The sequence below is a fragment of the Pseudomonas putida genome (assembly GCF_001976065.1).
GTDB lineage: Bacteria > Pseudomonadota > Gammaproteobacteria > Pseudomonadales > Pseudomonadaceae > Aquipseudomonas > Aquipseudomonas serbica.
In genome coordinates this window covers 1-922,746 of record NZ_MNAH01000002.1, presented here as the reverse complement: position 1 = coordinate 922,746, position 922,746 = coordinate 1, and the positions used below count along the sequence as shown (strand labels likewise).

The 922,746-nt window shown below is 60.3% G+C and carries 765 protein-coding genes, 6 tRNA genes, 27 pseudogenes and 2 riboswitches (1 of these 800 only partly in view); of the genes and pseudogenes, 409 read left to right on the top strand and 389 right to left on the bottom strand.

Going from position 1 to position 922,746, the window contains the following annotated elements:
• On the bottom strand, positions 1 to 264 hold the 5' portion of the coding sequence (locus tag BKX96_RS10580) for a TetR/AcrR family transcriptional regulator (RefSeq protein WP_077183793.1). It extends 396 nt beyond the left edge of the window; 264 of the gene's 660 nt are visible here — the first part of the coding sequence; the start codon lies at positions 262 to 264; its stop codon lies off the left edge, out of view.
• Between the two features lie 56 nt (positions 265 to 320).
• Here BKX96_RS10580 and BKX96_RS10575 point away from each other — a divergent pair, with 56 nt between their 5' ends.
• Positions 321 to 1,424: a DUF2855 family protein gene (locus tag BKX96_RS10575; protein ID WP_046818061.1), complete on the top strand. Its 1,104-nt coding sequence runs from the start codon at positions 321 to 323 to the stop codon at positions 1,422 to 1,424.
• Positions 1,425 to 1,527: 103 nt separating this feature from the next.
• Here the strand turns inward: BKX96_RS10575 and BKX96_RS10570 are convergent, their stop codons facing one another.
• The gene (locus BKX96_RS10570; RefSeq protein ID WP_046818062.1) at positions 1,528 to 2,478 is read right to left on the bottom strand and encodes a DUF1853 family protein; all 951 of its coding nucleotides are present in this window, start codon (positions 2,476 to 2,478) and stop codon (positions 1,528 to 1,530) included.
• A gap of 111 nt (positions 2,479 to 2,589) precedes the next feature.
• Between BKX96_RS10570 and BKX96_RS10565 the strand changes: the two genes are divergently transcribed.
• The 8 genes from BKX96_RS10565 (at position 2,590) to BKX96_RS10530 (ending at position 13,003) form a co-directional block, all read left to right on the top strand.
• Positions 2,590 to 3,480, top strand: a complete 891-nt coding sequence (locus tag BKX96_RS10565) for an NAD(+) kinase (RefSeq protein WP_027923400.1) — start codon at positions 2,590 to 2,592, stop codon at positions 3,478 to 3,480.
• A complete protein-coding gene (locus BKX96_RS10560; RefSeq protein ID WP_410454527.1) occupies positions 3,477 to 4,451 on the top strand; it encodes a metallophosphoesterase in 975 nt (324 codons plus the stop codon). Before BKX96_RS10565 ends, BKX96_RS10560 begins: the two co-directional genes overlap by 4 nt.
• A complete protein-coding gene (locus BKX96_RS10555) occupies positions 4,448 to 5,317 on the top strand; it encodes a rhomboid family intramembrane serine protease (protein ID WP_046818064.1) in 870 nt (289 codons plus the stop codon). The genes BKX96_RS10560 and BKX96_RS10555 overlap by 4 nt, the downstream gene beginning before the upstream one ends.
• A gap of 34 nt (positions 5,318 to 5,351) precedes the next feature.
• Positions 5,352 to 5,612: a YeaC family protein gene (locus BKX96_RS10550; RefSeq protein WP_020799300.1), complete on the top strand. Its 261-nt coding sequence runs from the start codon at positions 5,352 to 5,354 to the stop codon at positions 5,610 to 5,612.
• The gene (locus BKX96_RS10545) at positions 5,609 to 6,439 is read left to right on the top strand and encodes a DUF2797 domain-containing protein (RefSeq protein WP_077183792.1); all 831 of its coding nucleotides are present in this window, start codon (positions 5,609 to 5,611) and stop codon (positions 6,437 to 6,439) included. The genes BKX96_RS10550 and BKX96_RS10545 overlap by 4 nt, the downstream gene beginning before the upstream one ends.
• A 10-nt stretch (positions 6,440 to 6,449) precedes the next feature.
• Positions 6,450 to 9,107, top strand: coding sequence for an aminopeptidase N (pepN, locus tag BKX96_RS10540; protein WP_077183791.1), 2,658 nt, complete (start codon positions 6,450 to 6,452; stop codon positions 9,105 to 9,107).
• Positions 9,108 to 9,537: 430 nt separating this feature from the next.
• Positions 9,538 to 10,590 carry a YCF48-related protein gene (locus tag BKX96_RS10535; protein ID WP_077183790.1) on the top strand — a complete coding sequence of 351 codons (1,053 nt, stop codon included), beginning with the start codon at positions 9,538 to 9,540 and terminating at the stop codon, positions 10,588 to 10,590.
• Between the two features lie 28 nt (positions 10,591 to 10,618).
• Positions 10,619 to 13,003, top strand: a complete 2,385-nt coding sequence (locus BKX96_RS10530) for an efflux RND transporter permease subunit (RefSeq protein WP_046818068.1) — start codon at positions 10,619 to 10,621, stop codon at positions 13,001 to 13,003.
• Between the two features lie 110 nt (positions 13,004 to 13,113).
• Here BKX96_RS10530 and BKX96_RS10525 read toward each other — a convergent pair whose 3' ends face one another.
• Together BKX96_RS10525 and BKX96_RS10520 are read right to left on the bottom strand one after the other, a co-directional pair.
• On the bottom strand, positions 13,114 to 13,833 hold the full coding sequence (locus tag BKX96_RS10525) for a FadR/GntR family transcriptional regulator (protein WP_179092142.1): 720 nt from the start codon (positions 13,831 to 13,833) through the stop codon (positions 13,114 to 13,116).
• A gap of 184 nt (positions 13,834 to 14,017) precedes the next feature.
• Complete coding sequence (locus BKX96_RS10520) at positions 14,018 to 15,754, bottom strand: IlvD/Edd family dehydratase (protein ID WP_046818070.1); 1,737 nt, start codon at positions 15,752 to 15,754, stop codon at positions 14,018 to 14,020.
• Between the two features lie 193 nt (positions 15,755 to 15,947).
• Between BKX96_RS10520 and BKX96_RS10515 the strand changes: the two genes are divergently transcribed.
• The 9 genes from BKX96_RS10515 to BKX96_RS10480 all read left to right on the top strand — a co-directional run bounded on the left by BKX96_RS10515 (position 15,948) and on the right by BKX96_RS10480 (position 22,877).
• A complete protein-coding gene (locus BKX96_RS10515; protein ID WP_046818071.1) occupies positions 15,948 to 17,270 on the top strand; it encodes an MFS transporter in 1,323 nt (440 codons plus the stop codon).
• 156 nt (positions 17,271 to 17,426) lie between these two features.
• A complete protein-coding gene (gene araD1 / locus BKX96_RS10510; protein ID WP_077183787.1) occupies positions 17,427 to 18,419 on the top strand; it encodes an AraD1 family protein in 993 nt (330 codons plus the stop codon).
• A 10-nt stretch (positions 18,420 to 18,429) separates the two neighbouring features.
• Complete coding sequence (locus BKX96_RS10505) at positions 18,430 to 20,010, top strand: aldehyde dehydrogenase (NADP(+)) (protein WP_077183786.1); 1,581 nt, start codon at positions 18,430 to 18,432, stop codon at positions 20,008 to 20,010.
• A 122-nt stretch (positions 20,011 to 20,132) separates the two neighbouring features.
• Positions 20,133 to 20,471, top strand: coding sequence for a DUF5629 family protein (locus BKX96_RS10500; protein ID WP_077183785.1), 339 nt, complete (start codon positions 20,133 to 20,135; stop codon positions 20,469 to 20,471).
• On the top strand, positions 20,464 to 21,633 hold the full coding sequence (locus BKX96_RS10495; protein ID WP_077183783.1) for a lactonase family protein: 1,170 nt from the start codon (positions 20,464 to 20,466) through the stop codon (positions 21,631 to 21,633). The genes BKX96_RS10500 and BKX96_RS10495 overlap by 8 nt, the downstream gene beginning before the upstream one ends.
• Before the next feature lie 156 nt (positions 21,634 to 21,789).
• Positions 21,790 to 21,969 carry a hypothetical protein gene (locus BKX96_RS10490; protein WP_007941320.1) on the top strand — a complete coding sequence of 60 codons (180 nt, stop codon included), beginning with the start codon at positions 21,790 to 21,792 and terminating at the stop codon, positions 21,967 to 21,969.
• Between the two features lie 200 nt (positions 21,970 to 22,169).
• Positions 22,170 to 22,295, top strand: a complete 126-nt coding sequence (locus BKX96_RS33185; protein WP_256721465.1) for a hypothetical protein — start codon at positions 22,170 to 22,172, stop codon at positions 22,293 to 22,295.
• Between the two features lie 115 nt (positions 22,296 to 22,410).
• Positions 22,411 to 22,623, top strand: coding sequence for a hypothetical protein (locus BKX96_RS10485; protein WP_046818075.1), 213 nt, complete (start codon positions 22,411 to 22,413; stop codon positions 22,621 to 22,623).
• Positions 22,620 to 22,877, top strand: coding sequence for a hypothetical protein (locus BKX96_RS10480; protein ID WP_077183782.1), 258 nt, complete (start codon positions 22,620 to 22,622; stop codon positions 22,875 to 22,877). Before BKX96_RS10485 ends, BKX96_RS10480 begins: the two co-directional genes overlap by 4 nt.
• 36 nt (positions 22,878 to 22,913) lie before the next feature.
• On the opposite strand, the gene BKX96_RS10475 is transcribed toward BKX96_RS10480, so the two are convergent.
• The 10 genes from BKX96_RS10475 to BKX96_RS10430 form a co-directional block, all read right to left on the bottom strand.
• Positions 22,914 to 23,510, bottom strand: a complete 597-nt coding sequence (locus BKX96_RS10475) for a glutathione S-transferase (protein WP_046818077.1) — start codon at positions 23,508 to 23,510, stop codon at positions 22,914 to 22,916.
• Positions 23,507 to 27,148 carry an AAA family ATPase gene (locus BKX96_RS10470; protein WP_077183781.1) on the bottom strand — a complete coding sequence of 1,214 codons (3,642 nt, stop codon included), beginning with the start codon at positions 27,146 to 27,148 and terminating at the stop codon, positions 23,507 to 23,509. The genes BKX96_RS10475 and BKX96_RS10470 overlap by 4 nt, the downstream gene beginning before the upstream one ends.
• Positions 27,145 to 28,389 (bottom strand): exonuclease SbcCD subunit D C-terminal domain-containing protein, encoded by a 1,245-nt coding sequence (locus BKX96_RS10465; RefSeq protein WP_077183893.1) that lies wholly within the window; start codon positions 28,387 to 28,389, stop codon positions 27,145 to 27,147. The genes BKX96_RS10470 and BKX96_RS10465 overlap by 4 nt, the downstream gene beginning before the upstream one ends.
• Positions 28,390 to 28,861: 472 nt before the next feature.
• Complete coding sequence (locus BKX96_RS10460) at positions 28,862 to 30,514, bottom strand: BatD family protein (RefSeq protein ID WP_046818080.1); 1,653 nt, start codon at positions 30,512 to 30,514, stop codon at positions 28,862 to 28,864.
• Positions 30,511 to 32,244, bottom strand: coding sequence for a tetratricopeptide repeat protein (locus BKX96_RS10455; protein WP_077183780.1), 1,734 nt, complete (start codon positions 32,242 to 32,244; stop codon positions 30,511 to 30,513). The genes BKX96_RS10460 and BKX96_RS10455 overlap by 4 nt, the downstream gene beginning before the upstream one ends.
• Positions 32,241 to 33,320, bottom strand: coding sequence for a vWA domain-containing protein (locus tag BKX96_RS10450; protein WP_077183779.1), 1,080 nt, complete (start codon positions 33,318 to 33,320; stop codon positions 32,241 to 32,243). The genes BKX96_RS10455 and BKX96_RS10450 overlap by 4 nt, the downstream gene beginning before the upstream one ends.
• Positions 33,313 to 33,807, bottom strand: a complete 495-nt coding sequence (locus BKX96_RS10445) for a DUF4381 domain-containing protein (protein ID WP_046818083.1) — start codon at positions 33,805 to 33,807, stop codon at positions 33,313 to 33,315. Before BKX96_RS10445 ends, BKX96_RS10450 begins: the two co-directional genes overlap by 8 nt.
• Positions 33,804 to 34,748, bottom strand: a complete 945-nt coding sequence (locus BKX96_RS10440) for a DUF58 domain-containing protein (RefSeq protein WP_046818084.1) — start codon at positions 34,746 to 34,748, stop codon at positions 33,804 to 33,806. Before BKX96_RS10440 ends, BKX96_RS10445 begins: the two co-directional genes overlap by 4 nt.
• Before the next feature lie 5 nt (positions 34,749 to 34,753).
• Positions 34,754 to 35,713: an AAA family ATPase gene (locus tag BKX96_RS10435; protein WP_020800601.1), complete on the bottom strand. Its 960-nt coding sequence runs from the start codon at positions 35,711 to 35,713 to the stop codon at positions 34,754 to 34,756.
• A 319-nt stretch (positions 35,714 to 36,032) separates the two neighbouring features.
• A complete protein-coding gene (locus BKX96_RS10430) occupies positions 36,033 to 36,386 on the bottom strand; it encodes a hypothetical protein (RefSeq protein ID WP_046818085.1) in 354 nt (117 codons plus the stop codon).
• A gap of 357 nt (positions 36,387 to 36,743) precedes the next feature.
• Between BKX96_RS10430 and BKX96_RS10425 the strand changes: the two genes are divergently transcribed.
• Together BKX96_RS10425 and BKX96_RS10420 are read left to right on the top strand one after the other, a co-directional pair.
• The gene (locus BKX96_RS10425; RefSeq protein WP_077183778.1) at positions 36,744 to 38,138 is read left to right on the top strand and encodes a hypothetical protein; all 1,395 of its coding nucleotides are present in this window, start codon (positions 36,744 to 36,746) and stop codon (positions 38,136 to 38,138) included.
• Between the two features lie 488 nt (positions 38,139 to 38,626).
• Positions 38,627 to 43,516 (top strand): NAD-glutamate dehydrogenase, encoded by a 4,890-nt coding sequence (locus BKX96_RS10420; RefSeq protein ID WP_046818087.1) that lies wholly within the window; start codon positions 38,627 to 38,629, stop codon positions 43,514 to 43,516.
• Between the two features lie 114 nt (positions 43,517 to 43,630).
• Here BKX96_RS10420 and BKX96_RS10415 read toward each other — a convergent pair whose 3' ends face one another.
• From BKX96_RS10415 to pdxR (BKX96_RS10400), 4 genes are all read right to left on the bottom strand, one after another.
• On the bottom strand, positions 43,631 to 44,341 hold the full coding sequence (locus BKX96_RS10415; protein ID WP_077183777.1) for an ATPase: 711 nt from the start codon (positions 44,339 to 44,341) through the stop codon (positions 43,631 to 43,633).
• 220 nt (positions 44,342 to 44,561) lie between these two features.
• Positions 44,562 to 44,981, bottom strand: coding sequence for a cupin domain-containing protein (locus tag BKX96_RS10410; RefSeq protein ID WP_077183776.1), 420 nt, complete (start codon positions 44,979 to 44,981; stop codon positions 44,562 to 44,564).
• 196 nt (positions 44,982 to 45,177) lie between these two features.
• Positions 45,178 to 45,471, bottom strand: a complete 294-nt coding sequence (locus BKX96_RS10405; protein ID WP_077183774.1) for a putative quinol monooxygenase — start codon at positions 45,469 to 45,471, stop codon at positions 45,178 to 45,180.
• A gap of 124 nt (positions 45,472 to 45,595) precedes the next feature.
• The gene (gene pdxR, locus BKX96_RS10400; protein ID WP_046818090.1) at positions 45,596 to 47,029 is read right to left on the bottom strand and encodes a MocR-like pyridoxine biosynthesis transcription factor PdxR; all 1,434 of its coding nucleotides are present in this window, start codon (positions 47,027 to 47,029) and stop codon (positions 45,596 to 45,598) included.
• A 205-nt stretch (positions 47,030 to 47,234) separates the two neighbouring features.
• Between pdxR (BKX96_RS10400) and BKX96_RS10395 the strand changes: the two genes are divergently transcribed.
• The 4 genes from BKX96_RS10395 (at position 47,235) to BKX96_RS10380 (ending at position 49,934) form a co-directional block, all read left to right on the top strand.
• On the top strand, positions 47,235 to 47,675 hold the full coding sequence (locus tag BKX96_RS10395) for a carboxymuconolactone decarboxylase family protein (protein WP_077183773.1): 441 nt from the start codon (positions 47,235 to 47,237) through the stop codon (positions 47,673 to 47,675).
• 73 nt (positions 47,676 to 47,748) lie between these two features.
• Positions 47,749 to 48,726, top strand: a complete 978-nt coding sequence (locus BKX96_RS10390) for a LysR substrate-binding domain-containing protein (RefSeq protein ID WP_077183771.1) — start codon at positions 47,749 to 47,751, stop codon at positions 48,724 to 48,726.
• Between the two features lie 81 nt (positions 48,727 to 48,807).
• Positions 48,808 to 49,329 (top strand): GNAT family N-acetyltransferase, encoded by a 522-nt coding sequence (locus tag BKX96_RS10385; RefSeq protein WP_077183770.1) that lies wholly within the window; start codon positions 48,808 to 48,810, stop codon positions 49,327 to 49,329.
• 110 nt (positions 49,330 to 49,439) lie between these two features.
• On the top strand, positions 49,440 to 49,934 hold the full coding sequence (locus tag BKX96_RS10380; RefSeq protein WP_046818094.1) for a hypothetical protein: 495 nt from the start codon (positions 49,440 to 49,442) through the stop codon (positions 49,932 to 49,934).
• A gap of 70 nt (positions 49,935 to 50,004) precedes the next feature.
• Here the strand turns inward: BKX96_RS10380 and BKX96_RS10375 are convergent, their stop codons facing one another.
• From BKX96_RS10375 to BKX96_RS10310, 14 genes are all read right to left on the bottom strand, one after another.
• Positions 50,005 to 52,365 carry a tetratricopeptide repeat protein gene (locus BKX96_RS10375; protein WP_077183769.1) on the bottom strand — a complete coding sequence of 787 codons (2,361 nt, stop codon included), beginning with the start codon at positions 52,363 to 52,365 and terminating at the stop codon, positions 50,005 to 50,007.
• A 167-nt stretch (positions 52,366 to 52,532) separates the two neighbouring features.
• On the bottom strand, positions 52,533 to 55,046 hold the full coding sequence (locus BKX96_RS10370) for a fused MFS/spermidine synthase (protein WP_046818096.1): 2,514 nt from the start codon (positions 55,044 to 55,046) through the stop codon (positions 52,533 to 52,535).
• A gap of 184 nt (positions 55,047 to 55,230) precedes the next feature.
• Positions 55,231 to 56,811, bottom strand: coding sequence for an arylsulfatase (locus BKX96_RS10365; RefSeq protein WP_046818097.1), 1,581 nt, complete (start codon positions 56,809 to 56,811; stop codon positions 55,231 to 55,233).
• A gap of 75 nt (positions 56,812 to 56,886) precedes the next feature.
• Positions 56,887 to 57,915 carry an HAD family hydrolase gene (locus tag BKX96_RS10360; RefSeq protein WP_046818098.1) on the bottom strand — a complete coding sequence of 343 codons (1,029 nt, stop codon included), beginning with the start codon at positions 57,913 to 57,915 and terminating at the stop codon, positions 56,887 to 56,889.
• Entirely contained in the window at positions 57,912 to 59,288 is a 1,377-nt protein-coding gene (locus tag BKX96_RS10355; RefSeq protein WP_077183768.1) for a BatD family protein, read from the bottom strand. The genes BKX96_RS10360 and BKX96_RS10355 overlap by 4 nt, the downstream gene beginning before the upstream one ends.
• On the bottom strand, positions 59,285 to 60,865 hold the full coding sequence (locus BKX96_RS10350; RefSeq protein ID WP_077183767.1) for a VWA domain-containing protein: 1,581 nt from the start codon (positions 60,863 to 60,865) through the stop codon (positions 59,285 to 59,287). Before BKX96_RS10350 ends, BKX96_RS10355 begins: the two co-directional genes overlap by 4 nt.
• Position 60,866: 1 nt before the next feature.
• Positions 60,867 to 61,859, bottom strand: a complete 993-nt coding sequence (locus BKX96_RS10345; RefSeq protein WP_077183766.1) for a vWA domain-containing protein — start codon at positions 61,857 to 61,859, stop codon at positions 60,867 to 60,869.
• Positions 61,846 to 62,421, bottom strand: coding sequence for a DUF4381 domain-containing protein (locus tag BKX96_RS10340; protein WP_077183765.1), 576 nt, complete (start codon positions 62,419 to 62,421; stop codon positions 61,846 to 61,848). The genes BKX96_RS10345 and BKX96_RS10340 overlap by 14 nt, the downstream gene beginning before the upstream one ends.
• Positions 62,418 to 63,353 (bottom strand): DUF58 domain-containing protein, encoded by a 936-nt coding sequence (locus BKX96_RS10335; protein WP_046818103.1) that lies wholly within the window; start codon positions 63,351 to 63,353, stop codon positions 62,418 to 62,420. Before BKX96_RS10335 ends, BKX96_RS10340 begins: the two co-directional genes overlap by 4 nt.
• A complete protein-coding gene (locus BKX96_RS10330; RefSeq protein ID WP_046818104.1) occupies positions 63,350 to 64,330 on the bottom strand; it encodes an AAA family ATPase in 981 nt (326 codons plus the stop codon). Before BKX96_RS10330 ends, BKX96_RS10335 begins: the two co-directional genes overlap by 4 nt.
• A gap of 8 nt (positions 64,331 to 64,338) precedes the next feature.
• Positions 64,339 to 65,286, bottom strand: coding sequence for a SphA family protein (locus BKX96_RS10325; protein WP_077183764.1), 948 nt, complete (start codon positions 65,284 to 65,286; stop codon positions 64,339 to 64,341).
• Between the two features lie 146 nt (positions 65,287 to 65,432).
• The gene (locus BKX96_RS10320) at positions 65,433 to 66,884 is read right to left on the bottom strand and encodes a DUF1254 domain-containing protein (RefSeq protein ID WP_077183763.1); all 1,452 of its coding nucleotides are present in this window, start codon (positions 66,882 to 66,884) and stop codon (positions 65,433 to 65,435) included.
• Positions 66,885 to 66,894: 10 nt separating this feature from the next.
• A complete protein-coding gene (locus BKX96_RS10315; RefSeq protein ID WP_077183762.1) occupies positions 66,895 to 67,686 on the bottom strand; it encodes a hypothetical protein in 792 nt (263 codons plus the stop codon).
• A 315-nt stretch (positions 67,687 to 68,001) separates the two neighbouring features.
• Complete coding sequence (locus tag BKX96_RS10310; RefSeq protein WP_046818108.1) at positions 68,002 to 68,427, bottom strand: YciI family protein; 426 nt, start codon at positions 68,425 to 68,427, stop codon at positions 68,002 to 68,004.
• Positions 68,428 to 68,648: 221 nt separating this feature from the next.
• On the opposite strand from BKX96_RS10310, the gene tpx reads away from it, so the two are divergent.
• The 7 genes from tpx (at position 68,649) to BKX96_RS10275 (ending at position 81,535) form a co-directional block, all read left to right on the top strand.
• Positions 68,649 to 69,149, top strand: a complete 501-nt coding sequence (tpx, locus tag BKX96_RS10305; RefSeq protein ID WP_046032182.1) for a thiol peroxidase — start codon at positions 68,649 to 68,651, stop codon at positions 69,147 to 69,149.
• 177 nt (positions 69,150 to 69,326) lie between these two features.
• Positions 69,327 to 70,643: an MdtA/MuxA family multidrug efflux RND transporter periplasmic adaptor subunit gene (locus tag BKX96_RS10300; RefSeq protein WP_077183760.1), complete on the top strand. Its 1,317-nt coding sequence runs from the start codon at positions 69,327 to 69,329 to the stop codon at positions 70,641 to 70,643.
• On the top strand, positions 70,640 to 73,744 hold the full coding sequence (locus BKX96_RS10295; protein WP_077183759.1) for an MdtB/MuxB family multidrug efflux RND transporter permease subunit: 3,105 nt from the start codon (positions 70,640 to 70,642) through the stop codon (positions 73,742 to 73,744). The genes BKX96_RS10300 and BKX96_RS10295 overlap by 4 nt, the downstream gene beginning before the upstream one ends.
• A complete protein-coding gene (locus BKX96_RS10290; RefSeq protein WP_077183758.1) occupies positions 73,741 to 76,848 on the top strand; it encodes an efflux RND transporter permease subunit in 3,108 nt (1,035 codons plus the stop codon). Before BKX96_RS10295 ends, BKX96_RS10290 begins: the two co-directional genes overlap by 4 nt.
• Positions 76,845 to 78,326, top strand: coding sequence for an efflux transporter outer membrane subunit (locus BKX96_RS10285; RefSeq protein ID WP_077183757.1), 1,482 nt, complete (start codon positions 76,845 to 76,847; stop codon positions 78,324 to 78,326). Before BKX96_RS10290 ends, BKX96_RS10285 begins: the two co-directional genes overlap by 4 nt.
• Before the next feature lie 289 nt (positions 78,327 to 78,615).
• Entirely contained in the window at positions 78,616 to 80,697 is a 2,082-nt protein-coding gene (locus BKX96_RS10280; protein ID WP_046818113.1) for a putative bifunctional diguanylate cyclase/phosphodiesterase, read from the top strand.
• 91 nt (positions 80,698 to 80,788) lie between these two features.
• Positions 80,789 to 81,535 (top strand): SDR family oxidoreductase, encoded by a 747-nt coding sequence (locus tag BKX96_RS10275; protein WP_046818114.1) that lies wholly within the window; start codon positions 80,789 to 80,791, stop codon positions 81,533 to 81,535.
• Between the two features lie 63 nt (positions 81,536 to 81,598).
• Here the strand turns inward: BKX96_RS10275 and mapR are convergent, their stop codons facing one another.
• From mapR to BKX96_RS10260, 3 genes are all read right to left on the bottom strand, one after another.
• On the bottom strand, positions 81,599 to 83,008 hold the full coding sequence (mapR, locus tag BKX96_RS10270; protein WP_077183756.1) for a GntR family transcriptional regulator MpaR: 1,410 nt from the start codon (positions 83,006 to 83,008) through the stop codon (positions 81,599 to 81,601).
• 131 nt (positions 83,009 to 83,139) lie between these two features.
• Positions 83,140 to 84,570, bottom strand: a complete 1,431-nt coding sequence (gene ccoG, locus BKX96_RS10265) for a cytochrome c oxidase accessory protein CcoG (RefSeq protein ID WP_077183755.1) — start codon at positions 84,568 to 84,570, stop codon at positions 83,140 to 83,142.
• Positions 84,571 to 84,765: 195 nt separating this feature from the next.
• Positions 84,766 to 84,999 carry a DUF3203 family protein gene (locus BKX96_RS10260; protein ID WP_077183754.1) on the bottom strand — a complete coding sequence of 78 codons (234 nt, stop codon included), beginning with the start codon at positions 84,997 to 84,999 and terminating at the stop codon, positions 84,766 to 84,768.
• Positions 85,000 to 85,126: 127 nt separating this feature from the next.
• Here BKX96_RS10260 and BKX96_RS10255 point away from each other — a divergent pair, with 127 nt between their 5' ends.
• A complete protein-coding gene (locus BKX96_RS10255) occupies positions 85,127 to 85,630 on the top strand; it encodes an MgtC/SapB family protein (protein ID WP_077183753.1) in 504 nt (167 codons plus the stop codon).
• Positions 85,631 to 86,185: 555 nt separating this feature from the next.
• Here the strand turns inward: BKX96_RS10255 and BKX96_RS32845 are convergent.
• The gene (locus BKX96_RS32845; protein WP_162837839.1) at positions 86,186 to 86,353 is read right to left on the bottom strand and encodes a hypothetical protein; all 168 of its coding nucleotides are present in this window, start codon (positions 86,351 to 86,353) and stop codon (positions 86,186 to 86,188) included.
• Positions 86,354 to 86,565: 212 nt separating this feature from the next.
• Between BKX96_RS32845 and BKX96_RS10245 the strand changes: the two genes are divergently transcribed.
• The 3 genes from BKX96_RS10245 to glgB all read left to right on the top strand — a co-directional run bounded on the left by BKX96_RS10245 (position 86,566) and on the right by glgB (position 94,294).
• Complete coding sequence (locus BKX96_RS10245; protein WP_077183750.1) at positions 86,566 to 88,560, top strand: alpha-1,4-glucan--maltose-1-phosphate maltosyltransferase; 1,995 nt, start codon at positions 86,566 to 86,568, stop codon at positions 88,558 to 88,560.
• Between the two features lie 155 nt (positions 88,561 to 88,715).
• On the top strand, positions 88,716 to 92,057 hold the full coding sequence (treS, locus tag BKX96_RS10240; protein WP_077183749.1) for a maltose alpha-D-glucosyltransferase: 3,342 nt from the start codon (positions 88,716 to 88,718) through the stop codon (positions 92,055 to 92,057).
• Positions 92,058 to 92,059: 2 nt separating this feature from the next.
• Positions 92,060 to 94,294, top strand: coding sequence for a 1,4-alpha-glucan branching protein GlgB (glgB, locus tag BKX96_RS10235; RefSeq protein ID WP_077183748.1), 2,235 nt, complete (start codon positions 92,060 to 92,062; stop codon positions 94,292 to 94,294).
• A 79-nt stretch (positions 94,295 to 94,373) separates the two neighbouring features.
• Here the strand turns inward: glgB and BKX96_RS10230 are convergent, their stop codons facing one another.
• The 10 genes from BKX96_RS10230 to glgA all read right to left on the bottom strand — a co-directional run bounded on the left by BKX96_RS10230 (position 94,374) and on the right by glgA (position 111,803).
• The gene (locus tag BKX96_RS10230; protein WP_077183747.1) at positions 94,374 to 95,441 is read right to left on the bottom strand and encodes an autotransporter domain-containing protein; all 1,068 of its coding nucleotides are present in this window, start codon (positions 95,439 to 95,441) and stop codon (positions 94,374 to 94,376) included.
• 311 nt (positions 95,442 to 95,752) lie between these two features.
• On the bottom strand, positions 95,753 to 98,332 hold the full coding sequence (locus tag BKX96_RS10225) for an autotransporter family protein (protein ID WP_077183746.1): 2,580 nt from the start codon (positions 98,330 to 98,332) through the stop codon (positions 95,753 to 95,755).
• A gap of 228 nt (positions 98,333 to 98,560) precedes the next feature.
• The gene (locus BKX96_RS10220) at positions 98,561 to 99,403 is read right to left on the bottom strand and encodes an endonuclease/exonuclease/phosphatase family protein (protein ID WP_410454523.1); all 843 of its coding nucleotides are present in this window, start codon (positions 99,401 to 99,403) and stop codon (positions 98,561 to 98,563) included.
• A gap of 576 nt (positions 99,404 to 99,979) precedes the next feature.
• Entirely contained in the window at positions 99,980 to 100,738 is a 759-nt protein-coding gene (locus tag BKX96_RS10210) for a PIG-L deacetylase family protein (protein WP_046818127.1), read from the bottom strand.
• A gap of 204 nt (positions 100,739 to 100,942) precedes the next feature.
• Complete coding sequence (gene glgX, locus BKX96_RS10205) at positions 100,943 to 103,102, bottom strand: glycogen debranching protein GlgX (protein ID WP_046818128.1); 2,160 nt, start codon at positions 103,100 to 103,102, stop codon at positions 100,943 to 100,945.
• 114 nt (positions 103,103 to 103,216) lie between these two features.
• The gene (locus BKX96_RS10200; protein WP_046818129.1) at positions 103,217 to 103,540 is read right to left on the bottom strand and encodes a DUF2934 domain-containing protein; all 324 of its coding nucleotides are present in this window, start codon (positions 103,538 to 103,540) and stop codon (positions 103,217 to 103,219) included.
• Between the two features lie 21 nt (positions 103,541 to 103,561).
• Positions 103,562 to 106,336: a malto-oligosyltrehalose synthase gene (locus BKX96_RS10195; RefSeq protein WP_077183744.1), complete on the bottom strand. Its 2,775-nt coding sequence runs from the start codon at positions 106,334 to 106,336 to the stop codon at positions 103,562 to 103,564.
• Entirely contained in the window at positions 106,333 to 108,411 is a 2,079-nt protein-coding gene (gene malQ / locus BKX96_RS10190; protein WP_046818131.1) for a 4-alpha-glucanotransferase, read from the bottom strand. Before malQ ends, BKX96_RS10195 begins: the two co-directional genes overlap by 4 nt.
• Positions 108,408 to 110,204 (bottom strand): malto-oligosyltrehalose trehalohydrolase, encoded by a 1,797-nt coding sequence (gene treZ, locus BKX96_RS10185; RefSeq protein WP_077183742.1) that lies wholly within the window; start codon positions 110,202 to 110,204, stop codon positions 108,408 to 108,410. Before treZ ends, malQ begins: the two co-directional genes overlap by 4 nt.
• A gap of 12 nt (positions 110,205 to 110,216) precedes the next feature.
• Positions 110,217 to 111,803: a glycogen synthase GlgA gene (gene glgA / locus BKX96_RS10180; protein ID WP_046818133.1), complete on the bottom strand. Its 1,587-nt coding sequence runs from the start codon at positions 111,801 to 111,803 to the stop codon at positions 110,217 to 110,219.
• A 556-nt stretch (positions 111,804 to 112,359) separates the two neighbouring features.
• Between glgA and BKX96_RS10175 the strand changes: the two genes are divergently transcribed.
• Both BKX96_RS10175 and nudC read left to right on the top strand, forming a co-directional pair.
• Positions 112,360 to 113,172, top strand: a complete 813-nt coding sequence (locus tag BKX96_RS10175; RefSeq protein ID WP_046818134.1) for a crotonase/enoyl-CoA hydratase family protein — start codon at positions 112,360 to 112,362, stop codon at positions 113,170 to 113,172.
• 7 nt (positions 113,173 to 113,179) lie between these two features.
• Positions 113,180 to 114,010: an NAD(+) diphosphatase gene (gene nudC, locus BKX96_RS10170; protein ID WP_046818135.1), complete on the top strand. Its 831-nt coding sequence runs from the start codon at positions 113,180 to 113,182 to the stop codon at positions 114,008 to 114,010.
• Here the strand turns inward: nudC and BKX96_RS10165 are convergent.
• The 3 genes from BKX96_RS10165 to BKX96_RS10155 all read right to left on the bottom strand — a co-directional run bounded on the left by BKX96_RS10165 (position 113,978) and on the right by BKX96_RS10155 (position 116,124).
• Positions 113,978 to 114,757 (bottom strand): TSUP family transporter, encoded by a 780-nt coding sequence (locus BKX96_RS10165; protein ID WP_077183740.1) that lies wholly within the window; start codon positions 114,755 to 114,757, stop codon positions 113,978 to 113,980. The genes nudC and BKX96_RS10165 overlap by 33 nt on opposite strands.
• A 269-nt stretch (positions 114,758 to 115,026) precedes the next feature.
• A complete protein-coding gene (locus tag BKX96_RS10160; protein WP_046818137.1) occupies positions 115,027 to 115,503 on the bottom strand; it encodes a nuclear transport factor 2 family protein in 477 nt (158 codons plus the stop codon).
• A gap of 57 nt (positions 115,504 to 115,560) precedes the next feature.
• Positions 115,561 to 116,124: a TetR/AcrR family transcriptional regulator gene (locus BKX96_RS10155; protein ID WP_077183739.1), complete on the bottom strand. Its 564-nt coding sequence runs from the start codon at positions 116,122 to 116,124 to the stop codon at positions 115,561 to 115,563.
• 217 nt (positions 116,125 to 116,341) lie between these two features.
• On the opposite strand from BKX96_RS10155, the gene pssA reads away from it, so the two are divergent.
• Positions 116,342 to 117,685, top strand: coding sequence for a CDP-diacylglycerol--serine O-phosphatidyltransferase (gene pssA, locus BKX96_RS10150; protein ID WP_077183738.1), 1,344 nt, complete (start codon positions 116,342 to 116,344; stop codon positions 117,683 to 117,685).
• Between the two features lie 128 nt (positions 117,686 to 117,813).
• Here pssA and efeO (BKX96_RS10145) read toward each other — a convergent pair whose 3' ends face one another.
• From efeO (BKX96_RS10145) to BKX96_RS10125, 5 genes are all read right to left on the bottom strand, one after another.
• Positions 117,814 to 118,638, bottom strand: coding sequence for an iron uptake system protein EfeO (gene efeO / locus BKX96_RS10145; RefSeq protein WP_077183737.1), 825 nt, complete (start codon positions 118,636 to 118,638; stop codon positions 117,814 to 117,816).
• Positions 118,639 to 118,665: 27 nt separating this feature from the next.
• A complete protein-coding gene (gene efeB / locus BKX96_RS10140; protein ID WP_077183736.1) occupies positions 118,666 to 119,964 on the bottom strand; it encodes an iron uptake transporter deferrochelatase/peroxidase subunit in 1,299 nt (432 codons plus the stop codon).
• 18 nt (positions 119,965 to 119,982) lie between these two features.
• Positions 119,983 to 121,188, bottom strand: a complete 1,206-nt coding sequence (efeO, locus tag BKX96_RS10135; RefSeq protein ID WP_077183735.1) for an iron uptake system protein EfeO — start codon at positions 121,186 to 121,188, stop codon at positions 119,983 to 119,985.
• 8 nt (positions 121,189 to 121,196) lie between these two features.
• On the bottom strand, positions 121,197 to 122,036 hold the full coding sequence (gene efeU, locus BKX96_RS10130; RefSeq protein WP_077183734.1) for an iron uptake transporter permease EfeU: 840 nt from the start codon (positions 122,034 to 122,036) through the stop codon (positions 121,197 to 121,199).
• 275 nt (positions 122,037 to 122,311) lie between these two features.
• Entirely contained in the window at positions 122,312 to 123,466 is a 1,155-nt protein-coding gene (locus BKX96_RS10125) for a MalY/PatB family protein (RefSeq protein ID WP_077183733.1), read from the bottom strand.
• Positions 123,467 to 123,708: 242 nt separating this feature from the next.
• Between BKX96_RS10125 and fdnG the strand changes: the two genes are divergently transcribed.
• From fdnG to BKX96_RS10085, 7 genes are all read left to right on the top strand, one after another.
• On the top strand, positions 123,709 to 126,774 hold the full coding sequence (gene fdnG, locus BKX96_RS10115) for a formate dehydrogenase-N subunit alpha (protein WP_143512410.1): 3,066 nt from the start codon (positions 123,709 to 123,711) through the stop codon (positions 126,772 to 126,774).
• Positions 126,775 to 127,710 (top strand): formate dehydrogenase subunit beta, encoded by a 936-nt coding sequence (fdxH, locus tag BKX96_RS10110; protein ID WP_046818147.1) that lies wholly within the window; start codon positions 126,775 to 126,777, stop codon positions 127,708 to 127,710.
• Positions 127,707 to 128,366 carry a formate dehydrogenase subunit gamma gene (locus BKX96_RS10105; RefSeq protein WP_077183731.1) on the top strand — a complete coding sequence of 220 codons (660 nt, stop codon included), beginning with the start codon at positions 127,707 to 127,709 and terminating at the stop codon, positions 128,364 to 128,366. The genes fdxH and BKX96_RS10105 overlap by 4 nt, the downstream gene beginning before the upstream one ends.
• A 4-nt stretch (positions 128,367 to 128,370) precedes the next feature.
• Entirely contained in the window at positions 128,371 to 129,297 is a 927-nt protein-coding gene (gene fdhE, locus BKX96_RS10100; RefSeq protein ID WP_077183730.1) for a formate dehydrogenase accessory protein FdhE, read from the top strand.
• 45 nt (positions 129,298 to 129,342) lie between these two features.
• Positions 129,343 to 130,773, top strand: a complete 1,431-nt coding sequence (selA, locus tag BKX96_RS10095) for an L-seryl-tRNA(Sec) selenium transferase (protein WP_077183729.1) — start codon at positions 129,343 to 129,345, stop codon at positions 130,771 to 130,773.
• Entirely contained in the window at positions 130,770 to 132,677 is a 1,908-nt protein-coding gene (gene selB / locus BKX96_RS10090; protein WP_077183728.1) for a selenocysteine-specific translation elongation factor, read from the top strand. Before selA ends, selB begins: the two co-directional genes overlap by 4 nt.
• A gap of 7 nt (positions 132,678 to 132,684) precedes the next feature.
• Positions 132,685 to 132,780: transfer RNA gene (locus tag BKX96_RS10085), tRNA-Sec, on the top strand.
• A gap of 1,137 nt (positions 132,781 to 133,917) precedes the next feature.
• Here BKX96_RS10085 and BKX96_RS10080 read toward each other — a convergent pair.
• From BKX96_RS10080 to BKX96_RS10065, 4 genes are all read right to left on the bottom strand, one after another.
• On the bottom strand, positions 133,918 to 135,339 hold the full coding sequence (locus BKX96_RS10080) for an efflux transporter outer membrane subunit (RefSeq protein ID WP_046819072.1): 1,422 nt from the start codon (positions 135,337 to 135,339) through the stop codon (positions 133,918 to 133,920).
• Positions 135,339 to 138,518: an efflux RND transporter permease subunit gene (locus BKX96_RS10075; RefSeq protein ID WP_077183727.1), complete on the bottom strand. Its 3,180-nt coding sequence runs from the start codon at positions 138,516 to 138,518 to the stop codon at positions 135,339 to 135,341. The genes BKX96_RS10080 and BKX96_RS10075 overlap by 1 nt, the downstream gene beginning before the upstream one ends.
• Positions 138,519 to 138,533: 15 nt before the next feature.
• Positions 138,534 to 139,787 (bottom strand): multidrug efflux RND transporter periplasmic adaptor subunit MexE, encoded by a 1,254-nt coding sequence (mexE, locus tag BKX96_RS10070; RefSeq protein ID WP_077183725.1) that lies wholly within the window; start codon positions 139,785 to 139,787, stop codon positions 138,534 to 138,536.
• Between the two features lie 324 nt (positions 139,788 to 140,111).
• A complete protein-coding gene (locus BKX96_RS10065; RefSeq protein WP_034146545.1) occupies positions 140,112 to 141,029 on the bottom strand; it encodes a LysR family transcriptional regulator in 918 nt (305 codons plus the stop codon).
• A 269-nt stretch (positions 141,030 to 141,298) separates the two neighbouring features.
• On the opposite strand from BKX96_RS10065, the gene BKX96_RS10060 reads away from it, so the two are divergent.
• From BKX96_RS10060 to pgm, 4 genes are all read left to right on the top strand, one after another.
• Positions 141,299 to 142,321, top strand: coding sequence for a zinc-dependent alcohol dehydrogenase family protein (locus BKX96_RS10060; protein ID WP_046819075.1), 1,023 nt, complete (start codon positions 141,299 to 141,301; stop codon positions 142,319 to 142,321).
• Positions 142,322 to 142,912: 591 nt separating this feature from the next.
• Positions 142,913 to 144,391, top strand: a complete 1,479-nt coding sequence (locus tag BKX96_RS10055) for a hypothetical protein (RefSeq protein ID WP_077183724.1) — start codon at positions 142,913 to 142,915, stop codon at positions 144,389 to 144,391.
• A 67-nt stretch (positions 144,392 to 144,458) separates the two neighbouring features.
• Complete coding sequence (locus BKX96_RS10050) at positions 144,459 to 145,859, top strand: aminotransferase-like domain-containing protein (RefSeq protein ID WP_077183723.1); 1,401 nt, start codon at positions 144,459 to 144,461, stop codon at positions 145,857 to 145,859.
• Positions 145,860 to 145,958: 99 nt separating this feature from the next.
• A complete protein-coding gene (gene pgm / locus BKX96_RS10045) occupies positions 145,959 to 147,605 on the top strand; it encodes a phosphoglucomutase (alpha-D-glucose-1,6-bisphosphate-dependent) (RefSeq protein WP_046819078.1) in 1,647 nt (548 codons plus the stop codon).
• Between the two features lie 157 nt (positions 147,606 to 147,762).
• Here the strand turns inward: pgm and BKX96_RS10040 are convergent, their stop codons facing one another.
• A complete protein-coding gene (locus tag BKX96_RS10040) occupies positions 147,763 to 148,458 on the bottom strand; it encodes a pirin family protein (protein ID WP_046819079.1) in 696 nt (231 codons plus the stop codon).
• A gap of 278 nt (positions 148,459 to 148,736) precedes the next feature.
• Here BKX96_RS10040 and BKX96_RS10035 point away from each other — a divergent pair, with 278 nt between their 5' ends.
• Positions 148,737 to 151,211, top strand: coding sequence for a UvrD-helicase domain-containing protein (locus tag BKX96_RS10035; RefSeq protein WP_077183722.1), 2,475 nt, complete (start codon positions 148,737 to 148,739; stop codon positions 151,209 to 151,211).
• A gap of 160 nt (positions 151,212 to 151,371) precedes the next feature.
• Here BKX96_RS10035 and BKX96_RS10030 read toward each other — a convergent pair whose 3' ends face one another.
• Both BKX96_RS10030 and BKX96_RS10025 read right to left on the bottom strand, forming a co-directional pair.
• A complete protein-coding gene (locus BKX96_RS10030; RefSeq protein ID WP_077183721.1) occupies positions 151,372 to 151,593 on the bottom strand; it encodes a DUF1652 domain-containing protein in 222 nt (73 codons plus the stop codon).
• A 353-nt stretch (positions 151,594 to 151,946) separates the two neighbouring features.
• On the bottom strand, positions 151,947 to 152,219 hold the full coding sequence (locus BKX96_RS10025) for a DUF1652 domain-containing protein (RefSeq protein ID WP_077183892.1): 273 nt from the start codon (positions 152,217 to 152,219) through the stop codon (positions 151,947 to 151,949).
• Positions 152,220 to 152,479: 260 nt separating this feature from the next.
• Here BKX96_RS10025 and BKX96_RS10020 point away from each other — a divergent pair, with 260 nt between their 5' ends.
• From BKX96_RS10020 to BKX96_RS10005, 4 genes are all read left to right on the top strand, one after another.
• Positions 152,480 to 153,295, top strand: coding sequence for a helix-turn-helix domain-containing protein (locus BKX96_RS10020; protein WP_046819082.1), 816 nt, complete (start codon positions 152,480 to 152,482; stop codon positions 153,293 to 153,295).
• Between the two features lie 50 nt (positions 153,296 to 153,345).
• Complete coding sequence (locus BKX96_RS10015; protein WP_077183720.1) at positions 153,346 to 154,752, top strand: NAD(P)/FAD-dependent oxidoreductase; 1,407 nt, start codon at positions 153,346 to 153,348, stop codon at positions 154,750 to 154,752.
• Positions 154,753 to 154,782: 30 nt separating this feature from the next.
• A complete protein-coding gene (locus BKX96_RS10010) occupies positions 154,783 to 155,124 on the top strand; it encodes a cupin domain-containing protein (protein WP_077183718.1) in 342 nt (113 codons plus the stop codon).
• A 63-nt stretch (positions 155,125 to 155,187) separates the two neighbouring features.
• The gene (locus BKX96_RS10005) at positions 155,188 to 156,273 is read left to right on the top strand and encodes a polyamine ABC transporter substrate-binding protein (RefSeq protein WP_077183717.1); all 1,086 of its coding nucleotides are present in this window, start codon (positions 155,188 to 155,190) and stop codon (positions 156,271 to 156,273) included.
• A gap of 46 nt (positions 156,274 to 156,319) precedes the next feature.
• Here BKX96_RS10005 and BKX96_RS10000 read toward each other — a convergent pair whose 3' ends face one another.
• Together BKX96_RS10000 and BKX96_RS09995 are read right to left on the bottom strand one after the other, a co-directional pair.
• Positions 156,320 to 156,976, bottom strand: a complete 657-nt coding sequence (locus tag BKX96_RS10000) for an MliC family protein (protein ID WP_046819086.1) — start codon at positions 156,974 to 156,976, stop codon at positions 156,320 to 156,322.
• A gap of 173 nt (positions 156,977 to 157,149) precedes the next feature.
• Positions 157,150 to 157,374, bottom strand: a complete 225-nt coding sequence (locus tag BKX96_RS09995; RefSeq protein ID WP_077183891.1) for a YgdI/YgdR family lipoprotein — start codon at positions 157,372 to 157,374, stop codon at positions 157,150 to 157,152.
• A 214-nt stretch (positions 157,375 to 157,588) separates the two neighbouring features.
• Between BKX96_RS09995 and BKX96_RS09990 the strand changes: the two genes are divergently transcribed.
• The 4 genes and pseudogenes from BKX96_RS09990 to BKX96_RS33180 form a co-directional block, all read left to right on the top strand.
• Positions 157,589 to 159,241 (top strand): VRR-NUC domain-containing protein, encoded by a 1,653-nt coding sequence (locus tag BKX96_RS09990; RefSeq protein ID WP_077183890.1) that lies wholly within the window; start codon positions 157,589 to 157,591, stop codon positions 159,239 to 159,241.
• A complete protein-coding gene (locus BKX96_RS09985) occupies positions 159,238 to 161,550 on the top strand; it encodes an ATP-dependent DNA helicase (RefSeq protein WP_077183889.1) in 2,313 nt (770 codons plus the stop codon). The genes BKX96_RS09990 and BKX96_RS09985 overlap by 4 nt, the downstream gene beginning before the upstream one ends.
• Before the next feature lie 7 nt (positions 161,551 to 161,557).
• On the top strand, positions 161,558 to 163,477 hold the full coding sequence (locus tag BKX96_RS09980; RefSeq protein ID WP_077183716.1) for a hybrid sensor histidine kinase/response regulator: 1,920 nt from the start codon (positions 161,558 to 161,560) through the stop codon (positions 163,475 to 163,477).
• A gap of 23 nt (positions 163,478 to 163,500) precedes the next feature.
• Positions 163,501 to 163,587, top strand: a pseudogene (locus BKX96_RS33180) (outer membrane lipoprotein carrier protein LolA); the annotation flags it as partial.
• A gap of 58 nt (positions 163,588 to 163,645) precedes the next feature.
• On the opposite strand, the gene BKX96_RS09975 reads toward BKX96_RS33180, so the two are convergent.
• From BKX96_RS09975 to BKX96_RS09960, 4 genes are all read right to left on the bottom strand, one after another.
• Complete coding sequence (locus BKX96_RS09975; RefSeq protein WP_077183715.1) at positions 163,646 to 164,122, bottom strand: PA2171 family ribosome-binding persister protein; 477 nt, start codon at positions 164,120 to 164,122, stop codon at positions 163,646 to 163,648.
• A 203-nt stretch (positions 164,123 to 164,325) separates the two neighbouring features.
• Positions 164,326 to 165,675: a cation:proton antiporter gene (locus BKX96_RS09970; protein WP_077183714.1), complete on the bottom strand. Its 1,350-nt coding sequence runs from the start codon at positions 165,673 to 165,675 to the stop codon at positions 164,326 to 164,328.
• Between the two features lie 10 nt (positions 165,676 to 165,685).
• Positions 165,686 to 166,300, bottom strand: coding sequence for a Yip1 family protein (locus BKX96_RS09965; RefSeq protein WP_046819091.1), 615 nt, complete (start codon positions 166,298 to 166,300; stop codon positions 165,686 to 165,688).
• A gap of 96 nt (positions 166,301 to 166,396) precedes the next feature.
• A complete protein-coding gene (locus BKX96_RS09960; RefSeq protein WP_077183713.1) occupies positions 166,397 to 167,254 on the bottom strand; it encodes an SDR family oxidoreductase in 858 nt (285 codons plus the stop codon).
• Between the two features lie 250 nt (positions 167,255 to 167,504).
• Here BKX96_RS09960 and BKX96_RS09955 point away from each other — a divergent pair, with 250 nt between their 5' ends.
• From BKX96_RS09955 to BKX96_RS09930, 6 genes are all read left to right on the top strand, one after another.
• A complete protein-coding gene (locus BKX96_RS09955; protein ID WP_077183711.1) occupies positions 167,505 to 168,527 on the top strand; it encodes an AraC family transcriptional regulator in 1,023 nt (340 codons plus the stop codon).
• Positions 168,528 to 168,769: 242 nt separating this feature from the next.
• On the top strand, positions 168,770 to 170,434 hold the full coding sequence (locus tag BKX96_RS09950) for an AMP-binding protein (protein WP_077183710.1): 1,665 nt from the start codon (positions 168,770 to 168,772) through the stop codon (positions 170,432 to 170,434).
• Between the two features lie 16 nt (positions 170,435 to 170,450).
• Complete coding sequence (locus tag BKX96_RS09945) at positions 170,451 to 171,212, top strand: SDR family NAD(P)-dependent oxidoreductase (RefSeq protein ID WP_046819095.1); 762 nt, start codon at positions 170,451 to 170,453, stop codon at positions 171,210 to 171,212.
• A gap of 12 nt (positions 171,213 to 171,224) precedes the next feature.
• A complete protein-coding gene (locus BKX96_RS09940; RefSeq protein ID WP_077183708.1) occupies positions 171,225 to 172,418 on the top strand; it encodes an acetyl-CoA C-acyltransferase in 1,194 nt (397 codons plus the stop codon).
• 133 nt (positions 172,419 to 172,551) lie between these two features.
• Positions 172,552 to 173,679 carry an acyl-CoA dehydrogenase gene (locus BKX96_RS09935; protein ID WP_046819097.1) on the top strand — a complete coding sequence of 376 codons (1,128 nt, stop codon included), beginning with the start codon at positions 172,552 to 172,554 and terminating at the stop codon, positions 173,677 to 173,679.
• Between the two features lie 14 nt (positions 173,680 to 173,693).
• Positions 173,694 to 174,467 (top strand): enoyl-CoA hydratase, encoded by a 774-nt coding sequence (locus BKX96_RS09930; RefSeq protein WP_046819098.1) that lies wholly within the window; start codon positions 173,694 to 173,696, stop codon positions 174,465 to 174,467.
• Positions 174,468 to 174,574: 107 nt separating this feature from the next.
• On the opposite strand, the gene BKX96_RS09925 is transcribed toward BKX96_RS09930, so the two are convergent.
• From BKX96_RS09925 to BKX96_RS09890, 8 genes are all read right to left on the bottom strand, one after another.
• Positions 174,575 to 175,726 carry an acyl-CoA dehydrogenase family protein gene (locus BKX96_RS09925; RefSeq protein WP_077183707.1) on the bottom strand — a complete coding sequence of 384 codons (1,152 nt, stop codon included), beginning with the start codon at positions 175,724 to 175,726 and terminating at the stop codon, positions 174,575 to 174,577.
• Between the two features lie 3 nt (positions 175,727 to 175,729).
• Positions 175,730 to 176,836, bottom strand: coding sequence for an enoyl-CoA hydratase/isomerase family protein (locus BKX96_RS09920; protein ID WP_077183706.1), 1,107 nt, complete (start codon positions 176,834 to 176,836; stop codon positions 175,730 to 175,732).
• A 202-nt stretch (positions 176,837 to 177,038) separates the two neighbouring features.
• Entirely contained in the window at positions 177,039 to 177,824 is a 786-nt protein-coding gene (locus BKX96_RS09915) for an alpha/beta hydrolase (RefSeq protein ID WP_256721448.1), read from the bottom strand.
• 82 nt (positions 177,825 to 177,906) lie between these two features.
• Positions 177,907 to 178,314, bottom strand: a complete 408-nt coding sequence (locus tag BKX96_RS09910; protein ID WP_046819102.1) for a RidA family protein — start codon at positions 178,312 to 178,314, stop codon at positions 177,907 to 177,909.
• On the bottom strand, positions 178,311 to 179,543 hold the full coding sequence (locus tag BKX96_RS09905) for a cytochrome P450 (protein WP_077183704.1): 1,233 nt from the start codon (positions 179,541 to 179,543) through the stop codon (positions 178,311 to 178,313). The genes BKX96_RS09910 and BKX96_RS09905 overlap by 4 nt, the downstream gene beginning before the upstream one ends.
• A 2-nt stretch (positions 179,544 to 179,545) precedes the next feature.
• Positions 179,546 to 181,168, bottom strand: a complete 1,623-nt coding sequence (locus tag BKX96_RS09900) for an acyl-CoA dehydrogenase family protein (protein ID WP_046819104.1) — start codon at positions 181,166 to 181,168, stop codon at positions 179,546 to 179,548.
• Positions 181,169 to 181,518: 350 nt separating this feature from the next.
• On the bottom strand, positions 181,519 to 182,232 hold the full coding sequence (locus tag BKX96_RS09895) for an HPP family protein (RefSeq protein WP_077183888.1): 714 nt from the start codon (positions 182,230 to 182,232) through the stop codon (positions 181,519 to 181,521).
• Positions 182,233 to 182,443: 211 nt separating this feature from the next.
• Positions 182,444 to 183,823 carry a UDP-glucose dehydrogenase family protein gene (locus BKX96_RS09890; RefSeq protein WP_077183703.1) on the bottom strand — a complete coding sequence of 460 codons (1,380 nt, stop codon included), beginning with the start codon at positions 183,821 to 183,823 and terminating at the stop codon, positions 182,444 to 182,446.
• Between the two features lie 184 nt (positions 183,824 to 184,007).
• On the opposite strand from BKX96_RS09890, the gene BKX96_RS09885 reads away from it, so the two are divergent.
• On the top strand, positions 184,008 to 184,946 hold the full coding sequence (locus BKX96_RS09885; RefSeq protein WP_077183702.1) for a site-specific integrase: 939 nt from the start codon (positions 184,008 to 184,010) through the stop codon (positions 184,944 to 184,946).
• A gap of 24 nt (positions 184,947 to 184,970) precedes the next feature.
• Here the strand turns inward: BKX96_RS09885 and BKX96_RS09880 are convergent, their stop codons facing one another.
• The 10 genes from BKX96_RS09880 to BKX96_RS09835 all read right to left on the bottom strand — a co-directional run bounded on the left by BKX96_RS09880 (position 184,971) and on the right by BKX96_RS09835 (position 196,516).
• Positions 184,971 to 186,041, bottom strand: coding sequence for an ABC transporter ATP-binding protein (locus BKX96_RS09880; protein ID WP_077183701.1), 1,071 nt, complete (start codon positions 186,039 to 186,041; stop codon positions 184,971 to 184,973).
• The gene (locus BKX96_RS09875) at positions 186,038 to 187,636 is read right to left on the bottom strand and encodes an ABC transporter permease (protein WP_077183887.1); all 1,599 of its coding nucleotides are present in this window, start codon (positions 187,634 to 187,636) and stop codon (positions 186,038 to 186,040) included. Before BKX96_RS09875 ends, BKX96_RS09880 begins: the two co-directional genes overlap by 4 nt.
• Positions 187,637 to 187,639: 3 nt before the next feature.
• The gene (locus BKX96_RS09870) at positions 187,640 to 188,653 is read right to left on the bottom strand and encodes an iron ABC transporter substrate-binding protein (protein WP_077183699.1); all 1,014 of its coding nucleotides are present in this window, start codon (positions 188,651 to 188,653) and stop codon (positions 187,640 to 187,642) included.
• Between the two features lie 268 nt (positions 188,654 to 188,921).
• Positions 188,922 to 189,488 (bottom strand): PqiC family protein, encoded by a 567-nt coding sequence (locus BKX96_RS09865; protein WP_077183698.1) that lies wholly within the window; start codon positions 189,486 to 189,488, stop codon positions 188,922 to 188,924.
• 17 nt (positions 189,489 to 189,505) lie between these two features.
• Positions 189,506 to 191,161, bottom strand: a complete 1,656-nt coding sequence (locus tag BKX96_RS09860) for a PqiB family protein (RefSeq protein WP_077183697.1) — start codon at positions 191,159 to 191,161, stop codon at positions 189,506 to 189,508.
• Positions 191,142 to 191,798 carry a paraquat-inducible protein A gene (locus BKX96_RS09855; protein WP_046819112.1) on the bottom strand — a complete coding sequence of 219 codons (657 nt, stop codon included), beginning with the start codon at positions 191,796 to 191,798 and terminating at the stop codon, positions 191,142 to 191,144. The genes BKX96_RS09860 and BKX96_RS09855 overlap by 20 nt, the downstream gene beginning before the upstream one ends.
• Positions 191,795 to 192,391, bottom strand: coding sequence for a paraquat-inducible protein A (locus BKX96_RS09850; protein ID WP_046819113.1), 597 nt, complete (start codon positions 192,389 to 192,391; stop codon positions 191,795 to 191,797). Before BKX96_RS09850 ends, BKX96_RS09855 begins: the two co-directional genes overlap by 4 nt.
• A 207-nt stretch (positions 192,392 to 192,598) precedes the next feature.
• Positions 192,599 to 193,900 carry an NAD(P)/FAD-dependent oxidoreductase gene (locus BKX96_RS09845; RefSeq protein ID WP_077183696.1) on the bottom strand — a complete coding sequence of 434 codons (1,302 nt, stop codon included), beginning with the start codon at positions 193,898 to 193,900 and terminating at the stop codon, positions 192,599 to 192,601.
• Positions 193,897 to 194,985, bottom strand: coding sequence for a polyamine ABC transporter substrate-binding protein (locus tag BKX96_RS09840; protein ID WP_046819115.1), 1,089 nt, complete (start codon positions 194,983 to 194,985; stop codon positions 193,897 to 193,899). Before BKX96_RS09840 ends, BKX96_RS09845 begins: the two co-directional genes overlap by 4 nt.
• A gap of 172 nt (positions 194,986 to 195,157) precedes the next feature.
• A complete protein-coding gene (locus BKX96_RS09835) occupies positions 195,158 to 196,516 on the bottom strand; it encodes a glutamine synthetase family protein (RefSeq protein ID WP_077183695.1) in 1,359 nt (452 codons plus the stop codon).
• 162 nt (positions 196,517 to 196,678) lie between these two features.
• Here BKX96_RS09835 and BKX96_RS09830 point away from each other — a divergent pair, with 162 nt between their 5' ends.
• Positions 196,679 to 197,611, top strand: a complete 933-nt coding sequence (locus tag BKX96_RS09830; protein WP_077183693.1) for a helix-turn-helix domain-containing protein — start codon at positions 196,679 to 196,681, stop codon at positions 197,609 to 197,611.
• Here BKX96_RS09830 and BKX96_RS09825 read toward each other — a convergent pair.
• Both BKX96_RS09825 and BKX96_RS09820 read right to left on the bottom strand, forming a co-directional pair.
• Entirely contained in the window at positions 197,608 to 198,189 is a 582-nt protein-coding gene (locus BKX96_RS09825; RefSeq protein WP_046819118.1) for a helix-turn-helix domain-containing protein, read from the bottom strand. The genes BKX96_RS09830 and BKX96_RS09825 overlap by 4 nt on opposite strands.
• Positions 198,190 to 198,250: 61 nt before the next feature.
• On the bottom strand, positions 198,251 to 200,212 hold the full coding sequence (locus tag BKX96_RS09820) for an oxidoreductase (RefSeq protein ID WP_077183691.1): 1,962 nt from the start codon (positions 200,210 to 200,212) through the stop codon (positions 198,251 to 198,253).
• A 234-nt stretch (positions 200,213 to 200,446) separates the two neighbouring features.
• On the opposite strand from BKX96_RS09820, the gene BKX96_RS09815 reads away from it, so the two are divergent.
• The 31 genes from BKX96_RS09815 to BKX96_RS09665 all read left to right on the top strand — a co-directional run bounded on the left by BKX96_RS09815 (position 200,447) and on the right by BKX96_RS09665 (position 234,751).
• Positions 200,447 to 201,496: an ABC transporter substrate-binding protein gene (locus BKX96_RS09815; protein WP_077183690.1), complete on the top strand. Its 1,050-nt coding sequence runs from the start codon at positions 200,447 to 200,449 to the stop codon at positions 201,494 to 201,496.
• Between the two features lie 77 nt (positions 201,497 to 201,573).
• Complete coding sequence (locus BKX96_RS09810) at positions 201,574 to 202,365, top strand: class II aldolase/adducin family protein (protein ID WP_077183689.1); 792 nt, start codon at positions 201,574 to 201,576, stop codon at positions 202,363 to 202,365.
• A 147-nt stretch (positions 202,366 to 202,512) separates the two neighbouring features.
• Positions 202,513 to 203,160 carry a TetR family transcriptional regulator C-terminal domain-containing protein gene (locus tag BKX96_RS09805; protein WP_046819122.1) on the top strand — a complete coding sequence of 216 codons (648 nt, stop codon included), beginning with the start codon at positions 202,513 to 202,515 and terminating at the stop codon, positions 203,158 to 203,160.
• A gap of 74 nt (positions 203,161 to 203,234) precedes the next feature.
• The gene (locus BKX96_RS09800) at positions 203,235 to 203,951 is read left to right on the top strand and encodes a response regulator (protein ID WP_077183688.1); all 717 of its coding nucleotides are present in this window, start codon (positions 203,235 to 203,237) and stop codon (positions 203,949 to 203,951) included.
• A gap of 35 nt (positions 203,952 to 203,986) precedes the next feature.
• A complete protein-coding gene (locus BKX96_RS09795) occupies positions 203,987 to 204,742 on the top strand; it encodes a substrate-binding periplasmic protein (RefSeq protein WP_046819124.1) in 756 nt (251 codons plus the stop codon).
• Entirely contained in the window at positions 204,739 to 206,994 is a 2,256-nt protein-coding gene (locus BKX96_RS09790; RefSeq protein WP_077183686.1) for an ATP-binding protein, read from the top strand. The genes BKX96_RS09795 and BKX96_RS09790 overlap by 4 nt, the downstream gene beginning before the upstream one ends.
• 207 nt (positions 206,995 to 207,201) lie before the next feature.
• Positions 207,202 to 208,614 (top strand): amino acid permease, encoded by a 1,413-nt coding sequence (locus BKX96_RS09785; protein ID WP_077183684.1) that lies wholly within the window; start codon positions 207,202 to 207,204, stop codon positions 208,612 to 208,614.
• Between the two features lie 335 nt (positions 208,615 to 208,949).
• Positions 208,950 to 209,741 carry an enoyl-CoA hydratase/isomerase family protein gene (locus tag BKX96_RS09780; protein ID WP_077183682.1) on the top strand — a complete coding sequence of 264 codons (792 nt, stop codon included), beginning with the start codon at positions 208,950 to 208,952 and terminating at the stop codon, positions 209,739 to 209,741.
• A 44-nt stretch (positions 209,742 to 209,785) separates the two neighbouring features.
• Positions 209,786 to 210,946, top strand: a complete 1,161-nt coding sequence (locus BKX96_RS09775) for an acyl-CoA dehydrogenase family protein (RefSeq protein ID WP_077183680.1) — start codon at positions 209,786 to 209,788, stop codon at positions 210,944 to 210,946.
• Positions 210,947 to 210,964: 18 nt separating this feature from the next.
• Positions 210,965 to 213,064 carry an acetate--CoA ligase family protein gene (locus BKX96_RS09770; protein WP_077183678.1) on the top strand — a complete coding sequence of 700 codons (2,100 nt, stop codon included), beginning with the start codon at positions 210,965 to 210,967 and terminating at the stop codon, positions 213,062 to 213,064.
• Positions 213,057 to 214,682, top strand: coding sequence for a 5-guanidino-2-oxopentanoate decarboxylase (locus tag BKX96_RS09765; RefSeq protein WP_410454522.1), 1,626 nt, complete (start codon positions 213,057 to 213,059; stop codon positions 214,680 to 214,682). Before BKX96_RS09770 ends, BKX96_RS09765 begins: the two co-directional genes overlap by 8 nt.
• A gap of 28 nt (positions 214,683 to 214,710) precedes the next feature.
• Positions 214,711 to 215,901, top strand: coding sequence for a pyridoxal phosphate-dependent aminotransferase (locus BKX96_RS09760; protein ID WP_077183677.1), 1,191 nt, complete (start codon positions 214,711 to 214,713; stop codon positions 215,899 to 215,901).
• The gene (locus BKX96_RS09755) at positions 215,894 to 217,309 is read left to right on the top strand and encodes an aldehyde dehydrogenase family protein (RefSeq protein WP_077183676.1); all 1,416 of its coding nucleotides are present in this window, start codon (positions 215,894 to 215,896) and stop codon (positions 217,307 to 217,309) included. Before BKX96_RS09760 ends, BKX96_RS09755 begins: the two co-directional genes overlap by 8 nt.
• A 98-nt stretch (positions 217,310 to 217,407) precedes the next feature.
• Complete coding sequence (locus tag BKX96_RS09750) at positions 217,408 to 219,009, top strand: ABC transporter substrate-binding protein (RefSeq protein ID WP_077183675.1); 1,602 nt, start codon at positions 217,408 to 217,410, stop codon at positions 219,007 to 219,009.
• A 158-nt stretch (positions 219,010 to 219,167) separates the two neighbouring features.
• Complete coding sequence (locus BKX96_RS09745) at positions 219,168 to 220,127, top strand: ABC transporter permease (protein ID WP_046819133.1); 960 nt, start codon at positions 219,168 to 219,170, stop codon at positions 220,125 to 220,127.
• Positions 220,128 to 220,130: 3 nt separating this feature from the next.
• Positions 220,131 to 220,958, top strand: a complete 828-nt coding sequence (locus BKX96_RS09740; RefSeq protein WP_077183674.1) for an ABC transporter permease — start codon at positions 220,131 to 220,133, stop codon at positions 220,956 to 220,958.
• Between the two features lie 2 nt (positions 220,959 to 220,960).
• Complete coding sequence (locus tag BKX96_RS09735; RefSeq protein ID WP_143512408.1) at positions 220,961 to 222,607, top strand: ABC transporter ATP-binding protein; 1,647 nt, start codon at positions 220,961 to 220,963, stop codon at positions 222,605 to 222,607.
• Positions 222,608 to 222,616: 9 nt separating this feature from the next.
• Positions 222,617 to 223,321 carry an NAD(P)H-dependent oxidoreductase gene (locus tag BKX96_RS09730; protein WP_046819136.1) on the top strand — a complete coding sequence of 235 codons (705 nt, stop codon included), beginning with the start codon at positions 222,617 to 222,619 and terminating at the stop codon, positions 223,319 to 223,321.
• 322 nt (positions 223,322 to 223,643) lie between these two features.
• On the top strand, positions 223,644 to 224,555 hold the full coding sequence (locus tag BKX96_RS09725; RefSeq protein ID WP_077183672.1) for a transporter: 912 nt from the start codon (positions 223,644 to 223,646) through the stop codon (positions 224,553 to 224,555).
• 58 nt (positions 224,556 to 224,613) lie between these two features.
• A complete protein-coding gene (locus BKX96_RS09720; RefSeq protein ID WP_046819138.1) occupies positions 224,614 to 226,341 on the top strand; it encodes an FAD-dependent oxidoreductase in 1,728 nt (575 codons plus the stop codon).
• 36 nt (positions 226,342 to 226,377) lie between these two features.
• A complete protein-coding gene (locus tag BKX96_RS09715; RefSeq protein ID WP_077183671.1) occupies positions 226,378 to 226,773 on the top strand; it encodes a c-type cytochrome in 396 nt (131 codons plus the stop codon).
• 30 nt (positions 226,774 to 226,803) lie between these two features.
• Entirely contained in the window at positions 226,804 to 227,265 is a 462-nt protein-coding gene (locus tag BKX96_RS09710; RefSeq protein ID WP_046819139.1) for a nuclear transport factor 2 family protein, read from the top strand.
• A gap of 64 nt (positions 227,266 to 227,329) precedes the next feature.
• On the top strand, positions 227,330 to 228,259 hold the full coding sequence (locus tag BKX96_RS09705) for a LysR family transcriptional regulator (protein ID WP_046819140.1): 930 nt from the start codon (positions 227,330 to 227,332) through the stop codon (positions 228,257 to 228,259).
• A 229-nt stretch (positions 228,260 to 228,488) separates the two neighbouring features.
• A complete protein-coding gene (locus BKX96_RS09700; protein WP_077183670.1) occupies positions 228,489 to 228,983 on the top strand; it encodes a cupin domain-containing protein in 495 nt (164 codons plus the stop codon).
• 45 nt (positions 228,984 to 229,028) lie between these two features.
• Complete coding sequence (locus BKX96_RS09695; protein WP_077183669.1) at positions 229,029 to 230,048, top strand: hydroxyquinol 1,2-dioxygenase; 1,020 nt, start codon at positions 229,029 to 229,031, stop codon at positions 230,046 to 230,048.
• 90 nt (positions 230,049 to 230,138) lie between these two features.
• Positions 230,139 to 231,602 (top strand): aldehyde dehydrogenase family protein, encoded by a 1,464-nt coding sequence (locus tag BKX96_RS09690; RefSeq protein WP_077183668.1) that lies wholly within the window; start codon positions 230,139 to 230,141, stop codon positions 231,600 to 231,602.
• An 8-nt stretch (positions 231,603 to 231,610) separates the two neighbouring features.
• Entirely contained in the window at positions 231,611 to 232,678 is a 1,068-nt protein-coding gene (locus BKX96_RS09685; RefSeq protein ID WP_077183667.1) for a maleylacetate reductase, read from the top strand.
• Positions 232,679 to 232,716: 38 nt separating this feature from the next.
• Positions 232,717 to 233,589 carry a dioxygenase family protein gene (locus BKX96_RS09680; protein ID WP_046819145.1) on the top strand — a complete coding sequence of 291 codons (873 nt, stop codon included), beginning with the start codon at positions 232,717 to 232,719 and terminating at the stop codon, positions 233,587 to 233,589.
• A gap of 3 nt (positions 233,590 to 233,592) precedes the next feature.
• A complete protein-coding gene (locus BKX96_RS09675; RefSeq protein WP_077183666.1) occupies positions 233,593 to 233,904 on the top strand; it encodes a YciI family protein in 312 nt (103 codons plus the stop codon).
• 2 nt (positions 233,905 to 233,906) lie between these two features.
• Positions 233,907 to 234,254, top strand: a complete 348-nt coding sequence (locus BKX96_RS09670; protein WP_077183665.1) for a Rieske (2Fe-2S) protein — start codon at positions 233,907 to 233,909, stop codon at positions 234,252 to 234,254.
• A 44-nt stretch (positions 234,255 to 234,298) separates the two neighbouring features.
• On the top strand, positions 234,299 to 234,751 hold the full coding sequence (locus BKX96_RS09665) for a YMGG-like glycine zipper-containing protein (RefSeq protein WP_077183664.1): 453 nt from the start codon (positions 234,299 to 234,301) through the stop codon (positions 234,749 to 234,751).
• Here the strand turns inward: BKX96_RS09665 and BKX96_RS09660 are convergent, their stop codons facing one another.
• The 3 genes from BKX96_RS09660 to BKX96_RS09650 are packed head-to-tail and all read right to left on the bottom strand — an operon-like array spanning position 234,752 to position 238,447.
• A complete protein-coding gene (locus tag BKX96_RS09660; protein ID WP_077183663.1) occupies positions 234,752 to 235,786 on the bottom strand; it encodes a DUF2955 domain-containing protein in 1,035 nt (344 codons plus the stop codon).
• The gene (locus BKX96_RS09655; protein WP_077183662.1) at positions 235,776 to 236,897 is read right to left on the bottom strand and encodes an HlyD family secretion protein; all 1,122 of its coding nucleotides are present in this window, start codon (positions 236,895 to 236,897) and stop codon (positions 235,776 to 235,778) included. The genes BKX96_RS09660 and BKX96_RS09655 overlap by 11 nt, the downstream gene beginning before the upstream one ends.
• Positions 236,894 to 238,447, bottom strand: coding sequence for an efflux transporter outer membrane subunit (locus BKX96_RS09650; protein WP_077183661.1), 1,554 nt, complete (start codon positions 238,445 to 238,447; stop codon positions 236,894 to 236,896). The genes BKX96_RS09655 and BKX96_RS09650 overlap by 4 nt, the downstream gene beginning before the upstream one ends.
• A 238-nt stretch (positions 238,448 to 238,685) precedes the next feature.
• Between BKX96_RS09650 and BKX96_RS33405 the strand changes: the two genes are divergently transcribed.
• The 7 genes from BKX96_RS33405 to BKX96_RS09615 all read left to right on the top strand — a co-directional run bounded on the left by BKX96_RS33405 (position 238,686) and on the right by BKX96_RS09615 (position 246,317).
• The gene (locus tag BKX96_RS33405; protein ID WP_077183660.1) at positions 238,686 to 240,239 is read left to right on the top strand and encodes an aminotransferase class I/II-fold pyridoxal phosphate-dependent enzyme; all 1,554 of its coding nucleotides are present in this window, start codon (positions 238,686 to 238,688) and stop codon (positions 240,237 to 240,239) included.
• A gap of 26 nt (positions 240,240 to 240,265) precedes the next feature.
• Positions 240,266 to 241,048, top strand: coding sequence for a transporter substrate-binding domain-containing protein (locus BKX96_RS09640; RefSeq protein ID WP_046819152.1), 783 nt, complete (start codon positions 240,266 to 240,268; stop codon positions 241,046 to 241,048).
• 128 nt (positions 241,049 to 241,176) lie between these two features.
• Positions 241,177 to 241,890 (top strand): ABC transporter permease, encoded by a 714-nt coding sequence (locus tag BKX96_RS09635; RefSeq protein ID WP_046819153.1) that lies wholly within the window; start codon positions 241,177 to 241,179, stop codon positions 241,888 to 241,890.
• 18 nt (positions 241,891 to 241,908) lie between these two features.
• Positions 241,909 to 242,607: an ABC transporter permease gene (locus tag BKX96_RS09630; RefSeq protein WP_077183659.1), complete on the top strand. Its 699-nt coding sequence runs from the start codon at positions 241,909 to 241,911 to the stop codon at positions 242,605 to 242,607.
• Positions 242,604 to 243,578 carry a DMT family transporter gene (locus BKX96_RS09625; RefSeq protein WP_077183657.1) on the top strand — a complete coding sequence of 325 codons (975 nt, stop codon included), beginning with the start codon at positions 242,604 to 242,606 and terminating at the stop codon, positions 243,576 to 243,578. The genes BKX96_RS09630 and BKX96_RS09625 overlap by 4 nt, the downstream gene beginning before the upstream one ends.
• A 15-nt stretch (positions 243,579 to 243,593) precedes the next feature.
• Positions 243,594 to 244,610, top strand: a complete 1,017-nt coding sequence (locus tag BKX96_RS09620; RefSeq protein WP_046819156.1) for a M14 family metallopeptidase — start codon at positions 243,594 to 243,596, stop codon at positions 244,608 to 244,610.
• A gap of 87 nt (positions 244,611 to 244,697) precedes the next feature.
• Positions 244,698 to 246,317 carry a mechanosensitive ion channel family protein gene (locus BKX96_RS09615; protein WP_077183656.1) on the top strand — a complete coding sequence of 540 codons (1,620 nt, stop codon included), beginning with the start codon at positions 244,698 to 244,700 and terminating at the stop codon, positions 246,315 to 246,317.
• A 60-nt stretch (positions 246,318 to 246,377) separates the two neighbouring features.
• On the opposite strand, the gene BKX96_RS09610 is transcribed toward BKX96_RS09615, so the two are convergent.
• Positions 246,378 to 246,677 (bottom strand): hypothetical protein, encoded by a 300-nt coding sequence (locus BKX96_RS09610; RefSeq protein WP_077183654.1) that lies wholly within the window; start codon positions 246,675 to 246,677, stop codon positions 246,378 to 246,380.
• A 198-nt stretch (positions 246,678 to 246,875) separates the two neighbouring features.
• Between BKX96_RS09610 and BKX96_RS09605 the strand changes: the two genes are divergently transcribed.
• Positions 246,876 to 247,571 (top strand): tRNA (adenine(22)-N(1))-methyltransferase, encoded by a 696-nt coding sequence (locus BKX96_RS09605; RefSeq protein WP_281431220.1) that lies wholly within the window; start codon positions 246,876 to 246,878, stop codon positions 247,569 to 247,571.
• On the opposite strand, the gene BKX96_RS09600 is transcribed toward BKX96_RS09605, so the two are convergent.
• Positions 247,552 to 248,397, bottom strand: a complete 846-nt coding sequence (locus BKX96_RS09600) for a helix-turn-helix transcriptional regulator (protein WP_077183649.1) — start codon at positions 248,395 to 248,397, stop codon at positions 247,552 to 247,554. The genes BKX96_RS09605 and BKX96_RS09600 overlap by 20 nt on opposite strands.
• A 96-nt stretch (positions 248,398 to 248,493) precedes the next feature.
• On the opposite strand from BKX96_RS09600, the gene BKX96_RS09595 reads away from it, so the two are divergent.
• Positions 248,494 to 249,450, top strand: a complete 957-nt coding sequence (locus BKX96_RS09595) for a threonine dehydratase (protein ID WP_077183646.1) — start codon at positions 248,494 to 248,496, stop codon at positions 249,448 to 249,450.
• A gap of 364 nt (positions 249,451 to 249,814) precedes the next feature.
• Here BKX96_RS09595 and glgX (BKX96_RS09590) read toward each other — a convergent pair whose 3' ends face one another.
• Entirely contained in the window at positions 249,815 to 251,989 is a 2,175-nt protein-coding gene (gene glgX, locus BKX96_RS09590) for a glycogen debranching protein GlgX (RefSeq protein WP_046819161.1), read from the bottom strand.
• Positions 251,990 to 252,219: 230 nt separating this feature from the next.
• Between glgX (BKX96_RS09590) and BKX96_RS09585 the strand changes: the two genes are divergently transcribed.
• From BKX96_RS09585 to BKX96_RS09560, 6 genes are all read left to right on the top strand, one after another.
• The gene (locus BKX96_RS09585; RefSeq protein ID WP_046819162.1) at positions 252,220 to 252,873 is read left to right on the top strand and encodes a hypothetical protein; all 654 of its coding nucleotides are present in this window, start codon (positions 252,220 to 252,222) and stop codon (positions 252,871 to 252,873) included.
• A complete protein-coding gene (locus tag BKX96_RS09580; RefSeq protein WP_046819163.1) occupies positions 252,873 to 253,304 on the top strand; it encodes a phage holin family protein in 432 nt (143 codons plus the stop codon). Before BKX96_RS09585 ends, BKX96_RS09580 begins: the two co-directional genes overlap by 1 nt.
• On the top strand, positions 253,301 to 254,122 hold the full coding sequence (locus BKX96_RS09575; protein WP_077183644.1) for a DUF3618 domain-containing protein: 822 nt from the start codon (positions 253,301 to 253,303) through the stop codon (positions 254,120 to 254,122). The genes BKX96_RS09580 and BKX96_RS09575 overlap by 4 nt, the downstream gene beginning before the upstream one ends.
• Before the next feature lie 130 nt (positions 254,123 to 254,252).
• The gene (locus BKX96_RS09570) at positions 254,253 to 254,501 is read left to right on the top strand and encodes a hypothetical protein (protein ID WP_077183642.1); all 249 of its coding nucleotides are present in this window, start codon (positions 254,253 to 254,255) and stop codon (positions 254,499 to 254,501) included.
• Positions 254,502 to 254,524: 23 nt separating this feature from the next.
• Positions 254,525 to 255,691: a carboxylate-amine ligase gene (locus BKX96_RS09565; protein ID WP_077183640.1), complete on the top strand. Its 1,167-nt coding sequence runs from the start codon at positions 254,525 to 254,527 to the stop codon at positions 255,689 to 255,691.
• Positions 255,688 to 255,894 (top strand): hypothetical protein, encoded by a 207-nt coding sequence (locus BKX96_RS09560; RefSeq protein ID WP_179092139.1) that lies wholly within the window; start codon positions 255,688 to 255,690, stop codon positions 255,892 to 255,894. Before BKX96_RS09565 ends, BKX96_RS09560 begins: the two co-directional genes overlap by 4 nt.
• Positions 255,895 to 255,981: 87 nt before the next feature.
• On the opposite strand, the gene BKX96_RS09555 is transcribed toward BKX96_RS09560, so the two are convergent.
• Entirely contained in the window at positions 255,982 to 256,416 is a 435-nt protein-coding gene (locus tag BKX96_RS09555) for a hypothetical protein (RefSeq protein WP_046819168.1), read from the bottom strand.
• A 143-nt stretch (positions 256,417 to 256,559) separates the two neighbouring features.
• Here BKX96_RS09555 and BKX96_RS09550 point away from each other — a divergent pair, with 143 nt between their 5' ends.
• Positions 256,560 to 258,107, top strand: a complete 1,548-nt coding sequence (locus BKX96_RS09550) for a phospholipase D family protein (protein ID WP_077183638.1) — start codon at positions 256,560 to 256,562, stop codon at positions 258,105 to 258,107.
• A 145-nt stretch (positions 258,108 to 258,252) separates the two neighbouring features.
• Positions 258,253 to 258,519: a hypothetical protein gene (locus BKX96_RS09545; RefSeq protein ID WP_077183636.1), complete on the top strand. Its 267-nt coding sequence runs from the start codon at positions 258,253 to 258,255 to the stop codon at positions 258,517 to 258,519.
• A 149-nt stretch (positions 258,520 to 258,668) separates the two neighbouring features.
• On the opposite strand, the gene BKX96_RS09540 is transcribed toward BKX96_RS09545, so the two are convergent.
• The 3 genes and pseudogenes from BKX96_RS09540 to BKX96_RS33510 form a co-directional block, all read right to left on the bottom strand.
• Positions 258,669 to 259,346: a class I SAM-dependent methyltransferase gene (locus BKX96_RS09540; RefSeq protein WP_077183634.1), complete on the bottom strand. Its 678-nt coding sequence runs from the start codon at positions 259,344 to 259,346 to the stop codon at positions 258,669 to 258,671.
• A gap of 310 nt (positions 259,347 to 259,656) precedes the next feature.
• Positions 259,657 to 260,799, bottom strand: coding sequence for a methyl-accepting chemotaxis protein (locus BKX96_RS09535; RefSeq protein ID WP_410454526.1), 1,143 nt, complete (start codon positions 260,797 to 260,799; stop codon positions 259,657 to 259,659).
• A 114-nt stretch (positions 260,800 to 260,913) separates the two neighbouring features.
• A pseudogene (locus tag BKX96_RS33510) lies at positions 260,914 to 261,222 on the bottom strand (PAS domain-containing protein); the annotation flags it as partial.
• Between the two features lie 516 nt (positions 261,223 to 261,738).
• Between BKX96_RS33510 and BKX96_RS09530 the strand changes: the two are divergent.
• The 4 genes and pseudogenes from BKX96_RS09530 to BKX96_RS33165 form a co-directional block, all read left to right on the top strand.
• Positions 261,739 to 263,880, top strand: coding sequence for a methyl-accepting chemotaxis protein (locus BKX96_RS09530; protein WP_077183618.1), 2,142 nt, complete (start codon positions 261,739 to 261,741; stop codon positions 263,878 to 263,880).
• Between the two features lie 267 nt (positions 263,881 to 264,147).
• Entirely contained in the window at positions 264,148 to 264,624 is a 477-nt protein-coding gene (locus BKX96_RS09520) for an Xre family toxin-antitoxin system antitoxin (protein WP_077183616.1), read from the top strand.
• A complete protein-coding gene (locus BKX96_RS09515; protein WP_077183614.1) occupies positions 264,624 to 265,082 on the top strand; it encodes an RES family NAD+ phosphorylase in 459 nt (152 codons plus the stop codon). The genes BKX96_RS09520 and BKX96_RS09515 overlap by 1 nt, the downstream gene beginning before the upstream one ends.
• A gap of 115 nt (positions 265,083 to 265,197) precedes the next feature.
• Positions 265,198 to 265,332: pseudogene (locus tag BKX96_RS33165) on the top strand (DNA/RNA non-specific endonuclease); the annotation flags it as partial.
• 351 nt (positions 265,333 to 265,683) lie between these two features.
• Here the strand turns inward: BKX96_RS33165 and BKX96_RS09505 are convergent.
• From BKX96_RS09505 to BKX96_RS09475, 7 genes are all read right to left on the bottom strand, one after another.
• Positions 265,684 to 266,529, bottom strand: coding sequence for a LysR family transcriptional regulator (locus BKX96_RS09505; RefSeq protein ID WP_077183610.1), 846 nt, complete (start codon positions 266,527 to 266,529; stop codon positions 265,684 to 265,686).
• A 95-nt stretch (positions 266,530 to 266,624) separates the two neighbouring features.
• Positions 266,625 to 266,888: a DUF2790 domain-containing protein gene (locus BKX96_RS09500; RefSeq protein ID WP_077183608.1), complete on the bottom strand. Its 264-nt coding sequence runs from the start codon at positions 266,886 to 266,888 to the stop codon at positions 266,625 to 266,627.
• A 171-nt stretch (positions 266,889 to 267,059) separates the two neighbouring features.
• Positions 267,060 to 268,346: an SLC13 family permease gene (locus tag BKX96_RS09495; RefSeq protein ID WP_077183606.1), complete on the bottom strand. Its 1,287-nt coding sequence runs from the start codon at positions 268,344 to 268,346 to the stop codon at positions 267,060 to 267,062.
• Positions 268,347 to 268,415: 69 nt separating this feature from the next.
• The gene (locus tag BKX96_RS09490; protein WP_256721440.1) at positions 268,416 to 269,369 is read right to left on the bottom strand and encodes a D-2-hydroxyacid dehydrogenase family protein; all 954 of its coding nucleotides are present in this window, start codon (positions 269,367 to 269,369) and stop codon (positions 268,416 to 268,418) included.
• Between the two features lie 463 nt (positions 269,370 to 269,832).
• On the bottom strand, positions 269,833 to 271,983 hold the full coding sequence (gene scpA / locus BKX96_RS09485; RefSeq protein ID WP_082240477.1) for a methylmalonyl-CoA mutase: 2,151 nt from the start codon (positions 271,981 to 271,983) through the stop codon (positions 269,833 to 269,835).
• Positions 271,980 to 272,840 carry a Pnap_2097 family protein gene (locus tag BKX96_RS09480; protein ID WP_077183602.1) on the bottom strand — a complete coding sequence of 287 codons (861 nt, stop codon included), beginning with the start codon at positions 272,838 to 272,840 and terminating at the stop codon, positions 271,980 to 271,982. Before BKX96_RS09480 ends, scpA begins: the two co-directional genes overlap by 4 nt.
• A gap of 262 nt (positions 272,841 to 273,102) precedes the next feature.
• Complete coding sequence (locus BKX96_RS09475; protein WP_077183600.1) at positions 273,103 to 275,004, bottom strand: sigma 54-interacting transcriptional regulator; 1,902 nt, start codon at positions 275,002 to 275,004, stop codon at positions 273,103 to 273,105.
• 242 nt (positions 275,005 to 275,246) lie between these two features.
• Between BKX96_RS09475 and BKX96_RS09470 the strand changes: the two genes are divergently transcribed.
• The 7 genes from BKX96_RS09470 to BKX96_RS09440 all read left to right on the top strand — a co-directional run bounded on the left by BKX96_RS09470 (position 275,247) and on the right by BKX96_RS09440 (position 281,187).
• Entirely contained in the window at positions 275,247 to 275,729 is a 483-nt protein-coding gene (locus BKX96_RS09470) for an MSMEG_0572/Sll0783 family nitrogen starvation response protein (protein WP_007969977.1), read from the top strand.
• A gap of 126 nt (positions 275,730 to 275,855) precedes the next feature.
• Complete coding sequence (locus BKX96_RS09465; protein ID WP_077183598.1) at positions 275,856 to 276,833, top strand: Nit6803 family nitrilase; 978 nt, start codon at positions 275,856 to 275,858, stop codon at positions 276,831 to 276,833.
• The gene (locus BKX96_RS09460; protein WP_077183596.1) at positions 276,820 to 277,902 is read left to right on the top strand and encodes an MSMEG_0568 family radical SAM protein; all 1,083 of its coding nucleotides are present in this window, start codon (positions 276,820 to 276,822) and stop codon (positions 277,900 to 277,902) included. Before BKX96_RS09465 ends, BKX96_RS09460 begins: the two co-directional genes overlap by 14 nt.
• Before the next feature lie 12 nt (positions 277,903 to 277,914).
• Positions 277,915 to 278,475 carry an MSMEG_0567/Sll0786 family nitrogen starvation N-acetyltransferase gene (locus tag BKX96_RS09455; RefSeq protein WP_077183594.1) on the top strand — a complete coding sequence of 187 codons (561 nt, stop codon included), beginning with the start codon at positions 277,915 to 277,917 and terminating at the stop codon, positions 278,473 to 278,475.
• Positions 278,468 to 279,499: a sll0787 family AIR synthase-like protein gene (locus BKX96_RS09450; RefSeq protein WP_077183592.1), complete on the top strand. Its 1,032-nt coding sequence runs from the start codon at positions 278,468 to 278,470 to the stop codon at positions 279,497 to 279,499. Before BKX96_RS09455 ends, BKX96_RS09450 begins: the two co-directional genes overlap by 8 nt.
• Before the next feature lies 1 nt (position 279,500).
• Positions 279,501 to 279,836 carry an MSMEG_0570 family nitrogen starvation response protein gene (locus tag BKX96_RS09445; protein ID WP_077183590.1) on the top strand — a complete coding sequence of 112 codons (336 nt, stop codon included), beginning with the start codon at positions 279,501 to 279,503 and terminating at the stop codon, positions 279,834 to 279,836.
• A gap of 49 nt (positions 279,837 to 279,885) precedes the next feature.
• Positions 279,886 to 281,187, top strand: a complete 1,302-nt coding sequence (locus tag BKX96_RS09440) for an MSMEG_0569 family flavin-dependent oxidoreductase (protein ID WP_077183588.1) — start codon at positions 279,886 to 279,888, stop codon at positions 281,185 to 281,187.
• A 310-nt stretch (positions 281,188 to 281,497) separates the two neighbouring features.
• Here BKX96_RS09440 and BKX96_RS09435 read toward each other — a convergent pair whose 3' ends face one another.
• The 12 genes from BKX96_RS09435 to BKX96_RS09380 form a co-directional block, all read right to left on the bottom strand.
• Complete coding sequence (locus tag BKX96_RS09435) at positions 281,498 to 282,358, bottom strand: isocitrate lyase/PEP mutase family protein (RefSeq protein ID WP_077183586.1); 861 nt, start codon at positions 282,356 to 282,358, stop codon at positions 281,498 to 281,500.
• A 26-nt stretch (positions 282,359 to 282,384) separates the two neighbouring features.
• On the bottom strand, positions 282,385 to 282,897 hold the full coding sequence (locus BKX96_RS09430) for a 3-isopropylmalate dehydratase small subunit (protein WP_077183584.1): 513 nt from the start codon (positions 282,895 to 282,897) through the stop codon (positions 282,385 to 282,387).
• 9 nt (positions 282,898 to 282,906) lie between these two features.
• On the bottom strand, positions 282,907 to 284,163 hold the full coding sequence (locus tag BKX96_RS09425) for a 3-isopropylmalate dehydratase large subunit (protein ID WP_077183582.1): 1,257 nt from the start codon (positions 284,161 to 284,163) through the stop codon (positions 282,907 to 282,909).
• Between the two features lie 190 nt (positions 284,164 to 284,353).
• Positions 284,354 to 285,661: an MFS transporter gene (locus tag BKX96_RS09420; RefSeq protein WP_077183580.1), complete on the bottom strand. Its 1,308-nt coding sequence runs from the start codon at positions 285,659 to 285,661 to the stop codon at positions 284,354 to 284,356.
• A 230-nt stretch (positions 285,662 to 285,891) separates the two neighbouring features.
• Entirely contained in the window at positions 285,892 to 286,653 is a 762-nt protein-coding gene (locus BKX96_RS09415) for an SDR family NAD(P)-dependent oxidoreductase (RefSeq protein ID WP_077183578.1), read from the bottom strand.
• A 20-nt stretch (positions 286,654 to 286,673) separates the two neighbouring features.
• Positions 286,674 to 287,387 carry a nitroreductase gene (locus BKX96_RS09410; protein WP_077183576.1) on the bottom strand — a complete coding sequence of 238 codons (714 nt, stop codon included), beginning with the start codon at positions 287,385 to 287,387 and terminating at the stop codon, positions 286,674 to 286,676.
• Positions 287,388 to 287,394: 7 nt separating this feature from the next.
• Positions 287,395 to 288,132 (bottom strand): FadR/GntR family transcriptional regulator, encoded by a 738-nt coding sequence (locus BKX96_RS09405; protein ID WP_077183574.1) that lies wholly within the window; start codon positions 288,130 to 288,132, stop codon positions 287,395 to 287,397.
• A complete protein-coding gene (locus BKX96_RS09400) occupies positions 288,116 to 289,762 on the bottom strand; it encodes an acetate--CoA ligase (protein ID WP_077183572.1) in 1,647 nt (548 codons plus the stop codon). The genes BKX96_RS09405 and BKX96_RS09400 overlap by 17 nt, the downstream gene beginning before the upstream one ends.
• Before the next feature lie 53 nt (positions 289,763 to 289,815).
• A complete protein-coding gene (locus BKX96_RS09395; protein ID WP_077183570.1) occupies positions 289,816 to 291,003 on the bottom strand; it encodes a CaiB/BaiF CoA transferase family protein in 1,188 nt (395 codons plus the stop codon).
• A gap of 14 nt (positions 291,004 to 291,017) precedes the next feature.
• The gene (locus BKX96_RS09390) at positions 291,018 to 291,806 is read right to left on the bottom strand and encodes an SDR family NAD(P)-dependent oxidoreductase (protein ID WP_077183569.1); all 789 of its coding nucleotides are present in this window, start codon (positions 291,804 to 291,806) and stop codon (positions 291,018 to 291,020) included.
• Positions 291,803 to 292,978 (bottom strand): acyl-CoA dehydrogenase family protein, encoded by a 1,176-nt coding sequence (locus BKX96_RS09385; protein WP_077183567.1) that lies wholly within the window; start codon positions 292,976 to 292,978, stop codon positions 291,803 to 291,805. Before BKX96_RS09385 ends, BKX96_RS09390 begins: the two co-directional genes overlap by 4 nt.
• Positions 292,979 to 292,988: 10 nt before the next feature.
• Entirely contained in the window at positions 292,989 to 294,158 is a 1,170-nt protein-coding gene (locus BKX96_RS09380; RefSeq protein WP_256721434.1) for a phosphotransferase family protein, read from the bottom strand.
• Positions 294,159 to 294,242: 84 nt separating this feature from the next.
• Between BKX96_RS09380 and BKX96_RS09375 the strand changes: the two genes are divergently transcribed.
• The 3 genes from BKX96_RS09375 to BKX96_RS09365 all read left to right on the top strand — a co-directional run bounded on the left by BKX96_RS09375 (position 294,243) and on the right by BKX96_RS09365 (position 297,654).
• Positions 294,243 to 295,412, top strand: coding sequence for an acetyl-CoA acetyltransferase (locus tag BKX96_RS09375; protein WP_077183565.1), 1,170 nt, complete (start codon positions 294,243 to 294,245; stop codon positions 295,410 to 295,412).
• Positions 295,413 to 295,449: 37 nt separating this feature from the next.
• Positions 295,450 to 296,244 carry an enoyl-CoA hydratase-related protein gene (locus BKX96_RS09370; RefSeq protein WP_077183563.1) on the top strand — a complete coding sequence of 265 codons (795 nt, stop codon included), beginning with the start codon at positions 295,450 to 295,452 and terminating at the stop codon, positions 296,242 to 296,244.
• Between the two features lie 132 nt (positions 296,245 to 296,376).
• Complete coding sequence (locus tag BKX96_RS09365; RefSeq protein WP_077183561.1) at positions 296,377 to 297,654, top strand: OprD family porin; 1,278 nt, start codon at positions 296,377 to 296,379, stop codon at positions 297,652 to 297,654.
• 63 nt (positions 297,655 to 297,717) lie between these two features.
• On the opposite strand, the gene BKX96_RS09360 is transcribed toward BKX96_RS09365, so the two are convergent.
• Together BKX96_RS09360 and BKX96_RS09355 are read right to left on the bottom strand one after the other, a co-directional pair.
• Positions 297,718 to 298,614 (bottom strand): N-acyl homoserine lactonase family protein, encoded by an 897-nt coding sequence (locus tag BKX96_RS09360; RefSeq protein WP_077183559.1) that lies wholly within the window; start codon positions 298,612 to 298,614, stop codon positions 297,718 to 297,720.
• Between the two features lie 37 nt (positions 298,615 to 298,651).
• On the bottom strand, positions 298,652 to 299,221 hold the full coding sequence (locus tag BKX96_RS09355; protein ID WP_077183557.1) for a hypothetical protein: 570 nt from the start codon (positions 299,219 to 299,221) through the stop codon (positions 298,652 to 298,654).
• 264 nt (positions 299,222 to 299,485) lie between these two features.
• Between BKX96_RS09355 and BKX96_RS09350 the strand changes: the two genes are divergently transcribed.
• The 3 genes from BKX96_RS09350 to BKX96_RS09340 all read left to right on the top strand — a co-directional run bounded on the left by BKX96_RS09350 (position 299,486) and on the right by BKX96_RS09340 (position 302,666).
• Positions 299,486 to 300,373, top strand: a complete 888-nt coding sequence (locus BKX96_RS09350; RefSeq protein WP_077183555.1) for a LysR family transcriptional regulator — start codon at positions 299,486 to 299,488, stop codon at positions 300,371 to 300,373.
• Between the two features lie 160 nt (positions 300,374 to 300,533).
• Entirely contained in the window at positions 300,534 to 301,100 is a 567-nt protein-coding gene (locus tag BKX96_RS09345) for a 2,4'-dihydroxyacetophenone dioxygenase family protein (RefSeq protein ID WP_256721432.1), read from the top strand.
• A gap of 228 nt (positions 301,101 to 301,328) precedes the next feature.
• The gene (locus tag BKX96_RS09340) at positions 301,329 to 302,666 is read left to right on the top strand and encodes an MFS transporter (RefSeq protein ID WP_077183551.1); all 1,338 of its coding nucleotides are present in this window, start codon (positions 301,329 to 301,331) and stop codon (positions 302,664 to 302,666) included.
• A gap of 188 nt (positions 302,667 to 302,854) precedes the next feature.
• On the opposite strand, the gene BKX96_RS09335 is transcribed toward BKX96_RS09340, so the two are convergent.
• Together BKX96_RS09335 and BKX96_RS09330 are read right to left on the bottom strand one after the other, a co-directional pair.
• Entirely contained in the window at positions 302,855 to 303,136 is a 282-nt protein-coding gene (locus tag BKX96_RS09335) for a DUF2790 domain-containing protein (protein WP_082240474.1), read from the bottom strand.
• 69 nt (positions 303,137 to 303,205) lie between these two features.
• A complete protein-coding gene (locus BKX96_RS09330; RefSeq protein WP_008018018.1) occupies positions 303,206 to 303,619 on the bottom strand; it encodes an ester cyclase in 414 nt (137 codons plus the stop codon).
• 162 nt (positions 303,620 to 303,781) lie between these two features.
• On the opposite strand from BKX96_RS09330, the gene BKX96_RS09325 reads away from it, so the two are divergent.
• Positions 303,782 to 304,660 carry a LysR substrate-binding domain-containing protein gene (locus tag BKX96_RS09325; protein ID WP_077183549.1) on the top strand — a complete coding sequence of 293 codons (879 nt, stop codon included), beginning with the start codon at positions 303,782 to 303,784 and terminating at the stop codon, positions 304,658 to 304,660.
• 45 nt (positions 304,661 to 304,705) lie between these two features.
• On the opposite strand, the gene BKX96_RS09320 is transcribed toward BKX96_RS09325, so the two are convergent.
• Positions 304,706 to 305,593 carry a LysR family transcriptional regulator gene (locus BKX96_RS09320; protein WP_008018016.1) on the bottom strand — a complete coding sequence of 296 codons (888 nt, stop codon included), beginning with the start codon at positions 305,591 to 305,593 and terminating at the stop codon, positions 304,706 to 304,708.
• Between the two features lie 131 nt (positions 305,594 to 305,724).
• Here BKX96_RS09320 and BKX96_RS09315 point away from each other — a divergent pair, with 131 nt between their 5' ends.
• Genes BKX96_RS09315 through BKX96_RS09295 form a run of 5 tightly spaced genes read left to right on the top strand, consistent with a single transcriptional unit; the run spans position 305,725 to position 311,148 of the window.
• Positions 305,725 to 306,552 (top strand): HTD2 family dehydratase, encoded by an 828-nt coding sequence (locus BKX96_RS09315; RefSeq protein ID WP_077183547.1) that lies wholly within the window; start codon positions 305,725 to 305,727, stop codon positions 306,550 to 306,552.
• A 40-nt stretch (positions 306,553 to 306,592) separates the two neighbouring features.
• The gene (locus BKX96_RS09310) at positions 306,593 to 307,753 is read left to right on the top strand and encodes an acyl-CoA dehydrogenase family protein (RefSeq protein ID WP_077183545.1); all 1,161 of its coding nucleotides are present in this window, start codon (positions 306,593 to 306,595) and stop codon (positions 307,751 to 307,753) included.
• Positions 307,754 to 307,765: 12 nt separating this feature from the next.
• Positions 307,766 to 309,118 (top strand): MmgE/PrpD family protein, encoded by a 1,353-nt coding sequence (locus tag BKX96_RS09305; RefSeq protein WP_077183543.1) that lies wholly within the window; start codon positions 307,766 to 307,768, stop codon positions 309,116 to 309,118.
• Positions 309,119 to 309,124: 6 nt separating this feature from the next.
• On the top strand, positions 309,125 to 310,330 hold the full coding sequence (locus BKX96_RS09300) for a CaiB/BaiF CoA transferase family protein (protein ID WP_077183541.1): 1,206 nt from the start codon (positions 309,125 to 309,127) through the stop codon (positions 310,328 to 310,330).
• Positions 310,327 to 311,148, top strand: coding sequence for an HpcH/HpaI aldolase/citrate lyase family protein (locus tag BKX96_RS09295; RefSeq protein ID WP_077183539.1), 822 nt, complete (start codon positions 310,327 to 310,329; stop codon positions 311,146 to 311,148). Before BKX96_RS09300 ends, BKX96_RS09295 begins: the two co-directional genes overlap by 4 nt.
• 274 nt (positions 311,149 to 311,422) lie before the next feature.
• Here BKX96_RS09295 and BKX96_RS32165 read toward each other — a convergent pair whose 3' ends face one another.
• From BKX96_RS32165 to BKX96_RS32840, 3 genes are all read right to left on the bottom strand, one after another.
• Positions 311,423 to 311,551, bottom strand: a complete 129-nt coding sequence (locus tag BKX96_RS32165) for a c-type cytochrome (RefSeq protein ID WP_256721430.1) — start codon at positions 311,549 to 311,551, stop codon at positions 311,423 to 311,425.
• 319 nt (positions 311,552 to 311,870) lie between these two features.
• Positions 311,871 to 312,149 (bottom strand): muconolactone Delta-isomerase family protein, encoded by a 279-nt coding sequence (locus tag BKX96_RS09290; RefSeq protein WP_077183537.1) that lies wholly within the window; start codon positions 312,147 to 312,149, stop codon positions 311,871 to 311,873.
• A gap of 141 nt (positions 312,150 to 312,290) precedes the next feature.
• Positions 312,291 to 312,464 (bottom strand): hypothetical protein, encoded by a 174-nt coding sequence (locus BKX96_RS32840; RefSeq protein WP_179092138.1) that lies wholly within the window; start codon positions 312,462 to 312,464, stop codon positions 312,291 to 312,293.
• Positions 312,465 to 312,582: 118 nt separating this feature from the next.
• On the opposite strand from BKX96_RS32840, the gene BKX96_RS09285 reads away from it, so the two are divergent.
• A complete protein-coding gene (locus tag BKX96_RS09285; RefSeq protein ID WP_077183534.1) occupies positions 312,583 to 313,764 on the top strand; it encodes an MFS transporter in 1,182 nt (393 codons plus the stop codon).
• A 374-nt stretch (positions 313,765 to 314,138) separates the two neighbouring features.
• On the opposite strand, the gene BKX96_RS09280 is transcribed toward BKX96_RS09285, so the two are convergent.
• Positions 314,139 to 315,266 carry an alkene reductase gene (locus tag BKX96_RS09280; protein WP_077183532.1) on the bottom strand — a complete coding sequence of 376 codons (1,128 nt, stop codon included), beginning with the start codon at positions 315,264 to 315,266 and terminating at the stop codon, positions 314,139 to 314,141.
• 93 nt (positions 315,267 to 315,359) lie between these two features.
• On the opposite strand from BKX96_RS09280, the gene BKX96_RS09275 reads away from it, so the two are divergent.
• The 3 genes and pseudogenes from BKX96_RS09275 (at position 315,360) to BKX96_RS09265 (ending at position 316,712) form a co-directional block, all read left to right on the top strand.
• The gene (locus tag BKX96_RS09275) at positions 315,360 to 315,743 is read left to right on the top strand and encodes a winged helix-turn-helix transcriptional regulator (RefSeq protein ID WP_077183530.1); all 384 of its coding nucleotides are present in this window, start codon (positions 315,360 to 315,362) and stop codon (positions 315,741 to 315,743) included.
• Between the two features lie 73 nt (positions 315,744 to 315,816).
• Positions 315,817 to 315,921: pseudogene (locus BKX96_RS09270) on the top strand (muconolactone Delta-isomerase family protein); the annotation flags it as partial.
• Positions 315,922 to 315,956: 35 nt separating this feature from the next.
• Positions 315,957 to 316,712, top strand: a complete 756-nt coding sequence (locus tag BKX96_RS09265) for an SDR family oxidoreductase (RefSeq protein WP_077183528.1) — start codon at positions 315,957 to 315,959, stop codon at positions 316,710 to 316,712.
• A gap of 86 nt (positions 316,713 to 316,798) precedes the next feature.
• Here the strand turns inward: BKX96_RS09265 and BKX96_RS09260 are convergent, their stop codons facing one another.
• Positions 316,799 to 317,974: an MFS transporter gene (locus tag BKX96_RS09260; RefSeq protein WP_410454525.1), complete on the bottom strand. Its 1,176-nt coding sequence runs from the start codon at positions 317,972 to 317,974 to the stop codon at positions 316,799 to 316,801.
• Between the two features lie 544 nt (positions 317,975 to 318,518).
• Between BKX96_RS09260 and nirA the strand changes: the two genes are divergently transcribed.
• Complete coding sequence (nirA, locus tag BKX96_RS09255) at positions 318,519 to 320,192, top strand: nitrite reductase NirA (protein ID WP_077183524.1); 1,674 nt, start codon at positions 318,519 to 318,521, stop codon at positions 320,190 to 320,192.
• On the top strand, positions 320,189 to 320,692 hold the full coding sequence (locus tag BKX96_RS09250) for a DUF934 domain-containing protein (protein ID WP_077183522.1): 504 nt from the start codon (positions 320,189 to 320,191) through the stop codon (positions 320,690 to 320,692). Before nirA ends, BKX96_RS09250 begins: the two co-directional genes overlap by 4 nt.
• A gap of 61 nt (positions 320,693 to 320,753) precedes the next feature.
• Here the strand turns inward: BKX96_RS09250 and BKX96_RS09245 are convergent, their stop codons facing one another.
• From BKX96_RS09245 to gcvA, 9 genes are all read right to left on the bottom strand, one after another.
• Positions 320,754 to 321,122, bottom strand: a complete 369-nt coding sequence (locus tag BKX96_RS09245) for a cobalamin-dependent protein (protein WP_077183520.1) — start codon at positions 321,120 to 321,122, stop codon at positions 320,754 to 320,756.
• A gap of 127 nt (positions 321,123 to 321,249) precedes the next feature.
• A complete protein-coding gene (locus tag BKX96_RS09240) occupies positions 321,250 to 322,455 on the bottom strand; it encodes a CaiB/BaiF CoA transferase family protein (protein WP_077183518.1) in 1,206 nt (401 codons plus the stop codon).
• On the bottom strand, positions 322,445 to 322,855 hold the full coding sequence (locus BKX96_RS09235; RefSeq protein WP_077183516.1) for a PaaI family thioesterase: 411 nt from the start codon (positions 322,853 to 322,855) through the stop codon (positions 322,445 to 322,447). The genes BKX96_RS09240 and BKX96_RS09235 overlap by 11 nt, the downstream gene beginning before the upstream one ends.
• An 18-nt stretch (positions 322,856 to 322,873) precedes the next feature.
• Positions 322,874 to 323,680, bottom strand: a complete 807-nt coding sequence (locus BKX96_RS09230) for an enoyl-CoA hydratase/isomerase family protein (protein WP_077183514.1) — start codon at positions 323,678 to 323,680, stop codon at positions 322,874 to 322,876.
• Positions 323,681 to 323,690: 10 nt separating this feature from the next.
• Entirely contained in the window at positions 323,691 to 324,455 is a 765-nt protein-coding gene (locus tag BKX96_RS09225; protein ID WP_077183512.1) for an SDR family NAD(P)-dependent oxidoreductase, read from the bottom strand.
• 1 nt (position 324,456) lies between these two features.
• A complete protein-coding gene (locus tag BKX96_RS09220; RefSeq protein WP_077183510.1) occupies positions 324,457 to 325,602 on the bottom strand; it encodes a thiolase family protein in 1,146 nt (381 codons plus the stop codon).
• Positions 325,599 to 325,958, bottom strand: coding sequence for a Zn-ribbon domain-containing OB-fold protein (locus tag BKX96_RS09215; RefSeq protein ID WP_077183508.1), 360 nt, complete (start codon positions 325,956 to 325,958; stop codon positions 325,599 to 325,601). Before BKX96_RS09215 ends, BKX96_RS09220 begins: the two co-directional genes overlap by 4 nt.
• Before the next feature lie 245 nt (positions 325,959 to 326,203).
• Positions 326,204 to 327,142, bottom strand: a complete 939-nt coding sequence (locus BKX96_RS09210) for an NAD(P)-dependent oxidoreductase (protein ID WP_077183506.1) — start codon at positions 327,140 to 327,142, stop codon at positions 326,204 to 326,206.
• 94 nt (positions 327,143 to 327,236) lie between these two features.
• A complete protein-coding gene (gene gcvA, locus BKX96_RS09205) occupies positions 327,237 to 328,142 on the bottom strand; it encodes a transcriptional regulator GcvA (RefSeq protein WP_077183504.1) in 906 nt (301 codons plus the stop codon).
• 224 nt (positions 328,143 to 328,366) lie between these two features.
• Between gcvA and BKX96_RS09200 the strand changes: the two genes are divergently transcribed.
• Complete coding sequence (locus BKX96_RS09200) at positions 328,367 to 329,647, top strand: OprD family porin (protein WP_077183502.1); 1,281 nt, start codon at positions 328,367 to 328,369, stop codon at positions 329,645 to 329,647.
• A gap of 62 nt (positions 329,648 to 329,709) precedes the next feature.
• Here the strand turns inward: BKX96_RS09200 and BKX96_RS09195 are convergent, their stop codons facing one another.
• On the bottom strand, positions 329,710 to 331,143 hold the full coding sequence (locus BKX96_RS09195) for an aldehyde dehydrogenase family protein (protein WP_077183500.1): 1,434 nt from the start codon (positions 331,141 to 331,143) through the stop codon (positions 329,710 to 329,712).
• 300 nt (positions 331,144 to 331,443) lie between these two features.
• On the opposite strand from BKX96_RS09195, the gene BKX96_RS09190 reads away from it, so the two are divergent.
• On the top strand, positions 331,444 to 332,784 hold the full coding sequence (locus tag BKX96_RS09190) for an MFS transporter (RefSeq protein WP_082240472.1): 1,341 nt from the start codon (positions 331,444 to 331,446) through the stop codon (positions 332,782 to 332,784).
• Positions 332,785 to 332,996: 212 nt separating this feature from the next.
• Here the strand turns inward: BKX96_RS09190 and BKX96_RS09185 are convergent, their stop codons facing one another.
• Positions 332,997 to 333,602, bottom strand: a complete 606-nt coding sequence (locus BKX96_RS09185; protein ID WP_077183496.1) for a class I SAM-dependent DNA methyltransferase — start codon at positions 333,600 to 333,602, stop codon at positions 332,997 to 332,999.
• 253 nt (positions 333,603 to 333,855) lie between these two features.
• Here BKX96_RS09185 and BKX96_RS09180 point away from each other — a divergent pair, with 253 nt between their 5' ends.
• Together BKX96_RS09180 and BKX96_RS09175 are read left to right on the top strand one after the other, a co-directional pair.
• Complete coding sequence (locus tag BKX96_RS09180) at positions 333,856 to 335,109, top strand: tyrosine-type recombinase/integrase (RefSeq protein WP_077183494.1); 1,254 nt, start codon at positions 333,856 to 333,858, stop codon at positions 335,107 to 335,109.
• Between the two features lie 11 nt (positions 335,110 to 335,120).
• Positions 335,121 to 336,200, top strand: coding sequence for a tyrosine-type recombinase/integrase (locus BKX96_RS09175; protein WP_256721427.1), 1,080 nt, complete (start codon positions 335,121 to 335,123; stop codon positions 336,198 to 336,200).
• Between the two features lie 191 nt (positions 336,201 to 336,391).
• Here the strand turns inward: BKX96_RS09175 and BKX96_RS09165 are convergent, their stop codons facing one another.
• Positions 336,392 to 337,990 carry an ATP-dependent nuclease gene (locus tag BKX96_RS09165; protein WP_077183491.1) on the bottom strand — a complete coding sequence of 533 codons (1,599 nt, stop codon included), beginning with the start codon at positions 337,988 to 337,990 and terminating at the stop codon, positions 336,392 to 336,394.
• Between the two features lie 172 nt (positions 337,991 to 338,162).
• Between BKX96_RS09165 and BKX96_RS33505 the strand changes: the two genes are divergently transcribed.
• The 3 genes from BKX96_RS33505 to BKX96_RS32160 all read left to right on the top strand — a co-directional run bounded on the left by BKX96_RS33505 (position 338,163) and on the right by BKX96_RS32160 (position 340,786).
• Positions 338,163 to 338,360 (top strand): ribonuclease H1 domain-containing protein, encoded by a 198-nt coding sequence (locus tag BKX96_RS33505; protein ID WP_077183489.1) that lies wholly within the window; start codon positions 338,163 to 338,165, stop codon positions 338,358 to 338,360.
• Positions 338,361 to 338,740: 380 nt separating this feature from the next.
• On the top strand, positions 338,741 to 339,859 hold the full coding sequence (locus tag BKX96_RS09155) for a hypothetical protein (RefSeq protein ID WP_346266463.1): 1,119 nt from the start codon (positions 338,741 to 338,743) through the stop codon (positions 339,857 to 339,859).
• A gap of 333 nt (positions 339,860 to 340,192) precedes the next feature.
• Positions 340,193 to 340,786: an HNH endonuclease gene (locus tag BKX96_RS32160; RefSeq protein WP_143512405.1), complete on the top strand. Its 594-nt coding sequence runs from the start codon at positions 340,193 to 340,195 to the stop codon at positions 340,784 to 340,786.
• 429 nt (positions 340,787 to 341,215) lie between these two features.
• Here the strand turns inward: BKX96_RS32160 and istB are convergent.
• The 4 genes and pseudogenes from istB to BKX96_RS09125 form a co-directional block, all read right to left on the bottom strand.
• A pseudogene (istB, locus tag BKX96_RS09145) lies at positions 341,216 to 342,019 on the bottom strand (IS21-like element helper ATPase IstB).
• Positions 342,012 to 343,511, bottom strand: a complete 1,500-nt coding sequence (gene istA / locus BKX96_RS09140; protein WP_143512416.1) for an IS21 family transposase — start codon at positions 343,509 to 343,511, stop codon at positions 342,012 to 342,014. The pseudogene istB and the gene istA overlap by 8 nt, the downstream one beginning before the upstream one ends.
• A 339-nt stretch (positions 343,512 to 343,850) precedes the next feature.
• The gene (locus BKX96_RS09130) at positions 343,851 to 351,356 is read right to left on the bottom strand and encodes a hypothetical protein (RefSeq protein WP_077183479.1); all 7,506 of its coding nucleotides are present in this window, start codon (positions 351,354 to 351,356) and stop codon (positions 343,851 to 343,853) included.
• Positions 351,353 to 363,436: a hypothetical protein gene (locus BKX96_RS09125; RefSeq protein WP_077183477.1), complete on the bottom strand. Its 12,084-nt coding sequence runs from the start codon at positions 363,434 to 363,436 to the stop codon at positions 351,353 to 351,355. The genes BKX96_RS09130 and BKX96_RS09125 overlap by 4 nt, the downstream gene beginning before the upstream one ends.
• A 376-nt stretch (positions 363,437 to 363,812) precedes the next feature.
• Between BKX96_RS09125 and BKX96_RS09120 the strand changes: the two genes are divergently transcribed.
• The 7 genes and pseudogenes from BKX96_RS09120 (at position 363,813) to BKX96_RS33400 (ending at position 370,592) form a co-directional block, all read left to right on the top strand.
• Positions 363,813 to 364,391 carry a hypothetical protein gene (locus BKX96_RS09120; protein ID WP_077183474.1) on the top strand — a complete coding sequence of 193 codons (579 nt, stop codon included), beginning with the start codon at positions 363,813 to 363,815 and terminating at the stop codon, positions 364,389 to 364,391.
• Between the two features lie 80 nt (positions 364,392 to 364,471).
• On the top strand, positions 364,472 to 364,774 hold the full coding sequence (locus BKX96_RS32150) for a hypothetical protein (RefSeq protein ID WP_143512403.1): 303 nt from the start codon (positions 364,472 to 364,474) through the stop codon (positions 364,772 to 364,774).
• A gap of 241 nt (positions 364,775 to 365,015) precedes the next feature.
• Positions 365,016 to 366,293, top strand: coding sequence for a hypothetical protein (locus tag BKX96_RS32145; protein WP_143512402.1), 1,278 nt, complete (start codon positions 365,016 to 365,018; stop codon positions 366,291 to 366,293).
• A 179-nt stretch (positions 366,294 to 366,472) separates the two neighbouring features.
• Positions 366,473 to 367,933, top strand: a complete 1,461-nt coding sequence (locus tag BKX96_RS09115; protein ID WP_143512401.1) for an AAA family ATPase — start codon at positions 366,473 to 366,475, stop codon at positions 367,931 to 367,933.
• Positions 367,934 to 367,960: 27 nt separating this feature from the next.
• Positions 367,961 to 368,161 (top strand): hypothetical protein, encoded by a 201-nt coding sequence (locus BKX96_RS09110; protein WP_077183470.1) that lies wholly within the window; start codon positions 367,961 to 367,963, stop codon positions 368,159 to 368,161.
• Entirely contained in the window at positions 368,158 to 368,985 is an 828-nt protein-coding gene (locus tag BKX96_RS09105) for an HNH endonuclease (protein WP_077183467.1), read from the top strand. The genes BKX96_RS09110 and BKX96_RS09105 overlap by 4 nt, the downstream gene beginning before the upstream one ends.
• Before the next feature lie 352 nt (positions 368,986 to 369,337).
• Positions 369,338 to 370,592, top strand: a pseudogene (locus tag BKX96_RS33400) (tyrosine-type recombinase/integrase).
• Positions 370,593 to 371,509: 917 nt separating this feature from the next.
• Here BKX96_RS33400 and BKX96_RS09090 read toward each other — a convergent pair.
• Positions 371,510 to 372,427, bottom strand: coding sequence for a LysR substrate-binding domain-containing protein (locus tag BKX96_RS09090; RefSeq protein ID WP_046819177.1), 918 nt, complete (start codon positions 372,425 to 372,427; stop codon positions 371,510 to 371,512).
• Between the two features lie 193 nt (positions 372,428 to 372,620).
• Here BKX96_RS09090 and BKX96_RS09085 point away from each other — a divergent pair, with 193 nt between their 5' ends.
• From BKX96_RS09085 to BKX96_RS32140, 15 genes and pseudogenes are all read left to right on the top strand, one after another.
• Entirely contained in the window at positions 372,621 to 373,370 is a 750-nt protein-coding gene (locus BKX96_RS09085; RefSeq protein WP_046819178.1) for an SDR family NAD(P)-dependent oxidoreductase, read from the top strand.
• 99 nt (positions 373,371 to 373,469) lie between these two features.
• Positions 373,470 to 374,768, top strand: a complete 1,299-nt coding sequence (locus BKX96_RS09080; protein ID WP_046819179.1) for an MFS transporter — start codon at positions 373,470 to 373,472, stop codon at positions 374,766 to 374,768.
• Between the two features lie 17 nt (positions 374,769 to 374,785).
• The gene (locus BKX96_RS09075) at positions 374,786 to 375,634 is read left to right on the top strand and encodes a transketolase (protein WP_077183465.1); all 849 of its coding nucleotides are present in this window, start codon (positions 374,786 to 374,788) and stop codon (positions 375,632 to 375,634) included.
• Positions 375,631 to 376,647 (top strand): transketolase family protein, encoded by a 1,017-nt coding sequence (locus BKX96_RS09070; RefSeq protein ID WP_046819181.1) that lies wholly within the window; start codon positions 375,631 to 375,633, stop codon positions 376,645 to 376,647. Before BKX96_RS09075 ends, BKX96_RS09070 begins: the two co-directional genes overlap by 4 nt.
• Positions 376,648 to 376,727: 80 nt before the next feature.
• The gene (locus tag BKX96_RS09065) at positions 376,728 to 377,672 is read left to right on the top strand and encodes an alpha/beta hydrolase (RefSeq protein ID WP_077183462.1); all 945 of its coding nucleotides are present in this window, start codon (positions 376,728 to 376,730) and stop codon (positions 377,670 to 377,672) included.
• A 745-nt stretch (positions 377,673 to 378,417) separates the two neighbouring features.
• Positions 378,418 to 378,813, top strand: coding sequence for a hypothetical protein (locus BKX96_RS09060; protein WP_077183460.1), 396 nt, complete (start codon positions 378,418 to 378,420; stop codon positions 378,811 to 378,813).
• A 100-nt stretch (positions 378,814 to 378,913) separates the two neighbouring features.
• A complete protein-coding gene (locus BKX96_RS09055) occupies positions 378,914 to 379,339 on the top strand; it encodes a hypothetical protein (protein ID WP_046819184.1) in 426 nt (141 codons plus the stop codon).
• A gap of 171 nt (positions 379,340 to 379,510) precedes the next feature.
• Positions 379,511 to 379,762 (top strand): DUF2933 domain-containing protein, encoded by a 252-nt coding sequence (locus BKX96_RS09050; protein WP_077183458.1) that lies wholly within the window; start codon positions 379,511 to 379,513, stop codon positions 379,760 to 379,762.
• A 3-nt stretch (positions 379,763 to 379,765) separates the two neighbouring features.
• Positions 379,766 to 382,126, top strand: coding sequence for a heavy metal translocating P-type ATPase (locus BKX96_RS09045; RefSeq protein WP_256721422.1), 2,361 nt, complete (start codon positions 379,766 to 379,768; stop codon positions 382,124 to 382,126).
• A gap of 112 nt (positions 382,127 to 382,238) precedes the next feature.
• A complete protein-coding gene (locus tag BKX96_RS09040; RefSeq protein WP_077183456.1) occupies positions 382,239 to 382,538 on the top strand; it encodes a heavy-metal-associated domain-containing protein in 300 nt (99 codons plus the stop codon).
• Positions 382,539 to 382,675: 137 nt separating this feature from the next.
• Complete coding sequence (locus tag BKX96_RS09035) at positions 382,676 to 384,535, top strand: copper resistance system multicopper oxidase (protein ID WP_046819187.1); 1,860 nt, start codon at positions 382,676 to 382,678, stop codon at positions 384,533 to 384,535.
• 63 nt (positions 384,536 to 384,598) lie between these two features.
• The gene (locus tag BKX96_RS09030) at positions 384,599 to 385,453 is read left to right on the top strand and encodes a copper resistance protein B (RefSeq protein WP_077183882.1); all 855 of its coding nucleotides are present in this window, start codon (positions 384,599 to 384,601) and stop codon (positions 385,451 to 385,453) included.
• A 75-nt stretch (positions 385,454 to 385,528) separates the two neighbouring features.
• Complete coding sequence (copC, locus tag BKX96_RS09025) at positions 385,529 to 385,915, top strand: copper homeostasis periplasmic binding protein CopC (RefSeq protein ID WP_077183454.1); 387 nt, start codon at positions 385,529 to 385,531, stop codon at positions 385,913 to 385,915.
• 3 nt (positions 385,916 to 385,918) lie between these two features.
• Positions 385,919 to 386,869 carry a copper homeostasis membrane protein CopD gene (gene copD / locus BKX96_RS09020; protein ID WP_077183452.1) on the top strand — a complete coding sequence of 317 codons (951 nt, stop codon included), beginning with the start codon at positions 385,919 to 385,921 and terminating at the stop codon, positions 386,867 to 386,869.
• Positions 386,870 to 387,034: 165 nt separating this feature from the next.
• Positions 387,035 to 387,163 (top strand): annotated as a pseudogene (locus BKX96_RS32140) (response regulator); the annotation flags it as partial.
• 12 nt (positions 387,164 to 387,175) lie between these two features.
• Here the strand turns inward: BKX96_RS32140 and BKX96_RS09015 are convergent.
• Complete coding sequence (locus BKX96_RS09015) at positions 387,176 to 387,943, bottom strand: SDR family oxidoreductase (RefSeq protein ID WP_077183450.1); 768 nt, start codon at positions 387,941 to 387,943, stop codon at positions 387,176 to 387,178.
• Between the two features lie 16 nt (positions 387,944 to 387,959).
• Positions 387,960 to 388,697, bottom strand: a complete 738-nt coding sequence (locus BKX96_RS09010) for a sulfite exporter TauE/SafE family protein (protein ID WP_077183448.1) — start codon at positions 388,695 to 388,697, stop codon at positions 387,960 to 387,962.
• 196 nt (positions 388,698 to 388,893) lie between these two features.
• On the opposite strand from BKX96_RS09010, the gene aptA reads away from it, so the two are divergent.
• Positions 388,894 to 390,204 (top strand): omega-aminotransferase AptA, encoded by a 1,311-nt coding sequence (aptA, locus tag BKX96_RS09005; protein WP_077183446.1) that lies wholly within the window; start codon positions 388,894 to 388,896, stop codon positions 390,202 to 390,204.
• On the opposite strand, the gene pdxR (BKX96_RS09000) is transcribed toward aptA, so the two are convergent.
• On the bottom strand, positions 390,201 to 391,694 hold the full coding sequence (pdxR, locus tag BKX96_RS09000; RefSeq protein ID WP_077183444.1) for a MocR-like pyridoxine biosynthesis transcription factor PdxR: 1,494 nt from the start codon (positions 391,692 to 391,694) through the stop codon (positions 390,201 to 390,203). The genes aptA and pdxR (BKX96_RS09000) overlap by 4 nt on opposite strands.
• Positions 391,695 to 391,877: 183 nt before the next feature.
• On the opposite strand from pdxR (BKX96_RS09000), the gene tauA reads away from it, so the two are divergent.
• The 3 genes from tauA to BKX96_RS08985 are packed head-to-tail and all read left to right on the top strand — an operon-like array spanning position 391,878 to position 394,646.
• Complete coding sequence (gene tauA / locus BKX96_RS08995) at positions 391,878 to 392,894, top strand: taurine ABC transporter substrate-binding protein (protein ID WP_046819194.1); 1,017 nt, start codon at positions 391,878 to 391,880, stop codon at positions 392,892 to 392,894.
• Between the two features lie 46 nt (positions 392,895 to 392,940).
• A complete protein-coding gene (locus tag BKX96_RS08990; protein WP_080957067.1) occupies positions 392,941 to 393,780 on the top strand; it encodes a taurine ABC transporter ATP-binding protein in 840 nt (279 codons plus the stop codon).
• A gap of 32 nt (positions 393,781 to 393,812) precedes the next feature.
• Positions 393,813 to 394,646: an ABC transporter permease subunit gene (locus BKX96_RS08985; protein ID WP_410454524.1), complete on the top strand. Its 834-nt coding sequence runs from the start codon at positions 393,813 to 393,815 to the stop codon at positions 394,644 to 394,646.
• 87 nt (positions 394,647 to 394,733) lie between these two features.
• Here the strand turns inward: BKX96_RS08985 and BKX96_RS08980 are convergent, their stop codons facing one another.
• The 3 genes from BKX96_RS08980 to BKX96_RS08970 form a co-directional block, all read right to left on the bottom strand.
• Positions 394,734 to 395,195, bottom strand: coding sequence for a hypothetical protein (locus tag BKX96_RS08980; RefSeq protein ID WP_077183442.1), 462 nt, complete (start codon positions 395,193 to 395,195; stop codon positions 394,734 to 394,736).
• Between the two features lie 104 nt (positions 395,196 to 395,299).
• Positions 395,300 to 395,686 (bottom strand): cation transporting ATPase C-terminal domain-containing protein, encoded by a 387-nt coding sequence (locus BKX96_RS08975; RefSeq protein WP_256721417.1) that lies wholly within the window; start codon positions 395,684 to 395,686, stop codon positions 395,300 to 395,302.
• Positions 395,687 to 395,804: 118 nt separating this feature from the next.
• The gene (locus BKX96_RS08970) at positions 395,805 to 396,056 is read right to left on the bottom strand and encodes an Lpp/OprI family alanine-zipper lipoprotein (RefSeq protein ID WP_052760658.1); all 252 of its coding nucleotides are present in this window, start codon (positions 396,054 to 396,056) and stop codon (positions 395,805 to 395,807) included.
• A 224-nt stretch (positions 396,057 to 396,280) separates the two neighbouring features.
• On the opposite strand from BKX96_RS08970, the gene BKX96_RS08965 reads away from it, so the two are divergent.
• From BKX96_RS08965 to BKX96_RS08955, 3 genes are all read left to right on the top strand, one after another.
• Positions 396,281 to 396,928, top strand: coding sequence for a BON domain-containing protein (locus BKX96_RS08965; RefSeq protein WP_077183440.1), 648 nt, complete (start codon positions 396,281 to 396,283; stop codon positions 396,926 to 396,928).
• Positions 396,929 to 397,013: 85 nt separating this feature from the next.
• The gene (gene ftsH, locus BKX96_RS08960) at positions 397,014 to 398,861 is read left to right on the top strand and encodes an ATP-dependent zinc metalloprotease FtsH (RefSeq protein WP_077183438.1); all 1,848 of its coding nucleotides are present in this window, start codon (positions 397,014 to 397,016) and stop codon (positions 398,859 to 398,861) included.
• Positions 398,862 to 399,080: 219 nt separating this feature from the next.
• A complete protein-coding gene (locus BKX96_RS08955) occupies positions 399,081 to 399,599 on the top strand; it encodes a GNAT family N-acetyltransferase (protein ID WP_077183436.1) in 519 nt (172 codons plus the stop codon).
• 49 nt (positions 399,600 to 399,648) lie between these two features.
• Here the strand turns inward: BKX96_RS08955 and BKX96_RS08950 are convergent, their stop codons facing one another.
• Genes BKX96_RS08950 through BKX96_RS08940 form a run of 3 tightly spaced genes read right to left on the bottom strand, consistent with a single transcriptional unit; the run spans position 399,649 to position 401,949 of the window.
• Positions 399,649 to 400,302 (bottom strand): dienelactone hydrolase family protein, encoded by a 654-nt coding sequence (locus BKX96_RS08950; RefSeq protein WP_077183434.1) that lies wholly within the window; start codon positions 400,300 to 400,302, stop codon positions 399,649 to 399,651.
• A complete protein-coding gene (locus tag BKX96_RS08945; RefSeq protein ID WP_077183432.1) occupies positions 400,295 to 400,999 on the bottom strand; it encodes a phosphoribosyltransferase in 705 nt (234 codons plus the stop codon). Before BKX96_RS08945 ends, BKX96_RS08950 begins: the two co-directional genes overlap by 8 nt.
• A gap of 59 nt (positions 401,000 to 401,058) precedes the next feature.
• Positions 401,059 to 401,949 (bottom strand): universal stress protein, encoded by an 891-nt coding sequence (locus tag BKX96_RS08940; protein ID WP_046819203.1) that lies wholly within the window; start codon positions 401,947 to 401,949, stop codon positions 401,059 to 401,061.
• Positions 401,950 to 402,271: 322 nt separating this feature from the next.
• On the opposite strand from BKX96_RS08940, the gene BKX96_RS08935 reads away from it, so the two are divergent.
• Both BKX96_RS08935 and BKX96_RS08930 read left to right on the top strand, forming a co-directional pair.
• Positions 402,272 to 402,838, top strand: coding sequence for a phosphoribosyltransferase family protein (locus BKX96_RS08935; protein ID WP_046819204.1), 567 nt, complete (start codon positions 402,272 to 402,274; stop codon positions 402,836 to 402,838).
• A 40-nt stretch (positions 402,839 to 402,878) separates the two neighbouring features.
• Complete coding sequence (locus tag BKX96_RS08930; protein ID WP_077183430.1) at positions 402,879 to 403,859, top strand: ribose-phosphate diphosphokinase; 981 nt, start codon at positions 402,879 to 402,881, stop codon at positions 403,857 to 403,859.
• Positions 403,860 to 404,075: 216 nt separating this feature from the next.
• Here the strand turns inward: BKX96_RS08930 and groL are convergent, their stop codons facing one another.
• From groL to BKX96_RS33145, 3 genes and pseudogenes are all read right to left on the bottom strand, one after another.
• Positions 404,076 to 405,692, bottom strand: coding sequence for a chaperonin GroEL (gene groL / locus BKX96_RS08925; RefSeq protein ID WP_077183427.1), 1,617 nt, complete (start codon positions 405,690 to 405,692; stop codon positions 404,076 to 404,078).
• A gap of 449 nt (positions 405,693 to 406,141) precedes the next feature.
• A complete protein-coding gene (locus BKX96_RS33150) occupies positions 406,142 to 406,537 on the bottom strand; it encodes a helix-turn-helix transcriptional regulator (protein ID WP_256721490.1) in 396 nt (131 codons plus the stop codon).
• Positions 406,538 to 406,567: 30 nt separating this feature from the next.
• Positions 406,568 to 406,924, bottom strand: a pseudogene (locus tag BKX96_RS33145) (AraC family transcriptional regulator ligand-binding domain-containing protein); the annotation flags it as partial.
• Positions 406,925 to 407,149: 225 nt separating this feature from the next.
• Here BKX96_RS33145 and BKX96_RS08910 point away from each other — a divergent pair.
• Together BKX96_RS08910 and BKX96_RS08905 are read left to right on the top strand one after the other, a co-directional pair.
• Positions 407,150 to 407,953, top strand: a complete 804-nt coding sequence (locus BKX96_RS08910; protein WP_077183423.1) for an enoyl-CoA hydratase-related protein — start codon at positions 407,150 to 407,152, stop codon at positions 407,951 to 407,953.
• Positions 407,954 to 407,997: 44 nt separating this feature from the next.
• Positions 407,998 to 408,981 (top strand): NAD(P)H-dependent flavin oxidoreductase, encoded by a 984-nt coding sequence (locus BKX96_RS08905; protein WP_256721414.1) that lies wholly within the window; start codon positions 407,998 to 408,000, stop codon positions 408,979 to 408,981.
• Between the two features lie 84 nt (positions 408,982 to 409,065).
• Here BKX96_RS08905 and BKX96_RS08900 read toward each other — a convergent pair whose 3' ends face one another.
• The 5 genes and pseudogenes from BKX96_RS08900 to BKX96_RS08880 all read right to left on the bottom strand — a co-directional run bounded on the left by BKX96_RS08900 (position 409,066) and on the right by BKX96_RS08880 (position 413,830).
• Positions 409,066 to 409,878, bottom strand: coding sequence for an HpcH/HpaI aldolase/citrate lyase family protein (locus BKX96_RS08900; protein WP_077183421.1), 813 nt, complete (start codon positions 409,876 to 409,878; stop codon positions 409,066 to 409,068).
• A gap of 13 nt (positions 409,879 to 409,891) precedes the next feature.
• Positions 409,892 to 411,106, bottom strand: coding sequence for a CaiB/BaiF CoA transferase family protein (locus BKX96_RS08895; RefSeq protein WP_077183419.1), 1,215 nt, complete (start codon positions 411,104 to 411,106; stop codon positions 409,892 to 409,894).
• Between the two features lie 157 nt (positions 411,107 to 411,263).
• Positions 411,264 to 411,783, bottom strand: a pseudogene (locus BKX96_RS08890) (MmgE/PrpD family protein); the annotation flags it as partial.
• 10 nt (positions 411,784 to 411,793) lie between these two features.
• Complete coding sequence (locus tag BKX96_RS08885; RefSeq protein ID WP_046819216.1) at positions 411,794 to 412,954, bottom strand: acyl-CoA dehydrogenase family protein; 1,161 nt, start codon at positions 412,952 to 412,954, stop codon at positions 411,794 to 411,796.
• Positions 412,955 to 413,002: 48 nt separating this feature from the next.
• On the bottom strand, positions 413,003 to 413,830 hold the full coding sequence (locus BKX96_RS08880) for an HTD2 family dehydratase (RefSeq protein WP_077183879.1): 828 nt from the start codon (positions 413,828 to 413,830) through the stop codon (positions 413,003 to 413,005).
• Positions 413,831 to 414,115: 285 nt separating this feature from the next.
• Between BKX96_RS08880 and BKX96_RS08875 the strand changes: the two genes are divergently transcribed.
• A complete protein-coding gene (locus BKX96_RS08875; protein ID WP_077183417.1) occupies positions 414,116 to 415,084 on the top strand; it encodes a LuxR C-terminal-related transcriptional regulator in 969 nt (322 codons plus the stop codon).
• 64 nt (positions 415,085 to 415,148) lie between these two features.
• Here the strand turns inward: BKX96_RS08875 and BKX96_RS08870 are convergent, their stop codons facing one another.
• Both BKX96_RS08870 and BKX96_RS08865 read right to left on the bottom strand, forming a co-directional pair.
• The gene (locus BKX96_RS08870) at positions 415,149 to 416,516 is read right to left on the bottom strand and encodes a DUF1329 domain-containing protein (RefSeq protein WP_046819217.1); all 1,368 of its coding nucleotides are present in this window, start codon (positions 416,514 to 416,516) and stop codon (positions 415,149 to 415,151) included.
• Positions 416,517 to 416,542: 26 nt separating this feature from the next.
• Complete coding sequence (locus BKX96_RS08865) at positions 416,543 to 418,450, bottom strand: DUF1302 domain-containing protein (protein WP_077183415.1); 1,908 nt, start codon at positions 418,448 to 418,450, stop codon at positions 416,543 to 416,545.
• Between the two features lie 302 nt (positions 418,451 to 418,752).
• Here BKX96_RS08865 and BKX96_RS08860 point away from each other — a divergent pair, with 302 nt between their 5' ends.
• Positions 418,753 to 421,260 (top strand): LuxR C-terminal-related transcriptional regulator, encoded by a 2,508-nt coding sequence (locus BKX96_RS08860; protein WP_077183413.1) that lies wholly within the window; start codon positions 418,753 to 418,755, stop codon positions 421,258 to 421,260.
• A 54-nt stretch (positions 421,261 to 421,314) separates the two neighbouring features.
• Here BKX96_RS08860 and BKX96_RS32835 read toward each other — a convergent pair.
• Positions 421,315 to 422,394 (bottom strand): annotated as a pseudogene (locus tag BKX96_RS32835) (LuxR C-terminal-related transcriptional regulator); the annotation flags it as partial.
• Positions 422,395 to 422,436: 42 nt separating this feature from the next.
• Entirely contained in the window at positions 422,437 to 423,552 is a 1,116-nt protein-coding gene (locus tag BKX96_RS08850) for a CaiB/BaiF CoA transferase family protein (protein ID WP_077183409.1), read from the bottom strand.
• Between the two features lie 204 nt (positions 423,553 to 423,756).
• On the opposite strand from BKX96_RS08850, the gene BKX96_RS08845 reads away from it, so the two are divergent.
• Positions 423,757 to 425,469 (top strand): hypothetical protein, encoded by a 1,713-nt coding sequence (locus BKX96_RS08845; protein WP_052760662.1) that lies wholly within the window; start codon positions 423,757 to 423,759, stop codon positions 425,467 to 425,469.
• Positions 425,470 to 425,741: 272 nt separating this feature from the next.
• On the opposite strand, the gene BKX96_RS08840 is transcribed toward BKX96_RS08845, so the two are convergent.
• The 9 genes from BKX96_RS08840 to BKX96_RS08800 all read right to left on the bottom strand — a co-directional run bounded on the left by BKX96_RS08840 (position 425,742) and on the right by BKX96_RS08800 (position 436,197).
• The gene (locus BKX96_RS08840) at positions 425,742 to 426,929 is read right to left on the bottom strand and encodes a lipid-transfer protein (protein ID WP_077183408.1); all 1,188 of its coding nucleotides are present in this window, start codon (positions 426,927 to 426,929) and stop codon (positions 425,742 to 425,744) included.
• Between the two features lie 83 nt (positions 426,930 to 427,012).
• Entirely contained in the window at positions 427,013 to 428,380 is a 1,368-nt protein-coding gene (locus tag BKX96_RS08835; protein WP_077183407.1) for a DUF1329 domain-containing protein, read from the bottom strand.
• 25 nt (positions 428,381 to 428,405) lie between these two features.
• A complete protein-coding gene (locus tag BKX96_RS08830; protein ID WP_046819224.1) occupies positions 428,406 to 430,226 on the bottom strand; it encodes a DUF1302 domain-containing protein in 1,821 nt (606 codons plus the stop codon).
• 110 nt (positions 430,227 to 430,336) lie between these two features.
• Entirely contained in the window at positions 430,337 to 431,899 is a 1,563-nt protein-coding gene (locus BKX96_RS08825; protein ID WP_046819225.1) for a long-chain-fatty-acid--CoA ligase, read from the bottom strand.
• A gap of 90 nt (positions 431,900 to 431,989) precedes the next feature.
• Positions 431,990 to 433,132, bottom strand: coding sequence for an acyl-CoA dehydrogenase family protein (locus tag BKX96_RS08820; protein ID WP_046819226.1), 1,143 nt, complete (start codon positions 433,130 to 433,132; stop codon positions 431,990 to 431,992).
• A 97-nt stretch (positions 433,133 to 433,229) separates the two neighbouring features.
• Positions 433,230 to 434,063, bottom strand: coding sequence for an SDR family NAD(P)-dependent oxidoreductase (locus tag BKX96_RS08815; protein ID WP_046819227.1), 834 nt, complete (start codon positions 434,061 to 434,063; stop codon positions 433,230 to 433,232).
• 34 nt (positions 434,064 to 434,097) lie between these two features.
• Positions 434,098 to 434,532 (bottom strand): MaoC family dehydratase, encoded by a 435-nt coding sequence (locus BKX96_RS08810; RefSeq protein WP_143512399.1) that lies wholly within the window; start codon positions 434,530 to 434,532, stop codon positions 434,098 to 434,100.
• 10 nt (positions 434,533 to 434,542) lie between these two features.
• Positions 434,543 to 434,980: a MaoC family dehydratase N-terminal domain-containing protein gene (locus BKX96_RS08805; protein WP_077183406.1), complete on the bottom strand. Its 438-nt coding sequence runs from the start codon at positions 434,978 to 434,980 to the stop codon at positions 434,543 to 434,545.
• A gap of 32 nt (positions 434,981 to 435,012) precedes the next feature.
• Positions 435,013 to 436,197, bottom strand: a complete 1,185-nt coding sequence (locus BKX96_RS08800) for a lipid-transfer protein (protein ID WP_046819230.1) — start codon at positions 436,195 to 436,197, stop codon at positions 435,013 to 435,015.
• A gap of 457 nt (positions 436,198 to 436,654) precedes the next feature.
• On the opposite strand from BKX96_RS08800, the gene BKX96_RS08795 reads away from it, so the two are divergent.
• Positions 436,655 to 437,803: an acyl-CoA dehydrogenase family protein gene (locus BKX96_RS08795; protein ID WP_046819231.1), complete on the top strand. Its 1,149-nt coding sequence runs from the start codon at positions 436,655 to 436,657 to the stop codon at positions 437,801 to 437,803.
• 189 nt (positions 437,804 to 437,992) lie between these two features.
• Positions 437,993 to 438,457 (top strand): PaaI family thioesterase, encoded by a 465-nt coding sequence (locus BKX96_RS08790; protein WP_052760663.1) that lies wholly within the window; start codon positions 437,993 to 437,995, stop codon positions 438,455 to 438,457.
• Here the strand turns inward: BKX96_RS08790 and BKX96_RS08785 are convergent, their stop codons facing one another.
• The 4 genes from BKX96_RS08785 to BKX96_RS08770 form a co-directional block, all read right to left on the bottom strand.
• Positions 438,458 to 441,211: a winged helix-turn-helix domain-containing protein gene (locus tag BKX96_RS08785; RefSeq protein ID WP_077183405.1), complete on the bottom strand. Its 2,754-nt coding sequence runs from the start codon at positions 441,209 to 441,211 to the stop codon at positions 438,458 to 438,460.
• A gap of 206 nt (positions 441,212 to 441,417) precedes the next feature.
• Positions 441,418 to 441,990, bottom strand: coding sequence for a DUF2889 domain-containing protein (locus BKX96_RS08780; protein ID WP_077183404.1), 573 nt, complete (start codon positions 441,988 to 441,990; stop codon positions 441,418 to 441,420).
• A gap of 109 nt (positions 441,991 to 442,099) precedes the next feature.
• On the bottom strand, positions 442,100 to 443,287 hold the full coding sequence (locus tag BKX96_RS08775) for a lipid-transfer protein (RefSeq protein ID WP_077183403.1): 1,188 nt from the start codon (positions 443,285 to 443,287) through the stop codon (positions 442,100 to 442,102).
• A gap of 28 nt (positions 443,288 to 443,315) precedes the next feature.
• Positions 443,316 to 444,422 (bottom strand): acyl-CoA dehydrogenase family protein, encoded by a 1,107-nt coding sequence (locus BKX96_RS08770; RefSeq protein ID WP_077183402.1) that lies wholly within the window; start codon positions 444,420 to 444,422, stop codon positions 443,316 to 443,318.
• A gap of 450 nt (positions 444,423 to 444,872) precedes the next feature.
• Between BKX96_RS08770 and BKX96_RS08765 the strand changes: the two genes are divergently transcribed.
• On the top strand, positions 444,873 to 447,479 hold the full coding sequence (locus BKX96_RS08765) for a winged helix-turn-helix domain-containing protein (protein ID WP_256721412.1): 2,607 nt from the start codon (positions 444,873 to 444,875) through the stop codon (positions 447,477 to 447,479).
• Between the two features lie 50 nt (positions 447,480 to 447,529).
• Here BKX96_RS08765 and BKX96_RS08760 read toward each other — a convergent pair whose 3' ends face one another.
• The 8 genes from BKX96_RS08760 to BKX96_RS08725 form a co-directional block, all read right to left on the bottom strand.
• A complete protein-coding gene (locus BKX96_RS08760) occupies positions 447,530 to 448,864 on the bottom strand; it encodes an MFS transporter (protein WP_077183401.1) in 1,335 nt (444 codons plus the stop codon).
• 152 nt (positions 448,865 to 449,016) lie between these two features.
• Entirely contained in the window at positions 449,017 to 449,958 is a 942-nt protein-coding gene (locus BKX96_RS08755) for an electron transfer flavoprotein subunit alpha/FixB family protein (protein WP_077183400.1), read from the bottom strand.
• Complete coding sequence (locus BKX96_RS08750; protein WP_077183399.1) at positions 449,958 to 450,707, bottom strand: electron transfer flavoprotein subunit beta/FixA family protein; 750 nt, start codon at positions 450,705 to 450,707, stop codon at positions 449,958 to 449,960. The genes BKX96_RS08755 and BKX96_RS08750 overlap by 1 nt, the downstream gene beginning before the upstream one ends.
• 147 nt (positions 450,708 to 450,854) lie before the next feature.
• A complete protein-coding gene (locus tag BKX96_RS08745) occupies positions 450,855 to 452,432 on the bottom strand; it encodes an arylsulfatase (RefSeq protein ID WP_256721406.1) in 1,578 nt (525 codons plus the stop codon).
• 69 nt (positions 452,433 to 452,501) lie between these two features.
• Positions 452,502 to 453,644 (bottom strand): acyl-CoA dehydrogenase family protein, encoded by a 1,143-nt coding sequence (locus BKX96_RS08740; protein ID WP_077183398.1) that lies wholly within the window; start codon positions 453,642 to 453,644, stop codon positions 452,502 to 452,504.
• 10 nt (positions 453,645 to 453,654) lie between these two features.
• The gene (locus tag BKX96_RS08735; protein WP_077183397.1) at positions 453,655 to 454,851 is read right to left on the bottom strand and encodes an acyl-CoA dehydrogenase family protein; all 1,197 of its coding nucleotides are present in this window, start codon (positions 454,849 to 454,851) and stop codon (positions 453,655 to 453,657) included.
• A 104-nt stretch (positions 454,852 to 454,955) separates the two neighbouring features.
• Positions 454,956 to 456,041, bottom strand: coding sequence for a Zn-dependent alcohol dehydrogenase (locus BKX96_RS08730; protein ID WP_046819323.1), 1,086 nt, complete (start codon positions 456,039 to 456,041; stop codon positions 454,956 to 454,958).
• Positions 456,042 to 456,111: 70 nt separating this feature from the next.
• On the bottom strand, positions 456,112 to 457,524 hold the full coding sequence (locus tag BKX96_RS08725) for a coniferyl aldehyde dehydrogenase (protein ID WP_077183396.1): 1,413 nt from the start codon (positions 457,522 to 457,524) through the stop codon (positions 456,112 to 456,114).
• 158 nt (positions 457,525 to 457,682) lie between these two features.
• Between BKX96_RS08725 and BKX96_RS08720 the strand changes: the two genes are divergently transcribed.
• Positions 457,683 to 460,370, top strand: a complete 2,688-nt coding sequence (locus tag BKX96_RS08720) for a winged helix-turn-helix domain-containing protein (protein ID WP_077183395.1) — start codon at positions 457,683 to 457,685, stop codon at positions 460,368 to 460,370.
• Between the two features lie 6 nt (positions 460,371 to 460,376).
• Here the strand turns inward: BKX96_RS08720 and BKX96_RS08715 are convergent, their stop codons facing one another.
• Both BKX96_RS08715 and BKX96_RS08710 read right to left on the bottom strand, forming a co-directional pair.
• Positions 460,377 to 461,027, bottom strand: a complete 651-nt coding sequence (locus tag BKX96_RS08715) for a TetR/AcrR family transcriptional regulator (RefSeq protein ID WP_077183394.1) — start codon at positions 461,025 to 461,027, stop codon at positions 460,377 to 460,379.
• 11 nt (positions 461,028 to 461,038) lie between these two features.
• Positions 461,039 to 461,824 (bottom strand): enoyl-CoA hydratase/isomerase family protein, encoded by a 786-nt coding sequence (locus BKX96_RS08710; RefSeq protein WP_046819245.1) that lies wholly within the window; start codon positions 461,822 to 461,824, stop codon positions 461,039 to 461,041.
• Between the two features lie 142 nt (positions 461,825 to 461,966).
• Between BKX96_RS08710 and BKX96_RS08705 the strand changes: the two genes are divergently transcribed.
• Positions 461,967 to 463,109, top strand: a complete 1,143-nt coding sequence (locus BKX96_RS08705) for an acyl-CoA dehydrogenase family protein (RefSeq protein WP_046819246.1) — start codon at positions 461,967 to 461,969, stop codon at positions 463,107 to 463,109.
• Entirely contained in the window at positions 463,106 to 464,227 is a 1,122-nt protein-coding gene (locus tag BKX96_RS08700) for an acyl-CoA dehydrogenase family protein (RefSeq protein ID WP_077183393.1), read from the top strand. The genes BKX96_RS08705 and BKX96_RS08700 overlap by 4 nt, the downstream gene beginning before the upstream one ends.
• Positions 464,228 to 464,354: 127 nt before the next feature.
• On the opposite strand, the gene BKX96_RS08695 is transcribed toward BKX96_RS08700, so the two are convergent.
• On the bottom strand, positions 464,355 to 465,569 hold the full coding sequence (locus BKX96_RS08695; protein ID WP_077183392.1) for an aldose 1-epimerase family protein: 1,215 nt from the start codon (positions 465,567 to 465,569) through the stop codon (positions 464,355 to 464,357).
• A 206-nt stretch (positions 465,570 to 465,775) separates the two neighbouring features.
• Here BKX96_RS08695 and BKX96_RS08690 point away from each other — a divergent pair, with 206 nt between their 5' ends.
• Positions 465,776 to 466,681, top strand: coding sequence for a LysR family transcriptional regulator (locus BKX96_RS08690; RefSeq protein ID WP_077183391.1), 906 nt, complete (start codon positions 465,776 to 465,778; stop codon positions 466,679 to 466,681).
• On the opposite strand, the gene BKX96_RS08685 is transcribed toward BKX96_RS08690, so the two are convergent.
• Together BKX96_RS08685 and BKX96_RS08680 are read right to left on the bottom strand one after the other, a co-directional pair.
• Positions 466,671 to 467,447: a substrate-binding domain-containing protein gene (locus BKX96_RS08685; RefSeq protein ID WP_046819250.1), complete on the bottom strand. Its 777-nt coding sequence runs from the start codon at positions 467,445 to 467,447 to the stop codon at positions 466,671 to 466,673. The two genes, BKX96_RS08690 and BKX96_RS08685, sit on opposite strands and share 11 nt — an antisense overlap.
• 25 nt (positions 467,448 to 467,472) lie before the next feature.
• On the bottom strand, positions 467,473 to 468,765 hold the full coding sequence (locus tag BKX96_RS08680; RefSeq protein ID WP_046819251.1) for an MFS transporter: 1,293 nt from the start codon (positions 468,763 to 468,765) through the stop codon (positions 467,473 to 467,475).
• A 273-nt stretch (positions 468,766 to 469,038) separates the two neighbouring features.
• On the opposite strand from BKX96_RS08680, the gene BKX96_RS08675 reads away from it, so the two are divergent.
• Positions 469,039 to 471,444: a glucose/quinate/shikimate family membrane-bound PQQ-dependent dehydrogenase gene (locus BKX96_RS08675; RefSeq protein WP_077183390.1), complete on the top strand. Its 2,406-nt coding sequence runs from the start codon at positions 469,039 to 469,041 to the stop codon at positions 471,442 to 471,444.
• Between the two features lie 103 nt (positions 471,445 to 471,547).
• The gene (locus BKX96_RS08670; RefSeq protein ID WP_077183389.1) at positions 471,548 to 472,840 is read left to right on the top strand and encodes a carbohydrate porin; all 1,293 of its coding nucleotides are present in this window, start codon (positions 471,548 to 471,550) and stop codon (positions 472,838 to 472,840) included.
• Here the strand turns inward: BKX96_RS08670 and BKX96_RS08665 are convergent.
• Positions 472,830 to 473,504 carry a dTMP kinase gene (locus tag BKX96_RS08665; protein WP_256721405.1) on the bottom strand — a complete coding sequence of 225 codons (675 nt, stop codon included), beginning with the start codon at positions 473,502 to 473,504 and terminating at the stop codon, positions 472,830 to 472,832. The two genes, BKX96_RS08670 and BKX96_RS08665, sit on opposite strands and share 11 nt — an antisense overlap.
• Positions 473,505 to 473,733: 229 nt before the next feature.
• The gene (locus tag BKX96_RS08660) at positions 473,734 to 475,626 is read right to left on the bottom strand and encodes a sigma-54-dependent Fis family transcriptional regulator (protein ID WP_046819255.1); all 1,893 of its coding nucleotides are present in this window, start codon (positions 475,624 to 475,626) and stop codon (positions 473,734 to 473,736) included.
• A 244-nt stretch (positions 475,627 to 475,870) separates the two neighbouring features.
• On the opposite strand from BKX96_RS08660, the gene BKX96_RS08655 reads away from it, so the two are divergent.
• Together BKX96_RS08655 and BKX96_RS08650 are read left to right on the top strand one after the other, a co-directional pair.
• On the top strand, positions 475,871 to 477,694 hold the full coding sequence (locus tag BKX96_RS08655; RefSeq protein WP_077183388.1) for an NAD(P)/FAD-dependent oxidoreductase: 1,824 nt from the start codon (positions 475,871 to 475,873) through the stop codon (positions 477,692 to 477,694).
• A 121-nt stretch (positions 477,695 to 477,815) separates the two neighbouring features.
• Positions 477,816 to 478,775: an endonuclease gene (locus BKX96_RS08650; protein ID WP_077183387.1), complete on the top strand. Its 960-nt coding sequence runs from the start codon at positions 477,816 to 477,818 to the stop codon at positions 478,773 to 478,775.
• A 69-nt stretch (positions 478,776 to 478,844) separates the two neighbouring features.
• On the opposite strand, the pseudogene BKX96_RS33140 reads toward BKX96_RS08650, so the two are convergent.
• Positions 478,845 to 479,020: pseudogene (locus BKX96_RS33140) on the bottom strand (RHS repeat-associated core domain-containing protein); the annotation flags it as partial.
• A gap of 427 nt (positions 479,021 to 479,447) precedes the next feature.
• Here BKX96_RS33140 and BKX96_RS08640 point away from each other — a divergent pair.
• The 4 genes and pseudogenes from BKX96_RS08640 to BKX96_RS08625 all read left to right on the top strand — a co-directional run bounded on the left by BKX96_RS08640 (position 479,448) and on the right by BKX96_RS08625 (position 481,666).
• Positions 479,448 to 480,140, top strand: a complete 693-nt coding sequence (locus BKX96_RS08640; RefSeq protein WP_046819258.1) for a 3-oxoacid CoA-transferase subunit A — start codon at positions 479,448 to 479,450, stop codon at positions 480,138 to 480,140.
• An 8-nt stretch (positions 480,141 to 480,148) separates the two neighbouring features.
• Entirely contained in the window at positions 480,149 to 480,790 is a 642-nt protein-coding gene (locus BKX96_RS08635; RefSeq protein ID WP_046819259.1) for a 3-oxoacid CoA-transferase subunit B, read from the top strand.
• 157 nt (positions 480,791 to 480,947) lie between these two features.
• Positions 480,948 to 481,280, top strand: a pseudogene (locus tag BKX96_RS33500) (hypothetical protein); the annotation flags it as partial.
• Positions 481,163 to 481,666: a helix-turn-helix domain-containing protein gene (locus BKX96_RS08625; RefSeq protein WP_082240469.1), complete on the top strand. Its 504-nt coding sequence runs from the start codon at positions 481,163 to 481,165 to the stop codon at positions 481,664 to 481,666. The pseudogene BKX96_RS33500 and the gene BKX96_RS08625, both read left to right, overlap by 118 nt.
• Before the next feature lie 44 nt (positions 481,667 to 481,710).
• On the opposite strand, the gene BKX96_RS08620 is transcribed toward BKX96_RS08625, so the two are convergent.
• The 5 genes from BKX96_RS08620 to BKX96_RS08600 form a co-directional block, all read right to left on the bottom strand.
• Positions 481,711 to 482,331 (bottom strand): hypothetical protein, encoded by a 621-nt coding sequence (locus BKX96_RS08620; RefSeq protein ID WP_077183384.1) that lies wholly within the window; start codon positions 482,329 to 482,331, stop codon positions 481,711 to 481,713.
• A 21-nt stretch (positions 482,332 to 482,352) separates the two neighbouring features.
• The gene (locus BKX96_RS08615) at positions 482,353 to 483,150 is read right to left on the bottom strand and encodes a hypothetical protein (protein WP_077183383.1); all 798 of its coding nucleotides are present in this window, start codon (positions 483,148 to 483,150) and stop codon (positions 482,353 to 482,355) included.
• A 33-nt stretch (positions 483,151 to 483,183) separates the two neighbouring features.
• Positions 483,184 to 484,299 carry an HBL/NHE enterotoxin family protein gene (locus BKX96_RS08610; RefSeq protein ID WP_077183382.1) on the bottom strand — a complete coding sequence of 372 codons (1,116 nt, stop codon included), beginning with the start codon at positions 484,297 to 484,299 and terminating at the stop codon, positions 483,184 to 483,186.
• Positions 484,296 to 485,468: a hypothetical protein gene (locus BKX96_RS08605; protein WP_077183381.1), complete on the bottom strand. Its 1,173-nt coding sequence runs from the start codon at positions 485,466 to 485,468 to the stop codon at positions 484,296 to 484,298. The genes BKX96_RS08610 and BKX96_RS08605 overlap by 4 nt, the downstream gene beginning before the upstream one ends.
• Before the next feature lie 203 nt (positions 485,469 to 485,671).
• Positions 485,672 to 486,574, bottom strand: a complete 903-nt coding sequence (locus BKX96_RS08600; RefSeq protein WP_077183380.1) for a LysR family transcriptional regulator — start codon at positions 486,572 to 486,574, stop codon at positions 485,672 to 485,674.
• A gap of 126 nt (positions 486,575 to 486,700) precedes the next feature.
• On the opposite strand from BKX96_RS08600, the gene BKX96_RS08595 reads away from it, so the two are divergent.
• The 5 genes and pseudogenes from BKX96_RS08595 to BKX96_RS08575 all read left to right on the top strand — a co-directional run.
• Positions 486,701 to 486,898, top strand: a complete 198-nt coding sequence (locus BKX96_RS08595; RefSeq protein WP_077183379.1) for a tautomerase family protein — start codon at positions 486,701 to 486,703, stop codon at positions 486,896 to 486,898.
• An 83-nt stretch (positions 486,899 to 486,981) separates the two neighbouring features.
• Positions 486,982 to 487,344: a putative quinol monooxygenase gene (locus BKX96_RS08590; protein WP_077183378.1), complete on the top strand. Its 363-nt coding sequence runs from the start codon at positions 486,982 to 486,984 to the stop codon at positions 487,342 to 487,344.
• Positions 487,345 to 487,372: 28 nt separating this feature from the next.
• On the top strand, positions 487,373 to 487,987 hold the full coding sequence (locus BKX96_RS08585) for a nitroreductase family protein (protein ID WP_077183377.1): 615 nt from the start codon (positions 487,373 to 487,375) through the stop codon (positions 487,985 to 487,987).
• 141 nt (positions 487,988 to 488,128) lie between these two features.
• Complete coding sequence (locus tag BKX96_RS08580) at positions 488,129 to 489,457, top strand: MFS transporter (protein WP_077183376.1); 1,329 nt, start codon at positions 488,129 to 488,131, stop codon at positions 489,455 to 489,457.
• A gap of 39 nt (positions 489,458 to 489,496) precedes the next feature.
• Positions 489,497 to 489,781: pseudogene (locus BKX96_RS08575) on the top strand (alpha/beta fold hydrolase); the annotation flags it as partial.
• Between the two features lie 146 nt (positions 489,782 to 489,927).
• On the opposite strand, the gene BKX96_RS08570 reads toward BKX96_RS08575, so the two are convergent.
• The 6 genes from BKX96_RS08570 to BKX96_RS08545 all read right to left on the bottom strand — a co-directional run bounded on the left by BKX96_RS08570 (position 489,928) and on the right by BKX96_RS08545 (position 497,165).
• The gene (locus BKX96_RS08570) at positions 489,928 to 491,379 is read right to left on the bottom strand and encodes an aldehyde dehydrogenase (protein ID WP_077183375.1); all 1,452 of its coding nucleotides are present in this window, start codon (positions 491,377 to 491,379) and stop codon (positions 489,928 to 489,930) included.
• A gap of 26 nt (positions 491,380 to 491,405) precedes the next feature.
• Complete coding sequence (locus BKX96_RS08565) at positions 491,406 to 492,551, bottom strand: NAD(P)-dependent alcohol dehydrogenase (RefSeq protein WP_077183374.1); 1,146 nt, start codon at positions 492,549 to 492,551, stop codon at positions 491,406 to 491,408.
• Between the two features lie 47 nt (positions 492,552 to 492,598).
• Entirely contained in the window at positions 492,599 to 493,537 is a 939-nt protein-coding gene (catA, locus tag BKX96_RS08560) for a catechol 1,2-dioxygenase (RefSeq protein WP_077183373.1), read from the bottom strand.
• A 91-nt stretch (positions 493,538 to 493,628) separates the two neighbouring features.
• Complete coding sequence (gene salA, locus BKX96_RS08555; protein ID WP_077183372.1) at positions 493,629 to 494,912, bottom strand: salicylate 1-monooxygenase; 1,284 nt, start codon at positions 494,910 to 494,912, stop codon at positions 493,629 to 493,631.
• Between the two features lie 166 nt (positions 494,913 to 495,078).
• Positions 495,079 to 496,419 (bottom strand): MFS transporter, encoded by a 1,341-nt coding sequence (locus BKX96_RS08550; protein ID WP_077183371.1) that lies wholly within the window; start codon positions 496,417 to 496,419, stop codon positions 495,079 to 495,081.
• A gap of 179 nt (positions 496,420 to 496,598) precedes the next feature.
• On the bottom strand, positions 496,599 to 497,165 hold the full coding sequence (locus tag BKX96_RS08545) for an SUMF1/EgtB/PvdO family nonheme iron enzyme (protein ID WP_256721401.1): 567 nt from the start codon (positions 497,163 to 497,165) through the stop codon (positions 496,599 to 496,601).
• A 276-nt stretch (positions 497,166 to 497,441) separates the two neighbouring features.
• Here BKX96_RS08545 and BKX96_RS08540 point away from each other — a divergent pair, with 276 nt between their 5' ends.
• The 5 genes from BKX96_RS08540 (at position 497,442) to BKX96_RS08520 (ending at position 503,602) form a co-directional block, all read left to right on the top strand.
• Entirely contained in the window at positions 497,442 to 498,344 is a 903-nt protein-coding gene (locus tag BKX96_RS08540; protein WP_077183370.1) for a LysR family transcriptional regulator, read from the top strand.
• A 131-nt stretch (positions 498,345 to 498,475) separates the two neighbouring features.
• The gene (locus tag BKX96_RS08535; protein ID WP_077183369.1) at positions 498,476 to 500,371 is read left to right on the top strand and encodes an oxidoreductase; all 1,896 of its coding nucleotides are present in this window, start codon (positions 498,476 to 498,478) and stop codon (positions 500,369 to 500,371) included.
• Positions 500,368 to 500,910 (top strand): VOC family protein, encoded by a 543-nt coding sequence (locus BKX96_RS08530; protein WP_077183368.1) that lies wholly within the window; start codon positions 500,368 to 500,370, stop codon positions 500,908 to 500,910. The genes BKX96_RS08535 and BKX96_RS08530 overlap by 4 nt, the downstream gene beginning before the upstream one ends.
• A 156-nt stretch (positions 500,911 to 501,066) precedes the next feature.
• Entirely contained in the window at positions 501,067 to 501,993 is a 927-nt protein-coding gene (locus tag BKX96_RS08525) for a helix-turn-helix transcriptional regulator (protein ID WP_077183367.1), read from the top strand.
• Between the two features lie 319 nt (positions 501,994 to 502,312).
• A complete protein-coding gene (locus tag BKX96_RS08520) occupies positions 502,313 to 503,602 on the top strand; it encodes an OprD family porin (protein WP_256721486.1) in 1,290 nt (429 codons plus the stop codon).
• 9 nt (positions 503,603 to 503,611) lie between these two features.
• Here the strand turns inward: BKX96_RS08520 and BKX96_RS08515 are convergent, their stop codons facing one another.
• The 7 genes from BKX96_RS08515 to BKX96_RS08485 form a co-directional block, all read right to left on the bottom strand.
• Entirely contained in the window at positions 503,612 to 504,574 is a 963-nt protein-coding gene (locus tag BKX96_RS08515) for a Csu type fimbrial protein (RefSeq protein WP_077183365.1), read from the bottom strand.
• Positions 504,571 to 506,928, bottom strand: coding sequence for a fimbria/pilus outer membrane usher protein (locus BKX96_RS08510; protein ID WP_077183364.1), 2,358 nt, complete (start codon positions 506,926 to 506,928; stop codon positions 504,571 to 504,573). The genes BKX96_RS08515 and BKX96_RS08510 overlap by 4 nt, the downstream gene beginning before the upstream one ends.
• Before the next feature lie 104 nt (positions 506,929 to 507,032).
• Positions 507,033 to 507,821, bottom strand: a complete 789-nt coding sequence (locus tag BKX96_RS08505) for a fimbrial biogenesis chaperone (RefSeq protein ID WP_077183363.1) — start codon at positions 507,819 to 507,821, stop codon at positions 507,033 to 507,035.
• A 44-nt stretch (positions 507,822 to 507,865) separates the two neighbouring features.
• Complete coding sequence (locus BKX96_RS08500; RefSeq protein WP_077183362.1) at positions 507,866 to 508,366, bottom strand: Csu type fimbrial protein; 501 nt, start codon at positions 508,364 to 508,366, stop codon at positions 507,866 to 507,868.
• 4 nt (positions 508,367 to 508,370) lie between these two features.
• Positions 508,371 to 508,907: a Csu type fimbrial protein gene (locus tag BKX96_RS08495; RefSeq protein ID WP_046819264.1), complete on the bottom strand. Its 537-nt coding sequence runs from the start codon at positions 508,905 to 508,907 to the stop codon at positions 508,371 to 508,373.
• A gap of 19 nt (positions 508,908 to 508,926) precedes the next feature.
• Entirely contained in the window at positions 508,927 to 509,457 is a 531-nt protein-coding gene (locus BKX96_RS08490; protein WP_077183875.1) for a Csu type fimbrial protein, read from the bottom strand.
• 106 nt (positions 509,458 to 509,563) lie between these two features.
• Positions 509,564 to 510,091, bottom strand: coding sequence for a Csu type fimbrial protein (locus BKX96_RS08485; RefSeq protein WP_077183361.1), 528 nt, complete (start codon positions 510,089 to 510,091; stop codon positions 509,564 to 509,566).
• A gap of 187 nt (positions 510,092 to 510,278) precedes the next feature.
• Between BKX96_RS08485 and BKX96_RS08480 the strand changes: the two genes are divergently transcribed.
• The 4 genes from BKX96_RS08480 to BKX96_RS08465 all read left to right on the top strand — a co-directional run bounded on the left by BKX96_RS08480 (position 510,279) and on the right by BKX96_RS08465 (position 515,513).
• Positions 510,279 to 511,202 (top strand): LysR family transcriptional regulator, encoded by a 924-nt coding sequence (locus BKX96_RS08480; protein ID WP_046819266.1) that lies wholly within the window; start codon positions 510,279 to 510,281, stop codon positions 511,200 to 511,202.
• 329 nt (positions 511,203 to 511,531) lie between these two features.
• Positions 511,532 to 512,821: an MFS transporter gene (locus BKX96_RS08475; protein ID WP_077183360.1), complete on the top strand. Its 1,290-nt coding sequence runs from the start codon at positions 511,532 to 511,534 to the stop codon at positions 512,819 to 512,821.
• Between the two features lie 4 nt (positions 512,822 to 512,825).
• On the top strand, positions 512,826 to 514,022 hold the full coding sequence (locus BKX96_RS08470) for a M20 aminoacylase family protein (RefSeq protein ID WP_077183359.1): 1,197 nt from the start codon (positions 512,826 to 512,828) through the stop codon (positions 514,020 to 514,022).
• A 150-nt stretch (positions 514,023 to 514,172) separates the two neighbouring features.
• Entirely contained in the window at positions 514,173 to 515,513 is a 1,341-nt protein-coding gene (locus tag BKX96_RS08465; protein WP_077183358.1) for an OprD family outer membrane porin, read from the top strand.
• 144 nt (positions 515,514 to 515,657) lie between these two features.
• Here the strand turns inward: BKX96_RS08465 and BKX96_RS08460 are convergent, their stop codons facing one another.
• Positions 515,658 to 516,731, bottom strand: a complete 1,074-nt coding sequence (locus BKX96_RS08460; protein ID WP_077183357.1) for an NAD(P)-dependent alcohol dehydrogenase — start codon at positions 516,729 to 516,731, stop codon at positions 515,658 to 515,660.
• A gap of 334 nt (positions 516,732 to 517,065) precedes the next feature.
• On the opposite strand from BKX96_RS08460, the gene BKX96_RS08455 reads away from it, so the two are divergent.
• The 3 genes from BKX96_RS08455 to BKX96_RS08445 are packed head-to-tail and all read left to right on the top strand — an operon-like array spanning position 517,066 to position 521,220.
• A complete protein-coding gene (locus BKX96_RS08455; RefSeq protein WP_046819271.1) occupies positions 517,066 to 518,541 on the top strand; it encodes an APC family permease in 1,476 nt (491 codons plus the stop codon).
• Positions 518,542 to 518,596: 55 nt separating this feature from the next.
• A complete protein-coding gene (locus BKX96_RS08450; protein ID WP_256721485.1) occupies positions 518,597 to 519,790 on the top strand; it encodes an iron-containing alcohol dehydrogenase in 1,194 nt (397 codons plus the stop codon).
• Positions 519,787 to 521,220 carry an aldehyde dehydrogenase family protein gene (locus tag BKX96_RS08445; protein ID WP_077183355.1) on the top strand — a complete coding sequence of 478 codons (1,434 nt, stop codon included), beginning with the start codon at positions 519,787 to 519,789 and terminating at the stop codon, positions 521,218 to 521,220. The genes BKX96_RS08450 and BKX96_RS08445 overlap by 4 nt, the downstream gene beginning before the upstream one ends.
• Here the strand turns inward: BKX96_RS08445 and BKX96_RS08440 are convergent.
• From BKX96_RS08440 to BKX96_RS08415, 6 genes are all read right to left on the bottom strand, one after another.
• The gene (locus BKX96_RS08440) at positions 521,201 to 522,121 is read right to left on the bottom strand and encodes a LysR family transcriptional regulator (protein ID WP_077183354.1); all 921 of its coding nucleotides are present in this window, start codon (positions 522,119 to 522,121) and stop codon (positions 521,201 to 521,203) included. The genes BKX96_RS08445 and BKX96_RS08440 overlap by 20 nt on opposite strands.
• A gap of 131 nt (positions 522,122 to 522,252) precedes the next feature.
• Positions 522,253 to 522,933 (bottom strand): nitroreductase, encoded by a 681-nt coding sequence (locus tag BKX96_RS08435; RefSeq protein ID WP_046819275.1) that lies wholly within the window; start codon positions 522,931 to 522,933, stop codon positions 522,253 to 522,255.
• Between the two features lie 133 nt (positions 522,934 to 523,066).
• Positions 523,067 to 523,915, bottom strand: coding sequence for an ureidoglycolate lyase (locus BKX96_RS08430; RefSeq protein ID WP_077183353.1), 849 nt, complete (start codon positions 523,913 to 523,915; stop codon positions 523,067 to 523,069).
• A gap of 38 nt (positions 523,916 to 523,953) precedes the next feature.
• Positions 523,954 to 524,694 (bottom strand): SDR family oxidoreductase, encoded by a 741-nt coding sequence (locus BKX96_RS08425; RefSeq protein ID WP_077183352.1) that lies wholly within the window; start codon positions 524,692 to 524,694, stop codon positions 523,954 to 523,956.
• Entirely contained in the window at positions 524,691 to 526,073 is a 1,383-nt protein-coding gene (locus tag BKX96_RS08420) for an MFS transporter (RefSeq protein WP_077183351.1), read from the bottom strand. Before BKX96_RS08420 ends, BKX96_RS08425 begins: the two co-directional genes overlap by 4 nt.
• 146 nt (positions 526,074 to 526,219) lie before the next feature.
• Complete coding sequence (locus BKX96_RS08415; protein ID WP_046819279.1) at positions 526,220 to 527,170, bottom strand: LysR family transcriptional regulator; 951 nt, start codon at positions 527,168 to 527,170, stop codon at positions 526,220 to 526,222.
• A gap of 112 nt (positions 527,171 to 527,282) precedes the next feature.
• On the opposite strand from BKX96_RS08415, the gene BKX96_RS08410 reads away from it, so the two are divergent.
• Positions 527,283 to 528,464 (top strand): fumarylacetoacetate hydrolase family protein, encoded by a 1,182-nt coding sequence (locus tag BKX96_RS08410; RefSeq protein WP_046819280.1) that lies wholly within the window; start codon positions 527,283 to 527,285, stop codon positions 528,462 to 528,464.
• A gap of 47 nt (positions 528,465 to 528,511) precedes the next feature.
• Entirely contained in the window at positions 528,512 to 530,299 is a 1,788-nt protein-coding gene (locus BKX96_RS08405; RefSeq protein WP_077183350.1) for an IlvD/Edd family dehydratase, read from the top strand.
• A 112-nt stretch (positions 530,300 to 530,411) separates the two neighbouring features.
• On the opposite strand, the gene BKX96_RS08400 is transcribed toward BKX96_RS08405, so the two are convergent.
• Positions 530,412 to 531,233 carry an SDR family oxidoreductase gene (locus BKX96_RS08400; protein WP_077183349.1) on the bottom strand — a complete coding sequence of 274 codons (822 nt, stop codon included), beginning with the start codon at positions 531,231 to 531,233 and terminating at the stop codon, positions 530,412 to 530,414.
• Between the two features lie 150 nt (positions 531,234 to 531,383).
• Positions 531,384 to 531,743 (bottom strand): DUF6124 family protein, encoded by a 360-nt coding sequence (locus tag BKX96_RS08395; RefSeq protein WP_046819283.1) that lies wholly within the window; start codon positions 531,741 to 531,743, stop codon positions 531,384 to 531,386.
• Between the two features lie 556 nt (positions 531,744 to 532,299).
• Between BKX96_RS08395 and BKX96_RS08390 the strand changes: the two genes are divergently transcribed.
• The 3 genes from BKX96_RS08390 to BKX96_RS08380 all read left to right on the top strand — a co-directional run bounded on the left by BKX96_RS08390 (position 532,300) and on the right by BKX96_RS08380 (position 536,543).
• Complete coding sequence (locus BKX96_RS08390; RefSeq protein ID WP_046819284.1) at positions 532,300 to 532,740, top strand: VOC family protein; 441 nt, start codon at positions 532,300 to 532,302, stop codon at positions 532,738 to 532,740.
• 93 nt (positions 532,741 to 532,833) lie between these two features.
• Positions 532,834 to 534,990 carry an ATP-binding protein gene (locus BKX96_RS08385; RefSeq protein ID WP_046819285.1) on the top strand — a complete coding sequence of 719 codons (2,157 nt, stop codon included), beginning with the start codon at positions 532,834 to 532,836 and terminating at the stop codon, positions 534,988 to 534,990.
• Between the two features lie 230 nt (positions 534,991 to 535,220).
• On the top strand, positions 535,221 to 536,543 hold the full coding sequence (locus BKX96_RS08380; RefSeq protein WP_077183348.1) for a DUF1329 domain-containing protein: 1,323 nt from the start codon (positions 535,221 to 535,223) through the stop codon (positions 536,541 to 536,543).
• A gap of 106 nt (positions 536,544 to 536,649) precedes the next feature.
• Here BKX96_RS08380 and BKX96_RS33130 read toward each other — a convergent pair.
• Positions 536,650 to 536,841 (bottom strand): annotated as a pseudogene (locus BKX96_RS33130) (hypothetical protein); the annotation flags it as partial.
• Between the two features lie 251 nt (positions 536,842 to 537,092).
• Here BKX96_RS33130 and yghU point away from each other — a divergent pair.
• On the top strand, positions 537,093 to 537,932 hold the full coding sequence (gene yghU / locus BKX96_RS08370) for a glutathione-dependent disulfide-bond oxidoreductase (protein WP_077183347.1): 840 nt from the start codon (positions 537,093 to 537,095) through the stop codon (positions 537,930 to 537,932).
• 23 nt (positions 537,933 to 537,955) lie between these two features.
• On the opposite strand, the gene BKX96_RS08365 is transcribed toward yghU, so the two are convergent.
• The 3 genes from BKX96_RS08365 to BKX96_RS08355 are packed head-to-tail and all read right to left on the bottom strand — an operon-like array spanning position 537,956 to position 541,307.
• Entirely contained in the window at positions 537,956 to 539,716 is a 1,761-nt protein-coding gene (locus BKX96_RS08365) for a SulP family inorganic anion transporter (protein ID WP_046819288.1), read from the bottom strand.
• A gap of 50 nt (positions 539,717 to 539,766) precedes the next feature.
• Positions 539,767 to 540,588: a polyphosphate kinase 2 gene (gene ppk2 / locus BKX96_RS08360; protein WP_046819289.1), complete on the bottom strand. Its 822-nt coding sequence runs from the start codon at positions 540,586 to 540,588 to the stop codon at positions 539,767 to 539,769.
• A 56-nt stretch (positions 540,589 to 540,644) separates the two neighbouring features.
• Complete coding sequence (locus tag BKX96_RS08355) at positions 540,645 to 541,307, bottom strand: VIT1/CCC1 transporter family protein (RefSeq protein ID WP_077183346.1); 663 nt, start codon at positions 541,305 to 541,307, stop codon at positions 540,645 to 540,647.
• 189 nt (positions 541,308 to 541,496) lie between these two features.
• On the opposite strand from BKX96_RS08355, the gene BKX96_RS32830 reads away from it, so the two are divergent.
• Positions 541,497 to 541,652, top strand: a complete 156-nt coding sequence (locus tag BKX96_RS32830; protein WP_179092133.1) for a hypothetical protein — start codon at positions 541,497 to 541,499, stop codon at positions 541,650 to 541,652.
• A gap of 12 nt (positions 541,653 to 541,664) precedes the next feature.
• Here the strand turns inward: BKX96_RS32830 and BKX96_RS08350 are convergent, their stop codons facing one another.
• From BKX96_RS08350 to BKX96_RS08340, 3 genes are all read right to left on the bottom strand, one after another.
• Positions 541,665 to 542,660, bottom strand: a complete 996-nt coding sequence (locus BKX96_RS08350; protein WP_082240467.1) for a membrane dipeptidase — start codon at positions 542,658 to 542,660, stop codon at positions 541,665 to 541,667.
• 192 nt (positions 542,661 to 542,852) lie between these two features.
• Positions 542,853 to 544,070, bottom strand: a complete 1,218-nt coding sequence (locus BKX96_RS08345; RefSeq protein ID WP_077183345.1) for a DUF3422 domain-containing protein — start codon at positions 544,068 to 544,070, stop codon at positions 542,853 to 542,855.
• A 115-nt stretch (positions 544,071 to 544,185) separates the two neighbouring features.
• Positions 544,186 to 544,785, bottom strand: coding sequence for an eCIS core domain-containing protein (locus tag BKX96_RS08340; protein WP_046819292.1), 600 nt, complete (start codon positions 544,783 to 544,785; stop codon positions 544,186 to 544,188).
• A gap of 298 nt (positions 544,786 to 545,083) precedes the next feature.
• On the opposite strand from BKX96_RS08340, the gene BKX96_RS08335 reads away from it, so the two are divergent.
• The 4 genes from BKX96_RS08335 to BKX96_RS08320 all read left to right on the top strand — a co-directional run bounded on the left by BKX96_RS08335 (position 545,084) and on the right by BKX96_RS08320 (position 548,602).
• Entirely contained in the window at positions 545,084 to 545,521 is a 438-nt protein-coding gene (locus BKX96_RS08335; protein ID WP_077183344.1) for a potassium channel family protein, read from the top strand.
• A 197-nt stretch (positions 545,522 to 545,718) separates the two neighbouring features.
• Positions 545,719 to 547,299: a sensor domain-containing diguanylate cyclase gene (locus BKX96_RS08330; protein ID WP_077183343.1), complete on the top strand. Its 1,581-nt coding sequence runs from the start codon at positions 545,719 to 545,721 to the stop codon at positions 547,297 to 547,299.
• 142 nt (positions 547,300 to 547,441) lie between these two features.
• The gene (locus BKX96_RS08325) at positions 547,442 to 547,885 is read left to right on the top strand and encodes a hypothetical protein (RefSeq protein WP_080957073.1); all 444 of its coding nucleotides are present in this window, start codon (positions 547,442 to 547,444) and stop codon (positions 547,883 to 547,885) included.
• A gap of 132 nt (positions 547,886 to 548,017) precedes the next feature.
• Complete coding sequence (locus BKX96_RS08320) at positions 548,018 to 548,602, top strand: hypothetical protein (RefSeq protein WP_046819295.1); 585 nt, start codon at positions 548,018 to 548,020, stop codon at positions 548,600 to 548,602.
• A 44-nt stretch (positions 548,603 to 548,646) separates the two neighbouring features.
• Here the strand turns inward: BKX96_RS08320 and BKX96_RS08315 are convergent, their stop codons facing one another.
• The 3 genes from BKX96_RS08315 to BKX96_RS08305 form a co-directional block, all read right to left on the bottom strand.
• Positions 548,647 to 549,738 (bottom strand): AI-2E family transporter, encoded by a 1,092-nt coding sequence (locus BKX96_RS08315; protein ID WP_046819296.1) that lies wholly within the window; start codon positions 549,736 to 549,738, stop codon positions 548,647 to 548,649.
• Between the two features lie 75 nt (positions 549,739 to 549,813).
• A complete protein-coding gene (locus tag BKX96_RS08310) occupies positions 549,814 to 550,449 on the bottom strand; it encodes a response regulator transcription factor (RefSeq protein ID WP_046819297.1) in 636 nt (211 codons plus the stop codon).
• A 4-nt stretch (positions 550,450 to 550,453) separates the two neighbouring features.
• On the bottom strand, positions 550,454 to 552,730 hold the full coding sequence (locus tag BKX96_RS08305; protein WP_077183342.1) for a PAS domain-containing sensor histidine kinase: 2,277 nt from the start codon (positions 552,728 to 552,730) through the stop codon (positions 550,454 to 550,456).
• A 231-nt stretch (positions 552,731 to 552,961) separates the two neighbouring features.
• Between BKX96_RS08305 and BKX96_RS08300 the strand changes: the two genes are divergently transcribed.
• From BKX96_RS08300 to BKX96_RS08280, 5 genes are all read left to right on the top strand, one after another.
• Entirely contained in the window at positions 552,962 to 554,584 is a 1,623-nt protein-coding gene (locus BKX96_RS08300) for an acyl-CoA synthetase (RefSeq protein ID WP_077183341.1), read from the top strand.
• Positions 554,585 to 554,704: 120 nt separating this feature from the next.
• Positions 554,705 to 555,031 carry a DUF485 domain-containing protein gene (locus BKX96_RS08295; protein WP_077183340.1) on the top strand — a complete coding sequence of 109 codons (327 nt, stop codon included), beginning with the start codon at positions 554,705 to 554,707 and terminating at the stop codon, positions 555,029 to 555,031.
• Entirely contained in the window at positions 555,031 to 556,701 is a 1,671-nt protein-coding gene (locus tag BKX96_RS08290; RefSeq protein ID WP_077183339.1) for a cation acetate symporter, read from the top strand. Before BKX96_RS08295 ends, BKX96_RS08290 begins: the two co-directional genes overlap by 1 nt.
• Before the next feature lie 67 nt (positions 556,702 to 556,768).
• Complete coding sequence (locus tag BKX96_RS08285) at positions 556,769 to 558,541, top strand: acyl-CoA dehydrogenase C-terminal domain-containing protein (protein WP_077183338.1); 1,773 nt, start codon at positions 556,769 to 556,771, stop codon at positions 558,539 to 558,541.
• A gap of 126 nt (positions 558,542 to 558,667) precedes the next feature.
• Complete coding sequence (locus BKX96_RS08280; protein WP_077183337.1) at positions 558,668 to 559,936, top strand: OprD family porin; 1,269 nt, start codon at positions 558,668 to 558,670, stop codon at positions 559,934 to 559,936.
• Positions 559,937 to 561,341: 1,405 nt separating this feature from the next.
• Here BKX96_RS08280 and BKX96_RS08275 read toward each other — a convergent pair.
• The 3 genes from BKX96_RS08275 to BKX96_RS08265 are packed head-to-tail and all read right to left on the bottom strand — an operon-like array spanning position 561,342 to position 564,619.
• Positions 561,342 to 562,289: an HlyD family secretion protein gene (locus BKX96_RS08275; protein WP_046819973.1), complete on the bottom strand. Its 948-nt coding sequence runs from the start codon at positions 562,287 to 562,289 to the stop codon at positions 561,342 to 561,344.
• Between the two features lie 4 nt (positions 562,290 to 562,293).
• Positions 562,294 to 562,494, bottom strand: a complete 201-nt coding sequence (locus BKX96_RS08270) for a DUF1656 domain-containing protein (RefSeq protein WP_046819974.1) — start codon at positions 562,492 to 562,494, stop codon at positions 562,294 to 562,296.
• The gene (locus tag BKX96_RS08265) at positions 562,484 to 564,619 is read right to left on the bottom strand and encodes an FUSC family protein (RefSeq protein ID WP_077183336.1); all 2,136 of its coding nucleotides are present in this window, start codon (positions 564,617 to 564,619) and stop codon (positions 562,484 to 562,486) included. Before BKX96_RS08265 ends, BKX96_RS08270 begins: the two co-directional genes overlap by 11 nt.
• A gap of 141 nt (positions 564,620 to 564,760) precedes the next feature.
• On the opposite strand from BKX96_RS08265, the gene BKX96_RS08260 reads away from it, so the two are divergent.
• The 3 genes from BKX96_RS08260 (at position 564,761) to BKX96_RS08250 (ending at position 569,226) form a co-directional block, all read left to right on the top strand.
• Positions 564,761 to 565,816: a tetratricopeptide repeat protein gene (locus BKX96_RS08260; protein WP_046819976.1), complete on the top strand. Its 1,056-nt coding sequence runs from the start codon at positions 564,761 to 564,763 to the stop codon at positions 565,814 to 565,816.
• Between the two features lie 240 nt (positions 565,817 to 566,056).
• Positions 566,057 to 567,559: an ATPase domain-containing protein gene (locus tag BKX96_RS08255; RefSeq protein ID WP_077183335.1), complete on the top strand. Its 1,503-nt coding sequence runs from the start codon at positions 566,057 to 566,059 to the stop codon at positions 567,557 to 567,559.
• A complete protein-coding gene (locus BKX96_RS08250) occupies positions 567,556 to 569,226 on the top strand; it encodes an ATP-binding protein (RefSeq protein WP_077183334.1) in 1,671 nt (556 codons plus the stop codon). Before BKX96_RS08255 ends, BKX96_RS08250 begins: the two co-directional genes overlap by 4 nt.
• A gap of 97 nt (positions 569,227 to 569,323) precedes the next feature.
• Here BKX96_RS08250 and BKX96_RS08245 read toward each other — a convergent pair whose 3' ends face one another.
• The 6 genes and pseudogenes from BKX96_RS08245 to BKX96_RS33490 all read right to left on the bottom strand — a co-directional run.
• On the bottom strand, positions 569,324 to 569,701 hold the full coding sequence (locus BKX96_RS08245; RefSeq protein WP_046819979.1) for a response regulator: 378 nt from the start codon (positions 569,699 to 569,701) through the stop codon (positions 569,324 to 569,326).
• Positions 569,702 to 569,778: 77 nt separating this feature from the next.
• Entirely contained in the window at positions 569,779 to 570,960 is a 1,182-nt protein-coding gene (locus BKX96_RS08240; RefSeq protein ID WP_077183333.1) for a hybrid sensor histidine kinase/response regulator, read from the bottom strand.
• Positions 570,954 to 571,547: a chemotaxis protein CheB gene (locus tag BKX96_RS08235; protein WP_046819981.1), complete on the bottom strand. Its 594-nt coding sequence runs from the start codon at positions 571,545 to 571,547 to the stop codon at positions 570,954 to 570,956. The genes BKX96_RS08240 and BKX96_RS08235 overlap by 7 nt, the downstream gene beginning before the upstream one ends.
• Positions 571,544 to 572,377 (bottom strand): CheR family methyltransferase, encoded by an 834-nt coding sequence (locus tag BKX96_RS08230; RefSeq protein ID WP_046819982.1) that lies wholly within the window; start codon positions 572,375 to 572,377, stop codon positions 571,544 to 571,546. Before BKX96_RS08230 ends, BKX96_RS08235 begins: the two co-directional genes overlap by 4 nt.
• Positions 572,378 to 573,604, bottom strand: a pseudogene (locus BKX96_RS33495) (response regulator); the annotation flags it as partial.
• Between the two features lie 65 nt (positions 573,605 to 573,669).
• A pseudogene (locus BKX96_RS33490) lies at positions 573,670 to 575,866 on the bottom strand (CHASE3 domain-containing protein); the annotation flags it as partial.
• A gap of 260 nt (positions 575,867 to 576,126) precedes the next feature.
• On the opposite strand from BKX96_RS33490, the gene BKX96_RS08220 reads away from it, so the two are divergent.
• The 10 genes from BKX96_RS08220 (at position 576,127) to BKX96_RS08175 (ending at position 587,592) form a co-directional block, all read left to right on the top strand.
• Complete coding sequence (locus BKX96_RS08220) at positions 576,127 to 576,492, top strand: response regulator (protein WP_077183331.1); 366 nt, start codon at positions 576,127 to 576,129, stop codon at positions 576,490 to 576,492.
• A 72-nt stretch (positions 576,493 to 576,564) separates the two neighbouring features.
• Positions 576,565 to 577,866 carry a glycosyltransferase gene (locus BKX96_RS08215; protein ID WP_077183330.1) on the top strand — a complete coding sequence of 434 codons (1,302 nt, stop codon included), beginning with the start codon at positions 576,565 to 576,567 and terminating at the stop codon, positions 577,864 to 577,866.
• A gap of 86 nt (positions 577,867 to 577,952) precedes the next feature.
• Entirely contained in the window at positions 577,953 to 578,858 is a 906-nt protein-coding gene (locus tag BKX96_RS08210; RefSeq protein WP_046819986.1) for an AraC family transcriptional regulator, read from the top strand.
• Between the two features lie 246 nt (positions 578,859 to 579,104).
• Complete coding sequence (locus tag BKX96_RS08205; protein WP_077183329.1) at positions 579,105 to 580,415, top strand: ABC transporter substrate-binding protein; 1,311 nt, start codon at positions 579,105 to 579,107, stop codon at positions 580,413 to 580,415.
• Positions 580,416 to 580,583: 168 nt separating this feature from the next.
• Positions 580,584 to 581,483 carry a carbohydrate ABC transporter permease gene (locus tag BKX96_RS08200; protein ID WP_235431896.1) on the top strand — a complete coding sequence of 300 codons (900 nt, stop codon included), beginning with the start codon at positions 580,584 to 580,586 and terminating at the stop codon, positions 581,481 to 581,483.
• A 10-nt stretch (positions 581,484 to 581,493) separates the two neighbouring features.
• Positions 581,494 to 582,324, top strand: coding sequence for a carbohydrate ABC transporter permease (locus BKX96_RS08195; RefSeq protein ID WP_077183328.1), 831 nt, complete (start codon positions 581,494 to 581,496; stop codon positions 582,322 to 582,324).
• A gap of 65 nt (positions 582,325 to 582,389) precedes the next feature.
• Positions 582,390 to 583,493, top strand: a complete 1,104-nt coding sequence (locus BKX96_RS08190; protein WP_077183874.1) for an ABC transporter ATP-binding protein — start codon at positions 582,390 to 582,392, stop codon at positions 583,491 to 583,493.
• Positions 583,494 to 583,508: 15 nt separating this feature from the next.
• Positions 583,509 to 584,981: a mannitol dehydrogenase family protein gene (locus BKX96_RS08185; RefSeq protein ID WP_077183327.1), complete on the top strand. Its 1,473-nt coding sequence runs from the start codon at positions 583,509 to 583,511 to the stop codon at positions 584,979 to 584,981.
• 156 nt (positions 584,982 to 585,137) lie between these two features.
• Entirely contained in the window at positions 585,138 to 586,634 is a 1,497-nt protein-coding gene (xylB, locus tag BKX96_RS08180) for a xylulokinase (protein ID WP_077183326.1), read from the top strand.
• Positions 586,635 to 586,647: 13 nt separating this feature from the next.
• Positions 586,648 to 587,592 carry a carbohydrate kinase family protein gene (locus tag BKX96_RS08175; RefSeq protein WP_077183325.1) on the top strand — a complete coding sequence of 315 codons (945 nt, stop codon included), beginning with the start codon at positions 586,648 to 586,650 and terminating at the stop codon, positions 587,590 to 587,592.
• 45 nt (positions 587,593 to 587,637) lie between these two features.
• On the opposite strand, the gene BKX96_RS08170 is transcribed toward BKX96_RS08175, so the two are convergent.
• Positions 587,638 to 588,939 (bottom strand): OprD family porin, encoded by a 1,302-nt coding sequence (locus tag BKX96_RS08170; RefSeq protein ID WP_077183324.1) that lies wholly within the window; start codon positions 588,937 to 588,939, stop codon positions 587,638 to 587,640.
• A 343-nt stretch (positions 588,940 to 589,282) separates the two neighbouring features.
• Between BKX96_RS08170 and BKX96_RS08165 the strand changes: the two genes are divergently transcribed.
• The gene (locus BKX96_RS08165; RefSeq protein ID WP_046819994.1) at positions 589,283 to 589,555 is read left to right on the top strand and encodes a DUF2790 domain-containing protein; all 273 of its coding nucleotides are present in this window, start codon (positions 589,283 to 589,285) and stop codon (positions 589,553 to 589,555) included.
• 105 nt (positions 589,556 to 589,660) lie between these two features.
• Here BKX96_RS08165 and BKX96_RS08160 read toward each other — a convergent pair whose 3' ends face one another.
• Positions 589,661 to 589,933, bottom strand: coding sequence for a DUF1652 domain-containing protein (locus BKX96_RS08160; RefSeq protein ID WP_046819995.1), 273 nt, complete (start codon positions 589,931 to 589,933; stop codon positions 589,661 to 589,663).
• A gap of 302 nt (positions 589,934 to 590,235) precedes the next feature.
• Here BKX96_RS08160 and eco point away from each other — a divergent pair, with 302 nt between their 5' ends.
• Positions 590,236 to 590,718 carry a serine protease inhibitor ecotin gene (eco, locus tag BKX96_RS08155; protein ID WP_077183323.1) on the top strand — a complete coding sequence of 161 codons (483 nt, stop codon included), beginning with the start codon at positions 590,236 to 590,238 and terminating at the stop codon, positions 590,716 to 590,718.
• 43 nt (positions 590,719 to 590,761) lie between these two features.
• Here the strand turns inward: eco and ilvA are convergent, their stop codons facing one another.
• From ilvA to BKX96_RS08140, 3 genes are all read right to left on the bottom strand, one after another.
• Entirely contained in the window at positions 590,762 to 591,775 is a 1,014-nt protein-coding gene (gene ilvA / locus BKX96_RS08150; protein ID WP_077183322.1) for a threonine ammonia-lyase, biosynthetic, read from the bottom strand.
• A 259-nt stretch (positions 591,776 to 592,034) separates the two neighbouring features.
• Complete coding sequence (locus BKX96_RS08145; protein WP_046819997.1) at positions 592,035 to 593,183, bottom strand: PQQ-dependent sugar dehydrogenase; 1,149 nt, start codon at positions 593,181 to 593,183, stop codon at positions 592,035 to 592,037.
• Between the two features lie 45 nt (positions 593,184 to 593,228).
• Positions 593,229 to 593,555, bottom strand: coding sequence for a hypothetical protein (locus BKX96_RS08140; protein WP_046819998.1), 327 nt, complete (start codon positions 593,553 to 593,555; stop codon positions 593,229 to 593,231).
• A 197-nt stretch (positions 593,556 to 593,752) separates the two neighbouring features.
• Between BKX96_RS08140 and ku the strand changes: the two genes are divergently transcribed.
• Positions 593,753 to 594,613: a non-homologous end joining protein Ku gene (gene ku, locus BKX96_RS08135; protein WP_077183321.1), complete on the top strand. Its 861-nt coding sequence runs from the start codon at positions 593,753 to 593,755 to the stop codon at positions 594,611 to 594,613.
• 90 nt (positions 594,614 to 594,703) lie between these two features.
• On the opposite strand, the gene lpxO is transcribed toward ku, so the two are convergent.
• A complete protein-coding gene (gene lpxO / locus BKX96_RS08130) occupies positions 594,704 to 595,603 on the bottom strand; it encodes a lipid A hydroxylase LpxO (RefSeq protein WP_046820000.1) in 900 nt (299 codons plus the stop codon).
• 491 nt (positions 595,604 to 596,094) lie between these two features.
• Between lpxO and BKX96_RS08125 the strand changes: the two genes are divergently transcribed.
• Both BKX96_RS08125 and BKX96_RS08115 read left to right on the top strand, forming a co-directional pair.
• On the top strand, positions 596,095 to 597,681 hold the full coding sequence (locus tag BKX96_RS08125; protein ID WP_077183320.1) for an ABC-F family ATPase: 1,587 nt from the start codon (positions 596,095 to 596,097) through the stop codon (positions 597,679 to 597,681).
• 279 nt (positions 597,682 to 597,960) lie between these two features.
• Positions 597,961 to 599,148 (top strand): MFS transporter, encoded by a 1,188-nt coding sequence (locus BKX96_RS08115; protein ID WP_046820002.1) that lies wholly within the window; start codon positions 597,961 to 597,963, stop codon positions 599,146 to 599,148.
• A 24-nt stretch (positions 599,149 to 599,172) separates the two neighbouring features.
• Here the strand turns inward: BKX96_RS08115 and BKX96_RS08110 are convergent, their stop codons facing one another.
• The gene (locus BKX96_RS08110; protein ID WP_077183318.1) at positions 599,173 to 600,210 is read right to left on the bottom strand and encodes an alpha/beta hydrolase family protein; all 1,038 of its coding nucleotides are present in this window, start codon (positions 600,208 to 600,210) and stop codon (positions 599,173 to 599,175) included.
• 181 nt (positions 600,211 to 600,391) lie between these two features.
• Positions 600,392 to 601,003, bottom strand: coding sequence for an FMN-dependent NADH-azoreductase (locus BKX96_RS08105; RefSeq protein ID WP_077183317.1), 612 nt, complete (start codon positions 601,001 to 601,003; stop codon positions 600,392 to 600,394).
• 129 nt (positions 601,004 to 601,132) lie between these two features.
• Here BKX96_RS08105 and BKX96_RS08100 point away from each other — a divergent pair, with 129 nt between their 5' ends.
• Complete coding sequence (locus BKX96_RS08100) at positions 601,133 to 602,041, top strand: LysR substrate-binding domain-containing protein (RefSeq protein ID WP_046820005.1); 909 nt, start codon at positions 601,133 to 601,135, stop codon at positions 602,039 to 602,041.
• Complete coding sequence (locus BKX96_RS08095; protein ID WP_046820006.1) at positions 602,038 to 602,397, top strand: MmcQ/YjbR family DNA-binding protein; 360 nt, start codon at positions 602,038 to 602,040, stop codon at positions 602,395 to 602,397. The genes BKX96_RS08100 and BKX96_RS08095 overlap by 4 nt, the downstream gene beginning before the upstream one ends.
• On the opposite strand, the gene BKX96_RS08090 is transcribed toward BKX96_RS08095, so the two are convergent.
• Positions 602,398 to 602,826: a DUF1294 domain-containing protein gene (locus BKX96_RS08090; RefSeq protein ID WP_077183316.1), complete on the bottom strand. Its 429-nt coding sequence runs from the start codon at positions 602,824 to 602,826 to the stop codon at positions 602,398 to 602,400.
• Positions 602,823 to 603,653 carry an undecaprenyl-diphosphate phosphatase gene (locus BKX96_RS08085; protein ID WP_046820008.1) on the bottom strand — a complete coding sequence of 277 codons (831 nt, stop codon included), beginning with the start codon at positions 603,651 to 603,653 and terminating at the stop codon, positions 602,823 to 602,825. The genes BKX96_RS08090 and BKX96_RS08085 overlap by 4 nt, the downstream gene beginning before the upstream one ends.
• Positions 603,654 to 603,929: 276 nt before the next feature.
• Between BKX96_RS08085 and pnuC the strand changes: the two genes are divergently transcribed.
• The 8 genes from pnuC to fapF all read left to right on the top strand — a co-directional run bounded on the left by pnuC (position 603,930) and on the right by fapF (position 610,788).
• Positions 603,930 to 604,493 (top strand): nicotinamide riboside transporter PnuC, encoded by a 564-nt coding sequence (gene pnuC, locus BKX96_RS08080; protein ID WP_046820009.1) that lies wholly within the window; start codon positions 603,930 to 603,932, stop codon positions 604,491 to 604,493.
• Complete coding sequence (locus tag BKX96_RS08075; RefSeq protein WP_046820010.1) at positions 604,490 to 605,014, top strand: AAA family ATPase; 525 nt, start codon at positions 604,490 to 604,492, stop codon at positions 605,012 to 605,014. Before pnuC ends, BKX96_RS08075 begins: the two co-directional genes overlap by 4 nt.
• A 332-nt stretch (positions 605,015 to 605,346) precedes the next feature.
• Positions 605,347 to 605,784 (top strand): functional amyloid chaperone FapA, encoded by a 438-nt coding sequence (fapA, locus tag BKX96_RS08070; RefSeq protein ID WP_077183315.1) that lies wholly within the window; start codon positions 605,347 to 605,349, stop codon positions 605,782 to 605,784.
• Position 605,785: 1 nt separating this feature from the next.
• Complete coding sequence (gene fapB, locus BKX96_RS08065) at positions 605,786 to 606,358, top strand: fibril amyloid subunit FapB (protein ID WP_077183314.1); 573 nt, start codon at positions 605,786 to 605,788, stop codon at positions 606,356 to 606,358.
• A gap of 51 nt (positions 606,359 to 606,409) precedes the next feature.
• Complete coding sequence (gene fapC / locus BKX96_RS08060) at positions 606,410 to 607,924, top strand: amyloid-like fimbrin subunit FapC (protein ID WP_077183313.1); 1,515 nt, start codon at positions 606,410 to 606,412, stop codon at positions 607,922 to 607,924.
• A 61-nt stretch (positions 607,925 to 607,985) separates the two neighbouring features.
• Entirely contained in the window at positions 607,986 to 608,666 is a 681-nt protein-coding gene (fapD, locus tag BKX96_RS08055) for a fibril amyloid maturation endopeptidase FapD (RefSeq protein ID WP_046820014.1), read from the top strand.
• Between the two features lie 48 nt (positions 608,667 to 608,714).
• Positions 608,715 to 609,461 carry a fibril amyloid subunit FapE gene (gene fapE / locus BKX96_RS08050; RefSeq protein ID WP_077183312.1) on the top strand — a complete coding sequence of 249 codons (747 nt, stop codon included), beginning with the start codon at positions 608,715 to 608,717 and terminating at the stop codon, positions 609,459 to 609,461.
• 46 nt (positions 609,462 to 609,507) lie between these two features.
• Complete coding sequence (fapF, locus tag BKX96_RS08045; protein ID WP_077183311.1) at positions 609,508 to 610,788, top strand: fibril amyloid transporter FapF; 1,281 nt, start codon at positions 609,508 to 609,510, stop codon at positions 610,786 to 610,788.
• Between the two features lie 57 nt (positions 610,789 to 610,845).
• Here the strand turns inward: fapF and BKX96_RS08040 are convergent, their stop codons facing one another.
• On the bottom strand, positions 610,846 to 612,171 hold the full coding sequence (locus BKX96_RS08040) for a sigma-54 dependent transcriptional regulator (RefSeq protein WP_046820017.1): 1,326 nt from the start codon (positions 612,169 to 612,171) through the stop codon (positions 610,846 to 610,848).
• A 342-nt stretch (positions 612,172 to 612,513) separates the two neighbouring features.
• On the opposite strand from BKX96_RS08040, the gene BKX96_RS08035 reads away from it, so the two are divergent.
• From BKX96_RS08035 to nhaB, 3 genes are all read left to right on the top strand, one after another.
• Positions 612,514 to 612,780, top strand: coding sequence for a hypothetical protein (locus BKX96_RS08035; protein WP_046820018.1), 267 nt, complete (start codon positions 612,514 to 612,516; stop codon positions 612,778 to 612,780).
• A 282-nt stretch (positions 612,781 to 613,062) separates the two neighbouring features.
• The gene (locus BKX96_RS08030) at positions 613,063 to 614,352 is read left to right on the top strand and encodes a hypothetical protein (RefSeq protein WP_077183310.1); all 1,290 of its coding nucleotides are present in this window, start codon (positions 613,063 to 613,065) and stop codon (positions 614,350 to 614,352) included.
• Between the two features lie 78 nt (positions 614,353 to 614,430).
• Positions 614,431 to 615,933 (top strand): sodium/proton antiporter NhaB, encoded by a 1,503-nt coding sequence (gene nhaB / locus BKX96_RS08025; RefSeq protein ID WP_077183309.1) that lies wholly within the window; start codon positions 614,431 to 614,433, stop codon positions 615,931 to 615,933.
• 119 nt (positions 615,934 to 616,052) lie between these two features.
• Here nhaB and zwf read toward each other — a convergent pair whose 3' ends face one another.
• Both zwf and gnd read right to left on the bottom strand, forming a co-directional pair.
• Complete coding sequence (gene zwf / locus BKX96_RS08020) at positions 616,053 to 617,576, bottom strand: glucose-6-phosphate dehydrogenase (RefSeq protein WP_046820021.1); 1,524 nt, start codon at positions 617,574 to 617,576, stop codon at positions 616,053 to 616,055.
• Complete coding sequence (gnd, locus tag BKX96_RS08015) at positions 617,573 to 618,553, bottom strand: phosphogluconate dehydrogenase (NAD(+)-dependent, decarboxylating) (protein ID WP_077183308.1); 981 nt, start codon at positions 618,551 to 618,553, stop codon at positions 617,573 to 617,575. Before gnd ends, zwf begins: the two co-directional genes overlap by 4 nt.
• 274 nt (positions 618,554 to 618,827) lie before the next feature.
• On the opposite strand from gnd, the gene BKX96_RS32825 reads away from it, so the two are divergent.
• The 4 genes from BKX96_RS32825 (at position 618,828) to BKX96_RS08000 (ending at position 623,736) form a co-directional block, all read left to right on the top strand.
• Positions 618,828 to 619,004 (top strand): DUF6026 family protein, encoded by a 177-nt coding sequence (locus tag BKX96_RS32825; protein WP_162837848.1) that lies wholly within the window; start codon positions 618,828 to 618,830, stop codon positions 619,002 to 619,004.
• 199 nt (positions 619,005 to 619,203) lie between these two features.
• The gene (locus BKX96_RS08010) at positions 619,204 to 620,949 is read left to right on the top strand and encodes a phosphoethanolamine transferase CptA (RefSeq protein ID WP_077183307.1); all 1,746 of its coding nucleotides are present in this window, start codon (positions 619,204 to 619,206) and stop codon (positions 620,947 to 620,949) included.
• A gap of 221 nt (positions 620,950 to 621,170) precedes the next feature.
• Positions 621,171 to 623,411 carry a TonB-dependent siderophore receptor gene (locus tag BKX96_RS08005; protein WP_077183306.1) on the top strand — a complete coding sequence of 747 codons (2,241 nt, stop codon included), beginning with the start codon at positions 621,171 to 621,173 and terminating at the stop codon, positions 623,409 to 623,411.
• A 106-nt stretch (positions 623,412 to 623,517) separates the two neighbouring features.
• On the top strand, positions 623,518 to 623,736 hold the full coding sequence (locus BKX96_RS08000; RefSeq protein ID WP_046820025.1) for a hypothetical protein: 219 nt from the start codon (positions 623,518 to 623,520) through the stop codon (positions 623,734 to 623,736).
• A gap of 144 nt (positions 623,737 to 623,880) precedes the next feature.
• On the opposite strand, the gene BKX96_RS07995 is transcribed toward BKX96_RS08000, so the two are convergent.
• The 3 genes from BKX96_RS07995 to zapE all read right to left on the bottom strand — a co-directional run bounded on the left by BKX96_RS07995 (position 623,881) and on the right by zapE (position 626,235).
• Complete coding sequence (locus BKX96_RS07995) at positions 623,881 to 624,372, bottom strand: GNAT family N-acetyltransferase (protein WP_046820026.1); 492 nt, start codon at positions 624,370 to 624,372, stop codon at positions 623,881 to 623,883.
• 144 nt (positions 624,373 to 624,516) lie between these two features.
• The gene (locus BKX96_RS07990) at positions 624,517 to 625,098 is read right to left on the bottom strand and encodes a DinB family protein (protein WP_077183305.1); all 582 of its coding nucleotides are present in this window, start codon (positions 625,096 to 625,098) and stop codon (positions 624,517 to 624,519) included.
• A gap of 18 nt (positions 625,099 to 625,116) precedes the next feature.
• The gene (gene zapE / locus BKX96_RS07985; RefSeq protein WP_077183304.1) at positions 625,117 to 626,235 is read right to left on the bottom strand and encodes a cell division protein ZapE; all 1,119 of its coding nucleotides are present in this window, start codon (positions 626,233 to 626,235) and stop codon (positions 625,117 to 625,119) included.
• A gap of 168 nt (positions 626,236 to 626,403) precedes the next feature.
• Here zapE and BKX96_RS07980 point away from each other — a divergent pair, with 168 nt between their 5' ends.
• Positions 626,404 to 627,456 (top strand): aldo/keto reductase, encoded by a 1,053-nt coding sequence (locus BKX96_RS07980; protein ID WP_046820029.1) that lies wholly within the window; start codon positions 626,404 to 626,406, stop codon positions 627,454 to 627,456.
• A 110-nt stretch (positions 627,457 to 627,566) separates the two neighbouring features.
• Here the strand turns inward: BKX96_RS07980 and speB are convergent, their stop codons facing one another.
• Positions 627,567 to 628,526: an agmatinase gene (gene speB / locus BKX96_RS07975; protein WP_077183303.1), complete on the bottom strand. Its 960-nt coding sequence runs from the start codon at positions 628,524 to 628,526 to the stop codon at positions 627,567 to 627,569.
• Positions 628,527 to 628,539: 13 nt separating this feature from the next.
• A complete protein-coding gene (locus BKX96_RS07970) occupies positions 628,540 to 629,631 on the bottom strand; it encodes an extracellular solute-binding protein (RefSeq protein WP_077183302.1) in 1,092 nt (363 codons plus the stop codon).
• 101 nt (positions 629,632 to 629,732) lie between these two features.
• Here BKX96_RS07970 and BKX96_RS07965 point away from each other — a divergent pair, with 101 nt between their 5' ends.
• Both BKX96_RS07965 and BKX96_RS07960 read left to right on the top strand, forming a co-directional pair.
• Positions 629,733 to 630,626, top strand: coding sequence for a LysR family transcriptional regulator (locus tag BKX96_RS07965; protein ID WP_046820032.1), 894 nt, complete (start codon positions 629,733 to 629,735; stop codon positions 630,624 to 630,626).
• Between the two features lie 92 nt (positions 630,627 to 630,718).
• Complete coding sequence (locus BKX96_RS07960; RefSeq protein WP_046820033.1) at positions 630,719 to 632,176, top strand: nucleobase:cation symporter-2 family protein; 1,458 nt, start codon at positions 630,719 to 630,721, stop codon at positions 632,174 to 632,176.
• Positions 632,177 to 632,256: 80 nt separating this feature from the next.
• On the opposite strand, the gene BKX96_RS07955 is transcribed toward BKX96_RS07960, so the two are convergent.
• A complete protein-coding gene (locus BKX96_RS07955) occupies positions 632,257 to 633,180 on the bottom strand; it encodes a carbon-nitrogen hydrolase family protein (RefSeq protein ID WP_077183301.1) in 924 nt (307 codons plus the stop codon).
• An 84-nt stretch (positions 633,181 to 633,264) separates the two neighbouring features.
• Here BKX96_RS07955 and BKX96_RS07950 point away from each other — a divergent pair, with 84 nt between their 5' ends.
• Entirely contained in the window at positions 633,265 to 634,173 is a 909-nt protein-coding gene (locus tag BKX96_RS07950; protein ID WP_046820035.1) for a LysR family transcriptional regulator, read from the top strand.
• Between the two features lie 182 nt (positions 634,174 to 634,355).
• Here BKX96_RS07950 and BKX96_RS07945 read toward each other — a convergent pair whose 3' ends face one another.
• Entirely contained in the window at positions 634,356 to 634,607 is a 252-nt protein-coding gene (locus tag BKX96_RS07945) for a hypothetical protein (protein WP_008061409.1), read from the bottom strand.
• Positions 634,608 to 634,770: 163 nt separating this feature from the next.
• On the opposite strand from BKX96_RS07945, the gene BKX96_RS07940 reads away from it, so the two are divergent.
• Positions 634,771 to 635,088, top strand: a complete 318-nt coding sequence (locus BKX96_RS07940; RefSeq protein ID WP_046820036.1) for an ElaB/YgaM/YqjD family protein — start codon at positions 634,771 to 634,773, stop codon at positions 635,086 to 635,088.
• Between the two features lie 57 nt (positions 635,089 to 635,145).
• Here BKX96_RS07940 and BKX96_RS07935 read toward each other — a convergent pair whose 3' ends face one another.
• Positions 635,146 to 636,186, bottom strand: coding sequence for an Ldh family oxidoreductase (locus BKX96_RS07935; protein WP_046820037.1), 1,041 nt, complete (start codon positions 636,184 to 636,186; stop codon positions 635,146 to 635,148).
• Positions 636,187 to 636,383: 197 nt separating this feature from the next.
• Between BKX96_RS07935 and BKX96_RS07930 the strand changes: the two genes are divergently transcribed.
• Together BKX96_RS07930 and BKX96_RS07925 are read left to right on the top strand one after the other, a co-directional pair.
• Positions 636,384 to 641,219 (top strand): M35 family metalloendopeptidase, encoded by a 4,836-nt coding sequence (locus BKX96_RS07930; protein ID WP_077183300.1) that lies wholly within the window; start codon positions 636,384 to 636,386, stop codon positions 641,217 to 641,219.
• Between the two features lie 96 nt (positions 641,220 to 641,315).
• The gene (locus tag BKX96_RS07925) at positions 641,316 to 642,317 is read left to right on the top strand and encodes a FecR family protein (protein WP_046820039.1); all 1,002 of its coding nucleotides are present in this window, start codon (positions 641,316 to 641,318) and stop codon (positions 642,315 to 642,317) included.
• Between the two features lie 55 nt (positions 642,318 to 642,372).
• Here BKX96_RS07925 and pvdQ read toward each other — a convergent pair whose 3' ends face one another.
• On the bottom strand, positions 642,373 to 644,718 hold the full coding sequence (gene pvdQ / locus BKX96_RS07920; protein WP_077183299.1) for a bifunctional acylase PvdQ: 2,346 nt from the start codon (positions 644,716 to 644,718) through the stop codon (positions 642,373 to 642,375).
• Between the two features lie 263 nt (positions 644,719 to 644,981).
• Here pvdQ and BKX96_RS07915 point away from each other — a divergent pair, with 263 nt between their 5' ends.
• A complete protein-coding gene (locus BKX96_RS07915) occupies positions 644,982 to 645,353 on the top strand; it encodes a fe2+ zn2+ uptake regulation protein (RefSeq protein ID WP_077183298.1) in 372 nt (123 codons plus the stop codon).
• 22 nt (positions 645,354 to 645,375) lie between these two features.
• Here the strand turns inward: BKX96_RS07915 and BKX96_RS07910 are convergent, their stop codons facing one another.
• Positions 645,376 to 645,564 carry a hypothetical protein gene (locus BKX96_RS07910; protein WP_046820042.1) on the bottom strand — a complete coding sequence of 63 codons (189 nt, stop codon included), beginning with the start codon at positions 645,562 to 645,564 and terminating at the stop codon, positions 645,376 to 645,378.
• A 156-nt stretch (positions 645,565 to 645,720) separates the two neighbouring features.
• Between BKX96_RS07910 and BKX96_RS32820 the strand changes: the two genes are divergently transcribed.
• From BKX96_RS32820 to BKX96_RS07875, 8 genes are all read left to right on the top strand, one after another.
• Entirely contained in the window at positions 645,721 to 645,858 is a 138-nt protein-coding gene (locus BKX96_RS32820) for a hypothetical protein (RefSeq protein ID WP_179092136.1), read from the top strand.
• Positions 645,859 to 646,070: 212 nt separating this feature from the next.
• Positions 646,071 to 646,517 (top strand): DUF411 domain-containing protein, encoded by a 447-nt coding sequence (locus BKX96_RS07905; protein ID WP_046820043.1) that lies wholly within the window; start codon positions 646,071 to 646,073, stop codon positions 646,515 to 646,517.
• Positions 646,517 to 646,951 (top strand): YqaA family protein, encoded by a 435-nt coding sequence (locus BKX96_RS07900; RefSeq protein ID WP_046820267.1) that lies wholly within the window; start codon positions 646,517 to 646,519, stop codon positions 646,949 to 646,951. The genes BKX96_RS07905 and BKX96_RS07900 overlap by 1 nt, the downstream gene beginning before the upstream one ends.
• Before the next feature lie 82 nt (positions 646,952 to 647,033).
• Positions 647,034 to 648,056, top strand: a complete 1,023-nt coding sequence (locus BKX96_RS07895) for an alpha/beta fold hydrolase (RefSeq protein ID WP_077183297.1) — start codon at positions 647,034 to 647,036, stop codon at positions 648,054 to 648,056.
• Between the two features lie 13 nt (positions 648,057 to 648,069).
• Positions 648,070 to 649,023 (top strand): D-2-hydroxyacid dehydrogenase family protein, encoded by a 954-nt coding sequence (locus tag BKX96_RS07890; RefSeq protein WP_077183873.1) that lies wholly within the window; start codon positions 648,070 to 648,072, stop codon positions 649,021 to 649,023.
• Positions 649,024 to 649,183: 160 nt separating this feature from the next.
• Positions 649,184 to 649,717 carry a tetratricopeptide repeat protein gene (locus BKX96_RS07885; protein WP_077183296.1) on the top strand — a complete coding sequence of 178 codons (534 nt, stop codon included), beginning with the start codon at positions 649,184 to 649,186 and terminating at the stop codon, positions 649,715 to 649,717.
• A gap of 65 nt (positions 649,718 to 649,782) precedes the next feature.
• Positions 649,783 to 650,268, top strand: coding sequence for an RNA polymerase sigma factor (locus BKX96_RS07880; protein ID WP_077183871.1), 486 nt, complete (start codon positions 649,783 to 649,785; stop codon positions 650,266 to 650,268).
• Entirely contained in the window at positions 650,265 to 651,026 is a 762-nt protein-coding gene (locus BKX96_RS07875; protein WP_077183295.1) for an anti-sigma factor family protein, read from the top strand. Before BKX96_RS07880 ends, BKX96_RS07875 begins: the two co-directional genes overlap by 4 nt.
• A gap of 14 nt (positions 651,027 to 651,040) precedes the next feature.
• Here BKX96_RS07875 and BKX96_RS07870 read toward each other — a convergent pair whose 3' ends face one another.
• Together BKX96_RS07870 and BKX96_RS07865 are read right to left on the bottom strand one after the other, a co-directional pair.
• Complete coding sequence (locus BKX96_RS07870) at positions 651,041 to 651,319, bottom strand: hypothetical protein (protein WP_046820047.1); 279 nt, start codon at positions 651,317 to 651,319, stop codon at positions 651,041 to 651,043.
• Between the two features lie 111 nt (positions 651,320 to 651,430).
• Positions 651,431 to 651,586: pseudogene (locus BKX96_RS07865) on the bottom strand (ATP-binding protein); the annotation flags it as partial.
• Between the two features lie 13 nt (positions 651,587 to 651,599).
• Here BKX96_RS07865 and BKX96_RS07860 point away from each other — a divergent pair.
• Positions 651,600 to 651,800 (top strand): annotated as a pseudogene (locus BKX96_RS07860) (transcriptional regulator); the annotation flags it as partial.
• A 56-nt stretch (positions 651,801 to 651,856) separates the two neighbouring features.
• Here BKX96_RS07860 and BKX96_RS07855 read toward each other — a convergent pair.
• The 3 genes from BKX96_RS07855 to BKX96_RS07845 all read right to left on the bottom strand — a co-directional run bounded on the left by BKX96_RS07855 (position 651,857) and on the right by BKX96_RS07845 (position 655,611).
• Complete coding sequence (locus BKX96_RS07855) at positions 651,857 to 653,410, bottom strand: trypsin-like serine peptidase (protein ID WP_077183294.1); 1,554 nt, start codon at positions 653,408 to 653,410, stop codon at positions 651,857 to 651,859.
• Positions 653,411 to 653,606: 196 nt separating this feature from the next.
• Complete coding sequence (locus tag BKX96_RS07850) at positions 653,607 to 654,905, bottom strand: ATP-binding protein (RefSeq protein WP_077183293.1); 1,299 nt, start codon at positions 654,903 to 654,905, stop codon at positions 653,607 to 653,609.
• 4 nt (positions 654,906 to 654,909) lie between these two features.
• Positions 654,910 to 655,611, bottom strand: a complete 702-nt coding sequence (locus BKX96_RS07845) for a response regulator (RefSeq protein ID WP_046820048.1) — start codon at positions 655,609 to 655,611, stop codon at positions 654,910 to 654,912.
• A gap of 292 nt (positions 655,612 to 655,903) precedes the next feature.
• Between BKX96_RS07845 and BKX96_RS07840 the strand changes: the two genes are divergently transcribed.
• The 10 genes from BKX96_RS07840 to BKX96_RS07795 all read left to right on the top strand — a co-directional run bounded on the left by BKX96_RS07840 (position 655,904) and on the right by BKX96_RS07795 (position 668,089).
• Entirely contained in the window at positions 655,904 to 657,061 is a 1,158-nt protein-coding gene (locus tag BKX96_RS07840) for an efflux RND transporter periplasmic adaptor subunit (protein WP_077183292.1), read from the top strand.
• Between the two features lie 14 nt (positions 657,062 to 657,075).
• Positions 657,076 to 660,174, top strand: coding sequence for a multidrug efflux RND transporter permease subunit (locus tag BKX96_RS07835; RefSeq protein ID WP_046820051.1), 3,099 nt, complete (start codon positions 657,076 to 657,078; stop codon positions 660,172 to 660,174).
• Positions 660,175 to 660,234: 60 nt separating this feature from the next.
• Positions 660,235 to 660,876 carry a DUF1345 domain-containing protein gene (locus tag BKX96_RS07830; protein ID WP_077183291.1) on the top strand — a complete coding sequence of 214 codons (642 nt, stop codon included), beginning with the start codon at positions 660,235 to 660,237 and terminating at the stop codon, positions 660,874 to 660,876.
• A gap of 248 nt (positions 660,877 to 661,124) precedes the next feature.
• Positions 661,125 to 661,964, top strand: a complete 840-nt coding sequence (locus BKX96_RS07825) for an AraC family transcriptional regulator (protein ID WP_046820053.1) — start codon at positions 661,125 to 661,127, stop codon at positions 661,962 to 661,964.
• Positions 661,965 to 662,016: 52 nt separating this feature from the next.
• Complete coding sequence (locus BKX96_RS07820) at positions 662,017 to 662,625, top strand: LysE family translocator (RefSeq protein WP_046820054.1); 609 nt, start codon at positions 662,017 to 662,019, stop codon at positions 662,623 to 662,625.
• A gap of 122 nt (positions 662,626 to 662,747) precedes the next feature.
• Complete coding sequence (locus tag BKX96_RS07815; RefSeq protein WP_046820055.1) at positions 662,748 to 663,776, top strand: LacI family DNA-binding transcriptional regulator; 1,029 nt, start codon at positions 662,748 to 662,750, stop codon at positions 663,774 to 663,776.
• Between the two features lie 168 nt (positions 663,777 to 663,944).
• Positions 663,945 to 664,727 (top strand): sugar phosphate isomerase/epimerase family protein, encoded by a 783-nt coding sequence (locus BKX96_RS07810; RefSeq protein WP_077183290.1) that lies wholly within the window; start codon positions 663,945 to 663,947, stop codon positions 664,725 to 664,727.
• Positions 664,720 to 665,706, top strand: coding sequence for a sugar kinase (locus BKX96_RS07805; protein ID WP_077183289.1), 987 nt, complete (start codon positions 664,720 to 664,722; stop codon positions 665,704 to 665,706). Before BKX96_RS07810 ends, BKX96_RS07805 begins: the two co-directional genes overlap by 8 nt.
• 96 nt (positions 665,707 to 665,802) lie before the next feature.
• A complete protein-coding gene (locus BKX96_RS07800; protein ID WP_077183288.1) occupies positions 665,803 to 667,098 on the top strand; it encodes an MFS transporter in 1,296 nt (431 codons plus the stop codon).
• Positions 667,099 to 667,111: 13 nt separating this feature from the next.
• Positions 667,112 to 668,089: an NAD(P)-dependent oxidoreductase gene (locus BKX96_RS07795; RefSeq protein WP_077183287.1), complete on the top strand. Its 978-nt coding sequence runs from the start codon at positions 667,112 to 667,114 to the stop codon at positions 668,087 to 668,089.
• Between the two features lie 127 nt (positions 668,090 to 668,216).
• Here BKX96_RS07795 and BKX96_RS07790 read toward each other — a convergent pair whose 3' ends face one another.
• Complete coding sequence (locus BKX96_RS07790; RefSeq protein WP_046820060.1) at positions 668,217 to 669,404, bottom strand: pyridoxal phosphate-dependent aminotransferase; 1,188 nt, start codon at positions 669,402 to 669,404, stop codon at positions 668,217 to 668,219.
• Positions 669,405 to 669,673: 269 nt separating this feature from the next.
• Between BKX96_RS07790 and BKX96_RS07785 the strand changes: the two genes are divergently transcribed.
• Positions 669,674 to 669,958, top strand: coding sequence for a response regulator transcription factor (locus BKX96_RS07785; RefSeq protein ID WP_077183286.1), 285 nt, complete (start codon positions 669,674 to 669,676; stop codon positions 669,956 to 669,958).
• A gap of 79 nt (positions 669,959 to 670,037) precedes the next feature.
• On the opposite strand, the gene BKX96_RS07780 is transcribed toward BKX96_RS07785, so the two are convergent.
• From BKX96_RS07780 to BKX96_RS07770, 3 genes are all read right to left on the bottom strand, one after another.
• Positions 670,038 to 671,279 (bottom strand): RHS repeat-associated core domain-containing protein, encoded by a 1,242-nt coding sequence (locus tag BKX96_RS07780; protein ID WP_077183285.1) that lies wholly within the window; start codon positions 671,277 to 671,279, stop codon positions 670,038 to 670,040.
• On the bottom strand, positions 671,276 to 672,253 hold the full coding sequence (locus BKX96_RS07775) for a right-handed parallel beta-helix repeat-containing protein (RefSeq protein ID WP_077183284.1): 978 nt from the start codon (positions 672,251 to 672,253) through the stop codon (positions 671,276 to 671,278). The genes BKX96_RS07780 and BKX96_RS07775 overlap by 4 nt, the downstream gene beginning before the upstream one ends.
• A 221-nt stretch (positions 672,254 to 672,474) precedes the next feature.
• Positions 672,475 to 674,451, bottom strand: a complete 1,977-nt coding sequence (locus BKX96_RS07770) for a hypothetical protein (protein ID WP_077183283.1) — start codon at positions 674,449 to 674,451, stop codon at positions 672,475 to 672,477.
• A 403-nt stretch (positions 674,452 to 674,854) separates the two neighbouring features.
• Here BKX96_RS07770 and BKX96_RS07765 point away from each other — a divergent pair.
• Positions 674,855 to 675,093 (top strand): annotated as a pseudogene (locus BKX96_RS07765) (DUF6124 family protein); the annotation flags it as partial.
• On the opposite strand, the gene BKX96_RS07760 reads toward BKX96_RS07765, so the two are convergent.
• On the bottom strand, positions 675,073 to 676,233 hold the full coding sequence (locus tag BKX96_RS07760; protein WP_077183282.1) for a glycerate kinase: 1,161 nt from the start codon (positions 676,231 to 676,233) through the stop codon (positions 675,073 to 675,075). The pseudogene BKX96_RS07765 and the gene BKX96_RS07760 sit on opposite strands and share 21 nt — an antisense overlap.
• Positions 676,234 to 676,505: 272 nt before the next feature.
• On the opposite strand from BKX96_RS07760, the gene BKX96_RS07755 reads away from it, so the two are divergent.
• Together BKX96_RS07755 and rarD are read left to right on the top strand one after the other, a co-directional pair.
• Positions 676,506 to 677,525, top strand: coding sequence for an aldo/keto reductase (locus BKX96_RS07755; RefSeq protein ID WP_077183281.1), 1,020 nt, complete (start codon positions 676,506 to 676,508; stop codon positions 677,523 to 677,525).
• 82 nt (positions 677,526 to 677,607) lie between these two features.
• Positions 677,608 to 678,489 carry an EamA family transporter RarD gene (rarD, locus tag BKX96_RS07750; RefSeq protein ID WP_077183280.1) on the top strand — a complete coding sequence of 294 codons (882 nt, stop codon included), beginning with the start codon at positions 677,608 to 677,610 and terminating at the stop codon, positions 678,487 to 678,489.
• Positions 678,490 to 678,614: 125 nt separating this feature from the next.
• On the opposite strand, the gene hppD is transcribed toward rarD, so the two are convergent.
• Entirely contained in the window at positions 678,615 to 679,691 is a 1,077-nt protein-coding gene (gene hppD, locus BKX96_RS07745; protein WP_046820065.1) for a 4-hydroxyphenylpyruvate dioxygenase, read from the bottom strand.
• A 426-nt stretch (positions 679,692 to 680,117) separates the two neighbouring features.
• Between hppD and BKX96_RS07740 the strand changes: the two genes are divergently transcribed.
• Positions 680,118 to 681,650: an EAL domain-containing protein gene (locus BKX96_RS07740; RefSeq protein ID WP_046820066.1), complete on the top strand. Its 1,533-nt coding sequence runs from the start codon at positions 680,118 to 680,120 to the stop codon at positions 681,648 to 681,650.
• 226 nt (positions 681,651 to 681,876) lie between these two features.
• Positions 681,877 to 682,239 (top strand): histone-like nucleoid-structuring protein, MvaT/MvaU family, encoded by a 363-nt coding sequence (locus tag BKX96_RS07735; protein ID WP_008065377.1) that lies wholly within the window; start codon positions 681,877 to 681,879, stop codon positions 682,237 to 682,239.
• 180 nt (positions 682,240 to 682,419) lie between these two features.
• Here BKX96_RS07735 and BKX96_RS07730 read toward each other — a convergent pair whose 3' ends face one another.
• Entirely contained in the window at positions 682,420 to 682,944 is a 525-nt protein-coding gene (locus BKX96_RS07730) for a DUF4946 domain-containing protein (RefSeq protein WP_077183279.1), read from the bottom strand.
• A 145-nt stretch (positions 682,945 to 683,089) separates the two neighbouring features.
• Between BKX96_RS07730 and gloA the strand changes: the two genes are divergently transcribed.
• The 4 genes and pseudogenes from gloA to BKX96_RS32095 all read left to right on the top strand — a co-directional run.
• Positions 683,090 to 683,611: a lactoylglutathione lyase gene (gene gloA / locus BKX96_RS07725; RefSeq protein WP_046820069.1), complete on the top strand. Its 522-nt coding sequence runs from the start codon at positions 683,090 to 683,092 to the stop codon at positions 683,609 to 683,611.
• Between the two features lie 40 nt (positions 683,612 to 683,651).
• Positions 683,652 to 683,738, top strand: a pseudogene (locus tag BKX96_RS32110) (lactoylglutathione lyase); the annotation flags it as partial.
• 308 nt (positions 683,739 to 684,046) lie between these two features.
• Positions 684,047 to 684,127 (top strand): annotated as a pseudogene (locus tag BKX96_RS32100) (lactoylglutathione lyase); the annotation flags it as partial.
• A 103-nt stretch (positions 684,128 to 684,230) separates the two neighbouring features.
• Positions 684,231 to 684,323 (top strand): annotated as a pseudogene (locus BKX96_RS32095) (lactoylglutathione lyase); the annotation flags it as partial.
• Positions 684,324 to 684,424: 101 nt separating this feature from the next.
• Here BKX96_RS32095 and ahpF read toward each other — a convergent pair.
• From ahpF to BKX96_RS07705, 3 genes are all read right to left on the bottom strand, one after another.
• Complete coding sequence (gene ahpF, locus BKX96_RS07715; protein ID WP_077183277.1) at positions 684,425 to 685,987, bottom strand: alkyl hydroperoxide reductase subunit F; 1,563 nt, start codon at positions 685,985 to 685,987, stop codon at positions 684,425 to 684,427.
• A 140-nt stretch (positions 685,988 to 686,127) separates the two neighbouring features.
• On the bottom strand, positions 686,128 to 686,691 hold the full coding sequence (ahpC, locus tag BKX96_RS07710; protein ID WP_007975937.1) for an alkyl hydroperoxide reductase subunit C: 564 nt from the start codon (positions 686,689 to 686,691) through the stop codon (positions 686,128 to 686,130).
• A 138-nt stretch (positions 686,692 to 686,829) separates the two neighbouring features.
• On the bottom strand, positions 686,830 to 687,768 hold the full coding sequence (locus tag BKX96_RS07705; RefSeq protein WP_077183276.1) for a site-specific integrase: 939 nt from the start codon (positions 687,766 to 687,768) through the stop codon (positions 686,830 to 686,832).
• Between the two features lie 178 nt (positions 687,769 to 687,946).
• On the opposite strand from BKX96_RS07705, the gene BKX96_RS07700 reads away from it, so the two are divergent.
• Positions 687,947 to 688,960 (top strand): DNA-binding protein, encoded by a 1,014-nt coding sequence (locus BKX96_RS07700; protein ID WP_046820072.1) that lies wholly within the window; start codon positions 687,947 to 687,949, stop codon positions 688,958 to 688,960.
• On the opposite strand, the gene gorA is transcribed toward BKX96_RS07700, so the two are convergent.
• The gene (gene gorA / locus BKX96_RS07695; protein WP_046820073.1) at positions 688,957 to 690,315 is read right to left on the bottom strand and encodes a glutathione-disulfide reductase; all 1,359 of its coding nucleotides are present in this window, start codon (positions 690,313 to 690,315) and stop codon (positions 688,957 to 688,959) included. The genes BKX96_RS07700 and gorA overlap by 4 nt on opposite strands.
• Before the next feature lie 410 nt (positions 690,316 to 690,725).
• Positions 690,726 to 691,565, bottom strand: a complete 840-nt coding sequence (gene galU, locus BKX96_RS07690; RefSeq protein WP_008065368.1) for a UTP--glucose-1-phosphate uridylyltransferase GalU — start codon at positions 691,563 to 691,565, stop codon at positions 690,726 to 690,728.
• Positions 691,566 to 691,857: 292 nt separating this feature from the next.
• On the opposite strand from galU, the gene BKX96_RS07685 reads away from it, so the two are divergent.
• On the top strand, positions 691,858 to 692,043 hold the full coding sequence (locus BKX96_RS07685) for a hypothetical protein (protein ID WP_046820081.1): 186 nt from the start codon (positions 691,858 to 691,860) through the stop codon (positions 692,041 to 692,043).
• Positions 692,044 to 692,173: 130 nt separating this feature from the next.
• A complete protein-coding gene (locus tag BKX96_RS07680) occupies positions 692,174 to 692,455 on the top strand; it encodes a lipoprotein (RefSeq protein ID WP_046820082.1) in 282 nt (93 codons plus the stop codon).
• Positions 692,456 to 692,467: 12 nt separating this feature from the next.
• Here the strand turns inward: BKX96_RS07680 and BKX96_RS07675 are convergent, their stop codons facing one another.
• Together BKX96_RS07675 and BKX96_RS07670 are read right to left on the bottom strand one after the other, a co-directional pair.
• Positions 692,468 to 692,698 (bottom strand): hypothetical protein, encoded by a 231-nt coding sequence (locus tag BKX96_RS07675; protein WP_046820083.1) that lies wholly within the window; start codon positions 692,696 to 692,698, stop codon positions 692,468 to 692,470.
• Positions 692,699 to 692,770: 72 nt separating this feature from the next.
• Positions 692,771 to 693,127: a hypothetical protein gene (locus BKX96_RS07670; RefSeq protein WP_077183275.1), complete on the bottom strand. Its 357-nt coding sequence runs from the start codon at positions 693,125 to 693,127 to the stop codon at positions 692,771 to 692,773.
• Between the two features lie 212 nt (positions 693,128 to 693,339).
• On the opposite strand from BKX96_RS07670, the gene BKX96_RS07665 reads away from it, so the two are divergent.
• The 5 genes from BKX96_RS07665 (at position 693,340) to ada (ending at position 696,494) form a co-directional block, all read left to right on the top strand.
• Positions 693,340 to 693,642, top strand: a complete 303-nt coding sequence (locus BKX96_RS07665; protein ID WP_008065357.1) for a DUF1883 domain-containing protein — start codon at positions 693,340 to 693,342, stop codon at positions 693,640 to 693,642.
• 35 nt (positions 693,643 to 693,677) lie between these two features.
• Positions 693,678 to 693,848: a hypothetical protein gene (locus tag BKX96_RS32815; protein WP_162837850.1), complete on the top strand. Its 171-nt coding sequence runs from the start codon at positions 693,678 to 693,680 to the stop codon at positions 693,846 to 693,848.
• Positions 693,849 to 693,966: 118 nt separating this feature from the next.
• Positions 693,967 to 694,671 (top strand): 2OG-Fe(II) oxygenase, encoded by a 705-nt coding sequence (locus tag BKX96_RS07660; RefSeq protein ID WP_046820085.1) that lies wholly within the window; start codon positions 693,967 to 693,969, stop codon positions 694,669 to 694,671.
• 5 nt (positions 694,672 to 694,676) lie between these two features.
• Positions 694,677 to 695,342 (top strand): DNA oxidative demethylase AlkB, encoded by a 666-nt coding sequence (alkB, locus tag BKX96_RS07655; RefSeq protein ID WP_046820086.1) that lies wholly within the window; start codon positions 694,677 to 694,679, stop codon positions 695,340 to 695,342.
• An 87-nt stretch (positions 695,343 to 695,429) separates the two neighbouring features.
• On the top strand, positions 695,430 to 696,494 hold the full coding sequence (ada, locus tag BKX96_RS07650) for a bifunctional DNA-binding transcriptional regulator/O6-methylguanine-DNA methyltransferase Ada (RefSeq protein ID WP_077183274.1): 1,065 nt from the start codon (positions 695,430 to 695,432) through the stop codon (positions 696,492 to 696,494).
• Positions 696,495 to 696,531: 37 nt separating this feature from the next.
• Here the strand turns inward: ada and acuI are convergent, their stop codons facing one another.
• Positions 696,532 to 697,515, bottom strand: a complete 984-nt coding sequence (gene acuI / locus BKX96_RS07645) for an acrylyl-CoA reductase (NADPH) (protein ID WP_077183273.1) — start codon at positions 697,513 to 697,515, stop codon at positions 696,532 to 696,534.
• Positions 697,516 to 697,635: 120 nt separating this feature from the next.
• On the opposite strand from acuI, the gene BKX96_RS07640 reads away from it, so the two are divergent.
• From BKX96_RS07640 to BKX96_RS07600, 9 genes and pseudogenes are all read left to right on the top strand, one after another.
• Complete coding sequence (locus BKX96_RS07640; protein WP_077183272.1) at positions 697,636 to 698,700, top strand: NAD(P)H-dependent flavin oxidoreductase; 1,065 nt, start codon at positions 697,636 to 697,638, stop codon at positions 698,698 to 698,700.
• A 132-nt stretch (positions 698,701 to 698,832) separates the two neighbouring features.
• Entirely contained in the window at positions 698,833 to 699,597 is a 765-nt protein-coding gene (gene modA / locus BKX96_RS07635; protein WP_077183271.1) for a molybdate ABC transporter substrate-binding protein, read from the top strand.
• Positions 699,598 to 700,278 (top strand): molybdate ABC transporter permease subunit, encoded by a 681-nt coding sequence (modB, locus tag BKX96_RS07630; protein WP_077183270.1) that lies wholly within the window; start codon positions 699,598 to 699,600, stop codon positions 700,276 to 700,278.
• Positions 700,279 to 700,281: 3 nt separating this feature from the next.
• Positions 700,282 to 701,361 (top strand): molybdenum ABC transporter ATP-binding protein, encoded by a 1,080-nt coding sequence (modC, locus tag BKX96_RS07625; protein WP_046820092.1) that lies wholly within the window; start codon positions 700,282 to 700,284, stop codon positions 701,359 to 701,361.
• 83 nt (positions 701,362 to 701,444) lie between these two features.
• Positions 701,445 to 702,464 (top strand): DNA topoisomerase IB, encoded by a 1,020-nt coding sequence (locus tag BKX96_RS07620; protein ID WP_046820093.1) that lies wholly within the window; start codon positions 701,445 to 701,447, stop codon positions 702,462 to 702,464.
• Between the two features lie 72 nt (positions 702,465 to 702,536).
• A complete protein-coding gene (locus BKX96_RS07615; RefSeq protein ID WP_077183269.1) occupies positions 702,537 to 702,758 on the top strand; it encodes a hypothetical protein in 222 nt (73 codons plus the stop codon).
• A 129-nt stretch (positions 702,759 to 702,887) separates the two neighbouring features.
• Positions 702,888 to 703,118, top strand: a complete 231-nt coding sequence (locus tag BKX96_RS07610; protein WP_046820095.1) for a hypothetical protein — start codon at positions 702,888 to 702,890, stop codon at positions 703,116 to 703,118.
• A gap of 206 nt (positions 703,119 to 703,324) precedes the next feature.
• Positions 703,325 to 703,609: pseudogene (locus BKX96_RS07605) on the top strand (hypothetical protein).
• 280 nt (positions 703,610 to 703,889) lie between these two features.
• The gene (locus tag BKX96_RS07600; RefSeq protein ID WP_046820097.1) at positions 703,890 to 704,099 is read left to right on the top strand and encodes a hypothetical protein; all 210 of its coding nucleotides are present in this window, start codon (positions 703,890 to 703,892) and stop codon (positions 704,097 to 704,099) included.
• 80 nt (positions 704,100 to 704,179) lie between these two features.
• Here BKX96_RS07600 and BKX96_RS07595 read toward each other — a convergent pair.
• From BKX96_RS07595 to BKX96_RS07585, 3 genes and pseudogenes are all read right to left on the bottom strand, one after another.
• Positions 704,180 to 704,264, bottom strand: a tRNA-Leu gene (locus tag BKX96_RS07595).
• A 275-nt stretch (positions 704,265 to 704,539) separates the two neighbouring features.
• Positions 704,540 to 704,875: pseudogene (locus BKX96_RS07590) on the bottom strand (GNAT family N-acetyltransferase); the annotation flags it as partial.
• Positions 704,876 to 704,997: 122 nt separating this feature from the next.
• Positions 704,998 to 706,158 (bottom strand): cytochrome P450, encoded by a 1,161-nt coding sequence (locus BKX96_RS07585; RefSeq protein WP_077183267.1) that lies wholly within the window; start codon positions 706,156 to 706,158, stop codon positions 704,998 to 705,000.
• 73 nt (positions 706,159 to 706,231) lie between these two features.
• On the opposite strand from BKX96_RS07585, the gene BKX96_RS07580 reads away from it, so the two are divergent.
• From BKX96_RS07580 to BKX96_RS07565, 4 genes are all read left to right on the top strand, one after another.
• Positions 706,232 to 706,978, top strand: coding sequence for an ArsR/SmtB family transcription factor (locus BKX96_RS07580; protein ID WP_077183266.1), 747 nt, complete (start codon positions 706,232 to 706,234; stop codon positions 706,976 to 706,978).
• A gap of 204 nt (positions 706,979 to 707,182) precedes the next feature.
• Positions 707,183 to 708,019 (top strand): AraC family transcriptional regulator, encoded by an 837-nt coding sequence (locus BKX96_RS07575; protein WP_077183265.1) that lies wholly within the window; start codon positions 707,183 to 707,185, stop codon positions 708,017 to 708,019.
• Positions 708,020 to 708,118: 99 nt separating this feature from the next.
• Positions 708,119 to 708,646, top strand: coding sequence for a helix-turn-helix domain-containing protein (locus BKX96_RS07570; RefSeq protein WP_077183264.1), 528 nt, complete (start codon positions 708,119 to 708,121; stop codon positions 708,644 to 708,646).
• A 259-nt stretch (positions 708,647 to 708,905) separates the two neighbouring features.
• Positions 708,906 to 709,211 (top strand): hypothetical protein, encoded by a 306-nt coding sequence (locus tag BKX96_RS07565; RefSeq protein WP_077183263.1) that lies wholly within the window; start codon positions 708,906 to 708,908, stop codon positions 709,209 to 709,211.
• Positions 709,212 to 709,567: 356 nt separating this feature from the next.
• Here the strand turns inward: BKX96_RS07565 and BKX96_RS07560 are convergent, their stop codons facing one another.
• Together BKX96_RS07560 and BKX96_RS07555 are read right to left on the bottom strand one after the other, a co-directional pair.
• On the bottom strand, positions 709,568 to 710,497 hold the full coding sequence (locus BKX96_RS07560; protein WP_077183262.1) for a ZIP family metal transporter: 930 nt from the start codon (positions 710,495 to 710,497) through the stop codon (positions 709,568 to 709,570).
• A 324-nt stretch (positions 710,498 to 710,821) separates the two neighbouring features.
• Positions 710,822 to 711,046: pseudogene (locus BKX96_RS07555) on the bottom strand (PLD nuclease N-terminal domain-containing protein); the annotation flags it as partial.
• 243 nt (positions 711,047 to 711,289) lie between these two features.
• Between BKX96_RS07555 and BKX96_RS07550 the strand changes: the two are divergent.
• Positions 711,290 to 711,745: an Hsp20 family protein gene (locus BKX96_RS07550; RefSeq protein WP_046820107.1), complete on the top strand. Its 456-nt coding sequence runs from the start codon at positions 711,290 to 711,292 to the stop codon at positions 711,743 to 711,745.
• Positions 711,746 to 711,929: 184 nt separating this feature from the next.
• Here BKX96_RS07550 and BKX96_RS07545 read toward each other — a convergent pair whose 3' ends face one another.
• The 5 genes from BKX96_RS07545 to BKX96_RS07520 all read right to left on the bottom strand — a co-directional run bounded on the left by BKX96_RS07545 (position 711,930) and on the right by BKX96_RS07520 (position 717,167).
• A complete protein-coding gene (locus BKX96_RS07545; RefSeq protein ID WP_046820108.1) occupies positions 711,930 to 712,427 on the bottom strand; it encodes a CinA family protein in 498 nt (165 codons plus the stop codon).
• 210 nt (positions 712,428 to 712,637) lie between these two features.
• Positions 712,638 to 713,915: a translesion error-prone DNA polymerase V subunit UmuC gene (umuC, locus tag BKX96_RS07535; protein ID WP_046820110.1), complete on the bottom strand. Its 1,278-nt coding sequence runs from the start codon at positions 713,913 to 713,915 to the stop codon at positions 712,638 to 712,640.
• On the bottom strand, positions 713,908 to 714,333 hold the full coding sequence (locus BKX96_RS07530) for a LexA family protein (protein WP_046820111.1): 426 nt from the start codon (positions 714,331 to 714,333) through the stop codon (positions 713,908 to 713,910). The genes umuC and BKX96_RS07530 overlap by 8 nt, the downstream gene beginning before the upstream one ends.
• Before the next feature lie 209 nt (positions 714,334 to 714,542).
• Positions 714,543 to 714,616, bottom strand: a tRNA-Cys gene (locus BKX96_RS07525).
• Positions 714,617 to 714,884: 268 nt separating this feature from the next.
• A complete protein-coding gene (locus tag BKX96_RS07520) occupies positions 714,885 to 717,167 on the bottom strand; it encodes a heavy metal translocating P-type ATPase (RefSeq protein WP_077183261.1) in 2,283 nt (760 codons plus the stop codon).
• A 178-nt stretch (positions 717,168 to 717,345) separates the two neighbouring features.
• Between BKX96_RS07520 and BKX96_RS07515 the strand changes: the two genes are divergently transcribed.
• Positions 717,346 to 717,888 carry an Hsp20/alpha crystallin family protein gene (locus BKX96_RS07515; RefSeq protein ID WP_046820113.1) on the top strand — a complete coding sequence of 181 codons (543 nt, stop codon included), beginning with the start codon at positions 717,346 to 717,348 and terminating at the stop codon, positions 717,886 to 717,888.
• A 76-nt stretch (positions 717,889 to 717,964) separates the two neighbouring features.
• Here BKX96_RS07515 and BKX96_RS07510 read toward each other — a convergent pair whose 3' ends face one another.
• Positions 717,965 to 720,337, bottom strand: coding sequence for a phosphoketolase family protein (locus BKX96_RS07510; RefSeq protein ID WP_077183260.1), 2,373 nt, complete (start codon positions 720,335 to 720,337; stop codon positions 717,965 to 717,967).
• 225 nt (positions 720,338 to 720,562) lie between these two features.
• Between BKX96_RS07510 and BKX96_RS07505 the strand changes: the two genes are divergently transcribed.
• The 3 genes from BKX96_RS07505 to BKX96_RS07495 all read left to right on the top strand — a co-directional run bounded on the left by BKX96_RS07505 (position 720,563) and on the right by BKX96_RS07495 (position 723,895).
• Positions 720,563 to 721,309 carry a helix-turn-helix domain-containing protein gene (locus BKX96_RS07505; protein WP_077183259.1) on the top strand — a complete coding sequence of 249 codons (747 nt, stop codon included), beginning with the start codon at positions 720,563 to 720,565 and terminating at the stop codon, positions 721,307 to 721,309.
• Positions 721,310 to 721,330: 21 nt separating this feature from the next.
• The gene (locus tag BKX96_RS07500; RefSeq protein ID WP_077183258.1) at positions 721,331 to 722,314 is read left to right on the top strand and encodes a zinc-dependent alcohol dehydrogenase family protein; all 984 of its coding nucleotides are present in this window, start codon (positions 721,331 to 721,333) and stop codon (positions 722,312 to 722,314) included.
• A 213-nt stretch (positions 722,315 to 722,527) separates the two neighbouring features.
• Complete coding sequence (locus tag BKX96_RS07495; RefSeq protein ID WP_077183869.1) at positions 722,528 to 723,895, top strand: erythromycin esterase family protein; 1,368 nt, start codon at positions 722,528 to 722,530, stop codon at positions 723,893 to 723,895.
• Positions 723,896 to 724,041: 146 nt separating this feature from the next.
• Here the strand turns inward: BKX96_RS07495 and BKX96_RS07490 are convergent, their stop codons facing one another.
• Together BKX96_RS07490 and BKX96_RS07485 are read right to left on the bottom strand one after the other, a co-directional pair.
• Complete coding sequence (locus tag BKX96_RS07490; RefSeq protein WP_046820117.1) at positions 724,042 to 724,494, bottom strand: hypothetical protein; 453 nt, start codon at positions 724,492 to 724,494, stop codon at positions 724,042 to 724,044.
• 127 nt (positions 724,495 to 724,621) lie between these two features.
• Positions 724,622 to 726,010, bottom strand: coding sequence for an MBL fold metallo-hydrolase RNA specificity domain-containing protein (locus BKX96_RS07485; RefSeq protein WP_235431894.1), 1,389 nt, complete (start codon positions 726,008 to 726,010; stop codon positions 724,622 to 724,624).
• A gap of 314 nt (positions 726,011 to 726,324) precedes the next feature.
• Between BKX96_RS07485 and BKX96_RS07480 the strand changes: the two genes are divergently transcribed.
• Positions 726,325 to 726,810, top strand: a complete 486-nt coding sequence (locus BKX96_RS07480; protein ID WP_046820119.1) for a hypothetical protein — start codon at positions 726,325 to 726,327, stop codon at positions 726,808 to 726,810.
• Between the two features lie 189 nt (positions 726,811 to 726,999).
• Here BKX96_RS07480 and BKX96_RS07475 read toward each other — a convergent pair.
• The 4 genes from BKX96_RS07475 to gacA form a co-directional block, all read right to left on the bottom strand.
• Positions 727,000 to 727,075: transfer RNA gene (locus tag BKX96_RS07475), tRNA-Gly, on the bottom strand.
• Between the two features lie 63 nt (positions 727,076 to 727,138).
• Entirely contained in the window at positions 727,139 to 727,699 is a 561-nt protein-coding gene (pgsA, locus tag BKX96_RS07470) for a CDP-diacylglycerol--glycerol-3-phosphate 3-phosphatidyltransferase (protein ID WP_046820120.1), read from the bottom strand.
• A 33-nt stretch (positions 727,700 to 727,732) separates the two neighbouring features.
• On the bottom strand, positions 727,733 to 729,556 hold the full coding sequence (uvrC, locus tag BKX96_RS07465; protein WP_046820121.1) for an excinuclease ABC subunit UvrC: 1,824 nt from the start codon (positions 729,554 to 729,556) through the stop codon (positions 727,733 to 727,735).
• Between the two features lie 2 nt (positions 729,557 to 729,558).
• Positions 729,559 to 730,200 carry a response regulator transcription factor GacA gene (gene gacA / locus BKX96_RS07460; RefSeq protein WP_008015884.1) on the bottom strand — a complete coding sequence of 214 codons (642 nt, stop codon included), beginning with the start codon at positions 730,198 to 730,200 and terminating at the stop codon, positions 729,559 to 729,561.
• Positions 730,201 to 730,890: 690 nt separating this feature from the next.
• Here gacA and BKX96_RS07455 point away from each other — a divergent pair.
• The 13 genes from BKX96_RS07455 to BKX96_RS07395 all read left to right on the top strand — a co-directional run bounded on the left by BKX96_RS07455 (position 730,891) and on the right by BKX96_RS07395 (position 748,250).
• A complete protein-coding gene (locus BKX96_RS07455; RefSeq protein WP_077183257.1) occupies positions 730,891 to 731,967 on the top strand; it encodes a 3-deoxy-7-phosphoheptulonate synthase in 1,077 nt (358 codons plus the stop codon).
• Positions 731,968 to 732,242: 275 nt separating this feature from the next.
• Entirely contained in the window at positions 732,243 to 733,124 is an 882-nt protein-coding gene (locus BKX96_RS07450; protein ID WP_077183256.1) for an esterase/lipase family protein, read from the top strand.
• Positions 733,125 to 733,230: 106 nt separating this feature from the next.
• Positions 733,231 to 733,512 (top strand): peptidylprolyl isomerase, encoded by a 282-nt coding sequence (locus BKX96_RS07445; RefSeq protein ID WP_017339136.1) that lies wholly within the window; start codon positions 733,231 to 733,233, stop codon positions 733,510 to 733,512.
• Between the two features lie 134 nt (positions 733,513 to 733,646).
• The gene (locus BKX96_RS07440) at positions 733,647 to 735,515 is read left to right on the top strand and encodes an extracellular solute-binding protein (RefSeq protein ID WP_077183255.1); all 1,869 of its coding nucleotides are present in this window, start codon (positions 733,647 to 733,649) and stop codon (positions 735,513 to 735,515) included.
• Complete coding sequence (locus BKX96_RS07435) at positions 735,515 to 736,573, top strand: microcin C ABC transporter permease YejB (protein ID WP_077183254.1); 1,059 nt, start codon at positions 735,515 to 735,517, stop codon at positions 736,571 to 736,573. The genes BKX96_RS07440 and BKX96_RS07435 overlap by 1 nt, the downstream gene beginning before the upstream one ends.
• Complete coding sequence (locus BKX96_RS07430) at positions 736,573 to 737,595, top strand: ABC transporter permease (RefSeq protein WP_046820126.1); 1,023 nt, start codon at positions 736,573 to 736,575, stop codon at positions 737,593 to 737,595. The genes BKX96_RS07435 and BKX96_RS07430 overlap by 1 nt, the downstream gene beginning before the upstream one ends.
• Positions 737,596 to 737,609: 14 nt before the next feature.
• Positions 737,610 to 739,187, top strand: coding sequence for an ABC transporter ATP-binding protein (locus BKX96_RS07425; RefSeq protein ID WP_077183253.1), 1,578 nt, complete (start codon positions 737,610 to 737,612; stop codon positions 739,185 to 739,187).
• Positions 739,188 to 739,323: 136 nt separating this feature from the next.
• Entirely contained in the window at positions 739,324 to 740,739 is a 1,416-nt protein-coding gene (locus BKX96_RS07420) for a sigma-54 interaction domain-containing protein (protein WP_046820128.1), read from the top strand.
• Positions 740,740 to 741,028: 289 nt separating this feature from the next.
• Positions 741,029 to 742,420, top strand: a complete 1,392-nt coding sequence (locus tag BKX96_RS07415) for a GntP family permease (RefSeq protein ID WP_077183252.1) — start codon at positions 741,029 to 741,031, stop codon at positions 742,418 to 742,420.
• Positions 742,421 to 742,427: 7 nt separating this feature from the next.
• Positions 742,428 to 743,201, top strand: a complete 774-nt coding sequence (gene hbdH / locus BKX96_RS07410) for a 3-hydroxybutyrate dehydrogenase (RefSeq protein ID WP_077183251.1) — start codon at positions 742,428 to 742,430, stop codon at positions 743,199 to 743,201.
• Between the two features lie 68 nt (positions 743,202 to 743,269).
• Positions 743,270 to 745,225, top strand: coding sequence for an acetoacetate--CoA ligase (locus tag BKX96_RS07405; RefSeq protein WP_077183250.1), 1,956 nt, complete (start codon positions 743,270 to 743,272; stop codon positions 745,223 to 745,225).
• Positions 745,226 to 745,382: 157 nt separating this feature from the next.
• Positions 745,383 to 747,920: a PAS domain-containing hybrid sensor histidine kinase/response regulator gene (locus tag BKX96_RS07400; protein WP_077183249.1), complete on the top strand. Its 2,538-nt coding sequence runs from the start codon at positions 745,383 to 745,385 to the stop codon at positions 747,918 to 747,920.
• Positions 747,921 to 747,974: 54 nt separating this feature from the next.
• Positions 747,975 to 748,250: a peptidylprolyl isomerase gene (locus tag BKX96_RS07395; RefSeq protein ID WP_007933743.1), complete on the top strand. Its 276-nt coding sequence runs from the start codon at positions 747,975 to 747,977 to the stop codon at positions 748,248 to 748,250.
• 93 nt (positions 748,251 to 748,343) lie between these two features.
• On the opposite strand, the gene BKX96_RS07390 is transcribed toward BKX96_RS07395, so the two are convergent.
• The 10 genes from BKX96_RS07390 to BKX96_RS07345 form a co-directional block, all read right to left on the bottom strand.
• Positions 748,344 to 749,261 carry a sugar kinase gene (locus BKX96_RS07390; RefSeq protein ID WP_077183248.1) on the bottom strand — a complete coding sequence of 306 codons (918 nt, stop codon included), beginning with the start codon at positions 749,259 to 749,261 and terminating at the stop codon, positions 748,344 to 748,346.
• Between the two features lie 128 nt (positions 749,262 to 749,389).
• A complete protein-coding gene (locus BKX96_RS07385; RefSeq protein WP_046820134.1) occupies positions 749,390 to 750,607 on the bottom strand; it encodes an amino acid deaminase in 1,218 nt (405 codons plus the stop codon).
• Between the two features lie 39 nt (positions 750,608 to 750,646).
• Positions 750,647 to 751,411 (bottom strand): IclR family transcriptional regulator, encoded by a 765-nt coding sequence (locus BKX96_RS07380; RefSeq protein ID WP_046820135.1) that lies wholly within the window; start codon positions 751,409 to 751,411, stop codon positions 750,647 to 750,649.
• A 145-nt stretch (positions 751,412 to 751,556) separates the two neighbouring features.
• Positions 751,557 to 751,946 carry a RidA family protein gene (locus BKX96_RS07375; RefSeq protein WP_046820136.1) on the bottom strand — a complete coding sequence of 130 codons (390 nt, stop codon included), beginning with the start codon at positions 751,944 to 751,946 and terminating at the stop codon, positions 751,557 to 751,559.
• Positions 751,947 to 751,976: 30 nt separating this feature from the next.
• Positions 751,977 to 752,771 (bottom strand): amino acid ABC transporter ATP-binding protein, encoded by a 795-nt coding sequence (locus BKX96_RS07370; RefSeq protein WP_077183247.1) that lies wholly within the window; start codon positions 752,769 to 752,771, stop codon positions 751,977 to 751,979.
• A complete protein-coding gene (locus BKX96_RS07365; protein WP_077183246.1) occupies positions 752,768 to 753,430 on the bottom strand; it encodes an amino acid ABC transporter permease in 663 nt (220 codons plus the stop codon). The genes BKX96_RS07370 and BKX96_RS07365 overlap by 4 nt, the downstream gene beginning before the upstream one ends.
• Before the next feature lie 8 nt (positions 753,431 to 753,438).
• Positions 753,439 to 754,101: an amino acid ABC transporter permease gene (locus BKX96_RS07360; protein ID WP_007941741.1), complete on the bottom strand. Its 663-nt coding sequence runs from the start codon at positions 754,099 to 754,101 to the stop codon at positions 753,439 to 753,441.
• 47 nt (positions 754,102 to 754,148) lie between these two features.
• A complete protein-coding gene (locus BKX96_RS07355) occupies positions 754,149 to 754,997 on the bottom strand; it encodes a transporter substrate-binding protein (RefSeq protein ID WP_046820139.1) in 849 nt (282 codons plus the stop codon).
• A gap of 366 nt (positions 754,998 to 755,363) precedes the next feature.
• Positions 755,364 to 756,923: a TerC family protein gene (locus tag BKX96_RS07350; RefSeq protein WP_077183245.1), complete on the bottom strand. Its 1,560-nt coding sequence runs from the start codon at positions 756,921 to 756,923 to the stop codon at positions 755,364 to 755,366.
• A 281-nt stretch (positions 756,924 to 757,204) separates the two neighbouring features.
• On the bottom strand, positions 757,205 to 758,074 hold the full coding sequence (locus BKX96_RS07345; RefSeq protein WP_077183244.1) for a LysR family transcriptional regulator: 870 nt from the start codon (positions 758,072 to 758,074) through the stop codon (positions 757,205 to 757,207).
• Between the two features lie 103 nt (positions 758,075 to 758,177).
• On the opposite strand from BKX96_RS07345, the gene BKX96_RS07340 reads away from it, so the two are divergent.
• Complete coding sequence (locus BKX96_RS07340; RefSeq protein ID WP_077183243.1) at positions 758,178 to 759,722, top strand: MFS transporter; 1,545 nt, start codon at positions 758,178 to 758,180, stop codon at positions 759,720 to 759,722.
• Between the two features lie 64 nt (positions 759,723 to 759,786).
• On the opposite strand, the gene BKX96_RS07335 is transcribed toward BKX96_RS07340, so the two are convergent.
• From BKX96_RS07335 to cobW, 4 genes are all read right to left on the bottom strand, one after another.
• On the bottom strand, positions 759,787 to 760,350 hold the full coding sequence (locus tag BKX96_RS07335) for a vWA domain-containing protein (RefSeq protein WP_046820143.1): 564 nt from the start codon (positions 760,348 to 760,350) through the stop codon (positions 759,787 to 759,789).
• A 101-nt stretch (positions 760,351 to 760,451) separates the two neighbouring features.
• Entirely contained in the window at positions 760,452 to 761,450 is a 999-nt protein-coding gene (locus BKX96_RS07330; RefSeq protein ID WP_077183241.1) for a magnesium chelatase ATPase subunit I, read from the bottom strand.
• A 65-nt stretch (positions 761,451 to 761,515) separates the two neighbouring features.
• A complete protein-coding gene (cobN, locus tag BKX96_RS07325; protein WP_077183240.1) occupies positions 761,516 to 765,358 on the bottom strand; it encodes a cobaltochelatase subunit CobN in 3,843 nt (1,280 codons plus the stop codon).
• Between the two features lie 3 nt (positions 765,359 to 765,361).
• A complete protein-coding gene (gene cobW, locus BKX96_RS07320) occupies positions 765,362 to 766,429 on the bottom strand; it encodes a cobalamin biosynthesis protein CobW (RefSeq protein ID WP_077183239.1) in 1,068 nt (355 codons plus the stop codon).
• Positions 766,430 to 766,528: 99 nt separating this feature from the next.
• Positions 766,529 to 766,740: riboswitch (cobalamin riboswitch) on the bottom strand.
• 177 nt (positions 766,741 to 766,917) lie between these two features.
• A riboswitch (cobalamin riboswitch) is annotated at positions 766,918 to 767,143 on the top strand.
• A gap of 120 nt (positions 767,144 to 767,263) precedes the next feature.
• Between cobW and BKX96_RS07315 the strand changes: the two genes are divergently transcribed.
• The 4 genes from BKX96_RS07315 (at position 767,264) to cobM (ending at position 769,413) form a co-directional block, all read left to right on the top strand.
• Positions 767,264 to 767,458, top strand: coding sequence for a CbtB domain-containing protein (locus tag BKX96_RS07315; RefSeq protein WP_046820147.1), 195 nt, complete (start codon positions 767,264 to 767,266; stop codon positions 767,456 to 767,458).
• A gap of 11 nt (positions 767,459 to 767,469) precedes the next feature.
• Positions 767,470 to 768,174, top strand: coding sequence for a CbtA family protein (locus tag BKX96_RS07310; protein ID WP_077183238.1), 705 nt, complete (start codon positions 767,470 to 767,472; stop codon positions 768,172 to 768,174).
• Positions 768,171 to 768,584 carry a cobalamin biosynthesis protein gene (locus tag BKX96_RS07305; protein ID WP_046820149.1) on the top strand — a complete coding sequence of 138 codons (414 nt, stop codon included), beginning with the start codon at positions 768,171 to 768,173 and terminating at the stop codon, positions 768,582 to 768,584. The genes BKX96_RS07310 and BKX96_RS07305 overlap by 4 nt, the downstream gene beginning before the upstream one ends.
• Positions 768,585 to 768,666: 82 nt before the next feature.
• Positions 768,667 to 769,413: a precorrin-4 C(11)-methyltransferase gene (gene cobM, locus BKX96_RS07300; protein ID WP_077183237.1), complete on the top strand. Its 747-nt coding sequence runs from the start codon at positions 768,667 to 768,669 to the stop codon at positions 769,411 to 769,413.
• Positions 769,414 to 769,557: 144 nt separating this feature from the next.
• On the opposite strand, the gene nfuA is transcribed toward cobM, so the two are convergent.
• Together nfuA and BKX96_RS07290 are read right to left on the bottom strand one after the other, a co-directional pair.
• Positions 769,558 to 770,142 carry a Fe-S biogenesis protein NfuA gene (gene nfuA / locus BKX96_RS07295; RefSeq protein ID WP_007912592.1) on the bottom strand — a complete coding sequence of 195 codons (585 nt, stop codon included), beginning with the start codon at positions 770,140 to 770,142 and terminating at the stop codon, positions 769,558 to 769,560.
• A gap of 110 nt (positions 770,143 to 770,252) precedes the next feature.
• Positions 770,253 to 772,550 (bottom strand): fatty acid cis/trans isomerase, encoded by a 2,298-nt coding sequence (locus tag BKX96_RS07290; protein WP_077183236.1) that lies wholly within the window; start codon positions 772,548 to 772,550, stop codon positions 770,253 to 770,255.
• 156 nt (positions 772,551 to 772,706) lie between these two features.
• Here BKX96_RS07290 and metH point away from each other — a divergent pair, with 156 nt between their 5' ends.
• Positions 772,707 to 776,417, top strand: coding sequence for a methionine synthase (gene metH, locus BKX96_RS07285; protein ID WP_077183235.1), 3,711 nt, complete (start codon positions 772,707 to 772,709; stop codon positions 776,415 to 776,417).
• 63 nt (positions 776,418 to 776,480) lie between these two features.
• On the opposite strand, the gene BKX96_RS07280 is transcribed toward metH, so the two are convergent.
• Complete coding sequence (locus BKX96_RS07280) at positions 776,481 to 783,467, bottom strand: NEL-type E3 ubiquitin ligase domain-containing protein (protein ID WP_077183234.1); 6,987 nt, start codon at positions 783,465 to 783,467, stop codon at positions 776,481 to 776,483.
• A 165-nt stretch (positions 783,468 to 783,632) separates the two neighbouring features.
• Between BKX96_RS07280 and BKX96_RS07275 the strand changes: the two genes are divergently transcribed.
• Complete coding sequence (locus BKX96_RS07275; protein ID WP_046820154.1) at positions 783,633 to 783,851, top strand: DUF2970 domain-containing protein; 219 nt, start codon at positions 783,633 to 783,635, stop codon at positions 783,849 to 783,851.
• Here BKX96_RS07275 and BKX96_RS07270 read toward each other — a convergent pair.
• On the bottom strand, positions 783,848 to 784,921 hold the full coding sequence (locus BKX96_RS07270) for an ABC transporter substrate-binding protein (protein ID WP_046820155.1): 1,074 nt from the start codon (positions 784,919 to 784,921) through the stop codon (positions 783,848 to 783,850). The genes BKX96_RS07275 and BKX96_RS07270 overlap by 4 nt on opposite strands.
• A 523-nt stretch (positions 784,922 to 785,444) precedes the next feature.
• Between BKX96_RS07270 and BKX96_RS07265 the strand changes: the two genes are divergently transcribed.
• Positions 785,445 to 787,103 (top strand): nitrite/sulfite reductase, encoded by a 1,659-nt coding sequence (locus tag BKX96_RS07265; protein ID WP_077183233.1) that lies wholly within the window; start codon positions 785,445 to 785,447, stop codon positions 787,101 to 787,103.
• Complete coding sequence (locus BKX96_RS07260) at positions 787,087 to 787,581, top strand: DUF934 domain-containing protein (protein ID WP_046820157.1); 495 nt, start codon at positions 787,087 to 787,089, stop codon at positions 787,579 to 787,581. The genes BKX96_RS07265 and BKX96_RS07260 overlap by 17 nt, the downstream gene beginning before the upstream one ends.
• A gap of 61 nt (positions 787,582 to 787,642) precedes the next feature.
• Here the strand turns inward: BKX96_RS07260 and BKX96_RS07255 are convergent, their stop codons facing one another.
• The 3 genes from BKX96_RS07255 to sohB form a co-directional block, all read right to left on the bottom strand.
• Positions 787,643 to 787,948, bottom strand: a complete 306-nt coding sequence (locus tag BKX96_RS07255) for a hypothetical protein (protein ID WP_046820158.1) — start codon at positions 787,946 to 787,948, stop codon at positions 787,643 to 787,645.
• Positions 787,949 to 788,064: 116 nt separating this feature from the next.
• The gene (locus tag BKX96_RS07250; RefSeq protein ID WP_077183232.1) at positions 788,065 to 791,916 is read right to left on the bottom strand and encodes a dermonecrotic toxin domain-containing protein; all 3,852 of its coding nucleotides are present in this window, start codon (positions 791,914 to 791,916) and stop codon (positions 788,065 to 788,067) included.
• Positions 791,917 to 792,095: 179 nt separating this feature from the next.
• Entirely contained in the window at positions 792,096 to 793,118 is a 1,023-nt protein-coding gene (sohB, locus tag BKX96_RS07245; protein WP_046820160.1) for a protease SohB, read from the bottom strand.
• A 200-nt stretch (positions 793,119 to 793,318) separates the two neighbouring features.
• Here sohB and BKX96_RS07240 point away from each other — a divergent pair, with 200 nt between their 5' ends.
• The 6 genes from BKX96_RS07240 to BKX96_RS07215 all read left to right on the top strand — a co-directional run bounded on the left by BKX96_RS07240 (position 793,319) and on the right by BKX96_RS07215 (position 800,128).
• On the top strand, positions 793,319 to 794,029 hold the full coding sequence (locus tag BKX96_RS07240; protein WP_077183231.1) for a histidine phosphatase family protein: 711 nt from the start codon (positions 793,319 to 793,321) through the stop codon (positions 794,027 to 794,029).
• A 72-nt stretch (positions 794,030 to 794,101) separates the two neighbouring features.
• Positions 794,102 to 794,416, top strand: a complete 315-nt coding sequence (locus tag BKX96_RS07235; protein ID WP_046820162.1) for an SCP2 sterol-binding domain-containing protein — start codon at positions 794,102 to 794,104, stop codon at positions 794,414 to 794,416.
• Between the two features lie 293 nt (positions 794,417 to 794,709).
• A complete protein-coding gene (locus tag BKX96_RS07230; RefSeq protein ID WP_162488927.1) occupies positions 794,710 to 796,557 on the top strand; it encodes an amidohydrolase in 1,848 nt (615 codons plus the stop codon).
• A gap of 221 nt (positions 796,558 to 796,778) precedes the next feature.
• The gene (locus BKX96_RS07225; RefSeq protein ID WP_077183230.1) at positions 796,779 to 797,642 is read left to right on the top strand and encodes a LysR family transcriptional regulator; all 864 of its coding nucleotides are present in this window, start codon (positions 796,779 to 796,781) and stop codon (positions 797,640 to 797,642) included.
• A gap of 249 nt (positions 797,643 to 797,891) precedes the next feature.
• Complete coding sequence (locus tag BKX96_RS07220) at positions 797,892 to 799,043, top strand: sterol desaturase/SRPBCC family protein (RefSeq protein ID WP_077183229.1); 1,152 nt, start codon at positions 797,892 to 797,894, stop codon at positions 799,041 to 799,043.
• Positions 799,040 to 800,128, top strand: a complete 1,089-nt coding sequence (locus BKX96_RS07215; protein ID WP_077183228.1) for an SMP-30/gluconolactonase/LRE family protein — start codon at positions 799,040 to 799,042, stop codon at positions 800,126 to 800,128. Before BKX96_RS07220 ends, BKX96_RS07215 begins: the two co-directional genes overlap by 4 nt.
• 35 nt (positions 800,129 to 800,163) lie before the next feature.
• On the opposite strand, the gene BKX96_RS07210 is transcribed toward BKX96_RS07215, so the two are convergent.
• Together BKX96_RS07210 and BKX96_RS07205 are read right to left on the bottom strand one after the other, a co-directional pair.
• The gene (locus tag BKX96_RS07210) at positions 800,164 to 800,394 is read right to left on the bottom strand and encodes a hypothetical protein (RefSeq protein ID WP_046820166.1); all 231 of its coding nucleotides are present in this window, start codon (positions 800,392 to 800,394) and stop codon (positions 800,164 to 800,166) included.
• Positions 800,395 to 800,491: 97 nt separating this feature from the next.
• Positions 800,492 to 800,722: a DUF465 domain-containing protein gene (locus BKX96_RS07205; protein WP_046820167.1), complete on the bottom strand. Its 231-nt coding sequence runs from the start codon at positions 800,720 to 800,722 to the stop codon at positions 800,492 to 800,494.
• 218 nt (positions 800,723 to 800,940) lie between these two features.
• Here BKX96_RS07205 and BKX96_RS07200 point away from each other — a divergent pair, with 218 nt between their 5' ends.
• Positions 800,941 to 801,462, top strand: coding sequence for a DUF4142 domain-containing protein (locus tag BKX96_RS07200; RefSeq protein ID WP_046820168.1), 522 nt, complete (start codon positions 800,941 to 800,943; stop codon positions 801,460 to 801,462).
• Between the two features lie 59 nt (positions 801,463 to 801,521).
• On the opposite strand, the gene BKX96_RS07195 is transcribed toward BKX96_RS07200, so the two are convergent.
• Positions 801,522 to 801,710: a hypothetical protein gene (locus BKX96_RS07195; RefSeq protein ID WP_046820169.1), complete on the bottom strand. Its 189-nt coding sequence runs from the start codon at positions 801,708 to 801,710 to the stop codon at positions 801,522 to 801,524.
• Between the two features lie 218 nt (positions 801,711 to 801,928).
• Here BKX96_RS07195 and BKX96_RS07190 point away from each other — a divergent pair, with 218 nt between their 5' ends.
• Genes BKX96_RS07190 through BKX96_RS07165 form a run of 6 tightly spaced genes read left to right on the top strand, consistent with a single transcriptional unit; the run spans position 801,929 to position 807,356 of the window.
• Positions 801,929 to 802,780, top strand: a complete 852-nt coding sequence (locus BKX96_RS07190; protein WP_046820170.1) for an STAS domain-containing protein — start codon at positions 801,929 to 801,931, stop codon at positions 802,778 to 802,780.
• 4 nt (positions 802,781 to 802,784) lie between these two features.
• On the top strand, positions 802,785 to 803,147 hold the full coding sequence (locus BKX96_RS07185; protein WP_046820171.1) for an STAS domain-containing protein: 363 nt from the start codon (positions 802,785 to 802,787) through the stop codon (positions 803,145 to 803,147).
• Positions 803,144 to 803,548 carry an anti-sigma regulatory factor gene (locus BKX96_RS07180; protein WP_046820172.1) on the top strand — a complete coding sequence of 135 codons (405 nt, stop codon included), beginning with the start codon at positions 803,144 to 803,146 and terminating at the stop codon, positions 803,546 to 803,548. The genes BKX96_RS07185 and BKX96_RS07180 overlap by 4 nt, the downstream gene beginning before the upstream one ends.
• On the top strand, positions 803,545 to 804,555 hold the full coding sequence (locus BKX96_RS07175; RefSeq protein WP_046820274.1) for an ATP-binding protein: 1,011 nt from the start codon (positions 803,545 to 803,547) through the stop codon (positions 804,553 to 804,555). The genes BKX96_RS07180 and BKX96_RS07175 overlap by 4 nt, the downstream gene beginning before the upstream one ends.
• Complete coding sequence (locus BKX96_RS07170; RefSeq protein WP_046820173.1) at positions 804,548 to 805,423, top strand: sensor histidine kinase; 876 nt, start codon at positions 804,548 to 804,550, stop codon at positions 805,421 to 805,423. Before BKX96_RS07175 ends, BKX96_RS07170 begins: the two co-directional genes overlap by 8 nt.
• Complete coding sequence (locus tag BKX96_RS07165; RefSeq protein WP_077183227.1) at positions 805,413 to 807,356, top strand: PAS domain-containing hybrid sensor histidine kinase/response regulator; 1,944 nt, start codon at positions 805,413 to 805,415, stop codon at positions 807,354 to 807,356. The genes BKX96_RS07170 and BKX96_RS07165 overlap by 11 nt, the downstream gene beginning before the upstream one ends.
• Before the next feature lie 88 nt (positions 807,357 to 807,444).
• On the opposite strand, the gene BKX96_RS07160 is transcribed toward BKX96_RS07165, so the two are convergent.
• The 3 genes from BKX96_RS07160 to BKX96_RS07150 all read right to left on the bottom strand — a co-directional run bounded on the left by BKX96_RS07160 (position 807,445) and on the right by BKX96_RS07150 (position 813,125).
• Complete coding sequence (locus BKX96_RS07160) at positions 807,445 to 810,087, bottom strand: excinuclease ABC subunit UvrA (RefSeq protein WP_077183226.1); 2,643 nt, start codon at positions 810,085 to 810,087, stop codon at positions 807,445 to 807,447.
• A 127-nt stretch (positions 810,088 to 810,214) separates the two neighbouring features.
• Positions 810,215 to 812,326, bottom strand: coding sequence for a hybrid sensor histidine kinase/response regulator (locus BKX96_RS07155; RefSeq protein ID WP_077183225.1), 2,112 nt, complete (start codon positions 812,324 to 812,326; stop codon positions 810,215 to 810,217).
• Positions 812,327 to 812,435: 109 nt separating this feature from the next.
• On the bottom strand, positions 812,436 to 813,125 hold the full coding sequence (locus tag BKX96_RS07150) for a GntR family transcriptional regulator (RefSeq protein WP_046820177.1): 690 nt from the start codon (positions 813,123 to 813,125) through the stop codon (positions 812,436 to 812,438).
• Between the two features lie 140 nt (positions 813,126 to 813,265).
• Here BKX96_RS07150 and BKX96_RS07145 point away from each other — a divergent pair, with 140 nt between their 5' ends.
• From BKX96_RS07145 to BKX96_RS07115, 7 genes are all read left to right on the top strand, one after another.
• Complete coding sequence (locus BKX96_RS07145; RefSeq protein ID WP_046820178.1) at positions 813,266 to 814,351, top strand: ABC transporter ATP-binding protein; 1,086 nt, start codon at positions 813,266 to 813,268, stop codon at positions 814,349 to 814,351.
• Position 814,352: 1 nt separating this feature from the next.
• The gene (locus BKX96_RS07140; RefSeq protein ID WP_077183224.1) at positions 814,353 to 815,270 is read left to right on the top strand and encodes an ABC transporter permease; all 918 of its coding nucleotides are present in this window, start codon (positions 814,353 to 814,355) and stop codon (positions 815,268 to 815,270) included.
• Positions 815,267 to 816,055, top strand: a complete 789-nt coding sequence (locus BKX96_RS07135) for an ABC transporter permease (RefSeq protein WP_046820180.1) — start codon at positions 815,267 to 815,269, stop codon at positions 816,053 to 816,055. The genes BKX96_RS07140 and BKX96_RS07135 overlap by 4 nt, the downstream gene beginning before the upstream one ends.
• A 17-nt stretch (positions 816,056 to 816,072) precedes the next feature.
• Positions 816,073 to 817,125 (top strand): extracellular solute-binding protein, encoded by a 1,053-nt coding sequence (locus BKX96_RS07130; protein WP_077183223.1) that lies wholly within the window; start codon positions 816,073 to 816,075, stop codon positions 817,123 to 817,125.
• 140 nt (positions 817,126 to 817,265) lie between these two features.
• Positions 817,266 to 818,462, top strand: a complete 1,197-nt coding sequence (locus tag BKX96_RS07125) for an amidohydrolase family protein (RefSeq protein ID WP_077183222.1) — start codon at positions 817,266 to 817,268, stop codon at positions 818,460 to 818,462.
• Positions 818,459 to 819,946, top strand: a complete 1,488-nt coding sequence (locus tag BKX96_RS07120) for an amidohydrolase family protein (protein ID WP_077183221.1) — start codon at positions 818,459 to 818,461, stop codon at positions 819,944 to 819,946. The genes BKX96_RS07125 and BKX96_RS07120 overlap by 4 nt, the downstream gene beginning before the upstream one ends.
• Before the next feature lie 12 nt (positions 819,947 to 819,958).
• Positions 819,959 to 820,621: a flavin reductase family protein gene (locus BKX96_RS07115; RefSeq protein WP_046820184.1), complete on the top strand. Its 663-nt coding sequence runs from the start codon at positions 819,959 to 819,961 to the stop codon at positions 820,619 to 820,621.
• 158 nt (positions 820,622 to 820,779) lie between these two features.
• Here the strand turns inward: BKX96_RS07115 and BKX96_RS07110 are convergent, their stop codons facing one another.
• The 5 genes from BKX96_RS07110 to BKX96_RS07090 all read right to left on the bottom strand — a co-directional run bounded on the left by BKX96_RS07110 (position 820,780) and on the right by BKX96_RS07090 (position 827,538).
• The gene (locus tag BKX96_RS07110; RefSeq protein ID WP_179092135.1) at positions 820,780 to 823,878 is read right to left on the bottom strand and encodes an error-prone DNA polymerase; all 3,099 of its coding nucleotides are present in this window, start codon (positions 823,876 to 823,878) and stop codon (positions 820,780 to 820,782) included.
• Positions 823,854 to 825,269 (bottom strand): Y-family DNA polymerase, encoded by a 1,416-nt coding sequence (locus tag BKX96_RS07105; RefSeq protein WP_077183219.1) that lies wholly within the window; start codon positions 825,267 to 825,269, stop codon positions 823,854 to 823,856. Before BKX96_RS07105 ends, BKX96_RS07110 begins: the two co-directional genes overlap by 25 nt.
• A gap of 7 nt (positions 825,270 to 825,276) precedes the next feature.
• A complete protein-coding gene (imuA, locus tag BKX96_RS07100) occupies positions 825,277 to 825,894 on the bottom strand; it encodes a translesion DNA synthesis-associated protein ImuA (RefSeq protein ID WP_077183218.1) in 618 nt (205 codons plus the stop codon).
• A complete protein-coding gene (lexA, locus tag BKX96_RS07095; RefSeq protein WP_046820188.1) occupies positions 825,894 to 826,511 on the bottom strand; it encodes a transcriptional repressor LexA in 618 nt (205 codons plus the stop codon). Before lexA ends, imuA begins: the two co-directional genes overlap by 1 nt.
• A 100-nt stretch (positions 826,512 to 826,611) precedes the next feature.
• Positions 826,612 to 827,538, bottom strand: coding sequence for a LysR family transcriptional regulator (locus BKX96_RS07090; RefSeq protein WP_077183217.1), 927 nt, complete (start codon positions 827,536 to 827,538; stop codon positions 826,612 to 826,614).
• A gap of 103 nt (positions 827,539 to 827,641) precedes the next feature.
• On the opposite strand from BKX96_RS07090, the gene BKX96_RS07085 reads away from it, so the two are divergent.
• Complete coding sequence (locus BKX96_RS07085; protein WP_077183216.1) at positions 827,642 to 829,384, top strand: amidohydrolase; 1,743 nt, start codon at positions 827,642 to 827,644, stop codon at positions 829,382 to 829,384.
• Positions 829,385 to 829,493: 109 nt separating this feature from the next.
• Positions 829,494 to 830,231 carry a TorF family putative porin gene (locus BKX96_RS07080; protein WP_046820191.1) on the top strand — a complete coding sequence of 246 codons (738 nt, stop codon included), beginning with the start codon at positions 829,494 to 829,496 and terminating at the stop codon, positions 830,229 to 830,231.
• Positions 830,232 to 830,385: 154 nt separating this feature from the next.
• Here the strand turns inward: BKX96_RS07080 and BKX96_RS07075 are convergent, their stop codons facing one another.
• The 9 genes from BKX96_RS07075 to BKX96_RS07035 all read right to left on the bottom strand — a co-directional run bounded on the left by BKX96_RS07075 (position 830,386) and on the right by BKX96_RS07035 (position 838,692).
• Positions 830,386 to 830,664 carry a DUF971 domain-containing protein gene (locus BKX96_RS07075; protein ID WP_077183215.1) on the bottom strand — a complete coding sequence of 93 codons (279 nt, stop codon included), beginning with the start codon at positions 830,662 to 830,664 and terminating at the stop codon, positions 830,386 to 830,388.
• A complete protein-coding gene (locus BKX96_RS07070) occupies positions 830,661 to 831,623 on the bottom strand; it encodes a HEAT repeat domain-containing protein (RefSeq protein ID WP_046820193.1) in 963 nt (320 codons plus the stop codon). Before BKX96_RS07070 ends, BKX96_RS07075 begins: the two co-directional genes overlap by 4 nt.
• Positions 831,620 to 832,468: an ABC transporter ATP-binding protein gene (locus BKX96_RS07065; RefSeq protein ID WP_077183214.1), complete on the bottom strand. Its 849-nt coding sequence runs from the start codon at positions 832,466 to 832,468 to the stop codon at positions 831,620 to 831,622. The genes BKX96_RS07070 and BKX96_RS07065 overlap by 4 nt, the downstream gene beginning before the upstream one ends.
• Positions 832,468 to 833,241 carry an ABC transporter permease gene (locus tag BKX96_RS07060; protein ID WP_077183213.1) on the bottom strand — a complete coding sequence of 258 codons (774 nt, stop codon included), beginning with the start codon at positions 833,239 to 833,241 and terminating at the stop codon, positions 832,468 to 832,470. The genes BKX96_RS07065 and BKX96_RS07060 overlap by 1 nt, the downstream gene beginning before the upstream one ends.
• Before the next feature lie 14 nt (positions 833,242 to 833,255).
• Complete coding sequence (locus tag BKX96_RS07055) at positions 833,256 to 834,662, bottom strand: ABC transporter substrate-binding protein (RefSeq protein ID WP_046820196.1); 1,407 nt, start codon at positions 834,660 to 834,662, stop codon at positions 833,256 to 833,258.
• A 211-nt stretch (positions 834,663 to 834,873) separates the two neighbouring features.
• On the bottom strand, positions 834,874 to 835,119 hold the full coding sequence (locus tag BKX96_RS07050) for a 4Fe-4S dicluster domain-containing protein (protein WP_008060065.1): 246 nt from the start codon (positions 835,117 to 835,119) through the stop codon (positions 834,874 to 834,876).
• A gap of 26 nt (positions 835,120 to 835,145) precedes the next feature.
• On the bottom strand, positions 835,146 to 836,876 hold the full coding sequence (locus BKX96_RS07045; RefSeq protein ID WP_077183212.1) for a fumarate reductase/succinate dehydrogenase flavoprotein subunit: 1,731 nt from the start codon (positions 836,874 to 836,876) through the stop codon (positions 835,146 to 835,148).
• Entirely contained in the window at positions 836,873 to 837,625 is a 753-nt protein-coding gene (locus BKX96_RS07040) for a GntR family transcriptional regulator (RefSeq protein ID WP_077183211.1), read from the bottom strand. The genes BKX96_RS07045 and BKX96_RS07040 overlap by 4 nt, the downstream gene beginning before the upstream one ends.
• A gap of 179 nt (positions 837,626 to 837,804) precedes the next feature.
• Positions 837,805 to 838,692: a Dyp-type peroxidase gene (locus BKX96_RS07035; protein ID WP_077183210.1), complete on the bottom strand. Its 888-nt coding sequence runs from the start codon at positions 838,690 to 838,692 to the stop codon at positions 837,805 to 837,807.
• 257 nt (positions 838,693 to 838,949) lie between these two features.
• Here BKX96_RS07035 and BKX96_RS07030 point away from each other — a divergent pair, with 257 nt between their 5' ends.
• Together BKX96_RS07030 and BKX96_RS07025 are read left to right on the top strand one after the other, a co-directional pair.
• A complete protein-coding gene (locus tag BKX96_RS07030; RefSeq protein ID WP_046820200.1) occupies positions 838,950 to 840,572 on the top strand; it encodes an NADP-dependent glyceraldehyde-3-phosphate dehydrogenase in 1,623 nt (540 codons plus the stop codon).
• 104 nt (positions 840,573 to 840,676) lie between these two features.
• Positions 840,677 to 841,639 (top strand): FUSC family protein, encoded by a 963-nt coding sequence (locus tag BKX96_RS07025; RefSeq protein ID WP_077183209.1) that lies wholly within the window; start codon positions 840,677 to 840,679, stop codon positions 841,637 to 841,639.
• Between the two features lie 6 nt (positions 841,640 to 841,645).
• Here BKX96_RS07025 and BKX96_RS07020 read toward each other — a convergent pair whose 3' ends face one another.
• Positions 841,646 to 842,539 carry a DMT family transporter gene (locus BKX96_RS07020; RefSeq protein ID WP_077183208.1) on the bottom strand — a complete coding sequence of 298 codons (894 nt, stop codon included), beginning with the start codon at positions 842,537 to 842,539 and terminating at the stop codon, positions 841,646 to 841,648.
• Positions 842,540 to 842,676: 137 nt separating this feature from the next.
• On the opposite strand from BKX96_RS07020, the gene BKX96_RS07015 reads away from it, so the two are divergent.
• Positions 842,677 to 843,114, top strand: coding sequence for an Lrp/AsnC family transcriptional regulator (locus BKX96_RS07015; RefSeq protein ID WP_046820203.1), 438 nt, complete (start codon positions 842,677 to 842,679; stop codon positions 843,112 to 843,114).
• Positions 843,115 to 843,181: 67 nt separating this feature from the next.
• Here the strand turns inward: BKX96_RS07015 and BKX96_RS07010 are convergent, their stop codons facing one another.
• The gene (locus BKX96_RS07010; protein WP_034147218.1) at positions 843,182 to 843,853 is read right to left on the bottom strand and encodes a Bax inhibitor-1/YccA family protein; all 672 of its coding nucleotides are present in this window, start codon (positions 843,851 to 843,853) and stop codon (positions 843,182 to 843,184) included.
• Between the two features lie 123 nt (positions 843,854 to 843,976).
• Between BKX96_RS07010 and BKX96_RS07005 the strand changes: the two genes are divergently transcribed.
• Positions 843,977 to 844,064 (top strand) — tRNA-Ser (locus BKX96_RS07005).
• A 193-nt stretch (positions 844,065 to 844,257) separates the two neighbouring features.
• On the opposite strand, the gene BKX96_RS07000 is transcribed toward BKX96_RS07005, so the two are convergent.
• Complete coding sequence (locus tag BKX96_RS07000; protein ID WP_077183207.1) at positions 844,258 to 845,475, bottom strand: MFS transporter; 1,218 nt, start codon at positions 845,473 to 845,475, stop codon at positions 844,258 to 844,260.
• A gap of 159 nt (positions 845,476 to 845,634) precedes the next feature.
• Between BKX96_RS07000 and BKX96_RS06995 the strand changes: the two genes are divergently transcribed.
• A complete protein-coding gene (locus tag BKX96_RS06995; RefSeq protein ID WP_077183206.1) occupies positions 845,635 to 846,450 on the top strand; it encodes a DUF1206 domain-containing protein in 816 nt (271 codons plus the stop codon).
• A 133-nt stretch (positions 846,451 to 846,583) separates the two neighbouring features.
• A tRNA-Phe gene (locus BKX96_RS06990) sits at positions 846,584 to 846,659 on the top strand.
• 89 nt (positions 846,660 to 846,748) lie between these two features.
• Here BKX96_RS06990 and BKX96_RS06985 read toward each other — a convergent pair.
• The 3 genes and pseudogenes from BKX96_RS06985 to BKX96_RS06975 all read right to left on the bottom strand — a co-directional run.
• Positions 846,749 to 847,285: a hypothetical protein gene (locus BKX96_RS06985; RefSeq protein WP_046820224.1), complete on the bottom strand. Its 537-nt coding sequence runs from the start codon at positions 847,283 to 847,285 to the stop codon at positions 846,749 to 846,751.
• Positions 847,286 to 847,478: 193 nt separating this feature from the next.
• A pseudogene (locus BKX96_RS06980) lies at positions 847,479 to 847,868 on the bottom strand (manganese catalase family protein); the annotation flags it as partial.
• Between the two features lies 1 nt (position 847,869).
• Positions 847,870 to 848,202, bottom strand: a pseudogene (locus tag BKX96_RS06975) (thiamine pyrophosphate-binding protein); the annotation flags it as partial.
• A gap of 191 nt (positions 848,203 to 848,393) precedes the next feature.
• Here BKX96_RS06975 and BKX96_RS06970 point away from each other — a divergent pair.
• The 4 genes from BKX96_RS06970 to BKX96_RS06955 all read left to right on the top strand — a co-directional run bounded on the left by BKX96_RS06970 (position 848,394) and on the right by BKX96_RS06955 (position 853,109).
• A complete protein-coding gene (locus BKX96_RS06970) occupies positions 848,394 to 850,253 on the top strand; it encodes an ABC transporter ATP-binding protein (protein WP_077183204.1) in 1,860 nt (619 codons plus the stop codon).
• 154 nt (positions 850,254 to 850,407) lie between these two features.
• Complete coding sequence (locus tag BKX96_RS06965) at positions 850,408 to 850,692, top strand: hypothetical protein (RefSeq protein WP_077183203.1); 285 nt, start codon at positions 850,408 to 850,410, stop codon at positions 850,690 to 850,692.
• Between the two features lie 338 nt (positions 850,693 to 851,030).
• Entirely contained in the window at positions 851,031 to 852,488 is a 1,458-nt protein-coding gene (locus tag BKX96_RS06960; protein ID WP_077183202.1) for a sensor histidine kinase, read from the top strand.
• Between the two features lie 60 nt (positions 852,489 to 852,548).
• Positions 852,549 to 853,109 carry a hypothetical protein gene (locus tag BKX96_RS06955; RefSeq protein ID WP_077183201.1) on the top strand — a complete coding sequence of 187 codons (561 nt, stop codon included), beginning with the start codon at positions 852,549 to 852,551 and terminating at the stop codon, positions 853,107 to 853,109.
• Positions 853,110 to 853,150: 41 nt separating this feature from the next.
• Here BKX96_RS06955 and BKX96_RS06950 read toward each other — a convergent pair whose 3' ends face one another.
• The 6 genes from BKX96_RS06950 to ptrR all read right to left on the bottom strand — a co-directional run bounded on the left by BKX96_RS06950 (position 853,151) and on the right by ptrR (position 859,547).
• The gene (locus BKX96_RS06950) at positions 853,151 to 854,554 is read right to left on the bottom strand and encodes an MFS transporter (protein WP_077183200.1); all 1,404 of its coding nucleotides are present in this window, start codon (positions 854,552 to 854,554) and stop codon (positions 853,151 to 853,153) included.
• Between the two features lie 125 nt (positions 854,555 to 854,679).
• The gene (locus BKX96_RS06945; RefSeq protein ID WP_077183199.1) at positions 854,680 to 856,020 is read right to left on the bottom strand and encodes an MFS transporter; all 1,341 of its coding nucleotides are present in this window, start codon (positions 856,018 to 856,020) and stop codon (positions 854,680 to 854,682) included.
• Positions 856,021 to 856,056: 36 nt separating this feature from the next.
• Entirely contained in the window at positions 856,057 to 856,989 is a 933-nt protein-coding gene (kce, locus tag BKX96_RS06940; protein WP_046820230.1) for a 3,5-dioxohexanoate:acetyl-CoA acetone transferase, read from the bottom strand.
• Between the two features lie 93 nt (positions 856,990 to 857,082).
• Positions 857,083 to 857,871 (bottom strand): SDR family oxidoreductase, encoded by a 789-nt coding sequence (locus tag BKX96_RS06935; protein ID WP_077183198.1) that lies wholly within the window; start codon positions 857,869 to 857,871, stop codon positions 857,083 to 857,085.
• A complete protein-coding gene (locus BKX96_RS06930; RefSeq protein WP_046820232.1) occupies positions 857,868 to 858,590 on the bottom strand; it encodes a GntR family transcriptional regulator in 723 nt (240 codons plus the stop codon). The genes BKX96_RS06935 and BKX96_RS06930 overlap by 4 nt, the downstream gene beginning before the upstream one ends.
• Before the next feature lie 84 nt (positions 858,591 to 858,674).
• Positions 858,675 to 859,547: a putrescine utilization regulator PtrR gene (gene ptrR / locus BKX96_RS06925; protein ID WP_046820233.1), complete on the bottom strand. Its 873-nt coding sequence runs from the start codon at positions 859,545 to 859,547 to the stop codon at positions 858,675 to 858,677.
• Positions 859,548 to 859,647: 100 nt separating this feature from the next.
• Between ptrR and BKX96_RS06920 the strand changes: the two genes are divergently transcribed.
• The gene (locus tag BKX96_RS06920) at positions 859,648 to 861,039 is read left to right on the top strand and encodes an aldehyde dehydrogenase family protein (RefSeq protein WP_077183197.1); all 1,392 of its coding nucleotides are present in this window, start codon (positions 859,648 to 859,650) and stop codon (positions 861,037 to 861,039) included.
• Positions 861,040 to 861,096: 57 nt separating this feature from the next.
• On the opposite strand, the gene BKX96_RS06915 is transcribed toward BKX96_RS06920, so the two are convergent.
• Together BKX96_RS06915 and BKX96_RS06910 are read right to left on the bottom strand one after the other, a co-directional pair.
• Complete coding sequence (locus tag BKX96_RS06915; RefSeq protein WP_046820235.1) at positions 861,097 to 862,341, bottom strand: saccharopine dehydrogenase family protein; 1,245 nt, start codon at positions 862,339 to 862,341, stop codon at positions 861,097 to 861,099.
• Positions 862,342 to 862,368: 27 nt separating this feature from the next.
• Positions 862,369 to 863,466 carry a carboxynorspermidine decarboxylase gene (locus BKX96_RS06910; protein WP_077183196.1) on the bottom strand — a complete coding sequence of 366 codons (1,098 nt, stop codon included), beginning with the start codon at positions 863,464 to 863,466 and terminating at the stop codon, positions 862,369 to 862,371.
• A gap of 270 nt (positions 863,467 to 863,736) precedes the next feature.
• On the opposite strand from BKX96_RS06910, the gene BKX96_RS06905 reads away from it, so the two are divergent.
• Positions 863,737 to 864,483 (top strand): hypothetical protein, encoded by a 747-nt coding sequence (locus tag BKX96_RS06905; RefSeq protein ID WP_077183195.1) that lies wholly within the window; start codon positions 863,737 to 863,739, stop codon positions 864,481 to 864,483.
• A 191-nt stretch (positions 864,484 to 864,674) separates the two neighbouring features.
• A complete protein-coding gene (locus BKX96_RS06900) occupies positions 864,675 to 864,881 on the top strand; it encodes a hypothetical protein (protein ID WP_046820238.1) in 207 nt (68 codons plus the stop codon).
• A gap of 129 nt (positions 864,882 to 865,010) precedes the next feature.
• On the opposite strand, the gene BKX96_RS06895 is transcribed toward BKX96_RS06900, so the two are convergent.
• The 4 genes from BKX96_RS06895 to BKX96_RS06880 all read right to left on the bottom strand — a co-directional run bounded on the left by BKX96_RS06895 (position 865,011) and on the right by BKX96_RS06880 (position 869,093).
• On the bottom strand, positions 865,011 to 865,565 hold the full coding sequence (locus tag BKX96_RS06895) for a nucleotidyltransferase family protein (protein ID WP_077183194.1): 555 nt from the start codon (positions 865,563 to 865,565) through the stop codon (positions 865,011 to 865,013).
• A 68-nt stretch (positions 865,566 to 865,633) separates the two neighbouring features.
• Positions 865,634 to 866,683, bottom strand: a complete 1,050-nt coding sequence (locus tag BKX96_RS06890; RefSeq protein ID WP_077183193.1) for an NAD(P)H-dependent flavin oxidoreductase — start codon at positions 866,681 to 866,683, stop codon at positions 865,634 to 865,636.
• 92 nt (positions 866,684 to 866,775) lie between these two features.
• Positions 866,776 to 868,293 carry a CoA-acylating methylmalonate-semialdehyde dehydrogenase gene (locus BKX96_RS06885; protein WP_077183192.1) on the bottom strand — a complete coding sequence of 506 codons (1,518 nt, stop codon included), beginning with the start codon at positions 868,291 to 868,293 and terminating at the stop codon, positions 866,776 to 866,778.
• Between the two features lie 134 nt (positions 868,294 to 868,427).
• Complete coding sequence (locus BKX96_RS06880; RefSeq protein WP_077183191.1) at positions 868,428 to 869,093, bottom strand: MOSC domain-containing protein; 666 nt, start codon at positions 869,091 to 869,093, stop codon at positions 868,428 to 868,430.
• Positions 869,094 to 869,209: 116 nt separating this feature from the next.
• Here BKX96_RS06880 and BKX96_RS06875 point away from each other — a divergent pair, with 116 nt between their 5' ends.
• Positions 869,210 to 870,115, top strand: a complete 906-nt coding sequence (locus BKX96_RS06875; protein WP_077183190.1) for a LysR family transcriptional regulator — start codon at positions 869,210 to 869,212, stop codon at positions 870,113 to 870,115.
• Positions 870,116 to 870,189: 74 nt separating this feature from the next.
• Here BKX96_RS06875 and BKX96_RS06870 read toward each other — a convergent pair whose 3' ends face one another.
• The 4 genes from BKX96_RS06870 to BKX96_RS06855 are packed head-to-tail and all read right to left on the bottom strand — an operon-like array spanning position 870,190 to position 873,765.
• On the bottom strand, positions 870,190 to 871,170 hold the full coding sequence (locus tag BKX96_RS06870; protein WP_077183189.1) for an NAD(P)H-dependent flavin oxidoreductase: 981 nt from the start codon (positions 871,168 to 871,170) through the stop codon (positions 870,190 to 870,192).
• 3 nt (positions 871,171 to 871,173) lie between these two features.
• Complete coding sequence (locus BKX96_RS06865; RefSeq protein WP_077183188.1) at positions 871,174 to 871,728, bottom strand: cytochrome b; 555 nt, start codon at positions 871,726 to 871,728, stop codon at positions 871,174 to 871,176.
• A gap of 52 nt (positions 871,729 to 871,780) precedes the next feature.
• Entirely contained in the window at positions 871,781 to 873,454 is a 1,674-nt protein-coding gene (locus BKX96_RS06860) for a cation acetate symporter (protein ID WP_077183187.1), read from the bottom strand.
• Positions 873,451 to 873,765: a DUF485 domain-containing protein gene (locus BKX96_RS06855; protein WP_046820247.1), complete on the bottom strand. Its 315-nt coding sequence runs from the start codon at positions 873,763 to 873,765 to the stop codon at positions 873,451 to 873,453. The genes BKX96_RS06860 and BKX96_RS06855 overlap by 4 nt, the downstream gene beginning before the upstream one ends.
• 259 nt (positions 873,766 to 874,024) lie before the next feature.
• On the opposite strand from BKX96_RS06855, the gene BKX96_RS06850 reads away from it, so the two are divergent.
• Positions 874,025 to 874,912, top strand: a complete 888-nt coding sequence (locus tag BKX96_RS06850) for a LysR family transcriptional regulator (protein WP_077183186.1) — start codon at positions 874,025 to 874,027, stop codon at positions 874,910 to 874,912.
• Here the strand turns inward: BKX96_RS06850 and BKX96_RS06845 are convergent.
• A complete protein-coding gene (locus BKX96_RS06845) occupies positions 874,896 to 876,131 on the bottom strand; it encodes an MFS transporter (protein ID WP_080957124.1) in 1,236 nt (411 codons plus the stop codon). The two genes, BKX96_RS06850 and BKX96_RS06845, sit on opposite strands and share 17 nt — an antisense overlap.
• A 265-nt stretch (positions 876,132 to 876,396) precedes the next feature.
• Between BKX96_RS06845 and BKX96_RS06840 the strand changes: the two genes are divergently transcribed.
• The gene (locus tag BKX96_RS06840; protein WP_077183184.1) at positions 876,397 to 877,425 is read left to right on the top strand and encodes a D-cysteine desulfhydrase family protein; all 1,029 of its coding nucleotides are present in this window, start codon (positions 876,397 to 876,399) and stop codon (positions 877,423 to 877,425) included.
• A gap of 177 nt (positions 877,426 to 877,602) precedes the next feature.
• Here the strand turns inward: BKX96_RS06840 and BKX96_RS06835 are convergent, their stop codons facing one another.
• Positions 877,603 to 878,064: an HvfA family oxazolone/thioamide-modified RiPP metallophore gene (locus BKX96_RS06835; protein WP_077183183.1), complete on the bottom strand. Its 462-nt coding sequence runs from the start codon at positions 878,062 to 878,064 to the stop codon at positions 877,603 to 877,605.
• Between the two features lie 379 nt (positions 878,065 to 878,443).
• On the opposite strand from BKX96_RS06835, the gene BKX96_RS06830 reads away from it, so the two are divergent.
• Positions 878,444 to 878,980: a glyoxalase superfamily protein gene (locus BKX96_RS06830; RefSeq protein WP_077183182.1), complete on the top strand. Its 537-nt coding sequence runs from the start codon at positions 878,444 to 878,446 to the stop codon at positions 878,978 to 878,980.
• Positions 878,981 to 879,046: 66 nt separating this feature from the next.
• Here the strand turns inward: BKX96_RS06830 and BKX96_RS06825 are convergent, their stop codons facing one another.
• From BKX96_RS06825 to BKX96_RS06780, 10 genes are all read right to left on the bottom strand, one after another.
• Positions 879,047 to 881,569, bottom strand: coding sequence for an efflux RND transporter permease subunit (locus BKX96_RS06825; protein WP_082240465.1), 2,523 nt, complete (start codon positions 881,567 to 881,569; stop codon positions 879,047 to 879,049).
• Between the two features lie 15 nt (positions 881,570 to 881,584).
• Entirely contained in the window at positions 881,585 to 882,673 is a 1,089-nt protein-coding gene (locus BKX96_RS06820) for a WD40/YVTN/BNR-like repeat-containing protein (RefSeq protein ID WP_077183181.1), read from the bottom strand.
• Positions 882,674 to 882,741: 68 nt separating this feature from the next.
• Complete coding sequence (locus BKX96_RS06815) at positions 882,742 to 884,100, bottom strand: DUF1329 domain-containing protein (RefSeq protein ID WP_077183180.1); 1,359 nt, start codon at positions 884,098 to 884,100, stop codon at positions 882,742 to 882,744.
• A 37-nt stretch (positions 884,101 to 884,137) separates the two neighbouring features.
• Positions 884,138 to 885,964 carry a DUF1302 domain-containing protein gene (locus tag BKX96_RS06810; protein ID WP_077183179.1) on the bottom strand — a complete coding sequence of 609 codons (1,827 nt, stop codon included), beginning with the start codon at positions 885,962 to 885,964 and terminating at the stop codon, positions 884,138 to 884,140.
• A gap of 185 nt (positions 885,965 to 886,149) precedes the next feature.
• Positions 886,150 to 887,151, bottom strand: coding sequence for a YeiH family protein (locus BKX96_RS06805; protein WP_077183178.1), 1,002 nt, complete (start codon positions 887,149 to 887,151; stop codon positions 886,150 to 886,152).
• A 3-nt stretch (positions 887,152 to 887,154) separates the two neighbouring features.
• Positions 887,155 to 888,429, bottom strand: coding sequence for an MFS transporter (locus tag BKX96_RS06800; protein WP_077183177.1), 1,275 nt, complete (start codon positions 888,427 to 888,429; stop codon positions 887,155 to 887,157).
• A gap of 61 nt (positions 888,430 to 888,490) precedes the next feature.
• Positions 888,491 to 890,071 carry an acyl-CoA carboxylase subunit beta gene (locus tag BKX96_RS06795; RefSeq protein WP_077183176.1) on the bottom strand — a complete coding sequence of 527 codons (1,581 nt, stop codon included), beginning with the start codon at positions 890,069 to 890,071 and terminating at the stop codon, positions 888,491 to 888,493.
• Positions 890,068 to 891,627, bottom strand: coding sequence for a class I adenylate-forming enzyme family protein (locus BKX96_RS06790; protein ID WP_082240464.1), 1,560 nt, complete (start codon positions 891,625 to 891,627; stop codon positions 890,068 to 890,070). The genes BKX96_RS06795 and BKX96_RS06790 overlap by 4 nt, the downstream gene beginning before the upstream one ends.
• A 62-nt stretch (positions 891,628 to 891,689) precedes the next feature.
• Positions 891,690 to 892,400, bottom strand: a complete 711-nt coding sequence (locus BKX96_RS06785) for a GntR family transcriptional regulator (protein WP_082240463.1) — start codon at positions 892,398 to 892,400, stop codon at positions 891,690 to 891,692.
• Between the two features lie 5 nt (positions 892,401 to 892,405).
• The gene (locus tag BKX96_RS06780) at positions 892,406 to 892,630 is read right to left on the bottom strand and encodes an acyl-CoA carboxylase biotin carboxyl carrier protein subunit (protein WP_077183173.1); all 225 of its coding nucleotides are present in this window, start codon (positions 892,628 to 892,630) and stop codon (positions 892,406 to 892,408) included.
• Positions 892,631 to 892,826: 196 nt separating this feature from the next.
• On the opposite strand from BKX96_RS06780, the gene BKX96_RS06775 reads away from it, so the two are divergent.
• The 9 genes from BKX96_RS06775 (at position 892,827) to BKX96_RS06735 (ending at position 903,094) form a co-directional block, all read left to right on the top strand.
• Positions 892,827 to 893,291, top strand: a complete 465-nt coding sequence (locus BKX96_RS06775) for an acetyl-CoA carboxylase biotin carboxyl carrier protein (RefSeq protein ID WP_077183172.1) — start codon at positions 892,827 to 892,829, stop codon at positions 893,289 to 893,291.
• Positions 893,291 to 894,700 carry an acetyl-CoA carboxylase biotin carboxylase subunit gene (gene accC, locus BKX96_RS06770; protein WP_077183171.1) on the top strand — a complete coding sequence of 470 codons (1,410 nt, stop codon included), beginning with the start codon at positions 893,291 to 893,293 and terminating at the stop codon, positions 894,698 to 894,700. Before BKX96_RS06775 ends, accC begins: the two co-directional genes overlap by 1 nt.
• Positions 894,697 to 896,094, top strand: coding sequence for an acetyl-CoA carboxylase biotin carboxylase subunit family protein (locus BKX96_RS06765; protein WP_077183170.1), 1,398 nt, complete (start codon positions 894,697 to 894,699; stop codon positions 896,092 to 896,094). Before accC ends, BKX96_RS06765 begins: the two co-directional genes overlap by 4 nt.
• 3 nt (positions 896,095 to 896,097) lie before the next feature.
• Positions 896,098 to 897,597, top strand: coding sequence for a hypothetical protein (locus tag BKX96_RS06760; protein ID WP_077183169.1), 1,500 nt, complete (start codon positions 896,098 to 896,100; stop codon positions 897,595 to 897,597).
• Positions 897,598 to 897,604: 7 nt separating this feature from the next.
• Positions 897,605 to 898,021, top strand: a complete 417-nt coding sequence (locus BKX96_RS06755) for a Zn-ribbon domain-containing OB-fold protein (protein ID WP_077183168.1) — start codon at positions 897,605 to 897,607, stop codon at positions 898,019 to 898,021.
• Between the two features lie 8 nt (positions 898,022 to 898,029).
• Positions 898,030 to 899,559, top strand: coding sequence for an AMP-binding protein (locus tag BKX96_RS06750; protein WP_077183167.1), 1,530 nt, complete (start codon positions 898,030 to 898,032; stop codon positions 899,557 to 899,559).
• Positions 899,556 to 900,740: a thiolase C-terminal domain-containing protein gene (locus BKX96_RS06745; protein ID WP_077183166.1), complete on the top strand. Its 1,185-nt coding sequence runs from the start codon at positions 899,556 to 899,558 to the stop codon at positions 900,738 to 900,740. The genes BKX96_RS06750 and BKX96_RS06745 overlap by 4 nt, the downstream gene beginning before the upstream one ends.
• A gap of 69 nt (positions 900,741 to 900,809) precedes the next feature.
• Positions 900,810 to 902,351 carry an acyl-CoA carboxylase subunit beta gene (locus BKX96_RS06740; RefSeq protein WP_077183165.1) on the top strand — a complete coding sequence of 514 codons (1,542 nt, stop codon included), beginning with the start codon at positions 900,810 to 900,812 and terminating at the stop codon, positions 902,349 to 902,351.
• A gap of 23 nt (positions 902,352 to 902,374) precedes the next feature.
• Positions 902,375 to 903,094, top strand: a complete 720-nt coding sequence (locus tag BKX96_RS06735) for an NAD(P)H-dependent oxidoreductase (RefSeq protein ID WP_077183164.1) — start codon at positions 902,375 to 902,377, stop codon at positions 903,092 to 903,094.
• Between the two features lie 45 nt (positions 903,095 to 903,139).
• On the opposite strand, the gene BKX96_RS06730 is transcribed toward BKX96_RS06735, so the two are convergent.
• The 5 genes from BKX96_RS06730 to BKX96_RS06710 all read right to left on the bottom strand — a co-directional run bounded on the left by BKX96_RS06730 (position 903,140) and on the right by BKX96_RS06710 (position 907,692).
• The gene (locus tag BKX96_RS06730) at positions 903,140 to 903,535 is read right to left on the bottom strand and encodes a hypothetical protein (RefSeq protein WP_046820253.1); all 396 of its coding nucleotides are present in this window, start codon (positions 903,533 to 903,535) and stop codon (positions 903,140 to 903,142) included.
• A gap of 21 nt (positions 903,536 to 903,556) precedes the next feature.
• Positions 903,557 to 903,955 carry a hypothetical protein gene (locus BKX96_RS06725; protein ID WP_077183163.1) on the bottom strand — a complete coding sequence of 133 codons (399 nt, stop codon included), beginning with the start codon at positions 903,953 to 903,955 and terminating at the stop codon, positions 903,557 to 903,559.
• A 202-nt stretch (positions 903,956 to 904,157) separates the two neighbouring features.
• Entirely contained in the window at positions 904,158 to 905,390 is a 1,233-nt protein-coding gene (locus BKX96_RS06720; protein WP_077183162.1) for a nucleoside permease, read from the bottom strand.
• 44 nt (positions 905,391 to 905,434) lie between these two features.
• Complete coding sequence (locus BKX96_RS06715; protein WP_077183161.1) at positions 905,435 to 906,487, bottom strand: sugar phosphate isomerase/epimerase family protein; 1,053 nt, start codon at positions 906,485 to 906,487, stop codon at positions 905,435 to 905,437.
• Between the two features lie 38 nt (positions 906,488 to 906,525).
• Positions 906,526 to 907,692 carry a Gfo/Idh/MocA family protein gene (locus BKX96_RS06710; RefSeq protein WP_046820257.1) on the bottom strand — a complete coding sequence of 389 codons (1,167 nt, stop codon included), beginning with the start codon at positions 907,690 to 907,692 and terminating at the stop codon, positions 906,526 to 906,528.
• Between the two features lie 189 nt (positions 907,693 to 907,881).
• On the opposite strand from BKX96_RS06710, the gene BKX96_RS06705 reads away from it, so the two are divergent.
• Positions 907,882 to 908,889 (top strand): LacI family DNA-binding transcriptional regulator, encoded by a 1,008-nt coding sequence (locus tag BKX96_RS06705; RefSeq protein WP_046820280.1) that lies wholly within the window; start codon positions 907,882 to 907,884, stop codon positions 908,887 to 908,889.
• 24 nt (positions 908,890 to 908,913) lie between these two features.
• Here the strand turns inward: BKX96_RS06705 and BKX96_RS06700 are convergent, their stop codons facing one another.
• Together BKX96_RS06700 and BKX96_RS06695 are read right to left on the bottom strand one after the other, a co-directional pair.
• Complete coding sequence (locus BKX96_RS06700) at positions 908,914 to 909,252, bottom strand: hypothetical protein (RefSeq protein WP_077183160.1); 339 nt, start codon at positions 909,250 to 909,252, stop codon at positions 908,914 to 908,916.
• Between the two features lie 117 nt (positions 909,253 to 909,369).
• The gene (locus BKX96_RS06695) at positions 909,370 to 909,888 is read right to left on the bottom strand and encodes a winged helix-turn-helix transcriptional regulator (protein WP_046820259.1); all 519 of its coding nucleotides are present in this window, start codon (positions 909,886 to 909,888) and stop codon (positions 909,370 to 909,372) included.
• Between the two features lie 99 nt (positions 909,889 to 909,987).
• Between BKX96_RS06695 and BKX96_RS06690 the strand changes: the two genes are divergently transcribed.
• Together BKX96_RS06690 and BKX96_RS06685 are read left to right on the top strand one after the other, a co-directional pair.
• Complete coding sequence (locus BKX96_RS06690; RefSeq protein WP_046820260.1) at positions 909,988 to 910,611, top strand: cysteine hydrolase family protein; 624 nt, start codon at positions 909,988 to 909,990, stop codon at positions 910,609 to 910,611.
• 8 nt (positions 910,612 to 910,619) lie between these two features.
• Complete coding sequence (locus BKX96_RS06685; protein WP_077183159.1) at positions 910,620 to 912,185, top strand: aldehyde dehydrogenase (NADP(+)); 1,566 nt, start codon at positions 910,620 to 910,622, stop codon at positions 912,183 to 912,185.
• 133 nt (positions 912,186 to 912,318) lie between these two features.
• On the opposite strand, the gene BKX96_RS06680 is transcribed toward BKX96_RS06685, so the two are convergent.
• The 3 genes from BKX96_RS06680 to BKX96_RS06670 all read right to left on the bottom strand — a co-directional run bounded on the left by BKX96_RS06680 (position 912,319) and on the right by BKX96_RS06670 (position 915,868).
• Positions 912,319 to 913,389 (bottom strand): GGDEF domain-containing protein, encoded by a 1,071-nt coding sequence (locus BKX96_RS06680; RefSeq protein WP_248686468.1) that lies wholly within the window; start codon positions 913,387 to 913,389, stop codon positions 912,319 to 912,321.
• Positions 913,390 to 913,610: 221 nt separating this feature from the next.
• Positions 913,611 to 913,808, bottom strand: a complete 198-nt coding sequence (locus tag BKX96_RS06675; RefSeq protein ID WP_046820263.1) for a YbdD/YjiX family protein — start codon at positions 913,806 to 913,808, stop codon at positions 913,611 to 913,613.
• Between the two features lie 2 nt (positions 913,809 to 913,810).
• Positions 913,811 to 915,868: a carbon starvation CstA family protein gene (locus tag BKX96_RS06670; protein WP_077183157.1), complete on the bottom strand. Its 2,058-nt coding sequence runs from the start codon at positions 915,866 to 915,868 to the stop codon at positions 913,811 to 913,813.
• Positions 915,869 to 916,224: 356 nt separating this feature from the next.
• Between BKX96_RS06670 and BKX96_RS06665 the strand changes: the two genes are divergently transcribed.
• The 3 genes from BKX96_RS06665 to BKX96_RS06655 all read left to right on the top strand — a co-directional run bounded on the left by BKX96_RS06665 (position 916,225) and on the right by BKX96_RS06655 (position 918,822).
• Positions 916,225 to 917,595: a cache domain-containing protein gene (locus BKX96_RS06665; RefSeq protein ID WP_046820283.1), complete on the top strand. Its 1,371-nt coding sequence runs from the start codon at positions 916,225 to 916,227 to the stop codon at positions 917,593 to 917,595.
• 7 nt (positions 917,596 to 917,602) lie between these two features.
• Positions 917,603 to 918,235, top strand: coding sequence for a response regulator (locus BKX96_RS06660; protein ID WP_077183156.1), 633 nt, complete (start codon positions 917,603 to 917,605; stop codon positions 918,233 to 918,235).
• 224 nt (positions 918,236 to 918,459) lie between these two features.
• Entirely contained in the window at positions 918,460 to 918,822 is a 363-nt protein-coding gene (locus tag BKX96_RS06655; protein ID WP_077183155.1) for a hypothetical protein, read from the top strand.
• A 79-nt stretch (positions 918,823 to 918,901) separates the two neighbouring features.
• Here BKX96_RS06655 and BKX96_RS06650 read toward each other — a convergent pair whose 3' ends face one another.
• From BKX96_RS06650 to BKX96_RS06630, 5 genes are all read right to left on the bottom strand, one after another.
• Positions 918,902 to 919,789, bottom strand: coding sequence for a hypothetical protein (locus BKX96_RS06650; RefSeq protein WP_077183154.1), 888 nt, complete (start codon positions 919,787 to 919,789; stop codon positions 918,902 to 918,904).
• A 308-nt stretch (positions 919,790 to 920,097) separates the two neighbouring features.
• On the bottom strand, positions 920,098 to 920,310 hold the full coding sequence (locus BKX96_RS06645; protein ID WP_077183153.1) for a hypothetical protein: 213 nt from the start codon (positions 920,308 to 920,310) through the stop codon (positions 920,098 to 920,100).
• A gap of 88 nt (positions 920,311 to 920,398) precedes the next feature.
• Positions 920,399 to 921,085 (bottom strand): DUF3829 domain-containing protein, encoded by a 687-nt coding sequence (locus BKX96_RS06640; protein WP_256721481.1) that lies wholly within the window; start codon positions 921,083 to 921,085, stop codon positions 920,399 to 920,401.
• 189 nt (positions 921,086 to 921,274) lie between these two features.
• Positions 921,275 to 921,754 (bottom strand): hypothetical protein, encoded by a 480-nt coding sequence (locus BKX96_RS06635; RefSeq protein ID WP_077183152.1) that lies wholly within the window; start codon positions 921,752 to 921,754, stop codon positions 921,275 to 921,277.
• Positions 921,748 to 922,746: RHS repeat domain-containing protein (locus tag BKX96_RS06630; RefSeq protein ID WP_143512392.1), on the bottom strand; the 999-nt coding region annotated here is incomplete at its 5' end. The genes BKX96_RS06635 and BKX96_RS06630, both read right to left, overlap by 7 nt.

Here is a 922,746-nt window from a genome sequence, read left to right as displayed (position 1 = left end):
CAGTTGATGCCGTATGTAACCGGACAGCAAAGCCTCCTTGCTCGGGAAATAGTCATACAGCGTGCCAATCGCTACGCCAGCTTCCAGGGCCACCTCCCGGGTGGTCAAGCCGGACCAGCCATTTCTCTGCCAAATCCGAACAAAAGCCTGGTAAATCGCTTCGACGGTGAAAATCGCCCGGGCCTGGCTCGGCCGTTTCAGCGGTTTTGCCCGGGGATTGACGGTGGGCTCGCCGCCCTTGGAGTTTCCGAACCCGCTCTTCATCGGCTGCCATTACTCTGGTGCTACCCGCCACACTTGCGCAGCAGGAGACTGGAAAGATGCAAAGTTCAAGTACGGTAACACGGCTGATAACCCGTAAAAACGCCCTTGACCAAAGCCGGATCGAACGAGTGCAACGAAGCCTGATCCCGGCAGTCGGCGAGGTGATTCTGAAGATTGACCGTTGCGCGCTGACGACCAACAACATTACCTACGCCGCCTATGGCCATTCGATGAACTACTGGGGATTTTTTCCTACAGGTTTGCCGGACTGGGGGCATGTCCCAGCCTGGGGCTTTGCCGACGTCGTGGCCTCTGAGGTGACGGGCATCAAGGTCGGGGAGCGCTTCTACGGGTACTTTCCGCTAGCCAGTCATCTTTGGATGCGCCCCGAGCGGGTCACCGAGCGTGGTTTCTACGACGGTGCCGAGCATCGACTCGGGTTGACCTCGGCATACAACCAATACACCCGTTGCAGCTGGGATTCGTACTACAGCCCGGCAACCGAAAACCTGCAGATTTTGCTCAAGCCGCTGTTCCTGACCTCTTCAATGCTCGCAGACTTTTTGCAGGACAAGCAGTTCTTCGGCGCAACCCGACTGGTGTTCTCCAGCGCTTCGAGCAAAACCGCCTACGGCAGCGCAGCCTGTCTGGGTGATCATCCCGAGCTGGAACGGGTAGCACTGACCTCGGCCGGCAATAAAGCCTTTGTCGAGGCCCTCGGTTGTTACCAGCGAGTGGTGTCTTACGCGGAGCTGGCGAGCCTGCCCAATGACCGTCCTACGCTGTATGTGGATTTTTCCGGCGACCTGGATCTGCGTGACCGGGTGCACCGGCATTTTGCCGGGCGGTTGGTCTACAGCTGCTTTGCCGGCTCGGCACAGAGCACCGATGAGGCCCGGTTGACGGCTATCGAGGGGCCGCAACCGGTGTTCTTCTTTGCGCCAATCCAGATCCGTAAACGCAATGCCGATTGGGGGCCGGAAGGTGTCAGTCAGCACATCGGTGAGGGGTTGCTGGCGTTTTTCCAGAAGGTGACGGCCGGAGAATCGCCGTTGCTGGAGGTGGTGGAGAGTCAGGGTTACGAGGCGGCCCAGGCGGTTATTTCCCGTTTGTTTCATGGAGAGGTCGCGCCGGTGGTGGGGCATGTGATTCGGTTGTAACCGAGACGGCCCCTTCGCGAGCAGGCTCGCTCCCACAGTTCAAATGCAGTCCCTTGTGGGAGCGAGCCTGCTCGCGAAGAGGCCAGTTCAGACGCCAAGAAACTCAACCTTGCCCCGGCACATTCGGCCAAAGATCCGCCACCAGAAACAACCGCTCGGCTTCCTCCCAATCGCCCAGGGCATTTTCCGTCAGGCGCACCAGCAGTTGCGCTGGCGCCAGCGGCTCCAGATCGCTCAGCCAGGCATTCAGTTGTTCCTCGTCCCACGTCTGCTCCGCCGGGTAGTGCGCCGGTGCCAGCCAGGCATGGCGGGGCAAGGGTTGCCAGCGGCCGGGCGGACTCTGGGCGAAAAACGCCGACCAGTCCTTCTGATGCAGCCAGCGACCGCGCAAGTGCTGCGGGTGCGCGCCACTGGGTGATGCGGCCTGCCCCGGCCACGGGTAGAGCAAATAACCGCCCAGCCACAAATGCGCGTTGAACTGCCGGATGTCCAGCGCCGCCAACACTTCGCGACTCTCCGGGCGCGCGGAGATCGGCAGTTGATGCTGGCTCAGGTGCGCCAGTTTGCGATCCAGCCGATCGTGGCAACCCGGGCCGAGCCATTGCGCAGTGTCGTGCCCGTCGCCATTTTGCGGGCCGAGATACAGTTTGATCGCCAGTTCCAGGTGATGCACGCCATCGCGATCGCGCAGCAGCATGTCCAACTCGCCCAGGGTGTGACCTTCGCGGCGGATCGGCATATTGGCGGCAATCAACTCGATACCCGGCGCATGCTGCACGGCGAACTGCCAGAGACGCTCATAGTACAGGCCCAGGCGTCGGGTACGTGCCTGGGCCAGCCAGTGCAGCAAACCGTAACTGTCTCGATCCAGTTTTCGCAGCCAGCTTTCGAGGTGTTCCGGGGCCTGCACCCAGTCGCTGCCGGCCAGCGGATGACGTTGCGGCCACGGCGTGGCGCTGAGCATCGGCGGGGCGAGGATGACCCACGCCAGGTCGCGCACTTCGGGGTGGCGCAACTGGTGGGGTAACTGCAGCAAATCTGGAAATAGGATCATCTTGCGAGCATAGCCCGAATCGTGGGTACACCTTGAGGCTGAAAGGATTTTGTCTATGCCGCGCTTTCGCCCATAATCGTGCTTTTCGCCGTCGCAGAGCTTAGGGGCCCCATGGAGCAATTTCGCAATATCGGCATCATCGGTCGCCTGGGCAGTTCCCAGGTGCTGGATACCGTACGCCGACTGAAACGTTTTCTGCTCGATCGTCACCTGCACGTGATCCTCGAAGACACCATTGCCGAAGTCCTGCCGGGCCACGGTTTGCAAACCTCGTCGCGCAAGATGCTGGGTGAGGTCTGTGACATGGTCATCGTGGTGGGCGGTGATGGCAGTCTGCTGGGGGCGGCCCGAGCCCTGGCCAAGCACAATATCCCGGTGCTCGGCATCAACCGTGGCAGCCTGGGCTTTCTCACCGACATCCGCCCCGATGAGCTGGAAGTCAAGGTCGCCGAAGTGCTTGACGGCCACTATCTGGTAGAAAACCGCTTCCTGCTGCAGGCCGAAGTTCGCCGTCATGCCGAAGCCATTGGCCAGGGCGATGCGCTGAACGATGTGGTGCTGCACCCCGGCAAATCGACGCGCATGATCGAATTCGAACTGTACATCGATGGCCAGTTCGTCTGCAGTCAGAAAGCCGACGGCCTGATCGTCGCCACACCCACCGGCTCCACGGCCTATGCGCTCTCTGCCGGTGGCCCGATCATGCATCCCAAGCTCGACGCTATTGTGATTGTGCCGATGTACCCCCATACCTTGTCAGGCAGGCCGATTGTGGTCGATGGCAACAGTGAGCTGAAAATCGTCGTGTCCAAGGATATGCAGATCTACCCGCAAGTCTCGTGTGACGGGCAGAACCACTTTACCTGTGCGCCCGGCGACACCATCACCATCAGCAAGAAAGCCCAGAAGTTGCGGCTGATCCACCCGCTCGACCACAACTACTATGAAGTGTGCCGGACCAAGCTCGGCTGGGGCAGCCGGTTGGGTGGTGGAGGCGACTGATGCTCGATCCCGCGCGTAGCTACGACCTGATCGGTGACGTGCACGGTTGCGCTCTGACCCTTGAGCACTTGCTCGACCGGCTCGGTTACCACAAGCAAGCGGGCGTCTGGCGCCATGCCTCGCGCATGGCGGTGTTCGTCGGCGATATCATCGACCGCGGACCGCGGATTCGCGAGGCCTTGCACATCGTCCACGATATGGTCGAAGCTGGCCAGGCGCTGTGCATCATGGGCAACCACGAGTTCAACGCCCTGGGCTGGGTCACCCCGGCACTGCCTGGCAGCGGCAAGCAGTTCGTGCGCGAGCACACCCCGCGCCATGCGCGCCTGCTGCACGAGACCCTGACCCAGTTCGAAAACCATCCGGCGGACTGGCATGACTTCCAGCAGTGGTTCTATGAACTGCCGCTGTTCGTCGATGCCGGGCGCTTCCGGGTGGTGCATGCCTGTTGGGACGCCGGCTTGATCGAGCCGCTGCGGGCCTTGTTCCCCGATGGCTGCGTCGACGAGCATTTCCTCCAGGCCTCGGCCATCCCCGGCAGTTTCGCCTGCACCGTGTTCGACCGCCTGTTGCGTGGTACCGACATGCGCCTGCCCCATGGCCTGACCATGACCAGTGGCGACGGCCTGACACGCTCGTTCTTTCGGACCAAATTCTGGGAAGACGATCCGCAAACCTACGGAGACATCGTGTTCCAGCCTGACGCATTACCCGACCCGGTGGCCCGAACCCCGCTGTCGTCAACGGAAAAAAACAACCTGCTGCGCTACGGCGCCGACGAGCCGTTGCTGTTCGTCGGCCATTACTGGCGCAGCGGCAAACCGGCGCCGATTCGTCCGAACCTGGCGTGCCTGGACTACAGTGCGGTGCTCTACGGAAAGCTGGTGGCCTATCGCCTGGACCAGGAAAGCCGGCTCGACCCGCACAAATTCGTCTGGGTCGATGTCGAGCGACCGGAGGTGTTGCAATGAGCACCATCGCAGTCTTGCGCCTGCCGCTGGCGGTCGATCTGAGTGGTTTCGTCCAGTTGCTGCAACGCATGCAGGTACCGCATCGGGTCAGCGAGGAAGCGGGGGAGCAGGTGCTGTGGGTGCCGGCGAACATCAGCGACGACGTGCGGGTGTTGTACGAACGTTATCCGCAGGGCGATCCGGAGCAGAAACTCGACATTCCGGTGGCACAGTCGACTCGTCGACCGAACTTCGCCTCGCAGCTCCGCCATGGCAAAGCCACCGCGACGGTGCTGCTGCTGAGCCTGGTCGTCGGCGCGCTGACGTTGCTTGGCGATAACCTGACCACCTTGCGCTGGCTGACGTTTCTCGATTTTCGCGTGGTCGGCGAGTACATCCATTTCGTGCCATTGGCGGACAGCCTGGCAGCGGGGCAATGGTGGCGCCTGGTGACGCCGATGCTGATCCACTTCGGCATCCTGCACCTGGCCATGAACGGCATGTGGTACTGGGAGCTGGGGCGGCGCATCGAATCGCGCCAGGGCAGTGTCAACCTCATCGGCCTGACCTTGTTGTTCAGCCTCGTGTCCAACTATGCCCAGTATCTCTTCAGCGGCCCGACCCTGTTTGGCGGCTTGTCCGGGGTGCTGTACGGCCTGCTCGGGCACTGCTGGATCTTTCAGGTTCTGTCGCCGAACAGCGCCTATCGTCTGCCCCGTGGGGTGTTGGCGATGATGCTGATATGGCTGCTGCTGTGCCTGTCCGGGCTGGTCTCGATGATCGGCTTCGGCGAAATTGCCAACGCGGCCCACGTTGGCGGGTTGCTCGTCGGATGCTTGACCGGCTTGTTGGGTGGTTTGTACAACCGCCGTAAACTGGCCGCCTAAAACTGTTATGTGATTCAAAGAGCACGGAGACCCAATGTCCTCTTTTAACGAAATGATCAAGAACATCACCCCGGACATCTACCAGAGCCTGAAGCTGGCGGTGGAAATCGGAAAATGGTCCGATGGTGGCAAGCTCACCGCCGAACAACGCGAACTGTCGTTGCAGGCGATGATCGCCTGGGAAATCAAGAACCTGCCTGAAGAAGAACGTACTGGCTACATGGGCCCGCAGGAATGTAGCTCCAAGTCGATTCAAGTGCCCAATATCCTGTTCAAGTCGGATGCCATCCATTGATCGAGATTGGCCGCGGTGCAATCAGTAAAATGTCGGCGCGCCTGGACGGGCCGAACGTGCAATACGCATTTCGCCTGGGCGACGTCGAGGTTCCGGTCAATCCGTTGATCGGCACCACGGTGCGCCTGGAATACCTGGGGTCGATCCACTGCACCCATTGCGGACGCAAGACCAAGACCAGTTTCAGCCAGGGTTACTGCTACCCGTGCATGACCAAGCTGGCCCAGTGCGACGTGTGCATCATGAGCCCGGAACGCTGCCATTTCGACGCCGGCACCTGCCGGGAGCCGGAGTGGGGCCAGACGTTCTGCATGACCGATCACATCGTTTACCTGTCGAATTCCTCAGGGGTCAAGGTCGGGATCACCCGCGCCACCCAGTTGCCGACCCGCTGGATCGACCAGGGCGCCAGTCAGGCGTTGCCGATCATGCGCGTTGCGACCCGCCAGCAATCAGGCTTCGTCGAAGACCTGTTCCGCAGCCAGGTCGCCGACAAGACCAACTGGCGTGCCTTGCTCAAGGGCGATGCGGTGTCGGTGGATCTGCCGCAGATCCGTGACCAGTTGTTCGACAGCTGCGCCGAGGGCCTGCAAGGCTTGCAGGAACGATTCGGCCTGCAGGCGATCCAGACGATTGCCGACGTTGAACCGCTCGAGATCCGCTTTCCGGTCGAGCAGTACCCGGCGAAGATCGTCAGCTTCAACCTGGACAAGAACCCGATTGCCGAGGGCACGCTGATGGGAATCAAGGGCCAATACCTGATTTTCGATACCGGCGTGATCAACATTCGTAAATACACGGCTTATCAGCTCGCCGTGCATCGTTAAGGACTCCAGCATGCGCACCGAACAACCGAAGATGATCTACCTCAAGGACTATCAGGCGCCCGAGTACCTGATCGACGAAACGCACCTGACCTTCGAGTTGTTCGAGGACCACAGCCTGGTCCATGCGCAACTGGTGATGCGCCGCAACCCCGAGCGTGGCCCGGGCCTGCCGCCGCTGGTGCTGGATGGTCAACAGCTGGAACTGCTGGCGGTCACTCTGGCCGACCAGGAACTTTGCGCAGGCCAGTACCAGCTGACCGAAAATCACCTGACCCTGCACCCGACCAGCACCAACTTCACGGTCGACACCAGCGTCAAGATCCACCCGGAAACCAACACCGCGCTGGAAGGCCTGTACAAGTCCGGCACGATGTTCTGCACCCAATGCGAGGCCGAAGGCTTCCGCAAGATCACCTATTACCTCGACCGCCCGGACGTGATGAGCACGTTCACCACCACGGTGGTCGCCGAGCAGCACAGCTATCCGGTGCTGCTGTCCAACGGCAACCCGATTGCCTCGGGTCCGGGCGAAGACGGCCGGCACTGGGCGACCTGGGAAGATCCGTTCAAGAAACCGGCTTATCTGTTTGCCCTGGTGGCCGGTGATTTGTGGTGCGTCGAAGACAGCTTCACCACCATGAGCGAGCGCACCGTGGCCCTGCGCATCTATGTCGAGCCGGAAAACATCGACAAGTGCCAGCACGCCATGAACAGCCTGAAAAAATCCATGCGCTGGGACGAAGAGGTTTACGGTCGCGAGTACGATCTGGACATTTTCATGATCGTCGCGGTGAATGACTTCAACATGGGCGCCATGGAGAACAAGGGGCTCAACATTTTCAACTCCAGCGCCGTGCTGGCCAAGGCCGAGACCGCCACCGACGCCGCGCACCAGCGGGTCGAGGCCATCGTGGCCCACGAATACTTCCACAACTGGTCAGGCAACCGCGTAACCTGCCGCGACTGGTTCCAGTTGTCGCTCAAGGAAGGCTTCACCGTGTTCCGCGATTCCGGCTTCTCCGCGGACATGAACTCGGCGACGGTCAAGCGCATCCAGGACGTCGCTTACCTGCGTACCCACCAGTTCGCCGAAGACGCAGGTCCCATGGCCCACGCGGTGCGCCCGGACAGCTTCATCGAGATCTCCAACTTCTACACCCTGACCGTGTACGAAAAGGGCTCGGAAGTGGTCGGCATGATCCACACCCTGCTGGGCGCCGAAGGCTTCCGTAAGGGCAGTGACCTGTATTTCGAACGCCATGACGGCCAGGCCGTGACCTGCGATGACTTCATCAAGGCCATGGAAGATGCCAACGGCGTCGACCTGACCCAGTTCAAGCGCTGGTACAGCCAGGCTGGCACACCTCGTTTGGCGGTGAGCGAGTCCTATGACGCCGCGGCGAAAACCTACAGCCTGACCTTCCGCCAGAGCTGCCCGCCAACGCCGGACAAGGTGGAAAAACTGCCGTTCGTGATTCCGGTCGAACTCGGCCTGCTGGATAGCCAGGGCGGTGAAATGGCTCTGCGCCTTGCCGGTGAGGCGGCGGCGCAAGGCACTTCCCGCGTCATCTCGGTAACCGAAGCCGAGCAGACGTTCACTTTCGTCGACATCGCCGAACAGCCGCTGCCTTCGCTGCTGCGGGGCTTCTCGGCACCGGTGAAACTGAGCTTCCCGTATAACCGTGACCAACTGATGTTCCTGATGCAGCACGACAGCGACGGCTTCAATCGCTGGGATGCCGGTCAACAATTGTCGGTGCAGGTACTGCAGGAACTGATCGCCCAACAGCAGAAGGGTGAAGCGCTGGTGCTGGATCAGCGTCTGGTTGCGGCCTTGCGGACCGTTCTGTCGGATGAGTCGCTGGACCAGGCGATGGTCGCCGAAATGCTGTCGCTGCCAAGCGAAGCCTATCTCACCGAAATCAGTGAAGTCGCTGATGTCGAAGCCATCCACATCGCCCGCGAGTTTGCCCGCAAACAACTGGCCGATGCGTTGTTCGAAGGGCTGTGGCTGCGTTACCAGGCCAACCGCGACCTGTCCAAGCAGACTCCGTACGTGGCCGAAGCCGAGCATTTCGCCCGTCGCGCATTGCAGAACATTGCGCTGTCGTACCTGATGCTCAGCGGCAAGCCTGAAGTGCTGGCAGCGACGCTGGAACAGTTCGAGGCGTGCGACAACATGACCGAACGCCTGACCGCGCTCGCCGTGCTGGTCAACTCGCCGTTCGAAGAGCAGAAAGCCAAGGCCCTGGCCAGCTTCGCAGAGCACTTCAAGGACAACCCGCTGGTCATGGATCAGTGGTTCAGCGTCCAGGCCGGTAGTGTGCTGCCCGGTGGCCTGGATCGGGTCAAGGCATTGATGCAGCACCCGGCGTTCAACATCAAGAACCCGAACAAGGTACGGGCGCTGATCGGCGCATTCGCCGGGCAGAACCTGATCAACTTCCATGCGGCGGATGGTTCCGGGTATCGCTTCCTGGCGGACCTGGTGATCGAGTTGAACGGCTTCAATCCGCAGATTGCTTCGCGGCAGTTGGCGCCTTTGACGCGGTGGCGCAAATACGATGATGCTCGCCAGGCACTGATGAAGGGTGAGCTGGAGCGGATTCGGGCTTCGGGTCAGCTGTCCAGTGATGTGTTTGAAGTGGTCAGCAAAAGCCTGGCTTGAGGTTGGTGTTGTTCCCGCAGGGTTCACTCGGACCCTGCGGGGGCATATCTCCCACAGGTGTACACCGATCAACCTGTAGTAGCCGGCTTGCTGGCGATGGCGGCCAGACAGCCGACCTGTTTTTATTGACTGTGTACAGATCCGTTATGTAGGTAACGGATATGTACACGAACCCAAAACCTAAATCCTGAAGACAGCAATCACCCCACCTGATACCCAATCATTCAGAAATCCCCCATCCCCCTGCGGTTAACAAAACATAACGTGCCGTCGATTGTCAGCCCTTCAAAAACACCGATAGGATAAGCCAGCTTCCGAAGGGGCTCTGGATTGCGGGTTTCAAGACTATGTGAAACAGGTCAACCCGCGAATACCCCTTACGGCGCCCTGAAAGGTTGAATGACCTAACAATAATAATGGGGGAAGGTCTATGAGTGAGCCTGTCATGGGTGTGGGTACCTGCCGCCCGCCGGCATTGCGCAAGTTCGCGTTGCTGGCTACAGCGCTCTCGCTGTTGGGCTGTGCCGTGTGGTCGGCACCGGTGCTGGCCGCTGACGCGCCGGCACCCGACGTTGTTTATTCCGTTGAATCGGCCAAGGCCAGCAAAAGCCTGGTGCTCGATGTCGCGCACGCCGGCAAGCGCCTGGTGGCGGTCGGGGATCGCGGGCACATTCTGTATTCCGATGACCAGGGCGCGACCTGGACACAGGCCAAGGTGCCAACCCGGCAGCTGCTGACCTCGGTGTTCTTTGTCGATGACAAGCACGGCTGGGCCGTCGGGCATGACGCGCAGATCCTCGCCAGCGAGGACGGCGGTATCACCTGGACCAAGCAATTCGAAGACCTGAAACGCGAATCGCCACTGCTCGACGTCTGGTTCCAGGACGCCAGCAGCGGCTTTGCCGTGGGCGCCTATGGGGCGTTGATGGCCACCACCGACGGCGGGAAAAACTGGGAAGACGTCAGCGATCGCCTGGACAACGAAGACCAGTTCCACCTCAACGCCATCACTTCTGTGAAGGATGCCGGCCTGTTCATCGTGGGCGAGCAGGGCAGTATGTTCCGCTCGGCCGATTGGGGCCAGACCTGGGAAAAGCTCGAAGGCCCGTATGAGGGTTCGCTGTTCGGTGTGATCGGCACCGCGCAACCCAATACGCTGTTGGCGTATGGTCTGCGCGGCAACCTCTACCGCTCCACGGATTTCGGCAGCAACTGGGAAAAAGTCGAACTCAAGGCTGAACGCGGTAATCTGGAATTCGGCCTGTCCGGCGCTACATTGCTTGACGATGGGTCGATCGTGATCGTTGGCAACGGCGGTTCCGTGATCAGTAGCAGCGACAACGGCGAAAGCTTCAGCGTCTTTAACCGTCGGGATCGTATCTCGCTCTCGTCGGTGGTCGCCGCAGGCAATGGCAATCTGATTCTGGTTGGACAGGGCGGCGTTCGCGCCACTTCGCCGAACGGCGCAGAGCTGGGCAAATGAGCCGGGTTAATAATAAGAAGGCGCAGCGATGACTTCCTTAAGCACACATCATCAGGACAAGGCGACGTTCCTCGAGCGCCTGATCTTCAACAACCGCCCGGCAGTGATTACGATCTGCTTGCTGGTGAGTATTTTCCTGTTCTGGCAGGCGACGCTGATCCGGCCGTCCACCAGCTTCGAAAAAATGATCCCGCTCGAGCATCCCTTCATCCAAAAGATGATGGAGCACCGTAACGATCTGGCGAACCTGGGCAACACCGTGCGCATTTCGGTGGAAGCCACCGATGGCGACATCTTCTCCAAGGAATACATGGAGACCCTGCGCCAGATCAACGACGAGGTGTTCTATATCTCCGGTGTCGATCGCTCCGGCCTCAAGTCGCTGTGGAGCCCGAGCATTCGCTGGACGGAAGTGACCGAAGAGGGCTTCGCGGGCGGTGAAGTGATTCCGCAGAGCTACAACGGCTCCCAGCAAAGCCTCGACTTGCTGCGCAACAACGTGCTCAAGTCAGGGCAGGTCGGGCGGCTGGTGGCCAACGACTTCAAGTCGAGTATCGTCGACATCCCGCTGCTGGAGTCCTACCCGGACCCGCAGGACCAGGGCAAGTTGCTGGCGCTGGACTATCGCAAGTTCTCCCACGAGCTCGAAGACAAGATCCGCAACAAGTTCGAAGCACAGAACCCGAACGTGAAGATCCACATCGTCGGTTTCGCCAAGAAAGTCGGTGACTTGATCGACGGCCTGGTGATGGTCGTGATGTTCTTCGGCATCGCCTTCGTCATCACCCTGATTCTCCTGCTGTGGTTCACCAACTGCCTGCGCAGTACCGTCGCCGTGTTGAGCACAACGCTGGTGGCCGTGATCTGGCAGCTGGGCTTGATGCACTTCTTCGGCTTCGGGCTGGATCCGTACTCGATGCTGGTGCCGTTCCTGATCTTCGCCATCGGTATTTCCCACGGTGTGCAGAAGATCAACGGTATCGCCCTGCAATCGAGCGAAGCGGAAAACGCCCTGACGGCCGCGCGACGCACATTCCGCCAGCTGTTCCTGCCGGGGATGATCGCGATTCTCGCCGATGCCGTGGGCTTCATCACGCTGCTGATCATCGATATTGGTGTCATCCGTGAGCTGGCCATCGGCGCTTCCATCGGTGTGGCGGTAATCGTATTCACCAACCTGATCCTGTTGCCGGTGGCGATTTCCTATGTCGGCATCAGCAAGCGTGCCGTCGAGCGCAGCAAGAAAGACGCGGTGCGTGAACATCCGTTCTGGCGCCTGCTGGCGAACTTTGCCAGCGCGAAAGTGGCCCCGGTTTCCATTCTGCTGGCACTGATCGCCTTTGGCGGCGGCCTCTGGTACAGCCAGAACCTGAAAATCGGTGACCTCGACCAGGGCGCGCCGGAACTGCGCCCGGACTCGCGTTACAACAAGGACAACAACTTCATCATCAGCAACTACTCCACCAGTTCCGATGTGTTGGTGGTGATGGTCAAGACCAAGGCCGAAGGCTGCTCGCGCTACGAAGCCATGGCGCCAATCGACGAGCTGATGTGGAAGATGCAGAACACCGAGGGCGTGCAGTCGGCGATTTCCCTGGTCACCGTGTCCAAGCAGATGATCAAGGGCATGAACGAGGGCAACCTGAAATGGGAAACCCTGTCGCGTAACCCGGACGTGCTGAACAACTCCATCGCCCGTGCCGATGGCCTGTACAACAACAGCTGTTCATTGGCGCCGGTACTGGTGTTCCTCAACGATCACAAGGCCGAAACCCTGGATCGTGCGGTGCATGCGGTGCAGGAGTTCGCCAAGGCGAACAATACCGAGAACCTGGAGTTCATCCTGGCGGCCGGTAACGCGGGAATCGAGGCAGCCACCAACGAAGTGATCAAGAAGTCCGAACTGACCATCTTGATCCTGGTGTACATCTGCGTCGCGGTCATGTGCATGATCACCTTCCGCTCCTGGGCGGCGACCCTGTGCATCGTGCTGCCACTGGTGCTGACCTCGGTACTCGGCAACGCGCTGATGGCCTTCATGGGCATCGGCGTGAAAGTCGCGACCCTGCCGGTCGTGGCGCTCGGGGTGGGGATTGGCGTGGACTACGGCATCTACATCTACAGCCGACTGGAAAGCTTCCTGCGTGCTGGCCTGCCGTTGCAGGAGGCGTACTACCAGACGCTGAAATCCACCGGCAAGGCGGTACTGTTTACCGGTTTGTGCCTGGCGATCGGCGTGTGCACCTGGATCTTCTCGGCCATCAAGTTCCAGGCCGACATGGGCCTGATGCTGACCTTCATGTTGCTGTGGAACATGTTCGGCGCCCTGTGGCTGCTGCCGGCGCTGGCGCGGTTCCTGATCAAGCCGGAGAAACTGGCGGGGCAGAAGGGCAATTCGTTGTTTGCTCACTGATCCACGCTGAAATGAAAAAGCCGCAACCCTGGTTGCGGCTTTTTTGCATCTCGAATTCACAACCAACCCTTGTAGGAGCTGGCTTGCCAGCTCCTACAGGGGATCGTGTTTTATGAAGGATCGCTGCCAAGCACCACATTCAACGCACTGCGCGCATCATCCAGCTGCACCAGCGTGGCATGGCGCGCACCCAGCGCATCGCGATTTTCGATGGCCGTGAGAATCGCCTTGTGCCGTGGCAGGGCCAGCTCATGCAGGTTCGGCCGCTGGTTGGAATGCTTCAACGCCTCGGCAATCGCTACCGAGAGCATGTTGCACAGGTTCGCCAGCAAGTCGTTGTGGGTCGCATCGGCAATACGGCTGTGGAAATCCAGGTCCGGTTGCAGCAAGGCTTCCGGCGTCGGCGCAGCTTCCATGCGTTGGTAGGCTTCACCGATGGCGGCGATATCCGCGTCGGTGGCGAACTGCGCGGCGAGTGCGGCGGCGGCCGGTTCGATGATGCTGCGCACACTGGTCAGCAGGTCAAAGAACTGGTTTTGCGGGCTGCTTTGCATCAGCCAATGCAGGACGTCCGGGTCAAGCATGTGCCATTCCTTGCGCGGCTTGACCACCGTGCCGACCCGTGGACGGGAATACACCAGGCCCTTGGCGACCAGCACACGGGTGGCTTCGCGCAAGACGGGCCGGCTTACCGCGTACTCCTCGCACAGCAAGGCTTCGGCAGGCAGCTTGTCATCGGGCTCGAAGCGTCCGGAAACGATCTGCATGCCCAGTTCCTGGACGATGCGCGAGTGCATGCTTTTGCGGTCGGAGGGTTTGCGGTAATCCATGGGGAACGGCGCGGTCCTGGGCGGTGGAGATGCGGGCATGATAACAGGCACGGCACATTCCTGAGGCGGGCATGGAGCAAATGTGGGAGCGAGCCTGCTCGCGAAGGCGGTTTATCATTCAACACTTGTATTGACTGACACTACGCTTTCGCGAGCAGGCTCGCTCCCACAGGGTTTTGTGTAATCAGTGAGAATGACGCGGCACTTCGGCCCCACGGCAGCCGACCAGGAAGTCGAAGTCGCACCCTTGATCCGCCTGCAGCACATGGTCGATGTACAGCTGGCGATAGCCGCCCACCAGCAATTGCTGCGGTGGTTGCAGGTCCGCCATGCGGGCCGCCAGTTCGGCATCCGGGATGTCCAGGTGCAACCGGCCGCTGGCGCAGTCCAGCTCAATCCAGTCGCCTTCCTTCACCGCCGCCAAAGGCCCACCGGCCGCCGCTTCCGGTGCCACGTGCAGCACCACGGTGCCATACGCCGTACCGCTCATGCGCGCATCGGAAATGCGCACCATGTCGGTCACGCCCTGGGCCAGCAGCTTGGCCGGCAAGCCCATGTTGCCAACTTCGGCCATGCCCGGATAACCCTTGGGTCCGCAGTTCTTCATGACCAGGATCGAGTTGGCGTCCACGTCGAGTTCCGGATCGTTGATCCGCGCCTTGTACATGTCGAAGTTTTCGAACACCACCGCACGTCCACGGTGTTGCATCAGCTCTGCGCTGGCGGCGGAGGGCTTGAGCACCGCACCCAGCGGCGCCAGGTTGCCGCGCAACACGCAGATCCCGCCATCGGCGCGGATCGGGTTGTCGAGGGTACGGATCACTTCGTCTTCGCCATAGATCGGCGCATCCTTGGTGTTCTCGCCGATGGATTTGCCGTTGACGGTCAAGGCGTTCGGGTTCGGGATCAGATTGGCTTCGCCGAGGCGGCGTAATACCGCTGGCAGACCGCCGGCGTAGTAGAACTCTTCCATCAGGAAACGACCGGACGGTTGCAGGTCGACGATGGTCGGCATGCCGCGACCGATGCGCGTCCAGTCGTCCAGGTCCAACTCCACGCCGATGCGGCCGGCGATGGCCTTGAGGTGAATCACGGCGTTGGTCGAACCGCCGATGGCGGCGTTGACCCGGATCGCGTTCTCAAAGGCTTCCTTGGTCAGGATCTTTGACAGCTTCAGGTCTTCACGAACCATTTCCACCGCACGCATGCCGGACATGTGTGCCAATACATAGCGACGCGCGTCAACGGCGGGAATCGCCGCGTTGTGGGGCAGGGAGGTGCCCAGTGCTTCGGCCATGCAAGCCATGGTCGAGGCGGTGCCCATGGTGTTGCAGGTACCGGCCGAGCGGGACATGCCGCCCTCGGCCGCGAGGAAGTCATCGATAGTGATAGTGCCGGCCTTGACCTGTTCGCTGAGCTGCCAGACCACGGTGCCCGAGCCAATGTCCTTGCCCTTGTGCTTGCCGTTGAGCATCGGCCCGCCAGTGACGACGATCGCTGGCACGTCGCAACTGGCCGCGCCCATCAGCAATGCCGGGGTGGTCTTGTCACAACCGGTCAGCAGCACCACGCCATCGATGGGGTTGCCGCGAATCGCTTCTTCGACGTCCATGCTCGCCAGGTTGCGGGTCAGCATGGCGGTTGGGCGCAGGTTGGATTCACCGTTGGAGAACACCGGAAATTCCACCGGGAAGCCCCCGGCCTCGATCACGCCGCGCTTGACGTGTTCCGCAATCTGGCGGAAATGCGCGTTGCACGGGGTCAGTTCCGACCAGGTATTGCAAATGCCGATGATCGGCTTGCCATGGAACTGGTGGTCGGCGATGCCCTGATTCTTCATCCAGCTGCGGTACATGAAGCCGTTTTTATCGGCGGTGCCAAACCATTGGGCGGAGCGCAGGGTGGGTTTCTTATCAGACATGATCGCTTCTCTTATTGTATGACTATATTGTTCGAGCTGAAGCGTAACATAAGCGCAAATTCGTCTCTTTGGAAGTGTTGTTGGTTAAATAGTATTACTATATAGTCGTTTTCAGCGGAGGGATGGCCCTGACGGTTTGCCGTGAGAGGCGTCCCCCGAGGTTCTATAAAAACAACAATCGGAGACCGATCTCATGAGCCAGGAACTGCGGCTGATACGTCGCATCACGCTGAAACTGATTCCCTTCCTGATCCTGCTGTACCTGATCGCCTATGTGGATCGCTCCGCGGTAGGGTTCGCCAAATTGCACATGGGCGCCGACATCGGTCTGGGTGACGCGGCGTACGGGCTGGGCGCGGGGCTGTTCTTCATTGGCTATTTCCTCCTCGAAATCCCCAGCAACCTGATGCTTGACCGTTTTGGCGCGCGGCGCTGGTTCGCGCGGATCATGGTCACCTGGGGCGCCATCACCATCGGCATGGCCTTCGTCCAGGGGCCGAACAGCTTTTACCTGATGCGCTTTCTGCTCGGTGCAGCGGAAGCCGGATTCTTTCCAGGCGTTCTCTACTACATCACCCAGTGGTTCCCGGTGCGCCATCGCGGCAAGATCCTGGGGCTGTTCATCCTCTCCCAACCTATCGCGATGATGATCACCGGGCCCGTGTCCGGCGGTCTGCTGGGCATGGAAGGCATTCTTGGCCTGCATGGCTGGCAGTGGCTGTTCATCGTCATCGGCACCCCGGCGATCCTGCTGACCTGGCCGGTGCTGCGCTGGTTGCCGGATGGCCCGCAACAGGTGAAATGGATGGACCAGGCGGAAAAGGACTGGCTCAGTGGCGAGCTGAAAAAGGACCTGGAACTGTACGGCCAGACCCGTCACGGCAACCCGCTGCACGCCCTCAAGGACAAACGCGTGTTGCTGCTGGCGCTGTTCTACCTGCCGGTGACACTGAGCATCTATGGCCTGGGCCTATGGCTGCCGACCCTGATCAAGCAGTTTGGCGGCACCGACCTGGTGACCGGGTTTGTCTCATCGGTGCCGTACATCTTCGGGATTATTGGTCTGCTGATCATCCCGCGCAGCTCCGATCGATTGAATGATCGTTACGGCCATCTGGCGGTGCTGTACGTGTTGGGTGCCATCGGCTTGTTCTTCAGCGCGTGGCTCTCGGTGCCGGTGTTGCAATTGGCGGCGTTGTGCCTGGTGGCGTTCTCGCTGTTTTCCTGCACGGCGATTTTCTGGACCTTGCCCGGTCGCTTTTTTGCCGGCGCGAGTGCGGCGGCGGGGATTGCATTGATCAACTCGGTGGGCAACCTGGGCGGCTACATCGGTCCGTTTGTGATTGGCGCACTCAAGGAATACACCGGCAACCTGGCGTCGGGGCTGTATTTCCTGTCCTGCGTGATGCTGTTCGGCCTGGTGTTGACCGGTGTGGTGTATCGCCTGTTGGAGCGCAAGCATGTGTTGCCGGCGGATGAGTTTGCCGCCAGTGCCCGTGGCGCGACCCGCACCTGACCCAGACATCTGGCAATCACCATCACCCCTGTGGGAGCGGGCTTGCTCGCGAATGCGCAGTGTCAGTCACCTGTGACGTTGGATGTGACGACCTCTTCGCGAGCAAGCCCGCTCCCACAGTTGGATCTGTAGCGTTTTCGATAATGGAGAAAATTCATGCGTTTGGTTCAGTTCGAATTGAGTAACGGCGAACGCCGCGTAGGCGTGGTCGAGGAAGGATTGGTCCGTGAAGTCCAAGACGCCCGCACGGTGCGCGACCTGGCGCTGGCGGCCATCGAGGCGGGGGTCAATCTTGAGCAGCAGGTGCGCAGCCTCGGGCTGGGCATCAGCCATGACTACGCCGAGCTGCTGGCGCAGCTGCGCATCCTGCCACCGCTGGATCACCCGGACCCGGCGCACATGCTGGTCAGTGGCACCGGCCTGACCCACCTGGGCAGCGCGTCGGCCCGGGACAAGATGCACCAGCAGGCCGGTGATGAAGCTTTGATGACCGACACCATGCGCATCTTCAAGTGGGGCGTGGAGGGCGGCAAACCCGCGACGGGCCAGGCGGGTGTGCAGCCGGAATGGTTCTACAAGGGCGACGGCAGCATCGTCGTACGCCCTGGCCAGCCGTTCCCGCTGCCACCCTTTGCCGAAGACGCCGGAGAAGAGCCCGAACTCAGCGGCCTGTACGTCATAGGTCACGACGGCAAGCCGTACCGCCTCGGTTTTGCCGTCGGCAACGAGTTTTCCGATCACGTCATGGAGCGCAAGAACTACCTGTACCTGGCCCACTCGAAGCTGCGCAGTTGCAGCTATGGACCAGAGCTGCGGGTCGGCGAACTGCCGCAACACCTGGTTGGTACCAGCCGCATCCTGCGCGACGGCCAGGTGCTGTGGCAGGACGAGTTTCTCAGCGGCGAGGCGAACATGTGCCACAGCCTGGCGAACCTTGAGTACCACCACTTCAAGTACAGCCAGTTCCTGCGTCCGGGTGATGTTCACATTCACTTCTTCGGCACCGCGACCCTGTCCTTTGCCGATGGCATTCGCACGCAACCTGGCGATGTGTTCGAGATCAGCCAGGGTGAATTCGGCGCGCCATTGATCAATGGCATCGCTCCTGTCGATGCGGCTTTCGCACCCGGCACCGTCGGCACTCTTTAAGGAGGTACCTATGACCCCAATTCTTGGCCACAACTACATCGGCGGCCAGCGCAGCGCGTTGGGCAGCGTGACTTTGCACAGCGTCGACGCCGAAACCGGTGAGGCATTGCCCTACGCCTTCATTCAGGCGACGCCCGACGAAGTCGATGCCGCCGCCAGGGCCGCCGCCGCGGCGTATCCGGCTTACCGCCGCTTGAGTGCCGAGCGTCGTGCACAATTTCTCGATGCGATCGCCGATGAACTGGATGCGCTGGGGGATGAGTTCGTATCCCTGGTGTGCCGCGAAACCGCGCTGCCTGCCGCACGGATCATCGGCGAGCGTGGCCGCACCAGCGGGCAGATGCGCCTGTTCGCCAAGGTGCTGCGGCGTGGCGATTTCTATGGCGCGCGCATCGACCGGGCCTTGCCTGAGCGTCAGCCATTGCCGCGTCCCGACCTGCGCCAATACCGTATCGGGCTGGGGCCGGTGGCAGTATTCGGGGCGAGTAATTTTCCGCTGGCATTTTCCACGGCCGGGGGCGACACCGCGTCGGCTCTGGCCGCCGGCTGCCCGGTGGTGTTCAAGGCCCATGGCGGCCACATGGCCACGGCCGAGCAGGTAGCCGATGCGATGATTCGCGCGGCGGAAAAAACCGCCATGCCGGCCGGCGTGTTCAATATGATCTATGGCGGCGGGGTGGGCGAAGCACTGGTCAAGCATCCGGCCATCCAGGCAGTGGGCTTTACCGGTTCGCTAAAAGGCGGTCGAGCCTTGTGCGACATGGCTGCGGCTCGCCCGCAACCGATCCCGGTATTCGCCGAGATGTCGAGCATCAACCCAGTGATCGTGCTGCCCCAGGCGCTGCTGGCGCGCACGGAAACCATCGCCCGTGGCCTGTCGGCTTCGGTGGTCCAGGGTTGCGGTCAGTTCTGCACCAACCCCGGCCTGGTGATCGGCATCCGCTCGCCGCAGTTCACGGCCTTCCTCCAGTTACTGGCCGACATGATGGCCGATGAACCGGCGCAGACCATGCTCAACGCCGGGACGCTGGGCAGCTATGCGAATGGCTTGCAAGCGCTCCTCGATCATCCTCGTATCGAGCACCTGGCGGGCCATCCGCAACAAGGGCGGCAGGCGCAGCCGCAACTGTTCAAAGCTGATGTCAGCCTGCTGATCGAGGGTGATGAAGTCCTGCAAGCGGAAGTGTTCGGCCCGACCACCGTGGTGGTCGAAGTGGCGGACCAGGCACAACTGAGCGCCGCGCTGAACGGTTTGCACGGCCAATTGACCGCGACCATCCTCGGCGAGCAAGCGGACTTCGAGCAGTTCAGCGAGCTGACCGGGTTGCTGGAGCAGAAGGTCGGGCGAATCCTGCTCAATGGTTACCCAACCGGCGTGGAGGTCTGCGATTCGATGGTCCATGGCGGGCCGTATCCGGCGACGTCGGATGCCCGCGGCACGTCGGTGGGCACCCTGGCCATCGACCGCTTCCTGCGCCCCGTATGTTTCCAGAACTGTCCGGATAGCCTGCTGCCGGATGCGCTGAAAAACAGCAATCCACTGCGCATTCAGCGATTGGTGGATGGCCAACCGTCTCGTGAAGCGATCTAACAGCCAAATACGATTCCTTGTGGGAGCGGGCTTGCTCGCGAAGGAGGCCGACCAATCAATAGGGATGTCCCTGACCCATCGCTTTCGCGAGCAAGCCCGCTCCCACATTGGTATGAGGCGCAATGAGCTATCATTGCGTTTTTCCCATTCAAAGATTGACTGCCATGACTGCCGTTACAGACACCTTGCTAAATGACCTCGAACACTGCGGGATGGTGGAAATCGATGGGCTGCATGCCTTCGAATTCGCCCTCGATGAAGACGATAACCTGCATATTGAATGCATGGATGGTCGAAATGCCCTGCACTGGGAGTTCACCCCTGCGCAAATTCAGGCGGCAACGTTCGATGCGACCCTGCAAAGCTGGCTGATCAACGACAACGATGGCGAACACCGCCTGGTCTGCCTCGGCGATGTCATCAGCGGCGACAACGACGACGATGACCAACAGGATGCGTAACCTCTGGCCGCTGTTGATCGCTGGCAGCATCGGTGCAATGGGCGTCCAGGTGGCCGCCGCCGACGACTATCAATTGCTCGTGGGTTCCTACACGGCCGGCCAGAGCCAGGGCATTTATCGCCTGGCCTTCGACAGTGCCACCGGACAGATCGACCCCAAGCCACTGCAGGTGGTCAAGAGCGAAAACCCGTCCTGGCTGACCCTGTCCAAGGACCAGCAGCGCCTGTTCGTGGTCAATGAAAACGGCCCGGGCCAGGCCGATCCGGTCGGGCGCGTGAGCAGTTTCGCCATCGATCCCAAGACTCATGCCCTTAGCCTGATCAACCAGGTGCAAACCCTGGGCAACGAGCCGACGCATTCGAGCCTGAGCAGTGATGCGAGCCATTTGTTCGTCAGCAACTACTCGGTGGCTGAAGACCCGGGCGGCACTCTCGCGGTGATACCGGTAGCGGCCGATGGCACGCTTAAATCGGTGGTGCAGTTGAGCAGCCATACGGCCAGCCGGGTCAACCCCGAGCGTCAGATGTCGGCGCATGTGCATTCGACGGTCTCGTCGCCGGACGGAAAATACTTGTTTTCCAACGACTTGGGGGCAGACAAGGTGTTCGCCTACCGCTTCGACCCCAAGGCCAATCCTGACTTGCCGTTGACCCCGGCCACTCCTGCATTCGTCCAGCTGCCACCCGGTAGCGGGCCGCGCCATTTGCTGTTCAGTGCCGATGGCAAACATGCCTGGCTGACCATGGAAATGAGCGCGCAAGTGGCGGTGTTCGATTACCGTGACGGCAAGCTCGAGCAAACCCAGAGGGTCGATCTGGCTGCCGGCCAACCGGTTTCGGACAAGGCCGCCGCGGCATTGCATGCATCGAAGGACGGCAAGTTTCTGTATGTCAGCAACCGTGGCACCGCCAACCAGTTGCTGGTGTTCGCCATCGACCCGGCGACCGGCCATCTCAAGGAACTGCAACGTCGCGCGGTTGAGGGCGATCATCCAAGGGAGTTCAGCCTTGATCCAAGTGGCAAGTTCCTGCTGATCGCCAACCAGAAAAGCAACCAGATTATCGTCGTCGAACGCGATGCCACGACCGGCTTGCTGCGCAAAACCGTGCAAAAGCTGCCGATGGATGCGCCCAGCGACTTGAAATTCCTGGTGCGTCAATAGGCCGCAGGCCTCGTGTGGTGGGGCCTGCATCCTTCTATCAATGCGGGTGATATGTGGAAGTGCTACAAAGCATTTCAAGCTGCTAAGCCTCGAAGGTTAAGTTTGCTTCACGGCCCCACCGGGCACGCAAGCCAACTGACTTCGAGGTACACCCGCATGAACTTCAATCTCTTCTCCGTAATCGCCGCTTCCGCCATTTCCGCCACCGTTGCGCTGCCTGCCAGTGCTAACGTTGAAATCAGCGACAAGAAATCCCACACCCAGAGCTACACCCAGAAATACCTGCAACAGAGTGCCAACTTCTACGCCGCGCTGGATCACAAAGCCCAGCACTGAAATTCCAGTCCTGCCGCCTTTATGCAGGAGCGAAGTCACTTGCCGTTCGAAGCCCAGGCCGCGAAAGGCGTTGAAGTGATGTCGCTCCTGCATAACGCGTTTGCGACAAGCCATCCTGTAATGCTTGATATCAGGAGGCCATGTCTCTAAATTTGACGCTGATTTTTTGACTCCTCCTTCTTCAGAAAAGGATTGCCAAAATGACCCTGCGTCTCGCCGTTGTGCTGTTGTTCCTCTACTCGACCCCAATCCTGTCCGCTGCGGTACCCGTTCCCGGCGAACTCGACGCTGCCCGCGAGCGCATGATGAGTTTTATTGAAGACTGAGATAGTCTGGATCAATGATCAACGAAGTTGATATTTGCTATGCATCAGACTCGTTGGTTACCAGTGCTTTTTTGATTGATTCTGTGGACTCTGAAACATGTCCACGGAGCTCATCATGGCCAGCACCCTCATCACCTCAGCCAAACACGGCGCCTATGTGGCTATCGGTCTTTACCTGGTCATGGTGCTGGTTGTCAGTCTTTCGCCGCAGTCGCAGCAAAGTATCGAACCACCGATTCATGTCGCGCACCCTGGCATCCAGTTCGAACATCGCGCGCAACAGGCGATGGTCGATCCGGCAGAACTGGCGGGAGTGGGCGGAGCATGAACCGTTGCAAACTTTTGGTCATCGCATTCCTGGCCTTCATCACCAACGGATTTTCCTTGCTGGGGATAGGGCAAGGTTCGATAGGCGGGGTAGCCCGGGCCATCGAGGCCAACCACAACATCGCGCGCAACATCGAAACGGCAAAGGCCATGGGCATGCTGGCCGGCAATCCGCCGATCAAATCCGATGAAGGTTTTTTCGGACCGTTTCACGTCGATTGCTCGGCGATAGGCATGTGCGAAGTATTAGCCTGAGAACGGCACCACCCCTGTAGGGGCTGGCGCAGGGGCTTATTTCTTCATGATTGATGTGAACAAATCGGACTCCAGAAACCGCTGCAGCCACGCTTGCAAACGTCGATAGGGCGTTTGCGCGAACCACTCGCGATCGACATGGGCGAATTGCCGTACGAACGGCATCAGCGCCACGTCGGCCAGGCTTGGGTGATCCGTAAGCAAGTAGTCGCGTCCTTCCAGTAACTCATCCAGCTTGCGCAAGAACACCTCGCCTTCGGCGCGATAGAACGCCATCGGTTGTTCGGGATAGCGCTCGGCATACTTGTAGCGGTTCAGATGCACCTTGAAGCGTTGATCGTTCTCCTCGATCAACGCCGCAATGGCCAGTTGGCCTTGCGAATCCTCCTTGAGCCACCAGTCCTGCGGGTCATGGTGCGCCAGGGCCCAGCGCATGATGTCCAGGCTTTCATCGATGACCTGGCCGTCCACGTTCAGCACCGGCACCGTGCCTTTGCTCGACAGTGCGAGCATCTCGGCGGGTTTGGCCTTCAGGCTGACTTCGACAATGTCCACGGCCACTTCGCAGTAGCGCAGCGCCATGCGTGCCCGCATGGCGTAGGGGCAGCGGCGAAACGAGTAGAGCGTGATCATTTCACCTCCAGAGTGCTCAGGCCGTTGCCCTGGCGACGGACCTGGATCTGCACCGGAATCCGTTCATGCATTTCCTGCACATGGGAAATCACCGCGACCTTGCGCCCCTGGGCTTGCAGGCCGTCGAGGGCGTCCATCGCCAGTTGCAGGGATTCCGGGTCGAGGCTGCCGAAACCTTCGTCGATGAACAGCGATTCGATTTTCAGCGTACTCGAGGCCATCGATGCCAGGCCCAACGCCAGGGCCAGCGACACCAGGAAGGTCTCGCCGCCGGACAGCGAATGAACCGAACGCAGTTCATCGCCCATCTCGGTGTCCATCACCAGCAAACCCAGCATGCTGCCGCCGCGTTTCAGACGGTAGCGCCGCACCAGTTGGCGCAATTGCACGTTGGCGTGGTGCACCAGCAGGTCGAGGTTGTAGGCCTGGGCGATCTTGCGGAAGGTGTCTCCGGTGGCCGAACCGATCAACGCGTTCAGGCGTGCCCAGCGCTGGTATTCGGCATAGGCGTCGGCGATCTGTTGCGCGAGGGCCTGATTGGCGTTCTGCCGGCGCTGGTCCTCGGCCTGTTCGGCACGCAGTTGCGCGCAGAGCTGTTCGCTGACGTCGAACTGGGTTTGCAACTCGCTGAGCGCGCTGGCGAGCTGTTCGGCATCCAGGTTGCCGTTGTGCTGTGCCTGATGTTCGAGCAGGCGCTTGTCGCGCTCCTGTAGCAGGACAGTGGCTTGTTCGATGGCTTTTTCGCTGTGCTGCAAGCGTTGACGCAGTTCGCTGACATGGGCGTCGTCGACCCGCAGGAGGTCTTCGAGGCCCGCGTCATCCAGTTCCGGGTGACGGGCGCGCCAGTCAGCGATTTTGTCGCCGAGTTCGCGCTGCTCGCTTTCCAGGATGTGCAAACGCTCTTGCTGCGCCTTGAGTTCAGCAGCGATTCGCACCCGTTGCGTGAGTACGTTTTGCAGTTCCGCGGCCGTGCTGGTTTCGGCGTTGCGCGCCTGTTCCACGTCCTGCTCCAGCTGCTGCTGCCACTGTTCGGCACTGGCGTGGGAGGCGAGCAATTGTCCGAGCGCCTGCTGGCTGGCCTGTTGTTGCGCGGCCAGTGCAGTGAACTGCAGCTCGGCGGTTTGCAGTTGCTGTACGCGGGTCTGCTGGCGATCCTGTTCCTTCTCCAGGTGTTGCTGGCGCTGTTGCTGCTCGGCCAGCTCTTCCTTTTGCTGATCGAGTTGCGCCAGGCGCTCGACGATCTGCCGATCCAGCTGCATGAAGGTCGCGGCAGGCTCGCTGCGCAGCGCTTGTAGGGTTGTGGCGGGCAGCAGGTTGGCGAACGCGCCGAGCTCTTCGTCGAGGCGTTGGCGGTCATTGCCCAGTTCACGCTGCTGATTGTCCAGATGCTGGGCCGCTTGCTGGTGCGCGATTTCAGCGTGGCGCAGTTGCTGGGTCAGGCGCGCGGCGTCCTGTTGCAGGGTGAGCAGGGCGGTTTGCCGTTGTTCGTCCTGGGTGATGCTCTGGTTCAACTGGGCATTTTGCTGGTTGAGCCAGGCGCCACGCTTGGCGTAGTCCTGATTGAGCAGTGGGGTGGCCAGCGGATGCGCTTCAAGGCTTGGCGTCAGGGCTTGCTGCTGGGTGGCCAGTCGTTCCTGCTGTTGCAGCAGTTCTTTTTGCTGGGCGATCAGTCCGCCCACTTCCCCACGCAGTTCGGTGAGCTTTTCCTTGAGCAGATCGACTGCTTTTTGTGCCGTGGCCTGTTCGCTTTCATCAAAGCGACCCAGGCTTTGCAGCAGGGCTTCGGGCTGATGATAGGGATGCTCGTTACTGCCGCAGACCGGGCAGGGCTGGTCGTCCTGCAACTGCGCGCGCAGCTCCTCGACACTGGCGCTGCGGGCCAGGCGCTGGCGCTCCAGCAGCTCGCGGGTGACGGTCAGGGTCTGCTCGGCGACGACGAGCTCAGCCTTGGCCTTTACCCCGTCCTGGGTCAGGCGCTCGCGTTCCTGTTGCGCAGCCACCTGGCGTTGTTGCAACTCGGCGCCGCGCTTGTCCAGGTCCTGCTGGCTGTCCCACAGCCGCGTCAGGTCTTCGATGGCACGCAGTTGCTTGCGGTTGTCCTGCAACAGGCTGGCGAGGATGCCGATCTGTTCGGCGACGGCATCCGGCTCGGCGCCGGCCTCCTTGAACAGCACCTCAAGCTGCTGTTTCTGCGCAGTGAACGCCTGCGCGGTGCGCAGGGCATTCTGTTCGAGGCTGGCCAGTTCGGCCTGTCCCTTGTTCAGTCGATTGCCGATCAGCATCAGCTGTTGCAGGCGATCGCGGTAGGCATTCCAGGCTTCGCTCAACGGCGCCAGGTGAGCGCTATGCTCAAGTTGCGCAGCCATGCGCTGCAGGTGTTCGGCAGCCCGGGCCTGTTGCTCGTGCAAGGTTTGAATCGCGCCTTGGCCCTGAGTGCAGGCCTGCTCGGCGGTCTGCCTGGCTTCGGCGCTGAGTGCCGCATCCTTGGCCAGGCGGGCGAGGGTGCTTTGTTCCTCGAACGCCTGACGCAATAGTGGAGCACAGTCAGTTTGCCGTTGCTGCGCTTCGCTCAACGCGATCCGGCTTGCCCCGAGTTGCTGTTCCAGCAGCGCCTGACGCTCACCGAGTTCGCCATGCTGGCGGGTATGTTGGGCGATTTGCTCGGCCAGGGGCGTGAGTAACGCATCGACCTCGGCCTTGCGGGCGAACTGGTGCCGCTGCGGGGCGAGCTGTTCGAGGCGCGTCAGCTGCAAGCGCTCGCCGGCCAGGCTTTCCCAGGTTTGGCGGGCACTGTGCAGTTGTTCGGCAGCAGCCAATTGCACGTCATGCAAACGGCGCAGCTCCAGGAGCCAGGCATGCTGCAACTCAAGTTGCTTGAGCTGCGCCTGCTGATGTCTAAGCTGCTGTTGCGCGGCGTTGAAGCGCTCATCGAGCTCGGCACGGGCCTCAGGCGCCAGTGGCGTGACGCCGCTGGCCTGGTCCTGCAGCTGTTTGTGGGCCTCACGGGCTTCCTTGGTCTTGTCGAAGGCCCGACGGCCCAAGCGGGTGTAGAGCGCGGTGTCGGTGAGTTTTTCCAGCAGTTCGCTGCGGTCGTTGTCATCGGCCTTGAGGAAGGCACTGAACTCGCTCTGCGCCAACAGCACGGCGCGGGTGAACTGTTCAAAATTCAGGCCCAGTGCGGCCTCGAGTTGGGTCTTGTATTCACCTTTCTGGCTGGCCAGCAGTTGATCCTGATCGAGGTCGCGCAGGCTCTGGCGACTGGCTTGCAGCTTGCCACCGGCCTTTTCCCGGGCGCGATTGGCTTCCCAGCGTGCGCGATAACGACGGCCATCGACACCGACGAAATCCACTTCGGCATAACCTTCGCCGGTGCCGCGGCGCAACAGGGTGCGGGGGTCGCCGGTGCCGATTTCGCCATCGGCGTCCGGCACCTTGGCGTCACGCCCGGTGTTGTTCAGGCGCGGGACTGCGCCGAACAGGGCCAGGCACAAGGCGTCGAGCAGGGTGCTCTTGCCCGCGCCGGTGGGGCCGGTGATGGCGAACAGTCCGGCGCTGGCCAGCGGTTCGGCGGTGAAGTCGATTTCAAACGGCCCGGCCAGGGAGGCGAGGTTTTTCAGGCGGATGGCGAGGATCTTCATGGCTGTCCGTCCTCCATCTGCACGTCCTGCAGCAGCTCGGCAAAGTCCTTGAGGGTCTGCTCGTCGACCTCGCTGCCGTAGTTGTCCTGCCAGGCGCGGCTGAACAGTTCATGGGGCGTGAGCTGGTCCAGTTCGATCAACGCGCCAGACTCGTCGGCGCCTTCGCGGTTGCCGTTGCCCGCATATTCGGCGGCGATGCGCACCAGGCGCACGGCCTTGCCCAGCAGGGCGCTTTCCACTTGATGGCGCAAGTCCGGTTGCGGCTCGTCGAGGCGCACCCGCACTTCCAGCCAGGGCTGGCGCTGGTAGTCGGCCAACAGGTCGATGATCGGCAGGTCGGCCAGTTGCACGAGGATATCGGCCAAGGGCGCAGGGCCGATACGTTGCAGGTTCACTGAGCGGGGGATCAGTTTCGCTTCGACGCGGACCAGGGTTTCGCCGTCGAGCGTGACATCGAGAATCTGATGCTGGTAGCCGATCTCGGAGAATGACAACGGAATGGGCGAGCCGCTATAGCGAATGCGCTCCTCGCCATTGACCTTCTGTGGCTTGTGCAAATGTCCCAGGGCGACGTAGCTGATGGAGGCGCCGAACAGGCTGGCGGGCAGTGCTTCAGCGTTGCCGATGATCAGGCTGCGTTCGGAGTCTTCCGACACCGAACCGCCGGCCATGTGCGCGTGGCTGATGGCGATCAGCGCCTGACCGGGTTGACGCTTGGCATTGGCCGCTGCGATCAGCCATTCGTGAACCTGGCCGATGCCGCGCAGATAGTTATCGCCCAGATGCGCACCGGTGACTTCGGCCGGGCGCAGGAACGGCAGCGCCAGGCACCAGGCGGCAATTTCGCCTCGGGCATCGGGCAGCGGCAGCAACAGGCGCTCGGCATCCAGTTGCCCGTCATCGAGCCACAGCACGCGGCCCAGGGCGTGGGTGCGCAAGCGGCGCATCAAGGGGGCGGGCAGTTCGATCCGCGAACCGGAATCATGGTTGCCGGCAATCATGACGATGGTCAGCAGTGGTTGTTGCTCATGGGCGCTGACGATGAAGTCGTAAAGGCGTTCCTGGGCTTTGACCGGCGGGTTGACCGTGTCGAAGATGTCGCCGGCGATCAGCAGCACATCCGGCTGATCCAGTTTGAGCTGGCGCAGCAGCCACTCGAGAAAACAGCCGTGCTCGAAATCGCGATCCTGGCCGTGCAGGTTCTGCCCGAGGTGCCAGTCGGAGGTGTGGAACAGACGCAAGGCGAACTCCGCTACAAAAAAGGTGATGGCCGCCAAAAGACACATGACAGCGGCTAAAGGGCTGAGAGTTTACTGGCAAAAGACTGTTGTTGCTGAACACCTTTAAGGGCGAGACGTCGACACCCGGGGAAGAACACCGACGACCGTCTGTCCCCACTGTCACATCTGTCAGTAGCCTCTATTCACGAGCCAGGTATCCAATGGGTTGGAGCATGGAGCCTAATAGTTCAACCGACAGGGTGTGCCTTTCAATTTCAAGTGCACACCTTGCCAGAAGGTGGAGAGGGGCCTACCGCACCGACGAACCTGCACAGCATGGGTCAGACCGCACAAAGCGTCACCCTGATGTGGGGGCAGCTACCGGCACGGGGTCGTCTTGAATCGCTGAAAGGCGTTAAAGATCGCAGCCTGCGGCAGCGCCTTGCACGGCGGATAACCTGCAGGAGCTACCGCAGCTTGCGATCTTTAGATCTTATTTCGGATACAGCGGCGGCAACCCACTGTCGCCAACCGGATCCTGAACCCGTTCGGCGATCGGGATCGTCCGGATAGCCCGCCATAAGTCTTCCCCTTGCCAATGCTGGCCGGTTTCGCTGTAGAGCGCGCCGTTCAAACCGTCGAGGGCGTCGGACAGGGGGACGAAGCGGGCGGCCATGTCGGCCAGGGTCTCCGGCTGCTGGCGGGCCCAGGCGTCGAGCGCCTGGCGGGTGGCGTGGGAATCGTTGGCCTGGCAGGCACGCTTGAGGTCATCGAGCACCGTGCGGGGGCTGGGGCCGGTTTGCGCTGCACGCAGGATCGCCGGTTGCCAGCGTGCCCGCCACCACAGGCCGAATCCCAACAGGGTGGTGCAGGCCAGGATCAGGGTGCTGAGTTTCCAGCGCCAGAGGGTTTCGCTGCTCGTATTGCTCTCGAGCGCCGAGGTACTGGCCGGTGTGTCGACCATCAGGCTTGGATTGGCCGCCACCTGCAGGGTCCGGGCGGGCAGGCTGCTGTGCTCCAGATGGTCTTCGAAGGTGTTCCACCAGACCACCTCGACCGAAGGCAACTCAATGGCGCCGCTGCGCGAAGGCACCAGGGCTTCGCGATCCTCGCGACTGCCTACCAGGCCTCGCTCGCTGTTCTGGTTGCCCAGCACCGGTTGATCGGGATAGCGCCGCAGGCCACTCACCTCGGTACCGGGCAGAGGGGGCAGTTGCGAACTGGCCAGGCCCTCGGCCTTGATTGTCAGGCTACGGGTGAGCGAATCACCGACCTGGACGTGCTCCGGCTCCGGATTCCAGCTTTCGCTCAGCGTCAGGTCGCGCGCCGGTAGCCAGGGCAGGTCGGCAGGATAGGTGACGGGCTTGGCTTTGACCGTCAGGAGGATTTCACTGGAGCTGACGCGCATCAATTTGCCGGATTTCGGCGTCTGGGAGCTGGCGTCCTGGACGGGTTGCGCGTCCACCAGCGCGGCATTGAATATTTGCCCTGGAATGATCAATTCACCGCTGTGTTGCGGGTAGATCGCGTAGCGCATTTCGATGACACCGTGGCGTATGCCGTTGATGTCTTTCTCGTAGGTGCGTGACTCGCCCAGCTGTTCGATGCGGGCGTCGGGAATCTGCAAGGGCGGCAGGCTGCTGTCGTCGTACAGCGACACCGAATGGTAGATGCGCAAGGTCAGGATCGCCTGGGCCTGCACATACACACTCGTTTGATCGAGGCTGGCTTCGATGAACACCGGTGCCTGCTTGACAGGGCTGGCCTGGGTGTCGCTTTCGACCACCTGCACGGTGATCGGCTGGCTCTGGACGTCGCCCAGCTTGAGCGGGGGGATTTCCACGGTGCCGTTGTGCAATGGCAGCAGCGTGACGATCCAGCGGGTCGTGGCCTGGTTGTCGCCATTGAGCGTGTTCAACTGGTTGACCTGGCGGGTGCCACGCACTTCGAACAGTGGCTCCAGTGGCGTCAGGTCCGGCTTGCCGAATTGAGTCACATCGTTCGATTCCAGGGTCAGTTCGATCGTCTCGCCGGAGTTCAGGCGAGCCCGGTCGACACTGGCGACCAGCTCGGCTGCCTGGGCCTGGGCGGCACAAAGTAGCAAGGCGGGCAGCGGGGCAAGCAGGAAGGCGGTGAAGCGGGTCATCGAGTTTTTCCCTGATCCTGATGTTGTTGCTGTTCGTACCAGAATTTGCGTCTGAGCAATTCACCCGGATCATCCGGGATCTGCCTTAGCCATTGCTCCAGCGCCTGTTGCTGCTCGGCGTCGAGACTGGCACTGGCCGGGGGCATGGGGGCAATGGTGTGCTGTTCGTCGCCCAGTTCGCTGCCCGGGACCTCGTTGGTGCCGGGACGAGGCGGTGTCGTGGCGGGTGGCTCGGTGGCGCTTTGCGTCTGTTCGCCAGCGGCTTCGGGTTCTGCGGATGTCGACGGCTGCGCAGCGGCACTCGGTGGTGATGGCTGCTCCGAATCGCTGCTCGCCTCCTCGGCGGCTTTCTCCGGCGCGGGCGGGCTGGCCTTCTGCTTGAGCAGGCTTTCCACCAAGGCCTTGTTGGTCAGTGCCGGACGCAGATCCGGTTGCCGTTCGAGGGCCTGCTCATAGGCATCCACTGCTGCCTCCAGTTCGCCGCTCTTGGCCAGGGCGTTGCCACGATTGTAGTGGGCATGGGCGTCGTTGCCCTCGGCGAACCGCTGGGCGGCGCCGCTGTAGTCGCCGGCTTCGTAGAGGGCCACGCCTTGCCACCGGTGATCTTCGAAGTGCCGGGCGGCCTCGGCCGGGCGTTTCTGCTTGAGTAATTGCAGGCCCTGCTGGTCGGGGCGTAGCCACAGGTCCTGGAAGTCGAAGGCATGGCTCGGTTGCGGCAGCATCAACAACAGCGGCAGGCAGAACAACCAGCCGCGACGACCGGCGCAGGCGGCCAGCAACAGCAGCGGCAACAGCAGCCAATAGCCCTGGTCGGCCCAGGTGTCGAGGCGCAGGGTCTGGCCGTCGTTACGCAGGTTGCGCGGACCGTCGAGCAGGCCGAGGGCGCGCAGATCGGCGTCGCTCAGGCGCGCGTGGCGGTAGTGTCCGTCCAGATCGTTGACGAAGGACTTCAGGCCGGGTTCATCCAGCCGGGACACCAGAATTGCCCCCTGTTCGTCCTTGAGGAAACTGCCATCTTCCTGGGTGATGGGGGCGCCTTCGGCGGTGCCGATACCGAGCATCAGAAATTGCGTCGACTTGCCGCTCAAGGCGCGGCTGATGCCCAGGCGCTCCGGCTCACTCAACGAGGAGCCGATCAACAGGATCCGGCCATCGCCCAGTGCGGCCTGTTCCAGCAAGGCCAGGGCCTTGACCACCGCCAGGTCGGCACGCTGGCCGACTTCGGGCATCAACGACGGCTTGAGTGCATCGAGCAGGTTGCGGCTGGTGGACAGGTCGTCCGATAGCGGCACCAGGGTGTGGGCGCTGCCGGCGTAGACGACGATTGCAGTCTGCGCGTCGTTGCGGCTTTGCAGCAGGTCGAAGAGTTTGCGCCGGGCCTGTTCAAGGCGGTTCGGCTGAACGTCGGTGGCGAGCATTTGCGGGGTCAGCTCAAGGATCACCACCAGCGGATCGGCGGGTTTCTGGCTGATCTGTTCGACGCGGGCAAAGCTCGGTCCCACCAAGGCGACCACGGCGATGAACCAGGCCGCGCCCAGGGCCACCCACGGCAATTTGCTTTCGCGCCCACTGCCGCCACTGAGCAATGCGGCGTGAAACGCCGGTGGCAGGATCATCTGCCAGCGCCCGGCGCGCTTCTGCCGATGCCACAGTTGCCAAAGCAACCAGCCTAGCAGCGGCAGCGACAGCAGCCACCACGGGCGGAAAAAATACGGCCAGAAGGCGCTCATCGGCGCCTCCGCAGGCGCAGGCGTTTGAGGCGCTGGCGCCAGTCAGGCAATGGCGATTGCAAGAACAGGTCCTTGTTGAAAATTCGTTGCAGCGGGTTATCCGGCCACAGCTCGCGCACCACCAGCAGCATGCTCAGCCACAACGCCAGCGCCAGCGGCCAGTGATACAACGCCTTGGCCGCACGGGCCTGGGTCGGTTGCTGGGTCACAGGCTCCAGTTGGTCGAGGGTGTCCTTGATCGATTGCAGTTCCTGGCCATCGCGAGCGCGAAAGTACTGGCCGCCGGTGGCGTCGGCGATCGCCTTCAAGGTGGGTTCGTCCAGATCCAGGCTCGGATTGATCCCCAGGAACCCCGGGGTGCCGCTTTGTTCCGGGTCGGCGCCGATGCCGATCGGGTAGATTTTCACCCCTTCCTTGGCTGCCAGGCGCGCGGCGGTAAGCGGATCGATTTCGCCACCGTTGTTGGCGCCATCGGTGACCAGGATCAGCACGCGACTTTGCGCCGGGCGTTGCCGCAGGCGCTTGAGGGCCAGGCCGATGGCGTCACCGATGGCCGTGTTCTTGCCGGCGATGCCGATTCGCGCTTCGTCGAGCCAGACGCGCACGGTATGGCGGTCGAACGTCAGGGGCGCCTGCACGTAGGCCCGGCTGCCGAACAGGATCAGCCCAACTCGGTCGCCGTCGCGACTTTCGAGGAAGTCGCCAAGCAAATGCTGAACCAGGGTGAGGCGGCTGACGTCATCGTCCTGCCACTGCATATCGGGAAAGTCCATCGAGCCGGACACGTCCACCGCCACCAGCAGATCGCGGCCACTGGCGGCAATCGGCAGCGGCTCACCGAGCCATTGCGGGCGCGCGGCGGCGCTCAACAACAGCAACCAGAGCAGCAGGAACGGCGCCTGTTGGCGCCAGGCCGGCAAGTTGGCCCGGGCGCGGCGCTTGGCCAGGCCTTCGAGGTCTGCGAGGAAACTGACCTTGAGTGCCGGTTCGCCACTGTCGGCCACCGGCAACAGCATACGCATCAGCCAGGGCAGCGGCAGCAGGGCGAAGATCCACGGCCAGGCGAACTCAAACATGTTTGCGAATCCATGTATCGACCGCCTGGGTCAGGCCGGCGATGGCCTTGTCGTCGAGCTTGCATTCGGGCTTGTAGGCGCCTTCGACCAGCACCATCCAGCGGGTCAGGCCGGCGGCGGGGCAACGGTTGTCGAGAAAGGCCAGCCATTTGCGGCCATTGAGGGTATGGCTCTGGCTGTAGGGGTAATGGTTGCGGCACAGTCGCTTGAGCAGGCCATTGAGCTGCTGCAGCCAGGCACCGGCGGGCGCGCCATCGTAAGGCTTGGGCAGGCGCGCCAGTTCCGCCAGCGCGGCCACACGCACCGGGTCCAGCGGTTGTTCGACAGGGGCGACCGGTTGTTTGCGGGCAAACAGGTGCCGCAGCTTCCATAGGCCAAAGCCGATGGCCGGCAGCAACAACAGCAGCAACCACCAACCCGGCGCCGGCGGCCAGAAATCCACCGGGGGCGGGGTAATCAGGGGTTGCAGTTGCTCGAGACCGCTCATCGACCTTTCCCCGGTTTCTGTGGGTTGAGGTACTCGCGCAGCTGCTCGACCATTTCACTTTGCGTGCTCAGCGGCATCAGCAACACCCGCAATTTTTGCGCCAGCAACTCCCAGCGGGCGATGCGCGTTTCGGCCTGGGCGCGGTACGCCTGGCGCAGGTCGAAATTGAGGGTGTCGAGTTCCAGTTGCGCGCCACGTTCGGCGAAGCGCAACAGGCCAGCGGCGGGCAGGGCGTGATCCAAAGGGTCGGACAGCGGCAGCAACAACAGGTCGCAATGGCGCGACAACAGGCTCAGCTGTTGTTCGGCGCTTTCGGACAAGGCGCGCTCGTCGCAGATCACGATCGCCAGGCTGCCGGGCCGCAATACCTCCCGCGCGCGACGCAAGGCAATGCCGAACGCATCGCGATCAGGCTCGCTTTCGGTGTGCAGCGACTGGTTGACCCGCACCAGGCGGTTGAGCAATTGCAGCAGGCTTTGTTTGCTGCGCCTCGGCTTGATTTCGTAATGCTCGTTGTCGCCGAACACCAGGCCGCCGACCCGGTCGTTATGCCCCAGCGCGGCCCAGCCGATCAGGCTCGCGGCCTGGGCGGCGAGCACCGACTTGAACATCAGGCCCGAGCCGAAAAACAGACGACGGCTCTGCTCGACCATGATGAAAATTGGCCGCTCACGTTCTTCGTGAAACAGCTTGGTGTGGGGTTCCTGGGTACGCGCGGTCACGCGCCAGTCGATGGTGCGCACATCGTCGCCGGCCTGGTAGACCCGCACCTGGTCGAAATCCACCCCACGGCCGCGCAGCTTGGAATGGTGCAGGCCGATCAGCGGGCTGCGCTGGCTCGGCGTGGAAAACAGCTGCACTTCGCGCACGCGGTGACGCATCTCGATCAGCTCGGCGAGCGTGACGCGGATGCCCGGTTGGGGCGGCAGGAGGGCGTTCATCGGGCTCAAGCGACAGCAACGACGTCGAGAATGCGCTGGACCACCCGGTCCTGGTCGATCCCGGCAGCCTCGGCTTCAAAGGACAGGATTATGCGGTGGCGCAAGACGTCGAACAGTACCGCCTGGATGTCCTCGGGGCTGACAAAGTCGCGCCCGGCCAGCCAGGCGTGGGCCCGGGCGCAGCGATCGAGGGCGATCGAGCCACGGGGACTGGCGCCGTAGGCAATCCACTCGGCCATTTCCGGGTCGAACTTGCCCGGGGTGCGGGTGGCCATGACCAGTTGCACCAGGTATTCCTCCACGGCATCGGCCATGTACAGGCCGAGGATTTCCTTGCGCGCGGCGAAGATCGCCTGCTGGCTGACCCGGCGTTCAGGCTTGGTTTCGCCATTGAGGGCTTCACCGCGGGCTTGCTGCAGGATCCGCCGTTCGACGGCGGCATCGGGGAAGCCAATTTTCACGTGCATCAGGAAGCGGTCGAGCTGGGCTTCCGGCAGCGGGTAGGTGCCTTCCTGCTCGATGGGGTTCTGCGTGGCCATTACCAGGAACAGCGGCGACAGTTCATAGGTACTGCGCCCGACACTGACCTGGCGCTCGGCCATGGCTTCGAGCAATGCCGATTGAACCTTGGCCGGGGCGCGGTTGATTTCGTCCGCCAGCACCAGGTTATGGAAGATCGGGCCTTGCTGGAACACGAAGCTGCCGGTTTCCGGGCGATAGATCTCGGTACCGGTGATATCGGCAGGCAACAGGTCGGGGGTGAACTGGATGCGATGGAACTGTGCTTCGATGCCTTCTGCCAATTCCTTGATGGCCTTGGTCTTGGCCAGGCCAGGAGCGCCCTCGACCAGCATGTGGCCGTCGGCAAGCAGGGCGATGAGCAAGCGCTCGATGAGTTTTTCCTGGCCGAGAATCTGCGTTGAAAGAAAGGTTCGCAGCGCTAGCAGCGCTTCACGATGTTCCATCGATGACTGTTCCTGCAAAAGGGTGGCCGAGGACGTTCGGAAATACGCCAGGGCTGGGGGCGTTACTTTAATCCATCGCGGGGGGCGGCGACTAACGGCATTTTGTGCAAACTGCGGGAAATGGTGGGGATTTGCGGGATTTTCGCAGGGCGATGCTCTTGGGGTAACTGTCAGGGCCTCATCGCTGGCAAGCCAGCTCCTACAGCTATTGGTGGTGTGCAAGCAATCTGTGCAGCCCGAAAGCCAACCCATCTCTCGCGACCGAACGCGATCTACTGCAGGAGCTGGCTTGCCAGCGATAGGGCCGGTACAGGCACCCTCAAATCTGGCTGACGAACGTCCCGGTACCGTCAAGAATGTTCTTCAGGGTTTCCTGGACTTCCGCCAGATCCACCATGTCCGGGTTGAAGGTAATCTCCAGCACATCATCCCCATTCAACGCATCGGCATCCGCCGCGGCGATTTCGATCTTCAGCAGGGTAGGGCTGAGGGTCACCTTCACGCCATCGAGGGTCGAAGGCTCGCCATCGAGGGTGATTTCCAGCTCATCCTCATCCGGGTACCGGCTCATGAGGAACATCTCACCCTTTTCGCTATGGCAGCACAGCATCGCCATGTCGTCTTCTTCTTCATCGCAAGGGTTGACGATCAAGAGGGCGGTGGTCATTTGCATGGGGAATTCCTGGCTCGGCGAGCGTGATGAACGTTACGAAAAAGCAATTCTGCCAGCCCGCAGACATTTGTGCTGCCTCAGGTTGCTGGAGCGGCGGAAAAAGACCGATTTTCATTATTGACCTGATGTATGAAAAAGCATTTGAAGTTTGACTCTGTGAATGGTGAAAGGTGTTTCTCACAGACTTTTCCTCCCTTCCCATAGGAAATTTCCTTTGCCCTTGCAGGAGGTTTGCGAGGGCTAAAAATAACGTCCGGACGCAGGTTTTTTACTTGTATTGGCCCATTTCAATCCCTTAGCGTGAACGCCCAGACGCAAAGGAGTGCGCAGTCAATCACGAAAAAAGGACCTCTTTCGATGAGTCAGTATTTCGAACGGGCGGATGAGATCAAGCACCTGTCCGGGGAACAAATCGAGCAACTGTATCAGCGCTACCTGGACGGTGAAAAAAGTGCCGACCTGAAAATCGAGTTCAACATTGCGCCTGAAGTCCGCAGTTTGTTGAAAATATTGCCCCCCATCATCAGCAAGGACCTGACCTGCCCCTACTGCGACCTGCCCATGTGGGTGCGTCGGCACGCAAAGGGCACCCCAGTTTCAATTCGTAAGCCTTTCAAGTGCGTAGGTTGCGAGCACTATCACCATGAGCCCGGCCAGCAGGGGCGAATGAAGCGCTGTACCTGCCATGAGTGCTACAAGCTGCGCCAGCAGGAAATCGCCGACCAGGCGCAGCGCGATCGTCTCGAGCTGGCCAAACGCTACGCCATACCACGTCCGTCGGTGCCTTTTGCAGCGCTGGGCTTCGTACAGAAACTGGCTCTGCTCGCCTTGCTGGACGATGGCCAGGTTGACGGCGTCGAGCGCATTGCCTCGCTCGCCACCGGGCTCAGGAGCGAACCACTGGCACCCACTGACGAGGCCAGTGAAGCGCTGGTGAGGAACCTGTACGAGAGCGGCGCGTTGGAGGTCGATCTGGAGGGCGACATCAAGGCCTTCGATCGAGCGTCCGGCTACTTGATCAAAGACTTTTCTTCCGTGCGCTGGCTACCCAATATCGCGCTTGAGCCCGGCATACGCAGCACTCGCGACGCACTGTACCGGGCTTTGTATCAAGAGCTGTCCGGCAATGTTTTGCCCGCCTGGAAAAGCGAACTGTACGCGTTGATGTTGAGCCTGGCCCGGGACGAATCGATTCAGTACATCCAGGTATTGGCCAGTGAAGTGAGTTTCGTGTTCAGTGCCCAGGGGCGCGCCCAAACTGTCGTCGGCCAGCTTCTGCAGGACTTCTCGGTAAGCCATATCTACTACTTTGCCCGGTTGGCGGTGAAGAATGCCGCGCATTTTTACGCCACCGGCAATTCAAAAGGGCGCAACCACGCCTGCAACACCATCCCCGGCAGCATGTTGGGCACGGCGCAGGATGCCAAGGCGCGAAACTGGCGCAAAACCGCCTATCGCGATTCGCGGGTGCCGCAGTCGGCCTTACACCGAATCCTGTACGACGTGGTGCTCAAGGACAGCGGAGCCGGTTTCTCCAAGTCTCCGGGCCTCTACTGGCGTGACGAGCTGGTGCCGCGGTTTTTCTCCGGCAATGCCTGCGGGGCGGACCTGGCCGGGCACCTGCAGCTGTTCTGCCGCGAGTGTGAATCAACCAACGTCGATGCGAGCATGGACAGGATGACGGTTCAAATGCTCTGTTACGACTGCGCGACAGTGAGCAAATTTCAGGCGATTGAAGACTTGACCGACTGAATCGGTCGCGGTTTCTACAAACAGCCCCCATAGCGTCCATGCTCGGCCCAGCAATCATGGACGCTGTCAATTTTTGGTTGGGGCGGGGCAGACGCGTCCCGACCCTTGGTTTTGGTACGGATGTCCCGCAAAAACCGTGCAATCAGCCCCGAAATCTTCTTCGGCTGCTAGTGTTGATCAATGCGCGCCTGCACAGCAGCGTACCGTTGACCGAATATGTCGCAGCACCGCAAGCATGGGCCTTGCCGCACTCGTTAAGCTGCGCAACGGATGAGCACCCGTAAAGGCATTGCGCTGCACGCAGCCCAGTCGCTTTTGCAGATGCCCATTCACGGAAGGTGAATGTGACCCGAGTGTCTCGTTTAGCTTCACCCACCTGTCACCCTGTTTCCTCTGCCCGAGAATCAGGAGCAGGGTGACGGGTAGCCCCAAAAGGGGTTTTGCACGCGACGCTTTCATCAATAACAAGCCCAAGCGGAGTACCACAGATGGCGTTCTTCACCGCAGCCAGCAAAGCCGACTTCCAGCACCAACTGCAAGCGGCACTGGCGCAGCACATCAGTGAACAGGCACTGCCACAAGTGGCGCTGTTCGCTGAACAATTCTTCGGCATCATTTCCCTGGATGAACTGACCCAACGTCGGTTGTCTGACCTCGCTGGCTGTACTCTTTCTGCGTGGCGCCTGCTTGAGCGCTTCGATCACGCGCAACCACAAGTGCGCGTCTACAACCCCGATTACGAACGTCACGGCTGGCAGTCGACCCACACCGCGGTCGAAGTCTTGCACCACGACCTGCCGTTCCTGGTGGACTCGGTGCGTACCGAGCTGAACCGTCGCGGCTACAGCATTCACACCCTGCAAACCACGGTGCTGAGCGTACGCCGTGGCAGCAAGGGCGAGCTGCTGGAAATCCTGCCCAAAGGCACCCAGGGCGACGACGTGCTGCAAGAGTCGTTGATGTACCTGGAAATCGACCGTTGCGCCAACAACGCCGAACTGAACGTGCTGGCCAAAGAGCTGGAGCAAGTGCTCGCTGAAGTGCGCGTGGCGGTGGGCGATTTCGAGCCGATGAAAGCCAAGGTCCAGGAAATCCTCACCAACCTGGACAACAGCCGGTTCGCCGTCGATGCCGACGAAAAGAGCGAAATCAAGAGTTTCCTGGAATGGCTGGTGGGCAACCACTTCACCTTCCTCGGCTACGAAGAGTTCGTGGTCAGCGATGAAGCCGATGGCGGCCACATCGTCTATGACAAGGACTCCTTCCTCGGCCTGACCAAACTGCTGCGCGCCGGCCTGAGCTACGATGACCTGCGCATCGAAGACTACGCCGTGAATTACCTGCGCGAACCGACCCTGCTGTCGTTCGCCAAGGCGGCGCACCCAAGCCGTGTGCACCGTCCGGCCTACCCGGACTACGTGTCGATTCGCGAAATCGATGCCGACGGCAAGGTCATCAAGGAATGCCGCTTCATGGGCCTGTACACCTCCTCGGTGTATGGCGAGAGCGTGCGAGTCATCCCGTACATCCGCCGCAAGGTCGCGGAAATCGAACGCCGTTCGGGCTTCCAGGCCAAGGCTCACCTGGGCAAGGAACTGGCCCAGGTGCTCGAAGTACTGCCGCGCGACGATCTGTTCCAGACCCCGGTGGACGAGCTGTTCAGCACCGTGATGTCGATCGTGCAGATCCAGGAACGCAACAAGATCCGCGTGTTCCTGCGCAAGGACCCATACGGTCGTTTCTGCTACTGCCTGGCCTACGTGCCGCGTGATATCTACTCCACCGAAGTACGACAGAAGATCCAGCAAGTGCTGATGGATCGCCTGAAAGCCTCGGATTGCGAGTTCTGGACCTTCTTCTCCGAGTCCGTGCTGGCCCGTGTGCAACTGATCCTGCGCGTCGACCCGAAAAACCGCATCGACATCGACCCGCAGCAACTGGAAAACGAAGTGATCCAGGCCTGCCGCAGCTGGCAGGACGATTACTCGGCGCTGACTGTCGAAAGCTTCGGCGAAGCCCAGGGCACCAACGTGCTGGCCGACTTCCCGAAAGGCTTCCCGGCCGGTTACCGCGAGCGTTTCGCCGCGCATTCGGCTGTGGTCGACATGCAGCACCTGCTGAGCCTCAACGACAAGAACCCGCTGGTGATGAGCTTCTATCAGCCGCTGGGCCAGGTCGGTCAGCGTGAGCTGCATTGCAAGCTGTACCACGCCGATACCCCGTTGGCCTTGTCCGACGTCCTGCCGATCCTGGAAAACCTCGGCCTGCGCGTGCTGGGCGAATTCCCGTACCGCCTGCGCCACACCAATGGCCGCGAGTTCTGGATCCACGATTTCGCCTTCACCGCCGCCGAAGGCCTGGACCTCGACATCCAGCAACTCAACGACACGCTGCAGGACGCGTTCGTCCACATCGTGCGCGGCGATGCCGAGAATGATGCGTTCAACCGCCTGGTACTGACCGCCGGCCTGCCATGGCGTGACGTGGCGCTGCTGCGTGCCTACGCCCGTTACCTCAAGCAGATCCGCCTGGGCTTCGACCTCGGCTACATCGCCAGCACCCTGAACAACCACACCGACATCGCTCGCGAGCTGACCCGGTTGTTCAAGACCCGCTTCTACCTGGCACGCAAGCTGAGCAGTGACGACCTCGAGCAACGTCTGGAGCATGCGATCCTGACCGCACTGGACGATGTGCAGGTACTGAACGAAGACCGCATCCTGCGTCGCTACCTGGACCTGATCAAGGCCACCCTGCGGACCAACTTCTACCAGACCGACGCCAACGGCCAAAACAAGTCGTACTTCAGCTTCAAGTTCAATCCACACTTGATCCCCGAGCTGCCCAAGCCGGTGCCGAAGTTCGAGATTTTCGTCTACTCGCCACGCGTCGAAGGCGTGCACCTGCGCTTCGGCAACGTTGCCCGTGGCGGCCTGCGCTGGTCCGACCGTGAAGAAGACTTCCGTACCGAAGTCCTGGGCCTGGTAAAAGCCCAGCAAGTGAAGAACTCGGTGATCGTGCCGGTGGGTGCCAAGGGCGGCTTCCTGCCGCGTCGCCTGCCACTGGGTGGCAGCCGTGACGAGATCGCGGCCGAGGGCATCGCCTGCTACCGCATCTTCATTTCGGGCCTGTTGGACATCACCGACAACCTGAAAGACGGCGCCCTGGTGCCGCCGGCCAATGTCGTGCGTCATGACGACGATGACCCGTACCTGGTGGTTGCCGCGGACAAGGGCACCGCGACCTTCTCCGACATCGCCAACGGCATCGCCATCGACTACGGCTTCTGGCTGGGTGACGCGTTCGCGTCCGGTGGTTCGGCCGGTTACGACCACAAGAAAATGGGCATCACCGCCAAGGGCGCGTGGGTTGGCGTACAACGCCACTTCCGCGAGCGCGGCATCAATGTCCAGGAAGACAGCATCACTGTAGTGGGCGTCGGCGACATGGCCGGTGACGTGTTCGGTAACGGCTTGCTGATGTCCGACAAGCTGCAACTGGTCGCAGCGTTCAACCACCTGCACATCTTCATCGACCCGAACCCGAACCCGGCGACCAGCTTCGCCGAGCGTCAGCGCCTGTTCGACCTGCCACGTTCGGCCTGGTCGGATTACGACACCAGCATCATGTCCGAAGGCGGCGGTATCTTCTCCCGTAGCGCCAAGAGCATCGCGATTTCCCCGCAGATGCAGGAACGCTTCGACATCCAGGCCGACAAGCTGACCCCGACCGAACTGCTCAATGCCTTGCTCAAGGCACCGGTGGACCTGTTGTGGAACGGCGGTATCGGTACCTACGTCAAGGCCAGCAGCGAAAGCCACGCCGATGTGGGTGACAAGGCCAACGATGCACTGCGCGTGAACGGCAACGAGCTGCGCTGCAAAGTGGTGGGCGAGGGCGGTAACCTCGGCATGACCCAACTGGGTCGCGTGGAGTTTGGCCTCAATGGCGGCGGTTCCAACACCGACTTCATCGACAACGCCGGTGGTGTGGACTGCTCCGACCACGAAGTGAACATCAAGATCCTGCTGAACGAAGTGGTTCAGGCTGGCGACATGACCGACAAGCAACGTAACCAGTTGCTGGCGAGCATGACCGACGAAGTCGGTGGCCTGGTACTGGGCAACAACTACAAGCAGACCCAGGCCCTGTCCCTGGCAGCCCGTCGCGCCTTGCCACGGATTGCCGAATACAAGCGCCTGATGAACGATCTGGAAGGTCGCGGCAAGCTGGATCGCGCCATCGAGTTCCTGCCCAACGAAGAAGCGCTCAACGAGCGCATCGCCGAAGGCCATGGCCTGACCCGTGCCGAGCTGTCGGTGCTGATCTCCTACAGCAAGATCGACCTCAAGGAGCAGCTGCTGGGTTCCCTGGTGCCGGACGACGACTACCTGACCCGCGACATGGAAACCGCTTTCCCGCCAACGCTGGTAAGCAAGTTCTCCGCAGCCATGCGTCGTCACCGTCTGAAGCGCGAAATCGTCAGCACCCAGATCGCCAACGACCTGGTCAACCACATGGGCATCACCTTCGTTCAGCGACTCAAGGAGTCGACCGGCATGAGCCCGGCGAATGTCGCCGGCGCCTATGTGATCGTGCGTGACATTTTCCACCTCCCGCACTGGTTCCGTCAGATCGAAGCCCTGGACTACCAGGTTTCCGCCGACGTGCAACTGGAGCTGATGGACGAGCTGATGCGCCTGGGCCGTCGCGCCACGCGCTGGTTCCTGCGTGCCCGTCGCAACGAGCAGAACGCTGCCCGTGACGTCGCGCACTTCGGTCCGCACCTGAAGGAGCTGGGTCTCAAGCTCGACGAACTGCTCAGTGGCGAGATCCGCGAAAACTGGCAATCGCGCTATCAGGCGTACGTCCAGGCCGGTGTGCCGGAGTTGCTGGCGCGTATGGTTGCGGGCACCTCGCACCTGTACACCCTGCTGCCGATTATCGAGGCCTCCGACGTGACCGGCCAGAACCCTGCGGACGTGGCCAAGGCCTACTTCGCGGTGGGTAGCGCGCTGGATATCACCTGGTACCTGCAACAGATCAGTGCCCTGCCGGTTGAAAACAACTGGCAGGCCCTGGCCCGTGAAGCGTTCCGCGATGACGTCGACTGGCAGCAACGTGCGATCACCATCTCGGTCCTGCAACAGGGCGACGGCACCCAGGACGTGGAAACACGCCTGTCGCTGTGGATGGCGCAGCACGGCAGCATGATCGAACGCTGGCGCGCCATGCTGGTGGAAATCCGTGCCGCCAGCGGCACGGACTACGCCATGTACGCAGTGGCCAACCGTGAACTGCTGGACCTGGCGTTGAGCGGGCAAGCGGTGGTGACAGCCCCTGCAACTGCCAGCGCAGAGCTGGAACCGGCGGCCTGATCAGCCGTTGAATGAAAAAGCCCCGCATTGAGAGATGCGGGGCTTTTTTTGGCCTGGGTTTTTATAGCGACAATTCCGGCCCCTTCGTCGGAGCGCCGCCCGGGGCCCTATCTTTCAATACAACTTATGACCTTGTTTGCTATCAATCATCGACACTTTATCTGTCGGCCTGGTCAATAAATTACTGAGCGACTGGTCAAACTTCTGCAGTGCCCTTACTTGCACATTCTGCTGTTCGTTAATATCGGCGACGATCTCTTCACTGCGTTTAAAGTCTGCCCACACCGGGCTCAGTGCTACGGCGTCATGACCTTTTGCAGTGCCAATGTAGTTAAAGTTGCGATCATAGAAATCGGCACTGACATGGGCCTCGACGTCCGAACTGCGCGAGGTGATCAACTGGCTGCGGCTGTCGACGATGGCGACCACGTCCGGTTGCGCCGCCCTGAGGCTCTGCATGTCCGGGTAGACCGTGACCGAACCGAACTGGCGTTGCAGCGAGGCCTTGACCCAGTCCACGGCCAGATCAGGCTTGGACGTGGCGACATAGGCGTCGTGGATCGGTTGAACCAGCAGGCTCTGGCCGAAACCGGTGCCGGCATTGGCTTGGTAGTCCTGCAGATAGGCGCGATTTTCCTGGGTGTTGCGGCTGTACACCACGCCCAGGGAAACATGGTTACCGTTGGGAATAAGGGTTGTACTGCTGCGACCCACCGGTTCGGTGAAGATACCGTCCAGCGATGAAACCGCGGACGGAGCAGTGGGAATCGAGCAGCCGGCTAATAGCGCTGCCATCGTCAACGTACTGACCAGTACAAGTTTCATGGTGTTTCTCCGGTGAAACAATATCAAAGTCGGAAAGTTAATGGCCGGGCAGTAACCGGCGCTGTCTCCAGACTAAACCGGTCGTGTAATAATCAAACAGCCCTAATCAACGGGTGGATAGTTTTGTTTGATTTAAAGAGAGTTGGTTAATTGCTGGGAGAAATAAAAAGTCCCGAATCGGCTGATTCGGGATTTATAGTTATGGCTGTTCGTTCAGCGATCAGTTTTTCAAGGGTACAAGTACTTTTTCGTCCGGCGACAACACCATGAATACCAGCAATTTTGCAGGCTCGGTCGCGCTGGCGTTTTTCGACACCAGGTGTTCGGAGCCGGCGGCTTCGTACCAGTATTCGCCGGCCTTGTAGGACACCGCTTTCTCGCCCCTTACCTGAGAAACAATGGACCCCGAGAGGACGTACGCCATGGCGGTACCGTCGTGTTTGTGGGCGATGGATGATTGGCCGGGCTCATAGTCGACCTCGATCATCAGCGCCTTCTTGCCCGGTACGTTTTTCAGCATCTGGTCCTGCAATACCGTGACTTTTTCCGAAGGGTCGCCGGCTTCATGGGCGAAGGCCGAAGAGGACAGGATCAGGGCGAGGGCAGCAAGGGGAGCGGCACAGAAACGCAAGACGTTCATGGTTCATTAACCTGCAGTGGTGAGTTGTCAGGGACCAATCTATTGCGTCAGGGGAGGCAAACAAACAGCCAATTTTCGCGAAGGCGAGGGGACCAATATGCGACGCGGAACGAAAAAGATCGCAGTCCCCGACAACGTTTGCAGAGGTACCCATACTCTGCAAGCGCGGCCAAGGGCTGCGATCTTTAATCGGGTCTTATCTGATCGGAAAGCTGTTGAAGTCGACGGCATTGGCCAGTTGGCAATCGATCAGGTCGATGAAGCCTTGCACCTGGGGACTGTTGAAGTGTGATTGCATGGCCGTTTCCGATTGCCAGTGGGCGCTGACAGTCCAGCGATTACTGTCCTCAGGGCAGCGGTCGACCATATAGGATTCACAGCCCGGTAGTTCGCGCAGGGTGTCGACAATCTTTTGCAATTGCTGACCCAGTTCATCCGAGCGGCCGGCGACGGCCTGAACCTTTACGGTATTGATTACGTTGTGGGACATTGGCACTCACTCCTGAATCAGGCCGGACGTATCCTGCTCATTGAGGGATAACGCCTATGCAGGATAGGCCTGCTCCCCCGGACCACCAATAGCCAATCGCTGAATAAAGGCGCAGACCAATGCGTCAGGCAACCTGCTGCAGAATGTCCCGAAAACGATCCAGGGCGATGTCGATGTCCAGGGTCTCGATGGCGCCAAACCCCAAGTAAAACCCGTCCTGGGGCGCTTGCTGGTAGAAAAAGCTGTCGATGGCATAGAGCCCGACTTCAACCTTTTTCGCCAGTTCGATCACCAGCGCCACATCGATCGGTACCTTGCACAGCACCACCATGTGAAAACCCGCGGTGGTTGGCACTGCCTCAAGCCAGGGCGAGAGATCACCGGCCATGCGCGCCAGGATCCGCTCACGCCGGCCCGCGTAGATCGTATGGCAACGACGAATGTGCTTGAGCAGGCAGCCTTCAGCGATGAATTTGGCCAGCGCCCACTGGGGCAAGGTGGAGGTATGCAGGTCGGTCAGTTGTTTGGCGCGCACCACCGCCTCGAGGATGGCGGGCGGCAGGATCGCGTAACCCAGGCGCAGCTCCGGCAGCAGGGTTTTCGAGAAGGTCCCGACGTAGGCGACGATCCCGCGATCATCCATGCTTTGCAGCGAGTCTGTGGGGCGGCCTTCGTAGCGGAACTCGCTGTCGTAGTCGTCCTCGATGATGATCGCGCCCAGTTCATGGGCCTTGGCCAGCAATGCGACTCGTCGCTCCTGGCTCATGGGCATGCCCAAGGGGAATTGGTGCGAGGGGGTGACGTAGATCAGCCGCGTGCCGAGAGGGATCTTGTCCACCACAATGCCTTCGGCGTCCACCGGCACGCCAATCACCGTGGCGCCGTGAGTGCCGAACAGCAGGCGTGCCGGCGGATACCCGGGGTCTTCCATGGCCACGATGCTGCCCGGGCGCGTCAATACTCGGGAAATCAGGTCCAGCGCCTGTTGTGCGCCATTGCACACCACCACGTCCTCATCCTGGCAATTGACCCCGCGAGAAAAAGCGATGTGCTGCGCGATGGCATTGCGCAGCGCAGGCAGGCCTTCGGGTAGGCTGTAGAAACCCTTGGACCCGGCAATCTGGCGCAACGCATGGGAGGTGCAGCGCCGCCAGTCGTCCTGGGGAAACTGGCCCTTGCTGGTGGCGCCGCCAATGAAGTCGTAACGCAGCGAGCCTTCGAGCGTCGGGTGACGCAGGAACACCGGCAGCTTGCGCCATGATTCGATCACCTCGAACCCGGCGAGCTCGTTATGGCTCTGCTTGCGCTGAACTTTCGAGGCCCGCGCGTTGACGTAGGTGCCTTTGCCGATCACCCCGGTGAGAAAGTTCTCATAGGTCAACTGCGCATAGGTATCGGAAATGGTCTTGCGCGAGATGCCCAGTTGCTCGGCCAGCAGGCGACTTGGCGGCAGTTGTGTCCCGGCTGCCAGGCGGCCCGATTCGATAGCGCCGCGCAGTTGCTTGTACAACTGGCCCGCCAGGTCCTTGCGGCCGTTGATGACGACATGTAGTTCCATACCGGCAAGGCTCCAGGGCAATTGAGTCGCGTGTGCATCGCGCCAGATTAACCTCAACCGGTGTTCATGCAGTAGTTGCGTGGTGGAAAAACCGCCAATTGGTCTGCGGCCCGGTGGTCCACGGAAAATTCGCATAATTGGATGTGTAACGCAGCGTTATCAACGACTACCTTGAGGACACACCGTCGCTACCCGAGGTCGCGCCATGAACCCCCGCCTGGATTACTACAGCGCCTCGCCCAAGGCGATGAAAGCGATGATCGCCATGGAAGCCCTGACCAGCCACCTGAGCATCGAGCCGTCGCTGCTGCACCTGGTCAAGATCCGTGCCTCGCAGCTCAACGGCTGTGCGTTCTGCACCGACATGCACTCGGTGGATGCCCGGCGTCTGGGTGAAACCGACCGCCGCCTGTATTGCATCGTGGTCTGGCGCGACAGCAATTTCTTCAACCCGCGCGAGAGGGCAGCCCTGGCCTGGACCGAGGCGGTGACGCTGCTTTCGCAAAGCCATGTGCCGGACGACGTCTACGAGCAGGCGCGAGGGGAATTCAGCGAAGGCGAACTGGTGGACCTGACCATCGCTGTCACCACCATCAACAGTTGGAACCGCCTGGCCGTGAGCTTTCGACAGGCGCCCAGCGCCTGAACCGCTGTCACACATCGTTCATGCACGATGCTCAAAATGGAGCTCCCACTGATAGATCGACAGGGAGTCATCGATGTCATTCATGGAAACCAGCGACGACCCGCTTTTAGCGCAATATCCCGCCTCTCTCGATAAAACCCCTTCCTGGCGCAACCGTGCGGCGCAAATCGATCCGCAACAGGCACGGTGCTTCAGCATTACTGCCCGTTGCGGCTGCTTCATGCAGGCCGCCCGGCGCCTCAATATCAAGGCAACCCTGTTGCGCAAGCACTTGGCTCAGCTTGAAAAGCAGTTGCAGTGTTCGTTGTTTGGCCCTTCGGAGAACGGTCTGGTGCTCAGTCGTGACGGCCTGCAACTGCACAGGCAGTTGACAGCGCTGGCCCATGAACGGGAGCTGCCGGTGATCGAGCAGCCGCGGGTGCGACTTGCGGTCGCCGAGACCATCCTGCACGACATCCTCGGTCGCGATCTGGTGGCGTTGCTGCGACGCAATGCCAGTGCTCGCCTGGACATCATCAGCCTCGACAGCGAATTGTCCCTGCAGGCCGTCAGCGCCGATGTCGTGGTGTGGCTGGCGGGTACCGACTCGCCGCTGCCGGGCCCGAGTTTCGCCGTCAGCGATCCCCGTTGCCTGGCGCGACTCGACTACATGCCTCATATCGCCAAGCGTTATTCGCGGGTCGCCGCGCGCCCGGACGGCCTCGATGACCTCGCCGATTTCATGCTCGTGCAATGGCAGCACGATCGGCAGATCGACAGTTTTCGGCCCTGGAACGACCTGGTCGACCAGCGCCTGGCCGGGGTCGTGCAGTCGCATTCCTATGAGCTGATGCTGGAGATGGTCCGTTGCAGCGCCTGCATCGGCCTGTTGCCCGCCTACATGCGCCACTTCGACCGTGGCTTGATCGGCTTGCCGGGGCTGTTCAGCCCGTCGATGCAGCGCCAGGTGTGGATGGCGGTGAATGTCGAGTCAGAGGGCGAGGTGCAGGTGCAGGCGATTGTCGAGTTGATCCTCAGTACCTTCGAAGAGCGACGGGAGTGGTTTTTGTAGTCGCTCGCTCCTGCAGGGTCTTTGCCATCAATGATGCGTTAGAGTAGGCAGACCCTGTCTGCCATCAAGGATGAATCCCCCATGACCGCCACCGACGCCGTCATCACCCTGGAACGCCTCAACGATTCCCACGTTGCAGGCATTACCGAGCTTTACCGCGACCCGCTTGTCGCACGTCAAACGTTGCAAATGCCGTTCCCGTCCACCGAGACCTGGCACAAACGCATGGCGACGGACAACGAGCGGGTCATTCAACTGGTGGCCCTGCACCAAGGGACGGTGATCGGCAGCCTCACCCTGGAACAATTTTCCCGTATCCGTCGAAGCCATGTCGGTAATTTCGGCATGGGCGTTGCGCCCGCGTGGCAGGGCAAGGGCGTGGGCTCGAAACTGTTGGCGGCGGCGCTGGATATCGCGGACAACTGGATGAACCTGCGGCGGGTCGAGCTGAGCGTGTATGCCGACAACGCAGCCGCCATCGGCCTGTACCGCAAGTTCGGCTTCGAAGACGAAGGGCTGTTTCGCGACTATGCGGTGCGCGACGGCGCCTACGTCGATACCTTGAGCATGGCGCGCCTGCGGCGCATGCCCAAGGCTGATTGATCGCACGTCCTGAGGTAAATGCCACCGCTCGTGCTTTTAGTCGTACGCCGGTGGCACGCATCTGCCATGCTCAATGTCCGCAGCACCGCTCCAATCAAAGGAACACCGCAATGGACGATGTACAGCAACTGGGCGAGATGCTTCGCCACTACGCAGAAAGCGAAGCGCACAAGAAACAGTTGTTCGAGGCGCAATCGAGCGAGTGGGCGAGGCGCATTGATGAGTTGTTCGATCAGATCCAGCAGTGGCTGGAGCCGGTCAAGGCCCCCCATTTGCTGGAAGTGAGCCGCGAGGCGTATGTCGCGTCGGGGCCCAGTGTTCCGGTGGAGACATCCACCTTCAAGACGCAAAAGCTCAGCATCCTGATCGCCGGCAAGCCGGTGGAGTTCGTGCCCGATGTGATGGGTGTCGGCGGCCAGATTTCACTGGCGGTGATGGGGTTTACTGCGGCGCGTTATGGCAGCGTCTCGCTGGTGTGCCTGCCACCGTCCACGAACTGGCAGTGGCGCAAGACCAATGGCCTGAAAGACCCGGACACCTTTGCCTTCGATGCGAACTTCCTGGCCCAGCAGTTGCAGAGCCTGATTCCCCGCGAGCGCGGCTGATCCTGCAAGGCGGGCACAACCCCTGTACGAGCGGGCTTGCCCGCGAAGGGGCCTTCGGATCAGCCGTCGATCACTTCAGCGCCGGATCCCCCATGTTCATCTTCTTCCAACCCTGCAACAGCACCTGGGCCTTGGGTTCCTGGCCGTTATCCAGGTAGTACTGGATCAACGACAAACGGGCATTGCGGTTGGCCGGCTGCACTTTCAACAGCCTTTCCAACTCCTCGCACGCGGCATCGACCTTGCCACTGTCATGCAGGGCCACGGCCAGTACGTAGCCGTACTGCGCACTCTGCGGTTCCAGTTGCGCGGCCTTGCGCAGGAAGGGCATGGCCTGTTCGGCTTTGCCGGCACGCACCAGCGACAAGCCCTGGGTGTGTTGCAGCAGCGCAGCGTCGGGATGTGCCTTGAGGCTAAGCGCCATCAGTGCCTGGGCTTCCTGACTGCGGCCGTTGGCTTCCAGCCACTGCACCAGGGTCACCAGCGCCGGGTAGAAGTTCGGGTCGCGCTGCAGTGATGTGCGCAACAAACCTTCGACTTCGCCACCGCGGCCGCTGGCCTGGTACAACATGGCCAGGTTGAGGTTGGCTTCGGCGCGTTCGGCCAGGCTTTTTTGCACAGCCTCGTATTCGCCGATAGCAACCTCCCAGTTGCCCTGGGCGCTGCCCAGGCCGTTGCGGGCCACGCTGAGCAAGTCGCGGGCAGCGGCGATGCGCACGGCCTTCACCGGATCGCTCAGCAAGGGCGACAGCAGCGCTGCACGCTCGGGCGGCGGCAGGAAGGCGCTGATGGCACGGATGGCGCTTTCACGCACTTGCGGGGCCGGGTTGCCCAGGTCCTTGGTCGCCAGTTTCAGCGCCTGTTCACTGGGATACAGCGGCAACTCGGCCAACAGCGTCGCCCGTTGAATCGCCGGCAGGTTGCTGCGTTGCAGCTGCTCGTACAAGGCTTGCGCCGCGCCGGGCTGGCCGTTGCGGATCAGCCACAGGCTTTCGTCGTAGCGCGGGGCCTGCGCGGCGCTGGCGTTGGCGGTGTTCCATAGCTTGAACTGCTCGGTGACCTTGTCGCCGGCCTTGCCCTGATGGCAGGTCAGGCAGGCGTCCGGTGTGCCGAGTTTCTTCGCACGCTCGGGGTTGGGGATGCTGAAGCTGTGGTCATGCCGCAAGTCATTGCCCATGTAGTACTTGCCGGGCATGTGGCAATCCACGCACTGTGAACCCGGCTGGCCCATGGTGTGGCGGGTGTGTTCGATGGAATCGTAGTTCTTCGCTTGCAGGCCTTTGCCATCGACGGTGTCCACCGGTGTCTTGCCAGCGGTGTTGTGGCATTGCAGGCAGACGCCATTGCCCGGTGCCTTGAGTTGCGTGCTGTGGGGGTTGTGGCAATTGCTGCAGCGCACACCCTTGTCGGACATTTTGCTCTGGGCGAAGGAGCCGTGCTCGAACACTTCGTCCTTGATCTTGCCGTCCAGGGCGTACAGCTCGCGGGTCAGGGCGCTGGGCAGGTAATCGTCCATCAGGCGCTTGCCGACGGTGAAGCCATCACCCAGCGGCGCGCGGCGCGAGTGGCAGCGGGCGCAGGTTTCGATTTCGACGGTGGCGTTCTTGTCCTTGAGGTCGACGGCAAAACCCGCGTGGATCAGGCCGGTCTTTTTCGCCGTCCATTCCAAGTGATTGGAGGCCGGGCCGTGACAGGCCTGGCAACCGACGCCGAGGCTGTTCCACTCGCCGTCGAAGGTGTTTTTCGCGGCATCGAAATTGCGCTTGTAGCCGGTGGTGTGGCACTCCACGCACATGAAGTTGGCGTTCTGGCTGGGTTGGCTCCAGTGCAGCGGGTCCTTGAAGGTCACGCCCTGGCCCGGGTAGAGATGAAACCAGCGGTGCTTCTCGGTATCCCAGGCGATGCCCAGGGCTTGCAGGCGACCGTCGCCCACCTCGATCAGGTACTGCTGCAACGGTGCGATGCCGAAGGTGTAGGCGACCTTGAAGTCGGCGTTCTTGCCGTCGATGCCGGGGGTGTTGACCCAGAATCCGTCGTCCTTTCGCGAGAACCGGGTGGTTTCGTTCTCGGCCTTGAAGGTGACGTTGTTGAAGTCGCCGAGCATCGTCTCGGCATTGGCTGGCTGCATCGCCAACTGATGATGGGAACCTTGCCAGTCCTTGACCTGGGCGCTGTGGCAGCCTTGGCATTGTTGTTCGTCGACCATGTTCGCCGGCGCCATGGCAACGGGTTGTGGCTTGGCGGGCTGGACGACAGGGGCGCTGACTGGCGCAGGGGGCACGGGGGCCGGTTGGCTGCTGAACAGGAACCAGCCGATGCCCGCGACCGCCAGCAGCAGGACGCCGATGGTGACGGGAAACAGGTAGCGATTGATCAGGGTCGGTGGCGAATCAGGGTTTGGGCTTGCTGCTTTATTTTTATGTGTCGGCATTACGACTTCCGTAGTCCAGGTGCGTTTGCCGTCAGGCGCGCGTTGATGCTCGAGGCAGCTTTGCCGCAAGGGCGGCGTGTGTCAATTGGTGATTGTGATGAAGCGGATGGCCCCATCGCTGGCAAGCCAGCTCCTGCAGGAGCGAGCCTGCTCGCGAAAGCGATCTGTCATTCCCCGACAAACCAGCGGAAATACGGATTCCCCCCATCCCCGCGCATCACCTCGCGCACATCCCTGGCCCAGGCATCCCGATCACCGTCGTAGGCGTGCAGGCTTGCCCGGTAGAACTGCATCAGGCGTTGCCGGTGAGCATCCATTCGCTCGTTGAACCCGGCTTCGGCATTCACCAGCGGCGGCGCGACGTGCAATTCCAGCAGGGCCGGCAGCACGCGGCTGATTTCCCTGGCCCGCACCCAAGGCGCGTATTCGATGCGCGGCTGATCGTCCGTCACCGCCGGTGCATCGGCGGCGAAACGTTCCAGGCCGGCGCGATCGGTCACCCAGGTCGCGAGCAGCGCGGCGGCCGAGCCGATGCCGACGTCCTGCAAGGTGCTGCGCACGCTGTCCTGCTGGAAGCGTTGGCTGATTTTCGCCGCATCCAGTTCGATCGGCTCCATTGAGCCCACCAGCAGCATCTCGTGGAACTCGCTGGTCCACAGCGTGGCGTAGGGGAAGACATCGAGGAAGCTACGCACCAGGGAACGCGAGTCGTCGATGTTTTGCGTGGGCAATGGCAGCCATTGGGCGACCAGGCCCTGTTTGTGCAGGCGACTGGCGGCCAGTTGATAGAAGTCCCGGGAATACAGGTTGACCACGCCGGCCGCGGAGGGCGGTGGCGGTTCCAGGGTTATCAGGTCATAGGGTTGCGGGTTGCGCAGCAGTTCCTGGCGACCGTCGCGCAGGCGCACGTCGACACTCGGGTCGGCCGCGGCATCGAAATTGCCCTTGAACAAGGGCGCCGCCTTGACCACCGATGGCAGCAGTTCGGCGACCACCCGATGCTCAAGGCCCGGATAGCGGGTCAGGGCGCCCGCGGTGATGCCCGTGCCGAAACCGATCACCAGCGCCGAGCGTGGTTCGCCGTTGTGGATCACCAGCGGCAATAGCGCCTGAATGCGCATGTAGCGCAGCGAAGGCATGGCATCGCCGGTATTGGATACGCCCTGGATGTACAAGCGCTGGAACGCCCGCTGGCCCTTGCCCTGGGTAACCACGGCAACGGTGCCGCCGCGTCCTTCCTCGTAGAACGCCAAGGTGCCGTTGCGCGCGCCGGGTAAAAGGCTGGCCAATTTGTCCACTGGGGTCAGCAGCGCCAGCGCCAGCGAGACCAGGCCGACCGCGATCACGCCCTGGCGCCGACCTTTCTTCACGCCGTGACCCTTGCGCACCGCGAAGTAGCCAATCGCGGCGGCGATGATCGCCAGCAATCCGAGGGTACGCACCAGCCCAAGCAGCGGGATCAGCACAAAACCACAGAGCATCACCCCGACGATTCCACCGAGGGTGTTGAACGCCACCACCTCACCGACATTACGCCCGACATGTTCGCGCCCGACACTCAAGCGCAGCGCCACGGGAAACGCCGCGCCGAGCAGCACGGTCGGCACGAACACGATGCACAGTGCGGCCACCGCAAAGCGTACGCTCATGCCCAGCAATTCACTGGCACCCAATGACAGCACCCAGGCTTCGGATGCGCTCTGCGCGAGCACCAGCCAGCGCCCCAGCAGGGCAATCTCCAGCAATGCGACCAAGCCGGCACCGGCGATCAGCAGGCCGAACACGCCCCAGGGATCGCGCAGGCGATCAACCCTACGGGCGAGCAGGGCGCTGCCCAGGAACAGCCCGGTGAGGTAGGTCGCCAATACCACGGCAAAAGCGTAGGTGCGGGTACTCATGAACTGCACGATGGATTGCGACCAGACCACTTCGTAACCCAGGGCCACGCCGCCGGCGATCGAGTAGAGCCAAAGAGCCAGGCGATCCGGAGCTTTTTCGGCATGCTGTTTGACCGGTGCCTGAACGACTGGCGAGCGCTGGCGCTGGAACCACAGGGCGCCAGCGGCGGCCAGCAGATTGAGCATCGCGGCGGCCAGGGCACTGCCACGCACGCCGAGGGTGGCGATCAGCACGAACGCGGCGAGCAGGGTGCCGGCGATGGCGCCGGCGGTGTTGGCCGCGTACAGGTGGCCGCCGGCCTTGCCCAGTTGCTGCGGGTCGCTGGCCAGGGAGCGAACAAGGACCGGCAGGGTGCCGCCCATCAGCAGCGCCGGAGCGCCCACCAGCGCAAACGGTAACACCCAGGCCAGCAGGCCGATGTGCTGCTCCAGCCAGGCAAACGGGCTGGCCGCGACGCTCATGGCGAACGTCGCACCGACCCCCAGCAGCGCCACCAACACTTCCAGCCCGGCATACAGCAGTACTGGCTGCTGCAGGCGATCCGCCCAGCGCCCGAACAGCAAGCCGCCCAAGGCCAATCCTGCAAAAAATGCACTGATCCCGGTGGTGATGGCGTACACCTCGACGCCCACCACCAGCGACAGCTGCTTGATCCACAGCACCTGGTACACCAGCGCCGCAGCACCGGAGACGAACAGCAACAGGGCGGGGATCAACAGCGCCGGGGAGGCGACGTGAGGGGCAGGTATGGCCGACGACTTGCTGGCGACACGTGAGGACATTGCGGATTGCCTTGTTCCGGTTCAAGAACACCTGTGACTGTGCCGTCCCTTTCGCGAGCATGCCCGCTCCCACATTTGGAACGCGGTCCCCTGTGGGAGCGGGCTTGCTCGCGAAGGGGCCGATGCGGTCCCAAGCCAAAAATAAGTCCGCTCGCCGGTGAAGGCGAGCGGCGGTCGAGCAGTCCTACTGTGCAGCTTTCATTTTTTCTTCGATCTTGGCGTCCACCGCCTGACGAATCTGGTCGATGCTAAAGCTCGCCGGCCGTTGGCTTGGCGGGTAGTCGACGAAGGTCTGCAGGAACGCTGCCGATTTCATCACGGCTATTTCGGTCAGGTAGACGTTCTTGGTCATCCAGTCAGCGTACTGATCGGAAACCACGTCAGCACGTTCATACGGGTCCATGCGCAGGTTGAAGATTTTCGGTACCCGCAGGCAAACGAAGGGTTCGCTCCAGACTTTGAATCCACCGGGTTCGCGCTGTTCGCAGAACACCACCTTCCAGTTGTCGTAACGCATGGAAACCAGTACGCCATCATCGTTGAAGTAGTAGAACTCCTTGCGATCGCTTTTAGGTTGTTGGCCGGTCAGGTAAGGCAGTTGGTTGTAGCCGTCCAGGTGCACCTTGAAGTTGGTGCCGCCGGAAGTGGGTGCCCAGCCTTTGAGCAGCTTGTTTTTTACGTCGGGCTCACCCACGGCAGCCAGCAAGGTCGGGAACCAGTCCAGGCCCGAGAACATCTCGTTGGACACTTCACCGGCCTTGATCTTGCCCGGCCAGCGAACCATCGCCGGAACGCGATAGGCGCCTTCCCAGTTGGAGTTTTTCTCATTGCGGAACGCCGTGGTCGCCGCGTCCGGCCAGGAGAACTGGTTAGGACCGTTGTCGGTGGTGTAGACGACGATGGTGTTGTCGGCGATTTTCAGGTCGTCGAGGGTTTTCAGCAATTTGCCGACGTCACCGTCATGCTCGATCATGCCATCGGCATAGTCGTTGCCGGCCATGCCGCTTTGGCCCTTCATCGACTCGCGCACGTGGGTGAAAAGGTGCATGCGCGTGGTGTTCATCCAGACGAAAAACGGCTTGTCCGCCTTGGCTTGTTTTTCGATGAACGCCTGGGCCGCCGCGGTGGTTTCGTCGTCGATGGTTTCCATGCGCTTGGTGGTCAGCGCACCGGTGTCCTCGATCTTGCCGTCAGCAAAACTATGAATCACACCGCGGGGCGTGAAGGCCTTGGTGAACTCAGGATTGTCCTTGGGCCAGTTGGGACGTTCCGGCTCTTCTTCGGCGTTGAGGTGGTACAGGTTGCCGAAGAACTCGTCGAAACCGTGGTTGGTCGGCAGGTATTCATCGCGGTCGCCGAGGTGGTTCTTGCCGAACTGGCCAGTGGCGTAGCCCTGCGACTTGAGCGCCTGAGCGATGGTGATGTCACGTTTTTGCAGGCCCACTGTCGCGCCTGGCAGACCGACCTTCGCCAATCCAGTGCGCAGCACGGTCTGCCCGGTAATGAAGGACGATCGTCCTGCCGTGCAACTGTTCTCCGCGTAATAGTCGGTGAACATCATGCCTTCCTTGGCGATGCGGTCGATGTTCGGCGTCTTGTAGCCGACCACCCCCATGGAATAGGCACTGATGTTGGTCTGGCCGATGTCGTCGCCAAAAATCACGAGAATGTTGGGTTTATCGGCAGCCCCGGCCGTTGCCGAAATTGCCATCACCGACGTCGCGACCAAGGCGAGTTTCGGTAGCCACTTGCGTATGCGAGTCATAAGACTTGCTCCTTTTTGCTCATTGGCGTCGTTTGAATACGACAAACGTTTATTGCAGTCCTGCGTCACGCTTTCTTATTGCACTTGCCCGGTTGTGGCGGCATCGAACGGATAGATCCGGCGCCATTCGGCGGCCATGTCGACGACTGTCCAGCCACGTTTGTTTGCTTCGTCCAGCGCCTTGTCCAGGCGGCCGATCTGCGACTGGCGGTCATAGGCCCATTCGCGCTTGGCGTCGGTGTGATGCACCAGCCCCATGAATCGTTTGCCCGACCCTGCGGCCGTCCACTGCAGCATCTGCAGGTCGCCATCGGAGTTGCCGAAGGCGAGAATCGGTCGACGGCCGATCACCGCGTCGATGCTCACCGGCTTGCCCGGCCCGTCATCGTTGTGCGCCAGTTTCGGGGTGCGCAGGATCGACGCCTGGCCATCCTTGTATTCAAAGGTGGTGACGAATGTAGTACCGATCACCTGTTCGGGCGGGATGCCGTAGACCTTTTCGGCGAAGGCGCGCATGAAGGCGGTGTCGCCACCGGAAACGATGTAAGTCTTGAAGTTCTGGCTGCGCAGGTAGTCGAGCATTTCCAGCATCGGCTGGAAGATCATCTCGGTGTAGGGCTTGCCGGTTTTCGGGTGGCGAGCCTGGGTCAGCCAGGTCTTGGCGTAGTCGTCGAAGGCTTCGGTGGTCATGCCGGTGTGGGTCGCACCGAAGATTTTCATCATGCCGTCGAGGCCGCTGGCGGCCAGGGCCTTGTGATCGTTTTCCAACACGGCCTGGAACGGCTGGGTGGTTTTCCATTCCGGGTGCTGCGCGGCGGTGCGCTTGACCTCTTCCAGGGCGAACAGCAGTTCGAAATACATCGGCTGCTCGCTCCACAGGGTGCCGTCGTTATCGAACACGGCGATGCGGTCCTCGGGTTTGACGAAGTCCTTGCTGCCTTGATCGGTCACCGCCTGGACGAACTCGATGATGTTCTTTTTCGACGGACCGTCGTTCCACGACGGCAGTGGCTCGGCGGCCTGCACCAGCAAAGGCAGGCTCAGGGCCAGGGCAAACAGCAGTTTTAACCCGTGGAACTGGCGGCGCGCTATCGGGTTTGTCATGGGAAATCCTTCTCGTGAACTGGGTTGAGTGGGCGCAGTGCGGTAGCGAGTGATTCCTGTTCGTGCCCGGCCTGACTATGCAGCGTAGTCAAGGATTCCTTGAGTTGGTGCAACGCCTGATCTTTGGTTGGCTGACGGCCGTAGCACGCGCGCAGGAAAGCTTGCAGGCGCGGGCCGAAACCGGTCAGCTTCAGGCCGTTGCGGCTGCGTCGGGTCCACAGGTACAGGGCGCCCAGTTGTGGCGGCTGGCCATCCAGTTGCGCCGGGATCTGCCGCCAGGCGTAGTCGGGCGATTGCAGCCACGCCGCGTGGCGGGCACGGCGCCGGGCCTGCCAGGCGAGGTGCGCGCGGTGCACATACGGGCGGGCAAACCAGGCGAGTAAAACCACGGCTGACAGCAGTGCCAGCAGGCTCAGGGCGAAACCCGAGAGGTGCAGGCGATGGCTCTGGCCGAGTTTTTTCAGGTCTTCGCTGATCGAGAACACGGGCTTGTAGGCGCTGTTGGCGGCGGCGTCGAAGCTCACGGCCGGGACCTGGGCGGTGCGGGTCTGCTGGCTGCTGGCGTCCCACCATTTCAGCTCGATGGCCGGCAGGCTGTGCTGGCCTTGGGTGTCGATGCGGTAGGTCACGCTGTCGATGCGCTGGCCGCCGGTGAAGTGGCCGCGCCCATCGTCCAGATTGCTGATTTGCGGGCTTTTCGGGTAGCGGCTCAGACCGCTGACGTCGCCCAGGGACGGCGTGGGCAGCGACATGGCCAGGGCGCCGTCAGCCTGAAGCGTAACCTCTCGGGTGAGGCTGTCGCCGACTTTCAGCGGCGAGGACGAATTGACGATCTTCTGGCTGAACCGCAGTTTTTGCGCGACCAGCACCGGCTCGCCAGGCTGGAAACCCGGCGGTTGCGTCGCGGTGAAGTGCAGCGGTTGGCTTTGTGCACTGAGTTCCGTGGTGGCTTGGCCCGGGGTCACTCGTACCGTCAGCGGCGGGATGTCGAACGCCTGGGCCAGGTTTGGCGTGATCAGGTAGGTGTAGCGCATGCCGTTGAAGGATTTGCCGTCGAGCGTCTGGTTCAGGTGTTCGGCGTGGCCGTCGGACGGCATTACCAGCGCGCCGGGCAGTTTGAGGCCGGGCAGGGTGGGGGCGCTGGTGAACCAGGTGTCGGTGAGCACGTCCAGGTGCAATTCGACGAGGCTGCCGACCATGGCGGTGTCGGCGGGCTGCAGGCTGGCCTGGATGCGCAGGTCGGGTTCGGCGGCGAGGGTGGTGGTGCTGATCAGCAAGGTGAGCAAGAGACAAGGGAGCAGGGTGCGGCGCATATCTCCTGTAGGAGCTGGCTTGCCAGCGAAGGGAGCGACACGGTCTTTCAGACTGATCATGGCCTGGCCCCCGCCTGATCCTGCAAACTGAACTTCTGTTTCAGGAACTTCGCCGGCGATGTCGTCAGGTTCTGCAGCCACTGGGCATCCGACGCCGCCTGTTCGGTCTGCACCTGTTTGCTCTGGCCCTTGCCCGGTGCCTTGTCCATCTTGATTTCGTCCGGCTTGACCTCAGGGGCGTTTTTCTCCGCGTCTTCGGTGTCTTTCTGCAGGGCGATGGCCAGGGCCAGGTTGGCCGTGGCTTCAGGAAACTGTGGTTGCAGCTTCAGCGCCTGGGTGTAAGCCGCAATGGCCTGGTCGAACTTGAAGCGGCGCACGTAGATGTTGCCCAGATAGAAATACGCCTGGGGTGTTTCCAGCCGCGCGAAGCTGGCCAGGGCCAGGTCGAAATCGGCGGCGTTGTAGGCGGCGATGCCTTTCCAGTACGGGTCGACAAAATGCGTGGCGGCCTGGGGGAAGTGTTCGTGCTCGAAGGCCCAGCGACCTTGCTGGTCGGGGGTGAAAAATGCGTCGGTCAAGGCGTTGGCCTGTGCCGGGGCGGGCTGCAAGCCGACACCGATGGCCAGTAAAAGACCGGCCATCCAATTCACGCTCCATCCCTTGCGCACACTGAAAAACGCCAGCAACAGCAGCGGCCAGCACAACCAGTAACCGGCATCCTTCCAGTGCAACTCTCGCTGTTCATCGCTGGCACTCTGGAAATGCTGCTGGGCGTGGAGATCGATCCAATCCAGGTCGTCGTTGTTGGGCGTCAGGCTGCCCAGCGGCGCGTCCAGGGCTGAGGCCAGTTGCTTGAGGGCAGCCTGATCGAAACTGCCCAGCGCCGGGCGACCATTGCTGTCGGTGCGCGGCTGGCCGTTGGCATCGTGGATGATCCCGCCGTCTTCGCTGCCGACCGCGAGAATCAGCGCTTGCAGCGCGCCGTCGGCCAGTTGTTTGTCGAGGCCGGCCAGGGCCGAGGTGTCGGCGCCGTCGGTGATCAGCAACAGGGTGCCTGGGGTTTTTTCCGCCGCCAGCAGGCGCTTGGCCTGGTCGATCACCGCGCCGACGTTTTTCCCCGGTTTGCCGATCAGCTCGGTGCCCAGCGCCTGGATGAAGGTGTCGAGCAAGACCGGGTCGTCCGTCGGTGGCAATACCAGGTGCGCGCTACCGGCGTAGGCGATCAGCGCATTGCGCGCGCCGGCGCGCCGCTGGATCAGGTCATGCAGCTTGTGCTTGGCCGCTTCCAGGCGACTGGGTTGCACGTCGTTGGCGTCCATGGACGGCGACAGGTCAATGGCGATGATCAGCGGCGCACGGTTCTCCAGGAAATCCGGGCGATCCTGTTCCCAGGTCGGCCCGGCAGCGGCAACCGCGCCGAGCATCAACAGCGCACAGACCAGGTGCACCGGGCGCAACCATTGCTGATCCTGGGGGGTAATCAGCAAATGCGGCAGCAGGTGTTCGGCGATGTTGCCGCGCAGACGCCGCTGCAAGTCGCGGCTACGGCGCCACAGCAGTGGCAACAACGCGGCAAAAGGCAACAGCAACAGCCAAAGTGGGCGCAGGAAGTGGAAGTCGCTGAGATTGATCTCCATTTCAGGCCTCCTGCCGCTGACGTGCGATGGACAGGCGTGGACGCAGCAGGGCGAACAGGTGATAGAGCGCGAGCAGGGCGATCGCCACCCCGAGTGGCCACCAGAACAGATCGTGTTTGGGTTGATGGCTGAGGGTTTTCACCTGATGCGGGGTGAGCTGGTCGAGGGTGCTGTAGACCTGGTCCAGGGCGTTGCGGTCTTCGGCACGGAAGAACTTGCCACCGGTGGTCGTGGCGATCTGCTGCAAGCCCTGCAAGTTGACCTTGGCTTCACCGGAAGCCGTGGGGTCGCCGATGCCGATGGTGTGGATCACCACGCCTTTGGCCGCGGCCATCTCTGCGGCGTGATCCGGGGTGATGGCGCTGCTGGTGTCATTGCCGTCTGTAAGCAAAATCAGGACTTTTTCCTGCTCATGGGCCTGGTCGAGCAGTTTCAGGCTCAGGCCGATGGCATCGCCGATCGCCGTGTTGGGGCCGGCCATGCCAATACCGGTGTCGTCCAGCAACAGCGACAGGCTGGCGTGATCGAGGGTCAATGGCGCCTGCGGGTAGGCGCCGCTGCCGAACACGATCAGGCCCAGGCGATCCTCTTTGCGTTTGTCGATAAAGCCATGCACCACGTCCTTGACCGCCGCCAGGCGATTGATCTGCTGGCCGTTGGCGTCGGTGAAATCGGTGGTTTCCATGGACTGGGAAATGTCGATGGCCAGCATCAGGTCGCGTACCGGTTGCTGGCGCTCGATGGGTTTTTCCACGTACACCGGCCGTGACGCGGCCAGCAGCAACAGCGCCCACACCAACAGGTTGAGCAGCATTTGCCAGTGATTGGTGCGCGTGCCGGCCTGGCTCGGCGCCTGGCCGACCGCGCGGCTCATGGCGGCGAAAAACGGCACCCGCACCGCGCTGCGCGCCTCTCGATAATCGGGCAGGTAGCGATAACCCAGCCACGGCAAGGGCAGCAGCACCAATAGCCAGGGGTAATCAAGCTGCCACATGATGATGCTCCACCCAGTGTTTGCAGGTGTTGAACAGTTGCTGGCGCTGCTCGTTGGGCATGGCGCGCAATACGGCATCGGGTGCGTAGGCCAGTTGGGCCAGCTGTTGGCTGAAGTCGGCGGGCAAGGCGGCTTTACTGTGCCGTTGCAGGAAGGCCTGCCAATCCCCACTCCCAAGCGCACCGGGACCCTGCAGGAGCTGGCTTGCCAGCGATGAGGCCCTTGAGTCGTGTGGTGTTCTGGCGGCCGCCTTCGCTGGCAAGCCAGCTCCTACAAGGGTTTTGTTCGGCATGGAGATGGCGGTGCGCTTGAGCAATTCTGGAAGCTCGCGCAGCGCATTCAGATCATCACTGCGCTTTTGCAACTGCGCCAAGCGCACCAGCGCCTCACGCCGATAGCGATCCCGCCGCCATTGCCAGTAACGCCTCGCGCTCAACAGCACAATTGCAACCACAAACACTGCCAACAACACCCACCAACCCCAGGTCTGCGGCGCGTAGCTGACCGGCGCGGGCAGGGCGATCTCCTTGAGTTGCTCGATGCTCGGGATATCAGGGTTCATCGCCGGGCTCCCGCGCGCTTGCCCAGCTCGGCGCGCAGTTGCTCATGCGCTTCGGTGGCGGTGCTGAACATCATCAACGGCACCTGGCTGCGCCGCAGCAGGGTGGCCACGTCCTTGAGCCGACCGCTGAGGAAATCACCCAACGGCTGGTGCACTTGACGACGCTCCACTGCCAGTTCCACCTGCATCTGGCCCTGGGTGATCAGCAGGCGGCCATTCCTGGGCAGGTTCAGCGCCAGCGGATCGTAGACCTGCATGGCGATCACATCGTTATGCGTCGCCAGCTGGCGCATCAGCTGCAAGGTGCGCTCGCCCGCGCCGGCAAAGTCGCTGACGATGCAGATCAGATGATCATGCCCGGCCAGCGCCAGGCACTGCTGCAGGACCTTGTCCAGCTGGTCTTCGCCCTCGGCGTCGGCGTTGGCCGCATTGAGTTCCTGGTTCTGTTGGGCGATGCGGCTGCACAGCGCTTCGATGCGCTTGCGGCTGCGCAGGGGCGCGATGCTGTCGATTCGCTGGTCGTTGAACACCAGCCCGCCGACCCGATCCCCCGCGTTGAACACCATCCATGCCGCCAGGGCGCCGAGTTCAGCGGCGAGCGCGGATTTGAAGCTGCGTTGCGAGCCGAAAAACATCGACATGCGCAGGTCTACGACAATCAACGCCGGACGGTCGCGCTCTTCGGTAAAGGTGCGCACCACCGGTTTGCCGGTGCGCAGCGAGGCGCGCCAGTCGAGGTGACGCAAGTCGTCTCCCGGTTGATAGCGGCGCAATTCATCGAAATTCAGCCCACGGCCACGCAAGCGCGACGCATGGTTGCCGGCGAGAATGCTGCCTTGGGGTTGGCGGGCAGCAAAACTCAGGTCGCGCGCCTTGAACTCCAGCGCCATCAATTGCGCCAGAGAGACGTAGACCAGCCCATCAATGTTCATGCGGGAATCGCAACTTTGTCGAGCAAGCGGTCGAGCACCTGATCGGCCGTCACGCCGTCGGCCACAGCGTCGTAGCTCAGTTGCAGGCGATGGCGCAGCACCGGGTGCACCACGGCGCGCACGTTGTCCGGTGAGACGAAGTCCTGGCCCTGCAGCCACGCGTCGGCGCGGGCGCAGCGATCCAGGCCGATGCCGCCGCGCGGGCTGGCGCCGATGTTGATCCAGCGCCCGAGGTCGGCGTCGTAATCGGCCGGGTGGCGAGTGGCATTGATGATGTCGATCAGGTAGCGGTCGATGGCGGGGGATACATGCACCGCACTGACTTCCCGGCGGGCGGCGAAGATCACCTCCTGGGACAGCTCGAAGCCTTGCACCGGCGCAGTCCTCGCACCCAACGCCACTTCTTCCTCGCGCAACAGGCGCAGCACCTGGCCCTCGTTTTGCGCGCTCGGGTAATCCAGCAGCACCTTCATCAGGAAGCGGTCCATCTGCGCCTCCGGCAGCGGGTAGGTGCCTTCCTGTTCGATCGGGTTCTGCGTCGCCACCACGATGAACAGTTCCGGCAGCGCATGGCTGTTGCCGGCCACGGTGATCTGCCGTTCTTCCATGGCTTCGAGCAGCGCGGCCTGGACCTTGGCCGGCGCGCGGTTGATTTCGTCGGCCAGGATCAGGTTGCCGAACAACGGTCCCGGCTGGAAGCGGATCTCGTTCTTGCCCTCGACCTGGTGCAGCACTTCGGCGCCGGTAATGTCCGACGGCAGCAGGTCCGGGGTGAACTGGATGCGACTCATCTTCGCGTCCAGGTGCTTGGCCAGCGCCTTCACCGTCCGGGTCTTGGCCAGCCCCGGCAGGCTTTCCAGCAGCAGGTGCCCATTGGCCAGCAGGCCGACGAGAATCTGCCGGATCACCTGGTCCTGGCCGAGCACCGCTTCGGCGATGCTCGCTTGCAGGGCGTTGAGGTCGTTGAGTGCGCTCATGTTGGCTCCTAGAAAAATGCCAGGGTCATGTTGGCGGCGATGCCGTTGCCTTCAGGCCGGTTCTTGGTGTCGAACTCCGGCACCCAGCGCAGGCTGAAGTTGGCCTGGGCATCGGCGAACTTGCCGGTCCAGCCAATCGCCGGGCCGGCACCGACCGAACGCCCGCGAAAGCCGCTGCTGGCGCCCGACCCGGAGTCATCGTTGATCTGCTGGATGTAACCCGCCGCCATGCCGGCCGCCCAGCCGTTGCCGAAACCGTGGGTCCACAGCAAATCGAAGGTGAAGAGGTCGCCGTTCTGGTAGTCCGTGTCGTCGTTCTCGGTATAGAACTCCAGCCCGCTGGAAAGCGTGAACTCGCCACCCTTGCCGTCGAGATGGGTGAAGGCCACGGTGGGCATGAAGGTATAGGTGTTCTGCCCGGCGTTGGCCAGGCGATTGACGTTGTAGGCGCCGGTGGGCACGTAGATCGGCAGCGAGAACGAGATGTGGTTGACCTCGTCGAAGTGATAACCGGCGGCGATCGGCGTCACCAGCATGTCGGCGAACTGGGTGGCCTTGTCCTCGGTGCCCAGGGTGCGGCCACGGGGGCCGGTGATGCTCGCGGTGACGTCGGTGTACTGCACCGGCACGCCGATGGCCGAGGCGTAGTTCCAGCGCCCCTTGCCGGTATCCCAGACATGGGTGAAGTTGGCCATGGTGTAGGACACCTTCATGTCCAGATCGGAACTGATCGCACCACCTATCGGTATCTGAGAGTTGCCCTTGAGGTCACCGTCGTACCAGATGCTGGTCAGGGACATCACCCAACCCGGTTCCGGTGGCACGATCCCGGCGTTGGAAAACACTTGTTGCCCGGTGATCGGCCGGCCAACGCCACCCTCGGCTGCCAGTAACAGCGGACAACTGCCGACCAGGCACAGCGCCAACAACGGGCGCACTACGTAACGCTTGATCATGACTTGCTCCGCTTATTGATTGTGTGGGTTAACAGGGGTCATCAACGGCATCTGCCATTGGCCGTGGTGGCTTGCGGTTTTGGCAGATACAAGGGCGGATAACAGAATGCGGTTATTCATGACTCTTCCTTATTGAACACTCGGCGTCATTCCACGGCCGTGATGTCGTCGAGTTTCCAGCTCTTGTCGAAATAGGCCAGGGTCGGGGCATACAGGCGGAAATAGCTGAACCAGTGTTTGCCCGGCAGGGTCTGCACCCAGTTGCTTTCGAAACCTTCTGGCGCGGTGGGGCCGAAGTACAGGTCCACTGAGCCATCGGCGTTCTTTTTCAGGTCCTGGCGCGATGACAGGTCGGCCTTGCGCTGCGGGTTGTCGATCAGGCAGCGGCTGTCGATGTCATAAACCGTCATCGACCAGAACTGCTTGGCCGGCGGATTGGCGTCGACGTGCAGGCGATAGCTCTTGGCGCCGTCGAGCCAGTTGCCCTTGGCGTCGGTATAGGCGCCGAGGTAGGTCTGGCCCAGCCCCGGGGTTTTCGACACCATGCCTTTGGTGTTGGTGACCGCCTCGTAGAACCAGGCGCTGCGCTCCCACAGTTGGTCGTAGTAAGCGACGCGCTGGGACGGATCGCTGATGTTCAACACCGTGTCCCACTGCCGGTCCGGCCAGTATCGGGCGCCGGGAAAGCGTTTGGCGAAGGTGTTGGCCTTGGCGATCAGTTCGCCGATTTGTGCACCCTGTTCCAGGGCCTTGCGCTGGGCATCGGTCGGGTTGAACGGTTTGTGCTTTTCGATGCCCAGGCTGGCGAGCATGGCCATGTAGAAGCGATCCCGCTCGTTGACCGGTTCTTTCTGGATGACCTGGTGCAAGCGTTCCCAGTACGCCATGCCCCTTGGCTGGGTGCCGGACCAGGCTTTGCCGCCGGGGGAGAGCAGTTTGGTCTGGCCGGGCTCGCTACGTTTGGCGTAGGGGTACATCCGGAATTGCTCGACCAGCGCCTTGCCCTTGGCGGGGTCGGGGTCGAGCACGCGAAAACCCACCAGCACATTCATGGTTTGCGACTTGGCCAGGTAATACTTGCCCGCATCGGCCGGTGGCTCGGTGCCCGGGGGCAGCACCAGGTATTTGCCGCCCTTGCCTTCGTCCGGGCCGGTCTGGCCCATGTCGATGATTGCCCGTTGCCAGAAATCGCCAATACCGCCTGCGGTGGGGCCAGGGGGTAACTCGATCACCAGCGGGCCGGTTTCATTGAGATCGACAAAACCCAGGATGTAGGGCGTGGTGGCGTTGGCGGTGATGACCCCGAGCTTGTCCTCGTAACTGTCGAGCACCATCAGGTCACCGCTGCGGGCGCCCAGTTTGTCGCGGAACTCTTCCTGCCATTGCGCGTAGGACACCAGCGGCAAGGCCCACAGGTAACTCTGGGTGGCCTGCTGGAAATCCAGTTCGGCGTAGAGTTTGGCGATGGCGTCATGGGCCGGCAAATCACCCTCCATGGCGATCTTGCCGATCCGGGTGTCCAGTTCCTGGGCACCGACCCCGCAACTGACGAACATCGTCATCAGGCTGAAACCGGCTGCGCGAAGGGCAACGTGCATTGGGGATTCCTTATTGACCGAACGTGGCGTTGAGGCCGACGAACAAGGTGAATTGCGGCATGCCATCGCCTTTTTTCTCGACGGTCCATTGCGGTTCAACAAAGGCGTTGACGATATTAGGCCCGTCTTTCCACACTTTGCCGCCACCCAAACCGAGTGGGATGTAGTGGGTGTCGTTCTTCAGGTCGTAGGTCCAGATGCCGGTGGAGCGCAGGTACCAGCCTTTTTCCAGGTTATGGATGATGAAGGGCTGCATCGTTGCGCTTTCGACGTTGGGCCGGTCGTGGTCGCCAGCGAACGAGCTCTGGTACTGAACCAGGGCGCCCAACAGGCCGCGGGGTGAAGCGTCGATCGCCACCGCGGCCAGGCCGCCTTGCCATTTGCCGGTGCCGAGCTCGTCCTGGTCGGCGGTGGGGGCGGTGATCATCGGCCCGATACCCAACTGCACGCCTTCGGTCTTCACCAGGAAAATATCGAACAGGTTCAGGTCGCCTTCGCCGGTGCTGTAGCCACTGCTCGGGTCCGGGTGGGTACTGATCGGCGCCGTGGCGCGTATCAGTTGCGGCACAGCGATGTAATCGTTGGGCGCAATCGGCAGCGTGCCGCGTATTAGCAGGTCATTGGTATGGATATTGGAGTCGTAGTACCTGGGGGTGTAGTAATCCTGAGCGCTCATGCCTGGCGCGAAGTTCAGCGGATTGTTGCTTTTATTGGCGGTGTCCGCGTTCTCCGCCTGGGCGCAAACAACAGGCGCAAGCAAGGTCGCCAAAAAAAAGGCGTAGGTCCCCATTTTGTTCAGCATGATTCCCCGATTCCTTGGTGGCTCATTTGGATAACTCGGCACTTGGCGGCCGTTACTACGTAAGCTCTTTCCTATCAGCCTGTAGGACATGTCTGTAGACGCTAGCAGCTAACCACTAAATCGCTAGTCGAAAGGGTTAATTCCTTGGTTTTGTCTACGCGTTCGCAATAATTTTGTGTACTAAAAAGTTAATACGAATCAGAGGGTTGTGGGGATGGTTGGTAACTGGTGGGTTTGGATGCGCTCTGATGGCAAGTGTCGCACCTACAAGAGGTTGGCTTGCAGGTGCGAGGCTTGGGGTGTTTGCTGCAACCTTCAGTTCTTGTTTCCCTGCCCGAACGCGCGCTCTTCCTGCTCGCGCAACTCCGGGGTCAACTCCGCGCCGAAATCATCCAGTTCGAACACCTGGCGGATCTCGATCTCGGCTTCGGTGCCCGGCATCGGGTTGGGGCAGCGCTTGACCCACTCGATGGCTTCTTCTTTCGACTTGACTTGCCACAGCCAGAAACCGGCGATCAGCTCCTTGGTTTCAGCGAAGGGGCCGTCGATGACCGTGCGTTTATCGCCGGAAAAGCGCACACGGGCGCCTTTGCTGCTCGGTTGCAGGCCTTCGCCGGCGAGAAGGATGCCGGCCTTGGCCAGCTCCTCGTTGTAGTTGCCCATGGCAGTCAGCAGTTCGGTGCTGGGCATGATGCCGGCTTCGGAGTCCTGGCTGGCCTTGATGATGATCATGAAACGCATGGTGTTGTCTCCGTTGGATTTGGGTTGTTCACTTATAGTCGAACGATCGCCGGCCGAATCGACAACGGTGTCGCAACAAATTCCTGTGGCCAAGGGTTGTATGCAATCCTGTGGGTCGACACATGACAATTTATGTTTGGCCATAGGTCGTCGGACAATTTCGTGGTTAACTTCTGCCTCTTCAAAATTCTCCACCACCAACGTTCAGAAGGACTCCGTTCATGGCTCAAGTCACTCTTAAAGGCAACCCGGTTCAAGTCAACGGCCAACTGCCTCAAGCCGGTTCCAAGGCGCCAGCCTTTTCCCTGGTTGCCGGCAATCTGTCTGACGTCACCCTGAAAGACTTTGCCGGCAAGCGCAAAGTGCTGAACATCTTCCCAAGCGTCGACACCCCGACCTGCGCCACTTCGGTGCGCAAGTTCAACGCCCAGGCCAACGATGTCGCCAACACCGTGGTGCTGTGCATCTCCGCTGACCTGCCATTCGCCCAGGCTCGCTTCTGCGGCGCCGAAGGCCTGGAAAACGTACAGAACCTGTCGACCCTGCGCGGTGCCGAGTTCATCGAGAACTACGGCGTGGCCATCGCCGACGGCCCGCTCAAAGGCCTGACCGCCCGTGCCGTGGTGGTACTGGACGAGAACGACAACGTGCTGCACAGCGAGCTGGTCAAGGAAATCGCTGAAGAACCGAACTACGAAGCGGCCCTTGCCGTTCTGAAATAAGTCAGGTTTTACAATTGTTAACGGCCTGGCCCTGTCCAGGCCGTTTTCATTTGTGTTTCAGTATCTTGGATATCTCTCCTGTTACGTAAGCCGAAGGTAAATTGCCGGTAAAGGCGCTTTGCTTATCACCCACCAGTGCTTATCGTTCAGCCTCATGTAAAACAAGCCCACGCCCCAATGGTTGATCACTCAATGCAATCCTCCGTTTCCCGTAGTCCCCGTCGCTGGCTGTTTGGCCTGCTGGTCCTGTTGGTCATCGCCGTCCTGTGCTGGAAATTCTGGCCGGGCAGCGCTGTGCCGAAAGAGGGCGCAGGGCAAAAAGCCGTGTCCGGGCACACCGGCAGGTCAGGCGGGATGCGCCCGGGGTTCGGCGGTGCTGCAGGGCCGGTGCCGGTGCGTGTGGCGCCGGCGGTCACCGGTGACTTCCCGCTGTATTACAAGGCCCTGGGCACGGTGACGGCGCTGAACACCATCAACGTGCGCAGCCGCGTCGGCGGTGAGCTGGTCAAGATCCATTTCGAGGAAGGGCAGATGGTCAAGGCTGGCGACCTGCTGGCAGAAATCGACCCGCGTCCTTACCAGAACGCCTTGCTCCAGGCAGAGGGCACCTTGCTGCAGAACCAGGCGCAGTTGAAGAACGCCCAGGTGGATGTCGAGCGTTATACCGGCCTGTACCGCGAGGACAGCATCGCCAAGCAGACCCTGGACACCGCCGTGGCGCTGGTCGGTCAGTACCAGGGCACGGTCAAGACCAACCAGGCGGCGGTCAACGACGCCAAGCTCAATCTCGAATTCACCCGGATCCGCGCACCGATCGCCGGTCGCGTCGGCCTGCGCCAGCTGGACGTCGGCAACCTGGTGGCGGCCAACGACACCACCGCGCTGGCAATCATCACCCAGACCCAGCCCATCAGCGTGGCCTTCACCTTGCCGGAAAACAGCCTCGACGTGGTGCTGGCGCGCTATCGCAGCGGTGCCAAGTTGCCGGCCGAGGCCTGGGATCGCGGCGACACCAGGCTGCAGGCCACCGGCGTGCTGCAGAGCCTGGACAACCAGATCGACGTCACCACCGGCACCCTGAAATTCAAGGCGCGCTATGAGAACCGCGACCAGTCGCTGTTCCCCAACCAGTTCGTCAACGTGCGCCTGCTGGCGGACACCCTCAAGGGCGTGGTACTTGCGCCATCCGCGGCGATCCAGTTCGGCACCAACGGCACCTTCGTCTATGCCCTGGACGGCGACAAGAAGGTCAAGATCCGCCAATTGAAAATCGGCGCCAGCGACGGCGAGAACACCGTGGTCACTGAAGGCCTGTCTGCGGGTGAAAGGGTGGTGCTGGAGGGCACCGATCGCCTCAAGGACGGCAGCGAGGTGGAAGTGGTCAACGACCCGCAGCAAGTGCCGACCAACCCGGCCGGCCACCTGCAGGGCAAATCGGCGGCCACCACGACTGAACCGGCACCTGCCGACAAGGCGAAAAAGGGCGGCGCATGAATCTCTCGCGGCTGTTCATCCTTCGCCCGGTAGCGACCACCCTGAGCATGCTGGCCATTATCCTGGCCGGCGTGATCGCCTATCGCCTGTTGCCGGTGTCGGCCTTGCCCCAGGTCGATTACCCGACCATTCGCGTCATGACCCTGTACCCCGGCGCGAGCCCGGATGTCATGACCAGCGCCGTGACCGCACCGCTCGAGCGCCAGTTCGGGCAGATGCCCGGCCTGACCCAGATGGCGTCCACCAGCTCCGGCGGCGCCTCGGTGCTGACCCTGCGGTTCAGCCTCGACATCAACATGGATGTCGCCGAGCAACAGGTGCAGGCGGCGATCAACGCCGCGACCAACCTGTTGCCCAAGGATTTGCCGGCACCGCCGGTGTACAACAAGGTCAACCCGGCCGATACCCCGGTACTGACCCTGGCCATCACCTCCAAGACCATGCTGTTGCCCAAGCTCAATGACCTGGTCGACACCCGCATGGCGCAGAAGATCGCCCAGATCAGCGGCGTCGGCATGGTCAGCATTGCCGGTGGCCAGCGCCAGGCGGTGCGGATCAAGGTCAACCCTGAGGCCCTGGCGGCCAACGGCCTGAACCTGTCGGACGTGCGCACCCTGATCGGCGCCTCCAACGTCAACCAGCCCAAGGGCAACTTCGACGGCCCGACCCGGGTGTCGATGCTCGATGCCAACGATCAACTGACCTCGCCCAAGGACTACGCCAACCTGATCCTGGCCTACGCCAATGGCGCGCCGTTGCGGCTCAAGGACGTGGCGGAAATCGTCGACGGCGCGGAAAACGAACGCCTGGCGGCCTGGGCCAATGAAAACCAGGCGGTGCTGCTGAACATCCAGCGCCAGCCCGGGGCCAACGTGATTGAAGTGGTGGACCGGATCAAGGCCTTGCTGCCGAGCATCACCGACAACCTGCCGGCCGGCCTCGATGTCACCGTGCTGACCGACCGCACCCAGACCATTCGCGCCTCGGTCACCGACGTTCAACACGAATTGCTGATCGCCATCGCCCTGGTGGTGATGGTCACCTTCCTGTTCCTGCGCCGGGCCAGTGCGACGATCATTCCGTCGGTGGCCGTGCCGCTGTCGCTGATCGGCACCTTCGGCGTGATGTACCTGGCCGGTTTCTCGGTCAACAACCTGACCCTGATGGCCCTGACCATTGCCACTGGTTTCGTGGTGGACGATGCGATCGTGATGCTGGAGAACATTTCCCGGTTCATCGAAGAGGGCGACAGCCCATTGAATGCAGCGCTCAAGGGCGCCAAGCAGATCGGCTTCACCCTGATTTCCCTGACCCTGTCGCTGATCGCCGTGCTGATCCCGCTGCTGTTCATGGCCGATGTGGTGGGGCGGCTGTTCCGCGAATTCGCCATCACCCTGGCGGTGGCAATCCTGATTTCCCTGGTGGTGTCCCTGACCCTGACACCGATGATGTGCGCGCGGTTGCTCAAACGCGAACCGAAGGAAGAAGAGCAGGGCCGTTTCTACCGCGCCAGTGGCGCAACCATTGATTGGATGATCGCGGCTTACGGGCGAAAGTTAAAGTGGGTTCTCAAGCATCAACCCCTGACCCTGATGGTGGCCATCGGCACGCTGGCGCTGACGGTGTTCCTGTACATGGTGGTGCCCAAGGGCTTTTTCCCGGTGCAGGACACCGGGGTGATCCAGGGCATTTCCGAAGCGCCGCAGTCGATTTCCTTCGCTTTGATGAGCGAGCGCCAGCAGGAACTGGCCAAGGTGATCCTGGCGGATCCGGCAGTCGAGAGCCTGTCGTCCTACATCGGTGTCGACGGCGACAACTCGACGCTCAATAGCGGTCGGTTGCTGATCAACCTCAAGTCCCACAGCAACCGCGACCTGAGCGCCACTGAGGTGATCGCGCGCTTGCAACCGGAGCTGGACAAACTGGTAGGCATTCGACTGTACATGCAACCGGTGCAGGACCTGACCATCGAAGACCGGGTCAGTCGCACGCAGTATCAGTTCAGCATGTCGTCGCCGGATGCCGAACTGCTCAGTCTGTGGAGCGGGCGCCTGGTCGAGGCCCTGGCCCAACGGCCGGAGCTGACCGACGTCGCCAGTGACTTGCAGGACAAAGGCTTGCAGGTCTACCTGGTGATCGACCGCGACGCCGCGTCGCGGGTCGGGGTGTCGGTGTCGAACATCACCGATGCCCTGTACGACGCCTTCGGTCAGCGGCAGATTTCCACGATCTACACCCAGGCCAGCCAATACCGCGTGGTGTTGCAATCGCAGTCCGGGGAGAAGATCGGCCCGCAGGCGCTGGAGCAGATCCACGTCAAGACCACCGATGGCGGGCAGGTGCGCCTGTCCAGCCTGGCGCACATCGAAGAGCGCCAGGCGCAACTGGCGATCACCCACATCGGCCAGTTCCCGGCGGTGATGATGTCGTTCAACCTGGCCCCCGGCGTGGCGCTGGGGCATGCGGTGGAGATCATCGAGCAGGTACAGCAGGACATCGGCATGCCGATTGGCGTGCAGACCCAGTTCCAGGGCGCGGCCGAAGCCTTCCAGGCGTCGCTGTCGAGCACCTTGCTGCTGATCCTCGCGGCGGTGGTGACCATGTACATCGTGCTGGGCGTGCTCTACGAGAGCTACATCCATCCCATCACCATTCTTTCGACCTTGCCCTCGGCGGCGGTCGGCGCCTTGCTGGCATTGATCCTCAGCGGCAATGACCTGGGCATGATCGCGATCATCGGTATCATCCTGCTGATCGGTATCGTCAAGAAGAACGCGATCATGATGATCGACTTCGCCCTCGACGCCGAACGCAACCAGGGCATGGACCCGGAGACGGCGATCTATCAGGCGGCGCTGCTGCGTTTCCGGCCGATCCTGATGACCACCCTGGCGGCCCTGTTTGGTGCGGTACCGTTGATGTTGGCCACCGGTTCCGGCGCGGAATTGCGTCAACCGTTGGGTCTGGTGATGGTCGGCGGCTTGCTCTTGAGCCAGGTCCTGACCCTGTTCACCACGCCGGTGATCTACCTGTATTTCGACCGTCTCGGTCGGCGCTGGGGTCGCAAGCCTGAAGCCGTGGAAGCGGTAGAGCAGCCATGAACCTCTCCGGTCCTTTCATCAAGCGCCCGGTGGCAACCATGTTGCTCAGCCTGGCGATCATGCTGTTGGGCGGGGTAAGTTTCGGCCTGCTGCCGGTCTCACCGTTGCCGCAGATGGACTTCCCGGTGATCGTGGTCCAGGCCAGCCTGCCTGGCGCCAGCCCCGAGGTCATGGCCTCAACCGTGGCCACGCCGCTGGAACGTTCCTTCGGCGCCATCGCCGGGGTCAACACCATGAGCAGCCGTTCCAGCCAGGGCTCGACCCGGGTCATCCTGCAATTCGACCTGGACCGCGACATCAACGGTGCGGCGCGGGAAGTGCAGGCGGCGATCAACGCCTCGCGCAACCTGCTGCCCAGCGGCATGCGCAGCATGCCGACCTACAAGAAGGTCAACCCGTCCCAGGCGCCGATCATGGTGCTGTCGCTGACCTCGGACGTGCTGGAAAAAGGCCAGCTCTATGACCTGGCGTCGACCATCCTGTCCCAGAGCCTGTCGCAAGTGCAGGGCGTCGGCGAAGTGCAGATCGGCGGCAGCTCCCTGCCGGCGGTGCGCATCGAACTCGAACCCCAGGCGCTGAACCAGTACGGTGTAGCCCTGGACGATGTGCGCAACACCATCGCCAACGCCAACGTGCGCCGACCCAAGGGCTCGGTGGAGGATGACCAGCGGTTGTGGCAGGTGCAAGCCAACGACCAGCTGGAAAAGGCCAAGGACTACGAGTCGCTGATCATCCACTACGCGGACGGCGCAGCCCTGCGCCTGAAGGACGTGGCCAAGGTCAGCGACGGTGTCGAGGACCGCTACAACAGCGGCTTCTTCAATAACGATTCGGCGGTGCTGCTGGTGATCAACCGCCAGGCCGGTGCCAACATTATCGAGACCGTCAACGAGATCAAGGCCCAGTTACCGGCGTTGCAGGCCGTACTGCCGGCCAGCGTCAAGCTGAACCTGGCCATGGACCGCTCGCCGGTGATCAAGGCCACGCTGCACGAAGCGGAAATGACCTTGCTGATCGCCGTGGCCCTGGTGATCCTGGTGGTGTTCCTGTTTCTCGGCAGCTTCCGCGCCTCGCTGATCCCGACGCTGGCGGTCCCAGTATCGCTGGTCGGCACGTTTGCCGTGATGTACCTCTACGGTTTCTCACTGAACAACCTGTCGCTGATGGCGTTGATCCTGGCCACCGGGCTGGTGGTAGACGATGCCATCGTGGTGCTGGAGAACATCTCCCGGCACATCGACGCGGGTGTGCGGCCGATGAAGGCGGCGTACCTCGGCGCCCAGGAAGTCGGCTTCACCTTGCTGTCGATGAACGTGTCGCTGGTGGCGGTGTTCCTGTCGATCCTGTTCATGGGCGGGATCATCGAGAGCCTGTTCCGCGAATTCTCCATCACCCTGGCGGCAGCGATCGTGGTGTCGCTGGTGGTCTCGCTGACACTGACGCCCATGCTCTGCGCGCGCTGGCTCAAGCCGCACACACCGGGCCAGGAGAACCGCCTGCAGCGCTGGAGCCAGCGGGCCAACGACTGGATGGTCGGCAAATACGCCACCAGCCTCGATTGGGTGTTGCGTCACCGGCGCCTGACTTTGCTTAGTCTGTTTTTGACAATTGGCGTTAACATTGCACTGTATATCGTTGTTCCTAAAACATTTTTACCGCAGCAAGACACCGGCCAACTGATCGGTTTCGTGCGTGGTGACGATGGCCTGTCGTTCAGCGTAATGCAGCCGAAAATGGAGACCTTCCGCCGCGCCGTGCTCAAGGACGACGCGGTGGAAAGCGTCGCCGGGTTCATCGGTGGCACCAACGGCACCAACAACGCCTTCATGTTGGTGCGCCTGAAACCGATCAAGGAGCGCAGTATTTCCGCGCAAAAGGTCATCGAGCGCCTGCGCAAGGAAATGCCCAAGGTCGCCGGCGCGCAACTGATGCTGATGGCCGACCAGGACCTGCAGTTTGGCGGTGGTCGCGAACAGACCTCGTCGCAGTATTCCTACATCCTGCAAAGCGGTGACCTGGGCGCGTTGCGCGAGTGGTACCCGAAAGTGGTGACCGCACTCAAGGCGCTGCCGGAACTGACAGCGATCGATGCCCGCGAAGGCCGAGGCGCCCAGCAGGTGACGCTGATCGTCGACCGCGACCAGGCCAAGCGCCTGGGCGTGGACATGGACATGGTCACGGCGGTGCTCAACAACGCCTACAGCCAGCGGCAGATCTCGACCATCTACGACAGCCTCAACCAGTATCAGGTGGTGATGGAGGTCAATCCGAAGTATGCCCAGGACCCGATCACGCTCAAGCAGGTGCAGGTGATCACGGCGGACGGCGCGCGGATTCCGCTGTCGACCATCGCCCATTACGAGAACAGCCTGGCCGACGATCGGGTCAGCCATGAAGGCCAGTTCGCCTCGGAAAGCATCGCCTTCGACATGGCCGAAGGCGTGACCGTGGAGCAGGGCAGTGCCGCCATCGAGCGGGCGATTGCCGCGGTGGGCCTTCCGGAGGACGTCATCGCGAAAATGGCCGGCACCACCGATGCCTTTGCCGCGACCCAGAAGAGCCAGCCGTGGATGATCCTCGGCGCGCTGGTGGCGGTGTACCTGGTGCTGGGCGTGCTGTATGAGAGCTACATTCATCCGCTGACCATTCTCTCGACCTTGCCTTCGGCGGGTGTCGGCGCGCTGCTGTCGATCTATGCCCTGGGCGGCGAGTTCAGCCTGATTTCGTTGCTCGGCCTGTTCCTGCTGATCGGTGTGGTGAAGAAAAACGCCATCCTGATGATCGACCTGGCATTGCAGCTTGAGCGCCATCAGGGCATGGCACCGCTGGAGTCGATTCGCAATGCCTGCCTGCAACGTTTGCGGCCGATCCTGATGACCACCCTGGCTGCGATCCTCGGCGCGTTGCCGCTGTTGCTGAGCCGCGCGGAAGGGGCGGAAATGCGCCAGCCGCTGGGCCTGACCATTATCGGCGGGTTGATCTTCAGCCAGGTGCTGACCCTCTACACCACCCCGGTGGTTTACCTCTATCTCGACAAACTGCGCCATCGCTTCAACCACTGGCGTGGGGTGCGTACCGATGCTGCCCTGGAAACTCCGCTATGACTGACCGTTCGCTGTTTAACCTGGCTGCACCGCTGATCACTGTCCGCGGCTCGCGCTTGCTGAGCCTGACGCTGTGCGTGGCGATGCTTAGCGCCTGCGCCGTGGGACCGGATTACCAGCGCCCGCAAACCGCGGAACCGGCGCAGTACAAGGAAGCGGCCGGCTGGCGCCAGGCCAATCCGAGTGATTCCCTGGCCCGGGGTGCGTGGTGGGAGCTGTACGGCGATCAGCAACTCAATGGCTTGATCGAAAAACTCAACAGCGCCAACCAGACCGTTGCCCAGTCCGAAGCCCAGTACCGCCAGGCCCAGGCCTTGGTACGCAGCGCCCGGGGCGCGTTTTTTCCGACGGTGGACCTGACCTTGGGGAAAAACCGTTCCAGCCAGGGCACCGGCAGCAGCAGTTCCAGCCTGACCAGTTCGTCCAGCGGTATTCGCGACACCTACACGGCCCAGGCCGGGGTCAGTTGGGAAGCCGATGTCTGGGGCAAATTGCGCCGCGGTCTTGAGGCCGACACCGCCAATGCCCAGGCGAGTTTCGCCGACCTGGCGGCAATGCGCCTGAGCCAGCAGTCGGAGCTGGTGCAGAACTACCTGCAACTGCGGGTGATGGACGAGCAGAAGCGCTTGCTTCAAGCAACCGTCGCGGCCTACCAGCGCTCACTGAAAATGACCGAAAACCAGTACCGTGCCGGGGTCTCCGGCAAGGACGCGGTGGCTCAGGCGCAGACGCAACTCAAGGGCACCGAGGCGGACATGGTCGACCTGATCTGGCAACGTGCCCAGCTGGAAAACGCCATCGCCGTGCTGATCGGCTTGCCACCGGCCCAATTCAGTTTGGCGGAAACCCAAACCATCCCCGCCCTGCCAGCGGTGCCACTGAGCTTGCCTTCACAACTGCTGGAGCGCCGCCCAGACATTGCCTCGGCCGAGCGCTCGGTGATTGCCGCCAACGCCAACATCGGCGTGGCCAAGGCCGCTTATTACCCGGACCTGACCCTGAGCTTGAACGGCGGCTACAGCAGCAGCACGTCGAAAGACCTGTTCAGCCTGCCGAATCGTTTCTGGTCGGTCGGCCCGCAACTGGCCATGACCTTGTTCGACGGTGGACAGCGTTCTGCGGAAGTGGATCGCAGTGAGGCGGCTTACGACGAAACCGTGGCCAAGTACCGTCAGACCGTCCTCGACGGCTTCCGCGAGGTGGAGAACTATCTGGTCCAGCTCAAGGTGCTGCAGGACGAAGCCGTGGTACGCCAGCAGGCGCTGGACGCAGCACGTGAATCGCTGCGCCTGACCGAGAACCAGTACAAGGCGGGGGTGATCGCCTATCTGGATGTGGTGGTGGTCCAGGCCGCGGCCTTGAACAATGAACGCAGCACCCTGGACCTGCTGCAGAACCGCCTGATCGCCAGTGTGCAGTTGATTGCGGCGCTGGGGGGTGGATGGGATGGGCAGCTTGAGGTGAGTGATACCCCCTGATCGCCGACCCATCTCCCACGGCCGTACCCGATCCCTGTAGGAGCTGGCTTGCCAGCGAAGGCGTTTGAAAGACTGGCGCAAGGTTCGAGGACGCCTTCGCCGGCAAGCCAGCTCCTACAGGGGGCACGCGTGCGGACGGAGTTAATGTAAAACCTTAAAACAAGCGTTTCATCGGGCTGATGGCCTTTTGCTCATTTTCTGAGTGTCGTTCTCATTTGGAATCAGTACAATCGCCGCATTTACACCTCCGAGAACGGAAGCAGTACGGGGGTGATTACGAGACACTTCCATGCTCATCGGTAGTTATTCCCCAACGCTGGTCATCATTTCGCTCTGTGTGGCAATCCTCGCCTCATACACCGCACTGGACCTGACCGGGCGTATTGCCACGGCCAAGGGCCGGGCTGTGCATTGGTGGACGGCGGGCGGGGCGTTTGCCATGGGCGTCGGTGTGTGGTCGATGCATTTCATCGGCATGCTCGCCTTCAAGTTGCCCATCGACCTGGGGTACGACCTCTCCATCACCATGCTGTCGCTGCTGATCGGCATCCTGTCCTGCGGCTTCGCCCTGTGGCTGGTGAGTCAGGCGCAGCTGCCGATCTGGCAGCTGGGGTTCGGTGCGCTGGTCATGGGGGCCGGGATCAGTGCCATGCATTACACGGGCATGGCGGCCATGCGCATGCAGCCTGGCATCGATTACGACCCTGCGCTGTTCAGCGCGTCATTGTGCATAGCGGTTGGTGCCTCGGGCGCTGCACTCTGGATTGCCTTCCGCCTGCGCCAGCACACGCCTCATGTGCGCCTGATCCGTGGTGGCGCGGCGGTGATCATGGGCATTGCCATCGTCGGCATGCACTACACCGGCATGGCCGCCGCGCAGTTCCCCGCCGGCAGCTTTTGCGGCGCAACCGTCAATGGCCTGCAAGGCAACGGCCTCGACAACCTGGTCCTGATCACCACCCTGGCGGTATTGAGCATTGCCTTGCTGACCTCGATCCTCGATGCGCGCCTGGAAGCCCGGACCGCCAACCTTGCGCAGTCGCTGACCGAAGCCAATCGCGAACTGACCCAACTGGCCCTGCACGACACGCTGACCGGCCTGCCCAATCGGGTGTTGCTGGCCGACCGCATCGATCAGGGGATGTCCAGGGTCGACAACGAGGGGGGATGCCTGGCGTTGATGTTCATCGATCTTGATGGCTTCAAGCCGGTCAATGACGCTTTCGGCCACCATATGGGCGACCAGTTGCTGCGTGAAGTCAGCCTGCGCCTGCGTGAAGATCTACGTGGCCAGGACACCTTGGCGCGCATCGGCGGCGATGAGTTCGTGCTGCTGGTGCAATTGAGCGAGCCGGACGACGCGATGAACCTCGCGGCCCGCCAGGTCAGCCTGATCGGTCGCGCCTTCCGGGTGGCCGAACATGACTTGCAGATCTCCGCCAGCGTCGGCATCGCCCTGTACCCGGGCAATGGTCAGACCGCTCACGAACTGTTGATGAACGCCGACGCGGCGATGTATCACGCCAAGGGGACGGGCAAGAACGGCTACAGCTTCTTCGATGCCTCGATGAACAACAACGCGCGCAAGCAGCTGCAATTGCTGCAAGACCTGCGCAATGCCGTGGAGCAGAAAGAGTTCAGCCTGCACTACCAGCCAAAATTCGATGCCAACAATGGCCTTCCTGTCGGCGCCGAAGCGTTGTTGCGCTGGCAGCATCCGACCCAGGGCATGCTGCTGCCGGACAAATTCATCGAGCTGGCGGAGAAGACCGGGCTGATCATTCCCATCGGCGAATGGGTCCTCAACGAAGCCTGCCGCCAGATGCGCGAATGGTATGTGCTCGGTTACACCGACTGGCGCATCGCGGTGAACCTCTCGGCCTTGCAGTTCTGCCATGCAGGCCTGGTGCAGAGCGTCGCCAGGGCGCTGGCCACGCACCATTTGCCGGCCAACAGCCTGACCCTGGAAATCACTGAAACCACGGCCATGAGCGATGCCGATGCGAGCATGACGGTACTGCAGGAGCTGTCGGACATGGGCGTCGACCTGTCCATTGACGACTTTGGCACCGGCTACTCGAGCTTGATGTACCTCAAGCGCCTGCCGGCCAACGAGCTGAAAATCGACCGCGGTTTTGTCCGCGACCTGGAACGTGACAGCGATGACGCCGCCATCGTTTCGGCCATCGTCGCCCTCGGTCAGGCACTGGGCTTGCGGATCGTCGCCGAAGGTGTGGAAACGGGCTCGCAGCAGGACTTCCTGACTCAGCTCGGTTGCGACTCTTTGCAAGGCTATCTACTGGGGCACCCGTTGCCGGCCGAACGCTTCATGAAGGAAATCCACCGTTCCGAGCAATTGGCCCTGGCTTGATCTGCCGGGACCCATTACGGTTTCATGCAAAATCCGCCAATGGCGGTTATTCTTCCCCCGACTGCAAAGGCTTTAATTGGGGAAAGTGTGCATGGACAAAGTCATCGTCATCACCGGCGGAAGTCGCGGTATTGGTGCGGCAACAGCGCTGTTGGCCGCCAAACAAGGCTATCGGATCTGCATCAACTACCAGTCCGATGAACAGGCGGCGCAAACGGTACTGGACCAGGTCCGGGCGTTAGGCGCCCAAGCCATCGCAGTGCGCGCCGACGTCAGCATCGAAGATGAAGTCGTCGCCTTGTTCAACCGGGTGGACAGCGAGTTGGGCCGAGTCACGGCGCTGGTGAACAACGCCGGCACTGTCGGGCAAAAGTCCCGGGTTGACGAAATGTCCGAATTCCGCATCCTCAAGATCCTCAAGACCAACGTGCTGGCACCAGTACTCTGCGCCAAGCACGCCATCCTGCGCATGTCGCCCAAGCACGGCGGGCAGGGCGGCAGCATCGTCAACGTCTCCTCAGTTGCCGCGCGCCTGGGGGCACCCAACGAGTACGTCGACTATGCAGCCTCCAAGGGCGCGCTCGACACCTTCACCATTGGCCTGTCCAAGGAAGTGGCGGGCGAGGGGATTCGGGTCAATGCGGTACGGCCGGGCTATATCTATACCGATTTCCATGCGCTGAGCGGCGATCCGGATCGGGTCAGCAAGCTGGAGTCGGCGATTCCGATGGCCCGTGGCGGGCGACCGGACGAAGTGGCGGAGGCGATTGTATGGTTGCTGTCGGACAAGGCGTCCTACGCGACGGGGACCTTTGTCGATTTGGGTGGCGGTCGGTAAGTATTCAGGATCAACAGATCGCAGCCAGCCTGTAGGCGCTGCCGCAGGCTGCGATCTTTGCTTTTAGAAGGATCTGACAATCCGCCCCAGCGTCTCCATCGCCTTTTCCGCCGCCTCATCCCAAGGGCTCCCATAATTCAACCGAATGCAGTTGCTGAACCGCTGCGTCGGCGAAAAAATCGGCCCCGGCGCAATGCTGATGCCCTGTGCCAATGCCATCTGGAACAACTTCAATGAATCCATCTGCTCGGGCAGTTCCAGCCAGAGGAAATAGCCGCCCGCCGGCTGGCTGACGCGGGTTTGCGCCGGGAAATAGCGGGCAATGGCCGACAGCATGGCGCTTTGCTGTTCCTCCAGGGCGTACCGCAGCCTGCGCAAATGCCGGTCATAGCCGCCGTGCTGCAGGTAATCGGCGATGGCGGCCTGGGCCGGCATCGAAGCACAGAGCGAGGTCATGAGCTTGAGCCGTTCGATTTTCTGCGCATAACGCCCGGCAGCGACCCAGCCGATGCGGTAACCCGGTGCCAGGCTCTTGGCGAACGAGCCGCAATGCATCACCAGGCCTTCGGTATCAAACGCCTTGGCCGGTTTGGGCGCCTGTTGGCCGTAATAGAGTTCGGCGTAGACGTCGTCCTCGATCAGCGGCACCTGATGGCTGCGCAGCAATTCCACCAGTTCGCGTTTTTTCACTTCGGGCATGGTCGCGCCCATGGGGTTCTGGAAACTGGTCATGCACCAGCAGGCCTTGATCGGATGCCGTTCCAGGGTTTGCGCCAGCACTTTGAGGTCGATGCCGTCGCGCGGATGTACGGGGATTTCCACGGCCTTGAGTTTCAAACGCTCCAGCACTTGCAGGCAGGCGTAGAACGCCGGGGCTTCGATGGCCACCAGGTCGCCGGGTTGCGTCACCGCTTGCAGGCACAGGTTCAGCGCTTCCAGGGCGCCGTTGGTGATCAGCAGTTCCTCCATCGGCAGCATCAGGCCGCCGACCATGTAGCGCAGGGCGATCTGCCGGCGCAGTTGCGGGTTGCCCGGCGACATGTCGGTGACCACCATGCGCGGGTCCATCTCGCGGCTGGCGCTGGCCAGCGAGCGTGACAACCGTTGCAGCGGAAACAGGGTCGGGCTGGGGAATGCCGAGCCGAAGGCTACGGTGTTCGGGTCCTTGATCGAGTCGAGGACCGAAAACACCAGTTCGCTGACGTCGACTTCCGTGGATTCAGTGACCTGGCTGCTGATCTGCGGCTCGGAAAACGGCCGTGGCGCGTGGGCGTTGACGAAGTAGCCGGAACGCGGGCGGGCGCGAATCAGGCCGCGGCGCTCGAGCAGGTAATACGCCTGGAACACCGTGGATGGGCTGACCCCGTAGGTCTGGCTGGCATAGCGCACCGACGGCACGCGCTGGCCCGGCCCGAGGACACCGGTGCGGATCAGTTCAGCGATATCATCGGCGAATTTTTCGTAGCGTTTCATCCTAAGCCCGGATTGGTGTCATTCAGAAAAAATGAGGTGAGTTTTTCGCGAGCAAGCCCGCTCCCACAAGAACGAGGCAGTACCTGTGGGAGCGAGCCTGCTCGCGAATGGCAGCACCGCAGTCTAAGGGATCAACGGTTCATCGGTGCAACAAACCGGCTCTTCGCCTCGCTGAAGACGCCTGGCTCATCGCTGTCGACGACCTTGAAGCTGATGCCCTGCGAGCTGCTGCCCGGCCGCTGCGTAGTCATTGCCACCGATACCGGCACATCGACAATCTCGCCCGGCGCCAGGCTCAGCTCGGTCTTGCCATGCAACTGGAAGCCGTCGCCGTCGACCAGGGCCAGTAGGTAGTCTTGGCGTTGCTGGGTTTTGTTGATGACCTTCAGGCTATAGATGTTCTCGATCTGCCCCTGACTGTTCTCGCGGAACAGGCCGCGGTCCTTGCTGACGTCCAGCGACACCATCGGCCGCTCCATCAGCGCGACGACCAGGGCAACGATCATCACCAGCAGCACGGCGGTGTAACCGATCAAACGTGGCCGCAACAGGTGAGTCTTGCCGCCTTGCAACTGATGCTCCGAGGTATAGCTGATCAGGCCGCGTTCGTAGCCCATCTTGTCCATGATCGAATCACAGGCGTCGATGCACGCCGCGCAGCCGATGCACTCCATTTGCAAGCCGTCGCGAATGTCGATGCCGGTCGGGCACACCTGCACGCACAGCTGGCAATCGATGCAATCACCCAGGCCGGCCTCGGCCGGCTTGGCCTCGCGCTTGCGCGGGCCACGGTTCTCGCCGCGGGCCACGTCGTAGGAAATGGTCAGGGTGTCCTTGTCGAACATCACGCTCTGGAATCGCGCATATGGGCACATGTGCATGCACACCGCTTCGCGCAGCCAGCCGGCATTGATGTAGGTGGCGCCGGTAAAGAACAGCACCCAGAACAGGCTGACGCCGCCCATGTGCAGGGTCAGCATCTCTTCGGCCAGTGGGCGGATCGGGGTGAAATAGCCGACGAAGGTCAGGCCGGTCAACAGGCTGATCGCCAGCCACAAGCTGTGCTTGGCCGAACGGCGCATCAATTTGTTCAGCCCCCAAGGTGCCGTTTGCAGCTTGATGCGCTGGTTTCGCTCACCTTCGGTGATTTTCTCGCACCACATGAAGATCCAGGTCCAGGAGCTCTGTGGGCAGGTGTATCCGCACCAGACGCGGCCGGCGAACACGGTGATCGCGAACAGGCCGAATGCGGCAATGATCAACAGTGCCGAGAGCAGGATGAAATCCTGCGGCCAGAACGTCGCGCCAAAAATGTGGAATTTGCTTTGCGAAAGGTCCCAGAGCACCGCCTGGCGACCGCCCCAGTCCAGCCACACGGTACCGAAGAACAACAGGAACAGAACACCCGCGCCGCTGATGCGCAGGCTACGGAACAGACCGGTGAAGCTGCGGGTATGGATCAGGTTGTCGCTGGACTTGGCCTTCATCTTTGTACGCGAAGGCTCAAAAGTCTTGACTGGGGCGGCACTCTCAAGGGTTCGGACGGGGATTCTATCGCTCATGGTCTTTCGCTCATCAGCCTCCATCAGGCATGAGCACTATGAGCGGCGATCTGTTTTCATAACAGACTCAGGTATTGCATTAAAAACCGGATCAGATGCGCGCGTACAGTCCTTCTGCGACAAGTTGAAGCACCTGTCGCAGCTGGTCGCAGACGTTTATGTCAGGCACTTGCGGTTTAGGTTGATCTGCGTCAGTCAAATCACCGAATCACTGCCGGTGGCCTTCAAATGCCGGCGACCGTCCACCGCACCTGCAACGGTCAAAGCGTCGGCTTCTGCTTCGGTGATGTAGATCCGCTGGCCGTTAAGGTCAACCGCCGACATGGCTTTGGCCCCATCGGTAACAATGGTCACATCGGGGCACAGGCGAATTTCCTCGCCGTTTTCGGTGGTAAAGAAGCAGGTCTCGTTTTCGATGCGTACGGTCATGACGTGATCCTTGTTTTTACGACTGATGCATCATTAGGCTACCTGCGCCGAGCATCGTTCTGTGCAACTGATTAATGGTTGCTGCGGTCCATGCTCCATGACCATTGCTGTTATCAAGGAAAGTGCGATGAACGCCTGGTGGCATGAAGTCTGGGTGACCCTGCAAGCCGAGTTCGCCGACATCGGCGATGCCGCGCAATTGACCCGCATCACCGTGCGCCTGCTGATGGCCGCGGTGCTGGGCGGTATTCTCGGTTTCGAGCGCGAACACAAGGGCAAGGCCGCGGGAGTGCGCACCCATATGCTGGTGGCGCTGGGTGCGGCGTTGTTCGTGCTGGTACCGCAAATGTCCGGCTCCCAGGCCGACGCGATGAGCCGGGTGGTGCAAGGCGTGATCGCCGGGATCGGCTTCCTTGGCGCCGGCACCATCTTGAAAAACCAGGAAGGTGACGAAGGCCATGTCAAGGGCCTGACCACTGCCGCCGGCCTGTGGATGACCGCCGCCATTGGCGTGTCCGCCGGGTTGGGGCGGGAGGCGACGGCGGTGCTCAGTACGTTGTTGGCATTGTTGATTCTTGGCGTGATGCCGAGGATCGTGAAGCTGATCGATAAAGACAAAGACCCTGTGTAGGAGCTCAAGCCCCGATCGCCAGCAAGCCGGCTCCTACAGATTGGCGCAGTGTCCATCAATTAACGTCCACCGACGAACCTGTAGGAGCTGGCTTGCCAGCGAAGGCGGCCGCCGGGTACTCCGCGCAGCGCTGCTCATTCGATAGCTCATGCTGGCTATAGTCGAACTCACCAAGAAGCAGATGATCGTCCAACTCCTTGAGTATCGAGCTTCTAGCGTCCTCTCGTAGATTGCGCTCGGTATGGAAGCAGAGAAATTCGTAGTTGAAGATTTTCAATGTGAGGCCAGCCATCGATCAAGGGTTCACGGATAAGCGCGTTTTCCTTTGCGCTTGCTCGTTCTGTGAATCTGCCGACGTTAAAAAAGATCATGCTTATGGCTGGCCGTACTCAAGGTGGGTGGCGTCGTCAGTATGTCGCTCGATAAGCGCAATATAACCGCCTTACCGGCAGATAAAATTCACTTCAGGACCGGTACTACGCACCCGTAGGCAACGTCCTTCGGCTTAGTCCTGCAATCGATCCCCCGGTGCGCCAGGGGAGCGATCAACTGTCTTCATTCAGGGGTCACAATCACCGGTGGCATGGTCGTCGGTGGTTCTTCCCTGGGTGGCGGGTTGCTGCCGGGCGGTTCCTGCTCGGGCACAGGCTGCGGATCGCTGGGTGGAATCACCGGGTTATCGATGTTCGGATCAGGGGTTTCGGCCGGAAATGGATTGTTCATCGTTGATGTCTCCAGTGGCACATGGCGTGAGTCGTGCTTAAGTTGGTTGACCACTGTGTGCAGGATTTGATTCCCGGTAGATCCCGCTGAACTTTTCCCGGCGGCCGGCGTTCGGAACCTAAGTGAGTTCATTCCAGGGTGAATTACTCGGCGGGATGGCAACCAGACACCAGACACAAGAGCGTCCATGGGGCGTAAAGGAGTGATGCTCGATGACTGCTGAAAAACCGACTGAACTGAGCTACAACCCGCACATGCCGCTTTCACAGGCGTTGTTGCTGCCGCGAATCGTGATCGAAAATACCCTGCCGACCCTGGAGGGCGGGCAGTTTGCGGTCAAGGCCGTGGTCGGCGAGGACGTGGTGGTGACCAGCAAGGTGTTCGCCGACGGTCACGACAAGCTGGCCGTGCGGGTACGCTGGCGGGCCGAGGGCGACGAGATCTGGCAAAGCGAGGTCATGGCCGAGCTGGGCAATAACGGTTGGCAAGGCCGATTTCGGGTAGAGAGTCAGGGCCGGTATGTGTTCTGCATCGAAGCCTGGATCGATCAATTCGCCAGTTTTCGCTACGAACTGGAAAAAAAGCACACCGCTGGCGTGCCCGTCAGTCTGGAGTTGCAGGAAGGCCGCCTGCATGTGCAGCAAGCCGCCGAACGCGCCGAAGGACCGCTCAGCGAGGCGTTGGCAGCCTTGCACCATGAGTTGTCGGGCCTGCTCGAAACCGAGCAGGTGGCACTGTTCCTGCACCAGCGTAGCGCCGAGTTGATGGCTCAGGCCGATCATCGTGCCTACCTGAGCCTCAGCCCGGAATACCCGGTCGACGTCGAGCGACAGCTGGCGCAGTTTGCCAGTTGGTACGAACTGTTCCCGCGCTCGATTACCGACGATCCCAAGCGCCATGGCACTTTCAACGATGTGCATTCACGGCTGCCGATGATCCAGGACATGGGCTTCGACGTGCTGTATTTCCCGCCAATCCACCCGATCGGTCGCAGTTATCGCAAGGGCCCCAACAACTCGTTGACCGCCGGACCTGACGATCCGGGCAGCCCCTATGCGATCGGCAGTGAAGAGGGCGGGCATGAGGCGATTCATTCGCAGCTGGGTAGTCGCGAAGATTTTCGTCGACTGGTGGCGGCGGCTGCAGACCATGGATTGGAGATCGCCCTCGATTTCGCCATCCAGTGCTCCCAGGACCATCCATGGCTCAAGCAGCACCCTGGCTGGTTCAACTGGCGGCCCGATGGCACGATCAAATACGCCGAAAACCCACCGAAAAAATACCAGGACATCGTCAACGTCGACTTCTATGCCGTCGAGGCAATCCCAAGCCTGTGGATCGAACTGCGTGACATCGTCGTAGGCTGGGTGCAGGAGGGCGTGAAGATCTTTCGCGTCGACAACCCGCACACCAAACCGCTGCCGTTCTGGCAATGGCTGATCGCCGACGTTCGTGCGCTATACCCGGAGGTGATTTTCCTGGCCGAAGCCTTTACCACCCCTGCAATGATGGCGCGACTGGGCAAGGTCGGTTATTCCCAGAGCTACACCTATTTCACCTGGCGCAACACCAAGGCGGAGTTGGCGACCTATTTCACCGAGCTCAACGAATCGCCGTGGCGCGAATGCTACCGGCCGAATTTCTTCGTCAATACACCGGACATCAACCCGGCGTTCCTGCACGAATCGGGGCGCTCCGGTTTTCTCATTCGTGCGGCGCTGGCGACCATGGGCTCGGGGCTGTGGGGCATGTATTCGGGGTTCGAGCTGTGCGAGTCGGCGCCGGTGCCGGGCAAGGAGGAATATCTCGACTCGGAGAAGTACGAGATCCGCCCCAGGGACTTCAACGCGCCCGGCAACATCATTGCCGAAATCGCCCAACTCAACCGCATCCGTCGACAAAACCCGGCACTGCATACGCATCTGGGCCTTAAGGTCTACAACGCCTGGAACGACAACATCCTTTACTTCGGCAAGCGCAGCGCCGACGGCAGTAATTTCATTCTGGTCGCGGTGAACCTGGACCCCCATAACCCGCAAGAAGCGAATTTCGAGCTGCCACTGTGGGAAATGGGCTTGCCCGATGACGCCAGCACTCAAGGCGAAGACTTGATGAATGGCCATCGCTGGACCTGGCACGGCAAGTACCAGTTCATGCGCCTGGACCCGGCGTATCAGCCGTTCGGTATCTGGAGAATTACTGTTTAGTCCATGATCGTTCCCACGCTCTGCGTGGGGATGTCGCCCCTGGACGCTCTGCGTCCACCGCTGTGACGCAGAGCGTCACGGGATGCATTCCCACGCAGAGCGTGGGAACGATCTCGGTGAGAAGGGTGCTCTTTCGAATTCAACAGGAGTTTCAAATGGCGAAGAAACCCAAGGCAGCCACGTTCATCAAGGATCCGCTCTGGTACAAGGACGCGGTCATCTATCAAGTCCACGTCAAATCCTATTTCGATTCAAATAACGACGGAATCGGTGATTTTCCCGGTCTGATCGCCAAACTCGACTACATTGCCGACCTGGGCGTCAATACCATCTGGTTGCTGCCGTTCTATCCCTCGCCACGCCGCGACGACGGCTATGACATCGCCGAGTACCGGGGCGTCCATAGCGACTACGGCACCATGGCCGACGCAAAACGCTTTATTGCCGAGGCGCACAAGCGCGGTTTGCGGGTGATTACCGAACTGGTCATCAACCATACCTCGGACCAGCACTCGTGGTTCCAGCGCGCACGCAAGGCGAAAAAAGGCTCCGCAGCCCGAGACTTCTACGTGTGGTCCGATGACGACCAAAAATATGACGGCACCCGCATCATCTTTCTCGACACCGAAAAATCCAACTGGACCTGGGATCCGGTGGCCGGCCAATACTTCTGGCACCGCTTCTACTCCCACCAGCCAGACCTGAATTTCGACAACCCGCAGGTCATGAAAGCCGTGCTGTCGGTGATGCGCTACTGGCTCGACATGGGCATCGACGGCTTGCGCCTCGACGCCATCCCGTACCTGATCGAGCGCGACGGCACCAACAACGAAAACCTGCCTGAAACCCACGACGTACTTAAGCAGATCCGCGCCGAAATCGACGCCCATTACCCGGACCGCATGCTGCTGGCCGAGGCAAACCAATGGCCGGAAGACACTCAACTGTATTTCGGCGACACCGATAAGTCCGGCCTGAACGGTGACGAATGCCACATGGCGTTTCACTTCCCGCTGATGCCGCGCATGTACATGGCACTGGCCCAGGAAGATCGTTTTCCGATCACCGACATCTTGCGCCAGACCCCGGAGATTCCGGCCAATTGCCAGTGGGCAATCTTCTTGCGCAACCACGATGAGCTCACCCTGGAGATGGTCACCGACAAGGAACGTGACTACCTGTGGAATTACTACGCAGCCGACCGTCGGGCGCGGATCAACCTGGGTATTCGCCGGCGCCTGGCGCCGCTGATGGAGCGTGATCGCCGGCGCGTGGAGCTGCTCAACAGTCTATTGCTGTCGATGCCTGGCACGCCGACCTTGTACTACGGTGATGAAATCGGCATGGGCGACAACATCTACCTCGGCGATCGCGACGGCGTGCGCACGCCGATGCAGTGGTCGATCGACCGCAATGGCGGGTTCTCCCGGGCTGATCCCGCCAGCCTGGTACTGCCACCGATCATGGACCCGCAATACGGCTACCTGTCGGTGAATGTCGAGACCCAGGCCGGCGATCCGCATTCGCTGTTGAACTGGACCCGGCGCATGCTCACGGTGCGCAAGCAGTCCAAGGCCTTCGGTCGGGGCACCTTGAAAATGCTTTCACCGGCCAACCGCCGGGTGCTGGCCTATACCCGCGAATACACCGGCCCTGACGGCAAGCACGAAATCATCCTGTGTGTGGCCAACGTTTCGCGCAGCGCCCAAGCGGTGGAACTGGACCTGTCCGCATACGTCGGCATGGTGCCGGTGGAGATGCTCGGCGGTAACGCCTTTCCACCGATCGGCCAATTGAGTTTCCTCCTGACCCTGGCGCCCTACGGTTTCTACTGGTTCGGCCTCGCCGCGGAAAACCAGATGCCGAGCTGGCACGTGGAGCCGGCGCAAAGCCTGCCGGACTTCACCACGCTGGTGCTGAAAAAACGCATGGAAGAACTGCTCGAGGCCCCATCGCGCGCGACGCTGGAGCAGGGCATCCTGCCAAACTGGCTGCAGAACCGCCGCTGGTTCGCCGGCAAGGATGCGGCTATCGAACAGGTTCACCTGGCCTACGGCGTGCGTTTTGGCGATGCCCAGCATCCGGTATTGTTGAGTGAAATCGAAGTCACCAGCGCAGGCCAGACCAGCCGCTATCAGCTGCCGTTCGGCTTCATTGCCGAGGACCAGGTCGGCACCGCATTGCCCCAGCAGCTGGCCCTGTCGCGGGTGCGCCGTGGTCCGCAGGTTGGCTTGATCACCGATGCCTTCAGTCTGGAAAACTTTGTCCGCACGGTGCTGCAAGGCATGCACGACAACAGGGTGTTGCCGTCGGACGGCGGCGAAATCCGTTTCGAACCCACCGCCGAACTGGCCAAACTGGGCCTGACGGCGGAGTCGGATGTGCGTTACCTGTCGGCCGAGCAATCCAACAGTTCAGTGGTGGTCGGCAACAGCCTGGTACTGAAGCTGATCCGCAAGGTCGCGTCGGGTGTGCACCCGGAACTGGAAATGAGCGCGTACCTGACCGCGGCCGGCTTCGCCAATATCTCGCCGTTGCTGGGGTCGGTGGTGCGTCGGGATGCGGCGGGCGAAGACAACCTGCTGATGATTGCCCAGGGTTACCTGAGCAACCAGGGCGATGCCTGGGAGTGGACCCAGAACAACCTGGAGCGGGCGCTGCGCGACGAGCTCGCCGATGCAATGTCCGAACAGGAGCAACACTACAACGCCCTCGGGGAATTGAAGGATTTCGCCGCCATGCTCGGCCAGCGCCTGGGTGAAATGCATCAGGTACTGGCGGCGCCGAGCGACAACCCTGACTTTGCCCCGTACACCACCACCCAAAAGGATGCGCTGGCGACGGGCAAGGATGTTGTGGCACAAATCGAGCATGCGTTGAAGCTGCTCAAGCAACATCAAAATGAACTGAACCCGGCGGACAAAACCCTGGTCAGCCGTTTACTGGACAATAAAAAGGTCATCCTCAGCCATGTCCAGGAGCTGGCCAAGAAAACCGCCGGTGGCCTGCGGATCCGCGTGCATGGCGACTTGCACCTGGGGCAGGTGCTGGTGATCAAGGGCGATGCCTACCTGATCGACTTCGAAGGCGAGCCGGCGCGACCGCTGCCGGAACGACGGGGCAAACATAGCCCGTACAAGGATGTCAGCGGCGTGCTGCGTTCCTTCGATTACGCGGCGGCCATGACCATCAACGTGCACAACGTTGATAACACCGACCAGGCCCAGGCGGCTCGCCAGCGGGTCGGCGATCGGTATTTAAGTGAGGCAAGACAGGCATTTATCCACGCTTATCGGCTGGCGGCAGCTACGCTAGGCCATGCGTGGCAAGATCCTGAAGGCGAAGATGCCGCGTTGGCATTGTTCGGTCTGGAGAAGGCAGCTTATGAAGTGGCCTACGAGGCGGAAAATCGCCCCGCTTGGCTGCCCGTGCCATTGCACGGTTTATATGGATTAATGAGTGGGCTTAAACCCTTTTCCGATCTTGGTGGAGAGTAGTCATGAGTTTCTCGAACAAGGAAACGGGTCAACATCACAGTGAAGCGCTGCTACCCAAGGCGCGGGATATCGATGCGCTGGTGCGTGCCGAGCATCGCGATCCCTTTGCCATTCTCGGCCCCCACGGCGATGGTGCCGGCGGACAATTCATCCGGGCTTATCTGCCGGGGGCCTTGAGCGTGCAGGTGGTGGACAAGGCATCCGGCGACGAGTTGGGCAATCTTGAAGCGACCCAGACCCCCGGGTTGTTCGTCGGGCATTTCCCGCGGGCTCAGCCGTACTTGTTGCGAACCCGCTGGGCCGGGGGCGAGCAGATTTCCGAAGACCCCTATAGTTTTGGACCGTTGCTGGGCGAGATGGATTTGTACCTGTTCGCCGAGGGCAATCACCGCGACCTGAGCAGCGCCCTGGGCGCGCAATTGAAGACCGTGGACGGGGTCGATGGCGTGCGTTTCGCCGTGTGGGCACCGAACGCCCGGAGGGTGTCAGTGGTGGGGGATTTCAACGTCTGGGACGGCCGTCGCCATCCTATGCGCCTGCGCCACCCTACCGGCGTCTGGGAACTGTTCATTCCACGCCTGCAGGCGGGGGAGGCTTATAAGTACGAAATCCTCGGCAAGGACGGGATCCTGCCACTCAAGGCCGACCCCATGGCGCTGGCCACCAGCCTGCCGCCGGACACCGCTTCGAAGGTCGCACCGCCGCTACGGATCGACTGGCAGGATCAGGACTGGATGCAGACCCGCGGGGAGCGCCAGCGCCCGACGGCACCGTTGTCGATCTACGAACTGCACGCCGGTTCCTGGCAATGCGAGCTGGACGACCTGGGCGAAGTATCCCGCCAGTACACTTGGCCGGAGCTGGGCGAGCGGCTGATTCCGTATGTGAAGGACCTGGGGTTCACCCACATCGAACTGATGCCGATCATGGAACACCCGTTCGGCGGCTCCTGGGGCTATCAGCTGCTTTCGCAGTTCGCCACCAGCGCCCGGTACGGGACGGGCGATGAGTTCGCTGCCTTCGTCAATGCCTGCCACCTGGCGGGCATCGGCGTGATCCTCGACTGGGTGCCGGCGCATTTCCCTACCGACACCCACGGCCTGGCCCAGTTCGATGGCACCGCGCTGTACGAGTATGGAAACCCACAGGAAGGCTTTCACCAGGACTGGGACACCCTGATCTACAACCTGGGCCGCACCGAAGTGCACGGCTACATGCTGGCGTCGGCGTTGCACTGGCTCAAGCATTTCCACGTTGACGGCTTGCGGGTCGATGCAGTGGCGTCGATGTTGTACCGAGATTACTCGCGCAAGGCCGGCGAGTGGGTACCCAACCGCCATGGCGGCCGGGAGAACCTCGAGGCCATCGACTTCCTGCGTCACCTCAACGACGTCGTCGCGCTGGAAGCACCGGGGGCGCTGGTGATTGCCGAAGAGTCCACGGCCTGGCCTGGGGTCAGCCAGAGCACGCAACAGGGCGGCCTGGGCTTTGCCTACAAATGGAACATGGGCTGGATGCACGATTCGCTGCATTACATTCAGCAAGACCCGGTGTACCGCGCTCATCATCACAACGAACTGAGCTTCGGCCTGGTGTACGCCTGGTCGGAGCGCTTCATTCTGCCGATTTCCCACGATGAAGTGGTGCACGGCAAGCACTCGCTGATCGACAAGATGCCCGGCGACCGCTGGCAGAAATTCGCCAACCTGCGGGCCTACCTGAGCTTCATGTGGACCCACCCGGGCAAGAAACTGTTGTTCATGGGCTGCGAATTCGGCCAATGGCGCGAGTGGAACCACGACCAGCAGCTTGATTGGTACCTGTTGCAGTACTCCGAACACAAAGGCGTACAGAAGCTGGTGAGTGACCTCAACCGGTTGTATCGCGAAGAGCCGGCGCTGCACGAGCAGGACGACGTGCCGCAGGGCTTCCAGTGGCTGATTGGCGATGACGCGATCAACAGCGTCTATGCCTGGATGCGCTGGAGCAAGGACGGTCAGCCGATACTGGTGGTGGCCAACTTCACGCCGGTGCCGCGCGAGGCTTATCGCGTTGGCGTACCGTTTGCCGGGCATTGGAGCGAGGTGTTCAACAGCGATTCGTCGATCTATGCCGGATCCAACTATGGCAACAGTGGCGGGGCAACGGCCGAGGAAACGCCGAGCCATGGGCAGGCGTTGTCGCTGGTGTTGAATTTGCCGCCGTTGGCGGTGTTGATGTTGCGCCCGCAAGGCTGATCAGGCGCCGTCTTCGCGGGCAATCCGACTGGCCCGCGAAGAGCCTGCGTTGGGAACTGTCAGGTCCTGGCAGTTCCGCTCACCAACGCATCCGTACCCCGAGGCTGCCAATCAGCCCGTTCAAATCATTGTCATCCACATCACTGCTGTAGTCCGCACTGACGTACAGGCTCACGGTGGGTGTCATTCTGGCGACCAGTCCCAAGCCCAGTTCGACCGTCGAGGAGTTGCGGCTGCTGCTGATCTTGTCGACCTGGTCGAGGGTCACGGTATTGCCGGTGTACACCGTGTGCCACAAGTTGGTTCGCACATAGGGTTCGACGGGAAGGCCGTTGATGTCGTAGCTGCCTTTCAACTTGGCACCGACCCTGCCGCTCCACGAGGTGAGGTCACTGGAGGAGGCATTGCTCGAACCGGCATAAGGCGTGTCCAGGGTGATCCGCTGATTGATCAATTGCGCCTGGGGTTCTACTACCCAGTTTTCGCTGATGCCAATCGGAAAACCGCCTTCTACCGAAAGCGTCACCGCGCTGCCTTCGGTGATTTGTCGGGCGCCTTGTTCATTGCGACTGTAGCCATTGACCCGACCACCGCTGGCGGACAAATCGACGTGCCAACCCTGTGGGCCAGTCAGGCTCCAGTAGGCGCCGAGGCTCTGCCCTTGCAGGTTGAGAGTGTCGTTGCGCGGGTCCGACTGTGCGCGGTTGGTCATCAAGCCGTTGCCGTTGCCACGGAACTCGGCGGTGCCGCCAATCAGGCCGACCCGTTGGGTATGACCGCTATTGCTTTGCAGGGTCACCAGCGCCGGGCTTTTGTGTTCGCCGGAGCCAGGGATGGAAAAACCCTGGGCCAGGGCGTCGGTCTGTGCCTGGCGCGAGGCGTGGCCATAGAGTTGATCCCAGGCCCCGGGCGCGGCGTCCTCGACGGTCAGGCTGGAACTTCGGGTATCGGCAATCGGGCTGAAATGGCCCGGATAGTGGCTGGCGGGTGCGGGCAAGGTGAGGGCGGGAATATCCTGGCGGTACCAGGGTGTCGTTTCTTCGTCGGCGGGGGAGGCCTGCACTTCCATGGATGAACACAGCAGGAGCGTACTGGAGACAGTGCAAAAACTAATCCGGATCTCTTGTGAGGTGAATGAGGTTTTCATGGAGGTCTACCTTGCAATCGCATGCGGTATCTCGCTTTGGCGTCTCTCCTACCCCGAGTGAGGGGCGACCGAAGGAATTAGGACAAGCCGGGCCTCCTGCCCGTTTTCACGGGCGGCGGCGGTTGGTCCTGATGGTGATTCCGGGGTAGTAACGTGAAGTCAAGAGGACCTCAGGCATTGCGTCAAGAAAGTGGCCGATAAATGGTAGCTGTATTTTAGATCATATAAGTGACTGATTTACGACGCATCCATAAGCTCTTGTTTATTGGAAGGAACGTCAAAAAACTCGCGAGATAGAGCCTTTACTCAGACTACCAACTCAACCTTATTCCCAGGTTTGCGCTCATTGCACGCAACGGGTTGCTGTCGATATTGCTGCTGTAATCGGCATTGGCATACAGGCTGACAGCAGGTGCCAGTGTGAGGACGGCACCGATGCCGAGATCGGCCGAGGACGTGCGTTGTTCGGTCTTGATCTCGGTGCTGTCGTCGAATGTCACCGTGTCGGTTCCCGACAATGTGTGCCACAGGTTGACGCGCAGATAGGGTTCCAGGGGCAGCCCGGCGACGTCATAGCGCCCCTTGAGGCGGGCGCCGAGGCGGCCGGTCCAGGCCGGGTCGGCATCGAACGACACCCTGGAAATACCATCATCCTGGCTCTTCAGGTCAACCTGTTGATTGATGACCTGCACTTGGGGTTCGACCACCCAGTTGTCCGCCACTGCAACGGGGTAGCCGGCCTCCACCGAGAGGGTCATGGCGTGGCCGTCGTTGTCGATTTCCAGGCCTCGGTCGGAGTGGCTGTCGCCGTTCAGCCAGGTGTACATGGCCACGGTATCGACATACCAGCCCTTGGGATCGGTCAGGGTCCAGTAGAGCCCGAGGTTGTCACCTTGCAGCTCGACCTTGCCGGCGCGCATGTCCTGGAAACCCTGGTTGAATCCGTCGACATCACCCTTCAAGCGGCTATGCCCGACGAAAAAGCCGGTGCGCTGGGTTTGTCCGGCAGACGTTTGCGAGGCGAACAGATCGTTGCCGACCTGAAATCCATTCAACGAACCGTCGAGCCGTGGCGTGACGGTGCCGGCCCAGGTCTGGTCGAAGTTTTTCCCGTAGACCCGACCCCAGCCCGCGCCAAAGGCCCCGGTTTCGTTCAGCAGGCGTTGATCACCCTGGCGATCATGGAAGGTGCCCAGCGCCGTCAGGGCCAATTGCGCTGCCGCCGGTGGCAACACCGACCAGACCGGGACTTCCTGGCGGTACAGGGGAATGGGTGCGGCGCCAGCCACGGGCGCCGGCAAAGGCGGGGTGCCGACAGCTGCCACCGGTAGTGGTACCAACGGCACCAACACGGGCGGTAATGCTGGGTCGGGATTGGGATTTGGAACAGGCTCCGGATCGGGTACCGCTGTGGCCACCAACGGAGGCGCAACGACGGACGAACGCAGGTACCAGCTGTTTTCGCTGCCGACAGTGACGCCACCCTTGAACAGGTGGTAATCGAAAGCCCCGGCCGATAACGGCGCCTTGAGCGTGAAGGCGCCACTGTCGCTGATGGCCGTGCCCTGGGCCTGGACAACCTGAATGCCGTTTTGCAGGGTTGCCGCGCCCGTGCCCCCCAGATTGTTGACGGTAATCGAGGTGGTGCCGGTCAAGGTGCCGTCATTGACCACCAGTCTGTCACTGGGGGAGCTGTCATCGCCGAGCGTACTTTGTACCCGGAGCTGGCCGCCGCTGCCGGCATAGTTGCCCTGCACCGTCAGGGTGTCGCTGGTGCGGGTATTGCCGCTGCTCAGGTCGATGACCCCGGCGTTGTTCAGCGTCGCACGCTGGCCTGCGGTGAATGGGGTAAGGCTGCCTTGGGTCGAAGTCACGACACTGCTGCCGTCGATGTTGAACACGCCGCTGCCAGTGGAACTGTCACCCAGGACAAAGTTGCCATCCAAGTCCAATCGCGAGCCATTGCCGAGGTTGACGGTTTCCCAGTTGGCGTAACGAGCGGCTCCGTGGGTGGTGGTGTTATCGAAGGTCAGCAGATCACTGCCGTTGCCACCGTTGAGGAGCGGCGTCTGGGCCAGGATGCTGTCATTGAGATTGCGCAGGGTTGCCCGGTCATTGCCGTCTTCCATCAGGATCGCCGAGCGGATGATCCCGCCGCCATCCCAGGTCAGGGTGTCGTTGCCCACGCTGGCACGAATCTCGCCGACGATTTCGCCTCCGGTCACCGTGATGCTGTCGTTGCCGCCGCTGACACTGATGTTGCCGCCGATCCTGCCACCGGAAACGATGATGGTGTCGGTGCCAAACCCGGTGACCAGATTGCCAAGAATCTGCCCTCCAGACAGATCGAACAGATTGTTGTCGAGCTTCATGTCGACCCGGCCGATGCTGCCACCGGTCATCCTGGCGGTGTCACCGTCCTCGAAGGCGCCGGTGATCGTGCCCGCGCTCATCTCGAAAAAGTCACGACTGTCGCCCTGGGCAAGCGACTGGATGGTCCCGCCGCTCATCACGAAGGTATCGACGCCATTGCCCTGGTTAACAGCGCCGGCGACCTGGCCGGCACTGATGCTGAACGTGTCGGCCCCGTCCCCCTGATTGACGCTTCCGGAGATGATGCCGGAGTTCATGCCCAGGGCGTCGTTTCCGGCGCCGAACGTCACATTGCCTGTGATGGTGCCAGTGCCATTGGTGGGAAAGGTCAGGGTGTTGTTACCCGCCAGGTCAGTCAGCGGCCCGCTATTGCCGCTGTCACACACGAAGTTGTCGTTGCCGGGGGAGGGCGTGAGGGTACAGGCGGCGTGGCTGGGCAGTGACCAGCCCATGCAGAGCCAGATGGAAATGGCGCAGGCGCTGTAACGGCAGTTGGGCAGTTCTTTACAAAGGTTCATGCTCGTCTCCGCGTAAGAATCGCACCGATGCCTTGCAGGTAAAGCAAGTCATCAAGTGCATCGGCAGCGCGAGTTGCGAGACATCATCAGGAAGGCATAAACCCTTCGGGCAACGACGGCTACGGGGCCAGTCCGCACGCCTCAGTCGAAACGGACGGGAGCACCGTAGCAGGTGTTTTTCAGGGCATCTACTGTCACAAATGACAGGTGGAGATCAGATCCGTAGCCTTACAGGTGCACTTCAACCGCCAACGGCAGGTGATCTGACAGGTGCGTCCAGGGCTTGTGGCCGAGGATTCTCGGTTCATGGCTGCTGGCGTTGCGCAGGTAGATCCGGTCCAGGCGCAGCAGAGGGAAGCGCGCCGGATAGGTTTTCGCCGGACGGCCATGGTGGCGTTCGAAGGCTTCGTGCAAGTAGTCACGACGTGAGAGGGCGACGTTGCCCTGCAACTGCCAGTCGTTGAAGTCGCCGGCGATGATGACGGGCGCCTCATCAGGCAAGGATTCGAGCAATTGGCAAAGCAACTGCAGCTGCAACTGGCGATGACTTTCCAGCAGGCTCAGGTGCACGCAAATCGCATGGACCTCGGCGTGACCCGGCACGTCCAGCACGCAGTGCAACAGGCCACGGCGCTCGGGGCCGGTGATGGAGACGTCGAGGTTGCGGTATTCGCGGATAGGGTATTTGGACAGCAGCGCATTGCCGTGGTGACCGTCGGGGTAGACCGCATTGCGACCGTAGGCGAAATCGCTCCACATGCTGTCGGCCAGGAACTCGTACTGCGACATTTGCGGCCAGTTGTTGTAGCGCGAAGAATGGCGCTCGTGTTCACCGACAACTTCCTGCAGGAACACCAGGTCGGCGGATGTACTGCGGACCGCGTCGCGCAATTCCGGGAGGATGAAGCGCCGGTTGAGTGCGGTGAACCCTTTGTGGGTGTTGACCGTCAGTACGCGCAATCGATGGATGACCGTCGGGGTGTCCAACGGCACTGAGTCTGCTGCCTGCCGATTAGAGTGGCTGCTCACTTTCACTCCTCTGAATGCGGGTTGCTTATGTATGCGACTCATGGAGGCGCGTGCAGTTCAGCTCTTTTGCGTACATATCCATTTCTGTGGTTTTTGCGGTTGTACCCGATTTACTGTAGGCGCTGGTTTGTCGGGCCGCCGCATCGCAGCGAAGGCGGCCTTATAGCCGACCTATTATTTGTTGATGGAGTACATATCCATTCCTGCGGTAACGGCCGCCTATGGTTTCGCCCTTACGGCGAGTCCCTTTTGTCAAACGCCACAAAAGGAACCAAAAAGTCTTGCCCCACCATTCGGTGCCTCGCTGAGGCTCGGCATGCCCTCACTCCGGCATTGCTCCGTGGGCCCGCCGCCATCGGCCATCCATGGCCGAGGGCGGCTATCCCGGCATCCATGCCGGGATGCCCACTGCGCAACGCCTGCGTTCGGCCTCTGGAAATGGGGCAGGTAGATCAAGATCAAAAGCCAAAGCCAGAGCAAAAGCCAAGCAACAGCAAGATCAAAAGATCAAAAGATCAAGATCAATAGATCGCAGCCTTCGGCAGCTCCAGGGGGGCATGCTGAGCCTTGGCGAGGCACCGAACGTCAGGGGCAAGAGCCCTTGGTGCAAGTCGGCTATCAGACAAAGACAATCTCATAAGGCAACCGCATCCGCTCCAGCAGAACCCTTGGCAACCGTGGCGCAACCCCAATGGCCGGCTCGCCATCGAGCTGACTGGCGTAGGCATGGGTCGCGTGGCTCTTGCGCGCCACCGTCCAGGTGTCCAGGCGAACTTTGCGCGCCCGGTGCCAGGGGATCAGGGCGCTATCGCGGGTAGGCCAGTGCCAGGCCCAGACCGGTATCTCAGTGAAGACAGCGCCGGCGCCGCTGGCGGCGTTGGCGCTGGCGCGGCCGACGGCGTCGTGGTCGCTGTTGCCGTCCTCGCACCAGGTGCTGAACACCACGTCGCCCGGTCGTAGATAACGGGCGATGAACTGCGTGAGCGCCTGCTCATGCTCCGCCAGGGTGTTGTCGGTGAAGCCACCGCGTATCCATTTCAGGCTGTGCATCGGCAACCCGAGCCGGCGCAGGGCCTCGACGCTTTCCTGGGAGCGATACACGCTCAGGCGTTTCTCCGACCACTGTTGAGACCCTCGATGGCTGGCGCTGCCGTCAGTCACCGAGATCAGTTGCAAGGGGTGTCCCGTGGCACTGAGCAACTGCAGCAGGCCGCCGCAGGTCAGCACCTCGTCGCCGGGATGGGGAGCGATCACCACGGCACGGGCACCGGGGGGAAGAAGGGACTGGGTACCAATGACCGGAATATTGGCCAGCTGCGGAGCGCTGTTCCAGATTTGTTCTGCAAGGCTGCTGTCACTGATGGACACAGATTTCATGGCGTTACGTCCTTGTTCCGTTCGCCTTCAGTCGAGCGCTACGCAAACGCAGCAGTCATGAGGGCGGGTTGATAGCGAGGCGCGGCCCTCCGAACCCTGGACAGCCGCGCATCGAGTATTGCTCATGTATCGGTATTCGTCGCGCTGGATGTGTGCGCACGCACATTTTTCCGACGCGCCGGCTTCATTCAACGAACGCTGTTTCTACTCCTCTTCGTCACGTTGCAGTTCGAACAACAGCAACGAACGTCCGGTGACCGAGTACTCACGACCGAAGTCGAAGCGCTCCTGGCCGCGTATGGAGGGTTGATTGGTGTCGATCAGGCAGGTCCAGAAGCTGCCATCGGGTACTTCCGGCAGCAAGAAATTGACGATGTCGTGATGGGCGTTGACCACCAGCAACAGGGTGGCGTCCGCCCCTTTGCGGCGGATGCCGGTTTCCTGGGCGCGGCCGTCGAGCAACATGCCCAGGCAGCGGTTGTGCGCATCGTGCCAGTGGTCGGTGGTCATTTCGCTGCCATCGGGCGCCAGCCAGGTGACATCCTTGACGCCGATGTCCTCGTTGTAATTGCCGACCAGGAAGCGTCCACGGCGCAGGATCGGGTAGGTCAGGCGCAACTTGATCAGGCGCTTGACGAACTTGAGCAGGGCTTTGCCATCTTCGCTCAGGTTCCAGTTGACCCAGCCGATCTCGCTGTCCTGGCAATAGGCGTTGTTGTTGCCCTCCTGTGTCCGCGCGAATTCATCGCCGGCCACCAGCATCGGCGTACCCTGGGCGAGCAGCAAGGTGGCAAAGAAATTGCGCATCTGTCGCTGGCGCAGCGCGTTGATTTCCGGGTCGTCGGTGGGGCCTTCGACGCCATGGTTCCAGGACAGGTTGTTGTTGCTGCCGTCCTCGTTGTTCTCGTCGTTGGCTTCGTTGTGCTTGTCGTTGTACGACACCAGGTCGTTGAGGGTGAAACCGTCGTGGGCGGTGATGAAGTTCAGCGATGAATAAGGCCGTCGGCCGCGCTGGTTGAACATTTCGCCGGACGCGGTCATGCGGCTGGCGAAGTCCGCCAGCTGGCCATCGTCACCTTTCCAGAAGGAGCGCACGGTGTCGCGAAACTTGTCGTTCCATTCCACCCAGCCGGGAGGAAAGCGCCCGACCTGATAACCCCCAGGCCCGCAATCCCATGGCTCGGAGATCAGCTTGACCTGACGCAGGACCGGGTCCTGGCGGCAAGCTACGAGAAAACTGTGACGCTCATCGAAGCCGTCGTGATAACGCCCGAGGATGGTCGCCAAGTCGAAGCGGAAGCCGTCCACATGCATTTCCGAAGCCCAGTAGCGCAGGGAGTCGGTAACCATCTGCAGTACGCACGGGTGGCTCAGGTCCAGGGTGTTGCCGGTGCCGGAGTCATTAATGTAGAAGCGTTTGTCCTCTGGCATCAAACGGTAGTACGACGCGTTGTCGATGCCGCGCATGGACAGGGTCGGGCCTTGTTCATTGCCCTCGGCGGTGTGGTTGTAGACCACATCGAGGATCACTTCCAGGTTGGCTTCGTGCAGATGCGCGACCATTTCCTTGAACTCGGCGATCTTGCCGCTGGCCAGGTAGCGCGGGTCGGGAGCAAAGAACGCAATGCTGTTGTAGCCCCAGTAATTGGTCATGCCTTTGTGCAGCAGGTGCTGATCGTTGACGAAGGCGTGGATCGGCAACAGTTCGACGGTCGACACGCCCAACTTGCGGATGTGCTCCAGCACTTCATCGACCATCAGCCCGGCGAAGGTCCCTTGCAGGTGCTCGGGGACGGCGGGGTGACGCATGCTGAAGCCGCGCACGTGGGTTTCATAGATGATCGTTTTGTCCCAGGGCACGCTGACCCGATGATCGTGACCCCAGGTGTGCGCCGGATCGATCACCTTGCATTTGGGCACGAAGGGCGCGCTGTCGCGTTCGTCGAAGCTGAGGTCGCGGTCCGGATGGCCGATGGTGTAGCCGAACAAGGCCTCGGACCATTTCAGGCGCCCGACCAGTTGTTTGGCGTAGGGGTCGATCAACAGTTTGTTGGGGTTGAAGCGATGGCCGTTAGCCGGGTCGTACGGACCGTATACGCGGTAGCCGTAGATCAGGCCCGGATGGGCGTCGGGCAAGTAGCCGTGGTAAATCTCGTCGGTGTATTCCGGCAGTTCGATGCGTTCGAGTTCCACTTCGCCGGCATCATCGAAAATGCACAGTTCGACCCGGGTGGCGTTGGCCGAGAACAAGGCGAAATTGACCCCCAGGCCATCCCAGGTCGCACCGAGCGGAAAGGGCAGGCCTTCACGGATGCGCGAGGGTTCGGCACGGGGAGGCGGCGTTTCTTTCTTCGGACGGGTCATATTGGCTCCAGCAACGGCAGACAGTAACGGGGCTCAGTATTTTTTTCGCGGGCGAGCACACCCCCCGGTGGCGAGTGAACTCGCCACTGAATGATTCAATGCGACGGCAGAAGCTTAGACGGCTGGCGGTTTTCGCGCAGCGCGGGGTTTTTTCTCGGTGGCTTTTTCCCCAGGCGGTATCACCGCAGAGGCAGCCGCCGGCTTGGCCTTGGCCTTGGGTTTTGGTGCGGCGGCCTTGCCATTGAGTTTGCTTTCGCCTTCTTTAGTCGCGGCTGTCTTGCTCGCCGCCGCTTTTGCCGGCTTTTTCGGCGCCAGTTTTTCGGCTTCGGCCAGTTTGCGCGCCATCTCCCAGTGACGTGCCTCCTGGCCCTCTGGTTTGCCTTCAGATTCCCAGATCTGATAGGCAAACTCGCGGATACGCTTATCGTCGCTACTCATCGCATTGCTCCTGAACTGAACTCAAGTGTGGGTCGTTTGGATAAAGAGATTGACCGGGACATCCCCCAGCGCGGCGCTGATCATCAGCTCCCTGTTTTTTGTGACTGCGACGCTGGAAAAAAGTCCCTTCAGATTTTCCTCGGCATTTGTGAATGGCAAACTGACCCGGGTATCGCCCCACTGCAGCGCGTCCACCTGAGGCACGGCACTGTTTTCCAGCAGTGCCGAACAACGGATCGGCACGATGACGATGGCGCGCTTTCCCTCCCATTCGCGAACAAATCCCAGCACCCGGCTTGCCTGACTGCCGGTGACTTCAAGGGCCTGGTAAGTCCCGCGTCTAAACAAATCGGCGTGCTCGGCACGCAGGTTCAACGTCTGTGCAATCAAGGCTTGTTTGATGCGCCCGTCGCGCCAATGCACCAACAGTTCAGGCAGGTCCACGGGTTGCTGCAGGGCCTGTTGGCGGCTGGCGTAATCCACTGGCCGGCGGTTATCCGGATCGACCAGGGTGAAGTCCCAGTAGTCGTTGCCCTGATACAGGTCCGGTACGCCGGGCACGGTCATGCGCAGCAAGGTTTGCGCCAATCCGTTGAGGGCGCCGGGCAAGGCGATCGTGCGGGCTACCTTGCCGAGAGCGGTGCGTAGCAGATCTCCTTCCGGGCTCAGCAGCAGGCGCTGGGTAAAGCGTTCGGTGGCGTGTTCATAGACATCGTTCGGTGCACTCCAGCTGCTCTGTAGCTTGGCTTCGCGCAGGGCTTTGCGCTGCCATTGGCTGATACGCTGGGCGTATTCCTCCAAGGCCCGATGGTCGTCGAGACGCAGGTCCAGCGGCCAGCTGCTGAGGAGTGCCTGATAGAGGATCAACTCATCGCCGCCAGACGGTATCTGGTCATGGTCGCGCAACGGGCGGGCGAGGGCGCGCCACAGGCCGACCTGTTCGACGTACCATTGACTGCGTTCACTCAAGACGGCCAGGCGTGCGCGCGTATCCTCGCCGCGCTTGTGATCGTGGGTCGCGGTGGCGAGCAGGTTGTCCGCAAACTCCGTCAGACGCTGGGCACAGGCCCCATGAAAATCGGCGATCGGGGCGCTGAATTGCTCAGTGCTGAAGCCGACGTCATTGCGCGACAGCAACACCGCCGAGCGATAGAACGCGGTGTCTTCCACGGCCTTCGCGGCGGCAGGTGATGTCAGCTGTTGAAACCGCACGCAGGCGTGCTTGAGCCGTTTGCGCAGGCGGCCAGCCGGGCGTTTTCGCCAGGGCTCGCCACCCAGCCAACCCGCGAGGCACTCAAGCACCGGCCAGTCGGCTTCGCCAAGGGTCTGTCGGGCGCCCTCCATGGCTTGCTGGAAAAACACCTCGTCCTGAGTCGAACGCCCCAAGGCGCTGATGTAGGTGCGATACACCGAGAAATGCACGATCAGTTCCTGCAAGGCTCGACGGATGGCACCCAGCGTCAGGTCGCGCGTCATCAGGTCATCCCGGGCCACTTGCAACAAAGCCTGGGCCACACTTTCGAAATCGCCGGCGAGCGAACCGTTGAGAATCTGCTGGCGCGCCAGTTGCGCTTCCTGACGGAAGTCGGCCGGGCGATCGCTGTAGCGGTGCCAGAGTTCGCCCAGTGTTTGTTGACCCTCGGGATCGTGTTGCAGCAACGACAACTGGTTCATGAATTCGTAGCCGGTGGTGCCATCCACTGACCAGTCGCGGCGCAGGGTTTCGCCTTCGCCAAGGATTTTTTCCACATAGATCGGCAGGTGCCGGCCCGGTGCCAGGCTGTCGACGCGCCGGCGCAGTTTGCGGCAGTAGCCCCGTGGGTCGGCGAGGCCGTCGATGTGGTCGATGCGCAACCCGTCGATCAGCCCCTCAGCCACCAACTGGAAAATCTTTGCGTGGGTCGCCTCGAACACTGCAGGCCGCTCTACACGCAAACCGCCCAGCTCGTTGACATCGAAAAAACGCCGCCAGTTGATATCGTCCGCGGCGGTGCGCCAGCTGGCGAGGCGGTAGCTTTGGCGTTCCAGCAAGTTGTGCAGGCGCTGGAAACCTTCGCTGGTCTTGGAGTCGTAGGCCTGCAGATTCAGTTCAATGGCTTGCAGCATCGCTGGATCGCCAGCCAGTTCGCGCAATTGGTCTTTCAACGGAGTCGCCAGGCCGTGGGCGTCTGTCTGATAACTCAAGGTGCTGAACCGATCTGCCAGTGATTTGAGCGGTTCGGCATCGCCCTTGAGCAGTTCACCGTAATCGCTGGGGCAAATCGGAAAGTGATGATCATAATGCTCGACGTAGAACGCGCCGCGCTGCGCATTGAAACGCAGCGCCAGGGTGCCGTCCTGCAAGGCGACACCGTAGTCGCTGCCAAGGAACGGCAACAGCAACTGGCCTTCCATCAAGGGATCGGGTGAGTGCCACTGGATATCGAAGAACTCGCCGTACGGGCTCAGGCGACCCCACTCCAATAAGTCCAGCCACCAGGGATTGTCGTTTCCGCCGACCGCCATGTGGTTGGAGACGATATCGAGGATCAACCCCATGTCCTGGGCGCGCAGCGCGCTGACCAGGCGGCGCAATGCCGCTTCACCGCCCAGTTCCGGGTTGACGGTGGTCGGGTCCACCACGTCATAGCCGTGCATGGAACCGGCGCGGGCGCTCAGCAGCGGTGAGGCATAGACATGACTGATGCCCAGGCGAGAAAAGTAGGGCACCAGCGGCACGGCATCGTCGAGGGTGAAGCCTTTATGGAATTGCAACCGCAGGGTAGCCCGGAGCGGCTTGATAGAAAGTTGATTCATTGGTCACGCTCGGCCGCCTGAAGTCGCGCGCAGGCGAGCAGTTCCAGGCGCCGGGCGGCGTCGGGATCATCGAGCAGGGCTTCGCTGTATCCGGGCAGCCGTCGCGACCAATTGGGGTGCGTATCGATGGTGCCAGGCAGGTTGGCCTGCTGTTCGATACCCAGCGCATCCTCCAGCGGCAGCAGCACCAGCGGTGCGCGGGTATGGCCGAGGAAACGCACACTGGCGTCGAGCACCTGGTCGGTCTCATGGGACTCTTCGCGAAAGTTCTGCGGGTCCTGGCTCAGGGTACGGCGCAGCCCTTCGCGCTCGCGCTCGCGGTGTTGGCGCCACTCGATTTCAGCGCTGGCATCGACCAGGCCGAGACGGGCGTTCCAGTCGATATCGCGGCCATGCCACCAGCCATTGAGGGTGGGCAGGTCGTGGGTACTGGTGGTGGCCAGGGCGTTGTCCGGCCAGTCGAGGATCGGCTTGAAGTGCGTGTTGTCCTGTTCGAACAGCAACACCCGCATGCCGAGCATAGCGCGGGCGCTGAGTTTTTCCCGTAAGCCGTCCGGCACCGTGCCCAGGTCTTCACCAAGCACGATGGCCTGGTGGCGATGGGATTCCAGGGTCAACAGGCGCAGCAGGTCGTCCACCGGGTAATACAGGTAGGCGCCATCGGCTGGCGACGCGCCATTGGGGATCACCCACAGGCGTTGCAGGCCCATGACATGGTCTATCCGCAAGCCGCCGGCGTGGGCGAAGTTGGCCCGCAGCATTTCGATAAATGCACGGAAGCCGTTGCGTACCAGGCCTTCGGGGGAAAACGCGGAAATCCCCCAACCCTGGCCCGTGCGGTTGAGAATATCCGGGGGCGCGCCAACGGTGAGGGAGGCGAGCAGTTCATCCTGGCGACTCCAGGCCTGGCTGCCACCGCCATCGGCACCGACGGCCAGGTCGGCAATCAGGCCAATGCCCATCCCGCTGCTGCGGGCGGCGGCTTGGGCGCGCTCCAGACAACGGGTGATCAGCCACTGACAGAAAGCGAAGAAGCCGATGCGCCCGGCATTCTCTTCGGCGAATTCAGCCAGGGCAGCGCTGCGCGGGTTGCGCCACTGCTGTGGCCATTCACGCCAATCGAGGCTTTCGCCCCGGGCGGCGCGGGCCTCTTGAATGGCCTCGAAGCGGCAATGATTTTCCAGTGCTTCACCCCCGGCATGGCGATAGCTGCTGAAGTCGGCGTGCAGCGGATGTTCGCCTTGCACAAAGCCTTCGTACAGCGATTGCAACAGCCGATGCTTGGCTTCGGCGGCGGTCGGCCAGTCGATCAAAGGCAGATCTTCCAGGTGCTTGAGTTCGTCGGCCAGGCCAGTGGCGTCGATTGCGGCGCGCATCGCGCGCTCGCCAAGAATCGCCCCCGGCGCGCAATACAGGCTGTTGAGAAACAAGCGGCTGGAAGGCGAGTACGGGCTATAGCGGTTCGTGTCATTGGCGAACATGGCATGCAATGGACTGATCGCCAACGCTTCGGCGCCACGTTCGCCTGCTACTCGGGCCAGGTCTTCCAACGCCTGGGTGTCGCCAAAACCGCCATCGCCGGCTCGGCGCAAGGCATACAGCTGCACGCTCAAGCCCCAGGCTCGCGGGATCGGGCTGTCCACGGCATCGCCCACGCTGTAGCAGCGCTCGGGGGCCACGGCCAGGGTGAAGCTTTGCCCGTCGATGTCGACGTGCTGGTAACCGACCGGAATCAACCCCGGCAGAACGGCCTCGGCATCCAGTTTGAGACTGAGTCGCGAGCCATCTTCAAGATGGACCTCACAGGGTGTCAGCGGCTCGAAAAAATGCGCCAGGTTGAGCCCGACGCCAAAATCGGCAGTGATCAGCGGTGGCAGGTGGCGGGTTTGCTGCACCTGTTGCAATTCGAGCAGGCTGGCGTCGATTTCCTGGGCGCTGCCGGCCGGGTGGCCGAGGCCGGTGAGGACGTTGCGCAGCACCGAAGGTGCGACTTTTTGCGGGCGCCCGTTGGCGTCGATCCAGTCGACCGCCAGGCCGGCCCGTGTGGCCAGGATTTCCAGTTGCGCATCACTCATTGGCGCTCTCCATCAAGGGGTAGCAAGGGGGCCGCGGCCGTGAGGCTGACAAGCGCGCAATACGGGGGCAAGGTGCCTTGATCCAGCTGTTGGCCAGACCCAGGCGGCTGTTCGAACAATAAAGTAGCCACAGCCGGCGGCGTGTGGCTCACCGGCCTGGCGCTGAGGTTGAGGTCGATGCGCAGTTCGCTGCCATTGCCCAGGCGCCAGGACGCGCTCACCGCACCGGTGCCCAGCACCTCGGCATCCAGCGCCTGGGTGCCGGGCAGGTGAGGGATGATGTGCCGATGACGTACCTGCAACAGTTGACGATAGAGTTCATGCGTCGCCGATGGCTCGGTGGAGGTCAGGGCAGGGCGCGACGCTTCGAAGGTCTGCGCGGCGTTCGGATCGGGAATCCGTTCACGTTTATCCGGGTCGGCAAAGGCGCTGAACGCGGCAAATTCATTGCGCCGTCCTTCGCGCACCAGCCGCGCCAGCTCGCCGTGGTGGCTGGTGAAAAACAGGAAGGGTTGTTCGGCGGCGAATTCGTCGCCCATGAACATCAGGGGAATCATCGGCGACAGCAGCAACAACACTGTCGCCGCTTTCAACGCTTCGGGGTTGGCCAATTGATGCAGGCGCTCGCCAAAGGCGCGATTGCCGATCTGGTCGTGATTCTGCAGGAACAATACGAATGCGCTGGGTGGCAAATGTCCACTGGGCTCGCCGCGTTGCTCACCATGGCGGTTGATGTGACCCTGGAACACGAAACCCTGGCTCAGGCAACGGGCCAGTTGTTCGGTGGGGTTGTGTGCATAGTCGGCGTAATAGGCATCGGTCTCGCCAGTGAGCAGCACATGCAAGGCGTTGTGGCCGTCATCGTTCCACTGCGCGTCGTAGCCCTGTTCGAGCAGGCTGGCCTGGTTGTGTTCGTTTTCCACCATCAGCCACACATGGCGCGACGGATCAGCCTGCTGACGCACGCGCTGGGCCAGTTCCTGGAGAAAATCCGGGTCTTCGATGGCATGCACCGCATCCAGGCGCAAACCGTCGAAACGGTATTCCAGCAGCCACATCAAGGCATTGTCGATGAAGAAGTCCCGCACCTCGCGCTGACGGAAATCGATGGCCGCCCCCCAAGGCGTGTGCCGGTCTTCACGGAAGAAGCCCTTGGCATACCGGTGCAGATAATTGCCATCCGGGCCGAAGTGGTTGTAGACCACGTCGAGGATCACCGCCAGGCCAAGGCCATGGGCGGTGTCGATCAGATGCTTGAGCTGTTCGGGGGTACCATAGGAGGCTTGGGGCGCATAGAGCAGCACCCCGTCGTAGCCCCAATTGCGCTCGCCGGGAAACTGCGCGATCGGCATCAACTCGATCGCGGTGACACCTAGCTCGACCAAGTGTGCCAGGTGTTGCTCGACGGCAAGGAAACCGCCGAGGGCACCTACGTGCAGCTCGTAGATCACCGCTTCGTTCCAGGGACGCCCCTGCCAGGTCATGTGGCGCCATTGGTAGGCCAACGGGTCGACTACCACGCTGTGCTGGTCGATGTCCCCGGCCTGGGCGCGGGAGGCCGGGTCGGGCACCTCCAGTTCGCCATCGATGTTGTAGCGGTAGCGCGTACCCGCCGGGCACGGGGTGTTGATCACGAACCAGCCGTCGGCCTGGGGCAACAACGGCAAGGACTGTCCATTTTCCAGCTCGACACTGACGTAGAACGCATCTGGAGCCCACAACGCGAATCGTGTGTTTTTCGGGTCCAGTTTGATTGCGCCGTGGGGCCAGGTCTCAAGGGTCCGTAACGGCATCTCTAAAGCCTCTTACTGTTTGTGCGATTTCCCCAAAGCTTTGGCCACAAGCTGTTCGTAGAGTTCGGCGTATGGTTCGACCGCCTTGCACCAGTTGAACGGTGCGGCCATGGCGCGGCAGCGCATGGCGTGCAGCAGGTCGGGGAAGGCGAAGACCTTGAACGCGCGGCTCAGGGCTTGCTGATAACTTTCCACGGTGGATTCATCGAACAGAAAGCCGGTCACGCCGTCTTCGATGGTGTCCGCCAGGCCACCGGTATTGCGTGCCACCGGCAACGAGCCAAAGCGCTGGGCGTACATCTGGCTCAGGCCGCAAGGTTCATAGCGCGACGGCATCAACAGGAAATCGCTGCCGGCAAACATCCGCCGGGCGTCGGTTTCGTTGAAGCCGATGCGCACGCCGATCTGCCCGGGAAAACGCAGGGCCAGTTCGCGCATGGCCTGTTCTTCTTCCGGCTCGCCGCGGCCGATGATCGCGATCTGGCCACCGGATTTGACGATGTATTCGGAGACCGCTTCGGTCAGGTCCAGGCCCTTCTGGTAAACCAGGCGCGAGACCACGGCGAACAGTGGACCTTCACTGTCCTGCAGGCCGAACAACTGGCGGACATGGGCCGCGTTGACCGCTTTGCCGTCCCAGTCGCCGATGTTGAAGGGGCAGAACAGGTGCGGATCGGTGGCCGCATCCCAGCTTTCGTCGATGCCGTTGGGAATGCCGCTGAGCAGGCCCTGCTGGGTCTTGGCGGCCAGAAAACCGTCGAGACCGCAGCCGAAGTCCGGCGTGGTGATTTCCTGGGCGTAGGTGGCGCTGACGGTGGTGATGTGGCTCGAATAGGCCATGCCGGCCTTGAGGAACGACATCTTGCCGTAGAACTCCATGCCTTCCTGTTGCAAGGCGTGGTGCGGAATGCCCAGTTCGGGGCAAGACCCCAGGCTCGTCACGCCCTGGTAAGCCAGGTTATGGATGGTGAACAGGGTCGGCGTGCGCTGCCCACGCCAGTGCATATAGGCAGGCGCCAGGCCCGCGGGCCAGTCGTGGGCGTGCACCAGGTCCGGGCACCAGTGGATTTGCGCGAGGTTGGCGGCGATATCGGCGGCCGCCAGGCCCAGGCGGGCGAAACGGATATGGTTGTCCGGCCAGTCGCGGCCATTGTTGGCGCCATAGGGCGAACCTTCGCGCTCGTAGAGCTCGGGGCAGATCAACACGTAAATGACCAGACCGTCAGGCATGTCCATGCGCCCGATCTTGCACGGCGGGAGCGCCGCATGACCTCCGAGTTCGCCGATGATGTGAATCGGGTTTTCACTGTGCAGCACCTGCGGATAACCGGGAATCAGCACACGCACATCGTGCAGGTGCGCCATGGCCCGAGGCAGCGCAGCGGAAACGTCGCCCAGACCGCCGGTTTTCACCAGGTCGGCAATCTCGGAGGTGACGAACAACACTTTCTTCTTGTTGGGGTTCTGGCTGGCTACAGGTGCCAACGTCCGGGTCCCGGTAACGCTGATCGCTTGCGCACTGGGAGCACTGACGGCGCTCGATTCGCCGACCTGTTGATGAGCCAGCTCTCCCTGAACATCCAAAGCCGCACTAATCATATGAATCTCCCGTGTTGTTGATCTAATTCTTAGGTCTGGCAAACGGTGTTTCGTGGCCGATTCCTGCAGCCGGGCGCAAAAGCGCTACGCATCGGGAGCAAGCGCTGCCCAAATGCGCTGAAGCAGAATGGGTGAATAAGCCATTGCAAGGATTGCACCAGTCGCAACGCACCTACCTTCTACTCGACCGACCTTGTGCGGCAAAAGTTTCGACTTTTTTTCCACTTTATGACCGACCGGTCTTCCCCCGAGAAACCCAGTCTAGGCCAGAACTTAGAGCGGTAAAGCGCTGATGGCAAAATTGTTCGACAATCGGTTTGTTTAGGTACGGACGTGCCGGATAGCGGTGCAAGCGCACCGACGAAGGGCAGTTTTTTTTGCGATTCAGCTGCTTTTGGTCACTTGGCAGTCACAGAACTGTGCGCAGTGTCGCGACGGTCTTGCACTGTTGTGGTGCGCTTGAGGTCCCGCTTTTGGCCGAACCACTGCCTTACAGCCAGCCGGGCTGCCTTGTTATAGTTCGGGCTCTTTTTTTGCCCGCTGAAGGATCACTAGCATGTCTCAATACACAGCGTTCAACGTCGAACTGGTGGATAAAATTGCTCATGTGCAAATCAACCGCCCGGAAAAAGTCAACTCGATGAACGCTGCCTTCTGGACCGAGATCATCGAGATCTTCCAGTGGATCGACGACACCGATGAAGTTCGTGCGGTGGTGATCAGTGGCGCAGGAAAGCATTTCTCCTCCGGCATCGACCTGATGATGCTGGCCGGCGTGGCCAATGAGCTGGGCAAGGACGTCGGACGCAATGCGCGCTTGCTGCGCCGCAAGATCCTCACCCTGCAGGCCTCCTTCAATGCGGTCGACCAATGCCGCAAACCGGTGCTCGCGGCCATCCAGGGTTATTGCCTGGGCGGGGCCATCGACCTGATCGCCGCTTGCGACATGCGCTATGCCGCCGAAGACGCGCAATTCTCGATCAAGGAAATCGACATTGGCATGGCCGCCGACGTCGGTACGCTGCAACGCTTGCCGCGGATCATCGGGGACGGCATGCTGCGTGAGCTGGCTTACACTGGTCGCACTTTCGGCGCCATCGATGCGCGGGACATGGGCCTGGTCAATCGCGTCTACAGCGATAGTGCCAGCCTGCTCGATGGCGTCATGGGCATCGCCCGGGAGATTGCGAGCAAGTCGCCGATTGCCATAACCGGCACCAAGGAGATGATCAGCTACATGCGTGATCATCGCATCGACGACGGCCTGGAATACGTTGCCACCTGGAACGCCGCCATGCTGCAATCGACCGATCTGCGCGTGGCCATGGCCGCCCATATGAGCAAACAGAAACCCGAATTTCTGGATTGATTGAAAAATGACTCAACGCTGGACCACGGCAGTACTGGACACCGACCAGCCCGGCGGCTGGGCGGTAGCGCGCAGCCCCGAAGGCTTTTTGTTCGATGACAACGGCGCACTGTTCCCGCGCGAATGGCTCAAGCGCCAGGACTTGGCGATTCTCGCCGAGCATGGCATCGGCCACCTCGATGGCGAGCCGGTGTACCTGCTGGAGCTGCGCAGTCACAGCGAAGTGCCGGGCTGCAACTGGAAAGGCTTGCGGGCGTTCATGCTCGAGGGCGATCACACGGTGTTCAAGGTCCTGGGTTATGCCGCGCAGATCGGCACCTGGGCCCGGGAGCACCGCTTTTGCGGCAACTGCGGCCAGGCCATGGCCCAGGTGCCGCGTGAACGGGCGATGTATTGCCAGCCCTGTGATTTGCGCAGCTATCCGCGGATTTCCCCCAGCATGATCGTGCTGGTGACCCGTGGTGATGAGGTTCTGCTGGCACGCTCGCCACGTTTTGTCGCCGGGGTCTACAGCACGCTGGCGGGGTTTGCCGAGCCTGGCGAATCGGCGGAGGATTGCCTGATTCGCGAGGTGCGTGAAGAAGTGCGGATCGAAGTGAAGAACATCCAGTACATGGGCAGCCAGTGCTGGCCATTCCCGCACTCGATGATGCTCGGCTTCCATGCCGAATACGCCGGTGGCGAGATCGTCTGCCAGGAGGACGAGATCGAGGACGCCCAGTGGTTCAACGTCCACGCGCTGCCGCCGTTGCCGGCGTCACGTTCGATTGCCCGTTACCTGATCGATGCCTATGTGGCGCAGCGCTTAGGCCACGCTGAACCAGTGCTGCCAGGCTAGGCGTACGGTCAGGCCCAGCACCACGGTGATGAACACCGGACGGATGAACTTCGCGCCGCCACTGATGGCGGTGCGAGCGCCGAAGAAAGCCCCGACCATCACCGACAGGCCCATGCTCAGGCCGATGATCCAGTCCACTTGCCCGGAAAACACGAACACCGACAGCGCCGCAATGTTGCTGACGAAGTTCATGCTGCGCGCCACGCCGCTGGCCTTGACCAGATCGATCGGGTACATCAGCAGGCTGCTGACGGTCCAGAACGCGCCGGTGCCGGGACCGGCCACGCCATCGTAGAAGCCCAGGGTGAAGCCTTGGGTCGACTGCCACTTTTTCCTGATCGGTGCTTCGCTGTCCAGCGGCGCTTTCGGCGTGCCGCCAAACAACAGGTAAAGGCCGCAGGCAAACACGATCACCGGCAGCATCTTGTTCAGCCATTCCGCCGGCAGGTAATGGGCGACCACGGCGCCGGTCAGTGCGCCGACCAGGGTGCCGACGATGGCGTGCATCCATTGCCGGGGGTGGAACAACTTGCGGCGGTAAAAGGTGAAGCTGGCGGTGGCCGAGCCAAAGGTCGAACTGAGTTTGTTGGTGCCCAGTACCAGGTGCGGTGGCAGGCCAGCGGTCAGCAGGGCCGGGGTGGTCAACAGCCCGCCGCCGCCGGCGATGGCGTCGATGAAACCGGCAATGAAAGCGACAAAGGCGAGGATCGCCAGGGTGGTAAGGTCAACGCTGAGTTCGAAAGGCATGGAATCGGCTTAATCGGCGGGGGCAGCAAAGGGCTGCGGGGAAGGGCCGGTATCTTACCTTTATCCAACTCTGGCTGCGACCTGTCTGGCCGCTCGTCGTTAGAACTGTTGCTGTGCCAAGTGTGCAACAGCGAATTGCTCCTGAAACACCAACGAACCTTGTAGGAACCGGCTTGCCGGCGAAGGCTCCCTGAGCCTGGCGCTGGTCTCGTGGGCCCTTTCGCTGCGATGCGGCGACCCGACGAGCCAGCTCCTACAGGGTGTGGGGGTTACAGGCCCAAATCAGACAGGCTTGGATGATCGTCAGGACGACGCCCCAGCGGCCAGTGGAATTTGCGCTCGCTTTCCTTGATCGGCATGTCGTTGATGCAGGCGAAACGGCGCGCCATCAGGCCGTGTTCGTTGAACTCCCAGTTTTCATTGCCGTAGGAGCGGAACCAGTTGCCAGAATCGTCGTGCCATTCATAGGCATAACGCACGGCGATGCGGTTATCGGTAAACGCCCAGAGTTCCTTGATCAGGCGATAGTCCAGTTCCTTGGCCCATTTGCGCGTCAGGAAGGCCTTGGCTTCTTCACGGCTATTGGCGAACTCGGCGCGGTTGCGCCATTTCGTGTCCAGGGTGTAGGCCAGCGATACCCGTTCCGGATCGCGGGAGTTCCAGCCATCTTCGGCCAGGCGAACTTTTTCGATGGCCGATTCACGGGTGAATGGCGGCAATGGCGGACGAACTTCGGCATTAGACATTTCAGGTCTTCCTATAAGATTGACGTTCAAACAAGTTGTCACTACTTGATCCAGTACTTACAGGTCCAATAACTTTCGCGCCATGCATTGCGCATTATCGGCGGCACTGTAGTCACCCATGACAAGTGCGACGGTGATGGCTCCGTCGATCAGGATCAGCAGCTGCTTGGCCAGCGTTTGCGGATCCTCGGCGCCATGTTCGGTACACAGCTCGCACACGTAGTCGAGCAGCTTCTGTTTGTGCTCTTTGGCGACCAGGCGAACCGGGTCCTGCGGGTCGCCGGTTTCGCCGCTGGTGTTGATGAAGGCGCAGCCGCGAAAGTCTTCGCGGACGAACCAGGACTTGAGCACGGTAAACAGGTTGAGCAGACGGTCGGCCGGGGTTTGTGCCTGGTCGACTTCGCTCCTGTACCAGTGCATCCAGCGTTGGTCGCGGCGTTGCAGGGCGGCGACGGTCAACTCCTCCTTGTTGGCGAAGTAGCGATAGATGCTTTTTCTGGAGACGCCGGCGGTTTTCACCAGGAGATCCATTCCAGTGGCGGCAATGCCACTTTTGTAGATCAACTTTTCGGTGACGTCCAGGATGATGTCGCGGGTGTCGTTGCTATTGATTTCGTTCATGTGGCTAACAGTAGAACGATCGTTCTCCTTGGTCAAATGTTATTTTTGCGGCGTTCATTAAAAAGCCTTCGCTGGCAAGCCAGCTCCTACAGGGGAGTGCGATCAAACTGTAGGAGCTGGCTTGCCAGCGAAGGCGTCCGATCAGACACCAACAAGACCCAAACCGAACGATGGTGTAAGCTCTCAAACTCTTCGGATTCGACCCATTGCGAGCCCTATGCCGTCGCTTTTCAAACGCTCCCTGCTGCCCAAACTGCGCAGTTTCCCGCTGACCGCCGATGCCGTCACCATCCTCTGCGGCGCCGCCGAGTTCCGTCGTTGCCTGCTGGAAAAAATCGCCAGCGCCACCCAGCGCATTTATATCGTCGCGCTGTACCTGCAACAGGACGAGGCCGGCCAGGAAATTCTCGATGCCTTGCACGCGGCCAAACTGGCGCGTCCGGAACTGGACGTGGTGGTGGTCGTTGACTGGCTGCGTGCCCAGCGCGGGTTGATCGGTGCCGGCAAGCAGCCGGGCAACTCGGCCTGGTATCAGGAAATGACCCGCACCCACGAAAGCGTCGTGCCGGTGTATGGCGTGCCGGTGCAAACCCGTGAGCTGTTCGGCGTGCTGCACCTGAAGGGCTTTGTCATCGATGACTGCGTGATCTACAGCGGGGCAAGCCTGAACAACGTCTACCTGCATCAGTTCGACAAGTACCGATACGATCGTTATCACCTGCTGCACAACCGCGCCCTGGCCGACTCGATGCATCACCTGGTGCAGCACGGCCTGGTGGCCTCCAAGGCGGTGCATCGCCTGGACCTGCCGAACCTGCCGACTACCCGCAGCCTGCGCAACGACATCGGCGACTTGCGCAGCCGTCTCAAGCACGCGGCCTACGACACCACCCAGGGCACCACGGACAAAAGTGGATTGTCGGTCAGCCCGTTACTGGGCGTGGGCAAGAACAACCCGTTAAGCCGGGTGATCATCGAGTTGATTGCCAGCGCCCGGCATCAGCTGACCATCTGCACGCCGTATTTCAACCTGCCATTGGCGGTGACCCGAGAGATCAACCGGGCGCTGGCCAGGGGGGTGAAGATCGACATCGTGGTCGGTGACAAGACCGCCAACGATTTCTACATCCCACCGAGCGAACCGTTCAAGGTGATCTCGGCGCTGCCGTATCTCTATGAGATCAGCCTGCGCCGCTTTGCCAAGCGGCATCAGCGCAACATCGACAGCGGCCAGTTGAACCTGCACCTGTGGAAGGACGGCGACAACACCTATCACCTCAAGGGCATGTGGGTCGATCAGCGCTACACCTTGCTGACGGGCAACAACCTCAACCCGCGGGCGTTTCGTCTCGACCTGGAAAACGCCTTGCTGATCGACGATCCGCAAGATGAACTGCTGGAACCGCGGCGTACCGAGCTTGCACAGATTTTCCAGCACACCCGGCGCATCGAGCGCTACCAGGACCTGCAAACCCTGCCGGATTACCCGGCGGGGGTGGCGAAGTTTCTCAAGCGGGTGAGCAGGGTGAGGGTTGAGCGGCTGCTTTACCGCATTCTGTAAGGCCGAAAAAGCATCGCTGGCAAGCCAGCCCCTACAGGTTCAACGTCGATCACATAATTACGTGATCGACCTAAAACCCTGTAGGAGCTGGCTTGCCAGCGAAAGCGTCCGCCCAGACGCTACAAAACTCAGTTCAACCCCAACTTTCCCCGCAACGTCGACAAATCCTCAGCCAGCGTATTCACCGGCCCAACCAACGCCTTGCGATCGTTTTCCTTCACCTTGTCATAAGTCTCGAAGCCGCCATCCTGCGTCTTGTACTTGGCCAGGATCTTGTCCACCGTGGCGAAGTTCTTATCGACCTTGGCGACGAACGCCGCGTCCTGTTTCTCGATCTGCGCACGGAACAGGTCGACGATTTTCTTCGCCCCGTCGATGTTGCCCTGGAAGTCGTACAGGTCGGTGTGGCTGTAACGGTCTTCCTCACCGGAGATCTTGGTTGCGGCGACCTCTTCCAGCAGCGCCGCGGCGCCGCCGACGACTTTTTCCGGCGGGAAGGTCAGGCCGGCGACGCTGGTTTGCAGGTCGGTGACGTCCTTGTTCAAGCGATCGGCGAGCTCATCCAGGCCCTGGGTGCTGTTTTGCGCGAACAGCGAGTACTCGATGCGGTGGAAACCGGTGAAGTCTTCGGCCGTCACGCCTTTTTCGTGGTCATCGACCCGGGAGTCAATGGAGGCGTCCAGGTCGCTGAACAATTCGGCGATCGGCTCGATCGACTCGTAGTAGACGCGAGTCGGGGCGTAGAGTTTTTTCGCGGTCGCCAGGTCGCCTTTTTTCACCGCGTCGGTGAACTGCCGAGTGTGACTGGCCAGTTCATCCAGTTGCTCGGTGACGTAGATCTTGTAGTCGGAAATCGGCTGCACCAACTCCAGCGGCGCCGTTGCCGCGAATGACGCAATCGGGGTGTTGAGCAAGCCAAGGGCCAGCAGTAATGCGAGTGGCGACTTATTCATGGGGCGGCTCCGTCGATGTTGTGGTGGTCAGACTGTTGTTTTGGGTTGTGCGGCTTCAAGCAGCGAACGGCCAAGGAAGTCCTGGTCGCCGGTGACACCTGGCAGGGTGAAGAAGTACCCGCCGCCGACCGGCTTGAGGTATTCCTCCAGCGGCTCGCCGTTGAGTCGGGTTTGCACGGTGATGAAGCCTTTTTCCAGGTCGGCCTGGTAACAGATGAAGAGCAAACCCATGTCGAGCTGGCCGTTCCTGTTCACACCGTTGGAGTAGTTGAACGGCCGGCGCAAGATCAGGTTGGCCTGGGTCGCGGCGGTGCGTGGGTTGGCCAGGCGGATATGCGCGTCGAGCCGGGTTTGCTTGCCGTGCGGGTCCTCGGCATAGTTCGGGACTTGCGATTCATGCTGGCCGCCCATGGGCGCACCGCTGGCCTTGACGCGACCCAGAATGCTTTCCTGTTCCTGCAGCGGCGTGCGGTCCCAGCGTTCAACGAAGTTGCGGATGATCCGCACCGCCTGATAGCTGCCATTGGCCGCCCAGGTCGGTTCGTCGCTGCCGGGCTGAACCCAGACAAGGCTGTCCATTGCGTGGGCATTGTTGGAATCGGGGTTGGCCGAACCGTCGCGAAAACCCAGGAAGTTGCGCGCGCTCTGTGCCGGCATGTCCGGCTGGGCCGGGGCCTGGGGCGGCACACTGCCTTCCTGCTTCCAGCGCACCAGGAGCAAGTCCGGCAGGTTCTTCACGATGTCGCGCAGGGCGTGGATGTTGGTATCGGCGGTGTTGGCGCAGAACTGGATGCTCAAGTCGCCGTGGCAGCAATCGGCTTCCAGCGCATCGTTGGGGAAACCGACCATTCGGATCAAGCGCTTGGGTTTGACGTCGCTCAGGCCGAAACGCTCGTCGAACAATGATTCGCCGACCGACACGGTGATGGTCAGGTTATCCGGCGTGACCACAGGCCCGAGAATCCCTGAATCCACGGGGGGCAGTTTCGGATCGACCTGAGTCACCGGGCCGCCCTTCATCAAAAACGCGATGCGTTCGTTCAGGGTGCGAAACAGCCGCTCCAGGTCCTGTCGATCGCTGGCCAGCACGTCGAAAGCCACCAGCATGCCGGACGCCGGGCGTGGCGTGACGATTCCACTCTGGTGTTTGCCAAGGAAATCATGACGGTCCTGGGTGCGCTCGCTGCTCGGTGCCTCGGTCACTTGCGCGGGGCTGGCGGCCATGGCCGGGCAGCTCAAGGCTACACCTGCCAGTGCGACACCGGCGGCGCCCATGCCCATCAGTACCCGGCGGCGCTGATGGTTGAATTGCTCTGGATCATTCATCTGAAAGTCGTCTTCTGCTTACAGGCCGGAAAGGCCGAGGGCGGGGTCTATTGCATCGAGTGCGGCGGCCAGTGCCTTGGCCTTGTCGGCGATCTGTTGGCGTTGCGCGGGGCTGACGCTGTCGTAGCTGGCATAACCGCCGTCGACCTTGAACCCGTCGAGTTCGGCAGCGAAATCGGCCAATGCCGTGTCGATGTTTGTCAGCAGTGGCGCATCGGATTTGCCCAGCAATGGGCGCAGCAGCTCGACGACCTTGCGGCTGGCGTCCAGGTTGCCGGCGAAGCCGTTGAGGTCGCTGTGGCTGTAACGCTCCTCTTCGCCCGAGTGGGCGCGCACCTGGGCGATGTTGTCGAGATTGCGCACCACGATGCTCACCAGTTGCTCCGGCGCCAGGGACTGGGCCAGCAACTGTTGCTTGAGCGACGTGACGTCCGTCAGCAGGCGCTGGGCAAGCGGTGCAAGGCGGTCGAGGTTGCGTTGCTCGAACAACGCATATTCGAGGCGATGGAAGCCCACGAATCCCGGATCCTGTTCGCGCTTTTCGAAGTAGTCCGCACGGGCGTTGATCGCGTTGTTCAATTGCCCCAGGCGTTGCGCGGCGGGCGCCAGTCTCTGATATGCAGCGCGCGCCGGCAGGTACAGGGCCTGCGCCTGGCCGAGGTCTGCGGCTGCGATGGCTTGCTCCAGGGCCGTGACCGCCTTGATCAGCGCCGAGCCCTGGCGGCTCAGGAACACCCGGTACTCCGACAGCGGCCCGACAAATGCCAGCAGGGCAGGCCCGGCCTTGGCGGCGGCTTGCGACGCCGCCGTCGGGGTGACGTGCAGCGTGCCGCGGGGGTTGCTCAGCAGGCCGCAGGTGATGGTGTAATCGCCGGGCAACAGGTTGGCGTTGATCACCTGGCTCAGCCCGGGCGCGATGTTTTCCCGTTCCTCGACCACCAGCACGCCGTCCAGGATTTCCCATTCGACGGCGCGATCGGAGCGGTTGACGATGCGAAAACTGGCGCGCCCGGCCGGCACCGTCAGGGCGTTCGGCTCGCAGCTGTGGCCGGCAATGGTCACCAGCACCTGGTCATGGTTGGCCTGGCGTTCGCGCTTGGCCGTGGCCAATTGCGCGGCGTAGTAGAACAGCCCGCCGGCGGCGATCATCACGATTGCCGAACCGGCCACCGCCCAGCGCAAGGCTCGGGGTGGGGAGGCTTGGGGTGGAGTTTGATCTGGCATGGTTGCCCTTACTGACTGGAAGCCGAAGAAGATTGTTTGCCGGGAGCGGCGGCGGGCATGAAGAACATCGCCAGCGCCACCAGCAGATAAATCAGATAGGCGCCGAGGGTGCTGATAGTCGGGGTGTCCTGGTAGCCGAACATTCCGGCCAGCACCGAACCCAGCGGGCCGTCCATGGGCAGCGTGGCGCTGAAGTCGAAGAGCACGGCCTGCCAGTGATTCCAGACCCCGGCTTCGTGCAGCGCCTGCACCGAGTTGGCCAGGATGCCCGCCGCCACCACCAGGATGAACAGACCGGTCCAGCGGAAAAACGCGCCGAGATTGAGGCGCATGCTGCCGCTGTAGATCAGGAAACCGACGACGATGGCCAGTATCAAGCCGAGCAGGGCACCTATCGGCGCCGCCGGGCCTTCGCTTTGCTGGAACACTGCGAGCAGGAAAAACACCGTCTCCAGGCCTTCGCGGGCCACGGCGAAAAACACCATGGCAATCAGCGCGAACACCTGGTGCCGGGAATTGTTCAACGCATGATCGAGGGAAACGTGCAGCGAGTGCTTGATCGACCGCGCCACCTTACGCATCCAGAACACCATGGAACTGAGAATACCGACCGCGACCAGGCCGACCAGACCCTCAAACAGCTCCTGCTGCTTCTGCGGAAACTCGGCGCTGACCAGCTCCAGGCCACCGCCTACCAATAGCGAAAGAGCGGCGGCGAGAAACACCCCGACCCACACCGCGGGTATCCATTGGCCACGTCCGGTCTGCTGGAGGTAACTGGCGATAATGCCAACGATCAACGCGGCTTCAATGCCTTCGCGCAGCATGATCAGGAAAGGAACGAGCATTCAGCACCGTGGGGAATTAGATAGGGTGCTAAGTTGTAACATAATGACACTCATTCCCATATGGGAGTGATTGACAATTAGCTGAACGTAAGCTGAACGATTCTCAAGATGTGATTCAGCTTCAGGACGCCTTCGCTGGCAAGCCAGCTCCTACAGGATTTGTGTAGGGGTGGGGATCTGTAGGAGCCGGCTTGCTGGCGATGGGGCCGTTGGATATTGCATCCGGCTTTGGGGCGCCATCGCTGCGCGGACAAGTCAGCTCCTACATAGGGCGATCAAGCGTTACGATGCCGCAAACTACGCTCCATCCGCGCAATCCCTTCCTCCAGCAATGACCGCGGGCAGCCGAAGTTCAGGCGTACGAACTGTTGGCAGTCATCGCCGAAATCAAGGCCCGGGCTCAGGCCCACTTTGGCTTGTTCGAGGAAGAACTGTTGCGGGTTGTCCAGCCCCAGCGCCGAGCAATCGAGCCAGGCCAGGTAGGTGCTTTGCGGCACGTTCAGGGTGATGCCTGGCAAACGGCGGCGCACGGCGTCGACCAGGTAATCGCGGTTGCCCTGCAGGTAGTCTTTCAACGCGGCCAGCCACGGCGCGGCTTCGCTGTAGGCGATGCGGGTGGCTTCCATGCCCAGCGGGTTGACGCTGTCGACCATGCCGCAGCGGGCATGGTTGACCTTCTCGCGCAGGTGGCGGTCCTGGATGATCATGAACGAGGTTTTCAGGCCGGCGATGTTGTAGGCCTTGCTGGCCGACATCAGGGTGATGGTGCGCTGGGCGATTTGCGGGCTCAGGGACGCCATCGGCAGGTGTTGGCGGCCGTCGAAGCACAGTTCGGCGTGGATCTCGTCGGAAATGATCCAGGCCTCGTTGGCCAGGCAGATGTCGGCAATGGCCAGCAGTTCTTCGCGGCCGAAGGCTTTGCCCAACGGGTTGTGCGGGTTGCTCAACAGCAGCGCGCCGCCACCTTGCAGGGATTCGTTCAAGGTTGCCAGTGGCGTGGTGTAGGTGCCGTCGGGCTGCGGGTCGAAGTTCAGCTCGACCTTGTTCAGTCCCCAATGACCCGGCGCGTGACGCAGGGGCGGGTAGTTCGGGACCTGCACCACCACATTCTGCGCCGGCTGGACCAGCGCCTTGAGCGCCATGTTGAAGCCCGACTCGACGCCTGGCAGGAAGATCAGCTCCTGGGGCTCGACGCGCCAGGCGTACTTGTTCCACAGATCGGCCACGATGGCTTCGCGCAAATCGTCCTTGGCCGTGCTGTAGCCGAGCAGCGGATGTTCCAGGCGTTTTTGCAGGGCCTGGACGATCATCGAAGGCGCGGCGAAATCCATGTCGGCGACCCACATCGGCAGCACGTCGGCCGGGTAGCGGCTCCACTTGGTGCTGCCAGTGCCGTGGCGGTCGAACACCTGATCAAAATCGAAAGTCATGCGCAAATCTCATAAAGGCCGGGTTAAACATGGCTGCAATGATAAGCGCCAATCCCTGTATTGAACACAATCGCTATGGGAGCGGCGGTGTGTGCCGCTCGATGATGGGCCGACGGTCGGTTCTCATGGTGAATTCGACAGCCTTGTCTAAAATTCAAGAGTCGGCAGCCAGACTGCCGCCACCGTGAATGTCCAGAAAAATCCGCCAAAGCAGCGGATTTCCACCTGATCAGGAGTGCACGATGGACCTCAGCCGTCGTCAGTTCTTCAAGGTCGCCGGCATCGGCCTTGCAGGCTCGAGCCTGGGCGCGTTGGGCATGGCCCCGACTGCCGCTTTCGCCGAGCAGGTGCGTCACTTCAAGCTCGCCCACACCCATGAAACCCGTAACACCTGTCCGTATTGCTCGGTCGGCTGTGGGTTGATCATGTACAGCCAGGGCGATGCCGCCAAGAATGTCGCGCAAAATATAATCCACATCGAAGGTGACGCCGACCACCCGGTCAACCGCGGCACCCTGTGCCCCAAAGGTGCAGGCCTGCTCGATTTCATTCACAGCCCCGGACGCCTGCAGTACCCGCAGATGCGCAAGCCCGGCAGCAGCGAGTGGACGCGCATCTCCTGGGATGAAGCGCTCGATCGCGTCGCCGACCTGATGAAGGCCGACCGCGACGCCAACTTCATCGAGAAAAACGCCCAGGGCCAGACGGTGAATCGCTGGCTGACCACCGGTTTCCTCGCGGCATCGGCGGCGTCCAATGAAGCAGGCTATATCACCCACAAGGTGGTTCGCAGTCTCGGCATGCTGGGGTTCGATAACCAGGCGCGTGTCTGACACGGTCCGACGGTGGCAAGTCTTGCCCCGACGTACGGCCGTGGAGCCATGACCAACCATTGGACCGATATCGCCAACGCGAACCTGGTCCTGGTGATGGGCGGTAACGCAGCAGAGGCGCATCCGTGCGGCTTCAAGTGGGTGACCGAAGCCAAGGCGCACAACAAGGCGCGGCTGATCGTGGTCGACCCACGATTCACCCGGACCGCTTCGGTGGCCGACTATTACGCGCCGATTCGCACTGGCACCGACATCGCCTTCATGGGCGGGCTGATCAATTACCTGCTGACCGAGGACAAGATCCAGCACGACTACGTGCGCAACTACACCGACGTGTCGTTCATCGTCAAAGCCGGGTATGGCTTCGAGGACGGGATTTTCAGCGGCTATGACGCGGCCAAGCGGACCTACACCGACAAGTCCGGCTGGGGCTATGAACTCGGTGAAGACGGTTTTGCCAAAGTCGACCCGACCCTGCAGGACCCGCGCTGCGTCTATCAACTGATGAAGCAGCATTACAGCCGCTACAACATTGAACTGGCGAGCCAGATCTGCGGCATGCCGGTCGACGCCATGCAGAAAATCTGGGAGGAAATCGCCACTTGCTCGCAACCGGGCAAGACCATGACCATCCTTTACGCCCTGGGCTGGACCCAGCACTCGATCGGCGCGCAGATCATCCGCAGCGCGGCGATGGTGCAACTGTTGCTGGGCAACGTCGGCATGCCGGGTGGGGGCGTGAACGCCCTGCGTGGGCACTCCAATATCCAGGGCCTGACCGACCTGGGCCTGCTGTCCAACGCGCTGCCGGGCTACCTCACGCTACCGGGCGATGCCGAGCAGGATTACAACGCCTACATCCTCAAGCGCACGCAGAAACCGCTGCGGCCGGGGCAACTGTCCTACTGGCAGAACTACAGCAAATTCCACGTCAGCCTGATGAAAGCCTGGTACGGCGCCAATGCCACGTTGGAAAACAACTGGGCCTACGACTATCTGCCGAAACTGGACATCCCCAACTACGACATCCTCAAGGTGTTCGACCTGATGGGCCAGGGCAAAGTCAACGGCTACATGTGCCAGGGCTTCAACCCCATTGCCGCGTTGCCGGACAAAAACCGTGTGATGGCCGCGCTCGCCAAGTTGAAATGGCTGGTGGTGATGGATCCCCTGGCCACCGAAACCTCGGAGTTCTGGCAAAAGGTCGGGCCGTATAACGACGTCAACAGCGCCGACATCCAGACCGAAGTGATCCGCCTGCCCACCACCTGCTTTGCCGAGGAAGACGGCTCGCTGGTCAACAGCAGTCGCTGGTTGCAATGGCACTGGAAGGGGGCCGACGGCCCAGGGGAGGCGTACACCGACATCCGCATCATGAGCGAGCTGTTCCTGCGCCTGCGCCAACGCTATCAGGCCGACGGCGGCGCCTATCCCGACCCGCTGCTGAAACTGTCGTGGCCGTACAAGGTCGCGGACGAACCGTCACCGGAAGAACTGGCCAAGGAGGTGAACGGCTACGCCGTCAGCGATTTCACCGACGCCACCGGGGCGCTGATCAAGGGCAATACGCAACTGGCCGGTTTCGGTCAACTCAAGGATGACGGCGGCACGGCATCCGGTTGCTGGATCTTCTGTGGCAGCTGGACCGAAACCGGCAACCAGATGGCCCGGCGCGACAACAACGACCCCTATGGCATGCACCAGCACCAGGGCTGGGCCTGGGCTTGGCCGGCGAACCGGCGGATTCTCTACAACCGCGCCTCTGCCGACCTGCAAGGCAAGCCGTGGGACGAGAAAAAGCGCCTGGTGTGGTGGAACGGCAAGGCCTGGGCCGGCACCGATGTGCCGGACTACAAGGCTGACGTGGCGCCGGAAGCGGGGATGAATCCGTTCATCATGAACCCCGAAGGCGTGGCGCGGTTCTTCGCCGTCGACAAGATGAACGAGGGACCATTCCCCGAGCACTACGAGCCGTTCGAGACGCCGATCGGCATCAACCCGCTGCACCCGCAGAACAAGAAGGCCACGAGCAACCCGGCGGCGCGGATCTTCGACTCGGTGTGGGATACCCTCGGCGTGGCCAAGGATTACCCGTACGCCGCCACCAGCTACCGGCTGACTGAGCATTTCCACTTTTGGAGCAAGCACTGCAAGCTCAACGCGATCACCCAGCCCGAGCAGTTCGTCGAGATCGGCGAAGTGCTGGCCAGGGAAAAAGGCATCGTCGCCGGCGACCGGGTGCGGGTCAGCAGCAAGCGTGGCTTCATTGAAGCGGTGGCAGTGGTGACCAAGCGGATTCGTCCGCTGCAGGTCAACAACCAGGTGGTGCACCAGATCGGTATCCCGCTGCACTGGGGTTTCACCGGGCTCACGCGCCACGGCTACCTGACCAACACCCTGGTGCCGTTCCTCGGCGATGGCAACACCCAGACCCCGGAATCCAAGTCATTCCTGGTCAATGTGGAGAAAGTCTAAATGGCCAGCCAAGACATCATTGCCCGCTCGGCCACCACCACTGTGCCCTCATCGGTACGCAACCTGGAGGAAGTCGCCAAGCTGATCGACACCACCAAGTGCATTGGCTGCAAGGCTTGCCAGGTCGCCTGTTCGGAATGGAACGAACTGCGCGACGAGGTCGGCCACAACCTCGGCACCTACGACAATCCCCAGGACCTGACTGCAGAAACCTGGACCCTGATGCGCTTCACCGAGCACGAAACCGACGCCGGCAACCTGGAGTGGCTGATCCGCAAGGACGGTTGCATGCACTGCGCCGAACCTGGTTGCCTGGCCGCGTGCCCCAGTCCCGGGGCAATCATCAAGCACGCCAACGGCATCGTTGATTTCAACCAGGACCACTGCATCGGCTGTGGCTACTGCATCACCGGTTGCCCGTTCAACATTCCGCGTATCTCGCAGAAAGACCACAAGGCCTACAAATGCACCCTGTGCTCGGATCGCGTGGCGGTGGGGCTCGAACCGGCCTGCGTGAAAACCTGCCCGACCGGCGCCATCGTGTTCGGCTCCAAGCAGGACATGAAGGAGCATGCCGCCGAACGCATCGTCGACCTCAAGAGTCGCGGCTTTGACAACGCCGGCCTGTACGACCCCGCCGGTGTTGGCGGCACGCACGTGATGTATGTGTTGCACCACGCCGACACGCCCAGGCTGTATGCCGGCCTGCCGAGCGACCCGGTGATCAGCCCGCTGGTGAGCCTGTGGAAGGGGGTCAGTAAACCCCTGGGCCTGTTGGCCATGGGATTGGCGGTTCTGGCCGGATTTTTCCACTACGTGCGGGTCGGTCCACAAGTGGTCGAGGAAGATGAACTGCCGCCGCCCATCGATCCTGCGGTACATGAAGTCGATCCATCGGTGCACACCTACGATCCGAAGCGGGAGGACAGGCCATGATCCGCAAACAGATCCTTCGCTATACCGCCAACCAGCGCACTAACCACTGGCTGGTGGCGATCCTGTTTTTCATGGCGGGGCTGTCCGGGCTGGCGCTGTTTCATCCGGCGCTGTTCTGGCTGAACAACCTGTTCGGTGGCGGGCCCTGGACACGCATCCTGCACCCGTTCATGGGCGTGGTGATGTTCGTGTTTTTTCTCGGGTTGGTGGTGCAGTTCTGGCGCGCCAACTACTTCATCGACAACGATCGCCTGTGGCTGCGGCGCATCGACCGGGTGATGAAAAACGAAGAGGAGGGCGTGCCCGCCATCGGCAAGTACAACCCAGGGCAAAAGCTGCTGTTCTGGACTTTACTGCTGTGCATGGTGGCACTGCTGTTCACCGGTCTGGTGATCTGGCGCGCGTACTTCAGCGAGTACTTCGGCATCACCACGATTCGCTGGGCGATGCTGCTGCACGCGCTGGCCGGTTTCGTGCTGATCCTGAGCATCATCGTGCACATCTACGCCGGTATCTGGATCAAGGGCTCGGTCAATGCCATGCTGCATGGCTGGGTCAGCCGCGCCTGGGCGAAGAAACACCACGAACTCTGGTGCCGCGAGGTGACCCGAGAAGAGCGTCCGCGTTCCGACCCACCGCTGAGCAAAAAAGGATAACGACTTGGCCACTATCCTGGAGCCGGGACAGATCGAAGCGGCGGCGACATCGCCGCCATTTCTGCACCTTCCACCGCCCAACCTGTTTGCCTTGCGTGCGCTGCGCCTGGAGCGCCTTGCCGAAGGGCATCCGCTGGCCGAGTACCTGCGCCTGGTCGCGGGGCTGTGCCAGGCGCAGCAGCGGCTGATGGACGATCCACCCGAGTTGGCATTGCCAGACCCGCAGCGCATCCGCCTGTGCCTGGATCATGGCCTGCCGCCGTTTGCCGCCGACAGCCTGGTGCGCGAGGACGCGTGGCTGGCGTATCTGCTTGGGCTGTTGCAGCACTATCAACCGCCGGCACAACCGGCGGTGGTAAACGCCGTGGCAAGCTTGCGCGAGGCCAGCGTCGGGCAACTCAAGGCGTGGGCCATTGCCTTGGTCAGCGGGCAGTTCGCCTTGGTGCCAGCGGCGCTGGTGCCCTTTCTGGGTGCGGCCTTGCAAGTCGCGTGGAGCCATTGGTTGCTGAGTACCCCGGACCTCAGGTTGAAACCCGGCAACAGCCTCAACCAGTGCCCGGCTTGCGGCTCACCGGCCATGGCTGGGGTGATCCGCCATCGCGGCAAATACAACGGCTTGCGCTACCTGGTGTGCTCGCTGTGTGCCTGCGAATGGCATGTGGTGCGGGTCAAGTGCGTGTATTGCGAACAGAGCAAAGGCTTGCAATACGTCAGCCTCGACAGCGACCGCCACGCCGCGGACAAGGCGCCGCTGCGCGCGGAAACCTGCCCGGGGTGTCACAGTTACCTGAAGCAGCTGTACCTGGAATGCGACGCCGAAGCCGAAGCGTTGTCCGCCGACCTGAGCAGCCTGGTCCTCGACATGCGCCTGGAACAGGAAGGCTTTGCGCGGCCTGCGCCCAATCTGCTGCTGGCACCCGGGGGCGACTGAAGCGAGCGTCTACACTCAGGCGGTCAACGTTTGCCGGAGCGCCTGATGTCCGCCCGATCTATCAGCCAAGTCTTGCGATTACCTTCGATCGACAGCCTGCTACGCCATCCGGCCTGCCAGCCTCTGGCCGAGCGTTATGGGCGCGACGCCTTGCTCGCCAGCCTGCGCCAGTTGCTCGATGACTTGCGCGAACCGGTCCTGGCAGGGCAGCTCAATGAGGTCGAACTCACCCCGCAGGTACTGGCGGGCAGGGTGGGCGAGCGCCTGGCCAGCCAGCACCGCAGCCATGTACGCCGGGTGTTCAACCTCACCGGCACGGTCCTGCACACCAATCTGGGCCGAGCCTTGTTGCCAGAGGAAGCCATCGACGCGGTGCAAATGGCGGCACGTTTTCCGCTCAACCTCGAATTCGACCTGCACAGCGGCAAGCGCGGCGACCGCGACGATCTGATCGAGGGCCTGATCCGCGAGCTGACCGGCGCCGAGGCGGTGACCGTGGTCAACAACAATGCTGCCGCGGTGCTGCTGACCCTCAACAGCCTCGGCGCACGTAAGGAAGGCATCATCTCCCGGGGCGAGCTGATCGAAATCGGCGGTGCCTTCCGTATTCCCGACATCATGGCCCGCGCCGGCGTCAAACTGGTCGAGGTCGGCACCACCAACCGCACCCACGCCCGCGACTACGAGGCCGCCATTGGCCCGCGCAGCGGCTTGATCATGCGGGTGCATGCAAGCAACTACAGCATCGAGGGGTTCACCACCCGAGTATCGACCGCCGAGTTGGCGCAGCTGGCGCAGCAACATGGCTTGCCGTTGCTCGAAGACCTCGGCAGCGGCAGCTTGCTGGACCTGACCCGTTGGGGCTTGCCGGCCGAACCGACGGTGCGCCAGGCCCTGCTCGATGGCGCGGACATCGTCACCTTCAGCGGCGACAAATTGCTCGGCGGCCCGCAAGCCGGGTTGATTGTCGGGCGCAAGGACCTGATCGCGCGGATCAAGAAGAACCCACTCAAACGTGCGTTGCGGGTCGACAAGCTGACCTTGGCGGCGCTCGAAGCGGTGCTGGGCCTGTACCGCAACCCGGATCGGCTGGCTGAACGCCTGCCCAGCCTGCGCCTGCTCACCCGAACGCGAACCGACATCCTGGCACAAGCCGAGCGCCTGCAACCGTTCCTGGCCAACCGCCTGGGTGCGGGCTGGAGTGTCGCCGCGATGCCGGCGCTGGGGATGATCGGCAGCGGCAGCCAGCCGGTGGCACGCTTGCCCAGTGCCGCGCTGTGCCTGCGACCTTTAACCTCGAAACGGCTGCGTGGACGAAGCCTGCATGGGCTCGAAGAGGCCCTCCGGACCTTGCCGATACCGGTGCTCGGGCGTATCGATGACGACGCGTTGTGGCTCGACTTGCGGCAACTGGACGACGAGCCAGCATGGCTGGCGCAACTCGAGCAACTGCAGGTGGAGGGCCGGGCAGGGTGATCGTCGGCACGGCAGGGCATATCGACCATGGCAAGACGGCACTGCTTGAGGCGCTGACCGGGCAGGCCGGGGATCGGCGCCGCGAGGAGCGCGAACGCGGCATGACCATCGACCTCGGCTACCTGTACGCCGCCCTGGAGCCGGGCGCGGTCCTCACCGGTTTTATCGACGTGCCAGGTCATGAGCGCTTCACCCACAACATGCTCGCCGGCGCACAGGGCATCGACCTGGTGTTGCTGGTGGTGGCCGCCGACGACGGCGTGATGCCACAGACCCGGGAACACCTGGCCATCGTCGAACTGTTGGGTATTCCCCGCGCGCTCGTGGCGATCAGCAAATGCGACCGGGTCGAAGCATCCCGGGTGCAAGAGGTGCGCGAGCAGATCGAATCCTTGCTGGCACCCGGACCCTATGCCGATGCGCCGTTGATCACGCTGTCGAGCGTGACCGGGCAGGGCATCGACAGCCTGCGCCAGGCCTTGCTGGCTGCGCAGCGTGAAGTGCAGCAACGCAGCCTCGGTGGTGGCTTTCGCCTGGCGATCGATCGGGCCTTCAGCGTCGCGGGCGCGGGGATCGTGGTCACCGGCACGGCGCTGTCCGGCCAGGTGGCAGTGGGCGATACGCTGCTGCTCGGCCCCCTCGGCAAACCGGTGCGGGTGCGCGGCCTGCACGCGCAAAATCAGGCCGCCGAACGCGCGACTGCAGGACAGCGCGTGGCGTTGAACCTGAGCGCGGGGCGCCTGGCGCTGGAACAGATTCATCGTGGACAGTGGCTGTCGGCGCCGTGGCTGTACGCTGCGACCCAGCGTCTGGATATTGACCTGAGGTTGTTGCCCGGCGAGTCTCGCGCCTTCGAGCATTTTCAACCGGTGCATGTTCACATCGGCACCCAGGACGTGACCGGGCGCGTGGCCCTGCTGGAGGGCTCCAGCCTGGCGCCGGGTGAGCGGATGTTTGCGCAGATCCTGCTCAATGTGCCGGTGCAGGCGGTGAAGGGCGATCCGCTGATCTTGCGTGACCAAAGCGCGCAACGGACCCTCGGCGGCGGTCGAGTGCTCGATCCGTTCGCACCGACCCGTCACCGTCGCAGTCCCGAGCGATTGACGCAGTTACAGGCGCTGCTGGCGACTACTGGCCTGGAAGATGTCATGCCGATGCTGCTGGCCAACAGTGACAGCGGGCTTGATCTGCAACGTCTGGAGCGCCAGTTCAACCATCCGCGCGCGAATTGGGTGTTGCCGGATGACGTGCGGTTGATCGAAACCCGGCAGGGGCCGCTGCTGTTCAGCGACGAGCGCTGGCAGGCCTTGAAAGCGCAGGTGCTCGAACATCTGGCGCGCTTTCACCCACTGGAGCCGGACCAGATGGGGCCGGACCGCGATCGCCTGCGTCGATTCTGCGGGACGGCACTCGATCGCTCGACCTTCATCAGCCTGCTTGACGAGTTGCTGGTCGATGGCACCATCACCAGCAGCGGACCATGGCTGCATTTGCCCGGCCATCAAGTGCGTCTGAGCGAAGAGGACGAAGCCCTGTGGCAACAGTTGCAGCCACGGTTCGACGCGGCCGGGTTTGATCCGCCGTGGGTGCGCGAACTGGGTCACGATGAAACCAGGGTGCGCTTGCTACTGCGCAAAATGGCCCGGCTGGGGCTGCTGCATCAAGTGGTCCGCGACCTGTTCTACACCGATGCGATGATCCGGCGAATGGCGGCTATGCTGATGCAACTGGCCGAGGCTGACGCGGTCATCCAGGTGTCGGCGTTTCGTGATGCGGTGGGATTGGGGCGCAAGCGCAGTATCCAGATCCTCGAATACTTCGACCGGCTCGGCCTGACCCGGCGTTTTGGCGACAGGCGCCATATTCGCCCGGACAATGCCCTGGCCAGGCACACGGATCACTGATTTTCAAGGAAGGTAATCGCGCCCGGTGGCGCGGCCGGGCTTCAAACCCGGTTGGGGACGGCATCCGTTCCCGGGCAGGTTCGACTCCGGCTACCTTCCGCCATATACCTCGCACCAGCCCGGCTTGCCAGCGAAAGCGGTCTGACAGCCGCCATTGCTGTCGACTGACCCGGCGCCTTCGCTGGCAAGCCAGCGCCTACAGTTAATCGGCGTCGTACACAAAATCCGTGCCTGGCAAAGACCCCTGTAGGAGCTGGCTTGCCAGCGAAAGCGGTCTAACAGCCGCCATTGCTGTCGACTGCCCCGGCGCCTTCGCTGGCAAGCCAGCGCCTACAGTTTATCGGCCTCATACACAAAATCCGTGCCTGGCAAAGATCCTCTGTAGGAGCTGGCTTGCCAGCGAAAGCGGTCTAACAGCCGCCATTGCTGTCGACTGCCCCGGCGCCTTCGCTGGCAAGTCAGCGCCTACAGTTAATCGGCGTCGTACACCAAATCCGTGCCTAACAAAGACCCCCTGTAGGAGCTGGCTTGCCAGCGAAAGCGGTCTAACAGTCGATGCCGACTGCCCCGGCGCCTTCGCTGGCAAGCCAGCTCCTACAGTTAATCGGCGTCGTACACAAAATCCGTGCCTGGCAAAGACCCCTGTAGGAGCTGGCTTGCCAGCGAAAGCGCTCTAACAGCCGCCATTGCTGCCGACTGACCCACCGCATTCGCTGGCAAGCCAGCGCCTACAGTTAATCGGCGTCGTACACCAAATCCGTGCCTGGCAAAGCCCCCCTGTAGGAGCTGGCTTGCCAGCGAAAGCGGTCTGACAGTCGCCATCGATGCCGACTGCCCCGGCGCCTTCGCTGGCAAGCCAGCTCCTACAGTTAATCGGCGTCGTACACAAAATCCGTGCCTGGCAAAGCCCCCCTGCAGGCGCTGGCTTGCCAGCGAAAGCGGTCTAACAGCCGCCATTACTGTCGACTGCCTCGGCGCCTTCGCTGGCAAGCCAGCTCCTACAGTTAATCGGTGTCGTACACAAAATCGGTGCCTGGCAAAGCCCCTCTGTAGGAGCTGGCTTGCCAGCGAAAACGGTCTAACAGCCGCCATTGCTGTCGACTGCCCCGGCGCCTTCGCTGGCAAGCCAGCGCCTACAGGGGAGGTGTTTTTTTGGCAAAAAAAAGCCCCGCGACCGAATGAGGCGCAGGGCTAAAAAATTGGTTGGTTGCGGCCAACCAAAGGAGCTCTTTAAAGACGCTTACTTGCTGGCCACCGTCTCCGGTTGCCAGCCACCACCGAGGGCCTTGTAGATCGCGACGATGCCGCGATACAGGTCGACTTCGGCCTGGGCCTGGGTGTCTTCGGCGGCCAGGCGCTCACGCTGGGCATCGAGCAGCACGAGGAAGTCGGCGGTGCCTTCGCGGTAGCGGATCTCGGCGAGGTCGGCGGCGGAGCGGCTCGATTCGCTCTGGCGAATCAGCGAAATCAGCCGCTGCTGGCGCTTGCCATAGTCGCTGAAGGCGTTCTCCGATTCTTCCAGAGCCAGTAATACTTGCTGCTCATAAGTGGCAAGGGCGCCTTCGGCATCGGCATCGGCGCCGCGCAAACGGGCGCGTACGCTGCCCAGGTCAAAGGCCGCCCAGGTGATGCTCGGGCCCAGTGCCCAGGCATTGGCCGCCGAGGAACCGATCTGCGAACCACGCCCGGCGGTGAAGCCCAGGAAGCCGCTGAGGCTGACGCGCGGAAACAGATCGGCCTTGGCTACGCCGATACGCGCCGTGGCCGACGCGAGCTGGCGTTCGGCGCTGCGAATGTCCGGACGGCGTTGCAGCAGTTCGCCCGGATCGCCAATCGGCAGGGCCTTGGCAATGGCCGGCAAGTTTTTCGGGCTCAGGTCCACGGTCAACTTGTCCGGACGTTCGCCCAGCAGGGTGGCGATACGGTTTTTCTGCCGGACCTGCTCGGCCTGCAATTGCGGCACGCTGGCTTCGACCGAGGCCAGGCGTGCGTCGGCGCGTTCCACATCAAGCTGATCGCCGACGCCGGCATCGCGCAGGCTGATGGTGATCTTGCGTGACTCCTGCTGGTTTTCAAGGTTGGCCAGGGCGATTTTCTCGCGCAGCTGCGCACCTCGCAGTTGGCCGTAGGCGTCCACCAGTTCGGCGATCATGGTCACTTGCAGTTGGTACAGGTCGGCTTCAAACGCCTGCTGCTCGGCGTTGGCCGATTCCAGGTTGCGCTGGATGCGGCCGAACAGGTCGATCTCCCAGGCCATGTCCAGGCCCAGGTCGTAGCGCTCCTGATTGACCCGGTCGGTGGTCTCGCCCGGTATCTGCCCTTTGCCAAGGTCACTGCTGACCCGGCTGGTGATGGTCGGCATGGCGTCATTGCTGACGTCATCACGGATCGCCCGGGCCGCCTTCCAGCGGGCGAACGCGACGCGCAGGTCGCGGTTGCCCTTGAGGGACTCGGTCACCAACTGGTTGAGCGTCGGGTCTTCGAACTGCTGCCACCAGATGCCTTCGAAACGCGAGCGGTCAAAGTTCTTCTGGCCGGCAGCGCCGTCGGTGGCCGTGGTGATATTCGCCGGTTCAGTGACCGGGGTCTTGTAGTCGGGGCCCACGGCACAGGCGCTTAGCGCCAATGCCAGCAGGCTCGGCAGGAAAGCTTTCAAACTCATCAGTGCGACTCCAGCTTCAGGGCGGCCTTGTTGGCTTTGCGCGCTTGGCCGCGCTCGACAAAGTTGCGAATCAGTACATAGAACACCGGCGTCAGCAGCAGACCGAAGAAGGTCACCCCGAGCATCCCGGAGAACACCGCCACACCCATGGCGTGACGCATCTCGGCACCGGCACCGCTGGAGAACACCAGTGGCACCACACCCATGATGAACGCGAAGGAGGTCATCAGGATGGGTCGCAGACGCAGGCGGCAGGCTTCCAGGACCGCGGCCAGCGGATTCATGCCTTCGAGCTGTTTGTCCTTGGCGAACTCGACGATCAGGATCGCGTTCTTGCAGGCAAGCCCCACCAGTACGATCAAGCCGATCTGGGTGAAGATGTTGTTGTCGCCTCCCGAAGCAATCACACCGGTAATGGCCGAGAGCAGGGTCATCGGCACGATCAGGATCACCGCCAGCGGCAGGCTCCAGCTTTCGTACTGCGCTGCGAGCACCAGGAACGCCAGCAGTACGCAGAGCGGGAAGACGAACAGCGCGGTGTTGCCGGACAGGATCTGCTGGTAGGTCAGGTCGGTCCATTCGTAGGTCATGCCGTTGGGAAGTTCTTCCTTGAGCAGTTTCTCGATGGCTTTTTCCGCTTGGCCGGAGCTATAGCCGGGAGCTGCGGCACCGTTGATTTCCGCAGTGACGAAACCGTTGTAATGGGAGACGCGATCGGGGCCCGAGGTGTCGCTGACCTTGATGAAGGTCGCCAGCGGGATCATCTCGCCTTTGTTGTTACGCACTTTGAGCTGACCGATCTGGTCGGACTCCAGACGGAACTGCTGCTCCGCCTGGACGTTGACCTGATAGGTGCGGCCGAAACGGTTGAAGTCGTTGGCATACAGCGAACCCAGGTAGATCTGCAGGGTGTCGAAGATGTCGCTGACGGCCACGCCGTGGGTCTTGGCTTTTTCCCGGTCGATGGCTGCATCGACCTGCGGCACGTTCACCGTGTAGCTGGTGAACAGGCCTGCCAGTTCCGGAACGCTGTGGCTCTTGGCGATGATGTTCATGGTTTCCTTGTACAGCTCTTCGTAGCCCAGGTTGCCCCGGTCTTCGATCTGCAGGCGGAAACCACCGATGGTGCCCAGGCCTTGTACCGGCGGCGGTGGGAAAATCGCCATGTAGGCTTCCTGGATGTCCGCGTACTGGCCATTCAAGGCACCGGCAATCGCACCGGCGGACATGCTCGGGTCCTTGCGCTCTTCGAAGGGTTTCAAGGTCACGAACACGATGCCGGCGTTCGGGCTGTTGGTGAAGCCGTTGATCGACAGGCCAGGGAAGGCCACCGCGCTTTCCACGCCAGGCTGTTTCAGGGCCAGGTCGGACATGCGCTTGATCACGTCTTCGGTGCGGTCCAGGCTCGAGGCATCCGGCAACTGGGCGAAGGCCACCAGGTATTGCTTGTCCTGGCCGGGCACGAAACCGGTCGGGGTGCTGGAGAAACCGAAGAACGTCAGCACCATGAGGCCTGCGTACAGCAGCAGGGCGATGCCGCTTGAGCGGATCACGCGGGCAACGGTGCCGACATAACCGTGGCTGGCCTTTTCGAAGAAGCGGTTGAACGGACGGAACAACCAGCCGCCGAACATCGTGTCCAGGACCTTGGAGAAACGGTCCTTGGGTGCGTCATGACCTTTGAGCAGCACGGCCGCCAGTGCCGGCGACAGGGTCAGGGAGTTGAAGGCCGAGATCACCGTCGAAATGGCAATGGTCAGGGCGAACTGCTTGTAGAACTGCCCGGTCAACCCGGAGATGAAGGCTGCCGGTACGAACACCGCACAGAGCACCAGGGCCGTGGCGATGATCGGGCCGGTCACTTCACGCATGGCGCGCTTGGTGGCTTCGACCGGGGTGAGCCCCAGTTCGATGTTCCGTTCGACGTTCTCCACCACCACGATCGCATCGTCCACCACGATACCGATCGCCAGTACCAGGCCGAACAGCGACAGGGCGTTCAACGAGAAGCCGAACAGGTGCATCACGGCAAAGGTACCGATCAGCGATACCGGCACCGCCACCAACGGAATGATCGAGGCACGCCAGGTCTGCAGGAACAGGATCACCACAAGGACCACGAGGATCAGCGCTTCGAACAGGGTGTGAACCACCGCTTCGATGGAGCCGCGCACGAAGATCGTCGGGTCATAGACGATGCTGAAGTCCATGCCTTCGGGGAAACTCTTCTTAAGTTCGGCCATTTTTGCCCGGACTTCGTTGGAGATCTCGATGGCGTTGGAGCCCGGGCGCTGGAAGATCGGGATTGCCACTGCCGGCTGGTTGTTCAGCAGCGAGCGCAATGCGTACTGGCTGGAGCCCAGCTCGACGCGGGCGATGTCCTTGAGGCGGGTGATCTCACCATTGTCGCCAGAGCGAATGATGATGTTCTCGAATTCCTCCTCGCTGACCAAGCGGCCCTGGGTGTTGACGGACAGCTGGAAGCTTTGCGCATTCGGGGCAGGGGGAGCGCCCAATGCACCGGCGGCCACCTGGCGGTTCTGCTCGCGAATGGCGGTGACAACGTCAGTGGCGGTGAGGTTGCGCGACGCGGTCTTGTTCGGATCGAGCCAGACACGCAGCGAGTAGTCGCCCATGCCAAACAGCTGCACATCACCGACACCGCCCAGGCGCGCCAACTCATCCTTGATGTTGAGGATCGCGTAGTTGGACAGATACAGCATGTCGTAGCGTTTGTCTGGCGAGGTCAGGTGCACCACCATCGTCAGGTCGGGCGACGCCTTGTCCACGGTGATACCGATGCGCGTCACTTCCTCGGGCAGTTTTGGCTCGGTCCGGGTCACGCGGTTCTGCACCTGCACCTGGGCGTTGTCCAGGTCAGTGCCCAGGGCGAAGGTGATGGTCAGGGTGATCTTGCCGTCGGCGGTCGACTGCGAGGACATGTACAGCATGTTCTCGACGCCGGTAATGGCTTGCTCCAGGGGAGCCGCCACGGTTTCACCGATGACTTTCGGGTTGGCACCGGGGAAGTTGGCGCGCACCACAACGGTCGGTGGCACCACTTCCGGGTATTCGCTGATCGGCAGCTGGAACAGCGAGATCGCGCCGGCGATCAGGATCAGCAGCGACAGCACTGCGGCGAAGATCGGCCGTGAAATGAAGAATTGGGAAAAATTCATCGGAGTCGTTATCCCTTAACCGCGTGGAGTCGCAGCAGCCACTTTCACAACCACACCCGGTGCGACCTTGGCGGGCGCGACTTGAGGCAGGTTGCTGGCTTCCAGCGCTTGTCGTTGTTGGGCCAGGGCCGCGAGGGTTTGCTCGCTGGCCATCGGGATGACTTCAGGGGTGACGGGCGAACCTGGACGTACTCGCTGCAGCCCCTTGACGATGATGGTGTCGTCCTTGTTCAGGCCGTTACGCACGATGCGCAGGCCTTCGATTTTCGGACCCAGCTCGACGGCGCGATACGCGGTCTTGTTGTCGGCATCCATCACCAGCACGAATTTCTTGCCCAGGTCCGTACCCACGGCCTCATCGTTGATCAACATGGCGTTGTAGGTGCCGCTGCCCACCAGTTTCAGGCGCGCATAAAGGCCCGGGGTATAGCTGCCGTCGCTGTTGTCGAACACGGCGCGACCGCGGATGGTGCCGGTTTTCGGATTGACCTGGTTGTCGACGAAGTTCATCTGGCCCTGGTGCGGGTTGCCGTCTTCGTTGGACAGGCCCATGTACACCGGGGTGGTGGCGCCGCGTTTGCCCTGGCGAGCGAGCTGGGTGTACTTGAGGAACACACGCTCATCGGCATCGAAGTAGGCGTAGACCTTGTCGGTGGAGACCACACTGGTCAACGGGGTGGTATCGGCGGTCACCAGGTTGCCGGCGGTGATCTCCGCACGGCTGACGCGACCGCTGATGGGCGCGGTGACACGGGTGAAGCTCAGGTTCAATTTGGCCAGGTCAAGCTGCGCCTGCAGGGCGCCGACGGCGGCGCGGGCTTCCTGGGCAGCGCTGGTGCGCGAGTCAGCCAGTTCGGCAGAAATCGCATTGCTGGTGCGCAGGCGTTCGCCGCGCTGGGCTTCGTTTTCGCTGCGGGTGGCATTGGCGCGGGACTGGGCGACCAGTGCTTCGAGGCGACGGACCTCAGCCTGGAATGGACGCGGGTCGATCTGGAACAGCAGGTCGCCTTTCTTGACCAGGGCGCCTTCGGTGAAGGCCACCTCATCGATCTGGCCCGAGACCCGTGGACGAATCTCGACGGTTTCCGGCGCTTCCAGGCGCCCGGTGAACTCGTCCCACTCGTTGACCGGTTGTTCCAGCACCTTGGCGACGCTGACCTTGGCTGCGGGCAGGGTGGCGGCAGACTCTGGTGCCTTGCCGCAGGCGCTCATCACCACTACGGCCAACATGGCCAACGGCAAGCGCAAATGTTTGAGTGACTGTTCCATGGATGCATCCGCCAATGTATTAAGATTGGCGAATGATGCTCGGCAGGGTTGTATCGCACGAATCGAATGGGGCGAAGGTAACTATCATTCGGAATGATAGGAGAGGCCTGGGCAGCTCTCTAGCCTGCGCCTTGCGTCAGCAGGCGATCAACTCGGTTGATGGCAATTGTGTGTTTCCGGATTTGCAATGGTCTGGGCTTGAGGCCGCGTCACGGCCATCGCTGGCAAGCCAGCTCCTACAGGTTCGCGATTTGTGCACGACAAGGTCATTGTAGGAGCTGGCTTGCCAGCGATGAGGCCATCAGCCTCAATACACCCTTCAGATCAAGCCAGGCTATCCGGATCGCCGAAGAACATCTGTATCCGCGAACGCAACCAACGTTCCCCCGGATCATTATCCTGTGACCCCCGCCACGCCATGTGCAATTCAAAGCTGCGCACCGGCAAGGGTGGGTCTTCCGCTCGCACGCCGCCAGCCGCCGTCAGCGCGTCAGCCGTGTAGTCCGGCACGGTGGCGACGATATCGGTGCCGCTCAACAGCGTGCTCAGCCCGTTGAACTGCGGCACCGCCAGCACCACATGCCGCTTGCGCCCGAGTTTTTCCAGCTCTTCATCGATAAAGCCACTGAGGTCACCGGCAAACGACACCAGCGCATGGGGACGCGCGCAGAAGTCATCCAGGCTCAATGGACCCGGCACGGTGTCGGCGCGCAGCAGTTTTGGCGAGCTGCGGCGCAACACTTTGCGCTTGGCATTGGCGGGCAGATCGGTGGTGTAGCTGACGCCGATGGAAATTTCGCCGGAAGCCAGTAAGCCGGGCATCAGGATGTAGTTGACTCGCCGCACCACCAGGACGATGCCTGGCGATTCGGCACGCAGCCGCTTGAGCAGCATGGGCAGCAGGGCGAATTCGACGTCGTCCGACAGCCCGATGCGAAATACCGCGGTGCTGGTGGCCGGGTCGAATTCGGCGGCACGGCTGACGGCGGTGGAAATCGAATCCAGCGCGGGGGAGAGCAGGGCGAAGATCTCGACCGCCCGCGCGGACGGTTCCATGCTGCGACCGGTACGCACGAACAATGGGTCGTCGAACAACCCGCGCAAACGTGAAAGCGCCGCGCTGATGGCGGGCTGGCCGAGGAACAGTTTCTCCGCGGCACGGGTCACGCTGCGTTCGTGCATCAAGGTTTCGAATACGATCAACAGGTTCAGGTCGACACGACGCAGGTCATTACGATTCATCTTGAGTCCTGGCAGAGTCAGCAAACTTGACGTGAGCGGCCATATGGGAACAATGGCCAGCAGGAATATTAAGGGTAAAGGCTGGTACTCTGCACCGAGTAATTCAGTTTTCCCACAAAGGCGGCTTCGGTTTCTAGCGACATTTGACGATGTCGCCGCAGCTGCGGAATCAATGACAGGCATGTCGACTATTAATAGCCACTGATAGTGTTGGGTTGAAAGCCCAGCTAGAGTTCAAGGCATTAGAGGTTCAATTGGCGAGGTTTGCGATGTCCCGCACGATCCGTTTTCACAAGTTTGGTTCAGCCGAGGTGCTCAAATGCGAAGAGCATGCGGCTGCTCTGCCTGCACCGGGCGAAGTGCAGGTGCGCGTCGAAGCCATTGGCATCAGCTGGTACGACACTCTCTGGCGCCAGAACCTGGCGTCGTCACACGCCCGTCTGCCTGCGGGTATTGGCCAGGAGATGGCCGGTATCGTCACCGCTGTCGGTGAGGGTGTCGATGACCTGGCAGTCGGTGACAAGGTTGCCAGTTTCCCGGCCCAGAGCCCAAACGATTATCCGGTCTACGGGGAGCTGATTGTGCTGCCGCGCTCGTCGCTGACCCGATACCCTGATGTACTCAGCCCGATCGAAGCCAGCGTGCATTACACGCCGTTGTTGATTGCCTACTTTGGCTATGTCGATTTGGCACGGGTCAAGCCCGGCCAATTTGCCTTGGTTACCGACGCCAGTCACTGCGCCGGCCCTTCCTTCGTGCAATTGGGCAAGGCCCTGGGCGTACGAGTGATCGCCGCGACCAAGTCCGCGGACGAGCGTGAATACCTGCTGTCGCTGGGTGCCGAGAAAGTCATCGTCACCGAGGAAGAAGATCTGCTGATGCGGATCAACAAGATCACCGACAACCGCGGCGTGGATGTGGTGTTCGATGGTTTGGGTGGCCCGCAGATGTCCTTGCTCGGCGACGTACTGGCGCCTCGCGGCAGCCTGGTCTTGTACGGCCTGCAAGGTGGTAACCAGACCCCATTCCCGGCGTGTGCGGCGTTCCAGAAGAACATTCAGTTCTTCGTCCACTGCATCGGCAACTTCACCGGCAAGCCGGAACTGGGCATCATCCAGGACCAGGTCGCACTGCAACGTGCCTTGCGCGATATCAACCAGCTGACCGCCGATCGCGTGCTGCTACCGCTCAAGACCCGGGTCTTCCCGTTTACCGAGTTTGTCGAAGCACACCGCTACATGGACGAATGCCCATGTCGCGAAAGGGTTGCCCTGCAAGTCGAACCTGCCTGACCCCCTCAAAGAGTCCGCGCCTGCGCGGACTCTTGCGTTTTGAGCGTTCACCCCAGCGCTTGCCCCCAGCACTTCCCCCGACATGAGACGTCCCACCAGCCAGAAGGTGGGTCGGTTCAGCAACTGAACCGGTTTTTGCTCTCGATCTGTAGCTTCTAATCAACATCCAAGTACTGATAATTGCATGATTACTTTCATCTCAAGGAATGAGTCATGGCCAGGTATCTAGCCGATACTTTTCAATGCCCGTCGATGACATATGTTCGACAACTAGCGGTTTGTTGTGCGCTCGTCACATTATTACGAGAAGCTACTTTCCTCATTTTTTGTATTAAATGTCTGTGGGACTCTGTCAGACATTTCCTAGGACGCCGAAGGCCATCGCAACAAGCCCCCGTGCAGGGCCTGTGCGCAGGGTCGCGCGTGTCTGTTTCGCTTGTCACGATCAATTATTTCAAATGATGACCAAAAACTTAAGTGTTAGCATTTGGTAATAAAGTCCAGATAATTAATCTCCATTCAGGCATCCCTTTGCGCTGTGCGTGCAGTTGTTTGCGCTGTGTCGAACTTACGAATATCAGGTAAATAGAAATGACCCATATCCATGATCAGGCGATGAACTATGTCTATCAACAAGTGCTGCAACGACTGCTGAGCTTTTTTTCACGCGCCGAACGCACCGCATTGCAGTTGTTGATACAGCGCCTGGGGGTCGCCGCCGGGGGCATGGATCGAATTGGTGACTACAAGGTATTGGCCGTTCAGTGTGGGTCGCGAGACAGTTGCTACACCTTGGCCTTGTTGCGAGCCGCTCAGTTGACCATCGCCAGTCGGGCACCCGCGACCTTCCAGTTGCGGGTCGCTACCCTGCGACTCAATGGCATGAGCCAACTGGCGCTGGATAACATCCATCGCAGCTACAGCGCCTTGTTCGTCTACGACGATCCCCGTGTCGAAGTGCTGATGGTCGATAACCGGGAGGTGCTGCCGTTCGATCACCAGGCACCGGTTTCCAGTGCCGGGCGAGAAGCCAATCGGACGAACATGCTGATGATCGGCCATCGTCGTGCCGTGGATGGTCCGCTTGACCTGTGGGACGACGGGTATCTGGCCACAGCCGAGTTCCATGGACAAATTGCCCGCTGGAACAATGGCGTCGATGCCTGGGTCAGCGGTGACTCACCTCGCCGGCAGAAGCGCTTCATCGAAGGGCTCAAGCGTGCCGCCGCCAAGGCTGGCTTCGAGACGTCGAACCGTTACGAGGCGGATTATGGCGGGTTGTTCATGTTGCTCGATGAGTTGGGCTGCGATTGTTACCAGGCGTTCTATGCCGACTACGGCCAGGAGACCTGGCGTCCGGCTGACCAATTTGAAGCCTGCCGTCGTACCACCTACATCGATATTCACGACGTGCTGGTCAGCCACCTTGAAGAACGCTGGCCGCTGCTGACCGAGTTTCTGGGATTCAAGGCCGATGAACTGGCGGCTCATCTGGGTGAAAACCAGCAGGTCAGCGTGGCTGTCTCGGCGTATCTGCGCGGATTGCATGCTTGCTATATCCAGGGTGGCACCTACGAAACCGGTGTTGCCCACTATCTGCAGCGCGCCCTGGTGTTGATGCGTCGTAACCAGCTGCCGGAATGCTTGTATGAACGGGCGGAGGAGGTGTATGGCAACCCGGCGAACCTGGCCGGGCAGCGCGCAAGGGCCGCCGAGGAGGCGCAGCAGTGTTTTGGCCTGAACGAGACGCAATGGGTGTGCCTGCTGTTCGCGCCTTTTGTCGAGCAGGGTGCCGCATTGGAGCGCTTCCTGCGCCAATGTCATCCGGGCATGCTGGTGGCCCTGCCCGAGTTGCATCGCGCCATGCAGGGGCATCCGGTCGCGGAGCAGATCCTGCAGTGGATGGTCGATGTCAGCGGTTTGCCGGTCAGTCTGATCGGTACGCTGTATCGCATGGGGCCGTCTGTGGCGCAGAGCCACTCGATGAACCCACCCGACAGCGATGCCTCAATGCCCGTGCAAGCAAGCGACGAAATGCCTGTGTGCCGTGAATGGTCGGCAGGGCGTTGAACGTGCTCATGTTGTCGACACCTTCGACTGTGCACGATGGCCACCGCCATGGGTGTGGTTGCCTGTCATGAAAGGACACCGTGAAACCGATTTCGCCTATCAGGCGGTTTACCGTTACCTGACCAGCCTGATCAGCGAACCTGTGAGCGACAGCCGTGTCCGCCTGCCGTCCTTGCGTGAACTGTCCGAGCGCCTGGGCGTTTCGATCTCGACCATCCAGTACGCATACTCGCTGCTGGAAAAGGAGGGGCGGGTCTATTCGGTGGCCAAATCCGGTTATTACGCGCTACCGGTCGCTCCCAACAGCACGCTCTATGACGGCAGTGACCTGCTTGAGAGTGTCTATGTCAACGCCCGTCTTCCCGCCATGCTGGTCCTCAGCGCGGATGAACCGGCCTTGCTGCAACCCCTCGACAGCCCGCTTTTGCTGCTGGAAAGAGAGTTGCTGCGCCAATACCCACGCCAGCCGCAACCGTCTGCGCAACCTTGTGGCGAGCTGGAACTGCGCACCGCATTGGCGGCCCGCTACACCACTTCGCCGGTGCGCTGCTGGCATGCCGATGACATCTACATCGGCGCCGACCTTCGCGGCGTACTGGAAATACTGATCGTCGTGTTGGCTCTCAAGGACGCCACGGTGGTGGTCGAGGCGCCCTGTGATTGGGCGATCCTGCGCCTGTTTCAGGCTGCCAGCGTGAAGGTCGTCGAATGGCCGCTGCTGGGCGACGGCAGTCTGGATTGCAAGCGCCTCAAGGACCTCCTGGAAGCGGAGCCGGTGCGATTGGTGATGGTATCGTCCGGGCTGAACATGCCCCGGGGCAGCAAGGCGCCCGATGACAACCGGCAAGCGATCGCACAAATACTGCAAAAGCATGGCGCTTGGGTGCTGGAAAACGATTGTTATGGCGAGCTCGGGTTTGAGCCCGATCAGCTGCGATTTCGCGACCTGTTGGCTCCGGAGCGCCTGATGGTGTTTTCCACCTTCGAAAAGATCATCGGCCCGGAAGCCCCTTACGGCTATCTGCTCTCGCGGCATATGAGCAGCGAACTGCAACGGCAATTTCTATTACGCGCCTTTCGCCTGTCGCCTATCCGCCAGAAAGCCATCGCGCGCCTGTACAGCAACGGACGAATCGATCAGCACCTGCAGGTACTGCGCCGGCGCTTGAAGGACGGCAAGGAGCAAATGACCCGGCTGCTTCAGGAGCGATTGGGCGATGCCTTGCAGTACGTCGAGCCCCAGGGCGGCGCGACGATATGGCTGCGCTCGCTGCGCCGTGTCGATATGAGCAGGGTATTCCAGCGTTTGCTCAGACAACAGGTGTTGGTTGCGCCCGGGGAGCTGTTCAGTCTTCAAGGCCTGCATGCGCAACATTTGCGCTTGAGCCATGGCTTTGGCAGCGACCAGGACCTGGCCGCCGCGCTGGGCTTGCTGGGGGATGCGTTGCGCCTGGAAGCCATCGATTGAGCCAGGCCAGGTGAGGCCAATGGATCGATTCCATCGCGCTAAGGTCAAACTGCCAGTAAACTCCGATCCTACCCCCGAACTCCATTCCAGAGGTTTTGCATGACACTCAGTCCTTTTGCGGGCAAACCGGCACCGGCAGAATTGTTGGTAGACATCCCGCGACTGGTAACGGCCTATTACACCGGCCAGCCCGATGCCGCCATTTCGACCCAGCGAGTGGCCTTTGGCACGTCCGGGCACCGAGGCAGCTCGTTCGACTTGAGTTTCAACGAATGGCATGTTCTGGCGATCAGCCAGGCCATCTGCCTGTATCGCGAGGCCCAAGGCATCGATGGCCCGTTGTTCGTCGGCATCGACACCCACGCATTGTCCACACCGGCCGGCGCCAGCGCCCTGGAAGTGCTGGCCGCCAATGGCGTGACGGTGATGATCGCCGAAGGTGACGAATACACGCCGACCCCAGCCATATCCCATGCCATCCTGTGCTACAACCGCGGGCGTACCTCGGGCCTGGCGGACGGCATCGTCATCACCCCGTCCCACAACCCGCCGCAAAGCGGGGGGTACAAATACAACCCGACCAATGGCGGCCCGGCCGATACCCATATCACCAAGTGGATCGAAGCCAAGGCCAATGAGTTGTTGGCGAACAAGCTCGCCGGGGTCAAGCGCATCAGCTACGAGCAGGCGCTGAAGGCCAGCACCACCCATCGTCACGATTACCTCAACACCTATGTCGCCGACCTGATCAATGTGATCGATTTCGACGCCATCCGTGATGCCAAGCTGCGCCTTGGCGTCGATCCGCTGGGTGGCGCAGGCGTGCGCTACTGGTCGGCGATTGCCGAGCACTACCGCCTGGACCTGGACGTGGTGAACAAGCAGGTCGACTCTACCTTCCGTTTCATGACCGTGGACTGGGACGGCCAGATTCGCATGGACCCATCGTCCACTCATGCGATGCAGGGACTGATCGGTCTGAAAGAACGCTTCGACGTGGCGTTCGCCTGCGACCCGGATCACGACCGTCATGGCATCGTGACCCCCTCTGGCGGCCTGCTGGCGCCGAACAACTACCTGGCCGTGTCGATCGATTATCTGTTCCAGAACCGGCCCCACTGGCGAGCCGATGCCGCGGTGGGTAAAACCGTGGTCAGCAGCGGCTTGATCGACCGTGTGGCCAAACGCCTGGGGCGCCGCCTCTACGAAGTGCCGGTCGGTTTCAAGTGGTTTGCCGATGGCCTGTTCGATGGCTCGCTGGGTTTTGGTGGCGAAGAAAGCGCGGGGGCTTCGTTCCTGCGCAAGGACGGCAGCGTCTGGTGCACCGACAAGGACGGGCTGATCCCGGCCTTGCTGGCCGCTGAAATGACCGCCCGTACCGGTCGCGATCCAAGCCAGGCTTATCGTGCCCTGACCGATGAACTGGGCGAGCCGTTCTCGGTGCGGGTCGATGCCAAGGCCAACCCGGAACAAAAAGCCCTGCTGAGCAAGTTGTCGCCCGACCAAGTCACCTCGACTGAACTGGCGGGCGAGCCGATCCAGAGCATCCTCAGCCACGCACCGGGTAACGACCAGGCTATTGGCGGTCTGAAGGTCATGACTGAAAACGGCTGGTTTGCGGCGCGTCCGTCGGGCACCGAAGACATCTACAAGATCTATGCGGAAAGCTTTGTCAGCGACGACCACCTCAAGCAGTTGGTGGCCGAGGCGCAGACGCTGGTGGATGGCGCAATTTCCGCGAAGTGATCGAGGGCCTCATCGCTGGCAGGCCAGCTCCTGCAAAGGTTGCATGAATCCTGCAGGAGCTGGCTTGCCAGCGAAGACGGCAGCCCGGGCACCAGCAATGTTCGAACCCAAAAAAGGGCGACCCTCACGGTCGCCCTTTTTTTCGGCATTCAATGAATCAAGCCAGGTCCACCAGCACGATTTCGCTGTCCTCAATGGCCGTCACCCGCAACACCTGCTCTTGGGCAACCGCGACACCGTCTCGAGCTTGTGCACGCAAGCCATTGACTTCAATGACTCCAGTGGCCGGCACAAGATAAGCACGACGGCCGCTGTCCAAGTGATACTCAGCGGTTTCCCCGGCCTTCAGGTTCGCCGCCACCAGTCGCGCATTGGCGCGGATACGCAGGCTTTGATCGTCACCGGCCTTGCCGCTGGCCAGGGTTACGAAGCCTTCGCGCTGGCCTTTCGGAAACGGCTTGGCACCCCAGGAAGGTGCCAGGCCGGTTTCGTCGGGAATGATCCAGATCTGGAAGATCCGGGTCGGTGCCGCTTCAAGGTTGTATTCGCTGTGGGCGATCCCGGTGCCGGCGCTCATGACCTGAACATCACCGGCTTCGGTGCGACCCTTGTTGCCCAGGTTGTCCTGATGGGTAATGGCACCTTCACGGACATAGGTGATGATTTCCATGTCCCGGTGCGGGTGCTGTGGGAAACCGGTGCCTGGGGCGATCACGTCATCGTTCCATACCCGCAGGTTGCCCCAGTTCATGCGCTTGGGGTCATGGTATTCGGCGAACGAAAAGTGGTGATGGGCATCCAACCAGCCATGATGGGCGCCGCCCAGCGAGTTGAAAGGTCTGAGTTCAAGCATGATCGTCTCCTGAAAGGCTCGACATGGGGCGTAATCGCCTGGCCACGAATCGAGACCGGTGGTTGATGACGGGCATCATCCAACAGGTACCAATCGATAAAAAGCGTAAAAAGTGCCTCATAATTATCGAACGGATTGATATAAATATGCTTCGAATTTGTGTTATCCAGCCTTCAATACCGCACATAAGTCGATGAGTCATAAGCAATTCACTAGAACTGAAGGGCAAATACAGACACCATAGCCCCCAACAGCCTCACACCCTGGAGTCCGTCCGCGTGCCGCAACACACCCCCGATCTTCCGCCTGAACTTCGCCCCCTGGCCGAGATGCCACTGCTCAAACGCCTGGCAGCGCGCTTCTTTGGTCATGGCCTGACACGCCTTCGCGCACAGCACCGCGCGTCCTGGTTGCACGGTCAGGCAGACGGTTTTCGCAGCGGGCATAGCGCCGGAGTGGACTACGGATACAAGGAAGGCAAGCTCGAAGGGCTGGAAGAGGGCCGGCAAGTCCTGCTGATTCGTGACTCGCGTTGCACCGAGCATCGGCCACCGAACATCGATGATCATCTGTTCGACGACTGGCGCCTGCCATTGAGCGCCGAATTGAAGAAGCGCATGAAGGTCGACGTTGCCCGGCTGCTGCCGGCACATGCCCAGCCCAGCGCCGCGCAATGGAAGATGATCTTCAGTGGCACGCCGTCGACGTCGGTGATTGCCGGGGCGGGCGCTGGGAAGTCGACGACGCTGGTCCTGCGGATTCTGCTGTTGAGCCACTACCTGGGGTTCGAGTTGGGATCGATGACGGTGGTGACCTTCACCCGCGAGTCGCGCAAGGACTTCATCAATAAACTGATCGAGCTGTTCGCGTTGTGGGGGCGGGCTGTCAGTCTCAAGGAAGCGCGTGATCTTGTGCGCACCTTCCATTCGCGGATACTGCCGATGGTCCGCAGCCTGCCGGGCTTCGAGCGTCTGCAAGCCTTCGAAAACCTCAGTCACCGAGCGCAAGGTGCCGATGAGGAGGCGGACAGCAACCCGTTCGACCTGCGCATCAATGAGGCTCAGCGTCAGCAACTCAACGCCTGTTATCACGCCTTGCATAGCCGCGATGAACGTTTTCGCGAGCTGATCCAGCCGTTGTCGCGCCACGCCTTGCAACTCAAGGAGCTGGAGCGGGATCACCCCGATGTACAGAAGCGCGTGGCTGTCACCGAGCTGGCCGCCAAGCGCGATGAAGAACTCTGCGACCTGGTGGAAGACTTGTGGTTTCGCGCCGGTGCCTGGCCAATCAAGGGTATTGAGCCCAATCGCCAGGCGTTTGATATCAATGGCAGCGCCTTTCATTGCCACGGTTACATCCCCTCACTCGACGCCTGGGTGGTCTTGGGTTTCGACCCAGGGGAAAATCCGCAACTGACCCGGCCCAACGCCAAGCTGACGCTGCGAGCGGAAAGCGCGGTGAAACGCACCCTGTTTCAAGCTTTCTGTCGTAAGCCATTGATATGGCTCGATAGTTACGAGTCATCCAAGCGCGTGTTGGCGTCCCTTGCTGGCGATGCCAGCGCCGGACCAGGCTTCGATTACAAGGTCAAGGGTGAGCTGGCGTCTGCGCCATTGCTGGACTGTTTTGTCGCCGCCGCCGGGTTCATTGAAAACCTCGGCCTGGATGTGCCGACGGCGGTGGGCCAGATGAGCTTTGCCAAGGACGACCCGGACCGGTTTTTCTTCGAGGCATTGAGTCTGTTCTGGCGAGCCCTGGAGGATCATTTGCTCGACCAGAAGCCGCCGGTCATGACCTATAACCGCATGTTCGCGTTGTTCAGCGAACATTCCCCGGAAAACCTGAAACTGCTCAGCGACGAGCTGTTGCGGCCGCTGTCGCACTTGATGATCGACGAGTTCCAGGATGTTTCGCCGCAAATCGTCTCGTGGATCCGCGCCAGCCTGGCCGAGATCCGCAGCCGCGGTCCGGCCATGCACACAGGGCGCGGCGCCCAGCACTCGTCTTTGCTGTGCGTGGGGGATGACTGGCAGTCGATCTACGGATGGCGCGGCAGTTCGCCGAGCTATTTCATGGAGTTCAACAAAACGTTCTCGTCGCCGAGTACCACCAAGGTCATGCTCAGCGACAACTACCGCAGCCACCAGTACATCATCGACGCCGCCGAACACATCGTGCGGGCCGCGCCTGCGATTGCAGGAAAGAAGGCCAAGGCCAGCGGTGAGCCAAAGGCGTTGCTGCCGGTCAATGTGCTGGACCGGGATGACCAGGGCATGGCCCAGCGCCTGATTGAACACTACCGCAAGGGCGATTCAATCTTGATGCTTTATCGAAAAAGTAGCGATAAATTATTGATAGAACAGCATATTCAATCCGTAGTTAATGTTGATTCTAGATTGCCCTACGAAGACCGGCGCCTCAAGCAACTGACTTATCACAGCGCCAAGGGGCTTCAGGCGGACGCGGTATTCCTGCTCGGCGATTGCCAGCATCTGACCCGTTCGCCGTACAAGAACCAGGTGTACCGCATGGCGGGGCTGGGCAAGGCTGGTGACAGCGAACCTTATGACAATGCGCAGAAAGACGAGATCCTGCGCCTGGCGTACGTGGGAATTACCCGGGCCGTGAGTCATTGCTATTGGTACGTCGACGCGCAGGAGGCCCAGGCGGTGAACATGCCCAAGGCGTCGGACCGTATCGGTCAGGGCAAGGCGTTCTTTGCCGATCATCGACAGGCCAAGACAACGGCGTGAGCCCTCTAGGAGCCGGCTTGCCGGCGAAGGCGGCCTTGAATTTTGTATTGGACTGGCGGGCCTCTTCGCTGGCAAGCCAGCTCCTACAGGAGATCGGTGTACGACCAGAAAACAAAAAGCCCACCTGATCGTGGGCTTTTGGATGGGCGCWGGCCTRCTTTCAGGCGTAACTCCTGARGGCCACCGGAGGAATGAAGGCTTCAAGCTCATCCTCCACGGCTTCGATTATTCGCTCGACGTCAGCGGCGTTCATGACCGTCGAACACGGRATACCGGCGATGGCGATCATGGTCTCGCCACTGGCCCGATCAAACAGACGGGCGATCATGCTGCCCGGGGCGTCCATGCTTGCCTCAAAACCCATGGGATGGAAATGGTTCATTTGGGCTGGGCCGGCCTCCGGCGTTTGCCAAAGGGACTCGCCGTAAGGGCGAAACCATAGATGGCCGTTACCCCGGCAATGGATATGTACGCGGTCAACAGGTAATAGGTCGTCTGTCAGGCCGCCATCGCTGGCAAGCCAGCTCCTACACATACAGCATGGTATTGCACCGGACCCTCGTGGCATTGCACGGGACCTGTAGGAGCCGGCTTGCCGGCGAAGGCGGTCTTGAATTYTGTATTGGACTGGCGGGCCTCTTCGCTGGCAAGCCAGCTCCTACAGGAGATCGGTGTACRACCAGAAAACAAAAAGCCCACCKGATCGTGGGCTTTTGGATRGGCGCAGGCCTGCTTTCAGGCGTAACTCCTGAAGGCCACCGGAGGAATGAAGGCTTCAAGCTCATCCTCCACGGCTTCGATTATTCGCTCGACGTCAGCGGCGTTCATGACCGTCGAGCACGGAATACCGGCGATGGCGATCATGGTCTCGCCACTGGCCCGATCAAACAGACGGGCGATCATGCTGCCCGGGGCGTCCATGCTTGCCTCAAAACCCATGGGATGGAAATGCCAGCGCATCAGCTGGCAGGCATTTGGAAAAGTAACCTTGCTGAACCCTCTATTCATGTGTTGCCCGCCTTCTTCATCGAGCGCTTCCATTAGCTCACGTTAGGAGGGAAGAGCCTTCAATGGCTCAACCAGTGACAGTCTTTAAAAGTAGCACCTGGATGTGAAATAAATGTGGAATTTTCAGGCCGTTTGGCAATTGCTGCGATTTTTTTGATGCAGGTCACGTACGCCAACGTTTGCGCAACAGGCAGGCGCCGTCAGCCATTGAAGACGCGGGCAAATTTGGGCAAGCTCGGCACTTTTCTTCGAGACCTGCCATGCACGCCGCAGATGATGGCCCGCTGCAAACCCAGGCCACGGGCGAGACGGTCATGCAGTACCACTTGCGCTGGAAACACCGCGATCTGGACGGGGTCATGGCGCTGTATCATCCCGAAGTCCAATACAACGATTTTTTCCAGAACCGGGTAATGGGGTTGGCTGAGCTACGTGACTATGTGCACAGCAGCATGCCCCGTGAACCGGACGAAGCCCTGGAACACACGGACCGCATACGCCTGGACGGCAACACCGCGTTCATCCAGTACCGCATCACCCTGCGTGGTGGCGAGGGGCTGGTGTCGTTTCGCGCCAGTGAAGCGATCACCGTGAAGGACGGTTTGATCTGGCGAGTCAACGAATACGCATCACTGGTGCGCGAGCAGCCTACCCGCAAAACCACTGGCGCCCAACGCCCGGCGGCCAGTCGACTGGGCCTGTCGCCGCGTCAGCTGAGCTTCATGGCCGACGACCTGCAGCAATATTTTCAACGCCAGCAACCTTATCTCGACCCGGAGCTCGACCTGCAACGGGTGGCGCAGGAGTGCGGGTACAGTCGCAATCAGATTTCCTATCTGCTCAACCAGGTGCTTGGGCAGAGCTTCTATCGCTACGTCAACCAGGCACGCCTGCAGCATCTGCTCAACGCGCTGGACAGTGCCACGCTACCGGTGCGTACCGACGAGCTGGCGTTTGCCGCCGGCTTCAACTCATTGTCGGCGTTCTACAGCTGTTTCCGCCAGCACACCGGCCTGTCGCCCAAGGCCTACGTCAAACAAATTTCTTTGCGTGCACGCGCGCAAGACGGCGTCTGAGCCTACCCACTAGGATCAACGCCATCGAAGTCTGAGTGGCGGAGTCTTGCATGGCGGCGTGGCGCACTATCAGTTTATGGATGGATCAACTCGACGAGCCTCTGGTGGCGCGTGCGGCGCTGGAACAGGATCTGGACGTTGACGTCGCCATTATTGGCGCGGGGTACACCGGGCTATGGACCGCGTACTACCTCAAGCGCCAGGCGCCTGACCTGAACATCGTCATCTTAGAGGCGCAAACCGCCGGTTTTGGAGCGTCGGGGCGTAACGGCGGGTGGTTGATGGGCAATCTGCTGGGCGAAGACCGGATGCTCGCCGCCTCGTCTCCCGAGCAGCGTCGTGCCTCTTACGATTTGCTCCATGGCATTCCCGATGAAGTGAAAAACGTCATCGATCGTGAAGACATCGACTGCGATTATCGCAAAGGTGGCGCCCTCTACTGTGCCGCCCGCTACCCCGAGCAGGAAGCCAGCCTGCGCCAGTACCTGGACAAGCTGTACAGCCAGGGCCTCAACGAAAGCGACTACCGCTGGTTGAGCCCGGAGCAGTTGGCGCAGCAGATCCGCGTGGCCAAGCCTTATGGCGCAATCTATGCGCCTCACGTCGCGACCCTGCATCCGGCCAAGCTGGTGCGGGGACTGGCGCGCGCAGTCGAGCGCCTGGGCGTCAGGATTTACGAGAACAGCCCGGTGAACCATTGGCAGTCCGGTAGCCTGCGCACAGCACGGGCCTCGGTGCGCAGCCGCTGGGTGGTACCGGCGGTCGAAGGCTATTCGGTGACCTTGCCGCCGCTGGGGCGGTATCAGTTACCGGTGCAAAGCTTGATCGTGGCCACCGAACCGCTGTCGGCCGCCACCTGGGACGAGATCGGCCTGAGTCACGGCCAAGCGTTCAGCGAAAGCAGTCGCCAAGTGACCTATGGCCAACGCACGGCCGATAACCGATTGATCTTCGGCGCCCGCGGCGGCTATCGGTTTGCCGGCAAGCTGCGCCATGACTTCGACCTGACGCGCAGCGAAATCGAGTTGCGGCAGTATCTGTTCGGCGAACTCTTCCCACAGCTTCGCAATGTGCAGATTACCCATGGCTGGGGCGGCAACCTGGGCATGTCGCGGCATTTCAAGCCACACATGTTGTGTGACCAGGCCAGCGGCATCGCCTTGTCCGGCGGTTATGGCGGGGAGGGGGTCGGTGCCAGCAACCTGGGTGGCAGGACCCTTGCCGACCTGATCCTGCAACGCGACACCGAGCGGGTCCGCCAACCGTGGGTGGTTCCCCGAGGTGGCCTGGATGCGCTCAAGGCCTGGGAGCCCGAACCCTGCCGCTGGCTTGGCTACAACGCGATCATCCGCAGCTTCGTCCACGAAGACCGGACCCTGGCCAACCCGGCCAGCGCGCCCTGGCGGCGCAAGCTCGCCAGCGGGGTCGCGGGGTTCATGGAAGGATTCATGCACTAAACAGCGTTTTCTTCACTGAAAGGTACTCCCATGCGTATCACCCAATTCAAGAACACCGCCACCCTGCAACTGCAAGAGTCGAACCCGGTCGCCGTACCTTTGGGCATGCCGGTGGCGGTGGCTTCGACCACCAGCGTCGAACGCGATGACGGCGTCGAGACCGGCGTCTGGGAATGCACCCCCGGTCGCTGGCGGCGGCAGATCGTTGCCCAGGAATTCTGTCACTTCATCCAGGGGCGTTGCACCTTTACCCCGGACGAGGGGGAGACCCTGCACATCGAAGCGGGCGATGCCCTGATGTTGCCGGCCAACAGCCTCGGCGTCTGGGACATCGAGGAAACCGTGCGCAAGACCTACGTGCTGATTTTCTGAACGCAGGTCCCCTGATTGCCTGCCGCTCTCCAACAACAAAAACAGCCCCACAGGAATCGACCCATGACCCCGAAGACACTGCTCCTGGCGCCGCTGATGCTGGTGGCCGCCATCAGCCAGGCGGCCGACACCGTCAAGATCTACAACTGGTCGGACTACATCGCGCCGGACACCACGAAGAACTTCCAGAAAGAAAGCGGCATCGGCTTCACCTATGACGTCTACGACAGCAACGAAACCCTCGACGGCAAGTTGATGACCGGTAAATCCGGCTACGACGTGGTGTTCCCGTCCAACCACTTCATGGCCCGGCAAATCGAAGGCGGCGCCCTGAAAAAGCTCGACAAGGCGCAGTTGCCCAACTGGAAGAACCTCAACCCGGTGCTGCTCCAGGCCTTGCAGGGCAACGATCCGGGCAACGAACACGGCTTCCCGTACCTGTGGGGCAGTACCGGCATCGGTTACAACGTTGCCAAGGTCAAGGCGGTGCTGGGCGAGAACGCGCCCGTGGATTCCTGGGACCTGATCTTCAAGCCCGAGAACATGCAGAAGCTGCAAAAGTGCGGCGTGGCGATCCTCGACAATGGCCCGGAACTGCTCCCGGCCGCGCTGAACTACCTGGGCCTGCCCCATCACAGCAAGAACCCGCAAGACTACAAGAAGGCCGAAGCGCTGCTGTTGAAAGTGCGGCCTTATGTCAGCTATTTCCACTCGTCCAAGTACACCAGTGACCTGGCCAACGGTGATGTGTGCGTGGCGGTCGGTTTCTCCGGCGACATCCTGCAGGCGGAAAACCGTGCCAGGGAGGCGAACAACGGCATAGAGATCGGCTACTCGATTCCCAGGGAAGGCGCCGCCATCTGGTTCGACATGGTCGCCATGCCCGTGGACGCCCCGGATGAGAAGGCCGGTTATGCCTTCATGAACTACCTGCTGCGCCCAGAGGTCATGGCCGGTATCAGCAACTACGTGCACTACGCCAATGGCAACGAACAGGCCGACAGCCTGATCGACCCGGCCATCAAGAACGACACCAAGGTGTATCCGAGCCCGGACATGATGGGAAAACTGTTTGCGCTCGAAGCCATGCCGTTGAACATCGACCGGATTCGTACGCGGGTCTGGAACAAGATTCGTACCGGCAGTTGAAGCGCCTGGCAGGCCATCCGGACAAGATGTGCAAGCGCTTCGGCGCTCACGCAGCCGGATCGACCGTACAGCTCATGGCTCCCGCGCCGGGCATTTGCAGCAGGGTCTCGCTGCCGTTCTGCCAGAAGCTGTAGTCGCCTCGAAAGTCCTTGCCCTTGTATTGGCTGCCGGAGTAGTTCGGCACCTGGTCGAGGACGACTGAGGCGTTCGCCCATTTCAGGTAGACGATGCCCGGCTCCGCATTGAAAAAACTCGCAGTGATGACTCCGTTGAAGCCGGTGCAACGATAGGCGATGGGGCCTTCAGTGAGTCTGCTGGGATCTTTGGTCCGGGCGATCGCGGATCCTTGACGCAACTGGTGCGCACGCTCGGCATAGCTGCGGATCGCGCATGCCTTGGCTTGCGCCCCGGCACACTGATTACGGGCGTGAATCCAGAACTGTTGATCAGTCTCGACTTTGTCCGGGCGCGGTACCGAATGTTCATCCGTGAGTGCCAGCAGATAAAGGCGTTGCACTTCCCTGTCCATTTGCGCCAGTTGGGCATCGCGACAAATCAGCTTTTCGACCGACTCCCGGGCCTGGGCGCAGTCGAAGCTGGTTTTGAAGATGGGCGCGGGCGTCCTGGTACTTGCATGGAGGCTCGCTGTCGCGCACAGGGTGGTGGCGAGGAGAGAGGTCAAAAGGGGCGTGACCATTTTCATGCTGGCTTCACCAGGATCAATGCGTGAGCTTGTGGTGCAATGGAACCCATCGACCCCGTTCAAGGTCGTTCGGGCGCATGGGCTGTATCGCAGTTTAAGCCAGTGCGCAGAACCTGCCACACCCAGAGTGCGTGAGTGTCGGAAATGAGCAGCGCGCCAGAGCCTGTTGTTGCTTAATCTTCCTGGCGAATCGTGGCCACATCATCAGCCTTGACCTTCACCTTCGCCCCGGAAATGTCCTCGAACTCGAAGAAACCATCCTTGGTCTTGGTTTTTGGCATGTCCTTGGTCAGGTACTGGGTGCCGTTCTGCAGCGTAACCACCGTGGGCGTCGAGCAGCCGGCCAGGGCAAAAAAGGCCGCTACCGCCAGGGGTAAACCCAGAGTCTTGATGTTCATAGTCACCTCTTGTTGTTGAAAAAAAAACATGGCGGTTGCCGCCAAGCGAGTGCAGCTCCATGGCGATTGGTGCCATGGAACGGCGGAAAGTTCGATGCCCGGTGGCAAAAAACCCTTACAGGACCGCCGCTTATCCTTTTCCGTTTGCACAGGGCAGGGCGTTGCTGGTATCTGTATGCATAACCAGTGCTCGCTCAAAGTGGCCTTTTTCTCCGTGACTGTAAAACCTCTCGACGATCCGTTCTACTACCTCAACAACTTCATGCAAGTGCTTGATTGGCTTGAACATCGCTATGTCGACGTGTTGAGCGACGAAGAGCATCGTTTCATCCGTGAATTCAATGTATTGCCCCGTGAGTCCCGGGCACTGCTGGTCAGGCTGGTCATGCGCAAGGGCGTTCATTTCCGGGCCAGCAAGCTGCATTACGCCGAGATCGGTGACATCTGCAGCGCGGCCCAGCCGTTGCTGGCGCAGGGTTGGGTCGATGACTGCCAGCCGTTAGCGGTCGAGGCGCTATTTGAAGTGTTGCTCAAGGCGGAAATTCTTCAATGCCTGGGCAACGCGATTGTTCAACCCAAGGGTAAAAAGATCGACTGGCTGCCGGCACTCTGTGAGCAGTTTCCTCAAGCACAGGCCTTCAACGACTGGTGTCCGACGCTGAACGACCGCTTGTTCAGCCTGACAATCATGAACCTGTGCGATCGCCTGCGCTTGATGTTCTTCGGCAATCTTTACCAGGACTGGTCCGAATTCGTTTTGGCGGACCTGGGCATCTTCACCTATGAAAAGGTCGAGTTCAGTGACGATTCCCGAGGCTTGCGCAGCCGCGAGGACGTCGATGCCTGCATGTTCCTCTACCAGTGCCAGCAACTGTTCGAGGCCGGCGAGGCGGTGGCGGGCATCGTCGCGCAAATCAACGGCCTGGCGCTGAGCAATCACTGGCTGCAACGGCGCCGCGACAAGCTGTTGTTCCAGATGGGCCAGGAGTGCGAGCGCGGCGGTGATTTCTGCGCCGCATTGACTCTGTACCGTGACTGCGCCTACCCCGGCGCGCGCGTGCGCATGATCCGGGTGCTGGAGCGTTGCGGTGAGTACGAGTTGGCCCTGGAGCTGGCGTGCCAGGCCGAGCAAACGCCGCAAAATGCCGCGGAGCAGCAGCACCTGCTACGAGTACTGCCCAGGCTGAGGCGCAAGCTGGGCGGGCCGGTGGTCAAGCGCGCAGCCCCGCGGGAGATGCTGCGCCTGGACCTGCAACTGTGCAGGACCGACCCTTTGTTGTCGGTGGAGGACCATGTACAGGCGCACCTGGGCGAAGCGTCGGCACCGGTGCATTACGTCGAAAACAGCCTGGTCAACTCGCTGTTCGGCCTGCTGTGCTGGCCGGCGATTTTCGCACCGCTGCCGGGGGCGTTTTTCCATCCGTTCCAGCGCGGTCCGGTGGACCTGTTGAGCGAAGACTTCCATAGCCGTCGGGCCGAGCTGTTCCAGGCCTGCCTCGGAGAACTTGACGACGGCCGGTACCGTGAAACCATTCGCGCGCGCTATGCCGAAAAGTGGGGTGTGCAGTCACCCTTCGTGTTCTGGGGCGCACTCAGTGAAGCGTTACTGGAACAGGCTCTGGACTGCCTGCCCGCCGAACACCTCAGGCACTGGTTCACCCGGTTGTTGCTCGACATCAAGGCCAATCGCGCGGGCATGCCGGACCTGATCCAATTCTGGCCGCAGGAAAAAACCTACCGCATGATCGAAGTCAAGGGGCCGGGGGATCGCCTGCAAGACAACCAGCTGCGCTGGCTGGAGTTCTGTCATGAGCACCGCATGCCGATTGCCGTGTGTTATGTGCAATGGGCGGAGCAGGGCGCTTGAACTACAGCATCACAGTGCGGGCGCTGTGTGAGTTCACCGCCAAGGTGGGCGACCTCGACTTGCGTTTCACCCCGTCGCCGACCGCGCTGGAAGGCATCGTCGGGCACCGCACGGTGGCGTCGCGGCGCAGTGACGGCTATCAGAGTGAAGTCGCCCTTGAGGGTTCGTATCAGGGGTTGACGGTCAAGGGCAGGGCGGATGGCTTCGATCCTGCGCAAAACTGCCTGGAAGAGGTCAAGACCTACCGAGGCGACCTGAGCAAGCAACCGGCCAACCACCGTCAACTGCACTGGGCGCAGGCCAAAATCTATGGCTGGCTGATGTGCCGAAAACTCAATCTTGTGCAGATCAACCTGGCGCTGGTGTATTTCGATGTCGTCAGCGAAAAGGAAACCTGTCTGGTCGAGGGGTTTGACGCCGCCGAACTCGGGCAGTTCTTCAATCACCATTGCGGCTTGTTCCTGCACTGGGCCGAACAGGAAACCGTCCATCGCCAGGGGCGTAACCAGGCGGCGCAGCAGCTGGGGTTTCCCCATGCCGATTTTCGTCCGGGGCAGCGTCACTTGGCGGAATCGGTGTTCAAGGCCGTCAGCACCGGACGCTGCCTGATGGCCCAGGCGCCCACGGGGATTGGCAAGACGGTGGGCACCTTGTTTCCGCTGCTCAAGGCCCTGGCGCCGCAGCAACTGGACAAGGTGTACTTCCTCACGGCGAAAACCCCGGGCCGCAAGCTGGCCCTGGACGCCGCGCAGGTGATCCTGGAGCGCGCCGACGCGCCGCCCCTGCGGGTGTTGGAGATGATCGCCCGGGACAAGGCCTGCGAACACCCGGACAAAGCCTGCCACGGTGAATCCTGCCCGCTGGCCCAGGGGTTCTATGATCGCTTGCCTGCTGCGCGCGAGGCTGCCAGCCAGTTGAACATGCTGGATCAGAGCGCACTGCGCCAGGTCGCCCTGGCGCATGAGGTTTGCCCCTATTACCTGAGCCAGGAAATGGCGCGGTGGGCCGATGTGGTGGTTGCCGATTACAACTATTACTTCGATTTCAGTGCGCTGTTGTTCGGCCTGGCCCAGGCCAACACCTGGAAAGTCGCGGTGTTGGTCGATGAGGCCCATAACCTGGTGGAGCGTGGTCGGCAGATGTACAGCGCCAGTCTCGATCAATCGACCCTCGATGGCGTGCGCAAAACCGCCCCCGAGGTGTTGAAGAAGCCGCTGCAACGGGTCAACCGCGAATGGAACGCCTTGCATAACCAGCAACTCGGTGCCTACCAGGCCTACGACAAGCCGCCGGAAAAACTGCTCCAGGCCCTGTCGTCGTGCAGCGCCAGCATCGTTGATTACCTCAACGATCATCCGCAGGGACTGGACAGTGCATTGCAAAGCTTTTATTTCGACGTACTGCAGTTCTGTCGGGTGGGCGAACTCTTCGACCAGCAGTACCTGTTCGACATCAGCAAGCGCGACCTCGAACGCAAGCGCAACCTCTCGCAACTGTGCCTGCGCAACGTGGTGCCAGCCGGCTTCATCGGCCCGCGCCTGAGCGCTGCACGCAGCACCGTGCTGTTCTCGGCGACGCTAAGCCCCCGGCACTATTACGCCGATTTGCTGGGTACCCCGGCGAACACCGTGTGCATCGACGTCGAGTCACCCTTTCATGCCGATCAGTTGCACGTGCAGATCGTCAACCGCATCTCCACGCGTTTTGTTCATCGCCAGGCATCCCTGGCGCCGATCGTCGAGCTGATCGCCCGACAGTTCGGCCAGCGCCCCGGCAATTACCTGGCGTTCTTCAGCAGCTTCGATTACCTGCAGCAAGTGGCGCAGTTACTGGCCGAAAAACATCCAGGGATCAACCTGTGGTCACAGTCCCGAGGCATGGCGGAGGCGCAACGCCAGGAATTCCTCGACCGCTTCACCGCCGAAGGCCAAGGCGTGGGCTTCGCGGTACTGGGCGGGGCGTTTGGCGAAGGCATCGATTTGCCAGGCGCACGCTTGATCGGCGCGTTCATCGCCACCCTGGGGCTGGCGCAGCTCAACCCGGTCAACGAGCAGTTCAAGCGGCGCATGGCGGCCCTGTTCGGCGCAGGTTATGACTACACCTACCTGTACCCCGGTGTGCAAAAAGTCGTGCAGGCCGCCGGCCGGGTCATTCGTACACAGCAGGACCAGGGTGTGGTGATGTTGATCGATGACCGCTTTGGCGAGAGCAAGGTCAGGCAATTGCTGCCGCACTGGTGGTCAATCGCGCCGGCGGCTGTTCAAATGGATGGTTTATCGCATACTTCAGACAAACAGCAGTCGATGTGAGGGATCAATGAGCGAAGTTCGAACCCAGGCCGAGATCAATGAAGACAGGCGCCTGCGCCTGCTGATCGATGCGGTGGTTGACTATGCGATCTACATGATTGATCCCGATGGCATCATTACCAGCTGGAACGCGGGCGCCAGGCGTTTCAAGGGTTATGAGGAAGCCGAGATTCTCGGCCAGCATTTCTCGCGCTTCTACACCGATGACGATCGTCGTGCCGGCCTGCCCCAACGGGCGCTGGACACGGCCATCGGCGAGGGGCGTTTCGAAGGCGAAGGCTGGCGCGTGCGCAAGGACGGTACGCATTTCTGGTCCCACGTGGTGATCGATCCGATCTACGACTCGACGGGCACGCTCCTGGGATTTGCCAAGATCACCCGCGACCTGACCGATCGCAAGATGGCCGAAGAGACCCTCAAGCAAAGCGAGCAACAGTTTCGCTTGCTGGTGCAAAGCGTCACCGACTATGCCATCTACATGCTGGCCCCGGATGGCCGTGTGACCAACTGGAACCTGGGGGCCCAGCGCATCAAGGGCTATTTGCCCGAAGAAGTCATCGGCCGGCATTTTTCCATGTTCTACACCCCTGAAGACCAGGCTGCAGGATTGCCCGCCTGGGCGCTGGAGATTGCGACCCGTGAGGGACGCTTCGAGAACAAGGGCTGGCGGGTGCGCAAGGATGGCACCAGGTTCCTCGCCCATGTGGTGGTCGACCCGATCCGGGGCGACACCGGTACCTTGCTCGGCTTTGCCAAGATCACCCGCGACATCACCGAGGCGACCCAGGCGCAGCAGGCGCTTGAGCAAACTCGCGAAGCGCTGTTCCAGGCGCAGAAAATGCAGGCCATCGGCCAGCTCAGTGGGGGGATTGCCCACGACTTCAATAATTTGCTGACCGTCATTCTCGGCAACCTGGAGATTGTACGCAAACGCCTGGCCGACGACCCGAAAATAGTCCGTTTGCTCGACAACGCCACCCAGGGTGCATTGCGCGGCGTCTCCCTGACCCAGCGCATGCTGGCCTTTGCCCGCAAGCAGGAGCTCAAGTCCGAACCTGTGGATCTGGCCGACCTGGTGCAAGGGATTTCCGGGCTTCTACGCAGTTCACTTGGGCCTTCGGTGGCCCTGGAAGCCCGTTTTCCAGCGCAGATCGAGCCGGTCATGGCCGATGTCAATCAGCTCGAACTGGCGGTGCTGAACCTGGCCACCAATGCTCGCGATGCCATGCCCAATGGAGGCAGTATCGTCATCAGTGCCCACGCCGAGACGCTTGCCGATCAACCCCAATCCTCCTCAACGGCGGGACGTTATGTGTGCCTGAGCATCACCGACACTGGCGAGGGAATGGATGAAGCAACGCTGGCCTCGGCGATGGATCCGTTTTTCACCACCAAAGGGCTGGGAAAAGGCACGGGCCTGGGATTGTCGATGGTCCACGGCTACATCGAGCAATTGGGTGGGCGATTCATTCTCAAGAGCCGAAAAAACCTGGGTACGACTGCAGAACTCTGGTTGCCCGTGGCTTCGGCAGGCTCGGTACCGGCTGTTATTGTCGACGAGCCGGCAGGGCCGGAAGTCCCACGCCTGTGCATATTGGTGGTGGATGACGACAGCCTGGTATTAACCAGCACTTGCCTGTTGCTTGAAGACCTCGGACACCGCGTGATCACCGCGACGTCCGGTGACCAGGGCCTGGAACTGTTCGAGAAAAATCCGGCCATCGACCTTGTCATCACCGACATGGCCATGCCGCACATGAGTGGGGCGCAACTGGCAGATGCCATCCGCACGCGCAAACCCGGCATGCCGATTATCCTGGCAACCGGTTATGCCGATCGCCTGGAAGGCTTTGCATCCAGGCTGCCGCGCTTATCCAAGCCGTTTACCCAATTGAATCTGGTGGAGATCATTTCGTCTGCAATGTAGATGCCGCGCCTGTTGGGGCAATCTTGCTCGCGTTGCAGATCAACGATGACGCGGGGAGCCTGGCCCCCCGCGGTGCTCTCAGGTTTTTCGCAAGCAAGCTCGCTCCTACAGGTGACCGTATTCCCCTGTAGCTGCTGCAGGCTGCGATCTTTTGATCCTGGTGTTCCATCAAGCAGCCATATGCGACGCCGCCATTTCCTTTTTCAGGCGGGCCTTCAAAGCCTCCATTTGTTCCCCAAGCTCATCCAGAGTGGCTTTGCCCAGCAGCTTTTTAGCCTGGGGAAACATCTCGGTCTCTTCCTCTTCAATGTGGTGTTCGAGCAGTTCCTTGACCACTTTGACGCGGCCGGCGAACTCCGGCGTGGACGGGTCGGTGGCTTTCAGGTCCGGCAGTACCAGCGAATCCACGGTGCGGTGTTCTTCCTTGGCTTCGTAATACATGATGTCCTGCTCCTTGCCGCCGACTTCCTTGTAGGCCGGGTACAGGATGTCTTCTTCCAGGCGGGTATGGATCGAGATTTCCATTTCCAGCTTTTCAAGGAGATCGGTGCGCTTTTTCAGGCCGCGCTCGGTGGATTCGCTCAGTTGGTTGAGGATGCCTTTTACGCGTTCATGGTCGGCTTTCAACAGGTCTATGGCATTCATGGTCAAGTCTCTCAAGTTGAGGTCAGCGCGAACGGTTTTTACCGCAGGTCACTCATCGTTAAAGAGCATTAGTCGTGCCGTATTTTCTGTTGCCGTAAAGCGTTTCAAAAACAATGTCTTACGCGTGATAATGGCCAAATGGGGCCATGCAGGCTGCATGAGTCCGGGCTATTGGCTCATGCAGTTCGCCACGGCAAGCTCATTCAAGCCGGTGGTTTCTTGCGCCGTTCATAATGGGCGAGGATCGGTTGGGTACTGACCCCGTGAATCAGAATGCTCAACGCAACCACGCAGAGGGTAAGGTCGGTGCACAAGGTGGCCATTGAAGGCGCGAGATCGTGATTCAAGGCGTAGAACAGGTAATAGAAGCTACCGATGCCGCGGATTCCAAACCAGCCGATCAACAGCCGTTGCTTGCCGTCAAGCAGGTTGCCCCAAGGGACCAGGCAGACAATCAGCGGCCGAATCACGCAGAACAGCACCAGCGCAATTGCCAACGCGCGCCAGTCCCAATGCCCCACCAGCACCACCCCGAGCAGGGTCACCAGAAATACTTCCATGGCCCGTTCGACCAGGCTGCCGAAGGACAGCATGTCGCCCATCATGATGCCGGCCGCCACCTGCGCTTCCTCCAGGTTCGTCACATCGCCATGTACGGCAGCATCGGGCTCGACGTTCTGATGACCGACCACCGGTTGCACCAAGTGCTCGGCGGGCGTCAGTGAATGCCCCATCGATTTGACCTCGGCCCGACGCAAGCCCAGGGCGGCCGCGAACACCGACAGAAAACCGTAGCCGTGCACCGCTTCGGCGGCGACATACGCCAGGGCGATCAGGGCAAAAGTCAGGTAGTCGTTGGGCGACAGCGTGCTGTCGGCATTCCTGATGCGCATGGACAACGTCAGTCGGCCAATTACCCGGCCCATGGTGTAGCCGACGAGCAATCCGGCGGGCACCGCCCACAGCAGGCGTTTGAGCGCCCAGTCATCGAGCCAGGTGGCGGAATCACCGCCGCCTTGCTGGATAAACAGCAACCCAAGGATAACGAAGGGAAACGCAATGCCGTCGTTGAGTCCGGCCTCACCGGAAAGGCCGAAGCGCACGGCGTCGTCATCCTTGGCATCGTTGACCTGCACCAGCGAGGCCAGCACCGGGTCGGTAGGTGCCAGGATCGCGCCGATCAGCAAAGACGGGCCCCACGGCAGGTCGAAAGCATAATGCAGCAACAGGCAGACACCGATGATGGTCAGGACCATCACCGGCCCCGCCAGCCCAAAAGCCACGCGCCATTTGCGGTCCCTCAGCGGCAAGCGCAACTTGAGGCCACAGACGAACAGCGAAAAGAGCACCGCGACTTCCGTCAGGTGCTCCATCCAGTAGGCGGCATCCTTGATATCCAGCCTGAGCCAGCCCAGGCCCGCTGGCCCGATGACCACCCCCAGCGCCAGGCACACGGCGGAGGTGGTCACCGGCATCCAGCGCAGGAACGATGAGGTCAGTGCCAGCGTCAGCAGTACGGCACCCAGCACCGCGACCCAGGCAATGAAACTCATGGCCGGGGGGTCATTGACTGACGGTAGCGCGCAAGTACTCCGGCGTCAGCACGTTGAACCACAGCAGGATCATGCTCACCAGAATGGTGACCAGCACCAGCAACCCGACGCCCCAGACGCAGGCGGCATTGAGCACGCCTTGCTCCTTGCGCTCATGCATGAAGGTCGGCAAACCGACAAACAGCAGGAATGTCGAGTAAATCGAGGCGGCGCCCAGTACCAGGATCGCCAGCCAGCGACTCGGGTACAGGCCGGCAATACCCGCCAGGAAAAACGGCGTGACGGTGTACGCGGCAAAACCGATGCACTGGTTGAGCGTAGGGCGAGCCTCGAAAGTGCGAGACATCCAACGGATGAATCCTCCCATGATGGCGACGCCGGCGAGGGTGCACAGATACAGCAGGGCGCAAAGTTGCAGGGCGCTGCGGGGGCTGAGGTGGACCGTTTCGTTTTCCGCCAGGCTCCAGCCAACGTAGGTGGTGCCAATGTACAGGCAGACGGCGGGGATCAGGGCCAACAGGATCAAATGGGCGAGATAGTGGCGTGGGTGCGCTTCCTCTTCCTTGCGAATATCCGTCCACGCGTAGTTCGGCTGAGTGAACAGTTTGACGATAGGTGCGGACATGACAACCTCCAGGTATCGAAAGGCCCCCAGGGAGGGCCTATGAAGTGTTGAGCGCTGGAGACTCGCCGGGTTCCATTTTTCCGGCGCATGGCGCCATCACAGGATCGGTTTACCCCCGGTCACCCCGAAACGCTGGCCGGTGATGTAGCTGCCTTCATCCGACGCCAGTAATACATAGATCGGCGCGACTTCCACCGGCTGGCCCGGACGGCCGAGCGGGGTGTTGGCGCCAAAGTTCTGTACCTTGTCCTCGGGCATGGTCGAGACGATCAGCGGCGTCCAGATCGGACCGGGTGCCACGCTGTTGACCCGGATATTCTTCGGCCCGAGCATTTGCGCCAGGCCGGCGGTGAAGTTGGCAATCGCGCCCTTGGTCGTGGCATACGCCAGCAGGGTGGGGTTGGGCATGTCGGAGTTGACCGAACTGGTGTTGATGATCGAACTGCCGGGCTGCATGTGCTTGAGTGCCGCCTGGCAGACCCGGAAAATGGCGGTGATGTTGACGTCGAAGGTCATCACCCATTCTTCGTCGGGGATGTCCTCGAGGTTTTCGTGGGTCATCTGGAACGCGGCGTTGTTGACCAGGATGTCGATGCGGCCGAAACGTTCGACCGTCTTTTCCACCAGTGCCCGGCAATGCACCTTGTGCGCCAGGTCCCCCGGCAGCAGCAGGCATTGGCGGCCGGCCTGTTCAACCCAGCGCGCGGTTTCCTGCGCATCTTGCTCCTCATCCAGATACGCCACGGCTACGTCGGCACCTTCACGGGCAAAGGCGATGGCCACCGCCCGGCCAATGCCGCTGTCGCCCCCGGTGATCAGGGCGATCTTGCCATTCAGGCGACCCGAACCTTTGTAGCTCTGCTCACCGCAGTCTGGATAGGGATCCATTTTGCGCTGGGAGCCGGGGACGGGTTGCTGTTGTTTGGGGAAGGGTGGTTTGGGGTAGTGGTTCATTGTCGATCTCCGGTTTCAAGGTGAGGGAGTCAAAGGGTTGACCCTGGCCTTTCGTGCGGAGTTCGGTTGGATGAGGACCTGATGGCGCTGAAAAACTGTAGGAGCTGGCTTGCCAGCGAAAGCGCCCGAAAGACCAACGCAATGTTCAAGGACGCCTTCGCTGGCAAGCCAGCTCACAGGGTTCTGCGCCGACCGGGCGGCTGCGCTAATATGCCCGCCACTCAAACAAGAACAGGGCTCCCTTCGCGCAATGTCGGAAAAAGACACCATTTCCATTCAACTGGTGCGAGAAGCGCTGTTGCAAAGTTGCGCCCCGGGCGCGGCCACCGATGAGGTGCTGGACAAGGTCGGTATCGATCCGGGGTTGCTTGGCAGCAGCGACGCCCGGGTTCCCGCCAGCGCTTATGCGCGTCTGTGGCGCTTGCTGGCCCGACGAGGCGATGACGAGTTCTTTGGCATGGACCCGCGCAAGCTCAAATCCGGCAGCCTCGAATTCCTCTGTCGCTGTGCCATGGTCCAGCCGAGCCTGGCGGCAGGACTGACCAGTGGCCTGGGCTTTCTGTCGTTGATGCTCGAGCGCATGCCTGCGCAGCTGGTTCATCAGCAGAGCCTGGCGGAAATCGTGTTGCTCGAAGACGACCATGAGCCGCGCCGGGCCTTCACTTACTTCACCTACTGGATGATCGTGCACGGGGTGGCCTGTTGGCTGGCTGGACGTCGAATTCCGATCCTGGCGATCGAGCTGCGCTGTGCACAGCCGGATTACTGCGATGACTACCAGGTGATGTTCTCCGAGAACCTGCGCTTCGACCGCCCGCGCACGCGAATGATCTTTTCCGCTGACTGCCTGGATTTGCCGATCAAGCGCAGTGTCGAAGAGCTGCGGCGCTTCCTCGCCCATGCGCCGGCCAACATCCTGGTCAAGTACCGCGATCCACAGAGCCTGGCCAGCCGGATCAAGCAGGATTTGCGGCAGCTGCCCGCCGAGCACTGGCCGGAGACCGAAGCCCTGGCGCAACGCCTGTGCATGTCCGCCTCGACCCTGCGTCGGCGCCTGGCCGAGGAAGGCCAGACGTACCAGGGGCTCAAGGACAGCGTGCGCAAGGAGCTGGCCATCTCCTGGCTGGCGGAACCGACCATCAGCTTCACCGAAATCGCCACCCGGCTGGGATTTGCCGATGCGAGCTCGTTCTACAAGGCGTTTCGCAAATGGTCGGGGTCCAATCCCGGGCATTACCGCAGTTTGATCTTGAATGAGCGAGGTCATCCATAGGCTGTTGCGTCTGGACTGACGTCTTCGCTGGCAAGCCAGCTCCTGCAGGGGAATGCGATCAACCCGTAGGAGCTGGCTTGCCAGCGAGAGGCCCGTTCAAGCGCCGCCTGTCTCAGCTCCTTGGCCAAACCAGTCAAGCAACTTGATAACTTTGACCATTGCCCGACACCCCGCGCAGAGCGAGTATTTCCCTGTTGGTTACGGTTCCCCCACCTAACAAGAAATACAGAGGGATTCTGGCAATGCGCGATTACTTGTCTGCCGTTTCACAGTTCAATTATCAGCACACCGTCGATGCCGCACTCGCAGGCAATCTGACTGCCCTCAACGCCTGCATCGAATGTTGCGACCGGCATGCGCTGCCGGGACGTATTGCACTGTTCTGGGAAGGCCGTGACGGCACCAGCGCGACCTATACCTTCAACGAGCTGCAGGACAAGGCCGCGCGTTTTGCCAACTTCCTCTTGGCCCAGGGCGTGAAGAAAGGCGACAAGGTTGCCGGTCTCCTGCCGCGCAACATCGAATTGTTGATCACCGTGTTCGCCACCTGGCGCATCGGCGCTGTCTATCAACCCTTGTTTACCGCCTTCGGGCCCAAGGCCATCGAGCATCGCCTGGGCAGTTCCGGGGCCAAAGTAGTCGTCACCGACGCGGTCAATCGCTCGAAGCTCGCCGAAGTCGCCGACTGCCCGACCATCGTCACCGTCGCCGGCGCCAAGGGGCAGGGCATTGTCCGTGGCGACTATAGCTTCTGGGCCGAGCTGGCCAACTACTCCAATCTCTGCGAACCGGTGCTGCTGACGGGTGAAGACCCGTTCCTGCTGATGTTCACCTCAGGCACCACCGGTCCGTCAAAAGCGCTGTCCGTGCCGCTCAAGGCCATTGTCGCCTTCCAGAGCTACACCCGTGACGCGGTGGACCTGCGCCCCGAAGACGCGTTCTGGAACGTGGCCGATCCGGGCTGGGCCTACGGCATCTATTTTGGCGTCACAGGTCCCATGGCCATGGGGCATCCGATCACCTTCTACGATGGCCCGTTCACCCTGGAAAGCACCTGCCGGGTGATCAACAAGTACGGGATAACCAACCTCACCGGCTCGCCGACCGCGTATCGCCTGTTGATCGCAGGCGGCGACGAATTCGCCAAATCGATCAAAGGCAAGCTGCGCATTGTCAGCAGCGCCGGCGAGCCGCTGAACCCGGAAGTGATCCGCTGGTTCGCCGACACTCTGGACGTGGTCATCCATGACCATTACGGCCAGACCGAACTGGGCATGGTGCTGTGTAACCACCATGGCCTGGAGCACCCGATCCACATGGGCGCCGCTGGTTTTACCTCGCCTGGCCACCGCATCGTGGTGCTGGACGAGGACAACCAGGAACTGGGCGTCGGTCAACCGGGCATCCTGGCCATCGACCGCAGCCAGTCGCCAATGTGCTGGTTCGCCGGATACGAAGGCGCACCGACCAAGGCCTTCGTCGGCAATTACTACTTGAGCGGCGATACGGTCGAGTGGAATCCGGACGGCAGTATCAGCTTCGTCGGCCGTAGCGACGATGTGATCACCACCTCCGGCTACCGCGTCGGCCCGTTCGATGTGGAAAGCGCCTTGATCGAGCATCCGGCGGTGGTGGAAGCGGCGGTGGTCGGTAAACCCGATCCGGAGCGTACTGAACTGGTGAAAGCGTTCGTAGTGCTCAGCGAGCAATACCGCGCCACGCCGGAGCTGGCCGAAGAGTTGCGCCAACACGTGCGCAAGCGTCTGGCGGCTCACTCCTATCCCCGTGAAATCGAATTTGTCAGCGAATTGCCGAAAACCCCAAGCGGCAAATTGCAGCGCTTTATCTTGCGCAACCAGGAAATCGCCAAGGCTCAAGAGGCCGCGGCGAAGAACGTTCCAGCTTGAATCGAAGGACTCAATGATGCAGATCGAAAACAAGGTTTTTCTCGTCACCGGCGGTGCCTCCGGCCTCGGTGCGGCCACCGCTGAAATGCTCGTGGCGGCCGGTGCCAAGGTAATGCTGGTGGACATGAATGCCGAAGCCGTCGCGGCCCAGGCCCAACGTCTTGGCGCGCAAAGCGTAGTGGCGGACATCAGCAGCGAAGCAGCGGCCGAAGCCGCTGTGCAGGCGACGGTCAAGGCCTTCGGTGGCCTTAATGGCCTGGTCAACTGCGCCGGCATCGTGCGTGGCGAGAAGATCCTCGGCAAGAACGGTCCGCACGCGCTGGCAAGCTTCAGCCAGGTGATCAACGTCAACCTGATCGGCAGCTTCAACATGCTGCGCCTGGCGTCGGCGGCGATTGCCGAAACCCAGGCCGACGCCGATGGCGAGCGCGGCGTGATCATCAATACCGCCTCGGCGGCGGCCTACGACGGCCAGATCGGTCAGGCGGCCTACGCCGCGTCGAAAGGCGCCATCGTCAGCCTGACCTTGCCTGCCGCCCGCGAACTGGCGCGCTTCGGCATCCGCGTGATGACCATCGCCCCGGGCATTTTCGAAACGCCGATGATGGCCGGCATGACCCAGGAAGTCCGTGATTCCCTGGCCGCCGGCGTGCCGTTTCCGCCGCGCCTGGGCAAACCGGCCGAGTATGCCCAGCTGGTACGGCATATCATTGAAAACAGCATGCTCAATGGCGAGGTGATCCGTCTCGACGGGGCCTTGCGCATGGCGGCCAAATAAGGAGGATTTGTCATGACCCTATCCAACGATCCGATTGTTATCGTCAGCGCCGTCCGCACCCCGATGGGCGGTTTCCAGGGCGAACTGAAAAGCCTCACCGCACCGCAACTGGGTGCCGCCGCGATCAAGGCCGCGGTGGAACGTGCCGGCGTTGCCAGCAATGCCGTCGACGAAGTGCTGTTCGGCTGCGTACTGCCTGCCGGCCAGGGCCAGGCCCCTGCGCGCCAGGCGGCGCTGGGTGCCGGGCTGGATAAATCGACCCGTTGCACCACCCTCAACAAGATGTGCGGCTCGGGCATGGAAGCGGCCATCCTGGCCCACGACATGCTGGTGGCTGGCAGCGCCGAGGTGGTAGTCGCCGGTGGCATGGAAAGCATGTCCAACGCGCCGTACCTGCTGGACCGCGCCCGTAGCGGCTACCGCATGGGACACGGCCGGGTGCTGGATTCGATGTTCCTCGATGGCCTGGAAGACGCCTACGACAAGGGCCGCCTGATGGGCACCTTCGCCGAAGACTGCGCCGAAACCCACGGCTTCAGTCGCGAGGCCCAGGATGCGTTCGCGGTGGCATCGACCACCCGCGCCCAGCAGGCCATCAAGGACGGCAGTTTCAAGGACGAAATCGTGCCCTTGACTGTCACCGTCGGCAAAGAGCAGGTGACCATCAGCAACGATGAGCAGCCACCCAAAGCCCGACTGGACAAGATCGCCTCGTTGAAACCGGCGTTCCGTGATGGCGGCACCGTGACGGCGGCCAACTCCAGTTCGATCTCCGACGGCGCGGCGGCACTGGTGCTGATGCGCCGTTCCGAAGCCGACAAGCGCGGCCTCAAGCCGTTGGCGGTGATCCATGGTCACGCGGCCTTCGCCGACACCCCGAGCCTGTTCCCGGTGGCGCCGGTGGGCGCGATCGAGAAGCTGATGAAGAAAACCGGCTGGTCGCTGAACGACGTCGACCTGGTGGAAGTCAACGAAGCCTTCGCCGTGGTCAGCCTGGTGACCATGACCAAGCTGGAAATCCCTCACGAAAAACTCAATGTGCACGGCGGTGCTTGCGCCCTTGGCCACCCGATCGGTGCGTCTGGCGCGCGGATCCTCGTGACCTTGCTCTCGGCCCTGCGCCAGAAAGGCCTCAAGCGTGGTGTTGCAGCGATCTGCATCGGTGGCGGCGAAGCGACGGCCATGGCCGTGGAATGCCTCTACTAACGCGGCGCAGACCTTGTAGGAGCGAGCTTGCTCGCGAAGAGGCCGTGTCAGTCGACATCATCGTTGGATGACATACCGCATTCGCGGGCAAGCCCGCTCCTACAGGGGGACAATTACAAATCAAGGATTCACCATGATCCCCAATGACGAACAACAGCAGATACGCGACGCGGCACGGGATTTTGCCCAGGAACGCCTGAAACCCTTCGCCGCCGAGTGGGACCGTGAACACCGCTTCCCCAAGGAAGCCATCGCCGAAATGGGCGAGCTGGGCTTCTTCGGCATGCTGGTACCGGAGCAGTGGGGCGGTTGTGAGACCGGTTACCTGGCCTATGCCATGGCCCTGGAAGAAATCGCCGCGGGCGACGGTGCCTGCTCGACGATCATGAGCGTGCACAACTCGGTGGGCTGTGTGCCCATCCTCAATTACGGCAATGACGAGCAGAAGGAGCGTTTTCTCAAGCCCCTGGCCAGCGGCGCCATGCTCGGTGCTTTCGCCTTGACCGAACCCCAGGCCGGTTCCGATGCCAGCGGATTGAAAACCCGTGCGCGGCGGGAGGGTGATCACTACGTTCTCAACGGCTGCAAGCAATTCATCACGTCCGGGCAAAACGCCGGGATCGTGATCGTGTTCGCCGTGACCGACCCGGCTGCCGGCAAACGCGGCATCACGGCGTTCATCGTGCCCACCGATTCGCCGGGCTACAAGGTGGCCCGGGTCGAGGACAAGCTCGGCCAGCACGCCTCGGACACTTGCCAGATACTGTTCGAAGACGTGAAAGTACCAGTGGCCAATCGCTTGGGCGAAGAGGGCGAAGGCTACAAGATCGCCCTGGCCAACCTTGAGGGCGGGCGTGTCGGCATCGCCTCGCAGTCAGTGGGCATGGCCCGCGCCGCGTTCGAAGCGGCCCGCGACTATGCCCGCGAGCGCGAGAGCTTCGGCAAGCCGATCATCGAGCACCAGGCCGTGGCGTTCCGCCTGGCGGACATGGCGACCCAGATCGCCGTGGCGCGGCAAATGGTGCATTACGCGGCGGCATTGAGAGACAGCGGCAAACCGGCGCTGGTGGAAGCGTCGATGGCCAAGCTGTTCGCCTCGGAAATGGCCGAGAAGGTATGCTCCTCGGCGCTGCAAACCCTTGGCGGTTACGGTTACCTGAACGACTTCCCGCTGGAGCGGATTTACCGCGACGTGCGGGTCTGCCAGATCTACGAAGGCACCAGCGATATTCAACGCATGGTCATTTCACGCAATCTTTGAAAAGGAACCCGCTTGTGAACTACGAAACGATTTTGCTGGAAACCCATGGCCGCGTTGGCCTGATCACCCTCAACCGCCCGCAGGCGCTGAACGCGTTGAACGCGCAGATCGTCAGCGAACTGAACCAGGCCCTCGACGGCTACGAGGCGGACTCGAACATCGGCTGCATCGTCCTGACCGGTTCGAAAAAGGCCTTTGCCGCCGGTGCCGACATCAAGGAAATGGCCGAGCTGACCTATCCGCAGATCTATATCGACGACCTGTTCAGCGACAGCGACCGCGTGGCCAACCGCCGCAAGCCAATCATCGCCGCGGTCAACGGTTTTGCCCTGGGCGGCGGCTGTGAGCTGGCGCTGATGTGCGATTTCATCCTGGCCGGCGACAACGCCAAATTCGGCCAGCCGGAAATCAACCTCGGCGTGCTGCCGGGCATGGGCGGCACCCAGCGCCTGACCCGCGCCGTGGGCAAGGCCAAGGCCATGGAAATGTGCCTGAGCGGGCGCTTGATCGACGCCGTGGAAGCGGAGCGTTGCGGTATCGTGGCGCGTATCGTGCCGAGCGATGAGCTGCTGGACGAAGCGCTCAAAGTCGCAACGCTGATCGCCAGCAAGTCCTTGCCGATTGCGATGATGGTCAAGGAAAGCGTCAACCGTGCCTTTGAAGTGAGCCTGTCGGAAGGTGTCCGCTTTGAGCGTCGGGTGTTCCACGCGGCGTTTGCGACGCAGGATCAGAAAGAAGGGATGGCGGCGTTCATTGCCAAGCGTGAGGCCCAGTTCCAGGGCAAGTGATGTAGCGTTTCTGCGGGCCTCTTCGCGAGCAGGCTCGCTCCCACAAGGGATCTCAATAACGCTGAGATCCAATGTGGGAGCGAGCCTGCTCGCGAAGATTTCAAGCGTTAAAGCTGGTAGTTTTTCAACTCGCGGGCAATCACCATCCGCTGAATCTCGCTCGACCCTTCATAGATCTGCGTGATCCGCGCATCCCGGTAATACTTCTCGACCGGGTAATCCTCCAGATACCCATACCCGCCATGAATCTGAATCGCTGACGAGCAGACTTTCTCGGCCATTTCCGAGGCAAACAGCTTGGCTTGCGAGGCCTCCGACAGACATGGCTTGCCCGCCGTGCGCAGGCGTGCCGCGTGAAGAATCATCAACCGCGCAGCGTTCAACTGCATGTGCATGTCGGCCAGCAGATTGGCGATGCTCTGGTGTTCATTGATGGTTTTGCCGAACTGCACGCGATCACGGGAGTAGGCCAGGGCCGCCTCGAATGCTGCGCGGGCAATGCCCAACGCCTGGGCGGCGATGCCGATGCGGCCGCCTTCGAGGTTGGACAAGGCAATGGCCAGGCCTTTGCCGCGCTCGCCGAGCAAATTGGCCTCGGGGATTGTGCAATTGTTCAAGGTGACCGCACAGGTATCGGAGGCGCGGATGCCCATCTTGTGTTCGGTGCGGTCGACGATGAAGCCTGGGGTGTCGGTTGGTACCAGGAACGCCGAGATGCCGCGCTTGCCCAGGTCCGGGTCGGTCACGGCAAACACGATCGCCAGCTTGGCCCGCTTGCCGTTGCTGACAAACTGCTTGGCGCCGTTGATCACCCATTGGCCGTCGCGCAGTTCGGCGCGGGTACGCAGGTTGTGCGCCTCGGAACCGGCCTGTGGTTCGGTCAGGCAGAAGCACCCAATGGCCTGGCCGCTGGCCAGGTCCGCCAGCCAGGTCTGTTTCTGTTCTTCGCTGCCGTAGTTGAGCACCGGCCCACAACCCACCGAGTTGTGGATGCTCATGAACGCGCCAGTAGCGCCGTCGCCGGCGGAGATCTCTTCTACTGCCAATGCATAGGCGACGTAGTCGACATAAGTGCCGCCCCATTCCTCGGGCACCACCATGCCCAGCAGGCCCAGCTCACCCATTTTCGCCACCAGGGCGTCGTCGATCCAGCCGGCCTTTTCCCAGGCCTGGGCATGGGGGGCGATTTCGCCGCGGGCAAAGTCCCGGGCCATGTCGCGGATCATGACTTGTTCTTCGGTCAGTTCGAGATCGTGCATGGTTCAGCTCCCGCTCTCATCGAAACCGTTGAAGAAGCTCGCTACGTGCTCGGCGTCCAGCGCCTGCAGGGTTGGCGGGTTCCAGCGCGGGTTCTTGTCTTTGTCGATCAGCAAGGCGCGCACGCCTTCGATCAGGTCGCCGCGCTCGAACCACTGGCGGTCCAGGTGCAGCTCAAGGGCGAAACATTGTTCAAGGCTCAGTTGCCGGCCGCGCCGGAGCATTTCCAGGGTCACGCCCATGGCCAGGGGCGAGCGGGTCTGCAGCAGGTCAGCGGTAGCCGTGGCCCACTCATGGCTGTCGGCGACCGTTACTTCCCGTAGTTGCTCCACGATACTCGGCACATCCGCCAAGGCGAAGAAATGGTCGATAGCCGGGCGCAGGGCGGCCAGGGGGGCATCGGGCAACTGTTGCACGGCGAGTTTCGCCAACACGCCCTGAAGGTCTTTCAGAGGCGTGTCATGCCACTGCAGCTGGTCGAGCTTTTCATCCAGCGTGGCCAGTTTGCCGCTGTCCAGGTACCAGTCGGCCAGCCCGCAGTACAGCGCATCGGCCGCACGGATCTGCACACCGCTGACGCCCAGGTAAATCCCCAGTTCGCCGGGGATGCGCGGCAGGAAGTAGCTGCCGCCAACGTCCGGGAAGTAACCGATGCCGACTTCAGGCATCGCCAGGCGGCTTTTCTCGGTGACCACCCGCAAGTCGGCGCCTTGCACAAGGCCCATGCCGCCGCCCAGGACAAAGCCGTCCATCAAGGCCAGCACCGGTTTGCGGTAACGATGGATTGCGAGGTCGAGGGCGTACTCCTCGATGAAGAAATCTTCGTGCAGCGTATCGCCGCTTTTGAAGCTGTCGTACAACGAGCGAATGTCGCCACCGGCACAGAAGGCTTTTTCCCCGGCGCCGCGCAGCACCACTGCATGCACCTGGTCATCCTGTGCCCAGGCATCGAGCTGACGTTGCAGATTGCGCACCATCTCGAGGGTGATGGCGTTAAGGCCAGCGGGGCGGTTGAGGGTCAGGTGACCGATGTGGTTGCGAACCTCGGCCAGCACTTCGTTTTGCGTGGCATCCATTGACGAAGTCGCTGGAGAAGAAACCTGAGCAGTCATCACTAACTCCCTGCTTTTATTGTTCTTTGTTAAGAAGCTCGCGCGCGAGCGATGCTGGATCGTACCAGTGCAAATTTGCCTTGTACAACCGGGATAAGTGCAGGTCGTGTGTGCATTTTTGCAGAAAGGGCGCCGCTATCGGCGGCTGGAGTTGCCTGGCGCACGCGCAGAGCCCGGACGGGTGCCCGGGCTCTGCGCGCATTCAATCGTGAAACTGTGCTTGCAAGTACTGAGCGCACAAGAGCAGCGCCCGTTTGGCCTCATCCTGAGCCGCCGGCCAGTTGATGAAGCCATGGAGCATGCCGGCATACTCCCGATGCTGGACCTGAACGCCGGCCCCCATGAGTCGCCGGGCATATTCGCGGCCTTCGTCACGCAGCACATCCCGTTCGCTGGTGATGATCAACGCCGGTGGCAATCCGTGCAGGTGTTTTTGATTCAGCGGGGAAAGCCTGGGATCGGCGCGATCCATACCGGGTGGCACGTAGTGCTCGATGTACCACTCGAGCATGGCTGCGCAGAGCCCATGTCCATCGGCGAACTCCTGGTGGGAGGGGTGTCGGTTCAAGCAGTCGAGCAACGGGTACAGCAGCATCTGCAACACGATCTTCGGCGCGCCGCGCTCCCGGGCCCATTGGCACACGACTGCCGCCAGCCCACCGCCGGAGCCGCCACCGGCGACCCCGATTCGCGACGGATCGAGCCCTGAGGCCAGCCCCTGTTCGACGACCCATTGCGTAGCTGCGCAGCAATCCTGCACCGCAGCGGGGAATAGGTGCTCCGGTGGCCGGGCGTAATCCACGGCTACCACGGCACAACCTGCCCAGTCACACATCAGCCGGCAAAAGCTGTCGTGGGTGTCCAGATCGCCTGTGACCCATCCACCGCCATGGAAATACATCAGGACTGCGAACGGCCCTTGTCCGGGCGGGGTGTAGAGCCGCAGTGACAGGGGTCGTCCATGGCTGTCGATCGACAGGTCACGCACGCGAACCACCATCAAGTCGCGAAAGGCTGTTCGCGCGCTTTCTACCGTCAAGGGAGTAGCTGATTGTCCAGTCGTCGCGCGCTCAGGCTTCATTGTCTTTCCCCTTGTGCGCATAGGCCTGGATTTCGATCTCGATCACGTATTCAGGCAGGATCAGTTTTCCGACTTCCAGGCACATCGTGGTGGGCGGATGGCCCTCGAAAAACGCCTTGTGCGCCCTGGCGATAGCGGGCCAGAAAGCCATGTCGGTGGTGTACATGCGGGTGGCGATGATACTGCGGCGGTCTTCTCCCAGTTGCTTGATCGACGCCTCAATGATTTCCAGGCAACGCAGCGTCTGGGCATAGGCATCACCCGGGGCGAAGGGCTCTCCCTTGTCATCGAAGGCGACGGTACCGCCCATCACGATCAGGTTATCGACCTTCAATGCACGGCAGTAACAGGCTTCGGTTTCCCATTTTGCCGCGGAAAAAACGCGTTCGAATTTCATTGCAGCGCTCCTTGGCCCAGATCAATGGGCAGTGATTTGAGTCCACGAAACTGCAGATTGTTGGTCCGCCATATCGCCGGTCTGTCCGCAATCAGTTGCAGGTCCGGGAATCGCTTGAATAACGAGGTGAACACCACCTCGGCCTCCAGGCGGAATAACGCGGTGCCCATGCAGAAATGCTCACCCCGGCCGAACGCCAGGTGATCGTTGTGCGTGCGGTGGATATCGAAGCGGTCAGGGTTTTCGAACTTCGCCGGGTCACGATTGGCGGCGGCGCGCATCAGGTAGACCAGGTCGCCTTTTTTCATCGTGACACCGTCTATTTCGACGTCTTCATTGAGCACGCGATGACTGAAAGACCCCGCGGAATCAAAGCGCAGCATCTCTTCGATGGCCGGTTTTACCAGGCTCAGGTCAGCCACCAGTGCCCGGTGCTGCTGGGGATGCTCAAGCAAATGCAGCAAGCCGATGCACAGCTGATCGGCGCTGGTGGTGTAGCCGGCAACCAGGATGAAGACGATCTGTGCCAACACCTCTTCATTGCTCGACGCGCTGCCCTGGCTGGCCTCCAGTACCCGGCTGACCAGATCATCCTGCGGCTGTTTGCGGCGCTGTTCGATGACGTCCGCAAAATACCCGTACATCTCTTCCACGCCTTTGAGCGCTTGCGCCGGTCCATAGTCGGGGTCGAGACTGCCGACCAGGAAAATCAGGATGTCATCGGTCCAGCGCCGCAGCTTCAACGCGTCCTCGCGCGCGATGCCGTAGAGCCTGGCCAGGATCAGCGCCGGTACGCGGTTGAACAGGTTGGCCATCAAATCGGTTTGCCGTTCGAGGCCGGATAACTCTTCATCGGTGATGTCCTGAATGGTTTGCCTCAAGGATTCGATAGCACGGGGCGTAAAGGCCCTGCCCAACAGGTGGCGGCTGACCTTGTGTGGTTCACCGTCCTGGGAGTACATCCAGTCGGAGGCGAGCTTGACGAAAGTCGCCAGTTGCGCGCGCTTTTGCGCGGGTACCTGCGCATCGACCAGCTGTTGCATGCGGTTCGAGGAAAAACGCCTGGCGTCACCTTGAGCGGCAAAGACATCGCGGTAGCGGGTCAGGAACCAGGCCTTGAAGTGCGGACACCAATAGACCGGATGGTGCTCACGCAGGTAGCGATAAGCCGGGTAGGGGACGCGCACCGTTTCGCGATGGGTAAAGTCGAGCAGCGCTTGAACATCCATGATTACTGCTCCCCGTACAGTGCAGCGGTGAACTGGCGGATGTAGTCCGGTTTATCGATGGGCGCACTGACCAATTCCGCCGGCGGCGCCAGCAAGGCAGCCAGCATCGCCAGCTGTTCTTCGGTGGCATGGCTGTTCAGGTCGGTGCTGTTGGCGACGAGGCCGCCTTCGCTCAACGGCGGCGCAAACACATCGATCAGGTCGTGCAGCGTCTGGGGCGAGACCAGAGGCGTGTTCTCGGCTTCCCCGATGATCAGGTCCAGGGCACGGGCGTAAGTCAGGGCAACGGCCTGTCGGTGGGAGACTTCACCCGGATTTCTACAGCGTTCGACAAGGGTCTTTTCAATACGCTGTGCAACATTGGCGGTGGGGCGTGAGGCAAAACGCGGCCGGGTGATTGCATCCCTGGCCACCTGATAGGCCATGACACTGTTGTCCCCGGCAAACGTCACGCTGATCTCGCAGTCCATGCGCAATGTGACGATCTGGTTGTAATGGTGAAAACCCTGAGAGCCACAGATTTCCCGGCACATGCCCATGACATCCAGCGCCGTCCAGGTGCCGATGCTTTTGGCAATGGCAGCGAGGATGTGCAGCTCCTTGCGCTTGTGCAGTTGATCCCATTGCGCTTCGAAGCTCGACACGATTGCCTGCTCCAGCAGCTTCAGCGCCAGTGCCTTGAGTTGTTCGGTATAGAGCCGTTGGCGAATCAACGGTTTGTGCAACAAGGGTAGGCGCGTGGTGCCGGCTTGCACCTGGCGATGGCCGGCGAAACGATAGGCCAGATGAGCGCACAGGCTCGCGCCATTGCTCGCTGCGGCCAGGAGCAACAACCGCTCCTGGATGAAGGTTTCCATGGCGCAGGTCAGGCGTTCGCTCCTGGGCACGTTACTGCTGAATGCACCGTTCTTGTCGAATTGTGCGTGGCGTTGCATCAACGCATCCAGCGACAGCTTCATCCGGTCGAAGCGAATGCCGGCCACCTGGTTCGCGTGAATTCCGCCCTTGGGATCGCAGGCCATGGCCTTGACGCCGGGTAACAACGGGCCGTTTTCCTGTTCGCGAATCGGCACGCGAAACCAGTGGAGCCCTTCGTCCTCACCGTCGACGATCAAGCGTGCCAGCACCATGACCACCTGGGCGGCATGCAGGGCATTGCCGATCCAGAACTTGCAGGCCGCCGGGGCAGGCGTATGCAGGATCAGGCACTGGCCTTGGCGTTCAAAGGTGACCTGGGTTTGCAGGTTGCGCACATCCGAGCCGCTGTTGATCTCGGTACAGCCAAAGGCATAGACCGCGCCCATCTCGATCACTTCCTGGCGGTAACGCGCGACTTGCACCGCGCTTGCCTGGGCGAACAGTGCGTTGCCGGCGATCATGTGGTCAACGATCGACGAGAACAGCGCATAGTCATAAGCGCCGACCAGCCCCGTACGTTCGTACATCTGTCGAAAGTCTGACTGGCGGGGCTGCCCCAGCCACATGTCGTTGGTGATCAGGCCATCACGCACAATCGTGCGCATGCGCTCGATCGTCAGGTCCATGTAGTCGCGCAACGGCAGATGGTGACGTTTTCCGGGGTCGAACAGCGGCGTGCCCAGCCGTTGCAGGAGTGAGGTGCTCATTGGATGTTCCTCTCGTAGATTTCGAAAAAAGTTTCGAAACCACCAGAGCCAGAGAGCTGGCGGAACTTGAAGCACGCGAATCACTTGCTATAGCGCCAAGCGCCATTTTTTGCGGACAGCAGGTTACGCGAGGGAATCGCGGTGTTTCACAAGGAGGCGCGGTTCTGTTAAAGCGCAAAGCCAGCATCGCCACCCAACAAGGTTGAGTATTTCTCCATAGCCAGACTTCCTGTGTCATCGCTACTGGACTATTACGGCGAGCCAGACTTCGTAGTGAAAGGCAGACAACTCTGTGCGGTACGTTTTTACTTTAGCCGCTGGACACTTCAGGGCAAGGCGCAAATCGACCACTAGTCGGACGTTGTACGGCTCAGCACTTCCCCGATACTGCGCCGCCTGGCGTACAACTCACTGGCATGGACCAGTTGTTCGAGGTCTTCGGGGGTGACGTCGAAGAAGGCCTCCATGTCCGCCAGGGCCAGTTTGAGGTCCTGGGCGGTGATCGCCTGGGAGTCCACGGGCGGGTGGTCGGCCGGGACCACGGCCACCGGCTCGCTGGCACGCTTGGGATATCGGATGCGCGTCAGGTTGTTGTAGGCCAGGGCGCTGAACAGCATGGTCGAAGCGGCGAGCATCACCGGGCCAAGGGCTTTCCAGTCCATGGCAATGGTCGCAGGGTCCGCCAGCACCAACAGCAATGCCAGTGCCCCGGCCGGTGGGTGCAGGCAACGCAGCCAGCACATCAGGATCAGCGCCATGCCCGCCGCCAGGCAGGCGCTGCCCAGGGTCCGGCCGAGCACATGGGCCACCAGCAGCGATACCACAGCAGCGCTCAAGTAACCGCCGAGTATCGACCAGGGCTGGGCGAGCGCGCCGGAAGATACCGCGAACAACAGCACCGCCGAGGCACCCAGCGGCCCGACCAGGTGCTGAGCGACTTGCATGCCGAATACCTGGCCGCATAGCCAGACGCTGAACAGGGTGCCGAGCGACATGCCGATGGCGGCGCGACTCCATTCCGTAGGGCGGGTATTGACAGCGGCGGGCAACCAGCGAGCTAGCATGATGTACATCGTTCCATTGAAAAACCGAGGAAAAAAAAAGGCTTGTCTGGGAAACCCAGAAAGCCCTTGAAGTTGTTCCAACTATTGGGGGAGGAACGGTGACAGTGTGCCGTTCATTTCCGATGCTGACAAATTCATATTAATGAAGGTTGAGTTCATTAATTCTGATGTAAGGCCTGGCACCGACAACCACCGCTTAGCCCTGTTGTTGTCAGGCGACTACTTGTGCCGCAGGCCATTGCTGATACGGAATCGGCAAGTTGCGCGAATCACCGCGGCCCATCGGAAAGTACATGAAACCATTGCGCGCCAGGCGCTCGGCGTCGTACAGGTTACGGCCGTCGAAGATCACCGGTGCATTGAGGCGCTGGCGGATCAGGTCAAAATCCGGCGCCTTGAATTGTTGCCACTCGGTGCAGATGATCAGCGCGTCCGCACCGTTGAGCACCGATTCCGGGGTGCCCATGAGCATCAACCTGGATTCATCGGGATACAACTGCTGGGTTTGTTGCATGGCTTCGGGGTCGAATGCACGGACATTCGCCCCGGCGGCCCATAGCGATTCGAGCAGTAGGCGGCTCGGCGCATCGCGCATGTCGTCGGTGTTGGGCTTGAAGGCCAGGCCCCAGACCGCGAAGGTCTTGCCCCGCAGTTCGCCTTTGTAGAATGCCTTGAGGCGCTCGAACAGCTTGTGTTTCTGCCGCTGGTTGATGGCTTCCACCGCTTGCAAAAGGTCGCTGGAGCAATGGGCCTCTTCGGCGCTGCGGATCAGGGCGCGCATGTCCTTGGGGAAGCAGGAACCGCCATAACCGCAGCCGGGGTAGATGAAGTGGTAGCCGATGCGCGAGTCGGCGCCGATGCCCAGGCGCACCGATTCGATGTCGGCACCCAGGTGTTCGGCCAGCTCGGCGATCTGGTTGATGAAGCTGATCTTGGTCGCCAGCATGCAGTTGGCGGCGTATTTGGTCAGCTCGGCACTGCGCAAATCCATGAACATGATGCGTTCATGGTTGCGGTTGAACGGCGCGTAGAGGTCACGCATCACGTCACGCACGTCTTCACGCTCACAACCCACGACGATACGGTCCGGACGCCGGCAATCGGCAACGGCCGAGCCTTCCTTGAGAAATTCGGGGTTGGAGACGATATCGAATTGCAACAGACGCCCGACCTTGATCAGGCACCTGTCGATATGCGCGCGCAGGGCATCGCCGGTACCCACCGGCACGGTGGATTTCTCCACCAGGATCACCGCTTGTTCACGGTGCCGAGCCACCGCTTCGCCCACCGCCATCACATGGCTCAGGTCGGCCGAGCCATCGTCCCGGGACGGTGTGCCGACTGCGATGAACAACACCTGGCCATGTTGCACCGCAAGTTTTTCATCGCTGGTGAACTGCAGCCGACGGGCGTCCAGGCCTTCGCGTACCAGGCTGGCCAGCCCCGGTTCGAAAATGCTCACGTGGCCCTGTTGCAGCCCCTCGACCTTTTTCTCGTCGACGTCCATGCAGACCACGTCGTGGCCGACTTCAGCCAATACCGCCGCTTGTACCAGGCCAACATAGCCGCTACCAAATACACTGATTCTCATGGATTGCTCCTGCCCCGATCGAGTCCGGTCAAGGTTTAGCAGCGCCATGTTTCAATTCGTCTATCGTGATCCTCCGTGGCCGTTGTCGGCACAACATTGACTTTCCCGGCCATGACCGGCAGCGTAGCGGCCATCCCTGTCGCCATGGCGTTTTCTGTTTACTCTTTATCCAAGGCCGTTTCGTTTGACTGACTTACCCGCAACTGATCCAAGTGCCCTCAGACCCAATCCGCTCACCCTGTACCTGGCGCGACTGGCGCCCTCCAGCCAACTGACCATGCGTTATGTCCTGCAGGACGCCGCCGACCGCCTGGGCTTCGAAGAGGTGAACATCGAGGACATTGCCTGGCACAACCTGCAGCCCGAAGATGTCATCGCCCTGGTCGCCGCCTTGCGCACCGACGGCTATGCGCCCAATACGTCGTCGCTGTACGTCAATGCGGTGCGTGGGGTGATGAACGAAGCGTGGCGCATGAGCCTGATCAGCCAGGAACACCTGCTGAAAATGCGCTCGGTCAAGGGCATTGCTGGCACGCGCCTGTCCCAGGGGCGCAACCTGCGGCGTTCATTGATCCAGGAACTGATGGAAGTCTGTGCCGCCGATCCTCGGCCACAAGGCCGGCGTGACGCCGCCATCATCGCGATTCTGTACGGTTCGGGCATGCGCAAATCGGAGTCGGTGAACCTGGACCTCAATCAGCTCGACTTCAATGAGCGCAGCCTGCGCGTCACGGCCAAGGGCAACAAACAGTTGATCAAGTACGCCCCGGCCTGGGCATTCGCCAAACTCGACGCCTGGCTGGAACTACGCCGCTCGACGCTCAAGGAAGGCGAAGAAGACGACCCGTTTCTGTTCAATCGCATTCGTCGCGGCAGCCACATCACCCGCGAGCGCATCACCAAACACGCGATCTATTACATCGCCCGACAGCGTGGCGCACAGGTGGGGGCGAAAATCATGCCGCATGATTTTCGCCGCTCGTTCATCACCCGGGTGATCGAAGAGCACGACCTGTCCATCGCGCAAAAACTGGCGCACCACAGCAACATCCAGACCACCGCCAACTACGATGTGCGCGACGACAACGAGCGCCGCCGCGCAGTGGATCGCTTCGACCTTTGACGGCCATGCGCCAAGGCTCAGGGATCAAGGCTCGCCCAGCACGTGCGCGTGGCCGATGGTCGAGACCTGGACGGCGCTGCCGGCAGGCGGCGCATACATGCCGGAACTGCGTACCAGCAACGATCGGCCGACGGACTGGTCGGGGGCGCGTGATTGAAGCTCCACGGTCAAGGTGCAGGTGTTGCCGCTGAAATCCCGGTCCACCACCTTGGCACGGCAGCCCGTGACATCCGTGGCGTCGGGCAGGACGCTGGCCAGTTGCAATTGTTCGGGGCGGAGCATGATCTGCGCCGAGTGGTTGTTGCGGTGGTTGTTGACCGGGATCCGGCCCAGGTCGCAATGCGCCCAGCCAGCCTCGATCCGGGCCGGCATGACCACGGCGTCGCCGAGAAACAGTGCGGTCTGCTCATCTTCGGGGTAGCGATAGAGGTCCAGCGGATGGCCTGACTGTACCAGCCGGCCATGGCGCATCACCGCCAGTTGATCGGCGAACGACAAGGCTTCGCTCTGATCATGGGTGACCAGGATGGTAGTGACGCCCGCGTCTTCCAGCAGGCGCGCGACCATTTTGCGCATGACCGCGCGCAGCCCTGTATCAAGTGCCGAGAACGGCTCGTCCAGCAGCATCAGTCGTGGCTGCTGCGCCAGCGCCCGCGCCAGGGCCACGCGCTGCTGCTGGCCCCCGGACAGCTCGTGGGGCCAGCGCGCGGCCATGTTCGAATCCAGTGCCACACTGTCCATCAATTGCGCGACACGCGCCTGCTTTTCGCGGCCTTTGCTCGCCAAGCCGAAGCCGATGTTGTCGGCCACGGTCATGTGCGGGAACAACGCGCCGTCCTGGGGGACGTAGCCAATCAGGCGTTGGTGCGCCGGCACTTCATGGGTGCTGTCGACCAGGGTCTGGCCATTGAGCGACAGGCGGCCTGAGTCGGGGAACTCGAAGCCGGCAATCATCCGCAACAAGGTGGTCTTGCCTGAGCCCGAGGGGCCGACGATGACCGTTCGGCTGCCGCTGGGCACCGACAGGCTGACGTTATCCAGGGCTCGCTGGGAGCCATAGAATTTGTTCAATGAATGCAGTTCTAGTGTGCTCATCGGCCAGCCGCTTTTTTCGATTGGTGATACAGGAGCCCGGTCAAGGGCAGCGACAACAGGATCATCAGCAGGGCATAGGGTGCGGCCGCGACATAGTCGATTTCGCTGGTCATGGCCCAGAAGCCGGTCGCCAGGGTCCGTGTGCCATTGGGTGCGAGCAACAGGGTGGCGGTCAGTTCATTGGTGATCGCCAGGAACACCAGCGCAGCACCGGCAGCGGCTCCTGGCGCGGCCAGGCGCAGGGTGATCAGCCACAGCGCACGGGTAGGGGAGCGGCCAAGGCTGCGGGCGATGTTTTCCAGTTCCACGGGCGCCTGGGCGATGCCAGCGCGCAAGCTCACCAGGGCCCGGGGCAAGAACATCAGCAGGTACGCCAGCAGCACGGTGATGGTGGTCTGGTAGATCGGCCGGGCGAAATGAATGGTGACCGTCACCAGGGCCAACGCCACGACGATGCCCGGCAACGAACTGGTGATGTAATTGCAGCTTTCCAGTAGCCGTTGCAGGCGCCCCGGATGGCGAATCGACAGCCAGGCAATCGGAATCGCGGCGCAGGTGGTCAGGGCCGCGCCCGCCACACCCAGCAGCAGGGTTTGTTGCAGCGCTGGCAGCAGCTCGTCCAGGTCCCAGGCCTGCACGCCTCCGGCGATCAACCAGCTGCCGAGGGTGATCAGGGGCACACCCAGCGCCAGGGCGCAGGTGGCGCACTGCAACAGCAGTGCGAGTACCCTGGCCGGGGTTTTCAGGCCTATGATCCGTTGCTCGCGGGCGCTACCGGAACCCACCCGGGCGTAGCGCGCATGGCCCCGTGCAGCGGACTCCACGGTCAGCAGCACCAGGCAACACAGGGCAAGCACGCTGGCCAGCATATGGGCGGCAGGCCCGTTGAAGGTGGATTTGAACTGATCGAAGATCGCGGTGGTGAAGGTGTCGAAGCGGATCATCGCGTACAGGCCATACTCGGCCAGCAGATGCAGGCCGACCAGCAATGCACCCCCGCAAATGGCCAGGCGCAACTGTGGCAGCACCACGCGAAAAAACACCGCCCAGGGCTTGAGTCCCAAGGATTCGGCGACATCTTCAATGGCCGGGTCCAGGCGCCGCAGCGTCGCGGCAATCGGCAGGTACAGGAACGGGAAGTACGCAATGACCGACACCAGCACGCCGGCGAACAAGCCGTGGATCGGCGGCACCAGGCTGACCCAGGCATAGCTGTGGACGAAGGCCGGCACCGCCAGGGGCGCCGTCGCCAGCAATGACCACCAACGCCGCCCGGGCAAGTCCGTGCGCTCGGTCAGCCAGGCCAGCGTCACCCCCAGCGCGACACACAGGGGAATTGTCAGCACCACCAGCAACACGGTGTTGACCAACAATTCGCCCACCCGTGGCCGGAACACCAGGGTCAGCACCGTGGACCAGCCTGTCTGCAGGGACACGCCGATGACGTAGGCAATCGGCAGCAGCGCCAGCAACGACACCAGCACCGACAAACCGACCACCCACGCGCCACCGCGGCTCGCGAACACGCCGCGCGATCGTCTACGCAAATTGGCGGGTAGCGCTTGGGCGGTACCCGCGGGCAGGATTTCGGGCATCAATTAAAGCAGTCCTGCCTGAGTCATCAGCTCCACGGCTTTTTTGCTGTCGAGTTTCGAGGCGTCGACAGATGGCGCGTCTAGCTGCTGCAAAGGCACCAGTTTCGGATTGGATTGGGCGTTCTTGCCCACGGCGTATTCAAACGACTTGCCGTCCTTGAGGATGGCCTGGCCGTCCTTGCCGGTGATCCACTTGAGGAACGCCTGGGCTTGTTCCTTGTGTTTGCTGGAGGCCAGCACGCCGCCGCCGGAAATGCTCACGAAAGCCCCCGGGTCCTTGTGCTTGAAGTAGTGCAGGGCGGTGTTCTTGCTGTTCTCGCCGGTCTTGGCCTGATCGACGAAGCTGTAATAGTGGTAGATCACGCCGCTGTCGATCTGTCCGGCATTCACCGCCTTGAGCACCGAGCTGTTGCCCCGGTAGGCCGTGAAGTTGGTTTTCATTGCCTTGAGCCAGTCAAGGGTCGCCGCTTCGCCTTTCTGTTCGAGCATGGCGGCGACGATGGCCTGGAAGTCGGCGCCACCGGGCGAGGCGGCCCAGCGGCCTTTCCATTCTGGAGCGGCGAGGTCCATGATCGACTTGGGCAACTGCGCTTGCGGCAGTTTGCTTGGGTTGTAGACGAACACCGTCGAACGCGCAGCGATCCCCAGCCATTTGCCGTGGGCTGGGCGGTAGGCCGGGTCGACCTGCTCCAGGGTGGTTTTGTCCACGGGCGCAAACAAGCCGGCGTTGTCGACCAGGACCATCGCCGGGGAGTTTTCGGTGAGGAACACATCGGCCGGCGAGTCGGCCCCTTCCTGTACGATCTGGTTGCCCATCTCGGTGTCATCGCCGTTACGCAAGGTCACCGCAATGCCGGTTTCCTGGGTAAACCCTTCGACCCAGGATTTGGTCAGGCTTTCATGCTGGGCGTTGTAGACCACGATGCCGACGCTGTCGGCGGCGTACACCTGACCGGCGCTCACGAGGGCGGTGACCAGCAGGGCCTTTTTAAGGAATGAAGGGATAGGGGACTTCATGCGGCGTCAGCTCCTGTTATTTTTGTCTTGCAGGCTGATTCAAGCGAATCGACAAAGGAATGTCGTCAATTATTCTAGATCAATACGAATCATTTGCAGATTCGAGGCGCGCTAATGTAAAGCCGCGAATGAGAAAAAATCGTCAAAAAGGACACTGAACGACCCTGTGGGAGCGGGCTTGCCCGCGAATGCGGTCTAGCATTCAACAGTGATGCAAGCTGACCCACCGCTTTCGCGAGCAAGCCCGCTCCCACAGGTGGGATTTGTATTAATGGCTGGCATTTGTCGAAGGGCAGCTTTTCTGCGTACCCGCCGCTGCCTGGCTGATTAGCGCGGCCAGGCGTTTGACATTGTTCTGCTGCGCCGCCACCAGCTCATCGATGGACGGTCCTGACGGTGTCTGCAGGGTGCTGCGGCAGATGTCCATGAGGTTTTCGGTACCATTGCTGGTACGCAGGCGCCATTTCACGTCGAGCAGTCCGTATTGACCGGGAATCGAATCGAATCGCTGCACCTCCAGGCGAACCGATACCTTGCGTTGCGCATTGTTGTTGATCATCTGGTCGGTCAAGGCACTGCTCAACTCATCCACCAGGCTCGCCCCCCACCACTCGGTTTCCAGGATCGCCATGCCGGTATTGCCCTGGCGCACGACGATCTGTGGGCGATCGACCTGGGGCGGCACCGTGAGCATTTCAATCTGGATGCCGGCGCTACTGCGTGAATTGCCTGCCGGCTGGGCCGGCGTCAGGGTGTGAAACTGGATCGGATCACTGCGGCAGGCAGCGAGCAAGGCCAACGCGGCAACCAACGTGATTTTCAGCGGAGAAGCCATGGATGTTGCTCCTGTGGTCATTTGCTCGGCGGCCGTTGCATATCCATCGGTGCGGCGTTGTCCGGACGACCGCGAATCAGTGATTCGGGGTGCCGGCCCAGGTAATCCGCCAGGTCACGCAGCGAACGCGATGTGCGCCCGAGTTCGTCCAGGGTCTGCCCGAGTTTTTCCCGCTGCGGCGAGTCGTCGGCCAGCGTCGAGTTGGCCGATTGCAGGGTCTTGCTCATATCGGTCAAGGTGGTTGACACGCCAGGCAGGGTCTTGGCATTGAATTGCACCAGGCCTTTGCGCAATTCGACGAGGTTGCTGTCCAGATTGGCGGCAATGCGCTCGACCGGTAGCTGGTTGATCTTGTTGACCATGGCCTCGAGTTTTTCCTGCAATTGTTCGAGGCTCCCTGGAACGGTCGGAATACTGACTGGACGAGCGGAGGGATCAAACGCGACTTTTTCGGCTTTAGGGTAGAAATCCAGGGAAATGTACAGCTGGCCTGTCAGCAGGTTGCCGGTGCGAGCCTGGGCACGCAGGCCGTTGTCGATAAAGGTACCGATCACGCGAACGGCGGCGGCTTCATTGTTCGGATCGTGATTGAGTGTCTGGAGCATTTTCGTGTGCGCGCGGCCCAGGCGTTGCGGATAAATCATGATGCCGACGTTGACCGGGAAGGTGCGTTTTGCCGTGTCGAAATCCAGATTGACCGACACCACCTTGCCGATTTCGATGCCGAGGAATTCTACTGGGGCATCGACCTTGAGGCCGCGCAAGGCCTGGTCGAATCGCAGGGTCATGTACTGCCCCTTGCCACTTGGCGGGGCGAGGGCGGTTTGCTGGTCCTCGAACAGTTCGTAGGCATATTCCTCCGCGGCCGGTTTGTCGTCGGGGCTGTATTCCGGCGCACGGAACGCGACGCCGCCCACCAGCAGGGCCGACAAGGACTCGGTCTTGACCGCAAAACCATTGGCACCGACGCTCACGTCAACACCGCTGGCGTTCCAGAACCGGGTGTTCTCGGTGACGTACTGGTCATTGGGTGCGTGGATGAACAGTTCGATGTTTACCCCTTTGCCATCGGGATCCAGCGCATAGGCCACGACCTGGCCGACCGGAATCTTGCGGTAGTAGACCGGCGAGCCGATATCCAGTGAGCCCAGGTCCTGGGTATGCAAGGTGAAGCGCTTGCCCGGCTCGCCATAGGTAATGGCTGGCGGGTTTTCCAGGCCGGTGAAGTGCTTCGCCCGGGCATTGTCCTGGCCGATATCGGCACCGATGTAATCCCCTGATAGCAGCGTATCGATACCCGACACCCCGCCAGCGCCGATCCGCGGCCTTACCACCCAGTATTGAGAGTCTTTGCGGGTAAAACTTTCCGCCTGTTTGTCCAGCTTGATCGTCGCATTGACGCTCTTCTGGTCGTTGCTCAAAGCCACGTCCGACACATGGCCGATCACTACGTTGCGGTACTTCACCTCGGTCTTGTTGGCGGTCAGGCCGCTGCCGGTCTTGAAGGTGATCGTGATGGTCGGCCCCTCCTGCAAGATGCTGTGTACCACCAGCGATATACCCACCAGCACCGCAACAATCGGCACGATCCACACCAGCGAAAAGCTGAAGCGGCGGGTCTTGATCGGCGCCTGCCCGGGGACCAGTGGTCCGTCAGTGGCTTGTGACTTCATCCGTGACCTCCTCATTTAATGGTTTTTGCCGCTCTTTATCCCAGATCAGCCGCGGATCGAAACTCATCGCCGAGAGCATGGTGAACACCACCACCAGACCAAAGAACAGGATGCCCGGGCGCGGCTCGATATCGGCCAGCGCCTGGAACTTCACCAGTGACGCCACCAGGGCGACCACTATGACGTCGAGCATCGACCAGTAACCGATGAGCTCGACGAACCGGTACATTTGCGAGCGCTGCCTGAGCGCCCATTGGCTGTTGCGTTGAACGGTCACCAGCAGCAGCGTCAAGGCGACGAACTTGACGCCCGGTACTGCGATGCTGGCGATGAAAATGATCAGGGCGATATCCCAGGCACCGTGCTGCCAGAACTCGATCACGCCGCTCATGATCGTGCTGTCAGCACCGCTACCGACCATCTTGGTGTTCATCACCGGCAACAGGTTGGCCGGAACGTAAAACACCAGGGCGGTGATCATGTAGGCCCAGGTTCGGGTCAACGAGTTGGTCTTACGTCGATGCAGCGGGGCGCCACAGCGCTCGCATTCGTGGGGTTCGGCGGTCATGTCACAGGCCAGGCCGCAGGTGTGGCACAGGCACAGGTTGAGTTCGCTGGCAACGGGCGGCATTGTCATACGATGTCCCACAGTTCACGGATATCGCGGCCGGCGATGCGGATCATCATCAGGCTGAGGACCGCCAGGGCAAACAGGCCGATGCCGGGCAGCACATCCAGCAATCCGGCGAGCTTGATCACCGCGACCATCGCGCCCAGCAGGCAGACCTCAAGCATGCTCCAGGGCCTCAGGGTTTCCAGCCAGCGCATGCAGAACCTGAAGCCGGGTGCGCGCCGCGAGCTAAGGGCGAAGCTGAGGACCCAGATCAGCAATAACAACTGGAAAATCGGCGCGATGATCATGGCGACTGCCGCCACCAGGGCGATAAACGTAATGGGCCCCAGGCTCAGCGCCAACACCGAATCCCATAGGGTCGCGCTGTTTTTCAGGCCTTTCAGGCTGATGCTCATGACCGGATAGAAATTAGCGAAAATCCACAGCATCAACGCGGTGAAGGTCAACGCCAGGCGTTGCTCCACGGTCAGGCCGTTATAACGCTGAAGCACGCCACCGCAGCGTTCGCACAGGGTTTTCTGGTATTTGGCGAGCGTCACTTTTTCGTACACGCTGTCGCAGTGCTCGCAGATGATCAGCTGATCGGTCGTTGCCATAGGCCAAGCTCAACAGGAGGCAGGAAGTTCAGAGCACCCCCTCAATATAGAAGTGACTCGCAATTGAGCAAATCGAAAGGCTAAACAAAGAGATGGGAAATGATCGGTAACTCTGTAGGAGCTGGCTTGCCAGCGATGGCGGCCTTGAACATTGTGTTGTTCTTTCGGTCGACATCGCTGGCAAGCCAGCTCCTACAGGGGGCGGTGTCAGCCCAGTACTTCGCGCATGCGATACCAGAGCATGCCCAGGGCCAACAGTGGCGAACGCAGGACGCGGCCGCCCGGGAAGGTCATGTGCGGCACGGCGCTGAACACGTCGAAGCCCTTGCTGTGGCCGGCATGGACCGCTTCGCCCAACAATTTCGCGCACCAGTGGGTGACGTTCAGGCCATGGCCCGAGTAGCCCTGGGCGTAGAACACGTTAGGGTGCTGGCTCAAGCGCCCGACCTGGGGGAAGCGGTTGGCGGTGATACCGATCTTCCCGCCCCATTGATAGTCGATGCGCACATTCGCCAGTTGCGCGAAGACCTTGAGCATTTGCGGGCGCATGTAGGCGCTGATATCCGCTGGATCACGCCCGGAGTAATGGCAGGCCCCGCCGAACAACAGGCGCCGGTCCGCCGAGAGCCGGTAGTAATCCAGGCCGACTTTCTGGTCGCACAGCGCCAGGTTGTGCGGGATCAACTGCGCGGCAACGTCCGCCGGCAAGGGTTCGGTGGCGATGATGTAGCTGCCCGCCGGGAGCACCTTGCCGCTCAGTTTCGGTTCGAGTTCTTCCAGATGCGCGTTGCAACCCAGGACCAGGGTGCCGGCGCGTACCGTGCCACCGGCGCATCGAACCTGCACGGTGCTGCCGTGGACCAGCTCCAGCACCGGGCTTTGCTCGAAAATTCGTACGCCGAGGGATGACGCGAGCTGCGCTTCGCCAAGGACCAGGTTCAGCGGATGCAAGTGCCCCGAGCCCATGTCGACCAGCCCGCCGGCGTACACACCGCTATTCACGACCTGCTCACGGATCTGCGCGGCTTCGACCAGGCGGGTTTCATGGGCGTAACCCGATTCCTTGAGCGCAGCGTGTTCGGCTTTCAACCCGGCGAACTGTGCCGGGGTGTTGGCCAGTTCGCAGAAACCCCAGCGCAGGTCGCAATCGATGCCGTGCTCACGGATACGATCGCCCACCAACCGCACCGATTCAGTCCCGGCCTGTTCCAGGTAGCGCACCCCCTCAGCACCGACATGCCTGGCGAAACCGCTGACGTCATGGCCGATGCCGCGAATCAACTGCCCGCCGTTGCGCCCGCTGGCACCCCAGCCGATCCGCCGGCCTTCGAGCAGGATCACCGAGAGCCCGCGCTGGGCCAGTTCGATGGCCGTGTTGACGCCGGTAAACCCGCCGCCAATCACGCAGACATCGGCCACCAGGTCTTCGGCCAGCGTGGGGTATGGCGCCATACCGTTGGCCGACGCGGCGTAATAGGAATGGGCGTGTTCGTGGGTGTACTGGTTCATTGGTTGGACTTCACTTTGCTCCAGGAGCGGGTCATCAAGCGCATGATCGACTGCGGCGGGGTGGTCGAGATGTAGAGCTTGTCGAGCACTGCCTGAGGCGGATAAACCTCAGGGTTATTCACCAGTTCCGGGTCCATGTACTGCTTGGCGGCGGGGTTAGGGTTGGCATAGCCCACCGAGGCACTGACCTTGGCGATCACTTGCGGGTCGAGCAGGTAGTTGATGAAGGCGTGGGCTTCCTTCGGATTGCCAGCGTCCGCCGGGATGGCCAGCAAGTCAAACCACAGGTTCGCGCCTTCCTTGGGGATGGCATAGGCGATGTTCACGTTGTTCTTGGCTTCCTTGGCGCGGTTGGCGGCCTGGAACACGTCACCGGAGTAACCGAACGCCACGCAGATGTCGCCGTTGGCCAGGTCCGAGACATACTTGGAAGAGTGGAAATAGGTGATGTACGGACGGATGCTCAGCAGCTTGGCTTCGGCTTTCTTGAAGTCTTCCGGATTCTCGCTGCGCGGGTCCATGCCCATGTAGTTGAGCACCGCGGGGAACACTTCATCCGCCGAGTCCATCATCGATACGCCGCAGGCGCTGAGTTTCTTGATGTTTTCCGGTTCGAACAGCACGGCCCAGGAATCGATGTGGTCGATGCCCAACACCTGCTTGACCTTGTCGACGTTGTAGCCGATGCCATTGGTGCCCCACAGGTACGGCACCGAGTGCGCGTTACCCGGGTCGTTTTTCTCCAGCAAGGCCAGCAGTTTCGGGTCGAGGTTCTTGAAGTTCGGCAGTTGCTCGCGGTCCAGCTTGAGGAACGCGCCGGCCTTCACCTGGCGGGCGAGGAAGTGGTTGGACGGCACCACCACGTCATACCCGGTACGCCCGGCAAGCAGTTTGCCTTCCAGGGTTTCATTGGAGTCGAAAACGTCGTAGATCACCTTGATCCCGGTTTTGCCCTGGAAGTCGGCGAGGGTGGTCTCGCCGATGTAGTCGGTCCAGTTGTAGACGCTGACCTGTGGCTGCGCCTGGGTTACGGCGCTGAACAAGACCGCGAGCGCGGCCGGGACCATGGATTTCAACAGACGCATATCAATACCTTCTTGGAGTTATTGGATTCTTCAGGTGAAGACGTTCCCCATGTGGGAGCGGGCTTGCTCGCGAAGGCAGTGTGTCATTCAACATAAAGGGTGACCGACCTGGCCCCTTCGCGAGCAAGCCCGCTCCCACAGGGGGACGCGGACTCATGCAGGAAGTTGTTCGTCAGACGCTCAGCAGCAGAAACTCGCGCTCCCAGGAGCTGATCACGCGCTTGAAGTTCTCGTGCTCGGCGCGCTTGACCGCGACGTAGCCACGCACGAACTTGTCGCCCAGGTAGCGGCCCACGGTTTCGCACTCTTCCATCTGCGTCAGCGCATCTTCGATGGTGATCGGCAGGCGCAGGTTGCGCCGCTCATAGGCCCGGCCCTGCACCGCGGCGCTCGGTTCAATGTGCTCGACCATGCCCAGGTAGCCGCACAGCAGGCTGGCGGCGATGGCCAGATAAGGGTTGGCATCGGCCCCCGGCAAGCGGTTTTCCACGCGCATGGCGTCCGGGCTTGAGGTCGGCACGCGCAGGCCGACGGTACGGTTCTCTTCGCCCCATTCGACGTTTACCGGTGCCGAGGTGTCCGGCAGGAAGCGGCGGAACGAGTTGACGTTCGGCGCGAACATCGGCAGCACTTTGGGGATGTACTTCTGCAAGCCGCCGATGTGGTGCAGGAACAACCCGCTCATGTTGCCGTCGGCATCGGCAAAGATCGGCTGGCCGGTGGCAATGTCCACCACGCTCTGGTGGATGTGCATGGCGCTGCCTGGCTCATCGCCGACCGGCTTGGCCATGAAGGTGGCCGCGACATTGTGCTTGAGGGCGGCCTCGCGCATGGTGCGCTTGAACACGGTGATCTGGTCGGCCAGGTCCAGGGCATCGCCATGGCGGAAATTGATTTCCATCTGCGCCGGACCGTCTTCGTGGATCAGCGTGTCGAGGTCCAGGCCCTGGAGTTCGCACCAGTCATAGACGTCTTCGAACAACGGGTCGAATTCGTTGGCGGCGTCGATGGAGAACGACTGGCGACCGCTTTCTGCGCGACCGGAGCGGCCCATCGGGGCCTTGAGTGGCAAGTCCGGGTCTTCGCAGCGCTGGGTCAGGTAAAACTCCATTTCCGGCGCGACAATCGGTCGCCAGCCTTTGTCGGTATACAGCTGCAGGACTTTCTTGAGCACGTTGCGCGGCGACAATTCGATCGGATTGCCGAACTTGTCAAAGGTGTCGTGGATCACGATGGCGGTCGGCTCGATCGCCCATGGCACGACGTATACCGCGTCGGACACCGGTTTGCAGACCATGTCGATATCGGCAGGATCGAGCAGGTCGTAGTAGATGTCGTCGTCGACAAAGTCCCCGGTTACCGTCTGCAACAGCACACTTTCCGGCAGGCGCATGCCTCGCTCATGCAGGAACTTGTTGGTGGGTGCGATTTTGCCGCGTGCAATGCCGGTCAGGTCGCTGACGACACACTCGACTTCGGTAATCTTGTGATCTTTCAGCCAAGTGAACAGCTGATCGAAAGGGGCATTCATAAAGACCTCGTTATTGGTTTTGTTAACGCGGGAGAAAGTCGATTTCATCTGCAGGACGCTTCCCCTGTAGCGCGTTGACGTCTATCTTGGGCGAGCCTTGCAGTTCCATCTATCCACTTTAAGCAGCACAAAGCGCACCAAAAGAGTGCGTAAGGTCGCCCAATGTCAACGTGCAACTCACTACAGGTTCAAGCATTCAGTACCTTCGAAGTCGCCGAGCAAATCCGCGCTACGCCTGGTTGGGTCCAGCATTACCAACAGATGTCGCCGGGACATTTCGCCGGCCTGGTGCGTTATCTGGATCTACAGGGCGTGGAGATCTACGAGGAGCACATGAACACCCGGGTCGAGCAGAATTTCAGCGCGCCACAAGGTTCGCTGGCGTTCTGTTTCGACCGCAGCGACAACGCGCTGTACGTGTTGAATGGTGAAAGTCGCAACATCTGGATCACCCCGGAGAACTACCAGGAAATCGCCGTGGTGTTCGGCCCGGAGTTCGTCAAGCGCCATGGGCTGGATGTCGCGCGGTTGGAGGGGCTGTTCATGGCGCCGCTCAATTGCCAGCAAAACGGGTTGTTCAGTCGCTGGCTCAGCGCAACCCTGACCCAATTGTCGCAAACCTACGATCCGCCAAGCCGCGAAGCCTTGACCCAGCAGCTGCTGGACGATTGCCTGTTCATCCTCGATAACGCCTGTGTCAGTCTCGACCAGGGCGCACTGCAGCGCCGGGCCGGGGACCGGGCGATCATGAAGCGGGTAGGGGAATGGGCGGCGGACAGCCCGGAAGAACACCTCAATCTGCTGGCATTGTCCCAGGTTGCCGGGGTTTCGCTACGCCAGTTGCAACACACGTTCAAGACCTATACCGGTATGGCGCCAACCCAATGGTTGCGCCTGCGCCGCCTGAACAGCGCCCGGCGCGAACTGCTCAGCCGCACTCACCTGCAAACCACCGTGGCCGAAGTGGCCATGCACTGGTCGTTCTGGCATTTGGGGCGGTTTTCCAGCAGCTATCGTGCGTTGTTCAAGGAACTGCCGAGCGACACCCTCAAGCGTGCCGGTGTTGCTCAAGCAATCGGGCGCGGCCGGCGTTAGAAGGTCGGCGGGGTGATCACCCAGATCACCACCGCATCCACCTCACCCGGGTTGCCGTAGCGGTGCGGTTGCTGGCTGGAAAAACTGAAACTGTCGCCTTCGTTGAGCTGAAAGTAGCGCTCGCCGACCCACAACTCGAAGCTGCCCGACAGTAGATAGCCGGCTTCTTCGCCGTCGTGGCTGTAGCTTTGCTGGCTGTAAGTGCCCGGCGGAAAACGCGAGTGGAGCATTTCGAGCTGGCGGTTGGCTTGCGGGGTCAATAACTGGTCGACGATGCCGTCTTCGTAATGCACGTTCAGGCGACTGTGCTTGCGCACGACAATGCCTTCGTCTTCGGGAGCGGTGACGGCTTCGCTGGCGAAGAACCACTGGATGGTCACGCCGAGGCTGCGGGCAATGTTGAACAGCGCCGGGATCGACGGGTAGGCGAGGTTGCGTTCCAGCTGGCTGATGTAGCCGGCGGTCAGTTCGCTTTGTTGCGCCAACTGCGCCAGGGTCATGCCCCGGCGTTTGCGCAGGCCGCGAATCCGCGTGCCGAGGAAATGCGGTTCGGCCTGGGTCTTGCTGTCATTGCTCATACGAAGTTCCAAACCCCTACAGATAGGGGTCAGTCATTAAAGCCCCGGAGTATAAACAGGCTTAAAGCTCCCACGCGACTTTCAACCCTTCATAAATCGCTTCTTCGGCGGTACGCGGCGCCAGGCAGTCACCGATGCGGCGAAATTCCACCAGGCCTTGCAACGCTGCCCCGAGCGTATCCACCGGTTGATGGCCCTGGCACAGCACCAGCGTATCGATATTTTCCATCAGCATCGGTTCGCCGCTGGCGGTGTGTTGCAAGTAGACCGTGTTGTCGTCGCACCCGTACAAGCGCGCATAAGGCGTAATGGGAACCCCCAGTTTGTGCAACTCGCCAGCCAGTTGATCGCGCACGTACAGCGGCAGGTTCTCCCCGCAGTGGGTGCCGTTGACCGCCAGTTGCACCTGATGACCGGAACGGGTCAGGCGCTCGGCAATGCCGGGGCCGATCCAGTCGCAGCGCCAGTCGACCACCACCACCGAACGGCCGATTTGCACTTCTTCACGCAGCACTTGCCAGGCATCCACCACCTGCAATTCGCCACCGCGTTCGAAGAGCGGCCAATAGGGTTCGGCACCCGTGGCGACGATCACCATGTCCGGTTTTTCCTGCTCCACCAGCGCACGGTCGACCCGCGTATTGCGCACCACGCGTACCCCGGCCAGTTCCATTTCCCGCTGCAGGTTGGTGCTGGCACCGCCGAATTCGCTACGCCGTGGCAGCAGTTGCGCGAGTAACACCTGACCACCCAGTTGCGCGCTGGCTTCGTACAGCGTCACGTCATGGCCGCGTTGGGCGGCGACGGCGGCGGCCTTCATGCCGGCCGGCCCACCGCCGGCGATCATGATGCGTTTGCGTGATTTCGTTGCCTGCCTGTGACCAAAGATCAATTCGCGTCCCGTTTCCGGGTGCTGGATGCAGGAAATCGGCAAGCCCTTGTGGAAGTGCCCGATGCACGCCTGATTGCAGGCAATGCAGGCGCGCACATCTTCGACGTGGCCGGTGTCGGTCTTGTTGGGCATTTGCGGGTCGCAGATCAACGCCCGGGTCATGCCGCACACATCGGCCTGACCCCGGGCCAGAATCAACTCGGCCTCCTGGGGCTGGTTGATGCGCCCGGTGACGAACAAGGGAATGTTCAGGCCAGCCTTGAAGGTCCCGGCCTCCTTGGCCAGGTACGCCGCTTCGATCGCCATCGGCGGCACAATGTGCACGGCACCACCGTGGGATGCCGAAGTACCGGCGACGATGTGCACGTAATCCAGCTGCCCTTGCAGCGATTGTACGGCGGTCAATGATTCGTCTTCGGTCAGCCCTTCAGGATCGCGCTCATCGGCGGAGATACGCAGCCCGATGATGAATTGCTCATCAGTCGCCGCACGCACGGCTTCGATGACTTCACGCAGGAAGCGCAAACGCTGTTCCAGTTCACCGTTGTAGCCATCGGTACGGCGGTTGACCCGAGGGTTGATGAATTGCGCCGGCAGGTAACCGTGACTGGCGACCACTTCCACGCCATCGATGCCGGCCTGGTGCAGGCGTCGGGCAGCAGCGGCATAACCGGCGACGATCTCGTCGATCATCGCCTGGTCCAGCGCCCGCGGCATGACCCGGAAACGCTCGTTGGGCACCGCCGACGCCGAGTAGGCCACTGCCAGCAGGCCATCGCTGGACTCCATGATTTCCCGCCCCGGATGAAACACTTGCGACAGCACCACAGTGCCGTGGGCATGGCAGGTTTGCGCGAGTTTGCGGTAGCCCTCGATGCATTCATCGTCGGTGGCCATCAGCACGTGGGAGGTGTAGCGCGCACTGTCATGCACCCCGGCCACTTGCAGCACGATCAGCCCGACACCGCCTTCGGCGCGCGCCCGGTGATAGGCGATCAGCTGCTCGTTGACCAGGTTGTCGGTGGGCATCGAGGTGTCGTGTCCGCTGGACATGATGCGGTTCTTCAGGCGCTTGCCACGGATCTGCAAGGGTTCGAACAGGTGCGCGAAGGCAGGGGTCGGGCTCGACATGGTGCGGTTACTCCGGGCGGGCTGGCCTGTAGGTGCGAGCTCGCGCCTACAGAGGCATCAACTTTCGTTTTTGTTTGCTCTATAGAAATTTACCGGCAGTAAAAAATCAACTTGTTTTTTTACTATGCCTTGAGTAGTTTCGTGTCGAGCCCGCTCCTGGGGCGAACCTCACCAACAATAAAAAAGGGCCATGCCGACCCCGTAGTCGCCTGGTACCTGCACGAGGAACCATTGATGAAATCGAATACGCTAAAGCACGGTTTTTATCCCTTGGCGTTGATCCTGGCCCTGGGTTTGGGCAGCGCACAGGCAGCATCGGACATGGTGGTGGTCGGTTACGGCGGCGCCGGACAAAAAGCCCAGGACGTGGCGTTCTTCCAGCCTTTTGCCGCCGTGGATCAAAGCAAAGTGATCCAGAGCGAATACAACGGCGAGATGGCGAAGATCAAGGTCATGGTCGACACCGGCAACGTCGACTGGGACGTGGTGCAAATCGAAGGTCCGGACCTGATGCGCGGCTGCGAAGAGGGCATGTATGAACGACTGGACTGGACTCGCCTGGGGCGCACCGAGCAGTTGATCCCCGAGGCTGCGCAGGAATGCGGCTCCGCCGCGCTGGTGTGGAGCGTGGCGATCGCCTACGACACCGACAAACTCGCCCAGCCCCCGACGTCATGGGCGGACTTCTGGGACGTGCAGAAAATCCCTGGCAAGCGCGGTCTGCGCAAGCGCGCGGTGTACAACCTGGAGTTCGCCCTGCTGGCCGACGGGGTCAAGGTCGATGACGTGTACAAGGTGCTCAACACCCCGCAGGGCGTGGATCGGGCGTTTGCCAAACTCACTGAACTCAAGCCCTACATCCAGTGGTGGGAAGCCGGCGCACAACCGCCGCAATGGTTGACCGCCGGCGATGTGGTGATGACTTCGACCTACAGCGGGCGCATTGCCGACGCCGCGCAGAAAGGCAGCCATCTGGCGCTGGTCTGGCCCGGCAGCCTGTACGGCATGGACTACTGGGCGATCATCAAGGGCTCCAGGCACGTCGACCAGGCCAAGCGCTTCATCGCTTTCGCCAACCAGCCGGATGCCCAGGTGAAATACGTCGAGCAGATCCCCTACGGCCCGACCAACATCCAGGCCGCCGCACGGCTCGATGACAAACTGGCGCAGTGGGTGCCCACGGCGCCGCAGAACCTCAAGGGTGCTTTGTCGATGGACGTAGGTTTCTGGGTCGACCATGGCGAAGAACTGGAAGAGCGCTTCAACGCCTGGGCCAGCAAATAAATAGCGAGGATGGCTGGACGTGCCAAAGCGTCCAGTCTTACTGTCTGCCCAGCCGAACAGCCTGGAGAGTCCGAACAATGAACAACATCGCCACTGCGCTGACTGCCCCTGAGCGCAGCGCCACCGAACAGCGGCTGCGTGAAGAACTGGCGGCCTGTTATCGCCTGATTGCGCATTTTCGCATGACCGACCTGATCTTCACCCATATCTCAGTGCGTATTCCGGGGCCCGAGCATCACTTCCTGATCAACCCCTACGGGCTGATGTTCGACGAAATCACCGCGTCCAACCTGGTCAAGATCGATCTCGATGGCCGCGCCGTCGAGCCATCGCCATACCCGGTGAATCCCGCCGGCTTTGTCATTCACAGCGCCATTCATGGCGCGCGTGAAGACGCGCAGTGCGTGCTGCACACCCACACCAAGTCCGGTTGCGCGGTGGCCGCGCTCAAGTGCGGGTTGTTGCCGGTGAATCAGATCTCCATGGAGTTCTACGGTCGCGTTGCCTACCACGACTACGAAGGCGTGGCGCTGGACATGAGCGAGCAGCAACGGCTGGTAGCGGACATCGGCGACAAACCCGTGCTGATGCTGCGCAACCATGGCCTGCTGACCGTCGGCGAAACCGTGAGCCAGGCATTCTTGCGCATGTATTACCTGGAAAAGGCTTGCGAAATCCAGCTGGCGGCGCAAGCGGCTGGCGAGCTGGTGTTGCCGCCGGCCGAGGTGTGCGCGCACACCGAGCGCCAGTTCAACGAACCGGAGCGGGCGCTGGGAGAGGGGGAGCTGAATGATCCGGATGCGATGCAACTGGCGTGGGCGGCGTTGCTGAGATTGCTGGAGCGGGTGGCGCCGGATTATCGGGATTGATCTGGAACCTCGGTTGTTCGGGCTGGCCTCATCGCTGGCAAGCCCGCGATGGGCGCGCTACTGTCCATCTGACAAACGCCTGACTGGAGCCATGCCACCTTCTTGCTGTACAGTCGTTCAACGATCGACAAACCAGGAGCGTCGCCCATGAACCAGGAAGCCCGTTTTTCCCGCATGGAACCGGAGTTGCGCAAGGCCAATCTGATCGAGGCGACGCTGGTGTGCCTCAAGCGCCATGGTTTCCAGGGAGCGTCGATTCGCAAGATTTCTGCTGAGGCCGGAGTGTCGGTGGGGCTGATCAGCCATCACTATTCGGGCAAGGACGAACTGGTGGCCGAGGCGTACATGGCGATCACCGGGCGCGTCATGACCCTGCTGCGCGATGCCATGGAGCAGGCGGCACCCAATGCCCGCGAACGCCTGTCGGCGTTTTTCCGCGGATCGTTCTCCGCCGAATTGCTCGACCCGCAATTGATCGACGCCTGGCTTGCCTTCTGGGGCGCGGTAAAAACCGCCGAGGCGATCAACCAGGCCCACGATCATTCCTATGGCGAGTACCGCGCGATCCTCGGCAAGGTGCTCCGGGAGTTGGCGCAGGAGGAGGGCTGGGAGCACTTCGATGCCGACCTGGCGGCGATCAGCCTCAGCGCACTGCTCGATGGCTTGTGGCTCGAGTCCGGGCTCAATCCGGGGACTTTTACCCCCGAACAGGGCATGCAGATCTGCGAGGCCTGGGTCGACGGTTTGCAGGCCGGTGGCCGCCAGCGGTTTTGCCAGCAGACGAGCAGCTGTTGATCACCCGTTCAGCAGTGGCTACTCTCTGCCGCTGATGCAGTCCCTCTAATAAGAAACAAGCAGGACACCCAGCAATGACTCCTCGGGTACTGATCGTCGATGACGATCCGCTGATTCGCGAACTGTTGCATGCCTACCTGTCCCGGGAAGGCTACGACGTGCATTGCGCCGCCACGGCGGAACTGGCCGAAACCTTCCTGGCCAGCCAGGCGGTCGACCTGGTCATGCTCGATATCCGCCTGCCGGGTAAAGACGGCCTGACCCTGACCCGCGAACTGCGGGTGCGATCGGAAGTCGGCATCATTCTGATCACCGGGCGCAACGACGAAATCGACCGCATCGTCGGGCTTGAATGCGGCGCCGACGATTACGTGATCAAACCCCTCAACCCGCGGGAACTGGTGTCCCGGGCGAAAAACCTGATTCGCCGGGTCCGCCATGCGCAGGCACCACAACCGGTTGCCGCCGTCGCCAAACCGGTCAAACAGTTCGCCGACTGGGCGCTGGACACCGACCGCCGGCGGCTGATCGACCCGGCCGGCAGCGAGACCTTGCTGACCCACGGCGAATACCAGTTGCTCAGCGTGTTCTTGCGCAACAGCGGCCACACCCTCAGCCGCGACCAGTTGATGGACCAGATCCGCAACCGCGAATGGGTGCCCAACGACCGCTCGATCGACGTGCTGGTCGGGCGCCTGCGCCGCAAGTTGCACGACGATCCCGCCGAACCGCAGCTGATCATCACCATCCATGGCGCCGGCTACCTCTTCACTGCCAGCCTGGCGGCGTGACGGCGGTGGGGCGCAGGTTCTGGTGGGTGCTGGTAATGTGGCTGGCTCTGTCGACGACCAGCGCGCAGGCGGCGGAAAAAATCCGCTACTGCGATTACCCGGTGTACCCGCCGATTTCCTGGAGCGACGGCAAACAAGTCCGCGGCCTGGCGCCGAGCGTGGTCAAGCAGTTGTTCGGCCAGCTCGGCTATGAGGTCGAGACCGTGGTGTTGGGCAACTGGAAACGCTGTCTGCTGGACGCCGCCGAAGGCCGTGTCGATGTGGTGCTGGCCTACAGCACTGCGCAACGGGAACAGAGCATGCTGTTTTCCACCGTGCCGGTGCTGCGCGAAGAGGTGGCGTTGTTCGTCAATCGCCAACATCCGGTGAAGTTCGAACACTTGCAGGACCTGGCGCATTACCGTGGCGGCTTGCTGTTTGGCGAAAGCTACGGCGTGGCGTTCGATCGCATGGTCGCGCAGCACAACAACATCGAATGGGTCGCCAGCAGCGGCCAGAACTTCGGCAAGCTGATTCGCGGGCGCATCGATTTCATCACCCAGGAGCGCCGCACCGGCGAGTTGTACGTGGCCAACCTGCCCGGCGCCCAAGACATCGTGGCCTTGCCCAGGGCCCTGAGCGTGGATTACCTGCGGGTCGCCGTTTCCCGCCGTTCGCCGTTGTCCGCGCGCATGCCGCAGATTGATGCGCAATTGCAGCGCATGGTGGAGGCCGGTGATGTCGAACGCCTGCTCAATGAAAGCGAAGTCACCTACCGCGACATGATCAGCCTGCCGGCGGACGCGCAATGATTCGCGCGCGTCCCGGTGGTCTTTTGCGGCGCCTGCTGCTGTTCATCCTGTTGTTCAGCCTGTGCTTTACCGTGTTGGCCAGCAGTGTCCAGTTGTACATCGAGTATCGCCGGGAGATGCGCGAGATCGACTCGCGCATGGAGCTGATCCGCGCCGGTTACCTGGCCAGCCTGGAGCGCAGCCTCTGGGATCTGAACCAGGAGCAGTTGAACGTGCAACTACGTGGCCTGGTGGATTTCTCCGACGTCGCCAGGGTGCATTTGACCGGTCCTGATTTCGACCTGGTGCAAGGCAGTCCCGTACCGGCAGGGCCGTTGCGCATCGAGCGTTTTGCCCTGGATTACCAACCGCCCTCCGGACCGTTGCGCCATCTTGGCGAACTGGAAGTCAGCACCGACCTGGGGGCGGTGTATCAACGCCTGTACGCCACCGGCTTGACCAACCTGTTGTGGATGGCGGTGTTTTTCTGCGGCCTGGCGGTGGCACTGTCGGGCCTTTTTTATCGACTGGTGACCCGCCACCTGAAAGTCATGGCCGAATTTGCCCGGCGTATTGCCGCCGGGCAATGGCACGAGCCGTTGCGCCTGGACAAGCGGCGCAGCGCGCAGAGTGACGAGATCGACACCGTGGCCCATGCCCTCGACGACATGCGCCGGGCGATCCTCAGTGACATCGACCGCCGGGAAACCGACCGCCTGGCCCTGCAGGACAACCGCGATGAATTGCTGCGCAGGGTCGAACGCCGTACCGCCAGCCTGATGCGCGCCAAGGACGAAGCCGAAGCGGCCAACCTCGCCAAATCACGCTTCCTGGCGACCATGAGCCACGAACTGCGTACGCCGCTCAATGGCATTCTGGGCATGGCCGAGTTGCTGCGCGGTGCGCGTCTGGCCCCCCAGGACGGCAAGCGCCTGGATGCGCTGCACAAGGCCGGCGAGGGGCTGCTGACCATCCTCAATGAAGTGCTGTATTTCGCCAAGCTGGAGGAGGGTACCAGCCCCCCTGAGCCAGTGAACTTCTCCATTCGCCAGTTACTCGACGAAGTCCTCACGCTGCTGGAACCCAAGGCCCTGGACAACGACACGATTCTCGAATGCCGGGTGGATCAGCGGGTGGCTGACCATCATCATGGCGCCGAACAATATTTGCGGCAGGTGTTGAGTAACCTGTTGGCCAACGCGATCAAGTTCACGCAAGGCGCAGACGTCAGTGTCGACGTGGCGTTGCTCGCGCAGGCACAAGGTCAAGAAGGACAACACCTGCGGGTGAGTGTCACTGACAACGGCATTGGTATTGCCCCGGTGATGCAGGCGAAGATCTTCGAGCGGTTCACCCAGGCCAGCGAAGAAGTCGCGCAGCGTTATGGCGGCACGGGATTGGGCCTGGCCATCTGTAAACACCTGGTGGAGAAAATGGGCGGCTGCATTGGCGTCAGCAGCGAAGTCGGGCGCGGCAGTTGTTTCTGGTTCGAATTGACGCTGCAGCCGGCCATCGGCGCCGTTGCCCCGGTGCCTACCTCTGTGCCGGGGCCGGCACTCGACATCCTGGTGGTCGAGGATGTGGCGCTCAACCGCGAAGTGGCCGAGGGCCTGCTGCAACGGGATGGGCATCGAGTGTGGCTGGCCATCGATGCGGAACAGGCGTTGGTGTCATGCGCGGCGCGGACCTTCGATCTGATCTTGCTGGATGTGCACCTGCCGGGGATGAGTGGCGTGCAGTTGTGCCAACAGATCCGCGGCAACGACGGACTGAACCGCCAGACGCGCATCCTGGCCCTGACCGCCAGCGTGCAGCCAGCGCTGGTAAGCGGTTATCTGGATGCCGGCATGGACGGCGTACTGGCCAAACCCTTGAAGCTGGAAAACCTGCGGCAGGTGCTGGCGGGGCAGGCCGTCGAGTCGCCGGCAGGTGACGAATCGATGGACTGGCCACTGCTGCAAACCCATCGCACCTTGCTCGGCGAACAGAAAGTACAGGGATTGCTGGCCGTGCTGCACGATTCGATCCTGCAACATCGCGAGGCACTGAACGAGGCCATCGAGGCCGACGATTGCACCGAGGTTGCACAGCTTGCCCACCGTTTGGCTGGCAGCGGCGATTCCCTTGGGTTTCGTGCATTGGCCCAGGTGTTGCGCGCGTTGGAGGTGGCGGCGCTGGGCAATGACCAAACGGCAATTCGTGCACTGGTGCCCACTGTCGAAGCGCAACTGCAATGTTCGATGCAGACCCTCAACGGCCTGTTGCAGCGCTGACGTACATATTTGTTACGACTTTCTACAACTTCGATCTTTACGTACAACGCGACCTTACATGGCTTTCCAATAATCGACGCAACCGCCGCAGCGCGGTCTTCGAAGCTTATTGGAGATAATAATAATGAATTGCCGTAAAGCGCCTTCCTCCCTGCGTCGTGACGTCCTGTCCTGCGATGCCCGTGCCACCGACTCGAGGTGCCGGGCATGAGCGAAACCACTGATCGTAAAGGCATCCAGCTGACCCGCGCGCTGAAAAGCCGGCACATTTTCATGCTGTCCCTGGGCGGCGTGATCGGCACTGGGCTGTTCATGGGCTCCGGCGTGACCATCAACCAGGGCGGGCCGGTGGGCGCGATCCTGGCCTACCTGGTCGCCGGTTTCCTGATGTACCTGGTGATGGTCTGCCTCGGTGAACTGTCGGTGCAGATGCCGGTGTCCGGTTCGTTCCAGACCCATGCCACCCAATTCATCGGCCCGGCCACCGGATTCATGATCGGCTGGGTGTACTGGATGAGCTGGGCCACCACCGTGGGCCTGGAATTCACCGCCGCCGGGATGCTGATGACCCGCTGGTTCCCGACGGTGCCGATCTGGTACTGGTCGGCGCTGTTCGTGGTGGTGCTGTTCGGCCTCAACGCGCTGGCGACCCGTGCCTTCGGTGAAGCGGAATACTGGTTCTCCGGGATCAAGGTGGCGGCGATTCTTGGTTTCATCGTGGTCGGCGTGCTGGTGATCTTCGGCGTGATGCCGCTGAGCAACGGCGCACCGGCACCGATGATGGACAACCTGATCGGTGATTCGCTGTTCCCCAATGGTTTGTCTGCGGTGTTCGCGGTAATGATGACTGTGGTCTATGCCTTCCAGGGCTGCGAGATCATGGGCGTGGCGGCAGGCGAAACCGATCAGCCGGAAAAAAGCATTCCCCGCGCCGTGCGCAACGTGGTGTTTCGCGTGTTGATCTTCTACGTGCTGGCCATCGTCGTCTTGTCGGCCATCGTGCCGTGGCAGCAGGCGGGGTTGATGGAAAGTCCGTTCGTGCAGGTGTTCGACATGGTCGGCATTCCCTACGCCGCCGACCTGATGAACTTCGTGATCCTCACGGCCATCCTGTCGGTGGGCAACTCCGGCCTGTATGCCTCGACGCGCATCCTCTGGGCCATGTCGAAAACCGGCATGGCGCCGAAAAGTCTTTCGTCCTTGAGCAAGCGAGGCGTGCCGTTGCGCGCCCTGTGCATCACCCTGTGTTTTGCCCTGGTGTCGCTGATGACCAGCTTCGTCGCCGCCGACACTTTGTTCATGGTGCTGATGGCAGTGAGCGGGATGTCGGGCACCGTGACCTGGATTGTCATCGCCCTGGCCCAGTACAAGTTCCGCAAGGCCTACCTGCGCGACGGCGGCCAACTCAGCGACCTCAAATACCGCGCGCCGTGGTTCCCGGTGTTGCCGCTGATGTGCATCACGCTGTGCTGCTCGCTGTTCGTGTTCCTGGCACTGGATGAAACCCAGCGGCCGTCGCTGTACTGGGGCTTTGGCTTCATTGCGTTGTGTTATGGCGCGTACTTCCTGATCCATCGCAAGCGCGGGGCGGTGCTGGCGCCGAGCCTGCCGACTACCTGATCCCTTGAATTAATAAACATTTCCTGTGGGAGCGAGCCTGCTCGCGAAAGCGGTGTATCAGTCAACAGAGATGTTGAATGGGACGCCCTCTTCGCGAGCAGGCTCGCTCCCACCGTTGTTTCTGCGGTGTGCGTGTAGGCAGTTGTTCGAAGTTGTAACAACGGCATCGGCCCAATCCCGCCAATCACTAAATAAGCTAGTAAAAACAATATGTTAAGTACTTTTCAGGCCTGTTACAGCTTACTACGCCAGCAATTGCCGCCTTACTGAACACTCGTTTAGTATGACCTCAAGTCGCATCACCTCAGACCAATCACAATAATTCGAGGACTCGCATGACTACTCACGATTCTCTGCTCAGTCAGGTCGAAGCCGGCGTTGCCCGGATCACCCTCAATCGCACGGCCCAGCGCAATGCGCTGGACATTCCGACCCTGAAAAACCTGCACACCTTGCTCGACACCTTCAATGCCGATCCCGCGGTGCGTGTGGTGGTATTGACCGGCAGCGGTCGCAGTTTCTGCGCCGGCGCCGACCTGGCGGAATGGGCCGAAGCCGAAGCCCGTGGTGCACTGGAAACCTACGGCTGGACTGAAACCGCCCACGCCCTGATGACCCGCCTGCACAGCCTGGAAAAACCGACCATTGCCGCCATCAACGGCACTGCAGTCGGGGCCGGGATGGACCTGACCCTGTGCTGCGACCTGCGCATCGCCGGGCAATCGGCACGCTTCAAGGCCGGCTACACCAGCATGGCCTATTCCCCGGACGCCGGCGCCAGTTGGCACCTGCCACGGCTGATCGGCACTGAACAAGCCAAGCGCCTGCTGTTCCTCGACGAATTGTGGGGGGCTGACCGCGCCCTGGCCGCTGGCCTGGTGGGTGAAGTCTGCGCCGACGATCAACTGCAGGGCGTCGCCGGCGAGCTCGCCGCACGCCTGGCCGCCGGGCCGACCTTTGCCTTTGCCCAAACCAAAAAACTCATGCGCGAAGGCGCCGAGCGCAGCCTGCCTGCGCAACTGCAGGCGGAGCTGGCCGCCGGCCTGTTGTGCGGGCGCAGCGAAGACGGCACCGAAGCCCTGCGCGCCGCCATGGAAAAACGCCCGGCACGCTTTATCGGTCGCTAATCCTCGGCACACCTCTCATTGCACACGAACAACAGGTAGCACCCATGAATTTCCAACTGACCCAAGAACAAGAAATGTTGGTGGACTCGGTACGCAGCTTCGTCGAGAAGGAACTGCTGCCCTATGAAACCGAGGTCGACCGCGCCGACGAAGTCTCCCCGGAGCTGGCCGCGCAGATCCGCGGCAAGGCGATCGCCGCCGGTTTCTACGCCTTCAATATGCCAGAGGAGGTGGGCGGTGGTGGCCTGGACTACCTGTCCCAGGCCCTGATCGAACGGGAGCTGTCCAAGGTCTCCTGGGCGCTGCACGTGTTTGTCGCGCGGCCGTCGAAAATTCTCATGGCCTGCACTGGCGAGCAGATCAACGACTACCTGTTGCCGTGCATCCAGGGCGAGAAAATCGACTGCTTCGCCCTGACCGAACCGGGCGCCGGCTCCGACGCCAACGCAATCAAGACCCGCGCCGTGCGCGAGGGCGACGACTTCGTACTGAACGGCAGCAAGCACTTCATCAGCCACGCCGGCCACGCCGATTTCGCCATCGTCTTCGCCGTCACCGACACCTACGAACACAACGGTAAAAAGCGTAACGCCGTGACCTCGTTCCTGGTCGACCGCAACACCCCGGGCATGACCATCCGCCGCGGTCCCAAGTGCGTGAGCAACCGCGGTTACCACACCTTCGAAATGTTCTTCGACGACTGCCGTGTGCCGGCCAATAAAGTGCTCGGCGAAGTCGGCAAGGGTTGGGACGTGGCCAACGCCTGGCTCACCGCCGGCCGGGTCATGGTCGCCGCCAATTGCGTGGGCCAGGCGCAACGGGCGCTGGACGTGTCGCTGCAGTGGGCGGCGGACCGCAAACAGTTCGGCCAGGCCATCGGCAATTTCCAGGGTGTGTCGTTCAAGCTGGCCGACATGGCCACGCAAATCCGCGCCGCCGAACTGCTGACTTTGCACACCGCCTGGAAAATGGACCAGGGCACCATGACCGACGGCGAGGCCGGCATGGCCAAGCTGTTCGCCAGTGAAGTGCTCGGTCGCGCGGCCGACGAGGCGGTGCAGATTTTTGGTGGCATGGGCCTGATGGACGAAAGCCCGGTGGAGCGCATTTGGCGCAATGCGCGGATCGAACGGGTCTGGGAAGGCACCTCGGAAATCCAGCGGCACATCATTTCCCGCGAACTGCTGCGGCCGCTGTTGCGCTGATCGCCCCGGAGAATACCCATGTCCCAGACGATACGTGACAACCTCAAGCGCATGCTCGCGCCCCGGCATGTAGCCTTTGTCGGTGGCCGCAGCATGGCCCGCGCCCTCAAGCGCTGCGCCGAGGGCGGCTACCCAGGCCAGATGTGGCTGGTCAACCCGCAGCATGACAGCCTCGAAGGCGTGCCTTGCGTGCGCAACATTGCCGACCTGCCGTGCGGGCCTGATGCGGTGTTCATTGCGACCAACCGCGACCTGACCCTGGCCTGCGTGGCCGAACTCGCCGCCATCGGTACCGGCGGCGCGATCTGCTACGCCTCCGGTTTCGCCGAAACCGGCGCCGAAGGCCAGGCTCTGCAACAGCGACTGCTGGAAGCGGCGGGCGACATGGCCTTGCTCGGCCCCAACTGCTACGGCCTGCTCGACTACCTGCACAGCAGCGCGCTGTGGCCGGTGGCCCACGGTGGCAAAGCGGTGGAGAAGGGCGTCGCGGTGCTGACCCAAAGCGGCAACTTCGCCTACAACCTGTCCATGAGCGACCGCTCGCTGCCGGTGGCCTACATGGCCTCGGTCGGCAATCAGGCGCAACTGGGCGTGGCGGAACTGATGGACGTGCTGCTCGATGAGCCACGCGTCACCGCCATCGGCCTGCATCTGGAAGGCCTGAAGAACGTCCCGGGATTCGCCCGCGCCGCGCACAAGGCGCTGGAGAAGGGCATTCCAGTGATCGCCCTGAAAACCGGCGTGTCGCAGATCGGTGCCGAACTGGCCCTCAGTCACACCAGTTCACTGTCCGGTTCCGATGCGCTGTACGACGCGCTGTTCGATCGCCTCGGGGTGATCCGGGTCAGCGGCCCGGTGAGCTTTGTCGAAACCCTCAAAGCGGCAGCCTGCGGCAACCTGCCGGCGGGCAACAGCCTGATCGCACTGGCCTGTTCGGGCGGCGATGCCGGCCTGATCGCCGACTACGCCGAGCGCAATGATTTGAGTCTGCCCAAGCTCGACGCCGGCCAAGTCGGCGAATTGGCCAAGGTGCTGCCGAGCTACGCCAACCTGGTCAACCCGTTGGATTTCACCACCGCCATCTGGGGCGACGGCGAAGCCTTGAACCGTATGCTCGACAGCGCGCTGCGCACCGAAGCCGATGCGGCGATGCTGGTACTGGATTATCCGGCTGAGTTTACCGGCGAGCGCAAGGAGTGCGACCTGCTGCTGGACCTGTACTGCAAGGCGCTGGCGCGGCACGGCAAGACCGGCTTTGTCACCTCGGCATTCCCGGAGTTGTTGCCGGCCCACGCCCGCGAGCACTTGCATGCCCAAGGAGTGGCGGCATTGCAAGGCGTGGAAGATGGCCTGGCTGCCTGGGGCCGCATCGCCGCTTATCAGCGCAACCGTCAGGCGTTGCTCGCGCTGGGCGAATCGGCCCTGGTGCCGTTCTGCCCGCAGGCGCTGGAAGGCGAAGGTCGGTTGCTCAATGAATGGGATTCGAAACAGGCGTTGCGCATGTTTGGTCTACCGACACCCAATGGAGTATTGAGCAGCCCGGATAACGCGCTCAAGGAAGCCCAAGCACTGGGTTTTCCGCTGGTATTGAAAGCCGTGAGCGAACAGTTGCCGCACAAGACCGAAGCCGGTGCCGTGGCCCTGAACCTCAAGGACGGCGCCGCACTGAGCGCTGCCCTGGACAATATGCGGGCGAACATTGCCGCCTACGCGCCGGGCGTGCCATTCGATCAGGTGCTGCTGGAGCCGATGGCCAAGCCGCCGCTGGCGGAGCTGATCGTCGGCATCAAGCGCGAAAACGATTTTGGCCTGGCGCTGGTGATTGGCGCGGGCGGGATCCTGGTGGAGTTGCTCAAGGACAGCCGCAGCCTGTTGCTGCCGACCACCGACGGCGCGATTCGCCAAGCGGTGCTGAGCCTGCGCAGCGCGCCGTTGCTGCAAGGTTTTCGCGGGCGCGAGGTGGCAGACCTGGACGCGCTGGTGGCGGCCATCCGCGCCGTGGCCGACTACGCCTGCGAAAACGCCGCGCAGTTGCTCGAACTCGATGTGAACCCATTGTTGGTCGGCGCCCTTGGCACGACCGCGGTCGATGCGTTGATTCGCATCGCTCATGCGTGAGGACCTGAACATGCAAGACCAACCCTTGACCGGTGGCCAGGCGCTGGTGCGCCTGCTGGCCAACTACGGCGTCGACACCGTGTTCGGCATTCCCGGCGTGCACACCCTTGAGCTGTATCGCGGCCTGCCCGGCAGCGGCATCCGCCACGTGCTGACCCGTCATGAGCAGGGCGCCAGTTTCATGGCCGACGGCTATGCCCGGGTCAGTGGCAAACCCGGGGTGTGCTTCGTCATCACCGGCCCCGGCGTGACCAACGCCGCCACCGGTATCGGCCAGGCTTACGCCGACTCGATTCCGATGCTGGTGATTTCCAGCGTCAACCAGACGGCCAGCCTCGGCAAGGGCTGGGGCATCCTCCACGAGTGCCAGGACCAGCGCGCCATGACCGCGCCGATCACCGCGTTCTCTGCCGTCGCATTGACCGCTGAAGACCTGCCGGAACTGATTGCCCGCGCCTATGCGGTGTTCGACAGCGAGCGTCCTCGCCCGGTGCACATTTCGGTGCCGCTGGACGTGCTGTCGGCGCCGGTCGCTCGCGACTGGAGCAATGAGGTGGTGCGTCGTCCGGGGCGTGGTCCTGCATCCGCCGCTGCACTGGATCAAGCCGTGGCCAGGCTCAACGGCGCAAAACGTCCGATGATCATCGCCGGTGGTGGCGCATTGAATGCGGCGAAAGAACTCAATGAACTGAGCACCCGACTGGCGGCGCCGCTGTTCACCAGCGTCGCCGGCAAGGGGCTGCTGCCACCCGAGGCGCCGCTCAATGCCGGTTCATCCCTGTGCGTAGAACCGGGCTGGAACCTGATCGCCGAAGCCGACGTGGTGCTGGCAGTGGGTACCGAAATGGCCGACACCGACTACTGGCGCGAACGCCTGCCGCTCAACGCCGAGCTGCTGCGGGTGGATATTGATTCGCGCAAATTCAACGATTTCTACCCCTGTGCGGTAGCTCTGCAAGGTGACGCACAGCAAACCCTCAGGGGGATCGTGGAGCGTCTGCCGAACGATATACGCGATGCCAGCGCTGCAGTTGCCTCGGTCGCCGCATTGCGCGAAGCGGTCAAGGCCAGCCACGGCGCTTTGCAGTCGATCCATCAAGCCATCCTTGATCGCATCGCTGCCGAACTGCCGCCAAACGCGTTCATCAGCACCGACATGACCCAGCTGGCCTACACCGGCAACTACGCCTTCGACAGCGCCGCCACCCGCAGTTGGTTGCACCCGACCGGCTACGGCACCTTGGGCTACGGCTTGCCGGCCGGCATCGGCGCCAAGTTCGGCGCGCCGCAACGGCCGGGCCTGGTGCTGGTGGGCGATGGCGGGTTCCTCTACACCGCGCAGGAACTGGCCACCGCGGTCGAGGAATTGGACAGCCCCCTGGTGGTGCTGCTGTGGAACAACGATGCCCTGGGGCAGATCCGTGACGACATGCTCGGCCTGGACATCGAGCCGATCGGCGTGCTGCCGCGCAATCCGGATTTCGCCGCCCTTGGCCGAGCCTTCGGTTGCACCGTGACTCAGCCGCAGAACCTCGCCGAACTGCAAACCGACCTGCGCCTGGGCTTCAAGCGCAACGGCGTCACCCTGATCGAACTCAAGCACGCCTGCGTTCGCTGAGGTTCAACTTTTTAGAGGGAGTAGGGCCATGCGCTTTTCCGATCTGACCCAACGTATCGCCGGTGACGGTGCCGCCGCCTGGGATATTCACTACCGCGCACTGGCGATGCGAGAGCAGGGCGAAGACATCCTGCTGCTGTCCGTGGGCGACCCCGATTTCGACACGCCACAACCCATCGTCCAAGGCGCCATCGACAGCCTCCTGGCCGGCAACACCCATTACGCCGAGGTGCGCGGCAAGCGCGCCTTGCGCGAAGCCATCGCCCGGCGCCATCAGCAACGCAGCGGCCAGGTCGTTTCGGCCGATGAGGTCACGGTGCTTGCCGGGGCGCAGTGCGCGCTGTTCTGCGTGGCCCAGTGCGTGCTCAATCCGGGCGATGAAGTGATAGTCGCCGAGCCGATGTACGTCACCTACGAGGCGGTGTTCGGCGCATGTGGCGCCAAGGTGGTGCCGGTGCCGGTGCGTTCCGAGAACGGTTTTCGGGTACTGCCCGAAGACGTCGCCGCGCGCATCACCCCGCGTACCCGCGCACTGGCGCTGAACAGTCCGCACAACCCGTCAGGTGCAAGCCTGCCGCGCAGCACCTGGCATGCCCTGGCGGAACTGTGCATCGCCCATGACCTGTGGCTGATTTCCGACGAGGTCTACAGCGAGCTGCTGTTCGAGGGCGAGCACGTCAGCCCGGCGAGCCTGCCGGGCATGGCCGAGCGCACCGCGACCCTCAACAGCCTGTCGAAATCCCATGCCATGACCGGTTGGCGTGTCGGTTGGGTGGTGGCGTCGCCGTCCCTGACCGCGCACCTGGAAAACCTCGCGCTGTGCATGCTCTACGGCTCCCCGGACTTCATCCAGGACGCCGCGGTGGTGGCGCTGCAAAGCAACCTGCCGGAACTGGAGGCCATGCGCGAAGCCTATCGCCAGCGCCGCGACCTGGTGTGCGAGAGCCTGGCCGATTGTCCCGGCGTGCGCGCCCTGAAACCCGACGGCGGGATGTTCGTGATGGTCGATATCCGCGAAACCGGGCTCAGCGCCCAGGCATTCGCCGATCGCCTGCTCGATCGCCACGGTGTGTCGGTGCTGGCCGGTGAAGCTTTCGGACCGAGTGCGGCCGGGCACATTCGCCTCGGCCTGGTGGTTGGCGCTGAACCGCTTCGCGATGCCTGCCAGCGCATCGCCCGTTGTGCCCATGAACTGATGGAGGCTCAGCCGCATGCTTAACCACAAGGCACTGTTTATCGATGGACGCTGGTCAACCCCATCGGGCCAGGGCATCGCCGAGGTGATCAACCCGGCCACCGAGGAAGTGGCCGGCAGCGTGCCGCTGGGCGATGAACGCGATGTCGACAAGGCCGTGGCCGCTGCCCGCAGGGCCTTTGGCCCGTGGTCGCGGACGCCGTCGAGCGTGCGTGCCGGCTACATCCGCGCACTGGCCGAACAACTGCGCGCCCGCGCCGATGAAATGGCCGCGGTGATCACCACTGAACTGGGGATGCCGGTGCAGTGGTGCCGCTCGGTGCAGGTGGACGGGCCGATCATTGGCCTTGAGCAGTACGTCGAACTCGCCGGCCTGATGGACGAAGTGCGCGAGGTCGGCAACTCGCTGGTGATTCGCGAGGCGGTGGGCGTCTGTGCGTTCATCAATCCGTGGAATTACCCGCTGCACCAGTTGATCGGCAAACTCGCGCCGGCCCTGGCCGCCGGGTGCACGGTGGTGGTCAAGCCAAGCCAGGAAACGCCGCTGCACGCCTTTTTACTGGCGCAGATGATCGAGGCCATCGGCCTGCCGGCCGGGGTGTTCAACCTGGTCAGCGGACCCGGTTCGAAAGTCGGCGAAGCGTTGGCCAAACACCCGGACGTGGACATGGTGTCGTTCACCGGTTCCACCGGCGCCGGGGTGCGGGTCGCGCAAGCGGCGGCGCCTTCGGTCAAGCGCGTGTGCCTGGAACTGGGCGGAAAGTCGCCGCTGCTGATCGCCGAGGACGCCGACCTGGCCGCTGCGGTGCGTTATGGCGTGCAGGACGTGATGATCAACTCCGGCCAGACCTGCACGGCGCTGACCCGCATGCTGCTGCCGGCCAGCCGCTATGCCGAAGCGGTGGAACTGGCGCTGGCCGAAACCCTGGGCCTGAAGCTGGGCGACCCCCTCGACCCGCAAAGTTTCCTCGGGCCCATGTGTTCGGCCGGGCAGCGCCGCACCGTGCTCGATTACATCAAGGTCGGCCAGCAGGAAGGCGCACGGTTGCTGTGCGGTGGCGATTCGGCCGCGGCGTTCGAACGGGGTTATTACGTCAGCCCGACGCTGTTTGCCGACGTCGACAACCGCATGCGCATCGCCCAGGAAGAAATCTTCGGCCCGGTGTTGTGCCTGATCCCCTATGTCGATGAGGCGCAGGCGATCCAGCTGGCCAATGACTCACCGTTCGGCCTGTCCAGCGGCGTCTGGGCCGGCAATGCCGAGCGCGCCCTGCAATTGGGCCGACAACTGCGGGCGGGCCAGTGTTTTGTAAACGGCGCGGCATTCAATTACCAGGTGCCGTTCGGCGGCTACAAACAATCGGGCAACGGACGTGAATGGGGGGAAGAGGGGCTCAATGAGTTCGTCGAAGTGAAGGCGATCCAGGTGTGACTGTTGGCGATTCAAAGGTTGTGCGCACCGGGCCCTGGCCCGGTGTCTTGCGTGGTTTTGAACCGGTATTCCATTAGCTTTTGATCAGGGGCAATGCAATGAGCGATAACAAAAACAAGATTACTCAGGCGAACCATGAATTCAGCTTCCCGCGTCGGGACTTCCTCAAATACAGCGCAGCAGCGGCGGCGCTGGCCGGGGCGTTTTCCATGGGCCTGCCATTAGGCGCCATGGCGGCGGAATCGACGCCAAAAGCCGGTGGCGTGCTGCGCCTGGGCCTGGCCGGAGGCAGCACCACCGACTCCAAGGATCCGGGGTCGTGGAGCGATACCTTTACCTTCGTCGGCTTCTCGGCGGTCTATAACACCCTGACTGAAATTGCCGTGGACGGCTCGGCGATCCCTGAGCTGGCCGAAAGCTGGACCTCAACCCCCGACGCGCGTGTCTGGACCTTCAAATTGCGCCAGGGCGTGACCTTCCACAACGGCAAGAGCCTCACCGCCGACGACGTGGTGGCCTCGATCCAGCATCATCTGGGCGAGAAATCCACCTCGGCGGCCAAGACCGTGCTGGGTGACGTGGCCAAGGTCAGTGCCAATGGCGGCGACAGCGTGGTGTTCGAGCTCCACTCGGGCAACGCCGATTTTTCCTATGTGGTCGCCGATTATCACCTGGTGATCATGCCGAGCAAGGACGGCACCCCGGACTGGCAGTCAGGCGTCGGCACCGGCGGTTATCGTCTCAAGGACTTCGAGCCGGGCGTGCGCATGAACCTGGAACGCAGCCCGGACTACTGGAAAGCAGGGCGCGCTCACTTCGCCAGCGCCGAGTTGATCGCCATTGCCGATGGCGCGGCACGGGTCAATGCGCTGGTCACCGGGCAAGTGGACGTGATCAACAAGGTCGACCTCAAGACCGTGGCGCTGCTCAAGCGCAACCCGAACCTGGTCATCGAGGAAACCAAGGGCGCCCAGCACTACACCTTCCCGATGCTCACCGACAGCCAGGTGTTCCAGAACAACGACGTGCGCCTGGCGATGAAGCACGCGATCAACCGCGAAACCCTGCTGGCGTCGGTGCTGTACGGCTATGGCCTGGTGGGCAACGATCACCCGATCCAGCCCGGCAGCCGCTTCATCAATACGGCGCTGGAACAACGCACCTACGACCCGGACAAGGCGCGCTTTCACCTCAAGCAGGCCGGCCTGGATTCGCTCAAGGTCCGCCTGCAGGCCTCCGACGCGGCGTACACCGGGGCAGTGGATGCCTCGGTGCTGTTCAAGGAGCAGGCGCGTGCGGCGGGGATCGACATCGACGTGGTGCGCGAGCCCGCCGACGGCTTTTTCTCCAATGTCTGGATGAAGCAACCCTTCACCACCTCGTTCTGGTACAGCAGCCTGACCGCCGACCGCATGTTCAGCATCGGCTACGCCAAGGGCGCGGCGTGGAACGAAACCCATTGGGACAACCCGCGTTTCAACCAGCTGCTCAACGCTGCCCGGGGCGAAATGAACGAGCCGCTGCGCCGCGAGATGTACAACGAAATGCAGGCGCTGTGCCGCGATGACGGCGGGGCGATCGTGCCGCTGTTCGCCAGCTCGGTGGCGGCGCGTTCCAACAAGGTCGCTCACGGCGGACAGACCGCGCCGTACGGCGAACTCGACGGCTTGCGCGTCATCGAGCGCTGGTGGCAGGCGTAACCCCCCTGAGACGCTGAAGATCCTCTGTAGGAGCCGGCTTGCCGGCGAAGGCGTCTGAATTGCCGATGCAAGGCTCAAGGTCGCCTTCGCCGGCAAGCCGGCTCCTACAGGTGCGGTTCGCAGCCGCCACTGACGTGTCCATTTCAAGGAATTGCACGATGAGAAGTATTTTCAAGCTGTTAGGGCAGCGCCTGGCATTGGGCCTGTTATCGCTATTCGCCGTTTCAGTGATCATCTTCCTCGCCGTCGGGCTGCTCCCGGGCGATATCGCCCAGGCCATGCTCGGCCAGTCCGCCACCCCGGAAACCGTGGCGGCCTACCGCGCCCAACTGGGCCTGGACCTGCCGCCCCTGACCCGTTTCGGCCACTGGATCTGGCAATTGCTGCACGGCGACCTGGGCGTGTCGCTGGCCAACCAGCGGCCGATCGCCGATCTGGTCGGCAGTCGCCTGGGCAACACCTTCAGCCTGGCCTTGCTGGCAGCCATGGTCTCGGTACCGCTGGCGTTATTGCTGGGGATGCTCGCGGCGCTGTACCGCAACAGCTGGTTCGACCGTCTGCTCAACACCTCGGCCCTCAGCGCGGTATCGTTCCCCGAGTTCTTCGTCGCCTACATCCTGATCCTGGTGTTCGCGGTGAAGCTCAACTGGTTCCCGAGCATTTCCAATCTCTCGCCGAACGCCTCGCTGGGTGAGGTACTGGAGCGCTCGGTGCTGCCGGTAGCGACCCTGAGCCTGGTGGTAATCGCGCAGATGATGCGCATGACCCGCGCCTCCCTGATCAACCTGCTGGCCAGCCCCTACATTGAAATGGCCCGGCTCAAGGGCATCAGCCAGTCGCGGATCATTTTCCGCCATGCCTTGCCCAACGCCCTGGCGCCGATCGTCAACGTGGTGGCGCTGAACCTGGCGTACCTGGTGGTCGGCGTGGTGGTGGTCGAGGTGGTGTTCGTCTATCCGGGCCTGGGCCAGTTGTTGGTGGACTCGGTGGCCAAGCGTGACATCCCGGTGGTGCAGGCCTGCAGCCTGATCTTTGCCGCCACCTACATCCTGCTCAATACCAGCGCCGACGTGCTGTCGATTGCCAGCAACCCACGCCTGATGCATCCAAAGGGGTAGATCATGAGCCTGCTTAAAACTTTGCTCCGGGCACCGCTGAGTGCGCAGTTCGGCATGCTGGTGATCATTGTGTACATCCTTGTGGCGCTGTTCGCCGAGGTATTGGCGCCGTTCGGCGAAACCCAGGTGGTGGGCGAGGGCTTCGCACCCTGGGGCGGGCAGTTCCTGTTGGGCACCGATAACCTGGGCCGCGACATGTTCAGCCGCCTGGTCTATGGCGCGCGCAACACCCTGGGCATTGCCTTCCTGACCACGGTGCTGGCGTTCCTGCTCGGTGGTACCTGCGGGCTGGTCGCAGCGATCAAGGGCGGTGCCATTGACCAGGGCCTGTCGCGGGTGGTGGACATCCTGATGGCCATTCCACAACTGATCTTCGCCTTGCTGATTCTCAGTGTGGTTGGTACCAATGCGACGTCGCTGGTACTGGTGATCGCGCTGCTGGATGCGACCCGGGTGTTTCGCCTGTCCCGGGCGGTGGCGATGAACGTGGTGGTGCAGGACTTCGTCGAAGCCGCGCGCCTGCGCGGTGAAGGCCTGTGCTGGCTGGTGACCCGCGAGGTACTGCCCAACGCTGCGGCGCCGCTGATTGCCGAATTCGGCCTGCGTTTCTGCTTCGTGTTCCTGTTCATCAGTGCGCTGTCGTTCCTCGGCCTGGGCATCCAGCCGCCCACCGCCGACTGGGGCAGCATGGTGCGCGACAACGCCGTACTGATTACCTTTGGCGACATCAGTCCATTACTGCCCGCCCTGGCCGTGGCCTTGATCACGGTCAGCGTCAACTTCGTCGTCGACTGGATGCTGCACAAATCCAGCGGCCTCAAGGAATGCTGAACATGACGACATCCCAACCTTTGCTGGAAATCCGCAACCTGCACATCGAAGGCCATTACGAAGACGCCTGGCATCCATTGATCAAGGGCATCGACCTGACCCTGCAGCGCGGCGAGGTACTGGGGCTGATCGGTGAGTCCGGGGCGGGCAAGTCGACCCTCGGCCTGTCCGCCATGGGTTATACCCGCGACGGCTGCAAGATTACCGGTGGCACCGTGCATTTCGACGGCATCGACCTGCTCAAGGCCAAACCCGAAGCCCTGCGCAAGTTGCGCGGTTTACGCATCGCCTACGTCGCACAAAGTGCGGCAGCCTCGTTCAACCCGGCCCATCGCCTGATCGATCAACATGTCGAGACGGCGGTGAAAAACGGTGGTATCAGCCGTGAACAGGCCATGCGCGAGGCGGTGGAGTTGTATCGCGTGCTGCGCTTGCCCAACCCCGAACAGATCGGCCAGCGTTACCCGCACCAGGTCTCCGGCGGCCAGTTGCAGCGAGTCATGACCGCCATGGCGATGGCCTGTCATCCGGACCTGATCATCTTCGACGAACCGACCACCGCCCTCGACGTCACGACCCAGATCGAGGTGCTGGCAGCGATTCGCGATGCGGTGAAGACCTACGGCAGTGCGGCGATCTACATCAGCCACGACCTCGCGGTGGTGGCGCAGATGGCCGACCGCATCATGGTGCTGCGCCACGGTAAACTGGTAGAGGAGGCCGAAACCCGCAAGATGCTCGGCGATCCGCAGGAGGACTACACCAAGTCGCTGTGGGCGGTGCGCAGTTTCCGCACCGAACCCAAGGCATTGCCGCAGCAGGAGAAGCCGCTGCTGGAATTGCGCAACGCTTGCGCCAGCTACGGCCATCAACCGGTGCTGCACGACGTTTCGTTGAAGTTGTACCGTGGCCAGACCCTGGCGGTGATCGGCGAATCCGGCAGTGGCAAAAGCTCCACCGCGCGCCTGATTACCGGCTTGCTACCGCCCACTTACGGCGAGGTGCTGTATGACGGCCAACCGCTGCCAGCGGACTTCCGCCAACGCAGCAAGGAGCAACTGCGGCGCATCCAGATGATTTATCAGATCCCCGACACGGCGCTGAACCCACGCCAGCGCATCGTCGACATCATCGGCCGGCCGCTGACCTTCTATCTAGGGCTCAAGGGCAAGGCCATGCGTGCACGGGTGGCCGAGCTGTTGGAGATGATCGAACTGGATCCTGCGACCTTCATGGAGCGCCAGCCCCGTGAATTGTCCGGTGGGCAGAAACAGCGGATCTGCATCGCCCGGGCACTGGCCGCCGATCCGCAGCTGATCATCTGTGACGAAGTCACCTCGGCCCTCGACCAGCTGGTAGCCGAAGGCGTGCTCAAGCTGCTCAACCGCATTCAGCAACAGCTCGGTGTGGCCTACCTGTTCATCACCCATGATGTCGCCACTGTGCGGGCGATCGCCGACGAAGTGCTGGTGATGCAACGGGGCAGGGTGGTGGATCATGGCTCGCGCAGTGCTATTTTCACCCCGCCGCACCAGGACTACACCGGACTGCTGTTTTCCTCCGAACCACAAATGGACCCCGACTGGCTCGACCGCCTGCTGGCCAGCCGCGCCACCCCGAATTCAAACCCTACGCTGGAAAAAGTCTAAGGAATCCTCATGAAAGTACTGATCGTCCACGCTCACCCGGAGCCACAATCGTTCACCGCCGCCTTGCGCGACCAGGCCATTGCCACCCTTGAAGCCCAAGGCCACGAAGTGCAGGTCAGCGACCTGTACAAGATGAACTGGAACCCGGTGGCCAGCGCCGATGACTTCTCCTCGCGGGAAAACCCCGAGTACCTGGTCTATGCCCTGGAACAACGCCTGGGCGTGAAAAGCCAGTCCCTGGCGGCGGACATCCAGGGCGAACTGGACAAGCTGCTGTGGGCGGACCTGCTGATCCTCAACTTCCCGATCTTCTGGTTCTCCACCCCGGCGATGCTCAAGGGCTGGATTGATCGGGTGCTGGTGTCCGGGATTTGCTATGGCGGCAAGCGTTTCTATGACCAGGGTGGCTTGGCCGGCAAGAAGGCGTTGGTCACCGTAACCTTGGGTGGCCGCGAGCACATGTTCGGAGAAGAGGCGATCCACGGTCCGTTGGAGGACATGCTGCGGCCGCTTTTGCGTGGCACCCTGGCTTACGTCGGATTCGACGTGCTGGAACCGTTTGTAGCGTGGCATGTGCCGTACATCAGCGATGAGGCGCGCAAAGAATTCCTTGCCGACTACCACCAGCGCCTGCAACACCTGAGCGACGACCAACCCTTGCTGTTTCCTAAACTGTCACAGTTCGACGAACAGCTTTACCCGCTGACTAAATGACCCCACAAAACCTGTAGGAGCTGGCTCGCCAGCGAAGGGACCGGCACATGCTACATCGATGCTGGCTGACCTGACGCCTTCGCCGGCAAGCCGGCTCCTACAGTTCAACCCCCGCAGCATTGTTCTGAATACGCAAACACTGAAGTCGCCGAGAATGGAATTGTTGGTGCAGTGGCGGGCTTGTAGCCTCCATCTCGCCGAACACCAGGATCGGCCAACGATCCGGTGGAGCTCCAGCCAGGGCTCATCAAGACGTCATACCTTGCTTTCGGCCTTACGCCCCTTCGGGGGATTGGCTCCTATAACAATAAGGAAGGCAGGTATGAGTATTCGTGCATGGGGTTGCGCTGCGACCCTGTTCGCTCCCGTTCTGGGGGCTGGCATTTTGTTTCCCGCCACGGCGCAAGCCTCGGGCATTCCTTATGCCAGCAACCGGCCGCAAAGCTTCCAGTTCAGTTCGGATTTCACCGAGCCTTACAACTCCGTGGGCCAGGAGTTTGAATACAACGATGACCGTAAACGCTTTGACGATCACGGCAACAAGGTCGCCGGCAGCAACACCGAGACCTACGTTGGCCTGACGTCGTTGTTGCACTACTGGAAGATGGACGGCCTGCCCAATACCGGCTTCATCGCCAGCATCACCCTCCCGGAGATTGCGGTTCGCGGCAACGGCACGCGGGTCAGCGGGTTGGGCGATCCCTTGGTCGGCGGCCTGGTCTGGTACAACCCGACGCCGCTGCGCACCATCGGCGCGCAAGCCTACGTGCAACTGCCGACTGGCGCGGACTCAGTCAGCAGCGACACCTACGCCTTGTGGCCTTCGCTGTTCTACAACGAGTGGCTGGGCAAGGTGAACATCGACCTGCTGGTAGGCGCGATCCTGCGTGGCGATGGCCCGCACCACACCGAACCTGGCGACACCGGCCACGCCAACCTGCGCCTGGGCTACAACATCGTCGATCGCCCGACCTACCAGGTCACGCCCTTCGTCAGTGTCGACTACCAGAAAACCTTCAGCTCCGATGATCGCAACAACGACGCCATCGCGTTCTCTGAATCCAACGAAACCGCGCTCGGCGCCGGTGTGCTGTTCCAGCTCAAGCCGGGCGTACAGAAAGTGTTCGCCCAGAAAATGTGGGACCAGGTGTCCATCCACTATTCCAAGGGCGTGAAAGGACGCAACACCACCGTCACCGACGGCTTGTTTGTGCAGCTCTGGCATTACTGGTGAGTCACGCAACGTGCGCTGACTGGCCTGTGTCGCCGCTACTCAATCCGGAGAATAAAAATTGAACGAAGAACAGCAAAAACTTGCACTGTCGCGCCGCAACTTCATCAAGGCCGGCGCCGCCGGTACGGCTGTCGCCGCCTTGTCCGGCGTCGCGGCACGGGCCATGGCCAGCGACGAACTGCCCTTTGACCGGGAACACGACATCGTCGTGGTCGGTGGTGGCGGCAGCGGTTTGCCGACCGCGTTGTTCTCGCGCTGGCTGGGCAACGATGTGGTCATTCTGGAAAAGGCCGGCAGCCCCGGCGGCACCGCGGCGAAAGCGGCGTTCTGGTACTGGGTGCCGAACAACAAGCCGATGCGTGACGCGGGCATCGTCGACGATAAAGCCGACTACCTGCGTTATGTCGCGCGCCTGACTCGCCCGCAATCCTACGACGCCTCGTTGCCCAAACTCGGTCTGTCGGATTGGGAATACGAGATGTGCGAAGCCATCTACGAGAGCGCTTCGCCAGCGGCCGAACTGCTGGCCGAACGCGACGCGTTGCCATACCGCCATTGCCCGGACGTGCCGGACTATTGGGCCGAGTTGCCCGAAGACAAGGCCAAGAAAGGCCGGGTACTGGTGCCCAAGGAAGCCCGGCCAAGCATGTCGGACGGCGGTCGCGTGGCGATTCGTACGCTGACCGCTGCCGCCAAGCGCGACGGTGTGCAAATCCGAACCGGCGAACGGGTAGTGAAAGTGATCCTCAACGGTAAAGGTGAAGCGGTCGGTGTCGAAGTCGAAACCGAAGAGGGCACGCTGCAGCGGGTCAAGGCGCGCAAGGCGGTGATCTTCGCCACGGGCGGTTTCACCCACGATGCGGAGCTGCGGCGCAACTTCCTCAACGCCCCGGTCTACGGCGGTTGCGCGGCGCTGACCAACGAAGGTGATTTCATCCGCATCTCCAGTGAGCTGGGGGTGCAGTTGCGCAACATGAACTACGCCTGGTCGTGTCCGATCCTGCTGGAAAAAGCCCTGGCCAAGGACGGTTCGATGTCCGGCATCTTCACCATGAACGGCGATTCGATGCTGATGGTGAACAAGTACGGCAAACGCGTCGTCAACGAAAAGACCGTCTACAACGAGCTGGTCCCGACCTTCTTCCAGTGGGACGGCGACAAGGCCGAATACCCGAACCTGGTGATGTTCTCGATCTGGGACCAGCGCGCCCAGGACTTCTGCAGCAGCGACGAATACGGCTCGCCGATCGTGCCCAAGGGCGGTAACGACCGCCATGTGGTCAAGGGCGAAACCCTGGAAGAGCTGGCGAAGAACATCGCCGAACGTCTGGATAAGCACGCCGCCGATATTGGCGGGATGAAGCTCAGCGCGGATTTCAACCTGAACCTGAAAGCCACGCTCAAGCGTTTCAACGAGTTGGCGAAGACGGGCAAGGACCTCGATTTCCATCGCGGCGAGCTGGTGATCCAGGGCGTGTTCACCGGCCCGGTCAAACCCGACCGCAGCGGCAACCTGACGATGTATCCGCTGGCCGCGAAAGGTCCTTACTACGCGGCGTTGATCACCGGCGGCAACCTCGACACCAAGGGCGGGCCGAAAACCAACTCGGTCGGCCAAGTCTTGAACAACGCCAATGCACCGATCCCGGGTTTGTATGGCGTCGGCAACTGCGTGGCGTCGGCTTCCGGTCGCGCCTACTGGGCCGGTGGCTCGACGCTGGGACCGATCATCGCCTTTGCCTATCGCGCGGCAAACCAGGCGCACAAGGAACCGAGCCGCAGCTGATGACGGCTTAACCCTCGACTGCACGAGAACGACGATATGACGCACTTCAACTTTTTCCTGCGAGCCCCGGCGCTATGGGTGTTGGCGGCAGGCCTTGGCCTCATCGGCAGCGCTTTGGCCGATGACCTGGCAGCGGCACAGAAACTGGCGACCAACCACTGCGCGGTCTGCCACACCTTCGACAAGGGCGGACCGCCAGGGCAGGGGCCGAACCTGTTCGGGCTGCTGGGGCGCAAGGCAGCCAGCGAGAGCAACTTCACCTACAGCGATGGGTATACCAAAGCCATGTCCGGCAAGGTCTGGGATGAGCAAACGCTCGACGCCTGGCTGACCGATGCCCAGAGCGTGGCGCCGGGCAGTGCCATGGTCTATTCCCAGGACGACCCGGCCAAGCGGCAGAAGATCATCACCTACATCAAGTCGCTGCACTGACAGCCACCCTAAAGTACCGCGGAGACAACCATGATCAGTACCCTGACAATGACCGACGAACAACGCAAATCAGTCGCCCTGGAATACCTCAAGGCCTTCGACAACGGCGGCGTTACCTCCACCGGCGGGAGCATTCTCGAGCTGTTCGCCGAGGATGCCCAGGTTCTGTTTCCCAAGTGGGGACTGGCCACCGGGCGGGACCAGATCGGCCAAATGTTCGGGGATCTGGGCAGCCGCTTGAAGTCGATCACCCACGACTACGCACACTTCAACTGGATTCTCACCGGCACCGACACGCTGGTCTGCGAAGGCACCAGTTATGGTGAACACGTCGATGGCCATTGGCGTGCGGGCGTGCCGTCAGCGGCGGGCGCGGGCTACTGGGCCGATGTGTTCGAGATCCGTGATTTCAAGATCCAGCGCTGCTTCATCTACCTGGACCCTGATTATGGCAGCCAGGACACAGCGCGTTATCCCTGGCTCAATCGCTGATCATCGCCAGCAAGCCGGTTCCTACAGGTTCTACAATGAATGGCACTCCCCAGGAACCTGCCCCATGGATCGTTTACTCAGTGTCGAAGCCTTCGTGCGGGTTGCCGAAACCGGCAACTTCGCCAGGGCGGCCCAGCAACTGGGCGTGACCCGCTCGGTCATCACCCACCGCATCCAGCAGCTGGAGCAGTTCATCAATGCGCCGCTGTTCCATCGCAGCACCCGCCATGTACGGCTCTCCGAGGTCGGAGAGACGTACTACAAGGAATGCGCGGACATGGTCGCGAGTTTCAACTCGTTGACCGAACACATGCGCGAACTGCGCGCCAAACCCACCGGCAAGCTGCGGGTGCAGATGCTGCCCGGATTTGCCATCGGCCATTTCGGCCGCATGCTGGCCGAGTTCACGCGGCTGTACCCGGACATTGAGGTGGACGTCATCGTCAATGACCGGGTGGTGGACCCGATCGAGGAAGGCTTTGATGTGGCGTTCCAGATGTTCCCGCCGATGGCGGAAACCCTGATCGAACGCAAATTGTTCAGCGTTCGCCGGCTGTTCTGCATGTCGCCCGATTACGCCAGCGAGTTCGGCGTGCCGACCCATCCCCAGCAATTGCTGCAACACAAGATCGCCCTGTATGAGGGCTATCCGTCGCGCAACCGCTGGCTGTTCAACGGCGAAGAGGAGCAGGTGGAACTGAGCCTGCCCGGTCAGGTGCGCTCAAACTCTGTGCATCTGCTGCGCGATTACGCGCAGACGGGCGTGTGCATTGTCTGCCTGCCGACGCTGGTGGCCAGTGACGACCTGCTCAGCGGCCGGTTGATTCCAGTGTTGCCCGAGTACGCGTTGTCTTCCTTCAATTTCTCCGCGGTGTATCCCGCCACCCAGCGCCGGGCCTTGAAAGTCCGTACGTTGATCGACTTCCTGGTGGAAAACTTTGGCGATGAGCCATGCTGGGACAAGCCCTTGCTCGAGCGCGGCTGGGTGCGCTGAGTCAACACACAAAAACCTGTGGCAGCGAGCCTGCTCGCGAATGGGTTTTTTCATTCGACGGGAATGTTGGCTGACCTGCTTCGCGAGCAGGCTCGCTCCTACAAAGATTGCAGTGACCCCGGTGTTTGCGTTTCGCGAACACTGTTGTCGCCGACTCTCTAATTGTTCCAGCAAGGGCACAGACGTACTGTTGCCCCACTGTTACTACAACAACAAAACGGTGAAAACCATGAGTAGCGCGGCAATCGAAACGGTCTTCGGCTCGTTGGAGAACTACACCAAGGGCTCGGTCGAGATCATCAGCGGCCAGGCCAGTCACTACGCGTTTTCCAACGTGTTCGAGGTGGCCGAACAATCCCGGCCTTATGAAAAAGTCGTGGTGGGCCTCAACCTCGGCTACGTCATCGAAACCCTGCGCGCCGAAGGCCAGTCGCCCTGGTACACGGCCGCGCACGACGAGTTCGCCATCGTCATGGACGGTGAAGTGCGGGTGGATTTCCTCAAGCTCGATGCGCCATTGATGGCAGGCGAGGGCACGCAACTGGCCGGTGACGTGCCGGCGGGCAAACCCATGGGTTACGTCCTGCTCAAGCGCGGCCACCAGTGCCTGCTGCCAGTGGGCACGGCCTATCGCTTCGAAGCCAGTCGCCCGGGCGTGATCCTGCAGCAGACGATCAAGGGCCCGTTGTCGGTCGAGAAGTGGGCCGACATCTGCCTGAAGTGATCTGCCCAGCCGTCCCCCGCCCACAAAAACAAGAGGAACCCCGCCATGGCCATGCTTGAAACCACTGTCCCAACTCCACTGTTTGCCGATGAAGACGTCCAGGCCGGTGCTGCCCATCCCGTGACCGGCTATCGCGCCTTCAAACTTGGCGCGTTCGAACTGTCGCGCGACGAGTATTTTGCCCGTATCACCTGGCCCGCCAAAGGCCAGACCCGTTCGCACTTGATTCCGGTGGATGCGTTCCTGCGGGCCTTGATGCGCGACGTGGCCTGGGGCTTTTTCTACGGTTGGGTCAACTTCGACCACGTCATCGGCACCCGCAACTACTACGGCAAGGTCGACCTGTACGCTGGCACCTTCAATGGCACGCTAAAGGCGGCAGGCGTCAACTACACGGAAAACTTCGAAACGCCGCTGATCATGGCGACGTTCAAGGCGATCCTGCGCGACTGGACCAACGCCACTTTCGACCCCTTTGCCGCCCCTGAAGAAACCGGCAGCGCCTTCGGTCGCAAGAACGGCAACAACATCGAAGCCATCGAGCGCTTTCGCATCGCCACCAAGCGCATGCCCGGCCTGCCGGACGATTCGCCGCTGCGCAACGATCTGCCGGTCAACCGCCAGTTCATCGATGTGCCCCAGGACGAGCCGGAGATCCACGCGGCGGAAGGTTTCGAAGGCCAGTTGCATGCCTTCAACCTGCACAAGTACCTGTCGCGCTCCGACGTGACCTGGAACCCGTCGGTGACCTCGGTGTGCAAGGCCAGCCTGTTCTGCCCGACCACCGAAGAATTCATCCTGCCGGTGTTCCATGGCAATGACCGCATCGAGTGGTTCCTGCAGCTGTCGGACGAGATCATCTGGGATGTCGGCGACAAGGACGACGGCAACCCCCGTGCGCGTATCACCATGCGTGCCGGCGACATCTGCGCCATGCCCGCCGACATTCGCCACCAGGGCTATTCGACCAAGCGCTCGATGCTGCTGGTCTGGGAAAACGCCACGCCGAACCTGCCGCAACGCTATGAAAGCGGCGAGCTCACGCCGTACCCGATCGAATTCTAAGCCCTCGTGCCTGGCCCGGCATCGCGTCGGGCCACGCACTCAGCCATCCAGTCAGACACTGCGCCTAAGGCGCGGTGCGAGGAAACCATTATGCAAAATCAGCTCTATATCGATGGCCGCTTCATCGACGCGCTCGCCGGCGGCACCATCGACGTCGTGTCGCCCCACGACGGCTCATTGATCACCCGCATCGCCGCCGCCGAAGCCGCTGACATCGACCTCGCGGTGGCCGCCGCCAAACGGGCGTTTCCGGCCTGGTCGGCGCTGGGTGCTGCCGAGCGCGGACGCCTGTTACTCAAGCTGGCGGACAAGATTGAAGAATGCAGCGAAGAACTGGCGCAGCTCGAATCCCTCGACACCGGGCACCCGATCCGCGACTCCCGTGGCCTCGATGTCCCGCGCACCGCCGCCTGTTTCCGCTATTTCGGCGGCATGGCCGACAAGATCGAAGGCGCGGTGATCCCTGTTGAAGCCGGCTTCCTCAATTACGTGCAGCGCAAGCCGATCGGTGTGGTCGGGCAGATCGTGCCGTGGAATTTCCCGCTGATGTTCACCAGCTGGAAAATGGGCCCGGCCCTGGCAGCAGGGAACACCGTCGTCATCAAGCCCTCGGAAATCACCCCGCTGTCGACCTTGCGCATTGTCGAGCTGATGACCGAAGTCGGCTTCCCCAAGGGCGTGGTCAACGTGGTGCCGGGCTACGGCCATACCGCGGGCCAGGCGCTGGCGGAACACCTCGACGTCGGCAAGATTGCCTTTACCGGCTCGACCGCCACCGGCCGGCGGATTGTCGAAGCCTCGAAAGGCAACCTCAAGCGCATCCAGTTGGAGCTGGGTGGCAAAGGGGCGAACATCGTGTTTGAGGACGCCAACCTGGAAGCGGCGGCCAACGGCGCTGCCTGGGCGATCTTCCACAACCAGGGTCAGGCGTGCATTGCCGGCTCGCGGCTGATTCTGCATGAAGACATTGCCGAGCAGTTCCTCGAACGTTTCATCGCCCTGGCCAAATCGATCCGCCTCGGTGACCCGATGGACCCGCAAACCGAGATGGGCCCGCTGACCTCGGCCCTGCACCGCGACCGCGTCCTGGCCTACATCGACATCGCCATCGAGCAGGGCGGCAAGGTCCTCGCCGGCGGCAAGGCACCCGACGACCCGGCGCTGGCCAGGGGTTTTTATGTCGAACCCACCGTGGTCGAGGCCAAGCCGGGTGACCGGGTCTGCCAGGAAGAAGTCTTCGGTCCCTTCGTCACCGTCGTGCGCTTTCGCACCGACGAAGAAGCGCTGGCCATCGCCAACAGCACTGAGTACGGCCTGGGCAGCGGCCTGTGGACGCAGAACCTGAGCCGGGCGCACAAAATGGCCGACGCCATCCATGCCGGCATGTGCTGGATCAACTGCTACAAACGCGTCAGTCCGGGCAGCCCGTTCGGCGGCGTCGGTCAATCCGGTTATGGCCGGGAAATGGGTTTCGAAGCGATCCACGACTACACCGAAGCACGCTCGGTGTGGGTCAACGTCGACGCGACAATCGCGCCACATTTCAAGCGCTGAGGCCGGTCATGAATCCTTTTGTCTACCAAAGCCTGCCGACCCGCGTGGTGTTCGGCTGGGGCAAGCTCTCGGCACTGGCCGAAGAAATCGAGCGTCTGGGCGCTCGCCGGGCGCTGATCCTCACCACCCCGGAACAACACGGCCTGGGCGAACGCGTCGCGGCGTTGCTCGGCGATCGCGCCGCAGGCGTGTACCCGCACGCGGTGATGCATGTGCCGCTGGAAGTGGCACAAGCGGCGCGCGTCGAAGCGGCGCACCTGGATGCCGATTGCTGCGTGGCTATCGGCGGTGGTTCGACCATTGGCCTGGGCAAGGCGATTGCCATGGAGTCGGGGTTGCCGATCGTGGCGGTGCCGACCACTTACGCCGGCTCCGAGATGACGCCGATCTACGGGCTGACCGAAAATCGCCTGAAGAAAACCGGGCGTGATCCACGGGTGTTGCCGAAAACCGTCATCTACGACCCGCAATTGACCTTGACCCTGCCGGCGCAGATCTCCGCCTGTTCGGGCATGAACGCCATGGCCCACGCGGTGGAAGCGCTGTACGCCGAGGACGCCAACCCGATCATCGGCTTCATGGCCGAGGAATCGATTCGCTCGCTGGCCCAGGCCTTGCCGGGGGTGGTCAATGACCCCAACGATGCGCAGGCTCGCAGCCAGGCGTTGTACGGCGCGTGGCTGGCGGGCATTTGCCTGGGCTCGGTGGGCATGGCCTTGCACCACAAGCTTTGCCACACCCTGGGCGGCACCTTCAATCTGCCCCACGCCCAGGCCCACGCCATCGTGTTGCCCCATGCCGCGCATTACAACCGCGAAGCCGCCGCCGAGCCGTTGCAACGCGCCGCACGCGCCTTGGGTGGTAGCCAGGCCAGCGAGGTGGGCCCATTGTTGTATGCACTCAACCAGAAGCTGGGTATTCCATTGGCCCTGGCGGACATCGGCCTGCCGCCAAACGGGCCGGCCGAGGCGGCAAAAATCGCCTGTGCCAGCCCTTATTACAATCCACGGCCGTTTGAACAAGGCCCGATCGAAGCACTGCTGACCCGTGCCATGAATGGCCAGGCGCCAGCCTGACCCGAGCAGCGCAGCCAGCCCATGTCGGAACAAGAACAATGACCGATCAAGACAAAACCATCGAAAAGCTCATCTCCGAGCAGGCGGTGAACAGCTTCGCCGACGCGCCGGATGCGCGCTACAAACAGATCATGCAAAGCCTGGTCCGGCACCTGCACGCTTTCGTCAGTGAGGTTGAGTTGACCGAACAGGAGTGGCTCGAAGGCATCCGCTTCCTGACCGACACCGGCCACACGTGCGATGGCCTGGTACGCCAGGAGTTCATCCTGCTCTCGGACACCCTGGGCGTGTCGATGCTGGTCGACGCGATCAACCATCGACACAGCGCAACCGCCACCGAAACCACGGTGTTCGGGCCGTTCTATATCGAAGGCATGCCCGAGCGCGCGTTCGGCGAGAACATGGCCTTCACCCCGGGCGAGACGGCGCTGGTGCGCGGACGGGTGGTCGATACCCAGGGCAATGCCTTGGCCGGCGCGGTGCTGGACGTCTGGCAGACCGCCGAAAACGGCATGTATTCCGGCCAGGACAGCGAACAGCCGTTCGGCAACCTGCGCGGTCGATATCGCACCGACGCCGACGGTTGCTTTGCAATCCGCACGATTGTCCCGGTGGCCTATCCGATCCCCACCGATGGCCCGGTGGGACGCATGCTCGACGCCGCCAACCGGCATGCCTGGCGGCCGGCGCACCTGCATTTCATGATCGAAGTGCCGGGGTACCGCAAACTGGTGACCCACCTGTTCAATCACGACGATCCGTACCTGGGGTCCGACGCGGTGTTCGGTGTGAAGCAATCGTTGCAGGTGATCTATGAAGACCGCGCCGCTCACGATGAAGTGTCCGCACGGCTGGGCATGCCGTTGCCATTCAAGCGGGCGTGTTACGAATTCGTCATGGAAGCCGGGTGAACCATGGGCCAGTTCTTTGCGGTATTCGCCACCGACCACCCGCAGTCCCAGGCCTTGCGCCAGCGCCTGCGGCCCAGCCACCAGGCGCATCTGCGGGCAACCGATACCCACCGGGTGGTGGTACGCCTGGGTGGCCCAACCCTCGATGACGCCGGCGCGGCGATGAACGGCACGCTGCTGGTCATCGAAGCCGGCAGCCTGGCGGAAGTAGAAGCCTTCATCGAGGACGATCCCTACGTCCAGGCCGGGCTGTTCTCGAGCATCCAGATACGCCCCTGGCACTGGAGCCTCGGCAACCCGGAACTGCGTGGCTGACCATGACCCTCATCACCTTGTGCCAACGCGAAGACATCGCCGACGGCGGCGCCCTGGGCCTGCCGCAGCATCAACAGTTGCATCCCGCCGGCCTGGTTGCGGTGCGCCAGGGCGAGCAGGTGTGGGTGTATATCAACCGCTGTCCGCACTTTTCCGTGCCGCTGGACTATCACCCCCAGGAATTCTGCACCTATCGCGGCCAGGTGCTGATGTGCGCACATCACAGCGCGATGTTTCGATTTGAAGACGGGCACTGTATCGACGGGCCGTGTAAAGGTGCGAGGCTGGAGGCTGTGCCGGTGCGCTGGATCGACAACCGTCTGGTCATCGAGGTAGGCGAGGAGGGCTGAACTACACTCTTTGAGGGTGAAATCACGCCCATCAGGAGATCATCATGAAAAGGTTGTCACCCATCGGCCTGTGCCTCGCATTGTCGTTGTTCAGCGCCCAGGGCTGGGCCCAGACGGTAGTACCGCTGAAGGGCCAGACTTCGCAACAGACTCAACTGGATATCAACGAATGCAACAGCATTGCCGCCAGCAGTGCCTCGACCACCTCGACACCCTCGGGTGGGCGGGTCAAGGGCGCCGCCGTGGGGGCTGCGGCCGGTGCGGCCGGGGCCCAGGTGCGCGGGCGTCAGCATGACGAGTTCTATGACAATGTCGATGACGACAGGAAGCAGGACTACCGGCAGGACCGCGCCAAGGAAACGGCCGCGGCCGGTGTCGTGGTCGGCGGCTCGCGCCAGCGCCAGGATCGCCGTGAGCAGGAGAAGACCAACGCCGCGACCACTTCGACGGCCTATACCAGTTGCCTGCAGGGCAAGGGGTATCAGGTTAATCCTTGATCATGATGGACCAGTAGCTGCGAGGCTGGCGTTTTGCCGCTGATCCAGCAAATGCACCATCAGGCAGGCATACAACGTCACGGCGATGAACAGCCCCATCCTCACCGCAAACGCGGTGTAGACGTCCTTGCCTGCCAGGCTGTCCTGCACCGATTGCCCCAGCAGGATAATCAGGGTGACCAAGGTGTTAAGCCAGAAGCCGGGACTCAACCGGCCCGGGCTCAGGCCATAGAGCTTGCGCGCCAGGATCAGGGCGAACAGCAGCATCCACAGGAAGAACATCCACAGGTGCACAAAGACCGTCAGCGCGCTCCAGAACGCAATCGCCAACAGGCCGCCGAGCAAGGTCGAGCCAATCAGCTCGCGGGCGGCGTCGCGGGCGTTGGTGGTGGAGCTCTGCTGGCCCAGGCTTACGGCCTTGAGCACGATGGGCATGTAGCTGGCGGGGTCGATCAGGGCCAGTAAAAACGTTGGCATCACGATCAAGGTTGCCCGCAGAGCCACCCGATCGACATCACTCGCCGACAACGTCGGGGCGGGCGGGGGTGGCGGGGCATCGACGGGTTCGGGAAACAGCCAGTGACTGACCCGGCCGATCAGCACCGCCAGGAGCAGGCCACTGGTCAACGCCTTGATCACGGTTGCCGCCAGGCCGAAGTCGGCAACCCCGGCGGCGGGGATCATGGTCAGGCCGATCACCAGGAAGGTGACTACCAGGTTGTTGCCGCCACGTTGGCCGTAGCGAAAGACCATCAGCAGGCACAGGCCGATCAGCAGCACGCCGCTGAGCGCGTAGTAACGCAGCAGCGGGATCAACAGCAGGCCGATGCCGGTGGTCAGCATGGCGGTCAGTGCCAGCACCAGGGTGGCCTTGAAGGGCAGCGGACGATTGATGCTGACCAAGAGCAATGCCCCCAGCACCGGCGCCAGAAACGGGATGGGCATCCCCAGGCCAAAACTCACCGCCAGGCACAGTGCCGTGCCACTGGCCAGGCGCAGCGCGCGCTGCACCCTCGGCGTGCGTTTAGTAGGCATACGACAGCCAGCTCATCAGCCACAGGAACAACCGGCCCAGCGGGTTCAGTACGTTGCCTTCGGCAGGGAAGGCCATGACTTCAGCCTGGCCACCGGAACGGATGGCGCGGTTGTCCTTGAGCATCGACAGGGATTCGGCCGAGAACTCGATGATCACCGGAAAACGCTGGGCCGGGCGCAGCCAGTCGCGGCTGTTCTGCACCGTGGGCAGGCTGCCGGGCGCAGCCGGAGTGCCGACGCTGACGCCGTAGCCGACGCTGCGCACCCGGCCCTGGAAGACTTCGCCGGGCAACGCATCGAGGGCAATGGACACCGGGGTCTCGGGCCTGACCAGGGCGAGGTTGTTCTCGGTCATGTCGGCGCTGATCCAGACATCGTGGATCGCGATCAGGGTCATGACCGGGTTACCGGCCGCGGCAAATTGGCCGACGTCGGTGCGCAGGTCGGTGATCAACCCGGCCGAACGGGCGCGAATCTGCGTGTTGGACAGATCCAGTTCGGCTTTCGACAGGGCGGTGGCGGCACTGCGCAGCAGGGCGTTGTCTTCCTCTTTGCCGCCTTCCTGTTCCTTCGCGCGCTGGACTTCGGCGCGGGCCGCGGCGACCTGGCTGGTGGCCGCGTCGCGGCTGGCGCGGGAAACCTCCAGCAAGCGCACGGAAACGGTCCCGGGGTCTTCACGGTACAAGCCTTCCAGCCGCTGGTTATCCTGCTTCGCCTTGAGCTCGTTGGCTTGTGCCGCGCGCAGACTGGCTTGCGCCGAGGCGATACCGGCGGTGCTGGCGCCGATCTGTCGGCGGGTCGATTCCAGGTCGGCTCGTGCCCGGTCAACGGCGATCTGGTAGGGCTGCGGGTCGACCTCGAAAATCACCTCACCGGCCTTCACGTCCTGGTTATTGCGCACGTTGACGCGGATTACCCGGCCCGCCACTTCCGCCGCCACTGGAATCACGAACGCACCTACCCGCGCTTGTTGGGTGTATGGCGTGAAACGATCAGCCAACAAATACCAGGCCAGGCTGAAAACGATCAGCAGTAACACCCACTTGATGCCTTTTTTTGCAGGGTCGGCGGCAGGCTGCGCTGGCTGGGGGGAGGGCGCGGCTTCAGTCATGGTTTTTTCACCTGAGTGGGCAAGGGGGAGGCGGGCTGCTCAGCGGTCGGGTCTTTGAGCAGGTCGCCCCAGTCAGTGCGTTGTTCCATTTGCTGGCGCGTGGCGGAATCGACCTTGGGCTGGTCGCTGTACCAACCGCCGCCCAACGCCTTGTACAGGGCAATCACATTGCTCACCGCATCGCCACGGCTGACCAGGTAATTGTCCTGGAGTTCGAGCAGCGCGCGCTGGGCATCCAGCACCCGCTGGAAGTCCGAATACCCTTCGCGGTACAGCGTGTTGGCCAGGGCCAGCGAGCGTTGCGCGGCGCTTTCGGCCTCGCGCAGGATGCGTTCGCGTTGCAGGGAACGGGTCAGACCGTTGGCGGCGTCATCCGCCTCGCGCGCGGCCTGGCGCACCTTGTCGCGATAGGCTTCGATCAATTGCTGCAAACGCGCATCCTGCACGCGCACGTTATTGCTGATGCGGCCATAGTCGAACACGTTCCAGCGCAGGCTCGGCCCACCAATCAGGTCGAGGCTGCGCGAGGTTCCGCTCAAGGAGTCGGTGGACCAGACGATGCTGCCCAGCAACGTCAGGGCCGGGTAGTAATCGGTTTCGGCCACCCCGACCAGCGCCCCCTGCGCCGCCACATTCAGCTCCGCGGCGCGCACATCCGGGCGGCGCAGCAGCAGGTTGGCCGGGACATCCTGCAGGACGGCACGATCGACCAGCGGGATCAACTGGGTATTGTCGACCACCAGTGGCAGCGCACCGGGTGGCTGGCCGATCAGCACAGCCAACGCATTGCGGGTGCGATAGAGCTGATCTTCCAGCAGGGGGATGGTGCTCAACGTGCCCAGGTATTGGGTCTTGGCTTGTTGCAGATCGAGTTCGGCGGTCTGGCCGCTGTTGAACAGTTTTTCGGTGATCTCATAGTTGCGATATTGCTGCTTGGCGTTGGCATTGGCCACGCGCAGGCGTGCCTCGGTGGTGCGCAGGAAAAAATAGCTGTCGGCGACTTGCGCCCGCAGCAGGACCAGCACGTCGTCGTAGTTGGCTTCAGACGCGAAATAGCTGGCATCGGCGGCCTCGATGGCACGGCTGAAGCGCCCCCAGAAATCCAGTTCCCACCCGACATCGAACCCCGCGCTGTGCTGCCACAAGTGGCTGTCCACCGGGTTGTCGCCGCCGGATTGATGACGATCGATGTAAACGCTGTCTGCGGTGACCTGTTGCAGCTGCGGGTAGCGCCCGCTTTCGGCGATGCCCAACTGCGCGCGGGCTTCCATCACGCGCAGGCCGGCGATCTTCAAGCTGGAATTGTGCGCGTCCGATTCGGCAATCAAACGGTCGAGCACCGGGTCGGCGAAGATCTGCCACCACTGGCGGATATCCGGGTATTGCGCACGTTGGCTGGCGTGTTCAAGGGCCGGGGTGTTCCAGCGGTCGACCCACGGCTCGGCGGGCGGCTGGAAGTCCGGACCCAGCCGAACGCAACCGCCGAGGGCCGCTACGCCTAACACCAGTAGTCGGCAATACCGCATCCGTGTGGATGTACCTGATTGCATTGGGCGTTTTCCAACCAAAGGACATTACAGCAGCATAGACGTCCGGATGCCTTCTGCATGGCCTGGCTGGCCGAATCGCAAAAACGTCGTGACTGTCGCAAAAACGACCTGTTTACGCTGAACGCGAACCTTCGACAGTTTTCTGTTGAACGAGTGTTCAGCTTGGACTATGTTCGTTCCACCTACTCCCCCGGCTGGTTGCGGGCTTGCGTTTCTTCATATTGAACGAGGCACTGGCATGCGGTTTTCACCCTTTGTTGAGCGGACGCCCCATGTCGGCACCGCGGATTTTCCCGCCGCCGATTTCATCACCGACGCCGATCTTGATGTGCCAGCTGAAGGTGACACCCACAACCGCGAATCGACCGAACGACTGGCCTTGCGCGAGGCACTTGCCGAGCACTACGGCAAACTGCTGGACCGTGAACTGAACGCCGCGAACGTGATCACGCTGGCCGGGGCACAGGATGCCTTGTTCGTCGCGTCGATGTGCCTGCTCGCTGCAGGCGACGAGATGATCGTCCTCGATTCGATGCACCCAACCAGCGAGGCGTCGCTCAAGGCCTGCGGCGCCACGCTGGTGCCGGTGGTCTCGGCAGATGGCGCAGCACTGGCCAAGGCAATGACCTCGCGTACGCGGGCGATTTTCCTGTCCGGCCCGAAGCGCAACGTTGAAGCATTGAAAACCATCGCCACACTCGCCATCGCCCATGAGTTGCGGGTGGTGATCGACGAGGCCCATGACGACCTGACGCTGGAGCACCCGCACCTGGGTCTCTTGGCAGTGCCGGGCATGGCCGAGCGTTGCATGGTGATCGGTAGCCTGGCGAAATCCCAGCCGATGGCCGACTGGCCCATGGCTTGGATCGTCGCTGATCCTGACCTGGTCGCGCATGCCCAATCCCTGCTGTTGGCCAAGACCTCCCAGCGTATCCGCGATTTTGTCCAGGCGTTGAAAGCGCCAGCACCCAAGCCTGTGATCAGCCGTGTGTCGAGCGAACCGGTCAGGGAGCCGGTCACTGCGCGAACCATGATCGAAGTCGATCGCCTGCACAAACGCTTCGGCAACATCGAGGTGCTCAAGGGCGTGTCCCTGACGGCCCGCGAAGGCGAGGTGATCTCGCTGATCGGCGCCAGCGGCTCGGGCAAAAGCACCTTGCTGCGCTGCATCAACATGCTCGAAGTGCCGGACCAGGGGCGCATCCTGGTGGACGGCGAAAGCATTCACCTGAACCACACCCGCCCCGGCGCACCGCTGGTAGCCGACGCCAAACAACTGGTGCGCATCCGCTCGAGCCTGGGCATGGTGTTCCAGAACTTCAACCTCTGGCCCCATCGCACGGTGCTGGAAAACCTGATCGAAGCGCCGACCCAAGTCCTTCGCGAGAGCAAAGCGGAGGCCACCGAACGTGCCGAAGCCTTGCTCGAACGGGTGGGCCTTGCGGCCAAGCGCAACGAATACCCGGCGTTTCTCTCCGGGGGACAGCAACAACGGGTGGCCATCGCCCGGGCCCTGGCCATGCGGCCCAAGGTCATGCTGTTCGATGAACCCACCTCGGCACTCGACCCGGAACTGGTCGGGGAAGTGCTGCGGGTGATCCGCTCTCTCGCCGAAGAAGGCCGGACCATGATCCTGGTGACCCATGAAATGGCCTTCGCCCGCGATGTCTCATCCAAGGTCGCTTTCTTGCATCAAGGCCTGATCGAGGAAACCGGTTCGCCGGACGAAGTGTTCGTACACCCACGCAGCGAGCGTTGCCGGCAATTCGTCAACGCTCATCAAACTCGCTAACACCAATAAAAAGACGGGAAAACAACATGGGAAATCGACGTTTTGCACACTGGTTGACCGGCGCAGCCTGCGTATTGCTGGCTGGCATGAGCGCGGCCCAAGCGCAGCCGATCCGCTTCGCGGTCGCGGCCGAACCCTATCCGCCGTACACCGAGAAACAGGCCAACGGCGAATGGAAAGGCTTTGAAGTGGACCTGATCCACAAGCTGTGCAGCGAAATGAAAGCCGAGTGCGAGATCAAGGAAGTGGCCTGGGACGGGATCATTCCGTCGTTGCTGGCAAAGAAGATCGACGTGATTTTTTCCTCGATGTCGGTGACCCAGGAGCGGGAAAAACAGATTGCCTTCAGCAAGGCGTACTACGACTCGGCGATCGCCGTGGTCGGGCCCAAGGACACTTCGGTGAAAAAATACCCGGATGACCTCAAGGGGAAGACCATCGGCGTGCAGAACTCCACGGTCAGCGCCAGCTACCTGAAGACCTACTACGAAAAAATCGCTGACGTGAAGTACTACGACACCCAGGACTCGGCCAACGCCGACCTGATTGCTGGTCGCCTCGACCTGATGATGGCCGACGGCACCGCCATGGCGGCCTTCGTCAAGACCCCCGATGCCAAGGACCTGGCCTACCTCGGCACCGTTCCCTACGACCCGATCTTCGGCAAGGGCGTAGGCGCCGGGCTGCGCAAGGACGATACCGAGCTCAAGGCCAAGCTCGACAAGGCGATCCAGGAACTGCTGGCGAGCAAGGACTATGACGAGCTGTCCCAGAGCTACTTCGGGACCAGCGTGAAGCCGGCGTTCTGACCCCGGCACAAATCCTGTAGGAGCCGGCTTGCCGGCGAAGGGGCCCTTGAGGCCGCCAGAAGCTTCGCTGGCAAGCCAGCTCCTACAAGGGTTTGGCAGTATTTTCATGGTCGTTGATGGAGTGTGAAATGCCAGCAATGTTCGATTTGATCAATTTCAGCGAGCAAGGATGGGGCACGGCGTTGCTGAAAGGGCTCTTGATGACCCTGCAGATTTCCGCCGGGGCCTTCGTGGTCGGGCTGGGCATCGGCCTGGTGGTGGCCTGCCTCAAGTTGGGCGGGCCAAGACCGGTCGCGGCGCTGGCTCGCGGCTACACCACCCTGTTTCGCGCGGTGCCGGAGCTGCTGCTGATCCTGTTGCTGTACTACGTCGGCTCCATGTTGCTCAACTCGCTGATGGCAACCCTGGGTTACGACGCGGTGAACGTCAGCGGTCCGCTGGCGGCGATCGTGGTGCTGGGCCTGGTGCAGGGCGCGTACGCCTCGGAGATTTTCCGGGCGGCGATCCAGGCTATTCCCTTCGGCCAGATCGAAGCGGCGAAAGCCTTCGGCCTGCACGGTTTCGGCCTGTTCCGCCGCGTCACGCTGCCGATCATGGCGCCGTATGCGATGGCGGGGATGGCCAACCTGTGGATCAACCTGATCAAGGACAGCGCGCTGATCAGCGTGGTCGGCACCAACGAACTGCTGTACACCGCCCGGCAAGGGGCGGGCTCGACGCGTCATTACCTGTTGTTCTACCTCACGGCCGCGGCGCTGTATTACGCGGTGACCCTGGCGTCCAACTACCTGTCGGGCCGGCTCGAGCGACGCATTCGTCGCTGGATGCCCCTTGCTGACTGAACCGGCAGAGAGAACGAAATGATTCCAGCGTGGATAGTTGAATACGCATCGCTGTTACTCCGGGGGCTGCAGACGACCCTTGCGATCCTGGTGATTGCCAGTGTGTTTGGTTTTGTCCTGGCGGTGCTGGTGGCACTGGCGCGCATCTCGAAGAACAAGGTCATCGCCAAGGTCAGCCTGTTCTACACCAGCGTCACCCGCGGTACCCCCTTGCTGATCCAGATCTACATTTTCTACTACGGCCTGGGCAGTCTGTTTGCGCAGTTCCCGCTGATTCGCGGCAGCTTCCTCTGGCCTTACCTGCGTGACGGCTACTGGTACATCGTGTTCGCCCTGGTGGTGTCGGTGGGGGCCTATGTCGGCGAAGTGATCCGTGGCGGCCTGTTGGCGGTGCCCAAAGGTGAAATGGAAGCGGCATCGGCGTTTGGCATGACCCCGCGCCAGGCCCTGTTGCGGGTGCGATTGCCCCGGGCGCTGCGCCTACTGTTGCCGACCCTGGCCGGAGAAACCGTGATGCTGCTCAAATCCACGGCCCTGGCCTCGACCATCGCAGTGATCGACCTGTTGGGCGCGGCCAACGTGGTGCGCGCGCAAACCCTGCAAGTGTACGAGCCGTTGCTGCTGGTGGCCGGTGTCTACGTGTGCCTGACGTTCCTGATCGAGGCGCTGTTCGCCTTCGCCGAACGCCGTGGCACCCCGGTGCGCAGGTCTGCATGATGAACAACAGGCCATTGGTTGACCGCTCCTTGCAAGGCATTGGCCTGTGCACCCTGGGCTATGCGTTCCTGTCCTTGCAGGATGCCGGCATCAAGTGGCTGGTGGCCGATTATTCGGTGTTCACCATCCTGTTCTGGCGCGCCCTGGTGGTGGTGCTCGCCTGTTTGCTGATCGGCCGCCTGCAACTGGTGCGTCGCGCCTGGCGCTCGTCCAGTCGGCGGCTGCTGGTGGTGCGCGGCCTGCTGTCGATCGCGGCGTGGCTGCTGTACTACACGGCAGCCCGCGACCTGACCCTGGCGGAGATGACCACCCTGTATTTCTCGGCACCGATCATGGTCACGGTACTGGCGACGGCGATTCTCAAGGAACGCGTCAACGGCTGGCAGTGGTTCACCCTGATCGTCGGTTTCATCGGCGTGGTGATTGCCTGTCGCCCCAGCGACATGGCCGATCCGTTGCCGATCGTACTGACCCTGCTGGCCGCCATGTGCTGGGCCTTCACCTATATCCAGTTGCGCCAGGTGGACGAGCAGACCTCGGTGCTGGAACAGATGCTGATCACCAATGTAGTGTTTGTCATTTGCATGGCGCTGGCATTGCCCTGGACCCACACCCCGGCACCCGTTCCGGCCTGGCTGGGCATGCTCGGCGCCGGGCTGATGGGCGGCATCGGCCAGTTCCTGCTGTTCGCCAGTTTCCAGCGCGCCACTGCAACCGTGCTGGCGCCGTTCGAGTACACCGGGCTGATCTGGGCGTTCCTGCTGTCGAGCCTGATCTGGGGCACGCTGATGGATGTGTCGTTGATGATCGGCGCCGGCTTGATTGCGGTCAGCGGCACCCTGGCGATGATCTTCGGTCGTCACCCGGAACAGGACGTGGTCGGCGCCGAATGCTCCGTGTCGCAGCCTCTTTATCCCGAAGGGGACGAGAGCAAACCCGATCGTGGCCACGCGGGTGCCGCGGATCAATAACAGGAGGACAAGCGGGTGGCGCAGGATATTTCGTTCAACGTCAGCAACAACAATGGCGATCCGGTACAGGTCGGCGCCTGGCGCTTCGAGGGCGCCCAGGATGGGCCCAAGGTGCACTTGCAGGCCGGGGTGCATGCCGATGAAATCGCCGGCATGCTGGTGCTGCACCTGTTGATGCAACGCCTTGCAGTCGCTCAATCCCAGGGCCGGCTCAAAGGCAGTATCACTGTGGTGCCGCAGGCCAACCCGCTGGGCATCGGCCAGTTTCGCCAGGGGCGGATCCTCGGGCGCTATCACGATGCGACTGGGCATAATTTCAACCGTGGCTTCGATCAGTCGGCGGCAATGGAGCGACCTTCGACCGCCGTGCAGGCGTGGCAACAAAAACTGGTGCAACTGGCGGCGCCAGCGGATGTGGTGCTGGACCTGCACACCGACGATGAGGCGCTGCCCTACCTTTATATGCACCGCAGTTTCTGGCCCCGCGGCCGGGCACTGGCGGCGGCGCTGCGCATGGACGTGGCGATCATCTGGGATGACGGCGACGATGGCTCCTTCGAAGAAACCATCATCGCGCCCTGGCTGCGCGAGGGCACGACCGCGCATCGCATGGCCGCGACCCTGGAGTTGCGCGGGCAGGGCGACGTCAGCGACCGTTTCGCCGAACAGGATGCCCAGGGGCTGTACGCCTGGCTCTGCGCCTGTGGGGTCATCGACGATGGGATGGTACCCGTCGATTGGCCGGTGGAGGCGGTGGAGATGGGCCACATGGAAACCATCCTTGCGCCACAGCCCGGGGTGCTGATTTTCGAGAAGGAACTGGGCGATCTGGTCGACCAAGGCCAGCGTTTCGCGCGCATCCTGCGCCGCCCCGGTGATCCCTCCTCTGAAGTGGTGCTGTATGCCGAGCAGACCGGGCGCCTGGTCACTCGTTATCGCGATCGCCTGATTTCCCAGGGCATGGGGGTGGCGAAGTTCACCGGCACCCGCCGGTCGCGCAACTGGAGCGGGGGTTTGCTCGACCCCAACTGAGTGGCCGATATCTGACAACCGTTCATCGCTGGACTAGGCTGCGATACGTAACCTGTCCAGAACCTTGTGACGTAAGGAAAACGATGCATGCGGAGCAGGCTGCTCACCCCACTGATGGTCATGTTCGCGATGTGCTGGTCGGTGCTGCTATGGGCCGAAGATGCGGCGAAACCGCTGGAGCCGCAACCGGCACCGGCGGAACTGAAAATCGCCAATCGCAGCATCATGGAGTTTCGCGCCACGCTGCTCGGTGAAACGCCGCAGACCCGGGTCAAACGGGCCAGGACAGCGATCAACGAAGCGCTGGATGACGTGGACGAACTGCGGGTCACCCTCGATCCCATCCAGGACAGTTATCTGGTGCTGCTGGGCGCCAAGCGCGCCTTTATCGTGTCGCCCAAGGATGTCGATGCCAGCGAGTTCGAATCGGTCAGGCAAGCGGCAGAAAGTGCCGCCGACAAATTGCGCCAGGTGGTGGCCGAAACCGGGGAAGCGCGCAGCCTGCATCTGATTCTTCGGTCACTGGCGGGCGCAGCGCTGGCCACCGGTATCTATCTGGCCTTGCTCTGGGGCATGGCCTACCTGCGCCGGCGCTTGCTGAAAAAACTGCCGGACCTGATGCACCGGCACACCCAGGCCCTGAAAGTCGGGCGGGTGCAGGTGATCGATGCCAACTACCTGTACCCGCTGGTCAGCCGTTTGCTGGCGGTGTTGCGCTGGCTGGTCGTGTTGTTGCTGACCTACGAGTGGTTGGGTTTTGTCCTGTCGCGGTTTCCCTACACCCGGCCCTGGGGCGAGAGCCTCAACAACTACCTGCTGGAACTCGCCGGTTACTTGTTCGAGGGCATCGTCGGCGCCATACCGGGACTCGGCGTGGCCCTGGCGATTTTCTTCATTGCCCGGGGCACCACGGCGTTTGCCCGGCGGATCCTGCGGCGCATGGCCATGCCCGGCACCTTCAGCTGGTTGAACCAGGAAACCTTGCAGCCGACCCAGCGCCTGACGTCGCTGGCGATCTGGCTGTTTGCCCTGGCCATGGCTTATCCCTACCTGCCGGGCGCCGGTACCGATGCGTTCAAGGGCTTGTCGGTGCTGATCGGCCTGATGATTTCCTTGGGCGCCACCAGCGTTGTCGGGCAGGCGGCGGCCGGTTTGATCCTGACCTATACCCGCACCTTGCGCCCCGGTGAATTCGTGCGCATTGGCGAATATGAAGGCACGGTGACTGAACTGGGCATGTTCACCACGCGCATCCGCACCGGCCTTGGGGAAGTGCTGACGCTGCCCAATTCGATGATCACCGCCACCGTCACCAAGAACTATTCGCGCACCGTGCAAGGCCCCGGTTACGTGGTCGATACCGTGGTGACCATTGGCTACGACACGCCGTGGCGACAGGTCGAAGCGATGCTCCTGGAAGCGGCCAGGCGCACCCCCGGTGTTCTTGAGGAACCGCCAGCGCAGGTGTTCCAGACAGCCCTGTCGGATTTCTACCCCGAGTACCGCCTCGTGGCCCAGGCCATCCCCAGCCAGCCACGGCCGCGCGCGGTGTTGTTGAGCATGTTGCACGCCAACATCCAGGATGTGTTCAACGAGTACGAGGTGCAGATCATGTCGCCGCACTATCTGGGCGACCCGGAGTTTGAGAAGCGGGTGCCCCGGGACCAGTGGTATGCCGCCCCGGCGCACAAAGACGGGCAGCGCTGAGGTGCGCCGCTGCAGGATCGGTCGACCTCCATCGCGAGCAAGCTCCTCCTGCAGGAGAAATCAATGCCTGCACTGCGACAACACCACCTGGCAGGTACTCGGCGTACCCCCCGAGCGGCCGGCGTAGCGAATGCAATTATTCAAAGATTTCTGCCGCGCGATGCTCAAGGTGTTGCCCCAGGCGAGGCCGCCCTCGCCGGAAGTGGGCAGTGCCTTGGCATAGCAGCTTGAACCCATGTTCGAGGCCGAGTAGCGAGCCGTGGCGGACTTGCCTGAACATCCCGCTGTCAGCACCAGGTTGATGGCGATAAGAGAGGGCAGGACCCATGCCGAGCATTGGCGCACTGTTATCGTGGTCATCCCGTTTCCCCTGGATTTAGCGGCTGGCAACCGGTGTTGGCCTGTTCAGTCTAGACGGCCTGGGCCCTGGCGAGCGTGCGTCCGATCAACTGCCATGGTGTCCTTGTCGCATAAATTTGAAATGCAGGGCATTACTCGACAGAATCGCCCCCGATTCGGCCAAAGGTGCCGGACGTTCGCGGTGAAAAGGGGCTGCAGTTGAACGAACAGACATTGTCCATGCGCCTGGAGCGAGTAGCGGCGCATGTGCCCGCCGGTGCGCGCCTGGCTGATATTGGCTCGGATCACGGCTACCTGCCGGTGGCGTTGATGCGCCGGGGCGTCATCGCGGCGGCGGTGGCCGGGGAGGTGGCGTTGACGCCGTTCCGGGCGGCCGAACGCACCGTGCGCGAGAGCGGCCAGGCGCCAGGGATTACGGTGCGCCTGGCCGACGGCCTGGCGGCGATCGAGCCGCACGACCGGATCACGGCGATCAGCCTCTGCGGCATGGGCGGCGAGACGATCCGCGACATCCTCGACAGCGGCAAGGCGCGCCTGAGCGGCCAGGAGCGTCTGATCCTGCAACCCAACGGCGGGGAACAGCCCCTTCGGCAATGGCTGATGGACAATGGCTACCGCATCCTTTGCGAGGAAGTGCTGCGGGAAAATCGCTTCGACTACGAAATCATCGTCGCCGAGCGAACGGGACCTGTGGTGTACAGCGCCGAGGAACTGTACTTCGGCCCGCTGCAAATGCAGGTCCGCAGCCCGGCGTTCCTGGTCAAGTGGCAACGAATGCTGCGCCTCAAGCAAAAGACCCTGGGCCATTTCGCCCGGGCGCGGCAGGCGGTGCCCGAGGACAAGGTGCAGGAGATTGCCCGGCAGACCCGGTGGATCACCGAGCTGCTGGCTTGAGCCTCGCCAGCGCTACCGCAAGCCCACGCAACTGCGCCGGGCTCACGCCAAGGCGTTGCTTGAACGCGGTCGTCATGTGCGCCTGTGAGTTGAAGCCGCAGGCGTGGGCAATCTCTGCCAGTCGCGAAGTCGAGTCACACATCAAGGTACGCGCCTTGGCGAGGCGGCGGTCGATCAGGTAACTGTGCGGGCTTCTGCCGGTCGCGTGCTTGAATGCCCGCATGAAATACCCCTCGGACAGCCCGAGCAACTGCGCCATCGCCTGTACACCCAGCGGACGATCGAGGCCGGCGTCGATGAACTCATCGAGCAAGCGCATCCGGCTGGCGGTTATCGAGCCTCGCAGCGGTGTCTGCAGCGCATCGTTACCCTGGGCCCGTTCAGCCAAGGCGAGGGCCCAGGCCTCCCAATCGTCCGTCACCCTGGCCTGCAACAACGCGCTGCGCATTCGCAAGGCGAGGGTGGTCGCATGCGGATCGATGCGATTGTTGAAGGCGCGATCCCCCGGCAGCGCTATACCATCGGTGCGTATCACCCGCAGGTACTCACCGCCCTCGGGCGATTCGGACAAGACGTCACACCCCATGGGGACGAACGCCAGGCCGTTGGGCATGGCAAGGAAGGGCTGCACCCGGTCGCTGCCGATGGCGTGCTGGCCACGCTGGCTGTCGAAAGCAAAGCCAATCGCCGCCTGGGTCGCCACATACCGGGCCGCGTAGGCGCTGCCAGGTAGCAGTTCGATTGCCCAGGGGCCGGCCTCGATACGGCGGATCGGCTCAGACGGCAATGCGGGTTGCAGGCGTTTGTGAAGGCTCATGAACAGCATAGTAGTGAAAAGGGCAGCCAAAAGTCAGGTCGGTTTTCTGAAAGCCGGCGCGTGGCACCTGTGACTAGACTGGGCAACACCTCAAGGAGACCACTCATGCACAAACTGACTCGCGACGACATCGAACAAGCTGCCGGCCTGGTTTACCAGGTGATGCCTGCCACCGCGCAGTACGCCTGGCCCTTGCTGGCTGAGCGGTTGGGCTGCACGGTGTGGGTCAAGCACGAAAACCATACGCCTACCGGTGCATTCAAGGTGCGTGGCGGCATTACCTTCATGCACTGGCTCAAGCGCACCCATCCGGACGCGCGTGGCATTGTCACCGCTACCCGCGGCAACCACGGCCAGAGCCTGGCGCTGGCGGCGACCGCGCTGGATTTGCGCTCGCTGATAGTCGTGCCGCAAGCAAATTCGCTGGAAAAGAACAACGCCATGCGCGGCTTTGGCGGTGAAGTGGTCGAGTCTGGTCGCGATTTCGACGAGGCCCGTGAAGAGGCCGCACGCCTGGCGAGCGTCCATGACCTGTACCTGGTGCCGCCGTTCCACACCGAACTGGTCAAGGGCGTGGCCACCTATGCGCTCGAACTGTTCAAGGCCGCGCCGGACCTGGATACCGTCTATGTGCCGATAGGCTGTGGATCGGGGATCTGCGCGGTCATCGCCGCTCGCGATGCGCTGGGCTTGAACACCCGGGTAGTGGGCGTGGTTTCCACTGAAGCGGCGGCTGCGAAGCTGTCATTTGAAGCGGGCGTTATACGCGAAACCGCGTCGGCCGATACCTTTGCCGACGGCCTCGCAGTGCGCAAGCCCATTGCTGAGGCCTTTGCCGTGTACGCGCAAGGCGCAGCGCGGATCGTGTCGGTTACAGACGAGCAGATTGCCGAGGCCATGCGCGTGTATTACACCGACACCCACAATCTCGCCGAAGGGGCAGGCGCGGCCGCCCTGGCGGCACTGATTCAGGAGCGGGAAATGATGCGGGGCAAAAGGGTGGGGGTGATTCTGTCCGGGGGGAATATCGACAGGTCGGTGTATGCGCGGGTGATCGGGTGACGGCACCAACAAGATCCCCTGTGGCGCTGGCTTGCCAGCGATAGCGGTCTAACATCCAGCCGCGATGTCGACTGACCCGCCGCCATTGCTCTGGTGAAGATCCCCTGTAGGTGCGAGCCTGCTCGCGATAGCGGTCTGAGATCCGGCATCTATGGTGACTGACCCGACGCCATCGCTGGCAAGCCAGCGCCTACAGTTAACCGGCATAGTGCAAGATCCCACGCTCAAACCATGCTGGCCGTTATGCGAGCCCTCGGCATCGACATGACCACTCGACCGCACGTATCCCCGCTGTCACTGTTCCTGAAGACAAAAAACCGCCGATCAGGCGGTTTTTTATCAGTAGCGCTTGCGACTCGACCCTCTATTTGCGTTTTTTCGTCGAAGGTTTCTTCAGCTCGAACATCAGCATCGAGCGTCCGGTGACCTGATACTCGTCGCCAAAGGAAAAGGATTCGCCGGGGTCGGGCTCCGTCTGGTTGGTGTCCAGCTGCAGAATCCACTGCTGACCCTTCGGTACTTCCGGCAAGGTGAAATTCACTACGTCGTGATGGGCGTTGACGATGATCAGCAGCGATTTATCGACGCCTTCGCGGCGAATGCCGCTGGTCTGCGTGCGGCCATCGAGCAAGATGCCCATGCAGCGGTTATTGCCGTCATGCCACTGCTCCACACCCATTTCCTCACCCCCCGGCTGCAGCCAGGTCACATCCTTGACGCCCAGGCTTTCGTCATACTCGCCCGTGAAGAAGCGATTGCGGCGCAGCAATGGGTGGCGGTTGCGCAGTTCGATGAGGTAACGGACAAATTCTTGCAGCTCACTGCTTTGTTCACTGACATTCCAGTCTATCCAGCCGATCTCGCTGTCCTGGCAGTAGGCATTGTTGTTGCCACCCTGGGTCCGGGCAAACTCGTCTCCCGCCAGCAGCATGGGCGTGCCCTGGGCAAGGAACAGCGTGGCGAGAAGATTGCGCATCTGCCGATAGCGCAAGTCGATGATCTCAGGGTCTTCGGTAGGCCCTTCGACACCGCAGTTCCACGACCTGTTATCAGAGTGGCCATCACGGTTGTCTTCGCCGTTGGCCTCGTTGTGCTTGTCGTTGTAGGAAACCAGGTCGTTAAGGGTAAAACCGTCATGCGCGGTGATGAAGTTGACCGATGAAGCCGGCTTGCGGCCACGTCGATTGAACTGCTCACCCGAGCCGAGAAAGATCTTGGCGAAGTCGCCCAGCATGTCATCGTCGCCTTTCCAGAAGGCACGGCAGACATCCCTGAACTTGTCGTTCCACTCCATCCAGCCCGGTGGGAAGTTACCAACCTGATAACCACCGGGGCCACAGTCCCAAGGCTCGGCGACCAGCTTGACCTTGGCCAGGACCGGGTCCTGGCGACAGGCATCGAGAAAACCGCCGCCCTCGCTAAAGCCCTCAGGCTCACGACCCAGGATGGTCGCCAGGTCGAACCTGAACCCGTCCACGCCCATCTCCGAGCTCCAGTACCGCAAGGAATCGGTCACCATCTGCAAGACGCAAGGGTGACTCATGTTGAGTGTGTTACCGGTTCCCGTGTCGTTGATGTAATAGCGCGCATCGTCGGGCATCAGTCGATAGTAACTGGCGTTGTCGATGCCTTTGAGCGATAGGGTCGGCCCCATCTCATTGCCTTCAGCGGTGTGGTTGTAGACCACATCGAGGATCACCTCCAGCCCGGCCTTGTGAAAGCGCGAGACCATGACCTTGAACTCGCCGATGGACTGTCCTGCCATGTAGCGCGCATGCGGGGCGAAAAAGCCCAGGGTGTTGTAGCCCCAGAAATTGCGCAGGCCTTTTTCCAGGAGGTGGTTGTCATCGAGGAAGTAATGCACGGGCATCAGTTCCACGGAGGTCACGCCGAGTGAGCGGATGTATTCGACCACATCGTTCTGGTGGAAGGCGGCAAAGGTGCCACGTTCGGACTCTGGCACCGAAGGATGAAGTTTGCTGAAGCCGCGCACATGGGTTTCGTAGAAAACCGTGTTCTCCCAAGGGACGTTGGGCTTGGCGGTATTGCCCCAGGTGAAGGCCGGGTCGATGACCCGGCAGCGCGGCATGAACGGAGCGCTGTCGCGTTCATCGAACGACAAGTCGCCGTCTGCATGGCCGACGGTGTAGCCAAACAGCGCATCGTCCCATTGCAACTCACCTGAAATCTGCTTGGCGTAGGGGTCAATCAGCAATTTGTTGGGGTTGAAGCGATGACCGTTTGCCGGATCATAGGGCCCATGCACTCGATAGCCATACAGCGTTCCCGGCCGGGCGTCGGGAAGGTAGCCATGCCAGATCTCGTTGGTGAATTCCGGCAGGGCGATGCGCTCGATTTCTTCCTGGCCATCGGCGTTGAACAGGCACAGTTCGACCTTCGTGGCATTGGCGGAAAAAATTGCGAAGTTGACGCCCGAGCCGTCCCACGTCGCACCTAACGGATAGGGCAGGCCCTCACTGACGCGGCTGGCGGGTCTTTCCTGGCTTGATGCACTGTCGCTCACTGGTTGATCAGTCATGATCAAGCGCTCCGAAGTATGTTCTGGGATGTATGACCAATGCGGTCTTTCGATAGAAGCCCACGGCGCGCAACAGTTCAGGAAATTTGCTGCCCTCTTGCGATGTACTCATCACTCATCATTTTGTTGGAACTCCCCATGACGCTGCTCCGTCATCAGCAATAGGGGGGCTGCGGCTGTTTCGTGGCGAACCCTGCTAACGCTTTTTCACTCCGAAGGCGAGGGACGACATGAACACTACAGACAGCACGACCGGGAGCCAGCCAGGCAACCCCGTCTCATCAGGACCAGGACAGCCAGACCCAGGCCAGGACTTTCAACACATCAAGGAAAACGTGACTGAGGCCCTTGGCGGTGCAAGGCAGCAGGCGGATGAGCAGTTCGGCCAATACCGTGACACAGCAGCAGACCAGATCGAGGCGCTGGCCGAAGGAGCAAAATCCTTTGTGTCGCAAATTCAAGACCAGGACAGGCTTGGCATGTCCGATTACCTCGCCGACATGGCGGAGTCCATGAGCGGGCTGGCGGGGAACCTGCGCGGCAAAAGTGCGGAACAACTGCTGCATGACGGCGCCGAGTTGGCGCGCAATAACCCGGCATTGTTCATTGCGGGCAGCATTGCATTGGGCTTTGGCCTGTCACGCTTTCTCAAGGCTGGGGCCGCGCCGGCGGCGACACAAGGCGATGCCGGCGATCCGGCAGCAGGGCATTCAGTGCCTCCGTCGGGCGGCTTCGGTGCGCAACGCCCCTACGAAACTTCGGTTCCATCGCGCACCGATCACAATCCTGGCCTGGCCACCGGCATAACGCCGGCTTCGCCCAATGAACAGGATCATCCATCGGACTTCGCGACCCATTCCACATCCTTCAAAGGAGCGCTGTGATGAACAGAGAAGATCAAGACTTACCGGGCGTTAGACCGGTACCCACGCCTGAGCCTGACGCTACGGTCGTCGGCCTGCTACGTCAGTTGACCCGCGAAGTGCCTTCGCTGTTTAGCAAGGAACTGGCCTTGGCCAAGGCCGAGTTGCAAGCCAGTCTCACGACGCTCAAGGCCGGCATAGCCGGTGTTGCCGGAGGTGCGATTGTGCTGCTGGCGGGGTTCATCATCCTGTTGATGTCTGCGGTCTACGCCTTGAGCATGGTCATGGCACCGTGGTTGGCGGCGCTGATCGTCGGCGTCGTGGTGATGATCGTTGGGTTCGCCATGCTGCAGTCCGGAAAAAAACAGTTCGAACCCTCCCACTTGAAACCTGATCGCACGCTGGACGCCTTGAACAAAGACCAGGAAGCGCTTCGCAGGAGAGTCTCATGAACACTGAATTCGACATTGAATCGCAGAAAAGCCCCGAGGCCATTGAGCGTGATATCGATGCACAGCGTGCAAGCATCGGCAATATCGTCGATGCGCTGGAAAGCAAATTCACCCCGGGACAGGTATTTGATCAGGCGTTGTCGTTCATGCAGAGCAACGGCACCACGTTCCTGAACAACCTTGGAACCAGTGTTCGCAACAATCCCGTTCCCGTGGTAGTGACGTCGGTGGGGCTGTTATGGCTGATGATGAGCCAAAACCGTGCGCCGACGCCTCGTCCGGTTTATCCAGTTGGCCCGGAGCGCAACAAGGTAGGGGAGTGGACCGAAGGGCTGGGTGAGGGCATCGACAGTGCGCGAGAGCATTTGCACCAGACGGCGGACACCCTGAAAGAGGGCTACCAGGCTGTCAAAGGTAAAGCCGCGCACCTGGGCGATAACCTGGGCGCTGCCAGCGAAAACATCAGCCACGCCATGCATGACGCCAGCGACCGACTGGTGCGCAGCACCCAGGTGATGAGCAATCAAGTCAGCCACTTGTTGAAGGAACAACCGCTCATGGTTGCCGCGGCGGGCATCGCATTGGGGGCCATGCTCGGTGCGGCAATTCCCTCGACAGCGACCGAGCAGCGCTACATGGGCAAGACCAGCGCAGAGCTGGCCGACAAGGTCAAGCAGCAGGCGCGGGAGGGATTTGAAACGGTGCGCGATACGGTGACCAAGACCACGGAGCATGCGCAGGTGGAGAAGCCGCAAGGGGATGGCCACGCAGCCTCCAGTCAACCGGCCGATCTGTCTCGCGGATTGGGGACCTCGTAAGGCGTCGCGGGCAAAGCGGGAGGTCGAACGCCGGCCTCCCTTTTTTGCGTCAGACACCTCTGGTCGGCACTCATGAACCGACCTCGAACCCAGTTGATCCACTCAGAAATCACTCCGGGATTGCACTGCCATGAACGCCTTCAAAAACCAGCTGACGCCGTCCCAGGAACGAAGATTGTGTGCATTGGATTGCTGGCACCGAGCGCTCGACGACATCGCGCTGCGCATGGAATCTCCCGATGCCTATCACGAAGAACTGCTACGCCAATCGGATGAGATGGACCGCTTGCGGATTGTCAGTTGGCAAGAGTGGCGCGACCTGCGAATAAAGGCGGACGAGGCGTTTCTGCGCGCGGTAGCGGGAGAGGATTATCACTGAGTGTGCACGCCGAGGGCGCATCGATGAACAGACAGCTGAGGTTCGGCATTGAAGAGGAATACTTCATCACCGACCTGGCCACCCGGCGCATGACGGAGCTGCCGCCCGAGGCTGCGATTGAGGCGTGCAAGGCGGTGGTGGGCCCGTGTTTCGCGTACGAAATGTTCCAGGGTCAGATTGAAGTGGCTTCGCCCATCTTCACCTGCATGGCTCAGGCAGAAGATTACCTGTTCGCTGCTCGCCAGAGCATTCGGCGTGCGCTCGAGCCATATGGCCTGGGATTGCTCTGCGCAGGGAGTCACCCTTTGGCTGACTGGCGCGCGCAACAGGCCACCGAGCACCATCATTTTCTCCAACTGTTTGCAGACTACCAACGCGTCGCCAGGCGCAGCCTGTTATCCGGTCTGCATGTGCACGTTGAAATTGCGAGTCACCTTGATCGTATCCAGGTCATGAACGAGATCTTGCCGTGGACGCCGTTGTTGCTCGCACTGAGCAGCTCCTCGCCATTTTGGGACGGTGCTGACAGCGGCTTCATGAGCTACCGGCAAACGGCCTGTGACGAGTGGCCGAGGATGGGCATTCCGGAGTTCTTCGAGGACGAGCCTGCCTACGACGCTTACGTCGCCTTGCTGATTCGTACCGGCTCGATCACGCAGGCCAGTGAATGCTGGTGGGGACTAAGGCCCGCATCACGGTATCCGACCCTGGAACTGCGCATGACCGATGCCTGCCCGTGCCTGGAAGATACCCTGTGCATCGCGTCGTTGTTTCGCGTGCTGGTGGCCTACGCGACTGATCAACCTCGACCAGGACTGGCCTATTCGCAAACGTCGCGCTGGATCCTCAAAGAAAACCGCTGGCGAGCGAAACGCCATGGCATCCATGCGTCGTTCATCGTTGAAGGCTACGAGCGACCCTTCTCGGCTGAGCAGTGGCTTTTCCTGGCGCAGCAGATTCTTGCCGATACGGCGCGCACGCTGGGAGTGGAAAACGTCTTTGCCCAGGCCCGCCGGATTCTGCGCAATGGAACCAGTGCAGACCGCCAGCGCAGCCTCTTCGAGCGCGCCTTGCGCAGCCAAGAGAATGCGCATGCCGCTCTGGCAGGGGTAGTGGATCAGTTGCTGATGGAAACGTCGCGAAAGCCCTGCACAAGTGAAGACGTGAAACAAACGGCGTGTGAGTCGTGAGCAAAGCCTGGCATCCGCTGATTGTCCCGCCGCAGCTGACGCTACAAGCTGCCGCCTCCAGTGCGAACAGCCAGATCTTCATGCTGGTCGGTTTTGCCGTGCTGATACCGGTAACCCTCATTTACAACACCTATGGCTTCAGCGTCTTCAGCGGGAAGGTTCGTGCATTACCGGGTGAGAAAGAAAGTGTTGGAGATGAATAGCGCTTGCCGGTCGGTTCACGAGGGGTAAGCAGGTCAAGACTTGATGATGCGTAACCTGCCCCCGTTTTTTTTCGCCCATCCCAGACGTCAGCCCAACAATAAGCCTGCAGCCCGAGCTCGTAACGCCATCACCAGATTGGCCGGCATTTTTTTGATTTCTTCAGGCCAGAGCGCCAGGTGCCCGCGAAACTCTCTCGATTCATCATCGTATTTCGAAATATCAGCCAGCACAAAGCTGTACCGGCTGAGATAGGCCGCGGACAAATCATCGGCCAACGCCCTGGCCGGTTCACCGGTTAATGCCAGGCACCATTGCGCGATTTCAATGATGCGTTCACCGGGCGTTCGCGGTTCCAGGCCATGAAGGAAGTTAAGGATGTACTGGTTATAGAGCAGGGCGCCTTGCTCGGGCTCATCCGTAGGACTCCCGGGGCAATGACGGCGTTCCCAAGGCAGGACGTAGACCATTTTGTCCATTGCAGTCTGAAGAACATAATCCGATGGTTTAACCAATCGATGCATAATCTTCTCCCCGAAAAAAAAACGGTTTAGCTAGGGTAGCTCATCCATGGGAATCGGTAGGTTGCATGAAGAAAACCAGAACTGGGCTTTACTGAAATAATCCAGAACCCCTCTCGTCGACATTGAGGACGATTCCCTTGACCATGACCCTGGTCGCCCCCGCACTGTTGCTCACACTGCTGCTGGCCGGCTGCGCCACGCCTCGCTTGCCCCACGAGAAAAGCGAGGCCATCCCCGCCGGCGAGTCGGCGTTCGGGCGTTCGATCCAGGCGGCAGCGGCCCAGCAGGAAGGGCGCTCGGGTTTTCGTCTACTGCCCAACAGCAGTGAAGCGTTCCGGGCGCGGGCCGAGTTGATCCGCAATGCGCAGAAAAGTCTCGATGTGCAGTACTACATCGTGCACAACGGCCTGAGCACCCGGGCACTGGTGCGTGAACTGCTGCTGGCGGCCGATCGCGGCGTGCGGATTCGCGTGTTGCTCGATGACACGGCCAGCGACGGCCAGGAAGAAGTCATCGCCACCCTGGCCGTGCACCCGAACATCCATGTCCGTGTCTTCAACCCATTGCATCTGGGGCGCAGCACCCTGGTGACCCGCACCATGGGTCGTCTGCTCAATCTGTCCCAACAGCACCGGCGCATGCACAACAAGCTGTGGCTGGCCGACAACAGCGCGGCGATCGTCGGCGGCCGCAACCTGGGGGATGAGTATTTCGACGCCAAGCCTGATCTCAATTTCACCGACATGGACCTGCTGTGCCTCGGCCCGGTCGCCGAGCAGTTGGGCCACAGCTTCGATCAGTACTGGAACAGTGCCCTGAGCCAGGCGATCAGCGACTTCCTGATCATCAAGCCGACCGCCGAAGACTTGCAGGAGAGCCGCCAACGCCTGGAACAATCACTGCAGGCCATGCGTATCGAGAACCAGGCCCTGTACGACCACCTCATGACTTATCGCACTCATCCGCAACTGGCGACCTGGCGCCAGCAACTGATCTGGGCCCATGGTACGGCGATGTGGGACGCCCCGAGCAAGGTCCTGGCCGACGACGAACCGGCCCGCTCGCTGTTGATGGCCACGCAACTGCGCCCTGAGCTCGATGCCGTCCACAAGGAGCTGATCCTGATCTCGGCGTATTTTGTCCCGCAAAAATCCGGCATGCGCTACCTCCTTGGACGTGCCGATGCCGGTGTCGACGTGCGCCTGTTGACCAACTCACTGGAAGCCACTGACGTGCCGGCGGTGCATGGCGGCTATGCGCCTTATCGCAAATCCCTGCTCGAACATGGCGTGAAGCTCTATGAGCTGCGGCGCCAACCGGACGACCCCAGTAGTGGTTCTTCCTTTGGTTTCAGTGGTGGTTCGGACTCCAGCCTGCACACCAAGGCCATGATCCTGGACCGGCAGAAGGTGTTCATCGGCTCCTTCAATTTCGATCCGCGTTCAGTGCTGTGGAACACTGAAGTCGGGGTGCTGGTCGACAGCCCTGAACTGGCCGGCTACATGCGCAAGCTGGCGCTTGAGGGCATGGCGCCCGCGCTCAGTTACCAGGCTCGCCTGGAAAACGGTGAGGTCGTCTGGATCGCAGAGGACGACGGTCGCCTGCATGTGTTGCGCGAGGAACCCGGCAGCACATGGCGCAGCTTCAAGGCCTGGCTCAGCGACAAGATCGGCCTGGAGAAAATGCTCTAGACCGTCCATGCCCCCGACCTTGTGGGGTCGCCTGTATCGACTATCGTTAAAACTCCCACTCCAGAGGATCTTTTGGAATACCTGTGTTTCCGGTCAATGACCGGGGAACTCCAGTGATTGAGTACTCTTGAACAGGAGAAAAATCATGCTTCGCAGGGTTTACATGACGGCATTGGCGACACTGGCCCTCGCTGCTGGCACATACGGCATAGCGTTACCGGTCCATGCGACCGACCAGGCTGACCAACGGCAGGAATCGCGCGATACCAAGCAGGAAGGGCGAGACGCCGCCCGGGAAACCAAGGAAGAATGCAAGGAGGGTGATGAAAAGAGCCGTGCTGATTGTCGCCAGGACAAGCGCGACACCAAGCAGGACACCCGCGACACGGCCCGGGACGTCAAATATCAATAGTAAGGCGGCGAGCAGGCTTGCTGGCGATGCGATGGTGGCCGTTATGCCGCCATCGCTGGCAAGCCAGCTCCTGCAGGATTTGCGGGGTATCTTGGATTTGTGGCGTGACGCGCCGGCTTGCTGGCGACGCGGTAGTGGCCGTTACGCCGTCATGCCTTCTCCCGCGACTCGGCCACCATCAGCAACGACTGCGGCACCGGGCTTTGCGGGTGCTGCGGCTCCTGTAGGCCAGCCAGGCGAAAACCGGCCATGTCCAGGGCATTGAACCAGCTGGACAAGGTCCGCATGTACCACGGCATGGGTTGCCACTGCCCACCGAATCCACTGAACGTCTCTTCCCGCCAGCCATCCTGATAATCGCCCGCAGCCGCGTTCCACGGGTGCAGCGTCTGGATCACCAGCGCGCCGCCGGGGGCGAGCAGGGTGTTCATGGCTGCGAGCAAGGGAATGATGTCCTGGTGCAGCAAGGCGAAGTTGGCGCAGATCAGGTTGAAGTCGCGGCCGATATCCACTGACGCCTGCGCCAGCTGTTCATAGCTGGCCAGGTGCACCGTTGAGGCACCCGCCACTCGTGCCGCCTCGACCAGCGTCGCATCGCCATCCACGCCGACCGCCTCGATGCCTCGTTCCGCCAATGCCCGCAACAGCCAGCCTTCGCCACAGCCGAGGTCGAGCACGCGCTCGGGCTGGCGGCCCATGATCGCCAGCAGGATGGCCTGATCCGTGACCTTCAGACGGCTTTCGATGGCGCCGCTGCGCACGGCTTCGATCCAAGCTTGAGCGTTGTGGTGCCAGCTCTGCAGGAGGGTGAGTTCGTCGGCGGGCATGTCGATGTCCGGAGTGGTGGGCTGATAGAAGCATAGCGGACCATCAGCGCTGCCATTAAGCCGCTGGGTTTGATTGGGACGATGCGCCCTGTGCGTTGTCGAATGGAGTGACAAGCGAAGGTGGATGATCTGGCAGTTGTCGCACCCTCGTTTCGCAATCCCGTTCAGATTGAGAGGTGGACTGATGAACAGCATTATCTACATCGTCGGACTGGTGGTGATCGTGGCGGTCGTCCTGTCGTTCCTTGGATTTGCATAGTCCTGTCGGGCCGCAGCGACGGTCTGTGCCCGACCGTCGCTGAGCTTGGGGTTATCGGTTGAAACGCTCGGCCAGGCTGTGCAGATACTCGGCCATTACTTCGAGGTCCTGGCTGATTGCCGCACCTTGCTTGGCCTGTCCGGCACTGTGATCGCACAGTTGCGCAATGCGCGTGATCTGCTGATTGATGTCTTCCGTCACGTGACTCTGCTCCTCTGATGCCGAGGCCATTTGCTGGCTCATTTCGGTGATCCGGCTGACGGCCTGGCTGATGCCGACCAGCGCAGTCTGTACCGCCTCGACACGCTGCATGCTTTCGCGGGAAATCTGCTCACCGCGGGTCGCCGTCGAGACAGCGCGGTCGGCACCTTCGTACAGCGACGCAATAATGCCGTGAATCTGTTCGGTCGAAGTGCGGGTGCGTTGAGCCAGGGATCGGACCTCGTCAGCCACCACGGCAAAACCACGACCTTGCTCTCCTGCCCGGGCCGCCTCGATCGCTGCATTGAGCGCGAGCAGGTTAGTCTGTTCGGCAATGGAAGTGATCACATCCACGACGCTGCCGATCGATTGCGTCTCGCTCGCCAAGGCGTTCACCGCCTGGCCAATTTCGTTGACGGCGGTGTTCATGGCCTCCATGGCGCGCAGACTTTGCCCGGCCAACTCACTGCCATCCCTCGTCAACTGGTCAGCCTCGGCAGCGGCATGCGCGGTGCTGATGACGTTCTGCGTTACTTGCTGGTTGGTGGCCGCCATCTGCGAGATGGCGGCGGCGGACTGATCGGTTTCGCTGCGCTGGCGATCCAGCGACTGTGCTTGCTTACCGGACAGCTCGGATGACTGTGCCGCCTTTGCCTTTACGCTGACGCCGGCATCGACCAGCCGGCTCAGGGCTGTCTGCAATCGGGCCTCCTCACTGAGCATGGCCATGTCCAGTTGTCCTTGGGGACCATGATTGTCGCTATAGGTGAGGGCAACCAACCGGTCGGAAAATGCCTTCGGATGCTCAGCCAGGGTGCGCTTGATGGCGCTGCGTTGACGGGACTCGATCAGGTACCAGGAAATGCCCAGGCTCACCACCAGGACCCCCTGGGCCGAGGCCTTTGGCAGCCACTGATCCGCCAGCAGCGAAACCGCGCCGGCCACCAGCAATGGCCAACCGTGCTGCAGTGGCCGGAAAATCCGCGCGCTCAACGCGACGATCGGTTTGCCGGCGCGCATCCTTGCATACAGCGCCGTTGCCCGACGGATCTGGTCGCGGGTGGGCACCGAGCGAACCGACTCGTAACCGCTCATGCGGCCGTTTTCGTAGATGGGCGTGACGTAGGCACTGACCCAATAGAAATCACCATTCTTCGCGCGATTTTTCACAATCCCCATCCAGGGCTTGCCTTGCTTGATGGTGTGCCACATGTGCACGAACACCCCAGGCGGCATGTCGGGGTGGCGGACCAGGTTATGGGTCTGGCCGACCAACTCGTCGTAGGTGAAACCGCTGATGTCGACAAAGGCGTCATTGCAGTAGGTGATGCGACTATCAAGGTCGGTGGTGGAGATCAGTCGCTGTTCGCTGGGAAATAGTCTTTCATGGTCGGTTACGGGCAAATTCACGCGCATTAAGTGCGATCCCTGGTCGGATTATTATTATGGTGTGGAACATGCAAATCGGATCGATACGCGAGCTGTTCTACGCCCATTCCGAGGTCGGCGACCGCGCATTCGGCGACACTTTCTTTTCATTTGATGACAGAGCAGAGACGCACGGCCCACCTCCATCGCTGTAGGTGGGCCGTGGTGGCCTGCCGGATTTGCCCGCCATACAGCGTCGGCCCGCTGATTTCCTTGGTCAGTGAACTGTCGCTGATTTCACGCATTGACGAACGCTCGAGTGCGGTGCTGCATTTTATCGAGGAGGCTCAGGGTTGGGGGTAGGTTCATCTTCTACAAACACCTCACCCTTACTTTGGAGCCGCCGCAGGCTGCGATCTTTTGATCTTGCCCCTACCGCGTGAGATGAAACGGCCATGGGGCAAGCATCTTCTTGCCTTACGCGATGAATTGATTAGCGTGCTTACGAATTGGCCTGGTATTTGCTATCGAATTGCCATCTCAATGTCGCAGTGGATTAAGTGGATGTCGCTATCAAGTCATTTCATGCCGTTGTCCGCAAGCGAGAAGCGCTGGCTACCCTGGTTTGGCAAGACGGGGAAACTCACGATGGGCTGGTCGTGCTGGCTCAATCGATCGGCATACCCTGTGATCGAACAAACCTTCGAAGCCATCGCTGAAACCCGGGCGCAGTTGCTGCAGAACTGGACACGGGACCAGTGGGAACACCTGGCGGAACTTGCGGAAAACCTCGGTCGTGATTTCGCCAACCTCGACAGCAGTTCGTTGATGGACAAGCTCAACCAGGCGGCAGATTTTTCCGAGTTGTTTGTCGTTGATGCCAGCGGCCAGGTTATCGTGTCGACCTGGAGCCGCCGCGGAAAAAGCCGGTTCGAGCACTCCCGCGCATTGGCCGAAGGACTGAAGGCGCCGTTCCTGCATGGTCCTTACAGCGATCCGCTGACCTTGCAAATCGGGCCTTCAACGTCGCGCTTCCACGATGAAGTCACGCTGATGTTCTATCACCCCCTGCGCGTTGACGGCAAAGCCCTAGGCTGCCTCTGCGGGCGCGTGCCCAACGATGTACTGGGCGACCTCATCCAGCGCGAGGCCGGGCACATTTTTGCCGAGTCGGGTGACAACTATCTGTTCATGGCGCAATCGCGTTTTGATCCGGCCATCGAGCCCGGAACCGCCTTGTCGCGCTCACGTTTCGAGGACGGTACCTTCACCCACGGTGAAAACCTCAAAAGCGGAGTGCACACCCCCTGGAAGACCGTGCAGATCCAACGCCACACCGAACTGGAGCTGCGCTTTACCGACCCGTCGACCCAGCAACTGCACCCCGGCGTACGCGAGACCATCCGTGCTGGCTCCAACCTGTTCGTGACGTATCCCGGTTACTCGGACTACCGGCACATTCCGGTGGTTGGCAAGGGCGTTACCTTCCAGTTGCCAGGTTCGCCTGACCGCTGGGGCATGATGTGCGAGGCCGACCTGGAGGAAGTCTATCGCCGGCGCTCGCTCAGCCATGGCCTGATGAAACCCTATATCGCGACCATGACCGGACTCTTTGCCTGCAACTTTCTGGTCCAGCATTACAGCGGTCTGGAGCAGGGCGTGATCGATATTGTCGAGGTCTTCTGCATGACATGCGCCACGTTCCTGTTCAGCCGGCTCGGGCCCAACCGTCTCGCCGCAAGGCTGAACGAATTGACGGGCGTGATCAGGACCATCGCCGAAGGCGAGGGCAACCTGCGACAGCGCCTGGACATCAAGCGCATGGCCAACGACGAGACCGGTGACATGGCGCGCTGGATCAACAGTTTCATCGACCATCTGGACTCGGTTGTCGGGCAAGTGGTGAAAGCCAGCGGCAACGTCGGCAGCACCAACCAGATGATGCTGGGCCGCAGCCAGCAAGCCGGTGTCACGTCCACCGAAGTGGCCGAAGCGGTGCATCGGATGATGATCATCGTCGAAGACCAATTGGGCGAGATCCAGCAGGCCTCTGCCAGCGCTGAACAAATGAAACAGGCCATGGACGAAGTCGTCACCCGCGCCCGCGAGCAATTTCTCGCCGTGCAGGAAGGCACGCAGTCCATTCGCGATGTGGTCGAGCGTTCTTCTTCGAGCGTGCAGTTGCTCGACAGCAGGATGACCGAGATCGGCAAGATCACCGGCCTGATCAGCGACATCACCAACCAGACCAATCTGCTGGCGCTCAATGCGGCCATCGAGGCCGCACGCGCGGGTGAACACGGGCGAGGCTTTGCCGTGGTCGCCGACGAAGTCCGCAGCCTGGCCTCACGCACATCACGTGCGGCCGATGACATTCGGCACATGGTCGAAGGCCTGCAGAACGAAACGCAAAAAGCCGTCAGCTTCATGGAGGAGGGCGTCAAGGACGTCGATAACAGCCTGCGCCTGGCCGAAGACGCCTCTTCGGAAAACGTGCAATTGCATCAAGCGGTGGAAAGCATGTTTGCGATTATCCAGCAGCTCAACAAACGCAGCCTCGACTGCGGCAAGACAATCACAAAGGTCGATCACTGCTCCACACAAATGCGCCAGACCGTGGTGGTGCTGCAGAACAGTGCGGAAACCGTGAGACTCAACGCCAATAAACTGCAGAAACTGGTGGGGCAGTTCGAGGTGAGCAGCTGACTACCAGCAAGTTGGCTTGCGTTTCGTAGGCACGATCAGCGCTGAGTAATAACTCGTGTTTGTCGTTTGTGCGATTCCACTCTCGATCATCTTGCCGAAGATCAACATCCGACTCTTGCTGCTGACCTTGTTTCTTTTCGGATTGCCCTGTGCACGTTGGCCGCGACAGTCCGCAGATCAATTGCCGCCCGATGGCAGTACCTTGAGAAGATGAGATAGCCTATAGTTCATTTGACTGAAAATATTATTCATTTGGAGGAAGTGCTGATGAGCGCTTCAACGGTTGCCGGGCGTGCGACCAAAACCAAGGAAGAACCTCGTGAAGCCGGGATTGCGGCCTTTTGGCGATTCAGTTCCGCCCGAGAGTCTCTCAAGGACTCTGAGCGGCTGAAGCAGATCAAGGAGGGGTTTCCCGCCTATCTCGTCTACGCGATCAGACAGACCTTCGACCTCCATGAGCGCAATCTGGAAACGCTGCTCAATGCATCTTTCTCAACCTTGGAAAGACGTCGGCGTGAGCACAAGAACCTGGATTCTGTTGCCTCCGAACGCCTGGATCGAATTGCCACCGTGGGCCATTTGGCCGAGGAGGTTTTTGAGAGCCAGGAGAAAGCGGCTCAATGGATGTCGTCACCGAATAAAGCTCTCGGCGGAACAGCACCGATCATGCTCTGCGAAACCGAGATAGGCGCCAGGCAGGTTCGCCGCGTCCTTCATGCCCTTGAATGGGGTGGTGCAGCCTGATGAGGGCTTGGCGAATCGCAAAGGCGAAACGTGCGATCGATCTTTCAGGTATGGGGGCTGCCATCGAAGGAGGGCGGTGGAATGATCAGGATGTACCAGCTGTGTATATGGGGCTGACGCCTGCTATCTGCTGCCTTGAGACCTTCGTCCATGCGGGGGGCGAGCCTACGTTCCCGATGAAGATCACCTGTTTTGAGCTGCCCGCCGAGGCTGCACTTTACCTGGAGCCTGATCCGAAAACCTTGCCTGAAGGTTGGGCAAGTCTTCCCGCTGACCGTCCAGGCATGGACTTCGGGACAGCCTGGCTGAAGTCGAGCGCACACCTTGGATTGATCGTTCCCTCGGCCGTATTGGTCCTGGAGCGCAATGTTGTGATCAATCCCAACCACCCAGCGGTCAGCCAGATCAAGGTGGTCGATGTGTTCGACTTCATGTACGACCCTAGAATGTTCAAATAGGGCGTCGTGACGTTGCAGCACGCCTGACATTGGCAGGGTCCGGGATCGTATTTCACGCCAGGCATGCGCAGCTCAGCACTCGTTTATCCCTCAATTCAATTCGAAGATCTGAAGCATGTACCTATGCAAAATTGCAGTTGGGCTGTCCGCCTTTGTTTTGCTCTCTACCGGGGCGCAAGCCCGCAGCGTGCTGGACCTCCCCAAGCCGCCCGCTCAGCACCAGGAGCAAGCGTCTCGCTCGGGCTCGATCGGCCATGCGCCCGTGCGCTGGCGTGCAGTGCACGCAGTGTCGTGCTTGGCGGCGGTTAAGACCCTAGCTGCTGTCTCCCTTTAGTGTGCGAACGCGCCAAAGATAAAAGCTGCGCGATGGCTGGACGGAACCAGTTGGGACCTCGCGGTACGCCGTTCCGCGAGAGATGAGCGCAGTACCACAGTTGCCACGGAGTTGATAGGGACGTGTCGGGCCCCAACCATCATTCCAATAGACACGTTCTGCAAGAGCGTTGTTGTTCCGTTTCGCCTCCAGCGGGCCGCCTGAAGGGGCTGTGTCGACCGACGCTGTTGCGCTTACCGTCGACTGGAAATATTCCCCGGCGTCAAGTTACCGGGCGAGGCACTGAGCCAAAAACGTCATGACGGCCTGTACTGATGCGGTATGACGAATGTCACTATGAGTCACCAGCCACACTTCTCGTTCTAATGCCGGTCCAGAAATGCCAGCAGGCTTCAGTGAATATTGTTCACCGAGAAAGTACGGTAGCGCTACGAGTCCAACACCTGCTTTCGCTGCCATTGCCTGAATGTTTAGATCGTTGCTGCGTAGAAGAATAGGGCGATCACCAGCCTGTTCAAGCAACCATAGCTGCTGAGTGGTTTGTTCCATGCTCTCGTCATAGGCAATGAATGTCAGTTGATCAGCAGGTGTTCGATCCAGGTATTCGGCGGAACCGTACAAGGCAAATAGAATTGTTGTGATTTTTCGCGCGACAAAATCGGGCTCTGTAGGGCGGCTCAAGCGAATGGCAATGTCTGCCTCCCGGCGATTGAGGGACGCGCTGCCCAGGTTCCCAAGCAATTGCAGAGAGAGGTGCGGATGTTGTTGGCGAAGCATTCCTAGGTGTGGAGCAATCAGTGAACAGGCTAGCGCAGGTGGCGCGCTGACTTTGACCTCTCCGACAACCCCGGACTGGCCTGCTAAAGCACTTCGCTCCACTGCAAAGGATTCGACTTCCATGCGCTTACCTAGGTTGGCAATACGCTCTCCGTCCGCAGTCAGGACGTAAGCTCTAGGGCGACGGTCCACCAACTTCAGATTCAGCGATGCTTCCAGTGCACTGATTCGCCTTGCGACAGTAGCGTGATCGACTTTCAACTTGCGCGCGGCCGCGGATAACGACTGTTCCTGAGCAAACACCGAAAAGTAGCGCAGATCTTCCCAATCAAACATCACATAAGTCCTTTGCCGAGTTATGGTGCCTGCCTGTCACGTGGCAAGTCGATGTTGCCACAGCCAGACTGCCGATGGACGGCGCACATAAACCATCAGTTCTGAGAGTTGCACGATTGAGCAAATTTCCGATAACTGATGCGATGCAGGCTACCTTCGGTCGTACTGTAGGTCATGTACGCCTCGACCACTTGGCACTCTGCTGGATCAGGTTCATCCATTGCAATCACCTCGGCAACGTCGAGATTCATCGTGTAGCTATAAGGGGTAGCTGGGGGTTGCACTCTGTCTTGATCTGCATGAGCAAAAATGCTGATCGTTGCAATTACAACGGCGCCAATGGTGTTTGTAAATTTCATGATGTTTCTCCAGAAGTCACGTTGTTAACCAACATCGCCAGCCTCATTGGGTTGGCTTGTGAACATTCTGCTGAAACCTCTCTATGCTTAAAATTCCCCAGCTACGCACACGATCTATGCATTTTCGCACAAGCGAACCGGAACCTGAGCAATCACTCTGCCTGCGATCACTCAGCCCAGCACGCTCAAGAATGCCAATGTGAATACAACCGCTACACCCAACAGCGGAACCATGAAGAGTTGGTAGAAGAGTCGACTGCGTTCGGCTTCTTCTTGAACACCTGCCAGCGCCATCGCACCCGCTGAGGAGAATGGTGAAAAACCGGTCATGATTGCGCACGAAGTAATCACAGAAAACAGCACCGTTGGACTAACACCAGTCTTTGCGGCCAAGCCTGGGACGATTGGATATAACGTTGGCATGACTACGCCGAGCGTACTTGAGAAGAAGCTCATGATCCCCGCGCAAATACCCGTGGCGTAAACCACAGAATTGAATCCGACGTGTAATCCCAGCCATTGAGATAAAGCATCGATGGTGCCGGCTCGCGTCGCGACGGAGATGAGCATCCCCATGCCACACAGCAATATGATGATCGACCACGGCACCTTAGCCAAGGCAGTGCGTTCATCTCCGATTTTGAAAAACAGCGCCAAGACTACGCCTAGCAATGAGATAAACGTTGGATCTACGGCGGTTCTGACAGTTGCGAGTAGACCCTGCCCTGGAATAATCGCTGCCAGAAGGCTCGGTACGATGACCAACCCCAGTATGACGAGTACCAAAACTACCGTTTTACGTTGTACTTCGTCTAACGGGGGGGGTGCATCCGCCACCAGGCATCGGGTCTTATAGCCTTGCAACAAAACGTAGGCTGCAACAAAAAGAACGGTCTGTACAATTAGTGAGTCCAGTAGCAGTTGATGGGTGAAGAGATCGGCAGTAGCGGTGTCGAAGCCCATTTGTTCGAATATCCCCTGAGTTACTCGACCTCCAAGACTAATGCTGTTGAATGTGGTGGCCATTCCTCCGCATACGACGATCACAGCGCCTAGTAGTCGACTCATACCAGTCTTGCTCGCAACTGCCATAACCAACGGGGAGAGAAAAACAAATACAGCATAGTGTCCCGGCCCTACGCCAGAAATCAGCATCACCAATCCATATAAGGCAAAAGGAATAGCCGCAGGGCGATTGCGTGTTGCATAGACCACACGATTTGCAATTTGCTCAAGTGTGCCGTTAGCGATGGCAAAGCCGAAGAAGAACGTGACTCCAAAAATGATTAAAAACAGTTTGGTAGGCCAAAGTGAGATCAGTTCGTTCAGGGTCGTACCGGGGGTAGTAACGCTAAGGAAATAGGCGAAAACAATCGCCAATAGCCCAGTGTTCACGTTGAGCCAGTAGCCGACACCGATGGACGCCAGGATCGCTAATAAAATCAATAGGGTCAGCATCGAAGCCACCTCTTTTTTATTCTTGTTTTAGACCAGGGCCAATCGGCCCTGGGGGGAATTGCGAAGTGATCAGTGATGAGGCAGGAAGCGTGGGACATCAATACCCTTCTTCCAACCCAGTAGTGCATCAGCTGCGGCATCAGCGAACTGTGCATACATCTCATCGGTTGGCCAGCCGAGATGGGACGTGAGAATGACGTTCGAAAGACCAGTCAAGGCGTGCCCTGCTGGCAAGGGCTCCTGATCGAACACATCCAGTGCAGCGCCTGCGATCCGACCTTCTGCAAGCGTTCGCACAAGTGCGGCTTCATCGATAATCGGACCGCGCGCAGTGTTGATGATGTAAGCAGATGGTTTCATCAGGGCCAGGCGGCGCGCGTCAATCAACCCGCGGGATTCCGGGGCCAACGTGGCATGTACCGAAACGATATCGGACTGTCTCATCAGGTCATCCAGCTCCAATGCTTGGGCTCCAACCGCCGCAGCGTCTTCCCCCGTCAGCCTCGGCCCCCACGCTACGACATTCATGCCGAATACTTGGGCAACCTGTGATACGTAACGACCGATGTTACCCATACCCACAATACCCAGCGTTTTGCCGCGCAGGACCCGAGTCATAGGCGTTGGCCATTCACCACGTTTGACGGCGCTGTCGACCCATGGGATTTCTCTCATCAAGGCCATCATCAATCCGAACGTGAACTCGCCTGCGCTGGTGCAGAATCCTCCAGTGGCCTTGGCAATCACGATACCTAGCCGCTGCGCGGCCTCAAGATCGATGTGGTAAGCGTGATTACCCGTTTGAGCGATGATGCGAAGTTCCGGTGTCTGTTCCATAAACTCGGCAGTAAACAAAGTGCGCTCGCGATTGGCGATGACCGCATCGAAGCCTTTCAGATCGCCGGGCCCACTGAGCGGGCCGGTGAAGATTTTAACCTGCGCGTGTTCACGCAGTCGACGAATGCCTGCGGTATGTTCGTAGGCATTGTGAATATCGTTAAGGACGGCGATACGCATTTTCATCTTCCTCTTATTGTTAGGAGTTAAACCGGACAGTGATCTGTCGTCCAAATTAATTGGCTTGACCAATACAGGCAACGGAGTTTTTGGCCGCTTTCGGTTGAGAAAAAATCAACAACGTAGCTTAATTACTAATGCGTTATGAACTATCGGGTCGTCGCATTATCTCGATGTGAGCTAGTCAATGAGTTGGCGATAAGAAATTGTTTATTTCTGCATTATAAAAGCGTGCGACGGTGATAACATCCATGATTTATTGTGGTGGTAATGTCAGTGATAAATATATTTATCCCGGTCGGCGCGCAGCGTCTACTTCGGGTAGTAAATTTATATCCACGATCTATTTAGCGTCGTCGGCAAATGAAGTTTCGCGATCATTAATTCACAACAGCTCTCGTTGTGTCCCCCATAGTGGCGCATTTTTTAATTGGCGGTTCCCAGTCATCGTTTACGATGAGTGAGTTAATTACCAATCGCAGTCACGTGGCGTTACTGACGGAGTAGGGCAAGTTAACGGTTCCTCAGAGTGGGGTTGATTTGATGTGCCGAGCTGCGAATGAGGAGGAACGAGCAAATCGACCATTTGTTGAATAATTTCAATCATTTCCTGTCCTGCACCGAAACAGGCCTTGACCCCCAAGTCCAGCAACTGACGCGCATCGGCTTCTGGAATGATTCCTCCCACGACCACCGATATGTCGAGCTCACGTTTTTTCAACAGGCTCAACAGTTCAGTGAGTAGTTCCTGGTGCCCCCCCGCCAGGCTCGAAATCCCGATCAGGTCCACTTGGTTTTCTTCATCCAAGGATTCCAGTAACTGAATCGGTGTTTGAAACAAGGGCAGAAGGCGCACTTCGAAGCCGGCATCGGCCAGTGCCGCAGCAATTAGCCGAATACCTCGGTCATGTCCGTCCTGGCCTAGTTTGGTCAGCAGAATCCTCGGCGGCCGAGCCTGGTGCGCGACAAAGGTCGAGAGGCGTGCACCTGCCCGCGCCCAACCCGGGTGCTGACTCACAGAGGGGCCGTAAAAATCTGCGTGAAAGCTCAGGCCCTGCCGGAAACGTGGCCATACCTTTTCCAGGGCCTGGGTGCATTCGCCGAGGGTCGCCCGTGCCCGGATGGCAGCCATGGTCACCTGCAGAAGGTTGCCCTGACCGGAGCGTGCGCACTCAGTGATCGAATCCAGAAGGGTTTCAACCCGAGCGGTGTCGCGCCTCAGGCGTAAGCGACTAAGGCGTCGGCACTGTCGGGCGCGCAGTGCCTGGCTGTCCACGGCTGACGCTGACTCTGGCGCCGCGTGCGCTTGCTCACTTGCAGCAACACGCCGTTGAATTCCGCTATCGAGTCGGACCTGGGTGGCCAGGGCCTGAAGGTGGATGGCCTGACTGATCCAACCGGACGCTATCGACTGGAACACCCCGCCCTGAGCATCAATTTCCGCCATCCGTTGGCGAACCTCCATAGCCATTTGCGCCGTCAGGGATTCCATCATGTAGGACCCCGCCCAAGGATCAACCACATCACAAAGTCCGGTTTCCTGCTGCAGGATATGCTGGGTATTGCTGGCCAACCTAGACGACGCCTCACTGGGCAAGGTCAAGGCTTCGTCCCAGGCATTGGTGTGTAGAGACTGCGTACCGCCAAATACCGCGGCCATGGCCTGGACGGTAGTGCGCGTGACATTGTTGAGCGGATCCTGAGCACAGAGCGACCAGCCTGAGGTCTGGCAGTGCATGCGCAGTGCCCGGCCTTTTTCACTCTGCACGTTCAGGGCCTGGGTAATTTCGGACCATAGCAGACGGGCCGCGCGACACTTGGCGATTTCGGTGAAAAAGTCGCTGCCGATGCCGAAAAAGAAACTGATTCGTTCACAAAAACTTTGCAGGTCCAGCCCGCTTTTTTGCACCTCCTCGGCATAGGTTCTGGCGTTGACCAAGGTCAATGCCAGCTCCAGCACCGCATCCGCACCGGCCTCCTGAAAGTGATAGCCGGACACCGAAATCGGGTTGAACCGCGGAACGTGTTCGTTCAAGTAGCCGATCACGTCCGTGGTAATGCGCATTGAGGGTTGTGGCGAAAAAATGTAGGTGTTGCGTACCGTGAACTCTTTGAGAATATCGTTCTGGATCGTGCCGCTGAGTTGAGTCGCAGCGACGCCGGATTCTTCTGCGGCAACGATGAACGCTGCCAACACCGGTAGCACTGCGCCGTTCATGGTAAGTGACACCGACACCTGGTCCAGAGCAATGCCGTCTAGCAGTTCGGCCATGTCCTCGACGCTATCGATGGCGACACCAGTCTTGCCGACATCCGCCTGCCATTGCGGATCACTTGAGTCGTAACCGCGATGAGTCGGCAGATCGAAGGCCAGTGATATACCCGTTGCGCCCTCGGACAAACGTTGCCGCAGACGCTGATTGCTGGCGTCGGCACTCGCGAATCCGGTGTACTGGCGCACGGTCCAAGGTTTTTCCGGGTACATGCTCGAATAGGGGCCGCGCACAAAAGGCGCTTTGCCGGGCAGGCTGTGCAGGTGCTCGAGACCGTCCAGGTCACTGCCGTGGTACACCGGCTTGAGTCGCAGGCCTTCGGGCCGCCAGAGAGGGGGATGGCTCATGGTCGGCTGCAATCGGAGAGGTGGATTTTCCTGGTGAAAATGTCAGCCAGCTTGAAGAGGTCGCTGCGCCGATACACTTCACACCAGTGCAACTCTCGATGACCTGACTGGCCGGTGTGCAGTCTGAGGTGCACGCTGTCGCTGATATTGAGGTTGCCGTAGAAGTGCAGCTCGCGTTGACGAATGTGGCCGGGGCGACGCAATCCCAATAGTGCCCATTCCGCACGTTCGACCAGGGCCTGAAAGTTGGCGAAGTACAGAAGGTCGGCACCGTTGAAGTCGATGTCAGGGCAGGGCGTAAAATCAAACACGCGCGCTTCGGTTGATTGACGGTCAATGCCGAAATGACTGCACCAGTCGCCGCTGCGTATTCGACGATTGTCGGCTTGCAGTGCTTGCGACGCCTCAGGTAACGGGGTCGCGCGTACTTGAGTGCCGTTCAAACATGCTTTGCTGACACTGCGATTATCACCCGGTACTTGACGGTTCACAAAGGTGGACAGCAATGCCAGTTGCCCCACAAGGCGATCACCCAGTCTAACCTCATGTTCGCTGTAATGCCGGGCCTGTCCACCGCGCCCGATCCGCGTATGAATCTGGAACGAGCGATTCTCGATGATGGCTTCCAGCTGTAAATTCCACGTTTTGACTGCGGTGAACGCGGCATAGGCGATGCGCCCTTGCTCATCGACGAAATCAGGCAGAGGCCGATCATGCAGTTGGGCCAGTGCGAGCCAATGTTGATGCCCGCACTCTTTCAATAACCAGTTTTCCGACAGGCCGGTGAAGGCCAGGTTGGGCATCGAAGCCAGGTAGGTTTCTGAACGTGAGACGGTGAAAGCAGAGGTTGTCGGCATGGTAGGCATCCTGGATCTGCTGTTATCGATGGCCCGTTTGGCTTATCGGTTGCAGCACTCAGAAGCGAAGGTCGTGCCAGCACGTTGATGGTTTCAAGATAATCGCTAACTATTTGATAATAAATATTATTTTTTAGTATCCGATACGCCTGCGCATCGCTGATGGCGTCGCAGAAATTACGTAATTGCGTGGAAATACGAATTTTCGTAGAGGCTTTTACGAGATTGCGTGGTCAAGTGCCAAACCATGCTCACGATCGAATCAGTTCTCCAACTTGATTTCCAGCCGCTTGAACCTCGACGCCAAGGTCGTGGGTTTCAGGCCCAGCAGTTCGGCTGCGCCACCTTTTCCAAACAGTTTGCCGTCGGAGGCCTTGAGCGCGGCCTGCATGTTGTTGCGCTCCAGCTCCCGAATCTGCGCGTCAGTCATGATCTGGGACGAGGGGAAAGGCTTTTGGGTGACGGTGGTTTTAGGTTCGTCGGGCAAGTCCAGGTTCAGATCCGCCCCGACGGAGGTGATCAGCGCGCGCTCAATGACGTTTTGCAGTTCGCGAATATTCCCCGGCCAGGAGTAGCTTTGCAGCCGCTCGATATCGCTGTTACGCAAGCGCCGCCCTGGCATGTTCAGGCGCTTGCCGGTCTGCTTGAGGAAGTGCGCCGCCAGGGGCGCAATATCAATCGGACGTTCACGCAGCGCCGGAGACTGGATCGGGAAAACGTTGAGCCGGAAATACAAGTCTTCACGAAAATGCTTCGCAGCGACTTCCTGGCGCAGATCGCGATTGGTCGCAGCAATGATCCGCACATCGACCTTGCGGGTGCGTTCTTCGCCGACCCGTTCGAACTGGCCTTCCTGCAAAACCCGCAGCAGTTTACTTTGCAGCTCCAGCGGGATTTCGCCGATTTCGTCGAGAAACAGCGTACCGCCATCGGCCAGTTCAAAGCGCCCGACGCGATCTCGCACAGCGCCGGTAAAGGCACCGCGAATGTGCCCGAAGAATTCGCTTTCGAACAATTCGGCAGGAATCGCCGCGCAATTGACCCGGATCAGCGGGCTGGCATTACGACGGCTGGCCTGATGGATGGCGCGAGCGATCAGTTCCTTTCCCGTACCCGACTCGCCGTTGATCAACACGCTGGCATCGGTGGGGGCGACCACGTCGATCTGTTTGATGATTTTTTTGATCGGCTCGCTCTGGCCGACGATCTCGCGGAAGTTGTGCTCGATGTGAATCTCTTCCTGCAAATAAGCGTTTTGCTCTTCGAGCCGCTCCTTGAGGACCTTGAGTTCATCCAGGGCATTTTGCAGTTGGGTTTCGGTGCTTCGCCGCTCGGTGATGTCGCGAAACACCACCACCGCACCGACGATTCGGCCGTCGGAAATCACCGGAGTGCTGGTGAATTCCACCGGAAACGAACTGCCGTCTCGGCGCCAGAACACCTCCTGACGTCCTTCGTGAACCACGCCGTCGCGCACGGCTTTGTAGATCGGACACTCTTCGACCGGGTAATGGCTGCCGTCCGCGTGAGTATGGTGGTGGATGCGATGGATGTTCTTGCCGATCATGTCCTGCGGCTCCCAGCCCAGCATGCGCGCGCCTGCCGGGTTGACGAAGGTGGCCAGGCCATCGCTGTTGATGCTGTAGATGCCGTCGCCCACGGAGCTGAGCAACAGTTGGTTATCGCGCTCGCTTTCCTGAAACAGGTTGAGAATGTTGCGCCACTCGATCAGCCCGCCGCGCATGGTGCGCTCGGTATGCGCCTGGTCGCGCTGGTACTTTTCATGACTCAACTCGCGCATCACCAGAATCAAGTGCTGCTCACCCTTGATCTGCAAGATGGTGGCGGAGATTTCCAGCTCGATGCGCTCGCCGCTTTTGCAGTTGCAACTCAACTCTTCGGTCCAGCCACGACCTTTGTCCATCACTGCCTGGGTGAACACGATCAGGTCGGCCAATTGATGGCCGAACAGCTTGCTCACCGGTAGTTCCAGCAACTCTTGACGCGGGTAGCCGAGCAACTTACAGGCAGCAATGTTCAGGTCACCCAGCCGATCAGAAAACGGGTTGAGCAGCGCGATGGCCTCGGCGCAATGCTCGAACACCATGTGCCGTGAGGAATACGCCAGATCGGCCCAGCCGTTGAGAGAGTCTATTTCAGTCATGGCTACGAAGTCTCGTGATTGGCCGCTACGAATATTCGTATTTCTACGGGAATGCGTGATTCACCGATAGCATCAGATACGCAATATAAAACCGGATCAGATTGTCATTCGTAACCTAATCAATCACTTACCACTGCACAGAAAATAATTTTATTTCCTGGCACGGCATTCGCTCTCTCTCCTATAACCCGGCAGCCAACCCAGGCTGGCGTTCAAGCACGAAGCAACTGGAGAGCGACACTATGCCAACCGTGGACATCCCCCATTACAAAGACGGCGACTTCCTGGTCAATTACGAAGAGAAAGTCTTCGAAGACATCAAGGCCGAGCCCGGCGAAAAAGTCCTGATCACCTTCCACACCATCGCCTTCGAGGGCTCCATTGGCCTGGTCAATATGCTTCAGGCCAAGCGTCTGCTGCGTAAAGGCTTCGAAACCAAAATCCTGCTCTACGGGCCAGGTGTGCAATTGGGCGTGCAGCGCGGTTTCCCGACCTTGGGGGCCGAAGCGTTCCCTGGTCATCTGGCAGTGAACAAGCAACTCATTCAGTTCATGGAAGAGGGCGGTGAGGTCTACGCCTGCCGCTTCGCCCTGCAAGCCCTGTACGGGCAGACCGAAAAAGCCCTGATCGAAGGCATCCGCCCGATCAATCCGTTGGACGTAATGGACCTGCGCCTGCTGATGCGCCGTGAGGGCGCGATGATTATCGATACCTGGACGGCCTGATATGTAGGAGCGAGCTTGTTCGCGATGGCGGTGCGTCTGATACACCGCACCGCCCGCATCGCAAGCAAGCCAGCTCCTACAGGACTGTTGTCGATCTTACAAACACTACTGACCTCAGGAACCCTCATGGCCATTATTCGCGCAGCCGCCGTACAGATCAGCCCGGTGCTTTACAGCCGCGAAGGCACCGTGGACAAGGTCTGCCAACAGATCATCGCACTCGGTCGAAAAGGCGTGCAGTTCGCCGTGTTTCCGGAAACGGTGGTGCCTTACTACCCGTACTTTTCGTTTGTGCAACCGGCGTTTGCCATGGGCGCACAGCACCTCAAATTGCTCGATCAATCGGTCACGGTGCCATCCGCCGCCACGCTGGCGATTGGCGAGGCCTGCAAGCAAGCGGGGATGGTCGTTTCCATCGGCGTCAACGAACGCGATGGCGGCACGATCTACAACGCGCAATTACTGTTCGATGCCGACGGCAGCCTGATTCAGCATCGACGCAAGATCACCCCGACCTACCACGAACGCATGGTCTGGGGTCAGGGCGATGGTTCGGGACTGCGCGCGATCGACAGTGCCGTGGGGCGCATAGGCTCGCTGGCCTGCTGGGAGCATTACAACCCGCTGGCCCGTTACGCCTTGATGGCGGACGGCGAGCAGATCCACGCTGCGATGTTTCCCGGCTCCTTGGTGGGCGATATTTTTGCCGAGCAAATCGAAGTCACCATCCGCCATCACGCCCTGGAATCCGGCTGTTTCGTGGTCAACGCCACCGCATGGTTGGATGCCGATCAGCAGGGCCAGATCATGCAGGACACCGGTTGCGGCCTCGGCCCGATTTCGGGTGGCTGCTTCACCGCCATCGTCTCTCCCGAAGGCAAATTGCTCGGAGAACCGCTGCGTTCCGGCGAAGGCGTGGTGATTGCCGACCTCGATCTGGCACTGATCGACAAGCGCAAACGCATGATGGATTCGGTCGGGCACTACAGCCGTCCGGAGTTGCTCAGCCTGTTGATCGACCGCACGCCTACGGCGCATGTCCATGAGCGCGGCGGCCCCTTTGCATCGGTTGCCGACGAGGAGTCCGATCATGCAAACCAATGAATTGCTCGCTGAACTGCAATGCCATGGCGTGCGTTGGCCGGCTGCGCAGAACGGCTTGTCCCGGCAAGGTGGCGCGGGACCGTCGGATCACAAGGCGCTGAGTTTTGGCAGCCGGACCATGATGGTGCCGATCCTCAATCAGGCCTCGCAGGATTCACCCTATCAAGCGCAACCCAGCGCCGATGGCAGCCAGGCGCTGATCTTTCGCGAAGGCCTGCAGGTCGGTCAGGTGCAGATGCCAGGCGTGCCGAAGTTCTATGGTTTGAGCACTGCCGACGGCATCCCTTATTGGAAAATAGCCACGTTGCACAGCAATGATGTACTCGCGACCACGGTGTTGCAGCACTGCATTCGCTTCAATGACCGCGGCAGTTCCTGCCAGTTCTGCGCCATCGGCCAGTCGCTGGCAGCGGGTAAGACCATTGCCCGAAAACGTCCGCAGCAACTGGCCGAAGTGGCAAAAGCTGCAGTGGAACTCGACGGCGTCAAGCACATGGTGATGACCACCGGCACTCCACAAACCCCGGACCGTGGCGCGGCGATTTTGTGTGAATCCGCCGCGGCGGTAACCGCTGTGGTCGCTCTACCGATTCAAGCCCAGTGCGAGCCGCCGGACGACGATCACTGGTTCCAACGCTTGGCCGACAGCGGCGTAGTGTCGCTCGGCATGCACCTGGAAGCGGTCACCGATGAAGTGCGCCAACGGATCATGCCGGGCAAGGCCGAAGTCCCGTTGAGCCGGTATTTCGAAGCCTTCAGTGCGGCGGTCGAAGTCTTCGGTCGGGGCCAGGTCAGCACTTACATCCTCGCCGGCCTGGGTGACAGCGAAGCAGCGATCAGTGAAATGAGCGAGCGTTTATGCGCGCTGGGTGTGTACCCGTTCGTGGTGCCGTTCGTACCCATAGATGGCACACCGTTGGCTCATCACCCGAAACCCGACAGCGCGATGATGGCCCGGCTCTATCCGCAGATCGGCGCGAGCCTGCGTCGTCACGGTCTGCACTCTGATCAGATCAACGCCGGTTGCGCAAAATGTGGCGCGTGCTCGGCCCTGAAAAGCTACGAATAAGCCGGAGAACCCATGCTGAATCTCGCCTTTGCTTTGGTCGACAGCACGTTCGAACCGTTCCGTGCCGGTGAATTGCTGGTCAAACCCGCCAGCGAACAGTGGGAGAAACAGGCCTATTTCGCCCTACGGCGCTCGGTGTTTTCCGATGAGCAACAACTGCTGGTGCAGGACAAAGACAGCCATGATTTCCAGGCGATCGCCATCGTCGCCTTGGCCGGCAATTGCGGCATCGCTGATCAGGTGGTCGGTGCGGTGCGCATCTATCAGCCAGAACCGGGTTTGTGGTACGGCGGACGCTTGTGCGTAGCGCCGGCGTATCGGCGGCACAGCATGATTGGTAGGGCGCTGGTCAATGAAGCGGTGTCTCGGGCCAAGGACCTGGGTTGCGAGGTGTTTCGCGCCACTGTACAGACGCAAAACGAAACCTACTTTCACGGCTTGAGCTGGCAAACTCTCGAACAACTGGAATTGCTCGGCCAGCCGCATTGCCTGATGCAGGCGGATTTGCCGAGCTACCCGTTGATGCCGCGCCAGGTGTCATTACGTGCGCTGAAGGTGGCTCGCCATGACTGACGTCGTTGATTTACCCGCGCTGCTCGAGACCTTGCGCAACACCCCAGCGATGCGCTCGAAACAGGCTATCCAGCAACCTGCGGCCGTTATCGGCAGCGCAACACAAGCGCTGACCCGCGAGCAACTTTACGCCCTGCCCGGCGATGACACGGCAGCGATTGCCTGTGGCGATCATTTTCAGCTTCTGGCCATCGAAGGCATGTTGCCGGCCTTCGTCGAGGCGGCACCGTGGTTTGCCGGGTGGTCGGCGGTCATGGCCAATGTCAGCGACATCACCGCCATGGGCGGTCGCGCCACGGCGTTGGTCAACGCTTATTGGCATCACGACGACGCGGCCGCGCAGCAATTGCTGGCAGGCATTCGCGCAGCGTGTGAAGCCTACGGATTGCTACTGGCCGGTGGGCACACCAGCCTCACCGCGGGTAATCCGGCTGCGCTGGCGGTGGCCATTACCGGCATCGCCCGAAAAATACTGTCGACCTTGCATGTCGGTCCCGGCCAGATCATCGCCATGGCGGTGGACCTTGAAGGGCGTTGGCATGCCGACAGCACGTACTGGAAAGCCTTCGAAGGCATACCCGCCGAACGCTTGCGCAGCAAGCTCGACGTGCTGCCGCGCCTGGCCGAAGCCGAGCGGCTGCACGCGGCCAAAGACATCAGCAACGCCGGTGTCCTCGGCAGCCTGTTGATGTTGCTGGAAACCACCGGCTGCGGGGCGACAGTCGATTTATCTGCGCTGCCCTGTCCTGCGGATGCCGACCTCGCTCGCTGGCTTCAGGTGTTTCCCAGCTATGGCTTTTTGATGACGCTGGATGAGCGTCACTGGCCGCAAGTGCAGAGCGCTTTTGCCTTTGAAGGCGTGCGCTGCGAACGCATTGGCCAGGTCAACGCCAGTGGCACGTTGCGTGTCCAGTCCGGCGCACAACACGGCGACTTCTGGAACCTGCGCGAGCAGCCGTTTACCGGCTTCAGCTATCCCCATCTCGATCTGACCGCTTTAAAACCTAATCAACAGGAGCACTGACATGCCCGCCGTCAATTTCAAAATCCGCTGGCCCAATGGCCGGGAAGCGACCGGTTATTCGCCTTCGACCGTGATCTATCAATACTTGGAGGAGGGCGCCAGTTACCCGCTGACGGACTTTCTGCAACGCATCGAAAGCGCATTGAACAATGCCTCGGAACGGGTCAAGCAGGTCAAGGGTTTCTATTGCAGTTCGGCGATGGACACCCTGAGTTCCCTCAAGGGCCAGGCCAGTTACCTGGTTGATCCAACCCTCGCCGATGGCCAGGTGGACATTCTGAGCATGCGTACCGAAGGCGCCGGCCAAGTGATCGGTGCGGGCTGGAGCTCATTCTGATTCATCGATTTTTCCCTTAACCCTTTCGTTACCAGTACCGGAGCACCCCATGACCAGCCACCTCACTTCAATCAAAACTCCACACCACAGCGTGATCGTCGTAGGCGGCGGTCAGGCCGGGTTATCCGCCAGCTACTACCTGCAACAGCAGGGCATCGATCATCTGGTCCTGGAAAAACACAGCCTGACCCACACCTGGCGCAATCAGCGCTGGGATGCCTTCAGTCTGGTGACGCCCAACTGGCAATGCGCATTGCCGGGCTACAGTTACACAGACGGCTTCAACGGCAGCGATCCTCATGGGTTCATGAAGAAGGACGAGATCAACGAATACCTGGCCGGATTCGTCAAATCGGTCAATGCTCCGGCCCGTGAAGGTGTCACGGTCCAGCGCGTGGTGCCTCGAACCCAAGGTGGTTTCGAGGTGCATACTTCGCAATGCGAATTCACCGCCGATCAGGTGATTGTCGCGTCGGGCGGTTATCACACACCGATCATTCCGCGCCTGGCCGAACGCTTGCCGGCGGGTATTCATCAGCTTCACTCCGAGCAATACCGCAATCCGCAGGCCTTGCCCATCGGCAATGTGCTGGTCGTTGGCTCCGGGCAGTCGGGTGCGCAAATCGCCGAGGACTTGCACCTGGCTGGGCGCAAAGTCTATCTGGCTGTAGGTGATGCGCCTCGTTGCGCACGTTTCTACCGGGGCAAGGACGTGGTCGATTGGCTGGCGGAAATGGGTTACTACGAGATTGGCGTTGATACCCATCCGTTGCGTGAAGGCGTGCGTGATAACACCAACCACTACGTGACCGGTCGCGATGGTGGCCGTGATATTGACCTGCGCAACTTTGCCCGCGAAGGCATGGAGCTGTTCGGTCGGCTCGACGGCTTGCAAGGTGCGCGCCTGCAATTCGCGAACAACCTGGCCGAGAATCTGGACAACGCCGATGCGGTGTACAACCGGATCAACGGCTCGATCGACAAGTACATCGAGCAACACGGGATTGATGCGCCTCCCGGCGAGCGCTACCAGCCGAGTTGGGTACCCGTGCAGGAGCGTAGCGAGCTGGACCTGGTGAGCGAGGGCATCACCAGCATCATCTGGTGTATAGGCTTCAGTCCGGATTTCACTTGGGTCGAGGCACCGGTCTTCAATGGGCGTGGCCATCCCGGGCACCAACGCGGAGTGACGGCACAGCCTGGTTTGTACTTTCTTGGATTGCCGTGGTTGTACACGTGGGGATCAGGACGTTTCTCGGGTGTAGCGCGGGACGCGGAGTACCTGGTGCAGCACATTATCGAAGGAGCGCTTGAAGGCACCTCACAGAAACGACGTTTCGTGGCGGGGTAGGCCAGCCACCAAATCCTCTGGCATGTGTGAGCAGGCCAGAGGCGTTTGCTTCTAGAATCGTGGATGGCTGAAACAAAGTTTATCGTGCATTCGGGTGCAGGGGATCTGGAGGATGACCGAAGCCCGCCCAAGGCAGGATCGTTCTCGTGTCCATCACGATTTCCGGAGGACGAGCAGCATGGGGCGGAGTCAACAATTGTAGGCAGAGTACTAGATACGCCATCGGGTTCATGAGCGCTCCGGGAGCAAAATCCAACCCTTCCGACAGTGTCGACCATCGGATGGGACTAGTTGATGGTGTGAGGGGCGATCAGCTCTTATTGCTCGTATAACGCAGGGCGCGTTTGGTGAAATCGGTATATCCCAAACGACGTTCGAAGGTTTGGAAGTCTTCGAGCAGAAGGTCCGATCGATCCGCATCCGGATCGCTCTTGTATTGTTTCAGCGCAACTTGAAGCGCCTTGGTCACTGCCAGCAGGCAGAAGCCGTAATCGATGACTAGATCCGCTGCGCCGTCCCATTCATCACGATGACGAACGCTGGGTAGATTGATCACGATGTACTTGCCGGGAACTTTTTGTTTGATTTTCCGCAGGGTCGCAGGATCTGCACCGTTGGCAAAAAAGTGGGTGATCCCGATATTGGCGAATGCTTTTAAACGTTCGACGCATTCGTCGACATCATGCGTGGCCCAGATGGCGTCAGTTCGAGCAATGATCAAGAACTCAGGGTTGCGTCGAGCATCCAAGGCTGCTTGCAGGCGCTGTAGCATCAATTCAAGCGGAACCAGTTTTTGTTCCAGATCAGTGTGTTTGCCACCGGCATGATCTTCAATGTGAATGGCCGACACGCCAGCCTCTTCAAACGCCTGTACTGTTCGCCAGATATTGGCAGGGTCGAAAAAACCGCCCTCGGCATCGGCAATCACCGGCACGCTGACGGCGTTACTGACAGACTTGGCATGACGGGCCAATTCCTCGAGCGTCAACACGCCGACGTCGGCAAGTCCGAATCCGGCTGCGGCTGTTGCATAGCTGCCAACGTAGACTGCCGGGTAACCTACCGCCTGGACGAGCATGGCGCTCAAGGCGTCATAGGCCCCAGGTATCACTAACGCCTTTGGACCGCTGAAGGCCTCGGTCAGCGGGTAAAAGCCTTTCTTTGCATGCATTTCAACTCTCCTGAAAAGGGACGGCGCTAGGGGCATTGACGTTTCAGCTTGAGGTAAGGAATGAGCCCGCCAGCCTCGAGAACCAATAAATCCGAGGCACTGAATGGCTTGAAAGTCAGTTCAGTGCCTCGACTGAGATTGATGACCCGGAGCTCTTTCCAATCCACTTCTATTTCATCCCAGCGGCTCACCAGTCGGGTGATACCCGGGCACTCGATTTGTGCGAAGCCTTCGGCCATTTCGCCCCACCAGTAACCTGGGGAAAAAGATTCTGCGATGACGGCTGTTATGCCCAGCTTGCGCATGGCTATCATTGGCGGATAGTGCGGATGGCCGTAGCCGAAATTGGCTGCGCCGACTAATAGATCACCCGGCCGCACACGCTCGGCAAAGTGCTCGTCGTAAGCGTTCATGGCCACCTTGGCCAACACCTCGGCATCGCTTATCCGGATGTTTTTGACGCCGACGATTTGATCGATATCGAAGTTTTCTTCTTCAAATACATAGGCGACGCGGCCGCGCAAATTGACCAAACTCATGACGAATCCTCAAAGGTAATGACGAGGGTCGGCAACCTTGCCTTCAATGGCGGCCGCCGCCACGGCAGCAGCGCTGCACAGATAGATTTCGGAGTCGGAGCTGCCCATCCGCCCGCGAACATTCAAGGTGCCGGTGGAGACTGCGCGTTGTCCTGCGTTCATGGTTCCGATGCGCCCGTAGCAATAATCGCAACTGGGCGAGGAGATGAATGCACCGGCCTCGACCAGTGTGGTCAGCAACCCTTCTTTAGCTGCGGTCGCCATGATCTGTTGACTGGTGGGCACCACGTAGAGTGAAAACCCGGGCGCCAGCGTTCGGCCCTTGAGAATTTGTGCAGCAATGCGCAGGTCTTCGAGACGGCCAGAAGCACAGGAACCGAGGTAGCCGACATGCACATCGAGGCCGAGATAGTCAGTCAGATCGCGGGTACCAGCGGAGCTTGGCGGAATCACTATCAAGGGTTCGATGGTGCCGAGGTCGATGGTGTGGACCGCCCGGTAGCGAGCATCCGTATCGCTGTAGACCGGTTCCAGCACTTTGCGCGACCTGGAACGGGCGTAATCGAGCCTCACGGCATCCGGTGCGACGATCGCGGAAATCGCCCCGGTGAACATGGCCAGCCCGGTGATGGTCTGCAAGCCTTCCACCGACAGGCTGGCGAGCCCACTCCCTGCCAGTTCCATTACGCAAAACTGGCACGCGCTGGGCCCCAGGGTTTTGACCAGATGGTTGAGCACATCGCGAGCCATTACGCCTGGCTGCAATTGGCCGATGAAGTCGACACGTACCGTCTCGGGCACACGCAGGGAAACGGTGTCCTGAACATAGGCTTCCAGCATGTTGCGGTGAATACCCAGGGCGAGTGTGCCGAAGGTGCCCAGTTGTGAAATATGCGGGTCGAAATGCACCGCCAATGCGCCCGGTACGGCATAGCCGACTTCCGCCGCGACCTGATGGCCGATACCTCGACGCTCGAACACTTCAACTCCATTACGAGTCGCCCAGTCGCGGGTTTCTTTGTGGAATTGTTCTTCGTCCGGCGTAATAGCGGGAATCATATGGTCGATAAAAACACCAAAGCGCGCAGGTTCTTTTACTTGTATGACCTGGAACTCGCTTTCCATTTCCCTAAAGTAGCGATCAGTGTAACCCGGGAAGTCGTATGCCAGTACGAAGTCTGGTTTCACTTGAACTTCATCACCAGCATTGACTGTTGCCCGCCCCGCAGTTCGGGCCAGTATTTTCTCTGTCATGGTGTAGCCCATCGGAATACTCCTGCACGAGCATAAAATATAAGGGATTAAATGAAGTATTTGATTTTTGGCCCAGACAGACAAACGCATAATTCTTATTGCAGCTAGTCACCGGGCTGATTGATAAATTAAAGACGGGAGTTTAAACGTGACAACTGCATCCTTCGATGCAGTTGTCTTTTCGCAGAATTCAGCGAAGGTCTCAGGCCACCACGGCGGTGATCCGCGGTTCAAGACGTACAAAACCCACCAATAACAGGGCGCCGATCAGGAGCATCGCAGCGATGACGAACAGACCGTTATCCAGGCTGCCAGTGTTCGTTTTGATTAGGCCAAGCATGTACGGACTCACCACGCCGCCGAGCAGGCCGATGGTGTTGACGAATGCGATGCCGCCCGGCGCAGCTTTGCTGGATAAATAGCACATGGGCATCGCCAATGTGATCGGCATGGCCGAAAACACCGCGGTGCTGGCGAGGGTCAACGACAACATCGTCAACAGAAAGCTGCCATGGACGAATGGTAAAAGAGCCAGCCCTACTGCTCCTAACAGAGCGCAGGCAGCCGCATGCCAACGACGCTCCATGGTTTTGTCCGAGTGTCGCGAAACGAGCACCATGCCGATGGCCGTAGCTCCGTAAGGAATGATCGACCACAGTCCGATTTCGGTTGAGGACTTGATACCGGCGTCCTGCATGAGCATCGGCATCCAGAACGACACCGAATAAATCCCGCAGATAACGGTAAACCACGCGATAGCGATGTAATAGATCACAGGATCGCGAAGCGCGTCGATAAAGCCGTGGCTTGCTTTCGATGTCGGCGTAGCAAGCCTGGCGGTGACCTGAGCTTTTTCTTCATGCGAGAGCCAGGTTGCGGCCGAAGGACGATCAGGTAACAACAACAGTGCCAACGCACCGAGCAGCACCGAAGGCACGCCTTCCATCATGAACAGCCATTGCCAGCCGTGCAGGCCGCCGGCTTCGTCCATCGCGTCGAGGATCCATCCGGAAATCGGTGCCCCAACAACGCCTGCAATGGCTGCGCCGCTGAGGAAAATAGCGGCCATTTGTGCCCGGCGGGCAGGCGGGTACCAGAGCGTCAGATACAGCAGGACCCCTGGCGCGAACCCGGCCTCGAAGATCCCGAGTAGCAATCGCACCAGGTAAAACGATGTCGAACTGGTCACCAGCATTGTGCAGCAGGACACCAGTCCCCAACAGATCATGATTCGGGCAATAGTCAAACGTGCGCCTATTTTGTTCATCAACAGATTACTGGGTATCTCACACATGAAGTAACCGACGAAGAACATTCCCGCGCCCAGGCCATATACCGCGTCTGAGAAGTTAAGGTCGGCCTTCATCTGTACGGCGGCGAATCCTATATTGACCCGGTCAAGGTAGGCAAATACGTAGCTGACAAACAGATAGGGAAGTAAGCGCCAGGTTATTTTTCGATAAGTGGCATCTAGTAGGTCGGCGTGTCCGATGGCGTTTTCAGGGTGCATTAGTTTGTCTCCGACAATTATTATTGGAAGAACGAGAGAGCATTAACGCTGGTTTAATAATGATTTAAATCAATGGCTGCTTTTTTCGGGTGTACGAACTCCCTCGCTAGTCAAAGCGTCAAACTCTCAAGTTCACGGCCTTGTGAGTGTTTAAAGGTGTCTATCGAATAACAGATTAATGCGATGTTTAAACGCCATCCGAATCGGGTGATGACGTTGCGTGCGAGAGCTTACTGCGCTTGCATGCGCAACGCGGCATCCAGCCGTATCACCGAGCCGTTCAGCATCGGATTTTCGATGATTGCCCGTACCATTGCGGAGTATTCGGAGGGCTTTCCGAAGCGATGAGGAAACGGAATGTCAGCGATGAGTCGATCTTTGATTTCTTCATCAATCGATTCAAGCATCGCCGTGCCGAACAAACCTGGGGCAATGGCCATTACACGAATGCCATATCGGGCGAGCTCCCTGGCCGCCGGGAGGGTCAGGGATACCACACCTCCTTTGGATGCGGCGTAAGCACTTTGGCCGATCTGGCCTTCGTAGGCAGCAATCGAGGCGGTATTGATGATGACGCCGCGTGCGCCGTCAGTATCGGGCATGTTGTCTTTCATGGCATCCGCCGCCAGACGTAACCAGTTAAAGGTGCCCAAGAGGTTAATGCGGATGACACGCTCAAAATCACCCAACGATGCCGGACCTTTTTTGGAAATGATCCGCGCAGACGGCGCAACACCTGCGCAATTGACCAACACCGTGGGCAGTCCCACCGTATCTATGATTCGTCGCATGGCGGCACGGGAAGCGTCGTCATCGGCCACATCACAAGCGACCGCCATGCCATCGACGGCGTGGGCCACTTGGTTCACGGCTTGTTCGTTGAGGTCCACGATCACCACTTTGGCTCCTCGTTCGGCCAAGTCCATGGCCGTGGCTTGGCCAAGGCCTGAGCCGCCACCCGCGACAATCACTACTTTATTGACGATATCCATCCACTCGCTCCCGGGTTGGTTTAGTACAAGGTGTCGACGAATTGCGTGAATGCCTGCAACGGTGCACGCTCGGCAACAAATGTGTTTTCCGCGGCAGTCAAATCGCCGTAGCCGAGCGCCATGCCGCAGACCAGTTTCTGACTGTCGGCGAGGCCCAGGCGCCGGGCGATAACGGCCTCGTATTTCACAAAGGCCTGCTGGGCGCAGGTGTCCAGCCCGTAGGCTTTTGCCGCGAGCATGATGTTCTGTAAAAACATGCCGTAATCGAGCCAGCGGTTGCTATCGAGGTCTCGATCAATGGTGAAAAACAGACCGACCGGGGCGTCGAAAAAAATGAAATTGCGCGACGTCTGCCTGAGCATTCCCTGTGTGTCATCACGGGTGATGTCGAGCGATTCGTACAGATCCCGCGCGACTTTGCGCCGCCGGGAGCGATAGGGCTCACGGACGTGATGAGTTTGTGGCTGTTCCTTTTGATCGTCGCTGCCGGCAAGTGCTAACGACTGCAGCTCAAGACCGAGATTGATTAACGGCGCATCGGTCAGCACCCACACCTGCCACGGCTGGACGTTCGAACCACTCGGTGCACGCGCGGCGAGTTCCAGCACCTGCTCGATTGTTTCCCGTCTCACCGGGGTTCGCAAAAACGCGCGCACGGAGCGACGGGACGTAATGACCTGCCGGGCACTGAGTTCCGCGTCGTGCGCCTTCAGGGGCGGCTGCTTTGTATCCATGGTGACCTCATCGTTCTGGCATCAGCACCGGGCTGGCCATGTTCAGATTCGCCAGTTCGTACCCACGCTCGAAATCCTGGATATGCTTCTCCATCCACTCCCGGGCGTTCGCTGCGTCATGGGCACGAATCGCTTGGTATATCTGCTCATGTGCGGTCAAAAGCCGCTGGCCCGCATTAAGACGTGACATCACCGCGTAAAAAGGCGGATAGAACAGGGTGCTCAACGGTGCACGGGCCATTTGAATGGCACGATTGCGAGTGGCCGTGGCGACCAGTTCGTGAAACTCGATGTCCAACTCCACCAGGCTAGCGCTGTCCTCCAACGCCTGGCGTGTCGCGGCGAGATTAGCTTCGATGGCGGCGAAGTCCTCGTCGTTGCCGCGTACCGCCGCGGCGGCTGCAGCGGCAGGCTCCAGGGCGTACATCGCTTCCCACAATTCCTCAAACGTCACCTGGTTCAGCACCATGGTCGCGGTGAGGCGCTGGGAAATATCTCCCGAATGGGGAATCGAGGTAATCAGCTTGCGTCGTCCCGGTTCCCTTTTGACGAACCCGTTCTGTTCCAGCACGCGGATGGCTTCGCGAATGGTCGAACGATTGACGCCCAGCTGTTCCGCAAGCCTGGATTCTGCCGGCAGGATGTCCCCGGGCGTAATTTCCCCGGAGATAATCCGCTGCTCGATCGTTCGAGCCACCATGCGGAAGCTGGACTCTGTCGGGTCGCTATTAACTGGACGTGCCATGGATGGACTGTTCTTCAAGGGTGAGTCTCTTTTTTTCAAGTGCCCTGAGTGCGCTGCGCTGGATCTTGCCTGTCTGGGTCTTGGGCAGCGCGTCGACGAACTCAATGGCGCGTGGATATTTATAGGGAGCGGTCATCTGTTTCACGTGTTCTTTCAGATGTCGGACCAGTTCCTCACTCGGCTTTGTACCCGGACGCAGTATTACGAAAGCCTTGACGATTTCACCCCGTTCCTCATGTGGCGTTCCAATGACGGCGCATTCAAGGACACTCAGGTGAGAGAGCAGGGCACTTTCAACTTCGGTTGGGCCGATGCGGTAACCCGCTGAATTGATGACATCATCGCGCCGGCCACTGTAGAAGAAGTATCCGTCCGCGTCTCGGCTTCCGATGTCTCCCGTGATAAACCAACGCTCGCCGTCCGCCTCGATATACGACTCTCGGGTACGCGCTTCGTCCTTGTAATAGCCAAGCATCAGTAGAGGATTGGGGACGCGCACCGCGATATCGCCTTCACTGCCCCGAGGCAGTCGTCGCCCTTGCGCGTCAATGATATCGACATCGCTGCCCGGCAAAGGCAAGCCCATCGAACCTTCACGGGTCGGAATGCAGGCATAGTTAGCCAGGGTCATGAGCGTTTCGGTCTGGCCGAACGCTTCCATGACTTGGATGCCGGTTTTTTTGTGCCACTTATCGGCCACAAAGGCGTTGAGTCGCTCGCCGGCCGATACGGTGTGGCGCAGCCGCGATAGGTCGAAGCTAGCCACATCTTCATCCACCACGCGAAACAGCTCGGTGCCGGGCGCGCAATAGACGCTGACGTTGTACTTGGCCAGTAACGCCAGGCGCTGCGCGGGATCAAACGGGCCGTCGTAGAAAAAGGTGCAGGCCCCGGCGCTCCATGGGCCGAACAGGATAGACGTACCGGCCTTGCTCCAACCGACGTCGGCGGTGCACCAGATCACATCGCTGCGATCCAGGTCGAGCCAGTATTTCGCAGCTTCGCGCCAGGCATACAGACTGCGCGCGGGGTGCAATACGCCTTTGGGCTCTCCGGTGGAGCCACTGGTGTAATACAGAATGGCAGGATCGTCCAAAGACAACGCGGCGGGTTCGAAGGCGCCGTCGGCTTCGATCATCGCGTTCTCAAAGGATTCGAAACCTGCGGCGATTCCCAGCGATAACCTGACCGGTACTTCATTTAACACATCGACAAACTTTTCCGCATGTTCGGCCCGGACCACCACGGCGCGCACCTCGGCGTGACGGACGCGGTAATTGATGTCCTTCTGGGTCAGCATTTCCACGGAAGGGATCGGGATCGCGCCCAACTTCAGGCAGCCAACCATCGCAACCTGCCAGTCCGGAATGCGCGGGAGCATGATCAACACTCGATCTCCCCGGCGTATGCCGCGTTTGGCCAGCACCGACGCGAACCTGTCGGTGAGGCGTGACATGTCGGAATAGGAAAGTTGGATTTCCTCGCCTGCAGCATTCGCCCAGATCAGTGCGGGACCATCGGCTTCACGCGCGTAGCGGTCGACAACGTCTGTACCGAAGTTAAAAGTCGATGGCAGCGCCCATTGAAAGTCCCCGTAGGTCTGGGTGTAATGAACCATATTGCGGGCCATGATTGTTCTCCTCAAGCTTCATTGTTCTTGTTCTTCAGCATCATTGAGCAGGATCAAATCACCTGCGTTCGTCGCCACTCATCAAGTTGCGCGCTGCTGTAGCCAAGCGCACCAAGTACCCGTTCATTGTGTTCACCCAGCAGTGGCGGCGGACTCCTCAGGGAGCAGGGCGTCATCGAGTATTTGACCGGAAATCCCAGCTGCGGGATCAAGCCTTCAACAGGGTGTTCAATGTGCTGGAGCATGTGTCTATGACGCGCCTGCGGTGCGTCGAGGGCTTCGGCGACATCGAGCACCGGCCCGACAGGCAGGTCGATACCCTTAAAAGTGTCTACCCAGGCATCACGAGACCGGGTGGCGAACAAAGTGGCCAGTACTTGCTTTTGCAACAAGCAGCGGTCGCCGGTTGGCCATTGTTCATCCTTGAGTTGATCCAGTTGCAGATGCTCGCAAAAACGCAGCCAGAAATGCAGCTCTATCAGCCCCAGCGCGAAATACTTGCCATCGGCACAGAGGTAGACGTTGTAGCAAGGGGCCTGGCCGATAAAAGGGCGCTCGCCACCTCTGGGTTCGATGTCAGCGAACAATAGGTCGGCCGCATGCAGGGCCAGCCAGGAAATCGCCCCATCATGCATCGACACATCCACCAGTTGGCCCTTCCCTGTACGGTGACGGGCGTGCAGTGCCGCAAGAATCCCAGTGGTGGCCATCAGTGAACCGCCGCCCACATCAGCGATCGACAACCCTGGCACGATGGGCCCTTCACCGGCCCTACCGAATAGCTGCAATGCACCGGCCTCAGCCATGTAGTTGAGATCATGCCCGGCTTTCAGATGGTCGGGACCGTCCTGGCCGTAGCCGGAAATGGCGCAATAGACCAGACGTGGATTGATTTCACTTAACGTCTCGTAGGATAGTCCCAGGCGTCGCATCACCCCGGGACGGAAACCCTCGATCAAAACGTCCGACTCGCGCACCAGGTCTAGGAGGATCTGTTTGCCCGGTTCGCTTTTCAAGTTGAGCGAGACGCTTAGCTTGTTGCGGTTGAGCAGCAGGAAGGAACCGGATTCCACTTTGTTCAGTGGCGTGAACGCACGGTTGTAATCCCCGGTCAGCGGCTGTTCGACCTTGATCACATCGGCGCCAAGATCGGCCAGCATCTGTGTGCAGAACGCTCCCGGCAACAAACGGGTCAGGTCCAGTATCTTCAACCCTTCAAGGGCCATACCTTCAGGTTTCATCGTCGATTCCTCGCTCAGCACGCCGTCCAGCCGCCATCAACGGCCAGTGAATGACCGGTGACATAGGCGGCTGCCGAAGAGGCCAGAAACAGACTGGCGCCCACAATTTCCTGTGGCTCGCCGAAACGTCCCATGGGGGTGCGATCCAACACCCGGCGCCCCAGCACCGGATGGGTGCGCAGGCCTTCAGTCAGGTCAGTGGCGAAATAGCCGGGTGCAACGGCATTCACTCGTACGCCTTTAGGTGCCCACTCCAGGGCCAATTGGCGGGTCAACATTTCGACGCCGCCCTTGGCAGCGCAATAGGCGGTGGTTTTAGCCAAGCCGACACGACCCGCCACTGAGGTGATGTTTATGATCGCACCCTGGCCTGCGTCGAGCATGAATTGCCCGACGTGCTTGCACGTAAGAAACACACCCGTGAGGTTGACGTCGAGAATCTGTCTCCACTCCTGCAGGGTGGTTTTTTCTGCCGACTTGTACCAAGGGTTGATGCCCGCGTTGTTCACCAGAACGTCGATCCTGCCGTAGGTTTCATGCACTGATTTGCTCAGGGTCGACACGCTGTCTTCATCGGCGATGTCAGCCACAAAAGCAGAGGCTTTGCCACCGGCCTCAACAATTTCGCTGGCGGCGATATTCAATTGCTCGAGATTGCGACCCACCAGAATCACAGTGGCACCCTGCTTCGCGAACCCATCGGCAATTGAGCGCCCCAGTCCGCGGCCACCGCCGGTGACGATCACCACTTTATCCGCGAGGTCTGTGAACAGGGTCGCAGGGGTAAGAAGGGCCTGGTTCATTGGGAAGTCCTCCCCAGACGACGAGCGATACTCCAGCGATGCACCTCGGACGGACCGTCATAGATCCGGAATGCGCGGACATCACGAAAGATCCGCTCAACTTCGGTATCGGCGGTGACACCCATACCACCGAGCACTTGTACGCAACGATCGACAATTCGCCAGATGGCCTCCGAAGCATGCACTTTGACCATGCTGCTTTGCGCGCTGGCGCGTTCGCCGGTATCGAGTAACCAGGCTGTGTGCCAGATGCTCAAGCGGGTGGTGTGCAAGTCGATCTCGTTATCGGCCAGCATGAAGCCGATACCCTCGTGAGCGACGATAGGATGACCAAAGGCCTCGCGTTTCTGCGCATAGGCCACAGCGATATCGTGGGCCCTTTGCGCAGCTCCCAGCCAACGCATGCAGTGGGTCAGGCGCGCCGGAACGAGGCGTACCTGTGCGTAGCGAAACCCTTCACCGATTTCGCCAAGCACGTCCGTTTTGGACACCCGCATGTTCTCCAGCCTGACTTCAGCGTGGCCGCCGGTGAACGATGAATCGAGCGTGTCCAGCGCGCGTTCGATGCGAAAACCCGGATTGGGCAGGTCAGCCAGGAACATAGTGGCACCGACATCCACGTCGTCCACGATCGTGCGGGCCATGATGATGGTGAACGCCGCACCGTCCGCACCGGTGATCAGCCATTTACGACCATTGATGACGAAATCGTCGCCGTCGTTGATTGCCGTGGTCTTGAGCAGTGTCGGATCAGAGCCAGCCCCCGGTGAAGGTTCGGTCATACAAAAGCAAGAGCGTGTTTTGCCTTCTGCCAAAGGCTTTAGCCAGAGCTCCTTTTGCTCAGTGGATGCGACCGCTTGCATCAAATGCATGTTGCCCTCATCGGGCGCGGCACAGTTCAACGCCACGGGCCCCAGCATCGAGTAACCCGCCGCTTCGAAAATCACGGCGCGGCCAATGTGCGGCAAACCAAGGCCACCCAAAGAAGTGTCAACATGGGGGCTCAGCAAGCCTGTTTCGCGGGCATGCGCGATCAGCTCACTGCGCAACTCGTCGCTGGGCCCATGGGCAGTGCGTCGCGGGTCTTTCTCGTAGGGGATGACCACTTCTCGAATGAAAGTGCGGGTCTTGTCTCGCAACTGTACGAGTGAGTCGGGCAGCGTGAAGTCCATAGCAACGTCCTCAGAGAATTTTATCGTTGGCGATAGTAAGGGTGAATTCGAAGAGGTCTTCGGCCAGTTGGCCGAAGTCGGCGTAACGCGGATCTTTGGTTTCACCGAGCAGGTGGCGGCGGTGCAATTGTTGAAACACTACGGCCAGTTTGAACATCGTCAGGACCCGGTAGGGCTTCAAGTCTTCCAGGCCGCGTCCGGTCAACGCGCTGTAGGTATTAGCGACAGCTTCGCGATTGGCAAAGCCCGGTTGCAGCGTCGGCATTTGCGCCAGACGGTGCATGCAGGAAGGATCGTCCGGTTCGCTCCAATAGCTCAGGAGCGTGGCCAGGTCGAACAACGCATCGCCCTGGGTGCCCATGTCCCAGTCAACGATGGCGCGGGGCTGCAGGGTTTTCGGGTCAATCAGAATGTTGTCTAGCTTGAAGTCGTTGTGCAGCAACACGGGATTGCCCGCTTCAGGGTCGGGGGCATCAGTCAGCCATTGCGCAAGGGTTTGGGCGGGGCAGCTCAAGCTGCCATTGGCAATCAATTGCGCGCGCTTGATCCAGCCCAGCGTATTACGCCTGAAGAAGCCTTGTGGGTGACCGAGCGCTTCCAGCCCAACACTGGCGAGGTCGACCGTATGCAATTGCGCGAGCGTTTCCACCAGCATCTTTGACAGTTGATGGCCCGTGTTTTCGGTCGCAGGCAGTGGCTGGGTGCTGTCCCCGCGCAAAGAAAGTCCGGCGCGATAGTCAATCAAAAGAAACGGCGCACCGGCGATGGCGGCATCAGAGCAAAAATGATGGCTGCGCGGAGCCAATGCGAATGTTCTCCAGAGTCGAGAAAGGATCCGGTGCTCACGCTGCATGTCGTTAGCGCCCGGCGGTAACGGACCGGCTGGAGGACGACGCAGCACCATCCAGTTGTGGTTGATGCGTACCAGGAAATTCAGGTTCGCGAGGCCGCCTGACAATTGTCGAGGGGCGACCCCGGGATCCATCTGCAAACGGTGGCCAGCGAGATAACGTTCGATGGTTGGCCAATCCAGCCCCTGGCTTGCCACCTCTGGCCGCAGTGCAGCGCCCTCGGGATATTGACGCTGGACAGTGGGAGTAAATCCTATCTCGACCATAACTGCTGTCTTCCAGATGTTGAGCTTGCGATAATTATTGTCGGACCGAAAAATGAACGTCAAGCGGAAAAATCACCTGTTGCGCATGTCTGCGATACAGATTAAGAATAATGTCGGACTGAAATGACGATCGACGGAGAAGCGAACATGCTCGGCAATATCATAGGTTGGGCTCACACCCCCTTCGGCAAGCTAGCGAACGACACGCTTGAATCGCTGATTACGCGGGTTACCGTGGATGCGTTGGCACATGCGGGTCTTGACGCTCTGGATGTGGATGAGATTGTCATCGGGCACTTCAACCAGGGGCTGGATCCTCAGGGATCTCCGGCGTCCCTGGTTCTGCAGGCCGACCCCGGCTTGCGCTACAAGCCTTCGACACGAGTGGAAAATGCCTGCGCCACGGGTTCCGCAGCGGTAAGACAGGCATCCAGCCTGATCATGTCCGGCCAGGCGAAGGTGGTTCTGGTGGTTGGTGTCGAGAAAATGACTGCGGTCGCTGAAGACGTCGTGCGCAAGGCGCTGGTTTCGGCCAGTTACGTCGCCCAGGAGGGCGGCCCCGAGGCCTCGTTCGTCGGGTTGTTCGCGGGTATCGCCCAGCAGTATTTCGCCCGCTATGGCAATCAATCCTTGGCACTTGCCCACATCGCGGCAAAAAACCATCGCAATGGCAGTCTCAATCCATTGGCTCACATGCGTAAAAACCTAGACGTGGATTTCTGTCACCAGGTGTCCACCGGCAACCCTTATGTCGTTGCTCCGTTGCGTCGCACGGACTGCTCGCTTGTGTCTGACGGGGCTGCGGCGTTGGTGCTCGTCAGCGACGACATTGCGGCACGAACAGAACGGGTGATCAGCATTCGTGCGCTGGCACAAGTCAATGATTACCTGCCGATCAGTCGCCGAGACATCACCCGCTTCGAGGGTGCTGCCAAGGCCTGGCAAGCTGCGCTGGGCATGGCCGGGCTGGCACTCGACGACCTCGATTTCGTTGAAACCCATGACTGTTTCACGATTGCCGAACTGATCGAATATGAGGCGATGGGGCTCACCCCTCCAGGTCAGGGCGCCCGGGCCATTCTGGAAGGATGGACAGAGCCGGGTGGGCGATTACCGGTGAATCTGTCCGGTGGCTTGAAAGCCAAAGGGCATCCGATCGGCGCGACCGGGGTGTCCATGCACGTCATGACCGCCATGCAGCTGGCCGGCGAATCACCGGGCCTGCAACTGGCCGATACACCGCGGCTGGGCGGAATTTTCAACATGGGCGGAGCCGCCGTGGCCAATTACGTCAGCATTCTCGAACGTACCCGATAAGCACGGCTGACGCAGCCGATCAACGCAGGAGACTGGAATGGGAGACATGGCGGCCTTAGGCCTTTTGAATTACGTGCGCGTAAAACGGAGCGAACGGGTCGGGTGGGTCACGCTCGACCGTCCCGAGGCAATGAATGCATTGAACACCCAGATGATTCTGGAAATTTCCCAGGCGCTGGATTGTTTTGAAGAAGACGAAAGCATCGGCTGCATTGTCTTGACCGGCAGCAACAAGGCTTTCGCTGCGGGGGCAGATATTCTGGAAGCGCTCGATCAGGAGTTCCCGCAAACCAGCGTCAATAATTTTCTCGGCGAATGGGACCGAATTGCCCGCTGCCGTAAGCCCATGATCGCTGCGGTGGCCGGTTATGCGCTGGGCGGAGGCTGCGAAGTGGCGATGATGTGCGACTTGATCGTGGCCGCGGACAACGCCAGTTTCGCGTTGCCGGAGATATCTCTGGGGTTGATACCCGGTGCGGGCGGAACTCAACGTCTATCGCGCTGGGTCGGTAAAGCAAAAGCCATGGATCTGTGCCTGACGGGCCGTCGGATCGGTGCTGAAGAAGCCGAGGCTATCGGACTGGTATCGAGAGTGGTGCCCACGGGGCAGTTGCTGGACGAAGTCAGTGCGATCGCGAAGAAAATTGCCGAGCGTTCATTACCGAGTTTGTTGCTCCTTAAAGAGTGTGTGAATCGAGCGTATGAAACCGGATTGAGCGAAGGGCTCGGTTTCGAACGTCGCACGTTTCACTCGTTGTTCGCGACCCAGGATCAGAAAGAAGGTGCCCGCGCATTCGTTGAGAAACGATTGCCAGTCTTTCGGCATCGCTGATAGGCAATAAGACCTCTGTTAAAGCGAACAGGCCGGATCTTCAGATCTGGCCTGACGGTTTCGCACGTCTGAAAACCGAGTGTGTTTATTCATAGACGACGTACCCATAACAATAAAACAGGTATACAAAACATGACTCCGAGAATGAATGTTGTCTGCTTGACGGGCATATTGGCCGCGGTTCCCGCCCTGGCCCAAGCCGACTTTCTCAAAGACAGCCGCTTGAATTTCAGTACTAAAAACTACTATTTCAATCGCGATTACCGAGACGGCACGGGGCCCTCCAAGGCCGAGGAGTGGGCGCAAGGTTTTGTTATGAAATACCAATCCGGTTATACCGATGGGCCGCTCGGGTTAGGACTGGACGCAATCGGCATGCTCGGCATCAAGCTTGACTCGGCGCCTGAGCGTTCGGGTACCGGCATACTGGCGCGCCAGGCTGTGTCCGATAATCCAGGCAAGCCCTACGCCAAACGCGCTGCTGATGACTATTCGAAGTTGGGATTGACGGCCAAGGCGCGCCTCTTTGACAGCAACGAACTATTCGTCGGTAGCCTCCAACCCGCAGGCATCGCGGTGATACAGCCAAACATCAGTCGTCTATTCCCCCAGACTTTTGAAGGCCAGCAACTGACCAGCAAGGCCATCGGAAACCTGACGTTGAACCTGGGCCATATCAGTCAAGTGAAGCAACGCGACTCTACCGATTTCGAAAAAATGGGAATCACCAGCCAATCCGGACAGTACTCCAGCGCGGCGCGCTCTGACGATTTCAAGTTTGCCGCGGCCGACTATCAAATCACCCGGGATCTGCTGGCGAGTTTGCATTTCGGCCGACTCCAAGACATCTACCAACAAGGTTTCGTGGGCCTCAAATACAACACGCCATTGGGCCCTGGTCGTCTATTGGGAGAGCTACGCTACTTTGACGGCAGCGACGCTGGCGCGGCACTGGGAGGCCATGTAGATAACCAGGCGCTCAGCACCAATATCGGGTATTCCATCGACGGTCATACCGTCAGTGGCGGGTATCAGAAACAATGGGGCGATACAGCCTATCCGTTGATTGACGGCACGGTCAGTTACCTGTTCACCGAGTTGCAGGTCAGTAACTTCTCCCGCGCCAGGGAACGCTCCTGGCGCGCGCGTTATGACTACAACTTTGCCGCTGCGGGAATGCCCGGGCTGACGTTCACCACGGTTTATGTGCAGGGTGACCAAGCCAGGGTGGTGAACATGAATCAGGAAGGCCAGGAGTGGGAACGCGACACCTACATAACCTATGTCGTGCAGGACGGTCCGCTGAAGAATGTCGGAGTGCAATGGCTGAACGCGACTCAGCGCTCCAATTACACGCGCAACACCGATGAAAATCGATTGATTTTCAGCTACAGCCTGGCGTTGAAATAGCGCTACACACATAAAAAAAGCCGTCTTTTTAGACGGCTTTTGTCTGTAATGGGGCCGGCGTGATCAGACGCGAGATTGTTCACCCTCTGCCAGACAGACTTGCATGATCCGCAGGTTTTTGTCCGTCACGCGAGTAGGGAAAACCTCACTCAAACGGTCTTCGTGTACAGGGATGACTCGCTTGACTTCATAGTCGACCGCTTTGAGCATGTCCTCGGTCGCCAGCACCAAGTTGGTGTTGCTGTTTTGCGCCAGGCCAACGGGACGGTAGTCTAGCGTTCCAGTGATATCACTGTTGATGATCTGCGGATTGGCCACCATGTTGTCGTAGACGTACACAAGGTCTCCGGCCAACACCCAGCTGTTTTGAGCGACCGCTGCCAGATCGTTGCGCACATGTACCCACATGCAGCCGAAGGTGTGGCTGTCGAACGCAACGCGTAGATCAATGCCAGGCGCTACATCTTCCATTTCGCCATCTACGCAAATCAGCCGTCCTTGGCGGGCCAGTTCCACTGCACGGAGAATGTCCGAGGGATCAAGACCCGTGCGCGTCCAGCTCAGTCGGTCCGGCAGGGCCATGGCCCAGATCCATTTCGACAGTTCTCGTTCCTGAAGGTAGAACCGCGCATTGGGGAAAGCATCGGTGTTACCGAAATGGTCAAAGTGAGCGTGTGTGACAAACACGGTATCGATGTCTTCGGGGGTCACATCGCACTGAGCCAGAACCTCTCGCGCGGAATGCCAGTTAGTCACGCCAAACTGCCCAGCCAGGGCCTGGCCATAGTCACGATGGTTGTAACCGACGTCCACCATAATGGTCCGGCCATTTCCCTTTATCAGCACGTAGCAGTACGGCAACTTTCGAACACCTTCGTTATGGATGCCGTATTTGATACCGCTGACTGGAAAGTCAGGGATGTGGGCGTATTCGAGAATCCAGATCGAGTAGGGGGACATGACAGCCTCTTTTATTGGTCTTTGATTGACTGTGGTTTCACTGCTGCGAACAACAAAAACAGGTGTTTTGCAGGTCCACCGGCATAAGCCCTGAGTGCGGGATGGCGATGCAGCGCAAGAGTGCGTTGGCCTTGTTGAGTTCGCTCAGCCATCCGGGGGCGCGTGTTTTGAAAACAGCAGCGTTATTGATGTTGCGATGCAAGGCCCGAGAGAGATCAAGCAGGTTTCTGGCCGCGAGTGAAAGGTGTTTGAAATGCGTTAACCCCATAGGCGGAACCTTGAGTTGGTTCAGCAAATCCAGGGTCTCTATCAGCGCCTGTTCCGGGGTTTTGGCTAATTGCGCGTAGGTGGAAAAGCCATTGCGGGCATGCCCGAGAATTAGCAAGCCAGCCATTTGCGCAATGACCCGATTGAGCTGCCCATAAGGATGTTCGATCAAGGCGACGTAACGATTGAGCTCATCGGTGACATGCACCAACGAGCGGTCTGACGGGACGGGTATAGGCTGAACCGCTTCATCGCCGAAGGGGGCCAGGCGACCCTCCATACAGTCCTGACTGAACGACAATGAGTAAGGCGAGTCTTGCGAACGCATAGCATCAAACATGTGGGGGCTCTCTTATTGTAATCCGCTTGAGTATTTGAGCGGCCCGGCCCCTTGGCAAACGCATAAAACTGATCACAGCTAATCGACTGGCTGATGGATATCCCTGGGTTTTTCCTGTGAACAAAATTCACATCCGGTGTGAATAACCGGGCGTATCCACGGATTCAGAGATGTAATAGTTTAAGCCCATGCGCTCCCAAAGCCGCCGGCACCGCCGTCGAAACTAATAAGAGAAGGAGGAGAGATCTGGACAACTATTCCCAAATGCTCGCCTTCATCCGAGCGGCCGAACATGGCAGTTTTTCCGCGGCGGCCCGTGCCGGCCATCTGACCCCCTCGGCCGTCAGCAAGCTGATTTCACGACTGGAAGATCGCTTGCAGGTGCGATTGTTTGTGCGAAGTTCTCGGGCACTGCTGCTGACGGAGGAGGGCGCGGCGTACCTCAAAAGTGCACTGGCCGTCGTCGATGCCATGAGCGAGGCGGACTCACTGGCCGAGCGATTGCCCACCAGGGTCAGTGGCATGCTGCGCGTGCATACGATGACCACGTTCGCCAAGCATCAGATAATGCCGTGGCTACCTGAATTTCTCGCCACTTACCCGCTCCTTGATCTCGACATTCAGCTGGGGCCGCAATACATCGATCTGTTCGAGCAAGGGGTGGATGTGGCGATTCACAGCGGGTTCTTGCCTGACTCTTCGCGGGTGGCGCAACGTCTGAATGACAATGAATGGATTGTGTGCGCTTCACCCGAATACCTGGCCCGTCAGGCGCCTCTGCTCCATCCGCAGGACTTACTGGAGCATCAGTGCTTCGGGTTCAGTTTCGATAGTCAGTGGAGCGCCTGGTCGTTTCGGGAAAACGGTCGCTTGATCAAGGTGCCGTTCCGCAGTCGCACGTCATTCAGCCAGGGTGACCTGTTGCGAGATCTGGCGCTGCAAGGGGCGGGCGTCGTCAAATTAGCCGGGTTTCATATTGGCGAGGATATTCGTCAAGGTCGTCTCGTCCCTGTGCTGTCCGAGTTTTATACCGGAACAAAAGAATCAGTCAGTCTGATTTACGCGAACCGTAAATACTTAAGTCCGCGAATCAAAGTATTTAATGACTTCCTCAGCAGCCGCGTCAAAGGCTTGTGCTGGACGATTACATAACACATTTTAGCAAGACCCTCTTTCGTGCCCTGTTGCTTGAGCTGCATTGATTGAAAGTGCGCTCAATCGTTATCAAGTTGCACGTTTGCTGCCGACTTGATGGTGTCTGCGATAGCGATATCGCAATCTGGTAAATGTCTGACCGTGAGGTTGAATAAAAATGACTGTACAAGAACAAAGTTTGGCAAGGCCTGTGATGACTTCTCATCGTGGTGATCGATCCAAGGTGCCCTATCAATTCGACCAGCCGGCCGGTATGCCAGCCGACTTTTTGCTGGCGGGTGCGCTTAATCTCGACTGTGATGAACGCGAGTGGGTACCCCAGGCTGAAGGTGTGTGGTTTCGGCCATTGATACTGAGCTTGAGTGGCGGCTACTTCGTCAATCTCACCCGGGTGCGGCGCTCAGGTGTGCTGTCCCGCCACCGCCATGGTGGGCCGGTGCACGCGTTTACTTTACGGGGCCACTGGCATTACCTCGAACACGAATGGGTGGCCACCGAAGGGAGCTACGCGTTTGAACCACCTGGAGAAACCCATACGCTGGTAGTGCCCGAAGAGGTCACCGAAATGATTACCTTGTTTCATGTGACCGGCAACTATGTCTATGTAGACCCCTACGGTAATGCACTGGATTACGAAGACGTTTATACGAAACTGGAAAGTGCCCGTCAGCATTATGAAAGTGTCGGGTTAGGCGCTGACTATGCCGATCGTTTCATTCGTTGACACCTGACCCGTATCAACTGTACGCCGCGAACTCTAAATGAATTTACGAATTCGCATTGTTCGCGGATACCAGTTTTTCTAACTTGCGTGAATTTTTATGCTGCTTGCGCAGCAAGCAATACTTGTTGAAATCCATGTCGCGGGGTATTAAAAGCGCGGCCCCGAGTTTGACTCGATGAAATCTTTCTTGCGCACTTCCAATAACAATATTTGCAGGAGATTCGATCCATGCAACTCCAATCCTCCGTCGCTCAAGGCGCCATGGCGTTGATCGATGACAACGATCCTGTTTATCGAAAAATTGCCTGGCGGCTCATGCCGTTTCTGTTCGTCTGTTACGTGTTCGCCTATCTGGACAGAGTGAACGTCGGGTTTGCCGCATTACATATGAAAGCCGACCTGAGTTTCTCCGACGCCGTCTACGGCCTGGGGGCGGGTATCTTTTTCTTCGGTTACGTGTGCTGCGAGATACCCAGCAATTTGTTGATGAAACGTCTGGGTGCCCGGGTCACTATCGCCCGAATCATGATCGGCTGGGGCTTTGTGTCGTGTTGCACCATGCTCGTTCATAGTCCCACCTCGTTCTATCTCATGCGCCTGTTGCTCGGCGCTTTTGAGGCAGGCTTCGCTCCGGGGGTATTGCTGTACTTGACGTTCTGGTTTCCACCGGCCCGACGGGCTCAAATGGCCGCGATTTTTCTCTGCGGGTCGGCTATCGCTGGCGTGGCAGGGGCGCCGTTGTCAGGGGTCATTCTGGATGCGTTCCATGGGATTGCCGGGCTGCAAGGCTGGCAATGGCTGTTTGTCATAGAAGGAGTTCCGTCCATCGTGCTGGGCCTCATCGCACTGGCGTTGCTCTCTGATGGCCCGAGTACCTGCAAGTGGCTCAGACCCGACGAAAAGGCCAAAGTAATACGGCATTTGGCGAGTTTCCAGCCGGCAGTCGATAGCGGTTTCCTGGCCGCTCTGCGAGAACCTCCGATCCACTTGATCGCCTTGACCTGGTTCACCATCGTTTGTGGCCACAACGCCGTCAACTTCTGGATGCCTATGATGTTGCGGGAAGCAGGCTTGACCACCGCGACGCAGATCGGCATGTGGGCCGTCGTGCCTTATACCTTCACCACGATCGGAATGATCCTGATCTCACGACATTCCGATCAGCGACTCGAGCGGCGTATTCATATTTCTGCGTGTTCATTGCTGGCGGCGGTAGGTTTTGGGATGTTGCCATTTGTTCAGGGCCATTTTGGCCTGAGTATTTTCGGGCTGACACTGGCAGCGCTCGGTGTGTTCTCTGCAATGCCGATCATCCTCGCAATGCCAATGAGCTATCTGCCGGCCGGCGCCACCGCCGGGGGGATCGCTTATGTGAACACGATCGGGATGCTGGGTGGTTTTGTCGGGCCTTACATGATGGGCGCGATCAAGACGGCTACGGGCAGTTTTGCGAACGGGTTGTTCGCCGTTACCGGACTGTTGTTGATCGGAATATTGATCATGACCTTGATGGTACGAACTCCTCGCCTGGAACCTGTGCTGGATGCGCGAGTACCTGCCGCATAAAGCGAAGAAAATAGTGTGTGACATTGCCTGCTCGCGATGTGATTCGTTAGATAATTCGTCGAGTGATTACTCGGCGATTTAACTATTTCGTTTGTACTCGCAGGGGCGGAGAGGGGCTTGCTCTTGTTTTTATAATGCAAGCGGTGAGGCGCAAGGAGCCGTAGTCGTTTGATGCGCGGGTGTAACCGTTAACCGCCGAAGGCGTCGCAATCTGTTGACAACGAAAGGTATTCAAGCCCTTTGATGTGTCCACTGGAGTCGCGGTAGATCATGGTCACGGGAGCGGCATTGCACTTATCCGCTGGGGTCGTAATCGAAATCACACTGGCGATGTCCAGGTGCATTGCGTAGCGATACGGTTCAATTTCTACATGGCGTTCATCTGTTGACTGACCTGCCATGACTGTGGAACAGAACACCAGAACTGCCAATGGAAGCAGGTTTTTCATTGCAATAACCTCGTTGATCAAGACTCCCTCCGTACGTTGCGTGGACGAAACCGAGGGAGGTAAGTCGGGTGTTGAGGCAGCGATTCGACCTTAGAGACCGATAACGTCGCGATGAACCTCAAGCGAATTGCGCTCTACCCAGTTGTGCGCCAGCAGACCGTCTGGGCGTACTTCCCAAACCGCAGTCCCGAGCATTTCGAAAGGTGTGCTACACGAGCGAGCACCTATGAAGCCCTTGTTCTTGCCGGTGAGTTTCCACCGTGAGGCCACGCGAGTACCTTCTTTGTTCTGGAAGGTCTCGATGCTGCCAAATGTGAAATCTTCGATCTTCGACAGAAAGACGCCGATCCACTCAATAAAAGCTTCACGGCCGACGACATCGACCCCGCCAGAGGTAATGACAAAGTCTTCAGCAACAAAGCGCGCGGCGGCCTGCGGATCTTTCGCCTGCCAGACTTCGCGCCAGAAGCGTTCAACAATTTCTACAGCTTTATTGTCAGGCATTTTCTATCTCCTGGAATTTGGGCTCCGCGTCCCATTCAGTGGTGACGCCGGGTTAATCGGTGAACGTCCCTGGGGGATGATCACAAGCACGATGTTCGGAGTTTGCTATCTATAATTCAAACGCATAAAGTTAATGGCATCTAGTTGATAGGCGAATTCATCATGCAAGCGGGCGACGTTGATATCGATTTGCTTCGGGCGTTTATCGCAGTCGCAGAAACGGGAAGCTTCACGGCGGCGGCTGAGGTGATTGCACGATCGCAATCAGCGGTGAGTCAGAAAATTATCCGGTTGGAAGAAGTACTTGGCATGCGCGTTTTCGAGCGCACCAGTCGTGCATTGACCCTGACCCCGGAGGGCGAACGTCTTCTGGTTGGCGCACGCAAAATGATGGTGCACTTTGACAATTTCGTCCGTGAAATCAGGGAGCCGGAGGAGGTGAATGTCCTGCGTCTGGGCATCTCTGAGAACCTGGTGCCTACCCAGTTGCCTCGACTGCTCTCCCGCTTCAGCAAGCTCTATCCGGATATCCAGCTGGAACTCACCACTGGCCTCAGCAACGACTTGTTGGCGGACCACGAAGCAGGACGGCTGGACGTGGTGATCGCTAAACGCAAGATCAGCGCCACGGCCCAGCGAGGCAGAATCATCTGGCGTGAACCACTGGTCTGGATTGCCGCAAAGGATTATGAAATTGAAGCATCGCGGCCGGTGCGCCTGGTGATGATGCGACCTCCATGCGCGTACCGCGCGATCATGATCGAGGCGATGGCTTCGGTAAGGCGCGAGTGGACTTCGGCCTGTCTGGCCAGCAATCTGATTGGCGTTCAAGCAGCCGTAGCAGGCGGATTGGGTATCACCGCCCTTGGCACTTCATTTCTGCAAGAAGGCATGAAAATCGTCGAGCCCTCGGAAAAATTGCCAACGCTGCCCACCACTGAAGTGGCGGTGATCGGAGATGATGTTCGCACTCAGCATTTAGTCCAGCCTTTGGTGTCGTTGCTGACTGAAGGACTGATGTCTGGCACTAGCCTGACCTGACATTCCAGATTTCATCCTTCTTGTTCGCGTCTGCGAAGGGCGCCTTCAATGCTGATCTTGCAATAGCGCGATCAACGCCTTCACACAGCCGGGCAATGCTTCTATGTCACGAACCAGGATGCTGCGTTCGCGAACGACCCAAGGCTCGTCCAACGATAATATGGCCAGATTCATGGTTTTACTGTTACGGATGGCGGCCGACTCCGGTATGACGCCAATGCCGACACCCGCCTCAACCATTCGGCAAACGGCCTCGAAGCTCGACAACTGAATTCGCCATACCAGGGTTTCACCCAACAACTCGGCCTGGTCGCGGACAAACGCCTGGAGCGTGCTGCCTTCTTGCAAGCCGACGTGATGGAACGCCACAGTGTCACGCAATTTTATGTGCTTGCGTTGTGTCAGCTCGTGCTCTTTGGGTACCACAAGCACCAGTCGGTCTGTACTGAAGTGCAACACTTGAAGGTTTTTCGCCGCAACAGGGCCGGCAATGATGCCGATATCCGTTGAGCCATCAAGTACCCCTCGAATGATGTCGCGCGATAGGCGCTCGCGTAAATCAACCGTCACACCAGGGCGTGCGGCGAGGAATCCTGCCAGCAGTTCCGGAAGGAACTCAGTGACAGCAGTTGTATTGGCGAAAATGCGAATGTGTCCGGAAGAATCGGTGCCGAATTCGGCGAACTCGGTTTTCAAGTAACCGACCTGACGCATGATCAATCGGGCATGCTGCAAAAGCTTCTTCCCGGCGTCCGTCAGATCGACACCCTTGCTGTCGCGATACAACAAGTGGCTGTTCAACTGCGCTTCCAGCGCCTTGATTCGCACGCTTGCAGCGGCAGGCGAGATGAAGGCTCGTCGCGCCCCCTGAGTCAGACTGGAGGCTTCTGCGATGTGTATGAACAACCGCAGATCGGTCAAATCAAAGTGCATCGGCAAAGCCCTTTTCCTACTAGCTGAAGCGTTAATTTTGTATTAACGCCGGGTTAAATAAAAGTAGATTCACAGAACGCCAGGCCACTCGCATTATCGGCCTCGACCGAATAATCGAGGACGCACATTTCATGAGTAATCAAGACCTGAGCGCTTGGCTTGGCAAGACTGAACAGGCGGTGGATGATCTGGAATCAGGACAAATCAAGCGCGTAGCGGCAACTTTTGGTGCGCAGCCGATAATGCCCGGCGCGCCGCTTCCAGCGTTGTGGCACTGGTGCTTTTTTCAGGACCCCGTGGCCGAGTCTGGCCTGGGGGCAGACGGACATCCAGCCCGCGGCGGTTTCCTGCCTCCTGCCGACAATCGCAATCGAATGTGGGCCGGCAGCCGCGTCGAATTCTTTCAATCGCTACTTGCCGGTATTGAGGCGTCCCGCCTCTCGACCGTCACGCATATCGAAGAAAAAGTCGGGCGCAGCGGCCAGTTGTTGTTCGTGACGGTAAGGCACGAGTTTTTCCAAAACGGACACCTGTGCATTCGCGAAGAACAGGACATTGTGTATCGCGAGGCCAGCGCACCGAATCTGGCACCCGGCAATGCAGTGCCGGCAGCCCAGTGGAATGAAACCGTTTCTCCTACCGCCGTACTGTTGTTCCGTTATTCGGCCATAACGTTTAACGCGCACCGTATTCATTACGACGTTCCCTATGTCGTGGACGTTGAAGGCTATCCCGAAAAAGTCGTCCACGGCCCACTCATAGCCACACTGAATCTGCATGCATTTTTACGCGCCCATCCCACTGCACAACTGCGCACCTTCAGCTTTCGTGGCGTACGCCCATTGATCGCTCCCCAACTCTTTGAAGTTGGAGGAACACTAGTTGAATCCAACCACGCGCAGTTATGGGCGAGCAATGAAGGTGGGATCGCACAGGTCGCAGATCTGATTTTTGACTGAGTGAGCCAACACACTTGCTGGCATTTTGAGAGTGATTGCAATGCAAAACAAAAATGAAGAACTCAACGCAATTCGGGAAGGTGTACAGGCATTGTGCGCGGAGTTCGACGGCGCTTACTGGCGTGAGGTCGATGAGCGCAAGGGCTTCCCGGAAGCGTTTGTCAAAGCACTGACTGACGCCGGATGGTTGGCCGCAATGATTCCTTTGGAATATGGCGGATCTGGCCTGGGGTTGGCCGAAGCCTCGGTGATTCTCGAGGAGGTCAACCGTTGTGGCGGTAACTCCGGCACCGTGCACGGGCAGATGTACAACATGTTTACGCTCCTGCGCCACGGTAGCGAAGAGCAGAAAAGTTACTACCTCCCCAAAATCGCTGCAGGTGAACTGCGGCTGCAATCCATGGGGGTCACTGAGCCCTCTACGGGGACAGACACCACGAAGATCAAAACGACGGCCGTTCGCAAGGGCGACAAGTATGTAATCAATGGGCAGAAAGTCTGGATCTCGCGCATCCAGCACTCCGACCTGATGATCCTGCTGGCGCGGACCACGCCCCTGGCGGAAGTGCAAAAGAAGTCGGAAGGCATGTCGATCTTCCTGGTCGATCTACGCGAAGCCATCGGAAACGGCCTGACTGTCCAGCCGATAGCAAACATGGTCAATCATGAAACCAACGAGTTGTTTTTCGACAATCTGGAATTGCCGCTCGACAGCTTGATTGGGGAGGAGGGCAAAGGATTCAGGTACATCCTTGACGGCCTTAATGCCGAACGGACGTTAATCGCCGCAGAGTGCATTGGAGACGGCCGCTGGTTTATTGAAAAAGCCAGTGCTTATGCCCGTGATCGCGTGGTTTTTGGGCGCCCGATCGGGCAAAACCAAGGTGTCCAGTTTCCGATTGCCGAAGCTCATATCGAAATCGAGGCGGCCGATCTCATGCGCTGGCGTGCTTGTGAAGAGTACGACAGCGGCATTAACGCCGGTGCCAGTGCCAACATGGCAAAGTACCTCGCTGCAAAAGCTTCTTGGGAAGCCGCCAATGCATGCTTGCAGACCCACGGAGGCTTCGGTTTTGCCTGTGAATATGACGTTGAACGCAAGTTCCGCGAAACACGCCTCTATCAGGTCGCCCCGATTTCCACCAACTTGATCTTGTCGTACGTAGCTGAGCACTTGCTCGAGCTGCCTCGCAGTTTTTAAGGGAGTCAGCCCGTGAGCCATACACAACTATTAGCCAATTTTCTCGCTGATCTTAATTATTCTCACATCCCCGACAACGTGTTGAACCGTACAGAGGAACTGTTTCTTGACTGGCTCGGCTCTGCGCTCGCCAGTCAGGGCGCGCACCCGATCCCGCTGTTTGAACGTTACGCAGAAACAATGGGACCGGCGCAGGGCAGGGCGACAATCGTCGTCAACGGTCGCAGCACCTCCGCGTACTTTGCAGCGTTGGTCAATGGCGCTTCATCGCATCTGGTTGAGCAGGACGATTTACACAATAGTTCGGTGCTGCATCCTGCCACCGTCGTGTTTCCGGCGGTGTTAGCCGCCGCGCAAGAGCTCGGGAAGTCAGGCAGGGACCTACTTTTGGCCTCGATTGCTGGCTATGAGGCAGGTATCCGCATTGGTGAGTTTCTGGGGCGTTCGCATTATCGTATTTTCCACACGACAGCGACCGTCGGAACCCTGGCGTCGGCGGTTGGGGTGGGCAAGTTGCTTGGATTCAACCAGGAACAATTTATAAATCTGCTGGGTACTGCCGGCACTCAAGCGGCCGGACTTTGGGAGTTTTTGCGCGATGCCGCCGACTCCAAGCAACTGCACACGGCTAAGGCCGCCGCAGATGGTTTGCTCGCGGCCTATTTAACTCAAGACGGGCTTACCGGAGCGCGCAATATTCTGGAAGGCGATCAAGGCTTGGCTGCTGGAATGTCCAGTGATGCCGAACCAGGAAAATTATCGAATGGCCTGGGCAGCCGATGGGCATTGCTTGAGACCTCGTTCAAATTCCATGCCTCATGTCGGCACACCCATCCTGCTGCTGACGCACTGCAGAATCTGATGCGCGAACATGAGCTGACCCATAAAAATATTGCCAAGGTGGTCACCCACGTCCATCAGGCTGCCATCGATGTGTTGGGGCGCGTGGTAATGCCCAAGACTGTCCATCAGGCGAAATTTTCCATGGGAACGGTCTTGGGTTTGATCGCCGTTCACGCAAAGGCAGGGTTATTCGAGTTCGATCGTCTGGCGCTGACAGATGCGGATGTCGCGAGTTTTGCAAAAAACGTCAGCATGGAACTGGATCTGGAAGTCGATCGCGCTTATCCCCAGCAGTGGCTCGGTCGGGTACAAGTCACCACAACGGATGGCCGGGTATTTCTTGGCAAATGCGATGAGCCTAAAGGTGATCCGGGTAACACGCTGTCTCGCCTCGAACTGGAAGAAAAATTTCGTAGATTGCTGGGCTTTTCTGAAGCACGAACACCCGACCAGATCAACCTGTTGATCGCACGTGTCTGGGCGCTGCAGTCCACCGACAACCTGTCGACGCTGTTGGAGTAGTCGTTAATGAATCAGAACAATAACGCAACGCGTCCGTTGGACGGGATCACGGTTGTCAGCCTCGAACACGCTATTGCAGCGCCATTTTGTACGCGCCAGCTGGCGGACATGGGCGCTCGGGTGATTAAAATTGAACGACCCGATGTTGGCGATTTTGCTCGCGGGTATGACACTCGAACCAACGGCTTGGCGTCGCATTTTGTGTGGAGCAATCGCTCAAAGGAAAGCCTCGCATTGGACGTCAAGGCAGAAGGTGCGGACCGTGTACTCGACGCTTTACTTGCCAAGGCCGACGTCCTGGTGCAGAACCTGGCACCTGGTGCGGCTGCGCGAATGGGGTTGTCGTTTGAAGCGCTGCGCGACAGGTACCCGCGGCTTATCGTCTGCGACATCTCGGGGTACGGGGAGGGCGGGCCTTACTCGGACAAGAAAGCGTATGACTTGTTGATTCAAAGCGAGAGCGGCTTCTTGTCGGTCACCGGGGGGGCCGGCGAGGATGAGATGGCCAAGGCCGGGTGTTCGATCGCCGACATCGCCGCCGGTATGTATGCCTACAGCGGCATATTATCCGCGCTGCTGTTGCGCGGGCGCACAGGGCTTGGCAGTCGGGTCGATGTCAGCATGCTAGAAAGTCTCGCTGAATGGATGGGCTTTCCAATGTATTACGCCTACGACGGTGCTCAGCCGCCACCGCGTGCCGGCGCCTCCCACGCCACCATTTACCCCTACGGACCGTTCCCGGCCGGCGACGGAGGAGCGGTGATGCTCGGTCTGCAAAATGAGCGCGAATGGGCGACTTTCTGCGACCACGTGTTGCTGATGCCGAGCCTGAAACTCGACGAGCGTTTCTCCGCCAACGTCAAGCGCTCCGCCAATCGCAAGGTTTTACGGCAGATCATCGTAGATACCTTTGCCGATCTGAAGGCAGCAGAAATTGTCGAGCGGCTGGACTGCGCGCATATTGCCAGCGCCAACGTCAACGATATGGCCGGGTTGTGGAACCATCCACAACTCAAAGCGCGCAAACGCTGGGTACAGATTGAAAGTCCCGCAGGTTTGCTTCCGGCAATGCTGCCTCCAGGCATCAACAGTGCGTTCGCTCCTCGCATGGACCCGGTCCCCGCGCTGGGTGAACACAGTGAAGCCATTCTTGAAGAGCTCGGTTATACGGTCGAATCGATTGAGCAAATGAAGCGGGAGGCAGTGATATGAGTGGACGAAACTTACCGTCGGTGATCACTGCGCTGTTTGTTCCAGGGAGTCGACCGGACCGGTTTTCAAAGGCGCTGGCTTATGGCGCGGACCGGGTGATTGTCGATTTTGAAGACGCCGTTGAGGAGTCTCTCAAACAACAGGCTCGCCACAATCTGGCAGCGTTTCTGCGTAGTCATCCGCAAACGCAAGTCATGGTGCGCATTAATGCGCCCGATCATTGTGAGCACGCCGCCGATATTGACTTCTGCGCGGAGCACCCGGGTGTTATCGGCGTGATCTTGCCCAAAGCCGAGTCAGATGCTCAGGTCGAGGCACTCCTGCGTTGTGGCAAACCCGTGTGGCCGCTGATTGAAAGTGCCAGGGGCCTGCTTGCGCTGCAGAGCATCGCAACGGCCAAAGGTGTTGAGCGCTTGAGTTTCGGGGGCCTGGACCTGGCTCTGGACTTGGGTATGAAGGGCGCTGAAGAAAGCGCAACGATCATGGATCAGGCTCGCTTTCAACTGCTGTTGCACAGCGTGAGCGCTGGCCTGGCGCCGCCGATTGATACCGTGTTTGCCAATATCGGTGATTTGCACGGGTTGTCACTGGCAGCACATCGCGCACGCGGTATGGGGTTTGATGGTTTGCTGTGCATACATCCTGCTCAGCTGACAGTGGTCGCAACGGTGTACGCCCCTGCGGCGCATGAGGTCGAGTGGGCTCGCAACGTCCTTGCTGCGGCTGAAAAGGAAGGGGGTGCGTTTCGTTTCGATGGACAGATGGTTGATGCGCCCGTGCTGCAGCGCGCTCGTCAGGTACTGGCTCATGCAAACTAATCGGAAATTTTGCTTCAAATGCCGAACGATCTTGCGCAAAGTGCTTCTCTGATTGAGCATGTTGCTTGCCTATGCATAGCAAGTGGGCATGGGCGGTGACGCATGAACTCGCGCCTTAAAGAACGGCCGGCGTTGTGCGACTTGGCAAATGCTCGAACAAGGCTACAGCACCATGTCCATGCGCACATTTACTACCATTTTCCCAGCAAATGGGAATTGCTTGAACAGGTGCTGACGTTGGTGTTGCAGGAGCGACTCGACGCGTGGCAAGCCTTCAAACCGAACCCACCTTGTGCCACGCGGAGCGCAGATAAGTAACCACGTCGGCCACGTCCTGGTCTTTCAGCACGGTGCGAAAACCGGGCATGGAGAAGGGGGGGCCTTTAAGGGTGACGTTGATCAACGAAGATGGATCCGGCTCCAGCACTCTCGCCAGGTATTCGCCGGTATTGGCAAGCGTACAGTCGGTGACTGCGAATGCAGGCGCAAGTATTCCTTATCTGGCGTTGACAAGGTCTACTCTGCGGAGTGCGCTTTAGCTGGAAATTCGGCACGGCTGCTTATGCCCTCTGCAAAAATGCCCAGGAAAGCTTTTTCCAGACGGTTGTGCGTGGGTCACACTAAACCGCGAGGATTCAGCATCCAACGCTACCAGTGCAGGGCAGCAGTGAATTCGGACTACACACCACTTGAACACAGGAACTTGAGTGGTATTTCAGCCGTCATCTTATTGCCGCCGGGTGCTTGCACAACGGTGTTATTTCGAGCGCCATGAATGGGAACAACGGCAAAGCGCTCAGGATTGCGTGAAGCTCGTCGATACTGTCGACATCGAAAACACTTACGTTTGCCCACTTTCCAGCCACACGCCATAGATGTGGCCACTTCCCTTGGTGCTGTAATTCTTGCGCTTGCTTGACCTCTAAGGCGCTGAGGTTTCGAATCGTTTCCTGATCCGCGTCATGCGGAATGTTGATCTGGATGTATACATGAAACAGCATAGGTATCTCCTGTCTGAGGGCGCATGTACGCCGATCAGCATTTGTTTACAAACCGGTCAACCTTTATCGTCGTTCCGCGGCAGACGAGGCGGGCAGGGTGGATTTCATTACAGAAGAAAGTAGAGGATGGTTCAACTGATTTTATGGCGTTGGAAGATTGAGAAAAAACCAATCGTTAGTGAGGTAACGGAACGAAAAAGAACCTGGAAACGGGCGGGGATAAGCATCTGAAACCACAATCGCGACATTATTGCCGGGGTTTTTCTTTGGAAAATCATTTAGCAGATCCACTCGCTTGGCGTCGCTGAGGTTCATTATCAACGCTCAACGCTTGTGAAAATTTGCACATGAACTCCGCGCTCGTGGGCATATGTAAATCAAAGAGCACTGTTTATGCTGCCTGCACTACGGGAATTTATGCGGAGTGTTACCGATGAGTATCGAAGTGAAAGCTGACAACACGCTGGGCGTTATGCGGGCCGCTTGGGTAATCACGGCAATATTTATACTTTCCAATGCTGCAACACCGTTATATGGAATTTGGCAGGATGAATTAGGGTTTGCGTCGGGAATACTGACTGTTATTTTCGGATGTTACATTCTCGGGTTGTTAATGACGTTAATTGTTGCTGGTCAACTTTCGGATCACTATGGGCGCAAAGCAATGTTGCTGCCATGCATTGTGATAGCCCTCGCAGCCGCAATGTTATTTGAGGCGGCTCAAAGCGTCTTCGTCCTGATGCTTGCGCGCTTCCTGACAGGCGTATCAGTGGGTATCGTTGTCTCTGCGGGTATGGCCAATGTAGTTGAACAGACCTCTTCCCATCGTAAGCATTTCGCGTCGTTAATGGCCTCTGTTGCCATGGTCGCAGGTGCGGGCTCGGGACCTTTGCTAGCGGGGGTAATAGCCCACTACTGCGCTGATCCGATTCGCCTGGTCTTCAACACTGAAATCCTGCTGTTGTTGCTCGCGCTGGTCGCCGTTCTTCGCCAACCCCATCGCAAGTTGGGTGCAGGAACGTTCCGTCCCAAGCTTCCCTCTATACCAAAGCAGAGCATCGGCATTGTCTTGCTGGGCGTGACCTTTTTCGGGCCCGGGATCACAGCTACGTCTTTTGTGCTTTCGTTGGGACCGAAGATGCTCGCGACATTTTTACATACCAATCAACCCCTCCTGAGCGGTGTGATGGCGTTTTTCATGTTTCTTACCGCGGTGTTCGTGCAATTTGCGATGAAGCCATTCAGCGTTAAAAAGATGTTTTTGCTCAGCGGGCTCTCGACGATTTCAAGCATGCTGGGTCTGTGGTTTGCACTGCACTTTGGCTCTGCGGCGTGGCTTCTGGTAGGCGCTTTGTTTGCCGGAGCGGGTCAAGGTCTGGGGCAATTGGGCGGGTTGACGCTGATTGCCGATAATGTGTCGGCCAATCGTCGAGCTGAGGCGAATGCGATATTCAATATCGGCGGTTACATACCAGCCGGCATCATTCCAGTAGCCACGGGTTTCCTCATTGAATTTTTTGGTTTGGAAATGGGAGTGACTGCCTTGGCTTGTTTTATTGCCAGCAGTGCTCTGCTGGCCCTGGGCGGCTTGGCAAAGTCTGCGAAGGTCGCTTGATCGAGTGATGTTCATTTCCACAAAAAAAAGCGGGAGGCAACTCCCGCCTTTTTTATTCAACCTGTCCCGTCCTGGATAAGGTTTAAACCTTCTTCTCTGTGATCTAACACCGACTGAACCAAAGCAGTGATTTATAACTTTGCTCGTTACCTTGCCCAAGCTCCCTAGATTCACCGGGGGATGCGAAAGCTGTGGTCTCTGCCTGCGCAATCAATCCAAAAAAATCCCAGCATTGAAAGTATTCAATGTTTGTTCACCCTGAACCCAGAATGGGTGAAACCGCTTTTGGTCTTCATTGTCTTGCTGCGACGTTCATTGGCTGAGAGATTGCTCGGTTATTCATGCAAGGTGTGATTTGGTGGACGCGTAACGACTTATTCGAAATATGGAAAGTCGGTATAGCCCTTCTCACCGTCGCGTGTATAGAAGGTGCCATGATGAGCTTCAGCGAGCGGCCAATTGTTTGACATGCGATCCACCAAATCAGGATTGGCAATGAAAGGTCTGCCGAAAGCTATCAGGTCTGCCCAGCCGTCATCCAATGCCGCCTGAGCCGCGTGTTTATCAAATCCTCCACACCAGATCAATGTTCCCTGAAAGGCTTCGCGCACCTCGCGCACCAAGTCGTCACTGAGATTGATTTCGTTAAACTCACTGTCCACCGTGTTGCCCGCAGGTAGCGGTTGGTAAACGACATGCAGATAGGCAATCTCACGGCGATTCAACTCGCTGCACAGGTACAGCAATGTTTCTTCAACGAATGGATCAGACGGCATGCTATTGAATTTTCCGAAGGGGGAGACGCGAACGCCGACCTTGCCGGCCCCTAGTTCCCGAATCGCTATATCGACCACATCCAGCAGCAGACGCGTGCGTGTTTGCGGTGTCTGCCCCCCGAACTCATCAGTGCGCGTGTTAAGGGTCGAGTTCATGAACTGATCGAAGAGATAACCATTGGCCCCGTGAATTTCCACTCCATCAAACTCGGCAGCCTTTGCGTTCCTGAAGGCGAGGGTGAACTCATCGAGCAGGCCTGCGACCTCGTCGGTCTCAATCTTGCGCGGAGTATCCGCGGGAACGAAAACCGCCTTGCCGGTACTGTCGTAGATAAATACTTCGGATTGTGCTGCCCTCTCATCGGTCGCACCACGTGGTGCCTCTCCGTTAGGTAGCATTGTGTGATGGGCCATTCTGCCGACATGCCAGATTTGCAGAAAAATCGTTCCGCCGCGCAGGTGGACTCGGTCGGTAACCAGGCGCCAACCTTGGGTCTGCTCCGCTGTATAAATGCCAGGAGTGCAAGCATAGCCCTTGCTAAACGCCGAGACATCGGTAGCTTCCGTAATGATCAGGCCAGCGCTCGCTCGTTGCGCATAATAGTCCGCCATCAGCGCATTGGGGACGTCTCCGCTGGAGGTGCGCGATCTGGTCATCGGGGCCATGACGACGCGGTTTTTCAGTTTGCGGGTACCTAGTGCATAAACCTTGAACAAGGAGGACATCTGAATTATCTCCAAAGTGGACTGGAGAACCAGATTAGTCAGCGCTTATTCTCCTATCTACACACCCTTTGGTATGCAAGATTAAATCGCCCTATGACCCTTACAAAATTGCTTCCCCGGCTACCCATCGAACGAACCCTTGGAATCATTTCAGGACGCTGGAAAGCAGTCATCATCCATGTATTGCTGGAGGGTCCCAAGCGAACGTGCGAGATAGAGGCTCAAATTACCGGCATCTCGCAGAAAGTCCTGATTCAGCAGCTCAAGGCGCTAGAAGAACACGGTATTGTTTCGCGAAAAACTTCTCTTGAAGAGCCGCAACGCGTCGATTACTCATTGACGCCATTGGGATTGAGTCTTCAACCGCTGATTTCGTCGCTTCAGGATTGGGGCCAGCAACATGCGCAAGAACTGGGGGACACCCATCGACTGATGTCGTGCGACGCGGTCGTGCGTTCGCTTGATGACCAGCGCTAGTGCGAGTCAAATATCGTTCTAAATGGAGAAAGCAGCTAGAGACCTACCGTTCATCAAACCTGAGGAGAGCATCATGCTGTTCCATGTGAAAATGACCGTGAGTTTGCCAGTCGACATGAACCCAGAACGCGCCGCCCAGCTCAAGGCCGATGAGATGGCCTTGGCCCAGCGCCCGCAGTAGCAAGGGAAGTGGTAGCACGATGAGGATCCATCATGACCAAGATTGCCATTGTTACCGGTGCAAGCCGGGGGCTCGGCCGAAACACTGCACTGAGCATCGCTCGCCACGGCAGTGACGTCATTGTTACTTATCAGAGCCGTGGTGAAGACGCTGAGGCTGTCGTCGCAGAAATCAAGGCCTTGGGGCGCAAGGCGATCGCCTTGCAACTCGATACAGGAAAAATTGCTGGTTTCGCGCCATTCGCTGAGCAGCTTCAGAAGGCATTACGCGAGATCTGGCAGCGCGAAACATTCGATCATCTGGTGAATAACGCTGGTCACGGTGATTATGCTCTGATCGAACAGACCAGTGAGGAGCAGTTCGACGGGCTGGTCAACGTCCATTTCAAGGGTGTTTTCTTTTTGACTCAGACGCTGCTGCCATTGATCGCCAATGGCGGCCGTATCATTAACCTATCCTCCGGGTTGACGCGGATTTCCTTTCCAGGCTATGCCGCTTATGCAGCCGTCAAGGGGGCGGTCGAGGTACTTTCGGTGTACATGGCCAAGGAGTTGGGTGGCCGTGGTATCGCGGTCAACACAGTGGCGCCGGGCGCAATCGAAACTGACTTTGGCGGCGGCGCCGTCCGCGACAATTCTGAGGTCAACAAATTGTTCGCGGATATGACCGCGCTCGGCCGCACCGGGCTACCGGACGATATTGGACCGATGATCGCGAGTCTGTTGTCTGAGGACAATCGCTGGGTCAACGCTCAGCGGATTGAAGTGTCCGGAGGCCAAGCGATATAAGTGGGATGATGATCGCGCTTCCCAAGAGTGGTTCATCAAGGTTCATGGGGTTGCGAAGTTGACAACCCCTCGGACCACGTCCCCCGTCAATCAGGCGCTGTATTTGCAGCGCTGGTTTCGTTCGGCTTGGGCGCTTTGCGAACCTCAATCAACAACATTTGCACGAGAACGACATTGATTAGCGCGAGGCCACCGAGGACCATCATGGTCACCGTTGCGCCGTATCGCTCCTGCAAGTACCCCCCAGCCAAAGGTGTCAATGCTTGCGCAATCAATGTGGGGCGAGCAATTCGGCCCAGTATGATCGGGTAGGTACGTGTACCGAACAGCGCTAGGGGCAAGGTGCCGCGAACGATGGAACGAATGCCACTACCAGCGCCGTAAAGCACGATGCCCAAAGCTGCCATCGGGGGTGACATGATCACGCACACCAGACCAAGCGCGACGAGAACCGAAGAACCTAACGCGCTCCAGATCGGGTGAGTTTGCCTGCCGATGAATATATCGATGGCGCGGGCACCCACTTGGCTGGGGCCGAGCAGTGCGGCAATACCCAGGGCTGCTGCGAGCGAGATGCCTTGCGCTTGTAGCACGGCGATCAGTTGGACCGAAATCGCGGTCATGATCACGGAGGCCAGGATGAAGCCTGCTGTCAGTAGCTTGAACATCCTTTCTTGCGCCACGTTCGATAAAGCTTGTTCGATGCCTGGGTGAGCCGTTGTTGTTTGTGTTGCGGGGACGTGTTTGGGAAACACAAACAGGTAGATCGGTAGTACCAGCAGCGCAAGTCCGGTGCTGTACACCAAACAGGTTTCACGCCAGCCGAAGCGCTCGATGAGGATGGCAATCAGCGGCCAGACTATGGTGGTACAGAACCCCGAAATCAGCGTGATCCGGGTGATCGCGCTGCGAGCGTTGTCTCCATAGAGTTGTCCCAGAGCGGCAAACAAAGGGTCGTAGAGTCCGACAGCCATTCCGACACCGATCACCACCCAGGCGAGAACAAAACAGGGCAGGTTGGGTGCGCTGGCGAGCAAGACCAGGCCCAGCGCGATGATGAGGCCACTACTTGCGAGGATCAGTCGACCACCGGCCCTGGCGACCCCGCGGCCGACCATCGGCGCCAGCAGCCCTGAGATCAGAATCCCTAGCGAAAGTGAACCGTACACCCATTGCTGCGACCAGCCCGTGTCCTTGACCACCGGCCCTGCCAGCATCGCCATTAAAAAGAATGAACCGCCCCAGACCATAATCTGTGCGATGGCCAATAAAACGGAAACAGCGACTGTTGGTTTTGGGTGCGGGTCTGTCACTGACATACTCGAAGGGCATAAAAAGAGTGATCGGGCATTCGATGCCGCATTCTTGTCGCAAGGCGGGCTCGCTCGCTAGCCCGAAAAAGTGCGGATACCGTCCGTAAAAATGCACATCCTTTACCGTGTACTGGCTCGGTTTTCAACGCAGGACACCACGAACTCATCACCGCCTGGACGGCCGGGGATTACGAATTTTCGTACATCTACGGGAGTGCACGGTTCATTGAAGGGATCAGATAAGCAATTAAAAGCCATCACATATTGATTTGAGTATTGGTGGGGGATGTGGCGGTTGCTCCACGTCAGAACAGACGCGCCAAGCTGTAAAAAAAACAATATCAGTTATGCCACGAGTGCCGGATGGATTGCACCAGATCTGATCCGGTTTTTTATGCGTGACCTGATTCTGTAATGAATATCAGTGCAAGCGCATATTGACCCCATCGAAGTTGCCCCGTGTGAGAGGGCAAACACTGATGAGGACCCGAGCATGTATCAATACGACGACTACGACCGTGCACTGGTGCTGGAGCGCGTAGAGCAATTTCGCGATCAGGTCGAACGCTATCAGGCGGGCGAGTTGAGCGAAGAAGAGTTTCTGCCGCTGCGTCTGCAGAACGGTCTGTATATGCAGAAGCATGCCTATATGCTGCGGGTCGCAATTCCCTACGGCACTCTGTCGGCGCGGCAGTTGCGCACCCTGGCGCGAATCGCTCGCGACTATGATCGCGGCTACGGGCATTTCACCACCCGGCAAAACCTGCAGTACAACTGGATCGAGCTGCATCAGGTACCCGAGATTCTGCAGCACCTGGCACAAGTGGACATGCATGCGATCCAGACCTCGGGAAATTGTGTGCGCAATATCACCACCGAAGCCTTTGCCGGCGTCGCGGCCGATGAATTGATGGATCCTCGACCATTGGCAGAAATCCTGCGCCAGTGGTCAACGATTAACCCGGAGTTTCTGTATCTGCCGCGCAAATTTAAGATTGCCATCTGTTCTGCAAAACAGGATCGCGCGGCGATCATGATGCACGACATCGGCCTGTACCTGTATGCCGACGAAGCAGGCCATATGCGCTTGCGAGTAATGGTCGGCGGTGGATTGGGACGAACTCCGATCTTGTCGCAGCAGATTCGGGAAGACCTGCCCTGGGAGCATTTGCTGTCTTATGTCGAAGCGGTGCTGCGGGTCTACAACCGCCACGGACGGCGTGACAACAAGTACAAGGCCCGAATCAAGATCCTGGTCAAGTCGCTGAGCATCGAAGCTTTCGCTGCTGAAGTCGAACAGGAATGGCAGCAAATCAAAGATGGTCCGGCGCAACTGACTGAAGTCGAATACCAGCGTGTTGCCCGTGCTTTTGTCGCGCCGGCGTATCAATCCCTGAGTGATACCACGCTGAGTTTTGGCAGTGAGCTGATGGCTTTTCCTAACTTTGCACGCTGGGTCTCGCGTAATACCCAGGCGCATAAAGTCCCTGGCTACGTGAGTGTCGTACTGTCGACAAAACCCGGGGCGGATACTCCGCCTGGTGACTTGACGGCAGTACAGATGGAGGCGGTAGCTGGCTGGTCGGAGCTTTTCGGTTTCGGTGAGATACGTATCGCTCATGAGCAGAACCTGATTTTACCGGACGTGCGCAAAAGCGATTTGTTCGCTTTGTGGATGCTGGCCTGCGATCACGGTCTGGGGGTGGCCAATGCTGGCTTGTTGACTGACATCATTGCCTGCCCCGGTGGCGATTTTTGCGCCTTAGCCAATGCTCGCTCGCTACCCATTACCGCTGCGATCCAGGCGCGGTTCAATGACCTGGACTTCCTGCATGACCTGGGTGATTTCAGCTTGAACATTTCTGGCTGCATAAATGCTTGCGGTCATCACCACATCGGCAATATAGGCATCCTTGGGGTCGATAAAAACGGCATGGAGTGGTACCAGATCACCCTGGGTGGCGCGCAGGGCAAAGCGGCGGCATTGGGCAAAGTGATCGGTCCGTCGTTCAGCGCCGAGCAAATACCGGATGTTATCGAGCGCATCGTCGACACCTTCGTCGACTATCGCGAAGTCGATGAAAACTTCATCGATACGTTCTCCCGCATCGGTATCGAGCCGTTCAAGGAGCGGGTTTACCCAAAATACGCGGAGGCCGTGGCATGAACAACTTGCTGATGTTGTGCGAAGGCGGTGCTCGCCATGTTCTGGATGACCAGTGGACCCTGATCCGCGACATCGATGGCGAACTCCCGGCCGGCCCGCTGATCCTGCCACTCGCGCGTTGGCGCCAGAGACAGGAGAAGGGCACGCTGCAGGCCATCAGTCTGGATGGCGTTTGGCTTGGCCCCGATGATGATTTGGAAAGCCTTGAAATGTGGCTGGATGTATTGCCGCTTATCGCCCTGGATTTCCCCAGCTTTCGCGACGGACGCGGCTACAGCCAGGCGTATCTGCTGCGCACGAGGCTGGGCTGGGAGGGCGAGTTGCGCGCAATCGGCGATGTGCTGCGCGATCAGCTCAGCCACATGCGCCAGTGCGGTTTCACCAGCTTTGCCGTGCGTGAAGACAAATCCTCTGAAGATGCCCTTAAAGGACTGGCTGGTATGAGCGTGCTGTATGGGCGTTCGGTGATTGAGCCGCGGCCGTTGTTTCGGCGTCGTTGAACCTTTCCGCATTCGGTACGCTGGCTTGAACTGATTGTTGCTCGACAAGGCTCATCAACTGTTAGGCAGCACATCGACCCCTGGACCGAAGACGGCACTGACACCCTGCTTGGTGAGTGAGGCGATGTCCCGATTGCGCAATGATCCCGCCCAGCACCACGGGGACGTCGATGCGCCGCCGACACAGATATTCGAGCAGGCCGTAGAGTATTTCGTTGTGCACGCCCGCCAGGCTGGAAAACCCGATCAGGTCGATCGGCCCGGCGCCGTCCTTGGACGCCAGCAATTCAGTGGGGCTCTGAAACAGTGGCAGCATCGTGACCCGAAATCCTGCTTCGACGAGTACTGAGTTGATCAAGCGGATCCCGCGATCATGGCCATCCAGGCCCAGCTTTCCGAGCAGTACTTGTGGCGGTCGGCCATGATGCATCGTAAACCGTGAAGAAGCCCGCGACATGTGCAGCGAGTTTCAATAACGGAGTGTTTTGCAGAAAAGAAAAACCCCGGGCCCTTTCAGCGCATCGCGAAGAAAGGGCCCGGGGTTTAGCCACTGGCGATCAGAGGGGTTCGCTACAGTGCAACGCCTGCGATGCCTCCAGCGCGGCGATCTGCGCTTCGGAAAACGCAAAGTCGCGCAGCACCGAGCGAGAATGTTCACCGTTTTGCGGGGCTGGCGCATAGGGCGTTTGCGCAGCCTGCACGCTGTTGATGGGAAACCCCGGGACGCGCACGGCGCCATGAACAGGATGGTTGAGCTCAACCAGCATGCCATTGCTGGCGAGCTGCGGATGCTTCATCAGATCGCTGTAGTCGGCCACCTTCGAGCAGAGAATGTCCGCTTCATGCAATACCTGCAGCCAATGAGCCGTTGGCTTGCTCATGAACACGTCCGTCAGTGCTGCGCACATTTCGGCGCGGTGGATGACCCGTTGCGCGGAGCTGACGAAGCGTGGGTCGGTAATCCATTCTTCGTGGTTCAGCACCTTGCACAATGTCGGCCAGCGGTTGCCGTTGTAGGCCGCAACCATCAGCCATCCATCCTCGGTCTGGAAGGCTTCGTTGGGAGCCGAGTAGGGTGCGCCGCTGCCGATGCGAGTCGGCAACTTACCATCGCTCAGATAACTGGTGATGGACGACTGTTGCAGTGCCAGCGCCGAGTTCAAAAGGCTGACATCCAGATGGCCGCCCAGCCCATCGTGCTGACGGGCGTGTAGCTTGGCCAATACGGCCATGCAGGCCATGTAGCCGGTGACTACGTCCACCACTGGAGCCTGCACTTTGCAGGGGGCCGAGCCTGGCGTGCCAATCAGGCTCATCAGTCCGGAATCCGCTTGTAGAATCCCGTCGACACCCGCCCGGTCCGAATAGGGACCTTCCTGGCCGTAGGCCGAGATTGAGCAATAGATCAGGTCAGGCTTGAGCGCGGCCAGGGTTTCATAACCCAGGCCCAGCCGGGTCATCACGCCCGGGCGCATGCTTTCGATCAGCACGTCGGCTTGCAGTACCAGCCGTTTGATGACCTCGATGCTGTCGGGATGCTTTAGGTCCAGGCCGATGCATTGCTTGCCACGGTTGAAAGCGTGGTAAAGCGCGCTGTCTTCGCCCACCCAGGCCGGCCCTAGGGTGCGCCCCAACTCTCCTTCGCGGGGTTCGACCTTGATCACCCGCGCCCCCATGTCGGCCAGCAGCATGGTCGCCGTAGGGCCTGCGGCGATCTGGGTGAAATCGAGGACGGTGAGACCGTCCAGTGCGTTACGTAACATGATTATCTCCTCGGATCGACGCCCGGGGTTTCTTGAAGGTGCCTTGGGCGGTGGCCAGAAGAACGCCGGTATCGGACAGCAGTTCGGCTTCGGCGAAGTACAGGCTCCTGCCGGCGCGGCGAACCCGGCCCAATGCGCTAACGCTGCCCTCGAATGCCGGTTGCAGGTAGGCAATGTTCAACATCGCGGTGAGTCCATGGATCTCCGCCTCGCCTTCGTCGCTGTGCAGGCCTGCATAGCCGCAAGCGGCGTCCATCAACGTGGCGATCATCCCGCCGTGCAAGGCGCCCTGGCGGTTGAGATGGTGCTCGGCGATGTGCAGCTGGAATTCGGCCTCTCCGGGCACCCAGCGGATCAACTTGACGCCCAGGCCCTGAAGGAAGGGATTGTGCAATTGCATGATCGCTCCTCGGGCCGCCTAGCGGCCCTTGTACTGCGGTACACGTTTCTCGGCAAAGGCTTGACGGCCCTCGATGCGATCTTCGGTATCGCGCAGCACCCCCCAATACAACTCGGTCAAACGCTGGGCATCGCGGTCGCTGAGGTGCGCTGTGCTGCGTGACAAGGTCTGCAGTGCCTGTATGGCCAGGGGCGCCTGCTGTGCAATGCGCTCGGCGAGTTCCATGGCGCGCGCCAGCAATGCATCGTGGCTGTCCAGCCGCTCGGAGATCAGGCCGATACTCAGTGCCTGATGGGCATCGATGCGTTGCCCGGTCAAGGCCATCTGCATGGCAGGGGCCGCCGGTATCGCCCGCATCAGCCGATGCAATCCACTGACGGCAGGGATAGAGCCCACGGCAGCCTCGGGCAGCCCGAAGGAGGCGCTGCTGCTGGCGATGCGCAGGTCGCATTGCAACGCCAGCTCAAGGCCACCGCCCAGGCAGTGACCGTTCACAGCGCCAATCAGCGGCTTGTGCAGGTCAAGGTCGGTGAGGTCCATCAAGCGGATGTACAGGCCGGCATCCGCCGCAGGTTCATTGGCCAGGAACAGCGCCTGGGCATATGAGGCGGACGAGGAACGGGTACTTTTAAGGTCTGCGCCGACGCAGAACGCCCGCTCGCCGGCGCCGGTGATGACGGCGACACGCAGCGCATGGTTGTCGCGCACATGCACCAGGTGCTCACGAAGGGCCTGGAGCGCGTCCAGGTCCAGGGCATTCAAGGCCTGCGGGCGATCAAGGGTGATCAGCGCAATCGCCCCCTGTATTTGCATAGAAACTGACATGGCGCTCACCTCAGACACTGGCTGACGACAGACTGCGTCCGCCACAGACATACAAGGTTTGTCCGGTCACATAGGAACTGGCCGGGTCGAGGAAAAACTCCACGGCGCTGGCGATGTCCTCGGGGGTACCAATGCGTTTTACCGGCACGGTTTCCTTAAGTTTTGTCTGAACGTCAGGGGCGAAGCTCTGGAACAGCGGGGTATCGACAATGCCGGGCGCGATGGCGTTGACAGTGATGCCCTTGGCGGCGAACTCGATGGCCAGGCTGCGGGTCAGGCTCACCACGCCGCCCTTGGCCGCCGAGTAGTTGGCCTGGCCAAAACCGCCTAGCCAGGCCCTGGAAGACATGTTGACGATACGGCCGAAGCCTTTTTCCAGCATCAACGGCAGGGCGGCCTTGCAGCAGAGGAATTGAGCGCGCAGGTTGGTATCGACTACCAGGTCCCAGTCCTGCTCGGTCATGCTCAGGAAACGCTTGTCCCTGACCACACCGGCGTTATTGACCAGAAAGTCGAGCGACCCGTGGGCTTCGTGGATCCGTGCAAACGCCGCAGTGACAGCCTCACCTTCGGTCAAGTCCAGCGCAATGCCAGCGACCTTCAACCCTTGCCCCGTCAAGGCATCAACGCTACCGGCCAAGGCGGCTTCGTCGCGATCCAGCAGATAGACAAACACGCCCTGGCGCGCCAATCGCTCGGCGATTGCCAAGCCGATGCCGCGAGCGGCGCCGGTGATGGCGGCGACCTGTGTGGCAGTGAAGTTTCGTGTGCTCATCTCAAACTCCCAGAATGTGGACGGCAGAGGCAGCGTGATCGACGCCGGCGATGCCTCCACCGGTGCATTGAGCCAGGCCCAGCTTCGGTGTACCGGCCTGGCGGCTGCCGGCACGCCCTTGCAATTGCCAGGTCAGCTCGACCATTTGTGCGACGCCAGTGGCGCCTAGTGGATGGCCCTTGGCAAGCAGACCGCCACTGGGGTTGACTGGTACGCGGCCGCCAAGGGCGGTGGCACCGGAGTGCAACAACGACACGGCTTCGCCCGGTGCCGCCAGGCCGAGGGCTTCGTAATAGAGCAATTCGGCGATAGTGAAGGCGTCATGCAGTTCGACCACGCCGATATCAGCGGGCGCCACACCGGCTTGCTCATAGGCCATGCGTGCCGCCCGCGCGGTGATTTCGGCATCGAGAATGTCGTCATCACCGGTTTCGCGCATGCCCGAGACAACGATCGACCCCAGCACCTTGACGGCTTTGGCCTGTGGTCCCGGCTGCGTTCCGAGCACCATTGCGGCAGCGCCATCGACTTGCGACGGGCAGCACTGCAACAGGGTCAGCGGGTCGGCGATCATCCGCGAACTCAGCACCTGTTCCAGGGTGACTTCGGTACGCTGCTGCGCATATTCATTGAGCGAACCATGGTGGCGGTTTTTCACGGCGATAGCCGCGAGGTCGGCTGGTTTGGCATCGCGCTCATGGATAAAACGGGTGGCACGCATGGCGTACACCGCAGGCAGGACCATACCGGCGGTGGCGTACAGGTCGGTCATGCGATCGTTGCGCTGCATGGGGATGGTGCCGCCGCCCAGCGCGGTCAATTGCTCGATGCCAAACACCAGTACCCGCTCGTATTGCCCGGCCAGAAGTGCATGCCGAGCCAGGTGGACCGCCGTGGCGCCGCTGGCGCAGGCGTTTTCGATGTTGTAGACCGGAATGCCCTTGAGGCCCAGGTCACGCAGGATCACCTGGCCGAGAATCATTCCGCCCAACACATTGGCGCAATAAACCGCCTGGATGTCGGCCAGGGCAATGCCGGCGTCGGCCACCGCGTCAAGAATCGCTCGCTGGGCAAGCTCCGGTGCCATCACACCAACGTGGCGGCCAAATGGCGTCATCGCCGCGCCCATTACATGCATCTGGGTCATGGACGTACCTCCAGGGATTCGAATACGTAGCCAAAAGTCTCGTCGGCAATCACACGGCATTTTTCGCCAATGAACGGACGGCCGCTGCTGCCATTGAGGCGGCCGAACAGGCGGACCGGACCGGGCAGGTCGACGTAGGCCAGAACGAAGGGGGTCAAGCCGCTCTTGGGGCTGGGGTGCATGATGGTGAAGCTATACACGCGGCCTTCCACGCTCAGGGTGGTGTCCTGGAACTGATCGGCCAGGGGCGATTCTGCAGGTACCGCGGGAAAGAAGATTTCGTCAGTGCCCAGATGTCGTGAGGCAGCAAGAGCGGGCGGTGTGGTGGATGCCCAGATGGGTGACGGACTGTTCATGTGACCTCCTGTTTTTATCGACGCTCGATAGCGAACGTCTGGAGGTATGTTCGGATACGCCTCAATGGGCGACAAACGATATAAAAACGCGGTTGAATTGAGAAAAAATCAAACCAGGAGCGGTAGAGGGGCGCGTTGAGAAACGCCCACGCAGGCGGCCTTACCGGCCCGCCTGGTATATTTTACGCCTTGAAACCCGTCAGCGAAGACAGCTTTCCTTCATCCAGAAAAGGAGGAGGGTGAGGCTATGACGAGGTACGCCCCCCGATGGTGGCGCCGGCCATTTTTTCGAGCACTTTGACTACATGGGTCATGTCGCGGGCCGGGTCACCTTCGCTCATGGCCTGATCGAAGAACTGCTTGACCACTGCGCAGGTGAAGGCCGATGTGCCGACGTTTTCCGCCTCGGCGAGGAACAGCCGTATATCCTTGCGCATCAGGTCCAGGCGAAAGCCGAAATCGAATTCGCGCTGCATCACGGTACCGGCCAGTATCTGTTCACTGCTGAAACTGCGGGCGGTACTTGCGTTGAGCATTTCCAGCATCTGCCCTGGTTCTAGCCCGGACTTGATACCGAATAGCAGTGCTTCGCTGGTGGCCACCAGAGTGGCTCCAACGATCATGTTGTTGACCAGCTTCAAGGTCTGGCCCAGGCCTGGCGTTGTGCCGATATGTTCGACTTTTTTGCCGAAACAGGCGAACACCGGCTCGCACTGTTGGAAAGCGGTCTGGTCACCCCCGACCATCACCGACAGGGTCCCATTGACTGCGCCTGTCACGCCACCGGCCAAGGGCGCGTCCAATGCCTGGATACCGCGTTTACGCAACGCCTGCTCCACGCGCCTGGCCATACTCGGACCGGTGGTGGAGTGGTCCACCAGGATTTTCACCAGTTCACCGTGGATGACCCCGTTGTCGCCCAGCACTACGTGCTCGACGATATCCGGGGTCGGCACGCAAATCAGTACGATCTGGGCGTGATCGGCGACTTCGCGGGGGCTGGCGTGGTTGCGCGCTCCGCGTGCGAGCAAGGGTGCCAATACTTGCGGGTTGGGATCGAAGAGGCTCAGGCCATAGCCGTTGTCCAGCAGGTGGTGGGCCATTTTCTGACCCATTGCGCCTAACCCGATAAAACCGATGGTTTCGTTCGATGCAGAGTCGCAATGCTTAGGAAGATTGCTCATGGCGTGTCGACCTTATTATTGGGAAGACACCATACTAGGTGCGCGGATTTCCCTGCGACAAAGGAGTTATTGGCCTGTTTTGGTTGAAAAAAACTCAAGCGCCTTCGCGGGTCAAACGTGCCTGTTCGAGGATCCACTCGCGAAAAACCCGCGTGTCATCGCTTTCTTCGCGGTGTTTTGGCGTGAGCAGATAATAGGTGTACACGCCCATGTCGACAATTTGCTCGAAAGGCCTGATCAGGGTGCCGTCCCGCAGCTCTTTCTCAACCAGGAACAACTGCGCCATGGCAATTCCCTGGCCACCGGCGGCAGCGGCATAGACCATCGAAGAACTCTGATATGACATGCCAGCAAGCGCATCGACGTCTCGGCTAACACCGCATGCCTCCAGCCAGTAGCGCCAGTCCTCGGGTCTGGCGATCGAGTGCAGCATGGTGTACTGCGCGATGTCGGCGGGTGTGTTCAGGCCCGGCCCGTGTTGCAAAAGCGAAGGGCTGCAGACAGGTGCAAGGCGGTTGTCGCTCAACACGTAACAATTGCAATTAGGCCATTCGCCGGAACCAAGACGGATCGCGGCATCGATGTCTTCCTTGTAAAAGTCGACCGGCTCGAGCGATGCAGTCAACAACACTTCGATCTTGGGATGTTCGGCGTGAAAGCTGGCCAGCCTGGGTATCAACCATTGCATGGCAAACGTGGTGTAGGCACGCACCTTGATTTGCCGACGCAAGGGCGGCGACATGAGTTTCTTCGTGGCACCGCGCAAGTCTTCGATCATCCTGGCCACCGCACGGAAATATTGTTCGCCGGAGGGGGTCAAGGTGATTTGCCGGTGCCCCCGGACAAACAGGTCGAGTCCTAGAAATTCCTCGAGCGCGCGGATCTGTCGACTGACCGCACCCGGCGTGACATTCAACTCATCGGCGGCATGGGTGATGCTCAAATGACGCGCTACGGACTCAAACGCGCGGATGGCATTCAGTGGCGGCAGTCGGTCCATGGAAGTCATCTCTTGTTGTTGGAAGTTACTGTATTGGAAAAAACGAGGACGCGGAGTGTATTTAATTGCCCGACGCATCCCAACAATAAAGTGAACGTTTGATAAAAGCTCAAGGCAGGCGCCCGTTTTAATCGATTGTCGTCCGGGGGCTGCGATTTCTACGATCGGCGCGCACGCGCCATCTGGTCGTGTTGCGGCTTCCGACAACAATAAGAGATCCATTTATGAAGATCGCTAAAACGCGCCATCGCAAGCATTTTCACCGAGCCTCAGGACTGGCATTGTGCGGCGCAGTCAGCACTGTGCATTCTCCGGCTTATGCGGACTTCATCACCGACAGCAAAGCCAGCATGGATTTACGCAACTACTACTTCAATCGCGACTTTCGCCAATCAAGTGCGGCGCAAAGCAAGGCAGAAGAGTGGGCTCAAGGTTTTGTCCTGCGTTATGAATCCGGCTTTACGCCCGGAGCGATCGGCGTTGGCCTGGATGCATTGGGCATGCTCGGCATCAAGTTGGACTCGGGCCCATCACGGACCGGCACCGGTCTGCTCGTTACCGACCGCGATGGTCACGCTCAGGATGAATACAGCAAGCTGGGGCTGACTGCCAAGGTACGCTTGGCGCAAAGCACGCTGAAAGCCGGCACCCTGATGCCCAAACTGCCTGTGGCGATGTACAACGACACGCGCTTGTTGCCGCAGACGTTTCGTGGTGCCTGGCTCAACAGTGCCGACCTGAGCAATACGACCGTCGATCTCGGGCGATTCGACCGTATCAACCTGCGCAACTCAAGCGACAATGAGCCCATGACGGTGTTCAACGGCGCTGCACGCAATATCCGGCCAGGCCGGAAGACAAGTAGTGAGCGCTTCGATTTCGCAGGGGTAACCTATCGCTGGACGCCGGCATTGAGTACGGCCTACCACTACGGCGTTCTGGACGGCATCTACCAGCAGCATTACCTGACGTTAAACCACAAGCTGGCGCTTACCGAGCGACAATCGCTCACGTCCGATATCCGCTGGGCGCGTAGCCTCGATGAGGGCGGCAGCAACGTCGAAAACTCCGCACTTGGCGCGATGTTCACCTACAGCGCGATCGGACATTCAGTAGGACTGGGGTATCAACGTATGAGCGGCGCTACCGGCTTCGCCAACCTCAATGGCACCGATGCTTATCTGATCAACCTGGTGCAAATCAATGATTTCGGCAATCAGGATGAGCGTTCCTGGCAGCTGCGCTACGACTACAACTTCACAGCACTTGGCATTCCTGGCCTGACCTTCATGACCCGCTATCTGTCGGGCGACGAGGTGAGTGTGCGCAACCGGGCTCAGGCTGGAAAAGAGTGGGAACGGGACACAGAACTGGCGTACGTCATTCAGAGTGGTGCGTTGAAAAACCTTGCCGTGAAATGGAAGAACGCCAGCACACGCAGCAACTTTGCCAGCGATATCGACGAGAACAGGTTGATTCTCAGCTACTCCCTGCCCATCTGGTAAACAAGTTAACGAAAAGGGCACAGCCAATGGCTGTGCCCTTTGTTTTTTTGTGTGGAATGGACTTAAAGGCGAATGATCACAGATTTGAGCTGGGTATAGTGGGAGAGGGCGTCGATGCCTTGCTCGCGACCGTAGCCACTTTGCTTGAAGCCACCGCAAGGCGTCTGGACGAAACCGCCGCTGTACTCGTTGACGACAATTCGGCCTGCCTCCAGCTGCGCCGCAACCCGATGCACCCGGCCGATGTCACGGCTCCAGATGCCGGCACCGAGGCCGAATTCGCTGTCGTTGGCGATCCGCAACGCATCGGCTTCATCCTTGAAGGGAATGACGCAAACGATAGGCCCAAAAATCTCCTCGCGCGCCAGGGTCATATTGTTGGTTACACCGGTGTAGACCGTCGGCTCGATATACCAGCCGTTTTCATAGCCCGCTCGCGTGGCCACCTTACCGCCGATTGCCGGCTTCAGCCCCTCGCGCTCGGCGATGGCGAAGTAGCTCTGGATCTTCTCGAACTGCGCGTGAGTGGTAATCGGCCCGGACGTCGAGTCATCCTCCGGGCCGACGCGTAGGGCACTTACTTCGGCAATCAGCTTGTCGACAAAGCGGTCATGGATGTTCTCCTGAACCAGCAACCGTGTGCCTGCCGCGCACCATTGGCCGCTGTTCCAGGTAAATGCCTTGGTCGAGCCTTTGGCGGCCGCATCGAGGTCGGCATCGTCGAACACGATATTGGCGGACTTGCCGCCCAGTTCAAGGGTTAGCGGCAGGATGCGTTCGGCGGCGATGTGTCCCAATTCCTGGCCAGCGCGCAGGCCGCCGGTAAAGGAGATCTTGCGGATGTGTGGGTTATGCGCCATGGCGGGGCCGATCACGCTGCCTTTACCCACGATGACATTGAACACGCCGGCAGGCACTCCGGCTTGCACGGCAATGCGCGCCAGTTCCACCAGCGAGGCAGAGGTGTGTTCGGAGGGTTTGGCCACCACGGTATTGCCGGTAGCGAGGGCGGGCGCGATAGCGCGCGCAGCCTGGTGGAGCGGGGCGTTCCAAGGCAGGATGACGCCAATCACGCCAAAGGGATCACGGCGAGTATAAATGTGATAGTCGGGGCCTTGGTTGATCACGTCCCCGTCCATGACGTTGACGATGCCACCATAAAACTCGAAGTACTGGGCAGTCAGGTCCATCAGCGCCGCCATCTCACTGCCGGGTTTACCGGTATCGGCCTTTTCCAGTGCGCCCAGCGTATTTTCGCTTTGACGGATGATGCGCCCGAATTCATTGAGGATGCGCCCACGTTCGGCGGGGCGCATGTCGCGCCAGCTTTGCAGCGCCGAGGCTGCCGACTCGATTGCCAGCGCCACATCCTTCGGCCCGCTGCTGGCGACTTCACTGATCTTGGCTCCGGTGCGCGGATCGATCTTGTCGACATACTGCCCGTCAGCCGGCGCCAGGGAACGGCCGTCGACGAAGCTGTTAACTTTTACAAACATTGTGTGTCTCCTCTGAAACTGCAGTGAGGGCGTCTTTACTGTTTAAAACTCCATTACGAATACCTATTACATCCAGAGGCCGCTTATTGCTCAACTGACTTTTGTGACGTTGGCGATTGAGCAAATGTCAATCGACTTCAAACAGTCTGGAATATTCAATAGACGCCTATGCATTGAGAATTAGTCAACGATACAGGGCGTAAATCTCGATTCACTTGGAGAGGTGTAAATAGCAGTATTAACCCGTAACAAGGCCGCGACTAAAGGTCAATAATAATAGCGCCCACGGGAGCCATAGAAATGAATAACGACGATAGTTTAATGAGTGCACTGACGCAGCCAGCATCAGGTGCCACTGGGAATGCTAAAGGCCGACAACTGACCTATGGCGAAAAAAAGGCCATTGTCGCCGCAACGCTTGGCACCATCGTCGAATACACCGACTGGGTTATTTACGCCACGTTTTCTTCCATCCTTGCCCGCCAGTTCTTCCCGGCCGGGGACGGTCTTACCAGCTTGCTGTCGGTGTTGGCGATCTTTGCCGTCGGCTTCATCATGCGGCCTATCGGTGGTGCGGTTCTCGGCCAGGTAGCCGATCGCTACGGTCGCAAGAAAGGTTTGACGCTTTCTATCCTGCTGATGTCGCTGGCCTCGCTGGTCATCGGCCTTTGCCCCAACTACGACAGCATTGGAATTGCCGCACCGATCATTCTGGTCTTCGCGCGCCTGGTCCAGGGGTTTTCCGCTGGTGGTGAATTCGGTTCCGCTTCGGCGTTCCTGATCGAGTCGGCACCTGCACACCGCCGCGCATTCGCCGGCTCCTGGCAATGGTTTGCGATCAATGCCGGGACAATGGTTTCGTTCCTGCTGGGCTTTGGTCTGGCATCGCTGGGCAGTGACACTGCGTTGAACGACTGGGGTTGGCGCGTTGCCTTTATCATTGCCGCCCTGATGGGAGTGATCGCGCTGTGGATCCGTCTGTCGGTGCGCGAGACTGAAATCTTCAAGGCGCGCGCCGCGAGCAACGTCAAGAAACAGCCTCTGCGTGATCTGTTTTTCAGCCACAGAAAAGATGCGATGCGGGTGATCGGCATCGCCATGGCTGGTAATTTGCTGAACTATGTATGGATGGTGAGCTATCCCTCGCAAGTCCACCTGATCACCGGTATGTCGATCCGTGACACATTGCTTGCAGGCGTGATCTCGGTAGGGGTGTCACTGGTGCTGTTGCCCTTTGTCGGGAAACTTGCCGACCGTGTCGGTCGTCGGCCGGTACTGATTGCATTCGCCATCGCATCGGTGTTGTGGGCGTGGCCAAGCTTCGGTCTTTTGCATGCAGGCATCAGCCTGACGGAAGTGACCATCCTGCAAACCATCTCCATGGTCATCATGACAGGCTTCGGCGCAGCCTCGGCAGTAACCATGGCGGAACAATTTCCGGCTGAAGTTCGCGTGACCGGTATCGCTTTGCCGTATGCGTTGTCTGTGACGTTGTTTGGTGGAACCGCGCCATATCTCATGGCCGCGATGGCCGGTTGGGGCTATGGACACCTGTTCTGGATTTACCTGGCGGTGATCAGTGCCATAAGTGCAGTTGTCTATCTGCGCATGCCAGAAACCAAGGGACTGCCGCTGCGCTGATTATTTAGTGTTGCATAGGTTTGAACCAAACGCCCGATGCACCGCATCGGGTGTTTGGTATTTCAGTGATGGATATGGAGGGTGAGGGCGGTTTTGGATGTTGCACAATGTTTTAATGCGATTAGAACCAGTCCAAACTTAACTCAACTAAATAGACGTTTAATTGAGTTATAAGATTTATCTATATAAAGGGGCAGGGCAACGGGCCAATTCTAACCGAAAACGGCGAGCCAGATCGTGTGCCCACCACAATCGGGATCTTCCGTTATTTGCTCAACGACGCTAAAACCGTGGGCGTTGAGCAGCGCAACATACTCATCGTGGTCCAGGCTGGCGTGATAAAGCGTTTCACCCTCGAAGCGGCCCAACGCAATGCCATGGGCCGTCCCGCTGGTAAACATCAGTGCGGCACCCGGTTGGGCATGAACCTGGAAAATCGGGAACATTCGACGCTGATCCTCAGGCGTCAGGTGAAAGAAACTGTCCCACGCCAGAATGCCTGCGTAACGCTGATCAAGCGCCAACTGGCGCATGTCGGCAACATGCCAATCGTGCTGCGGGAAACGCTGCTGACATAAGCTGATCATCGACATGGACGAATCAATGCCACACACGACGTGTCCTGCATTAATCAAGTAAGCCGCCATGGGTTCGGCACAGCCACAGCCGATGTCGAGGACAGGCCCAGCCGCAACTGGCATGGCCTGACGAAAACGATCGAGCCAGGATTGCTCGACGAGACGCCGCGAACGAACACGGTCCCATGTTTGAGCGTGACGTTCGTAAAGATCAATGATCTGATGAGCTGCTTCATGCATGAGGGGAAAATCCAGGGGGATGCTTGGTCGAGAGACGTGGCTGGGGTTTGAATGTACTTGGGAGATGGCCTTTGTGGAATACCTATGAGTACGCATAATGTATATTATGTTAAACGACAGGTCATGTCATAGATGTTCATGAGCTGCCTAAGCCACTGATTCGACAAAACCGCTTCTGGAGTCCACTCTCTCAACGGGCCATGTCCTTCGTGTTCATGGCGCGTCATTGAATGAGGGAATGAGGTGGCTACCAATGAAGCTGATTCAGTGCCGTTTCTCTTCAGGTCTGCGTGTACCGCTGCTTGTGCAAGCTGGTAATGCAGCGCCGTTACCCATACTCGTTCCGTTCATCTACGTACAAGTCAAACTCAGACACCGCGCATACAACACTGCCGCAGCGCACTTGCGCGCGATCCAGGCTTTCTACACCTATGCCAACAGCCGAGATCTGGATATCGATGACGCCATCTTGGCCTGTCACTTTGAGGCGATTCTGGCGTTACTGGACGGTTACGCCATCTGGCTCCAAAGCGGCCGTCAAGCCGACAACCTGGTCGCCCGAATCGGCAAAGCTGAAACGGCACCTTTTCCGCAGATCGATCCGCGTACTCGTGACCAGTACCTGCGTTTGCTGAAGCTATACCTGTCCTGGTGTGTCACCCGATACATCCCGCGCGCTCGTCAAAATTCAACCACCCTGGCTAACATCGAGGTGGTATTTGCAGATGTCGCCGACGTCATTGAGCGGCGCTTTGAGAGCCATATCATCAACGTTCGTCCCGACCACGCTCGTTACCGCAGCCTTACAGATTCGCAACTCCAGATCATTCGCACACTGATTCGCCCGGGCGCTGCGGAGAATCCGTTTCCGGAACGATTGCAGTTGCGCAATTGGCTAATGATTGAATTGCTGCTGGAGACCGGTATCCGTCGCGGAGAGCTTCTGAAGCTCTACACCACAGATATAAATCAGGGTTCTCAGCACGCCTATGTCAGCATCAATGACCGCGAACATGACCCAGGCGACCCGCGCGCTGAAGAGCCTGCGCTGAAAACACACGGACGGACAGTAAGTATCTCCGCACAGTTGTATGAGGTTTACGAGCACTATATCCAGGGCGAACGGCGCCCTCTGCGTGACGGCAAACCGATGAAATTGCCGTACCGCTATTTATTCATCTCTGACCGAGGCCGCCCGCTGTCGATTCGCGCATTGTCTAACGTCCTCGATCGGCTGTTTCTGACCCTTGAACTGGCTCATCCGGGGTTGTTGCCTACACTTTCTGCGCATGACTTTCGCCACACCTTCGCCGACCGTTTCTTGGCTTACCTGGTCGAGACGAGCGGGCATGACCTGGAGCGCGCCACGGACGAACTCCGACGAGTCTGCGGCTGGTCTGATACTTCGGCGATGCCACGCCGTTATGCAAGTCGTTATCTAGCCGAGTCGGCCAACCGCCATAACGCCCAGCGCGCCTCGGCAGCCTGGAGCCGACTTGACAGTTAAGGAGGTTCGCTGTGACTAAATCAGTTGGCCAAGATCATCCTTTACCCTCCTCCTCTTTTACGGGTTATTTGTTCCAAGGGCCGACTCAGGTTGCGATTCGAACTCGCACCAATGATCAGCCACGATACGTCGATACTCGGCTGAAGGTGTGGACGTGGTACGACGGTGGACTCGCGATGAAAATCGATTGGACTGCACTCCAACTGAATTCGGAGCTAATCGAAATAGGCAAAGGCTTTATGGCCTACGCACTTGAGAAGTATGCGCCTCGAACCGCAGTAATGTTCGCAGATACCCTACGCTTTTTATCTAGTACAAATCTCGCGGCCGGACTTCCTTGGGACTCCCATCAACTGGTCACTGCTCTCGAAGAACTCAAAAAAACGAGGACAGTACTTATAGGGTTTCGAAGGCTTTACCGTTGGGCAATGGATAGAGGAATCAATGGCTTCGATCCAATCACCTACTTAAGAATCAAGGATGTGAAATCAGATCGAGTTGACCCGTATGCGCGAATTTTTCTCTCGCAGTCTGGCTTAGACCTTGATGAGGAAGTTCGGTTGCTCAAACGCATTGAACGATACATTTCATCTGACTCTTGGGAGGAAGCCCAGTTTAATATAGTGCTTCACTTGGGTTTCGAACTCGCACCACGCTCGATTCAATTCCATTCGCTTGACATCGCGGATTTTGAGTTCATTGAAAGCGCTAGTCATGAGAGGTACTACACCCTGTGGCTACCGATGGCCAAAAAGGTCGGCCAACGCAGACCTGAGCGACGACCCCGCAAAGTCACCTCCCGGCTGGGTGAAAAAATCTCACGCCACATCTCGGAAATTCAACGCCAGTTTGGCAGCGACTGCGAACCATTATTTGTCAGTCCTAATGGAAGACGTCTGTCAGTTAACGAAATCGGTGCAGGCCTCAAACATGAACTGCGTGAAGCAGGGATAGACAAGCCTAACCAGGTAACTATCTTGCTGCGTCATCACCTCGGGCAAGGTTTGGCGGACCAGGGAACACCGGCAGACATGATTGCCGAACTGCTTGGCCACAACAGCACAGTTGCGGTCGGGCAAAATGCCGGATGAGCAGCGTGTACCACCCCATCACCTCCACATTGGTCTGCATACCAACTCTTTTCGCCAGACGCACTGAAAGCTCGTGTTGGTTCCGCTGAGTGAACGTCACCACGAGCACACGCCGAGTAGGCGCCAGTGCAGCACAGTGTTCGACTAGGCCTTGAGTTTTGCGCGGGCCTGCGACGGCCAGGGTTAGGTGGTTAGCCATGGATGAAGGCTGCCGCGGCGGCCATGTACGCGGGCGCTACGATGTTTTGTCCGCTTTCCGCGATTCGTATCGCGGCCTCTGTTTTTTCTCTGGTCATCCATACTTCGAGAACAGCGTCAACGCGAATGCCCAGAATCCCACGCAGTACTGCCTCTCCGTTGTGATGGATCAACTGAGGCTCCAATGTGCGCCCCTCTTCCACTTCGCCTATGAAGAGTTCTCTGTACTCGCCATCTAGCCATGGCTCCACGGCTTCTCGAAGTGCCGCGGGATCCTGCCCGTCGTTGTCCCTCAAAACAGCGACCCGCTTACCCAGTCGTGAGCAGAGTTCGAGGCATCGGGCTAGGGAGAGGCTGCGCATACTGAGGACATCAATGCCGCACGCCATCGGAGGCATGTCATAGAGGTCACGGAAAATCCGTTCGAAAATGATCTCGTCGGATGGCCCCTCGACGAGAACCAGCTTCTCTGCAAGCGCCATTCGAAGGGTATCGTACCCCGGAAGCTTCTTGTAATACCCCACGGTCTCAGGAGTAAGCCCCGTAATGGTTGTGACTGCATCCCGATTGATCAGCAGCAGCGAGTCTAGCCCCAGCCTATTCAGAACGTAGGTGCTGTGGGTGCTGATGAACAGCTGTTGTTCTTCGCCGGCAAGCCGCTCAATGCGGTTTAGGAGCGTGACCATGCTGGTATGGGAAAGGTGGTTCTCCGGTTCCTCGATCATTACCACCCTGGTTCGATCGGCGTGCCGGCCCATTGCCAGAGAGATTTTGATAGAAGCCTGCTGGCCTTGGCCGGCCATAGAGAACGGAACATCGTCTATGTGCGGTGAGACAGCCGACTCCCAAGATGTTCTAGAAGTCTGATCCATGGCCACCTTGAGGGGTTGCTGGTGAAGTGACGCTTCCAATTGCCCCAGTCGATCGTTAAGCGCTGCAAGGGCTCCATCCGACATAGCTGATTTCGCCTGCCGGTATTCCAGCGAGATCAAGGCTTTCTCGGAGGGCTCCAGGTGATCGTTCAAGATCTGTCTCAGGTGATAATCTACGCCGCCAAACGTTCTGATCGTGCGTGAGTCGATGATCGCAATAGAAAGGTCTCGCGGACGTCGGGTGAGCTCTGAATCACCAAAATGGCGCCACTCGATTTTGTAGTACTCCACCGGTAGCAGCATCGACGGATCCTCCGTCCACGCCTGAAGCTCTGCGTCGTACTCAGGGTTGGGTACTACGCGGAATACCACCCCTGGACAGGCCTGCGCAGGAATGGCGCTGTTATGCGCACCGCACAGGGCTTGGAGGTCGGGTCGGTTTTCGAGGAACAGTTCGATCTCAATTGTGGGCCAAGTCGCCTCTCCAATCAGGAGATCGGTCAAGAAGTCAGACACTACCGCTTTGTTGAACCAATAGGGATTGAGTTCTTCTGCTGCGGGTCTTCCCCCGATGCGCCCAGTCATCGCGAGGGCAATAGCTTCCATCAAAGATGATTTGCCCGCATCGTTCCCGCCGACAAGTAGATTGACCCTCGGATTCGGTTCCAGCTCAAAGTCTCGATGGATCCTATAACCCTTCACTTTGATCTTCGTGATCATCGTCTTTCCTTGCCAGAGGGTTGCCGTCCAGATGGTCGGCGAATGTGAAGAGTTTACAGCGGGTTGCCGATGGCGCCACTGATGGTATTCGTAGGTGACCAAGGTCATCAGATCAATGCGCTAGTGATTGCGATAGACTGCGTTTTCTCGTGAGGCTGTAAGGCAACTAGGGATGGCCAAGAGAACCCGCTACTACGCAGTCGTTTCCGGCAAACCCACCGGGATTTTCAACACATGGGACGGCAGTGCTGCGAATGCAAGGCGACCGATAAAAACCGTGTGTAGCCTGCCGGTCACCGGCAAAGGCTTCCCTAACGGTATGATCCCCAAAGAATTGTTATTTTCTTGTATTTACAACTGCACACTCTAGGAGAGAACGTGCTTACATCATTTAAAGTTAAAGGCATTACTGTTCCGCTCCTACCATCTCCGAACCTTGGCCCGGAGAGCAGCAGCTTATTCGCCGCTGACTCAATGACGCTACTCGTTGGCCCGAATGGGAGCGGAAAGACTAGGGTAATGATGGGGCTGGCATCAATATTAGCGAGGAAAGGCGCAGCCGGTAGATCTACTTCAGGCGCTTCTTGGGATAATGAGGTGGATCCAGATTCGACCTGCGCAGTCTATTACACGCCCGTGCCGTACCACATAGTCCCTCCCCGGAATGGTGATCGCTTTCGCTTCATCCAGACCAGTCTGAGCTCTACATCACGACCAATGCCTTCAGAGCACGAGGAAATCATAAGTCGATTGAAAACAGAGTTTGAGCTGGAAGCTCCAAAAATATTATCGCTTCCGGAGATCGATGAGTATGACTTTAATAAAGTACTGACACAAGTTTTAGCAGTTCGTACAGGAATATTGGATCAGTGGATTGAGCCATTTCGAGCGGCTGCAAAGGAGTTGCGGCAAGATAAGAGATTATCCGATGGCACTCTGGATTGGGGGCATATCGAGAAGAACAGAAAGAAAAGGGAAGTTTTGGCTGGTGAGTTTGCAAAACAACTCCGTGAAAAGATTGGCCCTGAATTTATACTAGCAATTCGGGCATTCGCTTATGCAAGCTCGCTGCGCGCGGTTTCAGATACTGCTAAAAGCCAGCTTCTGGGAGCTTTAGGATTTTCCCTTAGGACTCCACCAGTAAAGAAAGCGACAGTGCCAAAGAAAAATTTTGATAGCACTCTAGCTAAGCTCAGAATAGTAGCCCATATAGTTAACGATCCACAGCTATCCAAAAACACTTACCAGCTTGATAGCAAGCAAAGTGATCAATTGAATTCGTTAGAGCTAGGAAAAGTTGGCCAAGTAAGTCTCACCCAATTAAGCTCGGGCGCTGCAACGTTGATACATCAGTTTGCCAGCATTGATATGGCCTGCGGGCAGCTCTTAGCAAACCAACAGTTTACAAATCTAGTACTGATAATCGATGAGGGCGATGCATTCCTCCATCTGGCGTGGCAGCAACGATATATAGATTATCTAGATAAGACAGTCGCACGTCTGAAAAAGAAATTTAAGATTGTGCAGGTTTTAGTGGCCACCCACTCACCAGTTCTCATGTCTGATTTTCCACGCGACTGCATCTATCTCTTAGACGGTAAGAACTGGATAGAGGATTTGCTAGAAAATGCGACCCCATCGAAACCTGCTGAGTCTTTTGGCGCACCTTTGGATGCGGTAGTCCGGCATGTCGGACAGGCAGGGACAATGGGAGTGTTTTCAGCTCGCATAATTAAAGGAGTAGTAGAGGAAATCCTTGCAGGACGCTCAGTCTCCAGCGAGCGAATAGAGATGATTGGGGATCCTATTATTCGTCGGCAACTCCATAAGAAACTACAAGAGATCGGGCTGTCAGGGGTATCAATATAAAATGCAAATAAACATATCTGATATATGGTCGGACGCCACTAAAGAAATGCATAAGTCTTTCTTTTATGACATGCTATCCAGAGGATTTCCAAATCAAAACCCATTAATGAGTTTTCTTTTGTTTGGATATGGAGAGCTGCTAGCAACTTCACGCCCAGATACTCTAAGAAAAGTAGTTCAGAACATCGAGAGTACCAAGGTCGCGTTCCCTAAGGCCATTCGTCACGAATTCCACGAAGCATGTAAAAAACTGTTCGATTATGATCGCTTTGCACAAAAAAGCACAGCATCTTGGAATGCATATAAACTATGCATGACATCTAAATACACTATGTGCCCTTACTGCCAGCAAAGTCTGGCCGTAACAATTTATCGGGACAAAAAAACAAGGCCCTGCGTCCTACTCTTGATCATTTTTATCCAAAACACAAGTACCCTTATCTCGCATTGTCACTCTACAACCTGGTTCCTAGCTGCCACCCCTGCAATAGCTCCCTAAAAAGCACGGCAAATTTTTATGAAAAGGAACATCTCCATCCTTACGAAGATGCCGAGGCGATCCAGTACAGCTTAGACCTAGAGGCATATATTAAACATCGCGAACTGGGCTTAAGCACGCCTCTACCAAAAGTCACAATAAGTAAGCTAGCTAAAGCTCATTCGCTTTATGAAAAGGCTCAGCGCTCAATGCAAACCTTTGTAACAGAAGACCGTTTAGCTATATCCGAAGCAGAACTGACTAGATTTGTTGACGCCTTGATAATCTACAGCCCTGAAAAGCTTAATGAGATCAATAGTTCAGTTTTCTCGAAAACTGCATGGTTGCTTACACCTGACATTGCGCTGAGCTTCAACCGCTCGAATTATAAAAACGAATGGCTCGGCGCGATCAAACGAGACTTATATGATCTCGGCTGGAGGATCTAAGGAGACAACTTGTCAAGTTTCAGCCCTTTAGCGCCAGCCACTTATGTTGCAATGGCTGGCGCTTCGACAGAAGCGCAGGGGAACCGCCCCAATTTCATGAAGTCCATCAGTTTCCGGCGACGCGTAGGAAACAACGTCAGTGGAGCTTTCTTCACAGCCCCCCCTAACTCGCTGCTGAAAGTCAGAAACGGCTTGGAACAGACTTTTAGCGTCTAACCGTAGCCGTTTGATCTCTGAATCGGCGAGCTTTGCTGCCTGAGTGTTGGCGCTGATTGAAAACTGACCCACCCTGCCGATTGAAAATTGACCCAGGGCGGATTGCTGATTTTTGTCCCAGCAATTGTGGATAAGCTTAGCAGTAGTGTCCTGGTTGAAGACGCGTCTGGCCCCACCGCATGCAGGCATGCGGAAGGGTGTTTACGGCGCAGATCAAAACGCATCATCGTCCTCGATACCATCTTCGTCCTTGCGCTTTCGTTCACGCGATTTGATCTTTGTTTGGGCGGCCAACGTGCTGTGTTACAGACGGTAGGACTCGTTGCCCGTTTCGACGATATGGCAGTGGTGTGTCAGCCGATCCAGCAACGCTGTGGTCATCTTGGCGTCGCCAAACACACTCGACCACTCCGAGAAGCTGAGGTTGGTGGTGATGACCACGCTGGTATGCTCATACAGTTTTGAAAGCAGGTGAAATAACAGCGCGCCACCACTCTGACTGAAGGGCAAATACCCCAGCTCATCGAGTATCACCAGGTCTGTCCGAAGCAGTCCCTGGGCGATTCGGCCTGCCTTACCTTCGTACTTTTCACGCTCCAGCAGGTTGACGAGATCGACCGTGAAGAAGAACCGTACTCGTTTGTTATGAGTGGTGATTCCGGACACGGCCAAGGCACTGGCCAGGTGTGTTTTTCCGGTTCCAGGTCCACCGATGAACACGACATTTTGCGCAGTCTCCGTAAACTCAAGGCTGGATAATTCCTTGACCAGACGGGCATCAGCGCTGGAAGCGCTGAAGTCAAAGCCAGCTAAATCACGGTGCATGGGGAGCTTTGCCATGTTCATCTGATGATTCACAGAGCGCACGGCGCGATCTGCCTGCTCCTGTTGGAGCAGATGCTCAAGCAGCCATTTCGAGGATGCCGTCGAAGCTTCTCCCTGGGCCGCCAGTTCTTCCCAAGCCTGCGCCATGCCATGCAGACGCAGTTCTTTAAGTTCTGCCATCAAGTCACGCATTGCGGCTCTCCTCATCTGTTGTCCGGAGTTGGTCATATCGGGCAGTGTTGGCAACGGGAGCCACCTTGAGTTGCAGGCTGGTTTCTACGGAAGGCGGTGGTGCAGTAGCGGTGAGTCGGGCGAGAACATTTAAGATGTGATCGGCGCTCAGACTTCCCGTCTCAAGCACCAGTTCTACCGCTACCAGCACCGGGTCGAGACCGGCAATGGGCACGGCAGCGACCACCTGCGTCATGATTCGATCACCGTTGCTGTGACGTCTCAGGCCCCGTTTGAGAAGCCGCAACGGATTGGGCAGATCGGCAAACGGTGCGCCATTGCGCAGTGCACCCGGCTTGCGTTCGATGAGTGGGATGTAATGCTGCCAGTCAAAACTGACCTGATCTCGATCAAACAGGCGCTCGTGGCTGGCAATCATCGTTTCATCGGCGATGACCACGATCCGGGATGGGTAAAGACGGCTGCTGACCCACTGGCCGACTCGCTCACAAGGCACCGAATAGCGATTTCGCGCCACGCTGATCAGGCAGGTGCTGGAGACCCGTACGGTGCGCTCGACGTAGCCATCAAAGGCGGTCGGCATCGGCATCATTTCGCCCCGTTCCAGCTCCAAAACTTCCGCCACCGTCAGTCCGTTGTACTGCGGATGCAGCAGCTCGTTCCAGAGCGCACGACAGCGTTGGCCGAGCCAGGCATTCAGTTCCTCGAAGGTGTGGAGCATGCAGTTTTGAGCGTCAAGCCAAATGCGCCGTCGACTGTCTTGAACGTTCTTCTCGACAATGCCCTTTTCCCAGCCAGAGGCTACGTTGCAGAAATCCGGATCGAACAGGTAGTGCGCGCACATCACGGAAAACCGGGCATTGACCGTGCGGCCCTTGCCTTTATTAACCTTGTCGACAGCCGTTTTCATGTTGTCGTAGATGCCGCGACGCGGCACGCCACCTAACGCTCCGAACGAGCGTGTATGGGCATCGAATAGCATCTCGTGACCTTGGCTAGGGTACGCAACCAACCAGAATGCGCGACTGGCGCACAGCTTCATGTGGGAGACCTGGATGCGTCGAAACAGGCCGCCGATCAGCAGCCCCTCTTCGCTCCAGTCAAATTGAAAAGCTTCACCGAGCGCAAACGTCAGCGGTACAAAAGCGCGTAAAGACTTGCCTTGCTCACCTCGCCACGAGCGTACAAACGCCGTGAGCTGGCTGTAGCCGCCGTCATAACCCTCGGCCTTGATCTGCTCGAAAAGTGCTTTGGCGCTTCTGCGATTGTGCTTTGCCCGGAACGAGTCGGCTTTCAGCGCCTGTTCCAGCGTGTCGTGGAAAGGGCTGAGTTTGTTGAAGGTCGCGCACCGCTGGTACGCCGGCTGAGTGGCTTCGGGCGCTCTGACCCATTTTCGGATGGTGTTTCTCGACAGCCCGGTACGCTTGGCTATCTGGTGCAGCGAGAGCTTGTCGCGGAAGTACATTCGCCGGATTTTTCCCAACATTTCCATGCTGATCACCCTGTGTTCTCCTGCTCGGAAAGTGAGCAGAAGCAACTGAACACCTGGGTCAGTTTTCAGTCGGCAGAACAGCCTTTACTGGGTCAGTTTTCGGTCAGCGGCAACACGAAGACACCTCTTTGCCTTAAACTGAGGACAATTAGGAGGTGCCATGAGCAAGCCGCTTTGCCATGCTTGGAGATGACAAAGGTATGGCCTTGACTGACCAGCGATACCGTGTCCATGCGCCACATCAACCAAGAGGTCCCCAAATAGTGAAAGGATCCATCGCAAAGCAATCGCTCAGGTGTTCGCAGAGATTGGTCTACGAATAAGTTCGATGGATAGACCTCACTCCGCCGGAGGAAAATCCACATCCGGCCTCTCGGGAATCTGCCCTCCTCCCGTTCGATCTATCTTCACCAGCCCGGCTTTACGTTCTCCTGGCAGAATCGGTGTACGAGGCACAAAGGGCCATACAAAAAGCGCCCGGCGTCGAACGTGGCCGCGTACCAGATCGGCGATGAGATCCGGAAATTCAATGAGGCTCGCCTGTGGAGCACTGGCGAAAAGTACCGGCGTTGCCATCTGGCCATCGTGGGTAACCACGCCATAGATCGCCGCCGGCGGTGCAATTACTGGAAAGGCGACAATGCCCACGTCTATCGATAGCTCGAAATCCTGGGGCAAATCTTTTGGTACTAGCGGTCGAACCGAGATCGACAAACGATCGCCGGGAGCGAGTGTTGCCGGCTTACCATCTGCCTCCGCCAACGCGGCAATCGGTATCGCATAGGCCTTGCCGGAGTTGCCCTGTGCAGGTACGGCGAGTGGGAGTCCGGAGATAGTCAGCGGGCGTGTCGCCTTTCCTTTTACAGGAGCCTTCGGTGAGAGCTCAATTGTTATAAACCAAACGTCTCCAATCGATAATGGTGGTGTTTTTGATATCGGCTCCAGAAATCCGGAATTCACTTCGCCAAACGAAAAATAGATTATCTGCGACAGGTCGTACTCTGCTCGATCGAGTGCCAGAAGATATTTTTTCTCGCCTGCACCAGTTTTGCTTGTCGAGTGCGCCGGGCCCGCAAGTTCACGGTCATAGGCAGGGTCCGCGAACACTATCGTCGCCACCTCAATCGGCCGCCACGGACGGTCTGCGGGCAGAAGCAGCATGCCAAAAGTCACCGTCAGCGGGGGGCCTGGCGGGAGCTGGGAATGTTCCGCCTCTGACTGCCCGATGGTGAGCCAGTCTGTAGGGGCTGGAGCCAATGCGTCTGGATTAATTGAAGCCAGCCGAAGGTTAAGGAGTGCGCGCGTATCAGCGTCAGCACTACGGACTGCAGCACGCAATCGATCACGTTCGCCGAGCGTCATCACCAAACTTAACGTTACGTAGTCATCCACAAGCTGTGCAACCTGCAGCCTTTCAAAAGCCGCCACAACATTTCCTATTTGCAACGTCGCATAGAGGCCCGTCGACGCGAAGCCTAGTATTGCCAACGTTTGAGCGAGGTCCTTTTTCAGCTCGATGCCTTTCGGTCTGCGAACTTTGATCTGGACGTGTTCTTCCAAATCATGACCTAGCCAGCCCTTGTCCGGCGCCAGCACCGTCAGCATCAACGCAATCGTAGCGTCCGGCTTCTCATCCCACGCGCTCGGTGTGTAACGTAACACCGCCCCCGGTCCACAGAACAAAACAAAAGAAAGCAGTTCGCGAGAGACTGCATGCGTATGAATATCCTTGATATCGACGTAGTGGTTCTCCCCTACGTACGTTCGTCGGCTGTCAGTCAGCGTGCGGCCTCGAGGTAAAGCAGTGTTGCGAGGTGCACGCCCTTGTCTCCAAATCACCGGCATCCGGTCGGCAGGGCGGCCGAACCGTGAATGGTCAGGGTCGAACGCAAGGTCCTTCGTTACGCTCAGATATCCTTCGTATTCCATCGTCAATATTCCGGGACGAACGCCACTGGAAAAAATCTCGAAACGCCCCGGCGACAAGGCTGCCAATGACGGCGGATAAGCACTGTCAGTACTCCCCTGCGCGTTCAGGTTCTTACTCAGTGCAGACAAAATCTCAGCGCCTAATGGCACACGAACGCGAGACCCTGCGGGAATAAGTGCCCTGTCAGGCGGCGAAACAACGTTTGGTGCCAACTTCCCTCCCCGAGAAAACAGAGCCCGTCGACCTATGGCAAGGAAGTCAGCATGGTCGGCCACTCCCTCAGCAGGTTTTGGAGCGCATCCAATGGCGGGGCCACCGATTGTTCGCGCGCGACCCGCCCAGGCATGAGACGCATCTTGAATTACGGTTTCCTCACCCACGTTAAGTACATACGGGTCACCTTGGGGCGGGCAAGGCCAACCTAGTGCCGGTGATGCGTAGATTGAACGCTCTGCGTCACGTAGCCTGCAAAATCGCCGTAACTCGAATGATGCCGTCAGCGCAATTGATCGCACGTCCGCGTGATTGCGCTGCTCCGGTGCCCGGTCTGTCCATTCAGGATCCGATATGGTCGCGACAAACAGCGCCAAAGGCTCAGCCACTTGCGTCGAAGCAAAAGCCGTCAAGTGGTTCAAACTGTCCCCGTCGTCCTTCACACTGCCTTCTGGAACATCCATCAAACCAATATGAAAACGCCCTACGACCAGCAAATCACTGCCGCTTTTGAGTGTGTCCTGCTTATCGCATATACGTAGAGAGACCTGGACGCGAACGGTATCACCTTGATCAGGTCGTGCGAGCAACGTCTTGAACGTGGGCCTCTCAAGATTGGGGACGCTCCATAACCGCGCCAGTGCCATCAGGCTTCGCCAGTAAAGCGGTTGAGTAAACGCTGCATTGATATCCGGGTTCGGGAAGAGATTCGCCGCAAACGCCTGATTAACTACATTCCGGACTTTGGCCGCTTCGCAGCCAACGACTCGAGAAAGTGTCTGGCGTACCTCGACCCCGGAGCCCGACCCTAAGCTGACCAGAACAGGAGATAAGCCTTCGAGCGGTGTCGCAATGGCGCTCGCCAGATCGAAAGCCGCTACCGGGCCGATACTTGCAGACATTCCCAGGGCGGGGGCTTGAGCGATTTTTATCAGCGGCGCCAGCGAACCACCAAAAACCGATGTGATCCAGGGAAGCGGAAAAACAACACCGCTCAAATCGCTTTTGTCCAGAGATGCCTCTACAACAGCCCCCCCGAAAATTGCTAGGCTTTTTTCAACTCCTCCCATACTGGCCATCGAAAGAACACGATCAATGTCACGCCCAAAGAGACCAACACGACCAATACCGGCAACAATCGGTGGCGCTCCATCGGGTGTCTTGTTGTACACATACCGTGGTAAAAAACCATACTCTTTATTGATTGTGTCTATCGGATTGGCAAGCCGTTTTGCGATGTTGGCCAGGTCTACTATGGCAACATCGTCAATCGTCGTGAAAGACATGGAGCGTCCATCGCCGTTGAGCGTGTGCTCCGTGAACACCTTGGACTGCCAGACGCCTTTAAGCAGCCAGTCACCGTTGACTCTGTCTAGGAGACTGCAATCGAGTGAAAGATCTACTAGTCGTGGCTGTACATTATGCGTAAGTGCGGTGCCATTGTTGACCAGCTCCACAGTGTACAGAGCTTTCCTTTCGCCCTTATAAGGTTTAGTAGTGTTAACGAACTTCAGGGCATCATCTCCAAGTCGCCCCACTGGCCACTCCACTACGCTGTTGCCTCTATCAACAAGTAAGGGAAGCGTCACGCGGATTGCGGTCGTTGTTGATTCTTGAGCAATCCTTGTTAGCTGGATGATCTTGAGCTCTGCGCCCGCATTGGCAGCCGTGACGTCAAAGCGTGCAGTTGTGATCGACCATACCATCGGCCCTTTCTCGCCCGACGGCTGAACGACGAGGACGATAAATCCCCGGGCATATGTGTCGCTCAGTTCAATTCCGCGCACCCACTGCCCGGCACACAAGGCGCCGCGCAGCTCAACGGTCAGCACCCCCCGACGATGATCGACCTGGTTGAAAAGGTTCTTGGCATTATTGCCAGAACTGATGGTCGCCCCATACCAATCGATGACTCCACCCAGATGGACCTTTATGGCCTCTCGCAAATTCCCGGTCGGCAAATCGCCAAGCGTTGCTACCCCTAAAATTGTCAACAAACACTCAGTGGACGAGATTTCCAGGTTTATGGTTTCGATCGTCAAGAATCCTGGTGTTGGTCCCACCCCCTTGAATCCGATCTTTATACTTGTTTCCTCGATTTTTACGTCGCCCTTTGAAAACGTGACCGGCGCGCCGAAAAGCTGCATCTCTAATTCGGCGCTTTCATCGAAACCAGCAATTTTCCCGCCATCAATCCGGATCGGGAAACTCACTCTAACCAGACATGACATCGAACTTTGCAAATCAGCCCCGAGTTTGAGCTGTGCTTCAAGTTGAAGCGTGATGGTCGCTTTGTTTTTACTCTCGTCCACGATAATTTCGTGGCCATTGACCCCCGCGTTGCCAATCCGGATCGCTTGTAATTTGCCGCTATCCATTGCGAACCGTATGCACACCGAATTACCTGTTTCGTAAGGAGCCTCAGGCCCAAAGGGTTCTTTACCGTTGCCGCGTACGAATGTGTGCGGCGGCGTGATACTGAACAGCACATTGGCAAGAGTCAGACTCGCGTGACGGTCCACCTGCAGGCTCCAGAGTCGCAGTGGATGCAGTGTCAGCGCGCCGATCGAAACTTCATAAAGCGGTGCCGATGGTTGATTACCTTTACTATTAACGAACAACCGCCACTCATACACTGACTTTGGCAGGCGAGTTTTATCAAATACCGTGACGTCAGGACCGATAGCACTCTCTGGCGTATCGACCGCAGTGAAAGCCCAGCCATCGTCCACCAGAGGCTTCATCGGCAGATCGCGCACCCAAAGCTCCAGAGCGATCTGGTGAAGCTCGAGGTCGAACTGGTGAGTCGTCGTCAGCAGATCGATGCGTGTATCTGACTTCTGATCATGTGAGACCCGAAGTGCAGTCTTTCGAACACTGAGTCCAAAATATTTTTGCGGTTCTTGCACAACCTTCGCCATCACAAAACCGCGTGTATCACCCACCGCACCCGTTTTGCCTGCTGATCCCGGGCCATCAATAAAGTACTCATAGGGTGTTAGCGCGAAACCGGTAACGGCATATCTGTCACCCTGGGAGAGGGTTCCTCCCGTTTCCTTGAATATTTCCTTCAGGCCGGCCAACGCGCTTTCTCCCTTGGCCCATTTGAAATTACCTTTGGCATCTCCATACAAAGCGTAACGACCAAAAGGCAACGAGGGCGTGTCAGGCGACGTGACCTCAACTTTGAACCCGGTTGCCCATGTGAAGGGCTCGACCAGCCCCTTCGCATCCGTTGTCCCCCAACCCGTCATGCGATCCTGTTCTGTTCGAGTCAGAGCCAGACGATGTGTGGCGGCGCTCCAGACTTCCTTCAGTGCACTGATATCCAGCGCCGTTATTTGCGGCAGAGGGCGCAAGGAATCTCTAATCGGCTGCGATCTGACAAACGTTGCCTCGGCGAAGAGCTCTCCAAGAATCGGAAGATCGTAACGCAGTGAATATTCCAGTACAGGATCGGCGCGATTGGTTGTTGTTGGAACAACTTCCACACCAGGCAAGGTCAATATCGAGAACGCAACCGCTTCTTTTAGCTCATCGTCCCGCTCTGCTTGCCGCGTGATCCATTCATCATTGATTCGCGGCCAGCCAAAGCTTGGTTGCGTTGATGTCGATGTGATGCTGGCTACCGGAAGACTTTTAGAGAAGGCTTGGAGATTGATAGTCACCGTTGCCGTTTTTGAGCCTTTTGGAACCTCATGAAACACAGGAACCAGATCGCGGGTGCGTGACGGTATCGCCGCATTCGGCGCCGTGCGCGTCATATTCATTCCCGCTATCAGCGGCATCCTCATGCCGACAATCGGAGCCCAATGCACAACAGGTGCGTATTCACGTGCCTCCACGTACAAGTCCAGCTTCAGCGCTGATACTGATTGCGACGGTTCTACTGGCTCAATTGAACCGGTCCAGTCGGAATTGGTGGTGCTTGTATGACCGAAAGACAGAGCGGTCGACCTGAGAGCAATCGGCCCATTGTCCAGCATCGGAATAACTTCTTGCGCCGTGGGCGTCGCCTCGGAAAACCACAGGGCGCCGTTGATGACACCGTTCGCGTCGAGCAGGGTTATGTCACACCCCATCGGTATATCACCAGCGAACGGGACCCTGGTGCGCACAAATGAAGCACTGTCGACAATCACATCGCCGACACAGGCGGGGGCAGCGTTGCTTCCTTGAGGTGGATACTGCAGTAACCGAGTAAAAGTAAGGCCGAAGAATGCCTGGTTATCTTCGTCGAGCCCCCCGGAAGTCAGCGACTCAGCCGGCGCTTGTATCTTCGGCAAGGGTATCTGCAATACACCTCGTTCAAGTGCCACGAAAGCAAAGAGTTCCACTGGTTTATCCAACGGACTCAAGCCTTGTCGCTGGTAGCGGAGTTCAAGCTCTGCCGCCAGCCGATCACGCTCTACGAGTACCGGCAAAGCTGTAGCGGCTGCGGTCCCCTTGCGGCCGCCAAACCCGACCTGGAAAGCATTCTTGCCACGTAGCTTGACGAGATTCACCGCTGCTACCGCAAGGCTTTCGCTGGGTTGTTTGCCAGCCTCGACAACCAGCAACCTTGCTCCGGGTTTGGTACTGTCGATCATCAACCCCGGTTTTATCAGTGTGGCCGTTGTATTGAGCCTGGCACCGGTTACCGGCTCAGTCACCAGCGTTGCGCGCAAGGCACCGGGTGCAATCATAGGACGCTTGATGCCGTCACGCAGCGTGAGACGATGCTCTCCCCGCGACAGTCGCCACACTAGCGGCGCAGGACCCGGTCGTATATCAAACACAAGCGGGAGTTGCTCGCGTCGCACCGCTTCGACGAGATCATCAAGTACCGGACGTAAGCCTTTATCGCCGGAGCGTTCCTGGAGCAGCACCATGTGCTGCTCCCCTGCACCATCAGGTGCTATCCGCAACCGCACTTTTATCTGAGCCGCGGTCCCAAAGGGGTCGTCGATCAGTGCATCAAACTCCACTCCGCCGGCAGTGAGAGTGAGCACGATGCGGTCTACAGCGGCGGAATCCTTGTACGTCTTGAGTTTTGGTTTGCTGGTGATCGACTGATCGACAACGTAAGGGAATGCCCCGTGTACAACCTTGAGGTATACCGCTCCCCCGAGAATGGGCAAATAGTGTTCGCCATTGATCAGTTTCTTACTGCCGATCGCCCAATAGTCCCAGATATCGCGATCTCCACCCTCATTTCGGATAGCAACCTCGACAGTGCCAACGGTGAGTGAAAGTGAGGTCGTCTCAATGCCGGAGCCTTCTTTGGGGGGCCATACCCCATCTTTCGCCATCGTCGCGGCAGCCACCTGCGAAAAACATATTGGCGCAGCGGGAAATGCGGCCGCAGACGCTGAGATAGCGCTCGCATTGTCCCCATCGACATCAGCCGCAAAACGCAGACTACCGCCGAATTTCTTACCGTCGGTTTGCAGGAGTCCACAAACTGCCAACTGGAACATCAGCGGATCGTGGAAGGAAACGGTGTTTCTCGAACCCTCTTCAAATTTATAGGTGCGCGCCTCGGCTGTCTGAGCCAAAACCCGCAGCGAGGGATTGGGCACAAACCCACCCTGCGACTTTGACTCCAGTTGCAAGTCTGTAGACAGATCTGCAACCCAAAGATACTTCGCCGGTTTACCCACGCTCGCGGGCGCCAACTCTGGCCCCACCAGACGAACAACCCTGATGTTGGTTGTGTTCATGGCGCACGCTCCACCACTGTAACGACAGGATCTACCAGACCCTTGGAGGCCTTTAGGAATAGCCGCCGCGACCTACCGAAAAGCTGGTCGGATGCGACCTCGGCGAGGAAGTTCCTCAACGCCGGTTCGGCACCGGCACCGGCACTGACGAGGTGATGCATGTCTGCTTGTGTTGGCGGACGACGCAGGATCAATTGGCCGGGAGGTGCAAACACAACCCGTTGTGCGAGCGCCAAAAGCGCTAACAACACCGGATGATCGTCTTGCAGCGCAGAGATCGGCAGTCGAAGTTCAATCGTCACTGGCTTCGACCCATCAACGTTTAAATATTCGAACGCTGCCAGCGCTTCGAGCGCAGCAAAGAAACCCAGACCAGGATCACCTTGCACACCCGTCGAGTTCATGACTGGAGTGCATGTTCGAAGCGTTGTAAGCAGGTCTCTGAATCTGGCATTACGACCTGGACTGCTTGTGCCGCCGGGATCGGCAGCATCGCTCAGGAGGGTTACCGTAACAGCCGCCACAAACTCGAAAATCGCTTTGGGAGAAAGCTCAGTCTTATCATCGGGCGCGGAAGGCAAATCTCTGGACAGATGCTTTGCAGCCACCTGCAGTGCAGAAGGAATGGCCCGCGAAATCGGCGCAAAACCACCTTCGGGAGCAAGACTTCCGAAAGGTGCACTGTCAGCAGCCCGGATTGCATACATATCGTAGTCCCAAGCTGCCGCGATGAATTTTTTAGCGAAATCTTGAGCCTCAGGTCCTTCGAATACTGCACCCGGTGCGGTCGTCAATACGCGCCGCTGTGCACCTGCGAATGCGCGGATCGTTGCCACCCGCGCGTCGAAAGTGGTCGCCTGATCAAGAGGGAACATCCACTTCACAGGCGTAGAACACTGGAAGACGCTGCTGATACGTGTCTGCCCTCCTTCCATGCTCGAGTTGTAAATCGGCACACCTGCCGGCCACGCCATCGCCTTGATTGCCGGATTACCCGTGCTGGGGTCTGATCCCGCCAGTTCGATCCAGGCTTGTACACGGTCGCTATCGGGCAACGCTGCGATATCCAGAAAATCCCGGATGCACTGGATGATTACCGCCAATGCCTGCTGGGCAATTCCGGAGGGAGATGCAGGAAGGTAGTGCGCCAGCTCCTGTTCGACCAATGAGAGTTCCGTTGCCCACTTCGACCAGTCTGGAGGAGCCAGTGAGCTGGGTGGCTGAACAGTGATCTTCAGGTCTGACAATGGCCAAGGCGCATGAGCGGTTTGCCAACGCGAAGGACTTGCTTCGAAACCACCGAACCCCTGAAGCAGAGTCGTAAGTGCGGCATCGCGCTCTAGCACGGGCGTAGCAGCAGGTAGCATTAATGGACCGCGCAGGGATGGGTTGAGCCGCCACGGGACCAGCGTGTTCTGCAATCGCGGTGAGACATAAGTTTGTGCTTGCACCTTGAACCGTCCCCCTGCGACACGATCGAGGTAGCACGGCTTGATATTGGCTGAGTCATCCGTAGGCACCGGCATCGCCAGAAACTCGATCTCCGGCGAGAGCTCACCAGTGAACGTGGTTGAAGCCGTCAGACCTGGCACTATACGCGTGGACAACTCGTATATGACTTGCGGGTCTGGCAGCAGGAAGACTTCTGGAATGTTGTTTGATCCCGCGAGCCAGCGCTCGCGATCAACTCCCTGCATACCATCGATGTTGCGTACCAGCGGTATGTGCAGGCCAACAGTTGCCGTTCTGCTGAAATCATCACGAACCACGGTCCAGTTCGACGTCGAGTCATCGGCTCCGAACCTGCCAGGATCGCCGGTCCACGGCCAATTGAGTTCGTAGCCACTTTCCGGAATGACAGCAGCAACCGGTTTGGATACCACAACGCCGGCGGCGGCAAAGACAGCCAGATGAAGTCGATAAAAATGGGGAACAGAGTCCGTACGCAGAGCGGTTATACCGCGCCATCCATCGACGATGCGTTCCGGTAACGATGCTGGTGCGAAAGCATTTCTTACACCTGGATCATACGGCTTTGCGTCCTCCTCCAGAGTCGCCCCTTTGAATGACAGCGTCCCCGGATCGACCGCCAGGCGATTACCTATGGCCGGCAACCCGTCGATCACGACGCCGTTGTTTATCTGTTTGTACGCAAACGCCCATTGGGGCTGAGAAAACTCGCGCCAGAAGCCAAAAGCCTGATGTTCGAACTGAAGGGCATCCGCGATGTGCAGATTGGCCTCCGAGGCGATTTCGTCAGGATGGCGCGATACCAGAAACTCGAGCAGACGCCCCGGCCGTCTGTCAGCGCCCCTCCCCACATCAAGACGTGCGGCGCCAAGAACCACAGGTACGGCAAGGGGCTCGGTCCGAGGCATGACCACATCGATCGAACAGGTGGACAGCGGATCATCCTTCTCTTCTACCTTGATCATCGGCAGACTTACTGCCGCAGGTTTGATGCCCTCACGGAAACTGTCGGCGAGTAAATGTCGAGAGGCCCAGGGCAGTCGCGCCAAAGCGGCCTCGACTTCGTCAAGACCTGAAGTGGCCAAGTCCCAAGCGCTCACCAAAGCGTCATAACGACCCACCGGCCTTACTGCGTAGCGTCTTCTGCGGGCAAAGCGATCCTTGTGCAAGAACAACAGTTGCATCACGCCGTTGGTGCTGGGTATCAGACGAAGCGGTTCAGAGTGCGCAATAGTGGCAAGCGCAAAAGGTGTGTTTTTCAAGGAGGACAACGGCGCGTTCGATGCTAGCCCATACGCGAGGTAGCGTCTGATAAAGCCGGGCCATCGCTCAAGAAACGGCCGCAGTTTTGCGTCTGTCGGAAGACTGGTTGGCGACTGCCCGAAAACACGTTTCACGTACCAGACAAAATCATCAAAATTGCGTTTTACAGATTCATTGGCTTTGATCGCTTCATTTCCCTGAATGAGCGTAGCGATTGCCATCGAATCAAGAGAAGGGAACTGATCGAATGGATCGTCAATATGGCCCCATCTGTTTTCAACCTTCCAGGTATTATTTAAACCAACAACTGGCCCCCTGATTTCCGTCAAAGTGAACATCTGTCCCGGCAGAAGGAGGCCAGCCTGCTCCCGACCATCATTTTGCGTAGAAATGACGCGCAGCAATGCCACAGGAGCAGCGGACCCACAATTATTGTGCTGCGAGTCGCGCAAAAATGCGGGCACCTCTATAACCAACGAAGTCGCTACATTGCGACCGCTGCCAAAAGCCTTGGCGGCGGGTCCGTCGAGAGAGTGCGCCAGAGCAATGGGCTTGTTGCCATTCGTCCCTCCAACCAGATCGATCACGTCGACGAGCACATCTTCAGAAAGATCGGCGGTTGTAAATCGAAACTGAAGAGGTCCAATCGGCAGCTCCTGATAAGGCACCTGACCTGTCAACGCAAAGTACCGCACTGCCGTCGCCGTCCAGGCCTCCTCCACCTCACCGCGCACCATCGCCTCGGGCATCGGGCGCAGTGATATCTGCGTCAGGCATACGGCCTTGTCCGCGAGGAGTCGCTTCAAGCTACCTGCGTCTGGTACAGGAGTGCCACCATCGAAACTGGTGGTGGTCATAAGACCGTCCGTTCGAGTGAACACATCCACAAATGGCACGCCACAACCCAGCCCCGCGTAGCGTCCGCGAATCATTGCGCATGCCTGGTCTATCAGTTTCAGTGCAATACACGGCTGCTCATACGCTGCCGTTGTCATGTCAAAAAGTCGCAGCCCCTGGGCCAGGCCCAAGGTACGTAAAACGGCCCAACCGTAGGGATCGCGTTCGATCGGGCGCTCATCAATCAGTTCAGCGATGCCAGTCACTTTGGTTGGAGGCGCCGCCTCCAGTACCGGTCTGTAACGCCGGTATGGTGAGTCCGGGACTGTCCAGTCCCAACGCAGCGCATCGATCACATCAGCCAGTAGCGGATGAAGTTTTTGATCAAGGTCGACCACGACTGATGTCTGACCAGTGACGCCTCCCCCACATTTACCAGTCAACGTTAGCGACATCCCCTTGAAGCTGGCGCCGCCGGAACCTTTCACATAAGCATCGACCCAAGGCTCGCTGCTCCAATCGCTTGCAGTATTTCTGGCAAGTACCAATCCGATAATGAGCCTGCGGGCCGCACCCACAGTCCAGGACATCTGGCAACCTAGCCCTACATGCTCGGGGATGAAAGGACCCTGTACCCAGCCTATTGCTTTGCTGTCATAGCAGATCGCCGGCGCTGGAAACGACGTGCCCCGCTCTTTCGGGAATCGGGCCTCGGTCTCTGCACTCCATGCCACCTCAATCGTCCAGGGCTGTCCCTTATCGAATAGCGCAGCAATATCGACCTCGTTCATCGCTAGACCAACCGAACGACGCAATGTCGGCCTGGCCCAGGCGAGCAAGCTTTCGGCTGGCGAGTACCAGGCACGTCGCCGAGCCGCACCGCCTTCACCCTGAGGTTTACCGAGCCTGAGGGCTTCGCTGGGGTAGAACGCCTCCACAGCACCAAAGTCGTCAATACCTGCGGGATCAGCCTTGCCGATACGCGGATCAAGCAGCCGTGCCCGGGCCACGTGCCGTGCAGCGTCGATCTGTTCGGACTTATTGGTAATGCTGGTCAGGTCAATCTCGAATACGTCGTAACCGGCGATATGGTCTGGCGATTGATTTACTTGGGTTCTGGTTAAATTGCTGTACTGCGGAAATGTAGCCCAGTTCAGCTGCGTCGCAATCCGCCGCTCACCGTCACGCAGACGCAAAAGCGCCTGCGGTTGTGTATCCAGCAACTGACCTAACGAAGAGCTGGATGCTGGATAATCAACCAACAGACGCCCCGCCCGCGCATCGAGGTCCGCAAATTCCATCGGCAGATAACCCGCAATCACCGGACATTCGAATATCTCGACCGGCATTTGCACGGGGCTACCAACGGGTCGACCGAGCTCGTCGGTCTGAACCGTGCCGATGCGCAGCGCCATATCGACGGCAATCCACGGTGAGGGACAGGGCTCCACGCTCAGCGGGCCGGGTTCATCCGGGGACTTTTGACGTTGCAAGCGTTTGAGGGCCAAGCGTACCGGGCGAGGTGATTCGATTTGTCTCTCTACATGAACGCCGAGGGCGGCCTGCAGTTTTTCCATCGGGTCGCCCGACTCATCCTCTTTTTTAATGAAACTCAAGGATAGGGTATTGGCCGGGGCACCAATGGGAATGAACTCAAGTCCGTGCTTCCATCGATAGTCTTTTGACGCTTTCTGACTCCCACCAGCGCTAACGGGCCACGATAATTCAAACTCGAACACCTGATCGTCCATGTCGTCACGGGCAAACTCGGCAGGTCCCGGGCGCTGCAAAGCCTGCCCCAAGGTGTCCCCACCGAACTCGCCCAACAGGACCGCTCGCTCGTGCCGCACTTTCAGAGCGTATCGGGTACCTCTGGCAGGCAATCGTTGCGGTTGTTCCTTGTCATCTTTTTCTCGATCAAGCAGATCGTCAATTCGTAGGAAAAGCGTCGGGAACGTGGTTCCTGGCAAGCCCGGGAAACGCTCGAAGTTGACCACCAATTCCACCCGACCCAATGCGGTCTCCGGGGGTTGTGGCCGCGTGAGCGGGTACTCGATTGTGACCCCCACGCCCCGTTTTCCCGCAATGTCTACGGGTACGATGGTGTAGATGACCAAAAGCGCTCTGTCCTGGCCCTTAACCAGCCCGTTGAACGCTGCAATGATTTGCTCATAGCCCTCAGTAGAGTGTTCATTCTGCTGGCGGAACGCAGGCCGCATCGAATTTGGCAAGTCAGCAAAATCGTCGACAAACTGAGCCAGGGGACGAACACGCTGCCAGGTTACTGCACCATTTTCCACTTGCGCCATAAGCGGCGCACTGGCTTTGGTTTGCACGAAGACGGGTGCAATCTCTGAGACGACACTGCCTCCCACCTGAACGATTCGCTCGATCTCATAATGTTTAAGATGAAATTCCGGATCGTTCCAGATGCCTTTAGAGGTGCCCCAGCCGGGTTCAAGGTCCCAGTCGAGCCCCACGCCTTCGGTTCCGGCCCAAGCTTTTGGATGCACCAGACGCGGCTTGTTGCGGTCGAAAAAACGCAAGATCGGATTGAACAGGTAGACCCATTGCTCTGCTGTTTCCACCAACAGGTTCGACGCCCCGACGGCTCGAATTTTAAATTTGGACTTCGGTGGATTGGCTGAAGGTGTCGGATCAAATAATTGACCGATCTGCGCCTCAGTGACGACAAAGGTCAGCCCGAGATCTCGAGCATCCACTTGTGCCTGCGCAGTACTCGGCTGGCTGCGTGGCCAAATAATACCGCCCTTGCCGTCAACTTTTGCTTTTCGTGCAATGGCTTCTGCTGACGCGACAACCGAGGCGATCACTGAGGAGCGCCGCTCTTCTGTTGCACGCCACTCCGCTCGTTGGAGTGACAATTTCATCATGTCGCTCGAAGCGACGCGCAACGTCTCTGCAGCCTGCTGCGGCGATGCATGGGCTCCGGCATCCTTTGAATGGATTAGTTCGAAGGGTGGTTGCAGTGGTTGGTTGTCATCCTCGTCACGATGATTGAGTTGTCCCGTCTCTGCATCATAGGACGCGGCTTTGGGTACGAAACATTGTTGGAGTAACTCATGCAGTTTTAGCGTTTTTCCCTTTTCGGACGTGGCAAGGGGGCTGTTGTAGAACGCGGTGAGGTCATTCGAGACTGAACTTTGGCTTCCATCGTTCAGAAGCCTGCAAAGAGGGGTATTCGTCGTTAGTTCATACGACACTGTCTCGGTTTGCTCGGTAGCAGGACCGGGATGGGCGAAAAAGGTCGAGGCCTTGAAACCCAGTTTCAGCTCTTTCCCGATATCGGTGTGATCACGCGGAATGAGTTGCATGACATACGTGTCGGGGAATGCTGGCACCTCAAAAAGCATGGCCCAGAACTGCGGCTGTCCGACCAGATCGCCACCGATGGGGATCAGGACATTGGGCTGCACGGACGGTGGATTGTTCGCCACATCGCTCAAAACAGCATGCTTTTCGGCGTCGCTGTTCAGTGTGCCGTCATTTTTTGTCGGTGGCGCCGCTGGAGGTGGCGCCAGCCCTTGCTCAGGGTCAGGTACCGCCGCCGTGAGTCCCAATGCCAGATAACGGGCTACACGCTGGCGGGCCTCTTCAAGTCGGCCTTCGCCAAACGAAAATCCGATCGCCAGCGTCAGTGTTCGACCGAACGCCGCAAAGGAGGTACTAGCCGCTCCACGTGCAGCAATGCCTGATGCTTCGACCGCGACTTCCAGTGCAAGGGAAAGCGTACGACTGAGCGAGAGGCCTATTTCGATACGGATATCATCAAAACCAAGACTGATTTCCATCCATATCCGCACCTCGATACTCACCGTGCACGTAAAGGCAATTGAGCCGTAGAAAAGCGTGTCACGCGGTTGCTTCAAAGCTATCAGCGCAATGAATTTGGCATCGAGGGAGAAGTCCAGATTGGCCACTGCCGATGCCCCGAGTGAGCGCCCTCCTGCCTCGCCTCCGATGTGCGCGAATCCGACTGCGCGAAAGGCGATGCCATACAAAATGGACGAGTCCTCAACCCGCATCACCATCCCGCCTTCGCACGAGATACCGAATCCGTTCTCGTTGAAAGCGAACTTCAGCTCATAAGGCCAGCCAAGTTCGTAGTGGAATAGGCCTGGGCGCACATACAGCGTTGCCGACCAGGTTACGGCCCTGAATGCCTTGACCAACGGTTCCGGCAATTTTGGGTGATCGCCTATGAAGCCGTTGGGATCGGAGAGCAGCCGTGCCAGGAACTCCTGACGCGGCGCTGAAATATAGAGATAACCGCGCAACATCGGGTGGGTTGCTATGGACTCGCGTGTTTCGGTGTTCGACCAATCGGCATAGTTGACACAGAGCCAGGCTCGAACAGTCATCAGAAAGGTCAGATCCGAGCGCAGAGCTGCCGCCACATCCATCAGCAGAAGGTTGGGCAGAAGCTCTTCAGCCTCGCTGACATCACCTTCTTCCGAGGCCGAATCAATCGATAGCATGCCTCTCAATGCCAGAGTCAATCGATCGCCTGTAGCTTCTGGCTCCCAAGCCTCGAAGTGCGCCAGGTCATTTTGATATCGCGAGACATCGTCAAGGACTTCGATCAGCGCTTTCGGAGTGGTCACCGCATCCGCTCGACGCAACCCTGCGAGCGTGTAGCGGTAGCCGATACCAAAGCCCATTTCGCGCAGGTAAATCGGTTTGATGGGCGTGGGGATCTCAGTGGAGAGCTTTTCCAATTGCCCGTAGAGAAAGAACGCGTGGCGTTTATCACCTTCGGGCCCGGTGAGTTCAAGAAAGCCCATGGATGCACTCATCGGCGCCCAACTCTTGAGATTTATCCGGCCCGATGCAAGGAACCCGCGCGCCGTCATTTTCGGTGGTTGTGTGCCGTGGCTGTAAAGCGTCGGGAGATGATCATCAACGACAATCGCTGTCGCCTCCACGGAGCCAGTCTTAAGCGCCAATGAAACACTCAGGCCCTCAAACCGGACACGAGGCAGGCTCGTGCCTGATACCTGAGTTGAGATGTACATGCTGTGAAGGTCAATCTTGGCGCTGACGACATCAGAGTTGGGCGTCAATTTTGCCTGCCCGCAGATCACCAGGGCGGGATCCCCGTCGAACGCATCCGAGGATCCGAGATAGCCGATGCCTCTGAGCTCGAATGCAAAGACATCAAATAGATTGAAGGTCACCTTCGGCTCGATCGGGATCTGAAAATCGATTGCGCGGCTCAAACGACTTATATCGCGGGCCAGCGGCGCCTTGTTGAGGGTGATTTTCAGTCCACGAAGATTTTTCAGAAAGGTGTCCGAGAATTCATCTTTACCAGGGGCGAAAACCAGTGTTCCAGTCACCTGGAAATAGAACTGGTAACCGCCCTCGCCGCGCATGTCTTCAAGCGCGAAGCCCAGCTTGGAAATTGTCAGTTCAAAGCGTGTGGCATGGCAGACGATGGGGCTTTGCGTCTTGTCCAGTTCTGCATCGCATGCCAGTACTGCCAGTCGTCCACCACCGGGCTCACGGCCGAGGCTGAGGGTGACTTTACAGTTGGCTTCCCCTACAAGCTCCGGGGGCAGTTGCCCGCAACCAGTGATGGAAAACGCCTGGATTTCGCCTCGCTTGACCACCAGACGACCGGCCTCGAAGCGGAATGGCATATCCACCCCTGGCAAGGTCACAGGCTCCTGCGGATCGACGTCAGCGACGATATCAAAGTAGCCCTGACCGACCGCAAACTCCGAGACTTTGAACACCAGCCCCCGCCCGCCACCGCCAAGTCTGGAGTAAAAAAGATCGACCTCGGCATCCTTGTGCAGGGACATTCGAGGAGATCCAGAGGAGAAGTCGAGTTCGAACTGGGGAAACTCTACGCTCGGATCGGGCGTTTTGACCCCTTTCGGCCGAATAACATACGTCAGGCCAAAAATATCGCCCGGTATAGGCTTGCCCTTGATCTCAAACTTCTCCCCAGCATCAAGGCGTGCATTAAGGGTTGCAAGGTCAAGCCTCAGATACATATTGAGCGTCGTGGAAAAGTCGTCCAGATGGATCAGCGCACTCAGTGGCAGACTGATCGTAGCGCCGCTCAACTGCACGTCGCTGGCGCTTTTCAGCTCCACGTACTGACTCAACTTGTCCAGAAACGAAGCGGAACCGGCCCCTCCTCCGTCGTTCTTTGGCGTGCCGAAAAATGGCAGTAGCCGGCTCTTCGCCGGATCGACATCACAGTGAACCGATCCATCAAAGTCATTCGCCTGAAGATCCGAAAATTCCAGGGTTTGCGTAAACTGCCCGATCTTGACCGTTGTACTGGGGGTGCCCTCCACCACCAGGTTCTCGGAGGCCGCGGTGTAGGTTTTCAGTGTTTTGAGAAACGACACAGCACCACGTTGCAACACCACCACAGCTATCGCACTGCTCTGCTTCTTCCAGCCGCGCAACTGGATAAGCCGTGTATCCGGCCGTTTACCCTCCGTGTCGGTATCGCGTACAGCTTCGACTGGCGCACCCTGGCGCTTGAGCCAGAGATCGGTCGATATCACCATTTGATTGTCGGAGTTGTTGCTATGGTCCTTGGGTGAAACCAACAGTGCCGCGACGAACGATCCCGAAAAGTCCAACAACAGGGTTGGTGCCCAGGCCGCGGGCAGGCTCAATTCCAGCCCGGCAAACTCAAGTGGTTTTACTTCCGTTTGATTTGGCAGTTGAGGATTCTCTACCGGCGTGATCAGTACCTGTTTCAATGCACAGCTCTGAGCGTCGAGGCGCACCTCAATCGCGACGTGACTCAGCATCGTCGCAGCACCTTTGCCGATCAGATCGATCACCCTCCCCATCAAATCCAGCGCGCCCTCAATCAGACCAACAAGCACGTTGGCGACTGCGCCAAGCGCTTCACCGGCTTGCCTCGCCATCCATTTGAGGCTCGCCGCCAGAAGCTCACCAATACGCTCGATCAGCCTTGAGAGATCAGGCAATGTCGGCAAATCCGGAAATGTCGGAGTGGAGGGACCGCCAGGCAGTTCAATCAGACTAACCAGCCGGATCACGCCTGCGATCACGTTCTCGGCCGTCGCGGCAATCAGCGCTACGGGATAAGGCTCAATGACTTTGAGCTCAGTGAGGCGTCCAGTAATGGAACCTTGCATAACGGTCGTTTCGTAGGTTGCCGCAAAAGCCAGCACCAGGCGGGGATCTTCTTTGGAACGTAAGAAAATCCTGGGAAAATCGATCATCCCTACCAGCGAGCCAGAAGCGGCGCCTGTTGCCAGATCAATTCGGCTATTGACCGGCAGGGTAATACGCACTTCATAGTCATCAATATCAACGGTTACAGGCAACGCTGTATCCACACCGAGGCCAGTCTTTCGACTCAGGCGCTCCGTAATGATCACCTCTTCGAAGGTGATCCCGCCCTGTAGCTCATAATGACCGCCCACGACAGTAAGTTGGAGATCTTTTACCTTGGCGACATCAACCTGGGACGTGCTTTTGATCCAGTCAATTCGAGCATCCCCCGTTTGTGTCGTAACTATCGAAAGATTGCCCCCCACCACCGTGATTTTGAACTGCGGATCCTTAGTCCATTGAACTTTGAGAGGAATTGAAGGCAATCCTCCCCCCGCAAATGTTGGCAGGGGCAACCCCACGTCGAACAGCCGAAAGGGGTTGCCCAAGGTGAAACCGTGCAGCGAGAGCGTGGGGAACGGCATGACCGGAAAATCGAAACCCAGGCGCGGAAAACCCTTGAGCGAGGGTAAATCGATACGCGGAATCAGCACGATACGTTCCTCGATTTTGCTGTCCTCCACATCTGTGACAACACAACTGAACTCAACAGCCCCCAGCATTGAGCTTCCCGAACTGCTAACGAAGTTTATGCTGGCCGCGAGGTCTGCCCGAAACACCTCACGCCCGGTGACCGCTCCGGACTCCAGGGCATTGAGCAGCGCCTGCAGGTCAATGGCGACCCTCGCTTCAACTTTTACTGCCCCTGCAATTCCAGTGCATCCGAAGTAAGTACTGCCCTGAGCACCGGCCCTTATCGTGACTTCACGTCGACTAAGGACGCGTTCCAGCGTCATCCGTGCGTCGTTGAGGACAACAAGAAGTTGCGCAGCTTGTTCTTTGGCCGCAGCCCCTGCCTGAGCCTCGGCCCATTTACTTAGTGCATCAAGGTCTTTGGTCAGATCGCTGGTTGGGCGCAGCCGATGCAAACCATTGCTGTCTGTATCCAGCAGCACGCCTGGTACATCGAATTCAACGGCGAACACTTGTCTCGCAGCTATAGCGCTACCACCGATGGTTCCTCGGGTATCAATCCCTACTGTATTCGCCTGGAACACAAACCCGCTCAGAGGCGAACCGGCACCCGCCTCCTTGAGCGCATCAGCAAGACGCTTCAAATCGCCGTCTGCGTCTTTACGGTTCGCCTCAAGGGAAAGCCTTAGTTCAAGTAAATCGTGACCACTGCTGGAAGATCGCGAGTAAAGCTGGATAGCCATAGGAGTCGTCCGTCCATTGGGGTTGTATCTAGCAGGTGATAAACGCGTGTCAGCACAGCAGTAAACACACTGACTCCGTGAGTGTAGTGGCGTTTTGAGCTTTACCCGTTTTATTTAACGAGCAGGCTCACACCCCGAAAAGTTGACTCATATTTGTTACAACGGGCACTGGGCTCCGAACTGCGACTATCATCGACAACAGCCCTCCTCTCAGCAGTCATCTAAAGTCATTCAACACCCCCCAACTTTGGGGGGTAACGATGAAAAACCTGATGAAAAAAAATCGACTACACTCACCAGCAAGCCACCCAAAGACATGAAATTCAATCAGTTAAATAAAAGCCGATAGACATAACTACCACAGCGGGAGAGCGGCATGGCCTGGTATGAAGATCAAACAGTCGTACATGAAGGGTTTGATACATCCGCGATGCTGAACATGATCCAGGCATGGCTTCCTATTACCTTCAGGACTTCTGCGACTCACCCCATCGGCGAGCAAAAACTCTTCGTCGAGTTAACCCCCTCACAGCTGGCCTTGCTCGGCGAGCCCGATAAAGCGGCGCTTGTCGCCAAGTACACGTTACAAGCGTTAAATAGAGATACTCTTCGCCAATCGCTTGACACTAACGCCGACATGGAAATGGCGTTCTTCCGCAGCGTGCTGGGAGGAGGCCTGAAGTTCGCGCTACCATCAGGATGGGTGAGTGCTGCAATTGCTCAGACTGTCAAGACCTTAGTTGGGTACCTTTTGAATAACGAAGGCACCAAGGAGGATGCAGCCTTTGTATCAGCCCATATAGCGGTGGGTGGGGAACTTAGGGAGTTATGGCATAGAGTTAATATTTCAGACGGCAAGGCATACTTCTACCGTGTGATTCAATACGAGGTGAAGGTGGGTGCAGAAACACGCCAGTTCGTATTGATTTCCACCCGCTATGCGCTTAAGCCATAGATGTATCGCGGATCGAGGCATTACTGGAGCGACAAGAAAACTCAAGCAAAACAAGATATTCAGACCTACGAGGACTGTCTATGAACAACATACAACGCAAAAAAGTTAGTTTATACATAATAGCCCTGGCAACAGTTAGTGATGTAGATGCCAGCGTTCTGAATGCAGGTGAAGGGCATTACACACCACCTATCAAGAAGGCATTGAACTCTGTAGGTTTCGAGACCGACCCTGAGAGTCTGGATGACGAAACAGCACAGATGATTAAATCATCTGTCCGAACCGCACAAGCTATATTTTCAAACGGAGACCTCCCCATAAATTCACCCCAAAAATTCTTAAGCGCTTATGTCCTAAACTCACTCGAATCAATGACGATGTGAGTGACGGATTCACTATTGCGACTACATTGATGTCCTTCGCATCGTTATCCGGGCCATTAAGCACACCGATTGGGTGCGCCTTGATAGCATTTTCACTCCTGCGGCTTGGCATTCGGTATAAATGCCACAAGGAGCTTGCCTAGGATGATTTTTCGACTTCGGGCTTACGCTAAAACATTATCGTCGGTTTGAATCAATAGCGGAACAATATTGATTTCAGAATATCCGTAAAGAGGTTTCCATGAAATTATTGCGTTGCACAGCCCTTTTGATTTTAATTCCAGCTATTGCTTATGGTGAAAAAGTTGAGTTCCAATCAAAATCGCTAATCGAATCTTCCTCCTTCGACAATGCGCGAATTGAGTCCGAATTGGTCCAGAGAGTAAAAGCCGGAGTCTATGAGGGATATCAGGCAGAATTATGTATCGATGCTCCGTCACGATGCAAATCGGCTGTATTTGAACCCTATAAAAAAGTTAAGCAAGGTCAGACAACGTATTTGCTAACGATCGAACGGACTGCTTGGGATGGTCTACCCGCTGAAATAAGGGAAGAGGCAATTCGTGAAATTATTTACAACACGTGGGGCAGTATTAACCAACCATACTCTCCTCTTGAGGTTGCAATCAAAGGTGCCCCTGTTGAAGGTTCACCTCTTTCCTACCTGTCCTCAAGCTCGGCAGATCGGTATCTTCATTTCGCAGCGCCCGGGTATCTAAATGGTGGCGTAGGCACTAAAGCCTACGGTCCCAACTGCTGGTATAGCTCAATCTCGGCTATCGTCGACCCAAGCTCGGCTTATGCCAGATCCAAGATGATCGCGTTATCTCCTTGGCAGCACCCGAGATTCATGGGGCCAAGCGAATTCCGTAGTCACATGAAGAATTTTACCGAGGTTTCGACACCTCGGTTTGGTGACATCATTCGATATTATACTGAAGCGCCTATATACGGGGGTTACAAGAACCTCGTATACGGAGGGGAAGTTCACGCCGCAGTCTATATCGGGAGCGAAACGTATCTCGATACAGGTGGAAATAAAGTAGTTCGTGATATAGCGCTCACAAAAAATGGTCGAAGCGATTTTAATTTTCTGGTTTTTCAGGATGTTCGCGGACTAGACATCGAGTACTTGGCACCCACCGACAATCAATCACCTGCACCCGACGTCAGTCAACAGATAAAGAAAGGGTACTTTAGAGTGAAAAGCGGTATTACTCTTCTGGATCCGGCTACCGCGGGAAGAGTCGCCCAAGCCTACGAAAGCTATTTAGTCGACATAAAAAACTATGCAGACCGGTGGCTGTGCCTGAGCAATCTCATATCCCCTCCCGCCGGCAATAGCAAGGGTTGCATGGACTACCCGGCGAACTGGTTGACAATTGAGCAAGATAATTCCGCTACTTCAATTCAGCCCGCAGAAAATCTGAACCGACGGACAACTCAGCGTGGCCGACAACAGCCAAGAATAGAACATTCCTCTTCGCAAAATTTACTTGAGATAGAACATGACGGGTAAAATCTTGACCTGGTGCGCTGGGCGACAACAGTGCCCGGAAGTAAACGTCTAAATTTCGGTGCATCAAAAATCTAAATTTAGGTATTTTTCCACGATTTAGATTTTCGCCGACCAGTCTGTGACAGCGCTCCGAAGTACGCAACCTCTCGCAGTATCCGCTGCCCCTTGATCGCGTCGAGTTGGATGTCAGCGACCTGACAGTCGTGGATGGCGGGCAAGCAATGGGGCACCAGTTCCCTGCACTTGCAACTTTGGAGAAGCTGATCAAACAAGGAGCACTAAGCAACATCGCGCTGGTGATCGTCGATCGGGCCCACGGCAGCGAGCTACCTGAAACATTAAAACATTACATTGCCGCAAATGACTTGCTGGAAGCCGTGATCGACCTGCCGAGCCAGGATGTTTCAGGAACACGCACGGTCTTCACCGCGTGGCTGCTGAATACTGACAAGATGAACTCTAACGAAACCCTTTGCATCGACGCCACTCGGCTGGAAGGTGCCGGATATTTCGAGCCCACTTGGTTGGCCGCTGCGGTCGTCGAGCGGTGGCGTTCACCACACTACAAAATCGACTCAAAGTTTTTCAAAGAGTTTCTCGATAGCAACCTCAACGAATCGTTTCTCAAACATTTGGAAAATGAATATAGAAACCTTCCGGGATTCTGTCGCGCGCTGTTCACCGACACGGTTCTAAATGCCCCAGAGCTAACGGCACGTGAGCATCTCGGTCATGAGGAAAATAATCTCAAGCTAAACAGCCCTGAAAATCGCCCTCTGCTGGACATACTGACTGAAGAGACAACAGGTCCCACTTGTTCCTACATCATCGGTAACAATGGCGCGGGTAAAAGTCTGTTGCTCAGGGACTTGATTAAAGACCTCGACCAGGAAAACCTCACCTCGATTGGCATCGCCTTTGGCGCGATTGATCGGTTTCCACTCGAGTCCTCAAGAGGTTCGTTATTTATATACCAAGGAGCTCGCCGCGATGCGGATGATCTGCACCAGCTGGAATTTCTGCACAGACTCAGCGAAGCCTTGCTCGACATCTACCAGAGCCCTTCACGTTTGGAGATCTTTACCGAGGCACTGGACTTTCTCGATTTCAATCACATCCACTACCTAGTTCCCATCAGCGACCCGGACAACCCAATCGATAACTGGGAGCGCGGGATTTCCAGTTTCGAACTGCACGAAGACGTGCAGGTGCCTATGGAGGGCGAACGTTACGAACCTGGCATTCAGCCTAAAGAAGTAGAATTCCCAGTCTTGCCGCTCAGCGAGATGAACTCCGGCGAACAGCAGGTCCTCTCCCTGCTGATCAGGATTTGTGCCAACGCCGATGTGCACACGGTGTTTCTGATCGACGAGCCGGAAATCAGCCTGCACGTCAGTTGGCAGCAGCGACTGCCCCAATTGCTCTCACGCATCGCCAAAGAATTCGAGTGCTCGTTCGTGGTCGCCACCCACTCGCCAATCCTCATCACTAATGCGCGTGACGCCATCAGCCACTGCTTCCTGGCCGAGAATAAGAAGCTCAGGCCGATCCCAGCGCATCAACGACACTCCGTGGAGTCCATCCTGCTTGACGGCTTCAAGACTTACACCCCGGACAACCGTGAGATCAACGAGCGTTGAGCAGTATTGGTGTCACGGGCGATCCGGTTGACCAACCAGCCAGGCCGGGTCGATCGTCGTCAACGCAAAGTCCTGCTCGATGCGCTGGTCATCATGGAAGAAACTCTGGAGGGGACCACCAGCAATAAGGACAATGAGCGCTACAAGCAAGACATAGAGCTGATCAACCAAGCCGATGCTGCCATTAAGGAGTTGTTCAAGCGCGTGAAAGATGGAGTGCCGCTATGAGCGCCCCCTTAAGTGATGAAGAACAACGAGCCCAATGTGAAACTTACCTGCTGCAAGCCCATGAAGTAACCCGGCACAACAAAGCCACGGTGGCCTATCTGCGTAAGCTGCACGTGAAGTCGCGCCGCAAAGGCGATGTCTGGGCGGAGCTATCGACCCACAACAAATCAAAGATCAGTGGCGTGACCGGCCCGTTGATCAAGAATGCGTTCCGCAGGTTTGTTCTAGACCTGCAAGGCAACCGCTGCTGCTACTGCAGGCGCTGGCTGCTCAACATTGCCCACGCCAAGCCCATCGAGCACATCCTGCCCCGGCATAGCTACCCACAGTTCTCGGTGAATTTCTGGAATTTGGCTGTCGCCTGTTTCGACTGTAACCAGCTGAAGCTGGAGGCTAACTGGAGCATCTTCGCCGTGCCTCGGCTTGACTACCCGGCGGCGAATGCGTTTACAGATTTCTATCATCCGCGTTTCCACCGCTACGCGGAGCATGTCAGCTATGAGCGCACCGAAAACAACCACGTCAGCAATGTCACGTATATGGGACATACCCCACAGGGCAAACACCTGTGCAGTGAAATGCTTTACATCGTCGCCGCCCGCGAGAACCTCTACAGCAACAACCCGCCGCTGGCCGAAGCCATCACTAGCATTCAGCAATTTCAAGACCGCCACTCGACCGGTGAATTACCGGCCCTGGAGGTGTTTCGTAACAGCCTTAACAAGTCGATGCTGCATCAACTGAACGATAGCGGTGTGGACGAAGCCCCTCTTAAGGGGAAACTACCTGGTGGTCGCCGCTCTAGGATAAGGACTGTCCGGTAAACCGGTTAGCTCTGGCTCCAAACCCGGATACCGTACCGCCGAATGCTACACACGGTAGCCACCCTACCTGTGCATCGTTATCCAAGGTAAGTTGGTACAAGTTAACGCCTTAGTCATGAACAAGTATTCGTGAACTTTTGCATGACCTACCCATTAAACAAGTTCTTATTTTTCAATGAGATAGATGGATCATGAGCAAATGACTTAGCCCATTAGTTAAATCAGGTGTTATGTCAGATATGTTCATGAGCAGCTTAAAGCACTGATTAAACAAAGACGCATCTGGCGTCCAATCTCTCAACGGGCCATGTCCTTCGTGTTCATGGCGCGTCATTGAATGAGTTGGCTGCCAATGAAGCTGATTCAGTGTCGTTTCTCGTCCGGTCAGCGCGTGCCACTGCTTGTGCAGGATGGTCTAGCGGCGCCATTGCCCAAGCTAGTCCCATTCATCTACGTCCAGCTCAAGCTCAGGCATCGTGCATACAACACCGCCGCAGCACACCTGCGTGCGATCCAGGCTTTCTACACCTATGCCAAAAGCCGGGAAGCTGGATATCGATGAGGCCATCCTGGCCTGTCACTTTGAAGCGATTCTGGCGTTACTGGACGGTTACGCCATTTGGCTCCAAAGCGGCCGTCAGGCCGATAATCTGGTCGCCCGAATCGGCACAGCTAAAACGGCATCTTTTCCGCAGATCGATCCGCGCACCCGTGACTAGTACCTGCGGCTGTTGAAGCAGTACCTGTCCTGGTGTGTCACCCGATACATCCCGCGCGCTCGTCAGAACTCAACCACCTTGGCTAACATTGAGGCTGTATTTGCAGATGTCGCCGACGTCATTGAACGGCGCTTTGAGAGCCATATCATCAATGCTCGGCCGGACCGCAGTCGATACCGCAGCCTGACAGATATGCAACTCCAGATCATTCACACACTGATTCGCCCGGGCACTACGGAGAATCCGTTTCCGGAACGATTGCAGTTGCGCAATTGGCTAATGATTGAATTGCTGCTGGAGACCGGTATCCGTCGCGGAGAGCTTCTGAAGCTCTACACCACGGATATCAATCAGGGTTCTCAGCATGCCTATGTCAGCATCAATGACCGCGAACATGACCCAAGTGACCCGCGTGCTGAAGAGCCTGCGCTGAAAACCCACGGACGGACGGTAGGTATCTCCGCACAGTTGTATGAGGTCTACGAGCATTATATCCAGGGCGAACGGCGCCCCATACGTAACGGCAGACCAATGAAATTGCCGTACCGCTATCTGTTCATTTCTGACCGAGGTCGCCCGCTGTCGATCCGCGCATTGTCTAACGTCCTTGATCGGCTGTTTCTGACCATTGAACTGGCTCATCCGGGGTTGTTGCCTACACTTTCCGCGCATGACTTTCGCCACACCTTTGCCGACCGCTTTTTGGCTTACCTGGTCGAGAAGCGTGGGCATGGCCTGGAGCGCGCCACGGACGAACTCCGACGAGTCTGCGGCTGGTCTGACACTTCGACGATGCCACGCCGTTATGCAAGTCGTTATCTAGCCGAGTCGGCCAACCGCCACAATGCCCAGCGTGCCTCGGCAGCCTGGAGCCGACTTGACAGTTAAGGAGGTTCGCCGTGACCAAATCAGCCGATCAAGAACAGGCTTCACCCTCCTCCTCTTTTCCGGCCTACGTGTTCGAGGGCCCGGCTCAGGTTGCGATTCGAACTCGCACTAATGACCAGCCAAGGTACGTCGATACTTGATTGAGCGTCTGGACGTGGTACGACGACGGCATGACAATGAATATTGATTGGTCTGGCCTAAAGCTGAATTCAGAGTTTATCGAAATAGCCAAAGCATTTTTTGTCCATATGTTAGAGAAATACTCCCCTTCGACTGCATATAGGGCCGCGAGAATGCTCCATCGGGTTTCGGAAAGTGATACTTCCTTGAAATCCCCTTGGGCAGCCGATGTAATTATTAGCGCATTCAACAGTTGGAACTGCTCTAGAGAGTACGTAGTCGTCTTTCGCACGCTTTACGCTGGGCAATGGATAGAGGAACCACCGGATCCAGCAACGACATTTATCTAAAGATCAAGGATTTCAAAAGAACGCTCAGCCCCCTACTCTCGAATTTTTATGTCTCAGTCCGGCTTGGAACTCGATGAGGAAATTCGCTTGCTCAAGCGTATAGAGCGGAAGTCGACAATGACGCCGTTGAATCTGTCCCGTTTGAATTCAACGGTTCACCTTTGGGTTGGTCGATCTGCCGAGATTGTAGTGAGGTGGGCGTTGCTTTGCGAATGATGGATGCCAGATGGACGCACCTCTCCTTGTGGTATTACCGAGCTTCCATTACTGCTGCGTAATCGTCTGGGCAGTACACCTTCCTAATGCCATCGCTTACTGCGATGGTGGGCACCTAAATATGCTGAATGGTATGGCCCTTAGAGCGACATGAATAATCAATAGCTGCTTAAACGCTCACTCCGGGATAAACAAAAATGTCTGCATAGCGTTTCATCTTTTTGGCGCCGTTCAGTACGCGAATTCATGTCCCAACTCACTTTCCATCCACTCTAAAAAGCGTCTGACACGCGGAAAGTTGGAGTGTGCCTTTGGAAACACCAGATGATGGGCGGCCACTGGAGCGCTGAGGGACTCTGGCGCAACTTCTACTAACGCACCGGACGCCAGGTACTTTTGCGCGAGCAACGTACTCTCCAATGCGAATCCAAGCCCGTGGCTGGCGGCCTCCAGTGACATATAGGATCTATCAAAGCTCAATGCATAGGGTCTTTCCGGTCGAGCCAAACCATGTTGGGCGAACCATTGTGGCCACTTGAGCAGTGTGGCTTCAGACAATATCAAATCACAATCGAGTAGATCCGACGCTGTTTGGATAGGTCGTTGCGCAAGCAATTTGGGTGAGGTCAGTACGGCAAATTTTTCATTTTGTACTGTGCGAACCTCATAGCTTGGCCAGTTGGGCATGCCATGGCGGATATCCACATCAATCTTGTCTCGACTGAAGTGCAGTGACTCGTAGGAGCATGACAAGTTGAGCTGGATATCGGGATGACTTGCACGAAACGCTTCCAATCGCGGCATCAACCACAGTAGGCCGAAGCTGGGCGATGAATGCAGCCGCAGACAATCGAGACTGACATCGCTGGCAGCGCGCTCGGTTGCCACTGCAAGGCTGTGCAGGATCCCGGAGACTTCTTTCAGGTATTGCTCCCCCACCGGAGTCAGAGAGACACCACGTGCCGCTCGAACGAACAATTGCCGGCCTATCATCCCCTCAAGCTTGGCCAGTTGGTGACTAACAGCGGATGGCGTTAAATCCAGTACTTCCGCTGCCCTGGCAACATTCCCGAAGCGAGCCGTTTGCTCGAAGGCCTGAATTGCTCTCAGCGGTGGCAGGATGATTGGTGCATCGGCATCAGTGCGCATGGCGCTCCCACTGCATCTTTTACGATTATGGACTGTCTTCCATTCAATCACTTGGCGACTGGCTTGACGAGTGCTGAATTTTTTTCAGCATCGAGTGACATTCACGTTATTGCTCAGCCCCCCCTTGGAGAACAAGCTGAGTCATCGGTTCTTTACGGATCGACCCAATAAAAACAATTCGAGGTACTTCTGCATGCTCCTCCAAGGCAAAGTCGCAATCATCACCGGTGCCGCATCTGCCCGTGGCATTGGCCGCGCTACAGCGACCACTTTCGCGCAACAAGGCGCTCACGTCGTGATCCTTGATCTAGATGAATCCGCTGCCCGTGATGCCGCAGCTTCCCTGGGCGAAGGTCATCTCGGTCTTGCGGCCAACGTTGCTGACGAATCGCAGGTTCAGCAGGCCATTGCCAAAATCATCGAGCACTTCGGCCGCATCGACGTCCTCGTCAACAATGCCGGCATTACTCAGCCACTCAAGACTCTGGACATCCGCCCTTCAGACTACGACAAGGTGCTGGATGTCAGTCTGCGCGGCACCCTGCTCATGTCACAGGCCGTGATTCCGGTCATGCGCAAACAATCTTCCGGGAGCATTGTGTGCATGTCTTCCGTTTCTGCTCAGCGGGGCGGCGGGATTTTTGGTGGCCCTCATTACAGTGCGGCCAAAGCCGGTGTGCTGGGTCTGGGCAAAGCCATGGCACGGGAACTGGGGCCGGACAACATTCGCGTCAACTCCATCGCCCCTGGTTTGATTCATACCGACATCACCGGTGGCCTGATGCAGGACGAACGCCGCCACGCGATCATCGACGGCATTCCGTTGGGCCGACTCGGTGCAGCACAGGATGTCGCCAACGCCGCCCTGTTCCTGGCCAGCGACCTATCCTCGTACCTCACAGGCATCACGCTGGATGTGAACGGCGGCATGCTGATTCACTGATACACCTGGGCGGGCCTGCGCGGCCCGTGCGGTTCTGGATCGATGACGTAGCCGGGTCTCATGGCCTGGCAGTCAATAAAAACAAGAGATCAGACCATCATGACTACCCTGTCGCTCGAAGCGGTTTCGACCGTGCGTTCCAACGCCTACCGGAAAACGGCCTGGCGACTGATGCCATTCCTGATGCTGTGCTACCTGTGCGCTTACCTTGATCGCGTCAACGTTGGCTTTGCCAAGCTGCAAATGATGAACGATCTGGCGCTCAGCGAAACGGTCTATGGACTTGGCGCTGGCATGTTCTTCATTGGCTATTTCCTCTGCGAAGTACCCAGCAACATCATTCTCCACAAGGTCGGTGCGCGGGTATGGATCGCACGCATCATGATCACCTGGGGCATCGTCTCGGCGCTGTTTGCCTTCGTCGAAACCGCCTGGCAGTTCTATGCCCTGCGCTTTCTGCTCGGTATCGCCGAAGCCGGTCTGGCGCCAGGCTTGTTGCTGTACCTGACCTACTGGTTTCCATCCTATCGTCGCGCCCGCATGACCGTGTTGTGGTTCATCGCCATTCCGCTGTCAGGCATGGTGGGTGGCCCCCTCTCCGGCTGGATCATGAACCACTTCGCCGGGATGCATGGCTGGGCTGGCTGGCAGTGGATGTTCGTGTTGGAGGCTGTACCCACGGTGGTTGTCGGTCTTCTGGTACTGAGCTACCTCAAAGACGGGGTGCATCAGGCCAGTTGGCTCAACGACGAAGAAAAAGCACTGATCACTCGGGAGCTGGCCGAAGACGACCAGCACAAAGTCACCCATGCCTCTGTCGGTGAGTTCATTCGAGACCGTCGTTTGTGGCTGCTGGCTGCCATCTACTTCTGTGTGGTGATGGGGCAGTACGCAATCACCTTCTGGCTGCCTACCCTGGTACGTAATTCGGGGGTTTCCGATCCATTGCATATCGGCTTTCTAACCAGCCTGCCTTACCTCTGTGCCATTGCCGCCATGCTCCTGGTGGGACGCAGTGGTGACAAACATCGCGAGCGCCGCTGGCACCTCATCGTTCCGATGATTGCCGGTGCTATCGGTCTGAGCTTGGCAGCGCTGATGGGCGGCAATCCAACCCTGTCCATCCTCAGTCTTTGCCTGGCCGCTTCCGGCATTTTGTCTGCAACGTCGTTGTTCTGGATGCTGCCAACCACGTTGCTCGGAGGCGTTTCCGCCGCCGCCGGTATCGCGGCCGTCAACAGCTTTGCCAACCTCGCAGGGTTCTGCTCGCCTTATCTGATTGGCTGGATCACCACAATGACCGGCTCCAGTGCCATCGGCATGTACCTGATCACTGGCGTGCTGTTTGCCGGAGCGACGCTGGTACTGCGCATTCCCGCCGCCCTGGTCAATCGTTGAGTTAACGGAGTTTCACCATGACTACTAATTCTTCATACGCTTCTTCCACAACCCTGGTTGAGCGCGCGCACAATATTCGCCGCCACGCACTGCGCATGGGCCAAGTCCAGGGACAGGGCTATGTTGGTCAGGCCCTCGGCGCCGCTGACCTTCTGGCGGTCTCCTACTTTCATGCCATGAATCATCGTCCTGAAGATCCGGAATGGGAGGCGCGTGATCGCTTTTACCTCTCCATCGGTCACTACGCCATTGCGCTGTACGCCGCCTTGATCGAAGCCGAAATCATCCCGCTCGATGAGTTGGAAACCTACGGAGCGGATGACAGCCGCCTGCCAATGTCTGGCATGGCCGCCTACACCCCGGGCATGGAAATCACCGGGGGCTCTCTGGGTCAGGGCCTGGGTATCGCGGTGGGTGCCTGTCTGGGTCTCAAGCGCAAACACTCGCCCTCCTTCGTCTACAACCTGCTGTCGGACGGTGAACTGAATGAAGGCTCGACCTGGGAAGCCGTGATGTCGGCATCGCATTGGAAACTCGACAACCTGATCGCCATCGTCGACGTCAACAACCAGCAAGCCGACGGTTACTCCAGTGAAATCCTCTCGTTCGAACCGATCGTTGACCGTTGGCAAGCGTTTGGCTGGTTCACCCAGCGTGTGGATGGCAATGACCTGGATGCACTGGTCGCCGCCTTCGATGCTGCGCGTAATCATTCAGGTACCCAGCCACGCGTGATTATCTGCGATACCAAAATGGGCAAAGGCGTGCCCTTCCTGGAAGCCCGCGAGAAGACACACTTCATTCGCGTGGAAGAACACGAATGGGATCTGGCACTGAGCAACCTTGAAGAAGGAAAAGACCAATGAGCAACGCCGCTAACACTCCGACTTCCGAACCGGTCAAAAAGCGCCTGACTACCTCGGCGATGATCGCTTCCATTGCCTCTGAAGGCCAAGCGACTAAATCGGCCCCGTTCGGACACGCATTAGCTTCGCTTGCAGATCAGCGCCAGGACATCGTTGGCCTTTCCGCTGACCTGTCCAAGTACACCGACCTGCACATCTTCGCCAAGGCACATCCCGACCGTTTCTATCAAATGGGCATGGCCGAGCAATTGCTGATGAGTGCGGCTGCGGGTATGGCCCGCGAAGGCTTCGTGCCCTTCGCCACCACTTACGCCGTATTCGCCTCGCGCCGCGCCTATGACTTCATCTGCATGGCAATCGCCGAGGAAAACCTTAACGTCAAAATCGTTTGCGGTTTGCCCGGCCTCACTACCGGCTACGGCCCAAGCCACCAAGCCACCGATGACCTGGCAATTTTCCGCGCCATGCCCAACCTGATGATCGTTGATCCGTGCGATGCGCTGGAAATCGAGCAGGCCGTGCCCGCCATCGCCGCACATCAGGGGCCCGTGTACATGCGTTTGCTGCGCGGCAATGTGCCGTTGGTGCTGGACGAGTACGGCTACAAATTCGAGATCGGTAAAGCCAAGACACTGCGCACTGGCAACGATGTCCTGATCATCTCTACGGGACTGATGACCATGCGCTCATTGGAAGCGGCAAAGCAGCTCCAGGCGGATGGGATTGATGTTGCAGTGCTGCATGTACCAACCATCAAGCCGCTGGATGAACAGACTATCCTGGCCGAAGCCCGCAAGTCCGGACGCCTGGTGGTCACAGCCGAAAACAGCTCGATTATTGGCGGACTCGGCGAGGCTGTTGCAGGGCTATTGCTGCGCAACGGTGTGACGCCAACATTCAGGCAAATCGCTTTGCCCGACGCCTTCCTGGACGCGGGCGCACTGCCGACGCTGCATGATCGTTATGGCATCTCGACGCCGGCTGTTTGTGCGCAAATCAAAGCCTGGCTATAGCTCCAGCTTGTTGTAGTTCCATAGTGAAGGGCGCTTCGATTTGAGGCGCCTCATCACGTGAGAAAAAAGGGGGCGGAACGTTGAAACCACATGAATTGCTTGATCCCGCTTTCCGTAGCTTTTTGACTCCTGGCGCAGAACCCTGGACGCTTGATACGCTGCCTGCCATCAGGAAGCGTGTCCATGCGACGTTCAAATCGTCAGGACAAGCTCGTTGTGAAAGCGTATGGACGACAGCTCACGACGGGGAGCAGTTGCGCCTTTGTCTTTATAAGCCTGGTGTCGCGGCAGAGCACAAAATTTTTCCTGTGATCCTGTATCTCCACGGCGGTGGTTTTGTGCTTGGGCAACCTGAAATGGCAGACGATTATGTGGCAGATCTGGCCGAAGAACTGGAGGCGATCATAGTCTCTGTTGATTACCGCCTTGCACCCGAACACCCCTTCCCCATTCCCCTTGAAGATTGCTACACGGCGCTCGGCTGGTTATTCGAGAATCGGCAAGTCCTCAATATCGACACCCGCAAATTAGTCGTCATGGGGCACAGTGCCGGTGGAGGACTGGCAGCAGCTCTGGCTATTCTGGCTCGTGACCGAGGCGCATATCCCATCGCGGGACAAGTCTTGATCTATCCGATGCTGGATTACCGGTCAGGCACTGCAGACTCGCCTCACAAGAACAGCACCACAGGGATAATTGGCTGGCAACACCAAGCCAACGAGTTTTGCTGGAGATGCTTGCGCGGAAACTACGCGCTTGATGATGAGCGGATCGGTTTGCTTTCACCTGGCCTGCACACAGACCTGAGTGATTTGCCGCGCACTTTTCTATCAGTAGGGGCGCTGGACTTGTTCCTTGAGGAGGACGTCGCATTTGCTATGAGATTGTCTCGCTCTGGCGTAGCCGTAGAGCTTCATGTTTACCCCGGCGCGCCACACATGTTCGACCAGAAACCGGGCTGCATTACTGACCAGTCTGCACTCGATATCCTTCGAGTACTTAGGCGTGCGATAGCGAACGCGTAGGTGAGCCAGCCGAGGCTCGACAGTCGCGGAGCCGCGCCCGGCTTCCAATACTTCTTGCTAAGCTGTTCTCTTCCACATTATTGACTGTTTGACCCATGATTTATCGCTCACCGTTTGCCATAGAAGACGATGGGAGTCCTGACTTCAATAGGTGTCAGGCCGCCAATACACCCTATGCGCCATTTATGTATAGGGATACCGCTCGATACAGAACCCAGGGTCGTCACTATTGAGTCTGCGTGCTCGGGACCTGCGCCGTGATGGGGATTCTTTAGTTCTCCCAGCGCTGATTGGTGCGTTCCTACAGTGAGCTTGAAATTCCTGCCGAACCCATTGAAGCCCTACGAAAACTGGATGGCAAACCTGCTTGGCGCCCATTTTTGTCTTCGCCTCGTGTCGTTGCTTTCGTTCTTGTCGTAGCTTAACGACCTCCTTTTGAGTCGCCTTCAGCAGCGCCTGTGCATTCTTGGCCAAGATCGAAGCGCCTCAAGCGAAGTTTTTTGGCATGGAGAATGCTCCGTAAAGATTGAGGCTTTGCGGAGAAAATGATGAGCAACACTTTCGAGTCTCGACGTAGTTCGCACCCAAATGCGGGAAGCGGAACCGGTGTTGAAGCGCTAGGGATGGCAAAGTCCTTTTAGCTCGCCATGATGATAAGCCCACTTCTTTGATCAAAGTCAAATCATCGGCTGCCTGGAAGTCTAAACTGGAAGAATTGGGGACTAACAAGCCTCTGGAGCACGTCATGTACTGGTTCCGTCATCACTATCGCAATCTAATGCGACTCACCCTCGGGGTGTGGGTGTTGGCTGTGATCGTGACGGCATTTCACGGCTGCTTGGTGCAGCCGGAGCACAATCTGGCTGCAACGCACGCGACGCTCTCCACACTGCAACAATTAGATGACCATGCCCTGCACGCCAGTGGCTGCCTTAAGCATTGTGAAGATGCAGTGAAGGCGATCAGTCCCGCATCGAAGCTCCCGACAGTAGACCTCGCCAGTTTGGCGCTTGCTTTGCTGTTACCCGCGATTCTGCTGCTTACCCTCACTCAACCCATCGCCTTTCCTGCACTTGCACTGAGGCGCCCCGCACCATCGGGGCCTCCAGCCCGCCTGATATTCGTCCGCTTCAACGATTAATCCGCCTCCAGAACGGCCTTGCCGTGGCCGTTCTGCTCCATTGCGTCGATTTGGCGCGGCTTAGTAATTCCTACTTATTCCCGAGTACCTGGAGTTCACCATGCAAACACAAATGAAATTAGTTCTTGCCGCAATTATGGCCAGCAGCCTCTCCATGGCGAATGCCGAGGATGAGCATCACCCTGCCGATGCACCTGCCAGCACAACGACCGCCAGTGCACCGTCCGAGTCGGCAATGAACAATGCGATGAGCGAGCAAATGCAGAAAATGCAAGCTGCCCATGACAAAGCCGCTGCAGCGAAAACACCAGACGAACGGCAAGCTGCCCTGCAGGAGGGCATGAAAACGATGAAGGAAAGCATGGCCATGATGAGTAAGCAGCATGATGCTGCGGGTTGTATGGGCATGGGCTCCAACATGGGGATGTCTGGCTCCAAGGACGGCATGGGAAAAGGAATGATGGGCATGATGATGAAAATGATGGATCAGCAGTCATCGATGATCGACATGCCAGTGAAGAAGTGACGGTTGCTGCTCACCAATGCTCGCGGCACTGGTGATGGGCAAGTGATCCAGGCAATAGCGTTGTAAATGTATCGGCGGTTTCCTCTTGGCCAGCATGACCAGGATGACACCGCCGAACATTGAACCTGGATGACGTATTACTAGATGACACTCCCACAGGAGTACAGAACCATGATGCATTCATCACATCCAGCTAACACCTCTCCACCATTATGGCGGAGCAAAACCGGCATAGTGTTGGGCATGCTACTGGTGATCGCACTGTTCTATCTGGCCAGAGAACATTACGGCCATATGCTGGGCCTCCTGCCGTATTTGATTTTGCTGTTGTGTCCGCTGATGCATATTTTCGGGCACCACCACGGTGGTCACAGTCATCACGGAGAAACCTCAGATTCAAATAAGGATGCGGACAGGAGGTAGCGCATGCACAGCCCCGAGCGTCACCAGGAGCACAACCCGATACGGCGACTTGAGCCCCAAGCCATCGGCGGTACCCATGACCCGGTCTGTGGTATGGCCGTCAGTAACGATAGCCAGTTCAGCACGCAATTTGAGGGGCGAACCTACCGGTTCTGCAGCCAGAAATGCCAAACGACCTTCAGTGCAGAGCCCGAGCGCTATCGAATATCTCCGACTGAAACTGAACAAGTCCATCAGGCACCAGCAGAACCGTTAACGACTGCCACTGAATACACCTGCCCCATGCACCCGGAAATCCGCCAGATTGGCCCCGGTACCTGCCCCAAGTGCGGTATGACCCTGGAGCCGGTGCTTCCCGAGCTAGAGGAAGAAGAGAACCCCGAACTCAAGGACTTCACCCGGCGCTTCTGGTGGACATTACCACTGACCGTGATCGTCACCGTGCTGGCCATGGGCGGCCATGGCCTGATGCTGTTCCACGGCACTACGCAGAACTGGGTCGAGTTAGGACTGGCAACACCCGTAGTGCTTTGGGCTGGCTGGTCGTTTTATGTGCGTGGCGTACGTTCGGTGATTCAACGCAGTCCGAACATGTGGACACTGATCGGGCTCGGTACTGCAGCGGCCTTTTCTTACAGTGTTGTGGCCACCCTGGCCCCCGGCGCATTCCCCAGCAATTTCATGATGGATGGCCGCATCGGCGTGTACTTTGAGGCGGCGGCGGTGATCATCTCACTGACCCTGCTCGGCCAAATGCTCGAACTCAAAGCTCGCTCGCAGACCTCTGCTGCAATCAAGTCGCTACTCGGCCTGGCACCCAAAACTGCCCGACGAATCAATGCCAACGGCACGGAAGAAGACATCCCACTGACACACGTACACAGCGGCGACACGTTACGTGTGCGACCCGGTGAAAAAGTGCCTGTCGATGGCCAGGTCCTCAAAGGCGAAAGTGCAGTGGACGAGTCGATGCTCACCGGTGAGCCCATACCGATCATGAAGAGGCCTGGTGATGCATTGATCGGCGCGACCCTCAACACCCACGGCAGCCTGGTGATGCAGGCGCAGAAGATAGGGTCAGCCACCCTGCTCGCGCAAATTGTACAGATGGTTGTACAGGCACAACGCTCAAAAGCGCCGATGCAACGCCTGGCAGATGTGATTGCCGGTTACTTCGTGATTGTGGTGATTACTATCGCCGCGCTGACTCTAATCGGCTGGGGGTTGTGGGGGCCCGAGCCAAGCTGGGTGTTCGGACTGATCAACGCTGTCGCGGTAATGATCATCGCTTGCCCCTGCGCCCTTGGCCTGGCAACACCGATGTCGGTCATGGTCGCCACCGGCAAGGCTGCTGGCAGCGGCATTTTGTTTCGCGATGCCGCTGCCATCGAAAACCTGCGCAAGATAGACACCTTGATCGTCGACAAGACTGGCACCCTCACTGAAGGGCGGCCAGCGTTCCATAGCGTCGAGGCTGTACCTGGATTTACTCAGGATGAAGTGCTGCGCCTGGCCGCAAGTCTCGATCAGGGCAGCGAGCACCCGTTGGCTCACGCTATTACCGAACAGGCACGCACCGCTGGCCTGACACTAAGCCCACCTGAAACCTTCGAATCGGTCTCCGGTATTGGTGTAAGCGGTCAGGTTGAGGGTCGCCACCTGAAGTTGGGCAATACCGCGCTGATGCAAGAGGCCGGAGTCGTCACCGATAGCTTGCAAGCTCAAGCCGAGAAGTTACGCAGTGATGGCACGAGCATCATGTACTTGGCCGTCAATGGCGCACTGGCGGGTTTGCTAGCTGTAGCCGACCCCATCAAACCCACTTCGAAGCTGGCAGTCGAGCGTCTACAGGCGGATGGCGTCAAGGTCATCATGTCTACGGGTGATGGTCTTACCACTGCGCGCTCGGTAGCTGGCCAGTTAGGCATTGAAGAAGTGCATGGCGAGGTCAAACCGCAAGACAAAGAACGCTTGGTCGCGTCTCTGCAACAGGCCGGACACCACGTGGCGATGGCCGGCGACGGTATCAATGATGCCCCTGCCCTGGCTCGTGCTGACGTGGGTATCGCTATGGGCACGGGCACCGACGTGGCGATGAACAGCGCTCAGGTCACACTGGTCAAGGGTGATCTGCTCGGTATCCTGCGTGCTCGCAGCCTGTCAGTAGCAACGGTGAGAAACATGCACCAAAACCTGACCTTCGCCTTTCTTTACAACGCCATGGGCATCCCGCTCGCCGCCGGTTTGCTCTACCCGCTCACCGGTCACCTTCTTTCACCACTGATTGCCGCACTGGCCATGAGCGTGAGTTCGGCGTCGGTGGTATTCAACGCTTTGCGCCTGCGCCGCATTTCGATTGTTTGAGCCGTAGAGACTGCTTGACCTTGCTGCCGTGGCAAGGTTGAGGATAAGCCAAGGACACAGAAAACCGTCTAAATCAGTCATTCCACGACTATTTATTTGTGAGGAATCATCAATGAAAACAGTTGAACTGCAAGTCCAGGGCATGAGCTGCGGCTCTTGCGTCAAACGTGTAACCCAAGCGTTGCGCGCGCTCAATGGAGTCAGTGAAGTGGCTGTCGATTTGCAATCCGGTCGGGTGAAGGTCAGCGGTGAATCAGACTGCAGTGTGCTGCTTGCAGCCCTGCAGGACGCCGGCTATCGCGCGCAGGCTTCGGTGGCTGACGTCCAAAATGAGAGAAAAACCTCCGGGTGTGGCGAGAAAGGCGGCGGTTGCTGCTGCCGGGCTACCTATGCCGACCTTACGGAAATGTAATCACCCGCGTCCCGCCCATGTGGCATCTTCCCCACTATATAGATAGCGGCTGGCACCGAATTCCTGAAGCGAATCCTGGCCGCACTGTGGCAGCGGATACGTATCTGCCTGGATTCTGACTATTTGGATACCCCTCCATGCATTCCAGAACATCAAGACGCACTTTCGTGAAAGCCCTAGCGGCAGGCGGAGTACTTGCAGGCTTTGGACTGTGGCGCAGCCCCGTGTGGGCGATTACCAGCCAAGGCCAGCCGAATGTGCTCGCTGGCACCGATTTCGATCTTTCCATTGGTGAGATGGGAGTGAACTTCACGGGCACACCTCGCACCGCCATGACCATCAATGGCAGCCTTCCTGGCCCGATATTGCGCTGGCGCGAAGGTGATACCGTAACGCTGCGTGTCAGGAACCGTCTCAAGGAAGACACGTCGATCCATTGGCACGGCATCATTCTGCCGGTGAACATGGACGGTGTACCGGGTCTGAGTTTTCACGGCATCGAACCGGGCGGCCTGTACGTTTACTCATTCAAGGTCAAACAGAACGGTACCTACTGGTATCACAGCCATTCCGGGTTCCAGGAACAGGTAGGCGTCTACGGCCCCTTGGTTATTGATGCAAAGGATCCCGAACCCTTCAGCTATGACCGCGACTACGTGGTGATGTTGTCCGACTGGACGGATGAAGACCCTGAGCGACTCATGAAGAAGCTCAAGAAACAATCCAGTTACTACAACCAGCACAAGCGCACCGTCGGCGACTTCATCGATGACGTCAGCAAGAACGGTTGGTCTGCCACCATCGCGGATCGGAAAATGTGGGCTGAAATGAAGATGAACCCCACGGATCTTGCCGATGTCAGCGGCGCCACCTACACGTACTTGCTCAACGGGCAGGCCCCCGACAGTAACTGGACAGGCATTTTCAGGCCCGGAGAACGGCTGCGCCTGAGGTTCATCAATGGCTCGGCGATGAGCTACTTCGACGTGCGCATTCCTGGACTGAAGATGACTGTCGTCGCAGCAGACGGGCAGTACGTCAAGCCGGTGAGCGTCGATGAGTTCCGCATTGCCGTGGCCGAAACCTTCGATGTCATCGTCGAACCCACCGAAAACGCCTACACCTTGTTCGCCCAATCGGTGGATCGCACAGGATTCGCGAGAGGCACGCTGGCTGTACATGAGGGGCTCTCGGCCCCTGTTCCGTCCCTGGATCCACGTCCATTGATCACGATGAGCGACATGGGCATGGGTGATATGGCTGGCATGGATCACGGCGATATGACAGGCATGACCCAGGACTCCATGCAAGGTATGGAGGGTATGGATCACAGCCAGATGGCGCCCACTAGCGACATGCAGGGTATGACAGGCATGGACGGTGGAGCTATGCAGAGCATGGACCACAGCCAGATGCCAGACTCAGCAAGCATGTCTGGCCACTCGATGCACAGCATGAGCGGCATGAGCTCGATGGAGCCGCACCCGGCCTCGGAAGTGAATAACCCACTGATTGACATGCAGGCGATGAGCCCCACGCCGAAACTCAATGATCCTGGCATGGGACTGAGAAACAACGGTCGCCGAGTACTGACCTATGCAGACCTCAAGAGCACCTTCCAGGATCCCGATGGCCGGGAGCCTGGCCGCACCATCACCTTGCACCTGACCGGACACATGGAAAAGTTCTCGTGGTCTTTTGACGGTGTCAAATTCGCGGATGCCCAACCGCTTCTTCTCAAATATGGAGAGCGCATTCGGGTGGTTCTAGTGAACGACACCATGATGATGCACCCCATTCATCTGCATGGCATGTGGAGTGACCTGGAGGATGAAAACGGTGACTTCATGGTTCGCAAGCACACCATCGACATGCCGCCAGGCAGCAAACGCAGCTACCGCGTGACCGCCGATGCCCTAGGGCGATGGGCGTATCACTGCCACCTGATGTACCACATGGAAATGGGCATGTTCCGCGAAGTCCGTGTGCAAGAGTAGGAGCCAGACATGAACTTCGAACGAACCGCTAAACCAATACTCACCGGCCTGGCCATCCTGGGAATGGTTGTCATGCCACTTGCATATGGGCAGACCGAGCCGATGCAAGGTATGGACGGCAAACAGATGCAGGATATGGATCATTCCCAAATGCAGGGTATGGATCACTCCCAGATGCAGGGTATGAAACCCGCCGTGCCCCAGCAAAGCCGTACGCCGATCCCAGCGCTCACCGATGCCGATCGTGCAGCGGTGTTTGAAAGCCATGCCGGCCATCAGATGCACGACCGCTCGATCAACTCGTTTTTCCTGATCGATCAACTCGAATGGCAAGACGCCAACGAGGGCAGTGCATTGCGTTGGGAAGCCAACGGTTGGATTGGCGGCGACACCGATCGTCTCTGGCTACGCAGCGAGGGCGAGCGAACCAATGGTGTAACCGAAAACGCTGAGCTTCAGGCGCTCTGGGGACACGCCATCAGCCCTTGGTGGGATGTGGTCAGTGGTGTGCGACAAGACTTCAAACCTGGCTCCCCCCAGACCTGGGCGGCACTTGGGTTGCAAGGCATGGCGCTCTACAACTTCGAAACGCAAGCCACCGCCTATTTGGGCGAGGCTGGCCAGACCGCGCTGCGGCTCAAGGGCGAATACGACATTTTGCTGACCAACCGCTTGATTCTGCAGCCTACAGCTGAAATGAATTTCTATGGCAAAAACGACCCACAACGTGCCACTGGCTCCGGGCTGTCAGATACCGAAGTTGGCCTGAGGCTGCGTTATGAAATACGCCCCGAGTTCTCACCCTATATCGGCGTAACCTGGAACCGCTCATACGGCAATACAGCAGATTACATCCTTGAAGAGGGAGAAGACCGCAGCGATACGCGTTTTGTCGCCGGTGTGCGGATGTGGTTCTAAACCTGAGAGATACGGTATCTCAACGCAATTCAAACAATAAATCCCATCCACGGCTCAAGCCGTCAGGAGCTTTGCATGTCACCTCTGAAAACCCTCATCACTGTTGCAGCACTCAGCACCGGTCTGTTGTTGAGTGCTGGCGCCCAAGCACATCCAAAACTGCTGTCCTCTTCCCCGACCGAGGGAGCCACGGTGACTGCACCGGCAAAAATCGAACTTAACTTCTCGGAAAAGCTCACCACCCAGTTTTCCGGCGCGAAACTGATCATGACCGAAATGCCGGGTATGTCTGCGCACTCCCCCATGGGTGTCAAAGCGAGTGTCGCAGGCGCCGCCGATCCAAAAATGATGGTCATCACCCCCACAGCACCGCTCACACCTGGCACCTACAAGGTTGAGTGGAGGGCAGTTTCTTCCGATACCCACCCGATCACAGGCACCGTGACCTTTAAAGTCAAATGAACCATGGACGACTCAATCTACATTAGCCTCCGCTTTGCGCTCTATATCGACTTGATGCTGCTCTTCGGACTGGCACTGTTTGGCCTGTACAGCCTCAAAGGAAAGGAGCGCACAGACGGGGCCGTATTGAATTTTGGGTCGTTGCTGGTGGGAACGGCTGTTATCGGCATACTGCTATCGATGGCGGCTATGCTGCACATGGCCAAGACGATGAGCGGTGTGTCCAGCGTCATGGAGCTGCATCACCACATCCTGCAGATGATGCTGATGGACACTGAAGTCGGGCTGACCTGGATGGTTCGAATAGCCTCGTTGACGGTGGCGATCATCGCCGCGCGCCTCAATCGACGGGCCCCCTCAACGAGCCTCTGGCTGGTCTCACTGTGCGGGGCCATCGCCCTGGCGACGCTGGCCTGGACAGGACATGGCGCCATGGATGAAGGCAGTCGGCGCTATCTGCACTTCACCAGCGATATCGTACATCTTCTCGGTGCGGGCAGCTGGCTGGGCGCTATCGCCGCGTTCGCGCTTTTGTTGCGTACAAACAACCTCACAGGTGATCTGCAGGTTCATCTACTGGCTCGAACGTTGACTGGTTTCGAATCAGCGGGGATGCTCATTGTTGCAACTCTGACCATCACCGGAATCGCCAACTACTTACTGGTTGTCGGGCCAGCATTCGAGACATTGACAAGCTCCACTTACGGGACCCTGCTGTCTTTGAAAGTCTTCTTGTTTTTCGGGATGCTGGTATTCGCAGCAGTGAATCGCTTTCATCTGAGCCCGCTGCTCAAACGATCCATCAAGACAGGTACTCACAAAATCGCTATCAACGCCTTACGACGCAGCATGATTCTGGAGCTCTTGGTTGCCGTGATCATCATGGCCTTGGTTGCCTGGCTCGGCACCCTCAGCCCAGAGATGGAGATGGAGATGGAGATGTCAGCTCAGTAGACCGTGAAGTGAATGCAGGCAGTGCTTTCCAGTTTTCTATGCCGAACACGTGCGCCCGCGCTGAGTCGACTGTAGAAATTACATTTTCGTCAGCTTGTATTGGAGCATCGGTTTTGGCCGCAAACTGCTGCAATACAGGTCGTGGAGACTGCCAACATGTAACTCTTGGTAGCTGAAGATGAACTAAAGACCGGAATCTACCTGCAGCAAGGCCTCACTGAAGCCGGTTTCAACGATGTGATGATGCCCGGTCTCAATGGTTGGGACCTCCTAAGAAAGATCCGAGACGCCGGCGTAAATCGCCATTCAGCCCAACGCCCCACGCTCAATCGCAAAGTTGTTCCAGGCCTGGGTCACCGGCATCAGCTCCAGGCTGTTGACGTTGATATGCGCCGGCTGGTTCATCAACCAGAAAATCGTTTCGGCAATGTCCGCCGGTTGCAACGGCTTGGCGTTGGCGTACACCGCGTTGTACTTCTGGGTGTCACCGGCAAAGCGCACCAGCGAAAATTCGCTTTCGCACAAACCCGGCTCCAGGTTGGTGACCCGCACCCCGGTGCCTTGCAGGTCGCAACGCAGGTTCAACGAAAACTGGCGCACGAAGGCCTTGGTGGCGCCGTACACGTGGCTGCCGGGGTACGGCCAGTTGCCGGCGATGGAGCCAAGGTTGACGATGCTGGCCCCGGCGCCGTGGGCAATCAATCGCGGCAGCAACAAACGGGTGCTGTAGAGCAGGCCCTTGATGTTGGTGTCGACCATGGTTTCCCAGTCATCCAGCGAGCAGACCTGGGCCGCCTCGGTGCCCAGGGCGAGCCCGGCGTTATTGATCAGCCCGCGCAAGGTTGTGAAGCGCTCCGGCAATTGGTCGATGGCTGTTTGCATGGCAGCGCGATCACGCACGTCCAGTACCCGTGGCAACACATCGCACTGCTTGCCCAGTTCGTTGGCCAGGCTCAGCAAGCGTTCTTCGCGACGGCCGGTGAGCACCATCGACCAGCCGGCCCGGGCGAAGCGCCGGGCGCAGGCTTCGCCAAATCCGGAAGTAGCGCCGGTGATAAACACAGTAGGTTGCATGATCAAACTCCAGTGGTCAGGACCACGACCGACCCAGCAGGCCGAAGCCCGCCAACGCCAGCAATAGCCATTGGGTGAGTCGCGCCGCGTGTTCGGCGCGAATGTGCAGGAACAACCGTTGCCCGATCCACAGCCCCGCCATCAGGGGCAAAAGCAGGGCCAGGGCCTGTCGCGGGACCTGGGGGCCGATGGCCTGGGCGACTGCCAGCCCGGCCAGGGCCGCCAGGTCCACGGCAAAAAAGAACATGATCAGGGTGGCGCGCAGCGTCCGCGCCCGCAGCCCGCAGTGGCTGAGCCAGGCCACCACCAGTGGCCCGCCGATGGAAAACGCGGCGATCAACGCCCCACTGCTGCCGCCCACCAGCCAGGCCGCCCAAGGTCCACGGCCCATGGGCAACGCCACGCGCGCCAGGCCCAGCAACGCCAGCGTCGCCACCAGTCCGTAGACCCACAGGCTCAGCCAGTCGCTGTCGAGACCGGTCAGCAGCCAGATGCCGCAAGGCACGCCAAGCGCCGCCGCGACCAGGACCCGCCGCAGCAGCGGATAATCGGCTTGGGCCCAGGCGTCGCGCAGCAGCATCAGGCTGGATGCCACCTCCAGGCACAACACCAGGGGCACGGCATCGCGCAAGGTACCGAGCATCGCCAGGCCGACGACCGCGATGGCCGCAAAGCCGAACCCGGTGAGGCCACGCACAACGGCGGCGACCAGTACGCACAAGGCATTCAAGGTCCAATTCAATTCCGGGTTCACGGCGCGCTCCTTTGATAATGGCGCCACTCTAGTCAGGCATCCATCCATGCTTTAGAGCCAGACGGGCTTTTCAATGGGTCCAGTGCCGGATGCCCTGGCTCCATCGAAAAGGCCAACTGGATCTAAGCGCGCCGCAGCTGCATGGCTAGTCTGCGGGGCAACCGGCCGATCCGTGCCTGCCCTCAGGAGTAACCCCATGGCAACGAACCTCAACCACCAATGGATGCCCTTCACCGACAACCGGGAGTTCCAGCGTGCCCCGCAACTGTTCGTCCGCGCCGAGGGTGTGCGCTACTGGACCAGCGAAGGCCGCGAGCTGCTCGACGGCAGCTCGGGGCTGTTCTGTTGCGCGGCCGGGCATGGCCGTACCGAAATTGCCGAGGCGGTGTGCAAGCAATTGCTGACCCTGGATTTCACCCCGCATTTCCAGCGCGCTTCGCCCTTGTCCTTTGAACTGGCCGAACGCCTGAGCGAGTTGCTGCCGACGGGGTTGAACAAGCTGTTCTTCACCAACTCCGGTTCCGAGTCGGTCGACAGCGCCATGAAGATCGCCCTGGCTTACCACCGCGCCCGTGGCCAGGCCCAGCGCACCCGCTTCGTGTCCCGTGAATGGGCCTATCATGGGGTCAATTTTGGCGGCGTGGCCCTATCCGGCATGATGCGCAACCGCCAGGCCTTCGCCACCGGCGGCCTGCCCCACGTCAGTCACATGCGCCACACCTGGCAGGAAGAACAGCGTTATCAATTGGGCGAACCGGCCCAGGGCGCAGACCTGGCCAGCGACCTCGAGCGCATCATCGCCACTCACGGTGCGGACAGCATCGCGGCGTGCTTTGTCGAGCCCATCGCCGGTTCCATCGGCGTCTATGTACCACCGGCTGGCTACCTCAAGCGCCTGCGCGACATTTGCGACCGCCACGGCATCCTGCTGGTGTTCGACGAAGTGATCACAGGCTTCGGTCGTACCGGCGAGGCTTTTGCCGCACAGAGTTTTACGGTCAAGCCGGACATCATCACCATGGCCAAGGCCTTGACCAACGGCGCCATCCCCATGGGCGCGGTGGCCGTTGACGAGTCGATCTACGACGCCGTGGTCGGGGCCAGCCAGGGCCAGGGTCCGGAGCTGTTCCACGGTTATACCTACTCCGGTCACCCGGCCGCGTGCTCCGCCGCCCTTGCATCGCTGGACATCTACCGTGATGAGGATTTGTTCGGTCGCGGTCGGCAATTGGCGCCCTACTTCATGGAGTCACTGAGCGGCCTGCGCGGGCTGCCCCAGGTCAGTGACTTGCGCGGCTACGGCCTGCTCAGCGGCATCCAGCTGACCCCGGGAACCGCCCCCGGCGCCAAGGGCGCACGGGTGCAGCGGGCGCTGTACGACGCCGGCCTGCACGTGAAGACCACGGGCGATGCGATCATCTTCGCCCCGGCGCTGGTGGCCAGCCGCATGGACGTGGACGCGATGTTTGAAGTCCTCAAGCACACGCTCGCCCAGGAAAGCCTTTAAGCCAGTTCGGCCTGGCGCAATTCGCGCCAGGCCTTGCCCAACGCCTCGATGCCCGGTTCGATCAAGGCTTCGGCAATCGCGCCGAAGCCCAGGCGAAAGTAACAGCCGGTACGTCCCTCCCCCAGAAAATGAATATCGCCCGGCTCGATCAACACGCCATGCCGGGCAACCCTGCGCTGCAAGGCCCAGGCGTCTGCCGCCGGCGGGCCGCTAACCCAGATCGATGAACCACCGGCCATGCCACTGGCGTTGCACTCCGGTAAATGCTCGGCCAGGGCGCGACTGATCACTCGCCACTTACGCGCCAGCCGGTCACGCAGGCGGCGGGCATGGGCGTCGTAATGCCCCATGGCCAGGAACAGCGCCAGGATGCGCTGGTTGTTCGACGGTGGATGGCGATACATGTAGCGGCGCAGCGCGCGTAGCTCATGAATCAGCTCGGCATCGGCGGCAATGAACCCCAACCGTACGCCCGGCAAGAGGCTCTTGGTCAGGCTACCCAGGTAAATCACCCGGCCACTGTCGTCATAACTTTTGAGCGCAGGATGGTTGCTGCCCAGAAAGTTCTGCTCGCTTTCGTAGTCGTCCTCGATGATCAGAAAATCATGCTCGCGGGCGCTCGCCAACAACTCCAGACGCCGGTACAGCGGCATCGTCACGCCGGTCGGCGATTGGTGGCTGGGCGTGCAGAAGAGCATTTCGCACCCCTGCAATTGCACGTCCACCACCAGGCCCTGGCGGTCGATGCGCAGCGGACGCAGGGTGCAGCCGGTGAGGCTGAAAATGTTCCGTGCATCCACATAACCGGGTTCTTCCAGGCCCATTACAAGGCCAGGGCGGCCCAGCAGGCGCGCGAGCATGTACAGCGAATTCTGCGTGCCGATGGTCACCAGCAATTGCTCGGGCCGAGCCTGGATACCGCGTTTGGGCAAGACCCGCTGGATGATCTGTTCAACCAGCAGGGGATCGTCAAGCATCACCTGGTCATCGACCCAGCTGCGCATGTGCGCACCACTGGCGGCGATCCGTGTGCAATCGCGCCAGCGCGCGGCGGTCTGCTCGTCGTCCTCGATCTGGCCGTAGATAAACGGGTAGCGGTACTCGCGCCAGTTGCGCGGCTTGACGATGGCACGCATCTGCGCCGATTCGGTTTGCAGCCGACGCTCCCAGTCCGGCGCGTGATCGGGCCGTTCGAACAGGGCCGGGGATTTGGGGCGCAGGCTGACGTTGAGCTGTTGGCGCAAGAATTTTTCATTGATGAAATAACCGCGCCGGTCCGAGGGCGTGAGGTAGCCGTCCTGTACCAGTTGTTCATAGACCAGCACAACGGTATTGCGCGACACCTTGAGCAACTGGCACAGCTTGCGCGACGACGGCATGGCATCGCTGGGCGCCAGCGCGCCATCGAGGATGGCGTTGAGCAGGCTCTCGCGCAGTTGCTCCTGCAAACCGCGCCCAGCTTCGAACGGACGAAAATAACGCTCCAACATGGTTCCCATTCCCTAGATGACGCACCCCGATGGCGCACCCGATGCGCTGCACGCCTTACCCGCAAAGGCCTGGCGCTTTGGCTGGTACCAAAGCCCGGCGCAACTGGATCTAAAGCAAGCAACGGGCCGGCCCTAAGATCGAGGTGTGCCAAAAACAATGCCTTCCACCTTAGGAGCCACACCATGTTCAAGCCCCTGCACCAATGGATTCGACGCTCGCTGCTGTTACCCGCCGCCGCGCTGACCCTGGGCCTTGCCACCGCGGCCCAGGCGCAGACAGTGACCATCGGCGTGCAAAGCATGTTCGCGCCGTGGAAGAACGCCATCGCCGAAAAGCAATTCGAGAAGGCCACTGGCTGGGATATCCAATGGCGCAACTTCGACAGTGGCGGCGATGTGATGTTGGCGATGGCGTCCGGCGACGTGCAGATCGGCGTGGCGGGCAGCAGCCCGATTGCCGCTGCCGTGAGCCGTGGTGTAGACGCGCAGTTGTTCTGGATTCTCGACAACATCAATGACGCTGAGGCGTTGGTGGTGCGCAATGGCAGCGGCATCGTCGCGCCCCAGGACCTGGCGGGTAAAACCCTGGCCGTGCCTTTCGTCTCCACCACGCACTTTCATGCCCTGTTTGCCCTGGAGCAATTTGGCCTGAGCGGCAAGGTCAAGGTCATCAACCTGCAACCGTCGGACATCCCGGCTGCCTGGGAACGCGGCGACATCGACGCGGCCTTCATCTGGGACCCGGCTTTGGGTCGCCTCAAGCAAAGTGGCCAGGTACTGCTGACCTCCGGGCAGTTGACCCAATGGGGCAAGGCGACCTTCGACGGCATCGTGGTCGACCGCAAGTTCGCCGCCGAGCACAGCGCCGGCATGCTCGCCCTGACCAAGGTGCTGCAGGCCAGCACCGCCGACTATGTGGAGGCGCCCGGGCGCTGGACCGCCGACTCGCCGCAAGTGATCAACGTGGCGCGCCAGTCCGGGGCCAAGCCTGACGAAGTACCGCCTGTGCTGGCCCTGTACCAGTTCCCGCTGGCCACCGAACAGGCCGGAGCCAACTGGCTGGGCGCCGGCAAGGATGGTGGCGCGGCCAAGGCATTGGCGGCCACCGCTGCCTTCTTGAAAGAACAGAAAAAGATCCCGGCGTTGCTGCCCGACTACAGCGTCGCCATCAACCCGGGCTTCGTCCAGGCCGCCCAGTAACCCCAGCCACGGGCGGCGCAGGCCGCCCCACCACGAGGAAATAGCCATGGGCCTGAGCCTGAAAATCCATGACGTGTCGGTGCACTACCCCGCACAGCAAAAAGGCCAGCGGGTCACGGCCCTGGCCGGGGTCAACCTGGACATCGCCTGCGGCGATTTCGTTGTCGCCCTGGGGGCATCGGGTTGCGGCAAGACCACCCTGCTCAACCTGATGGCCGGTTTCATCCAGCCCAGCAGCGGCTTGATCACCCTGGGCGATTTCCACGGCCAGGTGCCGCAACAGACCTCGGCGGTGGCGCAACTGCGCGACCAGGTCACCGGGCCAGGCTCCGAACGCGGCGTGGTGTTCCAGAAACATGCGTTGCTGCCCTGGTTGAATGTACTCGACAACGTCGCCTTCGGCCTGAAACTGCGTGGCGTGGCCAGGGCTGAACGCGAGGAGCGCGCACGGCACTTCCTCGAGCTCACGGGGCTGGCGGATTTTGCTGGCCACGCGGTGTACCAGCTTTCCGGCGGCATGCAGCAACGGGTGGGGATCGCGCGGGCACTGACCAATGATCCGCAAATGCTGTTGCTCGATGAGCCGTTGGGCGCACTGGATGCACTGACCCGCGAACGCTTGCAGGAACTGATCCTGCAGATCTGGATGCGCACCGGGAAGATGATGTTTTTCATCACCCATGACGTCGAGGAAGCCCTGTTCATGGCCACGCGGCTGATCATCATGTCACCGCGCCCTGGCCGCATCACCCACGAATTCCCGATCGATTTCGGTCGACGTTTTCTCGCCGGCCAGGACGCCCGCACGGTCAAGTCCAGTGCCGATTTCATTGCCTTGCGCGAGCAGGTGCTGAGCATTATCCATGGTGATGAGGAGGCCGCATGAGCCTGTTCGACGAAAAACAACGCAACGCCGTGATGCGCGCCATCAACGAACTGCGCCGAGCCGCCCCGGCCCGCCCGGGCGAGCAGTATGGGGCGCCGGGCAACGGTTCGAGCCTGGTCTTGAGTCTGGTCACTGTGGTGCTGGCGTTTGCCGCCTGGTACATCGCGACCAACGCCGGCTGGGTCAAGCCACTGTTCCTGCCATCGCCCCAGGCGGTCTGGGCGCAATTGCTGGAGGTGGCTCGCGACGGTTTCGCCGACGCGACCCTGCTCAATCACATCGCCTGGAGTGCCTTGCGTGTCTTCGGTGCGTTCGTCCTGGCGGTGCTCACGGCAATCCCGGTGGGCATCATGATGGGCGTCAATCGTGTGGCCCGGGGAATTTTCGATCCGTTGGTGGAGTTCTACCGGCCACTGCCGCCGCTGGCGTATTTGCCCCTGGTGGTGATCTGGATGGGCATCGGCGAGGGTTCCAAGGTGCTGCTGATATACCTGGCGATGTTCGCGCCATTGGCGTTGAGCGCCCGCGCCGGGGTCAAGTCGGTGGCCATCGAGCAGATCCATGCCGCCTACTCCATGGGCGCCAGTCGCGCCCAGGTGCTGCGACACGTGATCATGCCGGCGGCATTGCCCGAGGTACTGACCGGCATGCGCATCGCCATCGGCTTCGGCTGGACCACCCTGGTGGCCGCCGAAATGGTCGCGGCCACCGCAGGCCTGGGCTTCATGGTCTTGACCGCTTCCAAATTCATGGCCACGGACGTGGTGATCATGGGCATCCTGGTGATCGGCGCCATGGCGCTGCTGTTCGACTTGGGCATGCGCTGGCTGGAGCGACGCCTGGTGCCGTGGAAAGGCAAGACCTGAGTCATGCGCCGCGCCTGTCAGCTCGTTAAGAGCCGAGATTGGCGATGACTTATTCATGCTGAACATGACGGCACGATTTTCAGTCTGTCACTCAAGGGTCAAGCGCTTGGCCAGTTCAGCGCCAGGCTTCCACAGGGCGTTGATGCAGAACTTTCCATCCTCCTCCGTTACCGGTTCTAGTGTCTGCGGATCCAGTAGGTGGCTGTCGACCAAGGCAAGTCGCAGAACGCCGTTTTTATTGAGCAGTGTTTGTGCCTGGCATTCGCACAAGGAGCGCGATAGGGCTTGGATGGGAGGCTCTATCTCGGCTTTTTCAAGCTCGATCTCGAAACGCGCGGAGCAAGATTCGACCAAATCCCTCAACGTATGGGCTGCAAAGTGATACGCAGTGAAATAACCCGCCGGCAACGCCAGCGAGATCATCAGCAGGTAGATTGCGTCACGTTTGCCGGGCCTTTTGCCCGGGCGGCGCAGGTTTCCTGTTGTTGCTCCCCTGCTCCGCCACCAGCCTTGCACCGCATGAATCCCGACCAGCTTGTTGATGTTCATGACCAAGCGCCCTTACCCATGTGTAATAAAAGCATGGGACCGCTAACAGAATGCCCATTGATTTAGATCAACCGCCCTGCACCTGCCTATTCACGTTTCGCACGCTATGTTCTTAACCACTTCCGGCCCTTCAATCGCAAAAACAGCTTGCGCAGTTCAATGAACCAGAACACAGAGCTGGCCACTACAAGACAAAATCCCCACTGGCTCAGCGTCAATGCACGGGTTCCGAACGCCGTGTTCAGCGGCGGCGAGTGCACCACTGCGATCTGCAGGGCGACGGCCAGGCCAATTGCCCCCCACAGCCATCGATTGGCGAACAGTCCGCGCAATGCACTGGTTGATTCCGAGCGCGCGCACAATGCGTTGAACAACTGCGCCAATACAAGGACCGTGAAACCGCCGGTGCGGGCCTCAGCCAGCGACGCATCGCCCGCTATCATCCCTCCGGGCAGCATCCAGTCGAACGTTAATAAACTCGCCAATGCCATGACCAGCCCCACCTCGATCACACCAGGCGATTTGTCCAGTCACGCTATCACCTCTGAATCGCCACTCAAGCGTCAGGCGCTCAGCCAGCTCGGCGTAGGCTCCTTCCCGCACGCATTACTAGCGCCTTGCCTTTTCGCTCATACGGCCGGCACGTTCATTGGCTTCGTCGGCGGTCCGTTGTGCCTGGCGTGCCACTTCCATTGCCAGTTCTGCCTTGAGGTGCGCCTCATCGGCCCTCAATCGCGCCATTGCGGCGTTATTTTCAGCGTACTCCAGCCGGGCATCCAGTTCCTGGGCCTGCTTATTGCTGCAACCGGCCGTCGTGGCCAAAAGAATGCCGAGGCAAACAACAGGCAAACGCTTTTCCATGATGTTCTCCAAATAAGTTCCGACAGTAAAAGCCAGTCAAACCCAGTATCCGGCGTCACCCTCGGATTTCACTGATATTTATCAAACAACCGGCTGGCCTATGGGGACGCGGGCCACTGCGGCCTTCTTGATTTAACTCAATGTCTTTCTGTCGTTCAGGCGTAAAAAAAGACATGGGGCTTTGGTGGCCCATGTACTTCAGTCACACGGGAGAGGACAGGATCATGAGCGACTTAACCTTGCGCAATACCATTTTGGATGAGCTTGATTTTCAACCCGATATCGACGCCGCCCAGATCGGCGTGAGCGTGGACAAAGGCGTTGTCACGCTCTCCGGTCACGTCAAGAGCTATGCTCAGAAAGTCAGTGCCGAACGCGCGGTCAAAGCGATCAAAGGCGTACGTGCGGTGGCTGAGGAAATAGAGGTTCGCCTGGAAAAAGGCGCGGGTACCGCTGATGACACTATCGCCAATCGTGCCGTCAACATTATCTCGTGGCGCTCTGATACACCCGAAGGCGATATCAAGGTCGTCGTGCAAAAAGGCTGGGTAACCCTGGAAGGCCAGGTGGACTGGCAATATCAGAAGGAACTCGCCGAAAGCGCCGTGCGCAAATTGTCGGGGGTGGTGGGCGTGGACAATCGCATCACCCTGCGCCCGCAAGTGAACGTCGTCGATATCCAGCAGAGCATCGAAGAGGCCCTCAAGCGCAATGCTGAAGTCGATGCCAAGGGCATACGTATCAAGGTAGAAGGCAGTGTGGTGAAACTTGAAGGCAAAGTGCACTTCTGGCGCGAGCGTGAAATCGCCGAGCGTGCTGCCTGGTCGGTGCCGGGTGTCACCAGGGTGGATGACCAGTTGCTGATCGCCTGAATGATCGCCCCGGGAAATTCCTGGTTACCCGGGGCCATCCAATGCAATGGCGCCCGCTCCAGCCCCTCCTTCGCGAGCCAAGGCCATGAAAAAAAATCATCAATGGAACCTGTCTTTCTTTGCCGTCGCGTTCGTCGTGCTCACCCTGATGCAATTTTTGTTTATTGACCGCCCAGTGGTGCAGTCCCTTCCGTACAGCCAGTTTCTGCAGTTGCTCAGTGAGCGAAAGCTCAGCGACCTGAGAGTCGAGAAGGACCAGATCAGCGGCAAGCTGGAGGAACCCATTGAGGGCCGCAACCGGTTTTCCACCGTTCGGGTCGATCCTGCACTGGCGACGGACCTCGCCCGTTCGGGGGTCAGCTTCACTGGCGTCAATGAAAACACCTTGGTCAGCGGCCTGCTGGGCTGGTTGCTGCCTTTCGTCCTGATCATGGTGATCTGGCATTTCCTCTTTCGCGGGCTCGCGGAGAAGCAAGGCATGGGCGGGCTGATGAGCATCGGCAAGTCCCGGGCCAAGGTATTCGTCCAGCGCGATACCGGTATCACCTTCGCCGACGTGGCAGGCATCGATGAAGCCAAGGCCGAACTGGTGGAAATCGTTTCATTCCTCAAGGACAAGGAGAAATACGGTCGCCTGGGCGCCCATATACCCAAGGGTACGCTGCTGGTCGGCCCACCAGGCACCGGCAAGACCCTGGTCGCCAAGGCCATTGCCGGTGAAGCCGGGGTGCCGTTTTTCTCGATCTCGGGTTCAGAGTTTGTCGAACTGTTCGTCGGCGTCGGCGCGGCCCGGGTGCACGACCTTTTCGAGCAGGCGCGGCAGGCGGCACCCTGCATCATCTTCATCGACGAACTGGATGCGCTGGGCAAAATGCGCGGCGTCGGTTCGTTCGGCGGCAATGACGAAAAAGAACAGACCCTCAACCAGTTGCTGGCCGAACTGGATGGCTTCGATCCCCGTGAGGGCGTGGTGCTGCTGGCCGCGACCAACCGTCCGGAGGTGCTGGACCCTGCCCTGCTCAGGGCGGGTCGTATCGACCGGCAGATATTGGTCGATCGTCCTGATCGCAAGGGGCGCCAGGCAATTCTCAAGGTGCACCTGCAAAAGATCACCGTGGATCCGGGGCTGAATCGGGAGCTCATTGCCGACATCACCACAGGCTTCACCGGCGCCGACCTGGCCAACCTGGTCAACGAAGCGGCTATCGTCGCCACCCGTCGCGGCGCCAATGCCGTCAACCTCGACGATTTCACTGCCGCCGTGGAGCGCATCGTCGCCGGCGTTGAACGCAAGAGCAGCGTGCTGCGCCCCGAGGAACGCCAGGTGGTGGCCTATCACGAGATGGGGCATGCCCTGGCCGCCAGCAACCTGCCAGCCATGGACCCGGTGCACAAGGTCTCGATCGTGCCCCGGGCCATTGGAGCGCTGGGCTATACCCTGCAGCGCCCGACCGAAGATCACTTCCTGATCAGTTGCCAGATGCTCAAGGACCGGATTGTCGTTCTGATGGCCGGACGCGCAGCCGAGTTCCTCACGTACGGCCAGATCTCCACCGGGGCCGCCGATGATCTGGCGCACGCCACGGACATCGCCCGGCAATTGATCACCCGGTTTGGCATGAGTAGCGAGTTGGGCCTGTCGGTACTGGAGCGCCAGAACGCGGCTTATCTGGGCGATCGCCCGCCCGGTCTTGGCGAAAAGTACTATTCGGAACAAACCGCCAGGGAAATCGACCTCGGCATCCGCGCCCTGCTCGATGAAGCCTACGAACGCGCCAAGGCATTGCTGGCCAGCCGTCGCGCCGACCTGGAGGCCGGGGCGCGATTACTGCTGGAAAAGGAAACCCTGACGCCCGAAGATTTTCCAGCGCTCAAGCCTGCACTGCCGATCCCGATGCCCGCCCCGGCAAGGGTAGTGCCGCAGGCCAGGTGAAGGTCCACTGCCCTCGCTGCAGCACACCCTGAACAAGATCCCCGGTCGCCGGCTGTCACAAGTTCGCCACACTTTGACCCCCGCCCATCAAGACTCGCCCTCCTATCCTTAGCCGTGCCTGATCCAGATCAAATCCGGGAGCGGCCAACGGCGTAAAAAAGAACTTGAGCACGGGGATTTCCCTGCGCATCAAGTGACCGCCAGATGGAGGGTTGCACGATGTTCGCTGACAAGCGCCCCGAAGATTGGCATGGCTGGGTCAACGCCGGTGAAAAATCCCGGATTGATGTTCTCAGCAACGGTCGTCCGGTGTTGATCCGGCATGTCGAGCAAGCAGACCGAGCTCGTGAATACGCGCTTGTCCGGCATTCGGCGCCGGCGTCCCGGCACGCGTTTTTACTCAGGCAACAGCATGCCCCCCAGAAGGGCCAAGGCTGCATCGCACTGGTCCACGATAATGGCCGCGTGATCGAAATCGGCGCCAGCCGTTATACCGCCATGGGTCAATACCAGTGCGAATGCGCGGTAACCGTCGCCACTGCCTGGAAACGCCTGGGCCTGGGGACGTTACTGCTGGAGCACTTGATCGACGATGCCCGCAGCAATGGCGTCCACCAGTTGTACTCGGTTGGCGCCTCCAGTAACGCGCCGCTGCGCGAGCTGGCCAGGTTTCTGGGTTTTGAAGCCCACGACGATCCCTTCGACCCCCACCAGGTCATTCACCGCCTGTACCTGTAAAGTCCGAGCAACATCACCATGACACGTCGCACATAGTAAGGGCGACACCCTAAGTGGCCCGCAGGTGTTGTTCAAACCAGTCGCCAGCGAGCCTGGCGACTTCCTCCAGGGTGCCAGGCTCTTCAAAAAGATGCGTGGCGCGCTCCACGACTTCCAGCCGTTGCTCGCACTGCAGGGTCTGGCTGCTCTGGCGATTCAGGCCCAGTACCACCGGGTCCTGTGCGCCGACAATCTGCAAGGTTGGCGCCTTCACCCCGGGCAGAGCCGGCCCGGCCAGATCGGTTCGCCCGCCTCGGCTGACCACTGCCCCTATCACCGACGCTCGCTCGTCGGCGGCCACCAGCGCCGCCGCCGCACCGGTACTGGCGCCGAACAGACCGATGGGCAAAGAACACAATTGGCGATCCCGGCCGACCCAGTCGATCACATCGATCAACCGTCTGGCCAGCAGGGGAATATTGAAGCGCAACTCCCCGCTGAGATTATCCAGGCGCTGCTCCGGTTCCGTCAGCAGGTCGAACAGCAGCGACGCCAGGCCCCGACCGGCCAGGACATCGGCCACATATTGATTGCGCGGGCTCAAGCGCCCACTGCCGCTGCCGTGGACGAAGATGACCAGGGCATGCGCGTTCGCCGGCAAACGCAAATCGGCGGACAATTCAACGCCCGCCAGCTCCAGGGATCGGAATTGAACTTCAGACATCGCGATGTTCCGTCTGGGAGGCGCTCGACAGTTCCCTCTCCCAGGCCCGTTGCATGAGATTGATGACTTCTTCGTCCGAGGTCTGGGAAAAATCCAGGTACCAGTAGCCGATCGACATCATCCACTCGGGAATGAGCGGGCAAATCACTTCGTCTACCTGCATGGATAAATCCTCGACCGTTTCCCGAGGAGCAACCGGTACCGCGACGACGATGCGCTCCGGCGCCTGCATGCGCACCGCCTGGATCGCAGCCATCATCGAAGAACCTGTGGCCAGGCCGTCGTCGATCAGGATCACCACCTGGCCCTTGAGTTGCGGTGGCGGGCGATCTCCCCGATACGCCTTTTCACGTCGCGACAGCTCCTGCGCCTCCCGGGCGACCACCGCCTCGAAACTGGCTCGATCGATCGGGTGCGCCCGCAGCGCGTCATCATTGAGGACTTGTACACCGCCGCTGGCAATGGCGCCCATGGCGTATTCCGGGTGCGAAGGAGCACCGAGCTTGCGCACCAGCATCAGGTCCAGGCGCACATTCAGGGCGGTGGCAACTTCATAAGCCACCGGGACACCGCCACGGGGCAGGGTCAGGATGATCACCTCAGGCCGGTTGGCGTATTTGAGCAAGGGCTGCACCAGGCGTCGGCCGGCTTCGGCGCGGTTGAGCAAGGTGGTTTGTAATGAGGGACTGTGGATCACGGCAACCTCCTGGGGCGCTGACGACTGGGTTCTTAAGCTGCGGTCCTGGCAGGACCGCGCTAAACGGCCAGGATGCTGCACGCCACCTGGTACAGGGTATGTTCGGTGGTGCTGCCCAACAGTTTGTCCAGGCCATGGGACTGGACCCTGCCCATCACAATCACGTCCATTTCTTGCTCATCGGCGAGCGCATGCAGCACGGCCACAGGATGCCCCTCGATGAAATGTCGCCGGTCAGCCGGCACGCCATATCGGCCAGCCAGGTCGAGGAAGGATTTTTCATGGCGCTGGCGCAACTGACTGTAGAGGTCCGCGAGCGTCAAGCCCCCGCCGCCCATATCGCCCAGGAACAGCGCAGAAGCGTCGCAGGCATACACCAGGTGCAACTCGGCCTGACACTGGATAGCCAGGCTGGACGCCTGCTGGATGATCCGCTCATTGAGCTCGTCGTCCTGTACCAGGGAATTGGAAACATCAACCGCTGCCACGACCTTGCGCGGCAAAGGATGATCACCTTCGCCAGGCAGGTACACCGGTACCGGGCAATGGCGTAACAGACGCCAGTCCAGCGGGGTAAAGAAACCGCGCTTGAGCGCCGGTTCTCGTTGCACCTGCTTGATCAACAGGTCGGGCTGCATTTCCGCGACATAATCGAGAATGTCTTGCTGCAGGTCGTCGGCCCATTTCGCCTCGGCGGTCACTTCAAGCCCCCTGTTGCGTAGATGATCGGCGTGGTATCTGAGCCAGTTGCGCTGGTCTTGCAGATACTCTTCGCGAGCCTTTTCCCGATCGCCTTCTTCGAGTAGCGACAAGAGCTTCCAGGATGGGATCAAGGCGGCGATGTGCAGGCTGGCACCACTGGCCTTGGCCAGCGCGGCGGCATGATCCATGGCTTTGGACTGGCGCAGGGCCGGGTTGATGATCAGCAATAACCGTTGATACTGGCTCATGATCGGACTCCACGAAACTCGCTTGTTTGTCACTGCCCGCCACCCTGAAGCGCTGTGCTCGCCGGTGGACCAGGCGCCTGTGTCATGGATTCAGAATCCTCCGTGGAAGCGGCCTTGGCGTTGATTTATATCAAGTGCCTGCGCCAGCAGCTGACCCACCCGAAGCCGCTGCCCCCAAGCGCGTCGCCAGACGGGTAGTCGAAGGCTGAAAAGACCGACCTTTGATTCGATCGCGATTGATCAATATCAATCGCACCAGGGCCAACCGGGCTACATTGGCCGAAAATGCACGCGCTCCATGGTTCGCAGACAGGAGAAGGCAATGACGATCCTATTGGCAAGTCAGCGGTTGCGCCTGTACGAGCGCAATGAACTCGATGACGTCCTGCAGACGATGGCGCGCCAGGCCGCCAGCCTGCTGCCACCGGCGCACGCCGCCCTGATTGGTATCAAGCGCCGGGGTGAGCCCCTGGCCCAACGATTGCGCGAGCACATTGCGCGCCAGACCGGCCAACCGGAACTCCCTCTTTATCCACTTGAGGTCAAGCGCTATGCCGACGACCTGCAAGTGCTGCATGCCTTCACGCAATTGACCGAAAACCCGCTGCTGGCCAAACTGGACCTCGCCAACACCACCTTGCTGGTCGTTGATGATGTATTGTTCGAAGGCCATTCGCTGCTGCGTACCTGCGCCTATCTGGCACAACTGGGAGCTCGTCGGGTCTACACTGCCGTATTGGTAGACCGGCACATCTGCCAGCAGCCGATCCGGGCCGACATTGTCGGCGTGCACCTGCAAGTTGCCGCCTCTGACATTGTCGAATGCAATGTGCCGCCCTTCGAGCCGGACTTTTGCATAGAGGTGGTGCGCCACGGCGCCGCCCGATGACGGCAGAAAAGGCTTGCCAATCGCCTCGGAGGAGACTTGCATGCGCACCCTGCCCCCACTACTTTTTGCCCTGCAAGGTAGCGAGCTATACGCTGCGCGCGTCGCCCATCGGCTGGGTTGCACACTGGCGCAGCATGAAGAGCGAGACTATGAAGACGGCGAGCACAAGTGCCGCCCGCTGGATCTGGTACACGGCCGCGAAGTCGTCGTGTTCCATGGCTTGCATGGGGATGGTCCGCAGAGCGCCAACGACAAGCTGTGTCGCCTGCTGTTTTTCTGCAGCGCACTGAAGGATGCCGGTGCCCGTCAGGTGCAGGTGGTGGCGCCCTACCTCTGCTACGGGCGCAAGGATCGGCGCAGCCAGCCCCAGGACCCGACCATCACGCGCTACGTGGCCGCTTTTTTTGAAGCCAGCGGCGTCGATCGACTGATCACCCTGGAAGTCCATAATCCGGCGGCGTTCGACAATGCGTTTCGCATACCGGCGTGGAACCTGCAATGCGCCGAACTGTTCGCCGGGCATTTCGCCGCGCAGGTCGGTGACGCCGAAGTGGTGGCGGTCTCCCCGGACTCAGGTGGCAGCAAGCGGGCCGAGCAGTTTCGCCAGGCCCTGCAGCGGCTGCTGGGACGATCGGTTGGCAGCGCCCTGATGGAAAAACACCGCGCCCACACCACGCTGACGGGCACCCTCTTGATGGGCGACGTGAGCGGCAAGACGGCCATCGTGTTCGATGATCTGATCAGCACCGGGGCTACGCTCAAGCACGCCGGCCTTGCCTGCCAGGAGGCTGGCGCCACGCGCTTGTTCGCAGCCGCCACCCATGGCTTGTTCACCGCCGGCAGTCAACTGTTCGACCTGCCGATCTTCGAACACATCGCGATCACAGACACCGTGCCGCCGTTTCGCCTGCCGCCTGACTGTGTCTCGCGCCACCTGCAGGTGCTCGACAGCACGGCCCTGATCGCCACCTGCCTGGCGGAAAATGGCGCATTCGATCGCTCTGACCCAGGGCATCGATGATCAACCGGATCGGGACAGGCATATGACCCATCGTTGAACAGCCCCAGGACGGCTTGAAGATGAGGAGGCTGGAATGAGCAACGAGCAAGACGACAAAAAGCCATCTTGCTGATGCAGCAGGCGCTCGGCTACCTGCACGGTGAAAATCCGATGCTCCATCACCTGGCGTTGACCGATATAGCCGCCTATACCTGAGTGCCCCGCAAGACGGCCTCCTCATTCAGGAAAAGGCGGCTGGGCGGGTGATTCCTTCTCCGGGATATCAGTGATGGTCGCCTCGGTCAGCAACAGAATGCTGGCCACCGATACGGCATTTTCGAGGGCAATGCGCACCACCTTGGTCGGATCTATGATGCCGGCTTCGTACATGTCCACGTAACAGTTGGCAGACGCATCGAAACCGACATTGCCGGGTTCTGCGAGCATGCGCGCAACCACCACGCCGGCGTCCACCGCCGAGTTTTCCGCGATGAGCCTGGCCGGGGCTTCCAGGGCCCGGCGAAGCATTTGCAGACCGGTCCTGACATCGCCCTCGCAACGGGCTTCTTCGGCCGCGATAAGGGGGACAGCCTTGAGCAGGGCAAGCCCGCCACCCGGCACAACGCCTTCGGCTATGGCCGCGCGAGTCGCCGAGATGGCGTCATCCAGCGCGTCCTTGCGTGCCTTCATTTCCGCTTCGGAAGGCGCCCCGACGCGGATCACCGCTACCCCACCAGACAGCCTGGCCAGTCGTTCCTGGAGTTTTTCCCGGTCGTAATCGCTGCTGGTGTGCTCCATCTGCGTGCGAATCTGTTGCAATCGCGCCTCGATGGCCTCCCGCGTACCTGCCCCACCAATCAACGCTGTGCTGTCCTTTTGCACCACGACGCGGTGTGCCCGCCCCAACTGGCCCAGTTCCACTTGTTCCAGAGTGACGCCCAAATCGTTGGAAACCACCGTTGCCCCTGTCAGCACCGCCATGTCCTGAAGCATTTCCTTGCGCCGATCACCAAAGCCCGGTGCCTTGATGGCCACCGCTCGCAGGACGCCGCGAATCTGGTTGACCACCAGTGTGGTCAATGCCTCGCCTTCGATGTCATCTGCGATCAGGACCAGGGGTTGACCATTTTTCGCAACAAGCTCGAGCAAGGGCAGCAGGTCCTTGAGTGCGCCTATCTTGTGGTCACAGAGCAGCAAGTAGGCGTCATCGAGTTCGACCTGCATTTTCTCGGGGTCGGTGACGAAGTACGGTGAGACATAACCGCGGTCAAAGCGCATCCCTTCCATCACCTCAACCACCGTTTCAGTGGTCTTGGACTCCTCGACGCTGACGACGCCTTCAACGCCGACCTTTTCCAACGCGTCCGCCACCAACTGCCCGATAACGGCATCGTTATGCGCCGACAGCGTGGCGACCTGGGCCTTTTCCTTGGGCGTACTGACGGGCCGCGCCTGGGCGACGAGTGATTCCACCACCAACGACAAGCCGCGATCCAGGCCACGCTTGAGGTCGATCGCGCTGGCACCGGCGACGACGTTGCGAATGCCATCGGCGAGGATGGCGTGGGCCAGCACCGTCGAGGTACTGGTGCCATCCCCTACCGCGTCGCCGGTGCGCTCGGCGGCCTGGCGCAGCATTTGCGCGCCCAGGTTTTCCACGGGATCTTGCAGGTCAACGCGCTTGGCAATCGTCACGCCGTCATTGCAGACAGTGGGATTGCCCCATTTATTCTGGATCAACACCGATTTTGATTTCGGGCCGAGCGTCACGCGCACCGCGTCCGCCAACTGCGTGGCGCCACTGAGGATTTTCTCGCGGGCGGCAGCACGAAAGTCAATTTTACTGTGGGCCATCTGGGTGCACTCCTCGCCATTTGTATAACAAACGCATTGAAGAATGCTCATATGGAGTCGCCCGCCCCATGTTGACCTTTATCAACAAAATCACGGGGATCTGTCTGCCCGGCAGCGGCCTTTGACCGCGATGGAAAATATTGGCAAGCCTGGCAGGCGTGGATGCGCACCAGGTGCTTGACCTCATGCCACTCCCAAAGCCCCAATCACCCGTGCCCCCTTGACATTGGCCCCCCTCCCACGATCACAGCCCCTGCCCCGCCCGAGCCGCCAACGCCGGCGCCACCGGTGCCGAACTTTCGTGCGCAAACCTCGTTGGAACTACGGCTTGAAGATGTCGGTGACCTGGTCCTGTTGCATATGCCGGTTATATGAGGTCGCCGAGTTGATTGGTTTTTCCTCTGCCGGTGACTTTTCCCGCTGGTTCCGTGGCCAATTGTGACTACAGGTCACTCCGGTCCAACTCTTGGCGCACCACGCCCTTGGCTTTTCCTCCACATCAATGCCGTCATGCCGAAGTTTTTCCTGAACCAGAAGCCGAACGCGCTCGGGGTTGAGAACCCGAGCAGGTCGGCAACTTCTGCCAGTGAACGGTCACTATCGATAAGATGTAGAGAGGCAAACTCTGATCGAACAGTGCGCAGCAACAACGAGAAATTTGTTCCTTCAGCGAGCAGATGCCGATGGAGCGTACGTCGATCCATGCCCAGCGTCTTCGCCACTTGGTCCGCCGTGCAACGGCCAGTTGGCAGGAACGCGATGATGGTTCGCCGAGCGTTATGCGCCGAACTTTCACCGGCGCAAGAAAGGGCGTTATCCAGGATGCGGCGCGCATAGAGCGCCATGCGAGAGTCCGAGGGGGACAGCGGTGAACTCAACTGCTGTGTGGCGCAGACGATGCCGTTGAAATCTGCATTGAACTCCACAGTATCTCCGAACATCGTTTTGTGGAGAGTCGGACCACGCGGTGGACGGTGCTCAAGACAAACACTTCTGGGCTTCCAACGGGGTCCTAACAGTTCGGCAATACTGCGGTAGAGCACGCCCAAGGACAACTCGGTCACCTGCCGAACCGATCCGTGCGCTTCTGTTAACACCACCTCCAACCGAACAACTGACTAATCGTCGTGCTCCTCGACGCTTGTCAGTAGAGACGCGTTTACAAGCCGCATATAGCGACAGAGGTTATCGATCGCTTCTCGCGCAGTCTGGGCTTCACGCATCAGGACACTGAGCGGCCCGAGGTAACGTCAGGTAAACGTCCGGTTCGTCCTCCCCCTACCGGCGGGGCATTGCGAAAGACCCTGTGTTCTTGCGCAGGCTTCCCCCCTGTTCCGGGTAGCTCCCGGCACCCCATCGTTCGCGATAGCGTTGAACAAGAGCCTTCGCATGGCATCATCGCGAATGAACGGTGCGCTCAGTTGTGGCCAATGCTTCAGTCACTAAGGAAAGCCTGCATGAGTTACCAAACCATCATGTACACCCGGGAAGATTGCGTAGCCTGTATTACCCTGAATCTGCCGCAGCGACTCAATCCCATCGGCGCCGATTTGGTTAGCGAGCTCAGGGACGCACTCGCGCAGGTGCGCACCGATAAGTCAGTGCGCGCGTTGCTGCTGACGGCCAATGGAAAATTATTCAGTTGTGGTGCAGATCTGGGCAGTGGTGCTTTCAATGACCAGGAGGAGTCGCGAGGCACCCGCGCCGGGAAAGTCATGCGCAACTCGGTCAACCCGCTGATCACCGAGCTGCATGAGCTTCCCGTGCCGATTGTCATTGCATTGAACGGAGGGGCAGCAGGCGGTGGTGTCGGCTTGGCGCTGGCGGGCGATATCGTGTTTGCCGCACGCTCTGCCTATTTCTACCTGCCGTTCATCAAAAAACTGGCGTTGGTTCCGGACATGGGTGCCAGTTGGTTTCTCCAACGGCGCCTCGGCCCCGCCCGTACGTTGGCACTGTGTCTTACGGGAGAACGCCTCTCGGCTGAGAAAGCCGAGCAATGGGGATTGATCCAGGCTTGTGTCGATGATGGTGCACTGCTGACTGTCGCCACGCAGATGGCCCGGCAGCTGGCGCGTTTACCCGCTGACGGCATCATTGAGGCGCGCCAGCTATGTGCGGCGGCCAGCAGCAATGATCTGCGCGCGCAACTGGCGTATGAAGCAGAGCGACAACAGATACTCTTCGATTCTCCAGCGTTGGAGGAAGGTGTGAAGGCGTTCTTCGAAAAACGCGAGCCAGATTTTCCCGGTCGCCAGTAATCCACCAGCAATGCTTCTCCACCGCCCCTGAAAAGACCCTTTGAATGAACATCATGAAAACCCGCATTACCGAGTTGCTGGGCATCCAGTTCCCCATCGTCGAAGGGGGCATGCAGTGGGTTGGTCGTGCGCAACTGGCCGCGGCTGCCTCGAATGCGGGTGCCTTGGGCATGGTGGCGGCGCGAACGCAGCCGACGCCGGATGACTTGCGTCATGAAATCGAGCGCACCCGTGAACTCACTTCCAAGCCGTTTGGCGTGAATCTCACGCTATCGCTGACCGCCAGCAATGTGAATTACGACGGCTGGATCGAGGCCATCGTCAACAGTGATATTCGCATCGTCGAGACCGCCGGCAACAATCCCCAGCCCGTGATAGCCAGACTGAAGGAGCAAGGGATTAAAATTATCCATAAGTGCACTTCGGTCCGGCATGCCTTGTCCGCTGAACGCTACGGCGCTGATGTGATTTCCATTGATGGCTTCGAAGCAGCCGGGCATTGCGGTGAGGACGACGTCCCTGCCCTGATCATGCTGCCTGCGTTGGGTAAGGTACTGAAAATCCCTTACATTGCTTCCGGCGGGATCGCCAATGGGCGCAGCATGGCCGCCGCGCTGCTTCTCGGTGCGGAGGGTGTGAACATGGGCACGCGTTTTATGCTGACCCAAGAGTCCATCCTCCATGACGACATCAAGCATGCTCTGTTAGCGGCCACTGAACGTGACACCGTTTTGATCAAGCGAACGCTCAAGCGAACGGCGCGTTTTTTCAACAGTCCCGTCTCACGGCAGATCATCGAACTCGAACGACGCCCTGGCGGCGCTGGTTATGACGACTTACAGCACCTCTTATCGGGCCAACGAGGGCTGGAGGGATTGGAGTCGGGTGATACTGGCGCCGGTCTGATCTGCGCCAGTCAGGTCATCGGATTGGTTGACGACCTACCGACGTGCGCCGATTTGGTGGCGCGCATGGTCATCGAATGTCGGGAAGGACTTGAGCGCACACTGGCTCGATTCGACCGATAAATTCAGCGCAAGGCAAGCTCCTGCAGGATGTGCCAAAACCCTGTAGGAGCTGCCGAGTGCAACGAGGCCGCGATCTTTTGCTACTTAGCCCATCGCCAACAACCTGCGCGCTCGACCCAGCACCGGTGCATCGACCATTTCCCCATCAACCTTGAACGCTGCCTCGCCGCACTCGGCCGCACTCACCACGCGGTGCGCCCACGCCAATTCTTCGGCACTGGGTGCCAGTGCCGCATGCACAACGGGCACTTGCCGCGGATGGATGCACAAGGCACCGCCCATGCCCATGTCGCGGGCACGGCGCATTGCCGCGCCTAGCCCGGCGTCATCTTCGAAATTCGGGTAGACGCTGTCCAGCGGCGCGGGCAGATCGTTGAGCCGAGAATGCAACAACAGCGCAAAGCGCGTCTGGTCGAACAGCGTTTCCACAGCCGGACTGCCCACCTTCCACCCCAGGTCCAACGCCAGGTCCAGTGCGCCGAACGTCAGGCGCTGCACGCCCTTGCAGGAGGCAATGGCGCCGATCGCAAGCACACCCAGCGCGCTTTCGATGATGGGCCAGACAGGTTTGCCAGTTGCGGCGGCGTGGTTCACCTGGCCGACTGACTCGGCCTTGGGCAGCATGACGGCGCTGACACCGGGTTGCTGACGACAGAGCGCCAGGTCGGCCTCGTGTTCATCGGTTCCCGCCGCATTGACCCGTACCAATAGCCGGGCGTCTGGATTTTGCTTTAGAAACGCTTGCAGATGCTCTCGGGCCAAGGCTTTATCCGCTGGCGGTACCGCATCTTCGAAATCGATGATGACTGCGTCGGCGCCACTGGCCAGTGCCTTGGCGAATCGTTCAGGTCGATTGCCGGGCACGAACAGTGCCGAGCGAATCCACAGAATGGACATACACATGCCTCCCTCAACCGTTCTGGACAATGCCTGTTTCGCTCAGGCGCTGAATATCCATGGCGCTGTAACCCAATTCGGCCAGGAGTGTGTTGCTGTGCTGACCCAGCCCAGGTACGGCCGCCATGCGCGGTGAAAATGCATTGCTGCTGGCCGGCGGCAACAGCGTCGGCAGAATGCCCACCGGGCTGGCGATCTCTGTCCAGCGGCCTCGGGCCTTGAGCTGCGGATGTGCCCAGACGCCGGACATGTCGTTGACCTGGGCGTTGGCGATCTGCGCGGCATCGAGCCTTTCGATGACGGTGGTGGCATCCAGTTGGGCAAACACTTCATGGATGATGGCGCGCAAAGCCTGACGGTTGTCCGAGCGTTTGAAGTTGGTGATGAAGCGTTCGTCGTCGATCAACTCGGGACGCTTGAGCACCGTGACGCAAAACTGCATCCATTCACGTTCGTTTTGCAGCCCGATCATAACCGTGCCGCCGTCACCTGACGGAAATGGGCCATAGGGATAAATCGTCGCGTGTGACGCTCCCGTGCGCTGCGGTGGCGTGGCGCCCTCGAAGGCGTAGTACATCGGGAAGCCCATCCATTCGACCAGGCTTTCCAGCATCGAAATCTCGACACGACTGCCCTGCCCGGTCCTGTCCCGCAACAGTAGCGCCGAGAGAATGCCGGTGTAGGCGTACATGCCGGCCGAAATGTCGGCGATCGAACAGCCGGCCTTGGCCATGCCCTCCTCTGCGGCGTCACCGGTCACGGACAGAAAGCCGCTTTCGCTCTGGATCAGCAGGTCATAGGCCTTCTTGTCTTCGTAGGTACCGCCTTCGCCATAACCGGAAATGTCGCAGACAATCAGTCGCGGATAGTCTTTGTGCAACGTCTCGAACGACAGCCCCATCCGCGCGGCGGCGCCCGGTGCAAGGTTCTGTACCAGCACGTCGGCCTGCTGCAATAGCTGGTCGAGAATGACCTGGGCCTCCTGCTGCTTGAGATCGAGCGCGATGCTTTCCTTGGAGCGATTGGTCCAGACGAAATGCGAGGCCATGCCACGTACGCGCTGATCATACCCTCGGGCAAAGTCGCCGCTGCCAGGACGCTCAACCTTGATCACCCGTGCGCCCAGATCCGCCAGTTGCCGCGTGCAGAATGGCGCGGCAATGGCATGTTCAAGGCTGATCACGGTAATGCCGTCCAGCGGACGCAGGTTGTTCTGGTCATTGCTCATGGATGTTCTCCATCAAACCCTTGAGGTTCAGTGCATCACGCAGCGCCCAGACCCGGGCGATCAATACTCCGGCCTGATCACCATTCAATTCGCCGGCAAACGCCAGCAAGCGGCGGAACTTGTCTTCCAGTTCGGCGCGGGACAGCGTGTTGTCGGGGGAATCGGCTGCATCGCGCAGAAATTCCCAGAGTCCGGCGGCCTGGGTGCCGACGGTCGCCGTGGTGTGGAAAATCCGGTAATGGGAGCGGCCGAGGAATTCACCGAGGCGGATGCCGGCTTCATAACCAGCCACGGGCGGCCAACAGCAGCTCGGCACCGGACTTGCCCAGGTCCTGGGCCGCGGCCAGCACGGCGGGAAAGACCACGGTGGCCGGGTGCAGTACGGAGATGTTGTGCAGATCGTCCTGCTCGACCAGGTGTGAGGAGGCAGCATTGACCAGCGCGGCGAAGTACGCCGAGGTGCCAAGGCCATTGACCAGCAGTGTCGCCGGGCCGTGGGTCGGGCCCATGGTCGCGGCGTAGCGCTCGAACAAGGGGATCGGGTGCGCGCCCTGGCTGGCCAGGGCGGAACCCAGCCAGTCAAGGAACAGGTCTTCTGAGCGGGCAAGCACCGCTTCCGGCAGGTCTGCATAGCTCAGGCGGGCGAGAAAAGTCGCCAGCGAACGGGTATGGCTCATCGATTTGCCCTTAAAAACTGCGTGGCAGTTCGAGCAGGTGCTCGGCGACGTAGGACAGGATCAGGTTGGTGGAGATCGGCGCCACTTGGTACAGCCGCGTCTCGCGGAATTTGCGCTCCACGTCGTATTCGCAGGCGAAACCGAAACCGCCGTGGGTTTGCAGGCAGGCATTGGCGGCCTCCCAGGAGGCTTTGGCGGCCAGGTATTTGGCCATGTTGGCGCTGGCGCCGGCGTTGACCCCGCTGTCGTATTCAGCGCAGGCACGCCAGCGCATCAGGTCGGCGGCTTCGATTTCGATGTGGGCCTCGGCAATCGGGAACTGCACACCCTGGTTCTGTCCGATAGGACGGCCGAATACCACGCGATCGCGGGCATAGGCGCTGGCTTTCTCGATGAACCAGCGTCCGTCGCCAATGCACTCGGCGGCGATAAGGGTGCGCTCGGCATTCAGGCCATCGAGGATGTACTTGAAGCCCTTGCCCTCCTCGCCAATCAGGCTGTCGGCAGGAATCTGCAGGTTGTCGAAGAACAACTCGTTGGTCTCGTGATTGACCATGTTGGCGATGGGCTGCACGGTCAGGCCATTGCCGATGGCTTCGCGCAGATCGACGAGGAAAATCGACATGCCCTCGGACTTTTTCGTCACTTGTGCCAAGGGTGTGGTGCGAGCCAGCAGGATCATCAGGTCGGAATGCTGGATGCGCGAGATCCATACCTTCTGGCCGTTGATCACGTATTTATCGCCCTTGCGCACGGCGCTGGTCTTGATCTTGGTGGTGTCGGTGCCGGTGGTTGGCTCGGTAACCCCCATCGACTGCAAACGCAGTTCGCCGCTGGCCAGTTTCGGCAGGTAGTAGCTTTTCTGCGCCTCACTGCCATTACGCAGCAGGGTGAACATGTTGTACATCTGCCCGTGCACGGTGCCGGAGTTGCCGCCGCAACGGTTCACCTCCTCCAGGATCACCGAGGCTTCGGCCAGGCCCAGGCCCGAGCCGCCGTATTGCACCGGGATCATCGCCGCCAGCCAACCGGCCTTGGTCAATGCTTCGACGAAGGCTTCCGGGAAGCCTTTTTGCTCATCGATCCCACGCCAGTAGCTGGCATCGAATTCAGCGCACAACGCACGCACACCTTCACGGATCGCATTGAGTTCGTCACTGTTGGGGTTCATCGGGTGTCCTCGATTGTTGTTATGGGGCTGCCAGGAGAAGGCCGCAAATCAGTCGAAAATCAGTTCGGCGCGCTGGGCGATTCCGCCGTCGTCGCCGGCCCAGAGCTCGGCCCTGCCGGGTGCATACAGGCGTCCACCGACCATGAAGGGCTGTGGCGAGATCAACGGCCGGATGCCGCGATAGTCAAAGCGCCGGATTCGCGCCTGCGGGTTGGCGCGGCGGAAGGCGTGCAGGTTGAGCGTGGCAATCAACGGCCCCTGCACCACCAGGCCGGGATAGCCCTCGGCTTGGGTGACATAGGGCCAGTCGTAGTGGATGCGATGGCCGTTGAAGGTCACGGCGCTGTAGCGAAACAGCAAGGTCGGGCTGGGCGTGATCGATTCTTGCCAACCGGCAAGGGGCAAGGCTTCGCCACTGGCGAGCCGAGGTGGGGTCGGGTCGCGATAGACGATGTCCTGCTCCTCGCGAATCGCCAGTTGCCCGTCCTGGGTGTAGTCGTGACGCAGGGTCGCAAACAGCAGCGAACCGCTGCGCCCGGATTTTTCCTCGATATTCATCACGGTCGTGGTACGCGTTGCCTGGGCATCCACCCGCAGCGCCTCGTAGAATTCCACGCGTCCGCCCGCCCACATCCGATTGCGATTGTGGGTCGGTGGCAGCAGGTCGTTGTGGGCCGGGTGGCCGTCCAGGCCGAGCCCGGTTTCTTCTACCGCGGGCTGAAAGAATGCCCAGTGCCAGAGCGCGGGCAATGGCTGGCCCGGTTCAGGGGCGACATCACCCAGGGTTGCGGCGATGCGCTTGACCAGGCCCGAACTCAAATGCTCGGTGGTGTGCTCGCTGCGCCCGATCCAGGCGGCGTAAGGGGAATCACTCAGGGCTGACATGCACAAAATCCTCTCAGGGCGCGTAAGCCCTATGCTCGGATGTTTGCTGGCCCCGGCAGAACTCCCCGCATCGGGGGGCATCGGTTATGTAGGCGCTGGCTTGCCAGCGCCTACAGAGGATCTTTGCCGGGGCGACAGTCGAATGAGTGAAGCCTGGGATGAAGTTGACGGCGTCCGAAGGAACGTACGCTGGTGGGAGAATGGCACCTGCGAATTTGCTACTCCCCGACGGCCGGAAAACAGAGGATCGTGGCTGAATTTACCGGGATCACTGTCATGCCTGGCCTCCTTGCCCCCCGTCACGTGGCACCCTGCCCAGACCCGTTGCGCGATGCGCTCACGGCCCTTGCGTTTTATGAGCGCGGTGAACTCCATGAGGCCGGGCAGCGACTGACAGACATCCTGCCCGAAGCCCGGCGGATCGTCGCAGCCGATGCCCTGGTCATCAGCCACGTGCTGCTGGCTCGCCTGGCCCTGATGCGTGGCGAGCGAGAAAGCTGGTTGCGCCACTTGATCGAGCTTGAGCGGTTCGGGCAACAATCGGGCTGCGCGCAAGCCCAATGCGCAGCCTGGCTGGAACGCACCCGGGTGGCGACCCTGAACAACCAGCTGGATGTGGCGCAGGTGGCCTTGCAAACATCGCTAACCATCAGCGACCGACGGTTTTGCGGATTGGCCACTGGCGAATTCGACATCCCGCTGATCGCATCCCAGCGCCTGCGCATTGCCCAAGGCAATTACAACGCTGCGGTCGACGATCTGCTGTTGGCGCTTCACACCCCACAACAGAATCGTCCCCGGGAAATCAGGCTGCAATTGCTGTTGGCCATGGCTCAGGGTGGACTCAAGCAAAATCGATTGGCCATGCAGACACTCGACCGCGCCATGCGTTTGGCGGGTGATGTCGGTTTCTGGCAGTGTTTTATTGACGAAGGTGAGCCCTTGGCGGCGCTGTTACGACGCTGGGACGAGCAGCGATGCGCGCATGCCGACAGGGGTATTGATCCGGCCTTTGTCACGCAAGTGCTTGGTCGGCTCGGCATCCCCCCCATCACCCTTACCCCAAGAGAAACACAGGTATTGCATCTGTTGGCCGCCGGGCATCGCAACCGCACCATCGCGCAGAAATTGTTCCTCGGCGAATGCACAGTCAAGTCGCACCTGCACAAAATCAACGTCAAGCTCGGTGCCCACAGCCGCACCCAGGCCCTGGCGATCGCCCGCACCCGGGGCTGGCTGGATTGACGCTTGTATAGATCGTTCCCACGCAGAGCGCGGGAACGATCAGCTCGGGAGCGATCGGTGGTGCCTAGCGAATACCGGCGTTACGCAGGGCCGCCGGGGTGAAGTCGGCCATGGTGGGCTTATAGCTGTAGTCGGTGCCGCGCTTGTTTTCGTTGCCCAGGTTCGACACCAGGTAGCGCCCGGCGATCAGGTCATAGATGCCGATCCCGGCGTAGACCGCCACGCCTTGTTGGTAATCGTTGACCAGATACCCCTCGCTGACACGCCACAGTTGACCGCGACCGTCGTACTGGTCGATTTCCACCGCCGCCCAGGTGTCCTCGTCGAAGTACATATGACGCTTGGCGTAGATGTGGCGCTCACCCGGGCGTAACGTACCCTCCACTTCCCACACCCGATGCAGCTCGTAGCGGGTCAGGTCCTGGTTGATATGGCCGGGCTTGATGATGTCGGCGTACTTGAGTTTCGGCGATTGCAGCTGGTAATTGTTGTACGGGACGTAGATCTCCTTCTTGCCGATCAGTTTCCAGTCGTATCGATCCGGCGCGCCGTTGTACATGTCGGCGTTGTCCGCCACTCGCATGCCGTCGGCGGCGGTGCCCGGGCCGTCATAGGCCACTTGCGGCGCCCGGCGCACGCGGCGCTGGCCGGCGTTGTAGGCCCAGGCCATGCGCGGCTCCTTGACCTGGTCGAGGGTCTCGTGGATCAACAGCACACTGCCCGCCATCCGTGCCGGCGCGGTCACCGTCTGCTTGGCAAAGAACAGGATGTTGGCGGTGTCCTCGGGCTTGGCATCGACCATTTTCCACGGCAAACCCGCCGCGATTTCGATGTCGACGATGGTGTAGTCGCCATTGGTTTGCGGCGTCGCCTGGGCCTGGCGGTTGATGAAGTTGGTGCCCCGTGAACGTGTCAGGTGGTTCCACACCACTTCCAGTCCGTTCCTGGGAATCGGGAACGCGTAGTAGTGCGATTGTTCGAAGTTCTTCAGCGCATAACCGCCATTGGTCGCCTCGGTGGTCACCGCGCTTTTCTTCGCCGCGTCGTAGACCTCTTGGGGCGCCGAGGCTGTGCGCTGGGTCTTGTACACGGGGATTTTGTAGCTGTCGGGGTAGCGCTGGAACATCGCCTGTTGCCCGGCGGTCAAGTTGGCCTTGTACTGCGCGGCATTGGCGGCGGTGATCACGAACTGCGGCTTCTCTCCTTCGAACGGGTTGCCGAGAAAGTCGTTGGTCATCGGCGCGGCGCCGGGTTTCAGGCCTCCGGTCCAGGCGGGGATGCTGCCGCTGGCATTGCCGGCCTTTTCCCCGCCGAGGGGCGTCAGGCTGGTACCCAGTTTTGCCGCTTCCTGCTCGGAAACAGCGGCCAGAATGCTGGTGGATAACAGACTCAGCGCAAGGGTGCCGCATGCAACAAGAATGATTTTTTTCATGGTCTCGATCCTTTGCTGTTGGGCTATCAGAAGTTAACGCCGAGGCTTAAGGCCACGTAGTCGCGATCGGCATTGGTGTTGAAATCGCCGCCAAAGAAATCCGTGTAGCTGAGGCTCGCGGTATAGAGGTTGGCGTAGTCGGCATCCACCCCGACGCTGATGGCCTTGAGGCCTTCCTCGAAATTCGGGCCATTACCCTCGACGTCATGGGACCAGGCGAGGTTCGGCGCCAGGTTCACCCCGGCAAACACGTTCGGATAGTCGAGTCGACCGCGCAGGCGATAACCCCAGGAATCGGTGGTGTAGAAACCGTGGCTGTTGCATTCCTGTTGCGGGTTGCTCGGCCTCGTCACTCCGGCTGCCGCACCCGGTACCTGGCTCGGCGCACCGGCGCAGGTTTGCGCACCGGTGGCACCAGCTCCTGGGCCCGTCGCCAGTAAGCCTGCGCCGAAAATTGTGCTGCGACCGAAACGCATGTCAGTGCCGTCAGCGTCCCCCAGGCCGTTGATACGGTTGTAGCCCACCTCGCCCACCAGGGTCAGCCGGCTGGCACCCATCACCTGATCGAAGAAACGCGTTGCGCTGAATTGGGTTTGCAGCACCGGCATCCGCACATAGCCGTCCAGTGGAGCACCGGCGACGTTCTGCGAGCGCCCCGCGACAAACGAAGGTGCGTTCTTGTTGCCCGTGGCGGCCAGGTTGAGGTCGGCACCGTTGAGTTGCAGTGGCATATTTGGCCGGTAGCTGATCTCACCCCCCAGCGATGTACCGAGGGCGTTGGTCGCGAAGCTCAAGCCGTAGAGACGAATGTCCTCGGGGTAAACCACATGGTACGTCGCGGTGCGGATCGAGTTGATCGCCCCTGGTACGGTCGCCAGGCCGGCGCCGGTGTTAGTGGTCACGGTGGCGCGGGTGAAGTCCAGGTTGGGGTTACGGCTGTGGTAGTTGAGCAAGTAAGCCCCGAACTCGGTGTCGTTCAGGTCAGGCGCGAACCAGCGCAACGCCACGCCGAACTGGCCGCTGTCTCGGGCATCACGGGTCTTGGTACGCGTCACGTAGGCATCATCGACGCCGCCGCCCTGTGCACCGGAGCCCGCCACTTGCAGGCCTGAGCCGGAGTTGCTGCCAACGCCGGGTGGTAGATCGAGACCGGCGATCACGGCGCGATCGTTGCAGCCTTCGGGCGTAACGTCATTGCCGAAGAAGGTGCCGCAGTTGTCGATCACCGACGGCGCCCATTCGATCTGGTAGAACGCCTCGGCGGTGACGTTTTCCGTCAGGCCCTGGGACACGTACAGCATGTTCACCGGGATCAGCCCTTCCTTGACCTCGGCCCCTGGACGACGCAGCGCTGCCACGTCGATCGGGTTGATGCTGTTGATCGAATTACCGATGAAGGTGCTCTCGCCCCAACTCACCACCTGTTTGCCCAGGCGTACGTTGCCCTGCAATTCGTCGATCGTGTAGTTGTGGTAGACGAAACTGTCGAGGAACATCGCCCCTGACGACTTCGCGGCACGCTGGCGGCCGTGATCGTCGATGTCGTAGAACGGACGAGTCTCGTCCATCAGTTCGAAGTCGTACCAGTACTTGCCGCGCACAAACGCGCCGCTGTCGCCGTATTTCAGTTCCAGGTCATGCACGCCCTTGAAGATCTTCGAGAAGGTTTCGCCCTTCTTGAAATTCAGGCGGTTGTCATCGTTGGTCCGCGACGAGGCGCCCCCCCGAACGCCCTGGGAATTGAAGTTGGAGATGAAATCCGGATCCGGCCCGCGCACCGCCCAACTGGCCCCCACTGACAGCGATGAATCGAAACTGCCCTCAATCTCACCCATATCGAAATTTACAGCGCAAGCCTGCGCGCTAATCCCCAGTGCAACGGCTGCTGCCAGCAGGTGCGGTTGAAAGATTGCGCACTTTGTTGTTTTTGTCATGCGGCTCCCCGAACTACGGTTTGTGTTGGAGCGCCAACAGTAGGGACTGTGCCATCACGCTGACATTCCCTGATGGGGTGATTTCGGGTTACCCGTTTGGGTGATTAGGGGGATGGTGTCGATACGGGAAGTAACGCGGTTCGTCAGTGATTTTGTTTGGTGGCCGGCTCCCACAGTGGATCCGGTGTAGCCGCAAGAGAAGCGCTGACGTTTCAACCGAAAAGGGTATTGCCGGCGATGGCCAGCCTGCGGATGCTGTGGACCGAACGCAAGCGCATCGCCCAAAGGCCCGGGAGAACGACATGTCGCAGTCCCTTTCACCTCTCTCTCTTGAAGCCTGCAAACCGGTCAGCCTGAACGCCGAGGTACCCTCGTCTTCCCCGTGGTTGCTACCACGCCAACATCTGACCGCTCAGTTACTGGAAAAACCGCAACGACTGCGCCTGCTCTGCGCACCGGCAGGTTATGGCAAGACCTCGTTGATCAGACAATGCATGACCCGATCCGTACCGGCACCGCGAATCCTGCAACTCGATCTGGCGGGACAACCCCTGACCCTGGCCCGGTTTTGCACACGCATCGCCGAGCAGCTCGCCGACCTGGCGCAGCCCGTCAATACGGCGGTCGCATTGCTCAGCGGGCTTGAAGGATCGAAACAACCCTGGACCCTGATCCTTGACGATTACCCGGCCAGGGCCGATACCGCACTCGATGCCTGGATCGACCACCTGCTGCTGCATTCCCCCGCCGCGATTGAACTGTGGGTCAGTTGCCGACAACGCCCGGCCTGGAACCTGCCGCGCCTGATGCTCGAGGGTGAACTGCTGGAGCTCGATCACCGGGCGCTGGCCTTTTCCCGCCAGGAGTCCGACGACCTGGTGCGCCGGTTCGCCCCGACAACCGGCGACGCGGGCTGCGAGGCGATCTGGCAGCAGGCTGCGGGTTGGTGCGCGGGCACACGCCTGCTGGTCAATTCGGCAACAGGCGCACGAGCGATGCTGTACGACTACCTGGAACGTGAATTGCTGGCCCACCTGAATGCGGAACAATGCAGCCTGCTGTGCGGCCTGGCCTATTTGCCACGGTTTAACGAAGCCCTGTGCGCCGAGTTGTGGGAGGAACACCACGACACATCATTCCTGGGTGAAATGCTGCGCGCCCATACGTTCTTCCAGCCGCTGGACAGTCAGGGTCAATGGCATTGCATCCTGCCGGCCGTGGCGCAGGCCCTGCAGGGAAGAATCGACCTCAACCCAGTCAATCGACTGCGCCTGCGCGCCTGCCGGGGCTTGAGTGCGGCGGGCTTCATCGAAGATGCCATCGACCTGGCCTTCAGTGCCGGCCGCGCCGATGTGGCCGCCAATTACATGGCCACCCTCAATCCGGACTGGCTGTTGTCGGGGCGCAATCTGCCACGCCTGCTCGACTGGCATGGCCGTTTGCCCGCCGGCTTGCTGACCAGCACGCCGCAACTGGTGGTCCTCAATGCCTGCGCCCTGATGATGAATGTGCGCCTGGATGAAGCGCAGGTTTGCCTGGCGCAACTGAATCGCTTCCTGCCACAACCCACGGCCGAACAGAACCGACGCCTGCTGGCACGCTGGCAAGCCTTGTGCGGCGCCATCAACGGTTTGCAGGGCCACGGCACGCTGGCCACGGAGCACTGCCAGGCAGCACTCGATCACTTGGGTGACGATCAACGCCACATGTCGTTCGTCTGCACGTTCATCCTTGCGCGCCTGGCCATGAGCAACGGCGAAACCGCCCATGCCCAGCAGATCCTGATGCTCGCCGTCGAACAGGCCCGCCGCCAGGGTTGCCTGGTCCGGGAAGTACAGGTCAATATCCAGCGCATCTGCCTGATGATTCTGTGCGGTGAGAGCGATCTGGCCGAGCGCCTGTTGCAGCACAACCTGTCATTGCTACAGGCCGACGGCGACCGGCATGTGATGTTGCTTGGACGCTTGCGGGTGTTGCAGGGCAAGTTGCATTTGCAGCGCGCAGAACTTGATGAGTGCGAGCGCCTCCTGCATCAGGCCATGCAACTGGCCAGCGGTCATTACCTGTCCATCCTGCAAGCCCTGATGGGCCTGTCGCAAGTGTCCGCCTGCCGGGGCGATTTCCAACAGGCCTGCGCCTTCCTGCAGGACGCCGAGCGCCTTATGCAATGCGCCAATGTCCAGGAAAGCAGCTATCGCGGGGTGCTCAATCTGCAGACGCTGAGCGTATTGATCCTTCAACGGAACTGGCAGCAGGCCCTGCTCATGGCGCAGATGACCGAGCAATATCTGCGCGGCTCTGCCGCACGGCTGACCAGCGTGCAGGTGCCGTCGTTGCCGGTGCACAGTCAGCTGCTACTGGCCATCGTCGAACAGGCCGTGGGGCAAAACCGGGATGCCTGCAGGCGCCTGGAAACGGCGCTGCGCGAATGCCAACGCCTGAACTTCCATGGGCTTGAAGCCAAGGCACTGCGCCTGTTGCAACACTTCTCCCAGGACGCTGGTGCGGCCCAACCGACCCGGCCGTCGAGGGCGAACGCCGGCAACTTCAACCTGGTGGTCAGCGAAACCCGGTTGGCCCCGCCAGGTCAACCCACGGTCAACAGCAAACGCGATGATCGGCTCACGAGCCGGGAGATGGCGGTGCTGGAGTTGCTCGCCGAAGGCTTTTCAAACCGTGAGATCAGCGAGCGCCTGTACATCTCGACCAATACGGTCAAGGCACACATCAAGCACGTCAACGAAAAACTGGGCGTCACCCGACGCGCCCAGGCCGTGATGCGGGCCAAGGCGACCGGTGTGCTGCTGTGAGAGAAAGGCTTCGGATGGGCAATCCAGCAACCCCCGCGCCCTGGCGATAGCGACAGCTTGCGCCTGGCCGTGGGCGTGAAGCTTGCGATAGAGATTGCGCAGATGGACCTTTACCGTGTGCGCGGAAAGCTGCAAGTGCTCGGCAACCGTGATAATCGGGTGGCCGCGGGCAACCAGACGAATCACCTGACACTCACGCTCGGTCAGCGCCGCGCTTTCCCGGATTTCTGCCCTGGACGGCGTGTCATTGCGGTGTGCAAAGCGCTTGAGCAGGTCGTCGACGAACCCCTGCACCTGCTGTGGCGGCGTCAAGCGACGCAGCAACGCGGCCAGACGGGGGCCCTCTTCGACAAAGGTGCTGCACCAGCCCTCCTCGTAGGCGAATGGCAACACCCCGCTCAACTGCGCCATCGCCGCATTCTGTCGACCCTGGCCATCAAGGGCCATGGCCAACAGCAAGCGCAGCTTGAGCGTGCGGCGCAAACGGCCGCGCTGCCGCGCGTGCTCAATGTCCGGTTGCAACGCTGCAATGGCCTGGTCGAAACGGCCCTGGGCGATGTGCAGGCGCACGTGGGCGATGGTTGGGGTATCGACGTCGTTGGCGACGAAAAACCGCTCCGTATCGGCCCAGTCGCCATATCGATCAACTTGAGCCAGCGCTTGCGCCGCCGCTTTGGCGCGACCGTCCAGCGTCGCGACACGGGCACGCTCGATCCACACTGAACACCGGATGCGATGGCAAGCCTTGTCCCGCGCGGTCTGCTCAAGTACGGCGAGGTGATGGTGGCTGACCGACTGATCACCCCAGGCCCAGGCGATACGCGCCATGAGCAGACGGCTGAGGATCCAGGCATCCGCTGGAGAATCGTCAGGCCTGCATGACAGGTTTTGAGTGAGCACGCGTTGCGCTTGCGCGAGCTCGCCACTCTCATACAGCACCAGGGCACGCACACTATCGGCTTGCGTGTCAGCCGGGGCATAACATTCCAGGCGCAGGCGCGCCGTCGCCAGGCCTCCCTGGCTGAGGTCGATGAGGCTTTCCAGCGCCGTCGCCGCGTAGGCCAAGCCATCCACGCCCTGCCCGATCGCCCGGGCCAGCCTGCGCCTTGCCTCGTCGAACCGACCGAGGGCCATCAGGCGCGAGGCTGCCCGCAGGGTGATTGCGACGTCCAGACGCTACGACTTCCAGACTGCCGCAAGGTCGCCGGCGTCGAGTGCTGTCATGATCCCTGCCGTGTGCTCGCCATGGGCCGGGATCGAGCCTGGCACCTCGAGCCGACCATCGAACCGTGGCGCGGGGCTGGTTTGCAACAAGCCGTCGCGTTCGAAGTACACGCCCCGCTCCACCATATGCGGGTGCTGCGAGGCCTCGCGGGGACTCAGGACCGGGGCAAAGCACACGTCGGTGCCTTCGAGCAGGTCGCACCAGTGTTCCCGCGGCTGGCTGGCAAACACCTCGGCCAGCAAGCCGCGCAGTTCCTCCCAGCGGCTCATGTCCCACTGTTTGGCGAAACGCGGATCATCCTGCAAGCCGAGCTTGTCGAGCAGCAGCGCATGGAACTGCGACTCCATCGAGCCCACGGCCACGTACTGGTCGTCGGCGCAGCGGTAAGTCGCGTAGAAATGCGAGCCGTCGTGCACGCTTTTACCCCGTTGCTCCTTGAGCAACCCTCGACCATTGAGCGACAGCATCAACTGCATCATGTGCGCCGAGCCGTCGACGATGGCCGCATCGACCACGGTGCCCTTGCCGGTCTGCCGCGCATTGAGCACACCGGCCAGGATGCCGATCGTCAGGTACAGCGCACCGCCACCGATATCACCGATCAGGGTGATGGGAGACGACGGCGCTTCGTTGGCGGTACCGCAGTGATAAAGCGCACCGGACAGGGCGATGTAATTGTTGTCATGACCCGCGACACTGGCCATCGGACCGTGCTGCCCCCAACCGGTCATGCGCCCGTAGACCAGGCGCGGGTTTCGCGCCTGGCAGTCCTGCGGGCCGAGACCCAGGCGCTCCATGACGCCCGGGCGCATGCCTTCGATCAGCACGTCGGCGCTTTCGATCAACTTCAGGACCAGATCACGGCCTTCCGGGCTTTTCAGGTCAGCGACCACCGAACGCTTGCCGCGGTGAATCGGATTGGCCGGGGCCTTGCCCGTCATGCCGATCGGCACCGGTTTTTCACGTTCGACTGCGATCACATCCGCGCCCAGGTCCGCCAGATGCATGGCACAAAACGGCCCTGGGCCGATCCCGCATATTTCTACGATCTTGATACCTGAAAGCATTTCTTTCCCTCGTTCGTGGTGACCAGGCGACGGGCGCTGGACGCCCTGGGTGCCCGATTGCGACTGCGCCATCAATAGTGGACACGCTAGCAAAGCCCGCCGCGAAGCGTGGCCCCCCGCCACGGGGGGCTCGGGACTGAACCCCGGGTTGGTTACTCTAAGACTTCATCCTCAAGCCATAACAACAATAGAAAGGAAGAACATATGTTTGCTCTACGTTCCCATTGGACGCTGCTGGCGGGCCTGCTGACGGTTCCGACGCTGGCCCTGGCCCAGGTCGCACCGGCCAACCCTTATCTGGCGCAGTCCTACAACAACCAGACCCATTGGAACGATGGGGCCTCGGACAGCACCGACATCGCCGTGGCGCGTGGTGCTTACAAAATGACCCCGGACGCCTACCGTGTATTGCCCAATGAGTCGGGCAGCCTGGTGCAGTACAGCGACAAGGTTGGCGATACCGACCTGTACTGGTTCTGGGCCGGTTTTTCGCTGCGCAAGGTGAAGATCGCGGACGACTTCAAGTTCACCGAAGTGGCCCGCGTCGACCTGCCGGTCAAACTGCCCAATTACCAGCCGATCACCCCTGAACAACGTCTGGAGCAAGCCGCGCAAACCCGCAAGTTTCTCGAGGCCAAGGACGAGAAAGGTTTGCTCGATTACATGAGTGCGCAACCGAACCGCATGTTGACCGGCACCACTGACCAATTGTTGGGCGGCGCTATCTATTCCCTGCTGACCCGCGACGATGCCTTCATTGGTGCCAGCGCTCGCCGGGTGTTCCGCATCGACCAGAACGATCACAAGGACCCGAGCTCCGGCATGAAGCTCACCCGGGAAGTGCAGCTTCCGGATGAACTGTTCAACAATGAAAAGACCAAGAACGGTGTCGGCGTGCCGATGGACACCACCTTCGGCATGGGCATGACCCCCAACGGCTTCCTGGTCGTCAATACCATGGGCGGAACCGTCGCTACCCTCGACCGCACCACACTAAAACTGATCGACAGCTATCGCGTGCAAGGCAGCGACGAATTGTTCCTCAACTCCTTCGCCACCGGCCCGGAAGTCGATGGCGGCGCGGTGTATGTCGCGTCCAACCAGAACATGTACCGCCTGGTAGTCGACAAGCAGGGCAAGATCCACGCGGACGAAGCCAGTGGTGCCTGGAAGGCACCATACGAGCGAGGGCCACGCTTCACGTCAATCAAGATTGCCGACGGCACCGGCTCTACACCGACGCTGATGGGCTACGGTCCGGACGAAGACAAACTGGTGGTGTTCACTGACGGCGCGAAAAAGATGAACATCGTCGCCATGTGGCGCGACGGGATCCCGGCCGGCTGGAAGCAGAAGCCCGGCACTTTGTCGCCGAGGGTGGCCGACCAGCGTGTCGTCGACATGGGTCCGAACGTGCCAACCGTGCAATCGGAACAATCGGTGGCGGTGTATGACGGGCACGCGTTCGTGGTGAACAACATCCCTGCCGTGGAAAAACCGGTACTGGCCAGGTCCGGCTACTACGTGACCATGCTCAACGGCATGACCCGCCCTGCCCCGAGCGGCGTGGCAATGTTCAAGTGGGACAATGCCAAGGACCAGTGGGACACCTTGTGGACCCGTGACGACGTGGGCTCGATCTCGATCGTACCGATGATCAGCGGTGGCAGCCGCATGGCGTTGATCAACGGTTTCTACGCCGGTCGACTGGGTGAAGGCTTCCACATCGGCATGGACCTGGACACCGGCAAGACCGTGCTGGAAATCGCCACCGGCAGCGACCCCGTGTTCAACGGCATGTACGCGCCGATGAAGGTCGATACGCAGGGCCGCCTGATGTATGGCATGGCCTTCGGCATGGTGCTGATGGACACCAACCGCATGCAGAAAGTCGAACAGGTCGCCAAGAGCGAGTAACCGCGATCCTTCAGCCAGCGACGCCGGCCCCTCTTTGAGGGGCCGGCGTTTTTTATGCAATTAACATATCCCTGCGCAGATCCACTGTGGGAGCGAGCCTGCTCGCGAAGGGGCCGGCTTATTCGACATCAGCGGCGACTGACACTCAGCCTTCGCGAGCAGGCTCGCTCCCACAATTGTCCTGTGTACTCATTATTGGCAGCATAAAAAAACCGGGCGCATGGCCCGGCGAAACAAGGAGCTAGGTTTGGCAGCATGCGCCGCCGGATGTATCAGGCGCGACCGTAAAGGGTCACCACGCAAGCCCCCCCCAGGCCCAGATTGTGCGCCAGGGCCAGGTTGGCGCCTTCGACCTGGCGTTTGTCGGCGTTGCCTCGCAACTGTTGGGTCAGCTCGTAGCATTGCGCCAAGCCGGTCGCTCCCAGCGGGTGTCCCTTGGACAGCAGGCCGCCGGACGGGTTGGTCACCACCTGGCCGCCGTAGGTGTTGTTGCCGTCAAGAATGAACTGCTCGGCGCAGCCCACATCGCACAGGCCCAGGGATTCATAGGTCAGCAGCTCGTTATGGGCGAAGCAGTCGTGCATCTCGGCGACGCGAATGTCCTGCGGGTCGACGCCGGCCTTTTCGTAGACTTCCCTGGCAGCGCGCTGCGCCATGTCGAAACCGACCACCTCGATCATCGAACGGGTTTCGAAGCAGATCGGTTTGTCGGTCGTCAACGATTGCGCGAGGATCACCACGTCCGTGCGCAGGCCATGTTTCCTGGCGAACGCTTCGGAACAGATGATCGCCGCCGCTGCGCCGCACGTTGGCGGGCAAGCCATCAGGCGGGTCATCACCCCCGGCCACATCACCATGTCGTTCATCACGTCTTCGGTGGTCACGACTTTGCGGAACAGCGCCAGCGGGTTGTTGGCGGCGTGGCGGCTGGCCTTCGCGCGGATCGCGGCGAAGGTGCTCATCTGCGTGCCGTATTTTTGCATGTGTTCGCGACCGGCCCCGCCGAACATCCGCAGCGCGCTAGGGATCTCAATATCGGCGGTGAGCTCGTCGATCACCGATTGCGTCATGTGCGTGGTGGCACGGGGGCGATCTTCCCAGTTGCCTTTCAGGGCGCCGGGTTGCATCTGCTCGAAACCGAAGGCCAAGGCACATTCGACTGCCCCGCTTTCCACGGCCTGACGCGCCAGGAACAGGGCGCTGGAACCGGTGGCGCAGTTGTTGTTGACGTTGATCACCGGGATGCCGCTCATGCCCACTTCATAGAGCGCGGCCTGGCCGCTGGTGGAATCGCCATACACGTAGCCGGCATAGGCTTGCTGTACCAGTTTGTAGTCAACGCCTGCGTCTTGCAGCGCCAGGCGAATCGCCTGGGAGCCCATTTCGATGTAAGTACCGCTGGTACCAGGCTTGACGAACGGAATCATGCCGACGCCGACAACGTAAGGTTTTTGCGACATTGCTTCTCTCCAGATTCAGTGAACGGGACGCAGGGGGAAGCCGTTCGCCCTCATCGAGGGCGAACGGCAATGGTTCGAATGACTTAGCGAATACCGGCGTTACGCAGCGCTGCCGGGGTGAAATCGCCCATGGTCGGTTGATAGGCGTAATCGGTGCCGCGCTTGTTCTCGTTGCCCAGGTTGGACACCAGGTAGCGGCCTGCCATCAGGTCGTACACGCCCATCGCGGCATACACGGCGACGCCCTGCTGGTAATCGTTGACCAGGTAACCCTCGCTGACCCGCCACAGCTGCCCGCGACCGTCGTACTGGTCGATTTCCACCGCCGCCCAGGTGTCCTCGTCGAAATACATGTGACGCTTGGCGTAGATATGGCGCTGACCTGGCTTGAGCGTGCCCTCCACCTCCCATACCCGGTGCAGTTCATAGCGGGTCAGGTCCTGGTTGATGTGGCCAGGTTTGATGATGTCCGCGTATTTCAACTTCGGCGACTGCAGCAGGTAGTTGTTGTAAGGGACGTATACCTCCTTTTTGCCGATGAGCTTCCAGTCGTAGCGATCCGGCGCGCCGTTGTACATGTCGGCGTTGTCGGCGACTCGCATGCCATCGGCGGCGGTGCCCGGGCCGTCATAAGCCACTTGCGGGGCCCGGCGCACGCGGCGCTGACCGGCGTTGTAGGCCCAGGCCATGCGCGGCTCCTTGACCTGGTCGAGGGTCTCGTGGATCAACAGCACACTGCCGGCCATCCGTGCCGGTGCGGTCACGGTCTGCTTGACGTAGAACAGGATGTTGGCGGCGTCCTCCGGCTTGGCGTCGGCCATTTTCCACGGCAGCCCCGTCGCCATTTCGATGTCGACGATGGTGTAGTCACCGTTGACCTGCGGTGTCGCCTGGGCCTGGCGGTTGATGAAGTTGGTGCCCCGCGAGCGTGTCAGGTGGTTCCACACCACTTCCAGGCCGGTTTTCGGAATCGGAAACGCGTAGTAACGCGACTGCTCGAAGTTCTTCAACGAGTAGCCGTCGTTGGTCGCCTCGGTGGTCACCGCGCTTTTCTTCACCGCGTCGTAGACCTCCTTCGGCGCCGATGCCGTGCGCTGGGTCTTGTACACGGGGATCTTGTAGCTGTCGGGGTAGCGCTGGAACATCGCCAGTTGCCCGGCGGTCAGGTTGGCCTTGTACTGCGCGGCATTGGCGGCGGTGATCACGAACTGCGGCTTTTCCCCTTCGAAGGGGTTGCCGAGAAAGTCGTTGGTCAATGGCGCGGCGCCGGGCTTGAGGCCACCGGTCCAGGCGGGAATGGTACCGCTGGCATTACCCGCCTTTTCCCCGCCCAGGGGCGTCAGTGTGGTGCCCAGTTGTGCCGCTTCCTGGGGGGATACGGCGGCCATCACGCTGGAAGCGATCAGGCTCAGGGTCAAGGTGCAGGCTTTAATCAGAGTGCTTGATTGCATTTTTATTATCTCCGTCTGACCCGTGTCAGAAGTTCACGCCGAAGCTGAGGGCGACGTAGTCGCGATCAGTGTTGGTATTCCACTTGCCACCGAAGTAATCGGTGTAACTGAGGCTCGCGGTGTAGGTGTTCATGTAGTCGGCATCCACGCCCAGGCTGATGGCCTTGTTGCCTTCCTCGAAATTGGGACCCACGCCATTGACGTCATGGGACCAGGCCAGGTTGGGCGACAGGTTGATACCGGCAATCACGTTGGGGTATTCGAGCTTGCCGCGCAGGCGATAGCCCCAGGAGTCGCTGGTATAGAAACCGTGGCTGTTGCATTCCTGCTGCGGGTTGCTCGGCCGGGTCACGCCAGGCTGGCCCGGCACCGGTGTGGCCTGGCCCACGCAGACGGCCTGATTGACCAGTTCGCCTGCGCCGAACGCGGTGTTGCGACCGAAACGTTCCTCGCTGCCGTCGCTTGCGCCCAGGCCATTGATGTGGTTGTAGCCGACCTCGCCCACCAGGGTCAGGCGCTCGGAACCGAATACCTGGTCGAAGAACCGGGTGGCGCTCATCTGCGCCTGCAGTACCGGCATGCGCTTGTAGCCCTCGACGCTGGCGCCTGCGACATTGGCAGACTGACCACCGACGAACAGCGGCGAAGCGGCGTTACCCACGGCCGCCAGGTTGATGTCGGCGCCGTTGAGGTTCAATGGCATGTTCGGCCGGAAACTCACCTCGCCGCCCAGGGAAGTACCCATCGCGTTGGTGGCGAAGCTCAGGCCATACAAGCGCACATCTTCGGGGTAGACCACGTTGTAGCTGGCGCTGCGAATCGCCGTCACCGCGTTGGCGGTATTGGTCGCGCGGGTAAAGTTCAGGCTCGGGTTGCGGCTGTGATAGTTCATCGCATAGGCGCCGAACTCGGTGTCGTTGAGCTCTGGCGCGTACCAGCGCAAGGCCAGGCCGAACTGGCCGCTGTCCCGGGCGTCCTTGGTCTTGGTGCGCGGGATGTAGGCGTCATCCGCAAGGCCAGGGGCCCCGGTGTTGTTGGCCACGCCCGGTGGCAGGTCGAGACCTGCCAGCACGGCGCGGTCGTTGCAGCCTTCGGGCGTGACGTCGTTGCCGAAGAAGGTGCCACAGTTGTCGATCACCGACGGCGCCCATTCGATCTGGTAGAACGCCTCGGCGGTGACGTTTTCCGTCAGGCCCTGGGACACGTACAGCATGTTCACCGGGATCAGCCCTTCCTTGACCTCGGCCCCYGGACGACGCAGYGCTGCCACGTCGATCGGGTTGATGCTGTTGATCGARTTACCGATGAAGGTGCTCTCGCCCCAACTCACCACCTGTTTGCCCAGGCGTACGTTGCCCTGCAATTCGTCGATCGTGTAGTTGTGGTAGACGAARCTGTCGAGGAACATCGCCCCTGACGACTTCGCGGCACGCTGGCGGCCGTGATCGTCGATGTCGTAGAACGGACGACTCTCGTCCATCAGTTCGAAATCGTACCAGTACTTGCCGCGCACAAACGCGCCGCTGTCGCCGTATTTCAGTTCCAGGTCATGCACACCCTTGAAGATCTTCGAGAAGGTCTCGCCTTTCTTGAAATTAAGGCGGTTGTCATCGTTGGTCCGCGACGAGGCGCCCCCCCGAACGCCCTGGGAGTTGAAGTTGGAGATGAAATCCGGGTCCGGTCCCCGTGCAGCCCAACTGGCGCCAACCGATAGCGCGGAATCGAAACTGCCTTCGATTTCACCGATGCTGAAATCCTTGGCAAAAGCCTGTGGGGTGACCGCCGCAGCGACGGCGACTGCCAGCAGGTTTGGGTAGCAAGCTCTACGCAATCTCGTAATGCTCATGCGTCCTCCGATTGAATTGACACAAGGAGACCCGTGCGCACCGGTGGATGCGCTTGAGCTCCTGGCGTTGGAAATAAGATGCGCGGCCGCAACGACCGCGCGGCATGGGTTCAGGCGATCCCGCGTTGCTGGTTTTCCCAGAAGGGTTTGCGCAGTTCGGTCTTCAGCACTTTGCCGACACTGGTCAGCGGCAGTGTTTCGCGGAACTCGACACTGCGCGGTACTTTGTAGCCAGCAATCCGCTCGCGGCAGTGGGCTATGATTTCTTCGCTGCTGGCCTTGATGCCAGGCTTGAGAATGATCACCGCATGCACGGTCTCGCCCCACCTCTGGCAGGGGATGCCGATCACAGCGCTTTGTGCCACCGCGGGATGGCTGCCGATGGCGGCCTCAACTTCCCCGCAGTAGACGTTTTCGCCACCACTGACCACCATGTCCTTGAGCCGGTCGCAGATGTAGATGAAACCGTCCTCGTCCATGTAGCCGCCATCACCGGTGTGCATCCAGCCGCCGCGCAACGCCTCGGCAGTGGCCTCGGGTTTTTTCCAGTAACCGAGCATCACGTTCGGGCCGCGCACGATGATTTCACCCACGGTGCCGCGCGGTACTTCGTTGTCATCGGCGTCTACGACGCGAATTTCCACGCAGTTCACCGGCAGGCCGGCCGAGTACATCTTGCCGCTCGCCTGGTGCTCCGCGCTGTGATACTCGCTGTCGAGGAGCGCCGCTGCCGGGGAGAGTTCGGTCATGCCGTAGCCTTGGGAGAAACTGGCATCGGTGAACACCGCGCGTGCCCGGTCCAGCAAGGCCGGGGTAATGGTGGAGGCGCCGTAGATGATCCGATTGAGGGAGCTCAGGTCCAGATCCCGACCCTGTTCCTGGTGCCAGTCCAGCAGCATCTGGATCATGGTTGGCGCGAGCAGCACCTCATTGGCTTTCTCTTGGTCAATGGCACAGAGAACGCCTTGCGCGGTAAAGGTCTGCAAGACCGCATGGGTCGCGCCACTGATGAAACAGGACGTCATCGCCGCGAAGTCCGCCAGGTGAAACATCGGCATCGCATGGAGGAATGTCGTCCCCGGCTTGCAACGTCCGGCGATCAAGGAGTTCATCGCCGAGAACGCCACATTGCTATGGCTGAGCATCACCCCTTTAGGTTGGCCGGTAGTGCCGCCGGTGTAGAAAATGCCCAGCAAGGCATCACCGCTGCGGCGCGCATCTTCCACCGGCTCGCTGAGCTCGATCAGGGTTTCGTAGTTGAGCATCCCCGGTGGTGTTTCGCCGTCACCGGCGTAGATCACCACATGCACGGTTTGCGCCTGTTCGCGCACCATGGCGCCTAAAGCTTTGTGGTGATCGTCGACGATCAGCACCGTGGTTTCGGAGTCGTCCAGCGAATAGACGATCTCCGCCACACTCCAGCGAAAGTTCACCGGATTGACCACGGCATCGGCCCACGGCACAGCCTGGTAATACTCGATGAAGCGTTGCGAGTTGAACGACAGCATGGCCACGCGATCGCCACTGCCGACACCCAGGCCTTTCAATGCACCGGCCAGGCGCGCGACGCGATCACCGAACTCGGCATAGGTGATGCTGCGGCCCTGGGAACGGACGGCCACGGCATTGGGACGTTGCTGCAGATGACGGTGCAGCCCTTGAGTGATGTACATGAAAACTCCAAATTGCTTTTTTATTATTCAATCGATTTGGAACTATCGACGCGGCTGTCGGGCCGACCACAGTCGGGGTCGGCCCTGTTGTCACAACGAACGCGCAACGACCTCGCGCTGAATCTCGTTGGAACCGCCATAAATGCGTGCTACCCGCGCATCGGCCCACATCCGCCCGATCGGGTATTCGTTCATGTAGCCGTAGCCACCGAACAGTTGCAGGCAGCGATCGAGTACTTCGCCCTGGCGTTCGGTCAGCCAGAACTTGCCCATCGACGCCAGGGTGGTGTCGAGGGTGCCGTCGATCCAGCGCTGGATGATCAGGTCGACAAAGGTCCTGGCCGCCAAGACCGTCGCCTTGGCGTCCGCCAGCACGAAGCGGCTGTTCTGGAAGTCGATCACCGGTTTGCCGAAGGCCTTGCGATCCTTGGTGTATTCCACGGTCAGGCGCAGGGCGCGTTCCATCACCGCTACGGCGCCGACGCCGATCTGCGCGCGCTCGTACGGCAGCTGACTCATCAGGGTGTAGAACCCTTGCCCTTCCACTTCGCCAAGCAGGCAATCGGCCGGCACTTCAACGTCGTCGAAGAACATTTCCGAAGTGTCCTGGGCGTGCATGCCGACTTTGCTCAGCAGCTTGCCGCGGCGGAAACCCGGGGTGTTGGTGTCGACCATGAACAGCGACACGCCCTTGGCACCCTGGGTGATGTCGGTCTTGGCGATCACCAGCACCATGTCGCAGGTCTGGCCGTTGCTGATGAAGGTCTTGGCGCCGTTGATGACGTACTTGTCGCCCTGCTTCACGGCGCGGGTGCGCACCGATTGCAGGTCGGAACCGGCACCCGGTTCGGTCATGGCAATGGCGCAGATGATTTCGCCGGAACCGATCTTCGGCAGCCAGTGCTTCTTCTGCGCTTGAGTACCGGATTCGAGGATGTAGTGCGCCACGATGTGGCTCAGGCCAAGGCCCAGGCCGCCGCCGAAGGTACTCATGGCGTTGACCACGCACACGTAGTGGCCGATGTCGCCTCCCGCACCGCCGTACTCTTCCGATACATCCGGAAGGATCAGGCCCAATTCACCGGCCTTGAGCCACGCGCTACGATCGGCGAAGTGCTGCTCACGCCACTTCAGCTCGTTGGGCTCCATGTATTCCTTGCCGAAGCGCATGACCATGTCGTTGAACGACTCCAGGTCCTCGGTCATCCACGGGGAGCGGTAATTTTCCAGCATTTCAAACACCTCATGTTCTTGGGCTTGTTACCCGCGGGCGGGCAACAAGCTCGACGAATCGTTGGCCCCGCTAACCAGGGCACACACCGCGACAGTCTTAGAAGTTGGAACCTGGACCACCGCCGCAGTAGATGACCTGGCCGGAGCAGAAGTTGGATTCCGGCAGGCAGAACATCACCACTGCACCCGCGGCTTCTTCCGGTTTGCCGACTCGACCCAACGGGATGGTGGAGGCCACACCGTCCAGGCGCGCCTGCTGCACGCCGACCTTGATTTCGCGACCTTCGATATTGACGGTCTTGCTGTCGTCGCCAGCCAGGGCCTGGGTCAGGCGCGTATCGATCAAGCCGAACGCGACGGCGTTGACGTTGACTTTCAGGCGACCCCACTCCTTGGACAGGGTCTTGGTCAGGCCCAGAATCCCGGATTTGCCCGAGGAGTAGTTGGACTGGCCCACGTTGCCGCCAGCAGCGCCGGAGGAGATGTTCACCACCTTGCGCAGCACTTCACGACCTTCGGCGGCTTCTTTCTTGGCCAGGGCGCTGATGATCGGCTGGGCGGCACGCAGGATGCGGAACGGTGCGGTCAGGTGGCAGTCGATGACCGCGTACCACTGCTCGTCGCTCATCTTCTGGATCACGTTGTCCCAGGTGAAACCGGCGTTGTTGACGATGATGTCGATAGAGCCGTAGGCCTTGACGGCGGTCTGCACGAAACGGTCAGCGAAGTCCGGCGCCGTGACGCTGCCCACGCACGCCACAGCTTCTCCGCCAGTGGCACGGATCTCGGCGACCACTTCCTCAGCCGGTTCAGCATCCAGGTCGTTAATCACGACTTTCGCGCCGTAGGCGGCCAGTTGCAGGGCGACTTCACGACCAATGCCACGGCCGGAGCCGGTAACCAGAGCGACTTTACCTTCAAGCTTTTTCATTTTTTATTGTTCCTGTGAAATAGGGTTAAGGGGTTCAGGCCAGGGCCACGACAGCTTCGCCGGCGAGCTTTTCTTCGCCGTACTGGTTGGCGCAACGGATCTGCAGGCGCACGCGTTTCTCACCGTTCTCTTCGAATTTGTCGGTGATGGTTCCGGTGCAGGTCGGGATATGTCCCAACTGGGTGATGCCGGTGAAGCGGATCGACAGGCTGCGCACTTGTTGCTGCGGTACCCATTGGGTCAACAGGCGACCGAGGTAAGCGGCCGACAACATGCCGTGGGCAAACACGTCGGGCATGCGCGATTTACGGGCGAAGTCGATGTCGATGTGGATCGGGTTGTGATCACCCGACGCGCCGCAGTACAGCGCCAGGGTGGTGCGGTTGACCGGTTGCAGCTCCAGCTGCGGGATCACATCGCCAATCTGGATATCGGAAAATTGCACGTGGGTGGTGTTAGAGAGCGTCATCGACATTTCCTCAACGCTGTACGAGGGACGAGCGGACATCGGCGATGTGTACGCCGTCCTGGTTGGTTACCCGCGATTCCATGACCACGAATTGCAGGGCCCCGCCCTTTTTCTCGTAGACATCGGTGATGCTGGCGTCGAAGGTCAGCACGTCACCGGCATAGGCCATGGCGTGGTAGACGAAGGACTGTTCGGCGTGCAGGATGCGGCCCAGGTCAAAGTTGCACAGCTTGAGGAAAGCGCTCAGGTCGCGACCTTCACCTTCCAGGCACTTGAGAAAGGTCGGCGGTACCGGCAGGGCCTTGTGGCCCGCGGCGATGGCCGCCGCCTCGCTGGTGTACAGCGGATCGGTTTCGCCGATCGCCTTGGCGAAGAAGCGCAGGCGGCCCTTCTCCACATCGACGCTGAATTTGTCGAGCTTGTGCCCGATCAGGCTCTTGTCAGCCATGTGTCTCACTCCTCTTGTTGTTATGGAAAAACTCAGTTGCGGCCGTACATCGTGATGACGCAGGCGCCGCCCAGGCCGAGGTTGTGTTGCAAGGCGATGTTCAGGTCTTCGACCTGGCGTTTGTCGGCGGTACCGCGTAACTGATGGGTCAGCTCATAGCACTGGGCCAGGCCGGTGGCGCCCAAGGGGTGGCCCTTGGAAAGCAGGCCGCCGGACGGGTTGGTCACCACCTGGCCGCCGAAGGTGTTGTCGCCATCGAGGACGAACTGTTCGCCGCCACCGACTGCGCACAGGCCCAGGCCTTCGTAGGTCAGCAGTTCGTTGTGGGCGAAGCAGTCATGCAGCTCCACGGCGCGCACGTCCTGCGGGCCGACGCCGGCCTGCTCGTAGACCAGTTGCGCGGCGCGCTGGGTCATGTGGAAGCCGGCATAGGCGATCATCGACGGCGGATCGAAGGACTCCACCGGATCGGTCACCATCGACTGCGCGAGAATCACCACGTCACTGCGCAGGCCGTGTTTCTTGGCGAAGGCAGGCGAGCAGATGATCGCCGCCGCGGCGCCACAGGTCGGCGGGCACGCCATCAGGCGGGTCATCACACCCGGCCACAGCAGCTGGTCATTCATCACGTCTTCGGTGGTCAGCACTTTCTTGAACAGCGCCAACGGGTTGTTCGCGGCATGGCGGCTGGCCTTGGCGCGGATGGCAGCGAAGGTTTCCATGCGGGTGCCGTACTTCTGCATGTGTTCGCGACCGGCACCGCCGAAGGTTTTCAGTGCACGCGGCAAGTCGACGTCGCGGGTCAGGCCTTCCAGCACGTGGACCACACTGGCCCGGGTCTGTGGACGGTCATCCCAGTGCGACTTGAGCGCGCCAGCCTGCATCTGCTCGAAACCCAGGGCCAGCACGCACTCGGCCTGACCGCTCTGTACGGCAGCGCGGGCCAGGTAAAGCGCGGTGGAACCGGTGGAGCAGTTGTTGTTGACGTTGACGATCGGGATGCCGGTGCGGCCCACTTCATACAGGGCAGTCTGGCCGCAGGTGGAGTCGCCAAACACGTAACCGGTGAAGGCCATCTGCACCTTGTCGTACGCGATACCGGCGTCCTTCAGGGCCAGGCGCACGGCTTCGGCGCCCATGTCGGTGTAGCTGGGGCTGGCACCCGGCTTGGCGAAGGGGATCATGCCGACCCCGGCGACTACGACTTTTTCACTCATGGATGAATTTCCTTTTGGCATACACGTTCGGTTGTCGTACCCGCCGGCCGGTAGGTTCTTGTGGGATTCATCCTAGGTTCGCCCCCAACGGTGCTACGACCGTCGAAGGGATGAAGTTGCGGAGGTAGTGGGACGCGTTCCAAGGAACGTTGGGAGGGAGTAATTCGATGAAGACAGTTGTGGGAGCGAGCCTGCTCGCGAAGGCGGTGTGTCAGGCGAAATGGATGTTGAATGCGCCGGACCCTTCGCTGGCAAGCCAGCTCCCACAATGATTTTGGGTGGCCGCAGGTTTTGCATTCAACCGCAGTTACAGGAAAGTACCTTCCTACTCCCCCGAAACATCCCTTCGAACGATCCCCCGCCTACTCCGCAGCATCATCCCTTCGGCGCTCGCTGAAAATCCGCGCTGCGCCCAGCATGGCAAGAGTCCCCGTCCCATCACCTACCGAGGATTCACATGAGCGAATACAGACCCGCATGGCTGACCGAAGACCTGGCGATCTTCCAGGAATCGGTTCGTCGTTTTACCGCCGAGGAACTGGTGCCCCACGAAGAGCGTTGGGCCAAACAGCAGCACGTGGACCGTGAAACCTGGCTGAAGGCCGGCGAGATGGGCATGTTGTGCCCCGCGATCCCGCAAGAGTACGGCGGCGGCGGTGGCAGCCACGCGCACAACGCGATCATCGGCTACGAACTGGCCCGTGGGATCGCCACCAGCCTGGGCACCAACGTCCATAGCGCCATCTGCGCGCACTACATCCTGCGCTACGCCAGCGAAGAGCAAAAACAGCGCTGGTTGCCAAAAATGGCCACCGGTGAGATGGTCGCGGCCATCGCCATGACCGAGCCCGGCGCCGGCACCGATTTGCAGAACGTCAAGACCAAGGCCATCCGCGAGGGTGATCACTACGTCATCAATGGCTCCAAAACCTTCATCACCAATGGCTTCCACGCCGACCTGGTGCTGCTGGTGTGCAAGACCGACCCCTCCCTGGGTGCCAAGGGCATGTCGATCATTGGCCTTGAAGTCAAGGATCTGCCGGGCTTCCGCCGTGGACGGATCCTCGACAAGATCGGCCAGAAAGGCCAGGACACCTCGGAGCTGTTCTTCGATGACGTGCGTGTGCCGGTGGCCAACCTGCTCGGCCCGGAAGAAGGCAAGGGTTTCATCCAGCTGATGCAGCAACTGCCCGAGGAACGCATGTTCATCACCATGAACGCCCTGGGCTCCATGGAACGCGCGGTAGAGGAAACCATTAAGTACAGCAATGACCGCAAGCTGTTCGGCAAGCCATTGCTGGACATGCAGAACACCCGCTTCAAGCTGGCGGAAATGCAGACCACCGTGACCATTGCCCGCACCTTTGTCTTCGACTGCCTGGACAAGATGGTCAAGCACGAACTGGACCCGACCACGGCCGCCATGGCCAAGTGGTGGACCTCCACCCAAGCCTGCCAGATCATCGACGAATGCCTGCAACTGCACGGTGGCTACGGCTACATGATGGAGTACCCGATCGCCCGGTTGTACGTGAACACCCGGCCGATGCGCATCTACGGCGGCTCCAACGAAGTCATGAAAGAGCTGATAGCCCGCACCTTGTAAACCGACACCGGTTAATCAAGGTGCACACACTGTGGGAGCGAGCCTGCTCGCGAAGACGATTGCACGGTCGACACGTGTGTTGCCTGACTGTCCGCTTTCGCGAGCAGGCTCGCTCCCACAGGATTTGAAGTGAGCAGCGCCTTGGGTGATCGGCACTCACCACTGCACGCGCACAATGAGCACATGCCAATGAATTCAATCCCTGAACCCTTCGAAGCGGCCGCCCACGAAGACAGTCCGCCTGCCGGATTCCTGCCAATGGGTCGCGTCGGTTTCGTGGTGCATTGCACCGGCCTTTACGTCAATGAAGAACGCTCGGTGCTGGCTGCTCGTATCCGCCCCGAACACCTGAATCCGCTGGGCATCGCCCATGGCGGTTTTCTTGCGACTCTGGCCGACACCGCATTCGGCCGGGCCCTGCGGCTTGCGGCGGCCACCGACTTGCCGCCAGCGACCATCAACCTGAGCATGGACTACCTGAGACCGGCCAATCTGGGCGCATGGGTTGAAGCCCACGTCCAGATTCACCGGATCGGGCGCTCGTTGTCCCATGCCAGCCTCGACCTGCTCGATGGCGAACGCCTGGTGGCCCGGGGCAAGGCGACCTTCATCGGCAATACCCCAAGCCTGCACGGCAACCCGCGCCAGGGCTGATCAAACCTGGGGGTTGCCGGGAAGCTTCAGTTCCAGGTCGCGTACCTTGGCGATGGCCTCGTCGCGCCCGGTGACCTCCAGCTTGTAGAAAATATTCTTCATGTGCCACTTCACCGTTTCCGGTGACAGGTTCAGCACCCGGGCGATCTTCTTGTTGGGCAGCGCCTGGGCCACCAGGCTCATCACGTCAAGTTCGCGAATGCTCAGTACGCTGGCGGTCCCGGTGTCCGGCGCCGGCTGGCTGCTGGCGTCAGCCGTACCGGCGACGACGAGCAAGCGTTGCGCGTAGAACGTCAACACCGGGTCCAGGACATGCTCGGCCCTCAACGCTTCGAGTAGCGCAGCAACCCCCGGCCCCGCATCCAGCAGGCTGCGCACCAGCCCCAGGCGATGGCCCTGACGCAACGCTTCGATCAGTTGCTCGCGCGCCTGATCCACGTGCCCCCTGCCCTGTTCGATCATGGCCATTTGCACACGCATCGCCACCACCCGCCGCCAACGGCGGCTATTCTGTGACGTCTCGATCAGCGCCGGCAAAGGCTCGGCCGCCGCCAAAAAATCCCCGGAATGCAGGGACCGTTCAATCTCGGCCCGGCGCGCGATGATCCGAACTTCCAGTTCAGTGCCCGATTGCGCCGCCTGGTGTGGTTGCGACGTCTGCAGGATGCGCTGTAACGCGCCGTCCGCCGCGGATTCGTCGCCGGTCTGCTGCAACCAGCGCATGCGCACCAGCAGCGCACAGACCAGTAGACGGTCCAGGTCATAACGGCTCGCATACTGCTCCAGGCGGTCCAGCCAGCCCATGGCTTCGGGGTGTCGCCCGGCCAGCCACTGGGCCATGGCCAGCGTCTGCATGCATTGCAATACGGTGTCGGGGATCGCCACCTGCTCCAGCAGTTTCATCCGTGGCTCAAGCAGCTGGCAGGCGGCGTGGTAATCGCCCTGCTCGTACAACGCCGTACCGAGCAGACCGGCGGCCATGGTGCTGACCACCAGATAGGCCACCCCATGTTTTTCGGCCTCTTCCAGCACTTCACGGTAGAGGTGCTCGGCCTGGGTGGCGCGGCCTTCGAGCGCCAGGCTCATGCCACTCATGCAGCGCCCCAGCAGGCTGCGGCGCGGCGAACCGAACGGCCGCTCGCCGCCCTCGAGGACCTTGCGCGCTTTGTCGAATTCGCCCTGGTACATGTACAGCCAGGCCAGGGTGTTGCTGCGCCCCGACCAGGAAAAGTCGTCGGCATTGTCCGGGATCGCCAGCAATTCAGGGAGGATCGCCAGCATTGCCGCCGTATCGTCCTGGTGAATCGCCTGGCTGCCCTTGAGCACCGTCACTGCATGGCGCTGCCGGGGGTCGAGCCTTTCGTGATGGGCTTGCAGATGCTGTAAGGTCTGCTGCAACGCCTGGAAATTGCGCGAGTACAGTTGCAGATGAGCCATCACCACCTGCAAGCCGAAACGTTCGGCGGTCTGTTCCGCCGGCAAGCCCTTGAGCAAGCCTGAGATCTGGCTGAGGTTGCCCTTGGCCAGCAAGTCATAGGCGCAGGCTTCGACGATATCGGCCGCCGCCTCGCAATCACCGGCGCGCACGGCGTGACGCACCGCTTCATCAAGGTGCTCGTGTTCGGTGAACCAGCCCCGCGCAACGGCGTGCAGCACCTGTTCCTGTTGCGGTCGCGCCGCCAGCCGGGCGCGCAATACGCTGCCCAGCAACGGATGCAGGCGGTACCAGGTCTCGCGGTCGTGGCTCTTGACCTGGGTGATGAACAGATTGTCGCCATCGAGTCGGGCCAACTGGGTCATCATGCCGGCGATGGCGTGGGGCTGGCCAAGCAGGGTTGCGCACAACGAAGCGCAGAAGCGTTCGCAGATCGATGCGCAGGTGAGCAGGCGCAGATCTTGCGGTGCAAGGCGCACCAGCACTTCGCGTTCGAAATAGTCGGCAAAGCCGATGGCGTCGCGAATTTGCACGCGGTCGAAGCGCGTCATCTGCTTGGCCTTGAGGTCGACGGCAAACAATTGCAGGCCGGCGACCCAGCCATCGGTCAGCTCGTGCAGCGTCGCCGCGTCGCGGGCATCGATGGCGCCCAGGTGTTCACGCAGGAAAAGCTCCGATTCGCTGCGACTGAAGCGCAGGTCGCGCAGGTCGAATTCGCTGACTTGACCCCGTGCACGCAAGGCGGCCAGTGGAAATGGCAGGGCCGCCCGAGTGCCGAATACCAGGTGCAGGTTTTGCGGGGCGTAGTCGATCAGCCATTGCAACGCCTGGACGATGCGCGGCTCCTGCAGATGTTGCATGTCATCGAGCATCAGCACCAGTTCACGCGAATGCTGGGCGATGCCCTGCACCAGGGTGATGATCCAGTGCTCGACCGCCATGTCCTGGTTATCACGACCGAGCAGGATGCCGGCATCGCGCACCTGCTCCGGCAGCACTTGCGCCAGGCTCGCTTGCAGGCAATGGCTGAAGCGGCCGAGTTCGTCGTCTTCGGCGCCCAGCGACAGCCAGGCCACCTCGAAATTCATCGCCAAAAGTTCCCGGCGCCAGGCCAGCAACGTGCTGGTCTTGCCACACCCGGCAGGGCCCTGGATCACCACGCAACGCTGGCGCCGGACCTCTTGCAGGCGCAGCAGCAGGCTCTCACGAGGCACCAGCCGCCGGGCCCCGCGTGGCGGTACGACCTTGGTGTCGGCGATGGACTGATCAGCGTCGGCCGAGGAACGAAGGTCGGTGTTTTTGCGGGGGGGTAACGACATGGGAGAACACTTCCGGAATGGCGGGCCAGGCGACAAACGATGTAGGACAAAAGCTGTCCCGACTGCATGTATTTTCGCAGCTCATTGTAGGGCCTGGCTCGACATTTGCCGATACGGCTTTCGTCCGAAGACGGCCTTACAGCCAACCTTGATTGTGTGGCTGGACCCTGATCCCCTGGCTCCCACAGGTCGTGAGCCTGACACCATCAGGCCTTGGGCAAGCCCTCGGGCCACAATAGCCGCACCGCATCACCCTCTTCTCGATAGGCATGGCAGGTGCCGATCACCCATGGGCGCACCGCGACGACCTGTTGCGTGCCCGTTTCCCGACGACGACTGGCCTCGGCACGGTAGGTGGAAAACAGCGTTTGCATCGCCACGTTGGCCATGCGCTCAAGCAGTTCGGTCAGGTGGGTACAACCGATGGCGCCACCGACGATGGCTTGCATCTTCTTTTTGAAGCCAGCGGCAATCTTCAGCCCCACCAAACCTGAGTAAGCGGCCGCCGCTTCACCACAGAACTGGCTGGCACCGGTCGCCGTCACCGCGACGATGTGCTGGATCACCATGTCGGCGTCGATGGTCATCACCAGGCGCATGTCATGGATCGTTCCGCCCTGGGGCACCCGGTGAAACGGCAGGTCGGTCGGTTCGTTGGTCAGGTCCTGCAGGCATCCTTCGATGTCGTACTGGCCATCGCTGCGCCGATAGCCCTTGCAGATGATTTCGCGGGTGTGCAGCAGTGTGCGAGTGGGTGAGTCAAGGGGCTCGGTGGTCATCAATCAATTCCTTCTTGCTGCTTCGCAAAAGCGTTTGAAACAGGCCGGTGACAGGTCCCCGACCGTTTTTCGGTGAGTAGGCCGTGCCTGGCTCGGCCGTTCACATCACTCAGTTCTTGCCGTACAGCGTGACCACGCAGGCGCCACCCAGCCCGAGGTTGTGCTGCAGGCCATGGCGCAAACCTTCGACCTGTCGCGCACCGGCGGTGCCACGCAGTTGGTGGGTCAGTTCATAGCACTGCGCCAGGCCCGTGGCGCCCAGCGGATGGCCTTTGCACAGCAGGCCGCCGGACGGGTTGGTGACAACGCGACCGCCGTAGGTGTTATCGCCGTCGAGCACGAACTGCTCGGCGCCACCCACCGGGCACAGGCCCAGGGCTTCATAGGTCAACAGTTCGTTGTGGGCGAAGCAGTCGTGCAACTCGACCACGCGAATGTCCTGGGGACCGACGCCGGCCTTTTCGTACACCGCGCCGGCGGCCCGTTCGGCCATGTGCGCGCCGACGAAACCGATCATGGTCTTCGGCTCGAAGGACTCAACCGGGTCGGTCACCAGCGACTGGGCGAGGATCGCCACATCAGTGCGCAGGCCGTGCTTTTTCGCGAACGCCGGCGAGCAGATGATCGCGGCGGCGGCACCACAGGTCGGCGGACAGGCCATCATCCGGGTCATGACCCCTTCCCACATCAATTGGTCATTCATGACTTCTTCGGTGGTGACGATCTTCTTGAACAAGGCCAGCGGGTTGTTGGCGGCATGGCGGCTGGCCTTGGCGCGGATCGCGGCGAAGGTGCTCATCTGCGTGCCGTACTTGCGCATGTGCTCACGACCGGCACCGCCGAAGGTGATCAGGTTGCGCGGGATGTCACCGGCGTCGCCACACAGTTCATCCTGAATCGGCAAGTAATCGCCACGGGGCAACGGACGGTCATCGAAGTTGGAACGGGTCGGCCCCGGGCGCATCTGCTCGAAGCCGACCGCCAGGGCGCATTCGACCTGGCCGCTTTCGACGGCGGCACGGGCCAGGAACAGGGCGCTGGAGCCGGTGGCGCAGGCATTGTTGATGTTGAATACCGGAATCGCCGTGCGGCCCACCCGGTACAACACGGCCTGGCCGCAAGTGGTGTCGCCGTATACGTAACCGGCAAACGCCATCTGCACCTGGTCATAGCCCAGGCCGGCATCGGCCAGCGCCAGACGTACCGCTTGGGCGCCCATGTCGATGTAACTCGGGCTCGCGCCTGGCTTGCTGAACGGGATCATGCCGACCCCGGCTACTAATGCGTGTTGACTCATGACGATGTCCTTGCTGGTTTGAGAGGTGTCACAGCGCTTGCGCGATGATTTCGTGCGTAGCCTTGCCGGTCATGCCGTGATCGACCGTGGCATGGGCAATGGAATGAGTGCGCAGGCGGCCTTGGGTGGCGCGCAGGCGTGCCAGTTCCTCGGTGCATTTGCGCAGGGTGTCGCTGGCAAACAGGTAGGCGATTGCGACTTGCTCGGCGGTCAACGGCTGGCGCATGCGCAGCTCCAGGTAGTGATCGACCAGCACCCGCAAGGCGACGGCGCGGGCCTTGATATCGGCGACCTTGTTGCGGGTGTGCTGCAGCGCCCACGAACAATGGCCACGGGTATCGAGCTGACGCAGATGGTCCAGGGTCAGGTCCAGCAGGTGTTCGAGGCGGCTGGCGGCAGAAATCGCCGCCAACAGGCGCTCCTGGTCGCCTGCCCGATTCAGGTAATCCAGGCCCCTGCCCGCTTCGCCCAGCAGGTTGCCCACCGGTACACGTACGTTGTCCAGGTGCAACTCGGCGGCGCCCGGTTGCGCGCTGGCAGGCACACTGCGGTTGCGCTGCACACCCGGGCGACCGGTTTCAACCATGATCAGGCTGACGCCCGTATCACCTTCATTGCCGTCGATGCGGCAAGCGAGCAGGATCAGGTCGGCGGCGATGCCGTTACCGACCGCGGTTTTGCTGCCGTTGATCAGGTAATCAGCACCCTGGCGCACGGCGTGAGTCCGCAAGCTCCCGGGTTTGCCGCCGGGTTCGATGACGGCCAGGGCCAGCACAACCTCGCCGCTGCAAACGCCTGGGAGCCAGCGACGCTTCTGCTCGTCGCTGGCCAACTGGGCGATGCACGGTGCGATGACGTCCGAGTGCAGCGACAAGGCCCGGTCACAGACCCCTGCCCGGGCAAACTCCTCACGCAGCACCGCAGCATGGCCCACGTCACCACCACCGCCGAATTGTTCCGGCAGGGTCACGCACAACAGCCCTTCACGACCGGCCTTCAACCAGACCCGCCGTTCAACATCACCGGTATTTTCCCGACCCGTGAGGCCAGGCAGGTTCTCACGCTCGAGAAAGCGTCGCACGGCGGTGCGAAACATTTCATGGTCTTCGCGGTAGAGAGTGCGTTGAACGTCCATCCGGAACCTTTGGCCATCGCCCGATTGCATGGAAAAAACGGGCTGACCCGTTCCAGTTTGTCGAGGCAATCGTTGCATGGGACCCGGTGCATCGAGAGCCACCCTCACAGGGGGGGCGGGTTTGCAAGACGTTGTGCGTGCACAATAATCGGGCAAGCTCATTGAGGGACGCAGGCGCTCAACGGCGCACCCTGAGGGTTGCGTTAGACCAAAGTCTCGGGCGACGGCCAGACGTGGCAATATGGCCGCACTTACAAGAATAAAAAGGTCAGTTTGCCAGGCGGTTGCGCCAGGCGAGTGATCCGTATGGAGGTTCTTTCAATGCCAGTTCACCGGGACAATCCAACGGTCGAGCCTGCCGGCCCTGCTCTCACGGCCGCCCCGGGTGAGCCATCAGCCTCGAAAAGTGGCTCTATCAAGTTCGCCAGTCCGAAATCGGCTGACAGCCACTTGTCGCGTTCTCGCCTGCTCCAGCAAATGGCCGACGCCGACGCGGCCCGCCTGATCCTGATTCGAGCAGCCGCAGGTTTCGGTAAAACCACGCTCATGCAGCAATATCGCGAGCACTGCCTGGCCCACGGCAAGCGTGCGCTGTGGATCAACATGGAGCCCGCCGACAACGATTTGCAACGCTTCGTCAACCTGTTGAACAAGGGCCTGGGCTTACTGCCCGTGTCCGACGAGCAGTCTGAGCGCAACGATCCACGCTGTGCCGAGGACCTGCTGGAGCTCATGGTCAGCGCCCCCTTGCCATTTGCCGTCCTGCTCGACGAAGTCGAAGTCATCCAGAATCCCGAGGTGCTCGAGTTTCTCCAGCAACTGGTCGAGCAACTGCCCTCAGGCAGCGTCGTGGTGATGGCGTCGCGCTCAACGCCGGGCATTGGCCTGGGGCGGATTCGCGCCCGTGGCCAACTGCTGGAAATTCGTCCGCAGGATCTGCGTTTCACCCTTGAAGAAGCCATGGCGTTCATTCGCGGCAAACGGCAGATCCCGCTGCATGACGACGAGCTGGCCACGCTGTACCGGCGCACCGAGGGCTGGATCGCAGGGCTTTACCTGGCCAGCCTGTCGCTCAAGGACCGGGACGATCACGGCACCTTCATTTCGTCCTTTTCCGGCTCCAACCTGGAGCTGGCCGAGTACCTCACCGAAGACATCCTGGCGCGTCAGACCGAGGAATGCCGGGTATTCCTGATGCAGACCAGCATCCTCGAGCAGTTCTGCGTGCCGCTCTGTGAAGCGGTGACCGGGCGCAAGGACAGCCGCGCCATGATCGATCACCTGGACCGTACCAACCTGTTCCTGGTGCCGGTCGACAGCCAGCAACAATGGTTCCGTTATCACCACCTGTTCGCCAGTTTCTTGCGCCATGCCCTGGATCGCCTGTACCCGGGCATGGCCCAAACCCTCCATGAAACCGCCGCGTCATGGTTCTTCAACGACGGGCAGCCGATCCCCGGCGTCGAACACCTGTTCAATGCCGGGCTCCTCGATGAAGCCGCCGAAGGTTTGAACCGTCACCTCGATACCCTGATCGACAGTGGCCGCACACGTTTGTTGCTGCGGTGGCTGGACCGGATTCCCGAGGCGACTCGCGACCGCTATCCGCTACTCAACCAGGCCTACGCCTGGCTGCTGGCGAGCACGACCCGCCTCAAGGACGCGATGCACGTGGCCGAACGTCTGGCGCAACAGTCGGGGGCCGCCTATGCCTATGTGCCAAAGGTCGTTGAATGTCTGCGCCTTGGGGTGACTGACCAGGCCGAAGCCTGTTGCCGCAGGGGCGTCGAATTGCTTGAGTGCATGCCCGCCGACGAGGTGCATTTATATATCGTGCTGGCCAACTCGGTGGCGATGAACATGGTTGCCAGCGGTCGCTACGATGAAGCGCGCAACCTGTTGTCCAGTGCATTGCAGCGTGACTCGCGGGTTCATTCGAGTTTTCTGCGCCACATCTTCCGCGTCAACGAGAGCACCCTGGACCTGATCCAGGGCCGCTTGAGCAATGCCCTCGTGCGTATGCACAGCACGCCGGAGCGAACGCAAAACAACGGCCAGCGCAAACCGCACGAAGCCAAGCTGTCGCTGGATATCCTCCATGGCCTGTTGCTGTACGAGAGTGGCGACTTTGCGCAAGCGCAAAAGTATTTGTCTCGCTGCCTGTTTTTCGCCAAGCAGGTCAGTTCCCCCGAGAACCAGATCATCACTCACGTACTGACCGCACGTATCGCCTACAGCCAGGGCGATCGCACCACCTGGACCCGCTGCCTGATGGAGCTCGAGCAGATCGGCCGCCAGGTTGGCTCGCCCCGCGTCCAGTGCTCTGCGTGGCTGGAGAGAGCCCGCGTGGCGTTGCTCGAACAGCGCCTGGACACGGCGCTGCAAGCCCTGCATTCAGCTGACCTTGTCGGCGATTGGGACCGTCCCGATTTCATCCGTATCGCCAACGACGTGGACACGCCGAGCATCGCCCGACAACGCTTGCGCATTTTCCAGGGCGAAGGCGCGGCGGCAGCCAAGGCCTTGCGCACGGCGATCGAGCAAGCACGGCACTGGCAACATCACCGCCGCGAACTCAAGCTGCGCCTTCTCCTGGCGCTCGCGCTGGACAGCACCCAGCAACCGCAGGAGGCGTTCCAGGCGCTCGGTGAAGCGCTGCGCCTGGCCAGCCATGACGGCTTCCTCGCCACGTTCATCGAAGAAGGCGAACGCATGGCGGGGCTGTTGCAACGCTGGGCCACCACCGGCAAGGCACGCTGCAAGGACCTGGGGATCGACTGCGGATTCGTCGACAGGCTGATGCAGCTATTGGAGGTCAGCGACGGCAACATGGAAGATGCCCGCAACGACAACGGCGCCCACGAAGTGCTGACGGTGCGCGAGTATCAGATCCTGCAACTGCTGGCCGCCGGGCATCGTAACCGCGAAATCGCCGAGAAGGTGTTTCTCTCCGAGTTCACGGTCAAATCCCACCTGCAGAAGATCTACGCGAAACTCGAGGCCAACGGGCGCACGGAAACCCTGGCCATTGCCCGCGCGCGGGGCTGGATCACCTGAAAGACCGACGCGCATCGCGGGGGCGGCCCGCAATGCGCCGATCAGGATGGCTACGGCTTGACGCGCTCCTTCAGGTGACTGGCCGGAATGGCGACCAGCAACACCACCGCGCCCACCACCAACACCCCTGCGATCACATCGAACGCCAGGTACAAGTCCCCGGTCGCCGACTTGATCGCGCCCACCACAACCTGGCTGATGACCCCGGCCAGGCCGCCGATGCAACTGATGACCGCGATGCCCACGGCCGCCGCCGAAGGTGACAGCAAGGCCGGTGGAATACTCCAGAACAGCGACAGCGCGGACATTGCGGCGGCGGCACCGATACTCATGAACACCAAGGACAGCACCAGGTGATCCTGGACCGGGCCCAGCAGGAAGAAGCAGGTTGCGCTGAGCAGCAGGGTCAGGCTCACGTGCCAGCGACGTTCCAGGCGTTTGTCTGAACTGCGGGCCAGCAAGTACATGCCGATCAAGGCGCCGGCATAGGGCACGCTGGCGAGCAGGCCAATGGTTTTCAGGTCATGTACACCGAATCCGCGAATCAATGTCGGCATCCAGTAAGACACCGTATTGGAGCCACTGTAAATGCAAAAGAACACCAGGCCGGCGACGTACACCCGAGGATTGCGCAGCACTTGCGCCAGGCTGGCGTTGGGCATGTCTGCCGGGCGCCCCTGGGCAAGGCCAGCGGCCAACATGTGTTTTTCCTGCGGCGTGAGCCAGCGTGCGTCGTGCGGTTTGTCCACCAGCCAGAACCAGCCGAACAGCCCCAGCAGCATCGCCGGGACGCCTTCGAGTACAAACAGCACCTGCCAGTCACGCAGGCCCAGCCAGCCATGGAAATGACTCATGATGGTCCCGGCGAGCGGCCCGCTGACGATGCCGGCAATCATCGCCGCCATCAGGAACACCGCAGTGATGCGCGCACGCAGTGCGGGCGGGAACCAGTACGTCAGGTACAGGATGACGCCGGGGAAGAAACCGGCCTCGGCCACGCCCAGCAGAAACCGCGCGACAATCAACTGGTTCGCCGTGGTGACAAAGGCCGTGGCCACCGTGACCATGCCCCACAGCACCATGATGCGAGTGAGCGTGGCCCGGGCTCCAATGCGCTGCAGGTACATATTGCTCGGTACTTCGAACAGGATGTAACCCAGGTAGAAAATACCGGCACCGATCCCGTAGGCGGCATCCGTCAGCCCGATGTCCTCGGCCATGCGTAACTTGGCGAAGGACACATTCAACCGGTCGATGGTATTGATCGCGTAGGCCAGGACCAGGTACGGCAACAGGCGCAGGATGACCTTGCGGTACACCGCACGGGTTTCCTCGACGGAATAATCGGCTGTCGCCGGCAGGTAGTGCTCCGCTGCGTGGCTCATGTGGCGCTCCTTTCCATGGGTAAAACCACCTCCCCCTGTGGGAGCGAGCCTGCTCGCGATGGACGTCAACGATGACGCGTGCATTCAGGAAGAATGCGGCGTATCTGATCCTTCGCGAACAAGCTCGCTCCTACAGTGACGGCGGTGTTTTTTTAGAGGGTTTGTTCGAGTTGCGGGACTGCTTCGAACAGGTCCGCCACCAGGCCGTAGTCCGCCACCTGGAAGATCGGGGCCTCTTCGTCCTTGTTGATGGCGACGATGACTTTCGAGTCTTTCATACCGGCCAGATGCTGGATCGCCCCGCTGATGCCGACCGCGATGTACAACTGCGGCGCGACAATCTTGCCGGTCTGGCCGACCTGCATGTCGTTGGGCACGAAACCTGCGTCGACCGCTGCACGGGAAGCCCCAACCCCGGCGCCGAGTTTGTCGGCGAGGCTGTACAGGTATTGGAAGTTGTCGCCGTTTTGCATGCCGCGCCCGCCGGACACGACGATCTTCGCCGCGGTCAGCTCCGGACGATCAGATACAGCCAGCTCCTCGCTGACGAAGCGGGAAATGCCGGCATCGTGGACTGTGGCAATGGCTTCAATGGCAGCGCATCCGCCGTCGGCGGCGACTGGGTCGAAACCAGTGGCACGTACCGTGATCACCTTGACCACGGCACTCGATTGCACGGTGGCGATGGCGTTGCCAGCGTAGATCGGGCGCTTGAAGGTGTCGGCGCCTTGCACCGCGATGATCTCGGAGATCTGGTCGACGTCCAGTGCAGCCGCTACGCGAGGCAGGATGTTCTTGCCGTTTGAGGTCGCAGGCGCCAGGACGTGACTGTAGATGGTGTGTTGCTCGATCACCTGGCTGACCACCAGCGGGGCGATGTTTTCCGGCAGTTGATGGGCGTAGGCCGGGTTGTCGGCCAGCAGCACTTTGGCGACACCTGCGATTTTTGCCGCGCTTTCAGCCAGGGCGCCAATGCCCTGCCCTGCTACCAGCACATGGATGTCGCCGCCGATTTTTACGGCAGCCGCCACTGTGTTAAGCGTGGCCGGGGCGATGGTGTTGTTGTCGTGCTCAGCGATTACCAGGATTGCCATTAGATCACCTTCGCTTCGTTTTTCAGTTTTTCGACCAGTTCAGCCACCGACTTGACCTTGATACCGGCGCTGCGCGTGGCAGGCGCCTGGACGTTCACGGTCCGGTTGGTGGAAGCCGTGGAAACGCCCAGGGCATCGGGGGTCAAGGTTTCAAGCGGCTTTTTCTTGGCCTTCATGATGTTCGGCAAAGAGGCGTAGCGCGGCTCGTTCAAGCGCAGGTCGGTGGTGACGATGGCCGGCAGCTTCAGCGCGACGGTTTGCATCCCGCTGTCGACTTCCCGGGCCACGATCACCTGGTCGCCGGCGATCTCGACGTTCGAGGCGAAGGTGCCCTGGGCGAAACCAGTGAGTGCGGCGAGCATCTGCCCGGTCTGGTTGTTATCGCTGTCGATCGCTTGCTTGCCGAGGATCACCAGTTGCGGCTGCTCCTGATCGACCACGGCCTTGAGCAGCTTGGCCACCGGCAGTGAACTCAGCTCGTCATTGCTCTCGATCAGGATGGCGCGGTCGGCACCCAGTGCCAGCGCCGTGCGCAACTGTTCCTGCGCGGCAACCGGACCGACACTGACCACCAGGACTTCAGTGGCAATGCCCTGCTCTTTCAGGCGTACGGCTTGTTCCACGGCAATTTCGCAGAAGGGGTTGAGGGCCATTTTGACGTTGGCCAGGTCAATGCCGGACTGGTCCGCCTTGACGCGAACTTTGACGTTGAAATCGACCACGCGCTTGACGGCTACGAGGACTTTCATCAGATAACTCCAAAAAAATGAATAGCTTTTTGTGTAGGAGCGAGCTTGCTCGCGAAGAGCCTGAGAACGACGCGTTGAATCAGCAAGCACGCGTTATCATCAACGGCCATCGCAAAGCAGGTCGCCCCCCACAGTGGGTAGTGGCGATCAGTTCGCAGTCGCAGGCTTGTGCAGCCCCATCAGCGCTTTCTTCACGGCCAGGCTCTGGTAGTTGATATTGCCGGGGTTCAGACTGACGCCTTCCTGGAACGGGTACTGGCCCAGCGTTGCCATGAAGGCCTTGACCTTGACCTGGATCGGCACCAGCAACCACGCCTGGTCCGCCGCCCAGCGCTTGGCCATTGGCGATTCCTTGCGCGCGGTCTGGAACGGGTCGGCCAGCAGGTTGGTCAACACCGGCACGTTGGTGACCTTGCGCGAAGCGCTGGCGAAATCCCCGGTCATTTGCGCGAACGCCAACCGCCACTCGCGCCAACGGATCGCATCCAGGTCGCCGCCCATGCTGAAGTAGAAATATTCCTCGCGCGGGCTGTCCTTGACCTCGCCCTTGAAGAACGGCAGGAAGTCATAGCCATCCAGATGCACACGGAACTGCTTGCCGTTGAGCTGCGTACCCTTGGCCAGATCCGCTACCAGGTTCGGTGCGCCCGCCGCCGCGGCCAGGGTCGGCATCCAGTCGTTATGGGCAATCAGGTTGTTCATATGGGTACCGGGCTTGAGTACCTTCGGCCACTTGACCAGCAACGGCACACGGTGCCCGCCTTCATTTGAGGTGCCCTTCTCCCCAGCGAACGGTGAGGTGCCGCCATCGGGCCAGCTGAATTTCTCCGCGCCGTTGTCGGTGGTGTAGATCACGATGGTGTTGTCAGCAATGCCCAGGTCATCGAGCTTCTTGAGCAACTGGCCAACCTGCCCGTCATGCTCGACCATGCCATCGGGGTACAGGCCGACGCCGGTCTTGCCTTCGGACTCTTTTTTCAGGTGGGTCCAGATGTGCATGCGGGTGGCGTTGAACCAGGCGAAGAACGGCTTGTCGGCCTTGTGCGCCTTGTCGATGAAGTTGTTGGTGGCCTGCACCAGCTCGTCATCGATGGTTTCCATGCGTTTGCGGGTCAGCGGACCGGTGTCTTCGATCCTGCCGTCGGCATAGGAATGGATCACACCGCGCGGACCGTATTGTTTCCTGAACGCCGGGTCCTTGGGGTAGTAGTAGGTCTCCGGCTCTTCCTCGGCGTTCATGTGGTACAGGTTGCCGAAGAACTCGTCGAAGCCATGGTTGGTCGGCAGGTGTTTGTCCCGATCGCCCAGGTGGTTCTTGCCGAACTGGCCGGTGGTGTAGCCCTGTTGCTTCATCGCGTCACCGATGGTCGGCGCCCAATCGGGAATGCCGTGTTCGGAGCCGGGCATGCCGATGGTCAACAGACCGGTACGGAACGGGTGTTCGCCCAGGGCAAAAGCTGCGCGACCTGCGGTGCAGGACTGTTCGCCATAAGCATGGGTAAACAGCACGCCTTCCTTGGCGATGCGGTCGATGCTGGGCGTTTCATAGCCCATCATGCCCTGGTTGTAGGCACTGATATTGAAGATGCCGATGTCATCGCCAAAGATGACCAGCACGTTCGGTTTGTCGGCGGCAGAACTGCAGACCGCTACGGCCAGCAACGTGCTCGCGACGCTCAGGTCGCGCAGCCGCTGGCGTAGCCATCGGCATGATTTTGTCATCATGTCTTGCTCCTTGTTCTTATTGTCTGGTTCGAACGCGCCTGGCGCAAAAACAGGCGCGCAGCGTCGGGTCTAGGCGTCCTGCATGAGTGCGCTGTAGGCCTGCAGGTGATGGTCGTCGTCACCGAACTGGCGGGCGATCATCAGCAAGTGTTTGGCATGGTGCGACAGCACGTATTCCCACGTCAGGCCGATACCGCCGTGCAACTGGATACCCTGGTCGGCGACGAAACGCGCGGCGCGGCAGACGGTGTACTTGGCGGCGGCCAGGGTGCGGCTGCGTTCTGCGCTGTCCGGCTCATCGGCCACGCAGGCGGCGAGCAGGGTCATGGAAGTCGCCTGGTCGAGTTCGATGTACATGTCGACCATGCGGTGCTGCAGGGCCTGGAATTTGCCGATGACCTGGCCAAATTGCTTGCGGGTCTTGAGGTAATCCAGGGTCAGCGCGCAGGTCGCCTGCAGGCTGCCGACGGCTTCGGCGCACTGCGCGGCGATGGCGCGGCCCTGCTGATAACGCAACGCATCCAGGGCCTTTGCGTGCTCGCCCAGTATCGCGGCGCTGCTGACGAACACGTTGTCCAGGAACAGGTCGCACGCCCGGCGGCCGTCCATGCTCGGGTATTCGCGCACACTCACGCCCGCGCTGGACGGATCGACCAGGAACAGGCTGATGCCCGCCTCGTCACGTACATCCCCGGACAGCCGCGCCGAGACCAGAATCAAACCGGCACTCTGCCCGCCCACCACCACCGACTTGCGCCCGGTGAGGGACCAGCCACCGGTGACCGCTACGGCGCGGGTCTGTACATCGTGCAACTGGTAGTGGCTCTGCGGCTCTTCGACGGCCACCGCCAGTTGCAACTCGGCGCTGGCCACCGACGGCAGCAGTTCGTTCTTTTGCGCCGGGCTGCCCAGTTGATCGATCAGGCCACCCGCAAAAATTACCGAATGCAGCCAGGGCTCCAGGCACAGGCCGCGACCGAGTTCCTGGGCCACCAGCATCACATCCACGCCATTGCCACCGAAACCGCCGACCTCCTCGGCAAACGGCACCGACGTCAACCCCAGTTCGCCCATCTGCTGCCAGAACTCGGCGCTAAACCCCTTGGCGCTCTCGCGAAACTGCTCGCGCTGCTCGAACGTGTAGGTGTCGCGTACCAGGCGCGCGGCGGTGTCTTGCAGCATTTGCTGCTCTTCGGAAAGTTTGAAGTCCATGGTCTGCCCCTTAGAGTTCGAGAATCATCTTGGCGATGATGTTCTTCTGGATTTCAGTGGAACCGCCGTAGACCGAAGCTTTGCGCATGTCCAGGTACTGGCAGGTGGAGCTATTGCTGAACTCGCTGTGCAGCAGTTCGCCCTCATGGTCGTAGCCCAACTCGTCCTTGAGGAACGGGTTGGCGTAGGCTCCCACGGCTTTGGTCAGCAGGTAGGTGATCGCCTGGCGAATCTCGGTGCCCTTGATTTTCAGGATCGAGCTTTCCGAACCGGGAACACCGCCCTCCTGGGCCGCAGCGAGGATGCGCAGGTTGCTCATGCCGATGGCCATCAACTGGATTTCCACGTCGGCGATCTGTGCCCGAAAGTGCGGATCTTCGATCAGGGGCTTGCCGTTGCGACGCTCCGCCTTAGCCACCGCTTTGAGCCGCGACAACATGGCCTTGGCGATGCCGATCCCGGCGATGGTCGTGCGCTCATGGGTCAGCAGATACTTGGCACAAGTCCAGCCCTCGTTCTCGCGGCCGACCAGGTTCTTCACCGGTACCCGCACGTTGTCGAGGAACACTTCGTTGACGTAATGGCCGCCATCGAGGGTGATGATCGGCCGCACCGTGATGCCGGGGCTCTTCATGTCGATCAGCAGGAAGGAAATGCCCCGTTGCTGTTGCGCCTCGGGGTCGGTGCGCACCAGGCAGAACATCCAGTCGGCCATGTGCCCGGTGGAGGTCCAGGTCTTCTGGCCGTTGACCACGTAGTCGTCGCCGTCCCGCACCGCGCGGGTGCGCAGGCTGGCCAGGTCGGAGCCGGCGCCCGGCTCGGAGTAGCCCTGGCACCACCAGTCCACGCAATTGAGGATGCGCGGCAGGTAATGGGCCTTTTGTTCTTCGGTGCCGAACTTGATGATCACCGGGCCGACCATGTTGATGCCGAACGGCACGATTCGGGGCGCACCGGCCACCGAACATTCTTCATCGAAAATATGCTTCTGCACGGCGGTCCAGCCCGTGCCACCCTGCTCCACCGGCCAGCTCGCCGCCAGCCAGCCCTGGTCATTGAGGGTGCGCATCCACAGCACCTGGTCGGCTTTGCACACCGACTTGCCCTGGTTGATCCTGTCCGCGATGTCTTGCGGCAGGTTGGCCTCGAGAAACCCGCGCACTTGCTCGCGGAACGCCACTTCCTCGGCGCTGAAATGAATGTCCATCTGATACCTCAATGATGAGTCGCCAGCCTGTGGCTGGTCTTGTTAGTCGATGACCGAGTGGGGCCTGCCGTCGCACAGGGCAACCTGGCGACGGCAGCGCAGCGTCATTGATCGAAGACGATGACCGAGCGCGCCAGCTCGCCACGGCGCAACTCGTCGAAGGCCTCGTTGATCTGCTCAAGCTTGATGCGCTGCGAGATCATTTCATCGAGCTTGAGCCGGCCCTGCATGTAGAAGTCGGTCAGGCGTGGCAGGTCCACCGGGAAGCGGTTGGAGCCCATGAACGACCCCTGGATGCGGCGCTCGTGCAACATGGCCATGGGGTCCAGTTCCAATTTCACGCCGGGTTTGATCATGCCGATGATCGTCGCGGTGCCGCCGCGAGCCAGCATGCCGAACGCCTGCTCGGCAGTTTGCTTGAGGCCGATGCACTCGAAGGCGTGATGCACACCGCCTCGGGTCAACTCCAGCACCTGCGCAACGGCGCTGCCGTCCTTGGCGTTGACCACATCGGTGGCGCCAAACTGTTTGGCCAACTCCAGTTTCGAGTCGAGCATGTCGATGGCGATGATTCGCCCGGCACCGGCCAGTGCCGCGCCATTGATGGTGGACAGGCCGATACCGCCGCAACCGATCACCGCCACCGTCTCGCCCGGGCGCACCTTGGCTGTGTTGAACACCGCACCGGTGCCGGTGGTGACCGCGCAACCGAGCAATGCGGCGCGGTCGAGTGGCATGTCGCGGCGTATGGCCACCAAGGCGTTCTCGTGCACCAGCATCTGCTCGGCATAGGCCGACAGGTTGATGAACTGGGTCATCGGTTTTTGTACGTAGGTCAGGCGCGACTCTTCATCGACACGGCGCTTGGTGTCCGGGGACACGCACAACGACAGGTGCCCGGTGACGCAATGCTCGCAGTGGCCGCAATAGGCCGACAGGCAGGTCACCACGTGATCGCCCGGCTTGACCGTGCGCACCTCGCTGCCCACTTGTTCGACGATGCCGGACGCTTCATGACCGAGCACCACCGGCATCGGGTACGGATAAGCGCCATCGACGAAGTGCAGGTCGGAGTGACAAACCCCTACCGCAACGGTGCGCACCAGCACTTCCCGTGGGCCGGGCTTGCTGATGCCGACTTCTTCGATGATCAGTGGCGTACCGGGGGCATGCAGAACGGCAGCTTTCATATTTTTATTCTCTTGTTTAAGCAGGATGTGGCCGGCGATGGCGAACGCATCCGCCATCCCGGGGGTTGTCTTAGCGCTTGATCATCGAACCGACGAACTGACGAACCTGTTCGCTGTACGGAGGACGCATCGCGTCCGGCCCGTCGACAGCGCGCAGTACCGATTTGCCGTGGCTGAAGGTGCGGAAGCCGTCGATCCCGTGGTAGCAGCCCATGCCGCTGTGACCGACACCGCCGAAGGGCAGCGTCTCGACACCGCCATGGCGCAGCACGTCATTGAGGGTGACCCCGCCAGAGGTGGTGCGATTGAGTACAAAGGACTCTTCCCCGGCATCGTCGCCGAAGTAGTACAGGCCCAACGGACGTGGACGCAAATTGATGTAGCTGATCACTTCCGCGAATGATTTGTAGGGTTTGAACGGCAACAGCGGGCCGAAAATCTCGTCCTGCATGATCTGCAGTTCATCACCGGGGTTGCGCAGCAGGGTCGGCACCATCTTGTGGTGCTTCTGGCCACTGAAATCCTCGCCGGCCGGGTTCAGTTCGATCAGCTCGACACCCGCGTCACGCGCCTCGTTGAGGTAACCGTGCAGACGTTCAAAGTGACGGGCGTTGATCACCGAGGTGTAGTCCGGGTTCTCGAGCAGTGTCGGGAACAGCGTGGCAACCACGTCCCGGACCGTTTCGACGAAGGCGTCCTGTTGTTCCTCGGGCACGAACACGTAGTCTGGCGCCAGGCAGATCTGCCCGGCGTTGTGCAGCTTGCCGGTGAGGATTTTAGTGACCGCGACTCTAAGGTCGGCGGAGCGCGAAATGATGGTCGGCGACTTGCCGCCCAGCTCCAGGGTGACCGGCACCAGGTTCTCGGCGGCGGCGCGCATGACGTGCTTGCCGATGCTGCTGGCGCCGGTGAACAACAGATGGTCGAACGGTTGCTGGCTGAAGGCGTGGCCGATGTCCGGGCCACCGGTGATGATTGCCACTTCGTCTTCGGCATAGACTTCACGGAAGATCCGCGCCAGCAACGCCGAGGTTTGCGGGTTGTATTCCGAGACCTTGATCATCACCCGGTTGCCCGCGGCCAGGGCCCCTGCCAGACCGTTGAAGACCATGTTCCCCGGAAAGTTCCAGGCCGTGAGAATGCCCACCACGCCCAGCGGCTGATACTGCACCCACGCCTCGCCGCGGTCGGTGGCCCTCTGGTCTGGCTGCATCCATTCGGCAATTTTCGCCTTGGTATACTTCAACGATGCCAATGGCCCCAGTACATCGAGCATGCGCGAAAAGTCGCGGCTGCGATGACCGAAGTCCGCTGACAGGGCTTCGATGATGTCGTCCTGGTAATCGACCAGCAGGCCGATGGCCCGGTCGATCAGTTCGCAGCGTTGTGCGGCCGTCCAAGGCTCACTGGCAAGGCTTGCGGCACGTTGCTTGTCCAGGATCACGCGAATATCGGCAGCCTTCAGGTTTTCGTTGGCACTCATGGTGTTCGGACTTCCATGCAAGGGTGGGCGGTTGGGGAGCTGCCAATCCGGTGTCGTCCCGTTACACTGGCGGGCTCGAACCCTGAATCGGGTGTCGCTCATGACAGGCGATACTAGAAAGGCCCGCACCGGCCCGACGACAACCAAAGGTAGGATGCATGGAAGGTTTTGAACGTAGTTCCAACGAACCAGCACAGGGAGCAACGCCGCCCATTCGCGCGGGTAAATTCCTGGCGCCGGCCACCCTGCCGGGTCAATTGGAACGTTCAGCCTTGCTTGAGCAACTGCAACCACGCGATGGCTTGCGGCTTATCCTGATCAGTGCCTGCCCCGGCTACGGCAAGACCACGCTGCTGCAGCAATACCGCGAACGTTGCCTGGCCGAAGGCCGGCGTGTGTTGTGGTGCAACCTCGATGCCCTGGACAAAGATCCGCAGCGCTTGACTCAAGTACTGCTTACCGGCCTGCGCGATATCGGTTTGATCGAGGCGGGCGACAACCCCGCTGCCGAAAGCAGTGCGGCGCAGCGCGAGCACTGGCTGCTCGAGCACATCGCCGCGAGTGACGACGCGTTCACCCTGCTGATGGACGAATTCGAAGTCCTTGATCAGACGCCGGCCCTCGAATTCATCCAGCAGTTGCTCAAGGCGTTGCCCATGGGGGCGACCCTGGCCATCGCATCGCGCACCACCCCCCAGATCAATCTGGGCCGTTTGCGCGCCCGTGGCGAACTGCTGGAGATCGGCACCGATGCGCTGCGCCTGAGCCCTGACGAGACTGCCACCTACATCTTGCAAAAGCGCCAGTTGCCGCTGGACCTGGCCGATATCGAAAGCCTGCACGAGCGCACCGAAGGCTGGATCTGCGGCATTTACCTGGCCACCCTGTCTCTGCAAAGACACGGCGATCCGGCCGCGTTCATTGCCTCCTACAACGGTTCAAACCCGGCATTGGCGGAGTACTTCGGCGAAGACGTGTTGGCCCGGCAGACCGCGCAGGTCCAGCAATTTCTGTTAGAAACCTGCGTCCTGGCGCGATTCTGTCCAGCCTTGTGCGATGCCGTCACAGGTCGCCATGACAACCAGTCGATGATCGAGTCACTGGAACGGGCCAACCTGTTCGTGATGGCAACGGACGAGCAGCGCCAATGGTTTCGTTATCACCCGCTGTTCGCCGATTTTCTCCTGCAAACCCTCAAGCGTCACCCGGACCTGTTCGAGCGGCAGCATCAAAAGGCCGCGAGTTGGTATTTCGCCAATGAGCGCCCGGTAGAAGCCCTTGAACATCTGTTTACCGCCCACGCCGTCGACGAAGCAGCCACGCAACTGGTGCTGCACATCGACGAACTGGTGGAGAATGGCCATGCCAGCCTGTTGATGCGCTGGCTTTCGCGCATTCCCGTGGAGATACGCGATGTGCATCCGCGCCTGGGCATTGCCTACGCCTGGGCACTGCTGCATGCGCGTCGTCACAAGGACGCACTGCAGGTCCTGGAAAACCCGGCGCTGGCGCAAGAACACCACTACGTTCACCCGCTGTTGCTGCTGATCGGCGACCGTGTCGATGAAGCGCTGGTGGCCGCCACCGAGCTGTTGTTGCAGCTGGGTCCTGAGGACAAATTGCAGTATCGCGTCACGGCATTTGTGCAAATCTGCGCGCTGTTCTACACCGGCCGCTTCGACGAAGCACGCAAAATGCTCGGCGGAGCCGGGCTGCGCGAGGCGCAACAGGAGTCGACCTACCTGCGCGATGTCACCGATGCGCTGGAAACGATGCTTGACCTGACCCAAGGGCAACTCGACAGCGCCCTGACCCGCGCGGACACAGCCATGCGCCGCAGTCGCGAGTCGCTGGCGGGTACGCCACCGGTGGGTTATCCGGTCCTGCAAACCATCCATTGCGTGGTGCTCTACGAAACGGACGCGGTCGATGAAGCACGGCGCCGACTCACCGAACTGCTGCCCTATGCCCGGCAGCATGCTGCGCCGGACTCATTGATCAGCACCCATGTATTATTGGCCCGCCTTGCCTACCTGCACGGCGACCGGCCGGCCTGGATGCGATATCTGGCCGATCTCGATCAGTTGGGCCAACTGGCCGGTTCTACGCGCATCCTCTGTTCGACCTGGCTGGAACGGGCGCGTGTCGCCACCCTGGAAAATCGCCTGGATACCGCCGATCACGCCATGCGCGCCGCCGAGCAACTGAGCGACTGGGAACAACCGGGCGTGACCTTGAGCGCCAATGACGTCGACACCCCTTTCATCGCGCGCCAGCGCCTGCGTATCGCGCAAGGTGATAGCGCTTGCGTCGACACGTTGCGTCAGGCCATGGCCCACGCACTTGAACGACACCAGCATCGTCGGGCCTTGAAGTTGCGTTTGTTGCTGGTCCTCGCACTTGACGGCGCGAAACACCACAAAGAGGCGCTTGAACATTTGACGGCGGCCCTGCGCCTGGCCAGCCACGTCGGATTTATCCGCACCTTTCTCGATGAAGGCGCGCCCCTGGCGGCTGTGCTGGAGCGCTGGTCGGTGACCTACCATGGCCAGGAAGAAGCGTTGGGCATTGGCAGCGGTTTTATCGCCCGGTTGCTGCGTGGCGAAAACAGCCACAGGAAGGTCGAACCCAAGCGTGAAGACGAACCGCAGACCACTCTCTCCACCCGTGAACTCCAGGTGGTGCGCTTGCTTGCACTGGGCTACCGCAACCGCGAAATCGCCGAGAAAATGTTTCTCTCGGAACTGACGGTGAAATCGCACTTGCGCAAGATCAACAGCAAACTCGGCGCGGGCGGACGCACCGAGGCGGTGTCGATCGCACGAGCCCAGGGGTTGCTGGACTGATCGCTCCTACAAGGATCGTACGGATGCCAATGCGTTTTCGATGAAGGCCAGCATCTGCGTGTGCAGCAACTCCAGATCGACGGACGCGGGGTTCAGCAGGACCTGCAGCATCATGCCGCGCAACGTGCCCAGGAACAGCAAGGCCCCTGTCATGGGGTCCACGTTCGAGCGGATCTCGCCGTTGTCGATGCCTTCGCTGATGTACCTTGCCAGATGCTTTTGCACCGAGAGGTTGTACTCGGCGAGGACCTGCACCGTTTCCGAGTCCTGGGTCACGGCCTCCGACATCAGGGCCAACAGTGCACGGGTATTGACCCAGTCGCCGTCCGGGCGCGCCAGATAGACACTGACAAATCCCTTGAGCGCATCCATCCCCGGGCGCCACTGCGGCGACCGGGCCTGGACCAATTCCATGAATGTCGCATTGACGAAACCCGCCAGGGCACGCAGCAGACCGGCCTTGTTGCCAAAATGGTGAGTCGCCAGGCCACGACTGTAGCCCGCTTCCTCGCCCACCTCCGATAGCGTCATGCCGACCCAGCCCTTGCGCGCGACGATCTGTCGGGCAGCGACCAGCAGGCGTTGTTCCGCCTCGGCGCGACGCTCCAGTTGCGTGCGCCGCGAAGTCGGCTGGGTGGTTTTTTCTACGGGTTCCATCGGGTGATTCCTTACTGTCCTGTAAAAACGGGCGTGCGCCGTTCAGCCATGGCGCGGGTGCCTTCGGCAAAGTCGGCGCTGACGATCTGCCACTCCTGCTCGGACGCCTCGCGATCAATGATCCGGTCAACCGCATCGGCCAGGCCCATGCGCAGGGTCTCTCGGCTGGACATGACCGCGCCGGGTGCCGAAGCGGCGATTTCCTCGGCCAGTTCCCGGGCCTGTTGGCGCTCCATGCCCGGTTCTGCCAGCACATCGGCCAATCCGATGCGCACGGCTTCACGGCCATCGATGCGCCGCCCGGTGGCGATCAGCAACGAGGCCATTTGCGGGCCGACCAGACGCGGCATGGTAACCGAAATCCCGAAACCCTGATGAATGCCCAGCCGGTTGAAGTTGGCCGAAAACCGCGCTTTTTCGCTGGTCACGCGAAAGTCCGCCACCAGTGCCAGGCCCAGGCCTCCACCGATCGCGGCGCCCTCGACCACACAGATCAGCGGTTTGCGATTGCGAAATAGGCGCACGGCCGACTTGTAGACACGGCGCGGGTATTGCGGGTCGCGCTGATCGGCACCCGAGAAGTCCGCCCCGGCGCAAAACACCTTGCCTTCGGCCTGCAGGATGACGACCCGGCACTGTGGCAAATCGTCGAGGTATTGCAGGGCGTCGGCCAGGTCATTGATCAGTTCGGCATCGAAAAAATTCAGTGGCGGACGGTTGAAACCCAAGGTTGCGACATGGCCTTCAAGGCCCAGTGCCAGGCCGCGGCCGGGGGTAAAGGAGGTATTGGTCGACATGCAAGCTCCGTATGTTTGGCGAGGTTCAACAGTAGCAGCGGCTTGATTCGCCGCCTGGGATGCTGTTAGCTTATTTACTTGTTGAGCGTTCAGCAAGTTACAAAAACAAAACAACAACCCTCTTCATATGAGCAAAAAAGCCATGCAGGCACTCGATATACGTCCCTGTCAATTGGACGCCAGAACCCAGGCTTTACGGGCCCAAGTGCGCGAATTCGTCGCCGAAACACTGAAGGACTACCCGGCTCGTGAACGCGCGAAAAACTGGAACGGTGCCGACCCTGAGTTCAGCCGCAAGCTCGGCGAGCGCGGTTGGCTGGGCATGACCTGGCCCAAGCGCTACGGCGGACATGAACGCAGTGCCCTGGAGCGTTACGTGGTGCTTGAGGAGCTGCTGGCCGCTGGCGCGCCAGTCAATGCGCACTGGATCGCCGAGCGGCAATCCGGTCCGTTGCTGATGAAGTTTTCCCCTGATGTGCTGGCGCCACGGCTGATGCCGGCTATTGCACGCGGCGAGCTACTGTTCTGCATTGGCATGAGCGAGCCGAATGTCGGCTCCGACCTGGCGTCGGTGCAGACCCGGGCGGTAAAAACCGAAGGGGGTTGGCTCGTCAATGGCAGCAAGGTCTGGACCACGGGTGCCCACCGCTGCCACTACATGGTCACCCTCCTGCGCACCGGACCGAAGGACGAGAGCAATCGTCATGCCGGGTTGTCGCAACTGTTGATCGACATGCGTGCCTCCGGCGTCACGGTTCGGCCGATCTACAACATGCTGGGCGAGCATGATTTCAATGAAGTGTTCCTCGATGACGTGTTCGTGCCCGACGACTTTGTCATCGGGCAGCCAGGTGATGGCTGGAAACAGGTCGGGGCCGAACTGGCGCTCGAGCGCAGCGGCCCGGAGCGCTACCTGAGCAGCACCCAGTTGTACCTGGAAATGCTCGACGCCGCCGACCCACAGGATTCGCGCCACCGCGTCAGCCTCGGTCGCGTCGCCGCGCGCTACGCGGTGCTGCGCCAGATGTCGTTGGGCGTCGCCGGCATGCTCGCCCGCGGCGACAACCCGGCAACTCCGGCAGCGCTGGTGAAGGACCAGGGCGCCCTGCTCGAACAATCCCTGCCCGACCTTGCCCATGACCTGTTTGGCGGCACCCGCCAACCCGGTTCCCGACTCGACCAGGTGATGCGTTACCTGACCCAGACCGCCCCGTCGTTTTCCCTGCGTGGCGGCACCCGCGAGATTCTGCGCGGCATCATTGCCAGAGGATTAGGACTGCGATGAACCAGGCTACCCCCTTTCAAACACTGGATGACAGCGCGCCATCCGAGCTGCAATCGATCATTGCCGACAGCGTCGAGCGCCTGTTCGACGAACAGATCACCCCTCAGGTGCTGGCCAGTTTCGATGCCGGTCAAGCCGCGACAGCGTTGTGGCAACAGGTGCTCGAGCAAGGCCTGCCCGGTGCCTTGATGGACGAAGAGGCCGGCGGCAGTGGCGCCAGCTGGCTGGAGGTCAGCCCGGTATTGCGCGCCATAGGTTACTGGAGCGCACCCCTGCCCTTGAGCGAAACCATGCTTGCCTCGCTCTTGCTGAGCCGTGCCGGGCTTGAAGTGCCTGTGGAACCGATCACGCTGATTCAGATCGGCCGCCTCGGCGACCTGGCGTTGACCGCAGATGGCCATCTCGAGGGCCGCGCATTCAATGTACCGTGGGCCCGCAGCAGTCGCTGGGCGGCTGTCGCCAATGACGCGGGACGACTGGCATTGGTAGACCTGCGCCAGCCCACCGTCAGCCTGGAGGCCGGGAGCAATTTTGCCGGTGAGGAACGTGACACCCTGCACTTCGCCCACGCTCGCATTCACGCCATCGGCCAGTTGCAGATAGCGGATGTGCAGGAACCTGTCTGGCTGTTCGGCGCATTGATCCGTGCCTGCATGCTGGTCGGGGCGCTGGAGTCGAGCCTGGACAAGGCCGTCGGCTACGCCAACGAGCGCGCCCAGTTTGGCAAGGCCATCGGAAAATTCCAGGCGATCCAGCAGCAACTGGCGCAGATGGCCGGAGCCATCGGTGCCGCGCGCATGGCGACCCAGGTCGCCTTGCGTAGCGCTTGCGATGCCTTGCAGGCAGAACCCGGGTGGCGCAGCAGCCTGGCGTTCGATGTGGCCGTGGCCAAGGTCTGCGCCGGCGAGGCCGCCACCCTGGCCACCTCGATTGCGCACCAGGTTCATGGGGCCATCGGCTTCACCCACGAACATACCCTGCATTTCACCACCCGGCGCTTGTGGTCGTGGCGCGATGAATTCGGCAGCGATTCGCAGTGGGCTGATGTCCTCGGCCAAGCGGCGATCGCAGCCGGTGGCAAGGGCTTCTGGGCAGGACTGACAGAGCGCCAGTTCTGACAAACAGGCATTGCCCGCCAGCGGGCACTGCCCCTCAACCAAGTTCTCGGAAAGGGAGTTGACTGCCATGACCCTGCACTGGAATACGTCCGGTTCATTCACCCGTACCCCTTGGCACTAGCCGGCATCACCCCTTGGTCAGATCCACCAACGGCGTTTGCCGCACCTCCGTCTGTCGCCCACCCTGTATTTCGCTTATTTGCTTCAAGGCCTTATCCACCGCCGCCTTATCCGCCAACAAGCTGTAGCTGATGCGGAACTGTTTGTGTTCCTTGGGCCCAATTGTGGGTACCAGGTTCAGTGGACGCTGATAACGGCGGTTGTAGGAAAAACTTGTCCCCGGCTCCAGCCCCGTGACATAGCCCTGGCCTTGAGTATCGGTGTTTTTCCACAGGGAAAACACCGGCAGTGCCTGGGTATTGAAGCCCACCGAAACGCCCAGGCTGCCGGCCTTGTTATGCAACACGGTCAACGTATCGCCCTTGGCATCGGCATACGGCACCACGTTGTAAACCGTTTCGTCGTAGTCCTTGGTCGGTGCGCGGTAGGTTTGCCAGTCGGGCAGATCGCCCTTGGCCTTGTCGTTGAACGGCGACACCTGTTTCACCGGCGCGGCGAAACGAGCGCCCTGCTCCAGGAACGGGGTGCTGAAGTTGCTGTGATACAACGCCTGGTATTCCTTCGGATAGTCGCCGTTGTTGGTCAGGGTGTCGTTGAGGGCGAACACTACGCTGCCGGGTTCGGTGACCAGTTCGGTCGCGACGGAGAAGTCGACTTTCTTGAATGCCTGCTCTTTCAGTTCGCCGCGCAGGGTGATGGCGTACGGTGGTTGTTCATCGATATGCAGGGTGACTGTGTTCGCAGGAATGTTGGCGGCCCGACCGTGCAGGGTCAGCAGTTCGCCGTTGTCGACGCCGGGGTGGCCGACCCACTCGTATCCGCAGCGGGTGACCAGCTCGTTGAAACCTTCCAACCAGCCCAGACCACCGCGGCCATTAAGTTCGATGAAGGACGGATTGACCACTTCCTTGACCGGCGAATCCCAGCCCATGCGCACATTACCGACCGAGGCCTGCAAGACGTTCATTCCGCGAGTCGGCACTACCGAGAGTTTCATCGTGCCGTTATCGATGTCGACGATGCTGACGCCCTCCTGCCGACCGCCGTGCAAGGTGCGCAGGGTAACGCTGAAGGGTTTGTCGGTTTTTATGCCGAGTTGCTGGCTGGTGATCTGCCAGCTCCGGGCGGCTTTTTCGGTGTCGAGCAGAACGTAATCCCAAGCCATGGCGTGGGAGGCAGCGGACAGTGCGCTGAGGGCAACAAAGAGTTTGAGCGGGGTCATGACAGCAGCCTTTTTTGGAGTTGTGCCATTTATATAAACTTGATGAAACGTTTCAGCAAGCTGAAAAAACGACACAGCGCCAGATTTCGGCAAGGCAATCAGCGTTGAAGCAGAAGCGGTTTTCCGGACCTTCAGTTACATTTTGCATTAATTCCATTTATTCATAGGTTAAACTGATCAATCTGCCTGCTCCCGAGTACATGCCTATGGCCATCAACTTCGACCTCAACGACTTGCAAGCTTTTCGTGCTGTTGTCGAGCAAGGCAGTTTTCGAAAGGCCGCCGACACTGTGCGCATCTCTCAACCTGCCTTGAGCCGGCGCATCGACAAACTTGAAGATGCCTTGGGTGTGCGGTTGTTCGAGCGCACTACGCGCAAAGTCAGCCTGACACAGGCCGGACGAAGCTTTATTCCCAGCGTCGAGCGCTTACTGGATGATTTGGACGTGGCGTTGCTGGGCATCAGCGAAGTGGCTTCGACCCGGCTCGGCCATGTCACCGTCGCTTGCGTACCGTCAGCGGCTTACTACTTCATGCCGCGGGTGATCGCGCATTACCACCGGCAATTTCCACGCATCAAAGTCAAAGTGCTCGATTCCAGTGCTCACGACGTGCTCAGTGCCGTGGTCAACGGCGAGGCAGATTTCGGCCTGAGCTTCATAGGCACGCTGGAGACTGAAGTCGAGTTCGAGCCGCTGGTGCAGGAAAGTTATGTTGTCGCGTGCCGGCGTGATCATCCGTTGGCGGGTCGCCAAAGCGTGAGTTGGGACGAGTTCTATCAGCAGGACTACATCTCGCTAGACAAGACGTCGGGCAATCGCTTTCTGCTCGATCAGGCACTGACCGGCATCGTCCCGCAACGCCAGGGTATCTGTGAAACCCGGCATGTGACGACGATGATCGGTTTGGTGGAGGCTGGGTTGGGGGTAGCGGCGGTGCCTCTGATGGCGATGCCGGCAGCGGATCATCCGATATTGACGCGAGTGCCGCTGACCGACCCGCAGGTGATGCGCAGTGTTGGCCTGATCAAACGCCGAGGTCGTACATTGACCCCGGCGGCGCTGGAACTGGAGCGCTTGGTGGTGAAAATGAAAGTTCAGATCAACGACTGACCGAATCCAGGCCGGTGGCCTTTACGTCCGTTTGTGCCTGCGAGGACGCCAGGTATTTCAATAACGCCCTGGCTTGCGCTGGGTGTTGTGCTCCCACGGGAATGGCGCCAGCGAAACGCGTCACCGACTGCACCGGTTCCGGAATCTTCGCCACAAAACTTACGCCCGGCACGGGCAGCAATTCGCTGACCTGCTGAAAGCCCAGTTGGTAATCGCCGGTGGCGACTACCTCACCCACGGGAATCTTCGGGATCATTTTCGATTTAGGTTTGAGCTGGTCTTCTATGCCCAGGCGGGTGAACAGTTGATTTTCGATGTATACACCGCTTGCGCTGTCTGAATAGGCGACAGACTCCGCGTTCAGTAATGTCTTTTTCAATGCATCGACGGTACTGATGTCCGGTTTCGGTGCACCTTCACGCACCACGAGACCGATCCGCGAATCTGCCAGCTCTACCCGTGAGGCGGGATCGACTTTGCCCTGCTTGATCAACTCATCGAGGGCATAACCGACCATGATCACCACGTCCGCTTTTTCGCCGCGAGACAGTCGGTTGGGAATAGCTTGCGGCGCGTTGCCCATCGACGGGCCAAGGGCGGTATCGAGCGTGTTGCCGGTAGACGCGGCAAATTTAGGGCCAAGGACTTTGTAGGCGGCGGTGAAACCACCAGAAGTCATCACACGGATTTCCTCCGCCTGGACTGCGGTGCTCAGGCCGAGGCTGGCCACCAGGGCGAAGGCGGCAACATTGAATAGCTGTTTCATCGTTGTTTCTCGCAATTGGGCGGGATCAAGAGAGCGCGGGTTGCAAACGGCCGGTCGAACGGCGATAGAGATAGAGCGTCGCGCACAGGGCACAGAGCGCAGCGAAACTCATCCAGTAGCCAGGCGCAGCCTTGTCGCCGGTGTATTGAATCAGGAGGGTCGACATTGCCGGCGTGAAACCACCAAACACCGCCGTCGCCAGGCTGTACGCCAGGGAGAAACCGGCGACGCGGACTTCCACCGGCATGATCTCCGTCAGCGCCGCAATCATCGCGCCGTTGTATAAACCGTAGATAAACGACAGCCACAGCAAGACCAACAGCATGTTGACGAAGCTGGGCGCGTTCACCAGATAGGTCAGGGCCGGATAGGCGGTGGACAGGGTCAACAGGGCCATGGCGATCAACACCGGACGTCGACCGATACGGTCAGACAACGCACCGCCGACAGGTAACCAGAAGAAGTTCGAGACACCCACCAACAGCGTCACCAACAGCGCATCGGAGGTGCTCAGGTGCAACACGGTTTTGCCGAAGGTCGGGGCATACACAGTGATCAGGTAAAACGCTGTGGTGGTCAGCGCGACCATCATCATCCCGGCAAACACGATCACCCAGTTCTGCCCGAGGGTGCGGAACACATCGCCCATGCTCGGCCGATGCTTGCGCGCGGCGAACTCCTCGGTTTCCTGCAGATTGCGGCGCAGGAAAAATATGAACGGAACAATCATGCAGCCGACGAAAAACGGAATTCGCCAGCCCCAATCGGCAACCATCGCCGGCGCCATCCACTGATTCAGCCCAAAGCCCAATGCAGCGGCGACGATGATCGCGACTTGTTGGCTGGCCGATTGCCAACTGGTGAAAAAGCCTTTGTTGCCGGGCGTGGCAATTTCAGAAAGGTATACCGAGACACCCCCCATTTCCGCACCGGCCGAGAAGCCTTGCAGTAGACGACCGATCAACACGATCGCCGGGGCGAACAACCCGATGGTTTCGTAACCGGGCACCAGCACGATCAGGATGGTGCCGCTGGCCATGATCGACAGCGTCACGATCAGGCCTTTGCGTCGCCCGACATCATCGATGTAGGCACCGAGCACTACCGCACCCAGCGGACGCATCAGAAAGCCTGCACCGAACACCGCAAAGGTCATCATCAGCGAGGCGAACTCACTGCTGGCCGGGAAGAACACAGCCGCAATCTGCGTGGCGTAGAAACCGAAAAGAAAGAAGTCGAACTGTTCAAGGAAATTGCCCGAGGTGACCCGGAAAATCGCACTGGCGCGTGAGCGCCCGGAAGCTATTGATGTTGTCATTGACCTGTACTCCACCGCTTTTATGACGTGCACTGCCTGGACGCACTGCACGGTTTTTATTGGGGAGAATGGTGGAACAGGCAGACCGATTTGATAAGTGCATTGTTGGCATGCATTGATGCGCATGACGCATCAACACGCATCCCTGAGGTGAGCGGGTCTACGATCGGGCGAGTCCATGAGCAGCAAACTACGCTTCATACTGAATTTATGATTTAACTAGATAGTTACCTAACGATATAATGCCCCCCTCATTTCAACGGGACATTCAACGTGAAGCAGAGTCAACGCCTCTCGGGCATATCAAAATTCATTGTGGTCGGGCTGGGCGTGGTCATCGCCCTGCTCGGCCTGGCGCTTGCTGCTGGGGGCGTGAAGTTGGTCAGCCTGGGAGGCTCCTGGTACTTCCTGGTAGGTGGGCTGGTGATGACCGTTTCCGGTCTGCTGATCGCTCGCTTCAAAACGGCCGGTGCCTGGTTGTTCGCTGCGTTTCTGGTGGGCACGGCGATCTGGGCGGTCAGTGATGCCGGACTGGTGTTCTGGCCAGTGTTCTCGCGCCTGTTCATGTTCAGCGCCGTTGGCCTGGCGGTCACGTTGGTCTACCCACTGCTCAAGCGTGCCAATGGTGATGTGCCAGGTCGCGGTGCCTATGGCATCGCTGCTGTGTTGGCGATTGCGCTGGCGGTGGCCGCTGGCAACATGTTCGTTGCGCACCCGACTGTCGCTGCAACGGGCACGGGGCCGGGCCTGACACCCGTCGAGCCAGCCAACGCGCAAAAGGACTGGGCGCACTACGGTAATACCGAGGGCGGTAGCCGCTTTGCTGCGCTGGATCAGATCAACCGCAACAACGTCGACAAGTTGAAGGTGGCGTGGACCTACCACACCGGTGACGTCGCCGAGAGCGATGGCAATGGCGCCGAGGACCAACTCACCCCGCTGCAGGTCGGCAACAAGGTGTTCATCTGCACCCCACACAACAACCTGATCGCACTGGATGCCGACACCGGCAAGGAACTCTGGAAAAACGCGATCAACGCGAAGTCGAAAGTCTGGCAGCGTTGCCGTGGCATGGCCTACTTCGATGCCACGAAGGATATCGTTCAGCCAGGCAACTCGAGCATCATCGAAGCCAAACCTGCCCCGGCGGCCAACTGCCAGCGCCGTCTGCTGACCAACACCATCGATGCCCGCCTGATCGCGGTCGATGCCGACACCGGTGAGTTCTGCCAAGGGTTCGGCAACAACGGTCAGGTCGATCTGAAGGCTGGCCTGGGCGATGTGCCGGACAGCTATTATCAATTGTCTTCAGCACCGCTGATGGCCGGCACCACCGTGGTGGTTGGCGGTCGCGTGGCCGACAACGTGCAAACCGACATGCCGGGCGGCGTGATCCGTGGGTTCGATGTGATCACCGGCGCGATGCGCTGGGCATTCGACCCGGGCAACCCGCAGGATCGCAACGCGCCGGTCGAGGGCAGCACGTATGCGCGCAGCACGCCGAACAGCTGGGCGCCGATGTCCTACGACCCCGCGACCAACACGGTGTTCCTGCCGATGGGCAGCGCTTCCACCGACATCTATGGTGTCGAACGCAGCAAGCTCGATCACACCTACGGCGCCTCGATCCTGGCGCTGGACGCCACCAGCGGTGAAGAACGCTGGGTCTTCCAGACTGTTCACAACGACCTCTGGGACTTCGACCTGCCGATGCAGCCGAGCCTGATCGATTTCACCAAGGACGGCAAAACCGTGCCGGCGCTGGTCATCGGCACCAAGGCCGGGCAGATCTACGTGCTCGATCGTGCCACCGGCAAGCCGCTGACCGACGTTGAAGAAGTACCGGTCAAGGCGGCAAACATCCCTGACGAACCGTACTCGCCAACCCAGCCGAAATCGGTGGGCATGCCGCAGATCGGCGCGCAGCACCTGACCGAGTCCGACATGTGGGGCGCCACGCCGTACGACCAGCTGTTGTGCCGCATCGATTTCAAATCGATGCGTTATGACGGCCTGTACACCGCGCCGGGTACCGACAAATCGCTGAGTTTCCCGGGTTCGCTGGGTGGCATGAATTGGGGCAGCATCTCCACCGACCCTGTGCACGGCTTCATCTTCGTCAACGACATGCGCCTGGGTCTGTGGATTCAGATGATCCCGTCGCAAAACAAAGGCCAGGCCACTTCCGGTGGCGAAGCGTTGAACACTGGCATGGGCGCCGTTCCACTCAAGGGCACCCCTTACGCAGTGAACAAAAACCGCTTCCTGTCGGTGGCCGGCATTCCTTGCCAGGCACCACCGTTCGGCACGCTGACTGCCATCGACATGAAGACGCAGAAAGTCGCCTGGCAGGTTCCGGTCGGCACCGTTGAGGACACCGGTCCCTTGGGTATCCGCATGCACCTGCCGATCAAGGTTGGTCTGCCGACCCTCGGCGGCACCCTGTCGACTCAAGGTGGCTTGATCTTCATCGCCGGCACCCAGGACTTCTACCTGCGCGCCTTCAACAGCGGCAATGGTGAAGAGGTGTGGAAAGCCCGCCTGCCAGTCGGCAGCCAGGGCGGCCCGATGACCTACGTCTCACCGAAGACCGGCAAGCAGTACATCGTCATCACCGCCGGTGGTGCGCGCCAGTCGACCGATCGCGGCGACTACGTGATGGCCTACGCCTTGCCGTAAGCCGCTGTGCCCGCCTCACTGGCGGACACTCTCTCTGTGCGCGGCACCTGCGGGTGCCGCGCCGCTTTGCGAAATCATTCAAGATTGCACCTGGAAGACTCCCATGTTTTTGGCTGTTCGCTTTTCTCATGCAGGCTGCGGCTTGCTGTTGGGCCTGACCTGCTGCGCCACCCTGCCCGCCTTCGCCGATACCGACTCGAACCTGTTGACCCGCAATACCCTGACCGGTGATTGGGGCGGTCTGCGCCACCAGTTGGATCAGGACGGCATCAAATTCACCGGCGATTACAGCGGCGAAACCGCCTACAACGCCGATGGCGGCCTGCACCGTTCCGCCCGTTACTCGCAGAACATCAAGCTCGGCGCGCAGTTCGACCTCAGCAAGCTGTATGGCGTGGATAACGCCGGCAGAATCCAGCTGACCATCAACGACCGACGCGGCAATAGCGCCTCCGAGGATCTGGTTGGCAACCGTCTGCCCATCCAGGAAAACTACGGCGGTCTCTACACTCGCCTGACCGAGCTGAGTTACGAGCGCAGCCTGTTCACCCCGGCGCTCAACGTGAAGCTGGGGTACATGGCCATGGGCAACGACCTCGGTGGCCTGGACAGTGGCATTCTCTGCAACTTCATGAACGCCGGTTTCTGCGGCCACCCGCTGAACATGTCCGGCGGCAGTGGCTGGACCAACTACCCCAACGCCCACTTGGGCGTGCGCGTGAAGTACGACTTGTCCTCGTCCTGGCAGCTGCGTGTGGCGGCCTTCAATGTCGATCCCGAGAGCAACGGCAATTCCAGCCGTGCCTGGCACCTGGGCCCGAAACATACGACCGGCACCGTGGTGCCGATCGAACTGGTGTACAAGCACGCCGGTGAGTTGCCCGGCGAGTACAAGGTTGGCTACTACTACGACAGTTCCGACGTGCAACGCATCGGCAGCGATAAAGAAGTGTCCGGCCGCGACGGTCATTACCTGCTGATTGATCAGGCCGTGTGGCGCTCGCAAACGTCCGAGGGCCGCAGCCTGCACGCCTTCGGCCAATACTCGGCGGCCAGCGAAGCGGCTTCACCGTTCAGCAAGTGGTACGGCACCGGCGTGGTCCTGTACAAACCGTTCGAAGGTCGCCCGCGTGACACCGTCGCCCTGGGCTATGGCCGGGCCGTACCCAACCCGCGCAGCCGCGATGTGCAGGAGGACGCCGCGCAGGCCAATGGCACAACGTTCCCGAATCTGGACAGTGCCGAACAATTGGTCGAACTTGGCTACGGCTACCAGGCCACTCCCTGGCTGACGCTGCGCCCGAATGTGCAATACATCATCGAACCGGGCGCGTTTTCCGGGCAGGACATCGACAATGCGCTGGTGTTCGGTTTGCAGGTGAAAGCTACGCTCTGAACGCTCGATTTCCATCGCCAATGGTGGTACCACCATTGGCGATAAAGTTCAGACCGCCAAGGACTTTATGGATCTCAGCAACCACCTGCAGCGTGGCGTCTTCGATCGTTCCTTCATTACGGCATAACACCCAGCCGTGATCTGCAATCGCACGCTCGAACGCCTGGGTACACGCGACGTGTTCTTCCAGCTTATGGATCACCGTACTGCTCAGCCCACGCCGGCGTGCCGCTGCCCTCGCCCAGGAAATATCAGGGTCGGTGACAACGCCGACATGCAGGTCTGGCACTTGCACGTTTCGATCAATGTTCAACTGCAGAATCTCTGCAAACGGGACCAGCCGGCGAAACGCGGCATCGGACGGGTACCAGCGATCGATCAAGATGATGCTCCCGGGCGGCTGTTTAGTCAGCACATGCCGGGAAATCCAGGTACGGCTGTCAGCAAAGCGCTCACAAACCCTCAACTCCAGATCCCGGCTGGGATTTCTGACGAGTTGGTTGACGAGGGTCATTGTTTCACCCCTGAAGGGATCGCTTTTACTCTCGCAAAGCCGGATCACCTTTTTGTTGCCTGCCCTCAGTGCTTTCGTGACGGCTTCCAACAATGTGGTTTTGCCGGTTCCCTTGGGCCCATCCAGAGAAACAAACAGCGGTCGATTCATTCTTCAAACAACGATTGATGTACGGTTGTTGTTGCCCGGTTCGTACGCGGGAACCGCTTGGCGCGGCAATGCGAATTGAAGGGTGGGGCCTTGTGAACAGATATTGACGAACACTCTAACCCGGTTTCGCTAACGGGCCTCAACATCCAGGTCATCTACTGTAGGGGATGCGCGGGACGATCGGATCGGGTGTCCGGCGGTTTCAAAAATTCCTTGTGTCACTGCGCATTCAACCCGGTCGTGAAATACCGTGCTGCCGCAGTTTGCGATAGAGCGTATTGCGGCTGATCCCCAGGCGGGCGGCAACACGGGCGATATGCCAGTGCTCCGCCTCGATCAACGTCAGCAGCGTCTGCCGTTCGGATAATCCAAGCGGATTTTCAACCTGCGCGGTTGTCGCTGGCGCAACCGGCAGCAATTCCGCCAGGTCGTCCAGGGTGACACGCCCTTCCCACGCCAACGCCACCAGAGTGCGCAGACAGGTACGCAGCTGCCGGACATTGCCTGGCCAAGGGTGCGCCAGCAAGCGCTCCCTGACACCCGCATCCAGCCGAATCCTGGCCCCTGCCGCCTCCTCGCGCAGCAACAGGTCGAGCAAACGGCCCTTGTCGGAACGTTCGCGCAGTGGTGGGAGCTGCACGGCGAACCCGGCCACACGATAGAACAGATCCTCGCGAAAGCGCCCTTCGGCCACGCAGGTCTGCAGATCCTGGTGGCTGGCACTGACAAGGCGTACGTCGAGCGGACGTGGCGTCGCGCCACCCAGCGGTACCACCTGACGTTCCTCCAGCACCCGCAGCAGGCGAGTCTGTAGCGCCAGCGGCATGTCGGCGATCTCATCGAGAAACAGAATGCCGCCATGGGCCTGCTCCAGCTTACCGATCATCCCGTCCTTGCGTGCGCCGGTGAAGCTGCCGCCGCGATAGCCAAACAGCTCGCTTTCAATCAGCGCTTCTGGAATTGCCGCGCAATTGATCGCCACAAACGGCTGGCTCGCCCTGGCGCTGGCGCGATGCAGCGCCGCCGCAAACGCTTCTTTGCCGGTACCGGTTTCGCCCTGTAGAAACACCGGCACATCACGCTCCAGAACACGCAATGCGCGAGCAAAGCCGCGTTGCAGGCGCGGGTCTTCCAGGCACACGTGCACGTCGTTGATCGCGGCAATTGCAGGGGTGACTGAAGGTACCTGGTGCACGGGTTCGCGCAATTGTCCGTAGAGCAGGCGTCCGTCCGCCAGGCGCATTGGCCAGCAGACACTCGGCTGCGCGCTGGCCTGACACATCACCTGATCGACAGGTGTTTGCAGCAACATCGTCAGCGATTGCCCAACCACCTGGTCACGGCTGAGGCCCAGCAGATCCAGCGCAGCCTGATTGACTGAACAGACACGGATACTCTCGTCGAAACTGAGCAGGCCTTCACCCAGCAGCCCAACGAAGCCTGCCTCAGGGTGGAAGCGCAGCAAGTAGCGCTGCGGATCATGCCCCAGGAAAAAACAGCTCTCGATCAACTTGGCCGACAGGTTGGTCAATGCCATGGCCTGGAAGTGTTGCGCAAGGCTTTGGTCATCCCTTACAGAGGAAAGGTTGAGCACGGCGAGCAACTCCCCGCTGGCATCGAATATCGGGCTGGCCGAACAGGTCAGACCGACGTGCTTGCCGCGAAAATGTTCATCACGACGGATGGTGACGTGCTGTCGCTCGACCAGGCAGGTGCCGACACCGTTGGTGCCCTCGCAATCTTCACTCCATACCGAGCCGAGCCACAGCCCGGAACGCTGAAATACGGCGCGCTCGGATTCGTTGAACACACTGTCAATCGCCACACCACGAGCATCGGTGAGCAGCACCACGTGGCCGTCACGCCCGAGTTGCTGGTGCAGACTGCTCATCTGCCAGTGCGCCACGGACATGATGCTTTCCAGTGGCGCGCGGTGATCCTGCAAACGTGGATGCTCAACGACATTAGGCGCGCGACGGCTGGCGGGATCGAGCTGATGCTGATCCAGGCACCGGCGCCAGGAACGTGTGATCGCCAGGTCAGTCTGGCTGTGGTTGACGTGAGTGCCCTGCACGGCTTGGAGCACTTGTTGGGCATGGGCGTTGATCAGGGCCGGCTTCATTGTTCTTGTTCTCCGTTACGGTCAGGACACGGGACTGTTCGCAGCTTATATGAAAAGTTCGCAGCGGGCGCTTTTTGCACTGAGTGACACTCTGTCATCCGCCATTCCCGAAATCGTGACATGAATCCGCGTCAACGCCTGAGCAGTCCTGCGCCAGCCGCTCTGCAACGGGCCTTTCACCAAACTGGCCCGGGCCTTGCTCAAGGGCAGTTGTTACCAAAACAACAAGATCGGGAGAGGCTCCATGAACGTCGCTATCGAAACACCTCTGCAAACGCCAACTGCCCAGCTCGCGGCCTGGGTCGAGAACCTCGGCGAGCGTCTCGCCCAACGTGACCTGGACGGCGCGCTGAGATTGTTTGCCCAAGAGTGTCACTGGCGTGACCTGCTGCTTTTCAGCTGGAACCTGGTGACCCTGGAAGGCAAGCCTGCCATCCGTGACATGCTTGAAACGCGCCTCGACGAGATTCGTCCCGGGCAATGGAAACTCGAAGGTGAGGCGACGCTCGATAACGGTGTGCTCGAAGGTTGGATCAGCCTGGAAACCGCTGCGGCGCGAGGTAAAGGCTACGTGCGTCTGAAGGAGGGGCTGTGCTGGACGCTGCTGACGACCATGCGCGAGCTCAAGGGCTTTGAAGAACCCAGGGGCCGACGTCGTCCAATGGGGGCCAATCATGGCCATGCCCATGCCGACAAACGCAATTGGCTGGAACGCCGTCGTGATGAAGAAGCTTCGCTGGGCATCACCACCCAACCTTACTGCCTGATCGTGGGTGGCGGCCAGGGTGGGTTGGGGCTTGCTGCGCGGCTCAAGCGAATGGGCGTGCCGACCTTGATCGTCGACAAGGCCGAGCGTCCCGGTGATCAGTGGCGCGGTCGTTACAAATCACTGTGCCTGCACGACCCGGTCTGGTACGACCACATGCCTTACCTGCCCTTCCCCGATCACTGGCCGGTCTTCACCCCTAAAGATCAGATCGGCGACTGGCTGGAGATGTACAGCAAAGTCATGGAGCTCAATTATTGGCCGCGCACAGAGTGCGTGAGCGCCCGCTTTGACGAACAAAGTGGCACCTGGAAGGTGGAGGTGCAGCGCGATGGCGAGCCTGTGACGCTACAGCCTGCCCAGTTGATCCTCGCCACCGGCATGTCTGGCGTACCCAATGTTCCCGATTACCCGGGTGCCGAGGTCTTCAATGGCCAGCAGCATCATTCCAGTCGCCATCCCGGTGGCGATGCCTGGCGTGGCAAGCGCGCGGTGGTCATCGGTGCGAACAATTCGGCCCACGATATCTGCGCCGACCTGGTGGAGAACGGCGCCGAGGTGACCATGGTGCAACGCTCCAGTACCCACATCGTGCGCTCCGACAGTTTGATGGAACTCGTCTTCGGCGGGCTCTACTCTGAAGACGCCCTGGAGACGGGGTTGACCACGGACAAGGCCGACATGCTGTTCGCCTCGATCCCCTACAAGGTCATGCCAAGCTTTCATCAACCTGTCTTTGCGGCGATCAAGGAGCGTGACAAGGACTTCTACGAACGCTTGGCCAAGGCCGGCTTCATGCTCGATTTCGGCGACGACGAGTCTGGCCTTTTCATGAAGTATGTACGCCGTGGTTCCGGTTACTACATCGACGTCGGCGCCAGCGAACTGATCGCCAACGGCACGATCAAGCTCAAGAGCGCACCTGGCCTGGGGGTTGAACGCATCGAAGCCGATGCCGTGGTACTCAACGATGGCAGCCGATTACCGGCAGACCTGATCGTCTATGCCACGGGCTATGGCTCAATGAATGGGTGGGCGGCGAAGCTGATTTCCCAGGAAGTGGCTGACAAGGTCGGCCGCTGCTGGGGCCTGGGTTCTGGCACCACCAATGATCCTGGCCCGTACGAGGGCGAACTGCGCAACATGTGGAAGCCGACACAGCAGGACAACCTCTGGTTCCACGGTGGCAACCTGCATCAGTCACGGCATTATTCACTGTATCTGGCGCTACAGTTGAAAGCGCGCTTCGAAGGCATCGACACCAACGTCTATGGCCTTGCAGAGAGTCATCACAAGGGCTGAGTCAAATGGCGCCCGACCGCGGTCGGGCGCCTCTGCCGGAAAGGCGCGCTAGCCGGGTTTCCATGATTCAGCGTGGAGCCCATGCGTATAATGCGCGCCCCAACACTGCCAATGTTTACCCATGAAAAAGCTGTTTTCCGTAGTAGCGCTGTCCCTTTCGGTCATTACCCCCGCCTTCTCTAGCCCTCCCTCGACCTTTTCCGAAGCCAAGGTCATCGCCAAGCAAAAAATTTACCTCGACCAGGCGAACAGCTCCATGGGCGAGTTGTATTGCGGCTGCAAATGGACCTGGGTGGGTAAATCAGGTGGTCGTATCGATGCCCAGTCATGTGGCCTCAAGGCCAGAAGCCAAGAGACTCGGGCAGAGCGGACTGAGTGGGAGCATATCGTTCCAGCCTGGACGTTCGGTAACCAGCGCCAATGCTGGAAGAACGGTGGGCGCGAGCACTGTGTGGACGATGATCCTGTGTTTCGGGCAATGGAAGCGGACCTTTTCAACCTTTACCCCTCTGTTGGAGAAGTGAACGGCGACCGTAGCAATTTCAATTACGGCATGGCCACCGGGGTAGCGCCGCAGTATGGGCAATGCAAGACGCGGGTTGATTTCGACCAGCGTGCTGCAGAGCCGCGTGACGAAGTAAAAGGGCTTGTCGCAAGGACGACCTTTTACATGTTCGACAGATACAAACTGAACATGTCCCGTCAGCAGCAACAGCTACTGATGGCCTGGGACAAGCAGTACCCGGTTTCGCCTTGGGAGAAAGAGCGGGATCGTCGCATTGCGGCAATCATGGGGCACTCCAATCCATTCGTAACGGGCGAGCGTCGATGGTCGCAAGGGTATAAGGCGATTGGAGATGGTGTCGTCAACTCCATTCCTGTTAATCCTCCACGGGCAGGCGTACAGCCAACCCTCGCGAGCGCCAACGGAATAGTCATCGGTAACCGCAAGAGTCAGGTGTATCACCTCTCAGCGGGTTGCCCTGGCTATGGTCAGGTGGCCGAGAAAAACCAGATCTCCTTCACGTCAGAAGCCGAGGCTGTGGCGGCGGGGTATCGTAAAGCTGGCAACTGCAAGTAACGGGGCTCGCATACCGGGAAATCTACGGAGTGTCCGGCTCAATCAAGCATCACGCCGAGCCGGGCCTTTTGGATCTCCTCCCCAGTACGCATATGCATTTACTCCCCCTTCCCAAACGCACTCCAACTGTCCGGGCTGTTAAAACGCATCAGCACGGGGTTGAATGGGTGACAGCCATTACCCAAATGATAATGCCCTGTCACCGGATCCGGCCGTTCGCCGTTGAAACCGAGCAGGCTGGGTATTGAGGGCCAGCAGGTTGGTTTGCCTGGCGATGTCCTGGATGCTGCCGACCAACCCTCTAATTTGCACGGATTGGCCGCCCTGTTTGGCGCGCTTGAGCCAGTTTCTCCGTGGGCAGATCGAGCTCGCAGAAGATAGTGGCTGAAGGGCTAGTGGGAGCTCGAAGGCCCGGACTATCTGGTTTGTGCCGACCTTTATCCGATTTCTGGAAACCCGCAATTGCCGCCAGGGGCTGCTTTCAGTAATGCCCGTTCAAAGACCCAACGCTGTGTTCGATAATCGATTTGTGTTCGTTAATCGCACGACATCGCCTCTCAGGGCACCCTCCTCGACCCATTGTTTGGCAACCTATGCACCATGCATTTGCCGTGATCCACGCGGTTTTCCCTCGGATCATTCTGTTCAGCCGAATAAAAACAGGAGTACGCCTTGATCAATAAAACATTTGAATCCGTCGCTGCCGCACTGGACGGCATTGCCGATGGTTCGGTCATCATGGTCGGTGGCTTTGGCACTGCCGGGATGCCGTCGCAGCTGGTAGATGGCGTGATCGCTTCGGGCGCTCGCGAGTTGACCATCATCAGCAACAATGCCGGCAACGGTGAAATCGGCCTGGCTGCACTGCTCAAGGCCGGGCGCGTTGCCAAGGTAATTTGCTCATTTCCACGCCAGTCCGATTCCTATGTTTTCGACGAACTCTACCTGGCCGGAAAAGTGCAGCTTGAGGTCGTGCCGCAAGGCAACCTGGCTGAACGTATTCGCGCGGCAGGCTCAGGCATCGGTGCGTTTTATTCGCCGACCGGGTACGGCACGTTGCTGGCCGAAGGCAAGGAAACCCGGGTAATCGACGGTCGCAACTACGTGCTGGAAATGCCGTTACACGCCGACGTTGCACTGATCAAGGCGGAAAAAGGCGATCGCTGGGGCAATCTCACCTTCCGCAAAGCCGCGCGTAACTTTGGCCCGATCATGGCCATGGCAGCGAAAACCACCATCGCCCAGGTCAATCAGATCGTCGAGTTGGGAGAGCTGGACCCCGAACACATCATCACCCCGGGGATCTTCGTCCAGCGCGTGGTCGCCGTGCCGCGCGCCACTTACTCGAACGCCAACGTCAACTGAGGCCCGCCATGACTGTCATGAAAAAACTATCGCGTAGCGAAATGGCCCAACGTGTGGCCGACGATATTCTCGAAGGTTCCTACGTGAACCTGGGCATTGGCGTACCCACGCTGGTGGCCAACTACCTGGGTGACAAGGAAGTGTTCCTGCACAGCGAAAACGGTGTGCTGGGCATGGGCCCGAGCCCTGCGCCGGGTGAGGAAGACGATGACCTGATCAACGCGGGCAAACAGCACGTGACGTTGCTGCCCGGTGGTGCCTATTTCCACCACGCCGATTCGTTCTCGATGATGCGCGGTGGGCACATCGATATTGCCGTGCTGGGCGCCTTCCAGGTCGCGGTCAACGGCGACCTCGCCAACTGGCACACCGGCGCCGAAGGTTCCATCCCGGCGGTGGGCGGCGCGATGGACCTGGCGACAGGCGCTCGCCAAGTGTTCGTCATGATGGATCACCTGACCAAGACCGGCGAAAGCAAACTGGTGCCGCAATGCACCTACCCCCTGACCGGCATTGGCTGCGTGACGCGCATTTATACCGACCTGGCTATTCTGGACGTCACTTCGGATGGCTTGAAGGTTCGGGAGATTGTCGCCGATATCAGCTTTGAAGACTTGCAAACCCTCAGTGGCGTTCCTTTGATTCGATAACAGATCGATTGCGCCGTTTGCAGCGGCGCAACTTTCCACCGTCATGATGAAGAAGCGCTGATGGTTGCATCAACCCTTTGCCTTTGCCGGCCCTCCTCTACCGTTGTCAACCTGCTCTCCACCCTCCTCCCGGTCGTGAAAAACCCACCAGTACCTTTGCTGTTGGATTGATCCCATACAGGCCGCAAATGTAAGCCTCTCTCTGCGACTACGCTTGGCCCTATGTCGCCAACCACGCCAACCTCCCGGAACGAACAATAAAGGTCGCACCACAGCTCGCAGGTCAATAGCTGCGCTCACAGCGATCGGCTGGACTCTGGACGAGTACCCCAGAGAAACAGGGAGGGTTTGCAGGATGCACAGAGGAAGACAATGGAGATCAAGGTCAAAGCCGACGTGTCTGAGTTGCGGTGCGTGTGGGCCAGCACTGATCATCAGGGTGTTTGCTTCTGGGCGCGTTCCAGGCCGTGTCCAACCTCGATATTGGTAACGACATGCGCCAAGCCGGCGCATGAATGGATCTATCAGACAGCTTGCAGGATGATCGAACAGAATCTGGCAGATACGTCGTTAAACGTATGTGCCGTCGCGCGATTGATCAATTGTTCACGCACTACTGTGTACCGCGCCTTTGCACAGCGCCGACAGACAGTGGCCGAAACAATTCGCATGTTGCGGCTCTTGCGTGCCAGCGAAATGCTGGCCGTACCGCCCTACAGCATTCCAATTGAAACGGTTGCATACCGTTGCGGCTTCGAGGAGGTCAGGACGTTCAACCGCTGCTTCAGCAAGGTCTTTGGCATGTCCGCGGGCCGCTACCGCCAGGCACGTATCGGCGAGAGCCTGAATGCGCTGCGCGAGCTTGATGATGCTTGAGCTGGCCGACGGCATTGAAACCGGCGGCCAGCTCGATACCCGCATCAAGGATGGGCGAGCAGCCACCCCTCATTAAACGCGTAACTGCGTTCCTTGCCTAAAGCCAACTCGGCTGGCCGAGGCGCAATGTAGACCTCGTTGTATTGGTATTTCTGCTCATCACCAACGGGTACCAGACCGCCCCTGTACCAAAGGATATTGCGCGGCCCGTAGACCTTGATATCCAGCCCTGCCTGGAGCAAGTGAAAGCGCAAGTCATTGACGAAGCGGCTGATGGCGGCCGGTCCTGGTTGCTGCTTCTGCAGCGCCACACTGCACGCGGCCACCCAGATTTCCCGGGTGCCGGCCTGGTCAATCCCCAGGTCTTGGAGCATGGTCGCGACCTGTTGACCGGTATAGCCGTTGAACACCGTCGCGTTGCCGTGGGCATTGAGTACCAGTATCGACGAGTCACCGCTGTAGTCACGCAAGTGCTTTACAGGCTTTTGCTCAAGGGCATTGAGCATTTGCTGGATGGCATGGGGCTGGAACGACGCGTCCGGCGCGAACTCCTTCCACTTCTTCCAGGCGTAGAAGTGACTGCGCAGCGCTTGCAGGCGACCTGCACGGGAAGCGTTTTCGTCGGTGGTGGCTGCACCTTTGGGTTTGCCGAAAAATAACATCATGATGAAACTCCTTCTTCTCAGTCAGTTAGCCTGGGCTCTCATCATTCGCAGAATGCCGAGCACAGTAGTCAGGTAGAGGCGCGCGTTATCAGGCGTCGTCAACGACGCCAAACGGTCCTCATTACTCAGGTAGCCCTTGAGCAGCGCTTGCTGGTTGATCACCCCCTGCAGCCCCTCGGCCATGGCGCTGAGCAGGCTGAGCGGTTGCTCGCACACATCGCTGATACGGATCAGGTTGCTTGCTTCCCGGCGCTTGTCACCCAGCTCCCGGATCGAATCCTCCAGAGCCGCTTCGGTTGACTTGCCGTGTTGGCACAGGCTGACCAACTCATCGATCGCCTTGGCGGGCGGGAACAACCACGTCCAGGCGGAGCGATTACGCAACTCCTGGGCCTTGGCAGACAACTCCCGTTGACGCTCCTCCAGCGCCTTTATGCGCGCGCGTGCCTGCATGGCTTCACTCTTCAGCGCCCCGGAGTCCTGGCCGCGCAGGCTTCGAAAGCTGCCAATCGTCTGCATCAAGCCTTGCAACTCACCACTGACCTGCTCGATTTCGGCACTCGCCTGGGAGGTGTAGGACAGCAAGGCATCGTTGCTGGCGGTAGTGCTTTGGGTACTGTGCAACAGCGCTGTATTGATCAGTTCGGTAGAGCGCTCAACGTGTTGGATGATGCGTTGTTGAACCTTCTCCACCTGCTGCATGGCCGCGGGCAACTGGTCGATGTGTGCCTTGACATCACCCAGTTGGCCCGGGGGGGCTGGCAGAGAGCGGGTTTCATGCACCACGTCGTTGATGTGAGCCGTGATTTCTTGCCACATGATGAACTCCTTGTGTGATCCGTCATGGCGCTGTCAGGCAGCCTCTTCCAGCGAGCCGGCTTGTTCGATGATCAGGTCACCGATGCGTTTTTGGGTATCGATGGTGGCCCGCGGGGTGGTCATCTGCTGTTTGATGGTGTTCACATCGTCCAGGATCAGACGCACCCCACCCTGGCTTGCGCGGACTAGAAGCTGACGCAACATCGGGCTGTCGATCTGCCCGCGCTTGAGTTGGTCACGCAGTGTTTCCAGATGACTGCCCATGAAGCCCCAGGCGTTCGCCATCAATTGCGCGCCCTCCTGCGCCTGGCCGGCACTGACGCCCAACTCGCCGAAGCCAGACGCAATGCCGGTGGCAACCGCGACTTCGGCATTGAGCCGTTCACGCCGGGTGATCAGGTCGCCCTTGAGATTGAGCAGGCCCGCCAGTGCGATGGAAGAACCCACGGCTCCGGCCACACCACCGATCAGCAATGCACCGCCACCGACGCATAAAGCAGTGGCGGCGCCGCCGGTGAAGACAGTACCCACCGCCCCGAGCAAGATCATCACGACGCCACCAATGGCCGCCAATCCACCGAGGGCGATGCCAGTGGCCGCTCCGGCTATCTTGCCGTTGATACCCGAAAGCTCGCTGTTGATGCTCTCCAGCACGCCTTTGTCACCATTAACCAGTGCATTGAGATCAATGGTGCAACGATCGAAAAATGCCTTGTCGTCGCTGAACCCGGTGCGCAGTTTCGACAAGTCGGTCTGGATAAGGGAGGCCTGGCGACGGTACACCTCGACGCTACTTTCCATTTCCCGCAGCATGGCGATGGCTTCGGCAGTGGTTGTGGTGGGTAGCAACACCTGCGACAGCACGTTATGCAGTTCGAAGTAGGCCTCGATGTTGGTCACCGTGGTGATGATCCGCGGCTGCAGGTCATCGAGGTATAACACCGCATTCTGTTTCGCCTTGACCAATCCTTTGTTCATGTCGTCTTGCAGGGGTTTGAGCCGTTCCTGGTTGCCGAAATCCAGAAACAGTTGCCTCTCTACGGCCATGCAATGGGTTTGCACCAGCATGGCAGCCGAGGATTGACCCTTGAGTGCGATGCGGGTCTGGCCGTAATCTTCATCTTGGGTGGCAGTGGTGATGTCGTTCATTTTGTAACTCCTTTGGGTAAAACGACGAGGGCAGCCTTGTGTTGGAGTCGGGGGATATGCCCCTGCGTGCCAGTCAGGGACTGTTTGATTCTGTCCAACCGCTCGGGGATCCGCTCCCAGCCGGCGTCGAGCAAGTGATCATCCACAGCGCTGCTGTCCTTGACCGCCTGCTGCCAGGTGTCATCGAGCTGAGTCCAGGCATCATTCATGGCAGAGGCGGCCTGGCTGAATCGCTCGATGGCCACCTGATGATCCAGGCCTTGTTGCTTGATCACGATCGCGACCGACAGTGCGGCTTTCTGGCGGTAGAGTTGTTGGTACTGGTCCTGAAGCACGTCGGTGAAGGCGCTGAAACTGTTGATGGCATCCACCACTTCAGTGGCACCGCTTGCGATCTCGCCAATTGTCTCGACCGGAAAGGGCTCGGTCTTGCGGGTCTCGTCAGGCGTGGCATCGTCAGGCGTGGCATCGTCATCCGTGTCATCTTCAGCCGGTGGCTGTTTGTCTCCCGCCTTGGGTTTGACCTTGATCGTCTTCGGCTCTTCCCTGGACCCGAACAGCGAAAATACCCAGGTGGCGATGGCCTTGGTGTTTCCCCCTATCGACTGTGAGGCCTGTAGCATCCGGCTGATGGCCTCATCCATGTCCTGGCTGGTCTTGCGGATCGCAGCTTGAATGCTGGCTATCCTGCCTTTGTCACCATCAAGCTCGACGGTCAGCGCATCGATACAGACCTGCAACCGCCCAATGATTTTTTCGGTTTCCTCCTCCCACCGAGTCGTGTGCTCTGCCAGTACTGCGATGTGCTGCTGGGCGCGGGAAATATCGGACCTGATCATTTGATAGAACTGCTGCGCCGCAATAACCATTTCATCGTCGCCGCCAGTCTGTCGCGAGGCGCGCAAGGTGTTTATCAGCCCGCTAATGGCGTCCACATCGACGATGCAGGCAATGGAAGCGGGCATCAGGTCGTCAAGGTAGTTGCTCGCGCAATCCTGCATCCGCCCCTGCAGGCCGCTGACCAACGTTCGAGTCTGGGGGTCATCTATATAGGCACTGACGTCTTGTTGACGCTGGGTGACCAGTGCTCGCGCCTGGCCATACAGAGCACAGGAGGCAAATTTCTCGAGTGAAGTGATCAGAAGTAACGAGCCGATGGGTGTGTTCACAGCATCCTCTCCTTTGGTGGTGAGGCTGCATCATCAAACGGCATGCTTGGCCGGGTAAGGACATGGCGTCCCAACGCAGGACAATTCGTCTCGTGGCGTACGAGGTCGAAGCTGAAGAGGAAGTGGCTGCTGTTGTCGGTGCCGGGGCTACTGCAGCCGACCGGGGTAATGAGCGGGCTCCCCGGTCATGTTGCCAGCTTGAATCACTGCCAATGCGCACACAACTTGACCAGCTCATCGACCACATACCTGACCTTCGGCCGCAGGTGCGATACCTTTGGCCACACGGCATGCACATCGACCGCTTGCGGTTCATACCCTTGCAGCACCTCCACCAGCCTGCCCGCCTGGATATCCTCCTGGAACAGGCTGCGTGGCATCTGGCATAAACCGGTGCCCGCGACCGCCGCGAGAATCATGACTTCCCCGTCGCCGATCTGATGGGTCATGGGTGGCGCGTACCTGACGGTCTGCGCGCCCTGCATGACCCGCCACGCCAGCGGCTGGCCGCGCCTATGCCCAACAATGCAACGGTGCTGACTGAGGTCTTCCAGGGTCTGCGGGACGCCAAAACGCGCCAGGTAGTCGGGGGCGGCACATATCGCCCAGCGTTGCCTGGTCAGTCGCCGCGCCACCAGGCCGCTGGTATCTTGCAGTTCTCCGAAACGGACCAGCAAATCGATGCCCTCCTCAATGGGATCGACCAAGTGGTCGGAGAACGTCAAGTTCAGTTGCAAGGCCGGGTATTTGTTGGCGATCTCGAACAGCAACGGGGCCACGACCCGACGCCCGAATGCCACGGGAATGTCCACTCGCAGGCGACCGGAAGGCTCGCCACCACCGGGCCCCAACCCGCTCTCCGCGGCACCGATTTCTTCAAGGGCGCTGGAACACGCCACAAAATACGCCTCACCGTCTGCAGTCAGGGAAATGCGCCGCGTCGTGCGATGAAACAACTGGGTGCCCAGGCGTTCTTCGAGGCGCGCAATGGCTTTGCCGACGGCGGACTTTGACACGCCGAGGCGATCGGCCGCCTGGGTGAAACTGGTCGAGCGCGCCGCCACGACGAAGGTGATGACGCCTTGAAACGAATCGATAGGTACCATGCAGGCTCGATGATTGTAGAGTTTTGATCTACCCAGATTATAGTTTTAGGCCATTTATCGCCAGCATGCGCAACAGTACGATGGGCTCCACTACTCACGATCATCAAAGCCCAAAAGGACACCATCATGCCCGTCGTACGTGTGAGCTGGTTCGAAGGTAAAGACCACGCGCAAAAAGCCGCTGTCGCCGCGGATATCACCGAATGCATCGTTAAGCACACCGGTACGGATGCCAATTACATCTACGTGATTTTCGAGGACGTTGCGGCTTCGGACTGGGCCGGCGCCGGCAAACTGTTCGGGGAAGCACCGGAGAAATCCTGACGCCATCCGCATCGAATGCATCGGCTTGACCAGCGATGCATCCTCAACGGGCTTTTCACGAAGCCTCTGACGAAGGGCTACCCATGCATCCCCATATCTCCTGCCTGTTCTCCCTTTCGGTAAAACCCGAAGCGTTTGCCGAGTTCAAGGCGCTGATCTCGAACATCGTGGCAGCCACGAGCACCGAGCCGGGCACGCTGGTTTACGAATACAGCGTCAACGAAGACCACAGCATCGTTCACATCCTTGAACGTTATGACGCCGATGCCGTCGTCAGTCACGTCGACATTACCTTCGCACCGTTCGGCGAACGCTTCCTTGAGCTGTGCAGCGTGACCAGCCTGGTGGTCTACGGCACACCGGATGCAGAAATCCGCAAACGCCTGGACCCGTTCGGCGCGGTCTACATGACCCCTTTCGACGGGTTCAGTCGCCAGGTTCAATGACCTTCCTCTTCCCTGCACAGAGATCACCATGTCTGCCATTGCTGAAGTTATCAAATCGCGCATTTCCGCCAACAGTTATGACACTGAGCGCGAGTTGACGGATCAACAGGTCAACGACCTGGTCGATCTGGCTACGCACGCGCCCTCCGCCTTCAACCTGCAGAACTGGAAGTTCCTGGCCGTTCGCAGCCGTGAAGCAAAGGCGCGGTTGCTGCCCCTGGCCTACGGCCAACAGAAAGTCATGGAGGCCGCCGTGACCTTCATCGTCTGCGGCACCCTCAATCCCCATGAAACCCTGCCTGCAGCCCTGAAACCGACACTGGATGCCGGCATCATCGACCAGGCGATCTACGACATGTGGCTGGGCGCCGCCCAAGGCATGTACGAGCACAACCCGCAGTTGCAACGCGACGAAGCGATCCGCTCAGGCTCGCTGGCGGCCATGACCCTGATGCTCGCCGCCAAAGGACAAGGCCTGGTTTCGACGCCCATGATCGGGTTCGACCCGCCGGCAGTGGCGCAAGCATTCGGTTTGTCCGCGACACAGATCCCGGTGATGTTGATCACCGTGGGCTACCCTGGCTCGGCCAACTGGCCGCAAAAGCCTCGTAAAGCAGTCAGCGACGTTCTGCAATTCGTGTAACCCGTGCCGCCAGTGAGCGCCAGGTAATGCCTGGCGCTCACTGGCCGTTGCCGATCATCACCAATATGACTGGACGGTAAACCAGTGACCGCACAACCCCTCTCACCCGCTTCGCTAAGGGCGATCCTGATTGCCGCCTGCATGGGTTTCCTTGTCGTTCAACTCGACGTCAGCGTCGTCAACGTCGGCCTGGGCGCCCTCAAGCGTGCGTTTGGCACAGACCTCACCGGCCTGCAGTGGGTCATCAACAGCTACGCGCTGCCCTTTTCCGCCTTGCTTATCCTGGGTGGCGCCTGGGGCGACAAGTGGGGCGCAAAGTCCGTTTTTGCAGCGGGCTTCGCGCTCTTTACTCTCGCTTCCGTTGGCTGTGGCCTGGCTGACAGCATGACCATGCTGATCAGCATGCGCACTGTGCAGGGCATCGGCGCGGCCTTTCTGATTCCGACATCGCTGACTCTGATTCGTGTGTCATTTGATGACCCCGATGCACGTCGCGCGGCTGTTGCGCTATGGGGCGCCTGTGGGGGGATCGCCTTGGCCGCAGGACCGGTGATCGGCGGACTGATGATCGAGTACTTCGGCTGGCGAAGCGTCTTCCTGCTGAATATTCCCATCGGCCTGCTGGCGGTCGGGCTGATTCTGCGTTACGCGCCCGCCTCCCCGCGGGTTGCCAAGCACGTCGATATTCCAGGGCAGGTCAGTATCGCGATGTGCCTGGCGTCGCTGACCTATGGCTTGACCGAGTCCAGTGCCAAGGGTTGGGCAAGCGAAACACTCACCGCGATGGCAATTGCCGCGATCAGTGCGCTGGCATTTGTCCTGATCGAGCGTCGCGTAAAACATCCGATGCTGCCCGCTCACCTGGCGACAAACAAAGTGCTGGGGAGCATGGCGCTCGCAGGCGCTGCGATCAACCTGACGTTTTATGGAACGGTCTTCGTCTTCAGCATTTATTTTCAAGCTTTCCTGCACTACGACGCTTTCAAGACGGGGCTCTCGTTTATCCCGCTGACGGCGGTGCTGACGCTGTCCACGATGCTCTCGTCCAGGTTCGCCGGGCGGTTCAGTGCCACTCGGATTATCACAACGGGTTTCACGGTCCAGATCCTCGGCTTCATCGCGCTTTCACAAACCACCACCCATAGTTCGCTCTGGTTGCTCAATGGTGCGTTGATGCTGGTGGGAATCGGCAGCGCCATGTCCGTCCCCTTCATTACCAACTCGATGCTGTCCTCGGTCACACAACATGACGCGGGCATCGCCTCCGGCCTGATGGCCTCCACCAGGCAACTGGGCGGTGTGATTGGCGTCGCGGTCTTCGGCACGATGATCGCCCATGGGGATCAAGCCGCTTTTTCTGCCGGTTTATCCAGCTCGATGCTGTTTTCAGGGGTGGTCATGGCCCTCTGCATCGCCGTCAATCTCTATGTGAATACCGGTATGGCTGAGCAACGCACCCATGCGCCCTGAACCCGCTGAGCCATTTTTTCAACTGGATGGGACTGCACTGTGAAATACCCTCTGAACAATCAATCGCTGCGCTCGCTGCTCGGCGAAGACTTGCACCTGCCCCATGAAATCCCTGGTCAACCGGTCCGGGTTTCTGACTTCGAAGACCTGAAGCTCAACAGTTTCGTCACCAGCGACGGGGTCAACCTCGCCTACTGGGAAGCCGGTACCGGCGCGCCGCTGATTTTCATCCCGGGCTGGTCAGCCAATGGCGCGTTGTATTTCCACCTCATGCACATCCTCAGCCAGCATTATCATGTGTACGTTCTGGATGTGAGAAACCAGGTGATCATCGATGCGAGGATTCATGACCCCGTCGCACGCTGCCGCTCCTATCAACTGGCCGCGCAATCCATTGCCGACTTGCTTGATTGAGGCCCCTGCGTCATCTGACCAGGAAAAAACCGGCGCATGACGCGCCGGTTTCCAACCTAGAAGGGATAAGGCTGGTTGGAGGGCTCAACCGTGACCCACTTGACCTCGGTGAACTCCTCGATGACTGCACTGCCATCGAAGCGTCCGTAGCCGCTCTTCTTCATGCCACCGTAGGGGGCCTGGGGTTCGTTTTGCACGGTGGCGCCATTGATGTGAACGCAGCCGGCATCCAGTCGGCTCGCCAACTCCAATGCCCGCGTGACATCGCGACTGAATATCGAGGAGGAAAGACCGTAGGCGGTGTCGTTGGCCACCTGCAGCGCCTGCTCGGCGCCTTTGACCCGGACGATGGTTGTCAACGGGCCAAAGGTCTCTTCGTCGTAGATCGACATCTCACGGGTCACCCGATCCACCAGTGTCGGCCCCATCAGGGCGTTTTCCGCCAGGCCGCCGGCCACGATGTCAGCGCCCTTGCCAATGGCGTCGTCGAGCAGATGGTTGATCCGTTGTACCGAGCCCTGGCCGATCATCGGGCCAATCACGCAACCTGGCGTCGTTGATGGCACGCCGGTTTCCAGCGAGCGTACGCGCTGCGCGAAGCGGGAGACGAACGAGTCGGCAACCGCTTCATCGACCACAAAACGCTCGGTCGACATGCAGATTTGCCCTTGGTAGAGGAATGCGCCGAAAACCGCGGCGTTGACGGCACCGTCGATGTCCGCGTCCTCCAGGACGATGAAAGGTGCTTTGCCACCCAGTTCCAGGAGGCAGCGCTTGAGATGGCTGGCGCAGGTCTGGGCGATCATGCGGCCGACCTTGGTCGAGCCGGTGAAATTCACCCGACGCACGATGTCATGGGCAACCAACGCTTCTGTTACGGCGGAGGCGTCCTCGGGCGCGCTGATCAGAAAGTTCAGCACGCCCGCAGGCAGGCCGGCATCGTAGAACGCTTCGGCCAACAATGCATGGGTACGTGGGCTGCTTTCCGAACCCTTGAAGATCACTGTGTTGCCACACGCCAACGGGTAGGCAATGGCGCGTGCGCCGAGGATGACCGGCCCGTTCCAGGGCACGATGCTCAGTACCGCGCCCACCGGTTGACGCAACGTCATCGACAGTGCGCCTGGCTTGTCGGTAGGAATGGTTTCGCCTTTGATTTGTGTGGTCAGTGCCGCGGCTTCACGCAACAGGTTGGCCGATGCGCCCACGTTGAATTGTGCCCACAGTTGCGAGGCGCCAATCTCTTCGGCCATGACCGAGCAGAACTGCGACATTTTCGCTTCCAGGGCATCGGCCGCCGCCAGCAGAATGCGCCGGCGCTCGGTCGGGCCGGTTCTGGACCACGTCCCAAAAGCGCGCTGGGAAGATTCGGCGGCACGGATGGCGTCCTCGACGCTGCAGGCTGCACCGACGCTCACGGTCGCGGCGCTAAGCGGATCGACACGCTGGAAGGTCTTGCCATTGGAGGCATCGAGTTTTTGATTGTCTATCACGAGTTGAACGGTCATTGCGGGTTCCTTTGGAATCGAAATAGTCAGACCGAAGCAGAGACTGGCATGCGCAGAATCGGTTTGATGGTGATACCGCGCTCGCTATCCGCCATCGCCTGGTTCACCTCTTCGAACGGGTAAAACTTGCAAAGCTTGTCGAAGGGGAATCGGCCCTGCAGATAGAGTTCAACCAGCTTCGGAATAAAGGCATTGGCAACGACATCGCCCTGGACGATGCCCATGATTCGTTTGCCGGGAATCATCACGTCGTTGATATTGAAAGCCACCTCGGTACCCACTTTGGTAGCGCCGACGATGCCGCAGGTGCCAAGCGTGATGAGTGCATCGATCGCCTGGCGCAGAACTTCGGATCGCCCGGAGCATTCAAGGCTGTAGTTGACACCCCCCTGGGTGATGGCCTGGATACGTTGCACCGGATCCTCTTCGCGGCTGTTGATGACATGGGTTGCCCCCAGCTCGAGAGCCAGTTCCAGCCGACTCGGGGTGACGTCCACGGCAATGATGGTGGTAGCGCCGGCGACCTTCGCCGCCATGACCGCCGCCAGTCCGACCGCGCCCGCACCAAAGGCGGCGAAGCTCGATCCGGCCTCGACCCCGAGTGCATTGAGAACCGATCCCGCGCCCGTCTGGATGCCGCAACCCAGTGGCCCCAACAGTTCCAGTGGCGCCTGTTTTGCAACCTTCACCACGTTGCGCTCATTGGCGATGGTGTAAGTGGAAAACGAGGACTGGCCGAAGAAATGGTCATGGATGGCGTGATCGCTGCCACAGGCACAAGCGGAAGTACTGCCATCGAGTCGACCGCCGCCGAAGTTCAGCGGGTGCATGTGTGCGCAATGTGCCGGGTGGCCGGTTTCGCAAGGCAGGCAAAGGCCGCAGGACATGTAGGTCATGACCACATGATCGCCCGGCTGTACCGTGGTGACAGCAGAACCGATCGCATCCACGACACCCGCGCCTTCATGGCCGAGGATGATCGGCAGTGGTGAAGGAAAAAGCTGGTCCCGCACCACCATGTCCGTGTGGCAAACGCCTGTGGCGACCACACGCACGCGTACTTCGGTTGGCCGAGGCGCCTGGAGCAAGACATCCTCGATTTCCAATGGGGCTCCCGAGGTGCGCAGCACTGCGGCGCGGATGTTCATCGATTGTGCATCGGTCCGGGACATCGTGGTCTCCTTGAAGTGGTTGGTCAAAGCCGGGAAAACGTCGTTTTTCAGGCAGACTGCAACGCGCGCGGGCGCTGGCTGCGAAGGGTTGCCGCAATGCTGGCAGCCGGACGCAGGCTGAAATTGAACGTCATCTCGGCAAAGCGCCCTGCCACGCCCATGGATGCGGCCCGTGCCTGGTCATCGACGAAACTGACTTCGCCGATCAGCCCGTCGCGTGTCGCGTAGGCGAAGTCGTCCCACAGGTACTTGTCATTCGACAGGTTGATCTGCGTGGTCAGGTGTTCATGCCCGGGGGCGGAAATGAAGAAGTGGATATGCGCGGGGCGCTGGCCGTGGCGGCCCAACTGATCGAGGCACTCCTGAGTGGGACCGGTTGGATCGCAACCGTACCCCGATGGCACGATGCTGCGAGCCCGGTAGCAACCATTGGCGTCAGTGAGAATCCGCCGACGCAGGTTGAAATCGGACTGGCTCTTGTCGAAGTAGGAGTAGTTGCCCTGGGTGTTGGCTTGCCACAAGTCCACGGTGGCGCCGGCGATCGGCTGACCGTCCAGGTCGGTGACGCGCCCTTCCAGGAACATCACCGTGGCGATGCCGTCCTCGCTGCCGTCATCCATGCGTGCCTGGTACTCGCTCAGCGGCGCACCGGCTACATACAGCGGGCCTTCGATCGTCCGTGGCGTGCCACCGCTGCGGCCCGCTTCGGCATCCCTGGCATCGGCCAACAGATCAAGGAAGTGTTCGATACCGAGTCCGGCGACCAGCAAACCGGCTTCGTTTTTGGCACCCAGGCGGTTGACGTAGTCCACTGCGCCCCAGAACTCATCGTCGCTGATCTGCAGATCCTCGATCACCCGGGCGACTTCCTGCAGCAAACGAAAAACGATCTGCTTGCAGCGTGGATCACCTTCGCTGTTATCCAGCCCCGAGGCTTCGCGGAAAAATTGCTGCAATGCCGGCAGTTGGGAGATTTTCACTGTCATCTTGTTTCACCAGATCTTATTGGTATTGACCCACGAAGAGAGCCGCTGGGGGCTCCCTTCGTGCAGCTCGGTTCAGGTCCTCAGGCGGTCGTCAGGCGACTGCTCGCCATCCCAACTGCACACGCGCCTCTTGCAGGTCGGCCTGCATGTCGTGATTCCACAGCCAGTCGAACCGCTCGGCGAGGGTCTTGCCCAGCAGTTGTTCGTCATCGGCTACCGCTGGATCACGCATTTCATACAGCTCGCCAGCTTCCCAGGAGGTGCGCTGCACACGGCAGGCACGGGGACGACGGATGGCGTCGTAAGCCGCGAGCACCGCTTGTGGCTGGCTGTCCAAAACTTGCGGATCGGCCAGCAGTCGCGCCAGTAGCCAGGCGTCTTCCAGGCCTTGGCCTGCGCCAGCGCCCTGGTGCGGCAACATGGCGTGTGCGGCATCGCCAATCAGCCCTACGCGGCCGTGCACGTAGCCCGGCAACTCATCGAGTTCATGCAGCGCCCAAAGGGTCGGTGCGGGAATGCATTCGAGCAGCACCCGGGCAGCATCTCCCCAATGTTTGAAGGCAGAAAGCATTTCTTCCTGGCTGGCATTGCGTACCCACGGGGCATCGCTTGGCCAGGTCGGATCAGGGCGGCTGCGATCGGAAATGAAGGCCACGACGTTGATCAAGCGACCTTGTTTGACCGGGAACGTGAGGATATGGGCATCCAGCCCCAGGTACATCTGTGGGACATCGATCAAATGCTCATCGACACCGCGAGCTCGGTACGCCGCACGCAGCTGTTCGCTGTCGATCATCCCTCGGTAGGCGCAGGTACCGCTGAAACGCGGCGCCACCAGGGGTTGGCCAAGACCGTCGAGCACATGATCACGAATGGAAGACTTGATACCGTCTGCGGCGATCAACAGGTCGCAGCGATGCTCAGTGCCGTCGGTGAAAAGTACGCGAGCCTGGTCGGCATCCTGCTCCACGCTGACGGCGCGCTTGCCGAATTGGGCGATTCCTTCGGGCAACTGGCTGGCCAGCGCGTCGAGGAAGTCGGCACGGTGTACCGAAGACTGCCCTACCCCTTCGGCCAGGCTGGCACCCAGATAACCGGCATCTTCACCCCGACGCCATTCGAACCAGATGTCCTGCCAGGGGTCCTGGGTCTGGTCGGCAATCTTGCGGTAGGGTTCGGCAATACCCAGGCCCGCGATGGCGCGCACGGCATTGGCGCCGAAAGACACACCTGCTCCCACCTCGCCAAAGGCAGGCGCCGATTCGAACAACTGCACGCTCAGGTGCGAATGACGGCACAGGTCCAGGGCCAGGGCCACGCCGGCAATACCGCCGCCAACAATGCCGATTTGCAGTTTGGATTGAGAAGTACGCATAGCAAGTTACCCATGAGGCTGATTGTTATTGGTGTAGCCAGATCATCGCTATCCGAGCGCTATTGATAAATACCGCAACCCCCATACATTCCATCACAGCTGTGAATACTGCTGCTGCGTACGGGCGTTCATTGGCCAGTGAGCCTTCCGTGGGCTCAGGCTTTCGTTATTGCGACAAGGTTTGCCGGGATAAAGCCGCCTGACGGCTTGAAGCGGTCTGCATGAGAAAGATCAGGATGGCGATCGCCCCTATCAGCCCAGGTACGGCGAAGATGAGAAAGCTCGCCTGCAGCGGCAGTGATGAGGCGTGCAGCGCGCCGCCGAGCAAGGGACCGATGATGGCGCCGGTGCGCCCGATGCCCATCGCCCACCCAAGCCCCGTAGAGCGTATGTGTGCAGGGTAATACTGCACCGTGCAGGCGTTGGCCAGGATCTGCGTGCCAATGGTGCACGCCCCCGCGATGCCAATGAGCAGATAGAGCACGGGTAACGGCGCCTTGAGCGCCAACAGGCTCAGGGCCAAGGCGCCACAGCTAAAAAATGCGAACAGGACCTTGGCGATGCCAATCCGGTCCCCCAACCATCCGCCAGCCACCGCGCCAATGATCGCCCCGAGGTTCAGCGCCAGCAGGAACGCCAGGCTGGAGTTCAGTCCATAACCGGCGGCAGTCATGAGTTTGGGCAGCCACGAACTCAGTGCGTACACCATCAGCAAGCAACAAAAAAACGCCAGCCACAACATGAAGGTGTTTACCTTGCGCCCGTCCTGGAACAACTGGGCAATCGACACACGGGTGCCTTTGGCGACCATCTGCTTCAACTGGTCATTGGCGCCTGGTTGATAAGAGGGTTCGGCTTGTGCCAACAAGTGTTGCGCCTTGACGGTCTGTCCGGTGCGCAGCAGGTAATCCATCGACTCGGGCAACTGGCGTATCAGTAACGGCAAGGCCAACAGTGGAATCAGTGCGATATAGAACACGGCCTGCCATCCCCACTGCGGGATCAGTATCATGCCCAGGCTCGCCGAGAGCATTCCGCCTAACGAGTAGCCACTGAACATGATCGCGACCAGGGTGCTGCGCGATTTCTTCGGCGCGTACTCGTTCATCAACGCCACAACGTTGGGCATCACCCCGCCGATGCCAAGGCCGGCGATGAACCGGCACAACGCAAACGCCTCGGGGCTCTGGGCCAGGCCGTTGATGGCCGTGACCCCGCTGAAGATGGCGACGCACATCATGATGGTCTTGCGTCGGCCGATACGATCGGACAATGAACCGAAGAACAACGCCCCCAGCATCATGCCCACCAGCGCGCAACTGCCCAGCGCCCCAGCCTGCAACGAACTCAGGCCCCACTCGGCCATCAGCGAGGGCAGCACGACCCCATAGATGACCAGATCATAACCGTCGAAAATGATGATCAGCGCGCACCAGAACAGCACGCGCGCATGGAAGGAATTGAAACGTGCCCCGTCAATCAGGGCTGATACATCTATCGTACGCATGGCATCGCTCTTCTTGTCATTGTTATAGAGCCGGAGGATCTGCCGCCTCCGGTTATTGCGCGGTGCCCAAGGGTTTACGCAGAGCGTTCAGGAATGGGCATGGCTTCGATCATGGGCAAGGGATCGACCCCGATAAATGCAGCCAGGCGTATACACACTATTTCGAGGCTGAATAAAGGTCAGCGGCGTATGCATCTAAAACCGATGTGTGAACTGGTGGTATCCGCGGCTTGTGGTGAACGAGCAGGTGCGCGGTAGCGCTGGCAGTAACCCGGGGCGCAAAGATGGGAACCGCCTTTGAGCACCTTCAGCTTTGTCTTGCCACCACCGCTGGCACAACAGGAAGGCTTCCCGCTGCCCTGCCCGGCATTACGAAATGGCGTGGTTGTCCATTCCCAGACGTTACCGATCATGTCCCGCAGACCGTAACCATTGGCAGGAAATGCGCCCACCGGAGAAGTTCGGTCGTACCCATCCAGAGCAAGGTTCTGCCAGGGAAACTCTCCCTGCCAGATATTGGCAATGTTGCGTCCATCCGGCACAAGTTGGTCCCCCCAGACAAACTCGCTGCCGGTTTGACCTCCCCAGGCTGCAAATTCCCATTCTTCCTCGGTGGGCAGTACGCAACCCACCCAGTCGGCATAAGCATGCGCATCCTCAAGGCCAACCTGGACCACTGGATGTAGGTCGAGGCCTTGCAGGTTCGAGTCCGGCCCCAGGGGGTGGCGCCAGTCGGCCCCCGGCACCAACGACCACCAACGACCACCAACGACTCACATCGTCCAGTTCAACGGAGCCATCGGGCGGCATGAACACCAGCGAAGCTGGCTGCAAAAGGCCCGGCGCCACACCGGGATAGTCTTCAGAAGCCAGACTTCGCTCTGCCTGAGTCACAGGTGATGGACGCGTCGGTACGGCACTTGTTAGCCTTTGGCGCTTGCAGCGGCGATTTCAGAGCGGTGCAGACCCATCCACGGGCGAAAATCTTCGCCCTCATGAGCACGCAATCTGCTTGAGGCGTTATGGAATTACGTGAACTTGATCTCAACCTTCTGCTGGTCTTCAACCAGCTGCTGATCGACCGCCGGGTATCGACGGCGGCGGATCATCTGGACCTGACCCAGCCCGCTGTCAGCAACGCGCTCAAGCGACTGCGTGTCACCTTGAACGACGAGCTGTTCGTTCGGACCTATCAAGGCATGGAGCCCACGCCCTACGCCCAGCACCTGGCTGAACCGGTCGCCATGGCCATTCAGACCTTGCGCGATGCACTGAGCCGCCAGGACACCTTCGACCCGCTCAACGGCAATCGCCGCTTTACCATGGCGATGACCGACATTGGCGAAATCTACTTCATGCCGCGGCTGATGGACGCGCTGGCTGAACGCGCTCCGGGTTGCTCGATCAGCACCCTGCGCAACACCTCCGATACCCTGGCCGAAGGCTTGCAGAACGGGGCGATCGACCTCGCCGTCGGATTGCTGCCGCACCTGCAGGCCGGTTTTTTCCAGCAGCGCCTGTTTCACCATCGTTATGTCTGCATGTGCCGCAAGGATCACCCCGCTACCCGGGAACCGCTGACCCTGGAGCGGTATTGCAGCTATGACCACGTTCGCGTCGTGGCGGCAAACACCGGACACGGCGAAGTCGATACGTTCCTGGCGCGGGCCGGCATCGAGCGCAATATACGCCTGGAGGTCCCTCACTTCGTCGCGGTAGGCCACATCCTGCAACGCACCGACTTGATGGCAACGGTGCCTGAACGATTCGCCAGCAGTTGCGAACAACCCTTTGGGCTCTCGGTCCTGCCGACGCCGGTTGAACTGCCCAACATCGAAATCAACCTGTTCTGGCATGCTCGCTATAACAAGGACCCGGCCAATCGCTGGCTGCGCCAACTGATGTTCGAGTTGTTCTCTGATTAATTCACCTGAGCGAGTAGCGCTGCGGCGCTAAAGCAGGATTCTTCAACGCCTGGGTATAAACGTTCAATACTCATGTCAGCTGGCATTGCATGCTGCAACCTCAAAACAAAAAAAATAATGAGGAGATGGTTATGGCACACCCAGACATCCGTACTCTTGTGGTGACCGACAGCCCGGCTGCGGCGCTCTACCAGCCCGGGCGGATCGGCACCCTGCAACTGCGCAACCGTTTCGTGCAAGCACCGATCTTCACGCAGTTCGCTAGCACCTTCGGCGAGGTTGACGACAAGCTCATCGAATACCATCGGGCCCGGGCCCGTGGTGGCGTGGGTCTGATCATCACCGAGAACACCTCGATCGATTGGGAAGTCGGGCGCACGGCCGGCCACCCGATGCGCATTGACCACGACAGGTTCATTGGCGCACTGAGCAATCTGGTCGACGCCGTTCATGGCGAAGGCGCGAAGATTGCGGTGCAGCTGCACCACACCGGCCGCCAGAATTCCCAGGGCAATACTGAACGCAACGAACCGCCACTGGCGCCGACAGCAGGCATCACCAGCGCCTTCGGCACCCCGCCGCGAGCCATCGAAGAGCATGAAATTCCCGGGCTGATCGACCAGTACGTCCAAGGTGCCCGGCGCGCCGTGGCTGCTGGTTTTGATGCCGTTGAGTTGCACGGCGCACATGGTTATTTGCTCGGTCAATTTCTCTCCCCTTTCACCAACAAACGCACCGACTGCTGGGGCGGCTCCCTGGAGAACCGTGCCCGTTTCGCCCTCGACGTCGTGCGCGGGGTTCGCGCGCAGGTCGGCGCAGATTTCCCGATCCTGTATCGCTTGAGCGTAATGGAGCCCTACGAGGGCGGCCTCTCCCTGGAAGATGGCCTGGCTTTTTGCGAAATGCTCGAGCCGTACGTCGACGCCCTGGATGTCAGCGCCGGGAACTACGACACGGCGATGACGTTGCTGCCCATGGTTGCGCCAGGATCGCTGGTCAATTACGCCAAACTGGTCAAACAGCGGGTGTCGATCCCGGTGATCGGCGTCGGGCGTCTCACCTGGCTGTTCGATGAGATGGCGCAAGCCGTGTCCGATGGCGAGCTCGACTTTGTGGCCCTGGGGCGATCGGGTCTTGCCGACCCCGAAACGGTCAACAAGACACGACGCGGGCAACCTCAGAGTGTGCGCCGCTGCCTGGCGGTCAATGAATGCATCTCACGCTGGATGTTCAATGGCAAGGGCACCCAGTGCGTGATAAACCCTACACTCGGCCAGGAACGCCGGGCGAGTGACGCTCGCCGCCCTGCTGCCAGAAAGGAGCGTGTGCTGATCGTCGGTGGTGGACCGGCTGGCTGTGAAGCCGCGATCCTCGCATCTGAGCGCGGACACACTGTGCGCCTGGTCGAGAAATCGGCTCGCATCGGTGGCCAGCTCCATGCCTGGGCCGCGGCGAGCCCGTTTCGCATGGAAGTCAGGAACATGATCGAGTTTTACCAGAGTGAACTCGAGCGCGTGGGCGTTGACGTGCAACTCAATACCGATGCCACCGATCTCGACTTGAGCCCATGGGACAGAGTCCTGCTCGCCACCGGTACCGTTGCTCGGGATCAGGGGGCGGACGTTGCCGACCTGCTGGCAAACGGCGAACTGCCCGTGGCGGACGAAGTCACCGTGTTTGGTGAAACCGAGACGGCCATGTTCGCCGCCCTCTGGCTGGCCGAACAAGGCAAAAAGGTCAGCCTTGTGTCACCCGCTGACACGGTGGGCGTCGATACCAATGATATGCAGCGCGACCATCTCACCGGCCTGCTCAAGGGCCTGGACGTATCGATCCGCACAGCCGGCGTGGCGCCCGATGACGGCTGCGTGCTGATGGCGACCGCGCGCAGCCCTTCAACTGTCTTGCAGGCGTGCGTGGATGACATTCGCGTCCATGGCATTGGCACGAGGGCCCGTGGCGGACGCATGTATGAGGCGACCCAGTCCGGATTCTGGGCAGCCGCGACAATAGGAGAACGGGCATGAACGTTCGTGCGATCGAACACGTAGGCATCACCGTGCCCGACATGGAAGCGGCAACGCGGTTTTTCGTCCAGGCCTTTGGTGCCGAGAAACTTTACGACATGCTTGACGCGCCCTTGGGAGGCCCTGAGGTGGAGTCGGGACTGGGCATTGCGCCCGGCGCAGTGATTACCGCGATCCGCATGCTGCGCCTCGGCAACGGTCCCAACCTGGAGCTGTTTTCCTATAGCGGGGTGCAGCAGTCGCAGCCTGTCGTTCCCAGTGATCTGGGGATTCAGCACATCTGCCTCTACGTTGACGATATCGACGCCGCCGCCGATCGCCTGGAGCAGGCCGGTGGCATCCTGCTCAGCCGCCCGGGTGAGCTTCCGGGCGGTGACGCCGGACAAGGCAATCGCTACGTCTACAGCCGCACGCCCTGGGGCAGCACGATTGAACTGGTGACCTATCCCTCGGCGCAGGCCTACGAGCGCCACACTCACCTGCGCCGCTGGCGACCAGGTTTGACCGGGCTGAGTGATCACCAAACCCAGGCGAAGTAAGAAAAAGGCTTGCCAGACGATCGGGGGCAAATCCGCCGATCGATGGCAGGCCGGTTTTGCGTACACACGGGAAGGATGTGTTAGTTTTTGAATGTCACAAAAACTGCCAAGTGCTGATAAAAACTCCACGGCCAATACCAATAAAAGGGAGTTGTGATGAGTGCCATCCTGTTAACGCCAGAAAAAATGCTCGACGTCATCCCGGGTCAAGTCACGATCGAAGGTACCGTTGAAACTGCCGCCGATGACGGCATGTCGATCCGCGGTTATCGCTTTGACAAGACCGAAGTCAACATCCCCTGCATGCGCGATTACGAACTGGTGAGATGGAAATCGGGAACCGCCAATCTGGGTTTCCATGATGGCAGGCAATGGCAGAAATGGTCGGTGGGCGACAACGACGTGACCATTTTGACCCGAGGCGAATCATCCAGGTGGTACTGGATGAACGATATCGAAGTCAGTCATATCTACATCTCCCAAACGATGATGACGAAGATCGCCCATGAAGTATTTCAACAGGATGTTGACGGTGTTTTTGTCGACCACTGCCCCCTGGTCAACGACGCCAGGCTCTCCAGGCTCATGGCAAGTTATGAAGCGGAATGCCTGAGTGGCGAACCGGGCAGCAGCCTCTTCGCCCAGACCCTGGAAATACAGATGTGCATTCATCTGCTGCGCCAATATGTACGCTGTGACCTCAGAGACAAGGATCAAGCGTCGCGCCTGACCCACCTCAAGCGCGACCAGCTTCAGCAGTACATCGATTCACACCTGTCTTGCCCGATTTCGGTCAAGGACATGTCTGCTATCGTCGACCTGAGCCCGTCGTATTTCGTAAGGGTGTTCGGGTCTGTGTATGGGGTCTCTCCCCATCAGTACGTGCAGTCGCGCCGCTTGAAAAAAGCCGAGCGAATCCTCTCTACGGTGCGCGATGTGCCATTGAAAGTGGTCGCCATGGATTGCGGGTTCTCAGACCAGAGCCACATGACCCGACTGTTCCAGGAAAAACTGTCCATGACACCCAAGCAATATCGCGATAAAAACGTTTCCAGGCTTTTTGGCGCATTGGCCTATCAGTAACGAGCGCCGATACGCTCGAAGAATGGGGCTACGAAGTTCCACTGACACCTACTGTTGCCCAGAATCAGACCATTGCGCACCGCCCTCCATAAAAACCGCACGTCTATCCAATTCTGTCTTTGCAAAATACGCGACCCTGTCTTCGACTTCCCTGAGACGATGGACATGCAAGCGATGAATACAACACCGGCTGAAAACGAGTGGGTCGTGGCGCCAACGCCAGCCGGTGAGTTGATCCATGCCGGTTGCAACAAAAGCCCTGCTTGCCGTGCAAGGACGCAGAAAAGTGAATGAACTGCGAGTCACTTGCGGGCTATTTCTGGTCATTTGCGCCCCCAGTGCAACAGCCTTGGCGTCGCAAGCTGCACAACCGTCAGAAGGGTTATTAGAAGGCTCTTCACTTGAAGTGCTCAGTCGAAACTTCTACCTGAACAATGACTATCGATCACCCTCGCCTTCAGGCAAAAACTACACCCGGGAATGGGCCCAGGGGTTCATCACCTCGTTCGAATCCGGCTTTACCTCCGGCACTGTTGGTTTTGGCATCGATGCCCACGGTTTTTTGGGTGTGAAGCTGGACAGCGGCAAGGGGCATTCCGGGACGGGGTTGCTGCCTGTCGATCAGGAGGGACGCAGCGAAGACGATTATTCCAGTGGCGGCGCCGCCCTCAAGCTGCGCACCTCGCGCACCACCTTGGCGTTCGGTGAAATGACGGTGCAAACCCCGGTATTCGACACGGCGGACAAACGCCTGCAACCCGAGTACGCCACCGGCCTGCTGGTAGATAGCCGGGAAATCGATGGCATGCACGTGCTGGCCGGTCACTTCACCGCGTTCAAGAACCAGGACGCATCGACCAGTAAAGGCAATTTCACCGGATATGGTGTGAGCACCCGAACCGGCGGCATCGATTTCATTGGCGCCAACCTGTTTGAAGAGCGCCCGGTAGGCGGTGCGCTCTATGCCTCACAACTGAGTGACACCTGGCGCCAATACTATGGCAACGTGCACCTGAAGCAGTCCGGTGTATTCCTCGACGGTAACCTTTATCACACCAGGGACTATGGCGAGTCCGTGGCCGGAGCCATTGATAACACTGCCTACAGCCTGGCAGCCCAATACACCGCTGGCGCCCATGGCTTCACCCTCGCCTTCCAAAAGATCAACGGCGACACCCCGTTCGATTTTGTCGGCGGCGACTCGATCTACCTTGCCAATTCGATCAAGTATGCCGACTTCAATGGCCCCCGCGAACGTTCGTGGCAGGCCCGTTATGACCTCGACCTGGGCAGCTACGGCGTACCTGGCTTGAAATTCATGACGCGTTACGTCAACGGGCGCGGTATCGACGGAACCCACGCGCCCCAAGGCGGCGGTTATAACCCTTTCGACGAATCGAGCGGCGAGTATGTTCCTCAACAGGGCGATGGCGGACGACACTGGGAGCGCGATATCGATCTTCGGTATGTGCTGCAGTCAGGGCCGGCCAAGGACATGTCTGTGCAGCTGTCCCACGTGGTACATCGGGCAAACAGCGCCCAGGGCGGCGACGACATCGACAGGCTCTACATTGTGATCGAATACCCACTCAAGTTCGGGCGGTTTTAAGCTGCAACATCAAAACCCCACATCCAACACCACACTGTCCAGATACGTCCCCGCTGGCGGAGTCGCCTGATCGGTATAGATCTTCGCGTTGTAATTGAAGATCTGGCTTCCCGTCCCCAGTCCATTCCCCGGGTTGACCTCGGCATCCGAACTGGCCCGACGGGCACTGCCCACGCTTCCCCAGCGGGTCGTGCCGGCACTTTTGAAAATGTCATAGGCCAGATAATTACCGCTCGAGGTCATCCGCCGTCGCCCGCCGACACTCAGCGGGTTTTGCCCATCGCTCAGTCCCACGGTGTAAGCGCTGCCTTTGGTACAAGCCAGGTTGATGGTCTGTCCGGTGACCGGGGCGAAAGCACTGACCACCGGTGCGCTGCCGAAGGCGATGTTCGGGGCGGTGATGGTGCAGTCGTTGGCAACCGTCAGGTTGATCGTCAATGTGGCGGTGCCGCTACTGATGTCGCGTCCCAGGCAAAGCCCGCCAAGGCCGATGCCCGAGCAATAGTTCCAGTTCCAGAAAATGCTCAGGGTTTCGCTGTAGATCCCGGCCGCGACGTTGCTGCCAAGGGTAGTGCCGAAATACAGGGGCACGGTTCTTGGGACCGTGCCACCGAGCAGGCCAAGCGCATCGATGATGCCGTTGCGTGCAAAGTCGAAGGCCGTGCCGCGGGTCAGCGGGTAGCTGGTGCTGTTGTTGGCGTAGATCGTGTAGCCGATGACGTCGCCGGTGGGACCGCGCAAACCGCTCTGGCTCGAGGTGACGGTGGCCCAGAAGTGATCGTCGCTGCTCAGGAGGGTCAACAGCGAGCCGCTGCAACTCAAGCCGGCGTTGAGTGTGGAACCGGGTTGCGAAGTGGTGCGCACGGCAATCGAACTCAAAGAGCCGAAGGCCACGGGCGTAGTGCCGACCACCGAACACAAGGCCCACGCGGGGGCGGGCAGCCAGAGCATCAGCGGTATCAGCCACTTCATCGACACACCAACGGCCCGATCAGCGGGATCTGATCCTGCGCCAGATCGGCGGCAAACTGCACGTGGCAGGTCTTGCCATCGCCCAACGTCACCCGCAGATCGTTCTGCCCCTGCAGGTTTTCCAGGTACACCAGACCGTCCCAGCCGACCACGGTTTGCGTGCCGCTCTGCTCATGCACCACACCGCTGCCCAAGGGCAACTCCTGCTGCTGCGCGTCCACCAGCACGATGCTCGCCGCGATGACACGGCTCAACGGAAACTCCAACAGATAGCCGCTGCCACGGCGCACCGCGATGCGTTGCTCGACGTTCGGGCTGCGCACGTTGGCCGGCAGGTTGAGCGGATCGATCTCGTATTTGCCGCGGTAGTAGGCGCTGCTCCAGGGTACCAACAAGTGGCCGTTGCGATCGGTCTGGCCCACCGGCTGGTTTTCGTAGCGCACCGGGATGTCCGCGTAGCCATCGGTGCTGACCACCACAAACGCGTCGTCGATGCGGTTCGCGGCGAACACCTGGCGGTCCATCCACACCAGCGAACCGCTGGCATCGGCCCAGCGGGTTTGGGCATCGCTGGTGCCATAGACACCGGCCTGCAATTGCACCGACTGTAAACGCCAAGTCAAGTCGGCCTGCCGGTAATCGGGTCGGTCACCCTTGGCGTAGCCGAGATTGAAACCCACCCCGCCCTCGGTCGGCACGGCACGGCTGTAGTTGACCCGCTGCTGTGATTGGCCGTCCTTGCCGCGTTCACTGCCGATGGCCAGGCTGCCACGCAGGTCGAACGGAATCACCAGTTGCGCCTGCACCGCCCAGTTGCTGTCGCCGATCTCGCGGTTGGCCGACAGGTAAAAGCTGGTGCTGCGCCACAACGGTTTGCTCCAGGTCAGGTTAAGCAGGCGGGTGCGCGAGTCGTCCGCCGCGCGCACGTCGAAATACCCGGCGCCCAGGCTACCCCAGGTATCGAGATTGACGCTCAGGGTCGCCTGCTCACTGCGTTTGCTGAGGGTGGTGTACGGACTGTCGACCACGGTCAGGTCGGCATAGTGATCACGCCTTTGCAGGCGCTGCCAGGAAAAGCTGTAGCGCTGGCTGCTGTATTGATAACCGAGGCTCAGTTGCTGGCCGGTTTGCCCGTCGAAACGGCTTTGGCTGACGGCGCTGTTGAGCACGCCGAAATTGCCCAGCCGCACATTGCTGCCAGCCCCCCCGAGCGCCAGCGCATCCGAGGCTTCAGCGTGGCTTTCCAGGGTGACGCTGTCACTCAGGCCGTAACGCAAACTGCCGGACGTGACGCCCGGACCATAACTGAAATCCCGCAGGCCGTAGTCCTGGCGCAAGGTGCCGGCCGCCACCGAAAAGTCTGACAGGCCTTTTTGCAACAAGCTGCTGGTGACGTAGAACGGCACCGTGGTCGAGACCTGGCGTCCCAGGGCGTCGGTGGTGACCACCACGGCTTCGCCGGCACCGTTGATGAACGGAATATTGGTCAGTGTGTAGGGGCCAGGTTGCAGATCGGCGCTGCTGGACTTGTAGCCGTTGATGAACAGATCGACCGACGACGGCACCGCGGCCTCGCCGGCGAACTGCGGCAAGGGGTAGGTCACCAGGTCCGGGCGTACGCCGAAGTCCCGTGACAGTTGAATGCCACCCAGACGCACCGAACTGCTCCAGGGCAAGGCACCGCTGACCAGATCACCCGCCTCGTAAGTCAGCATCCGGTCATCATCGGAATAGCGCCAGGTGGTGTCATAGCGCAGGTAACCATTGTTCAGCGTGTCAACCGCATCCCCGGACAAGGTGCGGCGATATTGCCCGGTATTGGACAGCGTGCCCCAACTGTCAAACAGCCGCACTTCGTTCCAGGCGGCCAGGTAAGTGCCGGCATCATCGGTGTCGTTGAGGTACAGGTCATAGTTGAGCAAGGCGCCGAAGCTGCTCAGCGCCGGGGTACGCGGATAGGCTTGGCGACGGCCGACAAACTGCTCCGGCAGCCAGTCGGGCGGTACCTCCAGCAACAGGCGCTGCGCTTGGCTGTCGTACTCGCTGTGCAAGCCCGGCAAGCTGTCGAGGCCGACTTCGGCCTTGATATCTTGCGGCAGTTTCATGCCGGTTTCCTGCAGCGCACTGGCGGGCACGAAAAATTGCCCCTGGCGCTGCTCGACCGCCACGATTCGTCCGGTGTTCATCTGGTTGACCACCAGTTCCAGAAACAACTGCGCATCGGCAACAGCCTCCATGCCGCTGGGCGGAGGCGGCAGGTCACCGGCCTCTGCGTGATAACTCGCTACCAGGCAACACGTACAGCCCATGGCCCAAAACGGACGCCGCAAACTGCGAGCCCAACCCTGGCTCATTAGCGCTTCCTGTCCGTCATTGGACTGTGTCTCCTTTACTCCACCGCCACTCAACCGCCACTCAACCGCAGGCAAAAGTCGCCTGCAAAAGAATCAACGGCAGGTCAGCGTGCCGGCGCAATACTCTGCACCTTCGGCGCACCATTGACCCGCACCTGCAATGCCGGGTCGCCAGCCATCGGGCCGGGCGCGGGCCAGCGCATGATCGCGCCGGGCAACACATAGCCCAGCAATCCGTCTACCAACGGCCGGGTCTGGCTGCCCTGCTTGAGCGCCACATCGGTCAGGCGCGCATGAACCGCGCCCTGGTTGCGCACCTCGACATAAGGACGACCGTCCACGGCGACCGTGCGCCAACTCAAATCCGGCAAGCCGACGCCTTTCGGATCGCGCGGGCGGGTGGTGTCTTCCTTGCTCCACAGGCCAGCGCCATAGGCGAACAACGGCACCGAATAACGCATCTGAAAACGAATCGCCGCCGCGGTCTTGCCGTCGTCCGCCTCGGCTGTCTTCGGCGAGGGAATTTCATCGATGATGATGCGGTAGGCCAATTCCTGACCCGGCGGAATGTCCCGCGTGCGGGTCAGGCGCACCAGTTGTTTCTGGCCGGGTTCGATCTTCGCCACCGGAGGGCTGCCGATCACGTCACGCTGGTTCTGGTATTGGTCGCTGAAGCCGCTCTGGCTCCAGGCAAACACGCGTATCTGCAGATTGGCGGTCTCGCTGCCGCGATTTTCCAGCCACAAGGCACTGGCCTGTTGATCGGCTTCCAGCACCGGATCGATCGGCCAGATCAGCACCGAACTGGCTGCCTGCACCCGGGTTGTCCCCAACCACAACAGTGCCAACAGCATATGACCGACGACCCACCGCCGTCGCGAAGATGAAACCATGTGCCTGCTCCTTTTTGCCCATCGGGCCTGATCCGTTCACCCCGTCACCACGACAGTTGCACTTGCAGCACGTCGCTGTACGTCCCCCCGGGTTGATTGCCCGGTAATTGCACCTGGCCGTAAATCGGCAGGCTGATGTTGTTCGCATCGCCATACGCCACCGCCACGCTTTGCCCGATCCCCAGGGCCTGGCTGTAGGCCGCGTCGCGAAACAGTTGATACGCCACCCGGTTGCTGCCGGTGGTCAATTGCATGTGTCGCCCACCATTGTTGTACTGACCGCCATCGATGCTCATGTTCAGGGTCACGCCCGGCGTGCATTGCAATTGGACGCCCCCGGTCAGTGCGACTTGCACCGTGTTGGTGGCCAGCGCCGAGCGGTTGCCGAAATTCAGGCTGCCGTAATTGGAGACCCCGCCGACCACCAGGCAGCCGGCCGTCACCGTGGCGCTGACCTGGAAGCTCTGGCTGGTCGCCGCAGTGAGCGGCAACGGCAGCGCACCCGCACCCAGCAGGAGCAGCGCCGCACAGCCATGCCTGCCCATGGCGCTAGAACGTCAGTTCGACGGAAATCGTGTCGGTGTAAGTGCCCGCCGGCAAACCGGCCTTGCCCACCGCCTGACCGTAGAGGTTCACGGTCTGCTCCACGCCGGTACTGGCGGCGAGGTTGATCACCCCGTCAATCGCCAGGATCTGCGAGTGCCCGGCATCGGTGTACAGGTCGTACGGCACGTAGTTGGCGACACCGTCGTACAACGCTCGGGTCCCGCCCGGCGATTGTCCATCGTGGGCCCCGGCGCGCACCTTGACCGTTGGCGTGGTGCCTGCCGAGCAAAGAATCGACAGCGCCCCGCCGCCTCCGCCGAGCACTTGCCCCGTGGCCGTAGTGAACAGGCTGTTGGCGGTGCCGAAGTTGAGGTCACCGAAGTTCAGATTGGTGGAACCGCCGCCCCCGTTGACCTGGCAACTGCTGATCAGGATCAGGCTGGAGGTGATCTGGCCGGTGACCGTGGTGGCAGCCTGGGCGCCGGACGCCAGCGTCAGGCCAAGCAATGACAAACCTATCCTTGATGTAAACGTACGCATGTGTCCGTCCTCTACAGGGTTACCAGTCGAGCGTTACCGTCAGGGTGTCGGAATAGACACCGGCGGGTAACGCGCGGGTATTCGCCACCACCGAGCCGAATACCGGAATCGGTATCTGCGCCCCGCTGGTGACAGCGAAATTGTGCTGTTGGCCGATGCTGTAGCTACGGTTGCCGCTAGCGTCGACGAACAACTGATAAGCGACGGTCTGGCGGCCGTTGCTCAGGCGCCGGGTTGTGCCGTCGCCATGGGTGCCGCCATCGATGGTGACGGTGAAGCCGGTGACCGAAGGGTTGCAGGCCACGTTCAATTTGCCGCTGACTTCGTCATTGATATTGGCCTTGATCGGGTTGCTCCAGGTCGGGCCTTGCTGGCCGAAATCCAAGGCGCCGAGGTCGCTGGACGGGCTGTCGGGATGGCCGCCGTTAGTCACTTCGCAACCGGCGATAAGCGTCAGCCGCGCCTGGATCTGCCCGCTGACGGCCGCCTGTACGGCACCGGTCAACAACACCAGCGCGCCCGCGGCAAACATCTTCCAGAACCTGGTCATGACACCCATCCCGATTCCCTCAGGTTGACAACACGGTCGTTCGATCGCGAACGCCCCCTTCCCTGCACAACCCGGACTCCGCCTGGGCTGTTGACGGCTCATGCGATTACCAGGTGAGCGTCACCTTCACCTGATCAGAATAGCGACTGACCCTGGGTATCTGTGCCAAGGGTTCGATGCGGGCGTACAACGGCAGATCCACCGAGCCGGTATCCGGCACCCGACCACTCACTGGCACATCCACTGCCAGCGCAATTCGCCGCGCCGGGTCCTGATAGAGTCGATAAGGAATGGGTTTGCTGTGTTCGGCGCTACCGGCCATGTAGCGAACGTCGCCGACGCCCCCGTGCAGGCCGCCATCGACGCGTATTTGATAAGTGGTATCGGGATTGCATTCGAGCCGGGGCAGGCGTTCGTTCATCAAGGCGGCCCCGAGCGGCCCTGCGGGATCGTCCAGGCGCGCGCTGCTGCCGAAGTCCAGCACGCCCAATTGCTCGACACCCGCACTGCGTTGTTGCCCGACCAGTTGGCAGCCACGTTGCACATCGAGCCGCACCTGCACCTGGAGTTCGGCGCCCGACACGGTTGCACTGAGCCCTACGGCCAAGACTGCCAATAGCCTACGTCCATTCACGACCCCATTCCTTGTGAGGGATGTCTTGTAGGACTGAGGCTAGCAATGCACGGGGAAATCGCCAGTGATCGGGTAAAAATCGCTCCATGGATGGCTCATGCCAGTCCCCTCAATGTCACCATGGACGCGGCGGCCTGGCACTTGTAACGTGCATCACCTTCGTCGCACTGCAAGGACCTGTCGTTAAGTGAAACTCCATCAAATCAAGGCACTGGTCGCCATCCACCAGACCGGCAGCATCAGTGAAGCCTCGCAGATCCTGCATGTCACCCAGCCCGCCATCAGCCGATCTATCAAGGACCTGGAGAGCGAACTGGGCCTGGCCCTGTTGCAGCGATCCCACAAGGGCATGTCGCTCACCGACGAAGGCCGCCGCATCATTCGCCATGCACAGTTGACGGTCGAAAGCATGCGCCGCCTGCAACTGGAGGCGGAAAACATCAGGGACATGCAGGTCGGTGAAGTCACCATCGGTGTCACGTCCCTGACATCGGTGCTCAAGGGCCTGGGTGAATGCATTGCCGGATTCCAGACCCGCAATCCGCGTGTGCGCATCCGCCTGGTGGATCTTCGGCCCAACCTGATGCTGCAGCGACTGCGGGACGGCACGCTGGATTTTGCCATCACCTCGCAGCAGCATACCCAGCGGCTGAACCTGGATTGGGAGGCGCTGAGCCGCATGCAGGGCCTCGTGGTCTGCCGAAAGAACAACCCGCTGCGCCACTCCCACTCGCTGCGTCAGTTGCAGTTCGCCAACTGGATCAGCCTCGATGCCATCGACGATCACTCGTCGCAGTTCTATCAGATGTTCGAAGACAACGAGATTCCTCCCCCGCAGCGGATCACTGAGTGTTCATCGGTATTGTTGGCGCTGGATCTGTTGCACCACGCCGATGCGTTCATGACGCTCAGCGAAGCCGGCATGGAAAACTCGCTGCCCAAGGGCCTCAATGAAGACCTGGTGCAGGTCAAGATCGAAGAAATCATTCCCGAATACCCCATCTACCTGGTCTGTATCGACCGCAACGCCCTGACCACGACGGCTCGCGACCTGTATTACGCGATCAGGGATGTGCTCTCAAAGCATGGATCAGCGGATTCTTCGCGCTAGCGCAGCCCCGAGAAACTTAAGAAAAACGCAACGATATGCCTGACGGTTAAGTTTCTCCCGATCCGTTGGGCCCGGTCACCCTAACGTCCCGCACAGTGGGCTGGAACCTGTAGCCACGGCCTGCACGAGGTGCCAGCAAGGCGGCGTCGCTGTTGTCAAACAGTGCGAGTGATCGATAATCGACCGATATCGCACCGAACTGGCGCCGCGTTTGCCAAGAGCGGCCAGGCATCTTAACCAACGGTTAATCCTCGAAGAAAAGCGCAAGTGCGCCGTGACAGTGTTTGCCGGATATTCGGGCCACAACAAAACTGTCACAGGAAAAACCGATGACTACCCTGCAAGCGCCCCCCCTCCGCTGCGCCGCGACGCCCACCGCGATCGGTTCCAGGAAAGCCACTGTCGCCTGCGCACTAGGCAACGCCCTGGAAATGTATGACTTCACGATCTACAGCTTCTTCGCGGTAGTGATCGCGAAAAACTTCTTCCCCGCACAATCGGCCATGGCTTCGCTACTGATGTCCCTGGCCACCTTTGGCGTCGGTTTCCTCATGCGCCCGGTGGGCGCCGTGGTGATCGGACGCTTTGCCGACCGCCGGGGTCGCAAGGCCGCGTTGAGCCTGACGATCAGCCTGATGACCTGCGGCACCGCACTGATCGCCTTCGCACCGTCCTATCAGGACATAGGCTTGTTCGGCACCTTGTTGCTGGTGGCTGGCCGCCTCACCCAGGGCTTTTCCGCCGGCGGGGAAATAGGCACCGCGTCGGTGTACCTGATGGAGTCCAGCGCCACGGCAAATCGCTGCCGCAATGTGAGTTGGCAGGCCGCCAGCCAAGGCTACGCGGCCATGGTCGGGGCCGGTCTCGGTTTGCTGCTCAACAATGCGTTGAGTGTCGAGGACCTTGAAAGCTGGGGCTGGCGCATCCCCTTCATGCTCGGGCTGCTGATCGGACCGCTGGGCTGGTACATCCGTCGCTGCCTGCCGGAAACCCACGAAGCCGAACCGAGCAAACGCGACGGTCGGTTGCGCGATCACATCGACCTGCGGCACACCCTGCTGGCGATCGGCCTGATGGCCAGCGCCACCATCGGCATCTACCTGTTCATTTTCTATATGCCCGCCTACCTGACGGTCACCCTGGGTTACCCGCAGCGCAGCGCCTTGGCCATCGCCTGCGTGGCCAGTGCCTGCCTGGCGATCATCACGCCCCTGGCCGGGCGCTTTGCCGACCGCCACGGCCTGCGCAAGAAACTGCTGGCCTGGACCATCACCCTGCCCGTGCTGATGGCGTGGCCTGCCTTCTACCTGCTCGGTTTGAGCACCAATTTGTGGGTGGCGATGTTCGTCATCGCCATGCTGGTGCTGCCTGGCTGTATCGGTTCGGGTGCCTTCTTCGCCCTGATCATGGAAGCCTTTCCAAAAAATCGCCGGGCGCTGGGTACCGCCGTCAGCTACAGCTTCGGCGTCACCCTGTTCGGCGGCTTCTCCCCGTTGATCGCCACCTGGCTCACGGCGGCCCTGGATAACCCCCAGGCGCCGGCCCTGTACCTGCTCGCCGGCGGCGCCATCAGCCTGGCGTGCCTGGCGGTATTCCCCGAAAACCCTGGTCGGGAGTGACCTGATGAATGCATTTAGCCCAACCCAAAGCCCTAGCCAAACCCCGGCCGAACTGGACCTGGAAGCTTTTATCCAGTTGCGTCGGGACATCCACCAAAACCCTGAACTGGGCGCACACACCCCGCTGACCGCCGAACTGGTGGCCAGCAAGCTCGAAGAATGGGGCTACGAAGTGCATCGCGGTATCGGGGGTCATGGCGTAGTCGGCGTACTGCGCCGAGGCAGCGGCACGCGTCGCCTGGGCCTGCGCGCCGACATGGATGCCCTGCCGATGCAGGAGAACAACCGCTTCGCCCATGCCAGCCGGATCGATGGCCGCATGCACGCCTGCGGCCACGACGGCCATACCGCCATCCTGCTGGCTGCCGCCTGGCGAATCGCCCGGTCGCCCGACTTCAATGGCACCCTCAACCTGATTTTCCAACCGGACGAGGAAGGCCTGGGCGGCGCCAAGGCCATGATGGACGACGGTCTGTTCACACGTTTTCCGTGTGACGCGATCTTTGCCTTGCACAACTTGCCGGGAATACCGCTGGGCACCGCTGTGGTCCAGGCCGGTCCTACCATGGCCTCTTCGGAATGCGTGCGCGTGTTGATCAAGGGTCGCGGCGGCCATGGCGCGATGCCCGAGCGTTCGGTCGATCCGGTACCGGTGCTGGCGAGCCTGATCAGCGCGATCCAGACCGTGAAGTCGCGCAATCTGTGCGTTGATGAACACGCCGTGATCAGCATCGGCATGGTCGAGGCCGGCACCGTCTACAACATCATTCCCGACACGGCCTCGATGCTGATCAGCGTGCGCACCGACACCGCGCAGACTGAAGGCAAGATCAACCAGCGCCTGGCAGAAATCGCCCAAGGCCATGAATTCACGTTCGGCGTCAAGATCGAACTTGAAACCACGCAACTGGCGCCAGCGCTGGTCAATACGGCGACGGAAACGGAGTTGCTTCGCCAGAGCCTGACGCCGCTGTTCGAGCCCGGCCACCTGTTGCCGCACGCGGCGAAGATCATGGCGACCGAAGATTTCGCCTGGATGCTCACCGAAGTGCCCGGCTGCTATTTCTTCCTGGGCAACGGCGAAGGCGAGTTTCATGGCTGCTCCGTGCATAACCCCCATTACGACTTCAATGACGAGCTGATTCGCATCGGCTCCGACTGCTGGCTGAAACTGGTGAAGGACTATCTCCCTAGCCGCTAACCCGACCACCCGATAACTGAACGATCAACCTCAGGCCACCTGCGGCCTGAGGGGCACGTCGGGCCACGCCCTGCCCGCGCAAAAAACTTCATAACGATGACTCGGCGACTTACTTCTTATCTGCCCTAAAAACAACAACAGGCAAGGTCTATGTATCGCACAGGTAATTTGGCGTTATTCACCGTCGGCTCGCTGGCGGCTGCAGTTTCTTCTTCCCAGGTTCATGCCCAGGAACAGGGTTTTCTGCAAGACAGCTCACTGACGCTCAATACCCGTCAGTGGTACTCACACGAAGTGGGCCACAAGGACACTTTTTTCAGGCTGCAAACACCCGACGGGGTCCGCAAGCTGCGTGACCGTACCGCCTGGCTGCAAGGCATAAGGCTCGACTTCGTCTCCGGTTTTACCCAAGGGCCGGTGAAGTTTGGCCTGGATCTGTCAACCTTCTCGGCCGTGGCGCTGGAACGTAGCCGCGAAGCTGCGGCAGGCGGCAGTAACCGATTGCTGGTGAACCGGGACGGCGACGTGGTCGATGACTGGAGCAAACTCGGCATCGCGGCGCTGAAGTTCAAGGTCGCCGACACACTGCTCAAGGTGGGCCGGCAGCAAGTCAGGACCCCGATGATGTCCTATACCGATACCCGTACCTTGCCTTCATCGTTCAATGGGGTGTCCCTGGAAAGTCATGACATCGAAGGCTTGACGATCAAGTCTGGCTATTTCGACAAGGGTTCGCCGCGCACTGGAGCCGGAAGCCAGGACTTGACGCCCACTTATGGATCGCCCCTGGTCACCAGTGACTTCAACGCTTACGCCGGCGCCGATTATGTGTCGAGCGCTGGCTGGCGCAGCAGCGCCTATGTCTCTCGCTTCGACGATATCTGGGATCGCGAATACCTGGGCCTGGGCAGGAAAACCAACTGGGGACCGGTCACGGTCGACGTACAACTGGATGCCTACAACACCCGCTCCAGTGGTCGCGAAACCGGCGGAAAAATCGACCAGCAGGCCTATGGCCTGAGTATCACGCCGCAATGGCGCAACCACTCGCTGAAGATCGGCCTGCAGAAAATCAAGGGTGACGAATATTTCGATTATCCCTTCGAGTCCAATGCCATCAGCCTGCCCAATATCATGATGTCTTTCTTCAACGGTCCCAATGAGCACTCGGTCGGGGTGTTCTACAGCAACGACCTGGTCGCTTACGGGCTACCGGGCCTGAAGACTACGCTCTGGTACATCAAGGGCATGGGCATCGACGGCAGTCATTACGACGGTGGCCCGAACGGCATCTACAATTCGGTACTCAAGCAGCAGGGGGAAAACCACTATGAAGTGGGCGTCAATGCCAGCTACACCGTGCAATCGGGCACCTTCAGGAACATCAATCTGATCACCAGTTATTCCACGCACCGTGCCAGTGACTATCAGCTGGAAGGCAATGAGGACGAGCTCAGGCTGATCGTCAACGTACCGATCAAGGTGTTCTAGCCACACAGCGGCAGGTCGGCCCGATGAGACGGTGAAACAGCCGCAAGGTGCACAACTGGCCTTGCGGTTTTCTCGACGGGTTCAAACTCAACCAACAAGACCTGGACGAGCCAGTTGCATGAAGTTTGTTTTTCTCATGGATCCTCACGGGGTAATTGCCACCTTCATGACCCCATCCCTTTGATGAGCAAACAACTCATACGCCGCTTCGATGTCATCAAGCTTGTACCGATGAGTCACCAGCGGCGACAGATCCACCCCGCCACTTTCCACCACCGCCATCAAGCGGCGCATGCGTTCCTTGCCGCCGGGGCACAAGGTCGTGATGATGCTGTAGTCGCCCAGGCCGGCAGCGAAAGCGTCCAGAGGAATGCGCAGATCGCTGGAGTAAACCCCCAGGCTGGAAAGCCGACCACCCGGACGCAAAACCCGCAGTGCCGATTCAAACGTACCCTGAGTGCCCAACGCCTCGATGGACACATCGACACCACGCCCATCGGTCAGGGCCATGATCTGTTCAACCACATCGCCGTCCTTGAAATTGACTACATGGGTTGCGCCCAGTTGTTTGGCGACGGTCATGCGTTCGGCGACTGCATCGACGCCGATAATCGTGGTCGCGCCTTTGAGGCGTGCACCCGCCACCGCACAGAGCCCGATCGGCCCCAGGGCGAACACCGCGACGCTATCGCCGATTTCCACCCCGCCTCGCTCGGCCCCGGAAAAGCCGGTAGACATGATGTCCGGGCACATCAGCACCTGTTCGTCGCTGAGGCCGTCCGGTATCGGGCACAGGTTGGCAAGCGCATCCGGCACCACTACGTATTCAGCCTGGCAACCATCGATGATATTGCCGAACTTCCAGCCACCGGTGGCCCGAAAGCCGTGCCGGGTGTCCGGGCCATCCTGTGAACCGCAGCCGCACAGGCAGGCATAACTCTGTCCACTGGGAGTTATCGCACCCGCGATCACCCGCTGGCCTTCGGTAAAACCGCGCACCTGCGAACCCAGTCGCTCGATGATGCCGACAGGCTCGTGCCCCACTGTCAGGCCTTTGGCGACTGGGTATTCGCCGCGCAGGATATGCACGTCGGTGCCGCAGATCGTGGTGGTGGTGATGCGAACCAGGGCATCGAGCGGCCCGACTTCGGGGATGGGTTTGTCGTCGAGCACAATCCGGTTTTTCTCGACGAATACTGCGGCTTTCATGGTGGCCATGGCGATCGCTCCTGATCAGTGCTGCGATTGAGTTCAGCACGTAATCGGGACGCTGACGGATTGCCGGATCAAAGGTTGATGGCCGCGTGTATCCCTGTAAGAGCTGCCTCGTTGCATTCGACAGCCCTTGAAGGGGATGCGCAAAGGGATCGGAACCGCTCTGCAATACATCAATAATTCCAGATGTCAGCCTCAACACATATGAATTTTCTTTGATGTTTCGCCCCTTTAAGCTTCTTCCCACTCCTTTCCCGAAGGAGCTCGTTTCGTCGGTACGCCTGATCAAACAAGGCGATCCTAAAAATAAATGTGTCTGCCGACTCAAGGAATTCCTATGTCATCTACACGGCAAAGCGCCGATGAACACCTGCTGCACAGCCAGGGTTATGCCCAGGAGCTGCATCGCGGGCTGTCCCTGTGGTCATCATTTTCAGTAGGTTTCGCCACGGTTTCGCCCGTGGTCGGTATCTATTCGGTCATGTCGCTGGGTGCCATGAGTGTCGGGCCCTCATGGGTCTGGATCGTGCCGCTGTGCCTGGCGCTGCAGCTGCTGGTGGCGCTGGTCTATGCCGAGCTGGCCTCGCAGTACCCGCTTGCCGGCGGTTGCTACCAATGGGTCAAGCGCCTGGCGGGCGATCGTTGGGCATGGTTCACCGGTTTCATGTACCTGGCCTCTGCGCTGGCCTCGTTAACCACCGTGGCCTATTTGGGCGGATTCTGGCTGTGGCTGTTTTTCACAGGCTTACCGCCCACCGCCAACGCCCAGGTGTTCAGTGGTGCAGTGCTGTTGCTGCTGGGTCTTGGGGTGAATCTGTTCGGGATCAACCCGCTCAAGTATTTCGTCAATGCCGGCATCATCGCCGAGGCGATTGCCTCCATCGGCATCGGCGTATTGCTGCTGTTGTTCTTCCGCAACCATTCGCTGTCACTGGTGTTTGAAGGCCTGACGTCTACACAGGGCTCCGACGGTTCCTACCTGTCGGGCTTCCTGACGGCCATGGCCGTGGGGGGTTGGGCGTTCCTTGGTTTTGACGCCTGCTCGCAAGTGTCTGAGGAGACCGCTGACGCCCGCACTTCGACCCCACGGGCCATCCTGCGCTCGATGATTCTGGTCGGACTGACCGTGATGCTGACGGCGTTCGCCGTCACCCTGTCCTACACCGACACCGCGGCGATGGTGTCCGGCCAGGTCGTCGACCCGGTCACCCCTGCTGTCGTCGATGCCTTTGGCGCCTGGTCGGAACGGCCGTTCGTGGGCATCGTGCTGGTCGCGTTCATTGCCTGTGTCGTCTCTGTGCAGACCTACATCGGCCGCGCCGTGTTCGGCATGGCTCGGGATTCGATCCTGCCCGCATCCAGGCTGTTGCGCCGCGTGGACAAGCGCAAAGTGCCGTTTGCCGCCATGGTGTTCAGCACGCTGTTTGCCAGCTTCGGCCTGGCCCTGGGCTTGAACGCAACGGCGGTCGGCACCCTGATCGCGTTTGGCAGCGGCGGTTTCTTCGTGGTGTTCCTGATCGTGGTGACCTGCGCCCTGCTCGCTCGCCTGAGCGGTAAATGGAAAGCCGAGCCTGGTGTGTTCAGCCTCGGCCGCTGGGGCGTGCCGATCAACCTCGCCGCGTTTTTCTGGCTGGTGTTCGAAAGCATCAACGTGGCCTGGCCCCGGGAATCCCTCGCACCAGCCGGTGCACCCTGGTTCCAGGTCTGGGCGGTGATCCTGGTGTTCTCGATCCTGGCGGTACTGGGCCTGATCTACATGGTCTGCGCCAAACCCTATCTACGCACCGTCAGCCCGCACCTGCACGCTCAATAACGCCTTTGTCTTGCCGAGCAAGGCGCCTCCCCTGCGCCTTGCCGATCTGGAGTTTCTGATGTCCCTTCACTATTGGAATTACCCCACGGATATTTTCTGCGGACCGAGTGCGCTCCAAGCATTGGCAGAGCGCTGCACCTTGCTGGGCATGCGCCGTCCCTTGCTGGTCACCGACCCTGGCATGTTGTCCCTGGAACCATTGGCGCTGCTCAAGGCTCACCTGACCGAGGCCGACATAACGTTCAGCGTGTTCAGCGAAGTGGCCAGCAACCCGAGCATGGCGGACGTGGCCCAAGGCGTTGCGGCGTTCAAGGCCGGCAAGCATGATTCACTGATCGCCCTGGGCGGCGGCAGCGCGATGGATGCCGCCAAAGGCATCAGCCTGGCGGCCGTCGATGCGCAAGGCTTGCAGCGGTTCGAATGGTCCCAGGTCATCGCCCACTACCCTACCCTGGCGGACTTTCCGCGCCTGGGGCTGCCCCCTTTGATTGCGTTGCCGACCACGGCTGGCACCGGCTCGGAACTGGGCCGCGAAGCCGTGTTGACCCAAAGCGAAGAGCACATCAAGCGGGTGATCAGCCACCCGGAACTGCTCCCGTCCACCGTGATCCTCGACCCGCTGCTGACCCGAGGCCTGCCGCCGACCCTGACGGCGGCAACGGGAATGGACGCCCTGACCCATCACATTGAAGCCTTTTGCTCGCCCCTGTTTCACCCGATGTCGTCGGGCGTTGCCGTGGAGGGCATTCGCCTGATCCAGCAGCATTTGATCAATGCCCATGCCAATGGCCAGGACATGGTCGCGCGCGAAGGCATGCTCGTCGCTTCCGCCATGGCCGCCGTGGCCTTTCAGAAAGGCCTGGGCGGTGTGCACGCGCTCGCCCATCCACTGGGCGCCCGCTATCACAAGCACCACGGCTTGCTGAACGCGATCCTCCTGCCCTATGTATTGATGGCCAACCGGCAAACGATTGCCCCGGACATCGCGCGCCTGGCGCGCTATCTGGAGTTGCCGCAAGCGGATTTCGAAGGCTTTCTCGATTGGGTGCTGGATCTGCGCAAACGCCTCGGCATTCCTCACTCACTGGGTGAAATCGGTCTTGATGCCGACGCAGCGACCTGGGTGGGAGAACAGGCGCTGGCGGACATTTCTTCATCGGACACCAATGCCTGCGTCCTCAGCGCTGACGATTACAGCCAGATTTTTCGCAACGCTGTCCAGGGCGTGCTTCAGGGAGTACGGCCATGACCGCCGCGCATTACATCGACGGTCGCTGGGTAGCCGGTGAAGGCGTCGACTGCATCACCGTCTTTGACCCGGCCTTGGGCCAACCCTTTGCCGAGCTCACCGCAGCCAGTGCCCTGCAAGTCGATCAAGCCATCGCCGCCGCGCGCCTGGCACTCCCGGGCTGGCGCAACCTCAGTGGGTCGCAACGCGCAGCTTATTTGATTGGTTTCGCCCAACAGATTGAAATGCGCCGCGAAGCACTGATCGCGCTGCAGATGCAGAACAACGGCAAACCCCGCCATGAAGCCGTGGTGGACATCGACGATGCCGTCGCCACGTTTCGCTATTACGCCGGCCTGGCGGAAGGACTGGACGCCCGGCAGGACCGGGACGTACCGCTGGCCGTAGCGGGCTTCAATGCCCACACGCGCCTTGAACCGGTGGGCGTGGTCGGCTTGATCGTGCCGTGGAACTTCCCCTTGGTCACCAGTGCCTGGAAGCTCGCGCCGGCGCTGGCCGCCGGTTGCACCGTGGTGCTCAAGCCGTCGGACATCACGCCGTTGATCGAACAGACCTACGGCCAAATCGCCGATGCGCTGGGCCTGCCCCCGGGGGTGCTGAACATCGTCGGCGGTAAAGCCGAAGTCGGTGCAGCGCTGAGCAACCATGCGGGCATCGACAAGCTGTCGTTCACCGGCAGCAACGCCGTCGGCAGTCAGGTCATGCGCAGCTCGGCTGCCCATTGCCGGCCGGTTACCCTGGAACTGGGCGGCAAGTCCGCCATTCTAGTGTTCGACGATAGCGACCTCGATCAGGCCGTTGAATGGATCGTCGCCGGTATCTGCTGGAATGCCGGGCAAATGTGCTCGGCGACCTCGCGTCTGCTCGTCCAGGACAGCATCGCCGATGCGTTGATGCTGCGTCTGAAGAGCGCATTCGAAACACTGCGGGTCGGCAATCCGCTGAACGGCGAAGTCGATATGGGCCCGCTCACCAGTCAGGCGCAATGGTCCAAAGTCTCGGAATATTTCGCCATCGCCCGCAGCGAAGGCTTGCATTGCCTGACCGGTGGCGACGTGCAGCGTGACCCGGGCTGGTTCGTCAACCCGACGATTTACGCGGACGTGCCGGTGGCCAGCCGCTTGTGGAGCGAAGAGATTTTCGGCCCGGTGTTGTGTACCCGTCGTTTTTCAACGGAGCAAGAGGCGCTGGCATTGGCGAACGACAGCCGCTTTGGCCTGGTGGCTACCGTCATCAGCGCCGATCTGGTCCGCGCTGAACGGGTCGCCCAGGCCCTGGAGGTCGGCCACGTCTGGATCAACTCGATTCAGGCGGTGTTCGTCGAGACGTCCTGGGGCGGCACCAAGGGCAGCGGCATCGGCCGCGAGCTGGGGCCATGGGGCCTGGCGGCCTATCAGTCAGTCAAGCACATTACCCGTTGCCTTGGCTGACAGGCTGCAGGTTGTGCTCGGCCAGCAAGTCTTCGATGAAGGCACGCACGGCTTCGCTTTGCGGGTGCCCGACGTGGGTGATCATGCTGTGTTGGACCTCGTAGCGCAGCGTCGCCGGATGCAACGCGCGCATTTGTCCGCTCGCCAGCCAGGGTCGGGCGTAATGGGCCGGCAGATACCCCAGGTGTGTCCCGGCCAGTACGCCATGGGCCACCGCTTCCATATGATGGGCGGTGGCCGAAGCGCGCTCGGGGGTCACCGGCAGGACCTGGTCGGCCGGCAGGAAACCATGCCTGATCCAGTCACTGGCCTGCAGTTGTTCGACAGTGGGCACGTTGACGGCGAACAACGGGTGCTTGTGCCCGCAGAAAATACCGATCTCCTCCTTGTACAACGGCTGGTAGGCCAGCGTCGGTAATGGCCGGCTGAAATACGAAATCGCCAGGTCCAGTTGCCCATCGATGACCGCCAACTCCAACTCCGTGGGCGAGTTGACGAAGATGTGCACGTGCATGTCATGGTCGCGCTGATAAAAACGGCTGATCGCCGCATCGATCCGGGCTGTTGGCAACGTCGCGATGTTATCGGCCAGACCGAGGTACAGATCACCTACCAGGCGCCCGGCCAGATCCTGTGCCTCGTCGCGAAATGCATCCACCGCACCGAACAACGCCGACGAAGCCTTGAGGATTCGCTGACCTTTTTCGGTCAAGCGAAAACCGCCCTTGCCGCGCTCGCAGATGCGATAACCGAGGCGTTTTTCCAGGCTTGAAATATGCGTGCTGATATTGGACTGGCTCATGTTCAACTCGGCCTGCGCAGCCGTAAAGCCACCGCACTTCACGACAATGGAGAAAATGCGCAACAGGCGCAGATCCATGTCCGTCACACTTCTCAGCACAGTTGATCTCGCTACCCGTTGAATGGGCGCCCTTTGTGAGGCGCGATTTGAACACTGCCATTCAACGATCGGGGCCTGTTGCACGTCAATGAAAGTTTGCGCAAAGCCCGAAAGCGAGCCTCGAATCCCTCTCAGCGGTCATGCCAGTAAAGCGTCTCCTGCGCGGGTGCTCGTGTTGTGTAGAAATCATTGGCTGGCGATTCGTGGTCGGCATACCCGAAGGAAACACCACAGACCACGAGCCGATCCTCACCGATTGCAAAATGTCGGCGCACAAACCCGGAGTAGCTGGCCAGCGCGGCCTGGGCAATGATCCCCAGGCCAAGTGCCTCGGCTGCCAGCAGCAAGTTGGCCAGGTAGCCGCCACAGTCGATTGCGCCGTATGTGCCTAGCGCACGATCACTGGTAATGATCGCGACATGCGGTGCGTCGAACAGTGAAAAATTGCGCAGGGTCTGTTGCTGGCTGGCGACCCGGTCTCCCGGGGCGATGCCGATGCTTTCGTACAGTTGTCGTGCGCATTCGCGTCGACGCTGCTGATACACGCCCTGGTATTCACCGGGGAAAGGCAAGTCCGGCGCCGGCGAGCCCGTCTGCAGCTCATTGAGGTAGGCGGCGCGGAAGCGCTCGGTGGCGGCGCCACGGGTGACGATGACCTGCCATGGCTGCGTGTTGCACCAGGACGCAGTGCGTTGCGCCAGGGCGAACAGGCGCGTAATCAGTGCGGGGTCGACGGGTTGTGGAAGAAATGCGCGGCAGCTGCGGCGGCGCTGCAGCAAATGCTCGAGCGTTTGCACCTCGGTCGGGTTCATGAGCCTGTCTCCATTGCGCCCCGATAGCCCGCAAGGGGATCAGGTTAGTTTGCAGCTTAACCAGAGAACGGCCTGCATGTACCTCCCTTGAATGGGTGGGGGCAACGTCCGGGTTGACCCCACCCCTGGCTCCTCAATCCGCTTGCACAGTCATTTGCCGCTGCTCGCCCAACCCCGCGATGCCCAGGCGCACCGTCTGCCCCGCACGCAGGAAGACCGGCTGGGGCTTGATGCCCAACCCGACGCCCGGTGGCGTGCCCGTGGAAATCACATCGCCCGGTTGCAGGCTCATGCAGCGGCTCAGGTAGGCAATCAGTTGCGGCACGTTGAAGATCAGCGTGCGCGTGTTGCCCTGTTGGTAGCGGTGGCCGTCGACCTCCAGCCACAGGTCCAGCGCATGCGGGTCGGCAATTTCATCGCGGGTGACCAGCCACGGGCCGAGCGGGCCGAACGTATCGAAGCCTTTGCCCTTGTCCCAGGTACCACCGCGCTCCAGTTGCCATTCACGCTCGGAGACATCGTTGATCACGCAGTAGCCGGCGACGTGCTCCATGGCGTTCGCTTCATCGATATAACGCCCGCCCTTGCCGATGACCACGCCGAGCTCCACTTCCCAATCCGTCTTGAGCGAGCCCCGCGGAATCTCGAGGTTGTCGTTCGGCCCGCAGATGGCGCTGGTCCATTTGTTGAAGATGATCGGCTCTTTGGGCACTTCCATGTTCGACTCGGCCGCATGGTCGGCGTAATTCAAGCCGATGCAGATGAACTTCCCGACCTGGCCTACGCAAGCGCCAATGCGCGGCTGCCCGGCAACGATCGGCAGACTGGCCGGATCAATGGCGGCAAGCACTGCCAGGCTTTCAGGACTCAGGACCTGCCCGGCGATATCTGGCACATGGCCCGAGAGATCGCGGACTTGATTGTCGGCATCGAGCAGGCCGGGTTTTTCCGAACCTTTTTCGCCATAACGCAACAGTTTCATGTGCTTCTCCTGCTTAAACTGAAAGTGCAAACCGGGTCTCAGATGCTCATGCCACCGTCGATGACGTGCACGCCACCAGTGGTGTAGGCGCTCGCATCACTGCCCAGGTACAGGGCCAACTGGGCAATCTCATGGGCGCTGCCGATTCGCCCCATGGGTTGGCGGTCGAGAAATTGCTTGAAGACCTGTGCTTCGTCAACGCCTTGCTGCGCGGCCTGCGCGGCAATGCGCTGGCGCAGCGACGGTGATTCTACTGTGCCGGGGCAAATCGCATTGCAGCGAATGCCCTGGCCAATGAAGTCAGCCGCCACCGCTTTCGTCAGCCCTACCACGGCAGCCTTGCTGGCAGCGTAGGCAAATCGGTTGGGCACGCCCTTGACGCTCGACGCCACCGAAGACATGTTGATGATCGATCCACCGCCACGTTCCAGCATGCCTGGCAGAAAGGCTCGGATCATCCGGTACATGGCCGTGACATTGATGTCCATCGAACGCGCCCAGGACGCTTCGTCGCACTCCAGGATATTACCGCTGTGCACATAACCCGCGCAGTTGAACAACACGTCCAGTCCACCGATGAGTTCGCAGGTTTCGCTGATGGCATCGACTGACGTCACGTCGAGAGTGATGGCGGTGATGCCTTCAACACCCGCCAGCCCCTGGATATCGATGTCGGTGGCAAACACCTCGGCACCGGCCTGGGCAAAAGCCATGGCGCTGGCCAGGCCGATACCCTGCCCTGCTGCGGTGATCAGCACTCGTTTGTCCTGCAGGTTCATGCGGCCTCCAGCTTCGCGGTAGCGGTCGCGATTTTCGGGGTTCGGCCGAGCATCGAAGCGGGAATGGCCAGGATCAGCCCGCCGCTGACGAACAGGCACAGCGCCAAGACATAGGTACCGTTGTTGATATTGCCGGTGAGGTTTTCCGCCACGGCCGTGATCATGGAGCCAGTAAAGCCGGACAGATTGCCGATGGCGTTGATCATGCCGATGCCGGCAGCCGCCGCGACACCCGACAGCACGGTCCCCGGCAGGGTCCAGAAAATCGGCATCAGGCTGAGAATCCCGGAAGCCGCGATACTGAGGAAGAACACCGACAGCACCAGATTGTCGGCAAAGAAGGCGCTGAGGATCAGGCCGACGCCACCGATGAACGCAGGAATCGCAGCGTGCAGGCGGCGCTCGCCGGTGCGGTTGGAGTGGCGGGCGTTGAGCAGCATGGCCACGACGGCCACCGCATAGGGAATGGCGGTCAGGAAGCCAATGTGCAGGCTGTTGGTGATACCGGTGCTCTTGATGATCGAAGGCATCCAGAACGCCAGCCCGTAGAAACCGGTGTTGAAGGTCAGCAGGATCAGGACCAGCAGCCACACCCGCGGATTGAAGAACACTTCGCTCAGGCGCGAGGCCTTGCCCTGGTTATCGGTGTGCAGATTGGCCTTGAGCATGGCTTTCTCCGCCGCGGACAGCCATTTGGCAGAGTCGATGTTGTTGGCCAGGCAGACGATGACGACGAACGCCATGATCACCGACGGAATGCCCTCGATGATCAGCATCCATTGCCAGCCGGACATGCCGTGCACGCCTTGCATGCTGTTCATCAACCAGCCGGACAGGATGCCGCCCAGGGTCAGGCTGATCGGCATGGCCATCAGGAACCCGGACATCACCCGGCTTTGCCGATGGGTTGGAAACCAATAATTGAGATAGAGAATCACGCCGGGGAAGAAGCCGGCTTCACAGATCCCCAGCAAAAAGCGCAGCACGTAGAACACCGTGCTCGATTCGATGTGGAAGAGGCCCGCCAGTGGCACGGTGAATGCCACGGCCATGGAAATCGCGGCCCAGGTCAACATGATACGGGCGATCCAGAAGCGTGCACCGTAGCGATGCAGCAACAGGTTGCTCGGCACTTCAAAGAGGAAGTAGCCCCAGAAGAACATACTGGCGCCCAAGGCATACACCGTATTGCTGAATTGCAACTCGTTGAGCATGTCGAGCTTGGCAAAGCCGATGTTGACCCGGTCCAGGTAGGCGGCCATGTAACACAGGAGCAGGACGGGAAGGATGCGCCAGATGACCTTGCGGTAGGTTCGGTCTTCAAAGTCGAGCTCGCTGGCTTGCGCCTGCGCAGGTAACTGCTCGGAAATCGTTTGCATGAGGTAACCCCTGGGCATGTGGACATGCCTGATTGTTTTTATCGACGGGGTCACTCTACTGTCGCGAATCGATTCATTCCCAATGGCATTTTCGGATTAACCGATAACGGACTGTTATCGAATAAATCCTGCCAATGGCTGCGGTTTCACTTCGTCGAAGCCTTGGTCAGCCGGGCGTTGTCCTTCAATATTTCGGCAAACTCCAGGGCTGCCCCCACCAGTAGCTCGCCCTTGCGCGTGAGAATGCCGTAATCCTGTGGCACCAGATGCAACGGCGTATCGAGGATTTTGAGCTGGCCGCTCTCGAGAAGCGGATTGACCATGGCGTTGGGCAGCATTCCGATCATGGGCCCGCGTTGCAGCACCTGCAGGAAGGTCTGCATGGAGATGGTGTCGACGGTGTTTCGCGGCATGCCCACGCCGGCCTCGGCGAACGCCAGTTCCATGCGGCCGCGAATGGGTGTGCCCACCGGGTAGAGAATCCACGGCAAGTCCACCAACTGCTGCAATGAGAGGGGCCCGGCAGCGGCCAGCGGGTGTCGGTCGTTGACCACGATGCAGAACGGTTCGGGCGCCAGTGGCTGGAAATCGTAATGTTGCTGCTGGCTTTGATCGGTGAACCGGGCGATGGCCAGGTCGAGTTTTTTTTCTTCGAGCATTTTCATCAAGTGGTTACTGGTTTGCTCCACCACCTCGATCGACAGCAATGGCCAGCGTTCCTTGATCTGCAAAATGGCCTCGGGCAAGGCCACGGCGGTGGCGGCGAAAATACCGCCGATCCTGAGGTGGCCGTGACCGCCTTCGCGCAGACTGCTGATTTGTTCGACGAACGAGCGCGCGTCATTCAGGGCAATTTGCGCATAGCGCAGCACATGCTCACCCAGAGGAGTGGGTGGCATGCTCCGTGGCAGGCGTTCGAACAAAGCAAAGCCAAGCAGGCTTTCGATTTCCTTGAGCATCTTGCTGAGGGCCGGCTGACTGAGATTCATCTGTTGCGCCGCCAGGTGCATGTTACGTGTGCGCCCCAGCGTGTCGATCAGCTGCAAATGCCTGAATTTGAGCCATCCGCAAAAGTGGGTGAATGAAAGATCCGACATGGGCACACCTCGGGCAGCAATAACCGTGCGTTATCATTTATTGAAATTATCTCATTGGAGTTTATCGGCTGTGCGCCCTAGCGTGAAGCCTTTACGAACCAGGAAGATTGCCATGTCGCTAATGCTTACTCCCGAAAACACTCTGCCAGTCGATGGTGTGGCCGGTACCTTGATCGGCCGTGCCTGGGTGCCGGGCCAAATCGCCGGACCTTCGCCGATCGTCCTGCGCGCTGACGGCGTATTCGACCTGTCGGAGCGTTTCGCGACCTTGAGTGACTTGCTGGAATCCGATGCTCCGCTCTCGGCGGTACGCGACACGCCCGGGATTTTCATTGCCAGTGTCAAAGACCTGCTGGCCAACACCGGCCCCGACGCCGACCCCTCCAGAGCTTATTTGTTGCCCCCCCTGGATCTGCAAGTGATCAAGGCGGCCGGCGTGACCTTTGCCGCCAGCATGATCGAGCGGGTGATCGAGGAGCAGGCTGGTGGCGATGCCGCCAAGGCTGAAGCGGTGCGGGCCACTGTGCAGGGCGTGATCGGCGACAACCTGCGCTCGATCGTTCCAGGCTCCGAGCAGGCCATGCGCTTGAAAGCCTTTCTGATCGAACAAGGCATGTGGTCACAGTATCTGGAAGTGGGTATCGGTCCGGACGCGGAAATCTTCACCAAGGCACCGGTCCTGGCCTCTGTCGGCAGCGGCAGCCGGATTGGCATTCACCAAGGTTCGCAGTGGAACAACCCGGAGCCGGAAGTGGTGCTGGCGGTAAACAGCCGCGGGCAGATTCAGGGGGCAACCCTGGGCAATGACGTCAACCTGCGCGACTTCGAAGGCCGTAGTGCGCTGTTGCTCAGCAAGGCCAAGGACAATAACGCTTCCTGCTCGATCGGGCCTTTCATCCGCTTGTTCGACGAGCACTTCAGCCTGGACGACGTCCGCGCCTGCGTGGTCGACCTTGAGGTGCAAGGCGAGGATGGTTACCGGATGCACGGATCGAGCTCCATGAGCCAGATCAGCCGGGACCCGCAAGACCTGGCCGGCCAGACCCTCAACGCCAATCACCAGTACCCCGATGGCTTCCTGCTGTTTCTCGGTACGCTGTTCGCCCCTACCGAAGATCGCGATCATGTCGGCAGCGGGTTCACCCACAAACTGGGTGACCGGGTGCGTATCAGCAGCCCATTGCTTGGCAGCCTGCACAACCAGGTGACCCACAGTTCCGAGGCAACGCCTTGGACCTTTGGCGTGAGTGCCTTGCTGCGCAACCTGGCTGCCCGTGGACTGCTTGCACGCTGAACCACGACAGATTGCCGATTCATCCAATGACAAGAGAGAAATGAATCATGAGTGATACGCCTGGACGTCGCCTGCGCAGCGAGCAATGGTTCAATGACCCTGCCCACGCCGACATGACTGCCCTGTATGTCGAACGCTACATGAACTACGGCATGACCCGTGAAGAGCTGCAATCGGGCCGCCCGATCATTGGCATCGCCCAGACTGGCAGCGACCTGACCCCGTGCAACCGTCATCATCTGGAACTTGCGCAGCGGGTCAAGGCGGGCATTCGCGATGCCGGCGGCATTCCCATGGAATTCCCTGTCCATCCCATCGCCGAACAGTCACGCAGGCCTACGGCTGCACTGGACCGTAACCTGGCTTATCTGGGGCTGGTGGAGATTCTCCACGGCTATCCACTCGATGGTGTCGTCCTCACCACCGGTTGCGACAAGACCACCCCGGCCTGCCTGATGGCCGCCGCCACCACTGATCTTCCTTCCATTGTCCTGTCGGGCGGGCCGATGCTCGATGGCCACCACAAAGGTGAACTGATCGGCTCGGGCACCGTACTCTGGCATGCACGCAACCTGATGGCCGCCGGGGAAATCGATTACGAAGGCTTCATGGAAATGACCACCGCGGCCTCGCCCTCGGTGGGCCACTGCAACACCATGGGCACCGCCTTGTCGATGAACGCCCTGGCTGAAGCCCTGGGCATGTCGTTGCCGGGTTGCGCGAGCATTCCGGCGCCTTACCGTGAGCGCGGACAAATGGCCTACGCCACCGGCAAGCGCATCTGCGAATTGGTCATGCAGGATGTGCGTCCGTCGCAGATCATGACCCGTGCAGCCTTCGAAAATGCGATCGCCGTGGCCTCGGCACTGGGGGCATCGAGTAACTGCCCGCCTCACCTGATTGCCATCGCCCGCCATATGGGCGTCGAGCTGAGCCTCGATGACTGGCAACGCATCGGCGAAGACGTACCCTTGCTGGTCAACTGCATGCCGGCAGGCAAATACCTGGGCGAAGGTTTCCATCGTGCGGGTGGCGTACCGGCCGTGATGCATGAGCTGCAGAAAGCCGGGCGCCTGCACGAAGACTGCACCACGGTCAGCGGCAAGAGCATCGGCGAAATCGTCAGCAGCACACTGACCAGCAACGCCGACGTGATCTACCCCTTTGAAACGCCACTCAAGCACCGCGCAGGTTTCATTGTGCTCAGCGGTAACTTCTTCGACAGTGCGATCATGAAGATGTCGGTGGTCGGTGACGCGTTTCGCAAGACCTACCTGTCTGAACCGGGCGCGGAAAACAGCTTCGAAGCGCGCGCGATCGTGTTCGAAGGACCGGAGGATTACCACGCCCGGATCGATGACCCGGCGCTGGACATCGATGAGCGCTGCATTCTGGTCATTCGTGGCGCAGGCACCGTGGGCTACCCAGGCAGTGCTGAAGTCGTGAACATGGCCCCTCCGGCCGCGCTGATCAAGCAAGGCATCGACTCGCTGCCCTGCCTTGGCGACGGTCGCCAGAGCGGCACTTCAGCCAGCCCTTCGATCCTCAATATGTCACCCGAAGCTGCCGTCGGTGGTGGCCTGGCGTTACTCAAAACCAACGACCGCCTGCGCGTGGACCTCAACGCACGCTCGGTCAACCTTTTGGTCGACGAGACCGAAATGGCCCGCCGCCGCGCCGAGTGGACACCCAACATCCCGGCCTCGCAAACCCCGTGGCAAGAGCTGTACCGGCAACTGGTCGGCCAGCTCTCCACTGGCGGCTGCCTGGAACCGGCCACCCTGCATTTGCGGGTCATTGCCCGAAGTGGAGGCGAGCCACGCCATTCGCATTGACGGCTTTGATGTGGGGTCTGCTAGCGAAGACGACTTGACTGTCGAGCAGAGTTCTACGCCTCTGCGAGCTCACACCCGTTCAGTGCATTGCCGATCGAAACTGCGCCGTGCATCAGGCCCCAGTGTCATCCCCTAAGGCAGGCGTCGCCGCCGTGCCAGCCAAGAGGCCACCGTCGATATTGAACTCACTGCCCGTGATGTACGTCGCCTCATCCGAGGCCAGCAACAGCGCCACCGCCGCAACCTCTTCGGGCATGCCGAACCTTCTCAGCGGTGTATCTCGAACCAGCGCATCCATTCGCGCCTGACGATCTGAGCCCGTGCCCAACATGGGTTCCCACATGGGTGTGAGGATGGCCGCTGGATGAATGGCGTTGCAGCGCACGGTGAGCCCTTGCTCAGCGCAGTAAAGCGCCACCGTCTTGGTGTGATTACGCACTGCACCCTTGGACGACGCATAGGCCGCTGCGCCCGGAATACCGACCAGGCCAGAGCGAGAGGAGATGTTGATGATGGAGCCTGCTCTGTGAGGCCGCATGGAGCGAATGGCGTACTTGCACCCCAGGAACACCCCGTCGAGATTGGTCTGGTGAACCGCGTGCCAGTCCTCCAGGCGCGCGTGCTCCGGGTCATGCCGCACGGCACCGTGCTCAAATCCGGTAATGCCTGCATTGTTCACCAGCACGTCCAGTCTGCCGCGCTCCTCCAGGATGAGCGTCGTCACTCGCAACCAGTCTTCCTCGCGTCGCACATCAAGGCGCAGATAGCGGGCGCGATCACCGAGTGAATCTGCAACGGCTTTACCGAGGTCGTCATTGATATCGGTAACGTAGACAAAGCAATCCTCCTGGGCGAAGAGTCGCACAATCGCTGCGCCGATCCCTTGGGCGGCACCGGTCACGATCGCCGTCTTTGAAGTGAGTTTGCCGGCCATGAATGCTGATGCCCTCCTACCAGGCTTGGTTGCCAAATCGTTCCCGAGTATAGACGGCCTCGGTGAAACGCCAGCGGGCGCAGCGTATGGCGCGACCACGCCGTACTCCCCTCCTTCGCCGCGCCGGTGTTTCGTGTCCGCGCTTGGCGACTATTCAGGCGGATCGATCTGATCCAGCACCCGGTTCGCGGTGATTTCCGCCAGCATCACGCTGTTGGAAATGCCCAGCAGCGCGTTGCGCGACCCACCGTCCAGATGATCGACCAACTGGTGCACCATCACATCGACCGACGCCAATGTCTCGACCAGAAAAACCATCAGGGTTTCGCTGGTGGCTTGCGGGTCGACGCTAAACAGCGTGCCGGGGGTGCGCGGCGTGGCCTTGATGTCGGCGGTCGAGGGGAAATGGAAATCGAGGGCGCGTTCGGCGGCTTCGTTGAGTTTGTTTGAATCGGGTTCGTATGGGGACGCGGGATCGGTGTCCGGGGGATTAGGTGTGACCTTGAACATAAGCTAGATCCTTACATGGAGCGCCCCTCTCTCGCGACTAAACGAAGGGAGGCAACTGTACGCAGGTTAGTCGACCGGGGATCTAGCAAACCGGCGCGCCCAAAGGCGCCCTGCGCACAGCTACCATCGAGTGCAGGCATGGGAATGCCCGACTGATAGAACTGATGCACCTCACTAGAAACCACTGGGCGACTAAACCCGATCACTGATGGGCAGTGACGCGAATCAAGGTACCGAGCAGCCCCAAGGCGCACAAGCCGGCGGATTCTGGCGTACCCGTAGGCAACGACGCAAGGTCTTGTAGCTTTCAGGAAGTAAGGTGTAGGGCGCTTAAACAGACACTTAAACAGCCACCTCACCTCCAGGTCACCAGCACGTCCACCACACCAAAGGTGAACGGTATCCCCACCCCTTCGAGTCTAAAGACATACTGGTTCGCTAGCGCCAACACGGGCAGATCTCGGGCAGGCTGTTTGCTCGCTATACTCACTCGCCCGGGTCGATCCAGACGCCCATTCCGCAAATCCGCGACACCGGTGAAACAGGAGCGAAGGCCATGACAGTCAAGCGAATGGATAACGTGCTGATCGTTGTCGACGATCTCGAAGCGGTGAAGGCGTTTTTTATCGAGTTGGGCCTCGAACTTGAGGGCCAGGCCACCGTTGAAGGGCCTGCTATCGGCAAGCTCATAGGGCTTGAAGATGTGCGAGCCACCCTCGCCATGCTGCGCACAGCCGATGGCCAGGGCATAGAGCTGGACAAATTCCACACGCCAGACGCCGTCAGGTTCGGGCCTGTGAATACACCCATCAACGCGCTAGGTCTTCGTCGCATCATGTTTGCCGTCGATGACATCGATGCGGTCGTTGCGCGGATGCAGGCCCATGGCGCAGAGCTGATTGGCCAGATGCAGTACGAGACATCGTACCGGCTCGCCTATATTCGGGGGCCTGAGGGCCTCATCGTCGGGCTTGCCGAGAAATCAACGCCTGAATAAAGGATCGAGCACCACGTAAAACCATTTGATCACATCGATTGAACCTCGGCCGACACCCGATCCTCGGATACTAAAACGCCCATAGGTGATCACATGGCAACCGAGGATACGCTTCTGCGCCAGCGCAAGGTGCTCGCCAAATTCGGCGAGCTGGCCCTGGCGTCAGATGATCTGGAGCACATTCTCAACGAGGCTTGTCGTTTGGTCGGCGATGCCCTCCAGACCAATATGGCCAAATTCATGCTGCTGCAAGAAGACGGCATCACCTTCCTGGTGCGCAATGGTGTGGGCTGGGCACCCGATGTGGTCGGCAAAGTCCGGGTACAAGCTCACGAGGGCACTCCGGAGCGGCATTCGCTGGACACCAACGGGCCGGTGATATCGACGGACAGTTCGTCAGAAACGCGATTCCGTTATCACGACTTTCAAATAGCCAACGGGGTGAAAGCCTTTGTCAACGTGCTTGTCCACGGCGCTGACGGAGAACGTCCTTTCGGGATCTTTGAAGTCGATAGTCGGGTTCCCCGCCAGTTCACCGACAGCGATATCGATTTTCTCAGGGGCTATAGCAACCTGCTGGGCGCCGCGCTGAAGCGTTCGAAAACCATGTTAGCCATGCGCTTGACCGAAAAAAAACTGCGTGAAAGCGACAGGCATTACCGCATCGCCGCTGAGCTCAACCCACTCTGGCCCTGGACGGCGGATACCAAGGGCGACCTTATTTCCATTGATCAGCGCTGGTTGGAATATACCGGTTTGACGCCTGAGCAAACGTTAGGGCGTCAATGGGCCAATGCGGTTCATCCTCAGGATAAAGCGTCATTGATCCAGCTTTGGAACCAATCATTGACCTCCTTGCAACCTTTCGACTCGCAGATCCGATTGCGCAAACACACGGCAGATTACCGATGGTTCAGGATCCGCGCGCTGTGTAGCCTCGGCATCGATGGACGCTGCGAACAGTGGTACGGCACCATTGAGGACATCGATGATCGTGTGCAGTTGGAGAGCGCGTTGCGTGACTGGAACGACCTGCTCGAAGATCGCATCGTCCAGCGCACCCAGCAGCTTGAAACCGAACAGCACGAACGCGCGATGGCCGAACTCAAACTTCGGCAAAGTCAAAAAATGGAAGCGGTCGGTCAGCTTACCGGCGGAATCGCCCATGACTTCAACAATCTGTTGGCCGGCATCATCGGTAACCTGGAATTGATGCAACGGCGAATCGATGCGGGTCGCTACGACGAATTGGCCCGCTATAACGCCGTCGCCATGACGTCCGCCTCTCGCGCAGCCGCCCTGACGCAACGGCTGCTGGCATTCTCAAGACAGCAATCACTTGATCCCGAGCTTCTCGAGCCTCGCAAGGTCGTGGCGGATCTGGAAGACATGATCCGCCGTTCAGTCGGCCCAAGCATCGCAGTGGAGTGTTCATTCAAGGCCAATGACCGTATCAAGTGCGATCTCAACCAGCTGGAAAATGCCCTGCTCAACCTCGCGATCAACGCCCGCGATGCCATGCCCAAAGGCGGCAGGCTGGATCTTCTGGTCGACCGCTGCGTCATTGATCCAGCGTCGTCATCGGACAAAATGATGCCAGCAGGAACCTATGTGCGCATTTCCGTCACGGACTCCGGTACGGGAATCAGTCCGGACATCCTGCCACGCATTTTCGATCCGTTTTTCACCACCAAAAAAATTGGCGAAGGCACCGGGCTTGGCCTTTCGATGATTTATGGGTTTACCCAGCAATCAGGGGGCCAGGCGCGCGTTCACAGCAAAGTCGGTGTTGGAACCACTGTGTCCCTGTATTTTCCCGTCGACCATTCACAACCGGTACAGGCCAACATCCGTTCGGACACGTCCCAAACAGCGCAGGCACCCGGTCATAACGAAACCATTTTGTTGGTGGACGACGAAGCAGCTGTACGCCAGATGGCCGCTGAGCTGTTGAGCGAAACCGGCTACCGCGTCGTGGAAGCGGTGGACAGCGTGTCTGCGCTCAACCAGGCAGAGAAACTGGAACACCTGGATTTACTCCTGACCGATATCGGCTTGCCAGGAATGATGAACGGCATCAGCCTGGCCGCCGAGCTGAAACTTAAACACCCGCAGCTCAAGGTGCTCTACATCACCGGTTTCGCGGGCGGCTCCAGCCTGGTATCGGTTGATGCGACCACCCGGGTCCTGGCCAAACCCTTCAGCCTCAACGAACTCAGTTCACGCGTACATGCGCTGATCCGATCCTGAGGCAGTGGCAATACTTGAGTCCCTGCAATAGACACGCTCGTGCATCGCTCCCTTGGCAAGCCCGCAGCTGTGTCATGAATAGTCAAGCAACTGTCGTCAAATGCGAAGCGCCCCCGAATCGGGGGCTTTTTAATGGGGGTACTAAAAAGTCTCTGGCAATTGAGTCGACGGATCCCACCGCGACCCCTGAGTCACGAGTTGCCTGGTACGCCAGGCAGGAGAATAACAATATGAAATCCGTGAAACGTCTGCTGGCTGCCATTCCCCTCATGGCGCTGGCCATCGATGCCAACGCCTATGTATCGAGTCAGGAAGCCGCCCGACTGGGCACCAGCCTGACATCGGTGGGTGCCGAAAAGGCCGGCAACGCCGATGGCTCCATTCCGCCCTACAGCGGTGGCCTGACCACTGCCCCGGCCAGTTTCAAGGCCGGCGACAGCATGCGCCCTGACCCCTTTGCCCACGAAAAACCGCTGATGGTGATCAACGGCAAGAACGTTGACGCGTACGCGGGCATGCTGACTGCCACCACGATAGAGCTGGCCCGGCGCTACCCCGGCTTTCGCGTCGACGTGTATCCGACCCACCGCACGGCATCGCTGCCACAGGCGGTCCTGGACAATAGCCGCACAAATGCCACCAACGCCAAAACCCTCAACGGCGGGACCGCCATCGACAATGTGATGCCCGGGGTGCCGTTCCCGATCCCGCAGTCAGGCGCCGAGGCGATGTGGAACTTCCTGCTGCGCTACCAGGGTGTCAACATTCATTCCAAGTACGACTCCTGGAGCGTGGACACGGCAGGCGTACCGAGTCTGGCCGTCACCGGCGAGGCTTTCGTCTCGTTCCCGATCTACGAGAACATGTCGAAGCCGTTCAACAGCTCGGACATTTACTATCAGTTGAAGCTGTCCTACACCGGGCCTGCGCGCCGAGCCGGCGAGTCGATCATGCTCAAGAACGCCACCAATCCCAAGGAGTTTCCCGGCCGTGCCTGGCAGTACATGCCGGCCCAGCGCCGAGTCAAGCAGATTTCGATCCTGGCCTACGACACCCCCAACCCCGGCACCGCCCGTGCACTGGAGCTGTATGACTGGACGCTGGTAGGCAAGCGGGAAATGATCGTGCCCTACAACACCTACAAACTCACCTACGCTCGCGACGCAAAATCGTTGACCACCCCCGATTTCATCTCACCGGATTTCGTGCGCTGGGAAAAGCACCGCGTCTACGTCGTGGAAGGCAACCTCAAGGCCGGTGCCAAGCACATCTACCAGAAGCGCCGCTTTTACCTGGATGAAGATACCTGGGCCGCCGTGGCGTCCGATCAGTACGACACCCGTGGCAAGCTGTATCGTGGTTCCTTCGCGTTCTTCAGCCAGAGCTATGACCAGCAAGTCCCGGATGCCACCCCGTTCATGACTTACGACTTGTCGCGTGGCACCTACAACATCAATGGCGTGGTCGGCCCCCATGGCGGCATCCGCTACATCGAGCCACTCTCGACGGCGCAGTGGGTGCCGGAGTCCATGGCGGGGACTGGTATTCGTTAGGGTTTCCAGTTGCGCCTCCCTGATCATTTCGCGCGACTGCGCAACCTGAAAGGTCGAGGTGGTCCAGGGTTTGCGTACGACCATTGCGAGGCTGTTCGACACTGCACTATCGGGCCTCGCCGAAGGGCGCCCGCACGCAGTAGGGTCCGACTGCGGCAAACGATCCCGTGCGCACTTCCCCGCTGCGCACGTATCGGCTGATCAATACACCGCCAGGGGTGCTGATCGACCTCTCCAGCGTGAAAGCCGAGGCTTGTGCATTGTCGTCGAACAGGCGCTTGCCGCGCCCCAGGACAACAGCTGTTGTGCCAATTCAGCCAATCGGGTCGATGGGTGGAAAGCGGCAACGATGAGCTCACGCATACTGTTCTCCTGATTTGTCCTCGTTCAGGGAACGTCGACCCGAATGCATTCCCTGCCCCATAGTCGAATGGGACTGTGTGAATTCGACAGCGGTTGCTCGTAACGCTCGCGCGACATACTGTTTCAGCCCAACGCGATCGCAAGCAGTCCATGTCATCACCACAAACAAACTATGGGGATCATCTCGTGAGCAAAGCGTCTTACGTTCCGCCCAAGGTCTGGAAACACAACGCGCCGTCTGGCGGCCAGTTCGCCAACATCAACCGCCCGGTTGCCGGCCCGACCCATGACAAGACGCTGCCGACAGGCAAGCATCCGTTGCAATTGTATTCGCTGGCCACGCCGAATGGCGTGAAGGTGACCATCCTGCTGGAAGAGCTGTTGGCGCTTGGGCATGGCGATGCCGAGTACGACGCCTGGCTGATCCGTATCAGCGAAGGGGAACAGTTCTCCAGCGGCTTCGTCGAGATCAACCCGAACTCGAAGATCCCGGCGCTACTGGACCGCAGCGTCGAGCCGCCGATCCGCGTCTTCGAATCCGGTTCGATCCTGCTCTACCTCGCGGAAAAGTTCGGCGCCTTCCTGCCCAACGATCCTGCAGGGCGCACCGAAACCCTGAACTGGCTGTTCTGGCAGATGGGTGCGGCCCCGTATCTGGGCGGCGGCTTCGGGCATTTCTACGCCTACGCGCCGGAAAAACTCGAATACCCGATCAACCGCTTTGCGATGGAGGCCAAGCGTCAGCTGGATGTCCTCGACCGCCGACTTGCGCAAAGTCCCTACCTGGCCGGTGATGTCTACACCATCGCCGACATCGCGGTGTGGCCCTGGTACGGCCAGTTGGTGCGCGACAATGTGTATTCGGCTGCCGAGTTTCTATCAGCCCACCAGTACACCCATGTGCAGCGCTGGGCGGAAGAAATCGCCAACCGGCCTGCGGTCATCCGTGGCCAGCGCGTCAACCGGACGTGGGGGGATGAGGCGAGCCAGGTGCCTGAACGGCATCAGGCGCACGATCTGGACTGAAAACCTGGGCAGGTCCCGCGCTATCAAGGCGCGGGATGTATCTCCAGATAACGACCGACCGCATCGTCTATGGTGGGGAAAAACGCTGACTCGCCAAACCGGGCGAAAAGCCCGAAGCGCTTGAGCTTGTCCTTGACCGGGTCTTTCATTTCCGCCACGCACAGCTTGATACCCGCCGCGTGCAAGATTTCGTCCAGTTCCGCCAACATGTCGGCGGAGGTGACGTCCACACTGGTGACCGGCTCTGCCGCCACGACCAGCCAGCGCACCGGCGTGGGCGATGCCGCCACGGCGTTGAGCACGCGCTCGTTGAACAGTTCGGCGTTGGCAAAGAACAACGGCGCGTCCCAGCGGAACAGGACCAGGCCGGGGATCAGGCTTGCGTTCGGGTAACGCTGGATATCGTGGTAGCCCCTGACCCCCTCGGCTTGCCCCAGCACGGTGGAATAAGGTCGCCAGCCATCCCACAGGAATTCGATGACGGCGATCACGATCGCCAGGCCAATGCCCTCGATCGCACCGAACACCGCGACGCCAATGGTACAGGCGATCGACAGCCAGAATTCCCAGCGCTGGATACGATAAATGCGTCGCAGGTCGGTGACTTCAATCAAGCCGATGGCCGACGCAATCACCACCGCTGCCAATGCGCTGTTGGGCAGGTCCTGCAAAAGGTTCGGTGCCACCATCAGCAACAGGGCCACCGCCAGTGCGCCGACCACGCCGGTCAACTGGGTCTTGGCGCCAGCCGCTTCGGCTACGGGCGTGCGCGAGGAACTGCTGCTGATGGGAAAACCCTGGAAAAAACCCGCCGCCAGATTGGCGAAGCCAAGCCCGGCCATCTCCTGGTTCGGGTCGACAAAGGTACGGGTACGTGCTGCATAGACTCGCGAGAGCACGCTGGTGTCGGCGAACGAGACAAGGGCGACGGCGCAACCGCCGATGATGACCGGAACAATGTCGGCGCGGCTGATCCAGGGGATGGCGAACGCCGGCAATCCTTGTGGAAGCGTACCGAGGACCGACACGCCAGCGCCCGTGGCAAGGTCCAGCACATCCACAGCGACGGTCGCGCCGACCACGGCGATCAGGATGCCCGGGATACGCTTGTTGCCTTTGAGCAGCAGGATCACCGCCAGCGTGGCGGCCCCCACCATGAAGGTGGTCCAGTTGGTCTGGCCCTCCATCACCCCGGAGGCGATGGCCCACAGGTTTCTGATCGGGCCGTCGGACTCGATCGAAAAACCGAAGATCTTCGGCAATTGACTGATCAAGACCGTCACGGCGATCCCGTTCATGTAGCCGTAGCGGATCGGCTTGGAAAGCAGTTCCGTGATGAAGCCCAGGCGTGCGATGCCGGCCAGGATGCACACGACTCCCGACACGATCGCCATCATGCCCGCCAGGGCGACGGCGCGTTGAGGGTCGCCCCCCGACAGTGGCAGGACGACAGCGAGGATAACCGCAGCCAGTGAGGAATCCGGACCCAGTACCAGAATCCGGCTGGGTCCGAACAGGGCATAAGCGATCAGCGGGACAATGGTTGCGTACAGGCCATAGATGCCGGGTACGCCCGAGGCCACAGCGTAGGCGATGCCAACAGGTACCAGCATCGTGGTGAGCACCAGCCCGGCCATGATGTCGTGGCGCAGCCAGGCCATCTGGTACTCGCGCAGCATCCGCAGCCCAGGCAGCCAACGACTCCAGCCGACGCTGGCGCCGCTGTCGCGACGAGCAATACGACCCGGCTCCGGGGTAGGCGGCAAAGCATCCGAATGGCGCATGGGACTGTGACCCTTGAGTGTCCGACCTGGATGTGCCTAGACGCTGCCCATCAGAATTTTTCGGGAATGTGCCGCAGCGGATAATCCGGTTCGCGGTAACCGCCAGCCTTCTGCCGTTTGGGCAGGACTACCTTCTCACGCACGACATCCTCATAAGGAACGCGGCTGAGCAAATCGCAAATGATGTTCAGGCGCGCGCGCCGCTTGTCGTTCGAGTTGGCCACCAGCCAGGGGGCATGTTCGGTATCGGTCGCCTGGAACATGTCGTCACGCGCCCGCGAATAGTCATACCAGCGGCTGTATGACTTGAGGTCCATGGGCGTCAGTTTCCAGATCTTGCGCCCATCCTTGATGCGCGCCTCGAGCCGGCGGGTCTGTTCCTCAGGGCTGACTTCCAGCCAATACTTGAGCAGGATCACGCCGGAGTCGACAATTGCCCGCTCCACGTTGGGCGCCGTTTTCAGAAACCCGGCCACCTGCTCCTTGCTGCAGAATCCCATCACCCGCTCGACGCCCGCACGGTTGTACCAACTGCGATCGAAGATCACCACTTCGCCCGCCGCCGGCAGATGTGGCAGGTAACGCTGGACATACATCTGGCTTTTTTCCCGATCCGTCGGTGCCGGCAGCGCCACCACGCGAAACACCCGCGGGCTCACGCGTTCGGTAATCGCCTTGATCGTCCCGCCCTTGCCGGCCCCGTCGCGCCCCTCGAAGACAATGCAGATCTTGATGCCCTTGGCTTTTACCCATTCCTGCAGTTTGACCAGTTCGACGTGCAGCAGGCGCAGTTGCTCCAGATACTCCTTGTTCTTGAGCTTCAGACTTTCAGCGGAATATCCCTTTGCGGCTTTCTTTTTGTCCTTTGCCATGGGGCAACACCTCAAAAACAAGTTATCGACGGGTAAACAATGTCATGGCTGGCGGCTCAACCACCGAGCGCGATGATCGCGACGATCAGGACGGCACCGGTCACCGCCATCGCAACGCCACCCAGCAAGGGTTTTGCTCCGGCATAGCGCGCGAGTATCCAGCCGGCGATGAACAGCACCACCAGCCCGACCAGGTTGGACAGGCGTACGGCAAGCGCGGTCTGGTCGAGTAACAGAAACGGCACCACGAGGGGAAACGTCGAAGCCACCACCAACAGGAACACCCCGATCGCGCCCTTGATGTCGTCCCAGGTGAGACGCGGCTGTACCGAGGTACTGGCATAGTTGATCAAGCGCAGCCGCAGCGACTCCAGTTCTTCGGGGCCGGCCGCCGCAACGAGACGCGGTGGCAGTGCCTCGGCAATCAGCGCCTGCCCGGTGGCCGCATCCGCTTTGCCGCGCAGGGCTGCGAACAGCGTACGTTTGCGCGTGTGTTCGATCAGGGTTCGCAGCAAGTACATCACCGCGTCGGCGAGTCCCCAGGCCAGGTTGCACCCCAGCGCGGCGAACATCATCGTGCGTTCATCCTCCTGGCCCGCCGTGGCCACGCTGATCGTTCCGGTAAAGGTCATTGCCATGAGCAGGCCAAAGATCACTTCCGTCACCCGATCGACCGGATCCAGGACGCGTGCCCGCTTTTGCTCTCCTGTGCCTTGCATGCTGTCATCCTCGCCACGGCCGCGTCAGCGTGAGGCCCTTTCAGACAGGTATGCAGGCCAAGGCACCGGTCTTGTTTCACAGGGCGGTTTCAACAGGATTTGAGTGTAGTTTGAAAAGTTTTTTTCGCTGCCGATTCAAACCTGAGCCAGCACGCCTAACGATTGAACCTGAGGTCCAAGGAAATGTTCGTGAGCAGCGCTCCCCCTGTCCGAACTCGATGCCGCCCTGCCCGGCCAGGCGCCTTCTCGACGTTCATTTCGCGGATCAAACTGGATGTGCTCGATCTGGATGTGCTCATGGCCTTCGCCGATGAACATGAAGACGATGCCAGCGCCTGGTTCTAGCCGAGTTCAGGCTTACTGCCAGGTGGCTTCGGCGACCCGCATGAAGTTATCGCCGAATATCGCGTTGATGTCAGAGTCTTGATAGCCAAGCCGCTCGAGTGCCTGCGCGATCTCTGGCAATTTTTCAGGTTGTAGCTGGGTTTGTGCGCTCACGCCCCCATAGAACGCCTTCGGCCACCAGGCTTCTTCATTTTCGCCTGCAGGCAGGTCGTTCACACCTGGACAGAGTTCGGTATCAAGGCCCAGGCCAATATGGGCTGTACCAACGCGTTCCGCCAAATAGTCAATCTGGCGCACAAAAGCCATCACGGACGCCTCAGGGTCACCCAGAAATATTCCCAGTCCCGTCAAGCCGATAACCCCGCCTGTGGCGGCGCAGGCCAGTATCTGTTCGTCATCGACAGTCCGTGGATGATCAAACACGGCTTTGACATTGGTATGGGAAAAAACCACCGGGCGCCGGGACAATTGCATGATTTCAAGGCTGGAACGCTTGCTGGTATGTGAGCAGTCCATGATCACGCCAGCGGTGTTTATCGCCGCCACAATGTCACGTCCAACGCAAGAAAGTCCGAAATCCGCGCCGTGACAACCACCTGCGCAGCTATTGTCCCGGTTATAGGCCAGCAGTATCTGCTTGACCCCAAGGGAAGCGAACAACGCGACCATCGCGGGATCCTGCAGAAGCATGTTCGAGCCTTCCAGATCAAACGACACCGCCAACTTTCCTTGCTGCCGTGCACGCTGGATGTCAGCGACATTACCCACCAACACCAGTCTTTCCGAGTGATGAGCGATCCGGTTCCTGAAGCCCGCAATGACCTGCATCACCGTAGAAAAGGGTGTCATGTCCATGCCGACGTTTAGCGAAACATGGTGAAATCCAGCTTCCTGATAGCGAAGGAGCGCAGACAGGTCCTGGTTGGGAAGCAACGGAAGGCAGGCATGGGCTTCCCACCTGATCCCCCCAGCAGCTGACGAATACGAATCAGTGACTGCCTGTCCCACGCCGAACTCCAGATGTAATGGGTGTACGCAAAATGAATTTTTATATCACCCCAACCCGATACGCAAAGGCGTTCTGCCTCTGCCCCTCAAGCGACTTGCACATGGCGCGCTTGTTCAGATGACTTTCAAGATACCTCGTTTATCCAATCGGACATAAGGGAGGCGCACCTGGCCCGGGGACCTTCAGGTACTTCAGTGCTCTTTGACTTTCCTGATATGGAGGATGATCCACGCCAGTATCCCGATCGCGAGGGGCGCCATGACCAACAGCGCTTCGCGCGGGGTGAGCCCGACGCCGAGCACGTGCATGCCTGAGTAACCGAGCTTGAGCAGACTGAGCAAGTAGTAGCTGATGGCAATGATCGACAGGCCTTCCACGGCGCGCTGGATCTTGATCTGCGCGTCGGCGCGGGCGTTCAGGCTCTTGAGAATTTCCGAGTTCTGTTCTTCCATTTCGACCTGGACCCGTGCCTGCAACAGATCCCCCAGGTTGGCCACGCTTTCGGCCAGATGCTCCAGTCGCTGCTCGGTGGCGGTGCAATACCTGACGGTGGGTTTGAAGCGGCGCTCGATGAACACGCCAAGGCGCTGGCAATCACCCACGTGACTTTCTCGCAATTCGCCCAGGCGTTCGAACACCAATTGGGCATAGGCCTGGGTGGCACTGAAGCGGTGGCGGGTTTTCGCGGTACTGCTGACCACCTGGGCAGACAGGCTGGAGATATCCGCCAGCAGGGCTTTGGCATTACTGCCATCGGGGTGGGCGTTTCGTTCGGACAGTGTCACCAACGTCTTGTCAAAGACATCGAGCTGGCCGCTCAAGTCTTTAGCCATGGTCAGTGTCAACGAGGCCATCATCCGGTAGGTCTCGATTTCCAGCAGGCGGCGGATCATCCGGCCCTGGCGGTACGCATTCAGGCGCCGGTTGACGAAGAGTATGTGGTTGCTGCCATCCTCACTGATCCGAAAATCGCTCCAGACCACCGCATCGCCACCGCCCACACAGGAACCGCAAGGGTCCTTGAAGCCGTAGCGGGTCAGATCCAGCTGCGCTTCGCCACGCACCACGATCTGCACTGAGTTGATCAGCCCTGGCAAATGCGTGTGGATTTTCTGCGCCAACACTTCGGGCAGCGCCGTCCAGGACAACTCGTCGCTGGATGAAGTGACCACCAGGGTCAGGGTGAAAAACTCGGCATGGCGCTCCCATTTCAGCGCGTGGCCGCCGAGTTGGGTAATGCCTTGGGCGGCATTCAGATCGAGGGCGGCCAGGCTGCAGTCCTGAAGAAACGCATTGCACACCTGTTCGCTGCCGAGAAAAGCCAGGTGAAACACGTGGGCCGGTTCATCGAAATACAGTGACGGGCGCGCGTGCAGTTCGTTGTGCAGGCTTTGTCGTAACGGGTGCATGGGGTATGACCGTGTTGGCGTTGTTTGTTGTGGGACAGGTTGATGGACCCACGAGTCACGCTCGCAGGGGAAGATTGACGCGATCCCTGCAGGAGCTGCCGCAGGCTGCGATCGTTCAAGGCAACGCCTGTTGCTGATCCCGCACCGAGCGCCTGACTTCGGCCTGTATGGCATAAGCCGGCGCTTCCACGGCATTGAAGTCCTGGCTATAGCGCTGGGCAAATCCTTCCACCCCCCAATCCTGGTACTGCTGCACATGCTTCAATTCGTGGGCCCAGAGCGCGACGTTCTGTTCTGCGGTTTCAGCGTCGCGAAAGAGGATAATGTCGATCAGCGTCACAGCGCCGACATCGGGGTTTTGCAGCATGGCGGTGGCAGCCGTGAACTGGCCGTTGTCGCTGACCTTGTAGCGCGCGGCATCGAGGACGCCGGGGTCGTACCAGCGCAGCAGTTGCTCGCGGATGTGCGGTGGAATCGGTTGGGTGCCGGCGATGGCGGCTTCAGCGCGGGCCTGGGTCAGCCATAGCGCCAGGGCCGGTGCGGCGATCTGGTAGATGTCGTCCGGCAACTGCCACAGGTCCGGCAGGCAGATACAGCCGTCCAGGCAGACCTGCTTTTCGCCAGCCGGACAGTCGCTGGCCTGGGCTGGCGCTTCAAGTGCAAGGCACAGAAGCAGCAACGCCAGCCAGGGCGAGAACGCAGAATGTTGAGCCAAGATCTTTACTACCCACCTGGATTGGCAATCACGTCGAGATGATTGAATTTAACCCAATCTGTCGCGGCTGTACCCGTTCTACTGTGGGCGCCGGCCTGCCGGCGATGGCGAGCAAGCCGGTTCATCCCGGCAACAGCTACTGCAGGTCACCACCTGGCTCGCCGACATGGCCGATGTCGAATATCCGCGAGGTGCGAAGAGACATGCTGGTGGCCTTGCCGTCCATCGACTAGAGTCAAGCGGCACCCCCTGCGCTGCATCTCTCGGGTGCCTGGTCGATCTGGACGGAGGAACACCGATGCCTTCAAATATCCTTTTCGCTTGGGGACTGGCGGCCGGTACTGTGATCGTACATGCCGTCGGTATCGCGCTGATGCTCAGGGTTCTGCATCGCAGGAAGTCTGCGACGCGACTCTGGGCCATCAGTTGGAGGTTGGCCTGGGTAGCGGTTTACCTGATCTTGCTCCATCTGGTGGAAATTTCGTTCTGGGCAGCGTTTTACCTGTGGCAGCAATGTCTGCCCGATCTCGAAACGGCGCTCTACTTCTCGGCAGTCACCTACGCAACGATTGGCTATGGCGAGGTGGTGCTGGCAACGCCATGGCGATTGCTCGCGCCAATCGAAGGCCTGACCGGCATCCTCATGTGCGGGTTATCGACGGGCCTCTTCTTCGCGATGGTCAACCACATCTACCAACGAACCCAGACGCACATCCATGACGATCGCGAGGCCTGATGGTACCGGCTTGCGGAACGCAAGAGCGACTGCAGGGTCACTTGTACTAGACACCCTGGTGTCGCAAACCCTTGAGATACAGAGGTGATCGTCATGAACAATATCATCTACATCGTTGGTGCCGTCGTGATCGTCCTGGTTATCCTGTCATTCGTCGGTCTTGTATAGCGCAGGATAGCTGGCACAAGGAGTTGTTGATGCCCGGACGCAAGCCGCCACCGCCCATGGTCGATGGCGACATTGAAACCGTCCCTGCGAAAACGCTGCGAGCTGGAGCGGTCTTCCGACTCACCGTGAGCTTCATGCTGGTGGTGATCCTGGCGTTTCTCGCGGTCGAGGGTTGGCGGACGTGGCGTGACTATCGGGCTGCCTTCGCCTCAGCCCGCGACTCCGTGACCAACCTGGCGCGAGCCACGGCGCAGCACGCCGAGGATGCCATTCGGCAAGTGGATGTACTGACTGCCGCACTTGGGGAGCGGGTCGAAGGCGACGGGTTGCAGAACATCGACGTCCCGCGTATTCACAAACTGCTGGTCCAGCAATCGAAAATCATGCCGCAGCTGCACGGCCTGTTCATCTACGGCCCTGACGGGCAATGGATAGTCACGGACAAGGACGCCACGCCAGAGCTCGTGAATAACGCCGACCGCGATTACTTCCAATATCACCGCACGCACGAGGATAAAAACGTGCGCATCGGCGAAGTGGTTACCAGTAGATCCACCAACGACCTGATCATCCCTATCTCCCGGCGCCTGGATAATCCGGATGGCACCTTCGCCGGCGTGCTGCTGGGAACCATCAAGGTCAGCTACTTCGTCGACTATTACGGCGACTTCAAGATCGATGACAAGGGCGCCCTGGTGCTGGCCACGCGCAGCGGAACCATCCTGGTGCGGCGTCCTTTCATTGAATCGGTGGTCGGAAAGAGCCTGGCAGACAGCGAGATTTTCAAGCGTTATCTACCCAACGCCAACCAGGGCATCGCCGAGGTCAAGGCCGTCGTGGACGACACCGAGCGCCTGTACGGCTATCGGGCCTTGACCACCTACCCGCTTGTGGTTGAAGCCGGACTTTCCCGTGAGTCCATCATCGCCCCCTGGCGCCGTGACCTGCTCAAGACAGGGTGGGTGCTGGTGGTGCTGATTGGTGTGCTTGCGGTGTTCGGGCTCATCGTGCTGACTCAATTGCGCCAGAGAATGGTGACGGAGAGAAAGCTGCGTCACGCTCACCAGTCCATGCGCGACATGGCGCTGACCGACAGCCTGACCGGCCTGGGCAATCGTCGACGCCTGGATACTGCGCTGCTGGAAGAGATTCGTCTCGCTAAACGCCAGGGATCTGCGCTGTCGCTGATCATGCTCGATGTCGATTTCTTCAAACGCTACAACGACAGCTATGGCCACGCCGCCGGCGATGACTGCCTGGGCGCAGTAGGCGCAGCGATCCGGCAGGCGGTCAAAAGACCCGGCGACCTGGCCGTCAGGTACGGTGGCGAGGAATTCACGGTGCTGCTCCCCAATACCGATGGTGCAGGCGCAGCACAGGTCGCTGAAGAAATTCTGCAAGCCATTCGATCAATGGACATCGAGCACCGCGCCCATCCCTTGGGCAGGGTCACGGCCAGTGCGGGTATCACCACCAGCCGGCCGAGCGTCGATGACGTGACACCGGCCACCTTGATCAAAGCCGCTGACGTCCTGCTTTATGCGGCGAAACGACAAGGACGAAACCGCTGGTGCGCCGCCAACCAGTCAAGCGAAAGTAACCGCGCGTGAGCGCGAACTTTGTCCTGCAAAGCCTTTCTTGCTAACCAGATGGCACTGGAGTGCCACCCAGTCTGCTACGCTTTTCATTCCCCCGAATGGATTCGGGAATCATGCCAAAGGCTGTTTCGCTGGCCACTTGAGGGGATGGAATGTGAAAGCCAAGCTACTGGGGGTCGCTGTAACCATTGTCGTCATCGGTACCGCTGTCTATGGATTGATCACCTGGAAAGAGCTCCAGAGCCAGCGCCAGGAAGCGGTCTGTACATTAGCGCGCCAGCACCTCAAGGACCTGGAAGTTCAGGCCCGGGCACTGGCTGCCGGGATGTCGGTCGAGGCCTACGCCGAAGCCGAAAAGGCCGAAGCGGGCAAACTGGTGCAGGCGTTGGATACTGCGAAAAACGTAGCCGAGGTCGATGCGGTGATCGATCAGCATTCTGCCGCCATCGAAAAACAGATCCATGCTGAAGATGCCGAGGTCAAGTCCCGGGGCGAGCAGAAGTTCCTCGGCCAGGAACGCAAGGAGCAGCGCATCACCACCGACATGAAGCAGGAAATCCAGCGTGCCGAGAAAGCCGTTGCCGATGACTGCGAATAACTTGGTCAGGTCAATTTTTTAAATGCGCATGCTTATCAAAGTGACTAACGCGTTCTAGACTCCACTACTGGCAGGTTCATCCAAGCTCCGCGTCCCTGACAAAAAAGCCAATAAAAACCAGGAAATCCAGCCTTGAAAACTTCAACTATCGGTGTTGTGGGGAGTCTGCTGGTCTCGGGCGCGGTGTCAGCCACAGGGATTTCTCCTGTGCTCGACCTGGACTTCAGTAGATCAGCCATGGAAACCCTTAAAAAGCGTGGGATCGACGACGCGTGCATCGTCGCCGCCTCCAGCCCCGGGACGTTCACCTATTGCCGGGAAGGATCAAACACACTTTGGCAATATCAGACCCTGGACCTGGTGCAACAGGCCAAACTGCTCAATGAAGGCGCACGGCCTTCGACCGATCATGGGCAAATCAGCGTCGCGCAAGTCGACAGTGCGGCCTGCGAAGATGAGCACGGGAATGCGGTGGCCGGACCGACGACATTTGCCACCCTGCTCCTCAGCCTGGCGAGCCTGTTCCTGTTGATCGGGTTGCGCTACACCTACCTGGCAATCATGCGCGGACGCTATCAACCGGTGGCCTGTTCCGACCCCCGCCTGCAGCGCATGATCAACCCCGTGTCCACGCATCCGTTGACCATCAAGGCGCTGGGCGCCTTTGGTGTCGCCGCCGCACTGGCCCTGATCTACTGCTGTTACCTCGGATTCTGAACGAGGAACCGGCCGATGGTGCGCCGATCCCTGTTCGATCCTCTTTACAGCCGTTCTTGCGCCACGGGCGGCGGGTCCTGCACCCACTGCCAGAACAACTGATACCCCACCGCCAGCACCACCGGGCCAATGAACAAGCCAAGAATGCCGCCAGTGACCATGCCGCCCAAGGCACCGATCAATACCACCGGCATCGGCACATCGACCCCGCGCCCCAGCAGCAATGGCTTGAGCACGTTGTCCACCAGGCCCGCGACGAAGACATAGATGGAGAAGATGATGGTCACGGTGTTGGGCCCTTCGGTAGCCATGACATAGGCAATGACCGGCACGGTTATCAAGGTTGCCGGCAACTGCATGATGCCCAGCAGCAGCACCGCCAAGGCCAGCAACCCGGCACCGGGAACACCCTTGAACACGAACCCGAGGCCCACCAGCAGCATCTGGATGAACGCGATGCCGACCACCCCGAGCGCCACGGCACGGATGGTGGCGGTACACAGGGCTGCGACCTGGGGGCCTTTCTCCGGTCCACTGATCCGCGAGGCGATCTGCACCGAGGCGCGGCTACCCGCTTCGCCATAGGCCATGAAGATCCCGGCAATGATCAGCGCGACAATGAACATCAACAAACCCATGCCGACGCCGGCCACCTTGCCCAGCATCATCAGGCTGGCGTCCTTGATTTGCGGTATGTACTTGGCCGTCAGGCCGGGAAGGTCGGTGGCCGCTTGCGTCCACAGCGCCGACACCTGTTTACCTACCAGGGGCCAGGTAGCGACGGAATCAGCCGGGGGCGGAATGCGGATGCCTTCGTCGCGAACCACGGTCATGGCGTTTTCGACCGAGTCGGCTATCGAGGTGCCCAACAGATAGATCGGCACCATGAGGATGGCGATGGCCACCAGCACGATCAGCGTCGCAATGCGCCCGTCCTTTTCTCCCATCGGCCCCCTGAGCTTCTGCTGCAAAGGGTAGAGGGTGATGGCCAGGATGATCGACCACAGCATCAGGTCGCGAAACGGACGGAAAATCTCAAAGCAGAACAGCACCAGCACGACAATCAGCCCGGCGCGGATAAAGATATCTAGCAACCCGCGGGACAAGGCCTTCTCTGACAGCGGCATGGGCACCATGGACGTCTCCTGACAGTTCACTCGGAAGGAAAACCGGTTAGCCCAGCATAGACGCACAATTGACAACGTGAAGGATCAACGCAGCTTAAGTGGATCCACCATGTTGGCCGCGATCGCCATGCCCACCAGGTCCGGCAGCGTGCTGGCCTGCATGCGCTTCATCACGCGGGAGCGATACAGGTCGACGGTTTTGGCGCTGACCCCCAGTTGCTCGGCGATTTCGCGGGTGGTGTAGCCCTGCACCAAGGGCAACATGACGTCGCGCTCTCGCGGCGTCAGCGTGAGCAAACGGGCCTGCAACGCCTCCTGGCCCTGATTGCCGCAGCGTTGCGCGGCGCAATTGCCCAGCGCCTGTTGCACGCTGTCCAGCAGCAACTGCTCGTTATACGGCTTCTCGATGAAATCATGCGCACCCGCCTTGAATGCACGCACTACGATTGGCACATCGGCGTGCCCGCTGACGAAGATGATGGGCAGATCCAGTTGGCGAACGCGCATTTCTTCCTGCACATTCAGCCCACCCATGCCGGGCATGCGAACGTCAAGCAGCACGCAGGCGTCCAGACTGGCATCGCAGGCCTCCAGAAAAGCGACACCGCTGGTAAACGGCAGGGCCTTGAGGCCCACCGATTCCAATAACCAGACCGTTGAATCGAGCATCCCCTGGTCATCGTCGACCACATACACCACGTGCTCCGCCACACCTGCCATTACGTCATTCCTGTTGTTGTTTTTTTGCGCCGGCAAGCGGCAATCGGCAACACATCAGCAGCCCGACAGGCTGTCGTCGGGCATTGAGTTCGCCACCAAACCCTTCGATGATGCTGCGGCTCATGGACAACCCGAGCCCCAGGCCATCGGGCTTGCTGGTATAGAACGGGGTAAATATCTGCTCGAGTTCGGGCTCGCTGACGCCCGGCCCCTGGTCTTGCACACTGATGTCCACGCTGGCGCCACTGCCCTGCTCCACTGCCATCACGATCAGCGAAGGCTGCCCTGGATGCTGTTCGCGGTTGGCGTCGATGGCATTGCGCAACAGATTGAGCAGCACCTGTTCCAGCAACACGCGGTCGGCATAAACGGGTGGCAGATTATCCGGCAGTCGATCCTCGATTGTCACTTGGCAATTACTGGCCTCCCAGGCACACAAGCGCACGGCTTCGCGGGCGACCTCGCTCAAGTTCAACGCCTGCATGCGACGCTGCCCCTTGCGCAAAAACGAGCGTAACCGGCGGATCACTTCGGAGGCGTGGGTGGCGTGATAGGTAATGCGTTCCAGGCCTTGCGCCACTCTGACGGCGGCCTGGGGATTGGAGCCCAGTGTCTGCAGATAGCGTTGGCTGGCATTGGCATAGTTCACCACGGCAGCCAGCGGCTGGTTGATTTCGTGGGCGATACCCGAGGCCAGTTCACCCAAGGTGACCAACCGCGCGGTATGTGCCAGTTCGTCCTGATGGCGGCGCTGTTGTGCTTCGCGCAGTTCCCGTTCGGTCATGTCCCGCGCGACCAGCGAGTAATAACGCTCGCCGCCGGCGGACCGGTGCGCCAGCAACACCAGCGACACCGGCACGGATGTACCGCCGCCCGGTGGTAACAAACGTGCATCGGTGCTCCAGACGCCGTCGCGCTCGGCACTGCTCCAGCCATCGCGTTGCAGGCGCGCAAGATCGCCGCTGGCGAACAGATCGGCCAGGGCCGGCATCGGTTGCTGCTCTTCGATCCCGAGGATGCGGCACGCGGCGGGATTGAGGTAAGTGACCTGCCCCTCGGGGGCGATGAACAACACCGGATCGATGTTGGCCTCGACCACTTCGGCCAGGCGTCGCTTGTTCTCCTCGGCGAGCACCCGGGCCGTGATGTCCCGGGATACGCTGACCACTTCGACCACCGTTCCCGTGTACGTTTCGCGGATAGCCCGGCTGGCGGTTTCGAACCACAGGTAATGCCCGTCGCGATGGCGGATGCGATAGGTCATCGTATGGTAGCCGTCCTGTTCCAGTGCATCCCGTGCACGCTGCATCAGGCCGGCGAGCTCCTGGCCATGAAACAGTCCCTGGGCCATTTGCCCGCGCAACTCTTCGGGCCAGTAGCCGAGCAATGTCCAGGACGCGGGCGATGCATCGAGGAAGCGCCCGTCGGGGGTGTGGCGGGAAATCAGGTCGGTGGTGTTCTCGATGATCAGCCGATACAGCCGACGTGCCGTGGCCGCTTCACGTTCTGCCAGGACCTGGCTCGTGGCATCGCGGCAACGGGCAAGCACGCGGTTATCCTGTGGGTCTGGAATGAATGTCCAGATCAGGATCTGCGATTCGAACTGGGCCTCGACGCCTTCGATGGCCCGTTGCTGATCCAGGCAGGCGCGCACCAGCACCCGATGATTGACCGGCAGGAAGCCCGGCACATCGGCCAATGGCTTCTCGGCCAGCAATGCCAACAACGCCGCATTGAACTCCAGCGGGCGCCCCTGTGCATCGAGCAACAGGCTCGGTTGTGGATCGTGGCCCAGCATCGGCGAGCCGCGCAGCATGCCGCTGACGCTGCTCAACAGCGTCGTCAACAAATCCCGCACCCAGCCAAGCCAGTCAAGACTTACACCCTCGCACACTTCCACCAGCAGCAATCCTGCCTGACCCGGCTGCAGGGCCAGGTCGAACACCTGGCCATGACTGATGGCAGCTCGGCGCAGGCGGCCGGACAGCCAGCAATCCAGTTGGCGCACTTGCGCCAGATCCAGGCGCCCGGCCTCGGTCAGTTGCTCAAACAACAACTGGTCACTTGCCAGCGCCGGATCGCCAAGCCCAGGCGGGAAATGTTGGGCCGCCCCCTCATGGCTGTAGATCCGCGCATTGGGCTGCCAGCTCAGGTACACCGCCCGCCGCACTTCCGGGCAATCCTGCAGGGCATGACACAAGGCATCGGCCCGGGCAGCCAGGGACACGCCTTCGCGTTGCAGGCGCAACCAGCTGTGTAGTCGAACGGGAGTCAGGGTCATTGCGGGTCCACTTTGTCAAGAAAACCAAGCATATACCGGTCCTGGAAGTTTCGCGGCATTGGATTTGGCGTCGCAAGAAGCGAATATAGTATAACTACTATACTGCGTAGGTTGTACTTCCATACCAATGACTGGATGTTATATAAAGTACTCCGGACACAAAAGGCGTCCCCGGCGCGTACACCGCCAGGGCACCTATAGAGCTAACAATCAGCCACCGAGTACCCGTACATGTCGATCTATGAACAAGGGCTAGCCCCTTCGGCTGTCAACCATATTGCCCTGTCCCCGCTCAGCTTCATCGAGCGCACCGCCAACGTATACCCGGATTATCCCGCCGTCATCCACGGCTCGATCCGCCGCACCTGGGCCCAGACCTACACCCGTTGCCGGCGCCTGGCCTCGGCGCTGGCCGGTCGCGGTATCGGCAAGGACGACACGGTGGCGGTGATGCTGCCCAACATTCCCGAGATGCTGGAAGTGCATTTCGGCGTGCCTATGATCGGCGCCGTGCTCAACCCGCTCAACGTGCGCCTGGATGCCGAGGCCATCGCCTTCATGCTGCAACACGGCGAAGCCAAGGTGCTGATTACCGACCGCGAGTTCCACAGCGTGATTCACGCGGCCATCGGCATGCTGGATCACCCGCCCCTGGTGATCGACGTCAATGACCCGGAATACGGCGAAGGCCAGGCCGTCAGCGACCTGGACTACGAAGCGCTGCTGGCCGAAGGTGATCCTGCCTTCGCCTGGCAATGGCCGACGGATGAGTGGCAAGCCATCTCGCTGAACTACACCTCCGGTACCACCGGCAACCCCAAGGGCGTGGTCTATCACCACCGCGGCGCCTACCTGAACGCCCTGGGCAACCAGATGACCTGGGCCATGGGCAACCATCCGGTGTACCTCTGGACCCTGCCGATGTTCCATTGCAACGGCTGGTGCTACCCCTGGACCATTACCGCCATGGCCGGGGTGCACGTGTTCCTGCGGCGGGTCGACCCGCAGAAAATCCTCACCTTGATCCGCGAGCACCAGATCACTCACTTGTGCGGCGCGCCGATCGTGCTCAATGCCCTGGTGAACATGCCGGAGTCGGCGAAAGCGGCCATCGATCACCCGGTCAACGCCATGGTCGCCGGCGCCGCGCCGCCGGCCAAAGTGATCGGCGCCGTGGAAGAGATGGGCATCAAGGTCACTCACGTCTACGGCCTGACCGAAACCTATGGCCCGGTGACGTTGTGCGCCTGGCACGCCGAATGGGATGAACTGCCCCTGGACGAACGGGCACAGATCAAGTCCCGCCAGGGCGTGCGCTACACCACGCTCGAAGGCGTGATGGTCGGCGACTCGACGACGCTGGAGCCCACCCCGCGTGATGGCCAGACCATCGGCGAGATCTTCATGCGCGGCAACACTGTGATGAAGGGCTACCTGAAGAACCCGACCGCCACCGCCGAAGCGTTCGAAGGCGGCTGGTTCCACACCGGCGACCTGGCGGTCTGTCATCCCGACGGTTACGTCGAGATCAAGGACCGGCTCAAGGACATCATCATCTCCGGCGGCGAGAACATCTCCACCATCGAGCTCGAGGGCGTGCTCTACCGCCACCCGGGCGTCATGGAAGCGGCCGTGGTCGCCCGGCCCGATGAAAAATGGGGCGAAACGCCCTGCGCCTTCGTGACCTTGAAGGCCGATCACCAGGACGTTCGCGAAGCCGACATCATCAGTTTCTGTCGTGAACACCTGGCCGGATTCAAGGTACCGCGCACCGTGATCTTCACCCTGTTGCCGAAGACGTCCACCGGCAAGGTGCAGAAGTACGTGCTGCGCGACCGGGCCAAGGCGCTCTAACCGAACACTACGTTGTACCCCCTGGCGGCAGGTATTTGACCTGCCGCTTCGGGCTCGTGCACGCCGAATTAGCCTGCCGGGCCCCCACTGACCGATAACAAAAACAAAGTGGAGCTAGCGATGACCGACATCCATTCAACCGACACTCAGCGCTGCGAACGCATTCGCGGCAATCCGAAATTCCTGCAACTGGTGAGCAGCCGCTCGCGCCTGGCCTGGTCGTTGAGCGCCGCGGTGCTGGGCATCTATTACCTGTTCATGCTGGTGGTGGCCTTTGCCCCGCAGTGGCTGCATGCACCGCTTGGGGAACATCGCATGTTGACGCTGGGGATGCCGGTGGGCGCGGCGATCATCCTGTTTTCCTGGTTGTTGACCGGCTGGTACGTGTACAGCGCCAACACCCGCTTCGACGCACTGGGCGCCGCCATTCTCGAGGAGAGCAAGTGATGAACCTGTTCCGTACGCTTGCCCTCGCCGCCGCCGGCCTGTTGCCGTTTTCCGTCGCCCTTGCCGCGCCGGCGCTGGGCGTGGTGGAAAAACAACCGCTGAACCTGAATGCCATCGGCATGTTCTTCGTCTTCGTGCTGGGCACGCTGGCCATCACCTGGTGGGCTGCTCGCCAGACCAAATCCACCTCCGACTTCTACACGGCGGGCGGTGGCATCACCGGGTTCCAGAACGGCCTGGCGATTGCCGGTGACTACATGTCCGCGGCCACCCTGCTGGGGTTGTCCAGCCTGGTGTTCGCCAAGGGCTACGATGGCTTCATCTATACCATTGGTTTTTTCGTCGGCTGGCCGATCATCACCTTCCTGATGGCCGAGCGTCTGCGCAACCTGGGACGCTATACCTTCGCCGACATCGTTTCCTATCGACTGGACCAGAACAAGGTGCGGATCTTCGCGGCCTTCGGCTCGTTGACCGTGGTGTGCTGCTACCTGATCGTGCAGATGGTGGGTGCGGGTCAGTTGATCAAGCTGCTGTTTGGCCTCGACTACCCGGTAGCCGTGGTGATCGTCGGTGCGTTGATGCTGGTCTACGTGATCTTCGGCGGCATGATCGCAACCACCTGGGTACAGATCATCAAGGCCGTGCTGTTGCTGGCCGGCGGTACCACGCTCGCGGTCATGGCCATGTCGCAGTTCGGTTTCAGCTACGAGACCCTGGCCGCCAAGGCCGTCCAGGCCCACGCCAGTGGCTGGAACATCATGGGCCCGGGCTCGATGCTCGCCGACCCGATCAACACCGCCTCGATGTCGTTGGGCCTGGTGTTCGGCATCGCCGGCCTGCCGCACATCCTGATGCGCTTTTTCACCGTGCCCAATGCCAAGGAAGCCCGCAAGTCGATGTTCTATGCCACCGGCTTCATCGGTTTCTTCTTCCTCGTGGTCTGCACCCTCGGCTTCGCCGCGATGGTGATCATCGGTACCGATCCGCAGTATTACGTCAACGGTGAAGTCGGCGGTGCCCTGATCGGCGGCGGCAACATGGTTGCCATGCACCTGGCCAAGGCGGTCGGCGGCAACCTGTTCTTCGGTTTCCTCGCGGCTGTGGCGTTCGCCACCATCCTGGCGGTGGTCTCCGGGCTGGCGCTGGCCGGCGCTTCGGCGATTTCCCACGATCTCTACGCCACCGTGCTCAAGAAAGGCAAGGCCAGCGAGAAACAGGAAATGCGCGTGACGCGCATGGCGACCGTGGGCCTGGGGATCATCGCGATCCTGCTGGGGATCCTGTTCGAAAAGATGAACGTCGCGTTCCTGGTGGGCCTGACCTTCGGCATCGCCGCCTCGACCAACTTCCCGGTGCTGATCATGGCCATGTACTGGAAAGGCCTGACCACCAAGGGCGCGATCATCGGCGGCTTCGCCGGCCTGATCTGCGCACTGGTGCTGGTGATCCTCTCGCCTGCGGTCTGGGTGACCGTGCTCGGTCATGCCCACGCCATCTTCCCGTACGACCACCCTGCCCTGTTTTCCATGCCGCTGGCGTTCCTGGTGATTGTCGTGGTTTCTCGGCTCGATCGCAGCGTGCGCGCCGAGAAGGAGCGTGACGCCTACGCCGACCAGTTCGTGCGCGCCCAGACCGGTCTGGGTGCCGCCAGCGCTAGCAGCCATTGATTGACGGGACACGGCCCGCCGATGCGTGCCGTGTCCATCGCACACCCGTCCTTTTGAGGTTCACGTTATGCCCGAATTCAAAGCCCCGCTGCGCGACCTGCGCTTTGTCCTGCATGAAGTCTTTGACGCCCCGGCCCTGTGGGCGCGCCTGCCGGCCTTGGCCGACAGCGTCGACGCCGATACCGCGGACGCCATTCTTGAGGAGGCGGCAAAAGTCACTTCGCACCTGATCGCACCTCTCAATCGCAGCGGTGACGAAGAAGGCGCGCAGTGGCATGACGGGCGAGTCACCACGCCCAGCGGTTTCAAGCAGGCCTACGCCACCTACATCGAAGGCGGTTGGGTGGGGCTGTCCGGCAACGCCGAATTCGGTGGCATGGGCATGCCAAAAATGCTTGCGGTGCAATTCGAAGAGATGCTTTACGGCGCCAACTCGAGTTTTGCGCTGTATTCGGCGTTGAGTTCCGGCGCCTGCCTGGCGTTGGATGCCCACGCCAGCGAGTCTCTGAAAAACCTCTATCTGCCACCGATGTATGAAGGCCGCTGGGCTGGCTCCATGTGCCTGACCGAAGCCCACGCCGGCACCGACCTGGGGCTCATCCGCACCCGCGCCGAACCCCGGGCGGACGGCAGCTACAGCATCACCGGCAGCAAGATTTTCATCACCGGCGGCGATCAGGACCTGACCGAGAACATCGTGCACCTGGTGCTGGCCAAACTGCCGGATGCGCCGGCGGGCCCGAAAGGCATTTCGCTGTTTGTCGTGCCCAAGGTGCTGGTCAATCCCGACGGCTCTTTGGGCGCCGCCAACGCCGTGGGTTGCGGTTCGATCGAGCACAAGATGGGCATCAAGGCCTCGGCGACCTGCGTGATGAACTTCGACGGCGCCAGCGGCTGGCTGGTTGGCGAGGAAAACAAAGGCCTGGCGGCGATGTTCACCATGATGAACTATGAACGCCTGTCCATCGGCATCCAGGGCATCGGCTGCGCCGAAGCGTCCTACCAGAGCGCCGTGGCCTACGCCCGCGAACGCATCCAGAGCCGCTCGCCGACAGGCGCCGTGGCTCCGGACAAGCTCGCCGACCCGATCATTGTCCACCCCGACGTGCGCCGCATGCTGCTCGGCATGAAGGCCATGACCGAAGGGGGTCGCGCGTTCGCCAGTTATGTCGGGCAACAACTGGACCTGGCGAAATTTTCCGATGACGCCAGCGAGCGCGATAGCGCGCAGGTCCTGGTGGCGCTGCTGACGCCGGTGGCCAAGGCGTTTTTCACCGACACCGGCCTGGAAAGCTGCATCAACGGCCAGCAGGTGTTCGGCGGCCATGGCTACATCCGCGAATGGGGCCAGGAACAATTGGTCCGCGATGTGCGCATCGCGCAGATCTACGAAGGCACCAACGGCATCCAGGCGCTGGACCTGCTGGGGCGCAAAGTGCTCGCCGACAAAGGGGCCGCGCTGCGCCAGTTCACCGGCGAGATCCGCCGCTTCGCCGCCCAGCCCGCTGCACCCTATGCCACGCAGCTGCTCGATGCCGTGCAGCGGCTGGAAGACATCAGCGACTGGCTGCAGGATCGGGCCGCCTCGAACCGCAACGAAATCGGCGCCGCCTCGGTGGAGTACTTGCACCTGTTCGGCTACGTCGCCTACGCCTGGCTCTGGGCGCGCATGGCGCAGGTTGCCGGGCAAAAACGCAGCGAAGACGACAGTTTCTACGGCGCGAAAATCGCCACCGCCGACTTTTACATCCAGCGCCTGTTGCCGCGCATCCTGAGCCTGGAGCAAGCCATTCGTGCTGGCAGCGCTTCGCTGTATGGCCTGACCGCCGAACAGTTCTGACGATTGAACCGCCGCGGCGCCCGCTCCTCTCTTTCGGCGTCGCGGTTTTTATTTCCCGGACCCTTGCCACCGCGGCAGGGTCTGCTGTGCCCGTCATTTCAAAAATAAAAACCAAGGGGCTTCACCATGGACCGCAGCACTCGCACTCTCGCTACCCGTCTCCTGTTGGCCGGCGGCGTCATCAGCCTTACCGCGCCCGCTTGCGCTGACTTTATCAAGGACAGCAAGGCCAACCTGGAACTGCGCAATTTCTACTTCAACCGTGACTTTCGCCAGGCCAACGCCGCGCAATCGAAACAGGAGGAATGGGCCCAGGGTTTCCTCCTGCGCTATGAGTCTGGCTTTACCGAAGGTCTGGTCGGCGTCGGTTTCGACGCCATCGGCCTGCTCGGCGTAAAACTCGACTCCAGCCCCGATCGCGCCGGTTCCGGCCTGCTCAAACGCCACAGCGACACACGCAAGGGTGCCCAGGACGAATACGGCGAACTGGGCCTGACCGCCAAGCTGCGCGCCTCCAAAAGCACGCTCAAGCTCGGCACGCTGCTGCCCAAGCTGCCGACGGTATTGGCCAACGACTCACGGCTGCTGCCGCAAACCTTCGAAGGCGGTCAGTTGACCTCGCTGGAAATCGAAGGCCTGACCGTGGATGCCGGGCGGCTGACCCAGGTCAACCAGCGCGACTCCTCGAACTATGAGGACATGGGCATCACCCGCACCGGCGCCAAGGGCATCACCAGCCGCCAGGTGGGCAGCGACMGCTTCGATTTCGCCAGCCTGAACTACAAGTGGACCGGCAACCTCACCACCGGCTACGCCTACGGCCACCTCGACAACTTCTACGACCAGCACATGGTCAACCTGACCTACGTACTGCCCGTGACCGCCGGCCAGTCCTTGAAGACCGACCTGCGTTACGCCCGCTCTACCGACGATGGCGGCAGCAATGTCGACAACAACGCGATCGGTGCCATGTTCACCTACAGCCTCGGCGGCCATGCCTTGGGCCTGGGCTACCAGGGCATGAGCGGCGACACCGGTTTCGCCTACATCAACGGTGCCGATGCGTTCCTGGTGAACTTCGTGCAGATCGGCGACTTCGCCAGCAAGGACGAACAATCCTGGCAGGCACGCTACGACTACAACTTCGCGGCCATGGGCGTGCCTGGCCTGACCTTCATGACCCGCTACCTCACCGGCGACAACRTTGACCTGGGCAGCAACCGTCCCRAAGGCAAGGAATGGGAACGCGATACCGACATTGGTTACGTCGTACAGAGCGGGCCGCTGAAAAATGTCGGGGTGAAATGGCGTAACGCGACGGTTCGCTCCACCAACTTCGGCAGCGACCTGGATGAAAACCGCCTGATCGTCAGCTATACGTTGCCGATCTGGTAAGCCGAAGCAAGATCAAAAGATCGTCCGAACTCGGCCCGAACCTGCGGCAGCGCCTGCTGGATGATATGTAACTCAAAATGCACACGTAATCCTGTAGGAGCCGGCTTGCCGGCGAAAAAACCAAGGGCGCCGCGAGGTGCCAGGCTTCCCGCGTCAGCGTTGAACTACATCGCTGGCAAGCCAGCGCCTACACGGGGTCTTTGCCAGGCACGGATGTTGTGTACGACACCGATTAACTGTAGGCGCTGGCTTGCCAGCGAAGGCGGTGGGTCAGTCTGCAGCAATGGCGGATGTCAGACCGCTTTCGCTGGCAAGCCAGCTCCTACAGGCGGTCTTTGCCAGGCACGGATGTTGTGTACGACGCCGATAAACTGTAGGCGCTGGCTTGCCAGCGAAGGCGCCGAGGCAGTCGACAGCAATGGCGGCTGTTAGACCGCTTTCGCTGGCAAGCCAGCTCCTACAGAGGGCTTTGCCAAGCACGGATTTGTGTACGACGCCGATTAACTGTAGGAGCTGGCTTGCCAGCGAAGGCGGTGGGTCAGTCGACAKCAATGGCRGCTGTYAGACCGCTTTCGCTGGCAAGCCAGCTCCTACAGGGGGGCTTTGCCAGACATGGATTTGGTGTACGACGCCGATTAACTGTAGGAGCTGGCTTGCCAGCGAAGGCGCCGGGTCAGTCGGCATCGATGGCGACTGTTAGACCGCTTTCGCTGGCAGCCAGCKCCTACAGAGGATCTTTGCCAGGCACGGATTTGGTGTAYGACGCCGATTAACTGTAGGMGCTGGCTTGCCAGCGAAKGCGSYGGGTCAGTCGRCAKCAATGGCRGCTGTCAGACCGCTTTCGCTGGCAAGCCAGCTCCTACAGRGGWCTTTGCCAGGCACGGATTTKGTGTAYGACGCCGATTAACTGTAGGMGCTGGCTTGCCAGCGAAGGCGCCGRGKCAGTCGRCAKCRATGGCGGCTGTYAGACCGCTTTCGCTGGCAAGCCAGCTCCTACAGRGGGGCTTTGCCAGGCACGGATTTTGTGTAYGACGCCGATTAACTGTAGGCGCTGGCTTGCCAGCGAATGCGGTGGGTCAGTCGGCAGCAATGGCGGCTGTTAGAGCGCTTTCGCTGGCAAGCCAGCTCCTACAGGGGGCTTTGCCAGGCACGGATTTTGTGTATGACGCCGATTAACTGTAGGCGCTGGCTTGCCAGCGAAGGCGCCGAGGCAGTCGACAGCAATGGCGGATGTCAGACCGCTTTCGCTGGCAAGCCAGCTCCTACAGGGGGGCTTTGCCAGGCACGGATTTTGTGTACGACGCCGATTAACTGTAGGCGCTGGCTTGCCAGCGAATGCGGTGGGTCAGTCGGCAGCAATGGCGGCTGTTAGAGCGCTTTCGCTGGCAAGCCAGCTCCTACAGGGTTAGCGGTGTTCCTGGACGGTGACGGTGGCCGTTGTCCCCGCGCGCAGTTTGTCTTTAGCGGCATAGTCATCGTCGATTCTGATCCGCACCGGCACCCGTTGCGCCAGCTTGACCCAGGTGTAGCTGGGGTTGATGTTCGCCAGCAAGCGTCCACCCGGTAGGTTTTCCCGGTCGGCAATGGCGAAGGCGATGCTTTGCACGGTGCCAGCGAAACGTTCGCCGCTCATCAACTGGATGTCGACCCGATCACCCTCGGCGATGCGCGGCAGCTTGGTTTCTTCGAAGTAGCCGCTGACATAAAACGAATCGCTGTCCACCAGCGCCACAAGAGGACCGCCCGCAGTGGCGTAGTCGCCCTGGCGGGTCAGCAGGTTGGTGACGTAGCCGCTGATTGGCGATTGGACCCGTGTGCGTTCCAGGTCGTGTTCGGCCTCGGCCAATGCGGCGCTCGCCAGTTGCACGTTGGCCTGGGCAAATCCCAGGTTAGCCTGGTTGCGCAGCAGATCGGCCTCGGCCACAGCGACATCGGTACTGGCTTTTTCCCACTCTTCGCCGGAGATCGCCGAACGTTCCTTGAGGGTCCGCCGCCGGCGTTCCTCGCTTTGCCGCTGCTTGAGCAACGCCTGGCTGGCGACAATGGTCGCTTGCGACTGCCCCAGTGACGCCTTCGCCACTTCCACTGCGCGCTTGCCGTGTTCCACCGCCAGCGCATAGCGCGAGGGATCGATTTCCAGCAGCAACTGGCCCTTCTCCACGTGCTGGTTATCGCGTACGGCAAGATTGACGATGCGTCCGCTGACATCGGCGGACAAGGTCACCACATCGGCGCGCACCCGCGCGTCCCGCGTCCAGGGTGCGCGGGTGTAGTGCTCCCAGGCAAACCAGCCGAGTACGAAGGCCAGCACCACCACTGCCAGTGTCGAGAGTTGGGCAAGGATCTTCTTCAAGGCATCAGGCTCCCATCAACAGGATCAGCGTTGCACACACGCAGGCGTACAACGCGCCTTCGAACAAGGCTTCATGCCAGACGAACTGCAGCACGCCGAGGCGCCGCAAGACCCAGTCCAGCACGAAAAAAACCGGTACACCCAGCAGTAACGCCTGGGCGATCGGCGGCAAGTAGACGCCACCTATTTCCAGATCAATGGGCAATTGCGGGGGCTCCTTGCAAGGTGGCTGATTCGAAGTGGCGACGGTGGCGCTGCAGGAACGACACCACGATCAGCAACGCCACGCGCATGCGAAACACCGACCACAGGTGTTCATGGGCACTGCAGTGCAACGCGTCGAGCTCATCGCCCAAGGCGTGCAGGCTGTCGAGTACTCGATCGACGTCGATATCGGTCCGACCGGCGACCAGCCGGCCGGTTTGCCGAACGGTGGCTAACACCCGTTCTTGAGTCGGCAGGCTCAACAGCACGTTGTTCTGTCCCTGCTGCCGGAGCTGGTTCAAGGCGATGCCCAAGGCCATGCACCCCAGACTGACGTCGAACAGGTCCCGCGATGGCTGGTCCTGGGTGGCCGGCAACAGCCCCAGCATCATGGTCAGGCGGTCGACCATGCGACTCTCGAAGGCAAACTGGTTTTCATCGGTGGCCGGTGTTTTCAGCAAGGCGTAGACCTGCTCACAGTTCTCCTTGTACAACCGGCGAATCCGCAGCACAGGCCTGAAGGGGAAGATCAATGCATAGATGCTCAACGCCAGTGTGGCGGCGCACACGTAGGCGCCGGCAAACTCGAACCACTGGATGGCGCTGTTTTGCCCTGTCCCTATGTTTTGCGGACCTAGCAACAGACACGTCATCAGCCCCAACCCGATCCCCGTCCCCGTAGTCGCCGGGCTGGACAACCCCACCGCAACCGCATACAGCAATGGCGCCAGCAGCAGCGCCAACAACTCAAAACTGCTGATCATCGGGACCAGCGCGAACTGCAGCACCGACGACAACACCAGCGCCAGCCCGAGTCCCCGGGCAAAGCTCTGGGCAGCCAGCAGCGGCCTGGGAAACGTCGCCATCAGCGAGCACAGAATCCCCACCACGATCATCCCGCCCCGGGCACCGTCCCATCCGGTTTCGATCCATATCAGCCCGGCCACCATCAGTGCGCAGTAAGCGCGGATGGCATTCATCGATGCCAGGGTGAAATCCAGGTGCAAAGGGTTGGCCTGGCCGCGAAAAACACTACTCGCCCTGCGCCCGCTCTGGATCACGTCGCTCAATTCCAGGATCGTTTCCAGTTGCTGAAGCATTCGCGCCTGTTCCCAGCGCAACGACCACGACAGCGACCGCAACGTGGCCTTCAAGGGCTCAATCAGTTGCTCCGACCGGTAAGCCAGTGCATCGAAACGCTGTTGCAACGCAGCAAACTGGCGCCGCTGCTCGCCGGGCATTGCCCGCCCCTGCCGGCCCAGCTCATCGAGCAAAGCCAATTCTTCGTCAAGCAGCTGCCGAATTTCGCCGGGTAACTCGCCCTCCCAGCGTTCGAGCAACAGTACGCGCTGATGGCGCAACGCAGTGAGCCTTGCCGTCAGCAGCACCAGTTGGTTGCCGAGCAACTGCACCAGATCGTCGGCACTGCGCAAGCGTGGCGCGTCGTAATACAGATGCCGACGTACCCCCTCCAGCGCACTGATCTGCCCCAGCAGCTGCATTTGCCGACGATGGAAGTCGGCCTCGCTTTCCTCGGTGCGGATGACGGCGCTGGCATGGTTCGCCAGCAGCTTGATCACCTGATCGATCCTGTCGAAATATTCTTTGGCCACGGCTTCCGGGCGCGCGGTCAGCAGGCTGACGACGCAGACGCAGGCTACGGCCAGGAGCGTCTCGGTCACGCGGGTCACAGCCAGCAGGAAGGCACCGTCTGGATCGGGGACCGCCAGCAACCCCACGACCACTGCCGTGTAGCCGCTGAGGACGAACGCCTGGGAACTGGTGTAGCGCAACAAGGTGCCACCGGCAGTGCACAGCGCCAGCCAGAGAGACAAGGTGACGAGGAAAGGCAGCGGCGCCTGGGGGAAGATCGCCATGATCAGCACGGCCACCGCCGCCCCCAGGGTGGTGCCGATGACCTGGCCGAAACTGCGCGCCAGCACCATGCCGCCCAGGGGTTGGCTGATGATGACCACGGCCATGATCGACCACTTGGGCTGCTCGAGATCGAATATAAACGCCAGGTACAGCGTCAACAGCCCGGCCGCGATGGTGCGCAGTGCGAACAGCAGCACGCCGCGCCCGGGGTTGAGCATCGCCTTGAAGTATTGCAGCAGCGCTTGCATGGGCCCGCCTGTCCAGTCCACTCCAGCAAGCGTAGTCACAGTGGCAAGGTCTGGACAGGTGTCGCAGTCAGGGTTTGACTCCAGGTCCTGCCTGACCGAAGCTGACAGCTTTGCCAAAGCCTGCCAGCTTCCGGATTCTGCATGCCCCAGTCCCGCCGTTATCTGCTCATCAGCCTCTGCGTCCTGTTTGCCCTCGGCCTTGCCTGGATGCTCCTGCGCAGCAGCGCCCCCGTGGTGCCCGAAGCGATCAAGCGCGGTTACAGCGAAGCGCTGACCGCGGCGCGCAATGGCCAGCCGGGGGCCGCGCGGGTGCTCTACCAGCAATTGGCCCGTCCGGACCTTTCGCCCAAGCGGCGAGTCTGGCTGCATGCCGAACTGCCCAACTACCCCAGTTCCGTAGCACTGAAACTGGCGGATGCAGACCTGCAGCATGAGGAGCCGCAGGTTCGTATCGCGGCGATCAAGAGCATCAGCGGCCTGGTGCCTAGCGGCCAGCGCAGCCTGTTGCTGGGACCGTTGCTCGATGACAGCGAGCAGAGTGTCCGCTTTGCCACGGTCAACGCCTTGCTTGGGCTGTCACCGGATGATCTGGGCCTGTACTTCGGGCCGCTGGAACAGGCCATCGATGCCTGGCAACAGGTACTGAAAAGCTCCCCGGAAAGCGCCGACAACCAATACCAGCTGGCCCGGTTGTACCTGCACAATGCCGAATACAAGGAGGCCCAGCAGGCCCTCGAAAATACCTTGCGCCTTGCACCTGACAACCTGCCGGCACTGGTCATGCAGATCGAAGTCCTGGACAAGCTGGGCCAGACCGACGCCGCCCGCCAACTGCTGGCCAAACAACTCAAGGCCCAACCCGATTCGGCCTATCTGCAACATGCGCTGGGACTCTGGCTGCTGCATCACGGTCAAAACGAGTTCGCCCTGCTGGGTTTGTCCAAGGCAGTGGAGCTTGAGCCTGACAACAGGGAATACCGCTACGACCTGGCTACCCTGCTCCATGCCGAAGAGGAACTGGAGGCTGCGCAGAAGCAGCTGCAGGAAATCGTCCAGCGCCACCCGAACGATCGTCGGGCACGGGTGCTGCTGATCAATTACTGGAAGGAAAGCGGGCAATTGCAAAACGTACAGATATTGCTGGCCCAGCTGGAACAGATGAATCCGGATGATCCCGCGTTGCAGCAGGGCCTCTAGAAGATCCATTTCACAACGCCATGCCATGCTTCTGCGCGCATTGTAGGAGCCCGGCTTGCCGGCGAAGGCGTACTTGAGATCGCCTTCGCCGGCAAGCCGGGCTCCTACAAAGTTTGCGTACACCCAACGCCATCTCCATACAAAAAGTTGAACGCTCAATGCCGCCAAAGGTCAAGTGAACAGGTAGCCCGCTATGCTTTACGTGCTGCCTCGCTTCCCCTAGTCATGAGAGGGCATTTTTTGTCTACATCCAACGAGTTGATCAGCGTAAAAGCCGCCACAGGGATCGATGGTCTTGATGACATCCTCGATGGCGGCCTGTCCCGCGGCCATGTGTTTTTGCTTGAGGGTGAACCCGGTACCGGCAAAACCACGGTCGCCTTGCACTTTTTGTTGGCCGGTGCCCTAGCCGGTGAGCGCTCGTTGTACATCACCCTGTCCGAAACCGAACGCGAATTGCGTCAGGGTGCGCGCTCCCATGGTTGGGAGCTGGACGATAACGTCCATATATTCGAACTGACGCCCCCCGAAAGCCTCCTGACTGCCGAGCACCAGCAATCGCTGCTGTATTCCTCGGACCTGGAACTGGGGGAGGCCACCAAACAGATTTTTGAAGTGGTCGAGCGCGTCCGGCCTACCCGCGTGGTGCTCGACAGCCTCTCCGAGATTCGTCTGCTGGCGCAAAGCTCGCTGCGTTACCGGCGGCAGATCCTCGCCATCAAGCACTACTTCGTACGCTACGAGGCCACGGTGCTGCTGCTCGATGACCTGACCACCGAATCCCTGGACAAGACCGTGCACAGCGTGGCGCACGGGGTGATTCGCCTTGAGGAACTGACGCCCAACTATGGCGCCGAGCGCCGACGTGTTCGCGTGGTGAAATACCGTGGGCAGAAATACCGCGGCGGTTATCATGATTTCACCATCATGGGCGACGGCGTACACGTGTTCCCCCGCCTGGTAGCCGCCGAGCATCGTGGGGATTACCTCAGGCAACAACTGACCAGCGGCATTCGTGAAATGGATGCGCTGCTCGGCGGTGGTATCGAGACAGGCTCGAGCACCCTCATCCTCGGCCCGGCCGGCACGGGCAAGTCGCTGATCTCGATGATTTTCGCCGCCGCAGCCGTGTCCCGAGGCGAGAAAGCGGCCCTGTTCATCTTCGATGAAGAGCTTGGCCTGCTGTTCGCACGCATGAAGAACATCGGCATCGACTTGAAAGTCTTGCAGGACAGCGGCAATTTGCTGATCGAGCAAGTGGATGCCGCCGAGCTCTCCCCCGGAGAATTTTCCCATCGGGTTCGGCGCTGCGTCGACGAAAGCGACATCAAGACCGTGGTAATCGACAGTATCAACGGCTATCAAGCGGCAATGCCGGAAGAAAACGCCCTGGTGCTGCACATGCACGAGCTGCTGCTGTACCTCAATCGCAAAGGGGCGGCAACCTTCATGACGGTTGCCCAGCACGGACTGGTCGGTGACATGCAGGCTCCGGTGGACATCACCTACCTGGCCGACACGGTCATTCTATTGCGCTATTTTGAAGCCCTGGGCAAGGTACGGCGGGCCATTTCAATCATCAAGAAACGCACCGGTAGCCATGAATCGACCATCCGTGAATACAAGATCAGCGCCACCGGCATGACCATCGGCGAGCCGCTCGAAACCTTCCAGGGTGTGTTGCGCGGTGTCCCGACCTACCTGGGCGCGAGCAATCCCCTGCTCGGGGATGAAAGCCCGTGATTGTCAATGAAGCGACGTCCGAGCGTGCGATCATTCTTGCGCCCCTGGGACGTGACAGCCAGATAGCCTTGATGCTGCTCAATGAAGCGGGGTTCGGCGGTGTCGTCAGTGCCGACCTGCCGGGACTTTGCCAGGAGCTGGAGAAAGGCGCCGGCTTGTTGCTCATGTCTTCGGAAGCCTTGCTGCGCAGCGATCTGGAACCGCTGCTCGGGCTGATCGAACAACAGCCGGCATGGTCCGATCTGCCGATCGTCTTGCTGACCCACCATGGTGGCCCGGAACAGAATCCGGCGTCACGCTTTGGCCCCCTCTTGGGCAATGTCACGTTCCTCGAACGCCCCTTCCACCCGGAAACCTTGATCAGCCTGGTCGGCGCCGCCCTGCGCGGTCGCCGACGACAGTATGAAGCCAGGGACCGGCTGGTGGATTTGAGCCAAAGTGAACTGCGCCTGCAAAACACCCTCGAGACTTTGGAGCAGCAGGTTGAAGAGCGCACCGCACAACTGCGCCACAACGAGGAAGTCCTGCGCCAGTCGCAAAAAATGGAAGCGGTCGGCCAACTTACCGGCGGCATCGCCCACGACTTCAACAACATGCTGACCGGCATCATCGGCAGCCTGGAATTGTTGCGCCGACGCCTCGCCCGGGGGCGTACAGAGGATCTGGACAGCCTGATCGACCTTGGCGTGACCTCGGCCAATCGTGCGGCAAGCTTGACCCACCGGCTGCTGGCGTTTTCCCGGCGCCAGTCGCTCGACTCCAAGCCCGTGCAGATGAATACCCTGGTGGTGTCCATGGGCGAACTCTTGCAGCGCAGCATCAACGAAAGCATTCACTTGGACATGCAGTTGGATGAGCAGCTGTGGGTCGCCGAAGCCGACCCCAATCAACTGGAGAGCGCCCTGCTCAACCTGGTGATCAATGCCCGCGACGCCATGCCCGATGGCGGAAAACTGTTGGTGCAGACCTCCAACCGGTACCTGGACGCCGAGTTCACCAAACCCCACGGCAACCTCAAGCCCGGCGACTACGTGGTATTGAGCGTCACCGACAATGGTTGCGGCATGCAGCAGAGCACAATCAACCGAGCCTTTGACCCGTTCTTTACCACTAAACCCATCGGCCAGGGCACTGGCCTGGGCTTATCGATGATCTACGGCTTCAGCAAACAGTCGGGCGGCCATGTCGCCATTCAGAGCGACGTCGGCGAAGGCACCACGGTGAACCTGTATCTGCCGCGTTTTGGCGGTGACCTGCCCCAGGACAATCCAATCGACGTCGAACATGCCCCCTACGCGCAAAACGGCGAGACCGTGTTGATCGTCGAGGACGATCCGGCGGTACGGCTGTTGGTCAGCAACGTACTGGGTGATCTGGGCTATGCCTTTGTCGAGGCTTGTGATGCCGACACGGCGATGCCGATCCTCGACTCGACCCAGCGCATCGACCTGCTGATCAGCGACGTCGGTCTTCCCGGGATGAACGGTCGGCAACTGGCAGAAATCGGCCGGCAGCTGCGGCCAGACCTGAGGGTGCTGTTCATCACCGGCTATGCCGAGCACGCGGCGGTGCGCGGCGGCTTTCTCGATCCGGGCATGCAGATGATCACCAAGCCCTTCACCTTCGACCTGTTGACGGCCAAGGTGCAGGAGATGATTCGCGCCTGAACCCGCTTTCCACCACCACGTTTGTGAAGGCGCTGGCCGAGGGCTGCGATCTTTTGATCTTGCTTTTTCGCAGCCTTAGGCAGCTCCTGCAGGGTGGTCAGGAGAGCATGTCCTGCATCATTTCCTGTAACACATCCAGATCGAATGGCTTGGCCAGAATCGGCGCCGTACGGGTAATAGGGCTATCCGTCTCTCGGATTTCCTGCGGGTAGCCGCTGATAAAAATCACCTTGAGTTCAGGTCGCAGCTTCACCGCGGGCTCGGCGATCTGCACGCCGGAGATTCCGCCCGGCAGGCGGAAATCGGTGATCATCATGTCCAGGTGCGGCTTGCTGGCGAGGATCTCGAAGGCCTGCTCGCCGTTCTCGGCCTGCAGGACCCGATAGCCCTCCCCCGACAGGTAGGCCGAGAGCACCATCAGGATAGAGGGATCGTCCTCGACGACGAGGACTACATCTTGTGCATCTTCACTCATGGGAAGCCTTTGTTCGGTCAATAGCTGCTGATACGACCGTGGGGTCGATCAGAGGTTGCGTTTATCTGGCTGTTTTCCTACAGCGGCAGACAAACGCGAAACAGGGCGCCTTCGCCAATCCGGCTTTCGACGGTGATGGTACCGCCATGGGCGGTGACTATCTGTTCGGAAATAAATAACCCCAGTCCCAGTCCGGCAACGACATGGTTGGCCGAGACGCGCTCGAATTGCTGGAAAATCCTTTGCTGGTTCTCTTCACTGATGCCTATTCCGTGATCACGGACTTCCACCCGGGCCTCACGGTTCTCACTGTACACCTTCACGGTGATCGGACTCTTGGCGCCATAACGCAAGGCGTTGGTCAGCAGGTTGGAAATGACCTGTTCAATGCGAAATTCATCCCAATCGCCCAGCACCGGTTGCTCGGCCTCCAGGCTGACCGACGCTTCTGCGGCCTCGATCTGCGGGGCAAAATTCTGCAGCAAACCGCGAACCAGCGCTGCCAGATCAAAGTGTGTGGGGCGAATCGACAATTTGCCGGTGCGAATGCGCGAGACATCGAGCATGTCTTCGATCAGGCGGATCAGGCTCTTGATCTGCCGTTCGTCGCGATCGACCATGGCGTGCATCTTGTCCAGGGTAAACGCCGCGGCGTTGTCCCGGGCCAGGTGCATCTTGCGCAACTGGGTCTCGAGAATCAGGCCATTGAGCGGCGTGCGAACTTCATGGGCAACGATTGACATGAAATCATCGCGCATGCGCACCGCCTGCTCCAGTTCCCGCTGGGTACTCTGCAACTGCTTGAGCAGCGCTTCCTGCTCGCGGCGGCTCTGCTCCAGCGCTTCGACCTGTTGCTTCATGGCCTTGCTCTGGCGGTAGAGGTCGACAAAGACATTGACCTTGCTCTTGACCGCCTGGATATCCAGGGGCTTGTGGAGGAAATCCACGGCGCCGCTTTCATAGCCCTTGAATGCATAGTTCAGCTCACGACCGGCAGCGCTGACGAACACGATCGGAATGTTCTTGGTCTTTTCCGTACCGCGCATCAACTCGGCCAGCTCGAAGCCATTCATGCCTGGCATCTGCACATCGAGGATGGCCATGGCGAACTCGTGTTGCAACAGCAGCGACAAGGCTTCATCGGCAGACAGTGCCTTGTAGACCAGACGGTCGTCACGGGAGATCAGCGCTTCAAGTGCCAGCAGATTCTCCGGCAGATCATCGACGATCAGCAATTTGGCCTGAATATTTCTTAGCATGCGATTCTTTCCAGCTCGACAAGCAAACGGCCGATGCCGTGTATGGGGAGTATGTGATCGGGTTGCAGCGTATCCAGCGCCGCCTGGGGCATGGTCGCGACCTGGGCGTCGTCCGGGTCCTGGACGATGGTCAGCCCGCCACGCTGCTTGACCTGGGACAAACCCCGCGCGCCATCCTGATTGGCGCCGGTCAGCAACACGGCGGCCAGGGTCGGGCCGTAGGCATCGGCAGCCGATTCGAACAGGTAGTCGATGGCTGGCCGCGAATGGTGTACACGGTCTTCCTGGCTCAGGGAAAAACTGCGGTCCTGTTCGACCGACAAGTGATACCCGGGAGCGGCGAAATACAGGGTTCCGGGTTCGACCGGGGTCTTGTCCAGCGCTTCGAGGACCGGCAGCGCCACGCGCCGGGCGAAGACTTCCGCCAGCTGGCTGCGGCGCTCGTCCGGCAGGTGCAGGACCACGATGATCGGCAGCACGAAACCCTCGCGCAGCGGACCGAGGATGTTGAACAGCGCCTCTACCCCGCCGGCCGAGGCACCGATCACAATGGCTTCTATGGTAGCGACACCCGTTTCGCTGTTCATGTTTTGCGATAAATCCGTTCTTGTTTGACCAGCGGCTCGAACTGGTTGCCGAAGGCCGAAAAATCCGGGGTTTCTTTGCTGCCCAGCGCCATGAAGCCACGGTGGCATAGCGACTCATGAAACAACCCGAAAGCGCGATCCTGCAGTTTTTTATTGAAGTAAATCAATACATTACGACATGAAATTAACTGAGTTTCTGAAAATACACTGTCCGTTGCCAGGCTGTGGTCGGCGAAGGTGACGTTTTCGCACAACGACTTATCGAATATCGCGTAGCCATACGCCGCAGTGTAGTAGTCGGCGAAGGAGCACTTGCCCCCCGCCTGCTGGTAGTTGGAAGTGTAGGCGCGGACATTCTCCATGGAGAAAATCCCCTGCTTGGCCTTTTCCAGCGAGCGTGGATTGATGTCGGTGGCGTAGATGATGGTGCGCTCGAGCAAGCCCTCTTCGCGCAGCAGGATGGCCATCGAATAGACTTCTTCACCGGTGCTGCACCCGGCGATCCAGATCTTGATCGACGGGTAGGTCTTGAGCAGCGGCACCACCTCCCGGCGGATCGCCAGGAAATGCGAAGGGTCGCGAAACATTTCACTGACCGGGATCGTCAGCAATTGCAGCAGTTGCATGAACGCCGTCGGGTCGTGCAGGACCTTTTCCTGCAACGCCGAGATGGTGTTGCACTCGAACTGGCTCAAAGCGTGCGCCACCCGACGCTTGATCGATGCGCCGGAGTAATCGCGAAAATCGTAGCTGTACTTGAGGTAGATCGCCTCGATCAACAAGCGCAATTCGATTTCGCTGCTTAGCTCCCCTGAAAAATTGCGCTCCACTTAAATGCGTTCCATCTTCGGTAACCACACGCGAATCAGCGAGAACAGGCGGTCCAGGTCGATGGGCTTGGCCAGGTAATCGTTGGCGCCGGCCTGCAGGCAGCGTTCCTGATCGTCCTTCATGGCCTTGGCCGTCACCGCGATGATCGGCAGCTTGCGCCAGCGCGGCTCCTTGCGGATCAAGGTAGTGGCCTCAAAGCCATCCATCTCCGGCATCATCACGTCCATCAACACCAGATCGATGTCTTCAAATTCATTCAATCGCTCGATCGCTTCACGACCATTGCGGCCGATGACCACGACGGCGCCCTTTTGCTCCAGTGCGCTGGTGAGGGCAAAGATGTTGCGTACATCGTCGTCCACCAGCAATACCTTGCGCCCCTCGAACACCTTGTCACGGCTGCGGGCGGTCTTGAGCATCTTCTGCCGGTCATGGGACAACCGCGATTCGACTTTGTGCAGAAAAAGTGTCACCTCGTCCAGCAGGCGCTCGGGTGAACGCGCGCCCTTGATGATGATCGAGCGCGAATACTTGCGCAGTTCCGCCTCTTCGTCCCGGGTCAGGTTGCGCCCGGTATAGACAATGACCGGCGGGAACGAGCAGATGTCCTCGGTGGACATGCGCTTGAGCAGGTCATTGCCGAGCATGTCCGGCAGCTTGAGGTCGATGATCATGCAATCGAACACGGTGGTGCGCAGCAGGGCCAGGGCATCCTGCGCCAGGCCGACGGCGGTGATTTCGATGTCTTCATCGCCGATCAGCAAGGAAATACTGTCGCGTTGCAGATCATCGTCTTCGACCAGCAACACGCGCTTGACCTTCTGGGTCAGCTTGGCTTCCAGGCGCGCGAACACTTCCTTGAGTTCTTCGCGGGTGGTCGGCTTGACCGCATAACCGATGGCCCCCATGTGCATCGCCGCTTCGACCCGGTCTTCAACCGAAATCACATGCACCGGAATATGCCGGGTTTCGGCATGTTCCTTCAGGCGTTGCAGCACGGTCAGCCCGGAGTGATCCGGCAGGCGCATGTCCAGCAGGATGGCGTCCGGCACGAATTGCCTGGCCAGGTCGTAGCCTTCGTCGGCGCCGTGGGCCACCAGGCACTGGTAACCCAGTTCATGGGCGAGGTCATAGAGGATGTGCGCAAAGTTCGGCTCGTCCTCCACCACCAGGATACAGCGCGCATCGAAGGGTGCCTTGAGACGGTCATCGGCGAAACGCGCGATCTCCTGGACCAACTCAGGCGCTGTCACGACAGGCGCAATCCGGTTGGGTACAAGGGCCGGTAAGCCGCGCAACGGCTCGACGGGATCCATGCCTGGCTCGGCGTATTGCAGCGGCAGGATAAGGCTGAACGCACTGCCCTGCCCCGGCGTGCTGGCGACGTTGATCGAGCCGCCGAGCAGCGCGGCCAGGTCGCGGGAAATCGACAGGCCCAGGCCCGTCCCGCCGTAACGACGATTGGTGGTGCCATCGGCCTGGCGAAAGGCTTCGAAAATGCTTTCCTGTTGATCCTCGGCAATGCCGATCCCCGAATCGCTGACGATAAAGGCAATGCCGTGATCCGGCGCCGAAGTCACGGTCAGGCTGACACGGCCTTGCTCGGTGAACTTCACGGCGTTGGAGAGCAGATTCTTGATGATCTGCTCCACGCGCTGGCGGTCGGTATACATCATCGATGGCGCACCGTCCTGCAACTCGACCTGAAAATCCAGTTGCTTGTCCGCCGCCAGGGGCTGGAACATCCCCCGCAAGCCGTCCACCAGGCGCGCAACGCTGGTGTTTTCCGGACGTATTTCGAGTTTGCCGGCTTCGACCTTGGAAATGTCGAGAATGTCGTTGATCAGATTGAGCAAATCATTGCCGGCCGAGTAGATCGATTCGGCGAACTTGACCTGCTCGGCACTCAGGTTTTCCTGCTGGTTTTCCGCCAACAGCTTGGCCAGGATCAGCGAACTGTTCAACGGCGTGCGCAGTTCGTGGGACATGTTGGCGAGGAATTCGGACTTGTACTTGCTCGAACGCTGCAGTTCTACGGCGCGCTCTTCGAGCTGGGCCTGGGCTTGATTGAGCTCGGTATTCTTCAGGTCCATGGCGTCACGTTGTTCGGCCAGCACCTGCGCCTGTTCGGCAAGTTGTTCGTTGGTCTGTTCCAGCTCGACCTGCTGGGTCTCCAGATGCGCCTGGGATTCCTTGAGAATCCGCGACTGCTCTTCCAGTTCTTCGTTGGCGGTCTTGAGCTCTTCCTGCTGGACCTGCAGCTCTTCGTTGAGTTGCTGGGTCTCGGCCAATACCTCCTGCAGGCGCTGGCGATAACGCGCGGCCTCGATGGAAGTACCGATATTGCCGGCGATGAGCTCCAGCAGGTCGATGTCACGGTCGGTCAGCGGGCGCAGGAAGCCCAGTTCGATGACGCCGTTGATGCGGTCGTCGTCGCTGGTCGGCACCACCAGCACGCTGTGCGGCAATCCTTCGCCAAGGCCGGAACTGACCTTGAAATAGTCGCTTGGCACAGCGTCCAGGCGAATCAGCCGGCCCTGTTGCGCCACCTGGCCGACAATCCCTTCGTCGCTGTAGATCTGCTGCTCTCGCGCCTGCTGTTCCCGGGACAAGCCATAGGACGCCACGCGGCGCAGGCCACCGTGTTCTTCGCGCACATAAATGGCCGCCACGGCACTGCCCAGGTACTGCGCGCAGAATTGCAGGATGTTTCGCCCCAGCAAGTTCAGCGACAGCTGGCCCAGCACTTGCTCGGCCAGCTGGGTCTGACCGTTGCGCAGCCAGGCCTGTTGTTCCAGCCGCAGGGCACTGGCCTGTTGCGCCGCCAGGGTCGCTGCATAGCTTTGCGACAGGTTGAGCAAGTCGCGGCGACCGATGTACGCCAGCAATGCGCTGATCCCGGCAATGAACAGCAGATAAAGCGTGATACTCCAGATCGTGGTGCGGCGCACTTCCTCGTTGCGCGTAGCGCGCAGCTGTTGCTCCATGTCGATCACGTCTTCGTACTGCTTGCGGATCTCATCGGTCAGGCGCTTGCCTTTGCCGGCCTTGACCGCCCCGCGGTAGTCACCGTTGACGCGCTGCAGTTCGATCATGGATTGCGCGTAACTGCCCCACTCCCGCTGCAAGGACTCCAGCCTGTGCAAGCGGTCAGTCTGGACCGGGTTGTCGGCAGTCAGCTCAAGCAAGGTCCTGAGCACGACCTCGATGCGCGGCTTGGCCGTTTCATAGGGTTCGAGAAACTTTTCATCGCTGGTGAGCAGGAAACCGCGCATGCCGGTTTCCAGGTCGACCGTCAGCTTGACCGCCTCATTGGCGTTATTGATCACTCGGTCGGTGTGCTCGACCCACTGGATCGTCGACAGCAGATAAGTGATCAGCGACACGAAGAAAACCGCACTGATGGCGCCGACGCCAAGCGGCAGGCTGATGTTGCGGCTCAGGAGCTTACGAAATCGCTGCTCGTCAACCGAAGACTCAGAGGTCATAGTTAAGCCTTGTTGAACGGATGAAAACCAAGGAGTTTGCCCCAAAACTGACGTAATGATCGAATTTTCTTCCGACTTTTGCCGCAAAGTGCACATTCATCTGCAGTCGCGCCAACGCAGCGGTTATCCTTCGCACTCACCCGTGCCGCATTCTTTTTATAGCGTATCGGGAACTTGTCGGGACGCGACACTTACTCATGCAAGAGAGCCGGCGATTTCGATCGGCCGAAAAGCCCATCCACCCTTCTGAGACCGCCATCATGAACGCCAACGCTCCCACTATCCTTGTCGTCGAAGACGATGCCATCGTGCGCATGTTGATTGTCGACGTGTTGGAGGAGCTGGAGTTCAAAGTCCTTGAGGCCGATGGCAGCGAACAGGCGCTGGAAATTATCAAGGACTCGAACCAGCACATTGACCTGATGATGACCGATGTCGGCCTGCCGGTCATGGACGGCCGCGAGCTGGCCAAAGAAGCGCGCAACGTGCGCCCCACTCTGCCTATCCTGTTCGCCAGTGGGTATGCCGAAAGCATCGAAGTGCCCGAAGGGATGCAAGTGATCGGCAAACCGTTCTCCATCGATCAGTTGCGCGACAAGGTCAAAGACATCCTCCAAAATGCCTGACCACGGCCGGACTTTATTGCCGACTCCCTTTATCTCCTCAAGCTTTGTGCCCGTTGCAAGGAATCCCCGTTCATGAGTCAGCCCCGCGCAACCAACGTCCTGGTCATTGGTTACGTCTGGCCCGAGCCCCGCTCTTCGGCGGCCGGCGGGCATATGATGCAAATCCTCGAAAGTTTCCTGCAGCAAGGCTGGCACGTCACCTTCAGCAGTCCGGCCCGCAGCGGCGAGCATAAAGCCGACCTGACGGCAATGGGCATCCGTGAAGTACCGATCGAGCTGAACAACAGCAGTTTCGACCGGTTCATCAGCGAATTGGCCCCGGACATCGTGCTGTTCGATCGCTTCATGATGGAAGAACAGTTCGGTTGGCGAGTGGAACAACACTGCCCCGATGCACTGCGGGTACTCGAGACCTCCGACCTGCAGAGCCTGCGCGACGCGCGGCATCAGCGACTGAAGAAGCGCTTGAAGGCCAGTGACGACAACAATGACTTCAACGATCTGTTCGCGCCAGCGTTGCGCGAGGAGTTCGAGTTCATGGCCGAGACCGACCTGGCCCAGCGGGAAATCGCCGCGATCTATCGTTGCGACTTGAACCTGATGATTTCCGAGGTGGAGATCGAGTTACTGGTCGAACACTTCAAGCTACCGCGCAGCCTCCTGCATTGGTGCTCGCTGATGGTGGACTTGCCCACCCATGCGCCTGTGCCGTTCGAAGACCGGGCGCACTTTCTGCACATCGGCAATTTTCGCCATGCCCCCAACTGGGATGCAGTGCTCTGGCTCAAAACCACTATCTGGCCAATGATTCGCCAGCAGCTACCTGCGGCTCAACTGCACATCTACGGCGCCTACACACCGCCCAAGGCCACCGCGCTGCACAACGCGGCGCAGGGTTTTCATGTAATGAACTGGGCTGAGGACGCCTTGCAAGTGATGTCGGCGGCACGGGTGTGCATGGCACCGTTGCGCTTTGGCGCGGGCATCAAAGGCAAGATTGTCGATGCCATGCTCTGTGGCACGCCGAACGTCACCACGCCCGTCGGTGCAGAAGCCATGCACGCAGACGAGCCATGGCCAGGGGCGATCACCCGCACAGCCAGGTCCTTTGCCGACTGTGCCGTGCAGCTTTACCAGGACAAGGCCCAGTGGCTCGATGCCCAGGCCCGGGGGCTGGACCTGCTGGCGAGCCGCTATCAGCCACATGACCATGGTCCGGCACTGATAGCTCGGCTCGAGGAGTGCCGCCGACACCTGGTTGCCATCAGGAGAGACAACTTTACCGGCAGCATGCTGCGCCATCATCAACACAAAAGTACCCGATACATGGCGCAATGGATCGAAGCCAAGCATCGCCACGGGGCAGATAGCTGACAAGACAATCGACAAGCGCAGCAACTGGCATATTCGCTCGCGAAAGAGGCATGATCGACCTGCGATAACAATAAAAGCGTCCCGACATGAGCCGAGCTACCCGCGTTACCGATCCTTCCTATGAACTGATGGACGACCATGACGGGTTGTCCATCATCTATCGCCAGCACGGATTCCCCTGCCCCCTGGTGCGCTGGCATTTTCACAAGGAGTACGAGCTGCACTTGATCGTCGCCAGTTCGGGCAAGGTGTTCATTGGTGACTATATTGGCAACTTCCATCCGCAAACCCTGTTCCTGACCGGCCCTAACTTGCCCCACAACTGGATCAGCCAGGTGGCGGAGGATGAAGTGGTGCCCAAGCGCGACATGCTGGTCAACTTCACGGACGAATTGTTCGACAGCGGCTATCAGGTGTTTGCCGAGCTCAAGACCCTGGCGCCGCTGCTCGAGCGCGCGCAGTACGGCATCGAGTTTCGCTGCAAGCACACCATCGGCAAGGCGATGGAGCTGATGCAGCGCATCGCCGACACCCAGGGCGTGACCCGCCTTGGGCATTTTTTCATCCTGCTGGAGTTGCTGGGGGCTTGCGACGATTACCAGTTGCTGTCCGGCGCGACCACGCCACAACAGGCCGACGAGCACAGCATCGACCGCACCAACCGCGCGGTGGACTACATCTTTGCCCACTACGCCCGCGAGTTGCCGCTGGAGGAAGTCGCCGGGCACCTGGGCATGAAACCGACCTACTTCAGCCGCGTGTTCAAGCAGGCCACCGGGCGCTGCTTCATCGAGTTCGTCAATCGCCTGCGCATCAGCAAATCCTGTGAGCTGCTGGCCGACGGCGACAAACCGGTGACCGAGGTCTGCTTCGAATCGGGCTTCAACAATATTTCCAACTTCAACCGGCGTTTTCAGCAGCTGAAGGGCATGACTCCGTCGCATTACCGGCGGTTGGTGGTGCAGCGGCTGACCGAGCAGAACCTGGGCTGACACCCGGGATTCCCTCAGGTGCTGCATTTCACCTCAACGACCTGTACGAATCCCAGTGCTGAAAGCCCTTCCTTGCGTCTACACCCCTAAGGCCGAGTGCAAAATAGTATCAATCCAAGTGCGATGGATGATTTGTCTCGCCCGCCATTCAAGGCTGTAATCGCTGCACATTCTTCCAGCCCTCGGAAGACACAAAAACAATAACTGTCCTTCTGTCGCCCACCCGGCGCAGAAAAGGAGTGCACGATGCAATCTTCGGTAAAAGCCCTGCTTGCCCTCACCTGCCTGACCCTCAGCAGCGTCAGTGTTGGCGCCCAGACCCTGACCATCGCCACCGTCAATAACAGCGACATGATTCGCATGCAAAAACTCTCGAAAACCTTCGAGGCCGAGCATCCGCAGATCAAACTCAATTGGGTGGTGCTCGAGGAAAACGTCCTGCGTCAGCGCCTGACCACCGACATCGCCACGCAAGGCGGGCAGTTCGACGTGCTGACCATCGGCATGTACGAAGCCGCACTGTGGGGTGCCAAGGGTTGGCTGGAGCCGATGAAGGACTTGCCCGCCACTTACGCACTCGACGACGTGTTCCCGGCGGTGCGTGAAGGCTTGTCGGTGAAGGGCTCGCTGTATGCCCTGCCGTTCTATGCCGAAAGCTCGATCACCTATTACCGCACCGACCTGTTCAAGGTCGCCGGCCTGACCATGCCCGAGCGCCCGACCTGGACCCAGATCGCCGAGTTCGCCGACAAACTCACCAACAAGGATAAAGAACAGTACGGCATCTGCCTGCGGGGCAAGGCAGGCTGGGGCGAAAACATGGCGTTGCTCACCACCGTCGCCAACGCCTATGGCGCCCGCTGGTTCAATGAGCAGTGGCAGCCTGAATTCACCGGACCGGAGTGGAAAAACGCGCTGAACTTCTATGTCGAGACCATGAAGAAGTCTGGCCCGCCGGGCGCCTCGAGCAACGGCTTCAACGAAAACCTGGCGCTGTTCAACAGCGGCAAGTGCGCGATCTGGGTTGATGCCAGCGTCGCCGGCTCGTTCGTCACCGACAAGACCCAGAGCAAGGTCAGCGACCACGTCGGTTTCACCTATGCGCCCCATGAGGTCACCGACAAAGGCTCGGCCTGGTTGTACTCCTGGGCATTGGCGATCCCGACCAGCTCCAAGGCCAAGGAGGCGGCGAAAACCTTCAGTGCCTGGGCCACGTCCAGGGAATACAGCGCCCTGGTCGCGGAAAAAGACGGCATCGCCAACGTGCCGCCAGGCACCCGGGCCTCCACTTACAGCGAGGCCTACATGAACGCCGCGCCGTTTGCCAAGGTCACGCTGGAATCGCTCAAGGCGGCGGACCCGAGCAAGCCGACGCTCAAACCGGTGCCTTACATCGGCATCCAGTTGGTGACCATCCCGGAGTTCCAGGGCATTGGCACCCAGGTCGGCAAAGCCTTCTCGGCGGCGCTGATCGGCCAGACCACGGTTTACCAGGCGCTGGCAGCGGCCCAGCAAACCACTGAACGCGAGATGAAGCGCGCCGGGTATCCCAAATAACCCCGTATTCAATGTGGGAGCGGGCTTGCTCGCGAAAGCGGAGTTTCAGTCGCAGGAGATGTAGCGGATGTACCGGCCTCTTCGCGAGCAAGCTCCCACCGTTGATCTTCATATGCCTGTCATTAATCGGTTGTGATCACCATGAATACATCTACTGCCAAAGCTCACATGGACATCCCCCAACCGCAGCGCAAAAGCCGGTTGAGCAACCCTGGCTGGTTCCTGGTCAGCCCTTCGGTAGCGTTGCTGCTGTTGTGGATGATCGTTCCGCTGGGCATGACCCTGTACTTTTCGCTGATTCGCTACAACCTGCTCAATCCGGGTGAAAACGAATTCGTCGGGCTGGAAAACTTCACCTACTTCCTGACCGATTCGGGTTTCATGCCCGGTGCCACCAACACCCTGTTGCTGGTGGGCAGTGTGCTGCTGATCAGTGTGGTATTTGGCGTATTGATCAGTGCGCTGCTGGAGGCCAGCGAGTTTCTCGGTCGCGGCATGGTCAGGGTCATGCTGATCTCGCCGTTCTTCATCATGCCCACGGTCGGCGCACTGATCTGGAAGAACCTGATTTTCCATCCGGTGTCGGGGATTCTCGCCTTCGTCTGGAAGCTGTTTGGCGCGCAGCCAGTGGACTGGCTGGCGCACTACCCGCTGCTGTCGATCATCATCATTGTCTCCTGGCAATGGTTGCCCTTCGCGATCCTGATCCTGATGACGGCGATGCAGTCCCTGGACCAGGAGCAGAAGGAAGCCGCACGCCTCGATGGCGCCGGGCCCATCGCGATCTTCTGGCACCTGACCCTGCCGCACCTGGCGCGACCGATTGCGGTGGTGGTGATGATCGAAACCATCTTCCTGCTCTCGGTGTTCGCCGAAATCTTCACCACCACCAATGGCGGCCCCGGCTACGCCTCGACCAACCTCGCCTACCTGATCTACAACCAGGCGCTGGTGCAGTTCGACGTTGGCATGGCATCCGCGGGCGGCTTGATTGCGGTAGTGATCGCCAACATCGCGGCCATCGTGCTGGTGCGCATGATCGGCAAAAACCTGACTGACAAAGCCTGAGGCCCGCGCCATGACCCTTCAACAATCCCGTCGCCTGCAAAGCCTGCTGCTGGGCACCCTGGCCTGGGCCATCGCGATCCTGATCTTCTTCCCGATTTTCTGGATGGTGCTGACCAGTTTCAAAACCGAAATCGATGCCTTCGCCACACCACCACAGTTCATCTTCGCCCCGACGCTGGAGAACTACCTGCATATCAATGAGCGCAGCGACTACTTCAGTTTCGCCTGGAACTCGGTGGTGATTTCCTTCAGCGCCACGGCCCTGTGCCTGCTGATCGCGGTGCCCGCAGCCTACTCCATGGCTTTCTACGAAACCCAGCGCACCAAGGGCACGCTGCTGTGGATGCTCTCCACCAAGATGCTGCCGCCGGTGGGGGTGCTGATGCCGATCTACCTGCTGGCCAAGAGCTTCGGCCTGCTCGATACACGGATCGCGCTGATCGTCATCTACACCCTGATCAACATGCCGATCGTGGTCTGGATGGTTTACACCTACTTCAAGGACATTCCCAAGGACATCCTCGAAGCCGCCCGCCTGGATGGCGCCACCTTGTGGCAGGAGATGGTCCGGGTGCTGCTGCCGATCGCCAAGGGCGGCCTGGCCTCGACCGTGCTGCTGTCGCTGATCCTGTGCTGGAACGAGGCGTTCTGGTCACTGAACCTGACCTCATCCAACGCCGCGCCACTGACCGCATTGATCGCCTCGTACTCAAGCCCTGAGGGGTTGTTCTGGGCCAAGTTGTCGGCGGTGTCGACCCTGGCCTGCGCGCCGATCCTGATCTTCGGCTGGATCAGCCAGAAACAACTGGTGCGCGGCCTGTCGTTTGGCGCCGTGAAATAACGCGATTGGCCGGCCCCTACAGAAAAACGGATTCAACCTGAAAATTTAACCGGAGGCCCATGATCATGGCCAACCTGAAAATCAAGAATCTGCAAAAAGGCTTCGAAGGCTTCTCCATCATCAAGGGCATCGACCTGCAAGTGAACGACAGGGAGTTCGTGGTGTTTGTCGGCCCATCGGGATGCGGAAAATCCACCCTGCTGCGTCTGATCGCGGGGCTGGAGGAAGTCAGCGGCGGCACCCTCGAACTCGACGGCCGCGACATCACCGAAGTCAGTCCGGCCAAGCGCGACCTGGCGATGGTGTTCCAGACCTACGCCCTGTACCCGCACATGAGCGTGCGCAAGAACATGTCGTTTGCCCTCGACCTGGCCGGGGTGCCGAAAGCCGAGGTCGAGAAAAAAGTCGGCGAAGCGGCGCGTATCCTTGAACTCGGCCCCATGCTCGATCGCAAGCCCAAGCAGCTGTCCGGCGGCCAGCGCCAGCGGGTAGCGATTGGCCGGGCGATCGTGCGCAATCCCAAGATCTTCCTGTTCGACGAACCGCTGTCCAACCTCGACGCCGCACTGCGGGTACAGATGCGTCTTGAATTACTGCGCCTGCACAAAGAGCTGCAAGCGACGATGATCTACGTGACCCATGACCAGGTCGAGGCGATGACCATGGCCGACAAGGTCGTCGTGCTCAATGGCGGCAAAATCGAGCAGGTCGGTTCACCGCTGGACCTCTATCACCAACCGGCCAACCTGTTTGTCGCAGGCTTTCTCGGCACACCGAAAATGGGCTTTCTCAAGGGCCAGGTCAACCGGATCGACGGCCAGGGCTGCGAAGTGCAGCTGGACGCCGGCACCCGTATCAGCCTGCCGCTGAGCGGCGCCAACCTGAGCGTCGGCGGCGCCGTCACCCTGGGTATTCGCCCGGAACATCTGGAGCTGGCCACACCTGGCGACTGCACGCTGCAAGTCACCGCCGACGTCAGCGAACGCCTGGGCAGCGACACTTTCTGCCATGTGCGGACCGCGTCCGGCGAAGCCTTGACGATGCGGGTTCGCGGCGACCTGGCCAGCCGCTACGGCGAGACCCTGAGCCTGCACCTGGACGCCAATCACTGCCATTTATTCGATGCCGACGGCGTGGCACTTGCCCGCCCGTTGCGCGTCGCTGCCTGATTCAGAGAGCCTGCGATGAAACTCGATAAACACAGCCTGCACCGCCTCGCACCCGAGGTTACCGTGCCCGCCTACGCCCTGAGCGACACCCGCCAGGGCATCGCGCACATTGGCGTCGGCGGTTTCCACCGCGCCCACCAGGCGTATTACACCGATGCGTTGATGAACAAGGGCGAAGGCCTGGACTGGGCCATTTGTGGCGTCGGCTTGCGCGGCGAAGATCGCCGCGCCCGGGATGATCTGCGAGCGCAGGACTACCTGTTCACCCTGTTCGAGCTCGGTGACAGCGATGACACCCAAGTGCGCGTCATCGGTGCCATCCGCGACATGCTGCTGGCCGAAGACGATGCCCAGGCGCTGATCGACAAACTCGCCAGCCCCGGGATCCGCATCGTTTCGCTGACCATCACCGAGGGCGGTTACTGCATCGATGACAGCAACGGCGAGTTCATGGCCCACCTGCCGCAAGTCCAGCACGATCTGGCGAACCCCAACGTACCGAAAACCGTGTTCGGTTTCCTCTGCGCCGCCCTGGCCAAACGCCGCGCGGCAGGCACGCCGGCGTTCACCTTGATGTCCTGCGATAACCTGCCACACAACGGCGCGGTGACCCGCAAGGCCCTGCTGGCGTTCGCCGCCCTGCGCGATGCCGACCTGCGGGACTGGATCGAGCGCAATGTGAGCTTCCCCAATGCCATGGTCGACCGCATCACGCCAATGACCAGCACCGAACATCGCCTGCAACTGGCTGACAGGCATGGCGTGGACGATGCCTGGCCAGTGGTGTGCGAACCGTTCGTGCAGTGGGTGCTGGAGGACAAGTTCGTCAATGGCCGCCCGGCCTGGGAAAAGGTCGGCGTGCAGTTCACCGACGACGTCACGCCTTATGAAGAGATGAAGATCAAACTGCTCAATGGCAGTCACCTGGCCCTGACTTATCTCGGTGTTCTCAAGGGTTACCGCTTCGTCCACGAAACCATGAACGACCCGCTGTTTGTGCGCTACATGCGCGCCTACATGGACCTGGACGTGACACCGCAGCTCTTGCCGGTGCCCGGAATCGACCTGACCGAGTACAAAAACACCCTGGTGGCGCGCTTTTCCAACCAGGCGATTGCCGACCAACTGGAGCGCGTGTGCTCGGACGGTTCGTCGAAGTTTCCCAAATTCACCGTACCGACCATCAACCGCTTGCTCGCCGATGGCCGGGACACCCGGCGAGCGGCGCTGGTGGTGGCGGCGTGGGCCTTGTATCTGAAGGGTGTGGATGAGAATGGCGATACCTATGCCATTGCGGATCCGCGGGCGGCGTTCTGTCAGGCGCTGGTGGCGGATGATGGGTTGCTGACCCAGCGGTTGCTGCGGGTTGAGGAGATTTTTGGCACGACGATTCCTCGCTCAGCGGAATTTGTCGCGGCGTTTGAGTGGTGTTGCAACAGTTTGCGCGAGGATGGGGTGTCGCGGACTTTGGAGCGGATCCTGGCTTGAGTTCAGCGGTGAACTGACTGCCGTCATCGCGAGCAGGCTCGCTCCCACATTGGCTCCTGTGGTTTGGGTCATTTGTGTGCGCGCAAGATCGCCTGTGGGAGCGAGCCGCTCGCGATCGGGATCACTGATATCTACCTGACGATCCAAGGATCTGCCATGGCAAACCAACGATTATTCCTCGGCATCGACTGCGGCACCCAGGGCACCAAGGCCATCGTCCTCGATGCGCACAGCGGCCAGGTGCTGGGCCAGGGTGCCGCCGCGCACAAGCTCATCAGCGGCGCCAACGGCCGCCGGGAACAAGACACCGCGCAATGGCTGGGTGCACTCACCCTCGCCACCCGTCGTGCGTTGCTGGCGGCGGACATCGACGGCCAGGACATCCTCGGCCTTGGCGTTTCGGCCCAGCAACATGGCCTGGTCCTGCTCGACGATCAAGGCCAGGTCCTGCGCCCGGCAAAGCTCTGGTGCGACACCGAAACCACCGCGCAGAACGATCGCCTGCTCAATCATCTGGGCGGAGAAAAAGGTTCGCTGGAACGCCTCGGCGTGGTGATTGCGCCGGGCTACACGGTTTCAAAGCTGCTCTGGACGAAAGAACAGCACCCCGATCTGTTTGCCCGAATCGCGCACATCCTGCTGCCCCACGACTACCTTAATTTCTGGCTCACCGGCCGCCATTGCAGCGAGTATGGCGACGCCTCGGGCACCGGCTATTTCAATGTGCGCACCCGTCGGTGGGATGTGCAGTTGCTGTGTGACATCGACCCTACCGGGCGTCTGCAAGCGGCGTTGCCGGAACTGATCGATGCCCATCAAGCGGTCGGCACTCTGCTGCCGGGCATCGCCGAACACCTGGGCATCAACCCGCAGGCACTGGTGTCCAGCGGCGGTGGCGACAACATGATGGGCGCCATCGGCACCGGCAACATCAAGCCTGGGGCGATCACCATGAGCCTCGGCTCGTCCGGCACGGTGTACGCTTTCGCCGAGCAACCGAAGGTCAGCGCGGATGCAGCTGTCGCTACGTTTTGTTCCTCCAGCGGCGGTTGGCTGCCGTTGATCTGCACCATGAACCTGACCAATGCAACAGCGGTTATCCGCGAGCTGCTCGCACTGGATATCGACGATTTCAACGCCCTCGTTGCCCAGGCTCCCATCGGTGCCGAAGGCGTGAGCATGCTGCCGTTCCTCAACGGCGAACGTGTGCCCGCCCTGCCCCACGCCACTGCAAGCCTGCTGGGACTGACCATGGACAACCTGACCCGGGCCAACCTGTGTCGCGCCGTTGTCGAGGGCACGACCTTCGGATTGCGCTACGGGCTGGACCTGCTGCACCACAATGGCTTACAAAGCCTGCGCATTTGCCTGATCGGTGGCGGGTCGAAAAGTGCGGCGTGGCGGCAGATCGTCGCCGACACCATGAACATGAAAGTCGTCTGCCCCGAGCAGAGTGAAGCCGCAGCCCTTGGCGCGGCGATTCAGGCGGCGTGGTGCAAGTCCTGGGCAAATGGGCATGAGGACAGCCTGGCGGATCTGTGCGAACGCTGTGTGAAGCTCGATTCGGCCAGTGAAACCTGGCCGATCGCAGAAAACGTGGCGGCCACGCGGTTAGCCTATGAACGCTATCAACGGCATGTCGCAACCCTTTAAAGAGCGATCAACTATGTATTTGGTATGTGGCGAAGCGCTGTTCGATTTCTTCAGTGAAAGCGACGTCAGCGGCCTGGCTTCAAAAGTGAATTTCAAGGCAATTGCCGGCGGTTCGCCATTCAACGTGGCAGTGGGTTTGCGCCGATTGGGCGTGGAGGCCGCGTTGTTTGCCGGGTTGTCCACCGACTACCTCGGCCGCCGCTTGCTCCAGGTACTGGAGGACGAAGGGGTATGCATAGACTATCTGGTGGATTTTGCCGCACCGACCACCCTGGCGATGGTCGCGCTGGGGGCCAATGGCTCGCCGCACTACAGTTTCCGCGGCGAAGGCTGCGCGGATAGACAACTCAAACCCGAGCACTTGCCGCCCTTAGGGCCTGAGGTGCGCGGCCTGCACATTGGTTCGTTTTCGCTGGTGGTGCAACCGATTGCCGACACGTTGCTGGAACTGGTGCGCCGGGAAAGCGGCAAGCGCCTGATCAGCCTTGATCCGAACGTGCGGCTGAACCCCGAGCCGAACATCGAGCTGTGGCGTTCTCGGGTGGCCAACCTGGTCGGACATGCCGACCTGATCAAGGTTAGCGATGAGGATTTGCGCCTTCTGTACCCCGAGCAGGACCCGGCGCAAGTGATTGAGGGATGGTTGCAACACCGCTGTCAGCTGGTGTTCCTGACCCGTGGTGGCGAAGGGGCGACGGTGTTCAGTCGGGTCCACGGTTCGTGGTCGGTGCCGGCCTGTACGGTAGACATCGCCGACACCGTGGGCGCCGGCGATACCTTCCAGGCTGCGCTGATCAGCTGGCTGACCGAGCAGCGGCTGGATTCGATTGAGGGAGTTCGACATTTGAGTCGCCCGCAGATCGACGCTATGGTGAAGTTCGCGGTACAAGCAGCGGCACTGACGTGCAGCAAGACCGGCCCGGACCTACCCTATCGCCACCAACTGGTTTGGCCCTGAATCGAGGGTTCCCACGTTCTGCGTGGGAACCCTCAGTCGTGAAGGTCAAAGGACCGAGAAGTTGTAGCTGAGGATCAACCGCGTCTCATCCACATCCCGGGCGTATTGCGCGTAATTGCTGCGATACGTCGCATTGCGCAACCGCAGGCTGACATCCTTGAACGTCCCGCTCTGCACCACGTATTTGAGCTCGCTGTCTCGCTCCCACTCCTTGCCTTCCTGATCGCTGCCCGGCACCAGAATGTGATCACCATTCACATAGCGGGTCAGGAACGTCAGGCCGTTGAGGCCGATGGCCTTGAAGTCATAGTCGTAACGCAACTGCCATGAGCGCTCCTGCGCCGCAGCGAAGTCGTTGACCTGCACGTAATTGACCAGATATGGATTGCTGCCATCCAGGTAGGGCATCGAGTTGTCGCCGTTCATCCGCTGCCAGCCAGCGCTGAAGGTATGGCCGCTGATGGCGTAAGCGAGCATGGTACTCAGGGCACGGTTGTCGATGGAGCCGGCGCGGGCATCGCCGCTGTCGGCACTCTTGAGCAAGCGCAGGTCGGCCTTGAGTACACCGCCACCCAGCGGTTGATTGGCCAGCAGGCCGAGGAAATGCTGGCGGTAGATGTCTTCCAGTTCGGCGTAGTGATACTGGCCAGTCAGCCGATCGTTGATCTTGTAATCGAAGCCGTACATGTCGAAATGATCGGCAGTGATGTTGCAGGCATAGCGCTTGTTCTTGCAGTGCACGCGGATGTCCTGGGAGTCGGTGGAGTCCCGGGCCGTGTACTTGTCCAGGCGCGCGGCCATGAAATTCAGGTCCTTGACTTCCCTGGAGGTAAGCATTGCGCCATTGAACATCGTCGGCAGCAAACGGCCATCGTTGTACTTGAGCAGCGGCACATCCGGCAGTAATGCCCCGTACTTCAACACGCTCTGCGAGACACGTACCTTGGCGGTCAAGCCGAGCTTGGTGTATTCGTCCGCCGAACCCCGCGGGTTACTGCCGCTGGAGGGCAACAGGCCGCTGTTGCTGCTGTCGGGACTGGAATCGAGCTTGAACCCCGCCATGCCCAACGCATCGACGCCAAAACCGAATGTGCCTTCGGTGTACCCCGATTGCAGATTGAGAATAAAACCCTGGGCCGACTCTTCGCGTTTGGACGCGCCCTGCTCGTTGGAGCTGTGCCCGTCACGAAAGTCGCGATTGAAATAAACCGTACGTGATTCGATTTTCGCCGTGGTGTCGTCGATGAAGCCGCTCGCTTGTGCCGAACCGGTAAAACCGGCGCACAGGACCAGGGCGCCGAAGCCGAGTGACTGGCGCGCGCGGATGTTCGTAAAAGGGGGACGCATTAAAAAGCTCCAACAATGCAGCGTTTGCGCCAAGGCGCAATCAGCCATAAATAGCCTTCATCCGGTCAGGTGATAGACCGGGCTGAAGTGAAACGCGGGGTGAACGACAATGATGGCAGAGGGCTTTACCTCACTGCAGACGACTTTAGTCTGAAAAATGACTGTATTTTTCACGCCGAACGGTAGTGGCAATACGACAGGCGGCATTCAAGTGAGTTAACCAATGCTTAATCGCGCAGTCCAACACTCTACTGGACCGCACGCCCTCAGAGTCCTCTGACGCCCAGTGCGGCAGGTTCGACGATACGTCGAGCTCACTTGCGACTGCACTGGAGATTGCCTCATGAACTCGCGCGCCCTGCTCGTTTCAATCGCCCTTGTCTGTGCCCCATCGGCCGGCTTTGCACAGGCCCATGACCCCGCCTCCACGCAAAACTTGCCGTCCTATCACTACGGTATGCCGTTGCATGTGGGTAAAGTGATTGCGCTGACTGAACCTTCCACCCTGGACTGCGAAGTGATTACGGCGACGATGAAGTACATTGACTCACAATCGGGCCAACCTGCAGAAATCGCCTACCGAAAACTTTCTGACGCTTGCAGTTATCAGAACTGATGGAGAACGATGAATTTGCACCCTGCGGTAGTAGTGGGGAACGCCAGGCGCTGGGCCTGGCGTTTTCCAGACCCGGCGCAAATCGGCAAAAACTCAATCAACAACCTAAAGCGCTTTGCGCATCCCTTGGCTGTGCCCGGGTTCCGTGTAGTGGTTTTGAAGATCGGAACGTAAGACAGCTATCAGTTCGTTGATCTCCCGACAGCCATTGAGTTGTTGGGCGTCGATTCCGGTTTTTAATAGATCGAGTTGATCGGTTTCACCATCGGCAAAGACTTTTACCGTCATGGACAAGTCCGGCGATAGCGTGCATTGGCAGCGTTTTGGTAGAAAACTGCTTTCAATGATGTTGCGAAGTTCCAGGGCAGAAAGAAACATGGCGACCCTCCGTTGTGAGACTGCCAATTAACTATCGACGCTGACTCATATGAAAACCCGGTCAGCTTAAGAACAGCTACAGCATAAAACATGCCTTGAATTCCGCTGTGCAGCTCATCGGTAAATCAAGGGCTTATTGTAAGGTCTCGTAAAATCGGTCGTGCAAACTGCAAAAAGGGCGTTCGGCGGCCCTGCAATTTGCACGCAGGGTCGAAGAATTTGCATTGGCCCCTGACGCCGTCGAGAATGGCGGCCAAGCCGATCCAGTATCCGCTCACCCCTCACATTCGCAAGGAGGCATCATGGGTTCATCGACCATCAGTACCACCGTCGGGCTGATTGCTATCACGTTGTCCAGCATCGCCCAGGCAGCAAAACTCGAAAACGTCGCACCCTTTCCGAAACCCGACAGTGGTTTCACCCGCCAGGTCATTCACCTCGCCCCGCAAGCCCGTGAAGACGATTTCCAGGTCGAGATCCTGGCCGGCAAGACCCTGGCTGTCGATTGCAATCGCCAACGCCTGGGCGGCATTCTCGAAGAGAAGAACCTCGAAGGTTGGGGTTATCCGTTCTACCGCCTGGAAAAAGTCATCGGCCCCATGAGCACACTCATGGCCTGCCCCGATGGCAAGAGCACCCAGGATTTCGTACCGGTGGTGGGCGACGGTTTCCTGCTGCGCTACAACAGCAAACTGCCGATCGTGCTCTACGTGCCAAAGGATATTGAGGTGCGCTACCGGATCTGGTCGGCGTCGAACAAGGTCGAGAAAGCCGTCGCGGAATAACCGTTTAACGGATTTGTAGCCTTCGGTTACCCGCCGACAGGTTCTATGCCGGGGTGCCGTATAAAGCGGCGCGCTCGGCGACATGGCGCAAACTGTCGAAATTGATATTGGCACCCGACTCGATAGCCACGAAGGTTTGGCCACGGACATTGTTTTTCGCCACGTACTTCTTGATTCCAGCCACCGCCAATGCACCAGAAGGTTCGGCGATCGAGCGAGTATCGTCATAGATATTCTTGATGGCAGCACACAGTTCGTCGTTGCTGACGGTCAGCACCTCATCGACGCAAAACCGGCACACCTCAAAACCATGGGCGCCGATCTGTGCGACCGCTACCCCATCGGCGAAAGTTCCGACGCTGGCCAGGATGACGCGCTGATCCGCCTCCAGTGCCGCCTGCAAGCAAGCCGAATGTTCCGACTCGACGCCGATGATGCGCACTTGCGGCCGCAGGTATTTGACGTACGCCGCGATGCCGGCGATCAGACCGCCGCCGCCCACCGGTACAAAGATCGCATCCAGCGGGCCCTGGTGCTGACGCAGGATCTCCATGGCCACGGTGCCCTGTCCCGCAATCACATCGGGGTCGTCGAAGGGCGATACAAAGGTCTTCCCGGTTTGTTCCGCCAGATCCAGCGCATAGGCCAGGGCAAAGGGAAAACTCGCGCCGTGCAGCCGCGCATCCGCGCCACGGCTGCGCACCCCGAGCACCTTCAACTCCGGCGTGCTGGCGGGCATCACTATCGTCGCTTCAATGCCCAGTTCACGCGCCGCCAACGCCACGCCCTGGGCGTGATTGCCCGCCGAAGCCGTCACTACGCCTCGCGCCTGTTGATCAGGGCTCAGTTGTACCAGCTTGTTGTAGGCACCACGGATCTTGAACGAAAAAGTCGGTTGCAGATCTTCGCGTTTGAGCAGAATTTGATTGCCCAAGGCCACAGACAGCGCCGGCGAGGGTTGCAAGGGGGTGCGCACCGCCAGTTCATAGACCGGCGCGGCAAGGATTTTCCTGACGTAATGTTCAAGCAGATTTTGTTGGGCAGGCACACAGGTCATGATCGTCTCCTGACATTGATCAGAGCCCTGAGACAGAAAATGAAAACCCGCCTCTTGGGCGGGTTGGGTGCTGCAGTCGTGAGCTAGCCCGCCAAATAAGGAATGGCGGTAATAATGCTTGGCTGGCAGCGCAATACGGTGGAAGTCATGCCTGGAAAATAGCCGGGCGTTGGTGGCAAGTCAATGGTTCGAATCCGCGATAGCCATCGCGAGCCAATCTCGCACACATTTGATCTCGGTCGAATGCGAGCAATGCCCTTTACTTCAATCCGACCCTGTACAACCCTCCATCCGCCTCATCGGTCAAGACATACAAATACCCATCCGGCCCCTGCCGCACATCGCGGATACGCTTGTCCAGTTCGCCCAGCAAGCGTTCTTCATGAACCACCTTGTCGCCGTCGAATTTCAGCCGAATCAGCTCCCGGGTGACCAGCGCGCCAATGAACGCGTTGTGATGCCAGGCCTTGAAGCGATCACCGTCGTAGAATGCCAGGCCGCTCAAACCAGGGGACTTTTCCCAGACATGGTGCGGCCCGACGGTGCCTTCGGCGGTCTTGCCGTTGGCTTCCGGGATCGGCTGGCCCGAGTAATTGATGCCGTGGGTGGCCAACGGCCAACCGTAGTTCTTGCCGCGTTCGATGATGTTGACCTCATCACCGCCCTGTGGCCCGTGTTCGTTTTCCCAGAGCGTGCCGGTCCAGGGGTTGAGCGCCGCGCCTTGCGGGTTACGCACGCCGAAGGCCCATATTTCCGGGCGCACGCCGGCCTGCCCGACGAAGGGGTTGTCGTCAGGCACCTTGCCGTCCGGGTAGATCCTGACGACCTTGCCTTGCAACTTGTCGAGGTCCTGGGCAGTGGGCCGGTCGTTGTTTTCCCCCAGGGTTACGAACAGATAGCCGTCGCGGTCGAAGACAAGCCGCGATCCAAAATGGTTGCCGACCGAGAGTTTGGGCTCCTGGCGGAAAATCACCCGGAAATCCTTCAGCGTCGTCAGGTCCTCGGACAGCCGCCCGCGACCGACCGCGGTACCGGCCTTGCCACCCTGACCACCCCCTTCGGCATACGACAGGTAGATCAACCGGTCTTGCCTGAAGTCGGGTGACAGTGCCACATCCAGCAAGCCGCCCTGCCCCTTGGACCAGACCTTGGGCACGCCGTTGAGCGGCGCAGACAATTTGCCTTCGGCCGTTACCACCCGCAGGTTGCCCGGGCGCTCAGTGACCAACATTCCCTGGCTGTCCGGTAGAAAAGCCAATGCCCAGGGGTGCTCCAGTCCTGTGGCGATCGGCTTGACCTCAAGGGTGCCCTGTTCGCTTTGCATATCCTGAGTCGCCGCCAGGGCTGGGGCGCTGAAGGCTAACAAGGTGCTGGCACAGAAAGCGGCCAGGAGGGTTTTATGCAACATGCACGATTCCTTTTGTCATGGGATACAGGACAGTTGTCCTGAAATTCAGGGACTGCGCGGCGCTGGATTAGGGATGAACTTCGGCGCGCTGGCGGGGGCCGAGCCCTGTGGATAGCGATTGCCTATGCCGCCATTGTCGAGGGTGGGCGTGCGTGGTACCGGCACAGTGTTCGGTCCACGAATGGCCGGGGCACTGGGCTGCGTACCCTGCATGCTGTTCGGATTGGCACGGCGGATCGGGCTGTTGTAGGGGTTGTTGTTGGTGCTGCCCGGAAGGTTTTGCGCCACCTGCAACGCGATGCCTGCCTGGGCCGCATGACCGAGTACGCCGCCCAATGCCAGCACGAAAAGGCCAGTTACGTATCGGTTCATGGGCTAGCCTCTCGACGTGTGCGTGATGAATAGAGTCTTCGATAGCACGCTACGCCTGAGGTTCGGATTTGTTAACCCAAACCTTCCACGCAAGATGTAACACGAAGTTGAAGCACGGCCAGGACCGGACCGCAGGCCGCTGAAACTTTTGCGCGAGGTCCAAGGTCACCTGAACATCACTTTCGGGGAAGACCACCATGGCACGGGCAATCTGGAAAGGCGCGATCAGTTTCGGGCTGGTGCATATTCCCGTGGCGCTGGTCTCGGCGACGTCCTCCCAAGGGGTGGATTTCGACTGGCTGGACAGCCGCAGCATGGACCCGGTGGGTTATAAGCGCGTCAACAAGGTGACCGGCAAGGAAGTCACCAAAGAGCACATCGTCAAAGGTGTGCAGTATGAAAAAGGCCGCTATGTGGTGCTCAGTGAAGAAGAGATCCGCTCGGCCCATCCCCTGTCGACCCAGACCATCGATATCTTCGCCTTTGTCGACAGCGAGCAGATCCCGCTGCAGAACATCGACACGCCCTACTACCTGGCGCCGGATAAACGCGGTGGCAAGGTCTATGCCCTGTTGCGCGAAACCCTGACCAAGACCCACAAAGTTGCGCTGGCCCGCGTGGTGCTGCACACCCGCCAGTACCTGGCGGCCTTGATGCCGCTGGAGTCGGCCATGGTGCTTGTAAAACTGCGCTGGCCGGCGGAGGTCCGCAGCCTGGACGAACTGGCACTGGGCCCCGACGTGACCAAGGCCGAGCTGTCCAAGGGCGAACTGGACATGGCCAAGCGCCTGGTGCAGGACATGAGTGTCGATTGGTCGCCGGACGATTACCGGGACGAATTCGAAGACAAGATCATGGCCCTGGTGGACAAGAAAGCCCATGAAGGCAAGATCGAGGATGTTGAAACGGCCACGGGTGAAGAGGAGCGCAAGACTGCTGATGTTATTGATTTGACCGAGTTGCTCAAACGTAGTTTGGGGGGCAAGGCGGCGACCAAGGCGCCTGCCAAGCCTAAGTCGACGACCAAACCGGCGGCGAGGAAGAAAGTCAGCAAGTGATGGGTTGAATGCTCCGGCCCCATCGCTGGCACCTACAGGTTTGTGACGATCGCAAGTCCCGTAGGAACTGGCTTGCCAGCGAAGGCGTCCTCAGACCAGGACAAAAATCGCCAGCAACCCACCAAAAAACGCCCACTTCTGCAGGTAATACAGCTTGCGATTGCGCTTTTTCAACGCCTTGCCGTGCAGGCGAACCTTGTAGATCCTGCCGAACAGCCGGTTGATGCCCCCGGTCCTGTCACCCGCCTCGTTCGGCGCACCGGCAGCCGACATCACGTTGCGGCTGAACCAGCTATTGAACGCGGCCGCCCAGCGGTATTTCATCGGGCGCTCGACATCGCAGAACAGGATGATGCGGTTCTGCTCGGTGGTGTTTTGCGCGTAATGAATGAATGTCTCGTCGAATATCACCGCTTCACCATCGCGCCAGTGATAGTTCTCGCCATCGACGTTGATGTAGCAACCGGCGTCATTGGGCGTTTCCAGGCCCAGGTGGTACCGGTAGGAACCGGCATACGGATCGCGATGGCGAACCAGTTTCGAGCCCGGCGGCAGCTCGGCAAACATCGCCGCCTTGATCGAGCCGATACCCTGTACCAGTTCGGTGGTGCGCGGGCAGAGTTTCATGGCCGAGGGGTGACTGTCGCCGTACCATTTCAGGTAAAAACGCTTCCAGCCGGTCTTGAAGAAGGAGTTGAAGCCGACGTCGTCGTAATCGTTGGAGCGCTTGATCTCCCCCGCTTTCAGCAGGTTCTGGCCTTCGGCGCGAATTTCTGCCCAGTGAGTCTGCAGCGGCGTCAGGTCGGGAAAGTCCGCCGGGTTGAGAAACGGCTTGTTGGGGATCTTCGAGAACAGATAAAGGAAGCAATTGATCGGCGCCAGGAACGTCGAGTGGTCGCTCAGTTGGCGCGCCAGCTTGTGGCGTACGCGACCGCGCAGGTGGACATAGGCGATGGAGACTACATAGACAGCGGCAATGATGAGTTTCACGGAAATCGTCACACGTCAGAGGTGAACAAACTGCGCCCCTGGCACTAACGGCCTGTGGAGCTTGTGCAGCGTCTGAAAACCAGTCAGCGGGCCGGGTGACCCGTCCTTGAGCCGATGCCAACGTTTGGCATCAAATGAAAGATGGCATTTTAGCCATCGTCTTTAATCAATTGTTAGCCTGCAAATGTGAAAATCTGTCCGTTGATGCAGACAATGCGTCGGTGCGGCCTTATTGCCCTATCGTTTAAAGAGCCAGACCAGTACAATCGCCGCCAAACTTTACGCGCCCCCCTTGGTTGATGACGGGATGATCCCGGCCTCAGCGCACGTCGACTCGGGCCAAGCGCTCCACATGCTGCTGTCCACTTATTGCCAGATGGATCTTCCGCTTCTGACCGGGATGCATTTCCCGTGATCCGAATGACGGAAACGGGTACTGATTCGGTACTGCCGCAACCCTAGCTACTCTGAATGCTTCGCAGGAAAAACCTTTGATTTCTACAGCTAACATCACGATGCAGTTCGGCGCCAAGCCGCTATTCGAAAACGTGTCGGTCAAATTCGGCGCGGGCAACCGCTACGGCCTGATCGGCGCCAACGGTTGCGGCAAGTCGACCTTCATGAAAATCCTCGGTAGCGACCTTGATCCCTCCGGCGGCCAGGTCATGCTGGAACCGAATGTGCGCCTGGGTAAATTGCGCCAGGACCAGTTCGCCTACGAAGAATTCACCGTAATCGACACCGTGATCATGGGTCACGAAGAGCTGTGGAAGGTCAAGGCCGAACGCGATCGCATCTACTCGCTGCCAGAAATGACCGAAGAAGATGGCATGGCCGTGGCCGAGCTGGAAACCGAATTCGCCGAAATGGACGGTTACACCGCGGAGTCCCGTGCTGGCGAACTGTTGCTCGGCCTGGGTATCGGCATCGAGCAGCATTTCGGCCCGATGAGCGAAGTTTCCCCAGGCTGGAAACTGCGCGTATTGCTGGCCCAGGCGCTGTTTTCCGATCCGGAAGTGCTGCTGCTCGACGAGCCGACCAACCACCTGGATATCAACACCATCCGCTGGCTGGAAAACGTTCTGACCCAGCGTTCCAGCTTGATGATCATCATCTCTCACGACCGTCACTTTTTGAACAGCGTATGCACCCACATGGCTGACCTGGATTACGGCGAGCTGCGCCTGTTCCCGGGCAACTACGATGAGTACATGACCGTGGCGACCCAGTCCCGCGAGCAACTGCTGTCGGACAACGCCAAGAAGAAAGCCCAGATTTCGGAACTGCAGTCTTTCGTCAGCCGCTTCTCGGCCAACGCCTCGAAAGCCAAGCAGGCCACTTCCCGCGCCAAGGCGATCGACAAAATCCAGCTGGCCGAGGTCAAGCCTTCGAGCCGCGTGAGTCCGTTCATCCGTTTCGAGCAAAACAAGAAGCTGCACCGCCAGGCGGTCATCGTCGAGCGCATGGCCAAAGGCTTCGACGGCAAGACGCTGTTCAAGGATTTCAGCTTCCAGGTTGAAGCCGGCGAACGCGTGGCGATCATCGGCCCGAACGGGATCGGCAAGACCACCCTGTTGCGCACCCTGGTCAACGAACTGACCCCGGATGCCGGTAGCGTCAAGTGGACCGACGCCGCTGAGTTGGGCTACTACGCTCAGGATCATGCGCACGACTTCGAAGACGACGTGACCCTGTTCGACTGGATGGGTCAGTGGACTCAAGGCGAGCAGATGATTCGCGGTACCTTGGGCCGCATGCTGTTTTCCAACGACGAGATCCTCAAGTCGGTCAAGGTCATCTCCGGTGGTGAGCAAGGTCGCATGCTGTTCGGCAAGCTGATCCTGCAGAAGCCGAACGTGCTGGTGATGGACGAACCGACCAACCACCTGGACATGGAATCCATCGAGGCACTGAACCTGGCGCTGGAAAACTACCCGGGCACGCTGATCTTCGTCAGCCACGACCGAGAATTCGTGTCGTCCCTGGCTACCCGCATCATCGAGTTGAGCCCGAACGGCGTGACCGACTTCAGCGGCACCTATGACGATTACCTGCGTAGCCAGGGTGTGGTGTTCTAAAAACTGCTATTAGTTTTTAGCTGCAAGCTGCAACTTAAAGCCCTGTCCTTTGTGACGGGGCTTTTTGCATTCCGGCTCATGATTTTCTGTGGTGTCGAGACCATCGCGAGCAGGCTCGTTCCCACATTTGGAACGCTTTCCTCTGTGGGAGCGAGCCTGCTCGCGATGAGGCCTTCAGCAACAAAGAGAATATCCATGCAAATTAGTTAGCCTGCTTCCTTTTATCCCACGGCCACGCCATCATGAAGCTCTCCCACCGCTGCCCGCGAACGAGCCCCCATGTCTGCGCAAGAACAGCCACCGCAAAGCTCCATGGCGATCACCTTGCAGATCGTTTCCATCGTTTTCTATACCTTCGTCGCCTTCCTCTGCATCGGCCTGCCGATTGCGGTGCTGCCGGGGTATGTCCATGAACAATTGGGGTTCAGCGCCGTTGTCGCCGGGCTGACCATTGGCTCGCAATATCTGGCCACCCTCCTCAGCCGGCCCATGGCCGGGCGCATGTCCGACAACATCGGCACCAAGCGCGCAATCATCTATGGCCTGGCGGGGATCGTCTTGAGCGGCGGGCTGACCTTGTTGTCGACCTTGCTGCAAAGCTTCCCATTGATCAGCCTGCTGATCCTGATCGCCGGACGCTTGTTGTTGGGCATCGCCCAAGGGCTGATCGGAGTCGGCACCATCAGTTGGTGCATGGGCCAGGTAGGCGCCGAACACACCGCGCGCTCGATCTCATGGAACGGCATCGCCTCTTATGGCGCGATTGCGATCGGGGCGCCACTGGGGGTGGTGATGGTCGGTCAACTGGGGTTTGCCAGCCTGGGTATCGCCCTGTCGGCGCTGGCGCTGTTGGCTTTGCTGCTGATTCGCAACAAACCGTCGGTGCCGGTGGTGCGCGGTGAGCGACTGCCGTTCTGGGCGGTGTTCGGGCGGATCGCACCCTTCGGTGCCAGCCTGAGCCTGGCTTCGATCGGCTACGGCACCCTCACCACCTTCATCACGCTTTATTACGTCAATCGTGGCTGGAGCGGCGCGGCGTATTGCCTGACGGTGTTCGGGATGTGCTTCATCCTGGCCCGATTGCTGTTCATTTCCAGCATCAGCCGTTTTGGCGGTTTCACTTGCGCCGTTGCCTGCATGTCCATCGAAACCATTGGCCTGGTGCTGTTGTGGTTGGCGCCTTCGACCGGTTATGCCTTGATCGGTGCCGGCCTGACCGGTTTCGGTTTGTCGCTGGTGTATCCAGCCCTGGGCGTCGAGGCGATCAAGCAGGTGCCCAATTCCAGTCGCGGCGCGGGCCTGAGCGCTTATGCGGTGTTTTTTGACCTGGCGCTGGCAATCGCCGGTCCATTGATGGGCGCGGTGGCGTTGAACCTGGGGTACGCGTGGATCTTTTTCAGTGCGGCGTTGTTGTCGGTGTGTGCGCTGGGCCTGACACTGCTACTCAAACACCGCGCAATGACCTGACTCCTACAGGGCTGGGTGCGATGTTCATTGATCGGCGGTCTGCATCCCAGCGCGCGTGGGCTTGCCCAAGGTACGAGAGAAGAAGCGCCCGGCTTCGGCGATCAAGTTACGGTGAATATCGGCGCGATCGACACCCTCGGCATCGGTGCACAGGGCTGGCGTGATGACGATCTGTTCGTCATTGCACGGTGCCATGAATACGAAGTGCCCGGCCCCGGCGAGCAGCTTGAAGTCGGGGGCGACGGGCAGCTTGCGCGCAAGGGCCGATGCATTCTTGTCGGGGGCCACCAGCTTGTCGCCATCGCCGCTGTAAAGCAGGACCGGAACATGCACATCGGCCAGGGTATGACGGCCAAACTTCAGGCTCAGCGGCGCCATCAGCAGCAATGCATGGACCCGCGGGTCGGCCACCGGTTGCAAATCATCGCGGTCGACGATCAGTTCACCCTGGGTATTGCAGGCATCATGGTCGTCGGGACGTTCCTGGCAATAACGGCGCAAACGGTCCAGGTCCGGGGTCGCGCCAGACAGTATCAACGCTGTCTCGCCCCCTGCCGAATAACCGATGACCCCAACCTGTTCGGCGTTGACGAAGGGTGCGAGCATGGGATCGCCCAGCGTCGCGGTAATGGCTTCGGAAATCTGGATCGGTCGTCCGTAAAGATTGCTCAAGGTACCGAGACGGCTGTGGTCCCTGGAGTTGTCACCCGGATGAATCACCGCCACCACCACAAACCCCTTGCGAGCCAGCGACGTGGCCAGGTCGTGCAGGGCCAGCGGAGTGCCGGTGTTGCCATGGGACAGCATCAACATCGGAAAGCGGCCGATGGCCACTTTGGTGTCTTCCCCGGCTTCGACGCTGTAGCCCTCAAGCGTGCTGGAGTGTTCCTTTGCGCTCGAGGGATAGAAGGCAATGGCGCGCATCGGTTGCAGATCGAGCGGATCGAGAAAGCTCATTTCATGAAAGCCGACGCTCCAGTGCGGATGCGGCGCAGGCGCGGCGTGCACTGAACTCAGGCTGGCGAGCAGACAGATCAGCAATGCTGCACAAAGACGCACCATGGGATGCCCCACCTTGCTACCGGAACGGAGACGTTAAGCCTCGATTGCATAACTCAGGCCAGAATTGCTACAGCAGCTTGCAACAGACAGAAACAAAAAACTCTGCATCTATCACTTGCGTGATCAGAATACAGAGTTTTTTGGGAATTGCCTGCAGCGCTGGCGGGTCTTTATGCGGGCCTTACGCGGCGGCGAACAGTTGCTCGCTGATTTGCGCCTGGGCATCGCTCATGGCTTTGCCGCGTACTTCATCACCGTAGGCAAGACCGTGGGCGCAAACGAATTCGATGTCGGTGATGCCAATGAAGCCGAACAGCACCTTCAAGTAATCCTCGTGGGCCACACCGGTTGCCTGACCGGCATGCAGGCCACCGGAAGTCGAGACGATTACGACTTTCTTGCCGCCGCACAGGCCTTCAGGGCCGGCTTCGGTGTAGCGGAATGTCTGGCCGGCAACGGCGATGCGGTCGATCCAGGCTTTCAATTGGGTCGGGATGGTGAAGTTGTACATGGGCGCGGCAATGACCACGGCATCGGCGGCGAGGAACTCAGCCAGGGTCGATGCGCTCAGCTCCGCTTCGTGCTGTTGGGCGGCGTCGCGCAGCTCAGCGGTGGTTCCAGCTGCAACCAGAGTCGTCGAGGAAAAGTGGCTGATGGCGTCGGCAGCCAGGTCGCGGTAAGTCACCACGGCGGACGGCTCAGCGGCTTGCCAGGCTTTGACGACTTCGCCGCTCAACAGACGGGAAGCCGAGTTGTCACCAAGAATGCTCGAATCGATATGCAGCAGTTTCATGTGGGATCTCCAAGTGAGGATCGCCAGGAGCGATCTGATGGAAACAATCCTACAGACGAAACCAATAGCTGATTAGTCTGCAACAATGCGATAGTTTGTCCCACTGATGGAACGATTGAGAGCACGCCCATGCAAGACCTGAACGACCTCTATTACTTCGCCAAAGTCGTGGAGGCCGGTGGCTTCGCGGCCGCCGGGCGTTTGCTGGGGATTCCCAAGTCGCGACTGTCACGGCGCATTGCCGAGCTTGAAGAGCGCCTCGGCGCACGGCTCCTGCAACGCACCACGCGCCAGCTGAAACTCACCGCCGTCGGCGAACGTTATCTGCGCCACTGCCAGGCCATGTTGCTGGAAGCGGAAATGGCTGACGAAGCCGTGGCCAGCATGTCCAGCGAACCTCGGGGGCGTTTGCGGGTTTCTTCCCCGGTCGGCCTGGCCCATGAAATGCTGCCGGGGGTGATCAGCAACTTCCTGGAGAAGTACCCGCAAGTACAGCTGGAGGTGATGCTGGTCAATCGCCGCGTCGACCTGGTGACCGAAGGCGTGGACGTCGCCTTGCGCGTACGCGAGCCGGGCGATGAAGACCCGCTGCTGGTGACCCGCCGTCTGCGTCAGGCGCAAATGCTCATGGTCGCCAGCCCCGCGTTCCTCCAGGGACTGGACATCAATCACCCCGATGACCTGAAAAACCTGCCCGTACTCGGCGCCCTCGAACCCGATCGCCTGGTGCACATTGGCCTGGTCGATCGCCAGGGCAAGAAACACGAACTGGCCCTTGAAGCACGACTGGGTATCGACGACTTCATCGTGCGCAAGACCTGCACCCTCGCCGGCCAGGGTTTTACCACGTTGCCTATGATGTATTGCGAGCAGGAACTGGCCAACGGCTCACTGGTACAGTTACTGCCCGAATGGACGTTGCCCGGGGGCTGGCTGCAGGCCGTCTACCCCCATCGACGCGGGGTGATGCCGGCCGTGCGCGCCTGGCTCGACCATCTGATCGAAACATTCAATGCCTGTGGGGATCGATTGATATGAAGGCAGGACGCATGAGCGAGGCCGACGTGGCGGCTTTTTGCCTGGCATTGCCGGGGGCCCGGGAAGACTACAAATGGGGTGGCGTGCGGGTGTTTTCGATTGCCGGAAACAAGATGTTCGCCTTGCAGAACCTGCGCGGCGATTCGTTGGCGTTCAAGGTCGACAAGGACCTGTTTCTCGGTCACTGCGACCGCCCGGGCATTCATCCGGCGCCTTATCTGGCGCGGGCCCAATGGATCATCATGGCCACGCCCTACCCGCTTGGCGCCGAGGAACTGCAAGGCTTGCTGCGGCGCTCCCATCAGCTTGTAGTCGGTAGACTGCCCAAGCGCACCCAAGTGGGGCTGTTGCTCTGATCAGAACAGGGTGAACAGCTGCGCACCGAGGAACAACCGGTCGATCCAGAACACCTGATGCAGTAGCACGATGATCCAGAACACCAGTTGAAAGGACAGCTTGCGCGTCTTGTGCCGAAACACTTGCTGCGCGAGCAAGGCGCCCGGCCAGCCGCCAGCGAAGTCAAGCGCATGCAGGACGTTTTCCGGGATACGCCATTGATCGGCGCGCGCCTTGTGCTTGTCGCGCCAGTACAGCAGGAACGCCAGCACGCTGACAATGCCGTAGGCCGCCAGGGGAATCAACGAAACCCCGTGCAGCCACAACGACATCGAACCGGACAACGGCAGCGCGCACAACATCACGAACACCAGCAGTTTCAGGCGCCGATGGCGGATACCCGCGCCGGTTTGGCGTCCGACGTTGTTGCGCGCGCTGGTTTCGTTCATGGCTTGACGGCGGTCCAGTCGACCCAACCGAACTGCCAGGTCGCGAGGATCAGCAGGCCGAAGGCAATACGGTACCAGGCGAACGCCGCATAGCTGTGGCTGGCGATGAACTTGAGCAAGCCCCTGACCGCGATCATCGCGAAAATGAACGCCGTAACGAAGCCGAGGGCAAACACCGGTAGGTCAGCCGGCACGAACAGGTCGCGGTACTTGTAGCCCGAGTACACCGCCGCGCCGACCATGGTCGGCATGGCCAGGAAAAAGGAAAACTCGGTAGCGGTCTTGCGCGACAGGCCGAACAACAAGCCGCCAATGATCGTCGAGCCGGAGCGCGAGGTGCCTGGAATCATCGCCAGGCACTGGGCCAGGCCAACTTTCAAAGCATCTTTCCAGGTCATGTCATCGACACTTTCGGCATGCACTTCATGCTGACGCTTTTCCGCCCACAACATGATGATCCCGCCCACCACCAATGCCGTGGCCACCGTGATCGGGTTGAACAGGTAGTGGTGAATCAGATCGGCGAAAATCACCCCCAATATCACCGCTGGAAAGAAAGCAATCAGCAGGTTGGCGGTGAAGCGCCGGGCACTGGGCTGCGTCGGCAAGCCGACGACCACGTCGAAGATCTTGCGGCGAAATTCCCAGACCACCGCCAGGATGGCGCCGAGCTGGATAATGATGTTGAACGCCATGGCCCGCTCGCCACCGAAGTCGAGCAAGTCGGCGACAATAATCTGGTGTCCGGTACTGGAAATGGGCAAGAACTCCGTCAGCCCTTCTACAACGCCAAGAATCAAAGCCTGAAAGGCCGTCCAAAGATCCATCAATCCCCCAAAAGGCTATGCGTCGACGCATGCCCCATTCATTTATTTATTGCCGTTTACTGTAATCAGCGTCGTTAAGTCCCGCGTGCGCAAGCCTACGCAAAAAACGTTAAGCGTTTCGTGAAAAATCAGTTGGATTTCAGGTTTTTGCGTGCGGGGACGAAATGCTAGCAGACTGGTTCGATTTGCGCTGCCGCGTCGTTGGTACCGAGGCAAGCCTGTTCGCCATAATCCGGTTACAATCCGCCCCCTCTTCGATTTTCCCAAGGAACCTGCATGTCCGGGCTTGAACTGTTTGCCGCCACCCTCGGCGTCATTGCCGTCTGGTTGACGGTCAAACAGAACCCCTGGTGCTGGCCGATCGGCCTGGTCATGGTGCTGATCTACAGCTGGATCTTTTACGAGGTCAAGCTGTATTCGGACATGTTGCTGCAAGTGATCTATGCCGCTCTGCAGCTTTACGGCTGGTGGCAGTGGACCCGCGCAGGCCAGGCACATCATGGGCGCGAAGTCAGCCGGCTGGAGGCGCCCGCGGTGGCGTTGGGACTGGCTATCGGCGCGCTCGGCAGTCTATTGCTGGGCGCCGCAATGGCGCACTGGACCGACGCTGCGCAACCCTGGCTCGATGCCGCCCTCACGGCCTTCAGCCTGGTGGCGCAATGGTGGATGGCGCAAAAGCGCCTGCAGTGCTGGCCGCTGTGGATCGTCCTCGACTGCGTGTTCGTCGGCCTCTTCCTCTATAAAGGAATGTACCTGACCGCTGCCCTGTATGGCCTGTTCACCTTGCTGGCCATTCAAGGCTGGCGCACATGGCGCAGCGATCCGGTGCTTTGCCCATGAAGGTGTTGGTATTGGCAGGACCTGAATCGAGCGGTAAAAGCTGGATTTCGAACGAGATTCACGCCAACTTCGGCGGCATATTGGTCGGCGAGTACGTCCGGCATTTTATCGAAAAGGAAGCCCGAGTAACCTGCTACGAAGACATCACGCCAATAGCAGTTGGCCAGCTGTCTTGGGAAGATCAGGCCCGGGCCCAACAGCCGCCCCTGTTGATCCTCGATACGCACCTGTTAAGCAATATCCTGTGGAGCCGTACCTTGTTTGGCGCTTGCCCGGTGTGGATCGAGCAGGCACTGCGGGAACGGCACTATGACCTGCATCTGCTGTTAAGCCCTGAAACCGTGGCCTGGCATGACGACGGGCAGCGTTGCCAACCGAACCTGGCAGAGCGCCAGGCGTTTTTCCAGGCCAGCCGCCAGTGGCTTGACCTGCATAAACAGCCTTACCAGCTGGTACAAGGTGACTGGAAACAGCGTAGGGACGCGGCATTCGAAGCTGTAACTCGCTTGCTCAACGCCTGACGGGACGGCCCCGCCCTGCCGAAAATGTCCACTCCTGAAACACCCTTCCCGACGCAAAACCGCGAGCTAAAGCGGTTTGAGCATTTTTACCAGAAATTGTTAAGCCACTGATACAACTTGCCTTAAACGCCCTCAGCAAGCAATGCCGCCAGCAAAGACGGCACTTTTGCGCGTTCCTGTCTCAGTGACTTTACAAAGTGTTTTTCATCACCTCAACAATTAAAGCCAAGCCACTATTATCAAAAGAAAAACAAAAACCGGCACAGCTTCTGCTCTCTTCCTTCGCAACGCTGATAAGGGCCAGCGTTCCACTTACAGAAGGAATTGCCGCCGTGGGGAAATTTCATAACAACATCCAAAGTCTCCTGCTGGTCGGATGTGCACTGAGCTCAATGGCCTGCCTGCCTGTTCAAGCGGATAACGGCATTATCATCATCAAGCGCGATGTCCAGGTGCGCAATGCAACGATTCCGCCGCTCGTTCCCGATCCCAACCCCACGACTGTCAACGCCAACCCGTCCAAGCAGATCCTCGCTCAAACCAACGAGTTGAGCGACGGTGACTTTGCCGGCGTCGCCAGTGGTGCAGGCATCTCGCGCATGGTCACGCAAAACACCAACAACCTGGGCGGCAACATCAGCACTCAGAACCAGCTTTCCAACCTCCCCGCCGGGCGGTCGGGCAATTCCGGCAGCGGCATTGCCAACATGGTCAACTCCAACGTCCAGCAGGGCCTGGGCGCCCTCAGAATCCTGACGGGAGACCGTTGAGATGAATCGTACGCTGCTGATGATCGCCATGTTTTGCAGTGCTTCGACCTTCGCCCAATCCCCCGTCATTGATAACGCCACCATCGACAATTCGGGCGCGCAGTACCAAGGCAACGTCGGGGTCAACCAGGCGGCCGGCGATTTGCAGCAACAGGCGAACGCCAGGGCCTTCGCCGTTGGCCGTGACGCCAGCGCGACCACGGATATTCGCCAACGGTTGCGCACCATTGTCGATCCCAGGATCGATGCCCACGCCAGCATTCAAGGCGACTCCTTCAGCCATGGCAATGGCGCATTGGGCGTCAACCAGAGTGCGGGTGCCAGCAACCAGCAAGCCAATGCGCTGCGCATAAGCACCAGTGAGCAGCCGCAAAGTATCGACGACAGCGTCCTCATGCAACAGAACGTGACGCTGCTCTACAACTCCGATCCATCTGACTCTGCACCCGGCTATCGCCAGGTCACTACCAGTGACCAGGCTTTCACCGGTAGCCGTGGGGTGATTCAGGTGAATCAGAGCGCCGGGGTGGGAAACCGAATGGCCAATACCCTGAGCGTACGGGTCGTGGATTGACCCAAATAGGTAAAAACAACACTTAACCTAAAATAAGTACGGAGAATCACCATGAAACCTTCGATGGCATTAAAGCCTCTGGTTTTCGCAATTGCTGCGGTCATGGCTGTTGCTGTACAAGCTGGGCAAAACGATAGGCGTGGTAACCATCACAATGGTGGCCACCACACCCCTCCTGCAAAAATGGTCCCTATCAGCGCGACTGCCGACGCGCGCGATAGACAAAGCAGTACCGGCAACCGCATCTGGAATGAAGGGGTAGAAAACTCGGCCGAGATGAGCAGTTCGGCCGCAGGCGCAAGCGGCAACGTCGGCGTCAACGTGGCGGCAGGTTCCGGCAACCAGCAAGACAACGCCGCTGCCATCGCCAACGCAGCCTCCGACAATGCCGCGATCGATAACAGCTTTGTGTTCGGCATGGCCACTGCCACCGCTGACGTAAGGCAAACCAGCAACCGTAACCGCGTCGACAACTTCGGCGTAACCAACTCTGCCGTGATGAGTGGATCCGCCGACGGCAGCAGCGGTAACGTGGGTATCAACATTGCTGGTGGCGATCTGAACCAACAGAAAAACACCATGGCCATTGCCAATACCAATGCTCCACTCGGTAGCGCAAGAGCCACCGCCTCCGCCAATCAAGACGGTCCTGGCCTGACAGTGAACAACACCGCTGACCGGACCTATCGCGTAGATACCATTACGGTTACCAAAACCGCCACCGGTAGTTTCTCTCGCGACAAGTCCTTCGAAGCCAGCGGCAGTCAAAGCAACTCTTCGAGCTGGGCTGCAGCCGGATCCAGGAGCTCCGACGCCAGTGGTTCGTTCAGTGCTGATATCAGCGGTTCCAACAGCAGCAGTGCCAGTGGTTCCAACAGCAGCGCTTCAAGCGGTTCCAACAGCAGCAATGCCAGCGGTTCCCACAGCAGTACTGCAAGCGGTTCCAACAGCGCCAGTGCAAGCGGTTCTTCGAGTGCTTCTCTGAATGCCTCCCTGGGCGCAACGCTGGACGCTTCTGCAGCGGCTTCGAATTCCACCACCGTCAATTTTGGCTTTGGTGATCGCACCCGCAGCAGCAGTTCAGACGCATCGCTTAACGCTTCGCTTGATGCAACGCTTGACGTAGCGGTTAACAAGTCGTTCGACGTAACGCGCGATTCCTCGTATGACCGTTCGCGCGATTCCTCGTATGACCATTCGCGCGACTCTTCGTATGACCGTTCGCACGAATCTTCGTACGATAAGTCTCGCGAATCGGCGTTCGACAAATCGTTCGATAGCTCGTACGAGAAGTCGACCGCGTCCTCGTACGATAAATCGGGCAGCAAGTCGTCCGAATCTGCGTACGACAAAGCGAAAAGCTTCAGTGAAAGCAGCTCTTATGATTTGAGCAACACCTACTCTTATCAAGTGCTGACTCCAACTGGCTGGGCCAACCCTGTAACCAACACTGCAACCCTGAGCGGTTCGGTGAACGGTGGCAGCGGCAACCTGGGCGTCAACGTGGCGGCAGGTGTGGGCAACCAACAAAGCAACTCGTTGGCCATCTCCAACCAATCGTTCTAATGCTGTCTGTGGAGGCCCCCTTCCGGGGGCCTTTTTCAACCCGACCAGAAGGCGTCCCACCATGCGCATTATCGCCTTGGCATTTTTGCTTTGCGTGGCCAGTGTGATCGAGGCGGCACAACTGCCGCTGTCCGTCCTGCCGGGCGGAGGGTTGGTGTACAAGCCGATCCAGAGCGTACGCGAGCGCAAATTTGCCGACCTGGTGCAACAGAAAACCGACTTCAGTTGCGGCGCCGCAGCGCTGGCGACCATCTTGCGCCAGGCCTATTGGCTGGACGTAGACGAAGAACAGATCATCGAAGGCATGCTGTCACACTCCGACCAGGATCTGGTCCGCGTCCAGGGCTTCTCCATGCTCGACATGAAGCGCTACGTGGAAAGTATCGGCATGCGCGCCCGAGGCTACCGGGTAGCGACGGAAACCCTGAGCGATATCAAGATCCCGGTGGTGGTGCTCCTGGACATCCGTGGCTACAAGCATTTTGTGGTCATGCAAAGGGTCCAGAACGGCTGGGTATACATCGGAGACCCGGTCCTGGGGCACAAACGCTACAAGGTCGATGACTTTGTCAAAGGCTGGAACGGCATCATCTTTGCCGTCATCGGCCAAGGCTACGACAAGACCAATGCATTGCTCGACCCGCCACTGCCACTGTCCGCCAAGAACCGCGTCAACGCCTTCAGCCCGGTGCAGGACGCAGATTTGATGGATTTCGGATTTATCCAGAGCGACTTCTTCTAATAACGCTTTTTATAAAAAATAACGAGCACGAAGCTCCGGGAGTATCCAATGAAGACTCCAATCTGGCTGGCCGTGGTTTGCCTGGCCGCCAGCCTGCCGACCCATGCGGAACTATTGAAACCCATCGAACTGAACGACCATGAACTGGCCAGCCTGCGCGGTCGTTATGTGATGCCGGGGCGGATCATCAGTTTTGGCATTGCCATGACCAGCACCTGGCAAAATGCCAATGGTGAAGTGATCGGCGCGACGTCCTCGATGCAAATTCAGCAATCGACCATCAAGCCACAGTTCTACGTGACGATGATCGACGAAAAAGGCTATGGCTCGGCCCATAGTCAAAGCGCCGGCACCGGCAGTGTCACCGGTGGCGCCGGCCTCAACAGCACCGAAGGCGTCACCCAGGTCGTGCGGGCTGCCGGCGACAACAACAGTGCCTACAACAATGTGGACATCAACGTCTCCAAGGCCAACCAGGCGCCAGCCTCGCAACCGCAAGGCCAGGCCCTGGCCGCGGGCTCGACGCTGGTCGGTGCCAATGGCGCGGGCTCGCTCAGCGTTTCCTCGAGCGGTACGGGGGTGCAACTCAACATCCTGGCCAGCAACAACCAGGGCAGTACCGTGCAGCGCCTGGCCCAGGGGGGCCTGATGCAGAACACGACGTTGCTCGGCAGCAGCAACCAGGTCAGGAACCTCACGTCCTTGAATATCGTGCTGCGTGACAACGCGGCGACCGCTGGCTCCCTGAACGGCAACCTCGACCAACTCAAAGGTCTTCGCACTCAAGGATTCTGATCTACGCTGAGTCTCATCAAATGTAGTCAGAAGGGACGGCTAACCCATGCATCGAATGTTAACGATCAGAGCTATCGTCTGTTTGAGTAGCCTGGCCCCGGCTTCATTGCTTTACGCAGCACCGGACCCCCAGGTCGAAGCACTAAAACAAGAACTCATGGAGCTGAAACAGCGTTACGAAGCACAACAGAACGCGCTGATGGTCCTCGAGCAGCGCGTTCGACAAGTCGAAGAGGCACCGGCGACACCCGCTCCCAAACGCTTGACCAAATCTCCCGCCGAAACGCCCAAAGGTGGCCAGACGGTAGCTGCCGGCGCACCTGGCACCACGGGCAGTTCCTACGGGCAGTCGCTCAAGGACGACTCGGAACCGGCACAGAGCGTATCCAACCTGTACGACGAAGCCAGCGGCTTCTTCGGTGGCGGCAAGTTCAGCGTGGAAACCGGCCTGACCTACACCCACTACGATACCCGTGCGTTGACGCTCAACGGCTTCCTCGCCCTGGACTCGATTTTCCTCGGCAACATCAACCTCGACCGCATCAAGGCGGATAACTGGACCCTCGACCTGACCGCCCGCTATAACGTGGCGCAACGCTGGCAGTTCGACATCAACGTCCCCGTGGTCTATCGCGAATCTACCTATTCATCCGGTGGCGCCGGTGGCGCCGCCAATGGGGTTTCAGACGAAACCGTTACCCGCGACCCCACCATCGGCGATATCAACGTTGGCGTTGCCTACAAGTTCCTCGATGAATCGGTCAACCTGCCCGACGCGGTGGTGACCCTGCGCCTCAAGGCGCCGACCGGGGATGATCCCTACGGCATCAAGCTGGTGGAGGTTCCGGGCAACGACAACCTCGCGGTCCCCGAGGACTTGCCGACCGGCAACGGCGTCTGGGCGATCACCCCGGGTATCTCGCTGGTCAAGACCTTCGACCCGGCCGTGCTGTTCGGCAGCCTGGCCTACACCTACAACATGGAGGACTCTTTCAGCGACATCAGCCCTACGGTCAACACCAAGGTGCCCGGGGACGTGAAACTGGGCAATTCCTGGCAGGTCGGCGCCGGTATTGCGTTCGCCTTGAACGAGAAGATGAGTATGTCGTTCTCCTTCACCGACCAGTTCGCCCGCAAGAGCAAGATCAAGCCGGACGGCGGCGAATGGCAATCGATTTCCAACAGCGACTACAACTCGGCCAACTTCAACATCGGCATGACCCTGGCAGCCTCCGACAACCTGACAATCGTGCCCAACCTGGCCATCGGCCTGACCGACGACTCGCCGGACTTCTCCTTCAGCCTGAAATTCCCGTACTACTTCTGATCCACGACAAAGCCCCGTTGCGACTTTCATCGCAACGGGGCTTTGTTGATGTGGCGGTTAGCGGATCTGATGCTTGTGCAACAAACGGTAGAAGGTCGGCCTGGAGATGCCCAACACCTTGGCGGCAATGCTCAGGTTGTCGCTGTGGCGGTTAAGCACATCACACAAGGCCTGACGCTCTGCCCGGTGCTTGTAGTCTTCCAGCGTGCCCATCGGCGCGGCGATGGCATGATGGCTGATCAGCCCCAGGTCGCGCGCTTCGATCTGCCTGCCTTCGGCCAGGACCAGACCGCGACGGACCCGGTTGGCCAGTTCACGAACATTGCCCGGCCAGTCATGTTTGCCCATGGCAATCAGGGCGTCTTCACTGAAACTGCGCGGACGGCGGCCGGTTTCATGGCTGTAGAAATGGGAAAAATGGTTGGCCAGCATTGACAGGTCGCCATTGCGCTCTCGCAGGGGCGAAGTCGCGACCTGCAATACGTTCAGGCGGTAATACAGATCTTCGCGAAAGCTTTTCTTCTCGATCGCCGCTTCAAGATCCACGTGGGTTGCCGCCAACACCCGCACATCCACCGGAATCGGCTGACTGCCGCCCACCCGCTCGATGTGTTTTTCCTGGAGAAACCGCAACAGGCTCGCCTGCAGCTCCAGGGGCAGATCACCGATCTCGTCGAGAAACAGTGTGCCACCGTTGGCCGCTTCGATCCGCCCGATCTTGCGCTGATGGGCGCCTGTAAAGGCCCCCTTCTCGTGGCCGAACAGTTCGGACTGGATCAGGTGCTCGGGAATCGCCCCGCAATTGATCGCGACAAAGGGTTTGCTGTGGCGCAAGGATTGCCGATGCAGCGTGCGGGCTACCAGTTCCTTGCCTGTGCCGCTTTCGCCACGAATCAACACTGGCGACTCGGTGGGCGCCAGCTTGCTTAAAAGCTTGCGCAATTCGCGTATAGGCTTGCTGTCGCCCAGCAGCTCGTGTTCGGGCTGGTCGATGTGAACCGTGCCCTGCCCGCGCAGGCGCGCCATGCCGAAGGCCCGGCCCAGCGTGACCTGGACCCTGGAGACATCAAACGGCAAGGTATGAAAATCGAAAAACCACTCGCAGACAAAGTCCCCGACGTTCTGGAGTCGCAGGACATCCTGATTGAGCACGGCGATCCACTCGGTACCGCTGCGGCTGATCACTTCCTTGACCGTATCCGGATGTTCAAGGTGAAAGGGCTGCAGTCGTAACAGGCCCACGTCACAGCTCCGATCGGCGGCATTGTCCAGCGAGCAGCTGTCAACATCCCAACCCACGGAACGTAATCCCGGCAACAGGCGATGGCAGTCGTCGCAGGGATCCACCACTAATAAACGTCTTGACGCAGGCGCTTCGTTCATGTGATTTCCTTGACGCCAAATTTTAGGATTTTTTATTAAAAACAGTCATTTGGCGGACCTGGCTGTAACATTAGCAAGAATTTGACAGGCGCTTGTACCGATTGACTATAGGCGTACTGCGCAATGAGTTATAAGAAACAGGTTTTTCCAGCGACCTGAGGTTTCTTTTCTTTCATTGAGCTTTCAACGCACCCCCGATTGACGCGGATATAAAAGAAAGTTGAAATTTCTTTTGATTGAGTGTGACCCGAACCCCGGTTGCGGGCATCAGTACAAGTACCAGCCGAACGGTAAGCCCAACCGACGGCCACTGACTTGATTGGGCCTATAGAGAGACGACCTATGAACGCCCCGCTCCGTGTCAACGAAGCTCTTCTGATTGCCGACCGTGCATTTCAACCATTCAAATGCGTAGCCTGGGCCCCGCAGGACGGGAATGGCGAACTGACACTGACCGTTATCGATCGCACCAGTAACAACATTGGACGCAAGCAGATCCCGAGCAGCGCCTACAGCGATCCAGCGCAGCTTGAAAGCCTGCTGGAACAAGCCCGCGCCGAACTGAGCGAAGAAGGCTACACACTGCAATCGTGGTCGATGCCACAGTAATTGTGTTGCGGATTACTCCGGGGTAATCCGCGCCCTGCCCTTGTCCTAAGTTGCGTGTTTTGCATGCCAGGTACACTTAAGACGGCTCCTTACATGAACTTCGACGCTTCCTGGATTCTTTGCTGGCTAGTCTTTGGTTCGAAAAGACACTGTTGTGGCACACAACGACCCTCCACCTGTAACTTCTGACAGTTGTGCATTTAATCATTCAGGGATTGAATAATCTCTTGATAGTCGCCACCCCAACTTCTGGATCAGGACGACTCGCAAGGAGATGCGTGCATGTCAATCCAGTCCGCTTTGGCTTTCCCCGCAACAGTCCCTGATGCAGGAAAGCTTGACCCTACCTTCGCTGCCAAAGGCACCACCCAGGTGTATTTCTTCGGCAGCAGTTCAAGCCTGGCCAACGACATCGCGATCGATTCGCAGGGGCGACTGCTGGTGGCGGCAAAGGTCACCATGCCTGGCGGCAGCCGCTTTGGCCTGGCGCGTTTGCTGAAGGACGGCTCGGCGGATCTGGCCTTTGGCAAGCAGGGCAGCGTCATCGGGCAATTCGAACAGGGCTTTGAGGCAATGGGCGGCAAGGTGCGGGTGCTGGCCGACGGCAACATCCTGATCGCCGGCCTGCAATATGAAAGCGAACACCGCACGCTCCCCGCCCTGGCGCTGTTTGACCCGCAAGGCCAACCGGTCCAGCGTTTTGGCGACAATGGCCGCTGTGTGGTGCGTCTGCCAGGTAATTTGTCCCGGGGCATGCGTGATGTCTGGCTGCCCCCGGGCGTACCGGGCGCTGAGGCTTGCAGTGTCGACGTGCAGGAGGACGGTCGAATACTGCTGGTGGCCAACCATCACTTCGAGCTGGCCGATCATGCCGCCATGCTGATACGGCTGAATAACGATGGCTCATTGGACAGCGCCTTCAATGGCCGTGGCTTCGTGATGGTCAGGCACCTGCTGATGAATACCTGGCTCAGCAACGTGACAATGCAACACGACGGTCGCATCCTGGTGGGTGGATCGATCAATTTCCCGCAAGAAGGCCTGGTGGCCAGGTATCACGCCGATGGCAGCCTCGACAACAGCTTTGCCCTGGATGGCTTCATGAGCTTCTCGGCGAACGGCCACGGTGCCCAGGTCAGTCAGATCGTCCAGCAGGACAATGGCGACATACTCTGTGTTGGCAGCAGTCGCGACCCCATGCGCTGTCTGGCCCTGAAACTGCACCTTAATGGTCGCCCGGACCATCACTGCAATGGCGGACAGGCGCAATTGCTGGAAATCGGCCACAGCGGCTGCCAATGGACCGCCGCCCAAGTACAACCGGACGGCAGCGTAATGACCGTCGGCGCCACCATTGGCGGCGTCGAAGCCGACTTTATATTGGGTCGATACCTGCCAGACGGGCAACTTGATGGCGATTTTGGTAACGCCAGCGGATGGGTGCGCACCCGCCTGGGCCGCAGCCTCGACACGGCCACGTCAGTCGCCGTGCAGGACGATGGTAACGTCCTTGTAGGTGGCTATTCGCTGGACGGCAATTACCGGGCGATCGTCGCACGCTACCGGGTGTAATTCGATGGTCTTCTCCTACGCTTGATCTTCTTTGCGGCTTACGGCAAGTTGCGCGCTTCTTAATACAAGGAGTAGCCGATGTCCGGCTCGATGGTCCAGGCGTTCGCGCACAATTTTCTCGGCAACTCACCGCGCTGGTACAAGGCCTGCATTGTCGGTTTCCTGATTCTCAACGCCCTGGTGTTATGGACCGCAGGGCCGGTGGTGGCGGGCTGGTTGCTGGTGCTGGAGTTCATTTTCACCCTGGCCATGGCCCTCAAGTGTTATCCGCTGATGCCCGGCGGCTTGCTGCTGGTCGAAGCGTTGCTGCTCGAAATGACCACACCCAAGGCGCTCTATGACGAGTTGCTGCACAACTTCCCGGTGATCCTGCTGCTGATGTTCATGGTGGCGGGTATCTATTTCATGAAAGACCTGTTGCTGTTCCTGTTCTCGCGCCTGCTGCTCGGTGTGCGCAGCAAGGCCCTGCTGGCGCTGATGTTCTGCTTTTTGTCGGCGTTCCTCTCGGCGTTTCTCGATGCCCTGACCGTGACCGCGGTGATCATCAGTGCCGCCGTCGGCTTTTACTCGGTGTACCACCGCGTCGCTTCGGGTAGCGATCCGCGCCAGGACAGCGAATACAGCGATGACCAACACCTGCCTACCCTGCACCACGCTGACCTTGAGCAGTTCCGCGCGTTTTTGCGCAGCCTGTTGATGCACGGTGCCGTGGGCACGGCGCTGGGTGGCGTGTGCACCCTGGTGGGCGAGCCGCAGAACCTGTTGATTGGCCATGAGATGGGCTGGCACTTCGCCGAATTCTTCCAGAAAGTCGCGCCCGTTTCCTTGCCGGTGCTGGTCGCGGGCCTGGTCACCTGCGTCCTGTTGGAAAAACTGCGCTGGTTTGGCTACGGTACATTGCTGCCGGACAACGTACGCACCGTGCTGGCCAGTTACGCCGCCCAGGACAATGCCGAGCGCACCGCGCGCCAGCGCGCAGCGTTGCTCGTGCAAGGCGTGGCCGCCCTGATCCTGATTGCCGGGCTGGCCTTTCACGTGGCGGAAGTGGGCCTGATCGGGCTGATGGTGATCGTGCTGATCACCGCGTTCACCGGCATTACCGACGAGCACCGCCTGGGCACTGCATTCAAGGACGCCATGCCGTTCACGGCGCTGCTGGTGGTGTTCTTCGCCGTGGTGGCAGTGATCCACGATCAACAGTTGTTCACACCGCTGATCCATTGGGTACTGGCCCTGCCCGCCGATCAACAACCGGGCATGCTGTACATCGCCAACGGCCTTCTTTCGGCCATCAGCGACAACGTGTTCGTAGCGACCATCTACATCACCGAAGTGAAACAGGCCTTCGTCTCCGGACACATGAGTCGCGAGCATTTCGAGACCCTGGCGATTGCGATCAACACTGGCACCAACTTGCCCAGCGTAGCGACGCCCAATGGCCAGGCGGCGTTCCTGTTCCTGCTGACATCGTCGATTGCACCGCTGATTCGCCTGTCGTATGGGCGGATGGTGTGGATGGCATTGCCGTATACGGTGGTGATGGGGACTCTGGGTTGGTACGCGGTTAGTTTCTGGCTTTAAGCTGGCAGGCCTGACGCCTTCGCGGGCAAGCCACGCGCCTACAGATGATCACATTGACCTGTAGGAGCGAGCCTTGCCCGCGAAGAACGATAACGCGGTTCAACGTGGCGACACGTCACTCATCCAAGCCCGTGCCACACGCGACCGTCGCGTGCCAGCAGCTCTTTGGCGGCCTGCGGTCCGTCTTCACCCGCAGCGTAGCCCTGCACGCTGGAATCCTGCTGCCAGGCGTCCAGGAATGGCTGCACGGCACGCCAGCCGTTCTCGATGTTGTCGGCGCGCTGGAACAGCGTCTGGTCTCCGGTCAGACAGTCGTAGATCAGGGTTTCATAGCCGGTGGACGGCTGCATTTCGAAGAAGTCCTTGTAGGCAAACCCCAGTTCGATGTTGTCCATCTTCAGGGCCTGGCCGGGCCGCTTGGCCAGCAGGTCGAACCACATACCCTCGTTGGGTTGAATCTGGATCCGCAGGTACGTCGGCGCCAGCTCATCCACTTCGGTATCGCGGAACTGCGCATAAGGCGCTGGCTTGAAGCAGATGACGATCTCGGTGTCGCGCACGCTCATGCGCTTGCCCGTGCGCAGGTAGAACGGCACGCCGACCCAGCGCCAGTTGTCGATCATGACCTTGAGCGCGACATAGGTTTCGGTGTTGCTGTCGGGCGCCACCTTCTCTTCCTGGCGATAACCGGGCAGTGGCTTGCCATTGATCTGGCCAGCGGTGTACTGGCCGCGAACGGAATTGGCCCGAGCTTCTTCCGCCGACCAGGGACGAATCGCGCCGACCACCTTGGCTTTCTCGCCGCGAACCGCATCGGCGCCAAACGCGGCCGGTGGCTCCATGGCCACCATTGCCAGCAACTGGAACAGATGATTGGGCACCATGTCCCGCAGGGCACCGGTGTGTTCGTAAAAGCTGCCACGGGTTTCCACGCCGACGGTCTCGGCGGCAGTTATCTGCACGTGGTCGATGTAATGGTTGTTCCAGAACGCTTCGAACAGGCTGTTGGAGAACCGGCTGACCAGAATGTTCTGCACGGTCTCCTTGCCCAGATAGTGATCGATCCGGTAGATCTGCTTTTCCGTCATGACCTTGAGCAAGCAGGCGTTCAAGGCCTCGGCCGTTTGCAGGTCGGAACCGAAGGGCTTTTCGATCACCACTCTTCGGAACGCCTCGGCACTTTCTTCGAGCAAACCGGACGCGCCGAGACGGCGCGCCACTTCACTGAAAAAGCGTGGCGCGGTGGCCAGGTAGAACACCGCGTTGCCTGTGCCGCTGTCGGCGATTTTCGCCGCCAGCGCGTGATAAGTGCTGTCGTCCAGGAAATCGCCCTGGACGTAGCTGATGCCCTTGGCGAGTCTGGCCCACACATCCGGGTCAAGGGACTGATCGCCCTTGCCGACTTTGCCGGCCACCTCACTGCGAATGAAGTCTTCGAGTTTCTTCGCGAAGCCTTCATCGCTGATGGCGTTGTGGTCAACGCCGATGATCCGCAGGCCATCCCCGAGTAAACCGTCGCGCTTGAGGTTGTACAGCGCCGGCATCAGCAGGCGCTTGACCAGATCACCGTGGGCGCCGAACAGGAACAGCGTGGTGGGTGGCGCGGGTTCAGTCTTGGATTTGCTGCGGATCCCATGGGTCATTTTTTCGCTGTCTCCACGTGGCCGCCGAAGCCGAAGCGCTGGGCCGAGAGGACTTTGTCACCAAAGGTGCCCTGGCCGCGCGAGCGGTAACGAGAGAACAGCGAGTTCGACAGCACTGGCACCGGCACGGCTTGTTCCATGGCGGCTTCGATAGTCCACTGACCCTCACCGCTGTCCGCTACGGAACCGGAAAAACCGTCGAGTTTGGGATCGCTGGCCAGGGCGTCGGCGGTCAAGTCGAGCAACCACGAGGACACCACGCTGCCACGACGCCAGACTTCGGCGATGTCGGCAACGTTAAGGTCGAAACGCTGCTCTGGCGGCAGGATGTCGCTGGACTTGGTTTTCAGGATGTCGAAGCCTTCGGCAAAGGCCTGCATCATGCCGTACTCGATACCGTTGTGAATCATCTTGACGAAATGCCCGGCACCGGCGGGACCAGCGTGGATGTAGCCGTGCTCGGCCCGATCGTCATCGGATTTGCGGTCCTTGGTGCGCGGAATGTCACCCATGCCCGGCGCCAGGGACTTGAACAGCGGATCGAGACGTGTGACGGTCTCGGTATCGCCGCCGATCATCATGCAATAGCCGCGTTCCAGGCCCCAGACGCCACCGGAGGTGCCGACGTCGATGTAGTGCAGGCCTTTTTCCGCGAGGGTCTTGGCCCGGCGAATATCGTCCTTATAGAAGGTGTTGCCACCGTCGATGATGGTATCGCCGGCTTCGAGCAAGGTGCTCAGGTTGTCGATGGTGTCTTCGGTCGGTGCGCCTGCCGGCAGCATGACCCACACCGCTCGTGGCTTGGCCAGGCCAGCGACCAGGGCCGGCAAATCGGCAACGCCCGTGGCGCCCTCTGCACTCAAGGTGTCGACGAAGGCGGTATTGCGGTCGTACACAACGGTGCTATGTCCGTTGAGCATCAGGCGCCGCGCAATATTGCCGCCCATGCGGCCCAGTCCAATAATCCCGAGTTGCATGTACTGATGCTCCCTACTACAAATAAAAGTGTGTCAAAGGTTATAGCCCAACGCGACTCATGAGGTTAGTCCAGAGCGTTGGCATGAAGTTTCCGGGCATTGTGCCCGATCCTGATGGATAACGTCGGGAATCGTGCCAAAGACACAACGACCATGAAAAATAAAAAAGTTCCCTTTGGGGGCAAAAGAAATCAAAATTGGCGCCGATAGTAGATCAGCCACCGATTTCGGCGGGCAACCCTACAGTTGAGACACGCCATTTGCGAGGTGAGCAATGGGCACAGTACACACCGCACTGCCAGCACAAACTCTTTACGTCACTATCCGTCGCGAGGAATTGCGTCAGTTGAAAGACGAGCGCGACCAGTTGAAACAGGAGCTGGCGCAACTGCGCTTGCTGATCCAGGGCCAGCAGCCCTTGCCACTGCCCCAACGGGCACCGCACGCCTGACCTCCTCGCCGAAACCGGAAGCAGCATTGCACTGCTTCCGACGCACCACCCCCTCCTTACCTGCGGAAACTCACGAAATTTTCACATTCGCCTGTTGATACTCCGGCGCAATGTGCGCCGCCTGGACTGTGCGCGGCCGCTGTTGTCTTGGTGGCTGCGTGGCTTGGCGGTGGTAGTGATTGACTGGCTGGAGCGTTGAATGACTTGGTTTAAACGCAGCGATACGTCTGCGAAAGGTTTTGATTGGGCAGGACTTCTCTGGCTATTCCTGTTCTTCTGGTATTTCTCCGGCATCACCCAACTCTTGATCCAGCTGACCGGCACCTCCGGTTTCACCGGCTTTCGCCAGGCGTTCGTGATGAGTGCCATCTGGCTGGCGCCGATGCTGCTGTTTCCCCGGCAAACCCGGGTGATGGCCGCCGCGATCGGTGTGGTGCTGTGGGCGTGCTCGATGGCCAGCCTCGGTTACTTCTTCATCTATCAGCAGGAATTTTCCCAAAGCGTCATCTTCATCATGTTCGAATCGAACGTGTCCGAAGCCGGCGAGTACATGACCCAGTACTTTGCCTGGTGGATGGTACCGGCCTTCCTCGCGCACACTGCAGTGGGCTATTTCCTGTGGACCCGCTTGCGCCCGGTGTACCTGCCGCGCACCAAGGCCCTGGTGGCAGCCGCCGCCATCCTGGTTGCCGTGGTCGGTTATCCGCTGGTCAAGCAGACGATGCGTACCGGCAGCTTCGCCGAGGGCTTCGAGAAATTCGAAACCCGCATCGAGCCGGCGGTGCCGTGGCAGATGGCCGTGGCTTATCATCGCTACCTCGATACCCTGGCCGGCATGCAGGACATGTTGCACAGCGCGAGCAAGGTGGCGCCGCTGCATAACTTCAAGGATTCGACGGCGAACCAGCCGGCCACCCTGGTGCTGGTGATCGGCGAGTCGACCAACCGTCAGCGCATGAGCCTGTACGGCTACCCACGGCAAACCACCCCTGAGCTGGACAAGCTCAAGGATCAACTGACGGTCTTCGATAACGTCATCACGCCGCGCCCCTACACCATCGAAGCGCTGCAACAGGTGCTGACCTTCGCCGACGAAGAAAGCCCCGAGCTGTACCTGTCCACGCCGTCATTGGTCGCCATGATGAAACAGGCCGGCTACAAGACGTTCTGGATCACCAACCAGCAGACCATGACCAAGCGCAACACCATGCTCACGACCTTCTCCGAGCAGGCCGACGAACAGGTGTACCTCAACAACAACCGCAATCAGAATGCCGCCCAGTACGATGGTGACGTGATCGAGCCGTTCAACAAGGCCCTGGCCGACGCGGCACCGCGCAAGCTGATCGTGGTGCATCTGCTCGGCACGCACATGAGCTACCAGTACCGCTACCCTTCGACCTTCGACAAGTTCAAGGACCGCAATGGTGTTCCAGCCGGTGTACGTGACGATCAACTGCCGACGTACAACAGCTATGACAACGCCGTGCTGTACAACGACTTCGTGGTGTCGAGCCTGATCAAGGACTACGCCAAGTCTGATCCGAACGGCTTTTTGCTGTACCTCTCCGACCACGGCGAAGACGTCTTCGACTCCCCTGGACACGGCACCCTGGGACGCAACGAGAGCAAGCCGACAGCGCCGATGTACACCATCCCGTTCATGGCGTGGGCCTCGCCCAAATGGCGCGAAAGTCACGACTGGAACTTCGCCGCGGACTTGGGGCGCCCCTACAGCAGCTCACACCTGATTCATACCTGGGCAGACCTGGCAGGCCTGAGCTTCGATGAACTCGATCGCAGCAAGAGCCTGGTCAGTGACAGCTTCAAGCCACGCCCCTTGCTGATCGGCAACCCTTACGAGCGTCAACAGCGACCATTGATCGACTTCAGCCTGATCAAGCCTAAAGCGGCGCCAGCCGTGCACGAAGTCGTGCAAAAGTAATAGAACCTGTGGGAGCGGGCTTGCTCGCGAAAGCGGTGTGTCAGTCGACATCAGTGTTGAATGACACACCGCTTTCGCGAGCAAGCCCGCTCCCACCGTTGTTCTTCGCTGTAGGAAACACCTCTAAAATAATAATAATTCTCGTTTACCCCTAAATCCCCCCCTCCTCCTTCGTCTTTGAATCAACGGATTTTTCCCTCGACGACAAGGAGTCGGCCGCGATGTTCGCGCCTATCACCCGTTCCATGACTTTTACCCTGGGCTTGTGCGGTGCCGCACTGAGCCCGGACCTGCTCGCTGAAGCCGATACCGAGACTGCGCCCCTGGCGCCAACCCTCATGCTCGGAGCGACCAACGTCACCGCCCAGAGCCTGGGGAGCACCACCGAAAATACCGACTCGTACACCACCGGCTCCATGAGTACGGCCACCCGGCTGCCCCTGTCGATCAAGGAAACACCGCAATCGGTATCCGTGGTCACGCGCCAGCAGATGGACGACTTCAAACTCGGCAGCCTGTCCGAGGCGATGAGCCAGACCACCGGCATTGTGGTCCAGCACAACGACTCTGACCGGGTCAGCTATTCCTCGCGCGGCTACACGATCAATAATTTCCAGATCGATGGCATGCTCAATACCTTCAGCTACATGAAGTCCGATTCCGACACCATCATCTATGACCGCATCGAGGTAGTCCGCGGTGCGACGGGCTTGACCACCGGTGCCGGCGATCCCTCGGCGACCATCAACATGGTGCGCAAGCGACCGACCGCACAATGGGAAGCCAGGAGCGGCGTCAGCGGCGGCACCTATGACGACTACTACAGCTACCTGGACGTCGGCGGCCCGCTGGCTTTCGACGGGCGACTGCGCGGTCGTGGGGTGGTGGCCTACCGCGACAGCGACTCCTACCGGGACAAATACCAGCAGCAACGGGAAGTCGGGTACGGGGTGCTCGAAGCCGACCTGACCGACGACACCCTCCTGGCGGTGGGCTACGACTATCAGAACAAACATGTGCAAGGCACGTCGTGGGGCACGGTGCCGTACTGGAACTCTGACGGCAGCAAGGCCAACCTCGGGCGCTCGACTAACATGGCCACCTCCTGGAGCTCCTGGCCACTCAAGGACAAGACCGCGTTTGCCAACCTCGATCATCAACTGGGCGGCGGCTGGCAGTTCAAGGCGGCGTATACCCACCGCGAAAGCGACACCGACGGCAAGATCTATTACGGCGGTGGCGGTTTCCCGAATGCCGATCGCAGCGGCATGACCGCCTACCTTGGGCACATGCTCGGCACGCAAAAGATGAAGGCTTATGACTTCAACGTCTCAGGCCCCTACTCGCTGTTCGGTCGAGAACACCAATTGATGGTCGGTTATGGCGAGGCTGAGCGTCGCGAAGACTCGCCTTACCTGGTGGATGGCCCGAGGGCGGCGGATTACGAAATCATCCCCGACTGGAAATACATGGGCAACATCGCCAAGTTCAGCGACACCGATACCGGCCTGACAGGCGCAAAAGACAGCACTCGGCAAAAAGCCGGTTACCTGGCCACGCGCCTGACCCTGACCGATGAACTGCATGCGGTAATCGGCAGCCGCTATGGCAGCTGGAAAGCGTCGAGCACCACCAACAGCTACGACGCCAACCTGCAATTGAGCGCGGTCGATCACAGCAGTCAAGAACACAACGATATGTGGACGCCTTACGCCGGCCTGCTGTACGACCTCACCCCGGAGTACACCGTCTATGTCAGCTACACCGACATTTTCAAACCGCAGTCCAACCGCGACAGCAATCGCAAATACCTCGAACCGGTGGTCGGCAGTAACTATGAACTGGGCCTCAAGGGCGGCCTGCTGGAAGAACGCTTGAACATGGCCACCGCGTTGTTCTGGAGCAAGCAGGACAACGTCGCGGAACTGGACGACGCGGTACCACCGGATCCGGTGACCGGCGAGGAGTTCTACAAATCCAGCGGTAAAGGCAACAAGGTGCAAGGCTTCGAAGCCGAATTGTCAGGCGAAGTCCTGGAGGGCTGGAACATGACCGCCGGTTACACCTACACCCATTCGGTCGACGGTGAAAAACAACGGACCAATACGGTTCAGCCGTTGAACATGCTGCGCTTCTCGACGGCCTGGCACCTGCCCGGGGAGTGGCAGGCGCTGACAGTGGGCGCCGCGGTGAACTGGCAGAGCGACATCTACCGCAGCGCCAATCGCCCGGTCGGACGCCGCGCCGATGGCAGCCTGATCAGCGAACGCACGGACATCCAGCAGGAGGCCTACACCGTGGTCAACCTGATGTCGCGCTACGAATTCGACCGGCACCTGTCGGCGTCGTTGAACGTCAACAACCTGCTCGACAAGAAGTACTACGACAACGTCGGGTTCTACAACGGCGTGTATTGGGGTGACCCGCGCACGGTGACCCTGAGCCTCGACTGGAAGCTCTAGAGGTATTAATTCCCATTTAACGGAATCGGCGGATAATGATCGCTCGACTTTGATTCATCGACTCATGGACGAACGGCATCCGACATCTGCAAGTGGGAGGCACACCATGAAAAGATCCACCTTGATCCTCGCAATCCTGATGACGTTAGGCTCCACCAGCGCCTTTGCCGAAGGCGGGGCCGAACGCATGCGCTACTACTACGAAACCTTGCACTACAACCAGCAAGTGGCGCTGGGCAATATCACCCCAGGCCAGGCGAAAGAGCTGCGGGTGCCAGACGATCAAACCGCACAAATGACCGAGTCCTATCGGCCGAAAGATTGACCTCTGCCTGCCCGTCTGCAGGAGCAAGCTTGCTCCGGGCGGCGTTCCGACGATGGTCATCAACGATAACGAGGGGCACCAGGTACCCCTCGTGTCCTTGAGTTTTTCGCGAGCAAGCTCGCTCCCGCACAATGACCGTCAGGATTACAGAGGCTTGATCCAGAACATCATGCGCCCGTGGGCCGGATCGAACTCGCCCGGGGCAAAACCGAACTTGTCGTAGGAGGCCTGCGCCACCGCATTGCCTTCCAGCACCTCCAGGGTGATCTTGCAGCAGCCGCGCTGACGGGCGATGTCCTCGACCTTGTGCAGCATTCGCTGGCTCAGCCCCAGGCCGCGAAACTTCGGCACCACCGCCACGTCATGCACGTTGACCAATGGCCGGCAGGCAAAGGTCGAAAACCCTTCAAAGCAATTGACCAGCCCGGCCGGCTCGCCGCCGACAAACGCCAGCACGCTGAATGCATGGGGGCGCTTGGCCAACTCACCCGGCAGATTTTCCAGTACGGTGGCTGGCAGGGAGTGCCCACCGCCCATTGGATCTTCGGCGTAACTGTTCAAGACCAGGCCAATCGCCTCGGCATGCAGCGCATTGGTGTAGCGGGCTTGAAGCACAAGAATTTCTGCGGAATCCATTTCCATCCTCGATGACTTGCCCCAGTGCGTTGTTCGCGCTGGAAGGCCTGGCGAACATATCGCGAGCGCGGTTGTGGCGACAAGCCTGAAGTTCAAAAGATCGCAGCCTTTCAAGGCGCGGCCGCAGGCTGCGATCTTTTGATCCTAATGCCCCCAAATCAACGCCTCAGTCCATCCCAGCTCGGCAAAATCTTCCGCCCGCAGGTGCGACTCCCCAGCACAGAAAAACTCGTCCAGCTGCGGCGGCTTGACCGAAGTGCCGCTGAGTATCGCGTGGACCTGCCCGCGATGATGGATCTGGTGCTCGAAAAGATGCGACAGCAGGCGCAGGCGGCTGTCGTATTGCGGCGTGTCCCGGGCGATGGTCACGATCTTGCCCAGGTCGGCGTCGCGCATTTGCTCGCAATAGGCAATCAGGCGCCGGTCGACTTGCGCCTGTTCGCGCTTGAGATCGATGGCATGGGTAAAGGGCTCGTCCGCCTGGAAGAACACGAAGCAATCGGGATGGGGATCATCACCGCGCAATTCGCGCTCAAGGGCATCCACGTAGAACCAGTCACAGGTCAGGATGTGGTTGAGGGTGGCGCCGAGACTGGGAAAAAAACTGACCCGGGGTGCCGCCAGCTCATCTTCGCTCAACTGACTCCAGGCCTTGGCCAGTCGGTGATTGGCCCAGGCGTTCTGGTAAGCCATGGTGAGCAAATGGTGCGACAGAGGTTGATTCATCTTCACGCCTCCTGGACTTCACGCCTCGGCAAAACGTTGCAGTTGCATTTCCTGCAGGCGGCTGAGGGTGCGGCGGAACGGAAATTCCAGGTAGCCCTCGGTGTAGAGCGAGTCCATGGGCACCTGGGCTTCGAGGTACAGCGGCACCTTGCGGTCGTAGCACTCATCCACCAGCGCGATGAAACGCCGTACCCCGTCGTCGTGCACCGACAACTGCGGCAACTCGCGATCACCTGCCACCACACGCTCGACCCCGTCCTCAGTGCCCCGGGCAATACGCCCCGGACGTTTTTGTGCGCTGAGGCTGGGCACATCACCTACAAGAATAGCGCTGAAGGTGTCGCACAGGGCCATGAAATCCATCGCTGCAAAGGGCTGCTCGCAGAGGTCGGCGTAACGGCACCAGAGCACACCCTGGCTGGCCTGGACCACCGGCAGCGTACGATAACCGACCTTGATCGGCTCGCTGGAAACCGCTTGGCCAACGGTCAGCATCCGGAAAACCTCGTCCAGCGCGCTGGGCTGGCCCGGCGCGGCCACCCAATAACGTTGCAAGCCCTGCCCCGGATGCAGGCGATGGTCTTCCCCACCGTCCACCGCGATCACCGACATATGCTGTTTGATCGCGGCGATCGCCGGCATGAAGCGGTCGCGGTTGAAGCCGTCGGCGTACAGCTGGTCTGGGGGAAGGTTTGAGGTGCAGACCACCACCACGCCCTGTTCGAACATCACCTGGAACAGGCGTCCGAGAATGATCGCGTCGCCGATGTCATTGACGAACAGCTCGTCAAAGCACAGCACCCGCACTTCTTCGCTCAGTTCGCGGGCCAAGGCCTGCAACGGGTCGGCAGTACCGGTCAGCTGAAATGAGCGTTGGTGCACCCATCCCATGAAATGATGAAAGTGCTGACGCCTGGCCGGCACCCGCAGGTGTTGATAGAACTGGTCCATCAACCAGGTCTTGCCACGCCCGACAGGGCCCCAGAGGTAGACGCCCTTGATCGGCCTGCGGCCTTCATGCAGCGCTTCATGGCACTTTTGCAAAGCCCAGACAGCATGTTCCTGGGCCTCGTCCTGGACGAAACCCTGCTGTTCGATCGCGTGCTGCCAGGCACTGAGGGGAGAGTCGACTTTCATGCGCGGCAGTATGCCATCCGTCGACGCCGGCTTCTGTGAAATTTCGTGCCATGCCTGCGCTATTCCGTGCAGCGAAAAAGTGTCTTGACGGAATATATTATTCGCATCATATTTAATACATGACGAACATAATCTATGTTCAGCAGACGTTCCTCCAGGAGTCTTCCCATGCATTACAAAGTATTCGGCCGAAAAACCGGCTTGCGGGTTTCTGAACTGGCGCTGGGTGCCGGCAACTTTGGTACCGGCTGGGGTCATGGTGCCGAACGCGAGGAAGCCAAGGGCATTTTTGATGGCTACCTGGCGGCCGGCGGCAATTTCATCGACACCGCCAACGGTTACCAGGCTGGCCAGTCGGAAGCCATGCTCAGCGAATTCATCGCCGCGGAACGCGATCGCCTGGTCATCGCCACTAAATACACGCTGGGCACGACGCCGGACGCCGGCATTTCACACACTGGCAACAACCGCAAGAACATGGTTCGCGCCGTTGAAGAAAGCCTGAAACGGCTGAAAACCGATCACCTGGACCTGTTCTGGGCGCACATGAGCGACGGCGTGACGCCGATGGATGAGATCCTCCGTGGTTTCGATGATCTGGTCCGGGCCGGCAAGATCCATTACGCCGGGCTGTCGAACTTTCCCGCGTGGCGCATCGCCCGCGCCGACCTGCTGGCCGAAGTGCGCGGTTTTGCCCCGATTGCGGCGATCCAGGTCGAGTACAGCCTGGCCGAACGCACTGCCGAACGTGAACAACTGCCCATGGCTGAAGCGCTGGGGCTGGCCGCGACCCTGTGGTCGCCCTTGGGTGGCGGCTTCCTCACCGGCAAGTACCGCACAGGCGACGGCGACAACCGCGCGAGCAAACTGGGGATGCTGGTTCACGCCGAAAAAAGCGCTCGGGAAACCGCCCTGCTCGACACCCTCCTGGCCGTCGCCGCGGAACTGGGTGTGAGTCCCACCCACGTGGCCATTGCCTGGCTGCGCGCACAGGCCCGGCGCTCGACCACGACGCTGATTCCAATCCTGGGCTCGCGTACCCGTGAGCAGCTGGATGCGACCCTGGGGGCTTTGAATGTGGAGCTGGATGCCGGGCAGTTGGCACGGCTCGATGGAGTCAGCGACGTGCCCAAAGGCGTGCCCCATGAATCCATCAGCGGGTCGTTTGCGCGCTTCAGCGGGGGGGTGACCCTGGATCTGCCGAAAATCCCGGTCGCCTGACCCCGTTACCTGTAGGAGCTGGCTTGCCAGCGAAGAGGGCCTGTCTGACACCACGATGTTGACTGTGGCGCCGCCTTCGCTGGCAAGCCAACTCCTACAAGGGGTGCGCGTTACTGGTCGACCTTGTGTTTGGCCGCATACAGGCACAGCATTTCCATCGCCAGCGTCGCCGCCGCCAATGAGGTGATGTCCGCATTGTCATAGGCCGGCGCCACTTCCACCACATCCATCCCCACCAGGTTTATCCCGCGCAAGCCCCCAAGGATTTCCAATGCCTGCACCGTGCTCAAGCCGCCGCACACTGGCGTTCCGGTGCCCGGTGCAAAGGCCGGGTCGAGGCAGTCGATGTCGAACGTCAGGTACACCGGGTGGTCACCGACCCGGGCGCGAATCGCTTCGACAATCGCGTCGACGCCACGCCGGTGCACCTGCCGCGCGTCCAGCACCGCAAAACCCTGGTGATCGTCGTTGGTGGTGCGCAAGCCGATCTGCACCGAACGCGACGGATCGACCAACCCTTCTTTGGCCGCATGCCAGAACATGGTGCCGTGGTCGATACGCTTGCCCTCCTCGTCCGGCCAGGTATCGCTGTGGGCGTCGAAGTGAATCAGCGACAACGCACCGTGCTTGCGCGCATGGGCCTTGAGCAACGGATAGGTGATGAAGTGATCGCCGCCGAAGGTCAGCATCGCACTACCAGCATTGAGGATGTGCTCGGCGTGGGCTTCGATCATTTCCGGCGTCGACTGCGGCGAACCGAAGTCGAAGTCGCAATCGCCGAAGTCGACCACCGCCAGGTGATCGAAAGGATCGAAGGTCCACGGCCAGTGGCGTTCCCAGGCGATCCCGGTGGAAGCGGCGCGAATCCCCCGTGGACCGAAGCGGGCGCCGGGGCGGTTGCTGGTCGCGGTGTCGAACGGCACGCCGCTGACCGCTACGTCGACACCGCGCAAGTCGCGGCTGTAGCGTCGACGCATGAAACTGGTGATGCCGGCGTAGGTGCTTTCGGCGGCGGTGCCATAAAGGCTGGCACGGGTGATGGCCTGATCGTTTTGAACGGGGACGTCCATTTGAGGTTCCTTGTTATTGGCGGCTACGGAAGGTGGTCCACACGCGGGTACGCTGACGCATGTCCTTGAGGCTCATGCTGCGGTCGGCGTACAAGCGCTCGCGAACGTCGGCGGGTGGATAGATGTCCGGGTCGGTGCGCACCGCCTCGTCGACCAACGGCGTCGCGGCCTGGTTGGCGGTGGCGAAGAACAGAGTGTTGGTCAGCGCGGCGACGGATTCGGGGCGCAACATGAACTCGATGAACTGGCGCGCGGCTTCGGGGTGCGGGGCGTCCTTGGGGATCGCCAGGTTGTCCTGCCACACCAGGGTGCCTTCCTTGGGAATCCGATAGGCGATTTCATAGGGCTTGCCGGCTTTGCGCGCCTGATCGGCGGCCATGCTGGCGTCGCCGTTGTAGGCCAGCGCCAGGCACACGCTGCCGTTGGCCAGGTCGTTGATCTGCCGGCCGCTGGCGACGTACAGCACCGAAGGCTGCAATTGCTGCAACAACGCCTGGGCCGCTTCGAGATCGTCTTTTTGCGTGCTGTACGGATCCTTGCCCAGATAGTGCAACGCCAGGCCGATCACCTCTTGCGGCGAATCAATGATCGCGATGCCGCAGTCCTTGAGCTTGCTGGCGTATTCGGGTTTGAACAGCAGGTCCAGGCTGTTGAGCGGTACGTTCGGCAGGCGATGCTGCACTGCTGCGACATTCATCCCCAGCCCCAGGGTGCCCCAAGTGTAAGGCACGCCAAACTGGTTGCCGGGATCGACGGCGGCGAGTTTTTCCAGCAGGTCCGGATCAAGGTTGGCGTAGCCCTTCAGGCCTTCGTGGGCAATGGCTTGCAACGCACCGGCGGCCAGGCCACGGGCCAGGACGCTGGAGGACGGCACCACCACGTCATAGCCGCTACCGCCGGTGAGCAGCTTGGTTTCCAGGACTTCCGGCGCATCGAAGGTATCGTAGCGCACGTGAATACCGGTCTCGCGCTCAAAGCGCTGCAGGGTTTCGGGGGCCACGTAGTCGGCCCAGCTGTAGAGGTTGACCACTTTGTCCTCCGCCTGGGCCGCGGCGGCCATGGCAACGAACAGCGTGGGGACACACATCTTGAACACAGAAACCATGACGATCACCTGACCGGGGGAAGTGGCTGCAGGATGCGTCCTCGGTTACATTGGTAAAATATAAAGATTATTACGCTGACATTATCCAGGAGTAATGTTTGATGCTGGGTCAATTGCATGATCTGGACCTGCAACTGCTGCGTCTGTTTGTCAGTGTCGTCGAGTGCGGCGGCTTCAGCGCAGCCCAGGGTGAACTGGGGCTGAGCCAGTCGAGCATCAGCCAGCAGATGGCCAGACTGGAGACCCGACTCGGCTACCGCTTGTGCAGCCGTGGCAAGGGCGGATTCCGGATCACGCCCAAAGGTGAACAGTTGCTCAGCGCGACGCGCAGCCTGTTCCAATCCATCGAAGCGTTCCGTCATCAATCCAACGGCGTGGCCGGGCGCCTGATCGGCGAGGTGCGCCTGGGTCTGTCCGAAGCGCTGGATCAATCGGTGCTGCAGCGAGTGGCCGAAGCGATCCGGCGCTTTCGCGAGCGCGACGAATCGGTGCGCATCGAGTTGATGAGCGCCATGCCCGGCGACATGGAGCGTTTGCTGCTGCAGCAGCGACTGGACCTGGCCATCGGTTATTTTTCGCAGATACAAAGCGCGTTCGATTACCACGAGCTGTTCAGCGAAACCCAGCACCTGTACTGCGCCCCGGGTCATCCGTTGTTCACCGATGAGGCGCCGGATGATGAGGCACTGCAGGCGTGCGACCGGGTCGATCACCCCTACCGCTTCCTGCGCAGCGACGAACCCTTTCAAGGAAAGCTGTGTTCGGCACGCGCGGAGCAGGTCGAAGGTACCCTCGCCTTCATTCTGTCCGGCAAGCATGTCGGGTATTTGCCCAGTCACTTTGCCCGCAGCTGGGAAGACAAGGGTCTGCTGCGGCCGGTGCGGCGCGCTGGCTTGAGTTTCGAGGTGGCGTTTCATTTGGCTCGCCATCGTGCGCAAGTGCCGGGGGATGCGCAGAAGGCGTTTGAAGAGGACTTGCTCGCAGCGTTTGCCTAAGATCTTTTGATCTGTTTTTTGCCGTGGCTTGATCGTTCTGGCATCCTGCGCCTCCATTTTCTGACCCGGCCCCGCCTTCCGGCACGCAAACCATGACTTCCCCAGAAAAAACCCTGCGCCACAACGACCTGATCTACGGCCTCGACGACCGCCCGCACCTGACCGCCACCGTGTTCGCCGCCCTGCAACACGTGCTCGCCAGCTTCGTCGGCATCATCACCCCGACGCTGATCATGGGCAGTGCGCTGGGCCTGCAGAGTGAAATCCCCTACCTGATCAGCATGGCGCTGTTCGTCTCCGGCCTCGGCACTTTCGTCCAGGCGCGGCGCTTCGGTCCGGTGGGTTCGGGCCTGCTGTGCCTGCAAGGCACCAGCTTCTCGTTCATCAGCGTGATCCTCAGTGCTGGCTTCATGGTCAAGGCCAGGGGCGGCGGCACCGATGAAATCCTCTCGACGATCTTCGGCGTGTGCTTCTTCGCCGCCTTCATCGAAGTGGTCTTGAGCCAGTTCATCGGCAAGCTGCGGATGCTGATCACCCCGGTCGTGACCGGCACCATCATCACCCTGATGGGCCTGTCGTTGATCAAGGTCGCCATGACCGACATCGCCGGCGGCTTCGGCGCCCCCGACCTCGGCGCGGCCAGTCACCTGGGCCTGGCCGCGCTGGTACTCGCAACCATCGTGGTATTGAACCGGGTAGACGTACCGTTTCTGCGCCTGGGGGCGATTGTCATCGGCCTGACCCTCGGCTACGTCGCCGCCTGGCTGATGGGCCACGTCGATTTCGCCAGCCTGCCCGCCGTGCCCCTGATGAGCGTGCCGGTACCGTTCAAGTATGGCTTTGCCTTCGACTGGGTCGCGTTCGTCCCGGTGGCGGTGATATTCCTGGTGTCGCCGTTGGAAGCCGCCGGTGACCTGACCGCCAACTCGATGATTTCCCGTCAACCGGTCAAAGGCCCGGTGTACATTCGCCGGATCAAGTCCGGCCTATTGGCCGACGGCCTCAACTCGGCCATGGCGGCGGTGTTCAACAGCATGCCGATGGTGACCTTCGCGCAGAACAACGGCGTGATCCAGCTGACCGGCGTGGCCAGCCGTTACGTGGCATTTTTCATTGCCGGGCTGTTGGTCGTGCTCGGGCTCTTCCCGATGATCGGCGCGGTGTTGCAGCTGATGCCCAAACCGGTGCTCGGCGGTGCGGAGCTGGTGATGTTCGGCACCGTCGCCGTGGCCGGGATAAAGATCCTCGCCGAAGCCGGACTGCATCGTCGCAACATGTTGATCGTGGCGATTTCCATCGGCATGGGCCTGGGTGTGGCGGCCGTGCCGGAAGTGTTGCGCGAGCTGCCCAAGGCGCTGCACAACATTTTCGAATCGCCGATCACCGTGGGTGCACTGTGCGCTATCGTGCTGAATATCTTCCTGCCCGAGGAATTCATCGAACTGGAAGAGGACGATTTCGATCCGGAAGCGTCGATTCTCCAGGTCATGGAGAACCCCGAGGTTGCACCCAAGGCTGAGCCCGCAGCAAAGGCAGCTGTCGCACAGTAGACCACTTCGCACACTGGGCGCCGGCTTGTTCGGCACCTGGCGTTTCGTGACGCAAATCCCGGTGGGAGCGAGCCAGGGGATTATGTGGTGAAACGAACGCCAGGCTTGGCCCGCTCATCCACGGTCAACTCGAACACGTCCGGCCGCGCGTAATGCCCGACCACATCGTAATCGTAGCGCGCGCGGACCAGATCGTCGGTGTCGATTTCCGCGCAAAGCAGACCCGGCCCATCCCTTAGCGGCCCGGCCAGGATATCCCCCATCGGCCCGACGATCACGCTGCCGCCGGCTATCAGTGGCCGGTCCACCGGCCAATTGGCGATCTCCAGCCCCAGGGCTTGCGGCGAATCCTGTACCTGGCACGCGCTGACCACGAAGCAGCGTCCCTCATGGGCAATATGGCGCATGCTCACCTGCCACATCTCGCGCTCATCCACGGTCGGCGCACACCACACCTCCACGCCTTTGGCGTACATCGCAGTGCGCAACAGCGGCATCATGTTTTCCCAACACACCAACGCACCGAGCCGCCCGACCTGGCTGTCGAGCACGGGCAAGGTGGACCCGTCGCCCATGCCCCAGATCAGCCGCTCGGTGCCGGTTGGCATCAGCTTGCGGTGCCTGGCGATCAAGCCAGCCTGGGGGTCGAAATACAGCGCGGTGCAGTACAGGGTACTGCCAGCCCGTTCGATCACGCCGATCACCAGATTGGCCCCGGTGCGCGCCGACAGCCCGGCCAGTGCTTCGGTTTCCACGCCGGGCACGTCGATGGCGTTGGCAAAATAGCGGGCGAAGGCCTCGCGCCCCTGTGGCAAGCGATACCCCAGTTGAGTGCCGAACCCTTCCCCCTTGGGATAACCGCCCAGCAACGCCTCGGGCATCACTACCAGCGCGGCGCCGGATTCGACGATTGCATTTTCGTACGACAGGAGCTGTTCGAGGGTATCGGCCTTGCCACCGGGCAAGGCTCCGATCTGCAGGGCGGCAACGATTGACTTGGGCATTGCGGTGACTCCATTGGCATCAGGTGTTGCTCATTCTCGAACCTCATCGGATCATGAATAAAGCCCAACTCACTGCTGAATGATATGAATCCCATGAATATCGCCACCCTCGATCTCAACCTGCTCAAGGTATTCGAAGCCCTGCACGAGGAATCCAGTGCCAGCCGCGCGGCACTGCGCCTGGGGGTGACGCAATCGGCCGTCAGTGCGGCATTGCGGCGCTTGCGCGAGGTATATGGCGATCAGTTGTTCGTGCGCACCGGCCGCGGTCTGGCGCCAACGCTGCGGGCCAACCAGTTGAAGCCGGTGCTCAGCGAGGCCCTGAACAAATGCCGGCAGAGCCTGGCAATGGTCGATCCGACGGCCAACCAATACGACGGCCGCTCCGTGACCCTGGGGCTTTCGGATGACTTCGAGATCGCCTACGGTCGGCGCCTGATCGAGGAAATTGCCCGGTGCGCCCCCCGGCTGCGGCTGATTTTTCGTCAGACCCACAGCCAAATCGTCGCCCAGGCGCTGATGGACCGCAGCATCGACCTGGCGATCACCGCCGGTGGATTTGCCGAGCGCCTGCTCAGCCGCCAGGTGCTGGGGCAAGGCGATTATCTGTGCCTGGCAGACCCGCTCAGCCTGGTTGATGGACAACAAAGCATCAGTCTCGAGGAGTTCGTCGCACGGGAACACATCCTGGTGTCTTCAGGCGGCTTTATCGGGATCACCGATGAAGGGTTGGCGGCGCTGGGCTTGAGTCGACGGGTCTGTGCCTCGACCACCCACTTTGCGGCGTTACCGCATTTGCTCAAGGGCAGCCTGGCGGTGGCGACCATCCCGGCGCATGCGGCCAGGAGCATTGCCGCGCTCAGCGGCCTGGCGCTATTGCCCTGCCCCTTGGCGTTGCCGCGCTACCCGATTGAGATGGGTTGGCGTACCGGCACTCAGGTCGATCCAGTGGTCATGAAGGTGCGCGAAGCGATTGTTGCCTGCTTCCTGTAGGAGCCGGCTTGCCGGCGAAGGCGGCCTTGAGGATTGCGCTAGTCTTTCGGGCCTATTCGCTGGCAAGCCAGCTCCTACAAGGCCTATTCGCTGGCAAGCCAGCTCCTACAAGGCCTATTCGCTGGCAAGCCAGCTCCTACAGGGAGCGCGTAACACCAAACAACGAGGTCGAGCGTCGGAGATTATTTGGCCGCCATCAAGCGATTGACTTCGCTGCGCACCATGTTCGAAAACTCAGGGGGCGACATGCCGTCCAATTCGGCGCGGACCCATTCGGCCCATTTGCCTTTGCGCTTGGCGCGTTCGCCGAACAGGCGTGCGGCTTCGCCCTTGGCTTTACCCAGATTGTTTTGCCAGAGCTCGAACAGACGGGATTTCTCATCTTCCAGCGCGGCGCGCTCGGCGAGGGGTTTGTCGGCCAGATTGAAACTCATGGGAATTTTCCTGCTGTGTAAATTGGCGACATCTTACACTGTAGAAAGAATCGTCCTGCTGTGGTTTTTCTGGCGGATTGAGCCTCCGGGCAAAATCCCTGCAACTTTTTCAATCGCCAGGCACTCCACTGTTCACTGTCCAATCACCGCAAGGAGTACTTCAATGGCCCGCAAAACCGCCCTGCAAGCCGCCGAAGATCAAATCAAGGATCAAGCTTTCAGCGAACTTCAGTCCCTGATCGAAGAGTCTGAAAAATTGCTCAAGAGCAGCGCCTCACTGGTTGGTGAGGAAGCAGAAACGCTACGTGGGCAAATTGCCCTGAAGCTGCAACAGGCCCGGGACTCGGTCACCAACGTTCGGCAGCGGGCCATTCCCGCAGTCGATGCCACCGAAAACTACATCGGTGGCCACCCATGGCAAACCGTGGCGGTTTCTGCCGGATTCGGGCTGGTGGTCGGCATGCTGCTGGCGCGCCGCTGACCCGCTGTGCCCCTGTAGGCGCTGGCGCCTACAGGGCCATGCTTCCTGCCTTACGTCTCAGAGACCGGCCAGCGCCCGCAAGTTCGCCAACTCCGAGGCCTCCAGCGCAATGCCGTCGGCCTGCGACCTGGCGCGTTGAATGTGGCGCCGATCGCCCGGCAAGCGCTTGAGCCCCACACCATGCATCTGCCGCACCAGCTCCTCGCTGCGTTGCGCAAAACCCTGCCCGGCCGCCTTGCTCGGGTCAATCACGATCAGTAACTGGCCAGTCCAGGGCGTCTTGGCGCCGGGATGGTTTTTCCAGTCGAACTCGAACGAAAAATTCCCCCCCGTCAGCGCCGCCGCGAGCAACTCCACCATCATCGACAGCGCCGAGCCCTTATGCCCGCCGAACGGCAGCAATGCGCCCCCCTCGAGAATCGCCTTGGGGTCCTGGGTCGGTTGACCGAGGCTGTCGACGCCCATGCCCGGCGGCAACCGCTCGCCCTTGCGTGCGGCAATCTGCACATCGCCATGGGCAATGGCGCTGGTGGCCAGGTCGAAGACGATTGGATTGCCGTCGGCTCGGGGGGCGGCGAAGGCAATCGGGTTGGTGCCGAACAGCGGTCGATCGGCGCCGTGGGGCACCACGCACGTCATGCTGTTGACCACGCTGAGCGCGACCAACCCCTCATAGGCGAAGGGCTCGACGTCCGGCCACAAGGCGGCGAAGTGATGGGAGTTACGGATCGCCAGCACCGCGATACCGGCGCTACGGGCCTTCTCCACCAGCAGCGGGCGCGCGGCCGCCAGGGCCGGTTGGGCAAATCCGTTACCGGCATCGACCCGGACAAACCCGCTCGCCACATCCTCGACCACTGGCACGGCCTGGCCATTGACCCAGCCGCTTTGCAGGGTCGAGACATAACCGGGAATGCGGAACACGCCATGGCTGTGGGCACCATCGCGTTCGGCGCCGGCGCAGTTTTGCGCCAGCACCCGGGCGACGTCGCCTGAAGTGCCATGGCGCAGGAATATCTGCTCAAGCAATGCCGTCAGCTCATCGAGGGACAGGTTTTGCGAGACAACAGTCGATACAGGATCGTGTGGCGCGGACATCTGAAGCTCCAGACTAATTATTGGAGGGGGCAACAGCGTAGGTAGACCGCCGAATAACAACGCGGGGCGAGCAACCTGTCAACTGCGAACTTGGCCGCCAAGCAATATGTACCGCACCTGGGCGTTGCGCCAACCGTACTGTTTTTACTCGATCCGACACCTGCGAGCGCTGCTCGCAGCCCCATTGAGGAAAAACCATGATTGGCGCCCCATTGCCTTATTTTTTCGACGAGGCACTACTTGCATCCAAAGCCAGGCAGCCCGGTGATCGCGAGAAAGCCCTGGGCATGACGATGGCTGACCTGAACTGGTTGAACAACGTTTACCTGGCCACCGATTCAGCTCGCGTAGGCGCAACCAGTCCCATGCACGTCAAACGCTTGCTCTTGAGCCTGGCCGGCAAGGACGATATTCCATTGGCCGGCGCCTTTGCCATGGGCCGCCCCGACGATGGCGAAGTCACGCTCTATACACCGTACAAAGGCCTGATCAAGTTCACGGGCATGGACGACCTGCAAAACACGCTGAAGCAGTGGTTGGCACATCACACCGGCAAGCTTGAACTGCTGCGCTTTCTCTCCATCGAGCAACGCGCCACTGTGTTGGCGGCCAGCGAAGCGCAAATTTCCACGCAAGATATCGACGGTGCAGTGTTCCAGGATCAGGAACGCATCCTCGACCTGAACCAGCAACACAATATCGATTCGATGATCGGGGCCCTGGTCAAGTTGCCACATTTGCAATCGATGCTCGACGAATTGCTCAAGATCAGCTTGCGCCAATCCTTTCCAAACCTGGACCAACGCCTGACCCGCCTGAAAAGCTTTGTCAGGACGGACCCTGTCGATGGCGCCGAGCATCAGCACATCATTTCCTCGATCTCGCTGAGCGATGCACTCCTGCACGTCTACCTGACCAACCAATGGCCCGCTGGCGACTCGCGAGTGTTCGCCCATCCAGAACTCGCGGTGAGCAGTGATGCCGATAATCAGGCGTGGGAAAGCGTGGTTCAAGAAATCGCGCAAAGCCTTACACCTCACCTCGAAGCCTTGCTCGAATCATTCTGGAACACCCCTGTCAGCGGTCAGCTATCGCCGCTGACGCTTTTTACCGAGGGCATGCAGGACACCTATGAGGTGAAGCTTTTGCTCCAGCGCCAAAACGGCGTCATCACGACGCAGGAATATGCACAGCTGGCCAATCTCGACAACGCGCCCGTCACGTCCCCTTCGCTGCGCATTGAAAAAGTGCGGGTCAGTGCGCCGTTCAAACCCTATGTGGAACTGGCCTCGAGCTTGATGATCGGCAGCAGCGACACCCTGGGTTTTCTCTATACGCAATCCAGAGGCATCGAGGCGACAACTGATCTGGCCGCGGTGAAGAAGATCGTGCTGCAGATGCTGCAAAGCCAGGGACACGAAGACGCGCAACTCAATGTCATGTCGCTGGACGAGCGTGGCCTCTTCCTTGCGCAGGATCCGCAAGAGCGCGTCATCACCGGAGAACCGGTCCGAGGTCCGGTGTTCGAACAATTGATGGCTGACATTCTCGCCAAGCAACGGCAGAACCTGAGCTACGCGTTGAGTCTGTACCGTGCAAGCGAAGGCACACTCAATCCCCATGCCTTGCTCGACAAGACCCTCGATGTCAGGGGTTTGATCGACGATCGATTGCTGGCTGCCAACGCCGCAGGACGCTGGAGTACCCACGCCGATCTGCGCTGGAATGCACAACCGGCCACGGTGCGCGCCGAGTCGGCGAAAGAGCAACTGGCATCGCTCGATAGCGTTGCACAGGCCCTTCGCCAACGCCTCGACAATTACCCCGCCATCGCGGCGACAACTGAAACGGTTACCGAGGCGCAGCGCATTGTCGACCCGTCACTGGCCGAGCTGAAATCAAGTTTCAGCAATACCCTGTCCATCGCCTTGCGCAGTGAGCTTAAGCTACGGGCCGTCGACCGCACTTTGGGCGAGACGGAACAGACCATCATCAAAACGCTGCTCGATACCCCCGTGCGCTTGCACCGCGCGGCATTGAACGGCTTTTTACCGGACGTATTTTCCCTGGCGTTAAAGGCAAGCGACGCCACAGCCCCGTTGAAACTGGCCAGTTGTTTTGTCCTGACCGAGCGTGGTGGCCTGGACCCGGCGCATTCCGGCAAGACGATATTGTGGACGCCAGCGTTCGGGTACGAAGTCTTCAAGGCGCTGCCGGCACTGTTGAGCGAGCTGGCTCGACGACTCAGTGATCACCGCCAGCGCTTGACCCTCTTGGAGAACCTCGGCCGCGGCGAGCGACATCCTGGCAAGCACTACACGCTCGCGCCGCCGCAGCGCATCGACGGTAACTTTCTCGATGAAGTGCAGAAAAACCATGTGCACCTGGACCAGACGTGCGTGGTCAGTGCCCTGGCTACGCTAAATGACGCCGCGTCAAAGGCCAGTCTCCTGAGTCTCGTTGCGTTGCGCCAACCACTGACAGGCCTGCACCGTGCGATGGACATCGCCCGATCCCTGACCACCCGGCAAAGACTGCCCGCATGGCTGGGCCAGGCATCGATCAAGGATCTGCGGTTACACGGCGAATTGCTCCAACAATACCTCAACAATGTCAAAGACGATCAGGACTACCTCACGGGCACGGATTCGCTGCGGGGAACAGCGCGCGTGGCGCTTGAACAACAGCTCAAGGCCGACACCTTCAACATCGATCCGGACAAGATCCAGATTCACGTCAACGCTCGACCCATGATTGCGGCCAGCACCCAGACCCTGACCGATTTTGCCCTTACACACCTCAAGGATCTCGAGCAAATCCATTTGACTGCCGTGTCGCTCGATTCAACGGTCATTCCCCAAAAGATGGACGAACGCTACATCAAGGACCTGATAAAAAATCTGGATGCGGGCAAGCGTCAACAGAGAAAAATCACAGTGTCCCTTGCCGACACCCCGGCGAACGCCGAACGCAGGAAACGCTTCTTCCTACAAGTGCCGTGGCAACTGATGCATTACGCCCACTGCGAGAAAATGCAGGAGCGCCTCAGCGAATCTGCGTTTGATCTGGTGCGGCAAGTGATGGACATGCCCGACGCCATTGCCCGTGCCGCCGTCGATGGTGCACACGCCATGATTCGCCCGCTCGAATTCATGGGCCTGAGCAAAGGCCAGACAACCACCGTGCCAGGCGTCTACCTGATCGGCTCAAGCGCCAGCGACTCCTCGCGTCAGGTTTTACTGGCGCCGCACAGCCCCCGGCACGGGCTCAAGGAATATGAAAACGAACAGCAACTGCTGGCAGAACTCAAGACCCGCGGGGCATTGTTCGACTGGCTACTAACGAATCTGCCACAAACTGACCGGACGCTGCTGGAAAGCCATCTGGCACCCCGTCAACGACGTGCCGCCAGTTCCGAACCCGCCCCCAAAGCCACTCCAGCCGATGGCTTGACGCTGGCTTCGCGTCCGATCAAGGGCAACCTGCTCAAACACTTGCTCAAAGACAATGTCGCGTTACTGGGGCGATTGCTCGGTTGTCAGGCCGAAGACAAAAAGCAAAGCGAATGGGCAACCATCAAACAGGTCATGGGCGAAGATCTGCAAGCGGCATCTACGTTTTGCATGGGCAGGCTCGCCTACCCCTTGACGGTGTGGCGCAGCTACCGCGACATCAAGCAATCGGCCGAAGACCTGCAAACCCACCACTGGGGCAAGGCTTTAACCGAGTTCATCAGCGGCATCGCAGAACTCGCTACGTTGCGCCAGTCGCTGGAACCCGAGGTCACGGCGCCTTCGCCCTCCGGCGCCACTCCAACTGCCAAGCCCAAAGCCGCGAGCCGATGGCAAGACATCGACATCACCGCCACCGAACGCACGCACCTGAAGCGTTACGAAAGCCACGATGTCGACCTGGGTTCGCTGACATTCGACTCAAAGCTTCACCTCTACCAGCATCCAACCACAAAAAACCACTATGCGCCGGTGGCCGGAAAGGTCTACCCGGTCACCCAGGGCAAGGTCCAGTGGCGCATTGGGCCCCAGCAAACCCCTGGTCCCAAGCTGCGCCTGGCGGCATCGAGACAGTGGCTTGTGGCTCAGGACACGAAACCCCGTTTCGGCTTGCTCAGGCGACTGGAGACCCTGGTTTCGGTGTGGGATGGCATGAACGTCGACGCCAATGGCATGCCCGCAATCCGTCGTCGATACCCGCAAAAGGCGCGCGAGATACAAGAAGCCCTGGACCTGGCGACGACCTATACCTGGAACAGCTTTCGCAACCTGCAATTGCTCAAGACGTCCGGTAGTACGGACACACCTGTGCATCGGCTGGTCAAGGACTTTATCGATGTGTCGCAGGTGTTACCCAAGCATATAGAGATGCTTGAAAAAGTCGTCGGCGAGATTTTCACGGCCCTGCTGGACCCCACACTCAGGAAAGAGGACTCCCGGCGTTTTGCGTTGGGCAGAGTGATCACCGATCCGGACGGTACCTTCGCCTTCACGGTTCCAAGGGACGCAAAGCGGAAAATTTACCTGGCTGAGCGCTTCTTTGCCCCCCAATTCGATCTCTACAAACCGCATCTCACCGACACGGCTTTTCCAATCAGCGCACACGCCAGGGCATCGACCCTTGTCCATGAGCTTTCGCACATTGCCTGTGAAACCGAAGACATTGCCTATCTCGATGCGAGCAGGCCCTTTGTCGACCTGATTGGCTCAGCCAGCGCCACCGCCAGCGATATGAAGAACGAATTGAGCAAACTGCAGGACACCGCCCTCTCGACAAAAACACCGTATACCGAATTGTTCATGACCTACGATCCGGATACGGGCGAACGGGCTGATATGGATGCCACAGCCCCCGCAGCGCTGCGAGTCCTGTCCGAGACCGGTGCAGAAAACCTGAGTGGCGCCCGCACTGTCTTCAAGAAAAACGCCCTGACCAGGCTGGCCGTGCAACTTGCAAACGCCGACAGTGTGGCCTGGCTGATCTGCCATCTGGGCCGGCAATTACACGTCACGACCCCATGAGCCGGGAGAAAAAAACACAGATTGATGGGTAATTGCCATGACGGATGTTCGCGCAGAGTTCGCTCGGGTTAGAATGCGCGAAATCAGGATGAGTCAATGACCGACAGCCCTCTCTCACCAGCCCAATTTGACGCCATCACCGATGCCGCAGCGCATTGGTGCATGCGCCTGCATGCCCCTGACTGCACGGTCCAGGAGCGGCAGGCATTCGAACAGTGGCTGGACGTTCATCCGCTGCATGCGGTCGAATACGAAGCCATGCTGGAAATCTGGGAAGTGGCTGGCGACCTGCCGCGTCCGCAAACGGTCGTGCCACTGGTTCGGGCCAAGCCGCAATCCCCCTGGCGAACCTTCGGCATGGCCGCCGCCTTGTGCGCGCTGGCGTTGCCGCTGGCAGCCTACAGCGGGTGGAACATGGGGTGGTTGCCCGACTCATACGAACATTACGCGGCAACCGACAACGTACGGCAGGTCACCCTCAAAGACGGCAGCAAGGTCGAACTGAACCTGGGCAGTGAGCTGACGTACAGTCACTACAAGGACCAGCGTCGAGTCACCCTGAAAAAAGGCGAGGCCTTCTTCAACGTCAGTCACGACGCCAGCCACCCTTTCATCGTCAAGGCCGCCGAAGGCAAGATCCGGGTAACCGGGACCCGATTCAACGTCTGGATGTATGAAGACCAGGTGAAAGTGAACCTGGTCGAAGGCTCCGTTCTGGTCAGCAGCAACGATGACCTGCCGGGAGACGGTCTACGGCTGGACCCGGCCATGCAGGCCAGCTTTCGCCATGGCGACCTGATTCCGCGCATCAATCAGACCTATGACAACGACAATTCCCTGGCCTGGCTCAATGGCAAACTGGTACTCGATGACCTGGCGTTGAGCGAAGCGCTGCCGCTGATCAATCGTTATCTGCAAACGCCGGTACAGGTGGCCGACAACGGTACTGGCGCGATCCGCATCGGCGGCATCTACAACATCCGGGAGCTCAATACCCTGGTGGCGTCCCTGCCCAGGGTGCTGCCGGTCTACCTGACCCGCAACAAAGACGGCAACCCGGTCCTCAATTCCATCCCGCAGCAACCGCCGAAAAGCTGAAGGCCACCACCCTGGCGGGGTGCGGCCTTCTTGTTGCTCTCATGCACCAGCGATTTTATTTCGCGGCCACCTTCCCCGGCTTTTCATCCTGCTCGCGGATCGTCTGCGCCTGGTATTGCGGATCGGACCTGATCTGTTGCTCGGTGAACGGCAACACACTCAATTGCTTGTGCGAAAACGCCAGCGTCTGGTCCAGGGCGTATTTCGACGCCGGGTCACTGGACAGGGAAAACGCCAAGAGCCCCTTGGCCTGCGGGCCTTTTTCATCGAAGGTCACCACCTGCAGATAACTGGTACCACTGACCACTTCGCGCTTGCCATCGGTCCGGGGCACACTCTGAATGGCGTTGTACACCCCCAGCGTGCCCGGCCCGCCGTGAATCGGCGTCTGCCGGCCACCGCTGCTGACCACCTGGATATCACCCCAGCGGCTGTCCTGCTTGAGCCCTGACGCCTTGACCTGCTCGCTCGAGGCCAACATGGCCTGGCGCAACGCTTGCGCCACCTGGGGACTGTCGATCGCCAGGCCGCGCGGGGTATGTTGCGGGTCCAGAGGATCGAATGCCACGCGCCAGACATCGGGTGCCTGCTCCAAAGCCTCCATGACATTCTGGAAGTGCACGAAGCCAAGGCCGCTGTCGAGATTGGCCTTGCGGTCCCAGGCCTTGAGACTGGCACACAGCGGTGCCAGGTTTTTCCCATCGGTACCCAGGTCTGCCGCGCAGAACTGCAACAGGTCGGGCATCACTTGTGCCGCCAGGTACACCTGGTCGTCCATCACCATGTGCTGCAAATCTGCCGCTGCGAGCGGACCGGCCTTGGCCAGCGTGCCCAGGCGATCCAGGGCAAAACGCGAGCGCAGGCCCAAAGGCTGGCCGTCCTGGCTGATCAACGGCGAGAAGCCGGTCAGCGGTTGCGCAGGGTTGACCATCCACGCCGAATCGTTGGCGTGCTGCACGAAGTCCTTGCGCAGCAGTTGCGGCAAGTGCTGCGCCGCAAAGATACCCGGCTGCGCGGCCTGCGGGTCTATGTCCCAGGCACAGGCGCTGTTGGAGCCATCGAGGACGATCATCTGCAGGCCGATCCGCGGATCGCTGCACTGGGCCAGCTTCGCCGCATTCACGTTCGGCACGACCGACAGGTTCATGTACAGCGTCTGGCCCTGGTCGTCCGCTGCCAGCGTGTTGACCCAGGGGATGCCCTGGATTTTATGCACCGAGGCCTGGAATTCCTTGAGGCTGCCGGCACGATTCATCGCGTACCACTGTTGCAGCACCCGATCATTGTCCAGGTTGGCGTCACGCAGGCTGTAGGCAAACTGCTGTTCCCAATCGAGCTTGCCAGGCCACTGTACGATCGGGCCGAACTGTGAGCTGTAGACCACATGGGAAACGGCCTTGACCGACCCATCCGCTTGCCTGGCATCAACTGTCAGGGTTTGCTTGGTCATTGGCAGGGACTTGCCGTCGAGCAAATAGCGGGTCGGATCCTTGGGGTCCAGCTGCAGGCGATAGAGGGTGAAATGTTTGGACGAATCCACCGTGTGGGTCCAGGCCAGGTGCTGGTTGAACCCGATGTTGATCAGCGGCAAACCAGGCAACGCGGCACCCATCACATCCAGCTTGCCAGGGATAGTCAGGTGCATCTGGTAGAAGCGCATTGCGCCGACCCAAGGGAAATGCGGATTGGCCAGCAACATGCCGCGGCCATTGAAGGAACGATCGCTGCCCACCGCCACGGCGTTGCTGCCGCGATCCAGGGCAAAACGCTGCATACGCAGGTCGGCCAGTTGAAACGCTGTTTGATTGCCGCCATTCCCCGCGACCGCAGCCGGTGGTGCGGCGCCCGCCAGCGCTTCGGCGAACTGCCCCACCCCCCCTTCGACCAACAGGCGACGGGTCAGCTTGACCAGGTCCATGGCGGTGATGTCCCGCACCCAGTCGCCCTGGCATTGCTGCACCAACCCCCGGGCCCGACGCTCGGCCAGGGAACGGTTGTAACCGGCCACATAACCTTCAACCAGCTCGCGCACTTCAGGGGTTTGCGCCTGCCAGAAGGTGTCGACGGCCTGCGGTGAGTTCAACCAAGTGAAAAACAGATCGCTGACGCGGTTTTCGCGCGCCTCTACCGTGAACTGATCCGGGCCGAAAAACCGCGAGCGTTGACCGTTCACCGTGGTGATCTCATTGGCCAGCAAACACAGGTTATCCTGAGCATAGGCATAACCGATGCCGTAACCGAGCCCACGCTCGTTCTCGGCGCGAATATGCGGCACACCAAAGCTGGTCCGGCGGATATCGGCACTAGCGTGCTCAAGCTGACTGCGCGCATTCGCCGCAAGACTCAGCCCCAGAAACACACCCGCCAGGCTCAACCTGGTCAACTGGCTGGAAATAATCACATTCGCTCCTGATCGAAAAACGAGGGTCACAGTTGTGCGTACTGACGCGCACTGCGCATCCTGTTAGGGACGAAGCAAACGAGAAAAATTTAGGCAACGCGATGGCGACGCCCAACCGGGTTGCAGCGGCAACTTACATAGCGATCACGCAATGATGACGAAATTTCTACATTCAAGTCTTCATGATTTGTGACGCTCATACGTCTTGCTGGGTAAGAGCGCCCATTTTTTTCCGATCAGGCTCTGCAAAAGGAGTTTTCGCAATGTACAACTCGCAACTGCCAGCGGACGGTAGCAACGCGCCAAAGGGCACTTCCCTTGGGGTCGGTGTTTTCGACCAGCGTACCGAGCGCCACGGCAACGAGCGGATCCGCATTTTGCTCAAGAGCTTTGGCCTGCGAACCAGTCTGATTCGTCTGAAAGTCATCGACGCCTTGCTCTCGGCCGCCGAGAACGAGCGCAGCCTGGGTGTGCGCGGCGTGCACACCCAGTTGCTGGAACTGGATATTCCCCTGTCGTTCCTGAGCGTGCGCGAAGTGTTGAAACGCCTGTGCAGCGAAGGCGTGATTGTCCTCAATCCGGACAAGAGCTACAGCCTCCACCCTCGCGCCGTCGCCTTGCTGCACGCCGACTGACCCGCCCAGCCCGGGGTGCCGCTCAGGTCTTGACCTTGCGACGCATCACGCCGTTGATGACCACCACGACCACCGCCACGCCAATGGCGATGTACTGGAAGAGTTTTTCGCTGATGACGCCGGTGTTCTGCAAATACGAAAGGCCGAACATGGTCCCCAGTACCACGAGGGAGATCAGAATCGAGTATTTCAAACGTTGCGACTGAGTCATTGGCAATTCCTGAACCTGAAAAATGTATCTGCTTTGTATCCGCCTGCATGCCAAGCCCCTACCTTGTTGCGGGGATGGACGCGTGCAAACGGGGTCTCATGTTACAGCCGATGAAGATTTTTAGCTTTATCACGGCGATAACCATGAGGATTTACCATGTTACGTCGAATCACCTTGCTGATTCCCCTGCTGGCCCTGCTCTCCCTTGGCGGTTGCATCTTCCTGCCCCATGGCGGCGGACACCATGATCGCCATTACGACGGGGGTGGACCTGGGCATTACCCGCATCGCTAACAAGCACTCCGATCAATCTGTAGGAGCCGGCTTGCCGGCGAAGGCGTCTTCGAATAGTGCATGAACCTTTCGGGCGCCTTCGCCGGCCAGCCGGGCTCCTACAATGTATTTTTTACCCAGATCCTGTAGTACTTCGAAACAAACCTTGAATATCCGCCGGCAAAAAAACGTCAGAATGTATTCTTTTGCCTGCAATCCGAGACCCCGTCGACATGCGAACCCCTCTACGTCTGGCTGCCTTGGGCGCCCTGTTCATTTCCTCCCTGGCCCAGGCCGCCGACCTGATCCCGATCGAGGTCCACCGGGATGCCAATTGCGGTTGCTGCAAGAAATGGATCAGCCATCTGGAGGCCAATGGCTTCAAGGTCGAGGACCACGTCGAAAGCAACATGAGCACATTCAAGCAACAACACGGCGTGCCACCGCGCCTGGCGTCATGCCACACCGCTTTGATCAACGGCAAATTCGTCGAAGGCCATGTGCCGGCCGACCAGGTGCTGGCCCTGAGCAAGCGCAATGACCTGCTGGGCGTGGCCGCCCCGGGCATGCCCATGGGCTCGCCGGGCATGGAAATGGACGGCATGAGCGATGCCTATCAAGTGATCGGCCTGAAAAAGGACGGCACCGATGTGGTGGTGGCGGACTACCCCGCCCATTGATTTTCGGCGCCTATATCGGCTTGTTCCTGGCGGCGTTCGGCGCCGCGACCTTGCTGCCCCTGCAGTCCGAAGCCGTGCTGGTCGGGCTGATCCTCAGCGATCGCTACTGGCTGTGGTCGCTGCTGGCAGTCGCCACCCTGGGTAACGTGCTCGGTTCGCTGGTCAACTGGTGGCTGGGGCGCGCCATCGAACGCTTCCGTGACCGGCGCTGGTTTCCGGTCAGCCCCAAACACCTGGAACAAGCCCGCCGACACTATCAACGTTACGGCCACTGGTCGCTGCTGCTCAGCTGGCTCCCGGTGATCGGGGATCCACTGACCCTGGTGGCCGGCGTCATGCGCGAACCCCTGGGACGCTTCCTGCTGATCGTGACCCTGGCCAAGGGCGCCCGTTATGGCGTGCTGGCGCTGGCCACACTGGGGTGGATGGGTTGAACCAAGTGCCGCGACGATTGCCTGTTTAATGTCGCCCTATTCGTGCCGATCCAGCATCGGCGGATTTTCAACGGAGTCCACCATGCCCCTTACCCGCTCAAGCTGGCTGTCCGCCCTGCTGCTGACCGCCGCACTGCCCGCCATGGCCGCCGAAGGCCCGGCCTACGGCCCCCAATTGCAGGGCTTCGAATACCCCTACACCGTCAAGCATTTTGCCTTCCAGTCCCAGGGCCAATCCCTGCAGATGGGCTACATGGATGTCGCCGCCCATGGCAAGGCCAACGGGCGCAGCGTCGTGCTGATGCACGGCAAGAACTTCTGCGGTGCCACTTGGGAAACCTCGATCAAGGCCCTCAGCGATGCCGGCTACCGGGTGATTGCCCCGGACCAGATCGGTTTCTGCACCTCGAGCAAACCGGACAACTATCAATACACCTTCCAGCAACTGGCGAGTAACACCCAGCAACTGCTCAAGGCCTTGGGCGTGCAGAAAGCCACCCTGCTGGGGCACTCCACTGGCGGCATGCTCGCCACCCGCTACGCGCTGCAATATCCCGAACAGGTCGAGCAGCTTGCGCTGGTCAACCCGATCGGTTTGGAAGACTGGAAGGCCCTCGGGGTTCCCTACCGCACGGTGGACCAGTGGTACGAGCGCGAACTGAAGCTCAGTGCCGAGGGTATCCGCAACTACGAGCGCGCCACCTATTACGGTGGCCGCTGGAAACCCGAGTTCGACCGCTGGGTGGACATGCTCGCCGGCTTGAACAAAGGCCCGGGGCATACGCAGGTCGCCTGGAATTCGGCGCTGATCTACGACATGATCTTCACCCAGCCGGTGTACTACGAATTCGAGAACCTGAAGATGCCGACCCTGTTGCTGATCGGCACGTCCGACACCACCGCCATCGGCAGTGATATCGCGTCGCCCGAGGTCAAGGCAAAACTCGGCCACTACGACGTACTGGGCAAACAGGTGGCGAAACGGATCGCCCGTTCGACACTGGTGGAATTCCCCGGCATGGGCCACGCCCCGCAGATGGAAGAGCCTGCCCAGTTTCACCAGGCGTTGCTCGGCTGGCTGAACAAGACCCATCCCGTTCGTTGACGAGGTAATGCTGATGGCAGTGCAGATTGCGGTAATCGATGACTGGCAGGACGTGGCCCGCGATGTGCTGGACTGGTCCGTGCTGGAGGCCATCGGTGAAGTGGATTTCATCCATGACTACCCTGCCGACAACGCGACCCTGGCGGCGCGTCTGAACAAGTATGCCGTGATCTGCGTGATGCGCGAGCGCACCCGTTTCGATGAGGACTTGCTGCGCCGCCTGCCCCAGCTCAAATTGCTGGTGACTGGCGGCATGCGCAATGCCGCGATCGACTTGAAGGCCGCTACGGCGCTCGGCATCCAGGTCAGTGGCACTGACAGCTACAAGCACGCCGCTCCGGAACTGACCTGGGCACTGATCATGGCCGCCACCCGCAACCTGGTGGTCGAAGCCAACGCCTTGCGCGCGGGTAAGTGGCAGCAAGGCCTGGGGGGCGACCTGCACGGCAAGACCCTGGCGATCCTGGGACTGGGCAGCATCGGTCAGCAGGTTGCCCGGTTTGGCCAGGCGTTCGGCATGCGGGTCATCGCCTGGAGCGAAAACCTGACCGCCGAACGCGCCGCCGAAGCCGGTGTGACCTTCGTCAGCAAACAGGCGCTGTTCGAGCAGGCCGACGTGCTCTCGGTGCACCTGGTGCTCAGTGACCGCAGTCGTGGCCTGGTGGACGCCCAGGCGCTGGCCTGGATGAAACCCACCGCGCTGCTGGTCAATACCGCGCGCGGGCCGATTGTCGATGAAGCCGCGCTGATCAAGGCCCTGCAGAAACAGCGCCTGGGTGGAGCGGCGCTGGATGTGTTCGAGCAGGAGCCGCTGGCAGAGCATCATCCGTTCAGGACCCTGGACAACGTGCTGGCAACGCCCCATGTCGGCTACGTCAGTCAGCAAAACTACCATCTGTTCTTTTCGCAAATGATCGAGGACATTCACGCCTGGTCGGCGGGAAAACCGATTCGCCTGCTGAGCTGATAGCGCCGCGCGACTTGAGCTTTGCGTGGAAAAACCGCCAGGAAAAATGAATAAATGTTTGCGCTGAGGTGTTTATGGTTCGCTTGAAGGGTCATCAGCCCTTCTCACTGGCTATGGCCCGTCCCATGTCCCGCCCCTGATGATCTGTGGAGCATTGCCCATGAATCGCCGCCTCTCGATTGTTACTGCCCCGTTGGTGCTTGCCGTCGTGCTGTCCAGTTCCCTGGCGTGGGCCAACGGCGAGGAAGATACCCCCGCCAAACCGCAGTGCCCTCGAGGGCAGGTGTTCGACAGCAAGGCGCAAAAGTGCGTCAAGCAAACCAGCATGCTCCTGCCGGACGCCGACCGTACCGATTACGCCTATCAACTGGCCAAGGACGGGCGTTACGAAGAAGCCCTGGCCCTGCTCGATACGCTCAAGGAACCCAACACCGCCAAAGCCTTGAACTATCGTGGTTATGCCACGCGTAAACTGGGGCGTACCGACGAAGGTATCGGTTACTACCTGCAATCGGTCAAGCTCGACCCCCAGTACGCCAAAGTCCGCGAATACCTCGGTGAAGCGTACGTGGTCAAAGGCCGGCTGGACCTCGCCCAGGAGCAACTGCAACAGATCAAGTCGATTTGCGGCAACACGACCTGCGAGGAATACCAGGACCTGGCCGAAGCCATCGACGACTCGTCGCAAACCTGACAACCGGGCGCACGGAGGTCTCTATCGCCAGCATTCAGGAAATAAGGGCAGAACTGGGCCAGCATCTGGCGCGTTTGTGGCGCTATGGCCTGCTGTTGTCGCGACAACGGCACGTCGCCGAAGACCTGGTGCAGGCAACGTGCGTGCGCGCGCTCGAACGTGCCGGACAATTTACCCCGGGCACCCGTATGGACCGCTGGCTGATGAGCATTCTGCATTCGATCTGGCTGAACGAAATCCGGACCCGCCGGGTGCATCAGGGCCAGGGAATTGTCGAGCCCGATAGCGCCCTGTCGTTTGACGGCGAATATGCAGCGCAGACTCATGTATTGGCGGCGCAGGTCATCCGCCGCGTCGACGCGCTGCCCGAAGCCCAGCGCGAAACGGTATTTCTCACCTACGTCGAGGGTTTGTCCTACCGCGAAGTTGCCGAAGTCCTGCAAGTACCCATTGGCACCGTGATGAGCCGGCTGGCCACCGCGCGGGCGAAACTCGCCGAATATCCGCCACTGCACACGGTGCCCAACCCTTCCACCGGAGAACGTCGATGAACGCGATACCCTCGGATGAGCAATTGGTGGCCTACCTGGACAACCAGCTCGACGCCGAACAACGCGCCCACATCGACGCGGCCCTCGTCCAGGACCCGATGCTTGGCCTGCGCCTGCAATGGTTGGCCCGCAGCAATCTGCCGTTCAAGGACGCCTATGACGAGTTGGCAAAGCAGGCACCGGTGGATCGCCTGCAGGCCATGCTCGACACCTTGCCCGTACCTGCCCGCCCAACGCACAGCCGGCGCTGGTTCCTGGCGGCAGCGGCCGGGCTGGTGGCAGGCGGCGTGGTCGCGGACCGTTTGTTCCTCGGCTGGCAAAGCAGTCAGCAAAGCCACAGTTGGCGCGGACTGGTGGCGGATTACATGGTGCTGTACGTACCGGAAACCCTCGACCATTTGCCCACTGACGAAGCGACGCAACGGGCGCAACTGCAGACCATCGATGCTCGGCTGGGCCTCAGTCTTGTACCTGCAAAACTGGCCCTTCCACGCGCCGAATTCAAACGCGCGCAAATCCTTGAATACGATGGCGTGGCCATCGCCCAGATCAGCTACCTGGATCCGGCTCACGGGCCGATGGCGCTGTGCATCACGCGCTCCAACAGCGGCAGCCGCCATTTCGCCCAGGAACGTCGGCACGGGATGAACATTGTCTACTGGGCAGATCGGGAACATGCGTGGATGTTGATCGGGCGTAACTCGATGGCCGACCTTGAGGACATGGCCAAACAGTTACGCACCCGATTGAACGCCTGACCCTGCGCCAGCGCCTACACAGAGCGCGGCAGCGTTTGCAGTTTCACGAGGTCTTGCGCCTTGGGAAACGCTTCCCCCGCCCCCTTCAGCACGGTGTACCTGACCTTGTCGCCCACCAGGAAAAAGTCCTCTCCATCTGCTGTGGCATGGGGACCAATACGGATCGCCAACCTGGAAGCGAACCCGTCATCTGGAAGGACCAGGGCGAAAGAGGTTGATGTCGTGTCGACCCTGACTTCCCTGATCGCGTCGATGGTGCCCTGCCCAATTGTTCTTGTGATTGGCTCGCCCATTGCTAACTCTCCTGACCTGCCGTCAATCCTGAGTGCCAAGGCCCATGAAACGCGCAAGCGGCGACTGTGGCTACTGTCAGATTTGACAGATGAACCAACCGTTGGTCGTAATCAACCCGGCGTCGGTAACCTTAACCGAAACCGCGCCCCGCCCAACGGTGATGACTCGACCGTCAGCGTCCCACCCTGCGCCTCCAGCGCCCGGCGACTGATGGCCAGCCCCAGGCCAAACCCACCGGTGGCCCGATCCCGGCTGCGATCGAGTTGGGGCACACCCCAACTGACCTTGCCGCGCCCCGAATTCAAGCGTGCGCAAATCCTCGAATTCGATGGCGTGGCGATTGCGCAGGTTAACTACCTGGACACACTACACAGCCCCATGGCGCCCTGCGTCACCCACTCCAACAGCGACCAGCGGGACTTTGCCCAGAAGCGTCAGCACGAGATGAACATCGTTTACTGGTCTGACATGGAGCACGCATGAATGCTGATCGGGTTTTCGCTTGAGTATCGCTTCCACGCTGAACCGCTCTGCTTTTAACCTTTCGGACTCGCCACTAAATCCCGACTGAAGTGGGGAGAGTTATTTCCTGCTTCATCCTTGCCCAAATAGCACACACGCCAACTGCTAGTTTTGGATAGCTGTCTGCTTTTCCCAGGGATTTGAGGAAAATATCCATCCGCATTTGCACAATCTGTTGAATCCAGGGGGCCATACTTAATGAAAGTGCTTACAACTTCATTGAGATTGTTATGAGTAGACGCAAACCAAAATGACGGATCTTCATCGACATGAAAAACGGGGCTGTCCACCGGTGCAGTGTTGTCTATCTGGCGCAGCTTGATCGTCGCATCACGTTCGGATTGCCAAGCCGTTTGAGCTGTTTTTTGACCAATTACACAGATCGCCTGGATGCCTTCTTTCGGGTCAACCGGTAACCGCAGAAGCGGCTGGTCCGCTACGTTCAGCGCTTCGCCATAGCCTTTGGGTTGATCACAATGCGTAGAGCTTGCCGGGCCAGTTTTGTACCGAATACGTTGAAACCCCGAGGCGATCTCTAGATCCCATCGGGCCGGTTGCAGCTTTCCGGTAACATCCGCGACCTCCGAACGGGTTGACCAGGGGCCCACTCGTGTCAGTCCAACGCCATCCCCCTGATCGAGTTTGCTCAAATCAAGTGTGTTATCGGCTTTCAACGCGCGCAGTATGTGATCGACTGTATTGAAATAGACCGCATCCGGGCGGCTGATCAAACTATCATCGGCGATTTCACAAGGGCGACCATATCCGCAACCGTTCAGACTGGGCTCTACCGCAGTAGCCAGGATGCCAACCACTGTTGATCCGTCTTTCACAAAAACCGGAGAACCCGACGACCCCCCGTATACACCCACGCAGTCAGTGGGCAACGCTTTTGGCCAATACCACGGGTTATCTTCGCGGATCGGCGAATACCCTTCAAAAATTGGGCGTGCTGACGTCACCTTGCACGCCGAGTAACGAAGAAAAAATCCCCCAGGAAAGAGCCCCAATGGGATATGCGCCATGTCAATATCATTAGTCGATGCGTTGAAACTCGCGAGCATCAAGGGTTCTATATTCCGAGAACTCAACTCGGCATACGTGGCGTCCAACTCCAGGACTGCAACATCGGTGGACTTCATACTGGAATAAACAATGCGTTTGATGGGGATAGGAGTATGGTCATCTTTGTTGTCGTGAAAATAGGCCGGTGTGAACTGCCAGCCCGGCGCCATCGGCCTATCTATAACCACTTCATTGTCGCCAGTAAGTCCCGAAGGATTGGCGCAATGTGCTGCCGTTAATATAAGGGCAGGCATGGCAGGATCAGGTTTTTTACTGCTGGCGATAAGCGTCGCCGTGCAATTCCAGCCCAAGCCTATGGTTGAGTTAAAACGGCCTGTTGCGAGAAAACGCTTCGCCTTTGGTTCTGAAACTGAAATCAAATCGGCAATCCCGGCCATGGGCGCGATAGCGGAGGAACTCGCTGGCACTAACATACTGTCAGCCCAACTTGCGATGGAGTAGAAACTGGCGAGTAAGACAGCAAACTGAGATGTTTTTTTCATGTCATCTACCTCCGTGTGGTTTGAAGAACATGAAATACTTCGTCGACGTTTCTTTCTACTGTCAAAAATAACAGTTCGATGTCGATTCATCACCCGTCTGTCCGAATGTCATCGCGAGCGTCACAAGATCCTGCGCCCTTGTAAACTCTCCTGCGGTACCCGCCCGCACGGTATACCTCGCCCTGTCGCCCGCACTTTAAAACAGAGGTGGCAACCACAACCTGAACCGCGCCCCGCCCAACGGTGATGACTCGACCGTCAGCGTCCCACCCTGCGCCTCCAGCGCCCGGCGACTGATCGCCAGCCCCAGGCCAAACCCACCGGTGGCCCGATCCCGGCTGCGATCGAGTCGGTAGAACGGCTCGAAAATCCGCTCACGCTCGTCATCCGGGATGCCGATGCCGTCGTCATCCACCCAGATTTCACAGCCCTTGGGGCACACCTGCACACCGATCTGGATGCGCTTTTCGCAATAGCGCATGGCATTGCGCAGCAGGTTCTGCAGGGCGCGGGCGGTCAGGCGCGGGTCGAGGCTGAAGCGTTCGAGCTGGCCGTGCAGCAGCACGTCGATGACGATGTCCGGGGCTTGTTCGTCATCGATGCTGCCCAGGATGCTGTCGATGAATTCATCCAGCGACACCTCGACCTGCTCCGGCACCCGCGCCGGGTTTTGCAGGCGGCTGTAGGACAGCAACTCCAGCACCAGTTCATCGAGTTCGCGAATGTGATCGACCAACCCCTGCAAGCGCTCGCGGCTGGTCGCCGGCAGGTCATCGGACAGGGCCAGGGCCAGGCCGAAATCCAGGCGTGTCAGGGGGGTACGCAGTTCGTGGGAAACCGCGTTGAGCAAGTCCCTTTGCTGGTTCAGCAGGTTCTCGATGTCGCCGGCCATGGTGTCGAAGACGTTGGCCAGGCCGCCGATGTTGGAGCTGGGGGCAATCTGTGTGCGCTCGCTCAAATGGCCCTTGCCGAAGCGTTCCGCCGCGCTCTTCAGGCGTTCCAGGTCACGCCAGTGCGGGCGCAGCCACAGCAACAGGCACGCTAGCATGGTCGCGCCTATAAGCACGTTGATGCTCCAGTACAACAGGCTGACGTCCATCGGGTCCGGCGGCACGACCATTTGCACCACCGTTTGTTCGTTCAGCGGCGCCACGGCCAAGGTGCGCCAGCCCCAGTCGCCAATGCGAACGACGTTTTCGCCGCGTCGCAAACGCTGTTGTTCCTCAAGGGAAAACCCGGCATCGTCGTTGCCGCTGAGCACGATGTGCAGCGGCTGGAACTCCTTGTCCATTTCCGCGGCCAATGCCGGCCATTGTTCGGTCGGGACGGCCTTGAACTGCTTGACCATCAGGGTTTGCAGCCCTCGGGAATAGTCGAGGTTGTAGGTGAGGAAGCGCTCGTGGAAAACCTTGATCACCAGGTCCGGCACCAGGTAGATGGCGGCACTGAAAGAGACGATGGTCACCAGGTACAGGCGAAAGAGGATCCTGAACATCGTCTCAGCATTCCCACTCGGAACGGCTGAACAGGTAGCCCTTGCCCCACACGGTCTTGATCTTGCGCGCTTCGCCAGCGTTGTCATCGAACTTGCGCCGCAACTTGGAGATCGCCACGTCCACCGAACGGTCGGTGCCGTTGAATTCGATGCCGCGCAGGCGTTGCAGGATCTGGTCGCGGCTCAGCACTTCACCGGCATGCCGGGCCAGCACCACCAGCAGGTTGTATTCACCGCTGGACAACTCCACCGGTTGTCCGCGCCAGGTCACCGTGCGTTCGGACAGGTCGATGCACAGGTTGCCCATGAGGATACGGTCATTGACCGCCAGTGGCTCGCTGAGGCTGCTGCGCCGCAGCAAGGTGCGCACCCGGGCCAGCAGCACCCGGGGTTCGCAAGGTTTGGTGACGTAGTCGTCGGCGCCCATTTCCAGGCCCAGCACCTGGTCGTGGCTGTCGTCGCGGGCCGTGAGCATCAGGATCGGCAAGGTCGCCGAATCGGCGCGCAGAAAGCGGCACACCTGCAGGCCATCGAGACCGGGCAGCATCAGGTCGAGGATGACCAGGTCCGGCGGATTGAGCCGCGCACGCTCGCGCACCTGGTCGCCGCGGCTGATCACGCTGACGGAGTAACCGTTGCGTTCCAGGTAGCTGGCAATCAGTTCGGCGAGTGCGGTGTCGTCTTCGACCAGGAGGATGTTGGGCATGGGTGTTTCCAGAAAGTGCTGTGGCGAATGTTCCGGCCTCTTCGCGGGCAAGCCCGCTCCCACAGTGGCCGATGGCGTTCACAAAATTTGTGTTCACAGCGCAACCCTGTGGGAGCGGGCCTGCCCGCGAAGAGGCCGGGACAGTCGCAATAAAATTCAAGATGCTCAGGATATACGCCCTCACCTGCCCCCAAGTAAAACCCTTACACAATTTCACACAGCACCAACAAAGCTTCACCGCTACCCTCGCCGTCGCCCAGTAGGATGCTGGGGGTCATTATTGGGGTCATTCATGTCAAAGAATCTGCTTGCCGGGCTCAGCCTTGTGGCACTGGCGGCGACGCTGAGCGCATGCGACAGCGCCTCGAACGCCGAAGAACAGGCACCGCCGGCCACCGTCCGGATCGAAACCATCGAGGCTCGCCCGCTGGCGATCAGCAGCGAACTGAGCGGGCGGATTGCCGCGCCGCGCATTGCCGAAGTCCGTGCCCGTGTGGCCGGTGTGGTGTTGCAGCGAGCCTTTCGCGAAGGCAGCGACGTGAAAAAAGGCGATGTGCTGTTCCGCATCGACCCGGCGCCGTTCAAGGCCGACCTCGACAGCGCCCAGGCCGTGCTGCGCAAGGCCGAGGCCAACGCGTTCCAGGCCAGGCTACAGGAACAGCGTTACGCCCAGTTGATCGAAGGCAACGCCATCAGTGGCCAGGACTACGACAACGCCCGGGCCGCCACGCGGCAGACCGCTGCCGATGTCGCCGCCAGCAAAGCTGCCGTCGAGCGGGCGAAACTGAACCTTGGTTATGCCACCGTCACCGCGCCGATTTCCGGGCGCATCGGCCGTGCCCTCGTCACCGAAGGCGCACTGGTGGGCCAGAATGAAACCACCCCACTGGCGTTGATCCAGCAGTTGAACCCGATCCACGCCGACCTCACTCAATCGACCCGTGAACTCAACGACCTGCGCCGCTCATTCCGTTCCGGGCAGTTACAACCGGTCGGCCAGGACCAGGTCAAGGCCACGCTGATACAGGACGACGGCAGTGTGTACCCATTGCCGGGCAAGCTGCTGTTCACTGACATCACGGTCGATCCGGGCACCGGCCAGATCATCCTGCGCAGCGAATTTCCCAATCCCGATCTCGACCTGCTCCCCGGCAGCTTCGTGCGCGTACGCCTTGAGCAAGGGGTGAACCAGCAAGGCATCAGCGTGCCTCAACGGGCCATCCAGCGTGACAGCGCTGGCATCGCGCAAGTGTTGTCGATTGACGCCGAGCAGCGCGTGGGCCTGCAACAGGTGGAACTGGGCGCCGTGCAGGGCGACCGCTGGATCGTCACCGGTGGCCTGAAGCCGGGCGACCGCATCGTCATCGAAGGCCTGCAACACGCCCGCCCCGGCGAGACCGTGCAGATCGACGACACCCCTCTTCCACTCGCCCAGGTCTCGGGTCAGTAAGCAGGACGCTTTTTATGCCGCAGTTCTTTATCGACCGCCCGGTGTTCGCCTGGGTGGTTGCCCTGTTCATTCTGTTGGCCGGTGCGCTGTCCATTCCTCAGTTGCCAGTGGCGCAATACCCCGACGTCGCACCACCGCAGATCGAAATCTATGCCCTGTACCCCGGCGCTTCCGCGCAGACGGTGGATGAAAGCGTGGTCAGCCTGATCGAGGAAGAACTCAACGGAGCCGACCATCTGTTGTATTTCGAATCGCAAAGCAGCCTCGGCAGCGCCACGATCAAGGCCACCTTCCAGCCCGGCACCGACCCGGAAATGGCCCAGGTGGACGTGCAGAACCGCCTCAAGGTTGTCGAGTCGCGCCTGCCGCAAGCGGTGAACCAACAGGGCTTGCAGGTGGAAAAAGTCTCCGCCGGTTTCCTGCTGCTGATTACCCTCACGTCCAGTGACGGCAAGCTCGACGACGTGGCGCTCAGCGACTACCTGGCGCGCAACGTGATGAACGAGATCAAGCGCCTCGACGGCGTCGGCAAGGCGCAGCTGTACGGTGCGGAGCGGGCAATGCGGATCTGGATCGACCCGCAGAAACTGATCGGCTTCAACCTGACCCCGGCCGATGTCAACGCGGCCATCGTTGCGCAAAACGCCCAGGTCTCGGCCGGCAGCATCGGCGACCTGCCGAGCCGCACCACCCAGGAAATCACCGCGACCATTCTGGTCAAGGGCCAGCTGTCGACGCCGTCGGAATTTGCCGACATCGTCCTGAAGGCCAATCCAGACGGTTCCACTGTGCGCATCGGCGATGTCGCCAGGGTCGAGATCGGCAGCCAGGACTACCAGTTTTCCACGCGCCTCAATGGCAAGCCGTCCACCGCCGTCGGTGTGCAATTGGCGCCGGGCGCCAACGCCCTGAGCACCGCGACGCGGGTGCGGGCGAAAATGGATGAGCTGTCGCGCTACTTCCCCGCCGGTGTGGAATACAAGATCCCCTACGACACCTCGCCCTTCGTCAAGGTCTCGATCACCAAGGTGGTCTACACCCTTGGCGAGGCGATGTTGCTGGTGTTCGCGGTGATGTTTCTGTTCCTGCAGAACATCCGCTACACGCTGATTCCGACCCTGGTCGTGCCGGTAGCGCTGATGGGCACCTTCGCCACGATGTTGGCGCTGGGGTTCTCGATCAACGTGCTGACCATGTTCGGCATGGTGCTGGCGATCGGCATCCTGGTGGATGACGCCATCGTGGTGGTCGAGAACGTCGAGCGGATCATGGCCAGCGAAGGCCTGTCGCCCAAGGAAGCGACCCGCAAGGCGATGAAGCAGATCACCGGGGCGATCATTGGCATCACCCTGGTGCTGGTGGCGGTGTTCATCCCGATGGCGTTCATGCAAGGCTCGGTCGGAGTGATCTACCGGCAGTTCTCACTGTCGATGGCCACCTCGATCCTGTTCTCGGCGTTCCTGGCCCTGACCTTGACCCCGGCGCTGTGCGCGACCTTGCTCAAGCCAATCGCCAAGGGCGAGCATCACGAGAAGACCGGGTTCTTCGGCTGGTTCAATCGCCGTTTCGAGCAACTCACCGAGCGTTATCAGGGCTGGGTCGCCTATGCACTGAAGCGTAGCGGGCGTTACCTGCTGATCTACGGCGTGTTGCTGATTGGCCTGGGCATTTGCTTCAGCCGCCTGCCCTCCTCGTTCCTGCCGGTGGAAGACCAAGGCTACACCATCACCGACATTCAACTGCCACCGGGCGCAAGCAAGAACCGCACGGTGCAGGTGGTCGAGCAGATCGAAGCGCACAACGCCACCGAGCCCGGGGTGGGTGACAGCACGGTGATTCTCGGTTTCAGCTTTTCCGGCAGCGGCCAGAACGCGGCGCTGGCCTTTACCACGCTCAAGGACTGGTCTGAACGCGGCAGCGACGACACGGCAACGTCCATCGCCGACCGCGCCAACGTCGCCCTCAGTCAGATCAAGGACGCCATGGCCTTCGCCATACTGCCACCCCCCGTGGACGGCCTGGGCACGTCCAGTGGTTTCGAGTTTCGCCTGCAGGATCGCGGCGGCCTCGGACACGCCACGTTGATGCAGGCACGCAGCGAATTGCTCGCCGCCGCCGAGAAAAGCCCGATCCTGATGAACGTGCGCGAAAGCGCCCTGGCCGAAGCGCCGCAGGTCCAGTTGATCGTCGACCGCAAGCAGGCGAATGCGCTGGGCGTGTCCTTTGCCGACATTGGCAGCGTGCTCTCCACCGCCGTCGGTTCGGCCTACATCAACGACTTTCCCAATCAAGGGCGGATGCAGCGCGTGGTGGTGCAGGCCGAGGGCGACCAGCGCAGTCAGGTGGCCGATCTGTTGAAGATGCACGTGCGCAACAACACCGGGCAAATGGTGCCGTTGTCCGCCTTCGTCCAGGCCAAATGGACCCAGGGCCCGGCGCAGTTGACCCGTTACAACGGTTACCCGGCGATCAGCATTTCCGGCGAACCGACGCCCGGCCACAGCACCGGACAAGCCATGGCGGAAATCGAACGGCTGGTGGCGCAAGGCCCGGCGGGACTGGGCCAGGAATGGACCGGACTGTCGTTGCAGGAACGTTTGTCCGGCAGCCAGGCGCCGATCCTGCTCGGCTTGTCGCTGTTGATCGTGTTCCTGTGCCTGGCGGCACTGTACGAGAGTTGGTCGATCCCGACCTCGGTGCTGCTGGTGGTGCCGCTCGGGGTGCTCGGCGCGGTACTGGCAGTGACCTTGCGCGGAATGCCCAACGATGTGTTCTTCAAGGTCGGGCTGATCACCATCATCGGCCTGTCGGCGAAGAACGCGATCCTGATCATCGAGTTTGCCAAGAGCCTGTACGACGAAGGTCATGACCTGCTCGACGCCACCCTGCAAGCCGCACGCTTGCGACTGCGGCCGATTGTCATGACGTCCCTGGCGTTCATCCTCGGCGTGGTGCCGCTGGCGATTGCCACCGGGGCCAGCTCGGCGAGCCAGCAAGCCATCGGCACCGGGGTGATCGGCGGGATGATCACCGCGACCCTGGCGGTGGTGTTTGTGCCGGTGTTTTTTGTGGTGGTGATGAAGCTGGTGCGGGGCAGGCATAAAGATATCTGACAGACTAATGTGGGAACACTGGGCTAAGGTGTTTTCAACACCCTGACCCACTGAGCCCCCATGCCCTACCTCACCCACACCCACCCTCGCCTGTCCGCCGCCGCCACCCTGGGCGTCGCGGCGGGCATCCTGGCTCCGTCCGACTCGATTCCTGGCAAAATCCTCATCGGCTGGAACGTCGGGGTCTGGACCTATCTGGTCCTGATGTTCTGGCTCACCGTGCGCGCCAAGGCACCGGACGTGAAACGCATTGCCGAGGTCGAGGACGAAAACGCCGGTGTGGTGCTTTTCGTGGTGTGTATCGCAGCGATTGCCAGCCTGGCCACCATCGCCTTCGAACTGGCCGGCAGCAGGGACATGGACACCTCGCGCAAGCTGCTGCATTACGGTTTCACCGCGCTGACCGTCATCGGCTCGTGGCTGCTGATCGGGGTGATTTTCAGCGTGCACTACGCCCGCCTGTTCTACACCTGGGATGGCAAAGACCAGGCCCTGCGCTTTGCCGAAGGCCTCACCACCCCTAATTACTGGGACTTCCTGTACTTCTCGTTCACCATCAGCGTCGCGGTGCAGACGTCCGATGTCGGCGTGGCAACCCGGGATTTGCGCAAGATCGTGTTGGCGCAATCGCTGATCGGTTTTCTGTTCAACACAGCCATTCTCGGATTCTCGATCAATATCGCAGCCGGGTTATTTGGGTGAAAAAACCGCGCGCAACCCACTTTGATTCGCTTCGAATCTGGCGCATACGGATGGGTTCATTAGAGGTTCTTCGCGCCTGCAGCGCCACAGGCAGGTCTGTTAGTGGCGCTGCGCTGGTTTTATGCTTGGCTTGCTGAGATCTTCGATCAACATCGCAGCAGGATCATTCGGATCGGTGCACAAACGTTCTAGTCATCGCCCCCGCCAAGGGCGTTAAATAACTGGGTAATCCGTCTCGAAGGTGCAGCATGCCCCGCCACAACTGGCTTGATCTGGCCCAGGACGCCGACACCGGCATCGAGACGTTGCGCGCGCATTTTGAAGGCCATGCCTACGATCCACACTGGCATGACAGCTATCTGGTGGGCGTTACCGAGCAAGGGGTCCAGCAGTTCAACTGCCGGCGGGCCAGGCACCAAAGCACACCGGGCAAGGTGTTCTTGCTCGAGCCGGGTGATATTCACGACGGCGAAGCACCGACCGAAGACGGTTTCACCTATCGCATGTTGTACCTGGACCCGCAGTGGTTACAGCGCGAACTCACGACCCTGTTCGACAACGCCCCGGACAACAGTCAGTTGAGTTTCGCCAACACCCTGGCCAGTGATTCGCGCCTGGCCCAGGCCACCAGCCTGGCGTTTGAAACCTTGCATCGGGGGGAGCTGAAGATCGTGCGCCAGACGGCCCTCGACACGTTGCTCGAACGCCTGACCAGCCACCTGCACTGGCGTACTCGAGATAGTGACGACCCGCGATTGCCCCGGGTGGCGCAAAAGGCGCGTGAATACCTGCACGCCAATGCGCAATACGATATCGGCCTCGACCAATTGGCAGCGGCCACCGGCGTCGACCGCTTCCGCCTGACCCGCGCGTTCAAGGCCGCTTATGGCATCGCGCCCCACGCCTATCTGGTGCAATTACGCCTGGCCACGGCGCGGCGAATGCTCGCCCGTGGCGAACAACCGGCCTCGGTGGCGATGACGCTGGGCTTTTCTGACCAGAGCCATCTGGGCCGCTGGTTCGTACGTGCCTATGGGTTGACCCCGGCGTTGTACCGCAAGCGCTGCTCAAATCTTCCAGACAGGTAATCCGGGAATCGTGAAGATCGACCTCAACGATCTTCTCCGGAATTTACCTGCGATGCTCTCCTCTTTCCCGACGTTCTTACCGTTCTTGCTGTTTGCATTCGTGGCGTCCATCACGCCCGGTCCGACCAATATTCTGCTGTTGAGCAACAGCGCCCGCTATGGATTGAGCGCTGCCGTCCCGATCATCTTTGGCGCCTGCGCCAGCGCAGCACTGGTGGTGCTTGCGGTTGGCACGGGTGCCGGTTCGTCACTGATCGCGTTGCCCATGCTGCAAACCGCGATGCAGTGGGTTGGCGTGGCCTGGTTGAGTTACCTTGCGTGGCAGATTTTCAGCGCCCCGGCCACCGCCCTTACCGCTCAAACCACCAAGGCGCGACTGGGATTGACAGGCGCCGCCAGCCTGCAACTGGTCAACCCAAAAACCTGGATGATGGCGCTGGCAGTCGTCAGTGTGTTTGCCGATGTGGGCGAACAACGCCTGGCTCACGTGGCGTGGCTGTCGCTGGCGTTTTTCCTGATTTCCCTGCCGTGCCTGGGCGTCTGGGCAGTGCTTGGCGCGAGTTCTGCGCGGTGGCTACGTTCGCCGCGAGCGATGCAGCGCTTCAATCGCTGCATGGCCCTGTTGCTGTTGGTTTCGGCGTGGTTGAGCGTGCTGGCTTAGACGCCACCCGTCGGTCTGAATCATCACAGGGACTTGACGGCAGATGGGTTTTTGGTGTCTTCTGAAACCGGTTTCAGTGCCAGGCACTTGACCTTATAAATCCAATAAGAAGGTTTCAGACCGTGAACGATTTTTCCGCCGCCCAGCGCAGCCGCGTGACCATGCTCGACGTGGCCGAACACGCCAAGGTGTCCAAGGCCAGCGTCTCGCGGTTCATTGGCGAGGACCGCGCCCTGCTTTCCGATGCCATTGCCCAGCGCATCGAGCAGGCGATTGCCGAACTCGGCTACCGCCCGAACCAGATGGCTCGCGGCCTCAAACGCGGTCGCACGCGCCTGATCGGCATGCTGGTGGCCGACATCCGCAACCCTTATTCGATTGCCGTGATGCACGGCGTGGAAACCGCCTGCCGTCAGCACGGCTACAGCCTGGTGGTGTGCAACACCGACCGCGACGACGAGCAGGAACGCCAGCACCTGGCCCTGCTGCGCTCGTACAACATCGAAGGCCTGATCGTGAACACCCTTGGCCATCATCGTGACGAACTGCTTGAGCTGCACCGGGAAATGCCCCTGGTGCTGGTGGATCGCAAGGTCGAGCAGCTTGAAAGCGACATGGTCGGACTGGACAACCCTGCTGCCGTCGAGATGGCCCTGGCCCATCTGCAAGCACGCGGCTACCGTGATGTGATGCTGGTGACCGAGCCCTTTGATGGCACCAGTTCGCGGATCGAACGGGTCAGCAGTTTCAAGGCGCAGATCGCGCAGCGGCCCACGCTTCGGGGCGCAATCATTGAAACGGGCAGCGCGCTGACGGCACATCTGAAATCCTTCCTCGACACGTCCGGCCCCGGCCCGAAAGCGCTGTTTTGCGCGAACGGGATTGCTGCGCTGGCCAGCACCCATGCGCTGCGTGAACTGCAGTGCGACCTGTTCGAAGACGTCGGCCTGATTGCCCTTGATGACCTGGATTGGTACCCGCTGGTGGGCACTGGCATCACCGCCCTCGCTCAGCCGACCCGCGAGATTGGCGCGAGTGCGTTTGAGTGTTTGCTCAAGCGGCTGCGTGGGGAGGACGGGCCGGTGCGGACGCTGGATTTTTCGGCGCGGTTGGTGGTGCGGGGGTCGACAACACGGCGTGTTTCAGCGTGAGGACGCCTTCGCGGGCAAGCCTCGCTCCTACACGTCATGCGCACATTTTGAAATGACGTGAATTCTGTAGGAGCGAGGCTTGCCCGCGAAGGGGCCCTCAAGAGCACCACAACAATTACAGCCATTTTTTTTGAACAAAAATGAAACCGGTTTCAGAGGTAAATAACAATGAATAAACCCGCCGTTTCCATCAGCCTGTCCAGCTACGGCGCCGACCTTGTGCGCCAGCGCGGCCAGGGCAGTTTCATCGAGATACTGGCCACCGCCGGCGCCTCGCGCATTGAATGGCGCGAAGAGCTGCTGACCGTCGAGGACCCCGCCCAACTGGCCGATGCCACTCATGCCAGGGGTCTTGAAAGCGTGTATTCCTCGCCAATGGAGCTGTGGCTCGCCGGCCAGTCCAAACCCAATCCAGAACTGCTCATTGCGCTGCAACGGGCCCAGGCATTCGGGGCCAAATGGCTGAAGGTGTCCCTGGGTTACTTCACCGACAACAGCGACCTTGTGGCCTTGGCCCGCACACTGGCGCAGAGCCCGGTACAGCTCTTGGTCGAGAACGACCAGACCCTGCACGGCGGCCGCATCGAACCCTTCCAGCGTTTTTTCAATGAAGTCGAACAGCACAAACTGCCGATCAAGATGACCTTCGACATCGGCAACTGGCACTGGCAGGACCAGTCACCTGCCAGTGCCGCGCGCTTGCTCGGTCGGCATGTCGGCTACGTGCACTGCAAAGCGGTGACGCGCCGCGTCGACGGCAAACTGGTCGCGATTGCACCGGCCGCCAGCGACCTGCATCAGTGGGAACAGCTGCTGCGGCACATGGCCCAAGGCGTTATGCGGGCAGCGGAATATCCGTTGCAGGGCGACGACCTGGTGCAACTGACCACCGAACATGTCACGGCCCTCGCCCACTTGGGCCAATCGCGAGTGGAGAGTGCTCATGTCTGAGATCGATATTCTGTCGTTCGGTGAAACCATGGCGATGTTCGTCGCCGAACAGGCCGGCGAGCTGGCCAGCGTCGGCGCTTTTCACAAACGTATCGCAGGAGCCGACAGCAACGTCGCCATCGGCTTGTCGCGGCTCGGGTTCAAGGTGGCATGGCTGAGTCGGGTTGGTGCCGATTCGCTGGGTCGGTTCGTCATCGACACGCTTGAGCAGGAAGGCCTGGATTGCCGCCACGTCGACATCGACGCCGCGCATCCCACCGGTTTCCAACTCAAGTCCCGCACTGAAGACGGCAGCGACCCGGCGGTCGAATACTTTCGGCGCGGCTCGGCGGCCAGTCACCTCTCGCCCCATTCGATCGTGCCTGAATTGCTCAAGGCCCGGCACCTGCACGCCACCGGCATTCCTCCGGCGCTATCGGAAACCGCGCGGCAGATGTCGTTCGAGCTGATGAGCCGCATGCGCCAGGCCGGGCGCAGCGTGTCGTTCGATCCGAACCTGCGCCCGAGCCTGTGGGCCAGCGAGCGGCAGATGATCAGCGAAATCAACCGCCTCGCCGCCCTCGCCCACTGGGTGCTGCCGGGGCTGAGCGAAGGTCGGCTGTTGACCGGTTTCGAAGACCCGGCCGACATCGCCGCGTTCTATCTCGACCAGGGCGCCGAAGCCGTGGCGATCAAGCTCGGCCCTCATGGCGCCTACTACCGCACACACCTCGATCAAGGTTTCGTCGCCGGCGTACCGGTGCAGACGGTGGTCGACACCGTCGGTGCAGGCGATGGTTTTGCCGTCGGCATGATCAGCGCCCTCCTGGAAAACCACAGCTTTGCCGACGCCGTGCAGCGCGCCAACTGGATTGGCAGCCGGGCGGTGCAGAGCCGAGGGGATATGGAGGGGTTGCCGAGCCGAGCCGAAATGTCCGCCGAATTTGAGACCGCCTTCGCGAGTAGGCTCGCTCCCACAGGGAATTTGTGTCGGACCTAAATCCAATGTGGGCCCGCTCGCGAACGGGCCCGAACAGTCACTGAAGATCCATCCGTTACCTGCTGCGACAAAAACAACAAGCTCAGGAGCATCACCATGAAAACCGCAACGCTCGCCACCCGCCGCTGGTGGTACATCATGCCCATCGTGTTCATCACCTACAGCCTGGCGTATCTGGATCGGGCCAACTACGGCTTCGCCGCCGCCTCCGGCATGGCCGCCGACCTGATGATCACCCCGGGCCTGTCGTCGATGCTCGGCGCACTGTTCTTCCTCGGTTATTTTTTCTTCCAGGTGCCGGGGGCGATCTACGCGCAGAAGCACAGTGTGAAGAAACTGATTTTCGTCAGCCTGATCCTCTGGGGCAGCCTGGCGACCCTGACCGGGATCGTCTCCAACGCCTACTGGCTGATCGTCATCCGCTTCATGCTCGGCGTGGTCGAAGCCGCGGTGATGCCGGCGATGCTGATCTACCTGTGTCACTGGTTCACCCGTGCCGAACGCTCACGGGCCAACACCTTCCTGATCCTCGGCAACCCGGTGACCATGCTGTGGATGTCGGTGGTCTCGGGCTACCTGGTGCAGCATTACAGCTGGCGCTGGATGTTCATCGTCGAAGGCTTGCCGGCCGTACTTTGGGCATTTATCTGGTGGCGCCTGGCCGATGATCGCCCGTCCCAGGCCAAGTGGCTCAACGACCAGGAAAAACAAGACCTGGAAAGCGCGCTGGCCGCCGAACAGGTCGGCATCAAGGCCGTGAAGAACTACGCCGAAGCCTTCCGCTCACCGAAAGTGATCATCCTGGCCCTGCAGTTTTTCTGCTGGAGCATCGGTGTCTATGGCTTCGTGCTGTGGCTGCCATCGATCCTCAAGGCTGGCGCGCAAATGGACATGGTCGAGGCCGGCTGGTTGTCGGCGCTGCCCTACCTGGCGGCGGTGATCGGCATGCTGCTGGTGTCCTGGGGCTCGGACAAACTGCAAAAACGCAAGCGCTTCGTCTGGCCGCCTCTGCTGATCGCCTCGTTTGCGTTTTATGGATCCTACGCCCTGGGCGCCGAGCATTTCTGGTGGTCCTACACCTTGCTGGTGATCGCCGGCGCCTGCATGTACGCGCCGTACGGCCCTTTCTTCGCCATCATTCCGGAAATCCTCCCGGCCAACGTAGCCGGTGGCGCCATGGCGCTGATCAACAGCATGGGCGCGCTGGGTTCGTTCGGCGGCTCTTATCTGGTCGGCTACCTGAACAGCTCCACCGGTTCGCCGGGCGCCTCTTATCTATTGATGAGCGGTGCGTTGATGCTCTCGGTCGTGCTGACGATTTTCCTCAAGCCCGGCGCCAGCGACCGGGAGCGTCCCACGGTCGCCATGACGCGCACCGCTGCCCATTCCTGATTGGATGACGACAATGAAAAAGCAGGTTGTTCTGTACAAAAAACTCTCGCCGCTGCTGATGGCCCGCTTGCACGAGCAGGCCGACGTGACGCTGATCGAAAGCCTCGACGCCGAAGGCCTGGCCCGTCTGCGCGAGGCCCTGCCCCGCGCGCACGGCTTGCTGGGGGCCAGCCTCAAGCTGGACGCCGGACTGCTGGACCTGGCGCCGAACCTGGAAGCCATCGCCAGCGTCTCGGTGGGTGTCGACAACTACGACATCGACTACCTGACCGAACGGCGCATCCTGCTCAGCAACACGCCGGACGTGCTGACCGAAACCACTGCCGATACGGGTTTTGCGCTAATCCTGGCGACTGCGCGGCGTGTGGTGGAACTGGCCAACATGGTTCGTGCCGGGCAATGGACCCGCAACATCGGTCCCGCTCATTTCGGCAGCGATGTGCACGGCAAGACCCTGGGCATCATCGGCATGGGGCGCATCGGTGAGGCACTGGCCCAGCGCGGTCACTTCGGCTTTGGCATGCCGGTGATCTACCACAGCCACTCGCCGAAACCAGCGGTGGAGCAGCGGTTCAACGCGCAATACCGCAGCCTGCCGGACCTGTTGCAGCAAGCCGATTTCGTCTGTTTGACCTTGCCATTGACTGCCGAAACCGAAGGCCTGATCGGCGCGGATCAGTTTGCGCAGATGCGTCCCGAAACCTTCTTCATCAACATCTCCCGGGGCAAAGTAGTCGACGAAGCGGCGCTGATCGAGGCACTGCGTGCCGGACAGATTCGTGCGGCGGGGCTGGATGTGTTCGAACGCGAACCAATGAACCTCGACTCGCCGTTGTTGCAGATGAACAACGTGGTGGCCACGCCACACATGGGCTCGGCGACCCATGAAACGCGGGAGGCCATGGCCCGGTGTGCTGTGGACAATCTGCTGGGGGCGCTGGCGGGTGAACGTCCGAAGAACCTGGTGAATCGCGCGGCGTGGAGGGGCTGACATAATTGGCGCCTGTCAGGCAGCCTTCGCGAGCAAGCCCGCTCCCACACGAGATCTGTGGCGTTCACAGATCCCTTGCGGGAGCGGGCTTGCAAGCGCAGGGGCCAGCACAAACACGGAACATTTCTCAGGCTCGCCGCGCTTCCAGTAGGTCCATCGCACACAGCGCTATGCGCCTACAGGCGTCCGCCAGCTTGCGCTGGTCCACCACCAGGCCGATGCGGATATGCCCCGCCGCACTCGGCCCAAACGCCTCCCCCGCCAGCACCGACACCCCATACCCTTCCAGCAACCGCTCGGCGAAATGCTGGGCGGTCAACCCGGTCTGGCGCACGTCGACCATCACGAACATCCCGCCATCCGGCCGAATGGCCCGGATACCCGGGCAGTGCCTGAGGCTCGCACACACCAGGTCGCGACGCTGGCGATACTCTTCGCGCATCAACGCAACCTCCGGCAGGTCTTTCTCAAGCGCCAGTTGCGCAGCCTTTTGCACGAACTCCGGAATGCCAAACAGCATGCTCAACGAGAGATGCTCCAGATGATCGTTCAAGCGTTTTGGCCCGATCACCCACCCCACTCGCCAACCGGTCATGGCGTGGGATTTGGACAGGCTGTCGATGGTCGCGGTGCGCTCGGCCATGCCCGGCAGACTCGCCGGGCTGATGTGTTCGCCTTCGTACAGCAGATCGCCGTAGACCTCATCGCTGATCAGCCACAGGTCGTGACGCAGACACAGCAACGCCAGTTCCTGCCAGATCATCAGCGACAAACTGGCACCGGAGGGGTTGTTCGGGCTGTTAAGCATGAGCGCGCGGGTCTTGGGGGTGATGCGGGCCGCCACGTCCGCCGGATCGACCCGAAAGCCGTTCTCCGGACGCACCGGCACCGGCACCACCGTCGCCCCGCAAGCGCCAAACACCCCTTCATAGGTCACGTACATCGGCTCGGCGACGAGCACTTCGTCCCCTGGATCGAGCAGGCACTGCGCGACCGAATACACTGCGCATTGCGCGCCGGGCATCACGATCACGTGGTCGGCATCCACCACCTGGCCGCTTCGACGCCGATGACGCAGGGCAATGCTGTCGCGCAAGCCCCGACTACCCCGCACTTGCGAATAATGGGTGTCGCCGGCCAGCAAACTGTCGACGGCCGCCTGAACAATGGGTTTGGGTGTATCGAAGTCCGGGTCGCCGACCGACAGCAGCAGTATGTCGACGCCCTGTTCGCGCAGCTCCAGTGCGCGATTGTGAATCTGCCAGGCCGCGGCGCCTTCACCGGCGATGCGTTGGGTCAAGCCTGAATAGCGCATGTATTTCTCCAGTCGCGCGAGGTCCTGAGTCAACACTATCTCAAATCGTGCCGCGCGCCACCCTGGCACAGGCCCGGTGAATGATGAGTGGCAAACGGGATTGGAGATTTTTTCCAGGATTTAATGGAGGTATTTCAAGTGGTTATCTGTATTGGAGCCACTCACCTGTCATTTGTGACAGGTTCCCGGATTGTCCATCCGCGATATAAATAACTCGACTTCTTGCGTCTGACCCACGCGATCATTGACGATAAAAGGGAGAGCCCGTTATGTATCGTCCCCAATCAGCCCAAATTCCGACTTCACCTGCTCACGTCCATTTGCATCATCGGGAGTCCGAAGGAGCAGCAGTCATCACACTGACCGCCAGAGAAAAAGAAGTGCTGCAGTGGAGCGCCGCTGGCAAATCCTCCTGGGAAATCGGTCGGATTTTCAATTGCACCGAGGCGGGGGTGAACTACCACTTCTCTAATATTCGTCGCAAATTCGGCGTCAGTTCGCGAGGGTCGGCGGTGTTGAAAGCGTTGGAGATGGGGTTGATTCAGTTGCCTTGAGTTGGATCATCGTTGGTCAGGCGGAGTAAACCCACTGCCATGAACAGATTGAAACTTGTTCATGGCAGTGATCAAAGCTCTACTGCTTTCTGCCTTCTATTCTTCTTATATCCTCGATTTTTTGATTAGCCGCCCATTTCTCATCTCGTAACTGCTGGACGGTCTTTTCTGTGCGGGCTGCCTTCGGATCTTGAGTCTTTGCTCGCCTTTTCGGTGACGGCTTCGAAATATTGGCTCTGGGTGACCTGGATGAAGTAAATTCCACGTCATCGCGCCCATTGAATCCCCCTAGAAGGTTACTGCCCTGCCCGGTTGACGATGGCATCCTTTCAACCATCGTACGACCCGGCTGACCCTGACTTCCCCCTAGTTTCCAAATCGTCGGCCATTTTGGTAATTCGTTGAAGCCCCGATTATCGAACGTAGGTTTCGATTCATGTTTACTACTCTTGGCGGGACTACTGACTAAAGTAGCCGTATTCGGTGCACTTTTGGAAGTCGGTTTCGGTGCACTCTTGGGAATCGGTTTCGGGCTCTTTGAGAGAAGCTTATCTCTAAGCCAAGCAAAAAAGGAGCGGTTTCCACTCGGATCCACAAAATCCACCGGATTCCCCTCACAATACATATACGAATTAAGCCCGCCCTCCTCAAACGGACTCAAACTATCCGGACTATGAAACCTCATCAAAACCGGGTTATACGCCCGATAACCATTGCCCAGCAAATACCGGCCAGTCTGGGATTCACGGGCTTCCCCGTTGTACCCCAAAGAACCACTCACCATCGCTTCACCATACGCGGTGTAAGCAATGCCCTTGCGCCCCGCCTGGCTCATCTCGCACAACACGCTATTTTTGTGATCGCTGGCCAGCATCAGGTACTTTGGGTCAGCACCTTCCTGACGCTCGGCGAGCGCGTTCCCGTTTGCACGCATGACCGTGTTGCGTTGCTCACCCTGAATACGCGTGGCCAGTTCGCCATCCTGGTAGTAGCGTTGCTCGTCGTCCTGCCCCACCACCGTGTTCAGCGGATCGTAGCGATAGTGACTAGGCGTTTCACCCGGCAAGCCACTGACGTCGGTCAACCGGCCGAGGGCGTCGTACTCGAGCGTGCGCCCGACTTCGTCGGAGATAAGATGGCCGTCCAGGTTGTACATCAGGTTGATCTCCGGCGGATAACACTCATGAGTGTTGGTCACACTGACCAGTTGAGCCGGGTCTTGCGTGCTGTATTTGTAAGTCGCCCTGTTGCTGCCACCTGAAAAGGCCGTCACCACAGCCGTCAGGTTGTCCAGTCCGTCGAACACGAACAACTGGCTCATGATGGCTTACCGAACTGGATACCACCGCCGTTCAGCGTGAGATGCTCGACACTGCCATCACCTACCATCACCCATTTGGCACTGCTGTTAATGCCCAGGTTCTGAACATTTTCCAAGCGACCGGTCAGGGATGCGGAGTTTTCCAGGGTTACGTTAGCGGTGCTGGTACCGTCGGCGACGATATTGCCGGTCAGATGACTGCTGTCTACTCGGAGATTGCCTTCGCCGCCATTAGCGACTTGCATCAGCACATCGTTGCTGGCGACCAGCGTTGAATTGTTCAGTACGGCAATATTGGCTTGAGCATTGTCGACCAGAATCGCCGAGCCGTTCCGCCCTGTGACCTGGGTACCACTCAAGTTGAGCGTGTTAGGTGCCGCAACGCCAGGGTCGGCGTTGACCTGAATGCCAACGGTTCCGCCCACAATATTGCTGTCGGTAGCGTTCACGGTGCCGTCGAACATACGGATGCCTGCCAGCGTGGTACCGGTTACCGTGCTGTCGTTCAAATTCAACGTGCTCAAGCCGTTGACAGTTGCGCCATTTCGCTCGCCGGTGAGAGTGCTTTTGCCGCTCACGTTGGCGGTGGAGCCCGTGGTGTTCGCCGCATCGTGACTCAGGACCAGGCCGACCCTGTCACTGGAAATGTTGCTGCCGATGATCGTTGCTTTACTGCTGTCCAGATGTATACCGTTGGCGGCAATGCCCTGTACGTTGGTGCCGGTCAGGTTCAAGGTCGATCGTTCCACCGAGATGTCCAGTGTTTGCGCGCCAACGGCATTCAGGGTGGCGCCGTTGAATACACTGTATTTGTCCAGCTTCGTTGTCCCGTCGATTGATGCCTCGGGCTCCAGACTGCCATCGATAAAACGGATGGCATGGGCTTGTTCGCTGATGATTAAAAGCGGCACTAAGGGTAAAAGTCGCAAAACACGTGACAGAGGGCTCAACATAAACAACTGGCTGGCGGACATGACCTACTCCATTGGATCTGGATGACGAAAAGGCAGGCTCATCCTGATTAATAGTGACGAGCCCTCCTACAAAAGGGGCCGCAGAATATCCAGAACACTCCTATTGATATGCAGGCAATTCCTTAGACTCATGTAGGACTAATCCTGCAAATGATCCAAGCACCACTCGCAGCTCAAAGCGGCAGGCGCCATGGGGCACCTGCTGCTGTCTGCTTTAGCTTTCAGGGGGTGGGAGGAGTCAGATCGCAGGTACCGGCCCCTTGAGTCAGCCCCACTTGCGTATCCGAAAAAGCGGAAGGCACCGGGACGCCACCAACGTCCAGCGTGTAGCGGACTTCACCCTTGCCTATCTGGTTGGTCGCACTGGCCCATGTCGGCAGAATGTGAGTGGCATAAGGCTCGATAAACCAGAGGAAGCCGTTAAGGGCCTCGTCCGCCGTAATCGGCCCATAGGTCGTATTTTTTCCGGCTGCTCCAACTTCGACCGGGGTTGCATAGGTATGTGAAGCCTTCCACTCAAGCTTCACTGTCATACCTTCTTTCAGGTAGTCACTTGGAGGAATCAGGTACCGGAAACCAATTTCTGTTCCTTCAAAATGTAATGAGCGGCAAGTCAGCCTGCCATTGACGAGATCCTGTGGGATCGCCAATGGCAACGTCACGCTGAGGAACGTGATTTCAACTTTGGTGGGTTCCTCAGGCTCCTGGGGGTTGGCGAAATCGGGGTTGGTGAGGGTGTAGGTCACCGGCATTTGCGCATGATTCCCTTCCTTCCTGATCACGTCCCAATCCAGATCAATATCGATTTCGTCACCAGGTGTATGACTGGCGATGTCGATCGGAAAAGGACTACCGATAGGTGTTCCGTTCCAGTACACCTGCAGAGCATCCCCATCGGTGAGAGGATCGTAGAGTTTGATCCTGGCTACGACTGGCTTGTTCTCATCGCTCGCTATCAACTTGTTGGGCGTGTCGTTGGCCTCGCCATCCTCACCGTACACATCCAATGGGTGAAGATTTGGGTTGCCCGGTTCAGGCTTGGGGTTCTCCGGGCCAGTATGCGAAAAATCAACCACTACCTTGGTGGACGCTCCCCCCAACTCCACCGAACCGCGATACAGCTTGTACTCTACGTCGGTATCGACAGGAACTGTCGCCTGCCCGTACTCGTCCCGCATATGATCCCAAATGACCGAAATGCTCATCCGGCTCGGAGGATTGGCACCCACGGGTGTCCGGTAAGGAAGTTCCTTCGCCCCCCAAATGATCGCTATCTTGTCCGTTGGCTTGGCATGCAGAATTCTTGAAAACTCGGCATAAACCCCCTGCAAGGCGTCTGCCCGGTCTACTTTGCCGTCATCTTCATGCTCGGGGACGGTGATTGGGGGATATGGGGCCGGTGGAAACGTACCGAGTGCCAACGGAATCAAATCGTAAATAGAGATACGACTTCGATTACCAGCCTTGTCCACAATGACATAGCCAAAGCAGTAGTTACCGTCGGGCAAGTCTTTTAACAGCGCGACCGGAAACTTGATCTTTCGGTCAGCCGCCAACGTGACCACGTCGATGGGCACGATGTCATTGGGGTCCTCTGGTAGCGTGTCTGCCACCACGGTGAAGGCAACCTGGTCGCCTTCAGCTGAACCGGTCCAATCAGGAACAACAGCTTCCAGGTCGGTCCCCGTGAGAGTGGCATCGACAATTGGGGGAGTAAATGCAAACGTCAACTTGTCAGGCGCAGCGGTGCCGTTAGGAGGAACCTTGTCGACGAAAACAAGAACGTCGTCGGAGTTACTGATTGTTCCGAGGTAATTCTCTTGCTGATACCTCAGGTTGAATGGCCCTTCATTTGCGTCTTGCAATAACCACGTGGAAGGGATCGTGACCGCGAGCGGAAGTTGGGTCGTGCCAGGGATGAACTCTACCTCGTCAACAGTTTCGTAGCTCGAAGCGCCAGGACGCGCGAGCTGGACACGAATGTATTCTTTTTCCACTGGATCAGTTGGAATGGTGCTCCAGGCCGGGACCTTCAAGGCTATCCCTGCGTCAAGGGACGCTCGGGAAAACAGTCCTGCCGGATTACCCGGCAATGTGACTGCACTCACGTCCGGGGATGGAAACGGATCGGCGTCAGCACGACCCGATACTCGTTGACTCCACGCAGGGAGGGGTTGTTTTCTGCCGTCACTCGCCATGTTATCGCTCTCCCATTCGTATCGATTGAGCCATTGCGAACGCAATGGCGTTCAATTCTGTCTGGCAGATCGATACAGTCGGGCACGACGACACACTTGCCTTCGCTCTGCGAGGCCACTGAGGCCTTGGGCGGATTAAGCAGAAGTTTCTTGATTCGCGATACTGTCAGAGTTGACAGGTGGCCGTTTGTACAGGATGCCTGACCAGCACTGAAATACGCTGCCTCCGTCAGCTGCAATCGCGCTTTCAACATCGCCGTAGAGCGCTTGTTTAAAAACGCTCAGGATTACTTCATGAAAGCTACAAGACCTTGCGTCATTACCTACGGTTACGCAGAATCCGCCGGCTTGTGCGGCATTTGCATACCTGACAGTCAGGTCATTTCGTTGCCTGCACTTATTTTTTACCGTCGACCCCGAGGCCGCGACCGAAACCTTGATGTTTACCTGGTCGAGACGCTGGCCTCGGTCGATGTGATGGTCCATCACTTGGTGGATCTGCTGGACGGTGGATCGCGCAACGCCCTGCTGGACATTTCCAACAGCATCATGCTGGCGGAGATCACGGCGAAGCGGGTGCGGGATCAAGTCGACCCGCCTGAGTGGTCGCCATACCCACTCCTACTTTCTCAACGTGCTTGAGGCCGTGCGGGCGGCCATCCGCCAGACCCGGGCGATGTCTGTCGCCCGCTCTTGCAACAAGCGCGGCGCTTGGGCGCAGGCCTGTTCCAGCGACATCGGCCCGCTCGCCAGGGCAAACGCGGCATCGACGCCATGGCCATACAGTTGTTGATAGTCCTCACCCAAGGTACCGGCGATAACGATCACTGGCACACCGCGTTGCCTGGCAATCCTTGCGACGCCAAACGGTGTTTTTCCACGCAAGGTTTGTGCGTCGAAACGGCCTTCACCGGTGATCACCAGATCGGCATTTTCGATCTGCTCTGCCAAGCCCACCAGTTCCGCCACCACGTCCACCCCGGACTGGAATTGCGCGCCTAGAAACGCCTTGGCGGCAAACCCCAACCCGCCTGCCGCACCACTGCCCGCTTCGTCGCGCATGTCTTTGTTCAAGACCTTCGCGCAGTGATCGGCAAAGTGCCCGAGGGCCCGATCCAGTTGCTCCACCTGCGCAGGCGTTGCACCTTTTTGCGGACCGAAAACCGCCGACGCACCGTGGGGGCCACACAGTGGATTGTCGACGTCGGCGGCGATGTCGAAACGCACCGTGGCCAGACGCGGATCGATGCCGTCGAGATCGATGCGGGCCAGTTGCGCCAGTGCCAGGCCGCCGGGTTCAAGTGCCTGGCCCTGCGCGTCGAGAAGCCTCACGCCCAAGGCTTGCATGGCCCCGGCGCCGCCGTCGTTGGTGGCGCTGCCGCCAATCGCCAGAATCACCCGCTGCGCTCCGGCATTGAGTGCTGCACGAATCAGTTCACCGGTGCCAAAGGTGCTGCTGATGCAGGCATCGCGGCGCTCGACCGGAAGCGATTGCAACCCGCTGGCTTCGGCCATTTCGATGATTGCGGTGTGGCTGTCGGGCAACCAGCCCCACGTCGCAGTGACCGTTTCGCCCAGTGGTCCGCACACCTCGGCCTGGTGCCGTTCGCCACCGCAAGCCGCGAGCACCGCCGCGACGGTGCCCTCACCGCCGTCGGCCATCGGGCATCTGATCAACTGTGCATCGGGCCAAACTTCAGCCAGACCGCGTGCAATCGCGTCCGCTACGTCTTGAGCACTGAGGCTGTCCTTGAACGAATCGGGGGCAATGACGATTTTCATACGAGTTCTCCAGTTCCAATGCGCTCATGCTGTCAGCCGATATAAACAATAACGCCGGTCTGTTGCACAAGTGGCATGGAGGAATATTGTTCATTCTCACAAAACCCGAGACAGAGACGATAAGTCCCGCATCGGCGTTGATTGTCTGTGCGCAATCGCGAGCAGGCGCGCTCCCACAATTTTGATTCGGGATATTTGATATTTCAGGTTGCCCCACGCCGCCGTTCTGGTATTTGATTGAGAGCCTTTCCAACCGGCAAAAGGATTTCCTCATGAGCTACCGCACGCTGGGTCAATCGGGTTTGCAGGTGTCCACCCTGACCCTGGGCACCATGATGTTCGGCGAACAGACCAGCACCGAAGATTCCCTGCGAATCATCGACAAGGCCTGGGACCAGGGCATCAATTTCATCGACACCGCCGACGTCTACACAGGCGGGCGCTCGGAAGAAATCGTCGGTGAAGCGATCGCCGGCAACCGCCACGAATGGGTGCTGGCGACCAAGGTCGGTTTCGGCCCGGCCGACGGTGTGCCGAACCGCAGCGGCTTGAGCCGCAAGCATGTATTCAATGGCATCGACGCCAGCCTGACGCGCCTGGGTACCGACTATCTCGACATCTATTACCTGCACCGCGAAGACCACAACACGCCGCTTGCGGTCACGGTGTCGGCGATTGGCGATCTGATTCGCCAGGGCAAGATCCGCTATTGGGGGCTGTCGAACTATCGTGGCTGGCGCATCGCCGAGGTGATTCGCGTGGCCGACATGCTCGGTGTCGACCGGCCGGTGATCAGCCAGCCGCTGTACAACATCGTCAACCGCCAGGCTGAAACCGAGCAGATCACCGCCGCGCAAAATTATGGCCTCGGTGTGGTGCCTTACAGCCCTCTGGCCCGCGGTGTGCTCAGTGGCAAATATGCGCCGGACGTGAAGCCCGACGCCAACAGCCGCGCGGGACGTGCGGACAAACGCATCCTGGAAACCGAATGGCGCGTGGAGTCCTTGCGCATCGCCCAGCAGATCCAGCAATACACCCAGGAACGCGGTGTGGGCATCGTCGAATTTGCGATCGCCTGGGTGCTGAACAACAGCGCCGTGACCTCGGCCATCGTCGGGCCGCGCACCGAAGCACAGTGGGACGCCTACACCAAGGCGCAGGCGGTGAAGATTACCGCAGAGGATGAAGCATTTATCGATTCCCTGGTGACGCCGGGGCATGCGTCGACGCCGGGTTTCAATGATGTGAGCCATTTCGTGTCCGGCCGTAAGCCGCATGACGCAATGTTGTAAATATTGATCATCCGGCCAATATTCAGCACAAAAACCACGTATCCTCCGCAGCCCGTTTTATGTACAACCTCGCGAGGACAGCTTGTCAAAAGGTATCGCTTTATCGGTTTCAGCCTCTGTGTTGTTTGCCGTCATGTATTACTACACCTCGTTGCTCAAGCCGTTGAGCGGTGTGGAGATTTTCGGCTGGCGCATGCTGTTGACCGTGCCCTGCATGACGGTGTTCATGCTGGTGTCCGGGGAATGGCGGCGGGTCATCGACCTGCTGCGCAGGATTGGCGCACAACCGAAGCTGATCGGCGGCTTGATATTGTCAGCGGCGCTGCTGGGCGTACAACTCTGGCTATTCATGTGGGCCCCGCTCAATGGCTACAGCCTCGACGTGTCCCTGGGTTACTTCCTGTTGCCGCTGGCCATGGTCCTGACCGGACGTATTGCCTACGGTGAACGTCTGTCCTACCTGCAAAAAGTCGCGGTGTTCTTCGCCAGCCTGGGCGTGGTCAACGAGCTGTATCAGGTCGGCGGATTTTCCTGGGCGACCCTGGTGGTGGTCATCGGCTACCCCCTGTACTTCGTGCTGCGCAAGTGGCTGAAGGCCGATAACCTCGGCGGGCTCTGGCTGGACATGACCCTGATGCTGCCGATCGCGTACGGGTTCGTGCACGGTGGCGAGCAGGGCTTCGGTGTCTTCGACCAGCACCCGGCATTGGCGTGGCTGATTCCCCTGCTGGGCTTGATCAGCGCTTCGGCGCTGGTGGTCTACATCATCGCCAGTCGCTTGCTGCCGTTCAGCCTGTTCGGGCTGTTGAGTTATGTCGAGCCGGTGCTGTTGCTGGGGGTGGCGTTGTTGCTGGGGGAAAGCATCAAGCCTGGGGAATGGCTGACCTACATTCCGATCTGGATGGCGGTAGTGGTATTGGTGTTTGAGGGGTTCAAGCATTTGATGCGGCAGCGGCGACCTTAAGCGCCGACAAAGCAAATGTGGGAGCGGGCTTGCTCGCGAAAGCGGTGCATCAGTCAACGTTACCAGTGACTGATGCACCGCTTTCGCGAGCAAGCCCGCTCCCACAGTTTTACAGCGCTGACAAATCAGTCAGTGGACAGCACGCCACGACGCACCTGATCCCGCTCGATCGACTCGAACAACGCCTTGAAGTTGCCTTCACCGAATCCGTCATCCCCTTTGCGCTGGATGAACTCGAAGAACACCGGCCCCATCAGGGTTTCCGAGAAGATCTGCAGCAGCAGGCGCTTGTCGCCCGACTCGGACGAACCGTCCAGCAGGATGCCGCGCGCCTGCAACTCGCCCACCGGCTCGCCGTGGTTTGGCAAGCGGCCTTCGAGCATTTCGTAGTAGGTGTCCGGCGGCGCGGTCATGAAGCGCATGCCGATGCTTTTCAGATGATCCCAGGTCTTGATCAGGTCATCGCTGAGGAAGGCCACGTGCTGGATGCCCTCGCCGTTGAACTGCATCAGGAACTCTTCGATCTGCCCGGCGCCCTTGGACGATTCTTCGTTCAAGGGGATGCGGATCATGCCGTCAGGCGCGGTCATGGCCTTGGAGGTCAGGCCGGTGTACTCGCCCTTGATGTCGAAGTAGCGAATTTCACGGAAGTTGAACAGCTTCTCGTAGAAGTTCGCCCAATAGGCCATGCGACCGCGATACACGTTGTGGGTCAGGTGGTCGATGATCTTCAGGCCAGCGCCGACCGGATGACGGTCAACGCCCTCCAGGAACACGAAATCGATGTCGTAGATCGAGCTGCCTTCGCCGAAGCGGTCGATCAGGTACAGCGGCGCGCCGCCGATGCCCTTGATCGCCGGCAAGTTCAGCTCCATCGGGCCGGTCTCGATGTGGATCGGCTGGGCGCCGAGCTCCAGGGCACGTTTGTAGGCCTTTTGCGAATCCTTGACCCGGAAGGCCATGCCGCACACCGACGGACCATGCTCGGCGGCGAAATACGAGGCGACGCTGTGCGGTTCGTTGTTGAGGATCAGGTTGATCGCGCCCTGGCGATACAGGTGTACGTCTTTGGAGCGGTGGGTCGCAACCTTGGTAAAGCCCATGATCTCGAAGATCGGCTCCAGGGTGTTGGGGGTTGGCGATGCCAGTTCGATGAACTCAAAGCCCATCAGGCCCATTGGGTTTTCGTATAAATCTGCCATGGTTGGCGCCTCATCATTTGTATCAATTAACGAATGTTAGTTGCTAGCAATGCTGAGACCGGTGGGTGGCGCACAGGAGATGCCCCGCACGCTGCGGGCGAGGAAATCACCGTAGATCAATTGGAACCCGAATATCTTCATTGTCGACCCAAGGCTCTGAGGGCGAGGCTTCTGCTGCCAGAAGACGATTATTATTGTATGCGTAACCTGATTCTACACAGCGTAAATCAATTTGTCCGCCTCCTGTATCAAATCCCCTTTTTCTCCCGTCGTGCAAGGGGTTTGTTGCACGGGTATGGGTCGGGCTACCTTGAGCGGCATAAGTGCCCAGGGCCAACTATCCTGCGTCGTACTTGAACTCTTCATGGGAGGCATCACGCCCCGCCAGCATTTGAGAGCCCGACTTCATTGATACAGGTTTCGCGAATGCCACTGAAAACCAAAGCCCGCCAACGCCGCATGAGGGTCGCCGTGACCCTGCTGAGTGGACTGCTCCCGGTGCTGCTGGGTTTTGCCATCCTTCATATGCAGGCCGAACGTGTACTCCGGCAAAGTAGCCAGCAAACCGCTGAAGAAGCCCTTCGCCAGTTCGAACTGATGCTCGACAACACCGCTCAGGCGGCACGCGAGTTGTTGCCGCTGGCTGGCCAAAGTTGCATTGACGTCAACCTGGCGTTGCGCGAGCAGGTCACCAAGCGTCCATTCGTGCGCTCAACCAACCTGCTGTGGGACGACACGATCTATTGCAGTTCCCTGTTCGGCGACTATCACGAAAAAATTGCCTCCGCAGACTATGCCGACGGCCAGTTGTTGTTGATGAAGGGCAACCCGGTCACGCCCGATACCGCGTTGCTGGTTTATCGACTCAGCGAGGGCAAACGGGGCGCCATGAGTACGCTGGACGGTTACCACCTGAGTAATCTCTTGCGCCTGATCGGGCGCCACAAACTGCTGCTGTTGCAAGTAGGCCCTGACTGGCTGTCCGCTGATGGCAGTTTTCATGAAGGCGAGCCACCCGAGTTCCCCATCGCGCAGAACAGGCTGACTTCTTCGCGTTATCCCTTCAGTGTGCAGGCCGGTTTCCCCAAAGGCGAAGTGTGGCGTTACATGAGCAGTGAATACCCACCCTTGTTCAGCTTGTTGGTGTTCTTCGGTGTTGTTTCCGGCTTTATCGGGCATGTCATACAGAAGCGCTCGTCGTCCCCGACCGTTGAGATGCAACGCGCACTGGACGCGGCGGAGTTCGTACCCTATTTCCAGCCCGTGGTGGATGCGCAAAGTAAACAATGCACGGGGATCGAGGTGCTGATGCGCTGGAACCACCCGAAAGAAGGCCTGGTACGCGCCGACCTGTTCATTCCGTTTGCCGAACACTGCGGACTGATCGTGCCAATGACCCGCTCGATCATGCAACAGACCGCCAAGCTGCTGGCACCGCGCTCGGCGACCTTTGTCGAGCCGTTTCATATCGGCATCAATATCACCGCCGATCATTGCCGCGATCTTGCGCTGGTCGAGGATTGCCGCCAGTTCCTCGGCGCTTTTGTCCCCGGCTCCATCCACCTGGTACTGGAGTTGACCGAACGCAAGCTGATCGAGCCCACGGCCATCACCCATCAACTGTTCGAGCAGTTGCATGAGCTGGGTGTGATGATCGCCATTGACGACTTCGGTACCGGCCACTCGAGCCTGGGCTACCTGCGCCAGTTCAACGTGGATTTCCTGAAAATCGACCAGAGCTTTGTCGCCATGATCGGCGTCGACACCCTCTCCAGCCACATTCTGGACAGCATCATCGAGCTGGCGGCCAAGCTCAATTTGCCCACGGTTGCCGAAGGTGTGGAAACCGCTGAGCAAAGCGACTACCTCACAGCCCACCATGTGAACTACCTGCAAGGTTATCTGTTTGGCCGACCGATGCCTGCGGCAGACTTCATTAATGCATTAAGTGAGCATTAACTAGTGGCCTTTAGCAGCGCACCGCCCGCCCCCTTAGAATCAAGGCACAACTCTTGTTACATGAAGAAAAAGACATGATTTACTCTTGATCAATTAACTACTACAATTTTTCATGCCTGCGCTAGATTGGCAGGTGAGCCATTTATCACCGAGTCGCTTCAAGGCTCTTGGCTTATAGCTTTGTTTGCGGTTGGTATCAGCCAAACACACTATTGGAGTAAAGATATTGTCCAGACTCGCTGAATTTCGTGCAGCTGAAAAAGCCCTTCAAGAGCAACTCAAGCAGCTTGAATCCCTGAAGAACGATGCCGGGCTCAAGAAAGAAATCGAATTCGAGGAAAAGCTCCAGGGGCTGATGAAAACCTACGGCAAGAGCCTGCGCGACATTATCGCCATCCTCGACCCGAACCCGGCAAAATCCGGTCTGCAACAGGCCGCGCCGAAAACCCGCCGCGCTCGCGTGGTCAAGGTTTATCAGAACCCGCATACCGGCGAGCTGATCGAAACCAAGGGTGGCAACCATCGTGGGCTGAAGGCCTGGAAGGAACAATACGGTGCCGCCACCGTTGACTCCTGGCTGCGTGGCTGAACCCTCGCACTGAAAAAACAAAGCCCTGCACATGCAGGGCTTTTTTTCATTTCATAGCATCTAAATGCAAGCATATCGGTCGATCAAAACGCTACTTTCGAGGCAACTTTGTGCTTAATCCTTTTGGCTATCTAAAACTCTCGGCACGGGCAGAAATTCGGCGCTTATCGAGACCTGTAACTAAAGTTTCAAGCCGTTACGTGTAGCCTCTATTTCATTCTGACTGGCCTTATAAGCCTGTGCCTGCCCGGCGTAGGAAAGAACGTAGGCCTTATCGGCATCGACGGCGGCGACCAATGTTTGAGACAGCACATGTCGTCCATTTTGCGTGATGGTGCAGGTGGTTTCCAGGGCCGCCAGGCGACTCAAGGTGGCCGAGTGAATCCGGTTGCAGACGCTTTGATAGCCACCCTGGAAAAAGTCCGTCTGCACCGATTTGCGCATCTCCAGCAACACACCTTCCAGGTTCACCTGATGACCGCTTTGCACCCGGGTCATGGTCAGTTCCATCACCATCACCGGCGTGCCTTGCGCATCGTTCTTGACCGCACGCTGGCGACTGACTTCGGCACCCGCCTCTCCCTGGGCAACGTCTTCGACCTGCCAGCCTGGCGGCCAGGTGACCACCGGCTCATCGGCGCAGGCCTGGGTAATGACCGTAAGCACGCCACTCAAGATAATCAACGACCTGCACAATTGAATCATTGCAATCAACACCCAGCCAGTTAGCCCTGAAGTTTGATCCTCGACCGACGGTCAGGCAATAGCAGACGCTTTGGGTTTGGTGATGTCGCAACCGATGCGTATCATTGACGTCATTCGTTTGCCCCATTTATTTTCCGGAGGGCCCATGAGCCTGCACGAACTGAATACCTTCCCCGGCGTGACCGCACAGCCCGACACCGCCACCCAGAAATTCGTCTTCAACCACACCATGCTGCGGGTCAAGGACATCACCAAGTCCCTGGACTTCTACACGCGCATCCTCGGCTTCTCGCTGGTGGAGAAACGCGATTTTCCGGAAGCGGAGTTCAGCCTGTACTTCCTCGCCCTGGTGGACAAGAGCCAGATTCCGGCCGATGCCGCCGCGCGTACGGAGTGGATGAAGTCGATCCCCGGCATCCTCGAACTGACCCATAACCACGGCACCGAGAACGATGCGGATTTCGCCTATCACAACGGCAATACCGACCCGCGCGGTTTTGGCCACATCTGCATCTCCGTGCCGGACATCGTTGCCGCCTGCGAGCGCTTCGAAGCCCTGGGCTGCGACTTCCAGAAGCGCCTGAACGACGGCCGCATGAAGAGCCTGGCGTTCATCAAGGACCCGGATGCGTATTGGGTCGAAATCATTCAGCCTGCGCCCCTTTAACGCCCACTGCATGATCGTTCCCACGCTCTGCGTGGTAACGATCAACGACGGCCGCATTAAGAGCCTGGCGTTCATCAAGGACCCGGATGCGTATTGGTTCGAAATCATTCAGCCAGCGACCCTTTAACGCCAGCCGCATGATCGTTCCCACGCTCTGCGTGGTAACGCCTCCTGTGACGCTCTGCGTCACGCTTTTGGGACGCGGAGCGTCCCGGGCTGCATTCCTAGCGCCTGAACGACGGCCGCATGAAGCGCCTGACGTTGATCAAGGACCCGGATGCGTATTGGKTCGAAATCATTCAGCCTGCGCCCCTTTAACGCCCCCCGCATGATCGTTCCCACGCTCTGCGTGGTAACGCCTCCTGTGACGCTCTGCGTCACGCTTTTGGGACGCGGAGCGTCCCGGGCTGCATTCCCACGCAGAGCGTGGGAACGATCAATGACGGCCGCATGAAGCGCCTGGCGTTCATCAAGGCCCCGGATGCGTATTGGGTCGAAATCATTCAACCAGCGCCCTTTTACGCTCACCGCATGATCGTTCCCACGCTCTGCGTGGTAACGCCTCCTGTGACGCTCTGCGTCACGCTTTTGGGACGCGGAGCGTCCCGGGCTGCATTCCCAGCGCCTGAATGACGGCCGCATTAAACGCCTGGCGTTCATCAAGGACCCGGAAGCGTATTGGGTCGAAATCATTCAGCCAGCGCCCCTTTAACGCCAGCCGCATGATCGTTCCCACGCTGCTGCGTGGGAACCAGCGAAACACAAAAAAACCCCATGATCACTCATGGGGTTTTGTGTTTTCAGCGTCCGGTATTACGCCGGGGCGGAGGTACGGATCAAGTGGTCGAACGCACTCAGGGAAGCCTTGGCGCCCTCGCCCACTGCAATCACGATCTGCTTGTACGGCACTGTCGTCACGTCACCAGCGGCGAAGATGCCAGGCACCGAGGTCTCACCGCGTGCATCGACAATGATCTCGCCACGGGGTGACAATTCGATGGTGCCCTTGAGCCAATCGGTGTTAGGCAACAGGCCGATCTGCACGAAGATCCCTTCCAGTTCCACGCTGCGCAGTTCGTCAGTCTGACGATCCTTGTAGCGCAGGCCGTTCACTTTCTGCCCGTCGCCCGTCACTTCAGTGGTTTGCGCATTGGTGATCACGGTCACGTTCGGCAGGCTGTGCAACTTACGCTGCAACACCGCATCGGCACGCAGCTGTACATCAAACTCCAGCAGCGTGACATGGGACACGATACCCGCCAGGTCGATGGCCGCTTCGACGCCGGAGTTGCCGCCGCCAATCACAGCAACGCGCTTGCCTTTGAACAGCGGACCATCGCAGTGCGGGCAGTACGCCACGCCCTTGTTGCGATATTGCTGCTCACCGGGAACGTTCATTTCGCGCCAGCGCGCGCCGGTCGCCAGGATCACGGTCTTGGATTTCAGCTTTGCCCCACTGGCGAATTGAACTTCATGCAGCTCGCCATTCACACCGGGCACCAGCTTGTCGGCGCGTTGCAGGTTCATGATGTCCACGTCGTACTGCTTGACGTGCTCTTCCAGTGCCACCGCCAGTTTCGGTCCTTCGGTTTCTTGCACGGAGATGAAGTTTTCGATGGCCATGGTGTCGAGCACCTGGCCGCCAAAACGCTCGGCTGCGACACCGGTACGAATGCCTTTGCGAGCGGCATAAATCGCCGCCGAAGCACCGGCCGGGCCACCGCCGACCACCAGCACGTCAAAAGCGTCCTTGGCGCTGAGCTTCTCGGCCTGGCGCTCGATGCCGCTGGTATCGATCTTGGCGAGGATTTCTTCCAGGCCCATGCGGCCCTGGCCGAAGTTCACGCCGTTGAGGTAGATGCTCGGTACCGCCATGATCTGGCGCTCATCGACTTCGGCCTGGAACAGCGCGCCGTCGATGGCGACGTGACGGACATTGGGGTTGAGTACCGCCATCAGGTTCAACGCCTGGACCACGTCCGGGCAGTTCTGGCAGGACAGCGAGAAATAAGTCTCGAAGCTGAACTCGCCCTTGAGCGAGCGGATCTGTTCGATCACTTCGACACTGGCCTTGGAGGGGTGGCCGCCGACTTGCAGCAAGGCCAGCACCAGGGATGTGAATTCGTGACCCATCGGGATGCCGGCGAAACGCAGGCTGATATCGGCGCCCGGGCGATTGATCGAGAACGATGGCTTGCGTGCGTCATCACCGTTGTCGAGCAAGGTAATCTGGGTGGAAAGACTGGCAACGTCTTTCAGCAGTGCGAGCATTTCCTGGGATTTCGCACCGTCGTCGAGGGAGGCAACGATCTCGATCGGTTGGGTGACCCGTTCCAGGTACGATTTCAACTGGGCTTTAAGATTGGCGTCCAACATACGCGCGATTTCCTTTTTTCTGATTCATTTGGAGCAGACATGAAAAAACGCCCGAGCGAATCTCGCCCGGGCGTTTTTATTGGGCGGTGCAGCTTGCTTAGAAGGTGCGGAAGTCCGCCCTGATGAAGCGCGTCACAGACTTAGATCTTGCCGACCAGGTCCAGGGACGGCGCCAGGGTGGCCTCGCCTTCTTTCCACTTGGCTGGGCAAACCTGGCCCGGGTGAGCAGCGACGTACTGGGCCGCCTTGATCTTGCGCAGCAGCTCGGAAGCGTCACGGCCTACACCGCCGTCGTTCAGTTCAACGATCTTGATCTGGCCTTCAGGGTTGATCACGAAGGTGCCACGGTCAGCCAGGCCAGCTTCTTCGATCAGCACGTCGAAGTTGCGGGAGATGGCGTGGGTCGGGTCGCCGATCATGGTGTACTGGATCTTGCCGATGGCTGGCGAAGTGTTGTGCCAGGCAGCATGGGCGAAGTGGGTGTCGGTGGAAACGCTGTAGATCTCGACGCCCAGCTTCTGGAAGGCGTCGTAGTTGTCAGCCAGGTCTTCCAGCTCGGTTGGGCAGACGAAGGTGAAGTCGGCCGGGTAGAAGAACACCACGGACCACTTGCCTTTCAGGTCGGCGTCAGAAACTTTTACGAAGTCGCCGTTTTTGAATGCGTCAGCTTTGAAGGGTTTAACTTGGCTGTTGATGATAGGCATCGTTGACTCTCCGTCAGGGGTTAAGAAGTTGATGGAGAGAACTTTACCCACTCGACGGACGGTTGGCTCATTGGCAAACCTCATGCCGCTGATTGGCTTTCGCTATTAGCCAACGGTATTAATAGAAGCAAACCGAATTTACGGCTCCACAGGCTTTTCCGCGAGACGGGCCATGCCGGGAAACGGACTGGCTTCGATGTAGCGCATGGCGGATTTGATGTCCTTCCAACCGACGTAGCTCATCAACGATTTCAGATCCCAGCCACTTTGATGTGCCCACGAGGCAAAACCGCGGCGCAGGGAGTGGCTGGTGTAGTGCTCGGCGGATATGCCTGCGCGCCCCAACGCCTGGCGCAACAACGGGATCACGCTGTTGGCGTGCAAGCCCTCCTCGCTCAAATGCCCCCAACGGTCGATGCCTCGGAACACCGGGCCGCGAACCAGCGCGGCCTCGGTGATCCAGTCGATGTAGGCCTGCACCGGGCACAAGCGCTGCAACGCGGGAGTCTGGTAGGTTTTGCCGAGGTTTTCCCGGTCGCTCTTGCTGCGAGGCAAGTACAGCGTGATGCCAGAACCCGCGCTCGCTTGCACGTGCTCGATCTGCACGCGGCATAGCTCATCGCTGCGAAAGCCACGCCAGAAACCCAGCAGGATCAACGCCATGTCACGCCGGGCACGCAGCAATCCAGGTCGATCCCCTTGCTGCCTGGCGGTTTGCGCCTCCAGCTCGAGCCAGGCCACCACTTGCTCCAGATGCTGAAGTTGCAGCGGCTCGGCCTGTTTTTCCTGGGCCGGATGCAACGCCCGAATGCCCTTGAACACCTTGCGCACCACCGGCGCCTTGGTGGGATCGGCAAAACCCTGGCTGGTGTGCCACTGCGCGAGCGCCGACAAACGCAGCTTCAAGGTGTTGATCGACAGCACACCCGCATGCGCCACCAGATAGCGCGCCACACTGTCGCCGGTCGCTGGCAGGAACCCGCCCCAATTCACCTCGAAATGCTCGATGGCCGCCCGATAGCTGCGGCGGGTGTTGTCGCGCGTGGCGGCTTGCAGGTAACGGTCCAGCTCGGTCATGGGCTCGCTTCTCTAATGCGTACTGCCTTTGCGGACCAAAGAACCGCAAAACCCTCATCACATGGGGTAATACCAGTATATCCCGTATCAGGTTAATCGGATATCCAGCGTAATCCAAAGGATGGTACAATGTGTATATACGTGGTACGTACCACACAGTAAAAACGCAGGAGTTCTCATGGCCCGTGTCGGCGTGAATAAACAAGTGGTGCAAGCGGCGCGGTTGGCGATCATTGCCCGTGGCGAAAACCCGAGCATCGATGCCGTGCGCATCGAAATGGGCAATACCGGTTCGAAAACCACGATCCATCGCTATATGAAGGAGCTCGAGGACAGCACCCCGGACACTGACGAGACACCGTCCGAGCCGATCGACGACGAATTGCTGGCCCTGGTGACGCGCCTGGCGCAACGACTCAAGGAGCAGGCACAGGAACCGATCGACCAGGCCCGCGAACAGTACGAGCAGCAACGCAAGGCGCTGGAAACCCAGCTGCATCAAGCCGAGCAAGCCAATACGCAATTGCAGCAGCACTACGAACTGCAAAGCCTGGCACTGACCCAGGAATCCGAGGCACTGCAAACCACGCGCTCACAGCTTCAGGGCGAGCAAACCCGCAATGCCGGGCTGAGCCAGGCACTGGCGGATTTCGAACTGCGCTTGAAAGACAAGGACGAGCAGATTCGCTCGCTCGAAGAGAAACACCTGCATAGCCGAGACGCCCTTGAGCACTATCGCAATGCGGTCAAGGAGCAGCGCGAGCAAGAGCAACACCGCCACGAAGGTCAGGTGCAGCAACTGCAGATGGAGTTGCGCCAGGCACAGCAAAGCGCCTTGGTGCGCCAGGACGAAATTACCCAGTTGCACCGCGACAACGAACGCCTGCTGACCGAGAATCGCGGCACATTGCGTGAGCTGAGCCTGTTGCAAGAGCAGCTCAAGCAAAGCAATACCCGCCAGGATCAACTGCTCGACCAGGCCACTCGCGTCGATAGCGAACGCACCCTCCTCCAGGAACGCCTGCGCGTCGCCATGCTGGAAAGCCAGGCACTCAAACAAAGCGTCGAGGAGCAGTCGCAGGTCAACAAGTCACTGGAGATCGAACTGCTGAAAGCCCAGGCGGACCTGGAAGAAAGCGTTCGCCTGGCAGCTGCCGTTGCAGCAGCGCCAGGCGCAGCCAAAGACGATTAACCGCCGACCGGTGTACGCAGGGTGACAAACTCTTCGGCGGCCGTCGGGTGCACGCCGATGGTTTCGTCGAAGTGGCGCTTGGTGGCGCCAGCCTTCAAGGCGATGGCCAGGCCCTGGACGATTTCGCCAGCCTCCGGACCGACCATGTGACAGCCCAGCACCTTGTCGGTCTGGGCGTCCACCACCAACTTCATCAGCGTGCGCTCCTGGCATTCGGTCAGGGTCAGCTTCATCGGCCGGAAGCGGCTTTCGAAGATCTGCACTTCATGGCCGGCGTCCCGCGCCTCTTCCTCGGTCAGGCCCACAGTGCCGATGTTCGGCAGGCTGAACACCGCCGTCGGGATCATCTTGTAGTCCACCGGGCGATACTGCTCAGGCTTGAACAAGCGTCGCGCCACCGCCATGCCTTCGGCCAGCGCCACGGGCGTCAGCTGCACCCGACCGATCACATCACCCAAGGCCAGGATCGAAGGCTCGGCCGTCTGGTACAGGTCATCCACCTCGACGAAGCCTTTCTTGTCGAGCCTCACCCCGGTGTTTTCCAGCCCCAGATTGTCCAGCATCGGCCGCCGACCGGTGGCGTAGAACACGCAATCGGCCTCCAGCTGCCGGCCATCCTTGAGCGTCACCTTCAGACTGCCATCGGCTTGCTTATCGATACGCTCGATGTCTGCGTTGAATTGCAGATCCATGCCGCGCTTGGTCAGCTCTTCCTGCAAATGCTTGCGCACGGACCCGTCGAAGCCGCGCAGGAACAGTTCGCCGCGGTACAGCAGCGTGGTCTGGGCGCCAAGGCCGTGGAAGATCCCGGCGAATTCGACGGCGATATAACCACCGCCCACCACCAGCACGCGCTTGGGCAGCTCTTTGAGGAAAAACGCCTGGTTGGAGCTGATCGCGTGCTCGTGCCCGGGAATCTCCGGAATCTGCGGCCAGCCGCCGGTGGCGATCAGGATGTTTTTAGCCGAGTGGCGCTCGCCATTGATCTCGACGGTATGCGGGTCGACGATCTTGGCGTGGCCTTCGTGCAACGTCACGCCACTGTTGACCAGCAGGTTGCGGTAAATGCCGTTGAGGCGATTGATCTCGCGGTCCTTGTTGGCAATCAGCGTCGCCCAGTCGAACTGCGCCTCATCGAGGCTCCAGCCAAACCCCGATGCCTGCTCGAAGTCCTCGGCGAAGTGCGCGCCGTAGACCAGCAGCTTTTTCGGTACGCAGCCGACGTTCACACAAGTACCGCCCAGGTAGCGACTCTCGGCCACGGCCACTTTCGCGCCGAAACCGGCAGCAAACCGAGCCGCCCGCACACCGCCAGAACCGGCGCCAATCACATAAAGGTCAAAATCGTAGGCCATTTTCAATCTCCTCGGCAGGCCAATAGCATACCTGCGGACGGCGGCTGAGCAAGCGTTGTGCAAAGCCTTCGTTCGGCCTTTTGAATTGGGGGCAGCTCCATCGAGCAGCCGAGTGGAGGTCCTGCGCCGTGAGCGGGTCCGGTAGGAGCGAGCCTGCTCGCGAAATACCTGAGGGCACCCGGGGTGTCAGGCTCCCCGCGTCATCGCCGACCTCCATCGCGAGCAGGCACGCTCCCATGGTAGATCGGGTACAGCCACAAGCGAAAAAACGGCCTTAAGGACACCATCGCCAACAAGTCAGGCCCCACAAAAACAACCGCCCCGATCAAGTCGGGGCGTCTATTTAAACCTTCATCCGCTTTATTACAGCTTGTGAAGATCGTTTTTCAATACAAGCAGCCAAGGCGCTATCAGTAAGCCTTACCCGTCTTGTAGAAGTTCTCGAAGCAGAAGTTGGTCGCGTCGATGTAGCCTTCGGCGCCGCCGCAGTCGAAACGCTTGCCCTTGAACTTGTAGGCCATCACGCAGCCGTTCTGGGCCTGTTTCATCAGGGCGTCGGTGATCTGGATTTCGCCGCCCTTGCCTGGCTCGGTCTGTTCGATCAGGTCGAAGATGTCCGGGGTCAGGATGTAGCGGCCGATGATGGCCAGGTTCGATGGCGCATCTTCAGGTTTTGGTTTTTCGACCATGCTGTGCACGCGGTAGATGTCGTCGCGGATCATCTCGCCGGCGATCACGCCGTACTTGTTGGTCTCTTGCGGGTCGACTTCCTGGATGGCCACGATCGAGCAGCGGAACTGCTTGTACAGCTTGACCATCTGGGTCAGTACGCCGTCGCCTTCGAGGTTGACGCACAGGTCGTCCGCCAGTACCACGGCGAAGGGTTCGTCGCCGATCAGCGGACGGCCGGTCAGGATCGCGTGGCCCAGGCCTTTCATTTCGGTCTGGCGGGTGTAGGAGAACGAGCAGTTATCGAGCAGCTTGCGGATGCCGACCAGGTACTTTTCCTTATCGGTGCCCTTGATCTGGTTTTCCAGCTCGTAGCTGATGTCGAAATGGTCTTCCAGGGCGCGCTTGCCGCGACCGGTGACGATGGAAATCTCCGTCAGGCCGGCGTCCAGGGCTTCTTCGACGCCGTACTGGATCAGTGGCTTGTTTACCACCGGCAGCATTTCCTTGGGCATGGCTTTGGTCGCTGGCAGGAAGCGAGTGCCGTAACCGGCTGCTGGAAACAAGCATTTCTTGATCATATAAGTCCTTGAAAGGGCTGTGTGTACGAGTTTCGGCGCAGTCTAATCAGGCGGCGTACACCTTACAATGCCCCGCACTGGCTAACCGATGCCATCATAGAGAAATATTCTCGCCGTTAGTTCCGCAGCGAGCACCGCGAATGGATCAGCAGCCTGTTATTGATAGCAGAGTCCGCCAGACTTGCACGACAAGTCAACCCGGGGGCAGGCGCACCACCGTGCGCCCATCGGCACCTGAACGGTGCATTTGGCGGTATCATGGCGCCCTTGAACCAGCCAGCGAGGCAAATAGATGTCAGAAGCAAAAAGCGTCAACGGGTATTTGATCAGCGCCAAAGACGGCCAGTGGTGGGTAGCCGGCGTTGGCGGCGAGAACATTGCCGGGCCCTTCCCGTCCGAAGCCATGGCGATCGAAGTGGCATCGGTGTTGCAACTGGAACATCCGGCACCCAAACGACGGGGCAAGGACAAGAACTGATCCAGGCCCGACGCCCTGCCCTAGTGCAGGGCTTTTTTTGGCAATCCCTGCAAGAAGTGGCCTTTCGCTATAACCTTTTGCCGCCCGCGCTGTCACAGGCATTGCCCCTACTCCTGACGACGACAACGACATGACCAAATTTCTGCCGCTGATAGCGCTGCTGGCCCTCACTGGCTGCGCCACCTCCGAGACCACTTACCTGAACAATGGCGAACAAGGCCTGGCCATCGACTGTTCCGGCGAGGCCAATTCCTGGGCGACCTGTTACGAAAAGGCCGAGGCTTCCTGCGCCGGCACTGGCTACCGGATTGTCGGCACTGACGGCACGCCCGCCTCCAAGGAAAGCGACAAGACCCTGGGCGTCGACGTTGGCAACTACAAGAACCGTAGCGTCGTGGTGGTCTGCAAATAAGGGCCGAGCGACTTACATGTGGATTTCCGCGAACTTGATCCCCAGGCCGCGCACGGTCTCGACCAGCGCGTCGAGACTGTCGAAGGATTCGACTTCGTCGCTATCGTCCACAAGGAAAAAACTGCGTCCGGCGCTTTTTTTGAAAAACACGATCCATTCCCCCGGATTCGCCGGGTTCTGAATCACATGGGTGGCGCAGATATGGCCCTCTGCGTGCCGCTCCCGTACCTTCTCTCGCTTCATGCTCGACTCCAGAAATGACAATGCCGCCAAAGCCTTGCTTTGACGGCATCGGTGCTGACAGTCGACATTCTATCAGCCGGAAATGCACGCCGTGGCGGCATCGCGAACGTCGAAGGGGCGAAGCGGTACGTTGGAGATACGCTCATGCAGCTTGATGCTGCTGCCGCCGGAGCGCTCCTCGATATCAAATACCGCGGCGGGACCCGATGAAAGCTTCTGTGGCACGATCACCCGCACCCCGTCCTTCTGCTCCTCAATTTGCAAGGCGCCTCGGCTCTCGGCGAGTATTTCGCTCAGGCATTGGGCGTACTCATGGGGCTTCTTGCCTGAAATCACATTCATGGTCGGCAAGGTCTCGTTGATCTCCGAAACACTTGCACAACCACTGATTGCCAAAACCCACGGCAAGCCCAAGATGCCCCACTTCATACGAAACCTCCGATAAAGACCCTCCGACAGCTCAAACCCGGGTTTTCTCCAAACCGCGGTGGTTTTTTCTTCATTGGCGTGGGCAATCTGCGTTTTTTATTGCCCCTGAGGGCCCGCACAGCCGGATAATAACGCCTCAGGGCTGATAAACTGCGCCTATCGACCATGCTATCGTTTTGATTTTGTAGAAAAAGCCCTTCTGGAGGCGCCTCATGAAATTTATCCACCAGCGCGAGCACCTCAACGAAGACGACATCGTCGTCATTCAATGCTCGCAGACGTGCAACATACGCTTGATGAACGACGCCAACTTCCGCAGCTTCAAGAATGGCGGTCGTCACACCTACCACGGCGGCGCATTCGACACCTTCCCGGCCCGCATCACGGCGCCGAGCACCGGGTTCTGGAACATCACCATCGACACGGTGAACCGCCGGCCGATCAGTGTGACGCGCAAGCCGACCCTGACGCATTCGATCAAGATCATCCGCCGCTCCAGCTCGAAACTGAGCTGAGCAGCGCCTCACTCCGCACACAGGCAGGTATGACCGTGGCCCAGACGACCAAATACGTCATCAAGTACAAACTCAATGGCGAACGCCGCTTCGAATTTGCCCAGTTGGAAAATGGCACTGCAGAGGAAGCCAAAGCCGCGCTGGATGCCCTTCATGGGCAGGGCGACGACGTGATCAGCGACATCAGTGTCAGCAAAGCGCTCTAACATTGCCCGCAGTGAACAGGGACGTCTGCTTCCTGCCGACATTCGAGCGCAAGCGTCGGAGTGTTCACATTCGTTACGCCTCTTAGTCTGGCCACCTCGATAACCTGAGGGCACGGCAATGAGCGAGCAATATCTGGACAGGCTGGACTGGCCCCTGCTGGAACAGCAACTCGATCAGGACGGCTGCGCGGTTATCGCGTCGCTGTTGAGCCACAAGGCCTGTGATCAAATCAGCGCCTTGTACGGCCAGGCGGAACCCTTTCGCTCGCAGGTGATCATGGCCCGCCACGGTTTCGGCCGTGGCGAGTACAAGTATTTCGACTATCCCTTGCCGCCGCTGGTGGCCCGCCTGCGCAGTGCGCTGTACCCACGGCTGGTGCCTATTGCCAATCGCTGGCATGAGCAAATGGACCTGCCGAGCCGGTTTCCCGACAGCCACCCGGCCTTCCTCGAGCGCTGTCACGCCGCCGGCCAGCAACGTCCTACGCCACTGTTGCTGCAATACGGCCCCCAGGACTACAACTGCCTGCACCAGGATCTGTATGGCGAGCACGTCTTCCCCTTGCAGGTGGCGATTCTTCTGTCGGAGCCGGGAGAAGACTTCACCGGCGGTGAGTTCGTATTGACCGAGCAGCGCCCGCGCATGCAGTCGCGCCCACAGGTCATCGGTCTGAAAAAAGGCGACGGCCTGATCTTCGCGGTCAACCAGCGCCCGGTCAAAGGCGTGCGCGGTTACTATCGGGTAACCCTGCGCCACGGCGTCAGTCGCCTGCACAGCGGAAAACGGCATACCCTTGGGATCATCTTTCACGACGCATCATGAGCTCCATGAACCCGATCAACCTTGACCTGTTTGCCGACGCAGAACCCGAACAGCAACCTCGGTGCGAGCAGATCGGCGAACAATCCTACGTCCTCAGGGGCTTTACCCTGCCCTGGCTGGAGCGTGTGCTGCCGGCACTGGACGCCGTGTTGGCGGCGGCACCTTTCCGGCAAATGGTTACCCCTGGGGGCTTCACCATGTCGGTTGCCCTGAGCAGTTGCGGAACATGGGGCTGGACCACCGACCGCAGCGGCTATCGCTACACCCGCGACGACCCGCAGACCGGCCTGCCCTGGCCGTCCATGCCCGAGGTGTTTTTTCAATTGGCGCAGGCGGCGGCATTGGCGGCAGGGTTTGCCGATTTCGTGCCGGACTCCTGCCTGATCAATCGCTATGTGCCCGGGGCGAAGATGTCCTTACATCAGGACAAGGACGAAAAGTCCTACGCTGCGCCTATCGTTTCGGTATCCCTGGGATTGCCCGCGATGTTCCTGTTCGGCGGCTTCGCGCGCAGCGACAAAAGCCAACGGGTACCGCTGCTGCACGGCGACGTCGTGGTCTGGGGTGGCGTGGATCGCTTGCGTTATCACGGCGTTCTGCCGATCAAGGCTGGCCAACACCCACGCCTGGGCGAACAGCGGATCAACTTCACGTTTCGAACCGCTCGATGATGCCGTGGAGTTTGACCGCAAGCGCCGGAGTGTGGGCAGATTGGCCGGCGGTTAATCTGCGGCAAACGGGACAACGGACGTAAAGCCATGACAAGCCAACCGACAACCATCAGCACCGAGAATGATCCACGCTGGGCCGCGGTGCTCGCCCGCGATCCACAAGCGGACGGACAGTTTGTCTACGCAGTGAAGACCACCGGGATCTACTGCAACCCCAGCAGCCTCTCGCGCTTGCCGAAACCGCAGAATGTCGAATTCTTCGACAACGCCGAACAGGCCCAGGCCGCGGGTTATCGCCCAAGCAAGCGCGCGGCCACGGATCAAAGCGCTGTCGCCACACAACATGCTGCCACCGTGGCCGCCGCGTGCCGCCAAATCGAAAGCGCCGAGGCGCTGCCGGCACTGAACGAACTGGCCGAAGCGGCAGGCCTGAGCAGCTTTCACTTCCATCGGGTGTTCAAGTCCGTGACCGGCCTGACGCCCAAAGGCTATGCCGCGGCCCACCGTTCGCGCCGGGTGCGCGAGCGGCTGGCGGATGGTCGCTCGGTCACTGAGGCGTTATACGATGCCGGCTTCAATTCCAACAGCCGGTTCTATGAGGCGGCGGATCAGGTGCTGGGGATGAAGCCCACCGATTACCGTGACGGAGGGCAAAACAATGACATCCGTTTTGCGGTTGGCCAGTGCTCCCTCGGCGCGATTGTGGTGGCGCAAAGCGAGCGAGGCGTTTGCGCGATTCTCCTTGGGGATGATCCGCAGCAACTGGTTTGCGACCTGCAGGACAAGTTTCGCCGCGCCAATCTGATCGGCGCCGACCAGGCCTTCGAACAGTTGATCGCCAGGGTCGTGGGTTTCATCGAGGCACCGGCCCTGGGCCTGGACTTGCCGCTGGATGTGCGCGGCACGGCGTTTCAGGAACGGGTCTGGCAAGCGCTACGGGAAATTCCCGCCGGCAGCACCGCCAGCTACGCCGACATCGCCCAACGCATCGGCGCGCCCAAAGCGGTTCGCGCCGTGGCACAAGCCTGTGGCGCCAACAGCCTGGCGGTCGCAATCCCCTGCCACCGGGTGGTGCGCAGCGATGGCAATCTGTCGGGGTATCGTTGGGGGGTGGAGCGCAAGCGGCAATTGCTGGAGCGGGAAAAGCCGTGAATGGAGGTTGATGTGGTGCGGCCGCCCCCGTTTCTGATCAGCGATTCACATCCACCACCACCCGCCCCCGCAATTGTCCCGCCAGCAGGCGCGGCGCAGCCTCGATCGCTTCGCTCAAACCGATTTCGTGGCTGATCAGTGGCAACAGGGCAAAGTCCAGGTCCTTGGCCAAACGCCCCCAGGCCTCTACACGCCGGGCTTTCGGTTGGGTCACGCTGTTAATCCCGGCCAGGGTCACGCCGCGCAGGATAAAGGGTGCGACGGAGCCTGGAAAATCCATGCCCTGGGCCAGACCGCAGGCGGCCACGGTGCCTTCGGATTTGGTACTGGCGCAGGCGTTGGCCAGGGTATGGCTACCTACGGAGTCGATGACTGCAGCCCAACGTTCCTTGGCCAGCGGCTTGCCCGGCTCGGACAAGCTGGCGCGGTCGATGATTTCGCCGGCGCCCAGTTGCTTGAGGTATTCGTGCTCCGACAGGCGCCCGGTGGAAGCGACCACCCGATAGCCGAGCTTGCTCAGCAAGGCGATGGCGAAACTGCCGACACCGCCGTTGGCCCCGGTGACCAGCACTTCGCCCTGCTCGGGTGTCACACCGTTGCGTTCCAGCGCCATGATGCACAGCATCGCCGTGTAGCCTGCCGTACCGATGGCCATTGCCTGCGCCTCAGTGAATGCCTCGGGCAGCGCAATCAGCCACTCGCCCTTCAGGCGGGCCTTCTGCGCCAGCCCGCCCCAATGCCCTTCACCCACCCCCCAACCATTGAGCAGGACTTTGTCACCGACCTTGTAGTCCGGATGCCCGCTGACTTCGACGGTCCCTGCCAGATCGATCCCCGGCACCATCGGGAATTTTCGCACCACCGGGCTGCTGCCGGTGATCGCCAGGCCATCCTTGAAATTCAGCGTGCTGTACGCCACACGCACCGTCACATCGCCCTCAGGCAACTGGTCTTCATTGATCTGTTGCAGTGTGGCCCGGTAACCGCTTTCGTCTTTATCGATCAAAATACCTTGGAACATCGCTGCCTCCTGGTGAGATCACCTGTTGGGGTGTGATTTAAATACCACATCGCAAAAAAATCCCGTACTCGACTTTAAGCCAATATGATGGACCGCTATCAACGACGGAGTACCGCTGAAATGAGCCAATGGCCAGATACTCGTTTGCTTGACCTGCTCGGGATCGAACTGCCGATCATCCAGGCCCCCATGGCCGGCGCCACCACCGCTGCCATGGTCATCGCGGCGAGCAACGCCGGCGGTCTCGGCTCGATGCCGGCCGCGATGTTGAGCGTCGAGCAATTGCGTGACGAGCTCAAGAACATTCGTCAACACTGCCAGCGTCCGATCAACGTCAACTTCTTCTGCCATCAACCGCCGACGCTCGACGAGCAACGCGCCCAGGGTTGGAAGAAACTGCTGCAACCCTATTATCGCGAACTGGGTGCCGACTTCGACGCGCCGACACCAGTCTCCAACCGCGCGCCGTTCGATGAGGCGGCCTGCGCAGTGGTCGAAGCGTTGCGCCCGGAGGTCGTGAGTTTCCACTTTGGCCTGCCGGAAAAATCCCTCCTGGATCGAGTGAAAGCCACCGGGGCAAAAGTGCTGTCCTCGGCCACCACGGTCGAAGAAGCCCTCTGGCTCGAGCAGCACGGCTGCGACGCCATCATCGCCATGGGTTACGAAGCCGGCGGGCACCGGGGCATGTTTCTCAGTGAAGACCTGAGCAGCCAGGTCGGTACGTTCGCCCTGGTGCCACAGGTCGTCGATGCGGTGAACGTACCGGTGATTGCCGCTGGCGGCATTGCCGATGCGCGGGGAGTGGCGGCGGCGTTCATGCTGGGGGCATCGGCGGTGCAAGTGGGCACGGCGTATCTGTTCACGCCAGAGGCCAAGGTCAGTGCTTCGCATCACAAGGCGTTGCGCACTGCCAGGGAAAGCGAGACGGCGCTCACCAATATTTTCACCGGTCGCCCGGCACGGGGCATCCTCAATCGGGTGATGCGCGAGCTCGGACCGATGAGCGCCCAGGCGCCAAGTTTCCCCCTCGCGGGCGGTGCATTGATGCCATTGCGCGCCAAAGGCGAAGCCGACTTCAGCAATCTCTGGGCAGGCCAGGCCTTTACCCTGGGGGTCGAGTCGAGCAGCGCTGAACTGACCCGGCGCCTGGCTGAGGACGGCTTGGCGAAATTGCTTCAACGCTGATGGTTATGGCGGGTGAGACCCTCACTCGCCATGACCGCGTTGCAACGCATTCCGTTCAGCGGCATTTCGCTATATATTCCGATATATAGCGATTGACCTTCTTGCAGCATGTGCCTTCGACGGAGCCGCTTCATGACTTGTGCCTCACGTTTTGCCCCCACCTGCCTGGCGACCCTGCTCGCCGTGTTCGCCTTCGGCTCTGCCCAGGCGGACGAGGTGCAGGTCGCTGTCGCTGCCAACTTCACCGCGCCGATCCAGGCCATCGCCGCCGATTTCGAAAAGGACACCGGGCACAAGCTGGTCACGGCCTTCGGTGCCACCGGCCAGTTCTACACCCAGATCAAGAATGGCGCGCCGTTCGAAGTGTTCCTCTCGGCAGACGACACCACCGCGCAAAAACTTGAAGCCGAAGGCGACACCGTCAAGGGCTCTCGCTTCACCTACGCCATCGGCACGCTGGCACTGTGGTCGGCCAGGGAAGGTTACGTCGATACCCAGGGCAAAGTGCTGGCCGATAACAAGTATCAGCATCTGTCGATCGCCAACCCGAAAACCGCACCCTATGGCCTGGCAGCCACCCAGGTCCTGGCCAGGCAGGGCCTGGCCGACAAGGTCAAGGACAAGATCGTCGAAGGCCAGAACATCACCCAGGCCTACCAGTTCGTGTCCACCGGCAACGCCGAGCTGGGCTTTGTCGCCCTGTCGCAGGTCTACAAGGACGGCAAGATCACCAGCGGTTCGGCGTGGATCGTGCCGGCCAGCCTGCACGACCCGATCAAACAGGACGCGGTCATCCTCAACAAGGGCAAGGACAACCCGGCCGCCAAGGCACTGGTTGACTACCTCAAGGGACCAAAAGCCGCTGCCATCATCCAGTCCTATGGTTACCAAATCTAAATGTCGCTGACGAGTGCCGACTTCTCCGCCATCTGGCTAACGCTGAAACTGGCGTCGCTGACGACCGTCATCCTGTTGCTGGTTGGCACTCCGCTGGCGTTATGGCTCTCGCGCACCCAATCCTGGCTGCGAGGCCCGGTCGGGGCGATCGTCGCCCTGCCCCTGGTGCTGCCACCCACGGTGATCGGTTTCTATCTATTACTGGCGCTCGGCCCCCACGGCTTTGTCGGCCAGCTCACCCAATCCCTGGGCCTGGGCACCCTCACGTTCAGTTTCGCAGGCCTGGTGATCGGATCGGTACTGTATTCGATGCCGTTCGTGGTCCAGCCGCTGCAGAACGCATTTTCCGCCATCGGCACTCGCCCACTGGAGGTGGCCGCGACCTTGCGCGCCGGCCCCTGGGACAGTTTTTTCAGCGTCATCCTGCCCCTGGCGCGACCTGGCTTCATCACCGCGGCCATCCTCGGCTTCGCCCATACGGTCGGCGAATTCGGCGTGGTGCTGATGATCGGCGGCAACATCCCCGACAAGACCCGAGTGGTCTCGGTGCAGATCTACGATCACGTCGAAGCCATGGAATATGCCCAGGCCCATTGGCTGGCCGGCGTCATGCTGGTGTTCTCCTTCGCGGTGCTGCTGGCGCTGTACTCCAGACGGTCAACCAAAACGGGCTGGAGTTGATCGATGATTCACACGCGTCTGAAATTGAGCTATCCGGGGTTCGCCCTCGATGTCGACCTGCAGTTGCCCGGCCGTGGGGTGACGGCGCTGTTCGGTCACTCAGGGTCTGGCAAGACCACCTGCCTGCGCTGCATTGCGGGCCTGGAACGGGCCGGACAGGGTTTTATCCAGGTCAACGATGAAGTCTGGCAAGACAGCGACAAGGGGATTTTTGTCGCGCCGCACAAGCGCGCCCTGGGTTACGTTTTTCAGGAAGCCAGCCTGTTTCCTCATCTGTCGGTGCTGGCCAACCTGCAGTTCGGCCTCAAGCGCATTCCCCGGCAACAGCGCCGGGTCGACATGGCCCACGCGACCGAGCTGCTCGGCATCAGCCACTTGCTCGATCGGCATCCGCAGCACCTGTCCGGCGGCGAACGCCAGCGCGTCGGCATGGCGCGCGCCCTGCTCACCAGCCCCACATTGTTGTTGATGGACGAACCGCTGGCCGCACTGGACGCGCAGCGCAAAAGTGAAATCCTGCCTTACCTGCAACGCCTGCACGATGAGCTGGAGATCCCGGTACTCTATGTCAGCCACTCCCAGGATGAAGTCGCGCAGCTGGCCGACCATATCGTCCTGCTCAGCGACGGCCAGGCGCTGGCCAGCGGCCCCATCGGCCAGACCCTGGCACGCCTCGACCTGCCGTTGGCGCTGGGTGACGACGCCGGTGTGGTGATCCAGGGTCATGTCGCGGCCTACGACGCCCACTACCAATTGTTGACGTTGCAGCTGCCCGACACCGACCTGAACATTCGCGTGGCCCACACGCCGATGGCCGCAGGCCAGGCATTACGCTGCAAGGTCCAGGCGCGGGATGTCAGCCTGAGCCTGCACGGCGACGAGCAAAGCAGCATCCTCAATCGCCTGCCGGTCACGGTGGTCAGTGAAATGGCGGCCGACAACAGCGCCCATGTGCTGGTACGCCTGGATGCCGCCGGCAGTCCGTTGCTGGCGCGTATCACCCGCTATTCCCGGGATCACCTCAACCTGCACCCGGGCCAACGCCTGTGGGCGCAGATCAAGGCCGTGGCGGTACTGGCGTAACTCGTTATAAGGTCGGGGCGGGGGCACGACTGCCGCGGCGTGGGGTCAATGGCTGTAACGCCCCCTCGCCCAGGACAATCGCCATGCCCGATGCACTGCCCCGAGACCTGCACTACGTCGATGACACCCAGCCGGGCATTACCCGGCGCAAACTGCGCGGCAAGTTCTGCTATTTCGAGCCTTCAGGCCAGCGCATCGTCGACCCGGAGGAAATTCAACGCATCAACGCCCTGGCGGTGCCACCGGCCTACACCAACGTGTGGATCTGCCCGGATCCGCGCGGGCACTTGCAAGCCACCGGCCGCGACGCCCGCGGGCGCAAGCAGTACCGCTATCACCCGCGCTGGCGCGAGGTGCGCGACACCGACAAATACGCGCGCCTGCGGGATTTCGGCCTGGCCCTACCGAAGCTGCGCAAGCAGCTGGAAGCCTTGCTGGCAGCACCAGGTTTCAGTCGCGACAAGGTCATGGCCACGGTCATCACCCTGCTCGATGCGACGCTGATCCGTGTCGGCAATGCCCAGTACGCGCGGGACAACCGCTCCTATGGCCTGACCACCCTGCGTAACCGGCATGTGGAGATCAACGGCAGTGCGATCCTGTTCCAGTTTCGCGGCAAGAGTGGCATCGAGCATCAGATCACCGTAAAGGACCGGCGGCTGGCGCGGATCGTCAAGCGCTGCCAGGAGATTCCCGGACAAAACCTTTTCCAATACCTCGATGAAAACGGAGAGCGGCACACGATCACTTCTGCCGACGTCAACACCTACCTGCAAACCCTGACCGGTGCCGACTTCACCGCCAAGGATTACCGCACCTGGGCCGGCAGCGCGCTGGCCCTGGCGGTTTTGCGCGAGCTCGAGTGGCAACCCGAGTCACAGGCAAAGCAGCATGTGGTGGCGATGGTCAAAGAGGTCTCCCGGCAGCTGGGCAACACCCCGGCGGTCTGCCGCAAGTGTTACATCCACCCGGCGGTGCTCGAGGGTTTTTCCCTCGGTGCGCTGGCGCAACTGCCAAGGCCGAGGATGCGTAAAGGCCTGCGGGCCGAGGAAGTCGCGCTGGCGATGTTGCTGGAGAAACTGGCGTCTGAACCGACGAACTGACCCGCCTATTTTTTGCACGATTGCAAATGGCTTCTATAGTTGATCTGTACACGAATCAGCTGCGGTGAAGCCATGGAAGACATTTTCGTCGTCAAGCGCTGCAACAAGATCATCATCCATGGACGCCGGGCTGGAGAAACCGTGCATCAACCCGCTGACGCCACCGTCTGGTACCGCATCGCCGATACTCGCACCAATGGCTTTATCGGGGACGGTTACGATCTTGAACACGATGCCCAACACGTTTGCCGACAACTCAATGCCCGATCACAAATGACGGTCCGGCAAGGCTGACGAACATTCGCCAACCGGTTACGGGTCTATACTGAAACAGTGCTGAAGGATTAGCGCACCATCGGTAGAGCTCGCTTGCGGCGGGCTTTTTACTGCCAATCCTCAGGTTTCTTCAACGGAGGTGTTTTCATGTCCGAAAAAGAGTCCATCACCACCCTGCTCACCCTGCTCGACTCCCGCCAGGTTCGCCTGGCTGCAGCTTGCAAGGAAATCGCCGACTGGGTCGATCATCAAGGCGGGCACCCGACTGCCCTCAGGATCCGTGACCGGCTGAACGACATCGAGAAGGATACGCCCCTGATCCGCAACACCCTGTCGTCGCTGCGGCCAGTCGAGCCGCCTCTGCCACGGTTCAGATGATTCTGATCCGGACACCGATGCCCCGACACGCCCTGACGCAGGACGCATGACCGGCGACGTTATCGTCACCGCGCGTGTGCCTGCCTGATCCTTCCCCCCCCTCAAAAAACCCAGCCAGGTGCTGGGATTTTTTTGCGCCCCAGAGCGGCGAACATCAGCAATACAGGGTTGTCCAATGATAACCACGCCACGAAGGAGGCGTTCAGATGGTCACCCACTTCAAAATCAGCGGGCATCTGGCCTGCTGACACAAGGGCAACAACCTCACCTCCACCGGAGAACTGAATCGGGTCAAATGCAGAAGCTGTCGCAATACCGATGCTTACAAAGAGGCGCGCAAGAACGAACGCAACACGGCCCGTCGCGCCGCTCGCAAGGCAAAAACCGTTCATGCGCCCAATGACTGGCGCCAGGCCTGGATCGAGCGACTCACCGCCATGGCTGGAATGCAACGGCTACCCCGGGGGTTTCATGGGCAAGCGTTTGTCTAGAGAGGCAACAGCACTGGGCTGAACCCGTCGGCCCAGTGTTTGATGCGTGCAGTGACATGCGCTTGAAGGACTCCACCAACCTGCGGCTTTCCTCAGGCCGTGACGAATGGCCTGGGCAAGCATGCCACCGGTGATTCGACTCTTCCAAAGTTCTCGCAAGCCCGGGCATTGGGCCCGTCCGATGTGAGGCATTGGCAACAATGGCCTTCCTCGGCTAGGGTCACTTTGCGTAGTGAACCGAGGCGTCTTGATTGGCAGAAATCAGCCCATGGAGGAAGCGATGTCATCCACCCGTAATGCCGAACAAACCTATCGCCAGTGGTCCAGCCCGATCCTGCTTGAACTCAAGGAGCGAGAGCATCAAATGACCCCGTCAGACCGCGAGGCATTGCAAACCATTCTGCTGGAAAGAAGACTGATCAATGTCGGCAACCCTGACGGCATCGATCGACGCAAGGCAGACATCAACGGAGATGAAAAACAGGAGTAACGACGCAACGGACAGCCATTGACGGAGCCGGAACAAACAAGGGTTTGCGTTAGCGTTCGCCAGCAAACCCTTGATCAAGATGGTGCCCCGAGCCGGAATCGAACCGGCACGCCCTGCGGCGGCAGATTTTAAGTCTGATGTGTCTACCAATTTCACCATCGGGGCATGGGAAATGCAAAAGCAGGTGCTGATTTAACCCTAAAACAAAACCAGAATCAATCACTTAGGAAATGATGTTGTCGAAGTCGTAATGGGTCGTTTTCACCCGCCTTGAAAAGTTTCGATGGTGGTTTCGGATCAGAAAGGACGCCGGCGATGTGTCATCAGCCGTCCCCATACCCAAGGATCGGACACCCGAGCTAACCATGAGGCGTGCTGCCGGCCCCTTCGCCTGACTCACGCTGCATGATCACTGTGTCGAGCCAGCGGCCGCCCTCGATGCAACGCTCGATCACCCTGCTCAACAGCGCCTGCCCAACGCCCAAACCAGACATGTCCTCGCGGACGTAGACAGAGTCCTCGACCGTGAAACGGTAGGCCGGACGCGGTCGATACAACGAAGCGTAGCCATAACCGACCAATTCCCCGTCGCGCTCAGCCACCAGGAACGGCAGGCCATGGGCACAGACATCGGCGCGCCGTTGACACATCTGTTCGAGGGGCGGTGGCTCCAATTCGAAACTGGCCGAGCCATGAATCACGTGATGGGCATAGATCGCCAGCACCGCAGGCATGTCGTTTTCATTGGCGTCGCGAAGGATCAGGTGGTGGGCCATGGAGAGTCTTCATCAGGAATGGTGGTTCGTTTATTCATCGATGGCCGTGAGCGTTCAGAGTCGTGGCAGCGACTGGACAAATAGTGACGCCAGGCCAAACCAGGCTTCAAAAATAACGGCGATCATTGCTGAGCTTCCTGAGCGGGATGGAATTTAGGTATGCGTCCATTAAGGGACGGCAAATAACTCCATCGATAGCATCGAGCAGAGGGGAAAGACTCGCATTGCAACCACGCCAATATCGCTTCAGAGGCGATCGTCAACGCCAGTTGCTGACCTGGGCATTCATGTCGTCCTGAGCCGAAACTGAAGGTTCGTCTATTGCTTCGCTTGAGCAACACACTGTCGGGGTCTGGGTTCAGGCAGGGATCTCGGTTGGCTGAAGCGAGTAACACCAGAACGGTATCCCCCGCCTCCAGGACGCTATCGCCAATCGTGCATCGCTTCGCAACGAATCGCCGGGTGTTTTGCACGGGCGAGTCGAAGCGCGCTACCTCGGCCACCAGTGCTGCGACGAGCATCGGAGTCGGTTCCCCGTCTTCAATCAGGTCAGGATTGCGATGGAGCGCTATGAGGGTGTTACCAATCAAGCCCGCGGTGGCTTCGAAGGTCTGTGACATCAAGCCGATCAGGTTAGCAATCAACGCTTCCTGATCTGCCCATTCAGCGGCCTTGCTTTCGCTGCGGATGCGAGTCAACAAGGCGCTATCAGTTTTATCGTCATTCAGCAGCGCGCTGAATATCTGGCTTAGGTGAATAGCGCCGGAATGGGCCTTATTGAGCTGCGTTTCATCGCTTAGTGGCGATAGGCAGCCGACAAAATCCCGTGTCAGCTTCGCGACTTCTCGCATGCGCAAGGATGGCAGGCCTATCAAGGAGGCAATGACGCACGCGGGCAACGTGAACATCAACTCGTCCGTAGTTTCAAGCGAGTTTTCAAGTGTCGTGACCACACGTGACACAATGTCGGCGATGCCATCCAACTCAATGGAGGCCAGGGCGGGCTCAATCGCCATCCTGGGGCACCGGTGTTGCGCCCCTTCGTTCATACGCATCAACCGACCGAAAACAAGTCCGGCGGCGCCCTGTGCAATTGCCGGGGGAATGGGCTCGTGCAGCGGACGCACCCGACAATCGGGATGCCCCAGAATCGCCTCGACCGCATTGGCCCCACTCGCAATCCATAAGCGCAGATCCGCATCGAAGAACAGACCTCCCTGTTGTCTGAGACGTGCATAGTAAACATAAGGGTCGTGATGCGTGGCTGCTTCAAAAGGCGTCATTTTGGCGTCCTGTTCACAAAGAACAGTTACTATCGAACATCTATTACGCTGACGATTCGTTCAGGAACGAAATATGGATTGCCAAGGCAATGAGCTTGCCCTTTCTCGGATTGCCGGCGCCATTGCCGAACCTGCCAGGACAAAAATGCTTTGTGCGCTGATGGACGGCCACGCGCGAACCAGTACCGAAATGGCCGCCATCGCTGAGGTCAGTACCTCCACCGCGAGCGCGCATCTGGCAAGACTCAAAGAGGACGGGTTGCTCAAGCTGCACACGCAGGGACGGCATCGCTATTACAGCCTGGCGGATACACAAGTGGCCCAAGCGCTGGAGGCCCTCATGGTCATTAGTCAGCATGCGAACACCGGGTTTGTTTCAAACACTCCCAACCGATTGCAGTTTGCGCGTACCTGTTATGACCACATGGCCGGAACCTTGGCGGTTCATTTGCATGACCATTTCATCGAGTCAGATTGGTTGACGGCCTCGGACACTGATGACCGTGCCTATCAGCTGACTGACAGCGGCGAAGCGGCGATGGCTGCTATCGGTATAGAAGTAGCGCAAGTCAAGGCTCAGCGACGTCGTTTCGCTTGCTCGTGTCTGGACTGGAGCATGCGGCGCCCTCATCTGGGTGGCGCGTTGGGAGCGGCTTTGCTACAGACAGCGCTAAACCGCAAATGGGTTACTCAAGACCTCGATAGCCGGGCCCTTTCATTGACATCCAAAGGGCGAAGGGAGCTGTCTGGTCGATTTGAAATCACAGTTGAATGTGACACAACCCGCCGACCGCAGTTTACAGATGTCATGACCACTTGAATGTCTGCCCTGCGTCGCCTACAGCTCTTCGCGAGGACAGCGCCAGAACTGAAAATCAGCGTAAAACGCTCTAGCCCGGGTCGATCAGCGCCCGCAAGACATGTATGATAATGATACACGTTATTATTAACCGTAATATCCCACTGCCGCCAAGACCATTACAACCGGGCTATTGCATCGGTGAATTTATATAAAGGGGTCTTGATGACCTATATGTCCCCCAAGCTCAATGCCAACTCGCCCGACGTGTTTCACCTGGAGACTAGCGACACCAGTGGCTACGCCGTGGATTGGCACGCCCACGACTGTCATATGCTGCTGTTACCGCGCCAGGGTGGGCTGTTTCTCTCGACCGAAAGCAGCCAGACCTCTCACATATCGCGCCAATCGTTTTCCTTTGTGCCGGCAGACTTTGCCCACGCCACTGAGGCGGCTCCGGGGCGGGAGAAACATATGACCTTGTATGTCGACCCCTCCTACGTCAAACACCAGGGACAGATGTTCGGTTGCCGAAGTTTCGCCAAACAGGTCAATCGATCAGGGATCTGGCAAGCGACCGAGGTGCTGGAAGGTATCTTGCGCCTGCATGACCAACTTCAAAGCTGTGCGACGGCGCAGGCCTTTGAGCGCCAATTGCCCCACCTCAATCATCTGCTCTTCGAGGAGTGCACGCGGGTTATCGCTTGTCAGCAAACCCTACCGCCGCCGAGTGAACAACAGCAGCAAGCCACCCTGGTGCACGACATACAGCGATACGTTCGGGAGAATCTGGACTCAGACTTGACGATTGAGTCGATTGGACATGAATTTCACCTGTCTCGGCGTCACCTTACGCGTATTTTCAAAGCTGTTACCGACGAAACCCTGCTGGATTTCACCAATCGCACGAGAGTTGAAACTGCCGCCCGGCTTGTTTCATGCACATCACTATCGATCCTCGAAGTCAGCCTGGCGGTGGGACTGGATTCCCCCTCTTACCTTGCTCGCCTGTTCAAGCGCTACCTGAATCTAACGCCAAGCGAGCTACGCAAACCCCGCTGACGATCTGGCCCAAACGGGCGCACGCAAGGCCCGATCGAGCGCTTTCGACCCATTGATGATGGCCACAATAGACCTCTTCTCCCCCCTCTAGAGGTCACAATGAGCGACGTGGACGCTGTACAAGTCTTCAAGTCCAGCCGGGGCGGTGGCCGCCTGACCCCCATCGTTATCGCCGCTCCCGGGGCTGGCGCTGAGCAGATCATGACGGTCGCAGACCCCTTTGCGCGACTGGCGTCCAGTCGCGAGCGGGACAGGCTAAGTTACTGGCAGGAGCGCAAGGCGAAGGAAGTCATGATGGAGCACCTTGATTGTGGCATTCGGATTTCCGTCGTAGCCAAAGAGTGTGCCTTGTCACGAAGCCATTTCTCCCGCGCTTTCAAGAAAGCTACGGGCCACGCCCCACGTGATTGGTTCAAGCTTGCAAGATTGACCCGAGCCAGAGAACTCCTTGAGCAAACCGACTTCTCCATTTCTCAAGTGGGTTTGGCGTGCGGGTTTGCTGATCAACCGCATTTCACCAAAATATTCTCCAGTAATTTTGGTATGCCTCCTGGAAAGTGGCGTGCAAAGGATAGACGTATGGCTTGCCCGGTCGACGGGCCGTCATTTTCTCGAAATTTTTTGTGACGTCCCACCTCATCAGAATAAGAGGTGAATGGGCGAGAAAAATCTGGGCGACCTCACGATGAAGATTCGGGCCACTGTCATCTGCGAGAAAGTGGTTTTGTTTGTCATTTGCCAGGGCCAATGATCGATTTTTTAAATAGAATTTCGTTGATATCACCGGCCGATCGTACGGTCTGAATTGTACAGAACCGAACCGACACCCATTTCAGGATGTGGGCGATCAGGAAAATGACAGGGATGATTTGAAGGCGGAACCGTCATGTCGAACCATTCAGCCGACCAAATTAATGCGTGCCGCCGCCTAGCGATGGAGCGAAACCAAAAGCTTTTTGAGGAGGCAAACGCCATCAATCGGTCGGCACTCGACCTCCTGGAACATAGTGACTTCGACAGTGAAATGTTTCTGGTTTATCTGCAGCTAAAAAAAAGGGCAAAAAAACGTTTTAGAGAAGCGCTGGAACATGCCGTTTTACTGAATGAGCATTTTCCCTCACCGCAGCTACAAAGTAACCACAGATGGGAACACTCGGAAGTAAGAGCGCAAGAGCTCATGAATGAGCCTTAGTTAACCCATGGAGTAATGCGACTTGATTCGAGGCTCGGAAATGCTCTGCCCTCGCCGGCAGCAAATGCCGTAGCTGGACAGTCTTTCCTGGATCAACGAGCAAGGTGGGCATCACCCTGGTGCAGACGCCGGTTACTTGCTCTCTTCAGCTTTGCCCTCCTGCATTTGCACAGATGACTTGCTGCCGTCGGTATTGTCTTTGGTGGTGTTCTTTGAGCTGTCAAAACACCCATGCAGCATAAACACACTGCAGAGACTCAGGCACACGCAGAGCCTTTTCATGATGGTCTCCTAGACGGATTGAGAGGTGCCGTCGGTTCGAGCTTGAATTTGATCCAGCCAGTCAGAATCCAGCGCTACCCTAACGCGGTATCGAGGAACATCATGACGCCGAAGCCCAACATCAGACCCAGGGTGGCGGGGGTTTCATGACCGTTGCGATGCGTCTCTGGTATGACTTCATGGGAGACCACAAAGATCATGGCCCCGGCGGCCAGGCCAAGTGCGATGGGGTAGCCCAACGCGAAGCCACTGGAAATACCCAGGCCGACAAGGGCGCCAAAGGGCTCCATCAGGCCAGACCCGACTGCAATGAGTGCCGCGCGCAGTGCCGAGATCCCGGTCACCCGTAAAGCCATGGCGACCGCCAAACCCTCGGGTAAGTCCTGGATCGCGATCGCGGTCGTCAGCGGTATGCCGACCTGCATGTCTGCGGTGGCAAAGCTGACACCTATCGCCATGCCTTCCGGCAGGTTATGCAGGGTGATCGCCAGGACGAAAAGCCAGACTCGATTGATGCGCTTGGCTTCAGGCCCGCGCCGGCCGCTTTTTTCATGTTCGTGAGGAACAAATCGATCGAGGCCGATCATCAATGCAACACCCAGCGCCAATCCCAGCACCACGATACTCGCCGCGAGCAAACGGTTACCGCTGAGCTCCTGGGCCGCTTCGATCCCCGGCAGGATGAGCGAGAAAGAACTGGCAGCCAGCATCATTCCTGCAGCGAAGCCAAGCATGATGTCCTGGGTACGCGCCGCAATATCGCGCAGTGCAATCGCGACGACGGCCCCCATTGCTGTCGCGGCAAAGCCGGACAGGCCGCCAAGAAAAGCGAAACGCAGATTGTCCTTGTTGGCTCCGACGAAAGCGCCGTAACCGCTGACCATCAGCACCAACATCACGCACATTAGAACCAGCCAAAACACCCTGCCGCCCCATCCATAACGGGTCACATGACCAAACAAGGCGCGTAGGGGGGTTGCTGATGAAGAAGGCGGTTCCGACATGGAAAGGTCCCTTATTTTCGTGTTGAGCGTTTAGCGGAAGATCCCGGCAACGACGACATCAAGGTTCTGGAAACCCGTTGCGCCTCCCGCTCAAAGGAGAGGGTTGAGACGTGGAACATGTCCAATAGCGTACGCTGCTTGCTGACCATGCTGCTCACCTCCAGATTAAAAAAGACACCGCACGCGGTGCGCGCGTGCGGTGTTTTCATCAAAATTACAGTTCGCTCACTCAGAACTCGGATGCCCACCTGCATTCATATGAAGCGAGCGCAATGAGGTTAATTTCAAAAATTTTTGTCGCGTACGACAAACGGGCTGCGATGAACCTTTGCTGTGTTCCGGCGAGCTAGGACCCTCCTTGATACCGCGTGGCCCGGCAACTCCCCACACGATCAGTCCTACCACCGGAAAGAGAATGAGGCCGATCGCCCAAGCCGCTTTTACACCGACCGTTTTGTCGCTGCGAAACACGCTAACGATAGCCCAGAGGTCAACGAGCAGAATGATCACCGCGACAGCAATCGAAAAATAACTGGTTGCTTGCGACATGATTCGATCCTCCAGAGGCTGATAATCCTTAGGCGCCAGACGGTCAATGGTGTTCAAAAGAAATTAGTTGGTAAGGCCACGCACACCATATGAATGACCTCTTGGACGCGCCCAGCGTTTGAGAACAAAAAATTATTTTTACCCTTCTTGAATCGTTTTTCTGACGTCGCTATATATTTTGTACGCGATGCCGAAACCGGGTCGCGTCATAAATCACTTGGAGAAAACTCAGGAGATTTAGCTATGGCTACTACCTTTTCGTTAGCCCCACTGTTCCGTCAGTCGGTAGGCTTTGATCGTTTCAACGACCTTTTTGAATCCGCGCTTCGCAGCGAGGCGGCCTCGACGACCTATCCACCTCATAACGTCGAAAAGCATGGCGATGATCACTATCGAATCGTCATAGCGGCGGCGGGTTTGACTGAGGAGGATCTGGACATTCAAGTCGAGAAGGAGGTGTTGACCATTGCCGGCGGCAAGCGAGAAAGTGATAAGGAGGCGATTTACCTGCACCAAGGTATTGCGCAACGGGCATTTCGACTGTCTTTCCGTTTAGCGGATCACATCGAGGTTCAAAATGCATCGCTGGCCAATGGGCTGCTGAGCATTGATCTGCTGCGGGTTGTTCCAGAGGAAGCCAAACCCAAGCGCATCAATATCGATGGCTCGGGGAAGTCTGATCTGAAACAACTCAACTAACAGCCTGAACGAGGCGCTCTTCGGAGCGCCTTTTTTGTACGACCAAGCCGTCTTTTTCCAGTGCGTAAAAGCTGTGCCCAACTGAACGAATCAGCTACCCCGCCGAATTACCGAAATCTCCTTCGCGGACAGGTAATTTACGACCGTGCAAATCGGGATGTTCGGCATCGTCATTCATCAGGCTTTACTCTCCTTCGGTGAGCGCGCGACGATGAAAATCAGGAAGCCGTTTCAAAGCGTATTCGGTAGCTGCTGTTTGCACTTGGCAGCGGGTGCCGGAGAACTGATGCTCGTGGCTGAAAAGACGACATTGCTCCTGCGACTGAAACGCCCAGGCGAAGCAAATGGTGCCGGCGGGAATGCCATCGACATCTTCCGGGCCAAGAATCCCGGTCGTGGCCACCGCGACATTGGCGGTACTGTCACGCAGGGCGCCCATTGCCATTTCCCTGGCAACCTCCACACTCGTCAGGTTGAAGGTTTCAATAGTGCGCGGGCTGACATGCAAAACGCGTTGTTTGGCCTGCGGCGAATACACCACGTAACCACACTCAATGAACTCGCCGCTACCTTCGACCTCAGACAGCAGCGTAACGATCTTGCCGGCGGTACAGGATTCGGCCGTCGTTAGCACCAGGGAGTTATCACGCAGGTAGTCAACGGTATCGTCAGCGATGGACATGACCGGTCCTCACGAAGTTATTGATCGGTTGACAGGTGATGGCGCTGAACATTCCGTCGACCTTGGTTTCCAACGAATCGGTGATCGCGTCGCTGCATATATTGAACGGCAGCAAGGGCCCAAATTGATTCGACTGGATGTCAAACTTTAATACGTCACACCACTCGATGGGGCGGTGCCTTAAGTGCACGCCGGCCATTGCCTGCCTGATCAAACGCATGAAATTCGCCAAAGCTGGTCCAGCCTGGTGGTATAGCTTTGGCTCATCATTTCCCGGCGCATGCCCCAATCGGGATTGCTCGGCACGCTGGCCGCGCGCAGCGTCCCCCTTCCCCACCTGCCATTGATCTGATCCAGCACCGCCATGACGCGGCTTGCCTCGGCCGGTTGCGAGGTGGCGAACAGGTCATCGGTGTACTCGCCGTGCTGGCACAGGTTCAGCAGCATGACCTCCGCTTTGCTATAGGCGAATCCGGGGCGGAATACCCGATCAAGCGCTTCGACGGCCGTCCTGGTCAGCAGACGCACATCATCCGTTGGATAGGGTAGATCCACCACCACACCGTTCGCGTATTTGGCTTCCTCGGGATTGAACATGCCGGTACGGATACTGACCCTGATCTTCTTGCACAGCGAATTCTGAGCCCTGAGTTTTTCCGAGGCGCGCATCATGTAGGTGGCGACGGCCTCCTTGATCGGTGGCAGCTCTTTGAGCCTCATGCCGAACATTCGGCTGCAGCAGATCTCCTGCTTCGGTGGGTCCGGTTCATCCAGCTCCAGGCACGGCGTACCCGCCAGTTCCCGGGCGGTTTTCTCGATCACCACGCTGAAGTGCTTGCGCAACGACCAGGCATCCGCCTTGGCCAGATCCATGGCTGACTTGATGCCCAGTGCGTTCAAGTGCACTTTCATGCGCCGGCCCACGCCCCACACTTCACCCACGTCGGTGTTGCGCAGCACCCAGTCACGTTTTAGCGGGTCGCAAATATTCACTACGCCACCGGTTTGCGCCTGCAAGCGTTTCGCCGTGTGGTTGGCCAGCTTGGCCAACGTCTTGGTCGGGGCGATGCCAACGCCGACCGGAATACCGGTGCACCGCAACACCTGGCTGCGAATCCGCCGACCAAGGACGTCCAGCCCTTCGATGCCGGTCAGGTCGGCAAACGCCTCATCGATGCTGTACACCTCGACCGCCGGCACCATCGACTCGATCAGTGTCATCACCCGCTCGCTCATGTCGCCATACAGGGCATAGTTCGACGAGAAGGCGACGATACCCTGCTGACGAAGTTTGTCCTTTATCTGGAAATACGGCTCGCCCATCTTCACAAAAGGCTTGGCGTCGTAGCTGCGCGCGATGACGCAGCCATCGTTGTTCGACAGGACGACGATCGGGACCTTGGCCAGGTCCGGGCGAAACACCCGTTCGCAACTGGCATAGAAGCTGTTGCAATCGATAAGACCGTAGACCGGCGCTGGCTTAGACATGGCTGCGCACACTGCCCGTGATCACACCCCAGATCGACAGCTCGTCACTTTCCAGTACATAGCGCGGCGGGTATTTGGGGTTCTCCGACAGCAGGATCACGTCCTTGCCGCGAATGCACAGGCGCTTGCACACCGGATCGTTATTCAGCAAGGCAACGACAATATGGCCATGGGCCGGTTCTAGCGAGCGATCCACGATCGCCAGATCACCCTCAAAAATTCCCGCGCCCTGCATGCTCTCCCCGGTGATCGATACCAGGTAGACGTGCGGTGCGCGGATATTGAGCACCTCATCCAGGGAGATGTGCGCCTCGATGTGGTCCGCGGCCGGCGATGGAAAACCCGCTGGCACCTGGAACAGGCAGAGCGGCAGTTTCCGACCGCCCTGGCCGATAGGTCCTAGAATTGCAAAGCTCATGACGCACGACTTCCGATACTGTACGAATATACAGTTAACGACCAGAAGGCTTTGCGGTCAATTTTTTTGTAGGAAAATTCTGATAGGCGGACGCATCAATTCAGTCGGTGTCGCGGTTGCGGAACACCTGGTGAACATTGCGCAAACTTTTACTTTCCTGAAGCCAATAAAAAACCCCGTAGATCATTGATCTACGGGGCTATTTATAGTGGAGGCCGAGGTCGGAATCGAACCGGCGTAGGCGGATTTGCAATCCGCTGCATAACCATTTTGCTACTCGGCCTCAAAACATCTGCTGTCAGTAGCGCGACATCAAATGCGTAAAAACTGGAGCGGGAAACGAGATCTTGATCTCGCTCTATCTCCTTGAAAACATTGAGCTTTTTCAGCCGTCAGTGCTTTCGATGGCGTGAATTATGTACTCATTTCCCGGAGCTTGCAACCCCTTGATTTCAAAAAAATTTCTGAGGGTATCTTCGCCCTGCCTGGGGCACCCTGCACGCCCGATTCAGTTGACGAAGAATGGCGGGCACCCAGTGCCGATTCGAACATTAGCGCCAATCCAGGTATCGAAACAGTTCCTCCTCCTGCTCGAAGTGCAGTTGCACGAGGGTATCCAGGCGAATCAACAGGTGTTGAATCTCATCAGCAGAAATCGATGCCGGCTCGGAACGGAAGTCACTGCACATGCGCGCCAGCAAATGGACAAGGCGAAAAATTTCCCGGTGAGCGTGGCTCATGGCCGCCATCGGGTCCTCGCCCGGCATGTTCCGTATCAGCAGAGGATACAAGGTATTTTCATCTTCCCGTTCATGGTGCACGAGTGACGTTTGCAGCTTGTCGACCAATTCCAGCAAGTCGGCCTGTGCTTGCGCACGTGGTCGCTGATTGAAGTCGCTGGCCAGTTGGTGCAGATCGCTCAGCACGCGGGAGAGTTGCTGGTGTTCGTCTTGCAGTCGATCCATGTGTGCTGCAGAAAGCTTTCGCTTACTGCGCCCTCGTAACGGCCCCAATGCCCGCAGGGCATTAACGATGATCACGACATCGATGCCTTCCTGTACTACGGCTCCGATCAGCGGTGGCAAGTAACCAAGGCCTGCCACTACCATGGCGAGCAACGACATTCCCATGCCAACCAGCACACCCTGGCGAGCGATGAAGCGGGTTTGTCGGGCAATGTCCAGCGCCTCGACCAGGCGATCAAGACGATCCACCAACAGGACGACACCGGCGGCTTGCGCAGAAGCCGTGGCACCGCTGGCGCCCATGGCCACGCCGACGTTAGCCGCTGCCAATGCAGGCGCATCGTTGATGCCATCGCCGACCATCAGCGTGCTCATGCGCTGGCAACCTTGCTCTACAGCGCGCACTTTGTCCTCAGGCGTCATCCCGGCACGCAGTTCGTCAATGCCTGCCGACAGTGCAATCATCTCGGCAGTTTCCAAACGATCCCCGGTCAGCATGACGATCCTCTCGATACCTTTGTTGCGCAGTCGACGCAGGGTTTGTGGCGTTTCGCGGCGAACGGTATCCGAAAAAATCAGCAGCCCAGCAAGTTGCCCATCCACCTCGATGAAGCTCCCGCTGCACGCAAGATAATCCATGTGGCGAAGCATGGCTGACGACCATTCAGTCGCAGAGGCATCATTGCCAACAAAAGATAGTGTGCCGAAGCGCACACGCGTACCCTCGATTCGCCCACAAAGCCCGGCGCCCGGTGTTTCCTCCACATCCTGCGGGACGCCAAGGGGCAATTGGCGCTGATGCGCCGCTTCGACGATGGCCTGGGAGACGGGGTGAGTCGAGGCCTGCGCCAGCGAAGCGGCCAGGACAAGCAAATGCTGCGGATCGGCAAGTCCATTGACTTCAATCGATTGCAGATGAGCATGCCCGCTGGTGAGGGTGCCGGTCTTGTCAAAAAAAACCTGTTTGACCCCTGCCAGCGCTTCCAGCGTCGCTCCATCCTTGATCAGGATCCCGCGCCGTGCCGCTCTCGAAATACCTGACATGATGGAAATGGGCACCGCCAAGATCAACGGGCAAGGGGTAGCCACCACCAGCACCGCCAACGCTCGCAAGGGATCGCCACTCATTTGCCAGGCCACGGCGGCAATCAGCAACGTCAGCGGTATGAAGAACAACGCATAACGATCAGCCATTCGCACAAAGGGCGCACGTGAACGGCGGGCGGCCTCGGCCAGCCGAACGATCCCGGCATAGGTACTTTGAGCTGAGGTCCGTGTAGCGGTCAGCAGGAAGGGTGCCCCAACGTTGGAAATGCCACTGGGCAGTGGCTCTCCCTGACGATGGGTGACGGGCAACGACTCACCGCTGAGTGCCGATTCGTCCACAATGGCGGTCGCGCTGAGCAGGCGGCCGTCGACCGGCACTACTTCGCCCAGACGTACCAGCAATGTTTGATGGGGCTGGATTTGCTCAACAGGGATCTTGCGTAAGGCGCCCTCTTCCTGCAACCAGGCAAAACGTGGCGCGCGTTCGGTGAGTGCCCGCAGTTCGCGTTCAGCGCGTTGTTTGGTGAAAAATTCCAGAGTACGCCCGGATGCCAGCATCAAGGCAATCACCGCAGCCACCAAATTCTGCTGGAAGCCAAGCGCGGCGATTATCGACAGCAATGCGATCAAGTCTACACCTGCCTCCCCTCGCGCCAGCCGCCTGACAATCTCGACGAGCAGGATCAAGGCCATCACCAGGCTACCCGTCGCCCAACAGATCGATGCCCAGTCAGATCGATGCGCAAGATGCGCGACGCCCCCGACCAACAGCGTCAGGGCGGTGAGCAACAACAACATGGGGTCCAGCCATTTACTGAGCATCGAGGCTTAACCTTTGCGATCTGGCTCATTCATTGAAGCAGGCCACAGGCCAGGTGCAGGCGACAATTGGAAAGAACAGGTGTTTGCCCTCTTTCTGATCCAGGTCAAACACGCTTGGGACGTTCAGCAGAAACTAGAGTCAGCCGTCAATCATCACGTACGATGAAGGAGTGTAGAAATGAGCAATTCCGTGAAAAAAATGCCCGTGACCAACGACGTCAAGGCCGCTCAACAATCAGCTGGCAATGATCTTTGGCGCCCCTTGGAAAAACTCCGGCAACAGGTTGATCACCTGTTCGAGGACTTCGGCCACCGCTCAAACCTGTCTCCCTTCAGCCGTGGCCTGTTTGATGTGGATCCCTTCTGGCGCAGGGAGCTTGGCGGTCACAGCCTGCCTGCCGTGGACATCACCGAGAAAGACAACAGTTTCGAAATCACTGCCGAGTTGCCCGGCATGGATCAGAAAAACATCGAGGTCAAACTGTCCAATGGCAGCCTGATCATCAAAGGGGAAAAGAAACAAGACAAGGAAGAAAAACACAAAGGCTATTACCTCAGCGAGCGTCACTACGGTTCCTTTGAGCGGGTGTTCAGCCTTCCCAAAGGGGTCGATGCCGATAAGATCGAGGCGAGTTTCAGCAAAGGCGTGCTGAGCCTCTCGCTGCCGAAAAAGCCTGAAGCCATGAATGCCGATAAAGTCGTGCAGATCAAAGCCGACTGACGCTGGGGCAACCTGTATTCGGCCGGGGAACCGGCCGTTTTTTTGGTGTTTTCGAGCCGCAGTTGCCGCGTAGTACTTAACGACCCGCTTGCGTCCATTGCCAATTCAGGACTTGGGGCATGTCCTGCCCATGTTCGATGAGATAGAGCTTGTGCCGCTCCATCGTCGACCAATATCGCGCCTTTGCGAGCGGAATCAGATCCTGCAGACGAGGCACGCGCTCAATGACGTCCAGCGCCAGCTGATAACGGTCCAGATTGTTGATTACTGCCATGTCGAAGGGGGTGGTGGTCGCGCCCTCTTCCTTGAAGCCTCGCACGTGAAAGTTCTGATGATTGGTGCGCTTGTACAGCAAGCGGTGAATCAGCGCCGGGTAGCCGTGGAAAGCGAATATCACCGGTTTGTCCAGCGTAAAAAGATCATCGAACTCACTGTCGGGTATGCCATGGGGATGCTGGTACGACGGCTGCAGCACCATCAGGTCCACGACGTTGACCACCCGAACTCGCAAGTCCGGCACGTACTCGCGCAACAAGGTGACGGCGGCCAGCGTTTCCAGGGTAGGCACATCACCAGCGCAGGCCATTACCACATCCGGATCCTCGTCATCGCGGCACGCCCAGTCCCATCGACCGATACCCTTCTGGCAGTGCCCAATGGCTGCATCGATATCCAGCCACTGCCATTCCAGCTGTTTGCCAGCGACGATGACATTGATGTAATTGCGGCTTCTGAGGCAGTGGTCCGTCACTGACAGCAGGCAATTGGCATCGGGAGGCAAATAGATCCGGGCTATGTCGGACTTTTTATTGGCTACCAGATCGATGAACCCCGGGTCCTGGTGGGAAAACCCGTTATGGTCCTGACGCCAGACGTGGGATGTCAGCAAATAATTCAGCGAAGCAATGGGTTGACGCCAAGGTACTTCAGCGGCGGTCTTCAGCCATTTGGCATGCTGGTTGACCATTGAATCGACAATATGGATGAAGGCCTCGTAACAGGACAACACACCATGACGTCCAGTCAGTAGATAGCCCTCGAGCCAGCCCTCGCAGACCTGCTCACTGAGAATCTCCATCACTCGCCCATCGGCGGCCAGATTCAGGTCGTCCGGCTCCAGCGGGTCCATCCATGCCTTGGCGCTGATGTCATAGACCGCATCGAGACGATTGGAGGCAGTTTCATCCGGGCCGAACAGGCGGAAATTCCGGGACGCCAGGTTATTTTTCATCACGTCGCGCAAATACGTACCCATCACCCGTGTAGCCTCCGCACGCAGGCTGCCAGGTGCATCAGACTTCACGGCATAATCGCGAAATCGCGGCAAATCCAGAGGGCGCATCAACACACCACCATTGGCATGGGGGTTAGCGCTCATCCGTCGGTGTCCGGTCGGCGCCAGCGCTGCAATATCGGGCAATAACGCACCATTTTCATCAAACAGTTCATCAGGCCGATAACTGTTGAGCCACTCTTCCAGCTGGCGCAGATGCAACGGCTGTGCGAAATCGGTCAACGGCACTTGATGCGCGCGGCACGTGCCTTCGACTCGATGACCATCGACGAATTTCGGACCGGTCCAGCCTTTGGGCGTGCGCAACACCAGCATGGGCCACAGCGGCCGTTGCGGCGGCGCGGATTGCCCGGGTCGTCGTGCATCATGCTGAATATCAGCAATTTTCAGAACCATCGTGTCCAGTGTCTGCGCCAGTGCTTGATGCACCTGCAGCGGGTCATCGCCTTCGACGAAGTACGGATCGTAGCCATAGCCATACAACAGGGCCGAGAGTTCATCCTCACTGATTCGGGACAGTACGGTGGGATTGGCGATTTTGTAGCCATTGAGGTGCAGGATGGGCAATACCGCTCCGTCCCGCGCAGGGTTGAGAAACTTGTTGGAGTGCCAACTGGCTGCCAGTGTCCCTGTCTCGGCCTCGCCGTCACCGATCACGCAAGCGACAATCAGATCCGGATTGTCAAACGCGGCACCGTAGGCGTGGGCCAGGCTATAACCCAGTTCGCCACCTTCATGGATTGATCCCGGGATTTGCGCCGATACATGGCTGGAGATGCCGTACGGCCAGGAGAACTGGCGAAACAGGCGAAGCAGGCCGTTTTCATTACACTCCACGGAGGGGCAGAATTCGGTATAGGTGCCCTCGAGGTAGGTCTGGGCGACCACCGCCGGTCCGCCATGGCCGGGACCGGCAATGAAAATCATGTTCAGGTCGTACTGTTTGATCAATCGATTCAGATGGGTATAGATCAGGTTCAGCCCGGGCGTCGTCCCCCAATGGCCCAGCAGCCGCGGCTTGATGTGCGCCAGGGTCAGGGGTTGTTTGAGTAGCGGATTGGCTCTCAGGTAAATCTGCCCTACCGCCAGATAGTTGGATGCCCGCCAATAAGCATCCAGGCCCTCCAGTTGTTCAGCATTCAGGAAATTGCTCATGCACTTCTCCGCCAAAGGACCGGGCTGTTGATAGGCCTCAACCGATTCTGGGAGTCTGAGGCGCTCAAGACTTGATTTACATCAAATGCCCACGTCGCCATTTGGGTAAAAGTGCATAAAGGATGGTCCGCTGGTCGATTACACCAGCTATCCCGGGAATCCGGGGCGTGTCAGCTGCCACACCGCCTATCCTTAGGGGGTCATCCGCCATTGACTTCCCTTCTCATGCCTGAAATCCGCGCTGTACAAGTACATTTCCTGAAGGCTGCGTGCACAAACTGCAGTGTGATGGAGCTATGCCTGCCCATCGGCATGACCGGCCCGGAAGTCGAGCGTCTGGACACGTTGATCGTGCAACGCTTCAAGGTCAAAAAGGGCGCAGCGCTGTACCGCGCAGGCGATCCGTTGCGCTCGCTTTATGCGGTGCGAATCGGCTCGTTCAAGACCAGCATCCTTTCGATCGATGGCCGCGAGCAAGTCACGGGGTTCCAGATCCCCGGCGAAATGCTTGGGCTGGACGCCATCAGCACGGATCTGCATGCGTGCGATGCGGTAGCCCTTGAAGATAGCGAAGTCTGCCCCATCCACTTTGCTCACCTGGAAGAACTTGCCCATGAGCTGCCTTCCCTGCAGCACAATCTGAACAAAATCCTCAGCCGGGAGATCGTGCGCGATCACGACATGTTGATGATGCTGGGCAACATGAGCTCGGACGAGCGTCTGGCAGCCTTCTTGCTGAACCTGTCGCAACGTTTGAAGACCCGTGGCTATTCATCGACGGATTTCGTCTTGAAAATGCGCCGCGAGGAAATTGGCTCGTACCTGGGGCTGCGCCTGGAAACCATTTGTCGGGGCATCGCACACCTGCGGGATCAGGCACTTGTGGAAATCTCAGGCCGTGACGTGAAAATCCTTGATCTGGAAGGCCTCAAGCAGTTGATTGCCGGCTGCCATCGCCCTCCTGTCTGTTGACCCCGTCGACCGGGCATCATTATGCGCGCCATGGTTTTGCATACAGCCGGTCAACCACTGCTATTGGAAGATCGGCCCGTTCCTACGCCCAGTGCCAATCAACTGTTGATCAAAGTCCTCGCCTGCGGCGTCTGCCGCACCGATTTGCATCTGGTGGACGGTGAGTTGCCTCAAGCGGTGCTGCCCCGGGTGCCGGGGCATGAAATCGTTGGTGAAGTCGTCGCGCTGGGCACCCACGCAAACCCTGAGCGCATCGGCCAGCGTGTGGGGGTTCCCTGGCTTGGCTGGACGTGTGGTCAGTGCGCATTCTGCCAGACCGGTCGGGAAAATCTCTGCGACCAGGCCATGTTCACCGGCTGTCATCTGGACGGCGGTTACGCCGAATACGTCGTGGCGGACCAACGCTTCTGTTTTGCTATCCCAGAGGCTCTCTCCAGTACTGAGGCCGCACCGTTGCTGTGTGCCGGGCTGATCGGCTTTCGCGCCTTGCAAATGGCCAAAAGCGCACGCCATCTTGGGCTTTATGGTTTTGGGGCCGCCGCGCACCTGGCCATTCAAGTCGCACGGGGACGAGGCCAGCAGGTGTACGCTTTCACTCGACCGGGCGACACGGAAGGACAGGCGTATGCCCGATCCCTGGGGGCGAGATGGGCCGGCTCGTCGGACCAGATTCCCCCTCATCTGCTTGATGCCAGCCTGATTTTCGCTCCGGTCGGGGCGCTGGTACCGCTGGCGCTGGCCGTCACCGTCAAGGGGGGCTGCGTGATTTGCGCCGGCATTCACATGAGTGACATCCCGGCCTTTCCTTATCGGCTGCTATGGGGCGAGCGCAGCGTACGATCTGTGGCCAACCTGACCCGCGACGATGGCACAGCGTTTTTTAACGAACTGCTACATACACCCGTACACTGCGACACCACCCATTTTTCCCTCGATGATGCCAATCAGGCATTGGCGCTGTTGCGCACTGGCCAGTTCAATGGGGCGATAGTGCTTGTTCCGTGACGAGAATGAGGGCGGGGGATTGCGCTTTTTATTGACAAACCTCAACCCGTCCGCGTGGTCGCGGTGTAGCAATAGTCAGGCAGAAGGCCACCGAGTGTTAGAAGCGTTAACGCCAGTATGGAGAACCTGCGCCATGATCCTGGGCGGGTGATCGCCTGGTATGACCCGAGCGCCCTGCCTGCGCCAGCAACCCACCTTTTGGGGGATGAGCTCATGCACTCACCTTCGCAGACATTTCCGGAAGAGCCGTTCGGCCAGCAACATCACGTTGACACGGCGCACATAGCCCCAGTGTTACGCCAATACGCTGAACCCCTGCCGGAGCTGGACTCCCCCGCTTTTGCCAACCTGTTCGATCGCTACGCCGATGCACGTGTGGTGATGATCGGTGAAGCGAGCCATGGAACCGGCGATTTCTATCGAACCCGGGCGGCAATCACCCAGGCTCTGATCCAGCGGCACGGATTCAATATCGTCGCAGTTGAAGCCGACTGGCCGGACGCCGGTCATGTCGACCAATACGTGCGGGGCTTGGCGCATTCAGCCTGGAAGCGTCACATCTTCAGCCGCTTCCCGACCTGGATGTGGCGCAACAGCGAGGTGAAGGCGTTTACCTATTGGCTTCATCAGTACAATCACCAACAGGTTCCCGACCGCCGCGTCGAGTTCCGCGGCCTGGACGTCTACAGCTTGCGCAACTCCATTCATGAAGTACTGGGCTATCTCGACCGGGTCGACCCGCACCTGGGCCAGGAAGCCCGGCGCCGCTATGGCTGTTTGACGCCGTGGCAGGATGATCCGGCGCTGTACGGCCACTTCGTCGAACGTGACGGTGTGATGCCCTGTGAACAGCCGGTGGTCGAGCAGCTCAATGCCATGCTGGCTGAACAATTGGCCGGGCTCATCCGCGACGACGAGGCGTTTTTCAATGCAACCCAGAACGCTCGAGTGGTGATGGCGGCGGAACAGTATTACCGGGCGATCTATCGAGGGTCGACGGCTTCCTGGAACCTGCGAGATCGGCACATGTTCGATACCTTGCGCGCACTGCTCGAACACCGAGGCCCGCAAGCCAAAGCCGTCGTCTGGGCCCACAACTCCCATATCGGCAATGCGGGCGCCACGGAAATGGGCTGGAAGGGCCAGTTCAATATCGGTCAGCTGTGCCGCAGCGCCTTTGGGCGCGATGCCGTACTGATCGGCATGGCGACCGACCGAGGCCAGGTGGCTGCCGCCGATGACTGGGACGGTGAAATGTTGATCAAGGACGTCCGCCCTTCCCTACCGGACAGCTGGGAGCATCAGTTTCTCAAGGCCGGGGTAGCGGCGTCCCTGACCGACTGGCGAGACCCGCAGCGCAAAGAACTGCGCAGCGTTCTGTCCGCGCCCTTGCTGGAACGGGCCATCGGGGTGATTTACCGTCCTGAAAGCGAGCGATTCAGCCACTACTTCGAGTCGATGCTGGCCGAACAATTCGATGCCATGATCTGGATCGAGCAAACCACGCCGGTCACCGCGCTGCCCCTGCCGAAAAACCAGCAGCTGGAACCGGAAGACGAAACCTATCCGTTTGGCGTGTGAGTATGAGTGCAGGCGCAGAGGTGGAGCAGTTTCGCCAGGCCCTGGAGTGGCGACTGGAACGTACCGGGGAGAGTGGCGCAGGGGCCAGGTGGGTGATGAGTAACAACCGTTTTTCGTGGCTCGTGATTTGTTCCAGGCAGAGGACTTCAACGCAGGCGCTTGGCCAGTTCGACATTGGGCTGCCATAAGGTATTAATGCAGGCCTCTTCGTCGTTTTCCGTCACAGGCTCAAGCGCCATCGAGTCAAGCAAATGCGTGCTGACCATGGCCAGGCGCACAATGCCGTTTTTATCGAGGTAGGAATGTGCCACACATTCACACAAGGGCCGCGCGAGGGCTATTGTGAGGGGGTCTGTGCCGGCACTCTCGAACTCGATCTCCAATCGCGCCGTACAGGTGCCTACCAAGTCCTGCACCGTGTGAGAGGCGAAGAGAAATACCGTGAGATGTCCCGCCATCAGCGCCACCAAGCCTGACAGCAGGATGGCGGCCTCACGCTTCCAGGAAGCCGTACCCGTCCAGTGCAGATACCTGTGCACCGCAACCCTGCTCCAGTCTTGAACCGCGTGATACCCGCTGAAAAGCTTGTTGTTTGCCATGACCGGGCTCTCGTGATCGTTATCCAAACAATGGCGCCGAGCGAGAAATGCCGTTTGATCTGGATCAACCCGGGTACAACCGGGCCCGTCTACTTTGTCCGCAATGCCTCTAGCGTCGGCGATTTTTTCACCTTGATACGCTGGCAGTGATGTCGATGCTGGAGAGTTCAACACTGTCGCGATACTCCGGCACCGAAACCGACCATCCCAACTCCAGGCTGATGCGTCGGCGCAGCACATCCGAGGCGTTAGGTTCCCCATGCACCACAAAGGTATGTTTCGGCGGCTGCTTGAATCCACGCAGCCACTGCATGATTTCATCGGCATCGGCATGTGCGGACAAGGTTTGCATCGGCACGACTTCAGCCCGGATCGGCACATCCTTGCCATGGATACGCACTGAAGACACTCCCGCGACAATTTGCGCGCCACGGGTGCCACCGGCCTGGAAGCCTGGCATCAGCAGTGTGTTAACCGGATTCGGCGCCAGTGCCTTGAGGTGGTGGACCACGCGCCCGCCCGTCGCCATGCCGCTGGCGGCAATGATCACCGCTGAAGTGCGTTGCTGATCAAGCGCTCTGGACTCATCGACGGTGCGTACGAATTGCGCCACATGGCACATCCCCTCGCACGCCTCCAGGGACAATCTGTGTTCGTTCCGAAAACGCTGGTACAACAGCGTGACATCGGTGGCCATCGGGCTGTTGAGGTAGATTGGAATATCGGGAATCGCCCTTTTGAGCTTCAACTGATACAGGTGATACATCAGCAGCTGAGCACGCCCGACCGCGAAGGATGGCACCAGGGTAATCCCTCGGCGCAATGCCGTACGGGTGATGACCTCGGCCAATTGCGCCTGGGGTGCCTCGCCGGGATGTTGACGATCACCGTAGGTCGATTCCACCAACAGGTAATCCGCCTGCTCGACGGTTTCCGGAGCGAACATCAAGGGATCGTCCGGCCGCCCCAAATCCCCTGAAAACACCAGGGCCTGGCCGTCGGCATTCACCTGCACCGTAGCGGCCCCCAGAATATGCCCGGCGCCACGCAGCAGGATGGTCATGTCCGCGGCGATTTCCACCTTGTGGTGCAACTCCACCGGCCGCAACAGTTTCAGTGCCTGCTCGGCATCTTGTTCAGTGTAAAGCGGCAACGCCGGGCTGTGCTTTGAGAAGCCATGCCGATTGGCGAACTCGGCCTCCTCTTCCTGCAAGCGACCACTGTCCAACAACAGGATTTTCACCAACTCACAGGTGGCGGGCGTGGCGTATACCGGGCCGCGATAACCATTGCGTACCAATACGGGTAAATATCCGCTGTGATCAAGATGGGCATGGGTCAGGACGATGGCATCGAGGTCGCCAACCGGAAGCTGAAACGGGTCCCGATTGTGTAATCGAAGCTGTTTGTAGCCCTGGAACAGACCGCAATCGATCAGCACATGCTGGTTGCGGTGTTCCAGCAGGTACTTGCTGCCCGTGACCGTGCCAGCGGCACCTAGAAATGTGATTCGCATGGCCCTTTCCTTGAACATTCATGGGAACGCTATTGATCGCTCCTTTTGGCTCAGGCCCAGTTGATTTTTATCAATTGCAGGCTCGATGGCGTTTTGTTCTATCGGGTGCGGGAGGAACGCCAAGGCATGTTGTTTACGGCGCTGGAGGGGAATCACTTGTGCATCTGATATAGGTCAAGGTCACGTGTGACAGCTCTGCTAATGATCAAGTTGTCATGCTGAAATCTTTGATTTTTGCGAATGCGGCCTGATGCAAGCAGCGCAATCGGTTAACTCAAGATCCGTTCAGCCCACCCCTACCAAGGCAGCTAGTCATGAAAAATACCCGGTTGGCCGTGCTCTTCCTCGCCGCCTCGTTAACTCCCCTATGGGTGACGGCGGCAGAGCAATCTCAAGCGACGCAGACGCAGCAACAAACGCCCAGTGTTGCCGAGTTCGATAAACAGATGGCTCAGGCGCAAGAAACCTTCAAGAAAATGCAGGCGCAGATGGAGAAAATCCAGCAAACCCAGGATCCCCAGCAGCGGCAGAAGCTCCTTCAGGAGCATTGGAATACCATGCAAAATGGAATGAGCATGATGAACGGCATGTGGGGGCCGGGAATGATGGGCAATGGACGCATGATGGGTGGCAAACACATGATGGGGTGGCAGGACTACTCGAACCTGACTCCGGAGCAAAAAAGTCAACGCCAGTACATGATGGACAGGTACACGGGGATGCAACAGATGATGATGGATAACATGATGAGGCACCAAAACTACATGCAAATGCAGCCAATGGCGAAGCCCGGGCAGTAGGCATTTGCTCGTTGAGCCTGCCTTTCTCGATCGATTGGATTGGGGAGAGATGTGCCGACCCGGCAATGCGTCATCTGTCTGGAAACCGCTGAAAGCAGATCCCAGCAGAAATTGCCGGAACGAAAAAAGAGGCCGAAGCCTCTATTTTCCAGTGCTGCAGCGCTCAATGGAGCGCTGTAACACAATATTTGGAGCGGGAAACGAGACTCGAACTCGCGACCCCGACCTTGGCAAGGTCGTGCTCTACCAACTGAGCTATTCCCGCGTCTTGGTGTGGCGCATTCTATAGAATTCAGAAGCGCCGTCAACCCCTTGATTCAAAAAAGTTTTATTTCTTTTGCACGTCGGTACGCAGATGCGGCCAGGCCGCCCGCAAGTACTGAACCATGGACCACAATGTCAGGCCTGCGGACACCATCAGCAGGGTGTAGCCCAACAGGACCCAGAAGCTGAAGTCCTTTGGATTGGCCAACAGGATCACCAGCGCCAGCATTTGCGCGGCGGTTTTCCATTTGCCCAGGTTCGACACGGCCACGTGCGCACGGGCGCCGAGTTCGGCCATCCATTCGCGCAAGGCCGATACCACGATCTCGCGACCGATGATCACCGCAGCCGGCAGCGTGAGCCACAGGTTGCCATGTTCCTGTACCAGCAACACCAGGGCAACGGCGACCATCAGCTTGTCGGCCACAGGGTCGAGGAAGGCCCCGAATGGCGTGCTTTGTTCCAGGCGTCGGGCCAGGTATCCGTCCAGCCAGTCGGTGGCGGCAGCAAAAGCGAAGACCGAGGCTGACGCCAGGTAACTCCATTGGTAAGGCAAGTAGAACAGCAAAATGAAGATCGGTATGAGCAGGACGCGTAGAACGGTAATCAGATTAGGGATATTCATCGGCACAACTGGCTACGAGGTGAGGGGGGCATTCTACTCGCTGTGCAGATTGGCATAAATCAACTCTGCGAGCTTTTTACTGATCCCGGGGGCTTTGGCGATCTCTTCGATGCTGGCACGAGACAGCTCCTGCAATCCACCAAAATGTTTGAGCAAATCGCGACGACGTGTCGGCCCGACCCCGGCAACGCCTTCCAGCGTCGAGGTTCGGCGGGTTTTGCCGCGTCGCGCGCGGTGTCCGGTAATCGCAAAACGGTGGGCTTCGTCGCGAATCTGCTGGATCAGGTGCAGCGCGGGGGAATCACCGCGCAAGGTAAATTCGTGGGCGGCGTCGTTGAGGTACAGGGTTTCGAAACCGGCCTTGCGCGTCGCACCCTTGGCTACGCCGAGCAGGATCAGGTCGGGCACCGCCAGCTCGTCGAGCACGTCGCGGGCCATCGACAGCTGGCCCTTGCCGCCATCGACCAGCAGGATATCCGGCAACTTGCCCTCCCCGTCCTTGAGCTTGCTGAAGCGCCGGGTCAGCGCCTGGTGCATGGCGGCGTAGTCATCGCCCGCCGTCACACCTTCGATGTTGTAGCGCCGGTAATCGGACTTGATCGGGCCCTCGGGGCCAAACACCACGCACGAGGCCACGGTCGCCTCCCCACTGGAGTGACTGATGTCATAGCATTCGAGGCGCTGGGGTGGCTCGTCCAGCTTCAGCACTTGCGCCAAGGCGTCAAAACGCTCGGCAACGTGTTGCCGGTTGGCCAGGCGCGCACCCAAAGCCTGCTCGGCGTTGGTCACGGCCAATTGCTGCCAGCGCGCACGCGTACCGCGCACCCGGTGGCTGATGGTCAGTTCGCGACCGCGCAGCTCGTCAATGGCCGAAACCAGTGTCGGAAAGTCTTCGTGAACCACGTTGACGATCAGCTCGCTTGGCAAGTCGCGTTCGGGACTGCTGACGTAGTACTGGCCGAGAAACGCCGCCATGACTTCAGTAACGTCCTCCTCGATACCCACCTGCGGGAAGAAGTTCTTGCTGCCCAGCACTCGCCCGCCGCGCACGCTGATCAGGTGAACACAGGCGCCGCCCGGATTGACGAAGGCCGCAATCACATCGACGTCGCCCGTGCCGCCTTCCATGCTCTGTTGATCCTGGACCCGGCGCAGCAGCGAAATCTGGTCGCGCAATTCGGCGGCACGCTCGAATTCGAGGTTGATCGCCGCCTCCTCCATGGCCGCAGACAACTCGTCGGTCAATGCATTGCTGCGTCCCTCGAGGAACATCACCGAGTGCCGCACGTCTTCAGCGTACACCTGCGGGTCAACCAGGCCGACACAGGGGGCCTTGCAGCGCTTGATCTGGTACTGCAGGCACGGTCGGGTGCGGTTCTTGTAATAGCTGTCTTCGCACTGGCGGACGAAAAAGGTCTTCTGCAACAGGCTCAGGCTTTCGCGAATCGCTCCGGCACTCGGATAGGGGCCGAAGTATTTGCCCTTGGCCTTCTTCGCCCCGCGGTGGATGCTCAAGCGCGGAAACTGGCCATCGGAGAGAAAGACGTAAGGGTAGGATTTGTCGTCGCGCAGCAGGATATTGTACGGCGGACGCCATTCCTTGATCAGCGTCTGCTCAAGCAGCAAGGCCTCGGTTTCATTGGCCGTGATGGTCGTTTCGACCTGGGCGATACGGGCCACCAGCGCCGCGGTCTTGGGAGCCAGGCCGGTTTTGCGAAAGTAGCTCGACAGGCGATTCTTGAGATTCTTGGCCTTGCCGACGTAGAGCAGGCGCGCATCGCTGTCGAACATGCGGTACACACCGGGGCGCCCGCTGACCGTCGACAGGAAGGCGCTTGGATCGAAGATTTCAGTCATTTTCAGAGGCTGGCATCTACCATGCCGTGACGAACCGCCAACAGCGTCAACTCGACATCGCTGCTGATCGAGAGCTTCTCGAAAATGCGATATCGGTAGGTGTTCACGGTTTTTGGCGACAGGCACAACTTGTCGGAAATGATCTGGACTTTCTGGCAGCCGACGATCATCAGGGCGATCTGGATTTCCCGCTCCGACAGCGCGTCAAACGGCGAATCGTTGGTTGGCTGGAAAGACTTGATCGCCAGTTGCTGGGCAATTTGCGGGCTGATGTAACGCTGCCCGGCAAACACCAGGCGGATGGCCTGGACCATTTCCGGCAATCCCGCGCCCTTGGTCAGATAGCCTGCAGCACCCGCCTGCAACAGCCGCGTGGGAAACGGATCTTCCTCGCACACGGTCACCGCGACGACCTTGATGTCGGGATGGCTGCGCAATAGTTTGCGGGTAGCTTCGAGACCGCCGATGCCGGGCATCTTGACGTCCATCAAGACCACATCGGGTTTCAACTCACGCGCCTTCAGCAGGGACTCTTCCCCGGACTCTGCCTGGCCGACTACTTGCAGGCCATCGATGTCAGCCAGCATTCGTGTAATGCCTGTACGAACGAGATCATGGTCATCGACTACTAGCACCCTAATCAAGCAGACACCTCGCGATATGATCTTGTTGGTTGCCGCCACCTTAGCAAAAAGCAACTGTCAGACCTAGCGCCAAGCGTTATATAAAAAGTTTCCATTCATCTTGCAGGGCCATTCGGCGAAATCGGGGTCGCGATCCGATAGCAAACGCCGTCGACGATCGATAGCATTTTCTGATTGAAACCTCGTACCGGCCTCTAGTAAGCTCGGTGCATTCATCGGAGACAGACCATGTTCAACGCCCGCCCACCGCTTCATACCGCCAGCGCCCCGCGCTCGGTTGCGGCTGCCCGGGTGAATGACGCGTGCACTCCGGCAAGCTTTTATTTTGGGTATTGGTTTAGCCACTGGCGCGCCTGATACCCACACGGCGCCCACTTCAAACGGGTCGCCACCAGAGAATTTTCAACCCCCGGTCGGCTCCCCGACCGGGGGTTTTGTTTTTTTGGCCAGCACATTTAGCGACACACCGCCATCAAGAGGATTTTACAAATGAACTACGCCACTTATTACCGCTACGACAGTTTTACCGCCTGGCGATTTACCACCCTCCGCTCGGGACAGCCTGCCGCCTCCGATCGGTCACCCACAGGTGGCAAGCACACACACGCAGCCAATCCGGCCAATTGTCGAACACCCCAGTAGGGCCGCGCGCGCGGGAATGAACCCGCCGCCAGCCCAGGAAGCCTGAACATGAACTCGTCCGTCTCTGCTCTGCCACTGTCGACCTTCACCCCGGCCAACGAAGCGCTGACCCTGCGCCTTCCAAGTTCGTTGCAGCTCAAACAGCAATTGCCCCTCAGCAATGCCCTGACCCGGCAGATCGCCGCTCACCGCCAGGCGGTTCGCGCGATCCTCGACGGTGAAGACTCCCGTCTGCTGGTCATCGTCGGCCCCTGCTCCATCCACGACCCGCAATCAGCCCTCGAATACGCTGACAACCTGGCCCGCCTGAGCGCCGACGTCAGCGACCAGTTGCTCCTGGTGATGCGCGCCTACGTCGAAAAACCTCGAACCACGGTTGGCTGGAAAGGCCTGGCTTACGATCCGCACCTTGATGGCAGCGACGACATGGCCGGCGGCCTGACCCTGTCCCGCGAACTGATGCGTGAAATACTCATGCTCGGCCTGCCGGTGGCAACTGAACTGCTGCAACCCATGGCCGCCGGGTACTTCGATGACCTGCTGAGCTGGGTGGCCATTGGCGCCCGTACCACCGAGTCGCAGATTCATCGCGAGATGGCCAGCGGCCTGGGCATGCCGGTAGGCTTCAAGAACGGCACCGACGGCGGTGTTGGCGTGGCCTGTGACGCGATGCGCTCGGCCGCCCATCCACATCGCCATTTCGGTGTCGACAGCCAGGGCCATCCCGCGATCATCCAGACCCCGGGCAATGCCGACACCCATCTGGTGCTGCGCGGCGGTCATCACGGTCCGAACTTCGATCGCGCCAGCGTAGCCCGCGTGCACGGTGACTTGACCCGACTGAAGATCCCGGCCCGGATCATGGTCGACTGCAGCCACGCCAACAGCAGCAAAGATCCACTGCGCCAGCCCGCGGTGTTCAACGACGTGCTGGAACAACGCCTGCAGGGCGATCGCTCGCTGATCGGCATGATGATCGAAAGTCATTTGTTCGAGGGCTGCCAGGCCCTGGGCCCGTCGCTGCAGTACGGGGTATCGGTCACCGACGGCTGCCTGGGCTGGAGCGCGACCGAACAGCTGTTGCGCCAGGCGGCGGATCGGCTGCGGGCACAGGCAAGCGCCTGACAAGGCCTGAGCCAACCCGTCCTGGTCCACAGGCGGGTTGGCGACCAGCGGGAGAAAATGACCTGACGGAAGCAGGCCTTTGCCCACGCACCCGCAAGCCCCGCGCACAAGATCTACGAAGCATACGACCAAGGCCGCAGCCACTTCCGATCATTCGTACTCTGCCTATGCCGTTTTCCCCGGGCCACAGCGGCCATTTCATGCATCGTTCTGGCGCCGGAGTCATTAGAGTGAAGTCGAAGTCACTTTCTTGAACCCTGGAAAAAGGATTGAACATGCAACGGAATGCACAGACTCATTATCCGATCCTGCTGGTGCACGGGCTTTTCGGCTTCGAGCGAATCGGCAGCGTACACCTCTTCCACGAGGTCAAGCAGGCCCTGCGATGTGCTGGCGCGAGCGTGTTCATCCCGCATCTGTCTGTCACCCATAGCAACGAAGAACGCGGCGATCAGCTACTGGCGCAGATCCAGCGAGTGCTCGAGGGGACCGGCGCCAACAAGGTCAATCTGATCGGTCACAGCCAAGGCGCGCTGGCCGCACGTTATGCCGCCGCGACTGCGCCAGGCAAGGTGGCCTCGGTGACGTCCGTCAGCGGTCCGAACCACGGCTCGGAACTGGCTGACTTGCTGCGCAAGGCGTTGACTCCCGGCGACCTGCCGGAAAGGGTGGCCGAAACGGTTGCCACCCTGTTTGCCGACCTGCTGTCGGTGTTCAGTGGCAAGCGCCGGATACCGCACAATGCCATCGCTGCACTGAACGCCCTGACCACGCAAGGCGTGGGCGCGTTCAACCAGAAGTACCCCCAGGGGTTACCGCAGATCTGGGGTGGCAAGGGCCGCGAACAGGTCAACGGTATCCGCTACTATTCCTGGAGTGGCATCCTGCAGGGAAAGCGACAGAATGACGAACTGGACGCCGTTGATCCGTCCCAAGGCCTGCTGCGGGCGCTTTCGCGTTATTTCACCACCGAGCCCTTGCAGAACGACGGCGTGGTCGGCCGCTACAGCTCCCACCTGGGCACTGTCATCCGCTCGGATTATCCGCTGGACCATCTGGGCACGCTTGGCCCCGCAAGCGGTCAAAATGCAAGGCGACTCGACCCGGTCGATCTTTATGTGCAACACGCCGCGCGCCTGAAAAAAGCCGGGCTTTGATCCAGGCCCGCCGTCCAGAGCGCTGGCAACGGAACTTTGAGGAGAAATAGCCCACTGAATCCGGTAGGCTCAGCACTTTACCGAACATTGAATGGAGAGTTTCCCCATGGCCAAAGCCACTGCCCGTCACATCCTTGTTTCCAGCGAAGACAAATGCAACGAACTGAAGGCCCAAATCGAAGCGGGTGCAGACTTCGCCGAAATCGCCAAAGCCAACTCCACCTGCCCTTCCAGCCGCCAGGGCGGTGACCTGGGCTCGTTCGGCCCGGGCCAGATGGTCAAGGAATTCGATACCGTGGTCTTCAGCGCACCGATCAACGTGGTGCAAGGTCCGGTCAAGACCCAGTTCGGCTACCACCTGCTGGAAGTGACCAGCCGCCAGGACTGATAACCCCTGGTTTGACTGTGCAACGGCCCGCCTCCTGGTGGGCCGTCGCGTTTCAGATACGTATTACGGCTGGCGAGGGACGCGCCGCTAGCGTACAAATTGTGCTTAACGACCACCCGGCTCTAAGGCTGACAATGCGACTGGCTTTCCCGACCTTATTGTTCACTGCCGTGGCCCTGCTCCTGGGCGCCGCCGGTGTGAATGCCGCCCCGCAACATGCATTGACCGTGTACGGCGAGCCCGCCAGGTACCCCGCCGGCTTCAGTCATTTTGCCTACACCAACCCGCAGGCCCCCAAGGGCGGGACGATGCGGCGCTCGGCGATCGAGATCGGGCATTTCGATCACATCCTGCCCTATATAGACAAGGGCATCGGCGTGACGCAGATCGATGGCTTGCTCTACTCCCCGCTGGCGCAGCGCTCGCTGGACGAACCCTACACCGTCTACGGCCTGGTGGCGCAGAAAATGGAGCGCTCCGACGATGGCCTGTCCCTGCGCTTCTACCTCAACCCCAAGGCGCATTTTGCCGATGGCAAGCCGATCACCGCCGGGGACGTGCGCTACACCTTCGATCTGTTGATGACCCAGGGCAGCCTGCGTTATCGCACGCAGTTCGCCGACGTCAAGGGGGTGGAAATCGAATCGCCGTTGACCGTGCGCTTCGACTTCAAGAACAACGAAAATCGCACCCTGCCGCTGGACATCGCTACCTTGCCGGTGCTTCCCGAACACTGGTGGAAGACCCGTGACTTTGCCGATGGCGGCGGCTACGAGCCGCCCCTGGGCAGCGGACCGTACAAGGTCGGCAAGGTCGATTCGGGGCGCAGCATCACCTTCGAGCGCAACCCCGACTGGTGGGGCAAGGACCTGCCGGTCAGCCGCGGCCTGTACAACTTCGACCATTTCAGCATCGAGTACTTCGGCGATACCGATGTCGCGCGCCAGGTATTGCGCGGCGGCGCCTATGACTACAACCGCGAGTTCTCGGCCACCGGCTACTCCATCGGCTACGACAGCCCGGCCCTGAGCGACGGCCGCCTGCAAAAGGCCCACCTGGCTACCGAAGCGCCACAGTCGGCCCAGGGCTTCGTGTTCAACCTGCAAAAGCCGATGTTCCAGGACCGCCGGGTGCGGCAGGCGCTGGCGATGCTGTGGGACTTCGAATGGAGTAACCGGCAGATGATGCGCAACCTGTACATCCGCCAGCAGAGCTTCTTTTCCAATACCGACCTGGCCGCCCGGCAACTGCCTGACGCCGGTGAACTGGCGATCCTCGAACCCTTGCGTGGACAGGTTCCCGAGGAAGTCTTCAGTAAAGTGTTCGAAGCGCCGAAAACCGATGGCAGCGGACTGATCCGTGACAAGCAGCTGCAAGCCCTGGACCTGCTGGAACAGGCCGGCTGGAAACCCCGGGGCGATCAACTGGTCAACGCTGACGGCGAGCCACTGAGCTTCACCTTCCTGGTCAGCCAGAACGGTATGGACCGCCTGCTCCTGCCTTACAAGCGCACCCTGAAACAGATCGGCATCGACCTGAACATCCGACGGATCGACTCGTCCCAATACGTCAATCGCCTGATGAGCCGCGACTACGACATGATTGTCACCGGCTATCCGGTCACCACCTCTCCCGGCGGCGAATTGATCAACTACTTCGGTTCGGTCTCGGCCACCGATCCCGGGGCGAACAACTACATGGTCTTGAAGAACCCGGCGGTGGACACCCTGATCAACGGCCTGATCCGCGCCAACACCCAGGCCGACATGTTGCACTATGCCCATGCGCTCGACCGGGTGTTGCAATGGAACTATTACTGGATTCCCAACTATTACCCGCCAGGCAGCTCCACCGTGTGGTGGAATCGCTTCGGCATACCGAACGTGCAGGCGAGCAATGACGAAGCCATCGAGAGCTGGTGGGAAATGAGCACCACGCCGTTGACCAACCAGCAAATGACCGCCGAGCGGATCCGTCGCGGCAGCCCCGGAGGACCCCATTGATGTGGGCTTATATCGTGCGGCGCCTGCTGCTGATCATCCCGACCCTGGTGATCATTCTCTTGGTCAACTTCGTCATCGTCCAGGCCGCACCGGGCGGTCCGGTGGAACAGGCCATCGCGCACCTGCAGGGCATCGGCGCGAGCAGCGTCGCAGGTGGCACGAGCGAGATCATGGGCCACTCCCGGGCCAGTCGCGGCCTCGATCCGCAGTTGATCAAGGACATCGAAAAGCAATACGGCTTCGACAAGCCCGCACCAGAACGCCTGTGGCTGATGCTCACCAGTTATGCACGCCTGGACTTCGGCAAAAGCTTCTTTCGCGGCGCCACCGTCACCGACCTGATCCTGGAAAAAATGCCGGTCACCATTTCCCTCGGGCTCTGGGCGACGCTGATCACCTACCTGGTGTCGATTCCCCTGGGGATCCGCAAGGCCGTACACCACGGTAGCCACTTCGATGTCTGGAGCAGCACCGCGATCATCATCGGCTACGCCATGCCGGCCTTCCTGTTCGCCATGTTCCTGATCGTGGTGTTCGCCGGCGGCACCTCGCTGAACTGGTTCCCGGTACGCGGGCTGGTCTCGGACAATTTCGAATCGTTGTCGACCCTGGGCAAGGTCGCGGATTATTTCTGGCACCTGGTACTGCCGGTGACTGCGCTGGTGATTGGTGGTTTCGCGACCCTGACCATCCTGACCAAGAACTCGTTCCTCAATGAAATCACCCGTCAATACGTAGTCACCGCCCGCGCCAAGGGCTTGAGCGAACGCCGGGTGCTGTACGGCCATGTTTTCCGCAACGCGATGTTACTGGTGGTGTCGGGAATTCCCCAGGCTTTCATTAGCGTGTTTTTTGCAGGTTCCCTGTTGATCGAGGTGATCTTCTCCCTTGATGGCCTAGGTCGCATGAGCTACGAAGCGGCCGTGTCACGGGACTACCCGGTGGTGTTCGGTTCGCTGTTCATCTTCACGCTGTTCGGCCTGCTGATCAAACTCGTCGGTGACCTGTGCTACACCCTGGTCGATCCGCGGATCGACTTCGCCGCGAGGAACGCCTGATGTTGAAGCTTTCGCCGTTGGGCCGACGCCGCTTCGAGCGATTCAAGAAAAACCGCCGCGGCTGGTGGTCGTTGTGGTTGTTTGTCGGGTTATTCCTGCTGACCCTGGGCGGCGAACTGATCGCCAATGACAAACCGCTGGTCGTCAGCTATCAGGGTTCGTTGTACTTCCCGGCGCTCAAGCGTTACACCGAGCAGGAATTTGGCGGACAACTGCCCTTCCAGGCCGATTACCGCAGCGATTATGTGCAGAACCTGATCAAGAAGGACGGGGGCTGGCTGCTGTTCCCGCCGATCCCCTTCAGCGACGACACGCCGAACTATGACCTGAACAAGCCAGCCCCCAGCCCGCCTTCGAACGTCAACTGGCTGGGCACCGACGACCAGGCGCGCGATGTGTTGGCGCGGGTGATTTTCGGTTCCCGGGTGTCGATCCTGTTTGCCTTGATGCTGACCTTCGTCAGCGCGTTGATCGGCATCGCCGCAGGCGCCCTGCAGGGCTATTACGGGGGCTGGGTCGACTTGCTCGGCCAGCGGCTGCTGGAGGTCTGGTCCGGGTTGCCGGTGCTGTACCTGCTGATCATCCTCTCGGGGTTCGTCGAGCCGAATTTCTGGTGGTTGCTGGGGATCATGGCGCTGTTCTCCTGGCTGGCGCTGGTGGACGTGGTGCGTGCCGAATTCCTGCGCGGGCGCAATCTGGAATACGTCAAGGCGGCCCGTGCGCTGGGCCTGAGCGATCGCAAAGTGATCGTACGACACATCCTGCCCAACGCCATGAACGCGACCTTGAGCTACCTGCCGTTCATTCTGACCGGGGCCATCTCGACCCTCACCGCGCTGGATTTCCTCGGCTTTGGCATGCCGGCGGGCAGTGCGTCCCTGGGCGAACTGATCGGCCAGGGTAAACAGAACCTGCAGGCGCCATGGTTGGGCCTCACGGCGTTTTTCACCCTGGCGCTGATTCTTTCCCTGTTGGTGTTCATCGGCGAAGCCTTGCGCGACGCCTTTGACCCTCGTTCGTGAAGCGGACTGTTGATATGAGCAATCTGATCGAAATCCGTGACCTCAGCGTGGCCTTCAGTGGCCAGACCGTGGTACGCAATCTGAGCCTGGACATCCGCCCGGGCGAATGCCTGGCGCTGGTCGGCGAGTCGGGGTCGGGCAAGTCGGTGACCGCCCACTCGATCCTGCAACTGCTGCCCGAATGCGGCACCGAAACGACCGGCAGCATCCGTTATCGCGGCCAGGAACTGGTGGGCGCCGATGCGCGCAAATTACGTGAACTGCGGGGCAATCGCATCGCGATGATCTTCCAGGAGCCGATGACCTCCCTGAACCCGTTGCACAGTATCGAGAAGCAGATTGGCGAAACCTTGCTGGTGCACAAGGGCATGGCCGGCAAAGCGGCGCAGGCGCGAATTCTCGAGTTGCTGCATCTGGTGGGCATCCAGAAACCCAAGGAGCGGCTCAAGGCCTATCCCCACCAGTTATCCGGTGGCCAGCGCCAGCGGGTAATGATCGCCATGGCCCTGGCCTGCGAGCCGGATTTGTTGATCGCCGACGAACCGACCACCGCGCTGGACGTGACGGTGCAACGCAAGATCCTGCTGCTGCTCAAGTCGCTGCAACAGCGACTGGGCATGTCCCTGCTGCTGATCAGCCATGACCTCAATCTGGTGCGCAGCATTGCCCAGCGCGTCTGCGTGATGAAAGCCGGGGAAATAGTCGAGCAGGCTAGCTGCGAAATCATCTTCACCGCCCCCAGGCACCCCTACAGCTGTGTGCTGCTGAACGCCGAGCCGGAAGGTGAAGCCCTGTCCCGGGACGAACGCGAAAACGTGCTCGAGGTGGACAATCTGCGGGTGCAGTTTGCCATCGGTGGCGGACTGTTCCAGCGCAAGACCTATCTCAAGGCCGTGGATGGCATCAGCCTGAATATTCAACGCGGCAAGACCCTGGGCATCGTTGGCGAATCGGGTTCCGGCAAGTCCACGCTCGGCCAGGCGATCCTGCGCCTGCTGGACTCCGAAGGGGGTATCCGCTTCCAGGGCCAGGCGCTCGATGGCCTGACGCAAAAGCAACTGCGGCCGTGGCGCAAGAAAATGCAGGTGGTGTTCCAGGACCCGTTCGGCAGCCTCAGCCCGCGCATGTCCGTGGCGCAGATCATCAGCGAAGGCCTGGAAGTGCATAGCCAGTTGAGCACAGAGCAATGCAACGCCGAAGTGATCCGGGCGCTGCAGGAAGTCGGGATCGACCCGCAAAGCCGACATCGCTACCCCCATGAGTTCTCCGGTGGCCAGCGCCAGCGCATCGCCATCGCCCGGGCGCTGGTGTTGAAACCGGCGCTGATACTCCTGGACGAACCGACCTCGGCGCTGGACCGTACCGTGCAAAAGCAGGTGGTCGCCCTGCTGCGTCAACTTCAGGAAAAGCACGGGTTGACGTACCTGTTCATCAGCCATGACCTGGCGGTGGTGCGCGCCCTGGCCCACGACATGATCGTGATCAAGGACGGCAAGGTGGTCGAAAGCGGCGCCAGCCACGATGTGTTCGATTCGCCGCAGCATCCGTACACCAAGGAGCTGTTGGCGGCGGCACATGTGGGGCAGGCATAATCCAGCCAGACCGCGTCGCGGCCATCGCGAGCAAGCCCGCTCCCACATTGGATTTGTGACCGACACAGATCACCTGTGGGAGCGGGCTTGCTCGCGAAGACGGCCTTATCGGCAATACACATCCAGGACCTTGCGCATGAACACCACCGAAAGCCTCAAGGACTACCAGCGCGTTCGCCTGCTGGCGATCCGCTCGCTGTTCGAGATCATCGAGCAGTCCAGTGAAGGCACGGTGATCGTCGACCGTGACGCCAACATCGTCTGGATGAACGAACGCTATGCCAAGCGATTCGGCCTGCAATCGGCCGAAGGCGCCATCGGCAAGGCCTGCGAAAGTGTGATCCCCGGCAGCCTGTTGCGCGAAGTAGTACGCACCGGCCGACCAATTCTGCTCGACATGCAGGACACTCCCAAGGAGCCGCTGGTGGTCATGCGCCTGCCGATCCACGACGATGCCGGCGAGGTGATCGGTGCCATCGGCTTCGCCTTGTTCGATGAGTTGCACAGTCTGTCGCCGATGCTCAAGCGCTACATGAGCATGCAGCAGGAGCTTGCCTGCACACGATCGCTGCTGCGGGCACGCCAGACCAAATACAACTTCGCCCACTTTATCGGCACCAGCGCCGCCAGCCTGGAAGTCAAGCGCCGCGCCCGGCGCAGCGCAAGTACCGACTCGCCGGTTTTGCTGCTCGGTGAGACCGGCACCGGCAAGGAATTGCTGGCACAGGCGATCCATAATGCATCGCCGCGAGCACACAAGGCGTTTGTCAGCATCAACAGTGCGGCGATCCCGGAATCCCTGCTGGAAGCGGAGTTCTTCGGCACCGCCCCTGGCGCCTTTACCGGCGCCGACCGCAAAGGCCGCGCCGGCAAGTTGCAGATCGCCCAGGGTGGAACGTTGTTCCTCGATGAAATCGGCGACATGCCATTGCCGCTGCAAAGTAAATTGCTGCGGGTGCTGCAAGAAAAGGAGTTCGAGCCGGTCGGCTCCAACGAGGTGATCCAGAGCGATGTGCGAATCATCGCCGCGACCTCGACCGACCTGGAAGCGGCGATCAAGCGTGGCGAATTTCGCGCCGATCTGTACTACCGCCTCAATGTCCTGCCTATCCAGGTTCCACCGCTGCGCGAGCGCCTCGACGACCTGCCCGCCCTTAGCGAGGCGATCCTTGAAGAGCTGCGCAGCCAGCACGAATTGAACAGCGAAGCGCTGGCGCTTTTAGGCCAGCATGCCTGGCCGGGGAACATTCGCGAACTGCGTAACGTACTCGAGCGGGCGGCGTTGCTCAGTGATGACCTGCGGCTGACGGTGGTGGATATCCGCGCTTCGATCGGGACTTTTATGCCGGTTGCGCGCGTGGCGCCGTTGTCTGTCGAGCCGGTGCACCATGAGACGTTCAGTGCAGCCCGGGAGCGTTTTGACCGGCAAGTGATCGAAAACGCCTTGGCGCAATGCGGGGGTAAGGTGATTGAAGCGGCGGCCCGATTGGGGCTGGGGCGGTCGACGCTGTACAAGAAAATGGTGGCACTGGGGATTGTAGAGTCTCAATAACGAGACATATATCTCCATTAGTAGATATAGCCTCTTCGCGAGCAAACCCGCTCCCACAGGGATACCGTATGGCTTGAATAATGCGTCACCTGTAGGCGCGGACTTGCCCGCGATGGGGGGCCGGAACATTCGCCGAAAATCTCAAAAAAGAGACAAGACTATCCATCTCTGGTTTGCCTGATTAGATATTTCGTTATATTTCAACGACTTAGACTTATGGCACGAAACTCGCTATAGCCCCTCCCCACAACGTACTACCTTACAAAAATAACAATCCAGGAGACACTCCATGAGTGTGATCATTGCCTTGGCAGCCCTCACGCTGCTGATGCTGGCCGCTTACCGTGGCTACAGCGTTATCCTTTTTGCCCCGATTGCCGCCCTCGGCGCCGTCCTGCTCACCGATCCTTCCGCCGTCGCCCCTGCCTTCACCGGGGTGTTCATGGAAAAAATGGTCGGATTCATCAAACTGTATTTCCCGGTATTCCTGCTGGGCGCGGTGTTCGGCAAACTCATCGAGTTGTCTGGCTTCTCACGCTCAATCGTCGCGGCCGCCATTCGCCTGCTCGGCACCCGCCAGGCGATGCTGGTGATCGTGCTGGTTTGCGCCTTGCTGACCTACGGCGGCGTCTCGCTGTTCGTGGTGGTGTTCGCGGTCTATCCGTTTGCCGCGGAAATGTTCCGCCAGAGCAACATCCCCAAGCGCTTGATCCCGGCGACCATCGCCCTCGGCGCTTTTTCGTTCACCATGGATGCCCTGCCCGGCACCCCGCAGATCCAGAACATCATCCCCAGCACCTTTTTCAACACCACCGCCTGGGCCGCGCCGTGGCTGGGCTTGATTGGCGCGATCTTCGTGGTCTGCGCCGGCATGCTGTTTCTGCAGCGCCAACGCAACAAGGCCCAACGCGCCGGTGAAGGTTATGGCACGGAACTGCGCAACGAGCCGGAAACCGCCGCCGACATCAAGCTGCCCAACCCCTGGATTGCCCTGTCGCCTTTGTTGGCCGTGGGCATCATGAACCTGCTGTTCACCCAGTGGATTCCGCAGTGGTACGGCAAGACCCACAGCCTCGCACTGCCGGGCATGGCCGCACCGGTGACCACTGAAATCGCCAAGCTGACGGCGATATGGGCCGTTCAAGCCGCGCTGCTCGTCGGCATCCTCATGGTGTTGGTGTTTGGCTTCCAGGCGATTCGCGGCAAACTCGCCGAGGGCAGTAGAAGTGCGGTCGGCGGTTCGTTGCTGGCGGCGATGAACACCGCGTCGGAGTATGGATTTGGCGCAGTGATCGCCTCCTTGCCGGGGTTCCTGGTATTGGCCGACTGGCTCAAGAGCATCCCCAATCCGCTGGTCAATGAAGCGATCACCGTGACCCTGCTGGCCGGCATCACCGGCTCCGCTTCGGGCGGCATGAGCATCGCCCTGGCGGCGATGTCCGAACAGTTCATCAGCGCCGCCCACGCCGCCAACATCCCGCTGGAAGTCCTGCACCGGGTTGCCGCCATGGCCAGTGGCGGCATGGACACCCTGCCGCACAACGGCGCGGTGATTACCCTGCTGGCGGTAACCGGCTTGACCCACCGCGAGGCCTACAAAGACATTTTCTGTATTACGCTGATCAAGACCCTGGCGGTTTTCGTAGTGATCGGCACTTTCTACGCCACTGGCATTGTGTGAGGTATTGATGACGACTCTTTCGGGCAAGACCGCATTGGTTACCGGTTCCACCAGCGGCATTGGCTTGGGGATAGCCCTGAGCCTGGCCAAGGCCGGCGCCAACCTGATTCTCAACGGATTCGGCGATGCATCCAAGGTGATTGCCGAGGTCGGCCAGTTCGGCAGCAAGGTCGGCCATCACCCGGCCGATGTCAGCGACCCGGCGCAGATCGCCGACATGATCGCCTACGCCGAGCGTGAATTCGGCGGCGTCGATATTCTGGTCAACAACGCCGGTATCCAGCATGTGGCGCCGGTGGACGAGTTCCCGGTGGAGCGCTGGGATTCAATCATTGCCATCAACCTGTCGTCGGTCTTCCACAGCACCCGCCTTGCCTTGCCGGGCATGCGTGCCAAGGGCTGGGGCCGGGTGATCAACATCGCTTCGGTGCATGGCCTGGTGGGTTCGACCGGCAAAGCCGCCTATGTCGCCGCCAAGCACGGGGTGATCGGGCTGACCAAAGTGGTTGCCCTGGAAACGGCCACCAGCCACATCACCTGCAACGCGATTTGCCCGGGCTGGGTACTGACGCCCCTGGTGCAGAAGCAGATCGACGATCGCGCCGCCACCGGTATCGAACCGCAGCAGGCTCAGCATGACCTGCTGAACGAGAAGCAACCGTCGCTGGAATTCGTGACGCCTTCGCACCTGGGTGAACTGGTGCTGTTCCTGTGCAGCGAAGCGGGTACCCAGGTGCGTGGTGCGGCATGGAATATCGATGGTGGGTGGTTGGCGCAGTAACCCACAGATGATCGTTCCCACGCTCTGCATGGGAACGATCTGGCACCCGACTGGAAGAAGAGGCACACATGTCCGACATCCTCTGGCAACCCACCGCCGAACGCATTGGCAAGACTCGCATGGAGGCCCTTCGGCGCTTCATCAATCAGCGCCACCACCTGCACATCGACGACTATCCCGCCCTGCACCAGTGGTCAATCGATCAGCGCCCAGACTTCTGGCAAGACATCGTCGACTTCTTCGACATCCGCTTCCATGAGCAACCCGATGCAGTCCTCCTGGAAGGGCCGCAAATGCCCAGCGCCCAGTGGTTCCCCGGCGCGACCCTGAACTTTGCCGAACACCTGCTGAGCCGTCGTGACGACGCCGTGGCAGTGGTGGCCGTGGCTGAAAACGGTCAGCGTGAGCACTTGACCTGGGCCGAACTGGCGGAGCACGTCGCCGGCTTTCAGAAGGGGTTGATCGCGGCCGGTGTCGGCCTCGGCGACCGGGTGGCGGCGTGCATGCCCAATACCTGGCAAACCCTGGTGGCCATGCTCGCCACCACCAGCCTCGGGGCCATCTGGTCTTGCTCTTCGCCAGACTTCGGCACACAAGGGGTGATCGACCGCTTCGGCCAGATCGAACCGAAAGTGTTGGTCACCTGCGCCGGCTATCGTTACGCCGGCAAGGATATCGACCAGACCGCCAAGCTCAACGAAATCCTTGAGCGCCTGCCGACCTTGCAACAACTGGTCATCGTGCCTTACGCCCGGCCCAAAGCCCGCATCGAAGACTTCCATACCCGAGCCAACGTCACGCTCTGGGATGACTTCCATGAACCCGGCGGCGAACCGGATTTCGTCCCGGTGCCCTTCGCCCATCCGCTGTACATCCTCTACTCCAGCGGCACCACCGGCGTGCCCAAATGCATCATCCACAGCACCGGCGGCGTGCTGCTGCAACACGTCAAGGAACACGGGCTGCATTGCGATCTCGGCCCCGGTGACCGCTTGTTCTACTACACCACTTGCGGCTGGATGATGTGGAACTGGCTGGTATCGGCCCTGGCTGTGGGCAGCGCCGTTGTGCTGTACGACGGCTCACCGTTCCAGCCCGACGCCGAACGCTTGATCGACCTGATCGACGACGAGGGCATCACGGTATTCGGCACCAGCCCCAAGTACCTGGCCACCCTGGAAAGCAGCGGCATGAAGCCTGGGCAAAGCCATGACTTGAGCAGCCTCAAGACCTTGCTCTGTACCGGTTCGGCGCTGTCGCCGCAAAGCTACGACTACGTCTATCGGGATTTCAAGGCCGACCTGTGCCTGGCGTCGATGTCGGGCGGTACCGACATCGTCTCGTGCTTTGTCAACGGCAACCCCTGGCAGCCGGTGCGCCGGGGCGAAATCCAGGGCAAGAGCCTGGGCATGGCCGTGGAGGTGTGGAACGACCAGGGCCATCCGGTGATCGGCGAAAAAGGCGAGCTGGTGTGTACCCGGCACTTCCCCGCGATGCCCATCGGCCTGTGGCACGACCCGGACGGCGAAAAACTCCGCGCCTCGTATTTCAGCCAGTTTCCCGGAGTCTGGGCGCAGGGCGACTACGCCGAACAACGGCCCCATGGCGCAATGATGATCCACGGCCGCTCAGACGCTGTACTCAATCCTGGTGGCGTACGCATCGGCACCGCGGAAATCTATCGCCAGGTGGAAAAAGTCCCGCAAGTGCTCGACAGCGTGGCCATTGGGCAGCAATGGCACGATGATGTGCGGATCGTACTGTTCGTGCGCTTACGCGATGGGGTGGCACTCGACGATGCGCTGCAGCAGCAGATCCGCCAGGTCATTCGCGCCAACACCACGCCGCGGCATGTACCGGCGAAGATTGTCGCGGTGACCGACATTCCGCGAACCATCAGCGGTAAAGTCGTAGAACTGGCAGTGCGCAATGTAGTGCACGGGCAAAAAGTGAAAAACACCGATGCCCTGGCCAACCCTCAAGCGCTCGAGCAATTCCGCAACCGTCCCGAACTCCAGGACTGAAATACCCCCCCCTCGACGTGCAATACGTCGATTTCCATGGCAAAAAGCACCCGCGAAGCATTCAATGATAAAAATGACCTGAAGCAGGTCATCCAGCGTCTACTGCCCTGCAAGGACAGTAGACGCCGCCACACCGACTTATGTGCAGGACAACTTGATGAACGCATCATCAACCGGCAGCGATGCCCAGGCCCTGATTGCCAGACTCGACTGGGCGAACAGTCCGCTAGGCGCTGCCGGTACCTGGCCGCAGAGCCTGCGTACCGCCGTGGACATCGTGATTCATTCGCCGATGCCGATGCTGCTGCTCTGGGGGCCGCAACTGACGCAGATCTATAACGACGGCTTCGCGCTACTTGCCGGCAGCAAGCATCCGCACGCTTTCGGACAGCCAACCCACCAGATCTGGCCCGAATTAAAGGACTTTACCGACCCGATTTACAACGCGGTCCTACAAGGCCAGGTGCGAACCTACAGTGAACAGCGCTTCACCCTACAGCGCGACGGTATCGATTCCGACTTCTGGCTGGACCTGACCTACAGCCCCATCCGTGACGAAAACGCCCAGGTCGCCGGGATCCTGGTCACCGCCATCGAAACCAACGAGCGCCGGCGCATCGCCCTTGAACTGGAACAGCGCTCCGCCGCGAGCCTCAAGGCCCAGCAAGACACCGAGGAGCGCCTGCAATTGGCCCTCGCCGCCACCGACGCGGTCGGCACCTGGGATTGGGACATCAGTGAGGACCGCTTCATCGCCGACGCCCATTTCGCCCAATTGCACGGCATTGAACCCTCCCTGTCCAGCCAGCTACCGATCAGCGAATACCTGCACGGCGTCCACCCCGAAGACCGCACCCTGATCGCCCGCAGCATCAAGCATTGCATCACTCACGGCACTGAATACGCCGAGGAATACCGCCTGTTGCAAGCCGATGGCCAGTTGCGCTGGGTATTCGCCCGCGGACGTTGCTACAAGGATCACCACGGCCGGCCGATCCGTTTCCTCGGTGCCGCCCTGGACCTGACCGATCGCAAAAACACCGAGCAGGCCTTGCGCCAGAGCCAGACCGAGCTGCAGTTGATCATCAATGCCATGCCGATCCTGATCAGCTACGTCGACCGCCAGGAGCGCTTTCGCCTGAATAACGCCGCCTACCTCGACTGGTATGGCCTGACGCCCCAGGAACTCTATGGCCGCACCATCCTTGAAGTCCTGGGCGAGGAGGCCTATGCCCTACGCGCCGAGTACATCGCCCAGGCCCTGGCCGGCAAGGCCTGCTGCTTCAGCATCAGCACCCCGCACCGCGATGGCAGCATCCGCCAGGCGCTGATGAATTACCTGCCGCGTCACGGTGCAGATGGCGCGGTGAATGGTTTCTATATCTTCGTCATCGACGAAACCGAGCGTAAACAGACCGAAGAAGCCCTGCGCAACCTCAACGAAACCCTCGAGGAACGGGTGAGCGCCCGTACCCGACAGCTGGCCGAGGCCAATGAAAAACTGCTCAGCGAAATGTTCGAACGCGAGCGCGCCGAAGAAGCCCTGCGCCATGCGCAGAAGATGGAAGCGGTCGGCCAGCTTACCGGCGGCATCGCCCATGACTTCAACAACATGCTCACCGGCATCATCGGCAGCCTCGACCTGATGCAACGCTACATTGCCGAAGGCCGCGCCGCCGAAATCACTCGCTTCACCGAGGCCGCGGTTTCCTCGGCCAACCGCGCCGCCGCCCTTACCCATCGCCTGCTGGCGTTCTCCAGGCGGCAGTCGCTGGATCGCAAGACACTGAACGCCAATGACCTGATCCACTCCCTGGAGGACCTGCTAAGCCGGACCAAGGGCGACCATATCGAACTCAAGCTGCAACTGGCCAAGGACGTCTGGCCGGTCAGCACTGATGTCAGCCAGCTGGAAAATGCCCTGCTCAACCTGGTGATCAATGCCCGGGACGCCATGCCCGATGGTGGCCAGCTGTGCATCGAGACCGCCAATGTCTATCTGGACGGCAGTGACATCACCACCCTGGAGCCAGTCAAGGCCGGGGATTACCTGATGATCGCGGTCAGTGACAATGGCACCGGCATGACCCCAAAGGTTTTGGCCAAGGCGTTCGACCCGTTCTTCACCACCAAACCCATCGGCCAGGGCACCGGATTGGGCTTGTCGATGATCTACGGGTTCGCCCAGCAGTCCGGTGGCCACGTGACCCTGTTCAGCATGCCCGGCCAGGGCACCAGTGTGCGCCTGTATTTGCCGCGGCTATTGGGCCAGGAGCCGCAGGATGTCCTATCGCCGGTGATCGGCGAAACACCGTCGGCGATTGCCGGCGAAACGGTCGTGCTGGTGGAAGACGACCCGGCGGTGCGCATGCTGGTCTTCGATCTGCTCAAGGAGTTGGGTTATCACGCCTATGAAGCCGAAGACGCGAAGACCGCCCTGCCCTTGCTCGAGTCCGACCTGCGGGTCGATCTGTTGGTCACCGATGTCGGGCTACCCGGGATGAACGGCCGGCAACTGGCCGAGATTGCCCGTCAGCATCGGCCCGAGCTGAAAGTGCTGTTCATGACCGGATACGCGCAAATGGCCGCCGAACGCCAGGGCTTTCTCGAAGATGGCATGGACATGGTGGCCAAGCCGTTTTCCATTGACCTGTTGGCCAACAAGATTCGCACGATGATCGGCCAACCGCAGTGAGTTAGGGCATAATCGCGCGCCACGCTGTCAAGACCGTTGCAAGGTATCTACCCCATGAAAGCTCAAGCCCGCCATATCCTGGTGAAAACCTCGGAAGAAGCCGAGCAACTCAAGCAACGCATCGCCAAAGGCGAAGCCTTCGATGTGTTGGCCAAGAAGTACTCCACCTGCCCGTCCGGCAAGCGCGGTGGCGACCTGGGCGAAGTGCGGCCGGGGCAGATGGTCGGTGCGATCGATGCAGTGATCTTCAAGAAACCGTTGCGGGTGGTGCATGGGCCGATCAAGAGCAAGTTCGGGTATCACCTGGTGCAGGTGTTTTACCGGGATTGACTCGTCAGGTTCAGGGCCTCTTCGCGAGCAAGCCCGCTCCCACAGGGGATCCTCAGTGTCCCCTGTGGGAGCGAGCCAGCGGCCATCCTCCACTTACCTGGGAATCAACGCCCCCGGCACCTGAATCACCCGACTCGCCAACCGATGCCCCGCCTCGGCCGCCTCGACCGGGCTCCCACCCTTGAGCCGCGAAGCCAGGTACGCCGCACTGAACGAATCCCCCGCTGCCGTGGTGTCCACCACCCGTTCAACCTTCTGCGCCGGCACTTCGAACGACTCGCCGGAACAACGGATCAGACATGCCTCGGCACCACGCTTGAGCACCACTTCAGGCGTGCCGATCTGCTCGTAGGCTGCAAAAATCGCCGCACAATCGGAGAAATGGAACAGCGCCTGCTCGTCATCGACGGTCAGCAGCGCCAGGTCGACATAGGGCAGGACCTTGCGATAGGCCGCCCGGGCGTCCTCAATCGAAGCCCATAACCGCGGGCGGTAGTTGTTGTCGAAAACGATCCGCGCATCTCGCTGGCGGGCCTCGATCAGGGTTTCCAGCAATTTTTGCCGACCTTGTACCCCCAGTACGGCAAGGGTGATGCCGCTGAAATACAACACGTCGTAATCCGGCAGCGCCGCCAGGATCGGCGCGGCGGCCGGGGTGGTGAAACAATCGCGCACCGCCGCTTCATTGCGCCAATAGAGAAAACGACGCTCGCCGGCGGCGTCGGTCTGGATGCAATACAGCCCCGGCAAGCGGCCCGGCAAACGCTGGACCAGGCCCAGGCCAATGTTTTCGGCGGCCCAGCCATGGCACATGGCATCGCTGAAACTGTCATCGCCCAAGGCGGTGACGTAATCCACCGTGCCAGCGGCGCCCAGTTCCCGGGACAGATAGACCGCGGTGTTCAGGGTGTCGCCGCCGAAACTCTGTTGCAGACTGCCGTCGGCGCGCTGCTGCAATTCGATCATGCATTCGCCGATCAGGGCGATGCGTGGGGTGTTGATGGTGTTCATTATTGTGGGGTCTCTGGTGTTGCTGCGGTGTCTGACGGGACCCTTCGCGAGCAAGCCCGCCCCCACATTTGATCGCATTCCAATGTGGGAGCGGGCTTGCTCGCGAAGGCCGCAACTCGGTGCTGGTCTTAGAAACAGGTTTCCATGTTCTCGATGACGTTCAACTGCTCATCCACCAGGCACCCCGTGCGCCACTTGTCGAACGTCAGGCACGGGTGCGAAGTGCCGAACGAAATGATGTCGCCCACCCGCAAATCTACCCCCGGCGCCACGGTCATGAAGGCATGCTGGTCCATTACGGCAGTCACCTTGCAGGCGCTCACATCATCGCCCTTGGCCGGCACCACACCGGCCCGGTAACGCAGCAACGGCACCGGCAAACCGGCGTCATAGGCTACGTCGCGTTTGCCAAGGGCGATCACCGCAAAGCCGGGCTCGGGCAACGACTGCACGTGCGCCCAGACTTCCAGCGCCGGGCGCAGGCCCTCCTGCAGATCGCTGCGTCGGTCGAGCACGCAGCACTGCGCTTCCTTGTAGATGCCATGGTCGTGTGCCACATAGCTGCCGGGACGCAAGACACTGAGGAAACGCCCGCCAGCGTTCTGCGCCTCGAACTCTTCGGCAATCAGGTCATACCAGGCCGAACCTGAAGCAGTGATGATCGGCTTGGCAATCGCGAAGGCGCCGCTGTCCTGCAATTGCACCGCCAGGCGCACCAGGGAGCTGGCGAACGCGCGAATGCCGCTCACCGCGTGGTCACCGTGGATCACGCCTTCATAACCCTCGATCCCGGTCAGCGCCAATGCCGGTTGCGCGGCGATCGCCTTGGCCAGGTCCAGCACCTCTTGCTCGCTGCGGCAACCGCAACGACCACCGACCACGCCGTACTCGATCATCACGTTCAGGCGCACACCGCGGGAAGCGAAATAGGCACCGAGGTCGGCGACGTTGTCGGGGTGATCAACCATGCAATAGAAGTCGAACGTCGGATCAGCCAGCAAATCGGCAATCAACGCCATGTTCGGTGTGCCGACCAGTTGGTTGGCCATCAGCACCCGATGCACGCCGTGGGCGTAGGCGGCACGGGTTTGCGTGGCGCTGGCCAGGGTAATGCCCCAGGCACCGGCATCGAGTTGCCGGCGAAACAGCGCCGGGGTCATGCTGGTTTTGCCGTGGGGCGCGAGTTCAGCGCCGCTGTTGCTGACAAAGTCCTGCATCCAGCGGATGTTGTGTTCCAGCGCCTGGCGATGCAGCACCAGCGCTGGCAGGCTGACGTCGCGCACCAGATTGGCGCCAGTGTGGGCAAAGCCCTTTTCCACGGCGGCAGTATTCTTGGCAGAAGACATGGTCGAACTCCTCACATTCGCGGCCGCGGGCAGCCGCTGTTATTCGTTGATGCGACGGGCCAGGCTGTTCGCGCTGTCGATCAGCACCCGGCGGTAGTCGTCGTAATTGTTCCTGGCATCGGCCCGGGGGGCGACGATGCACAGTGTCGCGATGGCCACCCCGTTTGGGTCTTTGACCGGGGCGGCGAAACAATGGGTAAAAGTGTCGGCGACGCTATCGAACGAGAAAAATCCATCGATACCGGCCTGGCGGATTTCCTTGAGAAACTGCTCCAGGGGCAAGCGTTCGCCGGTGGGCAGGATGAAGTCGTCGTGGTCGATCAAATCGACGATTTCCTGGTCGCTCAAATGCGCCAGCAACAGGCGCCCGGACGCGGTCCAGGGAATGGGCGCGTTCTCGCCGATGTCCGAGGAAATGCGGAAATGCCGCTCGCCCTCCTTCATCAGTGCGACGGTGTATTTACGCCCGTTGAGCAGGCACATCTGCGCGGTTTCACGGGTCTGGCTGACGATGTCCTGCAGGGCGTGATCGGCCTCGCGGCTCAGGTCGAAGTGGCGCAGGTGCGCCTGCCCGAGGAAGTACAGCTGGCGGCCGAGGTAGACGTGACCGTCCTTGCCCACCGGCTCCAGGATCCGCCGTTCGAGCAACGAGGCCACCAGCTCGTAGACCGTGGATTTGGGGCTGCCGATGCCGCTGGCGATGTCGTTCGGGCGCAGGGGCTGGCCGATCTCCTTGAGGAAATCGAGGATATCGAACGCCCGGTCCAGACCGCGAGCCCGGCGCTTGATGGTGTCTTCGCTCATGTCAGTGGTTCCCATTCAAATTCGCCGGGATGTTAACGGAATGCGGTGTCGACAGTCAGGCCGCCTTCGCGAGCAGGCTCGCTCCCACATTTGGAATGCGATCCCCTGTGGGAGCGAGCCTGCTCGCGAAGAAGTCACCGCGGACTCAAGCCTTTTTCTTGTACGCAATGCAGTCGATCTCGACCTTGCAGTCGACCATCATGTTCGCCTGCACGCAGGCCCGCGCCGGGGCGTGTTCGGGCTTGAAGTACTCGGCGAAAACCTTGTTGAAACTGGTGAAATCCCGCGGATCCTCCAGCCACACGCCAACACGTACCACATCTTCCAGGGCGTAACCTGCCTCATCGAGAATCGCGACCAGGTTCTTCATGGTCTGGTGAGTCTGCTCGACAATACCGCCAGTGATGATCTCGCCGTCCACCGCCGGCACCTGCCCGGAAACGTGCAGCCAGCCGTCGGCTTCAACGGCGCGTGCGAAAGGGCGAGGCTGACCGCCGGCGGCGGTGCTGCCGGTGCCGTAACGAGTAATGCTCATGGGTGTTTCTCCTGATTGAAAATCGAGTGTTTAAAACCGCGTGCTTTTGAGAAATTCAGCCAGACGCGGCGATTGCGGGCGCTCGAACAGATCCTTGGGTGGCCCCTGCTCTTCGATACGCCCCTGGTTCATGAAGACGATCTTGTCCGAGACCTCGAAAGCGAAGCGCATTTCGTGGGTCACCAGCAGCATGGTCATGCCGTCTTCGGCCAGGCCCTTGATCACGCTGAGCACCTCGCCCACCAGTTCCGGGTCCAGCGCCGAGGTCACTTCATCGAACAGCATCAGGCTCGGGTTCATCGCAATCGCCCGGGCAATCGCCACGCGCTGTTGCTGACCGCCGGACAACTGCCCGGGAAAATGATCGCGGCGCTCCAGCAGGCCCACCCGCTCCAGCCATTTTTCCGCCAGGGCCACCGCTTCGTCCTTGTGCAGCTTCTTGACCTTGAGCAAACCCAGGGTGACGTTCTGCAGCGCGGTCAGGTGCGGGAACAGGTTGAATTGCTGGAACGCCATGCCCGTCATGGCCCGATGGCGGGCGATGACTTTCTCCGGGTGGCGGATGCGCTTGCCGTTGACTTCGTCATAGCCGATGGATTCGCCATCGAGCAGGATCTGCCCGCCCTGGAATTCTTCGAGCATGTTCACGCAGCGCAACAACGTGGTCTTGCCCGAACCGCTGGAACCGATCAGGGTCACCACGTTGCCGCGCTGCATGCTCAGGTCGACGCCCTTGAGCACTTCGAGCTGGTCGTAACGCTTGTGCAGGCCGCGAATGTCCAGCAGCGGCTGGCCGTTTTGTGCAGGGGTTTGAGTCTGAGTCATGGCAAGGCCACCCGCTTTTCAATGTGCCGGCCGAGTAACTCGATGCCGTAGTTGATGACGAAGAACAGGAATCCGGCGAACAGGTAGAACTCCAGGGTCATGAAGTTGCGGGCAATGATCTGCTGGGTACTGAGCAGCAGCTCGGCCACGCCGATCACCGACAACAGGGTCGATGCCTTGACGATCTCGGTGGACGAGTTGACCCAGGTCGGCAGGATCTGCCGCATCGCCTGGGGCAACAGTACGTAGCCGAGGGCCTGGCAGAACGTCAGGCCGATGGCCTGGCTCGCTTCCATCTGCCCGCGCGGCAAGGCCTGCAATGCGCCGCGCACGATCTCGGCGACGTGGGAGCCGCAAAACAGCGTCAGCCCCAACGCCCCGGCCTGGAACGCGCCGATCTGCCAGCCCAGCGCCGGCGCCATGTAGAAGCAGGCCAGCACCAACACGAACACCGGGGTACCGCGAATCACATCGACGTAGAAACGAAACGGCGCGCGCATCCAGAACTTGCCGTAGGTCAGCACCAGGCCGGCGAACACACCGAGCATCGTGCCAAGCAAAATCGCCAGCGCCGACACCTGCACACTGGTCAGGAAACCTTGCCAGAGCGGTTCGCGCGCCACCCACAACTCATGCAACCAACTGGGGGATTCGTACATGGAGCCTCCTATCGGCGGATCGCCAGGCGCTGCTCGAGGTAACGCAGCATCATGGCAATGAGGTAACAGGCCGCCACATAGAGCGCCGTGGTCACCAGCCAGGTTTCAATCACCCGGTAGCTCTCGACATTGATCTTGCGCGCGTAATAGGTCAGCTCCGGCACCGCGATCGCGGCCGCCAGCGAGGTGTCCTTGAACAGCGAAATGAAGTTGTTCGACAGCGCCGGCAACACATTGCGCAGCATCACCGGCACGGTGACGTAGGCCTTGACCTGCCACTCGCCCAGGCCGATGGCCAGGCCGGCTTCGCGCTGGCCCTTGGGAATGCTCAGCAGGCCGCCGCGGAACACTTCGGTCAAATAGGCCCCGGCATACAGCGACAGGGTGATGATGAACGAAGGGATCTTGTCCAGGCGAATGCCCAGGCTTGGCAAGGCGAAGTAGATCAACAGGATCAACACCAGGATTGGCGTGTTGCGGATCACCGTGACATACACCGAAGCCAGTACCCGCAATGCGCGGTGCTTCGACAACAAAGCAAACGCCATCAGCAGGCCGATCACGCAGCCGATGGCGATCGACACCAGCGCCAGTTCAAGGCCCAGGCCGAGCCCCGCCAGCAAGGTGTCGAAATCGCGCCACACGGCGGCAAAGTTCAACTGATAGTTCATGGTCGGCAGTACCTTGAACGGGGCGCGTACGCCCCGCCCTCACGGGATCATTTGAATTCGGCGGGGAATCCGATGGCTGGCGTCGGCAAGTCGACACCGAACCACTGCTTGAACGACGCCGCGTAGGTCGGGAACTCAACGCCGGTCATGGCTTCATGCAGGGTGGTATTGACGAAGTTCAACCAGTCCTGGTCGCCGCGCTTAACCGCACAGGCATAGGTTTGCGGGCTCCAGGCATAGGCCGGGCTGCGATAGCGCCCGGCGTTCTGCACCATCAGGTACTTCACTGAAGACTGGTCAGTGGCCGCCGCGTCGGCACGGCCAGAGTTCACCGCCTGGTACATCAGGTCGACGCTGTCGTACTGATCGACCTTGGCCTTGGGCAACGCCTGGTGCACCAGTTCTTCGGCGTAGACGTTTTGCAGCACCGCCACGGTGACGCTGTCACCGGCGGCTTTCATGTCGTCGATTTCCTTGTACTTGCTGTTGGCCGGCAACAGCAGGCCGACGCCTTCGCGGTAGTACGGCAGGGTAAAGGCCACTTGCTGGGCACGGCTGGCGGTGACGGTAATGAACTGGCAGCTCATGTCGACCTTGTCGGTCAACAGGTTGGGAATCCGCGCATCGGACGACTGCACCACAAACTCGACCTTGCTCGGGTCGTTGAACAAGCCTTTGGCGACCATGCGCGCAATGTCGATATCAAAGCCCTGCAACTTGCCATCCGCCCCCTGGAAGTGCCAAGGCGCATTGGTGCTGCCGGTGCCCACGATCAGTTTGCCGCGGGCCAGTACGCTGTCGAGCTTGCTGTCTGCCGCCTGGGCCACGCCCACGGCAGCAGCAGAGGCTGCTAAAACAAAAACACACGCTTTGAACAAGGAAGGTCGGCGATGCATGGCAAGCACTCCAGGGTGATGTTTATTCCGCTATACCGGAATACGGTATGTAACAACGGAATAGACAGCAGAAAGTGTGCCACAGGTCGTGGGCGGAATGTAGGGGGGATTGAAAAGTGTTTTGAATCAGATGGATGGAATGATGTGAGGAAAACGCGTTACCAAAAGAGACGCTGGCGTAGCGCTACCGTTGGCTACGGATGGCGGGTATCTGGTTCACAAATGGTGCGTAGGTGTTTCTGTGGGAGCGCGCCAGCTCGCGATGGACGTCAACGATAACGCGGGCTGTCTGAATGCCCGCGTTGTATGGACGTTTTTCCCGAGCAGGCGCGTTCCTGCAGGTGCAGCGCCGGTGGGGGGATACAATCACCCGCTGAGGCGATCCAGAAACACCCGTGTCACCCGCCGCTCTTCAACCGACATGACGGTCAACCGCCAGCCTTCCCACTCGTGGCTGTCGCCGATCATCGGCAGCCGATCCAGCAGGCTCACCACCAAACCGGCCAGGGTTTGATAGTCGTCGGTCGGTTGTGCCGCAAACCCGGTCCGCTGATGCACCCGCGCCAGGTTCAATGCGCCGCTGACCACGAAGCCGCCCTTCTCCTCGACCACGTCCGGGCCTTCGATCTCGCTGGCGTCGGGCAGCTCACCGGCAATCGACTCAAGGATGTCGGTCATGGTCAATACGCCGACGAAGTCACCGAATTCGTTGACCACAAACGCGATGTGGGTCGAGGCCTGGCGCATCTGTTCCAGGGCATTGAGGATTGAATAGCTGTCCAGCAGATTGATGGCCTGGCGGGCAAGGTGGGCAAGATCGGGCTGGTTGCCGGCCAGGTATTCCTTCAGCAACTCTTTCTTGTGCACGAAGCCCAGCGGCTCATCCACCGCGCCGTCGCGAATCAGCGGCAGCCGCGAGTAGGACGAATGCATCAGCCGTGTACGAATCGTCTCGGCGTCATCAGCCAGGTCGATATAGTCGACGTCGGCGCGCACGCTCATCAACGTACGGATCGGTCGCTCCGCCAGTTGCAGCACACCGCTGATCATCACTCGCTCGCGGCGATCGAACAGCTGTTCACCCGCTGCCTCGCCGTTATCCAGCAGGTCGGCAATCTCCTCACCGACCTCTTCCACCGCTAATTTACGTCCGCCGAGCAAACGCATCACCGCATGGGCGGTCCGCTCTCGCATCGGTCGCAAGCCCTGCATCGAGCGCTTGCGCCGTGCCCGGGCGATCTGGTTGAACACCTCGATCAGGATCGAGAAACCGATGGCCGCGTACAGATAACCCTTGGGAATGTGGAAGCCCAGGCCTTCGGCGGTCAGCGCAAAACCGATCATCATCAGGAAGCCCAGGCACAGCATGATCACGGTGGGGTGTGCATTGACGAAGCGGGTCAACGGTTTACTGGCAACGATCATCAGGCCGATGGAAATGATCACGGCGATCATCATCACCGCGAGCTCGTCGACCATGCCTACCGCGGTAATCACGGCATCGAGGGAGAACACCGCATCGAGCACCACGATTTGCGCCACGATGGGCCAGAACAGCGCGTAAGCCGTATTGGACGTGCGCTCGCCGACATGCCCTTCGAGCCGCTCATGCAGCTCCATGGTCGCCTTGAACAACAGGAACACACCGCCAAAGAGCATGATCAGGTCGCGACCCGAGAAGCTCTTGTCGAACACTTCGAACAATGGCTGCGTCAGGGTCACCAGCCAGGAAATACTCGCCAGCAGGCCCAGGCGCATCAACAACGCCAGGGACAGTCCGATGATTCGCGCGCGGTCACGTTGCTCCGGTGGCAATTTGTCCGCGAGGATCGCGATGAACACCAGGTTGTCGATACCCAACACCAGTTCCAGCACAATCAGCGTCAACAAGCCCAGCCATGCGGTGGGGTCAGCTAACCATTCCATGAAAACGTCTCGATCTCTTCAGTGAATTCAGAATGCCGGGCACGGCAAGGCACGGCGCAGAGGCCGCGGAACAGCAAGGACCTTGGCGTTCGGACGTCGAAAGACCGGGTATCTGGAGTGCGTCAGGACCGCGCGTTGGCGCGAAGGGAAAGGATAACTGGGGGGCTCCGTGAGGGTGTTCATGCAAGTCCTGGAAATGAAAAAGGACTTGAATCGTACAGGCGACAGCGACAAATCCTACAGCTGGAAATCATTTCAAGATCTGTAGAAGACCAAAACGGTCACCCTGATTGCTTGATCCGTTCGACATACCTGAGCACCGCCGGTGATTTCTCGAACCGCCGATGAATCAACGCCAGCCACGAAGACGCTTTACAGTCCTTGATCTGGCGATAAACCACACTTGGCAAACTGACATGCCCGACCACCGACGCCGGCACCACCGCTACGCCCTGGCCGAGGGACACCAGGGCAATCACTGCCACCAGTCCACCCGGTTGCGCCCCCAGCCTGGGTACGAAACCACCTTCGGTGGCGACCTGCAAGGTGCCGTTGACTTGCTCCGGCAGAATAAAGTTTTCGTTCTGTAAATGCGCGCAGGTGATCGCTGCCAAGCGGTTCAACCATGAACCATCCGGCAACGCCAGCACAAAGCCTTCATCACTCAGACGCACACTGTCGACGCCATCGGGCAAGGCCATCGGGCAGCGGATATAGCCCAGGTCGAAGCGCCCTTCCAGGATCATGCTCGGCAGGCTGGCCATGGGACTTTCCCGCACATTGAGGCTGACATCCGGGTATTGGCCGGTAAAACCCTGCACCTGTTTTTGCAGCAACCCCGAATACACCGCCGACGCGACGTAACCCAGTTCGATATGACCAATGTCCCCACGCCCGGCGCGCTGGGCGTTTTGCTGGGCGTATTCGAATTGCCGCACCGTCGCCTCGGCTTCGATCAACAGGGCAGCCCCGGCTTCGGTCAGGCTGACTTCACGCGTCTGGCGCACGAACAGGCGCGTGCCGAGTTCGTTTTCCATGTCCTGGATCTGCCGAGTCAAGGTCGGCGGTGCGATGCCGAGTTGTTCGGCAGCGCGAGTGAAGTTGCCTTGGCGGGCAACAGCGAGAAAATAGCGGAAATGACGGATGTCCATCGGTGCATTAGCTCAAAGGTAATGAAGTGACGGTATGTGCCTAACAAAGGTAGCGCCAGCCAGCGATAAGCTGCAGCCAACCCCACAGTAGAGAACCCTCGCCATGTCCGTCAAACCCAGGGTGAGCCCGCGCCTGACCTTGCTGACCGCCTCGGCAGTATGCTCGTTGATCGTACTCGACACCAACATCGTCGCCGTTACCTTGCCAAGCATCGCTCGGGACTTGGGGGCGAATTTCGCTGACATCGAATGGGTGATCAGCGCCTATATGCTGGCTTTCGCCGCGCTGTTGCTGCCCGCGGGCAGCCTGGCCGATCGCTTTGGTCGGCAGAAAATGCTCATGTGCGGGCTGGGCATCTTCATCCTCGCATCACTGGGGTGCGGTGCCGCGCCTAACGCGTTGTTCCTCGATATCGCCCGCGCCATCAAGGGTGTCGGCGCGGCGCTTCTGTTGACTTCGGCCCTCGCCTCCATCGGCCACACCTTCCACGATGAAGTCGAACGGGCCAAGGCCTGGGCATTCTGGGGCGGTTGCATGGGCGTGGCCATGACGGCGGCGCCAACCCTGGGCGGCTTGATTGCCGAATACGTGGGCTGGCGCTGGATTTTCTACCTCAACCTGCCAGTGGGGCTGTTGCTGATGGTCATGGTCTGGCGCGCAGTGCCGGAATCCCGTGATGCCCAGGCCGCGCGCCTCGATCCGTGGGGCAGCCTGGCCTTCAGCGCCAGCTTGTTGTGCCTGATCTGGGGGCTGATCGAAGCCAACCGGATCGGCTGGAACAACCCTGCGACCTATGCCCGCCTGGTGGCTGGGGCCCTGTTGCTGGGGTTATTCGTGGTGATCGAACGCCTGCAACAGCGGCCAATGATCGACCTGCAACTGTTCCGTCATCCGCGCTTCATCGGCGCGCTGCTCGGCATGTTTGCCTACGCCGCGTGCGCCCAGGTGATGATGACGCTGTTGCCGTTCTACCTGCAGAACGGCTTGGGTTTCACCGCCATCCGGGCGGGGCTGGGCATGCTGCCGTTTGCCATCACCCTGCTGATTTTGCCACGGGTCGGCGCACGCCTGGCGGGACGCGTGACGCCAGCAAACATGATGGCCATCGGGTTGACGCTCGTCGGCAGCGGTAATTTGCTGAGCGCTTGGGCGGTCGTTGGCGGTGGTTACCTGCCCTTCGCCCTGGCGATTGCCGTGACCGGCGCCGGAGCCGGGTTGCTCAATGGCGATACGCAGAAAAACATCATGGCCTGTGTGCCACGGGAACGCACCGGCATGGCCTCGGGCATGAGTACCACCATGCGCTTCAGCGCTATCGTGCTGGCCATCGGTGTGTATGGCGCGTTGCTTTCCGGGCATAGCGAACGGTTGCTGCACGACGGCCTGGCGACACAGGGCGGGCAATGGCTGGAACACACCCAAGGCATTGCCTCGCGGGTGGTGGCGGGCGATATGCCGGCGGCGCTGAGTCTGGTGCCGGAGGCCGCGCGGCCGCTGGTCGAGCCGCTGGCGCGACAGGCTTTCGTGGGTGGTTTCAGCCTGTTGCTGTGGGTCGCGGGGCTGGCGGGATTGCTGGGGGCGCTGGTGGTGGGCACGCTGATGCGTCATCCGCTTCCAGTGCCGCGCACAGCGCTGGTGCTGGAATGACCCGTATCTGGAGATTTTATCTCTGAATGTGCTGGCGATCAGGCCAGCACGGGCAACACCGTACTCAGTTCGGCAGCAGCTCGTCGATATGCCGATATTCGGATTGCAACTGCGCTGCCAATACCTTGCTGCGCCCAAGACGAATCGGCCCGCGTTCGATGTCGATCAGCAGCCCCGGACAGTCGAGCGCGGGCAACGACGGCCATTCTTTCAATCGGCCATCAGTCACCAGCAACAGCCGCTGCAGTTCCGCCGGGAAACGCTTTTGCCGAACGGCCAGCCACCGCCCCGCTTCGCCAAGCGCCGCCAGCAGTGGCGTGCCACCACCGGCGCCCAAGCCATCGAGCCACTGGCGCAAGCCCGTCGACGTTTTCAAACCCTGCACCTGCCACTTCGGCACCGCACCGCTGGCCGTCAACAAAGCCAGGCGCGCCCGCTGGCGGTAGGCATCATCGAACAATTGCGCCAACAGGCCCTTGGCATCGCTCAATGCCTGGTGGCGACGCGTTGAAGCCGACGCGTCGACAATCACCAGCCACAGCTCATGGGGCGAGCGCGTGCGCTGCTGGAACAACACATCCTGGCGCTGGCGCGGCCGACCGTTGAGTAACGTGCCTGGCCAATTGATCGCGCCGCTTTGGGCAGCATGACGTTTACCCTGCTTGCCGTGATCGAGTCGTCCGGCACGCGGTCTGGCATTCGCCCCCGCGTCAGACCGGGGGCGAATGCCTAGGGCTTTTTTGGCCAGCCCGGCACTACGCGTCGGGCGCCGACCGGTAGCGCTTGAGCGGGCATTTCACCCCACTGGCCCTGGCCTTCGCTCGGGTTGGTGTTCTGGCCGGATCGAACCTGCTCCTGCTGTGGTGCAGGTGGCGTGTGCTCCCGACGACGATGGCGCAGGGCGAACTCAGCGACCGCGTCTATATCCTCATCGCAAATCGATGTCGCGCCGCGCCACGCCGCATGCGCACGGGCCGCACGCAACCAGACCAGATCAGCGCGCAAGCCGTCGACTCCAGCGGCAAAGCAGCGCTCGGTAATCTGCACCAGCGCTTCATCGTCGAGGGGAATGCTCGCCAATGTGCTGCGCGCGTTCTGGCAGCGCTCACGCAACGACTGCTGCTGGCTCTCCCATTCGGCGCAAAATTGTTGCGGATCTCTGTCGAAATCCAGGCGCCTGCGGATGATTTGCCCGCGCTCAGTCGGTGCGGTCTGGCCACTTAGGGCGACATTCAAGCCAAAGCGATCGAGGAGTTGCGGACGTAGTTCGCCCTCTTCCGGGTTCATGGTGCCGATCAGCACGAACTTCGCCGAATGCCGATGGGAAATTCCGTCGCGTTCAACCAGGTTGGTACCGCTGGCAGCCACGTCGAGCAGCAGGTCAACCAGGTGATCGGGCAGCAGATTCACTTCATCGACGTAGAGCACGCCACCGTCAGCCTTGGCCAGCACACCGGGGGAAAATTGCGCGCGCCCCTCACTCAGGGCCGCGTCGAGGTCGAGCGTGCCGACCAGGCGTTCCTCGGTAGCACCCAAGGGCAAGGTGACGAACTGGCCGCTGGCCAACAGGTCCGCCAGGCCGCGGGCCAGGGTCGACTTGGCCATGCCGCGCGGGCCTTCGATCAATACGCCGCCAATCTTCGGGTCGATGGCGGTCAGGTACAGCGCGAGCTTCAGATCGCCGGCGCCGACCACGGCGGAGAGCGGGAAATGGGGCGTGTCGGTCATGTCGGGTTTCTCATCATGGTCGGGTGGTGATCGTTCCCACGCTCGGCGTGGGAACGATCCTGCAGTCAGCTGTCTTCTTCTATATCCAGCAACAGGTTTTCCAGGGCCTCGCGATAGTCCCCCGGCTCCTTCCACATCCCCCGCTGTTGCGCTTCGAGCATGCGTTCGGTCATGTCGCGCAGGGCATGGGGATTGTGCTCGCGCACGAAATCCCGGGTGCCCGGATCGAGCAAGTAGGCATCTGCCAGCAGCGCGTACTGGTGGTCGTCGATCAACTGGGTGGTGGCATCGAAGGCAAACAGGTTGTCGACCGTCGCCGCCATCTCAAAGGCGCCTTTGTAGCCGTGGCGCTTGACCCCGTCGATCCACTTCGGATTGGCCGCCCGGGAGCGGATGACCCGGTTCAACTCTTCCTTCAGCGTGCGGATCTTCGGCAGGTCCGGCTGGCTGTGATCGCCGTGATAACTGGCTGCCGCTGCACCGCTGAGGCTTTCCACCGCCGCCAACATGCCGCCCTGGAATTGGTAGTAGTCATTGGAGTCAAGCAAGTCGTGCTCGCGGTTATCCTGGTTTTGCAACACCGCTTGCACCTGGCTCAGGCGCTGGGAGAACTGCTCGCGGGCTGCGGTGCCTTCATCGGAACCGCCGTAGGCGTAGCCGCCCCAGTTCAGGTACACCTCGGCCAGGTCCTCGCGGCTTTGCCACAGGCGACCGTCGATGGCACCCTGCACGCCTGCGCCATAGGCGCCGGGCTTGGCGCCGAAGATCCGCCATCCGGCCTGCCGCCGCGCCTCGTCTTCGTCCATTCCCGATTGCAACAACGCTTCCCGCTCGGCGCGCACCTTGGCGGCCAGCGGATTGAGATCGTCAGGCTCATCCAGCGCAGCGACTGCCTGCACGGCAGCGTCGAACAGCCGAATCAGGTTGGCAAAGGCGTCGCGGAAGAACCCCGAGACGCGCAAGGTCACGTCGACCCGCGGTCGATCGAGCAGGCTCAACGGCAGAATCTCAAAGTCGTCGACCCGCTGGCTACCCGTGGCCCAGACCGGGCGCACGCCCATCAAGGCCATGGCCTGGGCGATGTCGTCGCCGCCGGTGCGCATGGTCGCAGTGCCCCACACCGACAGGCCGAGCTGGCGCAAATGATCGCCATGATCCTGCAGGTGGCGTTCGAGAATCAGGTTGGCCGACTGGAAACCGATGCGCCACGCGGTGGTGGTCGGCAGGTTGCGCACGTCCACCGAATAGAAGTTGCGCCCGGTCGGCAGTACGTCCAGGCGACCTCGACTCGGCGCGCCACTGGGACCGGCGGGGACGAATCGGCCACTGAGGGCATCGAGCAGGCCACGCATCTCGGCCGGGCCGCAGGCGTCCAGTCTGGGTGCGACCACTTCGCGCAGGTGGTCGAGGATGGCGGTCACTTCAGACCAACCGGCCGCCTGTGGGAGCGGGCTTGCTCGCGATGGGGTGTCAGCCACATTGATGTCGACTGACACTCCATCGCGAGCAGGCTCGCTCCCACAGGGGTCATTCAACATCTGGGAGATCAGCTGTGTGGCGAACAACTCGAGACGTTCGCGGGTGTCGCCTGTGGTGCGCCAGGGTTCATCGCTGATCGACAACAATGCGCTCGGACGCGGCCCACCCCACGGCTCGGCCAGCGCACAGTCCAGCGGATCGAAGCCCAACTCGAACGCCTTGGCCAGCGCCCGCAACAGGCTCGATTGCGCACCACGGCCATCGCCCCGAGGAATGCGCAGCAGCGCGAGCAAGGTATCGATACGCAGCCGGCCCACTGGGGATTCACCAAAGACGTGCAAGCCATCACGGATCTGCGACTCTTTCAAGTCGCACAGGTAGGTGTCCAGGCGCGGCAGCCAGATCGCCGCATCGGCATCACTGTCCAGTTGCTCGTCCAATTGCAGCTCGCGGTCTATATGGGTATCGCGCACCAGTTGCAGGATGTCGCGTTGCAATTCCCGGGCACGCCGTGGGTCGAGCAGTTGCGCTTCATAATATTCGTCGGCCAGCAACTCCAGATTGCGCAGCGGACCGTAGGTTTCGGCGCGGGTCAGCGGCGGCATCAGGTGATCGATGATCACCGCTTGCGTCCGGCGTTTGGCCTGGGCGCCTTCGCCCGGGTCGTTGACGATGAACGGATAGATGTTCGGCAGCGGCCCGAGCAGTGCATCCGGCCAGCAGTGCTCTGAAAGCCCCACGCCCTTGCCCGGCAGCCACTCCAGGTTGCCGTGCTTGCCGACGTGGATCACGCCGTGAGCGCCGTAGGTACCGCGTAACCAGAAGTAGAACGCCAGGTAGCCGTGGGGCGGCACCAGGTCCGGGTCGTGGTACACCGCACTGGGGTCCACCTGATAACCCCGCGCCGGCTGGATGCCGACGAAAGTCAGGCCCAGGCGCAACCCGGCGATCATCATTCGCCCGTCACGACACATCGGATCCTTCTCGGGTGCACCCCAACGTTCCAGCACCGCCTGGCGGTTGGCGTCCGGCAGCGCATTGAACATCTGCAGGTATTCATCCATCGCCAGGCTTTGCTGGCAGGGACGTTGATCAAGGCTATCGAGGTCGTTGCTGACGCCGCCGAGCAATTGCTGGATCAACGCGGTGCCACTGTCCGGCAATTCGGCTGGCAGCGGGTACCCTTCTTCATACAGCGCACGCAGGATATTCAACGCCGCAGCCGGGGTGTCGAGCCCTACGCCATTGCCGATGCGACCATCACGGGTCGGGTAATTGGCCAGGATCAGCGCGATACGCTTTTGCCCGTTGGGTACCCACGCCAGATCAGTCCAGCGCCGCGCCAGTTGCGCGACAAAGTCCATGCGTTCCGGCTGCGCGCGGTAGCAAACCACATCCGACTGGCTGCGCTCGCTTCGCCAGGCCAGGTCCTTGAAGCTGATCGGCCGGCTGATGATGCGCCCGTCCAGTTCGGGCAGCGCAATGTGCATCGCCAGGTCTCGCGGGCCGAGGCCCTGTTCGCTGGCTCGCCAACCGGGTTCGTTGTCCTGGGCGCAAATCGCCTGGATCACCGGGATATTGCGGCGAAACGGCCGCAAGTGCGGTGCTTCAGGGCTCGATTGGGCGAAACCGGTGGTATTGAGAATCACCCCTGCCCCGACTTCATCCAGCCAGTCTTCGACCATGCAAAGGCAGCCGGGCTCTTTCAAACTGGCCAGTGCAATGGGCAACGGGTTCAACCCCGCCGCTTGCAGGCGCTGGCAGAACATATCAATAAAAGCCGTGTTCGCCGCCTGCAGATGCGAGCGGTAGAACAGGACCGCCGCCACCGGTTGACCGGCCTGCCAGTCGGCGTGCCAGTCGCTCAGTTGCGCGGGGCTTTTTCGCGGGTGGTAAATCGCCGTGCGCGGCAGGGTTTGCGGCTCGGCCCAGGCGTAGTCACGATCCAGCCAGCGATTGGCCAGGCATCGGAAAAAGTCGAGGGCATTGCCCAGGCCACCCTGGCGCAGAAACTGCCAAAGCCGATCGCGATCCTCGACGCCTACGGTGCTGAGGTCGCTGAGCTCCGGGTCCGGCCTGTCATCGCCCGGAACCAGAATCAGCTGTACACCGCGCTGTGACAGCTCCACCAGCCGTTCGACGCCGTAGCGCCAATAGGCAATGCCGCCGTGCAGCGAAATCAGAATGACTTTGGCGTGGCGCAATACTTCGTCGACATACAGATCCACCGATGCATGGTTCTGCACCTGCATCGGGTTGGCCAGGCGCACGCTCGGGTAGTCGTCGGGCAACTGCTGCGCCGCTTCGGCGAGCAGCGCCAGGCTGGAGTCGCCGCTGCACAGGATCACCAGCTCGGCGGGGGTTTGTCCAAGGTCGGCAATGTTGTCATCCGACACGAATCCGCCGGGCTGAGTCCTGAGCAGGTGCATGGGTTACACGCTGAGCGCAGCGCGCAGTTGCGCTTCGAGCAAGGTGGAGTCCAGTGCCTGGCCGATCAACACCAGGCGCGTGGTGCGTGCTTCGGCAGCGCCCCATTGGCGGTCGAAGTGCTTGTCGAAACGTGTGCCCACGCCCTGGATCAGCAGGCGCATCGGTTTGTTCGGGATCGCCGCGAAACCCTTGACGCGCAGGATGCTGTGCTCGACCACCAGCTGGGTCAGCGCGTCCATCAGCAGGCTTTCGTCGGCTTGCGGCAGTTCGATGGAGATCGAATCGAAGGCGTCGTGATCGTGGTCATCATGGTCATCGTCGTCATGGTGATGATCGTGATGGCTGTGGCGGCTGTCGATGTGTTCTTCGGAACCGGCGCCGAGGCCGATGAGTACGTCCAGCGGCAGGCGACCGCTGCTGGCCTCGATGACTTTCACCGCTGGCGGCAATTCTTCGGCGACTTCCAGGCGCACGCGGGCCAGGTCTTCGGCGCTGATCAGGTCGGCCTTGTTGAGGATCACCAGGTCAGCGCTGGCCAACTGGTCGGCGAACAGCTCGTGCAACGGCGATTCATGGTCCAGGTTCGGGTCGAGCTTGCGTTGGGCGTCGACTTGATCCGGGAACGCGGCGAAGGTGCCTGCCGCCACGGCCGGGCTGTCGACCACGGTGATCACCGCATCAACGGTACAGGCGCTGCGGATTTCCGGCCACTGGAACGCCTGGACCAAAGGTTTTGGCAGGGCCAGGCCCGAGGTTTCGATCAGAATGTGGTCGAGATCGCCGCGACGGGCCACCAGTTCACGCATCACCGGGAAGAATTCTTCCTGCACGGTGCAGCACAGGCAGCCGTTGGCCAGTTCATAGACACGGCCGTTGGCCTCTTCTTCGGTGCAACCGATGGAGCACTGCTTGAGGATTTCGCCGTCGATGCCAAGCTCGCCGAACTCGTTGACGATCACCGCGATGCGGCGGCCCTGGGCGTTGTCGAGCATGTGGCGCAGCAAGGTGGTCTTGCCCGAGCCGAGGAAGCCGGTGACGATGGTGACAGGGAGTTTGGCCAGTGTTTTCATCGGATGCCCTTTGGCAAGGTGGCGGGCATACGGGACGAGAACCGGCAACGCACAAGCGCGCCGGAAGCGTTCGCCACCGGATCACCCCGCCCGGTTGTAGTGAGAATCTGTATCGAGGCAGGTCTCCTGGCTGACGGTGTGCCGGCCTTTGAGCCTGGCATTCGCTGCGCCTTCCCGCGGGCTCGGACTTGAGCGTGCAGTGGCGTGGCAGCGAACATCACCGTTCACAGTTGCGGGGGCAGCCGCGGCATCGACCGCGTTCCCTTCTTAGCTTCGACAAACGCCGAAGAACCTCGAAAGCGCAAGGCTACGCATGGTATTGGGGCGGGTCAATGTTCACATGAGACTGGCGGCGCTCCCTTCGCGGGCAAGCCCGCTCCCACATGGGAATGCGATCACCTGTGGGAGCGGGCTTGCTCGCGAATGAAGCGACTCGGTCCCGAGTTGAGAACCCTTGCCAATTGACGCCCGCCCCTCGCCCATGCTCTCCTACGCACCTTGTTACGGGTGCCCTTCACAGGGTGAAACGGGAAACCGGTGAATCATGTGCTTTACTCTAAAGCCATGTCAGTCCGGTGCTGCCCCCGCAACGGTAAGCGAGCGAAGCATCAGATCCACTGTGCCAATGTGGCATGGGAAGGTGATGCTTGCAGGTCAAGGCTAACGCCTGTGCCCCTCGTGAGCCCGGAGACCGGCCCGCAACACAAAGTGACCACACAATCACTGACTCAACAAACCCGCGGTGGGCGGGCGCTGTTCGGACTTCTGCGCGCTCGGTCGTGCGGGGCTCTGCTTGCGCTCTTATTCCCCGCTGACAGAACAGAGGGAAGCGCCATGTCGATCATCAGCAGCACCGGCCACAGCACCACCACCAGCAGCACCACTACCCTGTCCCAACGCCTGACCGCCGCCGTCTGTGCGTCGATCCTCGGCGCGTGCCTTGTGTATTTCGCCGGCTTCTCGCACATCGAAGCGGTGCACAACGCGGCTCACGACACCCGCCACAGCGCTGCATTCCCGTGCCATTGAGACCTGCCGACATGTTCAAGCGTATTGCGCAAACCGCGGGCTTCACCGGGCTGCTGGCCGCCCTGCTGCTGACCCTGTTGCAAAGTTTCTGGGTTTCTCCGCTGATCTTGCAGGCCGAAACCTACGAAAAATCCGAACCTGCCGCCGTTGCAGTCCACGAACACGCTACGGGCGTCGCTGCCCACAGCCACGACGCCCAAGCCTGGGAACCGGAAGACGGCTGGCAGCGCGTGTTGTCGACCACCGGCGGTAACCTGGTGGTGGCGGTCGGTTTCGCCCTGATGCTCGCCGGCCTCTATACCCTGCGCGCGCCAACCAAAACCTCCCAGGGCCTGCTCTGGGGTTTGGCCGGGTACGCAACCTTTGTGCTGGCACCGACGCTGGGCTTGCCGCCCGAGCTGCCGGGCACCGCGGCTGCGGATCTGGCGCAACGGCAAATCTGGTGGATCGGCACGGCCGCCTCCACGGCTGTCGGCATTGCGCTGATCGTGTTCAGCCGTCACTGGCTGATGAAGATCCTCGGCGTGGCGATCCTCGCCGTTCCCCATGTGATTGGCGCACCGCAACCTCAAGTGCACTCGATGCTCGCTCCGCAGGCCCTGGAAACTCAGTTCAACATCGCTTCGCAGCTGACCAACGTGGCGTTCTGGCTGGCCCTGGGCCTGATCAGCGCCTGGTTGTTCCGCCGCAAAAGCGATGGCCAATACCACGCATGACTGACCTTCGCACAGCGCCGACCCTGGTGGTCGGCCTGGGCTGCCAGCGCGGCTGCCCCGTCAGCACGCTGCGGGCACTGCTCGACCAGGCATTGCAGGCGCACCGGTTCGAATTGCATCAGATCAAGGCCCTGGCCAGCATCGACCTGAAGCGCGACGAGCCGGCCCTGATCGAACTGGCCGAGCAGCTTGGGTTACAGATGATGTACTTCAGCAGTGAACAACTCGCCGGCTATCAACCGCAACTCAGCCATCATTCCGAGATCGCCTTTGAACGTACCGGGTGCTATGGCGTGGCGGAAAGCGCCGCTCTGGCCCTGGCGGAACAACTGGCCAACGCCCCGGCCAAATTGCTGATCCCGCGACAAAAATATGCCCAGGCGACCCTGGCATTGGCAGGCGCCGCGTAAAATCCCCGATAATTCGCCCATTCGATCATGAGCAATCTTCATCTGAAGCCTGCCTCCCCCCTATTTCCAACAGGAACCGACGATGACTGTCTACTTCATTGGCGCAGGTCCCGGCGACCCCGAACTGATTACCGTCAAGGGCCAGCGGCTGATACGCAGTTGCCCGGTGATCATCTATGCCGGCTCCCTGGTGCCCGCTGCGGTGCTGGAAGGACACAGCGCCGAACAGGTGGTCAACAGCGCGGAGCTGCACCTGGAGCAGATCATCGAACTGATCAAGGTCGCCCACGCCAAGGGCCAGGACGTGGCTCGTGTGCACTCCGGCGATCCGAGCCTGTATGGGGCCATCGGCGAGCAGATTCGCCATCTGCGTGAGCTGGATATTCCGTTTGAAATCATTCCAGGCGTCACGGCAACGGCCGCGTGCGCGGCGCTGCTGGGCGCGGAGCTGACCTTGCCGGACGTGTCCCAGAGCGTGATCCTGACGCGCTACGCCGACAAGACCGCGATGCCCGCTGGTGAAGAGCTGGCAAGCCTGGCGCAGCATGGGGCGACCATGGCGATTCATTTGGGGGTCAAGCACCTGCCGAAGATCGTTGAGGAACTCCTGCCCCATTACGGCACCGATTGCCCGATTGCGGTGATTCACCGCGCGACCTGGCCGGATCAGGATTGGGTGGTAGGGACGCTTGAGGACATTGCCGCCAAGGTTGACGCCAAAGGGTTTCGGCGTACCGCGTTGATTCTGGTGGGTCGGGTGTTGGGCAGTGAGCAGTTCAGCGAGTCTTCGCTGTATCGAGCGGGGCATGCGCATCTTTATCGCCCATAGGGCCCTTTCGCGAGCAGGCTCGCTCCCACAGAGGAATGCATTCCAAATGTGGGAGCGAGCCTGCTCGCGAAGGCGTCAGTGAATTCCACACATAAAAAAAACGGCGCTCACGGGGCGCCGTTTTTTTGTGCCGCAGCGAACACCTTAGTAGTAGGCGTTTTCTTTCTGCGTGTGGTCGGTCACGTCACGCACACCCTTGAGCTCGGGAATACGCTCGAGCAAGGTGCGCTCGATGCCTTCCTTCAAGGTCACGTCGGCCTGGCCACAGCCCTGGCAACCGCCACCGAATTGCAGGACGGCGATACCGTCTTCAACCACATCGATCAGGCTGACCTGGCCGCCGTGACTGGCCAACCCGGGGTTGATCTCGGTTTGCAGGTAGTAGTTGATGCGCTCGTTGACCGGGCTGTCGGCATTGACCATCGGCACCTTGGCGTTCGGCGCCTTGATGGTCAACTGGCCGCCCATGCGGTCGGTCGCGTAGTCGACTACCGCATCGTCCAGGAACGCTTCGCTGAAATGGTCGATGTACGCGGTGAAGCTTTTCAGCCCCAGGGCGGTGTCTTCGGGTTTTTCTTCGCCCGGCTTGCAGTAGGCAATGCAGGTTTCGGCATACTGGGTGCCAGGCTGGGTGATGAAGACGCGGATGCCGATACCCGGGGTGTTCTGCTTGGAGAGCAGATCAGCCAGGTAATCGTGGGCGGCGTCGGTGATGGTAATAGCGGTCATGGAAACTCCTCGCAGGCTTGGGCGCAGTTTACGCCAATCATCGCCGCGGACAAAGTCCTAGTATTTTTGTCGGGAAAACATGCGGAGCTTACCCCTGTGGGTTCGGGGTTTTAGAGGTTCTCGTAGCGATTCATGTCCAGCACGCCCTCTTCCACCGGCTCGGTTTCGTGGATGTAGCGGCTCAGATCATGAAAATACTGCCAGAACTGCGGATGACTGCGTCGTATGCCCCAGCGCTCGACGATTTTCTCGAAGCTGGCGGGATCCTTGGCGTTTTCCATCGAGCCCACAAAGTCTGGCACCTGCTCGGCGGGGATATTGAAAATGAAGTTCGGGTAACTGCTCAGAACCCCAGGGAAAATGGTGAGCGTGTCCAGGCCCGGCTGGTAGCGTAGCGACTCACCGATCAGGAACGCCACGTTGCTGTGCGCGCGGTTACGCAGCAGGCTGTAGACCCCCCGTCGACCGCTCGCGGTTTCGACGCGCAGCAGGGTCGCTTCCGGCAGTTGATCGATGACCTTGAGGCCGGCCGCCGGACGTGAGGCCAGGCGACTCAACGCCTGCTCGGCCGCCTGCAGGAGCGGATCGATGTTCGGCCGCGAACAATAGGCGCCGTCGCAGCGGTTGATCGGATCAGGATTGGCGTCCAGCTCGCCGTAGCGTGCCAGCAATTGCATGGCGAAGTCGCGCTTGGGGTCCTGTTCATCGAGTTTCAGCGCGGTTGGCGTGTCGTCGTCGATGGACTCATAGTCCAGCCACATCTTGAGCTTCCCGCTGTTCTGGTACCAATCGTCGAGGAAGCCATCCCGCGAGTCGGCCGGCATCAGGCGCAGGAAATTCTGCTCGGCGCCATTGCGGATCAGGTCGAAATACAGGCGCGTCTGGGCCTGATGGGACACATTGCCGAACACGTCGAAATTCACCGCCAACTGATAATAGGTACGCTCCAGCAGCGGGAAGTCGAACAGCCACATGGTCTGCGGCACTTCGCCGATCAGGCCCTTGATGACTGCGGCGCTGTCGAAATGACGGAAGATAGTCAGCAGTGCATTGTCATTACCGGCCCACAGGCTCGACCAACTGGGTGGCGGCATATCGGCGTAGCTGTCGCGGCGCAGGGCTTCGTATTCGTTACGTTTCTCGCGGTAATCGCGCCACAGGCTCAGGACGCTGCCAACGTCATCATTTTGCCCCGGCATCGCCAGCAACGGCGTGGCCTGGCCACGATAGTTCGGGTCAGTGATGTAGAGGTCGTGTTCCGGCGCCTGGAACAGCGCCCAGAAGTTGTCGCGGATCACATCCGTGGCGATCTGCCCCCGGCAAACCGGGCCGCGGATAAAGGTGCGCACGAAATATTCGGCGTTGTCGAGCATGAACTGATAACGCGCCTGGGCCGGGATGGCTTCGAAGGTGGAAAACGGATTGGCCCGACGTTCCGGGCCGTAACCCGGCAAGGCATTGACCTGCCAGTTGCCGCTATAGAACAGGCTATTGACCCGGGCCAGCTTGGCCGCGCTCAGCGGATAGGTAATATGGGTCTTGTGCACGATTACGCCCTGCACCGGCCGCAAGCGGTAATAAACCTGGGTGCCGGGGTCGTCGTTCGGCCGACGGGTATTGATCAGGTCGATGGGCTGGCCGGTCGGCGTGCGCGAACGCACCCACTGGAAGAAATGCCCCGGCTCGCCATCCTTGAAATAGATATGCGCAAGAAACCAGTGTTCGAACAACCAGCGCCCGACCAGACTCTCCCGGGAGCCCGGGGCATTGAGCAGGTTTTCCCACTGCACCACCTGCAACGCTTCTTTCGCGCTGGGCACCAGCGCCTGCTCATCGATCGGCGCACCGGAAGCCAGCCAGCGTTGTAGCGTCTGGTATTGCTGGTCGGTAAGGCCGGTGACTGCCAGGGGCATCCCTTCCCTGGGGTGAGCGCTGGCATAACCGTCGAACTCACCCGGCAGGGCGCACATGTTGTCGCGATTGAGGCCCAGGACGATGTCCTCGGGCAACCTGGCATTGGGTTGCAACGGGTTGGTGTGACCCAGTTCAAGCATGCGCGCCATCAATGCAGCCTGGCTGCCCTGGGCGTCGAGCACCGAATAGAAGCCTTTATGTTGCCAGGCGCGCTCGCCAAACGCGTCATAGAACAGACGGCTCGGCGCGACCGCCTTGCTGCGTTCACCGTCATACACCGGGACTTTCGTCGCGCCGCGGGCTGCACCCTCTGCGCTGCCCAGGTTGAGCTGACAGGGCGCATCGTTGCAGGCGTGGCAGGCCACGCACTTTTCGGTGAAGATCGGCTGGATGTCGCGACTGTAGGAAATGCCCGCGGAGATGGCCGGACCTTGCGCAACCGCGGCAAAGCTGAGAAGCAGTAATACACTGCTGATGACGACGCGATACGACATGTCCCTGGTCCCGATCCTTTAGAAAACGCCGCGATTCTACCGGGCTAGCCGCCACACCAACATGAGCGATATTCATGGAAAACTTGGACATGCTCTAAAAGCGCACAGGTTTGCTATCATCCCGGCCCTTCGTCATGGTCTTTCCGAGTAGTCCCAATGTCCGATCGCAGCGTTCGCCTCCAAGCCCTCAAGCACGCCCTAAAAGAGCGCATCCTGATTCTCGATGGCGGCATGGGCACGATGATCCAGAGCTACAAGCTTGAAGAGCAGGATTATCGAGGCAAGCGCTTCGCCGACTGGCCGAGCGATGTCAAAGGCAACAACGACCTGTTGGTGCTGACGCGCCCGGACGTGATTGGCGGCATCGAGAAAGCCTACCTGGATGCCGGTGCCGACATCCTGGAAACCAACACCTTCAACGCCACCCGGATTTCCATGGCCGATTATGGCATGGAAGAACTGGCCTACGAATTGAACGTAGAAGGCGCTCGCCTGGCGCGCAAGATCGCCGATGCGAAAACCCTCGAAAACCCTGACAAGCCGCGTTTCGTTGCCGGCGTACTCGGCCCGACCAGCCGCACCTGCTCGCTGTCGCCGGACGTGAACAACCCCGGCTATCGCAACGTGACCTTCGATGAGCTGGTAGAAAACTACACCGAAGCCACCAAGGGCCTGATCGAAGGCGGCGCCGACCTGATCCTGATCGAAACCATCTTCGACACCCTCAACGCCAAGGCCGCGATTTTCGCCGTACAAGGGGTGTTCGAAGAACTGGGCATCGAGTTGCCGATCATGATTTCCGGCACCATCACCGATGCCTCTGGCCGTACCCTGTCCGGCCAGACCACCGAAGCGTTCTGGAACTCCGTGGCCCACGCCAAGCCGATTTCGGTCGGCCTTAACTGCGCACTGGGTGCCAGCGAGTTGCGTCCGTACCTGGAAGAGCTGTCGAACAAGGCCAACACCCACGTTTCCGCTCACCCGAACGCCGGGTTGCCCAACGAGTTCGGCGAGTACGACGAATTGCCGGCGCAAACCGCCAAGGTCATCGAAGAGTTTGCCCAAAGCGGCTTCCTCAACATCGTCGGCGGCTGCTGCGGCACCACGCCGGGTCACATCGAAGCCATCGCCAAGGCCGTGGCCGGTTATGCGCCGCGGCAGATTCCGGAGATCCCGAAGGCTTGCCGCCTGTCAGGCCTGGAGCCGTTCACCATCGATCGCAACTCGCTGTTCGTCAACGTCGGCGAGCGCACCAACATCACCGGTTCGGCCAAATTCGCCCGCCTGATCCGTGAAGACAATTACACCGAAGCCCTGGAAGTCGCCCTGCAACAGGTCGAAGCCGGCGCCCAGATCATCGACATCAACATGGACGAGGGGATGCTCGATTCGAAGAAGGCCATGGTGACCTTCCTCAATCTGATTGCCGGCGAACCGGACATCTCCCGCGTACCGATCATGATCGACTCCTCCAAGTGGGAAGTGATCGAAGCCGGCCTCAAGTGCATCCAGGGCAAGGGCATCGTCAACTCGATCAGCATGAAGGAAGGCGTCGAGCAGTTCATCCATCACGCCAAGCTGTGCAAGCGCTACGGCGCCGCCGTGGTGGTGATGGCCTTCGACGAAGCCGGCCAGGCCGACACCGAAGCGCGCAAGAAAGAGATCTGCAAACGCTCCTACGACATTCTGGTCAACGACGTCGGCTTCCCGCCGGAAGACATCATCTTCGACCCGAACATCTTTGCCGTGGCCACCGGCATCGAAGAACACAACAACTACGCCGTGGACTTCATCAACGCCTGTGCCTACATCCGCGACGAACTGCCCTATGCCCTGACGTCGGGCGGCGTGTCCAACGTGTCGTTCTCGTTCCGCGGCAACAACCCGGTGCGCGAGGCGATCCACTCGGTGTTCCTGCTGTACGCGATCCGCGCCGGCCTGACCATGGGTATCGTCAACGCCGGGCAACTGGAGATCTACGACCAGATCCCGGTGGAACTGCGCGACGCCGTCGAAGACGTGATCCTCAACCGCACGCCGGAAGGCACCGATGCCCTCCTCGCCATCGCCGACAAGTACAAGGGCGACGGCAGCGTCAAGGAAGCCGAGACCGAAGAGTGGCGCAACTGGGACGTCAACAAGCGCCTGGAGCACGCACTGGTCAAGGGCATCACCACGCACATTGTCGAGGACACCGAAGAGTCGCGCCAATCCTTCGCCCGCCCGATCGAAGTGATCGAAGGCCCGCTGATGTCCGGCATGAACATCGTTGGCGACCTGTTCGGCGCCGGCAAGATGTTCCTGCCGCAGGTGGTGAAGTCCGCCCGGGTGATGAAGCAGGCCGTGGCCCACCTGATCCCGTTCATCGAGGCGGAAAAAGGCGACAAGCCGGAGGCCAAGGGCAAGATCCTCATGGCCACGGTCAAGGGCGACGTGCACGACATCGGCAAGAACATCGTCGGCGTGGTGCTCGGTTGCAACGGCTACGACATTGTCGACCTCGGCGTGATGGTGCCGGCGGAAAAAATCCTGCAGGTGGCCAAGGAACAGAAGTGCGACATCATCGGCCTGTCCGGCCTGATCACACCATCGCTGGATGAGATGGTCCACGTGGCGCGCGAGATGCAGCGCCAGGACTTCCACCTGCCGTTGATGATCGGTGGCGCCACGACCTCCAAGGCGCACACGGCGGTGAAGATCGAGCCCAAGTACAGCAACGACGCGGTGGTGTATGTCACTGACGCCTCCCGTGCCGTTGGCGTGGCCACCCAGTTGCTGTCCAAGGAACTGAAGGCCGGTTTCGTCGAGAAAACCCGCGAGGAATACATCGAAGTCCGCGAGCGCACCGCCAACCGCAGCGCCCGCACCGAACGCCTGAGCTACGCGGCGGCGATCGCCAAGAAGCCACAGTTCGACTGGAGCACCTACGAGCCGGTCAAACCTACGTTCACGGGCGCCAAGGTGCTGGATAACATCGACCTCAAAGTGCTGGCTGAATACATCGACTGGACACCGTTTTTCATCTCCTGGGACCTGGCCGGGAAATTTCCGCGCATCCTGGAAGACGAAGTGGTCGGCGAAGCCGCCACCGCGCTGTACGCCGACGCCCAGGAAATGCTCGCCAAGCTGATCGACGAAAAACTCATCAGCGCCCGCGCGGTGTTCGGCTTCTGGCCGGCCAACCAGGTGCGCGACGATGACATCGAAGTCTACGGCGATGACGGCAAGCCATTGGCCAAGCTGCATCACCTGCGCCAGCAGATCATCAAGACCGACGGCAAGCCGAACTTCTCCCTGGCTGACTTCGTCGCGCCGAAGGACAGCGAAATCACCGACTACGTGGGCGGCTTCATCACCACCGCCGGCATCGGCGCCGAAGAAGTGGCCAAGGCTTATCAGGACGCTGGCGACGATTACAACTCGATCATGGTCAAGGCCCTGGCCGACCGTCTCGCCGAGGCATGCGCCGAGTGGCTGCACCAGCAGGTGCGTAAAGAGTACTGGGGATACGCCAAGGACGAGACACTCGATAACGAGGCGTTGATCAAGGAGCAATACAGCGGCATCCGCCCTGCTCCAGGCTACCCGGCCTGCCCGGATCACACCGAGAAAAGCACGCTGTTTGCCTTGCTCGATCCCCAAGCGAGCGAAATGAAAGCCGGTCGCAGCGGTGTGTTCCTCACCGAACACTACGCGATGTTCCCCGCTGCGGCCGTCAGTGGCTGGTACTTCGCGCACCCGCAGGCGCAGTATTTCGCCGTGGGCAAGATCGACAAGGATCAGGTGCAGAGCTACACCTCGCGCAAAGGCCAGGAGTTGAGCGTGACCGAGCGCTGGCTGGCGCCGAACCTTGGGTATGACAACTGATTGATTTGAAGCATGGGCTCTGGAGGCGGACGGTGCCGACTCCAGAGCCTTGTAAGCTGACGATCAGGCCTGTGCGCCCAACTCGGCTATCTCACGTTCGCTGAGTCGGGTCAGCAGTTGCAAGCGCTCGGTTTTGTTGGCGCTGTCCAATGCCTCCATCTCCTGCAGGTAGGCCGTATTGAGCTCCGGGTATTGATCCTCGAGCTCACCGGCCTTGGCCTGGAACTGCTGCTGCAGCCTGGTAAATTCTCCAGGGTATTTTTCCTCCAGGTAGTCCTTCCAGTATTTACGCGCAGTCAGTTGCTCGACGAACACCGGGGTCTTTTCCTCGGCCATGATCGCTGCGTACGCTTCGTCCAGATCCGTTGCCGTCACCTGCGCCAGGCTGCCATACAACATGCCTTTGGGCTGGTTGGGCAGATTGAGGCGCCGGGCAAGGCCAATTCGATAGGCCAGGCGAATCTCGGCAGGATCGATTTCCGGCCTTAGCTGGATACGCGTCCTGGCGATCGCTTCGACCTGCGCCAGGCGGAACAGCTCCCTGGACAGTTTCAGCAGCTCGCGACCTTTGTGCTCCGGGGCAATGGACTTCAGGGCATTGAACTCATGCACCTCGACTTCCAGTTCGTTGAACAACAGTATTCGGCCGTCACCACAGGTCATGCGATTCCTCAACGCCTTCGACAGGTCCATCAAGCGCCTGCCCAATTCTTCATCGCCATAAGCGGCTTCAAGGACACGCCAGACGCGCTGCGTGAGATCCAGGCGATCGGCGGCAAAGTCCTGGGTGTGCTGCAGCTGCGAGAGAATGTACGAAAAGTCATGGGTGGTGTCCTGCTCCATCAAGGCACTCCACATCTGATGCTTTTCCGAATCGGCTGCCACCCCGGAAAACCATCGCGCTTTTTGTGCCTGCGCTGACTCATGGTCGGGATGAACCTCCTCGTCAGAGGCATCGGAACCCTCGAACTCTTCAGCCCTGAAGCCCTCCAGCGCGCGGTCGATGTCTGCCTCGGTAAAGCCCAGTCCCTGGCCAGTGTCCTGCAGGTACTCCTGCAATCGTAGAAGTTGCGCCATCTCCAGATTGCCGTTATCGGACAAATTGGTGCCGGCCATCAAGGTTGCGTGCTCTGGCAGCAAGGCATCGGGGGGAATTATCGCTATCTGGTTGCCACTCAAGTCGAGGGTCGTCAGTGCCGGCGCATCCAACACGCCCTGCGGCCAATCCCGAAGCGTGTTGTTGCGCAGGTCCAGCTTTTGCAGCGGTTCAAGACCGGTGACATCAAACCTGTCGAGACTGTTCTGGCTCAGGTCCAGCACTTGCAGATGCCTCAGGGAACGCAGTTGGCGCTGCAACTCGTCACTGGCACGCAGATCGTTGTAGCTGGCGCGCAACTGGATGAGGTGCTCGCATTGTCCCGCCGCCTCCGGCAATGCGCCCAAGCGGTTGTGACTGAGCGTCAGGCTCCGCAAGCGGGGAAACGAGCGCAAAAACGCATCCGAGCCTTCCGCGAGCCCGACACCGCTCAGGTCCAGTACACCGACATGCTCGAACGTGACGGGCAAGGCAGGCAAATCGCCGATGACCAGACCGGTCAAATCAAGCACGGCATCGGTTTGTGCTCCCGCGGCCGGGGGAACTCCACGCAAGGTGCCTCGCCAGCACTCCAGGAGCTGGTCGGCCGCCCGGCGGCGGTCTACCGCGCCCACCCAGCCTTGATGGCTGCGCACGGCCGGGACATCGATCCAGTCATTCAAGCGCTTGATCAATTGCGTCTGCTGTTGCTGCCACTGGCCCAGTCGGGCTTCAATCTCCAGGGCACCGATGCCCTGGGCGAGCCATGCGTCAATGCGTTCAATGGCTTCAGCCTCACCCTGCCGAGGGTCGAGGCGTTGCAGCCTGGCGGCCGAGGTCTGGGGCAAATCCCCATGGCCGGGCTCCAGGTGCAAGGGTAAAAGAAGGTCTGGACGCTGCGACACTTCATCGGGAAAGAACTCCGGATCACCTCCGGTGCGCCCTGCAGCCAGGTGTGATGGCGCAATACCCAGCGGGGGCCGTGGTGCCGTGCGTGCAGCGTAAGCCCGTACCGCTGCCAATGCTTGCGGACTCAGCCGGCAACCTTGCAGCGTGGTCCCCATCAACAGCTGATCATGCCCGGTCATGGCCGCCGCAGGAATATCCGTAATGCCGCTGTGATTCAGGGCCAGTCGGCGCAGGTGGGGTAACGACAACGCGCCCTCGGGCCAGTTGCGGATATTGGTATGACTCAAGTCCAGGCTTTGCAGGCCTGCCATCGAACCGACCTCCAGGGTGCCGACTCGATTGTATGCAAGGTTCAGCGTTTTCAAGTGGGTCAACCGGTTCAACCGCGCTTGCGCGGGTGCCGTGATCGTCAGCTCATTGAATGGCAGGTTCAACTCACTGAGCTCGCCGAGCGTCTCAATTGCCTGGGGCAACGCGGTCAGGCGATTGGCGCTGAGATCGAGTGTTCGCAGCCGTGGAAATCCACTCAGGAAATCATTGACCTGCACGGTCGAAAGTCCGCTGCCACTGAGGATCAAGCTGCGCACATGAGGAAAGACCCTGTCCCCAAGCGCGGGTAAATCGCCCAATGGCCCATAGCCTGACAGGTCCAACACCGCGTTCACCTCGCCCCCTCGCCGCCACGACGGCCCCGCAACAGGCTCCGCAGGGGAATAGCGGGCACGCAGCCCGTTGCGAGCGCATTCGCGGATTCTTTGCGCGATCACCTCACGGTGGTGTACTTCCATCTGCCTGCCATCGATCCGGACAACCCTGTCCGTCCAGGCGGCCAATGACTGATTCAACTCCAGGTGCTGCTGATGCAGTGCCTCGACCTGATCCAGTAATGCCCGCCCAGACAGCCCGTCTTTACTGAACTGCGCCATTGCGTCCGCTGCAAAGCTGAAATCGTCGGGGACCAGCTGTGACAAACGCCCTCTGCAGTACCCGGCAATCATATGCGGCTCGTTCACCAGGTGGGCCGGGTTGTCGTGCACATGACCGTAGGCTTTCATGAAGGCTTGCGGCTCCAGGGCGGCCCAGTTCAGCCGCATGTGGCGCCATAGCGAGTCATGGCCACTGTACAACTCCTCAGGCAGCGATTTGAGCGCCACCCCCTGTAGATCCAAGGCTTCCAGGTTGTTCAAGCCGGACACCCCGTTTGGCCAATCGGCCATATCGCCGGCCAACCTCAACGACCGCAGGTTCGTCAGCAGGCTGAAGTCCATTTCACCCAAGTTGCCCTTGAGCAGCAATTGCTCCAGCTGGGTCATCCTTTCGAGCGCCTGCACCAATTGCGGCGGATAGGTCTGCGAGGCGCCATCAAGTACCAGCTCGGTAATATCCGTCAGTTCTGGCAATTTCCCGGCCAAAGCCGCCATGTCCTGCCCTTCCATGGAAATATTCAGACTTTTGATCTTCCCGAACCGCTGAAGCAGTCCAGTGCCCGAGTCACCGATGAGCTGACCACTGTCCACTTGCAGATTACGCACATGGGTGAAGTCGGCATCCCACTCGGGCAGCGGCTCGGCACCCGTCAAGTTCAAATCAAACGCGGGCTCCTGTCCGCGGACAAGACCATTGCGCCAGCACTGGATCAACTGATCGGCCATGACCCGTCGAGAGCGGCCTCCAGCAGATGCCGGCTCGACAGCGTCGACCCATTGGGTCAATGCAGTGTCCAGTGCCTCGAATTCCCGTTGCCGGTTGTTCAACAGATTGAACACTTGCTGGTCGGTATCTCCCGCGCTCAGGCGATTTCTGATGAATTGACTGGCTTGCGCATCGGAAATGTTCGGATAGACATCTCGAACCCTGGAGACCAAAGCGCCATCGGCGAAGCCGACGCCACGACCACTGGCCAGGTAACCGAGACGGCCTCCAGGCAGGCGCAACGCAGGCCCGGGGCCATTCAACGGACGCTGTTTCAAGATCAGCGACATCGCATTGCGATGGGATCTGGCATGCTCGGCCAGTGTTTCCTGCAAAGCCTGGCCTTGATTGCCTTTCAGGGTCGCCCGTGAAGCTTCGGGCAAGAACTCCAGCAACGATTCATACAGATTGCGGCCATGGGCGGCGATGTTATTGAGCGCCCTGCCCTGGGCGTCATAGGCGCGGAAATAACCATCGCCCTTGACCAGGTAAAGGTTGATCTTCGCATTCTCGCTGCCAATGCTGTCCAGCAAGGGGCCCTTGATCGAGCCGAGGCGCATTTCCACGCGTATGTCACCCGACCAGCCGGGCAACTGCTCCAGGCTGTGCAACGCCAGGCGGTCGCTGGCCAGCGACGCCATGCCCTCCAGATGCAAACCACAGAGCGCCCGGTTCAGGGCGCCTTGCTGTAGATGGGCGCGAATTTGCTGTGCCTGGCGCATGGGTATTTTTGCGCTGCTGCGCAAGCGGGCCAGTTCGGCGGCACTGGCATTGCCCAGCACCTGTTGTGCCCCCTCTGGCGACAGCGTAGGGAAACTGCGTTGCAGACGTTGAATATCGGCACTCGTTGTCTGTTGGTCAGCGAGCAGTTTGTCAAACAGGGATTTTTTGTTATCCAGCCCGCGATCGGCCAGGCGGTCCCTGAACATCTGCACGCGGTCGGCACCCGGTTGTGCGCTACGCGCGCCCAACAACTGGTTGATTTGTGGCTCGTCGAGCGCCAGTAAAACCCGCTCCGGCAATTTTCCGGCGCGCACTTCGGATCGGGTGATCTTGATCGTGGGCTTCATACTGTTCATGGCCGACGCCGAACCGTAGCGCTGTGAGGCGCCCCAGGGTTCCGGCCCTTCGAAGACTTCCAATACCTCCTCGACAGGCCAGTTTGGCAGCTCCAGGGCCAGCGGTATCACAGCCTCAGAAGCACTACCCAGGTCATTGCCGCTGCGAATGCGGTCAATCAGCTCGCTGACCTGTTGTTCAGCCTTGAACGACCGGATGGTCTCGGCCAATAGCGGTGGCGGTGGTTGATGATCGATGTGCATCTGGCGTAATGCATCATCACCGACTCCGCTGATCTCGGCCATTTGCTGCAACTGCGCATCGGAGAAGTCGTCCATCTGCGGCCCCATTCGCCGCAACAGCGTCGGCCGATCCCACTCCAGCGGTCGTTCAAGGGTGTGGCGCCAGGCGCCAAGCTGGTTGTGGCGCAGGATCGGTTGATAGGCCTGGGGATCGCCGGGATGTTTGATCCGCCATTTTTGCAGTGCCGGGTCGAAGGTTTTTTCGTAGACATTGCCTTCGTGTCGAATGTAGGTCTTGTCACCGACCTTATACTGCCCCAAGGCATCAGGCTCGAGCCCATCGAGCGAGACACTGCTCTTGTAGGGTGCCAGATCGGGCTTCCACAACCGCGGCTCACCAAAAGGCGTGGCGATCCGGGTCATGCCGTTGACGAACCGCGAGTGGGTGATTGGCGGTGCCTTGCTCGCGACCGCCCCCAACACGGCCATGAAAGCGACGTTCTGCAGGACCGACCTGAAGTGGCCCCAGGCCTCCTCCGCATCTCCCTCCTTCCATGTCTCCACCCCCTGGTAAACCTCGTAGGTCAACTGCAGGGCGGTGACGGCCAGCATGACCTCGCCCAGGCCCGGCACGAAAAAGGCCGCCACGTTCAACACGCTCAAGCCCAATTCGGCATAGTGTTCGAGCCGGGCAATCCAGGCCTCGTGGTCTACCTCGGCGGTGGGTATTGCCAGCAACCTGGCATTGGACTTCACTCTGGCCAGATGGAACTCATGACAGGCTGCAAACACTTCGCCGTCAATGAAGGTTTCATCCATTCCCAGGTCGATCTCCTCGTTCCAAACCTCGACATAGGCGCCATTGCGGAACGCATCCGGGTTATACGGAGGGCCCGGATAAACCGGGGCCGGATCCCATTTCTGGACCTTGAGCTGGCGCCTGAGCCGCTGGAAAAAGCGGCTCGACTCGTCCTGTGCGACAAAACTGGCGAAGAACCGTTGATAACCGGTGGTACGCAGCTTGATCGCAAGGTCACGGGCGAACTCGAGGCTTGAGCCATACGCCTTGAGAGGGCTGACGGGGTCGCCCGGGATGTAGACGATGATCCGTGAATCAGGGATCAGATCGGCAACAGGTATCCGGGACAGAATACTGAGCCAGGGATTTTGCAGGGCCGCCCTGACTTTGCGTGACGCCGCGCCAATAACCAGGACGTCGTTCAACTCCGAACCAAATACCTGCAAGCGACTGTATGTGACCGACGCACCATCGAGCCGAACCTGCGAAACGCCATCGAGTAGCGCCAACACCGTGGCATAGTCCGTGGCATCAATGTCCGACCTTATCCGCGCGATGTGCGCCTGCACGCGCATCCTGTCCTTATTCGCGGTAATCGTCTGCTGGCGTACCGTCGCCGCCTTGTCGGGCGCATCGAATACCGCACTCAGATGGTCCTGGTACTGCTTGCCCACGTCCAGTTCCCGGCACAGGCTGGCGAACGCCGCTGGCGATATCGCCAACTTGTCACGGATGCTGTAGCGCACCTTCGCAAACGGGTACCGATTGCTCTCATCGTAAAAGTGCCTGTCCAGTGACCCCGCAGGCGCCAAGGCGCTGGTCTCCTGCAAGGCAACCTCGTCAAAGGCCTCGTCCGCTTCGAAGTTTCGCAGCGCCGCCTGCAACAATGACTGCTCTTCGGCTCGATTGGGCGAACGCAAGTGAAACAGTGCTGTGCCGTCAACATCAGGCGCCTGGCCGAATTTTTTCTGTAGCGCATCCGTCAGCAAAGGCTTGGCGAATTCGGTGATGCCTTTGAAATCCTTGAGCGTCGTGGCCAGCGCCTGGCTGGAGACATTGCTCTGTGCCTGGCTGTCGAGCAGGGCCTGGCGCAGCGCCTGTGCCGCCTTGTCATACAGTTCAGGGTACGCCTTGATGAAGCGCTGGGCAGGATTGCGCGCCTCTGTGATGGCCTGGAGATGTTGGTTGGCCAGGTGACGCGTCCAGTCGGGAACCCGGCTCTTGATGAATGGAACATGAAACCCGGTTTCAGCGGGTGCGCAAAGGTCCGGCATGATGTAACTCCTGTTACTCGATTAAGAGCGCGTCAGGACATCACAGCCACCCGCCGGCATGGCGGTACATATGTATAGGGAAAACGGGGCCTGCACTGTCACGCGCAGACTGTAGTTCTTCAGTTTGGCTATGCTTAGCTCTCACAACCTGGTGAGGAGGGATTTATGGACGATCCAGTCGACAACAAGCCGCCTACCTTCTGGCAAATGCTGCACAGCGTCATGGCGGCGGCGTTCGGGGTGCAGAGTGGGAAAAACCGGGCGCGGGACTTCACTCACGGCAAACCCAGTCATTTCGTGATCCTGGGCATTCTGTTCACGGCGGTATTCGCCTTGACGCTGTACGGCATCGTGCAACTGGTGGTGCATCTGGCCGGGGTTTAACGCATCAGGGTTTGCAGGCTGAACGGATAGCGATACGAGGTCGGCCGGCCTTTGGCTGACAGTCGACGGAAGTTCACCCCGTAGGACGGTGAGTTACCCATGGCCAGCAATCGCCCGGCCTGTGCCCTGTCGATCAGTTGCAGCAACGGGACCCGCTGGTCGCGGCCGCCGTAATGGTCGAGATCCACGCCCTGCTCAAGGTCATGCACCTCTACCAGCGCCCAGCCACCCAAGGTGAAGTGCCCGCCCACCAGCACACTGATGCGCCCATCGACCGTCGCCTGCAACGCCGCCGGCGAGGTGTTGACCGCACTGAACAACGCGTCCCTGCCGGGAACTCCACCCCGCTGCGAAAACGCCTGCATGGCGCCAAATGCCATTTCGTCATTGGCTGACCACACCAGTGAGACCTTCGGGTAACGCTGGAACAACAGCCTGGCCTGTTCATACGCCCGCTCCCGGGTCCAGCCGCTATAGACCAACTGGCGCAAGCGCACTTGCGGATGTTCGGCCAAGGCCCGCAGCATGCCTTGCTCGCGCAGTTGCGCCGAAGGGGTGATCTTCAAACCGGAAAACGCCAGCAACTCGATGACCTCGCCGGGCGCCACGGGGGGATGCTGGCGAATCAGTTCCTTGAGCATCAGGTAACCACCCTCCTCGTCGTTCGGCACCAGGCTGCCCAAGCGCTCAGGGCGCTCGCCCAGCAGACTCATCTGGTTGGCCGTCAACGAAGCGTTGACCATGAACAGTTTGACCCCGCTGCCCTGGGCCAGGCGAATGATCTGTGGAGCGACGTATTGTTCGTTGACGAACACCAGATAGTCCGGACGCTCGGGGCCTTGCAGCGCAACACGAGCCTGCGCCAGCGTGAGTTCCGGCATGCGTTGGGAATAGAGAATTCGCAGGTCAATGCCCAGGTCCGTGGCTGCCGCCTGCATGAATTGCGAATAGCTGACCCAGAAGGCTTCATCGGTTGTTCCGGGGTTGAGGAACAGCACTGATTCTGCCCGGGCAGCGGTGCCATGAACCGCGCCAAACAGCAGCAGGAATGAATAGAAAATCTTCAGCATTGATCGTCCGAGCCCCCGGAAATTCGCCGCGCATTATAGCCAGCGAACACCCGTAGAACGGCGTTTATCAGGGATTTTGTCCGACAATCGTCGGAACGAGACCCGGACGGGTTGATTTACTGGTGACTGACCCAGAATACCGCAGTGCCGACGACCAGGATGATCAGGAACAGAATCGCCCAGGCATCGACCGAACTATCGCTTTTGCGTGCTTTGGTTGGGTTGCTCATTGCATCGCCTCTTGTCGGTTTTATCGGTGATTGCATAAAGACTCGATCACATTAAAGACGACGATTGCCCGCACCACAAACAGGGGCTTTGCAACAACGATTCTCATTAGTCCTTTTGGTTCTTTACATATACTCAAACATCACTTTTGCGCATAACCGCAAACTGGTATCTTGCCCCGGCTCCGTAGGGAGTGCGCGGCCGTGCGCGCAGAATTGCAGAGGCTCCTTCGGACTCCGGCAAGCACAAAAACGCAGCTGTATCCGAGCGACCCAAGCCTGAGAACAGGACTTATATGTACGTATACGACGAATACGATCAGCGAATCATCGAGGACCGCGTCAAGCAGTTCCGTGATCAGACCCGACGCTATCTGGCAGGTGAGCTGAGCGAAGAAGAATTTCGCCCCCTGCGCCTGCAAAACGGGCTTTATATCCAGCGTTTCGCGCCAATGTTGCGTGTAGCGGTGCCTTACGGCCAACTGACTTCGCGCCAGGTGCGGATGATGGCCAAGATTGCCCGCGACTACGACAAGGGCTATGCGCACATCAGCACCCGGCAGAACGTGCAGTTCAACTGGCCGGCCGTGGAAGACATTCCGGATATTCTCGCGGAACTGGCCACCGTGCAGATGCACGCGATCCAGACCAGCGGCAACTGCCTGCGCAACGTCACTACCGACCAGTTCGCCGGCGTAGCTGCCGACGAGCTGATCGATCCGCGCCCATGGTGTGAGATCGTCCGTCAGTGGACCACCTTCCACCCGGAATTCGCCTACCTGCCGCGCAAGTTCAAGATTGCCGTCAACGGTTCGACTTCCGACCGCGCCGCCATCGAAGTCCATGACATTGGCCTTGAGCCGGTGCACAACGCCGCTGGCGAACTGGGCTTCCGTGTGCTGGTCGGCGGTGGCCTGGGGCGTACGCCGGTGGTCGGTGCGTTCATCAACGAATTCCTGCCGTGGCAAGACCTGTTGAGCTACCTCGACGCCATCCTGCGGGTCTACAACCGCTATGGCCGTCGTGACAACAAGTACAAGGCGCGGATCAAGATCCTGGTGAAAGCGCTGACGCCTGAAGTCTTCGCCCAGAAAGTCGACGCGGAAATGGAACACCTGCGCGGTGGCCAGACCACGCTGACCGAAGCCGAAGTGCATCGCGTCGCCAAACACTTCGTCGACCCGGACTACAAGGCGCTGGACAACCAGACCGCCGCCCTGGCCGAACTCGACCAGCAATACCCGGGCTTCGCCCGCTGGCGCGCGCGCAATACCCTGGCCCACAAGAAGCCTGGTTATGTCGCAGTGACCCTGTCCCTGAAGCCGACCGGCGTTGCCCCGGGCGACATCACCGACAAGCAACTCGACGCCGTGGCCGACCTGGCCGAGCGATACAGCTACGGTCAACTGCGTACTTCCCACGAGCAGAACATCATCCTGGCCGACGTGGAACAGTCCCGTCTGTTCGAAATGTGGGGCGAACTGCGCGAGCAAGGTTTCGCCACGCCGAACATCGGCCTGCTGACCGACATCATCTGCTGCCCGGGTGGCGATTTCTGCTCCCTGGCCAACGCCAAGTCGATCCCGATCGCCGAATCGATCCAGCGCCGCTTCGACGACCTGGACTACCTGTTCGACATCGGTGAACTGGACCTGAACATCTCCGGCTGCATGAACGCCTGTGGTCACCACCACGTCGGCCACATCGGCATACTCGGGGTGGACAAGAAAGGCGAAGAGTTCTACCAGGTTTCCCTCGGCGGCAGCGCCAGTCGCGACGCCAGCCTGGGCAAGATCCTCGGCCCGTCCTTCGCCCAGGAAGCCATGCCTGACGTGATCGAGAAGCTGATCGACGTGTACATCGAACAACGTACCGAAGACGAGCGCTTCATCGACACCTACCAGCGTATTGGCATCGACCTCTTCAAGGAGCGCGTCTATGCAGCGAATCATTAAGAACAACGAAGTCGTCGACGAAACCTGGCACCTGCTGCCCAAGGATTTCAACATCGACGAAATCACCAACTGCGACGACTACATCGTCCCGTTGCAGTTGTGGCGCGAACACAGCCGTATGCTCCTGGCCCGCGACGGCGGCCTGGGCATCTGGCTGGACGCTGGCGAAGAAGCCGAGGAAATCGGGGAAGACGTGGCCAACTTCCAGGTCATCGCCCTGAACTTCCCGGCCTTCACCGATGGCCGCAATTACTCCAACGCCCGTTTGCTGCGTGACCGTTATGGTTTCAAAGGCGAACTGCGGGCCATTGGCGATGTGCTGCGCGACCAGTTGTTCTACCTGCGCCGCTGCGGTTTCGATGCGTTCGCGATTCGCGCCGACAAAGACCCGTACGAAGCCCTGGAAGGTCTCAAGGACTTCTCGGTGACCTATCAGGCCGCCACCGACGAACCGCTGCCGCTGTTCCGTCGTCGCTGAAAACAAATAAAGCCCTGACTCCGCAAGGAGCCAGGGCTTTATTACTTGTAAAGCAGATCACTCAGAACTCGACTTGCGTCAGGCCCCTTTTCTTGAGTGCGTACGCCAGTGCGGGAATGTCATCAAACAACTTTCCATTCAAGCTCCCCCAATAGCTACCTTCGATAAACACACTGAAGTCCGGCTTAGCATGGCTGGGTTGATGGCGCTTGATATAGGCCATTTCGATTTCATTGTTTCTGGAGCGATAGACGACCGATAAATCCTTAGTGGGTCTTTTATCAATCAGAAACATGCTTTTTTGCGGCAGTAACCTTTCAAAAACGGCGAAATCCTGTGGATCGCCCCGATATTGACCTTCGTTCATGATGCAACTTCCTTGCTGCTGTGAATGGTATCGAGAGTCTAAGCGAATTATCTTTGGACTCAACGCTCATATAAACACAAGATATTTTTTTCTTATTGATCAGGGTAGAACTCCTCTCAAAGGCCTGCGCGCTGCTCCAGCGCCCTGAACGCCACCCAGGGGTTTTCCAGCCGCCCTCCTACCGTAATCAATTGGTTCCATACTGCATCTGAAAAATCGGCCTGCTCCAGCAGTCGCCAGACTCGCGCCTGAAGTAACGGATAATCGACCAGAAAATCGGCGGTCAGGCTCAACCTGTCTATAGCGCTCAAAAAACGCGTACCGGAGGGTTTGCCTGCCAGTCGCCGCCAAAGGGCTTGCCGCCACTGTTTCAGCGGTTCATCGCAGTCCCGTAGCCACGCAATCGACTGTCCATAGTCATCGCCGGGCGCGCCCAGCCATAAATTGATCCCCGTTTGCTCGCGATGAATGATCAGTCGACGCAGCGTGTCCTCGTCCGTCAGTGGATTGCCCCACAACAGCACACGATCCAGCGAGACCGCCTGGTTCATCACCGCGGGCGGCACCCGGACAATGAGGTTGTCACGCAGATCCAGTGAGATCATGTAAGGCTCATCCCTGATGCCGATCGGGCACCGGGCAATCCCGGTGTTACTCAGGTTCAGCCACCGCAAGTCATTCATCCCGAGCAGCAAGGGCGGTTCGCCCAAAGGGTTGTCACTCAGGTCCAGTGTGTGAAGCCTGGCCAACCCGCCCAACTCCGACACCGTCTCTTCAGTGAATGCCAAGCCGGTGGCCTTGAGATTCAGCGACCTGAGATGCGTCAGGCCGAACAACGCCGTCGGCAGAACGGTCCGCCCATTACCCTGGGCGTCGAATTGAATCAGTTCGGCACTCTCGAGGTTCAAGGTCTGCAGATTCGGAAAACACTCGAGGAACCCATTCAAGGTTTCCCGCTCGGTCACATGAAAATGTGGCATCGACAACTCGATGACATCGTTGAAGCGGATGTTGATGACCGGCAATCGGTGATAATCCTCGAAGCCCATGTGGAGCTTGTACCCCACAAGTTCTTCGCCTGAATAGACGCGCAGGTCGTTCAATGCACGCCGTTGCCAGATCGCTTGCAGATCGTCAGCCAGTTCTATCCTGGATTCGCGCTCGTAGTTCATGGTGTCCAGGAGCAGTTGCGCGTTATGGTTTTCGATCTGTTCATCCGTCAGCCCCTGCGCATGCGCCTGTGCCCGGCCCTGGGCATCGGCACCGAGGAAAGGAATGTCCATGTCCTCAATGTCTCCCGCCACCTGATCGATCCAGCCACGCAAGTCAGTGTTGAGCTGGTGAAACTGTTGCTGCAGCAGATCGATGTGCGCCTGCGCATTGCCACCTGCACGCAGTAGCAGCTCATCGGCTTCAGCATCTGTGGAATCCGGATAGATTTGCTTGATCTGCAACCTCATCATTTCGTGCGTCAACACTGCGGCCTGCGGCGTATCAGGGAAAACACCCCCTCGTAGCCCTTGCGCCTCGAAAGGCAGGCCGCCATCCATTCGGTGCAATCCGAGCACCAACTCGGAACGGGGCATGGCCCGCTCACCGATTTTCAACCGCAACGCCCGGGCCGAGTCAATCGGGGGAAGCTGCAACGCCAAACGCTCTTCTGCGGACAAGACATCAAGAAGCGCCGCATAAAAGTCCACTTGCCCGGCTTGCCCCTGGTAATGGCCTGCCACCTTGATCAGTCGTCGAACGCTGGGAGCGTCAAGTGCGCCGCTACGATCCAAAATGGCGCCTGAGACGGAGTTCTCAAGGATTTCAACGCTAAGGTTCCCGGGCCATCCTGGCAGGTTTTTCAGCGAATGCAGGGCCAGCGTGTCCGATTCCGCACTGACCAGCGAGCGAATGTACAGTCCTTCATAAGCACGATTGAGCCGCACATGCTGCTGGTATTGCAGGGCCTTGTGATTGAGGCGCTTGAACGCTTGCCGGACCTGGACAGCGTCCACGGGGCTCTGGATATCGACGCCATAGCGGTCGAGCATTTGCTCGATGGCGGCCCTGGGCAAGCCAGGGTATTGCCGCTGGAACAACCGGACCCATTCGTGCTCCGAGTGCTCAAGCGCTTGGTAGCGGGTGGAAAACAGCCCGGCGCGCTCACTTTGGGGCACAGCCGCTTGCTCCAGTTCCTGTTCGATCCTGAAACGGCTGATGGTATCGGCCAGCAAGGGCGTCGGCGCACGCCCGCCCTGCATCAGGCGCAGCATGTCGTCATCGACTGCACTGACCTTGCCGATCTGCGCCAGCACTTCATCGCTCAAGGACGCCACTGACGGTCCGATTGCGCGGATAAGCGCCACACGGTTCTGCGCTGCGAGACTCGATGGCACTGTAGGGGTCGTGGGCCGAGCCAGCGACGGCCTGGTGCCCCCCTCGCCCGGATTGACGCCTGGTTCACGGGAACGTTCGGCAATGATGCCAGCATCGGCAGCATCGCCCTTCAGCACCGCGCCCGCGCCGGCCAGCGGCAAAGCATTGAGCAAACCAAATACGCTACGCGTGACACCCGCCGTTCGATCAGCCGAAGTTGCACCATTGACGGCCTGATCAAGGCCATAACCGGCGTCGATGAGGCCGGACAACGCCAGCAGCCCTTCGCCACCGGGGACGAACAGCGCCAGAGGACCAAACCGGTTGATCCACTGCACCACCGGTTCGACGGCGGCACTCAGGTCATCCCGATTGACCTGGGCATCGTCACGAATGGTGCTGACACTGGCCAGGGAGGCTTCCTTCATGGTCAACACCAGTTGGGCAAACGGGTCGGCGCCTGATGGCGAGTCATCGAAACCGATGTAGCGGGCCGGCGGCCAAAAACCGTCGTCGTTGAAGAAGCCCGCTTCTTTGTTCAGCCGGTGTTCACGCGGATAGACCGCCATGCCGTCCAGCGCCGTCAGCACACCGGCATGGAACGTGCCGTCCTTGCGATCATCCTCGGCAAAATGCGCCGCCAGGGCCAGTTTGCCGTCCCCGGCTTGACCCTGGGCCACTATCCACTGGTGCAATTGGCCGCTGTCTTTGAACCCATGCACAGGGGAGGAGTTACCGGGGATGTACAGCACTATCGCGCCATTCGCGTCGCGCCAGCCCCAGATATCCCTGGAGGTGTATCGATACAACTTCAGCCGCCCGACCTTGAGCGGCGTCGTCACGCGGGTGGGCGCCTGCAATTGTTCGATCGTCAGTGCCGACCATGCCTGGTCAGGCGGTAAGCCTGTGGCTTGCAGGGCCAGCTCAAGGCCCTTCTGGCTCAGGCTGTTTTCATGTCTTTGCAAAAACGCCGCCATGACAAATGCGGCCTTCGACGACGTTTTCAGAGGCTCCGGCCTGGTTGCGATGACGATTTCGTCCGCCGGCCAGGCCTGCTTCAGGTAGGCCTGATATCGAGTCTGCAGGTCCAGTTCCCAGACCCACTTCTTGAAGTCGGCGGGCCTCACGGCCAGTTGGGTGGCCGGCCCGTAGGCTTGTGGGACGGTACGGCGATAAATACCTTCATAGGCGCAGTGATAGTCGTTACCTGGCTCCGTCAAGTCATCCGCGTGTTCCAGCACATTGATGGCTGGCCCGACATCGGGTGGCGTGTACAAGCCAAATGCCGTTTCACCGAAACGCCCGTCTCCGACTGCCTGGAAATTGGACAGCAACGCTTGCACCAGGGACATGCGGCTTGCCACCTGCCCCTGATGAATCCCATCTTGCGCAGGACGGCCCTTGTAGTCGTAATCGAGCGTTACCAGCTGCGCTGTCGTCGGGTCGATCTCCTGCCCCCACTTCTCCTGGATCAGGTGCCCGGCAAACTGCGCAGGGGTTTGCGGCAGCGCGATATCAAGGATGCTTTTGAGCGGGTCACGTATTCGCGCAGGGCGCAGCGCATTCGAGGCGGGCATTTCGTTGTGTGATAGGTCTGGCATGGCGCATTCCATGGCGAGCAATTAGGAATTCCACCCTAACCAGCCAGCCCGCTCCCGGAAGCGGGAAGGTTCGACAGCGATCATGGGAAATGTCGCATTCAACGCAAGAAAAACAGGAATCCAGAGCAAAAAAAATGAAACCCGCAGGTTTCATTTTTTTACATCGAGAGACGTTGAAATCACCAGAAGCGCTGCTGGGTCAAGCGACTCCACCAACTCAACAACACGCGATCGACCGATCCGCTGGCCGCCATGCCAATGCGCTCTTGCAGGCTTTTGCGTTCAGCGTAATGCAGGTGATAAAGCTCGGACTGCCTGGCGCGCTCGGCCAGGTACTCGTCACTGGTCTTCAGTTCGTCCACCAGTTGTTTGTCCAGCGCCGCAATGCCAAGCCAGATCTCACCGGTGGCCACTTCATCGATCGCCAGTTGCGGGCGATAGCGGGCAACGAAGTTCTTGAACAACTGATGGGTAATATCCAGGTCTTCCTGGAACTTCTCCCGCCCCTTCTCGGTGTTTTCGCCGAATACCGTGAGGGTGCGCTTGTACTCGCCGGCCGTCAGGACTTCGAAGTCGATGTCGTGCTTTTTCAGCAGGCGATTGACGTTGGGCAACTGCGCGACCACGCCGATCGAGCCGAGGATCGCGAACGGCGCGCTGATGATCTTCTCGCCGATGCACGCCATCATGTAGCCGCCGCTGGCCGCGACCTTGTCGATACAAACGGTCAGCGGTACGCCGGCCTCACGGATACGTGCCAGCTGGGAGGAAGCGAGGCCGTAGCTGTGGACCATGCCGCCGCCGCTTTCCAGACGCAGCACCACTTCGTCCTTGGGCGTGGCGAGGGTCAGCAACGCGGTGATTTCGTGGCGCAGGCTTTCAGTGGCCGAGGCCTTGATGTCGCCGTCGAAGTCGAGCACGAATACCCGCGGTTTGGCCTCGTGTTGCTTCTTCTGTTTTTTCTCGCTTTTGAGCTGGGACTTGCGCAAGGCCTTGAGCTGATCCTTGTCGAGCAAGGTTTGCTCCAGGCGTTCGCGCAGCCCCTTGTAGAAATCATTGAGCTTGCTGACCTGCAACTGGCCGGCGGATTTGCGTCGACCTTTGCTGCGCAAGGCCGCAAAGCTGGCCAACACCACCAGGATGGCGATCACCAGGGTCACGGTCTTGGCCAGGAAAACGGCGTACTCGGACAAAAACTCCACAGGGACTCCTTAAACGTTGCGCGGCATGCAAGCGCGCGGATACCACCAGCATACCCATGCGCCGCCCCTGCGACCAGCCGTGAAACCTCTGGCAACAGGCCTGTAACGAGCATTTCAAACAAGCGTATGTTTTTTCATTGACAGCTCAGCGCCATCCTCATAACCTCGCCAAACCTTCAACGTACCGGGATGACGCGGACGTGGGCAGCATCTATTTGATTCGACATGGCCAGGCCTCCTTTGGTGCAGACGACTATGACGTCCTGTCGCCCACCGGTATTCGCCAGGCACAAATCCTCGGCCAGCACCTGGCCGAACTCGGTATCAGCTTCGATCGCTGCCTGTCGGGCGACCTGCGTCGCCAGCAACACACGGCCAACAGCGCGCTCGAACAATACGCCGCCGTGGGCCTGCCGGTGCCGATCCTGGAGACCGATCCGGCCTTCAATGAATTCGACGCCGACGCGGTGATCCGCGCGCTGTTGCCGGCCATGCTGGCGGACGAACCCGAAGCGCTGAACATCCTGCGCAACGCCGCGCAGAACCGTGGCGAGTTCCAGCGCATCTTCGCCCTGATCATCGAACGCTGGCTCGCCGGCACCTATGACACACCGGGCCTGGAAAGCTGGCTGGGCTTCGTCGAACGCGTGCAGGCCGGTTTGCAGCGCATCCTCGAACAGGCCGACAACACTCAGAAAATCGCCGTATTCACCTCCGGTGGCACCATCACCGCCCTGCTCCACCTCATTACGCAGATGCCTGCCAAACAGGCTTTTGAATTGAACTGGCAAATCGTCAACACTTCGCTCAACCACCTGAAATTCCGTGGTCGCGAGGTGGCCCTGGCTTCCTTCAACAGTCATGCACACCTGCAACTGCTGAAGACCCCCGAACTCATCACGTTTCGCTGAGTCCGGACTTCCGGACTATTGTCACCCTGGCTGTAATCACCCTGCTCTAATTACCAGAAAAAGGATCAAACCATGACCTCCGTAGCAGATGCAGTACAAGCAATGAAAGCCAAGTTCAACCCAGGCGCTGCTGCCGGCCTGGACCTGGTCTTTGGTTTCCGCATCGACGACACCAAGAACTTCTCGCTGGTCGTCAAGGACAGCACCTGCGAGCTGCTGGAAGGCGAAAACCCGGACGCCCAGGTGACCCTGGTGATGGACGGCGAAACCCTGCAAGGCATCGTCAGCGGCGAAACCGACGGCATGCAGGCATTCATGGGCGGCAAGCTGCGCGCTGAAGGCGACATGATGCTGGCGATGAAACTGTCCGAGCTGTTCCCGGCCTGATTGCGCTGCTTGCGACTGTCGCAAGCGCGCCTGGCTGCAAACGAATCCCGCCCCTTGTGGCGGGATTCGTCGTTTTCGACGCGTGAAAACCACCGCCCGCGGATTTGCCGTCTATATTCCATCTGGCCGCATGCGGCGCCTTCAGCTGTTTGCCCTCAACTCACGTTGCGCGGAGCACTGACATGAGCCCACCCGAGGAACACAACGGTGTCAACCGTCGCCACGTTCTCCAAGGCCTGTCCGCGGGCGCTGTCGGTGCCTGGATCAGCCCGCTGTTCGCTGGGAGTAAAACCATGCCAGACACCCCCGCCGACCTCATTCTCTACAACGGACGCCTGCACACCGTCGATCGCAAGAAACCCCAGGCCAGTGCCGTCGCCATCAAGGACGGACGCTTCGTGGTGGTCGGCAGCGACGCCCAGGCCATGGCCCTGCAAGGCCCCGCTACGCAAGTCATCGACCTGCACGGGCGCACGGTGATCCCCGGCCTCAATGACTCGCACTTGCACCTGATCCGTGGCGGTCTGAACTACAACCTGGAACTGCGCTGGGAAGGCGTACCGTCGTTGGTCGATGCGCTACGCCTGCTCAAGGACCAGGCCGACCGCACGCCAACGCCACAGTGGGTGCGGGTGGTCGGTGGCTGGAACGAATTCCAGTTCGCCGAAAAGCGCCTGCCCACTCTCGACGAACTGAACAAGGCCGCGCCCGACACGCCGGTGTTCGTCCTGCACCTGTACGATCGCGCCTTGCTCAATCGCGCCGCCTTGAAAGTGGTGGGTTACACCCGCGACACGCCGAACCCGCCGGGCGGCGAAATCCAGCGCGATGCCAATGGCGATCCGACCGGCATGCTGATCGCCCGGCCCAATGCCATGATCCTGTATTCGACGCTGGCCAAAGGGCCGAAATTGCCGCTGGAGTACCAGGTCAACTCGACCCGGCAATTCATGCGCGAACTCAATCGCCTGGGGGTCACCAGCGCGATCGACGCCGGCGGTGGTTATCAGAATTACCCGGACGACTACCAGGTCATCCAGCAGTTGGCCAAGGACCGGCAGTTGACCGTACGCATCGCCTACAACCTGTTCACCCAGAAACCCAAGGAAGAGCTCACCGATTTCAAGAACTGGACCAGCACCTCGCGCTACGGCCAGGGCGACGATTTCCTGCGGCATAACGGCGCCGGGGAAATGCTGGTGTTCTCGGCGGCGGATTTCGAAGACTTCCTGGAGCCGCGCCCGGACCTGCCGGCCTCCATGGAACAGGACCTGGAACCGGTGGTACGCCATCTGGTGGAGCAACGCTGGCCGTTTCGCCTGCATGCTACCTACAACGAATCCATCAGCCGCATGCTCGACGTGTTCGAGAAGGTCAACCGCGACATTCCCTTTGACGGCTTGCCGTGGTTTTTCGATCACGCCGAGACCATCACCGCGCAGAACATCGAGCGGGTCAGGGCGCTGGGCGGCGGTATTGCCATTCAGGATCGCATGGCGTTCCAGGGCGAGTACTTCGTCGACCGCTACGGCGCCAAGGCGGCCGAACACACGCCGCCAATCGCCCGCATGCTGGCCGAAGGCGTACCGGTAGGCGCCGGCACCGATGCGACACGGGTGTCGAGCTACAACCCCTGGACTTCGCTGTACTGGCTGGTCAGCGGCCGCACGGTCGGCGGCTTGGCGTTGTACCCACAGGGCTTGAGCCGAGACACCGCACTGGAGCTGTTTACCCACGGCAGCGCCTGGTTCTCCTCCGAGCAAGGCAAGAAGGGGCAGATCAAGGTCGGGCAACTGGCGGACCTGATTGCCCTGTCGGGGGACTATTTCCACATGGAGGCCGAGGGCATCAAAGACATCGAATCGGTGCTGACCCTGGTCGATGGCAAAATTGTGTACGCCAGCGTCGAGTTCGAAAAACTCGGGCCGCCGCCCATTCCCGTGGTACCGGAGTGGTCGCCAGTGGCCAAGGTGCCAGGGCACTGGAAAGCTTCGGCACCGTTGACGGCCCAGGTGCATCAATGCGTCGGGGCCTGTGCGGTGCATGCGCACAGTCATGAGCGGGCGCGCTTGTCGGATGCGCCGGTGAGTGACTTCCGCGGGTTCTGGGGGGCGTTTGGCTGCTCCTGTTTCGCGTTTTGATCGACAATTTCGCTAACATCGCAACCCAATGTGAGAGCGGGCTTGCTCGCGAAGGCAGTAGTTCAGTCAACATTTCCGTTGATTGACATGACCCCTTCGCGAGCAAGCCCGCTCCCACATTGGATCTGCGTGGAAGGTACATTCTTCATCGCTGAACACCACCTGTGACAGCTGGTGAAGCCTGCTCCTACAATGCGAGTATTTCCCGCATCGGCCGCCCCATGGACATCGATCTCGCCCGCACCTTCCTGGAAATCGTCCGCCACGGCAGCCTTGCCGCGGCGGCCGAGAAGCTCCACGTCACCCAGACCGCGATCACCGCGCGGGTCCAGAAGCTCGAAAGCCACCTGGGCAGCACGCTGTTCGTGCGCAACCGCGCCGGCGCCCGCCTGACGCCCAATGGTGAGGCATTCGTGATCTATGCCAATCAACTGGTGGAAACCTGGGAAGCCGCACGCCGGGACTTGCCCTTGCCCGAGGGGTTCCACGACGTGTTGCACATCGGTGGCGAGGTCAGCCTGTGCAATCCGTTGATGCTCAGTTGGGCCGGCGTATTGCGCGAGAAGGTTCCCGGCCATGCACTGCGCATGGAAATCCGCGACGGCGAAAACCTGCTGCGCCAACTGGAGCTTGGCGTGCTCGATGCGGCGCTGGTCTATCAACCCGAGTACTGGCCGCGCCTGCAGGTCGAGCAGATCCTCGAGGAAAAACTCATCCTCGTACGCCACCCCGAACGCCCCGAACCCTATGTCTACATCGACTGGGGCCAGCACTTTCGCCGTCAGCACGACGCCGCCCTGCCGGAAAAAGCCAAGGCGGCGCTCAGTTTCAACCTTGGCCCCCTGGGCTTGCAGTACATCCTCGAACACGGCGGCAGCGGCTACTTCCGCACCCGGGTGGTGCAGAGCTACCTGGAAAACGGCATGCTGGAGCCCGTGCCCAAGGCGCCGGAATTCAGTTACCCCACCTACCTGGTCTACTCCCGCGACCGCGATTCGCCCGCGCTGCAACGGGCCTTCGATCTGTTGCGCGAGGTGATCAAGAGCGATGACGACTGGTCGCAGCGCTGGAATCCGCTGACTTGAGTCAGCTTTGAATATTGCACTGGTCTTGCGGGCCCCATCGCTGGCAAGCCAGCGCCTACAGGGGACGCGTACAGACCTGTAGGAGGATTTTGCTTTTGAACTTCTTGCCCCCCGCGAGGCACCGAACGTCAGTAGTAGATCGGGTATGGCCACGAAAGATGGGGCGGCAACAAAATCCAGCCCGGCTGCCAGCCAAAACCCGGGGATCGACTAATCTGCTGGAGATAACTATAACGACAGGTGATTGCAGTGAGGCAGACCACCGAAGCATTCCGCGCCCGTTACCGTTGCGACATTCATCCCCGCTATAACCCCTGGCTCCATGGCACCTTCGTCCTGGTGTTCGGCCTGGTGGCGATCGGCATTTTCTGGAGCACCGTGCACCAGGTAAGGCCCCTTGAATGGCTGGCGGTACCGGTGGCCCTGTTGTCCTTGAATCTCGTCGTGTACCTGGTGCATCGGCACCTCGGTCATCACAAAAAAAACTTCGCGCGACTGTTCTATGCCCGGCATGCCGGCGACCATCACAGTTTTTTCGCCCCCGGCCACATGTCCTACGACAGCGCTCGCGACTGGCGGGTGATCCTGTTCCCGCCCTGGCTGATCGTGTTGCACACCCTGCTGATCACCGTGCCACTGTGGTGGCTGCTCAAGCATCTGGATGCGAACGTTGCCGGACTGGTCGGTGGCTGCCTGGTCCTGGGGTACCTGACCTATGAAGTGTTCCATGCCTGCGAGCATCTGCCGCCGCACAACCGGATCACGCGCCTGCCCTGGATCCGCCAGATGCGTCGCCTGCATGAACTCCATCACCGCCGCGAAATGATGCAGCAGCGCAATTTCAACATCGTATTTCCGTTGATGGATTACCTGTTCGGCACCCTCTACTGGGAACCGGAACCGGAGCCGGCCTTCAGGCACCTGGAGAGAACACCCATGACCCGCATGCAGCACAAGATCGACATCGCCGGCGACCCCATCGCCGTGCTCGCCTATGCCAGTACCGTGACCCGCTGGCCGGATTGGCACCCATCGTCCCTGAGGATAAACGGCCAGAACGGTCCGTTGCATGCGGGCGCGCGGTTCGAAGAGGACATCCGCGCCGGTGGGCGTGACGGACACTTGAGCTGGGTGGTCGATGAGTATCTGCCCGGACGACGCTGGGTTGCCCGTGCCCATGGCGACAATGGCCTGTCATTGCGGCTGACTTACGAATGCGCGGCCGAGGGCGATGGCTCGCGGTTTGTCCGCACGCTGGAATACCAGTTCAGCGGGTTGGTGATGCGCATGGCCAACCAATTGCTGCTCAAGCGACGGATCGAGCGCGAATCGGCGGCGTCGATGCTGGCGCTTCGCAATACCGTGGAAAAATACCTGACGTCTTTAGGAGTCCGTGCGTGAGCCGACCGAACCGCTTTCATCATTGGGTATTGCTATTGATCGTCGCCCTTGGCGCCTTCCTGCTATTGATGCCGACCAAGGTCAAGCCCGTCGCCTGGTCACCACAACCCACCCCCTCCCTCAGCAGCGGACCGTACGCGGACAATCAGCGCCTCAAGGCTGTGGCACCCGTCGGTGCCGCAAACATCGACGGCCCCGAAGCGCTGCTCATGGAGAACAATGCGCTGATCACCGGGTTGCATGATGGCCGGGTCATTCGCACCAGCCTCGACGGCCAGGACACCAAGGTGCTGGCTGACACCGGCGGCCGCCCCCTGGGCCTGGCCCGGCATCCCAATGGACTGTTGGTGATCGCCGACGCCGTCAAGGGCTTGTTGTCGCTGGACGCCCAGGGTCGCCTGGTAGCGTTGTGCACCAGCGCCAACGGCGTGCCGCTGGGTTTCACCGACGACGTGGCGATCGACAAGCCCGGGCACTACGCCTACTTCAGCGATGCCTCCAGCCGGTTCGGCTACGGCAAGGATGGCGAGGCAATCATCGAACATGGCGGCGACGGGCGCTTGTTGCGCTATGACTTCCAGACCGGCAAGACCACGGTGCTGCTGGACAAGCTGGAATTTGCCAATGGTGTCACCCTGGGTCCGGACGATGCCTTTGTGCTGGTCAACGAAACAGGCGCGTATCGCATCAGGCGCTATTGGTTGAGCGGGCCGAACGCCGGCACCCATGACCTGTTCATCGACAATCTGCCGGGCATGCCGGACAACCTGGCCTTCAATGGCCGCGACCGGTTCTGGGTGGCGCTGTATGCGCCGCGCAACGCCCTGCTCGACAAGACTGCACCTTACCCTTTCGTGCGCAAGATGATTGCGCGAGCGATGACCGTCCTGCCCAAGCCGGTGGAAAAACGCGCTTTTGTGCTGGGGCTGGACCTGGAGGGCAAGGTGGTCGCCAACCTGCAGGACGGCAGCAGCGGCAATTACTCGCCGATCACCACCGTGCGTGAATATGGGGAGTGGTTGTATTTTGGCTCGTTGAAAGCGAAAAACATGGCGCGGTTGCCGCTGAGTACGGCGCTTCAGTGAACCTGTGGGAGCGAGCCTGCTCGCTCCCACAAGGACTACCGCGGATCGGACTCTGCATTATCGGTTTCTTCACGCACCCGCTCCCGATCGATGTCAGTGCCGTCGTCCTGATCCATGGGGATGGCACCTTCATTGTTCGGCAGCTCATCAATGCCCGGCTCATCCTCCGGATTGACGGCAGTACGGCCGGGACTCAAGGGTTCTGGATGGGTGGGGATGGGGTCGTAGCCACCTTGTTCTTCGCTGGGGAATTTTGCATCGGACATGAGGCACCTCGCATGAAGCCGCGTTATCGGGCTCTGAGCATTCGAGGTGCCGGTTGATTTCGCCGTTCCAATTATTCAGCCACCGATTGTCGGTGGCTTACGGCGCCTGGAGTTGCCTGACGATCTTGTCCTTGACCTCCAGGCGCTTGGCCTTGAGCTTTGTCACTGCATCATCGCTGGATTTGGCTTGCTCGGCCTTCACGACTTCGGCATCCGCCTGCGAATATTTGTTGATCAGTGAATCCAGTAACGGATCCTTGGTGCGTTTCTGCTGGATTTCTTCCTTTGTGCAACTCAAATCCTGATAAAGGTCATGGGGCACCGGCATGGAACACCTCCGTTTGTTAATCGGTAGCAAACGCGATTGATTGCGTTCGCCAACTATCAGAATGGCCTTGGTTAGTCGGTTCTGTCGACCACCTGTCAGACCAGCGGTGCCCGTTCGTCGTCCTGTCGCAAATGCGATAAAACCTTTGCACCGCTCGCCACCTCCACAGAGTAACGATCAACTCGATCGCCCATGAATAACTGTGTGGAGAAGAACCAATGGAAGGATTTAACCTGCGCCACCTCACTCTGGCCATCGCCTTGAGCACCACCATGGGCGCGGCATTCGCAGCAACCGATAACGATTTTGTCGACAAGGCCGCCGCAGGCGGGATCGCCGAAATCGAAACCAGCCGGTTGGCACTGGAAAAAAGCCAGTCAGCCGATGTCAAGGCGTTCGCCAACATGATGATCACCGATCATTCCAAGGCCAATGATGAACTGGCGGCCATCGCGAAAAAAAATGACATTGAAGTGCCGGACACCACGACACTGGTGAAACAGGCCAAGGAAAAAATCCTCGATATGCGTGATGAATCTTTCGATTCGGCCTATGCCAACAATCAGGTCAAGGCTCACGAAGACACCATCGAGCTGTTCAAGAAACAAGCCAACACCGTGACCGACGACAAAACCAAAGGCGCAATGGAGCTCAAGGGCTTTGCGCAAAAAATGTTGCCGGGGCTGGAAAAACACCTGGATATGGCGAAAAAGCTCCAAGCCGCCCATCCGGACAAATAGTCCACTCATCAAACAAAAAGACCGCATCCATCGATGCGGTCTTTTTGTTTGTGGCCGGCCTAGCCGCCATCGGTATCGATGTCGGCATCCGTGTCATCGCCAGCTTTGGGGCGATCGGGAGTGGGTTTGAAGCCCGGGCTGAATTCGTTGTCGTTGTCGCTGTGTACATTTTTCTGATCGACCGCTTTGTCGGCACTTTCCGGCTCGGGGGTCTTCGCGTTTTCGTCTGCTTCATTGTCATCTTTCATAAGGACCTCGTTCGTCATTGCCCAACCGACACAGCCGGGCCATAACCGTTCGAATCCACCACGCGACCAACGTTCCCTTCGTCTTTGTCCTACAGTCCTTGGGTATCGGATGAAAATAGCTGTCGAACGCGAACAACTATTTCATCCGCCAAATGTCATTGCTTTGCGCCGGTCATTTTTTGGGGAATCGGCCGCATACTTTCAAGGAGTCCAGTCACATGGCGGCACTGCAAACCAGCACACTCGATATGATGAAGAAAAACCAGGCACAACTGCTTGCCGAATGGAAAAACAGCCTCGATTCCAACGGCGCCACGCGTAATATCAAAGAGCAGGATCTGCAACAGCAGACCTCGGAATTCCTGCAACTGGTCATCTCGGGTCTGCAAAATGGCAATGGCCAGAACATTGCCGCCGCCAGCTGGGACGAAATCCGCCAGTTCCTCGACAAACTCTCCAATAGCCGCGCGCAACTCGGCCAGGATTCACACCAGACCGCCAGCTTTATCTTCTCGCTCAAAGGTCCGCTGTTTGCCCTGTTGCAGAACCATTACCAGGACAGCCCCGCACTGTTGGCCGAGCAACTCTGGGAAATCTCCGAATTGCTCGACGCCCTGGGCATGCACACCCTGCGCACCTTCCAGAAATCCCGTGAAGCGGTGATCAAGCGCCAGCAGGAAGAGCTGCTGGAGCTGTCGACCCCGGTGGTCAAGCTGTGGGATGGCGTCCTGGCCCTGCCCATGATCGGCACGCTGGACTCGCAACGCACCCAGGTGGTGATGGAGTCACTGCTGCAGCGGATCGTCGACACCGGCTCGGAGATCGCCATCATCGACATCACCGGTGTGCCGACCGTCGATACCCTGGTGGCCCAGCACCTGCTCAAGACCGTTACCGCCATCCGCCTGATGGGTGCCGACTGCATCATCAGCGGCGTGCGCCCACAGATCGCCCAGACCATCGTGCACCTGGGCCTGGACCTGCAAGGCGTGGTGACCAAGGCCAACCTGGCCGACGCCCTGAAACTGGCCCTTACCCGGCTGGGACTGACCGTCAGCAAGGCGGACTGAGCCGATGGAGCGCATTCCGATTCTGCAAATGGGCGACTTCCTGCTGGTGACCATCCAGGTGGACATGCATGACCAGTTGGCCCTGACCCTGCAAGACGACCTGTCCGAGCGCATCAGCAGGACCTCCGCCCGCGGCGTGTTGATCGATATCTCCGCCCTGGACATGGTGGATTCGTTCATCGGCCGGATGATCGGCACCATCTCCGGGCTGTCGAGCATCATGGATGCCCAGACCGTGCTGGTCGGCATGCAGCCAGCGGTGGCCATCACCCTGGTGGAACTTGGCCTGACCTTGCCCGGGGTCAGTACCGCGCTGAATGTCGAGCGCGGGATGAAACTGCTTCACGAACGAGTACGCGAGCAATGACAGTGCGCAGCAGCGGCACTCATCCCATTCACATCGAGCAGGACGTCGTCCTGGCCCGCCAACTGGCGCGCAAACTCGCCCAGGAATGCGGCATGCGCCTGATCGACCTGACCAAGCTGGTGACCGCGGTCAGCGAGTTGGCGCGCAATACCATGGTGTACGGCGGCGGTGGCGACATGGACTGGCAAATCCTCGACGAGAGCCCGCGCGTAGGTCTGCGCCTGGTCTTTCGTGACGAAGGACCGGGTATTCCCGACGTCAAACTGGCCATGACCGATGGCTGGACCTCAGGTTCCGGCCTGGGCCTGGGCCTGACCGGTGCCAAGCGCCTGGTCAATGAATTCGAACTCGACACTGCACCGGGAAAGGGTACTCGCGTAACGATTACCCGATGGACATGAATTTCGGTGGTTCGATGACACAAGCGCTGGTCATCGAGGACATCAGCCAGATCGGTCATGCACGCCGCACCGCGCAGAAACTCGCGCAGCAGCATGGCTTCGACACCACGGATGCAGGACGGGTAGCCCTGGTCGCCACCGAGCTCGCCAGTAACATTCTCAAGCACGCCGCCCGTGGCGAACTGCACCTGAGGGTCTTGCCCCGGGCCAGCGGCGCCGGCATCGAGATGGTCGCCATCGATCGCGCCCAGGGCTTTGATCTGCAGGCATGCCTGGCCGACGGTTTTTCCACCGGTGGCACCCAGGGCATCGGCCTGGGCGCCGTGTCGCGCCAGACCGAGGTGTTCGATGTGTATGCCGATGCACGGGGTGCCGTGCTGCTCACGCGCTTGTACCCACGCTCGGACAAGGCCGCGGATCATCGCTTCGGTGTCAGCCAGCATTCGCTGCGCAACGATCCCGCCTGCGGCGATACCTGGCACCTGGCCTTGGACGGGCCACGCATCAGCGCCCTGGTGATCGATGGCCTGGGCCACGGTGAAGAAGCCGAACTTGCCGCCCGCGCCGGCGAGAAAGCCTATGCGCTGCGGCCCTTCGCATCACCGCTGCTGGTGCTGGAAGACATTCATCAAGCCATGACCGGTACCCGTGGCGGTGCGTTGGCCATTGCCCAGTTCGATGCTGGCAGCGACACGTTGAAATTTGTCGGCATCGGCAACATCGGCGCGTGTCTGGTCGCACCGGACAAATCCCGCGGCCTGGCTTCCCACCCCGGCATCGTCGGAGGGCAGTTTCGAAAGGCGCAGCCCTTTGACTATGCTCAAGTAAGCGGACAACTGTTGATCATGTACAGCGATGGCCTGCAATCGCGCTGGAACCTTGCGGATTACCCCGGCCTGGTGCACCGCCATCCTGCCGTGATTGCCGCCATCCTGCACCGCGATTTCTGTCGTGGACGAGACGATGTCACGGTGCTGGTCATTGCCCTGGAGGCAGCCCATGGCTGAAACACCCATGAGTCAAATCGACGAACAAGCCGCCATGATCGCGCGTTTGCAAGGTGAAGCCATTGCCTTGCGTGCCGAACTGGATGAAACCAACCAGGGCGTCCTGGCGCTGTATGCCGAACTCGACAACCAGGCCGAGCAACTGCGCCAGGCCTCGGACCTCAAAAGCCGCTTCCTGTCCTATATGAGCCATGAGTTTCGCACGCCATTGGGCTCGATCCTGAGCATTGCCAGCCTGCTGACTGATGAACTCGACGGGCCGCTCAGTAGCGAGCAGCACAAGCAAGTAGCCTTCGTCAGCAATGCCGCGCGAGAGCTGAGCGACATGGTCGACGACCTGCTTGACCTGGCGAAGATCGAAGCCGGGCGCATCACCATTTCACCGGCCTGGTTCGACATGTTCGACCTGTTCGCCGCCCTGCGGGGCATGTTTCGCCCCATTGTCGATACCAGCGCCGTGGACCTGATCTTCGAGGAACCGATAGGCCTGCCCCGGCTGTACACCGATGACAAGAAGCTGGCGCAGATCCTGCGCAACTTCATTTCCAACTCGTTGAAGTTCACCACCCGCGGGGAAATCCGGGTTTCGGCGCGCCTGGAAAACAATGACTACGTACGTTTCGCCGTCAGCGACAGCGGAATTGGTATCGCTGCGCAGCTACATGGCGCATTGTTTGAAGACTTCTCCCAAGTCGACTCTCCACTGCAAAAACGCCTGCGTGGAACCGGGCTCGGGCTGTCGCTGTGCAAACGCTTCGCGCTGCTGCTGGGCGGCGAAGTCGGGGTACAGAGCACGCCGGGCGTGGGCTCGACCTTTTTCGTGATCATCCCGCTGGCCATCGCCATGGAGCCTGCCGATGAAACGTGACCTGCGCTTGCTGATTGTCGACGACAACGTCGCCACACGCTACGCCTTGCGCCGGCGCCTGGAACGCCACGGCTATGAGGTGCTGGAGTCCGGCACCGGCAGTGAAGGCCTGGAGTTGATCGCCAGTGTGGCGATCGACGCCTTGATCCTCGACGTCAACCTGCCGGACATGAGTGGCTTCGACATCGTCCGCAAACTGCGCTCGGAGCCGGCTACCGCCCTGCTCCCGGTGATCCATGTGTCCGCGGCTTCAATCCAGACCGGTGACATCATCACCGGCCTCGACGCCGGCGCTGACGCCTACCTGATCCACCCGGTGGACCCGGATGTGCTGCTGGCGACCCTGCGCACCTTGCTGCGGGTGCGCGAAACCGAGAATGCCCTGCGTGAAAGCGAGGCGCGCTTTCGCGAGATTTTCGTCAATGTGTCAGCGCCCATCGCCGTGCTGGATGCGCAACTCAAGGTCCACGAATGCAACCATGCGTTCGCCCAATTGATTCAGGACAACCTCGAGCCGGATTCCCTGCGCCAGTGTTTCGCCGACGATCAGTGCGCGGTCATCGAGGAACTGCGCCTGCGCCTGGCGTATGGCGAACGCTGGAAAGGCACCTTGAGCATGCGCGTGCAGGGTGAAATTCGCGAAACCGAGTGGCAGATTTCGCCGTACCGCACCCCGGAATTGAGCCTGGTGTTCGTCGAGGATGTCACTGAACACCGTCACCGTGAACGCTCGCACCTGGCGCGCCTGGACGACGCCACGACCCAGTTGGCCAATGAGGTCGCCGAACGCGCGCGTACCGAAGCCCAGTTGTTGCAGGTGCAGAAAATGGACGCGTTGGGCAAACTGACCGGGGGCATTGCCCACGACTTCAACAACCTGCTCACCGGCATCATCACCAGCCTGGAACTGATCCAGAAGCGTGTCGCCGAGTCTCGCACGGACAAGGTGGAGTTTTATGCCGAAGCGGCGTTGAACTCGGCCATGAGTGCCGCCTCCCTGACCCATCGCCTGCTTGCCTTCGCCCGTCAGCAGCCACTCGATACCCGGCCCGTGGACATCAACGACCATATCCGTTCGCTCGAGGAGTTGCTGGTGCGAACCATCGGCGAGCGCATTGCCCTCAAGCTTGAACTGACGAGCAAACCGGCCATCGCGCTGGTCGATCCGATTCAACTGGAAAGTGCCGTGCTCAACCTGGTGATCAACGCCCGCGACGCCCTGCCCCAGGGTGGCAATATCTGGGTCAATACCTATGCTGCCTATTCCCACGGCGATCCCAACCTGGCCGATGGCGCCTATGTCGCGCTGTCGGTGCGCGACGACGGTACCGGTATCGAACACAACGTGATCGACAAGGTCTTCGACCCGTTCTTCACCACCAAACCACTTGGCCAGGGCACCGGGCTCGGGTTGTCGACCATCTACGGTTTCGCTCGCCAGTCAGGTGGCGATGCGCACATCCGCAGCGTGGCGCGGCGCGGTACCGAAGTCACCATCATGTTGCCGGCGAGCGCCGACCCCACCGCCAGCCCGGTCGAATCGACGACGATGCGGGCAGAAGGTGGTGGTGAACATGTACTGATCGTCGAAGACACGCCGTCGGTGCGCATGTTCGTCGCTGAAGTACTGGCGGATGCCGGCTACCGCTGCACCCAGGCGAGCGACATCGAAGAGGCGCTCGAACGGCTGCAGAACGACGAATCCATCGACCTGTTACTGACCGATGTCGGCCTGCCGCGCATGAGCGGCCGCGAACTGGCCGACATCGCGCGAGGCTGGCGCGAACACCTGCCGATCCTGTTCATGACCGGCTATGCCGAAACCGCGATCAACCGCCAGGTGTTTCTCGGTGATGGCATGGAGATACTGATCAAGCCGTTCCAGATCAATGAACTGCTGGACAAGGTACGGCGCACGATCAACGACGCCTGAACAAGTATCTGCAGGAACTGGCTTGCCAGCGAAAGCGGCATGACGGCCACCATCGCATCGCCAGCAAGCCGGCTCCTACAGATGCGTGTCACGCTCCAAGAACCCGGGCGAGAAAAGGCGCCGTCCGGCTCTTTTTGCTGCCAGCGACTTTCTTGGGCTCCCCCGCCACGACGACTTTGCCACCCTTGTCCCCCGCCCCTGGGCCGATATCGATCACCCAGTCACTCTGCGCCACCACGCGCATCTCATGTTCAACGACGATCACCGTGTGCCCCGCTGTCACCAGGTTGTTCAATTGCTCGAGCAAGCGATCGACGTCGCGTGGGTGCAGGCCCGTCGTGGGTTCGTCAAGCACGTAGAGCGTCGCCCCGCGCTGGTTGCGTTGCAGTTCGGTGGCCAGCTTGATGCGCTGGGCCTCACCACCGGACAGCTCGGTCGCCGGTTGACCGAGGCGCAGGTAGCCCAGGCCGATATCGCGCAGCACCTCAAGAGAGCGGCGCACCGCCGCTTGTTCGCTGAACACCTCCACGGCCTGGTCTACCGTCAGTTGCAGCACTTGGGCGATGCTCAGGCCCTGCCAGCTAATCGCCAGTGTCTCGGGGTTGTAGCGCGCGCCGTGGCAGGTGGGGCATGGCGCGTAGACGCTGGGCATGAACAACAGTTCGACGCTGACAAAACCTTCACCTTCACAGGTCGGGCAGCGGCCCTTGGCGACATTGAAGGAGAACTGACCGGCGTCGTAGCCCGCCGCCTGCGCCTCGGGGGTGGCGGCGTAGAGCTTGCGCACGTTGTCGAACAGCCCGGTGTAAGTCGCGAGGTTGGAGCGCGGTGTGCGGCCAATGGGTTTCTGATCGACCTGCACCAGGCGCTTGATCGACGCCAGCCCCGCCGTGACCTGTCCGCCACTGACAGTCGGCGCGTCATCTTCCAGGCTCAGTTCCTGCGGTTCGCTCTCGGCGTCCGGACGCCCCAGATGCGCCCCGACCAGTTCCAGCAACGCCTGGCTGACCAGGCTGGATTTGCCCGAACCCGACACACCCGTCACCGCCGTGAAACAGCCCAGCGGAAACTCGACACTCAGATTATCCAGATTGTTGCGCGTGACGCCCTCCAGGCGCAGCCAGTCGCTGGCTTTGCGGGCGCGGCGAGGTTGGCTGGCGTGGTCGGCGAACAGATAGGCGCGGGTCTGCGAATCCGGCACCGCGGCCAACCCCGCCGGAGCGCCGCTGTACAGCACCCGGCCGCCATGCTCGCCCGCCGCCGGGCCGACATCGATCAACCAGTCGGCGCGGCGCATGGTTTCCAGGTCGTGCTCGACCACGAACAGGGTATTGCCCGCCGCTTTCAAGCGTTGCAGGGCTTCGAACAGCGCTTCCCCATCAGCCGGGTGCAACCCCGCCGAGGGCTCGTCCAGCACATAGATCACGCCGAACAACTGCGAGCCCAGTTGTGTGGCCAGGCGCAGGCGTTGTAACTCGCCGGACGACAGCGTCGGCGTACTGCGCTCCAGGGCCAGGTAACCGAGGCCAAGGTCGGTCAAGGTGCTGACCCGTTCCAGCAAATCCTGGGCAATGCGTTGCGCGGCGAGGCGTTTTTCCACCGAGAGATTCGGCGTGTGGCGCACATCGGGGGCATTGGCGTGGCCACTGGCACCGTGGGCCACGCGCTCTTCACGGGCCTGACGGGTCTGCTGGTGGGTCAATACCTCACCCGCCTCATCGCGCTCTTCACCTTCTTCCAAATAGTGTCGGGCGGCCACCGGCTTGAGCACTTCGGCCACTTGCAGCAATGACATCTGCGACAGTTCACCGATGTCGTAGCCGGCGAAGGTCACCGACAGTGCTTCGTGCTTGAGGCGCTTGCCCTCGCACAACGGGCAAGGGCTGCCGAGCATGAAACGCGAGACGCGCTTCTTCATCAGCGCACTTTGCGAATGGCTGAAGGTGTGCAGGATATAGCGCCGGGCGCCGGTGAAGGTGCCCTGGTAACTCGGTTCCATCTTGCGCTTGAGGGCGACCCGGGTTTCCTGCGGTGTGAGCCCGGCGTAGACCGGCACCGTCGGGGTTTCTTCGGTGAAGAGAATCCAGTCACGCTGCTTTTTCGGCAGGTCGCGCCAGGGCACATCGACGTCGTACCCCAGGGTCACCAGGATGTCCCGCAGGTTCTGGCCTTGCCAGGCCATGGGCCAGGACGCGATGGCACGCTGGCGAATGGTCAGGTTCGGGTCCGGCACCATCAGCGCTTCGGTGACCTCGTACACACGGCCCAGGCCATGGCATTGCGCACACGCGCCCTGGGGTGTGTTCGGGGAAAAATCTTCGGCGTAGAGCATCGGTTGCCCCGCCGGGTAACTGCCGGCACGCGAATACAGCATGCGGATCAGGCTCGACAAGGTCGTAACACTGCCCACCGAAGAGCGCGTGCTCGGCGTGCCCCGTTGTTGCTGCAAGGCCACCGCGGGCGGCAAGCCCTCGATGGAATCGACATCCGGCACGCCCACCTGATCGATCAAGCGTCGCGCATAAGGCGCCACGGACTCGAAGTAGCGGCGCTGTGCCTCGGCATACAGGGTCGAAAACGCCAGGGACGACTTGCCTGAACCGGACACCCCGGTGAACACCACCAGGGCATCGCGAGGAATGTCGACATCGACGTTCTTCAGGTTGTGCTCCCGGGCGCCCCGCACCCTGACCATGCCGGAAATTGGATTCGAGGTGCGCTCGTCAGTCATGGCCCAGCCTTGGTAAGAGGATTGAAAACTGTAGGAGCTGGCTTGCCAGCGAAAGCGGCTTCGCAGTCAATGTACCAATGGGCTGATCTCACGCCTTCGCTGGCAAGCCAGCTCCTACAGGTTGTGTTCAGCCGTTGAGTACGGTACGAATCATCTGCGTCAGCGCTTGCGGCCCATAGGGCTTGCTCAGCAAATGGGTATCCGGGCTGAGCTGGTGGTTGCGCGAGATGATGTCCCGGGTGTGGCCCGAGGTGAACAACACCGCCACCGCGGGATTCTGCACCTTGGCCCATGCCGCCAGATCCGAGCTTTTTATCAGGCCGGGCATGACCACGTCAGTGAAAATCAGGTCCACCACCGCGCCCTCCAGCAACATCTGCATGGCAACGTCGGCATTGGCGGCGGTGAGCACCTGATAACCTTCTTCGCGCAGCAACTCTACCGTTGAAACGCGCACCGCTTCATTGTCCTCGACCACCAGGATGCGCTCGTTGGCACCCTTATGCGGCACATCGGCGCGGGGCGTTTCACCGTCCATCGAACGCAGGCTGCGCGGAAAGTACATCTGCACCCGAGTGCCCTGCCCAACGATGCTGGACATCTCGATATGCCCGCCACTCTGCTTGACGAAACCGAACACCATGCTCAAGCCCAGCCCCGTGCCCTGGCCATCGGGCTTGGTGGTGAAAAAAGGCTCGAACGCCTGGGCGAGCACCTGCGGCGGCATGCCTGCACCGCTGTCCGCCACCGACACCCGCACATAGTCGCCGGCGACGATGCCCTTGCCAGCGCAAAATCCTTGGTCAAGGTAGATGTTCTCGGCGCTCAGCTCGATGGTCCCCTCCCCCTTCATGGCGTCACGGGCATTGATCGCCAGGTTGAGAATGGCGTTTTCCAGTTGATTGCGATCGACGAAGACCTGCCAGGAATCCGGTGAAGCGCTCATCTGGACGTGGATGGTTTCGCCCAGCGCACGCTGCAACAACTCACCCAGGCCGTCGAATATCTGTTGAGGCCTGCAGATTGCCGGGGACAACGGCTGGCGCCGGGCAAACGCGAGCAATTGCGAAGACAATTTTGCCCCGCGCTCGACGGCGGCAATCGACGCCGCCACCCGGCGCTGGACATTGGCGTTTTGCGGCTCATGCCGGGCCAGCAAATGCAGGTTGCCGGCGATCACTTGCAACAGGTTATTGAAGTCATGGGCCACGCCCCCCGTCAGGCCACCAATGGCTTCGAGTTTCTGTGATTGACGCAATTGCTCTTCCGCCGCCAGGCGCGCTTCGACTTCGTCGGCGACTCGCTGCTCCAGATTGCGGGTGAACCTGAGCAAGGATTCTTCGGCGGTCTTGCGTTCATGGATGTCGATCAACACCCCGGGGAAACGAAACGGTTCGCCCTGCTCGTTAAACTCGCAGCAGCCACTGGCGAGTACCCAACGGTAACTGCCATCGGCGCGCAGCACCCGGTATTCGGCGTTGAAAGGTTCGCCGGTTGCCACTGATTGCCGGACCTGTTCCTGCATCCAGCCGAGGTCATCGGGATGAATCCGCGTTTCGGCGATTTCCGATGGCAGGTCGGCGAGGTTTTGCTCGGCGGGGTAGGAAAAGGTCCGGGCGAAACGCTCATCGCCGCTCAGCACATTGGCCTTGACGTCCCAGACAAATGACCCGAGCAAGGCGCCGGCATTCAGCGCCAGGCGTACTCGCTCGTTATCGGCGCGATAGGCATCTTCGGCCGCCTGGCGGCGGCGTTCGGAAATCACACGCTCCGTCGTCTCGACGACCATCGCCATGACCCCGGCGGGCTTGCCGTCATCGTCAGCCACCGGGCTGTAATAAAGGTCCAGCCAGACGTCTTCGGGGACGCCGTCCCTGAGCAGCACCAACTCTTTACCACGGTAGGCCAAGGTGCCGCCGGCCAGGCAGGTATCGACCACATGCCGATTGAACTCAGCCACTTCCGGCCAGCCCAGTTCTACCGGAGAACCCAACAGATAGGGATGGCGTCCGCCGGCAAACTTCGAATAGGCGTCGTTGTAGATCATGTAGCCGGGCCGCCCCCACAGCATCACCATCGGCAGCGGCGAGGCGAGCATCAACTGCACCGAACTGTTCAGGCTTCTGGGCCAGGAATCAAGGTTGCCCAGCTCGGTCCGGCTCCAGTCGAACGCACGAATACGCTCGGCCATTTCGCCGTTCCAGCCAGCACACCCGTGGCTATCTTCTAGAAACTGCATCGACTGGCTCTGCGTCCCGGTAATTGCACCCGTTTGATTCGAGCATCGCGGATGGCAATGGTTTCATAGAGGTATAGCTGATTCGAGAAATTGACGCCGTCGGGAAAGATTACACCTCAATCAAATGCTTGAGCGGGTGATACCCCGTTTTCAACGTGGCCGCCACATCCAGGATCGCCTTCTCGATCCCGTTCAAATGAATACAGGTCAGCTCGATCGCTGCGCTCTGGTTGCCCGCCTCGATGTACTCGATCAACCGCAGGTGTTCGTCGTCGCGGCAGGCTTCGTGGCTGTCGTCGTCCAGCGCGGCGGCGTACAGCGAAGCACGGGAGATCAGCTTCTGGAACCAGTCGAGCAACACCGGGTTGTTCAGGCTGCGGGCCAGTTTGATGTGGAACTCGCCGAGCAGGTGGATCAAGCGTTCATGGTCACCGTTGCGATGCGCCTCGTCCTCCAGCAGCAGGTGATCGCGCAGATCCCGGGTCACCGCCGTATCGCGCCGGCGACACAGTTCGCTGACGATGCCGATCTCGACCAGGCGCCGGGTTTCGAACAATGAACGGATCTCTTCGTCGCTCGGCAGCGACACCGATGCCCCTTTATTGGGCTCGGTGGTGACCAGTCCATCGGCTTCCAGTTGCTTGAGCGCGGCACGCACGGAGGTGCGGCTGACATTGAAAAGTTCGGCCAACGACGCCTCGCCCAGCTTCATGCCCGGACGCAGCGAGCGTTTGCTGATTGCCTCGTAAACCCCTTGGTAGACGCGGTCGACCGTGGTTTCCAGTTTCTTTTCCGCCATTCGATGACTCCTTGAGCGCTACGCAACCCGCCCCAGGCGAATGAACAGCCTTGAAAAAGGGGGTTGCACAAGCAGGTTAATCCGGGTATTTCTAAATTGCATCCAGATTTTGCATACAATAATTAGAGGAATGCACCATTATGGGTCATCCAGTTGCAATTGAAGTGCGAAACGTCTCCAAGCGATATTCCGACGATCCCGGGCTGGCGCCAGCCCTGGACAATGTGTCCGTCGACATCGCCGACAACGAATTCTTTACCCTGCTCGGCCCCTCCGGCTGCGGCAAGACCACCCTGCTGCGCACCATCGCCGGCTTCGAGCACGTCAGCGAAGGCGAGATTCGCCTGGCGGGCGAACCGGTCAACGATCTGCCGCCGTTCAAGCGTCGGGTCAACACGGTGTTCCAGAGCTACGCGCTGTTTCCGCACATGAGTGTCGCGCAGAATATCGCCTTCGGCCTCGAGATGCAGGGTCTTGATCGCAAGCTGATCCCGCAACGGGTCGATGAGATGCTGGCGCTGGTGCAAATGCAACACCTGGCCAAGCGCAAACCCGCCGAACTGTCCGGCGGCCAGCAGCAGCGCGTGGCCCTGGCCCGGGCCCTGGCGCCGAAACCCAAGGTGCTGTTGCTGGATGAGCCGCTGTCGGCGCTGGACCTCAAGCTGCGCAAGGAAATGCAGGTTGAACTCAAGCGCGTGCAAAAAGAAGCCGGCATCACCTTCATCTTCGTCACCCACGACCAGGAAGAAGCCCTGACCCTGTCCGATCGCATCGCCGTGATGTCCGCCGGCAAGATCCTGCAGATCGGCACACCCAACGATATCTACGAACGCCCGCAACATCAGTTTGTTGCCCAGTTCATCGGCGACATCAACTTCCTTCCCGGCCATATCAAACGTGGCCAGCAGAATGAAAAGCTCTTCGTGCCCAACGGCATGCCGGTTGAAATCCCCTGCCCGGCCCAAGGCTTCGACGGCAGCAAGGTGCAACTGGCGTTTCGCCCGGAACGCTCGCAGCTGGTCGATCCAACACAACCGCATCACCTGCGCGGCGTGATCGAAGCCGTGCTGTATGTGGGCACGGCCACGCTCTATCAATGCCGCTTGAACAACGACATCAAGGTCATGCTGCGCGAGAACAATGAAGGCCTGAACCGCAATCGCGGGGTCGGCGACCGAGTCGCGGTCAACCTGCCACCCCACGCCTGCCTGTTGATGGAGGCCTGAGATGAGCGTCAGCAGCACTTCCCCAGCCCTTAACCGTGCGCTGTTGCTCAGCCCGGTGGTCCTGACCCTGCTGGCCCTGATCGCCATTCCGTTGGGCATCATGGGCTACATCAGCCTGTTGCCGCGCAACGTCTATGGCGGCGTCGACTGGCAGGCAGACTGGCAATTGCAAAGTTATGTGCAGCTGTTTTTCCAGGAAGGTTTCGACGGTGAAATGGAGCTGAACTGGGTCTACGCCCAGGCGCTGATCCGCTCGGTGTTCCAGGCCGGTGGCACCACGCTGTTGTGTTTCCTGTTCGGCTTTCCGGTGGCGCTATGGATGTCGAGCCTGACCCCGCGGCGGCGCAACCTGATGGTGCTGCTGATCACCATCCCGTTCTGGACCAACCTTTTGATCCGCAACTACGCCTGGCTGATCATCCTGCGCGAACAGGGCTGGGTCGCCCAGAGCCTCAACGCGCTGTTCCCCCAGGCCGGCGGCATCACCCTGCTCTACAACGACTTCGCGGTCAGCGTCGGGCTGGTCTACAGCTTCCTGCCGTTCATGATCCTGCCGATCTACTCGACCCTGGAAAAACTCGACTGGCGCCTGGTGGAAGCCGCCTATGACCTGGGGGCCAACCGCTGGCACGCGCTGCGGCGGATCATTCTGCCGCTGTCGATGCCGGGGGTGATCGCCGGTTCCCTGCTGGTGTTCGTGCCGAGCCTCGGTGCCTTCATCACCCCGGCGATTCTTGGCGGCGGCAAGACGCTGATGATCGGCAACCTGATCCAGCAACAGTTCGGCACCGCGCGCAATTGGCCACTGGGCAGTTCGCTGTCGTTCCTGCTGTTGGGGATTCTGCTGCTGTCCCTGGTGGTGTACGCCCTCTATAGCCGCAGCTGCGCCAAAACGCTTCGTCGAGGTGAGACCGCATGATCGCCCTGCACTTGAAAAAACTGCCAGTGACCCGGGAAGTCAGCCTGCTGATCCTGGCCTACCTGTACCTGCCGATCTTCGTACTGATCGCCTACAGCTTCAACGCCAACCGTTCGGCGACGGTGTGGACCGAGTTCTCGTTCGCCTGGTACGGGCGGATCCTGGCCAACCCCTCGATCCAGACCGCCGCGCTGAACTCGATCATCGTCGCCAGCATCGCCACGGTCTGTGCCACGGCGATTGCGCTGCTGGCGGCACTGGCGACCTACCGGCCGTTCTATGGGCAGAAGATGGTCGAAGGCGGAATCAACCTGCCGCTGATCCTGCCGGAGATCGTCACCGCCGTGGCGACCCTGCTGCTGTTCATGGCGCTGGGGATCAAGCTCGGGTTGCTGACGGTGATCGTCGCGCACATCGGCTTCTGCATTCCCTTCGCCTACCTGCCGATTCGCGCACGGCTCAATGACCTGGACAAGAGCCTGCTGGAAGCGGCGAACGATCTGTACGCCAACCCGTGGCAAGTGTTCCGCCGGGTCACGCTGCCGCTGTTGTGGCCGGCGGTGCTGTCCGGTTCAGTGCTGGCGTTCGTGGTCAGCCTCGACGATTTCATCATGACCTTCTTCGTCGCCGGCCCCGGTTCGACCACCCTGCCGGTGTACATCTTCTCCGCGATCAAGGCCGGCGTGACGCCGGAGATCAATGCGATCTCGACCCTGATGCTGGTGATTTCCATCGTGCTGGTGGTGCTGGCCTTCTGGCTGGGACAGCGCGGCAAACAACAATAAGCCTGGAGTGTTCGCCCATGAAAGTGAAAAGCATGCGTTTCGCCGTTGCCAGCCTGGCCTTGAGTTGCTTCACTGCGTTCAGCGTCCAGGCTGCCGAGCCCAAGGAACTGTTCTTCTATAACTGGACCGACTACTACCCGGTCGACCTGCTGGCCAAGTTCGAAAAAGAGACCGGGATCAAGGTCACCATGGACGGCTACGACAGCAACGAAACCCTGCTGGCCAAGTTGCAGGCCGGTGGCGCGGCGTACGACGTGATCGTGCCGTCGCAATCGATCATGCGCACCCTGATCAACCAGGACCTGCTGCTGCAAATCGATGCCTCGGCCCTGCCCAACTTCCAGCACGTCAAGCCGGCGTTCCGCGACCCGAGTTTCGACCCTGGCCGCAAGTTCTCGGCACCGTACTTGTGGGGGACCACCGGGTTTTCCTATGACAGTGCCCGCGTGCCCGGCGGCAAACTGGACGACTCATGGAAAGAGTTCTTCGAACCGCGCAAGGAACTGCAAGGCCAACTCGCCGCCCTCGATACATCCAGCAGCGTGATCAACGCCGCCAGTCACTACCTGAATGTCGATGAATGCAGCGAAAACCCCCAGGACGCCAAGCGCATCCTCGAACTGCTGCAAAAGCAGAAACCCTTCCTGAAGATGTACAGCTCGGACAACACCGTCGACCGCATGGCCAGCGGTGAAGTGATCATGATGCAGAACTGGAACGGTTCTACAGCGCGGGCCACCTTGCAGAAGAGCACGATCAAATACGTGTACCCGAAGGAAGGCCTGGCGATGTTCCAGGACAACTTCGCCGTGCCGAAAAGTGCGCCGCACCCCGGTAACGCAAGGATCTTCATCGACTGGATGATGAAACCGGAAAACGCCGCCGCCGTGTCCAACGCCATCGCCTACGCCAACGGCATCCAGAGCGACACGTTGATCGACGCCAAATGGCGGGTGATGGACGCCATCAACATGCCCGATGAATTCGCCTCGCGCCTGCGCCCGGAGAAGGAATGCAGCAACAAGGCGCGGGAGCTGCAGGACCGCATTTGGGCGAAGCTCAAGGGCTGATCGGCTCACTTGAAACCGTAGTGCGGCCTTCGCTGGCAAGCCAGCTCCTACAGGGATCTTGTGAACGGCCACGTTCAACTGTAGGAGCTGGCTTGCCAGCGAAGAGGCCCGCCCAGACACCTTTGATATTGAGGCTTGCAATGAACCAACCCCGCTGGCTACGCAACGTGCGCCCCTACGGCTCAACCGCCGAAGACCTGCTGATCGAAAACGGCCGCTTCACCCAACGTCGCCCCGCCTCGACCACCGAGTTGCGGGTCACCGACATCGACGGCCAGAACCACCTGCTCACCCCCGCCCTGGTGGAAAGCCATGTGCACCTGGACAAAACCCTCTGGGGCCAACCCTGGCGCCCGAACAGTGCAGGCCCCACCCTCAAGGACTACATCGCCAACGAACGGCGCATCCTGCGCGAAGTCACCGCCCCTATTGCACAACGGGCCGGTGCCCTGCTGGAAAACTGCATCGCCCGTGGTTCGCTGACCATGCGCTGCCACGTCGACATCGATCCGGAATTCGGCCTGCGTCATGTCGAAGCCATGCAGCAACTGCGGGAAACATACCGCGACCTGATCGACCTGCAACTGGTGGTGTTTCCGCAAACCGGCCTGATCAGCCGCCCCGGGACCGCGGAGCTGATGCGCGAAGCCATGGCACTGGGCGTTGAAAACGTCGGTGGCCTGGACCCGTGTGGCATCGACAACGATCCGGTCGCGCAACTCGACTTTGTGTTCAAACTGGCCAGCGAGTTCGACCGTGGGATCGACATTCACCTGCACGACAAGGGCGAGCTGGGCCTGTGGCAGATCGCGCTGATCGCCGACTACACCGAGCGCTTCGCACTGCAAGGCCGGGTGATGATCAGCCATGCCTATTGCCTGGGCATGTTGCCCTGGAGCCAGGTCAAGCCTGTTGCCGAACGGCTGGCGGCGCTGGGTATTTCGCTGATGAGTTCGGCGCCGGCCGATTGCGCGGTGCCGCCGTTCCTGGCGTTGCGCGATGCCGGTGTCAACGTCTGCCTGGGCTCGGACGGTATTCGCGACGCCTGGTCGCCCATGGGCAACGGCGACATGCTGGAACGGGCAATGCTGCTGGCGTTGCGCTTCGACTTGAACAAGGACGACGAACTGGCGGCGGCGTTTGAAGCGGCAACGGTCAATGGTGCCCGGGCGTTGGGTTGTGAAGGTTATGGCCTGGAGATTGGCCGGCCAGCGGACTTCCTGTTGATGCCTGTGCAAACCTTGGGCGAAGCCGTGGTTTCGCGACCGGTTCGTCAGGTTTATCGCGGCGGGCAATTGATCGCTTGCGGCGGTCGTTTGCTGGAAAGCCGCCTGTGAAACGCATCGGCTTGCGGGCCAGCTGCGTGGTCGGCTTCGACGGCACGCAGCATGTGCTGTGGCGCGATGGCGAAGTGGTGTTCGAGGGCTCGCACATTGTGTTTGTCGGGCGTGATTACCGCGGGCAGGTGGATCAGTGGCTCGACTACGGCAACGCGCTGATCGGCCCCGGCTTCATCGATCTGGATGCACTGGGAGACCTGGATTCCACGGTGCTGACCCTGGACAACGGCGAAGAGCGGGACATGGGCCGCATGTGGTCGGCGCAGTATCTGGCGCGCGGCCCACGGGAAACCTACAGCCCCGACGAGGAAGTCTTCAAATACCGCTACGCCTTCACCCAGTTGATCCGCAATGGCATCACCACGGCCATGCCGATCACCTCGATGTACTACCGCGAGTGGGCGGAAACCTACGACGAATTTGCCGCGGTGGCCGGTGTGGCAGCCGAGTTGGGGCTTCGGACTTATCTGGGCCCCTGCTACATGAGCGGCATGAGCTACTGGCAGGCCGACGGCACGCTGGCCCATCACTGGGACGAAGCCCGGGGCATGGCGGGGCTCGAGGCGGCCGAGCGGTTTTTCAAGGATTTCGACGGCGCTCATGACGGCCTGATTCGCGGCGCGCTGCTGCCGGATCGCATCCAGACGTGTACGCCGGCGCTGTTGCAACGCACCGCCGCGCTGAGCCGCGAACTCAACGCGCCGATGCGTTTGCATTGCTGCCAGGGGCTCGGCGAGGTGGCGATGGTTGAAAACCTGCGCGGTCTTTCGCCGTTGGCTTGGCTTGCAGAGCTGGGCCTGCTGACCCCGCGCAGCCTGTTGCCCCATGGCATCTACACCCGTCGCGATGATGATCTGCAGCGTGTGGTGGAGGGCGGCGCCAGCCTGGTGCATTGCCCGGTAGTTTTTGCCCGGGACGGTGAGGCGCTGAACTCGTTTGGTCGCTATCGCGCCAAGAGCATCAACTTCGCCCTGGGCACTGACACCTGGCCGGCGGACCTGCTGGACAACATGCGCCAGGGCTTGAACATCGCGCGCTTGATGGAAGGCGGCAATGCACTGACCAGCACCCTGGATATGTATAACGCCGCCACCCTCGGCGGCGCCAAGGCCCTGGGCCGCGACGATCTCGGGCGCCTGGCGCCGGGGGCCAAGGCCGACATCAGCGTATTCAGCCTGCGCGGCCTGCACCTGGGGCCGCTGTTCGACCCGTTGAAGAACCTGGTCCTGGCCGGGCGCGGTGACGATTGCATCGCCAGCTTCATCGACGGCCGCTGCGTGATGCAGGACGGTCAGGTCCTAGGTGTCGACTACACCGCCCTGCAACGCCAGGCCCAATGGCAATTCGAAAAACTGATGCGCAGCCACAGCGACCGCGCCTTCGGCCAACCGGACTGGAAGACCCTGTTCCAGCCGGCCATTCCGTTCGCCGACGACTACAGCGCACAGGCGCCGCTCTGCGCCATCGATCCACTCCTTTAGAGAATGCTGCCTATGCAAAGCTTCGATTTCAGCACGCTGAGTGCGCGCGACAAATACAAGATCCTGATCGGCAGCGTGGTGCCAAGGCCGATTGCCCTGGTCACCACCGTCGACGCTGAAGGCCGCGTCAATGCCGCGCCGTTCAGCTTCTTCAATGCGCTGTCGGCCGATCCGCCGATCCTCGCGCTGGGCGTGGAAAACTACGGCGACCAGAGCCCCAAGGACACCACGCGCAATATCCAGCTCAATCAGGAATTCACCGTGAACATCGTCAGCGATGCCCTGGTGGAAGCCATGAACGTCTGCGCCGTGCCCTTCGCCCCGGGTTTCGACGAACTGACCGCCGCTGGCCTCACCGCCATCCCCGGTACCACGGTCAAATGCCCACGAATCGGCGAGGCGCCGGTGGCCCTGGAATGCCGACGGATGATGGCGCTGTCCATCGGCCAGTCACGGGAGATCATCTTTGGCGAAGTATTGATGGCCCATGTACGGGATGAATTGATCGATCCGAAAACCCTGTACATCGATCAGCTCGGCCTTGATGCGATCGGGCGCATGGGCGGGCATGGGTATGCGCGCACGCGGGATTATTTCGACCTGCCAACCCGCTCGTTGCAGGCCTGGACCGATGCACCAGGCGGTGGCGAACGCTTCTGGCCTATCACCAAGTAATCAGCCAACATTCATAACCTGTGGGAGCGGGCTTGCTCGCGAAAGCGGTCGATCAGACACCGTCGATGTTGAATGTCAGACCGCCATCGCGAGCAGGCTCGCTCCCACAGGTTTTCCATTTCAAATGACAAGCATTGGAGGCAACACTTCGCCACAGGTCAGTGGAAATCGCGGCTGCGCACGGTGATGCCGTCGAGCAGTGGGCTCAGGTCGCTCAAGCGTCCGGCAATCAGGTGTCGGACTTCTCCTTCCTTCTCCCAGCGCCCATCGACCTTGAGCAACTGTGAGCCGACCAGCACTTTGCGATGACGCTCGGCCAGATCGCGCCAGACCACCACGTTGACGTTGCCGAACTCGTCTTCCAGGGTGACGAAGGTCACGCCGCTGGCGGTGCTGGGCCGTTGCCGACCGGTCACCAGCCCGGCGACGCTGACCGGTCGCCCGTGCTCGAGATCAAGCAATTCCCTGGAACTGCGGCAGCGCCGGGCTTTCAGCTCACCGCGTAACAAGGCCAGCGGATGCGGCCCGAGGGTGGTGCCCAGGCTGTTGTAATCAGCCTGCAGGTCCTCACCCACCGTGGGTTTGGGCAGCGCCACCGCGTCTTCCTCCTGACGGGGCAAGCCGGCAAACAGGCCGAGCTGTTTTTCAACTCCCGCCACTGCCCAGCGCGCCCGATGCCGGTCACCGGCAAGCCCACGCAATGCGCCGGCATCGGCCAGTTGCTCCTGGGCGCGGGCATCCAGGCGCGCCCGTTCGCCAAGGTCGGCAATGTCGGAAAACGCGCCTTTCGAACGTGCCGCCTCGATACGCCGGGCATCCTCCTCGCGAAAGCCCTTGATCATGCGCAAACCCATGCGAATCGCCGGTTGCGCGCCGGCAATGGGTTCCAGGCTGCAATCCCAGTCGCTGGCCCGCACGTCAACCGGGCGAATCTGCAAATGGTGACGGCGTGCGTCCTGCAGAATCTGGTCCGGGCTGTAGAAACCCATGGGCCAACTGTTGATCAGCGCGCAAGCGAAGGCCGCCGGTTCGTGGCATTTCAACCAGCAACTGGCGTAGGTCAGCAAGGCAAAACTGGCGGCGTGGGATTCGGGAAAACCGTAGCTGCCGAAGCCTTTGATCTGCTCGAAGATCTGCGCGGCGAATTCGGCGCTGTAGCCTTTTTTCTTCATCCCGGCGGCCAGGCGATCCTTATGGGGCTCCAGCCCGCCATGGCGTTTCCAGGCGGCCATGGATCGGCGCAACTGATCGGCTTCGCCGGGGCTGTAGTTGGCGGCGACGATGGCGATCTGCATCACCTGTTCCTGGAACAGCGGCACGCCCAAGGTGCGTTTCAACACCTCGCGCAACTCTTCGGAGGGGTAGCTTTCCAGCTCTTCTTTATTTCGCCGGCGCAGGTACGGGTGCACCATGCCGCCCTGGATCGGCCCGGGACGGACGATGGCCACCTCGATCACCAGGTCATAGAATTTACGCGGTTTGAGCCTGGGCAGCATCGACATCTGTGCCCTGGACTCGATCTGGAATACGCCGATGGTGTCGGCGCGGCCAATCATGTCGTAGGTCAGCGAGTCCTCGGAGGGGATCGTCGCCAGGCTCAAGTCCAGGTTACGATGACGGCGCAGCAAATCCAGACAACGACGAATCGCGCTGAGCATGCCCAGCGCGAGGATATCGACCTTGAGCAGGCCGACCGCGTCCAGATCGTCCTTGTCCCACTGGATGATGGTGCGCTCGGCCATCGCGGCGTTTTCCACCGGCACCAGGCTGTCCAGGGGGTGCTCGGAAATCACAAAGCCGCCGGGGTGCTGGGACAGGTGCCGGGGGAAACCGATCAACTGTTGGGTCAAACTCAATACCCGGCGCAGCACTGGACTTTCGGGATCGAAACCGCCCTCACGCAAGCGCTCCACCGGCGGGGTTTCATCACTCCAGTGACCACAGCAATCGGCCAGGGCATTGATCTGGTCCGGCGGCAGACCCAAGGCCTTGGCCACATCGCGCACGGCGCCGGCCGCGTGGTAAGTGCTGACCACGGCGGTCAATGCCGCGCGGGTCCGGCCATAACGCTGGAACACATACTGCAGGACTTCTTCGCGGCGTTCGTGCTCGAAGTCCACATCGATGTCCGGCGGCTCGTCACGCTCCTTGGAAAGAAAGCGTTCAAACAGCATGTTCATCCGGTCGGGGTCGATCTCGGTGATGCCCAAGGCGAAACACACCGCCGAGTTGGCCGCCGAACCGCGGCCCTGGCAGAGAATTTTTTCGCGCCGGGCGAAAGCGACGATGTCCTGGACGGTGAGGAAGTAACTCTCATAACCCAGCTCGGCGATCAGCCCCAGTTCCTTGTCGATCAGCCCGCGCACTTTCTCGCTCGCCCCCTGGGGCCAGCGCTCGCGAATACCGCGCTCGGTCAATTCCCTCAGCCAGGACGCGGCGTTGTGTCCATCCGGTACCAGCTCGCGCGGATACTGATAACGCAACTGGCCAAGGTCAAAGGTGCAGCGCCGGGCAATGTTCAGGGTTTCGTCGAGCAAGGCTGGCGGATAGAGCTCGCGCAGTGAATCGAGATCGCGCAGGTGCCGCTCGCCGTTGGGGTGCAGGCGCAGCCCGGCATCGGCCACCGGCAGGTGATGACGAATCGCGGTCATGGTGTCCTGCAGGGCACGGCGGCCGCGCGCGTGCATGTGCACATCGCCGCTGGCCACCGCCGGGATGCGCAGTTCCCTGGCCAACGCCAGGAGATCGTTCAGTCGCCGGGCATCGTCCTGGCCGCGATGCAACTGGACCGCCAGCCACAGGCGGTCGGCGAAGACTTGCTGCAACCAGTGACCCTGTTCAACAGCATCGACCGCGTCCGGCACCCACAGTGCCAACAGCCCTGGCAAGGGTTCGCCGAAGTCTTCGCGCAGCACTTGATACTGACCTTTCTGCGTACGGCGTCGGGCTCGGGTGATCAGCCGGCACAGCGTCTGGTAACCCTCGAGATTTTCCACCAGCAATACCAGTTTCGGACCATTTTCGATGCGCATTTCACTGCCGATGATCAACGCCAGCTCCACGGACTTCGCTGCCTGCCAGGCGCGGACGATGCCGGCCAGGGTGCATTCGTCGGTGATCGCCAGGGCCTGATAGCCCTGTTTTTTCGCCCGTTGGAACAGCTCGAGGGCACTGGAAGCACCGCGCTGGAAACTGAAGTTCGACAGGCAGTGCAGCTCGGCGTATTGGACGCTCATGCGAACCAGCCCTGCAGCCACAATGGTCCATCCTCGCCCACCGAGCGATAAGCCCAACCCTGCTGGCCGGCGCGGGTTTCGATCAGGTAGTAGTCGCGGCGCACGTCGTCGCCGTCCCACCAACCGGACTCGATCCGTTCCGGGCCCATGAGGATGCGGGCCGAGCCTACGTGCACCGCCAGCGGCTCGGTCAGCAACCAGCCCGGTCGCTGCACGGTTGGCAAGGCCGCACTGGGCTGGTGGTCGGCACTGGCCTGCCACGCGCACTCGGGCCGGTGATCGGCCTGAAAGCGCAGGCCATGCACCGCATCATCCCCCAGCCGTGCGCGCAGGCGCTCGCGCAATTGCTCCCAGGGCAAGGTCTGCTGTGGGCGATCGTCGAACAGCTCCTGAAACTGTGGAACGAAGGTTGGCAAGTCTTCGGCACGCAGACGAAAACCGCGTACCGGGGCCTCGACCTGGACTTGCTCCAGCCGTCCCCGGGCCAGCTCGAACAACATGGCCGGATCGCGTTCGGCGCTGAGCAGGCCAACTTTGATCAGCGTGTCTGGCAGCCCGGCGTGTTCCAGGTGCAGGTCGAAACGCTGCACACCGCTGTCCCGACCGCAAAGGAAGGCGGACAGGTCACCGGTCAATCGACGAAGCGGAAACAGCAAGGCCTGATGGGAATGCACATCGAAATTGAGCTCGATGCGCACATCGAAACGGTCCGGCGGCAGGTAGAACGCCAGGGCAAGACGGCGTGTCCCCAGCAAGGTATCCAGGTGCTTGAGCACCTGGGCCTCGAAACGCCGGGCCAGGCTATGCCGGGGCAACGCCTGCACCTGGCTCAAGGTGCGCAGGCCCATGCGCGACAACGCCGTGGCGACGCTGGCCGCAAGCCCAATGCGATCGACCGGCAATTGCCCGAGGTGATGCTGCAGGGCTTGTTCGTCGGGCACCACCAGGCCATCGTGGGCGTTGGCCAGCATCCGCGCCGCCACTGGGTTGGGCGCGGCAACGATGCGGTGACGAAACCCCAGCTCGCCGAGTTCGCTGCGCAAGCGCGCCTCAAATTGCGGCCAGGCGCCGAACAGGCCCAGGCTGGACTCGATTTCGAAGACTAGCGCCCGCGGGTAATGCACGCTGACCTGGGAGCTGAACCGATAGGCCCAGGCGGCGAGGAATTGCTGCCAGTGTTCGATGTCGGCGACGTCGTACTCCGCGGTGGCAAAGCCCTTGCTCAAGGCCTGGGCGGCACTCATGGACTGGCCGGGACGCAAGCCCAGCGCCCGTGCCGGGCCATTGACCGCCTGCAGCACCCGACGCTGGGCCGGGCCGGTCAGCAGCGCCAGCGGCTCTTGAGGGTTGGCGCGCTGGCGCAGTACCGCATCCAGCGCCAATTGCGGGAACAGAATACACACCCAGCGCATGGCAACCTCAATGCCCCACGGCGAAGGCAATCGGTGCCGAACGAGCCAAACCGCCACGGCACTTGAGCACCCGCAATTGGGCAGGCTTGGCATCGATGGCGATGCGCAGGGCCGCGGGCGACGGGTTGACCGATTCACTGAGCGAGCGATAGGCGAACGCCAGGGTCGAGCCGGTTTCCGCGGCTACCTGCAGGCGGCGCAAGGCGCGGTCGTCGGCCTTGTGCGGCCAGCACAGCACTGCGCCGCAGCTGCCCGAACGCAGGCATTGTTCCGCCGCCCACAGCGCATCGCGCTCACTGGCCTGGATGATCGACAACTGACGCAGATCGACCCCGGCGTTCTGCCAGGCCTGGGGATATGGCACATAGGGCGGCGCCACCAGGACGATGCGCTCGCCCGCCGCCGACAATCGCGCCAGCGCCGGCCAGACCAGTTGCAACTCGCCGACGCCCTGCCCGGCCAGGAGGATTTCCGTCAGGGCCGCTTCCGGCCAGCCGCCCGTGGGCAGCGCCGCATCCAGCGCGGCATGCCCGGTGGGTTGCGGACTGGCCGCTGGCGGCGCAGGTCGGCCTCTCCAGACCTGGCCGCCATTGAACAACGTATCAAGCGCTACGACGGCACCCATCAGCCTTGCCTCACCAGTCCGCAGAACACCCCTTCGATGGCCAGGTCCCGATCGGCTTCCACGATGATCGGCTGATAGGCCGGGTTGCGTGGCAACAGGCGAACCCGGTCGCCAACCCGCTCGAAGCGCTTGATGGTGACTTCGCCGTCGAGCCGCGCCACGACGATCTGGCCATTAACGGCCTCGGGGCTGCGGTGCACGCCCACCAGGTCGCCGTCGAGAATGCCGTCTTCGATCATCGAGTCGCCGCGCACGCGCAGCATGTAGTCCGGCACCCGCGAGAACATCGACGGATCGAACAGCAAGCGGCTATGGACCTCGGCATCGGCACCAATGGGCGCACCGGCCGCCACCCGACCGAGCACCGGGATGTCCAGCAACTCGGGACGCGGCGGCTGGCCGAGCAAGCGTATGCCCCGGGCCTGATTCGGGTTGACCTCGATGAATCCGGCTTCAGTCAGCGCCAGCACATGCTTGCGCGCCACGCTGCGGGAGGCGAAACCGAACGCTTCGCTGATCTCAGCGAGGCTTGGGGACTGACCGTGTTCGGCGATGCGCTCGCGAATAAAGGTCAGGATGGCGGTACGGCGGGGAGTCAGAGTCGTCATGGAGTACATTTGTACTCCTGTTGGATTTATCTGACAAGCGCCTGTAGGAGCAAGCTGGCTCGCGATGTACTTCACAGCGCCGCGTTCAGCTAGAAAACACGCATTATCGTTAACGACCATCGCCCAAGCCACGGTCCCCCAGAAACCCTGCGATGTAATCGATGAACGCCAGCACCTTGGCCGTGGCGCGCCGATGGCTGGGGTACACCGCCAGGATGTGCGGGCCGAAGCTGTCAGGGTCGATGTCGTAGTCGGCCATCAACCGCACCAGGCGCCCATCGGCAATGTACGGCGCCGCGCTCCACAACGGTGTGTGCAACAAACCACGCCCGGCCAGGGCATTGGCCAACAGCAGGTCGTAGTTGTCGCTGCGCAGGCGCGGGGCCTGGGGCTGCGGCAGGCTCAGGCGTTGGCCGTCGCGTTCGACCCACCAGAATTCGCGGCTGAGCAAAGGATGGCGATACAGCAACCATTCATGCTCGTCGAGGGTTTGCGGGTTGACCGCCCGCCCCTTGCGTTCGAGGTATGCCGGGCTGGCACACAGCGCCAGGCAATTGCTGCCGACCACCCGTGCGATCAACCCCGGCAGGTCGTCATGCCCTTCGCGCAAGGCCAGGTCGTAGCCGCTTTCCAGCAAATTGACGAACTCGTCGCATAGGTCCACTTGCAGGTTGATCTGCGGGTACTGCTCAAGAAAACCGCCACACACCTGATCGAGAAAGGCCTGCCCATAGGCCAGCGGCGCGGTGATTTTCAGGCTGCCGCGCAAACCATGCTGCAGCTGCTCGATTTCCTCGCCGGCCTCGTCCAGTCGATGCAACACCTGGCGCGCGGTTTCCAGGTAGAGCCGACCGGATTCGGTGAGTGAAATCCGCCGGGTACTGCGCTCGAACAAGCGCGCACCGAGTTCCGCCTCCAGGTGATTGACCGCTTTGGTCAGGGCCGACGGGGTCTTGCCCAATTGCTCGGCGGCGCGGCTGAAACTCCCCAGCTGCGCCGTGACCACGAACATTTTCAATGCACCCAGTTTGTCCATTCTTTTTCCATCCAGGCAAAAACGTTTTTCGTCAGCGAGGCGTTCTGCCGAGCACGGCAAGCCACTAATCTGGCCATCAGACGCAATAACAAGGAAACATTCAATGAAAAGATTCATCCCGAATCTGTTGATGGTGGCAGTCAGTTTTGCCTCCCTGGAAGCCATGGCAGCGACCGACCTGGTGCTGTTCAACGGCAAGATCTTCACCGCCGACCGCAACCAGCCCAAGGTCCAGGCGCTGGCGGTACAGGACGGCAAAGTGCTGCAAGTAGGTAGCGACGCACAGATCAAGGCGTTGATCGAGTCAGGAACCCAGGTTATCGACCTGGGCGGCAAGACCCTGATGCCCGGCCTGATCGACAGCCACTCCCACGCGATTTTCGGTGGCCTGGAAATGGTTTCGGCCAATATGGAAGATGAAGTGGTCGAACTCGACGAACTGGAAAAACGCCTGCGCGCCTGGCGTGACGACGGCAAGGCCAGGCACGGCGATGTCCTCAGCGTGGCCGGCATGAGCTCGGCTTACTGGGCCCAGGCCGAAGCGCTAGGCAAAAAATTCAACAGCGGCGAATGGGCCGACGTCGGCGTGGTATTCACCGGCAGCGACCACCACACGGCCTGGGCCAACAACGTGATGCTCAAGCGCGGCGGCATCGATTCGGCGCTGCTCAAAACCCTGCCAGACGCCGAGAAAGGCACCATCGGCACACTGGCCGATGGCAGCCCCAACGGCTTCCTGGTGGACGCCGGGTGGGACCGGGTGGCGTCGAAAATGCCCTCGCCGAGTGCCGCCGACATGTTGAAAGCGGCGCAAACCGCCGTGAGTTACAACAACAGCCTCGGTATCACCGCATGGATGGACCCTGCCGCCAACGCCGCGCCCGGCGAGCCGATCTTCGCCCTCAAGCCCACGGAGAAAACCGTCGGCGTGCTGCCGGTGTACAAGGCCCTGTCCGAAAGCGGCGGCATGACCGCCCACATCGCGGCGCTGCTGGTGGCCAACGGCAAAAGCGTTCCCGCCGACCTCGACACCCTGGACAAGGTCCGCCAGCAATTCCAGGGCATTGCCAACCTGACGTTGCCTGGCATCAAGATTTTCGCCGATGGCGTGATCGAGTACCCGGCGCAGAGCGCAGCGATGATCGACCCCTACACCAACTCGCACAAACCGGGGGAATTGCTGATCGATCCGAAGCACTTTGGTGAGCTCGTCAGCGCCATCGATCAACGGGGTTGGCGGGTGCACATCCACGCCATCGGCGACCGCGCGGTGCGTGAATCGCTGAACGGTATCGCCCAGGCGCGCAAGGACCGGCAGAGCGGCGTGACCCACTCCATCACGCACTTGCAGATCGTCAACCCGAAAGAGTTCGCCCGCTTCAAGCCCCTCGACGTCATCGCCTCGATGCAACTGCTCTGGGCCAGCGCCGACGACTACACCACGGACATGATCAAGCCTTACGTCAGTGCCCTCGCGTTCCGTTACCAGTACCCGGCGCACTCGCTGCTCAAACAGGGCGCGACCATTTCCGGGGCCAGCGACTGGCCGGTGTCCTCGCCCAACCCCTTCAACGCCATGGCCCAGGCCATGACCCGGGTCGGTCCATTGGGCGTGCTCAACGCCAAAGAGCGGATCGACCGCGAAACCATGTTCTACGCCTACACCCTCAATGCCGCCCGCACCATCGGTCTGGACAAACAGATCGGTTCGCTGAGCGCTGGTAAACAGGCCGACTTCATCGTGGTCGACCGCGATGTGTTCAGCGTCGACGAAAAAGCCCTGCACGACACCCAAGTGCTGCAGACCTGGTTCGCTGGTCGGCAGGTCTACGCAGCAACCCTCTGACAAAAAACTGCAACACCCCCACTGCCCGACCTCGTGCTTTACAGCACGAGGCCCGGCGCAGCCTTGCTTGAAATCTGCCCATAACAATCACAATAGCGGGACGTACCCCATGAAAGCTTTCACCCTCCTCGCCCTCGGTTCCTTGAGTGTGCTGCCGTTGTGCAGCCAGGCCGTGCCCTTGAATGATGATTTCTCCTTGCTGCTGGATGTCACCCTGGCCAGCGACTACCGAACCCGCGGCATCTCGCAAACCCAGAACGACCCCGCATTGCAGGCCGGTGCAACCCTGGCGCACAGCAGCGGCCTGTACCTGGGCGCGTGGACATCCAACGTCGATTTTGGCGGCGGCCTGAAGACCCGGCAGGAGGTCGACTACTACGCCGGTTGGTTCTGGGAGGCCACAGACGCCATCAACCTCGACCTGGGCTACCTCAAATACTCGTATCCGAAGGAGAGCCAGTTCAACCAGAGTGAGGTCTACGGGATTCTGAGTGTCTACGGGGTGAAATTCGGCGCCTACTATTCCGACGATGCACCGGGCATCGACAGCGAGCAGAACTCGCTCTACAGCTATGTCGGTTACGAGACCGAGTTGCCTTACGACACCGGCCTGAAACTGCGTTATGGCTTGATGGACTTCAAGGATCCGTACCTGTATTCGAGCTCGGGTGAAGCCGAGGACTCGTATCACGAATGGGAGGTCAAGCTGACCCACGAACTGGCGGGTGTGATGCTGGGCCTGAGCTACATCGACACCGACTTGTCGAAGAGCCAGTGCACCAGCAACTGGGGCTTCGACGACGTGTGCAGCGCGACGGTTGTGGCGAGCATCAGCAAATCCTTCTGAGTTCCCCACTCTGTATTTGGCCTTTGAATCTTGTGCTGAATTTGAGTTTGCCATCGCTGGCAAGCCAGCTCCTACAGGGGCCAGGCGACCACAATATTGGTGTCGTCCCCGATCAATTGTAGGAGCTGGCTTGCCAGCGAAAGCGGTATTCCATTCACAGATCAAGTCCGCCGAGATAGGCCCACGGGTAGATCCCGCGTTCGTGGCCATCACTGAACACCAACTGCAACCCATACCCCTGGGCATTCACCTCGATCAGCCGAACACGGTCGTCCACCAGCGGTGTCATCCCGCGCAAGCGAAACGCCCGGCATTGCGAGCACGGGCACTGGCGGCGCAATTCGGCATGATCGAGGCACTGCTCGCGGCCATCGGGCCAGTTCAAGCGCAGTTGTTTTTTGCTCCGGGAATTACCCACCGCCACCGGGTTCATTGCAGCTGACTCAGGGCAATGCGCACCGCCTTGCGCACTTCCGGATCGCCGTCATCCTGGGCGGCCAGCAACGGCGCGATGGCGCCTTTTTCGTTCAGTTCGCCCAAGGCCAGGGCGGCTTCCTTGCGCAGGTTGCTGATGCGGTGGCCGAGGGTGTCGATCAGCGCGTCGAGGGCCAGGGCGTAACGCAAGCGGCCGAGACTGCGGGTGGCGCGCAGGCGCACCTGCCAGTAATCGTCGCTCAAGGCTTCGACCAGGGCCGGACCGGCATCGACGTGCCCAACCTTGCCAAGAGTGGTGGCGGCCTCTTCGCGCACTTGCCAGGCCTGGTCCTGCAAGGCCTGGCGCAGGGCCGGCAGCACCTGTGCGTCGGATGCCAGGCCAAGTGCACCGGTGGCGGCGCGGCGCACCTCGGTGTCCGGGTCGGCACTGGCCAATCGCGCCAGGTCCGGCAAGGCATCGAGTTGCTTGAGCCAGCCCAGCACACCCACCGCTTCACGGCGCACATTGGCGTCCTGATCGCCCAGCGCCAACAGCGCCGCCGAGGCCGCCTGGGGATAGCGCAATTCGCGCAGGGCCCTGAACGCGGCGATGCGCACGCCGATCTCGGCATGCCCGGTCCACGGCAGGATCACCCGCCCCGCCGCTTCGCTCTTGAGCAGGCTGAGGCTTTGCGCAGCGGCGGCTTGCACCGCGGCGGATGGATCGGTCAGCGCCTGGCACAGCGCCTCGACCACGGGTTCATCTTCCCAGGCCTCCAGCAAGCGCGCGGCTTCGGCACGGACTTCTTCGGCCGGGTCTTCGGCCAGTCGATCGACCAGCCACAGCAGGCCGTCCGGTTCTTCCAGGTCGGCCAGTTCGATCAGGGCGATGCGGCGCACGCCGGCATCGTCATCGGTCAGGCGCGGTTGCAGGGCGAGGATGTCGTCGTTGTCGGTTACATCGAATAGTGAGGTCATAGGGCAAATCGCGGCAGTTTGTGTTCAGGGGGCAGTCCGAGAGGATTCAGGCGGGGTAATTGCCGACCGTCTACGTGACGCAGTAATTCGAGGCAGTGACGCTTCAAGCGGGAGAACTCATGGCTGGTCATCAATTCGGTGGTGCGTGGCCGGGGGAAATCCAGGCGCAGGTCTTCGATGATCCGCCCGGGACGCGAACTCATGACCAGCAGGCGGTCAGCGAGGAACAGCGCTTCGTCGATGTCATGGGTGACGAACACCACGGTGGTGCGGATGCGCGTCCAGATGTCCAGCAACAGCTCCTGCATGTTCAGGCGGGTCAAGGCATCGAGGGCGCCAAAGGGCTCGTCCATCAGTAACAGCCGGGGCCGATTGACCAGCACTCGGGCGATTTCCACCCGCTGTTGCATGCCACCGGAGAGTTGATCCGGCCAACGCTCGGCGAAGTCTTGCAGTCCCACCAGGGCGAGGATTTCCTCGGCGGCCCGGTGCCGTTCTGATTTGCCGACACCGCGCATTTTCAGGCCGAAAGCCACGTTGTCGCGCACGGTTCGCCAGGGGAACAGCGTGTGATGCTGGAACACCATGCCCCGTTGCGGCGACGGGCCGGACACCGACGCGCCATCGACCTCGAGGCTGCCAGCGCGCGGTTGCAGGTGACCGGCCAGGGCGCCGAGCAAGGTGGACTTGCCGCAACCGGACGGCCCGAGGATGCACACGAACTGCCCCGGCTCTATCTGGCAATCGAGGCCCTGCACGGCTTCAAAAGCGGCGCTGCCTTCGCCCAGGCTGATCGACAAACCGCGGATATCGATACGCCCTTCAGGCTGTTGGAAAACACTCATCAGGCTTTTCCTCGTGGTCGATGCCAGGGCGTGAACAGGCCGCCCAGGCGTTTGATCAGCAGGCTGCTGCCCATCCCGAGTACGCCGATCAGCAGCATCCCGACCACGATGTCGGGGTAGTTCTGGATGGTGTAGGACTCCCAGGTGTAATAGCCGATGCCGTATTGGCCTGAGATCATCTCGGCGGTCACCAGGCAAAACCAAGACGTGCCCATGCCAATGGCAAGGCCGGTGATGATGCTCGGGGCGGCGCCCGGCACGATCACTTCCAGCAACATTGCCCGGCGCCCTGCCCCGAGGCTTTTCGCCGAGGCGATCAGGCGTGGGTCGACGCCTTCGACGCCATGCACGGTGTTGAGCAGGATCGGGAACAAGGCGCCTGTAAACGTGATGAAGACCATCGACAGCTCGGACGAGGGAAACATCAGGATCGCCAGGGGAATCCACGCCACGGCGGGGATCGGGCGCAGCACTTCCAGCGGTGGCAGCAGCAAGTCCTCGGCCCACTTCGAACGGCCGATGGCCAAGCCCAAGGCGACGCCGATGACCAGCGCGGCGAGGTAACCGGCGAACACCCGGCCAAGGCTACTGCCCAGGTGCCGGGCGAGCTTGCCGGAGTCGCCGAGGCCCAGGGCCGCTTCAATAACGGCCAGGGGGGGCGGGACGTTGGCGAAGGTCACAAGGCCAAGGTTCCAGTGGTGGCTGGCGGCGAGTTGCCAGAACAACAGGCAGAGCAGCAGTGAGGCCGCCCTTGGAATCCAGCGTGCAAACATGTTTCACCTCTGACTCAGCGGCTGGCCACGGCCTGGTTGGTGGCGTCGGTGAAATCGAACACCTTGCCGCCATGGGCCGTGGCGAATTGCTGGGCCTGGCCCTTGAGCAGGAACGCACTGAGGCGCCCTTTCGCATCACTGGCAAACCACGCCTGGTCGGCCAGTAACTTGATCCCGCTGTCACTGGCCTGGGCATACACCGCGCGAATGTTCTTGCCTTCCTGCTTCAGCGCGGCCAACGCAGTGAATGCCGCTTGCGCCGAAGCGTACTGACGGACCTTCGGCTCGCCACGCACCCAGATCTCGGCCACATGACTGAAGTCGGTGATGGCTTCACCACTGGCGGCATCGACGGCCTTGAGCGGTGTCTGCTGGTAATTGGCCAGCTGCGCGCTGTAGTCCAGGTTCGAGGCCTTGAACGCGGCGCGAATGTACTGGTCGTCGATGAAGGTATTCAGGTCGAGACCGCGATCGGCTTTCTTCAGCAGCTTGAGGGTGTCGATGGCAGTGCCGACGGCCTGGCGATACTCCGGTTTCCAGCTCAGGTCGCGGGTCTGTACGCCGAGCGGGCCGTGGAACAGGTAGTTGACCTCGGCGTCGACGCCGGTGACCTTGGCGATCAGCTCGCTGTATTTCTCAGGCTCGGCGGCGAGCAGCTGGTTGGCTTCAATACTGGCGCGCAGGTAGGCGACGACGATTTCCGGGTATTTCTTCGCATAGGCCTGGTCGACGAGCGCACCGTGGAAGGTCGGCGCGCCGGCCTGGGAACCGTCGTAGATCTTGCGCGCAAAGCCCCGGCTCGGGAACAGTTCGGCGAACGGCACGAAGTCGGCATGGGCGTCGATCTTGCCGGCCTGCAACGCGGAGCCGGCGACTTCCGGTGGCTGGGCGATGATGTTCACGTCCTTGAGCGGGTCCCAGCCCTGGGCCGCCACCGCGCGCAGCAACATGCCATGGGCGGTGGACGCGAACGGCACGGAAATGGTCTTGCCCTTGAGCTCGGCCAGCGACTGCACGCCCGATGCACTCGGCACCACGATGCCGTTGCCACTGCCCTGGGTGCTGCCCGACAGCACGCTGATGAACAGGCTGTGCTTGCCGGCGGTTTCAAACGCCACGCCGTTGAACGAACCGGGGAAATCGGCCATGGCACCGAAGTCGAGCTTGCCGGCGACCATCTCGTTGGTCAGCGGCGCGCCACTGGTGAAGTTCTTCCACTCGATGTCGTACTGGGCGTCCTTGTACTGGCCGTCGTGGGGCAGGTATTTGTCCAGCAGGCCGAGCTCGCGAATCAACAGGCCGCCGGCGGCGCAGTTGATCGTGGTGTCCTGGGTGCCGATGGCTATGCGGATGGTTTCGGCCTGTGCCGACCAGGTGAACGAAGCCAGTACCAGACCGGCCAATGCTGCACGCAATAACATGGTGAATCCCCTCGAATCGTTTATAGGATGTTCGTCTCCGCCACGATCAGGGCGTGGTGGGAAACGAGGGGTGTCTTTGAAGCAAGCGTCCGGGGGTGGCCGGATGGCGTTTTGAGTTGTCTGTACGGGCCTCTTCGCGAGCAGGCTCGCTCCCACAGGTGAATGCATTCCAAAGGTGGGAGCGAGCCTGCTCGCGAAGGCGTCCTGTCATTCAACGCAGCAAATAAGGGATGTCCACTTTCACCGCCCCCGTCGGGCAGTCCTTTTCACAGGGCATGCAGTACCAGCATTCATCGAAGGCCATGTAGGCCTTTTGCGTGGCCGGATTGATCGCCAGCAGGTCCATCGGGCACACATCGACACACACGGTGCAGCCTTTGTGGGCGATGCACAGGTCCTCATCGACGGTGACCGGCGCGTTGGAGCGGAAAAAGATTTCCTGGGGTTGATAGGCCATTTTCGGTCTCTCTATTGTTGACGGCTTCAAGCCGCGTCGGCACCGACCCGCAGCCGGTCGTAGGCCTGCATTTCATCGGCATCGAGCGGGATGATGTAAGGCTCGACGGCTTTCTTGAAACTGCTCATCAAGCCGTTTTCATCCTTCTTCAGGTGGCAGTGGCAGAACCAGTCGCTGTCGTTGCGTTGCGGATGATCGACCCGGTAGTGGTAGAGCCCCCAACGACTTTCGGCGCGAAACAGCGAGGCGCGGGCCGCCATTTCGGCGCAGTCGCGGATCATGCTGACTTCCATGGCGCGCATCAACTCATGGGCGTTATGGGCCTTGATCTGATCGAGGTCGCGCTGGATGTCGCTGAAGCGTTGCAGGCCGATCTGCATCTTCCTGGTCACTTTCGGCGGCTGCAGGTAGTCGTTGACGAAGCGGCGCAGCTTGTACTCGACCTGGGCCGGTGGCAGTCCGTGTTCGCGGTCCAGGGGCGCATACACCCGCTGTTTTTCGACTTCAATCTGCTTGGCATCCAGTGCGGAAAACTCGCGGCCGACGACAAAGTCAGCCGCATTGTTGCCGGCAAACCAGCCATAGGTGAACGCACCGAGCATGTAGTTGTGCGGCACCGCGGCCATATCACCCGCCGAATACAGGCCCTTGACCGACGTTTCGGCCTTCTCGTTGACCCACACCCCCGACGCCGAATGCCCGCTGCAAAAACCGATTTCGGAGATGTGCATCTCGATCATCTGCGTGCGGTAATCGGTGCCGCGGTTGGCGTGGAACTGACCGCGGCTCGGCCGCTCGTTGCTGTGCAGGATCTCTTCGATGTTCTGGATGGTTTCCTCAGCCAGGTGATCGAGCTTGAGAAACACCGGGCCATTGCCGCTTTCCAGCTCCTGGTGGAACTCCCACATCATCTGGCCGCTCCAGTAGTCGCACTCGATGAAGCGCTCGCCCTTGTTGTTGGCGGTGTAGCCGCCCAGGGGGCCGGTAACGTAGGCGCAGGCCGGGCCGTTGTAGTCCTTGATCAGCGGGTTGATCTGGAAGCACTCCAGGTTCGCCAGTTCCGCCCCGGCGTGATAGGCCATGGCGTAACCGTCGCCGGCATTGGTCGGGTTTTCGTAGGTGCCCATCAGGTACCCCGAGGATGGCAGGCCCAGGCGCCCGGCGGCACCGCAGGCGAGGATCACTGCCTTGGCCTTGATCACATGGAAGTCGGCAGTGCGGCAATCGAATCCCATCACGCCGTTGACCGCGCCCTCTTCATCCTTGAGCAAACGGGTGCAGACCAGGCGATTGGTAATGCTCACCCGCGCCCGTTTCAACTGCCGGTACAGCACTTTCTTGATGTCATGCCCTTCCGGCATCGGCAGCACGTAGGCGCCCATGTGGTGGACCTTTTTCACTGCATAGTCGCCGGTCTCGTCCTTCTCGAACTTGACGCCCCAGCGATCCAGTTGCTCGATGGTTTCGAAGCTGTGGGTCGCGTAGGCATAGACCGCCGCCTGGTTGACGATGCCGTCGTTGGCAATGGTGATTTCCTTGGTGTACTGCTCCGGCGTCGAGTGGCCGGGGATGATTGCGTTATTCAGGCCGTCCATGCCCATGCTGATCGCGCCGCTGCGCTTGACGTTGGCCTTGTCGATCAACAGCACGCGCAAATCGCGATTGCGCTCCTTGGCCTTGATCGCCGCCATGGGTCCGGCAGTGCCGCCGCCGATCACCACGATGTCGTATTCCTGTTCCACAGTCGTTCGGGTCATGCCAGCGCCCCTTTTTGCCGATCGATCCGCAGGCGGTACTGGAAGGCATCGCCACGGTAGTAAAGGTGTTCGAAATCCAGGGGCCGGCCTTGGGCGTCGTGGGTCAGGCGCTCGATGCGCATGATCGGCGAGCCGGCCTCGACGTTCAGCGCCTGGGTCAGGTCGCTGTCGGCCAGCACCGCGTCGATGGCGAGGTCAGCGTGACCGAGGGCCAGGCCGCAGTCGTTTTCCAGGATCAGGAAAATGTCGCGGGTGACCAGGTCGGCCTTCTCCAAACGCTCGCCGACGGCTTTGGGCAGGTAGGTGATTTCCAGCGAAATCGGCTCGCGGTTGATCAGGCGAACGCGTTTGATCTGCGCCACGACCTCGCCTTCGGCGACCTGCAAGCGTTCGGCGACCCGCTTGTCGGCGGCGATGAACTTGAAGCTGCGCAGGCGGTTGATCACCTCATAACCACGACCGGTCATGGATTCGGCCAGGCCTTGCAAGGTGCTGACGTTCTGGAAGGTCTTGGGTTTGGCGACGAAGGTGCCCTTGCCGTGGATCTTGAAGATCAGCCCTTCCTTCTGCAGATCGCCGAGGGCCTGGCGCACGGTAATGCGGCTGACCTTGAACAGCGCGCCGAGCTCGCTTTCGGACGGCATCTGGCTGTCCTGCGGGTATTCACCGTCGAGGATGCGCGCACGCAGGATGTCGCGTAGCTGGGTGTGCAGCGGGACGCTGCCAAGAGATAGAACGTTATCGGCCATGAAGATCACTTGTCATAACGAGTTATGACGTGATCTTAGGGTTCTAAGAACAGGGTTGAGAAATACCGTTTGAGCATAACGATAGATTCACTGTAGGAGCTGGCTTGCCAGCGAAGGCGGTCCGCCTGACTCACCGCATCGCCCTTTTCGCCGGCAAGCCGGCTCCTACAGATAGTGTCTTAGCCGATGCGCAATGCGCGCAGATCGAGGTGGCCATCCTTGAGCGGCGGGCACCAGTAATAACCACCGGTGATCGGTCGGCTGATGCGATACAAACCGTCGGTAATACCGTCTTCCAGGCCACTCATGCGGCGCAGCTGGACTTCGAAGGCGTCGAGGGAGAAGCCGAAGGCCAGGAACATCAGCCCGGCGCGGTCGCCTTCGATCCACGGCATCGAGCGACGGACGATGAACGCCTCAGGAGCAAAGCTCTCCTGGGCGGTGCGTTTGACATGGGCAGAGAGAGGGGCGTCGTCGAGTTCTTCGTTGTCGCTCAGGCGACGGCCCATAATGTCATCCGTCTCGTGGGACGCCAGCGCACGAAAACCCTTGAGGTCATGCTGCCACTGCTGGAGCGCGGCGAAGCTGCCGCCTACCGTGCCTTCGACGCCCTCACCCACCAGCGCGGCGGCCGCGGCGGCTTCGTCACGGGGGTTTTCGGTGCCGTCTTCGTAGCCGGTCAGGTCATGGCCGTCACGGTGGCGGAAACCTTCGGTCATTTGCACCAGGCGCAGGGCGGGCGCCAACGCCGCCTCGAGGGCATGGCTGCGGTTAAGCAGTTCGCCACGGTCGGTACCGTGCAACCAGCACCAGAGCGCCTGTTGCGTGGACGGGTTATCGACACCGACTCCGGTCAGCGCCGGAAATGGCCGCAAGCCTTCGATGTGCCCGTCGAGGGCCTTGACCAGGGATTCACCGAAGCCGACCACCGCCGATTGGCCGTCCACCAGTTGCATCAGCTTGTCCAGCGCGGCCGGCAGTGCAGCCACCGATTCCAGGGCGAAAAACATGTGACGAGCGAGAGGCGGAACGGGGGTGGCGAGGATGCCCGGCTGGTAGTGACTCATGTGAACTCCTTATGAAAGAGCGCGAAGTTTAACCTCGACATCGGCCATTGTGTGCTCCCAGGTCAAAAGATCGCGTTTCACCCAACGCCGTTTGCGGTCTACGCTTGAAGCACAACAACCACAGCTTCACCCCTCTATTCTGCCCATCAGCGCTCGATTGCAATTAATAAACCGCATCAACAAGGCGTATAACCCTTGAAACGGATTCTTCAACGGCTAGCCATAGCGCACGGCTGTACTACACACGGGGTAGCGACATGACCACACAGATTCTCGGCAACCTGTTTCCCGACGCCGGCAGCATCCCGGAAAAATACCGCCTCGACGGCCAGACCGAACAACGGGAATACCTGGTCGACGGTGTCCTGAAAACCTGGCCCGGTCCCCTCGCCCAGGTCCGCAGCCCGGTGTACCTGGCAGGCCCCGGCGGCGATGAACAAGTCATTCTCGGCAGCACGCCGCTGCTGGATGCCGCCACCGCCCTGACCGCCCTCGACGCCGCGGTGCGCGCCTATGATCGCGGCCAGGGTTTGTGGCCGACCATGCGCGTGGCCGAGCGCATCCAGCACGTCGAAACCTTCCTCGGGCACATGCGTCAACAGCGCGACGCGGTGGTCAAGCTGCTGATGTGGGAGATCGGCAAGAACCTCAAGGACTCGGAGAAGGAATTCGACCGCACCTGCGACTACATCGTCGACACCATCAATGCCCTCAAGGAACTCGACCGTCGTTCCAGTCGCTTCGAGCTGGAACAGGACACCCTCGGCCAGATCCGCCGCGTACCGCTCGGCGTGGCGCTGTGCATGGGGCCCTACAACTACCCGCTGAACGAAACTTTCACCACGCTGATCCCGGCGCTGATCATGGGCAACACCGTGGTATTCAAGCCAGCCAAGCTTGGTGTGCTGTTGATTCGCCCGCTGCTGGAGGCCTTTCGCGACAGCTTCCCGGCCGGGGTGATCAACGTGATCTATGGCAGCGGGCGCGAGACCGTCAGTGCGCTGATGGCCAGCGGCAAGATCGATATCTTTGCGTTCATTGGCACCAACAAGGCCGCCAGCGACCTTAAGAAGCTGCATCCACGGCCGCATCGCCTGCGTGCGGCGCTGGGGCTCGATGCGAAGAACCCCGGCATCGTCCTGCCGGAGGTGGACCTGGACAACGCGGTCAACGAAGCGGTCACCGGTTCCCTGTCATTCAACGGCCAGCGTTGCACCGCGTTGAAGATCCTGTTTGTCCACGAAGACGTGGTCGAGTCCTTCATCGAGAAATTCAACGCCAAACTCGCCACGCTCAAGCCCGGCATGCCCTGGGACACTGGCGTGGCGCTGACGCCGCTGCCGGAATCGGGCAAGGTCGATTACCTGCACTCGCTGGTGGCTGACGCCGAGAGCAAGGGCGCCAGGGTGGTAAACCCCCATGGCGGCGAGGCCCGCGCGTCGTTCTTTTATCCCGCCGTGCTGTACCCGGTGACGCCGCAGATGCGGGTCTACCAGGAAGAACAATTTGGCCCGGTGGTGCCGATCGTGCCCTACCGCCATCTGGACACGGTAATCGATTACGTCCTCGAATCGGATTTCGGCCAGCAACTGAGCATCTTCGGCACCAACCCGGTGGCGGTCGGCCGGCTGGTCGACACCTTCGCCAACCAGGTCGGGCGCATCAACCTCAACGCCCAATGCCAGCGTGGCCCGGACACTTACCCGTTCAACGGGCGGAAAAACTCCGCCGAGGGCACTTTGTCGGTGCACGACGCCCTACGGGTGTTTTCGATCCGCACGCTGGTGGCGACCAAATTCCAGGAGACCAACAAGGATCTCATCAGCGAGATCATCAGCGGCCGCAGCTCGAGCTTCCTGACCACTGACTACATCTTCTGAGGAGTGTCAACCTGAGCGCTTCCAGGGCCCTTCGCCTGCCACCGTTCCTGCGCCGGTTACTGCGTCCGCTGCTGGACCCTTACCGGCGCTATCGCCATGCTCGGATGATCCATGCGGTACGCGTATCGCTCGGGTTACTGGCGTCGATCCTGCTGACCACCGGCATCCACCTGCCCCACGGGGAGTGGGCGTCGGTGACGATGCTGGTGGTGATCGGCGGCTTGCAGCACCATGGCAACATCGGCAAAAAAGCCGCCGAGCGGGCCATCGGCACCCTGGTCGGGGCGGCTGTCGGCCTGGCCTTGGTGGTGCAACAGTCCTGGCTCGGCCTGCCATGGCTGACCTATTTCGCCATGGCAGTGGTGTGCGGATTTTTCTCGTACCACGCCATCGGCAAAGGCGGCTACACCGCGCTGCTGGCGGGCATTACCGTGTTCATCGTCGCCGGCCACGGCGACAATCCAGTCTCCGACGGGCTGTGGCGCGGGGTCGACATCTTGATCGGCATTGCCCTGGCCCTGGCGTTTTCCTTCGCCCTGCCGCTCTATGCGGTCTATTCCTGGCGCTACAACCTGGCTGACGCCCTGCGTGATTGTGCGACGATCTACGGGCGGATCATCAACGGCCAGTCGGTGACGGCCGACGAACACCTCAAGTTGATGGGTCGCCTGAACACCGTCATGGTGCAACTGCGTTCGCTCATGCCATCGGTGTCCAAGGAGGTGAAGATTTCCATGACCGAACTCGACGCCATCCAGCGTCAGCTGCGTCTGTGTGTCAGCACCCTGGAGATACTGGGCAACGCGCGGCCGGACGCCAGTGACTTGCAAACGGCCTTGAAGGCGCAGCATCGGCTGATTCGCGTGCAACTGATCGGCATGGCCCGGGCTTTGAAGTCTGGCGTCACCCAGCGGCTGAACCGGCCCACCGCGTTGCCGGTGGTCAGTCTCGATGCCCCGGTCTACAACGCCCTGGACGGTTATCGTTTGTTGACCGAGCAACTGGCCGCCAACATCGGCGAGATGCGCCAGCGCCTGGCCAGGACCGCGCCGCACTGGAACATCTGATGGGACTTACGGCGTGACTGTCCGCCGAAACTTCAGGCTCCAGCCCTGCTGCATGCCAGCAGCGGCCAGCAGTATCGCGGCAACCCCAATCCATTGCAGCGGTTCCAGGCGATGGCCGAAGGCAAACCAGTCGACGAAAATCGCCGCAATCGGGTAGATGAACGACAGCGCGCCGGTCAACGCCGTCGGCAGTTTCTGGATCGCGCCATACAACAACACATACATCACGCCGGTGTGCACGATGCCCAGCGTCACCAGGCTGGCCCACTCGCCCTGCGCTTGCGGCAGCGCCGAAAAATGCGCGAATGGCGCGAGCAACAGCACGCCGGTGCTGACCTGAATCAGTGCGATCAAATGCGGCGGCGTCCCGGTGAGGCGCTTGATGATCAACGCAGCGATCGCATAAAGGAATGCTGCACCCAAGGCCAGCACAATCCCGATCAGGTACTGGCTGCCGCTTTCGCCCTGCCCGCCATGGGCGCTGACGATCGCCAGCATCCCGAGAAACGAAACGCCCAGCCAGGTCAGTTTCTGCAGGGTTATTTTCTCGTTGAGAAACACCGCCGCCAGCCCCACCAGCATGAACGGCTGGACGTTGTAGACCGCCGTCCCGATGGCAATCGAGGCCCGGGAATAGGAGGCGAACAACAGCACCCAGTTGCCGACGATCGCTACACCGCTGAGCACCGCCAGCAGGAAGGTGGTGCGAGTCAGGATGCCCGGGCGCAAAAAGCCGAAGGCCGCGCAAATCAGCAGCAAAGTGCCGGCGCCAAACAGGCAGCGCCAGAACACCACATCCTGCACCGGTTGCCCGGACACCAGCACGAACCAGCCGATGGTCCCGGAGATCAGCATGGCGGCGGTCATTTCGAACGAGCCGCGACGTATTGAGTTGTCCATCATCAAGCTCCTGTTATTGATGGACAAAGTATGCCAATCGAGCGGGACGCTGCTCCAGCGCAAAAAGCAGGCTAAACTTCGAATCTGCCTTTTTTGCGAAGGCAATTTTGCCAAACTGCCTAATTGAGGTTTTCGCCATGACTGACGACATCGACCAGGTGCTGATCACCGCCTTGATGGAAGACTCGCGACGTTCGCTCAAGGCCCTGGCGCAGATCAGCGGCCTGTCCTCGCCCAGCGTCGCCGAACGCCTGCGCCGTCTCGAGGAACGCGGCGTACTCAAGGGCTACACGGTGGAAATCGACCCGAAATGCTTCGGCTATCAGTTGCAGGCCATCGTGCGCATTCGCCCGCTACCGGGCCAGTTGCAGGAAGTGGAACGGCAGATCATGGCCATTCCCGAGTTCACCGAGTGCGACAAGGTCACCGGCGACGACTGCTTCATCGCCCGCCTGCATGTGCGCTCGATGGAACAGCTGGACACCCTGCTCGACCGCCTCAACTCCCTTGCCGAAACCAACACCGCCATCGTCAAGAAAACCCCGGTAAAGCGGCGCCTGCCGCCCATGGCGTAGCCCGTCGGTAAAGAGACCGTGCATAAAAAACCCGCCGAAGCGGGTTTTTTTCAATCATGGCTGGCGATCAATCATCGCGGCTCATGATGCCAAACAGCTGCAACAAGCTGATGAACAGGTTGTAGATCGATACATACAGGCTGATGGTAGCCATGATGTAGTTGCGCTCGCCGCCGTGGATGATGGCGCTGGTCTGGAACAGGATGCACACCGAGGAGAACAGCACGAAGCCCGCGCTGATCGCCAGTTGCAGGCCGCTAATCTGGAAGAAGAAGCTCGCCAGCGTCGCACCCAGCAGCACAAAGAAGCCCGCTGTGATGAAACCGCCGAGGAAGCTCATGTCCTTGCGGGTGATCAGCACATAGGCCGAAAGACCGCCGAACACCAGGGCCGTCATCGCGAACGCCGAACTCACGACCTCCGCACCGCCCTGCATGCCCAGGTAACGATTGAGGATCGGGCCGAGCAGGAAGCCCATGAAACCGGTCAGGGCAAATGCGGACACCAGGCCCCAGGCGGAATCACGAAGCTTGTTGGTGAGGAAGAAAAGGCCGTAGAAACCGATCAGCACCACGAAAATGTTCGGGTAGCCGACACGCATCTGCTGGGCGACGAACGCCATCACGCCGCTGAATGCGAGGGTGAGAGCCAGCAAGCCGTATGTGTTGCGCAGGACGCGGCTAACCTCTAGCTGCTCAGCCTGCACGCTGTTATTAACTGCGTAATCCTGTTCGCGCATGGCGACACTCCTGTTGGTTTGAAACGTTCAGTCGCAAAGATCATAACAGACGCCCTGTAACAAGCTATGCAGAGAGTTTGACAGTGTGTTTCATTCGGGTATTATGGCGCCCGCAACACAAACGGAGGTGTGGCCGAGTGGTTTAAGGCAACGGTCTTGAAAACCGTCGACTGTAACAGGTCCATGAGTTCGAATCCCATCGCCTCCGCCATATTTGTACCGACAAAGCCCTGATTATTCAGGGCTTTGTCGTTTCTGCGGCAAACGTTTTCTGGTGCAACAATTCGGGATCGTTTGCGCATCTTTGAATGAATCCCCAGGCCGCTGCTGAGGTGATCGTATCGGGCTGGAGCGCCACGGCGTGCGTCGATCTGCGCTTGATAATGCAGTCGAACGACTGAGTTTCAGCAATCCTTGCTCGGTCTCTGGAGAATCCGCGGCGATCCAAACAGCAAGAGCAGTGCTGTAGCGGCTAACAATGCTCCCATGAGGAACGTATTCTCTGACCCCATGGTTTGCCAGATCCCGCCCGCCAGAACGCTGGCGATCAGCATGCATGCGCCGCTGACCAGATTGAAAATACCGAAGGCGGTTCCCTTCAGTTCCATGGGCGCAGTGTCGGCTACCAGCGAGGCAAGAATGCCTTGGCTAAAACCCATATGAAGCCCCCACAACCCAACACCCAGCATCATCGTGATGACCGAGCTGGATTCTGCGAGTAGCAGATCCGCCAGGATGAGTAATCCCATCCCCATGCACAGCAGCTTCGTACGACTGATGCGATCGGACAGCCAGCCGGCGGGGTAAGCGGACAGCGTATAAAAAACTGCCATTACCACCATCACCAGCGGGACCCAGGTGACCGACAAACCTGCCTGCTGCGCCCGTAAAACCAGGAACGCCTCGCTGAAACGGGCAAGTGTGAAGACCCCTCCGATAATGACGACCCACCAATAGCCAGTGGAGAAGTCGGGAAGGACTCGCCAGTTGATTGGAGAGCGGAATTCGCGCTCGCCAGAAGTAGCCGTGGGCTCCTTTACTCCGACGAAAATGAGCGCCACCGCCATGATTGCCGGGATCACTGCGAACCACAGCACAAGCTGGATATCGGCGAGCCATGACATCAACAGGATGGCCAGCGCGGGGCCAAGAACCGCCCCTACCGTATCCATCGACTGGCGCAGCCCAAAGCAGGCGCCACGGATGGCTGGTGGCGCGACATCGGCAACCAGGGCATCTCGCGGTGCCCCCCGGATGCCTTTGCCGATTCGATCCAGAAAGCGTGCGGTGAAGACCACTTCCACCGAGTGTGCCAGAGGAAAAAGTGGTTTGCTCAAAGCCGCTAGACCGTATCCAAGCAGCAACAATCCTTTGCGCCGCCCCAAATAGTCGCTGATAGCACCCGAGAATACCTTGACGAGCATCGCGGTCGACTCGGCTATTCCCTCGATCACCCCGACGGTCAATGCACTCGCCCCCAATGTAGTGACCAGAAACACGGGCAATAAGCTGTGTACCAACTCGGACGATAGATCCATGAACAGGCTGACAAAGCCTAGCGCCCAGATGGTGCGTGGAATACGAAGCCGCTCGACGTTGGTACGCGGACGTTCGCTGTTCATTTTTTCATCCTGTACTTATCGGTACAAAGGTGAGGCTGAGAACGACGGTGTTGACTATCCCTGGCGTGCGGGTCTATCAGCACCTGAAGAGCGTCGACTTTATCGAACCCCTGCGCAAGAGACGTGTCTGCACTTGTATGACTCCTCGGAAATACGCCAATGTCCGCTCAACACACCCTTGTCATACTCGCTCGGGGCGGATATGCCGCTCGGGGCGTTCTGTATCTGATCATAGGCATCTTTGCTCTGCTGGCGGCTCAAGACTCGACGAAGCCCAAGGACAGTCACAAAAGCCTGGAGGCGTTGTTGAGCCAGCCTTTTGGTTATGTCCTGGTGGGGCTGGTGGTCGCGGGTCTGCTTGCCTTCGCAGGGTGGCGAATATTGCAAGCCATTCGCGATGTCGATCATCACGGTACGAACCTCAAGGGATGGGTGATTCGAGCAGGTTTGTTGGCCGGCGGCTTGATCAACGGCGCTCTGGCGTTTTTTGCATTGGGCCTGCTCATTAGCGGCGTCAGAAGCTCAGGCAGTTCCACAGGGGGGGAGACCAGGGACCTACTGGCCCATCTTTTGTCCTGGGATCACTCAAACCTGTTGGTCTACCTCCTGGCGCTCATCCCACTCGGTGTAGGCATTGCTCACATCATCAAGGGATGGAAGGCGTCGTTCGAGAAGTACTTCGAGGCTGACGAAGATGTGATGCGCTACATACGCCCGGTGTCTCGATTCGGACTGATAGCCCGAGGCGTAGTGTTTATCGAGATAGCGGTGCTTCTGGCGATCAGCGGTTCCCGGTATCAAGCCACGGATCCCCCGGGCATGAAGGAAGCCCTTGATGCCCTGCAGAACCTGCCCGCCGGCGCCTTGATTTTAATGGTGATGGCTTTGGGGCTGCTTGCCTTTTCCGCCTACAGCTTTTCCGAAGCCGCCTGGCGCAAAATAAACATGGATGTGCCGGGCGTACCGCAATCGTAGTCAGGATCCAGCTCATCGCAATATCCGTCCTGGCTTGCCCGAGTGAAATCGCAGCCGTAAGCGCACGTAATCATTAGGTTTTTTTGATTTCGTGCTTGACGCCTCCGCCGTAAAAACGTTTAATTGCGCCGCGGCCCAGATAGCTCAGTCGGTAGAGCAGGGGATTGAAAATCCCCGTGTCGGCGGTTCGATTCCGTCTCTGGGCACCATGACTTCCAAACCCCTGAATGCTGATGGCTTCAGGGGTTTTCTATTTTTGGCGGCAGCTGTTTGTAAAAGTGCGGCCTCTCCCCCTCCCCTAGGCGCCGGGGTTTGCAACCTGAATGAAGATCGCCCAGGCCCCAAGCAGTACCCAGAACGTCGTAAAGATCCATGGCGTACGCACCGAAAACAACAAGGCTTTGCGGTAGCCTTTGTGCGTGGACTCTCGTTCCGAAAACAAAGGTGATTCGTCGTAGGCCAATCCCATCAGCGGCTCACTGCGCAGCAACTCGCTCTGTTTGAAATACCAGTGATCGATAATGTCATAGGCCGCGCGTATGCCGGGCCAGGCGTTCAGGGAGCTGAGTACCCCAAACAAGGCCAGAAACGGTGGTACCACCAGGGTGAACAGTTTGCCCCACTCGGGATTCTGGTTGGCCATGCAGGATGCAAAGGCGATCACCAAAAAGGACTGTGCGGCCAGATATGCATCCGTTCGATTGGCCAGGATACTGGTCTCGTATTGAATCTCCCTGCGGTAAAAATCCAATCGTTCTTTGGGCGATCCAAACAACTTTGCGTTGTGCTCGCTCAGCTCGGTTTCGTCGAGGTGAGAGGTCAAAATTTTCGGCACGATGGATTCACCCTGATCGGTTTATACGAAGATCGCGTTCAGCCCAATGCTGTATCGAGAACATCATGACCCCGAAACCCGGCAGGATGTCCTGGGATGTTCTGACGGGTATGGACGGTTCGGACATGAGACCTCCTGTTTCGAACAATTAAAGAGAAACACCGCACGCCAGCGAGACGTGCGGTGACATCCATCAGGCTTCTTCACGTCCTTGCACACCCGCGCCCAGGTCTGCACCCGTGATCGGATTGCTTTCGGGGTCAGACATTGTGCGGGCTTTCATGCCCATCAGCAGTGCGTCTTCGTCAACGCTCAACGCCACGCTGGCATTGCCATCACCGCCATCGACCGCCGGCTTCGGATCTTCCACAAAATCCCAGTCGTCACCCTGGTTCCACGGTCCACGCGTGCTGCCTTCACCTTGGGATAGGTTGAAATACACGTGGGTGAATTCAGGCATGCCGGGCAGCTTGCCTTGCGGGAAATTCGGCTGGATCGAGTGCAGGGCTTTTTCGAACGACAGCTGGTGCGCGATCTCGCGGGTCATGAGAAATCCCAGCGCCTCTTTCACGCCGGGATCATCAATGGCTGCCCAGCGCCGTGCGCGCCTGCTGGCCGACGATGGCCAACATGGGCATGTGATCCATCCGCGTGTCGTACAGGCCGGTGATAAGGTGCGACGCGCCCGGGCCGGAGGTGGCGATACAGACACCCAATTCACCGGTGAACTTGGCATGCGCCGACGCCATGAACGCTGCAATTTCTTCATGCCTGGCCTGAACGAATTCAATCTTGCCCTTGGCCCGGCTCAGCGCTCCGAATACGCCATTGATGCCATCCCCTGGATAACCAAAGATCCTTGTCACCCCCCATTCGCTGAGTCGCCCAATCAGAAAATCCCCAACTGTCGTCGTCATGTCGTGCCTCGCCTTCGACCGGTGCATCAAGCATTTCCGACCAAGCACTGCGTTGGACCGTGTTAGGGTCTGGACACTCGGGTGCAGAGCGAAGTTCTGGCCAATGCAGTGAATGTGAGTGACACCGTGCAACCCTAAACACACCCGATAAATGGCAGAATCCACTCACCCTGATCATTTCGGAGACCACAATGCTTGGCGTGTTTGAACGAAGGCTCGACCCATTCCCCCCCGACGAAGCGCCACCACCGCCTGTCGGCCTGATGCGGTTCCTGTGGGCCTGCACCCGCGGAGCCCGCGGTTATGTCCTGGCGCTTGCGCTGCTCAGTGCCAGTGTGTCGATCTACGAAGCCTGGTTGTTTTCCTTTCTTGGGCAGGTCGTGGACCTGCTCTCGACATGGCAGGCCGGTGGAAATGCCAACGGCCAGGAAAGTCGAGTGCTGTGGGGTATCGCGATCGTGTTGCTCACCAGCATCGGGCTGGTGGCGCTGCGCACCATGGTCCAGCACCAGGTATTGGCGATCAATCTGCCGCTGCGGCTGCGCTGGGATTTCCATCGGCTGATGCTGCGTCAAAGCCTTTCATTCTTTTCCGATGAATTCTCGGGTCGGGTAACCACCAAGGTGATGCAGACTGCATTGGCCGTGCGCGAAGTCCTGTTCACCCTCATCGAAATCGCGCCCGGTATCGGCGTTTACTTCATTGCAATCATCGCCCTGGCTGGCGGCTTCGCCCTGAAGCTCATGTTGCCCTTTATTGCCTGGGTCGCGTTGTTCGGGCTAGCCATGCTGTACTTCGTGCCACGCCTGGGGCAAGTCGGGCAGGAACAGGCCCATGCGCGATCGTCGATGACGGGGCGTATTTCAGATGCCTATACCAACATCACCACAGTAAAACTGTTCTCGCATTCCAACCGTGAAGCGCACTTCGCGCGCGCGGCGATGGAGGATTTCAAGCTCACCGGTTTTCGCCAGATGCGCCTGGTCAGCCAGTTCGAGATCGTCAATCAGGCGCTGGTGGTCGGGCTGATCCTTGGCGCAGGCGGCTATGCCCTGTGGCTGTGGCACCAGGGCGAAGTTGGCGCGGGGGCCGTGGCGGCCATTACTGCCATGGCGTTGCGTATCAATGGCATGTCGCATTGGATCATGTGGCAGATGACTTCGCTGTTCGAAAACATCGGCACCGTGCAGGATGGCATGGCCACCCTGACCCGTGGCCCCAAGGTGCAGGATGCGCCGAACGCGGGCGTGCTGGTGCCCTCTGGCGGCGCGGTAACCTTTGACAAGGTGAGCTTCAACTACAACGGTGAACGCCAGGTGCTCGACGGCTTGAGCCTGAACATCCGCCCGGGCGAAAAAATCGGCCTGGTGGGCCGTTCCGGTGCGGGCAAATCGACGCTGATCAATCTGCTGCTGCGCTTCTATGACGTCGACAGCGGTGAGATTCGCATCGATGGGCAAAACATCGCTCAGGTGACACAGGACAGTCTGCGGAGCGCGATCGGCATGGTCACTCAGGATACGTCCCTGTTGCACCGCTCCATTCGCGACAACATCGCCTACGGCCGCCCGGACGCGACCGACGCGCAGGTCCGCAGCGCCGCAGCCAGTGCCCAGGCCGACGGTTTCATCAGCCAACTGAGCGATCGGCAAGGCCATAGCGGCTATGACACCCTGGTGGGTGAGCGCGGCATCAAACTCTCGGGCGGCCAGCGCCAACGTATCGCCATCGCTCGGGTGATGCTCAAGAACGCCCCGATCCTGTTACTGGACGAAGCCACCAGTGCCCTGGATTCCGAAGTCGAAGTCGCCATCCAGGAAAGCCTCGATGAAATGATGCAGGGTAAAACAGTCATCGCCATCGCCCATCGGCTGTCGACGATTGCGGCCATGGACCGGCTCATTGTCATGGATGAGGGACGCATCATCGAACAAGGTACCCACGCTGAGTTGCTGGGAAGAAACGGCACTTACGCGCGACTCTGGCAGCATCAAAGTGGTGGTTTCCTGGGTGAGGACCAGGGGCTGGCAGAGGCCATGGATCAGGCGTGAGCGCTTGGACGTGATGACCTGCGAAGGGCTCCACCGGTTCGATCCCGTCCTCAGTGGCGCGTGGCGAGCCGCCTTCGCGGGGCCTGCTATAGTCAGCCGGAGCGGCTCAAGGTTATGGCTGCGGGCAAAAAGCATTCTACTCAGGAGCTTGATCATGCGAATCGTAACGGCCACTGTGTGCACATTCCTGTTATCCCTGGCATTGCCGGCGCTGTCCTTTGCCGGTTCCAACTGTGATGATGCGGGAAGTGCAAGTGACGTCAGAAACTGTGTGAAAAACAACAATGATCAGAAAGGCAAAGGCAATTGCAATGACAATGGCAATTGCGGCAAGGCCAAAGCTAAAGCCAAAGATTACGATGACGATTACTCGGTCCGTTGCATGGAAATCAACAACCTGGTCTTGCGCCGTGAGTGCCTTGACCGGCGCAGAGATTGATTGAAGTAGTTGCAGCCACCGGAGCGGGGACCATGGTCCCCGCGTCCATTTCTTACAAGCCATTACACAGAACCCTACGCACCACGCGCGGCGCGTCGACACCGACCATGTCGCCCACACCCAGGGGAAATCCCCCCCATATATGGGCTGTGAAACCGCCCGGTGCCTGGTGTTTTCCCGGCGAACGAGTTCCCAGGCGCACCACCCCACGCGCCGCTTTGCACACCTCTTGTGCGTCAGCCGCAATAGACCTTTGGCATAAAGAATGCTGTGACTGCAGGGCTTGGTTGAGTGGTTGAAGTTGCTGGAACTTCACAGCATGCCCAGGAGTACTCCCTATGCCGGCAATCGACGTACTGCATAAGCGTTTCCACCGCAGGACAGCTGACTCGATCGCGCCCACTGAACAATTCAATCTCCTGCGGTGGTTTTCGATCACCAGCTTCCTTCTCATCAGCGTGATAGCGTTTGGGCTGGGTTCTTTGTCGACAAGATTCCTGGTCGCGGAAAGTCTTGAACGCGATGCCCTGATGTCGGCACAGTTCATCCAGACCGTTGCAAAAGGCGAGATACGTCATCACGGGCTGTCGGCCATGCAGATGGAGGAAGGTGGGGCATTCGTTCAACATCAGGCAACGTCAGATGAAAACAAGCAGCGCAAACAGCCTTTCAGCTCCGAGTTCCTGGATTATCTTGCGCATCTCCCCAATTCCCTCCTGATCTCCATCTACTCTCCCCGTGGAACCGTGCTTTGGTCCACCAACCGGAACTTAGTGGGGCAGGTTTTTTTGAATGACGAGCTTGAAGAGGCATTCAGCTCCAAAGAACGGATATCCACTAGATACAGTCAGGTAGATGCGGACCGCAGCGAGCAGAAATTCCTCCACCCGCCGCAAAAGTTCTTCGTCGAGAGTTACATCCCTCTTGCCGATAGCCAGGGGAACATTCTGGCGGTGGTTGAAATCTACCGGGAGCCATTCGACCTGATCGAACGCCTGAATCACGGGCACTGGATCATCTGGCTGACCACGATGGGTGGCCTGCTGCTCTACTTCGGGATCTACTGGATGGCTCGACGAACATCGGTTCAATTGGCCTCGGAAGAGGCTCAAGTCGTCGCCAATAAAACCTACGTCGGCTTGGGCGAAATGTCCACGGCCGTCGCCCACAGCCTACGTAATCCCCTCGCCTGCATCCGTTCAAGCGCAGAGCTGGCGAACGACATGGAGGGCCAGCCTGCAAAGAAGCAGATCGAAGATATTGTCGGCCAGGTGGATCGGATGTCGCGCTGGGTGCAGGAATTACTACTGTGCCTGAGCCCGATCCGCGGCGAGGCAGAACGGGTGGACCCGATACAGATGCTGCAGGCCACACTCGACAGCTACAGCGCGCAATTGCGTCATTCAAAAATCCAGGTCGAGTTCAAGCATGAACCCTCGCCCGCGATACTCAGTCATCCACTCTTGCTGTCGCAGATTTTGAACAGCGTCATCGCCAATGCCATAGAGGCGATGCCGACAACCGGAATACTGACCCTCCGGGCGAGCCTGGATGAAACCCGTCAGTGGCTGAGCCTGACCATTGACGACACCGGAGGTGGATCTGCACGACACCAGGAGATGATGGCCTTCAAGTCTTTCTACACCACCCGGCAAGGCAGGCTGGGCATAGGATTTGTCATGGTCAAGCAGATCATGCAAAGTTTCGGCGGCGAAGCGAGTCTGACAACCCATAAAAAACAGGGAACATCCGTGCACTTGAGATTCAGGGTTCTGGACAGGAGGGCCTCACGTTGATTTTCCTGATCTGGGAGGTGATGTCTACGCTTGCCAGATCATTAGTTCGCAGGAGCGATCATGAGCAACTTCCCAATCGTTGCCACAGTACTATCGATGATTTTGGGGCTGTCCGTCACACGCCTGCTTCTGGGCGCGTTGACTGTGTTCCGCATCCGTCGTGTGGCCAAGCCTGACTGGGTTGCGCTGGTCTGGGCGGCAATGCTTTTTACCACGCAGCTGGAATTCTGGTGGGCCGTCAACGCACTGCCTGAAGTAAAGGGAACGTACTCGTTTCCTGAGTTTTTATTGCTCGTCCTGCTGGCGTTATCACTTTTTCTATCGGCCGCATTACTGCTGCCAAGCCGAAGCGAGGATGAGCACCAGGGGCTTCGCGTCTACTTTGAACAGGATGGTCGCTATGCCCTTCTATCGCTGTCGACTTATCTTTTTCTCGGGCTCATCGTGAATATCGTTTTATTCAAGGCATCGCCGTTAGCGCTCTGGGGCGCCCTGGATGTCGTGATGATTGTGCTTCCTGTCTGCGCATTTTATGCAAAATCACGTAAAGCGTATTCGATGATCACCTTGCTGTATGTACCGATTGCCTCGATTGATTTGGCGATATCACTTTCAAACTAAAGTGTGGGAGTAAGCTTGCTCCTGCACAGAGCCAACGCTGTCTAGTCCTTGTCCCGCGCACGCTGCAACACCGCCTCCCCCGCCTGAGCCGGCAGTCGCAGGTTATCCAGCAAGGCAATGGCCGCAATCACCGCCACACACAGGAACGCCAGCTGAAAGTCGCCCGTCTCGGCGTGCCCTGGAGTGCCATGGATGTTCATGGCCAACCGTAGCAGCAGCGCACCGATGGCCACCCCCATCGCCATGCTCAACTGGAAAAACATGCTGAACAAGGTTGAAGCGTCGCTCATCTGCGCCTTGGGGATTTCGGCAAAGGCCAGTGTGTTGAACACGGTGAACTGCATGGACCGTGACAAGCCACCGACGAAAAGGATGAACAGGATCAGCGCCGGGCTCATGCGCTCGTCCAGCAACGCACAGGCCGCTATCGCCAGTACGCCCAGGAGGCCGTTGAGCATCAGCACCGGACGAAATCCCCAGCGCTGCATCACGCCTGTGGTGAAGGGTTTCATCGCCAGGTTGCCGGCAAATACAGCCAATACCAGCAACCCCGCATCGAACGCCGAAAGACCGAACGCCAGTTGAAACATCAGCGGCAGGAGAAACGGCAAGGTGCTGATGGCGATCCGGAACATCGAGCCCCCGCACAGGCAGACGTTGAAGGTTCGAATGCCTGTCACACCCAAGGCCAGGAGTGGGTGTGCATGTCGACGCATATGGCGCCAGGCAAAAACACCGAGCATCACGCCGGCACCACTCAGCGCCAGCCCTTGCACCAGATCGTCCTGGCTTTGCCCGAGCATCTCCACGCCATACAACAAGGCAGCGCTGGCGATGCCCACCAACAGGAAACCACTGAAATCGAAAGCCCTGGTATTGGCGTCGTCGCGTTTGGGCAGCAAGACCAGAGCGACCATCAGGGCCAACACGCCCAGAGGCAGATTGAGGTAGAAAATCCACGGCCAGGACGCGTGGGTGACGATGAAACCACCCACCGGAGGCCCGAGTACCGGCGCGACCAGGCCCGGCCAGGTAATGAATGAGATGGCGCGCACCAGGTCTTTTTTCTCGGTGGTGCGCAGCACTGCCAGGCGTCCCACCGGGACCATCATCGCGCCGCTGATGCCCTGCAGCACGCGCGCGGCGACAAAGGTTTCCAGGCTATTACTTAACCCGCACATCAACGAAGACAAGGTGAACAACACGATCGCCGAACTGAATACCCAGCGCGTACCGAAGCGATCGGCCAACCAGCCGCTGATGGGGATGAACACCGCCACCGCGAGCATGTAGGCACTCATGCCAATGTTCAGGTCCACCGGCGCGACGCCAAACGTCCTGGCCATGTCAGGCAACGCGGTAGCGATCACCGTGGCGTCGAGGTTCTCCATGAAGAACGTGACGGCTACCAATAGGGCAATCCATGTTGAGCGGCGTTGAGACATTGGTCATTCCGGTTCGGCCAGGTCGTTGCTCGACACTCTACAACAGACAGGGCGCTGAGCCGGGTTGAAAGGTCGCGCAAACCATCACTCTCACCCCGGGCGAACAGCAATTTCTCAGCGCTCCCTCATGCAGCCTGGCGCCGACCGTGCAGCCCTTGTTTATCCACCTTCTGCTCATGCCCCTGGCGCAGCCGCAGGGCTGCAAGCGCCGCAAGCACCAGGATAATCGCGACGACCTTCATGCCATTCATGGCGTTGCCGGTACTTTGCTCGATCAAGCCCATCACCGAGGGGCCGACAAAACCGCCCAGCAGGCCGCACGAGTTGACGAAGCCCAGGCCGCCTGCGAGCGCGGCGCCCTTGAGTCGCGAAGCCGGGTAGAGAAAGATGATCGACTGCACGACGAAGAACATCACCGCCGAGATACAGAAGCCCAATAGACTGATCACCGGTCCCGCCAGCGAAGCGATTCCCAGCCCCGCGGCCATGGTCAGCAAACCTGCGACCAGTATTTGCCGGGAACGCGCCGGCGTGGTGGCGAATCGAGGCAGTGCAATGGCGCCCGCCGCTGCCGCCAGCCAAGGCAGGGAGGTCAGCAAGCCGATCTGCAGAGTACTCAGGTCGCCGTATTTGCCGATGATGCCGGGCAGGAAAAAGATCACCGTGTAGATCGTGATCTGGTGGCAGAAGTAGACCAGGATCGCCAACAGGATCTGCGGGGTCAGGCATTGTTTGAGCGAGTGACCACCGGCACCGGCGCCCTCCTCCGATTCCGCGGCCAACTGCTGCTCGATCTGCCGGGCTTCAGTGGCGCTCAGCCACGGCGCCTTGCTTGGACGGTCCGGCAGTTTTTTCCACACCACCATGGCGAAGAACACCGCCGGCAAGCCCTCGAGCATGAACATCCACTGCCAGCCACGCCAGCCCCAGACACCTTCCAGCTGCATGAGCACGGCACCCAGTGGCCCGCCAATGATGTTGGCGAAACACACGCCCAGCAGAAAATAGCCAGTCGCCCGGGCCCGTTGCTCCCGGCCGAACCAGTACGTCAGGTACAGCATGACGCCTGGGAACAGACCCGCTTCGGCGATGCCCAGCAACAAGCGCAACACGTAGAACGAGGTTTCGCCCTGGACAAATGCCATCGCCGCCGAGATCAAGCCCCAGGTGACCATGATTCGCGCAATCCAGAACCGCGCGCCAACCTTGTGCATGATCAGGTTGCTGGGCACTTCCGACAGTGCGTAGGTGAGAAAGAACAACCCGGCACCCAGCCCGTAGGCGGCGGCTGAAATGCCCAGGTCGATATCCAGGTGATGCTTGGCCAGGGCGATGTTGGTGCGGTCGAGAAAGCTCAACACGTAGGCCGCAATCAGCAATGGCATGAGTTTTACAAACATCAGTCTGTTCAACGTCGCCGAATCACGAGGTTCGGAAAGCGCGTCGGTTTTATTTATTATTGTCATCGGACTAACCTTTTCGAGTTTTCGAGAGGGGCGCTGTTAAAAGTCGACCTGGTCCTTGCCCTTGAGGTCGAGCATTTCCCGCGCTTCATCCGGGGTCGCCACGCGCCCGCCCAGGGCTTCGATCACCGTGCGAATGCGCTTGACCTGATCGGCATTGGACGCCGCCAGGTTGCCCGGCCCGTCCCACAGCGAATCTTCCAGGCCGACACGCACATGGCTGCCCATCGACAGGCCCATGGTGCCCAGCGGAATCTGATTGCGCCCGGCGCCGAGGATCGACCATTGGTACGCGTCGCCGAACAGGCGGTCGGCGGTACGGCGCATGTGCGCCAGGTCTTCAGGATGCCCACCAATGCCGCCGCGCAGGCCGAACACCGACTGAATGAAAATCGGCGCCTTGAGCAGCCCGCGCTGGAGGAAGTGCGCGGCGGTGTACAAGTGGCCGATGTCGTAGCACTCGATTTCAAAGCGGGTGCGGTTCTCGGCACAGGCATTGAGTATATGGGCGATGTCGCGGAAGGTATTGCGGAAGATCCGGTCGTCACTTTCGGCCAGGTAGGGCCGTTCCCACTCGTGCTTGAACTCGGTGAAGCGGTCGAGCATTTCATACAGCCCGAAGTTCATCGAACCCATGTTCAGCGAAGCCAGTTCCGGCTTGAGCTGTGCCACAGGCTGCAGGCGTTCTTCCACGCCCATGGTCGGCGCGCCGCCGGTGGTGATGTTGATCACTACGTCACTCTTGGCCTTGATTTGCGGCAGGAACTGACGGAACAGGTCGACATCCTGGCTCGGCCGCCCATCGATAGGATCGCGCGCATGCAGGTGGACAATCGACGCCCCGGCTTCGGCGGCACCGATGGCGGCGTCGGCGATTTCCTGCGGCGTGATCGGCAGGTGCGGCGACATCGACGGCGTATGGATGGCGCCCGTGACGGCGCAGGTGATGATGATCGGGCGTTTTTTGGACATGAGTGTTCTCCGTTCTTGTTCTTGACGAGAAAGTTATTGGGGGTCACTCGACGCGGAATGGGTCCGGTCGTTGTTGCGGCAGGGTCGAGGCGCCTACAGGTACTCGACGTTGCCATCCACACTGATGGCCTGGCCGGTCACGTTGCGTGCGGCGGGTGAGCAAAGGAACAGCGCCATGGCGGCGACGTCTTCGGCGGTGACCATGCGTTTGAGCGAGATCTTTTTCAGGTACTCCTCGCGCATCTCGGCTTCAGGCACATTCATCTGCTCGGCGCGGGCGCGGATCACACCGTCCATGCGCGGGCCTTCGACGATGCCAGGCAGCAAGGCGTTGACGCGGATGTCGCTTTCGCCAAGCTCCGACGCCAGGGATTTCATCAGGCCGATGATGGCCCATTTGGTCGCGGCGTACGGGGTGCGCCAGGCGTAACCCAGGCGGCCGGCCACTGACGCGATGTGGATCAGGTGGGCATTGGGTGACGCCTTGAGCAGCGGCACCGCATGATGGGCAAAGCGGTACTGGCCTGTGAGGTTGATGTCGATGGTGCGCTGCCACTCCTCGTCGGTGATGGCGTCGATCCCGGCGGTGGGCCCTGCGATGCCGGCGTTGTTGACCAGCACATCGAGGCCGCCGAACTGCTCGCGCTGCACCTTGAACACCGCTTCGATCTGCGCCGGGTCAGCAACGTCGGCGCGGGTGGCCACGCTGTCCGGGTAGCGATCGCGGAACGCCGCCAGCGCCGCCTCGCTGACATCGCACACATGCACCTTGGCGCCGGCTTCCAGGTAAGCCGCCGCCAGCACTTCGCCGATCCCGGCAGCACCGCCGGAAATCAGGACGCGCAGGCCGGTATAGGGAACCAGTCGGTTGAGAACGCTCATGCTTTTTTTACTCCAGAGACAGACGACCGTGAACGGTCGCTCTTGACGATCAGGCGCGACAGAGAGTCAGCCGCCTGCATGATGTCGTCGGTGACCGCGGCCCGGGCTGCTGCTCCGTCTCGCGCGGCCAGGGCCTCGACGATGCGGTTGTGCGCTTCCATTGAGCGCTGCAGGTGCGCCTTGTCAGGCGCCACCAGCGCAAAGCAGGGGCCCATGTGCAGCCAGAAATTCTCCACGGCCGCGATGGTCAGGTCGGCCTTGGCCACCGCGTAGATGCGCCGGTGGAAGGCAAAGTTGGTCCACAGGTAGCGGGCCACATCGACGCTGTCGGCGGCTTGCTGCATCTGGTCGCACAGGTGGCTGATGTCCTTGAGGTCAGTGTCATTGAGCAGGATGACGGCTTTCTCGGCCAGCAGCCCTTCCAGCGCGACCCGGGCGTCGCGGATTTCGCGCAGGCGTTCGGGGGTCATCATGCGCACACGCAGGCGGGACGTTTCGGTGACTTCGAAGGCGTTTTCGGCACTCAGGCGGTTCAGCGCTTCACGCACCGGCATCGGGCTGGAGCCGAGCGCCTCGGCCAAACCGCGGATGGTCAGCTTCTGGCCCGGCTGGAAGCGGCCGCTCATCAGCGCTTCGCGGATCTGACGGTAGACCTGGTCCTGCAGGGTATCGCGGGAAACCTGGCGCATGGTGGGCAGGAGGATCGGTTGATCAGTCATGAGTCAGCTCACATTGGACGTTCTTATGGGTCAAATATGTGATCACAAATAACATATGTCAAATTTTTTATGGAAGCCGCCCGACTAATCCGTCACCTCACACCGCTCCTCCAGCAACCGCACGAACATGCTCAGGCTCTGCGACACCGTGCCCCTGCGCCAGACCAGCCAGGTGCGCAAATAGCGGAAAGACTCCGACAACGGCCAGACACTGACCGTGCTGCATCCGGGCATGCTTTGCAGCATGCTGCGCGGCATCAGGGCCAGGCCCGCGCCAGCGCTGACGCAGGCGAGCATGCCGTGATAGGACTCCATTTCGAAGATCTTGCCCGGCACGGCCGCGTCCTTGGCGAACCAGCTCTCGAAGTGGTGCCGGTAGGAGCAGTTGGAGCGGAAGGCGTAGATGTTCTCGCCGTTCACGTCCTGCGCGCGATGGATCGGGTCGTGGTTGAGCGGTGCAATCAACACCATTTCTTCTTCGAACGCCGGGACCCCCTCCAGGGCCGGGTGCAGCACCGGGCCATCGACAAACGCGGCGGTCAATCGGCCCGCCAGCACCCCGTCGATCATGGTGCCGGAGGGTCCGGTGGACAGGTCCAGCTCGACCTTGGCGTACTGCTGGTTATAGGCCGCCAGTAACGCGGGAATCCGCACCGCCGCGGTGCTTTCCAGCGACCCCAGGGGAAAAGTGCCCTGGGGTTCTTCACCCGCCACCGTGGCACGGGCTTCCTGGACCAGGTCGAGGATCCGTCGCGCGTAGTCGAGAAAGCTCCACCCGGCCGGAGACAGGCGCAAGCGGCTTTTTTCGCGGATGAACAGGTCCACGCCCAGGTCCTGCTCCAATTGCTTGATCCGCGTAGTCAGGTTCGAAGGCACGCGATGGATGTGCTGTGCGGCCACGCTGATGCTGCCGTGCTCGGCGACAGCCTTGAAGATCTCGAGCTGAACCAGATCCACTTCATTCTCCAAACGTGAACAAGACGCTCATTATTATTCAGTTTAAAGAAAACATACAGCACCGTAACCTGAGCGCATTCCTACCCCGCAGGACGGTGCCATGACCAACGTTTCCAGCCTTACCCACGCCATCTCGATCAACCCGGCGACCGGGGAACAGATCGGCCACTACCCTTACGAATCCGCACAAGCATTGCAGGCCGCCCTGGCGCGTTCTGCCAGCGGCTTCCGTGCCTGGAGTCGCACACCGGTGACACAACGCGTGCAGCGCTTGCTTGCCCTCGGTCAGGCATTGCGTGACAACGCCGAAGCCATGGCCACCATGATCACCCTGGAAATGGGCAAGCCGATCGCCCAGGCCCGCGGTGAAATCGAAAAATGTGCCCAGCTCTGTGGGTGGTATGCCGAACACGGCCCGGCCATGTTAAGCGCCGAACCGACCCTGGTCGAAGGCGGCAAGGCTCGCATCGAATATCGCCCACTGGGGCCGATTCTCGCGGTCATGCCGTGGAATTTCCCGATCTGGCAGGTATTGCGCGGTGCGGTCCCGACGCTGCTCGCCGGCAACACCTACGTGCTCAAGCACGCGCCGAATGTGATGGGCAGCGCTTATCTGTTGCTGGACGCCTTCAAGCAGGCGGGCTTCGCCGAAGGCGTCTTCGAGGTGATCAACGTCACGCCGGACGGTGTTTCCATGGCGATTGCCGACCCACGCATCGCGGCCGTCACACTGACCGGTAGCGTACGAGCCGGCATGGCCATCGGCGCCCAGGCTGGCGCGGTGCTGAAGAAGAGCGTCCTGGAACTGGGCGGCTCCGATCCGTTCATTGTGCTCAACGATGCCAACCTCGACGACGCCGTCAAAGCGGCCGTGATCGGGCGTTTTCAGAACACCGGGCAAGTCTGTGCAGCGGCCAAGCGCCTGATCGTCGAGCAAGGCATTGTCGAGGAATTCACTCGCCGCTTTGTCGAAGCCACGCGCCAGCTGGTGGTCGGCGATCCGCTGTCCGCCCAAACCTATATCGGCCCGATGGCCCGCTTCGATCTGCGTGACGAACTCGATCAACAGGTGCGCGACACCCTGGAGGAAGGCGCGACCTTGCTGCTGGGCGGCCAGAAAGCCCAAGGCCCGGGCAATTTCTATGAGCCCACGGTGCTGGCGGGCGTCACAGACCAGATGACGTCATTCAGGCAGGAGCTGTTCGGCCCGGTGGCTTCGATCATCACCGCTCGCGATGCAGAGCACGCGCTTGAACTGGCGAACGACAGCGAATTCGGTCTGGCTGCGACAATCTACACCGGCAATGTCGAGCAGGCCGAGCAGATGGCCAGCGAGCTGGAAACCGGCGGGGTCTTCATCAATGGCTATTGCGCCAGCGACCCGCGCGTGACGTTCGGTGGCGTTAAGAAAAGCGGATTTGGTCGCGAGCTGTCGCATTTCGGCGTGCGCGAATTCTGCAATGCGCAGACGGTGTGGCTGGATCGCCACTGATTGAATCGGCACTGCTGATCCAATGTAGGAGCGAGCAAGCTCGCTCCTACACAGTCCTTAGGCGTTGCAGTCCCACGCACGGTCGCCGTGCTCGTCCTTGATGCGGGTCGGCAGGCCCATCACGTCCAACGCCTTGAGGAACGCCTCGGCTGGCAGCTCCTCGACGTTGACCATGCGCTGCACGTCCCACTCGCCACGGGCTACCAGCAGGGCTGCAGCCACCGGTGGAACGCCGGCGGTGTAGGAAATGCCCTGGCTGTCGGTTTCGGCAAAGGCTTCCTCGTGATCCGCGACGTTGTAGATGAACACTTCGCGCGGCTGGCCATCCTTGGTGCCCTTGACCAGGTCACCGATGCAGGTCTTGCCGGTGTAGCCAGGGGCCAGCGAGCTCGGGTCAGGCAGCACGGCCTTGACCACTTTGAGCGGCACGACTTCCAGGCCTTCGGCGGTCTTGACCGGTTGCTCGGAGAGCAGGCCGAGATTCCTGAGCACGGTGAACACATTGATGTAGTGCTCGCCAAAGCTCATCCAGAACCGCACGTTGGGCACGCCAAGGTTCTTGGACAGGGAGTGCACTTCATCGTGACCGGTCAGGTACAGGTTCTGCGAACCTACCACTGGCAAGTCATCGGTGCGCTTGACTTCGAACATGGTGTTGCTGGTCCACTGGCTGTCCTGCCAGCTCCACACCTGCCCGGTGAACTCGCGGAAATTGATTTCCGGATCGAAATTGGTGGCGAAATACTTGCCATGGGAACCGGCATTGACATCGAGAATGTCGATCGAATCAATGCTGTCGAAATACTGTTGCTTGGCCAGGGCCGCATAGGCGTTGACCACGCCCGGATCGAAGCCCACGCCAAGAATGGCGGTCACGTTCTTTTGTTGGCATTCCTCGAGGTGTTTCCACTCGTAGTTGCCATACCAGGGCGGCGTCTCGCAAATCTTGCCCGGTTCTTCGTGAATGGCGGTGTCCAGGTAGGCCACGCCGGTATCGATGCAGGCACGCAGCACCGACATGTTGAGGAAAGCGGAACCGACGTTGATGACGATCTGCGATTCGGTTTCGCGAATCAGCGTCTTGGTCGCCTCGACGTCCAGGGCATTGAGGGTGAATGCCTTGATTTCAGCGGGCTGTTTGAGGCTGCCCTTGGCCTTGACGCTGTCGATGATGGCCTGGCATTTGGAGATGTTGCGCGACGCGATAGCAATACGACCGAGTTCGTCGTTGTGCTGCGCGCACTTGTGGGCCACCACCTTGGCGACACCTCCTGCACCAATGATAAGTACGTTCTTCTTCAATTTTTCTCTCTCTCCTTCTCAGCCAGCTTACGAGAGGCTGGACATATAGTCGTTGTAACCGAACTCACGAACCACCTCGACAGTACCGTCGAGTTGTTTCACTACGATGGACGGCATTTTAAGGCCGTTGAACCAGTTCTTCTTGACCATGGTGTAGCCCGCGGCGTCAACGAACGACAGGCGGTCGCCAATGGCCAGTGGGCGATCAAACTGGTACTCACCGAAAATATCGCCGGCCAGGCAGGATTTGCCGCACACCATGTAGGTGTGCTCACCCTCGCCTGGGGCCAGCTTGGCGTTCAGGCGGTAGATCAAAAGATCGAGCATGTGCGCTTCGATGGAACTGTCCACGACCGCCAGGTGCTTGCCGTTGTAGAGGGTGTCGAGCACGGTGACTTCCAGCGACGCACTCTGGGTGATGGCCGCTTCGCCTGGCTCCAGGTAAACCTGCACGCCGTACTTCTGCGAGAACGCCTTGAGACGCGCGCAAAACTCATCCAGTGCGTAGCCTTCACCGGTGAAGTGAATGCCGCCACCGAGGCTGACCCACTCGACCTTGTGCAGCAGGTGGCCGAAACGCTCTTCGATGGTGCACAGCATCTGGTCGAACAGGCCGAAGTCGCCGTTCTCGCAGTTGTTGTGGAACATGAAGCCGGAGATCTGCTCGATGACCTGCTCGATCTTCACCGGGTCCCACTCGCCCAGGCGGCTGAAAGGCCGTGCCGGGTCGGCCAGCAGGTAATCGGAGCTGCTCACCTGCGGGTTGACCCGCAGGCCACGGACCTTGCCTGCAGAGGCTTCAGTGTAGCGCTGCAATTGGCCGATGGAGTTGAAGATGATCTTGTCGCAGTTGTCGAGCATCTCCTCGATTTCGTCATCGGCCCAGGCGACGCTGTAGGCGTGAGTCTCGCCCGCGAACTTCTGCCGGCCGAGCTTGAGCTCGTAGAGCGACGACGACGTGGTGCCATCCATGTACTGCTGCATCAGGTCAAACACCGACCAGGTGGCGAAGCACTTGAGCGCCAGCAGGGCCTTGGCCCCGGACTGTTCGCGCACGTAGGCAATCTTTTCCATGTTGCCCAGCAGCTTTTGCTTGTCGATGAGGTAGTACGGCGTTTTGATCATTTCGAGGCCTCCGGCAAGGCCAGCCAAAAAAAGGATGCGCATTGTGCCCGCACTGGGCACAGATCGAAAGAGCAGAAGCACAGTTCGTCGGACAGGATTCCCTTTACGACCCTGCAAAATCGCATAGGCAGGCGACAGAAAGATGACGTCAAGGCGAAATGCCATCTTTTTTTCGTTCACGCCGACGACCGGTCTAACGCCGCACCAAAACCGACTATTGTTGTTAGTGACAGGTCCACTACGGACCAGTAACGCGCTGATGGAGTTCTCATGAATAGAACCAGTCTTGCTGCTGTTGTCACTTCCCTGCTTGCGGGCCTCGCCCCGCCAATCACTTGCGCAACGCCTTCCCAAGCACCTGTTTTTGCCGTCGGCCTATTGGGGAGTTATAGCGAACTGGAGTTCACCGGTAGTGGAACCACCAGTACAGAGCATATCCCGGAGGCGGGACTGTTCCTGAACTTCGGCAACAAGATGACCGGCGGGGCCGGCCTTGTGTATCAAGCGGAAATCACCGGTCAGTACTCAGAAGAAAAGCATCAGCGCGTCAGCGATGGCCAGGCCGACCTGGACCTTGGCTGGAGGCTGGCCTTGGATACCGAGAATTTTTTAGACGTTTTGATCGGAGCTGGCTATAAATGGAACCGTTATGACCCGGACTTTAACAAGTACGACATAAACCTCACCAATCGCACCCCCTTCGCTAAATTGGCGCTGGGCTACAACCACGCCTTCAGCAATTCGACTTTGCGCCTGGAAGCAGGTGTTCGGCAAGTTATTGACGGCGACTCGCAGTTGGAAATCAATGATGTAGGCAGTCAGGAGCTGGACCTTGAAGACACCACCAATCCTTTTGTAGAGCTGAGTTGGCTGTTCAACCAGCAAGGGTCGGTTCCCGTGATTGCAAGCCTTTACTTCAACCGGTACGAATATGAAACGGACGGTCAGTTTCAGTTTACCGACTTCGACAAACAGACCCGAGACGAGTACGGCGCAAAGATTGGCATCGTGTTTTGACCCGATTCCAAACCTTGCCCATAACCTTTCGTCGCAAATGATATCGCCGCAGAAAATCCTGGCCTTCTCTGGCGTAAGGATTGCACCGGCCCGCGTTAGCCGTCGCGAACGACATAAAACTGACGCGACGGCCATCCAATCAACGCTTAAGGACTCCAGCAATACGCTTGGTCAGTCACCGGAGATGTAACGTGTCAACTCTCAACGAAATCGCAGCGAACCACGCGAGAATGGCTAAGGCAAAGGAACAAGAGTCGACCGGACTGAGCGAGCGACAGCTTCATATTGTTGGAAGCTTTGAAATTGTCACCCCCGCCGAGCAACCGCATGTGCCTTTGCACCTTGTCGCTGCGGCCCAGGATAACAACCTTGTGCAGACGTCGGCCTTCATAGCCTGACGGCGAGTCGTCCAACGCCCTGCGCAAAAAACTGTAGGAGCTGGCTTGCCAGCGAAGGCGGCCTCGAAGGGTGAATTGACCTTTCGGGCCCCATCGCTGGCAAGCCAGCTCCTACAGGGGCGCTTTGTCTTACATAATCCTCAACCATGGCCAGCGTTCCTGATAACTTTTCGCCTTCTGCTCGAACAGCTCGGGCCTGGGGTTTGCCGGATTGATGCGCAACACGCCCTGGTCGACATCCGCCAGGCCATAGGGGGCATAGACCTCGCCGCTGGCGACATCCAGGCCGATGCAGGTGCCCGCCACCAGATAACGATCAACCCCGTCCCTGGCCGACTCAAGCCTGGGGTAAGTCCCGCCAAAGCGCTGGCCGTACCAAAGGTGCACGCGTGCCTGATTCTTAAATTCGACGTTGACTCCAAGGTCCTGGAACAGCGATCGAGCCCGCAGGATGACCTCGTTCTCGGCCTCCCAGGACAGGTCTGTATCAAAGTAGAAAACGTCGTAATCCTTCACGCCCCAGCCAGTATCGCGCTGCGCCCTTTCATTCCATACCGCCTGGAACAGGCAGCCTGCCGTGAGCATGCATTGATCCAGGCCGAGTCCGGGCAAGCGTGAAATCAATTCAGCATTGATGGAGTTGGTCATCGCGATGTCGACCAACCTTTCGCACGTCAATGTCATGGTTAATCCTTGGGAAACCGATTCAATCCTGTCGCCCAAGTTACAACAAAACCGTGACAGGACTGCACTCAGGATTTCATCTCGGCCGCCAGCAGCTCCACCAACGCGGCAGCCGGCAACTCCCGCGCCAGCGGTGCCCCCTGCCCGGCCCATTGCACGGCAAAATCGGTATTCGCCCGGGCCGCCGCGGCGGCATTGAGCGCCTTGTTGGCGTCATAGGTGAGCGGGTAGTCCGGCAATTCGATGCCTGCCACCTCGAGGCTGGTGAAGTTGCGATTGACCATGCCCCGGGCCGGGCGGCCGGAAATGACACTCGTGACGCGCGTCTGGTGCGCGCGTGGCCCTTTGAGCGCTTCGCGATAAGCGCCGTTCGCGGACGACTCCGGGCAGAGAATGAACGCCGTGCCCAGTTGCGCGGCACTGGCGCCCAACGCGATGACGGCGTTGATGCCCGCACCGTCCATGATACCGCCCGCGGCAATCACCGGCAGGCGGCAGGCCTGGGCCAGTACACGCACCAGGGCCAGGGTGCCCATCTGCAAGTCCTGCTGCGGATCGAAAACCCCGCGATGCCCACCGGCCTCGTACCCCTGAGCCACCAGTGCATGCACTCCCGCCTGCTCAGCCGCCAGCGCTTCGGCCAGGCTGGTCACGGAACACAGCAGCAGGATACCGGCGGCCTTGAGTGCATCGATGGCCGGTTGCGCAGGCAGGCCGAAATGGAAGCTCACCACCGCCGGTTTTTCTTCCAGCAGCATTTGCAGCATCCCGGCATCCTCGACAAACGAGGTGTAGATTTCCCGCAACGAAACGGGCGCCTCGGCGCCAAATTCGTCGAAAAAACCAGCCAGCGATTGCAGCCATTGCGATTCCCGCGCGACGTCCCGAACAGCGGGCTGGTGACAGAACACATTCACATTGAAGGGTTTGCCGGTCTGTGCCGCCGTCTCGCGCAGCATGGCCCGCGCCTGCTCGACACTGCTCGCGCCAATGCCAATGGAACCCAACCCGCCGGCATTGGACACCGCCGCCGCAAGACTGGGGGTGGAAACGCCTACCATCGGCGATTGAATGATCGGCAGTTCGATGTTCAAAAGGGACAACAGAGGATTGGACATGGCAGCACCTGAACCTGATGAATGAAAGCGAACGCTGGATAGCGTGCGAGCCGGCGCTTGCACGCTGTCCAGCGGCCCGAAAGCGTAAACCGCTACTTTGAGGTCGGCATGGCAAACTCGGCGCCCTTGGCAATGCTGTTCGGCCAGCGCTGCATGACCGACTTCTGCCTGGTGTAGAAGCGCACACCCTCTTCGCCGTAGGCGTGCATGTCACCGAACAACGAACGCTTCCAGCCCCCAAAACCGTGCCACGCCATCGGTACCGGAATCGGCACGTTGATGCCGACCATACCCACCTGGATGCGGCTGGCGAATTCGCGGGCGATGTGACCGTCGCGGGTGTAGCACGCCGTGCCGTTGCCGAACTCATGGGCGTTGACCAGATCGACCGCCGCGGCAAAGTCCTTGACGCGCATGCACGCCAGCACCGGTCCGAAGATTTCTTCCTTGTAGATCTTCATCTCGGGGGTGACATGGTCGAACACCGTGCCACCGAGCCAGAAGCCGCCGGCGCAGTCGGCACCGGCCTGCGAGCCATCAAAGCCACGGCCGTCGACCAACATCTGCGCGCCTTCGTCGATGCCTTGTTCGATGTAGCCAGTGATGCGCTGATGCGCCGCTTGCGAGACGATCGGGCCCATTTCGGCGGCCAGGTTCATGCCCTCGAGGATCTTCATCGTGCGCGTTCGCTCCACCAGTTTCGGCAGTACTTTGTCGGCCACATCGCCGACAAACACCGCCACCGAGATCGCCATGCAGCGCTCGCCAGCAGAGCCGAACGCCGCGCCGATCAGCGCGTCGACCACTTGGTCGACGTCGGCATCGGGCATCACCACCATGTGGTTCTTCGCCCCGCCCAGTGCCTGCACGCGCTTGCCGCGGCGGGCTCCGGTCTCATAGATGTAGTTGGCGATCGGCGTCGAGCCGACAAAGCTCACGGCCTTGACTTCAGGGTGATCGAGCAAGGCATCCACGGCTTCCTTGTCGCCTTGCACCACATTGAACACACCGTCCGGCAGCCCGGCTTCCTTGAACAGCTCGGCGATCAGCAGCGTCGGTGAAGGGTCGATCGGGCTTGGCTTGAGCACGAAGGTGTTACCACAGGCGATGGCCACCGGGAACATCCACATTGGCACCATCACCGGGAAGTTGAACGGTGTGATACCGGCCACCACGCCCAGGGACTGGCGCATTGTCCAGTTGTCGATGTTGGTCGAGACCTGCTCGGTGTAGTCGCCCTTGAGCAGTTGCGGGATGCCACAGGCGAACTCGACGACCTCGATGCCACGCGTCACTTCGCCCTGGGCATCGGTGAAGACCTTGCCATGTTCGGTGGTGATCATCCGCGCCAGGGTGTCGCGGTGCTCATTGAGCAGCGCGAGGAACTTGAACAGGACGCGCGCGCGGCGCAGCGGCGGCGTCGCCGACCAGGCTGGAAATGCGGCGGCGGCCGACTGCACCGCGGCGTCAACGTCAGCGGCGTTGGCCAGGGCCACCTTGCCGATCACCGAACCGGTGGCGGGATTGGTGACGGACTGCGAGCGACTGGAAGTCCCTGGTGTCGGGCGACCGTGAATGTAATGTGCGATGTCTGCAGGCTGGGTGCTCATGGCGGGTGTCCCCTGGTGGTGGATAAGAGCCATCTCTTGTAGTTGTCAGGTCGGGGGGCTGTTGAGCGCTCCCGACACGGCCAAGGTAGGTCCGCCGAGAAATCATGTAAAATGATGATTAATGATCTTAAGAATCATATTTTATGAAGCAACCATTTCGCCCGCTCACCCAGGCGGCGCTTCCAGTCCGCGGCCAGGCCATGGGTCGCTGCCAGTGCCAGCAAATCGTCGATCACCGGCCGGTGCGACAACTGCACCTGCCAGAACTGGTCGATGGAAAAGCGATCGTCGTGGCGTTCCAGCAACTCGATTCGGTCCCCCGCTTCCATCAAGCCCGGCTCGAGTACCCGGTAATACCAACCGGTGATCCGCTCCCGGGCGACGAACATCGACAGGTGCTCGGCGTCAAAACGATGGTTGATCTTCCAGCACGGGCTGCGCGGTTGGGAGACCTGCAACACGCTGCTACCGATACGGAACACGTCGCCGATGTGCACGTTGAGTTCCGAGAGCCCGAACGCGGAAATGTTCTCCCCCAGGCTCCCCGCCACCAGTTGCCCGGCACTGGGCACAAAGGCCTGCGCCAGCCGCGGGTAGTTTTGCGCCGCATACTGGTGCACGGCCTTTTCCGGGCCACCGTGCACCCGGGTGTCGCCGTGCTGGTCGCCGACGATCCCTTGCAACTCCACGCGCACGGGGCCGGCGCGGCGTTGCTTGAAGATGCCGGTGCGCTGCCCTTCGGGTTGCAATACCCCCAGGCCTCCAGCGAAGACATGGTCGATTTTCGAAGTCAGTGTCATGGGTTTAAACCGCGTTCAGTTACTTGGATACGGCCACTTTACTAATCAGCGGAAAAGCCCGTAAAGTGATCGTTAAGCATGTCAACAATCACTTTTAAAGATGGGTGGTGACAATCATGGAAATGCGCCAATTGAAGATTTTCTGCGCCGTGGCCGAACTGGGCAGCTTCACCGCCGCCGCGTTGCAGGTTAATACGGTGCAGTCCAACGTCACCATGCGCGTCAAGGAACTGGAAGCCGAACTCAATCGCGAGCTGTTCATCCGCAAGAAGTCCGGGGTGGTGCTGACATCGGCGGGCGAGACCTTCCTCGGCTACGCGCGGCGCATCCTGCAACTGACCGATGAGAGCCGCAGTGCCCTGATGGACACCGGCAGCCCGTCAGGGTTGCTGCGCTTGGGCTCGATGGAAACCACCGCCGCCATCCGCTTGCCGCAAGTGCTGACCCGGTACCGCGAGCAGTACCCGCAAGTGCAGTTGTCGTTGCTGACCGGCACCACGGTCGAGTTGATCAAGGCGATTGAAGCCCATCGCCTCGACGGCGCCTTCGTCGGCGGCTTCCACCAGAACTCGGCACTGGCCCAGGAAGAAGTGTTTTCAGAAGAGCTGGTGCTGGTCAGTAGCAACCAGTTCGAAACGCTGGCCGCGCTGATCGAGAAAATGCCCCAGCAGACCGTGCTGGTGTTCCGCACCGGCTGTTTCTATCGCTCGACCCTGGAAAACTGGTTCTACCAGGTGGGCCTGGTGCCGAACCAGATCATGGAACTGGGCACCCTCGACGGCATCCTCTCGTGTGTGGCGGCGGGCATGGGCGTGACCTTGCTGCCCAAGGCCATCGCGGAGAACTGCAGCGTGCGCCACGCCATCCGCTGCCACACCCTGCCGCCGGAATTCGCCAATGTCTCCACGGTGTTCATCCGCCGCAACGACACGATGATCACCTCGGCCATGAGCGCCTTCATCGGCCTGGCGCAGCAGCAGATCGCGCGATCACAAAGCAAGGCCTTGCGCAACCCCCTGTAGGAGCTGGCTTGCCAGCGAAGAGGCCCGAAAGCTCGATGCAATATTCAAGGACGCCTTCGCCGGCAAGCCGGCTCCTACACGCCTAACGCCCTTCTCTGTTTATTCGGCGGCTGATCCGGTGCAGTCACCAGGCCGAGGGCCAGCTCCGCCACCCGCTCGGCCGCCGGCACCACACTGTGAATCTTGCCCACCCCCTGCCCCGCATACAGCGACAGCTTCTGCGCCATTCGCGGCTTGTCGATCGCCCGGGCGCCGCCACCGATCAGGCGCAGCAGGTTCCATTTGTCCCGATTGGGAATCACACGATGCGGTGTGCCGTAGGTCCAGCCGAACGAATAGCCGGTGCGGTATTCGGTGTCATCGGCGGTCGCCTCGACGATCTTCTGCTTGTACAGGGCATGGGCGTTCGACTCATCGGTGGCAATGAAGGCCGTGCCCACCACCACCCCCGATGCGCCGAGCGACATCAGCGCGCGCACATCGTCACCCTGGACGATACCGCCCGCCGCCAGTACCGGCCGCCCCTCGGCGATAGCCATGATCGAGGTCAATAACGGCATGATGCCGATCGTACCGCGATTGAGGTGACCGCCACTTTCACTGCCCTGGGCAATGATGATGTCCGCGCCCTGCGAGATGGCGATTCGGGCCAGCTCCACCGAGCCCGCTTGCACCATGACCAGCAACCCGGCGTCCTTCGCCCTGGCAATCATGTCGGCGGCATACTGCTCGGCATAAAACAGCGACAGCAGTTTGGGCTTTTCCCTGAGGACCACTTGAAACTGCGCTTCGAAAACTTCCGGGCCGCCAAACTGCGGCACCAGGTTCACGCCGAAGGGCTGGTCGGTCAGCGCCCGTGTTTCGTCGATCCAGCGGCGCAGGGCCAGTGGCGGCAGGCGCAAGCCTCCGAGGACGCCCATGCCCCCGGCGTTGGCCACCGCGCCCACCAGCTGCGGACCGGAAATGGCGGCCATGCCGCCGAGGAATATCGGGTACCTCACGCCGCAGAGCCGGGTGATGACGTTACCCGCATAATCGATTCTGTCCTGGTTCATGACTCACAGCTCCACATGTTTTCCAAGCATCCGCTTGAGCGTGTTGTTCTTCAGGAGAAAGTGATTCTTCAGCGCGCCGAAGACATGCAGCGCGAGACCGGCAAGAAACGCCGAGGCGCCGATGTCGAACAGCACATCGACCCCATGCTTCAAGGTCGGATTGGCCGGCAGGAGCGCTGGAATCCACAACCCGCCGGGCAATTGCACCACCTCGCCGGTGGCGGCCCGTGAAGCCCAGACCGCAATCGGCAGCAGCACCATCGCCAGGGCCAGCGCGACTGCCACCGAACGGCTGATGATCACTTCGATGGGGTTTGGCGTGCCCACCGGTAGCGGATGGTAGGAAGTGACGCGCGCCCAGAACCGATAGATCGAGACGAGGAACAGGATCAGGCCGAGCAGGTTTTGCGCCCGGCCGAGTGGCTGTTGCAGTGCCGCGCTGGAGGCGTGATCGATCAGCAGCTGCAGAGCGAAAATCGCCAGCAGTGAGCACGCCACGATCCAGTGTGTTACCACCGTGACAGGTGAAAATCTCAGGCCATTGTCTTTGAGTTGCATGACAGGCTCCCTTTGCAAAAGACGCACATCAAAAAGGTGGGGGATGACCGCTTCAGTGATTAACCGCCTGCGCGGCCCCGAGCCCGGTCTGGGCACGGATCAGTTGATCGTCGAATCGCTCGCGCTCGAGCACCGCGCCCTGGCTGCGATCGGTCACCGAGCCAAGCCAGGTAAAGAGAAACGCCACGTTCATCGAGATGATCGCCGGGTAGTCATACGGGAAGATCGCCTCGGCATTGCCCAGCACCTTGACCCACACCGCTGGCGAGAGCACCACCAGGCCGACAGCACTGACCAGCCCGGCGATGCCGCCAATCAAGGCGCCGCGGGTGGTCAGCCCTTTCCAGTACATCGAAAGCACCAGGATGGGAAAGTTGACCGAAGCCGCCACGCCGAAGGTCAACGCCACCAGGAAGGCGATGTTCTGGTCCTTGAACAAAATCCCCAACACCACCGCGACGATACCGATACCCACCGAGGCGATCCGCGATACGCGGCGCTCGTCCCGGGCCTCGGCCTTGCCCTTCCTGACCACCATCACATACAGGTCATGGGAGATCGCGGAAGTGCCGGCCATGGTCAGGCCGGACACCACCGCCAAAATCGTCGCAAACGCCACCGCGGAAATGAAACCGAGCAGCAAGTCACCGCCCACGGCCTTGGCCAGGTGCATCACCGGCATGTTGCCGCCACCGATGAGTTTGCCGCCGACAACGCCGGACTCGTAGAAGGCCGGGTCCTGTCCGACGATGACGATGGCAGCCAGGCCCAGCACCGCCACGATCAAGTAGAAAAAGCCGATGAAGCCTGTGGCCACGAATACCGATTTGCGCGCTTGCCTGGCGTCCGGCACGGTAAAGAAGCGCATGAGGATGTGCGGCAATCCCGCCGTGCCGAACACCAGCCCCAATGACAACGAGATCAGCGACAGCGGGTCGGCCACCAGCTTGCTCGGCAGCAGGATCCGCTCGCCATCGTGGTGCGCGGCCACGGCTTGCTCAAACAACAGATCGAAGGAAAAACCGAATTTGCTCAGTGCCAATATCGCCAGCAAGGTTCCCCCCACCAGCAGCAACCCAGCCTTGATGATCTGCACCCAGGTGGTGGCGACCATGCCACCGAAGGTGACGTAGACCGCCATCAACAGGCCCACGGCAATCACCGCATAGTGATAGGGCAAGCCGAACAACAGCTGGATCAACTGCCCCGCCCCCACCATCTGCACCACCAGATAGAAGCACACCACCGTCAGCGAGCCGAAGGCCGTCAGGGTGCGGATGCGATTCTGGTCAAGGCGGTATGACGCGATGTCGGAGATGGTGATACGCCCCAGATTGCGGATGCGCTCGGCAAACAGGAACAGCAACAGGGGCCAGGCGACAAAGAAGCTGATCGAGTACAGCACGCCGTCGAAGCCGTTGAAGAAGATCATGCTGGTGACCCCCAGCAACGCCGCCGCCGACATGTAGTCCCCGGCCAGCGCCAGGCCGTTCTGGAAACCGCTGATGCCGCCACCGGCCGTGTAGAAATCCTCCATGGATCGGGTTTTGGAAGCGGCCCAGTACGTGATGCCCAGCGTCGTCACGACGAAGACCAGGAACATGCCGATGGCGGTGGTGTTGATCGGTTGTTGCTCGACGTTCTGCAACACGTCGCCGGCCATTGCACCGCAGGCCATCGCTGCGAGCAGCGTGCCGAGGAAGAGGTTGTGCAGGATGCGTTTCATACGATGGCCCCCGCGCGGATCTGTGCCGTCAGGTCATCGAACTCACCGTTGGCACGCAGGATGTAAAGGCCGGTGAACAACCAGGCGCCGATGATAAAAACCGCGCCCAGTGGCCAACCGATACTGATGATGCTGGTCGCCGACAGTTTCGTTGCCAACAGCTGGGGCGCGAAGGCGGCGACGAGGATGAACGTGAAGTAAGGGACAAGGGTTGCCGCGGTAAGACTCGCGACGAACGTACGCTGGCGCGAGACCAGATCCTTGTACCGGGGGTGGTGACGGATCCTGGCCGATTCGGTTGCATGGTTCACGTTGACTCCGTGTAGCAGTGGTAGCGTTATTGTTGTTCCACAGCCTCAGATTCAGACTCGATCCGCCACTGGCTGCGGTCTCTGTGCCCTGTCAACCTATGCTCGGCAAATGATCATGTAAAATGATCATTAATGATTCAGTTGATCGCTTTTGGTGAATTTGCATGCACTCCGTCTCGGGTTGTTCTCCGACGCCTGTTAATCTCTAATGGGCTTTGAATTGCGCACCCGTTACTGTTTTTTCAGATAGGTGAGTTCGATGGATGTCACGGATCTCAAGGTAGTGGCCGCGGTGGCGCGCCACGGCAGCATGAACAAGGCCGCCAGCGAACTGAACACCGTACAGTCGAACGTGTCCGCGAGGATCCGCTCGCTGGAGGACGAGTTGGGGGTTGCGCTGTTCCAACGCAGCGCCAAGGGCGTACAGGTGACGCCCGCGGGGCGGCGCATCCTGCCCTTCGCCGACCGCCTGGCGAAATTGCTGCTCGATGCCTCCAGCGCCGCCCGCGATGACGGCCAGCCCAGGGGTGTGTTGGAGATCGGTACGCTGGAGACCACCCTCGCCCTGCGCCTGCCGCAGCTGATCGCTCGATTTGCCAAGGCTTACCCTGAGGTGCGCCCGGTGGTGCGCACCGGCACCACCTGCAGCCTGATCCAGGACGTCATCGACTGTAAGCTGGAGGGCGCGTTCGTGGTTGGCCCGGTCAATCATCCGCAGCTGCACAGCGAAGTCGTCTTTCGCGAAGAACTGGTGCTGGTCACCTCACCGAGCTTGCGTCGCGTGGAGGATGTCGCCGCGGCCTTGAACCTCAAGACCGTGGTTTTCCGCCTGGGCTGCTCTTATCGCCAACGCCTGGATACGCTGCTGGCCAGCCTCGGCGCCCTCGCCCCCGAGCCGTTGGAGTTCGGCTCCATCGAAGCGATCATTGCCTGCGTATCGGCTGGAGTCGGGGTCACGCTGTTGCCCAGGGGCGTGGTTGCCAATGCGGCCCGCGAGGGGGTGGTGGCCGTGCACGAACTGTCCCCGCAGCTGGCTGAAGTCGAGACGGTGTTCGTGCGGCGCATCGATGGCTACTGTTCCAGCGCACTGGCCACCTTCCTGCACAGCGTGCGTCTTGATGGGGTTCCCGCTACCTTGGCGTCGTAGCACTCTGCAGCGTATCAACCCGTGACCTGATCCAGCCGTTCACCCCGGCACACACCACCAGCAGCGCACCCGTGACCAGGAACACGTGGTGCAGGCCGAAATGCGCACCGATCTGGCCTCCGATCAGGGGCCCGATCACCTGTCCGGAAAACTGCGCCGATTGCAGGTAGCCGAGGATTTTCCCGCTGTTGTGCTCCGCTACCGATTGGCGGATCAGCTTGGCTATCGCCGGCAGCAACCCGGCAATGGTCATGCCCATCAGGCCGCGCAGCACTGCCAGCTGCCACCACTGCGTGACGAATGCCTGGGGCACCATGACGATGCCGGTCAGCACCAGGCATCCGGTGATCACATTCCAGCTGCCAACACGATCAGCCAACGCCCCCAGCCGGGCGGCCGTCAAGATGCTGCCCAGCGCCGAACACGCCATCACGATTCCGGCAATCCGCGCCTGATCATCGAAGGCCACGCCCAGGTGACCGATGTAGACGGTGATGATCGGCTCGATCGACATGTTGGCCAGCAGCACCATCATCGCCGTCATCAGTAATGCGGCGATGATCGGCCAGCGCGCACTGTCGGCCTGATGTCTGGAAGTATTGCTCCGGCGTGCCCCGTCCAACTGCCGACGAAAGTCTTCGCGAACCAGCACGACAGTAGTGATCGCAGCCACCGCGATCATGGCACCACCGACGAAAAAAGTGCCGCGGATGCCGACCCACTGCGGCAGGAAGCCCCCCACCAGTGGGCCGATCAGGTTGCCGGACAATGCCCCCGTCGACAGCACGCCCAAGGCCCAACCGGCCTTTTCCCGTGGCACCTGGGAACCGATCATCACGATCGAAGCCGAGGCATAACCACCGATGAGCCCGGCGACCAGGCGCAACACCACCAGGTCGGTGACATCCCGCGCCAGCCCGATCAGCGACATCACCACCGCCATGCCGATGGCCGCGCGTACCAGCATCGGCTTGCGCCCATACCGATCCGCCAACCGCCCCCACAACGGCGCGGTAATCGCAGTGCCAAAAAATGTCGCCCCGAACGCCACGGCGGACCACTGCACCACGTCGGCCTGGGCAGTGACGCCCAGCTGCTGCACATAGAGCGGCAGGAACGGCAACAGCATGCTCAGGCTGACCAGGGTGGTGAACGAGCCGAACACACAAACCGCCAGGTTGCGCTGCCAGTAGGCAAGGTTGCGCTCGGCATAATTCATCGTGCCACTGTCGGCTGTCGCTGGTTTCTCGTTGTTCATCGTCTGCCCTTCCCTACTTCAGTCGGGCAGACGTTATCTCGCGCGTTGATATCTCAATAAACGAATATTTAAGATCAGTGTTATCTGTTTTCAAGATATCAGCGTTCATTACACGGTGTATCAACTGTAATTACTCGCCAGCGGTATATCTTCACGCCATGGCTTCCTAGAGTGGCAGATGGCAATCAAGCCCACCGAGCTTCCTCTACCCCATGAGCGATCCTTCATGCCCCACGACTTGAATCATCTTGATGCCGCATTGGCCGCCTACCCACGGGTGGCCCTGCTCGAAGGCCCGACCCCGATCCAGAAACTGTCCCGATTGAGCCGCTTGCCAGAACTCAATGGCTGCAACCTCTACGTCAAGCGCGACGACCTGCCCGGTCTCGGCGGCGGTGGCAACAAACTGCGCAAACTGGAATTCCTGCTCGGCGAAGCCCTGGCCGAAGGCGCCGATACACTGGTGACCTGGGGCGGCTTTCAATCCAATCATGCGCGGCTCACCGCGGCCGCGGCGGCTCGTCACGGCCTCGCCTGCGAGCTGATCCTGACACCCTCTGCCGTGCGCACCGACGACGATTTTTGCCACAACGGCAATGTACTGCTCGACGCACTGTTTGGCGCGAAGGTCCATCGGCTCTCTCGAGGCGTCGTGCCTGATACCTATGCGTCAGAACGGGTCGACACGCTCAAGGGGCAAGGTAAAAAGCCCTTCGTGATGCCGCTTGGCGGTTCCAGCCCCCGGGGCAGCCTGGGGTATGCCGCCTGCGCTTCGGAAATCCTGAGCCAGGCGGATGCGCTGGACGTGCATTTCGAGCAGATCATCGTGCCCAACGGAAGCGCCGGCACGCACTCAGGGTTGCTGGCCGGTGTCACCCTGGCGGGCGCTTCGACGCACATTCTCGGCTACTCGGTGCTGGCGACAGAGGAACAGGCCACGACCACGACCCTGGAAAAGACCCGCCAGGTTCTACAGCTGCTGGACCCGTCCACAACGCTGGCCGACGACTCGATTCGCGTGGACGGCAGCCAGCGCGGCGATGCCTATGGCGCGCCGACCGACGCGATGCTCGAAGCAGTACGCCTGCTCGCGTCCCGGGAAGGCTTGCTCACCGACCCCGTCTACGGCGGCAAGGCCTTCGCCGGCCTGCTCGCCGCCGTACGCCGGGGCGACTATCCGGCGGGCAGCAATCTGCTGTTTGTGATGACCGGCGGCATGCCCGGGCTGTTTGCCTACCGCAGTGCCTTTGACTGAGGGGCAACGCCTATCGCGGCTGCAACCGATCTACTGTAGGAACTGGCTTGCCAGCGATGGCGGCCTCAAGGTCAAGGCGCTGGATGTCGGGACGCGCTGGATCTGGTAACTGGAAAAACAAAAAAAACCTCCCCAGGGAAAAACCCAGGGAGGTTTGTTTACCGCCGTATCGCGTAATCAGCTCTTCGCCTTGCTCATCTGGGTGAACAATTCCGTAGGCACTTTCTTGCCGTTGGAGGTGAACTGGTTGGTGCGGAATTTGTAGACCTCGCCTTCGGAGAGGAAACCATCGTTGTTGGTGTCCATGGCCTTGAACTCTTCACCGCCTTGCGGGGCAACGGTCAGCAGTTCCTTGAGGGAAACGCGGCCGTCGTGGTCGGTGTCGGTACGGGCGAACGAAGCATCGCCACATTTGCCTTCACCGCACTTGCCTTCGCCGGCCTTGGTCACTTTGGCGCCGGTTTCTTCTGCGCCGCACTTGCCTTCACCACACTTGCCTTCACTGGTTTTTTCCGCCGAAGCCAGTTGGTAGCCTTGGGGCAATGCGTCTGCGGCAAAGGCGGTAGAAGCGAGGTTGAGGCTGCCGGCCAGTGCAACAGCGATCAGGCCAATGCGGGATTTGTTAGACATACGGGACATGGTGATTCTCCGGAGACTGTGTGCGGCCGAGCCGCGTGGGTCATGCCACAAGGGCAATAAGCCGTGGAGCGAGGTGCGTTTGCTTTCTCGCTAAGGCAGGGCTATTTGACGGCACACGTGTATCCCGGATGTATCCGGTTGCGGGGGCATTTGTAAGCCACTCTGCGTACGACGGGCCTGGATACACAGCGATACACAGGCGCATGCCTTCCCGTCTCGGGGGCGGCTATGTATTATCGGCACCGGGCCGATGCTGCCCGCCGCTCGCTCCCGATGGGAAAGGTGAAAGCATCGCTTCCTCATGCGAACCCTGTCGTATCTCTTGACGGTCGAGGTTTGGCAACGCGGGCACCCAAGGATCTCGGCTACAGGAGCAACGATGATTTCAATCGAGCAAGCCAAGCAGATGGCCAAACAGTTGCGCGCCTCGCTGGAGGAACGCAATCAGAGCCTGTCTCACTCCACCGCGTTGGAACTGGTCGCGCAGCAACTGGGCTACAAGGACTGGAACACCGCGTCCGCCATGCTTCCCCAGGCCGACACAAGGCCCGCAACCACCGTGACCTTCGACAAGCCTATTCCCATATTGCGCATGTTCGACGAAGCCAAGGCCCGGGAGTTCTATCTTGATTTCCTGGGTTTCAGCATCGAATTCGAGCACCGTTTCGAAGCCGACCTGCCGCTGTACCTGGGCATCAGCCGCAACGGTCTGCAGCTGCACTTGTCCGAACATCATGGCGACGCCAGCCCGGGCTCGACGGTGTTTGTCCCGATGCACAATATCGAATTGCTGCGCGACGAGTTACTCGCCAAGCGCTACGGCTACGGGCGTCCGGAGATTGTCCAGCAGGGCTGGGGGCAGGTCCTGGAAGTCTACGATCCATTCGGCAACCGAATCCGCTTCTGCCAGGGTTGATCGGGTAGACCCCAGTTCGCATCCAGACGGCGCATTGCTGGCCGCCTGGATGCGCTGGTCCAGCGCTTATCGACGCAGGGAACTGGCGGCGAACTCCACCCGCTTGCCCGGGGCAACAACCGCCTCGCGATCGGCCACCTCAAGCGCTCCCCCACTCCGTTGTTTGCGCAGCAGGAAGAACGACAGCGCCGGAATCAGAATCAGCGCGCCGAGCATGTTCCACAGGAACATGAAGGTCAGCAGGATGCCCATGTCGGCCTGGAACTTGATCGGCGACCAGACCCAGCACACCACGCCGGCGGCGAGGGTGATACCCACTAGCCCGACCACCCGGCCGGTGAAGGCCACGGCCTTGCGATAGGCCTGGGACAGCGACAGGCCCTGGCGTTGGTACTGCAACTGCACACTGAGCAGGTACAACGCGTAGTCCACGCCAATCCCCACGCCCAAGGCGATCACCGGCAGGGTCGCGACCTTCACGCCGATGCCCATGACCACCATCAAGGCTTCGCAAAGAATCGAGGTCAGCACCAGCGGCAATAGCGCCACCAGCGTGGCGCGCCAGCTGCGGAAGGTGATCAGGCAGAACAGCGTCACCGCCAGGTAAACGTACAGCAGCATGGTGCGGTTGGCCTCGCGCACCACGATGTTGGTCGCCGCTTCAATACCGGCGTTGCCGGCCGCCAACAGGAACTGGCGATCATCGCTGCTGTTCTCCCTGGCGAACTTGTCGGCAATCGCCACCACCGCATCCAGTGTCTCGGCCTTATGGTCCTTGAGAAAGGCGATCACCGGCATCAATGAACAATCGGTATTGAACAACTCTGGGGCATTGACCGAAGCCTGCTGCGCGGCGTAGTTCAGCACGTCCTGGTTACGCTGGATGCTGTTGAGCTTGGGGTTGCCTTCGTAGGTGCCGGCGGTGATCTGGCGTACCGCGTTGACCAGCGAAGCGGTGGCCTGCACGCCCGGATACTGTTGCAGCTCCCAGGCCAGGCGGTCGGCCAGTACCAGGGTCTGGTAGTTGAGGCAGCCTTCCGCCGGGGTCTTGATCATCACCGCGAACAGGTCGCTCGACAGCGCGTAATGCTGGGTGATGTAGGCGTTATCGCGGTTATAGCGCGAGTCGGCGCGCAACTCCGGCGCCCCGCTGTCGAGGTCACCGATTTTCAGTTGCAGGCTGACCATGAACCCGCCGATGCCCAGCAACACAGCGACCAGCACGGTGCCGGTCGCCCACTTGCGCGTGGTGAAGCGATCGAGCAGGTCCCAGAGTTTGCCGAAGCCTTTGTGGTGCTCGGCACGGGTATCGATTTTCAGCGCGCGCTCGGCGGCCTTGCGCCCGACGCCGATGTAGGACAGCGCCACCGGCATCAGCAACAGGGAGGTGAAGATCAATACCGCGACACCGATGCTGGCGGTGATCGCCAGGTCCTGGATCACCGGAATGTCGATCAGCATCAACACGGCAAAGCCCACCGCGTCCGCCAGCAGCGCGGTGACGCCAGCAATGAACAGACGGCGAAAAGTGTAGCGTGCAGCAATCAGCTTGTGCGTGCCACGGGCGATGTCCTGCATGATGCCGTTCATCTTCTGCGCCGCGTGGGACACGCCGATGGCGAAGATCAGGAACGGCACCAGGACCGAATACGGATCGATGGCATAGCCCAGCCAGGCGACGATGCCCAGTTGCCAGACCACCGCGATCAACGAGCAGCCGACCACCAACAGGGTACTGCGCACGCAACGGGTGTAGGCGTAGATGATGATCAGTGAAGTGATGACGGCCAGGCCGAAAAACATCATCACCTGAATCAAGCCATCAATCAGGTCGCCCATCAGCTTGGCGAAACCGATCACCCGCACTTTGTACGGCCCCTTGCCCTCTTCCCCGGACTTACGCGCAGAGCTGTCACCGGCAAACTCGATCTTGTCGCGCAGCCGCTCTTCGAGCATCTGCGAAAAGGCGTGGTAGTTGATGCTCTGGCCGGTGGCCGAGGCCTTGTCCAGCAGCGGCACGACCAACATGCTCGACTTGTAGTCGCTGGCCACCAGGCTGCCGACAATGCCGGCGCGGGAGATGTTCTGGCGCAACTGTTCGATCTGCTCGGGTTTGCCCTCATAGGTATCTGGCATCACCGGACCACCCTGGAAGCCTTCCTCGGTGACTTCAGTCCAGCGCACCGCAGGCGTCCACAGCGACTTCATCCAGGCGCGATCAACCCCTTCGCTGAGAAACAGCTCGTCGTTGACCTGCTTGAGCACCGTCAGGTAGTTCGGGTCGAAGATATCGCCCTGGGTGTTTTCCACCACGACACGCACCGAGTTGCCCAGGCCGCGCAACGACTGGCGGTTCTCGAGGAAATTCTGGATGTAGGGTTGGCTCTGCGGAATCATCTTCTCGAAGCTGGGGCGCAGTTCCAGACGCGTGGCGGCCATGTAACCCAGGACCACGGTGGCCACGGCCATGAGCAGCATGAACAGCGGCCGATGGTTGAACACCAGCCGTTCCAGCAGGTTGCCGGAGCGCCGATCGAAATCACGCAGATCGCGGATGACCGGCATGTTGTCTTGCTTGGTAGGGGCCATGTGTGAGTTCTCGCTCTATTGTTCTGGCTCTTGTTCTTCGAGAAGCGTGCGGGCACCACGGCTGCCGACCACGACCAGCGCGCCGTCGAGCCGCGATGTCGCGCCTGCGACCGGTGACGGGGATTGCTGCACCACCAGCTGCAAGCGACCGCTGTCGTCCTTCGCCACCAGCATGTGACCGGCCTGGGTGAAAAACCGATAGTGACCTTGAGCATCGACGGCCGCGGCGGTGATGCTAACTTGCACTGCGCTTTTCAACGGGGTCCAGCTCAGGCCGCCGTCGGTGCTGCGAAAGAGGTTGCCGCGCAGGCCGTAGACCACGACTTCGCCAGGCTTGCCGACCACGCCGAAATAGCTGCCTTGATAGGGTGTCTGCAAGGCCATGAAGCGTTGCTGAGAGCTATCCCATTTGAGCAACAACCCCTGCTCTCCCGCGATGTACAAGGCATCCCCGGTCGAGTTGATCGCGTTCAGATGTAAGTTCTGCGGGTTGTCGGTGCGATCCTGGAATGGCGTCCAGCTTTGGCCGCCATCCTCGGTCCGCAGAATCAGGTTGAACACACCAACGGCATAGCCGAGTTTGTCGTCGGCGAACCAGACGTCGAGCAAGGGTTTGTCGGCACCCTCTTCCACCAGCCGCTGCCCTTGCGCGACCAGCAGCGGCCACTGTTCGTTGGCCGGCTCTGCATTGGCCAACTGCGAGTAATGCTCGACCAGCAACGCGCCGATCTGGCGACCGTCCAGTTGCTTGCTCCAGGTCACGCCGGCGTCGCTGCTGTGCAGGATGACCCCATCGTTGCCCACGGCCCAGCCTTGGTCCCGGGATGAAAAGTAAACGGCATTCAGGTCGCTGCTGACCGGCACACTCGCCTGCTGCCATTGCTGGCCGGCGTCATCGGAATAAAGAATATGGCCGCGTTGCCCTACGGCAAGCAGGCGCTGCCCCGCATTCGCCACGTCGAGCATGGGGCTGCGTCCCGCCAAGGCACTGGCCCTTGCGGGCAGATCCAGCACATCGATGTAGCCGCTCGCCTGGGCACCCGTCTGCCACAGCGCCAATAGCATCACCAACGCCTGCAACCTGCGCTTGTTCAATGAACACATAGTGCGTCCTCCTGGCAAAACCGCGCCCGCTGCACCCGAGGTGCAGCGGGCCTGTTGGTGTAACGCGCTTAGCGAATACCGTTACCGGCCAGTGCGTCAGGTGACCACTGCGCCTTGGTGAGCGGTGCGATGTACTTGATGCCGCCGTAGGCGCCGGACAAGCCGTTGATGTTGTAGGTCCCGCCCACCAGGTCATAGATCACGTGCGGCGTGGTGTTGGGGGTGGTCACGTCGTAGCTCTGCGAGAGGAAGCTGAAAGAGCCACGGTACAGTTGGCCGCGCGCATCGTACTGATCGGAGGCCAGGGCCACCCAGCTGTCCTCGTCCAGATAGAAGCGACGCTTGGCATAGACGTGACGGGCGCCGGCCTTGAGCGTGCCTTCCACCACCCACACGCGGTGCTTCTCCCAACGCACGAATTGCGGCGCCAGGTGGTTGGGTGTGGTCAGGGCTTTCGGGTCCTTGATGTAACTCAGCGCGTAGGTGTTGTAAGGCACGATCATTTCCTGCTTGCCCACCAGCTTCCAGTCGTAGCGATCCAGCGCACCGTTGAAGACGTACACGTCGTCATAGGTGCCCGAGCCAGCCGTGCCCGGGTTTGGCGTGTCATAGGCCAGGGTCGGCGCCAGCTTCACCCGGCGTTGCCCCGGCAGGTATTGCCAGGCACGACGCGCCTGGGCCAGCGGGTTGGCGGCGTCCTTGAGCATGATCGCCTCGCCCGCCCGGCGTGCGGGACCGGTGTAGAACAGACGAGTCTGGAAGTAGGTGTCCTTACCATCGATGACCTTGCCCAGGTCTTCGAAGATCGGAAACGAATTGACGATCTCGCCGCTGGTGGCAAGGATCTGCGCGCCCGAGGCATCGACGTTCCAGGAGTCATACTTGGTCGAATACGCCACTCCTTGATAACGCAGCAGGTGGTTCCACATGGCTTCGGCACCTGACTGCGGAATCGGGAAAGGCACCCCCGGCAGGACGTTCTCGATGGCGTTGCCACCCTCCAGCGACTTGGCGCCGGTGGCGTTCTTCAAGGTGTTGTCCAGCACGCTCTGTGGCAGGGCCACGCTGCGATGAGTCGGATAGACCTCGACGCGAAAGCTGGGAAAACGCGTGGCCAGTTCGACCGTGACGGCCGTCAGCTGGTTTTTGTACTGCGCGACGTTCTTGCCATCGATCACCAGCAGCGGTTTCTCGTTGGCATAAGGGTCGGGACGCAGGGTATCGCCCGATTTGAAACCCGCTGGCGCGGTCGTCAGGCCACCGGTATAGGCCGGAATGGAGCCATCGGCGTTGCCGGCTTTTTCGGCACCGACGGCAGTGAGGTTGCTGCCCAGCTTGCCGGCGTCTGCGGCGGGTACCGCGGCCTGGACCAGACCGGCGAACGCCAGCGCGACGGAGGCGGTTAACAGATTGTGCATGCATTTCATGGTGTCGTTCTCCTGATTGTTTTTAAGCAATCGCGAATCAGAAAGTTGTCTTGAAGGTGGCCGTTACCATGCCGCGATCCTTGAGCTGGGCCGGTGTACCGCCAAAGGCGGTGGTTTGTCCGGGCGTGCAGTTGTACTGCCCGTTGGCACCCGGCGCAGCGCCGTCTCCCTGGCTGCCAGCGCTGCCTGGCGAACTGCACGTGTCGAATGGACCGAAGTTGTCCACGTATTTCAGGTCGAAGCGATATTGGTTGTGCACGTCGAAGCCGACGCCGACCGAGTAGCTGCCGGCGTCTTCGTTGCCCCCCAACTGGACGGCGGAGTTGCCGTTGAGGCCGACGTTGTAGGTCATCGGCAGGTACATATCGATGCCCGGGAAGACCTGGTACCAGGTCGGGTTGAAGTTGACCCCAATGATGTAGTTGTCCTTGGTGACCTTGTCGGTACCCCGGTACCAGTCCTCGCCCTTGAACAGCTGCTTGTTGTCGGTCACCTTCAGCCACCGGCTATAGCCGAGTTCAACCAGCAATGAGGAGCTGTCCCACAGCGGGGTATCGCCAAAGGTGGTCAGGCCGTTGAGCACCGCATGCACGGTGTTGCCGCGAGCCACGCCGTCTTCGCCGTCGAAGCCGCCGATGAAACCTGGCCGGCCGGCAGCTACCGCGGCCGGGCTGACGGTACCGGCGACGCTGGCCAGGGGCATGTTTTCGCGGTAGTTGAGGTCGAAACCGACGCTGACATCGCCGACGCTTTTCGACAGGCTGATGCCATAGATATCGATGTCGTCGACATAGAACTGGTTGTAGCTGCCGATGTTGCCGGAGATCAGCTGGGCTGGGCCGACAGCGGTCGGCTGCAGCACCAGGTTGGGCAAGATGTCAGAGGTGTTGCGGTAGTAGATACCGAGCGTACCGTCGAGCCATTCCGGGCTCCACTTCGCCATCAGGCCGAAGTCGCCGCGTTTGTCCGGCTTGAAGGTATGGCCATTGCTCAGGCGCAGGAACTGGTTGGCTCCGATCGCGCCCGGGGCGCCGAAGAACGGATTTTGCCCACCGATCAGCGACAGGTTGTGCCCGCCGTTCTGGATGCCGTCGTTGAAGCCCAGGTAGGTACCGGATTCCGGCAGGCGCGAAGCGTCCCAGTCGAGGAAGTACTGCGCGCCGAGGGTCAGTTCCGGGTTGACCGTAAAGCTGACCGACAACTGATTGCGCGGGATGAACAGCTCCTTGGCTTCGGTGCCGGGCACCGCCAGCGCCTTGCTGATGTCCAGGCCCGACTGGCCGTAACTGTTGCCGTGGGCAAAGGCCAGGACGCTTTCGCCCCAGTACTGGGTGTGCTTGCCGAGCTTGGCGCTGAGGATCGAGTCTTCGCCGATTTCCGTGCTGCCGAAGACGAAGGCATCGAGGATCTCCGCCGACGGACCGTTGTAGTAGCGATCGACATAACCGCTCACGTGGCGCGAATCCGTTCGGCCATCGTTGAGCTGGTTGGTCGCCGCGTTGTCACTGCCGACATTGTCGTAGGCATGGTCGTACCAGCTGTTGGCGCTGACGCGAAAACCGGCTTTCTTCTGGTACGTCACGTCCAGTTCGGACAGCACATCCAGGCGCTGGGACACCGCACTGCCGGAAGAGAAGTTGCGATTGCCATCATTGTTGTTCCATGAGTTGGCCAACTTGCTGTTAGGGCTTTCGACTCGCTGGGCGTAGTTGAACTTCAAGGTGTTATCGAAGCGCACGGCCCAGTCTTCACTGCCGGTGCCCAGTTCGAAGGCCTGTGCCGCCGGCAACATGGCGATGAACAGCGCCGAGGCCAGCAGCGTTGGCTCGAACACACCAACGCCATGAGTCTTGTTTGCCCGCATAGGTTGCCTCTGTGGTTTTTGTTGTTGTTTTGCGTTCATGGAAATACACCTGGCTATTCAAAATTCGGGCATGACAGTGCCCACCACTCATAACCCCGTCAGGGGAGCGTTCAGTTCATTCAACGAGATCCAGTCAATACCGCCGGCGTCAGAACATCCGCGTTATTGAACGACCAGACTCAACTTCAGAGTCGTATCATCAGCAACACCAGCCCTAGCAAGAACACTGTTTCACCGACCATCAACAGGATGGGTTTGAACCCCACCGTAGCCAGTTCCTTCAACTGGATTTTCATCCCCAGCGCGCTGATGGCCACCACCAGGCACCAACTGGACAACTGATTGCCCAGGCCCTGCACCACCGATGGCAACCAACCCAGGCTGGTTAACGTCGCCAGCACCACGAACGCCACGGCAAACCAGGGCAACAACGGTGGCCGCTCACCCGTGCCCTGCCCGCCTTGGGCGCGGGTGATCAACACCGCGCAGACGATTACCGGCAGCAGCATGGCGATGCGCATCAGTTTCACCACCGTGGCGGTATCGCCGATGTCATGGGACATGCTGTAGCCGGCACCGACCACCTGGGCAACGTCATGGATGGTGGCGCCGAGAAAAACCCCGGCTTGCAGCGGGTCCAGGCCCAGCGCCTGGGCAATCAGCGGATAGACGATCATCGCCAGGGTCGACAGGCTGGACACGCCAATGACCGTGAACAGCGTCGCCCGCTCCTTGGCCTGGTGGCCCGGCAACGCCGCCGCCAGGGCCAGTGCCGCCGACGCGCCGCAGATCGCGGTGGCCCCGCCGGACAACAGGCCGAACAGCGCATTGAAGCCCAGGGCACGCGCCGCCAGCATCGACACCCCGATGGTGACCACCACCGACACGACCACGATCAACACCGGATGCCAGCCCAGCGCCACGATCTGCTCCAGCGAGATGCGCAGCCCCAGCAAGGCCACGCCCACGCGCAGGATTTCCCGGGCGCTGAAGTCGATACCGGCCCTGCTCGGCCCCGCCGCCAGGAAGTTCATGGCCATGCCGAGCAAGAGTGCCAACAGCATCACCGGCGCGTGGTACTGGTCAGCCAGGAAGCGCGCGGCAATGGCGACTACGATGCTCGCCAGCACACCCGGCAGATACAGGCTGGTGACCGACTGCAATTGGAGGACGGCGGACCTGGTCATAAGCTAAACCTTGATACCCATAGTCGGCATCGCACAGGCGCTTGCACGCTTGATACGCGCCGCCACATAAAAGAAAACCCCACCCAGCACCAGGGCGAGAATGTCGCTGACCAGCAACACATGGGTCAGCGGCGAATCCACTCCGGCAGCCGTCAATGCATCGCTGATCCAGCCGACGACGAAGGTGCCCAGTGCTACCGAAAACAGGTTGAGCAGCAGCATCGAGAAGCCCATGACTGTCGAACGCATGCGCACCGGGACCGCGCCCTGAATAGCGGTGGTCGCGGAACCGTAGAGCGACATCAACATGAAGATGCCGACCGCCATCCCCACATGAAACAGCGGCGAATCGACCGGTACCAGGCGATAAGCGATCATGAACGGCGCGCACACCAGCATGAGCAACGCCAGCACACTGCCGTGGCCGCCCTTGAAACGAGGGGCCAGGCGGTCGCTCAGAATGCCGCCGGCCAACGCGCCCAACGAACCGAAAACGATCTGCATGGCGCCCAGGGTCATGGCAATCGAGGCCGGGTCCAGTCCTTTCTCCCGCGTCATCCAGAGTTGTGCGAATGAAATGCCCGGATAGGCCAGGTGGGCCAGCACGAACCCGGTCACGGTGTAACGCACCACACTGTTGCTGCGCAGTTCGCCGAACACGGCGGCCATCTGTGCGGCGAGGGGTTCGCCGCGCTCCTGCACCATGCACGTGCTGCGTTTGTCGTTCATCAGCATTAACGGCAAGCCAATGATCACCCCGGCGATACCGAGGAAATGGAACGTGGTGCGCCAGCCATGGGCGGCGCCGAGTGTGCCCGCCAGCAAAAAGCTGCAGCCAATGCCCAACGGAATGCCGAGGTAAAACAGTCCCACCGCGGTGCCCCGACGTTTTTCCGAGAACAGCTCCATCAACAGGGCCGTGGCGGCGGGCACCAGCGCGGCTTCGCCGGTGGCCACCAGAAAACGCGCCGCAACCATTTGTTCGAAGTTCTGGACGTAACCGGAGGCCACCGTACAAACGCTCCAGACGAGCATGCCTGCGCCGATCACCCGCGGCCGACTGTGACGATCGGCCAGCGCACCGAGAAATACCGCCATCACGCCATAGCTCAGTACCCACACCGCGCCGACCAGAAAACCGTACTGCGCATTGTTGATCGCCAGCTCACCGGTGATCTGCGGGGCGAAGCCCAGCAGGATATTGCGGTCCACCTGGGCCAACAGGTGAATCACCATCAGCGTCGCAAGGACGGCACAGGGACTCTTTTTCCAGAACATTCGTCAGTACCTTTGATTGTTTTTATGAAGGTAAGGCTCGATGCCACCCGTCCCATGGGGACTAGCGCATGGTCCGCCGCTTCGGCCCGAGGGAAAGCGCGGTGAGGCGATACGCGTCACCCACCCAGTTGCACAGCAGTGGACGCGTACTGTCTGGCTCGATGATGTCGATCACGCCAAAGCGTTCGGCCGTACGCAGCGGTGAAGCCAGGGCCTGGTAATGGGCCTCCAGCTCCTTGCGTCTTACCAGCGGATCATCGGCTGCAGCGATCTCCTGCTTGTAGGCAGCGGCGACACCGCCTTCGATCGGAATCGAACCCCACTGCGCCGAAGGCCAGGCGAACCGGTGCGGTAATGCCGTACCCGTAGGGCCATGCCAGGGGCTGACCATGGCACCGGCAAGCCCGACGCAACGGCGCAGCACAATGGTGATGACCGGCACGCTCGCCTGTTCTATCGCATGCACAGCCTGCATGGCCGCAATCAACGTGCCCTGCATTTCCGCCTCTTGACCGGTCATGACACCGGGCTGGTCCACCAGGTAGATCAGCGGCAGGTGAAAGGTGTCGCACAGGTCGATGAAGCGAGTCTGCTTGAGCGCCGCCGCACGGGTCAGCGCACCGCCGCCAACCCGCGGGTTGTTGCAGATGATTCCCACCGAATAGCCGTTGAGACGGGCGAACGCAGTGATGGTCGAGGCACCGAAATCCGGGGACATCTCGAACAGGCTGTCCTTGTCGACCAGCGACTTGAGGATCTTGTGCGGGTTGAAGATCTTGCGCCGGTCATGGGGAATCGCGTCGTTGAGCCAGGCGTCACGGCGCGCCGGAGAGTCTTGCGAGGCAACTCGTGGCGGCTGCTCCCAGACATTGCCCGGCAGATAGGACAAAAAGCGCTTGGCCAGGTCCAGTGCCTCGGCATCGCTGTTGGCAGCCAGGTTGATCATGCCGCTGTGACGATGCACCTGGTCATAGCCACCGAGATCGTTTTTGTCGATATCGATGCCGAACGCCTGCTTTACCACCGGCGGGCCAGCCGCGAACACCTGGCTCTGGCCCCGCACCATGATCGACAGGTGTGAAGCGGCCACCCGCAGCGCACCCAGGCCGGCGCAAGCACCGTGGGCAATGCCGACCACCGGCACCGCGCCCAGCAGGTTGGTGATCGGCAACAGGGCATAACCCGGGATCTTGGTATGACCGAGTTTGTCGAGCAGCTTCACACTGCCGCCGGCGCTGTCAATCATGCGGATGATCGGCAACTTGTATTCCCAGGCGTAGCGATCGGCATAGATCCACTTCTCGGCGACCGCCGCTTCCGACGAACCACCCCGGATGGTGAAATCATCGGCCGCCACCACAGTGCGCCGCCGGTCGATCTGACCGACGCCCACCACGGCCGTGCTCGGTGTGGCCGAGGCGATCGTGCCTTGCGGCGTGTACTTCACCGCGCCGGCAAGAATGCCGAACTCCTCGAAACTTTCATCATCGAGCAGATGGCCGATGCGCTCACGCGCCGTGAGTTTGCCTTGGGCGTGGTGTTTTTCCACCGCTTCGGGACCACCCAATGCGTAGGCGATTTCCCGACGCGCGCGGATGTCCGCAAGCTCCAGCGACCATTCAGGGGCAACAGGCGTGCTCATGATGATTTCCTCTGCAGGCGCGCGAGATAGTCATCGCGCAGAATGTTCTTCACCACCTTGCCGGCGCTATTGCGCGGCAAGGCCTCGACGAATTCGATCAGGCGCGGCTTCTTGTAGCCGGCGATCAGGGCTGCGCAATGACTGCCCAGGGTCTCGCTATCGAGCGTGGCGCCTTCGCGCCGTACGACAAACGCGGCGATGCGCTCGCCCCACTCCGCGTCAGGCAGGCCCAGGACCGCCACCTCGAGTACCTGCGGATGGCTTTCCAGGGCATCCTCGACTTCCCGTGCATACACGTTGAAGCCACCGGAAATGATCATGTCCTTGTTGCGCCCGACGATATAAAGAAAGCCCTGGACATCGAGGTAACCCAGGTCGCCCGAGTAGTACCAGCCGTCACGAATGGCCTCGGCCTCCAGATCCGGGCGACGCCAGAACGCCACTTCGCCGATGCCGTCGGTGGCGATGGCGATCTCGCCAATCTCGCCCACCGCCAGTTCCGCGCCGTGAACATCGCGCACGCTGATCTGCACATTGGCAGTCGGTTTGCCGCAGGAACGCAGCACGCCGTCTTCGACGTGTTCGTGCGGGTACAACACCGCCAGCGGCTGGACCGCCTCGGTCATTCCGTACTGCTGACGCATCACCGGGCCGAAGCGCGCAATGGCGCGCTGGATCAGGTCGACGGATGTCGGCGCAGTCCCGTAGTGGATGCACTTGAGCGACGAGTGATCCGCACTGGCGCCGCTGTCGAGGGCGTCGAGCAACCGCATGAGCATGGTCGGCACGCACATCATCTGCGTGATCCGGTGTCGCTGGATCTGTTGCAGCGTATCCAGTGGCTCGAACTTCTCGAGAATCACATTGCGCGCCCCGCGCAAGTAGCAGGGCAACAGATGCACGCCGGCGGCATGGGTCAAGGGACCGACATGCAACATCGCATCCTCCACGCCCAGGCTGTATTCCATGGCGTAGAAATGGTTGGTCAGGCGTTCATACCAGCGCTTGACCGTGTAGGTGACGCCCTTGGGCTTGCCGGTGGTGCCCGAGGTATAGGCAATGCGCAGCAAGGCATCGGGAGACACCTGGACATTCGGCGCCTGCGTTGGCATCGAGGCGAGCAACCGGCGGTAGTCCAGTAGCTGTGGTGACTGCCAATCGAGCGCGATCACATGACGCAAACCCGCGACGCGATCGAGAACGCCTTCGCCGATCTCGCGAAACTCAGGCCCCACCACCAACACACCGGCGCCAGCGTCCTCGAGGATCGCGATCTGTTCGGCCAAGGTGTGCCGGGCATTGAGCGCCACGTAAACCAAACCGGCCTTCTCGACAGCGAAAACACTCTCGATCGCCTCCGGCGAGTTGTTGAGCAGCACGGCGACGCGCTCCCCAACCTGCAATCCAAGGCCAATCAAGGCATGGGCAAGCCGGTTACTGCCCATCTCGACCTCATCATAGGTCAGGCCGGTGTCGCCGAAGATCAGGGCGGTGCGGCCTCGGTGTTGCTTGGCTGCCCAACTGAGCATGTGTCCTGCGGTGCGTTTTTTTGTCATGATTTTTGTCTTATTGTCGACAACCTGACACAGCACTCGGGAGTGATGTGCCCCCGTGTGGATTATTCCAGGTGATTCAATGCGGCTTGATGGGAAGCGTTGATCAGCTCAACCATCATGTTCGCGGCCACCGAACTGCTGTTGTGCTTGAGCGCTTCGACCAGTTGGCGCCAATGGTTGGCGGAAGCCTGGCGACGCTCCGGTGAACGCAACCCCAACCGCGTGTAGCGTGCGGTCTGGATGCCCAGCGCTCCCATGAGTTCCGCCAGCTGCTTGTTGCCGCAGGACTGGAATAACAGCGTGCTCAGGCGATAACTGCCTTGGGCATACTCGTCCAGGGCATCCGCTTGCGAGGCAATCTGCTCAAGACGGGTGACGATGGCGTCCATTTGATTGACGATCGATCCATCCAGGTCGACCAGGTATTTGGCCAGCAAACCGGCCAGTACCGCGCGGATCTCGAACAGATTGTCGATCTCCTGCCTGCTCAATGAAGTCACATGCGCGCCGCGCTGCGGCACGATGGTCACCACGCCGACCTTCTCGAGAATGCGCAGGGCCTCGCGAATCGGACCCCGGCTGACCTGGAAGTGGTCGGCCAGTTCCTGTTCACGCACCGAATCGCCCGGCCCGTATTCGCCTCGCAGAATCGCAAGCGTAATGCTTTCGGCAATCTGCTCCGGCATCGTCAATACGCGCTGGCGACCAGCACGCATGATACCTATTGCACTACCGCCCTTGGCGGCCGACGCCGAACCTGCATTCATTGACATAGACTTCAATCGCACTCCATAAGCAAGACATCCTGGCCGTCTTTCACCACGTCGCCCTCGGCAACAAGAACGCTGATAACGCGCCCCGGTTCGACAGCCATCAATGGAATTTCCATTTTCATGGATTCCATGACGATGAGTATCTGATCTTCTTCAACGACATCGCCCACGCCGACATGAATCTGCCACACCGTTCCAGCGACATCTGACTTAACCGCGATTGTACTCATTCTCGCCCCCTCCAAAACACTACTGATTTCTCAAATCGCCGGGCCCTTGGCCGCCGCGCGCTACGCTTTTCTTGAAGGCCTGCGCAAACGCCCTGGATCACGATCAGCAAATTACATGATTGTCTGATTGTTGACAATCCTACGTATCGATGTTCATATCCGTCAAGGCAATTCGAACAACAAGAGGCCAGAAGGCATGTCGCTCACACATAAAGAAGCACGAAGAATCCTGGAAATACTGGATCACACCCGGCATCTGGACTTCCTTGAAGTCCGCATCGGTGACACCACCCTGACTGCCAGCAAGTCGGGAACGATCGAGCGGTCCCAGGCGCCTGCGCAAGGCGTTACTCCGGCAAAACCGGCGCAGCCGACCACTGTGGCGGCCACCAGCGAACCTGAAATCGCCGCCGGTCAGGTCGCCGTGCGCGCCACCATGATGGGCACCTTCTATCGCAAACCCAGTCCTGACCAACCGTCCTTCGTCGAAGAGAGCACCTTGGTCGAGACAGGCACGCCGCTGTGCCTGGTCGAAGCCATGAAGCTCTTCAACACCCTTGCGTCACCGGTGAAAGGCCGCGTCGTGCGCATCGTCGCCCAGGACCTGCAGATGGTGCAGCGTGACCAGCTATTGATGATTCTTGAACCGGAGGCACGTTGATGAGCAGCATTCCCGTGGCAACCCGCGACATCCGCCGGGTATTGATCGCCAACCGTGGCGAAATCGCGGTGCGCATCGTGCGCGCCTGCAAAACCCTGGGCATCGAATCGGTTGCTGCCGTCTCCGAAGCAGACCAGGACAGCCTGGCCGCGCGCCTCGCCGATGAGTACGTGGTCATCGGCCCGGCGCCGGCCGCGCAAAGCTATCTGTGCGCCGAGCTGTTGGTGCGCACGGCACTGGAACAGCGCTGCGATGCCATCCACCCGGGTTACGGCTTCCTTTCCGAACGCTCGCATTTTGCCCAGGCCTGCGAAGACGCCGGCATTGCGTTCATCGGTCCATCGGCTGAAATCATTGATTCGATGGGTGACAAGATCACCGCCGTCGGCCTGGCGGAAAAAGCCGAAGTACCGCGAGTACCGGGCTCGGACGCCGTGGCCGATGCAGAAACCGCCCGCGCCATCGCCAGCGACATCGGCTACCCGGTGCTGTTCAAGGCCACCGCCGGGGGCGGCGGGCGTGGCATGCGCATCGTGCGCAGCGACGAAGAAGCCGAGGCCGCCTTCCGTTCCGCTTCCTCGGAAGCACAGGCGGCCTTTGGCGACCCGACCTTGTATGTCGAGAAGTTCATCGAACTGGCGCGCCACATCGAAATCCAGATCATGGGCGACCGCCACGGCAACGTGGTGCACTTGGGCGAACGCGAATGCTCGACCCAGCGCCGACACCAGAAACTGATCGAGGAAGCACCCTCCCCGAGCCTCGCGGCGCAAACCCGCGAACAAATGGGCGAGTGCGCGGTACGCCTGGCGCGCAATGTCGGTTATTTCGGCGCGGGCACAATTGAATTCGTGGTCGACGACCGCGATGGCAAATTCTATTTCCTGGAAATGAACACCCGCATCCAGGTCGAGCATCCGGTAACGGAGATGATCACCGGCCTGGACCTGGTGGCCGAGCAGATTCGCATCGCCGCCGGCCTGCCGCTGTCGTTCAGCCAGGCCGACGTCAAACTGGTCGGCCATGCCATCGAGTGCAGGATCAACGCTGAAGATCCGGACCGCCATTTCCTCCCGAGCCCGGGCCTGGTCAGCGAGTGGCTGCCGCCCAAGGGCAAAGGCGTACGGGTCGATACCCACTGCTACAGCGGCGCCACCGTGCCACCGTTCTATGACTCCCTGCTGGCCAAGCTGATCGTGCATGCACCGACCCGCAGCGAGGCTATCGTACACATGCGCAAGGCGCTGGAGGACATGAAGGTGGTAGGCCTGTCGACCACCGCCAGCTTCCACCATGCCGTGCTCGATCACCCCGACTTCGTCGCAGGCCTGGTCACCACTCGCTGGGTCGAAGACGTCTTCGTACCCGCCCGCAAGCAGGCCTTGAAACAAGCCAAGGAGCGCGCATGAGCATGACAACATTGGTCGATGTCAGCCTGAGCGACGGCCAGACCGCAGCCTGGGGCGGTGCCCCCGGCACAGCGATGCTGCTCGGCGCCATGAATTCACTGGGGCACGCCCGGCTGGCGGCGATCGAGGTATTGAGTCCCGCCGTGATCGCGCAATGTCTCGGCCGCGGTGAAAATCCGCTGCAACGCGTCATTGCAATGCGCGAACGCGCCCATGGCACGCCCCTGCGCGCCACGGTGAACCTGCTGCCCGCCCAGGGCGCCATCGATGTGCTCGCAGGCGAAGCGCTGAATGGCTGGCTGCGAGTGCTTGCCCGGTCCGGTATCAGCGAGGTGGTGTTGATCGATCCGCAGCTGGACTTCCAGCGCCTGGGCAACGCCGTGCAGTTGGCCTTGGCGAACGGTCTGACCGCCACCGCCGCCCTGCCCTATGTGGACGATCATCAACATGGCAACGCCCACTATTCGGCCTGCGCGGCTCAGCTGGTACAGGCCGGAGCGCAGCGCATCATGCTGCGCGACGAAGCCGGCCTGCTGCATGGCGATCGCCTGCCCGGCTTGCTCGCAGCCCTGCGCAGCGGCGCTGATGGAACACCTCTGGACCTGCACACCCGCTGCCACACCGGTCTCGGCCCGCAGGTGGCGCTGGAAGCGATTCGCCTCGGCATCGACCGCCTCGATGTCGCGCTGCCCTGTGTCGCCAACGGTGCCTCGACGCCTTCGCTGGCACTGTTGATCCGGTCGGCGGCGCTGCTGCAATTGCCGCTGCAAACACCGGATCAGGCGCGTGTGGAAGAAGCCCAGGCCCAGCTCGCCGGCGTGGCGGATCAGGAGGGGTTTGCCGAGAACCAGCCCTGGGCCTTCGACCTCGCGCCCTTTGAGCACCAGTTGCCGGGCGAAATCGCCGCCGAGGCCATGCAAGCGTTGCGCGATCGCGCACGCCTGGCCGATCTGTTCGAGTATTCCCGCGAGTGCACGCGCATTCGCCAGGAACTGGGCAATCCGCCGATGCTGCAACCTTTCGCCCGGGCTATTGCGCATCAAGCCCTCGAGCATTTGGATGCCAGCCCACGCTACGCCACGTTGCAGCCAACCTTGCGCCGCTGGCTGCAAGGCTGCTACGGCCCGATCGACACATCGCTGAACAGCCTGCAGCAACGCATCGGCGCGGTTGCGCACCCTGGCCGCGGGATCGACGTGCCCGCCTGCGATGAGGCGCTCGCGGCACTGGTCTGCGGCTGCCCGGCGCTGCCACCGCTGCACAGTCTTCACTACGAAGTGCGCACACCCGAGCAAGCCCTGACGCTCGGGCTGCTGCAATGCTGGCCCGATTACACCGTATTGAGTGTCACAGGCCCCGGCCTGTCCATCCATCTTGAACACAGCAAGGGGTGACATGTGCTGAATCAACTACGCGAAAAAGTGAATGCGGATTTTGTCCGCACCGGCAAACGCCGGCGCATCCAGCTGGTCGATGCCACCCTGCGCGATGCGCACCAGTGCCTGTGGGCCACGCGCATGCGCACCGAGCACATGCTGCCGATGGCCGAGCGCCTGGATGCGCTGGGTTTCGATGCGATAGAAGGCGTTGCCCTGGTGCAGTTCGACGCCAGCGTGCTGTTCCTCAACCAGAATCCGCTGGAGCGGCTCCGCCTGTTGTCCGAGCGGATCCGCCACACGCCGCTGCGCGGTATCGTGCGCAGCAACATGCTGCGCAGCTTCTACCCGGAACCGGACGACCTCAGCGAGCTGTACGTCGAGCGCCTGGTCGCCAACGGTGCCCGTGACATCGGCTTTCTCGACTCACTGCATTGCTGGGACAACCTGGTACCGGCGATCGCCACGGCCAAGCGCCTGGGCGCCACCACCAACCTCGCCATGATCTACAACCTGGCCCCGGGCTACGACGCGACGTTCTACGCCGCCAAGGCGCGCGAGGCCATCGAACGCTTCGACATCGACGCCTTTACCTTCGGCGACGCCGGCGGCAGCATGACCGTGGAACAGGTACGCAGCATTGTGCCAGCGATCAAGGCGGTGATCGGCGATCGACCGCTCGAAGTGCTCACCCACTGCCTGAACGCGACCGGTTCGCTGGCGGCCATAGAAGCGGCGGTGCACGGCGCCGACCGCCTGCTGTGCTCGATCGATCCGCTGGCCAACGGCAATGCAGGGCCCTCGGCCCAGATGCTGGCCCGTAACCTGCGCGAAATCGGTTTCGAGGTCGACTTCGATGACCGCGCGGCTGACGAGATCGGCGAGTACCTCGCCGGCGTGGCCGAAGAGAACGGTTTTCCCCTGGGTATCCCGGCGGAATACGACCCGGCGCACTTCGTCACCCAATACGCCGGCGGCGCCATGTCGAACCTGCAGTCGCAACTGCAGCTGGCGGGGATCGCCGACAAGCTGCCGGTCGTGCTCGAAGAGATCGCCCGCGTGCGCGTGGAACTGGGCTCGCCCGTGATGGCCACGCCCTTCCCCGCCATGATCGCCGCGCAAGCGGTGATGAACGTGCTGAGCGGCGAGCGCTACAAGGTGGTACCGGACGAAGTGAAAAAGTACGTGTGCGGTTACTTCGGCACTCTGCCACTGCCGGTCGATCTCGACGTCAGGGATCTTGTACTCGCCAACGGCTCCCGCGAGGTGGCAACGACGCCACCGGAGCTCTCGCCAAGGGTTCCCGAGCTGCGCCGTCGATATCCCGGCCTGTCGGATGATGAACTGTTGCTGCGTGCCATGTATGGCGACGAAAAAATCACCGGGCTGGTCCCTGCCGTGGTCGACGACACCTTCAGTGTGCGTCGCCCGCTGCATGAACTGATCGCCGGGCTGGCAAGGTTCCCGGAGCAACGCCATGTGCATATCGCCATGGCCGGTTTCGAACTGCGTACTCACTGAGGCTGCCATGTCGACTCCCCTCTCTGCACGGCCACTGCCGCAACCCACCGCCGAAACGGCCGCCTATTGGGCGGCCGCGCATGAACACCGGCTGGTGATTCAGCGCTGCGCTGGCTGCGGGACCTGCCAGTTCTACCCTCGGGCCTTCTGTATCAGCTGCCTGTCCGACCGCCTCGACTGGATCAACGCCAGCGGCCACGGGCGCATCTATACCTGGACGGTCTGCCGGATCGCGCCCTCGCCGGCCTTCGAATCCCGGTTGCCCTATGTGGTTGCGTTGATCGACCTCGATGAAGGCGTTCGCCTGGTCGCCAATATCCTCGATGCCGACCTTGCGCGCGTCGCCATCGGCGCTCGGGTCAGCGTCTGTTTCGAGTCCGTCAGCGAATCCTGCACGCTGCCCCAGTTCACTCTTTTGGATTAGCCGTCACCATGCAAATGATTACCGACCACTTCGATGCAGGCGCCAATCGCCACCCGGACAATGTCTGCCTGCAAGGCCCAGGCTTGAGCCTCACCTACGCCGAGGTCCAGGCCGATTCCCACGCCATCGGCCATGCCTTGACCCTGCTAGGGCTGAGCTGCGCGCATGTCGGCGTGCTGGCGCCCAATCACCCGCTGAGCTTCGTCGCCATGCTGGGCGCCTTGCGCGCAGGGAGCACTTTCATACCCTTGAATGCCAGGGACTCGATCGACAGCCTCATCTGGTTCATGAGTTTCACCAAGTTGTCAGTGCTCGTGCTGCACTCCCAGTACGCCGAGCATGCCGAGCGCATTCGTGCCGGCGTACCCACCCTGAAATCCCTGATCGGCCTGGACGAGCCGATCGACGGGCTGAGCATCGCCTCCTGGTGCCGCGAACATGCCGGCCAGCCGTGCACGGTGCGCCAGACGCTCGACGAGATTGCCCTGATCAAGTCCTCGGGCGGCACCACGGGGCGGCCGAAGGCAATCATGCAAAGCCATCGCGCATTGCTCGCCTGCTACCGCATTGGTAACCAGTTCATGCCGCCGGCAAAAAGCCCCGCGCACCTGGTCGTGGCGCCGCTGACCCATGCGGCAGGCGCAACTGCCATGGCCCTGTCGAGTTTCGGCACGCGCAACGTGATTGCAGCGTCCGCCGATCCGGGCGTGGTCCTGGAAACCATTGAACGGGAACGCATCACCCACCTGTTCCTGCCGCCGACCCTGATCTACCGACTGCTGTCGCACCCGGACGCCAGGACCCGCGACTGCTCCTCGCTCGAATATGTTATCTACGGCGCCGCCCCCATGTCCGTGGACAAGCTGCGCGAAGGCATCGCCCTGTGGGGGCCGGTGTTCGTGCAGTTTTACGGCCAATCCGAAGTGCCCGGTGTCATCACGGTACTGACCCGCGAAGACCACCTGCGTGAGGGCAAGCACCTGGGTTCAGCCGGCCGTCCCACCGGTGCCTGCGAAGTGGCCCTGATGGATGACGACGGGCGGTTCGTCGAGACTGGCGAGCGCGGCGAGATCGTCGCCCGTGGCGAACTGGTCGCCCCCGGCTACTACGACAATCCGCAAGCCAACGAAGAGGCACTCCGGTACGGCTGGCACCACACCGGTGACATCGGCGTGTTCGACGAAGGCGGCTACCTGTACATCGTCGATCGCACCAAGGACATGATCATCTCAGGTGGGTTCAACATCTACCCGAGCGAGATCGAGCAACTGATCTGGGCGCATCCCGCGGTGATGGATTGCGCAGTGGTCGGCATTCCCGATGCCGACTGGGGCGAGAAAGTCGTCGCGGTCATCGAACTCAAGGCCGGTGCCACTGCAACAGCGCAGGAATTGATCGCCACCTGCCGGGAAAAACTCGGCAGCCTGAAGACGCCCAAACACGTGCTGTTCTGGGACAGCCTGCCACGCAGCCCGGTCGGCAAGGTGTTGAAAAAAGACGTGCGTGCACAGCTGATCGCGCAGGAGCCTCGACCATGACGCTCGACGCATCCCACCTCGCCGGCCGCTACGCCATCGTCGGTGTGGGCGAGGCCGGCCTCGGCAAGGCGCAGCCAGGCGACACCGCGCTGTCGCTGCAATGCCGCTCGGCCCGCGAAGCGCTACTGGAGGCCGGGCTCACCCTGGGCGATGTCGATGGGGTATTCGCGCACTGGGACGACCGCGCCAATGCGTTGCTGGTGAGCGAATACCTGGGGATCACGCCGCGCTACGTCGACAGCACGGTGGTGGGTGGCGGTTCGCCCCTGACCCACTTGATCCACGCCATGGCTGCGATCGACGCTGGCCTGTGCTCAGTGGCGCTGGTCACCTACGGCAGTACCCAGCGCCTGGATCACAGTCGCCACCGTGGCGGCGTGGTCACCGACCCGCGTTCCCCGTCCGGCCAATTCGTGGCGCCCTACGGCGTGCTCAGTCCGATCAGTTGGTACGCGATGCTCGCGCAGCAGTATCTGCATCGATACCAGGCGAGCGCAGAGGACCTCGGCGAGGTGGCGATCAACGCGCGGCGTTGGGCGCAACTCAATCCCCAGGCCACGCTGCGCCAACCACTGACGATGGAGGATTACCTGGCTTCGCCGCTGATCTCGGACCCGCTGCGCAAAGCCGATATCTGCCTGGTCAGCGACGGTGCCGGTGCATTGATCCTCACCAGGGCCGAACACGCCCGCACCTTGGCCAAACCTGCGGTGTTCATCCGCGGTTTCGCCGATACCTATCGGGGCCACGTCACGCCGGTCAATACGTTCGACTGGCTCGACGACGGCGTTACCGGCGCCTGCGTCGAGCGGGCGATGCGCATGTCCGGCATCGCGCGCAGCGAATTGAGCATGGTGCAGATCTATGACGCCTTCACCATCAATGTGCTGGTCGGCCTGGAGAGCATGGGTTTGTGCGAACCCGGCCAGGCGGGCGCGTTTCTGCGCAGCGGCATTGCCGCGCCCGGCGGCGCATTGCCGGTGAATACGTCGGGCGGTGGCCTGGCGTTCAACCACTCCGGCCAGTTCGGCATGCAACTGATGATCGAGTCGGTGCGCCAGCTGCGCGGCGAATGCGGCGCACGCCAGGTCGCCAATGGCAGCAGCTGCCTGGTCCAGACTGGCGGGCTCGTCATGTCGGCATTCATGTACATGGTGCTGGCGAACGAACCAGGTGATTGAAGTCCTGCTGCCAATGCGTCGCGGCGAAATCGTCGGACGTGCCGTCATGGTTCCCCAAGAGAAAGACTGATGACCCGCGATCACACTTCACCCGATCAAGAACTGCACTCCCGCCGCGCCACCGCCTTGGACATGGGCGGAGAAGCCAGACTCCAGGCACGACGCGATGCCGGCGTGCTAAACGCCCGTGAGCGGCTGGAGGGTCTGCTGGACCCGCAGTCGTTCAGTGAGATCGGCATGCTCGCCCACTCCGCCCGCCCCGAAGATCGGGATAGCACGCCCGCCGATGGCAAGATCACCGGCTTTGGCCGCATCGATTCGCGCCGGGTCGCCGTGGTGTCCAACGACATGACAGTCAAAGGCGCGTCGTCCTCGTGGGTCAATGCGCGCAAGATCGCCTACATGAAGGAATGCGCCACCCGCAACGGCATGCCGCTGATCTTCCTTGGCGAGTCGTCGGGCCAGCGCATGCAGGATGCAATGGGCGCGGGCGCCATGGCCGGCGGCGGTCAGGATGCTCAGCAATACTGCCGCCGTCGCGAGACGCCGTGGGTCAGCGCCGTGCTCGGCCCGTGTTTCGGTTCGGCGAGCTGGTATTCGTGTTTGGCGGATTTCACAGTGATGCGCAAAGGCGCATTGCTGGCTGTTTCGAGCCCTAAAGTCACCTCGGTGGCGATCGGCGAGGCGTCCGATAGCGAAGAACTCGGCGGCTGGCGCATGCATGCTGAAATCACCGGGCTGGCCGACATGGTGGTCAACACCGATCAGGAGGCGCTGGCCGCCATCCAGCGTTTTCTCGGCTACCTGCCCTCCCATTCGAATGAGATGCCGGCCGTGCTGCCCTGCACGCCCGAGGACCGTCCGGATTCGTCGGGACCTGAACGCATCGTCCCGGCCGAACGCAGCAAGACCTACGACATGCGCAAGCTGCTCGCCACCCTGGTCGATCGTGACAGCCTGTTTTTACTCAAGGATCGCTTCGGTCGCTCGGTCGTCACCGCCCTGGCCCGGCTCGAGGGGGCCAGCATCGGCATTGTCGCTTCCAACCCGCAATTCAAAGGCGGAGCGCTCGACGCCGATGCCTGCCGCAAGGCCACCGGTTTCATCGCCCTGTGCGACTCGTTCAACATTCCACTGGTATTTCTAGTCGATACACCCGGTTTCCTGGTGGGCATCGAAGGCGAGAAACGCAGCGCGCCCGCGCACATCATGAACATGATTCACGCAGTGCAACTGTGTTCGGTGCCCAAACTTTCGATAATCGTGCGCAAGAGTTTTGGCCAGGCCTACCTGAATTTCGGCGGTGGCCGCAACAGCGACCAGTCCGCCGCCTGGTGCATGGCCGACGTCAGCTTCGTCGACCCCGGCGTTGCGGTCAGCGTCGTGCATGACGTGACCCGCGAAAGCGACCCCGAGCGTTACGAGCGACTGCATGCCGAATTCTCAAAAGACACCTCGGCCTTTGCCCTGGCCGGTGCCATGGGCACCCACGAGGTAATCGCCCCGGCAGAAACCCGGCGCTTTCTGGTCGAGGCACTGGCGGCGCAACGGCGCGGCTTCAACAACGGTATCGGCCGTCACGAAATGCGTACGTGGCCAACCTACTTTTGATCCCTCCCTTTCAAGGATTCACCATGAACGTTTTGATCGTGCATGCCCACCCCGAACCAAAGTCCTTCACCGCTGCGCTGCGCGACCAGGCGGTCCAGACCCTGCAAGCCCAAGGGCATGAGGTGCGGGTATCGGACCTGTACGCGATGGACTGGAACCCAGTGGCCAGTGCCGAGGACTTTTGCGTCAGGGAAAATCCCGAGTACCTGGTCTACGCGCTGGAACAACGACGCAACAGCAAGGAGCGGACGCTCGCCGCCGATATTCAGCAGGAACTGGACAAGCTGCTTTGGACAGACCTGCTGATCCTCAATTTCCCGATCTACTGGTTCTCCACGCCGGCCATCCTCAAGGGCTGGATTGACCGGGTACTGGTGTCCGGCATCTGCTACGGCGGCAAACGTTTTTATGATCAAGGCGGACTGAGCGGCAAGAAAGCCCTGGTGACTGTGACCTTGGGCGGGCGTGAACACATGTTCGGCGAGAAGGCGATCCACGGCCCCCTGGAAGACATGTTGCGCCCGCTGCTGCGCGGTACCCTGGCCTATGTCGGCCTGGAAGTGCTGCCACCTTTTGTCGGTTGGCATGTGCCGTACATTAGCGCCGAAGCGCGACAGGATTTTTTGCTCAGCTATCGCCAGCGCCTGGAAAACATCGAGGCGGACGAACCCATCCAATACCCTCGCCTGAGTCAGTTCGATGATCGACTCTATCCCCTGGGACTGGTTGACACCCCGTTGTAGTAACAGGCAAGTTCGCCGACGCCTTCAACAGCAAGCGTCATCACCTCATTGCGAAGTCAGGGTGTAGTGGTAGTGCACTGCGCCCGTCTGTGGATCTACCAGCCAGTAGTCATCCTTGTCCTTTTTCAGCCGATAACATTCCTTGGGGATCTTGGGCGAGGTGAAACAGATCACGCCATCCTTGACGGTCCAGTATTCGGTTTCGGGTGGGTTGCCGGACAGTTTGAATATTTCCGTGCCATCGGCATTGAAACTCAACGAATACGGCAAGCCCGAAGGCCCGACATTATGCAATTTGTTGCCTATCAGGGTGCTGCGCACCTGATCATCATCGAGCGCAACCGCCGAAGGTGAAACCGGCTTTATCGGATGGTTGCCAGACGAAGCGCAACCGGACAAGACAAGGGCCAGGAACAGGCAGCTCCAATATTCTTTGTTCATGCCGCACCTCGCCCATCAACTTTATTGAACGGTAAACTTGTTGTTGGTTTTATTTTTTACGCTATCGACAAACCAGATCGTGACTCCGTCGCTCAGGACTTTATTGCATTCCTTGCCATATTTCTGATAGCTCACGCAAATGACGTCCTCGGTGATTACCCAGGTACCGGCCTGCACAGGCTCGGTGGAAATATTAATGGTCGCGGTGCCGTCAGGATTCAGGGTTTCAGAGAAGGGGTATCCAGTAGAGGTGACGCTGGAGTGCTTGCGCCCTATTACCGTGGAATTGATCTCGCTTGCACTGAGCTGCTTTGCAGTCGCCGGGGCATCGGCATGGGCGTCCATGGCAGCTTGGTGACCAGAGGATGAGCAACCCGCCATCAAGCATATAACTATTGAACAGGCAATAATCTTATTCATAGCGCTCACCTTTTATCAGCCAGCGGATCCAATCTTTTAAGAGTAGTCACGTAGCACTGCGTAAATATAATTATTCACGATAAATTCAATAACCCGCGCACATTGCAAACTGCACGAACATGTAAATTATATGGACATTGGCCGTCACTTAATCCAAATAATGTTCGCGCAGTGCAACACCCCAACTTATTGATACCCTGGGTCAAACCGTGGTTTGTACAGCCACCGCCTGTCGCCCCTTGAACGCCAGGGAAAAACAGAAAAAGATCGCCAGGGCAAACCCGGCCGGGAACAGCCAGATGCTTTTCCAATCATGGGCGCCCGCCGTCGCGGCGTAGTGGTCGGTGACCTGCCCCGCCACCCAGAAACCGATCAGCATGCCCAGGCCGTAGGTCGCCAGGGTGATCAAGCCCTGGGCGGAACTCCTGAAACGCTCCGAAGCCTTGGCATCGGTGTAGATCTGTCCGGAAACGAAGAAAAAGTCATAGCAGATGCCGTGCAAGGCGATACCGGTGAACAGCATGAACGCCAGGTCACCGTTGTTGCCGTAGGCGAACAACAGGTAGCGCAGAGCCCACGCCAGCATCCCCACCAGCAGCGCAAGCTTGATCCCGAAGCGCTGGATGAACAGCGGCAGAAGCAGCATGAACAGTACTTCGGAGACTTGCCCGATGGCCATTTTCGCCGTGGGGTTGGTCACGCCGATTTCCGCCAGGAACGGGTTGGCGTTCTGGTAGTAAAACGCCAACGGAATGCAGATCAGGATGGAGGCGATAAAAAACACCAGATAACTGCGATCCTTGAGCAACCCCAGGGCATCCAGCCCGAGCATCTGCTTGAGACCGCCGCTCGATTCGCCCTTGAGCGGTGCGGTACGCGGCAAGGTGAAGCTGTACACGCCCAGCAGCAGTGACGCGATCGCCGACATCAGGAAGGTGTTGCGCAACCCGCCGGAGGAAATCGCCGCTTGTGAGTCCCAGGCAAACACAAAGCTGATCACCACACCGGCGACGATCCAGCCGAGGGTGCCCCACACGCGGATGCGCGAAAACTCCAGCGCCGGGTCGCTCATCTGGCGGAACGCGACGGAATTGACCAGGGCCAGGGTCGGCATATAGACCATCATGTAGGCCAGCACGAATGGATAGAAGGTGCTGAAATCCGGTGCTCGATACAGTTGATACAGCAACACCGCGCCCACCAGGTGCAACACGGCAAGAATGCGCTCGGCGTTGAAGAAGCGGTCGGCGATCAGACCGATCACGAAGGGCGCGATGATCGCGCCCCATGACTGGGTCGAGAACGCCATGCCGATCTGCCCGCCAGTGGCGCCCAGATTGCTGGCAAGAAAGGTACCGAGGGTGACGAACCAGCCACCCCAGATAAAGAACTGCAGGAACATCATTGCGCTTAGCCGCGCGGTCATCGTGGTCATGACAGTCACCGTCTTATTGTTGTTGTGGTGCGAGAGAAACGGGTTCAGGCGTCGGGTAGCCCCAACAATCGACGATTGAAGGCGGCGTCGGACGACACGCTGGCGAAATCGTCAAAGGCCTTGCGAGTCTTGCTGATCATGTGTCGCTCGATGAATGCCGCACCTTCTGCGGCGCCCTGCGCGGAGTCCTTCAGGCAGCACTCCCACTCCAGCACGGCCCACCCGGCGTAGTCGTATTGGGTCAATTTGCTGAAGATCGACTTGAAGTCGATCTGGCCATCGCCCAATGAGCGAAAACGCCCCGGCCGCTCGACCCAGCCCTGGTATCCGCCGTAGACACCGGAACGGGCATCGGGCCGGAATTCGGCGTCCTTGACGTGGAACATGCGGATGCGCGCGTGGTAGCGATCGATGAAGCCCAGGTAGTCCATTTGCTGCAGCAGCAGGTGGCTCGGGTCATACAGGATCGCCGCACGGGGATGGTGATCGACTGCCTCCAGGAAGCGCTCGAATGAAGCGCCGTCATGCAGGTCTTCGCCGGGGTGGATCTCGTAGCACAGGTCGACGCCGGCCTCTTCGAAACAATCGAGAATCGGCAACCAGCGCCTGGCCAGTTCGGCGAAACCCTGCTCGACCAGACCACTCGGGCGCTGCGGCCAGGGGTAGAAGTAGGGCCAGAGCAGCGCGCCGGAAAACGTCGCGTGCGCCCTCAAGCCCAAGCGCTGACTGGCGCGTGCCGCCAGCTTCAACTGGTCGATGGCCCAATCGGTGCGGGCCTGGGGTTGGCCGCGCAAATGTGCCGGTGCGAAGTCATCGAACAGCGTGTCGAACGCCGGATGCACTGCCACCAGTTGGCCTTGCAGATGGGTCGAGAGCTCACTGATCTCGACGCCCGCCTGGGCGCAGACCGTTTTCAGTTCATCGCAGTAATCCTGGTCTTCGGCGGCGCGCGCAAGGTCAATGAACGACGTGCCCAGCGTCGGCAGTTGAATGGCCTTGTAACCCTGGGATGCCGCCCACCGGGCGATGTTGGCCAGGGTATCGAAGGGTGCTTCGGCGGACATGAACTGCGCGAGGAAAATCCCCGGGCCTCGCATGCCGGTTGCGGTAGTGTCAGTCACGCAAGTCTCCAGAGTCATGGGGTGCAGACCAGTTCGGTCCACTTGGCGTCGCCACGATGGTTGGCGATCACGGTTTCAATGAACGCCATGCCGCGCAGGCCGATGTCGATACCGGGCACCCCGGGCGCATCGTGCCCCGCGACGTTGCCACGGATGGCGCGGGCAAAATCGCCGTAGAGATTGGCCATGGCTTCGAGATAGCCTTCGGGATGCCCGGCCGGCAAACGCATGCGCTGGCTGGCGGCATCGCACAGCCACGGCTGGCCGACACCGGAGCGCAGGATGCGCATGGGTTGATCGAGGGCACGGTGGACCAGGCTGGCGGGTTCCTCCTGTCGCCATTCCAGTGCGCCCTGGTCGCCATAGACGCGAATTTTCAGCGGGTTCTCTTCGCCGGCGCAGACCTGGCTGGCGATCAACACGCCGCTGGCGCCGCCGGCCATCTTGAACAGCATCGAGGCGTCATCGTCCAACTGACGGCCGGCGATGTGCACGCCCAACATCGCGCACAACTGCTGGATCGGTTGATCCGCGACAAACTCGGCCAGGGAAAAGGCATGGGTGCCGATGTCACCGATGCAACCGCCCACACCGGACTGCTCCGGCCTGTCGCGCCATAGCGCCTGCCTGTTGCCCTGCCCAGCCACATCCTGGCTGAGCCAGCCTTGGGGGTATTCGACAATGACCTTGCGCACCGCACCGATCACGCCGCTGCGCACCATTTCGCGCGCCTGCCAGACCATGGGGTAGCCCAGGTACGTATGGGCCAGGCCGTAGAGGCGACCGCTGCGTTCGACCACGTCCTTGAGTGCCAGCAATTCCACCAGGTTCAGTGCCGCAGGTTTTTCGCTGAACACATGAAAACCCGCACCCAGCGCCTGGCTGGCAACCGGAGCGTGCAAGTGGTTGGGGGTGACGATCACCAGCAACTCCATGCGCTGCTCAGCGGGCAACCCACGCTCGGCCTCGATCATCTGCTGCCAGTCGCTGTAGCAGCGCGAGGTCGGCAGGCCCAGTGCCGCGCCGGTATTCAAGTTGTTCTGCGGGTCGCGGCTGAAGGCGCCGCACACCAGTTCAAAACGCCCATCGAGCCCGGCGGCCTGACGGTGGGCTTGAGCGATGAATGCGCCCTCGCCGCCCCCGACAAATCCCATTCTTATTTTTGCTGTTGCAGCGTTCATCGCAATGTTCTCTGTTTGAAGCGGCTTTTCAGACTGAAGCCAGGCGGCGATGTAACCGGTTACATCGTGGCGGAAATTTAGGCTCAGTTTCAATGCCTGTCAAACCCCGTGATTAAAATCAATGAACATTTCAGCCCAGGAATAACTGCGTTAAGCTCGCCGGCCGTGCGGTTCGATAACGAGGTGATCTTGTCCAATATCCGTGAAGTAGCCAGGCTGGCCGGCGTCTCGGTGGCCACGGTGTCCAGAACCCTGAAATCGCCTGAGCGTGTGCTCCCAAAGACGCGGGACAAGGTCAACGCGGCCGTGGAACAGGCCGGCTACAGGCCGAACCTGATGGCGGTGCAGTTTCGTTCGCGCCGCACCGGCAACCTGGTGATCCTGGTGCCGGCCATCGCCAACACATTTTTCGCCCGGGTCATCAGCGGCGCGCAACAGGCGGCCCAGGCAGCCAACTATCGGCTGCTGCTGTGCGACACCCAGGGTCGCGAGGAGATCGAACAGGAATTCGCCGAACTGGTGTACAACCACCAGGCCGACGGTGTGATCCAGTTGCGCGCCTATGACCCGTTCGAGGCGCCCTTCCCCAACACCGAACTACCGCCTATCGTCAACGCCTGCGAGGTGATCCATGGCGGCCGTCATCCGACCATCAGCCTGGATAACCGCGCGGCCGCCAAGGCCATGACCGAACACCTGATCGAACTGGGCCACCGCCGGATCGGCCTGATCAAGGGCCCTAAAAGCAGCCCGCTGACCCGCGACCGCGTGGCCGGTTATCAGGATGCCTTGCGTCAGGCCGGGATTGATTGCGACCCGGCACTGATCTGCCATGGTGATTTCAGCCTGAAAGCCGGTGATGAAGGCGCCGCCGCCATGCTGGATCTGCCAGAGCGTCCCACTGCACTGTTCTGCGAAAACGATGAAATGGCCATCGGCGCGTTGAAACGCATCAAGCAACAGGGTTTACGGGTGCCCGAGGATATTTCGCTGGTCGGTTTTGACGACATTCCCTTCGCGGCTTACTGCGACCCCCCGCTGACAACCATCGCGCAACCCGCCGAAGTCTTCGGCCGCAAAGCCGTCGAGATGCTGATTGCGCTGATCGAAAAGAAACCGCTGGTACAACGCCATGTGGTGTTGCCGTTCGAGCTGACGCTGCGCGGCAGCACGGCGGTGGTGAACGCAGGCCAGTAAGGGTCGGCTGTATCGAGGGCCTGCCTAGAGGCATTCCTGGGCCGCACGTTCGAGGCTCGATGGCCCGAACGTCGAGGCCAGCAACGTGCGTTCGTACAGGAACACCTTGCCGCCATTCGAGGCCTTGTAGGCTTCGAGTACATCATCGGCGGCGACCTTGCTCGATACAACGATTCGATAACTGCGTTGGGTTTGCGAGATCGTGGCGCTCAGCGCGTCTTCCTGCAGTTTCGGCAGGACACACTGGGCGTAGTCCGCCGGGGCCTTTTTCGTCTGCAGGGTCAGCGTCGGGTCATTAGGTGCAGAAGCACACCCGGACAGCAGCAAGGGGGCGATCAGCGCCAGTCGAGTCAGCATCTTCATCACAGGGTTCCGGAAGCGTTTTCAATGCACGCGATACTCCCTGTTTGCCGGCAACAACAGAACTTGTGATGGATGATTGTGACTATCAGTGCAACGAATAGTTAAAGACCCCGGCCCTCACTCCGCGGACTTGACCGCCGGCCCACGCTTGAACCCCTCGCGCCGTTCCTGGCGCTCCTGGGCATAGGCCGCACTCGGCTCGCTGCTCAATTCGTCACGGCGCAGCAACTCACCGCAATGTTCGCACAACGGCCCCAGCCCTGCGGGCTGTCCGCAGCGCTGGTGGGTGTAATGCACGGCCAGGCCCTCTTGCGGCGACTTGCACCAGGTTTCCCCCCAGGCGCGCAACGCCAGCACCACGGAGTAAAACGCCTGCCCCTTGGCCGTGAGGTGGTACTCGTAGCGCGGCGGCCGCTCGTTGTAGGCGCGGCGCTCGACCATGCCGTCCGCCTCCAGGCTTTTCAGGCGGGTCGCGACCATCTGCGGGGTGCCGCCGGTCTGCGCCTGGATGTCATCGTAGCGATGATTGCGCATGAACAACTCGCGCAGCACCAGCACGGTCCAGCGATCGCCGACCACGTCTTCGGCCCGGGCAATCGGACACAAGGTTTGCGGGCTAGTCTTTTTTAACGCCATACGGGCTTGCCTCTTTCCAAGTAACTATGATTATCATATCTACGCGCTGCCACGGCAAGCCCATGGCACCGAACCGCCCATTTTCCCGGAGCATTAGTCATGTCCAACGCACCCTACCCATTGGCTCGCACCGCTTACCTGCTGGTCGATCCCTACAACGACTTCCTCTCCGAAGGCGGCAAGATTTTCCCGCTGCTGGAGCCGATCGCCCGGCAAGTCGGCCTGCTCGACAACCTGCGCACCCTCGACCGTACGGTCCGCGCCCTCGACATACCGGTGTTCATCGTACCGCACCGGCGTTGGGAGCAAGGCGACTACGAGAACTGGGATCACCCCAGCCCCACCCAATGCAAGATCCAGCACATGCACCACTTCGCCCGTGGCGAATGGGGGGGCGAATGGCACCCCGATTTCGCGCCCCAGCCCGGCGACACCGTGGTCCAGGAGCATTGGGGCTCCAGCGGTTTTGCCAACACCGACCTGGATTTTCGCCTCAAGCAGAAAGGCATCACCCACGTGATCATCGTCGGCCTGCTGGCCAACACCTGCATCGAGGCGACCGCCCGCTACGCCCAGGAACTGGGCTACCACGTCACCCTGGTGCGCGACGCCACCGCCGCTTTCAAGCCGGAAATGATGCACGCGGCCCATGAACTGAATGGCCCGACCTTCGCCCATTCGATTGTCACCACCGAGCAACTGACCGCCACCCTCAAGCTGTGAGCACGCCCATGAAACTGACTGGAAACCTGTTGATCGGCGCCAACGAAGTCGCCGCCAGCGCAGGGACGATGAAGGCGCTGAACCCCGCCACCCATCAGCTTATCGAGCCGGAGTTCGCCTTCGGTGGCGCCGCTGAAGTGGACCAGGCGGCGATCCTCGCCGACGCCGCGTTCGACCACTACAGCCATACCTCGCTCGCCGAGCGTTCGGCCTTGCTGGAGCGTATCGCCGACAACCTGCAGGCCGTCGCCCAGCCGCTGGCCGTTCGGGCCGCCCTGGAAACCGGTTTGCCCGAAGCACAACTGCTGGGCGAAGCGGCCAGGGCCGCCACGCAACTCCGGCAATTCGCCGAGGTGGTGCGCCGCGGACGTTTTCTCCAGGTGGCCATCGATCCGGCCCAGCCTGAGCGCCAGCCACGCCCGCGCATGGATCATCGCCTGCAGAAAATCGCCCTCGGCCCCGTGGCGGTGTTTGGCGCCAGCAATTTCCCCATCAGCTACTCGGTGGCAGGCGGCGACACGGCCGCGGCGCTGGCGGCCGGCGCGACGGTGATCGTCAAGGCCCACAACGCTCACCCGGGGGCCTCGGAAATCCAGGCCCGGGCCATCCGCAAGGCCGTGCAGGACAGCGGCTTGCCTGAAGGCGTGTTCTCGATGGTGCGCGGCGCCGGCAATGGGATCGGCGAAGCCCTGGTCGACCATCCGTTGATCAAGGCGGTGACCTTCACCGGCTCCGAACAGGGCGGCATGGCCCTGTATCGCCGGGCGCAGCTACGCCCTGAACCGATCCCGGTATTCACCGAGATGGCCAGCGTCAACCCCACCTTCATCCTGCCCCAGGCACTGGCCGAGCGTGGTGCGCAGATCGGTGACGGTTTCATCGAGCGCATGCTGGTCAATGTCGGGCAGGCCTGTCTCAAGCCGGCGATCCTGATCGCCATCGCCGGGGCCGGTTTCGAGCCCCTGCGCGCGGCCATGATCAACCGGGTAGCGGCGGCAGCGGCACGGCCGATGCTGACGCCGGGCATCCATGGAGCGTACTTGAGCGGACTCGACAGGTTGCACGGCGCCGGTGCCAGGCCGGTTGCCGAAGGCCTGGCCGCCACTGCGGCACTGGACGGCCAGGCCCTATTGCTCGAGGTCGACGGCCCGCGTTTTCTTGGCGAAACAGGCCTGGCCGAGGAAGTGTTCGGGCCGGCCGCGTTGTTGGTGAAAGTCGAGGATGAGGCGCAAATGCTCGCGGTCGCCCGGGCGCTGCGCGGTCAGCTCAGTGCGGCCATGCACCTGGAAGACATGGACCTGGGACTGGCCCGTCGTTTGCTGCCGATCCTGGAACGGCGCACCGGGCGGATCGTCGTCAACGCCTTCGCCCATCCCCAGGAGGTGTCTTTCGCCAGCGTGCACGGCGGGCCGTTTCCGGCATCGTCAGACAGCCGTTTCACTTCGGTGGGCATGAGTTCCATCGAGCGCTTCCTGCGGCCGGTGTGCTACCAGGGCTTTCCCGATGCGTTGCTGCCCGAGGCGCTGCGTGAGGGCAACCCGCTCGGTGTGCCGCGCAGCGTCGACGGACAATAAGCAGTTTTCGCGCCTGGCAAATGCTGAATGTGGGAGCGGGCTTGCTCGCGAAGAGGGAGTGTCAGGCGACATCATTGAACCTGACACGCCCCCTTCGCGAGCAAGCCCGCTCCCACACTTGATCTGCGTCAGGTCAGGAAAAGGTGGTCGCCGCCCCTTCCTGCAAGGCAAACACCTGATTCCGCCCATTGCGCTTGGCCTGGTACAACCCGTCATCGGCACGGGTCAGCAGACTCTCCAGGTTGTCGCCGGGCTGGGCGTGGGCGACGCCGAAAGACGCGGTCACGGTGTCCAGCACGGTGTCGGTGCTGCGCGCCTTGATCCGCAAGGACTGCACTTTCAGCCGCAGATGCTCGGCGAAGGCACAGGCGCTGCCCAGGTCGGCGCAATCGGGCAGGACCACACAAAACTCTTCACCGCCGTAGCGCGCCGCGAACGCATTGGCCGGCAATGCGCCGCGCAGCACTTGGGCTACATGCTGCAGGACCCGGTCGCCCAGTGGGTGACCGTACTGATCATTGAATTGCTTGAAGTGGTCGATATCCAGCATCAACAGGGCCACACCACGGGAAGCCTGGCCCAGCGCCTTTTCCAACAGGCGGGTGAACGCCGTGCGGTTGAACAATTCGGTCAGGCCATCGAGGGTCGCGGCCAGTTGCGCGCGCTGCAGCTTGTCGCGCAGGGTCTTGATTTCGTCCTGGGCCGAATGCAGCTGCGCGAGGAAGTGCTCCTGCTGGCTCTGCATCAGCCGGGTGCTCTGCTGCAGTTCGCTGAGGATGCCCGGCAGGCGGTCACTGGCCGGCTCGTCGAGCATTTCCAGGCACTGCCCCAGGCGATTCTGAAAGTTGAGGCTACCCTCCACACTCAGTGAGACGTCGCGCTCCATGCCATCGACCAGGCTGATGACCTGATGCTGTTCGGCGCGGGCATCTTCCAGTTCGTCACGGATGATGTACTGGCGAAACAGGCGGGTCGCCGACTCTGGCGGGCAACCGTCGAAGTCCCGGACTACCCGGTCCAGGTGACGATTGAGCTCCGGGTCCTGGCCCTTGCTGTAGGTGTACCAGAGGGCGTAGTGCACGGGGTTGGGCGGGATGTTATGGCGAACCATCAGCGGCACGGCCTGCTTGAGCAGGGCCGCCGCTTCGCGGGAGTCTTCCGGATACAGCGCTAGGACATTCGCACGTGTTACTGATGAGCTCATAACGTCACTGTGGTTGTTTATCATGGGCATTTCGGCTGTGCGCTGAGCATACCGATACGCCTGACAAACGGCTATCCCCACAATGACCTCACAACCGCCCCATTTCTCGCGGCTTTACCCGATCCACTGCAGGAGCCCGGCTTGCCGGCGAAGGCGTCCGGAAGATCGCCATAGCCGGCAAGCCGGGCTACTACAGGGGTGTGTTGCCTAGGCGTGGTGCATCAACAACACTTCGGCCCAGCCTTGCTACCGTAACGAGCCTCCTGGCGTTCCCGGAAGAATGCCTCGTAGTCCATCAGCGGTTTGTCCGGATGCTGGGTCTGCATATGTTCGACATAGTTGTCGTAGTCCGGCATCCCCACCATCAGGCGCGCGGCCTGACCGAGGTATTTACCGAGGCGACTCAAGTCATTGAACATGCTCAGGCCTTCGGCAGCGCATGGAACGGCGCTTCCTTGTCCGTACGTTCTTTTGTACCCCAGGCGGCGATGCCGACCTTGAGCGCAAAGAACAGGATGCTGAACACCACGAACAGGAACAGCGCGGTCAGCGTGGCGTTGGTGTAAGCGTTGAAGATCACGTGCTGCATCTGTTCAATGCTCTTGGCCGGTGCCAGCACCTGACCGTTGGCCAGGGCATCGCTGTATTTTTTTGCCAGGGCCAGGAAGCCGATCGCCGGGTTGGCGTCGAACAGCTTGATGAAGCCCGCTGTCGTGGTGCAGATCAGCAGCCACACCGCCGGCAGCAAGGTCACCCAGACATAACGCTGGCGTTTCATCTTGATCAGCACCACGGTGCCGAGCATCAACGCGATACCGGCCAACATCTGGTTGGAGATACCGAACAGCGGCCACAAGGTATTGATGCCACCCAGCGGATCGATCACGCCTTGGTACAGCAGGTAACCCCACATGGCCACGCAACCGGCGGTGGCGATCAGGTTGGCGGTCCAGGATTCGGTGCGCTTGAGCGATGGCACGAACGAGCCGAGCAAGTCCTGCAGCATGAAACGCCCGGCACGGGTGCCGGCGTCCACCGCGGTCAGGATGAACAGCGCTTCGAAGAGGATCGCGAAGTGGTACCAGAACGCCATGGTGTTTTCACCTGGCAGTAGCTGATGCAGGATCTGCGCGATGCCGACGGCCAGGGTCGGTGCACCGCCGGCACGGGCCAGGATAGTGGTTTCACCGATGTCGTGGGCCACCGCCTGCAGCGCTTCCGGGGTGATTGCAAAACCCCAGCTGCTGACGGTTTGCGCCACGGCAACCGCGTCGGCACCGACCACGGCGGCCGGGCTGTTCATGGCGAAGTACACGCCCGGGTCGATCACCGAGGCCGCAACCATGGCCATGATGGCCACGAAGGATTCCATCAGCATGCCGCCGTAACCGATGTAACGGGCGTGACCTTCACTGGCGAGCAGCTTCGGCGTGGTGCCGGAAGCGATCAGCGCATGGAAGCCCGACACGGCGCCACAGGCGATGGTGATGAACAGGAACGGGAACAGACCGCCCTTCCATACCGGGCCAGTGCCATCGATGAACTGGGTCAGCGCCGGCATTTTCAGCTCGGGCATGGTCACCAGGATGCCGATGGCCAGGGCGACGATGGTGCCGATTTTCAGGAAAGTCGAGAGGTAGTCACGGGGTGCCAGGATCAGCCACACCGGCAACACCGCGGCGACAAAACCATAACCGATCAGCATCCAGGTGATCTGGATACCGGTAAAGGTAAAGGCCTTGGCCCACACCGGATCCGCAGCGATCTGCCCGCCGAGCCAGATGGAACCCAGCAGCAACAGCACGCCGATCACCGAGATTTCACCGATACGGCCCGGGCGGATGTAGCGCATGTAGATGCCCATGAACATCGCGATCGGGATGGTCGCCATTACCGTGAACATGCCCCACGGGCTATCGGCCAAGGCCTTGACCACGATCAGCGCCAGCACTGCAAGGATGATGATCATGATCAGGAAGCAGCCGAACAGCGCGATGGTGCCGGGAATACGGCCCATTTCTTCGCGGACCATGTCGCCCAGGGAACGGCCGTTGCGGCGGGTGGACATGAACAGGACCATGAAGTCCTGTACGGCACCGGCCAGCACCACGCCGGCAATCAGCCACAGCGTGCCGGGCAGGTAGCCCATCTGCGCCGCCAGTACCGGTCCGACCAGGGGCCCTGCGCCGGCGATGGCCGCGAAGTGGTGACCGAAGAGCACGTGTTTGTTGGTCGGCACGTAGTCCAGGCCATCGTTGTTGAGTACAGCGGGGGTGGCACGATTGGGGTCCAGCTGCATCACTTTGTTGGCGATGAACAGGCTGTAGTAACGATAGGCAACGAGGTAGATGGCGACGGCTGCAACGACGATCCACAGGGCGTTGATCGCTTCGCCGCGGCGCAGGGCCACGACACTCAGCGCAATCGCTCCCAGGACAGCCACGGCAAACCAGGCGAGGTGTTTAGCCAGACGGGGCATAGAGGGTCTCCTGCCGACAGCTCGTGACTGCGGCGGTAATTTTTATAATTGTGTCCGCTGAGCGGAGCTGGCCCAATATCCGCGCATGGCGTCCACAAATAAATCCGCGTTACTACGTACGCGGGGCCTACGTAGTTCTACGTAGATGACCCCGATCAAATGTGGGAGCGGGCTTGCTCGCGAAGGCGGTGGATCAGTCAACATTTCTGCTACCTGAAACGCCGCATTCGCGAGCAAGCCCGCTCCCACATTGGTTTGCATTTCATCCCAGCCTTCAGTCATTCCGTCCAGCAACGCTACAGGCAATGCCCATCTTTGGCATATGATCCCCACCCCTCGCGCGGGCAGGAGTGAACATGCAGCTCAAACACAAGATCGTCGCCCTCGGTATTTTGCCGCTGGTGCTGGCCATTGCCGTCATTTGCGCCCTGGTGATTTCCCTCAACCGCCAATTGGGTGATCAACAGGCGCAGCTGATCGAAGACAGCATCCTGATGAGCAAGCGCGCGGAACTGAAAAACTACGTCGAAATGGCCAAAAGCCTGATCGAGCCGCTGTACGACAACGGCCAGGGCGATCAGCGCGCCCAGCAGCAGGTGCTGGAAGAACTGCGCAAGCTGAGCTTTGGCATCAATGGCTATTTCTTCGTCTACGACCACGAAGGCCGCAGCCTGATGCACGCGCGCCAGTCGGAACTGGTGGGCCAATACCTGTGGGACATGAAGGACCCCCACGGCCTGCCGGTGATCCAGGCGCTGCTCAAGAGTGCGCAATCGGGCGAAGGCTTCCAGCGCTACGCCTGGAACAAGCCCTCCTCCGGCCAGGTCACCGACAAGCTCGCCTACGTAGTGATGCTCGATCGCTGGGGTTGGATGCTCGGCACCGGCATCTACCTCGAAGACGTCGAGCGCGCCACCCAGCAGGCCCGTGCCGAAGTGGCCCAGGGCATCCGCAAGACCATGATGGCGATTGCCGTGGTGGCGCTGGTGGCGGTGCTGTTTGTCTTCGCCACCGGCATGACCCTCAACGTCAGCGAGCATCGCCTGGCCGACAAGAAACTGCAGCGCCTGACCCAGCGCATCGTCAGCCTGCAGGAGGAGGAACGTTCGCGGGTATCACGCGAACTGCATGACGGCATCAGCCAGGTGCTGGTCTCGATCAAGTTCCAGTTCGAACTGGCCAGCCACTTGCTGGAAAACGGACAAAACCACGACAAAGGCTTGAACACGTTGAAAGACGCCACCGAGCGCCTGGGCGAAGCCATCGGCGAAGTGCGCAGTCTCTCCCATGATCTGCGCTCATCCTTGCTCGATACCCTTGGCCTTCCAGCCGCCATCGGCCAACTGGCTGCGGAATTCCAGCAGCGCAGCGGCTTGACCGTGACCTATGACGAAAACGAATTCGACTGCCAACTGGTCGACGGCGCCGCTGTTGCGCTGTTCCGCATCGTCCAGGAAGGCCTGACCAACATCGAACGTCACGCCCAGGCGAAAAACGTGTCCATCAGCCTGCGCGGTTGTGAACAGTCCGTGCGGCTGACGCTGGTCGATGACGGCATGGGGTTCAATGTTGCCCAGGTCGAACGTCGCCAGGCCGGCATTGGCTTGCGTAACATCCGCGAACGCGTCGAACATTTTGGCGGGCGTTTCGATCTGATCTCGATGCCAGGCAGAAGCGAGCTGGACGTACGGCTGCCGATGAAACCTGGCGCAAAACTACAAGAGTGAACCTTGCATGAACCTGCCCTCCCCGATCCGTGTCGCCCTGGTCGACGATCACTCCCTGGTCCGCGACGGCATCAAGGCGCTACTGGCCGTGATGTCGCCCCTGGAAATGGTCGGCGAAGCGGAAAACGGCGCCGAGGCCATCGAGATGGTCGGGCGCTGCCAGCCCGACCTGCTGCTGGTCGACATCAGCCTGCCGGACATGAACGGCCTGGAACTGACCCGCGTGCTGCGCACCCAGTACCCGTCGCTCAAGGTGCTGGTGCTGAGCATGTACGACAATTACGAATACGTCAGTGAATCGGTGCGCTCCGGCGCCAGCGGCTACGTGCTGAAGAATGCCCCGTCCCGGGAAATCATCGCCGCCATCGAAGCCATCTCCAGCGGCGGCACCTTCTACAGCGCCGACATCGCCCAGCGGCTGATTGCCGACAGGAACACCGACAACGAACTCACACCGCGGGAAAGCCAGGTGCTGGCGAAAATGGCCCAGGGCCTGAACAACAAGGAAATGGCCCGGGAACTGGACATCAGCGTGCGCACCGTGGAAACCCATCGCCTGAGCATCCGGCGCAAGCTAAACATCGACAAACCGGCGGCACTGGTCAAGTACGCCCTTGATCACGGACTGATTTCCCGCTAACGCCACGAACCCTGTGGGAGCGGGCTTGCTCGCGAATGCGGTGTGTCAATCAACGATGATGGTGACTGGCACACCGCATTCGCGAGCAAGCCCGCTCCCACAAGGATCACCGAATCCTCCATTGACTACGTCAATAGTCACCATTAACTCAATGAAGTTCTCTTAAAAACTGTGCGGCGTAACATCAGCTCCATACCAACCAACAACACCCGGAGCACACGATCATGAAACGCCAAACCCTCCTCAGCATCGCTTTCTCGGTTTTTGCAGTTAACGCTTTTGCCGCTACCTCTGTTCAACCTGTTGTGGCTGAAGGTGGCTCGGATCGTCTGATTGAAAGCCGAGTGGCTGAGGGTGGTTCTGACCGCCTGATCGAAAATCGTGTGGCTGCCGATGGTTCGGACCGTCTGCAAGGCAACACCGTTGCCGCCGATGGTTCCGACCGCCTGCAAGGCAACACGGTCGCCGCCGATGGCTCCGACCGCCTGCAGGGCAACACTGTCGCTGCCGATGGCTCCGACCGCCTGCAGGGCAACACCGTCGCCGCCGATGGTTCCGACCGCCTGCAGGGCAACACCATCGCCTGACCCTATCGCTGCACCGCAGTACCCAACAAAAAGCCCGGCCTGATCAGCCGGGTTGATTTTATAGTGAGGGTAAGGTGCCTCAGGCCAGGCTTGACGTCGTCTTCTCGCTGCCGGTGCGCTCGCCGTCCAGCAATACATCCAGAGTGGTGAGGAACAGGTCATGGCTCATGATGCCGGTGCACACCGTTGATAGAATCTGTCGCCCGGTTGTATCGTTGATAGTGACCATCTCAGTCCACTTATTCAAATCAACGGTGGAGAGTGTCGACAGCGGAACTTTACTACCCTCAACTTCCAGAAACTCAGGTGTCACATTGATCGGCAGAGTAGTGATATTCAGGAAGTCCCCAGCAATTCGCTTGCGCCAGACCTGGCCGGTAGGCACATAGTTGAAAGTCACTGCGCCGCCAGTCTCAAGCTGCTTCATCACAACCGGCAGACGCTCGCGCACGTGCAGCTCACGCACCTGCTCCTGAAACTCAAAAAAACCTTTGAGCGACGCGATAGTTCGATGAAATGGCTCACTCTCATTAGGTCGGTACGCCAGGTTGGTAATCAAGCCAGAGATTGCCGTTTGCCCCGAACTGAACAGATACAGGTCTTCTATTTCAGCAAACGCCGTGTATCGATGATCCGCTCCGCTAATAGCAACGATACCGTGCTCGTAAACCTCATAATGGGTCCCGCGCAGCTTCTTCTGCCACGCGTAAAGTCCGAATAGAACTGCCGAAATGACGATCAGCAAACCACTAGTGGAATAGATCAAAACCTGCGGACTGAAATCACGACTGGTGTTCGCTCCGGCACTGCCCGCTGGCAGGATGGTACCCAGGTACAACACAAATCCTGCCAGTCCCAACATGACGATGGCGAACAACAGCATGAAAACCAGAAAGCCCTTGCCATGGCGGTAGGTTTTGATCAGTTGACCTGTCACGGTTGGAGAGTGTGTCGTTGATTGCTGCATAAGATGGTTACTTCCTTGGTAGTTGATTTAAAAACACCGAAATCCAGACGGGAGCCTGCGATTTCACTGTCGATTCCATTGCGCGACTTCAGATACAGCTTGTACGGTTCAGCCCGTTGATCACAGAATCAAAGGACTGCCCGAAAGATTTGGCATCTCGCTGGATGGGATTATTCATTTTCCACATCATTTGTCGTTGCTCATCAGGCTTGTAGCCACCGTTTCTTGCCGTATTGATCGCTTCACGCCCTTTACCGACAAAACGGTTCAAATCACTGAAAAAAGGGGACTGAAAAAAGGGGACAGATTTATTTAGGGAAAAACGAAAAACGGTCCAAAATAAATCTGTCCCCTTTTTCACTGCCCGCTGGCAGGATGGTACCCAGGTACAACACAAATCCTGCCAGGCCCAACATGACGATGGCGAACAACAGCATGAAAACCAGAAAGCCCTTGCCATGGTGGTAGGTTTTGATCAGTTGACCTGTCACGGCTGGAGAGTGTGTCGTTGATTGCTGCATAAGATGGTTACTTCCTTGGTAGTTGATTTAAAAACACCGAAATCCAGACGGGAGCCTGCGATTTCACTGTCGGTTCCATTGCGCGACTTCAGATACAGGTTGTACGGTTCAGCCCGTTGATCACAGAATCAAAGGACTGCCCGAAAGATTTGGCATCTCGCTGGATGGGATTATTCATTTTCCACATCATTTGTCGTTGCTCATCAGGCTTGTAGCCACCGTTTCTTGCCGTATTGATCGCTTCACGCCCTTTACCGACAAAACGGTTCAAATCACTAAGCAAGACACTGAATTTGAGCGCTGGTGTCTGGGATTTGCCCTTCTTGTCCCAGCCTTCGATCATTTGAGCGGTCTTGTTCAAACTGTCCTCGAAAGTCCTGGCAGCTTCTTGCGCTCCAGCAGAGCGGAAAAACTCATCGGACAAACGTACAGATTGCTTGGCATAAAGCACGATGCCCGCGCGGTAATAACCCAAACTGTCCTTCTCGGCGTCATCAAAGGCAGTCTTGGTGTTGATCTCGTCGCGTTGGCTGATACCGTCATAAAACTTCGCCTGCTCCACGGCGACATCCTGCAAGGCAGCCTCCAGCGAGGGCTCCATTTCCCTGGCTTTTTTCCCGCCATCGCTCAGGTACCCCTTGGAATCCGCATAGTTGGCGAGTTCTGCGTGAATCGGCTGCAATTTTGCGAGCGCCACAAGCATGCCTTTTGCAGGCTCATCCAGCTCTGGCATCGGGTAAGAGAGTGCCAACGCCTTGTTTAGGTTATCTTGCAGAACGAGGAAAAAGGGGACAGATTTATTTAGGGAAAAACGAAAAACGGTCCAAAATAAATCTGTCCCCTTTTCCCTCTTTTCCCTCTTTTCCGCTGGTCCCCTTTTCCGCTGCCTTTTCCGCTGTCCCCTTTTCCGCTTTTCCGATCTAAAACAATGAAATCTCGCCAGAAAAATTTGTCAGTGCACGACTCACCTGGCGCTCTCACAGAACTTAATTACTTGTTTAGAATAAGCACTAGCCTTAGGAATTCTGGACTCTTTTAGGTATTTCTGTAGCAACTCCACTCCTTTACTAGCGAGTAGAAATTCGATTGCGTTAGCTAACAAAAAACCTGGCGCATAACCTTTGCTAACGACATTTGAATCTTTGTCCTCTTCACTCGGCTCTTCGCCAACCGGATACTCTTGCTCATCAGGCAAGCCATTTAAAGCCCTATGCTTTTTAACTGAGTAGGCCTTCAATTCGGTGGAGCGCTGAGAAATTAACGATTCAATTTCATTCCCGTTCAGCCCGGATCTAGTAATCGCAGCAGCGTCCAAGTTCGCGAACACATCCTCATAGCTCGCCCTAACACTAATACCTAAAATCTTCTTCAATTCTTCGACAGAATCTTTATAATTCTGGGAACTGATTATTTTTTTCGCGACATCTAAATTTTCATCTACCATATATCAACCCCTTTCACTACTCTAATCAGATCTGAACCTACATGCCTAAATGCATCTACTGCCTCATGCTCCCACGGAGTTAATGAGAGTAAATTCGAGGTCTCATGAACACCGGCGCCACCGACCCGCTGTGGAATATCATTATGATGAAGCTCCATTGCGACATCTTTTCTCGTAATTTCAAACGTTTTGCGATTCATGACTTCCACAGTCATTCTAGGAGCTTTACCTTCGGCCATATTAGCCAAATTGGCGGGTGAATATACTTGGCTCGGTGATTTAGCCTCCGCCTTCCAATAATTCTTTCTTGCCGAACTCCAGCACTCCCATCCCCATGGGTCAATCCATCCAGTCGGGCTAGGTACGTAGCGATAAAGATTGTTTCCCCCATCTAACCCAATCGGATCTTGCGTTACAAACCGCCCCACCTCCGGATCGTAATACCGAAACGTGTTGTAGTGCAGCCCCGTCTCATCGTCAAAATACTGCCCCTGAAACCGCAGGTTCTGCTCGACATCATTGACCGCCAGCCTTTCAACCGAACCCCACGCCTTGTACGTCGCCTGCCAGACTATGCTCCCGTGCGCGTCGGTCATCTCCAACGGCGTACCAATCTGATCAGTGTGGAAGTAGTAAAGCTTCCGCTCCTCACCTTCCGCCTGGTCGACACGCGCCAACGGCGCATAACTCCCCGGTTCATACAGGTACAAACTGCTCTGCCCCGGTCGCTCTTCGCGCAGCATCCGCAGGCCTTGCCACAAAAAGTGCTTCTGCTCGGTCTTGCCGTTGACCTCTGAAACCTTGCCAACCCGTCGCCCCAGGCTGTCATACCGATACGCACCGGTACTCTCCAGCCTGCCATTCACCAACGTCTCAGCCCGCACCAACCGATTTTCACAGTCATACACAAACGTCTGCAGCTTGCCCATCCCACTGCGTTTTTCAATCAGGTTGCCCCACGCATCGTAGGCATATTCCTGATCCCGCCAGCG

Bases quoted from the DNA above. Each gene is read 5' to 3' on its own strand.
- BKX96_RS09495 (WP_077183606.1), bottom strand. From the start codon at position 268,346: ATGCTGACCCTATTGATTTTATTAGCGATCCTGGCGTCCATCGGTGTC.
- BKX96_RS09435 (WP_077183586.1), bottom strand. From the start codon at position 282,358: ATGCATGCAAAGAAAGGCTTTTACCCGCTGACCGAGGCCTTCAGCGGT.
- BKX96_RS08910 (WP_077183423.1), top strand. From the start codon at position 407,150: ATGAGTTACCAAACCATCATGTACACCCGGGAAGATTGCGTAGCCTGT.
- BKX96_RS07760 (WP_077183282.1), bottom strand. From the start codon at position 676,233: ATGAAAATCGTCATTGCCCCCGATTCGTTCAAGGACAGCCTCAGTGCT.
- BKX96_RS06805 (WP_077183178.1), bottom strand. From the start codon at position 887,151: ATGACCAGGTCCGCCGTCCTCCAATTGCAGTCGGTCACCAGCCTGTAT.
- BKX96_RS07935 (WP_046820037.1), bottom strand. From the start codon at position 636,186: ATGTCCGCGCCACACGATCCTGTATCGACTGTTGTCTCGCAAAACCTG.
- BKX96_RS09655 (WP_077183662.1), bottom strand. From the start codon at position 236,897: ATGACTGAAGCCGCGCCCTCCCCCCAGCCAGCGCAGCCTGCCGCCGAC.
- alkB (WP_046820086.1), top strand. From the start codon at position 694,677: ATGAACCCGATCAACCTTGACCTGTTTGCCGACGCAGAACCCGAACAG.
- BKX96_RS06935 (WP_077183198.1), bottom strand. From the start codon at position 857,871: ATGAGCGTTCTCAACCGACTGGTTCCCTATACCGGCCTGCGCGTCCTG.
- BKX96_RS06720 (WP_077183162.1), bottom strand. From the start codon at position 905,390: ATGACCACGATGACCGCGCGGCTAAGCGCAATGATGTTCCTGCAGTTC.
- BKX96_RS07445 (WP_017339136.1), top strand. From the start codon at position 733,231: ATGGCCAAAGCCACTGCCCGTCACATCCTTGTTTCCAGCGAAGACAAA.
- BKX96_RS08725 (WP_077183396.1), bottom strand. From the start codon at position 457,524: ATGAGTGCCAACGAAAACCTGAAGGCTGCCGATATTCGCGTGATCCTG.
- BKX96_RS07315 (WP_046820147.1), top strand. From the start codon at position 767,264: ATGTCGATCATCAGCAGCACCGGCCACAGCACCACCACCAGCAGCACC.
- treS (WP_077183749.1), top strand. From the start codon at position 88,716: ATGGCGAAGAAACCCAAGGCAGCCACGTTCATCAAGGATCCGCTCTGG.
- BKX96_RS09940 (WP_077183708.1), top strand. From the start codon at position 171,225: ATGACCCTATCCAACGATCCGATTGTTATCGTCAGCGCCGTCCGCACC.
- nirA (WP_077183524.1), top strand. From the start codon at position 318,519: ATGTATCAATACGACGACTACGACCGTGCACTGGTGCTGGAGCGCGTA.
- BKX96_RS09040 (WP_077183456.1), top strand. From the start codon at position 382,239: ATGAAAACAGTTGAACTGCAAGTCCAGGGCATGAGCTGCGGCTCTTGC.
- BKX96_RS07195 (WP_046820169.1), bottom strand. From the start codon at position 801,710: ATGAAAGATGACAATGAAGCAGACGAAAACGCGAAGACCCCCGAGCCG.
- BKX96_RS09385 (WP_077183567.1), bottom strand. From the start codon at position 292,978: ATGGACTTCACGCTGCCCGACTCACTCGTACAGTTGCGAGACAAGACC.
- BKX96_RS10275 (WP_046818114.1), top strand. From the start codon at position 80,789: ATGGACAAAGTCATCGTCATCACCGGCGGAAGTCGCGGTATTGGTGCG.
- BKX96_RS07150 (WP_046820177.1), bottom strand. From the start codon at position 813,125: ATGGCGGAAAAGAAACTGGAAACCACGGTCGACCGCGTCTACCAAGGG.
- BKX96_RS06845 (WP_080957124.1), bottom strand. From the start codon at position 876,131: ATGAATTATGCCGAGCGCAACCTTGCCTACTGGCAGCGCAACCTGGCG.
- BKX96_RS08345 (WP_077183345.1), bottom strand. From the start codon at position 544,070: ATGCACCCGTTACGACAAAGCCTGCACAACGAACTGCACGCGCGCCCG.
- pepN (WP_077183791.1), top strand. From the start codon at position 6,450: ATGCGCACCGAACAACCGAAGATGATCTACCTCAAGGACTATCAGGCG.
- BKX96_RS33405 (WP_077183660.1), top strand. From the start codon at position 238,686: ATGCGGTTTTCACCCTTTGTTGAGCGGACGCCCCATGTCGGCACCGCG.
- BKX96_RS09705 (WP_046819140.1), top strand. From the start codon at position 227,330: ATGGATCGTTTACTCAGTGTCGAAGCCTTCGTGCGGGTTGCCGAAACC.
- modA (WP_077183271.1), top strand. From the start codon at position 698,833: ATGACTTGTGCCTCACGTTTTGCCCCCACCTGCCTGGCGACCCTGCTC.
- BKX96_RS09480 (WP_077183602.1), bottom strand. From the start codon at position 272,840: ATGCCGACAACCTCTGCTTTCACCGTCTCACGTTCAGAAACCTACCTG.
- BKX96_RS09875 (WP_077183887.1), bottom strand. From the start codon at position 187,636: ATGCCCGAAATCCTGCCCGCGGGTACCGCCCAAGCGCTACCCGCCAAT.
- BKX96_RS06810 (WP_077183179.1), bottom strand. From the start codon at position 885,964: ATGCGGGCAAACAAGACTCATGGCGTTGGTGTGTTCGAGCCAACGCTG.
- ftsH (WP_077183438.1), top strand. From the start codon at position 397,014: ATGAAAAAAAATCATCAATGGAACCTGTCTTTCTTTGCCGTCGCGTTC.
- BKX96_RS07010 (WP_034147218.1), bottom strand. From the start codon at position 843,853: ATGCGCGAACAGGATTACGCAGTTAATAACAGCGTGCAGGCTGAGCAG.
- BKX96_RS07490 (WP_046820117.1), bottom strand. From the start codon at position 724,494: ATGGCAAACAACAAGCTTTTCAGCGGGTATCACGCGGTTCAAGACTGG.
- uvrC (WP_046820121.1), bottom strand. From the start codon at position 729,556: ATGACTGAAATCTTCGATCCAAGCGCCTTCCTGTCGACGGTCAGCGGG.
- BKX96_RS08570 (WP_077183375.1), bottom strand. From the start codon at position 491,379: ATGACCGTTCAACTCGTGATAGACAATCAAAAACTCGATGCCTCCAAT.
- BKX96_RS06670 (WP_077183157.1), bottom strand. From the start codon at position 915,868: ATGCCCCGTCTGGCTAAACACCTCGCCTGGTTTGCCGTGGCTGTCCTG.
- BKX96_RS06960 (WP_077183202.1), top strand. From the start codon at position 851,031: ATGCCGGCAATCGACGTACTGCATAAGCGTTTCCACCGCAGGACAGCT.
- BKX96_RS07620 (WP_046820093.1), top strand. From the start codon at position 701,445: ATGCCCGATGCACTGCCCCGAGACCTGCACTACGTCGATGACACCCAG.
- BKX96_RS10025 (WP_077183892.1), bottom strand. From the start codon at position 152,219: ATGAATAGAGGGTTCAGCAAGGTTACTTTTCCAAATGCCTGCCAGCTG.
- hppD (WP_046820065.1), bottom strand. From the start codon at position 679,691: ATGGCAGATTTATACGAAAACCCAATGGGCCTGATGGGCTTTGAGTTC.
- BKX96_RS08380 (WP_077183348.1), top strand. From the start codon at position 535,221: ATGAAATCCGTGAAACGTCTGCTGGCTGCCATTCCCCTCATGGCGCTG.
- BKX96_RS09570 (WP_077183642.1), top strand. From the start codon at position 254,253: ATGAACGCCTTCAAAAACCAGCTGACGCCGTCCCAGGAACGAAGATTG.
- BKX96_RS08540 (WP_077183370.1), top strand. From the start codon at position 497,442: ATGGAATTACGTGAACTTGATCTCAACCTTCTGCTGGTCTTCAACCAG.
- BKX96_RS10570 (WP_046818062.1), bottom strand. From the start codon at position 2,478: ATGATCCTATTTCCAGATTTGCTGCAGTTACCCCACCAGTTGCGCCAC.
- BKX96_RS07980 (WP_046820029.1), top strand. From the start codon at position 626,404: ATGCATTACAAAGTATTCGGCCGAAAAACCGGCTTGCGGGTTTCTGAA.
- BKX96_RS09310 (WP_077183545.1), top strand. From the start codon at position 306,593: ATGCAAAACAAAAATGAAGAACTCAACGCAATTCGGGAAGGTGTACAG.
- BKX96_RS10200 (WP_046818129.1), bottom strand. From the start codon at position 103,540: ATGAGTAGCGACGATAAGCGTATCCGCGAGTTTGCCTATCAGATCTGG.
- ccoG (WP_077183755.1), bottom strand. From the start codon at position 84,570: ATGAGCGATAGAATCCCCGTCCGAACCCTTGAGAGTGCCGCCCCAGTC.
- BKX96_RS09900 (WP_046819104.1), bottom strand. From the start codon at position 181,168: ATGAGCACCTCACTCCTGCAACGGCTGGGCACGCCGCTGTTCGACCCC.
- BKX96_RS06645 (WP_077183153.1), bottom strand. From the start codon at position 920,310: ATGCAGCAATCAACGACACACTCTCCAGCCGTGACAGGTCAACTGATC.
- efeB (WP_077183736.1), bottom strand. From the start codon at position 119,964: ATGAATGATCCAGAGCAATTCAACCATCAGCGCCGCCGGGTACTGATG.
- BKX96_RS06635 (WP_077183152.1), bottom strand. From the start codon at position 921,754: ATGGTAGATGAAAATTTAGATGTCGCGAAAAAAATAATCAGTTCCCAG.
- BKX96_RS10395 (WP_077183773.1), top strand. From the start codon at position 47,235: ATGAACCCCCGCCTGGATTACTACAGCGCCTCGCCCAAGGCGATGAAA.
- BKX96_RS08115 (WP_046820002.1), top strand. From the start codon at position 597,961: ATGTCTGCGCAAGAACAGCCACCGCAAAGCTCCATGGCGATCACCTTG.
- BKX96_RS08415 (WP_046819279.1), bottom strand. From the start codon at position 527,170: ATGTCGGATCTTTCATTCACCCACTTTTGCGGATGGCTCAAATTCAGG.
- BKX96_RS09650 (WP_077183661.1), bottom strand. From the start codon at position 238,447: ATGCAATCAGGTACATCCACACGGATGCGGTATTGCCGACTACTGGTG.
- BKX96_RS07085 (WP_077183216.1), top strand. From the start codon at position 827,642: ATGAAAAGATTCATCCCGAATCTGTTGATGGTGGCAGTCAGTTTTGCC.
- BKX96_RS08815 (WP_046819227.1), bottom strand. From the start codon at position 434,063: ATGAAAAAGCTTGAAGGTAAAGTCGCTCTGGTTACCGGCTCCGGCCGT.
- mexE (WP_077183725.1), bottom strand. From the start codon at position 139,787: ATGGAACAGTCACTCAAACATTTGCGCTTGCCGTTGGCCATGTTGGCC.
- BKX96_RS09265 (WP_077183528.1), top strand. From the start codon at position 315,957: ATGACCAAGATTGCCATTGTTACCGGTGCAAGCCGGGGGCTCGGCCGA.
- BKX96_RS09455 (WP_077183594.1), top strand. From the start codon at position 277,915: ATGCTGAATCTCGCCTTTGCTTTGGTCGACAGCACGTTCGAACCGTTC.
- BKX96_RS10050 (WP_077183723.1), top strand. From the start codon at position 144,459: ATGAAAGGACACCGTGAAACCGATTTCGCCTATCAGGCGGTTTACCGT.
- BKX96_RS09120 (WP_077183474.1), top strand. From the start codon at position 363,813: ATGGCCTGGTATGAAGATCAAACAGTCGTACATGAAGGGTTTGATACA.
- BKX96_RS09945 (WP_046819095.1), top strand. From the start codon at position 170,451: ATGCAGATCGAAAACAAGGTTTTTCTCGTCACCGGCGGTGCCTCCGGC.
- pdxR (WP_046818090.1), bottom strand. From the start codon at position 47,029: ATGGAACTACATGTCGTCATCAACGGCCGCAAGGACCTGGCGGGCCAG.
- BKX96_RS09275 (WP_077183530.1), top strand. From the start codon at position 315,360: ATGACCCTTACAAAATTGCTTCCCCGGCTACCCATCGAACGAACCCTT.
- BKX96_RS08885 (WP_046819216.1), bottom strand. From the start codon at position 412,954: ATGAACCCCAACAGTGACGAACTCAATGCGATCCGTGAAGGTGTGCGT.
- BKX96_RS07925 (WP_046820039.1), top strand. From the start codon at position 641,316: ATGACCGACAGCCCTCTCTCACCAGCCCAATTTGACGCCATCACCGAT.
- BKX96_RS10475 (WP_046818077.1), bottom strand. From the start codon at position 23,510: ATGATCACGCTCTACTCGTTTCGCCGCTGCCCCTACGCCATGCGGGCA.
- BKX96_RS08110 (WP_077183318.1), bottom strand. From the start codon at position 600,210: ATGGTGCGTCTTTGTGCAGCATTGCTGATCTGTCTGCTCGCCAGCCTG.
- BKX96_RS09685 (WP_077183667.1), top strand. From the start codon at position 231,611: ATGAATCCTTTTGTCTACCAAAGCCTGCCGACCCGCGTGGTGTTCGGC.
- BKX96_RS33505 (WP_077183489.1), top strand. From the start codon at position 338,163: ATGGCCAAGAGAACCCGCTACTACGCAGTCGTTTCCGGCAAACCCACC.
- BKX96_RS07830 (WP_077183291.1), top strand. From the start codon at position 660,235: ATGCCCTACCTCACCCACACCCACCCTCGCCTGTCCGCCGCCGCCACC.
- BKX96_RS09450 (WP_077183592.1), top strand. From the start codon at position 278,468: ATGACTGACGTCGTTGATTTACCCGCGCTGCTCGAGACCTTGCGCAAC.
- BKX96_RS09555 (WP_046819168.1), bottom strand. From the start codon at position 256,416: ATGCATCGATTGGTTAAACCATCGGATTATGTTCTTCAGACTGCAATG.
- BKX96_RS10420 (WP_046818087.1), top strand. From the start codon at position 38,627: ATGGCGTTCTTCACCGCAGCCAGCAAAGCCGACTTCCAGCACCAACTG.
- BKX96_RS07680 (WP_046820082.1), top strand. From the start codon at position 692,174: ATGACCAAATTTCTGCCGCTGATAGCGCTGCTGGCCCTCACTGGCTGC.
- BKX96_RS08035 (WP_046820018.1), top strand. From the start codon at position 612,514: ATGAACGCCCCGCTCCGTGTCAACGAAGCTCTTCTGATTGCCGACCGT.
- BKX96_RS08795 (WP_046819231.1), top strand. From the start codon at position 436,655: ATGAGCGAATACAGACCCGCATGGCTGACCGAAGACCTGGCGATCTTC.
- BKX96_RS09330 (WP_008018018.1), bottom strand. From the start codon at position 303,619: ATGCCTGACAATAAAGCTGTAGAAATTGTTGAACGCTTCTGGCGCGAA.
- BKX96_RS32840 (WP_179092138.1), bottom strand. From the start codon at position 312,464: ATGAACCTCAGCGACGCCAAGCGAGTGGATCTGCTAAATGATTTTCCA.
- BKX96_RS07350 (WP_077183245.1), bottom strand. From the start codon at position 756,923: ATGGAATGGTTAGCTGACCCCACCGCATGGCTGGGCTTGTTGACGCTG.
- BKX96_RS08000 (WP_046820025.1), top strand. From the start codon at position 623,518: ATGAAAAGATCCACCTTGATCCTCGCAATCCTGATGACGTTAGGCTCC.
- istA (WP_143512416.1), bottom strand. From the start codon at position 343,511: ATGGAAATGTTGGGAAAAATCCGGCGAATGTACTTCCGCGACAAGCTC.
- BKX96_RS10040 (WP_046819079.1), bottom strand. From the start codon at position 148,458: ATGCTTGAACTCAGACCTTTCAACTCGCTGGGCGGCGCCCATCATGGC.
- pgsA (WP_046820120.1), bottom strand. From the start codon at position 727,699: ATGAATATCCCTAATCTGATTACCGTTCTACGCGTCCTGCTCATACCG.
- BKX96_RS09390 (WP_077183569.1), bottom strand. From the start codon at position 291,806: ATGAACCAGGCCCTTCTTACCCCTGCGACCCTGTTCACAGACCTCGCG.
- BKX96_RS09325 (WP_077183549.1), top strand. From the start codon at position 303,782: ATGCAAGCGGGCGACGTTGATATCGATTTGCTTCGGGCGTTTATCGCA.
- BKX96_RS10405 (WP_077183774.1), bottom strand. From the start codon at position 45,471: ATGTCCCACAACGTAATCAATACCGTAAAGGTTCAGGCCGTCGCCGGC.
- BKX96_RS08700 (WP_077183393.1), top strand. From the start codon at position 463,106: ATGAACCAGGCTACCCCCTTTCAAACACTGGATGACAGCGCGCCATCC.
- BKX96_RS08490 (WP_077183875.1), bottom strand. From the start codon at position 509,457: ATGACCAGGTTCTGGAAGATGTTTGCCGCGGGCGCGCTGGTGTTGTTG.
- BKX96_RS10325 (WP_077183764.1), bottom strand. From the start codon at position 65,286: ATGATCAAGCGTTACGTAGTGCGCCCGTTGTTGGCGCTGTGCCTGGTC.
- BKX96_RS10345 (WP_077183766.1), bottom strand. From the start codon at position 61,859: ATGTGGCAGCTTGATTACCCCTGGCTATTGGTGCTGCTGCCCTTGCCG.
- BKX96_RS07585 (WP_077183267.1), bottom strand. From the start codon at position 706,158: ATGACGCCTTTTGAAGCAGCCACGCATCACGACCCTTATGTTTACTAT.
- BKX96_RS07130 (WP_077183223.1), top strand. From the start codon at position 816,073: ATGAAAGTGAAAAGCATGCGTTTCGCCGTTGCCAGCCTGGCCTTGAGT.
- BKX96_RS10575 (WP_046818061.1), top strand. From the start codon at position 321: ATGCAAAGTTCAAGTACGGTAACACGGCTGATAACCCGTAAAAACGCC.
- BKX96_RS07890 (WP_077183873.1), top strand. From the start codon at position 648,070: ATGGCAGTGCAGATTGCGGTAATCGATGACTGGCAGGACGTGGCCCGC.
- BKX96_RS09500 (WP_077183608.1), bottom strand. From the start codon at position 266,888: ATGAAATTTACAAACACCATTGGCGCCGTTGTAATTGCAACGATCAGC.
- BKX96_RS10430 (WP_046818085.1), bottom strand. From the start codon at position 36,386: ATGCAAATGACCACCGCCCTCTTGATCGTCAACCCTTGCGATGAAGAA.
- BKX96_RS07915 (WP_077183298.1), top strand. From the start codon at position 644,982: ATGTACAACTCGCAACTGCCAGCGGACGGTAGCAACGCGCCAAAGGGC.
- BKX96_RS06680 (WP_248686468.1), bottom strand. From the start codon at position 913,389: ATGAGCTCATCAGTAACACGTGCGAATGTCCTAGCGCTGTATCCGGAA.
- BKX96_RS10105 (WP_077183731.1), top strand. From the start codon at position 127,707: ATGATCCGCAAACAGATCCTTCGCTATACCGCCAACCAGCGCACTAAC.
- BKX96_RS07480 (WP_046820119.1), top strand. From the start codon at position 726,325: ATGAAAAATACCCGGTTGGCCGTGCTCTTCCTCGCCGCCTCGTTAACT.
- BKX96_RS06790 (WP_082240464.1), bottom strand. From the start codon at position 891,627: ATGACAAAAAAACGCACCGCAGGACACATGCTCAGTTGGGCAGCCAAG.
- BKX96_RS06685 (WP_077183159.1), top strand. From the start codon at position 910,620: ATGAAACTGACTGGAAACCTGTTGATCGGCGCCAACGAAGTCGCCGCC.
- BKX96_RS09345 (WP_256721432.1), top strand. From the start codon at position 300,534: ATGACTGTACAAGAACAAAGTTTGGCAAGGCCTGTGATGACTTCTCAT.
- BKX96_RS32150 (WP_143512403.1), top strand. From the start codon at position 364,472: ATGAACAACATACAACGCAAAAAAGTTAGTTTATACATAATAGCCCTG.
- BKX96_RS07250 (WP_077183232.1), bottom strand. From the start codon at position 791,916: ATGCCAGACCTATCACACAACGAAATGCCCGCCTCGAATGCGCTGCGC.
- BKX96_RS08620 (WP_077183384.1), bottom strand. From the start codon at position 482,331: ATGATGTTATTTTTCGGCAAACCCAAAGGTGCAGCCACCACCGACGAA.
- acuI (WP_077183273.1), bottom strand. From the start codon at position 697,515: ATGTTCCAAGGTATTTTGATCGATAAAGACGAAAGCGGTTACCGGGCC.
- BKX96_RS07435 (WP_077183254.1), top strand. From the start codon at position 735,515: ATGTGGGCTTATATCGTGCGGCGCCTGCTGCTGATCATCCCGACCCTG.
- BKX96_RS07035 (WP_077183210.1), bottom strand. From the start codon at position 838,692: ATGAGTCACTACCAGCCGGGCATCCTCGCCACCCCCGTTCCGCCTCTC.
- copD (WP_077183452.1), top strand. From the start codon at position 385,919: ATGGACGACTCAATCTACATTAGCCTCCGCTTTGCGCTCTATATCGAC.
- BKX96_RS08600 (WP_077183380.1), bottom strand. From the start codon at position 486,574: ATGGTACCTATCGATTCGTTTCAAGGCGTCATCACCTTCGTCGTGGCG.
- BKX96_RS09835 (WP_077183695.1), bottom strand. From the start codon at position 196,516: ATGAATGCCCCTTTCGATCAGCTGTTCACTTGGCTGAAAGATCACAAG.
- BKX96_RS07425 (WP_077183253.1), top strand. From the start codon at position 737,610: ATGAGCAATCTGATCGAAATCCGTGACCTCAGCGTGGCCTTCAGTGGC.
- BKX96_RS07610 (WP_046820095.1), top strand. From the start codon at position 702,888: ATGTCCGAAAAAGAGTCCATCACCACCCTGCTCACCCTGCTCGACTCC.
- BKX96_RS07400 (WP_077183249.1), top strand. From the start codon at position 745,383: ATGAACGCATCATCAACCGGCAGCGATGCCCAGGCCCTGATTGCCAGA.
- BKX96_RS07395 (WP_007933743.1), top strand. From the start codon at position 747,975: ATGAAAGCTCAAGCCCGCCATATCCTGGTGAAAACCTCGGAAGAAGCC.
- BKX96_RS07565 (WP_077183263.1), top strand. From the start codon at position 708,906: ATGTCGAACCATTCAGCCGACCAAATTAATGCGTGCCGCCGCCTAGCG.
- BKX96_RS08985 (WP_410454524.1), top strand. From the start codon at position 393,813: ATGCGCGCCATCAACGAACTGCGCCGAGCCGCCCCGGCCCGCCCGGGC.
- BKX96_RS06825 (WP_082240465.1), bottom strand. From the start codon at position 881,569: ATGGCCCCTACCAAGCAAGACAACATGCCGGTCATCCGCGATCTGCGT.
- BKX96_RS09955 (WP_077183711.1), top strand. From the start codon at position 167,505: ATGTCGGAAAAAGACACCATTTCCATTCAACTGGTGCGAGAAGCGCTG.
- BKX96_RS10125 (WP_077183733.1), bottom strand. From the start codon at position 123,466: ATGACTTTCGATTTTGATCAGGTGTTCGACCGCCACGGCACTGGCAGC.
- BKX96_RS08720 (WP_077183395.1), top strand. From the start codon at position 457,683: ATGGAAGGTTTTGAACGTAGTTCCAACGAACCAGCACAGGGAGCAACG.
- BKX96_RS08845 (WP_052760662.1), top strand. From the start codon at position 423,757: ATGTTTGCTCTACGTTCCCATTGGACGCTGCTGGCGGGCCTGCTGACG.
- BKX96_RS09695 (WP_077183669.1), top strand. From the start codon at position 229,029: ATGGCCATGCTTGAAACCACTGTCCCAACTCCACTGTTTGCCGATGAA.
- BKX96_RS09225 (WP_077183512.1), bottom strand. From the start codon at position 324,455: ATGAGCACACGAAACTTCACTGCCACACAGGTCGCCGCCATCACCGGC.
- BKX96_RS10535 (WP_077183790.1), top strand. From the start codon at position 9,538: ATGAGTGAGCCTGTCATGGGTGTGGGTACCTGCCGCCCGCCGGCATTG.
- BKX96_RS08295 (WP_077183340.1), top strand. From the start codon at position 554,705: ATGACCGACATCCATTCAACCGACACTCAGCGCTGCGAACGCATTCGC.
- BKX96_RS09805 (WP_046819122.1), top strand. From the start codon at position 202,513: ATGAACCAGGAAGCCCGTTTTTCCCGCATGGAACCGGAGTTGCGCAAG.
- BKX96_RS09235 (WP_077183516.1), bottom strand. From the start codon at position 322,855: ATGCAATTGCACAATCCCTTCCTTCAGGGCCTGGGCGTCAAGTTGATC.
- BKX96_RS07050 (WP_008060065.1), bottom strand. From the start codon at position 835,119: ATGGCCTATCAACCCCAGGAAATCTTTTTCCGCTCCAACGCGCCGGTC.
- BKX96_RS07965 (WP_046820032.1), top strand. From the start codon at position 629,733: ATGCTGGGTCAATTGCATGATCTGGACCTGCAACTGCTGCGTCTGTTT.
- BKX96_RS08175 (WP_077183325.1), top strand. From the start codon at position 586,648: ATGTATTTGGTATGTGGCGAAGCGCTGTTCGATTTCTTCAGTGAAAGC.
- BKX96_RS08950 (WP_077183434.1), bottom strand. From the start codon at position 400,302: ATGTCTGAAGTTCAATTCCGATCCCTGGAGCTGGCGGGCGTTGAATTG.
- BKX96_RS08685 (WP_046819250.1), bottom strand. From the start codon at position 467,447: ATGAAACAGCTATTCAATGTTGCCGCCTTCGCCCTGGTGGCCAGCCTC.
- BKX96_RS07165 (WP_077183227.1), top strand. From the start codon at position 805,413: ATGAAACGTGACCTGCGCTTGCTGATTGTCGACGACAACGTCGCCACA.
- BKX96_RS07345 (WP_077183244.1), bottom strand. From the start codon at position 758,074: ATGGACATCCGTCATTTCCGCTATTTTCTCGCTGTTGCCCGCCAAGGC.
- BKX96_RS09670 (WP_077183665.1), top strand. From the start codon at position 233,907: ATGACCCTCATCACCTTGTGCCAACGCGAAGACATCGCCGACGGCGGC.
- BKX96_RS08760 (WP_077183401.1), bottom strand. From the start codon at position 448,864: ATGAGCCACGCAGCGGAGCACTACCTGCCGGCGACAGCCGATTATTCC.
- BKX96_RS09565 (WP_077183640.1), top strand. From the start codon at position 254,525: ATGAACAGACAGCTGAGGTTCGGCATTGAAGAGGAATACTTCATCACC.
- BKX96_RS10155 (WP_077183739.1), bottom strand. From the start codon at position 116,124: ATGAACGAAATCAATAGCAACGACACCCGCGACATCATCCTGGACGTC.
- BKX96_RS06895 (WP_077183194.1), bottom strand. From the start codon at position 865,565: ATGACATTGACGTGCGAAAGGTTGGTCGACATCGCGATGACCAACTCC.
- efeO (WP_077183735.1), bottom strand. From the start codon at position 121,188: ATGCCAGATCAAACTCCACCCCAAGCCTCCCCACCCCGAGCCTTGCGC.
- BKX96_RS07575 (WP_077183265.1), top strand. From the start codon at position 707,183: ATGACCTATATGTCCCCCAAGCTCAATGCCAACTCGCCCGACGTGTTT.
- BKX96_RS06745 (WP_077183166.1), top strand. From the start codon at position 899,556: ATGACGCTCGACGCATCCCACCTCGCCGGCCGCTACGCCATCGTCGGT.
- BKX96_RS10450 (WP_077183779.1), bottom strand. From the start codon at position 33,320: ATGTTTGAGTTCGCCTGGCCGTGGATCTTCGCCCTGCTGCCGCTGCCC.
- BKX96_RS08870 (WP_046819217.1), bottom strand. From the start codon at position 416,516: ATGAAAAAAATCATTCTTGTTGCATGCGGCACCCTTGCGCTGAGTCTG.
- BKX96_RS08465 (WP_077183358.1), top strand. From the start codon at position 514,173: ATGTATCGCACAGGTAATTTGGCGTTATTCACCGTCGGCTCGCTGGCG.
- BKX96_RS09045 (WP_256721422.1), top strand. From the start codon at position 379,766: ATGCACAGCCCCGAGCGTCACCAGGAGCACAACCCGATACGGCGACTT.
- BKX96_RS08525 (WP_077183367.1), top strand. From the start codon at position 501,067: ATGAGTGCCATCCTGTTAACGCCAGAAAAAATGCTCGACGTCATCCCG.
- BKX96_RS09660 (WP_077183663.1), bottom strand. From the start codon at position 235,786: ATGCCTACTAAACGCACGCCGAGGGTGCAGCGCGCGCTGCGCCTGGCC.
- BKX96_RS07910 (WP_046820042.1), bottom strand. From the start codon at position 645,564: ATGACTCAGTCGCAACGTTTGAAATACTCGATTCTGATCTCCCTCGTG.
- BKX96_RS06835 (WP_077183183.1), bottom strand. From the start codon at position 878,064: ATGTCCCGTATGTCTAACAAATCCCGCATTGGCCTGATCGCTGTTGCA.
- BKX96_RS09640 (WP_046819152.1), top strand. From the start codon at position 240,266: ATGGGAAATCGACGTTTTGCACACTGGTTGACCGGCGCAGCCTGCGTA.
- BKX96_RS07955 (WP_077183301.1), bottom strand. From the start codon at position 633,180: ATGCCCAAGTCAATCGTTGCCGCCCTGCAGATCGGAGCCTTGCCCGGT.
- BKX96_RS08770 (WP_077183402.1), bottom strand. From the start codon at position 444,422: ATGGACGTTCAACGCACTCTCTACCGCGAAGACCATGAAATGTTTCGC.
- BKX96_RS09625 (WP_077183657.1), top strand. From the start codon at position 242,604: ATGATGAACAACAGGCCATTGGTTGACCGCTCCTTGCAAGGCATTGGC.
- BKX96_RS09760 (WP_077183677.1), top strand. From the start codon at position 214,711: ATGCGCTTTTCCGATCTGACCCAACGTATCGCCGGTGACGGTGCCGCC.
- BKX96_RS09195 (WP_077183500.1), bottom strand. From the start codon at position 331,143: ATGTTTGTAAAAGTTAACAGCTTCGTCGACGGCCGTTCCCTGGCGCCG.
- BKX96_RS07550 (WP_046820107.1), top strand. From the start codon at position 711,290: ATGGCTACTACCTTTTCGTTAGCCCCACTGTTCCGTCAGTCGGTAGGC.
- efeO (WP_077183737.1), bottom strand. From the start codon at position 118,638: ATGAATAAGTCGCCACTCGCATTACTGCTGGCCCTTGGCTTGCTCAAC.
- BKX96_RS06840 (WP_077183184.1), top strand. From the start codon at position 876,397: ATGCCCCACGACTTGAATCATCTTGATGCCGCATTGGCCGCCTACCCA.
- BKX96_RS08805 (WP_077183406.1), bottom strand. From the start codon at position 434,980: ATGGCTGACAAGAGCCTGATCGGGCACAAGCTCGACAAATTCAGCGTC.
- BKX96_RS07950 (WP_046820035.1), top strand. From the start codon at position 633,265: ATGAATCCCATGAATATCGCCACCCTCGATCTCAACCTGCTCAAGGTA.
- gloA (WP_046820069.1), top strand. From the start codon at position 683,090: ATGAGCCTGCACGAACTGAATACCTTCCCCGGCGTGACCGCACAGCCC.
- BKX96_RS07200 (WP_046820168.1), top strand. From the start codon at position 800,941: ATGGAAGGATTTAACCTGCGCCACCTCACTCTGGCCATCGCCTTGAGC.
- BKX96_RS07870 (WP_046820047.1), bottom strand. From the start codon at position 651,319: ATGGGCGAGCCAATCACAAGAACAATTGGGCAGGGCACCATCGACGCG.
- BKX96_RS08475 (WP_077183360.1), top strand. From the start codon at position 511,532: ATGACTACCCTGCAAGCGCCCCCCCTCCGCTGCGCCGCGACGCCCACC.
- BKX96_RS10375 (WP_077183769.1), bottom strand. From the start codon at position 52,365: ATGCCGACACATAAAAATAAAGCAGCAAGCCCAAACCCTGATTCGCCA.
- BKX96_RS07505 (WP_077183259.1), top strand. From the start codon at position 720,563: ATGCCTGAAATCCGCGCTGTACAAGTACATTTCCTGAAGGCTGCGTGC.
- BKX96_RS08240 (WP_077183333.1), bottom strand. From the start codon at position 570,960: ATGCTAAGAAATATTCAGGCCAAATTGCTGATCGTCGATGATCTGCCG.
- BKX96_RS08710 (WP_046819245.1), bottom strand. From the start codon at position 461,824: ATGTCGACCAATACCTCCTTTACCCCCGGCCGCGGCCTGGCACTGGGC.
- ppk2 (WP_046819289.1), bottom strand. From the start codon at position 540,588: ATGGCAAAGGACAAAAAGAAAGCCGCAAAGGGATATTCCGCTGAAAGT.
- BKX96_RS08075 (WP_046820010.1), top strand. From the start codon at position 604,490: ATGAAGGTGTTGGTATTGGCAGGACCTGAATCGAGCGGTAAAAGCTGG.
- BKX96_RS08610 (WP_077183382.1), bottom strand. From the start codon at position 484,299: ATGAACGACATCACCACTGCCACCCAAGATGAAGATTACGGCCAGACC.
- BKX96_RS10015 (WP_077183720.1), top strand. From the start codon at position 153,346: ATGGCGGCGTGGCGCACTATCAGTTTATGGATGGATCAACTCGACGAG.
- BKX96_RS08730 (WP_046819323.1), bottom strand. From the start codon at position 456,041: ATGAAAGCTGCCGTTCTGCATGCCCCCGGTACGCCACTGATCATCGAA.
- BKX96_RS07235 (WP_046820162.1), top strand. From the start codon at position 794,102: ATGACCTCCGTAGCAGATGCAGTACAAGCAATGAAAGCCAAGTTCAAC.
- BKX96_RS10520 (WP_046818070.1), bottom strand. From the start codon at position 15,754: ATGTCTGATAAGAAACCCACCCTGCGCTCCGCCCAATGGTTTGGCACC.
- glgX (WP_046818128.1), bottom strand. From the start codon at position 103,102: ATGACCCGTCCGAAGAAAGAAACGCCGCCTCCCCGTGCCGAACCCTCG.
- BKX96_RS07640 (WP_077183272.1), top strand. From the start codon at position 697,636: ATGAGCCAATGGCCAGATACTCGTTTGCTTGACCTGCTCGGGATCGAA.
- BKX96_RS06675 (WP_046820263.1), bottom strand. From the start codon at position 913,808: ATGTTCAATGACTTGAGTCGCCTCGGTAAATACCTCGGTCAGGCCGCG.
- tauA (WP_046819194.1), top strand. From the start codon at position 391,878: ATGTTCAAGCCCCTGCACCAATGGATTCGACGCTCGCTGCTGTTACCC.
- BKX96_RS07770 (WP_077183283.1), bottom strand. From the start codon at position 674,451: ATGGCGAGTGACGGCAGAAAACAACCCCTCCCTGCGTGGAGTCAACGA.
- BKX96_RS07255 (WP_046820158.1), bottom strand. From the start codon at position 787,948: ATGAACGAAGGTCAATATCGGGGCGATCCACAGGATTTCGCCGTTTTT.
- BKX96_RS08790 (WP_052760663.1), top strand. From the start codon at position 437,993: ATGAATTCAATCCCTGAACCCTTCGAAGCGGCCGCCCACGAAGACAGT.
- kce (WP_046820230.1), bottom strand. From the start codon at position 856,989: ATGTCCAAAAAACGCCCGATCATCATCACCTGCGCCGTCACGGGCGCC.
- BKX96_RS07810 (WP_077183290.1), top strand. From the start codon at position 663,945: ATGAATAAACCCGCCGTTTCCATCAGCCTGTCCAGCTACGGCGCCGAC.
- BKX96_RS09250 (WP_077183522.1), top strand. From the start codon at position 320,189: ATGAACAACTTGCTGATGTTGTGCGAAGGCGGTGCTCGCCATGTTCTG.
- BKX96_RS07360 (WP_007941741.1), bottom strand. From the start codon at position 754,101: ATGAACTATCAGTTGAACTTTGCCGCCGTGTGGCGCGATTTCGACACC.
- catA (WP_077183373.1), bottom strand. From the start codon at position 493,537: ATGACAGTGAAAATCTCCCAACTGCCGGCATTGCAGCAATTTTTCCGC.
- BKX96_RS08190 (WP_077183874.1), top strand. From the start codon at position 582,390: ATGGCCAACCTGAAAATCAAGAATCTGCAAAAAGGCTTCGAAGGCTTC.
- BKX96_RS08785 (WP_077183405.1), bottom strand. From the start codon at position 441,211: ATGTCGTTACCCCCCCGCAAAAACACCGACCTTCGTTCCTCGGCCGAC.
- scpA (WP_082240477.1), bottom strand. From the start codon at position 271,983: ATGAGCCATCCCCCTCTCTGGCGGCCCGAAGGCCTGCGACTCAAGCCG.
- pdxR (WP_077183444.1), bottom strand. From the start codon at position 391,694: ATGTTGGAGCGTTATTTTCGTCCGTTCGAAGCTGGGCGCGGTTTGCAG.
- BKX96_RS09975 (WP_077183715.1), bottom strand. From the start codon at position 164,122: ATGAATGCCATAGACCTGTTGAAAGCCGACCATGAACGCGTAAAAGGC.
- BKX96_RS08615 (WP_077183383.1), bottom strand. From the start codon at position 483,150: ATGTGGCAAGAAATCACGGCTCACATCAACGACGTGGTGCATGAAACC.
- BKX96_RS07665 (WP_008065357.1), top strand. From the start codon at position 693,340: ATGAAATTTATCCACCAGCGCGAGCACCTCAACGAAGACGACATCGTC.
- BKX96_RS10000 (WP_046819086.1), bottom strand. From the start codon at position 156,976: ATGAAAATGGTCACGCCCCTTTTGACCTCTCTCCTCGCCACCACCCTG.
- BKX96_RS07180 (WP_046820172.1), top strand. From the start codon at position 803,144: ATGACAGTGCGCAGCAGCGGCACTCATCCCATTCACATCGAGCAGGAC.
- BKX96_RS09735 (WP_143512408.1), top strand. From the start codon at position 220,961: ATGACGACATCCCAACCTTTGCTGGAAATCCGCAACCTGCACATCGAA.
- BKX96_RS08775 (WP_077183403.1), bottom strand. From the start codon at position 443,287: ATGAGTCAACACGCATTAGTAGCCGGGGTCGGCATGATCCCGTTCAGC.
- BKX96_RS08590 (WP_077183378.1), top strand. From the start codon at position 486,982: ATGCATCCCCATATCTCCTGCCTGTTCTCCCTTTCGGTAAAACCCGAA.
- BKX96_RS09615 (WP_077183656.1), top strand. From the start codon at position 244,698: ATGCGGAGCAGGCTGCTCACCCCACTGATGGTCATGTTCGCGATGTGC.
- BKX96_RS09365 (WP_077183561.1), top strand. From the start codon at position 296,377: ATGACTCCGAGAATGAATGTTGTCTGCTTGACGGGCATATTGGCCGCG.
- BKX96_RS09180 (WP_077183494.1), top strand. From the start codon at position 333,856: ATGAAGCTGATTCAGTGCCGTTTCTCTTCAGGTCTGCGTGTACCGCTG.
- BKX96_RS09340 (WP_077183551.1), top strand. From the start codon at position 301,329: ATGCAACTCCAATCCTCCGTCGCTCAAGGCGCCATGGCGTTGATCGAT.
- BKX96_RS07775 (WP_077183284.1), bottom strand. From the start codon at position 672,253: ATGTCCGCCAGCCAGTTGTTTATGTTGAGCCCTCTGTCACGTGTTTTG.
- modB (WP_077183270.1), top strand. From the start codon at position 699,598: ATGTCGCTGACGAGTGCCGACTTCTCCGCCATCTGGCTAACGCTGAAA.
- BKX96_RS08745 (WP_256721406.1), bottom strand. From the start codon at position 452,432: ATGATGACAAAATCATGCCGATGGCTACGCCAGCGGCTGCGCGACCTG.
- BKX96_RS07370 (WP_077183247.1), bottom strand. From the start codon at position 752,771: ATGACTCAGACTCAAACCCCTGCACAAAACGGCCAGCCGCTGCTGGAC.
- BKX96_RS09860 (WP_077183697.1), bottom strand. From the start codon at position 191,161: ATGAAGTCACAAGCCACTGACGGACCACTGGTCCCCGGGCAGGCGCCG.
- BKX96_RS09855 (WP_046819112.1), bottom strand. From the start codon at position 191,798: ATGACAATGCCGCCCGTTGCCAGCGAACTCAACCTGTGCCTGTGCCAC.
- groL (WP_077183427.1), bottom strand. From the start codon at position 405,692: ATGGCCCACAGTAAAATTGACTTTCGTGCTGCCGCCCGCGAGAAAATC.
- BKX96_RS07440 (WP_077183255.1), top strand. From the start codon at position 733,647: ATGCGACTGGCTTTCCCGACCTTATTGTTCACTGCCGTGGCCCTGCTC.
- BKX96_RS08585 (WP_077183377.1), top strand. From the start codon at position 487,373: ATGTCTGCCATTGCTGAAGTTATCAAATCGCGCATTTCCGCCAACAGT.
- BKX96_RS07390 (WP_077183248.1), bottom strand. From the start codon at position 749,261: ATGAACACCATCAACACCCCACGCATCGCCCTGATCGGCGAATGCATG.
- fapB (WP_077183314.1), top strand. From the start codon at position 605,786: ATGAATCGTACGCTGCTGATGATCGCCATGTTTTGCAGTGCTTCGACC.
- BKX96_RS33150 (WP_256721490.1), bottom strand. From the start codon at position 406,537: ATGGCGCTCTATGCGCGCCGCATCCTGGATAACGCCCTTTCTTGCGCC.
- BKX96_RS09780 (WP_077183682.1), top strand. From the start codon at position 208,950: ATGACTACTCACGATTCTCTGCTCAGTCAGGTCGAAGCCGGCGTTGCC.
- BKX96_RS09820 (WP_077183691.1), bottom strand. From the start codon at position 200,212: ATGTCGAGCCCGACCCCTGCCTTCGCGCACCTGTTCGAACCCTTGCAG.
- BKX96_RS10260 (WP_077183754.1), bottom strand. From the start codon at position 84,999: ATGACCGTACGCATCGAAAACGAGACCTGCTTCTTTACCACCGAAAAC.
- BKX96_RS09050 (WP_077183458.1), top strand. From the start codon at position 379,511: ATGATGCATTCATCACATCCAGCTAACACCTCTCCACCATTATGGCGG.
- BKX96_RS07615 (WP_077183269.1), top strand. From the start codon at position 702,537: ATGGAAGACATTTTCGTCGTCAAGCGCTGCAACAAGATCATCATCCAT.
- BKX96_RS08840 (WP_077183408.1), bottom strand. From the start codon at position 426,929: ATGTCGCAAAAACCTTACGTTGTCGGCGTCGGCATGATTCCGTTCGTC.
- BKX96_RS10525 (WP_179092142.1), bottom strand. From the start codon at position 13,833: ATGGATTACCGCAAACCCTCCGACCGCAAAAGCATGCACTCGCGCATC.
- BKX96_RS09210 (WP_077183506.1), bottom strand. From the start codon at position 327,142: ATGAGCAATCTTCCTAAGCATTGCGACTCTGCATCGAACGAAACCATC.
- BKX96_RS10010 (WP_077183718.1), top strand. From the start codon at position 154,783: ATGCGTATCACCCAATTCAAGAACACCGCCACCCTGCAACTGCAAGAG.
- BKX96_RS10005 (WP_077183717.1), top strand. From the start codon at position 155,188: ATGACCCCGAAGACACTGCTCCTGGCGCCGCTGATGCTGGTGGCCGCC.
- BKX96_RS07530 (WP_046820111.1), bottom strand. From the start codon at position 714,333: ATGAGCTTTGCAATTCTAGGACCTATCGGCCAGGGCGGTCGGAAACTG.
- BKX96_RS10380 (WP_046818094.1), top strand. From the start codon at position 49,440: ATGGACGATGTACAGCAACTGGGCGAGATGCTTCGCCACTACGCAGAA.
- BKX96_RS07310 (WP_077183238.1), top strand. From the start codon at position 767,470: ATGTTCAAGCGTATTGCGCAAACCGCGGGCTTCACCGGGCTGCTGGCC.
- BKX96_RS09515 (WP_077183614.1), top strand. From the start codon at position 264,624: ATGAGGGCTTGGCGAATCGCAAAGGCGAAACGTGCGATCGATCTTTCA.
- BKX96_RS07205 (WP_046820167.1), bottom strand. From the start codon at position 800,722: ATGCCGGTGCCCCATGACCTTTATCAGGATTTGAGTTGCACAAAGGAA.
- BKX96_RS06815 (WP_077183180.1), bottom strand. From the start codon at position 884,100: ATGAAATGCATGCACAATCTGTTAACCGCCTCCGTCGCGCTGGCGTTC.
- BKX96_RS09845 (WP_077183696.1), bottom strand. From the start codon at position 193,900: ATGAACCAGTACACCCACGAACACGCCCATTCCTATTACGCCGCGTCG.
- BKX96_RS07485 (WP_235431894.1), bottom strand. From the start codon at position 726,010: ATGCGAATCACATTTCTAGGTGCCGCTGGCACGGTCACGGGCAGCAAG.
- BKX96_RS08385 (WP_046819285.1), top strand. From the start codon at position 532,834: ATGGCAACCGAGGATACGCTTCTGCGCCAGCGCAAGGTGCTCGCCAAA.
- BKX96_RS09300 (WP_077183541.1), top strand. From the start codon at position 309,125: ATGAATCAGAACAATAACGCAACGCGTCCGTTGGACGGGATCACGGTT.
- accC (WP_077183171.1), top strand. From the start codon at position 893,291: ATGAGCAGCATTCCCGTGGCAACCCGCGACATCCGCCGGGTATTGATC.
- BKX96_RS07355 (WP_046820139.1), bottom strand. From the start codon at position 754,997: ATGCATCGCCGACCTTCCTTGTTCAAAGCGTGTGTTTTTGTTTTAGCA.
- BKX96_RS08355 (WP_077183346.1), bottom strand. From the start codon at position 541,307: ATGCAAGGCACAGGAGAGCAAAAGCGGGCACGCGTCCTGGATCCGGTC.
- galU (WP_008065368.1), bottom strand. From the start codon at position 691,565: ATGATCAAGAAATGCTTGTTTCCAGCAGCCGGTTACGGCACTCGCTTC.
- BKX96_RS06655 (WP_077183155.1), top strand. From the start codon at position 918,460: ATGAAACGCCAAACCCTCCTCAGCATCGCTTTCTCGGTTTTTGCAGTT.
- BKX96_RS10020 (WP_046819082.1), top strand. From the start codon at position 152,480: ATGCACGCCGCAGATGATGGCCCGCTGCAAACCCAGGCCACGGGCGAG.
- BKX96_RS10165 (WP_077183740.1), bottom strand. From the start codon at position 114,757: ATGCCTTTCGAACTCAGCGTTGACCTTACCACCCTGGCGATCCTCGCC.
- BKX96_RS08085 (WP_046820008.1), bottom strand. From the start codon at position 603,653: ATGGATCTTTGGACGGCCTTTCAGGCTTTGATTCTTGGCGTTGTAGAA.
- BKX96_RS09920 (WP_077183706.1), bottom strand. From the start codon at position 176,836: ATGACTGCTCAGGTTTCTTCTCCAGCGACTTCGTCAATGGATGCCACG.
- BKX96_RS08205 (WP_077183329.1), top strand. From the start codon at position 579,105: ATGCAATCTTCGGTAAAAGCCCTGCTTGCCCTCACCTGCCTGACCCTC.
- BKX96_RS07415 (WP_077183252.1), top strand. From the start codon at position 741,029: ATGAGTGTGATCATTGCCTTGGCAGCCCTCACGCTGCTGATGCTGGCC.
- BKX96_RS09995 (WP_077183891.1), bottom strand. From the start codon at position 157,374: ATGAACATCAAGACTCTGGGTTTACCCCTGGCGGTAGCGGCCTTTTTT.
- BKX96_RS08625 (WP_082240469.1), top strand. From the start codon at position 481,163: ATGGAGATCAAGGTCAAAGCCGACGTGTCTGAGTTGCGGTGCGTGTGG.
- BKX96_RS08505 (WP_077183363.1), bottom strand. From the start codon at position 507,821: ATGGTTTCATCTTCGCGACGGCGGTGGGTCGTCGGTCATATGCTGTTG.
- BKX96_RS07065 (WP_077183214.1), bottom strand. From the start codon at position 832,468: ATGAGTGTTTTCCAACAGCCTGAAGGGCGTATCGATATCCGCGGTTTG.
- BKX96_RS07790 (WP_046820060.1), bottom strand. From the start codon at position 669,404: ATGCGCTATTCAGGCTTGACCCAACGCATCGCCGGTGAAGGCGCCGCG.
- BKX96_RS10455 (WP_077183780.1), bottom strand. From the start codon at position 32,244: ATGAGCGCCTTCTGGCCGTATTTTTTCCGCCCGTGGTGGCTGCTGTCG.
- BKX96_RS10500 (WP_077183785.1), top strand. From the start codon at position 20,133: ATGAGCTATCATTGCGTTTTTCCCATTCAAAGATTGACTGCCATGACT.
- BKX96_RS10230 (WP_077183747.1), bottom strand. From the start codon at position 95,441: ATGAAAACCTCATTCACCTCACAAGAGATCCGGATTAGTTTTTGCACT.
- BKX96_RS07190 (WP_046820170.1), top strand. From the start codon at position 801,929: ATGGCGGCACTGCAAACCAGCACACTCGATATGATGAAGAAAAACCAG.
- BKX96_RS10515 (WP_046818071.1), top strand. From the start codon at position 15,948: ATGAGCCAGGAACTGCGGCTGATACGTCGCATCACGCTGAAACTGATT.
- BKX96_RS07705 (WP_077183276.1), bottom strand. From the start codon at position 687,768: ATGACCGAGCTGGACCGTTACCTGCAAGCCGCCACGCGCGACAACACC.
- BKX96_RS09215 (WP_077183508.1), bottom strand. From the start codon at position 325,958: ATGAACAGTCCGTCACCCATCTGGGCATCCACCACACCGCCCGCTCTT.
- BKX96_RS08220 (WP_077183331.1), top strand. From the start codon at position 576,127: ATGAACGCCAACGCTCCCACTATCCTTGTCGTCGAAGACGATGCCATC.
- BKX96_RS10495 (WP_077183783.1), top strand. From the start codon at position 20,464: ATGCGTAACCTCTGGCCGCTGTTGATCGCTGGCAGCATCGGTGCAATG.
- BKX96_RS09665 (WP_077183664.1), top strand. From the start codon at position 234,299: ATGAAAAGGTTGTCACCCATCGGCCTGTGCCTCGCATTGTCGTTGTTC.
- araD1 (WP_077183787.1), top strand. From the start codon at position 17,427: ATGCGTTTGGTTCAGTTCGAATTGAGTAACGGCGAACGCCGCGTAGGC.
- BKX96_RS09740 (WP_077183674.1), top strand. From the start codon at position 220,131: ATGAGCCTGCTTAAAACTTTGCTCCGGGCACCGCTGAGTGCGCAGTTC.
- BKX96_RS06665 (WP_046820283.1), top strand. From the start codon at position 916,225: ATGCAGCTCAAACACAAGATCGTCGCCCTCGGTATTTTGCCGCTGGTG.
- BKX96_RS10225 (WP_077183746.1), bottom strand. From the start codon at position 98,332: ATGAACCTTTGTAAAGAACTGCCCAACTGCCGTTACAGCGCCTGCGCC.
- BKX96_RS07875 (WP_077183295.1), top strand. From the start codon at position 650,265: ATGAACGCGATACCCTCGGATGAGCAATTGGTGGCCTACCTGGACAAC.
- BKX96_RS07755 (WP_077183281.1), top strand. From the start codon at position 676,506: ATGAGCTACCGCACGCTGGGTCAATCGGGTTTGCAGGTGTCCACCCTG.
- BKX96_RS07785 (WP_077183286.1), top strand. From the start codon at position 669,674: ATGTATCGTCCCCAATCAGCCCAAATTCCGACTTCACCTGCTCACGTC.
- BKX96_RS07960 (WP_046820033.1), top strand. From the start codon at position 630,719: ATGACTTCCCCAGAAAAAACCCTGCGCCACAACGACCTGATCTACGGC.
- BKX96_RS09350 (WP_077183555.1), top strand. From the start codon at position 299,486: ATGCTCGCCTTCATCCGAGCGGCCGAACATGGCAGTTTTTCCGCGGCG.
- BKX96_RS09070 (WP_046819181.1), top strand. From the start codon at position 375,631: ATGAGCAACGCCGCTAACACTCCGACTTCCGAACCGGTCAAAAAGCGC.
- BKX96_RS08930 (WP_077183430.1), top strand. From the start codon at position 402,879: ATGCGCACCCTGCCCCCACTACTTTTTGCCCTGCAAGGTAGCGAGCTA.
- BKX96_RS09280 (WP_077183532.1), bottom strand. From the start codon at position 315,266: ATGTCCTCCTTGTTCAAGGTTTATGCACTAGGTACCCGCAAACTGAAA.
- BKX96_RS10505 (WP_077183786.1), top strand. From the start codon at position 18,430: ATGACCCCAATTCTTGGCCACAACTACATCGGCGGCCAGCGCAGCGCG.
- BKX96_RS09080 (WP_046819179.1), top strand. From the start codon at position 373,470: ATGACTACCCTGTCGCTCGAAGCGGTTTCGACCGTGCGTTCCAACGCC.
- BKX96_RS09545 (WP_077183636.1), top strand. From the start codon at position 258,253: ATGCTTCGCAGGGTTTACATGACGGCATTGGCGACACTGGCCCTCGCT.
- BKX96_RS07780 (WP_077183285.1), bottom strand. From the start codon at position 671,279: ATGAGCCAGTTGTTCGTGTTCGACGGACTGGACAACCTGACGGCTGTG.
- BKX96_RS09240 (WP_077183518.1), bottom strand. From the start codon at position 322,455: ATGTTACGTAACGCACTGGACGGTCTCACCGTCCTCGATTTCACCCAG.
- BKX96_RS07070 (WP_046820193.1), bottom strand. From the start codon at position 831,623: ATGACCTCACTATTCGATGTAACCGACAACGACGACATCCTCGCCCTG.
- BKX96_RS08395 (WP_046819283.1), bottom strand. From the start codon at position 531,743: ATGTTCAAGGTCACACCTAATCCCCCGGACACCGATCCCGCGTCCCCA.
- BKX96_RS10315 (WP_077183762.1), bottom strand. From the start codon at position 67,686: ATGCTGAACAAAATGGGGACCTACGCCTTTTTTTTGGCGACCTTGCTT.
- BKX96_RS07660 (WP_046820085.1), top strand. From the start codon at position 693,967: ATGAGCGAGCAATATCTGGACAGGCTGGACTGGCCCCTGCTGGAACAG.
- BKX96_RS08445 (WP_077183355.1), top strand. From the start codon at position 519,787: ATGACCGCCGCGCATTACATCGACGGTCGCTGGGTAGCCGGTGAAGGC.
- BKX96_RS09785 (WP_077183684.1), top strand. From the start codon at position 207,202: ATGAGCGAAACCACTGATCGTAAAGGCATCCAGCTGACCCGCGCGCTG.
- BKX96_RS09960 (WP_077183713.1), bottom strand. From the start codon at position 167,254: ATGAACCACTACCCCAAACCACCCTTCCCCAAACAACAGCAACCCGTC.
- BKX96_RS06755 (WP_077183168.1), top strand. From the start codon at position 897,605: ATGTCGACTCCCCTCTCTGCACGGCCACTGCCGCAACCCACCGCCGAA.
- BKX96_RS07060 (WP_077183213.1), bottom strand. From the start codon at position 833,241: ATGTTTGCACGCTGGATTCCAAGGGCGGCCTCACTGCTGCTCTGCCTG.
- BKX96_RS10080 (WP_046819072.1), bottom strand. From the start codon at position 135,339: ATGAGTTTGAAAGCTTTCCTGCCGAGCCTGCTGGCATTGGCGCTAAGC.
- BKX96_RS09520 (WP_077183616.1), top strand. From the start codon at position 264,148: ATGAGCGCTTCAACGGTTGCCGGGCGTGCGACCAAAACCAAGGAAGAA.
- BKX96_RS08495 (WP_046819264.1), bottom strand. From the start codon at position 508,907: ATGCGTACGTTTACATCAAGGATAGGTTTGTCATTGCTTGGCCTGACG.
- BKX96_RS07430 (WP_046820126.1), top strand. From the start codon at position 736,573: ATGTTGAAGCTTTCGCCGTTGGGCCGACGCCGCTTCGAGCGATTCAAG.
- BKX96_RS09950 (WP_077183710.1), top strand. From the start codon at position 168,770: ATGCGCGATTACTTGTCTGCCGTTTCACAGTTCAATTATCAGCACACC.
- BKX96_RS09600 (WP_077183649.1), bottom strand. From the start codon at position 248,397: ATGCTGTTCATGAGCCTTCACAAACGCCTGCAACCCGCATTGCCGTCT.
- BKX96_RS10300 (WP_077183760.1), top strand. From the start codon at position 69,327: ATGGTTGATCACTCAATGCAATCCTCCGTTTCCCGTAGTCCCCGTCGC.
- BKX96_RS08390 (WP_046819284.1), top strand. From the start codon at position 532,300: ATGACAGTCAAGCGAATGGATAACGTGCTGATCGTTGTCGACGATCTC.
- BKX96_RS10310 (WP_046818108.1), bottom strand. From the start codon at position 68,427: ATGCGTTTCATGATCATCATCAAGGCCAGCCAGGACTCCGAAGCCGGC.
- BKX96_RS08715 (WP_077183394.1), bottom strand. From the start codon at position 461,027: ATGGAACCCGTAGAAAAAACCACCCAGCCGACTTCGCGGCGCACGCAA.
- BKX96_RS07560 (WP_077183262.1), bottom strand. From the start codon at position 710,497: ATGTCGGAACCGCCTTCTTCATCAGCAACCCCCCTACGCGCCTTGTTT.
- BKX96_RS09490 (WP_256721440.1), bottom strand. From the start codon at position 269,369: ATGAAAATGCGTATCGCCGTCCTTAACGATATTCACAATGCCTACGAA.
- BKX96_RS08435 (WP_046819275.1), bottom strand. From the start codon at position 522,933: ATGAACCCGACCGAGGTGCAAACGCTCGAGCATTTGCTGCAGCGCCGC.
- BKX96_RS08940 (WP_046819203.1), bottom strand. From the start codon at position 401,949: ATGAGCCAGTATCAACGGTTATTGCTGATCATCAACCCGGCCCTGCGC.
- pssA (WP_077183738.1), top strand. From the start codon at position 116,342: ATGCCGTCGCTTTTCAAACGCTCCCTGCTGCCCAAACTGCGCAGTTTC.
- BKX96_RS10550 (WP_020799300.1), top strand. From the start codon at position 5,352: ATGTCCTCTTTTAACGAAATGATCAAGAACATCACCCCGGACATCTAC.
- BKX96_RS08185 (WP_077183327.1), top strand. From the start codon at position 583,509: ATGAAACTCGATAAACACAGCCTGCACCGCCTCGCACCCGAGGTTACC.
- BKX96_RS09125 (WP_077183477.1), bottom strand. From the start codon at position 363,436: ATGGCTATCCAGCTTTACTCGCGATCTTCCAGCAGTGGTCACGATTTA.
- BKX96_RS08705 (WP_046819246.1), top strand. From the start codon at position 461,967: ATGCAGGCACTCGATATACGTCCCTGTCAATTGGACGCCAGAACCCAG.
- BKX96_RS07730 (WP_077183279.1), bottom strand. From the start codon at position 682,944: ATGATTCAATTGTGCAGGTCGTTGATTATCTTGAGTGGCGTGCTTACG.
- BKX96_RS10320 (WP_077183763.1), bottom strand. From the start codon at position 66,884: ATGCACGTTGCCCTTCGCGCAGCCGGTTTCAGCCTGATGACGATGTTC.
- fdxH (WP_046818147.1), top strand. From the start codon at position 126,775: ATGGCCAGCCAAGACATCATTGCCCGCTCGGCCACCACCACTGTGCCC.
- gorA (WP_046820073.1), bottom strand. From the start codon at position 690,315: ATGGCCTACGATTTTGACCTTTATGTGATTGGCGCCGGTTCTGGCGGT.
- BKX96_RS09530 (WP_077183618.1), top strand. From the start codon at position 261,739: ATGTCGCTATCAAGTCATTTCATGCCGTTGTCCGCAAGCGAGAAGCGC.
- BKX96_RS08010 (WP_077183307.1), top strand. From the start codon at position 619,204: ATGACTTGGTTTAAACGCAGCGATACGTCTGCGAAAGGTTTTGATTGG.
- BKX96_RS06875 (WP_077183190.1), top strand. From the start codon at position 869,210: ATGGAAATGCGCCAATTGAAGATTTTCTGCGCCGTGGCCGAACTGGGC.
- BKX96_RS08580 (WP_077183376.1), top strand. From the start codon at position 488,129: ATGGGTTTCCTTGTCGTTCAACTCGACGTCAGCGTCGTCAACGTCGGC.
- BKX96_RS08690 (WP_077183391.1), top strand. From the start codon at position 465,776: ATGGCCATCAACTTCGACCTCAACGACTTGCAAGCTTTTCGTGCTGTT.
- ada (WP_077183274.1), top strand. From the start codon at position 695,430: ATGACAAGCCAACCGACAACCATCAGCACCGAGAATGATCCACGCTGG.
- BKX96_RS07340 (WP_077183243.1), top strand. From the start codon at position 758,178: ATGTCCGTCAAACCCAGGGTGAGCCCGCGCCTGACCTTGCTGACCGCC.
- BKX96_RS07305 (WP_046820149.1), top strand. From the start codon at position 768,171: ATGACTGACCTTCGCACAGCGCCGACCCTGGTGGTCGGCCTGGGCTGC.
- BKX96_RS09585 (WP_046819162.1), top strand. From the start codon at position 252,220: ATGAACACTACAGACAGCACGACCGGGAGCCAGCCAGGCAACCCCGTC.
- BKX96_RS09190 (WP_082240472.1), top strand. From the start codon at position 331,444: ATGAATAACGACGATAGTTTAATGAGTGCACTGACGCAGCCAGCATCA.
- BKX96_RS08160 (WP_046819995.1), bottom strand. From the start codon at position 589,933: ATGTTTCTTTCTGCCCTGGAACTTCGCAACATCATTGAAAGCAGTTTT.
- ku (WP_077183321.1), top strand. From the start codon at position 593,753: ATGGCACGGGCAATCTGGAAAGGCGCGATCAGTTTCGGGCTGGTGCAT.
- BKX96_RS07280 (WP_077183234.1), bottom strand. From the start codon at position 783,467: ATGCCGGACCTTTGCGCACCCGCTGAAACCGGGTTTCATGTTCCATTC.
- BKX96_RS09725 (WP_077183672.1), top strand. From the start codon at position 223,644: ATGAGTATTCGTGCATGGGGTTGCGCTGCGACCCTGTTCGCTCCCGTT.
- BKX96_RS09200 (WP_077183502.1), top strand. From the start codon at position 328,367: ATGAAGATCGCTAAAACGCGCCATCGCAAGCATTTTCACCGAGCCTCA.
- BKX96_RS09795 (WP_046819124.1), top strand. From the start codon at position 203,987: ATGTGGCTGGCTCTGTCGACGACCAGCGCGCAGGCGGCGGAAAAAATC.
- BKX96_RS08515 (WP_077183365.1), bottom strand. From the start codon at position 504,574: ATGAAGTGGCTGATACCGCTGATGCTCTGGCTGCCCGCCCCCGCGTGG.
- fapF (WP_077183311.1), top strand. From the start codon at position 609,508: ATGCATCGAATGTTAACGATCAGAGCTATCGTCTGTTTGAGTAGCCTG.
- BKX96_RS08595 (WP_077183379.1), top strand. From the start codon at position 486,701: ATGCCCGTCGTACGTGTGAGCTGGTTCGAAGGTAAAGACCACGCGCAA.
- cobN (WP_077183240.1), bottom strand. From the start codon at position 765,358: ATGCACCTGCTCAGGACTCAGCCCGGCGGATTCGTGTCGGATGACAAC.
- BKX96_RS08530 (WP_077183368.1), top strand. From the start codon at position 500,368: ATGAACGTTCGTGCGATCGAACACGTAGGCATCACCGTGCCCGACATG.
- BKX96_RS08565 (WP_077183374.1), bottom strand. From the start codon at position 492,551: ATGTCCCGGACCGATGCACAATCGATGAACATCCGCGCCGCAGTGCTG.
- BKX96_RS08755 (WP_077183400.1), bottom strand. From the start codon at position 449,958: ATGGCAATCCTGGTAATCGCTGAGCACGACAACAACACCATCGCCCCG.
- BKX96_RS06735 (WP_077183164.1), top strand. From the start codon at position 902,375: ATGAACGTTTTGATCGTGCATGCCCACCCCGAACCAAAGTCCTTCACC.
- BKX96_RS09370 (WP_077183563.1), top strand. From the start codon at position 295,450: ATGGGAGACATGGCGGCCTTAGGCCTTTTGAATTACGTGCGCGTAAAA.
- BKX96_RS08665 (WP_256721405.1), bottom strand. From the start codon at position 473,504: ATGAATCGACCGCTGTTTGTTTCTCTGGATGGGCCCAAGGGAACCGGC.
- BKX96_RS09800 (WP_077183688.1), top strand. From the start codon at position 203,235: ATGACTCCTCGGGTACTGATCGTCGATGACGATCCGCTGATTCGCGAA.
- BKX96_RS09355 (WP_077183557.1), bottom strand. From the start codon at position 299,221: ATGTTTGATGCTATGCGTTCGCAAGACTCGCCTTACTCATTGTCGTTC.
- BKX96_RS09775 (WP_077183680.1), top strand. From the start codon at position 209,786: ATGAATTTCCAACTGACCCAAGAACAAGAAATGTTGGTGGACTCGGTA.
- BKX96_RS10075 (WP_077183727.1), bottom strand. From the start codon at position 138,518: ATGAATTTTTCCCAATTCTTCATTTCACGGCCGATCTTCGCCGCAGTG.
- malQ (WP_046818131.1), bottom strand. From the start codon at position 108,411: ATGAGTGATGCGCAACTGGAAATCCTGGCCACACGGGCCGGCCTGGCG.
- pgm (WP_046819078.1), top strand. From the start codon at position 145,959: ATGACACTCAGTCCTTTTGCGGGCAAACCGGCACCGGCAGAATTGTTG.
- BKX96_RS10350 (WP_077183767.1), bottom strand. From the start codon at position 60,865: ATGGAGATCAATCTCAGCGACTTCCACTTCCTGCGCCCACTTTGGCTG.
- BKX96_RS08265 (WP_077183336.1), bottom strand. From the start codon at position 564,619: ATGCAAGCGCTGCTGCAATACTTCAAGGCGATGCTCAACCCCGGGCGC.
- BKX96_RS07090 (WP_077183217.1), bottom strand. From the start codon at position 827,538: ATGGACAAACTGGGTGCATTGAAAATGTTCGTGGTCACGGCGCAGCTG.
- BKX96_RS10435 (WP_020800601.1), bottom strand. From the start codon at position 35,713: ATGGAACATCGTGAAGCGCTGCTAGCGCTGCGAACCTTTCTTTCAACG.
- BKX96_RS08425 (WP_077183352.1), bottom strand. From the start codon at position 524,694: ATGAACCTGCAGGACAAACGAGTGCTGATCACCGCAGCAGGGCAGGGT.
- BKX96_RS07970 (WP_077183302.1), bottom strand. From the start codon at position 629,631: ATGGTTTCTGTGTTCAAGATGTGTGTCCCCACGCTGTTCGTTGCCATG.
- BKX96_RS09815 (WP_077183690.1), top strand. From the start codon at position 200,447: ATGAAATCGAATACGCTAAAGCACGGTTTTTATCCCTTGGCGTTGATC.
- BKX96_RS07570 (WP_077183264.1), top strand. From the start codon at position 708,119: ATGAGCGACGTGGACGCTGTACAAGTCTTCAAGTCCAGCCGGGGCGGT.
- BKX96_RS06870 (WP_077183189.1), bottom strand. From the start codon at position 871,170: ATGAACCAGGACAGAATCGATTATGCGGGTAACGTCATCACCCGGCTC.
- BKX96_RS06750 (WP_077183167.1), top strand. From the start codon at position 898,030: ATGCAAATGATTACCGACCACTTCGATGCAGGCGCCAATCGCCACCCG.
- BKX96_RS09905 (WP_077183704.1), bottom strand. From the start codon at position 179,543: ATGGATGTTCAAGCGCTGCTCGACTTTACCCATCGCGAAACGGTGCGC.
- BKX96_RS08300 (WP_077183341.1), top strand. From the start codon at position 552,962: ATGTCGATCTATGAACAAGGGCTAGCCCCTTCGGCTGTCAACCATATT.
- BKX96_RS10295 (WP_077183759.1), top strand. From the start codon at position 70,640: ATGAATCTCTCGCGGCTGTTCATCCTTCGCCCGGTAGCGACCACCCTG.
- BKX96_RS10365 (WP_046818097.1), bottom strand. From the start codon at position 56,811: ATGACTCGCATACGCAAGTGGCTACCGAAACTCGCCTTGGTCGCGACG.
- BKX96_RS09090 (WP_046819177.1), bottom strand. From the start codon at position 372,427: ATGCGCACTGATGCCGATGCACCAATCATCCTGCCACCGCTGAGAGCA.
- BKX96_RS07405 (WP_077183250.1), top strand. From the start codon at position 743,270: ATGTCCGACATCCTCTGGCAACCCACCGCCGAACGCATTGGCAAGACT.
- BKX96_RS08305 (WP_077183342.1), bottom strand. From the start codon at position 552,730: ATGACCCTGACTCCCGTTCGACTACACAGCTGGTTGCGCCTGCAACGC.
- BKX96_RS09575 (WP_077183644.1), top strand. From the start codon at position 253,301: ATGAACACTGAATTCGACATTGAATCGCAGAAAAGCCCCGAGGCCATT.
- BKX96_RS09320 (WP_008018016.1), bottom strand. From the start codon at position 305,593: ATGCACTTTGATTTGACCGATCTGCGGTTGTTCATACACATCGCAGAA.
- BKX96_RS08810 (WP_143512399.1), bottom strand. From the start codon at position 434,532: ATGACGCTCTCTAACACCACCCACGTGCAATTTTCCGATATCCAGATT.
- BKX96_RS08245 (WP_046819979.1), bottom strand. From the start codon at position 569,701: ATGAGTGAAGATGCACAAGATGTAGTCCTCGTCGTCGAGGACGATCCC.
- BKX96_RS10480 (WP_077183782.1), top strand. From the start codon at position 22,620: ATGAACCGTTGCAAACTTTTGGTCATCGCATTCCTGGCCTTCATCACC.
- BKX96_RS08405 (WP_077183350.1), top strand. From the start codon at position 528,512: ATGAGTGATACGCCTGGACGTCGCCTGCGCAGCGAGCAATGGTTCAAT.
- BKX96_RS10360 (WP_046818098.1), bottom strand. From the start codon at position 57,915: ATGACAAACCCGATAGCGCGCCGCCAGTTCCACGGGTTAAAACTGCTG.
- BKX96_RS09105 (WP_077183467.1), top strand. From the start codon at position 368,158: ATGAGCGCCCCCTTAAGTGATGAAGAACAACGAGCCCAATGTGAAACT.
- BKX96_RS09745 (WP_046819133.1), top strand. From the start codon at position 219,168: ATGAGAAGTATTTTCAAGCTGTTAGGGCAGCGCCTGGCATTGGGCCTG.
- BKX96_RS07075 (WP_077183215.1), bottom strand. From the start codon at position 830,664: ATGAACCCGGTGGCGGTGGGTAATTCCCGGAGCAAAAAACAACTGCGC.
- BKX96_RS10335 (WP_046818103.1), bottom strand. From the start codon at position 63,353: ATGAACATTGATGGGCTGGTCTACGTCTCTCTGGCGCAATTGATGGCG.
- BKX96_RS10425 (WP_077183778.1), top strand. From the start codon at position 36,744: ATGAGTCAGTATTTCGAACGGGCGGATGAGATCAAGCACCTGTCCGGG.
- BKX96_RS06740 (WP_077183165.1), top strand. From the start codon at position 900,810: ATGACCCGCGATCACACTTCACCCGATCAAGAACTGCACTCCCGCCGC.
- BKX96_RS08990 (WP_080957067.1), top strand. From the start codon at position 392,941: ATGGGCCTGAGCCTGAAAATCCATGACGTGTCGGTGCACTACCCCGCA.
- BKX96_RS08975 (WP_256721417.1), bottom strand. From the start codon at position 395,686: ATGGCATTGGCGAGTTTATTAACGTTCGACTGGATGCTGCCCGGAGGG.
- BKX96_RS10285 (WP_077183757.1), top strand. From the start codon at position 76,845: ATGACTGACCGTTCGCTGTTTAACCTGGCTGCACCGCTGATCACTGTC.
- BKX96_RS07500 (WP_077183258.1), top strand. From the start codon at position 721,331: ATGCGCGCCATGGTTTTGCATACAGCCGGTCAACCACTGCTATTGGAA.
- BKX96_RS07495 (WP_077183869.1), top strand. From the start codon at position 722,528: ATGCACTCACCTTCGCAGACATTTCCGGAAGAGCCGTTCGGCCAGCAA.
- BKX96_RS06785 (WP_082240463.1), bottom strand. From the start codon at position 892,400: ATGTCAATGAATGCAGGTTCGGCGTCGGCCGCCAAGGGCGGTAGTGCA.
- salA (WP_077183372.1), bottom strand. From the start codon at position 494,912: ATGCGTACTTCTCAATCCAAACTGCAAATCGGCATTGTTGGCGGCGGT.
- BKX96_RS08170 (WP_077183324.1), bottom strand. From the start codon at position 588,939: ATGCGTCCCCCTTTTACGAACATCCGCGCGCGCCAGTCACTCGGCTTC.
- BKX96_RS10485 (WP_046818075.1), top strand. From the start codon at position 22,411: ATGGCCAGCACCCTCATCACCTCAGCCAAACACGGCGCCTATGTGGCT.
- cobW (WP_077183239.1), bottom strand. From the start codon at position 766,429: ATGAAAACACTGGCCAAACTCCCTGTCACCATCGTCACCGGCTTCCTC.
- BKX96_RS06885 (WP_077183192.1), bottom strand. From the start codon at position 868,293: ATGAGCACCCAGCCTGCAGACATCGCACATTACATTCACGGTCGCCCG.
- BKX96_RS07055 (WP_046820196.1), bottom strand. From the start codon at position 834,662: ATGTTATTGCGTGCAGCATTGGCCGGTCTGGTACTGGCTTCGTTCACC.
- BKX96_RS10330 (WP_046818104.1), bottom strand. From the start codon at position 64,330: ATGAGCGCACTCAACGACCTCAACGCCCTGCAAGCGAGCATCGCCGAA.
- BKX96_RS07000 (WP_077183207.1), bottom strand. From the start codon at position 845,475: ATGAACAGCGAACGTCCGCGTACCAACGTCGAGCGGCTTCGTATTCCA.
- BKX96_RS09550 (WP_077183638.1), top strand. From the start codon at position 256,560: ATGACCCTGGTCGCCCCCGCACTGTTGCTCACACTGCTGCTGGCCGGC.
- BKX96_RS08410 (WP_046819280.1), top strand. From the start codon at position 527,283: ATGTCGCTAATGCTTACTCCCGAAAACACTCTGCCAGTCGATGGTGTG.
- BKX96_RS07835 (WP_046820051.1), top strand. From the start codon at position 657,076: ATGCCGCAGTTCTTTATCGACCGCCCGGTGTTCGCCTGGGTGGTTGCC.
- BKX96_RS08860 (WP_077183413.1), top strand. From the start codon at position 418,753: ATGTCGCAGTCCCTTTCACCTCTCTCTCTTGAAGCCTGCAAACCGGTC.
- BKX96_RS07945 (WP_008061409.1), bottom strand. From the start codon at position 634,607: ATGAGTTTCAATCTGGCCGACAAACCCCTCGCCGAGCGCGCCGCGCTG.
- BKX96_RS07230 (WP_162488927.1), top strand. From the start codon at position 794,710: ATGCCAGACACCCCCGCCGACCTCATTCTCTACAACGGACGCCTGCAC.
- BKX96_RS09840 (WP_046819115.1), bottom strand. From the start codon at position 194,985: ATGCGTCTGTTGAAATCCATGGTCCCGGCCGCGCTCGCGGTCTTGTTC.
- BKX96_RS09470 (WP_007969977.1), top strand. From the start codon at position 275,247: ATGCCAACCGTGGACATCCCCCATTACAAAGACGGCGACTTCCTGGTC.
- BKX96_RS06945 (WP_077183199.1), bottom strand. From the start codon at position 856,020: ATGACAATAATAAATAAAACCGACGCGCTTTCCGAACCTCGTGATTCG.
- BKX96_RS10220 (WP_410454523.1), bottom strand. From the start codon at position 99,403: ATGAGTCGCATACATAAGCAACCCGCATTCAGAGGAGTGAAAGTGAGC.
- BKX96_RS09465 (WP_077183598.1), top strand. From the start codon at position 275,856: ATGGCCATTATTCGCGCAGCCGCCGTACAGATCAGCCCGGTGCTTTAC.
- lexA (WP_046820188.1), bottom strand. From the start codon at position 826,511: ATGTACTCCATGACGACTCTGACTCCCCGCCGTACCGCCATCCTGACC.
- BKX96_RS07170 (WP_046820173.1), top strand. From the start codon at position 804,548: ATGGCTGAAACACCCATGAGTCAAATCGACGAACAAGCCGCCATGATC.
- fapD (WP_046820014.1), top strand. From the start codon at position 607,986: ATGCGCATTATCGCCTTGGCATTTTTGCTTTGCGTGGCCAGTGTGATC.
- BKX96_RS07420 (WP_046820128.1), top strand. From the start codon at position 739,324: ATGAACACCACCGAAAGCCTCAAGGACTACCAGCGCGTTCGCCTGCTG.
- BKX96_RS08195 (WP_077183328.1), top strand. From the start codon at position 581,494: ATGACCCTTCAACAATCCCGTCGCCTGCAAAGCCTGCTGCTGGGCACC.
- BKX96_RS08140 (WP_046819998.1), bottom strand. From the start codon at position 593,555: ATGAACCGATACGTAACTGGCCTTTTCGTGCTGGCATTGGGCGGCGTA.
- aptA (WP_077183446.1), top strand. From the start codon at position 388,894: ATGGCAACGAACCTCAACCACCAATGGATGCCCTTCACCGACAACCGG.
- metH (WP_077183235.1), top strand. From the start codon at position 772,707: ATGTCCGATCGCAGCGTTCGCCTCCAAGCCCTCAAGCACGCCCTAAAA.
- BKX96_RS07225 (WP_077183230.1), top strand. From the start codon at position 796,779: ATGGACATCGATCTCGCCCGCACCTTCCTGGAAATCGTCCGCCACGGC.
- BKX96_RS08650 (WP_077183387.1), top strand. From the start codon at position 477,816: ATGAAAAAGCTGTTTTCCGTAGTAGCGCTGTCCCTTTCGGTCATTACC.
- BKX96_RS07805 (WP_077183289.1), top strand. From the start codon at position 664,720: ATGTCTGAGATCGATATTCTGTCGTTCGGTGAAACCATGGCGATGTTC.
- BKX96_RS06910 (WP_077183196.1), bottom strand. From the start codon at position 863,466: ATGATCAAAACGCCGTACTACCTCATCGACAAGCAAAAGCTGCTGGGC.
- BKX96_RS08905 (WP_256721414.1), top strand. From the start codon at position 407,998: ATGAACATCATGAAAACCCGCATTACCGAGTTGCTGGGCATCCAGTTC.
- fapC (WP_077183313.1), top strand. From the start codon at position 606,410: ATGAAACCTTCGATGGCATTAAAGCCTCTGGTTTTCGCAATTGCTGCG.
- BKX96_RS06995 (WP_077183206.1), top strand. From the start codon at position 845,635: ATGTCCGCTCAACACACCCTTGTCATACTCGCTCGGGGCGGATATGCC.
- zwf (WP_046820021.1), bottom strand. From the start codon at position 617,576: ATGACCCATGGGATCCGCAGCAAATCCAAGACTGAACCCGCGCCACCC.
- BKX96_RS08740 (WP_077183398.1), bottom strand. From the start codon at position 453,644: ATGGACTTCAAACTTTCCGAAGAGCAGCAAATGCTGCAAGACACCGCC.
- BKX96_RS07020 (WP_077183208.1), bottom strand. From the start codon at position 842,539: ATGGACAACTCAATACGTCGCGGCTCGTTCGAAATGACCGCCGCCATG.
- hbdH (WP_077183251.1), top strand. From the start codon at position 742,428: ATGACGACTCTTTCGGGCAAGACCGCATTGGTTACCGGTTCCACCAGC.
- BKX96_RS09870 (WP_077183699.1), bottom strand. From the start codon at position 188,653: ATGAAGTCCCCTATCCCTTCATTCCTTAAAAAGGCCCTGCTGGTCACC.
- BKX96_RS06850 (WP_077183186.1), top strand. From the start codon at position 874,025: ATGGATGTCACGGATCTCAAGGTAGTGGCCGCGGTGGCGCGCCACGGC.
- BKX96_RS06715 (WP_077183161.1), bottom strand. From the start codon at position 906,487: ATGCGAGGCCCGGGGATTTTCCTCGCGCAGTTCATGTCCGCCGAAGCA.
- BKX96_RS06950 (WP_077183200.1), bottom strand. From the start codon at position 854,554: ATGTCTCAACGCCGCTCAACATGGATTGCCCTATTGGTAGCCGTCACG.
- BKX96_RS09750 (WP_077183675.1), top strand. From the start codon at position 217,408: ATGAGCGATAACAAAAACAAGATTACTCAGGCGAACCATGAATTCAGC.
- BKX96_RS07455 (WP_077183257.1), top strand. From the start codon at position 730,891: ATGAACTCGTCCGTCTCTGCTCTGCCACTGTCGACCTTCACCCCGGCC.
- BKX96_RS10385 (WP_077183770.1), top strand. From the start codon at position 48,808: ATGACCGCCACCGACGCCGTCATCACCCTGGAACGCCTCAACGATTCC.
- BKX96_RS08500 (WP_077183362.1), bottom strand. From the start codon at position 508,366: ATGGGCAGGCATGGCTGTGCGGCGCTGCTCCTGCTGGGTGCGGGTGCG.
- BKX96_RS09790 (WP_077183686.1), top strand. From the start codon at position 204,739: ATGATTCGCGCGCGTCCCGGTGGTCTTTTGCGGCGCCTGCTGCTGTTC.
- BKX96_RS09015 (WP_077183450.1), bottom strand. From the start codon at position 387,943: ATGCAACCTACTGTGTTTATCACCGGCGCTACTTCCGGATTTGGCGAA.
- BKX96_RS09970 (WP_077183714.1), bottom strand. From the start codon at position 165,675: ATGAGTTTCATTGCCTGGGTCGCGGTGCTGGGTGCCGTACTGCTGACG.
- BKX96_RS06730 (WP_046820253.1), bottom strand. From the start codon at position 903,535: ATGAACAAAGAATATTGGAGCTGCCTGTTCCTGGCCCTTGTCTTGTCC.
- BKX96_RS08750 (WP_077183399.1), bottom strand. From the start codon at position 450,707: ATGAAAGTCCTCGTAGCCGTCAAGCGCGTGGTCGATTTCAACGTCAAA.
- BKX96_RS06890 (WP_077183193.1), bottom strand. From the start codon at position 866,683: ATGTCCAATCCTCTGTTGTCCCTTTTGAACATCGAACTGCCGATCATT.
- BKX96_RS07105 (WP_077183219.1), bottom strand. From the start codon at position 825,269: ATGCGCTGGGTGTGTATTCTGTTCCCGCAATTGGCGCTGGATGCGGTA.
- eco (WP_077183323.1), top strand. From the start codon at position 590,236: ATGGGTTCATCGACCATCAGTACCACCGTCGGGCTGATTGCTATCACG.
- BKX96_RS06765 (WP_077183170.1), top strand. From the start codon at position 894,697: ATGAGCATGACAACATTGGTCGATGTCAGCCTGAGCGACGGCCAGACC.
- BKX96_RS08510 (WP_077183364.1), bottom strand. From the start codon at position 506,928: ATGAGCCAGGGTTGGGCTCGCAGTTTGCGGCGTCCGTTTTGGGCCATG.
- BKX96_RS08865 (WP_077183415.1), bottom strand. From the start codon at position 418,450: ATGACAAAAACAACAAAGTGCGCAATCTTTCAACCGCACCTGCTGGCA.
- zapE (WP_077183304.1), bottom strand. From the start codon at position 626,235: ATGAAAGTCGACTCTCCCCTCAGTGCCTGGCAGCACGCGATCGAACAG.
- BKX96_RS07520 (WP_077183261.1), bottom strand. From the start codon at position 717,167: ATGCTCAGTAAATGGCTGGACCCCATGTTGTTGTTGCTCACCGCCCTG.
- BKX96_RS32845 (WP_162837839.1), bottom strand. From the start codon at position 86,353: ATGAACAATCCATTTCCGGCCGAAACCCCTGATCCGAACATCGATAAC.
- BKX96_RS07015 (WP_046820203.1), top strand. From the start codon at position 842,677: ATGACTGACGACATCGACCAGGTGCTGATCACCGCCTTGATGGAAGAC.
- BKX96_RS09245 (WP_077183520.1), bottom strand. From the start codon at position 321,122: ATGCATCATGGCCGACCGCCACAAGTACTGCTCGGAAAGCTGGGCCTG.
- BKX96_RS10210 (WP_046818127.1), bottom strand. From the start codon at position 100,738: ATGAAATCTGTGTCCATCAGTGACAGCAGCCTTGCAGAACAAATCTGG.
- BKX96_RS09635 (WP_046819153.1), top strand. From the start codon at position 241,177: ATGCCAGCAATGTTCGATTTGATCAATTTCAGCGAGCAAGGATGGGGC.
- BKX96_RS08235 (WP_046819981.1), bottom strand. From the start codon at position 571,547: ATGAACAGCGAAACGGGTGTCGCTACCATAGAAGCCATTGTGATCGGT.
- BKX96_RS08965 (WP_077183440.1), top strand. From the start codon at position 396,281: ATGAGCGACTTAACCTTGCGCAATACCATTTTGGATGAGCTTGATTTT.
- BKX96_RS32145 (WP_143512402.1), top strand. From the start codon at position 365,016: ATGAAATTATTGCGTTGCACAGCCCTTTTGATTTTAATTCCAGCTATT.
- BKX96_RS32820 (WP_179092136.1), top strand. From the start codon at position 645,721: ATGTTACGTCGAATCACCTTGCTGATTCCCCTGCTGGCCCTGCTCTCC.
- BKX96_RS08875 (WP_077183417.1), top strand. From the start codon at position 414,116: ATGCCTGGCCTCCTTGCCCCCCGTCACGTGGCACCCTGCCCAGACCCG.
- BKX96_RS07895 (WP_077183297.1), top strand. From the start codon at position 647,034: ATGCCCCTTACCCGCTCAAGCTGGCTGTCCGCCCTGCTGCTGACCGCC.
- BKX96_RS10290 (WP_077183758.1), top strand. From the start codon at position 73,741: ATGAACCTCTCCGGTCCTTTCATCAAGCGCCCGGTGGCAACCATGTTG.
- BKX96_RS06800 (WP_077183177.1), bottom strand. From the start codon at position 888,429: ATGTTCTGGAAAAAGAGTCCCTGTGCCGTCCTTGCGACGCTGATGGTG.
- BKX96_RS09965 (WP_046819091.1), bottom strand. From the start codon at position 166,300: ATGTCCGCACCTATCGTCAAACTGTTCACTCAGCCGAACTACGCGTGG.
- BKX96_RS09630 (WP_077183659.1), top strand. From the start codon at position 241,909: ATGATTCCAGCGTGGATAGTTGAATACGCATCGCTGTTACTCCGGGGG.
- BKX96_RS10410 (WP_077183776.1), bottom strand. From the start codon at position 44,981: ATGAACGTCTTGCGTTTCTGTGCCGCTCCCCTTGCTGCCCTCGCCCTG.
- BKX96_RS06965 (WP_077183203.1), top strand. From the start codon at position 850,408: ATGCGAATCGTAACGGCCACTGTGTGCACATTCCTGTTATCCCTGGCA.
- BKX96_RS07040 (WP_077183211.1), bottom strand. From the start codon at position 837,625: ATGGCCGATAACGTTCTATCTCTTGGCAGCGTCCCGCTGCACACCCAG.
- BKX96_RS09395 (WP_077183570.1), bottom strand. From the start codon at position 291,003: ATGAAACCTGAAGGTATGGCCCTTGAAGGGTTGAAGATACTGGACCTG.
- tpx (WP_046032182.1), top strand. From the start codon at position 68,649: ATGGCTCAAGTCACTCTTAAAGGCAACCCGGTTCAAGTCAACGGCCAA.
- BKX96_RS10490 (WP_007941320.1), top strand. From the start codon at position 21,790: ATGAACTTCAATCTCTTCTCCGTAATCGCCGCTTCCGCCATTTCCGCC.
- BKX96_RS07385 (WP_046820134.1), bottom strand. From the start codon at position 750,607: ATGTCTTCTGCCAAGAATACTGCCGCCGTGGAAAAGGGCTTTGCCCAC.
- BKX96_RS07545 (WP_046820108.1), bottom strand. From the start codon at position 712,427: ATGTCCATCGCTGACGATACCGTTGACTACCTGCGTGATAACTCCCTG.
- BKX96_RS06695 (WP_046820259.1), bottom strand. From the start codon at position 909,888: ATGGCGTTAAAAAAGACTAGCCCGCAAACCTTGTGTCCGATTGCCCGG.
- BKX96_RS07855 (WP_077183294.1), bottom strand. From the start codon at position 653,410: ATGAAAAAAACATCTCAGTTTGCTGTCTTACTCGCCAGTTTCTACTCC.
- BKX96_RS07885 (WP_077183296.1), top strand. From the start codon at position 649,184: ATGAATCGCCGCCTCTCGATTGTTACTGCCCCGTTGGTGCTTGCCGTC.
- treZ (WP_077183742.1), bottom strand. From the start codon at position 110,204: ATGCCGTTACGGACCCTTGAGACCTGGCCCCACGGCGCAATCAAACTG.
- BKX96_RS08680 (WP_046819251.1), bottom strand. From the start codon at position 468,765: ATGACAACATCAATAGCTTCCGGGCGCTCACGCGCCAGTGCGATTTTC.
- BKX96_RS07365 (WP_077183246.1), bottom strand. From the start codon at position 753,430: ATGTACGAATCCCCCAGTTGGTTGCATGAGTTGTGGGTGGCGCGCGAA.
- BKX96_RS08780 (WP_077183404.1), bottom strand. From the start codon at position 441,990: ATGACCACCGAGCCCCTTGACTCACCCACTCGCACACTGCTGCACACC.
- ahpC (WP_007975937.1), bottom strand. From the start codon at position 686,691: ATGCCTATCATCAACAGCCAAGTTAAACCCTTCAAAGCTGACGCATTC.
- BKX96_RS07825 (WP_046820053.1), top strand. From the start codon at position 661,125: ATGCCCCGCCACAACTGGCTTGATCTGGCCCAGGACGCCGACACCGGC.
- BKX96_RS07330 (WP_077183241.1), bottom strand. From the start codon at position 761,450: ATGACCGACACGCCCCATTTCCCGCTCTCCGCCGTGGTCGGCGCCGGC.
- nudC (WP_046818135.1), top strand. From the start codon at position 113,180: ATGACTCAACGCTGGACCACGGCAGTACTGGACACCGACCAGCCCGGC.
- BKX96_RS10555 (WP_046818064.1), top strand. From the start codon at position 4,448: ATGAGCACCATCGCAGTCTTGCGCCTGCCGCTGGCGGTCGATCTGAGT.
- BKX96_RS09925 (WP_077183707.1), bottom strand. From the start codon at position 175,726: ATGCACGATCTCGAACTGACCGAAGAACAAGTCATGATCCGCGACATG.
- BKX96_RS08895 (WP_077183419.1), bottom strand. From the start codon at position 411,106: ATGAGCAATGACCAGAACAACCTGCGTCCGCTGGACGGCATTACCGTG.
- BKX96_RS07450 (WP_077183256.1), top strand. From the start codon at position 732,243: ATGCAACGGAATGCACAGACTCATTATCCGATCCTGCTGGTGCACGGG.
- modC (WP_046820092.1), top strand. From the start codon at position 700,282: ATGATTCACACGCGTCTGAAATTGAGCTATCCGGGGTTCGCCCTCGAT.
- BKX96_RS07135 (WP_046820180.1), top strand. From the start codon at position 815,267: ATGATCGCCCTGCACTTGAAAAAACTGCCAGTGACCCGGGAAGTCAGC.
- efeU (WP_077183734.1), bottom strand. From the start codon at position 122,036: ATGCTCGTTCCTTTCCTGATCATGCTGCGCGAAGGCATTGAAGCCGCG.
- BKX96_RS06905 (WP_077183195.1), top strand. From the start codon at position 863,737: ATGAATAGAACCAGTCTTGCTGCTGTTGTCACTTCCCTGCTTGCGGGC.
- BKX96_RS09980 (WP_077183716.1), top strand. From the start codon at position 161,558: ATGAGCGAAGTTCGAACCCAGGCCGAGATCAATGAAGACAGGCGCCTG.
- BKX96_RS09475 (WP_077183600.1), bottom strand. From the start codon at position 275,004: ATGACTGAAATAGACTCTCTCAACGGCTGGGCCGATCTGGCGTATTCC.
- BKX96_RS07290 (WP_077183236.1), bottom strand. From the start codon at position 772,550: ATGTCGTATCGCGTCGTCATCAGCAGTGTATTACTGCTTCTCAGCTTT.
- BKX96_RS10060 (WP_046819075.1), top strand. From the start codon at position 141,299: ATGTCCCGCACGATCCGTTTTCACAAGTTTGGTTCAGCCGAGGTGCTC.
- BKX96_RS09440 (WP_077183588.1), top strand. From the start codon at position 279,886: ATGACCAGCCACCTCACTTCAATCAAAACTCCACACCACAGCGTGATC.
- BKX96_RS06660 (WP_077183156.1), top strand. From the start codon at position 917,603: ATGAACCTGCCCTCCCCGATCCGTGTCGCCCTGGTCGACGATCACTCC.
- BKX96_RS09055 (WP_046819184.1), top strand. From the start codon at position 378,914: ATGCAAACACAAATGAAATTAGTTCTTGCCGCAATTATGGCCAGCAGC.
- BKX96_RS09880 (WP_077183701.1), bottom strand. From the start codon at position 186,041: ATGAGCACACTAGAACTGCATTCATTGAACAAATTCTATGGCTCCCAG.
- BKX96_RS09825 (WP_046819118.1), bottom strand. From the start codon at position 198,189: ATGAGCAATGACAGCAAGACCCAGGCCGAACCGCATTTCCTCGGCACG.
- BKX96_RS09315 (WP_077183547.1), top strand. From the start codon at position 305,725: ATGAGTAATCAAGACCTGAGCGCTTGGCTTGGCAAGACTGAACAGGCG.
- BKX96_RS08850 (WP_077183409.1), bottom strand. From the start codon at position 423,552: ATGCTTTCAGGTATCAAGATCGTAGAAATATGCGGGATCGGCCCAGGG.
- BKX96_RS07175 (WP_046820274.1), top strand. From the start codon at position 803,545: ATGAATTTCGGTGGTTCGATGACACAAGCGCTGGTCATCGAGGACATC.
- BKX96_RS08470 (WP_077183359.1), top strand. From the start codon at position 512,826: ATGAATGCATTTAGCCCAACCCAAAGCCCTAGCCAAACCCCGGCCGAA.
- BKX96_RS06690 (WP_046820260.1), top strand. From the start codon at position 909,988: ATGTCCAACGCACCCTACCCATTGGCTCGCACCGCTTACCTGCTGGTC.
- BKX96_RS09220 (WP_077183510.1), bottom strand. From the start codon at position 325,602: ATGACCCAGATGCATGTAATGGGCGCGGCGATGACGCCATTTGGCCGC.
- BKX96_RS08550 (WP_077183371.1), bottom strand. From the start codon at position 496,419: ATGCGTACGATAGATGTATCAGCCCTGATTGACGGGGCACGTTTCAAT.
- BKX96_RS06930 (WP_046820232.1), bottom strand. From the start codon at position 858,590: ATGACTGATCAACCGATCCTCCTGCCCACCATGCGCCAGGTTTCCCGC.
- BKX96_RS08165 (WP_046819994.1), top strand. From the start codon at position 589,283: ATGAACTCGCGCGCCCTGCTCGTTTCAATCGCCCTTGTCTGTGCCCCA.
- BKX96_RS07115 (WP_046820184.1), top strand. From the start codon at position 819,959: ATGCAAAGCTTCGATTTCAGCACGCTGAGTGCGCGCGACAAATACAAG.
- BKX96_RS09360 (WP_077183559.1), bottom strand. From the start codon at position 298,614: ATGTCCCCCTACTCGATCTGGATTCTCGAATACGCCCACATCCCTGAC.
- BKX96_RS10460 (WP_046818080.1), bottom strand. From the start codon at position 30,514: ATGACCCGCTTCACCGCCTTCCTGCTTGCCCCGCTGCCCGCCTTGCTA.
- BKX96_RS09700 (WP_077183670.1), top strand. From the start codon at position 228,489: ATGAGTAGCGCGGCAATCGAAACGGTCTTCGGCTCGTTGGAGAACTAC.
- BKX96_RS08900 (WP_077183421.1), bottom strand. From the start codon at position 409,878: ATGTCCATTCTGTGGATTCGCTCGGCACTGTTCGTGCCCGGCAATCGA.
- fapE (WP_077183312.1), top strand. From the start codon at position 608,715: ATGAAGACTCCAATCTGGCTGGCCGTGGTTTGCCTGGCCGCCAGCCTG.
- BKX96_RS07580 (WP_077183266.1), top strand. From the start codon at position 706,232: ATGGATTGCCAAGGCAATGAGCTTGCCCTTTCTCGGATTGCCGGCGCC.
- BKX96_RS33185 (WP_256721465.1), top strand. From the start codon at position 22,170: ATGACCCTGCGTCTCGCCGTTGTGCTGTTGTTCCTCTACTCGACCCCA.
- BKX96_RS07675 (WP_046820083.1), bottom strand. From the start codon at position 692,698: ATGAAGCGAGAGAAGGTACGGGAGCGGCACGCAGAGGGCCATATCTGC.
- BKX96_RS07160 (WP_077183226.1), bottom strand. From the start codon at position 810,087: ATGACTGACGAGCGCACCTCGAATCCAATTTCCGGCATGGTCAGGGTG.
- mapR (WP_077183756.1), bottom strand. From the start codon at position 83,008: ATGAAACGCTACGAAAAATTCGCCGATGATATCGCTGAACTGATCCGC.
- BKX96_RS08935 (WP_046819204.1), top strand. From the start codon at position 402,272: ATGACGATCCTATTGGCAAGTCAGCGGTTGCGCCTGTACGAGCGCAAT.
- BKX96_RS07840 (WP_077183292.1), top strand. From the start codon at position 655,904: ATGTCAAAGAATCTGCTTGCCGGGCTCAGCCTTGTGGCACTGGCGGCG.
- BKX96_RS10195 (WP_077183744.1), bottom strand. From the start codon at position 106,336: ATGAATCAACTTTCTATCAAGCCGCTCCGGGCTACCCTGCGGTTGCAA.
- BKX96_RS10470 (WP_077183781.1), bottom strand. From the start codon at position 27,148: ATGAAGATCCTCGCCATCCGCCTGAAAAACCTCGCCTCCCTGGCCGGG.
- BKX96_RS07685 (WP_046820081.1), top strand. From the start codon at position 691,858: ATGTCAGAAGCAAAAAGCGTCAACGGGTATTTGATCAGCGCCAAAGAC.
- BKX96_RS06955 (WP_077183201.1), top strand. From the start codon at position 852,549: ATGAGCAACTTCCCAATCGTTGCCACAGTACTATCGATGATTTTGGGG.
- BKX96_RS10055 (WP_077183724.1), top strand. From the start codon at position 142,913: ATGACCCATATCCATGATCAGGCGATGAACTATGTCTATCAACAAGTG.
- BKX96_RS07845 (WP_046820048.1), bottom strand. From the start codon at position 655,611: ATGCCCAACATCCTCCTGGTCGAAGACGACACCGCACTCGCCGAACTG.
- BKX96_RS09580 (WP_046819163.1), top strand. From the start codon at position 252,873: ATGAACAGAGAAGATCAAGACTTACCGGGCGTTAGACCGGTACCCACG.
- BKX96_RS09540 (WP_077183634.1), bottom strand. From the start codon at position 259,346: ATGCCCGCCGACGAACTCACCCTCCTGCAGAGCTGGCACCACAACGCT.
- BKX96_RS09030 (WP_077183882.1), top strand. From the start codon at position 384,599: ATGGTTGTCATGCCACTTGCATATGGGCAGACCGAGCCGATGCAAGGT.
- glgA (WP_046818133.1), bottom strand. From the start codon at position 111,803: ATGATTAGTGCGGCTTTGGATGTTCAGGGAGAGCTGGCTCATCAACAG.
- imuA (WP_077183218.1), bottom strand. From the start codon at position 825,894: ATGGGTGCCGTCGTAGCGCTTGATACGTTGTTCAATGGCGGCCAGGTC.
- BKX96_RS06920 (WP_077183197.1), top strand. From the start codon at position 859,648: ATGACCAACGTTTCCAGCCTTACCCACGCCATCTCGATCAACCCGGCG.
- BKX96_RS07850 (WP_077183293.1), bottom strand. From the start codon at position 654,905: ATGTTCAGGATCCTCTTTCGCCTGTACCTGGTGACCATCGTCTCTTTC.
- BKX96_RS08695 (WP_077183392.1), bottom strand. From the start codon at position 465,569: ATGACCCCGCTCAAACTCTTTGTTGCCCTCAGCGCACTGTCCGCTGCC.
- BKX96_RS07905 (WP_046820043.1), top strand. From the start codon at position 646,071: ATGCGAACCCCTCTACGTCTGGCTGCCTTGGGCGCCCTGTTCATTTCC.
- BKX96_RS09295 (WP_077183539.1), top strand. From the start codon at position 310,327: ATGAGTGGACGAAACTTACCGTCGGTGATCACTGCGCTGTTTGTTCCA.
- BKX96_RS06860 (WP_077183187.1), bottom strand. From the start codon at position 873,454: ATGAAACGCATCCTGCACAACCTCTTCCTCGGCACGCTGCTCGCAGCG.
- ahpF (WP_077183277.1), bottom strand. From the start codon at position 685,987: ATGTTGGACGCCAATCTTAAAGCCCAGTTGAAATCGTACCTGGAACGG.
- BKX96_RS07185 (WP_046820171.1), top strand. From the start codon at position 802,785: ATGGAGCGCATTCCGATTCTGCAAATGGGCGACTTCCTGCTGGTGACC.
- BKX96_RS09715 (WP_077183671.1), top strand. From the start codon at position 226,378: ATGACGCACTTCAACTTTTTCCTGCGAGCCCCGGCGCTATGGGTGTTG.
- BKX96_RS10530 (WP_046818068.1), top strand. From the start codon at position 10,619: ATGACTTCCTTAAGCACACATCATCAGGACAAGGCGACGTTCCTCGAG.
- BKX96_RS08315 (WP_046819296.1), bottom strand. From the start codon at position 549,738: ATGGTGCCCATGCCGCTGTCAGAGAAGGCCTTGTCCCGCGGGTTGCTA.
- BKX96_RS09425 (WP_077183582.1), bottom strand. From the start codon at position 284,163: ATGGGCTACACCATGACAGAGAAAATACTGGCCCGAACTGCGGGGCGG.
- BKX96_RS08970 (WP_052760658.1), bottom strand. From the start codon at position 396,056: ATGGAAAAGCGTTTGCCTGTTGTTTGCCTCGGCATTCTTTTGGCCACG.
- BKX96_RS08735 (WP_077183397.1), bottom strand. From the start codon at position 454,851: ATGGACATTCATTTCAGCGCCGAGGAAGTGGCGTTCCGCGAGCAAGTG.
- BKX96_RS08030 (WP_077183310.1), top strand. From the start codon at position 613,063: ATGTCAATCCAGTCCGCTTTGGCTTTCCCCGCAACAGTCCCTGATGCA.
- BKX96_RS07600 (WP_046820097.1), top strand. From the start codon at position 703,890: ATGTCATCCACCCGTAATGCCGAACAAACCTATCGCCAGTGGTCCAGC.
- BKX96_RS09430 (WP_077183584.1), bottom strand. From the start codon at position 282,897: ATGAGTTTGGTCAATTTGCGCGGCCGCGTCGCCTATGTATTTGAAGAA.
- selA (WP_077183729.1), top strand. From the start codon at position 129,343: ATGTCCGCCCGATCTATCAGCCAAGTCTTGCGATTACCTTCGATCGAC.
- BKX96_RS06970 (WP_077183204.1), top strand. From the start codon at position 848,394: ATGCTTGGCGTGTTTGAACGAAGGCTCGACCCATTCCCCCCCGACGAA.
- BKX96_RS09935 (WP_046819097.1), top strand. From the start codon at position 172,552: ATGATCCCCAATGACGAACAACAGCAGATACGCGACGCGGCACGGGAT.
- BKX96_RS06830 (WP_077183182.1), top strand. From the start codon at position 878,444: ATGATTTCAATCGAGCAAGCCAAGCAGATGGCCAAACAGTTGCGCGCC.
- BKX96_RS09085 (WP_046819178.1), top strand. From the start codon at position 372,621: ATGCTCCTCCAAGGCAAAGTCGCAATCATCACCGGTGCCGCATCTGCC.
- BKX96_RS10245 (WP_077183750.1), top strand. From the start codon at position 86,566: ATGACTGCTGAAAAACCGACTGAACTGAGCTACAACCCGCACATGCCG.
- BKX96_RS08330 (WP_077183343.1), top strand. From the start codon at position 545,719: ATGCCCGGACGCAAGCCGCCACCGCCCATGGTCGATGGCGACATTGAA.
- BKX96_RS08955 (WP_077183436.1), top strand. From the start codon at position 399,081: ATGTTCGCTGACAAGCGCCCCGAAGATTGGCATGGCTGGGTCAACGCC.
- BKX96_RS08660 (WP_046819255.1), bottom strand. From the start codon at position 475,626: ATGAAGCCGGCCCTGATCAACGCCCATGCCCAACAAGTGCTCCAAGCC.
- BKX96_RS10160 (WP_046818137.1), bottom strand. From the start codon at position 115,503: ATGTCTAATGCCGAAGTTCGTCCGCCATTGCCGCCATTCACCCGTGAA.
- BKX96_RS09610 (WP_077183654.1), bottom strand. From the start codon at position 246,677: ATGACCACGATAACAGTGCGCCAATGCTCGGCATGGGTCCTGCCCTCT.
- BKX96_RS09420 (WP_077183580.1), bottom strand. From the start codon at position 285,661: ATGCACCCTGAAAACGCCATCGGACACGCCGACCTACTAGATGCCACT.
- BKX96_RS08090 (WP_077183316.1), bottom strand. From the start codon at position 602,826: ATGAACGAAACCAGCGCGCGCAACAACGTCGGACGCCAAACCGGCGCG.
- BKX96_RS07930 (WP_077183300.1), top strand. From the start codon at position 636,384: ATGATTGGCGCCCCATTGCCTTATTTTTTCGACGAGGCACTACTTGCA.
- BKX96_RS08635 (WP_046819259.1), top strand. From the start codon at position 480,149: ATGACTGTCATGAAAAAACTATCGCGTAGCGAAATGGCCCAACGTGTG.
- BKX96_RS09755 (WP_077183676.1), top strand. From the start codon at position 215,894: ATGCTTAACCACAAGGCACTGTTTATCGATGGACGCTGGTCAACCCCA.
- BKX96_RS06700 (WP_077183160.1), bottom strand. From the start codon at position 909,252: ATGAAGATGCTGACTCGACTGGCGCTGATCGCCCCCTTGCTGCTGTCC.
- BKX96_RS08655 (WP_077183388.1), top strand. From the start codon at position 475,871: ATGAACGTCGCTATCGAAACACCTCTGCAAACGCCAACTGCCCAGCTC.
- copC (WP_077183454.1), top strand. From the start codon at position 385,529: ATGTCACCTCTGAAAACCCTCATCACTGTTGCAGCACTCAGCACCGGT.
- BKX96_RS07140 (WP_077183224.1), top strand. From the start codon at position 814,353: ATGAGCGTCAGCAGCACTTCCCCAGCCCTTAACCGTGCGCTGTTGCTC.
- BKX96_RS07380 (WP_046820135.1), bottom strand. From the start codon at position 751,411: ATGAGCGAAGACACCATCAAGCGCCGGGCTCGCGGTCTGGACCGGGCG.
- BKX96_RS09060 (WP_077183460.1), top strand. From the start codon at position 378,418: ATGTACTGGTTCCGTCATCACTATCGCAATCTAATGCGACTCACCCTC.
- BKX96_RS08100 (WP_046820005.1), top strand. From the start codon at position 601,133: ATGCAAGACCTGAACGACCTCTATTACTTCGCCAAAGTCGTGGAGGCC.
- BKX96_RS08980 (WP_077183442.1), bottom strand. From the start codon at position 395,195: ATGAACATCAACAAGCTGGTCGGGATTCATGCGGTGCAAGGCTGGTGG.
- BKX96_RS09830 (WP_077183693.1), top strand. From the start codon at position 196,679: ATGTCAACGTGCAACTCACTACAGGTTCAAGCATTCAGTACCTTCGAA.
- BKX96_RS07670 (WP_077183275.1), bottom strand. From the start codon at position 693,127: ATGAAGTGGGGCATCTTGGGCTTGCCGTGGGTTTTGGCAATCAGTGGT.
- glgX (WP_046819161.1), bottom strand. From the start codon at position 251,989: ATGACTGATCAACCAGTGAGCGACAGTGCATCAAGCCAGGAAAGACCC.
- BKX96_RS08335 (WP_077183344.1), top strand. From the start codon at position 545,084: ATGCCTTCAAATATCCTTTTCGCTTGGGGACTGGCGGCCGGTACTGTG.
- gnd (WP_077183308.1), bottom strand. From the start codon at position 618,553: ATGCAACTCGGGATTATTGGACTGGGCCGCATGGGCGGCAATATTGCG.
- BKX96_RS09290 (WP_077183537.1), bottom strand. From the start codon at position 312,149: ATGCTGTTTCATGTATACATCCAGATCAACATTCCGCATGACGCGGAT.
- BKX96_RS09285 (WP_077183534.1), top strand. From the start codon at position 312,583: ATGAGTATCGAAGTGAAAGCTGACAACACGCTGGGCGTTATGCGGGCC.
- BKX96_RS09075 (WP_077183465.1), top strand. From the start codon at position 374,786: ATGACTACTAATTCTTCATACGCTTCTTCCACAACCCTGGTTGAGCGC.
- BKX96_RS08145 (WP_046819997.1), bottom strand. From the start codon at position 593,183: ATGTTGCATAAAACCCTCCTGGCCGCTTTCTGTGCCAGCACCTTGTTA.
- BKX96_RS07375 (WP_046820136.1), bottom strand. From the start codon at position 751,946: ATGAGCATTACTCGTTACGGCACCGGCAGCACCGCCGCCGGCGGTCAG.
- BKX96_RS07125 (WP_077183222.1), top strand. From the start codon at position 817,266: ATGAACCAACCCCGCTGGCTACGCAACGTGCGCCCCTACGGCTCAACC.
- BKX96_RS08040 (WP_046820017.1), bottom strand. From the start codon at position 612,171: ATGAACGAAGCGCCTGCGTCAAGACGTTTATTAGTGGTGGATCCCTGC.
- BKX96_RS08835 (WP_077183407.1), bottom strand. From the start codon at position 428,380: ATGCAATCAAGCACTCTGATTAAAGCCTGCACCTTGACCCTGAGCCTG.
- BKX96_RS07265 (WP_077183233.1), top strand. From the start codon at position 785,445: ATGTACGTATACGACGAATACGATCAGCGAATCATCGAGGACCGCGTC.
- BKX96_RS08105 (WP_077183317.1), bottom strand. From the start codon at position 601,003: ATGAAACTGCTGCATATCGATTCGAGCATTCTTGGTGACAACTCGGCT.
- BKX96_RS08800 (WP_046819230.1), bottom strand. From the start codon at position 436,197: ATGAGTGAAAAAGTCGTAGTCGCCGGGGTCGGCATGATCCCCTTCGCC.
- BKX96_RS09445 (WP_077183590.1), top strand. From the start codon at position 279,501: ATGCCCGCCGTCAATTTCAAAATCCGCTGGCCCAATGGCCGGGAAGCG.
- BKX96_RS08430 (WP_077183353.1), bottom strand. From the start codon at position 523,915: ATGAAACTGTTGCGTTATGGCGAAAAAGGTTCGGAAAAACCCGGCCTG.
- BKX96_RS09035 (WP_046819187.1), top strand. From the start codon at position 382,676: ATGCATTCCAGAACATCAAGACGCACTTTCGTGAAAGCCCTAGCGGCA.
- nhaB (WP_077183309.1), top strand. From the start codon at position 614,431: ATGTCCGGCTCGATGGTCCAGGCGTTCGCGCACAATTTTCTCGGCAAC.
- BKX96_RS07275 (WP_046820154.1), top strand. From the start codon at position 783,633: ATGGACGATCCAGTCGACAACAAGCCGCCTACCTTCTGGCAAATGCTG.
- BKX96_RS08005 (WP_077183306.1), top strand. From the start codon at position 621,171: ATGTTCGCGCCTATCACCCGTTCCATGACTTTTACCCTGGGCTTGTGC.
- BKX96_RS10340 (WP_077183765.1), bottom strand. From the start codon at position 62,421: ATGAACCCTGATATCCCGAGCATCGAGCAACTCAAGGAGATCGCCCTG.
- BKX96_RS09410 (WP_077183576.1), bottom strand. From the start codon at position 287,387: ATGGATACAAAGCAGCCGCCCCTGAAGGCGCACGACGCGGAACTCAGT.
- BKX96_RS06795 (WP_077183176.1), bottom strand. From the start codon at position 890,071: ATGAGCACGCCTGTTGCCCCTGAATGGTCGCTGGAGCTTGCGGACATC.
- BKX96_RS07025 (WP_077183209.1), top strand. From the start codon at position 840,677: ATGATCCATGCGGTACGCGTATCGCTCGGGTTACTGGCGTCGATCCTG.
- BKX96_RS09595 (WP_077183646.1), top strand. From the start codon at position 248,494: ATGCACAAACTGACTCGCGACGACATCGAACAAGCTGCCGGCCTGGTT.
- umuC (WP_046820110.1), bottom strand. From the start codon at position 713,915: ATGTCTAAGCCAGCGCCGGTCTACGGTCTTATCGATTGCAACAGCTTC.
- BKX96_RS09675 (WP_077183666.1), top strand. From the start codon at position 233,593: ATGGGCCAGTTCTTTGCGGTATTCGCCACCGACCACCCGCAGTCCCAG.
- BKX96_RS09185 (WP_077183496.1), bottom strand. From the start codon at position 333,602: ATGCATGAAGCAGCTCATCAGATCATTGATCTTTACGAACGTCACGCT.
- BKX96_RS06780 (WP_077183173.1), bottom strand. From the start codon at position 892,630: ATGAGTACAATCGCGGTTAAGTCAGATGTCGCTGGAACGGTGTGGCAG.
- BKX96_RS08210 (WP_046819986.1), top strand. From the start codon at position 577,953: ATGAGCCGAGCTACCCGCGTTACCGATCCTTCCTATGAACTGATGGAC.
- BKX96_RS10355 (WP_077183768.1), bottom strand. From the start codon at position 59,288: ATGATCAGTCTGAAAGACCGTGTCGCTCCCTTCGCTGGCAAGCCAGCT.
- BKX96_RS07995 (WP_046820026.1), bottom strand. From the start codon at position 624,372: ATGGATTCCGCAGAAATTCTTGTGCTTCAAGCCCGCTACACCAATGCG.
- BKX96_RS09375 (WP_077183565.1), top strand. From the start codon at position 294,243: ATGCTCGGCAATATCATAGGTTGGGCTCACACCCCCTTCGGCAAGCTA.
- BKX96_RS32825 (WP_162837848.1), top strand. From the start codon at position 618,828: ATGGGCACAGTACACACCGCACTGCCAGCACAAACTCTTTACGTCACT.
- BKX96_RS08825 (WP_046819225.1), bottom strand. From the start codon at position 431,899: ATGTACATCACTCAAGGGCTGCACCGTCATCTGCAGCAACGTCCCAAT.
- BKX96_RS09505 (WP_077183610.1), bottom strand. From the start codon at position 266,529: ATGTTTGATTGGGAAGATCTGCGCTACTTTTCGGTGTTTGCTCAGGAA.
- BKX96_RS09405 (WP_077183574.1), bottom strand. From the start codon at position 288,132: ATGGCACGTCCAGTTAATAGCGACCCGACAGAGTCCAGCTTCCGCATG.
- BKX96_RS07045 (WP_077183212.1), bottom strand. From the start codon at position 836,876: ATGACCCGAACGACTGTGGAACAGGAATACGACATCGTGGTGATCGGC.
- BKX96_RS09895 (WP_077183888.1), bottom strand. From the start codon at position 182,232: ATGCTAGCTCGCTGGTTGCCCGCCGCTGTCAATACCCGCCCTACGGAA.
- BKX96_RS09460 (WP_077183596.1), top strand. From the start codon at position 276,820: ATGCAAACCAATGAATTGCTCGCTGAACTGCAATGCCATGGCGTGCGT.
- BKX96_RS09910 (WP_046819102.1), bottom strand. From the start codon at position 178,314: ATGAAATTCGAACGCGTTTTTTCCGCGGCAAAATGGGAAACCGAAGCC.
- BKX96_RS08290 (WP_077183339.1), top strand. From the start codon at position 555,031: ATGAACCTGTTCCGTACGCTTGCCCTCGCCGCCGCCGGCCTGTTGCCG.
- BKX96_RS06710 (WP_046820257.1), bottom strand. From the start codon at position 907,692: ATGAACGCTGCAACAGCAAAAATAAGAATGGGATTTGTCGGGGGCGGC.
- BKX96_RS08095 (WP_046820006.1), top strand. From the start codon at position 602,038: ATGAAGGCAGGACGCATGAGCGAGGCCGACGTGGCGGCTTTTTGCCTG.
- BKX96_RS07795 (WP_077183287.1), top strand. From the start codon at position 667,112: ATGAAAAAGCAGGTTGTTCTGTACAAAAAACTCTCGCCGCTGCTGATG.
- ilvA (WP_077183322.1), bottom strand. From the start codon at position 591,775: ATGACCTGTGTGCCTGCCCAACAAAATCTGCTTGAACATTACGTCAGG.
- BKX96_RS07260 (WP_046820157.1), top strand. From the start codon at position 787,087: ATGCAGCGAATCATTAAGAACAACGAAGTCGTCGACGAAACCTGGCAC.
- BKX96_RS09230 (WP_077183514.1), bottom strand. From the start codon at position 323,680: ATGTCAGTTTCTATGCAAATACAGGGGGCGATTGCGCTGATCACCCTT.
- BKX96_RS09865 (WP_077183698.1), bottom strand. From the start codon at position 189,488: ATGGCTTCTCCGCTGAAAATCACGTTGGTTGCCGCGTTGGCCTTGCTC.
- BKX96_RS09710 (WP_046819139.1), top strand. From the start codon at position 226,804: ATGATCAGTACCCTGACAATGACCGACGAACAACGCAAATCAGTCGCC.
- BKX96_RS07080 (WP_046820191.1), top strand. From the start codon at position 829,494: ATGAAAGCTTTCACCCTCCTCGCCCTCGGTTCCTTGAGTGTGCTGCCG.
- BKX96_RS07155 (WP_077183225.1), bottom strand. From the start codon at position 812,326: ATGCAGTTTCTAGAAGATAGCCACGGGTGTGCTGGCTGGAACGGCGAA.
- BKX96_RS08200 (WP_235431896.1), top strand. From the start codon at position 580,584: ATGGACATCCCCCAACCGCAGCGCAAAAGCCGGTTGAGCAACCCTGGC.
- BKX96_RS09730 (WP_046819136.1), top strand. From the start codon at position 222,617: ATGAAAGTACTGATCGTCCACGCTCACCCGGAGCCACAATCGTTCACC.
- BKX96_RS09690 (WP_077183668.1), top strand. From the start codon at position 230,139: ATGCAAAATCAGCTCTATATCGATGGCCGCTTCATCGACGCGCTCGCC.
- speB (WP_077183303.1), bottom strand. From the start codon at position 628,526: ATGGACGTCCCCGTTCAAAACGATCAGGCCATCACCCGTGCCAGCCTT.
- BKX96_RS07800 (WP_077183288.1), top strand. From the start codon at position 665,803: ATGAAAACCGCAACGCTCGCCACCCGCCGCTGGTGGTACATCATGCCC.
- BKX96_RS10280 (WP_046818113.1), top strand. From the start codon at position 78,616: ATGCTCATCGGTAGTTATTCCCCAACGCTGGTCATCATTTCGCTCTGT.
- BKX96_RS07940 (WP_046820036.1), top strand. From the start codon at position 634,771: ATGGCCCGCAAAACCGCCCTGCAAGCCGCCGAAGATCAAATCAAGGAT.
- glgB (WP_077183748.1), top strand. From the start codon at position 92,060: ATGAGTTTCTCGAACAAGGAAACGGGTCAACATCACAGTGAAGCGCTG.
- BKX96_RS07515 (WP_046820113.1), top strand. From the start codon at position 717,346: ATGAGCAATTCCGTGAAAAAAATGCCCGTGACCAACGACGTCAAGGCC.
- BKX96_RS10565 (WP_027923400.1), top strand. From the start codon at position 2,590: ATGGAGCAATTTCGCAATATCGGCATCATCGGTCGCCTGGGCAGTTCC.
- BKX96_RS06880 (WP_077183191.1), bottom strand. From the start codon at position 869,093: ATGACACTGACTTCGAAAATCGACCATGTCTTCGCTGGAGGCCTGGGG.
- BKX96_RS09765 (WP_410454522.1), top strand. From the start codon at position 213,057: ATGCGTGAGGACCTGAACATGCAAGACCAACCCTTGACCGGTGGCCAG.
- BKX96_RS08260 (WP_046819976.1), top strand. From the start codon at position 564,761: ATGCCCCAGTCCCGCCGTTATCTGCTCATCAGCCTCTGCGTCCTGTTT.
- BKX96_RS09770 (WP_077183678.1), top strand. From the start codon at position 210,965: ATGTCCCAGACGATACGTGACAACCTCAAGCGCATGCTCGCGCCCCGG.
- BKX96_RS06820 (WP_077183181.1), bottom strand. From the start codon at position 882,673: ATGTGTTCATTGAACAAGCGCAGGTTGCAGGCGTTGGTGATGCTATTG.
- BKX96_RS08420 (WP_077183351.1), bottom strand. From the start codon at position 526,073: ATGCAAACGATTTCCGAGCAGTTACCTGCGCAGGCGCAAGCCAGCGAG.
- BKX96_RS09890 (WP_077183703.1), bottom strand. From the start codon at position 183,823: ATGAGAATCAGTGTATTTGGTAGCGGCTATGTTGGCCTGGTACAAGCG.
- cobM (WP_077183237.1), top strand. From the start codon at position 768,667: ATGACTGTCTACTTCATTGGCGCAGGTCCCGGCGACCCCGAACTGATT.
- BKX96_RS07270 (WP_046820155.1), bottom strand. From the start codon at position 784,921: ATGCTGAAGATTTTCTATTCATTCCTGCTGCTGTTTGGCGCGGTTCAT.
- BKX96_RS10255 (WP_077183753.1), top strand. From the start codon at position 85,127: ATGAACGCCTGGTGGCATGAAGTCTGGGTGACCCTGCAAGCCGAGTTC.
- BKX96_RS08820 (WP_046819226.1), bottom strand. From the start codon at position 433,132: ATGCTGGAAAATTACCGCTCCCCGTGGATGACCGAGGACCTGGAGTCG.
- BKX96_RS10175 (WP_046818134.1), top strand. From the start codon at position 112,360: ATGTCTCAATACACAGCGTTCAACGTCGAACTGGTGGATAAAATTGCT.
- BKX96_RS07990 (WP_077183305.1), bottom strand. From the start codon at position 625,098: ATGAATCAACCTCTGTCGCACCATTTGCTCACCATGGCTTACCAGAAC.
- BKX96_RS09850 (WP_046819113.1), bottom strand. From the start codon at position 192,391: ATGGCAACGACCGATCAGCTGATCATCTGCGAGCACTGCGACAGCGTG.
- BKX96_RS08285 (WP_077183338.1), top strand. From the start codon at position 556,769: ATGCCCGAATTCAAAGCCCCGCTGCGCGACCTGCGCTTTGTCCTGCAT.
- BKX96_RS06775 (WP_077183172.1), top strand. From the start codon at position 892,827: ATGTCGCTCACACATAAAGAAGCACGAAGAATCCTGGAAATACTGGAT.
- BKX96_RS09165 (WP_077183491.1), bottom strand. From the start codon at position 337,990: ATGATCACGAAGATCAAAGTGAAGGGTTATAGGATCCATCGAGACTTT.
- BKX96_RS08400 (WP_077183349.1), bottom strand. From the start codon at position 531,233: ATGGCCGGCAAACTCACTTCAAAGACGGCGATCGTGACCGGTGCCGCC.
- xylB (WP_077183326.1), top strand. From the start codon at position 585,138: ATGGCAAACCAACGATTATTCCTCGGCATCGACTGCGGCACCCAGGGC.
- BKX96_RS08365 (WP_046819288.1), bottom strand. From the start codon at position 539,716: ATGCGCCATTCGGATGCTTTGCCGCCTACCCCGGAGCCGGGTCGTATT.
- BKX96_RS08670 (WP_077183389.1), top strand. From the start codon at position 471,548: ATGTTTTTGGCTGTTCGCTTTTCTCATGCAGGCTGCGGCTTGCTGTTG.
- BKX96_RS08460 (WP_077183357.1), bottom strand. From the start codon at position 516,731: ATGGCCACCATGAAAGCCGCAGTATTCGTCGAGAAAAACCGGATTGTG.
- BKX96_RS10390 (WP_077183771.1), top strand. From the start codon at position 47,749: ATGTCATTCATGGAAACCAGCGACGACCCGCTTTTAGCGCAATATCCC.
- BKX96_RS07030 (WP_046820200.1), top strand. From the start codon at position 838,950: ATGACCACACAGATTCTCGGCAACCTGTTTCCCGACGCCGGCAGCATC.
- BKX96_RS10440 (WP_046818084.1), bottom strand. From the start codon at position 34,748: ATGAACGCCCTCCTGCCGCCCCAACCGGGCATCCGCGTCACGCTCGCC.
- BKX96_RS09680 (WP_046819145.1), top strand. From the start codon at position 232,717: ATGACCGATCAAGACAAAACCATCGAAAAGCTCATCTCCGAGCAGGCG.
- BKX96_RS07145 (WP_046820178.1), top strand. From the start codon at position 813,266: ATGGGTCATCCAGTTGCAATTGAAGTGCGAAACGTCTCCAAGCGATAT.
- BKX96_RS07210 (WP_046820166.1), bottom strand. From the start codon at position 800,394: ATGTCCGATGCAAAATTCCCCAGCGAAGAACAAGGTGGCTACGACCCC.
- pnuC (WP_046820009.1), top strand. From the start codon at position 603,930: ATGTCCGGGCTTGAACTGTTTGCCGCCACCCTCGGCGTCATTGCCGTC.
- BKX96_RS08455 (WP_046819271.1), top strand. From the start codon at position 517,066: ATGTCATCTACACGGCAAAGCGCCGATGAACACCTGCTGCACAGCCAG.
- BKX96_RS09130 (WP_077183479.1), bottom strand. From the start codon at position 351,356: ATGAACACAACCAACATCAGGGTTGTTCGTCTGGTGGGGCCAGAGTTG.
- BKX96_RS08310 (WP_046819297.1), bottom strand. From the start codon at position 550,449: ATGGCAGGTGTGGCGGAGCACGTGGTGTATGTGGTCGACGATGACCAG.
- BKX96_RS07510 (WP_077183260.1), bottom strand. From the start codon at position 720,337: ATGAGCAATTTCCTGAATGCTGAACAACTGGAGGGCCTGGATGCTTAT.
- gcvA (WP_077183504.1), bottom strand. From the start codon at position 328,142: ATGGACCGACTGCCGCCACTGAATGCCATCCGCGCGTTTGAGTCCGTA.
- BKX96_RS06865 (WP_077183188.1), bottom strand. From the start codon at position 871,728: ATGCAACTCAAAGACAATGGCCTGAGATTTTCACCTGTCACGGTGGTA.
- BKX96_RS06725 (WP_077183163.1), bottom strand. From the start codon at position 903,955: ATGAATAAGATTATTGCCTGTTCAATAGTTATATGCTTGATGGCGGGT.
- BKX96_RS10065 (WP_034146545.1), bottom strand. From the start codon at position 141,029: ATGAATCGTAATGACCTGCGTCGTGTCGACCTGAACCTGTTGATCGTA.
- BKX96_RS10445 (WP_046818083.1), bottom strand. From the start codon at position 33,807: ATGAGCGGTCTCGAGCAACTGCAACCCCTGATTACCCCGCCCCCGGTG.
- BKX96_RS09400 (WP_077183572.1), bottom strand. From the start codon at position 289,762: ATGGCCCGCAATATGGTTCATTACACCCAGACCTACGGGGACTTTCAA.
- BKX96_RS08535 (WP_077183369.1), top strand. From the start codon at position 498,476: ATGGCACACCCAGACATCCGTACTCTTGTGGTGACCGACAGCCCGGCT.
- BKX96_RS07740 (WP_046820066.1), top strand. From the start codon at position 680,118: ATGCCACTGAAAACCAAAGCCCGCCAACGCCGCATGAGGGTCGCCGTG.
- BKX96_RS07820 (WP_046820054.1), top strand. From the start codon at position 662,017: ATGCTCTCCTCTTTCCCGACGTTCTTACCGTTCTTGCTGTTTGCATTC.
- BKX96_RS06650 (WP_077183154.1), bottom strand. From the start codon at position 919,789: ATGCAGCAATCAACGACACACTCTCCAACCGTGACAGGTCAACTGATC.
- nfuA (WP_007912592.1), bottom strand. From the start codon at position 770,142: ATGACCGCTATTACCATCACCGACGCCGCCCACGATTACCTGGCTGAT.
- BKX96_RS10415 (WP_077183777.1), bottom strand. From the start codon at position 44,341: ATGAAACTTGTACTGGTCAGTACGTTGACGATGGCAGCGCTATTAGCC.
- BKX96_RS08215 (WP_077183330.1), top strand. From the start codon at position 576,565: ATGAGTCAGCCCCGCGCAACCAACGTCCTGGTCATTGGTTACGTCTGG.
- BKX96_RS10370 (WP_046818096.1), bottom strand. From the start codon at position 55,046: ATGTCCTCACGTGTCGCCAGCAAGTCGTCGGCCATACCTGCCCCTCAC.
- BKX96_RS09810 (WP_077183689.1), top strand. From the start codon at position 201,574: ATGAACAACATCGCCACTGCGCTGACTGCCCCTGAGCGCAGCGCCACC.
- BKX96_RS09415 (WP_077183578.1), bottom strand. From the start codon at position 286,653: ATGGATATCGTCAATAAAGTAGTGATTGTCGCGGGTGGCGGCTCAGGC.
- BKX96_RS07700 (WP_046820072.1), top strand. From the start codon at position 687,947: ATGGCCCGTGTCGGCGTGAATAAACAAGTGGTGCAAGCGGCGCGGTTG.